Below are 922746 nucleotides of genomic sequence, written 5' to 3' on the forward strand. Positions count from 1 at the left end.
CCGCGTCCGAAACCAAATGCTCCGGTGTAAGGGAGAATGGATTGGTGATAACGCCGCTCTCTGAGCGTTTAACCCGATCCACTTCCTCTGCTTGCTGCTCAACAGGCATATTCTTATGAATAATGCCGATGCCACCTTCACGCGCAATTGCGATCGCCATAGCCGCTTCCGTTACCGTATCCATCCCAGCGCTAATCAGTGGCATGTTCAGCTTAACTTTATCGCTTAATCTCGTAGACAAATCAACCTCTTTCGGAAGCACCTCCGATTTACGAGGGACGAGCAATACATCATCGAATGTTAAGCCTTCCTTATTAAATTTACTTTCCCACACCTTAGTTTTTCCTCCCTTATATTCTATTCCTCGTCGACCGAATTCCCTTATATATCAAGGGCGGAAAGACACTTACGAAAATATATTATTGTACATCTTAGCAAAGGGCATATAGCCTGTCAAGAATAAGCACTAGGAAATACCACCAGACTTCCCACAGGCATACGAGTGTCTACAGGAGGAGTACAAACACATTTTGTTCTTCGTTGCCATTGATCTATTGTTTCCCCTCTTTTCCGAAAGTCATTCCATCCTCATATGGAATAACCGTACTCATCTATCCAACACCCTCCTAATTAGTTGAAAATTTGAGTTGCGTTGAGTAACTTACCTTTTAAGCTGCGATTATGACCACTAATTCGATGGATTCAGTAGCATATGAACGACGCTGTATTGAGGATGGATGTGGTTATGCTGCTTCGGCTTGCCGTGCTTCAATACAGGCGGTAGCATTTGAGCTAGTGCCTTTGATTCATTCATAAGCATTAGCAGCGCGTACGGATTATGTTCTCGGAATACTTTTAAATAGACGTAAACGATTTGGTCACTTACTTGTACAGTGCTATGTGGATCGTCCCCTTCTCCCTCTTTCATCTCTGAGTCTAAATCTTGACGCTTTGATCGAAGTTTTGCTCGAGCTAGATAAAGCAAGGCCTTTACTGCTCCTTCCGTGCTCCTTCAGTCGTATGAAGCATTTCTACCGTCTCTGCAGCCGTGTAACGAAATACATCTACAAGCAGCGGCGCAGTCCGCTGATTGACAGGAAGATGATATACGAGGGCCTCCATAGCGATCCAGAGTGAGGTCATGACCGTATGTTCTCCAAGAGGCGCAAACTGATCGAAAGTACTAAATGCTGTGTCAACTCTCATTTTACGATGACGATCAATGTATATGTGGTTGGCTACCTATACAAATAAGATTTATTCATATTGGCTCTGCCCTTTTTTAGAGAGTTGTCCATACCTTCAACCACGTTTCTTGAGCAAGCTCTTCCGCTTCCCAGACTAACTCACTAGAGATCGGCAGTATTGTTTCAGTGCAGTCTGATAAGCCTGCACCCATTCAACAAACCAACTTTGACCATCCATTAACGAAATTTCCGCTTCAGACTGACATTCTGACAATTGTGCCCAGCATTATTGGTTGGAAAGATATCAATGGGTGATTAAACTCCACTTCTTACGCCGCCTCCACGGATTGCGTATAAACTTAAATTGAGAGTCGTCCAGCCGAGCCTTTACGAGGTGAACACCCGCCAGCTTACATCACATTACAACGCTACACCTCCTTCTGTCTAATTGATTTACTTATTTACCTATATAAACGGAAATAATGTGAAAAAATGCGAATAACGATACGGTATCTTTAATAATATTTTTGATATCAATGGGTGAGTTATCATGGTGAGTTATTTATAAAATCACTCCGTGATCTGGTTTTTGTCGTATGGTGGGTATCTAACTGGAGAACCTCAGACTGTTGAAAAAGCCCCTATCTAGATCACATTACCGCGTTAATTTGGTATAATATAGGTAATATATTGAAAGTGTGGTGTGCGAATTGCCTAACATTCAACAAGATAGAAATCAAATTGAATTGGTTAGTATAGATATGCTTGTACCAAAAGATCATTTACTACGAATCATTGATGAAAACGTAGATTTTTCATTTATTACCGAGATGACTCGCCCCTACTATCACGGCACATTAGGGAGGCCTCCAATTCACCCGATTCGCCTTTTCAAAATGATGCTGATTGGTTATTTGTATGGCATTCACTCCGAAAGGCAATTAGAGCAAGAAATTAAAACGGACGTAGCCTACCGCTGGTTCCTCGGTCTAGGCTTAACGGATCCTGTGCCGGATCACTCGACGATTAGTTACAACCGTAATGTGCGATTCAAAGGATCTACCATTTTTCAAGACATTTTTGACGAAGTAGTCCGTTTGGCCATCCGTCATAACATGGTAGGGGGACGTGTTCTCATTACTGATTCAACGCACATCCAAGCTAACGCGAATAAAAATCGTTCATCGATGCAAGTTGTGACGGAAACGCCCCTTGAATATTTAAAAGAATTGGAGACAGCTGTTAATCAAGAACGAGAGCGTCATGGAAAAAAGCCGCTGCCGCCCGTGAAAAACGAAACGATTGAAAAAAAACTGCGAGTGAGTAACACCGATCCAGAAAGTGGCTTTATGAAGCGTAAAGGTAAACCCGAAGGGTTTTATTATTTGGATCATCGTACAGTCGATCACAAATTCAATCTCATTACGGATGTCCATGTTACCCCTGGAAATGTGAATGACTCAACCGTTTATATAGAAAGACTTCAAAGACAGATCGATACATTTGACTTTCACAATACGTTAGAAGCTGTTGCTTTGGATTCAGGATATATGACGCCCTACATATGCAAAAAAACAAGCGAGATGGGTATTTTCAGTGTCATCGCTACTCGTAATGCCCCTACAGCAGAGGGGACTATACCCAAAGAAGAGTTTTCCTATGACCCGCAACAAGACGCTTATATATGTCCCAATGGATCTAAGCTGACTTACCACACAACCAATCGCAATGGATACAAAGAATATATGTCCAACCCTGACTTATGTGGCCAATGCCCATTATTGGATAGCTGTACATCAAGCAAAAATCGTAAACGTAAAATTCAGCGGCATGTTTGGGAAGGGTTTAAAGAGCGAGTAGAAGCGAATTACCGTAGCTCTTCAGGACAGATCTTGTATAAGCTCCGTTGTAAAACAGTTGAGCGAAGCTTCGCGGATGCCAAAGTGCTCCATGGGCTTCGCATTTCCCGTTTGCGTGGCCGGGAAAAAGTGCAGGAACAAGCACTGATGACTGCCATAGTGCAGAACATTAAGAAAATAGCAAGGCACCTAGCCAAGCTTTTTTCTCGTACAAACGGGAACTCACCTTATATTTTAATCCTTTCGATTCTGGATTTCCGTGGAAAGTATGTTTTCTTGCATAGAAAATCAATTACTTCAACAGTCTGAGAACCTACATTTAGTTTTAAGCAATTACGAGGTTTTAAGTAAATTAAGGGAAACTAGCTGTAGGATTGGACTTCTGTCAAGAAAGTGGACACCTATTAAGTGAAAGTTTACGCCGTCTCCTTCTTGAATTGCGCAGCAAATTGAACCGGCGACACATAGCCGATTGAACTGTGGATTCGTTTGCGGTTGTAGAAAAATTCAATGTACCTGTAAATGGTCTCGTAAGCCTGTTGTTTGGTCTTGAACTTCGTTCTGTAGATGAGTTCTTTTTTCAAGATGCTGTGAAATGACTCGATACAAGCGTTATCGTAGCAATTCCCTTTACGACTCATGCTAACCTTCATGGAATACGATTCCAGCTTGTCACGGTACTCCTTCGATGCGTACTGTGAACCGCGATCGGAATGGTGAAGCAATCCCTTACCTGGTTTTTTCGCATCATATGCGGCCTCTAGAGCATCTAAGACAAGTTCTGTTGTCATCCGGCCGTAAAGACGCCAACCCACGATCTCGCGTGTGCACAGATCCATCAGACTAGCCAAGTACAGCCGTCCTTCTCGGCAGGGGATGTAGGTAATATCTGCAACCCACACTTTGTTCGGTTCAGATACGGCAAAGTTCTGGTTCAACTCATTGGGAGCAATGGGTGAGTCATGATTGGAATCGGTCGTCTGCACCTTAAATTTACGGGAGACACAAGAACGCAACCCCAGTTCTTTCATGTAGATGCTAACTGTGCGCTCCGCGACCTGGATACGCTCTTTCCACAGCATTCGGGTAATCTTAGGACTGCCGTAGCGTTCCCCGGAGTCATGAAAATGATACTTGACTCTCTCCAGAACCTTCGCCTTTCGAAGTTTCTGCTCGCTAGGCAATGCCTTTTGCCACTTGTAGAAGCCACTCCGAGACACTTGTAAAACCTTGCACATCTTCTCCACCGAAAACTCGGAGCGATGTTCTTCAATGAATTGGAACCTCAGTTCCTTTCTTTGCTGAAGATGTGCAGCGCCTTTTTTAATATAGCGAGTTCTTCCTGGAGATCTTGATTTTCCCGCTCCTTCTCTTGATTCTCCAGTTCCTTTTTACGCAGTTGTTGTTCGAGTTGACGCACTCTCTCCGGTGTGACTAAAGATTCCAGCTGGATTTCATCGCGGTAAAGTGCTTTCCAGTTGTGCAACACACCGGCAGATATACCGAGTTCTTCGGCCAACTGCGGCATGGACTTACTTTGCTCTAAAATATACTTCACTGTCTGCTTCTTAAACTCTTCACTGTAACTATTACGTTCCATCCGGACATCTCTCCCTTAAGGATTATTATCTAGGTTCACTTAAGGACTGTCCACTTTTTATTCTAGTTGCAGAAATGCATTTAGTACCGGTGTTTCTTGAAGAAAGAGGAAGACTAACTGTACAAAATACATTTCGTCTCTAACCTTCAACCTTAGTGGCCATTTGTATGGCAAAATTTTTTCGATCAACCGAGCTGCTGTCGCTTTTATTCAAAGTTTCGTAGTATTGCAGTATTCAGTATTGCAACGGAAGCATTGCAGTATGTAACATAGCTGTATGTAACAGGCTGTATGTAACAGGCTGTACGTAACAGAGCCATACGTAACAGGGCTGTACGTAACAGGGCTGTACGTAACAGGGCTGTACGGGTAGCACGGCTGTAACATGGCTGTATCCAACATGACACTATCTAATATGAAAGTATCTAATATGACAAGGTAACTATATGACAGTATTTAACATGGCGTGATCAAACGAAAAATAACGCAATTTGCAAAAAATAGCACACCAAAAAAACAAAGAAGCACTGCTGACTTAAATATCAACAGTGCTTCTTATAGTTGCTTGGCGACGTCCTACTCTCCCAGGACCCTGCGGTCCAAGTACCATCGGCGCTGGAGGGCTTAACGGTCGTGTTCGAGATGGGTACGTGTGGAACCCCTCCGCCATTGCCACCAAACGAGTTCAGATGTTTGATCACCTGAAAACTGGATACGAAACTTCATTTGCGTGTTAGCCCCCACTACCAAGGCTGGTAATGTTCTCGGGGTCCCCGAAAAGTAATCGGAATCAGCATCAAAGCCTCCGCTTCACTTTTTGGGGTAAAGTTTGGATAAGCCCTCGACCGATTAGTACCTGTCAGCTCCATACATTGCTGCACTTCCACCTCAGGCCTATCAACCTCGTCGTCTTCAAGGGGTCTTACTAATTGGGAAATCTCATCTTGAGGAGGGCTTCACGCTTAGATGCTTTCAGCGTTTATCCCATCCGCACGTAGCTACCCAGCTATGCTCCTGGCGGAACAACTGGTGCACCAGCGGTGCGTCCATCCCGGTCCTCTCGTACTAAGGACAGCTCCTCTCAAATTTCCTACGCCCACGACAGATAGGGACCGAACTGTCTCACGACGTTCTGAACCCAGCTCGCGTACCGCTTTAATGGGCGAACAGCCCAACCCTTGGGACCTACTTCAGCCCCAGGATGCGATGAGCCGACATCGAGGTGCCAAACCTCCCCGTCGATGTGGACTCTTGGGGGAGATAAGCCTGTTATCCCCAGGGTAGCTTTTATCCGTTGAGCGATGGCCCTTCCATGCGGTACCACCGGATCACTAAGCCCGACTTTCGTCCCTGCTCGACTTGTCAGTCTCGCAGTCAAGCTCCCTTTTGCCTTTGCACTCTACGAATGATTTCCAACCATTCTGAGGGAACCTTGGGGCGCCTCCGTTACTCTTTAGGAGGCGACCGCCCCAGTCAAACTACCCGCCTGACACTGTCCCCGAACCGGATCACGGTCCTAGGTTAGAACTTCGATACGATCAGGGTGGTATCCCAACGATGCCTCCACCGAAGCTGGCGCTCCGGATTCCTAGGCTCCCACCTATCCTGTACAAATCGCATCAAAGTTCAATATCAAGCTGTAGTAAAGCTCCATGGGGTCTTTCCGTCTTGTCGCGGGTAACCTGCATCTTCACAGGTATTAAAATTTCACCGGATCTCTCGTTGAGACAGCGCCCAAGTCGTTACGCCATTCGTGCGGGTCAGAATTTACCTGACAAGGAATTTCGCTACCTTAGGACCGTTATAGTTACGGCCGCCGTTTACTGGGGCTTCGGTTCACAGCTTCGGGATTGCTCCCTAACCGCTCCCCTTAACCTTCCAGCACCGGGCAGGCGTCAGCCCGTATACTTCGCCTTACGGCTTCGCACAGACCTGTGTTTTTGCTAAACAGTCGCTTGGGCCTTTTCACTGCGGCCCCCTCGTGCTATTCACACTACCGGGGCACCCCTTCTCCCAAAGTTACGGGGTCATTTTGCCGAGTTCCTTAACGAGAGTTCTTCCGCGCGCCTTAGAATTCTCTTCTCGCCTACCTGTGTCGGTTTGCGGTACGGGCACCTTCTCCTGGCTAGAGGCTTTTCTCGGCAGTGTGAGATCATGACCTTCGGTACTGTAAATTTTCCCTCCCCATCACAGCCCAGCCTTAATGATGTGCGGATTTGCCTACACATCAGCCTCACTGCTTGGACGAGCATCCATCAGCTCGCGTCACTACCCTACTGCGTCACCCCGTCGCTCATAGCGGATTACGGTGGTACAGGAATTTCAACCTGTTGTCCTTCGACTACGCCTTTCGGCCTCGCCTTAGGTCCCGACTTACCCTGAGCGGACGAACCTTCCTCAGGAAACCTTGGGCTTTCGGCGGATCAGATTCTCACTGATCTTTTCGTTACTCATACCGGCATTCTCACTTGTATGCAGTCCACCAGTCCTCCCGGTCCAACTTCAATCCACATACAACGCTCCCCTACCCCTGAATCGACTTCACTCCAGCTTCGAAGTGATCGGTTTAACCCCTGGAGCATTTGGCCGAAACCCATGAACCATTTCAAAGGTTGCTTTCGGCAAAAATGTCTCGTAGTATCCACCGCTTCAAAGAAGCAGTGAAGTCGATTCAAGCCATAGCTTCGGTAGTGTGTTTAGCCCCGTTACATTTTCGGCGCAGAGTCACTCGACCAGTGAGCTATTACGCACTCTTTAAATGATGGCTGCTTCTAAGCCAACATCCTGGTTGTCTGTGCAACTCCACATCCTTTCCCACTTAACACACACTTGGGGACCTTAGCTGATGGTCTGGGCTGTTTCCCTCTTGACAATGGATCTTAGCACTCACTGTCTGACTCCCGGTTAATCAGTCTATGGCATTCGGAGTTTGACTGAGCTTGGTAACCCTTGGCGGGCCCCGCACCCAATCAGTGCTCTACCTCCACGACTGTCCCACCGAGGCTAGCCCTAAAGCTATTTCGGGGAGAACCAGCTATCTCCGAGTTCGATTGGTATTTCTCCGCTACCCCCACCTCATCCCCGCATTTTTCAACATACGTGGGTTCGGGCCTCCAGTGCGTGTTACCGCACCTTCACCCTGGACAGGGGTAGATCACCCGGTTTCGGGTCTACGTCCACGTACTAAATCGCCCTATTCAGACTCGCTTTCGCTGCGGCTTCGGCTCTTCACCTTAACCTTGCACGGGAACGTAACTCGCCGGTTCATTCTACAAAAGGCACGCCATCACCCGTGCGGAAACAAGTTTCCGCATAGGGCTCTGACTTCTTGTAAGCACACGGTTTCAGGTTCTGTTTCACTCCCCTTCCGGGGTGCTTTTCACCTTTCCCTCACGGTACTGCTTCACTATCGGTCGCTAGGGAGTATTTAGCCTTACCAGATGGTCCTGGCAGATTCATACGGGGTTTCACGTGCCCCGCACTACTCGGGATCCGTCTCGGAGGGAACAGACTTTCGATTACAGGGCTTTTACCTTCTATGGCCGGCCTTTCCAGACCTGTTCGTCTAATCAGTTCCTTTGTAACTCCGTGTGAGACGTCCCACAACCCCAGAGAGCAAGCTCTCTGGTTTAGGCTGTTCCGCGTTCGCTCGCCGCTACTGACGGAATCACTTGAAAGCAATACGAAGTATTGCTACTTCGTAAGCATTCGCATTTGTTTTCTCTTCCTCAGGGTACTTAGATGTTTCAGTTCCCCTGGTATGCCTCTTCACACCCTATGTATTCAGATGTGAGTGACTGCGTATTACCACAGCCGGGTTTCCCCATTCGGACACCCCCGGATCAAAGCTTGCTTACAGCTCCCCGAGGCAGTTTCGTTGTTCGCCACGTCCTTCGTCGGCTCCTAGCGCCTAGGCATCCTCCGTGTGCTCTTAGTAGCTTAACCATAATCGCTCGCATTTTGGGCTATTCGCTCTGTTGTCCGTTACTTTCCTGATCGAATAAATTCAACCAAGGTGGAAAGTAACTCCCAAAGGATCGCCTATCCCAAAACGTTCGCTAGTATCACTACCTTTATTCACTTCCTTGGTCAATCACTTGACACAAGTTCAGCTAAAAGGAATATTTCTAAAACGCAAATTTCGTTTCGTATATCCAGTTTTCAAGGATCAAGTTTCTTCGCCATTGGACTGGCGGAAGACTATCTTATCATCTTTCAGCTTTCCGTTTCAACGGTAAGTGTTGGAAGATAAGTTTGAGAGTTGAACTCTCAAAACTGACCAACGAGTGAGCTAAAAGCTTTACGAAGTAAAGCTACTTCGAAAGCATATTCCTCTTTGCATCTGCAAAGGGATCGGCGACTTTCGTCAGCCTTTTGAATGTTTCCGTTGCAGGAAACGATTCTCCATAGAAAGGAGGTGATCCAGCCGCACCTTCCGATACGGCTACCTTGTTACGACTTCACCCCAATCATCTACCCCACCTTCGGCGGCTGGCCCCTTGCGGTTACCTCACCGACTTCGGGTGTTGTAAACTCTCGTGGTGTGACGGGCGGTGTGTACAAGACCCGGGAACGTATTCACCGCGGCATGCTGATCCGCGATTACTAGCAATTCCGACTTCATGCAGGCGAGTTGCAGCCTGCAATCCGAACTGAGACCAGCTTTGATAGGATTCGCTCCACCTCGCGGTTTCGCTTCCCGTTGTACTGGCCATTGTAGTACGTGTGTAGCCCAGGTCATAAGGGGCATGATGATTTGACGTCATCCCCACCTTCCTCCGGTTTGTCACCGGCAGTCACCTTAGAGTGCCCATCCGAAATGCTGGCAACTAAGATCAAGGGTTGCGCTCGTTGCGGGACTTAACCCAACATCTCACGACACGAGCTGACGACAACCATGCACCACCTGTGTCCCCTGCTCCGAAGAGAAGCTCTATCTCTAGAGCGGTCAGAGGCATGTCAAGACCTGGTAAGGTTCTTCGCGTTGCTTCGAATTAAACCACATACTCCACTGCTTGTGCGGGTCCCCGTCAATTCCTTTGAGTTTCAGTCTTGCGACCGTACTCCCCAGGCGGAATGCTTAATGTGTTTACTTCGGCACCAAGGGTATCGAAACCCCTAACACCTAGCATTCATCGTTTACGGCGTGGACTACCAGGGTATCTAATCCTGTTTGCTACCCACGCTTTCGCGCCTCAGCGTCAGTTACAGCCCAGAGAGTCGCCTTCGCCACTGGTGTTCCTCCACATATCTACGCATTTCACCGCTACACGTGGAATTCCACTCTCCTCTTCTGCACTCAAGCCACCCAGTTTCCAGTGCGACCCGGAGTTGAGCCCCGGGATTAAACACCAGACTTAAATGACCGCCTGCGCGCGCTTTACGCCCAATAATTCCGGACAACGCTTGCCCCCTACGTATTACCGCGGCTGCTGGCACGTAGTTAGCCGGGGCTTTCTTCTCAGGTACCGTCACTCTTAGAGCAGTTACTCTCCAAGACGTTCTTCCCTGGCAACAGAGCTTTACGATCCGAAAACCTTCATCACTCACGCGGCGTTGCTCCGTCAGACTTGCGTCCATTGCGGAAGATTCCCTACTGCTGCCTCCCGTAGGAGTCTGGGCCGTGTCTCAGTCCCAGTGTGGCCGTTCACCCTCTCAGGTCGGCTACGCATCGTCGCCTTGGTAAGCCATTACCTCACCAACTAGCTAATGCGCCGTAGGCCCATCCCTTAGTGACAGATTGCTCCGTCTTTCATTGCTCCTTCATGCGAAGAAACAAATTATCCGGTATTAGCTAACGTTTCCGCTAGTTATCCCAGGCTGAGGGGCAGGTTGCCTACGTATTACTCACCCGTCCGCCGCTAGATCATTTCGGAAGCAAGCTTCCAAAATAATCCCGCTCGACTTGCATGTATTAGGCACGCCGCCAGCGTTCGTCCTGAGCCAGGATCAAACTCTCCAATAAAGGATGAAAGCATCGCATATCGAATGGATGGGATCTTTCATCCGAGATGAAAGGAAGTTTTACCCGTAGGCAAAATCTCTTTCAGCTAAGATGTTTGACTTGCTCATTTTGAATCTGACGAGATCAGATTTGCATCTGACTCTATTTTTAGATTTCACTTCCGTGAAACCCGCTCACTCGTTGTTCAGTTTTCAAAGATCAACTTTGTTTCTCATGTGTTGCCGTGTTTCAGTGGCAACTTTCTAATCATACAACAGTCGGCGATAAATTGCAAGCTTTATTTTTTATTATTTTTGAAGCGCTTATTTAAGCTTGTAATTAACGACCGGATTTATAATATATCATCTTTTCTTTATATACGCAAGCATATAAACCTATTTTCGCTACATCCAATTTCAACCATATGCTATTCATCTATTTACTGCCCTGTTACTACTATCTATATAGTAAGACGAGCCCCGCTCTATAAGCTGGGCTCGTCCATCATCCATCTAAAGTTATTCAGAACGCATATGCGGGAACAACAGTACATCTCGGATTGAAGCAGAGTCGGTCAACAGCATCACAAGACGGTCGACGCCTATGCCAAGTCCGCCAGTTGGCGGCAAGCCATACTCTAGAGCATGGATAAAATCATTATCCATCTCATGGGCCTCATCATTACCATGCTCACGCTCAAGTAGTTGTGCTTCGAAACGTTGACGCTGGTCAATCGGATCATTTAGTTCGGTAAATGCATTCGCGTGCTCACGCGCTACGATAAACAGCTCAAAGCGGTCTGTAAAGCGCGGGTCCTCTTCATTCTTCTTCGCAAGTGGCGAAATTTCCACCGGATGTCCGTATACAAACGTTGGCTGAATGAGTGTCTCCTCCACAAATTCCTCAAAGAACGCATTTAGAATATGTCCGAACGTCATATGGGGCTCTACCGGCACTTTGTGTTCTTTCGCCAAGCGATGCGCTTCCTCATTGCTCATTTGAACACCAAAATCAACACCCGTGACTTCTTTAACCGCATCAACCATAGAAACACGGCGCCACTGAGGGGTAAGGTCTACTTCCTTACCTTGATAATGGACTATCTTCGTGCCCAGCACTTCCTCAGCAATATGAGCAATCATATTCTCTGTCAATGCCATTATATCTTTATAATCTGCGTATGCTTCATACAATTCAATCATCGTAAATTCCGGGTTGTGGCGTGTAGACACGCCTTCATTTCGGTATACGCGTCCAATCTCATATACCTTCTCTAACCCGCCTACAATGAGACGTTTCAGATGGAGCTCAATCGCAATACGCATATAGAGTTCCATATCCAGTGCATTATGATGCGTAATAAATGGACGTGCCGCAGCACCCCCTGCAATACTATGCAAGGTTGGTGTCTCCACCTCTAAATATCCGAGCGAGTCTAGATAACGCCGCATCGATTGGATAATGCGGGAGCGTTTAATAAACGTTTGCTGAACTTCAGGATTTACAATCAAATCAACATAACGCTGGCGATACCGCAGTTCAACATCCTTCAGGCCGTGATATTTGTCCGGCAGCGGATAAAGCGACTTAGACAGAACCTCCAGGTCGGTAACCTTAATTGTCGTTTCGCCTGTCTTTGTCTTAAACACTTCCCCGCGCACGCCTACGATATCACCGAGATCCAGGAGGCTAAATGCAGAATATTTCACTTCCGGCACACTGTCCTGACGCACGTAGATTTGGATTTTACCGCTAAGATCTTGAAGATGAGCGAAGCTCGCTTTACCCATTCCACGTTTCGCCATGATACGTCCGGCGATCGATACTTCTACCTTCTTCTCTTCAAGCTCTTCCTTCGTCATGCTGTCGTATTGCTGCACAATAGCCCCTGCCATGTGAGTTCGCACATATTTTTTTCCAAAAGGATCGATCCCTAGGCCACGAAGCTCGTCTAATTTGTCGCGGCGAACCTGCAACAGCTCACTGATTTCGATTTCTTGTTCCTGAGAATTATGTTCCTCGCTCATGATTATGCTCCACTCCTTCTACAACTTATTCCATCGCTTATATTTAGCTTAAACTTGCATATATGCACACAACTGGAAGGCATTCGATAATAGTGAAAAAAGCCTCCCCTGGGGAAGCTCTTCCAATCAAATACCGCCCTATTTCTTGATATCTACAATTTTATATTGAATCACGCCTGCAGGAACTGTTACGTCTACGATGGCACCCTTCTGTTTGCCGAGAATCGCTTTACCTACCGGACTTTCGTTTGAAATTTTATTCTGAAGCGGATCGGATTCAGCTGTTCCGACAATCGCGTATTCCATCGTATCGCCGAACTCCAAATCCTCCACAGTTACCGTTGAACCAATGCTAACCGTGTCGGTATCGATCTCATCATTATTGATGATACGAGCATTGCGCAGCATTTTTTCTAGGGTGATAATGCGGCCCTCAATAAACGCCTGCTCATTCTTCGCATCCTCATATTCCGAGTTCTCGCTAATATCACCATAACCAATGGCAACCTTAATACGTTCTGCTACCTCACGACGTTTTACAGACTTCAAATTCTCAAGTTCTTCTTCTAGTCTCTTCAGACCATCTTGTGTAAGAATAACTTCTTTATCGCTCATCTCAACCGATTCTCCTGTCATGGAAATAATTTCCGCACTATGCGCGCGGTCATGGGCTCTTTCATTATAAATACCTTCCGCAACGTAACGGATGGATCCAATAAGGTCATCTATTACACCCACAAGGGCCCGAGTTGCCGCTTTGCCACGGCCGTGAAAATTCACGCATCATTTGAGAATATCATATGCAAACTCATGGAGCTCAGACCACCCCATGTTGTGGAAGTTATCTCCTGAGGCGAACTGAGGCGAATTTATACTGTGAAATTATAGGTGAACCCTTTCAAAATGTCAATGACAGTACAATTTTCAAATGTAAACGTTTCATGAAGGTTGTTTACGTTAAAAAATTTAGCTATTGACATGTTTGCAAATTAAGCAGATTCCGCTTCGCCAGGGCTCTCGCTTAATAGACTAGCGACAAAATCCTCAAGAATTCGCACCATCTCATCCCGTTTCGTCTCTTCCATGATAACGTCCTTTATTCGTGCCGCGCCCTTCATACCTTTCAGATACCAAGCCAGATGCTTGCGCATTTCGCGTACAGCCACGTTCTCGCCCTTGAGAGCTGCCAGACGATCCATATGAAGGATCGCGATGCGAATTTTCTCCTCCGCCCCCGGTTCAGGCAATAATTTTCCTGTCTTAAGATACTCCACCGTACGATAAAGCATCCATGGATTCCCGAGTGCTCCCCGGCCGATCATAACGCCGTCGCATCCTGTCTGATCCAGCATCCGCTTCGCATCCTCCGGTGTAGCGACATCCCCGTTTCCAATAACAGGTATCGATACAGCTTCTTTGACCTGCTTGATATAACTCCAGTCCGCTTTTCCCGTATACAACTGCTCGCGGGTACGGCCGTGAACACTGACTGCTTTGCCACCGGCCTGCTCTACAGCCTTCGCATTATCTACTACATAAATATGCTCGGCATCCCAGCCGATCCTCATTTTAACCGTTACCGGCTTGCTAACCACATTGACTACAGCGGACACCATTTCATATATTTTATTCGGATCAAGCAACCAGCGCGCTCCCGCATCGCATTTCGTCACTTTAGGCACGGGGCAGCCCATATTAATATCAATAATATCAGCATTCGTCTCTTGATCAACGACCTTTGCTGCTTCAACCAACGATTCGCGATCCCCGCCAAAAATCTGCAGACTGAGCGGCTTTTCCCGCTCGTCTACGAACAGCATTTCCTTTGTACGCTTATTGCCATGAATGATCGCTTTATCACTGACCATCTCTGCGCACACAAGGCCTGTGCCAAATTCCTTAGCAATCAGTCGGAAGGCTGGATTACAAACGCCCGCCATCGGCGCAAGCACAACCTGATTTTTCATTTCGATATCGCCAATTTTCAGCATAAGCTCCCCCTCCTAACTTATAATTGTCGAGCTTCCCCGTAAGTTGTGGCATTTTCTCTGCAAAACGATTTATTCTAAGGACTTTAATTCAGACATCGAAATACCTAAAACGTCCACTATTTTAATTAAAATTTGATCATCAGCGTGTCGATTCCCACGTTCGATAGCTCCTAGGACGGCAAGTGATATACCAGTTTGCTTCGCTAGCTCCTGCTGTGTGAACCCCTTCAGTTTTCGAAAAGCCCGGATTCGCTGCGCCAGTTGCAAGTTTTCCAATAACGTACGCCTTCCTTTCCACTCATGCTGATTAATGCTTCTTGGGTGCGTCGGTATAAACCGGAAGACTCCCCTTCTGGAACGACGTCTGTCAAGGGAACAAGTACAAAAGCACGCTCCATCATCCGCGGATGCGGCAAAGTTAATAATGGGGTGTCTATGTTTTGGCCTTCTACCCATAACAGATCCAAATCCACAGTTCGCGGCCCGAAACGGATTTTCCGTTCGCGTCCAAGCTCAAGCTCAATATGCTGCATGACCGTCAGCAGCGCTTCCGGTTTCAACGTTGTCCGCATCGCCGCAGCCATATTTACAAAGCAGGGCTGATCCAGATACCCCACGGGATCTGTCTCATACAGTCTGGAGCAGCGAAGCACCTCAATTTCCGGATGAGCATTCAACCTGTTCAGTGCCTCCATCAGCGTCGCCTCCCGGTCACCAAGGTTAGCCCCTAAAGCAATATAAGCCTCTGAGGTTCCAGAGGTCGGATGTGTATTCATCGCACGTCTCACTTTCTAGATCGGTGTAGTTTCACCGTCACACCTTCAAAATGAATATCAAATGGTGGATGCGGCTTCGTGACATGAACCGTTAACGCATCTACCATAGTATAAGTGTCCAAAACAGAGGATGCAATATGTTCTGCTAGCGCTTCAATCAATTTGAAACTTTTTCCTTCGATAATCTCCCGCAGCAGATTATGGATTTCGGCATAGTTCACCGTTTTGCTCAAATCGTCAGTCTGCCCGGCTTCCCGCAAATCCAGCTCCAGTTCCAGATCGATATAGAACCGCTGGCCGAGCTTGCGTTCCTCCTCATAGACACCGTGATATCCGTAATACTCCATGCCCTTTAGCACCATTTTATCCATTATTTATCCTCCAACCTTCCTGATTTAATTACCGGAATCTCCCGGAAAATTATCCACTTTAAACATAAACGATAGCGTCACACATTTTGGCCATCTGTTTAATTTCCTTCACATCATGTACCCGCACGATCTGACAGCCTTGGGCAATGCCAAGCGATACCGTCGCCGCAGTTCCCATAATTAGCTCATCTACCGGCAAATCCAGTGTTGTACGGATAAATCTTTTTCGGGACGTACCCAGCAAAAGAGGAAAGCCCAGCTTCATTAACCGATCCAGCTCCTTCATCACCCGCAAATTCTCGTCATAGTCTTTCGCGAACCCAATCCCCGGGTCAAGGATAATCTGCTCATCCCTTACCCCAGCTCGCCGAGCAATCTCCACACTATCCAATAGGTCAGCCTCAATATCCTGCATCAAATCCCGATAGTTTCGATCATGCCGGTTATGCATTAAAATGATGGGACATTTGTATTCTGCAGCCACTTCTGCCATAAGCGGATCTGCCTTGCAGCCCCATACATCATTAATGATGTGAGCGCCTGCAGCAAGTGACCTCCTCGCCACCTCGGCTTTATAAGTGTCCACAGATATGGGAATGTGAGGGGCATGGCGCTGCAAGGCCTCTACAACTGGTATAACCCGCTCCAACTCCTCCTCCAACGACACAGGTTCATGCCCCGGGCGGGTCGATTCACCGCCAATATCGATAATATCCGCTCCGTCACGGGACATTTCAAGCGCATGAGCAACCGCTCGATCTATATGATGATATCGCCCGCCATCGGAGAAAGAATCCGGGGTTACATTTAAAATCCCCATAATTAGTGTTCGTTCACCGAGTTTAAATTCCGTACCCCCACATGAATAAGTTCGCTGATACAACATAGGCTGCATAATATTTCGAGTTCTCCCTTCCATCCTTTTATTCTTATGGCCTTGTATCCTTCGCCTTTTAGATGCCAGTACAGCTTCTATAGCTATCTAAAAGCATTTCCGTAATGGGGCCAATTCTTCCATCCCCTACCGAATATCTCAAACCTTCCTGCCCAACTAATGTCGTCACCGGCATCAGCTCCTGAATCGAATTCGTCAAAAAGATTTCCTCCGCCGCAACCAGTTCATCCCACGTATAGCGCCCTTCTTCATATTGCAGTCCTTGGTGTTCAGCGAGCTCCATTACAAAAGAACGAGTAATTCCGGGCAAGATCCCCGTTCCGACCTCAGGTGTAAATAGTTTTCCTCCACGCACAAAAAATAAATTACTAACGATGCCCTCCGCCAAATGTCCTTCAGCGGTCAGAAGCAATCCCTCGGGCACACCCTTGGAATAGGAGTTCCTAATCAACCCCGCTAGCTCACGCTTAGCCAGGATATTATTCATATAGTGAAGCGACTTATGTCTAATTTTTCCTTCTGGTGTATTACGGGGTGTAGTTAGACACCATAATTCCTTACCCTTTGCATACAGCTCAGAGTCGTATTCCGGCAATGACTTAACATAAATAATGACGGACGGCTCCGTGTAATCCTCCGGCGGCAAGCCGAGCGGCCCCGTTCCTGCCGAGACCGTCAGCCGAATGTACCCATCCCGCAGTTCATTTGCCTGCAGCAGTTGAGCAATCTCCAAACGCAGTAGCTCTTCCCGTGTATCGTAGCGTATGCCTAATTCAAGACACCCCCCTCGAAGCCGCTCCAAGTGCCGTTCCAAAAGAAATGGCCGCCCCTGATACGTCCGGAACGTCTCGAACAGACCCATTCCATACATGAAGCCGTGATCCAATACGGATATCACGGCTTCAGCGGATGGGGTAAGAACTCCATTCACCCCAATATAATTCATACTCCTACTCCCGTCTTGCGGTTCAAGAAGTTGCGAAGAATTTGATGGCCGTGATCGGTAATAATCGATTCCGGATGGAATTGAACTCCTTCGACGGCATATGTTTTATGGCGCAGTCCCATAATCTCGCCTTCTTCGGTCTCAGCGGTAATCTCCAAACAAGCCGGGAGGCTGGAGCGCTCCACGATTAGCGAATGATAGCGGGTAGCTGTAAACGGTGAAGGGAGTCCCGTAAATACAGACTCGCCTTTATGGTGAATTGGCGAGGTCTTGCCATGCATCAGCCGTTCCGCCCGCACGACCTTGCCTCCGAAGGCTTGGCCAATAGCCTGATGTCCCAGGCATACGCCAAAGATCGGGATTGCACCCTTGAATCGTTCAATAACATCCAAGGTAATCCCCGCCTCATTCGGCGTACAAGGCCCCGGTGACAGTAGAATGTGATTCGGCTGCAGCTCTTCAATGCCTTGTAAATCAATTTCATCATTTCGGCGTACAATGATTTCTTCCCCAAGCTCGCCCAAATACTGCACGAGGTTGTACGTAAAAGAATCGTAATTATCGATAACTAGTATCATAACTTCATCCCCTGTCCCTGGCCTTCCGTGGCGATCTCCTCACTCAACCCAACCGCCATCACGATAGCTCTGGCTTTATTATGGCACTCCCTGTATTCCCGATAAGGCTCGGAGTCGATGACGATCCCGGCACCGACCTGAATATGGCCTACGCCGTCCTTAACGATCAGTGTACGTATAATAATATTTAATTCCATATTTCCTTTGTAGTCAATCCACCCCATTGCACCGGTATATGGCCCGCGGGTTACAGGCTCCAGTTCCTCGATAATTTCCATCGTCCTGACTTTCGGAGCACCCGTAATGGTTCCCCCCGGAAATACAGCAGCAATCACATCAAATGGCGTTTTCCCAGTATCCAATTGACCCTCTACCTGAGACACCAGGTGCATGACATGGGAATAGTATTCAATAACCATCAGTTCGCTGGCCCTTACCGTACCGAACTTAGATACGCGTCCCAAGTCGTTGCGCAGTAAATCGACGAGCATTATATGCTCTGCGCGCTCCTTCTCGCTGTCCAGCAGCTCGCGAGCCATTGCCTCGTCCTCTTCTACCGTGGCACCACGGCGCCGAGTTCCAGCGATAGGACGTGTGGCCATCTTTCCTTGCTCGAGCTTCACAAGGAGCTCTGGTGAAGCGGAAACAAGCTGAAAGTCCGGAAAGCGCAGCAACCCCATATAGGGAGATGGATTCAACAATCTCAGCCATTCATAGACTTCCTCTGGCGAAGTCGTAAGCGGAATGCCGCGCCGCAAAGACAAGTTCACCTGGAACACGTCACCCGCTGCAATATACTCCTGTACCCGGCGTACCGCTGCTTCAAAATCCTCTTGAACAAAAGAGATGGAAGCAGACCGTTCTAAAATATCGTCCCACTCGACTGATGAAGCATCTCTTGTCGATAGCACAGCTCGCCGGGCCTTTGTTTTTTCCGCCAGAACTCCATGCTCGGTTTCATATATGATCTCATTCCAACGTTCAAGCATCAACGATGCCCGCTGCCCGGCCTCTTTGAATGCCTCGGCCAGTGATAAAGCAGATTTATCCACACCGATAGGACAATGAATGATCGCATACACCTCGCCATGCTCATGATCGAACACCCATATCTCTTCCATACGCATCCAAATATAATCGTCTATCTGGAGATCATCCTCAGCTATAACTGGAAGACGTTCTAGCGAGCGGACAACATCATAACTGAGATACCCTACGCCACCTCCACTGAATTTAGGCAGTCCGGGAAGCTCTGGAGACGAAAAAGGCCTCAACCAGTCATGGAGTACGTCTAACGGCCTTCCCTCAACTTGTACAACTTGACCTGTAGGGATATCCTCAATTCGAGCTGAATTCCCTTTTCCCCGAATGATCGATACCGGCTCTAGTCCGAGAAAAGTATAGCGGCCATCCTTGCCGCTCTCAAGCACAAAGGAATACGGATGCGCCTTATCCCAGGCGTGTGCCCAATCGCTCGGCAGTCGGGATGCCGATTTCATTTTGAGGGCATAGGGGAGCATCGTCCATTTCCCTTCCGCTGCCCAGTTCTCCCAATGCTCCCATCGTGTCATGGTAACCATGCTATGTCATTACCTCCAGCCCTTCATGCGTTCTTGTTGCTAGCTAGTATACTAGAACCTTATTCTGTTGAACATCCCTAAGTAACATGCAGACTTTATAAAATGCCAGCATAACATAGCTCAGAACATGTAATAACCCCCATACCGTCAGACGCAAGCGGTTGGGGGTTGATCTAATCTATTCAAGCTGCGGCTCTTAGCCTTCAAAATTGTACAGCGGCGTGCTGAGGTAACGCTCACCATTACTTGGAACAACAGCCACGACGCGTTTACCTTTACCAAGCTGTTTAGCTACCTTAAGCGCAGCAAAGACAGCAGCACCGGAGGAAATTCCAGATAGAATACCTTCCTCTTTGGCAACTTGACGAGCCTGCTCAAACGCATCCTCGTTTTCCACATGAATAATCTCATCGTAAATCTCACGATTTAAAATTTCAGGGACGAAGTTGGCACCGAGTCCTTGAATTTTATGCGGTCCTGGCTTGCCGCCCGCCAGAATTGGCGAAGCTGCCGGCTCAACAGCAAAAATCTTAATGTCAGGGAAACGCTTCTTCAACACTTCCCCGGCTCCGGTGATCGTTCCGCCCGTTCCGATCCCTGCTACGAACGCATCCAGCTTGCCATCAAGGGAATCAATCGCTTCAACGATTTCCGGCCCCGTCGTCTCGCGGTGGATCTTCACATTCGCCTGCGTTCTGAATTGATCGGCCAAGAAATAATCCGGATTCTCAGACAGGATTTGCTCTGCCTTCTTCACTGCCCCATTCATGCCTTCAGCTCCTGGAGTCAGTACAAGCTCAGCTCCGTAAGCCCGCAGTAGATTGCGGCGTTCAATACTCATCGTCTCAGGCATAACGATAACCGCTTTGTATCCTTTAGCGGCAGCGACAAGTGCCAGACCAATTCCGGTATTTCCGCTAGTCGCTTCAATGATCGTACCACCCGGCTTCAATTTGCCCGCTTTCTCTGCCTCTTCTACAATGCTGATTGCAATCCGGTCTTTAACGCTGGCACCCGGATTTTGGTATTCCAGCTTCACATAAATTTCTGCGCTATCCTCAGGTACAATGCGATTCAAGCGGACAAGCGGCGTATCCCCGATCAGATCTGTTACGTTGTTAACGATTCTAGCCATACGAAAACCTCCCTGAATAGTTGAAAATATAATAATTAAGGTTGCAGGACAATCTAATCTAGTTGTAAAAAAGCAAAAGAGGAGTCGGATTTTCTGCGGTTCTCCTGCCCTCATTTATTTCCGAGTAATTAAGTTGGTATTGTTCTTTCATTATCTTAACAATCAGCGATAGCAGTTGTCAAGAAAGGATATAAAAAAAACTTTGCCGCCCCCCCATCTTCCAAGAACGACAAAGTTTTGAGATCTATCCGATTTTATTATTTTTTGGTCTGAGCCTGTAGTTGGGCAATTCGCTCCGGGCTGAATTTATAAGCCTCATTGCAGAAGTCGCATACAACTTCAACCTCTTTGTTGTCCTCCATCATCTCGGTTAGTTCCTGAGATCCCAAGCTGATCAACGTGCGTTCCACGCGCTCTACCGAGCAGTTACAGGAGAATACCACCTCTGATTCATCCAGAGGTTTAAAATCAGGTACGATCCAACGAAGCATCTCCTCCAGCTCGAGTCCTTGATCCAGAAGGGAGGTCACTGGCGGTAGCTGGCCAATCGCCCGCTCGATCGTGTCAATCTCCGGATCGCTCAGCCCAGGCAGAAGCTGAATAATGAAGCCGCCAGCTACAATGACGGACGAATCAGTATCCACAAGCACACCCAGCCCTACGGCTGATGGCGTTTGCTCCGATACGGCAAAATAATACGTAAAATCCTCCCCGAGCTCGCCGGAGATGAGCGGAACGCTTCCCCGATAAGGCTCCTTAAGGCCCAAATCCTTAGTTACATGAATATAGCCCGTCGTACCGACGGCCCCAGCCACGTCCAACTTCCCCTGGCTATTGCTAGGTAACTGCACATGAGGATTTGTAACATAACCTCGAACCTCACAGTTTGCATTTGCATCGGCGATAATTTGCCCGATCGGGCCGTCACCTTTTACTTGAACCGTTAGCTTCTCATCCCCTTTGAGCATAGCCCCCATCATCGTAGCTGCTGTAACAGTTCGCCCCAGAGCAGCTGTCGTTGTAGGGTAAGTATCATGGCGACGACGCAGCTCTTCTACAAGCGAGGTTGTACGGACGGCGAACGCACGCACCTTGCCGTTCATGGCGGTACCTCGAATTAAGCGATCCTTCTCTTGCTCCGTTCCCATTGATGTGAAGCCTCCTCTTCTGATGTTCTGATAACTCATAACAGAGTACAGATTACTGTACTAATGAACTGATTACTGATTACGCTCGTATATGATACGCAGCCCTTCCAGTGTAAGAAGCTGATTCACTTCCTGAATCGACTCTGCCTCGCTGGCAATCAACTCTGCCAGCCCCCCAGTCGCAACAACTTTAAGCTCGGCATTCATTTCCCGTCGAATCCGATTCACAATGCCATCCACTTGCCCCGCATAACCGAAGATGATCCCCGATTGCATTGCATGAACAGTGTTGCGGCCAATGACCTTCCTCGGTTTTTCAAGCTCGATCCTTGGCAGCTTAGAAGCACGTTGATACAATGCTTCCGTAGAAATACCGATACCCGGCACAATAGCCCCACCCAAATAATTGCCTGCGGCATCGATACAATCAAACGTTGTAGCCGTACCAAAGTCGACGACAACGAGCGGGCCACCATACTGCTCTACCGCAGCCACTGCATTAACGATGCGATCCGCACCGACCTCGCGCGGATTTTCGTATCGCAAATTAAGTCCCGTTTTGATGCCCGGCCCGACGATCAGTGGTTTTTTGCGTAAATATTTCTCGCATAGCTCTTCCAGGACATGCATCAATGGAGGGACAACCGAGGAAATGATGACCCCCTCAATATCGCCTACAGCGATTTTGGACATTTGAAATAAATTATGAATCTTTACCCCGTATTCATCGGCTGTGGACTGCCGATTTGTACTAAGTCGGAAATGGTGAAGCAGCTCTCGGCCCCTGTAGATTCCTAGTACAATATTCGAGTTGCCTACATCTACCACAACGAACATGCTGCTTACCCCTCTTTCTTCTCGTTCAGATCCAGACTAATGTCCAGACTGTCAAAAGAATACGTCAGCCTTCCAACAGAAATGACATCTACCCCGCTTTCAGCGATCCCATGGATCGTCTGCAAGGAGACATTTCCCGATGCTTCTACAGTAACATGTGGCGCCCTCGCCTTAATACGGCGCACGGCTTCCTTCATCAGCTCGGGTGCCATATTATCCAGCATAATGATATCTGCCCCTGCAGACAAGGCTTCGTCCACCTGCTCTAAATTCTCCGTCTCTACCTCGATCGTCATCGTATGGGGAATAACCGCACGTGCCCGCTGCACCGCTGGCGCAATTCCGCCAGCCCCTTTAATGTGATTATCCTTGATCATCACCGCATCATACAACCCAAAGCGATGATTGGAACCACCGCCTACCCGCACTGCATACTTCTCCAGCATTCGATGCCCCGGCGTGGTCTTCCGTGTGTCCACGAGCCTTACGGGAAGCCCTTCCAGCGCATCGACATATTGACGCGTCCGTGTTGCTATTCCCGACAATCGCTGAAGCAAGTTCAGGGCAAGCCGTTCTCCTGTAAGAATGCTGTGCGTACTGCCCTCCACCTGAGCCAATACTGTCCCTTTGCGGATGGCATCGCCATCCTTCACCAAAGGCCTGAATGAAAGTGAAGGATCTACCACCTCAAAAACAAGAGCAGCAACCGGCATCCCCGCTGCAACTCCATCCTCCTTCGCATGAATAATCCCTTTGGATTGATGTCCAGACGGTATGGTAACAGCAGCCGTAACATCACCGGAGCCAACGTCCTCCTTAAGCCACTGGCGGATGGATTCCATCAAGCCTTCGTTATATCCGTTAAGCATCATCGCTCATTTCCTCCAACATTCCTTTTTCCCTTTGCTGCAAAATATGCTTACGCCAACCTTCATCATCACGCTGCGGATAATCCACGCGATAATGACCGCCTCGACTCTCCTCACGGGCCAATGCCGATTCAGTCAGCAAAAGGGCGCATGTCAGCATATTAGCATATTCCCACTGCTCCCGGGTATGTAGGGCGGCCTTAAATATCGGCAACTGACGGCGCAGTTCCTCCAATCCCTTAGTCAACCCTTCTTCGCTTCGACGCAATCCTACTTGACGCACCATAACTTTCTGCAATTTCAAGCGCCGTTCCACAATCGGCTGCATCACAGCATCATGACGCTCTGTTAGGCATTTGATCCCCTCTCCCGTTCTCGTCAAAGGAGGCATCTGCTGAATGCGTTCAATAATGCGACGACCAAACACGACTGCCTCAGACAGCGAATTGCTCGCTAGCCGGTTCGCCCCATGCACTCCAGTGGAAGACACTTCCCCGCAGGCAAACAAGCGATGAACACTAGTCTCGCCGTGAAGACCTGTACGGACTCCTCCCATCATATAATGTGCAGCTGGAGCCACGGGAATCCAATCGGTCGTCATATCTAGCCCATATCCGATGCAAGTATCATGAATCGTGGGGAAACGATGCTTGATCGTCTCTGGAGCCTCATGCGTAATATCCAAATAGACAAAGCTCGATTTCGTCTCTTCCATCTCATGGACAATAGCCCGAGCTACAATATCGCGAGGAGCAAGCTCCTGCAGCTCATGGTATTTGTCCATAAACCGCTCCCCCTTAATATTGCGCAGCACTGCACCTTCCCCGCGAACTGCCTCGGATATTAGAAAACGCGGCGCCCCGGGATAGCAGAGAGAAGTCGGATGGAATTGAATGAACTCCAAATCTCGAATAACGGCCCCAGCTCGGTAAGCCATAGCCACCCCATCGCCAGTTGCGACATCTGGGTTAGTCGTATAACGATACAGCTGTCCTGCCCCTCCTGAACACAGAATGGTGGCAAGTCCTCTTACGAATATGCGCTGCCCATCCGGTCGCTGTACGAGGACCCCGATGCACTCATTATCCTCGGTAATCAAATCAATGACGAAATGTTCGTTCCAAATTTCAATATTAGGATGGCCAGCAGCCTGCTCCGACAATGCACGAACGATCTCATAGCCTGTCGCATCCCCATTGGCATGCAGAATGCGGCGATGACTGTGAGCCCCCTCCCTGGTCAGAGCAAGCTCTCCATTCTCTTCATCAAAGGCCGTTCCGAGCGTAATTAACTCCTTCACTCCCTCGGGCCCCTCATTAACTAGAATATCCACCGAAGCCGAAGAGCATAGCCCGGCTCCGGCCATTAGCGTATCCTGTCTGTGATATTCCGGAGAATCCTCCTCCGAAATGACCGCAGCAATGCCTCCTTGGGCATACCTTGTGTTGCTCTCCATCAACGCCTTCTTGGTAATGACAATAACGCGATGCTTCTCACTCGCTTTAATGGCGCTAAATAGTCCGGCAATACCTGTTCCGATCACAATAACATCCGTATCGACAACAGGCAGTTCACTCAAATTAAAATCAACCAAGTATCGTGGTATCATTACACAGGTCACCTATCTTGAACAAGAGAGTAGCGCATGCTACTTAACTTGTAACATGCGCTCTAGGGAAGTTCTGGCTTTATCGGCTACAGCAGGCGGCACATAAATCTGCGGCTGCATCGTCTCCAAGCATTTCACCAGTTTTTTCAAGTTGTTGACTTTCATATTTGGACAGACCAAGAATTTCGTAGCGAAATGGAATGTTTTATCGGGACTATCCTTGCGCAGTTGATAACCTGTTCCATCTTCAGTGCCAACGATGAACTCTTTGCTGTTTGAATTTTTACAATATTCTAGAATCGCGGTCGTACTGCCGACAAAATCACCCATAGCCACGACTTCAGGGCGGCACTCTGGATGAACGACAAACTCCGCATCAGGGTACTTCGCTCTCATTTCTACTACGTCTTTCACAGTTAACATATCATGGGTGTTGCAATAGCCTTCCCAGATAATCATCTTCTTGTCGGTATGCTGCTGTACATAGTGCCCCAAGTTTTTATCCGGTACCCAAATGATTTCATCGGCGTCAACCGAATTAATGACCTTAACCGCATTGGAAGACGTACAGCAAATATCCGTCTCGGCTTTGATCTCGGCAGAAGAGTTAATATAGGTCACAACCTTAGCATTCGGATGCTGGGCTTTCAATTTGCGCAGACCATCCACGTTGACCATATCCGCCATCGGACAACCCGCACGCTCATCGGGAATCAATACTGTTTTGTTCGGCGCCAAAATCTTAGCGCTCTCCCCCATGAAATGCACGCCGCAAAAAACGATCGTATCCGCGTCCGTCGAAGCAGCCTTCTGAGCCAGCAAGAAAGAGTCGCCCCGAAAATCAGCAACCTCCTGAATTTCGTCTCGCTGATAATAATGAGCCAAAATAATTGCATTGCGTTCCTTCTTCAGCTGGATAAGTCTTTCCCGCAGCTCGCGGTTCATTTCCGCCTTACGCTCTAATGCCAGAGCTTCCACGATGATCCTCCCCCTTAATCATTCAATCCGCCGTTGTCTCTATATAGCGGGATTATTGCACTCTGCTTGATCATTACCTGTCCCTGGCACGCCCAGACAATATAAAAAGAAAGAACGTATAAAATTTCACGTTATTCGTCATAGGTTTGCCAAGGATGTGAAATTCGGTACGTTCTAATTCGCGAAAAACCGATGTTTCACTTCATTGTCACATTACGTTGTTCAACAACTAATTTACACAAGGTGGGTATCCCTGTCAATCCAACCTAAATCCATAATTCATTAAAATTAAAGATATGAGGCCAATTTTTATCCATTGCGGATAACTAAATCACTGACGCAATAAAAAGACAACCCCTAGTAGAACTATCTACACAGGGGCTGCCCTAATTCGTTACATATCGAATTAAATGGTCGGGTTGTTATTTCCGTTGTTACCGGAACTCTTATCCGGATCCTCATCGTTAGGACCGTCTGCATTCGGCAAATCATTTACCGTTCCATCCGGTGTATCTACGACTGGATCGCTCGTAATATCATTAGCCGATCCGCCAGGTACTTCATTCGGGATGTCACCGGTCGGAATCCCTGAAGCGTTAGGAGAACCATCTTCCGGCTTGCCTTGAATACGAACGCGTACATCGCCGATATTATCGACGACCGGCTCGCCAGATTCGTTCGATCCACTGCCGCCTTCGCCACCCTCTTCAGGCTCAAGCAATTTACCATGCTCGATCAATTGCTTAATTTGCTCCAGTTCCAGTGTCTCCTTCTCAAGCAAAGTCTGTGCGATCAAATGCACTTCCTTGGAATGCTTGGTCAGAAGCTCCTTACAACGTTCATACATTTCCGTAATGAAACGATGCATTTCCTGATCAATTTCATACGCGATTTGATCACTGTAGTTCTGTTCGTGGCCGATATCGCGGCCCAGGAATACCTGGCCTTGCGAAGTACCGAATTGCATCGGCCCGAGCTTCTCGCTCATTCCGTATTCCACGATCATGCTGCGCACAATACTCGTCGCTTGCTGGAAGTCACTATACGCACCAGTACCGATCTCGCCAATGAACAGCTCCTCGGCAACGCGGCCACCAAGGAGGCCCGTTACCTTATCAAGCAGCTCCTGCTTCGTGACAAGCATCCGGTCTTCCTTCGGAAGCATAATGACATAACCGCCAGCACGACCACGCGGAATAATCGTTACTTTGTGTACCATATCTGCATGCTCCAGGAAGTAGCCAACAATCGTATGGCCAGCTTCGTGGTAAGCAACGATCCGTTTCTCGCGATCGCTGATCACTCGGCTGCGCTTCTCTGTACCTACGATGACGCGATCAATCGCTTCATCCACTTCCCTCATCGAAATATCCTTACGATTTCGACGTGCAGCCAAGAGAGCTGCTTCATTCAGCAGGTTCGCCAAGTCGGCACCTGTAAATCCTGTTGTACGCTTTGCAATAATATCTAGACGAACATCATTGGTCAGCGGCTTATTACGGGCATGTACCTTAAGTACAGCCTCACGGCCCTTCACATCGGGACGATCAACTGTAATTTGACGGTCAAAGCGCCCTGGACGCAGCAGCGCCGGGTCGAGAATATCCGGACGGTTCGTTGCAGCAATGATAATAATCCCTTCATTAGCCCCAAATCCATCCATTTCGACGAGCAACTGATTGAGCGTTTGTTCCCGCTCATCATGACCGCCGCCAAGGCCGGCGCCACGTTGGCGACCGACAGCGTCGATCTCATCAATAAAGATAATACAAGAAGATGTCTTCTTTGCGTTCTCGAATAAGTCACGTACCCGGGAAGCACCGACCCCGACGAACATTTCTACAAAGTCGGAACCGGAAATACTAAAGAACGGAACGCCTGCTTCACCTGCCACAGCACGAGCAAGCAACGTTTTACCGGTACCTGGAGGTCCTACGAGTAATACACCCTTTGGAATCCTTGCACCCACCGCGGAGAACTTGCGCGGATCCTTCAAGAACTCGACAACCTCAACAAGCTCTTGCTTCTCTTCGTCTGCTCCGGCTACATCCTCGAATGTAACCTTCTTCTTCTCCTCGTTATACAAACGCGCTTTGCTCTTACCAAAGTTCATAACTTTGCCGCCGCCACCCTGAGCCTGATTAAACAGGAAGAAAAACAGAATAAACATGAGCGCCAGCGGTAACAGTGAGGTCAGAAACGTAAGCCAAATGCTCTGCTCCTGCATCTTCTTCCAATCCAATTGGAAGCCATTCTGTTCGCTTAACTCCACAACTTCCTTCAACACATTCGGGTCGTAAGGAATATAGGTCGTGAAATTCGTCGTCTTGCTATCTCCGACGGCTTGCTTATATTTACCGGTTACCAGATAAGCGTAACCGTCAAATTTCCCTGTAATTTCAGCGACGTTGTCGGCTTTCAATTGCTGACGCAATTGATCATATCTAGGGGTGTCGGCGGTTTCATTTGTGCCGGTAAGGATTTGTACAATGCCCACCACGACTAAGAAAAGTATTAAATAAAAACCAGAATTCCGGATGAACCGATTCATCCCCTGCCTCCTCTCAAAACAACTTAAGTTATTTTACCATAGTCCCTTACTCATTATCAAAAAAGTCGCAGGCGATGTTCGGCCAAAGATCAGCTACAGGCTATTAACTGTTGTATACTTCTGGCTTCAACACCCCGATGTAAGGAAGGTTGCGGTATTTCTCCGCATAATCAAGTCCATAGCCAACAATGAATTCGTCAGGAATCACAAACCCAGACATATCGGCCTCCAAATCGACCGTCCGCCCCGCCGGCTTATCGAATAGCGTAACAATTTTAACGGAATTCACCTTGCGGCGTTCCAGAACATCTATCAAATAGCTAAGCGTCAGCCCGCTATCGATGATATCTTCTACGATGAGAACATCGCGACCTTCTACAGAGGTGTCTAAATCCTTGACAATTTTGACCTCACCAGATGACTTTGTAGATGCGCCATAACTGGACACAGCCATGAAATCAAGCTCAAGCGGTACTGAAATTTCTTTAACAAGATCCGCCATAAAAATAAAAGCGCCTTTGAGGATGCAAATGACCAGCGGATTGCGTCCTGCATACTCTTCACTAAGACGCTGTCCCAATTCCACTACTTTGTCCTGAATCTGTTCCCGGGTAATCAAAACTTCCTTAATATCGTTGTGCAAAATAAGTAGACCTCCTACGTTATACTATGAATGCCATAACCCGGCGATAACCCGATGCTGTTACTCGCCGTTCCTATCTATAGTCATCAATACGACAGAGGACGTATGCTGTCTAACCGGAGCGATCGAAGATCGCCGAATACCGGGAATCCATAAAATCTGACCTAGGCCATCGGTGACTATAGGAATGCGGGAACGAAGAGAGGGAGGTATTTTCTCATCGATGAAAATATCTTTGACTTTCTTAGTGCCATTAAGGCCCAGCACTTTCATCGTATCTCCCGGCTGACGGGAACGCACTGTAAGCGGATAAACCAGCTCATCCGCATCAAATACCGCTCTGTCGTTACCGTGTGCCATCGCGCTCACGGCATCTTGTCCGGCTGCGGTCTGCGTAAACAACAGGTTAGTGCCTAAACCTTGAATAGCTACTTCCGCAGGAACTCTGTCCACGCGGTATGTATAGCGAAGGCTATCATTAACCCCCGCTGCATTAGGTATAAACCTGATGGTGTCGTATTCCCGAACACACTGCAGCCCACCCCCGAGATCAAGACTCCATGTCGTCGGCGTGCTTTGCATCGCACCTTGACGGACACGTTCTATCTTAACAAAATCGATTTCTTCCATGCCGCAAGGCAGATAATTTAATATTAGTTTAATCAACCTCCGTTGTAAAGCGGCATGTAAGGAGGTGAAGCGCCCGATTTCAAAGGCCAAATCTCCACCATTCGAAGTGACCAACTCCTGATATACTTGGTTAGTCACTTGCTGCATGTAATCATCATCTTCGCCAACCGTTTCAGCTATTCGATTTAACGACTCAGCTAGTTGTCCATTATATTGCCCCAAAAAAGGCAACACATCCAAACGAATTGCATTTCGCACATACTTATTTTGCAAATTGGTGCTATCTATGCAATAAGGGATTCCCGACTCCCGGCAAGCCTGCAGAATCTCAGCCTTATAAATCCGCAGCAAAGGACGAATAAGATTTACGTTACGTTCACATCGTTTCATACGCATGCCTGCAAGACCAGAGCTCCCGCTGCCGCGCAGGATGCGCATCATCACTGTCTCTGCCTGATCATCGGCATGATGAGCAAGGGCAATAGCTGCCGCCCCATATTTCCGCGCTATTTCATGAAGAAATTCATATCTCTTCTCTCTGGCGGCAAGCTGCGGGCTTTTTCCCGACTGCTCTATGTAAGATGGAATATCCAAATTCCCTAACTCAAAGGGCAAATCAAGCTGCTTAGCTAGCCCTCGCACGAATTCAGCTTCCTTAAGGGATTCTTCAGGCCGGAACCCATGATTAATATGAGCGCATATAAGCGAAAATCCCTGATTCATACGCTTAGCTATTGCATGCATAATATAGAGCAAAGCAACCGAATCGGGTCCTCCAGACACGGCAACAACGATACGATCCCCGGGAGACCACAACCGTTCTTCCTCCCCGATGCGGCGAACACGCTCCACCAGGGGGTACATGCTGTAATCATTCATTGTCTCCCACCTCACTTAACTGACTTCATCTCAGGCTTGAATTTTCGAATTTTATTCCTTAGCTCTTGAATCCCTAGAATCGCAAGGCCAAATAAAGCGCATAAACAAGCAATGTGACAGACACCGCAAATGCGCTGAACATCCAACGAGGCGTCGATGCCTTCTGCTTTAATTCCGACTTAGGGGCCGTTACAAGTTCCTTCCATAATAAGCACGCCTCTGCTGTACTGCCGAAATTTCCTTGGATCGCTCTCTGCAGCCATTCTCTGTAGGGCTCAAGTGAAGGAGCCGTGCTTACAATATGAAGCAGATCGCCAGCGCTTCTCATTTGCGGCAGCTGCGTCGCCGCGTGCTTAAGATGCTGTCCCTCTAGCAGATGAATGCATACAACGGCATAGCTGAATAAGTCATAGGACGGCTCTGCCGTTCGTCCCCCAGCATTCCAAAAGCCCCGATCATACCACTCGGTGAACTGCTTGACGCTGCGACCTATACTGCTAACTCCGCCGTAATCAATCAGTTCAACCTCTCCGTATGTCCCTACCAATACGTTCTCCGGCTTCAAATCGCCGAATATCCAGCCTGAATCATGCAAACGCCGAAGCTGACGAAGCAAATTCAGGCCGGCTGCATCTATCCAGCGGTTTCCGCGTCTAGCTAGAAAAGCCCGCAAAGGTTCTCCCTTTATGTATCGCATCACGTAGAAAGGAATCTCCTTACCTTGGAGAGAATAATCGTCTACCTCTACTAGATAAGTGAGATCCCGTTGAACAGAACCTTGCCGTCTTCCTTGGTGCTGCAAGGCTTTGAGCACATTAATTTCAGACTGAATATCCACGGTATCAAAACCCATCTTGAGGGCGTACAGTCTAGCGCTATCTACCTGCTTCACTAAATACACGACCCCATTAGCCCCCTGTCCCAGCAGTCGCTGAATGAGGTAACGCCCGCCCTTCCAGCGTCCGGTAATTAGCGTGCCTTGTGGTAGATTCAACTTAAACGACGTAGTCACCGAGCATTCCTTCTCCTTCATCGGATTCCTCCGGCCATGCCACTTTTCCGTTTCCATCAAGTGTACCATAACGGAAGAATTCCATCACCTTCTTGATCGCTGGTCCTGTAGGTGTTGCACCCCTCATGACCAATCGCTGAAAGATCGATCTAGCGCTGCTAAGATCGAGGGTCCAGTCGAGATCCAGTACGGCATCCTCGCCTCTTGGTCCAGGAAAATGAAAGACTGCTAAATGGCTCTGCCCCTTTCTTGATCCTAGGCTAAGCATCATATCGCGGATCGCTTCCTCAACCGCTGCAAGTTTAGGCTTCATACTGGCACTCGCATCGATAAGGAGTGCAATCTGCAAGGGACTACTCTCACTAAAATCATCGATCACCTCGACAACCTCAGAGCGCTTGTCAGGAGGCAAATCCTCGATACCCCCATTACCTAATATTTGCCTCAACTCCCTATTAACCGCCTGTTGAACGGTCTGAACCACTGTCTTCCGCGTAAGCATCTGCATCGTATGGGCAAGACGCTCTGTCCCCGTCAACTGACTCATCCCCCCGCCAGCTCTTGCGATTTCCGCAATCTCCTGGCTGCCGAGCTCTCCAATCGTTCCATAATCAACAATTCCTACAACATTGACCGTAATCCCCTCTTGCCTAGCCAAAGCCGCCGCCAGAACTGGACTATCCCCTACATTCGAGCATCCATCCGTAATCAGCATAATTTGTCGCATGAGCACAAGCCTCCTTCCAATCTCTCTTTCTCTATCATTTCCAGAGACCTGCCGATTCAAACCAGGCTTTAATTCTACTTTTAGTTGAAATTATTATATAGAAAAAAGCACCGGTCGGTGCTTTCTCAAGTATCGTTCATTCCCGCAGGAAAATGCTCTCTCTCTATTATATACTCATTTAATTAGGCCGGTCGAAATATCCGACAGCTACCGCGTGATCAATTAACCTTCTGAAAAAGAACCGATCCGGTACAGCGCATGAAATTCCCGTTCCCTCCAAATACTGCAGCGTTTGTGGGCAGCCGTAACGGTAAATAGAATTTTTAGCGCCATCACCTTCTAATTGGGCCATCGCCAGCTCCATCCCCTGTTGATCCTTAGGCTGGCTGGCATCAAGCAGCCACGCTTCATACTCCGGCCAGTCCACCAGCGAGATATAGTAACCGTAATCCCTGAACTGATCGATCATCTCCTCGTAATTGATCTGTACCGGATTACAAATATGGAACATACGGCCCACGGTTTCATTCTGGAGCAGAAGTGCTGCCACTGCTTCGCCTGCATAATCGATCGGCGTAATATCGACCTGCCATTTAACACGTGGAGCTCTTCCTAGCAGAAGCATTGCCTTTAACATACGATAGAATGCATTACTGCCGATATTCGTCTGGAAAACTCCGTTCTTGGAATCGCAAGACAAATTACCAACACGATAGACGGTAACAGGCACACCATCCTCTTCGCACACTCTGACAACCCGTTTCTCAGCTTCCAGCTTGCTATTTGTGTACACATTATCGATGCATGCGTTATAATCATACGCCTCACTCGCAGTAAAGGAATCCCATTGACCGCCCATCGCCAAGTCCTCAGGAATGCCTAGCGTGGAAATATAATGAAAGCGGAAGTTATCCTTCCCTTGACCCAATGCGAGCAGACGTTCCGTGCTGTCTACGTTAACGCGGCGGAAGTACTCTTCGTCTCCGAAGTGGCGTACTTCTGCACCGCAATGCACGACCGAATCGATTTGCTCCCGCAATAGCTTATAGTCACTATCACTCAGACCCAAGCCCTCCTGCTCTAAATCACCGATGACGATGCGCACACGGCTATTCATATGGTTAGTAATCTCACTGCCGAAATAAGTCGCCATTACGTTGCGAAGACGTTCATCAGGATCGCTTCCGTTAACGGAGCGAACCAAGCAGTAAATCATAGATTCACTCTGCTGTAGCAGCTCATACAATAGCCTGGAGCCGAGATACCCGGTAGCGCCAGTGAGTAAAATATGCTGTTGACTGTAAGATCTAGACTGGTTAATCTGTCCACCAAATTGCAGGGGGTGCTCCAACAAATCAACAAGCTCAGAAGATTCCACTATGCCCGGTACGCCCTCAGTCCCCTCATCCGCAAGCTCCGCTGCCCGTTCCGCCAGTTTGGCGATAGTCGGATAAGCAAAGAAATCACCGATTCTAAGCCCAGGAAATTTAGGCTTCAAGAGTACGAGAGTCTCCAATATTTTTAAAGAATGGCCACCCGCTTCAAAGAAGTCCTCGTGAATACCGATCCGGGCGCGGCCAAGCACCTTCTCCCAGGCTGCCGACACTTCCCGTTGAAGCTCATTTTCCGGAGGAATATAATTCTCCTCCTCTGCTTCCTGTTGATCATATTCATAGAGCAATAACTGTTTGCGGTCTATTTTACCGGTAGGCGATACAGGCATCGCTTCGATCGCGATGAATATGCTCGGAACCATGTAAGCCGGAAGCTTGCTCTTCAAATAAGTCTGCAGCTCATTCCGGCTGAGCTCCCCCCCATCCCGTGAGGTATAGAAGGCAACCAGCATTTTGGAGCCGTCGGCTCCATCCTTCGCGATCACGGCAACATCTTTGATCCCTTCGTATTTCGCGAGAGTATCCTCAATTTCGCCTATTTCGATCCGGTATCCGCGAATTTTGACCTGTAAATCCTTGCGCCCCATATACTCGATGACATCACCTTGTAAACGAACCAAGTCGCCGGAGCGATAAAATGTTTTGCCGGATGCGGGGGCAATCGGATCAGGGATGAACACTTCATCCGTCTTGTCCTGCTGATTCAAATACCCCTTGGCCAGTCCTACGGAGCTAATAAGCAGCTCGCCTATGACATTCTGAGGACAAAGCTGGTTATGCTCATTCACGATAAACACTTCATAATTCGCGATGGGCCGGCCAATACTTATCATAGAGATATTATCCGGCACTAAATCATTGATCGGATGAATGGTCGTAACTACCGTCGCTTCCGTCGGCCCATAAGCATTTACGATCATCGGCTTATGCTCGAGCTTCTTCTGAAATGCTCGGACAGCAGCTCCCGTAAGGGCTTCCCCTCCGATGACGAGACTTTGAATTGATTTGTACTTATAAGCCTCTTTCTCCGTTAAATAAGTAGACAACTGATTAAAAAATACCGTTGGCAATATGCCGAACCTCGTGGCTCCCGTAGATTCAATTGCCGCGGTGAATGCCTCTACCGAATACCGCTCGTCCCCCGACAGCAAATGCAGGCGCGCACCGGCATGCAATGCACTGAAAATATCATAAACCGATGCATCAAAGCTGAAGGTCGAATATTGCAAAATAACGTCCTGCTCATGAAGGCCCAACTGCTCCACTGTAGCCGCGGCCAAATTAATAACACCAATATGCGGTATTAACACTCCCTTGGGTCTACCCGTCGTGCCGGAGGTGTAGATTACATAGGCCACATCATCCACACTTGCAGTAACTCCAACAGGTTGATCTGTATATTGATCCAGGCCGCTATCCAGACAGAACACATTGCGCGAGGAGAACCTCTGCTCCTCTTCATGCATTTGCTCCTGATCAATTCGAAGATTCATAGACTGCCCAGCTTGCTCTTGCTGCATTTCTAGCAGTGCTGTCACTTTGGAATAATACTGCTTCTTAGTAATGATAATGGCTGAGCTGGTGTCTTGAATGATATAAGCGTTCCGATCATCGGGGTGCTCCGGATCCAGTGGAACATAAGCACCACCAGCTTTGAGCACACCAAGCATGCCGATAATCGCCTCCAAGCTACGCTCCATGAATATTCCAACGAAATCGCCAGGAACCAGCCCGCGGCTCACTAACATCTGCGCTACTTGATTCGATTGGGCATCGAGCTCGGCATAAGTTACTTTGCGCAGCCCCGATGATAGTGCGATCCGATTAGGGAACCGCTTCATGGTTATCTCCAGAAACGCCGGAATACTTCCGGCATTCGGAAGGGCTCTTGCCGTTTCGTTCAGCCGAGCATAAGCCGCCACGTCTTCCTCGGTTAATAAAGGAATTTTTCCGATCGCTATGCTATCGTCTTCCAAAGCCGCGGCTGCGATTTGCTGGAATAGAGCACCGTACCTGCGAATCGTAGCCTCCTTGAATAAATTTCCCGGATAAGCAATATGAATTACTGCCTGCTCCAGCTGCCCCTCCAGCTTTACCTCCCAATGAAGCAAGCCCGGTTTATCCCCCTCATCCAGACCATATATCGCCTCCAGCTCAGGAATAGAGCCAGCAATACTCGTAATTTCGGCCAGGGGCAGACAATTTGCTTCTGCCCGACTAAGCTTGTCCAAAATTCCCTGATAAAGATGGCTAAATGAGCTATCTCCCTCACACAACATTCGCACAGGCAGCAAATTCCCCCGACTGCTTCTTACGCCTAAGATCAAATCCTGCTCCCCGGTCATTCTATGTAAGAAGACATAATAACAGGCTAGCATCCAAGCTCGCAGCTCACCCTTGCCTTGCAATGCTTCTTTTAGCTGTTTTACGTTTAAATCCAATGCATATGTTGTCCTTTGCAGCTTCCTGGCTTGTCCATATTTAGGATAGTCCGTATACAGATCCCAACCAGACAACGGAGGCTTGAGCTCTTCCAGCCAGTACTGTCTGCTCTGTTTCGTCACTAGTATGGTATTCATTTGTATCTACTCCTTTAGGCGATCTCTCTCTAACGACCAGCGAATATGGCCGATATGCCCGTATAACCTTCACAGAACCTATACTTTTAATCCGACTACAAGCTCTTCCAGCTTGTCGGAAATTTGATTCAATTGCTCTGCTGCATCCACGATTTTATTCGATGTATTCCGCTGTTCCATCGCTTCGAATTTAATCTCGGCAGATACAGCAGCGTTACTCTCAGCCAACTCAGCCAACTGCTTGATAGCTGCCGTTATTTGTTCGGTCTCTGCCACCAATTCCTCAGTTGCAGCCGACACCTCCTGAATTTGACTAGTCACCGAATCGGTGGCTGAAAGTATCGAGTCGAATAACTCTCCCGTCTGTTCGACAATACCGATCCCAACCTCGACATTTTGTTCGCCCTCGTTAATGGCATGAACCGCCAGCAGTGTCTCCTGTTGAATATGCCGCACCAATTCGGCGATTTGCTCCGCTGATTCACCGGATTCCTCCGCCAGCTTCTTCACTTGATTGGCAACCACGGCAAATCCGCGCCCTTCTTCACCGGCACGTGCAGCCTCGATGCTAGCATTAAGAGACAAGAGCTGCGTTTGGGCAGCAATTTGCGTCATCACTTGTACGATCTCCTCGATTTCCCCTGAACGCCTCTGCAGCTGCTCGATTGAATCAACAGAATTCCTGACCGACGTATGTATGGAATTCATCTGCTTCATGACCTTCTCCACATTGTCGCCGCCTCGCTCAGACTGATCCTTCATCTGCAGCGCGGCTTCCGCTACGGCTGAGGTATTGCCAGCAATCGTATTTGCACCTGAAGCGATTTCCTCTAGGGAAGTGGCGCTCTCAGAAATTGATTTACTCTGCTGAGATACCTTTTCCGAAATTTCCTCAATATTGTTCGTAATTGCTAAAGAACTCGCATGGTTATCTTCCACGGTAGAAAACAGTACCTTCGATTGCTCCGCGGACTGAATCGATACAGACTGAATTGTCGTCACCAAACGATTAATATTGGCAACGGTCGAATTGTATTTCTCATTAACTTGTCCCAGTTCATCTTGGCTCGTCTTCAGTTGCACGCTGAAATCTCCTTGGCTCAGCTTGTCGAGCGCGGCCATCAAATCTTTAACTGGCGCGAAAGTCCTTTTAGTCATCACATATTGTAAGGTAAGAATAACAAGCAGCGTAAGCGCCAAAGCAAGCGACGCATATTTGAGCAAATCCTGCTGTCCTTGCAGAATCAAGCTCGCATCGATGTCCATACCCATGTAAGCAATGACATTACCTTGGCCATCCTGGAACGGATACAGCACCGTTAGCCAAGTTCCATAATCGTCCTTATATGGCTTCGTATATGTAATTTCCCTTGTTTGCAGCATTTCCTGGACGCCCTGCACATGAAAGGCCGGTTGCTCAAGTAAATCACCTAATTGCAAGCCTTCCTCCGCGAACATATCCAGTATAACGGTAGGAAAAGCGATCATTAGCGTTTTGTTGCCTTCCACCAATTCGGAGCCAAAAATATATCCCTGAGCAACGTTTGGATGCGTTGCTGACAGCTCATCAAACAATTGCGTCAGCTTTTGCTGTATAGACGAATTTCGATCTAGATTACTTATAGCCTCGGCCGTCTCTTCGATTGATACCTTCTTGCTCCAGGCCTCCATAATTTTCTGTGAATCGCTTTTCAGCTGATTAGTCAGAACCCCACCTTGAATATAAAAGCTGGAAGCGATTAATATTACGCCCGTAAGTATGATCGATATACTCGTAAGCAGCATATTTTTTGTGACAATGCTTGTTTGAGTAATTTTCTTAAGGAAATATGGCAGCTTCATGGTAAGTCTCCTTTATTGATTTCATAGTGAATTATATTAGTTTGTATTGGCTGCGAATCTTCACCTTCTGTTGATTATCCCCTCCTATTCCTAAATTTTCTGGTGAAGGCAAAAAAAAGCGAGCCACAGCGCAAAGCGACCCATAGCTCACCATTTTTAAATGTATAGAAACTGCTGAGCCTTCAGCAGAATATAAACCTTCTATACTTGCAAGAAAAGCTGCTCACCTTAAAGGAACCCAAGGCCCTTCCCGAAAGGGAAGCATCTGTGCTCTTCTTTCTGCAACTGGCTGACATTTCTCACACCGAGAAGTAAGTCCCTATAGCTTTGCGTCACTACCTTTCAGTAGCTTTGCCAAAAGAAATATGTGATTAAATTCTTTAGGAGGAATATATCCTTTAATAAGGTCGATATTACTATATTGTTCAAAATATTACCATGGTAAATAGTACTTTTTACGAGGATTAAACAAAACTAGTTCTTTAGACCCCTCTCTTTACTCACAAAATATCCAAAATTATTAAATTCTACTTTTCTCCTTCCTAGCTTACTGTCCGAGGACGTTCAAGCCGGTTAATGCCTGGAATATGCAACGTCGACCATTGAGGGCGTACATGCTCTACTTTAGCTACGACGACAGTCATGTCGTCATGAATAACGTTCTTCTGATAGCGAATGACGGATTCGAGCAAATGATCGGCGATTTCCTGTGGTTCATTCGCCTGTATCTCCAAGATGAGCCGCTTCATCCACAACTCCTTATTCACAGCATAGCCTGGAGCATCATAAATACCGTCTGTCATCATTATCAATGTGTCGCCCGGGTGCAGCTGAACCGTGACAAGATCAATATCAATCTCCTGAATAATCCCGATTGGCAGATTACTTGCTGACACCGGAATCACTTCATCCCCCCGCTTAATAAAGCTGGGAGATGAGCCGATCTTCATAAACGTGGTCTTTGCCGTATATTCATCGATTAACGCCATATCGACTGTCGCATAAACTTCGTCCGGCGAGCGCAGCATAAGAATAGAATTCACGGACTTAATAGCAATCGTCTCATCCATCCCTGATTGCAGGAGCTGCTCCAGAATGTTAAGAGCCGTGCTGCTCTCCTGCCGGGCTCTTTCCCCATTCCCCATGCCATCGCTAATAGCTACCGCAAAGGTACCGTTTCCAAGCTCCATGGCACTGAAGCTGTCTCCAGACAACAAATCTCCGCCTTTGGCCGTACCAGCAACTCCTGTGGCGATTTCATAGGTTTTGGCCGAGCTGAACGTCACCTTCGTTAGTCCTTCCCTACCCTCTCGCTCGGTTTCCCCAGTCACCGCAATATGCTCTCCCAAAATGTCGGATAACAGCGGAGCAATAATTTTTCGGCACTCATCAAATCCCCGGGTATAGGCATGAACAATCTCGATTTCTACGTTACCTTGATCCAGATTAACAATGTCGATGCTATAAATAGACAGTCCCAGCTGCTCCAAGGCTTCGCGGATTTGTTCCTCCTGACGGTACATTGCCTGCCCTTCGCGTTTGATCTCCTTGGCCAAGTCCTCCATGACCTGAGACACGCCCGACAATTGCTCTGCAACAAGCTGACGGGAATCGTATATTTGCCGCTTCCACTGCATATCATGTTGATACAGATCGTATTCGTGCTTCATCAGTTCCAGTACTTGATCGGTCTTGGAGCATGTTTTGCTCCAACTGGCAGGTAAATCCCGCTTCGTAATATCCGGTTTCTCCTCGACAGCGGTCATCATTTCGGTCATAAACTTATACGTCTGATAGAACTTTCCATCCCAGCATTTGTTACGGCGATAGCAAGTTGCACAAACGCCTTCTGTGACTGCATTCATAAAATGATCCATTTCCTCGCTCTGCTTCGCCATATCCCCGGAGCTCGTGACTTGACCGAAACTGCGGGACAACTGCTTGAACACCTGTGAGAATTGAGAAACTCGCTCAGCCGTAATGTCTCGCACCCTTTTGGCATATTCATGCTGAGTTTTCGTGTGATCCTGCGTGCCTGGCACATATTTGGCGATCATCTTCATTACACTGCCTGGAGTCAGGAGAAATAATAATACTGCCGCACAACTCTCCCATGTCGAGGCGATAATATCTTTTGAACCGGTCAAATAAATCGAAAGAATGGAAGAACCGAGCAGCATCCCAAAACCGACAGCCCACTTCCGTCCCTCCCGCAGCATGCCTGCCAGCATGCCTGAAAAAGCAAGCAGACTCATTTGATATAACGCTGCCATATTAGCCAAGCTAAGGATAAGTCCCGTAACCACACCGACAGAGGCACCTAGCGATGCACCACCAACCAATGCAAATACTAAAATTAAATATCTGGACAAAATATGCTCTGCTGATAATCCGTAAATTTCCCATCCAACCAAGCCGGTCATGACCGAGGCCAACATGATGACAAGACATAATATTTCTTCACTACGCAGCTGATAACTCTTTTTTCGATAGGTAAATATCGGAATCGCCTGCATAAACACAAGCGTCAAAACAAAGCTTAGTACGGCATCCATGACGGTCATTGTCAAAGCATACCACGTGAGTGTAGGGCCAATGACGGCACTGAATAACCCGACAATAAAGGTCGATGTAAATACCATCAAAGGCGCATAGGACAAATCAGCGCGTTCAAATGATTCCAATCCCCGATACACTAAAAAGAAAATCAGCAGCTCAGCGGCAATGCTCACGGCATGCCCACCAGACCCAAACAGAGCACCCGCAAGGATAGAAGAAGCAACAAGCAGCGCAATATCCCGGCGAAGAAACATCATCACCGCAAAGAATGCCGCTGCGAAGGGTGATAGTTCATCTAATATCGTGGCTCTACCCAATAAAAAGCTCATCGCCATCATTAACAGCGTCCATCGGTTAGCTGCAAAGAATTGGCTTGTTTTGTTCAAGACAGGCACTTGGGCCGTCCATTCCCTCCACCAAGACTCCCTTACCTGCTTCTTCGTCGTTCTCCTTGTTCCCGGAAAAGCGATGACATTCCATTTTCCCCTCATCCTGGCACCACCTCTTCTAAATTTTGTAAGGTATGTCCCATTATAGGCAGATGCCATCGGAAAGTTTGTCACTTATCGGAGCGAGTCAAAAGAAATTTCCGACAAATTGAGAGGGATTTAAAAAGTAGCGCGAATGTAGGCTGGTTCTAATATAGCGGGTCTCAAGGGGCTTCTATGTTCGTAGCAAATTGGTAAAATGCCATCTGAATCAGCTAGCGATTCCCCTTGAGATAGCTGGAAAAGCGTAATAACGTGTCGGTAAAAAAATAAAGACGACAAAAAAACCACCCTCGCAGCAATAAATACCGGGGCGGCTAGGCTAATTATGTTTATAAAATAAAAACCGCAGGCTATCTTCCAGCCTGCGGTGTGCATCATCCATATTCAAAATTACATGCGCTTGGCTCCGCGGCCTCCGCGTTTGCCTTCGGTGTTCTTCTTCAACGAAGAAATGCGCTCTTCACTATCTTTGAGGAAGCGGGACATTTTATCTTCAAAAGAAGTTTTGCCGGCTGGGGGCTTGAACGAACGCCCTCCCCGTTCACGGTTAAATCCGCCGCCGGGACGATCTCCCTCTCTTCCGCTAGGACGATCCGGACGCGGTGTACGAGGTGGTCTAGCTGCCTCTACCGGTTTGTCTACGGCCTGTTTAATAGAAAGGCCGATTTTGCCGTCCTTGTCAACGTTAATAACCTTTACGGTTACAGCGTCGCCTATCTTCAGGTGATCGTTAACATCCTTGACGTAATTGTCGGCGATTTCTGAGATGTGAACGAGACCCGTGACACCTCCTGACAGATCCACAAATGCTCCGAAATGCGTGATGCCTGTCACTTTTCCTTCTAACTTGGTGCCCACTTCAATTGCCATAAAATAAAATGATCCTCCCTTAAAAATATACAGCCAGGCCTCGAAATCTTGACTGGTGATTTGATTATACCGAATGACTGAAACAAGGTCAACAGACGTATGTCCTGCTTATGATTAGTTATCTCCTGCTGGAGACTCGGAAACACGTACCGGAATTTCACCTGGCTTATAAAGCCCATATTTTTTCATTGCAATTTGCCCTATATATTCGGGATCTTGGAGTCGATTGATTTCGTACTTCAATTGCTCCAAGCTTTGCGTGGCCGCGGTCATAGAAGCTCGGCGCTCCTCTAGCTGCTGGGCTTTTACTCTCATCTCGCCCGACTGGGAAATGAAGGTGTACCCTGCCCAACCGAGAAAAACAATCATAAATCCTAACCACAACCGAATTCGCCTACGTGCCCCAGCCATTTGATTAGATGTCTGACTTGTTGAATTTGCTGATGTAGTTACCTTACGCATAGGGCACCCCCTGACCTTAATTTTTACCGAACCAACGCTTCCATAATGCTGTAATTCGCTCCCTCGCAGATCTAGCCCCATCTGCAATTCTAAGTTTCCTAACCAACGGGCTTATAGCCCAGGCTATGATCTTCCATAGTGGAACGAGCAATATCCTTCCCAAAAACAGCATTATGACCCAAATAAAGCCAAGTAGCAGCTTAATTCCTTTCAATAACGATATTATCGGCGCTACAACAAAAATTCTGAATATCCTCACCGATATAAGATAAATCTTTTTAACTATCCCCATTAACATTACCACAAAACGCGCTGTTATAACACTTAAGAACAAAAAATAAATCCAAACGCCTATAAATAATCCAAAAAAAACATAGAAACGCAGTTCACCCTGGTTACTATGATAAAGCATGCGGAATACGAACAATGAAGCTGCGACCCAATAGACCAAATCAAGAGCGTGTACACTCCAGCGGGGGAAACGAAGCTGTCCCGATACGACCCGATAGCTGTCAAAGGCGATCCCTAAAATTCCCCCGGACGCAGCCATCCACAGGAGCGTCGCCCATTGAATCTCCAAATTCATCGAAACAGCTTACCGAGCAGCCCTTTGCCGCCGGATTGGGAGCCGGGATCGAGGTAAGACAACGAGTTGACAAGACCCTCGATACTGACGAGTCCCTGCTCCAAATTTAAATTTTTGATATGTAAGTTCTGGCCACGAATCGTTAAATGACCCAGCTCTGTCTGAAGCAAGAACTCCTCGCTATCGAAGCTCTCCACATTGAGAACACCTGTAATTTCAAGCAGCTTCCGCTGGAATAGTCGAATTTCCTGATGCTTCCCTTTACTGAGATCCACCATGGCATGTACCCCCTCCTTCTTACAGATAGCTTATGGAGGGTGCTATAGGTTTAGAACTGTAATTCAACTAAAAAACGGCGCCGCGATGGCGCCGTAATTTGTTCGCTAAATGCTAATTGTTCATAGAAAGTTGTCCTTCGGAATCGGTTCTTCCTTCACCAACGTATACAGCGTGGAGGCCTCCTCCTTACGAGTGGTCTCCGCCAGTCGTTCGACACGCACGGTTACCAGCTTTTGGCCAAATTGAATCGTAATTTCGTCCCCAACCTTCACAGAGGTGCTTGGCTTGGACTCACGTCCATTAATAAGAACCCGACCCTGCTCAGAGACGTCCTTAGCCACCGTACGGCGTTTGATCAACCGCGACACTTTCAGGAACTTATCAAGACGCATTATTTTACAGCTTCTTTAAGTTTGTTGCCCGCCTTAAAAGCTGGAACATTAGATGCGGGAATTTCGATCGTTTTACCAGTTTGCGGATTGCGGCCCGTGCGGCCGGAACGTTTACGAGTCTCGAACGTGCCAAAGCCGATCAATTGCACTTTGTCTCCGCTAGCGAGAGCTTCGGTAATTTCACCCAGAAAACCATTCAATACAGACTCAACGTCTTTTTTAGTCAAGCCGCTTTTGCTGGAAATGTTGTTGATCAGATCTGTTTTGTTCATCAATAATGCCTCCCAATAATTAAAGAAATGATGATATACGGCAGTACAATGGAGAGCAATTACTCCGATAAGTCGCCATACCTTTGTAAGAGTATTCTTGCTTAACTTTAAAAATCCTGCCCGAAATCGATAATTTTTTTTGTTTTTATCCCAAAAGGTATCGCTATTTAGCCAAAAACTCCATTTTACGACTGTCGCTCAAGCTCTTTGGCCTCATCCCAGTACTTATCCATTTCAACAAGAGAGCTCGTGGCCAGCGTCTTTCCTGCCGCCTTAAGCTGTTGCTCGACATGCTGGAAGCGTCGGACGAACTTACGGATTGTCAAAGAAAGTGCCTCTTCGGGATCGGCACCGATGAAGCGTGCCGCATTAACTACAGAGAAAAGCACATCGCCCAGCTCAAGTGTTTGCTCATCTACGGCCTCGCCTTGCTGAACCGATGCCTTAAGCTCGGCCAGCTCTTCCTCGATTTTAGCCCATACTCCAGAGATATCCTCCCAATCGAATCCGGCCTTAGCCGCCTTTTTTTGGATTTTATACGCCTTCAGCAAGGCAGGCAAATCGCGAGGCACGCCGCTAAGCGCAGATTGCTTTTCCGGTTCAATCCCTTTGCTGCGCTTCTCCTCTGCCTTCATGGCCTCCCAATTGCCCAGCGCTGTCTCCGCGTCTTCAGCGCTCAACTCTCCAAAAACATGAGGATGGCGGAAAATCAGCTTCTCATTTAATGTCTGGATTACATCATAGGCGGTAAAGGTTCCCGTCTCTTCCTCCATCTGCGAATGGAGCATGACCTGGAGGAGTAAATCACCGAGCTCCTCGCGCATATGATCCGGATCGTCATCATCGATTGTTTCGAGTACCTCGTACGTCTCTTCGATGAGATTTTTGCGGATGGACTGATGCGTTTGCTCCCGATCCCAGGGACAGCCTTCCGGACTCCTAAGAATCGCAACGATCTCGTGCAGCCGCTGGAAGCTTCGATTGCGCAAATGATCATCCTGGCTCGCCGGTATATAGATCAGCGATAAATTACCATACCCGGATACACGATCCAGCTCGTGAAGCGGTACGCGCAGTATTTGCTCTTGTCCCTCAACGCCAAGAGCATGACAGGCGACCACTTCATAGTCATCAGGGTACATCTCCATAAGACTCAGCTTCACGTCAGATGCCGTAAAGATGTCGTACACTTGTCCAATCAGCGTATGCATACGAGGATCAAAAGTCATGCTTCCCACGTCAGATGCATCAAACAGTTGGAAGCCCTCAATCGGGTCAAAGCCAAGCCGGACAAAAGCCTCATCCAAGAAGCTCTCCCCGCCGCGAACCTGCAGCTCAATTCCTTCCTCCGGACAGCGACGACGCAATATTTGTACAGTCGCTTCAGCGACCATCGGATGTCCCGGAACGGCATAGAGGATAGCTGTACCGTCTGCTCCACTCTGCGCTCTCGCAATAAGCCTCGCAGCGATCTCTTCATATACGGAGGGGAAATCGTCCAGCTCCTCGTATACCGAGTCAAAGGATTGGAACTCGATTCCCTCTTCCGCTTCAATCCAGGACACGACCGGATGATCTTTCGTGCGCACATATCGCTCGGTTGCTGTTTTTAATTGCTTCACTATGCCTAAAGTCAATTGATCCGGATCACCCGACCCAAGGCCAACTACAATGATCGCTTTGCTCATATGGCTAACTTCACACTCCTGTTCAGCATCTTGTCTATACTATAACACCGGATAGCATGCATTAAAAATATCGCATACCGCTACCGCAGCAGCCGCAAGCGGCGCAGCGCTGCCATTAGCCGCGGCGAGACACGGGGCAGCGCCGACAGTTCGGCGGCGCTCAGCAGCCCGGTGCGCAGTACGACTGCCGCGAACAGAGCGGCGCCAAGCCCCACGCCGAGCAAGCTCTCGGCGAGCGCCGCCATGCGCCCGCCGCCTAGCGGCAGCGCGCCCGCGCCCAGGCGCACGAGCAGCACGGCGCACGCCATGGCGAGCACGGCCGCCGCAGGGCGCAGCAGCTGCGCCAGCGCTGCGCGGGCGCCACGCCGGGCGCGGCCGGTGCGCCGGGCGAGCAGCGCGAGGTTGAGCGCTGCAGCGGCGCCGTAAGCGGCGATGCCGGCGAGTGCGGCGCCCGTGATGCCAAGCGGCGGCACAAGCAGCGCGTTCAGCGCGGTCTTAAGCGCCGCCGCGACAAGCAGGTGCAGCGCGGGAGCGCGGACGTGGCCGAGGCCCTGCAGCAGCGCGGCGCTGACGGTGACGAGCGCGCCAGGTGCCGCCGTCCAAGCGATCCACGCCAGCGTGGTGCTGCCGAGGGCGTCCTCGTACAGCATCACGTTAATCGGCTGCGCCAGCAGGGCGAGCCCGACCGATGCGGCAAGGCCGATTAGCCCGAACCAGCGCAGCGCCGTAGCCCTCTGCCGGCGAATCCCTTCTAAGTCGCCCTTCATTCGCAGCTCTGTCAGTGCGGGAATGAAAAGTACCGATAACGACGAGGCCAGCATCGTCACTAATTGAACGAGAGGAACACCTCGATTGTATATGCCAACCTCTACCATCGCCTGCAGATCATTCACCCCTCTGCTTTGCAGCAATCTAGGTAGCGTAAAGGCATCCACTAGACTAATGAGCGGCACGGCCAGCGCAGCAAGACAGACAGGAATCGCATAAGCAAGCATCGATAATAGCAGCTTCGTCCCTTTTTCCAAGTGAGCACTCTCTATCTGGTCGGGCATCCGGGTCAGCTCAGATTCATCAGAAGTTAGTATGCTATCAAGCCTTTGCTCACGAGCTCTTTCCCTTACTTTATAGCTCCGGCTCCAAAAAATAAGCATGACAATGAGTCCTGCTGCTCCGCCGGCAGCCGATCCGGCAAAGGCTCCTCCCGCAATGACATCATCTGCAGCGCCAAGCCCTGTCCAGTAAATAAGCAAAATGATCATTACGACCACGCGCACGGTTTGCTCCGTGACTTGGGACACCGCTGTCGGCACCATCTCCTGCAGCCCTTGAAAATATCCACGAAATACAGCGCTAAACGGAATGAATAGCAGTGCCGGAGCTGCATTCTGCAGAGCGGGAATAAGCTGACTGCTGCCAATAGCCTGCGACAATAATGGAGCCCCAAAATACAGCAAGCTGAAACCCGCTATTCCGAGCAGCCCCATCATCAGGCCGGCCATTCGCAGGACGGCTCGTTTGCCCGCTTCAGATCCTAATACCTGGCGCTCTGCAATGAATTTAGAAATCGTCGTTGGAAAACCGGACGTAGCCAGCGTAATGATCATCATATAGAACGGATAAACGGTGTTATATATCCCGAATACCCCGTCTCCTCCTATATTTTGCAGCGGAATCTTCTGCAGTGTTCCCAGCAGCTTAGTCAATATGGCAGCCAAGGCTAGGACAGCCGCTCCCTTCAGCAGCCTGGATGGTCGAGGTTCGGTTATTTCGTCCTTCATAAGCACCCTACTTCATTATAAAAATATGCATCAGGTACCATTATAAGATGATTCCGTCCCTCGTTAAAGCAAAGGACAATCCGCTACGTGATATACGGCATGCAGTCCGCCCTCCAATCCTGATAAGGCAAGGGCTTTTGCCTATTCATTCCCACTTGGGACATACCATAACAAACAAACTCCCGCCTGTTCAACGGAATATTACCGTTCACAGTTGCGGGAGATCATCAGCTCTGCAGTACAGAATTACTGCTCCATTTGTTTACCGAGAAAGCCAGCGGCCGTCTCAGCCATTTTCGACTCAAGATCCGACATCTTTACAGTACCATCCTTGTTAAGTAACACTACCGTACCGATAGGGTCTCCTCCAGAAATGATCGGAGCGATAACAAAGGAGGATATTTCCTCAGGATGATCCTTAGTAATTTCATAACTCCCCGTGTCTGTCTCAAGCAAAATTTTGCGTCCATCCATGCTGCCCTCCAGTAGCGGGCTGATTTGCTTATCTAAATACTCTTTCTTGGAGGCGCCAGCCACAGCAATCAGCGTATCCCGGTCGGATATAAGCGTAATATGACCTGTGCTCTCATAGAGAGACTCCGCATACTCTTTTGCAAAATCACCTAATTCGCCGATTGGGGAATACTTCTTCAGAATTACTTCACCATCGCGATCCACGAAAATTTCCAACGGATCTCCCTCGCGAATCCGTAATGTGCGGCGGATTTCTTTGGGAATAACCACCCGTCCAAGATCATCAATACGTCGTACGATTCCAGTAGCTTTCATATCACATGTTGCCCCACTTTCTTAAGAAGTTTTGACTACTGTCTGATAAATATTTTCATTACCCTTTAGTACGTAATTACAAAAGTCCGCATTTCGCAGACGGTTGCATCCCCTTGCATCAGGCAGGCTGGCTGGCGATTTAGTATTATGATAAAGGGATTTCGACTTCTGTGATTCTGACCATAGTATTCATCCCTTTCCAGCACCTTATTCATTCGAATTATCCTTGATATTAGCGTCATCCATCGCTTGGAAAAAGAAAGCAGCGCGATAAATTCGCGCTGCTCTTTCCATTGATGGAGCATAAAATCCGTATTTCTTTACTTCGTAGTCCCTGCGTTCCCCTCGGCTTTCTCACTATCATTCGCTCCAGCATTGCCGCTATTGCCAGATCCCTCATTCGTTCCTTCCGAATCTGTGCCCGCGTTGCCTTCACTCGCCGGTGGTGCTTCAGCTCCGTTATCCGTTTCTGCGTTGTTATCCGCCTTAGGCAGGTCGATCTTCTTGATGAGCTTGTCCAAATCCTTCTCCATGAACTCGTCCAGTTTGGTCGAACCGACAAAGTTCTTGATCATTTCTTTTTCCTCTTCGGTTAAATCTTCGTATTTCTTCTCTGTACGCGACTCAACCCGCATAATATGATAACCGAAATCCGTCTCTACCGGATCGCTGATTTCATTAATTTTCAGCGTCCGTGCTTTCTCTTGGAATTGCGGCACCCATTGCGTAACTAATGCATCTTCATACAATCCGCCATTTTCTATATTTTGCTGTCCATCATCAGAGTATTCCTTCACCAGAGTCGCAAAGTCTTCCCCTTTATCGAGCTTGGCCTTCACTTCATTGGCTAATTTCAAAGCATCTTCCTTGCTGCGCTCCTTGCCTTCCGCATCCGTCAATCCGATCAGAATATGACGTACCGATGCTTTTGTATAGTCGTCCTTCGTCGCTTCAAATTCCGCCTTGATGTCTTCCTCTTTAATTCCGGCTGTTTGACTGGCCACCACCGTAAAAATACGGATCATATAATTTTTCAGTTCATCCTCAGTAACATTTTGGGCTTCGAGCATTTCCTTAAATACCTCATCACCCATTTGCGTTTTGATCGCATTGAGCTGATCTTCCGCTGTTTTCTTGCCTTCCTTCTGTGCCTTATCGTCCGCTTTCTCAGCTAAGTACTCATAAGTTATGGCTTGCTTCACCAAAAATTCCCGAAAATCGTCCAACTCCAATAGCTGTCCCATTTGCGGTTGTAATGTCTTCATGATACGCAGCTCAAGATCGAATTCCTTCGCCGTGATTTCTCCGCCTTCATAGGTAGCAACTACTTCACTCTTGCTCCCGCCATTATTTGCTGCTTCCTTATTCGGATTCGTGTTGTCATCTTTCTTCCCGCATGCTGCCAGCATGGAAACCGTCAATACCGCAACAAGCCCGATAAATAGCGTCTTCCATGAACGTGCTTTACTTCGAGACATCTTGTAGTTCCCCTTTCAATTTGAACGAAACCTTCAGGGCCTCAAGGAATTGCTCCAACAAACCCATCAATGCTTTATCGTCCAATTCCTTGGTTTTAATTCGGATCAGCATTGCCGTACCCTGATTAAATTGTACACGCCTTCCGAACAGATTGCCAACTTCCACAAGTTTGGCCGGATTGACGTCCTTCTCACGGCCATCGAGGAACTTAATCACTACCTCGTCCCCCCGCCGCGTCATGGATTCCATCCCGTAAAGTTTGCCATAAAGCTTCACTCGAGCGACGGACAGTAAGTTTTCTACAGCTTCCGGCAGCTCGCCGAATCGATCAAGAAGCTCGTCCTCCAGCTCCGCGACATCCTCGAAGGATGCTGCCGAAGCTGTTTTTTTGTAAATCTCTATCTTTTGAATACTATCATAAATATAATCGGACGGTAAATAAGCATCGATGCCGAGATCGATCGTCGTATTCCAGGATTTATCCTCAGGCGCTTCTTCGCCAAGTACCGATATCTTTCGCTTCTGAATTTCTTCAGCCAACATCTGAGAATAAAGATCAAATCCGACAGACGCAATAAACCCGTGCTGCTCCGCACCGAGTAAGTTACCTGCACCCCGAATGGACAAATCTCTCATTGCGATTTTAAATCCAGAACCTAGTTCCGTAAATTCCTTAATGGATTGAAGGCGCTTCTCGGCGACCTCCGTCAAAGACTTATCTCGCTGATAGGTAAAATAAGCATAGGCAATCCGGTTCGAACGGCCAACTCGCCCACGCAATTGATATAGCTGAGACAGTCCCATTTTATCCGCATCATGTACGATAAGCGTATTTACGTTCGGGATATCCACCCCGGTCTCAATGATGCTCGTGCTGACCAGGACGTCATATTCGCCGTCAAGGAAGTCGAGAATCGTCTTCTCTAGCTCCTGCTCCGACATTTGACCGTGGCCCACTCCGACTCTAGCTTCTGGAACAAGCATTGATATTTGTGCTGCCATCTCCTGGATACCCTGGACTCGGTTGTATAGGTAATAAATTTGCCCGCCCCGCGCCAGTTCCCGTTCAATTGCTTCACGAACCAGAGATTGACTGTGCTCGACGACATAGGTTTGAACAGGGAAGCGATTCTCTGGAGGCGTCTCGATGACTGACAAATCCCGAACGCCGAGCATAGACATGTGCAGGGTTCTTGGAATTGGCGTCGCCGTTAAAGTTAGAACGTCTACATTCGTCTTCAGCCTCTTGAGCTTCTCCTTATGAGTTACGCCGAAACGTTGCTCTTCATCGACAATTAATAACCCTAAGTCTTTGAAGACGACATCCTGGGATAAAAGGCGATGCGTCCCGATAACAATATCTACTGTCCCTTGCCGGATACCTTTGATCGTCTCATTCTGCTCTTTGCGGCTGCGGAAGCGGCTTAATGACTGAATATTGATCGGATAACCCGCAAATCGCTCGCGGAAGGTCTCATAATGCTGCTGCGCCAAAATCGTCGTCGGCACAAGCACCGCAACCTGTTTCCCTTCAATTGCACTCTTGAAGGCAGCTCGGATTGCCACCTCTGTCTTTCCATAGCCAACATCACCGCATAGCAATCGATCCATAGGACGCGGCTGCTCCATATCCTTCTTAATTTCCTCAATAGCCCTAATCTGATCGCGCGTCTCCTCATAAGGGAACATGGCTTCAAATTCCTGCTGTTCGGGCGTATCCTTCTCAAAGCCATAGCCCGGCGAAGCTTGACGTTCAGCATACAGCTTGATGAGATCGTCGGCGATATCCTGTACCGTAGTGCGAACCTTGTTCTTGACCCTCGTCCATTCGTTCCCACCCAGCTTATATACTTTGGGTTCTTTATCCTCGGAGCCCACATATTTCTGGATCAGATCAATTTGCTCGATGGGTACGGAAAGTTTGTCCCCGCCCGCATACATAATATGCATGTAGTCCTTGTGTATGCCGCCAACTTCCAATGTGCCAATGCCGAGGTATTTACCAATCCCGTGATTCTGGTGAACGACATAATCGCCCACTTTAAGCTCGGTATAACTTTTTATCCGCTCAGCATTATCCATGTTTTTCGTTACTTTGCGTGCTTTACGCTGCTTCTTGGAGAACATTTCTCCTTCCGTGATGACAACCAGATGCACCGAGGGCAGTTCAAATCCAGACTGCAAATTGCCTTGCAGTAAGGTCGGCTCATCAATGCCATAATCAAGCAGCACCCGGCGCATCCGTTCTATGCGCTCTTCGCCGTTCGCCAGCATGATCACATTCGCACCGCTCTTCTTCCACCGTTCCATTTCTGCCTTAAGTACATTCATTTGACCGTGGAAGTCCTGCATGGTTCGGCTGACGAAGTTAATAATGTTCTGGGGCTGAACATGAGGCACCTGCTTCAAAAATAGCGACAGGAACATGGTCTGGAAAGGACGACGATAAAGAACCCGATCCCCATCCATGGCAAGCGGCAAATCAGGCAAACTCTTGCCATTCTGGAACAGATGCAAGTGCCACTCCGCTTCATCCCGCTCTAACTGCTTAGCGGTTTCCAGCAGCCGGGCAGGTTCATCCAGAATCAGCAGCGTATCATCAGCCATAAAATCATACAGCGTTTTATTCTCCGGATATATCAGTGAAATATACTTATAAATCTCAGGAAAATAAACCTGCTCACGGAGCAGTTCGATTTCTCTGGAAATTTCCTCTTTCAATCTTTGTTTGACTTGACGATCCGTCATTTTCTCCAACTGCTGCTCCAGCCGCTCTGATACAGCTTGGGCTGCCTTGGTAAAACGGTCTTTGGAAGCGATAAGCTCCTTGCATGGAGGCACAGATACGTGCTTCACCTGCTCTATAGAGCGTTGATCGGCTGGATCAAACGTACGAATCGAGTCCACTTCATCGTCGAACAGCTCGATTCGGTAGGCAAGTTCCGCAGTCAACGGGTAGAAATCGATAATTCCCCCGCGAATGCTCATCTCGCCCCGCAGTTCCACGCGTTCCACCCGCTCGTAGCCGAGCTCGACCATTTTGCTTAAGAAATGATCCAACTGCAGCGTACCGCCAAGAGCTATGTCCAAGCGTGCGGCAGCCATCGTTTCTGGCGATGGAATAAATCTGCGAATGCCAGAATAAGGCACCACCACAATCCCCCGGAATCCTTGGGAGCATTTCAGTAGTACCTCAATTCGCTGCGCCAGCGTCTCAGGGCTCGATACCGCTGATTCCGCCGCTACGAGCTCATTAGCTGGATACAGGAGCACTTCATCGGACGACAGCGCTTCCTGTAAATCTTCTGCAATTTTCTGGGCTGCAAACATATTATGTGTCACGACAAGCAGTGGGCGATTTGTTTCTTTGTGCATTGCAGCCAGCATAATTTGTTTAGATGATCCGGATAAGCCGGAAATCAATTGTTCTTTCATTCCCGAATTCACGCCTGCTATGGCAGTCGCAAAATCCGTGTCTTTAGAAAAAGCTTGTATAAGTGCTTGTAGCAAATGAGGCACCTCTCTTAAAATACTTACTAAAAATCTATGTTTGCCCGTCTCACGGCTTGTGGGCTCGAAGCAAAAAGGAGCCTCAGCAACCGTGCCAAGGCTCTATTCAATCACCATCGATGTGTACCTGCGCTGTTCTCCGCCTGGTCATTGCAGCGGGCTGTTGAGCAGTGTTAGCTCTGGATGATTCGAAAGCGCTTCGGCGCAATAATCACAAGTGACGCGAACCGTAGTGTCGCCGCTCGAATCATACGCTATTATATCTCTCCGCTCATCGGGGGTCAAGAAATGGAAACCAAGCTGCGCTTCAGATACATGAGCAGCTTCTATTCTGCCGATTTGTGTGCGGCAATGTCTGCATACATAGTTTATTGCCATCTATATGCCTCCTGAAACATCATTATGCCTTCAGTATGCCCTGAATAACCGACGTTTAGCCCCTGTTGGTAGTCCGTTTTTCTGAATACTAGCATAAACCTTAAATGTTGTTTCAGTGCCAGAATAAGAGATATACGAATAAAACCAAAGCTTGCTCTCGCTCGATCAGCGATTAAATTTAGCCATCGTTTGTTCAAAAGTATGATCGAGGCTAAACTCAAGCGCATCGCATGCCTGCTGTATGGAGTCATCGAGTAGAGGCCTCTCCTTCTTCGCAAAAGGGGATAGCACATAATCGACAACCGCATAACCCGGCTCCGGTCTGGATATACCCATCCGAATTCGATTGAATGTTTGAGTCCCTGTATGTTGAATAATGGACTTAATCCCGTTATGGCCGCCTGCGCTTCCTTGGTAACGAAGGCGGTTTCTGCCGATTTCTGTGTCCAGATCATCGTATACGACGATCATATCTTCCAGGCTGACTTTATAGTAATCCATAAATGCCCTTACCGCTTCACCGGACAAATTCATATAAGTCATCGGTTTAATGAGTGCAACCTTCTGCCCGCCAATTATGCCATCCCCGACCAGGGCTTTGCACTTACTTTGGCGGATATCGATATTATGCCTTCTTGCCAGCTCGTCCAAGGCCATAAAACCGATGTTATGTCTTGTTTTCTCATATTGGGCTCCCGGATTGCCGAGGCCAACAAACCATTTCATGAAGTGGTGTGCTCCTTTCTGTGGGTCTCAACCCTCCCAAACCCTCCCTTACCGTAAGGGAGGGCCCCCGCAAGGCTTGCAGCCCTCGGGACTCCCGCAAACTGTAGTAACGTGGGAGGTACAGAGGCGCTCCTACCGCTGTCCCCTTTGGGGATGCGCTGTTGATTTGTGCGTGGAACGCTTTTCCCCCTTCGGGTACGTCTTACTTTGGGTGCGCCCGAGCAACCTGAAAACATGCTGCGGAATGGGGCTGCGCTCGGCGCTCCAGAGTTACCATTATGCTCTGAGCCGCTTGCCGCCCTGACGGGCCCGCTCTTAGTCCCCGCTCCTGCAGGAGGGGGACTGCAACTTTGTGCTTTATGCGTCACTCCCTGCTGGGAGGCGCTCTCCCTTCGGGATACGCTTTGCTTCGTGATTGTCTTCGTGCTTTATACGTAACTCCTTGCTTGGAGACGCTCTCCCTCCGGGATACGCTTTACTTTGTGATTGTTTTCATGCTTTATACGTCACTACTTGCTGGGAGACGCTCTCCCTTCAGGATTCGCTTTACTTCGTCGTGTGTCATTATATAGACGTAAATACGCCGATAAGGGTTACATCTTCCGTGTGGAAGGTGTAACCCCGAATAACAAAGGAATCCTTATTCGATTTCGAACAGTTTACTGATGGAGAGTTCCTCATGGACGCGAATAATCGCTTCTCCCATCAGCGGAGCGACCGACAACACTTTAAGCTTGCTCGTTGGATTCGGTTGCGTAATTGGAATCGTATCAGTAACCACAACTTCCTTCAGCGGAGAATTCTCCAGACGTTCCATCGCCGGACCAGACAGCACTGGATGCGTACAGCAAGCGTATACCTCTTCAACGCCGCCTTCCTTCAAGGCATTGGCGCCAAGGACGATCGTACCGGCCGTATCAATGATGTCATCGACGAGAATAGCTGTCTTACCCTCGATGTTACCGATGATGTTCATCACTTCACTAACATTCGGCTCCGGACGGCGCTTGTCGATAATCGCAAGCGGTGCATTCAGAAAATCCGCCAATTTCCGGGCACGCACAACACCGCCATGGTCTGGCGATACGACGACCGGATTTGGAATTTTCTTGGAGCGGAAATATTGAGCTAAAATCGGCACGCCCAGCATGTGATCAACTGGAATATCGAAAAACCCTTGAATTTGCATTGCATGCAAGTCCATCGTAATGACGCGATGAGCGCCTGCTTTTTCGATCAAGTTAGCCACTAACTTTGCCGTAATTGGGTCACGGGAACGGGCCTTCCGATCCTGACGTGCGTATCCGTAATACGGGATAACCACGTTTATGCTCTTGGCTGAAGCCCGCTTCAAAGCATCCACCATGACAAGAAGCTCCATCAAATTATCGTTAACCGGCGCGCAAGTCGATTGTACAATATATACATGACAACCGCGTACGCTCTCGGATAGCTTCACCTGGATTTCTCCATCGCTGAAGCTTGTCGTTTCCGAGTCTCCCATCGGAATACCGATATAATCAGCAATTTGATGCGCTAATTTTGGATTAGAGTTACAGGTGAATATCTTCAGTTTAGAATCACAATAAGTCATAAAATAAAAACCCTCCGTGCTGTATCGATAGTTCAAATCGATCTGGTCATTAAAATGGTTACTGCGTCTACAATCCATTGCGATATGTTGTCTTGCTGCTACTGCCGTAAATCAAGATTCCTCGGCTCATACGTAATGAATACATACTCTATATTACACTATCTTGGTATGACATTACTATTAGAGGTTGTTCACTTTGTGAACATCGGCTATGATTGCTTTCCTCGGTCATGCTTGGCCTTAGCCCGGGCGCGAAGCTTTTCGGCATATCCCGCCTTATTCTCCTGCCGGTTCCTTGCTATGGCTAGTTCATTGTCGGAAACAGAATGAGTAATGGTGGAGCCTGCAACGACGTAAGCCCCTTTGCCGACCTTCACCGGTGCGATCAAATTAACATTGCTCCCCACGAACGCATCATCTTCGATTTCCGTAATAGACTTATTATAACCATCATAGTTGACGGTTATCGCTCCACAGCCAATATTTACATTCTTACCTACTTTGGCATCACCAATGTAGCTCAGATGCGATACTTTGGAGCCCTCGTCGATCGAAGCATTCTTGATCTCCACGAAATCGCCCACTTTAACGTGTGCTCCAAGTTTTGCTCCTGGACGCAAATAAGCGAAAGGTCCAACGGTAGCTTCACTACCTACTTCGGCATCCACTAGTACCGAATGCTTAACCTTTGCGCCGTTGTCAATTTTGCTATTATTTATTTCTGCCGCAGGTCCGATAACGCAATCCTCGCCGATCACCGTATTACCCAATATCGATGTCCCCGGATAAATTACCGTATCCGCACCGATTTGAACATCTGCGCCGATATACGTCGATTGAGGATCGATGATGGTAACACCTGCCAGCATATGCTTCCGGGCAATTCTCTCTCGCATAAATTGCTCCGCTTCCGAGAGTGCCAGCCGATCGTTTACTCCGATCGATTCCGCGTAATCCTCGGTCATATAGCCTTCCACGACTTCGCCCGAATCTACGAGAATGCCGATGACATCCGTCAGATAATATTCTTGCTGTGCATTGTTGTTCGTTACCTTGCCAAGAGCAGCAAATAATTTCGCATTATCAAAACAATAAGTTCCTGTGTTAAATTCCTTTACCGCATCTTCTTCCGGAGAACAATCCTTCTGTTCTACGATTCGCACAACAGAACCATTCTCCCCCCGGATAATCCGGCCATACCCTTGCGGGTGTTCGGTCCAGGCAGACAGCACGGTAGCTGCTGCATTGCTCTTCGTATGCAAAGCGATGAGTTCCTCTAGTGTCTCAGGCTTCACAAGTGGAGTATCTCCACATATAACGATCGTAATTCCTTCTTCACTAGCAAGCAACGATTCTGCCTGCTTCACAGCATGGCCCGTGCCTAGCTGTTCCTCCTGCAGCACATATTCTGCTGATGTTCCGAGATAAGACTGCACTGCATCTGCACCGTGGCCTACAACCACAATACTTCGCTCACACTGGATTTGCTTTACCGTGTCCAGAACATGTCCGACCATCGGTTTGCCACAAACGGGATGGAGCACTTTATAAAGCTTGGACTTCATGCGCTTCCCTTGTCCTGCAGCAAGAATAATCGCTAATCTTTTCAAGGCCCCGGCCTCCTTCTCTTGAACTCATTACTGAATATATCTTATTTAAGACAAAAAGAAAAGAGAGCCATGTATCATGGCACTCTTTTCTTCGAACCCCAATTGGTTAGACAAAAACCAGTACTTAAGCCCCTTCTTCAATAACTTCTTCTTGGTCAGCAGCGCGTTCGTACTCAGCCAAAACTGCAGCTTGAATCTTCTCGCGTGTGCCCGAAGAAATTGGATGCGCGATATCCCGGAACTCCCCGTCCGGTGTGCGCTTGCTAGGCATTGCTACAAACATTCCATTATTTCCGTCGATGACGCGAATGTCATGAACAACAAACTCGTTATCGATGGTAATGGATGCGATTGCCTTCATTCTGCCTTCCGAGCTGACTCGGCGGAGCCTTACATCCGTAATTTGCATATGTGTTCACCACCTTTTTCCATCAGGGACTTGGTGTAATATTCCACATAGCCAACGGAAATCCTCCTTTTTTCTGGAACAAAATACCCTAAATTCAGGAATTTTTTTGAAATCATGAGATTTTCGACATGATTCGTCTAGAACATAGTCCATTTTTTATGAATCGACAGAAGAACTTACCAGCTTTTCTATAGAAAAATAATTGCCTGGCTCAACCTTAATTTCCTTTCCTTTGGCATCCACTACCGTGAGCGTAGCCAAGGATACATAATCTTGGAGCAATCTTTGTTCCGATTCAATTTCACCCGATTCAACAAGTACGCCTACGCCAGCGACCTTAGCATCAAATTCAGCGAGTAGGTCTACCATCCCCTGAATCGTTCCTCCAGCCTTCATAAAATCGTCCATGATCAAGACTCTGGATTTCTCCTTGAGCGCACGACGTGACAAGGTCATTGTATGCAAACTTTTGTGGGAGCCTGATACATAATTGATGCTAACGGCCGACCCCTCTGTAACCTGATGGTCCCGCCTTACGAGCACAACTGGTAAATTTAGCTCAGCACCTGTGGCATAAGCAAGCGGGATGCCTTTAGTCTCTACGGTCATGATACAGTCAATCTCTCGATCAGCAAAAATAGTCGCAAATAACTTCCCGGCCTCGTTCATGAGTGCAGGCTGACCTAATAAATCAGACATATACAAATAACCACCAGGCAAAATACGGTCCGGTTGCGACAGCTTCTCACAAAGCTGGCTGATAAATACCAGAGCATGCTCCTTGCTTACCTTAGGAATATATTTAACCCCTCCGGCAGCCCCGGCCAAAGTGTGCAGCTCACCCATACCCTCGTTTTCAAATACTTCTTTGATAATTGCCAAGTCTTCACTAATCGAGGACTTGGCCGCACCGTAACGCTGTGCAAATGTGGTCAGTGGTATCAAATGATGGGGACGTGACAATAGAAATCGCGTCATTTCCACCAATCGAGCGCTTCTTTTTAGTTTTTTCACGAAGTACCCCTCTAAATCCGAATATTTTAAAGAAAATATTACACGATTGTACGTCTTTATTCAAGCCTTCCTTAAGTAAGTAAGCGTACGGCGTAGACTTCTTTACAAAATCCACGGAGCCCATTATATATTCGTGATACTTTCGCTTCCTTAGAAACCAAGCCGAATACAGTCGGCCCACTGCCTGACATCAATACGCCATCAGCTCCGAGTTTCAACATCGTTTCTTTAAGATGTGCCACCTCGGGATAAAGTTTAAGAGTCACTTCCTCCAGTACATTCCCTAATTCCTCGCACACCCCTTGGAAGGAGGAAGTCTCGATCGCCTGCCGCATGCGATTGGCCGAAGGATGGGCTACCACTTCCTCGCTGCGGAACCGACCGTAAATTTCTGCCGTAGATACGTTGATTGGCAGCTTCGCCAACACGACCCAACATTGCGGCGGATTGGGAAGAGGGGTCAGCAGCTCCCCACGGCCTGTCGCAAGCGCCGTTCCGCCCGTAATGCAAAAAGGAACGTCCGACCCTAATTCGGCGCCAAGCTGCTTCAATTCCTCTACAGGGATGCCTAGATCCCATAGCCGGTTAAGACCGCGCAGTGTTGCTGCTGCATCGCTGCTGCCGCCCGCTAAGCCTGCGGCTACCGGTATATTTTTATCCAAATGAATATATACGCCGCTGCGGACGTTGTACCGTTCTTTAATCAGCTTCGCTGCCTGAAATGCCAGGTTCTTCTCATCCAACGGAATATAGCCAGCCTGGCTCGAAATAATGATCGTATCCCGCGAGAGGGCTTCCATCTCCAAGCGATCAGCTAAGTCTACCATGGTCATGATCATTTCAACCTCATGATAACCATCCGGTCGCTTGTGCAATACGTCCAGCATCAAATTGATTTTTGCTGGAGCTTTTTCGTAAATCTTCAAGGCGTACACCACCCTCAGCATGTCCATGGAATCATTTCTTATGTTAAGCAAATAATAACGTTTACCATATTATAAATTTAACTGCCGCCTTCGTCTATTACAGACGGTCAAATACCTGCTTTTGTGCTCGGTTTATCACTATTATGTTAACAACAAAGGAGCCTTCCTTGGATTAGGAAAGCTCCCTTGTGATTTTAATTATTCCCGTGCAGCTGCACGCTCTGCTAATTCAATGGCTCTCTTAACCATATTGCCGGCATCCTTTGCCTTAATGCCTCCCCAGCCTTCCTGCTGGACGGTGTCATAGAATCCCAGATCCTTCGCAAGCTCCACTTTGAGCTCCTCCGACATTACACTGCGCCGTCTCCGCGCCATGGCATGCCCCTCCTTACAGGATGATGGATGTAGGAACATTCGTTAGTATGCACTGACTATAACCCTTCATACGGCGAAATACTTGCCAAACCGGATGCTAAAGAGACAAAAAAAGAAAAAAACGGCTCCGCAGGTTGCGGAAGCCGTTTGCTAACTAATCATGATGCTCACTATTTAATATACGTAATCCGCATCTCGTTGTCGCTGTTATCGTCACAAATCATCACTTCAACGGATTCGGTAAGTATATCGGCATAACTGTAAGACACTCGCTTAAAGGTCTGTTGCTCTTCATCCAACTTCACGATAAAGACAGATGGATATGTCTCCTCCAATACGCCGGTACGTTCGACGGTCTTACGGCGACCACCGTTTGCACGCAGCATAATTTTCTGTCCTACATAAGCGTCGAGACTATGCTTAATTTCCGACAGCGTATTTTTAGCCATTGCCTGTGACCACCTTCTTTCTTTGTCCATTATACATAAAAGACGGGCGGTTGTCAAATGCAAAACAAATAATTATATCAGTCCGAAAAAAGTATTGTCAACGATTTTTTTTTCGACATATTTCTGATCACCAAAAAAGTAGCTTAAAAATCCCAAAAAAACAAAAAAGCACCTAACGGTGCTAATATAAGAAAACAAAATAATCGCGACCAGTTTACATGGAAGGTACTACCTTCAACGTTGCTAAATCTTTGAGCTTCGGCAGTCCGATTCGGTAGCTGCCCCGCGTCTCGATTCCGCCGACCCCTTGCGTGCCACTGATTGTATTATTTAATATATCCATCATATTAATGGTATCACGGATAGAGGTAAAGGACATCTTCGCGGCAACATATACCGGATCCAGCGCGTGAATAAGCACGCGAGAGGGGGAACTGGCAAAATTCGCTCCAGCTTGCAGCAATGCCTCAAAATGAGACTGGCAGGCCCCTGCAACTACAGTTAATGCATCAAAGTTACGCTCATACTGTCTTGCCGCCTGGACGGCTTCAACAAAGTGGCTGGAGTTCTTATAGCTCGTCAAATTGTAAAGATCCGCTTGCGGACGGTTCTTTAGAACGCCATCATGCCCAGTTATGACGACAATATCCGGCCGAATGCCGGGAAGCAGGCTGTATAAAGCGCTAGCCATCTGCGATTCCGTCACGTAATAGCCATGAGCGGGAACCCGCAGCTTCTCGTACAAATCAAGACTCTTCTTCAGATATCGTTCATCCCCGTCCAGATGCAGAACCTTTCCTGGAACTTCGAAATAAGACGGCTCACTCTGTGCGTACCATAATTGACTTAGAGTAGCTTGATTGCGTTCGGTTTGCTCTTGCCGATCCCGGTGCAGCCGTTTAAGCGACTCCGTGGCCTTAATGCGCGCTCTCTTCGCCTTCTCCGTTGGCGAGGCCGGATCGACCTTCACGAGATCATGTAAGGGTGCATCAGCCAATAGCCGAAATTCCGTCCCCTTGATCATAGCTTCATTACGCTGTATACTCTCCACCCGGAATGTCACATCACCGCCGTATGATTTCCGGACGACCAAGTCTCCCAAGTTCGTCAAATGAATCACCTCTACCCTAGGGTATGGGCGAAAGCCGGGATTGGTTACTTCAATTTCTATTATTTAAGCCCGGCTGCATAGAACACATTGCTAAGTACGGCATATTCCTGCAGAGATAGGGTCTCGGCCCTACGACTTGGTTCTATGCCCGCTTCAGCAAGGAGCTGTTCCAATCGTTCTCGGCCTTCCTTTGGGAAAAAGCGGCTTTTTAAGTTATTCGCAATCGTCTTCCTTCTTTGAGCGAACGAGGCATGCACGACGTCAAAGAAGAAATCCTCATCCTCTACCGAGACAGGCGGCTCCTTGCGGACACTTAAGCGAATGACCGCGGATTCTACGTTCGGTTGGGGAATAAACACCGTATGCGGCACAACACAGACGAGCTCCGGCTCGCTGTAATACTGCACGGCAATGCTGAGGCTGCCATACTCCTTCCCGCCTGGGGAGGCAGCCATGCGCTCCGCAACCTCCTTCTGGATCATCACGACGATATGCTCCAGGGGCAGCCCTTCCTCCAGCAGCTTCATCAAAATCGGCGTGGTAACATAATACGGCAGATTCGCCACAACACTGACGCCAGACACGTCTTTAAACCGCTGCTCGAACAACTCCTGCAAATGAAGCTTAAGCACGTCTCCATGAACAACATTAACATGCGGGTACGGCTCCAGCACCTCCTCCAAAATAGGAAGAAGCCGCTGGTCAATCTCCACCGCGGTTACTTTGCCTGCCTGCTGCGCCAGCTTCTCTGTTAGCGCACCGATGCCAGGCCCGATCTCCAGAGCCCCCTTAGTCTTGTCCAGACCAGCGGCGTCAATGATTTTGGCTAGTATATTCTGATCAATCAGAAAATTCTGACCAAGGCTTTTCTTAAATGAAAACCCGTGCCGTTGGATAATTTCCTTCGTTCGGCGCGGTGTCGATATGTCTCCTCTATTCATCATACGTCAAACCCCTTCATCCTCCAGTTGAGCCAGCGCAGCTGCAAACTCCTCCCGGCTAATCCGAAATACGGTAAGCCGCTTATATAGCTGCTTGCCGTTACAATAACCGATACCTAGCAATTCACCGATCACACGGCGTCTCGCGGCGGCTGACGGGTGAACGATCAATCCGGCGTCTATTAAGTCTTCCCAATCGATAAGTTTATCATCGGTCTCGGCAGGTACAGTTTCCGTATGCACACGCGCTAGCGCCTCCCGAATGGCTTCAGGAGAAGCGTTCTCCACACCGATATCACCACGGCGCGTAGCATCAGCCTCCCGTAGGAAGGCATGCTTGCAGCCGGGGACCTTGTTTGCGACGATTTTCCGGATGCGCTCCCCGGCATGGTCTGGATCGGTCAGAATGATGACCCCTCGACGCTCCTGAGCCAATGCAATTTTGCGCAGCACCGTCTCATTGACGGCCGAGCCTCCAGTTTCGATCGTATCGGCCTTTACGGCCCGCTTAACGGCGACGGTATCATCCCGTCCTTCCACGACAATGACCTCTTTGATCATGAGAAATTTACCTTCTTCCTCATACGCAAAAAGAAGAGGACTTCTCCTCTTCTTTACATACCTTTTTCATTTATCTATAGTATCTTATTCCCTTTACAAAGTAAAACAGGAATTAGTTCAATTCTGGTTTATTTGGCCCGATCACATAGACGGTACGTCCTTTTTTGCGACCGAAGTTTTTTGCTGATTTCAGACTATCGAAATAAACGTCCATCTTATTGCCCTTAATGGCGCCGCCTGTATCTTCGGCTCTACGGAACCCAATGCCTTCGATATACACCCACCAGCCCATAGGTACGACGCTCTTATCCACGGCAATCGTTCTGCCTTCCGTTACACGAGTACCAGAGGCAGTCTTCGTGCCGATCCCGTCCTCCTCGGCGGAATAAGCGGTTAATGTGACGTTTTTAAGCACCTTTTTATATTTAAATGAGACGCCGCCTTTGGTTGTCGTTCCGCTGATATCCACTTGATCCTTAGTACGAGTAATATTAGCGGCAAGCACAGCCTCTGGCTTAGGCTTCGTACCGACAGCAACCACTTTATCCTGAGCCTTCTTCTCAATTTCTTTGCCCAGCCAATGCTTAGATACGAAATTTCCGTCTTCATACACTTTTTCAACGTGATGAACAACTATTCCCTCATTGCCCTGCTGAAGCACCTTCGTCTGTCCCTTCTCCAAATTAGGATCAGAGGTCTTAATGACATTGAATGGCACTGTCTCTTTGGTCTGTACCGTATGCTTAGCTACACGTACCACTTTAATCTTGAGATCGGAAGTAACTTTACTGCTTAGCTCCGGGGTTACTTTATCATCTGGATTCAACTTAATACCAAGCTCATTGATAATACCCTGCACACTGGATTGAGTCGTTAAATGCGATTTCGTTGCACCGTCCACGCTCACCTGGACCGGGACCGCCCTTACGATAACGATCCGATCTCCCTCTTTGAGAGAACTTTCGAGCGAACGCGATATGGTATCGCCTTGACTCAGCACGATAGAATGTTCATCCAGTACTTGATTTACTAAAGATTTGCGGGTCTCGATCTCTTGAATCTCCCCGTCCACCACTAAATAAATGTTCTTGCTGCTGCCATTCAACCAAATTAGAATGACGATAATCGCTGCGACAGTTAACAGAGTAACGACCGATATTTGACGTAGATTCTCATGCTTCCATCGTAATGCGTAAGACATACTGGATGAGCGCGATTCATGGGTCTCTTCTTTCTGGAAAATGCCCACTTTCCGTCCTCCTTCATAGTCCCGCCCTAGGTCATGCATGATTAAATGTTGACGTGACTATTTCCGTTTTTTACGAAATGCTAGAGGTTCAGCATCCCGCATCCTGACCCAGTCTGGTCGGCATTAGTCACCTCCTGTTATAGAACAGTATGATGACCCTATTACAATTATTCAAAACAAAAGAAGCCGAAAGAAAGAGTTAGAGCAACTCTTTCGTGGCTTCCTGAAGTTCTAGGTGTAATAGGTGCACGAAGTTGCCTCTCTTGACACGCTTACGAGGTTAGCTGTCGGGTTCGGACGAAGAGAGCCGCCCTTTCTCAGTTCATTCGCTCATGGCGCAATGACCTCGAATTCACCCCAAAGATCCTGCAAAGAAATCAAATACGGCAAGATGTCTTCGTTGACTGTATGAAGAATAGTTCATCAAGACCGTATCCGGTTCCCCCGTTCTCCGAAATGGAGACTCAGCGAGACTGGTTCATGGAACATGATTCGATGGCCGCCTCAATACTTCAAACTCGGCCAAATCGATCACTGAAAAGATTCTATCCTGTTTTGATGCATGTTGTAAAGGACGAATCAAGAACGTTTTCTTAAGAAAAAGGTTAAAAAAATGTAATAGACTCGGGGTTTCAGATTAAAATGTATTAATCTTTCCTGAAATCTCTTCTTTTCACCCCTTTTCCTCCCGTTTTCATCGTATGGAAAATCGTTCCATTGCATTTCGAGTTGTAATTTCTGCAATTTCCTGGAAGGACAACCCTTTTAATTCAGCAGCCGCTTCAGCCACTAAATGGACATAAGCGGATTCATTTCTTTTCCCGCGATAAGGATGTGGTGTCAGATATGGAGCATCCGTCTCAAGTAATAAACGATCGATTGGTGTTTGCTTCAACACCTCTTTAGGCTGCTTTGCATTCTTGAACGTAATCGGGCCTCCGAAGGACAAGTGAAATCCCATATTTAGACATAATTTGGCGGTTTCCCAGCTTCCCGAAAACGAATGCATTACCCCGCCGACTTCATGCGCCTTCTCTTCCCGTAAAATCCGAACCGTATCCTCATGAGCGTCACGGTTATGAATAACGATGGGCATGCCAAGCTCCCGAGCCAAACCGATTTGCTTACGAAATACGGCATGCTGCACATCCTTTGGTGATGTATCCCAATAATAATCAAGACCGATTTCCCCAATAGCCACAACTTTCTCATGACGACACAATTCAGCAATCCAGTCCAGATCCGCTTCTTGCATCGTAATGGCATCCTGGGGATGCCAGCCGATGGCAGCGTAAATGAAATCATAGTTCTCGGCCAGCTTCATCGTGGTAGGGATCGTCTCTCGATTAAAGCCGACATTAATCATGCGCGTAATCCCCTGCTCCACCGCGCGAGCAATCGTTTCCTCCCGATCCTCGTCAAATTGCTTCGCATCCAAATGTGTATGTGTATCTATCAACATAGCAATCTCCTCCTAAATTAACGCTCCTGGCCAAAAATCTGCGACAATTCCACAGGCAGACGATGCCAAACGGCTTGCATTTTATTATGCGGATAATACAAATAAAATTTGCCCCGCTGTATGCCACTAATTGAACGAACAATATCCGAAACCTCCGATATTTCCACCAGCCGCTCCTGCTTGTCCAGCAGTAAAATTTGCTTCCCGCGAAGCTCCTCGTCAGGACGTGACACATCATAGGGCAAGTCGGTTGGAAAATCAATTTCCAAATCATATTCCGGATTTAAGCCTAATTTTCGGAATTCTTCGCGAATTTCTTTTATTTTCTCCAAATTAAACGATTCAAGTTCAACATATTTGTACAATTTGCGATCCATAAAACGGGTGCAAAGATCGGAAAGCAGAGCATCCTCTTCATTTTTCCACTGCATAAAAGCCGTTTGAACTAAAGCTTCATCTAATAGCAAGTATTGCTCTACCGTCAAATCTGAATTGAACAATCCGGGTAATGGTTGTGGCAGGAACGAAAACTTATACCCTTCAGCATATAATTCTTTAGCCCGCCGAAAAATTTGCCGCAAAATAATCTCTGAGCTCCGTGTCACCGGGTGGAAATAAATCTGCCAATACATTTGATAGCGGGACATTAAATAATCCTCTACGGCATGCATGCCGGTCTCCTTGACGACAACCCGTCCTTGATAAGGCCGCAGCATTCGCAATATCCGATCCATATCGATCGTCCCATAATTAACGCCCGTAAAATAAGCATCCCTAAGCAAATAATCCATTCGATCAGCATCAAGCGGGCTAGTCACTAAGTTAACAACAATTTCATTAGCATAATCCTTCCGAATGACTGAGGCCACTTTTTCCGGAAAATCCTCACCCATTCGCTTCAGCACCTGCCCTACTTCTGTATCTCCCAGCAAAATACGGCAGGTCCAATCTTCATGATTCATCTCAAATGCTTGTTCAATAGAGTGAGAGAAGGGACCGTGACCCAAATCATGCAGTAGTGCTGCACATAAAGCAACAAGACGTTCCCCTTGAGGCCAATCCGGATAATTATTTCTTTCAAACTGAGAAATGATTCGTCGCGTGATCTCATATACTCCTAAAGAATGAGAGAATCGGCTGTGCTCTGCCCCATGGAAGGTTAGATAGGAGGTGCCTAGCTGACGGATCCGACGAAGCCGTTGAAATTCCTTCGTATTAATAAGTAACCAGATCAATTCATCCTGAACATGAATATAATTATGTACAGGATCTTTGAATACCTTTTCTTCGCGAAGGTTATGCATAGTTAATTCTCCTTGTTTTCAATTTTTTGAAACTAAAAGAATTCAACACTTTAAGTTTTGTCGAGAGATCAATATGGTTTGTCGAATTATGTCTAATATCGTCATATTAAGTCTTGTAAATATGTCGAATGCTTAAAAAGCCCGGTATAAAAGCGATTTTTCGATGGCCTGCATGCATTTCTGTCTTTAATTTAGTAATTTAACTGAACTCTACCATAAATAGGTTGACTGTTTTGGGAAACGTTGGTATTATAAATATCATAAAAGATAGAAGTTTGTCGAATTATGACGCTTTATAATTAAATTCAAAATTTTTTGCGAGAGGGGTATCATCAGTCATGATGAAATCAACAGGTATTGTTAGAAAAGTAGATGAATTAGGTCGTGTAGTTATTCCTATCGAATTGCGCCGCACACTCGGAATCGGAGAGAAAGATGCGCTTGAAATTTATGTAGACGGTGAGCGTATTATGCTTAAAAAATACGAGCCTGCCTGCATCTTCTGTGGCAACGCTGAGAACGTAACTTACTTCAAAGGTAAAATTGTTTGCCATGAATGCCTCACAGAAATTCCAACACCTGTGACAAATTAAGAATTATAGTATATAATAGACTTACTGAATCTGTTAATTCTAACCTTTTTCATATCTCCTTGGTGCCTTCTTCGGCTTGAACCCGGCCGAATGAAGGCTCCCTTTTTTTTCCTTTACCCTATTTTATGCATCATTTGCATGCCCAAATAGCTTGAAAACCGTTAATTCCGCTGTTATATCAAGGACTGATATATATCCCTCTTGGAAACCCCCCGGTCATTCGCTGCCTTCTTCATTGCCTCCTTTCGCGGCACCCCCTTCTCTTCATAATGTTTCACATGCTCAACAATGGACATAGTCTGCCACCAAGCATTCCGTTTTTCTTTAAGCTGCTCGGGATCGGCTCCTTCCACTACAATACAGTATTCTCCCATCGGCGGATGCTGCTGAAGCCAGTCCAAGCAATCTTGAATCGTCCCCCGAGCCATTTCTTCAAATCGTTTAGTAAGCTCACGGGCCAAGACAATCCTTCGGTTCCCCCAGGCGCTAAGCATCGACTCTAAGGTCTTGATTAGACGATGTGGAGATTCATACAGCAATAGCGTACTCTCCTCCTCACTTTGCAATTGCAGAAGATCATCCCTCTCCCGCTGCTCCCGGGGAAGAAACCCGATAAATTTAAATTTTTCCGTAGAAAGACCAGAGACGATTAGAGCCGATAAGGCAGCATTAGCTCCGGGAACGGGTACAACGGCTATTCCGGCCTCGATCGCTAGCCTCACAAGGTCGCTTCCAGGATCAGAAATGGCTGGCAGACCTGCATCGCTAACGAGTGCCAGGTTTTTTCCTTCTATTATAAAGCGTATAAGCTCTGGGCCGCTTGCTAGTCGATTATGATCATGGTAACTCACCAGCTTACCCGGTGTAATTTCAAAGTGGGACAGCAGCTTTCTCGTCTGTCTGGTATCCTCTGCAGCGATAATGTCCGCCTCACGCAATGTACGAACTGCACGATAAGTCATGTCCTCCAAATTACCGATAGGTGTGGCGACGAGATAGAGCGTGCCATAGGCCTCTTGATGACCTGATTGCTCCACAAAACTCTTTTGAACCTTTACACTCATGCTCTTCCCTCCTTAGATCCATAATATATTTTGAAGATCTCTTTACAGTATTCCCCGTTCTCTTCATACACGATAAGCGGCGGAAGCACTCTAACGTCCGGCTTACCGTCCCGCAGCGCTTCGATTAATACCATATTCGCTTCCATACCCGCCCGTGGATGAACAAAACGAATAACCTTAGGCTCTAACCGATACTGGCGCAGAAGCGTCAGGATCTCCCCCAACCGCTGGGGCTTATGCACCATCGACATCTTACCGCCGGTTCTCAGCAGCCTCATCGATGAACTGATTACTTCCTCTAATGTGCAGTGTATCTCATGCCTCGCAATCGCTTGATGCGGATTTAACTTTAGATCACCACCGGTTAGCGGCATGTAAGGTGGATTCACCGTTAAGGCATCGTATGCACCGTGTCCCGTCTCCTGCACAAGCTCCCGCAAATCCCCCTCCCGTATTGTGATCCGGTTCTCCAGGTAATTCAATTCCACGCTGCGCTGAGCCATATTTGCAAGCCTGGGTTGTATTTCTATGCCCTCAATCTGAGCTTCAGTACGAGTAGACAGCAGCAGCGGAATGACGCCATTCCCGGTACATAAGTCGATAATTCTGCCCCGCTTCGGTACAGAGGCAAATCTTGCCAACAGCACTGCATCCATGGAGAAGCTAAATACCTCGTCGCTTTGAATGATTCGTAATTGATGCGTCAGAAGATCATCCAGCCTTTCTTGCTCATACAATGGAACTTCTTTCGGAATTTGAGTCATTGAATACTCGCCTTTCTATATAAAGGTCATTTATGAATGTTTCTGTAAATAGCTGATTGAAAAAAAACCGTAGGAAGCTCCTACGGCTTTACTCATTTATTCAGAAAAGACAAACAGAACAGGCAATCGCCTTCCGTTCGTAAATGTCCGTAATACACGTTGCAAATGTGGAATCCCTCGTGATACAGACGTGCGAGATTATCATAACCTTCCCCGACGATATCGATGGCTTCAACCGCTTCCTTGCCTTCTGGCAAAGAGGAATCGGCTTGATCTGAAGACGGCGACGGAAGGCGACCTTCAGTAGTCTCCCGCTTTAATATTTTGCGTAATTGCTCGTTCTCCAGCCGAAGCTGCTGATTCTCTTCCACCAGCTTCTTCACCTCTAGCATCAGCTTGCTCAATTCGCCGTGAACGGTTCCCATTTGTGCATCCAGCGCCTGTATATGCGTAAAAATATCTTTGTTCTCCAAGTTCCCACCCCAGAGTCATCTCTAAAGTCTATCTTGAAAATCCATTACTTAACGACAACATCATCTAAAGGAAGTTCCTTGACTTTGCCTATTTCAAATAACTGCACATGAACCGAACGCGAGCCCGCATTCAGCCCCACGACTTTCCCTTCGCCAAGTGAAGTAACCACCATCTTACCTACCGATGGCAATTCTTCCTTCACGCTTTCATAGTTATCATGCTCAAATTTCAAACAGCACATCAGCCTTCCACAAAGTCCGGAGATCTTTGTCGGGTTAAGCGACAAGCTCTGATCCTTAGCCATCTTGATCGATACAGGCTCAAAATCGCCCAACCAGGATGAACAGCAGAGCACCCGCCCACAAGGGCCTATTCCGCCGAGCATCTTTGCTTCATCCCGTACTCCAATTTGGCGGAGTTCGATCCGGGTACGGAAAATACTCGCTAAATCCTTAACAAGTTCACGGAAATCAACTCGGCCTTCAGCTGTGAAATAAAAAATGATTTTATTGCGGTCAAATGTAAACTCTACATCAACCAGTTTCATTTTGAGATCATGATCTCTAATTTTATTTAAACAAGTGGCAAAAGCGTTCTTTGCCGCAAGCTTGTTCTCTTCCACAACACGGGCATCAGTATCGTCAGCAATCCGGATCACCTTCTTCAGCGGAAGAACGACATCTGATTCCCCAACCTCCTTCTTCCCGACGACAACCTTACCGTATTCGATTCCTCGCGCCGTCTCAACGATGACGCTCTGTTCCTTCTCAACTGGAAGCTCCAGAGGATCGAAATAATATATTTTGCCCGCTTTCTTAAAGCGAACACCTACTACAGTGTACAAAAACTTACCCCCTCGTCTAGCACTGGCACTAACAAATATGTGACCTTCCAAATAAATCCCTTGTTTTTGCATGGGAGAAAGTTTACTGCAAATCCCGGTGTCATCATGTCGGGCTTCTATTTCTCTATTGGTACCCCCCAACACCGATCAAAAACTGCTCAACGCAGAGCTGGCCATTCATATTCTGTCTAAGCTTCTTTCGGCTATCCGCCGCGAGCGCCATCGCCTGAACCCAATACTCCTGGCTCCGGCTTGAAGCATGTCTGTTGATAAAATCCAGCTCATCTATAAAAACGATTTGGTCATGTCTATGATAGAGCGCAAGGAGCATGTCCTTAAACCACAAATGGAAAAGATTAAATAACATGTCCAAATGGTCGCTCAGACCTGCCTTGAAAATAATCTGCTGCGCTGTAATTAAAGGAGTCCCGCCACGTCCTGCGGATTCCTTCCCTAATTGTAACACTACGTTTCTAATTTCTGCAAACCAATTCTGCTGCAAAAGCTCACGGCACGGGCCTAATCCTGCCGCCAAGTGAACAGCGCATCGCGATAGGGTGGGTGAAAATCCCTCATTCGATAAAAATTGGAGCATCTGTTCTGGATCGAGCGGGGTAAATGGCACCCATTGGGCCCGCGATTGGATCGTCGGGAGTAAGGCTCGGCCATTATCCGACAATAATATAGCGACTGCCGGAGACGGCGGCTCCTCCAGAAACTTCAGCAAACTATTGGCTGCCTGCACCGTCATTTTTTCTGACTCGTCAATAATATATGCCTTCGGATTTCCACTTTCCGATCGATATGAGAAAATCCGCTGCAAGTCGCGGATTTGATCAATCTTGATAGTTGAGCCCTCAGGGGCGATATAATGAAGATCAGGGTGATTGCCATGCAGCACCTTGCGGCATTCCAGGCATTCCCCGCAAGCATCGTCTTCATGCTCTGTACAGAACAACGCCTGGACAAATGCCATCGCCATCGCCTTCTGCCCGCTTCCCGGGGGCCCGCTGAATATATAAGCATGTGATATTTGATTGCGGCGAAGCCCGCTCTGAAGCAGACCTTTAGCCACATCCTGACCAATAATTTGCTCAAATGACATTTGCAATTCTCATTCCTTATTGAATATAGTGCAAATTCAAAATAAAAGTTCAAAAAGTTGGTTTCGCAGCCTTTAAAAAACGAGATTGATTAACATACCTCTGATCTCGCCTATCTTCTGAAGCAGTTCAATCTTCCCTTGCTCTGTTTCAAGCAACTCATCAGCCATCTCCAGCAATGCTGCATCGATTTCATCTAATAGTTTGTAGCGCTTCCCCCGTCCGCGACGATCCCATCCTCGGGAATCCTTCATACCCACACCACGCCGCACCGTATCCTCCATAAATCTTTTGACGAGAAGACGATACGCCTTTAATTCACGAATGGTCATAGAACGTGCCAGACGGTCGCCTTGAAGCTGAATTTCTTTGAAACGGCGATTCAGTTCTTCCTGGGAAGCTCGCTCTCCCTGCTGCTGCATAACGTCGGAGAAAGTCTTGGATTGTACTGGTTTTGCAGGACCATCATTGATCCCTAACCCACTGTTCAACGGCCTGAACCCCGGATCTATCTTCATTACATTCACAGCCTATCTTCAATTTATTTCAAAAATAATCAACCTCTAGAAATGTTCGAAACGGTCTACCGGCAGAACGAAGACGGTCGCTCCACCTACCTGCACTTCAACCGGCAGCGGCAAATACGAATCGGTGGTTCCGCTCATCGGCGTCACTGGCGTGACAAGCTGTTCACGAACTTTGCAACTGCTGCGGATGACATTCAATACGGATTCTACCTGATTATCATCTACCCCGATCATAAACGTCGTATTCCCCGCCCGCAAAAATCCGCCGGTACTTGCTAGCTTCGTCGCCCGATAGTTCTCCTTCACAAGCGCACTGGATAGACGATTGCTGTCTTTATCTTGGACAATCGCAATGATCAGTTTCATTGCAGCCCCTCCTCGTATTTAGAATAAAATATGACTGGTTCGCATCCGGCCTTACGAAACCGAATACAACTATATTTGACAATCACACTGCAAATTCCTTTAACGCTGCAAAAAGATACCTCTTCATTTCTTCACTGACCTCTTCCAATGTTCTGGAAGCATCGATGGTAACTATCCGCTGTGGATACATCTGTGCAGCGATCCTGTAACCTTCCCTCACTTTATGATGGAACTCCAGGCTCTCCATATCCAGTCTGTTGACCTCGCGTCCTTCTCCTGAAGCGATCCGTGCGAGTCCCTCTTCCGGCTCGATGTCCATATAGAATGTCAAATCAGGAAATCGGCCGTTCATCGCAAAGCTGTTAATGGCCAGTACTTCTTCAATGCCGAGGCCCCTGGCATGACCTTGATAGGCAAGGCTGCTATCAATAAAACGATCACATAGAACGATGATTCCTTCCTCCAGCGCAGGCTCCACCTTCTCCGTCAAATGCTGTCTCCTCGCCGCCGCGTAAAGCAGCGCTTCGGTTCTTCCATCCATTGCCGTATGCTCCGGCGCCAGGATGACCTCGCGTATTTTTTCTGCAATAACGATTCCTCCGGGCTCTCTTGTTGTCATACTCGGAAGCCCCTGCTCCAGAAGCATTGAACTTAGCAACTGCAGCATGGTCGTCTTGCCTGATCCTTCCCCGCCCTCCAGCGTTATAAACAATCCTTTACTCTTCATCGGTACTCCTGCCTTTTGTTTGCTCTTTATCATATTGCTTATAAACGAAAATAGTTTTAAGTTGAGAGTCCGCAGCTCCCTGACATTTCGCTCCAGATTGGCGCAATCCCTTCAAACGATTCATCGTTCTTTCCGAAATAGCCTCTCCTGGATAAAGCAGGGGAATACCTGGCGGGTAAGGAATGATCATTTCCGCAGAGATTCGGCCCATACTGTCTTCTATACTAACCGCCTCTATTTTCTCCTGAGATTGCGGCTGCATAGAGAAAGGCACCAGAACGGATACCTTCTCTTCCATATCAGCATCAATGTTCCACGTGGAAACTGACTTTGAGATAGAAGATACCTTATCCTTCTGCCCATACTTATGCTCTCTCGTGTACCCTAACTGTTGCTGCTGTGACTGTTCTTCTTGTGATTGTGATTTTGCTTGTACTTGTTCTTGTGCTTGTGCTTGTTCTTGAGCTAGAACTAGTGCTTGTTCTTCTTGTTCTTCTTGTTCTTCTGCTTCCTCTTCTGCTTGAGCTTGTTCTACTGCTTCCTCTTCTGCTAGTGCTTGCTCTTTTGCTTGAGCTTGAACTTGTGCTTCTGCTTGTACCTGCTGCCCAATTCCATGCTCCTGCTTCTCTCGTGCGCAGCTCCCAGCGTGAGGATCATTGCTGCATGACGGCGGATCTAGCTTACTGTCTAGGTTGCCGTGATGATCATGCCTGTTCTCCAGCCCGGTTGCAAACCCGTTGCCTGCCTCATCCACCATCCTCTGCAACGCATGATATAAGCGCTCAGCATCCTCCATCGTCGTTCCCAGGCTCAACGCCAGAACTACGTAACGCTCATCGCTCATCTCCGGTATGCAGCCTGCTGTCTCCAACTTCTGCTGCAGCTCATAGCCACTCCAACAGCCAGCCGCATCATAAAGAACAAGTTTGAACGGATCTTGAGTAGTATATGCAGCATCTCCTCCGCTGGCGCCTATCTCAAGAATACCAAACCGGCGCAATGCCGTTTGAATCGTATGGCGGAGCCATTCTGCCGCTGCAAGACCCTCGTTAAAAGCGTCTTGGCCCTGCTGCTCCAGCAAATGGCGGCTTAAATCAAGCGAAGCCATGATCGGATAAGATGGGCTAGAGCTCTGCACCATCGCGAGCCGCTGACGCACCAGACTGCGGTCGAGCAAGCTGCCCTGCACATGCAGCATCGCCCCCATCGTAAGGGCGGCGAGCATCTTGTGCGTCGACTGCACGACGCCATCAGCGCCTTGGGCTAACGCAGACACCGGCATAGCCGGGTGCAGCCCATAGTGCGCGCCGTGCGCCTCGTCGACGAGCAGCGGCACGCCGTGAGCGTGGCAGAGCTCCGCAAGCTCTGCCAGCGACGCGCCCATCCCGTAGTAGTTCGGGTGCGTGACGAGCAGCCCTTTGGCGCCGGGATGCCGGCGCAGGGCCTCACGCACCGTCTCGATGGACGGGATGGTGGCGAGCCCGCTTGCGCCATGTATTTGCGGCGCAAGGAACACCGCTTGTGCGTGCGCGAGCATAAGTCCGTGAATCACGGATTTATGCACATTGCGCTGCACAAGCAGCACGTCACCTGGAGCGGTACACACGCTCAGGATCAGTGCCAGGTTGCCGGCTGTACTGCCGCCGACAAGAAAATACGTCTCCTCCGCTCCGAATAAAGACGCAGCATGCTGCTGTGCTTCCTTAATCACTCCCTCCGGATGGTGAAGATCATCTGTGCCGGTAATCTCCGTCACATCGATTCCCATGAGCCCGGTCAATTCTGTCATAGAATCGTAACTGCCGATCCTATAAGCTTGGCCATTTTTATGGCCCGGTACGTGAAAAGAAGCATGATTCGCCTTTTTGTATCGAAGCAGGGCTTCGTATAAAGGAGCCCCATGCTTCACATTGTCAGACATATTTATCTGGCCCTTCCGAATTATCTTTTATTCCCCTCCTATAAAGGAGAGTGAAACCTATAGTATGAATAAATAAGCCATCACTTCATTTTAACGCTACTCTCCTGCTTAGGGCAACATAAAAGGACCCACCATACATAACTAGTGGATCCCTACCTATACATATTACGCATTCTTCTGTACCCATATCTGCTTCATTCGATGAATAAAGAAATGGTACTTTTCTTCCTGCACATCTGTGTGAATCATTTCCGCCTCACAAGCATCGCATATAAATTCGGACACAATATGAATTCCTTCCAACTTGTGCTCACCACATATAATACATGTATTATGCGCATGTTCGTCCATCCGCAATCCCACCTTGTTTATTTTACTATCAGTATGACACATGTTCTATTATTTTAAACCCTTTCATAGTACATTACTTACTATACATGTATATGCAACGCTGACTGCAATGGTGTTTGTACGGAATAAACGTAAAATATTCTTTTTTTCTGCCGATATATTAATAAGAGCATTCCTGAGTAAAAGGATTGTCTATTTTATTTTTCCAAGGAGGGTTGAGTGTATCGATGCCCGCTGAATCCGGCACGAACGCAACATTTTACCATTACCGACTTCTTAAAAAATTGGTAATTCCCAGAACACTAGTCCATAGTTTGCTGACTCTACCTTTAATTTGGCTTGCAGCAGAAATTGTCCTCTTCAGTTGGACAAGCATATTTTTCTTTCTACTGGCCATACCAGTTGCACTATGGATTCAATATGTCATAGCCCGATCTGTATTAGTCATTATTAATAGCACTTATCGGAAGCGTTGGCGTTTCACCCGACGTTTGCCTTGGATCGGTTATATGCCGGATCAGTATGTTGCCTATTCGGTATATCGACGTGTGCAAATACACACCTCTTGGATTGGATTAATTATTGTCGCAATTATGATCCCCTGGTCTCCAATGTCATTTGCATTTTCCTTGTTCTTCTGGCACGTCTGGAGCATGGCTCTACGCCTTTACCCTCTTTTTGGCTTTAAAAACCAACCTAAAGAAGGCATGATTAAGTTCAACGAAGAAGACATTTCATATTATATGCCTTAGAATACTCCTGCAAGCATTATAGTTAGAAGCTTATCAGACCCCAATGTTTTGCATTCTTTGCTTCGCTATTTAAAAAAACCTGTTTCCTGCAGATCTGCAGGAAACAGGTTGATCATTAAAAGCCTACATCCATATACTTCATATTCTTTAGAGCTACGGACTACTCTCCAATCCTTGTATTACGGTTTTCTTATCTTGTTTCGGCACCAGCACAGTGAATGAATTATCATGAATCGTTAATTGAACGATGGCCTTATCTTTCTTATATACGCGTGTTGTCCCTGAATTCTGATCTTCTTGTTCCGTCCAACCCCATTCATTAATCGCTTGCTGATATTCCACAGGCACACTGCTGGATTCATTAATTCCCGATAAAGAGTAATGGACATAGTCCATTCTAGAATTGTTAAGAGCAGTCTCCGTAATACTAGCTTCCTTTGGGACAGGAAAGCTCTTTTCCACAGCAGAGCCCTCAAATTTCGTCCAAGAAGGTGTGGAAGATGCACAGCCTGTGATGACGAGCAGCATCATCCAGACTAACCCCATGAAGCATAAGGAATATCTCCTTCCTCTTAGCCGCATGTTTTATTCCTCCTGACCTACCTACTATCTAATTTGTCTAATATTAACAAAAACACCAAAATATAATTACAAAGATAGGCTAAATTTCCTAAGCGAGAAACTACCATTCTCATTATAACGCCAATCACGATCATGTCGGTAACAAAAAGGTTACATTCAAATAAAGAGTTTCATCCAATTTATAGCGTTTATCTTTTGGATAGTTTAGCATTAGCCTTAGTTTGGAGTTTGACAATATTTTGGCAGTAGTATTGGTATTGGTATTAGTTTGGCGTAGCATTAGTTTAGCCTTCATAAGCATCAAACTTAGCAGTAGAAATTAGCATTAGACACTGAGCCCTCGTCAGAAATAAAATGCCTTCCTTCAATCCATTATGATATTTAACAGCCATGCTGTTTGCCGCTTATCTCTTATATTCTACCTTTAAGAAAAGGTCTCCTGCTGCCAATAAAAAAGTCAAAGGAAGAGGAGTAATTCGATATTTTTAAGCATTAAAGGGTGTATACACGCAAAAGAAAATGACTTTCTACTTTTCCATCTAAACATAGGATACTGTTTTTCCACCCTAACTTCTGAAAACCAGCGGAACATTCAGCATTTCAAAGGCCCTTCCCTTCCTGTCTTTAGTACAACTCGTTCGAGCATCCGTTTTATAGATCCGTTTATGGAAACTTGAAGCTAAATGCATTTTATCAGACTGTTGAAAAAGCCCCTATCTAGATCACATTACCGCGTTAATTTGGTATAATATAGGTAATATATTGAAAGTGTGGTGTGCGAATTGCCTAACATTCAACAAGATAGAAATCAAATTGAATTGGTTAGTATAGATATGCTTGTACCAAAAGATCATTTACTACGAATCATTGATGAAAACGTAGATTTTTCATTTATTACCGAGATGACTGTGTTTTGCAAGTAGAAAATGCTTAGTTTTGCAGCCAAAAGTGCTAAACCCACTTGCCAGCATCAAAGTTACATAGGAATTCGTTCCATTGCTTGCTTGAAGCGGAAGCTCTCACCTGTGAAGGAAAGAATATGAGCATGGTGCACCAGACGATCGACGAGTGCTGACGTGAGTTTGGTATCGCCGAATATCGATGTCCATTGACCAAACTCTAAGTTAGATGTAACGATCACACTCTTTTGTTCATAGCAATCCGCTATCACGTTAAATAATAGTTCAGAACCGGTTTGGTTGAATGGGACGTAACCAACCTCATCAAGAATGAGCAAGTCAACTTTTCTCAACTTATCTCGAAATCGGTTAAGTGTTCCCGTCGTAAATTTCTCCTGAAGCATGGCAACTAAATCGGAGGCTCGGTAGAACTGCACCGCATTGCCACGGCGACAAGCCTCCACACCCAATGCCGTTGCCATATGCGTCTTGCCTGTGCCTACGGCACCCATTAAGAGTAAATTCTCCTTGCGCTCTAACCATTCCAATCCCTGAATTTTCTCTGGACTGCTGCCGTTCGGAAAAGTGATATGGTCATAGGCATACCCCTCAAAGGTCTTAATATGCGGAAATCCTGCCTGCTGGACGAGCTTTCCCAGCTTGGCACGGCGGCGTCCGTCCAGTTCCGCACTTAGAATCTGTTCCACAATGCTTCGAATCTCTTCATTTTGTTGAAGCGATACATAGTCCATGACATGGGCCAATCGTAGCTGCCGACATAAATTGGCTAATTCTGTTGGCATGTTAGCTCACCCCCACAAGCTGGTCGTAGCGCTCAAGAGAGCCCTCCAAACGAGTTCCCGGGGGCGACAGCTTCTCCTCCCACGTAATGGGCAAGTCTCGGCTTCCATATTTCATACCAAGGATACCCGTGACGCGGGAAACTGCCGCATCCTGGCCTAGCAAAGCGATTGCCTCTTGGATCTGTTCTATGGTGTACACATCGCTCCAGTGCAACAGCGCCTGAAGGCGCTCTTTTCGCTCAGCCAGATCCTTCACCGTCACATACACGTGCAGTGTCTCCGGCAGCATGCGAAGGAACTGCGAATGTGTAACACTGCGCGGTTTTCTCAACCATCCGCTAAATACTTTCGACCACGGAACGTCCGCCGTTCGTCCCGTGTAAGGTCTAGGCACCTCCCGAATCTTCTGGTGGTGACCGTTCAGGATAACCAGACGATCCCAGAACGTTTGGATCAGCACCTCGCTACCTGGCGCAACCATTCCTAGTAACGGAATCGTCGTATCTTCAATCCGAATTTCCCCGTACTTATTGACTACCGCAGCAGCCAAGCGAAAAGCATCAAATCCATGCTCCGGCAATGTAAGGAGCTTACGTCGGTCATCCTCCCACAGATCAGCGATTCGGCGGTTTTGAGCATAATGCTTACGCTGGTGATCTTGAGTTGCCTGCTCAGCGAAATACGCGACAAGTTGTTCATGGTTTTCATAGATGGGAATGGGGACGGCCCAGTTCCTCTTAGAGTAGCCGCATTTATTTTCCACATGCCCCTTTTCATGACCGCTATACGGATTGCAGAAGACAGCTTCAAACCGGTAATGGGCACAGAATCGCAGAAAGCCTTCGGTTAATTGCCGCTCGCCTCCTTTCTCGATATGCACGACGGCGGCAGACAGGTTGTCGAACCATATCCGCTGAGGAACACCGCCCATCTGTTCGAAGCATTGCTTCATCGCTTCTAAGAAGCATTCCTGATTTTCCGCCGGTGTCGGATAAACGAATGCAGCGTTGCTATGCGGGAAAGACATCACCAGAAGTTTATATGTAAGCATTTGGTGCCCTTGGCTTACCTCAAGGGTCGTAAAGTCGACTTGAGCCTCTCCAGGCGGATGTTCTAGTCGTTCATACGTTTTGGCACGTTCCAGTTCCATTTCACTCTTTCGTTTCTGCACATAGGCTAGCACTGTACGTTGTCCGCCTGTAAATTGATGTTCGTCACGTAACCTTTGAAAAATGCGTACACCTGTATGACGTTGCTTTCGGGGGAGCAAGCGGTCCTCTTCCAACCACGTATCGACAATCTCCATAAATGCCCCCATGACTGGACTTCTACTTTTTCGTTTGGCCACAGATACATTCCAGTTAGTTTGATCGGCATATTTTTTTGCTGTTCGCCAATGAACCCCCACACGTTCAGCTATTTCATTTACAGAACAGCCTTCTACTTCGCGTAGAAATCTGATATAGTCTTGTTGAGGCATTTTCAACATCCTTTCATTTCTCCTCTCGCTACGTTGTCGCAAACATAACGATAGGATGATAATGGGATGCTGACAAGTGTCTCTTTTTTGCATCAAAGTTCGGCATTTTTACGCTGCAATATTAGGCACTTTTATTATGCAAGAAACAGATGACTCGCCCCTACTATCACGGCACATTAGGGAGGCCTCCAATTCACCCGATTCGTCTTTTCAAAATGATGCTGATTGGTTATTTATATGGCATTCACTCCGAAAGGCAATTAGAGCAAGAAATTAAAACGGACGTAGCCTACCGCTGGTTCCTTGGTCTAGGCTTAACGGATCCTGTGCCGGATCACTCGACGATTAGTTACAACCGTAATGTGCGATTCAAAGGATCTACCATTTTTCAAGACATTTTTGACGAAGTAGTCCGTTTGGCCATCCGTCATAACATGGTAGGGGGACGTGTTCTCATTACTGATTCAACGCACATCCAAGCTAACGCGAATAAAAATCGTTCATCGATGCAAGTTGTGACGGAAACGCCCCTTGAATATTTAAAAGAATTGGAGACAGCTATTAATCAAGAACGAGAGCGTCATGGAAAAAAGCCGCTGCCGCCCGTGAAAAACGAAACGATTGAAAAAAAACTGCGAGTGAGTAACACCGATCCAGAAAGTGGCTTTATGAAGCGTAAAGGCAAACCCGAAGGGTTTTATTATTTGGATCATCGTACAGTCGATCACAAATTCAATCTCATTACGGATGTCCATGTTACCCCTGGAAATGTGAATGACTCAACCGTTTATATAGAAAGACTTCAAAGACAGATCGATACATTTGACTTTCACAATACGTTAGAAGCTGTTGCTTTGGATTCAGGATATATGACGCCCTACATATGCAAAAAAACAAGCGAGATGGGTATTTTCAGTGTCATCGCTACTCGTAATGCCCCTACAGCAGAGGGGACTATACCCAAAGAAGAGTTTTCCTATGACCCGCAACAAGACGCTTATATATGTCCCAATGGATCTAAGCTGACTTACCACACAACCAATCGCAATGGATACAAAGAATATATGTCCAACCCTGACTTATGTGGCCAATGCCCATTATTGGATAGCTGTACATCAAGCAAAAATCGTAAACGTAAAATTCAGCGGCATGTTTGGGAAGGGTTTAAAGAGCGAGTAGAAGCGAATTACCGTAGCTCTTCAGGACAGATCTTGTATAAGCTCCGTTGTAAAACAGTTGAGCGAAGCTTCGCGGATGCCAAAGTGCTCCATGGGCTTCGCATTTCCCGTTTGCGTGGCCGGGAAAAAGTGCAGGAACAAGCACTGATGACTGCCATAGTGCAGAACATTAAGAAAATAGCAAGGCACCTAGCCAAGCTTTTTTCTCGTACAAACGGGAACTCACCTTATATTTTAATCCTTTCGATTCTGGATTTCCGTGGAAAGTATGTTTTCTTGCATAGAAAATCAATTACTTCAACAGTCTGATTTTATACAGCTAGTTAACCCCTTTTCCATAGAATACTTGTACTAAATAGAAAACATACAGTTAGTTTGCCTTATTTGGAGTAGATCGTCGTAATAGCCCAAAACTAAATGTAGGTTATCCAGTTAGTTGTCTACTACACGGTCAAAAACAGTAAACTAACTGTATGAAATACATGTAGATACTCAATAATACCCGACATAACTACCATTAACTAGAGTTATATGTAATCTTTAGCAATACTGACCCAGTATTATGCCTTTAGTTATCTAAAAAAATAAAAACCACCACCGATATTGACTATCAGCAGTGGTTCTTCGCTTAGCGACGTCCTACTCTCCCAGGACCCTGCGGTCCAAGTACCATCGGCGCTGGAGGGCTTAACGGTCGTGTTCGAGATGGGTACGTGTGGAACCCCTCCGCCATTGCCACCAAACGAGTTCAGATGTTTGATCACCTGAAAACTGGATACGAAACTTCATTTGCGTGTTAGCCCCCACTACCAAGGCTGGTAATGTTCTCGGGGTCCCCGCAAAGTAATCGGAATTAGCATCGAAGCTATTCTTCACTTTGCGGGTAGTATTTTGGATAAGCCCTCGACCGATTAGTACCTGTCAGCTCCATACATTGCTGCACTTCCACCTCAGGCCTATCAACCTCGTCGTCTTCAAGGGGTCTTACTAATTGGGAAATCTCATCTTGAGGAGGGCTTCACGCTTAGATGCTTTCAGCGTTTATCCCATCCGCACGTAGCTACCCAGCTATGCTCCTGGCGGAACAACTGGTGCACCAGCGGTGCGTCCATCCCGGTCCTCTCGTACTAAGGACAGCTCCTCTCAAATTTCCTACGCCCACGACAGATAGGGACCGAACTGTCTCACGACGTTCTGAACCCAGCTCGCGTACCGCTTTAATGGGCGAACAGCCCAACCCTTGGGACCTACTTCAGCCCCAGGATGCGATGAGCCGACATCGAGGTGCCAAACCTCCCCGTCGATGTGGACTCTTGGGGGAGATAAGCCTGTTATCCCCAGGGTAGCTTTTATCCGTTGAGCGATGGCCCTTCCATGCGGTACCACCGGATCACTAAGCCCGACTTTCGTCCCTGCTCGACTTGTCAGTCTCGCAGTCAAGCTCCCTTTTGCCTTTGCACTCTACGAATGATTTCCAACCATTCTGAGGGAACCTTGGGGCGCCTCCGTTACTCTTTAGGAGGCGACCGCCCCAGTCAAACTACCCGCCTGACACTGTCCCCGAACCGGATCACGGTCCTAGGTTAGAACTTCGATACGATCAGGGTGGTATCCCAACGATGCCTCCACCGAAGCTGGCGCTCCGGATTCCTAGGCTCCCACCTATCCTGTACAAATCGCATCAAAGTTCAATATCAAGCTGTAGTAAAGCTCCATGGGGTCTTTCCGTCTTGTCGCGGGTAACCTGCATCTTCACAGGTATTAAAATTTCACCGGATCTCTCGTTGAGACAGCGCCCAAGTCGTTACGCCATTCGTGCGGGTCAGAATTTACCTGACAAGGAATTTCGCTACCTTAGGACCGTTATAGTTACGGCCGCCGTTTACTGGGGCTTCGGTTCACAGCTTCGGGATTGCTCCCTAACCGCTCCCCTTAACCTTCCAGCACCGGGCAGGCGTCAGCCCGTATACTTCGCCTTACGGCTTCGCACAGACCTGTGTTTTTGCTAAACAGTCGCTTGGGCCTTTTCACTGCGGCCCCCTCGTGCTATTCACACTACCGGGGCACCCCTTCTCCCAAAGTTACGGGGTCATTTTGCCGAGTTCCTTAACGAGAGTTCTTCCGCGCGCCTTAGAATTCTCTTCTCGCCTACCTGTGTCGGTTTGCGGTACGGGCACCTTCTCCTGGCTAGAGGCTTTTCTCGGCAGTGTGAGATCATGACCTTCGGTACTGTAAATTTTCCCTCCCCATCACAGCCCAGCCTTAATGATGTGCGGATTTGCCTACACATCAGCCTCACTGCTTGGACGAGCATCCATCAGCTCGCGTCACTACCCTACTGCGTCACCCCGTCGCTCATAGCGGATTACGGTGGTACAGGAATTTCAACCTGTTGTCCTTCGACTACGCCTTTCGGCCTCGCCTTAGGTCCCGACTTACCCTGAGCGGACGAACCTTCCTCAGGAAACCTTGGGCTTTCGGCGGATCAGATTCTCACTGATCTTTTCGTTACTCATACCGGCATTCTCACTTGTATGCAGTCCACCAGTCCTCCCGGTCCAACTTCAATCCACATACAACGCTCCCCTACCCCTGATGCAAAGCATCAAGCCATAGCTTCGGTGGTGTGTTTAGCCCCGTTACATTTTCGGCGCAGAGTCACTCGACCAGTGAGCTATTACGCACTCTTTAAATGATGGCTGCTTCTAAGCCAACATCCTGGTTGTCTGTGCAACTCCACATCCTTTCCCACTTAACACACACTTGGGGACCTTAGCTGATGGTCTGGGCTGTTTCCCTCTTGACAATGGATCTTAGCACTCACTGTCTGACTCCCGGTTATAAGTCCATGGCATTCGGAGTTTGACTGAGCTTGGTAACCCTTGGCGGGCCCCGCACCCAATCAGTGCTCTACCTCCACGACTCTATTCACCGAGGCTAGCCCTAAAGCTATTTCGGGGAGAACCAGCTATCTCCGAGTTCGATTGGTATTTCTCCGCTACCCCCACCTCATCCCCGCATTTTTCAACATACGTGGGTTCGGGCCTCCAGTGCGTGTTACCGCACCTTCACCCTGGACAGGGGTAGATCACCCGGTTTCGGGTCTACGTCCACGTACTAAATCGCCCTATTCAGACTCGCTTTCGCTGCGGCTTCGGCTCTTCACCTTAACCTTGCACGGGAACGTAACTCGCCGGTTCATTCTACAAAAGGCACGCCATCACCCGTGCGGAAACAAGTTTCCGCATAGGGCTCTGACTTCTTGTAAGCACACGGTTTCAGGTTCTTTTTCACTCCCCTTCCGGGGTGCTTTTCACCTTTCCCTCACGGTACTGCTTCACTATCGGTCGCTAGGGAGTATTTAGCCTTACCAGATGGTCCTGGCAGATTCATACGGGGTTTCACGTGCCCCGCACTACTCGGGATCCGTCTCGGAGGGAACAGACTTTCGATTACAGGGCTTTTACCTTCTATGGCCGGCCTTTCCAGACCTGTTCGTCTAATCGGTTCCTTTGTAACTCCGTGTGAGACGTCCCACAACCCCAGAGAGCAAGCTCTCTGGTTTAGGCTGTTCCGCGTTCGCTCGCCGCTACTGACGGAATCACTCTTGTTTTCTCTTCCTCAGGGTACTTAGATGTTTCAGTTCCCCTGGTATGCCTCTTCACACCCTATGTATTCAGATGTGAGTGACTGCGTATTACCACAGCCGGGTTTCCCCATTCGGACACCCCCGGATCAAAGCTTGCTTACAGCTCCCCGAGGCAGTTTCGTTGTTCGCCACGTCCTTCTTCGGCTCCTAGCGCCTAGGCATCCTCCGTGTGCTCTTAGTAGCTTAACCATAATCGCTCGCATTTTGGGCTATTCGCTCTGTTGTCCGTTACTTTCCTGATCGAATAAATTCAACCAAGGTGGAAAGTAACTCCCAAAGGATCGCCTATCCCAAAACGTTCGCTAGTATCACTACCTTTATTCACTTCCTTGGTCAATCACTTGACACAAGTTCAGCTAAAAGGAATATTTCTAAAACGCAAATTTCGTTTCGTATATCCAGTTTTCAAGGATCAAGTTTCTTCGCCATTGGACTGGCGGAAGACTATCTTATCATCTTTCAGCTTTCCGTTTCAACGGTAAGTGTTGGAAGATAAGTTTGAGAGTTGAACTCTCAAAACTGACCAACGAGTGAGCTAAAAGCTTTACGAAGTAAAGCTACTTCGAAAGCATATACCTCTTTGCATCTGCAAAGGGATCGGCGACTTTCGTCAGCCTTATTTGAATGTCTTCGTTGCAGAAGACGATTCTCCATAGAAAGGAGGTGATCCAGCCGCACCTTCCGATACGGCTACCTTGTTACGACTTCACCCCAATCATCTACCCCACCTTCGGCGGCTGGCCCCTTGCGGTTACCTCACCGACTTCGGGTGTTGTAAACTCTCGTGGTGTGACGGGCGGTGTGTACAAGACCCGGGAACGTATTCACCGCGGCATGCTGATCCGCGATTACTAGCAATTCCGACTTCATGCAGGCGAGTTGCAGCCTGCAATCCGAACTGAGACCAGCTTTGATAGGATTCGCTCCACCTCGCGGCTTCGCTTCCCGTTGTACTGGCCATTGTAGTACGTGTGTAGCCCAGGTCATAAGGGGCATGATGATTTGACGTCATCCCCACCTTCCTCCGGTTTGTCACCGGCAGTCACCTTAGAGTGCCCATCCGAAATGCTGGCAACTAAGATCAAGGGTTGCGCTCGTTGCGGGACTTAACCCAACATCTCACGACACGAGCTGACGACAACCATGCACCACCTGTGTCCCCTGCTCCGAAGAGAAGCTCTATCTCTAGAGCGGTCAGAGGCATGTCAAGACCTGGTAAGGTTCTTCGCGTTGCTTCGAATTAAACCACATACTCCACTGCTTGTGCGGGTCCCCGTCAATTCCTTTGAGTTTCAGTCTTGCGACCGTACTCCCCAGGCGGAATGCTTAATGTGTTTACTTCGGCACCAAGGGTATCGAAACCCCTAACACCTAGCATTCATCGTTTACGGCGTGGACTACCAGGGTATCTAATCCTGTTTGCTACCCACGCTTTCGCGCCTCAGCGTCAGTTACAGCCCAGAGAGTCGCCTTCGCCACTGGTGTTCCTCCACATATCTACGCATTTCACCGCTACACGTGGAATTCCACTCTCCTCTTCTGCACTCAAGCCACCCAGTTTCCAGTGCGACCCGGAGTTGAGCCCCGGGATTAAACACCAGACTTAAATGACCGCCTGCGCGCGCTTTACGCCCAATAATTCCGGACAACGCTTGCCCCCTACGTATTACCGCGGCTGCTGGCACGTAGTTAGCCGGGGCTTTCTTCTCAGGTACCGTCACTCTTAGAGCAGTTACTCTCTAAGACGTTCTTCCCTGGCAACAGAGCTTTACGATCCGAAAACCTTCATCACTCACGCGGCGTTGCTCCGTCAGACTTGCGTCCATTGCGGAAGATTCCCTACTGCTGCCTCCCGTAGGAGTCTGGGCCGTGTCTCAGTCCCAGTGTGGCCGTTCACCCTCTCAGGTCGGCTACGCATCGTCGCCTTGGTGAGCCATTACCTCACCAACTAGCTAATGCGCCGTAGGCCCATCCCTTAGTGACAGATTGCTCCGTCTTTCATTGCTCCTTCATGCGAAGAAACAAATTATCCGGTATTAGCTAACGTTTCCGCTAGTTATCCCAGGCTGAGGGGCAGGTTGCCTACGTATTACTCACCCGTCCGCCGCTAGATTATTTCGGAAGCAAGCTTCCAAAATAATCCCGCTCGACTTGCATGTATTAGGCACGCCGCCAGCGTTCGTCCTGAGCCAGGATCAAACTCTCCAATAAAGATCGGAAGGAGGCTCATACCCGAAGGTGATGAGGTGTTCCATCCAAAGTGTTTGACTTGCTCATTTTGAATCTGACGAGATCAGATTTGCATCTGACTCTATTTTTAGATTTCACTTCCGTGAAACCCGCTCACTCGTTGTTCAGTTTTCAAAGATCAACTTTGTTTCTCATGTGTTGCCGTGTTTCAGTGGCAACTCTTATAATATATCACTTGCTGCGAACAATTGCAAGAGTTATTTTGAAAATTCTTTTTTTCTTATATTAACTCATTCTCAGCTATCGCTGCAGCAAGTCATACTATACCTATTTTCTAACTAAAAAGCAACCCTAGGAAAGAACTTCCTCAATATACAAGCTGGTATCCTTCATCAAATTAATAATTTCGCCATCAATGGATACCATTGGCCGTGTAGGGTGATTGCGATCTGAGAATATAATCTCTCCCGTCTTACCATTGCTGAGAAGCACTCTCATTCCATTATGGAACTGAGTTACTTTCTCCACGAAAGTTTGCACAATACTAGGATCAAGCTTGCCAAACGCCTCGGACTTTAATTGCTCCAATACCAAATAGGGTGATTGCGCCTTTCGGTATCTCCGATTGAGAGTCATAGCATGAAAAATGTCAGCTATTGCTACAATTCTAGCGTACACATGTATTTTCTCCCCCGTAAGGTGGAAGGGATAACCGGATCCATCCATTTTCTCATGATGCTGCAGCGCAGTCAGACGGACACCCTCATTGATTGCAGACGTTTTTCGAAGCTGTTGATATCCATAAGTCGTATGCATCCGCATTTCTTCTGATTCATCCTCTGTTAGTGATTCAGGATTATATAGGATCAACGGATCAATCTTTGTATTTCCAATGTCATGCAACAAACCGGCAAAAGCAACCTGCATCCAATCCTTTTGCGGCAGGCCGTGCCACTGTGCAAGCAAATACGATGTCATCGAGGAAAGGATGGCATTGTGGTATAGGTAATCATATTCATTCATATTTCGCGGCGCAAAGGTCAGTACATTATAATGCTTCATCTGTTTGATCAAAGCTTCCAACTGACGACGCAGTTCATATATGGGAAGCTCTGCGGCAAGCACAGACTGAAAAGCACTTTTCGTCAAATGAAGCATCCGGTCATACTCCTGATGAAGTGAGCTGATTGGCAAATGTTCCATTTCAGAAGCTGCTGTATTCTCATTTGGCACGGCTGCTGCCTCCCCTGGTTTGCCCGCTGTTGTCATAGAAGTCGTGGCATTAGATTCCTCGGCTGATTTGAACGATTCTTCAATTTCTACTGACGAAATCATAAAAGCGCGCAATATATCTAAATCTCTTGGCAACAGCACCTTCCCTTTTTCCAATAATAAACCACCTAGGGGACTGTATACGTTGCTTATAATTTTTAACCCAGGCTTCAGTTCAGCCACAGGGATGTTATTCATTATATTCTCTCCTCACCTCTCTACCCTAATGGGTATTATTAACTATGTATCCAATAAAGTCTGCCAATAAAACCGTATTAATGTCATTATAGTATGGCAGGAATAACCCAACAATCTCCTTTTCATAAAAGATACTCTAAAATGCTAATTATTTTAGCTTTATACTAACAAAATAGCACTTTCAGCACATATATTGATCTTTTCCATTTCAGGATGCATGAAAATGCAGATCGCATGAAGATCCAACGCAAATATAGCAAAAAAAGCGGCTCCCTTGAGTGGGTGCCGCTTTCGATATTTCTACCGCTGGGTATGACAATCAACTATTACTCTTCGGAGGATTCGTTGCCCGCATCTGAATCTGCATTTATCTCATCAGTCTCTTCTTGATGATTAACATCGGTCGCTTCTTCGCCCAGCGTCCCTTCCAGATTTTCGCCGTTCTCGTCATCCTCATGCTCTGTTTCTTCGCTCTTGTCTGAGCGGCAAACCGTAGCTACAGCGTCATCTTCACGAATATTAATCAGCTTCACGCCCTGCGTATTACGACCCATGGTTGAGATTCCTTCCATGCTCGTACGGATAAGCGTGCCGCTACTTGTAATGATCATCAGATCCTCTTCGTCCTTAACTACCTTCAGACCAACGACTGAGCCATTCTTCTCTGTTACATTGATCGTCTTAATCCCCTTGCCTCCACGGCTTTGAATCCGATATTCAGAGACAGGGGTACGTTTCCCATAACCCTTCGTAGTTACGATCAGAATATCCTGATCAGGAACGACGACATCCATACCGATCAATTCATCGTGCTCATCCAACGTTATCCCTTTAACCCCAGTAGCCGCTCTACCCATAGAACGAACATCGCTTTCTGGGAAGCGAATGGACATTCCTTGAGCGGTACCCATGATCAGCTCTTGCTTACCATCCGTAAGTCTCACATCAATCAGCGTATCATCTTCACGCAAATTCACGGCGATAAGTCCGCCTTTACGAATATTAATGTAATCCTCAAGCGGTGTCTTCTTAACGATACCTTGACGTGTCGCAAAGAACAGATACTGATCCCCTTCGAACTTCTCTACCGGGATGACCGCGTTAACGGTTTCCCCTTGTTCGATTTGAATCAGGTTAATGATCGGCGTACCGCGCGCCGTCCGTCCAAGCTCTGGAATTTCGTAAGCCTTCAGACGATACGCTTTACCACGATCTGTAAAGAACATTAAATAGTGGTGAGTATTTGTCACGAATAGATGCTCCACGAAATCGTCATCTTTCGTATCCATCCCCACTACACCTCGTCCACCGCGCTTCTGACTGCGATAAGTGGTCACTGGCAGGCGTTTAACATAGCCGGTGTGCGTAATCGTAACGACGACTTCCTCCTGTGGAATCAAATCTTCATCAAGAATACTCTCTTCACCGACTGTGATTTCCGTGCGACGAGAATCTGCGAAGCGATCGCGAATCTCCTGAAGCTCGTTACTGATAATTTGCAGAACGAGTTCTTCATTTGCAAGAATCTCGCGATACTCGGCAATTTTCTGAAGCAGCTCATTATACTCTTCCTCGATTTTATCGCGTTCCAAACCTGTCAAACGTTGCAGGCGCATATCGAGAATGGCTTGTGCTTGTTCCACGCTTAGTTCAAATCTCTCTATAAGACCCGTACGGGCTATATCCGTTGTTCGCGATCCGCGAATAAGGGCAATAACCTCATCCAGATTATCAAGAGCAATCCGCAATCCTTCTAGAATATGAGCACGTGCTTCTGCCTTCTTCAGATCAAATTCTGTTCGACGACGAATAACTTCTACTTGATGTTGCAAATAATGATGAAGAACTTCCTTCAGAGTTAGAATTTTAGGCTCTTTATTGACAATCGCAAGCATGTTAATCCCAAAAGTACTCTGCATCGATGTATGCTTGTATAAATTGTTCAGTACGACATTCGGATTAACGTCGCGACGAAGCTCGATTACGACACGCATCCCGTTACGATCAGACTCATCCCGCAAATCGGTAATGCCGTCAATTCTCTTCTCGCGAACCAGTTCAGCGATTTTCTCAACTAGCCGAGCTTTATTCACTTGATACGGAAGCTCGTCCACGATAATACGTGCTTTATTATTATTCTCTTCAATAGTTGTTCTAGCTCGCATGGTTATAGAACCACGACCCGTCGTATAAGCCTGACGAATGCCAGAACGTCCCACGATATAACCAGCAGTTGGGAAATCAGGTCCATGGATATAATCCATCAACTCGAGTGAATCAATATCAGGATTGGCAATCATGGCTTGAACCCCGTCGATGACCTCGCCTAAATTATGAGGTGGAATATTCGTTGCCATACCGACTGCAATTCCGGATACGCCGTTAACGAGCAGGTTTGGATATCGTGCCGGTAGCACAACTGGTTCGTGTTCCTCACCGTCATAGTTCGGCATGAAATCTATAGTTTCTTTATTGATATCGCGCAGCATCTCCATCGCAATCTTGGACAAACGCGCTTCTGTGTATCGCATTGCCGCGGCAAAGTCACCGTCGATAGAACCGAAGTTACCGTGACCTTCTACGAGCATATATCGCATAGAGAAATCCTGAGCCATCCGGACCATCGTTTCATATACCGCTGAATCCCCGTGCGGGTGGTATTTACCAATAACTTCGCCGACGATTCTGGCCGATTTCTTATACGGCTTATCGGGATACATCCCAAGCTCGGACATCGCAAACAGGATACGACGATGCACCGGCTTCAAACCATCCCTCACATCTGGCAGAGCACGGCTGACAATAATGCTCATGGCATAATCCATAAAGGATTCACGCATTTCCACATTAATGTCCCGATCTACGATTTGCGAAAATTTTTCTTCCGCCATGCTGGACCTCCTTCAAATTCTATCCAAATGCCTATGTTCGGGAAAACCTTGAAAAAACCGTCAAGTCACTAGTACCTATTATATTACTTTCACAAATTAAGCACAATTAAACGTATTTGATTTCCCGGTTATCTTCCCAGATATAAGGCACATTAAAAAAAATAGGGATGTGTCCACTCCCATTATTACTTCCGCTCATATACTACGGATATAGGCATTTTCTTGATAAGCTAATGAACTAACAAGAATCCCACATCACATAATTATATCATTTTTTATCACTTCTGTCCTATGTTTTCATCCATGAAGAAAATGTACAACAACTATTCAGGAAAGGAAGGAACATGACTTGGCGATTCAGCGAGTTGCAAGCAAATGGGAAAAAACCAAAGCCCTGCACAAAAAAGAACATATCTCTCTGTATATTCCCGAGACCCGTAAATATTCTATTGACCAGATGCAAGAAATGCTCGACACATATGAATTGGTGTACATTAAACCAGACCGTGGAACATACGGTATTGGTGTCATGTGCGCCGATATATGGAGAGACGACATCGATGAGGACGCCGAACCTAAATTCAGACTGCAGTTTGGAACCCAAAGTGAAATTCATCCGAACATAGAAAGTCTTCATCAATCGATCGAGGAAAAAATCGGAACAAAGCCATATTTAATTCAAAAAGGTATTTCATTATTAACCTATAAGCGCAGGAAATTTGATATCCGGGCCCTGGTGCAAAAAACGCCCAATAATACCTGGGAAACTACGGCTTTCATAGGTCGTATCGCTGCCCCTCATAGAATCGTAACCAACCATCATAGCGGGGGTTCGGTTCTGCCTATTGAAGACTTGCTGGGACCCTATTTAACTCCTTCGCAATTCCTCGAATTATACAAAGAAATGAAAAACCTCGGTGTTCACGTTGCTTCCGAGCTATCTCGGAAATATCCTCGGCTGAAGGAAATCGGCCTGGATCTGGCGATTGATGAACAGTACCACATCTGGATTCTGGAGGTTAATACAAAGCCAGCTCTTTTCCCTTTCAAATGGTTGCAGGACAAAAGTATTTATAAAAAAGTTCGCCGATATGCCGTCGCATATGGAAGGCTGAAATCAGCAAAATAAATGTATATCGTCACAAAACCGATGCATGCGGTTACCAATATTTCTTAAAGTGTATTCGTCCAATAAAGTTTCTACTTCAAATAATCTACAGCACTTCTGAAAAAGGGTACTGCCGTTAGACAGTACCCTTTCTATCCTCATTCAACCTTGCATTAATTTCCAAAGTTAAATATCCAAATTCGTCACGTATTTAGCATGCTCATTAATAAAATCTCGACGTGGCTCAACATTATCGCCCATCAAAGTATCAAATATAGCATCCGCCTGGATCGCATCAGAGATGGATACCTGCTGCATGGTGCGGCTCTCTGGATCCATCGTTGTCTCCCAGAGCTGTTCGGCATTCATCTCACCTAGACCTTTATAACGCTGTACGTTGACTTTAACATTCTCGCCAAACTCAGCAATGATCTCATCGCGTTCTTGCTCCGATCCAGCATAGCGTATGATTTTATTGCGCTCGATTTTGAAAAGCGGCGGCTGGGCGATATAAATATATCCGGCCTCAATTAGCTTCCGCATATACCGGAAGAAGAAGGTGAGGAGCAGAGTGCGGATATGCGCCCCGTCAACGTCGGCATCGGTCATAATGATGACTTTGTGATAACGAGCCTTGGAAAGATCGAATTCTTCACCGATCCCCGTCCCCAGAGCCGTAATAATCGCTCGAATCTCCGCATTGCCAAGAATACGGTCAAGCCTTGCTTTCTCCACGTTAAGAATCTTACCTCGCAGGGGCAGAATCGCTTGGAAATGCCGATCTCGCCCCTGCTTGGCCGATCCACCCGCGGAGTCCCCTTCGACGATATACAGCTCGCTGATTGAAGCATCCTTAGAGGAGCAGTCGGCCAGCTTACCCGGCAGTGCACTAACCTCCAATGCACTCTTGCGGCGCGTCAGCTCACGTGCTTTCCGGGCAGCTTCACGAGCCCGGGAAGCCTGTAATGCCTTTTCCAGGACACGGCGAGATACCGCTGGATTTTCTTCCATGAAATCATGCAGTTTCTCGGCAAACAAGGATTCAACGATTCCACGAACCTCACTGTTCCCCAGCTTCGTTTTCGTTTGGCCTTCAAACTGTGGCTCAGGAATTTTGACAGAAATGATCGCCGTTAAACCTTCGCGCACATCATCCCCAGTCAAATTGGAATCATTGTCTTTAATCATATTATTCTTGCGTGCGTAATCATTAATAATCCGGGTAAGAGCACTCTTGAATCCGGATTCATGCGTACCGCCTTCATGCGTATTGATATTGTTCGCAAAGGAATGAATATTCTCCGTGTAGCTGTCGTTATACTGCAGCGCTACTTCTACCATGATCATATCCCGCTGTCCTTCGACGTAAATCGGCTCTTCATGAAGGGCTTCTCTGTTCTGGTTCAAATATTTTACATATTCGATAATGCCGCCTTCGTAGTGGAATCTCTCGGATTGACCCGTTCGTTCATCCGTCAAAGACAGATTAATCCCTTTATTCAAAAAAGCCAGCTCACGAATACGAGTCAGCAAAATATTATAGTCGTACTCCGTCGTTTCTGTGAATACTTCCGGATCTGGATAGAAAGTTGTCTTTGTACCCGTAAGCTCTCCTGCTTCCCCGACAATGCGGAGATCATACTGAGGTACCCCGCGCTGATATTCCTGCATGTATACATGTCCATCCCGCCGTACCTGTACGATAAGCTTGGACGAAAGAGCATTAACGACAGATACACCGACCCCATGCAGACCACCGGACACCTTATAGCCACCACCGCCGAATTTACCTCCGGCATGGAGGACGGTCATGACGACTTCAAGCGTGGAACGTTTCATTTTTGGATGCTCGCCAACAGGAATACCGCGCCCGTTGTCCGTAACGGTGATGCTGTTATCCTGATGAATCGTTACCTCGATTGTATCCGCATAACCGGCAAGTGCTTCGTCAATACTATTGTCCACGACTTCCCACACCAAATGATGCAGTCCCCGGGAACTGGTTGAACCAATGTACATACCGGGCCGCTTACGAACGGCCTCCAGGCCTTCGAGCACCTGTATCTGACTCTCGTCATACGATTGTTCGTTCATCGACATGCCTTCATTCACCTACTTCTATAGATTCAAAATCCCCGTTTGACGGGGCAGTTAGATTGCAAAGGATATGTTTGCTTTCTTCTTAAGAGTTGCGGAAGAAATGGGTGAATAATAGACCGTAGTTTTCGTTACTACGATTGATTTAGCTTCTTCCTCTCCGATGCGCTGCACGTTCTTCTCTTTGATCGCGTAGCTAACGAACTGCTTGGATATCTTCGAGGATTTCTCAATTGAAATATCGAAGATCGCAACCAGTTCTGAAGAAAATATGACCTTCTCGCCACCTAAGTGAATGTACATCTCTTTCCTCCACTCATTATGAAATGACTTGTCCTTCGTTCACGTGAAAAATGCTGGCGTCCTGCAGCCGGCCTGCATTGATGCTTTCGATGCCTGTTGCCGTAATGAACGTTTGCACTTTGCTTTGAAAAGTCTCGATCAATTGAGTTTGGCGATATGGATCAAGTTCTGATAGCACATCATCCAGCAGAAGAATCGGATATTCCCCAATCTCTTCATGGATCAGCTCGATCTCAGCTAGTTTAAGCGATAATGCCGTCGTCCTTTGCTGTCCCTGGGAACCGTATACCTGGGCTTCATTTCCGTTAATATGAAAAGCCAAGTCATCGCGGTGCGGTCCGGAAAGCGTCATGCCACGGCGGATTTCCTGCTCTTTCATTTGTGATAACTTTATCATAAATTGCTCCATTAGGACAGCTTCATCTTCTTCCTCAGCCTCTCCGAAGGAAGGTAAATAGGATAATTCCAGCTTTTCTAGACCTCCGGTAATGCCCTCATGAATCTGTTCAGCCCATTTCTGAAGCTTTCTTATGAATTGTTTCCTTCTTTTGATAATTTTAACACCATGCTCCGCAAGCTGTTCATTCCAAATCTCCAGCATCGTCCCCATTTCTGGGCCTGCACCAAAGGCCTGTTTCAACAGATTGTTTCTCTGTACAAGTACCTTCTGATACTGCTGGAGATGGAATAAATAGCTAGGCTGAACCTGCCCAATTTCCATGTCCAGGAAGCGTCTACGAATTCCCGGTGTTCCTTTGACGATCTCCAGATCCTCTGGAGCAAACATGACGACGTTCAATGCGCCGATGAAGTCGCTTAGCTTTCGCTGCTCCAAGCCGTTGAGTTTAGCTCTTTTCCCCTGCTGGGACAGGCGGAGCTCCAAATTTAATGTACCGTACTTTTTTTCGACTTCAGCACCAATAACTGCATGATCACTGCCGAAAGCGATCAGTTCTTTGTCTTTGGTCGTACGGTGTGATTTCGTCAAGGCCAGCACGAAAAGAGACTCCAGCAAATTGGTCTTTCCCTGCGCATTGCGGCCGATAAGCAGGTTGACATTACCAAAATGGTTCAGCGTCAATGTTTCGTAATTTCGGTAATGCTCCAATCGTAAATGATTTACATACATGGCGGTCTTAAGCCCCCTTCCATCCCGCTGCTCCCAATTTGACTTCCGCTAGGCGAGCAGTTAAGGGCTTTATTGCTTAGCAACCTGAAAAACACCGCATCCTTCAACGTCAACGGTATCCCCAGGGTACAGCTTGCGGCCTCGACGCTCTTCCAGCTCGCCGTTGACCTTTACTACTTCCTCCTGCAAAAGCGCCTTGGCCATACCTCCTGTAGGTACGCAATCCGCAAGCTTTAGAAATTGATCCAGCTTAATGTATTCGGTCGATATGGCGACTGTTTTCATAATCTAAGTTCTTCCTTTCTCAACGATCGTGATTTGGGGGCATCCGATAGTGACTCATCAACCTCATCAACGATTAATTTGTTGTACGGTAAGGGAGGATGAGGTACAGGCTTTGACTGTCATCTAAAGGCTTAATAATAATTGGGCTCATGGCCCCCGTGAAGCCAATGTGAAGCTGCTGACTCTCGACCACTTTCAGTACATCAAGCATGTACTTCGAGTTAAACGAAATGCGCAGCGGATCTCCTTCAAATTTAGCAACCTCAAGCTGTTCTGTAACCTTCCCGAGCTCTGATGAGCTTGAAGATATTTCAATCGTGCCATCCTCCATCGTTTGCAGCCGTACAATATTGGTTTTCTCTTCCCGGGATAGCAAATAAGCCCGGTCAATAGAATCGCTTAGTTTCTTCGTATCAAGGACTAGTTCTGTTTTATAGGTTGTCGGAATAATCTTGGAAGTATCCGGATAAGTACCGTCTAAAATACGCGAATAAAATAAAATCCGGTCGATTTTAAACAGCACTTGGTTGTCAGCAACGACAATTTCAATCATGGTGTTCTGATCAGGAATGATCTTGCTTAGCTCGTTCAATGTTTTTCCCGAAATAACAATGTTGCTGAATCGAATATTATCGGCACTGTCTAATACGGCTGTTCTACTGGCTAGACGGTGACGGTCGGTAGCTACGAATTTGAACTGATTATCGCTTAAGTTCCACAGTATACCAGTCAAAATAGGCGATGTTTCATTCGTGGAAATAGAGAATGCCGTTTGTTTGATCATATTTTTAAGCAAATCGCCTGGAATCATAATAATTTGATCTTCCTCAATACTTGGAAGCACCGGAAATTCTTCTGGATCAAGGCCGACCATTTGAATATCTGTTGACCCGGAGCGGATTAACGTTTGAAACCCCTCTTTAACCTCCATTTCGATTTCTTGAGAAGGAAGTTTTTTAATGATCTCGACAAAAAATTTAGCAGGTAAAACAACGCTGCCTGGACGATCAATTTGAACGATTTGTTTGTCATGATCTTCAGCTGGAATAAAAGCCTGGATAGAAATATCGGTATCACTGGCGGTTAAAGTCATACCTTGGAAATTAACCTCTAGTTTAATACCAGTCAAAATGGGAATCGTTGTCCGGCTGGAGATCGCTTTGGAAACGTGTTGAATAGATTCATTTAGTTCATGTTTAAGAATGCGGATTTTCATAATTTCAACTCCTAAAAGATTTTATGTAGCAAAAAGCTTTCCAAGAATTTAGTCATATATTTCGTGTCTAAATCATACTTTCTAAGTACATCGGCAAGAGGCTTACAAGTTTGTGTTGTTATGGTTAAGCTCAGTCAGCTCTATCTTCAGTGGCTTAAGCCGCTTTTATATGAAGATATATCTTTTATTATTTAATAGAAGAAGTAGTAGGGGCACTGAATATGTGGATAACACCCCTGATTATATGAAATGAAGCCTATCCACATGTGCATAGAATGTGCATAGGCTTAAAGCTTATTCAGGATAAGTTTTTAATTTTTTCGATTAAGTTATTCACAACTTTGTAGAGTTCCTGATCGTTCTTCAAAGCTTGGGATATTTTGTCATGCGCATGGATGACTGTTGTGTGATCTCGTCCGCCAAATGCGTCACCGATTTTCGGCAGCGAGAAATCCGTCAGCTCCCGTGATAAATACATGGCGATTTGCCTCGGAAAGGCGATGGCTTTCGTCCGTTTACGAGCTTTGAAATCTTCAATTTTCAAATTGTAATATTCGCCAACTTTTTGCTGAATGTCTTGAATAGTGATCATTTTGGGACGACTAGATGGGATGATGTCTTTCAATGCTTCGGCGGCCAGATGGGTGGTTATGTCTTGGTTAATTAGAGAAGAATAGGCCACGACCCGTATTAATGCTCCTTCAAGCTCCCGGATGTTCGTATCGATTTGATTCGCGATATACATCATCGCCTCGTTCGGAATATCTAAATTTTCAGCTTTGGCCTTCTTCCGCAAAATTGCGATCCGAGTCTCTAGGTCTGGGGGCTGGATATCCGTAATTAATCCCCATTCGAAACGTGATCTTAGCCGTTCTTCCAACGTAGGAATTTCCTTCGGTGGCCGGTCACTGGAGATAATAATTTGCTTTCTCTCCTCATGAAGCGCATTGAAGGTATGGAAAAACTCCTCCTGCGTGGATTCTTTACCCGCCAAAAATTGAATGTCATCAATGAGCAAAATATCGATGTTTCGATATTTGTTCCGGAAACTCTCCGCCCTGTTGTCCCGGATCGAGTTGATGAATTCATTCGTGAACTTCTCGGAAGATATATATACCACTTTGCTGCTTGGACTATGCTCCAAAATATAGTGGCCAATCGCATGCATCAAGTGAGTTTTGCCGAGACCAACGCCCCCATATAGGAATAACGGGTTATAAGCGCGGGCTGGCGCCTCAGCAACGGCAAGAGAAGCCGCATGAGCAAATCGATTGCCCGATCCGATGACGAATGTGTCGAACGTGTATTTCGGATTAAGCATATGGGAGATCGGTTCCTCAATCGCAACCGGAGTCGGCGCTTCCTTTTGCTTCTGGGTCTGCTCGGCTGGAGCCGATTCTTCAATGACAAAAGAGACATCGACCTGTTTGTCGAGATATTCATATACAGTTGTAGCTACCAGTTTGGTATACCGGCTCTCCAGCCATTCGACAGCAAATGTAGTGGGGGCAGATATGACGATTGAATCGTCGGTTAGAGATACTACTTTTGTTGCCTTAAACCAGGTGTCGAAGCTCGGTTTACTCAGCTTGGTATTAATGATGGATAAGATATGCTGCCATATTTCGGAGGTATGGCTGTCCACAGACTGTCACTCCTTTTAAATCATACATTTGTGGCTTGAGCCATGCAGAACGGGTCAAAAAAAGCAAAAATAAAGGGGAGTCTTATCCCCATTAGTCAGAAGCCTATAATAATTATAAACGTGGATAATTTAAAATTGTTCACAATGTTATCCACAGGTTGTTGATAATTATGTTATTAACATATAGATATTCACAACAAAAGCATTCTAATCATAGCAAAATAAGCCTTGTATTTCAATGATCCGCACCAAATTATCCACAAATTCAATAACTTGTGCATAATTTTAATCCACACCACTACATATTGTTTATAAATTGTTTAGCATTCGACATAATGAGCGAATTCTCGCTAAAAATTATACACAGGTTGTTAAAGTAAAGGTAGAACGATGTAGAAAAGAACTTTGAGAAATATTGTGAATAATTTTTGGGGGACTTATGAAGATGTGAAGTGGATGGCTCTAAGCCGAGCATAATAGGGAAAAATTTCGAATTTAGGAGCAGAAGGGGCTAGGGAAAATTTGAAGGAAACTGTCGTAGTTACGCATAAAAAAAGATGGGATGAGAGTAAAATTGAACTCTCAAGCCCATACCAATGATTTTAATGACCAAAATGTCTCATGGCCGTTTCAAATTTTTCTGAAAATGAGCTATTGCCTCATAATCCTCATGCAGCTTCCGTGAAATCCGGATATAGATCGGGAGGAGTTCTTTATAAATCGCCGCACTCTCTTTATTAGGGGCATGTTCATAAGTTTCACCGATCATTTTTTTGACGACTTCAAAAGAGTCGATTTTGCCAAGCGCATACAGGCCGAGAATGGCAGCGCCAAGACAGGAGCTTTCTATGCTCTCCGGAATAATGACCTTCTGATCGAAAATATCAGCCATCATTTGACGCCATAACGGTGAGCGAGCGAATCCACCTGTCGCTTGAATTTTGTGCGGTTGACCGATTTGCTCCTCCATAGCTAGCAGAACGGTGTAGAGGTTGTAGATCACACCTTCTAATACGGCACGAATCATATGCTCCTTCTGATGGTTTAACGTTAATCCAAAGAAAGAACCCCGTGCGTCGGAATTCCAGAGCGGTGCACGTTCGCCGGATAGAAAAGGGTGGAACAACAAGCCATCCGAGCCTGGATTCACACGTTCCGCGATTCGCGTCAGGACGTCATATGGACTAATGCCGAGCCTGTTGGCTGTTTCAACCTCGGAAGCGGCAAACTGATCCCGCACCCAGCGGAAAATAACGCCGCCATTGTTCACCGGCCCGCCGATCACCCAATGCTTATCTGTAAGCGCGTAACAGAAAATACGTCCCTTCGGGTCAAAGACAGGCTGATCCACGACGGTGCGGATGGCTCCGCTAGTACCGATGGTCACGGCAACGACCCCAGGATCAATCGCGTCTACGCCAAGATTGGATAGCACGCCGTCGCTTGCGCCAATGACAAATGGGGTAGAGGGGAGAAGCCCCATTTCTTGTGCATATCGTTCGTTAAGCCCTTGGATTGTATGTGTCGTAGGGACAAGCTCGGACAGTTGATCCGGAGTGATTCCAGTAAGGGTTAGAGCTTCAGAATCCCAATCCAGCTGTTGCAAATTGAATAATCCGGTGGCTGAGGCGATCGAATAGTCGACGATATATTGTTGGAACAGCTTGTGGAATACAAATTCTTTAATAGAAATAAATTTATGAGCCTTACTGAAATTTTCCGGTATGTCATGACGTAGCCACATCAATTTAGTGAGCGGCGACATCGGATGAATCGGAGTTCCGGTGCGTAAGTAAATATCGTGTCCGTTCAGTTCATTTTTTAGCCGATTAGCCCATTCTACGCTTCGATTGTCTGCCCAGGTCAGACAGCGCATGATGGGCTTCCCGTCCTGATCGACAGGAATGACACTGTGCATTGCTGCGCTGAAGGAGACAAGGATAACACATTCAGGATCGGCACCGCTTTTCCTCATGACTTGCTTCACCGTACTGATAACGGCTTCGAAAATTTCCTCCGGATCTTGTTCCGCCACGTCTGTCGTAGGCGTATATAGCGGATACCCTTCATTAGCGGAAGCTATAATTTTACCGTTCTCTTCAAATAACACAGCTTTTGTACTTGTCGTGCCTATATCAATTCCGATCATATACGATAATTTGGCCACCTGATTCACCCTCTCTTTAGGATATATCCTTTTTTTATGTTTGATTCCAATTTAACTTTAGTTTATCGAAGGATGATTTTTAAGTATATTGCTGGCGATGGTGTTAAAAGTTCCGCCAAGGCCACTAGTCATTGAATTGACAACATCCATGGGTTTCATACCATAGCAATAAAGTAGCGTTGTGACCGAATAAGTTGTCGATCATATTGTATACTTGTCGACAATTTAATGTATGAATAGTTTTAATAAAATAGGGGGGAAATCCCTTACATTTCCTGATTAATGGATACTTTTATGAAGTGTTTGATGCGAATCGACAAAGTACTCCTCGATTTGGGCAGCAATGAAAGCCGGATCTTTAGTTTCCAACCCCTGCAGCAATTTGCGGTGCTTGTTAATGACAAAATTAATCTTATCATCTCCTTGGGACAAGATTTCCTCCGTCGTTATAAGCAATACCGTCATTACGATTTGGCGGATACTCAACCATAAATGCCAGATTCGCGCATGCTTTGCTTCCTTAATAATCAGTTCGTGAATGGAGAGGTCTTGATAGGCAAATTCCACGACATCAAGATGCTTGGCAGCAAGCTGCATTTTGTCAATAATCTGCTGAAGCTGTGAAATGACTAATGTAGTATCCTGCTCAACCAGACGCTTCCAGGCAAAACTCTCTATCAGAAATCTGACATCATACAATTCAGAAATATCATGAAGCTGCAGCCCATTAACGACAGCTCCCATTCGCTTAAGCGTAATTAATCCCTCAGTGGACAACGTCTTCAATGCTTCTCTGACAGGTGAACGACTCGTGCCAAAGTCGGCAGCAATTCCATTTTCGGACAGAACTTCTCCCTGTTTAATTGTGCCATTAATGATTTGTAGACGAAGTTCACAGGCGATTGCTTCGCCTAGTGAGCTTCCTTTTAGCCAAGAGGATGGATATTTCATGTTATAGACTCCCTATCACAAAGATACTAACTTATCATAACATGAATGATCCTGCCTGGGTACGTCAAGTCACTGCGTGCTTTCTACGGCATGACCGCCAAATTCATTGCGCAGGGCAGCGACGACTTTACCGTGAAAGGTATCGGTATCCTGTGATCGATATCGCATGAACAGAGACATGGCAATAACCGGTGCTGTTGCTTGAAATTCGAGCGCTGTTTCCACAGTCCACTTGCCTTCGCCAGATGAATTCATGACACCGCGGATATTGTCCAGCCTTGCATCTTTAGAAAATGCATTTTCAGTCAGCTCCATGAGCCAGCCGCGTATCACTGAACCGTTGGACCACACTCTGGCAACCTCTTCATAGTTAAAATCAAACGAACTTTTCTCTAAAATTTCAAAGCCTTCAGCGATAGCCTGCATCATGCCATACTCAATTCCGTTATGAACCATTTTTAGAAAATGTCCGCTGCCGCTAGGTCCTGCATATAAGTATCCTTTATCAACGGCAATGTCTTTAAAAATAGGCTCAATATGGCGAAACACAGTTACATCGCCGCCAATCATGAAGCAGCCGCCGTTTTCAGCCCCGTCTACGCCTCCGGAGGTTCCAACATCGAAAAAGTGAAGTCCTCGCTTTCCTAAATTTTCAGCTAGATCCAGAGAATTTTTGTAATTTGAATTGCCCCCATCAATAATAATATCGCCTTCATCTAAGTGCGGAAGCAAACTGTCAATTACCGAATGGAGAGCATCTCCGGCGGGAACCATAATCCAAATGATTCGCGGAGTATCCAGGGCAGAGACCAGCTCCTCCATATTGGAAGCGGGAATTGCTCCTTCTCTAGCAGCGCTTTCAACAGAACGTGGGTTCATGTCATAGGCAACCACATCGTGATGACATTGCAGTAAATTCAGCACGAGATTATAACCCATTTTTCCAAGTCCAATCATGCCAAGCTTCATACAAAAACACTCCTTATCTCAGACAAGTATACTTGTATACAACTTATATGCATTCATCATACATGCTCCGTTATATTCTGTAAATGCTTAATTGTTTATAATTTCTTGAGCCAAAATACTTTTCCACATGTGAATAACTTTTATACTGGGTAGTAATCATGAAGAATTGTGGACAACTGTTGAAAAATTCTAATGAAAAGAAATGCCGGGCCCGGTTGACTTTAGCCCGGGTTATATGGTTAAATGAAAAAAGGCATTTTCTGTGGATAATGAAAATGGTGAATATAGAAGTTAGACCTTGTGAGGGGGTGCAATAGATGAAACCGACTTTCAAACCGAATGTGAGCAAACGTAAAAAGGTTCACGGTTTCCGTAAGAGAATGAGCACGAAAAATGGCCGTAAAGTTATAGCTGCTCGTCGTCTAAAAGGCAGAAAAGTACTCAGTGCGTAAATGACTGCGTGAAGACCACTACGGTGGTCTTTTTTTAAAGGTATATGCAAATATTGTGGCTCTGGTTCCCTGCAGTGAACGTTCCGCTTTTTCGTTTCCGTCCCTCGGTTGTGGTACCGCATGATATTGTCGGAAGTGACTTTGAAGCGCTTGTTGCTGCGGGGTTATTTTTGTTAATTATGTGATGATGGTATGAAATCGATAGCGTGCACTTAAATTTTTGTTAGGCATGCTCTTTAATAATAATGAACGTTATGATTTTCACGTAAGCAGGAATAGGGTATATATGAAACGGGACACCTAACTTAAAATGAGGTTTACCGTTTTTAGTGTTGGTTTATACTACAAAGAAAGTGAAGCCCTGTATTGTCCTAAATCGATGCGGGGTTCGAATCAAGGAGATTGTCGTGCATAAGAAGCTACGATTAAGGAACCGGGCAGATTTCAGCCGAGTATATCGGTTTGGTAAGTCTTTTGCCAACCGCCAGCTTGTCGTTTATTGGTCGAATAAACCGGATATTGAACGATTTCGGCTGGGCGTCTCGGCCAGTAAGAAAATTGGCAATGCCGTTGTCCGCAACCGGATGCGCCGGATGATCAAGGAGATCGTTAGGCTGCATGAGGCTAAAATTAGGGATCATGTAGACATCATTTTTATCGTACGAAAAGGTGCAGTTGGGATGGAGTATCAGGAATTGGAGAAAAGCGTACTTCATGCCCTGCGCAAAGCCTCGCTGCTCAAGCCTTCCAGACCGTAGGGATGCTTGTTTATTTGTCCTTATAAATATGTTATGATTTACGATGAATGGATAGGTTAAGAGAGGGGTTTTGAAGTGTCGCGTTTGAAGAATAATAGAAGCAAATGGCTTCTCCTCATTTTAGCGATCGGTCTTGTTGTCGTGCTTGCCGGTTGCGGACAAGTTACGAATAACGCTACGACAACTGAAAATATGCGTAATAGCAGCTCTTGGTGGACTGCGAATGTCGTTTATTACTTCTCATTTGCTTTGGATACGTTTGCGGATTGGTTTGGCGGGGAATATGGTCTGGCGATTCTCGTTCTAACTATTATTGTTCGTACGTTGATTTTGCCACTGACGCTTAAGCAGGTCAAGAGTTCAAAAGCGATGCAAGCCATACAGCCTGAATTAAACAAGATTCGGGAAAAGTATAAAGACAATCCTGAACAGCAGCAGCAAGAGACCATGAAGCTGTTTCAGGAGCATGGCGTCAATCCGATGGCTGGCTGCTTTCCTTTATTGATTCAGATGCCAGTATTTATTGCGCTATATAATTCGATTTACAATAATTCGGCGATCGGCTCTCACTCTTTCTTATGGTTGCAGCTTGGAGAGAAAGATAGCTTGTACATTCTGCCGATTATCGCGGCGATAACGACATTTATTCAGACGAAGATGATGTCAAATATGAACCCGTCTGGTATGCAGGGGCCAATGCAGTTCATGATGCTGATCTATCCGGTATTAATCTTCGTGATGGCGATTCAGTTTCCTGCAGCACTCCCTCTGTACTGGGTATACAGTAACCTGTATACGATCGCGCAAAACTATTTCATTTATCGTAAGAAGGATCCTGTTGCAGTTACAGCCGGTGGCGGAAGTGACGGCGGATCTAAGTCGAAAAAGGGCGGTTCCAACTTAAAAGCCGGTCATCCCGGCAAAGGAGCCAAGGAGGCCAAAAAGTCGAAATGAATAAAATTGTGACGTCGGGAAAAACCATTGAAGAAGCTGTAAGACAAGGATTGGCCAAGCTCGGCACTACCGAGGATAAAGTTGCCGTGAATGTGTTGGAGCAGCCGTCAAAAGGATTCCTGGGGCTGATTGGTGTCAAGGAAGCTAAGGTAGAGTTAACCTTGCTCGAAGAGACTCCATCAGAACCGCTTCAAGGAAGCCGTTCGAACGATACTGTTCCTGTAACTTATAAAGAGGGTGTAGTTAGCGACGGACGGGATCCTTACGAGGAGGCGGCGTCATTTGTTCGGGACGTCGGCGAGAATATGGGTCTTCAGGTAAATGTAGAAGTGCAGCATAAGAAGGATAATACGGTACTTAACATTTCCGGCAATGATTTGGGATTACTGATCGGGCGGAGAGGTCAAACCCTCGATGCCCTGCAATATTTGGCGAATATTATCGCTAACCGTTATTCCGATAGCTTCGTTCGTATCGTGCTTGATGCGGAGAATTTCCGGGAACGCCGGAGAAAGACGCTCGAGGATTTGGCCGTCAGGCTTGCTGGCCGGGTGATTCGCACCCGTAAAGAGCTGGCTCTTGAACCGATGTCGCCGCAGGAGCGCAAAGTGATTCATTCCAAACTTCAGGATCACCCAGAGGTTAAGACATACAGTAAAGGTGAGGAGCCTAACCGGCGTGTTGTAATCGCCCTGAAGCAGAGTAAATGAATGGAGGACGCAATGACGTTGTTTCGGCAAATGTCATTGCGTCTTGTTTTTTTATTGTATGTTCAACCGACCCAAACCCTCCCACCGTAATGGAGGGCTCCCGAAGGCTTGCAGCCCTCGTCGGGGCTCCCGCAAACAGGAGTAACGTTGGAGGTAAAAGAGGCGCCCCTACATCGCTGTTCCCCTCAGGAATGCGCTTGGGTGTATGCAAGGCACGCTTTTCCCCCTTCGGGTACGTCTTACTTTTGGAGCACCCGGTAACCTGAGAACACGCTGCAGGCATTTCTGCTGTCGACACACCCGTGTATCGGTTGGGACAGTTGAAATCAAGTTATCGGTTTATGTTCATTGTGCTTGTAATGAGTTTCTATCCCTTTGGGATGTGCTTGGGGACGAGCGGGAATTATAATATGTATGATGATGAGTTGTGAGCAGGGGAACGTCTAGGAACGACGGTGCTGGACTGCGTAAGGTTAGGCTTAATAGGTGAAAAGTGTAGCAGAGCCGTCCGTTTGAATTCGGAGAAGCGGTAGCGTTCGCCTTTGTCGTCGGATTATAATCTCTTATGAATTTATCAGATCATAATAATCCGATGACAACAGCGATCGAAGGATCAAACGGACTGCGCCGCGACTAACATTTTCACTACAAGTTTTTTTACACGCGGTTACCGTTTTGCTTCTCCGGACGGCAGATCAAGTATTATTATTCAATCACGAGGTGAATTAACTATGTTGAGCGATACAATCGCTGCTATATCGACGGCAGTAGGCGAAAGTGGGATTGCGGTAATTCGTGTCAGTGGGCCGGAGGCGATTGCTGAAGTGGGAGCATTGTTTCGCTCCAAGAAGCCTCTAACGGATGTAGATAGCCATACCGTACATTATGGCTTTATTATAAACCCAAAGACGCAAGAGAAACTGGAAGAAGTGCTGGTATCGGTATTCCGTGCGCCTCGTTCATTTACGACAGAGGATGTGGTGGAAATCAGCACACATGGTGGAATCATTTCTGTCAAGCGGGTGATGGATCTTCTGCTGCTTCAGCCGAACATTCGCTTGGCAGAGCCAGGGGAATTTACGAAGCGGGCGTTCTTGAACGGGCGTATTGACTTGTCGCAGGCAGAGGCGGTGATCGATTTGATCCGTTCGAAGTCGGATCGGGCATTCTCGGTCGCTCTGAAGCAGGTGGAGGGTGATCTATCCCGGAAAATTGCGGCGTTGCGTCATACGCTGGTGGAGACGCTGGCGCATATCGAGGTCAATATTGATTACCCTGAGCATGACGTCGAATCGATGACGACGCAGTTCATCAAAACAAAATGTATGGAAGTGACTGAAGGGATCGAGCAGCTTCTCAAGACGGCAAATCAGGGAAAAATTCTGCGGGAAGGCATTACTACGGCGATTGTAGGGCGTCCGAATGTGGGCAAATCATCGCTTCTAAATGCTTTGGCTAGAGAGAATAAGGCGATCGTTACCGATATTCCAGGTACGACTCGGGATGTGATTGAAGAATATGTGACGATTAATAATATTCCGCTCAAGCTGTTGGATACGGCGGGAATTCGCGAAACGATCGATGTTGTGGAGCAAATTGGAGTAGAGCGCTCTAAGGCTGCGGTGAATGAGGCTGATTTGATTTTGTTAGTACTGAATAATGCTGAGCTGCTGCATGAAGACGAGATTCACTTGATGGAGCAACTGAGAGGACGGCAAACGATTGTACTGCTGAATAAGATTGATTTGCCATCGCAGCTTAATAGGGAGGTTGTCAGGCGTTATTTTCCCGAGGAAGCTATCGTAGAGTTATCCGTGAAGACAGAGGAGGGGCTTGAGCATTTGGAGGAGGCGATCTCGAAGCTATTTTTCGGGGGGCAGCTGGAGTCCGGGGATCTCACTTACGTCAGCAACGTGCGGCATATTGCCCTGTTGAATAAAGCGAAGCAATCGCTTGCGGATGCTTATGAGGCAGCGGATATCGGTATTCCAATCGATATTCTGCAAATTGATGTTAGATTAGCCTGGGAACAATTGGGTGAAGTGATCGGAGATGCTGCGCCGGATGCGTTGATTGATCAGATTTTCTCCCAATTTTGTCTGGGAAAATAGTTCTTCGCACGTATGAGCGGTATTCATTCATGGTATGATGAAAAAGAATGTTTTGAATAGTTTAATTTTAAAACAATTATTGTTATTTACGATATAATTTTTGAATTTAAAGGGGGGTTTAGGATGGGGTTTGTAGCAGCAGAATACGACGTGATCGTCGTCGGTGCTGGACATGCAGGCAGTGAATCTGCATTAGCTGCAGCTCGTATGGGCTGTAAAACACTACTGGTAACGATTAACCTGGACATGGTCGCTTTCATGCCGTGTAATCCTTCCATCGGAGGGCCGGCGAAGGGTCATGTTGTAAGAGAGGTAGACGCCATCGGCGGTGAAATGGGCCGTAATATCGATAAAACTTTTATCCAAATGCGAATGCTGAACACAGGGAAAGGGCCTGCGGTCCATGCGCTTCGTGCCCAAGCCGATAAGGTGCTCTACCAGCATGCGATGAAGGAAACGCTGGAGAAGCAGGATAACTTAACGCTGCGTCAAGGCATGGTTGAGGATTTAATTGTAGAGGATGGCAAATGTGTGGGGGTTGTCACCCAGACTGGAGCAGAATACCGCAGTAAGGCGGTAGTTTTGACGACAGGAACCTATCTGCGCGGCAAGATTATTATGGGTGAGCTCGCCTATGAGAGCGGCCCGAACAATCAGCAGCCTGCCGTTAACCTATCTTATAATTTGAAAAAGCTTGGCTTTGAACTCGTTCGTTTCAAAACAGGTACGCCACCTCGGGTTCATCGAGATTCGATTGATTTTTCTCAGACGGAAATTCAGCCGGGGGATGAAAACCCTAAATTTTTCTCCTACGAAACAAAAAGCTCGGATAATGAGCAGTTGCCATGTTGGCTAACTTATACCTCGGCTGAGACGCATGAAATTATCAATGCGAATTTACAACGCGCGCCGATGTTCTCGGGGATTATTGAAGGAACCGGTGCGAGATACTGTCCGTCTATTGAGGACAAAATCGTTCGTTTTAGCGATAAGCCACAGCATCAGGTTTTTCTGGAACCGGAAGGAAAGAATACGGCGGAGTATTATGTGCAAGGATTATCAACCAGTATGCCGGAAGAGGTTCAGGAGCAAATCGTTCGCTCGGTTCCCGGACTGCAGAATGCCAAAATTATGCGTAGCGGCTATGCGATTGAATATGATGTCATCGTACCGACTCAGCTATGGCCAACGATGGAAACGAAGCTACTTCCTGGCTTATTTACGGCTGGACAAATCAATGGTACATCTGGATATGAAGAGGCATCGGCTCAAGGGGTTATGGCAGGTATTAACGCTGCTCGCAAGGTTCAAGGTAAAGAAGCTATCGTACTTGATCGGTCCCAAGGGTATATTGGGGTACTAATCGATGATTTGGTGACGAAAGGGACGAATGAGCCTTACCGTCTGCTCACCTCGCGCGCAGAATATCGTTTATTGCTTCGCCATGATAATGCCGACCTCAGACTTACTGAAATCGGTTATGAGATCGGACTGATCTCACCGGAGCGCTATGCGCAGTTCCTTGATAAGAAGGAGAAGGTGGAGCAGGAGGTAGAGCGTCTCCGAACAACCAAAGTTCGTCCGGTAGACATCAATCCACTCTTGGAGTCTATCGGCTCAGCCACGATTCAGGACGGCAGTAATTTGCTGGCTATTTTGCGGCGTCCAGAGGTGTCCTACGCGCATATCCATCAATTTTCACCAGCTGAAGTTGCTTTGGACGAGGAAATGATGGAACAGGTTGAAATTCAAGTGAAATATGCGGGATATATCGAAAAACAGCTTCTCCATGTTGAAAAATTGAAAAAAATGGAAAAGAAAAAACTTCCTGAAAATATCAAGTACGAGGACATCCAGGGGCTGGCTATCGAAGCACGACAGAAACTAGCTAAGATTCGTCCTCTCTCCATTGGGCAAGCATCACGAATTTCAGGGGTATCGCCAGCTGATATCTCCATTCTTCTTGTCTATTTGGAACATTATAACCGGGTTACCGCTGCAGGAGGATAAGTGATTGGATCAAATACAAAATCAATTTCAATCATTGCTTCGCGATCAAGGAATTGAGGTCAATGCGGGGCAATTAGCCCAGTTTGAAACCTATTTTAATGAATTGGTCTCTTGGAATGAGAAAATGAATTTGACGGGGATCACAGAGCGTGATCAGGTATATGTGAAGCATTTCTATGACTCACTATCCTTGTCCTTTTATGTAAATATGACAAGTGTTCATACAATGGCGGACATTGGTTCTGGAGCCGGATTTCCAGGCATTCCATTAAAAATTTGTTTTCCACATATCAAGCTCACGATCGTAGATTCACTCAACAAGCGAATACAATTTTTGCAGAACATCGTGGATCAACTCTCGTTGGATGGTGTTGAACTCATTCATGGTCGAGCAGAGGATATTGCCCGTAAGCCACAATACCGTGATCAATTCGATTTAGTAACAGCTCGAGCTGTAGCTCGAATGGCTGTATTGAATGAATTTTGCCTTCCTTTCGTTAAAATAGGCGGTATTTTTGCAGCCATGAAGGGAAGTGATCCGCGTGAAGAGGTAGAGGAAGCAGCACGCAGCATGAAAGTGCTTAACGCGAAGCTATCGGCTAGTCATCACTTTACCTTACCTATGGATAGTTCTGATCGCCATATCATTCTTGTAAATAAAACCGCGGCGACCCCAAAGGCCTATCCACGAAAAGCCGGAACACCTTTAAAGTCACCTATTATTTAGTTTAGCAGCATCTGAACAGCATCATTTTAATGATAAATTATGATCCTTCCAGCAATATGTTCCACGTGAAACATATTGCTGGGGGATCTCTTCTTCATGTCAGGAAGCAGAAAAATAGCTAAATAAGAGAATAGGATTATAGTGAAAAAAGTGGTAGAATAGATATAACGATCATCATTTTGTCCGATATTCGTTAATTTCTATGGAAAATGCTTAATTCTATCTACGATATACTAATGTATCTTGAAAATGCATTGTTCGTAGAAATTAACTATGAAATACTGCCAATTCAAAGAGGAATCCTCTTGCCTGAAGACATAGGCAGTTGATTTTCTTAAGGGGACTATTTCAACATTATAGGATTAAAAATGTTTAGCTTTGCTTGGACAGCTCTATAGTTGCAAGAAAACTACTGCCAAAAGCAGTCTGTCTACTTTAGAAATTACGTCGCAGACGTTTTTTTCACCGTTTACTGTGCGGCTTTCCCTTAGTTTTGATAAGCAAGGAAATGCAGCCCATAAGGCATTGCCTTATGACACTATGAACTTAGGTGGTAATTGACGGAATGAAGGAACAATTTTCGAAATTGTTTGGTTTTGCCGAACGAAGCAGCGGAGATGAAGTGAAACAAATTCCGGTTGGTGAAATTGTAAGCAGTCCATACCAACCTAGAACTATTTTTGACGATGATAAAATCGAAGAGCTGTGCCAGACGATTAAGACTCATGGCATCATTCAGCCGATCGTAGTTCGCCAACGAAATGATAAGTATGAGCTTATTGCTGGAGAAAGACGTTGGCGCGCTGTGGTGAAGTTAGGTTACGAGACAATACCTGCGATTTTGCGGGACTTTAATGATTCTCAAGCTGCTTCTATTGCTTTGATTGAGAATCTGCAACGGGAGGGGCTTACCTCGATCGAGGAAGCTCTTGCTTATCAAAATTTGATCGATTTGCATCAGCTGACTCAGGAGAGCTTAGCTCAGCGGCTAGGAAAGAGTCAATCGACAATTGCCAATAAAATTCGATTGCTCCAACTGCCGGAACAAGTAAAGACAGCGCTCATGGAACGAAAAGTTACGGAGCGGCATGCCCGGGCTCTACTATCTCTTGATACCGAGGAGCTTCAATTAAAGGTATTGGATGAGATTATCAGCAAAGAATTGAATGTGAAGCAGACCGAAGCTAGGATAGCATTTTATAAAGAAGTCGCTAAGAATAAGAAGACGCCTAGACGAATTTCTTTCTCGAAGGATGTTCGCTTGGCCTTGAACACGATTCGTCAATCGATTGATATGGTATCTGGCTCTGGAATGCAAATCAAAACTTCGGAGAAGGACCATGAAGATCATTATGAAATTGTGATTCAAATTCCTAAAAGATAATGAATGATTCTCGCTGACCATGACCGCGAGGTTAGAAGGTCAGCTTCTTTTTCGGCAAAATGGCTTGAGTCATCCAGGTTCATTTCCATCTAACCGAACATGCAGCTAGCGGGAATGATCTTACCTAATGAAGTAATACATGTTAAGGATGACTTTGTTGTCTTTTTGTAGCTTCAGCTTAGTGGATACTACCTAGATTCATACTACAAGAAGATTTTTAACGGATACTGAGGTGAAATAGATTGTCTAAAATCATTGCCATTGCTAATCAAAAGGGAGGAGTCGGTAAAACGACCACCTCCGTAAACCTCGGGGCAGGACTTGCTGCGATCGGTAAAAAAGTTCTGCTCATTGATATTGACCCGCAAGGAAACACGACAAGTGGAATTGGGATCAACAAGGCCGATGTTGCCAACTGTATTTATGATGTGCTAATAAATGAAGTCAACCCGAGAGAAGCAATCGTTTCTACAGAGGTGGATGGGTTGGATATTATTCCTGCTACCATTCAACTGGCAGGGGCTGAAATTGAGCTTGTACCTACGATTTCGCGTGAAGTCCGGCTTAAGAAATCGATTCAACAAGTCAAGGATATGTATGATTATGTGCTTATCGATTGTCCGCCATCGCTTGGTATTCTAACCATTAACTCATTGACGGCGGCTGATTCAGTGTTGATTCCTATTCAGTGTGAATATTATGCGCTTGAGGGGTTAAGTCAACTTTTGAATACGGTACGTCTTGTTCAGAAGCATCTAAATACCTCTCTTCAAATTGAAGGTGTTCTGCTCACGATGTTTGACGCTAGAACGAATTTGGGCATTCAAGTCATTGAAGAGGTTAAAAAATATTTTCAGCAGAAGGTTTATAGAACCGTTATTCCGCGTAATGTTCGCTTAAGTGAAGCACCATCGCATGGTCAATCGATTATAACGTACGATCCCCGGTCTAAGGGAGCGGAAGTATATTTAGAGTTGGCAAAGGAAGTGGTCTCTTATGAGTAAGCGATTGGGGAAAGGTTTGGATGCGCTGATACCATCACTCTCCATTCAAGAGGATGATAAGGTGGTGGACATTCCACTAAATCAGCTTCGAGCCAACCCGTACCAACCAAGAAAAACTTTTGATGAAGATGCTATTCGCGAATTGGCAGAGTCGATTCGTCAGCATGGGGTTATTCAGCCGATCATCGTTCGCAGTGTGCTAAAGGGTTATGAAATCATTGCGGGGGAACGGAGATATCGTGCCTCTCAGTATTGTGGTAATGATACTATCCCGGCTGTAGTTCGTTCTTTCTCCGATCAGCAGGTGATGGAAATTGCTCTGATTGAAAACCTGCAACGTGAAAATTTGAATGCAATGGAAATCGCAGTAGCTTATCAGGGGTTGATGGATCAATTTCAGCTCACGCAAGAAGAACTATCATTGAAGGTAGGTAAGTCTCGTTCTCATATCGCAAATTTCTTGCGGTTGTTATCACTACCGGAAGAAGTGAAGGAATATGTTTCACGTGGAACATTATCCATGGGACATGCTCGAGCTCTTGTCGGTTTGAAGGATGCAACCATAATTAAGGAGCTAGCTAAGCAATGTATTGATCATGAGTGGAGCGTACGTGAGCTTGAGGATGCTGTTCAACAGTTGGATCGCAAGAAGAAGGATAAGCAAAAGACAATAAACCAAAAACGTGATCCTTATATAGAGGAAGTTGAAGGAAACCTGCGAGAAAGATTTAAAACAACAGTAAAGATTAAACCGAGTAAAGATAAAGGGAAGATCGAAATTAATTATTATAGTCAGCAAGATCTGCAAAGATTGCTTGACTTACTATCTTGACTAAACTAGATATAGTTTGCTAGAAATTCACGAGTATAAAATATTCTTATTTAGAGTTTATTGCGGATGACATATTCGTCTTGTCTGGGGGATGTTCAGTCTCTGCAGCGGAGGGATATGTCATTCTTTAATCTTACTCATAGATTGCCTGGCTAATAGTTTAAAAGAGATGGTATAAGTGAATATAAGGATCAAGGATCGCCATCAATAAGTCATGAGCCAGTGTTACATCAGTGAATAAACTGAAACAGAAAGTGAAAATAGTAAGATGAGATATAGGGACGTAATTGTTGTCAATTAAGGAGGCGAGTTTTCTGGAAAAGCAAGCTGTCATTTATTTTGATCATGCTGCTACATCATGGCCTAAACCACCGGAAGTAGGGGAGGCTATGATGAAGGTTCTTAATGGTCAAGCGGCCAGTGCGGGGCGAGGGAGTCATAATATGGCCCTGCAAGCGGGAAGAGTAATGTATAACGCTAGGCGCTCGCTCGCGACGCTATTTCATATTGCCAATCCCAATGACATTGTATTTACCTCCAACACGACTGCGGCATTGAACTTGGCTATCAAGGGCTGGCTAAAGCCTGGCGATCATGTGATTGCAACTATGGTTGAGCATAATTCAGTGAGAAGACCATTAGAATACTTGAAAAGAACCATTGGAATTCAGGTTGATTATGTGGCTGTGAATGATTCGGGGCAATTAGATATGGAGGCAGTCAGAAATTCCATTCGCTCAGAGACGACTTTAGTTGTTTGTTCACATAGCTCAAATTTGCTGGGAAGTATTATGCCTCTTGATGAATTAGGGCGTTTGGCTCGTGAGCATGGAGCAGTTTTTCTGGTAGATGCGGCTCAAACTGCTGGGACATATCCCATTGACGTTGCTGAAATGGGAATTGATATGCTTGCTTTTCCAGGGCATAAGGGGTTGCTTGGCCCACAGGGCACAGGAGGTTTATATATTTCTCCCCAGGTGGAGTTGGAGCCGCAGTTGCATGGAGGGACAGGAAGTCAATCCGAAGAGCTTGAGCAGCCAACAGTTCGGCCAGATCGGTATGAGGCGGGTACGGCAAATACGGTCGGTATTGCCGGGTTGGCAGCTGGGGTGAATGTTGTACTCAAATATGGGGTAGAACAAGTTTATGAACATCAGTGGAAGCTTGTCCAAACGATGATGGAGGAGTTATCCAAAATGCCGGGCGTATCTTTGATTGGGCCAAAGCTGGGTGAAGCAAGAACGGGGCTCGTGTCTTACAATGTGGCGGGCAGAGATGCTGCGGAGATTGCTTTTAGGTTAGATAGAGAATATGGAATTGCTGTGCGCGCCGGGTATCATTGCACGCCATTAGGACATATGACAGCAGGAACAACGGAGGGCGGGGCTGTTAGAGCTAGTGTAGGTTTTGGTACGACGGAGAAAGAGGTTGAGTCATTCGTACTAGCCATGCGGAAAATTTTGGCTCAATGACATGAACATAGGGGAGAGGAAGCATGCAAGAATGGAATGAGCTCATTCTGGAACAGTTAGTTTGGGTTGTAATTGGGTTAGTTATCGTCGTGGTTTGGCTGCTCATCTGGAACTTGCTTCAGGGCAGTAAGCTCCGGAAGATCCGTCGGAAATATGAATTGATGATGCAGGGAGCAGGAGTAGAGGACCTGGAGGGGCTACTCGTCGATTTGAAACTACAGCAAGGCAAGTTAGAGGATGTACAGGATCAACAGCAGAAGATACTCGAACGGCTGCAAATGCTGGTGCCGAAGCAGAAAGCAAAAATCGGCATGAAGCGTTATAACGCTTTTGCCGAGCGTGGGAATGATTTAAGTTTCTCTATCGCATTTATAAATGATGAGAAGGATGGGGTCGTCATTACGGGTATTTATAATCGGGACGGCTCTTATGTATATGCCAAGCCATTAACGAAAGGGGAATCCCCTCATGCGTTATCTCAAGAAGAAATCGAGGTTATTGCTCTTGCCGCGCAAGGGGAATGAAGCCATTATGCCATTCTTTAATGGCAGAATAAAGACTACTGGCTATAATATCAGACAAGCGCATGACTAAGCTAAGTCGTGTGTTCTGTAATACAAAATACTCCATGAAGCCGCCGACATTGACGATGCCTGTAAGATGGATATCGCCAACCGGCGGTAATTCTTTATTTACGCCTGCTCCAGGGCGGAGTGGGCCTTGCACGACTTGGATGGATCCAACGCTTGAGGTTTGACCCAGGCAAGCATCAATTCCAATAATGTAAGGATCTAGAAATGTGCTGTGAATTTGTTGGAGAGTATCTTTCAAGTTCATCGCATGCACGGGTTCCTCTAATGTACCGTACAAGTGAAAGTAAGGGCATTTATATTTGGATAAGGAAGTGCCGACTAGGGGCCCAAGGCAATCGCCGGTAGAACGATCTGTACCGATACAGACGACGACAATTTCCTGTCCAGGTGCGATCTGAGCAAGATGAAGTAGCAATCGATGAATAATCGCGGAATGAATGCCTGGCTCAGTGTGGGGTATTTTTAAATAAGGAATTTCTTGTCCTGTTAACGACGGATTTAGCTGAGACATTGAAATCTTCCTTTCCGCTTAGAATTATCCAATATAGCTACCGGAACACCGGAATATATGCTATTAGGAATAATAGATAGTATATGGAAAAAAGAACATTTCTATACTCCGACTAAAGTATCGCTTATAATAGGGGGCTAAAGCAGTGGACACATGGTTAGTAATGGCATTTGATTCAACGCAGCAAGCATTAAGGGCCGAGATGCTGCTGGAGTATGCGGAAATTGAAATCGACCTGTATCCAACACCGAAAGAAATTACGGCAGGCTGCGCTTTATCAATTCGGTTCCCAAAGGAAGCGCTCATTACTGTTAAGGAGATCATCATTCAAGAGCAAGTAGATATTCGGGGAATCTATTCCCCATCAAAATCAGGATATGATAACATCGAATTGTAGGAGGGGATAGATGATACTGCTCACCAATATAATGGAAGATGGAAGTGAAGTAGACCCTGCCGAGCAAGCAATTAAAGTGGCTGTAACCTGGAAAGATAAGCTGTGGGATTGGGCAACTAACGTCGAAATGTGGGAAATGGTTATGTTCTCAGCCCTGCGTATTATTGTTCTATTTATTCTGACACGCATATTTATCAGAGTTATTTATCGGATTATCGATCGCTCTTTGGAGAAAAAGGAGCAGAGTCGATTGAAGGTGAATCCTCGTAGATTAGTTACTGTTGCCGGGCTGTTGAAAAATGTTACTTCGATTACAAGCAATTTCATTATGATCATGCTTGTTCTTGGCGAAGTTGGCTTTCAGCTTGCACCGCTGCTTGCCGGAGCTGGGGTGCTCGGTTTAGCCATCGGTTTTGGGGCTCAGAGCTTGGTGAAGGATGTGATCGCAGGCTTTTTCATCATTCTTGAGGATCAATTTGCAGTAGGTGATGTGATTCAAACAGGTGGTCTTAAAGGGACGGTAGAGATGATCGGACTTCGTTCCACACGGCTCGTGAGTTGGACTGGCGAAGTGCATATTATTCCGAATGGCACAATTACTAACGTGACGAACTATTCGTTAAATAACGCGATGGTTGTTGTAGATTTTCCGTTCAGCAATACGAAGAAACTCGAAGAGATGATTAGCTTGTTGAAGAAAGCGATGCTAAAGATGAAGGAGGATCATCCTTACACTTCTGAAGTTCCTCATGTGGTTGGCATCCAGTCACTCTCAGCCAGCGAATTTGTCATCCGCATTGCTATGGAAGGTTTGCCGGAGATGAGAGAAGAGATGGAGCGCCAAATTAGGACCTATATTAAACAGGCGCTTGAGGAAGAGGAAGCTTTAGCATTGCCGGACGGAGAGTAGACAACATCTAAATTAAAGACAGAGATGGAAAAGTCGTCTTAAATGGGCGATAATTTAGAATAATTAAGGAAGAAGTAGGAGAGGAATAAGATGGAGCGTAAATCGTTTGGGCTGGGTGATGTAGTCATGATGAAGAAAAACCATCCTTGTGGCAGCAATGAAATGGAAGTAATTCGTATGGGGATGGATATCCGGATCAAGTGTGTTGGCTGCAAGCATAGTGTACTCGTCCCGAGAGCAAAATTTGAGAAAAATATGCGTAAAGTGATTCGTTCAGCTGCAGCTGGGGAAGAGGGGACGGCATCCCAAGATCCATCCTAACTTAAGGATGGTCACTTTTTTGTAAGGTTGAGTTATCCACAAATATTTAAATAATAGTACCAAAAAACGGGAACGTACGATCTCTTGATAATTTAAGTGATTTGTGGTATATTCAATAGTGCTGTGGAAAGGTACCCAAGAGGTCCAAGGGGGCTGACTCGAAATCAGCTAGGCGTGTCAAAGCGTGCGTGGGTTCGAATCCCACCCTTTCCGCCATTATAGTCGCAAGACTGTAGTTAGGGGGATGAGAACCCACAAAAGTGGGGGCGTCGGAGCATTATCTTCGGTAGCATAATCATCGCAGTCCCGTAATGAAATGTAGGGTATCCCACCCTTTCCGCCATCTCTCGTATACCGCGTCATTATCACGTTTTCAGTACGTTATGTGTACGGAAACTGGACGCAGAGAGCGCTAGATGATCCGAACATACCTGAATGATTCCGAAGTCTTCTACGTTAATAACGCGTAGGAGGCTTTTTTGTTATGGATAAACGTACGGGAAAGAAAACGATAAATCAGCGAGCTCCAATTGCGGATGTAGGCCTGCCGTCTTATACGCTTGATGAAGTGGTTGATTTCTGGTTAAGGGTAAAGCGCGGCAAAAACTTAAAAGAGCGGAGAATTGAACAGATAAACAAAACTCGTAAATCAATATATGGTGAGGATTAACGCTATCCCGGGGACATCCCTGATAATAAGCGGGTCTAAAATAAGAGGGTCTAAGCAATTATTTCGGTAGGGCCGACGTTTTGGGGGAATTACCTACCCCTTTGTCGAAGTACAGGGCGAAGGGTGGGCGGATTGAATATCATATGTTATTGACCTGGAGACAGAACAGGAAAAGATCATAATAGCAAGGTGACGAAGTTAGATCTTTGAGAGTTGGAAATTCCTTTGAAGATTTCGTATTCTGGATGCAAGCATAATTGCTTGCTGGAACTGTATAAACAACAAAGGAGAACCCTTTGGGGGTTCTCCATTTGCAGACGGGATGCGGATTGGAATTCTTCTCTCACGACTAAGAAACAGTTGATCTTCGCCTAAGCGTTAACGAAGTGACAAAGAGGGGTCTTTTTCAATTCGCGATCTTGTGCTTCTAACGGATAGTGAATAAGACTCCAAACAGCTGTGTTGCTCGTAGATGATCCAACGGAACCACACCTCTCTTTGCATCGCCGTCTAAGTGTATTATGTGCAGGTTGGCCTGTTTTATGCACAAATTATAAATTTAAAATTGTGTGATGATAAAGCATGTAGTATTCAACTTAGTGCACGCTAGTGCACGCGGGCTTTTTCGGCTTTTTTCCATTTGCGATCTTTGTTGGTTGTCTTGGGAAATGTCTCGCCCCGTTTTAGTTCGACTCGCTTAGGGTTTTGAATTTGCGTATGGAAGCTGCGCGCCTCACCTACTTCAGTGTAGATGCCAGGATTGGGAGCTTTGTCTCCGGGCTCAAATTCGGTTTTCTCGCCCATTATTGAGACCTCCTTTCGGTATGATTTGATGTTTGAAGTGATGATTAAGGTAAGAAGCATGACTATTTTATGTAGTTCGTTGATGTTTCATACTTGCAGGGTTAACGAGGGTTTGATATAATATTTTGGTGCGAGTTGAAGCTCGCTCCTTGCTCCCATGGGCAACAAGGTGGGGGCCATAGTCCAAGAGGAGGTGACATATATGCGCAAATATGAAGTGATGTACATTATTCGTCCTGAACTTGAACAGGAAGCTGTTCAAGCTGTAGTTGACAAATTCCAAGGCATCATCCAAAACGGCGGTGAAATTACAAAGCACGAAGTAATGGGTAAACGCCGGCTTGCGTATGAGATTAACAAGATCCGTGACGGTATTTACGTTCTCGTGAATTTCACGGCGACTCCTGAAGTCGTTGCTGAGCTCGAGCGGATTCTGAAGATTTCCGATGAGGTTATCCGTTATCTCATTACAAAAGACGTAGCCTAATTCAAGGCATGGAGGAAGTCAGTTTAGACTTGTTCAAGCCTAATTGTACTTTGTAAACATTTGCCCGGAGGAGGGGATTGGATTGTTGAACCGTGTCATTCTGATCGGACGTCTAACTAGAGACCCCGAGCTGCGTTATACGCCATCTGGCGTAGCGGTTACTCAGTTCACGATTGCCGTGGACAGACCGTTCACATCGCAGGGAGGAGAACGCGAAGCGGATTTTATTCCGGTCGTAACTTGGAGACAACTGGCTGAGACGTGCGCGAATTACTTACGTAAGGGTCGACTCACAGCGGTTGAGGGACGCATTCAGGTACGGAATTACGAGAATAACGAAGGCAAACGTGTATACGTAACCGAAGTCATTGCTGATAATGTCCGTTTCTTGGAGTCTAATCGTGAAGGTGGCAGTGGTGGTGGACAGCGCGAGGAGAATCCATTTGGAGGAAGCAGTGCGGGTGGCAATAGCAACCGCAGCAGCAATTTCTCACGCAGCAACCAAGATCCATTCTCTGACGATGGGAAACCGATCGATATTTCGGATGACGATTTGCCATTTTAATATAGGAAGGACTGAATAGCATGAGCTTCAAGCAAAGAGAAGGCGGAGACGACAAAAGACCGGCACGCCGCGGTGGCCGCAACAAACGTCGTAAAGTATGTTTCTTCACTGTGAACAAGATTACTCACATTGACTATAAAGATACTGAGTTGCTCAAGAAATTCATCAGCGAGCGCGGTAAAATTTTGCCACGCCGTGTGACTGGTACGAGCGCGAAGTATCAACGTCTATTGACAATTGCGATCAAACGCTCCCGTCAAATCGCATTGCTTCCGTACACTACGGAGTAATGGCGTAGACAACTAGCGTTAAGGGTATAAAGATCCCCTTCAAGTAAACAAGTAGAGGTGCCTCTGGGAGGAAGACTTCTATTGTTGAACGAAGGGGATTTTTTATTTTTATAAAAGCTTAACAAAATTGACATGGGCGATTAGCTCCACCTATTTCCAAGTATATCCTAAATTACAAAAAAACACTTGGAATATAATTGGGATTAATATATAGTAAATAAAAAGAATAATTTTCTAGTAGAGGTTATTTATATAAATAGTGTTTTTAAGTTGAAATTTAAAACCGAGTAAATAGGGCAGAATAATTGTTTTTAGATGACTTCTTAAACGTTATACAAAACCTTCTGATAGGGTGATGACTGTGGCTGAAGAACTCTTAAGAATCGAGAATCTGTCGACCTCTTTTCGTATTTCAGGCGAGCTGTATGCCGCCGTGGATGATGTTAGTTTAACGGTGAATAAGAATGAAATCCTGGCCATTGTTGGTGAATCCGGGTCAGGGAAGAGTGCGTTGGCTTTCTCTATTATGGGATTGCATACGCGTGCCCACATTCAAGGAGCGATCCATTACAAAGGTCAGAACCTCACAGCGCTGTCTCCAACTGAGCTAAACCGACTTCGTGGCAACGAGATCAGCATGATATTTCAAGATCCTTTATCTGCACTTAATCCTCTGATGATGATTGGTGAACAAATTGAAGAAGTGCTGCTTCTTCATGAGTCCAGTCAAACTACACGATCAAACAAATCCAAGAAACATAGGAAACTACGGGCCATTGAATTATTGCAAAAGGTTGGGATTCCTCAGCCCGAGTATGCTTATGGGCAATATCCCCATGAATTATCCGGCGGTATGCGGCAGCGAGTGGTCATTGCTATTGCCATTGCCAATCAGCCCAAGCTGTTGATTGCCGATGAGCCCACGACGGCCCTCGACGTTACCATTCAGCTGCAAATTTTGGAGCTGATCCGGCGTTTGAAGGAAGATATGAATGCGGGGATTATTTTAATTACGCATGATTTAGGCGTTGTGGCAGAGATGGCTGATCGCGTAGCGGTCATGTATGCCGGGCAAATTGTTGAAATCGCTTCAATTCATGCGCTGATGACGAAAGCGAAGCACCCCTATACCAGATCGTTAATGAGCTCCTTACCTACGGCGAGTGAAGGAAAGACGCGGCTGCATGTCATCCATGGGCTTGTGCCATCACTAAAGCACTTGCCGCGGCAGGGCTGCCGTTTTCGTTCGCGAATTCCGTGGATCGACGAAACGGCTCATGAAGTCAATCCGCGGCTGCATGAGGTTGAGCCAGGACATTATGTCCGGTGTTCATGCTATAAAAATTTTCATTTCCTTAATCACCGAGAGGAGGAATAGGCAGATGGCGCTTCTTGAGGTTAGAGAATTGAAGGTGCACTTCCCGGTATATGGTGGAATATTCAGAAGAGTCATTGATCGGGTGAAGGCGGTGGACGGCGTTAATCTGATTATTGAGCCTGGGCATACCTATGGTCTTGTCGGCGAATCGGGCTCGGGAAAAACGACGACAGGGCGGGCAATTATCGGCCTGAATCCGATCACATCGGGAAAAATTATTTTTGAGGGCAAAGACATTGGAAATGGGATGAGCAGCAGTCGCTCTCGTTATCGCAAAGACATCCAGATGATCTTCCAGGATCCGTATTCTTCATTAAATCCGAAGAAGCGCGTACTGGACATCGTTGCAGAGCCGTTGCGTAATTTTGAACGCATGTCCGCTCGTGAAGAGAAGCGGCAAGTGCAAGAGCTCCTGACACAGGTTGGCTTGAGCGCGGAAACGATACATAAATATCCCCATGAATTCTCCGGAGGGCAGCGACAACGCATTGGTATTGCCCGGGCAATTGCATTAAAGCCGAAGCTGATCATAGCCGATGAGCCGGTCTCATCACTCGATGTCTCTGTCCAAGCGCAGGTGCTGAACTTTATGCAGGACATTCAGGAGAAGCTTAATCTAACTTATTTATTCATTAGCCATGATCTCGGTATTATCCGCCATATGTGTGATTATATCGGCATTATGTACAAAGGACGGCATGTAGAGCAAGGCACGACATGTGATATATTCGAGAACCCTCAACATATTTATACGAAACGTCTACTGGCAGCGATACCGGATTTGGACCCCGGCCAGCGGGAGAGTCGCCGTCAGCTACGCCAGTTGGTTCATCAGGAATATGACGAGGCCTACTCACAGTATTTTGACCATGAGGGGCTGGCTTTTGACTTAAAGGCACTCTCTACTACTCACTTTGCCGCACTGCCCGAAAGGGGGTGAGGTCGATGTGGAAGACGATTTTACGCAGGCTGTTGATCATGATTCCGCAAATTATTTTGCTCAGCATTCTCGTATTTATAATGGCGAAGGCTTTGCCCGGGGATGCCTTAACCGGGCTGCTCGATCCGAGTGTCGATCCGTCGATGCTTGAAGAGCAGCGGGAAAGGCTGGGCCTTAACAATCCATGGTATGTCCAGTACTGGGATTGGATTACAAGGGCTGTTCAAGGCGATTTAGGCCAGTCCTTCAGATTTAAGCTGCCTGTTGCTGATTTAATTGGGCAGAGAATTACCAATACGATCTGGCTGTCCTTGGTTACGCTAATTCTAACCTATATTATCGCGATTCCTCTTGGAATTATTAGCGGGCGTTATAACGATACTTGGGGAGACCGTCTAATTACCGGTTATACGTATCTTGGGTTCGCGGCACCTTTATTTATATTTGCTCTGTTAATGCTATGGATTTTCGGCTTTCATGTCCGCGCGTTTCCGACGGAGGGGAGCGTGACCCCTGGGCTTGTGCCGGGAACCCTCGACTACTTGGTAAGCAAAATATATCATTTGCTGCTGCCTGCATTATCTATGGCTCTAATTACTACTGTGTCTACGGTGCAATATTTGCGCAGCGAGATTATCGACATGAAGCAAAGGGATTTTGTGCTGTTAGCTAGAGCCAAGGGGGCGTCTGAATCGCGCGTTTATACGCATCATATTTTGCGAAATTCGCTCCTTCCGATTGCAGCGTTCTTTGGTTATGAAATAACGGGGCTCATCGGTGGAACGGTTTTTATAGAATATATTTTTAGTTACCCAGGGATGGGGCAGCTTTTTCTCAATTCGATTTTGATTCGCGATTTCAGTGTCGTGACTGCTCTGGTCCTTCTCTACGGTATTGCCTCGATCTTAGGTTCATTAATTTCTGACATCATTTTAGGTATTGTAGATCCTCGAATTCGGATTAAATAACGTTTTAAACGTAAAGGGTGAGGATATGAATAAAGTGAACGTACGAATGGAGGAAGGGAGCTTGGAGTCAGCAGCCAGCCCCTCAAGTTGGCAAATTCTATGGCGAGAGATCAAGCGTGATAAATTGGCGCTCTCGTCTCTGATTTTCTTAGGTCTGATTATCGCCGGGGTGTACGGTGTATCTCTCATCTTAGATCAGAAGCAAATTGTAACGGTTGATTTGTTTGCGTTATATCAGCCGCCGTCAGCGAAGTTTTGGCTGGGTACCGATTATGGAGGCCGGGATGTGTTCGGACAATTAATTATCGGTACGAGAAATTCTTTATCGATCGGTATTCTGGTGACAGTATTCACCGGATTGATCGGCATTCTGGTTGGACTGATATCTGGCTACTTTGGCGGGACGGTCGATAACATCTCGATGCGGGTCGTTGATTTTTTCATGATTCTGCCTACCCTTATGATCGTTATTGCCTTTGTAGCCGCTGTGCCCAAGTATAGCGTTCTATCCTTTTCCTTGATTATGACTGCCTTTCTATGGATGGGAATTGCCCGTCTTATTCGCTCGAAGACGCTGCAGGAGAGGGAGCTCGAATATGTAAAAGCTTCAAGAACACTCGGATCATCGCATTTAAAAATAATGTTCACTCAGGTTCTGCCTAATTTAAGCTCCATTATCATCGTGACGATGACTCTAAATTTGGCAGCAAATATTGGCTTGGAGTCAGGCTTATCCTTCTTAGGATTTGGATTTCCAGAGAGCACGCCCAGTCTCGGAACTTTAGTCAGTTATGCTAGAAACCCGCAGACACTGGAGTACAGATGGTGGATATGGTTGCCGGCATCACTACTCATTCTAGTATTGATGCTTAGCATAAACAACGTCGGTCAAGCGCTAAAGCGTGCGACGGATGCAAGACAAAGAAGAGGATAAAGGGAGGATATATGATGAAAAAAAGAATGGGCTCCAAGATGCTGCTGCCGTTATTGCTTGCATTCATGATGGTTCTATCCGCTTGTGCTTCCGGCAAAGGAAATGATGTGACCCAGCCCACACCGAGCAATGTGCAGAATCAAACGAATAACGAGAAGAAGTCGACAGAGGAGGGCTTGCACTCCATTGAGGATTTCAGCAATATCAAGACGAATGAAGGGGAACCGATAAATGGGGGAACGATTACTTACGGCTTGGTCTCCGATGCGCCATTTGAAGGCATCCTGAATTATAATTTTTCAGACGGAATTCCGGATGCCAGAGTTCAGACGTGGTTCGATGAAGCGTTATTAACATGGGACAAAAATTATGTATACACGAACGATGGAGCAGCGACTTATGAAGTGTCCGAAGACGGAAGGACTTTTACCTTCACGATTCGCGATAATGTGAACTGGCATGACGGCATGCCGGTCACGGCGCAGGATTGGGAGTTTGCGCATGAGGTTATCGGCCACAAAGATTATGATGGCTCGCGGTACGGCGCTGATTTTACGAATATTGAAGGGATGGTCGAATACCGGGAAGGCAAGGCCGATAAAATATCTGGAATTAAAGTGCTGAATGATAAGAAACTGCAAATTACGTATATTAAATCGACGCCATCCTTATTGACCGGCAGTATTTGGACGTATCCGCTTGCGAAGCACATCTTCGGGGGGATGGAAGTGGCGAAGATGTCATCCTCTTCGGCAGTGCGTGAAAAGCCGATCAGCTTCGGCCCCTTTAAAGTGGAAAGCATCGTTCCAGGCGAATCGGTGGTTTATGTCAAAAATCCGGATTATTGGCGCGGGGAGCCAAATCTGGATAAAGTCGTATTGAAGGTGATCAGTCCAACGACAGTAGTGCAGCATTTGAAATCGGGCGGGGTTGATCTCGTGGATTCGTTCCCGATAGACCAATTCCCGGACAACGCGAACATGTCCAATGTGGAATATTTGGGTGTAGTTGATCGCGCTTATACGTACATTGGCTTTAAACTGGGCAAATGGGATGAGACCAATAAGGTGGTAGTACCGAATTCTGAAGCAAAAATGGCGGATGTGAACCTACGCAAAGCGATGTGGCACGCAGTGGATAATGATCAGGTGGGCAAACGCTTCTACCATGGCCTGCGTTGGAACGCGACTACGCTTATTCCGCCGTCCCATCCGGAGTTTCACGACGCGAGCAATCCGGGAGTTACTTATGATGTCGAGAAAGCCAATCAGATTCTGGATGAAGCCGGCTACAAAAAGAACGGCGAATTCCGTACTAATCCGGACGGCAGCGAGCTAGTGATTAATTTCTTGTCGATGACCGGCGGAGATATAGCTGAGCCGTTGGCCCGCTACTATGTCCAATCCTGGAACGCGATCGGGCTGAATGTGAATCTAGAAATGGTTGAATTCAATACATTTTATGATCGCATCGGCAGAAACGGAAAGGATGACCCAAGCGTCGATGTATATCAAGGCGCATGGAGCGTAGGTATTGACGTTGATCCGACGGGGTTATACGGACGGGACGCGCTGTTCAACTTCCCAAGGTTTGCTGATGAGAAGAATGATCGCCTTCTGGCGGAAGGGGTATCCGAGAAAGCCTTCGACGTAGCAACGCGACAAGCGATCTACAAGGAATGGCAGCAGTATATGATCGATGAAATTCCAGTATTCCCGACGCTGTATCGTTCTCAGATCGTACCGGTGAATAAACGTATTCTCAATTACGCCATTGGTGATGGCACGGGAATTTATCTTCATGAGCTAGCGGTCTCGCAGGATAATCCTGTTGTAGCGGAATAGAAGGTTAATAGAATAGTCGAAAGGTGAACAATCCCCTGATGCTACCAGCATTTGGGGGTTGTTTTTTCTGCTCTTTTTTACATGAAATTTGTGTGAAAAAAGCCCTTTATGGTATAGTACGTAGCGATAGAGTTTATTCAATTATTTCGGTTAAATTACTATTTTGTAGTTTTTTGACGGGAACTACGGTTTAGAATAATTGAAGGTACCTGGTATTACGGCTAAGTACCGTAGGGAAGTAGAGAACGCTGTGAGGGAGAAGCCGTATAGTACAAACCATGGGAGGCATATGATGTTAGAACGAAGAAACAGGGTAAAGAATATATCGAAAAAGGGCAAAAGGCTGAAGGTCCTGCTCATTACAATGCTTGTTCTGCTCCTTGTAGGAGCTGGTGCATATACATTCCGCAAACCACTGGCGCTAATGGCATTTGATGTGTTCCTCTCGGGGCAGGTCGAACAGAAGCTGGAGAAATCGTATTCTCCCCTTGAGGGAGAGAAGCCTAAGCCGGTTGTAGCTAAGCAGGCGGAGCCATTTACGGCCTTATTGCTGGGAATCGACCAGCGGGGTAATGAGCCAGCACGTTCAGACACGTTAATCTATGCTGTTGTGCGTCCGCAGGATTCCAGGGTGCTGCTCATCTCGATTCCGCGCGATACGTACACGGAAATCGTTGGACGGGACAAGAATGATAAGATCAACCATGCTCATGCGTTTGGTGGAGCCAAGATGTCCAAGGATACGGTAGCGAAGTTCCTCGGTTATCCGGTAGATTATTATGCCGCCATTAATTTTGAAGGATTGCGCAATGTGGTGGATGAGCTGGGCGGAATTGAACTGCCTATTGAGAAGGATATCGTAAATAAACATAAGGATCATGAGAAATTTACGATCAAAGCCGGCAAACCGTTGTATGATGGTCAAGAAGCGCTCAATTTCGTAAGATATCGCGAAGATAGTGATTTCAATCGGACGAAGCGGCATCAGGTCTTCCTGAACGCTCTGGTGCAGCGCATGCTAAAGCTGGATCAAATCGGCAAAATTCCAGAGTTGATGGATTTACTTGGAGAGAACTTCAAGACAGACATGACGCCTAGCTTTATCATTGATCTTTCCAAACAAATGTTAACCAATCAATCGCCGCAAATCAGAGGGTATACGATTATGGGCGAAGGAACTCGCATAAACGGGGTTTATTATATCCAGGCTTATGAGGAGGACGTAAATTACGCTGGACAACTGATTGAGAACTGGATGGACTCGAATACGAAGACAGAGGATTTACTGAATCCTGAAGCTGAAGCCCAGGCGTCCCAAGAGGCGCAGAATAGTGAACAGCCATAATCTATATTTCATTTAAGTCTTTACAAAATTGTAACCTTACTCGGCAGTCCGGTGTTCCGGCTGCCGATTTCGCACCTGTTATGGAACAGAATCTGTTTTAGATCGTAACAAATAGGAGAGTCTGAAAAGGGTAGAGGAGGACTTTTATCTATGAATATTGCGTTTTTTTTACTGCCTAAAAATGATGTTGTCGCCGTGACGCTGGATTCTACATTAAGGCAGACTTTGGAGAGGATGGAGTATCACCGCTTCACAGCTATACCGGTTATCGGCAAAGATGGTGTATATGTCGCTACAGTGACTGAGGGAGATCTCCTCTGGTATATGAAGAATTCCGGAGGCCGAGTTACTTTTGAGAACGCTTCTAAATTTCTGCTCAAGGACGTGCCGCTTAAGATGAATATTAAGCCGGTATCGATCGATGCGGACATGGAAGACCTGATAAGTCTTGCCAAGGTTCAGAACTTCGTGCCTGTGGTTGATGATATGGGCCGTTTTATCGGTATTGTGCGCCGGAGCCAAATTATCGAGTACTGTGAGCGTTTTGTCACTCGGGATGTATCCGTTCCCAAAAATTAGTACACAGTCCATCAGGTTTGCTTCAAGGGAAGGATTTGCTTTATGCTATAATGAAGAATAAAGCTTTTCGGGGAGGGTGGAAGCTGTCCGCCATGCAGAGAGAGATGGATGTGGCCAAACGCGCCAAAGTGATTGAATGGCTCAAAACAGAAGTAGTCGATCACGTATCCCGTTTATTCAAGGCATTGTGGGAAGGCAGCACGACACGGGTAAGTGATAGTCTAGCCAGTCTGATCGTCAGTTGTTACATATTAGGACGCAGGCTTGGCATATCCTATAAGGATATGGACGATCATATTCTGGAGAAGTTGAAGAAGCACAAGCAGGAAGGACATCAGTTGGAGGACTGGTATCAGGATATTTCTATATTAGAAGAACATATGCGCAAGAGGTGAACCCATTTGAATTTACGCTGGACCTCGGTGGCATGGAGTATAGTGTATTTGCTGCTCCTGCTGTCGTTTGCAACGCCTTTTTCTTTTATTACTATTTTTGTCATGCTATTGCCCGGCGTAATCCTCTACACGACACTATCGCTGAGATCGTTCTTAGTCCATATCGCAGTGGTGTGGGCAGTTGCCTTTCTTTTGCTGTCTAATCCTGCGATTCTACTCTTGGCCGTTTTCTTTATGATTCCGGTCATTGTCATGGGGCATTTGTACAAGACCAAAGCCTCGGCGTTCAAAGTTGTAGCGATGGGGACGGGAACGCTTCTGGCTGAATTTTTGCTGGTGTTTCTGGGCATTACCGTTATTTTTGGTTTCAATCTGGCGTCTTCCATCGAGGATACGCTAAATACGATGACGACGCTTATGGAGAATATGGCGGATAGCGGGCTGATCGCGACTGAATTAGTATGGTCGCCGGAGGTTACGCAGCAGTTATCTAACTTGGCAGCTAGAATGACTCCGTTTACGATGATCGTGTGCTCACTTATGTTAGCTGCGATTACTCATTTAATTGCTAGGCCGACCCTAAACAGCCTGGGTCATGCTGTACCAAGCTTCCCGCCGCTGCGGGATTGGAGATTGCCGAGATCGTTGATTTGGTACTATCTCGTCACGGTATTGCTTACACTATTTGGCGGGCCAGCACTGATGGATGGCTTCATCGGCACGATTCTGCTCAATTTGTCGCCTATGCTCAATTTCTTATTTATGATTCAAGCTGCCAGCTTTTTCTTCTTCCTGGCCTATCATAAGAAGTGGAATCCAGCGATTCCGGTATTGCTCATTATCGTGATGCTGTTCATCCCGCCGCTGAAAATTGTCGGCATATTGGATATTGCTGCTCCGCTGCGTGAGATGATTACGAGATCAAGACGATAGGGTGAGAAATCATGCCTAATTTACTTCAAAAACGTTGGTACGGCTATCAGACCGCCTGGGTGTTCGCGCTGCAGCTTCTACTTGTCATATTCATCTCGTATTATAATTGGATTCTCGGCTTGGTCAGTTTATGTATGGTTTGCGGCTTGGCTTTTATGATGCTGCAGGCGGAGCGGCGCTTTCGCAAGGAGCTCGTTCGTTATGTGACCGATCTGACTTATCGAATTAAACGAGTGGAAGGCGAGGCAGTGAGCAGGCTGCCATTTGGCATCCTTCTATATAGCGAGGAGCGGACGGTAGAGTGGCACAATAAGTTTGTGAACAATATGTACGGGCTAGACTCGGTTGTCGGACAACCGCTAACCGAGCTGCTGCCGTCATTGCCGCTGCATGTCCCTCGGGATAAGAAGGATGCTGCAGCAAATTCAATCACTACGGTCGAGGCGGTCGTAGCAGATCGCCATTACGAATTGACGATGCTGCATGATGAACGCCTGATTTACGTTCACGACATTACCGAGCTTACGGTTCTTCGCGATCGCTATGAAGATGAGAGGGCCGCACTCGGCATCGTCATGCTTGATAATCTGGATGAGGCGGCCCAGGGGATGGACGATCAGCAGCGGACTGCACTCATCGCGCGCGTGGCGACGGCGCTTACTGAATGGGCGAAGCAGTATAGAGTCTATCTGCGGAGATTGTCCTCGGAGCGTTATTTGATGATGCTGAATCAAAAATCGCTGAACGAGCTGGAGCAGAGCCGGTTCGTCATCTTGGATGAGGTTCGCGAGATGACTGCGGACCTCAAGGTGCCGATAACGCTAAGCATCGGCCTCGGCTTTGGTACCGAGCGGTTCAGCGAGCTGGGCGAACTTGCCCAGTCGAGTCTGGATATGGCGCTCGGGCGCGGGGGTGACCAGGCCGCCGTGAAGGCCGGTCAGCGGCTGTCTTTCTATGGCGGCAAGTCCGGCGCCATAGAGAAGCGAACGCGCGTGAGAGCGCGCGTCATCGCCCATGCTCTCCGCGATTTGATGCAGGAGAGCGACAAGGTCATTATTATGGGGCACCGCATGCCGGATCTGGACGTCATCGGTGCCTCCATCGGTGTGCTGAAGGCAGCCGATATGTTCCAGGTCGAGGCGCATATCGTGCTTGATGACAAGAACCCTGGCATCGACCGCCTGATGGAGCGGATCGAGAAGGAAGAATCTTTGCGGCGCCGATTTATTACGTCAGAGCATGCGCTGGATATGATGACAGAGCACACGCTACTGGTTGTCGTTGATACGCATAAGGCATCGATGACGATGGAGCCTAAACTGGTTGAAGAGGCCAGTCGGGTGGTTGTCGTCGATCATCATAGGCGGGGTGAGGAATTTATTAACGATGCGGTGCTCGTCTATTTGGAGCCTTATGCATCCTCGGCCTGTGAGCTTGTTACCGAGCTGCTCCAGTATATTCATGAGAAGGTAGAGCTCAGCTCGCTAGAGGCGACGACATTGCTAGCGGGGATCACGGTAGATACGAAGCATTTTGCCCTGCATACCGGGTCGCGGACTTTTGAAGCTGCGGCATTTCTGCGAAGAATCGGTGCGGATACGGTGATGGTGCAGCGCGTGCTTAAGGAAGACCTGCAGGAATATATTGCAAAAGCCGATATTATCAAGCATGCGCGCATGATTTATAATCATATTGCCCTGGCGGTAACAGAACCTAATCGTAAGATTCCGCAATTGTTAATCGCCCAAGTGGCGGATACACTGTTGAATATGACGAATGTGCTGGCTTCGTTTGTGATTAGCGAGCGACCTGACGGCCTGATTGGAATTAGCGCCCGCTCACTCGGCAACATGAATGTACAGATTGTCATGGAGCGGCTAGGCGGCGGGGGGCATTTAACGAACGCTGCAGTTCAATTAGAGGGTACCCAGGCTGAGGCAGAAAGAAGACTGCTCGAGGTACTGGAAGAAATAGAAAAGGAAGAGGGGTTATTCGAATGAAGGTTATTTTCTTGAAAGATGTGAAGGGTCAAGGTAAAAAAGGGGAAATCAAGAATGTATCCGAAGGTTACGCACAGAACTTCCTGCTGCCGCGGGGATTGGCTCGCATAGCGACCGAAGGCAACGTCAAGACGCTGGAAGTTCAAAATGCGGCAGAACAGAAACGTAAAGCCCAGGAGAAGGAAGAAGCGGTCCAGCTGGGTAAGAAACTGGAGGAAATGACAGTAACGGTACAGGCCAAAGCAGGGGAAGGCGGCCGCCTGTTCGGTGCAATCACGAATAAACAAATTGCTGAAGCTTTGGCTAAAGTCGGTGTGAAAATCGATCGGCGAAAAATTGAGCTGGCCGAACCCATTCGGACGCTTGGCGTAACTCAGGTGCCAGTGAAACTTCACCCTGATGTGAAATCAACGTTCAAGGTTCAAGTAACGGAGGAGTAAAATGGCTGGAGATCAATTTTTCGACCGAATTCCTCCACAGAATCTTGAGGCGGAGCAGGCGGTGCTTGGAGCTATTTTGCTGCAATCCGAAGCGCTGATTACAGCTATGGAGCGGGTACGGACGGAAGATTTCTATGACCCTCCCCACCAATTGATCTATGATGCCATGGTTCAGCTGGGAGAGGAAAGCCAGCCGATCGACCTTATTACACTTACCTCGAAGCTTCAGGATCGAGGACAGCTGGAGGATATCGGTGGCGTCAGTTATTTGGCGAAGCTGGCCAATGCGGTACCTACGGCGGCTAACGTTGATTATTACGCTAGGATTATCGAAGAGAAGTCCATGCTTCGTCGCTTAATTCGGACAGCTACGCAAATCGTCAGCGAGGGCTATTCCGGCGGCGAAGACGTATCCGGCATGCTGAGTGATGCGGAGCGGAAAATCCTCGAAATATCCAATAGCCGTTCTGGCAGCGGATTTATTGCGATTCGTGATGTTCTCATGGAAGTGTTCGAGAAAGTGGAAGAGCTGCATCAAAATCGGGGCAATACGACTGGAATCCCCTCGGGCTTTGTCGATTTAGACAACATGACGTCTGGATTCCAGCGTAACGATCTGATTATCGTAGCGGCTCGTCCGTCTGTTGGTAAGACGGCGTTTGCTTTGAACATTGCCCAGAACGTGGCCGTTCGGGCCAAAGAGACCGTCGCTATCTTCAGTTTGGAGATGTCGGCGGCTCAGCTCGTTCAGCGGATGATCTGCGCAGAGGCGAATTTGGATGCAGGGGTTATGCGGACAGGCGATTTTAAAAATGATGATGATTGGTCCAAGCTGACGATGGGGATCGCTGCTTTATCGGAATCCGAAATATATATTGATGATACCCCCGGGGTGACGGTAGCCGATATTCGCGCGAAATGCCGCCGACTCAAGAAGGAGAAGGGCCTTGGCATGATCGTAATTGACTACTTGCAGCTTATCCATGGTCGAGGCAAGCCGGGGGAGAACCGGCAGCAGGAGGTCTCGGAAATTTCCCGTACCCTGAAGCAGATCGCTCGTGAACTCGAAGTTCCGGTCATTGCTTTGTCCCAGCTTAGCCGGGGGGTGGAGCAGCGGCAGGATAAGCGTCCGATGATGTCCGACCTGAGGGAATCGGGTTCGATTGAGCAGGATGCGGATATCGTTGCTTTCTTGTACCGTGATGATTACTACAATCAGGAAACGGAGAAGAAGAATATTATCGAGATCATTATTGCTAAGCAGCGTAATGGCCCGGTAGGTACAGTTGAGCTAGTGTTCTTGAAGAATTTCAATAAGTTCGCGAATTATGAGCGCGCGCATGGCGATGCGTTTGCAGGTTAAATTATAGATAAAATAGGCTTGTGCTCTACTTTTGTCCTAATAAATTGAATAATTCATCATCCAAATACGAACAATCCCATTTATTTATGAGTGATTGTTCGTATTTTTGTTTGACTTAGAAAAAAACACCTGTTACACTGATTATGCTCTTTTTTTGAGCACAGAACAGTCGAATATCACGTACGAAATCCTGCATGGCCAATAAGGGTGCTCGTGCACCGATGGGGGAATGCACATGTCAACAGTAGTAGTTGTGGGAACACAATGGGGAGACGAAGGTAAGGGCAAAATTACGGATTACCTGGCTGAGAGTGCAGATGTGGTGGCGCGTTACCAAGGTGGTAACAATGCCGGTCACACCATATTTATTGACGGGAAGAAGTACAAGCTGAGTTTAATTCCATCGGGTGTTTTTTATGAAGATAAAGTATGCGTTATCGGTAATGGAATGGTTTTGAATCCGGCAGCGCTTATTGAAGAGATTAACTATATTCACGAACAGGGGTTTACGACGACCAATTTGGTGATCAGTGATCGTGCCCACGTCATCCTGCCTTATCATATGGTGCTGGATGCGCTGGAGGAGGACCTCAAGGGCCCGAATAAGATTGGAACGACCCGTAAGGGAATTGGCCCGGCTTATATGGATAAAGCAGCTCGTAACGGCATTCGCGTGGCTGATTTGCTTGATCCGGAAGAGTTTGAGTCAAGGCTTCGTCATTTGATGAAGGAGAAGAACCAAATTCTTGAACAAGTGTATGGATCTGAGCCGATAGATGTGGAAGAAATGCTGAAGCAGTATTTGGAGTATGCAGAGGTTATGCGTCCCTATGTTAAGGATACTTCGGTCATCCTGAATGATGCCATTGATGCGCAGAAAAAGGTACTTTTCGAAGGGGCGCAGGGAATTATGCTGGATATCGACCAGGGGACGTATCCGTTCGTAACTTCCTCTAATCCATCTGCAGGCGGGGTCTGCATCGGCTCTGGCATTGGTCCCTCTAAGATTGACCAGGTTATCGGTGTGGCGAAGGCCTATACAACGCGTGTTGGTGACGGTCCGTTCCCAACGGAGCTGAACAATGTTATAGGCAATGCGATCCGCGAAGCAGGACATGAATACGGCACGGTAACGGGGCGACCGCGCCGTGTCGGCTGGTTTGACAGCGTTGTTGTCCGCCATGCTCGCCGGGTTAGCGGTCTGACCGGGCTATCCTTGAACTCGCTGGACGTGCTGACTGGACTGGAAACGGTCAACATTTGCACTGCTTATAAATATCGCGGCGAGGTCATCAGCCATTATCCAGCCAGTCTTAAAATGCTTGCAGAATGCGAAGCGATTTATGAGGAGCTCCCAGGCTGGTCTGAGGATATCACGGGGGCAAAGACGCTGGCTGACCTGCCGGAAACAACGCAGAACTATGTAGGGCGCGTATCTGAGCTGACAGGCATTCCGATAGCTATCTTCTCGGTAGGCCGGAACCGTGATCAGACGAACCAAATATTGCCGATATACGAATAAGGTGGTATGCGATATAATTGATTTAAGCGTCATAAACTTAACCGTTTGGAGCCTTAGCTCTAAGCGGTTTTTTTGCGTCTTTTCCTGCTTGAGGAGGTTGAATTTCCGCTCTATCGTCCATACTGGTTGGTAGGAAGATGAAGGAGGGATAGAGATGAGGTGGGTCGTTTGGGTAGTAAAGCTATCGATTACTGTCGTTATAGTTAGTATGTTAACTGTTGTAACGACAGGATATGTAGTCAATTGGTATGTACAATCGCTGCTGAGCAGCTATAATATTCCAATCGAAGTCCAATCGCTGAGCGTCGGGAGTATGATGAAGGGCATGTTGGGCTTTGGAGGCAAGGGTACGGGCAGTAAGAGTGCTAATAGTAAGAGTCCTAGCAATAAGAGCAATAGTAGTGGAGAAATAGACAGCAATAGCTCTGACAAGGGCAAGGAAAGCGCGAAGGCGAATGCGAATGCGAATGTGAATGGAAGTGCCGATGCGAATGACAAATTGAATAGTGATGCCCAGAATAATGGAGCTGAAAATGGAAAAGGGACTCTCCAAGATGAAAATAACGATAACGGCCCGACGAACAAGGATGTGGACACAGGGGAGAGCATTCCAGAGGATGCCTTTCCGGTGATGGGCGGGATATCCGGCCAATCTCAGCAATCGCAACAGTCTCAGCAATCGCAGCAGGAAGGCGCGGGCGGCAATCAAGATCAGATGGTTGTCATTACGCCCGATGATTTGCTGGCGAAGAAGGACGAGTTGCCGGATCAGCAGAAGGAAGAGGTATTTAATCTATTGATGTCCAAGCTGCCGGAGGAGGATATGCGTAAAATGACGGAGGCGATGGAGGATGGATTAACGGAAGCCGAGATGATCGAAATTCAGCAAATTTTGTCCAAGCATCTAGATAAAGAGCAATATGCAAAGGTTATGGAAATACTAAAATAAATGTGTAATTACACGAGTCTACTATTATAACAGCGATTCCATTCACAGAATTGTAAATATAATACTTGCTGGTTAATTTAGTAAAAACCATTGAAACCCGCTCCTGAAGTGGGTTTTTGGCATTTGTGAACAAAGTTGAAATTCTAGATAGTCGTATGCTAAAGTAGACGATAGTGATAAATGGTTAAAATTTTGAAACTATTTATTGTCGAATAGTGTCAACTAGAAAAGGAGATTACCATGAAAGGTTTCAGGGGAAAGCTCGGGCTCGGTTGGCTCGCAAGACGCTTTCAGGCTATGAGAAGGAATATAGAACCGAACCACAATCTAGCACAAAAAGAACAAGACCATATAGAAGATCACATAGATAGCACAAATATAAAACCGCAAGTAAAATCACGGAGAATTCGGATCGGGGCTATAACTGCCGTACTTACGATAGGGATGTTCCTGGCAGGATATCAATATGTGCAGGCACACACCGTTACTTATTACCATGTCATGATTAATGATGAAGAGATCGGTGCGATTGAGAACGAGGAGCAGTTGCTTGCGCTTTATGAACGTAAGAAGCAGGAATATGCGCAGAAGTATCCGCAGGCTGATATGGTAGTGAATACGAAGGGCATTACTACAGTCGAGGCGAAGAAGTATAAAGCCAAGATCGATGCGGAAGCAACGCTTGCCGAACTGGAAGGCAGACTTACTGGTTATTCCAAAGGCGTGGAACTACAGGTCGATGGGAAGACCATTGCGATCGTAAAGGATCAGGCTATAGCGAATGCGATTTTGGAGCAAGTGAAGGGGAAATACATACCAGACACTACATCCAACAATGCGCCGAAATTTAAATTGCTAAGCAGTAACCCGAAAAATGCGGCGAAGTCGACAGGGAGTGACGTGACGATTGAATCCGCTGTTATTGTGGAAGATGTAACACAGGTTGCTGTGAAGGCTGATCCGAATAAGGTGCTGGGTGCTGAGGAGGCGCTGCAGCGCATTATGGAAGGCAGTGAGGCCGCGATTACCTACACGGTGCGCGAGGGAGATACAATCTCTTCTATAGCCAAACGATACGGGGTCACACAGAAGGAAGTGTTCGCTAATAACCCTGGCGTTCAAGAAAAGACGCTGCAAATCGGAACCGAGCTGAATGTAAGGGCTATGAAGCCAGCGCTTACCGTAAAGACCGTTGAGTTGATGTCTGAAGAGATTGTGACGGAGCCAGAGGTTATTATCCAGAAGAATGCGGATATGCAGGCAGGCAAGTCCAAGGTCATAGCAGAAGGGCAGAGCGGACTTAAAGTGATGGAATATCGGCTGACGAAGGAAAATGGTGAGGTAGTCGCCGAGGAATGGCTCGGTCAGGAAGTAATAAAGGCATCCTCCCCGCGAATTATTATGAAGGGTACGAAAGTGATCGGAGAGGGCAGTGGACAATTCGCATGGCCGGTATCCGGTGCTCGTATGACGAGTAGCTACGGAAAGCGTTGGGGGCGAACCCATAAAGGAATCGACTTGGTTTCCTCTAACCGGAACATCCTAGCAGCGGATGAAGGAGTTGTCAGCTTCGCAGGCACCAAATCAGGATATGGTAATGTTATCATAATTAATCATAATAACGGATTTGAGACGTTGTACGGGCACTTGAGCAAGATCAGTGTGGAGAAAGGCGACATCGTTGAGAAGGGCGATAAGATTGGAGTTATGGGTAGCACGGGAAGGTCTACCGGCACACATTTGCATTTTGAAATTCATAAGAACGGCACAGTGCAAAATCCAATGAAATATTTATAGCATAGAGGTAGTACAAATATAGAGGTAGTACAAATAAAAATGGCCTGCGCGTTTGGCGTTCCTGTTGGAACACCGTCGCGCAAGGCCATTTTTTTAATCAGTTTGTCGCAGCTGCCTCGACCTCTTGTTTATCCTTCAACTGGTGTTGACCCGATACCACGACCTGATCTCCCAAAGCCAAGCCTTCGATGACCTCCTGATACAGTTCGTTGAGCCGGCCTAGTTCTACCTGCCGTTTCTCGGCTCTGCCTCCGGAGAAGAGGTAGACGTAGGTGTTGCTCTCTTCCCGGATAATCGCCGTAGTTGGAATGGTGAGCACTTCCTGCTCCGCTTCATCGGTCAACCTCAGTTGCACCTTGGTCCCCGGCTTGAGCGCCAGGTTGGCGTTGTCGGCTTGCAGCTCCAGCTCATAGGTTCTGTTCATCGTATCCATAATGTCCGCAAAATAGACGGTTTTTCCCTTGAACAACTGGTCAGGCTGATTGGTCGCATAGAACGAAAGCTCGGTTTTGCCTTTAAGGAGCTTGGCGTTTTCTTCCGTGATGTTCGCCTTGATTTTGACCGGGTTGATCTGCTGAATTTTACCGACGATCCCTTGGTTTATGGTCATGCCGGATTCAACTGAGAAATCAGTCAGATTACCGCTGATAGGCGCGGTCACTTTAAAATTGTCTAAGGTGCGATTGATTTGCTCGATATCGATTTGTGCCATTTGGATCTGATCTTTCAGCGGCTGCAGGGAATCCAGATCGTCTTGGGCTGCAAACTGGCCGTCCTTCAGACTTTTCTGGGCTGTGCGGAGCAGGATTTCTGCTTTTTGCTTCTGGAGCAGCACATCGGCCGGATCCAGTTCAAACAATAGTTCTCCCTGTTTTACCTGATCACCACGCTTTTTCAATGCTTTAAGCACATCACCGCTCGCTTTGACCACGACATCTCTTTCGGCCGAAGCTGTCACTTCGGCTACCGTTTCCTGCGGAGCGCCAATGCTTCGCTTTTGAACCTCACTGATCTTGACTAACGGTTTCTGAACATTCTGCACTTCCGTTTGGGCTTCCTTAGGGGCATTGCAGCCGGCCATGGCCATTCCGCCCATGGCCAGCAATGCGCTGCTTATCATAATTTGTATCCATCTTTTGTTTTTCATTGACCTACAACTCCCTCACTGATGTCGTCAGATGATTTATCGACACGACCGCCTCTATGGAACAAACGCCCCACCCGATTCTTGAACGATTCGAGCAATTCGTAGACGACTGGAACGACGACCAGCGTCAGAATCGTCGAAGTAACGAGCCCGCCGATAACGACGACGGCCATGCCTTTCGAAATGATGGCTCCGCCTTCGGTAAATCCAAGTGCAAGCGGCAGCATGGCGGCCATCGTCACGACCGCCGTCATAATGATCGGTCTTAGGCGGAGCATACCCGCTTCAACCAAGGCGTAACGAACAGTGTAGCCTTCTTCGCGAAGCTGCTGCGTCCGGTCGATCAGCAGAATCGCGTTGGTCACGACGATCCCGATCAGCATCATGAAGCCGATCAGCGAGGTGATGCTCAGCGGTTCGTCGCTGATCAAGAGACCTAGCAAACCGCCTATGACGGCAAGCGGCAGCGAGAAGAGGATAACAAACGGCGCGCTCAAATTGCCGAAAGCAATAACCATGATCAGATAGACGATAAATACGGCTGCTCCCATAGCGACAAACAGCTGGAGAAAACTTTCTGCGATATCTTCATTAATCCCACCGATTTCACGCGACACGCCGTCTGGGAGCTCAACCTGATCCAGCGCCATCGCGACTTGACCGGCAACGCCACCTTTATTTTGGCTGTCGATTTTGGCGGTAATGTTTACGACCTGTTCTTGGTCATTGCGCTGAATGCTGGAGGCGGCATTGATCATGTTCAGCTTGGCCACTTCCTTCAGATAAACGATGGAGCCGCTCCCGGAGTGGAATGGGATGTCGCCCAGTTTGGACAACGTATCGATGCCCGATTTATCCAATTGAACCGTTGTCGTGTAAGTGATGTTATCCAGCTTGACATCACCGATCTCATCCTCCGTAAGCCAACTGGCAACGGTCTGATGTACCGTGGAGGCGCTTAGTCCATATTGCCATACTTTGTTCTGATCAACTTCGATCTCAAGCTCCTTCTTGGCATCGCTGAGAGAATCCTCTACTTCCTTAATTTCCGGAAATTCCTTCAGCTTCTCCTTCAGCAGCGCGGAAGCTTCAACCAGCCGGTTGAGGTCGTTCCCTTTCAAAGAATATTGAAAATCGGTGCCGCCAGAATTACTTTCGAACGATCTAACGTCTAGTTCAGAGTCTTTCGGCAATTCGGCCATCAAAATGTTTTTGTATTGCTCCTGAATAGTTTTGACATCGCTGCCTTCGCTAACTTCGGTGAAAATCTGCGCCCGATAAGGCGTTGCCTCCGTGGAGTCGTTAAACCCGATTAGTGATTCGGTAAAGGTGAATTGTGGCTGGCCATCGGAGGCGTTCGCACCATGCAAAATATCCTCCATATCTTTGACTTTGGCATCCATGGTTTTCAAAGAAGTTCCGTACGGCATTTTAATGACGAAGTAAAACTGCCGCGGAGGCTCTTCTTCCGGCATTAAAGTGATCGATAAAAACGGCACCGTTCCAATAATTGACGCGATGAACAAAAATCCTGCCGCCAGAAGCGTTTTGATCCGGTGGCGCAGCGACCATTCCAGCACCCGGCGGTAAAAACCTGTTGTATGTCCTGCTTTCTCTTCATGGTGCTTGATCTTGGTTCCGCGGAGCACCAGCACCTTGGCCAGCATCGGGATCACCGTCAATGCTACGAGTAGTGAGGCCAGCATGGCGGTGGACAAAGTAATTGCGAACGGCTGGAACAATTGCCCGACCATACCGCTGACAAATGCGAGTGGGGCGAAGACCCCGACCGTGGTCAGTGTGGATGACGTAATAGCTGCGCCAACTTCGCGGGTGGCCAGCTTTATGACGGATTCCCCGCGCTCCTGCGCTTTTTGCAAATGAGAATATATATTTTCGATAACGACGATACTGTCGTCCACGACCCGTCCGATCGCGATGAACATGCCGCCTAGCGTCAGAATGTTCAAGGAGATGTCTAAGGAATTCATGACGAGCAGCGTAATTAGGATCGACAGCGGAATTGAGACCAGAACGATCAAGGTCATGCGTATATTCCGCAGGAATAGCAGGATGACGAGCGCCGCCAGCAGAGCGCCGATAAGCCCTTCATGCACCATTCCGCTAATAGAGGAACTGACGAGTTCCGAAGTGTCATAAATCGTCTTAAAGCCGATATCGGGAAGCTTCTGCTCCCAGTCTGCGAAGAGGGACTCAACCTCCCTCGCGAAATCTACGGCGTTGGCATCGCTAGTTTTGTAAAGTTGGATGCCGATGGCTGGCTGCTGATTCAGGCGTGCTACAAAATCGGATTCCGAGATAGATTCAACCTTGCCCAGCTGATTCAAGCGAACCCGGGCGCCGCTCTGGGTCAGCAGGTCCATATTATCTAGGTTGTATACGCTATTGGTATCGCTCTTTACACGGGCCATCAAGGAAGTGCCATCGAGATCGACGGCTCCTGCCGGCAGCGAAGTAAGGTTTTGGCGAACCTGGCCGGACACTTGTCCGGGGGTAAGGCCAAAATCGTTCAGCTTCCCGGCATCAAGCTTGATGGTAAGCTTCGTTTCCCGTGCTCCGATTTCGTCCATATGGTCGTAGCCGGGGATCGATTCCAGTTCAGGCTTAATCTCGTTAGCATACCATTGATCCAGTTCCGTTTGACTCATCCCATTTCCACCATAGATGGCGAAATAATAGGCCGGAATCGAGGCATAACCGAAGGTGGCCACCTTCGGGGTACTGGCTGAAGCGGGAAGACTGACCTCTTGCAGCAAGCTTTCAATATCTTGCTTTTTCTTTTCGGGGTCGGCCTTATCAGTCAACATGACTATGATGGTCGTAAAGTTATCGCTTGACGTAGAATCCAGCGAGGTAACTCCCTCTAAGTTGGCTATTTTTTTCTCTATCGGTTTAGTTACTTGTTCCATGACGTCGCTGGGAGACCCGGGATATTGGGCCGTTATGAATACCATGGGAATCGAGATGTCCGGCATGATCTCCGTCTTTAATTTCCCAGCGGCATACAGGCCGCCGCCAAACAACATAATGATCATGATAAACAAGGCGCCTATATTCTTCATGGAAAAACTGGTCAGTTTGTTCATGGTAATCCTCCTATCTTAGGAAAGATTACCAGGTAAATGTGAACTGAGTATGAATTAAATGGTTAAAATTATAATTAATTCGCATTGATCAAAGAATTAAATTACTTAGGATGGCAGGATGACCGTGATTTCTGTCCCGGTTCCGGGATCGCTGCGTACTTCAATATGACCGTGATGCAGATCCACGATTCTTTTGACGATCGCCAGGCCCAGCCCGTTGCCGTTATGTACCCTGTTGCGGGAGCGATCCGCTTTGTAGAATCTTTCGAACAAATGGGCTTGATCCTCCGGTGCAATGCCGATTCCCGTATCTTTGACCGTCACAGCAACCTGGTGGATGCCCGGCCGAATGTAAATGGCGATTATGCCGCCTTCTGGAGTAAAGCGGATACTGTTCCCCAGCAGGTTGATCCACACCTGATCCAGCTGGTCGCGGTCGCCGCAAATTTTGACGACGGGCAGATCTAGATTGATCGAAATCGATTTGGCGGCCCATTGCGGTTCAAGAGCAACAGCTGTTTGGCGGATCTGTTCATCGAGCCGGAATGAGGCAGGATGGAAAGGGTGATGCTTTGATTCAAGTGAGGCGAGCTGCAGCAGGTTATCACTCATTCGGGACATTCGCTCACTTTCCGCGATAATGATGCCAAGATAACGATCTCGCTCCATATGGCCGAGCGTTTCGTTCTCCTTCAGCGCTAGGGCGAAGCCACGGATGGATGTGAGCGGCGATTGAATTTCGTGGGAGACGTTGGAGACGAAATCCTGGCGCATCTCCTCGATTTGCTGGAGCTGCCGCCGCATTTCGTTAAAGCTCTGCACCAGTACGCCCAATTCGTCTTTGCGCCGCGCCTTCAGTTCGCTGCTAAAATCTCCTTGGGCCATCCGCTTCGTCGCCTCTGTCATTTTACGCAAAGGCTGGATCAAAAAGGCAGCCTCCACGACAAAAAACAAGCTGCCGCCCACCAACAGGACAGCGATCCCGGTAAGGATGATGCCGCCGATCGGATAACTGATCTGGCTGTTTGAACTTGGCTCGATAAACATGGCATAGGTATGGTCTTGATGAGCGAAAGGCAGCCCCACATAGATATGCCCTTCGGAGGTGACTCCCTTCAAGGTTTCTCCTTGAAGTACGCTCTCGATTTGCTCTCGACTTACCTCGATTAGGGAGCTCGAGCCATACTTTTCCTCGGACAGGGAGCTGTCGAAGATTTGCATGCTGACCATACTGGCCAGATCCTTGATGTCGTCCATCACTAGGGCCCGGCGGTCGTATCCAACCCGCTCGAAAATCCGGATCAGGCTTTGGCCCAGCGTAATCATAGTTTCCTGGGTTTGATCCTGGATCTGACGCTGGTATAGATAGCCGATAATGATCGTGGAGGTCAGCAGGCTGACGAGAATGGCCACCAGAAACATCACGACGATACGGACGTATAGTGATTTGATCATTTTTCCACCACAAGCCGGTAGCCGAGTCCGTATACGGTAGCGATATGAAAGGAAGGAGGCTCCTGATCGTTTGCAGAAAAGCGTTCGCGCAGCCTTTTGATATGGACGTCGACCGTCCGGTCATCCCCTGTATAGTGGGGACCCCAGATTTGTTCGATTAGCTGCTCGCGGGTAAAGATCTGCCCGGGATAACTTCCGAGCTTAAATAAAAGCTCGAACTCCTTGGGTGGGAGTATGAACTCTTCGGAACCCCGCCTTACTTTATAGCTTTGGCGGTCCAGCAATATGCTGCCAAGCTGAATGCTTTGGGAGGAAGCGATTTTGTAGCGCTTGAGCAGCGCTTTGATACGGGCCACCAGCTCGAGCGGCTCAAACGGCTTTACGACATAATCGTCGGCACCCAGGTCAAACCCCTTTATTTTTTGCCCAGTCTCGCCTTTCGCGGTAACCATAAGCAGCGGCGTATCCGGGTATAGGCGACGCAGCTCGGCGCACAACTCCCAGCCGTCCATAACCGGCATCATGATATCGAGTACAACCAGGTCGATGATTTCCTGCTCCATCAATTTCAGTGCCATGGCACCGTTTTCGGCCTGAATGGGATGGAACCCTTCATTCGATACATAGAGACAGATCAGTTCACGTATATGTGGATCGTCATCAACGAGCATAATAGTGGGCATGGGTATAATTATCCTCCTTAAGCAACTGGTAAAAATGGGTAAATATATGTATGATCTAAAGCGACCGGGATTGTCACCACTAATGATAGAGTAACAGTTTTTGGCAGGAGCATTCAATACTTGCTCTTGGCTTTCTAATAGCTGATGCTACTTAGGATATGGTAAGATAGAAGAAGAGTGGCCAAGGCCTGAGAGTTTGGGGTGAAGTACAATATGCAAGGTAAAATTTTAGTCGTGGACGATGAGCGTCCAATTGCGGATATTTTGAAATTTAATTTAGAGAAAGAAGGATACGAAGTCATCCTGGCTTTCGACGGAATTGAAGCTGTAGAGCTGGCGTTCACCGAGCAGCCGAATCTTATTCTGCTGGATCTGATGCTGCCGGGTAAGGATGGTATGGACGTATGCAGGGAGGTGCGCGCCAAGCTGCAGACACCGATCATTATGCTGACCGCTAAGGACGGCGAGATTGACAAGGTGCTTGGCCTGGAGCTTGGAGCTGATGATTATGTCACCAAGCCGTTTAGCACCAGGGAGCTTCTCGCCAGAGTGAAGGCGCAGATGCGCCGGCAGCAGAGGCCAGCTCAGCTGGAAAGTGCAGAAGGCAAGCAGGGAATTAGCTTGTTCGAGCTGTTGATTGATACAGATATGTATACGGTATATAAGAACGGTGAACCGCTTGATCTGACTCATCGGGAGTTTGAGCTAGTTCATTATTTGGTAAAGAACGCCGGAAAGGTGATGACTCGGGAGCACCTGTTGCAAGCGGTTTGGGGGTATGACTATTTCGGGGATGTACGCACGGTGGATGTGACGATCCGCAGGTTGCGGGAGAAGATTGAGAGTGATCCGAGCAAGCCGGAGTATATTCTGACCCGGCGCGGGCTCGGCTATATGATGCGCAGCTCCAAGGCGGGTGGATTCTAGGATGAATCTGCCCTCCTTCTTCCGTACGATCCAGGCTAAGCTGATCATCATTTACGTGCTGCTGATCCTGATCGCTATGCAATTGATCGGGGTCTATTTCGTGAGCGCGATGAAAACTTCGCTGACCAGCAACTTTACGAAAGAGCTGCAGGAGCGGGCGGCATTGTTATCGGTTCTGGCTGCGCAAAATCTGGGGGTTACCGGAGAATCGGCAGATGCATCGCTAGATAATTTAAGCGTTCTCGTCAACAATTTATTCAATATTAACGGTGCCGAGATCCAGGTGTTGGATGCGAGTGGCCGGGTTCTGACGACTTCGAAGCCGTCTCACGCCGACTATGTCGGAACGAAGAATACGCAAACAGTAGTCAGCCGCGCGCTGCAGGGCATACGTGATAATGAAGAATACATGATCGATGAAGATAATGTCCGCAAGAAAGTGGTGGCCAAGCCCGTCATAAGAGACGGAAAGACGGTTGGCGCCATTTATATTGCGGCTTCTATGACAGAGCTATATAACACAATGGAGCGGATTAATAGTATTTTTATTTCCGGTTTATTGCTAGCTCTTGCTTTGACCGCTGTGTTGGGCGTAATTCTTGCTCATACGATTACTTCGCCGATTAAAGAGCTGACCCGGCGCGCAACTGCCGTAGCGGAGGGGAATTTTCACCAGAAGATGCCGGTGCTTGGCAATGATGAGATCGGCCAATTGAGCAAAGCATTCAACTACATGACGAGTCGGCTGCAGGATGCGCTGGCTCAGAACGAGGAAGAGAAGGAGAAGCTCGCTTCGATTCTTACCAATATGAGTGATGGCGTAATCGCGGCAGATGAGAAGCACCAGGTTATTCTAATGAACCGTCGAGCCAGCGAGATGCTGCGGGTTCAGGAGCAGGCGGTAAGTGGGAAGGATATTATGACGCTGCTTCATTTGCCGCTGGAGGAACGCGCCGTGCTGGAGCGGGGAACGATGCATTCCACGATTCTGGAGATCGATTCTCCAGAAGGGGATACATTTCTTATTCGCGTCACATTTACACCGATTCATCGGCGGGAGTTTGGATTGAGCGGTACGATCGCTGTGCTGCAGGATGTAACGGAGCAGGAGAAGCTGGAGGCTTCCCGCAGGGAGTTCGTCGCGAACGTTTCACATGAGCTGCGCACGCCGCTGACGACGATCAAGAGTTATACTGAGGCTCTGGAGGATGGTGCGCTGGAAGACCCGGAGCTTGGCCCGCGGTTTGCCTCCGTGATTCAAAATCAGACGGATAGGATGATTCGCCTTGTTACGGATTTGCTTCATTTATCCCGTCTCGATTCCAAGGAGGCTTTGCTGCGTAAGCAATCTACCGGGGTGCTGGAAATGCTGGAAGAGGTCGTGGATCGCTTTTCCTTTCAAATGCAGGAGAAGGAGATTCATCCGGAGATTTTTATCGAGGATGGTGTGGACACGGCATGGATGGATCGGGATCAGATTGATCAGGTGTTGGACAACCTGATTTCCAATGCGATGAAGTATACACCGGAAGGTGGGAAAATTACGTTTGAGGCTCGCAGGGTGGATGATGGAATGATAGCCATTTCTGTTAAGGACAATGGAATCGGCATTCCTAAGCGTAATTTGGATCGTATCTTTGAACGGTTCTATCGGGTGGATAAGGCCAGGGCGCGCAATATGGGAGGTACGGGTCTAGGTCTATCCATTGCCCGGGAAATTGTGAGGGCCCATGGTGGGGCGATCACTTTAGATTCCGAGCTGGGGGAAGGCACCACAGTTACCTTTACACTGCCGACACAGGAACAAGGAGGCGAAGGAAAGTGAAGGAAAAGGTGAAATCGCTCTTGCTCACTTTTCTTATCGTTTGCAGTTTAGTGCAGAGTTATTTCCTGATTTATCGGCTGCCGGGCAGTAATCCTGTAGTCAAGACAGAGAATGACTATATCAAAACGGTGAATATGGGCGCAGAGATGCGGGCCGAAGAGCTGATATTTCCCGCACAAATCTCTATTCATATGGGTGACAACCGTCATACGGTTTTTTATCCGGATTCGATGTTCTACGACCTGATTTATTCGCGCTTGAAGGGCCGGATGTTTGAAGGGTTTCAGCGTTATCCCGTGGACAATTTGAACTGGTCAGAGATTCGCAGCCGGTATGCGGGTGTGGAGCTGCAGTTTGGCAGCGGCGTACCCGTCTCCCTTCTGCAGAAGGTAATGCAAATTACTGCTGATCCTATATTTGAGAAAGAGAGCGTCCACCGGGTGCTCATTTACAATGGGGAGAATGAAGAGCGGGCACGAGTGTTCTTTTTTAGCTCGCAGGGGGATGTCGTGTACGAAGCGACGAAGGCGGATTTAACGGTACAGGACGTCAAGCAGCAGGTTGATTTTGGAAAGGACTGGATTCCGTATACGCTGAAGGATGGCTATTACATCCCGGAAAAGCCGATCGATATGGTGGAAACTGTACTGAAGATAGGTGTTTTCTCAACAGAGCAAATTCAGAGCAGCTTGTTCTTTGACCCGAGCATTACGAGGATTATTCGGGAGAAAGACGGCTCAGAAATTTATACGGACAGCAGAAGAAGTCTGCAAGTGAAACAGGATGGGAATTGGATCAATTACACCGATCCAGCGGCACCGTCCGCAGGTGAGAACAGCCCGGCGAAGAACGCATTGTCCTCGATCGATTTCATAAACCAGCATGGCGGCTGGAATGGCAGCTATCGTCTGGAGCAGGTGGACGGTCTGGAGGAGATGGATACGGTCGTTTTCCGTCAATACTTCGGGAAGGGACAGTTTGGGGCTTTTCCGATTATGGATTTTAACAATTTTCGCTACGGCACCATATCTCTCGACATGCGTCAAGGCACAATTACGGGATACGAGCGGTCTCTAATGTACGTTAAAGCAGGAGATTGGGAGAAGCAGGTCGTTCAGCTGTCTAGCGGTAAAGAGTTAAAGGATAAGATCGGACGGCTGTCTGGCATTGTTAATTTGTATCCGGCGTATCTCCCTTCGTTAAGCCAGGAGGGGCTGCTGCTGAGGCCGACCTGGATTGTCGAGCTAAAAAGCGGTGCTGTGCACGAATTGAAATAAGTTATTTAAACCAAGGGAGGTCATGGAGTATGGATTGGGGCAGAGCTAAAAATGTGCTCATTTACGCTTTTTTGCTGCTGAATTTAGTGCTCGGTTACCAGCTCTGGAGTGATCTGAGGGAGCAGGCAGATTCCAATCCAGACCTTACATCCCTGGAAAGTAATATACAAAAGATCATGGAGAGCAAACGCATTAAGGTGTTGGCACAAATTCCAAGCGATACACCGCAGCTGCGTAAAATTTCATACCGTTTTGTAGACGGGCAACAGAGCCATAAGCTGGTTCATCTGCCGACGCCTGTGGATAGTAAGCTGATTTTTACACCGAAGGAGCTAGCCAATGCATTACGGTCGAGTTTGCCGGATATTGGGGATTATCGCTATGACGAGTTTGCCGGAAGCGAGAGCGTATTTGTGATGCATCCGCTGGTGGACGGAAAATGGCCGCTTTTTAAAATCAATTTAGAGCTGCACTACAGTAACCAGAAGATTGTATCGTATCGCCAGGATATCATCGAGATTAATGAATCTGCAGATGAGAAGGAGCAGCAGGTGCTTTCCGCGCCCAAAGCTCTGGGCAACTTGATAGAGAATTTTTTGCCTGAGGGTGCCGTCGTGACAAGCATTGAGCTTGGTTATTACGGGCAGGTGTTTGACTCGGACGCTGACCTTCCGGCTTCGCCGGCATGGCGTTTCCTGCTGGAGAGTGGTGAGGAGTATTATGTACAGGGTATTAGCGGGGACGTTATCAGTCCAAACACGAAGGAATCAAAGGAGTAATGGGGAATATGGGCTTACGATTTACGGTACTGTCGAGTGGTTCTACCGGGAATGCAACGGTGGTTACTGATGGAGAGGTAACATTGATGATTGATGCGGGGTTTAGTGCCCGCCGTATAGATGAGTTGCTGCTTGAGCGCGGATTGACGGGGGAGAATTTGACGGGCATACTGGTGACCCATGAGCATTCTGATCATATAAAAGGGCTTGGGCCAGTAGCGAGAAAATATAATCTGCCCATTTACGCCAATGAGAAGACGTGGCAGGCGATGGAGAAATCGATTGGCAACATTGCTGAGGAAAATCGTTGTCTTCTGGGAACGGGAGAATCACGCGATTTTGGTTCTATGCGAGTAGAATCGTTCGGCATTTCGCATGATGCGGCCGAGCCTGTCGGCTATAGTTTTAGCGACGGGCGGGAGAAGCTGAGTGTTTGTACCGATTTGGGCTATGCCAGTGATAAAGTGAAGCAAGCCATTGCGGATTCCGATGTGCTTGTACTTGAGGCGAATCATGATATCGAAATGCTGCGCATGGGGCGTTATCCCTGGAACATTAAACGGCGCATACTTGGCGATATGGGGCATCTATCGAATGAGGCTTCCGGCGAGGTGCTTAGCGAGCTGCTGAACGGCCGCATGAAGCGAGCCTACCTAGCTCATCTCAGCCAAGAGCACAACATGCTGGATTTAGCCAAAATGTCGGTTCGCAGCGCCATGGAGGATCGCGGTTGCTTCTACCGGGACAGCGAATTCCGTCTTTGCGACACTTATGCGGATCGTCCTACGCCGTGGGATAAGGTGGGCGAGCGTTAATGTGCTCCAGCTCGAAAGCTCTTTGTGCAATTTCATCACGGCTAAGAACGCCCTTCTCAATGAGCAGCTCCATCATGGCGCTTAGCGCCAGTAGCTGCTGGTAATGATCTTCCTTGAGATCGGCTAATTTGGCCAAGATATTGACCTCATTCATCGGGGAGAAATAAGAATCCATAATCATCCTCCTTAAGTTGAAATTCCCGGTATTTCCCTCCATGGAAAAAACCTTCAGTAACGCGTCGTATATGATAGAATGAATCTATGAAGATATCGCAAGAAAAACTACCGCTAACCGCGGTCTGTCTGTTTAGAGCTTACAACGATAATGTTTTTCTTTAGATATCAAACTGAAATACATCTGGCATAGCATCTTGATATCGCAAGAAAAACTACCATTAACCGCGGTCTGTCAGCTTAGAGCTTACAACGATAATGTTTTTCTTATTAGTGTAGTCTATTATGAGTGGAAACATTCCCTAATGCTTAAAAAATTAAAGAATCGCGGGAAGCCAGCAACTTCATACTGAACCATCTCGTCAGAAGGTAAGGGTTTGTACGGACATATGGCTTTGCCTACCCGGAATAAGGTGAAGTAGAGCTTCACTTCTTTATGATTACAAGTTGTGAGAATGAGACGTACGGGAGCAAATGGCCTGGGAGCAGAGTCACGGAGGGAGAGAGTTCGGATGGGATTGTTTGATGACGATTTTTATTCCACGAAGGTATCGCGGCGGTACGAGCGTAGAATGGAGAGCAATCGCGGCTGGAAAAGAAGGAAGCGCGGCTCGGGATGGTCGACACTGCAGATTTCGATCGTCTCTTCTGTGCTCAGCGCGATTGTGGCGGTCCTGATGTTCAGCTTCATTACGGGTCTTCCTTCTTCTAAGGCTAGTATTGGCTCCGGTGGAGGGGCTATTTTCGGCGGCGATCTTGACCCGTTCAGCCGCATTAGCACGGCTGCTGCTAAAGTCGGGCCAACGGTCGTTAGCATTCTGAACCATAACGAATTGTCGGGCGGCGATCCAGAGCAGGCGGCATTAGGATCTGGGGTTATTTTTAAGAAGGAGAAGGGCAAGGCCTTCATTATTACGAATGCGCATGTTATTTCCGGAGCGAGCGATTTGGAAATCTTGACGAGCAGTGGTGATTCTAAAGAAGCTAAAGTTGTGGGGCAAGATGCAATTAGTGATATTGCCGTTTTGGAAGTCGACGATAAGGGGATTACTTCAGTCATTACGCTGGGTGATTCCACCAGCCTGCGGCCAGGCGAGACGGTGCTTGCCATAGGAAATCCGTTGGGTCTCGGGGGGACGCTGACTTCAGGCATTATCAGCTATACGAGCCGTGTGATTCCTGTATCGATCAACCAGGACGGCAACTATGACTGGGAGCAGGAAGTGATTCAGACGGATGCGGCGATCAATGACGGCAATAGTGGAGGGGCGCTAGTCAATCTAAACGGTGAGTTGATTGGTATTAATACGATGAAGATCGCTGATATGGGCGTTGAAGGCCTTGGATTCGCAATTCCGGTCAGCGAGGTCATGAAATCGGTCGACGATTTGATGGAGTTCGGGAGGGTGGCTCGTCCATTTTTGGGCGTATATACTCTGAATTTGAACAATCCGTTCTCTGAGTTTAGCGAGGAAGATTATCGCGAATTGATGCTGCCGAAGGATGTAAAGGAAGGTGTCATTGTGCTGGAGGCTCACGGTCCGGCGAAGTCGGCGGGGCTAAAGCTAAATGATGTCATTGTCCAGCTTGATAAGCAGCCGATCCATTCGACGCTTGATCTACGCAAGTACTTGTATGGGCACAAGAAAATTGGTGAAGAGCTGGAGGTCAGCTTTTATCGGGACGGCGAGTTGCAGCGAGTTAAGGTGAAGCTCGCGGATAAGCCTGAAGATGCAGAGCTGGAGGACGATATATACGAGGGAGAGTATGATTCCGATCAGGAATTCCGCCTGGATGAATAGTAGAGCGTTGAGCTTAATCCACAGTACCTGTAATAAGTGTCTGTTTTGAAGCGAATGAAGTTAATATAAGGGATCACATTACGAGATAGCCGCATGAAGCACGGTGAAGAAGTAATTGTGGTCCCTTTCTTGCGATAGAAGGAGGTAGATGAAATGACAGCTCCGTTTGCAAGCAAGATGAGACCGCATTTACTTCAGGAGATGGAACGAGCGCCCCTTGATTTACTCATCATCGGCGGTGGAATTACTGGCGCTGGAATTGCCCTAGATGCAGCTGCCCGGGGTATGAGAGTGGGTCTTGTCGATATGCAGGACTATGGGGCGGGTACATCGAGTCGATCGACGAAGCTCGTTCATGGCGGGTTGCGTTATTTGAAGCAACTCAACATTGGCATTGTGGCTGAGGTGGGTAAAGAACGGGCGATTGTGTATGAGAACGGACCGCATGTGACGCTGCCGGAACGAATGCTCCTGCCAATTTATAAGGAGGGCACGTTCGGCAGGTTCAGTACGGCGCTTGGGCTCAAGGCATATGATTACTTGGCTGGCGTGAAGCGGGGGGAGCGCCGACAAATGTTGAACGCGGAACAGACGCTGATGAAGGAGCCGCTGCTGCGCCAAGAAGGTTTGCAGGGTGGGGGCTATTATGTGGAGTATCGCACAGATGATGCCAGGCTAACGTTAGAGGTGCTAAAGGAAGCGGCGGCGCATGGAGCGCTTGCCGTGAATTATGCGTGTCTGGAGCGGTTTAGTTATGAAGAAGGCCGGGTTGTGGGCGCAGAAATTGCGGATGTTCTAAGCGGCCGGGTTGTTAGGGTGAGGGCTAGGCGAGTCGTGAATGCAGCTGGCCCATGGGTGGATACGCTGCGGCAGCTCGACGGCTCGAAGCAGGGCAAACGGCTGCTGCTGACCAAGGGAGTTCATCTTGTGGTGGATCAGCGTCGTTTTCCGCTTAGCCAGGCCGTGTACTTCGATACGCAGGATGGCAGAATGATGTTCGCCATTCCTCGCGACGGTAAGACGTATATAGGTACTACGGATACGGAATATGCAGGGGATATGACGCATCCCCGCATGACAGAGCCGGATCGGCAGTATTTGCTCGATGCGGTGAATGGCATGTTCCCGGAATTGAGGGTTACGGAGGAGGACATCGAATCCAGCTGGGCGGGCATCCGCCCGCTCATTTACGAGGAAGGGAAAGGTCCTTCGGAAATATTCCGCAAGGATGAGATCTGGCAGTCGGATTCCAGGCTGATCACCATAGCTGGCGGCAAGCTGACGGGCTACCGTAAGATGGCGGAGACTGTGGTGGATCGGGTTGCGGCTCAATTGGAGGAGGAAGCTGTAAAGGCTGTACAGGATTCAGAAGCACTGGAAGCAAAAGGAGCAAACGCAGCTGTGGCGGGGGAGGCAGTTGAGGAGGCGGAGATCATCCCACCGACCGCCAAGACTGAAACAGCGGAAGAGCCTGCTGCTGCACCCCGTGTGTCTGATGCGGCTGGCCTTCCTTTGGAAGTGAGCATGCCATTGTTGTACGCGATGGAGTATGAGATGGCGGTGACGCTGGAGGATTTTTTTGTCCGCCGGACAGGAGCGTTGCTGTTTAATATCGATTGGGTAAGGAAATGGAAGGAGCCTGCTGCCGTGTATATGGCATTGTATTTGGACTGGAGCGCCGAGGAGCAGGCTCGTTATTTGGAGCAACTAGAGAAGCAATTGCATGATGCAGTCGTGCCAGAGGATGCAGTGGAAGGATAGCACGCAGGATGATGCGAGAACGGGGTATATTTACAGTACAATTTGTGAGGAAAGATAGTTCCTTTTTGCCCCGGAGTGTGGTAGAACTGAAAAGGGTATACTGTGTTTACGTGGAATCGAGAGTCGGATCGTGAGACGTGCTAGAGAAAGGATGCTTTCACTTTATGTATGTAGTTTGCAAAGATCATGTAGAATTAGCGATCGATATGTTCGTGGACGAATTCGAGGAGGCTCCGGACATTGTCGATCTGGATCAAACGAAGTTTATCGAATGGGATCCCCCTGTGACTTGTGAGGAATGCGAGCAGCGGGCGAAGTTTTTGATTATTTGAGACACGGTCAGTCCTCTGAAAATGCAAAATGTACATCGATAGACGTTATTTGTTATGCAAGGGCAGCCTACTTCTTTTTATAGGAGGAGAGCTGCCTTTTTGTGTCTGGCCCAGGTAACGGCACTATCTGAGGGGAAGCTAGCCCGCTATATTTAACAATTTATGTTGAGTTGAACTGTTAGGCGTTGTGCTACCGCCCAATTTTTTTATAAAAAAAGATCGCAACATTGTGGATGGATAACAATGTCGGATATTAAACAGAAGTGTATAGTTAAACCATAGATGTTATTTAAAAAAATCTTTTGGTTGCGTATCCATGCACTGAATTGGACTCGGATTCGGTGCCGAATCTTGAATTCAACGAGGTCAAGCATAGGCCTTATTTTTTTGAAAGCGTATGATTGCAACGAATTTTTGGCACGGTGTGATACCGGTTGAATTCCAGATAAAGAGGATCATTAGGAGTGATGGAATGAAGATTTTGATAGTGCCTGACTCATATAAAGGGAGTCTTAGCTCCAAAGAAGTAGCCGATTGTATGGAGCAAGGCATTTTGGACGTACTGCCTGAAGCGATAGTACACAAAATTCCTATTGCCGACGGTGGCGAGGGTACGGTTGAGGCTATTCTTAGCGTTACCTGCGGGGAATCTCGAGAATTAGAAGTGATAGGGCCGCATGGGGGCCCGGTAACCGCCACTTACGGTGTTTATGATAATGGGCGATCCGCCGTCATTGAAATGGCTTCGGCATCGGGGATTATGCTGATGTCACAAGATAGTTTAAATCCATGGGGCGCGACAACTTATGGTACGGGACAGGTTATTAAAGCCGCACTTGAGGAAGGTGCCCGTAGGTTGGTGATCGGTATTGGAGGAAGCGCCACGAACGACGGCGGCGTTGGTATGGCACAAGCGTTGGGTGTTCGTTTTCTAGACGCTGCAGGGGAAGAGATCGGATTTGGCGGCGGCGAACTGCAGCGTATTTGCTCAATCGATATGAGCGGCATCCATCCGACAATCGCCCAATGCGAAATAACGATAGCCAGCGATGTGACAAATCCGCTATGCGGACATAAGGGGGCAGCTCATGTGTTTGGCCCACAGAAGGGTGCGACCCCTGAGATGGTTGTCAAGTTGGATGAAGGCCTTAAACATCTTGCGATGATTATCCGGGAGCAGGTCGGCATTGATATTGAGAATGTGGCGGGAGCAGGAGCAGCAGGTGGACTTGGCGCTGGCCTCATGGCTTTTTTAAACGCAAAGATGGCTCGGGGGATCGACATTGTGCTTGAAGCTGCCCGGTTTGATGAGGTAGTTCGTGATGCGGATTTGGTCTTTACAGGAGAAGGCCGAACCGATGCGCAGACTGTATTCGGAAAAACGCCAGCTGGGGTCGCGAAGCTATCCAAAAAATACAATAAACCAGTCATTTGTATTTCTGGCGGAGTCACGACGGAGGCTTTTGAAATTTACAATATCGGCATTGATGTAATTATTGGAGCGACACAGATTCCTATGACATTGGAAGAAGCTATAGGAAAAACGCCAGCCAATATCCGCCATGCTGTATCCTCCGTGTTGCGAGCGATTCTAATTCCAGAGAAATACGGCATTGGCCGTCTCAGGAAGTTACCAGTGGTCTAGCTAACAATAAATTTATATACTTATCAAATTCGGAGGTTCTTACCATGATGAACGAGACAACTAAGCAGGAGCCGGCAGCATTTGCGGGAACGCCGATCATTACAGAAATGACTGTCATTCCGGTTGCCGGTCATGACAGCATGCTTCTGAATCTAAGTGGCGCACACGGCCCGTACTTTACGCGCAATATTGTGATTTTGAAGGACAACTCTGGCAGAACCGGTGTGGGTGAGGTACCCGGCGGGGAGAACATACGCAAAACGCTTGAGGATTCACGTGATCTGGTAGTTGGTCAATCTATTGGCACTTATAACAATATTCTAAACCAAATGCGCATTGCCTTCGCAGACCGTGATGCCGGCGGACGTGGGCTGCAAACGTTCGATCTGCGCGTTGCTATTCATGCTGTCACGGCGATGGAAGCCGCGCTGCTTGATTTGGTCGGTCAATATCTCGGCGTTCCCGTAGCCGCTTTGCTTGGGGAAGGCCAGCAGCGCAAGAAGGTAGAGATGCTCGGATACTTGTTCTATATCGGCGACAGAAATAAGACGGATCTCCCTTATTCCACACCTTACGAAGCCAACGATGAATGGTATGCTGTTCGCCGCGAAGAAGCCATGACGTCGGAAGCGATTGTACGTCTGGCCGAAGCCGCCTATAAGAAATACGGATTCAATGACTTCAAGCTTAAGGGGGGGGTGTTGCGTGGTGAAGAGGAAATCGAAGCAGTTACAGCTTTGGCTGAGCGTTTTCCCAATGCTCGCATTACACTGGATCCCAATGGCGGTTGGCTTTTGAAGGACGCTGTGCGCCTTTGTCGTGATAAACACCAAGTATTGGCTTATGCCGAGGATCCTTGCGGGGCAGAGGAAGGATATTCAGGACGCGAAATAATGGCTGAGTTTAAAAAACAGACGGGACTGCCAACGGCTACGAATATGATTGCAACGGACTGGCGCCAATTGGGGCATACCCTAAGCCTGCAATCTGTTGATATTCCGCTGGCTGACCCGCATTTTTGGACGATGCAGGGCTCTGTTCGCGTCGCGCAGCTTTGCCATGAGTGGGGGCTGACCTGGGGGTCACACTCCAACAACCATTTCGATATATCATTAGCAATGTTTACGCATGTAGCCGCGGCGGCTCCCGGTACTATTACAGCGATCGATACCCATTGGATTTGGCAGGAAGGAGAAGATCGGCTTACGAAAGAACCGTTTCAAATTGTTGATGGTATGGTCGAGGTTCCTGAAAAACCAGGATTAGGTGTAGAAATCGATATGGAGCAAGTTATGAAGGCGCACAAGTTGTATCAGAGCATGGGACTTGGCTCTCGGGATGATGCTGTGGCAATGCAGTATTTGATCCCGGGCTGGAAGTTTGATAACAAACGTCCTTGCATGATGCGTTAAATAGACCTGATTTAGTAATCTAAAGGAGGAATTATAAAATGAAGAAGGTTGGATTTATTGGGCTTGGGATCATGGGAAAGCCAATGAGCTTGAATTTGATCAAAGCTGGCTATAATTTGGTTGTTCTTGACAGAAACTCCGAGGTAGTAGAGGAATTGAAAGCAGCAGGTGCGACCGTTGCTGTTAATCCTGCAGATGTGGCTAGACAGGTGGAAGTCGTCATTACGATGCTGCCCAACTCTCCACATGTGATGGAGGTAGTACTCGGCGAGAACGGTATTATCGAAGGAGCTAAACCAGGTACTGTTGTCATCGATATGAGTTCCATTGCTCCGCTCGTCAGTCAAGACATCGCTACTACACTTGAGCAGCGGAGCGTTGCCTTCCTGGATGCCCCGGTTAGTGGCGGAGAGCCGAAGGCGATCGACGGTACTCTGTCAGTTATGGTCGGCGGAGACAAGAAGCTGTTCGATGAGTACTATGATCTTCTGAAGGCGATGGCGGGCTCTGTAGTACACACTGGCAAGGTTGGTGCAGGGAACATTACCAAATTGGCGAATCAAGTGGTTGTTGCTCTAAATATTGCCGCCTTGTCTGAAGCATTTGTCTTGGCCAATAAGGCAGGGGTTGAGCCAGAGTTGGTATTTGAAGCGATTCGCGGCGGATTGGCAGGAAGTACGGTCATGGAAGCGAAAGCCCCATTGATGCTGGATCGGAAGTTCGATCCTGGCTTCCGAATCGATTTGCATATTAAGGATTTAACGAATGCACTGGAAACTTCGCACGGCATCGGTGTACCGCTTCCGCTTACCGCTTCGGTGCTGGAAATGATGCATGCGCTCAAAGTGGACGGTTTGGGAACTGCCGATCATAGCGCGCTGCTGCAATATTATGAAAAGTTGGCCCATACAGAAGTTAAACGATAATCTGCGAGGAGATGTCGCTATGGATACCGATTTTATTCGCGGGGTAATTCCCCCGATCGTTACGCCTGTGGACGACAATGAGCGTCTGGATGAGCAGAGCTTTCGGTGCATTGTGGATCATGTAATTGAAGGCGGAGTCCATGGAATTCTGGCGCTGGGCAGCAATGGGGAGTTTTTTGGACTTGATCCGGAGGATCTTGGACGTGTGGTGGCTGTTACGGTTGAGCAGAGTGCGGGAAGGGTGCCGGTTTATGCCGGCATTGCCGCTATTTCAACAAGGGAAGGGATTAGGCAAGCGCGCTTGTACGAGGAGTTGGGCGCGCAGGCTATTTCCATTTTACCGCCGATGTTCGTAACACCGACTGAAAACGAACTATTTCATCATTTTAAGAAAATTGCGGAAGCTACGTCCCTGCCTATTTTGCTATACAACAACCCGGACAAGGTCGGCAACAACATCTCGCCGGGCTTGCTCGAACGCTTGGTAGAAGTGCCTAATATCGTTGGAATGAAGGACAGCAGCGGAGATCAGACGCTGACGGCTGAATTTATCCGCCGTACAAGGGATAAAGGGTTCAAGGTACTGGCGGGCAGAGACATTATGATTTTGAGTACGCTCGTTTACGGCGGTGTCGGCTGCGTAGCATCCACAGCTAATGTTGTTCCCCGGTTGGTTGTAGAAATATACGACAAATATATGGATGGGGATATCCAAGGTGCCCTGGAGGCTCAATATAGGCTGGCGCCGCTGCGTATGGCCTGGAATCTTGGAAGTTTCCCCGTGGCTACTAAAGATGCCGTCAATTTGATTGGCCTTAAGGCGGGGAAACCGATTCTTCCCAACACAAGCTGCTCGGAAGAAAACTTATCGAAAATAAGAACTATTCTGAAGGATATGCAATATCTCTAGAAAAGTATATCAGAATTTTAACATCTTCAAACATCGGTCTGCGCTATGATAAGCAAAGAGGGCCGGCTACGCGATCCGTAGCCGGTTTTTCTTATATCGCTGTCTGGGGGGATTCTTGATGAAAATTACAACTGAACTGGCATTGCCGATCGCAAGTCAACTGATGTCCGTTATGGATTTTAACATCAACATTATGGATGATCAGGGAATAATCGTAGCTAGCGGCCAGTCTCAACGCATCGGTCAGCAGCATGAAGGGGCCTTGCAGGTGCTGGTGACCCGAACTCAACAATTAATCGGAGAAGAGGAGTGCCGCAATTTGCCGGGCTCCAAACCGGGTGTCAATCTGCCCATTGAATTTCAAGATAATGTTGTGGGTGTAGTAGGGATTACTGGCAATCCTGAAGAGGTCTATAAATTCGGCACTATTATCAAGATGAATGTGGAGATTTTATTGGAACAAATCCATATGAATAAACAGCTGCATTTTCGAAAAATGGCGCTGGAGGGTTTCATTAATGAATTGATCGTTCCTCACAATCTACGTGAGAAAAAGCTAAAGATGACCGCTCGTTCGCTACAGATTGATCTTAATATGGAACGGAGTATCATGGTCGTGGAAATTGAGGAGATGAAGTGGTCCGAGGAGATGGAGAGCAGCGATTTGTTGCAAAAGATCAATGAGCGGAAGGAACAGTTTTTGAATGGTTTGAAGGTATTAGTCAGCTTCCACTCGTTTTATGCTTATATTGAGGACGGCGCATTTTTTATCGCTGTACCGGCAGAGGATCAGTTTCAGAAGCCGATCTATGCAAAAATAGAGCAATATATTCAAAGGTTTGACTATCGTTATTATATTGGTGTCGGGAAATTCCGCTCGGGTCTTGAAGGATATAGAGCTTCATATAATGAAGCTCGCAGCTGTATACGCCTAAGCAAGAGATTTCAGCAGGCGTCTCAGGCAACCTGCATTGATGATTGGGGAATTATCCCTTACTTAGATTTGATCCCGCAGTCTGTACAGAAAGAATTTATGCAGCAGCACAAATGGTCTGGTCAGCTGAACGAAGACCACAAGCAGACTTTAAGAACATTCCTGGATTGTAATCTGGATGTCAGGGAAACGGCTGCGTTGTTGCATGTGCACCGAAATACGCTGTTTTACCGGCTGGACAGGATTTCTCAGCTTTTGCAATTGGATTATCGCAAGTTCAATGATCTGTTCAAAATTAAGCTGCTGCTTACCTTTGAACAATTGCAAAATTAGGATAGGCATCGAGGGCTTGTGCTATTGTACAATTTTCTCGCGGAAAATGTCGAAGTTTTTGGATTAGCAAACGATGTGGGGACAAAGGCACAGTGATATATTTTATGTATCGGGGGACAAGCTAATCGTCCGAGGGCACCGGAAAGCACTTTTATATGACGGGAAAAGCAACTTTGAAATCGTTAACAAAAGGGCGAAGAAAGTCCCGCGCGTCAATAAACAATCATGAAGGTGCTTTCATACCAACGGGAGTTATGCAGTGTCTCAATAATACTTAAAGTAATGGGAGGGAATATTTTTGAAAAAGACATTTTTATACGTATTAGCAGCAGTTATGGTGTTTACGTTGCTGCTCAGTGGATGTGGTTCCAAGGACAACAGCAGCAACGCTGGTCAAGCCAATGAGTCTAACGCTCCGGCAGCAGAGAATTCTACGGGGACTGAAGATATTACTAAGAAGGTTCCAGAGGGGCAAATGATGATCACTCCGATGCTGATCGGCTATCAAAATGCCGAAATTGAGATTACATGGCAGCCGAACCCGAGCCAGTCGTTGGAAGCGACTTCGCCAGCTCGAGTAGATTACCTGACTAAGAAAATGAAAGCTTGGATTGAAGAGCATCCCAACGTAAAGATTAAGCCAATCAGTACCTCAAGCAACTCTGGCGATAACATGGCTAAGCTGCAGCTCAAGCTTAATGAAGGAAGTGCACCGGATGTGGCTGCAGTAGACTCCTTCATGATGCCGACTTTCGCTGAGTATGCACAGCCTTTGAATGATGCTTTCGCCGCAAAAGGCATTTCAATGGATGATTACTTCCCGTTCATGCACAGTACCATGCAGCCGGATGGGCCAGGTGGAGATATTTTAAGTGATTGGTACACAACAGACGTTCGTGCTTTGTACTACAGAAAAGATTTAATTGATACACCGCCGAAGACGGTTGACGAGTTGATTAGCACAGCTAAACAGCTGCAAGAGAACAATAAGGGAATGACAGGACTCATCTATGTCGCAGGTCGTAACGAAGGTGCAGTTAATAATCATCTGGGCATATATTGGAGCCAGGGCTTCCCATTGTTGAACGAAGACAATAGTCTCGCATTTGCAGATGGAGATGCGAATAAGGCCATGCTGAACTTCCTCTCATTCTTCGAGAATACAGTGGGAGAGGGTATTTCACCACAAAGAATTGTAGAATTTGACAAGGAATCAAGCATGTTTGGAGATTTGACCACAGATAAATTTGGTATGTTTATCGCTTCAAGCTCGGCTGTACCCCAGTTAAGAGAAATAATAGGTGCTGATGCTTTTGATGCGAAGTGGGGAATTGCCGAGCTGCCGGTCGTCAATGCAGGCGATACAAGCAGCTCATCTGCAGGCGGATGGACAAACGTGGTGTTTGCCAAGGATAAATTTAAAGCAGATCTGGCTGCTGATTTTGTACTAAGTCTCTATTCAGACGACTCGGCTGCCGGTGAATGGTGTGAGATCGGCGGGTTCCTTCCGACAAGAAAGTCGGTCTTTGATACGACACCAGCCTTCGCCGAGGACGAGTACTATAAGAGCTTTGCAGCCTATCTAGATCAAGCGCAAAGCCGGCCACCGGTGCCTGAGTACACGACACTATCGAGCGAGTTGCAGATTGCCATTGGTAATATTGTTACTGGTTCCAAGACGGCCGAGCAAGCTTTGCAGGAAGTTATCAAAAAAGCAGGCAAGTAATTTAGGGAGTGAAACGCATGCTTCAAGCCGCAACTGAATCATCTAAAAAGGGGATAATACGCAAGCTGTCTCGGGGGCCCTTCTTCTGGATTGCTCCATTAATTCTAGTATTATTGGTCACCTTCGTATACCCGGCTTTTGAAGTGATTCGCTATAGTTTTACCGATGCATCGCTGACGGGAAAAGATTATTCCTACACACTCAGCTCATATATTCAAATATTTAGTGATAAACAAATTTATACAACGTTGTGGACAACCTTTGTCTTCGTCTTCTTCAGCGTCGTTGGTCAGACGGTTTTGGGGCTTGCGATTGCGCTTGCCATTGTAAAAGGAGAGGAGCTTAGGCTTCGCGGTACGGTATTTGTACGTGTGGTCACCTTGCTGGCATGGGCCATTCCAGGTGTTATCATCGGGGTCATTTGGAAGATATTCCTGAATGAATCCGAGTCCGGAATTCTAACTTCTATGCTTAATGCTGTAGGTATTAACAACGTGACATTCCTAACGGCTGCTGGATCGGCGCTGGTCTGTACGATCGTCGCCAATATTTGGAGGGGAACGGCCCAAAGTATGATTCTTTCTTACTCCGGGTTAAAGACGATATCCAAGGATATTCTGGAAGCGGCTGATATTGATGGCGCTTCTGCCTGGCAAAGATTGATTCACGTAACCATTCCTTCCATCCTATCGGTGATATCGATTAATGTCATATTAAATATTATCGCGACCTTCAATACCTTCGACATGGTCATGGCGCTGACTTCCGGTGGTCCTGGTAATTCAACAGAGATTCTTGCCTTATCCGCCTATAATCAAATCTTCGTGCATATGAATTTAGGCTCGGGTTCGGCTTACGCCACGGTTCTTCTCTTAATTAACGGATTGATGGCGGCCTTCTACTTCTGGTTCCTTAGACGCAGCAGCGACAACACTTGATTACTTTATCCGTGACGTGTGAATCCAAATCTTTATTTTGGATTCACACGCTCTAGGTTAGGAGACTGTATTATGAACAAGAGCGCTAAAATTAAAGCTTCAATCGGCTTATATTTTGTTTATATCCTAATTTCTCTTTTTTTCTTGTTACCTTTTCTATGGCTCGTATCGCTATCTTTCAAGACGGTACCGGAACTATTCGCTGTTCCGCCAAAATTTTTACCAAATCAGTTTAATTTCGATAATTACAAATACGTGCTTTGGAAGACAGATATATTCGGTTACTTGAAGAACTCGCTGGTGATTATTTTTGCTACGGTCATCGGTACTTTGATCCTAACTCTACCTGCGGCTTATGCCTTCTCTAGATTTGATTATCGGGGTAAGAAAGCGACTATGCTGGCCGTATTATTCTTCCAGATGATTTCACCATTAATTATTGTTATCCCGCTATACAAGTACTTAAGCAGCTTGGGGATGCTGAACAATTATGGAAGTTTAATTTTCGTTTATATCGCCGTCGCTCTCCCCTTTGCGGTATGGTCCGTCAAGGGTTATGTTGATACAGTCCCTAGGGAATTGGATGAAGCGGCTGCCATCGACGGCTGTAATAAATTCCAAACGATGTATATGGCCATTTTGCCGTTGGTTGTTCCAGGAATCGTCTCTGTTGTCATTTTAGTCGTGGTCAAGAGCTGGGCGCAATTTATCGTACCGTTTATTCTGTTGAACGATTCCAGCATGTACCCGATTTCGGTAGGGCTAGTTAATTTGCAGTCTACCGCTGACTCTATTACCACACATTACTTGGCGGCAGCGGCAGTTATCGCTATTTTCCCAACCTTGATTATTTTCATCATTCTGCAAAGATTTATCGTTTCTGCTATGACGGCAGGCGCGGTGAAGGGATAGGGAATCGCCTTGAACATCAGAAGGAGGGTTGGAAATGGAACTTGTAAAACAGATTGAAGACATTATTATGAATGAAATTCGTCCTATGACCCGTGTCGACGGTGGGGATGTGGTATTTGAAGGTTTTGAAGACAACACGATCATTCTGGGTGCATATGGGGACTGTGCTTCTTGTCCATGCGTCGATCCGGAACTGAACGAATGGATCAGAGAGCGGGTATCTAAACGATTTGGCATGGAATTTCGGGTGAAAGTTAACAAACACATTCCTTACTACGCAAGATAGAACGGAGGAAATATAGTGGCACACATTGCGGTAGAACGCAGAAGTATTAGTATGCAGAAATGGTCTAAGCTTGTGTTCGAGCAGGTGGATCAAAGAATTTTCAAAGAGGTATACCCGCTGGATAACTGGCTAGTACGCAATGGCCGATATGAGCCGGATGCTTACATTTGGGAAGATGATTTCCACCCAATCTTTGAAGGGGACAAATGGGGAGGGCCAGACATCACTTCCATGTTCAAGTGTGACTTTACCATTCCGGAGGAGCTGGACGGAAAGAAGGTCTATCTGTACATGTACACGGCAACCGAAGTGATTATTTCAGACAATGGCCGCTATGTGGACGGGCTCGATCCGAACCGCAGCTGGTGTGCATTTCTGGATAAAGCCAAGGCTGGCGAGCAGCATCAAATGATTTTGGAATGCTATACCCGCTCCAAGCCGGACGATGACCGGGGGGTAGCAAGAAACTTGAAGGGCTGTATTCAGACCTTTAAGCGGCCGAGCCTGGTCGTTATTGATGAGGAAATGTTAGGGTTGAAATATGACCTGGATATGCTGTATCAAAGTGCTTATGCCGAGAATATGGAAGAGGGCGCCAGAGAATTTTATGCTAGTCATGTGGAGAAGATTCTCAAATTGTTCCCTTTCTTTGAAAGCGATGATGATGAGGAATTCAGACAGGCTGCTCCGCGCATTCGTGAATATATTCAACGCAATGTGTACGAGAAGAGCGGACGCTTTGGCAAAAACGGCAAGCTGGCATGCGTAGCCCATTCTCACCTTGACCTGGCCTATCACTGGACGATGGGACAGACGATCCAAAAGAACGCCCGAACTGTGCTCATACAGCTGCGCTTGATGGATCGTTACCCAGAATTTAAGTATTCTCATACCCAGGCTTGGGCTTATGAGTCGCTGCAAAAGTATTATCCATCGCTCTTTGAAGAGGTTAAGCGGCGCGTGGCGGAAGGACGCTGGGAAATCGTTGGCGCGATGTACGTAGAGCCTGACTGCAATCTGGTGAATGCGGAAAGCTTAGCACGGCAAATTATGTACGGCAAACAGTATTTCTTGAAGGAATTCGGCGTGGATGTCGACATTGCTTGGCTGCCTGACGTATTTGGTAATAGTGCGATTATGCCGCAGATTCTGCAGCAGGGCGGCGTCAATTATTTTGTATCGAACAAAATGTCCACATGGAATGATACGAATCTGTTCCCACATAACAATTTCCTATGGCGTGGATTAGACGGAACGACTGTTAAAGCGTGTGTGCCGCCGGTACACTTCAATAGCTGGATGGATCCGAACCAGGTTATCGGAAGCTGGGAAGCCTTCCAGGATAAATCCTATTGCGATGAGTCTTTACAAATGTTCGGATACGGCGATGGGGGCAGCGGTATCACTAATGAAATGATGGAGTATTATTACCGCGAACAGAATATGGGCGGTATTCCGCAGATGCGTCTGACGACGGGCAAGGAGTATCTGGATACTGTATTTGCGGATACCTCGGAGTTCCCGACTTGGGACGGCGATTTGTATTTGGAGATGCACCGCGGCACCTTTACGACGAAGGGTGAGCTGAAGCGGTTCAACCGCAAAGGCGAGTTCCTTGCGCAGCAAACGGAGGCTACCGCAGCTATCGCATCTTTGTTAGCGGGCCGTATTGTCGTTACCCAGGAAGAAGTGTCGGTTCCATGGAAGAAGCTGCTGTTCAACCAGTTCCACGATATTCTGCCGGGCAGCCATACCGCTCCGGTAGGGACAGATGCGATCCAAATGTATCAGGAAATGAATGAAGAATTCTATGAGCTGAATTCCAGAGCGCTGGAGGTTCTGACTCAGCCTGAGAACGGAAGCTTTGTAGCGGTTAATGCCTTTTCCGATAAGCAGACGATTTCCTATTTTGAACAGCCTGTAACGGTGCCGTCGATGATAGACAAATCTGGCCGGATTTACCCGGTGCAAAAGCAGGTATCGGCTGAAGGCGGAGAAAGATACTGCACTGAGATTGAGCTTGATGGCTTCAGCTTGGGTGAGTTCAAAGCTTCGGAGACGGTTGTCGAGAAGGCGGAAGATCTTCGGGTGTCCACAACTTGCCTAGAGAACGCACTTGTGTCTGTTCATTTGGATGCGGAAGGTAATATCATTCAGATGGTGGACAAAGTTCGTCAGCAGCAGGTTAATGCGCCAGGCGCTCTGCTGAACCAATGGCAATTGTTTGAGGACTGCCCAGGAACGTATAATGCTTGGGATATTGTAAAATCGTACACGGATCATCAAATTAACTTCGATGGCTGGAACAACATCACTGTAGTAGAAGATGGCCCGATCTCCGTAGCGATTCGCATGGAGAAGTCCTTCAGCAAGAGCCGGGCAGTGCAAATTGTCCGTCTGTATGCGGAAAGCCCTCGCGTTGACTTTGAAACCTGGATCGACTGGCGCGAGAAGGAAAAGCTGTTGAAAGTAGCATTCCCTGTGAATGTAAAAGCAAGAACCTACACAACAGATACTTCGGCGGGCGTGCTGGAGCGAATGAACAATAAGAACACGACCTGGGAGCAGGCGCGTTTCGAGGTGCCGTGCCACAAATGGGTTGATCTGTCTGAAGGTACGTTTGGAGTTTCGATTCTGAACGATTGCAAATATGGCTGCGATGTAGAGGATAATGTGATTCGCCTCAGTCTATTGAAGGCTCCGATTCGTCCTGATCGGGAAAGCGATCTGGGTACACATTACTTTACTTATTCGATCTATCCACACGGTTCAAGCGCGATTACCGAAGGCATGGTCGAAAGTGCCTATCAGCTTAATCAGCCTGCGCCTATTTATTCGGATCGAAGGTTGTCTGTTGCTGAGGGAAGCCTTCTGGAGAATACGGCATCCGCATTGAAGGTACAAGCGTTCAAGCTTGCGGAGGATGGCAGCAATGATGTTATTCTACGCTTGACTGAAGTTTACGGCTCACGCGGCACAGCTCGGATTACTCTGCCGTTTGCAATCGGGTCTGCGATGGAATGTGATTTGATGGAGAATGTGGAGAAGCCAGTAGCCTTTGAGCAAAATACGATTGAGGTTCCGTATACTCCTAATCAGATCATTAGCGTGAGGTTAACACAGAAGTAAGGCATCTATGTCAGTCTAGTTGAGAAATAAATTAGCACAGAGAAGGCAGTCCGCCCTCGAGAGAGGATGGGCTGCCTTTATTCGTGTTTCGGATGCGATGGTTTGAAGATGCACGTTGAGCCTGTGTTGACAGCCTTGGGATGGCAAACCTAAACTTGAGGAAGCTTTAATGTAGCGGTGGAGGTAGTTTTTATGAAAATATTGTACAAAGCTATAATTCATCTGGTAAAGTGATGCCGTGCTGGTAATACGGATTAGAGCTATTTCGCAACTGGAAGCTGGGATGAATTGATTAATGCTATTGAGCAATAGGGTAACTGAACAGCTAAAAGAATGTCATGAGGAAAGCTAAAGGTTTGGTATGATCCAAAATATTTATATAAGCTAAAGTGGGGTATAAAAGTGTTCATTCAAATTGTAGCCGTTGGCAAATTGAAGGAGAAGTATTTGGTACAGGGGATCGCGGAGTATGCAAAGCGGCTTGCCCCGTATGTGAAATTTCAAGTCGTGGAGGTGCCCGACGAGAAGGCGCCGGAGACGATGAGTGAGGCGGAGGTGCAGGCGGTGAAGGCACGCGAGGGCGAGCGCGTGCTGGCCCAGGTGAAGAGCGATGCGCATGTCATCGCTCTGGATGTGGGCGGCGAGCTATGGAGCTCGGAGGAGCTCGCCGCTTGCGTGGACAGGCTCGGCACATATGGGACGAGCCATGTCGTGTTTGTCATCGGCGGGAGCCATGGGCTCGCCGATGGGGTGCTCAGCCGCGCACAGCAACGGCTGTCGTTTGGGCGCATGACGCTGCCTCATCAGCTCATGCGCCTGGTGTTGGTGGAGCAGATTTATCGTGCGGTGAAGATCAATCGCGGTGAACCGTATCATAAATGACGCAAAATCTTTTAATCTCTGCGGGGAACTTTATCTACGTTATACTATTTGAGCATTTTGCATTAACCTGAGCCCTTGCTAGACAAAGGTTTTCAAACATAAAAAAAGGACTTCACCCCAACTTGGAGAAGTTTTCAAGTGACTAAACAAGAAAACCCAAGGGGGAGAAGTCACTATGTATATTCTACAAGAAAGTCTATTTTCCTTTGAAGAACTTCAAAAACTTGAATTTAAAGAACGTTTGCCTATCTTCTTCAGTGCCCTGGACTTACGACCTTATGCTAAAGATTTGAGAAGTCATTCACCCCGAGGTGCCGATGGGCACTGCCGACAAGGGATTCTTCGCGCATTGCTTGCAGCGCCGCTGGAGAACATGGATACATTTAGTGGCTTGCATCGTCGTCTGGATATGGATCTTCGTTTCCGTTACCAATGCGGACTCAGGCTTGATCGAAAAGCTCCATCAATCGCCACATTAAGCCGCGTTTTCACTGAGCTAACGAATAAGGGATTGGCAAAACGTCTGTTTGAGGATCTCGTCACACGCTGTAAGCAGGAAGGAATCATCGATGGAAGTCACGTGGCGATGGACAGCGCAGCGATCCATGCCTACGAGAAGAAACAGCCGAAGCGCAAAAGTGAGCTGACGGGGAATGCCAACTGGGGCGCGAAGTTTGACTCCTTTGGTAACAAGGTCAAGTGGTTCGGCTATAAGCTTCATCTTGCTGTCGACACCGCTAGCGAACTGCCCCTGGCCCTCTCGGTTACACCGGCTCATGTCAATGACGGTGATCTGGCACCCGCTCTTATGGAACAAGTGGCTGCCGATGCGAAAGTGAAGTTCTTTGTGTTTGATGCTGGGTATGACCAACTTAAAAACTATGAAGCGGCACGGAAGCTCAAAGCGCAAGCGATTATCCCGATGAATCTTCGCAATGAGAAGGAACCGCCTGCAGGTATAACATCTAACGGTACACCTTGCTGCTCCATGGGTTTTGCCATGACATACTGGGGAGTAGATGGCGATCACCTGAAATTCCGGTGTCCCCATGCGACCGGCAAGGTGGATTGTCCGCTGGGGATGGCAGCCTGTTCATCTTCCAACTATGGAATGGTGCTCAAGGTTGATACAAAAAGCGATTTGCGCCGTTATTCAAGTCCGCACCGGAACACGAAACGTTGGCAAGAACTTTACAAAGAAAGAACGAGTGTAGAACGCTGCAACTCCCGAATGAAAACCTATTTGACCGCAGACGCCATGCATGTTTGGGGCATAGAGAAAGTCATAACTCACCAATATTTAAATGCAATTGTATTGCTGGCTTCTGCCCTGGCAATGGCTCAGAAATACAGAAAAGTCGCTGCTTAAAATTTTGAATGCGCAGAAAATTCTGCAGGTCTGCCCATTTTTGAAAACCGAGTGGATTTAGCTGAAAATGCACCACCAACTAGGTCTAGGTTCTGCTATTCAATTCTCAAATAGGGAATTATGCAAAATGCTCATTTATCTAAAAAGCTAAAGAAGGAGCGAAAAAATGCGCTCCTTCTTTACAATAAAAATTAATCCAATTCAGTCTAGTTTCGCGGCTTTGGGCGAATGCAAGGCATTCAACTATATTAACTCCGTTCTTCTCAGTTAGGGCAATATTGGCTCCCCTCCCCCAGTAATAATTCCTTGATCGTTTGCAGGAGTTGTTTTTTCGTTCATGAGCTGGACAATCTTTTCAATATCCAACTTTCCATCCAAATCAGATAGAAACAAATCATGGCCGTTTCCGTACAGCACCGATCAGCATCGGAATGGCAATCACAAGTCCTAGGATCACCGTAACAATAGAGCCCTCTAGGCCAAAATCTCCCCCCGTGAGCCATGTTGGGCCGTTTGCCTTCACAGTAAACAACCCGGCCACAGGAAGCCCGGACACAGGAATGCCAAGCGCACCTTCGAGTGCATTCCAAGCAAAATGCAGCCCCATGGCAAACCACAAATTACGCCGCCACAAGAATGCAGCTCCGAGCAGAACCCCTGCCTCCAGGGTGATGGCAAGTGCGCTCCATGGTGTTGCTCCTGGATTGCCCAGATGGAAGGCCCCAAAGGTAAGTGAGGTTATCGCGAGTGCAATCCCGCTTCCCCCTAATTTCTGTATAGCTTGAAGCATCAATCCACGAAACACCAGTTCCTCGACGATGGCTGCGCTCAGCGCTATTTCAATGGACTTCACGAGAATAGAACCAGGATCTGCAGCAGCCGCCCATTGAAAGGAGTAGCCGCCGAGCATAACAATAATAAGCGTGGACACTGCGATAAAAATCGCTCCCGTGATTACACCCCAGACAGCTTCCATCCATGCATGCTGTCCGGATAGCTCAGGAGTAGGCCGCAGAGCCACGTATTTCATAATTAGCTTATACAATAGGATGGCCGCAAAGCCCAACAGTAGTGTTAAGAATAGGGAACCGGCGCCTTCTACTCGCTCGGTCAGCACAAAGGATAGCACCTGTACAAGAATAATAGCGACCGTACCCACAAGCATCCAGGTTATTGGAAAGCGAAGCAGCCTCTCTATGTTGTTGGACCTTACTTTCTTCATGTCTTTCATCAGCTCCTATAACGTTTGGTAGTTATGAGTTTATGCTGAAAAAGTCATAAAGACACAGTGCCCTTTGGTCATGACATGGTTACTTGTGATCCAATATGCCGGAATCTCGGGCTATGCGGGCAGCTTCTCGCCTTCCCTTGACATGAAGCTTCGAATAAATCGTTGAGATGTAATTCTTAACTGTCCCTTCACTAAGAAAAAGCGCCTCAGCAATGTCTTGATTGCGCAGGCCGGAAGCCAGCTTATGCAGCACTTCGAGTTCACGGGGGCTGAGCCCGTATTTATTACTTTTTACGGCGGAGGAATTGCTCATGTTCATGCTTTTAATCATTTTGCCCGCCATCTCTTGTGTTATTAAGGTGCCTCCCGCATGAACCACGCGTATACCTGCAGCCAGATCCTTGGGATGGATGGCCTTGAGCAGATAACCTTCCGCGCCATGGCTTAACGCCGCAAGCACATACTCCACTTCCTTATAAGAGGTCAGCATAATAATCTTGATGTCAGGGAATCGCTTTTTAATCAGGGCCGTTGCAGCCACGCCGTCCATGACAGGCATATTGATATCCATTAGCACAATGTTGGGCTGAAACTGCTCGCAGCCATGAATGGCTTCCTCCCCGTTTTTTGCCAATGAGGCAATTTCGATATCTTCCTCCATGGACAGCACGATATGTAAGCTTTCCAGGATTAATTCTTGATCATCAGCAATCAGCACTTTAATGTTCGACATGCAGCAGCACTCCCTTCAGCGGAATTTTACATCTGACTTCGGTCATCGCCTCAGCTTCCTCCTTGGAATCCACGGACAAGCTGCCTCCCAATCGCTCGATTCGATGCTTCATCGTGGTCAAGCCGAAGCCATAATCCATTTTTTTAATCGGTATGCCGTTATTTCGGACAATTAATTGCAGCGTGTTCACGGCAAACTCCAGCTCCAAGAACAATTGAGATGCCTTTCCATGCTTTAACGCATTTGTAAAAGCTTCCTGAATGACACGGAGGACCGTTTGCCGCACTTCAAAATGCACCCTGGGCTCTGTCCCCAGCAGATTGACGGTTAGTACAGTTCCCGTGTGCTCTTGGAAACGGAGGACAAGGTTCTCCACCAGCTGTGTAAGACTCGCCCCCTCTTCTTCTCCCATCTCATGGACAATGTTTCGCATGTCGTCCAAATTCTGTTCAGCGAGTGTCCTTAAACGGATTAAACGGCCTTTGACCTCTTCTGGCTTCCGATCCAGAAGGGCAATCGAAGCATCCAGGCCCATAATCAGTGAGATAAAGGAGTGCCCCAATGTATCATGAAGCTCCTTCGACATACGGTTGCGCTCTTCCTGAAGCGTCATTGTCTCGATTTCTGCAGTGTAGAGGGTTAGCAGCTTATTTTGCCGTTCCACTTCTAGTGCTAGTTTATTCTTCTCTTCATATGCTTTGGCTACGGAGCTCGCCCATATGCCGATGAAACAGAACAGCAAATTGTCTGATGCGAAGCTAAACGCCTGCTCCCAAGGCAAATGCATGTAAGTCTGCGATAAAAAAGGAATGAAGGCCACCACAGGAATAACCCAGATCGTCTTCTTCGTCATTAAGTATCCCATGATAAGGCTGAGCAGCAAATAGTCCGCCCTTGAAGTCAAATCCGGATGGATGGCAGAATTCACATAATAAGAACCGCCCAGCAGCAGCTCCAGTATGCAGAACCAGGTCTTGTTATTTCTAAACCCGGGGAACCAGAACAGCATAGGGACGACAGACGCTAGCATTAGCCAAAAGATATTCACTACCGTTAGGATCGAAAATTCACTTACTTCCAATAGACGGGACGCTAGCAAAATATAGTGATACAAACGAAGAGCAAATAGGCCCCAATCCATGAAAGATAATATTTTTTTCATATCGACATCCCACTTTTCCAGTAAAAATAAATCAGCACCAGTGCATCCAGTGTATCAATTATAAGGGAAAAATATGTTAATTAGCACATTCTGTTTCCTGCCGCGGAATGAATAGTTGACTCTGGAGTTTGCTCCAATGTTATGATTTTACTGGAAGGGAGGCCGACAATGAAAATCAAGGATTTTGCGAACAAATATCAAATTCAAACCGATACAATTCGTTATTATGAGAAAGAAAACTTATTGAATCCAATAAGACGAGAAAATGGTTATCGGGAATTTGATGAAGAATGTGAGAAGCAGATACAGCTTATCATCGTATTAAAGCAATTAGGATTTACAATAAAGGAAATTCAACAATCCCTTATACTACGAGACAGATCCATATCTACGGAATGTAAGGATGCAACTACATTGTTATTGAATCAAAAAATAATGAATCTTGAGGAGAAAATCCGGTTTTACCAACAAGCATTGAGAGTGGTTCAAGCCATTAAAGAACTTGCGAGTGAAGTGAAGTATTCAGAGAATATTGAAGATATCGAAAACCTATTGCTTGGTTTATTTCAACAGGGTTTGAAAGGAGAGATATGATGACAAATAAACAAATCATTCATGTTGAATATGCACTTGCCTTTGCACTTTCCTTTTTTATTTACATGCAGCTACCCTTTCCCATATGGTTGTTCGTTGTTCTTTTATTCGTTCCGGATCTTACAATGCTTGGGTACACCATGAATAAGAAAATAGGTGCAATTGTTTATAATTTGGGACACACCTTTATTTTCCCCCTGCTTTTTGCATTAGGTTACTTATATTTTTCAAACGATTATCTATTATTAGGATCGATCATCTGGATCGCTCATATCTGTATGGATAGAGCAATAGGTGCTGGATTGAAATATCAAAATTCTTCATTTACGAATACACATATACAAAGGCTTTAACGTATACGATTTGACAGAAGGTTCTTAAATAACCGATAGTTCAGCTACCGCTGCCACGGATGTGCAAAAGTCGGTCTGCTGCTGGCTTTAGACCCGTAGAGGCCTACAACCGAAAGTGAGCTAGCGAATGTGGTTACCATCTGGTATACCGCAAAGCGAAAGGGCCATCCCACAAAGGATGGCTCTAACAAATTTAAATTTCGTTCACTATTTGTACAAATTCTCCAAAAGAACTATAGACTCCAGCAAATAAGTTTACTAAAATACCCACTATAAATTGTAACAATTATCGACAAGGAGTGAAATTTAATGAAGAAGAAAGCATTTGTAGCTATTATAAGCGCATCAATGCTGGTGAGCATGGGAACTGGCGCTCTAGCGGCAACTAAGCTGAAGGAAATTAAAGCTTACCTTAATCCTGAGATAAAGGTACAGGTGGATGGAACTCATGTTGATTTGCGTGATGCCAAGGGTAACGTTATTGCACCAATCTCTTACCAAGGAGCAAATTACGTTCCTATTCGTGCCGTCGCCGATATATTTGATATAGCAGTCACTTATGATCAGGCTACTCAAACTATTATTATAGGTGAGAAAGTCGAAGGCGTTTCGATTGCTGATGGCTTCAAAGATATGTATTATACGAAAGACTCAGCTAAAACAACCTATAAAGGCAAGGACTATAAAGAGGCCTATTTCAACGATGGATCTGGCAACCGCAGTGCTAGCTTTATGCTCTATCCGAATAAGGAGTATCAAACACTATATCTTCAGATCGCAGCTGTTAATGGTGATATAACGGACCTTACTATACAAGACGGCGATAACCAGACTACTCTGAAAAAGGTAGATGTGATCAAAGCTGAAGAGGGCTTAGTCACTATAGAAGCGGATATCGCTGGCGTTAAATCATTGTATATTCACGGGAATGTAAAAGGTGATACGGTTGTCTTTGTACCATTGACTACTTCGTACTATAAATAAGCAAAGAAAAATAATATACATATACATTTAAATACACTCGTTATTCCGAATACTTTTCTCTGGATTTTTCACATATTACATGGTTAGCGAGACCTTTGCCTATTCGTATAGGCAGGGGTCTTTTTTTGTTTACAACATATCATAGAATTTGTTATCAAATGTATGTCTATACCCCGCGGTAGCAACCTAATATGTAAAGTATAAAAAAACGCATAACTACTTAATCTGCCGTCTTATTGACAAAATCAATCTCATTCCTGATCCCTTTGTGGGCATCATTCCACAGGCCCTTTGTCAGGCGAATGCGCAGTAAGCATGTGTTAGGATCTTCATCGTTATTGGCTTCGTAATACCACTCAGCGAATATTTTGCGCAGCTTTGTCATCATCTCCGCGTTGTTCTCGTCACATACCCAGCCCAGGTTTTCACCGATCCCATCGGCCGTAAAGTTATCGACGATGATACAAACGGCGACTTCAGGGTTTTTGGCAATTTGCTGCATCTTGTATGAGGTCGCGTAGGAGACGATGTAGAACGCGCCGTCCTCATAATAGGCATCGACAATGCGGGCGGCGGGACGGCTTTGGCCATTGAACCCCGGTTTCAGCGCGATGGTAGACAGAGAGATTAGGATGTCCTTGTTGCCGAATTTTTCTTCCAGCAGCTTCATGGCTTCGTCGTACTTGCTCATTTCAATACCTCCTAAAGTGTAATAAGGCATACATTATTAAACGTATCATTGTAAAATCCTGCTGCATATAGGGAATAATACAAAAAATACAAATCACTATCATCCATGACTAAATATTCATTGTTTTTAACCATTCTTTTTTAAGCAAGGCATACTGTAGGGTGTTTTCGTATTTGGGTGTTCCGTCGTCGTAATTTGTGAATGAGATGAATTCCAAGAAACAGCCTTCTTTGCGCATCCCTAATTTCTCGCATAGCTTCTGGGACCTATAGTTATTATCCTCAACATATGCATAAATCCTTCTAGCTTCTTTTTGAGTGAAGAGATAATGTAGTAAAGCCTCGGCACTTTCACTGGCATACCCTTTTCCTTCATAGTTCTGGTTGAAGTTCCAGCCTACACTATAGGTATCGGGTTCTTCTTTTAGAAAGAATAATTCTCCAATAAGATCACCGTTATCTTTGAGGCATACAGCAATATGTGAGTCATCTTGACTCTTTTCCTTTGCACTATTGATGGCGTCATTTAATGTTGAAACTCTTTCACTAAGGAAACAATTGACCCTTGGATTGGCCGAATACTCCAACATGCCTGAGGCATCCTTTTTAGAGAAGTTCCTTAATATTAATCGATTGGTGTTAATTTCCCATCATGGGTAGGTCTCCTTAATGGCAAGCTGATCTGAATGGAATAGAACTCCTTAGTACTTGTAACAGCTATTTGCCCTTTGTGTTTTTCTATGATTTTTTGGCAGGTTTTCATACCGATTCCCGTACTACTGACGTTAGCTGCTTCTTTTATTACTGCATTTTCGATGTTGATAAATAACAAGTCGTCCTTTACGTCGTAGTTAATTTTGACGGGCTTAAGCTTATCGGCGTACTTAATAATATTGGAGAATAGATTGTCAAGAACTCTTCGAATAGAAATCAAATGAACATCCATGTGGAAAGGGATGTTATAAGGGGTTAATTCAAATTGGAATCCGTTGTTATCTAATAATAAGAGCTGCTCATCTATGAGTTGGCCTATTAATTGAATTCCATCGAACTGTTCATATTCCAGATCGTTGTCTTCAGTATTAAATACAGTAAAGTACTCAAATAGTTTGTCCGAAAGATGCTTAATTTGGTAAGCTTTTTCTCTGCTATTATGGATGTATTTATTAAAAGCTTCATCTGTCTGGTATTTCTTAAAATGTATAATATCCAAATATCCGACCAATGCAGTGAGGGGGGTTCTTAAATCATGCGACATGGCGGTGACTAAATCGCTATTCGCGATTCGGGCTTGTTCCTCGTTTTCCAATCGTTCAATAAATGACTTTCTCATCTCATTAATGCTTTGAGCGAGTGAGGAGAGTTCGTCATTCCCTTTTATTGTGATTCTATAGGTTAAGTCTCCGCCCTCCAATATCTTAATTTCATTCTCAAGAACACCAATGTAAGAGGTTTTCTTATTTATAAAGAACAGCATGATGACTATAAAGAACAAGAACGAAATGACCACACCTGAAATGGTAACGATATAATAGTACTTGTATTCAAAGAAGCACTCCATATATATTTGGACCTCAGCATCGGAAAATTGAATATATGAAAATTGAGGATCACTCCTCAAATGAGGATTTAACAGTAAGCCACTATCCTCTGTTGCTGTAGTATAGCCATCCGTCGCATAGATAAGTTTATTGTCTTTATAGATATATACATTCACATACTTCGTTTCTCGAATCCATTTGGCTATTTTATCATGATCATTAAGTGTAAGATTATTTTCAGAAACGTACTTTTCAAATTCAGAAATGGTCAGTTGTTCTTGTTTCTCGATAAAAGAGGTTTTAGTTAAATAACGCTCGAGTATATCTTCTCCTGTGGCTTGAAACAACAAAAACAAGACTAGAGAAAGTGTTAATGAAAAAATAAGACTCAGTATTAATTTAAATTTTAAGTTACCCCATAAAAAGATCTTATTCAATTCGGTACCCCTTTCCCCAAATGGTTTTAATGAATTTGGGGTTTTGGGGGTCCTTCTCCAATTTCAACCTGAGATTCCTGATATGAACCATGACTGTATTATTACAGCTATAAAAATAAGGTTCTCCCCAGACACTTTCATATAGATTTTGTGCTGAAAAAATCTTGTTTCTATTACTGGACATCAAGGATAATATTTTGTACTCAATTTCGGTTAGTGTAAGTTCTTTGTCGCCCATCCACACCTCATTGACCTTTTTATTAATAGTTAGTTCATTAATTTTGATTATCTCTGGAGATTCTGCCGTAGTATCCTTTCCTTTATAAACATAATATCTTCGAAGCAAGGCCTTTACTCTTGAAACCAGTTCCGTATAGGAGAAGGGCTTCGACAGATAATCATCACTTCCTGCAGAAAATGCCAAGTATTTATCAGAGTCTTGAGTTTTAGCGGTTAAAAATAAAATGGGAGCGATTGTTTTCTCACGAATTTCTACGCATGCTTTGAATCCGGATTTTCTTGGCATCATAATGTCCAGGATAATCAAATCTATAGTTTCATCGACTTTATCTACTGCATCATCACCGTCTATTGCTTCAGTCACGTTATATTGTTCACTCTCCAGCAGGACACGGACAATCTCTCTAATCTCTTCGTTATCGTCAGCAACGAGTATATTCTTGGTATGATTCATCAATCTCCCTCCAGTCATGCTAATCGTGCCTCCATTATAAAATGTAAACCACCTGCATGCTACAGATCATAAGGGACTTAAGAATTATTAAGAATTATAGTGCCCCCAATCTTAAGATCATTCACATAAGCTTGTAAATCATAAGCAAATAGGAGAGGTTAGAAGGTATGGGTGTTTCATCGGTAAAAAAACAATTTAGCAGGATTTGCATTGCGTCACTGGGGCTTCTAATGATGGTATTAATCATTTGCTATTCGCCTGAAATTCTTAAATTGACAATGTCCCTTGATCATTTCCGGGATCATATTCTTTCAACGGGAAAGTTAGGGCCCATAATCCTTATTTTTTTCCAAGTCCTGCAAACCGTTATTGCTCCAATACCAGGTGAAGTGATCCAAATTGCTGGTGGATATGTCTATGGAACATCTATAGGTACGCTACTCATCACTGTGGGCATGTTATTAGGGGCCATGATGGCATTTTATTTCACGAGGTTTCTGGGTGGGGCATTTGTCGAGAGGTTACTGAAGAAAGATAAATTTCAATGGATGGCAAGTATGATGGATAATAAAAGGTTCTCTATTTTCTTGTTCATTATATTTATTATTCCTGGGCTTCCCAAGGATTTGTTTATATATGCCGCGGGACTGACGTCGATAAAGCCCTTAAGATTTTTCGTGATTTTACTTGTCGCCAGGTTTCCGTGGCTGATAGCTTCTGTGAGCATTGGATCAAATATTTATCAAAAGAATTATTTATCAACGATCATCATATCAGGAGTGGCAGGCTTAGCTTTTATATTGGGATTAATTTATAAAGATAAGCTCATTAACAAATTATCAACTTTTAAAAGAAGTAATAGTGAGTCTTAATACATTTCAGTATTAGTGAGGAGAAACTATGTATATGAGAAGTATCCCCAATCTACTAACCTTTACGAATCTGTCATTCGGGGTATTAGCCATGATCGAAATTTTTAACCAGAATTACTCCGCAAGTGCAGTGTATGTCATGATTGCAGCAATTATAGATAGATACGATGGGAGAATCGCTAGGCGGTTAAATGTTTGTAGTGAATTTGGCAGGGAATTGGATTCCTTAGCTGATTTGGTTTCCTTTGGTATTGCTCCGGCTTTACTTGTTTATTTTAAATTTAATTTTGATGACCTCGGCATTCTAAGGATTGTGGGGATAGCTGCTCTAATACTATACGTTGTGAGCGGTTCCTACAGATTGGCGCTATTTAATATCAGAGAATTTGAGGGTAACTTTCGCGGAATCCCAATAACCGTGGCAGGCTCTATTCTCACCATATACTCAATGATTGCGCCCAGTGCGAATAGTTCAATGATTATATCTGTTGTTACACTGCTTATTTTTTCTCTTTTAATGGTATCAAATATAAAAATTAAGAAAATATAATAGGGGGTAATTTCCTATGTAGCCTGGGCATATAAGCAGTTTCAGGGTACGAAGACTATATAATAAAGTTAATGATCGATGTTTTGAGCTTGGCCGTGTATTGATAATTTGATGAATTCTGTATATCGCTGTCGGTGCTGTAAAGGATAGAACGTGAAAAAGATCGCCAACTACCTGTCCAATCGGTTGGGAAGGTTAGGCGATCCTCTTGTTCACTTCATTGCCTTACAATATCATGCACGAGAACGGGAGCAACCGCATGATCGGTAATCCGGATATTTGAGTGAATTTTTTCCACAACATCGGCAACCTGATCCCGATTAGCATGAATGGTAACTAAAGACTCTCCGGCCTTGATCGAGTCGCCAATCTTCTTGTTCAGCATCAGACCAACCGCAAGGTCGATGCTGGAATCCTTCGTCGCTCTTCCCGCGCCCAGCAGCATAGCAGCCGTTCCGATCTCATCGGCAACGATTTCGGCGACAATGCCATCCGTCTTAGCAGGTACCTCAATTCGATAAGCGGCTTGCGGCAGCTTCTCGGGATGATCCACAACAGATGGATCTCCACCTTGACTTGCGATAAACTCCTTAAATTTCTCTAGTGCTTTTCCGTTATGGATAACTTCTTTCAGCATTTGCTCCGCCTCTTCCAGTGATGTTGCCTTCTTAGCGAGAAAAACCATCTGCCTTCCAAGCGCCAGACAAAGTTCCTCCAGATCCTTGGGTCCCTTTCCTTGCAGTGTTTCGATGGCTTCCTTGACCTCCAGGGCGTTACCGATCGCGTACCCGAGAGGCTGACTCATATCGGAGATGACAGCCATTGTTTTACGGCCGACGTTGTTGCCGATCTGAACCATCGCCTCAGCCAGCTGCTTGGCTTCCTCTGCTGTTTTCATGAATGCTCCAGCCCCTGTCTTCACATCGAGAACGATGGCGTCGGAGCCGGCAGCGATTTTCTTGCTCATAATCGAGCTTGCGATGAGCGGAATCGAATTCACTGTTCCAGTGACGTCGCGTAGCGCGTAAAGCTTCTTGTCGGCTGGCGTCAAATTTCCGGATTGGCCGATAACCGCAATTTTATGACGGTTTACTTGATCCACGAATTGCTCATTGCTGAGCTCTACATGGAACCCTTCAATGGCCTCCAGCTTATCAATCGTTCCGCCGGTATGACCTAGACCGCGCCCGGACATTTTGGCAATAGGTATGTCGAGAGCAGCCACGAGCGGTGCCAGTACGAGGGTCGTCGTATCGCCAACACCGCCAGTGGAATGCTTATCCACTTTTACGCCTTTGATCTCTGACAAATCGATAGTGTCGCCGGAATGCACCATCGCCATGGTCAAGTCTGCGCGCTCTCGCTCTGTCATGTCTCGGAAGAAAACCGCCATCGTCCATGCGCTGACTTGATAGTCGGGGATTTGATCCTTCGTATAGCCCTCGATGATGAAATTGATCTCTTCCGCTGTTAATTCCTTGCCATCGCGCTTCTTCTCAATCAAATCCACCATTCTCATCCTCTTATTTTCCTCGCTTTCGCTTTATAATGATTTTTGATTAGATGAAAATCCCTGCCACCGTAGCGGACAAGACGCTTACCATCGTAGCACCGAATAGCAATCGCAGACCAAACCGTGCGACAACGTTCCCCTGTTTCTCATGAAGTCCCTTTACCGCTCCGGCAATAATGCCAATCGATGAGAAATTAGCAAACGAGACAAGGAACACCGATACAATCCCGATACTTCTTGGGGACAATGTTTGGTTACTACTCAGGTCCAGCATGGCTACAAATTCATTGGACACCATCTTGGTCGCCATAATGCTTCCTGCCACGACCGCGTCATGCCATGGGATGCCCATGACGAATGCAACCGGTGCGAATACATAGCCCAGCATTCCTTGAAACGAAATGCCAAAGATCCCGTTGAAAATCCCGTTGATCAACGAGATCAGAGCTACGAAACCAATCAGCATTGCGGAGACGATGACCGCTACTTTGAAACCATCCATAATGTACTCGCCGAGCATTTCAAAGAACGATTGCTTCTCTTCAGCCTGAACGACCAGGATATCTTCATCTTTATCCACTGTGTAAGGGTTGATGATGGTGGCGATGATAAACCCGCCGAACAGGTTCAGAACGAGCGCGGTAACGACATACTTAGGGTCAATCATTGTCATGTACGCACCGACAATCGACATTGACACGGTTGACATAGCGGAAGCGCAAAGCGTATATAGACGGTGCTTCGGCAGCATGCCGATCTGCTTCTTGACGGATATGAACACTTCGGATTGGCCGAGGATCGCAGAGGCGACTGCATTATAGGATTCCAGCCTGCCCATTCCGTTAACCTTACTCAAGATTAGCCCGATATACCGAATGATGAAAGGTAGAATTCTCGTATACTGCAGGATGCCAATCAACGCGGAGATAAAAACGATTGGCAGTAAAACACTCACGAAGAACACCATTTGTCCCTCGTTTGCGAGACCGCCGAACACAAAATTGATGCCGTCTGCCGCATAAGCCAGAAGCATCTCAAACACGGAGGCAAAGCCTCGGATAAGAACCTCTCCTGCGCTCGTGAACAGCAATATATAAGCGAGAACCGTTTGCAGGACGAGCATGACGATAATTGGCCGATAGCGAATTTTTCGCCGGTTGTTGCTTGCCCAGAAAGTTAAACCAAAAACAACGATCACACCCAAAATGGCATTTAGAATATTCATTCGATATCCCCTCTGTCGCCTAGCTCCGTCCTGTCTGGGAGTTGAAATGCTCCTGGGAGGAGCTGGGCCATTGTCCATTCCTCGACATCGCCATGAAGATTCGTTAAATATATGATTGTGTTGTGATCACTGAATTCAGCCAGCACTTGTCGGCAAGCACCGCAAGGGGATACGGGGCCTTCCGTATCTGCCACGATGGCGATCGCGTCAATCTTGGTATTTCCTTCGGATACTGCCTTGAAGACGGCTGTTCTTTCCGCACAATTGGTTAAACCGTATGAAGCATTCTCAATGTTGCAGCCCCCATATATCTTCCCACCCGATAGCAGTGCGGCCCCTACCTGAAAGCGGGAATAAGGGCTGTATGCTTGCTTGCGGGACTCAAGCGCTTGTTGAATCAGTTGCTCTTTCAACGAGACCCCTCCTATGCTGGGTATTAATACGTAGTCGTTGATTGTTCACCTTCCATGATCTTTACACCTGAGCTAGCTCCAATTCGGTTAGCGCCTGATTCGATCATTCTGTTCATGTCTTCCAGGCTGCGTACTCCTCCGGATGCTTTCACGCCTACATGTGGACCGACGGTCTTGCGCATCAGAGTGACATCTTGCAGCGTAGCGCCCCCAGTCGAGAATCCTGTGGATGTTTTGACGAAGTCCGCCCCCGCTTTAACGGAAAGCTCGCATGCGCGTATTTTTTCTTCATCAGTCAAGAGGGACGTTTCAATAATGACTTTCACGATCGCTTGATTGGAAGCCATATCAACGACTGCTTTAATATCCTGCTCTACAAACTCGTTATTCCCATCTTTTAACTGACCAATGTTAATAACCATGTCCACTTCAGTGGCACCATTCGCAATGGCGTCCTTCACTTCCATGGCCTTCACTGCCGATGTTGTTGCGCCTAGCGGAAATCCGATGACGGTACAAACTTTTACCTCTGTCCCCGCGATTTGTTCTGCGGCAAAAGCAACCCAGGTTGGATTAACGCAAACGGACGCAAACTTGTATTTTTTGGCTTCTTCTGTTAACTTGGCAATTTCTGCCCGGGTAGCATCCGCGCGCAGCAGCGTGTGATCAATCATGCCAGCTATATTCATTTCTACAACTCCTTTCTCTTCCACCTCAATAAAAGATGCCCTAGTATCTCAATACTATGTGTGATGTGCAAAAAGTTATTGCCTGCAGCTGACGGGGTGAACCGTATCATAAGTAAGCAGAAAGTTGTCGTTAATTGTGTCGGATCGAAGAAGAGCTAAGTATTATGAAGAAGCAAAACTGTAGCCTAGAAAGGGAAGGTCAGCCATCGGAGGGCCTCTCTTCAAAAATTGCCGTTCTTGGCGTGGGACAACCACCATCATTTACAGCAGAGCGAAACCGCAAGCGCTGACCTTGGTGTAGAGCCGGATATAGATAGGCCTTCTTCTCTATTCATTTTTTAACTTTTTTAACATAGATTTGATATATATTACGATTTTTATGAATTTATGCATGTTAGAGTATTTCAGTAATAGAAATTGGAGAGGGGTTGTATAATACATGTCATGGAAACAAAATGTGGGTAAAAGTACTATTCGTATGGCGGCTGCAGTACTATTATTTTCCCAACTATTGGGGGCAACGGGTTCAGTCTCTGCTGCAAGCAAAGATGTAGAAGTACACTTGATCGGAATCAATGACCTGCACGGTCAGTTAGATACCACGTCAATAGTTAATGAAAAAAAAGTAGGAACTGCGCCAATTCTTGCAACTTACCTAAAAGAGGCGCGAGCCGAATATGAACACTCCCTACTCTTCCATAATGGGGACGCTGTTGGCGCATCTGCTCCAATCTCATCTCTAGATCGTGATGAGCCTACGATGGAGTGGATGAATATGATGGGCTTTGATGTGGCTTCTTTAGGCAATCATGAATTCGACCAAGGTATCGCTGCATTAAAAGCACAAATCTTTGGCGGCCTTGATCCAAAAGAAGGCAAGGTAACTCATGCTGGTGCAAAATTTGATTATGTCAATGCCAACGTCATTGAAATCTCCACGGGCAGGACATTGCTTAAGCCCTACGTGATTAAAGAAGTGGGTGGCGTCAAAATTGGATTTATCGGATTAGTAACGAAAGCTACACCATCTAAAGTATCTCCATCTGCTACAGCTGGCGTGCGCTTCTTAAGCTCGGAAGAAGAAGTTGAAGCTGTTAATAAATATGCAAAAGAATTACAAGCTCAAGGTGTAGAAACAATTATCATCTTGGCACATGATCCAGCAACAACGAAAGATGGCGTAACGACTGGAGAAGCAGCTGACTTAGCAAAGGCTTTGCCGGCAGATTCCCCTGTTGATGTTATCGTTGCCGGTGACAATCATGGTTATGCGAACGGTGAAGTGAATGGAATATTGATTGTTCAGGCTTATTCTTATGGTACGGCATTTGAGGATATTAAGCTGATGATTGACCCTGCTACGGGGGATGTAACCGAGAAATCAGCCACAGTTATAACGACTTTTCAAGAGGGTGTAAAAGAAGACCCTGAATCTTTAGCTATTATTAAAAAATCATTAGACAAGCATCCTGAGCTAACTAAGCCGGTAGGTACAACAGATGGTTCTGTGACTCGTACAGATGCTTATAATAATGAAGCTCCTCTAGGTAACCTCATTGCAGATGCCATGCGCCAGGCAGACTTTGGTGATCACGGAAGCGCTGCTGACTTTGCATTTATGAATCCAGGTGGTATTCGTGCGGATCTGCCACAAGGCGATGTAACCTTTGCGGATCTTGCTAAAATCCAGCCTTTTGGTAATACCTTAGTGAAATTAGAGCTGACTGGTGAGCAAATTCAAACTTTGCTGGAGCAACAATGGGGAACAAATGCAGACGGTACACCGAACACAAAAACATTACAAATCTCTGGTTTAAAATATACTGCTGATTTTAATAAGCCAGTTGCAGAACGTGTTACTAGTCTTAGCTTTGAAGATGGCACACCTATTGATCCTGCAAAAACATATACGGCTGTAGTTAACAATTTTATGGCAGCAGGTGGAGATAATTATAAAGTGCTAGTGGAGGCTAAATCATCTTTGGCAGGCCCTATCGATTTGGATGTATTCTACCAGTACATTGTAGATACGTATAAAGGCGGCAGTATTGAGGCTAACATCGAAGGACGTATCACGAACCTAGCTGCATCTACAGAGCGAACAGATGCCCCGGTAACAACAGAATTCATTTCTCGTGCTGAGTTTGTGAGTGCACTGGTAGACATGTTGAAGCTAAACGAAGTAGCTACAGCACCTACATTCAAGGATGTTGCTGCTGACGCTACCTATGCTGATGCAATCGCTGAAGCTACTCATGCTGGATTCATTCGAGGCTACGGTGGTAACTTCAATCCCGATCATGCTATCACTCGTGAAGAAGCAGCTACGATCCTAGCTAAATTGTTGAACAATCAAGCTTCTGATAAAAATGCGGCTACGATCCTTGCAGACTTCGAAGATGGCAAAACCGTTTCGAAATATGCCGTTGAATCCATGGCAATACTGGTTAACAAAGGGATTTTTGGTACAGCAGATAGCAAGTTGCTTCAACCGAAACAGGGACTTTCTTCTAACGAAGCAATAGCTTTAATCGAAAAAGCGGTTGCAGCAAAAGCTTCGTAATTTAGCATTTGTTCAAACCTTATCCTAAGAATAGGAAAACACATCCTTTTTTGGTGAATTAGCTTTCTTCTATATGATAAGCCTTAGCTACTCCCACAACTAGTCTCTTAACTAGTCCCACGATAAGTTCCGCAATTAGTCTCTCAACTTATGAAAAGGTTATCTAGGAGAATGCTATATCTCAATTTAGGATGTGTTTTTTACGCTAACAATGCTCGAGCTTACATACATACTCCAGTTCAGTTCAGCTCAGCTCAGCTCTAATGGTTGCTATTACCGTTAATCTGCTGATTTTTCACTTTTTGAGAATCTAACGGTTGTATATGCTGCTAATCGAACATTTTTAATAGTATGAGATGAATTAGGCACGAATAACGTGGATTATGATCGTTAGAACACCGAGCGCTCATTTTTGGCGGATTAACAGCTGTGGCGATCGTTAGAAATTTGGAAAGGCATAAAGGCTTTCAACGGTAGGTTACTGAAGGTTGCTGATGTATTTGGGAAATTGTTGCCTTAAGAATGGACAAATGTGACTCTGATTTTAGCCTCCCGATGTTGGATCGAGGGGCTTTTTTTTATACTCGCGAATTATCTTAATATTTTGATCCGAGGCGAATACACATTCCAGGATTTAGGAGCAAATATAGTAGAGACATAGTATAATATAGGAAAATAGGATGAATAGTAGGCCCCAGGAGGGATAACGGGAAGTATGAGAATCAACCGAAAAGGTATGGTGAAAACACTCCAAGGTGTGGTTAAAGTACTTAAATTTATTTTTCCTGAGTATCAGCTTGTTGAGTTAGTTCGGGAAAAAGGATTTATCGCACCAAAAGAAGAACCAGCTCTAAAGAGGCAGGAACAGCAACCGAAGCAACAATATAATACAGGATCGCGAGCCAGAAGTGCAGATCCGAGCAACTCCGCGCAGACTTTTATGGACCAGAGCACTTTTTCGTCGACTTTCCGTCCTGGTCAATCTCAGGTTTATACGTCGCAGGGGGTGGGCCAAAGTGATGCGCAGAGCGTCTTTTCACCCAATCAATTGGATCGACTATTCCGAGAAGTGGAGAAGAACCTTAATAGTCAAGTAATTGGACAGCCGTTCTTCATCAAAGATTTGGTTGCGGGTTATAAACAGGGATATATGAATGGACGTCAGATTAATAAGCCAAGAAATGTGATTTTGCTGGCTGGAGCTCCCGGAACGGGTAAGAAAACAGCCTTGGAATGCCTAGTTCGAGAGATGCATGCATATCGGCTAACCTCTAGGCCCCATTTTTCAGAAATTGATTTGCAGCGATATGAGGCCGATGAAATATCCGGTAATTTTATTATTGATATGGTGGAGGCATTCCAATACTCTGAGGGGACGGTTTTATTTAAGGGGCTAAAAGGGGCTGAGCAGGCTATTATCAGCTTGGTCGCCAAGCTTGCCGAGGAAGGCAGCTTCCGAACCAAAGAAGGGTTGCGTATAATCGCCGACGATTTTTTCATCATTTTCTATATCGATGAACATGCAGAGAGAGGAAGTGAATTTGGCCAGGTTCCGTCAGGACTGGCAAATCATCTCCCGATCTCTATCTTGCAAAGCGTCCTTACGGCGGCTATCTCTTCACCGTTAGAGTGGGGGACGATGCGACAAATTGCAGAGGCCTTACTTGTGAAAGCAGTAGACGATCTGTCAAGGGATATGCAGATAACTATCGTTGTTCATCCTTCCACGTATGAGGCGTTAGCTGATATCGCCGCAACAAATCAAACATTTGGCGAGGCAGTGCAGCACTGGATCGATAAGGAGCTTACTGTCGTATTGTCCGGCCTACGGGCCCGTAATAAGATTCGTAGCAATGAGCGCGTGCGTATTCGTTTCAAGAACGATTCTTTTTTTGTGGAGTCGAACTCTCTTGAAATTCCGATCAAAGCACTATCGTTCGTTGGTCAGGAGTCAATTGACGATGTCCTGGAAGAGTTAAATGCGTTAACGGGCCTAGAACCTGTGAAAAAGTTTGTCTATGAGCTCATGGAAATGGTTCAGGTGAATAAGCTGAGGGCTAGGGCAGGCGAAGGCTCTGTGCCGATGTCGCTTCATATGGTGTTTACCGGGAACCCCGGAACGGGCAAGACGACGGTCGCCCGCTTAATCGGCCGCATTCTGAAGGCGCTAGGATTGCTGCCACAAGGTCAGTTAATCGAAGTGGCGAGGCAGGACCTTGTGGGACAATATGTGGGCTCTACCGCCCCAAAAACGATGGCAAAAGTCAATGAGGCCTTGGGAGGCGTATTGTTTATCGACGAAGCCTATACACTCGCTCGTCATGATAACGACACGTACGGCACTGAAGCAATCGACACAATCGTTAAGGCGATGGAGGATCATCGAGATGATTTGGTTGTTGTGCTGGCAGGGTATACCCAGGAGATGGAGACCTTTTTGCGATCGAATCCAGGTTTGCGTTCAAGATTTCCGTTCATCGTGGAGTTCCCGGACTACAAGGCGGAAGATATGCTGGAAATTATGATTCAAATCGTGGACAAGAATGGTTTCCGCATAGATTCGGATGCGTATGAGGGTTTGATCGAGCTGTTCGATCAACGGCAAATCCCTGGCCGCAATGACAGCGGTAACGGCCGACTTGTTCGCAATCTGTTCGAGGAGGCTGTCCGCAAACAAGCTGCTCGGCTTAGAGGGCTAATGTCAGACGCAATTGCAGATACAGATTTGCAATTATTGATAGGTGCAGATTTCGGAATCGGTGAGAAAGAAGCATTTAACATCGAGAATCAACTGGCTGGGATTGTCGGGTTGGAGAAGGTCAAACTATTCGTCCGAACGTTGGAGAAACAGCTTATTGTTGATCGAAGGCGGAAGGAAGCCGGGATTCATGTCGATACTGGGCAGACTCTCAATATGATTTTTTCGGGTAATCCCGGTACGGGTAAGACGACGATGGCGCGGCTGGTGGCAGAGATGCTCCGATCCATGGGTTATTTGAAAAAAGGACATCTGGTAGAAGTCGGGCGATCCGATTTGGTAGCGGAGTACGCCGGCCAGACAGCCAACAAGACCAAGCTGGTTGTCGAATCTGCTCTTGGCGGCGTGCTCTTTATCGATGAAGCCTATTCGCTTGCGCAGGATGGTGCGCAGGGCGGGGGCTTCGGGAAGGAAGCCATCGATTCGTTGGTTCGTCTTATCGAGATTCATAAAGACAATTTGGTTGTCATTTTGGCGGGATATACAGAAGATATGCAGCGGTTTGTTCAGGTCAATCCGGGGCTGTCCTCACGCTTCCCGCTACAGATCGAATTCCCTGACTACACGGCTGAGGAAATGCAGCAAATTGCCTTGATCATGGCGAAGGCACGAGGGTTTACCTTGGCTTCGGATGTGCCAGGCTTGCTCGAATCCTATTTTAATGAGAAACAAATTCCGGGTAGAAAGGACGGAGGCAATGGCCGACTCGTCCGCAATACGCTGGAAGGGGCGATACGCAAGCAAGCGGAGCGATTGGCCGATCACCCTGATATTGCGGCCGATCAGTTAAATGAGCTGAATCTGGAGGATTTTGGGCTGTCGACATATGTAGATCTTGCGGCGAAGCGGGCGAATGCGCTTGGAGCGCTTGATGCCATTGTCGGTCTGGCCTCTGTTAAGGAATTTGTGAGAAGCCTATCGGCACAAATTGAGGTGGCTAAGCGCCGTCAGGAGATGGGACTGCCCAAGGCTTCCGCTCAAGCCCTCCATATGGTGTTTAAAGGAAACCCGGGTACCGGAAAAACAACGATTGCCCGTATTTTGGCCCAACGATTTAAAGAACTAGGCGTGGTCAAGGCCGATACGCTGGTAGAAACTGATCGGTCCGGCCTGGTTGCCGGTTATGTAGGGCAAACTGCGCTCAAGACGAAAGAGGTTATCGAACGCGCTCTTGGCGGGATCTTGTTTGTGGATGAGGCTTATGCCTTGGCGGAAGGGGATCAATTCGGGCAGGAAGCGATCGATACGCTTGTCAAAGCGATGGATGATTACCGGGACAGGCTCATCGTTATATTGGCCGGCTACGACGAAGATATGGAGCGCTTCTTGAACCGTAATGCGGGACTCCGCTCGAGATTTCCCAATATCATTACATTCCCCGATTATACAGCCGAGGAAATGCTGCAAATCGCGCATTTGCAAGTGAAATCGCAAGGATATGTGATCGGCCGGGAGGCTGAAGGCACGCTGCTCTCCATTTTAGAGACCTATGAAGGAGATATGACCGCGGGCAATGGACGGCTCGTGCGAAATTTGGTCGAGAAAGCGATTCGAGCCCATGCCTTACGTATGAGCAAGGAAGCTAATGCTACAGTCGAGGAATTATCTACTTTGACACCTGGAGATTTCCAAGAACAGATGGGGGTGATGTGATGAAAGTCCTGAAGTCGTTGCTAAAATGGTTGCTCGCGATTATTTTTTATCATCCATTAATGATTTTGGTCACTATCACAATGCTCTTCATGCCTTACATACTATACATTGATATAAAGAATATTCTGATTAACGAAATTCCGGTAGAAAATGGGAGCATGATGTTGGTAAGCTTTTTCGGATTTTTTATTTATTTGGCTACGAGGAGCCGATTTTTGGGCATACCCTATCGTAAAATTACGATATTGCTTCCTTTATTGCACATGCTCATCTATACTAGTTTCGCTCTATCGGTAGGAATAACGATTCTAAACAAATGGGCTGACGAAGGACTTTATTCCAAGGGATGGGCCATAACGTTTATGCTGCTTGCGATTGTGGCTATTCGATTGTGCATGTCGCTGCTGTACTGGAAGTACCCAATCGTTCGGCGAACAAATCAGGATATGAAATAGAGGGGGAAGGAACTTGGCGAATTACCGGCAAAACAAGGAAAGATCGAAATCACACGCTACAAATCAATATGAGCCTCGACAAACGGATAATGAAGATGTTTCATCAGAGTATACAGAGTCACCCGGCAACGACAAGTCTTCTTCTAGGCCAAAAATAAAGAATAAGCATCGATTTTGGATCGGGATTACGGTGCTGATCACGCTCGGGATGGGTATATACTTTCAGGGTTCATCTATCCACAGTATAAGAGACGTTCAGTCGGATGGGATCGGTAAGGGGATGAAGGCTGGTGTCCAGCTAGCTGCGGTAGATGATTCGGCGGGGCTCGAAGCTAGGGATTTCGAGATTGAGATGAAGAAAAATACGACGACAAGCCGTATGCTAATTTGGGATTTCGCTGCCGAAGATGGCGATGTCGTTACGGTGAAGGTGGACGGAAATATTCTGCAAACGAATATAAATATTATGCATAGCCCGGTGGCAATTGATATTCCAATTCCAAGTGTGGTCGAAATTATAGGTGTCAAGGATGGTGGAGGCGGGATTACATATGGGGTTAAGTTCCCCGGGGCCGTTCATAATAGTGCTTATTTCAATGCGGCACCAGTTGGCTCCTCTAACGTCTACACGATAACCGTACAGTAAGATAACGGACTTGCTCGGCAAGTGAGCAGTTATGCTGAACTAAAACCATTGCTGTCTTTCACATCACCAGTGGTTGCTTTTTCTCAGCATATCATTTTTCGGCGACAGCGCTACTGTCTATCTGGCATATTAAAAGAACTTCCATTTCTCATTTGAGATATAGGAAGTTCTTTTACCCTAATTATTTTACTATTTTCGGATTTCTAACGATCTCGTGAAAATTTCCAAATTCTCTGTTATCAACGGGGTATTTTTAAATCCGGTATAGGCTATTATGTCGTTAATATCCCCGACAAACTCAGTCAAGCTGGCAGTAGAGGCATTCCCAAATCGGTTCTCTCCGATGATGTCCCAGACCTGTTCGGCTGCTTCCTCTTTGTATTCCTGCACCCAGTCATTACGAGTGGATGCGTTAGTAGCGAATGTGCTCAAAATGCTGCCCCAGTCTTTCCCGTTCACAATAGCCTCTTGTAGCTTGCTCAGCGTTTCCGGCTCGAATCTCTGCATCATCTCGGTCAAATTGATATAATCCTCCGGCGCCCCAATCGGCCTTTGCGGCGGGGTTATGTAACGGATCTCATTCGTGTCAGGATCTATGGTTCTGGTTTGGGAGATGGCTCCGATTTGACGGATCGTATTCATAAATTCAGCCGCATCGTCATCATTCATGTAGTTGTCCGCGATATACTTAGCTTGAGTGAGTCCCAATTCTAGTAACACTGCTCTTTCCTCTTCCCCAGTGATGTCTGTTATAAAATTAGACTGAATGATGCCATAAACCGCTTCCTCCACCTCAGAGGGTTGATCTTTAAGAAGGCGATTCAGCGAATCATTGATTTGAACGGTGCCAAAGTATTTAGCCGAATGATGCACAACATCGGATGCTGCCAGTTGTCTGGCAGCCGGGCTGATTTCCAATGAATCGGTGTCATGCGACAATTCGGGTATCGTGCCTGTGATTAAGGCAGGTTTATCTGCTTGTTTTTTCGAAATTGTGTATAAATTTATGTCTTGTTGGGTCGAGCCGTAAATTTTCATAATTAACCAAACCTTTCCCATATAATCAATTTAAAAATTACCTTTCATCCATATTATCGGCATATCATCCATATTTTTAATATTAATGACAAAAAAAGCAATGGGCGGTTTATTCCGCTACCCATTGCTCTTTCGTCGATCTTATCAACCCCCGTAAATACTGTAAGCAAAATGATACACAACATCCGTATCGTTCGCGCTAGGGCGATCCGTTACCATCGCTAACACGCCACAAATGTCAAAATAGTGAGTGAAGCTTATGGCACCAGGCAGATATTGGCTAACGCTTCCGGTTGAGGGAGGCAGGGATAACGTAATGGAGAATTGGCCGCTGCTGTTTGTCCATGCCTTTCCGCTCCGAAATTTGTTATTACTGCCTTCGCTCCAATACGGATTTTCCCAAATGACTTCGACTTCTGCATTGGCTACGGCATAGTTATCCGAAGTTGCAGCGACGCCAGTCACCGTAAAGCTATTTCCCGTAATCCGGTAGTAGCGTCCGTATGCATAGCTAGGGTAATCATTTGGACCGCCGTTGGAGTTATAGCCTGTTATGACAATTTTATCCGCTCTTAATACCGGCTGCAGATGGAGTGAATAGTTAATATCCGAATAGGTGTTTGTTGTATAGACCCGTAGATAATAAGTGCCTGTTCCTAGTGATACATTGCCATTTACGGAGGGGATTAATGCCATCCGATTATTACTTAGTGCGCCGTACATTTCCGCTTTGTAGCCATTGCTTATAGACGCTTGGTCCAAATTAATACGCATCGCGTCATAATTTCTGCTTTCAGGAACCGTAATTTTATACCAATCCTGATCCACCTCCGAATTAATGGAGCGGCTCACAAGAGTAGAGCCTCCTGTTGCTACTGTGAAAGGATAGGCATGAAGTGCATTTTCGTCCGTCTCGAATGCATCATAGGTTGAGCTTGTCGAGACAGTTAAATAGAATGGTTCGTTAATGCTGGCTCCAACTGCGCCATAGACTTCAATTAAGTAGGCTTTGGAACCGACAGTATCGTTTTTCGTGCCGACATTTTCGGACAAGGTCCCGGGTCCATTTCCATAGTTATTCAGATAAGTTCCATAAATCGAGTAATCAATTGGATTCGGGTTCAAGTCCCCGGTGGACATATCAAATTCATAGAGATAAAGATCGTAATCAAGCTGCGCTGAGGCAGGACTATCCATTTGAACCTGTAGAATGCTCCCCGGTTGTACATAAATTGGGTATAAATAAGCGGACGTACCTTCCTGCTGAATGTAGCCCGTGTATGTATAAGTCGCCGCTGTAGCGCTAATCGATTGTGAAGCCGCAATCCATCCTTTTTGTCTTTCCGAGGACATTGAAGGCGATTTCAAACTAATGGATGGTTTTACTTGGTGTTGTTTCAATTTCGATGAATCCATCTCAGGTGCAGCCCTGGTAAGTTCGGAAATAACTTCTTCACTCGGCAGCAGTACTTGTTCTGTGACGGGAACATCAGGGATAGCATCGGATGCCGCTACGTCATTAGCAGCGAACGCATTCAGGACAAGGGCAAAGCTTAGTACTAGATTCATGATGATAGCGATAGATAGCTTTTTTTTCATCATTACAAACTCCTCCCTAATACTATAATTATTTGGCTATATTACAAGTATATTCCAATGTCTATAATTTGTTAAGGGGTTTAGTAGGGGGTTACATAATATAATAAAAATTAGAGCAGATGACGTAGGAGTATTTTTATAGCCATATTATTATTGTTTGTTTGTCTGAAAAGGACAGGAGATGTATACTTTAAAATAGGGAACCATTTATTTAAAAAACAAAAGAGTAGGAGAGTATTTTATATCCTTAACCCACTGCTATTCTTTGATAAAAAATAATCAGAACTAGGTGAAGGGGAAATGGTTGAAAATAATCGGTCATATAAAAAAGCAGCACGATATGCTATTGCATATAATAAACTTTTAAAAATGATCAGGGATGGTTTATATCCGGAAGGAAGTAAGTTACCTAGTGAACCTTCATTAGCAGAGCAATTAGGTATAAGTAGATCTACCCTAAGACAAGCATTAGGTCTGTTACAGGAAGATGGTATTTTGGAAGCTAAAAAAGGAATAGGTAATTTTGTTCGTAAAACGTTAAATGAAGATAATGTTGGCATGGAAAGAATGGAGAATCCATTTTACAAAGGGTGCATAGATACTATTGATAACGTTGAAATAAAAATGGAGATCGAAGCATCTACGGAGCATACGGATCGGATTTTTAACAGGAATACTTCGGTTGTACTTGCGATATATCGGTATTATAAAGAAAAGGATACTATTAGAGGCTCATGTTTTTCTCATGTTGCCACTGATTTTGATTATATTAAATCCATTGATTTAAATAATCACAATGAGGTTTTGGATTTCCTTGAGAATAAGATTTACGAATATGGACTCTCCTCTACGCTTGAAATACGCATGGTATCAGCTACAGAAAATATAAAGGAAGCAAACAAGGGAAATGTCTCCAGGTATTATCAAATGATTGCGGAGAGTATTAGTGATAATGAAGGAAATATTATAGCCTACAATAAGTACTATATCCCGTTTGAACGTGCGGTTTTTAAAGTTTTTAGAAAAAGAAAAGACTAAGTATAGATAGGTATAAAAACTTCTTGGCTTTGGGAAACTAAACCAAGAAGTTTTTTTGTTCGAAAAAAAATGTTGACAGCGCTTGCACATGGATTTATTATTAGTTGTGTAAAACATACAGCAACTCATACAAGTATACAATTGAATTTTTATATGAACAGGAAAGGTGGTTGATGGAGTGAAGAAGATTGTCGTTTTGGGGAGTTTAAACATCGACATGGTTTTGACCACAGAACGATTACCACTAATCGGTGAAACCATTCATGGTGAACATATACATTATATGATGGGCGGAAAAGGAGCCAATCAGGCCGTAGCAGCATCTCGTATGGGCATTCAAACGTCATTGGTCGGTTGTGTAGGTAATGATACATTTGGCGAAAAAATACTGAAACACTTATCCGAAGAAAATCTAGATGTCAGTTCTGTCAAAAGGGAAGAGGGTATTTTTACAGGAATAGCAACTGTTTTTAAAGTAAGCCAAGATAATGCAATTGTAGTCATACCAGGTGCTAATGACTGCTGCGATAAACGAGTGGTGGATGAACATATCGATATCATTAAACAGGCTGATGTGTTGCTAACCCAATTAGAAATTCCTATGGAAACCGTTGAGTATGCATTACAAAAAGCAAAAGAGTTTGGCTTACAAACCATATTGAACCCTGCTCCTTATAAAGAATTGGCACCAGAATTGTTCGAATATGTTGATTATTTAACGCCAAACGAGACTGAATTTGAAAGTATGGTTGGGAAAAAATTCGAGAACTCAGAAGATTTTGAAATGGAAATGCTTCAATGGAGTAATAAAAACAAGGTGAATTTAATTGTTACAAGAGGATCAAGAGGTTCCTCCTATATTGAGGCTGGAGAAGTTCACACTGTTCCTTGCATTAAAGTGGATGTAGTAGATACTACAGGCGCTGGTGACACGTTCAATGGAATATTAGCTTACGCAATCGCGGAGAAAATGAGTTTACGCGAAGCAGTAACGATGGCAGGTACAGGTGCCTCTTTATCAATTACAGCTCTAGGCGCACAAACCGGAATGCCATCCCTGGAAAAATTAAAGCAATATTTATAAAAAGGAGAGATCAATATGATTAAAATGATTTTGGACTTAGATACAGGTATAGATGATGCAATGGCCCTAGCCTATGCTCTCGGGAGCAAGGAAATCGATTTGATGGGTGTTACAGGCACATTTGGGAATGTTTATACGGACGTAGGTGTGCAAAACGTGTTGAATATATTGAATATGTGTAACGCAAACGAAATTCCGGTTTATGCTGGGGAAAGTCATGCAATAACCAAGGATAATTTTATCAGGTTAGAAGTTAGCGCACGTATTCATGGAGAAAATGGTGTAGGACAAGTTGAAATCGAAACATCCCCTAAGGAAAAAGAAACGAAGAGTGGAGTCGATTTTCTAATTGAGTCTGTAAAAAAATATGGGAAGGAACTAGTCATCGTTACTACTGGACCTATTACAAATCTTACTTTGGCACTTCAAAAAGCTCCAGAAATTAAGGACATGATAGGCAAGATTGTAATTATGGGTGGCGCTTTAACTGTACCAGGTAATTGTAATGCATATACAGAAGCCAACATTTCTCAGGATCCAGAAGCGGCTAAGTATTTGTTTGAAAGCGGTCTCGACGTTACTATGGTTGGCTTAGATGTAACACAGCGTTCCATACTAACTAAGGCTCACACACAAAGTTGGAGAGAGACAGGAAGCTTAGCAGGAAGAACCTATGCCGACATGGTGGATTATTACATCTCTCAGCATGATGCTGCAATTAAAGGTTGCTATCTCCATGATCCATCTGCAGTTATTAATGCGGTCCATCCTGAATACTTTACAATGCTGCCTATGCATATGACTGTCACTACAGAGGGAGAAGCAGAAGGAAGAACGATAGGGGATCCGGCAAGATTAAGAGATTCGAACCCCAATGTGAAAGTTTGTATTGGAGTTGACTCACCAGCTCTAGTCAATAATTTGAATGAAACATTGTTATCTCTATTTAAAGACAAGTAATACGAAATATCTGGTTGAGACCTATATTGGTACATTTTTGTAACCGCTTCAAATGCAGTCATTGTTTTATATTTTGCTAATATCGAAAGGAGTTTTTCACCATGGGACAAGCAACTTATCGCGGTGGCCGTCTTGTGAGCTTAGTAGCAACACTGATTTTGTGCGTGTTGGCTTTTCAGTTGAATGCGAGTATGCTTACCCCCGCACTTCCTAGTATCGCAGCATCGATGAACGTCAGTGTAGATCTTATGTCGAATGTATCATCCTTATTTTTCCTGGCAAGCTCGATTGGCGGCGTTGTACTTGCGCGTTGGAGTGACTTTATCGGTCGGCGTCGTGCTCTAATCATCGTTCTTCTTACACTTACAGTAGGAACTATACTGTGTATCTTTGCTACAAATCTGACCATTTTGCTTATTGGCCGCGTGCTTCAAGGAGCTTCGGGAGCTACGTTTCAAATCGCTTATGTATTCTTAAGAGAGAAGCTTGACACGAAGACCTTCGGTATCGTTCTTGGTATTCTCACTGCCGTGAATGGAGGAGTAGGAGGCTTTGATGGTTATCTTGGCGGCGTGCTTAGTGATAAGTACGGTTTCCAGTCTATCTTCATTGTCATCTTGGCGATCGTTGTCTTCACCTTAATTTGTGTCATGCTCGTTGTTCCAAAGGAAGACAGTGCTGTAACAACGGGTAAAATGGACTGGTGGGGTTCTGGAGCATTATCGGTTGGATTAATTCTCTTGACCTACTTTGTCGCTCAAGGTTCTGCCGTTGGTTGGTTTGCGCCAATCACGCTCATCTTCCTCGTTGGTATGGTAATCTCATTTATTGTCTTCTGGTACATTGAGAAGAGAAGTGCGAGCCCGATGATTGCGGTACAACATCTCCGTTCGCGTCAGGTATGGCCGGTGGTAACTTCAACCTTGCTATGTTTGACGGGTATCTTCGCCGTTATCAATTTTACAGTCGTTCTGCTTAGTCAGGATCAGGAAGTTGGATTCGGACTAGATGCGGCGATGTCAGGATTGCTGTTCTTAACGCCTGCTGCTTTAATTGGTGTATTTGCTGCTCCGATATCCGGTTGGTTAGCAGGTAGATTTGGCTGGATTCGTATGTTGCGACTTGGAATATTGGTTTCCATTGCAGCTCTAGTCGCTATCTTGTTATTTACGGGAAGCAAGTGGATCGTATTCTCTGCAGTTGCCTTACTGGGGATTACCTACAATGGATTGATTCTTACCACCATCAATGGGCTAGGAGTTCTTCAGTCCCCGGATGAAGCACCATCAGCATTGCCAGGGATTAACGGGGCCGGATTCGGTGTAGGTGCGTCATTAGGTATTGGGTTAGTTGCTCCTTTTGTTGGTCAAGGAACACTAGGAGGATATACTACGGCCATGTGGGTATCTATTATAATCACAGTACTTGCATTGGTATCGAGCCTGTTAATTGTTCCGAAGAACGGGCAGAAGGTCTAATTTACTTGTGGTAATAAAAATTCTTATATAACGATGAAATAAAAATATGGTATAGGGGAGTTTTGGATACTAGGAAATTCATGAGCATCCACTCCCTCATACCATATTTTATTTTTTTCTTCATGGATAGAACGCGGACATCCGCAGGCGATTATTCCGCTATAGTCCCCAGTCCGTTTGTAATATTTGCTTAAGCTGAGTTACTTGTTCAATCCCGATCGTTTCGATGATTTTGGCCTCAAGCGTTGCTTTGATAATCTCATTTTTTTCAAAACACTCTTCGCCAAACTTTGTTAGCCGTATGCATTTATCTTTATTGTTATGTTGTGCCTTGCTAACCTCAACTAATCCTTTGGATTCCAGGTTTTTGATGAATTTATGAGTAGCCTGCCGAGAAATATCTACATGTTTGGTGACATAGGATATCGTTGGCTGCTTCTTGTAGATCCTAGCCATAATGAACCATTCTGAATTGGATATATGTAGGTCATGACTTTCATTCCACAATTGACTATTCAAGTTGCGAAGCAGGACATGACGCTCGCTTATCAAGTCTATCAAGTCTAAGTTTTCCGATTCCAAACTCATTCTATTTCATTCCTTTCAATATGTCCTCATCCAATATACAAAAGCATTTGATCACTGTCAATTAGGTTGACAATAGGGTATAATAGAAATATATTGTCATCTAAGTTGACGATAACGAGGGGGCAACTGTAATGTTTGAAGTAGGTAATCTGATTATATATTCAGGACATGGAATATGCCGAATCGATGGTATAAGTGAAAAAGAAATCGCCGGAGTTACAAGGTGTTATTATGATTTACATCCGCTGCATGGTGCTAATTTGAAAATCAGTGTTCCGGTAGATAATAAATCAATACTCATGTTGGATCTTATTGAAAGGGATGAAGCAGAGGAGATTATTCAATCCTTCAAATTGCCAGGTATTCAATGGATCGATAGAAATACAGAACGGAATTATACTTATTCAAATATCATTAATACAGGGAATAGGAAAGAAATCGCAAAAATTATTAACACTTTAATGCGACAAAAGCTTAAGGTTGAATTAAACAATAAGAAGTTTGGCCAACAAGATCAGAAATTGTTAATCTCTACTCAGCAGATATTGTTCAATGAGATAGCAATCTCATTGGAAACTAGCTACGAAGCCATATTGGACGAGGTTAACCGTATTATTCAAGCTGATTTCGACTGCGAGAATAAACTGGAATCTAGTTATCGAGATTCATAGGACGGATTCTTAACTTCTTTAATTATTTATATTTAAGCACCGTTATACGTATATGGATATCACCATGTATGTGTAACGGTGCTTTGTTTTGTAAGATGATTCTAATCAAGAAATGAGCAATTCAAAAAATTAAATTATTGAGCAGATATATTTTATTTGTTTTAGTAGAAAAATTAGAAGAATAATCATATAATAATTATAGATTATCGATAATCTATAATCCATAATCCATAATCTTGTTTTTTTACGAGTATGCATTAATGGATAAAAACATCTTTATTTTGTATTTGGTTTTGTACTATTGAAATGGGAGGAATTTATAATGGGCAGAGTTGAAGGAAAAGTAGCAGTGATCACTGGGGGGGCCGGTGGACTTGGAAAGGTAACAGCTGAATACTTATTAAAAGAGGGCGCAAAAGTTGTTATTGTCGATCTATTTGAAGAATCTCTTGAGAAAACGAAGAAGGAGTTAAGTGTTTTTGGAGAAGTACTCGCTGTACAAGCGGACGTTTCCAAAGAAGAAGATGTAGAGAATTATGTGAAAGCAGCAGTTGACCAATTTGGCAGTATTGATATCTTCTTTAATAATGCTGGAATTGTGGGCAAGATTGCAAAGACTGTTGATACAAAAGCAGAAGACTTTGATAAAGTAATCGCTGTAAACCTTCGCGGTGTTTTCTTAGGTATGAAACACGTGCTTCAAGTCATGGAGAAACAAGGTAGCGGAAGTGTAATTAATAACTCTTCGATTGATGGACTTGCAGGAGGCCCACAAAGAGTCGCTTATAGTGCTTCCAAGGGGTCTGTCAAGAATTTTGTGTAAACGAATGTAGAGGGTGATGCTTAGAGGGGGACTCCGCCCCCTACCTCAAGTGCTGACCCACGCGATCAGGGAAGAAAACCGAAAACTGTAGCAGCATTTGTCCCCAGTTCTGAACACGGCCCGTCCATTTCCGTACAACGTCCATTGTGGATAAATACAGCATTTTAAGGAGAGCCTCGTCGCTCGGAAAGATGCTTTTGCCTTTCGTCACTTTGCGCAGTTGACGGTGATAACTCTCGATCATGTTCGTGGTGTAGATCAACTTGCGAATTTCCGGCGGGTACTTGAAGAATGTAGCGAGCTCGCTCCAGTTGTTGCGCCAAGAACGGACGATCAGAGGATACTTTTTGCCCCACTCCTCCTCAAAGCGATCTAGCTCCACAAGCGCCGCTTCTTCGGTTGCTGCTTTGTAGATCGGCTTCAGATCGGCAGTCACCTTCTTCAAGTCCTTGTAGGACACGTAGCGCGTTGAATTACGGATTTGATGGATGATGCACTTCTGAATCTCTGTAGCGGGATAACAAGCGCTTATCGCTTGCGAGAAACCGGTTAGATTATCGACACACGTAATGAGAATGTCTTGTACGCCGCGGTTTTTTAACTCGTTCAAGACATTGAGCCAGAACTTGGCCGACTCGTTTTCGCCAATCCACATGCCTAGGACGTCTTTATTCCCGTCCAGATCGATGCCGATGACCATGTAAGCCGCCTTGTTGACAATAGCTCCGTCTTGCTTCACTTTGAAATGAATGGCGTCGAGAAAAACAACGGCATATACGCTCTGTAGCGGCCGATTTTGCCATTCCTTAACCATAGGGATAACCTTGTTTGTCACGTTCGAGATCAGTGTCGGGGAGACTTCGATGCCATACAACTGCTGTAGATGATCTTGAATTTCACGCGTGCTGACGCCCTTCGCGTAAAGCGCAATGATCTGTTCCTCAATGCCTGTGACATTGGACTGATGCTTCTTCACCACAAGCGGTTCAAACTCGCCCAAGCGATCACGGGGTACGATTATTTCTTGCTCACCATACTCACTGACGACAGTTTTCTTGCTTTTGCCATTACGGCTGTTTGACGTCGCTTTCGCCGTGATGTCGTGCTTGGCATAGCCCAGATGTGTTTCCATCTCCGCTTCGAGCATCTCCTGGATTGTTTCTGCAAACAGGTTCTTTAATGCGTTTTGAGCATCCTGTGCCGTTACCAGATTATTCTCTTTAATGAAGTCGCGCAACTGTTGTTTCATCCAAAGTCCCATGTATTCTCCCAACCTTTCTATTAGTTCCATTTTAATAGGTTTTGGAGTTTACACAAACTATTTTACAGACTCCTTCCAAGCATGCTGTTGTTGGTATGACGAAGACTGCAGCACTTGAGGTAGCGGATAAGGGTATTCGTGTGAATTCTATTCATCCAAGCTATGCGAAGACAGACATGATGAATGTTGTTGAATCTGGTACAAATGCGGCGGATCCAGAATCTGTACGCAAACAATTGGCAGAAACGATTCCTCTTGGTCGCTATGGTGAGGCAGAGGATATTGCTAATCTCGTACTATTTCTAAGCTCTGACGAAAGTACTTTCATTACTGGTACACAAATGCGTGTTGACGGTGGAATGGGTGCAAAATAATTCAGAATGACATAATTAAACTAGCCGTAATTTTAGTTGTTTGGCCACTACACCACTATCCTGATGGGTTCAAAATTGAGCTCTTCAGGATTTTTCCTTTGACGAAACTTATTCGAACAGTTAATGATATAGTATAATTGAGGTCATAATTATAATTTATTAGGTGATTCGTATGTCAAACAGAATTCTGGAAGGATTCAATGAATCTCTACCTGAGAAAGTTGCAAAATATATTTTAGAGGAGATATTTGCGGGAAATTTGAAGCAAGGAGATCGACTAGTTGAATCTAATATAGCGACTAAATTTAAAGTGAGTCATGCCCCTATTAGAGAAGCGCTGTATATTTTAGAAAAACAAGGTGTCGTTGAACGTATTCCCAGAAAAGGAGTACGAATTAGAATAATTGATGATAAAGAAATTAGAGATTATCTTGAGGCACTGGCAGGTATTATTCGGTTATCGAGTAAAGTAATAAAAAATTGGAGCCAGGAGAAGTATGAACAACTTGAAGAGATTTATCGGGCTGCTGAAACTGACCTTCAAAATGGAAATATTAGAGATTATGTGCAGACGGTCTCATGCTTCTTAACGATATATGTTAGTAATACGAACAATCCTGTCTACCAACGTTTTACTTCAGAGATCTTGTTTATCACGAAAGTTTTTGCTCAATTAAATTGGAATCAAGATCTTGTAAAGAATTACCATGCCCAATTAACATCTAGCTTAGAAGCAATAAAGGAAAGAGATTTTGAATTAGCTGGCGAAAGATTATCTAGAACAATATGGATTTCCATAGAAGGGCATGCTAAATCGACTAAAAGGCACTGAAAAGCAAACCTGCCCCAATTCACGTTACTAGCTCCAATGGCAGAAAGGCATACTCTCCGTTGCGGATAATCTCACCTTTACTTACGGAGATGGGCTTATTGAATATGGGACCATCGATGACGGCTGTATGGAATTCCCCGCCTTCTCCGCAGGGGTCGATCCCGCGGGCAACTAACTCCTTCACATAATCTAGAGTCAGCACGCGCCCTAGATCTTTCTCCTTCATGCCTAGCGATACATTCACTGTAACGATAATGGTGATGAATCCAAGATGGATGAATTCTTCAACTACGTCCCGGTGATTCATCTCCCATAAAGGCATACCAAGTTTTAATCCAGCATTTTTTGTCACCTTGTCATGCCAGCAACCGTGAGCAGGCATATCTAGATCCCCGGTTACCAGCGCTTCTGCTCCTTGATTTTTAGCGTTTACCAGCAGGCGCATAAAATTCTCTTCGTAATCTGCCCAGCTTGATGCTGCAGTAAATAGAGGTAAGTCTATAGACGCTGCTTGAGCCTGCAAGAGAACTGGAGACAAGCCATGGGAGCGGGAGCGGTTCCCATCATCCTCTAACATCACGATAAGCCCAACGGCTTCCCCAGTCTGCATCGCTTTGTATAAGGCTAGTGTACTGTCCTTTCCTCCGCTGAAGGAAGCTATGAATTTATGTCCAGAAGCGCCTGTTCTCCAATTTGGAACCTCAGTCATTTCTCTCGTTCTCCTTTTAGTATGTATAATTTTATATTATCATGTAAGGCAAAAAAATGCGGATTTTAATATTTGCAATGCAGAGTAATAGATTTTGCCACTGTGTCACAGGGTTGTTTTTAAAAGAGATGTGGACGTTGAAATATGTCACTGATAATAGGCTTCAGAAGTGGAAGCGGGCTTAAATGATCCGGAAGTGTGGTATTGGTATGGTGTTTCAAAGCTATGCGCTATTTCCAACGAAGACGGTGTATGAGAATATAGCATTCGGCAAACGTGTGAAGAAAGCCTCAAAGGCAGAAATTGACCAGGAAGTACGCGACATTGCTCGTAAGGTCGACTTAAAGGAAGCTCAGCTGTTCAAACGAGTGTCTGATTTATCGGGTGGTCAGCAGCAGCGTGTAGCTATTGCACGTGCACTTGTATTAAAACCGTCCATATTACCGTTAGATGAGCCATTGTCTAACTTGGATGCCAAGTTACGCGTACAGTTAAGAAATGAATTGAAGGATTTGCAATAACAGTTTGGTATCACAACCATTTATGTTACACATGACCTAGAGCTTTTATGAGGGTAGGTATCCCTCCGATCATTATCCAGTGATTGCGGAGGTGTCACAGCTATCGTAACATGGATGAGAAAGAAATATAAGGAGATGGTAGGCCATGACGATTGTAGACGCTGGTTTGTGGAATATTTCCTATGCAGACTTGTCGTTGCGGATCGTGATCTCGCTGGTGTTAGGAGGTTTGATTGGTCTAGAACGTGAATGGCACAACCATCCAGCTGGTTTTCGCACACATATTCTGGTATGTGTAGGTGCAACACTGATTATGTTGTTATCCATTTATGGATTTGGTGACTTTGCCAACGAATATAATGTTCGTATGGATCCGGCACGACTGGCGGCTCAAGTCGTGTCCGGTATCGGTTTCCTTGGTGCAGGTGCAATTATTCGCAACGGTTCCAGTATTTCAGGATTAACGACTGCGGCTTCCATTTGGGTTGTTGCGGCGATTGGATTATGCGTTGGAGCTGGATTTTTTTTCGGGGCGGTACTTGTTACGGTATTGGTCATTATTATTCTGGTGCTGCTTAATGAGTTCGAAAAGAGCTTCCACAACAGACGCAGTCGAAATGAAGTTACCCTGCGGATCATCAATACTGAGGGTGGGGTTGCTCGGATTGTTGAATTGTTTGAAAAGGAAGGACTTCATATTGTGCATATGTCACTAGAGGCCCTTAACGAGGACGAGCAGGAAAATGAAGGCATACGAACGCTGCGAATAAAACTCCATAAACCACGTTCCCAGGATCTGCTTCATGTGTTTGATAAGTTACTGGCTCTGGATTGCATCCATTCCTTCGAAACGGCGGAGGCACTTAAGACGCATCCGGCTCGTTCCAGCATGTCCGACATACATTAATCGATCCACAAATGGAAGGTCTTTAAACTTGTCATTGCAGTGGATATACTCTGAAGGAGTGTTTCCTCATGTGGTTCGACCGATGGCCGTCATGCAGCAATGCACCGTGCGCTGGGAGCTGCGCGCGGTACGAGAGAGCTCGACAGAGAGCCGGCGAGTACCTGAAATGTAAAAAAATTGCCCGCCGGCCTTACTCAAACTAGTCAAGCAATAGATTCTTCAGGAATGAATTGACTTCATGGATGACAATGGTTATTATGGACATATAATATCCTTAATTGGGGTGGCAACAGATGAAATACTCAAAGGCAACCGACTACGCTCTTCATACGATGCTCTTTCTTACTGCAGCGACTCCGCAAAAACCTATAGGTGTGCAGCAGTTAGCAGAGCGGCAAAATGTGTCTCCAACCTATTTATCCAAAATACTGACCAAGCTGGTGAAGGCGGGCATGATTGAATCGATTACAGGAGTAAACGGCGGGTATCGGCTGAAGCGAAATTGGGAGAACATTTCGTTTCTTGATATTATTCATGCCATTGAAGGCTCGGCTTCCTTGTTCGACTGCAGTTTTGAACATGGACCAGACTGTCCGATCCAAAAGGTGGTGCTATCGGCAGAAGAGAAGATGGAAGAACAGCTGAGAAACCAGAAGATGTCCGATCTTGTACGGGAAATGAATATTGTGATATAATATATCTTTTTTTAAGTTAATTAAGGACAATAAAGATCTTTAAAGGTTTTAATGAAGGGATGAGCAAATTTTACAAGATAATGGTTCATGGCTTCGCTCCTATTGGTCTTGCTCGGTTCTTCGTACCGCACGCAGCTCCCAGCGCGTGGTTTACTGCTGCATGACGGCGGTCGGTCGATTCTACAGCGGTGGCAGGGGGATCGGCGCAAAGTCATAAAATTTTTGAGGAAACGGGTGAGAAATACAATGAGCAATGAACTGTTTGATTCGACGGTATGGGAAAAGGCCTGGAAGGAAGATTTGTATACAGGTGTGAACAAGATGAAGAGGGCTGGCATTGATCCGGCACATTCACTTGATTCATCGGCAAAGTCGTTCAATCAGGAGGTGTTCAGTGAAGAAGGGAGGCGAAGAACCAGGCGGATTATGAACTGGCTAACGGAGCAGGGAGTTGAATTTTCGGGATCTTCTGTTCTGGATATAGGTGCGGCATCAGGTGGATTTTCCATACCTTTCGCGGAGCAGGGAGCGGATGTAACGGCGGTAGAAACCTCCGATCCGTTGATTGAGCTCTTACTGCAAAATAGCTGGGGTTTGACAAATGGAACGGTCAAGGTAGTGCATGAACCTTTTGAAAGCATTGATCTTGTGGCGAAGGGATGGGAAGGAGGCTTTGATCTCGTCTTTGTCTCTATGTGTCCGGTTCTGGTTGACTGGGCCAGTGTGGAGAGGGTGCTGAGCTGCGCGAGATCGTTCTGCTACATGAGCTTGCCGGTAGGTTCCAGGGAGCACAGCCTGGTGGATGAAGTATGGCCGCTTGTCACCGATCGCCCCCGAGAGACCGAACATTTGGAGATGGTTTATCTTACCCAATTACTGCTGCTAAAGGGTTATTCTTATCAATCGTTGGTAACCCGGGAAATGAAAACAACGACAGTCTCCAAAGAGGCGGCATTCCATAATACGATCAATTGGTTGAAAATGCACGGTATTGCGATGGATGAGAAGGATCGTCATATCGTCTCCCGGCATTTGGATACACGCTATCCTGGCGAACAAGTAGAAATCCGGCAAGGCGGCCGGTTCGGCAAAGTACTTGTTCGTCTGTAGAGTTGGTATATGTGCAACAAGAAAATCATATCTAACCTTCGGATCCTTTGGTTGCTTCGGGAAGTCTGGCGGACTAACCAAATGATTGATTAAACCACGGTACGCCTTTGTGAGGATTCAGGCGGTAATGCTATTTTTATTGAAGTAGATGTAGGTAGAGTTAAGTATGTGAAAAAATATGTAGCCGGGGCCGTTGACCGCATTGGAAAAATAGATATGTTTTTTTGACAATGCTGGCATTTCAGTTTTGGCGTCCGAACTTTAGAATTCTTCCGAAGAAGAATTCAATACCATTATGGATGTAGCTCCATCTCTAACGATTGCTATTACTGTTAATTCGCTAATTCTCCACTCTTTGGGCATCTAACGGTTGTATATGCTGCTATCCGAACGATTTTAATATGTTGAGATGAATTCGGCAGGAATAACGTGGATTATAACCGTTAGAACATCGAGGGGCTCATTTTTGGCGGATTAACAGCTGTGGCAACCGTTAGAGATTTGGAAGGCAAGGCTTGAAAGAGAAGTGAAAGAGAAGTGAAAGGAGTGAAAGGAGAGAAAACAGAGCTGAAGGAGGAGTGGAAGGAGAAGTGAAAGGAGTGAAAGGAGAGGTAAAGAAGAAGTGGGAGGGGAAAGTGAAGGAAGAGGTGAGGGATTACACGATTACAGCGCGTCAGGAGCCGATTGCCCAGTGCCCAGTGCCTAGTGCCCAGTGCCTAGTGTCTAACTTTTGTTACGATTTTAGAAAATGACCCCGTTTGTCTTGGTGCAAAATCAAATCGTGGACAATGTAGGTTAGAAGTAGCTATTTCAGTTGAGAAGGATATGTCATTGGAGCAGTTTTTGGGCAACTCGTCCAGAGGAGGAAACTTAATGATAGACTTGTTGGGTTTTGGGCACTACACTAGGTAAAGCGATAAAGAATAACCTAGTAGGAGTTTGTTAAACGTGACATTAAATGATCGTATTCCATCTTGGAAAAAACTTAGTCTTTTTGCCGTGACTTGGCCGATTCTCATCGACTCTGTGCTGCGCATGATGCTGGGCACGGTGGACGTGTTTATGCTAAGCCGCATTTCCGATAAGGTGACCGGTGCAGTAGGCTTAGCCAACGAAATTATTTACTTCTGTATTCTAATGTTCGGCTTTGTCGGCATCGGTACCAGCGTGGCGGTTGCCCAGTATATCGGTGCCGGGCGGGAGAGAGAGGCAGGCCGCATTTCGGCGAATGCCATCACATTAAACCTGATTTTCGGGGTGCTCGTAAGCTTAGTCCTTTTTCTGTATGGGGAGTCCCTCCTGCAGTTAATGAAGCTAAATCCTGAGCAAATCGCCATTGCGAGTCCTTATTTAAAAATTATCGGCGGCTTCATCTGGATTGAGGCGCTATCTTACGCGGTTTCATCGGTTATCCGTTCGAGCGGACACACCAAAAGTGTGATGTATGTAACCCTGGGTGTCAATCTCGTTCACGTCGCAGGCAATTATCTGCTTATCTTCGGGAACTTGGGCTTTCCAGAGTTGGGCGTGACGGGAGCGGCTGTGTCTACGGTCGTTAGTCGCTTCCTCGGCATCATCGTGCTTTTTATCATTCTGTACCGTCGGAGTCCTGCACCGATTCGGACTAAAGATTACGTGGTCTGGAATGGCACTTACGTGAAACAGATTTTGCATGTTGGCTTGCCCGCTGCAGGCGAGCATCTCGCTTGGCAGTCGCAGTACCTCATGATCATTAGTTTCGTTAACATGATCGGTGTTGCCGCGTTGAACACACATGTTTACGTCATGAACATCTCGAACTATTTCATGGCGCTGGCGTTGGCCATCGGTGCGGGGACGGAAATCATTGTTGGGCAAATGGTTGGTGCGGGAGAAATGAAAGAGGCTTACCGGAGACTGATGAGAAGCGTGAGGATCAGCTTCCTATTAACGTTAGCTATTGTCAGTGTGGCATCGATATTCCGGCATGAGTTAGTCGGCTTGTTCACGGTTGACCCCGAGATTATTGCTGCGGGGGCGGGTATTTTTCTGCTCTCCATCATTCTCGAACCCGGGCGGACGTTCAATATGGTCATCATTAACTCGCTACGGGCCGCCGGGGATGCACGTTTTCCGGTATTGATGGGGGTACTCTCGATGTGGGGCGTCGCGGTGCCGCTTGCTTATGTTCTGGGGGTTCATTTGGGGATCGGGCTGTTCGGTATATGGATTGCTTTCACGGTGGATGAATGGCTGCGCGGCATGATCATGCTGCTTCGCTGGCGAAGCCGGGCCTGGGAGAAGAAGGCGCTTGTGAAGCCAGCTTCTACCCCAGAAAACGTCATGGGAGCGTAGGCTTAAAATAGGTGTATTTTATCAGTGATTTTTTTCAGGAGCTGCTTCTCAAGGGAAGTGGCTTTTTGTGTTGCTGCCTCGGCAATGCGGAAGGTCTGTGGAGAGAAGCCGGCTCTGAGAATGACGTTGGCACGGCGAAGGGTTTGATGTACGCATCCTACATTCGCACAAGCGGGCAGTCCGCCCCTGGCGTACAATGAACTATAACCAGTGAGCGAGGTGAACTTCCATGGCACAATCCAAAGAGGTGTTCGGACGGGCCAAACGGCTGCAAGGTCGGCCGGTATGCATTACTCTGCATAGTGGTAAGACCTACGTTGGCTATATTACCGACGTTAACAGCAGCAGCTTGAAGCTAGCCAGCGCCGGAGCTCAGCCGCGTACCCCATCTGGAAAGCAAGGCTCCCAGCCTAAGCAGCGCAGAGTCGGCTCCCAAGCCTCAAGTAGTCGTTCTGGCAGCCGGCGAAGGAGGGGGCGCAAGCCTTCGGTGCGTTCCCGCTCACGCAAGCCGGACGCGCAGGTATCGGCCTTTCTGCCGATCTTAGGCTCGCTGTTGGGAGGGGGAGGCGGCCCCGGCGGGCTTGACGGCACTGCTTCAGGAGCGCTCGGGGGTGTGCTGGGGAGCGGTGTGCGGATGTTCAGAATGATCCAGCGATTTGTCCCGGTCGTGAAGTTGGGATACGGTATGATTAAGTCCATCCGCCCATTCCTCGGTGCCGTTCAAGGCTTGATGACGCCGTCCGAAGCTGCTGCGACAGAAGGCGAGTCACGGTAACCCCGGAGAGGAGACGGAGAAAAAATGCTCGTTCCTCTAATCGTGTATTCGGGGGACGGATCAGCAACCTCACTTCTGGCCAAGGGAAGGGACCTATACCTGGCCAGTTTGCCTAGGCGGCGACAATTAGGGGCCATCCGTGAAGGATGGCCTTATTCGTTTTTTCCTCCTCTAACATCACCATTACTCCCTCCTCGATTCTTTCAGGTTTAACAAGTGAGATACTGCGAAGAACTGTGGAGATTTTCATAAATCTCCCCATAAATCTCCTTCCTCAGACGGAGGCCATTTCCATCTTGAGCCAGTTAAAAAAACCAATATACAAAAATAAAATAAAGGTATTCATGGAATCATCTTTTTATTTCGGTCGGGGGAGGATGTTGTGAGGTGGAGAAGATTATAGAAGTACGGGGTATTAGTAAGGTGTATGGAAGAAGAAAAACGAAAGAGAAGATCCATGCGGTTCGTGATGTTTCTTTCACGGTGAACCGTGGAGAGGTTGTTGGTTTACTAGGGCCCAATGGGGCTGGGAAGACTTCAACGATAAAGATGCTCTGTGGCTTGTTAGAATCGGATGCGGGCACCATCTCCATTCATGGCCTGGATATTAATAAGAAGCGACTTAAAGCTCTAGAGCATATTAGTGCTGTATTAGAGGGAAACCGGAATTTATATTGGCGACTTACCGTCCGGGAGAATCTGGAGTATTTTGCGGGTAACCGCGGTTACTCTCGGAAGCAGATTGCCGATCAAGCGGACAAATTATTAGAGCAATTCAACCTGAAAGAAAAGGAGAATGAGCTGGTCAATGGATTGTCTCGAGGGATGCAGCAAAAGCTGGCTATCGCAGTAGCACTATTAGCGAATACGGGTGTCATCTTGCTGGATGAGCCAACACTTGGTCTGGATGTTGAGGTTAGTTATGAATTGCGTGAAATTTTAAAGACGATCGTGAAGGAAGAAAAGCGTACGATCATCATTAGTTCACATGATATGCCAGTTGTTCAGGAGCTGTGTGATCGTGCCATTATTATTAATAAAGGCGAAGTTGTTATCGATGATAGGGTGGAGAATTTACTTAAGCTGTTTGAAACAAGGGCATATTCGGTTAAGTTGGGTGAGCCGTTGAGCTTGGAGCAGGAGAGCAAGCTGCGTGGCCGATTCCCTTTAAGTATGTATCAAGCAAGCTCCCATGAGAGCATCGTGGAAGTTAATTTAGAGCATAGTCAGGACATCTACGAGTTGTTCGATCTTTTTAAAGAGGAAGGAACCATTGTGGAGAGTATTGATCGTACAACCATTGACTTTGAGCAAGTGTTTATTCAGATTGTGAAGGGAGGGAAGAAGCATGAAATGGCTACAGTTATTGAGTGCTAATTTTCGTAAGGAATATATCGAATTGAAACGTTATCTGCCGAATACCATTGCGCTAATATTTACGTTTTATATTATTTTTTTGGCTGCATTCTTTGGGATCATGTTCATTGGTGATCCAGCAAGCTTTGATATGAATGTTCAATATTCGATTGTAAGTGTAGCCTTCTGGAGCTTAACGATGATGACGATGAATTTCATTGGTCATTCGGTGGTCACAGAGGCAACGCGAGGGACGTTGGAACAAATATGTATGTCTCCTATGGGGGTGTGGAGAATCATGCTTACACGCATCATCGGGCAATTTGGCTTACAATCGGTTGTGATGGTCATCTTGCTGTTTGCTGCGATGCTTACCTCCGGGCAGTGGTTGAATCTTAATCCTATGACGACCGTCCCGATCATTGTAATTACAATGATAAGTATGGCGGGCGTTAGCTTTTTGATAGCTGGCCTAGCTATTATCGTAAAACAAATTGAAGCGTTCCTACAGATTTTCCAATTTGTATTGATGGCGCTTGTATTTGTTCCGTTAACTGCAGCTCCTTTTCTAGCCTTCGCCCCATTCGTTAAAGGAGTGAATATGGTAAGAACGGTGATGATTGAGGATCTGACATTGACACAACTGCCTTTGGCAGACTATGCGGTCTTAATCTTAAATTCACTGGTATATTTTATTGTGGGGCTCTTTGTATTTCATCGCTGCGAAAAAGTAGCTATGAAAAAAGGTCTTCTAGGACAATACTAACCTTTGTCGGAGAACGGGCTTATTTCCATCCTTTTAAGTCTATAGTTTTCTTGCTTTGATTACAAAGGTTACAGGAAGCATCTTGGCTTTATTTGAAAAATCGTCGTTTTTCATGAGTTCTTCATCTGTTTGCTCAATCATTTGTTCAATGACAAATCCCGCTTTTGCGAGCGCATTCACATAAGTTGATAGCTTGCGATCGGATAATGTTAGCTGGCTTTCATCAAGAGCTACTGAATACCAAGATTCATCGAAATAACTCTTTTTAAAAATAAGCATATTATTTTCTGCAACAACACATTTGTGTATAGGATGAGACCAACTGAATATAAATACGCCGTCTTTTTTTAGGTAAGAAGCGATCCTGCAAAAAGTATTCTCAAGGTCAGTGGTCCATCCTATAGCGTAAATCGAATAAACAAAGTCAAAATAATCCTGGGGTATGCCGCATTTCTCTTCCATCGGAGAACAAATTAAATTTGCTGAAAGTCCGCTCGATGTCAAACGTTGCCTTGTTTTTTCAATTTGGTTTTCTGATATATCCATACCCCATAGCTCAGATGCTTTTCGTTCCCCCATATATTGCAATGATTGACCGCTTCCACAGCCGATCTCCAGTATCTTTTTCCCGGAGACATCCCCAAAGAGCTGGCATTTTTCTTCTGAGACAAATGCCCCGTATAAAGGTAGTGAGGTTGCCCCCAAAACATCATTTCCCTTTGTATCCCAAAATAAGCTGTTTGTTTTATGAATAACGTTTTTATCCATGTCGATCGAGATGGCGGAGCCCACCTCACCAGCACCGATAATGTTTGTCCTATAAACCGCATTTTTGTCCATGTAACATCCTCCCCAAAGGGTAAATTCTCCAACCTTTCTGCTTGATACGCATTGGAATAAGAACATACGTTCCGAACTTGTAATAGTAACATGCATTTCCAGATTATTCAACTACCTCTCAAAGCTCCTCACGAAATTGAGGGACTATGAGGGCTATGACGTGTGTTGACGGAGGTTCATTTTATTATATTTATTTAGTGAACAAATAACGCGGCTGGGTATCCTAGCAGGAACAGCCCCTCCGGTTGTTGAATATATCCCAAATCACTTTTTTGAATATCAGGCGTATTCAGGGCGCCTTAGCCGCAGGAGGAGTACGACATGAAGACGATCACTGTGCAAAAGTTGAAGGATACGTTCCAATTGGAGGTTCTTGCGGGAGCAAGCCATATGGATCGTGAAGTTACCCGTCCACGGACACATAGACCTGGGCTGGAGTTTGTCGGATATTTTGATTTTTTTCCTATGAATCGGGTTCAGGTACTCGGCCGCAAGGAAATTAACTATTTATTGACTTTAACTGTAGAGGAGCGCAAGCTGCATATCGGAAACGTCGTCAAGTATCATCCGCCGTGCTTCATCGTGACGTCGGGGCAGCAGGAGATTCCCTATTTGATTCTGTTCTGCGAGCAGGAGGGGATCCCGCTGCTGCGGACGGCGGAGACGACGACGGAGTTTATCGCCAAGTTGGACAGTTACCTCATTAAGGCGCTTGCACCGGAAATCTCAATCCACGGCGTATGTGTGAATGTATCGGGGATAGGGATCCTGCTTCGAGGCAAATCTGGGATCGGCAAAAGCGAAACAGCCCACACGCTCATACGTAGAGGCCATCGTTTCGTGGCGGACGATATTGTGGTGCTCAAAAAGCTTGGTCCGGCAACTTTACTCGGGACACATAATGAAACTACGCGTGAATTTCTCGCTCTGCGCAGTGTGGGCCTGATTAATGTTGTTCGCCAGTACGGGCGCAGGGCCTTTCAGGACGAGACGCGAATTGTACTCGATATTGAATTAGCTCCATGGCAGGAGAACTCTCTGAACAACGAGCTGGAAGTGGAGCCTCAGTTCACGGAATATCTCGGCGTTAAGATACCGCATATCGAAGTCCAGCTTCAACCAGGACGTGATGTCGCTGGTCTGATTGAGGCGGCGGCGAACAATTGGTACCTCAAGCAGCTCGGCTACAGTGCCGTTGATGAGTTCATGAAACGGATTGAAGACGAGATGCAGTCGTAAAGTAGTGTCATAGTTGGATGTATAATTTCAGGACAACTCATAATACTATGCCAAGAATGACTAATTTCATTGGCAAAGGAATGATGTATACATTGGCTAAGCACTCAGGAGAAAGTTGGAAAAAGGACCATCCCAGCACTCTTTTTGGCTATTCGGTTCAAAAGGCAGATCGTGCAGTAAAGCAAGCGATGTCACATCCGGAGGAGACTACTGTCGGGCATGCATCCAATTCGATTTCTCATGCAGAAAACGCCCTATTGAATGCAGAGCAGCACAATGAGCATATGGATATCGTTGAGCAGAACAGGGAGCAGCTTGAAGTGGTGAAGGAGCAATTGCAGGAAGTGCAAGAGATCGTAGAGGATTAGTACTTAGTCTAAATCAAATCTAAGGGAAACAGATGATTTACAATGTTGTCGGAATTAATGATAGGGAAAAGGCGAACCTATTTTTGCTTCATGGTTAGCCTTTTCTTAATTTTCAGTAGGGTTTAACTTCAATCTGATCCACAATGAATTCATTTTTAACACTGTCGAGTTTATATGTTACATTGAAATCACTCACATAATGGGGAGATACTCCAACAGATCCAGGAACATATAATTTAATCTTTTGGTTTTCCAAGGTATAAACAAGTACACCGCCGAAGGCAAGCTTCTCTTGGCTATAATCTGGCGCTGGATCAAAATCATAATTGAAGCGTTGCAGGTCTACCTGGATCACATCCCGAAAGTAAAACGACACTTAATAACATTAGCGCAGCAATTTTCTGTTTCAACTCTCTTACTCCTTTCATTTTATCTACTAAGAATTACAACATTGCAAAACAAAGGTGAATTCACAAGTAATTCACAAATTTCACAATAAAGTTAAGAATGATAACGTGTTTTCAGGCGTGTATAGCAGATTATGGTGAGGACGCCATAGCTCCTTATGAGGAGTTGTGGCTATTTGTATATCTGATAAACTATAAATACTTCTCTCTGAACTGGGGGGAAGATCAACTTGGAATTAGAAGGTGAACCTATGAAATATGGCAGGGTTGTTCATGGTCGGTTGGTTAGACGCGTAAATCGATTCATTGCCGAGGTTATTATAGACGGGATTAAAGAACAGGTACATATTAAAAATACTGGCCGCTTAAAAGAGCTGCTTCAGCCTGAGACAGAAGTCTTGCTGGAGCTGAGTGACAATCCGAACCGCAAGACAAGATTTTCGCTGATTGCTGCCGCTAAACATGGCACTTGGGTCAATATTGATTCTCAAGCTCCGAATACGGTCGCCTTTGAAGCATTTAACGAGGGAAAGATCAAGGAGCTTGGTTGGTTAACATCGATAAGAAGGGAAGTGACTTTTAAGAATTCTAGATTTGATCTTTATGTTGAACAGAATGATAAAAAGGGGTTTGTGGAGGTTAAAGGCGTAACTCTTGAGAACAATGGGCTAGCCCTGTTTCCGGATGCACCGACCACCAGGGGGACGAAGCATATTTTGGAATTGATTCAAGCGGTTCATGAAGGTTACTCCGGTATGATCCTGTTTGTTGTACAAATGAAAGGCTGCCACGCTTTTATGCCTAACCGAGACATGGACCCGGCTTTTGCGGATGCATTGTTAGAGGCTTCGTGCCAGGGGGTGCAGGTTTTAGCCTATGACTCGATGGTAACAGAAGAGGAGTTGATCCTTGATCGTCCGCTTCCTGTTAATTTATCTTAGAAGGGGACATCTCGCAATTGACATTATTTTTTGAAGTAACTATACTGGTTACAACGGTGGTGAGATGAATGAAGCAAATTAGTACGCGTTTCTCGATTGCGGTGCATACCCTGTCCTTAATTGCCGTCAGTACGAATGACTGTACTGGGGATTTTATTGCAGGCAGCGTTAATACGAATCCAGTGATCATTCGGAGAATTATTGGGATGTTAAAAAAAGCGGGATTAGTAGAGGTTCGCCCGGGGGTGGGCGGCGCTTCTTTGCTTAAAAGTCCCGATCGAATTACGCTTCTTGATGTTTATCGTGCCGTGAACGCGGCGGAGAAGGATCAATTGTTTCGCATTCACGATGACCCTAATATTCAGTGTTCCGTTGGGCGGAATATTGAACAAGTTCTGCAAACGGAACTTAGAGACGCCCAATCTGTGATGGAGCAAAGGTTGGCTCAGACGACGTTGAATGATTTAATCAAAAAGTTTCAATAATAATAAAACTTGAATAACGTCAATAGACGTTTTTCTTATACACCGGTTGTAACCAATATTGTTATAACGGGTGGCATTACAAATAAATAAATGGAGGAATTAAGATGAAGATTTTAGTGACTGGTGCAACAGGCAAGCTGGGGACGAAAGTGGTGAATACGCTGCTGCAAACCGTACCAGCAGATCAACTGGCTGTTAGTGTTCGCAACCCAGAGAAAGCAGAAGATTTGAGAAAACGTGGCGTAGAGGTTCGGCAAGGAGATTTTGATCATCCGAATACATTGGATGCGGCTTTCTCCGGGATTGATCGCTTGTTGATCATTTCTGCAGACGGGGACAACGAAACAAGAATTCGTCAACATGGAAATGCAGTGGATGCTGCAAAGCGTGCGGGAGTAAAATTCATTGCTTATACTAGCTTAGCAAACGCAAGGGAGAGCAAGAATTTCCTAGCCCCAACTCACAAAGCAACAGAAGAGATGATTTTGGCAACAGGCATCCCCTACTCCTTCTTGCGCAATAATTGGTACCTGGAGAATGAAGTGTCGACCATCCAGGGGGTATTGGCGGGAGCACCATGGGTAACGTCGGCAGGCTCTGGAAAAGTAGGCTGGGCGGCTCAGCAGGACTATGCGGATGCAGCAGCCGCAGTTCTTACAGGGAGCGGACATGAGAATACGACCTATGAGTTGTCCGGCAAGCTGCTGACGCAGGAGGAATTTGCAGCCGCACTTGGAACCGTCATCGGCAAGCAAGTTCCCGTGCAGCAGGTGGACGATGTGGCATACGGCAACATCATGAAGGAAGCGGGTGTCCCAGATTTCGTCATTCCGATGCTCGTCGAGATTCAAAAAGGCATTCGGGAAGGTACGTTGGAGGTCGAAAGCAATGATTTTGAAAAGCTGCTCGGCCGTCCGCTTACTCCGATTCACGAAGTGCTGAGTCAGCTTGTTAAGGCATAATATAATAAGGAACTTAAAAAACGACCTTCTGTAAGTGTAAGAGAGAGGTCGTTTTTTTACGCTGTAGTCCGTCGTAATTTTACGACAAAAAGCTCAGCATCCGATTCTAATTAGCTAAAATTTATCATATTATAGTAAATAAATATTTAAAACTATCAATAATATTGATACACTAGGATCAGATAATCATCGATCCAGAAAAGGTGTTTGACTAGGTTCCGACTGGCTTGCTGTGACGCCTACGTAGGAGCACTTGCATCCTTTCTGCAAATTTTAGCATATAAGGGACGGTAAGAATGAGTAACAGACAAAATGCTGATGTTATCTTAATTGGTGCCGGAATTATGAGTGCAACTCTGGGAACGCTGCTGAAGGAATTAGTACCGGACTGGGAAATTACAGTGTTTGAGAAGCTTGCAATTGCAGGAGAGGAAAGCTCTAATGAATGGAATAATGCAGGGACGGGGCATGCCGCATTGTGTGAGCTTAACTACACCACTGAGAACTCGGATGGATCGGTAGATATTAGCAAAGCGATCAAAATTAATGAGCAATTTCAGGCATCCATGCAGTTTTGGTCTTATTTAGTGAACAGCAATCGGATTCGCAATCCGCGGGATTTTATCGCTCCGTTGCCTCATATGAGCTTTGTTCAGGGGGAGCAGGACGTAGCTTTTTTGAAGAAGCGTTTTAAAGCGCTATCAAGAAATCCCCTGTTTCAGAGGATGGAGTTTTCCGATGATCTGAAGAAGTTGGAGGAATGGATCCCGTTAATGATGAAAGACCGCCCATCCAATGGGCCTATAGCGGCAACAAGGGTGGAGTCTGGAACAGATGTCAATTTTGGCGCTTTGACGAGGCTGTTATTCGATCACCTGAAGCGTAATAACGTCGATATAAAATATAAACATCGCGTAGAACATCTTAAGCGCACCAGCGATGGCTTATGGGAATTGAGAGTGCGGAATGTTGCTAGCGGTACCGTCGAACGTCGTACGGCTAAATTTGTCTTTATCGGCGGTGGGGGAGGAAGTCTCCATCTATTGCAAAAATCCGGCATTCCGGAAGGAAAGCATATCGGAGGATTCCCGGTCAGTGGGATGTTCATGGTATGCCATAATCCGGATGTGGTGGCGAAGCATCATGCCAAGGTATACGGTAAAGCTAAGGTGGGCGCACCACCGATGTCTGTTCCGCATCTGGATACAAGATACATTGACAATAAGAAATCGTTGTTGTTTGGGCCATTTGCTGGCTTTTCGCCAAAATTTCTGAAATCTGGCTCTAGGCTCGATTTGATCACTTCCGTAAAACTGGATAATCTCGTTACGATGCTATCGGCTGGGGCGAAAAATGTTCCATTGACGAAGTATTTGATTCAGCAAGTGATGTTATCGAAGGAACAACGAATGGAAGAACTGCGAGAGTTTATTCCGAACGCCAGAAGCGAGGATTGGGAGCTGGTGGTGGCTGGCCAACGCGTGCAGGTGATCAAAGATACGGATGCTGGCAAAGGCACGCTTCAGTTCGGTACGGAAGTGATTAGCTCTGCCGACGGCTCGATCGCTGCATTGCTCGGCGCTTCCCCGGGGGCGTCCACTGCGGTGTCCGTCATGCTGGAGGTGATCGCCAAATGCTTCCCGCAGCATCTCAAGGCATGGGAACCGAAAATTAAGGAAATGATTCCTTCGTACGGCGTATCCTTATTAGAAAATCCAGCGCTTATTCGGGAGATTCATGACTTAACCGTTCGGGCACTTGGTCTGAGCCAGGAAGATTACCGTAATGAAGCGGAAGCCCCCGTTGTAAACGCCTAACGATAACAGGGTTATCTTCTGTCGATGAACTGATCGACTCAAGATAACCCTGTTTGCATTTACATTATTTTGTATAGTTATCGAAATAACCTTGGATATAGACGATTGGCGTGCCTTTATCTCCGCTTCCCGAGGTCAAATCGGAGAGGGAGCCGATGAGGTCGGTCAGTTTTCTAGGCGTAGTGCCTTGTGCTTCCATCGAGCCTACGAGGTCGTCACTTTTATTACTGATATAATCCGAAATCGCTTGCTTAAGTTCGTCGCCGCTTAAATCCGCAAAGTTATTGTCCGCAAGGTATTTCAGCTTAATTTCATTCGGTGTTCCATCAAGTCCAGCGGTATAAGCCGGAGATACAACCGGGTCAGCAAGCTCCCATATCTTACCGACAGGATCTTTAAAGGCACCGTCCCCATAGATCATGACTTCTACGTTTTTACCGGTCTTTTCTTTGAAAATTTGCTGGATCTTATCGACAGTAGGCTGGCAGTTGCGCGGAAAGAGCTTAATTTCATCTTCCGTAGATTTATTAGACCCCAGCAGCCCGTACTCTTCATTAAATCCGCTGTTATCAACGGATTTTGCTAGAATGTCACCGAGGCTGTATATTTTTTCTACGCCATTGGCTTTTAGAATTCTGGCTGTTCTAACACGAGAATGGATGTCGCAAGTCAGCACGTTTTTGGTGTGATCTAGAATAGTCTTCGGGTTGTTGGAGAAAATGACCTCGCATTCCGTGCCTTGTTCTTCAACTAAAGATTTATAGTAATCAATGTAATCTATGCCTGTAAACGTATGCTTATTATAGCCAAAGAGCTCGCGGAATTGTGCTTCCGTCAGAACATCCGTCCAAGGATTGACGCCTTTCTGGTCAAGCATGTCGAGATCAACTAAGTGGTTGCCGACTTCATCTGAAGGATAGCTAAGCATCAACACGATTTTCTTAACCCCTTTGGCGATACCGCGGAGACAGACAGCAAAGCGATTCCGGCTTAAAATAGGAAAAATAACGCCGACGGTCTCGTCGCCGAATTTGGAATTTACATCTTTGGCAATATGGTCAATCGTCGCGTAATTGCCTTGGGCGCGGGCGACGATGGATTCTGTGATCGACACAATATCTTTATCTTTGATTTGGAAGCCTTCAACTTGAGCGGCGTGCAGCACGCTATCTACAACAATACTCTCTATGTTATCCCCTTGTTTAATGATTGGGCAACGGAGACCTCTAGCTACTGTTCCAACTACTCTTTCCAAAACATTCAGCTCCTTAGGATGATAAAGTTTATCTACATTATCTAACCACCTACTTGTAATATACATCAGCTAAGTGGTATAAGTTAAATTAATATATCGAATATAGGGTATAAGGTGTGGTTATATGATAAGCAAATTGGACTTATACAAAATTTTCAGCAAGGTCGCTACGAGCGAAAGCTTTTCTCAAGCGGCCAAAGAGCTGTATATGACCCAGCCAGCGGTGAGTCAGGCGATCATGCAGCTAGAAAAAGATTTAAATACGCGGCTTTTTAATCGGACACCCAAAGGTGCATCTTTGACCAATGAAGGGAGCCTGCTCTTTGAATACGTGAATTCTGCAATGAACCTGCTGCGAACAGGTGAGGAGAAGATTTTAGAATTCCAAAATCTAACGGCTGGCGAATTGAAAATTGGCGTAGGGGATACGATTTCCCGGTATTTCTTGCTTCCTTATTTGGAGGCTTTTCATAACAAATATCCTAATATTAAATTTACTATTGTAAATGGGACGACTTTAGAACTGTGCTCGATTTTAAAATCCGGTGAAGTAGACATTTCTATTTGCAATCTGCCCATTGATGATTCCTCGCTAGAGGTGAGACCCTGCTTTGAAATCCAGGATACGTTTGTTTATGGAGAGAGGTTTGCAGAGATTCTGGTCCAGCCGATCAGTCTTCAGGAATTAGTCAAATTCCCGTTGATATTTCTGGAGACGAAATCAAATTCCCGAAAATATGTAGAAGACTATATGATTTCGAAGGGAATTAAAATTGCGCCAGAGTTTGAATTGGGATCTCATGACTTATTATTGCAGTTCGCTAAAATTAACTTAGGCATCGCGTGCGTGACAAAGGAGTTTTCTCAAGAATATTTATCGAAGGGATTGCTATATGAGGTTCAACTGTTAGAGGGAATTCCACGGCGAAGTATCGGCGTATGCAATATAAAAAGTGTGTCCCTCTCGCCGGCGGCAACAAAATTTGTGGAGCTTCTGGAACATAAGCAAAAGTGAGCAGGCTATCAATTCTCGATGGAATAGATAGCCTGTGCTATATTTTGATTCGCAACTCTAATCTCGGCGTACAAATTTTGCGGTATCTTTAACTTTTAGTACTTTAACTTGGCTGGTAATCAAAGTCTTGTCGCTGACGATCCAAGTATGGTCTTTCGAGTTCTTTCGGCGATGGGCAACAAAGTTATACGGATTGCCGGAGTATATTTTGAAGCCTTTGGAACGACAGTCAGCACAAAATTTGACGCTCTCCCCCCGGTTGCGGTTGGGGAAGCTGACCTTGCTGAACACGTGGCGTTTGACGACCAGGGTTGCGCCTTGAACAAGAGAAACGTATTTATTGGCCATATTATAATAACGGTGAAGGAGCACTTTTTTGCCGTTAAGGTACATGTAGTGAGATCGTTTCCCAACAATATCGGCGTTTGTTTTGCGTAAAATCTGCATGCTGTCTTTCAGATAGCTGGGAGCGTAGTAATCGTCATCATCAAATTTAGCAATGTGATCGTATTTAGCCACCTTAACTCCATAGTTAAGGCAACGGCCTAGCGAGTAATGGGGCAAACTGTAAATTCTTATGTTCTTATATGGCTTTGCTGCGTGGATATATTCGTTCATTTTCAGGCTGCTATGATTCAGTATAATAATAAGTTCTTTATTCTGATAATTTTGTCTACTGTAGTTACGCAAGAGTATGTCCATGCAGTATCCCCGTTTGGTGCAGGTAATGATGGAAACAGCGTTTTGTGGATTGGAGATGTTCGCCTTTGTCATTATAGTGCACCCTTTGGCGTGCGCTGCACGAACTTCTTGAAATTTTGAACCTCGGGGATTCGTGTATGGTGAGCAAGTAGCTTTTTATCGCTGATGATCCACGTATGGCTGGATGTGTTCCTTCGACGTATGGCGACAAAGTTATATTTTCCTGCAGAGTAGACCTTGTACCCCTGCTTCTTGCTTCTGAGGCAAAAAAGATCGTCTTCTCCTACGTTCTGATGGGGAAACTGTACTTTGTTCAGTACGTTCCGTTTCATGAACAACGTGGCGCCGGGAAGCTTGGTGACCGACTTGTACTCGTCCTTATGGAAACGGAGAATCAGAGTCTTGGATCCGTGAAGATACATATAATGGGCTCGCTTTCCAACAATATCGGCGTTCGCTTTTTGCAATGCTTGCAGGCTATCTTTTAAATAGTAGGGTGCATAATAGTCGTCATCATCAAATTTCGCGACATAGCCATACTTTGTTTTGGTGACGGCATAGTTGAGGCAAGCACCGAGCGAGGCGCTGCCGGCAACGCGGTATACCTGTATATTACGGTTTTTTGCAGCTAAATGCTGATAAGGCTCTAGTGGTATTTTATCGTTGTTTACAATAATAATGAGTTCCTTCTTCGGATGGCGCTGCCGGGTATAATTATTAAACAGGTTCTTTATAAAGCTCTGTCGATTTGTGCAGGTTATAATAGAAACCCCCTGCTGCTTCTGCATCATAGACTTTCCCGATTTGGACCCCATTACATCGCCCTCCTATCCGTAGTGAATAATAGTAGCTCACTCTACAATATATGTAATCGGACAATAAGGGTAACGGCAATCCACCAATGCGTCAGAGACAGGTCGTCGGCAATACGATAAACTTAAGTCCGTACATCACTCCCCCTATGAATACAGGGGACTCTTTTCGAGCAACGGCTCTTGACCGTTGGACGAAAGAGTCCTTTTTATGGTTTGAATATGAAGATTATAGAGCTACATGAAATCAAAGAAATAACGGATCATATGAAATATGACCGGCGAAGTATAGGCGAGACTATCGACTCGGCTAAGATAGCTTTCCTTGAGCGCATCGTGCTTATTGTCATCGCCGATTAACAAGTCCCGCTTCAGCACGGAGACCGTTAAGCTGCCGAAGAAGCCGCTTAAGCTGATCAGCATGCCGGAGAACACCCCGAACATAGAATCAAGTGGCGTCAGGTAAGGGTGGATCAAATACGCCGTTCCGGTCGTAATCAGAAATGCGAAGGCGAACCCTTCCCAGGTGAGATGGGGGTTGGCTGTAGGAACGACCTTGCGTTTACCGAAATAGATCGATGCCAGGTGGTGCGCAACGTCATTGAGCTGCGTCAGCACGACCAGGAACAGCACTAGCCCGGCTCCGTACTCTGGCGTGGCAAATTGGAAATAAGCAAGATGGCTAAGCCCGAATACCATCAGCATGAGTCCCCACTGGGTGGAGCTGACGCTGCGCAGGAAGCCGACGGTTCCTTTGTTGATCAGCCGCGGCAGCGGCAGGAATAAGAAAACATAGATCGGGATAAAGATAATGAACATCCCGTACCACTCGATGTAGATCCAGTAAAACTGCACCGGAATGGACAAGTAAGCCCACAGATATAACCTGCGGTCGGCTTTTCTGGAACGGATCATAGAGAAATACTCCTTCAGTGCGAAGAAGGTAAGTACCATGAGGGACAGCAGGGATACGACCGGGTTGAACAGGGTGGCCAAACTAAAGATGGCAAACATACCCCACCAGGTCTTAATTTTGGTACCAATGGTTGTGTAATCCTTGCTTGGCTGTATTTGGCTTAACACATAATAAATGACATGAATGGCCGATAGCGCTATAAAAATAAGAGTTAACGTGATTAGAGAGCTACTATTCATGGCTTATACCACCAACCTATTCTAAGGTAGGATCTCCCATAGGGGCGATCATATGTTATTATGAAGGAACAATTCAATTTTGATAAGGGGAATATCGTAAATGGCAGCTGATCGATCGGTTTTTATTTTGCTTACCAATACCGGGACGCTTTTTACGAAGATCATAAAAGGGTATACGAGAGCGCCATATAACCATGCTTCGATTTCCTTCAACCGAGAGCTTTCGGAGATGTACAGCTTCGGGAGGAAGAATCCCAACAATCCGCTGAATGGCGGATTCGTGAAGGAGGATATTAAGACAGGGACTTTCAGCAAATATCCAAATACAACCTGTGTCATCTATGAGCTTAAGGTATCTGAACGTGAAATCGAGAAAATGAAACGGGTACTCCATATTTTTATCCGCAGCCACAATAAATATCTATATAACATACTGGGCGTGGTGGGGATCGCATTGAAAGAACCGGTGGAATTTAGCAATTCCTACTTTTGCTCGCAATTCGTTGCGGAAATTCTGGACAGGTCTGGCATTAAGCTGTGGAACAAGCTGCCGGCTCTTGTGACGCCGGATGATTTTCGGCAGAGCGACCGGCTTCATTTAATCTATGAAGGAAAGTTAAGTGAGTATGAGCCAGAACAGCTATGAGGAACAATGATTATTGTCCTTACGATTGAGATACTCTTGACAGCTTTAAGGCTCCCTTTTGGGGGCCTTATTATTTTAGGTAAGATACAGAGTGTAATACTCACTGCCAAGCCTGTTTCTGCAAGGAAGCCGGAGAAGAGTCGATCCCCCGACAATATAATGTGCTGTTTATACGTGCATGGTTTGTCGAATCAAGGTAAACTGTAAATCTAGGTGTTTAAATAAAGAAGAGTGGATTCGTAAAAAACTGCATAGATGGATCACTGGAAGGAGTCAAGAAATGTCTCAGGAGAGGACACAAGCAAACGAACAAGAGCAGGGGGCACTTCAAAAGAAGCTAATGCCTCGACATATCACTTTTATGGCTATGGGCGGGGTTATTGGTACAGGAATATTTAAAGGAAGCTATGAAACGATCAGCATTGCCGGGCCGGGAATCGTAATTTCATACGTGTTGGCGGGCTTGCTGCTGCTTATTGTCATGGCCGCCCTTGCGGAGATGGCCATGGTGTATCCGAATCGCAATATGAAGGATTTTATTCGGGAGGCGTTCGGCGAACGTCTGTCTTTTATTATCGGATGGCTGTATTGCTTTATGTGGCTGACCGTGTGCGTAATCGAGGTGCTTGCGGCGGGCAGCTTCTTGCAATACTGGCTCCCGGATGCGCCGCTATGGCTGTTGACCTTGGGCTGTGCGGTAATCGTACTGGGGATAAATATGCTGAGCGTTAGCGGCTTTGGAGAAGCGGAGTTTTGGCTGGCGGGCATCAAAATTGGCATGATTATTATTTTTATCGTGCTGGGCGTCTTGATCCTGTCTGGCGTATGGGCTGTAGAGGGGACGAGCGGGCTGCATAATTTGGTGGATTACGGCGGCTTCCTGCCGAACGGCTGGATGGCAATCATTGCTGCATTGTTGGTGGTGATGTTCTCTTACGGCGGGTCGGAGCTGATCGGTCTTACCTTGACGGAAACGAAGGATGTAGACAAGGTATTGCCGAAGGTCGTGAAGAGCTTTATTTTGCGGGTCATTCTATTCTATACGCTGCCGATTCTGATCATTTGCAGCTTGATTCCTTGGAATCAATTGAATAGCGAGAGCAGTCCCTTTGTTCAGGTGCTTGCCAGCACGGGGCTTGCGGGATCGGCGCATGTAATGAATTTTATTCTGGTGACTGCGGTATTGTCTGCGGCGAACTCCGGGATTTACGGTGCTACGCGCATGCTGTATTCGATGGCTGCGAGCGGAGAAGCATCGGCCTACCTTGGCCGCACAACGAAACGGGGAGTACCCATGAACAGTCTCAAGCTGTGTGCGGTGGTATTAATCGGGGGCGCCGTACTAGCCTACCTTTTTCAAGATGGGTTATTCCGCTTTTTGATGGCGGTGCCGGGGTTTGTCGTGCTGCTGGTCTGGATTTGTATCTGTCTGTCTCAGCTCAAGCTGCGACGCAGCTACCCGGTACAGCCGAGCTTTCGGGTGTGGGGCTTCCCTTATATTACGATTTTGGCGACAGTGAGTCTGACGGTGATTGCTATACTGTTCCTTTTTGATCGTCAAAATGTGCTGAGTATCGGGGCCTGTCTGGTGTTCTTGCTATTCCTGTATCTTTGGTCGTTGGTCAAATTTAAGAACACCCGGCGGTAGTTGTAGAAATATGAATCTTTATTAGGTCGATTCTTTTCGCGAGGGAGAATAGAAGGCAAATTGATGACCGTTCTTCGGGTAAACTGGAGAACGGTCTTTTTTGCGGTAAAAAACGATTGACCAATATTTAAAAAGGAAATATCATGTGGGCTAAATCGAAATAAGGAGGAGGACATGAACGCATGAACATGGAACAGCAGGGCAGTATAGCCGTTAACCAGCTTGGTTATCGTAATAAAGATGCGAAAATTGCCAGGATTGCAGGAGAGGGGAACCGCCGCTTCCGGCTTGTGAATCATGTAAGCGGTGAGGAGGTTTGGCAGGGTCAGACGCTGTCTGCGTTCGAAGATGCAGCTAGTGGTATTATGGTGAGTTGGGGCGACTTTTCCGCTTGGGAACAGCCGGGTACATATCGGATTGAGGACGAAGACGGGCAGAGCTCTTATCCGTTTATGATCTCAGATGTCGTGTATGAGGAAGCTCATCAGGCGTTATTGAAAGCGTTCTATTACTTTCGCTGTGGAGTGGAGCTGGAAGAGGAATACGCTGGCCCATGGAAGCATGCGCCATGTCACCTCACACCTGCTCTCGTCTATGGAGAGGAGCCGCGGAGAATCGACGCTAAGGGAGGGTGGCATGATGCCGGGGATTACGGGAAATATGTAGCACCTGGTGCCAAGGCGGTAGCCGATTTGCTGTTGGCCTATGAGTGTTATCCGACAGCTTTTGCCGAGCCCTTGCCATTGCCGGAAAGCGATGGAGTTATGCCGGATGTGCTACACGAATGCCGCTATGAGCTGGAATGGATGCTTCGCATGCAGGATAGCGAGACAGGTGGCGTATTCCACAAACTGACGACATTGCAGTTCCCTGGCCCCGACGTAATGCCAGAGGAGGATCATGCCGAGCTGTACATTACGCCTGTTTCGGCGACTGCAACGGGATGCTTTGCCGGCGTTATGGCTATGGCCGCGCGGGTCTACGCTGCTTATGATGCATCCTTCGCTGCAGCATGTCTACAGGCAGCGGAACGGGCCTGGGCATGGCTGGAGCTTCATCCTGATTACCCGGGATTCCGCAACCCGCCGGAAATATCCACCGGGGAGTATGGTGATGAGCAGGATATGGATGAGCGCTATTGGGCAGCCGCCGAATTGTACCGCACTACTGGAGAGAGCCGCTATCACCAGGCGTTCCAGCAATTCGCCAGACAAGAAGCCTTTGATAAATACGAGCTGGGTTGGGCCGATATGGGCGGATACGGGACGATCTCTTACTTGATGTCCGAGCAGGAGCAGGACCCTGAGCTGGCTGTACGTTTACAAGCTGGCTTGCAGCAGCGTGCCGCTGAGCTTGCAGCGGTTAGTAGCCGAGACGGATTTGGCATATCGTTGAAGCCGGAGCAATATATTTGGGGCAGCAACATGCTGGTGATGAATCATGCGATGCTGCTGCTAATCGCTGACCGGCTGTCGGGCTCCCCAGCATTTGAGCGCCATGCGCTCGAGCACATTCATTATTTATTGGGTGCTAATGTGATGGGCATAAGTTATGTCACCGGGCTTGGCACTCGTTCGATTCTGTATCCGCATCATCGCCCCTCGGAAGGTGACGGAGTGGAAGCGCCAGTTCCCGGCTTGGTCTCGGGAGGCCCGAACTATGGCAAGCAAGATGATTATGCCCGCGAGCATCTGGCAGGAAGGGCTCCTGCCGCCTCTTTTGCCGATGTCATGGAGAGCTATGCTACCAATGAAGTTACAATTTATTGGAATTCACCCGCCGTATTCGTGCTATCACATTTTATATAAATTAAGACCACCCTTGAGGGTGGTCTATAATGATTGTTCTGTTTAGGCATTAACCAATGAGAGGTTCATCGATTATCGCAAGTTCACGATATCTAAATTTTGCTCTTTTAGAAACTCAATGATTTGCGGCAGCGCATCTAGTGTGGCTTGGGACTCGTGGAGCAGGATAATTGATCCATTAACGTTTGTCTTTGCAACAGAGTTGTAGATTTTCTGAGCATCTCTGCTCTCCCAATCCTTAGTATCTACATCCCACAGTACCATCTTGTGGTTAAGTTCGCGGATTACATCAATGACGGAATCATCCTTGGCGCCATAAGGGGGCCGGAAGAGAACAACCGGTTCCCCAATGAGCTTCTCAATAAGCTCGTTGGGATGCATAATTTCATACTTCTGCTTGACATCAGATAGCTTGGTGAGTTCAAGATGATTCATACCATGGCTGCCGATTGCGTACCCGTTGGATTTCACGTATTGAACGGATTCCGGGTACTTATTTAAGTTTTTTCCTACAAAAAAGAATGTGCCCCCCGCCTGGTGTTCTTTCAAAATGTCGGCGATCTTCTCGGTATATTTAGAGGGCCCGTCGTCGAATGTTAGAGCTACCTTGCCCTTGGGAAGACTATAGGTAATTAAATCATCTAATTCGGTAAACGGTAATTCAGGCAGAATAGGATCAACAGACTCCATAGCATCAATGGTCCCCATATCCTCGAGATTTTCCAGATGCTCAGCTTTTTCGTCAAACTCCTTAGGCTTGTATAGAGGGACACTTGGCTCATTATTCAAGACGGTATTGAATTGTGCATTGACGGTTACTGCTCTATGCCCGGCTACATACCCACCGATATTTCGGTTCATCTCGCTTTCGATGATCGTCACGCCCGTATTTTCGCTGCTGGCTGCTTTATAAATGAAAGTAGGCATTGAGGAGCCGAACAGGATCATGAAAACGAGGCTCAGCACGCCGATTGCTGACCAGGTTAATTTGTCATTGAGCTTATTGACCTTTACTGAATGCCTTACTAGGGACACACGGGGTGTCAAAGACTTAGGCAAGGGGGATTGAACTTGAATTTGGCTAAGTGGTTCATTGTTTTTCAGGGATTTTAATCCGCTTACATAGGTCTCGGAACAGGAGAAATAGATTCTCTCACTTTGATCGCGGTAGGTTTTGGTTAGGTAGCTTACGTACTGATTCTGTGCAGAGTTCCACGAGCTGTTGAAGGATAATCTGTACTTATAGATTCCTTCAGGATCAATGATGGCCTGCAGGTTCTTTGCCGTCCAGTCATCTACATTCCATAGCAGCTCAGTTTCTTGATCTGAGATCAGTTTGATCCGCAAATACGATTGATTTGAATCTCTATGAACAGAATGAAGCTCTAATAGCTTCACTTGATAGACTTGCACAGACATAGTTATCTCCTTTCTCTAGTAGTGACTAGAGAGCAGGTAGTGATTATTCGGAATTAGTAGCTTTTGAGGAGAAGGAGAAAGACATCCGTTCGGTAAAATCGTTGATCGTTTGCATTAACTCCGCTTTTTCCGCTAGAACTTTTGCGCATTGAGCCTCAAGCTTCTGATTTTCTGCTTCTAGTTCTCTAATTTTTTCTTCTAGTTCTCTAATATTTAGCATGTTTTGATATTGGATATCCGCTGACTCTTCCTTGAGCAGATTATATTTATTGATTTCTTTCTCCAGTTGACTGGATACCTTTTCAAAGTCATGATTTGCTGTGCTCTGATATTCTTTATAATCCTCGAGAAGCTGGTCATAACCCATCTGTTTGTTGGTGAGACTCGTTTCCAGGGCACGAATTTCCTTATTTTTATCCTGAATGGACTGTTCCTTTTTCACTAGGTCATACTTTAAGCGACTGATCGTTTCATTCGCCGTCACTAGCTGCTGTTCGTAGTCATTATTTTTGTATAATATCAATTGTCGTTCATTGAGCATGTTCTCAAGAGAAATCACTAAATCCATAGATACTTTATCTAGGTTCTCTTTAGATAATATGTACTTCTTGCTAGAGCTTTCCGATGGACTGGGTACTTCCTTATTACTAGCGGTACTTCCAACTAGTTCTAGAGGTTCTTCTTCCCCTTCTTTGGCAGCTTGAACAGGTTCATTTTGATTTGATAGAACGCCTTTTAACCAACCTATTGACTTATTTTTAGTATCCCTAGCCATAGTTTCGTCTCCTAAAATAAAATAGTCTTTAACATTCCTAAATGTGAAAATATGAAAAACAATACTAAAGTAGCAGTTAAGTGTAAAAATAAGTGGTCCTTTAAAAAACAACACTACCTAATGACATTGTATAATTATGTGGAATAATGTCAATATAATGCCAATGCGATAGTTCTTATATCCTATACAACAATTGAATGGGTTGGAATTTAGGGGATAAAAATCCAACCCATTCAACCTCTAATTGGTAAATGGGTTAATGCCAAAAACACCTCTATGTCAATCGTCAGTCATCAAATTTGCCAATAGGAGAAGACTATGCCACTATATAAGGCAGAAAGGAGTTCCTATATGCCTTATATAGTGAATCCGTAAATGATAATGAATGGAGGACGTGGGAAATATGTCATTGCCTAATTGCCCGAAATGTAGTTCAGAATATACATATGAAGATAGAGATTTGTTGGTATGCCCGGAATGCGGCCATGAATGGTCAGCAAGCGGAGGTGCCGAGGAAGAGGAGGGCAGAGTCGTGAAGGATGCCAATGGTAATATCCTGAAAGATGGCGATTCTGTTACTGTCATCAAAGATTTGAAGGTGAAAGGAAGCTCATCGGTGATCAAAATCGGCACGAAGGTGAAGAACATCCGGCTCGTTGAAGGAGATCATGATATCGATTGCAAAATTGATGGGTTCGGAGCAATGAAGCTGAAGTCGGAGTTTGTGAAGAAAATTTAATTTCAGAAGGCAGTTCCTACACGAAATCAGGTGCGGGGCTGTCTTTTTTTTCAGAAAAAAACAGATAATTCATGGATCAAGAACATTGCGTGAACTTCCCCTTATCCGTTAAGTCTTAGTAAACAAAACGACGATAAATAAAGTAGACAGCATTGTGATTACATAAGAGGGGGAAGTCCAGTGAAGAGGCAGCTAAATCCATTTTCAATCATTGTTTCTAAATTAAGGTATAACATGAAATTCATTGTAGTTAGTTTATTGTTTTTGATTCCCATAGTTATTTTGCTATATGGATTTATATCAGAGAATATGGCTAAATTGAAGGAAAACAGGAATGACCATTATGGGATTGAGCGGGTTAATGAAGTAATGCCGCTCATGCTGCAGGTGCAGCAGCACCGAGGGCTAATGAACGGTTATCTGAATGGGAACACATCAGTTGGAGCGGACATCCAATCCCGTCAGGCTGATATTGCGGATACTATAGCTAGGCTGAATCAACTTCTGGAAGCTTCAACAACTCCAGATAGCGTAGGAAAATGGCAGGAAATCCTTGAAGATTGGGAGGCGCTGCGAACAACCGCTGAAACGTTGGAGCCCGGGGTTAACTTTCAACAGCATACTGAGCTTATTGAGAAGATCAGACAGCTGATGATGAGCATCTCCGATGAGACGGGGTTATCCTTGTCTAATGATATTAGTACTTATTATATGATGAATATGCTGGTCAATGAGCTTCCCCAGCTGATAGAGAATTCTGCGGTGATTCGCGGCCTGGGGAACGGCGCGCTCTCTTCAGGGCAGTTGGACGATGAGACTAGAATCCAACTGCTGTTGGCCGAGGCGCAGACATATTCTGCGGTGGTAAGCTTGGAGAAATCGTTAGCTAATGTGATCCGCGAGACCGATCTGCTTAATGAGCAATTGGTCGTCAAGGCGGAGGCTGCCGTGAAATCCATTAAAAGTTACCTTAGCGTTTTGGAACTGGATATTTTGAATGCGAAATCTTTTATATTGAAGCCAGAGGAGTTTTTTGATTTTGGCACAGCGACAATAGAGATCGCCGATGAACTGTACGGCTTATCGTACAGTGAGATGAATCGTCTGTTGGATCAGCAAAGAAGCAGGCTTCAGACCTACAATGCTGTGGTGATGACCACTACGGCGGCTATTCTAGTATTGGTTATTCTGTTCTATGGTGCATTCTATCGCAATGTGATTGATACGGTAGGAGCGTTGAAAATAAGAGCCGAGGAAATGGCGTCAGGGGACTTCTCCAAGGATATTCAGGTCAATACAAAGGACGAGCTGAGCGATGTAAGCCAGGCGATGATTTTGATGCAGCAGGATATGAATCGGATCTTTGGACACAATCAGGAGATTTCTGAACGTACGGCAGCTTCGTCGGAAGAATTGATGGCAATATCCCAGGAGTCTACCCAAGCTATGCAGCAAATTGCGGCATCTGTGCAGGATGTATCGGAAGGCACGGAATTGCAGCGGCGAACGATCGGCGAAGTTTCCACGGCGATGGGCGAGATGGCGATTGGGGTATCCCGTATTGCAGAGGCTGCCTCTGAAGTGTCGGATGTTGCGATAAGAACAAATGAGAGTGCCTTGCACGGTGAAGAGCAGCTTACCGAGACGGTTGAGCAGATGAAGAGTATTAAGCAAACTCAAGAGCAATCAGCTGAGGTCATTACCAAGTTGGATGAGCATTCCGCCCAGATCGGTAAAATCATTCAAGCGGTTGTGGATATCGCTCAGCAGACCAAGCTGCTATCTCTAAATGCGAATATTGAAGCTGCCCGAGCCGGGGAAGCTGGACGGGGCTTTAGCGTCGTCGCCCAGGAGATCGGCAAGCTGGCGGAAGAAACGACGCAATCTGGGCAGGCTATATCCGGTCTCCTCAATGACATCCGGGTACTAGTCGAAGAGGCAGTTGCATCTATGCTGGAAATGCAGCAAGAGACGGATCAAGGCATAATAACAATCGATAAATCTAAGCTGATGATCGACCACATCCTGGAGAATATTAGAATCGTGAGTGAACAAATTCAGGAGGTGTCTGCCTCGGCCGAAGAGCTATCCGCAGAAATGGAGGAGGTAACCGCATCTATTGCGGAAGTAGCTCTCATTTCTGAGAAAACATCTGGCGAAGCCGAAACGATGGCGGCGGCAGCTGAGGAGCAGCTAGCATCCATGGAGGAAATTGAGGCGTCATCAGCAGAGCTACGCGACATGTCACAGCAGCTTCAAGAGGACTTAAGTAAATTTAAACTAAAAGCTTGACCTACGTTAATTTTAAAGAGGACAAGATAACTCCTTCAATGGAAGGAATCTTGTTCTTTTTTGTATGGCTAAGGAAAGGATTGACCGGCAAGGAAATGCATTGTCGTTAACTCCTTACTTTTAATTTATAGTAGAATATTAACGTTCATAGAAAAATGATAATTAATTATATTGCATATGAAGATTGGTGGCTAGCTTAAATGAGCTTGGAGGAGAATGAGTGATGTCGAAGAGCGATCATTGGCAATGGAAAAAGAAAACGGATGGGCATAATACAGATACAGCGGCTTTATCATTGATGCGTTCTAGGCAAAGGTCAAGTCTGCAAGCCGACTGTGAGAACTGCTTCGGGCTATGCTGCGCTGCGCTTCCTTATGCGGCTTCGGTTGATTTTGCGATCGATAAGAATGCTGGACAGCCCTGCCCGAATCTACAGCCTGATTTTCGCTGCGGCATTCACCAGAGTCTGAGGCAGCGGGGCTTTCGGGGCTGCACGGTATATGACTGCTTCGGTGCAGGCCAACAGGTCTCCCAGGTGACTTTTCGGGGCCGGGATTGGCGGCGGCATCCGGATACAGCCCAGACGATGTTCGAAGTGTTCCTGGTGATGTGGCAGCTTCATGAGCTCTTATGGTACCTGTCCGAGGTGCTGACTATTCGGCTTGCACGCTCTATTCATGAGGATATTCGGGCAGCGCTTGGAGAGACGGAACAACTGACCCATCTCGATGCCGAAGCTCTGTTGAAATTGGATGTAGCTGCATATCGAGCTGAAGTGAACAAGCTGCTCCTGCGAGCTAGTGAGCTTGTGAGGTCAACAGTAATACAATCGTCGAAGGGCACGGCTGCACGGCGGAAGGGATTTGTCCGAGGTGCCGATCTGATCGGGGCTAAGCTTAAAGACGCTGACCTTCGGGCTGCGAATTTACGAGGAGCGTACCTGATTGCCGCCGACCTGCGGGGCGCAGATTTGAGAGGAGCGGATCTCATCGGCGCGGACTTGCGGGATGCCGATCTTCGAGGCGCCGATCTTACGGATAGTATTTTCCTCACCCAGGCTCAGATCAATTCTGCGAAGGGCAATGCCTACACTAAGCTGCCGTCGGCTATCGGCAGGCCAGCGCATTGGTTGTTGCCTTCCGGGTAGAGGTTATTTTTCCCTAAGAGTCCATCTATCATCACTCATTTTTGTTCAGGGATAGTCATACCGCTAGAAATAGGATACAATGATAGAAATATCAACTTACCGTTTGAATGATTCTTACCTTTTGAAAGTTAAAAGGGAAGCCAAAAATAAAGTGAAATGGATGGATGAAGCAGGAGGGATTGATTATGGAAATAGGCATAAGTACTTTTGTAGAGACGTCGCCGGACGTACATACCGGCGAGGTAATGAGTCATGCTCAGCGACTGCGCGAGGTGGTAGAAGAAATTGTACTGGCTGATAAAGTCGGGCTGGACGTCTATGGTGTGGGCGAGCATCACCGAAAGGACTATGCAGCATCATCTCCGGCCGTCGTGTTGGCTGCGGCCGCGGCTCAGACGAAGCGGATTCGTCTAACGAGCGCGGTGACCGTACTTTCTTCTGATGACCCGGTTCGGGTGTTTCAGGATTTCGCCACGCTCGACGGAATTTCGAACGGGCGGGCGGAAATTATGGCAGGGCGGGGTTCTTTTATCGAGTCTTTCCCGCTCTTCGGTTACGATTTGCAGGACTACGACGAGTTGTTCGAGGAGAAGCTGGATTTGCTGCTCAAAATATGCGAGTCTGAGAAGGTCACCTGGAGCGGAAATCATCGTCCGGCAATTCATAACCTGGGCGTCTATCCCCGTCCGGTTCAGAATCCGTTGCCCGTATGGATCGGCAGCGGAGGTAACCAGGAATCGGTGATTCGTGCCGGGCTGCTTGGACTGCCGCTCGTGCTGGCGATTATCGGCGGACGCCCCATTCAGTTCGCCCCGCTCGTGCAGCTGTATAAGCGGGCAGCGATCCAGGCCGGACATGACGTATCCAAGCTACCGATTGCTTCTCACTCCCATGGCTTTGTCGGGGAGGATACGGAGACAGCGGCTGATAAGTTCTTTCCCTCTACACAGGCGAGCATGAATGTGATTGGCCGTGAGCGGGGGTGGGGCCATTACGACCGTTCCAGCTTCGATGCCGCACGGAGTCCAGAGGGGGCGCTGTTCGTTGGCGATCCTGAGACGGTGGCTCAGAAGATTATTAACTTGCGCAAGCATGTAGGGATTACCCGTTTCTTTCTGCACGTACCACTTGGTACGATGCCGCATGAGGATGTAATGAGAGCTATCGAGCTGCTGGGCACCGAGGTGGCGCCGCGGGTGCGCGAGGAGGTTGCTCGCTGGGAAGCGGAGAACGAGGGGAACATTTAATTAAGCTAGAGTGCGAACATGTCCATTGACAAAACCCTAGTAAAACAGTTATAGTTGAAAAAACTTGATGTTCTTCCTAAAGGGGAGTAGCTGATACAACAAAGTCGTCAATTCGAAGATCAAATGTCTTCCGGCTTTGTTGGCAACGAATTCGTTGTTAGCAAGACCTTTACCTATGTTTGATATGGGTAAAGGTCTTTTTTAATTGACCTTTGCCGGTTGCAAGGGTTAATTTTCTTGAGACGGGCCAAGCTAAAGGGGGATTTGTGATCGGTTGAAATTTCTTTGGATGATTTTTGAGGTAAGAGGCCAACAATAAAGAAGACGAAGAACGAATTCGGAAGAGGAGATGGAGAATGGATATTTCAATTTTACTGGAATATGGTTGGGTCTTATTATTATTAGTCGCTCTAGAGGGTTTGCTGGCCGCGGATAATGCGCTGGTGCTGGCGATCATGGTCAAGCATCTGCCGGATGCGGAGAGAAAGAAGGCTTTGTTCTATGGGCTTGCAGGTGCTTTTGTGTTCCGGCTGGCCTCGTTGTTCATTATTTCTTTTCTGGTGGACGTATGGCAGATTCAAGCGATCGGTGCACTGTATTTATTATTTATTTCAATCAATCACATCATCAAAAAAGTGTTCATTAAGAAAACAGATACTAAGGTAGAGAAGGAAAGGAAGAAATCCGGCTTCTGGATGACGGTTCTTAAAGTCGAAGTGGCGGATATTGCGTTCGCTGTTGACTCGATTTTAGCGGCTGTCGCGATGGCCATGACGCTTCCAGATACGCCGCTTCCGGCAATCGGAGGTATGGACGGCGCCAAGTTTATCGTCGTGTTTGCCGGGGGGCTAATTGGAGTGATCATCATGCGGTTTGCGGCCAATATGTTCGTCAAATTGCTTAATTCCAGACCAGGCCTTGAAATTGCCGCCTTTGCGATTGTTGGCTGGGTCGGCGTTAAGCTTGCCGTTTTGACACTGGGCCATGAGGACGTAGGTATCATATCTCACGAGTTTGCCCATTCAACGGCGTGGAAGTTGACTTTCTATATTGTGCTTGTTGTGATTGGGGCTGCGGGCTGGTTCCTCTCCAAAGAGAAGAAGCCGTCATCCGTAGTTGGGCACTAACATAAAGGGCGGCTATTGCCCTTCAGAATTAGCGGGTTGCATCTATATGCTGCTGACATGAATTTTAGGTCGGCAGCATTTTTTTGCTAACAGCATCTGGCTCTAATTGTATTTTTACCGTAAAAATGTAACTTTCAGTGAAGGGATAACGTTTATGGATGGAGAGACGATGAAAGGAGAGAGAATATGTACACATGCAAATGGTGCAGGTTCAGTTGGGTATTGCTTGGAGCCATTCTGTTGCTGATGCTGGCTGCTTGTAATGGAAAGGCTGGGGAACAAAATGAGGGAGCGGTGCAGAATCCAACTCAAGAAACGCAAGAACCGGCACAACAACCAGCACAGCAACCGGGGGAACAGTTGCAAGAGCAGCCTGAAGAAGAGGAACCCTCCACACAGCATTCAAACAACGAGGATGTAACGGAGGGACAGCCGCCGACAGCCCTAGAAGCAGCTGCCACAGTGATGAGAGCTCTTAAGGCTGGCAATATGGACACATTAGCCAATTGGGTGGATTCGGAAGGGGTTCGCTTCTCGCCGTATGCCTCTGTGAACATGGAGGAAGACCTCGTATTTACAAGTGATGAAGTAAGAGGCTTGATGGAGGATACAAAAAAGCATGTGTGGAGGACAATGTCTGCTACAGGGGATAAGATTGAATTGACATATGCCGAGTACCATAAACGGTTCGTCTATGATGCCGATTTTATCAAGAATGCCAAGATCGCTGAGAACAAAGGGATAGCCTTAGGCGGAGAGATTAGCAATTTAAGCGAGGTCTATCCTCCGGACAGCTACGATTTCGTCGAATATCATATCGAAGGTAGCGATCCGAACGCTGAGGTGGGCGATTGGCGCAGCCTGCGTCTCGTCTTTAAAAAGATTGGGGATGACCGTTCGCTTGTTGGGATTATTCATGATCAATGGACGCCCTAATCGCCACAATTATAGAAGCTAAGCAGGCCGCAGCACCTCACAGGTGACTGGGGCCTTTGTTCAGCTTCAATAAAAAGAACCTGCGATGCAGCAGATCAAGCGCTCTCTCGATCTCTTGCAATTCCTCCTCCGAGAGGTGAGCAATTCGCTCGGCAAAGCGGGATTCCACACGCGCGAAAGCCTCGCTCATCATCATCTCCCCTTGCTTGGACAACCGGATATATTGCTTGCGTCGATCTGTTTCATCTGTCACTTTATCGCATAATTGCTTCTCGCTCAGCTTTCGCAGCTCCCGGCTCGTATTCGGCATGGAGATATGCATACAATCGCTGATTTCACTCAGAGTAACGGGTTGGTTGATGGTAATGTACTCCAGTATTTTATATTGAAGGGGTGTAATATCTTCGGATCTAACATCTCTAGTCATATGATCGGATATTTCATGAACGGCTGCGGTAAAGGCCACAAATTGTTGGAACAATGCATGTTTGTCCATAGAATCACCTCTACCATCACGATAACAAACTGATTATCATAAAACAATTATCATATAATAATTATCAATTGACAATCAATTGGGCTGTATGCTACTCTCTGCTTATCAAATGATAAGTAAAGGGGAGTTAGCCATGAATATACTAATCATATATACGCATCCGAATCATCAAAGCTTGAATTATGCTTTTTTGCAGGAAGTCATTCGGGGCAGCCGGGAGAACACGGCGATTAAGGAGGTCAAGGTACTTGATTTATACGAGGAAGGCTTCAATCCGGTTCTAGTGTTCAATGAACACAAGCGCAGAAGAGATATGCATGCCGATCCGGCGCTTGCCATTTATCGGGACCAGCTCACCTGGGCGGACAAGATTGTATTCATTTATCCAATTTGGTGGGGGCGTCCTCCAGCCATGCTGCTCGGGTACATTGACCAGATGTTTGCTTCAGGGTTTGCGTACAGGGATAACGGCGGAATCTTTCCAGAGGGATTGCTCAGAGGGAAATCCGTGGTTTGCATCTCGACCATGAAGGGGCCGACCCATTATCCGCTGTTTTGGCTTAATAATGCTCACAAATCACTGATGCGCAAAGCGTTGTGTAACTATGTTGGCATCAAGAAGGTGAAGTTCTTCGAATTCGGTAATATGGAGAGCCCCAGAGGGAAGCAGAAGGAGAAGCTGGAGAGGGTGTACCGGTATTTTAGGCAGGTCTAGTGGTTATGCTGCTGCTTGAAAGAGCGGTGAATAAGGCAGATTCTGGTACGCTCATTACTATCATAATGTATAGAGCTATTCTTTATGTAACTCCATAGCAGAAATAATATCCTTGGTTATTTTCGTAATCAAGGCTATTTCTTCTGCGCTTCTATTGCTAATTAGATTTATATGCTCATGGAGCAAAAATTGTTTATCGGAAATGTCTTCGTGGCGAAATAACTCCCAAGCGGGTACATCTAAGGCAGTCACAATTTTTTCAAGTGTCTCTAGGGAGATATTTCGATCGCCTCGTTCTACACCGCCAATATAGCTATAGTGTAGAGTTGCGGCTTCAGCTAACTGCTCTTGAGTCCAATTTTTTGATTTTCTTATTTTACGAATTCTGCTACCAACACCCTTAAGTAGGTTCATGAATACCACCTCATCTCTAAGGTTAGGTAAGGAGGGTAGGGATTTACAGATAACCAGAATAGAAAATTAAATAATAAAAAAGCACTTAAAAGTACAATTTATATTGACCAGCATCACTATAAAATATACAATTAGGATAAATTGGATAAAAAAGGGGAGGGTGCGGGGATATACAATTTTATTTATCGTTCTACGTCGGTTTTATCATAACAAGTAACAACAATCTCGAAAGGAGGTTTGACCCATGCAACCAACAACCACGATCCGGCAGCGATTAGAGGATTACATTAAAGAGAAGGGGCTATCGCTTCATCAATTTTCGGACATCTCCGGGGTTAATGCGGGAACGCTAAGCGGCTTGATTAACCACCGTAGACGGATGTCGATACTACAATTGGACCGCATTAGCATGGGCATGGGGTTGGCCGAGGGCAGTTTATATGAGTTATACATCGAGGAATGCTTGGCAGAGTCTTCGCCAGATTGGCGCAGGCTGAAATCGCTGCTTCAGCGTTGCGCTGAGCTGGACAAGCTGGATTGTATTCAGCGAATCATTCTTGTGACCATGGATAATTTAGCGTATGCTCCCCATGTCTTTGACCTGGCAGAGCAGTGGTACCGAGCGGGAAGAATAGAAGCAGCCGCAGTGTTATACCGATGTGTGGCGGAAGGAGAGAAGTATCAGCATTCGGAGCGATTAGCTCTTTGTCAGTATCGCTTATTTACGATTCATCTTGGGTCCGATCGGGAAGTCAACCTATCTCTGGCTGCTTCTTTCGAACCTTATGTAGAACGCTTGGGAGAAGCGGAGCAATTGGAAGCGCTCAAGGATTTGGCAGATACCTATGCCGCTAATCAGCGCTGGACTAGGGTTGAACAACTGGCCCAGGAAATGGAGAGTAAGGCCGCCATTCAATACAGACTTAGTCTTAGCACGAAAGAGGGGAATGGTAACCCTGAATCGTCTCAAGAGAAGACGGGCAGGCCAATACTTTTCTATATCCTTTATGGGTATCTTTTGAGAGCTAATGTTTGTGAGGCACGCGGGGATTACGAGCAAGCTCTGGACTACGTATCGTTATATACGGATTTAAGCTGGGTGCAAAGCTGCGATGAGACCGAGCGCATCATGATCGAGCAATTTGAGGATTGGGGCCGAGCTAACGCCTGCTTGTATCGGTTGATGTCCGGGGAGGCGGAAGTTTTACCCGAATATGTGAATTACGTTGCTTCTCATGATGGCGAAAGGGTCTCAGGCTTGCTAAAAATCACGGAGGCAGCTAACCGTTATCATTTTCGGGTGGATGATATTTTAGAGCGTTTCGGCCCGCAATTGAAATTTGAAGGACGTGAGCACGCTTTCGGAAATTATGATGCTGGGATCGCAGCAGGTCAGCACACGCGCTTGCTATCCGAGCTGGCGGCCTATTATTTATCTACGGAGCGGGTTGAGACTGGATTAGGCTACATTATCGACTGTTTGGAAGCTTGCGCTGCATTTTACAGTGAAGTCGTATTCCTCCAGTGTGTAGGATTGTTTGAGACGTATCGGGGATGGGCAACCCCGGAAAGGAAGAGGCAATACACAAATCTAATTAGTGAGGTGCAAAGGAATCATGAAGAGAAGAAGGGCTTTGCTGCGAAGTATGCGTAGTTTTGTTCTGTCCCAAGCTTATTCTGTTGGGGTGGCTGCTGTAACTGGTGTAGTATTTTACGAAACCTTAATAAAGCCGTTGATTCATGGCTTGGGAGGGTAAATCAATTTAGGCAGGAGGGTTTTGGCTACGATTCTGTATAAGTGGTTAAAATCCTCTTGTTTTAAATTTTTTAATTACATAATTTCATCCCTAATAGCGAAGTCTATGGCATAGCACAAATTTTGAAGCAGGGGGATGTTTGCCATGAAGTTGCGATGGATCGTTATTTGTCTGGTTATCTTATATTTATGTGCAGGCTGTACACAGAATACTAAACAGAAAGCACAGCAGGCTGAGCAGGTTAAGCCGAAGACACAGCAAGCTGAGCAGGTCGAGCCGAACGCCAAACCTGAACAGGCTAAAATACTGCAGAACGAGTCTAATACCCCTAACTTGATAGATGGGTCAGAACAAAAGGTGCGAAAGCCGCATCCGCTGTCGTTAGCGGATTTACGAAAGAAATACCGCAGCACATTCCTATTGAATGGGCCCTCCTCAAAACGGGAAGTGGCCCTGACATTTGACGATGCACCGGATGATAAATTTACACCGATGGTGCTGGATGTATTGAAAAGGGAAGGTGTACAAGCTACATTCTTTTTGGTGGGAAATCGGATAGAAGCTCACCCGGAGATCGTAAAGCGCATGGTTCGGGAAGGGCATCTTCTTGGTAATCATTCTTATAACCATGCCAACTTGCCTAAGCTATCGGATGCAGATTTTCGTGAGCAAGTTATTAAGACGGATAAGCTTATCAGCCAATATACGGGATATACTCCGAATATTATTCGACCGCCGTATGGAAATATTAGTGAAGGGCAAATCCAATGGTTAGCGAGCCAGAAGAAAAAAGTCGTTAATTGGAACGTTGATTCCTTGGACTGGAAGGGGTTAACTACAGAGCAGGTAGAGACGAATGTGCTTGCTCATGTGAAACCAGGCTCGATTATATTACAACATTCTGGCGGCGGCAAAGGTGAAGATCTAACCTGTACGGTCGAGGCTCTGCCTAGAATAATCAAGCAGCTTAGAGACGATGGAGTTAAGCTGGTAAACGTTGCAGAGTTACTGGATTTGGGTATTGCAATTAAATAACGGAGCATGTGAGGTATACTGAGAATGAATCAGTATACCTTTTGTTTTGTTCATCGATTTCAATTTCTTAACCGGGGAATAACTTACCGGGGATTGTATCCCTAAATATCTTTTTATTGTAAAATCAAACTAACTAATACGGCAGGTAGGATCATGGACTATTAAGTTGATTTGGAGGAACGAAGAAATGACTGTACCAGGAATATTAGGCACATCAAGCGTACCAGGCATGCCTGAAGCACCCGGCACATCAAAAGTGACGTCGAAATCTAGTACATTGCTGGCTAATTTGCTTAAAGCACGATTTCCGTATTTATATATTCAAACCTGGGAGGAAGACCGCGTCACATCGGTCATTCGCTCGATCGCCCAGGATGTTGCTCTTATCAAAACACCAAGAGAAGTGTTGATTTGGCGTATGACAACGGGCATTATCGATGCGAGCGGCAACTCCCGCGGGGACACCAGACAGCCTTTGAAGGCGCTGGAATTCATCGAGAAATACGATAGCCCTTGCATTGTCGTCATGCAGGATTTCCATATATATTTCGGGGGTCAAGGGAGAGCACCGGACTATCAAGTCATTCGGAAGCTGCGCGATATGTTGATTCGCATTAAGCAGAACCCGAGTCCGATCAATATCATTTTTACATCTCCCTTTCTGATCCTGCCGGAGGAGCTGCAGAAGGATATTACGATTGTCGATTTCGAGCTTCCATCTTTTAACGAAATTAAAGCCGTGCTGGATGAAATGATCGCCGTGAATGAGCAGAGAGGTCGTATTCAAATCGTTGTTACGCCCGAAGAGCGGGAGCGCATTGCCAAAGCTGCGCTGGGCTTAACGCTGTCCGAGGCCGAGAACGCTTTTGCCCGTGCGATGGTGGAGGACGGATACTTGGATATTCGGGATGTAGAGGTCATTCTTGAAGAGAAAGAGCAGATCATCAAAAAGACGGGCATTCTGGAATTCATCCGCAGCGAATTGAAAATGGAGGATGTTGGCGGCTTGGAGAACCTCAAGCGCTGGCTGACAAAACGGAATAGATCTTGGCTGGAATCGGCAAGTAAATATGGGCTGCCTGCACCAAAGGGAGTGCTGATTACCGGCGTTCCGGGCTGCGGCAAAAGCTTGATTAGCAAGTCGATCAGTTCCATGTGGCAGCTGCCCTTGCTAAGATTGGACATCGGAAAAATCTTCAGCGGCCTGATCGGGAGCAGCGAAGAGAATATGCGTAAGGCGATCAAAACTGCTGAAGCAATCTCGCCTTGTATTCTGTGGATCGATGAGATCGAGAAAGGCTTCAGCGCGACTTCCAGCAGCGGAGACAGCGGTACGTCGGCTCGTGTCTTTGCCCAATTCCTGACCTGGATGCAGGAGAAGACCAGTCAGGTATTCGTCGTAGCTACCGCTAACAACATTGCTGGATTGCCGCCGGAGCTTATGCGCAAAGGCCGTTTTGACGAAATATTCTTCGTTGATCTGCCGACCAAACGGGAAAGAAAAGAAATTTTAAGATTACATATGAGCAAACGCTTGAAGCACCCGGAGGTCATTGGGGATTTCCAGTTAACAGATGAGGTATTGGAGGACCTGGCTGTAACCTGTGAGGGTTTCGTCGGAGCTGAGATCGAGCAATTGGTTATCGACGCTTTGTTCGAGGCTTATGCCGAGGATCGTTCCATTCTGTTGGAGGATTTCCGGCGAGCTATCGTAAATACAGTGCCGCTATCGGTTACGCAGGCTGAGCAGATCCGCGCGATACGGGAATGGGCCAATGTTCGAGCGGTTACCGCTACTCCCAAGGAGGATCTGGAGGATTACGTTAAAGAGGAGACGGTGTTGGACGGTGGCAATCCAGCTCCCGGCAGTCAGGATCAGGGGGCCGATGATATTCGTTTTAAACGGGGCGGAAGAACAATTGATTTCTAGGGAAGTAAGATATACAAGAGGAACCGGGCAGTCATTTTATGGCTGCTCGGTTCTTAGATGTGGCGTTATAACTTGATTCCTGAGTGCCTTATTGTTGGCTCGTTGACGACATCCGTTTGCCGTAGAGTTTAAATGGATTTCATGATTCTATTTAAGCTCTATGGTGGAAGTTAGTTGAAATAGCTGTATATCGTGTATATGAAATCCAACTATTTGCACATTACCTGATCGAGAGCGACATTTAAATACAACCAATTCGGTTACGTTGTCATGTCCAGTACCTTAGGCCTCCCTACAAGGCCTCCCGAATGACACGTTTATAATACAGCACGGAGAGAACCGCGAAGATCGAGTAAAGCGCCGTATATAACAGCATAACCAGGATCATGGGCGTCCATAGCTCGGTGCCGAACAGGAACCAGCCAGACTTTACGGCAAAATAACTGTGAGATAGCCCCACAGTGAGCGGGATGCCGAAATTGAACAATTGCTTTGCTTGAATTCCTCTTAACAAATCTCCTTGGGTGAAGCCGAGTTTCCGGAGTATCGTATAATTTGGTTTCTCTTCCTCGCTTTCATCCATCTGCTTGAAATACAGAATGCAGCCGGAGGTCATTAGGAAGGTGAGTCCCAGGAAGCCGACCACGAACATGATTATCCCCATCGTTTGCTTATGGCTGTGTATGGTGGTCAGCTGTGAGTCATTGGTGCGACTGTTCGCCAACCCGAGTTCTTCAAAAACAGCGTTAGCCCTCTTCAGTTTATCTGCATCGGTAATATCGATCCCGATATAGGTGGGGGAATCTCCTTGAATTTCCGGATCGATATCCTGTCTCAAGCGTTCGAACACCGCCTGATCTACAATAGCAATTGGAAGGCCGCGGGTGAAATAACTTGATACAAGGAACTCATCCTCCAAACCCTGAATTTGCTGTGAAATGCTCTCATGTTGACCGATCAGTTGGATCTCTCCGCTATCTTGAATCGTGACAAAATTCCGCATCAGATCGTTATATCCTGTCAGGAGAGTCTCCTCCTCGGATAAATCAAGCTGATCGACCGCTGTTTCGCTAATGACACTCAGAATCGTGGCATTGGCATCGGGATCGTTACTGTTAGCGTGAATATCCATCACCTGAGTGAGATCCCCTTTGACACGAAGTACATCAATGGATGTCTCCTGAAACGGAATACCATCAGAAGTCAAAGCCTCTTTGAACATATCGGCATCAGCTTGAACCATAAATGCAAAGTCATTAGGCACATTGTCCTTCCCCGACTGCTCGGCGGAATAATAGGAAATGTAGCTGAGCGACAACAGGCCGATGGCTAGTGCGGATACCGTCGTTATGATGGTAAGCAGCAGGGCGTTGGATTTCATACGGAACATGATGGAGGAAAGCGACAGAACTTCGTTAATGTTCAAATAGCCCCCTTTTTGCCGGCGTACCAGATAGAAGATGAACCGTACCGACCCCTTATAGAACAGGTACGTACCTAAAATGACCGAGGCGAGGATGCCCACCATCGCCACGAACAGCTCGACCATATTAACGAAATCCCCGCTGAACAGCCTCGTTGAAATGTAATAACCGAGCGCAATTAACGCTAAGCCGAAGATGCCTAGAATCATCTCCCACACGGACACCTTCTTCACCTTCTCCTCGGTCGAGGACAGCGCTCTAAACAGCGCGAGGATGCTTTGCCGCCTTATAAATGTATAGTTCATCAGCATGATTAGCAGGTAAACCGCTAGGAACACGATGACGGTTTGAATGAAGGCCTGACCAGAGAACATTAACGCCGCCCCAGAATCTACCCCTGTGATTTTAAACAGAATCATGAGAATCAGCTTAGAAAAAGAAAAGCCGACGAACATGCCGATCAATAGTGAGCCGAAATAAAGTATGAAGTTCTCTGCCGTCAGAATACGGAATATTCGGCTCTTGGTCAGCCCGATCAATTGAAACAAACCGATTTCTTTGCTGCGCCGTTTGATGAATAGATTATTTGCGTACAGCAGGAAGATCGACACAATGACAATTAACAGCATTGATCCAGCGCGAACTGCAGCGCCGCCCTTGATACTCCCCTTGACTTCGTCCATGGCGGGGTCGTACTGCAGCGTGACGAATGCGAAATAGAGCGCAACGCTGAAGATCAGGGCGAAGACGTACAGGAAGTAATTTTTGGCGTTCTTCCTGAGGTTGCGAAGAATGATGTAATTAATGCTCAACCTGCACCCCTCCTAGTACCCCTTGCGTCTTCATAATATCTTTGAAAAAGGTCTGCCTTGTCTCGTCCCCTTTATTGAGCTGCGTGTAAACCTGTCCATCCTTGATGAAAATAACCCGGCTGCAATAGCTTGCGGCGACCGGATCATGCGTCACCATGACAATCGTCGCTTGCCGCTGCTCGTTCATCATGCTTAGCTTGTTTAGCAGATCGGAAGCCGACTTGGAATCCAGCGCCCCTGTAGGTTCATCCGCAAAAATAATGCTCGGCTCGTGGATAAACGCCCGGGCGGCTGAGGTGCGCTGCTTCTGTCCACCGGAGATTTCATTCGGATACTTATCTTTAAGCTCATAGATCCCCAGCTCGTTCGCGACGGCCTTGAATTTTTGGTTCGCTTCTGTCTTGGACACCTTGGCAACTGAGAGTGGCAGCAGGATGTTCTCTTTTACAGTGAGCGAATCCAATAAATTATACTCCTGAAAAAGAAACCCCAAATGCTGCTTGCGGAACTCTGCCAGCTCCTTCTCCTTCATGTTCGTCATTTCATGCCCTTCGATCAGCACAATGCCGTCACTAGCCTGATCAATCGAAGAGAGGACGTTGAGCAAAGTCGTCTTTCCGGAGCCTGAAGCTCCCATGATCCCGATGAATTCTCCTTGCTCGATGCTCAGATCGATCCCTTTTAGCACTTCTTGTTTATTGGATTTATTGCCGTAGCTCTTATGAATTTTAGTAGCTTCCAGAATCGCCATTTTTCCACACTCCTTTATCAGTAGCTCCATTATAAAAGGGACCGCTAGTCTCGTTCCTTTCTTTCAACGAACAATTGAACCAGGCATGTGACAATGCTGTCACATGCCTGGCGGCCCCAAGCCGTGCTATTCGCCTTGAATTTGGACGAACGCATTTTGCTGAGGGAAGGTAAGAATTGCAGTTGTTCCCGTTCTTGGCTTGGAAGTGATATTCATGAGGATATGAAGTGGCTGGGCGGCTTTGTGGGCTAAGTACAGACCCATGCCGGTCGCCTTTTCTTCATGGTGCCTGGTCGTCGAGGTGAAGCCTTTATCAAAAATGCGGGGAAGATCCCGTGAATCGATTCCCCGGCCTTGATCTTGTATTTCCAGGACAATGTGGTCGCCGCGGGTATAGCTCTTCACGTTGATGTCTCCTGACTCGCTATATTTTACGGCGTTAGTTAGCAGTTGCCGGAGAATGAAGGCTAGCCACTTCGCATCGCTCAGCACCTCGGTTTCCTGTAAATCCACCTCAAAGCCAAGTCCCTTCTGCATGCACCATGATCGCAAGGTGCGTATTTCCGCGAAGAGTATCGACTTTAGGTTAAGCCGCTCGATATATAAATCATTCTCGATAGAGGGGATTCGCTTCTGGTGCAGCTGTTGATCAAGCAGGAGGTGGATGCGCAGCCATTCGTAGGTCAATTGCGTCTTCAGAGTCTCATCATCCAGCCGCTCTAGCATGAGATGCATCGCAGTCAATGGCGTCTTCACCTCATGAATCCAAGACAGGAGATAGTCCTTTTCCTCTTCGAGCATGTTACGGTTATGCGCGGCTTCTTCTTTGAGCTCTTTAGTCTGTTCAAGGAGCAGGGTATGGGTAATTCTCTCGAAGGGGCGATGTCCTTCCGCTAGGTCACTCACGTCGAGATGCGGCTTCCATTCCTCCAAATGTTTATAGAACCGGGTCTCCTGGTGATAACGGACGACGAGAAAGATGACGAAGATCATTGTAGATAGAAAAACGATGTAGAGCACGGAGCGAAGTTGAATCTCCGGGTCGATATAGGCGATGGACAAGGTGAGCAGCTGCAGGGCAATGACGAGCAAAATCCAGCTGCGGCGTTCAATCAGGTATTTTCTAATCACGGCCTTCACCAGCCTGGGGAGCCCTGTAATCTTGCCCGGTCATTGTCTCCTCCTGGATAGCGATATAGCCTTGCCCCACCTTCGTCTCAATCATGCGGCCCAAGCCAAGCTCGTCCAGCTTCTTGCGCAGTCGATTTACGTTGACTGTCAGCGTATTGTCGCTAACGAAGCGCTCGTCATCCCAGAGTCTCTTAATCAGCTCTTCCCGCGTAACGATTTTGTTCTTCTGCTCAATGAGCAGCTTTAGTATGTAAATCTCATTCTTGGTCAGCTCGACGGAGCCTTCCTTATTCCTAACCGTGTTCTTCTCATAATCGATCGTCGCCCCGCACCAGGTTCGGAGTGAGACTGCTTCTGAATTATAATCATAGACCCGGCGCAAGGTGGCCTGAATTTTCGCTACAAGCACATCGAAGTGGAAAGGCTTCTGAATGAAATCGTCTGCCCCTAATTGCATGGACATGACCATATCCGTGGGATGGTCCCGCGACGACAGGAAGATAATCGGCACATGGGAATGGGCGCGAATCAACCGGCACCAATGAAAGCCATCAAACTTCGGCAGCTGGATATCAATAATGACCAGATCGGGCTTCACGTCTGCGAACTTCTGCATGACGCTGCTGAAATCTTCGATGCCGTATACATCATAGCTCCATTGCTGTAGTCGTTCTCGAATTTCGCCGAATAGGCTGGCGTCGTCTTCGATCAGCAAAATTTTAAACATGGCGCTCCCCCCTGCTTGTTATCATTCTCTTATTTTACAACACAATTCTCGACCGAAAGTAGCAAAGTACACAAACATGATAAAAAAACTGCTGGCCCAGATCATGGTCAGCAGTTTTCTTGCCTAGCTCTATTCAATTTATTGGATTCTGAGTAGTGAATAGACTCGGTCAAGCTGGTTTTAATCTACATTCTAATATAGCTTGGGCAGCCTATCCAAGGTGATGGCATAGTCACTGTGGTAGGCGCTGCGCAGTATCTCTTTCCTGGTAAATTTGTCGGATTTGCCAAAATCATTGGACCATATCATAAACCACAGCCACGGAATTCGTGATTCGGAAATACTCCGGACGCACGGAAGAGGGCCGATTTCTCCGAGAGCGGCAAGCTTCGGAGTAGGAGTAATGCGAATCAGCTCCTCATATTCCTGTCGCAAATCCGTATGCTGGTGGGCTGGCGGATATAAATCTCTTGAAATGATGTCAACAACATCATCCCCGACATAGCCTTCGACCAGTGGGGAGTTCCATACCCAAATTAAGTTCGTCAAATCGTGATGCTTGGTATATCTATCGTACATGATTCGGTATAATTGCTTCGCAACTTCAGGCCCCTTGCTGCCCCACCAGAACCAGGTTCCTTCTGCTTCATGAAAAGGCCGCCATAATATCGGGATCCGTTTGTCGCGGAATTCCCGCAAAATTTCAGCCATATCGTCCATATCGGACAGCAGGGCCTTGTGTTCAGCGGTACCTTCCACAATCGCCTTAGCTGCGTCAAAATCGGTATGCTCTGTGTAAAAGCTCTTATCCCGGCCGCCGAGCGGAGAGAACCAATGCCATGTGAAGGTAATCAATCCGTTCTTTTTCTCCGCCCATTCCCAAGCTCTTTGCAGCGTATCCTTGTTTTCTTCAACTTCCAGCAAGCATTCCTCGCCGCTGTCATTATAATTAATGTTCGGCGAATAGGCGAGCAGTTCAAAGCCGCAAAGCGCGGGCAGTTTACCGGTTACTTCATGAATGTAATTCAGCTCATCCTGGGCGATCGTCTGCGTGTGCTGACCCGTTATAATGCCTTTTCCTCTAATTTCGCTGAGATAATTTAGAACCGATCTTACTTCATCGGAAGCTCTAGGGTTGCATGGTGTGATATTCATCATTTGTATGGTATCCGTACCTTTCCATTCCGCCGAACTTCATTCAGCGGCTATTATGATCTATTTAGTGTTGCGAGGTTAGTCAAGCGTATACAAAATTAGCCGGAAATATTCCAGCTAATTTTGTAATATTTCGTGCTTTGGATTCTATTCACCGCTCCACAGCTTAACGCGATCCTTGACGAATTGACCGTAAGCCTCTTCCATCTCTTTTACGCCTGCCTTTTCCAACTCCGCCATATAATCATCCCAGATTTTATCGAATTGGTTCGGGTTGGCCATAATCGCCTCTGGAATCCGCTTCCAGGTAATATCTTTCATTTTTTGCATAAGAATCGTAGCTTTGCTGTCGCTAGGCAGAACGATATTGTAAGCCGCGCCCGCTTTTCTTTCAGGGAACTCTTCTTCTTTCGGGAATAGATCTCTCCAGGTTTCAACATTATAAGCTTCCAAGACATCTTTTTCAGGCTCACTGAAAGTAGCTATGAGCATTTCCCGGTTGTTCTTAGTGAAGTAGTTTCCAGTTGAATCCTGGATTCCATCCCCGTAATGAACCGTAAGATTCCAGTACAATCCAAGCCCCGATTCCTTCAGATAGGCATTGCCTTCTTTGTCCATTTTGTCTTGAGTTTCTTTTGGTACAATTCTCTTGCCGTCCTGAACAATATAGTCTATACCTTCAACACCCCAGTTGATCAGAACCTGACCTTCTTCTGAGGCCAAATAGTCGAGGAACTTAATAGCGGCTACTGGATCTTTGCAGTCTGCCGAGATGGCTATGCCGTAGCCTCCATCAAAGCCCGCCGGCCAGAAGCTGGTATCCTTGTACTCCTTGGACATTGTAACCGGGTAATGACCATAGGTCTGATCGAATTTGCCCTCTGCTTTCAGAGCGTTCTGCGCCTCGCCATAGTCCCATGCAGGGTCGATCAGGCCGAGTACCCGCCCGGATGCAACTTTGGCTTTGAATTGATCTGTTTTCTGTACGAAGCTTTCCTTGTCCAGCAGCCCGATAGAGTTCATATGGTTCAGCCAGCGGAAATACTCGCGTTCCTCGGGACGACGGAAATGATAGGTTACATCAAATGTTTCCTGGTCGACATAATACTCGCCGTCATCGGGTGCGCCTGTCGTAAAGAAGCCCATATTTGTTACCTGATACATATGCCAGTCATCGGCATTGAGTGTTAGTCCGATGTTTGGATTGCCGTTCTTATCCGTAGGGTATTTGTCCAGATATTCCTTAATGACCTTCTCAAAATCCTTAACAGTGCGGATCTCAGGATATCCTGCTTCTTTTACAACACGGTGCTGCAGTTGGAAGCCATAATCCGGTTTGAGCTTGCGTTCGTCAATGGCAGACCAAGTTGGGACCGTATAGATCGCTTGATCCTCCAGGCTGTATTTAGCACGTACAATTTGATCACCCAGCATTTTCTTAATGTTCGGAGCATGCTCCTCAATCAAGTCTGTCAGGTCGAGAATCGCCCCCACATCAACCAGCTTGCCAATGTCCGCTTTGGCCGCGATCAGATCAGGAACTTCACCCGTTGCTGCCATAATCGCTACCTTCTGTGTAGGATCGCCTACCGCAAACTCGGCATCCAATACGACGCCTGTTTTTTCAGTAATGATCTTGCCTATTCGATCCTGCATGTTATTCCAATTGGCGCTAGGATCTTGTGTGAAATAGGTTAATGTAATAGGAGATACGCTGTTGCCGGCTGCATTTGAGCCATTAGATGAATTCTTTCCGTCCGTAGAGCTGCCGCTACAGCCAATAAGCTGGCCTAACAGAAGAACTGACGCTATGACCGAAATCGTAGTTTTCTTGAATTTCGTCTTCATAATATGAAACACCCCTTTATTTAATGAAAAGTACGGATTTATCAATCTGATGCATGAGAGAATGGCGCGCTTTGCCGATTCCCGTTTGCGTATCAGCTTTTTACAGCACCAAGCGTCATCCCTTTGACAAAGTATTTCTGCAGGAAGGGGTAGACGACCAAAATCGGAACTGTAGCAACGATGGTAATCGCCATTTTGACGGAATCCGGCGACACTTGCGCCATCAGCTCTGTCATATTGCCTCCACGCATGTTATTGGCATTGGTCGTTGTGCTTTGCAGCACTTTCATTAACTCATACTGGAGCGTCGTCAAAGCGTCATTGGAACCGTTAAAAAGATAGGTATCAAACCACGAATTCCATTGTCCAACGGCCAGGAACAGCGCAACTGTAGCAAGCGCAGGCTTGCATAGCGGTAGAATGATGCGCCAGTAAATTGCAAAGTCATTTGCCCCGTCAATCTTGGCTGATTCTTGAAGGGCGAAAGGGAGGCCATCGATAAAAGAACGAATGACGAAGATGTTAAAGGCACTCACAAGTCCGGGTAAAATATAGACCGCAAAGGTGTTAATCAATTCCAGGTTCTTGATGAGGATAAATCCAGGAATCAAGCCGCCGGATACATACATGGTGATCGCCAGGAACGTCGAGACGAATTTTCTTCCCTGAAAATCTGTCCGAGCCAATGTGTAAGCGACCATAGAGCCACTGACAAGACCCGCCACTGTGCCTGCAAGTGTACGGTATACCGAAATTTTGAAGCCAGTGAGCAAGGTGCTGTAGCTGAAGATTTGCTTATAATTCTCCAAAGTGAATTTTCTTGGGTAGATCGTCACCCCGCCTCGAACCGTATCGACAGAATCATTGAAAGAAATGGCTAGTACGTTTAGGAATGGATAAAGCGTAATAATAGTAATGATTCCAATGAGCAGATATACGACGATATCAAAAATCCAGTCCTGGGCAGATCTGGAGGCTGCTCTCGACCTTTTTGTCCTATAGGTGGATACCGAATCGGCTGTGTTCATGTCTGTAGCCCCTCCTTTACTAGGATGCTTTTAAGTTTACATGATACTTTCATTAGCAAATTTCTTGAACATTCCGTTCGCCACAAACAGTAGGATCAAACTGATCAACGAATTGAAAATATTAATTGCCGTACCGAAGGAATATCTACCCATAGATAAGCCATAATTCAATGCATACAGATCCAACACCTCGGAATAGTCCTTAACCATATGGTTGCCGAGCAGGAACTGTTTCTCAAATCCGATTCCAACGAGATGGCCGATCGACATAATTAACAGCACGATAATCGTCGAGCGAATGCCCGGGAGTGTAATATGCCATATTTGTTTCAAGCGGCTGGCACCGTCAACCCTTGCAGCTTCATAAAGCTCAGGCCCGATCCCTGAAATGGCTGCCAGATAAATAATGGCGTTCCAGCCGGTCTCCTTCCAGACGTCGGCTGCTGTCACAATCCCCCAGAACAGATGCCCCTGGGACATAAACTGAATAGGTTCATCAATGAGATTCAGACTCATTAAGACAGCGTTTACAGCTCCGCCATCTGTTGACAGCATCTTGGTGACAATCCCTGCTGCAACTACCCAAGATACAAAGTGCGGCAGATAGGACACCGTCTGTACGAAGCGCTTCATGGCTTGAACCCGCACCTCGTTCAGCAATATTGCAAACAGTACCGGAAATACAAAGCCTGCTACAAGACCCATAATACTCATAGCCATGGTATTTCTAAGCACCAAATAGAATTGATCATCACGGAACAGCATTTGGAAATGCTCTAGTCCAACCCATTTCTGTTCAAAAAAGCCCTTGCCTGGCTTGTAGTTTTGAAAAGCCATCGTCCAGCCCCACAACGGCAGATACTGGAACACGAAAACCCAGATCACAAAAGGAATGGACATGAGGTAAAGATACTTCTGATTTTTAAACACTTTCCACCTTTGCGGCTTATTATTCAGCCCGCTGCTCGTTTGCTTCTCAAGTGTTATCGCTTTCATCTCTCTGTCTCCCCCCTCTCTTTCCTTAAGCATAAAGCATAGGGGAGTTCGGAGACATATCGCAGATTTCGTATGATTTCATTCTATAATCTACAATAATTTCAGAAACAATCATTCGTTTTCAGGATGTGTGAATAAACTCCTGCTGATAGCCGATCCGAATCTAACTATAAATAAAGGATGACTGCAAAGCAGCAGCTTTGAGACATCCTTCATCTACGATACTGTTCAACTTTATTGGTTACAAGCTCTGATTATATACATTGGTCTTTGACCATGTGTTTTAATGTATCGAACTTAACTTAAACCAGGTGCTGGCATAATCGCCTGTAAGCTGGGGAATGATCAGACCGGCCTGCATTAAACGGTCGCCGCGGTAAGTTCCGATAGTACCGTCGTCTCCTTTAATTGTGTAGGTAAGGGATCCATCAAGTCCTTTTAGCCGTAGAATCCCAGATGTAGGGTTCGGTTTGGCAAGCACGCGGAAGAAGAACACAAGGGCCTCAGTTTTATCCTCTGTCACAAACATCCAGGAGGTCTCATCGTCGACAAACGGACTTCTGAGCCGGAAAAGATCACCCTGCTGTACAAGAGAGCGTATCTCCTTATACATGGCGATCTGCTCCTTAACCAGAGCCTTTTCCGCCTCGCTGAATTTCGTCAGGTCAAGCTCGTAGCCGAAATTTCCGGACATCGCTACCTCACCACGCATTTTGAGCGGTGTTTCCCGGCTAACCTGATGATTAGGCACCGCAGATACGTGAGCTCCGATGGTACTTACCGGATAAATCAGACTGGTTCCATACTGAATTTTTAATCGCTCCACGGCATCGGTATTATCGCTTGTCCAGACCTGCGGCATGTAGTAGAGCATCCCAGGATCGAAACGACCGCCACCACTGGCACAGCCTTCAAACAAAATTTCTGGAAATGCCGTGGTTAACCTCTCCAGCAAATCGTAAAGCCCAAGCATATAACGGTGCGCAATCTCCTGTTGATCCTCTGCCGAAGCTATGGCAGAACCGATCTCCGTCAGTGCGCGGTTCATGTCCCATTTGACATAAGCAATAGGAACGTCTGTGAAAATACGGGCTAACGCATGATACAGGTAATCACATACCTCCGGCCGCGAAAGATCCAACACCAGCTGCCAGCGTGCTTCTGAGCGGCGCCGATCGGCAACGTGCAGACACCAGTCAGGATGAGCACGATATAGGTCGCTATCCGGCGATATCATCTCCGGCTCAAACCACAGACCGAACTTCAGCCCGTGCCTATTAATCCTTTCCGCCAGATCACGAAGCCCGTTCGGCAGTTTACGGCGATCCTCGACCCAGTCCCCAAGGGAACTGTTGTCGCTGTCTCTTCTACCGAACCAACCATCATCAAGCACGAAAAGCTCGATCCCAAGCTCGGCTCCTGCCTCAGCGATCGTTTCGATTTTGTCCGCATTAAAGTTAAAATACGTCGCTTCCCAATTGTTGACGAGTATCGGACGTTCCTGATCACGATGGACTCCGCGGCAGAGGCGTTTCCGATACAGACGATGATAGATTCTTGACATGCCTCCAAGCCCTTCAGCGGAATAAACCAATACAGCCTCAGGCGTTTGAAAGGACTCCCCTGGCCGGAGCGTCCAGGCAAAGTCGAATGGGTTCAATCCAATCGCCATGCGTACGAGACCGAAGCCATCGACCTCCGCCTCAGCATGGAAGTTGCCGCTGTACACCAGATTCATGGCATAAACCTCACCATGATCCTCGTCTGTACCAGGGCTGATCACGGCTGCAAACGGGTTATGCTGGTGGCTGCTCATGCCTCGCCGGCTGCCCAGATTCGTTCCTCCGGGGCCGAGCGGCCGGCGCTGAATATGAGCCTCCCGTGCCCAATGACCGGAGAGATATAGCAGCTCATGATCCGCTTTGCCATATAAGTCAACATTTGCACTTAAGGCACGCAACAGCCTCAGCTTCCCATTGCCCTTATTGATAAAGCGAGCCGATCGTGAAATCGCTCCTCCTGTAAACATGCTGTAGCTTAACAAGACAATCATCCCGGTGTATGCATCTTCAAGCTCCAATACCAGTGTATCAGCTTCGTCATCTGACTCTGTATATACATAAGGCAAACCTTCGAGAGCCGGTTTTCCAGCTGAAACAGAGTAGCCTTTATAACGAAGTTCTGTGATCCGACTGCCATCCTCAAGCTGCACCTGATAAGCAGGCGAACGAAAATCACCTGACCCATATTGCGGATACTCCTGAGGCATTGTATCTAAAAATGCATTGCTCGTAACCGGCACAAGCCCCGCCAAATCGCCTTCTGCTTGAAGCTTTTGCCCCCAATAGGTATGCACAGGATAGCCGTCTATCACTTGAATAACATAACTGGTGTGATCTGATTGCAAATGAAAGATCTTCTTTGACTCGTCTACATAAATGGCCAATATATATTCACTCCATTATTAGATTATATTTTGTATTTAAAAGAAGACCGCTAGCCATTTGGTATAGGTAAACGGTTAGCTGATCTTCTTTTGGATTTTTAATGATCAAGAATTCATGAGATTTAAATAAACCAGTAGACGCTTGATCATGACGACAGCCTGCGCGCGATCCACCATCTCCTTTGGTGCAAATAAATCTGTCGATACTCCATGAATAAGTCCTGAGGCTAATACTTCATTTACATCGGCTGTTGCCCATGGACTGACAGATGAATTATCGGCGAATCGTGCTAGAGAATTGCCTGTCACTGCTGGGTTGTGACCTGTATAGGCCATCGTACGAGCGATCAACACCGCCATTTGCTCACGTGTAACCTGAGCATTCGGCTGGAAAGTACCATCCGCATAGCCGCCAACAATCCCCGTTTCACTTACAGCTTCAATGGCACCTGCATACCAACTTGTTTTCGCGACATCGGAGAACCTGCCCGTAGCTGGTTGCGAGTCAAGACCAATTGCTCTGGCAATGAGCACAGAAATTTCGGCCCGCGTAATTGGATGATTCGGTGCAAATTGCCCGTTGCCAATGCCGAACACCACTTTTTGGTTCAGCATCAGTTCAATATCGCTCTTAGCCCAATGCCCTTCAATATCCGTGAAGCTATTCTGTATCTCACTGCTGCTTCCATAACTGTCCCCTGCGTGCTCATTCTGCTCATTACCTTCAATTTCCCCAGTTGATTCGCGGTGGTCAGCCTTACCATCAAAATTGGAGTATAAGTTTGCTGGGAGCTCGTCGAGCGTGATGACGTAATCGTGTTGATATACCTTCTTTAAATGGTCTATCGTATTTGTCTTGCCATCCCTGATGTATTCACCGGTCCAGGTACTAAAGAAGCTCCAGTCAGCGCCGTACTCCTGAAGAATATCCGGATCTGGAATAGGGCCGTTCTCCGCCAATGCAACTAATTTTTTGTTATTCACCAAAGATACAAGAGCCTCGTATTTTGCGATGCTCGGATTGTAGTCGCCTGCAGGATTGTAGATGTCAAGGCTTACTATATCCACGACATCATCACCCGGATACCAGTCCTTTCTCTCGGAGTTCCATACCCAAATGAGATTGTTGAGCTTGTGCTCATGGGTCAATCGATCATACATCAGCCTATATAGCTGCTTCGTTGGCTCAGGCCCCTTGGCTCCCCACCAGAACCAGGCGCCCTCCGCCTCGTGCAGCGGTCTCCACAACACAGGAACGTTCGCATCCTGTAGACGCTTCAATTGAACAGCGATGGCATCAATGTCCCGAATTAGGAGCTGGTAGTCCTCAGAATCCGGATGAGTAAGCGCATATTCCACATCAAAGGTTGTAAAATCGGTGTAGAAGCCCCGCCACCACTCGTTGCCAGGCTCATTGCCGCCGATTCCCTTCGGGGCATTCCAGTGCCAGCATAATGACACGATACCACCGCGTTTAGACCATTCGATCATCTTTTCGACCTCCGTGGAGGAGGCTCCATTAGCGACGCGGGAAGGAGAGTAATCCATTAAATCTGTAGAGAAGATCGCTGGATACTTGCCCGTCTGCTCCTTGATCCACTCCACATCTTCAAGTGTCTGCTGCCCAGAGATAATCTTTTTTCCATACTGGCTGACCAAGTAGTCCATCAGCGCTCTGGCCTCAGCTGTTACTTCGGGATTGGTCAATGTGTCTGTCTTGTGCGCTTCGCCAGAGTATCCTCGTCCGGAGTTCCTTATTGAGTCTTCGCCTGACATGCTGCTATTCTCTGCTCCAAGCTTGTTACTGGATGCAGGTGCGTTAGCTGGTTCAAGCCTGATATGCTCAATGCCGTAGTAGCCCCACCCGCGCATAATCTGGATTGTATTGCTGCCGGCATCCAGCAGTACTTTACTGACCATTTTTTCAGCACGAACCGTGCCTGCTGCCGGCGCATCCAGGGTCAGCTCTCCGGTGCCTGCACCATTAATCTGGATACTGGTTACTTTGTCCCCATAGCCTTCGGGGATGTAGTAGCCTAAACTCAGTTCATACAAGCCCGCTTCCGCAGCATCTACTGTAAATGTTGCACTGCCGATGGGTTCTGTAGCGTTTGCAATTTCGTCAAAAAAGTAAGAGATATAGCCTTCACCGTCATACAAAGTATCTTCATCTTCGTTTATAGAACCGCGTTTCTCAACACCGTAACCTTCTAACACAGCCTTAGCATAAGTCACCGTTATGTTGTTAGTCGGATCGACAGATGGTGCATCCTCAATGTTAATGACAGCATCTGGTACGGTTGAAGAAGCATCAGCCACAACAGTAGCTGGATGAGCTGAACCCAACATCCCCATCAAGATAATCATGCATAACAAAACCACGAAGAATTTTCTCCTCGCCTGCGCAGCGTATATCATACAACTTGACATCGCTTTCATTTTTCTGCATTCCCCCTCTCGTGCTACCACTATAAAGCATGCGGGGGGATGGAGACATATCACTAATTTCGCATGATTTCATGCAATAATCCACAGGGGTTTCAGAAACAATCATAAATTTTCATCGGGGGTTTTTCATCTCTCGCATTTTTTCTGATACGCGGAGGGCGACTGACCCTCTAATTTTTTAAATTTATTGTGAAAGTAATTTGCGTTCGAATATCCTACCTTTTCTGCCACCTCATACACCTTCCACCCTTGGCTTAGCAGCTCCTTTGCCTTGCCAATCCGAACTCTGTCGAGATAGGCGTTGAAATATTCCCCCGTGTGGTTTTTGAAAAGCTGACCCAGATAGGAACTGCTGTAATTGAACAGTCCAGCCAGCCTTTCCAACCGCAGATTTTCGGGATGATGTCGCTCAATGAAGTCCAGCAGGCGTTTCATTTCATTGTCTCGGCTAGTATAGTCTGCGCAGTGGGCCAGCCTTTCCATAACAGTGGTTACATAATCGACAAGATCCCGGATAAAGCGCTGACTGTATATACCGGCCAAGAATTGAGCAGGTTCCCCCGGATAGATGGTTTCTGACCAGAGGCGAGGTGGAATTTTCCGCAGTGTTTCATTGGCCAAGTAGAAGAAGTGTTCTCGAATCTCCGTTTCTCCATTCCCGTTAACTGCCATTAGTCTAGCAACCTCGTCGAGCAAGGAATGGACAGCTTCTGCATTTCCGACATCAACCAAATAATAGAGGCGAAAGGCTACCGCTTCATCGTCCAGCAGGGATGTATCCTTAGAATTGGAGGCCGCCCGGCGATAGCTTTCTGGAGTTTCCAAGCTCAGCACCCTTCCTTTATCATAGAAAAAGCTGCGCTTGAGCAGTGAACGGGCAGTGTGAAATGAAGCTGGGATTTCATGCAGCTCCCGTACCGTTTCGCCTGCCGCCACCTCCATCTGGATCCGGATCTCTCCAGATAGCATCTGCAGTTCTCTGTATAGATTGGCCCGGCTTAATTCGCCTTCTAGCGTATTTGCGAGAAGCAGTACCGTATAGGGAGCAAAGTAGAGAACAATGCCCTGACCATCCGCTGCATACGCTGTAATTAGCCGCTCCCGGAAGCTACGGATGCGCTCGTCCTCCTCCGGATGAAGGCCCGAAAAAGCGATCAGCACAATCTGATATTTCGGCCAATCCATATCTAACGATCCAGCAAGTTCATCGATGGAAGCGTTTGCTAAATTAGGTGAGCCAGACAGTAGGGAATACACCGCCCACTCCTGTGATTTTGCCTCCTGCTGCACCCGTTTCTCCAGCCGTTCAGCGGAAATCAGCTCGTGAATTTTCTGGAGCAGAGCTGTCAGCTCCGCTTTGTTAACTGGTTTAAGCAAATAGCCTTCAACACCGTATTCGAGCGCCTGGCGGGCGTACTCGAAATCGGCGTATCCACTTAGCACGATGGCATGTGTGCTCCAACCACGACGGCGCACTTCCTGGAGGAGCTGCAGCCCATCCATGCCAGGCATACGGATATCGACCAGCATCACATCGGGAATCTGCTCCTCACCACTACGAAGCGCCTCATTTCCATTGGCCGCCGTTCCCATGATCTCGTACCCTAATTCCTGCCAAGGTATCAAGGTTTGTAGTCCAAGACGCAGTTTCGGCTCGTCATCAACAATCATTACTGTAAACATCGTTCTCGTTCCCCCTCGGTATGCAAAATGTAATTGTTGTTCCTTCGCCCTCATTACTCTCAATTGAAAGCCCCGAAGCCGTGCCATAGGTAAGCCGCAGGCGATCATGCACGTTGCGGAGCCCAATCCGCCCCTGGGCTTCCTCCGGTTCCTGTTTCTTCAACTGCCTTTGCAGTTCCTCCGTTTTCCATGTGGGGATTCCTGCTCCGTTATCCTGAATCTTGACGTATACTTCGCCTTCCTCGCCAAGCTCCGTACGAATGATAATCAGCGTTGCCCCTTCCTCCTTGTGATCCAATCCATGGATAATCGAGTTTTCTACCAGTGGCTGGATCATTAGCGGCGGAAGTTCCATATTTTCAGTGCCTTGTGCAATTTCCAGTTTATATTGAAGTCTGTCCTCATACCGGAATTTTTGCAGTTCCAAGTAGCAGCGCACCATATTCAATTCCTCGGAAAGACGAATTTTGCCGTTACCAACCTCAAGACTATTACGAATCAGACTGCTAAGCTGCCATACAGCCTCCGCCAAGTCCTCTTCGCCCCGGAGATGCGCCTCCATGCGAATCGATTCCAGCGTATTGAATAAGAAATGGGGATTGATTTGACTCGCCAGCATTTTAAACTTGATCTCATTTTGCTTTTGCTCCAGCAGCCGTTTTTGACGATTGCTTTCTTCGACTTCCAGCATTAGCTGACTAATCCGTTGGACGAGAGCATTAAATTGTCTGGAGAGCTGTCCGATTTCATCTTTGCCGTCTAAGTCAAGGTAAGTATCCCAGAATCCGGAACCTGTGCCTACTCTGGACATATGCTTACTTAATCGCAGCATCCTGCTTGTAATTAGAGATGCCGAGGCATGGACAAGCATTACTGCAATAATCAGACAGCCTATAATAACGAGCGTGGCCAAGCGGATGACTTCGTTCGCATCCCTAACGATATCCGACACTTTAAACGTAGAAATGATGCGCAGCCCATTCCAGCTACTCTCTGGAATCAGACTGGAGATTACGACTTTGGATCGTTCTCCATCCAGATCGACATCGAAGCTCCCATCGCTTTGTGTTAGGACACGATCTTCGCTATGCACTTCCGAAAGGTTCTTCCCGTATAAAACTGGACGATTAGTTGCCACGATGTTATTATGGTCATCCACGATCATCGTAGCGAACGATTCTTGAGAGAGGATGGAATTGAGCAGTGCCGTATTAACGTTAATGACGAGTACACTTTCCTGACCAGGCTCGTTCAAATTGATTTTTCGTACTAGGCTTAAGTATTCCGTCTGATCCCGCTCATCCTCGACCAACCCCCAGCCGACGAGCCCCTTTTTCCCTAGCGCTGTCTTAAACCACTCTTCCTGCTCGATCTGTTCGTCGGGCTGCATAAATTCCCAGTTATTCAGCATAGTCGGGTTGGGCGTATATAGCCGGATGCCCTTAACCTCTTTATACAACCGAATATAATCCCGAATATCAGAATACTGACGGTAGGTCTGAATGACCTCGATATAGCTTTCATAGCTGCGGCTTGCCACGGATTTCATCCGGTTATCGTTGGAGAGCTGATAGGAAATGTCCAGCGGCACCTTGATGACTTCCTCCGTTCGCTTTCGGACTCGTTCTACATTATCCGTAGCCTGTTTAAAGGTATCCGCAATCATAATTTCCCGCAGTTTACTGGTTAGGAAGATTCCGCTGATCAGAAGCGGGACTACAGCGACGGTGATAAAGGTCAAAGACAGCTTTCTTCTAAGCTTTATGTCGTTCAGCAGTTTGATAAAATTCATATATTCAGCCCCCTCTGGTCTCCTGTAGCCCCATAAAAACGCCCCCTTTAATGAAAAGGGTGCAGAAAATAACCGTGAAACGATATTATATTTGTTAGATTATTATATAACAATTTGTGAGTTCTGTTATTTTAATATAAAGATAATATCCTTCTCGATTTCATTCGTCAATGTAATAACATAATTCTACAATCTTTAATATATATTCGCCTTCTATCGGGGGCAGGAGAGTACGGAGGGGACTTAATCTGTTGTGGCGGTGAAGTAAATTTACATTGAAGTTCAGGAGAAAAATGGTAAAATAATTTAAACTTATTTCATTGCATCGATGAGCGGTAAGCTGCTTAAAAGCGGGAGGGGAAGCGGTATGTTTGAGACAGTTGGCGCTGGGGATCGTGTTCTAAATGGCAAGCTGTTTTATGCGGAGGAGGTAGACGGCGACTCGCACTGAAGCGGTAACGATGATCCCGCGCTGCTGAAAAGACAATGAACCGAGCATAACAAGTGTGCTGCGTTACATAATATGGTTATTCCAAATGCGGCAAGCAGCGCCGCTTCATGAGGAGGAATTTCATTGATAGCAGACATCCGGCAAGCCGATGAGGGCTATATTGCACGTTTTGAGCGGCGGCTTAAGCATCCCATCCAAGAAGTGTGGTCTTGGTTGACCGAGAACGACAAGCTGGCCGAATGGTTCCCGGAGCTTCGGATCGACGATATCCGCAAAGGAGGGGCCGTTATATTTGATATGCAGGACGGAACGTTCGAGGAGCTTCAGATTATGGAGCTCAAACCAAAATCCATATTGGAATATGCCTGGGGCGAGGATCTTGTGCGTTTCGAGTTATTTCCTGAAGCCAGCGGGTGCCGTCTTGTCTTCATAGAGAAGATAACTCAGATTACGGATCATACTCCAAAGGATTTGGCCGGCTGGCATGTATGCCTGGACGTGATTCAGAGGCTAATGGACGGACAGAAGGTAGAAGAACGCCATGAGGAATGGAAAATATGGTACGAGAAATATACGCAGATTATTTTGAAATAGGAAGGGCTTGCCCTTCCTTTCTTTTTGTGTATTTAACAACTTTTCGAAAGTTAGTGAGGAACCGTTGTAAGTCTTGCGCTGGTTGAGTATGATGGGGGATCACAAGACTACAACAATTTAAAAAATGAGGAATTTATCTATGGCTGAAAGAAAATACGATCAATCGCTGCGAATTAGAACGGTTGGCATGAGAGAGTGGCGGAACGGAACGGTGCTTTACCATCGTTACGAAGCAACGCCCTACAAGGCATTAGATAGGTTGTTTCAAGTGTATAAGTTGAATAAGTCAGACAAAGTTGTGGATTTTGGGTGCGGACGGGGCCGGGTGTCCTTTTATATTCATCATCGATTCCAAATTCCCGTAACGGGCATTGAGGTTCATGAGAAGACGTATGAAGAGGCTCTTCAAAATAAGGGGAGCTACAGGCAGCAGGCGGGGCATATCAGCGCTCCAATCCGTTTGAAGTATGGGCTTGCGGAGCAGTATGAAGTGAAGGAGACGGATAATACCTTCTATTTTTTCAACCCTTTTTCTATTGAAATCTTTAGAGAGGTTGTCCAGAATATTCTCCGATCTGTCCAGGAAAAGCCGCGCACGGTCGAGATCATCCTTTACTATCCTGTTGCGGCGTATAAACAGTATCTCCAGATGCACACGCCTTTCCAGCTCATCAATAAAGTGACTATCCCTGGAGCAACCCAAAAGAAAGAGAAGTTTTTGATCTATCGTCTTAAAGACAAACCGACGGGCTAAGTTTCTGTTTAGCTCATTAGAAAAGATAGCAAATGACCCGTTAAGGGTCATTTTTGTGTTTCCAAGAGAGAGTACACCGAGAGCGAGCGGCATGTAGGTGACACATTTCACAATTTTTTTTGACGAAACATTCTATCATTAAAAGTAAGCGGCGGCAGCAATTCGCCAGAAGTATGGGGTTAGCTACAGAGAGGAGGACAGCGTATGAAATACTCTATTGGTGAGTTTGCTTCAATGGTAGGCGTGACAACCGATACGTTGAGGCTGTATGAGAGGCATGATATTATCCGTCCGCTGAAGAACAACCAGAACAACTATCGGTTCTTCCATGATTTGGACGTTAGGGATTTGCTGATGAGCAGATTTTATCGCAGCATGCAAATTCCCCTGCACGAGGTCGCTTCCCTTATGAAGGAAGCCTCATCGGATGAAATTATGGATAAGATAGGCGAAGCGCGGTATCAACTGGAGTTGGAGATTAAGAGGAGCACCATGCTCTTGCATAAAATGAATGAGATTCAAGAGGAGCTGGAACAGGCCAAAAAGTCGATGTATCAATGTCAAATTCGGAGATTGCCGGGTAGGTTCCGGATTAAGCAGACGCACAAGAATGACCTGCTGAAGAGGGAGGAATTGAAGTGTGTCGTGCAGGACTGGATGGAGAAGCTGCCCTACACCTACTATTCTTTCAAGATGGAGAATCAAGATCAGGCGATTGGACATGACGTTACGGACTACAGCTGGGGGCTCACCTTACTTGAAGAGGACAGCGTGCGGCTGAACGCAGTCATGAATGACAGTGTCGAGTACCTACCTCCGACAACCTGCGTAAGTGCAGTCATTGTTATCTCTCAGGAGGAATTTATAAGCTGCGATTCTTTTCAGTTCATGCTGGATTACATGGAGGAGCACGGCTATTCCATAGCTGGAGATATTACGGGCAAAATTTTGCTTACTGAGAAAATGGCTGATCATAGCCGAACGTATTTGGAAATCTATATTCCGATTTAGCGGCAAGGATCGGATGCCATTTATCATTGGTGAATATTTTTAAAAATTAGCGGATTCGCCGGACTTTGAGATTTTTTTCACATATTCTTCATTGACCTTGGAGCAGCACCAATGTTTACAGTAAAGTTATATCTTGGTCCCCGAAGTCGGGAGAATGAACAGGATGAATAAGGGGGAGAACAGCAATGCGTCAAAAGACAGTTCACAGCGTAACGATCATTACGCTATGCTTCGTACTGCTGCTAACGATGTTAAGCGGGTGCAGCGGCAATAATGCAGCTAAGCCTGCGGAATCGGAACAGGCAAAACAGGAGCAGGAATCCACTGCACCGTCTGGCTCTTTTAAACCAGGAACGTATACGGCGGAGGCAGACGGAAAGGATGGGAAAATACAGGTTGAGGTTACCTTTGATGAGACTGAGCAAATTACGGACATTCGCATCGTAAGCCAGACGGAAACGGCAGGAATCGGTGATACCGCAATTGAGAGAGTCAAGGAACAGATCATTGCCGGGCAAACCTTGGCAGTTGATGCGGTTAGCGGTGCCACCGAAACGAGCAACGCCCTGCTTGCTGCGGTAGAGAATGCTGTTAAGCAGGCGGGGGCTAATGTGGAAGCCTTCAAGGGAAGAGCGGTTCAAAAGGCCGGAGCTGGTCAGATTGAGAAGCTAACGGCGGATGTTGCCGTAGTGGGTGCTGGGGCTTCCGGGGTATCGGCAGCTGTGTCGGCAGCGGATCAAGGCGCGAAGGTCATCATTATCGAGAAGACGGCCACGATTGGCGGGGCGAGCAATTTATCCTGGGCCGGGAAGTTCTATAACTCCTCAGCGGCCGTGGAGAGCGGGCTGAAGGTTAATGTGGAACAGGAAATTGCCGATTGGATCGTGAACAATCACTGGCGAGTCGATGCCGCAGCGATCCGGCAATATGTAACGAAGTCGGGAGAAACGTATGATTGGCTGGCTGAAAAAGGATACAAAACGACCTTCCTGAACTTCGCCGGGGAACAACTTCATGTTCTGCCACCTTATGAGACGCGTCAGGAGACATTGCGAGCCATGCTGTCCGCATCGGTGGAGAAGCAAGGCGGACAGGTGATCACGGAGACGACCGCCAAGCAGCTCATGACGAATGACAGCGGAGATGTCGTTGGTGTGATCGCCGAGAAAGCGGATGGCACGACGCTGGAAATTAGCGCGAAGAGTGTCATTATGGCGACGGGCGGTTATGCAGCGAATAAGGAAATGGTGAAGGAAAGCTTCGGCTTTGAAGGCGTGAACGGCGGCCTTGGTCAGAACATCGGGGAAGGTTTGAAGATGGCATGGGAAGCGGGCGCGAAGGTACCGGATAATTTCGGTGGACAAATGCTGCACCAGACCTTGGCACGGGCAACGGACAAGCTAAAAACACAGTTCTCGCCTTATGAAGCCAGCTATCCGCTGATGCTCACTTATTTGCCTAACTTTATGAATGTAGGCCCTTCGGGGGCTAGATTCCGGGATGAGGCAGCAACGCTTACGGCGGTGGCTGCAGCTAATACGAGCGCATTCAACGGTGCTTATCACCTCGTCATCGTCTCGAAGTCGCAGCTGGACGCGCTTATGGCCAAAGGGATGAATGGTGTGAACGCGCCGAAACTGCCGGGTATGCCGCCGGAGTTCTACGCTGCATTCCAGGATCAGTTCACGCTGGACAATCCTTGGAACAATGCTGACGAGGTTTTCGAGGCGATGGTAAAGAACGGCGATGGTTATAAAGGGAATACAATAGAGGAATTGGCTCAGAACGCCGGAATGGACAAGGATGTTCTGCTGGATGCGTTCCATAAATATGAGGAAGCAACGAAGACCGGGGTGGATACTGAGTTCGGCAAAGCCAAAGAGTATCTACTGCCAATGGGAGAAGGGCCTTACTACGCAATTATTGCGGAGATCAATAATCTAGGGTCTGTCGGCGGACTGCTCGTTAACACGAAGTTCGAGGTGCTGGACGACAAGCGTGTGCCGATCAAAGGTCTGTATGCGGTAGGCTTGGAGTCGGAGGGCGTGCTATTCAACGATACGTATGTCGGCAACGGAGTAGGTATCGGTTATTCATTCACCTCCGGAAGGCTCGGAGGGGAGAGCGCAGCGACTAGCGCGCTGTCCCAATAGAAATAAAATGAAAGGGAGCTGTGTCTATTGCAGCTCCCTTTTAATCGTTGCCACGCAACTTTTTTGCTGTGGCAAAGTTGGATTTTCTTCAATGATTGAGCTTTCAATAAATATTCCTGAATTCTGACCTGCCTTTTATTAATCGATGATTCATGGCATAGCCCCCTATTATTAGTTAAACGATTCATCGTGTATTTGTTTAAATTGTAATGAGTGTCTATAATTATGTATCTTCGCACGTTTAAATATTGGAGGATTCTGTTATTAAATAGTCTGCCGTTCTATCTGAACGGCAGACCTTTGTCGATAGTTAACTCATTGTGCAATCGTTTGCCTTTTTGCGCATAGAAAATTATTCCGTTTCTTAAGCGCAGCCGTGTTGGATGAAAGGATTTCGCTTAGAAGTGTGTATACAGTGTTTGAAAGTAGACAAATCGTTTGACTGACTAACGACTATTAATGCAATCGTTTGCCCAAAGGGGTGTAAGAGCCTAATATGAAATGTGGCGAGTGTTCTATTATTGTGAGGATATACCTAATTTATCCATATCATATTATTAAAGTATTTTTTGTCAAATATTATTTTATATATTACTCCTGTGATTATGAACTCGACTGAAAGTTAGTGTCTCTGCACGATTCGTTAAGCCTTGTTCCTGGCGGATAACTTAATGAGTTCACTAACGGTGACCAGGCTGTAGCCCTCGGCAATCAGCTCTCTGACAAGAATCTGCACAGCCTCGACTGTTTGTGAGCGGTCGCCGAAGCCGTCGTGGAAGAGCAGCACGCTGCCGGGGGACAAGGTTTCCTTCGTCTTTTCAACAATATGGCGTACACCTGGCTGCTCCCAATCCATTGCTGCCCCGTTCATCGCCCCAATTAGGGTATAGCCCCGACTGGCGACAACCCCCTCAACCTGCTCGTTAATGTCAAAATACGGCGGACGGAAGGTTAGCGGCTTCATGCCAATCGTCTCCTGAATCAGTTTCTCCGTCCGGATGACTTCATCCGCGCATTCCTGCTTGGTGAGCTTTGACAAAAAAGGATGCGTATAAGTATGGTTGCCGATTTCATGCCCTTCGTTATACACGGTCTGTGCAAGTTCGGGATGCTGCTCAATCTGGTTTCCGATCATGTAGAAGGTCGCCTTTGCTGTAGGGCTGGCTTGCCGGAAGATCTCCAGGATTTGCGGGGTATATACAGGGTTGGGTCCGTCATCGAAGGTAAATGCTACTACCTTCTCTTTGATATCGATTTTATGAATTACTGCCGAGTTTGACATGTTGGGGGCCTCCTTGTTCTATATATACGAATGAGTGATATTTATTAATTCTGGATGTTTCTTTTTTATTCCTCCTTTGATAGAATCAGGCTTACTTAAGTATCCTTTCTTTCACCGGTATAAAAGCATTAATGTATGCGCTTTCATAAAGCGTGGCGAATAGAACCAAGGAGGCGGTTTAGCATGCTGAATGTATTGCTGGTAGATGACGAACCCTGGGTGCTTGAAGGGTTGAGGACAATGATAGCTTGGGAAAAATACGGATTTCACGTTTGCGGAGAAGCTTTAAGCGGGAGCGAGGCGTTTCGGATGATAGAAAATCAACGGCCCGAGCTGGTGATTACAGATATCAATATGCCCAATTTAAATGGCCTTGAACTGATCGAACAGTGTAATCGATTGCTTCCGAAGCCGCCTAAATTCGTCGTGCTTAGCGGCTACGATGATTTTACTTATGCTCGATCGGCGATGCGGCAGAAGGTGGCAGAATATTTGCTTAAGCCCGTGGACGATGACGACATGAACACTTTGCTAACCAGGCTGAATGCAAGCATTCAGGAGGATAGGGATTTGGAGCAAAAACGGATGAAGCAGCAGCTGTTTGTCATAAACCATATGATCAATCGTTTCATCCAAGGCGAGTCTGGCGAGCGGTTGAGACAGGAGGCGGCGCAAGCCATGAAGCTTCAGGAGCCGTCCGAGTTGCAGTGTATTCTGCTGGATGTTTTGTCCTCTTCTGCGGATTTGGACGAGTGGGCCAGGGCGTATTTTCCCCCGGACACCGTTCACTCCTTTCAGGATTCCTCAGGCAGAACAGGCTTGCTCATTCATTCGAAATCCTGCCTGGACGGCAGGGTCGGTGAGGCTGCTATAGAGCTGCACAAACAGCTATCCGCCCACGCTGAGCATCCCATCACAGTGGCCGTCAGCGGTAAAGGTCGCGGAATCATTACGATCAGAGAGCTGTATCGGCAAGCTGATGAAGTGCTTAGAGCAAAGCGCAGCCAGGGAAGATGCGGACTGTTCTACTTTTGCGGCGAACGTCAGAGGCAGTCGACGCATGAGGCGCATAAGGAGAAACTCGACCAGCTGTTTAATGCGATAACAGGGGAAGGTCTGATGTCTATTGAGGAATGTGTAAAGGAATTTATCGCTTCGTTTGCTGGTCGTGTGTCCGAAATCGAGGCGGCGAAGTCTCACGTTGTGAATTTGGAATGGATGCTCTGCGAACGCATTTCTGAACTCGGCGGAGATCCGGATAGGCTCATGTCCGAGCTGCAACTAGAGCACGGGGGATTGGGCGAACTGGCGGATTATTGCTTGATCGGGCGATACGTGCAGCAGCTTTGCATGCAGGGAGCATCCAAGTTAAGCGAATTGAAACGGGAGAATGAGAGCAACACCATATTTCATGTCATTCAGTACGTGGATCGGGAGTTTCGCAGCAAGCTGCAGCTTCAGGAGCTGGCTCGGCAGTTTCACATGAATGCAACTTATTTGGGGCAATTATTCAAGAAAAATACGGGGCAATCCTTCAACGCCTATTTGAACGGCAAGCGGATTGAGGAAGCTAAAAAATTGCTAAAGCGAACCCAGATGAAAATTTCCGAGGTTGCTCTGCAGGTCGGTTACCCGAATACGGACTATTTTATAAATAAATTTAAGTTGAGTACGGGAATGCTGCCTTCGGCATACAGGCAGGAGGCTGAAATAAAAGCAGCTGCCGAACCAGGGGGAGTCATAGATGCCTGAGAGACTATCCAAGCTTAGAAGAATCGTGAATGATATTCCGTTAAATTATAAGTTTTTGCTTGTGTTCTTTATTGGCGTCCTACTTCCCATCATCCTCATGAATCTTTTATTTATGAATCGGATGTCTTATTTGATCATGTCAAGGGAGGAGCAAAACCTGGAGATTTCGCTAGAACGGGCCAGGAAGGATATTCACGATTATCTTGATGGGGGCATGGCGGTCAGCCATGCCCTGAGCCGGGATCGGACGCTGTATGAGATGCTGGATCAGGTGTACGAGGATCAGTTGGATTTTTACGTTGCCTTCGATGAGCAGCTTCGTCACCGGGTAACCAGCTACATGCCGGTGAACAACCAAATTCAACGCATCACTATTTTTACGGATAATTCATCCATTGTTAGCGGAGGAAACTATCAGGTGATTAACGAGGAAGTGATGAACAGCGACTGGTATAAGCTGTGGAAAACATCGGATGAGCGCGTGATGGTGGCGGCGTACCAGGCAACGGACAGCAGTGACAAGTCTTATACCTCCCCCTATTTGAGCGTTATTGAGAAGATGGATTATATTGATCATTTCGATAGCTATGAGAAGCTGCTAAGAATCGATATTGATCTGAGTAAAATTTACGATGTGATCGTGCGGGAAAAGGACTATTTGAATCTCTACCTGGTCAATGAGCATAATCAAATTATTATGTCGTCGGATACCGGTTACCAGAGAGGCAGACTGGAGCCGTATCCTGTCTTTGAAATGCCGAGGCAGTATAACGAAGAGGATATACATATGGTTTCGATCGGTACGGCTAAATATGTGAAAGGCTGGCGGCTGATCGGGCTCGCGGAGGGTACGCGAATTACGAAGGCGATGCTCGATATGCGACTGTTCATCGGCATGATGGCTGCCGCTGTAACTTTGACGGCTACGCTGTTTATTTATGTCATGCTGAGATCCTATAACTATCGGGTCAAACGGTTATCCCGGCACATGCAGAAGGTGTCGAATGAGAAATTTGATTTGATTCGAATCGATGAGGGGCGTGACGAAATCGGCGGATTGATTCGCAATTTCAATAGGATGACTACGAAGATCAATTCCCTGATTAATAACGTCTACAAGCTGGAGATCCAGAAGAAAAACCTAGAGATGGAGCGCGTCCGTGCAGAGCTTAATTTTATGCAGAGCCAAATGAACCCCCATTTTCTATTCAACACACTGAACGCTATTTTGGTCGTTTGTACCAAGAACAACTATTCGGACGTGACCGACATTATCAAAAGCTTGTCCAAACTGTTGCGAAGACTGCTCAGCTGGAAGGAAGACGTTGTAACGCTTGAGGAAGAAATAACGTTTATAGAAATGTATTTGAAAATTGAGAAATTCCGCTTCCGAGAAAAATTTGACTATCAATTTAAAATCGAGGAGGAGGCACTTCCGTATAAAATTCCGAAGATGAGCATTCAGCCGCTGGTTGAGAATGCCTGTAAGCATGGCATCCAGATGATCGACGGACTGGGCCTTGTGCGGATTAGCGCCAAAGTAAGGGAAGGGCGCCTGCGTATTGTGATTGCGGATAACGGCAAGGGGATGGAGGCCGCTAAGCTTCGGGAGGTTATTCTCGCTGTGCGGAATGAGAACTCCTCGGGCACGAGTATCGGCATCCGCAATGTGTATCGCCGGCTAGTGCTGTATTATGATGATCAGGTTCGCTTTGATATCGTTAGCCAACCTGGGCTGGGGACGGAGATTAGTTATGAAATCCCGCTGAAGCTTCTTGAACGTATATAGCCAAGGAGGCAGAGGAAATGACGACTTTTAAAGTACTCTTGATTGACGATGAGCCCGCCGCGTTGGAGGGAATGCAGCTGTGGATCGATTGGGAGAGAATCGGATTTACAATATGCGGAATTGGGAGCAATGGAGTAGAAGGGCTGCGAATGATCGAGGAGCTGCAGCCCGATTTGGTCGTTACGGATGTCAACATGCCGCTTATGGATGGGCTAGAAATGATTGCGGTTTGGCAGGCAGAGCATGGCCATAGCGTGCGGTTTGTTATTCTCAGCGGATATAGTGAATTTGAATATGCTCAAAGAGCGCTTCGTTATGGTGTGAACAACTATCTACTGAAGCCGATCATTCCAGAAGAGGCTGAGGAGGAATTGGCCGAGATCTATGAGGAGCTTGTGCAGGAGATGGAGAAGCGGAGCTTCACTCAAATCGCCTCTTATGAGGAGATTGTCTCGCGGATCAAGGATATTCTGCAAGGGCTTCCGTTGGATCAGGCAGCCGCGAGGGTTCTTAACCGAGTATCGCAGCTTCGGGAAATTTGGAATTTCTGCCTTGTCCAGACGGAGGGAGTCTCTTTTGCCGAGCTGCGGGGGAAGGCCGCTGCCTTGCTGTACGAAGAAGAGGCGATGTACTTGATTGATTTAGAGATGAACCGCTTCGGCATCGTATACGGCTATGCTCCGAGCCAGGGATTGGGACTGTTGGAGCAATCTTCCTGCCGAATGATTCAAGAACTGGTGCGGCAATATGCCGGGACACGTGTGTTTATGGCTGTCGGGATCGAATCCGGTACCCTGTTCCAAATCGGAGACAGCTATCGAACGGCGAAGGAAGCGGCGGTTTATAAATTTTATGACTCGGGATATGACCATATCTTACGTTATGAACAGATTTCAAAGCGCCCTTTGAATTATCACTATGATCAACTACAGCTGCTAGAGAGAATCCTTGGGGCGATTACGCTTCTGGATCAGGCCGCCTTCCAGGAGGCGATAGATACGGCTGCCCGCAGCTTTCGCGAGCTATTTGTTGCACCGGAAGTCGTCAAAAAGGTCGTCATTCATATCATGTGCAAAATCATGGAGTATTTGCAGGAGACGAGCGAATCGAAGGCTGAGCTGCTGCTTGAGAAATACGAGCTCCCTGGGCTATCGGACTCTGTATTTATTATGGATGATCTGATGAAGCTGCTTCGAACATGCGGCATGGACGGGATTGAGCTATTAATGATGGAACAATCCAGACAGTCGCAAGGCATCGTGAACGAAATTAATGATTATATTCGCGAGCATTACCACGAGCGTCTTACGCTGAAAAAGCTGGGTGAAATTTTCTATATGCATCCGGCCTATTTGGGACAGCTGCTTCAGAAGAAGAATGGGATTAGCTTTAATGAGCTTCTACATAATTTAAGGATTGAGGAAGCGGTGCATCTGCTTAGCCAAAGTCAGCTGAAGAACAGTGAAATAGCGGAGCTTGTCGGTTACAGTCATTACGGCCAGTTTTTTAAGCAATTCGAAATTCGGATGCGAATGTCGCCTAATGAGTATAAAAACACCATGATCTAATATTTTTAGGGTTAATCCTTTAATTGTGCTATAGTTCGCCGTTATCAGCGCTTCTAAAATAAAGGTAAGATACATGAAAGGGCTTACAAACCTCTTGTGTAGCTAATACCTTTTTATGGAGGTGCTTTTTGTAATGGGGGTTATGTCTAAATCATTGCTTCGGCTGGGCACGATCCTACTGTTGTCGCTCAGCGTCATTCTGGCGGGATGCGGTGGCGGGGATGCCAAATCGAATGGAAACAAAAAGCCGGAACAGACAGCAACCGGGAATAGTGACGGCAAAGTAGAGCCATTTGAAATTAGTATCTTTATCGGGGAAGCTGGTCAACAGCCGACGCCGGACAATAAAGTGTACAAAAAAATTAAAGATGAGCTGGGTGCCACAATGAATTTCGAGTTCCTAGCGGGGGACATTGACCAAAAGCTTGGTGTCATGATCGCCGGATCAGATTATCCAGATATGATGACCGGGAACACGAAGCTGACGGCCGCTGGCGCCTATATACCGTTGGAGGATCTGATCGAGGAGCATGCTCCGAATTTGAAGAAGCATTATGAGGAATATTGGAACATGATGAAAGATCCGAATGATGGGCACATCTATATCCTGCCTAACTACGGGGTATTTAACGGTAAATTGAACAGCAGCTGGTATGCCGGGCCGGCCTTCTGGATTCAAAAGGCGGTGCTAGAGGAATTCGGTTATCCGCAAGTGAAAACACTGGATGAATATTTCGATTTGATCGCGAAGTACAAGGAGAAGTACCCGACGATTGATGGGAGTCCAACGATCGGTTTTGAAATATTGAACTATGACTGGAGAAACTGGGGATTATTAAATGCTCCGCAGCACTTAATCGGTCATCCGAACGATGGCGGAGTTGTTGTGAAAGACGGGGTAGCAGAGTTATTCGCGGATAAGGATTATGCGAAGCAGTATTACAAGAAGCTGAATGAAATAAACAGCTTGGGATTGCTGGATAAAGAAGCTTTTGTACAAAATTATGATCAGTACATGGCGAAGCTGTCCAATGGCACGGTACTCGGAATGTTCGACCAGCACTGGAATTTCCAGACTGCAGAGGACTCGCTGACCACACAAGGGAAGCTGGAAAGAACCTATGTTGGTCTGCCTCTAGTATATGACGAGAATATAAGGGATCATTACCGTGACCGCGCGCCACTGAACTTGAACAACGGGTTTGGAATCAGCGTCAACGCCAAGGACCCTGTTAGAATCCTTAAATTGCTCGATACGCTCATTACGGAAGATTGGCAGAAGATTCTTTCCTGGGGCTTCGAGGGAGAAGATTACATCGTCAACGAAGAAGGCCGTTTTATGAAAACGCAAGAGCAGCGGGATAATTTTACGGATGGCACCTGGAAGCTGGCTAACAAGGCCGACACCTTCTTTAAATTCGCTCCGAAGATTGAGGGCAGCTTCAGCGATGGTAATGCTACCGATGCGGCTGCTCAGCCTGAAGAATATAAGGCAGGCTTCAAAGAATACGACCGGAAGTTCCTGGAGGCTTATGGCTACGACTCTTATGTTGATTTCTTCAGTGAGCCGCCTGAGAATGCTGTATCCTATCCGGCTTGGACCATCGATCTTGTAGAAGGCTCTGAAGCTAAAGTCGTAAATACGAAGCTGAATGATTTGTCGACCAAATATTTGCCTCGGGCGATTCTGGCTAAGCCAAGCGATTTTGAGGCGGTATGGAACGAATATACATCAGAGATCGGTAAGGTCAACGTGAAAGCCTATGAAGACCGAATCAATGAACAAATCAAGTGGAGAATCGACAACTGGAGCAAATAAGGTGTTCTTATCAGAAGTGGAAGCGCTCGCTTCCTGCTTTCTGAAATAGCTTGTGGGGAGAGCAGCTAGTATGGATGAGACCTTATCGAAAAAGAGAGCCGTCCGAAAGCAGAAGAAAAAAACGCCGATGACCTGGTCGCTGATTAAGAGTCAGCAGCAGCTAATATGGATGTCCGTCCCGTTAATGCTATACATTATTCTGTTCGCCTATGTGCCAGTATGGGGCTGGACGATGGCATTCCAAGACTATAAGCCGGCGCGCAGCTTTAGCGAACAGACTTGGGTGGGCTTTAAGCATTTTAAGTTTCTATTTACGGACGATAGCTTCCTCAGAGTACTGCGAAATACGCTTGGGATGAGTATTATCAACCTCATCTTGGGCTTTACGACCGCGATTATTCTGGCATTGCTGCTGAATGAGATCAAGAAGGTGTTATGGAAAAGAACCGTGCAGACGATTTCGTATCTGCCGCATTTCTTATCCTGGATCATCGTGACGGGGATTGTCGCCACTTCCCTGGCTTCGGACGGGATCGTGAACGATATATTGATGCGACTGCATATCATTGACGAACCGATCCTGTGGCTCAGTGAAGGGAAGTATTTCTGGGGTGTCGTTGGCGCCTCGCATGTGTGGAAGGAAGTCGGATGGAATACGATTATATATTTGGCCGCCATGGCATCCATTGACCCTGCGCTCTATGAAGCATCGGAAATTGACGGGGCAAACCGCTATCAGAAGATGCGTCATATCACGATTCCGGGAATCAAAGCAACCATTGTCATCCTGCTGATCATGAGCGTCGGGCACATTTTGGAGGCCGGATTTGAAGTACAATATTTGCTTGGAAATGGGCTTATCGTGGATTGGTCGGAGACTATTGATATATTTGTATTGAAATACGGTTTGGCACAAGGAAACTATTCCTTAGCTACCGCCGGGGGAATCTTTAAAACGGTCGTCAGCGTAACCATGCTGTTCATAGCGAATTGGACAGCCAAGCGACTAGGGGAAGAGAGGCTGATATAAGTATGAGAAATCAACAGATCAGCCCGCAGCGCATGACAGGTGTACCTAGAAGGAAAGGCTTTGGATTGGGGCGAGTTGAGCCGATTTTATTTAATACCTTCAATACGATTTTTATGATTTGTCTCGTCATCGTGACCTTATATCCCTTCCTGAATACGATTGTGGTTTCGCTTAATGCGGGGAATGATACGATTCGAGGCGGAATCTACTTATGGCCTAGGGAATGGACGTTGCAGAACTATAAGGCGGTATTTGCTTCGGGGACGATTTATAATGCATTTTGGGTATCGGTAGCAAGAACCGTACTATCGACGCTGCTCAATATATTTCTGACAACGATGCTGTCTTATACGCTGAGTCGACGGGAGTACGTTTTTCGCAAGCCGATTACGCTGGTATTTATTCTTACGATGTATTTTAGCGCTGGACTTATTCCCGGATACTTCCTCATCAAAGAGCTGCACTTGCTAAACAGCTTCTGGGTATATATCCTCCCGTCGATGATCAGTGCGTTCAACATGATCGTGATTCGCACCTACATCGGGACGATTCCAGAGAGCTTGATCGAATCGGCAAGGATTGACGGGGCTGGCGATTTTAAAATCTTTATTCGAATTATTTTTCCGTTGTGTAAGCCTGTGCTAGCGACCATTGCCCTCTTCGTAGCGGTGGGTGCTTGGAACTCTTGGTTTGACGCATTTATTTACACCTCTTCCAAGCAAGAGCTGAGTACGCTGCAATATGAGTTGATGAAGCTGCTGTCCTCTAGCATGAACTCCAATAACAACCCTAACGTGGCAGCAGGGGCAGGAATGACACAGGACACGGCGAAATCTTTGGTCACTCCTTTGTCGATTCGTGCTGCGGTGACCGTCGTGGCATCCGTGCCAATACTGGTGGTGTATCCGTTTATGCAGAAGTACTTTGTCGTCGGATTGAACGTAGGAAGTGTAAAGGAGTAGGCTAGCGGAACAAGGAATAGATGACCTGGATCGGACCAGTCAGGAGGAATTTTAAATTGGATAAGAGGCGTACGCGCGCGGAGGCAGCGCTGAAGGATGTTTTTGCAGATGATTTTTGGATTGGAGCTGCTGTGAACCCCCTGACCATACGGACGCAGGAGGAACTGCTTACCTATCATTTCAATAGCCTTACGGCTGAGAATGAAATGAAGTTCGCCAGCTTGCAGCCGGAAGAGGGAGCGTATTCATTCGATGCAGCGGACCAGTTGGTGGCATTCGCCCGAAGGCACGGTATGGCGATGCGGGGGCATACCTTGGTATGGCATAACCAGTCTACGGGCTGGCTGTTTGAAGACGGAGATGGCAATCCGGTGGATAAAGTAACCTTGCTCGGAAGGATTAAGTCGCATATCCATACGGTTGTAGGGCGGTATAAAGATGATATTTATGCTTGGGATGTCGTCAATGAGGTCATTGCGGATGAGGGTGATTGTCTGCTGCGGCGCTCAAAATGGCTGGATATCGTTGGCCCGGACTTTATTGCTCGGACGTTTGAATATGCGCATGAAGCTGATCCGAATGCATTACTCTTCTATAACGATTACAACGAGTCGCATCCTGGAAAACGGGATAAAATCTATACTCTAGTGAAGTTGCTGCTGGAGCAGGGCGTGCCGATTCATGGCATTGGCCTTCAAGCCCATTGGAATCTGTTCGACCCCTCCCTGGATGACATTCGTGCGGCAATAGAGAAGTACGCTTCTCTTGGCTTACAACTGCAGCTTACGGAGCTGGATGTATCGATGTTCCGCTTTGATGATAAGCGTACGGACTTAGCAGATCCCACGGAAGAAATGCTTGAGCAGCAGGCAGAACGCTACGGAGCTATCTTCAAACTGCTGCAGGAATATCGTGGGGTAATTAGCTCGGTCACCTTCTGGGGAGCGGCGGATGATTATACTTGGCTAGACGATTTTCCGGTACGCGGACGTAAAAACTGGCCATTTCTGTTTGATGGGCAGCATCATCCCAAACCAGCCTTCGACCGGGTTGTCGAGCTTGCTTCCAAGTGATTTTATGCTAGGGATGAACTAACATCATTGTAACTGATCAGCTGGATCGAAAAGGTAAATTAGAAAAGGGGCGTCTCCTGGTCATTTTGATGACTGCTGTGAGATGGCCCCTTTTTGCTGTATCGCCGATGACATTAAATCCAAGGCGTAATTAGGATTAGGAGCAGTAAGCACTATAAAGTGCTATAGATTGTACTATAGGCACTTTTGAGCTCTTTGAGCTCCTATGGGGTGTGCTTATGAAATGGAGTACCCAGGCATTACGATTGTATTGGCAGCACGTGCATGATATCGTGAAAGTGGAATGAACATTTTGCGGAGGTGGCATATGAGAGTACTATTTATTGGCGGAACGGGAACGATCAGCTCGGCAATTACGAAGCAATTGGCGGAAGCAGGCTGCGAGCTTTATTTATTGAATCGGGGTACAAGAAATAGCGGCTTGCCGGCCGGAGTTAGCGTCCTGCAAGCGGACATCAATGATGAAGATAAAGTGTCCAGGCTGCTTGAAAATATGACCTTTGATGTCGTTGCCGATTTTATCGCCTTCCATCCGGAACAGTTAGAGAGAGATTACCGGCTGTTCAGTGGGAAAACAAAGCAGTTTATGTTCATCAGTTCAGCTTCTGCATACCAGACTCCTTTATCCGATTATAGAGTTACCGAGGGTACGCCATTATCTAACCCTTATTGGGAATATTCCAGAAACAAAATCGCTTGTGAGGAATATCTGATGAAGCAGTACCGGGAGCACGGGTTCCCGATTACGATTGTAAGGCCAAGCCACACGTACTCCGAGCGATCTATACCTCTGGGCGTGCATGGCAGTAAGGGAAGCTGGCAGGTGGCTAAGCGGATGCTGGAGAACAGGCCTGTCATCATCCATGGCGATGGCACCTCCCTGTGGACAATGACGCATAATAGCGATTTTGCTAAGGGCTTCATCGGCTTGATGGGCAACATTCATGCGATCGGCGAGTCCGTCCATATTACGTCCGATGAGACGGTGACCTGGAATCAAATCTATGAAATAATTGCGGATGCTTTGGGCGTGAAGCTGAATGCCGTGCATGTGTCCTCCGAGTTTTTGGCGGCTTGCGGCTCGGATGATTTGCGGGGTGGCCTACTGGGGGACAAAGCGAACTCGGTTGTGTTCGACAACTCCAAGCTGAAGCGGCTTGTTCCGGAGTTTGTTGCTACCACTCGGCTTGATCAAGGGATAAAGCAAACCGTCAAGCATATACTCGCACATCCCGAGCTCCAGGTCGAGGATCCAGAATTTGATGCATGGTGCGATAAGGTGATCGGTGCGTTGGAAAACGCGGCGAAGGCAGTGATGGAGCAATAGCGTAAAAGTGCAATAGAGCAAAAGCCTGCAACAGGTAAGCCCCCAAGCGGAAGGACCAATCTTCTACCTGGGGGCTTTCAGCATGTGGATCAGTTTTTTAACAGCAAATATACAAAGCAGGGGTGCCGATTAAGGCGGCCATGATGCCCGCCGGAATGCCGTCTTCAATAACTCCTTTAATATTGATAATGATTCTCAATTTCAGTATAATTACTATAAATTGGCTTGTTAACGTTGCTAGCCGTTATCAGGTCTTTATTTTTGGGGTGAGGAGTGAGTGGATGTGGTGGAGCAAAGGCAGGAAATATTTGATGTAACTATAATTGGCGGGGGGCCTGCAGGGCTTTACTCCGCTTTTTACAGCGGGCTTAGGGAGATGAAAACCAAGCTTATAGAATACCAGCCGCGGTTGGGCGGGAAGATACATGTCTATCCCGAGAAGATGATCTGGGATGTCGGAGGTCTAACGCCGATTTCGGGCGAGAAGTTAATTGAACAGCTCGTAGAACAGGGGCTAACCTTTGACCCAGAGATCGTGTTAAATGAAAAGGTCGAGTCGATTTCCCGTGATGAAGCAGGGATTTTCGTATTGCGGGCTGCCACAGGGCAGAAACACTATTCCAAGACAGTAATTGTCGCTGTAGGCGGCGGTATCTTGAATCCTCAAAAGCTAGAGATTGAAGGTGCAGAACGATTTGAAGTATCCAACCTAAATTATACGGTAAAATCACTCCAGCGCTTTAAGGGCAAGACCGTGATTATTTCCGGCGGCGGCAACTCCGCAATTGATTGGGCGAATGAATTGGAGCCGATTGCAGAGCAGGTCTACCTGACTTATCGAAAAGAAGCGTTGTCCGGGCATGAAGCGCAAGCGACCCAGCTTATGAACAGCTCGGCTATTTGCTACTTCAATACGTCGATTACGAAGCTCATTGCTGGAGAGAACCAAGAAACGATTGATCGTGTTGAACTGACGAATCATGAGACGGGAGAGGTTACTCGCTTGGCTATTGATGAAGTGATTATCAATCACGGCTATGAACGCGACACGACCTTGCTTGAGAATAGCGAATTAAAAATTGATATTGCGGATAATTATTATATTGCCGGCAGCGCTGGGAGCGAGTCTTCCATAGAGGGGCTGTATGCCGCGGGGGACATATTGAAGCATGACGGGAAATTGCATCTTATTGCAGGTGCTTTCCAGGATGCGGCCAATGCGGTAAATCGGGCGAAGCAATATATCCAGCCGGACGCTCATAAGAGCGGGATGGTATCCTCCCATAACGAAGTGTTTAAGGAGCGCAATCGTGAACTGATCAGGCAAATGATTAAGTAGCAGGGGCGACCTAAGAATGATAGTAAAGCCAGGTGAACACTTTGATCAAGTCACAGTAATGGCATAGAAGTATGCTCCCAAAAATGGGCCATACCCCTAAATATAAAAGGACTACCCGATAGCGGTACAAGCTGCTTTTCAGGTAGTCCTCTTCGTTGTTTGTGATGGGTTTGACTTATTTAAAGGCTCAGGTTTAAGCCTACTTCGAAACTGTTTCTAGGGCAACTTCGATCATGTCGTTGAACGTCGTTTGTCTTTCTTGAGCGGTTGTTTGCTCTCCAGTCAGGATATGATCGCTTACCGTGAGAAGACTTAAGCCTTTGACGCCGAACTTGTTGGCTAGGAAGTACAGTGCTGCTGTTTCCATCTCTACGGCCAATACGCCGTGTTTGCCGAGCTTGCTGAATTCATCACTGCTGTCCGTGTAGAACAGGTCGGAAGAGAGGACGTTACCGACACGCAGATTCAGCCCTTTGCTGACACCGATTTCAAAAGCAGTCTTAATGGAGTCAAAATTCCCGATTTGCGGGAAGTCGTATCCAGGGAACTGGTTACGAATGATCGCGGAGTTAGTCGCTGCCGCTTGAGCGACAATGACATCACGGATTTTGACGTCGTGCTGAATAGCGCCGCATGTTCCGATACGCACGAGATGCTTGGCGCCGTAGTCGTTAATCAATTCATGGATGTAGATGGAGGCGGAAGGCATTCCCATGCCAGTCCCTTGAATCGATACGCGTTTGCCCTTGTAAGTACCTGTAAAACCAAGCATACCACGCACCTGGTTGTAGCATACGGCATCCTCTAAGAACGTCTCGGCAATATATTTTGCGCGCAGCGGATCGCCGGGCAGCAAAACGGATTCAGCAACTTCGCCAACTTTAGCTTCAATGTGAAAGCTCATGTAAAATCCCTCCAGCATAGTTATATTGTGCCTTTTGAAACATTACACGAAAAGCATAGCACAATGCAAGCTGTATGGACTGTTAAGGGGTTAACCCCATTTTTGTGAATTGGTTAACAAAATAATCGTTACGCCGTTAACGGAATTAAAACGCTATCATTTGATATATTGAAGGCATCAGGCACGCTTAATTGTTATACCACTTGCGAAGCGTAGGGAACTCTTCCGTCTCATGACAAATAGATTCTAACAGTTTCATATCAAGGAGGTATAGGTACTTGCCGCGAATATCGATGAGTCCTTCGGCTTGAAAGTCGCCTAGCGTCTTGGAAATGGACTCTCTGGTAATTCCGATCATATTGGCCAGCAAGGATTGGTTAATTCTCAGATCAATTTTGTAAACGCTATCACGACTCGTGCCAAAGTTATAATAAAGATCCATGATTAGGTTAGCGACTTTACCGCGAACGTCATAGAAGGTTAGATATCGAATCATGCGATTGAGCATCCGGGTGCGTTCGACGAGAATTTTGTAGGCGTTTTTAAGGACAATGGGATATTTATCGACGATATGCAGAAAGTCTTGGCTGGAAATTTGCCAGACAGAGACATTTTCGAGCGCCTCGATCGATGAAATTCGATGGTAGCTGTTCGATAGTGATTCGAGCTCGCCGATGATGTCACCGGGCATAGTAATGCTTAGAACCACTTCTTTGCCTTCATACATGCGATAAATTTTAACCATGCCTGAGCGAAGCAGGTAAATCTCATCACTCTCGTCATTCTCAAACATAAGAATATGGTTCTTCTTGAATTGCCGTTCCTTGAGAAATGGGACAATATATTGTAAATCCTCTTCAGGAAGCCCCGAGAAAATGTGAATGTCTGAGAGGTTATCGATCATGAATTCTACGTCCTTTCAGTTACGTGATGTGAACAACTGTTGGTCATGAGATTGTAAGTCAGCCCTACCGTTTATTGTAACATGATTTAAGCAAAACATAGCATGGTAGCTTTTTGTTATGCAGAAGCGAGGTTATGGGACGAAATACGAACGGGTATACTTCATTTTCTTGGACGGTGTAGGGGGTGGAACTTGCTGACAATAATAGATTTTATCTCTGTTGGTAAAAATTATGATATATTTACAGGACAAGGAATAAAGGGCTCCATCCCAACAAAGAATAATTTAGATGGTATTGAAATAGCGACCCGGCTGTTGCGGCGTCCGGCGATTACGTTAGCCGGTTACTTCGCGGTAAATAAGTTGGTGTTGGGGGATAGTTTCTTGGGTAGTTAGGCAGTCATGCAACAGTAGCCAAGCAGCTTCTAGCGAGCTTCTTACCGGCTGCGGAGCAATTATCAAAGTAAAATCCAAAGACAAATGAACATTAGGGAGGAACATCAAATGAAAAAGACAATGAAAACTGTATTACCTCTTCTGCTGGTATTTATGCTGGTTCTCACGGCATGTGGACAGAAGGGGACGAATCAGAATGCCGGGAATGCGAATACGCCTGCTGGCGACGGTAATCAGCAAGAGATCAAGAAGCTTAAAGTAGGTATGGTGACTGACCTTGGAAGTGTCAATGATAAATCTTTCAACCAAAGTGCATGGGAAGCACTTCAACAATTGAAGAAGGACTATGGTTTTGAAGTAAAATACCTGGAGCCGAAAACCGACGCTGATGTTGTGCCGAACCTGAATCAATTCGTCAAAGCGAATTACGACCTGACATGGGCCACCGCATATACATTGGCGGATGCCGTAACTCAGCTGGCTAATGAGAATCCGGATTCGATGTTTGGGATTGTGGATTCCGACCTGACTTTGCCTAACGTGGCGTCGGTATCCTTCAAAGAGCAGGAAGGTTCATTCCTGGTAGGGGTTATCGCCGGTCTTACTACCAAGACGAACAAAATCGGATTTGTTGGCGGCATGGAAATTCCGGTTATTAAGCGCTTCGAAGTCGGTTTCCGCGAGGGGATTAAAGCGGTTAATCCAGATGCCAAGTTGACCGTTAACTATACAGGCTTATTCAACCGGGTGGATATGGGGAAATCAGCAGCTTCCACAATCTATAACGATGGTGCGGATATTATTTTCCACGCAGCGGGTTTGACGGGTAATGGTGTATTTAATGAAGCGAAGGAGCGTAACAGTAAGGGTGGAAAAGTGTGGGTGATCGGGGTCGATAAAGACCAATCCTTGATCTTCGGCGATGATGTAACATTGACTTCTATGGTGAAAAAAGTAGACGAAGCCGTTTATCAAATTTCCAAGAGCTTAGCGGAAGGTAACTTCCCGGCAGGTCAAGTGACGCTGATGGGTCTGAAGGAGAATGGCGTCGATATTGCTCCAACCTCCGATAAGAATGTAGATCCTGAAGTGCTGGCTAAAGTCGAAGAGTATCGTCAAAAGATTATTAACGGTGAAATTGTTGTACCTGTAGAATAATAAAATTCGTCCCCTGTCGCCTTGGTGTGACAGGGGACGGAAACTTTGATGGAGGGGTCTACTTTGACTAAGGCGGATATTGCATTAGAGCTGAAAGGAATCACGAAGAGATTCCCCGGAGTAGTGGCCAACGATTCGATTAGCTTTCAATTGAAACGCGGAGAAATCCATGCTTTGCTTGGGGAGAATGGTGCCGGTAAATCGACCTTGATGAGCATTGTATTTGGGCTATATCAGCCCGATGAAGGCGAAATTTACGTCAATGGGCAAAAGGAAGTGATCGACAGCCCGAATAAAGCGATTGATCTCGGCATTGGGATGGTGCACCAGCATTTTAAGTTGGTCGAGCCCTTTACGGTAACGGAGAATATCATTCTTGGCATGGAGCCGAAGAAGGGGATGAAGATCGATATCAAGGGGGCCAGCGCGCAGGTCAAAAAGCTGTCCGAGCAATATAAGCTGGATGTTGATCCGATGGCTACGATCGAATCGATCAGCGTTGGCATGCAGCAGCGGGTAGAAATTATCAAGACGCTCTATCGGGGCGCGGACATCCTAATTTTTGACGAGCCAACGGCCGTGCTAACGCCTCAAGAGATAAGAGAGCTGCTTGAAATCATGCGGCGTCTAGTTGCCGAGGGCAAATCAATCGTTTTGATTACGCACAAGCTGAAAGAAATTATGGAAATTGCGGATACTTGTACGATTATTCGTCGGGGCAAGGTTATTGAGAGCGTGGAAGTCGCTAAGACGAACCCGCAGGAACTGGCGGAGAAGATGGTGGGCAAGGCAGTTAATTTTAAGACAGAGAAGAAGTCGGCCAAGCCTGGAGACACATTGCTCGAAGTAAAGGATCTCATCGTTGAAGGCGGAAAAGGAAAAAATGCGGTAGATGGACTGTCCTTTTCTGTTCGCGGAGGCGAAATCGTTGGCATTGCCGGGGTGGATGGCAACGGTCAGACGGAATTGATCGAAGCCATTACAGGAATGCGCAGTATTAAATCAGGGGATGTTCTGCTGCAGGGGAAGAGCGTCACCAATCAATCCCCGCGTGTCATCTCAGAAAGCGGGCTATCACATATTCCGCAGGATCGGCATAAACATGGACTCGTTCTGGACTTTACAGTCAGTGAAAATATCATTTTGCAAACCTATGATCAGCCGGAGCTTAACCAACGCGGCTTCATTAATGAGAAATCGAGGGATACGGTGGCCGAGCGCCTCGTCAAGGAGTTTGACGTGCGCACGCCAGGCATCGATACGAAGGTTCGTTCTATGTCTGGAGGAAACCAGCAGAAAATTATTATCGCCCGCGAAATTGACAAGAAGCCTCAGGTTCTTATCGCGGCTCAGCCAACACGGGGACTTGACGTAGGTGCAATCGAGTTTGTGCATCAGCAGCTCATTGCCCAGCGGGATCAAGGAAAGGCCGTCCTTCTCATCTCCTTTGAGCTGGAGGAAATATTGAACGTGGCTGATCGTATTCTCGTCCTGTTCGGGGGACAGATTGTCGGTGAGACGACGCCGGAATCGACGAATGATCAGCAGCTTGGGTTGATGATGGCAGGTAAGCATGAAGGAGATGGCACACATGAATAAATTTATGAGTATTTTCAGACGTGAATCTGCTGTTATTCCTGTTGTCTCTATTATCATTGGTTTGTTACTGGGTGCGCTAATTATGTTGATCGGCGGGTATGATCCGCTGCTCGCTTATGAATCTCTTGTGATAAAAATTTTCGGTAGCAGTTATGACTTCGGTGAAGCGCTCCGTTCGATTGTTCCTCTGGTCATGTGCGGTCTGGCGGTAGGCATTGCTTTCCGCGCGGGACTGTTCAACATCGGGGTCGATGGGCAGATTATAATGGGCTCACTTGGTGCGCTTATTGTCGGGACTAAGCTAAGCCTGCCTCCACTGCTGCATGCGATCGTCGCTGTCATATTCGGTGCAATCCTCGGGGGATTGTGGGGTGCGCTTGTGGGGTATATTAAGGCTAAACGAGGCATCAATGAAGTTATTACCAGTATTATGTTTAACTTTATTGCACTGTATTTTAGCCATTACATGATTCGTACATTCATGCCGCAAGCAGGTACACAGCGGTCTGCGATGATCGAAGAATCGGCTAGCATTCAGATTGGCTGGCTCACACAGTTGATGGGTGGTGCGCGTATTCACTGGGGATTCCTGCTTACTATCCTTGCCGTGATTTTCTATCACATTTATTTGAACAGAACCAAATGGGGCTATGAGCTGCGCGCTGTCGGTCTAAATCCGGATGCAGCCGAGTATGCAGGGATGAAGGTATCAAACGTTATGGTACGTACGATGTTTATTTCCGGCGTGTTTGGCGGCTTGGTCGGTACATTTGAGGTGCTTGGCGTATTCAAATATATCGCTATTAACTCGGTGACCTCCGGCCTTGGCTTTGATGGAATCGCGGTAGCGCTGCTTGGCGGAAATACAGCCCTTGGCGTGCTTCTTTCCGGGATGCTGATCGGCGCGCTAACTTACGGCTCGCAAGGGATGAGCTTTGGTGCGGAAGTGCCGGGCGAGATCATTCGGATGGTTATTGGCTTCATTATCTTTTTCGTTGCCGCACCGGGTATTGTGAAGCTCTTCTTCCGTCCGCTTACTAATAAAATGAAGAAGAAGGTGTAAGTGATGGACATTATCAGCAATCTCATTAATGGGACGCTCGTATTCTCCACGGCCTTTATCTTTGCGGCTCTCGGTGGTCTTATATCCGAACGTTCGGGCGTTATTAATATTGGGCTGGAAGGCTTTATGGTGTCTGGTGCTTTCTTCTCCGCGATCATTGCTTACTATGCTGAGACGGCAGGGTTAGGAGGGTTGTCACCATGGCTCGGGGTGATTGGAGCCTTCGTGTTCACGGCGATATTTTCCAGTATTCATGCCGTAGCTACGATCAGGTTCAAGGCCAACCAGGTGGTTAGCGGGGTTGTTATCAATATTCTCGCGGCGAGCTCGACGTTTTTTCTGGTGAAATTGATCTTTGAAGGGTCCGCGGAAAGCCCGTTGTTGACGACGGTATTCCATAAATTCAGAATTCCGTTTCTAAGCGATATTCCGTTCATTGGGAATGCGTTCTTCAACAACTATCCGACGACATATATCGCTATCGCCTTTGTGATTGTAATTTACTTCATTATTTATAGAACCGCTGTTGGGCTCAGGCTGCGTGCAGTCGGCGAGCATCCGGGCGCCGCAGATACCGTAGGGGTTAAGGTCAACCGGATGCGTTACATGGCCGTTATTCTCAGCGGCTCGATTGCCGCTCTGGGTGGAGCGACGATTGTACTGACTTCGAATGGCAATTTCGCGTTCAACACGATCTCCGGACAAGGTTATATTGCGTTGGCGGCGGTCATTTTCGGCAAATGGAATCCGATTGGCGCCATGTTAGCCTCCTTATTCTTCGGCTTGGCACAAGCGGTCAAAGATCAGCTGCAGATCTTCGAATTTGCCGCCCGTATTCCAAATGAATTTTTCTACATGCTGCCGTATGTCCTGACCATGCTCGTCTTGATTGGCGCAGTAGGTAAAGCCCGCGCGCCGAAGGCGTTAGGGGAACCATATGAGGTGGGCAAGCGTTAGGGCAGCTTGTGCGGGTGCTTAATCCAGCTCTAGGCAAGTGCTAGGGATAAGTAAATTGCATATTGCAAAGTAACAAGATCTTGTAAAGTCGCAGTTAATCCGTGTAGTGTAGGGTATCATAGTAAGGACGAGGGGCTGGAGTCGTTATAGACCTTCAGCTCCTTTTTTTAAATCATTATGATGAATATGGCACGTAGAGGGTAGAGGGCCTTGCAACTTGTAAGCTGGCTGAAATCCGCGGCTAGGGCGGGCAGGTAGGCACAATCCACTCGACAGGTTCATGCCGGAGGACTAAAGTAGAAGGTTGTAGTGTTAATAAAGAGGTGTTCTGACTTGGATAGCAGATTGGAAAGATGGTTTCATCTTCAAGAGGAAAAAACAACGATACGCACAGAAATCGTCGCGGGATTAACTACGTTTATGACGGTGGCCTATATTATTGCCGTGAATGGCACTATTCTGAGCATGGTTGGGATGCCGTATGAAGCGGCTACGATTGTGACGGTCATATGCTCCTTCATCGGCTGTATGCTGATGGCGCTGTGGGCAAACTCGCCCCTGATTCTTGTTCCGGGGATGGGGGATAATGCTTTTTTTGTATTCACGCTCGTATTTTCATTAGGATTAACTTGGCAGCAAGCATTAGCTGCGGTCTTTGTCGCGGGTCTTGTGTTTATGGTCACCTCGGTGACGAAGTGGGCCGATTATTTATCCCGTTCGATTCCGAAGTCGATGATTCATGCGATGACGGCAGGAATCGGTTTTTTTATTGCCTTTTTAGGCTTGAAAAACGGTGGACTGATCGTGGCGAACGAAAGTACCTTTGTGAGCTTGGCTAATCTTAGTGAGCCTCATGCGTTGACGACAATTTTAACCTTGGTCATCGCGCTGCCATTATTTTTGCGAAATGTAAAGGGGAATTTCCTGATTGCGATCATCGCTGGAACGGGGATTGGTGCGGCGTTAGGCATTGTTGACTTTTCAGTGCTTCGGGACTTTAGTATTTCTTTTAGCGGGTACGGTGAGCTTTTTCTGGCTTTGGATTTCAGCGCAATTGGCACGTTCCAATTTTGGACGGCGGTGTTCTCGTTATCAATGGTCATTATATTTCAAAATATGGGGACCCAGTTGGGCATGCTCCCGAATAAGTCGAAGTTCCGACGATCATTTCAGGCGAACTCTCTGTCGGTGATCAGCGCTGGGCTGCTCGGTTGCAGTCCGATGACGACGGCCGCGGAAGGAGCGACTGGGATTGCATCCGGTGGAAGAACCGGGCTTACCTCGCTCACCGCAGGACTGCTATTCATTCCGGCTTTGTTTCTCGTACCCTTGTTCAAAGTCATCCCGACCAGCGCCATTGCGCCGGTGTTAATCATCGTGGGATGCCTAATGATCATGTCGATTAAGGAAGTGCCTTTTGACGACTTCACTGAGGCGTTTCCGGCTTATATGATGCTGGCGATCATGCCTTTATCCTTCAGTATCGCTAACGGTATTGCGTTTGGGTTCATTGCCTACCCGATCGTGAAGTGGGTGACGGGACGCCGGGCGGAGGTATCGATGACGATGTATATGATCGCCGTTTTCTTCCTACTCTATTTCATCTTAGGTTCGATTTAGGTAACAGTGTGGTCGATGAAACGTGGTCGTGTATAGTGTGTTTTTGAGCGACTAGACGGCTTTTTTAATCTTCACTCCGGGGAGCATTACATGGTTGTTAAAGGGGATACTCCCTGGAGCTTAGTATTAAGCTGTCGGCTTCCTAATCTCTGGTTGGCGATGTGGATTATTCGAGACGTTCTTAGACGCAAATGGTATTACCGGGCGCCATAAAAAATTAGTTCACGTCATCATCTCACACATAAGTCATGAATCGTTTATGCAGCTCATCCATGCTTAGCATGCGGATATGATCAGGCAAGCGATCATGCATGGCGCAAACGGACAGCTTGTATGCGGAATCGATGTCATATTGCCTGAATGAGCAGCAGTTGAGTTCGTTGCGGGTATTCAGCTCGATCCGCTCCGGGCTGACGCGAATAGAGAAAGAATCGAGCGGCAGGGATAGCCCCATGCCCGCTGCTTTAATGTAGCTCTCTTTTAACGTCCATAAATCAAAAAAGTAACTTAATCTGTTGTCATCCTGCAGCCTATGAAGATCAATGCACTCTTGTTTGGAGAAAAAGCGCTCGGCGAGGCCAAGATCTATCTCCTTTACCTCTTCCACATCAATGCCGACAGGTGCTTCGTCTATGGCGCAAACTACCCATTTGCCTGAGTGAGAGTTGTTGAAATGCAGGCCGTAGTCTTCCTTTAATAACGGCTTGCCGTATGCATTTTGAATCAGGCATATATCCCTGTTCTTCATGTTAAGCCTGCTGCAGATGAGCAGTCTAGAGAGGATATCGGCTGTCAATGTTCTTAGCGCGTCTTCTTTACGTATAAATCTATGAATTCGTTCCTGTCTCTCCAAGGGGAGTACTTCGATAAGGCTCCATATGGAGAGCGAAGTTATATTTGGTTCTAGCTGAACACCGTAAATTTCCATCATATTTGCTCTCACCCATTCTATTCTATCAATAGTTACACCAACTTCCATTATAAGGGTATGAACACATAGAGCAAATGTAATATGCCTGCAAATCCAAATGACACAGGAATCACATGCTGCTTCAACATTCCATTATCTTACTCGGAAGTCATTCCTCCCCTTAATGCTCCGTGATAAGATATAGTTGATCTAACGAAAGAGATTAAATTGCTGTGAAGAGTGGGGGAAAAGTTTGAAGAAGAGAAGCATCGTCTGGATTTGTATCTTTATGGTTCTTATTTGCACGTTGAGCATGTTGAGCGGGTGTACTCGGCTGTCCGCTTACAGAGGTTCTGAGGACTGGGGGAAAATGATAAGAAATAATGCAACAGGGCATCGATTAGTGGATAAGGGGGAATATGATAAGGCGATCGAGTACTTGGAGAGGGCGATTGAATATGCTTATAAAATGGAGCCGGCTCTCGTCGACTTGGATCGTGAAATTAAGTTAAATGAGTATATGGGAGCTCCGTTTAACAATCTTGGCTGGGCCTATAATGAGTTGGAGGATTATGACAAGGGCCTGGAGTACATGGAGAAGTCGCTCCTCATTTTGCCGAATGGGGATTGGGAGTATGTGAATAAAGGAAATGCCTTATACGGTTTGAATGAATTTGAAGCAGCTTTGGAGAGCTATGATCAGGCTCTGTCGATGGGAAACGAGAAGTTTGCTCATTATGGCAAAGGCAGAACACTGTTTGACTTGGAGCGGTATGAAGAAGCATTGGAGCAATTTGATATTTATCTGAGTATGGATGAGACCGATTTGGATGGGTTCGAAGGAAAAATATACACCCTCCTCCAGCTGGGCCGGTATGAGGAAGCCAATCATTTGGCAAATGATCTCATTCAACAGGGACCGGATAATTATGAAGCATATCGCATAAAGGCTGACGTAATTGAAGATATGGGAGATCTAAGTCTTCTAGAAGAGCATTATAGGAGAATGATCGAAAGATTTCCTGGCCATACTGAAGTTTATGCGCAAATGATAGCATCTTACAGCATGCTGGGAGACATTGAACAGGTGAAGAGCAGCTATGATGCAGCCATTCAGAAGGATGATTCTAATGTGGATATACATATAGCCATGGGAGACGCTCATATGGGCAGGGCCATGTACGTCCAAGCGGCAAAATACTACGACCAGGCCGTACAGCTCCAGCCTCAGCATGAAGAGAGCAGTATCAATAAGTTAAGGGCATTGTACCATGGCCGCAGGAACTATCAGTGCATCGCCTTTGGCGAGGAAGCGGGAAAGCAAGAGGTGGCTTCTTCCCTTATTCCATGGTTCACGGGGCAATGCCACTTTGATTTAGAACATTATGCCGAGGCAATCCAGGCTATGGAGCGAGTGATTGAGCTGGACCCGAGTGATGACGAAGCCTATGCCACGATAGCGTATTCCTATTTTATGCTGGAGGAATACGACAGGGCGGAGGAGTATTGCGCGAAGAGTTTGGATTTATACTCCGGCAATTCCATGGCTTTATATATTCAAGACTTGTTGCAAGATAGCAGGAGTCCGCTTGGCGAGCGGGTTAAACATTTTTTCCAAGATAATTATTTGTACATAACTAGTAATTCTGACGTGGATAAGATCTTGTCCAAACTGGATAAGCCGGATTTGACGACGGCGGAAATAGCTGCGGTCATCGAGCGCGCGAGGTATCCGCGGGATATGTTCACTTCCGTAATCTACGGGGATGAATACGACAGGTTAACCGAGGGCCAAGAACAGGATGTAATTTATGAAGACCAAGGGACTATCGCTTATTTTCGCATTTACGAATTCAATTCCAATACGGACGACAGGTTCATTGAGTACCTTGATCAAATCCCAAATCCCGGGTCAAAAAAATTAGTCATTGATCTGCGGGGGAATACGGGCGGTAATATGGACAGCGCGAATAATATTTTGGATGCGCTGCTGCCCGAATGCGTGACAAGTATGCTGATCGAGCGGGATGGTTATGCGGACAGCTATTACTCGAATGCAGATTATGTAGCCTTCCAAAGAATATACGTTCTAGTGGATGGGGATACCGCGAGCGCCTCCGAATTATTGACGATGGGCTTGAGTACTTATTTGCCTGTTGTGACGGTTATAGGCCAAGACACTTACGGTAAAGGCGTCGGACAACGCGTGTTTGAGGATAAGACGAACAAAATTATGGTCATCGCAGTAAATCACTATTGGAACGTGAGACAGAAGAACATTATGAATTCTCACATCAGTCCTGACATTTATGTCAAGAGCTCCAAACTGGAGGACTATCTGAAGGTAGTTAAAGCGGGACATTAGAGGCATATGATCTATGATCCGTTCTCAGCCGGGAGGGTGCGCCGGATGGAAAGCTGGAGGCTTACTGTACGGTAAATTCATGATTGTGATAAAGTACAAGTAAAGAATGGTATGAGGAGGGTAACGATATGCAAAATCACGCGGAACACGATGCATTGCCACCTAAGACATGTTCTATCGAACGGTTAGTCACTCTTCCAGCGGATGTGGAGAAGGTATTGGCAGGCCAGAAAACAGCAACCCGCCGTAACGGTCGGTATGCCGATGTTGGAGAAGTGATGACGCTGAAAGGTCAGGATTTTGTAGTTGAACAGGTCTATACCCAAACTCTGGGCGAACTAACGGAAGAGCATGCCAAACAGGAGGGATACGCCAGCCTGGAAGAATACAAGCAGTCGATCCTCTCCATTCATCCCGGGATGCCTTGGGTACCGACCATGCGCGTTTGGGTTCATGAGTTCAACCTTGTGCAGAAATAGGTGGATGTGAAGGAACTGCGTATCCTGCTTTTGTACAATACGGAGGATAGTATTTCAATGAATCGCCCTACATCAATGCGATTAGCAGATGAAGGGCGATTTCTTTTTCTAGGCGTGGTCGCCTGCATTCACTTTATCATTCGACTTATTCAACTTATACAGATGGATTTATAGTCGATACATAAAATTCACTTAATTTTGAAAATTATTTCTCCCTCCGATGCGTTTCCATCCATTGAACCGCCCAGTCTACGAGCTGTCTTTGTCTCAGAAAGCGGACTTCTGCCTCTCCAACCTTGTAAATCGTCACATTGTGAGCTCGATCATAATGCTGACCCAATTCGATGAAATCCCCGTCATCTACAGCTTGCGTTCGGTAGGTCACCCATTTTCTCTTTCCGTCGATCATGATCGCACTGCTTTCTTCTGTAAACCGTTTTGTGGGAAAATTAGCTCTCGTCTCTGCTAAATGCAACGAGGTGTTTTTGTCGTATCCGACTCCAATGAGCAGGATGTGCCCGTCAAGCTCATACAACTTATCAACTGGTGAGCCTTTGCCGAAAATCTGAGCTAAATCATGCTCCTTCGTAAGGTACTCCGCATGCCTGCCTACGGCAGCTACGGATCTAGCTGGATGGTCGGATCTAACAGCTCCGGGCCATTTCCGGAACATCTCCGCCACAACGCCCATGCCGATGGCTGGCGTAATTTCTTTATCGTAGGCGGGCCAGTGCTTGCGAATGATGGGCCAATGTTCGGGAGACACCTCCCAATGGACACCTGTAGCGGGGTCAAGGTTCTTCCAGGTTTGAGAGGGCATCATTAATGTCCCCTCCTCGCCGACAATTTCAAGTAAAGCGCGAATTAAGATCTCAGCTCCGCCAACCACGAACCCGATCTTGCTTAACGAAGTGTGCACGAATATCGTTTGTCCGCTTGACAGGCCGCAACGGCAGAATTGCTCCTTCAGTGCCTCTTTGGTCAAGATCGGTTTTTGCGCATAACATGGGTCTGTCACTGAAATTCCTCCTTGTTCATCCTCCAAATTTTGTGAAAAAAAGAGACAGCCCCTCATTAGCCGAGGGGTTGTCTCTGGTACTGCCAGAAAGCATGGCCCTTAAATTGTATGATATCTTACATTATATTGAAAAAGACCAGGATTTCAATAATTTGAGCTTGGTTTGAGCTCGGTTTTTATCAAGCAGTTTCATACATTAAGTTCTACATATTGTTCGACTTTTCTTCGTTGAATTGATCAAACATGGCTTGTTGTTCCAGGCAGGACAGGTATAATGGTGATGAATCATTTAATTACCAACAGTTGGAGGTTTATCATGCACACGAAGAAAAGTCTGATGGATCAGCTTGAAAGCGCTGGCATTAACCGGCATGGAACCGTGCTGATGCATTCATCTATGAAAAGTATTGGCGAAGTAGAGGGAGGGGCGGACACGGTTCTGGATGCCCTTTCGGAATATATGAAAGATGGGCTCTTAGTTTTGCCTACGCATACTTGGTCTTATATCAATGCGGATAATCCGAAATTTTATGTCGCGACATCAGAAGTATGTGTCGGTATCCTGCCGGAATTGTTCCGTAAACGACCAGGCGTTATCCGTTCCCTCCATCCTACGCATTCCGTAGCGGCTCTCGGGAAGGATGCGGCTGAGTTCACGGCTGGGGATGAGCGTTGGGATACGCCATGCCACCGGGAATCGGCTTGGGGCCGCCTGCTGGATCGAAAGGCGACCATTCTGCTCGTAGGCGTTGACCTGCGCAGAAATACGTTCATTCACGGAATCGAGGAATGGGTTGATATTCCAGGAAGAATGACGGATGAGCATGAGCAGCTGTATACAGTGCTTCCCGACGGCAGAGAGGTATTGGTTCCATCCCGTCGCCACTGCGGCTTGCCTTGGTCGGAGCATTTCTGGAAGGTTGAGCATGTACTCGAAGAACAGGGAGCGCTGTATCGCGCACGTCTAGGCGATGCCGAGGTGTTGGTTTGCGATACGGTGAAAACGACGGAAATTCTTACGGATATGCTGCTGAAGAATCCAGATTTGTTCTCGGATAACGAGCCTTTGGCTGAATAAGGTCAAGGGGACTCAATAGGATTCAAGGTGATTCAAGGCGTCCCCAAGCATGAATAAGCCGACTGCGTTAGGCAGTCGGCCTTGTGCTGTCATTTTTTGATAATAGGAATCCAGACTTCACATAGATAGTCTTCAGCTGACGTATCACCCGGGGAGTAGATCTCCAATTCAGGCGCATTCGCGACCTCATAGCCGGTAGCCGGGAACCATTCCTGGAATATCCGCTCAAACACATTTTGAATGGCATACGGAACGGGGCCGACTGCGTTGAAGACCGCCCAAGTGGAACGAGGAATGGTGGTTAGAGTAATTCCCTCAGCAGAAGTATTTAGATCAGTAGGGGCAGCGATCATATAGGTAAAATCCCCACTTTCCGGCTGCATGTTCATGCACGCTCCGATAAAATTACCGCCGTTACTCAAGGATCTGAGCCTTTCTATCACACCATTCTGATGGCACTCCTGCCAGAAGCTTGAAATCCGTCCTTTGTCATTACATTTTACTTCAATCGACTTGCCTATGACATTAAAAGCTTCCTTGTCCAGGATTTTGTATTCCATATCTTGATCTCCCTTCAGTGATAGGTGGAAGGAAATGCGCGGAAAGGCTTTTAGGCTGACACCTGGATTACGAGCCTCCGAGGGCGGAACGCCATGAATTTTACGAAATGCTTTAGTAAAGGACTCGGGAGAATCGTAGCCATACTTCAGTGCCACATCAATGACCTTTGAAGAAGTCATTGCCAGCTCCTGTGCGGCTAAGGTCAGTTTGCGTTTGCGTGTATATTCGGCTACGGTCATGCCGGTCAATATGAGGAACACGCGTTGAAAATGAAATGGAGATACGCAGGCTGCTTTAGCAATTTCCTCAATATTCAGCCGCCCCTCTAGTTTCTGCTCAATCCGCTCCAAAGCATCCTTCATCCGTAATAACCCTTCCAATTGCATAACCTCCTTGTGCGTATCATCGTATCATTGTGATGGATCGAATCTCCTGTCTTTTTGTGCTTTTTGCGAACAGGTACTTACAGCTAGGGTACCCTAAATGAATATGCATGAGAATAGAATCATGCAATACAAATGGCAAGTTTGATTCTACGGCGTTTTTAAGGGAATGAACAGAAATAAATACAGATATTGTAAGATTGTTGTAGTAAAATAGTAACCGAGTACCTACAGCAACGATACTTTTGGTGATAGGGAGAGGTGGCTATGGAGCAGGTAAATGAAGCAGCAGTTGTTACAAAACAGGCTTTTTACGCGATTGGATTGCGTTGGGAGGGTACGTTTGTCCAAGCGGGCGAGGGGAGTATACGGGTAATTCATCAGGAGCTGCAGCGGCGACGCGGCGAGATCTCCGGCATCGTAGATTCTAGCGGTTACTACGGCTTATCTTATCATGCTTATCCGGGGGGAAGCCGGTTTGTGCATTATGCGGTATTTGAAGTCTCCGATTCCGGTAGAGATCGGGTTCCGGACGGCATGGTCATCGTAGAAGTTCCGACAATGAAATATGTCAAATGTGAACATCGTGCAGAGCAAGACGTCAGCCAATCCTACAGCAATATCTATACGTGGATCGAGGAGCAAGGACATAAGACGCCCCCGGAGGAAGGCAAGGAGCTCACGCATTTTGAAATATACCCGGGTAACCAGGATCCTTATAGCGCGCATCCCGAATTTACAATTATGATCCCTATTATGGACGAATAGCTGCCGCATGTACTAAGTTGTTGTATACCAGGCTGTGTGCACACTAAGTGACTGTATACTCAGCTGTTGTACACCCCAGGTGGGCTATACACTAAGCTGTTGCACACCAAGCTGTGAACACCCCAAGTGGTTCTACACTAAGTTGTGCATACTAAGTGGTTCTGCAACTAAGAGGTTGTGTACTAAATGGAGTTTATGCAGCTAATTATGGTCTAAACGAAAATTTCAGGGGATTAGATGGATTTCTGGACTTCTGTCAAGAAAGTGGACACCTATTAAGTGAAAGTTTACGCCGTCTCCTTCTTGAATTGCGCAGCAAATTGAACCGGCGACACATAGCCGATTGAACTGTGGATTCGTTTGCGGTTGTAGAAAAATTCAATGTACCTGTAAATGGTCTCGTAAGCCTGTTGTTTGGTCTTGAACTTCGTTCTGTAGATGAGTTCTTTTTTCAAGATGCTGTGAAATGACTCGATACAAGCGTTATCGTAGCAATTCCCTTTACGACTCATGCTAACCTTCATGGAATACGATTCCAGCTTGTCACGGTACTCCTTCGATGCGTACTGTGAACCGCGATCGGAATGGTGAAGCAATCCCTTACCTGGTTTTTTCGCATCATATGCGGCCTCTAGAGCATCTAAGACAAGTTCTGTTGTCATCCGGCCGTAAAGACGCCAACCCACGATCTCGCGTGTGCACAGATCCATCAGACTAGCCAAGTACAGCCGTCCTTCTCGGCAGGGGATGTAGGTAATATCTGCAACCCACACTTTGTTCGGTTCAGATACGGCAAAGTTCTGGTTCAACTCATTGGGAGCAATGGGTGAGTCATGATTGGAATCGGTCGTCTGCACCTTAAATTTACGGGAGACACAAGAACGCAACCCCAGTTCTTTCATGTAGATGCTAACTGTGCGCTCCGCGACCTGGATACGCTCTTTCCACAGCATTCGGGTAATCTTAGGACTGCCGTAGCGTTCCCCGGAGTCATGAAAATGATACTTGACTCTCTCCAGAACCTTCGCCTTTCGAAGTTTCTGCTCGCTAGGCAATGCCTTTTGCCACTTGTAGAAGCCACTCCGAGACACTTGTAAAACCTTGCACATCTTCTCCACCGAAAACTCGGAGCGATGTTCTTCAATGAATTGGAACCTCAGTTCCTTTCTTTGCTGAAGATGTGCAGCGCCTTTTTTAATATAGCGAGTTCTTCCTGGAGATCTTGATTTTCCCGCTCCTTCTCTTGATTCTCCAGTTCCTTTTTACGCAGTTGTTGTTCGAGTTGACGCACTCTCTCCGGTGTGACTAAAGATTCCAGCTGGATTTCATCGCGGTAAAGTGCTTTCCAGTTGTGCAACACACCGGCAGATATACCGAGTTCTTCGGCCAACTGCGGCATGGACTTACTTTGCTCTAAAATATACTTCACTGTCTGCTTCTTAAACTCTTCACTGTAACTATTACGTTCCATCCGGACATCTCTCCCTTAAGGATTATTATCTAGGTTCACTTAAGGACTGTCCACTTTTTATTCTAGTTGCATTCATGTACCTAAAATCGAGATTCATGCCTATAATGGGTATTTCCTTTCTTCTAACGACATGTAATCCATTTAGATCCCCTTTCCTTTTTTTTCGCAGGAACTAACTACTATAAATCCATTTATTAAGTTGAACTATAGATATTTTATGTTGAATTACTATAACGGATGTGGGGAAGTATGTGAAAATGTCCCATATTCCTAGGATTGCGTTTTTTAAAGTATACATGTTCATAGGAGGCAGAAATTTGCTACTCGTGAAGGCAACTCAAGGCGCCAAAGCTGCCAGAGGTCAGCCCCAGGCAACCCAAGGCGCCAAAGCCGCCAGAGGTCGGCCCAAGCCAGCCCCCAGAGCCCATGCTCCCGAAGTAACTTTCCTTCAGAATAAACGGGAACGGGAATTACAGCAGTCGACTTTTAACATTTTGGGACTGCCCATGCCGTTTCTCCGAATCATTGCGAATCATTTTGCTCCCATGCCCCCATTCCACTTTTTGGTTTATACTATATAGTTAATCTTTTAATGTAGAGGTTTTGAAGGTAGTAATTTATAATAGGAGCTTGAGATAAGACATCAAGATAGCCTAAGTGAGGTAGGTGTAAAATGAACGCGATTGAAGTGCAGGATTTGCGTAAAGCTTTCAAGATACAAAAAAACCGCGAAGGCCTCAAAGGGGCCTTCGCTGATTTATTCAAACGGCAATATCAGGAAGTCATTGCCGTTAAAGATATTACGTTTGCCATTCCGCAAGGCGAAATTTGCGGCTATATCGGAGAGAACGGTGCAGGCAAATCAACGACGATCAAAATGTTGACCGGCATATTGGTGCCTACTTCCGGGAATCTCAAGGTTGGGGGCTACGTTCCTTATGAGGAGCGGGAGCGCTTCGTGCAGAATATCGGTGTTGTATTCGGCCAGCGCAGTCAGCTATGGTGGGACATCGGTGTGATCGAGTCGTTCCAGCTGCTGCGGAAGGTGTATCGGGTCTCGGAGCAGGACTTTAAGAAGCGGCTGGACGAGCTCGTCGAACGCCTGAAGCTCCAGGATCTGCTGAATCGCCCGGTGCGCAAGCTCAGTCTGGGACAGCGCATGCGCTGCGAACTGGTGGCTGCGCTGCTGCATAACCCGTCGATCCTGTTTCTCGATGAGCCGACGATCGGGCTCGACATCGTGGTGAAGTCGGAAATACGCGATTTCCTCAAGGATATGAACCGTGAACACGGAACAACGATCCTGTTAACGACGCACGACCTGCAGGACATTGAGGCCCTCTGCTCTCGCGTCATCATGCTGGATGATGGCCGAATTATTTACGACGGCGGGTTGGAGGAGCTTAAGCAGCGCTGGGGAACGGGACGTGAGGTGTTGTTCCAATTTGGAAGAGCGACCAAGCTGGAGACATTAAGGCAATGGACTACGGGACTGTCCGTGGAATGGTCAGCCGAGAATGATCTGAATGCCAAGGTCTGGATTCCACTGGAGCTCAACGTATCCGACGTACTCGGACGCGTTGTGGGACAAGCCGATATTACGGATATCAAAATCATCGAGACGAACACCGACGAAATTGTCCGCAGCATCTATCAGTCCGGGTCAGCCGAGAAGACGGAAGGTGCAGGGAGCTCAATAACGGATGGAGAGATCAGTCATGTCTAAACGTCTCACCACAGCATTCTCGGCATCCAAATCGAACAATCCGGGCGGACGAAAGTCGCCTGCTGGCGGAAGACGCTTGCTATTGGGCGCTTACTTGGATTTTATCCGTATCCGGTTCTTGACCATGCTTGCTTATCGAGTTAACTATTATACCGGCATTCTGATCTACACCCTCAATATCGGGGTCAATTATTTCACCTGGAAGGCCATTTATGGCGAAGGGGATTCCCTGGGCGGCTTTACCGCCGTGCAGATGACGACGTACGTCGCAGTGTCCTGGATGGCGAGGGCATTCTATTTCAACAATCTGGATCGGGAAATATCGACCGATATTCGGGACGGCAGCATTGCCATTCAATTTATACGTCCTTATAACTATGTGTTCGTCAAAATGATGCAGGGACTTGGGGAGGGCATGTTCCGCTTCCTGTTGTTCATGATTCCCGGCATGGCGATTGCCATGCTGCTGTTTCCGGTACAGCTGCCAACCGCTCCGTCGGCATGGGCAGGCTTTCTTGTCATGCTGATCTTCAGCTTCCTGATCAACTCGCAGATTAATGTCATTACGGGACTCTCGGCTTTCTTCATTGAGAATAACGAAGGCGTTATGCGGATGAAGCGTGTCCTGGTTGATCTCTTCTCTGGACTCATTGTACCGATCAGCTTGTTCCCGGGCTGGTTGTCCAAAGTGCTTGAGGTGCTGCCCTTTCAGGCGATCACCTATTTGCCGGGCTCCGTCTTTACGGGGAGGGTGCAGGGCGTCGGCATTTGGAACGTGCTGGGTATCCAGGTATTTTGGTTCGTGGCCTTGATCATCCCGATGATCCTGTTATACCGGGCGGCGCGTCAGCGACTGTTCGTGCAAGGAGGTTAACAAGAGGCATGACAAGGATATTTTATTATTTAGGATTAATTGTGGAATATTTTAAAAATTACATGAAAACCCGGCTCACCTATCGTGCCGACTTCTGGGTTGAGGTTATATCGGATCTGCTGTTCCAGGCGACGAACTTTATTTTTATATTAGTCGTGTTTATGCATACAGACAGCCTTGGGGGCTGGAGCCAAAACGAGGTTATATTCGTCTACGGCTTCTTCATGGTACCGTATGCCGTCTTCAGCTGCTTCGTCAACATGTGGAATTTCAGCGAGCGCTACATCGTCAAGGGAGAGATGGATCGCGTACTGACGCGTCCGGCGCATCATTTATTTCAAATTTTCTTGGAAAATATCGATCCGCCCGCGCTGATTGGCGCTGTCGTAGGTATGGTCATCATGGTGATCAGCGGCGGGCAGCTCGGACTGCCGTTCGAATGGTGGACGATCCCGGCGCTTATTGTTCTTACGCTTAGCGCGGTAGCGATTTATACAGGCATCTACACCGCGCTGACCTCGTTGTCATTCTATTCGGACGCACCGACTGGGATTCTTCCGCTCATGTTCAACATACAGAACTATGGGCGCTATCCGGTGACGATTTATAACCGGACGATTCAGATTCTTCTAACATGGGTCATCCCCTTCGCGTTTGTTGGCATCTACCCGGCTGCACTGTTCCTGCAGCGGGAAGAGATGACGAGCATGGCCCTGCTTACTCCGGTGATGGGGGCAATCTTCCTCACCATCGGCCTGTTGGCTTGGAACATGGGGGTTAGACGTTATAAAGGGGCAGGCTCCTAGGAGAGGGGCTAGTTAGTTTTAACAACATATAATATACGAATAGGGACTTGTCCAATTACGATAAAAACCGTTTCTTTCTTAAAGTGTTGGTGTGGTCGGGGGCATAAGCTTGTGTTCGCCTTTGTGACCGGGATTTCTGCCTCTTATGGACCTTATCATCCAAGAAATCTGGGAACAATAGCGATTGTAGAAACATTTTACGTGCTTGCCTCACATCCATTTCAATAGTTTAACTTATACAGGTCAATCTGTTATTAAGCCATAGCGTTTTCCACAATTATACGGACTTAACTGATATACGGGAATAACTGATGAACCCTTAATCTCACCTTGATTCTGATCAAATCTCAATGCTATACTCAAGTCAACGGTCATGAAGCATATGCCGCTTTGATACTTATAAGTATCGAAGCGGCATTTTTATTTCGTTCAGAAAAAGGGGGTGGGTTTTATGTTCAAGAAACAATATGAGATGTGGATGCAGAAACAAATTGAACAGGAGAAGAACCATCGAAGACGTGAGTTGTTACAAAAAGGACTTAGCCATGGAACCGTGCAGTTGTTGCATTCGATATGGTATCCGGTTGTCGGTAACTTCGATCATTTGTATCCGGAATGGGAGGTTCGTGATTTTAATAACGGATACCGGTATCTTGATTTGGCTTTTTTGCCGGGTTGTGCGAAAGGAGATATAGAGATTCAAGATTACCGATCGCATGCTAGAGATTTGGATACACGTCGTTTCAAAGACTTATGTCGCAGACAAAGTTTGTTGTCGCTCGACGATTGGATCTTCCTGCCGATTGCGTATCTGTAGCCCCTATTAGCTTTCCTTTTTATTGATTACAGTATTGGGCTGCATACCAGCGCGCGGTTGACCTCATCTTATTTCAAGGCTGGCGCGATCTCGAGGCTGGTGCGATCTTAAGGCTGGTGCGATCCGATCAATTCTGTTCGTCCAGATCCCGCCGGTATAGCCTTTGGGAAGCCTTGTTAAATCCTCTGCGGCATCAAATCCTTCCGACCACTCTCCGCTGCCTGCGACGATAATGACCCGAGTGTTGACGCTATCCATGCGATTCAGAAATTTATTCGGCCATCCCCATAACCACGGGACGAACTTCTCGGGAATATGCAGCTGCGTATTCTTGCAGGCCGACGGCAAATAACCGCTCCAACCGATCCCCTCGTAGGACAGGAGGCAGCTCTTAAGCGTAGCCTTCGACATCACTCTCAGCCCAGGCAGCTCTTCCTGTAAAGCAGCTATAGGGGCGTCTCCTCCATAAACAGCTAGCTGCTCTAGGCGTGCTTCCGGCAGATCTGCAAGAAATTTCGCAAGCTGACGGCCTTCAGCGACATCGTTGCTTTTGATATGAAGGAGGAAGGAGCCACTCGGAAAATAGGACAGCACCTCATCCAGCGAAGGCATCAGTCCGATCCCTTTACCGCGGAAAGGGTACGTATCGCCATCATCCGCTGTATAACCGTATCCAATATCGATCTCCTTGAGCTCAGTCATCGTATAATCGCTGACCATGCCCTGTACATTTGTTCGGCAGTCCATCGTCCAATCATGAAAAACAGCAAACTGTCCGTCCTTCGTAGGCTTAATATCCAGCTCAACAATTTCTGCCCCGGCCTCAAATGCGGCCTCCATCGAGGGAATCGTATTCTCCAGATAAGGATGCTCAGGCTCGTAAATTCGCGTAGCTGTGCAAGTGTCTCCTTCGATTCCTTCCATGCTGAATGTCTGGGCCAGACCGCGATGCGCCAGCAGATAGGGGGCTCCATCGCGCCCCTTCGTCAGCAGAGAGGAGTTATTTAAAAAGAGAAAGGCAGATATAATGAGCAGAAAAATGACTACGCGTCTTAATTCTTTTTTGAATTTCATTTTCCACTCTCCTATCCATGCAAAATATGACGAAGCGTCTGATCCAGCTCTGGAAACTTAAACTTGTAGCCTTCCTGCATCAAGCGCTCGGGAATTACCCAGCGACTTTTTAGAATCAGTTCTGTCTCCGTTTGAATCATCACGGCACCGAGCTCTAGCAGCCACTTCGGTGAAGGCAGGCCGAACTTGCGATTCATCGCTTGCCGCAGCTGGCTCATCAGCTCGCGGTTCGTGACAGGGTTCGGGGAAGCGCAATTGAACACGCCGCTCAGATCCTTCCTAGCCTCCAGGAAAGTAATAATTCCATAAATGTCCTCGACATGGATCCAGCTAAATCGCTGGGTTCCTGGTCCTTGGACACCGCCAAGCCCAAAGCGAACGAGGTTTTTGTACGGAATCATCACGCCCCCATGTTCTCCAAGAACAATAGAAATGCGGAGCGCCGCTTGTCTCGTTGCCGGCAATTTAAAGGAGAAAAAGGCTTGCTCCCATGCCTGAGCGACCTCGACGGAAAAGCCGGCTCCGATCTCGCCGCCAGCCTCTGTCATAGGGCGATCTTCGGCATGCCTGTAAATCGTGGCTGTGCTGGAGTTGATCCAAAGCGGAGGCGGCTGCTTGCAAGCAAGCACCGCGGCGCCTAACAGCTGTGTCGTCTCTGTACGGGAATCCATGATGGCTTTTCTGTTCTTCTGAGTATAGCGACAATCGACGGATTTGCCCGCCAGGTTAATCAGTATGCTCGCTTGTTCTAATGCTTGAACGATGCCTTTGTGATTCTGCCATGAGATATGATCAGGCTGTCTTGAGATATGTACGATTTCATAACCATGCTCCTGAAATTTTTTACTTAGGTAGGTGCCGATGAATCCAGTTCCTCCAGCCAACACGATTTTTCCAGTCATAAGCGCAACAACTCCATTTCTGCGACATGATCACTACTGTTATTTCTTCGCCCATTTAATGTTGTAGACGTAGATAGGAGCACAAAGTTACACTTTCGGTACTATTTCTCAATAATAGAGCCTTGTTTTAATAAAAAAGATTTGGGACAATAATAAACAGAATTTTAAGTTCTGAAAAGAGGATAAAATATATGAATATATCATCCATTTATGGATTAACGCTAAATCAGCTCATTGCCTGGCTGGAGGAGCGGGGTCACAAGAAATCGCGTGCACTCCAGGTATGGGATTGGCTATATCGTAGGCGGGTACGCAGATTTGCCGATATGAGCGATGTCAAACCGGAGGTGCTGGCGCTGCTGGAGGAGCATTTTGCGCTGGAAACGCTGGTGGAGGAGGTCAAACAGCAGTCGGCGGACGGAACGATCAAGTTCCTCTTTAAACTGGCGGATGGCAACCTGATCGAGACTGTTCTGATGAGGCATAAGTTCGGTCTTTCCGTCTGTGTTACCACTCAGGTAGGCTGCAATATCGGCTGCAGCTTCTGCGCAAGCGGGTTGCTTAAGAAGAGTCGTGACTTAACGAGCGCCGAAATCGTCGAACAAATTATGAAGGTGCAGTTCCATCTGGATCAAGTCGGACAGGAGGAACGGGTCAGTCACATTGTAGTCATGGGAATCGGCGAGCCATTTGACAACTTCACGAACGTATCCAATTTCATACGGACAGTGAAGGATCATAAGGGGCTGGCTATCGGGCCAAGACGGATTACCGTATCGACAAGCGGCCTGGCGGATAAAATCATCGAATTCGCCGACTCTGATCTCAAGGTGAACTTGGCCATTTCCCTGCATGCTCCCAATAATGAGCTGCGGACGCGCATCATGAAGATCAACCGGGCGGTTCCGATTGAGCGATTGATGGAAGCTATAGACTACTATCTGGAAAAATCGAATCGCAAGGTTACCTTGGAATATATTTTGCTCAGAGATGTTAACGACGGCCAAGAGCACGCGCTAGAGCTTGCCGAGCTGATCGGCGACCGCCGGAGCGGGGTTACCGTCAACCTCATTCCGTATAACCCGGTGGATGAACATGGTCAGTACCAGAGAAGCCGCAAGGAGTCGATCTTGGCCTTCTACGATGTTATGAAGAAGCAGCAAATCAATTGTAGCGTTCGTCTGGAGCACGGTACGGATATCGATGCTGCCTGCGGACAATTGCGGAGCAAACAGATTAAGAAGGACAAGAGAATATCCTAAAAAAATCCGCGGCGTGAACAAATAGTGTTGTCATCCATAGACCTGTGCCGTTACCGTCCCTCATCCTTCTCATAGACTAATATGTAATATGATAAAGGAGGATGAGGATATTGGTTGAAGCCTATTATAATTGCCTGCATTGCAAAAATAAACGGGTTCGCATTTTGACCAGGGACGGTCGGCAATATACGGGAACAATTATGGACGTGGACTATAACAACGTTTATTTGCGTCCCGATGCCAGAGGGACTGTCAAAACCTCGGCATTCTATCCAGGGTTTTATGGGGGCGATATTTTAACGTTAAGCCTGTTTACGCTGTTGGCGATTGCTTTAATCTAAAAAATATAACGATGACATAACTCTCCTTTAAAGGGGAGTTTTTGTTATCCAGAAGGGCTTGTTGATAAGATGAACCTAAAGAATAATTTGAATAGTTTAACTTATATAGGTTTCTTATACAGGTTTCGTTAGAATTACTTTCAGCGTGTTTAGTAATATATATAATAGAATGATTACGGAAAGCCAGAAATGGGGTCGCTCGTCGCTAACAAATGAATAAAGGATTTAATATCCAATAAGGAAAAGGTGAGAATGATGCCGGTATGGCGTAATAGCTGCAAAAATCTGCTGATCATTTCGACGATCATCCTATCGACGATCATCCTATTAGGATGTTCTATTGCCGTAAGTACGTATTCCGGGGAGGCTGCTGTGAAGAACGAAAGGCCCTATACGGAGAAATTTATTACGAAGCATATGACGAATACGAACGGAACATTAGCGACATATTTGAAGCCTGCTATCTCAACGTACCCGGATATTGTTGCGGGCCGTGAGGCATTGTCCGAATCCTTAGGATTCTGGATGCAATATGCCGTTATGAGGCAGGACCATGCCTTGTTTGACCGTAGCTACCAAGTATTGAAAGACAAATTTCTAACCCCGGAGAAATATATCGTATGGAAGCTGGAGCCGGATGGCCGGATTAAGGTAAACACGAATGCGCTTGGCGACGATCTCCGCATTATCGGCAGTTTGTTGGAAGCGTCAGAGCTTTGGAAGAAGGATGAATATTTAACCACAGCGAAGGAAATATCGGATACTTTGCAGAGGTATGTACAGAAAGAAGGTTATTTCGTAGACTTTCATGACTTTGCGAGACATGAGTCACCATCGACGCTTAGCTTGGTTTATGTAGATATCGGAGTGCTCAAATTAATGAGGGATAGGCAGCTTGTTGATTCGGGCGTATACGAGCAATATGCGCAGGTACTCTCCAACATGCCGGATGACGGCATATTCTACCCAAAAACCTTTGATGTCCAGCAATTACAATATACTTTTGATGACCATGTGAATTTGATCGATCAATTGATTGTGGGCATTCACCTCGCGGCGATGGATGAGCCACCGACCGCTTTGATATCTTTTCTAAAACAAGAATTTCGTCAGTATAAAACCATTAAGGGACGCTACAACCGGGTAACCCGGACTGCGGAGGTCTCGTACGAATCACCTTCCGTCTATGGCTTGGCCATATTGCTTGCATTGGAATCGGAGGATAAGGAATGGGCAAAACAATTGCATAAACATATGATAACTCTAAAAAATAGGGACGCTTCCTACTCTGGCGGGTATGTATTCAACAAAAATACTCATTTCTTCGACAATGTTCTCCCACTACTTGCTGAAACGGCTTTGCAAAATCCATAATTTAGGGCGATTGTTTAGAAAGTGTATAGATTCATGCTGTAGAATTAAGTCATACAGGCTCGAAACTTCCGTTTATTTTATATTTTATGGCGGTGTGCCGCGGCACTTCTCGTATGGGCTTTTATATGGGAGTGCTTATTTTTTTACATCCATGTACAGTCTGCTAGACCCTCGTGGGCTGATGATGATAGAGAAGGAAGGTTGATTATGAGGGGTAGAGTACCGACACATCGTATTACATCAGGCTATTTGATTCTTATTTTTATCGCGATGCTAGAGCAGTTTCTCCTCTTTCTTCATGTTTACCTTGAGCAAAGCTATACTGGGGCGGAGTTTGCCTTCAGCATCGTGGCTTTAGCGGCGCTTCTAATCGGGCTAGTGCTCCCTTTGGGGTTGTCCGTAGTTGGGGCGTTTGTGTTTTTGGTTAGCTATTTTGTCTGGCTGTCGACTTATGCGGAGCCGGATATTTTGGCATTCTCTTGGATTGTAGTCGTGCCGGCTAATCTCGCTATTGCCGCTTTAATCAAAACCGCTTTGATTCGCAGTAAAATTATCATAGAGCGCATGGAAGAGCTGCAGTATCGGGCTCCTCAAGTTGATCTCAATACGACGCTCGGTAATAAAGAGGCTTTGGCTGAGATCGTAGTGAAGCAAACCAATTTAGCCAAAAGATACTCTGAGCAATATAGCTTCTGCATGGCGATGTTCAAGATTGATTTCCTTCCCTTAGTGCAGGAATCGCTTGGTTCTCAGCGCTATGCTCAACTTCTAATGGAGTTGTCGAGCATCATTCAGCAGCAGATTCGGTATGAGGATTATAAATTTTCTTTAGATCGGGGACGCTTCATTATCCTCTGCCCAATGGCTAACCATGAATTTCTGCAGGCTTTAACCGAGCGAATTAAGCAGGCCTTGTTGAACATACATTTTCTAGATAAAAAGGGTCAGCCCCTCAAGCTCGTTATTCGTGCGGGGGCCGTCGTGTTTCATAAGGAGCAATTCAGCAAATATAAGGATATCGATGCAGTCATTGCTGCGCTAGAAAGACATACGGAGACAGACCTTATCGGAGAATACATTTGATAGGATTTGCAGTTTGGGCAGGCAATGAATGGCCCTGGTTTTGCCGGAGGGAGGTGGCTGGATCTTGCTTATGACGGCGTATACAAGCTGGTTCATTCCACTGTGCATTGGAGTCAGCTTCATATTTGCAGTAACCGTGGTTATTCTGACGATTGCCATCCTTGCCTTTCGAGCCAGAGTAACCAAAAAGTATGATCGGGGGAATCTCAGTGGCTGATTTTTTGTTGGTTTTTTGTATAATTAGCATCTGGATCGCTGTATTCCAATCGATCATCATGATGATCGGGGCCATCCGCTTCGTCTGGCGGCAAAGCCAAACACCGCTCGTGCTGCCTGCGGATATGGAGGATTTCCCTACGGTGACGGTAATCGTTCCGGCTCATAATGAAGAGCTCGTTATTGCAGCTACAGCGAGACATGTCCTGCATTTGAATTACCCGGCGCATAAAATACAGTTTATCGTTGTCGCGGATAATTGCACGGATGATACAGCTGGCCGCCTCAAGGCGCTCAAGGCTCAGCCAGAGTACTGGCATCGGGATTTTTTCATTATGGAGCGCACAGGAACTGGCGGAAAATCGGGAGCGCTGAACGATGCGCTGAAGCATGCTGCCGGGGAATGGGTGTGCATCTTTGATGCCGATGCTGCACCGGAGAAAAATTCGCTGTTATTTCTTGTGCAAAAGGCGATGGAGGAACCGGAATTGTATGGCGCGGTGTTCGGCCGCAACAAAGCGCGAAACCGGGAGCAGAACTTTCTCTCTCGGTGTATTAACCTGGAATTGGTGACCATGCAGCGTGTGCTTCATACCGGGATGTGGGAGCTGTTCAAGCTGGGGACGATTCCCGGAACAAATTTTATCATTAAGACGTCGCTAATCAAAGAAATCGGTGGCTGGGACGAGCAGGCGTTGACGGAGGATACAGCAATTTCTTTTGAAATCCTTTCCAGAGGCCAGCTTATCGCGCTTGCCTCGCAAGCTGAGGCTTACCAGCAGGAGCCGGAGCAGCTTTCGGTATATATGAAGCAGCGCGAACGCTGGGCCAAAGGCAATTACCAGGTGGTTCTGGATAATTTCCATCACTTGTTCAGGCCCTCCAGCTGGCGGATCAAGCTGCATTTACTCTATTTTATGGCCAGTTACTTTTGGTTTTTGGTCACGATTGTGATTTCCGATCTGATCATTATGGTTAATGTCATTTATTGGGTTATGGCGTTATTTAAGCCCGAATTGACGTCACCTTTCCATTTTGCGGGAGATGTATATGTTTATCTCATCATAGCTTGGGCGCTGATGTATTACTTGTATGTGCTGCAGATCAATCTGGCACTCGCTTCGGATATCGGACAGAGCAACATTCGGAATTTTATTTTGTCCTGTATCACTTATTTTACTTATGCGCAGTTATTCCTCGTGATTTCAGTCCGCGCGTCTTACAATATGATCATGGACAAAATTATGCATCGGGAGAGCAAATGGTATAAGACGCAGCGATTTGATTAGTTCGATCAGTCTGGTTGGAAGGATATGATTTACTTAACGTGAAATGGAATACTCGCCTATGTATCGGAAACCTTCATGGTCTCTCAATCGCAAACCTAGCATGAAAATGAACAAGACGGAAGAAACCCCATCCTCATTTTAATAGTTCAACTTGTAATTTTAACAGTCCAACTTATATAAATGGATTTATAGTAGTTAGGTTCGGCGGTAAGGTAGGAAAAGTAGATTTAAATGTATTCCGTGTCATTAGAAGTAGGGATATGGCCAATCAAGGGGATGATTCATAATTTTAGGTGCATCCAATCCATCTAATCCCCTGTAACCTTCGTTTAGAGCATAATTAGATATGTCACTGTCTAGAAAGTCCGTTTTGAGTTAATTTAACCCAAAGCAAACGCCGAGGAATGCCGTATAACCAGCATTCTTAGGCGTTTGTTTTTTCAGGGAGGGTATTAATTATTTACTTTTCGGACAGCCCCCATCAGATCACCGCGATTGCCATAAGAACCCAGCCGACCAGGAATGCCACGCCGCCCAGCGGCGTAATTGCACCGAGTTTGCGGATGCCTGATAGGCTCAGGGCGTATAAACTACCGGAGAAGAGGATAATTCCTGTGAAGAGGAACCAGCCGGCAAGCATAATCAGGGAAGACGATTCGATTTGCACAGAAATTAAGCCTAATAGCAGCAAACCCAGCGCATGGGCAATGTGGTACTGAATTCCGGTTTGGTAAATTTTCATCATGTCCTCGGAGAGCTTATTCTTTAAAGCATGAGCTCCGAAAGCTCCTAAGGCTACGGCAAGAAACATCATGCACGCTCCGAGAAGTAATAGTGTTGTCATCGATGGAACACCTCCATTCCAAATAGTAGCCATAACAGGCATTTGCGTCAATTCGGTTCCGAGATGATTAAAAACCCAGAGTGTCACAAAATCGGGCATTCTTGGTATAGGTGAGATCTTCAGTGTCTTGCTCATGCTATTTTTGTGAGGAAAATGGTAGCTGTTCCCTTCCTTTCGGATAAGTTAAACAAGAAGAGCACCCAGGTGGAGATATCCCACTTGGGTGCTTTCCTCTATTGCTGAACCAAGGAGCGTTTAATAAGTTCCGTGTCTGTCGCGAGGAATCGACTGGTGTACTCTCTGGTGATACGGCAGACAGCTGGTGGGAAACTACACCAGCCTCTTGCGGATCGAGCCGGAGATCATGTCAATGATCGTAATCATGATAATGATCCCGAGCAGAATAATGCCGACTCGCTCCCAATTGCGGGAGCTTAAAGCAAAAATGAGCGGGGTTCCTATCCCACCAGCGCCGATGATGCCGAGAATCGTCGCGGAGCGAACATTAATCTCGAACCGGTACAAGGTATAGGAGAGGAAGCCAGGAAGCACCTGGGGAATTACAGCAAACCACATGATTTGCAAGCGGCTTGCCCCTGTAGCAATTAACGCTTCAATTGGGCCTTTGTCCAGGTTCTCCACCTCATCGGCGAACAGCTTGCCCAGCATGCCGACGGAGTGCAGCCCAAGCGCTAGCACCCCGGCGAAGGAGCCCGGGCCGACGGCCTTAATGAACAGAATGGCCATAATGATTTCCGGAAAGGTGCGAATGAAGCTTAGTAACATTTTTCCCGAACCGGACACCCATTTGGAGGAGCTCATATTGGTAGCCGCCCAGAAGGCAAAGGGAATGCAGACTACAGTTGATATAAAGGTGCCGAGCATGGATATCGCCAGCGTATCCAGCAGCCCTCGAAGTAAATCTTCGCCGTCGGGTAAGTAGACATAATCCCAGTCTGGCGAGAAGATTCCGGCCAGGATTGCTTTGGAGATTTGTCCGGCCGTTTCTTTAATGCCTGTATAAGGTATACCGGCGAAAGCCCAAATATAGACGATGGCAAGCGCTGCGTAAATGAGCCAGCGATAAGCTGGTTTTTTCGGCTTGCGCATGATTTTGTTTCCTGATTTTGTCATAACAGCTTCTCCCGCAGCTTCATGCTTACATAATCAATCACAAGCACGATAGCCAATGTAAAAATAATAATAACGCTAGTCTTGTCATACTCCAGAAAACCTAAAGTTACCTCGTAATAATGCCCGATACCACCGGCACCGACCAGGCCGAGAATGGCCGCCGCACGCACGTTGATTTCGAAGGTATACAGCACGTAGGAGGCAAAATGCGCTTGAATCTGCGGAATGACGGCGTATGAGATCCGCTGCAGTGGATTTGCGCCGACGGAGGTCATCGCTTCCAGCGGCCCGTGATCGATCGTCTCTAATGCCTCGTAGGTCAGCTTGGCGATCAGGCCCATGGAGAAGACTGCCAGAGCGAATATGCCGGGCAGCGGCCCAAGCCCAAAAATAGCGACAAACAGGGCAGCCAGCAACAGATCCGGGATGGTGCGCACAAGGTTAAGCAGGAAACGAACTGGATAGTAAATCCAGCCGGATCTTGTCAAATTGCTGGCGCACAGCAGGGCGACCGGAATGGCGCCGAGCGCTCCAAGCGTCGTTCCTACGAGGGCCATACGAATCGTCTCCAGCATCGCGTCTGTAATATTGTTGATATAGCTCCACTTCGGGGGAAACATCTCCCGTAGCAGATCGAGCATATTAGGAATGCCGGCCACGAGTTCACCGATTGTTGACTCCGTCTGAACCGCGCTGCCCCAGAGCAGAAGCAGGATAATGACGACGGTCAGACCATGCTTCAACCGACTGGGGGCCTTTGGGCGGGCGTGAATAGGGAGGCTCGGCTTCGCATTCATACAACCCGCTCCTCCAGCAGCTCATCCTGTTCAATCGGCCGTCCATATATTGAGGCAAATACGTTGTCGGTTGCCTCTGACACCGGACCGTCAAAAACCACCTCTCCCGCTCGGAGCCCGATAATCCGCGTAGCGTATGCTCTTGCCAGATCGATGAAGTGCAGGTTGACGATCGTCGTAATGCCGAGTTCCTGATTAATCCGCTTCAGATCGTCCATGACCTGTTTGGTCGTCAGAGGATCGAGAGAGGCCACTGGTTCATCCGCGAGGATGATTTTGGCTTCCTGAGCAAGCACGCGCGCAATGGCGACCCGTTGCTGCTGCCCGCCAGACAGCTGGTCGGCCCGGATATAGGCTTTATCGGCAATATTAACGCGGCGCAGCGCTTCAAAGGCGATGTCGGTGTCCTCCTTGGGGAATAGCCCAAGCAAGGTTCTTAATGTGGAATGGTAACCGACTCTTCCGGCCATGACATTGCGCAGCACGGTAGAGCGCTTGACCAGATTGAAGCTTTGAAAGATCATGCCAATATCACGGCGGATGGTGCGAAGCTGTTGTCCCGAAGCTTGCGTAATCGATTTTCCGCCAATGCGGATATCTCCTTCGGTAATGTCGTGCAGTCGGTTCATCGAACGAAGCAACGTGGATTTTCCCGCTCCCGACAAGCCAACGATGACGACGAATTCGCCCTGGGAAATAGACAGATTAATTTGGTTTAGACCCTTGGTGCCATTGGGATAGGTTTTGGATACATTCGTCAGTTCTATCACGTATATGATCATTCCTTATTATTGTTTTATCGCGCAATTCTGCTTAACATCTCTAATAACAAGCACAGCCAGTCATAGTGCGGCAGCACTCCAACTGGCTTGCTCATTTCACGTACGGTGTTCCAGAGGTTCCAATTCCAAATGATCCGCTTACTCTGTTTTTACTTTCTCCCCGTATTCACGCACGATATCGAAGGTGCTGTCTTGCGATTTCACGTAGCCTTCGTGCGAGTAAATTTCTTGAATGATCGCTCGGCCAGCTTCATCCTTGCCAATATCGATGAAGGCGCTAGCGATCTTCTCGCTCCACTCCGCGTTCATGTCCGTACGCACGGTGACTGTATCGTTCGGGATTGGCTCGGTGAACGTCAGAACTTCTGTGTCCTCAAATACTGTCGGATAATCGCCTTTCACGATATTTCGTGCATCCTGGAAAATCGCCGCTGCATCGACATCGTCGTTCAATACGGCGAGCACGCCTTGGTCATGTCCCTTTACCGTAATGGCTTGAACGTCCTTGAGCGGGTCAAGTCCAGCTTCCAAAAGCTTGCCTGCGGGCCATACGAACCCTGCGGAGGATGTTACGTTCTGATACGCGATACGTTTGCCCTTCAAATCGCTGACGGATTGAATGTCGGAATCCTTCTTGACGATGATCATCGCCTTGTAGAAATCGACAAGCTCTTCAGTAGGAGCACCCGTATCATCCTGTACTCCGAAGCGTTGAGCTTGCAGAATAACATCGGCAGCGCCCTTCTCTTTGGCTAAGACATAAGCGGTTGGGGGCAGGAAGCCGACATCTACCTTTTTGGAGGCCATTGCCTCAATAATTGTGTTGTAGTCGGTGGATACGCTGACTTTGACCGGAATGCCCAGACGATCTGTCAGCAGTTTTTCAAGCGGCTTGGCTTTCGCTTCGAGCGTGTCTGCATTTTGAGATGGGACGAATTGAACAGTTAACGTTTCCGGTACATATCCAGTAGCTTCTGGTGTATTTGCAGGCTGGTTCTCCTGTTGATTAGCGGGTTGGTTCGCCGCTGCATCCTTGCCGGTATTGCTTACCGTGGCATTGGAATTGCAAGCGCTAAGGAAGGCGACGGATAAGAACAATGGCAGAATGAATCGGGTTATTTTTCTCAAACGGTATGACCTCCACAAATCTTTTTTGAATTGCTCATTTAACTATAAAAGAGGTTTATTAACGGCTTGTTAGCAGAAATCTATCTTTATGTAAAAAAATGCATTTTTTACCCAGGCCCATTTAATATAAAACATGATTTCACTTGATAGACTAAGTGGAGATGCGGCGGATCTAGTACGATGGCGTAATTTTGATATACAAGGAGTAAGGAGACGAGGACGATGACAATGGACAAAACAGCCGTATGCGAAATACTCGTGACGAGTGACATTCATGGACATATTTACCCGACCGATTACAGAACGGCAGAGGAAAGAAATCTAGGTTTGGCAAAAATAGCTTCGCTAATTGAGCGAGAACGGCAGCGTGCTCCCGACTTGCTTCTGCTAGACAACGGCGATTTGATCCAAGGTTCGCCGTTGACCTCGTATTTCATCAAGCAGCAAGCCAGCAAGCTTCACCCCATGGTTGCTGTGTTGAACAAGCTGGATTATGATGCTGCCGTGCCGGGGAATCATGAGTTTAACTATGGTCAGGATATACTGAATGGGGTCATGGAAGAATCATCTTTCCCTTGGTTGTCGGCAGGAATTGTCGATCTGAAGACGGGAAATCCCGCGTTTGGAAGACCCTATATTGTCAAAAAAATAGGCCCTTCTACGGATCCGGTTAAGGTAGTGATTCTTGGAGTAACGACGCACTATATCCCCAACTGGGAGAATCCACAGCATCTGGAGGGGTTAGAGTTTCGCGATGCATTGGAAACGACGAAGGCATGGGTGGCCCATATTCGGGAGCAGGAGTGCCCCGATCTGCTTGTCGTCTCTTATCATGGCGGGTTCGAGCGCGATCTGGATAGCGGCGAGGCTACGGAGAAGCTGAGTGGAGAGAACCAGGGATATGCGATCTGCCGGGAGGTCGAAGGGATTGACGTGCTGATTACCGGGCACCAGCATCGTTTCCTGGCAACACAATTGGGGGACGTAACCGTTATTCAGCCCGGGTGCCATGGACAAGCCTTGGGCAAAATTATGGTGGACTTGGAGATGCAGGGGGGGCGGTGGCGAGTCCGTCAGAAGTCCGCTGAGCTGCTGAGGGTAGATGAATCGGTGAGCGCGGATAGAACGATTTTGGCTATGCTCTCTGACTTGGAGGCTAAGACGCAAAGCTGGCTGGATCAGCCGATTGGACAGGTGGAGGGGGATATGCGTATCCATAGCTCGTTCATCTGCCGGACGGAGGATCATGCGTTTATGGAATTCGTGAATAAGGTACAGATGGAGGTCACCGGAGCCCAGGTATCCTGCGCCGCCTTGTTGAGTGAAGAATCTCGGGGCTTCGGATCAACGATCACTATGCGGGATGTGTTGAGTAATTTTATGTATCCTAACACTTTGACTGTACTTCGCCTTCAGGGGAGGGATATCCGGGCTGCATTAGAGCAGACTGCCGCATATTTTGTCGTCAGTTCGGACGGGAACCTTGCGGTCAATCCGGCTTACGTCCGGCCCAAAGCCCAGCATTACAATTACGATATGTGGGAGGGCATCTGCTATGAGTTTGATATCGCCAGGCCGCTGGGGCAGCGGGTAGTCAAACTGACCGATCTCGACGGCGTGAATATCGAGGAAGAGATGAAGTTCGAGGTAGTTATGAACAGCTACCGGGCCGGTGGCGGGGGAGATTACGAGATGTTCAAGGGGAAGCCGGTCGTGCGGGAGATCGGAGCTGATATGGCTGAGTTGATCGCAGAATATATTCAGCAGCACCGGACGATTAAAGCAGGCTGCGACCATAATTGGAGGGTTATTGTGGGCGGAACGGAGGAATGACGATAACCGCTCTAGGAAAAGGCGCTATTTATCGAATATTATCCTATGGTACAATGACAAACATTAGGGCAAGCTAGAAGCTGTACAAGACCTTCCGGTGGAGCCCATAACCCATAACCTACCGTCAAAAAGGAGCTGACTATTTATGAGTGAACAAATCAATGAGCAAGAGCTGATCCAATACATAGCCGAGCGAGTGCAGGCCAAACCGGAGGCAATCCGGCTCGTGCTGAAGCATGAGGAGGCTTTTATCAATAATGCCCATAAGGGAGCCAAAGGGGACGTCGATATCGATGGCGATGAATTGGTCGACTATGTGCTGAGTCGTTCGGACGTGAAGCTGGATGAGTTGACGGTGGAGACGATCCTGGAGCTGGAGATGGATTATCTCATGGATAAGGGACTGGCTGGTTACGTGGATTAAGGTAGCTAATGAGCGAGGCATATGGCATGATATGCAGCAAAAAACAACCTCTCCCCTTCTGCTGTATGTATTGCAGAAGGGGATTTTTGCGTTGCACCCGGCGAAGCGGAGCACTCGGGGCGGAAGACGTGCGCAGCTTTCAGCGGTCGGTGTTGCGTGCAAGCCGCGGGTCGGCCAACCACAGTCATTTGTCAGATAACATTATTTCCTGTCGAATTAATCTGTTCTGAAGCCTTGTGCAATGTTATGATATGGATAATATTGCACAATTATTACATACGCTATATGACTAAGAACATAAAGAACTGCACAGGAGGAAGAAACAACAGTGAATGGCCCTATGATCATCACCCTTATTGTTCTGATTGCGGCCTCAATATTATTTGTATCGGGGAAAATTCGCTCCGATCTTGTAGCAATCGGTTCCTTAATCATTTTGATGCTGTTCAATATACTGACCCCGGCTGAGGCATTATCCGGTTTTTCCAATTCCGTGGTCATCATGATGATCGGATTGTTCGTTGTAGGCGGCGGTATTTTTCAGACCGGTCTGGCCAAGATGGGGAGCCGGGTACTGCTTCGCTTGGCCGGCACAAGTGAAACTCGGCTGCTTGTTATGGTCATGCTGGTTACTTCGGTGATCGGGGCTTTTGTCAGCAATACAGGTACTGTTGCCGTCATGATGCCGATTGTAGTGAGCCTGGCAATGAGCGCGGGAACCCATCCGGGGAAGCTGCTTATGCCGCTCGCTTTTGCCAGTAGTTTAGGCGGTATGCTTACGCTTATCGGTACCCCGCCCAACTTGGTCATTCAAGAGACGCTTCTTCAAGCCGGGTACAAGGGCTTGTCCTTCTTTACCTTTACGCCGATCGGTATCGTCTGTTTGCTGACAGGCATTATCGGCCTGCTTTTTCTGCGCCGCTTCCTGCCAGACCATCAGAAGGAGTTGGGCAAGGGGAAAAAGAAAGGCCGTTCGCTGAAGGAGCTCGCCAAGCAATATCAATTAACGCAAAATCTATTTCGTGTTCAGGTGAATAAGGACTCACCGATTCAATCCAAAACGCTACTGGAGCTAGATGTATCTGCCAAATTCGAGGTCAATGTCATTGAGATTCGCCGTAAAATTTCCGCGAAGAACCAATTTTTTAAGACGATTAATCAGGAAATCGCCGGTCCGGACACGGTCATACATGAGGACGATATTCTGTATGTTAACGGGACATTCGAGCGAGCGGAGCAATTTGCTCAGCACTACGGGCTCACTTTGCTTGATCACCATGTTGCGGAAAGAAGCGGGCCGCAGTCAGAGCAGTCCGAACAGTATGCGACCAGCGAGGTTGGGATTGCCGAGGTGATGTTAACGCCGAATTCCAGTTTGATCGGCAGGTTGGTCAAGGATTCGGGGTTCCGTGAGAAGTATCGTGTAAACATTTTGGGGATTCAGCGGAAGGAGCAGTATCTTCTTCATAATTTGAAAGAAGAACGAATGAAATTCGGAGACGCATTGCTCATCCAAGGCACCTGGAAGGATATCGCGCTGCTGGCGGCAAACCAGGCGAATGTCGTTGTTGTAGGGCAGCCAATCGAGGAGTCGCGCAAGGTGACGATGGACATTAAGGCGCCGATCGCCGCTGGAATTATGCTGCTCATGGTCGCCCTGCTCATCACGGAGCTGGTGCCTGCGGTGGTGGCTGTGATGATTGCAGCTGTATTGATGGTCGTCTTTGGCTGTGTCCGAAATATGGAGGAGGCGTACAAAAGCATCAACTGGGAAAGTATCGTGCTGATTGGCGGCATGATCCCCATGTCGATCGCCATTGAGAAAACCGGGGCGGCCACGCTGTTATCCGAAGGACTGGTCAGCATGCTTGGCGGCTATGGCCCGATTGCGCTGCTGGCGGGCGTATATTTTACGACATCTCTACTTACGATGTTCATCAGTAACACAGCTTGCGCGGTATTATTTGCGCCGATTGCCCTCACTGCGGCGATTCAGTTCGGCGTGAGTCCCTATCCTTATTTGTTTGCGGTGTCGATCGGGGCAAGCATGTGCTTCGCTTCACCGTTCTCCACACCGCCGAATGCTCTCGTCATGTCGGCGGGGCGCTATAAATTTAGCCATTACATCAAAGTCGGCCTCCCGCTACAGGTGTTTATCGGTGTGGTGATGGTGGCAGTGCTGCCGTTGTTTTTTCCGTTTTAATGAGCTTCTATAGACATGATAGGGATAGAACGTTCTCTTTCGTAGTTTAGGCACGGAGGAGAGCGTTTTTTATTTTTAAAACCACAACTATGTCGTTTATATTAATTAAAATGCAATATATATTTGACATAAAGTCATGTTTACTGTATGTTTAAAACAGGAACAATGATTACATACGGTGAGAGGGTGTCTGGAAATGAGATGGCTTCCGTGGGTTTCAAGCCAGAATAAGCAAGTTGACGAGAGAGTTGTTAATACGCAGAACAAGATATATAAAGAAATATATATGCTGATTATGTTGATCTGTTTGGGATCAGTCATAGTTAAAAATGCTGTGTTGGACACGGATAGATTGGTGATTACGGAGATTGTCATTATGCTGGCCACTAGTCTGTATTATTTGATTCGATCTGTTTCCCTTGGAGTGTATTCAGATGCGGTTGAGGTTCATGATCGCAGCAGCAAATTTAAAATGAGTACCAAGAATATTGTGGCGGGCAGCCTATTAGGTTTAGGGCTGGCATTGTTTTTCGGCTTCCGCAGCGCAATTTTATATGCCGATGGGACGATGCAGTCTCTCTGGTACTTCATTCTTGTATTTGCAGCCTCCTTGATGATCTATATCCCGGTATTTTTGCTGTTGACCTTTGGCCTTCATACGGCGGCTAATAAAGCCAGTACGCATGTAAACAAGGATGAACTCGAATGAAAAATATGAAAATGAAGCTGGCCAGAGTTGAAAAGGACTTGTCACAGGAGCAGCTAGCTCAACTAGTCGGCGTGTCTAGGCAAACGATCGGATTAATCGAGCTGGGGAAATATAATCCTAGTTTGAGCTTGTGCGTGGCGATCTGCAAAACCTTGTCCAAGACGTTGAATGATCTTTTTTGGGAGGAATAGTAGGAACTAAAATAGGATCTAAAAATAATATGAGTTCATCCCTGTGCAAGAATGGATAGGCTAGTAAAAAATCCCCAGAGTCTAGCCGATAAATATAGCAGATGGGTAAATAGAATGGGGGCCTACAGAAAATGGGGAGACGGGTACAACTCATAGTTTGCAGTATATTGTTGTGCGTCCTGCTATCCTCTTGCAGCTTGATTGATGAGTTCAAGATGAGCTCGAGTGTTAACGGGGCAAGCGTGGAAGAGGAGCATGCAGCTGCCAAATACAGCGCTTACATCAATTTGAACAATATGATGACGGGCGGAATGTTTGATCGAGCCATCGAGAGTTATACGGACGAATTTGGCATGAGCGAAGAAATTTATATTCGTGAAGATTTCGACAGCTTTACCTCAGTTCCGGGGTTGGATGGATTGGTAAAGACGGTAAACACGGCTGTGGATCGTGCCGCCGGTGAGCCGTCATACGGTGCGGCAGATGAAGCGCTTATTCAATTAGGGCCCGCCATGCTTGATTTGTTGGATACGATGGAGGAAATCTCCAATTACTATCGTGATCAATCCTACATAGAGGATCAATTCCATAGAGGTAGAGAATTGCACAGTCAATTCATTGCCCAATATTATACATATGAGCCCTTGGCCGATCAATTTTATAATGATTTCGACGAGATTGCCGCTCAGCAGAAGCTGAAGGATCTGGAGACGCTGAAGGAGCAGGACTTTTTAATTCGCTACTATGCGCTCAGTGTCGTTATGCGCGCCCAAGATATTGAGAAGGCTTTTTTTGAAGCGGAGATCTATGATGAGAATATTTTGGATTATAACGTAGAGGAATACCGGGTACTATTCGACAGGCTGGTCGATGATGCGAATCAGTTCATGGACTATGCGGAAGATCCCAAACGGAGAAAGCAAGAGTCCTGGACGACGCTTCCAGAGATGGACGGGGCCCTTCAAGAGGTGATCGGTGCCTCGACGGATATTTTAACGATTCTGGAGACCCGGGATACGAGCATCAATATCGATAATAACATGATGAGCAGCTATTTTTCCCAAGTGTCTCGCCTGATCGATGCTTACAACTACAATATTCGCGTCGATAGAGTTAAATAGTTCTGTTGCGTTGGATGACGGTAATTCGGTTATAACGGGTTCGAGGTTACAGGCAGGTGTCCACCTGCCTGTTTTTTTTGTTTTTAAGGAAGACTGAACGACTAACACCTGCAGCACATGGTATACTATGGGGAACGAATGTTCTTTGAATGATCGGTAGGTGAGCTCGTGAATCATCGGGTAGAAATAGCTGTCCGCCATCTTGTAGAGTATGTATTCCGGGGCGGCAGCTTGGAAGGAGGCTTCCGTAGCGCCTCCACGCTGACGGAAGGGACGAAGGCGCATCAGAAGATACAGAAGCAATACGGCGAGCAGGATCAAAAGGAAGTCTATTTGTCTATAGAAATCCCCAATGGCGAGTTCGTATTCATCATAGATGGCCGCTGTGACGGTCTGTTAGTGGATGAGGATGGGACGATCACAATCGATGAGATTAAGTCAACAGCGATGGAGCTGGAGGGGATTGATTCGGACACCTTTCCGGTTCATTGGGCTCAGGCCAAATGCTATGCGTATATGTATGCCAAGACTCATGACATACCTGAACTGAACATTCAGCTCACATATGTTCAGGTGGATACGGAAGAGCATAAAAGATTCATGCAAACGATGACGATCGAGCAGTTGGAAGCCTTCGTGATAGACGTGATTGAGGCGTATGCGCCTTACGTTGAAATGCTGCACCACCATCGGGCAAAGCGGGATGCAAGCATCGATCGCTTGGCATTTCCTTTCCCTGCTTATCGGAAAGGGCAGCGGAAGCTGGCAGGATCGGTGTATACGAGTATCGCCGAAGGAGTTAAGCTATTCGCTCAGGCGCCGACGGGAATTGGTAAGACGATGTCCACGATTTTTCCGACCGTCAAGGCTATGGGAACGGGGCTGCTGCAGGGTTTCTTCTATCTCACCGCCAAGACAATTACCCGGACAGCTGCCGAGGAAGCTTTAGCCCGGCTGCGAGCTGGCGGATTGCATCTTCACGCGGTAACTATTACGGCGAAGGAGAAGATCTGCTTTCAGGATCAGGTAAGCTGCCGGAAAGAGGATTGCATTTATGCTGACGGTTATTATGACCGAGTAAATGAAGCCATATTGGATATGCTCAGTCATGAGACGCTCATTCAACGCGGAGTCATAGAGGCATATGCACGCAAGCACCGCATCTGCCCGTTTGAATTTTCGCTGGATGCGGCTTACGCTGCAGATGCGGTGATTTGCGATTATAATTATATTTTTGATCCTCGGGTATCCTTGAAAAGGCAGTTCGCCGAGCAGAAGCGGCAAACTGCGTTGCTGATTGATGAAGCGCATAATTTAGTGGATCGGTCCAGAGAGATGTTCTCCAGCCTGCTTAGCAAATCGACATTTCTTGCGGTGCAGCGAGAGTATAAGGCTGTGAATAAGGGCGTATTCGAAGCCGCCAAGGCGGTGAATGCTTATTTTATACGGCTGCGCAAGCAGGCGGAGGAGAAGCACTTCATCCAGCGAGAGGCTCCGGAGGAGTTGCTGCAGCTGATCGAAGCATTCATCCAGCAAGCCGAGCGCGAGCTGGCAAATGGCGCGATCCGCCCAAATCCGGTGACGGGATCGCTGCTGCTCGAGACGTATTTTGAAGCTGTTAACTTCGCTAAAATCGGGAAGCTGTATGATGAGCGCTATGTGACGTACGTGGAAATTTCCAGCCAGGAGTTGCGGATAAGGCTATTTTGCCTAGATCCCTCTCATTTGCTGAGGGAAATGGGCAAGGGGTATCGCTCGCATATTTATTTTTCGGCAACGCTGTCTCCAATCGGCTTCTACAGAGATATGCTGGGAGCAGATCGTGACGATTATACGGTATCTATTCCATCTCCCTTTTCCAGCGAGCAGTTGGAGGTTGTGCTACTGCCTCTGTCGACGCGTTATCGCGATCGTGAACTGACGATGGAGCCGCTGGCAACATATTTGCAGCAGTTAACAGAAGGACGCCCGGGGAATTATTTATTCTTTTTTCCCTCCTATGCCTATATGAATATGGTCTATGAGCGCTTCATGGCCGGAGATCCTCTAGTAGAAACGATTCTACAGCATGGTGAAATGTCGGAGGAGGAACGGGAGAGTTATTTAGCAGCTTTTGAAGAAGGTGATGGTGGCGAGACGTTGGTGGGATTCGCTGTCATGGGCGGGATATTCTCGGAAGGCATCGATTTGGTTGGGAACCGTTTGACTGGTGTAGTCATTGTCGGCGTAGGCCTGCCGCAAATCGGCCCGGAACGGAATATTATGCGAGACTATTTTGATCATACGGGCAGAAATGGATATGACTATGCCTATGTGTTCCCGGGTATGAATAAGGTATTGCAGGCAGGAGGACGACTCATTCGTTCTGAGCAGGATACTGGATTGCTGGTGCTGGTGGATGACCGGTATTTGCAGCCGCATTATGCCAGATTGCTGCCCGCGGAGTGGAGCGATTACGCTATAATTAAATTCTAATTTATAGACTTGCTCCTTTATTTGTTTCGAAGACTTGAAGCCCCTCGCTCGCGCCCATAGTTTTACCTATAAGCAAAAGCGCAGTCTGCTTATGACTGCGCCTTCTCCTCAAATTGCCTTGCAATGCCGATAATGACTTCGGTTGCCTTCAACATGTTGTCTACCGAGATGTACTCAAATCTGCCGTGGTAGTTCTCACCGCCTGTAAACAGGTTAGGCGTTGGCAGCCCCATATAAGACAACTGAGATCCATCGGTACCACCCCGGATCGGGGTCATGACAGGCTCGATTCCGAGGCTTCTCATCACCTCGGCGGCCACGTGAACGATGTCCATGACGGGCTCGATTTTCTCACGCATATTGTAATATTCGTCCCGGATGTCGAGGACAACTTTGTCATGGCCGTATTTTGCCTTGAGCTCTTCAGCGATGCTCTCCATCTTGGCCTTGCGGGCTTCAAATTGCTCACGGTCAAAATCGCGAATGAGGTACTGCAACCGGGTTTGTTCGACGTCCCCCTTTATTGAAGAAAGATGATAGAAGCCCTCATATCCCTCCGTATGCTCGGGCGCTTCCCCAGCCGGAAGCTGGGCATGAAATTCCATGGCGATTTTAGTGGAATTGATCATTTTGCCCTTGGCTGTTCCCGGGTGAACATTTATTCCTTTGCACGTAATCTTGGCGGTGGCGGCATTGAAGCTTTCATATTCCAGCTCACCCAAAGGCCCGCCGTCTACTGTATAAGCGAAATCAGCGCCGAAGGCAGCTACGTCAAAGCGTTCAGGGCCTCTCCCAATTTCCTCATCTGGTGTAAAGGCTACTCGGATGGTGCCGTGCTTGATTTCAGGGTGATTAATCAAATAGGCCATCGCGGTCATAATTTCGGCAATTCCCGCTTTATCGTCGGCGCCGAGCAGGGTGGTGCCATCCGTCGTAATCAGTGTATGTCCTTTATAATTGTGCAGCTCCGGAAATTCCCGAGGGGACAGCACGATATTTCCGGCTTCATTTAGTAGAATGTCACCGCCGTCGTAGCTTTCTACAATTTGCGGCTTGACATCAGCGCCGGAGAATTCGGTAGCCGTATCCAGATGGGCTAGAAAGCCGATGACTGGTACGTCCTTGACCGTGTTGCCGGGCAGGGTGGCCATGACATAGCCATTGTCGTCGATGCTGACATCCTCCATGCCGATCTCTTGAAGCTCTCGAACCAGTTGTCTTGCTAAAGTGAGTTGTCCGGGAGTAGACGGGCAAATCTCGTTGTCTTCATTGGACTGTGTATCGATGCGGGCATAAGAGGTAAATCGGTTGATGATTTCGTCTCTCACAGGAATCAGCCTCTTTTCGTTATATTCGTTACTCATTGAATTGTATCAAAGCGGATGCTTGCATGAAAGTGACCTAGAAAGGGGAGAAGGTATTCATTTAGGCTCATATAAAAATATTCGGCATTTTTGCTGCTATTATCTTGAATGAGTTGTTTAAACAATCTGAGCTTGAAACGTTTCCAAAAAAGTGTTGAAACGTTTCCAACTTGGTGTTATTATAATAATCAAATAGTTTAAGTGAGGGGTTAAATGTCTAGTATTAAAGATGTAGCCAAATTAGCTGGGGTAGCTGTGGGAACTGTGTCCCGAGTTATTAATAATTCAGGCGCTGTAAGTCCTGCCACACGCAAAAAAGTAGAGAAAGCTATTCAAGAGTTGAATTATATTCCTAATGAGATTGCCCGTAATTTCAAAATGCGGAAATCCAAGATGGTAGCTCTACTGCTCCCGAGTATCTGGCATCCCTTTTTTTCTGAATTGGCTTATTACATTGAAGATGAGTTAGATCGGGAAGGCTTTAAGCTCATGCTTTGCAATAGCGGTGGCAAACCTGAAAAGGAATTGTATTATCTGGAGATGCTTCAGCAGAATAAAGTGGCAGGTATTGTAGGCATTACGTACAACGATATTGAAGATAACGTGAGCAATGATATTCCGATTGTTAGCATCGATAGACATTTCAACAAGAACATCACATGCGTCACGTCGGATAATTATGAAGGGGGGCGCTTGGCCCTAAGAGAACTCGTCAAAGCGGGGGCGAGGAAACCAGCTTATCTAGGAAGCGTCACCTCTGTTTTTAGTGAAACGATGAACCGAAGAGAAGGTTTTATCGATGAGGCAAAAAAGTTAGGTGTCGACTATATCGTATACGAAAAGCCGGATCCCGTTGTGGATGACGACGCCTATTTTGGGGATTTTTTGAAAAATCATCGTGATGTGGACGGTATTTTTGCCATAACTGATATGTTTGCTGCTAAATATATAGAAAGGGCAGGCAGAGAGGGGATCCGTGTTCCAGATGATGTGAAGGTCATTGGTTACGATGGCATTCAGGATCATCCTTATTTCCATCCTATTTTATCTACGATTAGGCAGCCTGTAGAAGAGATGGCGCGTATGACGATCAGGCTTCTTTACAAAAAGATTGAAGGTGAAGTGCTGGATCGAGAAGTTTATCTTCTTCCGGTTAAATTTAGGCAAGGTGAAACTACCTAATAAATTTGATTAAATAGACTTTTCTTTATTAGAAAAACCTCAACTGCTACGACAGCCTCAGCGTGTGGTATTGCAGATTGACGTTTTTCTCAAGCTAAATTGGAAACGTTTCAATATCGCAAAAGTTCATACGAGAAAGGAAGTATCAAGATGAAATCAGAAATTAGCGGGGGGAACAACCTATGATCAAACCCAGTCGTAAAACATGGAGCCGAATGAAACGCGATTATGAGCTGTACCTGTTTTTGCTGCCAATAATTATCGTTTATCTTGTATTTAAATATTATCCAATGTACGGAGTGCAAATCGCTTTTAAGGACTTTTCGCCGAGCCGGGGAATATGGGGAAGCGAATGGGTAGGCTTTCAGCACTTTATTGATTTTTTCGATTCCTATAATTTTTGGACAATTATGAATAATACGCTGACACTCAGCTTTCTATCGCTAATTTTTAGCTTTCCGGCTCCCATCATCATTGCAATTATGCTGAATCAAATGCTTGGCAAGCGATATAAGAAATTTATCCAGACCGTTATTTATGCGCCGCACTTTATTTCTACCGTTGTGCTGGTTGGCATGCTCCATGTTTTTTTATCGCCCAACAGCGGAATAGTGAACCACTTCATTGCCTGGTTAGGCGGGGAACCTATTCTGTTCATGGCTAACGAAGGTTGGTTCCGTCCCTTGTATATATTGTCAGGCATCTGGCAAGAGACGGGCTTCTCAACGATTATTTACCTGGCAGCTCTCGCGGGGGTTAATCCGGAATTACACGAAGCCGCGACGATGGATGGGGCAAGTAAATGGAAGCGGGTATGGAACGTGGATATCCCAAGTATTTTACCGACGATTGTGATCCTGTTGATTCTAGCACTCGGCAATATTATGAGTATTGGTTTTGAAAAGGCATTTCTGATGCAAAGCGATTTGAACTACGCTACCTCCAATATTATTCCAACCTATGTTTATGAGATGGGTATTCAGAAGGCTCAATATAGCTTTTCAACGGCGGTTGGCTTGTTCAATTCCATGATTAACATTGTCTTAATTGTGACCGTCAATCGGGTCGCCAAAAAAATGACGGAAACCAGTTTATGGTAGGGGGGCTCACTTTGAACGAATTATTAAAAAGAAAAAGTAGGGGAGACGTGTGGTTTGACGTCATCAACTATACCGTATTAACCGTAATCATGCTGCTTGTTTTATTCCCGCTATATTTTGTACTGATTGCCTCATTCAGTGATCCTAATTTGATCTATTCCGGGGAAGTATGGTTGTTCCCGAAGGGCTTTACGCTGGATGGATATGTAAGAATCTTTAACGATTCATCCATTTGGATCGGATACGCCAATTCCATTTTATATGCAGGTGTAGGGACCTTGATCGGCGTAGCTGTGACCGTTTTTGCGGCCTATCCGTTGGCGCGTAAAAATCTGGTGGGGAAAACGTTCATTATGTGGTTCTTAATGATTACCATGTTTTTTAGCGGTGGATTGATTCCTACGTATTTGTTAATCAAAGATCTTCATATGCTGAACACGATCTGGGCCTTGGTTATTCCCGGGGCTGGCGGTGTATTCAACGTCATTATTGTACGAACCTTTTTTCAATCGTCTATTCCAGATGAAATGTGGGAGGCTGCTTCAATCGACGGTTGTTCTAACACTAAATTTTTTTGGAGCATTGTATTACCTTTGTCTAAGTCTATCCTTGCAGTGATGGTGCTGTACCATGTCGTTGGCTTCTGGAACGGTTTTTTCGATGCTTTGATTTATCTGAATGATGAAAATAAATATCCGCTGCAATTGATCCTTCGTAACATTCTGGTCCAGAATCAGGTCAACTCTGGCATGATGGTCGATGTGGAATCCTATGCGGCGAAAATGCGGGTTACCGAGCTAATCAAATACGGTGTCATTATCGTATCCAGCTTGCCGCTGCTCTTATTATATCCTTTTTTGCAGAAATACTTCGTTAAAGGCGTAATGATCGGTTCAATCAAGGGTTGATACAGAGATAAGGCTTGAAAGGGGGGATGTGAAGGCCTGAACATATTTAGGTTGTTTACTTATGAGAAGCAAAGCTGTTTTTTCACATGGAAGGATTTATGGGGAGGTTAATAAATGAGATCAATAATTAAAGGTGCTGGACTTCTAATGTTGGCCGGGGTAATTGCCCTAAGTGGATGTTCAGGTGGCGGGGGTTCCAAGAATCAGGCGGAAAATCTAAACGTGGCTGTAAACTTTAATAAAGAGGGTCTTCCGATTGTAAGCGAACCGGTGACGTTAAAAATAGTTTCTCCAAAAGCAGCGTTAGCTCCAGAATACTCTCAAATGGAGATTTTTAAACGGTTGGAAGAACAAACAAATGTGAAGATCGACTGGGAGAACATTCCGGACACCGATTATACAGAGAAGAAGAACTTGCTGCTGGCCAGCGGAAATTTACCGGACGCTTTTTACGGAGCGGACTTCACGGATTACGAACTAATCAATTACGGAAAAGATGGAACTATTATTCCGCTGGAGGAATTAATTGAGCAATATGCGCCTAACTTGAAAGCGCTTTTTGAACGCCGACCTGACATTAAATCATCGATCACAGCGCCGGATGGACATATTTATGGGCTACCGACGTGGGAAGAGAATAACCTAGGAACCAATCCCTTCTTCCACGTCATCAATAAACGGTGGCTTGATAAACTTGGGTTGAAAGTGCCGGAAACGCTAGAGGAATACACGGAAGCTTTGCTTGCCTTTAAAACGCAGGACCCGAACGGGAACGGTAAGCCGGATGAAATCCCGCTCAGCTTTATGCACATGCAATGGTGTATGGACATTGGTGGTATATTCGGAGCTTTTGGTCTTCCGGATAACTTGGAGCATCGGATCGTTCGAGACGGGAAGGTGATTTTTACCGCTACGCAGCCTGAATATAAGGAAGCTTTGAAATATTTTCATGAAAAGTGGTATAAGCAGGGCTTGATAGATCCTGAATCCTTCACTCAAGATGCGGCTCAGTATTTGGCAAAGGGCAAAACAACGGATGAAACGCTTGGTTCCTACATCTGGTGGGAGGTCGAAGAGGTTGTCGGGCCGGAGCGCAGTCAGGACTATGTTCTGTTGTCTCCATTGAAAGGCCCACACGGAGATCAAACGATCGGCCGCAGCAATGGCGGCGGTCCGGGAAGAGGTGCCTTCGTAATTACGAAAGAGAACCGCTATCCGGAGATCACTATGCGCTGGATTGATCAGCAGTATGAACCTTATATGGCGGCTCAAATTCACTGGGGCCCGCTGGATGTTGTTTTCAAGAAAGACGAGAATGGAAAATTGGTTAACCTTTCGCTTCCTGAGGGAACTTCCGCAGGCGAGTTTCGCCAGAAAGTAGCCCCAGGTTCAGGCGGGCCTGGCGTTATCACCATTGAAGATTTCGGTAAAATTGTTGATTTGGAGCCCAGGGCCAAGCAGCGGTCTGAAGACTTAGAGCAATACTATAACCCGTATATGGAGAAGGAAAACTATCCTAGCATTTTCTTCGAGCCGGAGGAACTGGACAAAATCAATAAGATTGAGTCGGAACTGATTAAATATGCAAATACCCAAAGAGGCAAGTTTATTGTCGAGGGTGGCGTGGATGAGAAGTGGGACAACTATGTGAAGACACTGGAGAAGATGGGTCTCAACGAGTTGATGGAAATTTATCAAACAGGTCTAGATCGGTATAACGAGACTTTAAAGTAATAGTAATCATTAAAATATGTATCAACAAATAGAGATAGGTGGGGAGAAATCGTGCTTGATGTAGTAGCTATTGGGGAAGTGTTAATAGACTTTACTCCGGCAGACCGTACAACGGGAGGCAACGAGCAGTACGAATGCAACCCTGGAGGGGCTCCGGCTAACGTAGCGGTTGCGTTAGCCCGTTTAGGAGTTAGATCGGCTTTGATTAGCAAAATCGGAAAAGATCATTTTGGTTCATTGCTACGCGATACTTTAATTAGTTGTGGTGTTGACGTGTCTGCGCTCTCCGATACGGATGAAGCGAATACAACGTTGGCTATTGTTCATTTGGATGACAGAGGAGATCGATCGTTCAGCTTCTACCGGAAACCGGGAGCGGATACATTGTTACGTTCGAGTGATATTCCAGTCGATAAGGTAGAAAACTGCCGAGTCATGCATTTTGGTTCTTTGTCGATGACCCATGAGCCAGCCCGAACAGCAACAAGAGAGGCCGTTCTCAAGGCTAGAGAGGCGGGAATCTTGCTATCATTCGATCCCAACCTCCGGTTCTCATTATGGGAGAGCAAAGAGGAGGCTAGACAGCATATCCTTTGGGGCATAAATCATGCCGATATCCTGAAAATATCGGAAGAAGAGCTTTACTTTATAACCGGGACAACGGATGTGGAAAAGGGTTCGCTAGAGCTGCAACAACAATATGACATCGATTTGATCGTTGTAACTTTAGCTGAGAAAGGCTGCTATTACAGGATGGCTGGTCATGACGGTTTTGTCTCGGGTTTTCAGGTAGAGAGCATCGATACGACGGGAGCGGGTGATGCTTTTCTGGGGTGCTTGCTATACAAAATATTAATGGCTGGAACTTCTTTAAATCAGCTGACGAAACAGCAAATGATCCATATGCTGACTTTTGCTAATGCCGGTGGTGCCTTAGTAACGACACGGAAGGGAGCTATTCAGTCAATGCCGACTACAAATGAGATAAATCATATGATCCATTCAAATCAACAGCACAATCATGATAGATTCAGACCGGGATTTCATTTTTCGCCTCCAGCTCAATGGTTGAATGATCCAAACGGGTTGGTTTATTACGAAGGGGAGTATCATCTATTTTATCAGCACCATCCTTATAGTAACAAATGGGGGCCAATGCACTGGGGCCATGCAATAAGCCAAGATTTGGTTCATTGGCGTCATGAGCCTATCGCTCTGTTCCCGGATGAACATGGAGCCATTTTCTCTGGTTGCTGTGTTGTTGATTGGAACAACAGCAGTGGATTGTTCGAGGGTTCTCATGGATTGGTGGCGCTTTTCACCCATGCGGATACATGCCCTGAGACCGAACAACCGCGTCAGCGGCAAAGTTTGGCTTACAGCAGCGATAAAGGCCGAACCTGGCATAAATACGAGGGGAATCCTATTCTCGTCGAGCATGATTTAGTTGACTTCCGGGATCCGAAGGTATTTTGGCACTCGCAAAGTGAATGCTGGGTTATGGTCATTGTCGCGGGAGATCGAGTTCGATTCTATAGATCAGAGAATTTGCGTGAATGGTCGTTCTCGAGCGAATTCGGCAAAGGAGAAGGCTCCCATGATGGGGTTTGGGAGTGCCCGGATCTCTTTGAGTTGCCTGTAGATGGCAGTGGGATTTCGAAATGGGTACTTATCATAAGCATAGGGGATAATCCCTCATGCCCAGAAGGCTCACGCACGCAGTATTTTATTGGAGAGTTCGATGGATATACGTTCGTTAACGACAACTCGCCAGATCATATTAAGTGGCTAGATTATGGTAGGGATAATTATGCAGGGGTATCTTGGTCAGATATACCTGAGCAAGATGGACGGCGCGTGATCATCGGATGGATGAGTAACTGGAAATATGCCAACGAGACACCTACCGAAATCTGGAGAGGAGCAATGACGCTGCCACGTTCATTATCATTGACCAATCGGGGTGGAGACATTGTCCTGATCCAAATGCCTGTTCGAGAAATTGAGCAGCTGCGAAAAGAATGTTTGAGCTGGAATAATGTGATGGTTACACCACAGATTCCTTTTATGCAGAAAACAAACGATGAGCTACTGGAGATTGAAGCGGATATCGATATTCTGTCTGGGGACGCGGTTCATATCATAATGAAATCCTCCGAACAGAGTGAGATTATTATCGGATATGACCCTGCGGATCAATGGCTATTCATCGATCGCTCGAAATCGGGTCTGACTGATTTCCACCCGTCATTTGCATGCAAGCACGGTGCCAGGGTGATTCCGGAGAATGGAAAGATTAAGCTGCATATCTGGTTGGATCGCAATGCGGTTGAAGTGTATGCAAATAACGGACTGGTTGCCCTGACGGATCAAATTTTCCCTGATGCTCCGATTGATCAAGTTGGAATAAGCACAAAATCAGGACAGGCCGTAGTAAACTCGCTTCATATCTATGCTCTTAAATCTGTTCATATTTCCCAAGAGATGACTGACCGGATGTTATGGGGGGATGAGGCATGAACGAAAGACGAGATGATCCGGGCCTGATGATGTATTGGGCCTTTGATGAAGGAGCAGGGACGAGCACTTTGGAGGGGATATCCAAAGTCCAGGATGATATTCAGTACGTATTTAATCAGGCGGAGTTTACTGAACCTTGCGATCCGCAGTGGAGACCGGGGGTATTGGGAAGCGGCCTCTCGTTCGACGGTTACTCGACTTACATTACCCATTCTTTTGAAGAGGGCAACGCGGCCGACAACCCCGAATATCTATCTGCGCTAAGTATAGGAGTATGGGTAGCCCCGCGTTCTTACGAATGGGGGCATGAGCGTAAATTGGCCGCCATTGTGAACCGTTATGATCTGGATCGTAAGCAGGGATATCTGCTCGGTATGTTTCGTCACGGCACCTGGTCCTTTCAAGTTGGACTGGAAGGAGGAGAATGGAAGGAGCTGTGGTCGCCTGATGGCTATGAACTACCTAAGAATGAATGGTCTTACGTGAATGCTGTCTTCGATGGAAATCAAGGGGAGATGAAGCTTTTCCTAAACGGCAAGGAGATCGCATCTTCTACCTTGCCTCGGGGATCACGTTTGGCTGAGGCGGCGGACACAGATTTGCTCATCGGTAAAAATAATCACAGCAGTATGCTGTCAGAGGTATTCAGTCTCCATATGTTTAGTGGTATTCTGGATGAACTTATGATTTATAATCGTGCTTTGAACGCGGAAGAGGTAGCTGCTGCTTATCAGTATGTGCTGGATTCCGCCCATGAAGGAGTTCAGCCTCAATTAAAGTATGATGAGATCAAGTTGGATCGGACGCCTCTGCTTTCGGATCGGCACAGGCCGCAATATCATGTCAGTCCGCCGGCACACTGGATGAACGAACCCCATGCGCCGATCTATTTTGACGGGAAATATCATTTATTTTATCAGCACAATCCGCTCGGGCCGTTTTTTCATCAGATCCATTGGGGGCATTGGGTCAGTAACGATCTGGTACATTGGCGTGATCTTCCTGTAGCCCTGGCGCCTGAGAAGGACTTGCTTGCACCCGATGGGATCTGGTCGGGAAGCGCGACATATGATGCAGACGGCCTTCCAGTTCTATTTTTTACGGCGGCTAATGATAGTGCTTCTCCGAATCAGAGCGTCGCGCTCGCTCGAAGCACTTATACTATGGACGGAGACTCGGATCTGGTTCACTGGGTCAAACATCCGGAGCCCTTGATTGTGCAGAAGAGGGGCATGGGCGCATTCGGGGATTTCCGGGATCCGTTCGTATGGAAAGACGATGACGGTTGGTTTGCTTTGGTTGGGTCGGGGATTGAAGGCGAAGGTGGAGCAGCGCTGGCATTTTCGTCGCAGGATATGATGAACTGGGTGTACAAAGGGCCATTTTTTAAAGCGGATATTCAGAAGTTTCCTTATCTCGGACCTATTTGGGAGCTCCCCGTGCTTCTTCCATTGGGTAGCGACAAGCACGGGGTGAACAAGCACCTATTACTAGTCAGTCCAGTGGGAGAAGGTGCGGATGTCGAGGTATTCTACTGGATTGGGCAAATTGACAAGCAGAATCTCTCATTTATTCCCGATGAAGAGGAGCCTCAATTGATAGACGTCGGTGATTTCCATTTTACTGGCCCAAGCGGCATGGTTGATCCGAAGACCGGCAGAAAGATCATCTTTACAATAGCCCAAGGCGACCGAACATCTGAACTGGAATATAAATCGGGCTGGGCGCATAACGGTGGCTTACCGTTAAGCGTTTATTTACGGGATGACGGGAGGCTTGGAATCGAGCCGATTCAAGAGCTTCAATCGCTGCGTGGCAACCAGCGAATATCCCTTCGAGACAAGTCAATGGCTGAGGTTAACGTTCTGCTCAAGGATGTTCATGGCGACATGCTTGAGATTCAATTGGAAATAGAGCCTGGCAGCGCTAAGCAATTCGGAATTAAGGTCCGGCGTACGCCGGAAGGAGAAGAAGAAACATTGCTGTACTACGATTCGAGTCAATCAATGTTCTTGGCCGACCGAACGAAAACGACGTTGCACCCAGGAGAAAAGTGTGGAGGGATTCAGGGCGGCAAGCTGGAACTGCTAGGAGAAAATCTAAAGCTTCACATTTATTTGGATCGCTCCATGGTTGAGGCTTATGCAAACGGATTGAAAAGTCTCACAACCCGTGTATATCCCACCCGCAAAGATGCGTTGGGTCTTGAGATTTGGGGAGATGGGGACTTGTTCGTTAAATCTTTGGATATTTGGAATATGCAATCGATTTGGTAGGATGAGCGCTTCGGCGCTCCTTACCATTTGCAAAGAAGGATATGCCTGTAGAATACTGCATCGAGCAGATTGTAAGCGCTTTATTAATATCCTGCTTGTATGAGTCATCTTTAACAACGGGATGGCTTCGAAATTAGATATTTGTATGAATACGAATGATGGAGGCTCTTGAATGAGGAATGTCAAAAGTAAAAATCCTTGGATTTCCAGAATGATTATATGTGTTCTCGCTCTTCAGCTTATTTCACCTGGAATTTCAGCAACAGCTGAAAATCAATTTGTTGTTATGGAAACGCTTACCCATAAGCCTGACATTGGATTGTCAGTTTCGGATGCCGTATATGAAATCCAGAATCCGGGATTTGAAACTGGAGATTTGACGGGATGGAGCGTTATCGCAGGTAACGCATTCGGTGTGAATAGCGTATCCGACGAAGGAACTTGGTGGGCGGAGAAAATACCGTATAACCAGGAAGGCGCTTATCATTTAAATGGTTGGAAATATGACGAGGCTGCCACAGGTGTACTTCGTTCCAGCACTTTCGAGCTGGGCGGCAGCGGCTGGATCAGCTTCAAACTTGGGGGTGGGAAAAACACGGATAAAGTATTTATGAATATTGTGGTTGAAGATACGGGAGAAGTCATTGCCCGATACGGTAATACTGCATTTGCCGACGTTAGTTTTCCGAATCCCGAGCAGGGCATGCGGCTTGCCAATATGGAACAGTACAAGGCGGATCTCTCGGAACATTTAGGCACAAAAATGTATATAGAAATTGTCGATAATGCAACCTCGGATTGGGGACTGATTTTTGCCGACGCGCTCTTCATGCACCATGAATCCGAACCAGCAGAAGGAATTGTGGCGACGGATATCAAGCCGGATTTTAAACGCTACGAAATCGAGAATCCGAGCTTTGAAACTGGAGATTTGACGGGATGGACGATGGAGGGAGGCGAAGCGTTTGGTCCAAATAGCGTATCCGACGAAACGACTTGGTGGGCGGAGAAAATACCGTATAACCAGGAAGGCGCTTATCATTTAAACGGCTGGAAATATCCTGAATCTGCGACAGGTGTACTTCGTTCTAGCACTTTCGAGCTGGGCGGCAGCGGCTGGATTACCTTTAGATTGGGTGGAGGCAAACGTATGGATCAAGTGTATGTGAGCGTCATCGAAGCGGAAACGGGAAATTTGATTGCCCGATACGGTAATAGCGCATTTGCCGACATTAACTTCCCTGATCCGGTGCAGGGTCTGAGACTGGCGAATATGGAGCAATATAAGGCAAATCTCTCCAAGTATATCGGCAAAAAAATGTATCTCGAAATCGTTGATAATGCAGTGTCTGACTGGGGAGTAATTTTTGCAGACGCATTCCACACCTTCCATGAAGTCGTACCGGAAAAGGGGATTATGGCAGAAAACATTATCCCGACAGAAATTACAAATCGCGGTTTTGAGAGTGGAGATTTCGAGGGGTGGACGGTTGAAGGGGATGCCTTTCAAGTGACCGATGAAGCTCATGCTAGTAAAACAGGGGATTTCTATGCCAAATCCTCCCTAGAAGGACAGGGCTCCATCGCTTCTAATACCTTTACGCTTCAGGGAGCCGGAACAATTAACTTTACGATTGTAGATGTTATCAAACCGGAAGACGCCTATGTTGCACTATTCGATGCGACTAGCAGCACATTGCTTATGAAAACCGGAAATATCAGCGCGAATGAGAGAATTTCCTGGAATGTGCAGGAACACTATAACAAGAAACTCTTTTTAAAGGTTGTTGATCAATCTAATGAAGCTAGCATTGCCATAGATGATTTCCAAGCTCGTGGAGTCGGCACCATATTCTATTTAAGCTTTGATGAAGGAGCAGGAAAGAAAGCGTTGGAAAAAGTGCGTAATCTCGAGCTTGATGTGAATTATGTATTTAATAATGCTAGATACATGGAATCAAAGGATCCACGATGGACTCCGCGCGGAGTAAAAGGCGGTGCCTTATTATTTGACGGATACTCGAGCTCTATTGATGTTGATGCAAAAGATACTGTGCCTGTAAGCGATGAGTTTACTATCGAAGCTTGGGTCGCACCACGCAGCTATGAATGGGGTGACGGAAATAAGCTGTCTGCGATCGTTAATCAATCCGATCAGGATAAAGCGGAAGGCTTTGCACTTGGAATGTATCGGCATGGTAGTTGGTCCATGCAGGTCGGGATTGGCGGCCAGTGGGTACAGGTATGGGTGAAGGATCACCCTTTGGAAAAATACAAGTGGAACTATGTTGCAGCTACATTCAACAAAGAAGTAGGAATGATTAAGCTATATCTAAATGGTGAAGAAGTGGCTTCCCAGGCAACCCCTGTGAACGTTCCGATCACACCATCTGCGGAAAGTCTTTTAATTGGAAAGAATAATAGACCGGTAGAGTTCGCAGGCTTGTTCTCCTTCAATATGTTCAGCGGGCTCATAGATGAAGTGAAGCTGCATAATAAAGCTCTTACTAGCCAAGAGATACTTGCTGAGTATGAGAATGTGAGAACGCTTCACGGTGGTTCGATTCCGGAAATAATGAATGCGGATGTTGATGAGGATCCAAGTGTGTTTGATGGAGATCAACATCGTCCCCAGTATCACGCAATGCCCCCGCAAAATTGGATGAATGAAGCTCATGCACCGATTTATTATAACGGAAAATACCATTTATTTTATCAACATAACCCTCAAGGTCCTTTCTGGCACCAAATCCATTGGGGACATTGGGTGAGCGACGATATGGTGCATTGGGAAAATGTAAGACCTGCTCTTGCGCCCGGGGCGGGCAATCTTGACCCGGATGGAGTATGGTCAGGCAGCACGGCGTATGACCGAGAAGGCAATCCTGTTCTATTCTACACGGCAGGCAACGACTCGCTGTCGCCGAATCAGAGAACAGCAATTGCCACCCCAGATGACTTGCACGATCCTTACTTAGAGAAATGGGTGAAGTATCCAGACCCTGTAACGGAGCAGAACGGAATCGGCATACCAAATGAGTTTCGCGATCCGTTCGTCTGGTACGATGAAGAGGTGGACAAGTGGTATCAGTTAGTAACGTCTGGCCTCCAGGATTATAGTAGTGGCACAGCTCTGGTGTATGTATCCGATGACATGTACAACTGGGAGTATAAGGGGCCTTTATATGTGAGTGACAGAGGCCTTTATCCCGAGTTGGGTACAGTATGGGAACTGCCAGTATTATTGCCATTAGGCAAGAATAGTAGGGGGGAGCCCAAACATATTTTCATCATTAATCCGCATGAAAAGCCGGAGCATGTTCCTCCAATGAACGATGTGCAAAGAGATGTTCAGGTCTTTTATTGGATTGGGATTTGGGATAGGGATAACTTTAAGTTTATTCCAGACCAAGAGGCCCCATCCAAAATGGATGTAGGTGACGGATATTTAACCGCAGAGAGCGGTTTGGTCTCACCTGATGGAAGAACGATTGTATTCTCCATGGTGCAAAATGCAAGAACGCCGCAAGCCGAATATCAATCCGGATGGGCTCATAATTTGGCCTTGCCGGTTTCATTAAGCCTGGATGAGAAAGATGAGTTGCGTATCGAGCCAATTCAAGAATTGCAGAGTCTCCGCAGCAATAAATGGGTTGATTTTTCTGACGTAAATCTGGAGACTGCCAATCAATTGATCAAGAACGTCAGAGGTGACATGCTGGAGATTGTGATGGAAATTGATCCGCATGAGGCTCAAAAATTCGGTCTTAAGGTGAGACGCTCCGAAAATGGCGAAGAAGAAACGCTAATTTACTATGACAAGACGGACGGAACCTTTAATGTGGATCGAACCAAAAGCAGCATTGATCCGGATGTGCGTGTAGACGGCGTTCAAGGCGGATACGTAGATCTTGACGGAGAGAACTTGAAACTGCATATCTTCCTCGATCGTTCTGTCGTTGAAGCCTTTGCAAATTACAAGAAAAAGCTGACTACACGCGTCTATGTTGGGAGATACGACTCCCTAGGCTTGCAGGTTTGGGCCGATAACGATATTACTGTCAAATCGATGGAAGTCTGGGAGATGAATGCTTTAACAGGTGAACCAGCTGCGCCAGTCTATGTGCCTGATAACTGGGACAATTCTGTGTATACAGACATTACGGATCTGCCTAACCATGATTTTGCTACAGGTGACTTAACAGGTTGGATTACGGAAGGAGACGCCTTCCAGAATGTTCATGTGAGCAATGAAGAGTTATTCTGGGACACCATTTATTTTAACCCGTCGCGCAAAATTCCGGGTGGTTATCATTTGTGGGGCTTCAACGAGCAAGCTGGCGGCGACAGCTTAACGGGAACGTTAAGATCGCAAAATTTCATCCTTGGCGGGAACGGTAAGATCAACTTCCTTATCAGCGGTGGCCGGGATATAGAGCGTCTGTATGTTGCATTGGTTCGGGCATCGGACGGCAAAGAGTTATTTAAAGAGACAGCGACCAATTACGAGGAATATCAACGGAAAATCTGGGATGCGTCGAATTATATCGGCGAGGAGCTTTACATTAAGGTGGTTGACCAATCCACAGGCGACTTTGGTCATATTAATGTCGATGATTTCAACGTACCGGTTAAGGTGAAAAAGGGTATTGTACCAACAGGTCCAGGTTATTCGGGGAGTCCTGTAAACTCTGGGAGTTCTAAGGTCATCTCGGATATCAAACCGAATAGTCGGAGCAGCTTGTCATTCGTAGCGACAAGGGATGAACGGCAGGTACTATTCCCGGTTACAATGGCGGCAAATGACGGCAAGAATGCTCTAAAGATTAAAAATACGGATATAGAGATTGAAGTTCCAGCAGAGGTATTAAAAGAATTGCAGGGGTTGGTTCCGAACGATGAGCTTGGACAGGCGCAAATTTCTTTTGAAATGGATGTATTATCTTCAGATCAAATGAAAGCCCTGCTTGAGCGTATGGAGCATAAGAGTAAAGCGGATATAACTGCTCTAGGAAGTATTTACGATTTCAAATTATCTATAGTGAAAGCCGATGGAAAAGCTCTGCAGCTTGATAAATTCCCCAAACCGATCACAATCAGGCTGAGTGCAAAAGAGACTTCTCATCGGGATCTGACCGGCATCTACTTTGTTGATGATTACGGTAGACTAGGATATGCGGGCGGAATGTATGGAAGCGAGAAGTTTACTGCGGATGTAAGATATCTCGGTAGGTTTGCTGTTCTTAAATATGACAAACTTTTTGAAGATGTCAACGAGTCGTATTGGGCACATGACGTCATTAAAGAGATGGCTGCGAAACAAGTAGTCTTCGGTATAAGCGATACGAAATTTGCTCCGAAGCAAAGCGTAACGAGAGCTGAGTTCGCCACTTTTATTACCCGGGCATTTGGAATAGAATCTACTCAGCCAAATGTATTCAAGGATGTTGAACCTACGAAATGGTACGCTTCTTCCATTGCCGCGGCATTTGAGGCGGGAATCGTGTCAGGAAGAACCACGGATGTATTTGCACCAGAGGAAACCTTGAGCCGGGAAGAAATGGCCATCATGATTCTCAAAGCTTACAAATTCTACACAGGGCAAAACGCTATGGCAAATGAAAGGGGTATTTTTCAAGATGCCGATACAATAAGCGACTGGGCTAAGGATGCGGTATTTGCTGCAACGGAGTTTGGCTTAACCAAGGGCCGTGGTGGTCAATTATTCATGCCGCATGAAAAATTGAATCGGGCAGAAAGTTGTCAAATCATTTCGCTTCTACTCCATAAGGTCAATAAATAGCTGTTGCGTGGACTTGCATCATTTACGCAGGAAGAGATAGCTGGAAGCAGAAAAAGAAGAGCGCCGGGCAGCGGAATTAAACCGCAGAACCCGGCGCTCTTTAGGCTGTCGTAAAAGATGCTTGTATTGTTTAGCCTTTGACCGCTCCGGCCACAACGCCCTTAACAATGTGCTTCTGCAGGAACATGAACACGATGATGGATGGGAGCACGGCCATAACCATTGCGGTCATCGCATATTGCCAATCCGAGGTGTACTGCCCTACGAAGGTATAGGCGGCCAGCGTCAATGTCTTCGTGCTTGGAGAGCCGTTGACCATCAGAAGCGGAAGCAGGAAGTCGTTCCAGATCCACATGACGTCGATAATGACGATCGTAGTCGTTACAGATTTTAGCAGCGGGAAGATCACCCGGAAGAATAAGCTGAAGCCGGAAGCGCCATCAATCGTCGCGCTCTCGTCGATTTCCCTCGGAACTCCCTTCACGAAGCCGTGATAGATGAACATGGCCAGGGGTGCGCCAAAGCCCCAATACAGGATGCCGAGACCCCAGGTGCTGTCTGAAAGGTTCAGATTTTTCGCCATTTGCAGCACAGACAGCATAATCGATTGGAACGGAATGAGCATTGGCATGATACAGATGAAATAAATCAGGTTGCTCGTTTTGGATTTTGTTCTAGCCAGCTTATATGCCGCGATGGAGGAGATCAGGATGATCCCGGCCAGTCCAATCACGGTAATTACCGTATTGTTCAGGAACAATCTCGGATAGTTGATATATTTCCACACGTAGCTGTAGTTCTCAAAGGCCAAACTTTTCGGAAGAGCTATCACATCCGTCATGACTTCGGAAAAGCTCTTCAAAGAGTTAATAATGGTCAAGAACAACGGATACAAGAACAGCAGCGAAAGAATGATCATAAATATTTCAAAAACGATGCGTCCTGCCTTCTTGCTCTTCATTATGCCTCAACCTCCCTGCGTTTGAAGATCGTCAATTGAATTACAGTAATGATTAGCACAGCAACGAACAGAATGAGTGCCTTGGCTGTACCATATCCGTACAGGTTGTTCTGGAACGTATCGCGGTAAATATCGTAAGCCACGCTATAGGTCGTGCCGCCAGGACCGCCGCCTGTAAGCGACAGAATGACATCGAATACTTTGATCGAGTTCGTTAGCGCCATAAAGACGGAAATCGTGATGGATGGAGCTAGCAATGGCAGTGTAATGCTGAAGAATCGGCGAACAGGGCCAGCTCCGTCCACTTTTGCCGCTTCCTTCATGTCTTCTGGAACCGATTGCAATCCGGCGATGTAAATGACGAGATAGAAACCAACCGACTGCCAGATCGAGACGAGCAAGACGGATATAAAAGCAAGATTCGGTTCCCCGAGCCAGCTCAGCTTGAATATGCCCCAGCCTGTGCTTGCCCCGAGTGATTCGAAGCCTTGCATGAAGATAAACTTCCAGATGAAGCCGACGATAACCAAGCTAAGAATGTAAGGAATGAAGAAAGCAGCTCTCAGCCAGGTCGTGGACTTCATCTTCATATCGAGGACAAGCGCCAGCAGAATTGCCAGCACGTTCACGAGCACGATGTACAATATCGCGTACTTAATCGTGAACCAGCTTGCGTTCAAGAAGTTGGCATCCCCGCTGAAAATTTGTTTGAAGTTGTCCAATCCAACGAATTGCGGGTTTTTAGATATCCCGTTCCATTTGGTTAAGGAATAGCGAATCGTCAACATAAACGGATAATAGAATACGGCTATAATACTGATTAGAACAGGTAACGTAAAGGCGCCGAATTCTAATCTTTCTGCCCATTTTCTCCCCAATTTGAACATATCGCACCTCTTTTTCGCAACGTATTTTTTACAGACAAGAGAGCAACCATTTCGATACACTCTGTCGTTTTCGGCTATAATAATTATAATTCAGCAATGAATTTGCCTAAATGGACATAAGAAAACAGTTAAGGGTAAAAAGGTAATCTTAGCACTGCGAGGGGACGGGACAACGATGATCAGAAGGATAACAGCTGCTATGAAAGCGCTTATTGAGAGAGTGTCTTCCAGACTGGTCAATAAGCTTAATTTGCTTTTTACGTCTATCATTATTCTTATTGTGGGCTCACTTACGGTCATATCCTACCAAATGCTTCAGAAGGAGTCGGTCAGCAACAGTATTGCTAGTACGGCGAACAACTTAATGCTCGTAAATCAGAAGCTGGAGGATTATTTGGACGGGATCGAGCAGTTTTCACTGCCGCACAACAAATATGACGAAATTATTCGAGCGGTTATGCAGGAGGGGGACGATTACGCCGCTAGAATGTATCTTGAAGATTATTTAAGAGATATGTTCTATAGTCGAAAAGATCTAGAGAGCATTTATTTGTATTTGATTGACCAGCAAAAATATTATTCGATAACTCGGGATGCCTATAATATAACCATCAGGGTCGGCTACCAAGGCGGAATCGATGAGCAGCCGTGGTATCAGGAGGCCATGAAAAGCCCGCAGAACCGTTCATTCCAGTCCTTCGTCCTGCCTGATGCTGAGAGCGGCTATAGGATGATTTCCGAGCCGGAATTTATGGGCTACCACCGTGTGCTGCGCTCCATTGCTTCGCGGGAGCCAAGGGGGGTGTTATCGTTTTATTTGAAGCCGACGGTAAAAGACAGTATTATGAGCGACATTCCGTTCGAGGAGGGGGAGCATTTGATGTTCCTTGACCCGAACAATGTTCCTTTCCACATGGATGATCCGAAGGTTTATGAGGCTATCAGCTCAGCCGACTGGTTCCGGGATATCGATGACGTTTCGGGAAGTCCCGTCACTTGGCAGAATGAGGACAAGCGCTACCTTGTCGTTTACGATGTGGGGCAGCAGGATGGCTGGAAGCTGATTAAACCGATCCCCTACAGCAGTATCTATGAAGCCGCAACGAAAGCACGGAATCTGAGCTATCTAATCGGTCTTATTTTTCTGGTTATATCGGTTATTCTTGTTACCCTGACTTCTAATGCCATCACGAAGCCGCTCAACCGTCTGTCGCGCCATATGCGGCGGTTCAGCGAAGGGACGTTTGATGCGGAGGCCCCGGTGCAGGGCAGGGATGAAATCGCTTATTTGACGCTGCATTTCAACCAGATGGTACGGCGCACGAATGATCTGATTAATGAGCGCTATCGTATGAAACTGGTGGAGAAGAATGCGATCCTGAAGGCGTTGGAGGCGGAGATCAACCCGCATTTCCTGTATAATGCGCTGCAGGCGATATCCACGAAAGCGCTTAAGAGTGGAAATGACGATGTGGCCGATATGGTGGATGCCCTGGCTCTTACACTTCGCTATTGTATTAGCGGGAAAGATATCGTATATGCCAGGGAAGAGCTCCGGCATATCGAGAGATATTTGGCATTGCAAAGCGCAAGATTCGGCAGCCGGCTTCAGGTGGATATGAACTGGGACGAGTCACTGATGGAGCTGCAAATTCCGAAGCTGTCTATTCAGTCTCTGGTGGAAAACTCTATTAAGCATGCGGTGGAGAAGGTGTCTACGCCAGTGACGATTGTCGTTCGGGCCACGGTCAGTGAGAGCCATGCCATCATATCGGTTTATGATAATGGGCCGGGCATATCGTCAGACCGGCTGGAGCAAATATTGCAGACATTTGAGGTGGATTGGGAAGAGCAGGAAGGGGAGAATATCGGACTTAAGAACTTGAATACCCGTTTGAAGTTGCTTTATGGCGATCAGTCGGGGCTTGAGATCCATAGCGATCTGACAGGGACGGAAATGACGATGAGAATACCGCGGGGAGGCGTAGGACATGTATAAAGTACTCATCATAGACGACGAAGAGCCGCTGCGCGAAGCCATTAAAATATTGGGCGATTGGGAAGGCTTACAGGTCGGGGAAATTTGGGAAGCCACGGATGGTGTGACCGGACTGGAAATGCTGCAGAAGCACCGGCCGGATCTTGTTATGGTGGATATGAAAATGCCGGAAATGGACGGGGTCGAGTTTCTGCGCATTGTGGAAAGCGACTACCCTGAGCTGATGACCGTCGTGATCAGTGGATATAACGATTTTGAATTTACAAGGCAGGCGATTCATTCCAAGGTCGTTGATTATTTACTTAAGCCTGTGAATCGGCATGACCTCAATCAGGCGCTGCGCAAGGCATTTGATATATTAGAGGCGAAGCGGCAGACGCACAGCGAATTGATCACGAAGAACATTGCGTTTAACATGTCGCTGCCCAAATTGAAGGAGAAAATTTACTTATCCATTATAGGACGCGGCTTTAAGAAGCAGAGCAATCAAGCGTTTCTATCGCTTATCGGTGCAGATAGGGAGGATAATCGGTTTGGTGCGCTCGTTTTAAAAATATTGAATATGCAGCATATCCGGGACAATCGGTTTAATTGTGATGCGGAGCTGCTCTATTTCGCCGTGGCGAATGTGATTAATGAAGTGGAGATGGAAAATGTCGTTTGCTTTAGCTTCCCTAATCCGAAGCAGGACGGGGAAATCATCGCGATTTTCACGATGCAGGGGGGGTATCCGGAGGATCATGCCTTTCGTGCCGATTTTTTACTAAAAAAGGTTGGTCACACGTTAAGCGATTTATTTGGCATTGTATCGGCAGCAGGGATCGGACAAGTTTATGATGAGGTAACGCGATTAGCAGATTCCTATCAGGAAGCAAAGTCATCCATTCATGCTATTGACCTGCTCAAGATGAGAGGGGCGACAGTGTTTGGAGCCAAAGAAATAAGTAAGACGCCAGAGGTTCTTTCTTTTACAAGCCGAATGCCGATTTTGCGAAGCGCTATGGAATCCGGAAATATGAACCATGCGAGGATCGTCTTTGCGGAGTTTACGAAGAAAATAAAAGAGGCGGACAGTTTTACGATTGGGGAAGCGGAGCGGATGATCAGCGATATTATCGTTCTGTTCAACGATATGGCCCTTGATTTAGGCGTACCCTCGGGTAAACTGCCTGTATCCGGCTCACACAGCTCGCTTGGCGTGATCGGGCTATCTGGCGATTTCAAAACAGCAGACGAATATGAACAACTGCTCCATCACATTTTAGAATATTACGGGGAACAGGTTCGCCAATCTATGGCCGTTAACCGTCCGTTTAACATCGAAGATATCAAGGATTATATCGATCAGAATTATTTTGAGGATATCAAAATTCCCATGTTCACCGAGAAGTATTTTTTGAGCCGGGAATACTTGATGAAGTTGTTTAAGCAACAATTCGGGTTTGGGATTCATGAGTATATGCAAAAGGTAAGAATGGATAAGGCTTGCGTGCTGCTTAACGATGCCTCTCTAAAAATCCAGGATATTTCGGAAATGCTGGGTTATAAAGACAAGAACTATTTCAGTAAGGCCTTTCGCAACTACTATGGCGTATCGCCATCAGAATACCGAGCGAAGCAGGAAAGGGATAAAAAGTGAACAAAGAGAGGACTACACTTTTTTACCCTCAAGTTGCCACTTATCTACATTCATATCAAGAGTCCATTTCTTTAGAATAATCTCATAGACATACTAACCAAAGAAAGTGGGGGCAAATAACTTATGAAGAAGAAATTTCTGGCTATGTCATTCAGTTTGGTGCTGTTAATGGGACTTTTGTCGGCCTGTGGTGGCGGCAATAATGCAGCCAACAATGGGGCGAACGGTGCAGCAAGTGAAGGCGGCAACGCAGATACCTCTAAACCCGTGACGATTAACATGTTTACGGCTTCTCCAGAATACACAGATGCATTTAATGCTTATATCGAAGAGTACAAAAAAGTTAAGCCTAATGTAACGATCAACCTGGAAATAATGCAGGCCGACTACAACACGGTACTGAAATCCAGAATTGCTGCAGGCAGCACGCCAGACGTATTCCAAACGACAGCCGGTGGCGATATCGACACCTATGCGGAGTATAGTGCGGATTTGACGTCTGAACCGCTCGCGGCGGCAATGACGGATGCTGTACGTTCGAATATGTCTTCTTCGGATGGTAAAGTGCTGGGCCTCCCCGTCAAAGGCAACCTGTTCACGTTGATTTATAACAAAGATTTGCTTGAACAAGCCGGTATTACGCAAGTGCCTGCAACGACGGCTGAATTGGAGGATGCTATCGCCAAGCTTGAAGCAGAAGGCATCACGCCATTTGCCAATGCTTATAAAGAGTGGTGGGTATGGAAGCATGTGTTCCAACACTTCGTGGATGCGGCAGCTAAAGATGCAAGCATGAGCGCGAAAGATTTGGTTGATAGCTTCATCACCGGCAACACGACGTTTGCCGAACATCCAGTTTTGGCTAATAACTTCTTTGAGTTCATTGATCTGACAATTGAACACGGAACGGACAAGCCTCTTGAGCGCGACAGCAACGCACAAGTCAGTGACTTTGCCTCCGGCAAGGCTGCATTTATGACAGGTAAAGGCGCTTGGGATGAGGAAGCGATTAAGAAAATCAATCCGGACATCAACATCGGAATCTCTGGCTACCCTGTAAGCGACAAAGCCGAGCAATCCGTTATTATTACAGGCGCTGACCAAGCTCTGCGCATTTACAAAGATTCCAAAGTAGCCAATGAAACCATCGAGTTCTTTAACTGGCTGTATACTTCAGATTACGGTAAGAACTGGTTCTCTAGCGTAGCGAAGGTTATTCCTCCAATCAAGGATGCTCCGCTGCCAGACTTGGATATGCCAAAACAAATGGAAGAAATTCTGCAAGTGCAGCCGTCCGGCGATTTGGCCGTCAACTATTCACTGGATACGTTCCATCAAAAATTCGGTGAGCTGATGCAAGCTTATATTGGCGGAAGTCAATCCAAAGAACAAACCATTACCGAGATTCAAAAAGCGTGGATTCAACTCGGGTCTGCGGAATAACTTTACGAACCCTAATATTTCCTCTCTTAACTCAGCACTCCCCGGTGCTGAGTTAAGTTGTATTTAGGTGTCTAATGCCGATAACCACCAAGAATGAAAGGAAGTGCGTCGCTTATGCCTGGTCGTGGAGGGAAAGCATGTCGCAGGGCAGCTCCGCTGATTGCTGCTGTTCCTGAACCTTCTGCTGAAACATTTGTACCGCCAAAGTGAGGGAGCTGTGTTTGTTGCGAATAACAGACAGCTCCCGCTTCATAGCCGGTCCGCTTACCGCAAGTTCTGCGAGATCTCCGTTTTGAAGCTCTTTACGAACCGTTAGGCGGGAAAGCACGGCGATTCCCAGGCCTGCCGCCACTGCTTCTTTAACGCCTTGGCTGCTGTTGAATACATATGAACGCTTAACAGTTAATCCGTTCGCTTCCAGGAAATGATCGCTGAATGCGCGCGTGCCAGAGCCGGGCTCCCGAATGATCCAGTTCTGATCCGTTAAATCCGCCGGGGCTATCGTCGCTAATGAAGCTAGTGGATGGCTGGAGGCTGCAACAATAATCATTTCATCCTGCATGTAGGGAGTAATGATTAAATCCGGGTGGTTGTCTACACTGCCCTCTACGAGCGCCAGATCAAGATCGTTGGTTCGAATTCCAGATACAATTTCCTCCGTATTGCCAATGGTCAATTGCAGATCGACCTCTGGGTATTGGGTGGCAAACTTAGCTAGCAATCGCGGTAAAATATATTCTCCAATCGTAAAGCTCGCGCCGACCTGGATCGATCCGGATACCACTTCATGCAACAGATGAATTTGCTGCTTGGCTTCCTCGTACAATCCTAGGATTTGCTTGGCCTTACGGTATAATATGATCCCTTCCTCCGTCAATTTTACTTGCTTTGGTGAACGCAGCATTAATTTCGTGCCAAGCTCGTTTTCCATATTTCGAATATGCTGGCTTACGCCAGGTTGGGATAAGTTTAGAAGTTCTGCGGCCTTTGAGAAATGACGTTGTTCGGCAACCGTAACAAAGACACGCAGGGTGTCGACGATCATATTCACTTCCCCTTTCAATAACTCCATTGTAGCTTTCTTCGAGATGACTCTCAATCTGTTCACTTCAGCTTAAATATTTTCAATGATATATCATAACATTTTAATCATTAATTTTGCTTATGATGAAGATAGCAGATCCGTATTTCACTTCCGGCGCAGGGCAATTTATAGTTAAACATAACAGCGCTGGATTTGACCAATACGATCTTGGAGTGAAGATGATGGCACAGACAGTACAGTCACAGACCCAAACCGTACCGTTCAAACGGAGGCGAGGCCCCGGATTTGTGCATGGAGTCGGATTAACAGTACTGCTTGCGATAGCGGCGAAATATTTGTCTTCTCTGCCGCTATTAAGCGTAATGGGACATCTCGTGATTGCTATTATGCTAGGTTTAGTTTGGAGAGCCGTTATCGGTGTACCAGAGTACGCTGCTGGCGGCATTTCCTTTTCCAGTAAGAAACTGCTTCGTTTCGGGATTATTTTGCTCGGTATGAGGCTTAATTTACAAAGTATTGTTCAGGCGGGTCCTAAGATGTTTACGATGGCTATCATTCATATTACCTTTACGATCGCAGTCGTTTGGGGGCTAGCTAAATGGCTGAAGATCCCGGGTAAGCTCGGCATTCTAACGGCGTGCGGAACTGCAATCTGCGGGGCGGCTGCGGTTGTCGCGATAGCGCCGCAAATTAAGGCAAAAGATGAGGAAACGGCTATTGGGGCCGCAGTTGTTGCTATGCTAGGTACGCTATTCACTTTGATTTATAGTCTAATATATCCTGTGATAGGATTATCCGCCCAAGGTTATGGGGTACTCTCAGGGGCTACCTTGCATGAAATTGCCCATGTTATCGCAGCAGCCGCCCCTGCAGGAAACGAGGCTGAAGATATCGCAGTCGTTGCCAAGCTGACACGGGTAGCTATGCTTGTGCCTGTCTCTCTCCTACTGGGCATGTGGATGAATCGAAAGGAACGGAGAGAGAATGAAGCAGTAGGACAGACGGAGGTCGAAGTATCCCGTCAGTGTTCCATTCAGATCCCTTGGTTCATTCTTGGATTTCTGTTGATGAGCGGGGTGAATACGCTGGGGATTATTTCGGAACGTGCATCGGGAATAATTGTAGCAGTAGCCTACATGTTGATTGCCGTTGCTATGGCTGGGCTGGGCCTAGGCGTGGATGTCGCTGTGTTCCGCCGATTAGGGATCAGACCTTTTTGGGCCGGGCTAATCGGGTCGATCGCATTGTCGGTGCTAGGTTATGGATCTTTGTATTTGTTGAATTTGAATTGAGGATTTACAGATAATATCACGTGCTATTTCTTTTTGTTATTATTGGAATTTTAAGAAAGTGTCCTCTGTAGAGATGATCTCTTTAGTGGAAATGTCCACTGGTAGCGCACGATATTAAATCATGTCTTTCTCTCTCCTTCTTTTTTGAGCTTTTGAGCGGAGATAAATCAGCTTTTTCAAAATAAAAAATCGAGTAACATCATTCATTTAAGATGCACTCGATTTTTTATTAATGATTTATAATCGAGCATTTTGCATTAACCTGAGCCCTTGCTAGACAAAGGTTTTCAAACATAAAAAAAGGACTTCACCCCAACTTGGAGAAGTTTTCAAGTGACAAAACAAGAAAACCCAAGGGGGAGAAGTCACTATGTATATTCTACAAGAAAGTCTATTTTCCTTTGAAGAACTTCAAAAACTTGAATTTAAAGAACGTTTGCCTATCTTCTTCAGCGCCCTGGACTTACGGCCATATGCTAAAGAATTGAGAAGTCATTCACCCCGAGGTGCCGATGGGCACTGCCGACAAGGGATTCTTCGCGCATTGCTTGCAGCGCCGCTGGAGAACATGGATACATTTAGCGGCTTGCATCGTCGTCTGGATATGGATCTTCGTTTCCGTTACCAATGCGGACTCAGGCTTGATCGAAAAGCTCCATCAATCGCCACATTAAGCCGCGTTTTCACTGAGCTAACGAATAAGGGATTGGCAAAACGTCTGTTTGAGGATCTCGTCACACGCTGTAAGCAGGAAGGAATCATCGATGGAAGTCACGTGGCGATGGACAGCGCAGCGATCCATGCCTACGAGAAGAAACAGCCGAAGCGCAAAAGTGAGCTGACGGGGAATGCCAACTGGGGCGCGAAGTTTGACTCCTTTGGTAACAAGGTCAAGTGGTTCGGCTATAAGCTTCATCTTGCTGTCGACACCGCTAGCGAACTGCCCCTGGCCCTCTCGGTTACACCGGCTCATGTCAATGACGGTGATCTGGCACCCGCTCTTATGGAACAAGTGGCTGCCGATGCGAAAGTGAAGTTCTTTGTGTTTGATGCTGGGTATGACCAACTTAAAAACTATGAAGCGGCACGGAAGCTCAAAGCGCAAGCGATTATCCCGATGAATCTTCGCAATGAGAAGGAACCGCCTGCAGGTATAACATCTAACGGTACACCTTGCTGCTCCATGGGTTTTGCCATGACATACTGGGGAGTAGATGGCGATCACCTGAAATTCCGGTGTCCCCATGCGACCGGCAAGGTGGATTGTCCGCTGGGGATGGCAGCCTGTTCATCTTCCAACTATGGAATGGTGCTCAAGGTTGATACAAAAAGCGATTTGCGCCGTTATTCAAGTCCGCACCGGAACACGAAACGTTGGCAAGAACTTTACAAAGAAAGAACGAGTGTAGAACGCTGCAACTCCCGAATGAAAACCTATTTGACCGCAGACGCCATGCATGTTTGGGGCATAGAGAAAGTCATAACTCACCAATATTTAAATGCAATTGTATTGCTGGCTTCTGCCCTGGCAATGGCTCAGAAATACAGAAAAGTCGCTGCTTAAAATTTTGAATGCGCAGAAAATTCTGCAGGTCTGCCCATTTTTGAAAACCGAGTGGATTTAGCTGAAAATGCACCACCAACTAGGTCTAGGTTCTGCTATTCAATTCTCAAATAGGGAATTATGCAAAATGCTCAATCAGGAATTTTTAATACTCATGTTTAGCCGTTCATCACGCTGCCGCCATTTGCTCCTAGCACTTGGCCCGTGTAAATATTAGCGTCGTCCGAAGCGAGGAACATTACCGATCTGGCGATTTCCTGAGGGAATGCTAACCGGCCCAGCAGATTCCGCGAATCGTGCTTGTGTTCGCCCTCTTCCAGCGAAGAACGGATATCGGAGAAAGTTCCGCCGGGAGCGACTGCATTGACGAGTACGTAGGGGGCCAGCTCTTTTGCCAGTGATTTGGTCATGGAAGTAATACCACCCTTTGCTGCGGAATAATGGGCGAGCTCGGCTCCGCCCTGGTTGGCTAAATCAGACGTGACGTTGATTATTTTTCCTTCCTTTTGTGCCAGCATTCGGGTCGCTGCCTCACGGGAAGTATAGAATGCACCGTAAAGGTGGATTTTAAGCATGCGATCCCAATGCTCGTCGGTCATCTCGGTGATTTTTACCGCTTGAGCAATGCCCGCATTGTTTACCAGGATGTCCAATCTGCCGAATTGTTCGTCAATCGCTGCGAACATTTCTTTAACCTGGGCTGAGTCGCTGACATCAGCATGGAATACCTCTGCGCGAACTCCGTAGGACTCTGCCTGACGCTTGACATCAGCAGCTTCCTTGTCATCACCGTAGTAATTAATCATGACATGAATACCGGATTTAGCGAACTCTAATGTAATTGCTTTGCCGATTCCCCGGCTTCCACCCGTAATGAGGGCGGTTTTTTGTTGTTTTCCGTTGCTGGTCATAGCTTGACTCCTTTTGTTCAACTTCTATTCTAGATCGAAGGACCTAGCAGATAGATTTAGATATTATACTATATTATTTAGTGAAATTGAGAGTATCTTAACCGCAGAGTGATCTGGTAGCTTGACGAGGATCGGGGTTCGCAGGAGAATAAAGGATGTTCAAGTTAGCTAACGATTAGAGTAGAGTGTTTTAAGACGAAGGGAGAATTATTTTTTTCATGAACAAGGCATTGGATAAATATTTCAAGCTGAATCAGCATGGCACAAATGTAAAAACCGAGGTGCTGGCAGGCATTACAACCTTTCTCGCTATGGCCTATATTCTGGTTGTGAATCCGGCGATCCTTTCTGCAGCAGGCATTCCATTCAATCAAGTCTTCATGGCCACCGTCATTTCCGCGGTGATCGGTACTCTCTTTATGGCTCTGTTTGCCAAGCATCCGATTGCCATCGCACCGGGTATGGGGCTTAACGCTTACTTTACGAGTGTAGTTGCTTCGACGGGTTTAACTTATCAGACCATACTCGGTACGGTTTTTATAGCAGGGCTCCTGTTCCTCTTGTTGAGTCTTACGCCGCTGCGGGAAGCACTGATACGGGCGATCCCCGATTCGCTTAAGTTCGGAATTACAGCGGGGATCGGCCTGTTTATTGCTTTTCTCGGACTACGGATGTCAGGGATCGTGGTTGCAAATCCCGATAATCTGGTTACCTTCGGGGATTTGCATCGTTCGGTTACACTACTGACGATCTTCGGTCTGTTCGTGACCTTGATTCTGTTGGCACGTCGGGTTACTGGGGCGCTATTTATCGGAATGGCGCTCACTGCGTTGGTTGGCTATTTCACGGGTCAGTTGTCATTCGACGGGATTGTGTCGGCCCCGCCTGTGCCTGTGTTTTTCGATATGGATGTGCCTGGTGTCTTCAGCCAAGGGCTGTATGCGACGGTGTTCGCCTTCCTGCTCGTCACGCTCTTTGATACGACCGGGACATTGATTGGTGTAGCGGAGCAGACGGGGGCGATGAAGAACGGAGAATTTCCGCGGGCTAAATCCGCATTACTGGCCGATGCGACGGCTACGACCGTTGGTTCTCTGTTTGGGACAAGCCCGACGACGGCCTACATTGAATCCACTACGGGCGTAGCGGCAGGGGGGCGAACTGGACTGACCTCGCTGGTCGTAGCTGTATTGCTGATGCTGTCCATGTTTGTTTCTCCGCTGGTTGGGGCTATTTCCTCGCTGCCAGCGATCACAGCTCCAGCCCTGATTATTGTGGGCTGTTTCATGATGGAAGGGCTAGCGAGAATTCAATGGAAACAATTTGATGAAGCCTTCCCGGCTTTTGCTATCCTACTGATGATGCCGCTCACCGCGAGCATCGCCACAGGTATTGCCGTTGGCTTTATTACTTATCCTGTTCTTAAGCTAGCTTGCGGGAAGGGCAAGGAAGTTCATCCACTGCTCTATATTTTCGGGCTGGTGTTCATCGTTCAGTTGGCGTTTTTCCCGGCACATTAAAATATCGGCTAAAAAATTGTCATCGCTTTTAACATTATTGAGACCCTTTTGCTGCCGCTGAAACATATAATTAAGATGAAATTATTTAATTTAAGTTTGAAAGACCTAAGAATGGTTATAAAAAAGGTATAGACCTATATGTCTTTATACTTATATTGGATGATTTTCATCTCGAAGACCGGAAAGGCGGGAGCGCGCAATGATGAGAAGATGGTTGGCCGTATTGATCCCTTTAGCCCTTATAGTCGTTATGTCTTCGTTAGGAACGTCCAGCTCGGGTGCTGCAGAACAGGAGTATACGCCGGTGGAGCGGACTTCCGATACCAAAGTTGTGTATATCGAGCAATTGAATACTCTAGCGGACGGAAATGTGCTGTTCGTGGATGAAATCGAATGGTATGAAGGGGAAGAAGCAGAGCAGGCATTTCTCGAGCATGAGCCGGACGCAGGGATAGACGGGCCACCGGACGGTTACTACATTGTAAATGAAGATATCAAGCTAACGAGTTACAGGATCGCAGAAGATGTTAGAATCTTTATGCAGATTTATGACCGTACAGGAAATATAGAGGATATGGATATCCGTTGGAATGAGCTGGTCACTATGGAGCAATTTAAGGGCATTGTCCAGAACACAGAATGGATCGACGTCAAGGATTTCCCCTATCATATTACCGTGAAGGATGGTACCGTTGTGCAGATAGTACAGCAGTACATTCCATAATAGCTAAATGGACTAAGAAATAAAGATACCGCCCTATCCGCTGAAGCGGATGGGGCGGTACTGTATATGCTGGTGCTCAGCAGTTCAGTGGCCGATGTTCGATAGAACGCGATGGAAGAAGTAATAGACATGCCGCAGACAGAGATGCTAAGCAATAGATATGGTCTGCGATGGTTAGGCTGCTGCGAAGTTGATGCTACTGAGCAGGCCCTTTGACGGCTTTGACTTCGTATGCGGCATGCGCTGAACTGAGCACGTATTCAGGCCTGCCTTGCTGTCTTTGTCGTCGGTGGCCTTCGATATGTACATCGCTCTTTTCCCAAGCTTTCCAGTGGGCCTCCGATTCCCAACGAATGAGGATTTGGATTTGCTGTTCTCCCTTTCTTGGCTTTTGGACGAGCACGCTAAGATCTATAAATCCAGGAAATTTCTCAATGGCACCTTCTCCGCTAAACTTTTGCACGATTTGATCCTCGAAGCCTTCTTTGATGGTGATCGTTTTCGATTCAACCCACATATCCTGTCACCTCCAATTTCAATAATGAACGACAATCTCTATCCACATTCTATTGATAATAATTATCATTGTCAATAAAATTCATTTCTAAAAGAATCGTCTAGCAAAAAAATACTGATCGGGTATACTATAATTTAACACGTAGTTCATTATGCCTATTCAAGGAAAGAGTGAAGTGAATGCATAAAGAAGCTGAACTAATTCATCAAAAAAATATATTGATGCTGAAAATATTATGGGGATTTTTCACAATTGCTAATATTATTAACTTGCTTGTGGAAGGGAAATTAGCGCCGGTATACCCGCTTGCCGGGCTCATCCTGTTAACGCTGCTGACCGGCGTGGTCTTGCAGAAGCGCTGGCCCTCATTTACGATGATGCTGACGGTATGCTTCCTCTTTGTATTTTTCTACTTTTTGATCACAGGAGATCCTTATTTACCAAATTTTATATTTATGGCGCTTGCCCCTCTTCTAAGTTTATTCTATCATGACTTCCGGGCAGTACTCCTATCAGGGATTTTGTTCATCCTTTCTTCAATCTATTATTTCTTTGCTTACCAAGACGTACTTTTTCCAGGTTTTCAGGGAAGGGAAGTATCCTACTTAATTTCTTTTGGTGCTTTTATAACGGTATTTTCGATCATTCATACAAGGCTTACGCGGAGTTTATGGCGCCGTGCAGGGCAGAGTGAGGAGCGATTGAGAACGATATTGGATAGCGTGTCGATCGGGATCTGGACGTTTGATTTAAGCACGATGCAAATAGAAGTTTCGGATGGATTCGAACAGTTGACGGGATTCTCTCCGAAGGTGTTTCAAACGAATTCGCAGCAGATTAATGAAATGATCTATCCTGAAGATAGAGAGATATTTAAGGAATTTCAGCAGGAGATGATTTTCGGTCGGAGCAGCGCAATATGCGAATATCGCATCGTTTGCCGTAACGGTACGGTGAAATGGGTGCAGAACCGCGGCATGCCGTATTTCAACCATTTAAATCACATGGTGCGCTTGGAAGGCGTTATGATCGATATAACTGATCGGAAGCAGATGGAAGAGACCATTGAGCATCTTGCTTATCATGACGAACTAACAGGGCTGCCGAATCGTACGCTGTTTAGCAAGAGGTTTGAGGAATATGCAAATCAGGGAAAGTTTTCGCTTGCGATTCTCTTTATTGATTTGAATGATTTCAAGGAAGTGAATGATACCTTTGGGCATGATGCCGGAGATTTGCTGCTAAAGGATATTGCGGGAAGGCTGACCAGCATTGTCCGCGAACAGGATATGGTATGCCGCCTTGGTGGGGACGAGTTTCTGGTGCTGCTTGTGGATATAGATGAGAGCCGCGTTGTTAAGGTGGCTGATCGAATCAAGGCGAGTCTGTCTGAAGGATACTTGTATCAGGGCTATCGGCTCACCGCCGGGGCAAGCATTGGCTTCTGTGTGGCACCGAGCGGTACAGGAGATTTGGAGGAAATGATCCGGCAGGCGGATGAAGCGATGTATGGTGCGAAGAAAAGTAGAGTGCGCCAGTATTTATCGCAGCAGGAGAAGGTAGCTTCCCATGAAATATAGTGAGTAAATCATAATAAAATGACTCCCGTACTATCACGAGGAGTCATTTTTAGTTTGTTTCTGATGCTGTTTAGTGTTCTCTACTCCATCATGGTCTAACCAGCTTCCGTCCCAATGCTTTACGAACTGAGTGAACTCCTCCTCCCGCAGCGGCTTGCTGAATAAATAGCCTTGGAATTGGGCGCAGTTCAGGCTTCGCAGATAGCGGAGCTCTGCCTCCGACTCGATTCCCTCGGCAACGATGCCAAGCTCCATATGGTGGGCAAGCGCAATGACAGCACGAACGATGGCTGATTTCTTCGGATCATGGGCTAGGCCTTGAATGAACGACCGATCCAGCTTGATCTCGTGGATCGGCAGCCGCTGGAGCTGGCTGAGGGAGGAGTACCCGGTGCCGAAGTCATCCATTGAAATGGTAATTCCCATGGCACGCAAATCAGCCATCACTTTAATGACATATTCCGCACTCTTGATCAGCGAGCCTTCGGTGATTTCAAGAATAAGGTCCTGAGGGTCAAGCCGGGTCTTTGTGAGCACGCGGGAAATCATGCTGATCAGATTGCCTTGATAGAAGTGCCGTGCTGAAAGATTCACCGCAATTGGAAAGCGCGGCAGTCCCTGTTCCTGCCATGCTTTATTCTGACGGCATGCCTCCGTCACCACCCATTCATCGATGTCCATGATGATCCCTGATGTCTCCGCGAGTTGGATAAACTTGTCGGGAGGCACGAAGCCATACTCTGGATGAATCCAACGAATCAAGGCTTCCGCTCCGCTGATGCGGCCTGTTTTGGCATCGATTTTAGGCTGATAATATAATGAAAACTGATCGTTTAAAAGAGCACTGCGTAAGCCATTCTCCAGCTTCATATTTTCAGAGAGCTGGTTCTCGATCATCCGATCGTAGAAATGATAGATACTATTCCCTTGCTCCTTAGCTACGTACATAGCAATGTCGGCATTGCGCATGATCAAGTCCAGATTGTCTCCATCGTAAGGATATATACTGATTCCGATGCTTACTGAGACGTATAGAGCGACATCACCTATGATGATCGGTTCATTCAGTGCATCGCAGATAGCTTGAGCCGCTTGCTGAACGGAGGTCGTATCGTTGTAATGATACACAAATACGAATTCGTCTCCGCTAAGCCTGAATACCCGAAGCTGATCGGAGATCAGCGGGGAGAAGCGGGAGGCTACTTTTTGCAATAGAATGTCGCCTGTCTCATGGCCGAGAGTATCGTTGACCTGCTTAAAGCGGTTTAAATCGGCAAACATGACGGCAAAGGAATGATCCGGGCCGTAGTGCATCCCTAGGGAACCGATGTATTCTGTGAAGTGCAGGCGGTTTGGCAACCCGGTCAGGCCATCGTAGTATGCCAGCTCCTGCAGCTTCTTCTCGGATTGCTGCAGTTGTAAGGTCTGTTCCTGAAGTAACTGATTGCTCCTGAGCGACTCTTGGAACATGGTTAGTAGTTTATTCGTCATTATTCGGAAATTCACGGTAAGCGAACGGATCTCATATATTCGGCTCTCCGGCCATTCCAGGTCGTGCAGGTGATAGACTTTGTCCGGGAGCCCGGTCGTCACATTAGCTAGCTCGGATAGCCCCCGAACGAGGCGACGGGTAATCCAACGGCTGCCAATGGCGGCCGCGATCATAAACAGCAGCAGATATATGAATTGTGTTAAATATTGGCCGTAGATCTGCTTTTGGTACGGCTGCAAGGGTACCATGACGTACACAATAAAGGGGACTTGCTTCAGCGTCGTCCCGTAAATATAGCTGGCTTCTTGCCATTCCTGATTGGGCAGCAGCCGCAGGCGTTTCTCAGGCATATGCAGGTAGAAATCACCCTGAATGATTGAGTTGTTAGGCAAGGGCAGAAAATGACTTAAGGAATACTGTTCCTCTGACTCGCTATCCGCTACGATTTGTTTATGCCGCGGGTCAAACACAACAATATGATAACCTCGGTCGGCTGCAAAGAAATTTACGATGCGCTGCAGCTTCTCGAGCTGGATTTTCCCAAGGTACTCACTATGCCCCATATGGCCCGTATGCTCCAACCTGCGAATATCCTCCGGGCTCCAACGATCGAGCTCATTGGCAATGCTGTTAGATGTATGGAGAGCGACTTGCAGAGAATTATAGCGTACAGAGTCATATGTATTCCTGCTGTTCATGAGAAGGTAAAACACGAATGGCAGGGCAATAGCCAAAAAAATAATATGGTAAAGCAGTTTATTTAAATAAATGGGCTGCTTCCGGGAAGCTTCGCGTAGGTGAAAGTATTTACTCGGAAGATACTCCCATACCGCATCCGCCAGCAGCACGTTGAATAATCCGTTAGATATATAAATTGCCGCCATCATCCAAATTTCGATGGAAATGGCACGATACGAAAAATAGTATAAGAGGAAGAAGATTGGGAGACCGACGGCTATCCAGAAAATAAAGTCTGCTCCAATCGTTGTCCTGAAGTTTTTTCTCAAGTACCATGAAAGACAGAGAAAGACGATTTCTAACCAAAGAACCCCTTGAAAGAGGGGATTGCCCCAAACAAAGATGGATATAGCATACACCAATGTCGCTGTACATAGCCCCAAGCCTATGCCGTATATACGGGTAAGCAGAAGCAGCACAAAGTTCGTAAACACTAGCGAGATGCCAAAGATCAAGTGGAGGGGATGATATTCACTGACGAGTGCCAGTCCGAGCCCCGCTAGAAAGATGATACTTGTTGTATAAGAGAAATATCTTCTTCTGGTCATCATGTCGATCCTCCTCTGGAGGAAATGTAATCCGTAATACCTACATTTCGTCATAGTTTGAGGAAAACCCTCTTTTTAAGAGGAAAAGCAGCGGCAAAATCGCTCGAATTATTAGGACTATAGAATGAAGAGGGGCGTGTCAATGACTTATAGAACAGCATATATTTAAAATATGAGATATCATCTTTTTAAAGACTAGAGGCAATTTAATCACACTATAGATAGTCCAAAGGGTGGTACTTATGGCGATTAAAAAATTCCTGAAGCTGGTGGAAATTCAGACGAAGGTCGCAAGCATGATTCCTTTCATTTTTGGCACGGTCTATGCCTTATTCCGTTTTGAGCAATTTAATGCTTATCATTTCATGTTAATGTTGATTTCCCTGCTTAGCTTCGATATGGCAACGACAGCGATTAATAACTATTATGACTATCGGAAGGCAGTCAAGAAGCATGGTTATGGGTATGAGATTCATAATGCGATTGTGCAGTACAATATTAGGCCGGCGGTCGTGGTCGCAATTATTGCAATTTTGTTGACATTGGCGATTGGCGCTGGCATCGTTTTATTTTTAGAGGTTGGATTACTTCTGCTGTTGTTAGGTGGTTTGTCGTTTGCCGTAGGCATTTTGTATTCTTTTGGGCCCATTCCGATCTCGCGGATGCCGCTGGGGGAAATATTTTCGGGGCTGTTCATGGGTTTTGTCATTATCTTTATTTCGGCTTACATTCATGTAGGGGATCGATTTGCTTCCTTGACGCTGGCAGGAGGGGTTGTTACGCTGCAAATACAGCTCGTTGAGGTCATTTTGGTCTTCCTCATTTCCATTCCGGCGATTCTCGGTATTGCCAATATCATGCTGGCGAATAACATCTGCGATATGGAGGATGATATCGAGAATAGACGATACACGCTCCCCGTCTACATCGGTCGGTCGAAGGCCATTGTCCTGTTTAAAATACTATATTACGCAGCTTATCTGGATCTGATCGTGCTGTACGCGCTTCGCGTTCATCCGATTATTGTTGCGCTGGTTCTCCTGACACTCCTCCCTGTTCGGAAAAATGTCAAGCGATTCGCTGATCAGCCCACAAAGCAGTTTACCTTCGGCTTGGCGGTGCAAAACTTCATAATGACCAATGCCGCCCGCATCATTGCTCTTGGTGTAGCAGTGCTTATGATGTAGTCGAGCGGCATCTTTCAGCAATTCTGAAGCTAGGATAGACTGCTATTTGTAGTCTGCGTCCTCTTTCTTCTGCGCGAAGGAGCTTCACTGTCCCAACGGAAGGTCAGCACTGCAGCTCCTAGGCAGATGGCGGTAAAGCCTGCCAAGATCAGCAGGGATAACCCTAAGTCTGCTAATACACTCGCTTGCGCTTGGGCCAATGCTAGGTTCATGGCTTTCACGAAATAGTGAAAGGGCTGGAGAGATCCAAAGATCCTGATCCATTCAGGAGCCTGCTGTAGGCTGTAGAAAGCTTCGCTCGTAAATAAAAGCGGAAAACTGATTAGATTAGAAATCATATTGACGTTACTCTCGTCCTTAGACAGATTAGCCGCAATGAACCCGAGAGCCGTGAAGCACACAGTCCCGACCAGGAGTACGATCAGCATGAGCACTAGGTTTAGGGGACGGATACTAACTCCAAGCATCAGCCTACCCGTAACGATGATAACGGCGCTAACGATGAGGGATAGGATGGTTCTGGCGCCAGTCATAGCAGCTACGAAGGTGGTGGTTTTGAAGGGAGTAGCTCTTAGCAGCTTATACACGCCGCGGTTGCGATGCGTCATTACGTTAAAGGCGGTAACCATCGTAGACCCGAATAACACGTTCATCGTCAGTACACCGCTAAGCAATTTTTCCGAATAAGCGGGCTGCTGCAAATAGAGACCCAGGCCGATCAGCAGTGCGATTGGAAAGGCGATTGTCCAGAATAAAGTATGTATATCCCGCAGCATTCCCCGCAGCATCGTTGTCAAAACAGTAATCATACCGAATCCTCCTTTATCCAGATTTCTGGTGCAAATTCTGATCGGGACTCCGATAGGGGTTCCGTTAATTGAACATATAGTTCCTCTAAACTAGCGGCTCCGTAATTGCTTAACAACTCCTCAGGACGCCCGTCTACCTTCAATACACCTCCGTCAATCATCACGATGCGCGTAGCCAGTTTGAACACTTCTTCCATATCATGCGATGTGAATACTACCGAGGTTCCATCCTGCGCCAGTGAAATAATGAGCTCTCTTATTTCGCGGCGTGCCCGAGGATCCAGCGCTGCCGTCGGCTCATCAAGAAAGACAAGGCAGGGGTCATGGACGAGGGTCATGGCAATGGCTAGCCTCTTCTGTTGTCCTCCGGACAGGCGGGAAGCATCGGTCTTGGCGGCGTCTTTGAGGCCGCAGCGATGGAGAAGGTCCAGTATGGCCTCAGTCTTTAGGCGTACGCCGTAAAAGGCAGCGAATAGTCGCATATTTTCCAGTGCGTTATAGCCAGGAAAGAACGGAGTCGTTTGCAATTGCACACCGATATGGCGATACGGCTCCTGACACCAGTATGCTACGGTGCCTTTGTCTGGACGGCGGAGTCCTAGCAGCATATCGAGTGTTGTCGACTTGCCTGCGCCGTTCGGCCCGATGATTCCCACCACTTCGCCGGGATTGATCGTTAAGCTGATGTCGTGAACGACGCTTCGTTTTCGATAGATTTTGGTTAGCCCCTGCGCTTGAATTAAAAAGCTCAATGAACTCACTCCTTATTCAATATTATATATCCAATGTTGGGTATTTGGGTGAAAAAATGGCCTGCTATCCCGTGATGAACAGGTACAGTAGGCAAGAACGAAAAGAGCAGTGAAGAGCAGGCATTTTGCTAATGTCGGCCTAGGAACCAGCTGACCTTTTCTGTTCCATTAGCTGAATAATGCGTTTTACATATTGAATATCCAGCTCCAGTAAGGCCATGGCGTTGTCGAAGGAGGCTTCGGCAAAAGGAGAAAGGCCGTATTGTCCTTTAATTTCTCTGCCGACATGCCATAGCTCCAGCGTCTTTTCTAATTGCTGCAGATTTTGCTTCAGCAGGCTAATGGCTTCCTCCGGTGGAAGCTGCTCGATCCACATGAGGCCAAGGGAGAAGTCCGATTTGACGGAGTGGGGGGACAAAGTCAGGGATTGCCGCAGCATGTGCTGGAACATTTCCTCGCCGGCGTCGGTGATCGCATATATTTTACGCAGGCGTGCACCCGTCCGCTCCTCCGCTTCCGTTCGCAGGAGACCGTCCTGCTCCATTTTATTGAGCGCGTAGTAAATCGAGCCCGACAATAAATTCGTCCAGGTGTCCATCCGGCTGTTCTGGATAAGCTGTTGGAGCTCGTACCCATGCATGGGCCGTTCGCGCAGCAGGGCTAGCAAGATCAGATTAGTCACCTTACCATCATCCTTTGTCATCTATAGATGTCATTAGATATCCAACGTTGGATATATGTACTTTGAGCAGATTATATAAGGGATCTAACCTTTTGTCAAACTTCTTTAGAGTTTATTCTTTTTCGGGGCAAACATGATTCCAGCGCCAATCGCAATTAGGGCAATCGCGAGCACGGGCTGTCCGAATACCACACGATTATACAGGGTCCCAAAAGCTATCATTGCGAAGAACATGAGAGACAGGACACCAAGGATGTTGATTGGAACCAGCAACCATTTGTTTCGGTTTCCGAACCAGTAGAATTCAAACAATCCGACCGCAGGAGCGAGAATGAATCCGGGCCACAGGTATCCCCAGCTATCGAATAAAGTGGAGAGCTGGCAGACGATGCCGACCGTGAACAGAATACCTCCGGGGATAAGCAAGCCGGTTCCACGGCGCTCGGTGAGGGAAAAGTACATCCAGTGAAAGAATAGTCCGAGCGGAATGATGAACAGTGTAGGCCAAAAATTGCCGAACAGGCTGCCCATAGACACCGCCTCTTTTTGGAAGAAAAACAAGTAAACGCCCGCTAAAATCATTAACGGTCCAAGCCAAGACATACGACGCATATAGGTTCTCCTTTACATATGTATTGAATTACGATTAGCATACTATATTTATTGCTCCTCATCTTCGGTCTCTGGGGAAGAAAGAAACTGGACTTTAGTCTAGCAAAATGGGACATGCACAAAATTTTACCGTAAGCAGTACAGGAATACATCCGGTATAATCGATAATGGTGGATTGGATTTATTATAATATATGAAGGAGTGTGAGGTGGCGGGTGAATAAATGGACTTTGTTCAGAAAGGCATCCCGGTTTCAGGTCATTCCCGTTATGCTTATTCCTGTTTTTCTTGGAGCGCTGGGCGCTTATGTCTGGAAAGGGGAATTTCATCCGGTACTTTTCACCATTACATTGATTGGCGCAGGGGCGGCACATCTTTTCTCGAACATGATCAATGATTTGTGGGACTACCGAAACGGGACGGATACGGCGGCCAAAAATACACCGGAGGCGATTTCCACCAATTCTGGATTTCTTGCCGGGGGGATCATGTCAGAGCAAGCCTTTGCGAGGCTAACTTGGTCTTTGCTAGGATTGGGCGTGCTCTGCGGTGTCGTTCTTAGCTTGTATAGCGGCTGGCCGGTTCTCGTATTTGGTGCTCTCGGTGGGCTGATTGCTTATTTCTATGTGGCGCCCCCGATTAAATTCGGGTACCGCGGCAAAGGCTTTAGCGAGCTGGCGATTTTACTGTCATTTGGGGTACTGCCGATCATGGGATCTTATTATGTGCAAACGGGTGATTTGAGCTGGCGTTCGGTGCTGTTGTCGCTTCCCATCGGTTTGTTGACGACGCTGGTCCTGTTCAACCATCACTTTTTGCATTGGCAGGCGGACAAGGAAGCGGGCAAAAATACGCTGGTCGTCGTATGGGGCGAAAAGCGAGCGCTCAGCTTCTCCAAAACGCTGCTGATATTGGCTTACGCATCTTTATTGTTATGCGTTGGAATGGGCATACTTCCGGTATATGCGCTGGCCGCACTGTTAACGGCGATTCCGATCTACCGCGTCTATGGTCGGTTGCAGGAGCATAATGCTCCGGCCGCTTATTTGCCGTTGATGGGCGCTTCGGTAAAGGCTTCAATACGCTGCGGCTTCGTAATGATCGTGGCTCTTTTGATTCAGGGGATTCTGCAATAATTAGGATATTCTAATTCACAGAATAACATTAGGAAAGTGAGAGGATATAAATGGACAAGCAGCGGATCATTGGCGACTTTCATACAATTTTAAATGAAGGACAGGTGTGGAAAATCGGCGGGTTCCCACTACCGGATGGCTCGTTCTGGGAATACCGTGAGCCGGATGCGGTCGTCATCGTACGTAACGGCCTCCTGTATGTTCGCGCGCCGCTCAGCCGGAAGCATGATCATGTGCAAATCTTGGATAATGCGAAGCACATGTACTATTCCGTGGAGGAAATTGAAGTTCCGGAGAACGGTGAAATCAGCTTTGAGCTGGATATGCGGGCTCGCACCCAAAATACGGTGCCGGGCGATCTTTATGACGGCTATGTCTCCTTGAATCTTTTGGATTTCACGACAGGAGCTGCGCTCGACTTTTTTGCTGGAAATGATAAATATGCGAGTGTGTATGCAGTTCTGCCGTTCCCGGGCGTCGAGGTGCCACCGAGCGATAAGACGCGCTTCTTCTGCGTGTTCAAAGAGGATACGGATTTTAAAGCGCGGGAGTTCAACAATTACAAAATTACGTATAACCGCGGCGAGGACGAGGTCATCTTCTATTTAAACGGCAACGAGATTCGCCGGGAAAAAGGAGTTCCGATTAAGTTCAATAAATTCACGATTGCTCTTGGTATTATGACGGAAAAGGATCTGACGCCCGAAGGCAGCGTATCTGTACACGGACAGACGGTGATCGCGGAGTATTCTCCAGTCAAGGTAACGATCAAGGAATAACTCGCTTCGGATAACATTAGAATTCACATTGCTGAGGCTTCCAACGCTCGATGCTTGACGTTAAAATGACGGACTTGACGGACAACCACATCGTAAGCGATAGTACGCCATAAGCTAGGCCGCATAAAACAACCTCCGATGTCGAACTCTAAATGGAGGAGACAGCCGAGCATTCGGTTCCTTACTTAATCATAAGACATCTCATTTAGAAAACATCTCATTTAGGAGGCGTATAAACCATGACGGATCGCAAAGATCGTAATATGGAACTTCGTGAATCAGCGGGGAATGGCAGCAGCAATGGACAGAACCAAACCATGGGAAACGGCGGCGAGGGCGGTAATGGTCGCTTAAGCCAGTTCAAGAACCATAATACGCACGGCGGCGACGTTCCAAATGAGTATATTGCCAGCGAGAAGCGGAAATAGCTTCCTTGCTTGAACTGTATCTGCGCAAATAGTTAAAGGGCCATTCTCAGCGATTTTCTGAGAATGGCCTTTGCCATGTGCACTTATTTTTGCGTGCTATGCTGCTTAGTGGATAGTTGTCCAGCGGGGTTGCCTTTGCCGTGCCGTTCTTTGTTGCGGCGATCTTTTTCTTGCTTATCATGCATTTTTTCGACGAATTCATGTGTACTGTCCATTTAAGCCAGAGCCTCCTTTGCTGCAAGGTCGTGCTGCTTCTAATACTATGTCCAAATTGGAGGATTCCCATGTTGGCTCGATCGTTTATTGCCTGGTTTCTCGTTGTGTTTGGATATAGACCGGTTGTACAATGGGGAGAGAATAATGCGCTTACAGGAAGGGGAATATACGATGAATAAGAAGCTTCGATATGGAATACTCGGGTGTGCAGGGATTGCCATCAAAGATGTGATGCCGGCGATTCAGAAATCAGAGTACGGCGTTCTTGCCGCGGTGGCGAGTCGGGATTTGGAGAAGAGTCGGTCGGTAGCGGAGCAATTCGGCATAACGACAGCTTATGGCAGCTATGAAGAGCTTATTGAAGATGCGACGATTGAGGCCGTATACATCCCACTCCCGAATCATTTACATAAAGAGTGGGCGATTCGTGCTATGAGGGCGGGTAAGCATGTGCTGTGCGAAAAGCCGATAGCGCTTACCAGCGAGGAGGCTAAGGAAATGGCGGCCGTCGCGAAGCAAGAAGGCGTCGTTCTTGCCGAGGCCTTTATGTACAGGCATCATCCGCGCTGGAAGAGAATTCGGGAGATTATTGAGAGCGGGGAGCTGGGCGAGCTGCGGTTGATTCGTGGCGCGTTCACCTATAACAATGCAGAGGATCTAGATAATATCCGGTTGCGGCCGGAATGGGGAGGGGGTGCGCTTTACGATGTGGGTTGCTACCCCATCAGCGCGGCTCGCTTCATTCTCGGGCAAGAGCCCGAGGCAATTACTGTGCACGCCCAGTTCTCCGATAAGCATTTTGGCGTGGACATGATGGCAGCTGGAATACTGGAGTTTGCTGGCGGCCTGGCGCTAACCTTTGATTGTGGCATGTGGACCGAGCATCGCCAACTGCTGGAAATCGTCGGCAGCGAGGGGCGCATCGATATCCCGCATGCTTTTACTGTAGGGGATGATGAGGACGCCTCATATACGGTTACGGTTCGTGGCGTAAGCCGGATAGAGGGGCATGAAGACAAAGCCGATCCTTATACCATGGAAGTGGATGATCTGGCCAAAGCCGTATTCGGGATACAGCCGAAGCTTTTTTCTCCGGATGATGCCGTTCAAGGCATGCGCGTCCTGGAAGCGGGGTTGGCCTCAGCACGGGAACGACGCCGGATTAGTTTTAAATAGATTCAGACTTATTGGCATGTTGGATGAACGAATGCCCTAAGCACGGAAAAATTATCTACCTTAATGCTAGCTAGCTATTGGTACTTATCCAGCGGCGTGTTGATTTCCGTGCCGGAGATGACGAAGGAAGTGAGAAGGCATCAAGCAGGATCAGGATTGAACGGAAAGAACGGATTGAACGGATAGAACGGAAAGAACGGATAGAAATATATTAAGTAAAAGTTGCAAGTTAGCGGGAGTAGAATGTTAGTAGGATTAGGATGTTGCGGAAGTTGAATGTTGCAAGTTAGTGGGGGTGGAATGTTGCGGAAGTTGAATGTTGCAAGTTAGTGGGAGTGGAATGCTAGTGGAAGTTGAATGTTGCATGTTAGTGGGAGTGGAATGTTGCGGAAGTTGAATGTTGTATGTTAGTGGCTCAACTTTCGCAGCTTGAAATCGGCAAATAAGCCTTGATGTAACTGGGCAAGCCAGCGATCCATTGCTGTAGTTGTGTTTGAATGAGTGTTGTGAGGGTCTGTCAAGAATTTTGTGTAAACGAATGTAGAGGGTGATGCTTAGAGGGGGACTCCGCCCCCCTACCTCAAGTGCTGACCCACGCGATCAGGGAAGAAAACCGAAAACTGTAGCAGCATTTGTCCCCAGTTCTGAACACGGCCCGTCCATTTCCGTACAACGTCCATTGTGGATAAATACAGCATTTTAAGGAGAGCCTCGTCGCTCGGAAAGATGCTTTTGCCTTTTGTCACTTTGCGCAGTTGACGGTGATAACTCTCGATCATGTTCGTGGTGTAGATCAACTTGCGAATTTCCGGCGGGTACTTGAAGAATGTAGCGAGCTCGCTCCAGTTGTTGCGCCAAGAACGGACGATCAGAGGATACTTTTTGCCCCACTCCTCCTCAAAGCGATCTAGCTCCACAAGCGCCGCTTCTTCGGTTGCTGCTTTGTAGATCGGCTTCAGATCGGCAGTCACCTTCTTCAAGTCCTTGTAGGACACGTAGCGCGTTGAATTACGGATTTGATGGATGATGCACTTCTGAATTTCTGTAGCGGGATAACAAGCGCTTATCGCTTGCGAGAAACCGGTTAGATTATCGACACACGTAATGAGAATGTCTTGTACGCCGCGGTTTTTTAACTCGTTCAAGACATTGAGCCAGAACTTGGCCGACTCGTTTTCGCCAATCCACATGCCTAGGACGTCTTTATTCCCGTCCAGATCGATGCCGATGACCATGTAAGCCGCCTTGTTGACAATAGCTCCGTCTTGCTTCACTTTGAAATGAATGGCGTCGAGAAAGACAACGGCATATACGCTCTGTAGCGGCCGATTTTGCCATTCCTTAACCATAGGGATAACCTTGTTTGTCACGTTCGAGATCAGTGTCGGGGAGACTTCGATGCCATACAACTGCTGTAGATGATCTTGAATTTCACGCGTGCTGACGCCCTTCGCGTAAAGCGCAATGATCTGTTCCTCAATGCCTGTGACATTGGACTGATGCTTCTTCACCACAAGCGGTTCAAACTCGCCCAAGCGATCACGGGGTACGATTATTTCTTGCTCACCATACTCACTGACGACAGTTTTCTTGCTTTTGCCATTACGGCTGTTTGACGTTGCTTTCGCCGTGATGTCGTGCTTGGCATAGCCCAGATGTGTTTCCATCTCCGCTTCGAGCATCTCCTGGATTGTTTCTGCAAACAGGTTCTTTAATGCGTTTTGAGCATCCTGTGCCGTTACCAGATTATTCTCTTTAATGAAGTCGCGCAACTGTTGTTTCGTCCAAAGTCCCATGTATTCTCCCAACCTTTCTATTAGTTCCATTTTAATAGGTTTTGGAGTTTACACAAACTATTTTACAGACTCCATGATACATTAGCTTATGGTGATCATCTACTCATAGATCAATAGTACATTTACATGAATCTATACCGAATCTGATTTGATCTGATCTTATTTCTTTACTTTGCTAGTAGTAGTAGCAGTAGTTAGTCCTAGTAGTTAGTTTTCAGCTAGACCTAGCACACAGAATTATCGCATACAAGCGTTATCTCGCCTAATAATACACCCCCCACACTCCCCACACAAAAGCCCTCCCCATAAAAGCCCTCAAGCCCTCGCCGCAGTGGTTACAGTGAAGGTCCTACAGCGAAGGCTCTTCAACGAAGACTCTTCAGCGAAGGTAGGCCCTTCAGCAAAGGCTCTTCTGCGAAGGCTCTTAGCGAAAGCTCCTAAGCCCCTCTCTATACCTGAAACAAATCATCGATCTTCACCGGCTGTCCGGTGCGGATCGAGCGGTTGGCGGCAATGCCCGTCATAATGGACAGGGCGCCGTCGATATGGGAGGCAGCGCGATTGAAGCGATCCTCTTGCTTCTTCTCGAAGAGGTCGCGCAGCATAACAGGATCTCCGCCGCCGTGCCCGCCGGAGGCTTGTTCGACTTCAACTTTGTAAGGCTCCGCAAAATGAGGATAGACAACAATGTCTAGGCCCTCCAGCGCACCTTCGTTCTCTTTCTTGCCGCCCGAATTGACGTAGGATTGTTCGGTCACCCGCACCTCCATACGCCCTTTCGTGCCATTGAAAACGATGATGAAGCCTTCCCACGGCAAATATGCGTTCAGTGAATAATTCATGACGGTCTTATTCTTGTATTTCACCATCACGCTCATCGTATCTTCAATGCTGATGTTATCCCCGAACACACTTTGGTCGCGCTGATACCCATCCTCATGCTCAGCATCCAGATACAAGCATTTCAAATGCTCGTTTCGATCCAGGTGCAGGGCAAAAGGATCGTTCTCGGCAGCCTTACTACCATAGGCACGCTGATAGAACTCGGTCACTCCGCGCTTCTCGGCATTTTCTTTGCCGTAGAAGCGCAGGTCGCCCATCGCGAATACGGTATCTGGCTTGGAATCGAGCCAGAAATTCATGAGGTCAAAGTGATGCGTAGATTTGTGCACGAGCAGCCCGCCGCTATTACGTTTATCGCGGTGCCACCTGCGGAAGTAATCGGCTCCGTGCTGCGTGTTCAGCAGCCATTCGAAATTCACGGACAGAATTTCACCCAGCGTTCCATCCATAATGACTTCGCGGATTTTCGTATTATGTGGAGCGTAGCGATAGTTGAACGTGACGCGCAAATCACGGCCCGTCCGTTCGATAGCGTCGAAGATTTCCTGGCATTTTTCCTCGTCCACGGTCATTGGCTTTTCGGAAATGACGTCACAGCCTAGCTCCATCGCGCGAACGATATATTTATGGTGCGTGCGATCAATCGTACAAACAAGCACATAGTCCGGCTTTGTTTCCTCGATCATCCGGTCAAAGTCTTCCGCTTTGTATGTCGGTACTTCATGATAGTTGTATTTGTCCTTCAACAGCTTATTCGTGTAGTTCATTCTCGTCTGGTTGACGTCGCAAATGGCTACCAGCTCCGAGGTTTCCTTATACGTAGTAATTAGCTCACTATAGAAAAATTCAGCCCGGCCTCCGACACCTACGATGACATACTTTTTCTTGGACAAGGTGATCACTCCATTTACATTGGTTTGAATCTATCTTATAGTATATGAAATGTAAAAATCTAAGCGTTTCTTAGTCATTTTGTTATAAACTATGCATATATTATCCTAATTTAGCAGCGAGGGATGTTGAATGGATACTCTGCCTTTTTTTGATGTCGAACAGATCAAGCGAACCGGGACATTCAATATGGACTCTGATCATTTTCATGAAAGCTACGAAATCTACTATTTGCTGTCCGGGGAACGATATTACTATGTGAATGACCGGATTTATGCGCTCCAGGTCGGCGATCTGTTGTTCATTAACAAGAATCAGTTGCACCGGACAACGAGCAAAGGCCGCTCTACGCATGAACGGATCTTGATCAATTTTGACGATGCATTCATAGAGCCGCTGCTTGAGCTGGGGGCTGGAGAGCTGCCGCTGTTTCAGGGAGAGAGCTTCCTGCTGCGGCCGGATGTGCAAGAGCAAGGGCGGATTGTAGATATTCTCCATGCTATGCTGGACGAGCAAAAGGAAGCTGCCATGGGATATATGCCATATTTGCAGGCGCTGATCCTTCAGCTGCTCATTTTGATCGGCCGCATACGGGAGGCTGCCCCGGAGCCTGTTCTGCCCGAGTCTAGCGAGAAACAGAGAAGGGTCTACCGTATTCTCGAATATTTGAATGCTCATTACGCGGAGCGGTTGACTCTGCAAAGTATTGCGGAGCATTTCTACATCAGCGAGACATACTTATGCCGCATTTTCAAGCAGACCACAGGCTTTACCGTGATCGAGTACTTGAACTATGTACGTATTCGGGAAGCTCAGACGCTATTGAAGGAGACGGAACACAGGATCACGGCTATTGCCGATAAGACGGGCTTTGATAGCATTGCTCATTTCGGGAGAGTGTTCAAGCAGATAGTCAAGCGTTCCCCGCTGCAGTACCGCAAACAGAATAAAGTGTAAATCCAGGGGACACACGACCTCTACCCAATTTAAGTTAGACGGGTGCAAGCAAAGTTAAACAAATTGACGCCCCAGTTAAATTCAAAGAGCAGCATGATTATTCATGCCGCTCTTTCTGTACGGGGAGAACTATCTCAATCAGGGTGCCCAAACCCGGCTTGCTGCGAATCCGGAAGCTGTACATGTGGTTGTACATTAGCCGTAGTCGTTTGTTCGTGTTGAACATGCCGACATGTTTCGTCCGCTCTTCATCCGATTCGAGCCGGCGCTGGATTTTCGCCAGCGCTTCGGGGTTGATGCCGATGCCGTTGTCGATGACGGCGACGCGCAGTTGCTCCTCATTGCGCATAAATTTCACCTTGACCAGTCCCGGTCCTTCCTTTTCCTTAATGCCGTGGTAGATGCTATTCTCCAGCAGCGGTTGCAGGAGCAGCTTCATCGTGTACCGTTCCGTAATTTCCTCCTCATATTCGAAAATTACATCAAATTTATCCTTATATCGTTTCTTCTGAATATTGACATAACTGATTGAATTGGCGATTTCCTCCCCCCCAGGTGACCGATTTCGTCGGGTTGCTGAAGGAGTATGAGAGAATATCGGCTAAATCCTCGATCATCTCACTTGCTTTATTGGGTCGCCCTGTTAAAGCCATCGACTCCCAATACACGGAATGCAGGGTGTTATAGAGGAAATGCGGGTTGATTTGCGATTGCCCCAGCTATCATGAATGCGGTAGAACTTGGCCTGAGCAACGCGGGAATCGTGGATGACAGTATTGCGAACAACTCCGAGGTTCAGAAGGTTGGAGGACATTATTCAAAAGGTCCAAGAACCCCAATCTGTGAATCCAGCCAGACAAATCTAAACCTCGCCAAAGGCGAGGTTTTTGGATTTGCCAGGACTATGGGCTGCAGTGACCGAGGAATTGCCGAATTAGCCTGTTTAATGTTCTTGCTGCTTTTGTAGGGATTTGATGGCCCATTTGTTGAATGAAGACAAGCTCGTTGTTCGGTAATTGCTGATGAAGCAGCTTAGCGTAGCGGTAGAACGCTTTGTCCTTCTCTCCGTAAATCAGCAGAACAGGATGGGAGATTAACCTCAGTTGGGGGGTACAGTTATAACCCAGGCTATATTGATAATACTGTTTGGCATTTTTGGAATCTCCTTTTTTGGCATCGTTATATAATACCCGAATCAGGGGCAGCTTTGCTCTCGCTTGCCTCCAGGCAATAGTTAGGGCGAGGGCTCCGACCGCACCCGCACGGGAGAGAATGGAAGCGAGAAATATCTTGCTCCTTAGCTTGGTATCGCTGACTTCCGACATTCCCCCGATCACAATACCGCCTAATGCACGCTCAGGATAGGTTAACAGGAATTCAAGCACGATGGAGCCGCCTGTCGAATAACCGCATAAACAAGCCTTGTCGATTTGTAGCTTATCTAGTAAGAGCTTGATGTCTTCGACGATTAATGGGTAAGTCACGCTTTCATTGGAGGGCTCGCTCTGGCCGTGGCCTCTGATATCGAAGGCGATGGTTCGAAAATGGCTCGACAACTGCTTGATTTGGTATTTAAAATTTTTGCTTGTTAGCACTGGCGGATGGATGAACACGATGGCTGTTCCATTTCCCCGATCCATGTAGTGCATCTTGTAGCCATTTATAACGGATTCAGGCATGGGCATTCACCTTTCTCGAAGGCTGGTCACAACTCAAACCACTGCCGATTTATAGGTAATCTAAATTAATGTTTCTCTACATATTATTAGTTATTCATGAATATCGGCGAGGCTTGATGAATTAAGAACTGCACTCGGATGAATCTAGAACCTCAGTCGGCGTCAGTCGTTTTTATGAAATTGTAATTTTATATTTAATGAATGAAGCTAGGTATCACTCCATGACTCCGCACGTGATTAGCTGTGTTGGTTGTATTTATACACCAAACTATGATTTCGGAGCTTTGACACATGGGGGCATAGCTGTATTAGTTGTATTTAAATTAAGTTGTCTATAGCGATATGTACAATGAACTGGATTCCCTGTAGGTAAAAGAGGGGATTAAGGGAGTTATGCGTGAAAAGCGGGTTCTAGTTACATGAAATCCATCTAATTGGGGGAAATCGGCAACGAACTATAAATAGCTACACGGAACCCATCTATATCCAACCACATCTTTCCACACCTATCTACATCCAACTACATCCAACCACATCTTTCCACACCTATCTACATCCAACTGCATCCAACTACATCTATCTACATCTATTCATACCTATCCACATCCAATCCATATCCAATCCTTCCTTGCTTAACCCAACCCAATCGAAATCTGTTCAAAAAGGATCGCGAAAAGCACCTATATAATGGCAATGAAGAGATGATGAAGATTTCGCTTCATTTTCACATGGTTTCTTCATAGATCCCTCATTTGGACTTCATGCAAGCGGGTATCAGAACATGGTAATATCTATTACAGAACTTAGATTAAGTCTAAATATAACCGCATAGCGCGAAAGGATGATATAGATGATGAATTGGATGACAACGAACCAAGGTGCTCCGGTAGGAGACAATCAAAATTCAAGAACGGCTGGGCAGAACGGGCCTGCACTGCTGGAGGATTATCATTTACTAGAGAAGTTGGCCCATTTCGACAGGGAGCGTATTCCAGAACGGGTCGTTCACGCTCGGGGGGCTGGAGCACATGGAGTATTCGTGACGGAGAGCAGCATGGCGCCGTATACGCGGGCTCATTTCCTGCAAGAGGCTGGCAAAGAAACGCCGGTGTTCGTTCGCTTCTCGACGGTCATCCATGGGACGGGATCTCCGGAGACTGCACGTGATCCAAGGGGATTTGCAGTGAAGTTCTATACTGAGGAAGGGAACTACGATCTCGTAGGCAACCATATTCCTGTATTTTTCATTCGCGATGCCATCAAATTTCCGGACATGGTTCACTCCTTGAAGCCGTCGCCGGCCACCAACGTTCAGGAGCCTGCCCGGTATTGGGATTTCATGACACTATCTACCGAGTCCACGCATATGATGACCTGGCTCTTTTCTGATAACGGGACACCCGCCAACTACCGTCAAATGGATGGATTTGGCGTGCATGCTTTCAAATGGGTAAATGCCGCAGGCAAAGTTACTTACGTTAAATACACATGGAAGTCGAAGCAAGGTGTCGTTACTCTGACGGCGGATGAGGCAAAAGAAGTGCAGGGAGGCGATTTCAACCATGCTACGCGCGATCTTTACGATCATATTCAGCAGGGCAAGTTCCCGGAGTGGGAGCTGCATGTGCAGCTGATGCCTGTGGAAGACCTGGATCGCTGGGGATTTGATCCGCTTGATCCCACTAAAGTATGGCCGGAAGACAGCTATCCGCTGGTGAAGGTCGGCACGATGACGCTGAACCGGAATCCCGACAACTTTTTCGCCGAGGTCGAGCAGTCTGCATTCTCGCCAAGTGCGCTTGTTCCAGGCATTGAGCCGTCTGAGGATAAGCTGCTGCAAGGCAGATTGTTCTCCTATCCGGATACCCAGCGCTACCGCTTAGGGGCAAACTATCTGCAAATTCCAGTCAACTGCCCGTATGCGCCGGTGCGCAATCACCAAAGAGACGGCCTTATGAACGTGAAGCAAGACTCTTCTCCGATCAATTATGAGCCGAACAGCTTCGATGACAGTCCGAAGGAGGTTCCTGCCTATCGCGACAGCGTGATGCCATTATCTGGGCAGGCGGGCCGTGAGCGTATCGCCAAGACGGATGATTTCACACAGGCCGGGGAATTGTACCGCAGCTTTACGGCGGAAGAGAAGAACAATCTGATTCAAAACCTGGTGAACGATTTGAGTCAGACACCGGAACAAACCCAGCTTCGAGCGGTGTGCAACTTCTTCCGTGCAGACGCAGAATACGGCATGCGGGTAGCACAGGGACTCGGCGTAGATATTAGTGGTTTTATGCCGAAAAATTCATAATTTAAACTATAGAGATTGACTCCAAGCTTAGAATAGCCGGGGGTCAGTCTTTTTTAGTTTGGTGCCGGTATACCGATCCGGTATGAACATTACGCTAACGATGCGAAGTTATATTGAGAAAATCTTACTTATACCGGATAATATCTATGAAAGTGTGAAATTTTGCTCAAGTATGACGCGGTATACAATGATACGATACACAAAAGAAGTGGTCATTGGTTTGAAATCACCTGGACAGTCAGCATATTAGCATATTAGTTTCGAGGAAAAGAGGCGAAGATGTTGAATGAACGAAAGGAACCTCTAATTTCGATCCGGGATTTGCGGATGAAATTCGAGGACAAGTATGTCCTGAACGGAATTGATCTGGAGGTCTATCCTGGACAAATTATTGGATATATCGGGCCGAACGGGGCAGGTAAGAGCACGACGGTGAAGATTATGCTCGGTTTGGTGGACGGCTATGATGGGGAAGTAAGCGTCCTGGGCCAAAGCCCAAAGGACGGGGACGTGGAATATAAACGCAGAATCGGTTATGTTCCTGAAATTGCTGAAATATACGACACGCTGACGGCGAGGGAATATGTAACGTTCATCGGGGAGCTATACGGGATGACTGCTCAGGATGCAGAGAACAAGGCCTTACGATTGCTGGAGCAATTCGGTCTTGGACATGCCGTGGATACGCGGATAGCAACGTATTCCAAAGGAATGAAGCAGAAGGTGTTAATCACGTCCAGCCTGCTGCATAATCCCGATATTTTGTTCCTGGACGAGCCTCTTAGCGGCTTGGACGCGAATAGCGTGATGGTTGTTAAAGAGCTGCTGTCGATCCTGGTGGCTAACGGCAAAACGATATTCTACTCCTCTCACATTATGGAGGTCGTCGAGAAGATCAGCAGCCGGATTATCCTGCTCGATGGCGGGCGGATTGTTGCCGACGGCACCTTCGAGGAGCTGAAGGATCGTAGTCAGGAGGGCTCGCTGGAGCAAATTTTCAACCAGCTTACAGGTTTTAATGAGCATAGAGCAATCGCTGAGCAGTTTGTAAGTATCGTCCAAGAGGTGTAACGGATGAAAAACTACAAATCATTGCTCGTATTGGATCGTTTTCGAGGCCTGTTTGAGAAAGCTGGTGTAGATTATGCCGTCATGCGGCGTATTTTGCAGGTGAAGCTGATGATGGATGCCCGGAGAGTACCTACCTTAATGAATAAAAATAAAGGCAGGAAATCCGCCGGTCGGCAGGAGACGAAGGACAGCAACAACTTCCTAGGTTCTTTGTGGATGTATAGCTTATTTGGCGCATTTAGTTCACCTTTTATCTTGCTGGGTGACAATTATATTTTTCAGATGAGCTTGCTCTTTGGCATCTTTATATTTATGACGCTGACCGCGCTTATCTCCGATTTCTCCTCTGTGCTGCTTGATATGCGGGATCGGAACATTCTGGGCACGAAGCCGATAGAGCGGAAAACGATTTCGATGGCGAAGACCGTTCACGTCTTCATCTACATGGTATTTCTGACGGGAGCCATCGGCATAATTCCGTTTGTAGTCGGTTTGCTGAAGCATGGCGTATTGTTTTCTTTGTTATTTTTGCTCACATTGATTTTAATGGATTTACTGGTCGTGGTGCTTACGGCGTTGTTGTACTTGGCCGTACTGCGGTTCTTTGATGGCGAGAAGCTGAAGGACATGATCAATTATGTACAGATCGGCTTTACGATTGTGATTACGATCGGCTATCAGCTGCTGATCCGACTGTTTGACGTCGTAAACCTCGATGTGATGTTCCAGCCGAAATGGTGGCAAGTCTTCGTTGTCCCGGTCTGGTTTGGGGCACCGTTCGAGGTGCTGCTGAAAGGCAGCCGCGACCCGTTATTTATCGGCTTTACGCTACTGGCTCTGTTAGTCCCCATTCTCGCGATACTCCTCTATATTAAATTGATGCCATCGCTGGAGGGAAATCTCCAGAAGCTGGCTGATCCTGGGGAGCGGAGCGACAAGAAGGGCAGAGACTGGAAGCGATTCATCTCAGGGCTGCTGCCCGTTGGTCCGCAGGAGAAGGCCTTTTTCCGCTTTGCCTGGACGATGATCGGCAATGAGCGTGAGTTTAAGCTGAAGGTATACCCATCTCTCGGATTCTCGCTCATCTTTCCGTTTATATTTATTTTTACGCAGTTACAACAAAGCGGCGTTCAAGGGTTGTCTGGAACGAAGCTGCATTTGTTTATTTATTTCTGTGCTTTATTCGTTCCAACAATTATTATGATGCTGCGCTATTCGGGAAAGCATAAGGCGGCCTGGATTTATCATACGGCTCCGATTGCTGAAGGGGCGGCCATCCATCGGGGAACGATTGTGGCGGGGCTGACCCGTCTCGTGCTCCCGCTTTATATGCTAGAGAGCCTTATTTTTACGTTACTATTTGGTGTGGATATTATTCTGGATCTGGTGGTGTTCGGCTTCGCTATCCTGCTGTATTCTGTCATTTCATTCGCTTATTTCTCCAAAGCGCTGCCTTTCTCTCAGCCCTTTGAGGCGGCCCAGCAAAGCGAGGGGATGCGGATGATCCCGCTCATGCTGTTGCTAGGCGTGTTAGGCGGGGTGCATTGGGCAGCTACCTTCGTTACCTATGGCGTATATATTTATTTGGCTATTTTGCTTATAAGTAACGGGATAACCTGGAAATATGTGTTTTCTACATCCGCAGTTAAATCGAAATAGGAGGCTTGTACGCGAATGACATCTGAAGCTAGAGCAGCAAGGTGCGAGGGGCCGAGAATCCGCCGTGAGAAGGTGACCGTTGCTCATATGATCTTGGTTTACTGTCGGGGGATGCATCCGGAAGCAGAGAAGCGCAACACTATAAGCGGCATTAGAAATACGTGTCCTCAGTTATGCGAAGATTGCTATACTTTGTACGAATATAGTCAAAAGCGATTGACCTATTGCCGCTTTGGCGAAGATAAGACGACCTGCGCAAACTGCCCGATTCACTGCTATGCTCCGCAGGAACGTGAGAAAATCAAGCAGGTAATGCGCTATGCCGGAGCGCGAATGCTATTAAGGCACCCTTGGCTCGCTTTTCGCCATATGTTTGACGGCAGACAGCGCAGCAGTAGTTAGCTATTATTTGTAAATACCCATAAAACAGCCACCCCATTGTGCAGCAGTGCTGCCTGGGGTGGCTGTTGGTTTGTACACGATCCTTGCATCATTGCTGCTTAATCTTAGGAAGAGGCATGAACAAAATAGAAAATGGCAGATTGCTTCCTGCGGACGGCGTCGTCCAAATTTCTACGATTTCCTCAGAGTCGCCTGTGCGATGCAGCACGCTGGTCTGTCCGGAAACATTGTCTTTGCCCGTATGGGAGAAGCTGACGAGATTTCCATTGACCAGAGCAGCTCCCATATAAAGACCCCCGCGTGGGTTGAATGTAATGAGGGTACGTGGAGCGACGCGCAGCTTGAGTTTGTAGATCACTCCGTAGTTCCCTGCGTTGACGCTGGATATTTCAAGCGGCGTATCGACTCCGATTTGGAACGGATCGGCAGCGTTGTCCGTCAGGGACAAACGGTAATTTTTATTACCGCCGATCGTGTTGTAATGCTCAAATATCCGCGTGGAGTCTGTGAATGTTCCGCGCATGACCGATTGAATCGGATCGAGAACAGGAAGAGTGTCGACGACCTCTAATGGATCTTGGCCGTCTTTTACGAAGACGCTTGTATATTCGATCGGTGAATCGCTATACAGGTCGCCTAAGAAGGAGATTGTCTCCTCCGGCTTCATCGCGATTTTATGCATATCCTCGAAAATGATTTTACTTTCGCCAGGCTCCAGGCTAATCGTTTTCTTCTTGCTGTCGTTCTGGTAATTCTCGAAGTAACGCGCTACGGACTTTGTACCGGTAATTTCAGCATAGACGTCCGGGCCAGCCATGCCTGTGGTGATGATTTCAAGATTGGCCGGAATCTCATTGATATTTTTGGCAATAATATAGACTTTGCCTTTCTCATTGGTCTTGTTGACGTGGTGAGTCATGAAGCGGGTAAGACCAGTGATCGTGTCTCTATACAGCACGCCTTCGGTTGACACAGGCTCAGGGCCGTTATCTTTGAACAGCGTATACGGCTCTGTTGAATACGTGTAGGGTAGCCTTTCGTATCCCAAAGCCTCACCGCCGTTAATCATAAAGTTGCTGCCGACCGGAGTAAATAGCCTGGAGAACTCATCATACGTATACAGAGTCTCCGTCGTGATGTTGATTGTATGCTCCACCTTCGCGGAGGCACCGTCCTGGTCGGTGACGATCAGTTGGATCGTTACCGGCCCCGGCGTGAAGAATGCCGGATAGTTGTTCATCCACTGACGATCGACGATCTCTCCATCTTCGTCATAGCTTAGGTCGGTAATCGTGATCGGCTCGCCCATTTTGTATTCCGCCTTGTCCGTCTTGAACTCGGCCACAGGAGGAATATTTGGATTGACGACGACAATTGTCTGGATATACGGATCGCTCCACTCTCCATTGGCATCCTGGACGGCGTAGGAGACCGTATAGATTCCTGCGGCTTCGAAGATGTCCTGGCGGCCTTCCCACTTCTCATCGACGATTTGTACGCCTCTCGGAGAAGAGGATTTCGTTTGGTAGATCACAGTCGTCTCGCCGGCGATGATTTTGTTGTTCAGTACAGTGAAGGAGGCGACTGGTTTGGTGGACAACTGCATAATGACCTTCTTGTCTTCCACTTTATACGAAATGTTGAGGGCTTGTGTGATGGAAGTGAGCGGCACCATGAATACGTTATTATCCTGGTAGCTGGCGCCCTTCATCGTCATGGTCTCCCCGTTGACTTTGTAAGTCTTGCTATCGGTCAAAAAGCGCAGCTCATCTTCGCCGTATTTGATGATCGTTTCTTTTGTGCTTGAGTCATAGGCTATTTCATAGCCAACACGATCTACCAAGGAGCGGATGCTGACATAGGATACGCCGTCCTTTACCGTCATGGGCTGAGTGGAGGTGTAGACCTGGCCATCGTGCTCCATGCGTGTACTGTTCATATGAAGGATTAGCTGACCTCCTCCAATTGAAGGGGCAGCCGCATTATCGCCATCTTCACCAGATGGATCGGTTGTGTCTGTATTTTCCGCAGGTTCCTCTGGCGTCAGGGGAACGTCCGGAGCTTGCGAATCCGTTGCCGTTGTGTCTGTGTCACCGGGTACTGTTGGAATTGCCGGGGGTTCGGTTGTGGTTTCCTTTGTGTCCACAGATCCGGCAGCTACCGTATTCGTGGATGTATGTACCTGGTGATCTTGCAGGCTCTCCTCATGGACGACTGAACCGGAAACAGGCGATTGCGCCAGGACGGCAGGTACAGCCAGTACGGTCTGCGAAACGAGGAGTGCGGTAACTAGGGAAATGCTTTTCAATTTCATCTTGATAAAATGACTCCTTCTATAAAAATATTTGAGCTATGAGTACGTAGCGGTTTCCAGCTTCCTGTACCTCATGTTTAGACGCTACATAGAGAGGAAAAGTTACGGTCACTAGTAAAAGATACTAGCTGACATCTTCTTATTAAGATAGTCAGCGGAAGCAACAGCGACTCATTCACAATATCTCCACAAATGCAAGTGCCGTGAAAAACATTGATTCGATGCGGTTTTTCAGGATTGTTAACAATACTGACACAGGATTATGTGATTCTTGTCACAAAACGATTACTTTTTACACGTTTGTTTTCATAAATCCGTGATAGAATTCACAATAGTTAAACAAAAGATGAAAGAAGGGTGTATTTATGGATCCGGTAATGCTTGCACGTATCCAATTCGCGGCAACAACAATATTTCACTTCTTCTTTGTGCCGCTCTCCATAGGTCTGGTGTTACTCATCGCGATCATGGAAACAATGTATGTAAGGAAGGGGAAAGAAATTTATAAGCGCATGGCCAAGTTTTGGGGTAAATTATTCCTCATTAACTTTGCTGTGGGGGTCGTAACCGGTATTTTGCAGGAATTTCAGTTCGGCATGAACTGGTCGGACTACTCGCGCTTTGTAGGCGACGTCTTCGGTGCACCGCTTGCGGTTGAAGCGTTATTCGCCTTTTTCATGGAATCGACATTTATTGGGTTGTGGATTTTCGGATGGGATCGACTGTCCAAAAGAGTACATTTGCTCAGCATTTGGCTCGTTTCCATCGGTACGATTGCTTCAGCCTTTTGGATATTGGCGGCAAACTCGTTTATGCAGCGTCCTGTCGGATTTGAGATCAATAACGGCCGGGCGGAAATGAATGACTTTTTCGCATTGATCAGCAATGGTCAGCTATGGGTAGAATTCCCGCACACGGTGCTTGGCGCATTTGCCACAGGGGCGTTCATGATTACTGGTATTAGTGCTTACAAACTGATGAAGCGCCAGGATGTGGATTTCTTCAAAAAATCCTTCACTATTGCCATTGTCGTCGGCTTAGTCGCCTCGTTAGGTACGGCTCTGTATGGGCATCAGCAGGCGCAGTATTTGGTGGAAACCCAGCCGATGAAGATGGCTGCCGCCGAAGGCTTATGGGGCAAGAGCGGCGACCCGGCGCCTTGGACGGTGTATGCGCATATCGATCCGAAGACTGGAGAGAACTCGTTTGAGATTAAAATCCCTTATTTGCTCAGTTTCTTGTCCTATAGCGAGTTCTCTGGTGAAGTTAAAGGGATGAATGAGCTACAGGCTGAATATGAGCAGACCTACGGTCCTGGAGATTATATTCCACCGGTTCGAACGACTTTCTGGAGCTTCCGGATTATGGTTGCTGCTGGATCTTTGATGATTGTATTAGGAATGTATGGTGCGTATTTGGCTTGGCGCAAAAAGCTGGAACGTCCGAATAAGTGGTATTACCGCATGATGATGTGGGCGATTTCCTTGCCGTTCATTGCGAATACGGCTGGCTGGATTATGACAGAAATCGGTCGGCAGCCTTGGACCGTATTTGGTTACATGCGGACAGAGGACAGTATATCGCCAAGCGTGACCGCTGGACAAATTCTCTTCTCGCTCATTGCGTTTACGGCAATTTATGCGGTACTAGCCGCAGTGATGGTTTATTTATTCGTTAAAGTGATTAAGAAAGGCCCTTATGCCGAGAATACAAGTGATGATGAGCAATCGGCAGATCCATATGGTAAGGAGGGATACCATGCTATCTCTTAATGAGCTCTGGTTTATCCTCGTTGCAATTTTATTCATCGGCTTCTTCTTCCTTGAGGGATTTGACTTCGGGGTAGGGATGAGCACTCGCTTTCTAGCTAAAAACGATATGGAGAGAAGGGTGTTAATCAATTCGATCGGCCCCTTCTGGGATGCTAACGAAGTGTGGCTGTTAACAGCAGGCGGTGCAATGTTCGCGGCCTTCCCGAACTGGTATGCGACGATGTTCAGCGGTTATTATACCCCGCTTGTCGTGCTGCTGCTTGCTTTGATCGGACGCGGGGTTGCGTTTGAGTTCCGGGGCAAAGTGGAAAATACGCGCTGGAAAAGTACCTGGGATCTTGCCATTTTCCTGGGCAGCCTGCTGCCTCCGTTTCTGCTGGGCGTAGTCTTTTCCGGTATGCTCAAAGGGCTGCCGATTGACGGCGACATGGAAATGAAGGCAGGGCTGTTCGATATGGTCAACCTGTACACGCTTGTTGGCGGGATTACCGTCGTCGTGCTATGCCTCGTTCACGGTCTGCTATTTACGTCCTTGCGGACGACGGGCAGCCTGCGTGACCGAGCTCGCAAGCTGGCGCATAAGCTGTTGATTCCACTAGCCGCATTGTTTGTCGTATTCGGAGTAATGACGTTCTTCCAGACGGATGCGTTTGAAGTTCGTGCTCTGCCGCTGACGTTGATCGCGGTGGTTGGCCTTGGTGCATTCCTGCTTGCCGGCTGGTTCATTGTCAAACAGAGAGACGGCTGGGCATTTGGAATGACGGGTACCTTGATTGCACTTTCCATTGCTTCCGTGTTCATTAGTTTGTTCCCGCGTGTCATGGTTAGCTCAATCAGTGAAGCGTACTCGCTTACGATTCACAACGCAGCGTCTGGTCCATATTCATTAAAGATCATGACGATCGCTGCTTTGACTCTATTGCCATTTGTACTTGGTTACCAAATTTGGAGTTACTTTGTCTTCCATAAACGCATTAACGAGAAGGAGCATTTAGAGTACTAATGGGACGCGATTTAATGAAGTATAAGGGAATAAAGCCGGTTCTTGCCGGAATTGGCGTTCTGACCCTCATTCAGAGCATCGCTATCATATTGCAGGCCAAATGGCTGGCGGAGGTTATCTCCGCCCTGTTTGCCGGCGCTAAGCTGCAGGAGCAATTCGGCGGGGCCGTTTTGTTCCTGCTTGCTTTTATCGTCAGGCAAATATCTGCGCTGCTCCAGCAGAGGATCGCCTATCGGTTCGCAGAACAGACAGGCAAAGAGCTGCGCAAACAGGTGATGGAAAAGCTGTTTGAGCTTGGCCCCCGCTTTGCAAAAAGAGAGGGGACCGGCAACTTGGTTACGCTTGTATTGGATGGTGTAACGAAGTTCCGCAACTATTTGGAGCTGTTCCTGCCCCGTATGCTAGCAACCGGGCTAACGCCGATGCTCATTCTATTGTATGTATTTACGCTAGACATTACGGCAGCCGTCATTTTAATTCTCACGCTGCCGATTTTGATCATTTTTTTGATACTAGTTGGTCTCGCCGCACGTAAGCAAATGGATCGCCAATGGAAATCCTACCGCACGTTGTCCAATCATTTTGTAGATTCCCTGCGCGGACTGGAAACCTTGAAATTTCTCGGGCACAGCCGGAGTCATAGCGAATCAATCGAAAGGGTAAGCGACTCCTACCGATCAGCGACAATGCGGACGCTTCGTGTCGCATTTCTGTCTTCATTTTCCCTTGATTTCTTCACGATGCTGTCGGTCGCTTCGGTAGCGGTTAGTCTGGGACTGCGTTTGATTGATGGAAATATGACGCTTCTGACGGGGCTGACGATTCTCATTTTGGCACCGGAGTACTTTCTTCCTGTTCGGATGGTGGGAGCCGATTATCATGCGACCCTAGACGGCAAGGAAGCCGGCGAAGCGATGAATGCAATTATTGCGGAAGGGGAGGCGGAGAGGGCTGCAATGGCCAGCCTGCCTGAAGGGATAGCATTGGATTGGCGTCCCGATAGTGTCATGAAGCTGTCTTCGCTGACGGTGCAGTATGAGGAGGAAGGCCAGCCCTCGCTGGATCAAGTCGGGCTTGAGCTCAGCGGTTTTGGCAAAATCGGTATTATCGGGGAGAGTGGCGCAGGGAAGTCCACGCTGATCGATGTGCTTGGAGGATTTCTGCGCCCGACGGAGGGCGAGATCGAGCTGGGGCGCGCAAGGCTCGGCGATTTGACCAGCCCGGAATGGAGAAGGCAGATTACTTATATTCCGCAAAATCCATATATTTTTAGCGGATCGCTTGCGGATAACATTGCGTTCTATTCGCCGGACGCTTCCCGTGCGGAGATCGAGCAGGCTGCTGAGGATGCGGGTCTCGGCGCTTTGGCAGATTCGCTGCCAAAGGGATATGATGAGCCCATCGGTGGCGGTGGCCGTCCATTGAGCGGCGGTCAGGAACAGCGCGTAGCGCTGGCCCGCGCTTTGCTCAGCCGTCGGCCGATCTTGCTGCTGGACGAGCCGACGGCTCATTTGGATATCGAGACGGAGTATGAATTGAAGGCGACGATGCTGCCTTTGTTTGAGGGCAGGCTGGTGCTGCTTGCTACCCACCGTCTGCACTGGATGCGAGAAATGGATCGGATTATCGTCATGGAGCAGGGGCGAATTGTGGAGACGGGCAATCATGATGAGTTGATTGCGAGAAAGGGAGCCTATTATCAGTTAATGACATCTCAGCGGGAGGGGATATTGTGAGTGTGAAAGAGGACACTGCGAGATGGAATCGCCAAGAGAAAACGGCCTCGCAAGAGCAGTGGATTACTCCGTATTTCCGTGCCTATAGCGGACGCTTTTCCCTGTATTTGATCTTGGGTACGCTGACGATATTAGCGGCAAGCATGCTGATGTTCACCTCAGGCTTCCTCATTTCCAAATCATCTTTGCAGCCGTATAACATATTGCTTGTATATGTGCCTATTGTCGGCATCCGTGCATTTGGGATTGGCCGGGCGGTCATACACTATGTAGAACGGCTGGTTGGACATGATGCAGTACTGCGAATTTTGTCCAAAATGCGGGTGCGTCTATACAACATATTGGAGCCTCAAGCGCTATTTATTCGCTCTCGTTACCGGACGGGGGATTTACTCGGCGTCCTGGCAGACGATATAGAGCAGCTGCAGAACGTATACATTCGGACCGTTTTTCCAAGTCTTGTCGCGGTGATCGTTTATGGGGTTATCGTCATTGCCTTGGGTCAGTTTGATTGGCTGTTTGCATTGCTGGTGGCAGGCTATATCTTCATACTTGTCGTGGTGCTGCCGTATATTTCGCTGATGCTGACTAGACGCACGAATGCAGAGGTGAAGCAGGAGCGGGGTCGATTGTATCAGAAGCTTACCGACGCAGTGATGGGCATCGGCGATTGGGTCATCAGTGGCAGACCCGCCGAATTTCTGGAGTCATACGAACATGACGAAGACACTGTAGCCCGAAAAGAGCGCAAGCTTCGCACCTGGGCAAGATGGAGAAGTTTGATCGGTCAACTCGTTGTTGGAATCGTCGTTATATCTATGATCTATTGGTCAGGCAGCCAAGCTGCTGCCGGACATATTGATCCCGTGTTAATCGCAGCCTTCGTGCTTGTCGTCTTTCCGCTGGCGGATGCATTCCTGCCCCTGTCCGAAGCCGTCGAGCGCACGCCGCAGTACCAGGAATCGCTAAGTCGATTGAATCGGATTATGGAGCCTGTATTGGGGCAGGAATCTCAGGGTTCGGTTATGGGCGGAAAGAAGGGGATGTCTGCGGAGTTGGCGATGAACGAACAGCGCCTAGCGGATGTGCTTACCGCCTCTCGTGCCCGGGATATTCACATAAAGCTGAGTAATGTCTCTTTCACATATGAAGCTAAGCATGCCATACAGAGTGGCGGTTCGTATTCCGTCTGTGATGTTTCTCTCGATATACCCCAGGGCAAGCGAGTCATGGTGATTGGCCGGAGCGGTGCGGGTAAGTCCACGCTGTTGAAGCTCATTCAGGGGGCGATTGCACCGACCGAGGGCAGTGTACTAATCAATGGCGTTCCGGCAGCGCACTTCGGGGATGACATCTCTAAAGTCATCTCAGTATTGAACCAAAGCCCGCACTTGTTCGATACAACCGTAGCGAATAATATCCGGCTTGGGCGTCAAGGTGCTTCGGAGGAGGAACTGCACCTGGCGGTACAGCAAGCGCAGCTTGACGCGCTGATCGCTACGCTGCCGGAGGGTCTAAGCACACCGATGCGCGAGACCGGGCAGCGCTTCTCCGGCGGAGAACGGCAGCGTGTGGCTCTGGCGCGCATCCTGCTTCAGGATGCGCCGGTGCTCGTCCTTGATGAGCCGACCGTAGGGCTTGACCCACGTACCGAGCGTGAGCTGCTGTCAACGATCTTCAGGTCGACAGCGGGCAAGACGCTCGTGTGGGTCACGCATCATTTGGTCGGAGCAGAGAAGATGGACGAGATTATCTTCATGGAGCATGGCACGATCCTTATGCGCGGCACGCATGAGGAACTGCTGGAGCGGGAGTCAAGGTATCGCAGCCTTTATGCGCTGGATCGCCCGGATGATATAGCTTAATAATATATAGAAAGAACCTCGCAAGATGGAGTGATCCCAGTCGTTAGTCCGACCTAACGATTGGGATCACAGTCCAAAGCGAGGTTCTTTGCTATGAAAATGCAGCTTAAGGCTCAATTCCCCATTGCAGTTCACCGGAGATGTAGCCGGTTACTCGTGGGGCATCTTGATATGATGTGGAGGTCGAATCAAAGGAGTAGTCGTCACTCTGCGAATAATCACTCCAGTCAGATTTGGAGATGCGGATTTGCAGGTCAATGCTCTGGCTGGCTGCTAGGCTGCCTGCTCCGCTTGTGAAGCCGATTTCCGCATAATAATCCGCTCCACTTATGGTTGCAGGCATCTTGACGAAGTTGCCTGTCACATTAGAGCTGCCTATCTGAGTCCAGTCGCAGAACAGACTTTGCGATTGCTCTCCATCGATGGTGTAGTAGTAACGCAGCTTAATATCGGAGAGGTTAATAGCCTGACTTCCAGTATTCGTCAGCTTAATTCGGGGACTGAGTGTGTTTGTCGTATTGCTTACCGCTTCATTATACATTTGCACCTTAATGCCTCCGGCAGGTGTTGGTACAGTCGAGTCCTGAATGTTGATGTTCAATACCGAATCAGCCCCGGCGCTGAACTGGAACGTCAAGCTTAGTTGACCGAGAGGCTGAGCGGCCAAGTAGCTGCTGAGGATCGTGATGTTGGAATCGGAGACTGTATAATCGCTGCCTTCCGTCAATGCCGCAGCTCCGTTGCGAATGGCGGTTAGTGTATTCCCATTCAACGTCAATGCGACGTTTACGTTGGCCTGATTGCCTACGTTTTTGTCAAAGGCAGCAGACGTGGGTGTGATCGAAGAGCTGGGGGTGGGCTCCTCTGGCCCCGGTTCTTCCGGTTCCGGCGGGTTTGTCAGTGCATCCCCATATACGATACCAAGTCCATTTGTTCCTATATATACCCGGCCGTAAATTCTGGGGTCACCGGTAATCGCCGAGTTTGTCGAAGCATATTGATGCTGATCGTCATTAATTCTGATCCAGTTAGCTCCCGCATCATTAGAGCGGAAAATCCCCCGAACGCCATCAATCTTGGCGCTGGTGTACAGCGCCATGTAGCTATGTCCGGGCGCTGCCTTGCCAAATCCGATCACGTTGGCCTCCTGAACGTTGGCAAGCTTTGTGAAGGAAGCTCCGGAGTCGATAGAATGCCACAGACCGTATTTGCCGCCCGTCGTGCTGCCTCCCGCGAGCCAGATATCGCCTTCGCTGCCGGGCACCGCTTTGAAGTCCAAATCTCCCTCCGCTGGAATTCCCGTAGCCGCCGTTTTTGTGAACGTAGCTCCGCCGTTAGTGCTCACATAGAAGTCGCCAGCTGACCAAGCGTAAAATTTATTGGAATTTACGCGGTCGGAAGCGACTTTTGCACCCTGGGGCACGCCAGTGCTGGCTGACCAGGAATTCCCGTTGTTGCTGGAGTAAAAGACGCCTACATCTGGAGTGCTCCATAGAATAGCGTTGCCATTTGCGGAAAGGGCCACCTTGCCTCCGCCTGCAGTTCCCGCGGGCTCGCCATTCCCGGCGTACCAGTTAGCTCCGCCGTCCCGGGAGAAACCGATGGATTTAGCGTTGGGATCTGCGGATTTGTCCGCTTGGCCTACGCGCACGATAAAGCTGGGGTCCAATTCGGCATAGTCCATATCCGTTGTGCTATTTGGATGTGTCATCATTTTTGCCGGGGGCTGGGTCAGATCATCGTGCTTAAAGCCCGTGACATCGAGCAGGCCACTGATCAAATGCGCGCCGGATGGCGGGCTGATCAGATCGGTGACTGCCGTCTCTTCAATGCCTTTGGCCATCACGCTAATGTTAACCTTGCCGCCGGTATCCCAGGCCGTAAGGTTATTGGTGCCATAAATCGTTGCCCCGGTTCCGTACATCATCCGGTCTGAATTGAACGGATCAATCTCAAGATCTCCAATCATCCAGCCGAGCTTAGGCGTAACTTCAGGCGGGGAAGGGTTGTTCTCAAAATCGAGCCAAGGCGCTCCGGAAATATCCTGCGTGTATCGGAACGTACGGTTTGGATATCCATCCCAATCCCAAATGCGGCTCCAGGTTGCACCGCCATCGGTACTGCGGAATAGAATCGCGTCCGGCCACCAGGAATTAAGCGTAGCGACGATAAGGGTATTCGGCTGCTGGGCGTCGACGGCCAGTCCGCCGTATCCGAAGTAATTATCGCTGCTGCTGGACGGAATCGGACTGATATTCGTCCAAGAATCTGTGACAGTGTCATATTTCCAAAGGTCGCCTTTCGTTCCATCATAAGGGCCTGCGCCGTCGCTATAAGGAATGTACAGCTGACCGTTTGAAGCCAAAACTCCGTGGTGCGGAAGATAGCCCGTCGGCTGACCGGGAACGGCAGACCATGTTGCACCGCCGTCTGTACTTCGGTATACGCTTTCATTTTTATCGGCTACGCCAACATAGATAGTTTGAGTTGCTTGTCCAGGCGAACCTGTCGAAGGATCGAAGGTAATCCAGGCCAGTCCGACGATGTCGCTCTGGTACTCATAATCGGGGTTCTCGACATAGGTCCCCGGGTTAGGAAAACTGGTTACCTTGCTCCAGGTTGCCCCGTAATCGGTGCTCTTCCATAATCCATTACCGCTGCGCGCTCCAAAATAAAGGATGTTATTCTTGTTAGGGTCGATGGCAAGCCGCTCACCCATTGAGCGTCCCGGCATGTTGCCGCCTACTTTGAAAGGCAGACTGGACACTTGCCAAGTGTCGCCTTTGTCCGTTGAGCGTAAAATGCTCCCATTATTCGGATCCCAGCTGTTCGTGTAGGTGCCGACGGCAAGGTACAGGCGATTTGGATCGACCGGATCGGTTGCCAAGGCATCGACGCCGGTCTTGCCCCATTCATCGATCCCTACCCAGTCCAGCAGTTGAATCCAGCTTTGATCCGCTTCGTTCCAGCGATAAGCACCGCCGATATCAGTTCTTGCATAAATCAAGTTCGGCTCTGTCTCATTAAAAATAATCCCTGGCACAAAGCCGCCTCCACCTCCTGTAACTACTTTGTTCCATTGGTAGTCTTCGCTTGCTGCTGCATGGGCATTACCTGCCCCCAGTAATCCTGCAAAGGCTGAGCCAGCTATAAGAATGGACAATAGTATTAGATGAAACTTTTTAAACGAAGTACTTCTGAAAATAGTTGTATGGGCCATTTTATAAACCTCCCTGCTCATGGAATGGATATTTTTTTTGCACACGTTAACATTTTGGCGATTGCAACGGTAATATTATGCTGGCTGTTAGGGGACACCTCCTTTTCCTAAGGAATCTACACGATGTGGTAGCTTTTCGGACTACGAGCTTGCATTCAATTCAGCTATGAAAAGTAGTGTGAATAATAGATTAGTAGGTTTATATTACCTTATAATTGGCAAATATTCAATTAATAGTATAATTAATTTTGAATCAAAAGTTGATTGTCTACCCTGCCTTTCTTTTGTTCTGTCTGCTTAACTTATATAATGGGGCTATACTTTATAGGAAAGCCGGAGGTGAAGCGGCGGAATGGAATTGAGGCAAATATTGTATTTCATTGAGGTTGCGAAGCTGGAGCATGTGACGGAGGCCTCTTATGCTCTTCACGTATCACAGTCCGCTGTTAGTAGACAAATTTTTAAACTGGAATCCGAGCTCGGTGTAGACTTATTCCTTCATGAGGGACGGAAGGTAAAGCTTACTCCGATCGGTAAGCTGTTTCTCGCTCATATGGAGCAGCTCGTCAAAGTGCTTGATAACGCGCGTCAGGAGATCAGTGAGTTTCTGGATCCGGAGCGGGGGACGGTGCGGATCGGCTTCCCCAGCAGCTTGGCGGCACAAATGATTCCGGGTGTTGTGTCGGCTTTTAGAGAGCAATACCCTGCTGTACATTTTCAGCTGCAGCACGGTTCCTATCGCGAACTGGTCGATTCGGTAATTAAGGGGGACATGAACCTGGCCATTATGGGCCCGGTGCCGAAGAATGAATCGCAAATTAAAGTGGAAGTGCTTTTTCGAGAAAAGTTTAAAGCGCTGCTTCCGTCCAAGCATAAATTAGCAGGACAGTCGTCGGTCAAGCTCAGTGATCTGAAGGATGATTTATTCGTGCTCTTCCCCGAAGGCTTCGTCCTGCGGGAAATTGTGGTGAATGCTTGCAGCGATCTTGGCTTTAAGCCGAAGGTAACATTTGAAGGGGACGATTTGGACGCGATTAAGGGGCTTGTCTCGGCTGGGCTTGGTCTGACGGTGCTGCCGGAAATTGCTCTTAGTGAATATCTTCCTGATTCCATCGTTGCCCTGCCGATCACCGAACCGCTGGTTACGCGCGATGTGGGAGTGATTATTCCGGCAAATCGGGATCTGCCGCCCACGGAGAAGTTATTTTATGATTTTCTCAAAGAGATGGCCCCCGGTTTTGGACTTTAGATACAGCCTTCATTATTGTAAAAAAAGAGCTGCCCCTGAAGTAGAAAATATACTTAGGAGCAGCTTTTTCATGATGGATTGGATCTATCTTAGTTGACCTGTCTATGTTTACACAACACCGTGAACGATCATTGTGTCAGCAACTTTAAGAAAGCCGGCAATGTTCGAGCCTACAAGAAGATTACCGGAATAACCATATTCCTCGGCGGCGTTGACGCTGTTTTTGTAAATGTTTTTCATGATGTCCTTCAGCTTTTTGTCTACCTTCTCAAACGACCAAGCGAGTCTGGCGCTGTTCTGAGCCATTTCCAGTGCAGATACCGCAACCCCGCCGGCGTTTGCCGCTTTGGCTGGCCCGAAGTAAACCCCATTGTTCAGATACACTTCGATAGCCTCCAATGTAGAAGGCATATTAGCACCCTCAGCTACATATTTCACGCCATTAGCGACGAGTAATTTCGCCGATTCCTCGTTTATTTCATTTTGGGTTGCACAAGGCAGGGCGATGTCGCAAGGGATGCTCCAAATGTTCTCGCAGCCTTCGACATAGATTGCAGTGGGATGATCGTTGACGTATTCTTTGATCCGTTTTCTCTCTACTTCCTTGATGCGCTTTACTGTAGCCAAATCGATTCCGTTCTCATCATAAATGTAGCCGTTGGAGTCGCTGCATGCTACAACTTTGGCGCCGAATTGCTGAGCCTTCTCAATGGCATAGATGGATACGTTACCGGAGCCGGATACAATGACCGTTTTTCCTTCCAGACGCTCCCCTTTGGTCTTCAGCATTTCTCTTGTGAAGTAGACAAGGCCATAGCCCGTTGCTTCGGTTCTTCCAAGGCTTCCACCGTACAGCAGGCCTTTTCCTGTAAGTACCCCGGCTTCGTTGCCGCCGACGAGACGTTTGTATTGTCCGAACATATAGCCGATTTCTCTAGCCCCTACACCAATGTCACCTGCAGGTACGTCCGTATCCGGCCCGACATATCTGGACAATTCGGTCATGAAGCTTTGCGTAAAGCGCATGATTTCGTTGTCGGATTTGCCTTTCGGGTCGAAGTCCGATCCACCCTTGCCGCCGCCAATCGGTAGTCCGGTCAGGGAGTTTTTGAAAATTTGCTCGAAGCCCAGGAACTTGATGATGCTGGCATTAACGGAAGGATGGAAACGAATGCCGCCTTTGTAAGGCCCGATGGCACTGTTGAACTGTACGCGGAAGCCGCGGTTCACCTGCACTTTACCATTGTCATCGACCCAAGGGATACGGAAAGTAATCAGCCGCTCGGGCTCTACGATTCTTTCTAGGATGGCATGATCCTGATATTTCGAATGTTTAGCAAAGACAGGAACGAGGGAGTCCAAAATTTCTTTGACGGCTTGATGAAATTCTGTCTCTCCTGGATTCCGCTTTTTGACCGTTTCATATACCTCATTGACATATTGTCTAGCCGTGTCCAGGTTACTGTTTGATTGTTGTTGCATGATAGCCATGGTTGCTCCACCTTTCAAACTAAAATAAAATTGTTCTCTTTTTCACGATTGGTCTGAATCAATTGTAATATGTATCTCTGTTCTGAACAAAACTTTATTGAGATGAACTTCATGCCGAACTGAGATCAACTCCAGGGTGCCGATTGGGCACTTCATTACTTTATTATATGAAAAGTGATATATTTTGAGTGAAAAAGATTGCCAAAATAGTGACAGGGATCTGCCAAAATAGCAGACCCCTGCAAAAATTATCTGTTATAAGCCGTTCCAATATGTAATTTCATCGACATGAAACCGAATGGACTGGCGTGCCGGCTTTGTGCCTTTACCGATCGCGATCAAAATAGTCGGTACAAGCGTCTCTGGGAGCTGGAGCGCTTCGGCGAATTTCTCTGCGTTGTAGCCCCCCATCGGCACGGTATCGTAGCCCTTCGCCTTGGCAGCGAGCATGAGCTGCATGGAAACGAGGCCTGCATCGAATAGATTAATCTGGTGCATCTGTTCCGGGGCCAATCCGCCATAGAGCTCCTGAATGCGCGTCATCATTCCTTCCTTGACCTCCGGAGGCATGTACCCGGCCTCCACAGTTCTGTTATAAATATCGTCCGCCCGTTTTAAAGATTCTAAATCTCCCAGTACAGCAATAATGGCTGAAGCCTCTAGCACATGCTGCTGATTGTTGGTGATTGGATGGATCTGTTTTTGAATTTCCTTATCATCGATGATCAGAAAGCGCCAAGGCTGCAGGTTGGAGGAAGAAGGGGCTGTCGTTGCCAATTCAATGATTTCTTTCAGTTCCTCGCGCGGAATTCGAATTGAGGGATCATAAGCCCGCACGGAATGCCTTTCTCGCATGACTGTATAAATATTGTTTAAATCAATCTTGTCCAGGCTGCTCAAATGGATTCAATCCTTTCTATTATTAAATATGGGATGTACGATCTCCAGGCTGTTCAGTATACTTACGTACCTCACGCAGCTCTCAGCACGCGGTGCATGGCCGCATGATGGCGGTAGGTCGAACCGAAGCATTAATATGCCTCGAAAATACACACTCACAGTATATATATCAACTGTTGTTTTTACAAGAACAGTTCCGACCTACTCTTGTACTTAAAAAGGAAAGCGGTTACGCTAAGTCTAATAGATTACGAACTAAGGGAGAGATCATGGATGACCTTGAAAGTTGGAATTGTTGGTACGGGCTGGTTCAGTAAGGTGCACGGAGATATCCTTGCTGAAGCCGAGGGAGTTCGAATAGCGGCTACTTGCGGGACAAGTATGGAGAAGGCCAATTCCCTGGCTTCTCGTTATTCTGGAGCGAGAGGCTTTGACCGTTTGACGGATATGCTGGATAGTGAGCAACTGGATGCGGTGTATTTATGTATACCACCGATGGCGCACGAGGGGATGGAGACGGAGCTGATAGCTCGGGGAATTCCTTTTCTCGTAGAAAAACCGCTTGGCGTTGATTTGGATGGGCCCAATAAGATCTTGGAGCAGCTTCGCCGCAACCCGGTCATCACATCGGTTGGATATCATTTCCGCTATAAGCAGTCGGCCTTGCAACTGAAGGAGCTCCTGAAGGGCCAGAAGATTGGAATGGCTTTAGGGACATGGATGGGGAGTATGCCTGGCGTCGGCTGGTGGAGAAAACAGGAGGGCTCTGGCGGACAATTTATTGAGCAGACGACGCATTTAGTAGATTTACTTCGTTACGTCGCTGGCGAGGTGGAGGAAGTTTACGCCGCCTATGCCAATAGAATTGTGCATGAGCAGCATGAGGGAGTCACTGTTTCAGATGTCGGCACGGTCACACTGAAGCTCTCCAGTGGAGCTATAGCTAACCTTTCAAACACCTGTGTTCTGCCGGATGCGGTAGGAGAAGTCGGCTTGAGCTTTTACACCGAGCAAGGCATACTGGCCTGGGATCCTGATCAGCTTGAAATAAAAAACAACGGCGTGTCCACGAGTTATTCCAGCACGGATAATCCTTATGTTGCCGAGACGGCAGCGTTTCTTCATGCGGTACGTACGGGGGATGCCTCCGGAATTCGATCCGACTATGCGGATGCCGTCCGTACACAGGCGGTTACCTGCGCTGCCCTTGAATCTTCGATTACTGGGCAAGCGGTGCGTGTCTTTTAGCCGATGCAAGAAGCATTATATTGGTGTGTAGGATATGGTCCTTCGAATTCTAGTTTATAGCTAATCTCTTAAAAATGAGCGAGTCCCCTAGTATACTCGTCCAATCTATTACTATCACCCTTTCATAGTATGAAGTAATCCTTGAAAGGAGTTGATAGAAATATGGCAGTTCTTCTTCAACATGTTACAAATGTTCCGACACCTATCACGAATGGAGCCGCGATTAACGTTCCGCAGACTCCGGCTGGTCAGGGTATCGCGCTCGTGCGGGTATCCATTCCTGCTAACGCCCCTGTAAATACGGTTGAATTGACGGCAACAGTGGGATTGCGGGGATTGACGGGAATTCCCCGGGTATTGTTCCGGATTTTCCGTGATGGTCAAGAAATCTATTATGCAACACAAGCCGTAGAAACGAACTTTGAGAATGTAAATCTTACGGCGTTAACGGCGGTAGATTCCAACGTAGCTCCTGGAGTACATGATTATATTTTATCTGTAGAACAGGTTGCCGCTGCTACGAATACGGCTAGAGTTGTTGGCCCGATCGTGTTTAGTGCGCTAGCAACCGCCCCGTAAATCTGCTTTATTATCTCTAGTGCCATACTTGTATAAGCTGGAAAAATAGGCTGAGAGCTTGCTCTCAGCCTATTTTCCTATAAAAAAGGAGCTTTGCTTGAAGCAAAGCCCATTCAATATATATATAAATTTGGAGGAATCCCTTAGATTAAGCTCATCCATAGAATAGCACTGTGATAAGCATAGGAGCTACGCCGAGTGTAAATAGAGCGGCGAGGATCATGGAAATACTGGATATCGTTCCGGTTAGGGAGCTGAATTCAAACGCTTTTGAAGTTCCTGTGCCATGAGCGCCTGTACCGAGCAGTACCCCGCGGGCAACCTCATTCTCAATTCGAAACCATTTGAGTACATACGGACCGATCACACTGCCGAGCAAGCCTGTGATGACAGCAAAGATCGCTGTAATATTGGGAACCCCGCCGATAGCCTGCGAGACGCTCATCGCAATTGGTGCTGTGATGGAACGGGGGATCAAACTGCTGACGAGCTGATGATCCAGACGCAACCATTCACCTAGCATAGCCGATGAAAACATGGCAACGGTCGATCCAGACAAGACGCTGATGATGATGACCGCCGCGTGCTTCTTAAGTACGTTGTAGTATTTGTACAAGGGTACAGCAAAAGCAATTGTAGCAGGCTGAAGCATATCACTTAGCCATTTTCCGCCAGAATTGTATGCCTCGTAAGGGACGTTCGTCCACATCAGGCCCGTCACTAGCACGAGGGGAGTTATCAATAACGGAGATAGGTAGACTCGGGGTCTAGCTTGATATAGTTTCTTGGAAACTCCGTAGAGCAGGAGAGTTAGCAAAAGCCAGAACAGACTGTTCATCATAAGGCCTTACTCTCCTTCCGATTCGTAATTTTTGAGGCAATAAGCCCCGAGCTTAGCATGACGATAAATGTACTGGCAATAACGACAACGAGAATGCGCACACCATCGCTCTCTAGCAGTGGAATATATTTCATGATGCCGACTGCAGAAGGAATAAAGAACAACAGTAGCTCGGCCAGAAGTAAATTGGCTCCCTTCTCGATCCAGGTCAGCTTGATCACATTCGTTTTGAGCAGTGCAAAAATAACGATAATGCCCAGGATGGAACCCGGGATAGGTAAATGAAGCAATTCTGCAAGCTGATTCATCGTAATGGAGATGAAGAACAGAAGGATGACCTGCAGTAAGCTCAAAGCAATCGTACGTAATTTAACCATAGTAGCAGGCTCCTTTCATCGTTGTTGATTTGTTAATGAAAATATTACATCATTTACTTTCATGAGTAAAATGAATATAAATAATGTATACTATTCCTAAAAGTTATGCATTGTAGCAGAGGGAGATGGGCTAGAGCTATGGATATTCGTCAGCTTCAATATTTAATCGAAGTTGCGCGCTTCAACAGCTTTACGAAAGCAGCAGATGCTTTATATATTACGCAACCTGCAATTAGCAAGGCGGTCAAATCGATGGAGGATGAACTCGGTGTTGTCTTGTTCGATCGGCTTGGTAAAAGAGTAGAATTGACTGATGCAGGTCAAATCATTGTTGGACAGGCTAAGCAGATCGTAGCTTCCTTCCACAATCTGACCTCGGAGCTGGATGATCTTCGCAATCTGAAGAAAGGTCACATTCGGATCGGTTTGCCACCGATGGTTGGCGCCAGCTTTTTTCCCAAGGTGATCGGACAATTTCATAAGAAGTATCCGGATATTACGATCCAGCTCTATGAGAACGGGGCCAAGAAGGTAGAATTGGAGGTCGCGGCCGGAACGCTGGAAGTAGGCGTGGCCGTACTGCCGACGACTCAGGAGGGATTAAGCATTTTTCCATTTGTGGAAGAAAAGCTGAATTTGATCGTGCATCCATCCCATCCGCTGGCCAAGCGGAAACAGGTCGAGCTGGCGGAGCTGGCCCAGGATGATTTTGTTTTGTTTCGGGAGGATTTTACGCTCCATGACCGGATTATAGGCGAGTGTGCACGGTTGGGATTTCAGCCACACGTCATTTATGAAAGCTCGCAGTGGGACTTGATTAGCGAGATGGTCGCCGTAGGACTGGGAATTACGCTCCTTCCAGAAACGATTTGCCGGGAGATTGATAATAAGCGGGTCAGAATAATCCCTCTGGTGAAGCCAATCATCCCGTGGAAGCTGGGTATTATCTGGCGGGATGACCGTTATATGTCGTTCGCTACTCGGGAGTGGATCGCATTTGCCAAGTCGGAGCTTGCCAAGACGTTATAAGAGCATGAGCGAGAGTTTGGGAGCAAGAGTGAAAGCGTGAGCGTGAGAGTAGTGGGGGTATGAGGGCATGAGGGCGAGAAAGTATGAGAGTATAAGAGCATGAGGGCATGAGCATGAGGCGAGAAAGTATGAGAGTATAAGAGCATGAGGGCATGAGCATGAGGGCGAGAAAGTATGAGAGTATAAGAGCATGATCGTATGAAAGTATGGGAGCACAGGAGCAAAAGTGAGAGTATGGGGGTAAAAGAGCATGAGGGCATGAGCATGAGGGCGAGAAAGTATGAGAGTATGGGGGCATGAGGGCATGAGCATGAGGCGAGAAAGTATGAGAGTATAAGAGCATGATCGTATGAAAGTATGGGAGCACAGGAGCAAAAGTGAGAGTGAGAGCGTGAGAGTATGGGGGTAAAAAAGTATAAGAGTATAAAAGCATAAGAGCAGCATAAGATTGAGATGCGGCAGAGTCTGTAAAATAGTTTGTGTAAACTCCAAAACCTATTAAAATGGAACTAATAGAAAGGTTGGGAGAATACATGGGACTTTGGACGAAACAACAGTTGCGCGACTTCATTAAAGAGAATAATCTGGTAACGGCACAGGATGCTCAAAACGCATTAAAGAACCTGTTTGCAGAAACAATCCAGGAGATGCTCGAAGCGGAGATGGAAACACATCTGGGCTATGCCAAGCACGACATCACGGCGAAAGCGACGTCAAACAGCCGTAATGGCAAAAGCAAGAAAACTGTCGTCAGTGAGTATGGTGAGCAAGAAATAATCGTACCCCGTGATCGCTTGGGCGAGTTTGAACCGCTTGTGGTGAAGAAGCATCAGTCCAATGTCACAGGCATTGAGGAACAGATCATTGCGCTTTACGCGAAGGGCGTCAGCACGCGTGAAATTCAAGATCATCTACTGCAGTTGTATGGCATCGAAGTCTCCCCGACACTGATCTCGAACGTGACGAACAAGGTTATCCCTATGGTTAAGGAATGGCAAAATCGGCCGCTACAGAGCGTATATGCCGTTGTTTTTCTCGACGCCATTCATTTCAAAGTGAAGCAAGACGGAGCTATTGTCAACAAGGCGGCTTACATGGTCATCGGCATCGATCTGGACGGGAATAAAGACGTCCTAGGCATGTGGATTGGCGAAAACGAGTCGGCCAAGTTCTGGCTCAATGTCTTGAACGAGTTAAAAAACCGCGGCGTACAAGACATTCTCATTACGTGTGTCGATAATCTAACCGGTTTCTCGCAAGCGATAAGCGCTTGTTATCCCGCTACAGAGATTCAGAAGTGCATCATCCATCAAATCCGTAATTCAACGCGCTACGTGTCCTACAAGGACTTGAAGAAGGTGACTGCCGATCTGAAGCCGATCTACAAAGCAGCAACCGAAGAAGCGGCGCTTGTGGAGCTAGATCGCTTTGAGGAGGAGTGGGGCAAAAAGTATCCTCTGATCGTCCGTTCTTGGCGCAACAACTGGAGCGAGCTCGCTACATTCTTCAAGTACCCGCCGGAAATTCGCAAGTTGATCTACACCACGAACATGATCGAGAGTTATCACCGTCAACTGCGCAAAGTGACGAAAGGCAAAAGCATCTTTCCGAGCGACGAGGCTCTCCTTAAAATGCTGTATTTATCCACAATGGACGTTGTACGGAAATGGACGGGCCGTGTTCAGAACTGGGGACAAATGCTGCTACAGTTTTCGGTTTTCTTCCCTGATCGCGTGGGTCAGCACTTGAGGTAGGGGGGCGGAGTCCCCCTCTAAGCATCACCATCTACATTCGTTTACACAAAATTCTTGACAGACCCATGCGGCATTAAGCTGTCGTAAACTGAGATACCACACTAAACTACTGTCTAGGATGCGCATATTGAGCCGTCGTATACTAAATGGATTTCTTGTATCTAGTTATGCTCAGAACAAAAGTTCCGGGGAATTAGATGGATTTCATGTACCTAAAATCGAGGTATTCTACTCATAACAGGCAATTCCCTTATTTTAACAACATGAAATCCATTTAAATTTAAATTCCTTTTCTAGCCGCAGAAGCTAACTACTATAAATCCATTTAAATTAAGATAAACTATTAAAATGGCTGTGGGGCAAGTAAAGCCACAATGGTATGCTCAATAGTAAAGCCTCAATAGTAAAGCCTCAATAGTAAAGCCTCAATAGTAAAGCTCAATGTTAAAGCCACAATGGTATAATAAGGGCATTCAACGATATAAAACAACTATTGCGGTTTGCGATGAAGGAGGAATAGGGATGGCTATTCAGGTAGGACTTATTGGATTCGGATTATCAGGCTCCGTATTTCATGCTCCGCTGATTGATTGGACGGAAGGCTTGAAGCTCGCCGCCGTCGTATCTTCTCAGCCGGGCAAAGTGAATGAGAGTTACCCCGATGCGAGAGTATATCCTGACGTGGAGGCGCTCCTTAACGATCAGGACATTCAGGTTGTGGTCGTATCTAGTCCGAATTTGACGCATTACGACTATGCGACCCAGGCACTGGAGGCAGGCAAGCATGTTGTCGTGGAGAAGCCCTTCACAAACAGCTCGGAAGAAGCGGAGCGCTTGATTGCGCTTGCCCGGGAGAAGAAGCTGCTGCTAACGGTATATCATAATCGTCGCTGGGATAATGACTTTCTCACCATCAGCCGCCTGCTGGACACGCGTGCACTAGGCAATATCTCTTATTATGAAGCTCATTTTGACCGCTATCGCCCAGAGGTGACTGGTCGCTGGCGCGAGCAGGATTTACCTGGCTCAGGGATTCTCTACGATCTAGGCTCCCATCTGATCGACCAGGCGTTAACACTGTTTGGGAAGCCGAATACAGTGTGGGCAGATTTGCGCAAAGAACGCCGCGGCGGTAAGGTTAATGATTATTTCCATCTTGTTCTTGGCTATTCAGACCTTCGAGTCGTCCTACACGCCGGATCATTAGTCCGTGAGCCAGGCCCTCGCTTTATACTCCATGGTGATCGAGGGAGTTTCATTAAGCATGGGTTTGATCCGCAGGAGGCACAGCTTCGCAAGGGACTTGGTCCAGGTGATACCGATTGGGGTCGGGATGCCGCTGTCAATTACGGCAGGTTAACGACGGATATCGGTGGCCTCGCTGTGACCGGAACGGTGGATACACTGAACGGGAGCTATGAAATGTTCTACCGGAAGCTAGCCGACGCCATTCGCTATGGAGGGCCTTCGCCTGTGCTAGCCGAAGATGCTCGCGATGTCATTCGCATCATCGAGTTAGCCATGGAGAGCCATTCCAAGGGACGGGTACTTACCCTGGAGCATCGCAATAGATAAATCAATCAAATATAGCAGGCTACCCGCGCGTTTTTTATAGAGACGCTACCGGGTAGTCTTTTTTTGTTATTAGGGATGCATATTTCTTAGGGCAGAGGCAGAAAATACAATAACCTACTACGATGAGTAAAAGGAGAGAATGAAGGATGAGAATGGCGTTGTTGACGGCGATGGCGGTCTGCTGTCTCCTAGGTCTCTTGCCGATCGGGTCAGTCGCCGTAGCTTCGGCCGCAGCAGATGGACCGTATCATTTCGGTTTCAAGCGAAGCGTTAACGGGCAGCTTCCCTCGATTGACGAGGAGGGGTTTAAGCCGATTGTTGATAAGCATGGCGCAATCTTTCTGGGTGATACTTCACGAAAGGAATTGTTCCTGACGTTTGATAACGGGTATGAGAACGGCTATACGGCCCCGATCCTGGACACACTCAAAGCAAAGAAGGTGCCGGCGGCTTTTTTTGTGACAGGCCATTTTGTAAAGGATCAGCCAGCACTCGTGAAGCGTATGGTGTCAGAAGGACATATCGTCGGCAATCATTCATGGAGTCATCCGGACATGACGACGATATCTGATGCGCAGATTAAAGAAGAATTGGAGCGAGTGAACAAGGAAATCGTAACTTTGACCGGACAGAGCGATATGGGTTACCTTCGTCCGCCTCGGGGGATTTTCAATGATCGTACGCTGCGCGTCACGAGGGAGCTTGGTTATACGAACGTGTTCTGGTCGGCAGCTTACAAGGATTGGGACACCAAGGATCAGAAGGGGAGCGATTATGCGTTCAAAAAAGTGGTTGCGCAATTGCATCCGGGAGCTGTTATTTTGCTGCATTCGGTGTCCAAAGATAATATGGAGGCCCTTGGTGCCATTATCGATGAGGCGCGCCGTCAAGGTTACGAATTTAGAGCTCTTCCTGAAATCGGTGGAGTGAAGCTGCCGTTTTGAATATCGTTTTATAAAATATAGTTAAAGGAGCCTCGCCGTCGGCGGGGTTTTTTGTGTTTTTCTCCTTATACATCATGAAGATTGCCTAGATTTAGACAAATTTGACTTTGAATAGTGGGCGGAAATATAATTAGGTATGCTAATTAATAGCATTACAAATTATTAAATAATTTAAGTATTTTTGAGGGGATGATCATGTGATTATGGGCGACGATCCGGTAGCCCAACGACTCCTAGAAGCGGTTCACCGCTTCCGCCGTGCAGGTTTGCACAAGATGGCGATAGATGGATGGAATAATAGTGAAATCAAAATGCTGATGTGCATTCAGTGGGGGTGTGTCCAAGACGAGAGGGGTTCGTCTGTCTCTTCGCTCAGCTCGATGATGGAGGTTACCTCGCCAACCATTACCCAGCTGATCAAGAGCCTGGAGCGAGGGGGGCTGGTCACCAGGTATAACGATCAGGAGGATCGGCGCGTTGTGCGGGTGAAGCTGACGGAGAAGGGGGAGGCCGTGACGAGGTTAGCTAAAGAAGACTTAGCCCGAAGATTCAAGAATTTATATGAGCATTTAGGAGCGGAGAAGTCAGAGCAGTTGGCTTCGCTGCTCGAACAGGTCTATGACTATTTAGATGCCAGCATGAGCGAGAAGCATGAGATTAACGGAGAAAGTGGTGATGATGGAAGATGATCAAGCTTTTTCGATTTTTGAAGCCGTTCCGGCTGCCTATATTCGCTGTACTCGTGCTCGTTTTTTTTCAATCGCTGTCCGAACTGTATTTGCCGACGCTTATGGCGGATATCGTGGATATTGGGGTAGTCAACGGAGATATACCTTATATATGGAAAATCGGCTCCTTGATGCTGCTAGTGGCTCTAGGGGGAATGCTCTGTTCCATTGCAGCCAGCTATTTCTCTTCCAGGGCTGCAGCGGGGTTCGGGAAGCTGTTGCGTGGCAAGGTGTTTAGCCATGTGGAGAATTTCTCCCTTGAGGAGTTCGACAAGGTTGGAACGGCCTCGCTGATCACACGAACTACGAACGATATTACACAGATTCAGCAGGTGCTTATTATGATCCTGCGGATGATGGTGATGGCTCCGATGCTCTGTATCGGCGGTATCATTATGGCCGTCTCGAAGGATGCGACATTGTCGCTTATTTTTGTTGTGGTTCTGCCGGTGCTGGCACTGGCTATTTTTCTAATTGCGAGAAAAGGGATTCCGTTGTTTAAAGTGATCCAGAAGAAGATCGACAAGTTAAATCTTGTTATGCGGGAGAACTTGACCGGGATTCGGGTTATCCGGGCCTTCAACCGCGTTCAGCATGAGAAAATGCGATTCGATCAGGCGAATTTTGATTTGACAGATACCTCGATCAAAGTAAATAAAATTATGGCATTCATGATGCCGATCATGATGCTGGTGATGAACTTATCGTCGGTAGCGATCATTTGGTTCGGTGGATTCCGCATTGAATCTGGGACGATGCAGGTTGGTGACTTGATGGCTTTCCTGCAGTATGCGATGCAAATTATGTTCTCGCTGCTCATGGTTTCGATGATGTTCGTGATGATTCCGCGGGCGTCGGCTTCGGCTGTCCGGATCAATGAGGTGCTGGACATGGTTCCAGTGATTAACGATGCGAAAACGGCAGCTCCCGTAACTGGACAAACAGGCCATGTTGAGTTCCAGCAGGTGTCGTTCAGTTATCCTGGGGCTGAGAAGCCAGCGATTCAGGATATCAGCTTCACCGCTCGTCCGGGCGAGGTAACGGCAATTATCGGCGGCACAGGCTCCGGCAAATCAACACTGATTAATCTCATCCCGAGATTCTATGACGTGGATAGCGGGCGAGTACTGGTGAATGGTGTCGATGTCAGGGACATGTCCCAGCAGGAGCTGCGCTCAAAGATTGGTTTCGTACCACAGAAAGCCGTTCTCTTCACGGGGACGATCAGCGATAATATTCGCTACGGTAAAGAGGAGGCCAGCGACGAGGAAGTGCGGCGTGCGGCGGAAATCGCCCAGGCAGCCGACTTCATTTCGAAGATGGAGGAGGGCTATGACAGCCTGATTGCGCAGGGGGGTTCCAATGTCTCCGGCGGGCAGAAGCAGCGTCTCTCGATCGCCCGGGCGTTGGTGCGGCAGGCTGAAATCTATATTTTCGATGACAGCTTCTCCGCATTGGATTTCAAGACGGACTCCAAGCTGCGCGCCACACTGAAGCAGGAGACGAAGGAGTCCACGGTTATTATCGTTGCCCAGCGGGTGAGCACCGTACTAGATGCTGATCAGATCATTGTGATGGATGAGAGCAGAATTGCGGGCATCGGGAAGCATCAGGATTTGATGGAGACGTGCGAGGTATATAAGGAAATCGTCTTGTCCCAGCTTTCAGAGGAGGAGATCGCATGAGCCAGAGCCAAAATAATCAAAGCGCAGGGAACTCCAGCTCCAGCGGTTTCGGCAGACGGGGCGGTCGCCGTGGCCCTGGTGGCCCGGGCGGCCATGGTGGTCATGGCGGCCCCGGTGTGGGGATGCCGGCCGAGAAGGCGAAGGACTTCAAAGGTACGCTCAAACGCCTAATGACGTATATGCGTCCATTCAGGGTGCAGCTAGGTTCTGTGGTGCTCATGGCAATCCTGAGCACGGTCTTTGCCATTGTCAGCCCAAAGGTAATGGGTGAGGCGACGACGGTGCTGTTTGAAGGCATTATGGGCATGATAAACGAAATTCCGGGGGCTGCCATTGATTTTGATGCCATTGGGGAAATTATTCTTTATTTGCTCGGACTGTACTTGTTGAGTGCACTATTTAGTTATTTCCAGCAATATTTGATGGCGGATGTATCCCAGAAGACGGTCTATAACTTACGGAAGCAAGTGAACGATAAGCTGTCGCGCTTGCCGCTGAAATACTATGATGCTAGAACGCACGGTGAAATTTTAAGCCGAGTGACCAACGATATGGATAACATTAGCTCGACCTTGCAGCAGAGCATGACACAACTGATTTCGTCGCTTCTGACCATTATCGGGGTTATCGTGATGATGCTGACGATCAGTCCGTTAATGACCTTGATTGCGATATTAACCATACCGCTGAGCATCGTGGCGATCACCTCGATCGCCAAGCGTTCCCAGCGTCAGTTTGTTCGGCAGCAGAAGGAGCTTGGTATGCTAAATGGCCATGTGGAGGAAATGTACACTGGTCACCAAGTTATTAAAGTATTTGGACGCGAGCAGAAATCGTTAGAGCAATTCGATGAAATTAACGAACGTTTGTATGAGGCGGGCTGGAAAGCGCAATTTATTTCAGGCGTAATTATGCCGATTATGAGTTTTATCGGCAACATTGGTTATGTACTTGTTGCTGTAGTAGGCGGAATACTGGTCTTGAAGGGGAAAATTAAGATCGGAGACGTACAGGCGTTTATCCAGTACACGAGACAGCTATCGCATCCGATCTCGCAGACGGCTAATATTGCGAATATCATTCAATCCACTGTAGCGTCCTCGGAGCGTGTATTCGAGGTGCTGGACGAAGTAGAAGAAATACCTGATCCAACGCATCCCGTTAAAGTTGAGAAGCCGAAAGGCGAGGTCTCCTTTAATCACGTTCGCTTTGGTTACCAGGATCAGACGATGCTGATCGAGGATATGAGCATTCATGCCTCGAAAGGACAGACGGTTGCGATCGTTGGGCCGACGGGCGCTGGAAAGACGACGCTGATCAATCTGCTCATGCGCTTCTATGAGGTGAATGGCGGAGCAATTACGATTGACGGCGTCAATATTGCGGATATGAGCCGCGGGGATTTGCGCAGCCTGTTTGGAATGGTGCTGCAGGATACATGGCTGTTCAATGGCTCGATTCGTGACAATATCGCCTATGGACGAGAGGGAGCGACTGAGGAGGATATTGTCGAGGCAGCGAAGACGGCGCAGGCGGATCATTTTATTCGCACATTGCCCGAGGGCTATGATACGATCCTGAATGAGGAAGCCTCTAACATTTCACAGGGCCAGAAGCAGCTGCTGACGATCGCCCGGGCTGTTCTCGCCGATCCGGCTATTCTTATTCTGGATGAAGCGACGAGCAGCGTGGATACGCGGACGGAGATTTATATCCAGAAAGCGATGAATGAGCTCATGAAGGGGCGAACGAGCTTTGTCATTGCCCACCGTCTATCGACGATTAAGGATGCGGATTTGATTCTTGTGATGAACCACGGATCAGTGATTGAGCAGGGCACGCACGATGAATTGCTGGCTCAGGGCGGATTCTATGCCGATCTGTATAATAGCCAATTCTCCAAGGGCGGCTTCGATCTTGAGGTAGGTTGATGGTTTTGCATGATTCGCTTGCTCCGGATTGAAATTCATGGTAATAATTAAAGTGTAATAAAAAAATCGATTTTAACGATACGGAGGACCCTTAGACGATGGAGTAAGAACACGTTCCCACTAAGACAACTTGTCAGCAGGCAAGCGGCGCTCTCTTAATGAGAGGGACGGTCAGGGATACGTGTGTCGACTTAGGGTCTTCTTTTTTATACTTAAAAAGATAAATACGATCATAACCCGAGCGGAGGAGCGGGTATTGGCCTCTTCTGTCTTTCTGGTCGTATGCCCTATTTTCGCGTATTTGACCGTGTGCCGCTGGCCACGGTTATTTGCGTTGCCACACTGCGGAAACGGGGGATGATGTGAAATGACGATGATATTATCCGTCAAGGATTTAATGAAGGAATGGAACGGCACTGTTTTATTTGAGAATATATCGTTCGAGGTTAGCCGGGGTGAGCGTCTGGCGCTGTATGGCCGGAACGGTTCGGGGAAGACGACTTTGCTTGAGGGATTGCTCGGCAAGTTCAGCTTCGACAATGGGCGCATTCACCGAATATTACCGCAAGAAGAGTGGGGCTGGATGGAACAGCAGGTCGATCGCGGTTCATCGCTTACGCTGCTGGAATATGTTCAGTCCAGATCCGGTGATATTTATGGGGTAAAACGAGAACTGGAGCTGCTGCAGATTGAAATGGGCTCGGGCTGCGCTTCGGAGACGAGTATGGAGAGATACGGTTTCATTTATGAGCAGTATATGCAGTTAGGCGGTTATGACTGGGAAGTCAAGGTAGAGAAGCGTTTGTTTCAAATGAATTTAGCACCAGAGCTGTGGCAGCTGAAATTCGGACAATTGAGCGGGGGACAGAAGACGCGGGCGCAGTTGGCTGCTCTTATGGTTCGAGAGCCCAAGTTCGTCCTGCTGGATGAACCGACGAATCATCTGGATACGGAGTCTTTGAATTGGCTGGAGCAATGGGTGAGCAGCTATGATGGGACTATATTGTACGTGTCGCATGACCGGACATTTATGGATCGGACGGCTACCTCTATATTAGAGCTGCAGCCGGATGGCTGTCGGCGTTATGCTGGCGGATATCGTGATTACCGCGAGCAGAAGGAGCTTGAGCGACGTACTCAAATGACGCTATACAAGAAGCAAGAGCAGGAGCGCCAAGCACTGGAGCAGTCCATTCGGCGTTATCAGGAATGGTTCCACCAAGCCCACCGGGCCGCTCGCGCTGATCATTTGGATGTAGCCATTACAGCCAGCTATTATAAGGCTAAGGCGAAGAAGAATATCTCTCGTTATCATGCGAAGCAGAAGGAGCTTGAGCGATTGGAACGGGATCGAGTGGAGAAGCCTCACGAAGCGAAAGTGCTGCAAATGAACCTGCGGGATGGAGCGTTTGCGGCGTCTACTTTGCTGCGTATGAACGATGTACGATTCGGCTACGAGGATGCTGCTGGTGAGAGGAGAAGCGTCTGGTTGTTTAATCAGTTTAATCTCCAGATAGAACGGGGGGATCGGGTCGGTGTTCTGGGGCCGAATGGCTCAGGCAAGTCTACTTTGTTAAAGCTAATCACAGGGCAGCTTGCAACGTCTTCAGGCATAGTGACCCTGCATCCGCAAGCTTCGATCGGGTATTTTGCGCAGGAACTGAACAATTTGGAGGAGAGCCAGACGATATTGGACAGTCTGTTGGGATTGCCGAACATGACCGAGTCGCATGCAAGAACGATTTTGGGCTGCTTCTTATTTTCGAGAGAAGAGGTTTATAAGAAAATAGGGGATTTGAGCATGGGGGAGAAATGCAGGGTGGCATTTCTTAAGCTTTTTTTCGGCGAGTCCAACCTGCTGATCCTCGATGAACCGACTAACTATTTGGACATTGATACGCGAGAAGTGGTGGAAGAGGCGCTTTGCGCCTACCCGGGAGCGCTGATGATCGTAACTCACGACAGATATTTGGCCCGCAAGGTATGCAATCGGCTGCTGCTGCTGGATAGGCAGAAGGAGCCCGAATGGTTCCCGGGTACGGTGGATGAATATGAATCGAAGGATCGAAGCCATCGGCTGGATGCGGAAGAGCAAAGGATGGAAAATGAACGGGAGCGCCTGGAGCTGGAATTGGCATTTTTGATGGGGCGGGAGGAACCAAATTCCCTTGAGGAACGCAACGAATTAATGGCGGCGATCTCTGAAATCCGCAGGCAGATCGATAAGCTTTCTGAGCTCTAGAGGGGCGGAAATGGGCTCGGAGGAATTGAATACAAAGATGGGATTAGGGGCGGGATGTAGCCAGGCCCGTAATTTACGCTGGATTTCATGCTATTAAAAAGACTGAGCAGAGCCATATAAGGTGCTTTATCAGTTTTTAAGGGCATGAAATCCTTTTTTTCTTTCCAACACCTTCCATTACTTTATAATACAAGAAATCCATCTATATAAGTGAACGTTTAGGTTAGCAGAAACAAATTTAATCATGTCCAAGCACGATTTTGATGGCCGCATGGGTTGGTGTTCCTATCTAGTTTATCTAGCCAGCAAGTATACGCCGAATAGGATAACGGCCACGCCGGCTAATTTAGTGGCTGAAATCGACTCACCAAATAAGAAGTATGCAGGAATAAGAGCGAGAACATAGGCGAAGGCTTGCATCGGATAAGCTACGCTTAGGGGCAAGCGGGTCAGCACGGCGAACCAAAGTATGGTGGCAAGCCCATAGAGTCCTATGCCGCCGATAATCATCGGGGATAGAATGAGCTTATTCCATACGAGCCCGCCTGATCGGGTGAGTCCGATCTTGAAGAGAACTTGGCCTGTGACTAGTAACAGAATATTGCCAAGCAGCAAAAGATAACTAATTGTTTTTTCCATTAAGAGCCTCCTGAGCTTAAGGATCGCCACTTCTTGGGTCAGACGAAGCACCTGGCTCGTCAGCTTGGTAAGGACAATCGTAAGATAAAGTATGAGGGAGAATCAGTAGCACGATGCTGAACAATATCCGTACAGAGCATACTGCTCCCCGAGCCTCTGCCTTTTGACCAGCTCCAGACGATGGGCAGAAGGACAACGGATGTCGATACCGATCGTATGTTAATGAACACCTTTGGTCATCGCCGTTCTATTATATCGCATCGCGCTCATAATTACAGAGAGGGTAACCTTGATCATATTTCAAGTCAGATACTGAATGGTTCAGATAAACTGCCGCTGTAAGGATTCAAGTCGACTTTTTATTCGGCTAAAGTTGACTTCCAGTATGAATATAAAATAAAGAAAAATGCAGGTTATATTCCCAGGTAAAAAAATAGTTGATAATGTCATTTTGATTTGGTAAGCTTGAATAGAATTTGAGATTGATAATCATTATCGTTGTCTTTGTTTTGTTGCTATGCACTATAGTGAAATATAGATAATTATTTGAATAGCACATAAATAACATATGATATTAATTTCACTAATTCAAGAATTTGCTTGCTATCAAGCTTATATATCAAGGAGGATAATTATGAAGAAGTCAATGTTTTTCAAATTAGTTGGTCTTATTGCAGTTCTGACTTTGATGTTAGCAGCTTGCTCAAATTCAAGTAATGAAGTAACTAATAATGAGCCAAAACCTGCTGAATCCAATGCAAGTCAAGAGGTTACTGCGCCTACGACAGTTGAGATCACTGATGTCCATGGAACGGTTACTGTTCCTGTAAATCCAAAGAATGTAGTTGCTTTAGATAGCAGAACTTTTGAAACTTTAGCTGATTGGGGAATTGAATTAGCAGCTGCTCCAAAGCCTGTAATGCCTGCAGACTCACCTTATGTAGCTGATGCTTCAGTTCAAGATATCGGAAACCATCGTGAGCCAAATCTTGAAATTCTAGCAGCAGCAGATCCTGAACTTGTAATTGTCGGCCAAAGATTTGCTAACTTTTATGAAGATATAAAGAAAATAGTGCCGAATGCAGTTGTTATTGACCTTAATTTTGATGTTTCTGAGGCAGCTGCTACACCTGGAGAAAACTTAGTAAACGGACTTAAGAATTCTACACTCGCTTTAGGTCAAATTTTTGATAAAAATGCAGAAGCTGAAAAATTAACAGCTGATTTTGATCAAGCGATCGAAAAGGCGAAGTCTGCCTATAATGGAACAGATACAGTTATGAGTGTCATCGTTTCTGGTGGGAATATTGGCTTTTCAGCTCCTAATTCTGGTCGTGTTTGGGGCCCAATGTATGAAATTTTTGGATGGGTTCCAGCATTAGAAGTTGACAAATCTTCTTCAGATCATCAAGGTGATGAAGTTTCTGTTGAAGCGATTGCCCAAAGCAATCCTGATTGGATTTTTGTACTAGATCGTGACGCTGCGGTATCTTCTACAGAGGGTGCAACTCCTGCTCAAGACGTTATTGATCATTCGCCTGCCCTTAAAAACACAAAGGCTGTTTCTGAAGGAAAGATTGTGTATGCACCAGACGATACTTATACAAATGAATCAATACAAACTTATCTAGAGTTATTTGAGAATCTTGCAAATACTTTAGCTAAGTAGTGTATAAAGGAGTATGAGGCAGTGCCGAAGAATATAATACAAATAAATGCTGGGGTTGAGAGCGCTCAACCCCAGCGTTATAATCACAATAAGATATGGACAAAACCCTTTATATTAGCGATTATAGTTGTTTTTATTTTAGGTATTATATCACTGTTTACTGGAGTTTATGATATACGAGGGCAAGACGATGGAATGGAAATGTTTTTCATCACTCGTGTTCCAAGAACAGCTGCACTAATGCTAACTGGAGCTGCAATGTCAATGGCAGGACTTGTCATGCAGCTGATTACACAGAATCGTTTGGTTGAACCTACTACAACAGGAACGATTGAATGGGCAGGTTTGGGGCTTCTTTTTGTTTATTTGTTATTTCCAGCGCCAACTTTAGTCCTAAGAATGACGGGGGCAATCATTTTTTCTTTTATAGGAACAATGATTTTCTTTTTGTTTCTAAGAAGAGTTAAACTACGCTCGTCTTTAATTGTTCCGATTATCGGGATGATGCTTGGAGCAATCATATCCGCGATTTCCACCTTTGTTGGACTCGTTTTTCAAATGACACAAAATATTGAGAACTGGTTTGTAGGTTCTTTTGCTGCGGTTCAGGTTGGAAGATATGAGTATCTATGGATCATTGTTGTTGTTACTTTATTTATTTTTATTTATGCTAATCGACTGACTTTAGCTGGACTAGGGGAAGATGTTTCAACAAGTCTTGGAGTAAATTATAATAGGATCATTCTTATTGGTACTGGTCTTATTTCTTTTGCCGTTGGAATTGTTGCAGCTGTTATTGGAAATTTACCTTTTTTAGGTTTAATCGTACCGAATATTGTTTCCATGTATCGAGGAGATGATCTGAGGAGTAACTTGCCCTGGGTATGTGTGATAGGAATGGGCACGATAACTGTTTGTGACATCATTTCTCGAACAATTATAATGCCTTTTGAAGTACCTGTCTCTTTAATACTTGGAACAGTAGGATCAGTCGTATTTATTGTCATTTTATTGAGACAGAGGAGGCTACGATGAACGCATTAGGATATAGTGATAAAGAAAATGTCAAAATCGATTCTAGCCTTCATAATAAACATAGATCAGCCAGAGCTTTTCGTTCCAAGAAAGAAGAAAAACGTTATTGGATTTTGCTGATAGCATTGATTGCACTGGGTATATTTTCTTCATATGGACTTTTGGTTTATAATAATCCGGTTCCAGTAGATTCTCCTTCTTTTATCCCAGTTGTTAAAAGAAGGCTGGTTGCTCTGGGGGCGATGATTATTGCAGCAATTTGTCAGAGTTTGGCGACCGTCGCATTCCAATCGATTACGAATAATAGGATTATAACTCCTTCACTTTTAGGTTTTGAAGCACTTTACTCAACAATTCATACGAGTACCATGTTTTTCTTTGGTGTTGGTGCATTTATAAGCTTTACTGGTGTTGGATCATTCGTATTTCAAGTTGTCCTTATGGTTTTGCTGTGTTTGATCCTTTATGGATGGCTGCTTTCTGGAAAGTATGGGAACTTACAGATTATGCTTTTGGTGGGAATTATTATTGGAGTTGGGCTGAGGTCTCTATCCTCTTTTATGAGAAGACTTCTTGCGCCGTCTGAGTTTGATATTTTACAGGCAAGATTATTTGCTTCTGTCAATAATGCGGATGCTGGCTATTTTCCTATTGCAATTCCAATTGTAATCATTGTAGCAATCCTTCTGTTTGCTTATTCCAAGAAATTAAATGTGTTGTCACTTGGGAAGAATGTCTCCCCTTCTTTGGGAGTTAATCATAAATTTGGCGTAATTTATGCTCTTGTATTAGTTTCTATATTGATGTCCATATCCACAGCTTTAGTTGGACCACTTACATTCTATGGTTTTTTAGTTGCAACTTTGAGTTATCTAGCAGCGCCAACTTATGATCACAAATATATTTTTCCAATGGCTTTTGCTATCGGATTTTTGATAATAACGGGTGCATACTTCTTTATGTATCATGTATTCAATGCTCAGGGTGTTGTTTCAATTATTATCGAACTGTTTGGTGGAATAACATTTTTAATTGTAATCTTAAGGAAGAGGGCTCTATGATAAAGATTAATAATGTTAGAAAGTTGTATACTGATGAGGTAAAAATAGGACCTTTGGATATTACAATACCAAAAGCTGGTCTTACTTCTTTAATTGGGCCCAATGGCGCTGGAAAGTCCACGACACTTATGATGATCGGAAGACTTTTGAATATGGATGAAGGCCAAATTACGGTCGCCAATATGGATGTTTCTAAAACTAAATCAGAAGACTTAGCAAAGATCTTGACTATTTTGCGCCAAGAAAACCATTTTGTAACGAAGCTTACGGTTAGGCAACTAGCTGGATTTGGGCGTTTTCCTTATTCAAAGGGGAGATTAACCAAAGAGGATGAGGCGATTATATCTAAATATATCGATTTTTTAGACTTGACTAATCTGGAAAATAGATATTTAGATGAGCTTTCTGGTGGTCAAAGGCAACGGGCATATGTAGCAATGGTTTTGTGTCAAGAGACTGAATATGTGCTTTTGGACGAGCCTCTAAACAATCTTGATGTTGCTCGCTCTGTTCAAATGATGGAACATTTGAGGCATGCTGCTAATGAATTTGGAAGAACAATTCTGACTGTTATGCATGATATCAATTTTGCAGCCAAATATTCGGATAGAATTTGTGCTATGAAAGATGGACAAATTGCTGCCTTTGGAACAGTGGAAGAGGTTATGAACCCAGAAGTTTTGACAAATATATTTGAAACGAAAATAGAAATTATCGATGGTCCATATGGGCCAATAGCTGTTTATTAGCATTATTTAGTTAACTCAACTTTTGCAGCCAAATCTCTAAACAAGAACCCAATCTATTCAACAGCTACTTCTATATAGTGGCTGTTTTGCTTTTATTGGAGCTATAAAAAACACCGAATTTGCAATCTCATCCGGTGTTTTTTGGTAATTATATTAGGGGGTCTGCGTGATCAGACATTGAGCAAAACAGTGATTAAATGGTCACCAAGGGTTTCCACTAATCTTCCATTCGTCTATTTCAGTAGGATCAACTTTACACAGCTTACATATTAACAGTCCCAAGGGCATTCTCGGTATTTTCTTGCCATATTCGATGTTCTGGTAATGCCTTAAAGAGCAATCCATATAAGTTTGGATTTCATTGACAAGTGACTCTTGGGTGAAATTAGCTGCTTCACGGGCTTCTTTTAATTTCACGTCGGTAACTCCTAATAGTCTTTATTATTAAATATTACCGAAGTATTTAATTAATTATCACGATCTAAGGATCGACGTCCTTTAGGACGTGTTGTATAATTAACATTAAGTAAATAAAAAAGACCGATCGCAATAGCAATCGGCCTAGGGTGAGAAACTTTTGCCGGGTCCCTCACCCTTTCATTTTAACATACTGATTTCCTTTGATGAAGATAGTTTAAAATTAAACCACACAAAAAAGTAAAAAAAGCCCACTTTTTGTACAGCACCCCAAGAGTTAGACTTTACTCTAACTTTTGGGGTGCTGTACCTTTCACGGGCTTTTTTATTAATTAATTCTAACCGTTTATACCATGGTTGTATGTTCCGATGGAGGGCGAAGAGAAAGGAACAATAACGCTAAATAATGTGAGGACTAGAAACATGGTGGTTAATGTTTTTTTCATTTAAAAGCACTCCTTTTAAAATATGATTATACCTTTGTTGTTGCCCTGGTGAGGCGAAGGATCGAACACTTTCATACATGGACAGGGATGTAATAAATTCCCTGCTTAGATCTATATTAACTGCAAATGTAAAATAATCAAGTATATAATTAATCGTTTCAAGGTATCTTTTTTTATTTAGGCTATATATGGCCAATTGATTTAATAACTTGATGTAATAAATGCGATTTCCATAGTCCTCATAGCCAGAAAATATTTCCATGCTTTGTGGGATGTAAATGTCTAGGATGGGGTCTACATCCCATCCGTGAGCATTAGCGGCTTCCAAGATGGTAATAAGACCAGGGAGAAGTTCTTCATCTTCTTGCTGAATGAAATCGCTGTATCTACCCAAAACATCCATTTTTCCCGATAATAAATCTATTGCGTAGAAGTTAGCTTTAGCAAAGTCATTAAATCGTCTAACTTCATCTTGTCCCTCTTGATCCAGTACTATAAACCAATCTAAATTAGTATATTTCTCTGTGAATTCTCTTGCCTTGTCATAAAACCCCTGTTTCTGGAAAACCGTAGCTATAGCTAGATGACTATAGCCGTAATAAAAAACTAAAGGTCTATTCAGTAATTCAATAGAAATCTTAGCATCCCAATTTTTCTGATTTTGATAAAGTTTATATGCCGTCTCATACATATAATTTGCAATTTGTTTCGCTTCAGACCAATTGTTTTGTTTGTAGCTAACTCGAAATAATTCAAAAGCTTTGTCTAATGGATGAACCTTTTCAGATAACAAATAAATGTCTTTGGTATTAAGATGCTCACTCATTGATAACGCCTCCACGTATTATATTTTTATCGGGAGTAGTCTAAGGTGTGAGGGATGACCCGGCAAAGAAATCCCCATATTGTTACAATAATATACAAAAATTAACTTTAGGTCAATTACATTCAATTCAGACCCGTAGAAAAGGTTTTGAATATTATAATGAGTAAAGAAGAGTAAAAAGGATTGTATAAATGACCGGAAGAATATCAAGGTAATTCCGGTCATACATCTAATCTAATGGACATTAAGCCGCTGCTCGTGTATAGCGAGATGCTTTGATATATCTGCTGCTCAATATGATTCTCCGCCCTGTAAAGTCACATGGAGAAGACGGTTAGCGTTGGATCGTTTTTACGCCAAATCGCAGATGAAAAAATAGTGGTTGCTCTGTTATTCATTTCTGAAAATAGTTGGATTATAATGAGGAAGGCAAAGACGTCCTGATCGAACAAATCAGATTACGAGTGTCAATTCTATAAGAAATAAGGGGAGTTTATTTGGAAAGAACAGCACAACTTATTTTTGATCAATTGTTGATGCAATCCGGCAGTACGGTTGCTCTTGACGTTCGCTCGCGCTTTCCTGGAGGGCGGAATGTAGGTGGAAAATACAACATTGCCGATCACAAGGTTACGATGTACGTAGGAGAAATCAAAAAGCAGTGCTTAAGTCTTTTCGGTTCGCTCGAAGCTTTTCCGCAAATACTGCGCATCGTATTCGCCCATGAACTTGGGCATGCCGAGGATGCCAACCTGCAGGAGCTGTCGGATCTTCTGGATCATTGCGACAATGAGCAGGAGCGGAAGCGGATCGCCCTCCGCATCGAAGAGAATGCCTGGGATTATGCGAAAAAGCTTATCCCGGAGGAAGATCAAAGTATTATGCAGACCGTCATCTACTATTCACTAAAGTCTTATCGCGAAGCCATTGCAGGCGAAATCGCCTAAAATTGGATACGATATATTATCGCTAAGTCACGAAATAGCCTCCGGCTCGTCAGTCGGGGGCTATTTGTATACGCTAGGACAGCCTTTATTAGTCAATCGTAATATTTCCGGAAGTGGAACGAACTTTAATAAGGTCATTGTTCAGATTAGGCGAATCCGGTGACTTGATATTTCCTGAAGAAGTCCTTAGCTCGTATATGCCTTGAAACTCGGGATCGGCAGACAGCCTGACGTTTCCAGATTGGATGGATATATCTAGCGAGTCTGAACGTTGATCTTCAATGGTGATGTTGCCGGAGGTCGATTTAATTGTGCCATTTCCCGTCCAGTCGTTGATTTTAATGTTCCCCGAGACCATTGTTGCAAGCATATCGCCCTCCAGGTTTTCGGCTTTAAAATCGCCTGAGGTCATTTTAGAGGTTAATGCACCCTTGAGATGATGAATATTCACATTCCCTGAGGTTACCTTAAGCTCAGTGTCCGCCGTGATTTGCTCCAATGATATTTGGCCGGACAGAGTTTCTGCTTGTAAATGATTGGCTGTTAGATCCTCAACTGTCAAATTTCCCGACTTTGTCTCAAGCAAAATTTCTTTGGCACGCAGAGACTTGAAACTGCCATCGTTGGCCATTAGGTCGACAGTGATCTGATCCAACGCCTGTTCTGGATCGGTCAAAGCCACGGTAATCTGTTGGATGGTCGAATTGAAGTTGAAGCTTAGAAAGGAAAAGTCGCGCTTTTCGTTGAATTGCAGGGCTAAGCTCTGATTTGTAATTTTCGTCTCGATTAAGCTATCAATCGACTTTTGTGGTAGATTTCCACTGGCCTCTACATAATTCGTACCATCGGGACTCGCAATAAATTCAAATTCCACATGATAATCACTATTGATGGAGAGCGACTTTAGCTCGTTATCGCTAAACGTCCATTTCTGGGTATAGGAGGGTTGTTCTTCCCCGAAGTTGAAGCCTTGATAGATCATCCCGCTAATGCCCAGAATGACGAGAATACTCGCTATCAGACTCAATCCTTTTTTATTCATACACTTAATCTCCTTTGGCGACTCGGACGTTCCATGCCCAATATGACGCGCTTAATTTAATTAGGTTCGAATATAGATGCCGTGTGCCGACAGCGATAAGAATGCCGATTCCGACCATCGCGAGTACGGCAAAGGCTTTGGTCGGCTGAAATACATTGTTAAAGATATATTCGAGAAGCAAGGCGGCTGGGCTGAGTATACCGGCCATCGCCGTCAAGGCAATGGCCAGGCCCAAGGCCCAAAGTGCGGCGAGCAAGGGTAGGATGACCAGGTTGAGGAAGAACAATCCGGTATAGATCGCTGAGGTTATCATTTGGTGTCGACTGCTCGTTTGCGCCGCCGGGGCCAAAGACGTTGACGTCTGACCTTCTGGTGGTTCACCAAACCAATATAATGGATGTAGGGGGTTAACCCGGTTAGCTAAAGCTTCCTGGGCCAGCTCAGCCGGATCGCCCAGCTCGCGGACGATCTCTTCTTCTGTTCTTCCGTTCTGAAGTCCAAAAGCGAAATGGGATTCATAGTCCTCCAACAGCTCGCTCTGCTCCTCCGGCGGCAGTGCCGATAAATGGGAGCTGAGCAGAGAAATGAATTCTTTCTTCTTCATAGATGGTTTCCTCTCTCGATTAAATTGGCTACGTTGCTGACGAACCGTTTCCATTCAACCACCAGCTTTTTCATGTGAATTTCCCCTTGGGGGGTCAGTTTATAATATTTACGGGGAGGGCCTTCGCTCGATTCCTGTAAATATGTCGTGCAATGTCCCTCGTTTACGAGTCTGCGCAGCAGAGGATACAGCGCGCCTTCCGCCACTTCAATATGTTCGGAGACGGATTGGGCCAACTCATAGCCATAGCGATCCTTCTCATGGATAAGTACTAGCACGCAAATTTCTAAGGCGCCTTTTTTAAACTGGATACTGATATCCAAGTGTCATCGCCTCTTTTTCATATATAGTAGTTATTCTTAAGTATCTTCCTACATACTATCATCCAGTACTGAACAAAGCAAGGTACTTGAGCGGAGAAAAAGACACCGAGCGGTGTCTTTTTGCGACTCGTTCCACGGCATGGATCATTTGATCCGAGGTAGCGCTACGATTCGTTTGCGGCTTCCTGGCTAAGCAGGGGCAGATTCTCTGTAGCCGGACCTTCCAGTACTTCGCCTTTATAGTTGAATCTTGAGCCATGACAAGGACAGTCCCAGGAGCGTTCAGCGTCATTCCACTCGACTTCGCAGCCAAGGTGCGTGCAGGTCGTATCAACGATGAATAATCGGCCCTCGGCATCTTTATAACCGCCGGCTCTTTTGCCAAGATGCCGCACGACTCCGCCTTCATCGTCTTTTAATTCATCCGCCTTGCGGTGAATCAGCTCGATTTTTCCGGATACCCATTCCTTGGCTACATCTGCATTTTGCACAGTAAAGTTCTTGATACCGGGGTTGGCTTTGAATCGGGAGGGCTTGTAAAGATCCGTGAACTTGTTGCCGTGTCCCATAATCAAATCGCGGAATATCAGCGCGGCAGCCGTTCCGTTAGTCATCCCCCACTTCGCAAAGCCGGTTGCTATTAAAACGTTGTCGTCGTCTGCGGTGATACTTCCGATATAAGGGACCTCATCCAGCGTAATAAGGTCTTGGGTAGACCAGCGATAAGGAATGCGTTTGACACCAAAAAGCTGGCCACCGAATTTCTCCAGCTCCTCGTAGTGCTTGAATGTACATTCGCCTTTTCCTGTTTTATGCGATTCTCCTCCGATCAAAATTACCTGTGATCCGTCTAGCAGAGCTGATCTTATAGAACGCTTAGGTTCACCGCAATTAATGTACATGCCGCGCTCTAACGGAATTTCCGGCTCGACGGCTACCACATAGGAGCGTTCGGCATGCAGTCTCGTAAAATAGAACCCTCCTCCGTCATAGAACGGAAAATGGGACGCGGAGATCGCATATTTGCAAGTGATGGTATAACCGTTCTCTGACCTCAGCTGTCGCCGTCCATCTCCGGTATTTTCGGCTGCACCTTCCATTGTCGTATTTTCATAGAAGGCTCCCCCATTAGCAATAACTGAGTCGACGAGTGCACGCAAGTAATGAAGCGGATGGAATTGCGCCTGATTTGGCAGCCGGATCGCTCCATGGACAGTTAGCGGGATCGGCAGTGATTCGCACCATTCGCCGGGCAAACCGAGTTGTTCATATGCCTCCCATTCTTTGCGCAGCTTCTCCGTCTGTTCCTCGGAATCTGCATATAAATATGCGTCCTCCTGCTGCAACTGGCACTCGATTTGGTGCTTCTCTATCGTGGACCTTATGAAAGCAAGAGCTTCCTCATTCGCTTCGTAATATAATCTGGCTTCTTGGTCGCCAAAATGCTTGCGCAGCTTATCATAAATCAGGCCGTGCTAGGAAGTGATTTTGGCCGTGGTGAAGCCAGTAGTACCTTCGAGAATGTGCGCCGCCTCCACTACGGTGACTTTAAAACCTGCTTTGGACAGCAGATAGGCGGTGGTAATGCCCGTAATTCCAGCACCGATGATGGCAATGTCAGTCTGAATATCCTCATTTAGCTTGGAAAAGGCGGGCAATTCAGTCGTATGTCTCCACATGGACTGGGGAAACTGGGGCAATGCACCCGAATCGTTTTCTTGGTTATTCATCAGTAACCTCCTTGAATGAAGTACTTGTTCATCATTATTACCACGTTGGCTGTTAAATAAAGCATGGGGGTTCGCAGCAATTCATTTCTCGTAAAGTATCCAATCTTGATGCTGCCAATCCGCATGAAAAAGAGCCAATTAGCAAATAATGGGGATATGTCAAGGAACAGGAGCTGCCAGGTATGAAACGCAATCAGTTTATCGGAAGAAGCCGAGGCCAATCTCGAGTGAAATCCGAGCAAAATAAGAGTAAGAGTGGGAACGAGAACAAGAACGAGGACGAGAGTAAGAGTCGTAATCGTACCGATATGGGGCAAGGAATGGCCCGCAATCAGGAAGAGGCGAGCCTCCCAAATTTCAGCCAACAGAGCGAAGATAGCTCTCAAGGTAATGTTAGTTCTCAGAGCGAGGTTAGTGGTCAAAATGACACAGGTTCGCAGACGAATGCTATTTCGCAGAGTAGTGCTAGCTCTCAAAGCGATACTAATTCTCAAAGTGATGCTAGCTCTCAAAACAGTAAAGGCTCGCAGGACGGCTCTAGTACGCAGAACCTAACTGGCTCCCGGCATGATTCCGGCTCATCGGACAATGCAGGATCACAGAGCAACGCTAGACCACAGAGCGGTGCTAGTGCCCAGAATAATTCCGGTTCACAGGCTAGCGCTGGCTCGCAGAATGCAAAATTGTCGGGGAACAAAGTCATTTCGGGGAACTTACAGCAGACGGTGCAGCGGATTCAGCAAGAAACCGGGGCCAGTACGGATATTGTTGTACGCGAAATGAGTGTGAACGGACAGAATTCTATTCCGATGGTCGTGATTTATTTAAATGGACTAAGTGATCAAATGATGATCAATTCATTTGTGATGCGATCCATAACGAACATGAAACAAGGAAAGGCGCAGGACGCAGAAGCTCTGCTGGATCAAATGCAATACAGCTTCTTATCCTTGGGAGAATCAAAAATAGTTTCGGAGTGGAATGATGTTATTCTCGCTATTTTATCGGGGGATACAGCGATATTTTTGGAAGGAAGCACTCGGGCCATCGTGGCCGGAACACAGGGCGGGGAATGGAGATCGGTTACGGAACCGACTTCGGAGCTGGTCGTTCGGGGACCGAAGGATAGTTTTGTTGAGTCGATTGCAACAAATATATCCCTGATTAGACGGAGGATCAGGAATAAGGATTTATGGCTGGAGACCATGAAGATCGGTGAAGTTACCCACACGCATGTGGGGATGATGTATATCAAAAGTATGGCAGACCCCAAGGTTGTCCAGGAAGCCAGGCAGCGTCTAGAAAACATCCAGCTTAACGGGGTACTGGAGTCGGGTTATATCGAAGAATTTATTCAGGATAAGACCTTCACTCTGTTTCCTACGATATACAACACAGAGAGACCGGATACGGCTGCAGGGCACTTGCTAGAGGGCCGTGTGGTGATCATTGTGGATGGAACGCCGTTCGTCTTAATTTTGCCGACCGTATTCGGTCATTTCTTTCAATCTCCGGAGGATTATTCACAGCGTTTTGATATTAGTATCCTCATGAGAATGATTCGCTATCTTAGCTTTTTTATCTTGATTCTTGGTCCAGCTCTATATATCGCGCTGACGACATTCCATTATGAGATGATTCCCTCGCTGCTATTGGTGGGTCTTCTTGCTCAGCGGGAGGGCGTTCCCTTTCCGGCATTTGTTGAGGCTTTGTTGATGGAGGTCTCCTTTGAACTTCTCCGCGAAGCGGGAGTGCGCATGCCGCGTGCAGTCGGGCAGACAATTTCAATAGTCGGCGCACTTATATTGGGCCAGGCGGTTGTTGAAGCGGGCCTGATTACACCGGGGATGGTTATTGTTGTTGCATTGACAGGGATTGCCAGCTTTGCGCCGTCTGCATATAACATAGCTGTTGCCGGTCGACTGGTTCGATTTGGTTTTATGGTTTTGGCTGGTATGTTCGGCCTCTATGGCATTACCTTAGGGATTCTTGTACTGGTCGTCCATATGAATAGCCTTCGATCCTTTGGCGTGCCATACTTAGCGCCGATTTCACCGTTTGTTCCAAAGGATCACAAGGATACATTTATACGACTGCCCGCCTGGATATTAAAAACGCCGCCTAACAAAATCAAAGAGCAGTCCCAAATTCGGGAGGACCGAATCAAACACTCCATAGGAATGAATCAGCAACAAGGCCAACAGGGCCAACAGGGCCAGCAAGGCCAGCAGTGCCAGCAGGGCCAGCAGGACCAACAAGGTCAACAGGGTGTTTCGGATCATGGAATGTAAGAGGTAATAACTGAGCAAGGAGTTGACGCAGATATGATAACAAGGACAATAGCGATTGTACTGACGTTATGCTGTGTTACGTTGTTGACAGGATGCTGGGATGCTATGGATTTGAACGAAAGAGCGGTCGTGTCCGGGATCGGTATTGACTATGACCCTGAATCAGAGAAGAAATACCAAGTTTCATTTCAAGTCATTTTAGCTGACGAGATTTTAGGCAAAACGAGCCGGGGGGCCACTCCTACATCTTTACATAGTGGTACGGGGAATACGATCAGTGAAGCGATACGAGATGCTTCTCATACATTACCGCGCTTAATCTCAACGGCACATGCCCGGCTTATGGTTATTTCTGAAGACGTTGCCCGCAAGGGAATCTCGGAAGTCATGGACTTTCTAGACAGAGACTCCGATATTCGGCTGTCCGCCAATGTCGTTGTTACAAAAGGGGATATTAGAGCGGCTGACATTGTAGCAGCTTTGACACCTATAGGAAAAATTAATGCATTTTCGGTTTCAGAGAAGATTGCCATGACGGCACAGCAATCTGGAACCAACCTCATGATACAAATCGATGATATTTTACGTGATTTATTAACGCCGGGAGGCGGGCCTGTTATCGATGGCGTGGAACTCTTGGGCGATGTAAGGGAGGCAGGTAAGAAAAGCAGTTTGGAAAACGTGAAGAGTCCAGGAACTGTCAGGATTGCTCCTATAGCTATTTTTAAAGGCGATAAGCTGGTGGATTGGCTGACGCCAGCCGAGAGCCGTGGATTGGTATGGATTAGAAATAAAATGAGAAAGACGGCGCTGGTTATTGATTCTAAGCAGGATAAAAATGACATTTCCGTAGATGTTATTCGTTCTCAAACGAGTCTGAAGGCGCAGTTGGATGATTCCTCACATCCGGTTATTCAAGTAAAGGTAAGGACCTTGTTATCGGTCAGGGAAACAGACAGCAGGGCTGATCTGCGCAATCCAGAGGAGCTTCACGCGATTGAGCAAAAGACGAACGAAGCCATCTCAAGGGAGTTGCGGGCGGCCGTCCAAAAAGCCCAGCTAGCAAGGAGCGATATTTTTCAATTTGGGGATGTTATTGAAAGGGAAAGTCCTGCAGCCTGGAGGAAGCTCGAGGAACGGTGGGAGGATCTGTTTCCGCAGATAAAGGTGGAGTATACCGTGGACTCCGTCGTTCGCAATACACAAAGTCGCGACCGTGCCTACAACTATAATCAGGGTTCCTGAGGAGGATGGTTTCATGGAGAAAATTAGAATTAGCCCTCTGCAATTTTTTTCATTAGTACTGCTGTTCGAGCTGGGAACTGCGCTTGTCGTCAATTTGGGCTTGGAAGCCAAAAAGGATGAATGGTTAGCCATTCTAATCGGCTTAGCTATTGGCTTGATGCTGTACGCTGTCTATACGAGACTATATCTTTGGTACCCGAATATGCTGCCAACGGCATTTTTTAGAATTTTGCTTGGCAGATATTTGGGAACCCTGCTGGGGATTGCTTATATGGTCTTTTTTCTAAACAAAGCATCCAGGGACCTGATGGATGGCGGGCTGTTAGTCGGTTCTTTTATGCTCCGGGAAACGCCCCTATTCATTATAAATCTGCTAATGATTATTACGGTTGCTTACACACTGCATAAAGGACTGGAGGTACTTGCACGCACAGCGTTGATTTTCATGGTCATTGTTATTGCGATTGGCATACTGAGCCTGCTGTTGATGGGGTTTGCAAAAATTATCGACCTCAATCGACTAATGCCCGTTATGGGGAATGGAATCATGCCGCTGCTTCAAGCAGTTCCCCAAAAAAACTACCAGTTTCCTTTTGCAGAGGTTATTGCGTTCAGTATGCTTCTTCCTTTTCTTAACAACCCTAAAAAGGGGGTTAAGGCGGGCTATTTCGCTCTTATATTCGCGGGGGTCATTTTGAGTTTAACTGTTGCAACGATCATATCCGTACTTGGTGTCGAGCTTGCCGAAAGATCGATGTTTCCTTTACTAGCGACAATCGGTAAGGCTACGATATCTGACTTCATCCAGCGTCCCGATATTTTTGTCGTTATGACACTTATTGTCGGCGTCTACTTCAAAATGAGCATTTTTTCCTATGCGGCGGTGATTGGGATATCGGATGTATTCAATATTCCGTACCGAAAATTGATCTTTCCGGTAGCTTTAATTATTTTATACACAACCACTTTATTAGCTCGCTCCACTAGCGAGTATTTAGTGGAAGGGGGCAAAATGCTGTATTTAGTCGATCCCCTATTTTATATTGTGCTGCCTGTTATTGTTCTTGTAGCGGCTATCATCCACAAACTCGTATCCCGGTCAGGAGGACCCGGAGCTGGGGGCGGGGGAACTATTGGAGCTGGCGCCGGGCTCGGAACTGATAGCGTTGCAATGGGAACAGGAGCCGGTGCTGGAAGTGACCGGGGAAGCGGTGCTGCGGGCGGAGCCAGTACCGGAGTTAAAGCTGGCTCCGGAATCGGATGTGAAGTTACCGGTGTCGGTGCTGGGGCTGGAGACGGTGGTTCCAGCTGAACCCCTGGCGGATGCTTTCGAAGTTTTAAGAGCACGATAGAAATCAGGAACGATCAAGAGAACGAGCAGGGTCCAAGAGATCCATTTCTCCGCATTCGTAAAGAAGGCGTGCCTAAAGTTGATGAATACGGTATTCCATGGAAAGCCGACGCGCACATCGACCCACATGGCAAACAAAGCGCTTAACAGGAAAAACAGAATCAAAATCGCGTATTTTTTCATCAACATGGGCAGGTGGTTCATCCTTTCGGTTTGAAGTTATAACCCTATTATGAAATAAACTAGGCAATCCCATACGGAGCTTGTGTTTATTCGCTAGGTATAAAGGGATGCAGACGAATTGCTTAGCTTGACGGATTGTATAACAAGACTTATACTAATTCTAAAATCAAATCATAAGGAATGATTCTATATATGAAATCACTAAATTTAACGACACAGCGCAAAGCCGTCTATGATGTTGTTCGTAACGCAGACGATCATCCTACTGCCGCAGAAGTGATGAATCGTCTTGTAGAGCAAGGATATAATTTCGCCTATGGCACAGTATATAATTCACTCCGGTATTTAACCGACAAGGAGTTGATTCGGGAATTGAAGCTTGGTGAGGCTGCGAGCCGCTATGACGCCAAGCTTGATGATCACCAGCATATTCTGTGCGAAGTATGCGGGAGAGTGGATGAAGTCATGACCAAGGTTCCGGAGGACTGGAGCGCGGCAGTTGCTAAGGAAACCGGGTATGACGTGCATCATGCCCATGTTGTATTCGGGGGGGTGTGCCAATCATGCATGCAGAAGAAATAAAGAACAGAGTTCAACCTGGGAACGTGACTCCTTTCAGACGTCCGGGCAATGAACTATCTTACAATGAGGAACCGAACAGCAGCAGTATCCCGGTGGCATGCCCAACGACGCAGCGCGTCATCCTCGTCAGCCCATTTCCGAGTGAAATCTATGAGTTGGTCAGAGATTTGTCAGTAGGCTGCTTCGATGTTCTTATGTTTCATCATTGGGAACAAGGAATACGCAATGCCTCTGCAGCCGATCTTGTTATATTCGACCTGACAGCCTATCATCGCCAGGACGAGGCGACATTGATCACGACACGGATGCTGCAGGATCTGGAGAATATTCCGTCTCTGCTGCTCGTTAATGAAGCGATGCTGTCACAAATGAATCAGCGATTAATGAATTTGGAGCTTCTCGTCTGGCCGGCTTCGCCCAACGAAATTCTGTACCATGTACAGCGAATCATTCGCACAAGTAATCATCGGCCGGCGGCATCTACGGCTTTGCCGACAGCGAATACGGTTATTTTCAAGGATCTGTGGATTGATCGCAAGAAAATGCAGGTGTACCGCGATGGTACAGCTATTGAACTCACGAAGACGGAATACGAACTGCTGATGAAGCTATTGGACCATGAAGGGAGCGTCTTGTCCCGAGAAGAGCTGCTGGCGGACGTATGGGAGACTTCTTTTACAGGCGGCAGTAATGTGGTGGATGTGCATATCAAGAGCTTGCGCAAGAAGCTTGGTGACCGGGCTGTCAGCCCAACTTATATTGCTACCGTTCGCGGGGTGGGATATCGCCTCGCCGATTAATAGGCATACCTAAAAAACCGTGCACCTGCGAGGTGCACGGTTTTTTTGCGGCCTTTGAAGAGGAAAGAAGAGGGGAATGTGCGGTTTATGTCGAATATTAACATTATTATAATTAAAGTGGGTCATTTTTAAAAAGAAAGGAACCGTACAAATGAAAAATCGCATAACACTCTCCTTATTTATTGCTAGTGGGTCGGTTAGCGTCGTTCCTATTGTATTGATGTTAGTATGGAGTGCGTCGTCATGGTGGATCGTAGGGATGATATCTGTGGCTGTTGCCCTGCTAGTGGCCTGGCTGCTTACTCGAGCCATTACGGGGCGGCTCCGTCATTTGAGCGAATCGATTGTGCAAATTAGCCGTGGCGACCTGTCAGCGCGAATCAGCGATAGCGACCGCAAGGATGAGATTGGCATGGTGGCGAAACGCCTTCAGGAGGCGGTCGATCATTGGAATGCCATGCTGACAGAGATGCGGCAAGCGTCTAGCCAGGTCAATTTATCGGCGAACCAGTTATCAGCTAGTGCAGACCAGACTACTAAAGCGATCGAGCACGTGACCTTGGCGATTCAGGAGGTCGCATCTGGAAGTGAACGCCAAATACGCCATATGGATCGAGGCGTAAATGGGGTTGAAGATATATCACGCCAAGTAGCAGCCATTTCGGGTCATATTCAAGATGTAACCCAAACGATGGAGCAGACAACGGCAGTCGCCGAAGAAGGAAATACGTCCGTTATTAGTGTTGTAGAGAAAATTGAGCATATCCACCATACCGTGGATGAGCTTGGCTCAGTGATTCAAACTTTAAGCGAGCACACTGAAAATATTGGTGGAATTGTCGGTGTCATTACGGGGATCGCTCAGCAGACCAATCTGCTTGCCTTGAACGCTTCTATAGAAGCGGCAAGAGCCGGCGAGGAAGGCCGAGGTTTTGCCGTAGTCGCCTCTGAAGTTCGCAAGCTTGCTGAAGGCTCTGAGAACTATGCCCATCAGATTGAAGATTTGATTGGCGGAATCCAGGCGGAAGTGAGGCGGGCGCTGGAATCTATGGAAAATGCGAGGAAGGGCGTAGAAGAGGGGATTGTTGCTGTCGACATTTCCGGACGCAGCTTCTCGCGAATCCGCAGAGCTGTCCGGGGAGCCGCAGCCAAAATTGAAGAAGTATCCGGAGCGGCCCAGGAGTTGATGGCCGGAGCCGGTGAGGTATCAGAAACGATAGCCGATATTCGCAACATTACGGAGGAGGGCTCCGAGAACGTAACCACCATCTCGGCTGCTGCCGAGGAGCAGTTGGCTTCGATTCAGGAAATCGCATCCTCTACAAGCCAATTATCCTCTATCGCCAGACAGTTGGAGGAGATGGTTGACAGATTTAAATTAGGAAAGTCATAATTTTGTGACAAACAGTCAAGGTTGCCTAACAAGTCATGCATATGACAGTTGGGCAGCTTTTTTTATATATCACAAAAGGATAAGCTATGGAGGACAAGCAGGACCAGCCATCTGAAGTCCTAAGCAAATCTATCGAAAGAAGCAATCCGGCTTCTTGAAAAAGAGGTTGATCGATATTTTTTTATAGTTCAAACAATTTCACGAATACCATTATGATTCTAAAGTTGGATGCATAAATGTTTCAGCAGGAATTCATTCTAACGAGAAAGATGCAATAGAACGATTTACTTAGACCTCGGTGTCGTTTAAGCTTATGATAAACAAAGCTGTTTCAGATAGCTTAAGACGGGGGTAGAGATGTGGCTAGAAGATTAGAAGGCAAGCGAATTGCGCTAACTGGGCCTCGCCGTGCGGAGGAGTTAGGCAAGCTGATCGAAAATATGGGTGGGATTCCGTTATATCGTCCCGCGCAAGGAACTGTATTTTTGGATGATGAGAAGCTGCGCCAGGGAATTCAGACATGGGTTAATCACCCGCCAGAATGGTCGATTTTTACGACGGGAATCGGGCTGAATGCATTGTTTGAAATGGCCGAGGAAATGGGATTACTGGATCCATTGCTGAGCAACCTCTCTAAGTCGCATATTGCTGCGCGAGGGTATAAGACGGTAAATGCATTGAAGAAGCGCGGGCTGTCGCCTCATGTCCGGGATGATGACGGCAGTACCGATGGACTGATTCGGGAGCTGGCCGCATATGATTTGAAGGATACCACAGTATTGCTTCAGTTATACGGCGACCCTGCTCCGAAGCTTGTATCCTGGCTTAGGCAGCAGGGGGCTTCCTGCACGGAAATATTGCCTTACAGCCATGTTGCTCCGCCCGAAGCAGCTTTGGAACAATTGTTATATGACATCATTGAAGCGCGGGTTGATGCCGTCTCCTTCACAAGCAGTCCACAGGTGAGATTTCTGTTGGAATATGCAAAGAAGCAGGGGCATTTCAATGATCTTATCGCTGCGCTAAAGGAATCGGTCATCGCTGTAGCTGTGGGAAAAGTGACGGCTCAGGGATTATATGAAGCTGGTATTCCGCGAGTAGTTGCTCCAAAGGAGGAACGAATGGGCAGCATGATTGTTGAGCTGGCGCGCTATTATGCTGGTGAAAGCGATCCTCTGCTGGCAGGCAAATAAGCCTTTGGCAGGGAACCTAACAGACAGGAGGAGCAAATCATGAATAAGAAAAAAGCGCTGCTGATCGGAGATTACACTCATCCTAAATTTTATCCCCTGCAAGGGGTGGATCTGGAAATTACCCATATTTTAAATGATCATTTTTCAGTACAATGTACAGAGAATAATCAAATGCTTGAGGAAAGCAACTTGCAGTCGTTCGATCTGTGTATATCCTATCATGACAGTTGGAGAGAGAAGCTGTCTTCCAAGCAGACCGCGGGTCTTTTGTCTTGCATCAGCGGTGGACGTGGCCTGCTTATCCTTCATAACGGCATTGTGTTGCAGAAAAAATATGAGCTTGCACAGCTCATCGGCGCAAGAAACACAACGCATCCTTCTATTCACAAATTGGAAATGCGCGTCTCTGCACCGGAACATGATATTATGCAAAATATTTCGTCTTTTGAAATCGAGGACGAGCCATATCGATTTGAATTTGATCCGTTTAGTGAAACGACCATTTTACTGGAATATGAAATGGACGGAGAATGGTATCCGGCGGCATGGGCCCATTCTTATGGGCTTGGCCGTGTAGTGTATCTGCTGCCAGGACGTGATCAGGTTGTGTTCCAGCATCCGGAATATCGCAAGCTTTTGCTGCAGGCTGCGAAGTGGGCGGCAAGGTCGCCAGGTTAAGCTGTTTCAACGATTCAAAACAATTAGATGCTAAAATAACGGATTATAGATCCTAAAAAGGCCGGAACGCTGATTGGATGGGCGGGTTCGGTCTTTTTAAATCAAGATACCAAAAACAACGAGGTGGATATATTTGACAACTTTTGAGCAATGGGGCATTTTGCCTGAGCTGATTCATACCTTACAGAGTCATGGCATTAGCCGTCCGACGCCAGTGCAGCAGGAAGCTGTACCTGTGCTGCTGGCCGGGGAGGACGTTATCGTGCAAGCGCAGACGGGGACGGGGAAAACGCTGGCTTTTCTGCTGCCGATTATGGACAAGTTGAAGGCTGACCGTCCTGATGCGCAAGCGCTAATTATTACGCCTACACGGGAATTGGCTATCCAAATCACTGCAGAGGCGCGCAAGCTGGCGGCTGCACGTGAAGGGATATCCATTCTGGCCGCTTATGGAGGACAGGACGTAGAACGGCAGCTCCGCAAACTGCAAAATGGAACCCAACTGGTCATCGGTACCCCGGGCCGTCTGTTGGATCATTTGCGCCGGGGTTCGCTTACGCTGGGAGCCGTACGCATGCTGGTGCTGGACGAGGCAGATCAGATGCTGCATATGGGGTTTCTTGCTGAGGTAGAGGCGATTATTCGCATGGTTCCGAAGAGTCGGCAGACGATGTTGTTCTCGGCGACAATGCCGGATAACGTGAAGCGGCTGGCAAGGACTTACATGGACCGTCCCCGGGATATTCGGATTGCGGAAACCTCCCGCATTACTTTGGACAGCATCCGGCAAATTGTTGTGGAGTGCACGGACCGGGGCAAACAAGGTGCGCTGATCGAGATGATCCGAAGTCATCGTCCTTACTTGGCGGTCATTTTCTGTCGGACGAAGCGGCGCGCCAGCAAGCTGAATGAGGCTCTGCAGGAGGCAGGTTTTGCTTCGGACGAGCTGCACGGCGATTTGTCTCAATCAAAGCGGGAACAGGTTATGCGCGCGTTTCGAGATGCGAAGCTGGAGCTCCTCGTGGCGACGGATGTCGCGGCACGCGGGATCGACGTAGAAGGCGTAACCCATGTATTTAACTACGATATCCCTCAGGATGTGGATAGTTATATTCACCGGATCGGCCGTACCGGGCGAGCTGGTGAGAAAGGAATAGCCATAACCTTTGCCTCTCCAAGAGATATCGATGCGCTGCGAAACATTGAGCGAGGTATTGGTTTGAAGCTGGAGCGGCAGCGCCAGGATAAGAGTGGGGCGGCCGTCGTCGTGAAGGAGCAGACGACGGGGAAGCGGGAATCCAGGGACGGAGCTGGAAGGGGAAGAAGGACGGAGGGCAGGAAGACGGCAAACGGGAAAACGAATGGAGGCCGACGAGGGGGCGCGGAAAGTGCTAGTGGCTGGGGGCGTGGAGCCTCTTCGTCCGGTCGAGCCCGGGGTGGAAGGAATGCCCATGCAAGAGGCGGGTCTGCTGGTTCTTCCCCGCGTGGAGACGGCGGGGGAAGACGCGGCGGAAGAGAACGCGGTGGACGGCGGGGCCGCTAAATTAGTGAGAAGGATGAAATGAATCGCAACATAATCGCTTTAAATTACGTTTAAAAGAATAGATATATGGCCCTCAATGGAAAGGGAATGAAGGGGAGAGCACAGAGTGAATTTTCGAAAGAAGTCGTTATCAGTAATTTTGGTTTGTTTAATGGCAATAGTCGTTATGGCTGGATGCGGTAAGGAAGACTCCGCGAAGCCGAGCAATTCATACGTCATAGGAACGAATGCAGATCAATCGAATAATAGCGAGGGAAAAGGTGCTCATGAAGAGGAACCGAAGGGTGGTTCCGGCCAATCCTCCGGGCAGGATGCCGAGCACAATGGGGATCAACCATCGGGTGAAAGCTCTAATGGTGTGGACAAGGCAGCTGCCGCGGATCCAGACAGTATTGCGGTACTCATAAATAAGGAGCTGGCGCTTCCAGAGGATTATGAGCCTTCCGATTTGGTTTATCCGGATGTTCGCTTTACGTTCAAAGAGAAAATCGAGAAGCGGATGATGCGGAGTGAAGCCGCTAAGGCGCTGGAGGAAATGTTCGCCGGGGCGGAAGAGGACGGGATCTATTTGGCGGGGGTATCCGCCTATCGCTCCCACAGCACCCAGAGATCTTTGTTTAACCGCTATGTGGATAGAGACGGGGAAGAGAAAGCCAAGACGTATAGCGCTGTTCCAGGGCATAGTGAGCATGAGACAGGACTAGCTATCGACGTATCGGGAAGTGATGGTAAATGCGCGGTAGAGGATTGCTTCGGGGGGACGAAGGAGGCAGAATGGCTCGCACAGCATTCTGCTGAGTATGGGTTTATCATTCGTTATCCAGAAGGTAAAGAATCGATTACAGGCTATAAATACGAGCCCTGGCATTTGCGTTACGTTGGTAAAGAGATTGCGGCGGATATTTTTGCAAGAGGCATTACATTAGAGGAATATTACGATGCGGTTCCAGTTTCCGGGACGCCTTAATAGCTCTAAGCGACAAATGAGAACTAAGGGTGATTTCTTCAGGAAATCCCCTTTTTTTATGCAAAATAGGGATGATCGCTCACAAAACAGTTGACGCTGATAATGATTATCAGTATCTTTAGAACAGAGGGTTTTATTTTAAATCATGGTCGGGTTGTGTTCATATAAATTATCAATATGTTTATGTCGTAACTGGGAAAGGGAGATTGTTATGGTGGCATTAAATACATCCCATTTAAATATCGCTTATGGAGATCGTCTCATCGTAGAGGATCTGAATATCAGTATTCCTAAAGGAAAAATTACCGCTCTTGTCGGGGCTAACGGTTCGGGGAAGTCGACGGTACTGAAGACAATGGCCCGGATACTGCAGCCTAAGGGCGGAACTGTACTGTTAAACGGAAAATCCATTCATAAGCAATCGACGCGCGAGGTGGCGAAGCAGTTGGCTATTTTGCCCCAGAATCCGACAGCGCCTGACGGGCTTACAGTATACGAGCTTGTGTCGTACGGCCGTTTCCCGCACCAGAAGGGATTCGGCAGCTTGAAATCAGAGGATCGGCAAATCGTGGATTGGGCGATTACTGCTACCGGGATGAATGAGTTTGCAGATCGGGCACTGGAGCAGCTATCTGGGGGACAGCGGCAGAGGGCATGGATAGCTATGGCGCTTGCTCAGGAAACGGATATCCTATTCCTTGATGAACCGACGACCTTTTTGGATATGGCACATCAGCTTGAAGTTCTGCAGCTTCTAGAGCAGTTGAACGCGGAATCCAGTCGCACCATCGTTATGGTCGTGCATGATTTGAACCATGCAGCTAGATATGCCCATCACATGATTGCTATTAAGAAAGGGCAAGCCATTGCGGAAGGAGCACCGTCAGAAGTAGTGACTTCTTCGGTTCTGCGTGAGGTTTTCGGCATTGAAGCTGATATTGTAACGGATCCGCGCAGTGGGGTGCCGCTATGCCTTCCATATGAACTGTACCGTGTAGCCGAAAGCAAAGGACAGCTTCCGAAGAACAGTGTTCTTACCGGTGGCAAGGTAGCCGTATATTAATAGCAGCCGCTGAGGTGCTTATGCGGTATGCCAGAGCAGGAGGAGAATATGGATCGACTGGCTATCGACTATCAATTTCTGGAGCAACAATGCCACGTAATCGGTGATTGTAGAGAGCAGGCCATTTACACGATAGCGGGGTTGGACTTCCTTGATCGGCAGCGCGCGGAAAGGTTTCTGACCCTGTATCAAGCCGAAATCAAGGGGCTTGATATTCAGGTTGCAGCCACGTATTTCGCAGCAAGCTGGCGGGTTCTGTGTACGGCATTGCAGTACATGGTTTCATTGACAAGCTCTCGTTTAAATTTCAACTTAGAGAATTTAACGCTGCAGATCGTTCCGGTTCGTCAATTCCCAACGATCTTTTTCGTGTTGCACAGCAGTAGTGAGCTGACATGGCCCGAAGGCGAAGCAAGCGAGTGGCGGGAAGCGCAGCTGGGGAGCTTTTACAAAGAAACGCTGCGGCCGGTAATGGAAACGGCGGCTCAGGTATCAGGGCTGCCCGTGACGCAGCTATGGGGACAGCTCCCTCTCGGAGTTACTTATTACCTCCGGCAGTTGGCAAATCAGTTGGAAACCGAGGAGCAACGGAACCAACTAAGGACTAATTATGAATATTTAAGGACGATTTCGCCGGATTGGTTCGGTATTAGGCGTAATCCGTTTGTTTTAAAGGAAATTTTAGTCGACAATCCTTATTCGCCAGGCGAGAAGATGCCCCTTAAGCCGACATGTTGTCTTGCCTATCGCACGGATACAGGCCTCGGATATTGCTACAGCTGCCCGAAGCTGACCAAGAAACAAAGGGAGCAGAAGCGAGCCGAGCTGATGCAGCAACAGATGGAATCCAGCAGTAAATAAGCCGCCTCGATGGGCGGCTTTTGTCATAAGCAATTAATAATTACCCCTCAAGGGATTGCAAAGCTTGTGCAATTGGTGTATCTCCTGCGACCAAATTGAAGGAGGTGTTCTCCGTTTCGGACAGCGTTAGAGCAAGGACAGCGGCCTGGGCTAAATCACTTCTTGGAATGAACCCCAGATCGGTAAATTCCTGATGTACAGATACTTTGCCGGTCGGTAGTTCGTCGGTCAGCCCTCCCGGACGTAAGATGGTATGACATAGAGTGCTCGCTTCGAGCACTTTTTCAGCCCGGCGCTTGGCAGATAAATACGGTTTGAGAATTTTTGGCATACGCTCCGGCTCCAATGTCCCCATAGAGCTTATGAGGATGAAGCGCTTAACACCGAGTAACTCGGATTGTTCGATCAAACGAACGGTTCCGAGATGGTCAATTTCCTCAGGATCGCTTTTATCTCCTGCACCGACTGCACAGATGACAGCATCCGCATCAATTATCCCCTCCGAGAATTCAGTATTTAAATCTCCGATGTACGGCATCGCCCCCCACTTCAGTAAGTTAAATCTTTGTTCCTCACTGCGAACCAGCCCCCTTACGTTATAATTTCCTTTTTGAAGCGCTTTAATGATGTGACGACCTGTTCTTCCGTGCGCTCCCGCTACGAATACAGTATACATGGCAGCCCTCCGGTCATTTTATAAATGATATTGGTATCATTTCCCCAAAGCAATTGGGTTATTTATCATTACCCTCACAAAAAATATTAAATAGCCTCTTGCAATGTGAAAAATATCACACTATAATAAGAGTCACAAGGTGAATCATTTCACAAATCAACCGCATTTTAAGTGATGTATTTCACAATAAACATCCCGAATTTTGAACAATATATAACATCGGGCGATTATTAAGGAGGAAATAATAATGAGAGTAGCAGTTATTGGATGTACCCATGCAGGGACGGCAGCCATTGTAAACACGGCACAATTGTATCCGGAGGCAGAGATTACCGTATATGAGCGCAATGATAACATTTCATTCCTGTCGTGCGGCATTGCTCTATATGTCGGCGGCGTGGTCAAGGATCCCCAAGGATTGTTCTACTCGTCGCCTGGGCAGTTGGCGGAGTTGGGCGTAAACACGAAAATGTTGCATGAGGTTATTTCCGTCGACACAGATCGGAAGGAGTTAATTGCACGTAATTTGCAGACCGGGGAAGAATGCACAGATCATTTCGACAAGCTTATCGTGACGACGGGCTCCTGGCCTGTTGTACCTAAATTCCCTGGAATCGAGCTGGATAACATCATTCTGTCCAAAAACTTCAATCATTCCAACATGATCATTGAAAAAGGGAAGGAAGCGCAAAATATCGTCGTGGTTGGCGCAGGCTATATTGGTATTGAATTGGTCGAGGCCTTTCAGATGAATGGGAAAAACGTTACTCTGATTGACGCAGAGGAGCGAATCTTGAGCAAATATTTGGATGCGGAATATACGAATCTGATCGAGGATTCACTTCGCGAACGAGGAATTACGTTAGCGCTTGGCAAGAAGGTCGAACGCTTTGAAGGTAATGATGGTAAAGTGACTACCGTCGTTACGAACCAAGGGTCATATCCTGCAGATGTCGTTATTCTATGCATCGGATTCCGTCCGAATACGGAGCTGCTGAAAGGGCAGGTCGATATGCTGGATAATGGAGCCATAATCGTAGATGAGTATATGCGTACCAGCAAGCCCGATGTATACGCCGCAGGAGATAGCTGTGCGATCTACTATAACCCGCTCAAGAAGCATGCGTATATTCCTCTTGCAACCAATGCCGTGCGGATGGGAACCCTTGCTGCTCGTAACCTGGTATCTCCCACAGTGAAATACATGGGAACGCAAGGAACTTCCGGCATTAAGATTTATGAGAATAACATTGCGGGAACAGGCCTTACCGAGACAGCGGCTAAGGAAGCGGGACTTCAAGTCGATTCCGTACTTGTGACGGACAACTATCGTCCGGAGTTTATGCCCACCCACGAGCCTGTCATGCTGAAGCTCGTCTACGAGCAAGGAACAAGACGCATTCTTGGAGCTCAAATCATGTCCAAGGTAGATTTGACGCAATCGATCAATACGATTTCCGTATGCATTCAGAATGACATGAAGATGGAGGAGCTCGCATTTGTAGATTTCTTCTTCCAACCGCATTTTAACAAGCCGTGGAATTTCTTGAACAGTGCGGGCTTGCAGGCGCTCCCTGAAGTGCCTGCACGTGAAGCCGTGCACAGCTAATCCTAGCATGATGCAGCTGCCGATCCCCATTTGAACAGGCCACTGCCAAGGAGAACATCCCTTGCGCAGTGGCTTCTTTCATGTCTAACGTGACTTATATTACATTGCTGGCGCGGCAAGGCACGATACAATAATGAGGAAATAGAGATAGAGTAGTGTCTAGTTATAGAGGAGATGATAACCATGGCTTATTACAAACCTCCGCAAATCGCGGAAATAACCGTGGATACGGGAGTCCAAAAGGCACGCAATCCGCTTCTGACGGTCATGATATTAGGATTTCTTGGCGGAGCCTTTATCGCTCTGGGCTTTTTGCTCGATATTCGAGTGATCAGCAACGCACCCCAGGAATGGGGGAGCATCGTTAATTTTATCGGTGCTGCCGTGTTCCCGATCGGTCTTATTCTTGTTCTGCTCGCAGGAGGCGAGCTGCTTACGGGCAATATGATGGCCGTGCCGCTTGCACGAATGGCTAAGCGCATCACAACGTTGGAAATGCTGAAGAACATCCTGCTCATTACCTTTGCTAATTTTCTAGGAGCCGTCTTTGTTGCTTATTTCTTTGGGCATGTCGTTGGGTTGACTGCCAGCGGCCCTTATCTTGATAAATTAATTGCTATGGCTGGACATAAGCTCGACGACAGCTTCCTACAGGCCTTTGTATCCGGGATCGGCTGCAATTGGCTCGTTGCTCTTGCGGTCTGGTTGTCCTATGGCGCAGATAATATGAGCGGCAAAATTCTCGGTATTTGGTTCCCGACCATGGCCTTTGTTGCTATCGGCTTTCAACACGTTGTTGCCAACATGTTCCTGATTCCCGCAGCGATTTTTGAAGGCTATTTTTCTTGGGGAGATTACATTAGAAATTTCGTGCCTGTCTGGCTGGGCAATTTGACCGGCGGCGCACTATTTGTGGCGGGAGCATACTGGACGGCTTATCTTAAGGATAAGGGTAAGCAGCTTAGCTCCAGTCCAGCCGCTGCTAGCGGTCAAAAAACCGCTTAACTTACTTGGCAAATATATTTTGTAGTTATATAAGCCTTTCTCATAGCTGGCATAGCGTGCTGGACGAGAGAGGCTTATTTGTGTTTTATATACAGCATGCGGGTTTTCATGAGCTCTATATCGGTAAGAGCATGATCAACCCTCGATTGAGCCTTTACATGAATTTACAAAGGGCTATATGATAGATCTGATATAAAATAGATATCTAAATCAGCTTTGAGCATAATCATTAGCTCGATGTTTGCCTGGAAAGGTGTGTATAAAACATGATTCACGAACAGAATGGAAAGTTTCCTGCTGTGTGTCCGCTTGATTGCCCCGATACCTGCGGTTTGCTGCTACATAAGGAAGAAGGAAAAATCGTAAAGGTTACGGGAAATCCGGAGCATCCCATTACGAAGGGAGCTATCTGCAATAAAGTTCGCAATATGGCGGAGCGGCTGTACCACCCTGAACGTATTCTCTACCCGATGCGGCGCATAGGCGCTAAAGGGGAGGGAAAATTTGAACGCATTTCCTGGGAAGAAGCGATCGAGGAAATCGCCTCTAGATTTACCGAATTAATCCGGGAGCATGGACCAGAGAGCATTATGCCTTATAGCTTCTACGGCAATATGGGAGCACTCAGCGTGGATGGCATGGATCGCCGATTCTTTCATAGGCTCGGCTCGACGCGGCTGGAGCAAGGCATTTGCAACGCCGCTGGCAATGTGGGCTGGAAGTATACGATGGGCTTCATGGGAGGTACGAGTCCAGAGGACACGGCTAAGGCGAAGCTGTTCATCGTATGGGGGCAGAATACGGTGAGTACAAACATGCATGCGTGGTCCATCATCGAAAAAGCGCGCAAGCAGGGAGCGAAGCTGGTCGTGATCGATGTACACCGGAATCGGACGGGCGAGCGCGCGGATTGGTTCATCCCGCTGCATCCAGGAACCGATGCGGCGCTGGCGCTCGGTATGATGCATGTTTTATTTGAGCGGGGACTTGTCAATCAAGAGTTTCTGACACAATATACAATCGGCCATGAAGAGCTCCGGGAGCATGTGAAGCAATACACGCCGGACAAGGTCTCGGCCATTACAGGGGTGCCTGCAGAGCATATTGTGCAATTGGCCTGTATGTATGGGGAGACATCTCCGGCATTCATTCAAATCGGTAATGGACTTCAGCATCATGACAATGGGGGCATGAATGTCCGAGCGATCGTTTGTCTCCCCGCATTAACGGGGCAATGGCTTGTCGAGGGAGGCGGTGCGATCAAGTCAAACGGGGATTATTCAAAGTTTAATGGAGCCGCTTTGGCCCGTCCCGATCTGCGTCCGAACCCGAATGCTAGGGTTGTCAGCATGAATCAGCTTGGCGAGGTGCTGTTGGCCCTCGATCCGCCGATTAAAGGGATGTTCGTCTATTGCTCGAATCCGGCTGTGGTCGCGCCGGATACGGAAAAAGTAGAGCAAGGCCTGCAACGTGAAGATTTGTTCACGGTAGTGCACGATCTATTCCTGACCGATACGGCCAAATATGCGGACATCGTCCTGCCGTCCACCTCGACCTTTGAGAATACAGACTTATATAGATCCTACTGGCATCACTACATTCAGCTTCAAGAGCCGGTTATCCCTCCACAGGGCGAGAGCAAGAGCAACATGGAAGTGTTCAAGCTGCTTGCGCAAGCGATGGGATTTGAGGAGAAGGCTTTTCAGGATACGGAGGAGGACATGGTTCGTCAGGCTCTGGGCCACTCGGCCAACCCGTACATTGAGCGCATCACGCTGGAAGGATTGAAGGAGCATCGGTTCCTTAAGCTCAATATGGAGCATCAGCAGCGTTATCTGGACACTCTTCCAACTCCATCCGGCAAAATCGAACTGTACTCGCAGCAAATGGCTGAAGCAGGCCTTCCGCCGCTGCCGACCTATGTTCCCCTTATTGAAGGTTACGATGGTGAACGGCGTCCTGGCAAGGGGGCCCCTTATCCACTCATGTTTATTTCACCGCCGAACCATAGCTTCCTGAATTCTACTTTTGCTAATGTGGACAAGCTGATGAAGCTGGAGAAGGAGCCTATGCTGCAAATCCACCCCGAGGATGCTAGGGCAAGGGCAATCTCGGACGGGGATGAGGTGCTCGTGTGGAATGACCGCGGCGAGTTTCAGGTTACAGCTCAGGTGACGGAGAAAATGCTGCCGGGAACTGTAGTCAGCCAGGGACTTTGGTGGGAGCAGGAGGGGAAACGCCAGCGTGCGAATGCGCTCACGCCCGAACGCCTCTCTGACATGGGAAATGGAGCGACCTTTTTCTCAACTGTTGTTGAGGTAAAGCGCCAATGGAGATCCTAGCCGAATGAATAAGATCGCGTGTACTAGATATTTACTTTGTATAGGAGAAGCCCGCTAGGGCTTTTTTTTCTCTTCAGAGCCTCCATGGAACATAAGCTAAGACGATTTCTTGGCAATTTCTCTGAAGTGGTATAATAGATAGTAAATCACTATGGGGTTATAGAAGGGATGGCAGCGCTCATGGCAGATGAGTCGAATGGGTCACTGGCGTCTAATTTATGGATTAGGCGATCGGAGATGCGGGATGCGAGCCAATTAATGGAGCTCGATGCATTGGTTTGGGACAGCAGGACAAGCCCGTCTCCCATTGCCTGGACATCGCGGGAGCAGTATTTGCAGAAATGCCCGCCGGGCAGCCAACTCGTTGCTGGAATCGATGATTTAATATGCGGATACTTGGGATTTTCCACACCGTCGGCAATGGCAAGCCAGCGACATGTGTATGAGCTTCATGTGGCGATTCATCCTTCCTATAGGCGGCTTGGGATTGGCAGTAAATTGATGGCAACGATGAAGGAGCTGGCCGCAGAGGAGGGGATACGCAAGCTCTGTCTGCGCGTTCTGAGTACAAACCCTTGTGCTATTGCATTCTATGAACACTGTGGATTTATTACTCAGGGCAGGCTGATTGCGGAGTATTGCATCGATGGGGAGTATGTGGACGATATATTGATGTGGTATCCCCTTATCCGCTAATGCTTTTGAACAAGCGATTTCATCTGCCTTTCTGCCGCACTTTTGGAGAATTTTATATAGGGGAGCCCGGTTCTCTGATGGTCATTCAACATGAATCGCCTGTGGCGCCAGCGCTTATGCCATTGAACTATTCTGGAGTTATCGGTATATTTATAAGAAGAAAAATTGGATCAGAACGTGGTTTGTCTTACAAGGTCCATCAAATATGGAAAGGTTGATATTCGTGGAGCATAACAGCATTAACAGTACCCCTCCTAATTTTATTAAAAATATTATTACCGAGGATCTGGCGAGTGGAAAAGTGAAGGAGATCGTCACTCGCTTTCCACCAGAGCCTAACGGTTATTTGCATATTGGACACGCCAAGGCAATCTGGATCAACTTTACGATCGCGGATGAATTCGGGGGCCGTACCCATTTGCGCTTTGACGATACGAATCCCGTCAAGGAGGACGTGGAGTACGTCAATTCGATTAAAGAAGATGTAAAATGGCTGGGCTTTGAGTGGGAGGAACTGCATTTTGCCTCGGATTATTTTGAGGAGATGTATGAGCGGGCGATTGTGCTAATCAAGAAAGGCAAAGCGTACGTCGATGATCAGAGCCCGGACGAAATTCGCGCGACCCGCGGGACGTTGACCGAACCGGGACAGAACAGCCCGTATCGCGACCGTTCCGTGGAAGAGAATTTGGATTTATTCGCTCGGATGCGTGCGGGAGAGTTCAAGGACGGCGAGAAGGTGCTGCGTGCCAAGATTGATATGGCTTCGCCAAACATTAACTTGAGAGATCCGGTCATTTACCGTATTCTTCATGCTACGCATCATAACACAGGGGATAAGTGGTGTATTTATCCGATGTATACATATGCCCATCCTCTGGAGGACGCGATTGAGGGCATTACACATTCCCTCTGTACGACGGAGTTTGAGGATCAACGTCCATTCTACGACTGGGTTATTGAGGAGACGGAAATGCCAAGTGTTCCGCGCCAATATGAGTTTGGACGCCTGAACCTGACACAGACGGTGACGAGTAAGCGGAAGCTGAAGCTGCTGGTGGATGAAGGCATTGTGGATGGCTGGGACGATCCGCGGATGCCAACGATTTCCGGTTTGCGTCGCCGTGGTGTTACTCCAGAAGCGATTAAATCCTTTGTGTTCGAAGCCGGGATATCGAAGGCCTACGGGGAAATCGATTTGAAGATGCTGGATCATTTCATCCGTGAAGATTTAAAACTAAAGGCGCCTAGAACGATGGCAGTGCTGGATCCGCTTAAAGTCGTGATCACGAACTATCCGGAAGGACAAAGCGAGATGCTGGAAGCGGAGAATAATAGCGAGAACCCGGAAATGGGACATCGCCAAATTCCGTTTTCTCGTGAAATTTATATTGAGCGTGAGGATTTTATGGAAAATCCGCCAAGTAAATATTTCCGGTTGTTCCCGGGTAATGAGGTTCGCCTGAAGCATGCTTATTTCATTAAGTGTAACGATGTGATTAAGGATGAGGAAGGTAACGTGATTGAAATCCACTGCACTTACGATCCGGAAACGAAGAGCGGCAGCGGATTTACTGGTCGTAAGGTAAAAGGAACGATTCATTGGGTGGATGCTGCGCAAGCGGTACCTGCCGAATTCAGATTATATGAACCATTGATTCTCGAAGATCAAGTGAATGATGATGTGGATGAGCTTGACGAGGGGGAAGGCGCAGAGGAGAAGACCTTTATGGATCATCTCAATCCTAATTCCCTGAAGGTGGTTCAAGGCTTTGTAGAGCCTGGAATGAAGGATGTGAAGCCACAGGATAAATTCCAATTTTTCCGCCATGGGTATTTCAATGTGGATTCCAAGTACTCGAAGCCGGGCCATCCTGTTTTTAACCTGGTCGTATCTTTGAAAAGCTCCTTCCAGCTGCCAAATAAAAAGTAAGGGCAGATCTATAGGCTCCATAAGTGTCTTCAACCCCCGCGTACCTACGCGGGGGTTTTGCTCGTTAAGTTGAGCTCTGGACACAGGAATATGCCTGTATAGGGCAGGCAATTAATAAGGCACGAGTGATATATTTTCGGAAATAATTTTAAAAGTTTCATTTTTTGGAAATAGTATAACGTAACAAACCATAATTTAATTTAATTGACTTCTGATAGGAGGAGCTAAAGTGAAAACATTAGATACGATTGCCCTTACCCTGCTTATTATCGGTGGAATTAACTGGCTGTTGGTCGGATTGTTCCAATACGACTTAGTAGCCTCGATCTTTGGCGGGCAAGATAGCGCAGGTGCTCGGATTATTTATACAATCGTCGGAATTTGCGCTTTGTATTGTATCAAGTTTTTTGGCGGAACAGCAGTCGATAACAGAACTGCACGTTAATCGATTCAAGGCGAAGAAAGCTGCCCTTATTCCGATCAAATGGATCAAAATCGGGCAGCTTTTTTGGCATTGCGTTTAAATGAGCGGAGTGAAGGGTTGCCCCGCGAATTAGACGCTGGAACGTTCAATAATTTTAAATCCAAGCTCTTGAATAATCGCCTCATCTGTTTGTTCATGGATATGTCTATATATGATGCTGAAGGCCTTGGCGCCGATTTCATTGAGACGGTTATCGATGGTAGTAATGCCAAGCAGCTTGGAGATGGGCTGGTTATCCAGGCCGATGATCGCAAGTTCTTCGGGAATGCGTACCCCCTGGTTCTGGGCGGCAATCATTAGGCCTGCAGCAACTTGATCTCCAGTAATCAGAAGAGCGCTTGGAGGATCATCCATCGTTCTGATATGCTGCAGCAGTTTAGCACCGTCCTCGAGATGCAGGCAGTTGTCGAAGATCCAGGCTTCACGGCTCTCGCCTCCGAGGGAAGCCAAGGTATTGAGGTATGCCTTATGCCGGACAGCGCTGCTTGCGCTATTCCTGCGGTTGATTGTGTAGCCGATGCGGCGATGTCCTTTATCCCATAGGTAGGTGAGCGCTTTTTGAAAGGAGGTATAGTGATCAAAATAAACGCAGGACAGGGCCCGACCTCGCACTTCTTCGCAAAGCGTAATCGGGCCGTATTTGGCATATTTCTCAATTTGGTTCAAGGATAGTGAACGCGATATGATGATGAGCCCATCTACGATCTTATCCCTCAGCATACGGAGCGCTTTTCGTTCCTCATTCGCCCGATAGCCGGTTTGGAATAACATCAGCTGATAGTTCACTTGTAGTGCCTGTTGACCAATCCCCTCTACAACCTTGCCGAAATAGGCATTGTTGATTTGAGGGAGAATAACGCCGATCGTTTGCGTCGCTCCTTTGACCAGATGGACGGCATTCATGTTCCGCGAATATTGCAGGCGTTCGATGGCTGCTTCAACAGCTTTGCGTTTATCCTCTCGGACATAAGGATGATTGTTCAGGACCCGGGATACTGTGCTGACAGATACACCAGCAGCTTCGGCGATTTGCTTAATATTTGGCATCGTGGAACATCCCTCCTTCCATCCAATATTTTATATTTGTATAAAGGATTTGATCTGAAATGCATTTCATAGTTTAAAATAGAGAAGTATCCAGGAAAACAACGCTTTTACTGTTTGGCGTTACCGGCTGCAGCTGGGCGTGACAAGGCAGAGCGTTGTTTTCTATTTTGTCACGTGTTATAAAAGTCCGATGCCCCTTATGAGCACCGGACTAAGGCTGCTTAAGGTTCTTCCGATGAGGAAATCGGCGAGTATCCAGAATAGTAAATACGATACCACATTGCTGCAAAGCCTGCTGCGCCAAAGTAAGTGAATGCGACGCCGATCCGGTACATGATGACTGCCCCGAAACTCTGGAATAGCCACCCGCCGAGGAACCCTGCGAGAATGAAGGCAAGTCCGCTTAGCGCAAAGGTATAGATGGCTTGTCCAGAGGAGCGCAAGGGACGCGGCAGCAGCAGGGCAATCAACTGGGTACCTACATAGAAGAAGCCCCCAAATGTCACGGAATGAAGCACCTGGATCAGGATGATTTGCAGTGGTGTAGAAGCTAGTGACATCAGCTGCCAACGCAGAGCGAACAAGAGGCTGACAATTGTGATACAAGCCATCAGGTAGGTCATTTTGCGCTTAAGGAAGCGGTGCAGCAGTGTGAAGGCCCCTGCCTCAAATAGAGTGGACAGGAAAACCGCTCCGCCGACCTCTAGCCGCGAGCTGCCTAAATCATTCATGAATAGCGGCATAAAAATCGTATTTATGGCATTGGGAATGGAGACCATGACCCCAAACACAATGAAGGCGATAAAGTACTTGTTCTGTACGACTCGGGCAATCTCAGTCGATTTCAGCCAAGGGGTATTTGTTGTTTTTCGGATGGATGGAAGCATTAGAGCCGACCCCATCGCCAGCATCAAGGTCATACTGAACAGCAGGGAGATGCCGTTATGGCCTACCTGATCGATGACTACGCCTGCGGCCAGGGCGAGCAGAGTCCAGCCTAAAGAACCCCACATCCGATAAGTGCTGAATTTTAAATCCGTTCCTTCGATATACCCCAGTATAAGACTGTTACTTTGTGATAACAGAGGGCTTTGAAAGAAATACAGCAAAATCATCGTAAAATAGAGCATATTGTAGGTATTGACTTGAAACACCATATGTCCGGCGATAAGCAAGCCTGTAAGCATAATCAGCAGTATAATACGAATATTCTGTGAGCGATCACTTAGATATCTCCAGAACGGATGAGCAAAGAAGGAGACTAAAGGGGCAATCGCCATCAGGCTGCCAATCTCCAGTTTGTTCATGCCTACGTCCAACAAATATAATTGGAAGAAGGCTGCAAAGATAACCATCGTTCCATAGATGAAAAAATTAAGCAGCCCTAAGGGCAGTAAAGAATTTGACGGATGTTTAGTATAATTCCGCAAACGCGCCATTCCCTTCTGTCCAAATCGATAGCATATAATAGTGCCTAGAAGCAAGTTGAATCATCAATGGTTACGTTCCCAATGTAACACATGGACGAAAAAGGATTCAAACCATATTTTTCCTTATTAACTGAATGTTACTAATTATAACCTTTCTTCAACATAAGGAGACGATAAGATGGAGTGGACTGCAATCATTCTAGCTGGAGGCAAATCGAGCCGAATGGGCACGAATAAGGCTGTGCTGCCTTTGGGAGGACAGCCTGTCATTGAACACTTAGTCAGGGAATTGCAGAAGGCAACCGGGAATATCGTCATCTCCTGCGGACAATCAAGCGAGTATGCCGAGCTAGGGCTTCCGTTGCTGTATGACATTTATCCCAGGTGCGGGCCGCTGGCAGGACTGCATGCCGGACTGGCTGCATCGCCTCATCGGTGGAATCTTGTGGTGAGCTGTGACATGCCCTTCGTAAACGCCTCCTTAGCTCAATATTTGGTGAAGCAGGCTCTAGAACTGGAAGGACGGGGCGCTGAGGACGGCGGAAGAGCGATCGAGGCAGTCATTCCCCGTGTGAACGGCCAAATTCACCCGCTGCTGGCGATGTACCGCTGCACTGTATTGCCTGGCCTGGAGCAGATGCTGGACGATGGCTGCTTAAAGGTAAAGCAGTGGACATCAGGACTCGCGGTCAGATATATCACTGGGGAGGAGCTTAGCCGGGCCTCGGGAATTCCCCTGGAGATGATTGTTTTTAATATGAACCGGCCGGAGGATTATCAAGCCGCGCAATTTTATTTTGAGCAAAATAAAACATAAAAGGCGAGCGATGTCTTCTCAAGGCTCGCCTCTTTGGCATGTGAGAGCAGAGTTAACCAAAATGTAAAATTTATCATATAAAGCGTTTTCATTTTTGGAGTATAATGAAATTGAACGATACATGACCCCCTTAATCATGTGTCGGTATATGTTACTTGGATGATTTCCGGGCTAATAGGGAAATCATCTTTTTTCAAAGCAAAACCAGGCATAAACTTCCACATACAGGCTTATACTTGTCTTATATTTCTTCGCAGGGAGATGACCGATATGACGATGTTGTTCAAAGAACCTGTTCAAGCATCGCCGGATCAAATCATTTGGTTGGAACGCAGAGGCTGGGTATATGAGCTGCTGATGGATTTCCTAAGCCGCCCGCCGCGCATGTCTTTAATTGCCCAGTGGCGGCAGCGGGCCGAACTTACTCATCGAATTCCAAACAGTAGAGGCGGCAGGAGGCTCAGAAGCTATTTGGAGAGCATACCCGAACAGCATTTTCGTAGCGCTTGCTATCAGGAGGCGGAGGAGTATCAACGCCTTTTCATGGGGAATCAGGCTGTGCTGATACCATGTGAAGGAACATTTCGTGCTAAACGGGATGGGGCTGACGCCTTTGCTTGTCTCTCTCATATCCGAAGAATGTATGCGGATAGCGGTGTTGTGTTTAATAAGTTATATGGTGAAAGCGATGATCATATCGCGATGGAGCTGGAGTTTATGGCGGTAATGGCGGAGGGGATGCGCAGCAGGGTTGATTCAAGCCATCTGCGGCATAGCTGTCTGGAGCTGGCAGACACCCAAATTCACTTCCTCGAAGTTCATTTGCTGAAATGGGCGCCACGGTTCGCAGATGAATTGATCCGGGCCACGAATAGTCCGCTGTATAGTGGTCTGGCCGAGCTGCTGCAGGAGTTTCTGGTTTACGACTTGGAGCAGCTACGCAAATGGAGAGCGGGTATGAGCTAGCTTTGGTCAAGAGCTGGTCTTATGGACAAAATACGTGTAAAATAATATAAACATGGATTGAAAGAAAGGGACGATCCGCCAGGTGGTACGGTATGTATGCCACCTTGGCAGATCGTCCCTGTTTGATATTTCCGGATACGGTATAATAGAAGTAATATTTAATATTTAATTAGGTAGAAAGTTATGGATCATGTAGAATAGAACTACTGCATCATAGTGTGTAAAGGAGTACAACCATGAGACGTGGATTACAAATTCTAATTATCGCCGCTATACTTATTGCTTTTTATTATTTTGGATTCGGCGTCTTTGGAAAGTTTGGCGGTACCCTGGTCAGTATTTTCCAGACCTTGACGGTCATTACGATTGGTTTTGCGATATTTATGGAGAATCGAAATCCATCTAGTACCGTGGCCTGGATATTGGTGCTTGGCCTGCTTCCGGTTGTCGGTCTTATTTTTTATTTCTTGTTTGGCCAAAACTATTTCAAACGTCGTAATTTCGATAAGAAGGCGGAGGAGGATCGCAAAAATTATGAGCGTATTGATAATAACGCTTATATGCTGCCTCGCGACTTATCGCAGTTCACGCCCGAAGAGCAGCGGCTGCTTCAGCTGTCCCAGCGATTAGCGCGAACGCCCTTTTCCATGGCTACTCGCACGAAGGTGTTGACGAACGGCGAGGAGACCTTCTCTTCCATTTTGAGAGAGCTGAAGAAGGCTGAGCATCATATTCATATGGAATACTATATTTACCGGGCGGATGACATCGGACGGGAAATTCAGAAGACCCTGATCGAGAAAGCGAAGTCCGGCGTCGAGGTTCGCTTTATGTTCGATGCGGTCGGCAGCATCGGGCTGCCGAAGTCTTTCATCCGTGAGATGGAGGAGGCCGGGGTTAAAGTCGGCATTTATGGACAAGTCCGTTTTCTCGCTTTATCCAGCCGCGTCAACTATCGGAACCACCGCAAAATTGTCGTGATCGACGGAAGAACGGGCTTCATCGGCGGCTTGAACGTAGGCGATGAATATTTAAGCCGCAGCAAAACGTATGGCTTCTGGCGGGACACGCATATGCTCGTCAAGGGAGAGGCGGTTCGTTCCCTGCAAATTATTTTTCTACAGGACTGGAAGTACGTTACGGGGGAAACCATTATGTCACTGCCTTATCTGTCTCCCGAGCTGGAGACTGGTTGCGGTGGTGCGGTGCAAATTGTTCCTAGCGGCCCCGATAATGAGAGCCGTACGCTGAAGAACATCTTCTTCTCGATGATGTCCATGGCCAAGAAATCAATCTGGCTGGCAACCCCGTATTTCATTCCTGATGACGATATTTTCACGGCGCTTAAAGTTGCAGGTTTATCCGGGTTGGACGTCCGTATCCTATTTCCCGCAAAGCCGGACAAATGGCTGCCCTTTCTGGCCTCGCACTCTTATTTTCCGGAGTTGCTGGAGGCCGGGGTGAAGATTTTCGAGTATGAAAAAGGATTTCTCCACTCCAAACTGCTCATTGTCGACGGAGAAGTTGCTACCGTGGGTACGGCCAATATGGACATGCGCAGCTTCCATTTGAATTTTGAGGTCAACGCCCTGCTCGTACGAAACGATAGCATTACGCAGATGGTCAAGAGTTTCGAGCGGGATTTATTGTCTACGAAGCAAATTGAGTACAAGGAATTTATGGAGAAGAAGCTGTTTGTGAGGTTTATGGAGTCTGCTGCTCGGCTCTTCTCGCCGTTGTTGTAGCTGTAGCTTAACTCTCGGTTCTTTCGAAGATACGAGATGGACGATGATTAGGAGGGGCAATATGGGGAATACATCTGGACGCAAAAGTGAGCACATTCGCATATGTCTGGAGGAGCGGGTGGGCGCAGAGGGCGTCCTGACCGGGTTTCAAAAGTATGTTTTTCGGCATAATGCGCTTCCTGAGTTAAATTTCGACGAAATTAGCTTACAAACATTCTTTCTGGGAGCTTCTGTTCGGACGCCGTTTCTAATCAGCTCGATGACGGGCGGCAGTGAACTGGCCGGAGTAATCAATGAGCGGCTTGCCGAAGTCGCAGAGCAGCGCGGCTGGGTACTTGGTGTAGGTTCTGTCCGGGCGGCGGTCGAACGGGAGGAACTGGCGGCTACGTTTGCTGTGCGCAGTAAAGCGCCGACGATTCCTGTTATCGCCAATCTTGGCGCGGTTCAGTTGAATTACGGCTTTGGAGTCGAGCAATGTATGCGGGCAGTAGATATCGCCGGGGCGGATATGCTGGTGTTGCATCTCAATGGGCTTCAGGAGGTATTTCAGCCTGAAGGCAATACTGCATTTTATGGCGTGTTGGCCCGGATTGAGGAATTGTGCAGGAGGCTGCAGGTTCCCGTTGGGGTGAAGGAAGTTGGCTGGGGAATCGATGGTATGACCGCGAAGCGGTTACATGAAGCGGGTGCCGCATTCATCGATGTGGCTGGCGCCGGCGGCACGTCCTGGAGCCAGGTCGAGAAGTTTCGCAGCGCCGATCCGGTACGGCGCAGCGCGGCGGAGGCATTCGCGGATTGGGGTATTCCCACCGCCGAATGCATCCGCGAAGTCCGGGCGGCGGTACCGGACGTCGCCCTGATTGGCAGCGGTGGCCTGAACACCGGCGTTGACGCGGCCAAAGCGCTGGCGCTTGGCGCGGATCTGGCCGGGTTCGGCCGGGCGCTGCTGGAACCGGCGGTGCTATCGGTGGAGGCACTCGATGCGCAGCTCGAGCGCGTCGAGCTGGAGCTCCGCACCGCCATGTTCGGGATTGGCGCCGGAGATATTGCGGCGCTGAAGAGCACGGCGCGGCTGGTACGCCGGGAATAAGGGTATTTCGGGTAAAACCGATGCATTTACACAGATTTACATTGCGTTTCTGAGTATTCCCCCTTATATTGGAACTAGAAGCTGCTTTACCGGTACGACACCAGGAGACGGAGACGATCTTTGGGCGGTAATGAGCCTAGCTACTTAATCTAGGGGGGATTTTGGAATGAAACCATCCATTTGGAAATGGAGTACCCGCACGGTTGTAACGATTGGTATCGGTGCTGCGCTATACGGGGCTACGAGCTGGATCGGCATTTCGATCGGCATGAACACGCAGCTGCGACCTTCGATTGCACTGCTGGCGATCTTTGGGGCACTTTTCGGCCCTGTCGTAGGATTTATTGCCGGGTTCATCGGTCATGTTATTAATGATTTTATTACGAATGGTACCGTTTGGTGGGGTTGGGCACTCGGCTCAGGAATTACCGCCGCTTTCATGGGACTGATCTATTTAGCCAAAGGCTTTAATCCGCAGGACGGGGAGATTCGGAAGGCGCACATCCTACAATTTATCGTTTATGGTGTTATCGGAATATTTGCAGCCTTGGCTTTCTCGTATTTGTTTGATATTTATGTCATGGGCGAGCCTGGCGACAAGGTTGTCGTTCAAGCGATTACCGCAGGACTTGCGAATACGGCCGTCTTCTTTATTCTGGGCATTCCGGCCGTTTGGGCTTATGCAAAGCGTAATCGGAACGATACGAACTTGAGTGTAGACAGTTAGGAGTTATGTTGTTATGCAGCCAGTGATTTCATTTCGTAATTTTACTTTTCGTTATAAAAAGCAGTCGCAGCCGACTTTGAACAACATCAATCTCGACATCCTTCATGGCGAGAAAATATGGATCGCCGGGCCAAGCGGCTCCGGCAAGTCAACATTAGCCCATTGCATCAATGGGCTAATTCCCTTTTCTTACCGGGGGGAGATTTCGGGCGAGCTGTACTTGAACGGGCAGCCTGCCGCTTCGCTCGGGATCTTTGAACGCAGCCGATCCGTGGGGACGATCCTGCAAAATCCGGATGCCCAGTTCGTAGGTCAGACGGTAGGCGAAGACGTTGCTTTTCAAATGGAAAATGAGGCTGTGTCGCAGTCCGATATGAAGGCGAAGGTGATCACTTCGCTTGACCTGGTCGAGATGCTTGCCTACGAGGCGCATGGACCGCATGATCTGTCGGGCGGCCAGAAGCAAAGTGTGTCGCTGGCCGGTGTGCTGACGACTCAAGCGGATATTTTGCTATTCGATGAACCGTTAGCGAATTTAGATCCGGTCAGTGGAAGGCGGGCCATGGCGTTGATCGAGGATATTCACCAGCGCACCGGCAAGACGATAATTATCATTGAGCACCGGGTGGAGGATGTGCTGGAGCAGCCGGTGGATCGGATCGTCGTCATCGACGGCGGAGAGATCGTAGCTGTAGACAGCGTGGAGAGAATACTTGCTGACGGCGTACTGCCCAGGCACGGACTGCGCCAGCCGTTCTTTTTGGAGGCATTAGCCTATGCCGGCGAATCTGTGGCTGAATGGACTTATCTGGTTCATCCGAAGAGGTTAGCTGCGATTATGGTGGAGCCAGCCGGGCTCGCGGGGCTTCGTGGAAATTTAGAGGAGTGGATGAACTCCATCCCGTCGAACTCCCCGCAGGCTCACGCGAAGCCGGAGCTTTTGCTTGAAGTGCGAAACGTAACGTATGCCTACCCCGGTGGGCGGGATGTCGTTCGTGATGTCTCCTTTCATATCCATGAAGGTGAAACCGTAGCTTTACTTGGCAATAATGGAGCGGGAAAATCTACGTTGTCCGGTTTGATTACCGGACTGATGAAGCCCCGTGCGGGCGAAATTACCTTGCGGGGCGAGCGTATAAACGGCTGGTCGATTCGTCATCGGGGGGATCGGATCGGCTATGTTCTGCAGAACCCGCATCAGATGATTACGCAACATATGATCCGGGATGAAGTCGGGCTTGGCCTCGTCGCTCGCGGTGTAGCGGCAGGGGAGCGAGAGGAGCGAGTCAACGAGGCGCTGCGGGTGTGCGGGCTGTATCCGTATCGGAACTGGCCTGTGTCTGCGCTGAGCTTCGGGCAGAAGAAGCGCCTGTGCATCGCCTCCGTGCTCGTGCTTGATCCCGCACTCATTATTCTGGATGAACCGACGGCGGGACAGGATTTTCGCCACTACACCGAGTTCATGGGCTTTATTGAGCAGTTGGCGGCTTCTGGGACGGCCTTTTTGTTCATCACGCATGACATGCATTTGGCTTTGGAGTACGCGGATCGTGCGGTTGTTCTAGCCGATGGGGAGGTCATTGCTGCAGATGAGGTTGCCGCTGTGCTATCGAATGATGAGGTGACGAGCAGAGCCCGGCTGCGGGAAGACAGCTTGTCCCGATTTGCCAAGGCCTGTGGTTTATCCGAGCCCTCCCGTTTAGTAGAGGCCTTTCTTACGGTAAAAAAGGGGGTGCAGCTCCCTTATGAGTAAAACGGGAAGCTTATATGTGGAGGGGAATTCATTTTTCCACCGAATGGATGGGGCGGTCAAGCTGATCCTGCTGTTGTGCTGGACGGTCGTCACATTCCTGTTCCTTGATTTTCGCATCTTTGCTGTAATGCTGACCGCAGGGATCGTCATGCTGCTGACGACGGGGATACCGCTAAGACGGATGTCGCTTCTTTTTGGGATATTGATGTTGTTTACAATGCTGAACAGTGTGTTTATCCTGCTTTTGACCCCGCGCTTCGGGACGAGTCTGACGGGCAGCGATACGCCGCTCATACCGCTCGGCTACAATATGATCAACCAAGAGACGCTGTTTTATGTGCTGACGTTATCGTTGAAATATTTAACCCTGCTGCCCATCACGCTGCTATTTATATTTACGACGCATCCAAGCCGCTTTGCAGCAAGCCTCAACAAGCTGGGTGTGCCGTATAAAATGGCCTATGCCGTAAGCATCGCATTCCGTTACATCCCCGATCTGACGCAGGAGTTCCGGACGATTCTGAATGCAATGCAAATGCGCGGGCTGGGGATTTCGCGGGGGGATGGAAGCTTGTGGAGACGGTTAAAAAATCTGTCGTTGGTCGTCGTGCCATTGCTGCAGTCCTCCCTTCAGCATATTGAGTCGGTATCGGATGCGATGGATCTGAGGGGGTTCGGTACAGGCCGCAGGCGTACCTGGTATATGGGCACCGTAATGTCAATTGCTGATAAGCTGGTAATTCTGCTGTGCGTGCTGCTGGTTGGTCTGGCGATATTTCTGAAGCTGCAAATATTCCGCGGATTTTGGTATCCATTCTGATAGATATGAGAGCAAAGCAGGATATTCCACATCGTTGTCCTTGAAATATGGACAGGGTATATGTACTATGATTGAAGAAGATAAGAAGCTGAGTAATTAATATAACGAGGAGTTGTCATTCACATGGCTTTAAAAGCAGGGATCGTAGGTTTGCCGAACGTCGGAAAATCTACGCTGTTTAATGCAATAACGCAAGCAGGTGCGGAATCCGCAAACTATCCGTTCTGTACGATTGATCCTAACGTTGGCGTGGTCGAGGTTCCGGACGAGCGTCTTGATAAATTAACCGAGTTGGTCGTGCCAAATCGCACGGTGCCGACCGCTTTTGAATTTGTGGATATCGCAGGTCTGGTGCGTGGTGCGAGCAAAGGCGAAGGGCTTGGTAACAAGTTTCTGGCTCATATTCGTGAAGTGGATGCCATCGTACATGTTGTACGCTGCTTCGAGGATGAGAACATTACCCACGTTGACGGTAAAATCAATCCGATCAGCGACATTCAGACGATTAATCTGGAGCTGATTCTGGCGGATTTGGACAGTGTGGAGAAACGGATCGAACGCTCCCGTAAAAATATGAAGGGTGGCAACAAGCAATACGCCCAGGAAGTCGAAGTGCTGGAGCGCGTGAAAGAAGCACTCTACAACGACATGCCTGCACGCAGTGTGGAGCTGTCCGACGACGAGAAGCTGATCATTCGCGATCTGCATCTGCTGACGATGAAGCCGGTTCTGTATGCAGCAAACGTAAGTGAGGACGGCGTGACGGATGCCGATAACAATCCATTCGTACAGCAGGTGAAGGAATTCGCCGCCGCGGAGAATGCCGAGGTTGTGCCAATCAGCGCCAAGGTCGAGGCGGAAATCGCTGAGCTGGAGGGCGAGGACAAGGCGATGTTCCTGGAGGAGCTCGGGCTTAAAGCTTCCGGTCTCGATCGCCTGATTAATGCGGCATACCGCCTGCTTGGCCTGTATACTTACTTTACGGCCGGGGTACAGGAAGTGCGTGCCTGGACAATCCGTAAAGGGACGAAGGCGCCGGGGGCCGCTGGAGTTATTCATACGGACTTCGAGCGCGGATTCATTCGGGCCGAGGTTGTATCCTATGACGATCTGCTGGCGGCGGGTTCCATGAACGTAGTCAAGGAACGCGGTCAACTTCGTCTGGAGGGCAAAGAATACGTCGTTCAAGACGGAGACATTATGCATTTCCGTTTTAACGTGTAGCCTGCTCATTCATGAATATAGAAAGTAAGAAAAGCTTGCCGATGCGGCAAGCTTTTTTTGCGTCTATGTCTGCGTCTATGTCTGCGTCTATGTTTATGTTTATGTTTGTGACTTGTCTGAGTTTTTGTTTCTGCTTCTGTTGTGATCGTCCATGCTGTTAAGAAAGTTATTGTGCCGAGGGCTACCTCCAGAATACAGCAATTGTATTGTGCAGGACTTACTCTCCCATGATTTTAAAGGCCGACGCTTCATCCGTAACAAGCATTTTAATGTATCCGCCTTTTAAAGCTGCTTTGATGCTTTCGATTTTGTGCAGTCCGAAGGCTAGTCCAACCACGCTATGAACTCGCTTCAGCTGCTCTAGCCCGATGCCGATGACTTTCTGGTTAATCGGGTGATCGACAATTTCTCCGTCCCGATTAATGAATCTCGAATTAATATCGGCCACCGCATCCAGTTCTTTCAGTTCGCCAAGTACGGTTTCGTCTAAATAGCCATACCGCTCCATCGTGGACATGGAGTAGGGATTTCCAATCCCCACAAGCGCTAGATCAATCTGCTCGCCTTCCCGCAGAACCGACGCAATATTGGGCAGCTGAATGATCTGCTCGTGTAGTTGTTCCGTCTCGACAATCGACGGGGCGTATAGAGATTCGCATTTCCCGCCCAGTCTTTTGGCCAGTTCATAGGCGATTTGATTCGAGTGGACCTCGGTTCGTTCGTTGCCTGTTCCTCCGATGAGCGGAATGATTTTGACATCATCCTTCTTATCGAGTGGAAATTCTCTCACCATATGATACAGCGAGTTTCCCCAAGATACACCAATCCGATCGCCATTCTTGATCAGCTTCTGTACGAATTGAGCGGCAGCTTTGCCTACCGCGCTGGTGACGAGCTCTTTATTTAAATCTCGCGTCGGCACGACAAGCACCTGCTGCAGCTGATAGGTCATTTCCAGCTCTTTTTCCAGCTCTGTGGTTTGCTGGGGATCATCATGAACGATGATTTCCACCACGCCAATCTCCCGCGCCTTCTGAATCATTTTGGAAATGATCGGGCGGGATACCCCGAACTTTTCGGCGATTTTCTCCTGTGTCCAGGATTCGTAGTAGTAGAGTTTGCAAATTTTAGTCATCAATTTGATGTTGTCGTCCTTCACATGCAAAGCCCCTTTATCATTAAGAAATCAACTTGTAACGCAGAAATACAAAGAATAGTATACACGATTATTTCGGGCAAGAGGGCGGTATCAATTTTCTGAGTGCAGATTTTACAATCGGATGATATGGCTTTAACGTACCAAAAACAATGTCGAATTACAATTGTATTGTGTCAGAACAAATGTAAAGATTGTATGGAAAATGCGGGCAATTGTTATTTCTGGATAAGAGAGCTTGGGGTGAATGAAGGCATGGAAATCAAAATTTTAGGTTACTGGGGAGGGTATCCTTCGGCTGGCGGAGCGACGGCAGGGTATTTGATCAATACGGGGGAGGGGCAGATATTGCTCGATTGCGGCAGCGGGGTGATGAGCCGGCTCGTTCAATATACGAGCGTGGACAAGCTGGACGGAGTCATTCTGTCACATCTACATTATGACCATATGGCGGATATCGGTATTTTGCAATATGCGGCGGTTAACGCCATACGCAACGGCCGAATGAAGAAGAAGCTGACGCTGTTTGCTCCAGATGAACCGGCCAACATTTTTAATACCCTCCGCGGAGATCATTCTGAAATTTATCGAATTGATTCAACTCACAAAGTCCAGCTTGCTGGAGCGGAAATTGAGTTCGTCTCCGTGTCTCATACGGTTCCGTGTTATGCGGTGAAGGTGAGCTACCGTGGTAAGGTGCTGGTCTATTCCGGTGATACATCTTATTGCGATGCACTGGTAGAACTGGCGAGAGATGCGGACATTTTCCTTTGTGAAGCTACGATTTGCGAAGGAAGTGTACATACGACCGGGGCGGGTCATATGAACGCTAGCCAGGCGGGAATGATCGCAGATCAGGCGAATGTCAAAAGATTGGTGCTCGTCCACTTGCCCGGCGATGGCGATTTGGAGTTTATGCGTCAATCGGCTAGTGAAATGTTCGGCGGCCCCGTCGAGCTTCCGGACACCTCGGTGATGTATTCCGTGTAAGAACTTGTGTTGAGGTGCTTCCGCAAAATAATCGACAGAAAGCAGGGGATACAAAGTTGCAAATGACATCAAGCAAACAAGAGCCGGAAACGGCCCGCTCGCCAAATATCTATCAGCTGTTGGCGCTGGATATGGATGGAACACTGCTTAATCCGCAAAAAGTCATAACACCTGCTGTTCATGAAGCGATCAGAGCATACATACATCGGGGGGGCCGAGTGACCATCGCCTCCGGCCGCTTCCCGGCTTCGGTTTGGCTGCATGCCCGGGCGACGGGGATGAATGCCCCGTTAGTCGCCCTCAATGGTGCAGTGATATTGAATGAGGCGACAGGTGAGCTTAGACAAGGGACGGCGCTGCCAGCGGAGCATGTTCGTGAATTAATTCGATTTGTAGAGGGGCGTGGTGCCTACATTCAGCTATACGGTTATAACAAACTCTACGTGCGCGAGCTCAATGATATGAATGCCCGCTGGCCGCTGGCGAATGTTGTTGTCTCTCTGGACAAGGAGCTCAATGAGAAAAATTACGCGCAGCAGATGAAAATGATCCAAGTTGTGGCTGTTGGAGATTTGCAGCGGTTCGTATCGGAGTCTGCCTCCGATTCTTTATCGCCAGCTCCGCCGATCTATAAAGCGACAGTCATTGGCCAATCTCAGGAAATAATTTCTGAACTGATGGAGGCATTGGAGAAGCAGCAAACTCCACAGCCACTAGGACAAACGCCGCATCATGGAGTAACCCAGCCGCCAAATAGAAAAATCTTCACACTGACCCGAACCGGCAGACACCGCTTCGATGTGAATGCTTACGGAGTAAGCAAACGCACGGCGCTTGAAGCACTGTGTCGTGAGCTTCATATCCCCAGTTCGGGGGTAGCGGCGGTTGGTGATTATGACAATGATATCGCCATGCTGTCCTGGGCGGGACTCGGTGTGGCTATGGGCAATGCAGGACCGCATATCAAGCAGTTCGCCAAAGTTGTGACAGGTAGCAATGAGGAAGACGGAGTAGCCAGAGTCATACAAAATTATTTGCTTTAGGATAAGGGGAGAAACCTACGATGTTCATAAACCAAGAGAGATTGTTTACGTTTAAAAAAACTTCGGTCATCGCTGTTATAACAGCTGCTGTAATGATGCTCAGCGCCTGTGGTTCACCAGCGAAGCCAGCCGCTAAAGGCAACGGTAACACAGGGAACTCCGCTTCCAGTATGGAGCAGACTCAGACTTCGGAAGCGGGTCCGGCCAAGGTAACAGGACAGCTCATGTTCTATACGTCTCAGCCGGAAGAAGATGCTGTACAGCTCGTTCAAGCGTTCAACAAAAAATACCCGGATGTCAAAGTGGAGACCTTCCGCTCGGGAACAGAAGAGGTTACCGCCAAAATCCAGGCGGAGCAGCAGGCCGGCAGCGTGCAGGCTGACGTTCTACTGCTGGCGGATGCTGTTACCTTTGAAGGTTTGAAGCAGCAGGACTTGCTGCTGTCTTATAAGTCACCAGAGGCGGAGCATATTGCCGATGAGCTCGTAGACCCGGACGGTATGTATACCGGAACGAAGGTTATTGCCACGATTCTGGCGGCCAATACCAACAAGGTGCCTAATCTGCCGACATCCTGGCAGGCGCTGGCCTCGTCGGACAGCAAGGATGCCGCGATTATGCCAAGCCCGCTGTATTCCGGGGCTGCTGCCTATAATATTGGTGTATTTTCACGGACGGATGGCTTTGGTTGGGATTATCTTCAGGTGCTGAAGGACAATAATATGTCAGTCATTAAAGGGAATGGGGCTGTATTAAAGGCGGTCGCAAGTGGAGAAAAGTCCTATGGCATGGTTGTAGATTATATGGTTGTGCGGGAGAAAGCCAAGGGTTCCCCGATCGACTTAAGCTATCCGTCTGAAGGTGTGCCGATCATTACGGAGCCGATTGCGATTATGAAGGGTACGGATAATGAGAAAGCGGCGCAAGCCTTTGTAGATTTTGTACTGTCCGAGGAAGGCCAGAAGCTGTCCGTGGAGATTGGATACACGCCGATTCGCAAAGGTGTCTCACCACCAGAAGGATTAAAGGGGATTGCCGATATCAAAATCCTGTCCGGCGACCTGAACACGCTAACCCAGGAACGCGAAGCAGATAAGAAGAAATTTACGGAATTATTCGGTAATTAAAAAGGTGCGTGACAGCTTATGACGGACATGAATACTCCCGGCGTGGAGCTGAGGGCTAGGAAGGGGAACGGGGGCTTTCCCTTATCCCTTCCCGGCACATCCTCGGCAGGTCATAAAATAGGTATAGCTCTAGGGATCATTGCGACATTGTTCTTTTTTGTACTGCCGATCATCAAGCTGACTCTGCTTAGTGTGCAGGGTGAACAAGGCTTCTCCCTTCATTATTATACGGAGCTGCTGCAGCAGGAGCGCTTTTGGCGAACGATGAAATATACGTTTGTTATCGTCATCGGATCTACGCTGCTGTCCGTCGTTATGGGTGTTACGGCGGCCTGGTTGATGGCTTATACTGATTTATCGCATAAAAAACTGCTGCACTTGCTCATACTGCTGTGCTTTGTGCTGCCGTCCTACGTCCTTACTCTATCCTGGTCATCCTTTATGAGCCCGCAGGGCTGGATGGCTGCTGTGCTGCGGTGGTTCCAGCCCGGGGCTAAGCCGTGGAGCATGTACAGCGTGGGCGGTATTATTTTTGTCATGGGGATTCATCATTTTCCGCTGGTCTATTTATTTACGGTCAACGTGTTGAGAAAAATCCCCCGCGATCTGGAATGGGCCGCGAGCACGGGTGGGGCGGGAAAATGGAAGACCTTCGCCCGGATTACAATGCCCCTGGCATTGCCTGGCGTAACGGCAGGCGGGCTGCTCGTCTTTCTCGCTTCCCTGGATAATTTCGGCATCCCGGCCTTCCTTGGGACGCCGGTCAACATCAGCGTTCTCAGCACGCTCATTTATGAGGAAATTATCGGCTTCGGTCCTTCCGCCTTCGGGCGGGGTGCCTCATTGTCCGTCATTCTCGGCTTGATCGCCGTGGTCGGAACCACTCTCCAGTGGCTGTCGGTCCGCAAAAGCAAGCAGGCTGAAGCGCTGCGAGCTGATGAAGAGCCGCGATATGCGCTCGGCAAGCATCGATATTGGCTTAACCCGCTGCTGTGGGGCAGCCTGATTTTTATTACGATTATTCCGCTGTTTGCCATGATATCTCTTTCCCTTAAAAGGTCTTATGGAGGGAAGGGGTTTAGCAATCTGACACTCGACAACTACCGATATATTCTGTTCGACAATCCGTCTACCTGGAAATCGATACAGAACAGTCTGGCGCTTTCATTCGCAACGCTGCTCGCCTGTTTGATCATCGGCACTCTGTTTGCTTATTTCCGGGTGCGCAGACCCTCGAAATTGAATCGGCTCGCCGAGCTGGCTATATCGGTTCCTTATACGCTGCCGGGCATCGTCTTTGCCCTGTCGATGATCCTTGTCTGGATGGAGCCGATGCCCGGCTGGAATCCGGGCATATACGGAACGACGACGATTTTATTTATCGCTTATGTCTGTCGGTTTCTTGTTTTGCAAATTCGGGCGGGAGTGACGGCATTTACCCAGGTGGATGCTTCCATGGAGGAGGCGGCTCGCATCTCGGGGGCCGGAGTCTGGCGGCGTTGGAGGAGAATTCTGCTGCCTATGCTGCTGCCGGGGCTGCTTAGCGGAGCGCTGCTCGTCTTTTTGACCGCGCTGACCGAATTAACGGTATCCGCTCTGCTCTACTCCTCCGGCTCGCAGACGATCGGAGTGACTATATTCGGCTTTGAACAGGCGGGAAATACGCTTTATTCCACAGCTCTATCTAGCTTGATCGTATTCCTGATCTTTACAGGTGCCGGATTGCTAGGACTTCTTCAGAAATTTACTTTACGAAAAGGGGTTCGGTCATGACCATTCAATTGAAACAGGTGAGCAAGACGTTTGGGAGCTTTCGGGCTTTAAAATCCGTCGATCTAACTATTGCGGACGGCGAGTTCGTGGCAATTCTTGGCCCCTCCGGCTGCGGAAAAACCACCTTGCTGCGCATGCTGGCGGGCTTTGAACAGCCGACCTCCGGGGAAATCGCCATCGACGGCAGCGTCGTGGCCAGCTCTAAATCGAGCGTCCCTCCGGAGAAGAGGCGAATTGGCATGGTGTTCCAAAATTTCGCTTTGTGGCCGCATATGAATATATATGAGCATGTCCGGTTTCCGATTCGCACACATAAAGAGACGCCCAAGGCGATCCGCGAGCGGGAGGATGAACGGATTAACGAAGTGCTCCGGCTTGTGGGACTTTCCGCGCTGGCGAAGCGGATGCCGCATGAGCTGTCCGGCGGCCAGAAGCAGAGAGTCGCCATTGCTAGGGCGATTGCTCCCGAGCCATCGCTGCTGCTGATGGACGAACCGCTAAGCAGTTTAGATGCAATGCTGCGCATGGACATGCGGCGGGAAATACAGTCCGTGCACCGGGAGACTGGCTCCGCCATCGTTTATGTCACGCATGATCAGGGAGAAGCCTTATCCATGGCGGACCGGATCGTTGTGATGAAGGACGGGCAGATCGAGCAGGTCGGTACGCCGCAGGAGATTTATTTGCGCCCGGAGACTGAGTTCGTGGCCCGCTTTGTATCCAAGGCCAATTTAATCCAGGGGAGCTGGAGTGATAACCGCTTTACGCCGCTTGGCGCTGACCCTTCGACTTATTGGCCCGGCGAAGGCGTGGCGGATTGCTTCAAATCGCAAGGCCTCTATCCGGTGCGGCCGGATCAATTCCGACTCAAGCCCGCTCAAGCCGGGGGGCTGTACGGAGAAATCGTCAATGTTCAATTCCAAGGAAGAGAGTTCAATTACGATGTTCGTGCAGCCGGCCAGCAGTGGGAAGTGATTTCTCCTGCACCGTTCAAGCTTCATGATCAGGTATCGCTGCATATTCCCGCCGTGAATTCCGGCCCGTTGCCCCCAACCGTTGCAGGTGCCGTGAATCCCGGCCCGTTGCCTGCAACTGTTGCAGGCACGGCTTTGAGTGCAGCTTCGGGTGAAGCTTCTGTTGAAGCTTTTGGTGGAACTGTGGGTGGGGGCGCGGGGAGCGTATTAGAAGCTGTCTCTACTGGAGCTTCTGGTCAAGTTGGAGGTAGCGCGTTAAAGACATCTTCAGAGAGAGCTTCCGATAAGGCTTCCGGTCGAACTGTAGGTGGAGCGTTAGGGATAGTTTCCGGGGAAACTGCAGGTGGAACTTTAGGGATAGCTTCCGGTGGAGTTATAGGTGGAGCGTTAGGGATAGCTTCGGGGGAAACTGTAGGTGGAGCGTTAGAGATAGCTTCAGGCGGAGCCGTGGATAAAGCGATAGATAAAGCCTCCGGTGCTGCTGATGGAGCATTAGAGATGGTAGATCCACAAGGTACATCAAGGTGGTGATTAAGGAATGGCAAGCAATCTTGTAGGAATGAGGGCTGCTGGAAGCGACGTGTTAGGATCTAGAAAAGCTGCGGTCAGCTATGCAAAAATGATATTCTTTGACATTGACGGAACGCTGCTGGATCATCACAAGCGTTTGCCCGGCTCGGCCAAGGCAGCCATTCAAACCTTGCAGCGGCTCGGTCATGAGGTGGCTCTGGCGACAGGACGTTCCCCGTTTATGCTGCAACAGGTAGCCGACGAATTGGGTATTGACTCTTATGTCGGCTTCAACGGCCAGTATGTCGTAATGAAGGGGAAGCTCATCTATGCGAAGCCTTTCCAGGATGAAGAGCTGGACGAATTGTCCCGATTCGCTGCGGATCGTGGTCATCCACTGGTTCATTTAAATGAAGAATCGATGCGCAGTAGCATGATCCATCATCCCTACGTAGAACAGTGCATTTCGTCGTTGGAATATCCGCCTCCCGAATGCGACCCCGATTATTTCAGAGGGCGTTCCATCTATCAAACCATGCTGTTTTGCGAAGAGGTGGAGGAGCAGCCGTATCGCGATCAGTTTGCGGGACTTCGCTTTGTGCGCTGGCATCCTTATTCCCTGGATGTATTGCCGGGCGGGGGATCGAAGGCAAATGGGATTGCCCAGCTCATCCGCAGCATGGGCTTCGAGCCGGAGGAGGTCTATGCATTCGGCGACAATCTCAACGATTTGGAGATGCTGCAGTATGTCGGCCATGGTGTTGCCATGGGCAATGCGCCGGATAGCGTAAAGGAAATCGCCAGGCATGTGACCACCGATGTAGATCAGCATGGTATCGTTCATGGATTGCGTATGGTCGGGCTGCTGCCTTGATTTTGTAAGATGTTAGTGGAATTTCATGTACTTGCTCCACCCCCATCGACCCTCATTTTAATAGCTCAACAATAATTCAACTTATACAAATGGATTTATAGTAGTTAGTTTCTGCGGGTAAGGTAGGATTAGTAATTTAAATGTATTTCATCAGACTGTTGAAAAAGCCCCTATCTAGATCACATTACCGCGTTAATTTGGTATAATATAGGTAATATATTGAAAGTGTGGTGCGCGAGTTGCCTAACATTCAACAAGATAGAAATCAAATTGAATTGGTTAGTATAGATATGCTTGTACCAAAAGATCATTTACTACGAATCATTGATGAAAACGTAGATTTTTCATTTATTACGGAGATGACTCGCCCCTACTATCACGGCACATTAGGGAGGCCTCCAATTCACCCGATTCGCCTTTTCAAAATGATGCTGATTGGTTATTTATATGGCATTCACTCCGAAAGGCAATTAGAGCAAGAAATTAAAACGGACGTAGCCTACCGCTGGTTCCTCGGTCTAGGCTTAACGGATCCTGTGCCGGATCACTCGACGATTAGTTACAACCGTAATGTGCGATTCAAAGGATCTACCATTTTTCAAGACATTTTTGACGAAGTAGTCCGTTTGGCCATCCGTCATAACATGGTAGGGGGACGTGTTCTCATTACTGATTCAACGCACATCCAAGCTAACGCGAATAAAAATCGTTCATCGATGCAAGTTGTGACGGAAACGCCCCTTGAATATTTAAAAGAATTGGAGACAGCTGTTAATCAAGAACGAGAGCGTCATGAAAAAAAGCCGCTGCCGCCCGTGAAAAACGAAACGATTGAAAAAAAACTGCGAGTGAGTAACACCGATCCAGAAAGTGGCTTTATGAAGCGTAAAGGCAAACCCGAAGGGTTTTATTATTTGGATCATCGTACAGTCGATCACAAATTCAATCTCATTACGGATGTCCATGTTACCCCTGGAAATGTGAATGACTCAACCGTTTATATAGAAAGACTTCAAAGACAGATCGATACATTTGACTTTCACAATACGTTAGAAGCTGTTGCTTTGGATTCAGGATATATGACGCCCTACATATGCAAAAAAACAAGCGAGATGGGTATTTTCAGTGTCATCGCTACTCGTAATGCCCCTACAGCAGAGGGGACTATACCCAAAGAAGAGTTTTCCTATGACCCGCAACAAGACGCTTATATATGTCCCAATGGATCTAAGCTGACTTACCACACAACCAATCGCAATGGATACAAAGAATATATGTCCAACCCTGACTTATGTGGCCAATGCCCATTATTGGATAGCTGTACATCAAGCAAAAATCGTAAACGTAAAATTCAGCGGCATGTTTGGGAAGGGTTTAAAGAGCGAGTAGAAGCGAATTACCGTAGCTCTTCAGGACAGATCTTGTATAAGCTCCGTTGTAAAACAGTTGAGCGAAGCTTCGCGGATGCCAAAGTGCTCCATGGGCTTCGCATTTCCCGTTTGCGTGGCCGGGAAAAAGTGCAGGAACAAGCACTGATGACTGCCATAGTGCAGAACATTAAGAAAATAGCAAGGCACCTAGCCAAGCTTTTTTCTCGTACAAACGGGAACTCACCTTATATTTTAATCCTTTCGATTCTGGATTTCCGTGGAAAGTATGTTTTCTTGCATAGAAAATCAATTACTTCAACAGTCTGATTTCATGTTATTAGAAGAAGGAAAATCATCAATTATGGCCTGGATTCTCGATTTTAGGTGCAACAAATCCATCTAGTCCTCTTGAACATTGGTTTAGAGCGTAACTAGATACATGAAATCCATTTAGTATAAGACGGCTCAGTATGCTGCGCATCTTAGTGTATAACCGCCAAGTGTATAACCGCCTAGTGTGTATGCCGCCAAGTGTAGAGCATTCTAGGAGAGGAGCTTGGATCGGCTTTGTCGCCTTTGTAACCAGAATATTACCTCTTATGAACCTTTATAATTCAAAAACCGGGAAAGTCGTGATGGTGGGACATTTTACGTATTTGCTCCACATTTAATTCAATAGCTTCAACCCATAGGATAGGACAGATATAGGATGTGTGAAAAAACGGTCGGAGGAAGCCACTCTTGTCGAGGCTGTTCAAGCGCGGGGAGTTATGGTATAATAAACAGTCGTTTGCTCTTGATGTGCTGAACGTTGAGGGACGGCTATTTTCAGGAAACTTCCATGTAAAGAGAGGTGGCTTCCCTTGTTAGATCGACTTCAATCCCTGGCTGATCGCTATGAGAAATTGAGCGAATTGCTCTGCGATCCGGATGTGGCGAGTGACACGAAGAAATTAAGGGATTATTCCAAGGAACAATCGGACTTACAGCCCGCTTATGAGGCTTATACCGAATATAAGAAAGTCATCGAAGAGCTAGAAGCGGCGAAAGCTATGCAAGCCGAGAAGCTGGACGATGAAATGCGCGAAATGGTCAAGATGGAAATCGAGGAGCTGTCCGCGCGCCAGCAGGAGCTGGAAGAGACGATCCGCATCTTGCTATTGCCTAAGGATCCTAACGATGACAAGAACGTTATTGTGGAAATCCGCGGGGCTGCGGGCGGAGATGAGGCGGCTTTATTTGCTGCTGACCTGTATCGTATGTACACGCGTTTTGCGGATAACCAAGGCTGGAAAGTGGATGTTATGGATGTCAACGAGAGCGATCTCGGCGGCTTCAAGGAAATAATTTTCATGATTAATGGCCGCGGTGCCTACAGTAAAATGAAATACGAGAGCGGTGCGCATCGCGTACAGCGTATTCCGGCGACGGAGTCGGGCGGACGGATCCATACCTCTACCTCGACGGTTGCGGTCATGCCGGAAGCGGAGGAAGTGGATGTCGAGATTCTAGATAAAGATATCCGCGTCGATACGTTTTGCTCCAGCGGTGCTGGTGGACAGTCCGTTAATACGACGAAATCCGCAGTGCGCGTGACGCATGTCCCGACGGGCATTGTGGCAACGTGCCAAGACGGTAAATCGCAGAACTCCAATAAGGAGAAGGCACTACAGGTGCTGCGGGCCCGAATTTCCGATATGATGCGTCAAGAGGAAGAGGCGAAGTACGCCGGTGAACGGAAGAGCAAGGTAGGTACGGGTGACCGCAGTGAGCGGATTCGTACGTATAACTTCCCGCAGAGCCGGGTGACAGATCATCGGATCGGTCTGACGATCCATAAGCTCGAGCAAGTGATGAACGGGGATATCGAAGAACTCGTGTCCGCGCTGACGATAGCCGAGCAGGCCGAATTGATGGAAAAAGGAGAATAACGCTTTGAACAGAGATGGCGTAAGCTATACCCTATCTGCCAAGCATAATATTTCGGAAGCCCGCAGAGAGGCTTCTTCTTTTTTAGCGGCGGCGGGCGTGCAGGAGCCGGATTCCAATGCCGAGCTGCTGATTCGGCATGTACTTGGGCTTGACGGCGCGGCTTATTTGGCGGCGTTACGCGATCCTTTCCCACGCGAGAAGCAGGGGGCGTGGGAGGAAGTGATCCGCCGCAAAGCGGCGGGCGAGCCAGCGCAGTACATCATCGGGGAGCAGGAGTTCTACGGCTTGACCTTTCAGGTCACGCCGGCCGTCCTGATTCCCCGCCCGGAGACGGAGCTGCTCGTGGAGGCGATCGTGCAGCATGCCGATCGCCTCGCCGTCGGCGCGCTGTACGCCGCCGACATTGGCACAGGCAGCGGCTCGATTGCCGCTGCTCTGAAGCACCTGCGCCCAGGCTGGCGCGTGGCGGCGAGCGATATCTCGCCGGATGCGCTGGCGGTGGCGCAGGGCAATGTCCGGCGGCTCGGCCTGGACGTGGCGTTCAAGCAGGGCAACCTGCTTGAACCTTTTGCCGGCGAGCCGCTGGACATCGTGGTGTCCAATCCGCCGTATATTCCGGCGGATGTCATCGCGGGCCTCCAGCCGGAGGTGCGCGACTATGAGCCGCGCACCGCGCTTGACGGAGGCCCGGACGGCCTTGCGCCATACCGCGAGATGATGGCGCAGCTGGCGCTGCTTCCGCAGCCGCCCCGCCTGATCGGCTTTGAGCTCGGTATGGGGCAGGCCGCTGATGTAGCTGAGCTGCTGCGTGCCGCCGGGCACTGGCGGGAGATCGTGACCGTCGCTGATTTAGCCGGGATTGATCGGCATGTGCTGGGTGTAGCTGATCATCGAAGTTAATGTCATGATGTTCGCGATATAGGCGATGTCGAATTAGTGTCCTCAGTGGCCTCGGACGAGACAGCAGGAATGAAGCCTGATGAACCGTCCGGGTATTTTTTATCTAAAATGTTTATAAAGCTAATTGCTCATTCCTTTGCAGGCTGAAATATAAAGAACGTGCTGCAGCAAGCGTTACAGGGTGTGTGCGCGAAAATGTATTGTGAAAGCGTGCGCACAGCCTGTTGTCGGATAGACTTTGCCCTGACTTTTACTTACAATGATGATGGGGCAATATTGAGATGCATCATTTGAAGTGGAGGACGGCAAATGCTTAATAAACTTAAGAAAATTGACTTTGTGATCGTGTTCATTTTGCTAATCCTCATGGGAATCAGCATTGTAGTTCTTTACAGTGCAACGGCCAATACGAAGTATAGCGGTTATCACCTTCAAATGCTGAAATATTACATTTTAGGTTTTGTCGTATTTTTTCTCGTATCCTTGCTGGATTTCCGTCTGTTGATTAAACATGCGATATATATTTATTTGTTCGGTTTAAGTCTGCTTGTCGTGGTCGTGTTCATCGGAAATACGTATCATAATGCGACAGGATGGATGACCTTGCCGGGGGGGATCAGTTTTCAACCCGCAGAGTTCTTTAAATTAATTTTAGTCATCTTTCTCGGTTTCCTGCTTGTCCGCAAGCGAAAAACTGGGCTGTTGTTTTGGCGGGACGTTGTCCCGATCTGCCTACTTACCTTTATTCCGTTTGCTGCGGTGATGGCGCAGAATGATTTGGGGAATGCGCTGAGTTATCTTGTGATTCTGGCGGGGATGCTTTGGATCGGGAACATAAAATATACGCATGCCTTGATTGCTTTGGCTATTTTTGCCGGCGGGTTCATCGGGGGAATTAGTGCGTACAAGATATACTATGAGCAGGTATATAGTTTTTTCGAAAGTATCGGGCGAGTGCATTGGGTTGAACGCATCGATCCTTGGCTGATGCCCGAAATGGCAACGGATAAGGCGATCTATCATACGAGAAACGCTAAGCTGGCCATCGCCACCGGAGGAATGACGGGGGAAGGGTTCATGCAGGGCGGCAATGTACAGGCTGAACTGGTGCCTTTGACATATTCGGATTCTATTTTCGTCGTCATCGCCGAGGAGTTCGGCTTTATCGGCTGTTCGATTTTGCTGCTGTTGTATTTTGTGCTGATTCATCGGCTGATCTTGATTTCGCTGGATTGCCGCGATCGGTCTGGGCCGCTAATTATCGTTGGAATCGTAGCGATGCTGCTGTATCAGATTTTCGAGAATATCGGGATGTTTATAGGTTTGATGCCATTAACAGGGATCACCTTGCCTTTTATCAGTTATGGAGGAACGTCCCTGATCATAAATATGGCGAGTATTGGGGTGGCGATGAGCATTCTCATTTACGGCAAAGAGGCGGAGGAGGAACAGCCTTTAACCACCTCGCGTTACGCTTCGGTGAGGTCGCAATAGACCGCTAGAAGGTAATTGAGCGTAAGGCCGCAGTTGATTGGCGACATGGTTAAATCGAATAGCTGGAACGAAAGTCGCTGCCTGTCAGACGAAGGTAGTCTCTCCCCGAAGGTTGTATCTCCTGCTTTTGCTAGATGGGTTGCCTGGGTTCATGTGGTTCGACCGTTTGCCCCGCCGTCATGCAGCAATGCACCCCGCGCTGGGAGCTGCGTGTGGTACGAACCTGTAAGGTTGCTGTGATTAGAGCCTGGTGCCGAGCAGAATCCGGAATTGCTTGAGTGGGTTTAATCGGGCATAGGCCACCTTTAATTTACGGTTCTTAAGTGGGTTTTTTCTATGAAAGCATGGAAGAAAGGGACGAAATTGATAGGTTTACGTTTCTCTTAAACGGACATACTGATAGATATCAGTAGTTTGGTAGAGGGGGAAGCGGTGATGGGGCAGCAATTCCGCAGTATTGCACTTATATTTTGCAGTTTCATGATCTTGTTGATGTCTTGGGAAGGGCAGAAAAGCGATGCCGCTGCTATAGGCGGTTCTATTCCGGAGGAATCGATTCGGCTGCGAATTTTGGCCAATTCGGATCGGCCGGGTGATCAAGTGATCAAACGGCGGGTTCGCGACGCCATCGTTGAGCAGATGAACGGTTGGGTCCAGCAGCTGGAGCATCCGCTTAGCTTGACGGAAGCCCGGCAAATCATCGAAAACAACTTGGCTTTGGTGGAAGACACGGTGAAGCAGACGCTCGAAAAAAGCGGCAAAACCTACACATACCAAGTGGAGCTCGGAATGGTATCTTTTCCGACAAAAATGTACGGCGGCGCGGTATACCCGGCTGGAGAGTATGAGGCGCTGCGCGTAACTCTGGGGAAAGGTGAGGGCAAGAATTGGTGGTGTGTGCTGTTTCCGCCGTTATGCTTCGTCGATGCGGGCAGCGGTGAAGCGCTGGCAAAGGATGGGGATGCAGAGGTGAAGGTGCAGGCGCAGCAGGAGGAGGCCGAGGTTCGCTTCTTTTTATGGGATATGCTGACCGGTCTGTGGAATTGGATTGTCAGTTTCTTTAAATAATTTTGGAAAGAAAATCGGGGGCTTGTCTTGCTGTCAAATAACCGAAATCGTGAGGTTATGGTGGCGGGACAAGCTTTTTGCGTTGTGAGGCTTGGGTTATAATAGGAGAGGCGTGTAAGGGCGTGTAAGATGGAGATGTCAGAAGGTGGGCCAGGCGAGTTCTGGAATGGTGAAGATATATGACTATAGATGAAAGTAAGTGTGGATGCCAATGAATGATTATAATCAGGGGAAGAAAGTGATGAAGGAATGTGCGGGTACAAGTAAAACTCGCTGGTGGGATGTGAGGTCCCGAGGGAGTGAGGGGGCGGGGGCCATCGAAGAGGCGGCTGCCATGCTGGCTTCCGGGGGGACGGTTGCTTTCCCGACCGAGACGGTGTATGGCCTCGGTGCGGATGCTCGGAGCACGATAGCGGTGGAGGCTATTTTTGCCGCCAAAGGTCGGCCTTCCGATAATCCGCTGATCGTGCATATTGCGGACATCAAGCAATTGGATGGTCTTGTCGCAGAGGTGAACGAGACGGCTCGCGCGCTGATGGAGGCTTATTGGCCGGGGCCGCTGACGCTGGTGCTGCCAGCGGCTCCCGGTGCCGTCTCGCCGCGGGTAACGGCGGGACTGCCCACCGTGGCCGTGCGTATGCCGGCTCACGATGTGGCGCTGCGGCTGATTGCCGCAGCGGGGTGTCCGGTGGCGGCGCCGAGCGCCAACCGGTCGGGGCGGCCGAGCCCTACGCTGGCGCAGCACGTGGGCGAAGATTTGGCCGGCGCGATCGACGGCATCGTCGACGGTGGGCCCACGGGGGTGGGCGTGGAGTCGACGGTGGTAGAAGCCGGCCCTGACGGCACGGTCACCGTGCTCCGCCCTGGCGGGATCACGGCCGAGCAGCTCGCCCGCATTGCGCCGGGCGGCGTGTACCTGGACCCCGCCCTGCAGGAGGCAGGCGGGGCTCAGGACATCCCGGCACCGAAGTCGCCGGGAATGAAGTACGCGCATTATGCGCCGCGCGGAACGCTGCGCATTGTGCGCGGGGCCGCCCCGGAAGCGGTGGCGGCCCGAATCGCCGCCGAGCTCGAGGCGGCCGCGCGGCGCGGGGAGGTGACGGGAGTGCTCGCCTTTGACGAGCATCTCCCTGACTTCCGCGCCGATTGCGTGCTCTCGCTCGGCAGCGTCCACGAGCTAGAGACGGCGGCGCACCGTCTTTATGGGGCGCTCCGCCGCTTCGATGAGTGCGGCGTCACTTACATGCTGGCCGAGGCCTGTCCTGAGGACGGACTCGGGGCCGCCGTCATGAACCGCCTGCTTAAAGCGGCGGGCCATGACGTAATTGAAGTATAGGCAGCGAATGCAATATTTGTAGCACGAGGCTATTCGAGAAAGGCGGTGAGGCAGGATGATATCCATCGGACTTACCGGTTGGGGAGATCATGACGATTTATATCCGCCCGGAACGTCGTCCAAGCAGAAGCTTGGGTTATACGCGCGGCATTTTCCGGTCGTCGAAGTGGATAGCTCGTTTTACGCGGTGCTCGGCAGAGATACGTATTCCCGCTGGCTGGACATGACGCCGCCTTCATTTACTTTTATACTCAAAGCCTACCAGGGCATGACCGGACATGCACGGGGAAAAACTCCCTTTGAAGGGCCGGGAGTCATGTTTCAGGCTTATTTGGATTCGATCGCTCCGGTCATTGAGTCGGGAAGGCTGCGAGCGGTTATGTTCCAATTCCCGCCTTGGTTTGATTGCAATCCCGATCATGTTCGGCAGCTTAGAGCCGTGCGAAAATGGATGGGACGGCTTCCGTTGGCATTAGAGTTCCGGCATCAGAGCTGGTTCGCCCCGGGAATGCGGGAGCGGACGCTCGAATTTATGCGGGAGGAAGGCTGGATTCACATCGTTTGCGATGAGCCTCAGGTGGGGCAGGGGTCAGTGCCGACGGTGCTTGAACCGACGGATGATCGTTTGACCATCGTGCGGCTGCACGGAAGGAACGCAGCGGGCTGGACTCAGGGCGGTGCTCCAAACTGGAGGGAAATCCGTTATTTGTACCGCTATAACCGCGAGGAATTAATGGAATGGCGAGATAAGCTCAAAGATCTGCAGTCGAAGGGTGCGCGTGAGATCTGTATGATCTTTAACAATAACTCCGGTGGCGATGCGGCTTCGAATGCCCGGGAAATGATGCAGCTCCTTGGTATGGAACCCGCAGAGCTACCGCCTTCGCAGCTAGATTTATTCGGTGAAGGATTGGACCGATTATGGGGGAGAAATTGATCAACAACGGTGTTAGCTGCCTGTCATGAATTATCTCATGTTCGCATATGGTTGTACAAAACAACCTCGTACATGGGAGTGTGGCGTTATGGCGGCAGTATACGACCGATTGGGCGAGCTGTTAACGATTATTTTGATGGCCATCGCTTTAGGAATGGACGCCTTTTCCCTGGGCATCGGTATTGGCATGCGAGGTGTTAGGTGGGGGGAAATGCTTCGGATCGGTGTTTTGGTTGCCTTCTTCCACCTTTTAATGCCGTTGGTAGGCGTTGTAGCCGGGCAATATGCAGGAGAAATACTTGGCGGCCTCGCAAAATACGTATCTGGCAGCCTGCTCGTGCTTCTTGGGGGGCACATGATCTGGAACTCTCTATTCGGCAAGGATGAACAGGCTGTGGACTATCGTTCTTTTCTAGGAATACTGTTATTCTCCTTAAGTGTAAGCGTAGATTCATTCTCTGTTGGCGTATCCCTGGGAATGTCCCGTAGCAGCTTGCTGCTGACGGTCATCGCCTTTGGTTTGGTTGGCGGGATGATGTCTATCCTCGGATTGCTGTTCGGCCGGGGCGTGGGTGAGCGTCTTGGTGAATATGGGGAGGCGGCAGGCGGTGCTATACTGCTCGCGTTTGGACTAATATTCATCTTCTGATACAATGACTGACATGTACATGCGGATATAAGGCTGGAGGTGAAAGGCATGCGAATATTGTTTGTGTGCACCGGAAATACTTGCCGCAGCCCCATGGCGGAAGCGATATTCCGCAAGCTGGCGCGGGAACGGGAATTTCACGCGGAGGTTTCTTCGGCGGGTGTTGCGACCGTGGAAGGACTGCCGATTTCCCGACATGCCGAGGACGTGCTAAAGGATTTGGGGATCAAGGATCAAATCACGTCTACTCCGCTCCACGCGGAGCTGATAGAATGGGCCGATCTTATCCTTACGTTAACTCAAGGGCATAAACGCCAGGCTGTTGCGAATTTTCCGGAGAAGGCGGATAAAATATTTACTCTAAAGGAATATGTGGAGGAAGATGAGGTCGTTCTTGCTGAGCAGGCCGAGCTTAACCAATTGATTGCGGATCTCGAACTGAGCCGCGCATTGGGACAAGCCATCGAAGAGACTAAAGAGCGGCGAATTCGTGAGCTGCTACAGCGGATGCCGCAGTATGATATCTCAGATCCGTTCGGCGGCACCCGCGAGGACTATGATGCAGCAGCACGAGAGATTCGGGCCGCATTGGAGAAGCTCATCGTAAAGCTGGAGAGAGAACGTTTTCGCTAAATCTTAGTAAAATGCGGGTTGCAATTGTAACGCGCATGTTTTATTCTTAAGTGGAATGGAAATGAATCCGATGTAACTGGCGACGATAGTGGATCAAACCACAATGGAGCATCGGAATATACGGCCGGTCGCCTGGGCAAAGAGCACGACGCAGCAGCTGCGTCATGCTCTTTTTTCGTCATTTCAGGAATTCATTGCTTGCGTAGCCTCGTTTTAACTCCAATCGTGCCATTGATTTTACCTGCGATGAAAGAAGTTTGTCGTCACTATCGCTGGGTTATATTAGGTATAATGAAGGCAGGCATGTCTTTGAAGGGTGGTTACGATGATGGATAGAGGACAACAAGATCAATCGCTTGGCGCAGAGGTAGCTGAGATTCTGGAAGAATTGGCAACTGCAGCTTCTTTAGGCTCGGGGCATCTGGTTGTGATTGGTGCAAGCACGAGTGAAATTGCGGGTCAGCAGATTGGTACGGCCGGGGCAGAGCATATTGCTGCCGAGTTGTATACTGGGCTAGCTGAAGTACAGAGCAGGTTCGGTTTTGCTTTGGCATTCCAGTGCTGTGAGCACTTGAATCGGGCGCTCGTTGTAGAGCGTGCCGTGCTGGAACAGTTTGCTTTAACCGAAGTTGCGGCGGTTCCCATGCCGAAGGCCGGGGGCTCGATGGCATCCGCGGCATATCGGCGAATGAAGCAGCCATGCTTGGCGGAAAGCGTTCAGGCGCACGCGGGCGTTGATATCGGCGAGACATTGATCGGGATGCATTTGCGACATGTAGCTGTTCCCTATCGTCCAGCGCGTAAGTTTGTCGGGCAAGCCAGGGTAACTGCGGCGTGGACGCGGCCAAAGCTGATTGGAGGAGAACGGGCGGTCTATAAGCTGCCTGAGGCACAAGACTCGCATCTTTGCGATTAGTATGGGAAGTATTTACATTTTATAATTTCAGATATAGGGAGGATTTTGGACAATGGATCATTTGAAAAAACAGGACCCTGCAGTATTGGAAGCTATGAATCTGGAGCTGAAGCGCCAACAGAACAATATCGAGTTAATTGCTTCCGAGAACATTGTAAGTGAAGCGGTGATCGAGGCCATGGGCTCCGTGCTGACGAATAAGTATGCCGAGGGATATCCAGGAAAACGTTATTACGGCGGCTGTGAGCATGTCGATATCGTAGAGGATATTGCTCGTGATCGTGCGAAGGAATTGTTTGGTGCGGAGCATGTTAACGTTCAGCCTCACTCCGGAGCTCAAGCCAACATGGCGGTATATTTGGCCGCGCTGAATCCTGGAGACACCGTGCTCGGCATGAACCTTGCTCATGGCGGACATTTGACGCACGGAAGCCCGGTAAATGCTTCAGGATTGCTTTATAACTTCGTTGCTTATGGCGTGCAGGAAGATACATTCCTCATCGATTACGATGAAGTGCGTAAAGCTGCTTTCAAGCATCGCCCTCGTCTCATTGTAGCTGGAGCTAGTGCTTATCCGCGGATTATCGATTTTGAAAAGCTGGCTTCCATTGCTAATGATGTTGGCGCACTCTTTATGGTAGATATGGCTCATATTGCGGGTCTGGTCGCTGCTGGCCTGCATCCAAATCCAGTTCCTCATGCGCATTTCGTGACGACGACGACTCATAAGACGCTTCGCGGGCCGCGCGGCGGCATGATCTTGTGCCGGAAGCCTTGGGCTGCAGCGATCGATAAGGCGGTATTCCCGGGTTCACAGGGCGGGCCGCTCATGCATGTTATTGCTTCGAAAGCAGTTGCCTTGGGTGAAGCGCTGCAGCCTTCGTTCAAGACCTATGCGGAGAATGTTGTGAAGAATGCCAAGGTATTGGCTGAAACGCTTGTTGCCGAAGGACTCAATCTTGTATCCGGCGGTACAGACAATCATCTGATGTTGATTGATACGCGCAATTTGAACATTACTGGTAAAGATGCTGAACACGTGTTAGATTCTATTGGCATTACAGTGAACAAGAACGCGATTCCATTCGATCCAACCAGCCCGTTTGTTACAAGCGGTATTCGCATCGGTACTCCTGCAGCTACTTCTCGGGGTATGGATGAAGCTGCGATGAAATCGATCGGGCAAATCATTGCCCTGGTTCTTAAGAATTCCAAGGACGAGTCTGTTCTGGAACAAGCTCGCAAACAGGTTAGAGCCTTGACGGATCAATTTCCGCTTTACCCGGAGCTGAGTTACGAATAGTATCAATATAAGGTTTAATCCATAATTGAATGGAAGGGGTGTCCTAAGCCGGGAGGCTAGGGATGCTCCTTTTCTCTATATAATTACTTGTGAAATAAATCTCTTATAGCTAAATATTCACAAGTGGTACTTCAAGGGCTCGGGGAATGGCAGTTACGGTCAGGTTGATACAGTTCGTGGCAATCGGAAAAAGACAGTGATATAATAAACAGGATTTGTGCATCATTTGATGTAAAGGATATTCACCTTAAGTGAAGACTCAGCTATTAACCGGAGGGACAAATAATGGGAAAATTGGTGGTATGTGATCACCCTTTGATTCAACACAAACTGACTTTTATTCGAGACATGCAAACGAACACGAAGGATTTCCGTGAACTGGTGGATGAAGTGGCCACGTTGATGGCTTATGAAATCACGAGAGAAGTTCCGTTAGAATCCATCAAAGTGCAGACTCCGGTCTGCGAGGCTGAGGCGAAGGTCATCTCTGGCCGGATGCTAGGCTTGATTCCGATTTTGCGCGCGGGCCTAGGTATGCTGGATGGCGTGCTTAAATTACTTCCTGCGGCTAAGGTTGGCCATGTTGGATTGTTCCGCGATCCGCAGACGCTCCAGCCCGTGGAATATTACGTAAAGCTGCCTACCGATGTGCAGGAGCGTGAGCTTATCGTGATAGACCCGATGCTGGCCACCGGTGGTTCGGCAATTGCGGCTATTGATGTGCTTAAGAAGCGTGGCTGTACGCAAATTAAGATGATGAATTTGATCGCGGCGCCTGAAGGGGTACAAGCCGTACATGAAGCCCATCCGGACGTTGACATTTATGTTGCTGCTTTGGACGAACGCCTGGATGAGCACGGCTACATCGTTCCTGGCCTAGGTGATGCCGGTGATCGGTTGTATGGAACTAAATAATATATCGCAAATGGACGATATTAATTAAGGAAAGGAAATATCTTGTCATGTCGAAAATTAAAGTAATGACGATTTTTGGTGTTAGGCCTGAAGCGATTAAGATGGCTCCGCTCATTCTTGAGCTGCAAAAACACAAGGAGCATATCGAATCGGTAGTTTGCGTGACGGCTCAACACCGCCAAATGCTTGATCAGGTTCTTGATGTGTTCAAGATCGTTCCGGACTATGACCTGGATGTCATGAAGCCGAATCAGACCCTGAATGAGATTACAATTCGGGTTCTAGGTGGGCTGGAGAGTGTTCTGCGTGAGGCGAAGCCCGATATCGTGCTTGTTCATGGAGATACGCTAACGACATTTTTAGCCAGTTATGCGGCATTTCTGCAAGGCATTAAGATTGGGCATGTTGAGGCAGGGCTGCGGACCTGGAATAAATGGTCCCCATATCCGGAGGAGATGAATCGCCAATTGACCGGTGTTCTAGCCGATCTGCATTTTGCGCCTACAGAGTGGTCTGCTAACAATCTGCGTAAGGAGAATAAGCCTGAGTCAAGTATATATATCACAGGCAATACGATTACTGATGTGTTTCAATATACTGTACAGCCTGATTACAGTAATTCAGTGCTGGACTTTGCCGCGGGTAAGCGGCTTATTCTCATGACGGCTCATCGTCGGGAGTCCCAAGGAGAGCCGCACATGAATATTTTCCGTGCTGTAAAGCGCATTGCTGATGAGTTCGAGGATGTGGCTATCGTATATCCGGTTCATCCAAGTCCTCCGGTTAGAGAACCAGCGCATGCTACATTGGGGGGACATCCTCGTATTCAACTGATTGAGCCTTTGGATGTGGTTGACTTCCATAACATCTATCCGCATACCCATTTAATCGTTACCGATTCTGGTGGGATGCAGGAGGAGGCCCCATCTTTTGGTGTTCCGGTTCTCGTGTTGCGGGATACGACTGAGCGTCCAGAGGGTATTGAAGCTGGAACGCTTGAGTTGGTTGGCACGGAAGAGGAGATGGTTTATGAACGGATTAAGGCGTTGTTGACGGACACTTCGCTGTATGAATCGATGAGTCATGCGGCAAATCCTTATGGAGACGGAAAGGCATCCGAGAGAATTGTCAATGCTATATATCACCATTTCGGCATTAATGATCGTCGCCCAGAGGATTTTCACAGAAAGTTCACAAATTCCATTGATCAATAATTGTGTTTCTGAACGAGATAGCATACAGTTATACTGTACGGTTTGAACGCTTTCGTTGACAAAAAGTAGACACATTCAGTAAAATAAGTTGGGGTTGTTCGATATAAGAATACCTGGTAATGATGGCAATCTCTGGGTTGCTGCCGCTTACATTAGCGGTGCGGGTTTTTTGCTGGCTATGTATATTGTTGTCGGCTTTTTGAGTGCAAGATGGCTGACGGAGCGTTTTGACGGCCCGAATTACTGGGTTGCTATTGGGGCTATTACCGGCCTCGTGCTGGGAATCGTCAACATATTTGTACTAATCAAAAAGTTTTTGGGGGCACAGAATGGATGATTTAGGTTCCATTGTCAAAGCCGTATTTCGGATTACGTTTTTGCTCCTGTTCGCGTTGTTATTCGGATGGGCTGTTCTCCCGGAGTACAGGCCGATTCTCGCCGGATTTGTTTTGGGGCTGGCTATTGGTTTGATTTATGTCCGCTTTTTATCTTTTAAAGTACGACAATTTATACAGCTCGTAGTCAGTGAGGAGCAGCGGAAATTTAGTTTTGGTTTTATCACTAGAATTTGTCTAGTTTTTATAGCCGTAATGGTTGCGGTCAAGTTTGAGCAGGTCTCGTTAATAACCGTTATTATCGGGATATTTGTACCACAGTTATTAACAATTCCAGTGAGTATCTTCATCGGAATTCGTAATAAAGCTTGAACCATTTAAACGGGGAAAGGGGTGAATACATATAAATGCATGACGCACCGATCATTATGCTTGGAGGGTTTCACCTGGATTTATCCGCCGTTATGATGCTCTTGGTAACTATGCTTATCGTATTCGTCATATGTCGATTAGCTGTAGCGAATTTGTCGGTCGAGAATCCATCCAAGATGCAGAACTTTATGGAATGGGTCGTTGAATTTGTCCAAGGAATTGTTGGAAGCTCCATGAGCTCAGAGAAAGGGAAGCCTTTTGTTTCCTTAGGGTTGACATTGATCCTATTCATATTTGTATCTAACCTTCTTGGTTTGCCGCTGGGGGTCATCACAGAGGCTCATCAACCTGAAACGGTCTTTGGAAAGGTTATTCAAGCAACAGCGAATCTTTCCGGAGGAGAGCATGCTCATATTCTATGGTGGAAGTCTCCAACTGCAGATATTGCTGTGACGGCTGGATTGGCAGCAGTTGTATTTGTAATCATGAACTATTTGGGAGTCAAAAATAACAGGGAACAATATTTTAAGCACTACGTCAAGCCGTTTCCGATATTTTTGCCACTGAATATCATCGAGAACTTTTCTAAGCCGATTGCGCTGGCTATCCGTCTATATGCGAATATTTTCGCGGGTGAGGTTTTGATTTCGGTTATTCTCAAGATGAGCTATATAGGTATACCATTTATGGGAATATGGCAAGGATTCAGTGTTTTTGTCGGAGGGCTTCAGGCTTACATATTCACCATGCTCACTATGGTGTATATATCACAGTATGCAGTTCCTGAAGAAGGGCATTAGTAAACTCAATGGAGAAGCCGCATTGGCTTTATCCTGCTGAGATAGATATTACTAAAATAATGTAATTAAATTTAAGGAGGATTTTATAATGGGATTGACTTATTTGGCAGCAGCTATTGCAGTAGGTGTTGGGGCGCTTGGCGCAGCTATCGGTAACGGGATGATTGTTAAGAGTACGGTTGAATCTATCGCTCGTCAACCAGAGGCAGCAAACAAGTTGCAAACAACGATGTTTATCGGCGTTGGTATCGTAGAGGTTGTTCCACTCGCAGCAACAGTTATCGCTTTCTTGATCATGTTCTCTTAATAATAGTTTCTAATTGGCGGGGAGGGCCTATGCCATCCGCGCCTTCGTTTTAAGAACACAGAAATAATGTCAGAAACTATTATTAACGGAAAGGAGTGACTTCAATGCCGATCCTTTGGGAGAACATTGTCATTACCATGATCGCGTTTGGGATTCTTTATTGGCTGCTTAACAAGTTTGCTTTTGGCAAGCTGTTTGAAGTGATGGAGAAGCGCCGCAATTTGGTAGTTGGACAATTAGAAGAAGCAAAACAAACCAGAGAGCAAGCCAACGTGTATGTCGAAGAGCAGAAAGAAGCTCTTAGCCAGGCGCGGCAGGAGGCTTATGAAATTATTGAGCAAGCGAAGCAGCAGCAAGCAAGCTCGGGATTTGCTGGAGCAAGCGAAGCAGGATGCTACACGCATGAAGAACGAAGCTATCCGCGATATCGAGAACGAGCGAAGCAAGGCCGTCGCATCTCTACGCGGTGAGATTGGTTCATTCTCCGTCAACATTGCTTCCAAGCTGATCGAGCGTGAGATTGAGAACAATCCAGACGAACAAGAAAAGCTTGTTAACCAATATCTTAAAGAGGTAGGTAGCAAATCATGAGCCGTGAAGCTGTTGTAGCGGGCAGATACGCCAAAGCCCTGTATGAAATTGCTGCGCAGGAAGGGCGTACACTGGAAGTTGAACAGGAAATCAGAGCTCTCGTACATGCTTTTAATGAAGATAAGGATATCCAGAAATTCATTTCTACTCCGAAGATCTCAGAAGCGGCTAAATGGGAGGCGCTTGAGGCTGCGCTTGAAGGCAAGCTCTCCAAGCCCGTTGTCTCATTGGTGAAGCTGCTTGTGGAGCGGGGAAGAACCGGAATTTTACCGGAATTGCTAAACAGCTATATCAAAGTAACAGGCGATGCAATTGGACTTGCTACAGCCATCGTCTATACGACTTATCCTCTAAATGAAGAGGAAAAGTCGGCAATCGCGGACGAGTTCGGCGCGATGGTGAACAAGAAGATTCGTGTTCTGAACGAGATTGATAAGGATCTGCTCGGCGGAATGAAAGTCAGAATCGGCGATACGCTGTACGATGGAAGTTTGGCCGGGAAGCTTGAACGGCTTGAAAAGTCTTTTCGAAGACAAGCACTGTAGATAGGGGTGAAAAACTTGAGTATCAGACCTGAGGAAATCAGTACGCTGATTAAAAGTCAGATCGAACAATATAAATCGGAAATTGAAGTGGCCGAAGTCGGCACCGTTATTCAAGTTGGTGACGGTATTGCACGCGTCCACGGGCTTGAGAACGCCATGGCAAACGAACTACTCGAGTTTGAAAACGGCGTTTTTGGTCTTGCACTGAACCTAGAGGAAAGCAATGTAGGGGTTGTTATTCTAGGGCCATATAGCGATATTCGTGAAGGTAACCAAGTTAAACGCACCGGGCAAATTATGCAGGTTCCCGTTGGGGATGCCTTGCTTGGCCGTGTTGTCAACCCGCTTGGGCAGCCGGTTGATGGCAAGGGGCCTATCGAAACTACAGAGTTCCGTCCTGTAGAGAATAATGCGCCAGGTGTTATCGAACGGAAATCGGTTCATGAGCCGATGCAAACGGGGATTAAAGCGATCGACTCTATGGTTCCAATCGGACGTGGTCAACGCGAGCTGATTATCGGTGACCGCCAAACAGGTAAAACAGCGATTGCTATTGATACCATTATCAACCAGAAGGGTAATGGTGTGAAATGCGTATACGTTGCTATTGGTCAGAAGCAATCCACGGTAGTTAACGTAGTTGAGACGCTTCGTCGTCATGGAGCTCTTGATTACACGATCGTAGTTACGGCATCTGCTTCAGAGCCATCACCGCTTCTGTACATTGCGCCATATGCGGGTGTAGCGATGGCTGAGTACTTTATGTACAAAGGTGAGCACGTACTTATTATTTATGATGACTTGTCTAAGCAAGCGGCTGCTTATCGTGAGCTGTCTCTCTTGCTTCGCCGTCCGCCGGGCCGTGAGGCATTCCCGGGTGATGTCTTCTATCTGCACTCCCGTCTGTTGGAGCGTGCAGCGAAGCTGAGCGATGAGATGGGAGGCGGATCTATTACCGCACTGCCATTTATTGAGACTCAAGCTTCTGACGTATCGGCTTATATTCCAACGAACGTTATTTCAATTACGGATGGACAGATCTTCCTAGAGTCTGATTTGTTCTACTCTGGTCAGCGACCGGCGATTAACGTTGGTATCTCGGTATCCCGTGTAGGGGGATCTGCCCAAATCAAAGCGATGAAGAAGGTAGCAGGTACACTTCGTCTTGATTTGGCTCAATACCGCGAGCTCCAGGCATTCTCTCAATTTGGTTCTGACCTTGATAAGTCAACGCAAGCTCGTCTGACACGCGGTTCCCGGATGATGGAGATTCTAAAACAGGGTGTAAACCAACCGCTTTCTGTTGAGAAGCAGGTTATTAGCTTGTATACAGCAGTTAAAGGATATCTCGATGATATTCCACTTGGCGATGTGCGCCGTTTTGAAGCTGAATTCCTCTCCTTCGTGGATAGCCAGCATGAAGAAGTGCTGCAATCGATCCGTGATACGAAAGATTTGACGGCTGATAATGAGGCAAAGCTGAAAGAGGTTATTGAGAAGTTTAAACGTAGCTTTGCTGTTACGAAGTAATAAGCATCATGAATCGTCTTGAGCCTTGGGCTTCATATTGGTTCATGGTCACGTATAAGAAAACTTATTTTGGCTGAGCCAAAGCTTAGCTACATACTGGAAGTAGTGTTTTGGGACTGAGCCGTACTTAAGGGATGCTTTCAGTTTAGCTTTGGCTGTGAGCCAAGGTTTGAGAATAGGTTATGCAGTAATAAGGTTTGTTTACAATGCCAGTTTTGGCTCAGCCAGAACTAAAGTAAATGCTTTCGAAGTAACTTTGGCATTCGCCAAAGAGATTATGCTTACGATGCCAGTTTTGGCTTAGCCAAAACTTTAAGGTGGTGAAATCATGGCAAAAGGGATACGCGAAATAAAACGCCAGATCAAAAGTATTCAGAACACCCGTCAGATCACGAAGGCGATGGAAATGGTTGCTTCGGCCAAGCTTAGAAAAGCACAGGAAAAAGCACAATCTTCTCGCCCATACGTTGAGAAGCTGAAGGAAGTCGTGAACAGCATCGCTGCTGCATCCGAAGGCATCACCCATCCCATGCTCGTTACTCGTCCCGTGAAGCGGACTGCATATATTGTCATCACAGCAGACGGCGGGCTTGTTGGTGGATATAATACGAATATTCTTCGTAAGGTGATGGATGTCATTAACGAGAAGCACGCATCTAAATCGGAATATGGCCTGTTTGTGGTTGGACGTAAGGGTCGAGATTATTTTAATCGCCGAGAGCTTCCCGTAGTGAAGGATGTCGTCGAATTATCTGATTCTCCAAAGTTCGCTGATATTAAGTCTTTGGCATATGCTGCTGTTAAAGGCTTTGAACAAGAGGAATTCGATGAGGTATTTGTTTGCTACAACAAATTTATTAATGCGATGACCCAGCTGCCGACAGTAGATCGTTTGCTCCCATTCGACAGTGTCGAAGCGAGCGATCAAGCAGAGGAATACGAGTATGAGCCTTCTCCTGAAGCCGTGCTCGAAGTCCTGCTTCCTAAGTATGCAGAGACCCTCATTTTTGGCGCTCTTCTGGAAGGAAAAGCGAGTGAGCTTGGTGCAAAAATGACGGCGATGGGCAGCGCTACGAAAAATGCATCGAAAATGATCGGTGAACTGACCCTGACGTATAATCGCGCACGTCAAGCGGCTATTACCCAGGAAATTACGGAAATTGTGGCAGGGGCAAATGCTCAAAGCTAGCAATTTCGTTTCGATGATAGTTTGCGGATATGCAGGAAAAAGAAGTGCTTTGTAGCTTCTGTTCATTAGAGGACTCATGTTCCACTAAACGCAACATGCTTCAGGGGTTATTGACGCTACTTTACCAAAAATATGAGCATAGCTCTCTGTGAGTCAGGCTTATGCTGATGAAGTAGTTTTGCTGCGTTCTTGGAACTGACGTTACATAGCTCCGCAAAACTTGGCTTATGCTTACGAAGCAGTTTTGCTGTGTTCTCGAATCGAAGAAGCATAGTTCCGCAAAACTTTAAGGAGGGAAACAACAATAATGAACAAAGGACGCGTTGTTAGCGTAATGGGTCCGGTTGTTGACGTTGAGTTCGGACGCGGGCAACTTCCGGAAATATTCAACGCTGTTAAAATTGTGAGACAGGGCGCGCAGGAAGAGGGCAGTGACCTAATTCTGGAGGCATCCAATCACTTGGGCGACAACCTGGTTCGCTGTATTGCCATGTCCTCGACGGATGGTCTTGTACGTGGCATGGAAGCAGTAGATTTAGGCGCTCCTATTTCTGTTCCAGTAGGTGAAGTAACTCTGAGCCGCGTATTTAACGTGCTTGGAGAAACGATTGATAATAAAGGCCAGATAACGGATGGAGAGAGGTATCCGATTCACCGTGATCCTCCTTCATTTGAAGAGCTGTCGACGCAGTCGGAAATTCTTGAGACCGGGATTAAAGTTATCGACTTGCTTGCTCCTTATGCTAAAGGGGGAAAAATCGGTCTTTTCGGTGGTGCCGGTGTTGGTAAGACTGTTACAATCCAAGAGCTTATCAATAATATCGCTCAGGAGCACGGCGGTATTTCTGTATTCGCTGGCGTAGGTGAGCGTACTCGTGAAGGTAATGACTTGTATCATGAAATGACGGATTCCGGCGTTATTAATAAGACGGCGATGGTATTCGGTCAAATGAACGAACCTCCAGGTGCTCGTCTTCGCGTTGCCCTGACTGGTTTAACGATGGCGGAATATTTCCGTGATCAAGAGGGACGCGACGTTCTTCTCTTTATCGACAACATTTTCCGCTTTACTCAAGCGGGCTCCGAAGTATCTGCCCTTCTTGGACGTATGCCTTCCGCAGTTGGTTATCAACCAACGCTTGCGACAGAGATGGGTCAGCTTCAAGAGCGGATTACTTCGACGAAAAAAGGTTCTGTTACATCCATTCAAGCGATTTATGTTCCTGCGGATGACTATACGGATCCGGCTCCTGCAACGACATTTGCTCACTTGGATGCGACGACGAACCTGGAGCGTAAAATCTCCGAGAAGGGTATTTTCCCTGCGGTTGATCCGCTTGCTTCCAGCTCCCGGATTTTGACACCTGAAATTGTGGGCGAGGAGCATTATAATGTGGCGCAGGGTGTTAAACAACTCCTGGCTCGCTATAAGGAATTGCAAGATATTATTGCCATCCTTGGTATGGATGAGTTGTCTGAGGACGACAAGTTGATCGTATCTCGCGCCCGGAAGATCGAACGCTTCCTGTCGCAGCCATTCCACGTGGCCGAGCAATTTACCGGAATTAAGGGTAAATACGTGCCGATTGCAGAAACTGTACGCAGCTTTAAGGAAATCCTGGAAGGTAAGCATGATTCGCTTCCGGAAGCGGCATTCCTCTTCGTTGGTACGATTGAAGAAGCTGTAGAAAAAGCAAAAACATTGTAATATGCACCGTTAATTCGGATGCTTCAGAAATGAACTGTCCCACGAACAGGAGGGATGACTAGTGAGCACCTTTTTATTGGAAATTGTTACACCGGAACATGTGGTGTTCTCCGAGCAGGTGGATAGCCTGACCGTTCGGGGTGTCGAGGGCGAACTTGGTATTTTGCCGCATCACATTCCGTTAGTAACACCGCTTCAGGTTGCTCCAATTGTGGCGAAAGCCGGTGGAAAATCGACCACAATTGCAGTGCACGGCGGCTTTGTTGAGGTTCAGAAAGACAAAGTTATCGTTCTTGCTGAAAGCGCCGAGCTTCCAGAAGAGATTGATGTTGATCGTGCGGTAGCTGCGCGTGAGCGTGCAGAGCGGAGATTGAGCGCAGGTAAAAATCAGGATCGAATTGATCATCGTCGTGCCGAGTTGGCTCTGCAAAGAGCGACTACGCGGATCAAGGTGTCCGGTAACGCGAAGCTCAATAAGCATCATTAATAAAGTAAGATTAAAGGAAAGCCGAACACTCTGTGTTCGGTTTTTGTCTTTAAATAAAGGAGGATAATACTCTTACTCTCACTATAGGCTGTTGGTTCATGTGTCATTGATTTTATAAATTTTAAATTATATATAAGGGGGAATAACTCGCAAAGAATCATCCATCCCAAAACGCTCGCTAGCTACCTTAAAACTTGCTTTGGTCAATCAATTCGATCCCCTCAATTGCAAGCTTAGTGAGTATTCATTAAAAATAGGTATAAATTAAGAATCATTTGTAAAATGTAGTAATTAATAGTGGATATAAACTGTTTCTTAAGCCCCTTTTAATCCCTTCTTAAGATTCAATCTGATTTGGGACATTTGGCTATTTGTGAATATTTTTAATCTAAGTAAGTCCGCAGGTATTGCAAATTTTAAGGAGTTGTTAGGTTCGATGGGTTGAAGCAGTTTGTTCTCTGACCGCCGTCATGCAGCAATGCACCGCGCGCTGGGAGCTGTGCGAGCCTTACTCTGAGCCCATGTGAAGCTTTTTACTAAAGTCCTGCTCAAGAACAAATTCCAATGCGCGATGATGAAGTCGTTCGCCGGGCATAGCCGGACATAATGGAAATGACATATGGTTGACTTAGTCGCGTCAAATCGGATATAGTATCCACGGTTGCAATTTTTCGTGTCGATAAATGACGGCCTCTGAGTTACGAATATGGTCATTATGAGTCTGGAACACTTAGATGGCGAAATTTAGCGGTATCTTGTAACATAGTAGCTATGTTCTCTTTATCGCAGAAAAAATGGCAACTGTGGGGACGAATCATAACTTTGATATCTATTTGAACCCGTTCTTGGATTTGTTGCACAAGACCTGACGGGGAGTTAATTTCTTTTCTTGGGGGCATAATCGTCTCCAGGCAATCAGCTCCGAATCTGGCTGCTAGGATTGTATCGCCTAGGTTTCTAGATTTTTTTCAATTGGAAGCCTTCTCAAGCGAAAGAAATGCTGGATTATTGTTACCTATCCAAGTATGATATATAAGGTCTATAAATTTTTTACATTATGCTTGCCGATATATATTTATAGTGTGTTAACCCTTACTGGGGCGGTTGCATAAGTATAGAACGAGGCGGGGGGAAGCGAATATGAGTCCGATGGATTCAGTGCCAGTTTCAGTTGGCATGAATGGTCTTACGGCCATTTTAGTATCGCTGGCTTGTATTGTCCTGTCCTGGTGGGCGCTGCAAAATCTCAAGCTCGATTTGTTCATCAAGCATCCAAAGGGGCCGCAAGGCAAATTACTGCAATTGCTTCTGGCCATTGTGCTGGGACGATTTGTCTCTGCCTTCATATTGGAGTATTTGGGATATACGCAGATGCTTCGCTATATGTTTTAATTCCTAAGTCTTTGGTTATAAGTGTGTTAGACTGTTAGAGGTTAAGCGGAATTTTTGGGGGTCTTTGAGCATTATTGCGTGATATAACGCAGAGAGAAGTTTGTCGAATAACATCAAAACATTGTGTCAACAATGGTGAATAAGGATTAAGCCATGGGGATCAAGTAATAGTTTGCAAATAAGACGAAATACTCCATGATTCGTGTTATTTTTACACGTTTAGAGCCTTGTCCGCCTCAAGCTACCGATGATATGATGAAATTTAGGGGATAAGTGGGGATACCTTTGTTTTGCATCGAAATAAGGGTGAATATGAACGCGCGGAGGGAAACAAGATGAGCAAATTTATCGTCCGCGGTGGCAATATTTTGTCCGGGAACGTTAAAGTTAGCGGAGCTAAAAATTCAGTGCTGCCGATCATCGCAGCATCTTTATTAGGGGAGGAAGGCGTAAGCGTAATTCGTGATGCCCCGCCGCTAGATGATGTGATGACCATCAATAAAGTATTGGAATCGTTAGGAGCGACCGTTACATATGATCGTGAGGTAATTACGGTCAATGCGCAGAAAATCGCGAGTTGTGAAGCCCCGTACGAATGGGTGCGCAAAATGCGGGCCTCTTTCTTGGTCATGGGTCCATTGTTGACCCGTATGGGATATACGCGAATTTCTCTTCCTGGAGGCTGTGCGATTGGTACGAGACCGATTGATCAGCATTTGAAAGGTTTCGAAGCGATGGGGGCCGAGATTAACCTGGGGCAGGGCTTCATTGAAGCGAAGTCTAATGGGCGTCTTCGTGGAGCGAAAATATATTTGGATGTAGCCAGTGTTGGCGCAACAGAGAATATTATGATGGCAGCTACCCTAGCTGAAGGCACAACGATCATCGAGAACGCGGCGAAGGAACCAGAAATTGTTGACCTCGCGAATTATTTAAACGGGATGGGTGCGGTTGTCCGCGGAGCCGGTACAGGCGTTATCCGTATCGAAGGTGTTGAGAAACTGCGGGGCGTAGAGCATACCGTAATTCCTGATCGTATTGAAGCAGGCACGTTCATGATTGCTGCTGCTACGACGGGAGGAAACGTCTTTGTAGAAGGAGCGATTGCCGACCATCTGGGGCCCGTCATTGCAAAACTTGAGGAAATGGGCGTACAGGTTGAAGTACAGGAGAACGGCGTGCGGGTGATTGCTGATAAGCCTCTGAAAGCAGTAGACGTTAAGACTCTACCGTATCCGGGGTTCCCCACAGACATGCAATCTCAAATGATGGCACTGCTGCTTGTATCTGAGGGTACTAGTGTCGTAACAGAAACGGTATTTGAGAATCGTTTTATGCATGTGGAACAATTTGCACTGATGAACGCAGAAATCAAGGTTGAGGGGCGTAGTTCCATCATTACTGGCGGAGCTAAGCTTAGCGGGGCAAAAGTGTGTGCAACGGATTTACGCGCCGGGGCAGCATTGATTATTGCCGGGCTCGTAGCTGATGGTACGACAGAAGTGAGCGGTACGCATCATATTGATCGCGGTTACGTTAACTTGGCTGAGAAGCTTTCCGGCCTTGGTGCTGATATTTGGCGGGTAACTGTGGATGAGAAAGAGCCTGCAGCCCAGACTGAACGGGTTCCTGTAAATGTACAGGAGGAGCTGCCAATTCTTAAGGTACAGCCGACTTGGGCTTAATTGTTAAATAGTGTTTATAACCTAAAGCAACTGTAATCCGGAAGACCGTGTGCGAACATGGTCTTTTTAAGTTGGGTATGAAGGGGTTATCTAGGTTGAAGCTTGTTTTTCGAAACGCCTTAGGGCGTTTTTTTTGAGAATTAATATACCGTTTTGAGAATTAATGTAGACGTATATATAGTAATTTTGAGGGCGCAGTGAATATGGGATAATACAGGGTTATAAAGGATGAAGAGGCTGTGTGAGTTGCTAAAGTTGCGGACAGGGATGAGATTCACGGATGATATTCACTACAAAAAGCGGATAGGGATGATATTGACTACAAGAATGTACGAAATAGGTTAATTGTATTTGTTGCATCTAGATTCGAGTAGTTTATCGTTGAATATGTAATTAGATGGATTTGTTACAGTTAGAATGAGGTAATCGGGGTATTACTGAGGAAAAGTATGTTTTTAGATACATGAAATGCATTTGTTTTACGAAATTGCCGATTTGGAATTAAAATAGCTGTATGAAATCAGACTGTTGAAGTAATTGATTTTCTATGCAAGAAAACATACTTTCCACGGAAATCCAGAATCGAAAGGATTAAAATATAAGGTGAGTTCCCGTTTGTACGAGAAAAAAGCTTGGCTAGGTGCCTTGCTATTTTCTTAATGTTCTGCACTATGGCAGTCATCAGTGCTTGTTCCTGCACTTTTTCCCGGCCACGCAAACGGGAAATGCGAAGCCCATGGAGCACTTTGGCATCCGCGAAGCTTCGCTCAACTGTTTTACAACGGAGCTTATACAAGATCTGTCCTGAAGAGCTACGGTAATTCGCTTCTACTCGCTCTTTAAACCCTTCCCAAACATGCCGCTGAATTTTACGTTTACGATTTTTGCTTGATGTACAGCTATCCAATAATGGGCATTGGCCACATAAGTCAGGGTTGGACATATATTCTTTGTATCCATTGCGATTAGTTGTGTGGTAAGTCAGCTTAGATCCATTGGGACATATATAAGCGTCTTGTTGCGGGTCATAGGAAAACTCTTCTTTGGGTATAGTCCCCTCTGCTGTAGGGGCATTACGAGTAGCGATGACACTGAAAACACCCATCTCGCTTGTTTTTTTGCATATGTAGGGCGTCATATATCCTGAATCCAAAGCAACAGCTTCTAACGTATTGTGAAAGTCAAATGTATCGATCTGTCTTTGAAGTCTTTCTATATAAACGGTTGAGTCATTCACATTTCCAGGGGTAACATGGACATCCGTAATGAGATTGAATTTGTGATCGACTGTACGATGATCCAAATAATAAAACCCTTCGGGTTTGCCTTTACGCTTCATAAAGCCACTTTCTGGATCGGTGTTACTCACTCGCAGTTTTTTTTCAATCGTTTCGTTTTTCACGGGCGGCAGCGGCTTTTTTCCATGACGCTCTCGTTCTTGATTAACAGCTGTCTCCAATTCTTTTAAATATTCAAGGGGCGTTTCCGTCACAACTTGCATCGATGAACGATTTTTATTCGCGTTAGCTTGGATGTGCGTTGAATCAGTAATGAGAACACGTCCCCCTACCATGTTATGACGGATGGCCAAACGGACTACTTCGTCAAAAATGTCTTGAAAAATGGTAGATCCTTTGAATCGCACATTACGGTTGTAACTAATCGTCGAGTGATCCGGCACAGGATCCGTTAAGCCTAGACCGAGGAACCAGCGGTAGGCTACGTCCGTTTTAATTTCTTGCTCTAATTGCCTTTCGGAGTGAATGCCATACAAATAACCAATCAGCATCATTTTGAAAAGGCGAATCGGGTGAATTGGAGGCCTCCCTAATGTGCCGTGATAGTAGGGGCGAGTCATCTCCGTAATAAATGAAAAATCTACGTTTTCATCAATGATTCGTAGTAAATGATCTTTTGGTACAAGCATATCTATACTAACCAATTCAATTTGATTTCTATCTTGTTGAATGTTAGGCAATTCGCACACCACACTTTCAATATATTACCTATATTATACCAAATTAACGCGGTAATGTGATCTAGATAGGGGCTTTTTCAACAGTCTGATGAAATACAGTTATATTTAATCAAGCCCTGTCATCTCTAACTAAAATTATTCATTCCTAAATTAGACTATTCATTCTTAGCGAAGCGAAACGGAGTCATTGAACTGCGTTTTTTGTGTTGTTTATATTTCGTTTATGTTTCGCTTATGTTCTGTTTGTGTTTTGCCTATGTAATGCTTATATAATGTGAAAATATTTTTACGACTGTTACTTTTGCCTGGTCAGTGTTTGCTTCATTTAATCAACATATCAAATTTATCTGTTTTTAATATAATTTGAGTGCGTTAACTTTTTATCCAGGTTCTAGCAGACAGTAGGGAGTCATATCTATAAGTATAGCGAACAAAAAGTATAACGATTTCAAACGCTAGGATCGCACGTTTTTTGGTGGTTATAAAAGCGTGTGATTGCAGCATGAATCGGGATGGAGGTTGCTTGCTTTGGATATGGAAATGAAAAAAAGGCCCTTACTCATTAATCTATCAGCTCGTAAAAATAAAAAAGATCAAAACTGCGTATCGATTGCTGGCAGTTTGGATCGTTGCAATTTAAAGAGAGTAGTTGGGCAAAGAGATGGGGAAGAAGAAGGGCAGGAAGTTTTAGTATCGCATTATCCTAGTATTAAAGAGAAGGGTCAGCAGCAGCTTCAGGAGGCGGAATCGGCAAAACTGTCGTTGTCACTCCCATTATCGTTACCTGGACCTAAGCTTCGGCTAGGGAAATCGTTGGGAACGGAGGCGATATTGGCTGATGAGGATGAGAAAGCAGGTTTTGAGCCATCTATATTATATGAGAAGAAAAATGTTATAGAGCTGTATGATGCTAAAAATGGGTTAGCAAGGTCATCCGACGAGCCGCTTACGCTTAGCGAAGCGCCTGCGGGGGCATCGCGCTTCACAGCTAGCCCGCCTCTTGCAGCGCCCCCGCACGGGCAGCGCCCGGCGCGTCCCCTCCCGCTGCCGCTACGCAAGCCCGCGCTGGGCCCGTCCGCGGCGGGCTTGCCCGCGCCGCGCACGTCTACGCCGCGCACGTCCACGCCGCGCACGTCCACGCCGCGCACGTCCACGCCGCGCACGTCCACGCCGCGCACGTCTGCGCCACGCACGTCTGCGCCGCGCTCGCTGCGCGCTGTGCGCGTGCGCGTCCCCGCGGGCACGCGCGCGTGCCGCTCCTTCCGCCATCGCGGAAGGAGCGGCGCCAAGCTCGGCGCTGCGCTTGCCTCGCTGGCCGCGGCGGCTGTGCTGCTGGCTGCGCTCATCGGCAGCCGCAGCGCCGCCGGGCCAGCGCCCGCGCCGCTGCCGGGCGCTGCCGCGCTGCCCGCTGCGCCTGGGCCAGCCCGCGGCGCGGCACTTGACGCGGCAATGGTGCCGCCCGCGTCCCCACTGCCGCCGGCGCTGCCTGCCAGCGAATGGCCCTCAGTTAGCGTCTACCTGACGCATACTGGGGGCATCGAAACGCTGCCACTTGAGCAGTACGTGACCGGCGTGCTGGCGGCTGAAATGCCGGCAGATTTCGATCTTGAGGCGCTCAAGGCCCAGGCAATCGCTGCCCGGACGTTTATTGTTCGCCGGTTGGCAGACGGTGACCGAAGCGGTGTTCCGGTCAAAGAAGCAGACGTCGTCGATTCGGTAAACCATCAAGCCTACCTATCTAGCAAAGAGCTGGATAAATGGCAGGAGCTCGGCAAGGGAGAACAACTGGCAAGGCTTCGCCGAGCGGTGGAAGAGACGAGGGGCATCGTCATGACCTACCAGGGCAAACCGATCACCGCGACCTTTTTCTCTGCCAGCGGCGGCCACACCGAGAACTCCGAGGAGTATTGGTCGCTCAAACTGCCCTACCTGCGCAGCGTGCCCAGTCCATGGGAGAAGACGGTCAATCCTTCCTTGAAACAGACCGTTTCGCTGTCGGTAAATGAGCTGTTCAGCAAGCTAGGGCTGCAGGCGCCTGACCATCCTGTAACCGCGTCCGTTGAAGGTAAGCAGCCATCAGCCCCGGCCCTCTTTCAAATTAAATCGTATACGGCAGGTCACAGCATAAAGACAATGCTTATCGGCGATCATATCTTTACTGGACGGGAGCTGCGGGAGAAGCTGGGACTGCGCTCCGCCCAGTTCATGATGTCCATGGACGGCGACAATGTGCAGATCACAACTTATGGCAATGGGCATGGTGTAGGGATGAGCCAATGGGGAGCCCATGGGATGGCTAAGCAGGGCTATACGACGACGCAAATTCTCAAACACTATTACACCGGCGTATCATTTGCCCAGGCTTCTGCTTTATTGAAGAAGTAAATTTTAAAAATATTACTATAATCCAAGTATAAAAGAGTCACCCTCGGTAACACTGGTTATTGAGGTGATAGCCATGAATGAACAAAAACCAAAAAAACAACCCCATGAGGAATCTCCCAAAAATATAATGGGCGAGCCGGAGGCCCCGGTATCCGCATGGAAAAAAGTATTGTCCAAAAGATGGGTATATCCGGCAGCGTATGTGGCGGCAGCGGCAATTATACTAACCTTAGTGTGGGTCTACCAGGATGCAGGCCGCAGGCCTATGGAATCGACCCCCGCCAGCGTAACGGATACCGTTCAGCTTCCGGATGACGAAATGATCCGAGACAACACCACGGAGAAAGCCGAAACGTCGAAGGCTGCTAGCACGGAAGATTTAATCTGGCCGGTGGCCAACGTATCCGAAGTGTCCATCGTTAGGCCGTTCTATGAAAAAGAAGGCTCCACAGAGGATCATCAGGCAGCGATGGTTGAGTACAAGGATACCTTTACGCCGAATACGGGCATTGATTTAGCCCGTGAGGATGATAAGCCATTTGAAGTTAAAGCTGCACTGGCTGGTAAAGTGACTCGAGTTGAAGAACATCCGCTGCTAGGCTATGTTGTGGAAATTACCCATGCGAATAACCTAAAGACAGTGTACGAGAGCTTGACCGACATTAAAGTGAAACAAGATGCTGAAGTGAAGCAGGGCGATACCATTGCTAATGCCGGACGTAATGAGATGGAGAAGGATCTCGGCAACCACCTTCATTTCGCGGTTTATGAGAATGACGAGCTGGTTAATCCAGTGAATGTGCTTCCTAGCAACTAAACCCTGTTTTCCGATCAGAAAAGGCGAAGAGCTTTATAGCTCTCCGCCTTTTCTGCCGTTCGGCATGGATATTTAAAATAAATGATCTTGTCCGGGCTTGTCAGGCCTCCGAAACCGAGAATATATGGGGACGCCCCTCATATAATGTACCAAACTATCTCGAGTAGGGAGGCGGGAGCGTGCACGATTACATCAAAGAACGGACGATTAAAATAGGACGCTGCATCGTGGAAACGCGGCATACGGTTCGGACAATTGCCAAGGAATTTGGCGTATCCAAAAGCACGGTGCATAAAGACTTAACCGAGCGTCTTCCGGAAATTAATCCGGATTTGGCAGATCAGGTGAAGCACATTCTCGAATATCATAAGTCCATCCGGCATCTCCGGGGAGGAGAGGCAACCAAGATTAAATATAAGAAGAAAGGGCAGAGCAAGCGGGAGACAATCAGCTCCGCAAAGTAACTTTTGTCACGGACGTTGCCATCCATTTAAGCGGCAGGATTGTCATTGAACACATCCCCCAAAGTATGGTATTTTTAAATATGGCATGGAAAAGTGGATTTTTATCAATAAATCGCGAAATATAAAGGGTTAATCAGATTTTTTGTCGAATAATAACGGAGTAAATGAAGGGAAACTTTTACCATAAATATTAGGGCTGCGTTTCCATGATTTATAAAATACGCTTTGGGGGAGCATCGGGATGATGAGCAAGGATATTGGTATTGATTTAGGCACGGCAAATGTATTGATTCATGTGAAAGGTAAAGGGGTCGTTCTCGATGAACCGTCTGTTGTAGCGATAGAAAGCGACACGAAGCGCGTTCTTGCCGTTGGCGAGGATGCGAGGCGCATGGTAGGGCGTACACCTGGAAATATTGTTGCGATCCGTCCGCTTAGAGATGGTGTCATTGCTGATTTTGATATAACGGAAATGATGTTGAAGCATTTCATCAATCGCGTCGGAGCGAAGAGTTGGTACAGTCATCCCCGTGTCCTCATTTGTGCGCCAACGAATATTACATCAGTCGAGCAGAAATCGATCCGTGAAGCCGCAGAGCATAGCGGCGCGAAAGATGTATTTTTGGAAGAAGAACCGAAGGCGGCAGCGATTGGTGCTGGAATGGACATATACGAGCCGAGCGGCAATATGGTTGTTGACATCGGCGGTGGAACGACGGATGTGGCGGTGCTCTCCATGGGAGACATCGTCACGGCTTCGTCGATTAAAATTGCTGGTGACACTTTTGATGTTGCCATTATTAAATATATTAAAACGAAGTACAAGCTTCTGATCGGGGAGCGGACGGCCGAGGATATTAAGATTGCCATTGGCACGGTTCATCCGGCAGGAGTAGTGGCTGAGCTGGACATCCGGGGAAGGGATATGGTCTCCGGCTTGCCGTTAACGATTACCATTACCTCGAGGGAAGTTCAGGAGGCGTTGTCGGATCCAGTCCATTCGATCGTGACTGCAGCCAAATCGGTGCTGGAGCGGACTCCGCCAGAGCTGTCTGCGGACATTATCGACCGGGGCGTTATTTTGACCGGCGGGGGGGCTCTCCTGAATGGATTGGACGAGCTGTTATCGGAGGAGCTGCGGGTTCCCGTGCTAATCGCCGAGGATCCGATGCACTGCGTTGTAAAAGGTACGGGAATGATGTTGGATAATTTGGACAAAGTCATTAAGAAAAAGTTCTAAGCGACCGATATATATATGAGTATGTCATTTTGATCTTCATCAAACACAATTATAGATAAGTTAAACAGTTTGGAGGTTGTCCCATGTTAAGAGGTCTCTACACCGCAGCATCCGGTATGATCACGGAGCAAAGACGCCATGATACGGTGACGCAGAATATAGCAAACATCAATACACCGGGCTACAAGCAGATGAATAGTGTTGCACGAGCTTTTCCCGAAATGCTAGTATCGCTCGTGGGTGATAATACAACGGGTACGCGGCGGATTGGGAAGCTGAATACCGGAGTCTTTGTGGAAGAGAACTTACCTTTTTTTATGCAGGGGGACTTGAGGGAGACAGGGAAAAATTCGGATTTTGCCCTTATTTCCAATCTGCAATTGGAAGATCCTGCTACGGGGGAGCCTATTCCGTTCGATGCTTCTGGAAAATATGTTACTGAGGATGGAGAGATCATCTATCGTCCGTCTGCATTTTTTTCCGTCATGGACAGCGATGGGAATGTTCGATATACTCGTGACGGAAGTTTTTATGTAAACCCTGAGGGAGAGCTAAGAACGATGCAAGGCTACCAAGTGCTTGATTCGGAAGGGAATGCGATTGTCTTGGGGCCCGATCAACCGATCAATTCACTGCAGATTGATGCACTGGGGAACTTGCAAATCAATGGCGAGGCGATTGACATTCAAATGGGAATTGCCGTTGTTACCCGGCCGCAGGCACTCTTCCGTGAAGGAAACGGCGTGTACCTCGTTCAGGATGAGGAAGCAGCGGGAGTCCGTGCTCTGGAAGAGGACGAGCAGGTTCAGGTAAAGCAGGGTTATATTGAAGGTTCTAATGTGAGCATTGCCCAATCGATGGTTGATTTGATGGCCGCGCAGCGGGCTTATGAATCCAATCAGAAAATGATTCAGTATTATGATAGAAGTTTGGATAAAGCGGTTAATGAAATCGGCCGTGTTTAATATAGGAGGGCCACATGAATAACTCAATGATTAGTGCTATGGTATCCATGAATGGAATTCAGCAGCGTCTGAATATGATTGCCGACAATATGGCAAATGTTGATACTGTAGGATATAAACGCAAGGAAGCGGATTTTCAAGATACGCTGAATAGCGTCATGCAGCAATCCCCCGAATTTCAACAGCCTGGTCGCGCTACCCCGCTTGGTTTAAATATGGGATACGGCTCCCGCATGGCAGAGCTGTCTGTGAACTTTACCCAGGGCACGCTGAAAGAGACCGGCAATATGACGGATCTTGCCATTCAAGGCAACGCGATGTTCCAAGTGATGACTCAAGAGGGTGAAATTGGTTTTACCCGAGCGGGTAATTTTAATCTCCAGCCTAACCCTGAGGATCCGGCAACGAGCTATCTCGTGACTAGTTTGGGAAATCCCGTATTAAATACCGATGGAGAATTCATTGAAGTTCCTTCCGGCTCCAAGCTGCAAATTGATGGAGCAGGAAATATTATAGCTGTAGATGGAACAGTGGAGACGGAAGTCGGACGTATCGGGTTAGTTACTCCTCTGCGTCCCGATTCGCTGATCCAGAAGGATAGTAATTTGTTTGTTTTGCCACCGGGCGAAATAGAGGGGGTAATTATTGCCACCTCAGATCTGGCTCTAGAAGAACAGGCTACGATTCGACAGGGCGTCCTTGAGAATTCCAATGTCGACCTGGCAAATGAAATGGCTGAAATGATGAAGGTGCAACGGGCCTATCAGCTTGCTGCACGTGCGCTAACTTCCAGTGATACAATGATGAACTTAGCCAATAACTTGCGTGGATAGGTGGAGAATTTCATGAGGCAAGACAAGAAACCGGTTAAGAAACGTTCTGCCTGGGTCGTGCTTCTGCGGATCTTTCTCATCCTGCTGTTCCTTGGCCTGGCACTGTTTGGAGGAGCAGTCTTAGGTTATGTCGTACTCGGCAAGCAGGATATCAGCGGTGTCCTGGAATGGAGTACATGGAGACATGTGTTTGACTTAGTTTTTGCTCCATAACAGGTGCTAAATCATGAGATAGTTGTAAAAAAGTTGAAATAATTGACGAAAGACTCCCGTAAATCGGGAGTTTTCTTTTTTAAAGCGGAAAATGTATAATGATGGGGGTACTGTGTACAAGAAAAAATCAAAAGGGCTTGCTCCATAATCGGCACTATGCCTCCTATGGATCAGCCCCTTATCTTAACCCTCGCTTCTGCAGAGGCGAAGGATAATTACAGTTTGGCCGTCCTCCGTCTTTTTTATACGGCAGGGTAGTGAAAAATAGAATAGTGAAGGGAGCAGTACATATGTTAGACTCGAAACAAATTCAAGAAATTATTCCACATCGCCCGCCATTTCTATTGGTGGACCGTATCATTGAAATGGAGGAGGGCAAACGGGCCGTTGGTATTAAGAATGTTACGGTGAATGAGCCGTTCTTCGCGGGTCATTTTCCAGAATACCCGGTGATGCCGGGTGTACTTATTACAGAGGCGCTTGCCCAGGTTGGAGCGGCAGCGATTCTCAACGTGGAGAGCAATCGGGGGAAAATCGGTTTTCTAGCTGGCCTTGATGGCTTTCGTTTTCGCGGACAGGTCGTTCCTGGCGATACCTTGCGTCTTGAGGTGGAAATTACCCGACTTAAGGGTTCCATTGGCAAAGGCCGAGCTGTAGCTTCGGTGGAAGGCAAGGTTGTGGCAGAAGGCGAGATCATGTTTGCGCTGTCCTGATGATGTTTTTGCCCCCCCATCGACAAGTGGCTTGTGTCAAAGATATAGATAAATTATTTGAGGAGGAGCATTAACCATGGCTGAATTGAGTCATAGCATTGAAGAGAAAGTGAATGGTTGGCTTCAAGATCCTTCGATTGATGAAGCGACAAAAGAAGAATTGAGAGCATTGACGGGTGATCCTGCGGAGCTGGAGGATCGTTTTTACCGGGACCTGGAATTTGGTACAGGAGGACTTCGCGGCGTCATTGGTGCTGGAAGCAACCGCATGAACCGTTATACCGTGGGGCGTGCAACGCAAGGCTTGGCCCAATATCTGCTTAAAGCACACGGCAATCAAGAAGGGCGGCCATCGGTCGTGATTGCGCATGACAGCCGTCATTTTTCCCCGGAGTTTGCGTTAGAAGCCGCATTGGTGCTGGCAGGGAACGGAATTGAAGCCAAGCTGTTCCCATCCCTGCGCCCGACACCGCAGCTATCCTTTACAGTTCGTGACCTTGGAGCTACCGGTGGAATTGTTATTACGGCAAGCCATAACCCGCCGGAATATAACGGTTATAAAGTGTATAATGCCAACGGTGGACAACTGGTTCCGCATGAGGCGGAGCAGGTTATCGCGAATATTAAAGAGCTGACTTCCTTTGAACAGGTAAGGCGTCTGACGAAAGAAGAGGCGGAAGCTCAAGGCCTGCTTGTCTGGCTGGGCGAAGAAGAGGATGAGGCGTTTTTTGACGCAGTAGCTGGAGCTAGCTTGAATCCTGAGCTGCTATCGTCTGGAGCGGGGAAAGATGTTGTCGTTGTATTTACTCCTCTTCATGGTACGGGTAATGTACCTGTACGCCGCGTGTTGGATAAACTGGGCTTCACGCAGGTTCATATCGTCAAGGAGCAGGAACAGCCTGATGCGGAGTTCTCGACCGTGAAATCGCCAAACCCGGAGGAACGGGATGCTTTTAAGCTGGCGATTGAGCTGGGAGAGCAGGTGGGCGCGGATATCCTGATCGGTACCGACCCGGATGCGGATCGGATGGGCGCTGTGGTCAAAAATGCTGCAGGCAAGTATGAAGTTCTGACAGGCAACCAGTCTGGCGCGATCCTTGTTCATTATATCCTGAGCCAGATGAAAGAAGCTGGTAAGCTGCCGAGCAATGGGGCAGTCGTTAAGACCATCGTTACGAGTGAATTCGGCGCTGTAATTGCTCGATACTATGGAGCGGAAGTCTTCAATACGTTGACTGGGTTTAAATATATCGGCGAAAAAATGGATCAATTCGAACAATCCGGGGATTACACATATTTGTTCGGTTATGAGGAAAGCTACGGTTATTTGGCTGGTAATTATGCCCGGGATAAAGATGCGATCGTTGCTTCTACGCTCATTTGTGAAGCTGCCGCTTACTATAAGCAGCAAGGCAAATCGTTGGTCGATGTGCTTGAAGAATTGTACGCCAAGTTCGGCTACTATCGCGAATCGCTAGTGTCCCGGACGTTGAAAGGCAAAGACGGTTTGGCGCAAATCGTTGCGCTGATGGATCAATTCCGGAACGAACCGCCAAAGAGTATTGGTGCTGTTTCGGTAACGAAAGTCGAAGATTTTTCTCTGGGTCTCTATGGATTGCCGAAAGAGAATGTATTGAAGTTTTCGCTTGAGGATGGCTCATGGTTCTGCCTCCGTCCTTCTGGTACAGAGCCAAAGATCAAGTTTTACTTCGCGGTAAGAGGATCTTCAGGAGCCGATGCCGCAGCGCTGTTGGAGCATTTGCAGGAAGAAGTGCTGAAGCATGTTGGTGAATAAGTCTAGGGTGCAATAAATGTATAAAATTGAATTGAGTTTGAATGAGTAATTTTGCTTGAGTGCTCGCCAATGTTGGCGAGATGGATTTCATTTTGTCTTCTCCCGGGGGCTTCAGCCAAGCTGGATGAGACCGGGAGGAGGCGGGATTCATATTGAGGAGGTACCTTTGTGATCCAAGGTTGGCCGCGGTGGAATAATGCTTCCCGCAAATGGTTGTGGATATTAGTTGTAGTCGGCATTGTCGCTTCTTTGCCTGTCATTTATCAGCGTGTTCAGACAGAAGGATCGGCGAAGAAGGTGGAGTTTGTTTTTAATTATCGCGGATTGCTGGAGGTAGCAACCTATCAAGCGGACCCTACGGCCTTTATGGACGAACAGCTCGATCGTTTGAAGGAGGCTGGCGTCGGCTCGATGGCGATGTTTGAGACAACATTGGACGAGCTGTCCAAAGCTCGCCGGATTATGCTGTTTACGGCGGCGGATGTTGCCAAGCAGAATAATACCGTGATTGCCGAGAATGGCAACTATACTTACGTTGCTTTTACGAACGAGGAAAACGACCGGCAGCTTAGACCGCTCATCGAGCAGGGGCTGAGCAAGTTGGACATCGCTGTTTTCCCCTGGCAGTATGGGGAGCACGGCGGTCTTATGATTGCCGCGGGGCCGGAGGATGCGGTGTTGAAGCCGCTTCTGAAGACGGACCCGATTGCCTTTGCGATGCTGCGTGATAAAGGCTTTAGCATCGTACCTCGTCTTAGTGATAATGTACCGTTTAATGAAGAAGATATCGACAAACTGCTGTCTTTTTATAAAGATAATGGGGTAACGCGTGTCATGCTCGACGGGGAAGGCGTAAAAGGCTTCCGTGAGAATGAGGAGAAGAACAGCATTGAGACAATGGCGAATTTATTGAACAAACACGAGCTTGGGATCGTCGCTATTGAAAATATGAGGGTTCAGCCTAAAGGCTTCCATAAGATCGCTTATTTGACTGATTATAATGTAGTTCGCTTGTTCTCGCTGTCGGATACCGACGTTAACCTAGATAAGAAGATCGTTTCTGATAAGATCGCCTTAGCGACTAAGGATCGTAATATTCGCATGATTTATATTAATGCCGCTCCAAGTAAGGACATGCAGAAGGCGGCGATGACGCATCCGCTCGATAATATTGTTCATACGCTATTGGAGCCAGGAAATGCCGTAGAGCGCGTGAAGAAAAATGGCTTTGAAATAGGACAAGCCGAAGCATTTCAAGTTGTTGATGCGCCTTGGCAAAAATATTTGAAAGCTATTGTCGTAGCAGGTGGTGTGGCGTTTGTGGCGCTCTTGGTGTCCATCTTTGCACCATCACTGACACTCGTCTCATTCCTGATCGGAATGGTGGGTTCCGCTGGATTGTATGTATTGAAGCCTACTTTGTTGGAGCAGGCTCTCGCTTTAGGTGTTTCTATCAGTGCGCCTACGATTGCAATGATTCTGGCTGTGCGCAAGGTGAGAGAGCTTAATAAAGCGATACCGGATATGTCAGCAGGTCGCAGGCTGACTCACACGCTTGTGCTGTATTTAAAAACCGCGGTGCTGTCCTTGTTGGCTGTGCCATTTGTAATTGCTTTGCTAAACAATATTACGTACAGTTTGGTTCTTAGCCAGTTCCGAGGAGTCAGTCTGTTGCATTTGGCACCGATATTTTTGGTTGCTGTTTATATTATGTTTTATAAGGGTACTAGCTTGGTGCAGGAATTACGAGCCTGGATGCGCCTGCCAATTACTCTGGTAATGGTAGTGGCAGCGGTTGTGCTGGGTGCCGCCGCATTCTATTACTTGTCACGTACCGGGAATGCGGGTACGCCGCTTCCGGGAGAAGCGGAATTCCGAGCGATGCTGGAGAATACATTTGGTGTAAGGCCTCGTAATAAGGAGTTTTTATTAGCTCATCCATTGTTCATTGTCGGTATATTTGCGGCTTTCCGTTATCGCTGGGCTTCATATGCTATGATTGTTGCGGTAATTGGTCAGCTGTCAATGGTAGATACCTTTGCTCATATTCATACGCCGGCCGTGCTGTCGCTCATTCGCAGCGTGCTTGGATTAGGTCTTGGCTTGATCTTTGGATTATTGGCCGCTTTAGTATGGTATATCCTTGAAAGGTGCTGGGAGAAATGGTCACCACGTCTTCTCAAACCGTAGTTGTTTCCGGTTATTACGGATTTCGTAATATCGGGGACGAAGCGGTGCTGCAATCGATTCTGGCTGCTCTTGAAGAAGAGAGTAAGGCAGCTGGGATCAGGCTAGAGCCCGTCGTCCTATCGATTGATCCGGAGTGGACGACCCGGACTTATAGTGTAAAGGCTGTGCACCGGATGAAATTTGGTGAAGTAAGGAACGCTATTAAGAATAGTAGCGGCCTTATTAGTGGCGGGGGTAGCCTGCTGCAGGATGCGACGGGGATAAAGTCTATCCCTTATTATTTAGGCGTCATAAAGCTGGCGCAATGGATGCGTAAACCGACCTTCATTTATGCTCAAGGGGTTGGGCCTGTAAATCGCGGGATTTTCCGTCCTTTCATTGCTTCTGTGTTCCGCCGCTGCGAGTATGTCTCTGTTCGCGATGTAGAATCAGCAGCGTTACTTAAGGCTACCGGCGTTCCGAAGAATATGATCGAGGTCGTTCCTGATCCGGTGATGGGATTGTCCCTGCCGGGTGATACGAATTCAGAAGCAGAAGCGAGCTTATCAGATAGCTCGGCTTCCCCGGCAAGCACTGGAGCTTCTGTGGCGAGTGGCGAAGCGAAGAACGCAGCAGGAGCAAATTCCGCCAGCCAGCGTGAGCTTCCGGTTGTCGGCGTCTCCGTCCGCTACTGGAATCCGCAGCGCGCAGAACTGATGAAGCTGGCTGAGGGACTGAATGCGATCATGAGTAGAATGCCTTTTCATATTCGCTTTCTGCCCTTTCATTATCCTGGCGATGAAGAGGCTTCCCGTTTCGTGATGAATATGTTGAATCCTATCAATGAGTATGACAGCGAAGTGAGCATTGCGCCTCAAAGCGAGACTCCACTGGAGATGCTGGAGGAAGTCAGCCGTTGCGATTTACTGATTGGCATGCGGCTTCATAGTCTGATCTATGCGGCTTCGCAAAATGTACCGCTGCTCGGCATCTCGTATGATCCTAAGATTGACCATTTCCTGGCTCGTCTCGGCAGTGTGCCTGTGGGAACAAGCTTTGATCTGGATCACCGTATTGTCGCTGCCGAAAGCGAGCGCCTTCTGCTGGATCAAGAGGGGTGGCGCACATCGCATGCAGCACAGCTGGAGGCGCTGCGGCGCGAAGCCCAGCTTCCGGCAAAGCGAATCGTGGAATATTTACGAAAGTAAGGGGAGCTTGATGTGGAAGGCGACAACAATATCGTGACGATTTTTGGAATCCCCTTTTCTAAATGGGGAATGCAGGAGACAGTTCAGTATTTGACCGAGGTGGTTTCCGCTCGTAAACCGCATCAAGTAATCACTGCAAACCCGATTATGGTCATGGCTGCTTTGGAGAATCCTGCCTATAAGCAGATGATGCAGCAGGCTGAGTTAATCGTGCCTGACGGTTCAGGCGTCGTCTGGGCTTCCCGGGTCGGTGGTGATCCAGTGGCGGAACGGGTGGCCGGCTATGATCTTTTGCATGAATTAATGAAGCGGGGAGAGCGTTATCGCTGGAAGGTCTATTTGCTTGGAGCTAGCCCCGAGGTTGTGCAGGAAACCGCGAAGCGGCTCAGGGAACAATATCCCGGGACGGAAATCGTAGGATATCGGGACGGTTATTTTGGCTTGGAGCAGGATGACGAGATTATAGCAGAAATACGTAGAACAAGCCCGGATTTGCTGTTCGTTGCCCGCGGCGCGGATAATCAGGAGCCATGGATCGCCAAATACAAACATCGGCTTGCTGTGCCCGTCATGATGGGTGTGGGTGGCAGCTTTGATGTTATCTCTGGACGAACTAAACGGGCCCCTAAGGTGTTCCAGAAGCTTCGGCTTGAATGGTTATACCGTTTGTTAAAGGAACCGACCCGGTTCCGTAGAATGCTTGCGCTGCCGAAATTCGTAGTTCGCGTGCTACGTGAGCGAGGAAACCTGACAAAATCGAATTAAACAAGTTACTTTTGAAGGATAACGGCGCAGTATGCTCATATTACGGACTTGGTGATTTACTTTTAAACAGAGTATAATTCATTCCGGGCATAACAATTGGGGGTTGAATTTTACATGTGGCTTATATATATCATCGGGTTTATCGTGTCGCTCGGCCTGGCGCTTGGGTTGACACCGCTCGTAAAGAAGTTTGCTTTTAAAGTCGGTGCGGTCGACGTGCCGAATGCGCGCAAAGTGCATACAAAGCTAATGCCGAGATTGGGCGGAGTGGGAATCTATTTAGCATTTATCGCTGCTTTTTTTATCGTACTTCCGTTTATTCCGGAATCTTTCTCTGTGCGTGAACTGAATTTTATTAAGGCGTTTCTTGTTGGCGGTACAATGATTCTGTTGCTTGGGGCGCTGGATGATCGTTTTGATCTATCAGCAAAATTGAAGTTTGTTGTGCAAATTGCTACGGCGTGTGTGGTCGTATTTGGTTTCGATATTAAACTGGAATTTGCCAATATTCCTTTTTATACGTATTCATCTGTTGAGAGCTGGATTGCTATTCCCTTCACCATCCTGTGGATCGTAGGCGTCACGAACGCCATTAACTTAATCGATGGCTTGGATGGGCTGGCCGCGGGGGTTTCCGCGATTGCGATCGGGACGATTGCTGTGATGGCATTCTTTATGGGGAATGTGGTTGTGGCTTTACTATGCTTACTGCTGCTTGGCAGCATCATCGGCTTTCTGTATTTCAACTTTCATCCGGCCAAAATATTTATGGGCGATTCGGGAGCCCTCTTCCTTGGATTCAGTTTGGCGCTGCTCTCGCTTCTCGGCTTTAAGCAGATTGCGATCGTGTCATTCTTAACGCCGCTCATCTTGATTGGCGTCCCTTTATCCGATACGCTATTTGCGATCGTTCGCCGCTGGATGCAGAAGAAGCCGATTTTCTCGCCGGACAAAGGTCATCTGCACCATTGCTTGCGTGAGCTAGGATTCACTCACCGTCAGACGGTGCTCATCATTTACGGCATCGCTGCATTTTTCGGCGTGCTTGCTGTCATCCAATCGTCGGCTGCTATGTATAATGCAAACTGGGTAACCTTTGTCGTTATTTGCATCATGGTGTTCTTCCTGCAAATCGGTGCTGAAGTCATCGGCCTGATTGGCAAGACCAAGCGACCACTGCTCGATTTCTTTGCTCGTCTGCGCATGAAGGCTGACACGGAGCGCGGATCGAAGTGAAGCTGTTGGAAGTAATAGTAAATTGGAACAATAAGAGATAGAGTTAGACGAAATCATAAATTTTTATTATCGGACAACCCTTACTGCGTTTTAAACGTTGGTAGGGGTTGTTTTGTTTTAAACAGACTGCTGAATACTGCTGAATGTAGTTGCTTTAATCCTAACTTTGGGTCATGTAATCATTCCCCTTACTGTTGTAAGAGAAGATTTTTCTAACGTTTTACTTTCATTCCTATATCAGTAATTCAACTTTAGTAGATACAATTTGGATATATTTCTAAATATTTAACTGTCTTACACCGATAATTAAATTATGTGATGAATAGGGGCAATTAGCACCGCTTACAAAAGTAAATAAAAACAAAGGAGAGATTAGTGCATGCAGCGCTTGAAGAAGCCATTAGTGTGGTTGGCCTTGCTATCATTAATTATTGGAATTGTTCCAGTTGGCCTGACCCAAACTGTTGAAGCGGCGACGCCGCCAACGTATTTTATTCCGGATGACGTTAAACTGCAAAGTACGAATTCATTAGATTTAAACAGTACTGACCCGGTATTGGGATTAAGCAGACAAAGTGTCAAAGTATCAGCTACTGAGAATTTTTTGGTAGAGGGTATTTTTAACCAGGTAAGCAGTGATCTTGAGGTAACTGTCCAGCAGTTGAACTCAACAACATCGGGGGGATGGGCACCGGATAGCACTCGTGTTATTACGGATAGAGTAACGGATAACGGTAATAACCGTTTTACTGTTAACTTGCGTCTATTCTCTGGCTACAACAAAGTAACATTTTCGGGGACTCAAGGTAATAATAAACGCTCAGACACATTCTATATTTTATATGACCGGATCCCAACATTGGTGAGTGCCAACGTATTGTATCCTGGCGGTGGTGCAGATCCAGTCAGCTTAAATGAAGATGCAAGAGCTGTAGTAACTAACAACAGAATCATTATTAGAGGTAATTACGAGAACGCGACGAAGATTACTCTTTCCATTGGCAATGATAGCGGACAAATTGCTACGCTAATTGATAGCCAAAAGGAGTTCTTCTCGAGTTATATGGATCTCCAACCAGGCTTAAATACACTAACGATTGCTGTAGAGAACGAGACCAGTAAAGTTACGGTAACAAGAGAACTATATTTCTTTGATGAGAATCAGCCTTTTGTAGAGCTTGGTCTAAATCACTCGGCATATGCAGACCCGATTGACCTATTGAGCCAGACGATCCCTACCGTAGCACAGACACCGGATAGTGCGGGTCTGACAGGTCAAGTGTTGCTTCCATATAAGTCAGTTTCTTTTAACGGTAACAATGAGTTGAGAGTGGAAGTGAACGGTACTGCTCCGGTTACATTAACAGCAACGGCATCAGAGGATTTGATTATCCCTGGTCCTGATGGACAAACGCCAACCTACCGTTTGGTAACATTTACAACGAACGGGGAATTTCCTTTTGATGGGACGGATCTTCAAAACATTGAAATAGCTATTACTTATGGGCCGTCTCCAACGGATAGATATGAAGCGAATAAACGGGCTTCCTTTAAATATTTGCCGGGACAGAAAATTATTAAGAATATGTATTTGCTAGAAGGATATGACGGCAATACAGCTAACTATGATATGGCTACGAAGAAGCCGTTAAACAATGCTCAGGTGAGTTCTTCAGAATTCTATATCTTGGTAGAAAGCGACTCACCGATTACAAGCTCGCCATCATTGAAGGGAACCTATCTTCCGTTAAGTGCGAGAGATGTCACTTTGACTTATGTTGCACAGCCAAGCGGTCTGATCAATCAGGCTGTTTATAGAGTGACAGGTTTCTCAAGTGGTACGCAGCAAGTTCGTTTCTATTTTGATGGTTCTGTTGATGCTTTTTATAATGCCTCTATTTCCTATGTCTCAAGAAACAGAATTTATGTTAAAGATTTGCTGGATGGACAGACAATCCAATTGGATTCTAGTTCATCGTCAGGTAGAACAGTATCGCTAAGTGGTCAATATATAGGCTTTGGAAATGACGGAGTATCGGCACATAACTTCTATAATCAGGTTATTGTTAACGGGGTGGAACAGTTACCCGGAAACCAAGGGAGTTGGTTAAACCAAATCTCGGGTGAATTTTCGCTAGATTTTAATGTAGATAATAATGGCCCGCTTTATTACGGTCAAAACACTATCGTGTTGAAGGGGAAGACAACGGGAGCTAATCCTACAGGTACTACTCCAACAGAAATTAGTGAGACGATTCGTTTCTTTATTATTGACACGAACGTTTCCACAGTGGAGAAGTTTATCCCTGTTGCAGCTCCGTTGGTCAGCTCGGACCGACCAGTATTTTATGAGAATTTTGGCAGTAATAATTTAAGTAAAATATTTGAACAGGCTACAGATTTTATTCCAACGGCTGAAGGGTTTGCCACCGGTAGAACAAGCTATGATTTAGTTCTTCATGGAGGCGGCGCTGAGAAAGTCGAACTTTATAGCGGATCGACGCTGATTTTCAGCACGGATATTGATACGAGCCAAGCGAATAATCACAAGGTCGGTGCTACCTATGGCACTAACGGTTTAATTTACGATTTCTCGGGAGACCAGAATAACTTTGTTCTGCGAATTCGGGATATCAAGTTTGATAAGGATATTTCAGCGGTACATGTTTATAACCTGGACTTGATCAACAGAACGGGATCTCGTACTACGCAGAAGCTGGAAGTGAAACGAGAAGTTTCGGCTTTCCGGATTCTGGCGCCACAGCCAACCGTAGGTGAGGATATTATTGTTAACCGCAACTTCGTTCGTTTTGATATCGAAGCAGAAGGAGCGACAAGTGTCAAAATTGGCAAGGAAGAAGCGGTGAAACGCACAGATCTGCCGAGTGATGCAACCAGCCGCTTTATTCTGGACTATGTTGGATTGAAGAAGGATGCATGGACCACAATCAAAATTGAAGTTGATCGCAACGGCGTTAAGTCGAACACAGATATTAGGGTTTACTATGCGAGTGCTGTAGCGGTAGACTCGCAATTCATGGCAGAGAAAGTGAGCAATAAATACAGTGTCTTTAATAAAAAACTAGAACTATCCTTTCCAAAAGGGACAGTGCTACAAAATGCAGTAATTCCGAGAAATACGGTTGTTAAGTTCTATCCAGATAATAAGTTGTTATTCGGAATTGCTGATCCAACAGATGGAGTTGTTGAAAGAAGAAACGACTACGGTAATATTATTTTCGATCCACTAAGTGGAGAAGATAGCGGTTATCGAAAAATTGGAAAGCCTGATTACGAAGTTAGTTTGTTTAATATGAATGCTAATACATTCAACTTTATTAGAGTGTCCGACGTTTACTGGATCAGTGGTGGAATAGGTGAGCTTGGCAATTCACCTGCAATGAATGGATTGCCTCCGTATTCTTCATGGTATTCATATCCATCGGCCGATAGCCACGAACCGATTAGTTTCATGGGCGTAGATGCAACTCGCAGATTAAAGCCGTCTCAACGTGGTAAGTTGACTTTGGCTTTTGACCCTAATGTGGTTGACGCTGCTGGTACAGCAATTACTGTTTTCCGCATGTCGGACAGCGGTGTTTGGGAGAATATCGGCGGCGAAGTGGATACGAAAAAAGGAACCATCACCGTTCCATTTGATGAATTTGGCTACTATAAAGTAATGAAGTTAAGAAGCAGCTATAAAGACATTACTAACCACGGCTGGGCCCGTGAAGTATTGAATGCCCTGTATTCCAAAGGAATTATGATGAACAACGGATTGCGTTCGGATTCCTTTGGTACTGACGACACTGTGAAACGCGGTGAGTTCGCTACATTGTTAGTTAAGGGATTAAATCTTCCGCTGAACTATGATGATAATCAAACGTTCTTTGACGTTGTCCCAGCGGCTAAGACGAATACCTGGTCCTATGCCTATATTGAAACAGCGGCAAGGGCGGGGATTATCTCAGGCCTTGGAGAGGGTTACTTTGGAGTGGACGAGGATTTAACAAGAGAGCAAGCGGCAATTATGATTGCTAGAGCGCTACGTCTCAAATTGGATGCTAATGACTCCAAACTGCAGTCTTCATTGTCGAAAACATTCCTAGATTCCTCTAGAATAGACGTTTACGCCCGTCCAGCAGTACAGGCTGTCTATAAAGCAAAAATAATGACTGGAACGCCTGTGACGGTTCCTGGGCAGAAGAAGAGCTCGCTCAACTTTAATCCGAAGAGTTCAATGACCCGAGCTGAAGCTGGTAAAATAACCGTAGAGCTTCTAAAGAAGAGTACGAAAATTTTCCCTAAAAACTTAAGTTAGTTATTACAGAGCTCTTTCCCGTGATGAAAGCGGGAGGGCTCTCTTTTTTTCCAATTACATCATTTTGTAATTTGCTGGAGATTACGTTACAATAGCAGAAGTAAGTAGTAGACATTTTAGCAAAAGGGTGAATATGGACAGATGAAACCGATCCTATCGAAGGCTCAGCTAGGCTATATGAAAGCAAAAACAAAATTCGAGGATAAATCGAAAGTTTTGGAGAAAAAGATCGAAGAAACGGCTAAAGTCCAAGAGGTGACTCAGGAAGTCATGGAGACTCTAGTAGTAGAAACTGGATTCCATGAAGCATTTAACGCACTTCGTAATGCCGAGAACGAGCTCATCGATTGGTCACATATTACGATGAAGCATGAGAAGACCTATAAAGATAACAAGAAGGCAATTGAAGATATGTATGCCAAGTTAGATACAGATCCTCAAATGCGCGCACGGATTATTCAACTGGCGATGAAAGTCAGGTAATAATCTCATAATAGAGTAATCTTTATGTTCTTGAGCGAATAAGACGTCCGATTGGACGTCTTATTTCTGCTAAAGGAGCATAGGATAATGATATTGGGATTTGGAAAAAGTTGCTTAATGACTGGGATAATCAGGCATGTTATACTAATTTCCGTAAGGCGGCAAGGAAAGAAATAAGATGTAAATGAGGATAGGCTTAGAAAAGTAACAAAGTTGAAATTTTTTTTAAAAAGGGCGCAACTTTTTGAATTCTGTTGCGTTTAAGATGTAGAGCATTAACAATGATGACCAATTTATATGACGAGATTAGACAACTAAGATGCACCTTATGGGGAAACTTGTCTATCTATTAGAAAAATTAGCTTTACGGTTGCTGGTATACATTGTATAATGTCTAGGTAGGATTAGGTAACTAGTCTACTTCTACGTTCTATTTGCTTGCATAGTTTACAAGTTTCTGCGGTCTACCGCAGACCTAATTTATAGGAACTCGCTCAAGACTCTGGAAAGGAGGTGCAATGGCTAATGAGTAACACGAGCTATTCATTTAAAGAAAACTCTCATATGAAGGATATTCAAGGAGGAGAAAAAAAGGTTATGAAGAAAATTTTATCCGTAGCTTTGTCTACAGCAATGGCATTCTCCATGTTTGCTTCTGTAGCATTCGCTGCCAACGAAAAATTGACAGCACAGCAACAATTTGATGCATTGAAATCCGCTGGTATTGTAAATGGATACCCAGATGGAACAGCAGGACTTGACAAATCTATCACTCGCGCTGAATTGGCGACAATCATCGTTAAAGCGATCGATCTTGAGCCGGTTACTGGCGTAGCTACTTACAAAGATCAAAACTATACTGTTAACCACTGGGCTGCTAAGTACATCGAAGCTGCTACTCAAGCTGGTATCCTGACAGGTAAAGACGCTGTTAAGCAACTGTTCGGACCAAGCGACAACTTGACAGTTCAAGAATTGGCAGTAGTTCTAGTTAAAGCATTGGATCTTGAAGTTCCAGCTGAAACTAACAACACAGCTACAGAGTGGGCTAAAGGCTACGTTCAAGCTGCACTTGACAAAGGCTTGATCGAGTCCGGCATCAACTACCAAGCTAACGCTACCCGCGCTCAAGTAGTTGTAGCAGCTCATGCAATCTACGAAGCTAACCAAGTTCCTACTGTTGCTTCCTACACAGTATCTGAAGCTGGTAAAGTTGTTGAGTTCAAACTCTCCAACGACGAAGTTGTGAAAGTAACTTTGGACGAAGCTCTTGCGCCTAACAAAGAAACTGAAGTGAAATTCACTCACAACAATGTTGAGTACACTCACAAAGTAACTTATGTTACTACTGTGGCTCAAAAAGTTGATAGTGTTAAAGCTGACAACTTGAAAGAAATCGTTGTTACTTTTGACGGTACTGTAGATAAAGCATCTGCAGAACAAAAGAGCAATTATAAAATCAAAAACGTAGAAGTTGATTCCGCTAAATTGTCTGACGACAAAACAACTGTAACGTTGTTGTTGACACAAACTGGTGGAAGCCTTGATAACAAGGACGAAACTAAGCTTGAAATCTCCAACGTGAAAAACGAAGACGGTACTGTTACTTTCAATACAGAAGTTAAATTTACTCCTGTAGACGTGACTGCACCAACAGTTAAAGAGGTTGTGGGACTGGGTACTAAAGCGTTCAAAATCGTATTCAGTGAGCCAGTTCAAGCTTCTGAAGCTACGCTTTCCAGCAACTACGAAATCAATGGCGGAACTGTCGGTGGATCGGTAAATTATGTTTATCCTAACACTGTCATTGTGACTGCAAACCTGCCAGTTGGTGAGCATACTGTAGCAGTTAGCGACGTTCAAGATTTCTCTGATCTGAAAATTGCACCAATTGAACACAAATTTGATGTTGTAGAAGACACTGCTGCTCCTGAAATCGTATCGGTTACAACCAATGATTTGGAAGAACTGACAATCAAGTTCAACGAAACGATTAAAGACATTGAAGACATCTATGTGAATACTACATCCAACGGTGCTTCGAGTTATGAAATCAAGGATGACGAGGTTAAAGTTTACCTTGAAGATCCTATGAACTACAACGAGAACACAGTTTATGTTAAAGGTGCTAGAGACTATAGCGACAACAAAGCAGATCGCGACGCTAAAGTAACTCCTACACTGGATTCAATTCGCCCAACAATCATCAAAGATAAAGTTGAGAAGAAAGCTGGCGACTATATTGTAACATTGACATTCAGTGAAAAAGTAAGAAAAGCTGATGTTGAAGATCTTGAAAACTATGTTCTGAAAGATAGCAATGGCAAAATTGCGGATGTCGACTGGATCGATAGCAAAGGTCATCCGGAAATAGATGTTACTTTTAATGATGATGAAAACGAAGTTAAAGTTAACCTTGGTAGCGATCTTGGTGACAACAAAGAGTACACACTGGAAGTAGCTGGAATTGGCGACAGAGCATTCGTTAAAAACACAATGCTCCCTCAATCCATCAAAATCAACACTGCTAATCTGGGTGATAATACTCTTGAGCGTGCATGGTTGAGAGATAACTATGTGTACATTCAGTTCTCTACTGACCTTGCAACTAGCGGCGAAGGAAATGCTCTTGTAGCTGACAAATACGCTGTAGTTCGAGATGGTCAAAGATATGTTTACGAAGGTAAAGTAAACATCTACAACTCTGACAGTGTTCGTCTTGATGCACGTGATTTTGATGATATTGAAGAAATTATTGTTGATTCTGATGAAATCGAAGTTCACTTCATTGCTAACAAAGAAGGGGACATCATTAAAACTACCAATGGTTCATCTGTGCTGAAAGAGAAAATCGTAAAACCTGAAAAGCTGTTTGATATTAAAGTTGGGGATTCCGAAGTTGTATCCACCGAAAAAGTTGAAGTTAAATTCAACGCTAAAATCAACAGCTACAGCAAAAATGGCTTTAGAGTTAATGACAAAACTCCAAGCAGTGCAGAGTTGAGCGGTGACAAGAAGACGTTGATCCTGAAATTCACAGGTTCCAACAAGCTTAGTGAAGCTGGTTCTTATTATCTAGACATTGATAAAGGTGCTGCATCTGATGTGTTCGGTAACAAAGTTGACGAATACAGAAATAGTGACCTAAAGGACAAAATTGCTCCTAAGAAAAAGAACAACAATGTTGAGGTAAGTACGGTAACAGATGCTGTTTACTTTGACTTGACCCTGACTGAGAATGTTAGAGTGAACAAAGGTGATAAGTACTCCGATGCATTTATCAATGATCTGTTCGAAGTTAAAGACAGCAAAGACAAAAAATACACTGTTAAAGGCGTATCTGCTCTTACAGGAGAACATGCAAATAAATTGCGCGTATGGGTAGAAGGACCAATCACTGAGGGTGAGAGAATTCGCATTGAATTCAAAGGTGGTAAAGGTGCTATCACAGACGATATCGATGGCGATGGAAACAGCGTTGAATCCTTCACAGCTAACACAATTTATAACGAAGACTAATAAAAAAGCGAGCCAAATGGCTCGCTTTTTTATGTCCTTAAGTAAGAAAATTAAGATTTAATCAAATTTTGCAGTATTTTGTATACTTTCTTGAACTTTTTTTAATTTAATGCGTATATACTATATACGACTTTTTAAATTAGGAGGTTTAATCTTGAATAGGACGAAGATGGTTGTAGCTTCATTGGCTGTAGCGGCTTTGATGGCACAGAGTACTACTGGGATTGCAGGTGCCGCAGCAGCGAAGTCGCAAAGTAATACGGCAGCTGCGCAAGTAGTTAAGACCCTGGGTAACTTAAGTGGTGTTAAAATTACAGGCAAGAGTACTGTGAAATTAAGTAATGTAAATATTTTATCTCAAGGTGATAGTAATGTACTGACGTATACCCTTACTTATCACAATAATGACAGTAAGAGCTTGTCTCTCATTGATTATTGGACGAAGGTCAAAACGAAATCAGGTACGGTATATAGTGTAAGTGTTGTAGGAGCAGATAAGGAGAAAAAGAAGGTTGTTCCAGGATCTTCAGTTAACGTTACCTACACGACAAAAATAGCTAAGCATCTAAAGTACAGCGATCTGAACTTTCAAATCGTCAAATGGAACTTTAGCGTTGCTGGTTATGAGCAAGTGTTAGGGAGTATTAATATTCCGTCTACATATGCTGTAGCAACACCTGTGAATACCACCCGGAAATTGGTGCTAAATGAGTTTTCGGCGAATGCGAAAGTGATGTCAGTTCATGTTTTGGGCTTAGGTGACTCTAATTATGTGAATATTGCTCTGTATTTGCAGAATACGGGCTCTAGACCGATTGAGAATCCAAATCTGAAATATGTCGTCCAGACAGCAAGTGGCACGCCATTTGCCGTAACACCCGATGCTAGCAGCTCGAACATTAAAATTCTGCCACAGGAGAATAAGACGCTCAATCTGATTGCTAAGATCCCTAAAAACGTTAATTTGAATAATCTACAGCTCTTGCTTGTGCAAAATGATGAGACTACAAAAGGTGAAATTCCTGTAGCGTCCATGGGACTTGGTACGAAGCAGGGACAAAGCTCCAAGACTGCTGCTAAAAAGGAAAGATTGCTAAAACTTGATAGTACGAATATTACAACTAGAATAGATAGTATTGCTAGAAATCAAAGCTTTGGAAAAAGTGATCTGTCGATTCAGTTTGCAATTGCGAATAAAGGAGATAAGACGATCACTCTACCTGACTACTCCTTTGAAATTCAGGCTGGCACTAAATCGTATCCGCTTGTTTCCAGTGGCTTAGAAGGAACGGTTTTAGAGCCGAATGATGAGCAAATAATCTCGATCAACGGAACGATTCCGGTAGTTGTTAATGCAGAAGAGCTTGATCTCGTGTTAAAAACGCCAACCGGAGGCTCACAGGTTTCTTCTGAGGAACCGGCAGCGCCAACTACGGGGAACAACAGCTATCCAGTGGCTATATACAAATTGCCAGAGTATACGGAGATGCAGCATGCTCAAGGCCAAGAACGTACGATTAGAAACAATGATGGTGTATTCGGCGTTACGCTAGATGCAATCCAAAAACTACCTTGGAATGACGGAAACTTGTTGGCTACGAAGATTACCATCGTTAACAAAGGCACAAAGGCGGCTAAGCTGCCTGAATTTGCGGGTGCCTATAAAATGGATTTAACAGAGCTTAACAGCACCGTACAGTTGATAAATACGAATATGACACAGATTCTTGGGCCAGGCGAGAAGACGAGTGTATATGTTGTAACAAATGTGCCTTCAAGCTTAAAGTTCTCTCAATTGCAGGTTCAATTACTGCAGAAGCTTGGTGCAGATAAAACAAGCAACTGGATTATGTTCTCTAACTATGGTAATACTAGCGAGCCTACAATGGTTGCAGAGGGAACATATTTCAATCTGGATACGGCTGGCAGGAAATCTGATCTCAAGACACGTAAGACATACTTGTATAAAGGAAGTACAAGCGATATCATCTATACGGAGCTCATTATGAGAAATCTGGAAAATAAACAAACAAGCCTCTCCCAGATGACGGGTTATTTCCAAACGGATGACGGTCAGTATTACAAAGCGGATGTTAACCAGGTGAAACGTGCGGTAGGACCTGATTCAGCAAGCTTAGTCACATTCTCCGCGAAGGTACCTAAAGGAACAACAGTATCCAATTGGAACTTGGTTGTAGGCGAGAGCATTATCGAGAATAAATTTGCAGGTCCAGAGGATACACCGACAGGATTCGTAAATGCATCGGCCATGGAGCTGAATCTGGACAGCAGAAGTATTCAAAGTACGTTGAAGGATGTTGAATTGTTCCCGTACACGTTAACTGTAAAAGAAATTGAGGGACGTACGAATTCTTCGGGCTTAGAAGTGAAGATGAAGTACGACCTGAAACGAGACTTGACGTACGATATGGGCGAATTCCAGCATAAGTTTATACTTGAAGTTACTGATTCCAGCGGTGCAAGATTCGAGAAGGAAATCGAACTGGAGAAAGACTTTATCGTAGGTAATAATCAAAACTTCTCTTTTGCTATCAATGATCCAATCTTCTCAACTACTAGATCTGGAGGCTTCCAATTCTCTATTTATGATTCTTATCAAGGAGAGAAAACAAAGATTGCCTCAAAAGCTGCATATTTTGTAAATGATGATTTATATTAATATTTATAAACTAAGCAAAAATCCCTCTTGTAGGGATTTTTGCTTGTTTCCATCTCTTAAACCTACTATCATAAAATAGATTAATAGTTGGAGTGAAATAATTTTAATAGAACCTTGGACATAAATAGGAGGTACTAATGAAGAATACGTGGAAAGTGGCAGCTGCAATTGTTTTAATAGGTGGCGGGGTATGGGCAGGATCTTTGTTAAATGAGAATGTAGAAGGGGCATCCGTGACGAATCAGCCAGGAACCGCAGATGATCCTGTTGTGACCAAGAGCTATGTCGATCAGCAGATCCAACAGGCTTTAAAGGGGGGTGGCAGCTCGTCACCTTCTACAGGAGCTGCGGATGCAAGCACAGGTACGTCAGGAGGCAGCGCTGCAGCACCATCCTCAGATGATGATGTGAAAATTGTTCAAGTGAAGCCTGGCCAGAAACTCATTGCGGCCGCAGGATCAGAATTTGTCGTAAGGGCAGGAAAAGCAGTTATCTTTAGTGAAGATCAGAATGGTGTAGCTGATTTAACGGATGGGAAGGACATCACAAATGGAGGTACGGTTACGAACAATCATTTGTTATCTTTCCCAAGAGAAGGCCGGGGTATTCAGCATCAAGAGGGTCAGACACATCCACTAACCGTTATGGTGCGCGGAGAGTATTCTATAAAGTAAGAGAAAATTATCGTAAGATGTCCTCATGGAAGAATAATACCAGTAGTAACAAACATTGAGACGGCTAGCCGATGGCTCATGAAGCATACTACTCCTTGAAGCATTCATTTTATAAGGAGGTGCCAAGAGTATGGCTAGAAGCAATCGTAAAATCATTCCGGAGAGCCATCAAGTACTGCACCAGTGGAAATATGAGATAGCCGCCGAATTCGGATTGGCCGTGGGTCGCAATGCAGGGACATCTGGCTTTGCCGATACAGAGTTTGCAGGAGAACTTGGTACGACTGGAGCTACATCGGGTTATTCGAGCTACTGGGGGCATCTGACGGCTCGTGAGAACGGCTCGGTTGGCGGTGAAATCACGAAAAGACTAATCGCACAGGCCCAGCGAGACTTTATGAATTAATTATTCTTAAAATTGCTTTTTTATTTTGACATGACCTGGCAAATGCGTTAATATGACTTTTAAGGATTGTCAAATCAACCTTTTCCGCTATGGAAAAGGTTCATTTTTTGCTACTAGCTTATTTTTGGGAATCCTCACAATGTTGCAGGGTAGCCCATTCAAACTATGAAGCGCATTGTACAATATTTCTAGGATTGGATACCTAGGCAGATGCCACACTATCCACATGGGGAGGTTGATTGAAATGTCCATCAAAGGACGCCATTTATTTACTTCTGAATCCGTTACCGAGGGTCATCCGGATAAGATTTGTGACCAGATCTCCGATGCGGTGCTTGACGCTTTTTTAAAGGAAGATCCTTATGCGCGCGTGGCGTGCGAAGTGTCCGTAGCTACCGGACTTGTACTTGTTATTGGCGAGATTAGTACAAAATCGGAATATGTGGATATTCCCGCGCTTGTACGGAAGACGATTAGAGAAATTGGTTACACCCGTGCGAAATACGGTTTCGATTCCAATACATGCGCTGTATTGACATCATTGAACGAGCAATCAGCCGACATCGCTCAAGGTGTGAACGCAGCTCTTGAACACCGCGATCCGGCTCAAATGGATAAGGAAACGGAAAATATCGGAGCAGGTGACCAAGGGTTAATGTTCGGTTTTGCAACCAATGAAACTCCTGAGTTCATGCCCCTGCCGATAGCACTTTCCCATCGGATTGCTCGTCGCTTGGCTGAAGTGCGTAAGAATGGCACGCTGAATTATTTGCGTCCTGACGGCAAAACTCAAGTGACTATTGAATATGAAGATGACAAAGTAGTTCGTGTGGATACTATTGTTGTGTCGACACAGCATGCTGAGGAAATTACGCTGGAGCAAATTCAGAAGGATATTAAGGAACATGTTATTCTGCCAGTCGTTCCAGCAGATTTACTGGACGAGCAGACCAAATATTTCATTAACCCTACAGGTCGTTTTGTTATCGGTGGGCCGCAAGGGGATGCCGGTCTTACCGGACGCAAGATTATTGTAGATACTTATGGTGGTTATGCTCGTCATGGCGGCGGTGCATTCTCAGGTAAGGATCCAACGAAAGTGGATCGCTCTGCAGCTTACGCGGCACGTTATGTAGCGAAAAACCTTGTAGCTGCTGGTCTGGCTGACAAGCTGGAAATTCAGCTCGCTTATGCGATCGGCGTAGCGACTCCTGTCTCCATCAACGTAGATACTTATGGAACGGGAAAAATTGCAGAAGAGAAGCTCGTTGAATTGATCCGTGAGAACTTTGACCTTCGTCCTGCAGGGATTATTCGTATGCTGGATCTGCGCCGTCCGATTTACCGTCAGACAGCGGCTTATGGACATTTTGGCCGTACAGATCTTGACCTGCCATGGGAGCGCCTAGACAAGGTAGAGGCTCTGAAAGCACAAGCGGGTATTTAGACGTAAATTTATATATAGTTCATACCTTTGAATGAAGACGGATATCCAATGCGACTCGCATAGGTATCCGTTTTTTGAATTCTTGCAGCAATGAAATGTTGAAAATAGTCGGCGAATTTGCCCCTTGTTCTAAACTTGAGGGGTCATTTTGCCGTTATTATACATAGGTGTGTATTTCGCTACCATGCACGCATGGTGTTATATACGAATTATGGTCGGAAGGAAAGGAGAACGTGAAATGCAAAGGAAGGTTTCGTTTCTGATTGTTGCAGTTTTAATGTTGAACATGTTATTGGGGGCGACAGCGGGTGCTGTTAGTAAATACCCTTCTGGCACAGGTGGGGCAGTTGCCGTGGCTTCAACAAAGTCACTGAATACAGGGAATTTATTGCTGGGCAATGTTTTACTGTCCGCAGCAGGTAGCACCCCTTCAACCTACAGTCCAACAGGTACGGGTGTGCCGGTAAATACGAAATTAGAAATCAAGTTTGGTCATCATAAGGTAAGAACAAATGGATTACAAACTTATTCGATTTCCAGAAACAATTCTGGTTATACGGAGAAAATGGATGTAACAGTAACTCAGTCAACTTACACGAATTCTATGATCTTGACTCCACCCGCCAATTTGCAATACGGGAGCAATTACACGATTACAATTCCCGCAAATGCCTTTATTGTTGGCGAAAATAATGGTAGTAAATCATCGGAAATTCGCTGGTCGTTTACTACTGTGAATGCACCAGCTTCTGCTGCCTTGAATGCTACGACCTTTAGGCCAACGAATGGCAACAGTACTGCAAGTGTTAATGTAAAGCCAGTTATTACGTTTAATCGCAATGTGAGCTTGAATCGCTCCATTACTAATGCGGGGATCACACTCAAGAAGTCATCCAATCATGCAACGGTTCCGATTACAGTGACTTCTAGTGGAAATCAAGTAACGATCTCTCCAAACAGTTCATTGGAATCCGGAATCAGCTATTACATTGAAATTCCAAGGAATGCCATCTATGATGCCCAGAACTCTTCTGTTTATTACGCTGGTCTTTCAGGCACCAATAGATGGACGTTCCAGACCGGAAGTGTGGACAAGACCGCACCTGTCCTTCAGAGCGCAACGATGTACTCGAATACGTCAATCCGGCTTCTGTATAATGAAACTTTGGAATCCTATTATAGTCTGTCCACTTCAAACTTCAAGGTTAGCGTAAATGGAGAGGATCGTCGTATAAGCAGTGTAACTGCCTCAGGTTCGAGTGTATATGTTTACTTGGACACTGGAGTGGCCGTGGGGCAAAATGTCCGCATTAGTTACACTGCTGGTGGTTCACGTCCAATTCAAGATCGGGCTGGCAATGTGGCTGCAAGTTTTTCCAGCCGGGAGGTTACCAATAGCATCGATTCCGTTATGCCAAAGCCGCAAGATGGATATATTTCAGGCAGCACGTTAACACTACGCTTTAGCGAGAGCTTGAAGGATGTATCCAGCAATGCCTATCAGCAGTTTAGAGTAACTGCCGATGGACAAACTAAAAGCATTAATAGAATTAGCAGGAGCGGTTCGTATGTTTACCTTTACTTAAGCAGTTCTGTATCCAATGGTGACGTGGTGAAAGTATCCTATACGCCAGGATCTTATCCGTTGCAGGATCATCGTGGTCAAAATATCGCACCATTCAGCGACTATTTCGTTCGAAACTATAATGATTCGAAGGCTCCAGAATTCACAAAAATCGAAGGCTCTGGCTCTAAAATCGTAATTACCTACAATGAGGCATTAAGAAGTACTAGCATTCCGATGAAAAGCCAGTATTCGGTGTTAGTCAATAATTCGCCCGTGTATGTTACGGGTATTGAAGTGCAGACGAATCAGGTTATTCTAACATTGGCCTCGTCATTCTCCAAGGAGCAGAATGTCACTTTATCTTATGTCTCTGCTTCTGGAGGGATTGCTGATTTAAATGGCAACCTCGCAGGGTATATTAACTTAGAACCTGTGAATTATAATATGGTGGCTGATGGCATTCGTTCAGCAGTGATTCGCGGGGACACGATAACAGTTACCTATAATTCATTTTTAAGATCGGGAAGTTCTGTGTCGGCCTCACAATTTAGCGTAAACGTGGATCAGGTCAATCGGCTGGTGCAATCTGCGGCGGTCAGCGGGGATACGATTACTATAAAGCTGGGTTCGTCAGTATATGCTGGGCAAGTGGTTGAGCTGTCCTATAAGCCAGGCTCAGCTCCGCTTTATGATAATGCTGGGAAGGCATTGCAAGCTTTCAGCCGTTTATCCATTCAAAATCTTACGGGCGGAAGTACAGGGGCTGGAACTGGCAATGTGAGCTTGCCTTCATCTTTAAGCGTGTTTCCAACAGCAGATTTTGATATGGGCGGCTATTTGCTTAATTTGAATGCTGCGCAAATTCAAGAGAGCTTATCCCAGAACAAACAGCAGAATATTAGAAGATACGTCATAGATGAGGCGAAATTACAGGAGGCTTTTCAATTTCTGATCAATAGTAATGCTTTGAATCGGAAAATCGTGTTCGATGTTCCAAGCACAGAAAAAGCAGCAGCGGTCTCATGGCCGTTAGGGGCAGTCGTAAATATGTATGGTCTTGGTAAAACAGGCTCGATAGCTGTACGCCATCAGAATGTGATGTATGAGCTTCCGATCGAGAAGATTGCGTTTCCGGAGATCTCGCGTTCTTTACTCGTGAATAATTTGAATTCTGCATATATTACAATTCAAATGGAGCCGATTCCCCAAGTTCAGCTGCCAACTCAGAACTACAGCAATGGTGTTACAATTACACCAAGTGGAGATCCGGTACAAGTATATGTGACTGCATATAACGGAACCTCTACCCAAAATACAGTCGATGTAAGCCACTCCGGTCATGTGCACTTTCGAGCAGTGAATCAGGGGGCAGCCAATTCAATTGCAGAGACCCAGATATCTCTTGTCAAATATGACTTGGCATCTCGTACCTCTTCTTACGTTCCTGCGAAGGTGACGAAGAGAGGCAATTATAGCATCTTTAATGGTAAAACAACTGGGAATATCATAGTAGGCCCTGCTCTTGGTTACAGTTACTTTAGCGATACGAGAAATCATTGGGCTAGCGCGAATATAAATAGCCTGGCAAGCAGGCTCATCATCGATAGCCGTCAAGGTAATCAGTTCCAACCAAACAGCAACATTACCCGAGCTGAGTTTGCCGTATTCATCGCTAAGGGATTAGGACTTGAAGGAGATGAGGCAAGCGCCCGTCGCTTCCCGGATGTTCCGTCGGGTACCACGGGAGCTTATATCGGGGCAGCTGCAAAAGCAGGCATCATCGCTGGGAATATGGATGGCACGTTTAAACCGAACAGCTACATTACTCGTGAGCAAATGTCACTAATGATGGTGCGCGCCATGGCTTATGCGGGACAGGATATTAATTTGAATGGCTTAACCTCGTCGCAATTGCTGGGCCGATTCAAGGATAGCGCCAAGATTCAATCCAAGGACAACGTAGCTAAAGCAGTGAAGGAAGGTATTATCCAAGGGGTTAGCTTAGATACATTCCAGCCTCAAGGCAATGCTACTCGCGCTCAGGCGGCTGTAATGCTGAAGCGGGTATTGGAGAAATTGAATTATATTTAGTTAGTTCATAAAATCGCATAAAGCAAGAAAGGGGGTGTCCGGAAGTCAGTGAAACTGACTGCTGGACACCCCTTCTTTTGATGAAATAACCTATCACGAAACAAAACTTATGATCCATAACTGTGGGTGGATTACTTTAATAATTCGCGAAGTTCAGTACAGGCATCCCTCAGTGGCTCAGACTTTTCCAAATACAGCATCAAAGCTTCCATTACAACATTAATATGGGACGATTCAAGCGACTCTTCCCTTATTTTTTTTAGGGCTTCACTATAGTTCGCCTTCTCTGCGTCTGTTAGCTGTTCGTCCTTTCTAATCGTGAACTCTAATTCTTCGAACACTTCATGCAGGCGGCGAGCTTTTCTTATCGCGGTTTTGTCATTACTCTTCCTTATTCCCCCTACCAAGCAAGAGTCGAACAGAGAGACATTGTGCATGTTAGGAGTTTTAAAGCCCTCTACCAGAACATGGATAATCCGCCCAACATATACGGCAAGGCTGCGGCATTGTTGATCGGGGAGATCAGAACCGATAAGCTGGAAATATTCCAACAAAATGCTGCCGGCGATAAAGATGATGTCCATTGCATGTTTCTCAATCTCTTTTCCATACGCATCAGTTATACAATCTTCAAACCAAAGATAGAATTTCTCTTCTAAATTCGTCCATGCTTTTCTAATTTTCTCATCGCCTGAATTTTTTAGTGTAGGCATGTTGAACATGAGTATTTGGAAGTTATGATTCAGGACAACTTTCAAATAGGTTGTCATGAGTTCAATGATACGTTCGCCGGGTGAGAGCTCTAAGTTGCGATACAGTTTGCTAACCTCTCTATCCAATGACTCGCTCAAATTGGAGATGCTTTCTAACAGCAACGTCTCCTTGCTGTCATAATATTTATAAAAGGTAGGCTTAGTCATCCCGCTTTTTTTGGCAATTTCGTCGACCGTAGTTAGCGCAACCCCTTTTTCGCCGAAAAGCCGCAGAGCATTCTGTAAAATGATTTCCTTCTTATCCTTATTCATTTAAGGGTTCCTTTCATTATAGTTAAGTAGCGAAGACCTCGCTCGCAAGTTGCAAGCGAGGTCGCTAATTACATAGAGACGGTATCTGTAGCTGTAGAGATAGATTGATCCGACTGATCTGGAGTACGTTTGCGTTTATGCCTGTTTTCTTTCCAAATCGCAACGACCGTGTATATGGAAGGCACTACGACCAGCGTTAGAACTGTTGAGAACATTAATCCGAAAATAATCGTGTAAGCCATAGGCCTGAACAGTATGCTTCCTGCCACGGCCAATGGCAGCATTCCGATCATTGCCGTGAATGAAGTGAGAACGATAGGACGAAAACGAGCGCTTGCTGCTGAAATGACCGCTTCGTACAAGCCGATACCTTCCCGTCTCGCATCTTCGATAAATTCAAGGAAGACAATTCCGTTACGTACGACAATACCCGCTAATGAGATAATACCCATTATACTCATGAAACCAATGGAAGATCCAGAGACAAAGATCCCAATGATTCCACCCGCGGCAGCCAGATATACCGTGGTCATAATAATAATTGGTGCCGATAGAGAGTAGAACTGAACCGTAATCATAATGAATATTAAGAAAATAACAACGACGAACAGCATAGCCAAATCTCCGAATATATCCGCTTGGTCTGAGGTTTCGCCGCCAAATTCAATCGAGTATCCTTCTGGAATACTCATATCATCCAGAATAGCGCGTACCTCGGCGTTAAGCTCCGATGCTGTCTTTCCAACCGCATTAGCTTCCACTGTGATCATGCGTTCAAGGTTATAGTGCTGAATTTTTTGCGTTGTGAAAGACGCCTTCATTTCAGCTAGCTGTGCTAAAGGAACTTGAATCCCTAGTTTGTTGGTAATAAAAATTTGCTGGAACAATTCATTAGGACTTGCTCCTTGATTAGAAGCTTGAAAATTAATATCGACAATTTGCTTGCCCGTATCAAAATCGCCGATATCCAGTCCATCGCCCATCAGTCGCAGCGTTTGCGTTAGCGTGCTGTAATCGATCATATATTCGTCCATGGCTTGGTTGTTCACTTCAAACTCTAGTGTATAACTCTGATTCCCGAAATTATCCTTGATTCCCGTCGCGCCTTCTAATCTGGAAATTTTCTCTTTTAGCTGCTGCGACAATTCCTGGAGTGTATCCAATTCTTCGCCAGCAATCCGGACGGATACCGCGGAACCAACTGGAATACCAAGCCGGGGTACGTGGGTCGAGATTGTTGCGCCAGGAAACTGTCGCTTCAGCTCGGCTTCCCAAGTAGAGACAGTCGTATCTAATTTAAATAGATCCGGCTTTCCGATCACAGAAATTTGCCCGACAGAAGTCGAAGGGGCAAGGACGTTTGTAATGTCGGAGTATATTTGCGGTGCTTTGCCGCCAACTCCCACGCTGACAAACTCGGTCTCAGGCTGTTTTTCTACCCATTCGGTGATTTGATTCACCATACGATGAGTCTCCTGGAAGGACGTACCTACAGGCATCTCTACATTGATGCTAACATGAGGATCCTCAGATTCCGGGAACAAATCGATTGGTGTAACCAAAGCTAGACTGAACGAGGCTGTTCCGATAAGGAGGCCTATGCTTGCATACAATTTAGGTTTTTTAAGTACTTTAGGAATTAAAGTACCAGCGTACCATTTGGTTAACATCTGGATTTGTTTGCCCAGCAGGCCAGCAGGTTTAGGCTCCTTAGCAGAAGGGGCCCTCTGATCGTCGTTGGCAGCTTCACCTACAGAACTGTTTTTGACTGCTGCTCGCTGCCTGCGACGCTTCTCATGCCACTCCCGGAAAATCGGTATGATGGTTAGCGACATAATCATGGAAGCAAACATGGAGCAAGAAATAACAATGGGGAGAGGCTTAATGAAGGAACCGATATCCCCAGTTAAAAATAGCAATGGTGCAAAAGCAAAAATTGTCGCTAGGGTTGCAGTCAGGATGGATACGGCTACTTCTTTCGCTCCTTTGATGGAGGCGACTTCCGGGCTTTCTCCCAGCACGCTTAATCTGCGTTCGATGTTATCGTTGACAACAACGGCATCGTCGACCAATATCCCCAGAACAATTATTAAACCTACGATAGAAATTTCATTGATGGTAATTCCCGTGAAAGGCATCACGATCATTCCCATAGCAATAGAAATCGGTATGGCAGCCGCCACGACTAATGAGGTCATTAGGTTGAGGCCTAATGTACAGACCAAGATGACAGAAGCGATAGCAATAAGCATCTCCTGCAGCAGTTCGCTAAACATTTTGCTGACGACTTCCTTCTGACCGAAGGCAGAAGCAAAGTGTGTATTGCTTGGCAAGCTTCCTTTTAGCTCGTCTAGTTTGTCTGAAATCAGTTGATCCATATTCGGAACATCCGACCCCGTCTGTGCGGAAACATTGATCGAGATGGCGGGTTTCCCGTTGTAATATGCAAGATAGGTTGGTTTTTTCTCCTCTAGCTGAACCTGGCCGACGTCTTTTAAGTACACCGGAAATCCGCTCTGAGTTCTGCTAATGAGCACCTCATTCAGCTCTTCGGCCTCTTTGATTTCGGAAACGACTAATTCATAGCTGCGCGAATCATAATCCATCGAGCCAAGTGGCGTACGGTTGTTCATATTAGTTACAGCCTGTACGACCTGTTCCCAAACGATACCATACTGCTCTAATTTTTGCAGGTCGACCTTAATACTGACTTCCTTCTCGGGGATTCCTTCGATATTTACATCAGCGACACCGCTTACCTGGCGTATCTTATCCCGCCATTCGATCATGAGATCACTGAGTGCATACAGATTATCCGGGTGATCAGCATAGATGACATAGGAGCCTATGAAGGAGGAGAAAAGGTCGTCATTCACAATAGGCTTCATGGCGCCACTTGGCAAATCGGCGGTGGCATCCTCCACCTTTTTCCGTAATTGATCCCATGTTGCAGCCGCGTCTGCTTCTGGATAAGCATATACCATGATGGAGGAAACGCCACTTGAGCTGGTCGATTCAATGGTTTCAATGGTTTCAACCTGCTTGATGGTCTGTTCCAGAATCTTGGTGACCGATTGTTCCACCCGTTCCGGCGTTGCTCCCGGGAAAATAGTCGTGACCATCGCTTGCTTCAAAACGACGTCGGGCATATCCTGACGGGGAAGAGTAGTGGCGCTAAAGATACCGAATAGAATAAATATGATGAATAATAATATCGTGATTTTTCTTTTTTTGATGGAATATTCGATCATTCTGCATAGCCCTCCACGATCGTGATCGAATCTCCGTCAAATAATCGATCTGCCCCGACGCTGACAACGGCATCGCCTTCATGAAGCCCAGAGGCAATGCTTAAGCGATTATCTTCACTTATGCGATTCCCCAATTCTATTACTGTTTTAACGGCTTTACCGTTAACGTGTTTGAAGACATAGGGCTCCTGTCCATTACTAATCACTGCTCCGGCTGGAACAAAGATTCCCTCCTGCCCGGTGGATGATAAGCCGACGCGAACGACTTGTCCTGGAATCCAATCCTGCTTCGGATTGGGGACGCTCACTTCCACGGTTAATGTTCCCGTTCCTTGATTGGTTGCAGGAGAGACTCTAACAACAGTGCCTTGGCGTGTAGTGCCGTTCTGCTCCAATGCGACCTCTTGTCCAGGTTTCCAATCGGATGCTTGCTCACTTGGAACGGCAATCGGAACCATCAGCGTGTCGACAGTGCCGATGACAAAGGCTTCTGCTCCAGCGGGGGCCATTTGGCCGACGATTGCTCTTTTACTTAAAATAACACCATCTAGTGGCGCGGTTAGTTTTGTTTTGCTTAAAGCTAATTGGACTTGCTCCAACTGAACTGTTGCTTGATCGTACGCCGCTTGCGCTTGCATTTGGGCGGCTTTGGCTTGGGTTACAGCTGCCTCAGCTGCACTTTGGCCAGCTTGGGCCTGTTCAACTCCAGCTTGTGCCGACTTGCGCTGCTCTGGAGTAGCCCCTTCAGTCAACTCCGACAGCACTTGCTTGGCGTTCTCCAGTGAAGTTTCAGCATCCTTAAATTGCAGTTGAAACTTCTCGTAATCATCCAGTGAGATCAGGCCTGCAGAATAAAGATTCGAATAACGCTCTTCATCAGCCAGGAATTTATCATAGGCACTCTGAGCCATTGCGACCGCATTCTGCGTCTGAGCGAGCTTCTGGGCGGAGGCTCCTTTCTCCACGGCAGTAAAGTTGGCCTCGGCTGTATCCAGCTGTGCCTTTGCCGCCTTTGCTTGCGCTTCTGCGGCTTGAACTCCTGCTTTGGCTGCGCTGAGCTGGCCAGTGGCCTGAGCTACGCCGTTTTGTGCTTGCTTCAGCTGCAATTGGGCATTCTCATCATCAACGATGGCCAATACATCTCCTGATTTGACTCGATCCCCGGCCTCTACCAGCGTTTGTTTAATCTCTCCATTGACTTGAAAAGCAATGCTCGCTTCCACTTCTGGTTTTAGCGTTCCGGAGAAATTGTACTCCGCATTTAAAGGTTCTTTTTTAATAGTGATTACCTGTACAGCAACAGCTTCTTCTTCCGAAGCACTCTGGTTATTAGCTGAGCTGCATGCGGCAGTTGTCATCATCATTGATATGGCTAAAAATATAGCCGACCATCGTCCCTTCATTTAGTTCCTCTCCTCATGAAAATTTATCTTCTAGTAAAATTTTTAACTTTAAAGTAACCCAGTCGTGGCGCGCTTGTCAAGCAAAGCCGAGAAAGTTGATTTCTAAATTTTCAGATGATATTATGGGGACGATATGACTAGTCTGATTCGGGAGAGAGAGGTAAATTTTTATGAAAAAATGTCTATCGGCAATGATATCGTCACTGCTATGTTTGAACCTTTTATCAGCAGGGCCGGTAGCAGTCTATGCCGCACAAGCGGATGAAGACAACACGATTCGTACCGGGAAAGAAGCGACTCTCAAAGAGGTGTTAAGGGATTCCTTTATTGATTCAGGTACCTTGGTGCCAATTAAACGCCTAGACCTGGATACGGTGCTGAAGTTATCGTTGGATCATTCACTGAATTATAAATTATTAACTTTTAAATTGACGGCTTTAAAATTAAATGAAGGCAGTCTTAAAGAACAGAAAAAAGAACTTGATCAAGCTAGCGGAGGAGCCGGCAGTTCATATACATTACCGGAATCCATCGAGGAGATTCAGGAGAAATATGGTGAGATTCCGGAGGAGATGCTGCCATCCTTATATCCAACGCTAGAAACTAACATCGTTGTTAATCAGTTATTGAATGGTGTTGGAAATATCGCCGATGCCATGAATAAGCAATTGCAGGGACAACGCGATCAGTTGATTCTTGCCTTGAAACAGATAGAAATGGAACAGGCGAACACGGTTCTTGAGTTAGAGGAAGCTCGCATAGGAATTGAATTGCAAGTGACTTCGCAGTATGCGGAACTGCTCTCGTTAAACAAACAACGGGCTGTGGCCGAGGAGTACTTAGAGATACTAAAAGCAGATATGCGGCGAGCCGAACTGTTGCAGGAGATGGGGATGATTTCTGCAGCCAAGGTGACCGAGGCGCAAAGGGAAGTTCAGAAGCAGGAGCGGCAGATGGAAGGGTTAAAAAACAAGTATGAGTTGGCATTAGTCCAGTTTTGCTTTGACCTTGGCATTGCTTATGATCCGAATATTGTACTGGCAGACCTGCCGGATTATACCCCGCAGCCCATCCTTCGTTTGGAGAGGGAGCGCATATTGGCGAAATCATTTGAGATGAAGCGGCAGTGGAACTCGATCATTCTGGCAAAGCATCAAGAGAGTCATACTAATGCTACTAATGATGATCAAGAAGATTTGCTAGAGATGAACGTGCGTATCGCAGATCAACAGGCTGAGAAGGCACGCATCGAACTTAACAAAAAAATCGATGAGCTGTACAGTAATGCGGAAATGGCCTACAAGGCTTACGAAAATGCCTTGACTGATTATGAGAATGCTAAGCAAGATAATGTACACATGATGAAACGATTCGACAACGGTTTAATATCCCGCCATGATTATGACAAATCAGCATTCATTTTGACGCAGCAGGAGACTGCTAGGGAACTAGCTCGAATTCAGCTTTACGTAGTAGAGCGTTCGGTGGATGCGCTTGAAAAAGGCTTTATTATGTAACAGCAGTTTAAGAGTTCATATTCCTCTATCGTTCCTCTATCCCTTAATAATTATGATGAAATTGAATTGGTTAGGCATGCAAAACGTTCTTCCATTTTTAAGATGGCAGGACGTTTTTGTGGTTGTCAGCCTGGTTATGATTGTTCTATCGTCAAGTAACCTTCACGAGTAGGGATGTTGCCAACGGCAAGAAAGATGCACTTGGCGTTTAAATATTCCCAGCAACGCATCTTCTTAACGACAGGATTTGCCGCCCAGGATCGCCGGCCCTACCTTATGGCCTGATCCGCAAACCCAGATTTTTAACTAGTCTCGCACTTCAGTTATTCAGCCTTCCTGCATCGCGTAGTAAGCCTTCCTGTAGTGCTGTAGTCAGCCGATTGTAAGCCCACTGTAGTCATGGCCTCTCCGCGTGCTCTATGTGCCTTGTACCTGCAAGCTGCTGTAGTCAACCGCTCTGCATGGCTCTGTGTACCTTTTACCTGTAAGCTGCTGTAAACGGTAAACGCTGTTCTGTACGGCTTGCACCACTGTAGTCAGCCGAGTTACATACCTCTTTGTAAGCAACTAAGTTAGTGTCTGTCTAGAATACATATTTGCAACGCGAACTATTGTACGGCGTCGCATGTGAGAGGATGATTCGCGCAATAACTGGATTAGCAGTACGTAAAAGTTGCGCTTAGTTGCTGAGTGTACGATTAGCTGGATTTCTTGTAGTTAATATGAGCCAAAAGGGGAAGTAAGTCAAAAAACAAGATGTAGATACACGAAATCCAGTTGTTTTTTCTAATCGTGGAATAGGGCTAAAAATAGATACGAGAAATCCATCTAAATTTAATATTTCGATTAGGAAGTAAGCCAAGTTGGATTCAACCGAAGCTTTCATAAGGGTTGGTAGATTATAAGTCTTACGAAACCATAGCGAGTTAGTATACTAAGTCCCAAGCGTTTCTAATAAGTTCATACTGATGTACGCGCAATCCAGCCCCGGAGTAAATGGGGCGAAGCCAGCCTTTCTGAGTTAGTGAATGTAAAATCCGAATGGCCGTGCGATGATCCATACAAAGATGCGTTGCTACTTGTTTGGGGCGTACAGGCTGCATAGAACTTAAGCATAAGCGAATAACTGCTGCTTCTTCTAAATCGCCCGGCTTAAGGGAATGTTGTTGTGTCAAGTAACGGTTGAAAAGTAACTGCAACAAATTGCGGCATATTTCGGGCCTGTTGGCAACGTCATCGTATGCTAGGGATATTACTCGGTAGCCAAGTGTTTGCAAGTAAAGCTCGCGATTCAATTCATTGCTGTATTTTGTCCGATCCATCTCGGTGACATGCGGCCCATAGCCTTTAATTTCAAGTATGAATCTTAAATGCCCTGGTAAGAAGGCAAAATCACTGAAATAGGAGCGTCTGCGCCAGTCGGGAATTTCAAATTCGGGATGAAGATGATCAAAGTTTCCGAACAGGGGCCACCAGATATTTTTCAGGAAGAGTGTCTCGCCGTGACCATGCCCCCTCTCAAGACGTGACCTACGTTCTCCCTTGCGACGCAGAATGTGACTGGAAATAAATTGCTTGTGAGCTTTTTCGAATTCCATGGTATACCTGCCTCCCGATAGATTTTAATGGATATCAAAATATAGTAAAACACAAAAAAACGTCCTACCCATAAAAGCTGGACAGGACGTTCTTCGTCATGAATAACATTATTATACAAATAAATGCTATATTTAGCCAGTGGTATAGGTAGTAGCAGATTATACTTTGCCGGGAAGAAGAGGGGGAGGAGTAGGGAAGAGGAGGGGAAAGGAGTGGAGTGGGGAAGAGTGACAATAGGCGTGGTAGCTTTTAATTTAAATGGATTTTGAGCTATTAAATCAACCGAATTTCATATTAAGCTGAAATTAGCTGGATATAGGGTATTTAAAATGGCTTAAAAATTTGAAAGTTACTCTCTTGGCAGATTTAATTACCATAAATCCAATTAATTTTATTCTCGAGGTTATTTGCTTTAAATAGGTGCATTAAATCCATGTATCTTCGATCTGGGTAAGTATGCCCATACCATAAGTCATTGATTCAACATGATGATGCGAAACTCATTAATCCATCCGTGAATCACCATCAATTACCGTCAATCGCCATCTTCACCATCAATTTTGCCATTTCTCCACTAAACTCTGCTAATAACTCTACCATTAATCTACAATCCCCTTTCCACTAACTCAATTTCACCATTATCCCACGACTGACTCCCCCTTTAGACCTCTAGATCACCCTAATTTCTTTTCGTTTCATCAATCTTGTGATTTTGCGTAACTTTTCCGTCTAAAAGTAGTCTATTATTTATGTACTAGATTCTTGGAATGGAAGAATAGGGATCTAATTTCTGCATAAAGCATACAGATGGGAGAGTAATGAAATAAATGGTAGTTCGCAAAGACGCAAAATTGGTACGGGTCGCGGTACGAAGCGGAAAGAAGCTTGCTATTGTTACGCTGGCCGGTTTGATATGGATTCAGCCTGTCTGGCATGTTGGAACAGGATGGTTTGGACCTGTTTCATCGGCTCATGCGGCTTCGGAGCAGGCAGTCAAGTTGAGTGAAGAATATATTACGTCTGGCGCCAAGCTATTAAAATATCAATATACGACAACTAGATCCGGCAAGTCGGTAAAGGTTCTTGCTGATGTCATTCAAGTAGATTTAACTAATCCCTACGTTCATCTAGATGTCATGACCGGAAAAGAAGGACAAGTGACTACCCGTCAGTCTGTCCAGGGGATGGCTAGGGAGACCGGGGCGGTTGCAGGCATTAACGGTGATTTCTTCTCGATGACGGGGCAGGGCGTTGCGCTTGGTGGTACAGTATCCCAGGGAACGCTTGTAACGAGTCCGTCGCAGCTTACGGGGATGTACGCCTTTGCTGTCCGCAATGACGGCACACCGCTTATCGATCGCTTTGAGTTCCAGGGCAGCGTTATGACAGATAGTGGGCTGGTCTTTCCGCTGTCCGGCATAAATCAGGAAGCGTATATTACGGAGCCTGACAAGTCCTACAGCCATGCAAATAAGATGTATATATATACAAGTGCCTGGAAGTCTGAGGATCGGCCTAAGGATAGCTCAACAACGCCTACAGAGGTACTCGTCCAAGGTGATGTGATTCAGCAAATATCGATCCAAGCGGCGATACCCGCTCAAGTGCCTTCGGATGGGTACATATTGCGAGCGCATGGCGCAGCTGCTGATTTTATTGCGGCTAATATGTACGTAGGTCAGCGATTGGATACAAGCTATCGGCTGCGTTCCGTTGCTAGCGGGCAGGAGCTGGATCCTGCTGAATTGAAAATGTTGATCGGCGGACATACACTGCTTGTGGATCAGGGGAAGCCCTCTACATTTACCCGCTCTATTACCAGCATTAGCGGCAGTAGTGCAGTGGCCCGTACGGCTGTGGGCTATTCCAAGGATGGAAAGTATGCCTATCTGATTGCCGCTGAAAAGAACAGCAACAGCTCTGGCATGACTTTGGCTGAACTGCAGAAGTTCATGACGGCGATTGGCGTGTGGAGGGGGCTAAACCTGGATGGCGGCGGCTCTACGACAATGGTTGACCGGCCGTTGGCAGAGAATGAAGCTACCCTGACCTTTAGAACATCGAACGGGGACGGCTCGCAGCGCGCGGTGGCCAATGGTCTTGGTGTGTATACGACCGCTCCTCAAGGCACGCTTAAGGGACTTAAGGTTAGCGGCGAATCCTCCATTCTCATTGGACAGACGGTAACTTATTCACTTAAAGGTTATGATAATTACTATAACCCGGTAGACACATCAGGCATTCAAGCTGCCTGGAAGGCGGATAACGGGAATGTAAGCTGGACGGGGGCAGACTTCAAGGGCGTGAAGGCAGGGACATCCCAAATTACGGCGGTTAGCGGCGAGGCTAAGGCAAGTATGTCGGTTACCGTGTTGGGCGGCAAAGATCTGGACAGCCTGTCTTCAACGACGACTTACGCTCCGCTTGAAGCGGGGACGAGCGTATCCGTCCCTATGACGGCCAAGCTTAAGGAGGGTCGTACAGTAGAGGTGCCAGCTGAATCCCTGACTTGGGAATTCAAAGGGATGAAGGCTTCAGTGTCCGACGGTGTTTTAACCGTGCAATCGGTGAACCCGGGTGCGAAGGTGGCCTATGCTACGGCAAAATATGACGGATTCAGTTCCACTCCAATCGTTTTGTCGACTTCGGTGGAGCAGATCTGGGAGAACTTTGAGAATGCGGCGTACCCGATTTCTTTTAAAGGGCTGCCTGTGGAAACAACAGGATTGGCCTCCATTGTGCAGGGCACGGGAGATCGCCAAAGCTCTAAAGTGCTTCAACTCGATTATGACTTTTCGAACGGCGTAGGCAATAAGTTTGCTTATGCGGAATTTAATGGAACAGCAGGCCAGAGCATCCCAGACGGCTCTACAGCTATGTCGATAGATGTGCTGGGGGATTCTAGCCTCAATTGGCTGCGTGCTGAATTTGCAAATCCGGATGGAAAGGCCGTGTATGTGGATTTGGCCAAGCCGCTTAATTTCTCGGGCTGGAAGACGTTGACCGTCGATCTGACCGCTGCAGGCTTGAAGCCTTCCGCAAAGCTAAAGCGTCTGTATCTCGTGAATCTGGAAGAAGGACAGGATGAGCGGGCATTAATGGGAAGCGTATCTTTTGATAATATTAAATTCACATCACCTGTTATGGATGGAGACACGGGCGTGCAAAGCGCCAAAGTAGTCATGACAGTTGGTCAGAAATCCTTGACCGTCAATGACAAAAAGCAAACAATTGATGTAGCTCCGCTACTAAAGGATGATACGACCTACGTACCGATCAAGTATGTGCTTGATTCTTTTGGTGGACAGTCAGAATGGAATAGTACGGCTAAGAAAATCACCGTGATGTCTGGCAGCACAGTACTTGAATTAACGGTAGGCAAAAAAGAATTTACGCTGAACGGAGCACGAAAACAATCAGCGGTTTCGCCAATTATCGTCGATGGAAGGGCTTTAGTCCCATTAAGATTGGTGTCGGAAGCACTTGGTATTGATGTAAAATGGGAAAAGAAAACCAAATCCATCACCCTTGAATCATGATATGATAAACTATGGCATATATGGATACAAGGAAATGGAGAAGGTGTAATTGGATTTTCAAGCCGATGCTATAGATCGCGTAATTAAGAACGCCATAGGCGTTATGGAAAACAGCAAACTGCAAATGTTGGAAATATTGGATTCGGCACGAAATGAGCTGAAGACGCTGAATAATGAGCTTCAGCAGGTCATGAAGGAAACCGCGGAGACCGTGGAGAAAGTCGACCAGCTTGAAGTGAATTACAGACGTTCCCGCGTCCGGCTGACAGAAGTCAGCCGGGATTTCGTGCGCTATAAAGAAGAGGACATCAAGCAGGCCTACGAGAGAGCAACACAGCTGCAGCTCGACCTGCTTATTTACCGTGAAAAGGAAATGTATCTGAAGGCCAGACGTGATGAATTGCAGAAGAGGGCTCGCAATGTGGATAAATCCGTTGAACGGGCGGAGACAATCGGCACGCAAATGGGAGTTGTGTTAGAATACTTGTCAGGGGAGCTCGGACAAGTTACACGCATACTAGAGTCCGCCAAAAACCGCCAAATCATCGGCTTGAAAATCATTCTCGCACAGGAAGAAGAGCGGAAAAGAATCTCCCGGGAAATTCATGATGGACCCGCCCAGTTACTTGCAAATCTAGTACTTAGGACGGAAATTGTAGAAAGAATGCTAGCTAGGCAGGAATTTAAGATGGTTCAGGACGAAATAATAGATTTGAAGGGACAAGTGCGCTCCAGTTTGGAAGAAATGCGAAAAGTCATCTTCAATCTTAGGCCGATGGCTCTGGATGATCTGGGGCTCATTCCGACCTTGCGCAAATATGTGCATGACTATGAAGAAAAGACCAAAATTCGGACGACCTTTGAGACAAGAGGCAAGGAATTCCGTTTGACCTCTGCGATGGAGGCCGCGGTCTTCAGATTGGTCCAGGAAGCGCTCACTAATGCGGCAAAACACGCCTTTCCAACGTATGTCGTCGTAGAAATTACGTATCAGGCCCAGATGGTTAAAATTATGGTGCAGGATAACGGACTGGGATTCAAGGTGGATCAACTGGAGCAAAAGAACAAAGAGCATACCCATTTTGGATTAATTGGCATGCGGGAAAGAGTAGAATTGCTGGAAGGAAGAATGGAAATAGAATCAACGGCGAATTTGGGTACCAAAATCGTCATCCATATCCCGACAAACGCAGAGAAGAGGAAGGAGTTACAGGATGGATAATCTAAGTTCTAACACTAAACAGACAATCAAAGTTCTCTTGGCTGATGATCATCAACTTTTTCGTGAAGGCCTTAAACGGATCTTAAACATGGAGGAAGATATTGAGGTCGTTGGCGAATGCGGCGACGGATCCCAGGTCTTGGAGTGCTGTCAGCAATTTTTTCCTGAAATCGTCTTGATGGACATTAACATGCCCCAGTTGAATGGGGTGGATGCAACAGCCGAGCTTCGCGATGCTCTCCCAGAGATAAAGGTCATTATTCTATCTATACATGATGATGAGAGTTATGTGTTTGAGACGCTTCGCAAAGGGGCAACAGGCTATTTGCTCAAAGATATGGAGGCAGAGTCGCTCGTAAATGCGATTCGCACAGTAGCTGAGGGGAACGCTTTTATTCATCCGAAGGTAACGGGCAAATTGATTCAGCAGCTGCGCCGGATGGAATATTTAAGCGAGACTGGTGCTATTGCTGAGGATAGTGCTATTCGCGAGGCTGGGGTTAAATTCGTAGCCGGGGATGATAATCCACTGACAAGACGCGAGGCGGAAGTGCTTCGTCTGATGGCGGAAGGCCGCAGCAATAAGATGATCGGCGAACACTTATTTATTAGTGAGAAGACGGTTAAGAACCATGTCAGCAGTATTTTGCAGAAAATGGATGTGGATGATCGGACGCAGGCGGTTATTAATGCCATCAAGTTCGGTTGGGTAACTTTATAAAATGAGGAACTTTGCTATAGCGGATACAGACGCCAGCAGGGAGAACTAGCGCTTTTAACTTCCAATATTTTCTTTTTATTGAAATGTGAGGTCGTTAAGGATGGTTGGTAATGCAGTTTGGCCTGTACATATAGCTAGGCAGCATGATTCTAACGCAACAAACCAAAGTCAAAGTCCCGTTTTACACTACCATTAGGGGCCAAATGAAGGCCCAGTAACCGACTTTCTTTCCGCGGCATATATTGTCGCATAAGGAGGTTGAGTCGCATGGTTCCTTACATGGTTTGGGTCCTGTTAAGCTATGGTGTTGCTGGATTAATTGTGCACCTTCTTCATAACAGGCAATTAAGGGATAAGCCGAATCTTTGCAAACAGGTTCACTATATTCTGGTGGCCCATAATCATGAGAAGCAGATGGAGTGGTATTTGCGGGCGTTACTTTGGTACAGTTGTTTAAGAGCACAATCATTAAGGGTTACAATACTGGACGAGGGATCGCAGGATGATACGCTGGCCATCATTGAACGGATGAAGTATGCTAATGGCATGGATCTGACCGTGATCGGCACAGCCGACATTGAGGATCAACATGAGAGCATCTGGTACAGCAACCCTGAAGATGGAGAGCAATCGAAGTTCATTGATCTCCGCATACCGCAGGAAGCGGCTAAGATACCATATGTCCAGGTATAGCTGGAATCAATTGAATATGGAGGAGAATCGTAAGATGTGAAGCACACTCTTGGGCCAGGGCCGAGGGGTGTGCTTTTTTGCATTTTTTGTAGAAGAGGTGAGCTGGGAATCGGAGGAATGCTTAGGTGAGGCCATGAATGTACAGGGATGTACGTTAAGTAGGTGAATGCATGCAGTTGAGTGAATTGACGTAGCTGGATGAGATGAGTGTAAGGGTTGAAGTGTACGTTAGTGTATACAGGCGAAGGTGGGTGAATGTAGGAGAGTGAGGTGTGTGCGTAAGCGTGTATAAGTGAATGAGGTGAAATGTAGGGGATGAACGTACGTAGCGTAGGTGAATGCAGTAGCAGTACATAGCAGTTATGGGGCACACCGTTATGCATGTGGCAAATGTAGGGGAGTGAAGTTTAAGTAAGTGTAATCAGGTGAATGCGAGTGAATGTACACCAGATGTACATAGAGTCATGGGCCACAGGTATGCATGCAGTAAATGCAGGTGAGCGTACACGGGGATGGATATATGTGGATTTCCTGAATAAAAAACGCAGGGGCAGGGGGCAATGGATTGTAAGTGGAGGTGAAAAAATGCAAGAGAATAAAAAGGAATGAAAAAGAATCTGATGAATTCCGGGTTATATGAATGAAAGAAAGAAGAAATGAAGAAGGAGGAGTGGCTGATAAGTAGGAGGGCGGCCAATGCCCAGGCAGGAATTAACGAGGGTTCAGTATGATTGCTGTGAGCCGGTGATTTGAACTAGTTGAGTGCGTGCAAGGTTGGTGCTGGTGACTAGTATGGGGGAGAAAGAGCATGGTTAGCTGTGTTAGCTGCGATATTTATTGGAACCCGAGAGGGTGAAATTGATAAGAAGTATGGAGGGTTTTAGGATAGCTGGATTTGTTGTATTTAAAAGTGTTGCTCTTCTGTTATGTGTGTAAATAGCTGGATTTCTTGTAGTTAGAACGAGCTTTATAGGGAAGGAATGTCTAAGAAAAGGCATTAGATACATGAATTACAGTTATTTCAAAAAGTCCGGGACAGAAGTTAAAAATAGTGACAAGAAATCCATCTATATCTAGCATTTGCGATAGGAAAAGCCAAGGGAGAGAAGGAGGGGAGAAGATTGAAAATCTGCGTGTATGCAGTCAGGTGTAAAAAAGGATGGGGGATAAGGGTTAGTCTTGATTTTGCAGTTGATTTGGCGTGGTGGACGCAGGGAGAACAGAAGGGGGAGAGGGCTTTTGATCAGAGTGATACGGGAGGGAGTAATTTAGACCGCCAAGCTAAAGGGGAGGATGAGGTATGCGAACACGGGACAGTGTCAACCGAGCATGAAAAAGATGCACAGAGGGCGGATATCCTTCTGCTGTTAGCTGATGAATTGCCTCTTGGTTTGGGGATAGGCCTGCGTGATGAATTTGTACATAATGAGGCGATGGACGAGTGGGGCCCTAGGGAATGGAGAGAATATGTGCAAGTAGAGTGGGGCAAGCAGCTTGAGAAAGAAGGAAGCCGAGAGCGCTCCTTTCTCCAGGAGCTTAAATCCGTGCAGCTTATATGGACCAGATTAAGCGGGATGACACCGGAGGGGCGGGTCCTCGAAAAAGAGCTGGGAGCAAAACAGGCTTGGGCGGGGGAGTTGATGGAGCGGGTTGCGAGATCCGGTCTAGGGGCATCGGAAAAACAGGTGTTGGATGTGTCTGTACCAGACACGGAAACGATGGACGGAATAGGGATAATGGACGCGGAGGCATTAGATACGCGAGAACTGGGCACGGAGGTGGTGGAGTATGCCGCGTCACGTCTTGCGAACGCACTGGCGGGGCGCTCGCTGCTGGCAGCGGAGCTGCAGCAGCTCCTCGCGGAACGCCTGCCGGAGCTGGCGCCGGCATGGCGCTCCGCCGCCCAGTACGCGCACCTGCGGGGGCGCGTACAGCTCACCGCGGGCGTGGCCCCGGCCACCGCCCGCCATAGCCGTGCCCTGCTGCGCAGCAGGGCACGGCCTCCCCGCTGCCGGCGTTGCGGCAGCGAAGCCCCTCGCCGCACGCCCTGCGGGTCGTGCGGCCTGAGCAGCTGCGCCTATTGCGAGGCCTGCCTCGCGCTGGGGCGCAGCCGCTCTTGTGCGCTGCTGCTTCGCGGCAGCGCAGATGCCGTGCCGCCGCCTAGCTGTGGCGGCGGCACGGGGGGTTCCCCCACCGAGTCCTTGCTGGACCGGTGGGGGCTTAGCCCCGCGCAGCGCGCAGCTGCGGGGGAGGCGCTGCGCTTCCTGGCGCAGGCTCGCGGCCGCGAGGCGCCCGGCGGCGGGGGCGGTCGCCGGCATGGCCTGAGCGGCATGCAGCGCCCTGTTGGCAGCGCTGTACCCCATGGCGGCGCTCGCAAGCGTCAGGGAACCGCTGTCGCTGCGCCATGGCAGGTTCCGCGCTTTCTGCTCTGGGCTGTAACCGGGGCTGGGAAGACAGAAATGATCTTCCCCTTGATTCAATATGTGCTTGATCGGGGAGGGCTGGTGCTGGTAGCTACGCCAAGGCGTGACGTCGTCCTTGAGCTGGCACCGCGGATTGCTGCAGCTTTCCCTGACGAGCCTGCGGCAGTTCTGTATGGAGGAAGTGCGCAGCGCTGGGATCGGGCTAGGCTTTATTTGGCTACAACGCACCAGCTCCTAAGGTTCCATCAAGCCTTCGATCTCGTAATCATCGATGAGTTGGATGCCTTCCCCTATCATAACGATCCGATGCTTGCTTTTGCCGCGGAAGCGTCTTGTAAGCCGGACGGGCGCTTTATATTTTTATCAGCTACGCCCCCATTGTCTTTGCAACGTCAGATTCGGCAAGGCAAGCTGCCGCATGCTAAAGTTCCTGCACGATTCCATGGCTATCCCTTGCCCGTCCCTCGGCGGATTGCCATGAATTCCGTAAAGGAGGCTTTGGAGCGTCAGCGGTTACCCGGCTCATTGCTGCATCCTTTATACGAATCCATTCAACGTGGAGCGCAAATTTTTATGTTTGTTTCTCGCATTAAGCATATTGAGCCTTTTGTTGCTCTTTTAAGACGCAAATTTTCTGACCTTTCAATTGCAGGCACTTCCTCGCAAGACGAGGATCGTGCGGAGAAGGTGCTTTCTTTCCGTTCAGGAGAAATTCGTCTTCTTGTAACGACGACCATTCTAGAGCGAGGGGTAACTGTACCAAAAAGCGATGTATATATCTTGGATGCCGATAGTGCGCTTTTTGATGAGGCGTCTCTTGTTCAGATGGCAGGCCGGGCCGGACGATCCAAAGACGATCACGCAGGCTTTGTTATTTTCGCATCTCCGGAGTGGACTGTATCCCAGCGCGCAGCTGTGAAGCAAATTAAAGCGATGAACAAAATCGCTCTTAAAAAAGGCTTCCTCCGCACGGAAGAACAGCGAACCGATTAACGTCAATTTTTACGAACATCAGTTGTTTTGGAATATAGATATAAGCTTCAATAGACTTTTTTAGAGCAAAAGTTACGCTTATCTAGCCAACCCTTACGCGACACTCCGCTACAAATAAAAGGCAGAGCGGCTAGGTTAGTGAAAAGAATATGGCAGCAAGGGGAAGGAGATTTGTATGATACACGCTGCAGGGCGAGTGGGTAGACTGGAGCCGGTTTTGAAGGGAGTTACTAAAGGAGCGAGGGGGGTTTCATGGGAATGTTTGGTCAGTTCTGGTCTGGGGTGCTAAAGCCGATCCATCAATTGCTCGCCAAAGGAGGAAGCAACTGCTTGGCTTGCGGCAAAACGATTTCTATATGTGTACCCGGCTATTCTGAATTGTGTTTGCCATGCTATTCGAGCATCCCATGGATTACGGAGCCTCGCTGTCACATATGTGGTCGTCATGTCGGGTGTCCCGATTGCAGTCGTAAGGGAGGAGTGCCGCGCAGTTTTGTCATGAACCGCAGCAGTGTGGCGTATAACAGCACCATGCGTCAGTGGCTGGCTCAGTACAAATATCGGGGGCATGAAGGATATAGTTTGGTACTTGCACGCATGATGGGGCGAGCCATGGAACAGATGAAGCAGGAGCTGAAACCTCAAGGAATTAAACTTGACGGTGTAGTTTTCGTTCCGCTAAGCGAGGAAAGATGGAGGGAGCGAGGCTTCAATCAGGCGGAAGAACTGGCTAAGGGGGCGGCATTAGCAGGTAGACGTGCTGGAGGCAGACTCCCTTTGCTCAATTTATTGATGCGTTCTCGGCATACCGATAAACAAAGCTTTAAGAGCAGAAGCGAGAGATTGATAAATATGCAAGGTGTATTTCAGACTTTGCCCGATGCGACGGAACAGCTGGGAAGGGTTATTTTGGGGACCCGTAGAACTGGCCTTGATCATGAAGCAGTTATTCGTTTGCTGCTGGTGGACGATGTTTATACGACAGGGAGCACGATTAATGCTTGTGCTGCTGTTTTACAGAACATTTGCGGGCAGCTCGGTTTTAGCGGAGAAATTTACAGTTTGACCTGGGCAAGATCATAAAAATTTACAGAATGCAGTATTTTTGTGTGAAATTATGGACGAGTCCCCTAAATATGAGGTAATCTATTATTATAGACAGCTTTATGATGGACAAGTAGGGGGAATGGTGATGAATTTAGGGAATTGTCCGCGTTGCGGCAAACTGTTCGCCAATAATTTCAGGGACATCTGTCCTGCCTGTGTTAAAGATATTGAGCATGAGTACGAGAAATGTGTCAAATTTCTACGTGAAGAGAAGACGGCCACCATTCAGGAAGTTTCCGAAGCGACCGACGTTTCTATTAAACAGATTACGAAGTTTATCAAAGAGGGCCGCATTACTGTGGCTGACAATCCAAATATGATGTATCCGTGCGAAGTATGCGGGGTTCTTATTCGCGAGAATAACATGTGCGATTCATGCCGTGCTCGTCTAACGAGGGATTTCACCGCAGCTGTCCGGGGAGATGCCGGAACTCAGCGAGCTAATGCTGATGATCGTAATCACAGTGGAGCTTATAGCGCTGTCGACAAATTTCGTAATCAGTAAGGCTATAAGAACCTAAAAAATGTTATATAATATAAATAAACCTACAGTTCGCTATTAACATTGTTTAAACCTACGCCGATAAACTTAGTAAAGATTATCGGTTTTTTAATTTGGAAAGAAAGGTGGAGCCCATGAAAATCAACGAAACAGGACGGGTTGGAGCCCTTAATAATTATCAACGGCATATTGAAACACAGCGTCAGGATTCAGACCGTAAAGCACGCCGCAAGGATGAGGTGTCCATCTCAACGGAGGCGATGGAGCTGTTGAAGGCACGGGAAATGGCACAAGATCCCCGGCGCTTAGAACGGATTGAAGAGCTGAAATCCCAAGTATCCTCGAGTATGTATCACGTTGATGCAGGCAAGCTGGCAGAGAAGCTTGTACCGTATTTTAAGTCTTATACACAATCGGGTGATCAAAGTTGAGTGTTTATCAAATTATTTCAACTTTAAAGAAATTGAATGAAGTTCATGTCCAATTGTTAGAGATCGGCAAAGAAAAGCAACAGGCAATTATTAAAAATGATTCTTTCGTTTTAACTACGCTTATGACAAAAGAAAATCGTTTGTTGAAGAAAATGGACGATATCGAGGTACAAAGGGGTGAAGCTGTAACCTCCTTTTTAAGTGAGAAGGGGATCCGTTCGCAGTTGAATTTGACTGTTTCAGAAATTTCTCGGCTTGTCTTTGACCCAGATGAAAAAAGAGAATTGTTAGAAATTCGTGATTTATTAGTAGATAACACTATGCAGTTAAAAAAACAAAATGAACATACAAAGGAATTATTAGAACAATCCTTACATTTTATTGATTTCTCCTTGAATTTAATATTTGGCGTAGATGAAGATATGATTTATAGAAAACCAACAGATCAACAGCCAACATTAACAAATAGAAATAATTATTTTGACACAAAAGCATAATACGGCTTAGGTTTAGGAGGGAATTATGACATCAACATTTCATGGTATTGAAACTGCGAAACGAAGTTTATTTACGCAAATGGCAGGTATGAATACGACGGGGCATAATATAGCGAATGCAAGCACACCAGGCTACTCTAGACAAATCGTAGGTACTGCCGCTACCCGTCCGATAGAAGTGCCTACCTTGCATAAATCGACTGCGCCAGGACAACTGGGTACAGGCGTTGAAGTTACTTATATTAAACGTGTAAGGGATCAATTTCTCGACGAACAATACTGGAATGCAAACCGTTCATTGGGGGATTGGGAAATTCAAGCAGGGACACTGGCTAAATTAGAGGCGATATTTAATGAGCCATCCGATGCAGGTTTAACGACTGTAATTAATAATTTCTGGAAGTCATGGTCTGAATTCAGTAAAGATCCTGAAAACGTTACTTCGAGGAAAATCGTGCGGGAAAATGCGCTGGCTTTGGTCGATGCATTTAATGAAACTAGCAAGAAAATCACTGATATGCAAACGGACCTAACTCGAAGCCTAAGTGTGAATGCTGATCATGTAAATACGTTAGCAGAGCAGATTGCCCAGTTGAATTATGAAATAAATCGCATCGAGGGCCTTGGGGATAATGCGAATGACTTGAAAGACCAAAGAGATCTCATCATCGACGAATTATCCAAGATGGGTAATGTGATTGTTGAGCGCGAAGAATCAAGCTACTATCGCGTTTTATTTGGCGGTGTGGAGCTTGTACAGGGGAACAATGCTAATCCAGTAACGACGGCTGGCTTGGAAGCGGCATATACAGGCAATGGACTAAATAGTGGTGAATTATTTGGAATAATCAAATCCAGAGATTCCATTGTCCAGGATTATTTGGATCAGCTTAACGAAATGGCAAATACGATTGCGAACGGTGATGTGGAAGTAACTATACCTGCGGGATCGGTACTTCCGGAAGGTACTGTATTTAATGGTATAACCTATACTGGGGCTAACCGAACTTTAACAAGCGACCTTACGGTTACCGTGAAAGGGATTAATGGTCTGCACCAGCTGGGTTATATCTTTACTTCACCAGCTCAACGTGCAGGTGAGTTTTTTAGTTCGAAGGGCGGGCCGCTGACTGCAGCTTCGTTTAGCTTGAGTGCTGCTATTGAACAAGACCCAAATAGGATTGCATCTTCGTTGCGGGTTATTCCTGGAACAGTTGCTACAGGAGATCAAGTGGTTAAAGGTAATAATACGCTTGCTCTACTTATGTCTGGACTGAGAGACAAGATGTTCACATTTAATCCAATATCCAGTAATAATGGAATTACCAAAGGGACCTTCGATGATTATTATCGGGGAATGATGGGGCAATTAGGTGTACAGAGCCGAGAGGCTCTTAGACAGCAGGAGAACAACCAGTTGCTTGTTGATCAAGTCGATAACAGAAGACAATCAGTCAGTGGTGTATCATTGGATGAAGAGATGGCTAATCTCATAAAACTACAACATGCCTATGGGGCAGCTTCACGTTTAATGACAACAATGGATCAGAACCTAGATAGGGTAATTAATAGTATGGGTATAGTGGGCAGATAAGAATAGGGGGCGATTATTATGGCGTTACGGGTTACACCGGGCATGATGAACTTGCAGATGATGAGAAATATCAACTCCAATTTAATTAGAATGGATCATAACCAAAATAAATTGTCAACGGGTATGAAGTTGAACAAACCATCGGATGACCCGGTTGGCATCACATATTCATTAAGATATCGAAGTGAACTTTCTATAAATGACCAGCTTCAAAAAAATGCTGAATCTGCAGTTTCATGGCTCGAATTCTCTGATACAACCGTTGGGCAAATCAATGATATTTCTCAGCGTGCTTATGAATTGCTTGTACGGGCTGCAAATGGGACTAACCCGGAAGAAGCATTGGATGCAATCAATATTGAAATAGAACAGATCTATGAGCAATTAATATCGCTGGGCAACAGCAAGTTTAATGATAAGTATATTTTTAATGGACAATTAACGGATCAGGCTCCCTATGATCAGCTCTTGGCTCCAACCCAAGGTACAGACACTCATGGTATTCTTTATAAATTTTCAGAGGGTTCAGGTCTGTCCATAAATATTAGCGGACAGGATATCTTTGGAGAGCCTAACGACGATGATAATCTATTTGCAATTTTGACTAGAGTGCAGACTGCTTTGGGGTCAGATGATAAAACGGCACTTCAAGCTGAACTTGAAAATTTGAAGGATCGTTTAGTTAAGATAAATGAAGCCCGTTCCGAGATTGGGGCTAAGACGAACCGGATTGATTTGATTAGTAACCGTCTTGGGGATCTTGAAATGAATATAACCTCCATGCAGTCTAAAGTAGAAGACACCGATTACGCTGAGACAATCCTAGTATTAAAACAAAATGAAAGTGTATATCAAGCCTCATTAGCAACCAGTGCTAAGATTATGCAGATGAGCTTGCTGGATTATTTACGCTAATAAGAGGTGATTCAATATGGAGCTGTCTAGATTATCGATTCGGCAAACCTATGGTGCCATAGGCATAGAAAGCCAGAGAGCTCAAATGAAAATGGAGTCCCCGCCGGGTGAGTTAAGAATTGAGAGCACACCGGCGGCCATGGATGTTCAGAGAGTCCCTGCTGAACTGAACATAGATAGCTCCGAAGCCTGGATGGCCTATGGAAAAGGCAATCATCTGGAATGGTATCGTATGGTCTCGAGTCAGTATTACGGTGAGTTTCTCAATAATGTGGCCCGGATAGTAGAGGAGGGGAATCAGTTAGCCCAATTTACTAAGCCAGGCAATACAATTGCTAATATAATGGCGAATCGTATCGTGGAAAAGCCTAATATTCAATACGTAGGGGAGGCCTCGACGGATAACGTGGATCTTCAGTATATTCCTGCGAGCTTGAATATTAACTGGAATGACCATGAGACGCAAATAGAATATCTTCCCCAAAAGCCACAAGTAACTTTTGAGGCAGCTGTGACGAATATTTATATGAGAAATAAGAACAGCATTGAGATGTGGGTTAGTAATTATAATTTGTATGGTTAAAATAAAGCTATAGCCTAAGGCTGTAGCTTTTTTTGGAGGCGATGATATGTTAAGTCAATTCAATAATATAGACATCTCGTTTGAGGGGGGGATTTTTGGGTTTGAACATCTGGATCGGTTTATGTTGGAAGCGATTGAAGATACACCCTTTGCATATCTAAAAAGTGTCGAAGATGAAAATGTGTCATTTATAACGACATCTCCATTTCATTGGTATATGAATTATGAGCTTAAATTAGATGAAGGCTTAAAAAACAAGCTAAAACTAAAGCATGAAGAAGATACTTTAGTACTTGGCATTGTTACCATTAAGAATCCATCTGAAGCCTCGACGATTAATTTGCTCGCTCCTCTAATTATTAACATTCAAGACAAAATTGGGCTGCAGCATGTTTTTCATGAACAAACTGATTATAAAACCCAAAGCCCGTTGTTTATAGAACCTACAAGTAGAGGGGAGGAATGATTGATGCTTGTACTCTCGCGTAAGCGTGGCCAGACGATTCAAATTAATAATGATATAGAAATTTATATATCCTCTATTGAGGGGGATAGCGTGAAAATTGGAATTAAGGCGCCGGCAGACGTCATTATTATGCGGAAGGAACTGCTTGAGGAAGTACAGGCAAATAATTTACAAGCTAGTTTAGCGCCCAAAAATCTTGATTTCATAAAAAAAATAAAAAAATAAAAAAAAAAATATCATTTTTAGTATAAACTCTGGTAAGGAAAAGCCGATATATAAATTAAGGCGAAATGCCTAATTCACAAGGATGTGAAATTTTAAAATTCAAGGAGGAAGTAACAAATGATTATTAACCACAATCTTAACGCAATGAACTCGCACCGCAACCTGACGTTGAACAACATTCAACAAGGTAAGTCTTCTGAGAAGCTATCTTCCGGTTACCGTGTTAACCGTGCTGCTGACGATGCAGCGGGTCTATCGATTTCCGAGAAAATGCGTGCCCAAATCAGATCGATGAACCAAGGTATGCGTAACGCTCAAGACGGCGTATCTCTTGTTCAAACAGCTGAGGGTGCAATGAATGAAGTTTCCGACATGCTGACACGTATGAAAGAACTTGCTACTCAAGCTTCTTCCATGACTTACAATGACAGTGACTTGGTTGCCATGAACGATGAGTATACGGAGCTGATCAACGCGATTAATGATATCGGCGCGAATGCTGAGTTCAACGGCATCAAATTGCTAGATGGTTCTGGCGGACAAACATTTAATATTCAACTTGGTGGAACTGAAAATGAAAAAGTTGAAATTAATATGGAAAAAGCAAAAATTAGCGATCTGACAGATAACTTGGGTAGTCTAGATACTCAAGCTAATGCTGTGACTGAACTTGCAGCTCTTGACACAGCAATTGGAACTGTAAATGCTGCTCGCTCTGCACTGGGTGCATTCCAAAACCGTTTGGAGCACATGTACAACAACGTAGGTACAACTGCTGAGAACTTGCAAGCAGCAGAATCGCGGATTCGTGATACTGACATGGCTCAAGAAATGATGGCCTATACGAAATTCAATATCCTGCAACAAGCTTCTACTGCCATGTTGGCTCAAGCTAACCAAGCGCCTCAAGGCGTATTGCAATTGTTGCGTTAATTGGATTAGCTTCAAGTCCGGTAGGAGTCCACTGATCAGTGGACTCCTTTCTTATAGGAGTGAACCATGGAAATATCTGTATGCATGATCGTTAGAAATGAGGAACAACATTTAAGAGCTTGTATAGGTAGTATTCCTGACAATATTGAAATAGTAATTGTTGATACAGGTTCTACAGACCGTACAACTGAAATTGCTGAATCATATAAAAATGTGCAACTTTATCGCTACGAATGGGAAGAAGACTTTGCAAAGGCAAGGAATTACTCTCTTTCAAAGGCGACAGGCAGTCACATATTTGTGATTGATGCGGACGAACGGTTTCAATCAGGAACATATGAGCAAATTATGAATTATATTCAGCAAAATTCGCAAAAACCTGCCGCTGTTATGATTCGGAATATTGACGAGTCCAGCGAACAGCGCAGAGTTCATCGGATGGTACGTTTATTTCCTAACGATGGGAGATATAGATTCTGGGGTACCGTCCATGAAGTGCTGTACAAGGATCAATCTACTGCTTCATTCGATTTAAGTGATATCATGATTGATCATTTTGGATATAATTATTCAAATTATCGAGAGAAGAAATACGGGGTGTATCATTCCCTGTACCATACCCATCTAAAGGTAAATCCTTCTGATGGATATATGTGGTACCAACTAGGGAAATTGCACGCATCTGTTGAAGAACTGGAAGAGGCATGCGAGGCATTCATCCAGGCTTCCCGTTTTATGGGAGTCCCTACTTTATCTCATGCTGCGATGGTTGTGGAGTTTGCCAAGGTACTACGTAAAGCTCAATTGGTTGAAGACGCGATTTACTTGCTGGAGAGCAATCGAGATTATTATGTTGATTATCCTGATTTATGGTTCCAGCTCGGTTTGTTGTATATAGACGCCGGAAGAATGGAACTTATCTCGAATGCTTTTGAGCAGGCGCTTCTAATCGGGGAGACCAGGAAATATGCCTCAATCGAGGGTTCGGGCTCATTTCTTGCAGCTTTCAACCTGGGAGTTTTCTATGAAGTAACTGGTAAAAGTGAGGAAGCACTAAAGTATTATAACATGGCTCGGCCTTATGAGCCTGCTGCTCTTCGGATTGATATTCTTAGTAGAGAGGTGAATTAAATGCCTATTCGTATATCTGGGATGGCTTCAGGAATGGATATTGATTTGTTAGTATCCGACCTAATGAAAGCAGAAAAAATTCCTCTGACAAAAAAGACCCAAAATAAGACGATTGTACAATATCGTATGGATTTGTACAGGGATGTAAATACCAAATTAATGGCGCTGAGGGACAATATCAGCAAAATGCGCTTTAGTACGGATTTTTCCGGAGTTAAGGCGGCATCATCGAATGAAAATGCTGTAAAAGTTAGTGGAAGCAATCCGGGTAAAGTGACAACGACTATTGAGGTGAAACATTTAGCTGAACAAGCAAAGAAGCTAAGTACAGGCAAGGCAACTATTGGTAGTGGGCTCGATTTAAGCAAATCGTTAGCAGAAAATGCAGATAACTTTGATACGTCCCCCATTCTGGATCCGTCAGGGGGTGCAACAAATTTAACAATGACGATTAATGGGGTGGATATCAACTACAGCAAAGACGATTCGATTCAGAGCATCATCAACAAGGTGAATCAATCCAGTGCAGGAGTTGCGCTGAGCTACGATTCTTCGGCGGATCAGTTCGTATTTATCTCCAGGCAGACCGGTAAGGCTGCCCAAATTGATGCCCAGGATATAGAAGGCAACTTCCTCGCGGCAATTAAGATGGACAGCACTGATGTCCCGACGGGAAAGGATGCTAAGGTCGTTATCAATGGTATTGAATCTGACCGTTCCAGTAATTCGTTTACGCAGGATGGGGTTACGTACACGCTGTTGCAGCCAACTACATCAGCAGTAACGATTACAAACAATAATGATACGGATGCTATAGTTAACAAAATCAAGGAGTTCGTCAATAATTATAATGAAGCCATATCCTTAGTGCACAAGCTGACGGATGAGAAAATTGCTCGAGGATATGCCCCTCTAACAAATGAACAGAAAAAGGAGATGGCGGAGGAGGAAGTTAAGAATTGGGAGAAGTTAGCAAAAAGGGGGCTACTTAGAAATGATGTCTTGTTAGAACCTTTCGCTCGAAAAATGCGTTCCTTTTTATCCGAAGCCATTCCTGTCGATGGAACGACAAATCTTTCTCCTATGGATATTGGACTGGGTACAACGTCTTATAATGGAAATGCAGCTGAATTTGCTACCGCTGGCGGGAAGATTGTTTTGGATGAAGATAAACTAAGAAAAGCGATTGAAGCGGACCCGAATCAGGTAGAGGCACTTTTTACACGTGTATCTGGAACCGGTAGTGAAGAAGGTTTATTTCAAAAGATGTATAAACAACTGAATACAACTATTACTGATATTACTAAGAAGTCAGGCAAGGCAGGTGGCTCTTACAATGATATCACTACAGAATTGGGAAAACAATCTAGTAAAATGGAATTGGAGATTAAAACACTCGAAGATAGACTGAACAGAAAAGAGGAGTTTTATTACAAACAATTTGCAGCTATGGAGAAGGCGATGTCCAATAGCAACAGCCAATTGAACTTTTTGCTGCAGAATATGGGATAATAAAGTCGAGGAGGGTTTGAGATGCAGGTTCCTAATTTGCCTTCTACTTCCTTGTCTAGCACCAATGCGAAGATTAAAGAACCATCATTTACCCCTAGTTATGTGGGGTCAAGTTATCATGATCTACAGGATAAAAGCAGAGTACAACCTTTATCTGTAAGTGAAAAGGCGCTCCTTGAGGCGATTCATAAAGTAAATAAAACACTTGAAGGTACGCCTCAGCGCTATGAATTCAAACTGCATGACTCTACTGGGCAACTCGTAATTAAAATTTATAACAAAGAAACGGATGAAATCATCCGGGAGCTACCGCCAGAAAAGATGATAGAGTTAGTCGAAAAACTGCAACAAATCGTAGTAGGCGCAATAATTGATGAAAAGAGGTAATCAGACGTGCAGCAAGCAGTAAACCAATATTATGAGACACAAATTAAAACTGCTTCACCTGAAGAGTTGACGTTGATGCTCTATAACGGATGCATACGTTTTTTAAAGCAGACATATATCGCAGTAGAGAATAAAGATTTTAAGAGTAAGAGTGCAAATATCACTAAGGCTATTAACATTATTGATGAGTTGCAGGCTACCCTTGATATGAACTATGAAATCTCGAAAAATCTCTTTTCTCTATATGAATATTTCAAACAACGTCTTGTCTATGCAAGCATGCAGTTGGATTTGGATGTGTTGCAGGAGATCATCGACATGGTTACGGACCTGCGTGATACTTGGCATGAGGCAATTAAGACGGTGAAACAAAAATGATGGGTTCTCATAATAAATTGGTGGCTGCTGCCCATGCATTGGTAGATGTGACGCAAGAATACTTAATGGAGATCCAATCGAATGAGGAATGGTTCTTGATGACCGACGGGTATGTTGCGAAGCAGTCTGAGTTGGTCAAAGATATTCAAGGTGTAGGTATAAGCAGCTTGTCATTGCAAGAACAGGGGAAGGTGCAAGAATTGCTCCGTGTCTGCTACCAGTTAGAACTGCAAATCAACAATGAGATATCCCGGCAGCATTCGATTGTCGGGAATCAAATCAATCAATTGCGCAAAGGAAATAACTTTAGAAACAAGTATGAGTCAGCATCTTTAGGATCAGGCATGATGCTTGATACCTATAAATAATAATAGGGAGGATTAAAATGCGAATTAAACAGAGTATCGCCGCTTTAATGGTATTGATATTAACTATCGTTGGTCTTAACAGCATGACAACATCAGCATCTGCGGCTGCTGACTACATTCAGGTTTCACGTCAAGTGACTCCTGGTGAGATTACAACAGAGGAAGAGGTAACCGTCGAGCTTACGATTCAAGGTACTCCACCTGTATCCGTGATTAGGCCCAATGATGTCATACTTATCATCGATAAGTCTGGTAGTATGGCAGGCGATAAAATCATTGCGGCTAGGGATTCAGCTAAAGGATTTATTGATCTTATGGACTTTAATGTTCATCGCGTAGGTATCGTAGATTATAGCTCAAGTAACAATGTAAAGGTGTTCCCAATTACTACAGATGCAAATGCAGCGAAAGCTTACGTTAATACTATTCAAGCGAGTGGGGGAACCGGAACTGGTTATGCTATTGATGCTGCTGTTACAGAGCTGATGAGAGAACCTAGGGAAGGAGCTCAGCCGGTAATTGTCTTAATGACTGACGGTGATGCCACAGAGCCTAACGGCAGCGCATACGAATATGCATTGGATAGAGCAGCAGCAGCTAAAGAACAAGGTATTGTATTCTATACCATTGCCTTACTGAATGCGAATGATAATCCGGATACAAGTGGTCCTAACCAGTTGCTGACGAAGATGGCGACAACCTCATCACACCATCATTTTGTATTAGGATCCGTCGGACTCAGTGAAATTTACGCTGCTATTGTAAAGGAAATCGGTATTGCGAGTGCGTATGATGTGACAGTAACTGATTATGTCAGCGAACATTTTGAAATAGTTCCAGACTCTTACCTACATAATATTCCTCAGCCTACGGTGTCAGGTAATGAAATCAGCTGGAGTTTCTTGGAGCTTAAAAACAATACGTTGAATTTTACTTATAAAGTCAGACCAAAGACTCAAAATCCAGGCGTTTTTAGTGTGTCAACAACTGCAGCAAACGTCACATACAAGGACTTCGCAGGTGCGAATCGTAATAAACTTATTGGCAATAAGTCAATAAAGGTTAAGCTCCCAGCTCCTGTGATAACCTCGATCGTTGAACCATCTGGTCATCCGCTGGGTGGAAATGAGGTTCAAATTAACGGGGATAAGTTTGTGAACGGAGCTCGAGTATTTTTTAATACTTATGAAGCCAGGAGCGTTAATTTTGTTGATAGTAAAACACTCAGAGTAATTGTACCACCGGGTTCTCAAGGGACAGTTAATGTAAAGGTTCAAAACCCTGACAATCAATTTGCTACGGGTAGCTATCAGTATATGGCCGACCCTGAAGTTAGTTCTTATAGTCCAACAGAAGGACCAATGGAAGGTAATACAGTGATATCCATGTACGGTAATTATTTCATGCCCGGAGTTACAGTCAAATTTGGCGATAAGTCTGCTGTAATCACAACGCAACGTACTGGATTTTTGTCGCTTAAAACACCTGCGGTAACTGAAGTGGGGCTAGTAGATATTACTATACAAAATCCAGATGGTACATCCCTGGTCATTCCTTCGGGATTTAATTACCTGGAGCCAGAAATACCAAAGCTGGAGATTACGAACGTTAATCTAAATACAGGATTGCCTGAGGGCGGCGGAACAGCAACTATTGTCGGCAAAAGAATTAATCCAGAAGTAAGAGTATTCTTTGGTGATAATGAAGCGCAAGTCAAATCAGTCGTTTCCACCGAAAGAATCCAGGTCATTGTACCGGCTGGTCAACCTGGCAAAGTAGATGTAAAACTTGTAAATCCGGATGGCGAGGAAGCAACGCTGGCGGAAGGTTATACGTATGCTTATCCAGATTACCCTGCTCCAGTTGTAAATACCATTAACCCTAATCAGGGAGAAATACAAGGTGGGGGAACGGCATTTATTTCAGGTACGGGATTTGTGTCTGGTGTGAAGGTTCTGGTGAATGATATTCCTGCGACTGTTACATCGAATACTCTCTATCGCATCACGATAGTAATTCCCGCTTCTACTGTAGAGGGTACGTTCGATGTTAAAGTGATCAATCCAGATGGTAAGGAAGCGATATTGCCTGCAAGCTACACGTATATTTTACCGCCTCCTCCTCCGGCGCCAGTTCTAAACCGTATATCGCCTGACAATGGTTTGATAACAGGAAATGCTACAGTTGTACTGTACGGAGAGAATTTCATGGGAGATGCCGTTGTGTTGTTCGATGATATCGAGCTTCCAACGACCTTTGTGAGAAGTGATCAGTTGAGGATTGTGACTCCCGCCTCTGACGAAGAAAAAGTTGTTCAGGTGAGGATAAAGAATCCGGATGGACAAACAACGGTTGAAAATATTACCTATTCATATATCGAACCACAGCCAGAACCAGTGAGCATTACCTCGTTAAATCAAGTGAGTGGAATAACAGCTGGCGGAAACACTGTCTACATTAATGGTTCCAATTTTCAAAGAGGAATTCGGGTGTTTTTCGGAGATAATGAAGCCGAAGTAAAGTCTTATGCCAGTGCGCGACGGATTGGTGTAGATGTTCCGCCATCTTTGACTACGGGATTAGTTGATGTGACCGTATTAAACCCAGATAAAGGTCAATTCACCTTGCCTGGGGCTTACAGATATACCCTAACTCAGCCAACGATTTCAAGTTTGTCTGTTCCAAGTGGTCTTACTACTGGTGGAACGATCGTTTATATTAATGGGACTAATTTTGAGCCAACAATGAGTGTAACGATTGATGGGACAAATACGCCCTTTGATTATGTAAGCAATAAAAGAGTTAAAATTGTTACTCCACCAAGCCAGTATGCTGGAGAGGTTCCTCTTGTAGTTACCTTGGACAATGGCGAAAGTGCAACATTTAACTTTACCTATGAGGAGCCGCCAAAGGCCCCCGCGCCTTTCATTAGAGCATTCAATATCAGCAGCGGGCCGGCAGCGGGAGGGAATACGGTATACATCTCTGGACATAATTATGTCAGAGGAGCAACAGTATTCTTTGGTGATGTTGAGTCGCCGAATGTTATATTTAATTCGACCACACGTTTAGGCGCGAGAATACCGGCAGGATCGGGTGTTGTTCAGGTTAAAATTGTAAATCCTGATGGTCAAGAGAGCAACACGCTTGAATACACCTACCAATAAAAAATCAGTTTGATCTTCAACCCTACCTTTATTAGGTAGGGTGTTTTTTATGAAGTAAAAAATTAGTCTTTGATGACCGATATAAAATATATTGCTGCTAATTTTGTAGAGCCTTTAAAACAAAAGATTATTCACAGGTAAATTAGCAACTAGTAAGGTTATAAATTCTATTGGACAGCTTACCAAGAGAGGACAATTATGAAAAAGAAATTTGAAGTTTTGAGACCCCAGTATATGAATGAATTCGAGTGTGTTGGCCAGGATTGTCCGGATACATGCTGTGCAGGTTGGAAAATTAATATTGATAAGGGGACCTATAAAAAATACCGTAAAATTAATGATAAAGGTATGGCGTTAAAATTTAGGGAGTATATTAAAAGAAATGATAACCCGTCTTCTGATGACAATTATAGTTATATTAAATTAGATAATGGGGCATGCGGTTTTATGGATCATGGTTTGTGCGGAGTTCAAAAGAAATATGGTGAGGATTTACTATCAGTTGCGTGTTTGCAGTACCCTCGAAAAGTTAATATAGTAGATCAACGTGTGGAATTATCCGCAAAGCTATCTTGCCCGGAAGTAGCACGGTTAGCTCTTTTGAACACAGAGATCATGCAATTTGATGTTGTAGAGGAATGGATGGACACAAGATATAAACTTAGTATAAATTTAAATACGGCTGAGGAGACATGGGAACGTTGTTTTTGGCCAATCAGAATATTTATTATTGAAATTTTACAGAATAGAACATTATCCGTTCCTGATAGATTGATTTTTTTAGGTATGCTTTGCAAAAGACTCTACGCCGTAAAAGAGCTTAACAACGAGCTTGTTATCCATGAAATTATAAATGAATATAAAGTTAAAATGAGTTCTCCAACTCTTAAAATGCAGCTTGAGAAACTGCCAAAGACAACTCATATACAAATAAAATTGCTAAAAGAATTATTGCTCTCTTCTAGAGATGAGCATATAAAATATAAGGAATACACTGAGAAAACAATAAAAGCGTTTCTATTAGATTCTGCTGATGATAATCTATCTATAGAGGCTTTTAATGAAGGGAATAACCAACACTTCACTCCCTTTGTTAGGGAGCATTCATACATTCTTGAAAACTACTTAGTAAATCAGGTGTTTGAGAGATTATTTTTATTTAATAAGGGGACGAACATTCTCGAAGATTACATTCAGCTCGTTGCCCTTTACTCTATGGTTAGATTTCAAATTCATGGTGTAGCGACTTATAATAAACGGATGAGTCCAGAACTTGCTGTTGGCATTATTCAGGCGTTCAGCAGAGTTGTCGAACACAACTCTCTATATCTGAAAGCTATTTGTGATTCTTTAAAAAATGAAAATTCTGATTCATGGGCTCTTATGGTTGTTTTAATTAAGGAATAGATATTAAAAAATGATATATAAAATTTCACAATATTATAATACAAACGTTCCCTGTTTCACCCCCACCCTTTTGGGGTAATAAAGTACGAGCGCATTTCTACTTCTGCTAGCTAAATGGGTCAATCCTCTTTTTGCGACAAAGTTTTACAATAAATTAACAGTAAAACCTTTTCTTTTCCAATTGACACGATTTAAGCTGGAGTGGTATAGTCAGAAATGTGAGCATGCTTCACACTCTTATTTGATAATGAAGGGAATGTTAGTGAATGCAAGGTAAAGTGAAATGGTTTAACGCAGAGAAGGGTTATGGCTTTATCGAAACGGAAGAAGGCGCAGACGTGTTTGTACATTTCTCGGCTATTCAATCCGAAGGCTTCAAAACGCTGGAAGAAGGACAAGCTGTAGAGTTCGAGATCGTTGAAGGCGCTCGCGGACCGCAAGCGGCTAACGTAATCAAATTATAATCATCCGGCAGAGCCGACCTACATATAACGGTACGATGGTTAACAATTGAAGATTCGCTAGCACAGACCTGGGGGCAACCTCGGGTCTTTAATTTTGAGTTAAGACTAAAAATCAAACCCAAGCGCCTTGTGCTGCGGGATTTGATCCTTTTTTTGCTCTTAATCCTGCGTTTACACTTTTTACATTGCGCTAACACCATGGTATAATAATGGTGCAAAGCAAAGGAGGAGTGCCCTATGAATTTTAGTATTCGTGGACAGCAAATTGAAGTGACTGAAGCACTGCGAGATTATGTGGACAAGAAGCTCAGTCGACTTGATAAGTACTTTGAAGCACCCCCTACCTCAGAAGGCTACGTCACTATGAGTGTCGTACGCGGTTTGCATACGGTGGAGGTAACTATTCCTTTGACCGGCGTCATGCTTCGCGCTGAGGATCGTAGTGATGACATGTACGCATCGATTGATGCCGTCGTGGACAAGCTCGAACGCCAAATACGCAAGCATAAAACGAAGATCAACCGCAAGTTCCGTCAGGAAGGCAGCCTGAAGAGCCTGTTCGTTGAGAACGGCGGTTCCGTGGCGGTAGATGAAGCGGATAGTGATGATCTGGAAGTCGTCCGCACGAAGCGGTTTACTATGAAACCTATGGATGTGGAAGAAGCGATACTGCAAATGAATATGATCGGCCATAATTTCTTTGTATTCTCCAATATTGATACCAAAGAATTGAACGTCGTCTATCGACGGAACGATGGGAAATATGGTTTGATCGAGCAGGATTAGTATAGCGTATCCAATCATGACGATTGTATGAATGATCTGGTAATTCTTGCAATTGAACTTAAGGACACGAGCCTTATCCGCCCGCGGATAGGGCTCTTTTTAGATTATAGGACGTATCGAATTCGGAGTCCCAACTTCCCGGTACGGTTGGGAAAATGACCGTTGAATGCGTTCAGTGTGTTATAAAAATAGTTTTATAGACGTTTTGGCTATTATAAAATGGATGTGGAAATCGCCGCAGGAAACGTGACGGCGCGTGTTGCGGCATGCCTTACAAACTGTTACAATTTAGGTAAATCATTTGTTTAGCCGTGAAAGGGGTTAACTATGCTAGGAATAGTAAAGAAGATATTTGGCGACACGAATGAACGTGATGTCAAACGTCTTATGAAGACGGTGGACTTAATCAATAAATTAGAACCGAAATTCGAGGCGCTGTCGGACGAGCAGTTGCAGGGCAAAACGGCCGAGTTCCGCGAGCGGATCGAGAAGGGCGAAACTCTGGACGAGCTGCTTCCTGAAGCGTTTGCTACGGTAAGAGAAGCTTCGCGCAGAACGCTGGGGATGCGTCATTTTGATGTACAGTTAATCGGGGGAATAGCTCTCCATGAAGGCCGCATTGCCGAGATGAAGACCGGTGAAGGGAAAACATTGGTTGGTACCTTGCCGGTTTATTTGAATGCGCTCCTTGGTAAAGGTGTACATGTCGTTACCGTCAACGATTATTTGGCACAACGCGATAGTGAGCAAATGGGACAAATTTATAATTTTCTTGGCATGACTGTTGGGGTGAACCTCAGCGGAATGGAGCATTCGGATAAGCAAGAAGCTTACGCGTGTGACATTACTTATGGAACGAACAATGAGTTCGGTTTTGACTATTTGCGTGACAACATGGTTCTCTACAAGGAACAGATGGTTCAGCGTCCGCTTTATTTCTGTATTATTGACGAAGTAGATTCGATTCTAATTGATGAGGCGCGTACGCCGCTGATCATCTCTGGACAAGCTCAAAAATCAACGGAGCTGTATTATGCAGCTGACCGTTTCATTAAGAGGCTTGTGCCTGAAGAGGACTTTACGGTCGATATTAAAGTTAAGGCTGTTTCTTTGACAGAGAAAGGGGTCGCCAAGGCTGAGCGTGCTTTTGGAATCGACAACTTGTATGACCATGCCCATATCACGTTAAATCATCATATTGTTCAAGCGCTGAAGGCAAACGCCATTATGCGCCGTGACGTAGACTACGTCGTAACCGAGGACGAGGTCGTCATCGTCGATGAGTTTACGGGCCGTTTGATGGCTGGACGCCGTTATAGCGAAGGGCTGCATCAGGCGATTGAGGCGAAGGAAGGCATCGAGGTACAGAATGAGAGCATGACGCTGGCGACGATTACGTTCCAGAACTATTTCCGGATGTATCGTAAGCTGGCCGGTATGACAGGTACGGCGAAGACCGAGGAAGAGGAATTCAAGAAAATCTATGGTCTCGAAGTTCTTCAAGTTCCAACGAACCGTCCGAATATACGTATTGATATGCCGGATGTTGTCTATAAGAGTGAGGAGGGCAAATTCCGGGCAGTTGTCGAAGAAATTGTGAATCGGCATAAGAACAACCAACCGATCCTGGTAGGAACGGTGTCGATTGAGAACTCCGAGCTGCTGTCTGAAATGCTCAAGCGTAAAGGGATCAAGCATAAGGTACTCAACGCGAAATATCACTCGGAGGAAGCTGAAATTATTTCCCGCGCAGGTGAGCCAGGCTCTGTTACGATTGCCACGAATATGGCTGGGCGTGGTACGGATATTCTGCTTGGCGAAGGTGTGGCCGAAATTGGCGGACTGCATATTATCGGTACTGAGCGTCATGAATCTCGCCGGATTGATAACCAGCTTCGCGGACGTGCGGGCCGTCAGGGCGACCCGGGCTCTACACAGTTCTATTTGTCGCTTGGCGATGAACTGATGAAGCGTTTTGGCGCAGATAACGTGCTAAATATGATGGAGCGCCTTGGATTTGAAGAGGATCAGCCGATCGAGAGCAAGATGATTACCCGTGCCGTCGAATCCGCCCAGAAGCGGGTTGAGGGGAACAACTTCGACGTTCGTAAAGTTGTCCTTCAATATGACGATGTTATGAACCAGCAGCGTGAAATTATTTATAAGCAGCGTCGCGAACTGCTAGAATCCGATAACATTAAGCAAATTGTAATCGATATGATCAAGCCGGTTATCGAACGAGTAGTTGAAGCGCATACGGCAGATGAAATTCCGGAAAACTGGGAGCTGCAAGACGTAGCTGATTATATGAATGCTAAATTACTGGACGAAGGCTCGATTACCAAAGATGATCTATGGGGCAAAGAACCAAGCGAGATGATCGAGTTTATTTTCGATAAAGTGATGACCAAATACAATGAGCGCGAGGAAGCGCTAGGGCCGGAAATGGTTCGCGAATTCGAGAAGGTTATTGCGCTGCGTGCAGTTGACAGCAAGTGGATGGATCATATTGATGCGATGGATCAGCTGCGTCAAGGCATACATCTTCGCGCCTACGGTGGTACCGATCCGCTTCGTGAATATCAATTCGAAGGCTATGAAATGTTTAATCAGATGGTAGCCAGCATCCAGGAAGAGGTTGCGACATATATTATGAAGGCTCATGTCGAGGGCAACCAGGAGCGTCAGGCGGTCGTAGACGAGAGCAAGATCTCTACTAGCGGTGAGCCTGCCGAGAAGCGTCCGGTTCAGCGCGGCGAGCAAATCGGACGCAATGATCCATGCCCGTGCGGTAGCGGTAAGAAATACAAGCACTGCCACGGCCAGAATGCGTAAGCTGGCCAAAGATTTGGCTAGCTATGAACTAGCGTTATGTTACTAAGGCAGGGACATTGGTTTTGCAAGAGACATGACCGTACCTTAAGTACAATTGGGAAGGTGAATGAACAACGATGATCGACCCGAACATTAAGCAGGATATGCGTGAAATCGCGAAGAAACTATCCAACCTTAGGGGGTCTCTTTGACTTAGACCTCAAGCATGAAATGATTGCAAATTACGAAGAGAAGATGGCTGCCCCAGACTTCTGGGATGATAATGATAAGGCTCAAGGAGTGATTGCTGAGCTGAACGCCATCAAGTCCTCGGTGGATCAGTACGAATCATTACAGCAGGAGTACGATGATATGGCGATGATGGCTGAACTCGCTGAGGAAGAGGGCGACGAAGATCTTGTCGCTGATATCGGCGTATCTATCGACGGCTTGCTGAAGAAGTTGGAGGATTTTGAGCTTCAGCTTCTGCTGAATTCACCCTACGATAAGTTGAATGCGATTCTTGAGCTGCATCCCGGTGCTGGAGGCACCGAGTCACAGGACTGGGGGCAAATGCTGCTGAGGATGTACACCCGATGGGCGGAGAAGCATGGCTTCAAGGTCGAGACACTGGATTATCTGCCGGGTGACGAGGCGGGAATCAAGAGTGTGACATTGCTGATCAAAGGATACAATGCTTACGGCTACCTGAAGGCGGAGAAAGGGGTGCATCGTCTGGTGCGGATCTCTCCATTCGATTCTTCAGGAAGACGGCATACCTCTTTTGTATCCTGTGATGTTGTGCCGGAGATTACGGATGATGTGGATATCGAGGTTCGAACAGAGGATCTGAAGATCGACACATACCGGGCTAGCGGAGCCGGTGGACAGCATGTTAATACGACGGATTCCGCGGTACGGATTACGCATATCCCTACGGGAATCGTCGTCACCTGTCAGAATGAACGCTCCCAGATTAAGAACCGCGAGCGGGCGATGACGATGCTCCGTTCCAAGCTATATGAGCAGAAGCTCGAGGAGCAGCAGAAAGAACTGGACGAAATTCGCGGGGAGCAATCGGATATTGCCTGGGGCAGTCAAATCCGTTCCTACGTGTTCCATCCTTACAGTATGGTGAAGGATCATCGTACTTCGGTGGAGACCGGGAATGTGGGAGCGGTTATGGACGGGGAGCTTGATCCATTCATTGATGGATATCTGCGCAGTCAAATTCGCACAGAAGCCTAAAAATGATTCATCGATTTGAAAAGGAATTCCTACACTAGCATATTCCATATGCGTGTAGGAATTTTTTTGGAGTAAAGTAAGGAGGAATATCGTGCCAACAAAGTTGCATAAACGCAGACCTAGTGATTACATTCCTTTAAATGGCCCGCTCCGGCATGTGCTGGATACGCTGATGATCTTAATCGGATCATTTATTACCGCCATGGCCTTTAACTTGTTTCTCTTGCCTAGTGACATTGCATCCGGCGGGGTTTCGGGGCTATCAATCATCGCTAAGTCGCTCTTTAACATCGAACCGGCATACACGCAATGGGCGCTGAATATTCCTTTGTTTGTTGCAGGATTCGTATTGCTAGGGCGGTATTATGCGCTTCGATCCTTGCTGGGTACGGTAGTTATGCCGCTGTTCGTCTTTTTGACCAAGGATTGGATTGCGCCTACGACGGACCCGCTGCTGGCCTCTTTGTATGGAGGGATAGGTGTTGGCTTAGGCTTGGGGCTCGTTTTTCGAGGACGAGGTTCAACCGGGGGACTATCGATTGCGGCGCAGATCATTCAGAAGTACAGCGGGCTCAGCCTTTCGCTTTGCGTAGTGCTGATGGATGGACTGGTTATTGTGCTGGCAGGTGCTGTGCTGTCACTGGAACAGGCGCTGTACGCGTTGATTGGCCTATACATTACGGGCAAATTTATTGACGTAATCGAGCTTGGCTTCAACTACACGAAGGTAGCTTACATAATCGCCGATAAGACGGAGGAAATCACGGAAGGGATACTGCATCACTTGGATCGAGGACTGACCAAACTGTCCGCTCAAGGGGGCTATACCGGAGATGACAGAACAGTGTTGATGGTCGTGGTCGGGCAGAGTGAGGTGACGCATCTCAAGACGCTGGTTCAATCGATCGAGCCTACGGCATTTGTAATTATTTCGAATGCTCATGAGGTTCTTGGCGAGGGCTTTTCATTAGGAAGAGGGAGCAAACAGAATTAAATGATGCAGGATAAGAATCTGGGCAGCATAGTGCTAAGCTTGGATTCTTTTTTTATTGGTCGAAGGCTTTGCGGTTTACACAGCTAATTTAACGTGGAAGTCCTTTTTTCAGAAAAAGGGATTTTAATCTAATCATGGCTAACACCCCCATTTACACTCAATCAACAAATTTACTTTCATAAATGAGCATTTTGCATAATTCCCTATTTGAGAATTGAATAGCAGAACCTAGACCTAGTTGGTGGTGCATTTTCAGCTAAATCCACTCGGTTTTCAAAAATGGGCAGACCTGCAGAATTTTCTGCGCATTCAAAATTTTAAGCAGCGACTTTTCTGTATTTCTGAGCCATTGCCAGGGCAGAAGCCAGCAATACAATTGCATTTAAATATTGGTGAGTTATGACTTTCTCTATGCCCCAAACATGCATGGCGTCTGCGGTCAAATAGGTTTTCATTCGGGAGTTGCAGCGTTCTACACTCGTTCTTTCTTTGTAAAGTTCTTGCCAACGTTTCGTGTTCCGGTGCGGACTTGAATAACGGCGCAAATCGCTTTTTGTATCAACCTTGAGCACCATTCCATAGTTGGAAGATGAACAGGCTGCCATCCCCAGCGGACAATCCACCTTGCCGGTCGCATGGGGACACCGGAATTTCAGGTGATCGCCATCTACTCCCCAGTATGTCATGGCAAAACCCATGGAGCAGCAAGGTGTACCGTTAGATGTTATACCTGCAGGCGGTTCCTTCTCATTGCGAAGATTCATCGGGATAATCGCTTGCGCTTTGAGCTTCCGTGCCGCTTCATAGTTTTTAAGTTGGTCATACCCAGCATCAAACACAAAGAACTTCACTTTCGCATCGGCAGCCACTTGTTCCATAAGAGCGGGTGCCAGATCACCGTCATTGACATGAGCCGGTGTAACCGAGAGGGCCAGGGGCAGTTCGCTAGCGGTGTCGACAGCAAGATGAAGCTTATAGCCGAACCACTTGACCTTGTTACCAAAGGAGTCAAACTTCGCGCCCCAGTTGGCATTCCCCGTCAGCTCACTTTTGCGCTTCGGCTGTTTCTTCTCGTAGGCATGGATCGCTGCGCTGTCCATCGCCACGTGACTTCCATCGATGATTCCTTCCTGCTTACAGCGTGTGACGAGATCCTCAAACAGACGTTTTGCCAATCCCTTATTCGTTAGCTCAGTGAAAACGCGGCTTAATGTGGCGATTGATGGAGCTTTTCGATCAAGCCTGAGTCCGCATTGGTAACGGAAACGAAGATCCATATCCAGACGACGATGCAAGCCGCTAAATGTATCCATGTTCTCCAGCGGCGCTGCAAGCAATGCGCGAAGAATCCCTTGTCGGCAGTGCCCATCGGCACCTCGGGGTGAATGACTTCTCAATTCTTTAGCATATGGCCGTAAGTCCAGGGCGCTGAAGAAGATAGGCAAACGTTCTTTAAATTCAAGTTTTTGAAGTTCTTCAAAGGAAAATAGACTTTCTTGTAGAATATACATAGTGACTTCTCCCCCTTGGGTTTTCTTGTTTTGTCACTTGAAAACTTCTCCAAGTTGGGGTGAAGTCCTTTTTTTATGTTTGAAAACCTTTGTCTAGCAAGGGCTCAGGTTAATGCAAAATGCTCAAATAATTATGCAAGCTAGTTGTATTTATATTAGTATAATCGTATAATAATACATATTTTACTTTCGGATCGCAAGTTAGCAGGGAACGTCTAAAGATATACCGAAATTGTAGGAGAGGAAAGAGAGGTTATGACTGTGACTGATCAGGTAAACGGAAATGTAAACTTGAACGCAACCGCCAACTCAGATGCACTCGAAAATTCGCAAGGGCACGCAAACAAAGTAAAAGTTGCTATCATCGGCTCCACGGGGTACGGGGGTGTGGAGCTGATTCGTTTTTTATTGGGACATCCGCAGGCGGAGATCGTCTCCGTTATTTCGGCCTCTAGTGCCGGGCTGCCAATTACGGATGGGTTTCCGCATTTAACGGGCATTTTGGTGAGTGATTTGGATGGGGTTGATCCGGTCGAGATTGCAAAAAAAGCAGATGTTGTATTTACGGCAACACCTTCCGGGGTAAGCAGTAAGCTCGTACCTCAATTGTTGGAAACGGGTGTCAAGGTTATTGACCTCTCTGGAGATTTCCGCATCAAGGATAGTTCCGTCTATGAAGCTTGGTACAAACATGATGCGCCGGATGAGCAGGTACTGGAACAGGCGGTATACGGGCTATGTGAAATTAACGGCGACGATGTCGGCGGAGCGGAATTCATTTCGAACCCGGGCTGCTACCCGACAGCGACGCTGCTGGGATTGATTCCGGCGCTAAGCGCAGGTTGGATCGATCCGGCCTCGATTATAATCGATGCGAAGTCAGGGGTTTCCGGTGCGGGCCGGGGCACCAGCCTGATGACGCATTATGCAGAAATTAATGAGAATTTAAAAGCATATAAAATTAATAAGCATCAGCACATTCCGGAGATCGAGCAAAACTTGACTCAAATCGCAGGAGAGCCAGTGACAGTCACGTTTACGACCCATTTGGTACCCATGACGCGGGGGATTATGTGCACGATGTATGCCCAACTCAATGGCACCTATACTAATGAGGACTTAACCGAGTTGTATCGTCAGTATTATGAAGGTAGACCGTTCGTGCGGATTCGGGAGGCGGGCCAATGGCCGGCGACGAAGGAAGTGTTCGGTTCGAACTATTGTGATATCGGATTTGCGGCCGATCATCGTACGGGAAGATTAACGATTGTATCTGTGATTGATAATGTTGTAAAAGGCGCGGCAGGTCAGGCCATTCAGAATTTGAATCTAATGATGGGTTGGGATGAAACGACGGGACTGAAGCTAAGCCCGGTTTATCCGTAATAACGAGGGGAGATCGTCATGAGAGAGGTTAGTAAGTTCACGGTAGTTACAGAGGGTACGGTTACAACGCCGCAGGGATTTCAGGCTGGAGGCCTGCATTGCGGCTTAAAAAAAACAACGCGCAACGATCTCGGCGCGATCGTATGCGAAGTGCCTGCCGTGGCAGCAGCCGTATACACATTGAATGTGTTTCAGGCCGCGCCGCTCAAGGTGACGCGCGAAAGCATCGCTTCTAGCGGCCAGCGGCTGCGGGCGATCATCGTGAACAGCGGAAATGCCAATGCCTGCACAGGCAAACAGGGCGAAGAGGATGCCTATGCCATGCGTGCAGCGGCAGCAGAAGCCTTCGGAGTGCGTCCTGAGGAGGTTGCCGTGGCGTCCACGGGTGTTATCGGTGAGCTTCTGCCGATGGATCGGGTGAACGCGGGAATTCAAGGTTTGCCGGCAGTATTGACGGCAGGAGCCGACGGCGCGGAGGAGTTCTGCCAAGCGATCTTAACCACCGACCTTGTGAAGAAAGAGGTCTGTGTGAAGCTGAACGTGAATGGTCGAGAAGTAAGCATCGCCGGAGCGGCTAAAGGCTCGGGCATGATTCATCCGAACATGGCTACGATGCTTGGCTTTGTAACGACAGATGCCGTCATTAAGCCCGAGGCATTGCAAGCTCTGCTGGGGATGACGACCGATGCCACCTTCAACATGATCACAGTGGACGGCGACACGAGCACGAATGATATGCTGCTGGCTATGTCGAGCGGGCTTGCGGGTAATGAAGCATTAACACCGGAGCATCCCGATTGGGAGAGCTTCGTGGCAGGCTTCGGCTATGTGTGCGAGTTTCTCGCCAAGGCCATTGCTCGTGACGGGGAAGGAGCCTCACGACTTGTAGAAGTGAACGTGGAAGGGGCGGTCAGCGATCTGTCCGCGAGAGCTATTGCCAAGACGGTGATCGGCTCAAGCCTGGTGAAATCTGCGGTATTCGGCGCCGATGCGAACTGGGGTAGAATTATCGCGGCGGTGGGCCGTGCGGGAGAGCCGGTGAACCCGGAGACGGTGGATATTTCGCTGGGCAGCATTCCAGTGCTGACGGACTCACGCCCGATCTCTTTTGATGAGGAAGAGGCACTGGCCTACCTGCAGGGAGACACGGTGGTTATTCATGTTCATTTGCATAACGGTGAAGGCCGGGCCACGGCTTGGGGCTGTGACTTGACCTATGATTATGTACGAATTAATGCGGCTTACCGTACCTAATTGTGCTTAATATTCAGGACATAAGAGTGCAATCATAATTTAATCCATGAGATTCGAAAGAGGGGTTTTGGAGTGATGAGAACAGCGTTGGATAACAACAAGACAACAGGTGAACAGCTTAAGGCAAACGGTACGTTTGTCATGAAGTGTGGAGGCAGCACGCTCGCAGAGCTTCCGGATTCCTTTTTCGAGGATCTGGTGAAGCTGCAGAAGAACGGGGTAAGCCCGATTATCGTCCATGGGGGCGGGCCGGCGATCTCCGACAATCTTAGTAAACTGGGTATTGAAACTAAATTTGTGAACGGACTTCGATATACGTCGGAGGAAGTGCTTGACGTCGTGGAGATGGTGCTTGCCGGAAGCATTAATAAGGGCATCGTGCGGCGGATCGGTCAGTCCGGGGGCAAGGCACTTGGCTTGTCCGGTATAGACGGCCAGTTGATCACGGCAGAACCCGTAGCGGCCAGTGCGGAGGTTGGCCTTGTCGGTGATGTTACCAAAGTCGAAGGAGCGCTAATTGAAGGCATCGTGCAGCTTGGATTTATGCCGATCATTGCCCCTCTCGGCGTGGACGCGAATGGTCAACGCTATAATATTAATGCGGATACGGCGGCGGGGGCGGTAGCGTCCGAGCTCGGGGTAGAGCGGATGATCGTCGTGACCGATGTGCCAGGGATTCTAAAAACTTTGAACGGTGAAAAAAGAGTGCTTCCTACCGTAACGGTTCAGGAAATCGAGGACATGATTCAAACCGGAGAAATCTACGGCGGCATGATTCCGAAGGTGCGTGCAGCCATTGCCTGCATTCACGGTAAAGTGCAAGAGGTCGTCATCGTGGATGGCAGCGAGCCGGGGATTTTGAGCCGGGTGCTGTCCGGCGAAAAAATCGGGACAAAAATTGTGCGGATGCAGTAGCCCTGCTATTTTTACCTGCGTTATATTTAATAGAGTGAATAAAGAGAATGTTTATCCAAACGATAGGAGTTGACAAGCGATGGCACAAAGTGATCTTAAAGAAGCAAAGGCACCCCAGGCTGAGGACAAAGGGGTAAAGAGCGCACTCTTTCCCAGCTATGCCCGCTATCCAATCAGTCTCGTCAAAGGACATGGCAGCTGGCTTTGGGATGATCAGGGGAATCGTTACCTCGACTTTATGAGCGGGCTGGCGGTCACGAACTTGGGGCATGCCCCGGAGAAGGTTACAGCCAAAGTAAAAGCTCAGCTGGATGAGCTGTGGCATGTATCGAATTTGTTCCATATCCCAGGGCAGGAGAAAGCTGCGCAGCTGCTGACGGAGGTTACCTGTGCTGATGTCGTATTTTTCTGCAACAGCGGAGCGGAGGCGAATGAAGCCGCGATTAAGCTGGCGCGTCGTTATCATCAGAAGGTAAAAGGAACGGATCGTTATGAAGTGATTACCTTTGAGCAGTCCTTCCATGGACGAACGCTGGCTACGCTGACGGCTACGGGTCAACAGAAGGTCAAGGATGGCTTCCTGCCGCTTCCGGAAGGCTTTAAGACAGTGCCATTGCATGATATACAGGCATTAAAAAATGCCATTGGGCCGAATACGGCTGCGGTTATGCTGGAAATGATTCAGGCCGAGGGCGGTGTATATCCGGTAGACCCGGACTTTGTTCAAGAGCTTGTCGCGCTTTGCAAGAAAGAAGGTCTCCTTCTGATCGTGGACGAGGTGCAAACAGGAATGGGGCGTACCGGAAAGTGGTTTGCACATGAGCATTACGGTATTGAGCCGGACATTTTTACCTCGGCCAAGGGCATTGCGAGCGGACTTCCCGTTGGGGCGATGCTGGCTAAGGAATACCTGCGTGAAGCGTTCACGCCAGGCAGTCACGCAACGACATTCGGCGGCAACCCGGTAGCAGTGGCTGCGGTCGTGGCTACGATCGAGACGATGCTTGAGGATAAAATCCCGCAGCGTGCCGAGAAAATGGGCAAATACTTGCAAGAGCGGCTTCACGAGGCTTTCCAGGATGAACCGTTCGTAAAGGCGATCCGTGGCAAAGGCCTGCTGATCGGTATCGAGTGCGCCGAACCGGTGGCTGAATTGGTTATCGAGGGCCAGAAGAAAAAATTGCTGTTCGTGACGGCAGGACCGAATGTTATTCGCCTGCTGCCTAACTTGAACGTGAGCCGGGAGGAGATTGATCAGGCCGTCGAAACGCTGGCCGCGATTATTTCTGCCTATACATCTGAGGAGGAAGCATAAAATGAGTCAACCCGATGCAACGAAGCATAATAAGATTAATCTGAGCGGCCGCGATTTCATTGAGCTCAGTGATTATACGACGGAAGAAATACAATATTTAATTGATTTGGCGGTTGAGATTAAGACGAAGCATAAGAAGGGTGAAGTTTATCATCCGTTAAAAGGAAAAACTGTCGGTCTTATTTTTGAAAAATCCTCGACGCGGACACGAGTATCCTTCGAAGTAGGAACCTATCAGCTCGGCGGGCATGCCCTGTTCCTGAGCAAAAATGATATCCAGCTCGGCCGCGGCGAAACGATTGCCGATACGGCTGCCGTTATGTCGAGATATTTGGACGGGATTATGATTCGCACCTTTGGTCATGAGAATGTCGTCGAGCTAGCCCGCTATTCATCCGTTCCGGTTATTAACGGGCTGAGCGATCTGGCCCACCCGTGCCAAGTGCTGGCGGACTTGCAGACCATCTACGAATATAAGGGAGCTTTGAAGGGCTTGAAGCTGGCTTATATCGGCGATGGCAATAATATGGCACATTCCCTGATGATCGGCTGCGCGAAACTGGGAGTTCATATTTCTGTGGCGAGCCCGGAAGGCTATGAGCCGGATGCAAAAATCACTGCGGAGGCGCAGCAAATTGCTAAAGCGACCGGGGCGGTCATTGAGGTCATTCGTGATCCGAAGGCGGCTGCCCGGCAGGCGGACGTCATTTATACGGATGTCTGGGCTAGCATGGGCTTTGAGGAAGAGCAGAAGGCGCGCGAGGCGGCTTTTGCTGATTATCAGGTCAATGAAGAGCTGGTACAGCATGCCAAACCGGATTATTTGTTTATGCACTGTTTACCGGCCCATCGCGGCGAGGAAGTAAGCGAAGGGGTTATCGACGGCAAGAACTCGATTATTTTTGACCAGGCGGAGAACCGTCTTCATGCTCAGAAAGCCCTGATGGCGGCATTGATTGGATAGTGGTAACATACACTTTTTAGGAGGAACATTCATTATGGCAAAAAATAAAATCGTATTAGCCTACTCAGGCGGCTTGGACACATCTATTATTCTAAAGTGGCTTAAAGAAACTTATGACGCGGAAATTATCGCTTTTACGGCAGATATCGGCCAGAAAGAAGAATTGGACGGACTGGAAGCCAAAGCATTGGCCACCGGGGCTTCTAAAGTCTACATTGACGATCTTCGCGAGGAATTCGCCAAAGATTTCATTTACCCGATGTTCCAGGCGGGTGCCATGTATGAGGGGCAATATCTGCTGGGTACGAGTATTGCTCGTCCGCTGATCGCAAAGCGTATGGTAGAAATCGCGCGTGCTGAAGGGGCGATGGCTATCGCTCACGGCGCTACGGGGAAAGGCAACGACCAGGTGAGATTCGAACTGGCTGCTGCAGGCCTGGCTCCGGAAATTGAAGTGATTGCGCCATGGCGCCTAAGTGAATTCCGCGACCGTTTCCCAGGCCGCGCCGAAATGATCGCTTACGCGGAAGAGAATGGCATTCCGGTAACAGCGTCTGCTGCGAAGTCTTATTCGATGGACCGCAATTTACTGCATATTAGCTATGAGAGTGGCGTTCTTGAGGATCCTTGGTTCGATGCAAGCGCAGCGGAGAGCAAGGATATGTACTTGTTGAGCGTTGCTCCAGAGGATGCGCCGGATGAGCCGGAATATTTGGAGCTGGAATTCGAGCAAGGCAATTGCATTGGCCTCAATGGGCAGCGTCTGGATCCGCTCGGCGTGATGGAGAAGCTGAATGAGCTTGGCGGTAAGCACGGCATTGGCCGGGTAGATATGGTTGAGAACCGCTTTGTCGGAATGAAGAGCCGCGGTGTGTATGAGACGCCGGGGGGGACGATTCTATTTACCGCTCATCGCAAAATGGAATCCCTCACAATGGATCGCGAAGTGATGAATCTGCGCGACAGCTTGATTACCCGCTACAGCACGCTCGTATATAATGGCTTCTGGTTTGCCCCGGAACGCCTTGCTTTGCAGGCGCTTGTTACGGAAAGCCAGAAAAACGTGACGGGAACGGTTCGTGTGAAGCTATATAAAGGAAATATCATCGCTGCCGGCGTCAAAAGCCCAGTCAGCCTTTACAATCCGGATATCGCTACGATGGAGGCCGACCCGACGGAAGCCTACGATCAAGGGGATGCTACCGGCTTTATCCGTTTGAACGCGCTGCGCCTGAAAGTGAGCTCCGGTGTGGAACAAAGCGGTAAGTAAGAAGTGTTGCTCCGAGCAGACGAGGCAGGTTATTGGACAAACGAAGCAAGTTATTGGGGATAAATGTAGTAGGTTAATGAACCGAAGCAACTTTCTAACAAGCGAAACAGATTATTGAACACTGAAGTACCTTTTTAACAAGCGAAACAGATTATTGAACACCGAAGTACCTTTTTAACAAGCGAAACAGATTATTGAACACTGAAGTACCTTTTTAACAAATGGTAGTAGGTTATTTGAAAGAGAGATGCCTCCTGAAGTGAAGAGTTGTGTTTATGTTTGTGTTTGATTTGAGTTTGTTGTTGTTGTGTTGTTGTTGTTGTTGTGTTGTTATGGTTGCCTTTATAACTGTTTTTCTGCTTCTTATAAATTTATGGGTCTCTAATATCCAAGAAGCTTGGGGAGTAACAGTGGGACAGTTGTCAAAAAAACAAATTTATGTGCTTGCCCCACGTCCATTTTAATCGTTTGATTTAATAAATGGGTTTTTAGTAGTTAGTTTTTGCAGTAAAGAGGGTAGAAAAGTTTTAAGTGGATTTCATGTTGTTGGGAGAAGGGAAATAGCCAATTATGGGATGGATTCTTGATCTAGGTACATAGAATCCATCTTATTCCCTGAAACATTTGTTTAGATCGTAATTAGATACGTGAAATCCATTTAATGTACGCATAGCACGAACTATTCGAATGGTGGAGCAGTTAAGTGTAGGTGTAGAGTAACCTTAGAGTGTAGGTGTAGAGTAACCTTAGTTGTCCAATAGCATAGTGAGGACAGCCTAATATGCAGATAGATTCTAATTTTGAAAATTCGAGTAGAATATATTCGAAATAGATCAGGTTTTGAAACAGATGTTGAAACAGATAAGGAGTGAATCAGGTGAGCAAGCTGTGGGGAGGCCGCTTTACGAAGCAGACCAACAAATTAGTTGAACAATATACTGCATCCATCGAGTTTGACAAGGCGCTGGCCGAAGAGGATGTGCAGGGAAGTTTGGCGCATGTGACGATGCTGGCCAAATGTGGAATCGTGCCTGAAGGTGACGCTGAGAAGATTAAGGAAGGATTGCAGTCCGTTCTGCAGAAAATCCGTCGCGGAGAGCTGGAGTATTCCGTCTCTGACGAGGATATTCACATGAATATCGAGAAAAATCTGATTGAGGAGATCGGCCCGGTCGGCGGCAAACTGCATACAGGCCGCAGTCGCAATGATCAGGTGGCGACGGACATGCATCTTTATCTGCGGAAGCGTGTTGTAGAATTTGTAGGCCTGCTGCACGATTTACAGGAAGCTCTGATTGGACAAGCCAAAGCGAACCTGGATACCATTGTACCGGGTTATACCCATTTACAGCGGGCTCAACCGATTCTGTTCGCTCACCATTTGCTGGCTTATGTCTCGATGTTTGGACGGGATATCGAGCGCCTGCAGGACAGCTACAAGCGGATTAACGTTTTGCCGCTCGGCGCGGGGGCCCTTGCAGGAACGACCTTCCCGATTGATCGCCATTTCGTAGCTGAGCAGCTACAGTTCGACAGTGTCTATGAAAATAGCCTGGATGCGGTCAGTGACCGTGATTTCATTCTAGAGTTTTTGGCGGACGCATCGATTTTGATGATGCATTTGTCGCGCTTGAGCGAGGAACTCGTGATGTGGAGCAGTACCGAGTTCCGTTTTGTCGAATTGGACGACGCATTTTGTACCGGCAGCAGCATTATGCCGCAGAAAAAGAATCCAGACGTGCCGGAGCTTGTCCGTGGCAAGACGGGGCGCGTGTACGGCAATTTGATGGGGCTCTTGACTGTGCTGAAATCTTTGCCGTTGGCTTACAATAAAGATATGCAGGAAGATAAGGAAGGTATGTTTGACACTGTAGCTACACTGCAGGGGGCACTGCAGTTATTCGCTCCGATGATTGCCACGATGAAAGTGAACAAAGAGCAAATGCGCGAAGCAGTGAACAAGGACTTCTCCAATGCGACCGACATCGCCGACTTCCTGGCGAATAAGGGTTTGCCGTTTCGCCAGGCCCATGAGGTTATCGGTAAGACGGTGCTGTATTGCATCCAGCACAATAAATATTTGCTGGACCTCTCTTTGGAGGAATTCAAGCAATTTTCACCGCTGTTTGATGACAGCATTTACGAGGTACTTCAGCCTGAAACGGTCGTTAACGCCCGCAACGTATACGGCGGTACGGCAACAAGCCAAGTGGCAGCCGCAATCAGCCGGGCCGAGGAGAAATTGCAGGCAACCGGGCAATGGGTACAGGAGTATTTGGAAAAAAGCAAATAAATGGTGTGCACTAGCATATGGTGAGTTGTAGTATATGATGAGCTATAGCATATGATACGTTTTATCATAGGATGGGCTTAAGCATTGTTGAAGAGCCAGAGCAGATTTTGTCCATAGGACTGGATCTGCTCTTTCTATATCGCGAACTAAATTAGGGCAAGGCACCGGCACATAGTAAGGCACATGGTAATGCAATGGTAAGGTACATGGTTAAGGATATTCACGATAAGAAACACATTCAGAAATGAACATACACGACAAGGAACTAGGCAGTGAACAAGGCAAGGAACATAACATATTCCGTAAGGAATTCTTATGTGGTTCGACCGACCGCCGTCATGCAGCAATGCACCGCGATCTAGGATCTGCGCGTGGTACCAGGCGATCGACACACTCGGAGCGACACTAGGATATGGCGCTGATATATAGGATTCATAGTATGTGTGTTAAGGCACTCATAATGGCCGCTCGTTCGGTATTCACATGTGACACTCATTAGCACTCCGAATGGCGCTGGATTCGGTAATCATGGAATTTACACACCGCTAATAGAGTTGTGCTGAATTGGTTTAGACAACAGGATACATATACTTAGAACCTGCACTGGATACAGCCACTAGCTGAAAATACACTAACTGTATTTGTTACAGGTCTGTTGGTTATCCATATTTTGGAACCTTGAATTAATAGAGCAATACAACCCAGTCAGCAGGCAAAAGTTGCAGACTAAGTCGGCGAGTAAAATTGACAAAAGAGAGAGTGCTAAAGAAGGCACATTCGGATGAATTTCATCATAAACACTCTTTAACAACACATAGACCAATAAAGCGATATATAGTTGGCTGCATACCGCCTTAGGCGTCGTACCGAATAACGCAGGGACATTTAAATGCTGTTTAATCCAACGGAGGAAATACTTCAATTTGCCAGCGAAGCTTATAGATTTCAGCGATTTTCTCAGCAGAAATCCGCTTTAGGCTGGTTACCTAAAATGACAGGGTTCCCTGCAGGATCCCGAACTTCACAACCCGGTGCCGAAGCCGAGAACGGTTGACTCCTGTACCTAGTTGGCAGGTAACGTCCAGTTCAATAAACGAGTCTTCTGGTCTTTGGCGACGGGAAGGGCGTGGTTCATGAAGAACTACCTCATCCTTCAAATGAATCACAAAATCACGTTTCTGTTCCGCATAATTGTCGAATCGCTTGCACTTGGCATAGGCCCGGTCGGCAACATTAATAAAAGCAGAATCAAAAAGCGCGTCACTGCTACAAATATCATGGTAATTCCCTATCGACTCTACAATTTGATGCAGCTGCCAATCGATGGACGAAAAGCCACGTTGACTTTAACACCGGCCCGACTGCCTTTGAGTGGGGCCCAAGGTAGTCTTCCTACTCCTACCGTAATTTTGGTCGAATCTGTAATGAGGAGTTCTTTAGGAAATTTAAGTTTTCTCTGGGTTCGGCGATTACATTTTTGAACATAAAGATGAAACAGCTGTTTGAAAATCTCAAAGGGAACGTTTTTGGCCTTTTTTGATAAGGACGAATAATCCATCTTTGGCAAACCGCATTGTGAAGTTTGAAGTGTACCATGACGATAACTATTCCACTGGCCAAATGCAGCTTGGGCAAAGAACGATAACAGCTGATAAACAGTACACTTTCGGGCAGTATCCTCGTAACCGAATTGTGCGACAAGCTTTTTTACTTCTTCTTCAGTTACCATACTTTGAACAGGTTTAGAAACATGGTAGACTTGTTCATGAGGTCGCCTCCTAGGTCGAGAGTAGTGGTATACAATCGATTACCCAGTTGGCGGCCTTTTCTATCCACTTTTTGTTAAATAACAGGCCTGTATTTGTTACAGTTAAATAATACGTTCGATCATAAATTCGTATTAATAACTGTATTTCCTCAGACTGTTGAAGTAATTGATTTTCTATGCAAGAAAACATACTTTCCACGGAAATCCAGAATCGAAAGGATTAAAATATAAGGTGAGTTCCCGTTTGTACGAGAAAAAAGCTTGGCTAGGTGCCTTGCTATTTTCTTAATGTTCTGCACTATGGCAGTCATCAGTGCTTGTTCCTGCACTTTTTCCCGGCCACGCAAACGGGAAATGCGAAGCCCATGGAGCACTTTGGCATCCGCGAAGCTTCGCTCAACTGTTTTACAACGGAGCTTATACAAGATCTGTCCTGAAGAGCTACGGTAATTCGCTTCTACTCGCTCTTTAAACCCTTCCCAAACATGCCGCTGAATTTTACGTTTACGATTTTTGCTTGATGTACAGCTATCCAATAATGGGCATTGGCCACATAAGTCAGGGTTGGACATATATTCTTTGTATCCATTGCGATTGGTTGTGTGGTAAGTCAGCTTAGATCCATTGGGACATATATAAGCGTCTTGTTGCGGGTCATAGGAAAACTCTTCTTTGGGTATAGTCCCCTCTGCTGTAGGGGCATTACGAGTAGCGATGACACTGAAAATACCCATCTCGCTTGTTTTTTTGCATATGTAGGGCGTCATATATCCTGAATCCAAAGCAACAGCTTCTAACGTATTGTGAAAGTCAAATGTATCGATCTGTCTTTGAAGTCTTTCTATATAAACGGTTGAGTCATTCACATTTCCAGGGGTAACATGGACATCCGTAATGAGATTGAATTTGTGATCGACTGTACGATGATCCAAATAATAAAACCCTTCGGGTTTGCCTTTACGCTTCATAAAGCCACTTTCTGGATCGGTGTTACTCACTCGCAGTTTTTTTTCAATCGTTTCGTTTTTCACGGGCGGCAGCGGCTTTTTTCCATGACGCTCTCGTTCTTGATTAATAGCTGTCTCCAATTCTTTTAAATATTCAAGGGGCGTTTCCGTCACAACTTGCATCGATGAACGATTTTTATTCGCGTTAGCTTGGATGTGCGTTGAATCAGTAATGAGAACACGTCCCCCTACCATGTTATGACGGATGGCCAAACGGACTACTTCGTCAAAAATGTCTTGAAAAATGGTAGATCCTTTGAATCGCACATTACGGTTGTAACTAATCGTCGAGTGATCCGGCACAGGATCCGTTAAGCCTAGACCAAGGAACCAGCGGTAGGCTACGTCCGTTTTAATTTCTTGCTCTAATTGCCTTTCGGAGTGAATGCCATATAAATAACCAATCAGCATCATTTTGAAAAGACGAATCGGGTGAATTGGAGGCCTCCCTAATGTGCCGTGATAGTAGGGGCGAGTCATCTCGGTAATAAATGAAAAATCTACGTTTTCATCAATGATTCGTAGTAAATGATCTTTTGGTACAAGCATATCTATACTAACCAATTCAATTTGATTTCTATCTTGTTGAATGTTAGGCAATTCGCACACCACACTTTCAATATATTACCTATATTATACCAAATTAACGCGGTAATGTGATCTAGATAGGGGCTTTTTCAACAGTCTGATGAAATACAGCTAGTTCGGGAAATTAGCTTAAAATTCAGCATCTAGATGTATAAAATACAGTTCAACCCGGACTGGCCTAGGTCCTCTGTCTGTTCCGCATTCCCCTACTCTAACTAGCGCAGCAATTAAATCATTTAGCAGGGCCAGGGCAGTATAGCCTAAATTCCCCCCGCATTCCCCCCCATCTAAACCTTCACCTCAGCCCCCACCTCAACATTCATCCTCAAAAACTCCCCTCAACACTAGCCTTATTTACGTAATCTCCGCTAACTTCGTTAACTCTCTTACCTTCACTACCAACTATCCGCACTCCCTCCACTACCGCACTCCCTGCACATCCCGCACTAACCTCCACTAACTTTAGCGGCTGCACTGAACAAAACCCTCCTGACGGAGGTCTTTCCTGCTTGAGATGTTTTGCCTTGCTTACTCTCCCGGAGCAATTTTGAATAGGGAGCATCCAGTAGCATCCAGTATCATCTAGTGGCATCCAGTAGCATCCAGAGCATTCAGGAGCATCCGGGGCATCCAGGAGCGTCCATGACATCCAGGAGTGTCCATGACATCTAGTAGAATCCAGGATCAATCATGACATCGCGCAGCTCCCAGTGTGCGATGCATTGCTGCATGACGGCGGTCGGTCGAACCAAAGGAAGAAAATAAATGAAAAGGACAGTAAATAAACATTGTTTTTCTGAATATTTTCATAAAAGTATAAAAAAATATCGTTTTTTGTCGAAAATAGATGTATAGAATCATTGACATAAGAAGATCGAAGAAAAAACTAGTCAATGAGATCTATTTAAAAAGAGAAATAGATATTAAGAAGCTAAGACAGAAGAGATGCTACTTAACACAAAGAGAAAGAAATAAGTGGATAGGATTGGATGATTTTATTTTTTGTAGCTTTTTAAGACAAGTGTTGAGGGGGGACAGAAGACGGGATTCATTTAATAGCCCTATAAGCCAAGCCGCTAACGACCGCCGTCATGCAGCAATGCACCACGCGACTTACAACTATGTTATACATTTGAAAATCTCGAAGGGAGAACAAGATGAGAAAAATATGGTTGAAAACAAGAAAAATATTTGAATTTAGAACGCTGCGTAATCGTCTTTTGCTTGTATTTACGATTATGTTGATTATCCCTAATTTAGTTATTACTGTTTCCAGTCTGACGAGTGCAAAGTATCAAATGGAAGACAAAATCGGGAACGCAGCCAAGACTAGCGTTGTGCTGATGAACGAAGCGTTGAATGCATCGATAGGAGCGCAAGTTGAGAATGTCGAGCAATTGGTTATGCAGATGAACTCCAAGCAAATCGACGAAAAGTCTCCAGAGGTACAAGCGATGCTGGAGTTGTTTATGGAGAAGCATCCGGGGCTTGAACTGTTGACCGTAGGGAACAATAACAAGGCATTTTTGAAGGCGCCCGATCCGGGTCCGCATGAATATGATCCTACTGGAAGAGAGTGGTACAAGCGCGCGCTTGCCAACCCGGCGCAAACAATAATTATCGATCCTTTCCAATCAAGTACTTCGGGAAATCATAATTTATATATTAGCCGGGCGCTTCCGGATGGTCAGGGTGCAATGACGGTATCTTTTAACATGAATAATATCAATGAATTTACTCGAAATGTAGAGATCGGAAGTGAGGGGTTCGTCTACATCTTCGACCGCAGCAGCAAGATTACTTATCATCCGCAATATGAGCCTGGCGAGGATGCCGTAGGGGAACATATTCCGTTGATTCAGGCGATGGATTCTGGCTTTATTGACTACAAAAACGAGATAACAGGCAAGCCACAGCGCGCTTATGTTCATACGAACGACCTCACGGGCCTTAAAATCGTCGGAGTTCTGGAAATGAGTGAATTCGATAAAGCGATTGTTCCGATCATCCAAACTTCGGTGATTGTACTTGGTATCGCACTATTGGTCTCTGGCATCGTGTTATTTCTGATCATCCGCAGTGTAACTCGTCCAATTGAGCAGTTGAACCGTTCTGCTAAGCGGGTAGGGGAGGGCTATTTGAATGAGGAAGTCCAGATCAAACGGAAAGACGAAGTCGGGCAATTGGCCGCAAACTATAATGAAATGGTTGCCTCAATACGGGGAATGGTCATGGATGTCGCAGAGGTCTCCAGTCAGCTTACTGCCTCCAGCGAAGAACTGATGGCCGGTACCGAGCAGAATGCAAAAACGGTGGAGCATGTCGTCGATTTGGTTCAAACCTCATCTGAGGGTGCTGAAAAACAGGCCACCGTTTCGCTGGAGAGCGCCAACACGATGGAGGAAATGTCCCAGGGCATTTATAAAATTGCCGAAGCATCGGGGACGATCGTCGAATCATCTTCGAAGACGGTGGAGGATGTTCATTATGGAAGCGAGAAGGTAGAGCAGGTCAGCTTACAAATGGAGGAAATTCGCCGATCGACGGAGCAATCAGCCGAGCTGATGAACCGGATGAACGAGCTGAGCGCTCATATTGCCGGCATGAGTACCGCGATTTCGGATATCGCCGTACAGACGAATTTACTTGCGCTGAATGCAGCGATCGAAGCCGCGCGCGCCGGTGAAGAGGGACGTGGGTTCTCTGTCGTAGCGGGTGAAGTGCGGAAACTGGCCGAGCAATCCAGAACGACGGCGGAGCAGATCAGCGAGGATGTCGTGCAAATGACAAGCTTGGCAGAGCAAGTATATGCGGCCATCAATGTAGAGGTCGCGGCCAATGTAGAGCGCGGCATCACGGTCACTGCGGAAGCGCAAAATGCCTTCCAGCAAATTCAGAATTCTACGCAGCAAATTACAGAGCAAATTCACGACGTATCTGCAATTACGCAGCAAATGTCGGCTAGCGCGGAGGAAATTACCAATTCGGTGAAGCATATTGCGCAAACCTCGCAGGAAAGCTTGGATTCCTTCCAAAGTGTTACAGCCGCAACACAAGAGCAGCTGGCCTCGATGGAGGAAATCTCGTCCGCCGCAGACGGACTTGCTCGTATGGCTGCGGACATGCAAAGCAAAATTGAGCATTTCAAAGTATAACCGAGCAGTAGTGTCTCAATACAATTCATAGTAGTTATAACAATGCTCACCTATGCGAAGGAGCCGCAGAGCCGCAAGTTTAAATACAATCCATAAGTAGCTATATCAATACGCCTGGGCAGAAGTGGAAGAAGCCTGGGCGTTTCTTTTTTGCAAAATGAGATATTCTGAAAATATTGAATGATTTTGAGCAATTGTCTCCTGTAGCTCGCTGGGGCTCTCCATCTATACTAAAAGTACAGAAAAGGAGAGTGAACTTATGGAACGAACGACATCTTTAGCTACCGGTACGCCTGTGCGTAAAAAGTCATTTCTCAAGCGTTGGGACTCTCCCATTGCAGGTTATTTATTCATTTCACCATGGCTGATCGGATTTTTGGCGTTAACGGCCTATCCGATGCTGTTATCTTTATATTATTCCTTTACGAACTATACGCTTATGAAACCGATCGAATGGATTGGCATGGAGAACTATAACCGTATTTTTACTACGGACGAGAAATTCGCCCAATCGATCAAAATCACGTTTTATTATGTGCTGGCTTCAGTTCCGCTAAAGCTCATTGCGGCTCTGCTTGTGGCCATGCTGCTGAACAGGGCGGTGCGCGGGATTTCAATCTATCGTACAGCCATCTACTTCCCATCCTTGATCGGGGCGAGTATCGCGGTTTCTCTACTATGGAAAAACATCTTTGGCGTGGACGGCTTCTTTAACAAGGTGCTCGGCATTTTCGGGATTCCCGGGACAGGCTGGGTGACGAACCCGGATACGGCGCTTTGGTCGCTGATCGTGCTGTCAGTATGGCAATTCGGCTCTTCAATGGTCATTTTCCTCGCCGGCTTGAAGCAAATTCCGACAGATCTTTACGAGGCTTCGGCGGTGGACGGTGCGGGCAAGCTGAGACAATTTTTCAAAATTACGCTCCCGATGCTGTCGCCTACGTTGTATTTCAATCTCATTATGGGGGTTATCAACTCCTTCCAGGTGTTCACGCCTGCTTACGTAATTACCGGCGGAGGACCGATGAACTCCACCTATGTGTATGCGCTTTATTTATATGAGCGGGCATTCAGTCGCTACCAGCTGGGCTACTCCTCTTCGTTGGCTTGGATCATGCTGCTGCTGATCGTCGCTGCTGCCGTCGCGATTAACCTGACGTCGAAATATTGGGTATTCTACGAATCCGAGAGTCAAGGGGGGAAAAGAAAATGACCATAACCAAGTCAAAGTGGAAAGGCCTGATTCGCCATGCGATGCTTACTGTATTCAGTTTAATTATGGTCTATCCTGTCATTTGGTGGATCGGCGCTTCTTTGAAAAGCAACCAGGAGCTAAGCTCGCCGTCGCTTTTCCCGACTGTTCCTCAGTGGTCCAACTACATTAAGGGCTGGCACTCGGTTCCAGGGTTTACGTTTACCGATTTTTATGTGAATACTTTTTATCTCATTATCGCGATTATTATCGTGACGGTTATTTCTAGTACACTGGTCGCTTTTGGCTTCGCCAGATTGGACTTCCCGCTGCGGGGCTTCTGGTTCTCGCTGCTCATGCTTACGCTGATGCTGCCGGGGCAGGTGCTCATTATTCCACAGTATGCGATGTTCCACCAATTCGGCTGGGTCAATACGTATTTGCCGTTTATCGTGCCACACGCATTGGCGGGGGGAGCGGGAGGAACCTTCTTCGTCTTTCTGCTAATTCAATTCATTCGCGGTATTCCGCGGGAGTTGGATGAATCGGCAAAAATCGACGGGTGCAACTGGTTCGGAATTTATTGGAGAATCATCATGCCTTTGATGAAGCCGTCGATCGTGACCGTGATCATTTTCTGTTTCCTCTGGAACTGGGATGACTTCCTAGGTCATCTGCTGTACATTAACTCTGTAGATAAATACACGGTGGGATTGGCGCTGCGGATGATTAACGACTCCCAAGGTGGAGCGGAATGGGGACAACTTCTCGCGATGTCGCTAGTATCCATTCTACCAGCAACTTTCTTGTTTACCTTCGCCCAGAAGTATTTCGTCGAGGGCGTAGCCACAACCGGAATTAAAGGGTAGCCAGCTAGCAATCAATATAATATATTAAAATTAAGAAAACATTGAGGCAGGCGCGGCTTCAATGTTTTTTTAGGTCTTGTATCGGTGCTTTTCTTAGACTCTTGCTTGAAAGAGGGGACGCACATTATGATCAATCCATTCAAAAAATATAGAATCGATTTTCTGTTCATTATTTGCTTCGCCGGCTTGATTACACTTGTGCTCGCAAGCACGGTGTGGATTAGCTATGTCATCTCATCGCGCGAATTGGCCGATAATACATCCTATTACCAACAAAGGCTACTAGAGGAGCTGAATAATGAAATTACGGGCCGGCTTACATCGATCGAGCAGGTATCTCTTACCACCTCGAGGGACAGTGATTTGCTTACGTTTCTGTCGGGCAAGGAGGATGAGTTTGACCGCTATCGCAGGTCGATGGGCATTAAGCAGGCCCTTGCTCATCTGACCTATTCGATTCCGCAAATCCAAGCGATCGATTTATATCTGGAACAGCCCCAGTGGGGCGATCACCAGAGCTATATCCAGTTTCACCAATTGGAAGAGGCTGCGGAGCAGTCCTGGTATTCGGCATTGGAGAAGAACGATTTCGCCTGGTCGGAGGAGCATCAAATTACGACTTTCAAGGGAGAAGCCTCTGTGCTGAGCTTTTCTCGTAAAATTTATTATAATACCCGGTTTATGGGCATTCTTGTCGTGCATGTGAAGGCCGATTGGATCCGGAGCATGCTCGAAGGATATTCCCAGGATTCGAACCGCATTCTGCTAGATCGGAACGGCAGAGAGCTGCTTAGCGTTGGGAAGCCGATGAAGGAAGCCGGGCTGCTGGAGTCCGATCCGCGGTTTACAGGTGAATCGGGCGTTTTTCGTCTCCATACGCAGCCGCATAGCGACGAAAATCTCATTGTTTATTCCAAAGTAGCAGATTCCGATTGGATGCTCGTCGAGATTACGCCGTGGAAGCAAATTACGGCGGGTAGCGTGAAGCTTGCCGGAGCGATCATTTCGATTGGCATCGGTGCTTTATTGCTGGCGTTCCTGCTGACGCTCTTGCTAAGCCGGCAGTTCATGAAGCCGATTGCCCAGCTTGTAAAGGCGATGAAAACTTATGTCGTCGGAGGAGAACAAGCGAAGCTGATGAACGACTATACGAATGAATTCGGTGTTCTCTTTGCGGGCTATCGCCGATTGAATGAACGAATCGAAGCGCTTTACTTATCGCTTGCCGAGCGTTATGAGCAGCAGCGGAAGGCTGAAATTGAGGCACTGCAGGCAAATATTAACCCGCATTTTCTCTATAATACGTTGGATCAGCTCAACTGGATGGCGATCGCGGAAGGCCAAGATAAGATGAGTCGCATTCTCGAGCTAATGGGCCGCATGTTCCGGATCGGCTTGTCCCATGGGGAGAGCTTCATTACGATCGGTGAGGAGTTGACCCACGTGGGCTGTTATTTGGAAATCCAGCAGCTGAGATGGGAGGAAGGATTGGAGTACGAGGTAATAGCTGAGCAAGAGGTACAGAAGCTGTATATCCCGAAGATGACGCTCCAGCCCTTCGTTGAAAATTCGATGATCCATGGATTTAATTCAAGACAGAGTGGCCATATCCTGATCAAAGTGGCAGAGGAAGGCGAACGCATCCGCATTATCATCAAGGATGATGGGACGGGGTTATCTTATAACCATGATAAGGGAAATAACCGGCGCAAGGGTGGATACGGAATTAGGAACGTAAGGGAAAGATTCTCGGCGTATTTCGGCAAGGAATTTGATATCTCACTCGCGGACGGTGAGCAGGGAGGGACGATCGTATCGATTGCTTTTCCACGGCTTACCGAAGCACCGGGAAGGGGCGAAGCATAATCGGACGATTTTATAATAAATTGTGCATCTCTCTTATACTCCATATTACGCGGAGTTGGTAGGATAAATATTGACTACAATATATTTTTTCTCTAGGGGGTAAGGCATTATGATAAAATGGAAGCGATTGCAGATTGTCGCAGCGCTGCTAGTATGCTCTTTATTGTTGGCCGCATGCGGCGGTGGTAAGGGCGATAATGCTGGAGCAACGTCTAGCGATGCACCGGCTGCATCTAATGCGGCGTCAGAGAAAGTAAAGCTGCGGATTATGTGGTGGGGATCGCAGCCACGTCACGAAGCGACGTTGAAGGCATTGGAGCTGTACACCGAGAAAAATCCGCATATAACTTTCGAGCCGGAATACTCTGGAATGGACGGGTACCTGGATAAACTGTCTACTCAGGCAGCTGCTCATAACGAGCCGGATATTATCCAAATGGATCCAGGCTGGATTTCTGATTGGACATCACGTAACCAATTGGAAGAGCTCGACTCCATGGTGAACTTGGCTGACTTGACGCCAAGCCTTCTGCCAATTGGGCAGAAAGACGGCAAGCAGTATGGAGTACCGCTAGGATCGGTTGCTTTTGGGTTGATATATGACAAAGCTGCCTTAGAGAAGCTGGGCGTAGCTACTCCGCAAGATGGCTGGACATGGGATGATTTCTTCGCTCTAGCGGAGGAAGTGAAGCCTAAACTGGCGAAAGGCCAGTACTTCACCTTGGATTACGCTGGCAACTACTTTATGTTTAGTGCTTATCATTATGCCAAAGGCAAAGGGACGCTGATTACGGATGACGGCAAATTCAACATCGATGAAGCAACGTTCCTGGAATGGACGAAAAAGTTTGAACAGCTTCGCAATGAGGGACTAGTGCCTCCAGCCGATTTGAATGCGTCCGATAAGGAAATGGACCCGACGGCTGACCTGTTGGTTAACGGCAAAGTATTGTTCCGTTATTCATTCTCGAACAACTACACGACATGGGACAGTATGAAGGAAGGGGCTTTCGATCTTGTGACGATGCCGCGGGCTGAGGAAGCGGGCGGATGGTTGAAACCGTCCATGTTCCTTAGTTTGTCTCCAAACTCCAAGCATAAAGAAGAAGCAGCGAAATTTATCGACTGGTTCATCAATGATCCTGAGGCTGGAGCTATTCTAGGAACAGCGCGTGGTGTACCTGCTAATGCGAAAATCGCAGAAAGCTTGATACCGACCCTGCCGGAGGGTGAGCAAGTGGGCATGAAACTGATCGATGCTACGACTCCGGACGGGCAGACCTTTACAACGGGGCCAGAAGGCTGGGTGAACTTCATCGACAAAGATTTCCCGCTTGTACGCGACGAGCTGAGTTTTGGTAGAACAACGCCAGAGAAGGCTTATGAATCTCTGAAAAAGGCTGCGCAAGAGTACGAATAATAAGGTGAACAAATGCCCTTTATTTTGAATGACTACTAAATTATAACGTCATGCCTGAGAGGCTTAACAGCTAATCGGGCATGACGTATTATCATCGATGCGTTGCATTATGCATGGCATAATTCACGACATTATGCGAGAACACTGCTGTTGCAAAGGGGGCTCTATAGATGTGGAAGATTGGAATCATCGATGACGACCGCGGGGTGCTGCAGGGAATCAAAAGAGCGATCCCCTGGGATGAGTTGAATGCAGAGTGGGCAGGAGAGGCGCTGAACGGAGAAGAAGGTCTGGCAATGATTCAGTCTGCTTGTCCTGATATCGTCATAACCGACTTATATATGCCTGTCATGAACGGACTCGATATGATCGAGCAGCTGCGGCAAAACGGATATAAGGGCAAGGTCATTATTTTGAGCGGATATTCTGATTTTGAATATGCCCGCCAGGCTTTGCGGCTGAACGTGAGTGATTACTTGTCCAAACCGGTCAGCGTCCCTACCCTTAAGTCTGTGCTCGGCGAAGCCATAGCCGATCTGGAGAAGCAGGAGGAGCGGCGGGTGAAGCAGGATGAGCTGCTTCAGAAGCTGAGGTTGTATGAGCCGTTTGTAGAGAAGGAATGGGTGAAGTCGGCTGCGGCGGGCACTTTGCAGAATTCAAGTCTGGATATGGAAATTCCAACACCCTATCGTTACTGGTCTGAATGCGATCATACCGTTCTTGGCATTGAATTGGTTCGTAATCAACGGTCAGCGAAGCTCAGCTTGTCTGATTGGAGCCTCCTTCGTTTTGCAATCAGCAACATTATTGGGGAAGTGACCCAGGGGATCTTCGTCTCCTTTGACTATACAGATTTGCACACGAACCGCTCTGTGATTATTGTGCACAGCGAGCCCACCGAGCCAGCTGATCGATTGCGTGAGCGGCTGGAGCAGCTTGGCGTTCGCTTGATCGATTGCGTCAAGAGCTATTTGAAGTTGAAGATTCGCATCGGGATCGGTGAGCGCAAGAATAGCATCAAGGATATCGGCAGCTCGACAGAAGAAGCCTTTCGCGTTATCGACTTGAATCTGCAGCCGGCAGTTCCCGGTTATGATTTATTTGTCTATACACAGGAACTGCACAGTGGAGATGCACAAGCGCCGGTTCGGCCCATCAAGCTGTATTTAGAGCTGGCTGGAGCTATCCGAACGTCGCAGGAAAATCAGGCGCGTAAAATTATTAGGGATTATATGACACGGCTTGAGAAAGAAAAAGGCATCACGAAGTCATATGTCGGCATGTTGGCTGGTGAGCTATGGGGAATTATTGCTTTTGCTTTCTATGAGATGGGAACGGTCTTGGATGATATTTTTTCGAATGAGTGTATTACCCGTGAAATTGCTGATTTAAATCGGCCTTCTGAGCTGGCCGAGTGGCTCGGCGCCAAAATCGGAATCGTGTTCAGCAGCCGTGAATGGGGTGGCAACGGCAAGCATCGGCAGGCCGTCGACTTCATGATGGAATATATCCACGAGCACTACGCCGAGGATATCACTCTGGCTGGGCTTGCAGATAAAGTGTACATTTCGCGTAATTACCTCTCGATGATTTTTAAGAACATTACGGGGGAGACGTTTAATAATTATTTGACAAGAGTGCGAATTGAGAAGGCTCGAGAACTCTTGATGGAGAAGAAAGTTCTGGTATATGAAGTCGCGGAAATGGTCGGATACAAAAACGTTCCTTATTTCAGCACGGTGTTTAAGAAAATTACTGGGATGAACCCGACGGAAATCGTGAAATAAAGAAGGGGTGGCAATATGAATAGTAATTATGATTTAGCTTGGCTGCGGTATGACAAAGTATCAGCGGATGGAGCAGGTAGGGAACAATCTCTAGCGCTGCAGCAGCTTCAAGGGTATTTGAGCAATATCGTGATGGCCGACGGGGTGTCTTCCCAGGTATTTCGCACGGCAATACAGGAGTTGACGAAGGGCATTGGCTCATTGACAGGCGAGCAGCCTTCTCTCTCTCATACCGTGGAAGCTGATCGCTTTCTGGCTGTAGGTACGTTGGAGGATACGGGCAACCTCGGCCATCTGCCGTTGCTAAATGATTCACTGGAGGCAGCGGAAGCAGCTCGTTTGGGAGAAGAAGGTTATGTTATCCGCGAGGTGGCTAGAGAAGGCAAGGATTACATTGTTATTGCCGGGAGAACGGAAAAGGGACTGCTTTACGGTGTGTTTCATTTTTTGCGTCTGCTGCAAACGGGTCAGGCGTCGGAGGCGCTGGATTTAGTCGAGGCGCCGAAGTATCAGCTACGGATGGTTAATCAATGGGACAATATGGACGGGAGCATTGAGCGCGGGTATGCAGGTCAATCGGTTTTTTATCAGGACAATAAGATCGTCTCGGATCTGACCCGCGTACGGCAATATGCCCGAATGCTGGCCTCTGTCGGGATTAATGGTATAGCCATCAATAATGTCAACGTACATGAGGTGGAAACGAAGCTGATTACGCCAGAGCTGTTGCCTGACGTTGCTCGGGTGGCCGATGTGTTCCGCGATTATGGGATTCGCCTTTATCTCAGCGTTAACTTTGCCGCGCCACTCGAGCTGGGGGGGACGTCCACTGCTGATCCGCTGGAGCCAGTTGTACAAGAATGGTGGAAGGAGCGCGCGGCGGATATTTATCGCTACATCGCTGATTTTGGTGGATTTCTGGTCAAGGCTGATTCCGAGAATCGTCCGGGGCCGTTCACGTATGGCCGGGATCATGCGGATGGTGCCAATATGTTGGCAGAAGCACTGGAGCCTTATGGCGGACTCGTATTGTGGAGATGTTTTGTATATGATTGCCATCAGGACTGGCGGGATCGCAAAACCGACCGTGCCCGCGCAGCCTATGATCATTTCAAGCCACTGGACGGCAGGTTTAAGGATAATGTTATTTTGCAAATCAAAAATGGCCCGATGGATTTCCAGGTCAGAGAGCCGGTATCGCCGCTGTTCGGTGCCATGAAGCAAACGAATCAGATGCTGGAATTTCAGATCACTCAGGAATATACAGGACAGCAAAGGCATGTATGCTACTTGATTCCGCAGTGGAAAGAGGTACTAGAGTTCGATACGCTATGCCAGGGTGAAGGCAGCAAGGTGAAGGATATTGTCGCCGGACAGGTTCATCCGTATAAATATAGTGGGATTACAGCGGTATCCAGCATTGGCGATGATTATAACTGGACAGGGCATTATCTTGCTCAATCCAATTTGTACGGATATGGTCGGCTGTTGTGGAACCCGGAGTTGAGCGCGGAAGAGATCGCCGAGGAATGGACGAATATGACCTTTGGTGACGATCAGGCTGTGGTGAATACCATTCTGGACATTCTTATGGAATCCTGGCCGACCTACGAGAACTATACCTCTCCGCTTGGCGTAGGCTGGATGGTCGTGCCGCATTATCACTACGGTCCAGACGTGGACGGGTATGAGTACTCCAAATGGGGCACCTATCATTTTGCGGATCGCGATGGCATCGGTGTAGACAGAACTCAAGCGACAGGTACGGGATACTCGGCTCAATACGTTGGTGCAAATGCAGCTCTATATGACAGCCTGGAGACTTGCCCAGATGAGCTATTGTTATTTTTCCATCATGTACCCTATACCCATGTCTTGAAATCCGGTAAGACCGTTATTCAACATATTTATGACACCCACTTTGCAGGGGTCGAACAGGTGGAGCAGTGGATCGTGCGCTGGGATGCCCTGGAGAAGGATAAGCTTGACCAGCAGCGTTATACTCATGTGAAGGAGCGTCTGCTGGAGCAGCTCGAGAGCGCCAAGCATTGGCGGGATGTGATCAATACGTATTTTTATCGTAAATCAGGTATCCAGGATCAGCATAATAGAGTGATTTACTAGGTGTTTCGGGAGTAGTTCAGGTGCGTGGAGTGTGGAGTGTGAAGTGTGAAGTGCGTGGAGTTATTGTGTTGATTGGGTGAGTGATTGAGTGAGTGATTGAGTGATTAAGTGATTAAGTGATTAAGTTTACTAGCCTTATTAGCTTACAGCATTACTAGCAGTATTACTGGCATTATTAGTTTACAGCATTACTAGCAGCATTACTGGCATTATTAGCTTACAGCATTACTAGCCTTGTTAGTTTGAATTGCTGCTATATGCTATAAAAGTAAGCTAAAGAATAGGATGCGGGCAGGGCAAGAGAGAAGTTGATTCCAAAAGAAACGGATGGGGCTGTTCAGGAGGTCAGTGAAAACGGACTGCTGGACAGCTCCATTTATTCTCAAAAATACTGCTTTTCAGCTCAAGCCGGCGGTCGGTCGCCTAGGTGATTGTATTCTTGTATCTTGTAAACCTATAGCGTCCAATTGTGAGTCGATATCGCCCATCGTGAATCTAACGCAAGACGTGAGTCGATATCGCCTATTGTGAATCAATACGCCCAAAACGTGAGTCGATAGCCGCTCATCGTGAATCTAACGCAAGACGTGAGTCGATATCGCCTATCGTGAATCAATACGCCCAAAACGTGAGTCGATAGCCGCTCATTGTGAATCTATATTATCCAGGAAATTTGGGGCACAAGCACCATAGATCGTTGTAACATTCTACGTGCTAGCCAATGTCTTTTTCAATAGTTCAACTTTTATAAATGGATTTATAGTAGTTAATTTCTGTGTTATAGGGAAAGCAAATATTTAAATGGATTTCATGTGGCTAAAAAAGGGAAATGGGCCAATCTTGGGCTAGAATCCTGATTTTAGATTCATAAAATCCATCTAATCCTCTGATAGCTTCATTTATAGCACTACTAGATACATGAAATCCATTTAATGTACCATGGCGAGGTGTCTTGGTACATGGCAACTTATCGTACACCAGAGCATGGTGAGGTGTTCTAGTGTACAGCATCTTAATGCAGCAGATAGTAAGGCATCCTAATATGAACAGCTTAGTACACGCAGGACGTTGGTAACCTCTCCCTCGCAGCTCATCCAGCATTCATACCGCCCATACCTTATTCTGGTCCGACATAACCTTTGCGTCCGGCAGCATATCCGAAGACTATCGTTAGTAAAGATAATCCGGTAATTGTTGCTAGCGGGACAGACCAATTTCCGCTCTGATCATGGATGAAGCCGAACAGAGTCGGTCCAACAGCGGCAAGTAAGTAGCCGAAAGACTGTGCCATTCCGGATAGTTCAGCTGCCTGATCAGCTGTTCGCGAACGCAGGGCGAAGAACAAGATGACAAGACTGAATGTCGTTCCGCAGCCGAGACCGATTGCTATTATGAATAAAGATGTCAAGGCTGAACTGCCGATCCAGATGCCTCCGAATCCGATGAGGAACAGAGCGGAGGAGACGGCAGCTAGTCCTTTTTGACTTTGCGTTCTGGAGGCGATAAGTGGCATCAGGAAAGATCCGGCCATACTTGCAACTTGCATCAGGGAGAGCATCCAGCCCGCTTTTGCAGGATTCAATCCCTGTTCTTGCAATATTTCCGGTAGCCAGGAAATGCCTACATAGAACATGATCGATTGGAAGCCCATGAAGATTGTTACCTGCCAGGCAATGGAAGATCTCCAGACGACTCCTGTTTTACGATAAGAACGTGCACCCTGTGATTTGTAGTTGTTACTGTTGCGGCGGAGCTGGGGAATCCATATTAAGGCGGCTACAGCTGACAAAATGGCCCAATAGACGAGCGCACCTCTCCACCCTGCACTGTGGGAAAGAGGGATGCTGATTCCGGAGGCAATGGCTGCCCACCCGTTCATGGACGAGGTGTATAAGCTGGTCATCAGGCCAATTCGATGCGGGAGGTCGCGTTTGATTAAGCCGGGGACCAACACATTGCAAACCGCGATCGCACTGCCGATTAAGGCGGTTCCGAAAAACAATGCAGGAATATTAGGCAGGGAACGTACAAGAATTCCCGCTGTCATAACGACCATGCAGTAGAGCAGTGTTCGCTCCATACCGAACCGCCATGCCAGTTTGGGAGCGGCGAGGGCGAAAATGGCAAAGGCGATGAGCGGCAGCGTGGTCAGCATGCCCGCAGCCGTATGTGATAGCCCTGTAGTGCTTTGGATTTCGCCAATAAGCGAGCCAACGCCAGTGAGTGGCGAACGCAGCGTTGCCGCAGTGAGCAGAATAGCTATAATCAGCAGTGCTGATGCGCCAAGTCTTTGCTTTGCAGGACGATTGTTGGCCTTCAAGGTTTTATTTGAATTATTGTCAAGATCATTACCCGTATTTCGGATAGAGGAAGAGAGTGGGGCAGCTTCAATTCCTGGTCGTTTTGATGTGTCGTTTTTTGATTCTTTCATCGCTGTACGTACTCCTCCTGATCCATGTCGCCTTACTTATGCAGTGGCTAAAGTGGCTTTACCTTAACATATGAATACTTTTTCAAGCAATAGTCAACCTAGGGGCATCGCTCAATTCCTACATACTACTTTCCACATATTCACTAGATAATATGAACTATTGAATGATGTAGGACAAGCATAATAGTGGCTTCTCCGATTGCTGTTCTCTTAGGCTTCTTGGGTGATACAGGTTCATAGAGTCAGAAATCCCAACTGGTCACCCTGGATGATATAGGTTCATAAAATCAGAAATTCGATCCGGTAAGATGCGGAAAACCAAGCTGTCACACTAAATGGAGTTCATGTATCTAATTACGCTTTAAATGAAGGTTGCAGGGGATTAGGTGGATTTGTTGCACCTAAAATCAAGGAACAACCCATAATTGGTTCTTTCCCTTCTTTTAATATCACGAACTCAACTTTCGCAGCTTGAAATCGGCAAATAAGCCTTGATGTAACTGGGCAAGCCAGCGATCCATTGCTGTAGTTGTGTTTGAATGAGTGTTGTGATCTTCTTACTGGCTTTCTTGGAGATATCTTCGATTAATTCAATCAGTTGTTTTAAGGCTACAGCCCAATCTAGCTGACCTACTTCATCACATAGCAAATAAAACAAGCCACCAAGCGTACGGTTGTCGGTACTTTGTCGGTGTTGCCACGCTAGCAAAATATACCGTGAAAAAACAATCGTGGTATGGCTGATAAGGAGATCATATGAGCGTCCTTGAAACTCTTTTTGTAGGCGCAGTAAGGATTTGGCACACTTAAAGAAGACTTCGATATCCCAGCGAATGCCGTATATCTGAATCATTTTTTCTTCCGAAATCGTTAGGTCGGTGCATAGAATGGCAAGCCATTCTTTCTTTTTTGAGCGGTGACGCACGAAAACCATCATGACTGGAATCCCTGGAGACAACTCGGTACGGATAGAGCGTAAGATTCCCTTGTTTTTTCCTTGAACAGGGATGGCTTCATAATAAAGTTCTTGCAAAGATAATCGGCGTTCGTCAACAAGATAACGCTTCTTATCCGCTTTGACCATGCCGATCACATCTAGGCCTCGATCAACGATGGCTTGGATTAATGGAGCATGTGTGAACCAACTATCCATTAGCACGTATGAAGCCTGCACACCAGCGGAAAGCGCACGATCAATCATCGATGGAATAATTTCAGGAGCAGGAAGCAAAGCTTCGACCCGACGCTTGTAGCCAGACGTTCTCTTGTCGATCCCTTGCATGATCCCATTTATTTGCGATTTCATCGAAGCTAGCAAGGAGAAGTCAACGGGAATAAACGTATGACCATCCGACCAGCCTAGCGTAAGCATCCGAAATCCTTTATAAAAGGAACCCGTTGCATGATCTTTAAATCGAGAAAGCAGTTCAACCTTCTTGCTACGATTGCGCTCAAACATGGAGTCGTCAACAACAAATGCAGACATGCGATCTTCACCTGTCAGTGGGCGAATTTTATCGATAGTGGAGGAACTAAGCAATGACAGAAATTTGCGCCATGCATAGCCGCTGTGATTCAGGAATCGATAGATCGCATCCTTCCCAGGAAACGTATCACCTTTCTCGCTTTCCAACAGGCGGAACCAGTTTTTGTGGTGAAACAAAAGGACAAAGACAAGCTGGAATAAAAACGAACAGGTATAACCAAATCTCTTTTTAAATCCAGCTGTTCTTAAATGTTGCAATACTTTCAGCTCTTTAAAAGCGGGTTTAATTTCATTTGGAAGTTGATTTTGTAATATGCTTTGCTCTATCATGTAGAGGACACCTCTTCTGTATGGTAGTGATTGATTCGACACTCTCACTTTACCAAATGAAGCGGTGTTTTTCTATTATTGCAACATCCATATTCTAATCAGGGTTTATCTAATCACATCAAGCAAGTAAGCCGATTTTCGCTCTGCGAAAGTTGAGTCACGAAATACATTTAATACTATTTCTTTTCTTTGGCGCAGAAACTAACGACTATAAATCCATTTATATAAGACGAACGAATATTCATAGGTGATTCCCCGTTATTACCCCCCAGTCCTTCTCTAAACTAAAAAGGGTTCTACATTCAGAAGTTAGGCCCGCTCACGCCGTCTTCCAGAATTACTTTGGGAACCTCGGTACCTGGAGATTGAGGAGACACTTTTTCCGGGGCATCGTTAGTTTTAGCTTTGTCACTGCCGCCATCACCTCTGTCGTCATTGCTGCGGTCAGAACCGTCTTCGTCGCCATAAATGGCTATGACGGTGGGCTGTGACGGGTAGGTGTCGCGGGATAGTAGGGTTTTATCTACTGGCCTGCCGGCGACTTTTTTAATGCGATACGATTCGACGACGAATCCGGGCTTGCCTTCAACAAGAATCTCCTGGCTTCCGGGTGAAAGAGTAGGATTAGTGACATATTTAATTGGCGCGGTGATTGTTTTAGTTGTAAATGATTCGACATCATATGTAATATCGTCAGGCCTATCACCAAACAGTTTCACGGTCAATTGATCATTCTTTATATCGGATTGAATGAGCAGGTGGCGGTCAGAGGAATTTTTGAAGCGGAAATTGATATAGCCTCTCGCGAATGTGGCGTCCAGTCCTTTGGGGACATAGCTGACGGGCAGCGTATGATTGCGTCTTTCCACAATGTCCAACCCAGCTAAAATAACGGCATTGTACAAGGTGCTGGATACCTGGCAGATACCCCCGCCGACTCCCGGGACGAGCTTGCCTCCAAATATGACAGGTGCTTCCCGGAAGCCGTACTTGTCCTCCGCAGCTTTAATAACTTGCTCATAATCAAACGTGTCTCCAGGAGCGAGTACCATGCCGTGTATCGTACGTGCCGCAGCCCCGACATTATGACGGCGTCCATCTCCGCTTCCTTGCAGATCGGTCGTGAATTGGGCAACTTTTCGCTTAATGCCTTCCCGCTGCAGGCTGTCCATCGTCACCTGAGGATGCATCGTATAGAGCGGCGCTTGGAGGACGAGACTCCTTCGTTCCTTGGCTTGAGGAGTTTGTCCGCTTGGCGTAGGGGCCTGTAATTTATACTGCTGCAGCAGTTCATTCTGCACTTCCTCCGGCAGCTCCTTGGGGCTGTGCTCCCAGACGAGCGCCTCGAACGTCTTCCAATCGATTCTCTGGACCGAATGGCCTGGCAGGTAGGTAATGATATCTTCGGCTGAAATGAGGCGCACGGCGTTGACCGGGCGGCCGAACTGGCTTTGCTCCCACGCGGGGGGGAACAGTTTGCGTAATATTTTTTCATCAAAAGTGATCCTTAGTTTCCAGGACTTGGGAAAGTGCCATCTGGCTTTTGCCCGTTCCCAGAGCGTTCCATGATGCAAACGAGCGAGTGCATCGTAAAGATGATTCGCATCGTACCGTACGCCTAACTGCTTCCATGTCGAATCGACCTCCGTTCGCTGCACCATAACGACAACTTTTTCCTCCTCCAGGGACCGGATCATCTCCTCGATTAAAGCTGTAGCTTCGTTCCCGTCCATTTCGCTAATATCAACTCCATTTATGGTAACGGCGGGCGGCACGCTATCTCGATTGGTATACAGATAGAGGGCTCCAAAGAAAATCGACCCCAGAAGCAGTGCGGAAGAAAGCAAAGTAGTTATCAGGTGTAATTTCTTCATGTGGTTCTCCTTTCAAAACTTAGGAAATATGGCGTACAGACATATATATGATGAAATTCTGGAAACTTTCAGTGGTTCAGGGTACTCAAGAGGTAACATATTTGTTACAATAAAAAACGGGCTGATGAATTAACTCAGCTTTTAAAGGAATTGGCTAGAAAGTGTCGAAATGAAATACAGGCAGCCTAGTGATGAAGGAATCAAGGTTTAGGACGTGATGAATTGATAGAAATGCAAGATGTTTGGAAGACCTATCCGAACGGAACTCATGCCCTTCGCGGTGTTTCGGTTCAGATTGACCGCAATGAATTCGTATATGTCGTCGGGCCCTCGGGAGCAGGGAAATCGACGTTCATGAAGCTTATATATCGAGAAGAAGTACCGACCAAAGGACAAATTTCAGTAAACGGCTTTAATATCGGCAGGCTGAAGCCGCGGAAGATACCTTATGTGCGCCGCAATATCGGCGTGATTTTCCAGGATTTCCGGCTGCTGCCGAAGCTGACGGCCTATGAAAATGTGGCCTTTGCACTAGAAGTCATCGAGGCGCCTAAGAAAGTGATCAAGAAGCGCGTGATGGAAGTATTGGATCTGGTGGGCCTTAAGAATAAGGCAAATCGCGATCCGTCGCAGTTGTCGGGAGGAGAGCAGCAGCGCGTGGCCATCGCCCGGGCGATTGTTAACAACCCGTCGGTCATCATTGCGGATGAGCCGACTGGGAACCTTGACCCTGAGACCTCTTGGGGCATTATGCAGCTGCTGGACGAGATTAATTTCAGGGGAACAACGATTGTCATGGCTACTCACAATAAAGACATTGTAAACAGTATGCGTAAACGAGTTATCGCCATCGAGCATGGCCACATTGTTCGGGATGAACAGAGAGGGGAATATGGTTATGATTTTTAGCACCCTCTTGAGACATCTGCGCGAAGGCTCGAAGAATGTTTTTCGGAACGGCTGGATGTCGGTGGCTTCCATTACGTCCATCATTGTGTCCTTGTTCATATTAGGTGTATTTATTCTGCTGGTGCTTAATGTAAATTCGTTCGCAGATGACGCGGACAGCATGGTGCAAATTAAGACGTACCTTAACTCCAATGTCGACGATAGTATGCGGGAGAAGCTGCATAACGACATCGCGGCGATGGAGGAGGTCAGCAAAGTTACCTTCATCCCTAAAGCAGAAGGACTTAAAGATTTTCGCGAACAGCTCGGGGAAGAAGGCAAGGATTTGCTCGAAGGGTACGATGAGACGACGAATCCGATTCCGGATACGCTGCAGATCGAGGTCGTTGAACCAACTACGGTTCCATTCGTCGCCTCGAAGATTGAGCAGCTCAACACTAAATATCCGGATGAACCGATATATAAAGTAAGATACGGGCAGGGAACGACAGAGAAGCTGTTCAAGATTACCCGTGCCGTTCGTAACATCGGCTTTGCCTTTGTGGCCGGTCTTGGATTAATGGCGATGTTCCTGATTTCGAATACGATCCGCGTAACGATATTAGCCCGTCGCCGGGAAATTGGCATTATGAAGCTGGTAGGTGCGACGAATATGTTTATTCGTTGGCCGTTTTTTGTAGAAGGTGCACTAATCGGGCTTATTGGTTCAGCAATTACGGTTGGTATTCTGTTTTTCGGGTACAACCAGCTGGTGTTTTCTGTGAAAGAGGATATTACCCTGGCCTTCCATTTAGTTCCGCTTCAAGAGGTTGGCATCCAACTGTCCGTGCTTTTGGTTGGACTGGGTCTGCTTATCGGAATATGGGGAAGTACAGTTTCCATACGTAGATTTCTTAAAGTGTAGTTGTAAGGGAGAACAAAATGAAGAAGGACGGGGAAGCGAAGTTGAAAAAGTGGATATCCATTGTTGTCGTAATCACTTTAGCCGTTATAATCTTCCAACCTGATAATGGCTACGCTAAAAGTAAAACAATCAGTCAAATTGATAAAGAATTGAAGCAGTTGCAGGAGCAGGCTAAGCAAGCGAAGAAGCAGCAGGAGAAAGCCGCTCAGCAAAAGCAGGAAGCCCAGCATTACGTCAACAAGAATACAAATTATCTCAATGAAGTTCTAAGGCAGATGGATGTCGTGAGCAACGAGCTCGCCAAAATTTCCATGCAAATTCATGATACAGAGGAAAGTCTCAGAAATACAGCTTTAAAGCTGAGCGAGACGGAGGCGCGAATTGAAGAGCGCTCTGGTTTATTGGATTCCCGCGTACGCTTAATGTATACCGACGGGGCTGTATCGTATTTGGATGTGCTGCTGTCGTCGACCAGTTTTACGGATTTTCTCGAGCGGGCGGACTCCTTGCAAGCAATCGCGAATCAGGATCAATTGCTGCTTAAGGAGCATAAAGAGGACAAGCTCTTGATTGAAGAGCAGAAGGCTCAATTGGAGCAGGATTATGCCAAAGTAAAGCAACTGTATGCAGATGCCGAGGCGCGTAAGAGCGAACTGGAGCAGAAGGAGATCGAGAAGCAGCAGTTGATTGCCAAATACCATGCCGAGATCGAGGAGTCGGATGATATTAGCGAGGAGCAGGAGCAGCTTCTTATTGAGCTGGCGACGAAGCGGGCGGCATTGGAGAAAGAGAAGAATAAGCTAAAGGCTGCGCAAGTGTATACTTATAAGAAGAAATCATCATCCGGCTCGGGCGGATTTAAAGGGAATGGCGGCTCAATGGCGCTTCCGGTCAGTGGAGCTCGCTTATCTTCGAATTATGGAACACGGGTTCATCCGATTAGCGGTAAGGTGAAGAAGCATACAGGCATTGACTTAGCGGCTCCACAGGGTACGGACATCAAGGCGGCTGAAGGTGGCGTGGTCATCGTTGCCGAGTGGTGGAGCGGTTACGGTAACACGGTTATTATCGACCATGGTGATAACGTATGGACGCTGTATGCACATATTCGCAACGGTGGAATCAAGGTTGAGAAAGGCGATCAGGTCAAGCGTGGACAGAAAATTGCTGAAGTGGGCAGCACAGGAAATTCGACAGGCCCGCACTTGCATTTTGAAGTTCGGATTAACGGTAGCCCGGTAGACCCATCCCCTTATTTGTAGTAGATTCAATGGACTTTTTCATCTGGCACTTATAAAATAGAATTATGCGATATTAAAACGGATACCGTCCAAGCAGGATGAATATCCGTTTTTCCTTCTTTACTCGCTGTATATATTCCGTACAAGCTGAACATATACTATGATGGTTATAAAAGGTGGGCTTCGAGTCGGCCGAATTACACAGAGGCGGTGAAATTCATTCATGTTCAAGGGACGCACAGTTACTCTACTCGTTTTGGTTGCTATGGTGGTTAGTAGTCTACTCACCGTGACTTTGTCGAGCCAATGGAGCTTAGCTGGTTCGGGACAGTTGTCGAGCGGCTTATTCGCAGATATCGGTGGACAATCGAAGAACGATATGAAGAAAATCGAGACTGCGTTGGATCTGATAACTAAAAACTATGTAGAAAAAGTGGAGCGCAGCAAGCTTGTAGACGGGGCTATCAATGGAATGATGAATGCGCTGGAAGATCCATTCTCTTCTTACATGGCAGGGGCGACAGCCCAGCAATTTTCGGAGCAAATCGAGGGATCCTTTACGGGAATCGGTGCAGAGGTATCGATGGAGAACGGCAATGTGGTCGTTGTTTCGCCGATCAAGGGATCTCCAGCGGAGAAGGCTGGAATTAAGCCGAAGGATATTTTATTGTCTGTGAATGGACATTCGTTTGAGGGGCTGACATTGAATGAGGCTGTGACCAAAATCCGCGGCCCCAAAGGGACGGAAGCGAAAATAAAGGTGAAACGCTCCGGTGCTGCAGAAGCCTTGGAATTTACGATTGTCCGGGATGATATTGCCCTAGAAACGGTTAATGCACGCATGGAGGATGACAAGATCGGCTTGATCGAAATTACGGAGTTCTCGATGAACACGGCGAGCCGCTTCAAGAAAGAACTGGAGATGCTGGAGAGCCAAGGGATGAAGGGTCTCGTGATCGATGTACGGAATAATCCGGGCGGCGTACTGCCAATCGTGATTGAAATGTCAGAGATGTTCGTGCCCAAAGGCAAGGGAATCGTCCAGGTTGAGGATAAGAACGGTCGCCGCGAGGCTACGCTCTCAGAAGGCTCCGGCAAATCGTATCCGATTGTCGTCGTCACGAATAAAGGCAGCGCTAGTGCCTCGGAGATCCTTGCCGGCGCATTGCAGGAATCCGCGGGGGCGAAACTGGTCGGTGAGCCGACCTATGGCAAGGGAACCGTGCAATCAAGCTACTCCCAGGAGATGGGGGATGGCAGCATGCTGAAAATTACGATCGCCAAGTGGCTGACGCCAAAAGGGGAGTGGATTCATCAGAAAGGGATCCAGCCGGACGTTAACGTATCGCAGCCCGATTATTTCTCGGTAGCCCCTATTAATAAGGAAAAAACCTATAAATACGATATGCTCGGTGAAGATGTGAAGAGCGCACAGATTATGCTTAAGGGGCTGGGTTTTGATCCGGGCAGGGCAGATGGTTATTTTGATAAAAATACAGAGCGTGCGCTGAAAAAATTCCAGAGCGCTCATGAGCTCGAAGCAAACGGGGTACTTGAAGCAAAGACCGCAGAAAAGTTGGAGAGCAAGCTAATTGAGCTCATCCGCGACCCGAAGAATGATGCACAATTGAACCGTGCCCTGGAGGAAATCCGGAAGGAATTATCCTAAAGGGCGTCGAATCCATTAAGAGGGCTGATCTCAGCCTTCTTTTTTTCTTAAAATGATTGTTGACTGAACCGTTATAGATGGCTGGAGGGGCGTTATGGAGCCTGCTGGCGGAACGGCCAGATGGTAGGTTGTATGCTGCCTATTGGCGGCAGGGCCGAATGGTGGGCTTTGTGCTGCTTGTTAGTGGAACGGCCAGATGGTGAGGAGGGTATCCTGTCTACTGGCAAACGTTAGTATGTTTGTCGAAGCAACCGCTTTGATGATGCTGGTGAAGTTTGTTGTAATGTTTGCTGGCGAGATCACTTCGTAGGCGTTATGTGGCGTTATGTAATAAGTAATAATTGGATTTGTGGCATTTAAAATGTGCAATTGAACACCCAACGAATAATTAGCTGGATTTCCAGTACTTAAAATGAGACTCAATAGGAAAGTTAGGCGAAAAATGTACTTTAAATACTAGGAATACAGCTATTTTTCCTGAACAGCATAAATAGATGAAATAGATACAAGTTATCCAACTAAATCAAATACCACTAAATCAAAATAGCAGCGTGAATGATAAACACCGATTGTAAAACGATTTTACAACGGATGTACTTTTTTACAAGGATAGGAGCGTGAACACCTCTTGGATACAGTGCTTGAAGTTCTGTGGATGCTGGCTGAGGCGGGATGGCAGCTTCTCCTGCAGCCGTTCTATTATATTTCAATTATATTGATTATGCTCATTTATAGACGGCAGGTGCTGCTGGAGCGTAAGTTGTTTCATGTGAAATTGCACAGCTGGGGCGCTCAGGCTTGGCGCACGGTCCTTGGGGGGCTTGTGGCAGGAGTCGGCGTATCGCTCGTTTCACTGTTCCTCGGTATGACCTTAAGCGTTGAAGGCATGATCTGCATCTGGGCTGTCACATTGTTGCTGCTGTTGTTTCGCGTTCGTTATTTATGTTTGGCATATGCAGTCGGGCTGCTAGGTATAGCTCAGTTTATAATTAATATGATTCCGGGGCTGCAGGTCGGCAGCTGGCTTGGTGAGGTTGTGCGCGTTGTCCGTGAGTTGAATATTCCTGCGCTTTTATGCCTGGTGGCCGTAGTGCATGTCGCTGAGGGATTGTTGGTGCGCTGGCAAGGGGCCTCTTTTGCCGGGCCTCTCTTCTTCGAAGGTAAGCGGGGCAAGTCGGTTGGTGGTTACCAACTGCAAAGCTTATGGCCGGTTCCCTTGTTCCTGCTCATTCCGGCACAGACTACAGGGGCTGTGTTGCCATGGACTCCACTGTTTGGCGGGGATGCCTGGCTGGGAGGGTTCCAGTTGATCGCATTCCCGATTGTCATTGGCTTTACGGAGATGACGGTTGGGCTATTGCCTCAGGCTAAAGCTCGGGTATCTTCCGGCCGACTGGTTGCCTATGGCATCGTTATGCTCGTTTTGGCGCTTCTTAGTTCATGGTGGAGTCCGCTAACGGTGGTTGCTGCATTGGCGGGAATTATTTTGCATGAAGGATTGATTTGGCTAAGCCGTTTTGAGGAACAAAACCGCAGTCCACTGTTCGTCAATCCTGTGGATGGGGTTAAGGTGCTGGCTGTGTTGCCGGGAAGTCCGGCGGAAGAGCTTGGAATTCAAGCAGGCGAGACGATAATCAAGGTGAACGGCACTCCCGTGGCTACCAAGGAAGAGCTTCACGCCGGGCTGCGCATGAATCCTGCCTTCTGTAAGCTGGAGGTACGGAACTTGGCAGGGGAGAGTAAATTTCTGCAGCGTGCCATCTACGCAGGAGAGCACCATCAGCTCGGAGCAATTTTGGCACCGGATGACCGGGCGCCAGTCGCTGTGAGGATGCGGCCGATCTCGCTCATCCATCTGCTCCGTCCAAGACGCGAGGGCGATCCGGTGAATAGTAGTTCTCGCCGTTCTGCAAGAGAGCGTAATGGACGCAAGGGGAAGAATTCGGAGGACAAGCGCCTATCCACTTCGCAGGGAGATGTGCAGGCAGAGACAGATGCGGATGCTTAAGCGAGAAGGCGCCTTAGATTACGTTTGAAGAGCACGCTGGCGGGGCGAACGATCTAGCGCCTTTAGGAATGATTAGGGATTAGGGTGGATTAGGGTAAGATTGTGATGGAAGGCAGATGGCGGATCTTTCGTTCGGAGTAGATTTAAAGCGGATTTGAAGTAGATTTGGAGCAGATTTGGAGATTGATTGCAAAGTGCAGGCAAGAGAAGGGGGTCTCTGGCAGCTCTTTTTTCTGTCTTAGTCTTTTTAATGATGGGTTATCATCCTTATAGTAGAAATGTCCAAAAAAATCGCACTGCGTGATCATTGAATCGCGCAGTGCGTGGGCAGGGCAGCATATTCAAATATTAGAGCAAGGTTCCCCATTCATTCCTACCAGCTATTGCTGCAGCTGGCGAAGTACGGTGATCTCCACGCGCCGGTTTTTCTGGCGCCCGGCTTCGGTGGAGTTGTCTCCGTCGGGACGAGTGTCTGCATATCCGGCATACTGAAAACCTTTCGGGTCGAGTTTCTCGGTGTCGACGAAGTAGCGCAAAACCGACAGGGCTCTGGCGCCGGAAAGTTCCCAGTTATCTTTGTATCTCGAAGCGTGGACGATGGGCAAATTATCCGTATGTCCTTCGATGCTAATAATAGTGTCCAGATTGCTGAATAGGCTGGCGAGCTTGGACAGTGTCTTGGCGGAGCCTTCTTTCAGCTCAGCCTTGCCGACATCGAATAGAAAACGGTCGCTTAAGGTAATTGAAATACCTTTGGGCAGATCGGCAACCGTGATTTGATCCTCAAGCTCATTGTCTTTAATGTAGGCTTCAATTACCTTCATCAAGTTAATAAGCTCTTCCTCCTGTTTACGGAAAGCCAGCTCACGCTCAGTCAACGGCCCCTGTGATGATGTTCCTAGCTCAGGGTCGCTGCCCTGGTTCTGATTCGGGCCCTGGGCCTCTTTGCCATGGCTCCCCTCCTGATGGGTTCCTTGTTCGCCAGAAGAAGGAGGGTTGCGATGGGTGTAGCGATCGGCAGAGCCCAGCACTCCGCTGCCATTCTCCAGAATGGAATCCCCGCTCTTGAACGTTTGCTGCAGTGATTCGGTGACGACTTCATATTTTTCAATATCGAGACGACTCATAGCATACATGATGACAAAGAAAATGAGCAGCAGCGTGATCAGGTCGGCATAGGTAATCAGCCAGCGATCCTTGGTCTCGGCTCCTTCTCTCCTGCGTTGTCTGTTGCGCTGTCTCATAGGTCTTTCTCCATAAACGATGCCGCAGCTGAATTTGAGGACGAAGGCGCTTCTAAATGAATATCCTTGATAAAGGATTCCATCTTCCGCCGGACAAGCAATGGATGATCTCCATTTTGAATCGATAACACACCCTCTAGAATCATCTCCATGCGGCTGATATCATCTTCTCCACGAGCTTTAATTTTGGACGCAATTGGTAAAAAGATAAGGTTTGCGCTCGCGACCCCATAAAGCGTGGCTGTAAAAGCCAATGCGATTGAAGGGCCTAACGCCGTGGGCTCCGTCAGACTGCCCAGCACGTGAATAAGTCCCATTACTGTACCGATGATTCCCATTGTTGGTGCATATCCGCCAGCCGATTCGAATATTTTCGCATAGTTATCATACTTTTGTTGGGTAGCATCCATCTCATACTCCATGATTTGCTTGATCATATCCTGCTCGGTACCGTCTACGACAAGCTGGACGCCTTCGCGTAAATAAATATCGGAATGATCGATAATTTTATTCTCAAGGGAGAGGACGCCTTCGCGCCTCGCCATGGTGGACATATTGACAATATCCTCTATTAATTGCTCTGTGTTTGCGTCCGTGGCTGTGAAGGCAAGCTTCAAGGCTCGGGGAATCGTCTTTAATCTGCGCAGGGGGAAGCTGATCATGACCGCAGCAAAGGTGCCGCCAAAAACGATCAATGCAGCCGTAAGCTGCATAAGACCTGTGATTTCTCCTCCATCCCATAAAAATCCGCCAATCAAAGCGGCCAGTCCGATAATAATACCAATAATCGTTGCGATATCCATAGATTGTTACAGCTCCTATCCTGTACTTACCGATTGCATCCCTAGGATGAAAAAGGTATAATAACATGGGAACACTTATTCCTATTTTGCGTAAATGTGGAATATAGGTTCAGACCATTCGGTTTGACTAAATGTTGCAAGTGGATTCGTTTCTTTTAAGAATATAGATATAGGTTAATATAGTAAGGAGGCCAAGTCCTCCTTTTGCTAATATAAAGTTATTTCATTCCCTAGTATTTCATTTTAGACGATAAGGGTGATGTTGGACAATGAGTGATATTGTCTTTAGCAACAATAATTTTGAAATTGTCTCTGAATTCTCTCCCCAGGGCGATCAGCCTTCGGCGATCGACGAGCTTGTAGAGGGCGTCCGTCAAGGCAAGAGACACCAGACATTGCTCGGTGCGACGGGCACGGGGAAGACGTTTACGATTGCTCAGACGATCGCCAGACTCGGTCGTCCAACGCTCGTTATCGCGCATAATAAGACGCTGGCCGCCCAGCTTGCGAGCGAGTTCAAAGAATTTTTTCCGAACAACTCCGTAGATTACTTCGTCAGCTATTACGACTACTATCAGCCGGAAGCTTACATTCCATCCTCCGATACTTACATTGAGAAAGATTCCAGTATTAACGAAGAAATTGACAAGCTTCGACATTCCGCGACGAGTTCGCTGTTTGAGCGGCGCGATGTTATTATCGTAGCTAGCGTATCCTGCATTTACGGTCTCGGTTCTCCGACGGAATATCGAGATCTGGTGTTGTCGTTGCGGGTTGGCATGGAGCGGCCGCGCAATCAGATCTTGAGTCGTCTTGTGGATATCCAGTATCAGCGAAACGATATTAATTTCGTGCGCGGAACGTTTCGCGTACGCGGGGACGTGTTGGAGATATTTCCGGCGTCTAAAGGAGAGCAGGCGGTACGGATTGAATTTTTCGGCGATGAGATTGAGCGGATTACGGAGATTGATGTTCTGACTGGAGAATTGGTTGGCGAGCGCGATCATATAGCTATTTTCCCGGCTTCTCACTTCGTAACCCAGGAAGAAACGATGCGGATTGCGATTAAGAATATCGAGCGAGAGCTGGAGGAGCAGCTCGAGCTGTTCCGGTCACAGGGCAAGCTGCTGGAAGCTCAGCGGCTGGAGCAGCGCACGCGGTATGATATCGAAATGATGAAGGAAGTCGGATTCTGTTCGGGGATTGAGAACTACTCCGGGCCGCTAACCTTTAGGGAGCGAGGGGCGACGCCATATACGCTGCTGGACTATTTTCCGGATGATTTGCTCATTGTGATAGATGAGTCTCATGTTACCCTGCCGCAAATAAGGGCGATGTACAATGGTGACCAGGCGCGGAAAACGGTGCTAGTCGAGCACGGCTTCCGGCTGCCGTCGGCGTTGGATAACCGTCCGTTGAAGTTTGAGGAATTCGAAGCGAAGGCGAAACAACTGATTTACGTATCTGCTACGCCTGGTCCTTACGAGATTGAACATACGGAGAAAATGGTGGAGCAGATCATTCGGCCGACAGGACTCTTGGATCCGATCATTGAGGTGCGCCCGACGAAGGGACAGATTGATGATTTAATCGCTGAAATCCATGATCGTATTGAGAAAGATGAACGGGTGCTTGTCACGACATTGACAAAGAAAATGGCCGAGGATTTGACCGATTATCTGAAGGAGATCGGCATTAAGGTGCGCTATTTGCACTCCGACATCAAGACGCTGGAGCGGATGAGCATCCTTCGGGATTTACGGCTTGGTACCTTCCATGTGCTCGTTGGTATCAATCTGTTGCGGGAAGGTCTTGACTTACCAGAAGTGTCGCTTGTGGCGATACTGGATGCGGATAAGGAAGGCTTCCTGCGCTCGGAGCGTTCCTTGATTCAGACGATAGGCCGGGCTGCCCGGAACTCCGAGGGCCGCGTGCTCATGTATGGCGATCAGATTACGGAGTCCATGGATAAAGCGATTAAGGAAACGGAGCGTCGCCGTGCACTCCAGATTGCCTATAACGAGAAGCATGGAATTACGCCGCAGACGATCCGCAAAAAGGTTCGCGACGTAATCGAGGCTACCCGAGTGGCTGAGAGCAAGAGCGAATACTTGGTTGAGGTCGGCAAGGGCAAAATGTCGAAGCGTGATCGTCAGGCGATGATTGGACGTCTGGAGGCAGAAATGAAGGAAGCGGCCAAGAATCTGCAATTCGAACGTGCTGCAGAGCTGCGTGATGCTATTCTGGAGCTCAAAGCAGAGTAATTTATTCTAAGGTAATACCAAGGAGATGAAATCTGTTGGCCATTGAGAATATTGTCATAAAAGGCGCAAGAGCGCACAATTTAAAAAATATAGATATTACAATTCCGCGTGACAAGTTTGTTGTATTGACCGGACTCAGCGGTTCAGGAAAATCCTCTCTGGCATTCGATACGATTTACGCAGAAGGGCAGCGCCGTTACGTAGAATCGCTGTCCGCCTATGCGCGTCAGTTTCTAGGTCAAATGGAGAAGCCGGATGTAGATTCCATTGAGGGCTTGTCTCCGGCGATTTCGATTGACCAGAAGACGACGAGCCGGAACCCTCGTTCCACGGTAGGTACCGTAACGGAAATCTATGACTATTTACGTCTATTGTTTGCAAGGATCGGACATCCTCACTGTCCGGAGCACGGCATCGAGATTACTTCGCAAACCGTGGAGCAAATGGTAGATCGAATTATGCAATATCCGGAGAGGACGAGACTGCAAATCCTATCGCCTGTTATTTCAGGCAAGAAGGGCGAACACAAGAGCTTGTTTGCTGAAATTGCGAAGCAGGGCTTTGTTCGGGTGCGGGTCGACGGAGAACAGCGTGATCTTTCCGAGAATATCGAGCTGGAGAAGAATAAGAAGCACTCCATCGAAGTGATTGTAGATCGGATTATTATTAAAGAAGACGTTAGAAGCCGGCTAGCTGATTCCATCGAAACGGCTCTGAAGATGTCCGGGGGACAGCTGCTCGTCGATATTATCGGTCAGGAGGAGTTGCGTTTTAGTTCAAATTATGCTTGCCCGATCTGCGGCTTCAGCCTCGAGGAGCTATCTCCGCGGATGTTCTCCTTTAACAGTCCATTTGGCGCTTGTCCGGATTGCGACGGGCTTGGCGCAAAAATGATTATTGACCCGGAACTGCTCATCCCGAATCCGAATAAGACCATCCAAGAGGGCGCGTTTGAAGCCTGGGCGGGAAGCACGTCCAACTATTACCCGCAATTTTTGAAATCGGTATGTGAGCATTATGATATTCCGCAAGACGTACCGGTCAGCGAACTGACGAAGGAGCAAATGGATACGCTTCTGTATGGAACAGGCGATACCAAAATTCGTTTCCATTATCAGAATGATTTTGGTATGAGTAAGGATGCTTACGTGACGTTCGAAGGAGTTGTGCGCAATTTAGAGCGGCGCTACCGGGACACGGCCTCCGAAGGCATTCGTGAGTTTATTGAAGCATTTATGGGCTCCAAGCCATGCGATTCATGTAAGGGGCACCGCCTGAAGAAAGAAGTGCTGGCCGTGACGATCAATGATCAGAACATGGCTTATGTGACCAATCTTTCGATTGGAGAGGCAGTGGAGTTCTTCAATGGTTTAAGCTTGAGTGAGAAAGAGACAGCCATTGCTCATATGATACTGAAGGAAATTAACAGCCGTCTAGGGTTCCTTGTTAATGTCGGTCTAGACTATTTAACTCTGAGCCGTGCAGCCGGGACACTATCCGGGGGCGAGGCGCAGCGCATCAGGCTGGCTACGCAGATCGGATCTAGTCTTATGGGTGTGCTCTATATTTTGGACGAGCCAAGCATTGGACTGCACCAGAGAGACAACGATCGGTTGATATCTACACTTGCCCATATGCGTGATCTCGGTAATACGCTCATCGTTGTTGAGCATGATGAGGATACGATGATGGCTGCTGATTATATTATCGATATCGGTCCTGGTGCCGGCATGCATGGCGGGCAGGTCGTTGCACAAGGGACGCCTAAGGAAATTATGGAAAACCCGAACTCGTTGACAGGGCAATATCTGGGCGGTAAGAAGTTCATTCCGGTGAATCTGGAACGGCGCAAACCAAATGGTCGCTGGCTTGAGATCAAGGGGGCTAAGGAGAATAACCTGAAGAATATTAACGTGAAGTTTCCGATTGGCGTATTTACTGCTGTTACGGGAGTATCGGGCTCAGGTAAATCTACGCTCGTTAATGAAATTTTATATAAAACCTTAGCTCGTGATTTGAACCGGGCCAGGGTGCGCCCTGGGCAATATCGGGAGATTAAGGGTCTGGAGCATGTCGATAAGGTCGTTGATATCGACCAATCCCCAATTGGTCGTACGCCACGCTCGAACCCAGCTACTTATACGGGGGTATTCGATGATATCCGCGACCTCTTCTCCCAGACCTCGGAAGCGAAGGTTCGCGGCTATAAGAAGGGACGCTTTAGCTTTAACATCAAGGGAGGACGCTGCGAAGCATGTCGCGGCGACGGGATCATCCGGATTGAGATGCACTTCCTGCCGGATGTTTATGTGCCTTGTGAGGTGTGCAAGGGACAAAGATACAATCGCGAGACGCTTGAAGTGAAATACAAGAGCAAGAGCATCGCCGATGTGCTGGAGATGACAGTAGAAGTGGCGACGGACTTTTTCCAGAACATCCCGAAAATTCATCGCAAGCTGCAAACTCTGCTGGATGTCGGGCTAGGCTATGTAAAATTGGGACAGCCTGCTACTACGTTATCTGGTGGTGAAGCACAGCGGGTGAAGCTCGCTTCTGAGCTGTATCGCCGCAGCACAGGCAAGACCATCTACATTCTGGACGAGCCGACGACAGGGCTGCATGTCGATGATATCGACCGATTGCTTAAGGTGCTCCACCGATTGGTGGATTCCGGGGAAACGGTGCTCGTGATCGAGCATAATCTGGACGTCATCAAGACCGCTGATTACCTTATTGATCTCGGACCTGAAGGGGGAAGTGGAGGCGGAACGATTATCGGCACAGGTACGCCGGAGGAGATTGCTAACAATGAGAAATCTTATACTGGGCGCTACTTGAAGCCTGTTTTGGAACGTGATACAGAGCGGACTCGGGGGCTGCAGCTTCAGGATTAGTACGTATCTAAAGTTGAAGAGGGGCTGTTCAGAGAGTCCCCTTTCGAGTAAATTAAACCAAAACGAAAAGCCCAAGAATGTTGATTTTATAGCATTCTTGGGCTTTTTCCGTCCAAGGAACTGTGCAAAAATCAACCTTTCAAACATCCCTCTTGTGTAAATGATTCATTTAAGTGGTTCTGTCCGGTAAATGCCCTGAATTTATCCATTTGCTGGGTGATCTCCATGTTATTCTTGAAACATGCAAATTCAGACAAGGCATCTGCATATAGAAAAGATGATAAAAAAAGGAGAAAAACCCAGTATGAAAAACTATCAAGAAATGAAGCAATACTCGGAGCGGAAAGCTAATTTTACTAAAAAGGTAGAAACGGGGGGAAATACGGTATGTTATGTGCTTGATCCCATGGAATGGGGCATCCAGACAAACGGCACCGAAGCGATAAAGACGACAGAAGGCTTAAATGCGGCGCTTGCTTATGCGAAAAATGCTGGCTACCCTGAGGTATTTATCCCGAAGGGAATTTACCTGATCCATGGCGTTGGCAAAAACGAATTTGCTCCGGAGAGAGAGGCGGGTGTCAAAGTTCCTTCCCACATGAAGCTTACACTGGATCATGAGGCTGAATTGAAGGTAGAGCCAAACAGTTCAAAAGGCTATTCCTGTATTTACCTTCGCGAAGTAGAAAACGTATCTATTTCAGGGGGAATTCTTACTGGCGACCTCGATGAACATGTTTTAAGCACAAATCCTGAAGAGACGCATGAATGGGGATTTGGAATTTACCTTCATGGCAGCAGAAACGTTTCAATCGAGAATATGAAAATTAGAAAATTTACCGGGGACTGCATTTTCCTAGGTTCAGTAGGTGTGCTGGGCATTGATCCAGACTATGCAGAACCGGAAAAAGTAACGATTCGGAATTGCTCGCTGGATGGAGCACGGCGAAACAACATCTCGATTACGGCTGGTGAGCATATTTTAGTAGAAAATAATGAAATTACGAATGCAGGCACGGTAGAGGGCACCATGCCGAAAGCTGGCATTGATATTGAAGGATATGGCGAGGGGGATATCGATTATGAAGTCCCACGCAACATCGTCGTGAGAGGGAACTTCTTCCGTGGTAATTTCAGATCGTCCATTCTAAATTTCAACGGTTATGAGGTGGTAATTGAAGGCAATCACTCGGATAATACGATTTCATATGGCAATGGAACGGATACGGTAATTAGTGGGAATGTGCTGGTGAGGACAGATGGGACACTTACGGCAATTGCTGGACAACAGGTGTCGCAAGGATTCGATGGTAACAATGTAACGATTGTCGGAAATATTATTAAAGGCTTCGGGAGCGGTATCGATGCCCGCGGAAAGGACGTGGTTGTGACAGGCAACACGATCTCTCATCTGGGCGATACAAGCGGCGTGGGCATTAATGTTTGGGCGGCGGAGAATTCATTGGTTGCAAATAATTCGGTTCATCGTAGTCAAGGGCTAGCTTACAGAGTGGATAGCAGTAAGGATGTACAGCTCTTGAACAACAAGGCATTCCAGTTGGGGCGATACGCTGTAGAAGTGGATAAGTCCACAGAGGTTATTTTGCGAGGTAACATATTTAATCAGTGTAAGGGCGGTATTCAAATAACGAACTTTGGAAAAAAGGATAACGATACGCAGGTTTTGGCAGAAGGCAATCATATTGATTTTACTGGATATACGGGACAGCCTGCATATGCGATCAGCTTTGATAAATATAGTGATGTCGAGCTTAAATCAAACTATATCAAAGGTGCGCGCAATGTCGTTATTTATGGGGGGAGTATGGCTGGGAGAGTTGTTAAAGTTGCGGATAATGAAATTACCGCCAGCATCACTGCGACTGCGGCGATTCAAATCGAGGGCGGCCAGTTTGGCGAGATTGTTGGTAACCGCATTACCTTCAATCGAATGGCAACCGGAGGTTACGGTATCATCTTGAAGAACAGCGAGGATGTGATCATTGCCCAAAACTCGATTTACTCAAACACGGGTCATGCGTTATCCGGTTCGATTGTGACGGAGCACTCTAAAGCTACAAAAGTGTTAAATAATTTAGCGGTTAAAGGGAGTATGAAATTGAACGCGGATACGGATACGGATCGTGGCAACATGGTTGTTTGAGTTTGATTAATTGACAATTACAATAAAGTCAAGGAAACTAGCCACTCTATCTCCGTGAAAAAACGTTTTAAAATTGTCTAAATTGTGACAATTCCATTTTTTATCTGTTTTTCCCCTTGCATCCGCGCCATTTGGAAGATAACATATAGGGAGATGCGTATATACGTGATTTTATAAGGGGGTTACGGCATGCGACTGCTCGCAGAAGCGGCAGAGAAGACATCAAACTTCAACGGTTTCGACATATTTATGCTGCTGTTTACAGTAATTATTTTGATCGGCGTGGTGCGCCTGATGGTCGCTCGTCCGAAGAAGAATTTATTTGCAATCGGTTTCGGCATCGTAAGTTTGCTTGTTTTCCTGGCATCGGATGCTGTAATGATTAGCGGCTGGTTTAAATAAATACGGAATAACGAAAACACTTTGTTTCGAAATGGAACAGGGTGTTTTTTTTCAATTTTATGTGAAATGAAAATGATAAAGTTGGATACCCATGTGTTCACCAATAATAAAATAAACGGCAGGGATGCGGTTTGTTTATATTTGGGTTTAGACGGAATTATCAGCCAGTCAGCTAACTAGTCCCTAGTCCGTTAACTGGTCAGCTCGAATCTAACGAATCTCATCCACGTAATTTGTATATATTTTCGTTGATATTGAATGTAACGATTGCCAGACACGCTATTTACGGTTTAGCTACTGTTTGGAGCAGTGAAGACTGAAATAGCGTTCCCTGGATTCGTTACATTTTGACAGGGGTTATTTTATTACAAATAGCGCTTGTAGGATTCGTTAGAAAGTTTCGTTCTCACTGCTCGGTCTCAGCTTCCCGGTCATGGGGAGCTGTAGGTTCGGTATCGTTGTAGTACGCACTTGTGATCAGCAGTAATCAGTCAGAATAAGATCCCAGTTGTGGGGACGACGGTTGGAACATGGCGAATTAGCGGTATCGGACTTTGCGTTTCTTTAAATATTGTGCGATAAACGAAACAAACCCATCGAATAGGATGTGCTCCTAATGATGGGTTTGTTCGATAAATCTTTTAAGTGCGTTCTCGTAGGAATATGGGCTTTAGAAATGGGGTGTAGTTCTATCCTCCGTGTAATCCTCCATAGATACTAATTTTATTATCTAGGGAGCATTGAGTAGGAAGGAACAAAGTAAAGGCAAAGCTAGCTGTCAAAAGTGATAACAGAATTTTCTTCTTCATTCTCATAGACTCCTGTTATTATAGTTTTATAGTTAAGCAAGGTTTCTTGGGATGCCAGATCTCTATATTGCTCGAATAGCCCCACACATTTAAGCAAACACTTTCTATTGTTTATAAAGGCGGATTTTTCAAGCCCCTTGAGTAAAAATGAGAATCCAGTAGTATAATTATCCTTTTTGAGATAATAGTAAGCAAGATTATGTAATAACAATGGATAAAAGGTTGTACTATAGTGACTTTTGTAGATGTCAATAGTCGTGTTCTTATTAACATAGGATGTAAGTTCAGATTCAAATTGCTTGAGAATATGATCTACATCAATATGATATCGATTAGCTGCTTCCATAATATTAAATAAACCTGGGATAAGTTCATCTTGTTCTTTTTCAATAAAAGCAACGTAATTTGGAAGTATACTAACATCTCCACACCTTAGCTTAATCACATAAGTATTGGCCTGTGCCCATTCTAGAAAAACACTTTTCCAGTGCCGTGTGCTATCGTCATCTTCCTTAACCCAGCTTAAATCAGCATAGTAGGAGGTATATTGTAGTGACTGCTCGTACTCACCCCACGTATCGTAAACATCAGCGTGAAATATGTTGGCTAACGCAATATATGTAAACAGCGGCCTGCTTGGTTTAGAGTTTTTTTGAACCCTAGGTCTTGCTGTGAAGTACAGTGTTTTGGCCAAATGGCCTAGTCTATTTGCTATCAATTCTACCTTATCCCATTGACTTAAAGTGCGATATATATTTCCCAGGTCTCTCAAAGCATCTAATTGATCAAGTTCATCCAGCCGATCTACATAAGGCTCAAATAGTATCGCTGCTTGATAGTTCTTTTCTTGATCGTTTCCCAAGCGAATTAAGAAAAGTCGATATTGGCACAAGGCGAGCCGTTCTGAATGCTGATGCCTCTCGCTAACAGCCACATTTTCAAATAATAGTTCTGCTGCTTTAAGCTTGTTCTGCTGGTAGAGGTCTTCCGCTACATCAAACAGAAGGGGAGTGTACATCAGGTTATCCATTAATAAATGGATCACTTGCTCCATGCAGTCTAATTTATCAAGATCAGCGCAGCGGTATAAAAAGGGCTTGAATCTTCGCCAGTTGAGGGTACTTTGGCTTAAATGATCTTTAATATATTGCTCGTAAAAATACCCCTCCGGATAGTTCATTACTTTTGTTAGGCGATCCAGATGATCTACCGTTAAAATTTTATTTTTGTTTAATATGGAGCTAAGTGTGCCTGCGTTGATTGCGGTTTTACTTGCCAATTCCCTTAGATTCACATGTTCCTCTTGCATGAAATCGGCAATATGCTGGAGAACAGAAGCGGTATGGTTCATACAAATCATCCTTCTTCAGAAGTTATTCTTCCAGTAATGCAAAGCAGTGAAAAAAGATAAGATTCTATCTTTAAAATATGTTTTTGCATCCATCAATTGTTAATCTATTACAAATATAAACAATATTTGATGCGTGGTCAATTCTTTTTAGAGGAATGCTTATGACATATAGTAATTGGTTTCGAGTTATTCGGATTATAGGAAAATAAGTTCTTCGTTTGGAAGGGATTAAAGCTAGAGTCTGCAGGGAATGTCTGATAAAATAAAAAGGTTATCGTCGTTACATTTCAAATTTTATGGATATGATTTTACGAGGGTTGATCATTACGGCCTCGGGGAGGAATATATGAGCAGTACAACATTAACGCGGCAGGACGTGGAGCTCCTGGCACCAGCGGGCGATTGGGATTGTATGCGGGCGGCGGTCGCCAATGGGGCAGATGCGATTTTTTTTGGAGTAGAGAAGTTTAATGCTAGAGCCCGGGCGAACAATTTCCGCATGGACGAGCTGCCGGAAATCATGGCTTTTTTGCACAGTTACGGGGTGAAGGGGTTCCTGACCTTCAATATTCTTGTGTTCGAGGATGAGCTGCGGGATGCGGCGGAGCTGATCGAGGCTTGTATCGATGCGGGTGTGGATGCGGTGATCGTGCAGGATTTGGGATTGGTCAAAATGATTCGGGAAATGTCGCCAGACTTTCCGATTCACGGCTCAACCCAGATGACGATTACTTCGCCGGAAGCGGTCGAATTCACGAAGCCATGGAATATGGAACGGGTCGTGCTGGGCCGCGAGAACAATTTGAAGCAAATTCAGAAAATTGGGGAGCAGGCGAAGCTGCCGATGGAGGTGTTTGTCCACGGGGCGATTTGCGTGTCGTATTCGGGACAGTGCCTGACCTCGGAAATGTGGGGCGGCCGTTCTGCAAACCGGGGCGAATGCGCTCAGGCCTGCCGTCTTCCGTATGACCTGATGGTCGACGGGGAGCAGAAACCGATGGGCGATGTGGCCTACCTGCTGTCTCCGAAGGATTTAGCGGCGATCGATCTGATGCCGGAGCTGATCGAAGCGGGTGTGACGTCTTTTAAAATTGAAGGGCGTTTGAAAAGCCCGGAATATGTCGCTAACGTGGTGAGCAAATACCGGAAGGCGATTGACCGTTATTTTGACGGGGAGGATGCAAGGCCGTCGAAGGAAGAGGTTCGTGAGCTGCAGCAGAGTTTTTCGCGCGGTTTTACGCATGGCTTTCTGGAGGGAACGAATAATAAGAAGCTTGTTGAAGGCACGTTTCCGAAGAGCCGAGGCGTGTACCTGGGCCGGGTGGAGCAGGTGCTGCGCGATGGCGTGGTCTGCCGTTTGGAGGCTCCAGTAAAACGCGGAGACGGTATTGTCTTTGATGCGGGGGATCCGACGAAAAAGGAAGAAGGCGGACGCGTCTATGATTTACGCCGTAAAGGCGTGAAGCTGGAAGGCGAAGCCGATGAGAAATGGATCGTCGATATTGTACCCGGGCGCAATGATGTCGATTTGCGCAAGGTTCATGTCGGCGATCGGATTTGGAAGACGAGCGATCCCTCGCTCGATAAGAGATTGCGCCAGACATTTGAGACGGACAAGCCGTACCGGGTGTTTCCGGTGCAGGTCCGTGTTACGGGACGGGCTGGCGAGCCGCTGGTGACCTTCTGGACGGATGTGCAGAAGGGCACGACGGTGCGCGTCGACTCCGAGCTGCTGCTCGAGACGGCGCAGAAGCGGCCGATGGACGATGCCCTGCTCGAAGAGCAGTTTGGCCGTCTCGGCGGCACGCTGTTTCAGCTCGAGGAGCTGGATGCATCGCTGGATGGCGATGTGATCCTGCCGATGCGAGAGCTGAACAGCATCCGCCGGCGCGCAGTGGAGCTGCTCGCCGGCGAACGGCCCAAGCCGCCCGTTTACGTGAAACGGGCGGACGCCGCCACCGCCGCCACCGCCGCCACCGCTTCGCTGGCTGCGGCGGGAGGCGCAGGCGCACCGCGCGAAGCGGGTGCGCCTGAAGGCGGCGGCGCGGGCTTGGCCGCGCGCCGCGCTTTGCGCGGCGGTGAAGCGGAGCTCACCGCGCTGTGCCGCAGCCTGCCGCAGGTGCAGGCTGCGCTGGAGGCAGGCGTAGGGATGGTCTACGCCGACTTTGAATTCATCAAGCAATTCCCGGCAGCAGTGGAAGCCGTACATGCCGCGGGCAAACAGATTGCGCTGGCAACGCCGCGCATCCATATGCCGGGCGAGAACGGCTACCATAACAATATCCTGCGCCTTCAGCCCGATGCGGTGCTGGTTCGCAACACCGGAGCGCTGTATTACTATTTGCGCCACCGTCGGGAAAATCCGGACGCACAGCATCCGCGAATTATCGGTGATTTTTCGCTGAATATTGCGAATCATAAGACGGTGGAGCTGTTCCTTGAAGCAGGCTGCGACATCGTTACGCCATCATACGATCTCAACATTCAGCAGATGGTTGATTTGCTGGGACAGAGTCAAGGCATGGCGGCAGACATGGAGATTGTCATCCACCAGCACTTGCCGATGTTCCATACGGAGCATTGTGTATACTGCACCTTCCTGAGCGAGGGCACCGATTATACGAACTGCGGCCGTCCTTGCGAAGAGCATAGAGTTTCGTTGCAGGATCGGATCGGCATGTCCCATCCCGTTCGCGTCGATGAAGGCTGCCGCAATACAGTGTACAATGCGATCGAGCAGTCTGGAGCGGAATACCTACAGAATTTTCTGGAGCTCGGCGTGCAAAGCTACCGCGTTGAATTCCTGGAAGAAACACCAGAGCAGGTACATGAGGTTATTCGCCTCTATAGCCAAGCTTTGCGTGGGGAAATTAGCGGCACACAGGTCTGGAAAACGTTAAAAGCAACGAACCAGCTCGGTGTGACACGTGGACAGTTAGTGAAATAAGCAAGCAAAGCGCCCCCCCTCTGAACGTCATCGTATGACGGAAAGAGGGGGGTCTTTTTGAAATATACATTCGACTAACAGCTCATATAACAATCCTCAATTTACTAACCTCAATCTACTAACGAGGCGATTATTTTACCCGCAGATAGAGTGGTCGTATAATCAGCAGGCGTGCCCGTATGCTCGTAGCCCGTCGGCCAAAAAATGGTTGAAGTCGGCGGGGCAGAGTTCGTTGAAGACAAAGTTCTCCACGTGCCGCAACTGTCCCTGTAACTAAAGCCGTCGCATATGACGGTATCATGGCGCGTCGTCCATTCGGGAAGAGGCTCGGGAATGCATTCAAATTTTTGATCGCAAGCCGCGACGACGAGCCGGGCGTTACTTAGAGCTCCAAAGGGCTCGGCTTCAGCGAAGAAGGTTTTTACAACCTCCCCGGCCACCTTATACTCCAACTGGCTATCGCTATTCAGAGATAGCTCAATTGGAACAGTAGCTCCGCCTTTTATCATCCAAGGCCCCCCATCATTGGAAAATCCGGTATTCCAGAACCAGTGCCAGTGATCGTTAACTGCTTCAGCAGGCTTAGTGGACAGGCCGCACTCGTAGTGAACATCCGCAGCATATACCCCTAGATAAAAGTTAATGAAGCCTACATCTTTCTCGAAGATTGCAGTTTTGGGCAGCTGAATCGTCGTTTTCAGGCCATATACATCATTGTCCATTGCCCAACGCAGAACTTTTGCATACTCTTCCATCCCAATACCTCTTTTCGTTATGTTTTTAGGAAAAAGAGAGAACAAGCCATAGGCACGTCCATAATTTTCCCTCTCATAAGAGAAAGGTAATTTTAGAGGGTGTTTTACAACCTGGTTATAAAAATACTTTTGTTTTTTAATTCAAGCTCTATGAAAATACCGATAAGGCAAGTTAAATGTCTATTATTGACCATTTATTGCCATAATGGTAACATAAAGAGGCAACACTTTATACTTTATGACAAATCAAAGGACTAATGGTTAACAGGTTGTTTTAATGTGCTTTTATTACACCTTAGTAATATAAAGGGAATTCAGGAGGTGTCTTGAATGATTCTAACTAAATCTCAAAGAAAAACCTTTAATAATTATTATCAAAAAAATGAATCAGTATTTTCAAATGGTATAGTCAGTAGTTTTTTTCAAAATGAAGAGAATATTGTTCTTTTACTTAAAGCAGTAGATCATGAACACAAATATTTACCTGAACTAAACGAGAAATTTCGCAAATATTTTTTTAGAGTTCGTTTTACGAAATACTTGGTTTCTACTGTGCATTATTGTGCAATTGATCTTATGAGGCAAAACCACAAAATGAAAAAAAGAAATATGCTTATATTTGATAGTCCGATATCTGATAAGGATACGTCTGTAACTTACGGAGAATTACTTCTTAGCAAACATGCAACTCAACCTTCCGACATACAAAATTTCAGTCTCTCCACCTTTCCAGATTCCATAACTAATGATCATCTATCGAAGGCTTTTTCTAGCCTGACCAGAAGACAACAACAAATTATTACCTACAGCTATGTTTTATGCTACAAGGATGTTGAAATTTCTCGCTTACTAGGTATTTCTCAGCAAGCTGTATCCAAAGCTAGAAATAAAGCACTGCGAAGACTACGACTCATCATCGAGGAGGGGGGTGACTCCGATGGAAAATAATCAACCTCTAGCTTATATATTTACAGCTATTAGTCAGGTAGGATTTCCGATTGTATTGACAGGTTATTTACTTCTTCGCTTTGAAAAAAAACTAGAGCATTTAACACAAACGATATCAAAACTAATTGATGTAATTCATAAAAAAGTGAATGGGGAGGGTAATGATGGATGAACTATTTGATCTAGTGTTCCAGGCACAAAATGGCGACCGTGAGGCGTGAGGCAGTATATGAGGTAATAAGAATTATATTACCCGCTATAAAAAGTGTACGAAACAAGATAGAATTTAATAATAGGGATGATCTTGAACAAGAAATTATGGTTACACTTATCAAGAAAATATTATCGTATGACTTAACTCAAGTCCCTGATTTCTCTACATTTTTTATAGCTCTACAAAAAACAAAGAGTAATTATCGATCGTGACATTTAAAGCAAATAAACTATCGTGTCGTGATATGGTATGGGAGTTCGTCCTTTTATCTCAGTGTTTGGGTCGTTGATAACACTTTCGAGATTTAGGGGGGACTCCTTTTTTTGTGCAACAGTTTGCAAAAGGTACATCCAAAAAACATAAGTATGAATCAAACTTACATGATGATGAATACGTTTAGAAAATAGAGAGGAGGCTTAAAAATTGTCAAGACGGATTGGTAACCTAAAAATTGTTATTATTTTATCGATTTGTATTATGATTACTGGTTGTTTGGAGAAAAAGGATAACTTTATTTTAAACAATCATTCTAATTCAATGGAATTAGAGTCGGGGAAAAGCGGCTTTCCGCAAATTGTTGAAGAGAGGATCCGAAATGCATTAGCTAGTTCGAACCTCAACTTTTCTGAAGATGATCTCGCTAAAGTCGAGTTCATCAGTTTTGAGGGAATAAGTGAGCCTGTTGATCTGTCCTCTTTAAGCAGATTGGAAAATTTAAGTGGTATAAATCTGTCGTATGTGAATGTAGAAAATTTTGAATTTCTGTATGAACTACCCCACTTAGATTATTTAGAGTTAAATGGGGTTTCATTAGAGGAGTTACCAGATTTTAATAAGTTACACCTTCAATCAATAAGTATCTCAGACAGTAATGTCAAAGACATTAATTTTATTAAAAATTGGAATAAACTTGTATCTCTTACATTGTCTAATTGTCAATTAGCTAATATTGAAGGAATCGAACAAGCAAAAAAATTAAAAACATTACGTATTTCAAACAACCCTGTAAAGGATCTGCAGCTATTAAGCGAATTAAATGATTTGGAGAGAGTCGAGATTAACAGCACTCAAATTGAGTCGATCAATTCACTGGAAAATAACAAAAATCTTACTTTTCTAGATATCCGTAACACTCCCATTAATACAGTGGCGTCACTATCCAAATTACCAAAACTCAAAATTTTGCTAGCAAATAAGGATAAAATTATGGATCTAGATATGATCTCCGATTCTGTCACAGTATCGGAAACGAATGTCTTGGAGTATTAAAGAAGGGCCGGGGATATCCCCGGCCCTTCTTTAGTTATTTTGTATAGTAGGTAATGTAGTCTACACTGCCTTTTTGGTTTATTACATCTTGCAGAGTTGAATTACTGCTACTACCTGGATCATTAACTTTAAACATGGACGCTGAAATATCTGTGTAATATGGAAGGCCATCAATATCAGTAGTCAGCGTTCCTTGAAAGCCCTTAACGACAACCATATGATTAGGTACATGTACCATTACGGGAACTCTTTGAGTAACAATGAGGTCAAAAAGATTGCTACGGACATTATTAAAGGATCCGTTTGTTTTATTATGCCAGGTATGAGAGTATTCTGACGCAGCGGTGTTCCAATTAAAAGGACAATCGGCATTATTTTTCTTTTTGAGAGCCTCAGTTATGGATCCTGGATCAACAGTATCACCAAAACCTTTGAAAATCATCGCAGCCGATGTTAGGAAACAACCTTCTTGTCCAATGGTTCCACCACAGCTTGTTTTCTTACTGTACCAAGTATTATTTCCATCATTGAACTGTTTAAAGCTGGGTGTATTTAGATCAACAGAATAGGTTCTTTTTGCCATGATAATATCCACCTTAAATTTGAATTCAGAATAATACTGGGACTGTGGATTGCAAATAGAACCATCCCCTATTCTAAATGCAACCAAGAATATTCTGTATTCTTAAAGGTGGATTAACATCAATGAAAAACAACCATTTAGTGGAAATTGGTTCTTATCATCTCACAATAGCGGACTCATTAAAAATAATTTCTACTGAACCGAGGAGTTGCTCTGTATCTGTTTCTGGTTCAAACACTCCATTGTTATCTTCATCTAGATAAAAGTTTATAGTAACGTAAGCATTGGAAGGTGTTCGAGTTTCTATATTCACATCAAAGCCCCCGTCCCCCTCAGGAACTATTTTCCCATCACCTATATAAGAATGCCCATCGTCAATTTGATAGAAAAAATAGTCTACTGTTTTGTTAGTAAGTTTTCCTGATATATTTATTTCGTTCGTATCCAAGATCATCCCAGAGTGTGGTGTATTTAACTCCAGCTTATTATTATCTTTTGACGTACAGGCTCCTAGAGTAAGTATAAGACTAGATATAAGGATAATTACAAATGAAGATAATGTTATTTTTTTCATTATATCCTCCTGAAGGTTGTTTTTTTGATTTTTAAAACCACTTTATTTGATAGGTTGGCGTCAATCAATAAAACAAGAGGTGATCGGTATGGCTTTGAAAGGAAAGAAAATTTTAATTGATCCTGGACATGGTGGAAGCGATCCTGGAGCCAGTGGTAAGCTAAACAACAAAACTGTAAATGAAAAGGATCTTGCGCTCACTTTTGCTGAATCCGCTAAATCTTATCTAGAGAATGCTGGTGTTACAGTTATCATGACAAGAACAACTGATAAGAAAGTAGAAATTAACGACCGGTGGAAAAAAGGGCAAGATGAGAAAGTCGATGCAGTGATAAGTATCCACTGGAATGGGGGCAGCACTACGGCAAATGGTACTGAGACATACTATGCTCAAACAAGATCCGGCGATAAATCGTTTGCTCAGGGGCTTCAAAAAGGTGTTGTTGGGGCATTAGGTACAAAAGATCGAGGAGTCTTGGATGATACTAAAACAGCGGTTGGTTCACTGGGTGTTTTACGCTATCCTAGCGGATCATCGTATAGTTATCCACGAGCTCTAATCGAGGTTGAGTATATCACCAATTCAACTGCTTTAGCAAACTTGGATTACCCAATGTACGAGGCTTCACTGGATTTTGCTGCAGGAGTTCTTAAGGGGTTACAAGGTTATTTTGGTTAATGGAATACAGATAAGCGACTTCTACAGTATTCTTACTTGCAGCGCCCACCATTTGTGTGTGGCGCTGTCACCTTCCTAATTTTAAACTTTCAGTGAACACAGCCTCTAAAAAGCTTAGAGAGATCAAGGTTCTACCTCCCGGAAAGAGCTTGTTCATGGTATAATGTAAGCGTAACCAAAATAATTTGCGTTCGTGTTGTTCATTCGTTTGAAGGGGGATGAATTTCATGTTCGAAGGGTTCTTGGAAATGCAGGCCGTGGTTACTCGTGTACATGAGAAGTTGGAGCTCGGCGGGGAATTGGAGTATCGCAAGCTCGAGTATGATACGGACCGATTTCTTCATACGCCGGAGCCGGGCAGACATCATCCTAGCCAGGAGCAGTCTCGTCGCTTCTCTATACGCAAAATTTGGAGTCAGTAGAAGTAGGCGGGCTCAGATCAGAGCCTGGTCAAGTGCAAAGATGCAGGTGCAGTACAATTCAGACGCAGACGGTGATCCCAGATGGACTTGGGGGGCCGTCTTTTTATGTAGTTACGGAATGGTTCACAATATAAGTAATAGAACACTAACCATGGATTATAGAATATATTGTATGATAATATATGATAAATAAATACTAGCCATATGATAATATGAGTATAAAATCAAAATATTGAAAGGTGACCATTGTGAAAGTAAAAAAAAGTAGAGTGTTCTATTTAGATTTTTTACGAGCGATTTCTATACTATTGATTATAATATATCATTTTAATCAACAGTTAGGGTTTCATGAAATTAATGCTCCAGAAATATTTATACAAAATTTTAAAAATGATAGTATTGGATCGTTAGGAATAACATTATTCATAATGTTGTCCGGGGCTTCGTTGATGTTAAATTACAGAGAGAAAATTTCTTTAAAAAAATACTTTTACAAACGGTTTGTATCCATTTACCCATTGTTTTGGTTAGGTTATATTTTTACTTATTTCGGATTGTTTATAATTAATACTAATCTTCATCATGAAGTTGAACCATGGAAACTTATTTTAACCCTAATAGGATTTGATGGATTTCTATACTATAAAATACCGAATTTTTATCTAGTAGGTGAATGGTTTTTAGGATTAATAGTTATTATGTACATTCTATTTCCTATTTTGAGATACTTAGTTCTTAAAATGCCTATTTTAACTTGTATCTCAATCCTGGCAATCTATATAGTAGTAGTTCAAAATTACAGCTCTCTCTTTGAAATTGATGTTATCCGCAATCCATTAACTCGGTTGCCAGAGTTTGTTTTCGGAATGTTGTTTATTCAGTATGCTGATAAAATAAAACAATATTTACTTGTCATTCCGGCTATAATAACGGGGGTATTTTTGTTTGCTGTAACAGTTAGTATTCCACATATTCATATAACATTTATCTTAGGTGCTTCTCTTTTTATTATTTTTGCATACTTATCTCATTTTATTAAGAACAAAGAGCTTAGAAGTTTGATTGGCTTTGTGAGTAAATTCTCTTTTGCGGCATTTATTGTTCATCATAATATAATAGGTCAGTTTTTTGTCAGATTTGACAGGGGAACCCTTTCTATTGTAGAGACATATGCTCTGTTTATTATTGTATTGTCATTAATTTTTATAGCAGCTGTTTACTTGTCGAAAGTTACTCATAGAGTAGTAAGTTCAATGAAACGAATTTGGCATGAGCAAACTATGGTGCAATAAGAACTGATGAATTATATTAATAGACAATTTAAAAAAGATTTTAGTGAGAAATAAGTTTGTCATAAATTATTGACGGCATTCCTTGGTTGTTATCTGGGAACCGTCTTTTTTGTTTGGGGGGCCGTTTAGGTTGTTGTCCATATTTTGTGTATAATAGGCATATATTATTTCAGGTCTTTTAATTGAGCATTTTGCATTAACCTGAGCCCTTGCTAGACAAAGGTTTTCAAACATAAAAAAAGGACTTCACCCCAACTTGGAGAAGTTTTCAAGTGACAAAACAAGAAAACCCAAGGGGGAGAAGTCACTATGTATATTCTACAAGAAAGTCTATTTTCCTTTGAAGAACTTCAAAAACTTGAATTTAAAGACCGTTTGCCTATCTTCTTCAGCGCCCTGGACTTACGGCCATATGCTAAAGAATTGAGAAGTCATTCACCCCGAGGTGCCGATGGGCACTGCCGACAAGGGATTCTTCGCGCATTGCTTGCAGCGCCGCTGGAGAACATGGATACATTTAGTGGCTTGCATCGTCGTCTGGATATGGATCTTCGTTTCCGTTACCAATGCGGACTCAGGCTTGATCGAAAAGCTCCATCAATCGCCACATTAAGCCGCGTTTTCACTGAGCTAACGAATAAGGGATTGGCAAAACGTCTGTTTGAGGATCTCGTCACACGCTGTAAGCAGGAAGGAATCATCGATGGAAGTCACGTGGCGATGGACAGCGCAGCGATCCATGCCTACGAGAAGAAACAGCCGAAGCGCAAAAGTGAGCTGACGGGGAATGCCAACTGGGGCGCGAAGTTTGACTCCTTTGGTAACAAGGTCAAGTGGTTCGGCTATAAGCTTCATCTTGCTGTCGACACCGCTAGCGAACTGCCCCTGGCCCTCTCGGTTACACCGGCTCATGTCAATGACGGTGATCTGGCACCCGCTCTTATGGAACAAGTGGCTGCCGATGCGAAAGTGAAGTTCTTTGTGTTTGATGCTGGGTATGACCAACTTAAAAACTATGAAGCGGCACGGAAGCTCAAAGCGCAAGCGATTATCCCGATGAATCTTCGCAATGAGAAGGAACCGCCTGCAGGTATAACATCTAACGGTACACCTTGCTGCTCCATGGGTTTTGCCATGACATACTGGGGAGTAGATGGCGATCACCTGAAATTCCGGTGTCCCCATGCGACCGGCAAGGTGGATTGTCCGCTGGGGATGGCAGCCTGTTCATCTTCCAACTATGGAATGGTGCTCAAGGTTGATACAAAAAGCGATTTGCGCCGTTATTCAAGTCCGCACCGGAACACGAAACGTTGGCAAGAACTTTACAAAGAAAGAACGAGTGTAGAACGCTGCAACTCCCGAATGAAAACCTATTTGACCGCAGACGCCATGCATGTTTGGGGCATAGAGAAAGTCATAACTCACCAATATTTAAATGCAATTGTATTGCTGGCTTCTGCCCTGGCAATGGCTCAGAAATACAGAAAAGTCGCTGCTTAAAATTTTGAATGCGCAGAAAATTCTGCAGGTCTGCCCATTTTTGAAAACCGAGTGGATTTAGCTGAAAATGCACCACCAACTAGGTCTAGGTTCTGCTATTCAATTCTCAAATAGGGAATTATGCAAAATGCTCAATTAGAAAGGGACAAAGAAATATGAAAATTCGTAAAGCGATTATACCTGCTGCAGGACTCGGAACGCGGTTTTTGCCAGCAACGAAAGCGATGCCTAAAGAAATGCTGCCTATTGTGGACAAGCCGACGATACAATATATCGTTGAAGAAGCAGTAGCCTCGGGGATTGAGGATATTATCATTGTAACAGGGAAAGGAAAACGGGCGATCGAGGATCATTTCGATCATTCGTTCGAGCTTGAATACAACCTCCATGAAAAAGGTAAGTGGAAGCTGTTAGAGGAGGTTCGAAAGTCCTCTGAAATGGCGGACATCCATTATATTCGGCAAAAAGAGCCAAAGGGGTTAGGTCATGCAATTTGGTGCGCAAGGAAGTTTATCGGCGATGAGCCCTTCGCAGTGCTGCTAGGGGATGATATTGTTGAATCAGAGAGGCCATGCCTGCGTCAAATGATTGATGTATATAACGAGCATATGTCCTCGATTGTAGGAGTACAGCCGGTGCCATGGAGTGAAGTTTCACGGTACGGTATTGTGGACGGAACGGAGATCGAGGAGCGAGTATATATTGCCAATCAACTGGTAGAGAAGCCGGATACCGATCAATCGCCTTCGAACTTGGCCATTATGGGGAGATATATTTTAACACCCGCCATTTTTGGTATTTTGGAGGAACAGCGTGTCGGCGTAGGTGGCGAAATTCAGTTGACCGATGCGATCTCAAGGCTGAAGGAATATGAGCGGGTTATTGCCTATAACTTTGAGGGAACACGGCATGATGTAGGCGAGAAGCTTGGATTTATTGAGACAACGATACACTATGCATTGCAGAGTGAAGAGCTGAGAGAACAACTACTTGAGTATATGGCACAAATTGTTGATAGGAATAAATATACAAAAACGGCCTCTCGTTAAACGAGAAGCCGTTTTTGTATTTAGAATTGCAATTTTGCAAGCTGGTCGATAGTGTCCTTTTCCGCTGGGGCAATTTGGATGAGTTGATCATAAACCGGCTGATCGCTTGCACCGCTCTTTTGCAAAGCAGCCAGATACCAGACGGCGATATCTCGCATGGTTGTATCATTTAAATCCTCAGTCAATCCATTCTTCAAAATAATAGCGGCTTGCTCCGGCTCATTCATCATGAATTGCATTTTGCCGGCACTTAACGTCATCTGCGGCGTGATGTAGAATTCCCCACCTTGGAACTGTCCTGGGGGCAGTGTTTTCAAGTGCTCTACACCAGCGGATACATGCGCATATGCATCTAATCCAGTTTTAAAATATTTTTCTTTCTCAGCGATAGCGCCTTGGCCGAGTGCCTGATATCCGAGCTCATAGGATTGAGAGATTAGTTGATCATACCAATTCATATCCCAGGCGTATTTGTCTGCATTGTCTCTAAGGATAGCGTAGACTTGCTCAGATTCCCCTTTTAACTGGTGCAGTGCCATGAGCTGGTTATAAATACTCTTATTGAACGGCTCTTTCTTTAAGGCGTTTGTTAGTAATTTGTAGCTTTCATTGTAGAAAGACTCATCTTGCGTTTGTTCATAGCCTGCCTTCATGAGCACATGTAGGTTCAACACGGCGTCTGGTTGGTTGGCGCGCTTTTGAAGCGCACGCTCTAACGGCGCCTTAATCTCCTGGAAGTTTGTGCTCGTGCTCATCAGCTCTCTGCCTCTGCTCACCTCATCATTAGCTTGGATATAGCGGATAGAGGTAAAGATCAGGATGAGAGAAGCGACAACCGTTACAGCACCGTAAAGCCCTCGAGCCGTAGAGGCTTTCAAAGCGAGACGTTTCACAGGCTTGTTATCCATGGCAGCGGACATACCGGCGAGCCCGAGGAAGACGAGGATGCCGATATAGACATAGCTCATATTGAAGTCCATCATACTATGAATCAACAACGAAAATACGAGGATGAAATATATGAAATAAGATTCGCGCCGTTCCTCGGATGAACGAATATAACTTTTGATATATTTATAGAAAATAAACAGGATAAAGGCCAGGAACACGACAAAGCCGAGAATACCAACCTCAACTAAATACTGCATGACAAAGCTGTGAGCTTGTCGGCTGAGATAAGGGTTATTTTGATACTTTTCATATAGGGAAGCCCAGGCTCCGCCACCAGCGCCGATCACAGGGTAGTCCTTCATGACCTTCACTGCATCCTTATAGAAGGTTAAGCGCTCGAGCACACTGTGCTGCTGGAAGTTAATATTTTCAAGGCGCTCTCCGATGTTGCCAGGCAAGATATGCTTGGCGTTAGTTCCCAGAAAGACTGCTGCCAGGATAACAACAGCTACGACAGAGCTAACAGGCAGCCACAGATTAGATAGCTTGCGCTCCGACAATCCGCCTAAACGCTGCTCAAGCTTCGGAGCTAAGAAGCGCTGAATTACCCAGGCGAGAGCTGCAACGATAACGGATACGATGAGCACGTAGCCCCAGCCTTTGGCTGGATCATTAATGAGTCCTTGATGAAACTGCTGTCCCAGGTTGGTTACTGGCTTGGCAATGAGTAGAGTGCCGATTCCGGCGATCAAGCAATAGAGAATCCACAAAAGTTGCTTTGCAGGCTTCAGGAACAACAGTAACACAATAAATACGATTGGCAGGAAAACCAGACCACCGCGTGATAGCGTCAGTAGAATAGATAGCGCCATCGGTACGAGCATGAAAGCATGGATCGCTTGTACATACCATTTGCTAGAGCGAGTAATGGCGAATACCGCTACAAAGAAGAAAGCCATCAAGAAAGCAGCGTATGTGTTCGGATACTGGAATACGGAGGCCAGCCGTGGGCCGTTTGCGTCAATCCACACCGCTTGGTGATACTGTCCTTCATAAACCGTACCGGAAAACCAGCCGACAATCGCGGATGCGGTTCTTCCCTGACCCAGCCAGTTGAGCAGCCCGAACATTACAATAATGTAAGCTGCCGTAATCGTTGTCGTTTCTACGAAGCGGTTAGCTTGTTTATTTTGCATCAGGTATAAGCCTATAATAAACATGATGGCGTAGAGACACTGAATGAACAGCATGTTCATAGCAAAATAATGCGACGCTGCGGATATGAGCGAAATGAGGTACGTAATCGGCAGCAATATGACGAAGACCGCTGTCCAATCCCGCTGATCCTCAAGCTTAATTTTTTTGTAATATGCAGCAAGCCAGATGAGCAGCAGGACGCTGCCAATGATCACCGACCAGAAAATAGGTCTATCAAACTGCAATAACAGACCATTGAACAAGCCCGCCTGGAAGGGAGCCCATATCATCAAAATAACAATACCAAACATTAACAGCCAATTTGCGACGGATAATTTGTTCCCATTTCTCGACGCTGCGGCTTTTTTACCGTATACTTGATTCGACAAGGTTTCAATCTCCTTTGCTTGTAGATACGTTAGTATTTTAGCATAAATTGATGTAGAGATACCATTTTTCTTGGAAAGGTATAATCATATGTTGGTATGACATAAGGCAAGTTAAAAATTGCTATATTTAGAAGAGGTGTTGTCATAGTTTTAATGAAGTAAATAAAGAGCATGGAAGCAACTGGATTCATTATAAAATTGACATTTAAATAGAATTTCTGAAAAGTCGGTGATTGATTTGAGTTTTATTTATAATTTTTTTAAATATACAGAGTTACTAAAGCAATTAGTAATCAGGGATCTTAAAGTTAAATATAGACATTCTATATTAGGAATACTTTGGAGCATACTTAACCCACTACTGACAATGGTTGTTATATCCATAGTTTTTAGTAATTTGTTCAGATTTGATATTGAGAATTTTGCTGTATATTTTATGAGTGCTAGTTTATTGTTTTCATTTTTTAGTGAAGCTACCACTGTGGCAATGACTTCAGTTATTGGTGGAGCTAGTTTAATAAGTAAGGTGTATATTCCTAAGTATCTATTTCCGCTTTCTAAATGTTTGTCATCGTTTGTGCATCTGATCTTAAGCTTTGCGGCCCTATTAATTATTATGTTCTCTACAGGAATTAAAATAAATTATACGGGGTTTGCAATCCCACTTATTTTTGTTTTAATCTTAGTATTTTCTATTGGGATTTCTTTGATTCTTAGTTCCGTATCCGTATTTTTTCGAGATATGACTCATTTATATTCAGTTTTAACATTGATGTTAATGTATATGACTCCAATTTTTTATCCTGAAGGCATAGTTCCAGAGAAATTTAAGTTTATCCATGATTTTAATCCTTTATTTTACTATGTAGAGTCTTTTCGAGAGATTATACTTGAGCAACGACTTCCATCATTGGATTATGTAATAATTTGTTTAATCATGTCCATTTCAGCGTTGATTATTGGCTTGTATGTCTTCTATAAGCGCCAGGATAAATTCATTCTACATTTATAGAAATAAGGGGAAATTATGATAACAAAAATGATTGAAGTATCAGATGTGTCAATGAAATTTAATTTGTATAAAGAAAAGGTTAATTCAATTAAAGAGTATTTTATTAAAGTGTTGCAAGGAAAGATGAGTTATGAGGAATTTTGGGCAATAAAAGAGGTATCTTTTACGGTTAACAAAGGGGAAATTTTTGGGATAATTGGATACAATGGGGCCGGAAAAAGTACGCTGCTTAAATTAGTTTCTGGAATTATGAAACCTACAGTAGGAAGTGTGAAAATAAACGGTTCTATTGCACCATTAATCGAGCTAGGTGCGGGCTTTGATCCAGAGCTCTCAGCACGCGAAAATATATACCTTAATGGTGCAGTATTGGGGTATTCCAAGCAATATATGGATAAAAAATTTAATGAAATTATTGCTTTTTCTGAGTTAGAGAGCTTTGTGGACATTGCAGTTAAGAATTATTCCTCTGGCATGTATGCGAGGCTAGGATTCTCCATTGCTACATCCATTCAACCGGATATATTAATTGTGGATGAGATCTTGTCGGTTGGGGATGTGAAATTTCAAGAAAAGAGTTTGAATAGAATTAAACAAATGATAGATCAAGGTACCACAGTGGTTTTGGTAACTCATAATATTGATCAGGTTAAAAGCATGTGCAATAGGGTCATGTGGCTACAAAATGGCTGCATTAGACGTATTGGCTCGCCCGAAGAGGTTGTTAATGAATTTTTAAAGGAAGGGTGAAAGTATGCTGAAATATGACGTTAGTTTGGATGAAAACTCTGATAACTCTTTATCTCTAATATTACGAAATATTAAGAGTAATTCAGTGGTATTGGAATTTGGCCCTGCTACTGGAAGAATGACTAAATATCTAAAGGAAAAGTTGAATTGTGATGTCTATATTGTTGAGATCGATCCAGAATCTGCACGGATTGCCTCTAAATACTCAAGGGATTGTGTTATAGGAAATATAGAAGAATACGCTTGGCTTGAGCATTTTGATGCCATTGAGTTTGATTATATTGTGTTTGCTGATGTGTTAGAGCATCTCTACCAACCACAAAAGGTTTTGTTAGAGTCGAAAAGGCTATTAAAAGAAGAGGGTTCAATATTTGTATCAATTCCAAATGTAGCACATAACTCTATTATCATTGACTTAATCAACAATAGATTCAATTATCAAGAGATCGGTTTGTTAGATAATACCCATATTAGATTTTTTACTTATAATAGCTTAATGAAGATGTTTGAAAAAGCGTTTTTGAAGCCTGTTAAAAGTCTAGCTACTTATAACCGTCCGAGGGACACTGAATTAAATAATGACTATGATTTCATAAGTAATGAAATGCTGAAGTTTTTATTAAAGAATAGGGAATATGGTGAAGTTTATCAATTTATATTTGAGCTTAAGAGAAGTAGCAGCGAAGAATTAATCGTGAGAAATATTAGATCTACGCCAAATTACTATTACGCGCAGTTATTTATAAATGATGGAAATGGCTTTAACGAATCTCAAACAATCATTCAATATATGAATTATTTCGATCAAGATCTAAGAGTTGCTTTCGACTTATCTTCCTTTTTAAATATTCATCAATTGAGAATTGACCCTTTAAATAGTTCCTGTATCGTCAAAATTAAAAATATTATTATAAATGATGATTTTCACATTAAGGAATGGGCAACAAATGCTACAAAGGAATGGGATGGCCTGCTTCTCTTTGATACAAACGATCCGCAAATATTGATCGATACACATCGATTTGATGAAGTAAGAAAGCTTGAAATTGTTTACGAAATATTTGCTTATAGCCATGATCTAATGACATTTACCTCTTATATAGCCGACTTCATTGATAATACTGTAATTGATAACCAAAAAAAATCTGCCTATATTAATGAGTTAGAGTCGCAGCTTAGCTTGATAAAAGAAAAAGCAGATCAAGACGAACAAGCATGCGCCCTAGAACTTGAAAATAAAGCTACTTTATTTCAGCAACAGGAAGAATTATTAGCTGAGAAGGACAGTGTTATTTCGGAATTAACTACACAATTGGAAGAAATTCAATTTGAACTTAATAATGTAAAAAAAGACTTTATAGCCAAGTTATCGGCAAAAGAAGAAGATGTTCTATTGCTAAAAGATCAGTTGCAAGATATGAAGCAGCAATATGACCAATTAGGTAAAGAGCTTAATGAATTAATGAATAAAAAGGGTTTTTTTCAAAAACTAAAACGAAATAATTGATATATCTAGTATTAGGAGGAGTTGCATGAGTAAAAAGTTGTCATTAATCACTCCCTTGTATAACACACCATTGAATTACTTGGAAGAACTTAAGCAACAGATATTGCCTTATAATGAAAAGATAGAATGGGTTTTAGTAAATGATTCTCCATTCAATAAGGAACTTGTAAAATACGTGGATGAGTTGAAAGGTAATTATGAGTTTATTAAGGTTCATTCTAATATAAAGAATCTTGGCATTTATAAAAGTTATGTGGCTGGTTATGAGTTAGCATCGGGTGATTATTGTGGGATTTTAGATCATGATGATCACTTGGATTTAGAAGAGGTAGTGGCTTATTTAGAGGCAGAAAATGATTTTGATCTTTTATACACGAATGAGTATAAATTTGATAATCAGAATAAGTTTGATTTTTTTGACAAACCTGAATTGGATATTTTAAGTACTGTTTTTTATTTTTATACTCATCATATTACTCTTATGAGAACACAGATTGTTAAACGGATTTTAAAAGAGTATAGTGCAGAGAAGTATAGCTCGATATTTGATATTTGTCTAATGTTGGATTATCTTCGTGAATTTAAAAACATTGAGATAAATGTCGTTCATATCGACTCTTATTCTTATGGTTGGAGAGTTCACCAGAATAGCACTGCGCTAAATATTGACCAAAAGCCAGCTGCTCATATAGAGAGAATTATGAAAGTGGAAGAGTTTTTTAAAAATTTTGACGAAACGCCTATTGTATCCATCGATAAGGATATACAATATTTGGTTTGTTCGGAATTTTTCTCTGGTTACGACTTGTATAAAATTCCATTTGCGAATAACTTGGAAGAGGTCGAGAGATGGTTTGGTTTATTGGCGGATGATCAATATGTTTCTTGGATTGGAAGTCAGCCAGAATCTTTGGACCTCATAGTGGAAATTTTAAATACTTCTCGTCGAGTTCCTTTTAAATATCTATCGGAATATACAAATGCCCCTATCTTAATTGTACCAAGAAGTTCCTATATATATTTTCAGTCAGAACCAAGCTATCAAAGGCATTTGCCGAATGTTCCTTTTATTTTGAAGCGGGATTTAAATTTTGTTTCTATCAATAACCTACAGGGATTACTATTTAACGTTAAGCCAAATACCATTAAAGATGAAGTAAACATAATAGTCATAAAGTGAGGTTTTTTTGTTGAATAAGTGTTCAGTACTACTCCCGGTGTATAACGGGGAAGCATTCATAAGGCAGGCATTGGATTCAGTATTAACTCAGGATTACCCTAATTACGAGGTTGTCATTGTGGACGATTGCTCCTCGGATTCTTCACGAGATATTATTATGGAGTATAAACAAAGGTATACGGATAAAATTAAATTTATTCAAAATGAAAAGAATTGTGGTGTGGGTCTTGCCTTGTTGAAGGCATTTAAAGCAACAGAATCGACTTATATAGCACAAATTGGGCAAGATGATATATGGGGAAAAGATTATTTGAGTAGTCAAATTCATTATATTGAAACTAGCGGATGCAATGTAGCGTTCTCTAAGGTTACATACATTGACGATAATGGAAGTAAGTTGAAGGATGTAACAATGTTCAGACATGATACTATGGATATGCTGAACAGTAGGGATTTCTTTGCTGAACTTATAGGAGGTAATTTTTTGTGTGCTCCCTCATCAGTGTTTAAGATTGATGAGGAAATAAAACCTATCGTCTCACAATTCTGGGGGTACAATAACGATAGATTGCAGGACTTTGAGCTATGGCTTAATTTGGCTTGCTATTATAAATTTGGTTTTAATAAGAAAGCGACTTGTAATTATCGAGTTCATCAGAATAATTTTAGCAAAGAAGAAAAACGTATAACACAAGGCAAATATGAATTTTATGCTACGTTAAAGAGAGTGTTATTCTCCGAAGGTTTTGTGCAATTTTTAAAGAATCAGAAAGAAAAGGAGGCATTTCTAGAATCTATTATCGTAAAAATTCAAATAAACATAGCCTACTCTAAATTGCTGTTTGTTTTATTAGTAGAATGGTGTGAACATCTATTAAACCTTGGTTTCGATATAGACCTTATTAGGTATGTAATGGCTGACTATTATAATCGTATGGGCTTGCTCAGTAAATGCATTTCAAATTACGGTAAGTTATATCATAAAATTAATGCTTTTGTCTTAAAACCTTTGAATAATCCAAGTTTACAGTACCTTGTTAATAGTGGGACATTTGAACTTCATTCTGATCTAGATAGCATTGATGTGAATACTATATGCTTAATTGATGCCTCTTTAATAGATTATGCTATGAACAATTCTAAATTAATGCATCATCTAGCAGCAAGAAAAGTTACGATTTTTTGCAAAAAGGAAGAGCAAAATGCTTTGCAAATGAAATTTCCAGAATTATTAATTATTTCTGATGAAGAGGAAATGAATGTTGAGCGAAAGATTATAACTTATATAGAAGATAAGACAAATATGTTCTCTACAGGATTTTTCTTTGATCATGAAACACTCAATAACAGTATTAAGAGTCAATTGTACAAAAAAATTAAAATTACTCCAGGTAAGAACGAACAAGTTAGAAGAGTACGCTTTATAAGTTCTTCAATTATAAACTGTACGTTTTCTAATATAGATTCGATGATTGATATTCTATCCGTTGAGGATAATGAATATTTACTAGATTCAACTTCTAAAGGGGATATTTATTTAACAGTTGAAGAAGGTTTAGAGTTAAGTCAAAAAATCATTGTGAATAATAAGCTTTATATTTTATATAATATAGAATTTGATGATCAATTTATACCTGTTTATAAAGAAGTTTCTTACTATTCGCTTAATATATACAGCGATGCTGTTACTAATCATCATAGTTCTTTCCTAGAATTGGAATATCATGCTCTAGTTAATTCGCGCTCTTATCGCTATATGATGAAATTAAAGAAATTTGTTCATAAATATAAATTGCTTAGGTTTGTTAATTTTATTGATCTTGGCTTAAGAAAGATTATAAGATGATATTTAGGAGGAAATATGAGATATGTTGATATTATAGATCTCCATATTTTTGGTGATCATCGAGGTTCGTTGATTTCGTTAGAAGCGAACAGTAAAGTTGTACCATTTGATGTAAAGAGAGTTTACTATATTTTTGATACGAAAGAAGATGTGATAAGAGGAAAGCATGCTCATAAAAATTTGGAGCAGCTAGTGATAGCAGTTAGTGGAGAATGTAATTTTTATGTGGATAATGGAATAGAAAAGAAAACTATAAAAATAGATCACCCATCAAAGGGGATTTACTTAAAAGGCATGGTCTGGAGAGAGATGATGGATTTCTCAGAAGATTGTGTATTAATGGTTTTGGCGAGTGAGCATTATGATGTATCGGATTATATTTTTGATTATGAGGACTTTTTAAAAACAGCTAGAGAAAATTTTTAAGAAGTTAGGGGGTTGAAAATTGAATATTTGTATTACTTCCATAGGCTCTGCTACCGCTATAAATTTAATTAAGCTATTAAAAGCACAAACAAAGCATGAAGTGAGCATTATTGGATTGGACTGCAATACATTTGGCTATACAAGCGGAAGTCTTTTAGTTGATAAGTTTGTCCGATCCCCATTAGCTTTAGAAGAGAGTTATATTAACTTTATAGAAGATTTAATTGTTAAAGAAAAAATTGATTTGTTGATACCTATTCATGATTTTGAAATATTTAGACTCTCTCAGCATAAATTAGATATTCAAATGATTATTCCGAATCAAACAACTATTGATTTGTTTCGAGATAAATTTATTTCTGCGGTTTCCATGCAAGAAATAGGAATTACAGTTCCGCCAATGATTATTCGAGGCGAATCAATTGGCTCAGATATTGAAAAGGTTATCGTCCGTGAGCGAATTGGTGTGGGGAGCACGGGTATACGAATTTTGAATGTAGATGAGTATTTTAAAGTTTCAGAAGACATGGATGAGGATAAGGAATTTGCGCAGGGATTTATTACTGGTGATGAATATACGGTGGATGTTTTTTCAGATAAAGAAGGCTTACCTAAACTGATTATTCCACGTATTCGTTTGGAAGTAAAAGCAGGTGTTGCCACAAAGATTAGAATCGTTCACCACACAGAGCTTATTAAAATGACAGAAAAAATTCTGACGAAGTATCCCATACCAGGATTTTGTAATGTTCAATTTATCGTAAATGAAAAGGGAATATACTTCATTGAATTAAACCCCAGATATGGGGGAATGAGTATATCAAGTTCTCTTGCAAGTGTAAATATAATGGAACTTTTTATTGATCATTTTGTGAATTGCGAACCATTGTCGGATTATAATGAATATATGAAATTAGTAAAATGGAATTCTGTTGTTACTAGATATTATGAGGAAAAGATATTTTATGAATAAAGTTAAGATATTTATGGATTATGATGGGACTATTGTTTCCAACCAGATGAGATTATATCGTTTTTTTGTAGATCATTTACCTGAGGGTTACAAGGATATTTTAACTGTTGATGAGTTTTGGAGTCTTAAGGTTCTAGGAATTCATGAAATAGAGTGGATAAATAAGCACTTTGCTTTAGGGTTAGATAAATTAGATTGGGATAGACGTAAATCAAAATATATTGAAGAAATGAAATATTTAAAATATAATGAATTATTTTCATATACTATTCCGGCCTTAGAGAAGCTTGCTTTAAAATTTGAACTTGTATTAGTAACTAGGCGTAGTAATCAAAAAAATTTATTTCAAGAGATAGGAAACAATGGGGTCTTTAATTATTTTGCAGATATAATTGTTATTCAGCATCAAGGGAATGTATGTAAATCTGAAAAGATACTAGAAAAATATAATATCTCCTCACATGATATTTTTGTTGGTGATACGGAAGATGATTTAAGGGCGGGGCTAAAGCTCGGCATCAAGACCTATTTTGTAAAATCGGGGATAAGAAGAGAATGGATTATAAAGAAATACTTCACCAATGAGTTATTCTCTAAAATTAATGTTATTGAGAACATTAGCCAGATTCAATGATTTGAGATAATAAATAAAGGATGGGGTAGGTTATGATACCAGTTTTAAGCTTAGAACTTATGCATCAGTCGATTAGAGCAGAAGTACTAAGTGCACTAGAAAAGGTTTATGACTCTAATTGGTTTATTTTGGGCAGAGAATTAGAGCAATTTGAAGCAGAATTTGCTGAGTATTGTGACGCAAAGTATGCAATTGGTGTGGGGAATGGATTAGATGCTTTATATTTAATTTTAAAGGCATATGGAATTGGCGAAGGTGACGAGGTAATTATTCCATCTAATACGTTTATTGCTACTGCACTTGCGGTAAGTTATGTTGGAGCAAAACCTATTTTGGTAGAACCCATCGAGGGAACTCATAATATTAACAGTGAACTTATTGAAAATAATGTAACGGACAGAACGAAGGCAATTATAGCTGTTCATTTATATGGTCAGCCAGCAGATATGGATGAAATTAATTTAATAGCTAAGAAACATGGTTTAGTGGTGATTGAAGATGCTGCACAAGCGCAGGGAGCATATTATAAACAGCGAAAAGTAGGCTCCTTAGGCAATGCAGCTGGGTTTAGCTTTTATCCAGGAAAGAATATTGGTGCCTTAGGTGACGGGGGAATTGTCACAACAAATGATGAACATCTAGCAAATCGCATCAAAGAGTTAAGAAACTACGGGTCGTCAGTGAAGTATACTCATACAACTAAAGGAACAAATACTCGTTTGGATGAGATACAAGCAGCAGTACTTAGGGTAAAGTTGAAGTATCTGAATCAGTGGAATGAAGAGCGAAATAGGATTGCTCAATGGTATAATAGCAAGCTTGCGAATCAGAGAATAATATTACCTGAAGTACCTGAATGGGCTTCATCGGTGTGGCATCAGTACGTTGTGCGAGTTTCGGATAGAGAACAAGTTCAAGAAGAGCTTAAAAATAGAGGTGTTCAGACGCTGGTACATTACCCCATTCCAATACATTTGCAAGAGGCATATAAAGAATACAACTATTTAAAGGGTAGTTTGAAATTGACGGAGCTTTTAGCAAATGAAGTACTTAGTTTGCCTATGTGGCCGGGTCTAACAGAGGAGCAGGTTGAGATAGTTTGCCAGGCTTTAAACGAGGTTGTCAGCCTTAACAAGTAAGTTGTTTTGAGGAATGAGGTATATTAATAATGTTTCATAAAAAAAAGGTTCGAATTGCAATCATTGTCACCTTGTTATATTGTTTTGCTCTTGTTGGAATGTACTCTTATGAGTATTATTTTAAAGATGTTTGGTTTATAAACAAATTAGAAGCGCTTAAATTGAATGAATTAGATAATAATTTGACTTACAGTCTGGATGAATTGTCAGTTACTGATGATGGATTTATACAATTGACAGGATGGACATTTATAAATGGTATGTCATCTAAAGATCAAAAAGTTGTGGTGAAACTTTATACTGACAATGAAACAGAATATTTGTTTGCTGATAGTTTGAAAAGAGAAGATGTAACAAGGGCCTATAATAATGAAGCTAATTATGATAACTCTGGGTTTGTCGTTAAATTAAAAAAGTCGCAGCTAAATAACGAAGTTTATAGAATTGGTATATATCTGGAGAATAAAGGGCGACAAGTTTATATTGATACTGAGTCTATAATTTATAGAGAAGCTCAGCAGATTGCAATTGAACATTTATCTAATGAGGTAAACTTAACATTAGACCTCGAACAGCGAGAAATGAAATACTCCATCGATGCTGTTGAGGAGAAAAAATTTGGATTTGAAATGGTAGGATGGTCCTTCGCTAAAAATATTGATATGCGAAATTCCTCCATATATATTCTCTTGGATAATGGTAAGGATCATAAGCTAATATTTGATAGCTTTAAAGTCATTCGAGAGGATGTAAAACAGAAGTTTGGTTCTGATCATTTGGATCAAACAGGTTTTGTGGTTAGAATTCCTTATGATTTATTAGATGATGAATCTAAGTATAAAACTTCTATTGTAATCAGGAATAATAAGAAGGATTCGATTCTCATAACAGATCGTGTTATTGAGAAGTCAATGTTAAGGGCGGAATAGATGAAATTTTAGGACAGTATTAATTTTAAATATGTAATGTACATTCTCGAAACTGAGTTAGGAGCGAAAGCCATGAAAGGAATTATATTAGCAGGAGGGAGTGGGACAAGGTTATATCCGCTTACACTAGCCGTGTCTAAGCAATTATTACCGGTATATGATAAGCCGATGATTTACTATCCCCTCTCCGTATTAATGCTGGCTGGAATTCAAGACATTTTAATCATATCAACTCCAGAGGATACACCTCGATTTCAGGATTTACTAGGTGATGGTACTAGCTTAGGAATTAATTTGCAATATGCCGTGCAACCTTATCCAGGTGGTTTGGCCCAGGCATTTATTATCGGTGAAAAATTTATTGGAAACGATAACGTTGCATTAATACTAGGTGATAATATCTTTTATGGTCAAAATTTTACGAAGCTATTAAAAAAAGCTAGAGAGAAGGAAACTGGAGCTACAGTATTTGGATATTACGTAAGCGACCCTGAAAGATTTGGAGTAGTAGATTTTAGCGAAGATGGATGCGTTACTTCAATCGAAGAAAAGCCTTCAGCGCCTAAGTCTAATTATGCTGTTACAGGATTGTATTTTTATGATAATCAAGTGATAGATATCGCCAAAGAGATTTCTCCATCTAATCGGGGTGAACTCGAAATAACGGATGTAAATAAAATTTACCTCAACATGGGTCAACTGAGTGTTGAGATTCTGGGGCGTGGCTTTGCTTGGCTTGATTCAGGAACACATGAGTCATTATTAGAGGCTTCTCAATTTATTGAAACAATCGAAAAACGGCAAAGTTTGAAGGTTGCTTGTTTGGAGGAAATCGCTTATAACATGGGCTATATTTCCCGGGAGGAATTGTTGAAATTAGTTGAACCTTTAAAAAAGAACCAGTATGGTCAGTATTTAATGAGGGTTGCTAAATCCAAAAATATGCAGTTATTAAAGTATTGACGATACAAATTGGGTTTGCGACTAGAGACTAATTCTAGTCAAATGCATATTATATTAGGATATATTATATCGAGCTCGATTTTACTGCGAGGTTACTGTTTATGTTCGCTGAGTTTTCACTCTTGTATATAATTGATTATGAAATAAAAGGAGGAACAGTATATGCAAATAACTCCTTTAAAGCTGGAGGGAGCCAGTCTGATTGAACCGGTGGCACATGAAGATCATCGGGGTTTTTTTATGGAAAGTTATAATGAGAAGGTTATGAAAGAGCTCGGACTGTCTTTTGAATTTATTCAGGATAATCAATCTTTATCAAAAGAAGCAGGTGTATTACGTGGATTGCATTATCAATTAAATCCAAAAGCTCAAACAAAATTAATACGTGTGTTAACAGGGGCGATATACGATGTAATTGTTGATTTACGCCATTCCTCACCAACTTTTGGTGAGTGGGTTGGTGTAATTATTAGTGAGCATAACAAACGCCAATTAATAGTTCCTAAAGGTTTTGCTCACGGTTATTGCACACTTGTACCAAACACTCAAGTTTTTTATAAAGTAGATGAATACTACTCACCTGAACATGACAGAGGTATACTTTGGAACGATCCTGAATTAAATATCGACTGGCCAGTGAGTAAACCTTTATTATCTGCGAAAGATGAGAAGCATCCGATCTTAGCAGAGGCAGAAATGAATTTTAACTAGGAGCTATTCCTGTAATGAATTAATATGAGATTTGAACAAAAAAAGCGCCTCCTGTATGCTGGGTCTTGGAATGCGAACCATTCACTGCCCTAATTAGAAGGAGGACGCTCAAATGAAGTATAAGCTAAAAGAGAAACAGAATCAACGCATTTTGGACATTACAGATCAAACTTTGGTTGTCGGTGCAGATATTGCAAAGGACACCCATGTTGCCAGAGCGATCGATTTTCGCGGAATCGAGCTTGGCAAAGACTGTGTATTTGAAAACAGCCGTAAGGGACTCTCGAAACTCGTATCGTGGATGAAGGCATTGCAGAGGCAGTACGCCAAAACAGATATTGTGTTTGGCATTGAGCCCACCGGACACTACTGGTTTCCCCTGGCTGAGTTCTTGCAAGACAAGGGCATTCGTATCGTGGTCGTGAATCCTCATCATGTGCATAAGAGCAAGGAACTGGAGGATAACTCCCAGACTAAAAATGACTACAAGGATGCCAAAGTGATTGCGGATCTTGTCCGTAACGGTCACTATACCGAACCCCAACTACCGACTAGCGTTTACGCAGATTTGAGAATTCTCATGAATATGCGTGAGAAAACGATGGTCAGTTTGGGGCAAGTCCAAAGACGGATTCAAAACTGGCTCGATCGGTTTTTCCCGGAGTTTAACAACGTCTTTAAGCGCTGGGAGGGCAAAGCCGCGCTCGTCACGTTGACTGAGTTTCCATTGCCGCAAGAGATCGTAGCCCTTGGCGCCACTGCGATCCTCGGGCGATGGAAGCAAGACGTACAGCGAGCCGTAGGGATAAAGCGAGCTGAAAAGCTTGTGGAAGCTGCCTCTGAATCCATTGGACTCACAGAAGGTACCACTGCTGCTAAGTTAGAGTTACACACTTGGATGCAACAGTACGCCTTATTTACACAACAACTGGAAGAGATCATGAATCAAGTGGAGTTATTACTCAAACAGATTCCTGGCACACAGGAAATGCTCACTATTCCGGGTGTAGGAATCACGACACTTGCTGGCTTCCTAGCAGAAACCGGTGACCTATCTCGGTATAGCCACGTTCAACAGATTATCCGTCTCGCGGGACTTAACCTGCGAGAAAACAGTTCTGGAAAGAAAAAGGGTCGAACGACGATCAGCAAACGAGGTCGATCACGTCTTCGAGCACTACTTTTCCGAGCCGTGTTGCCCATGGTGGCAAAGAACCCGGAGTTTAAAGCGATGCATCAGTATTATACGCAGCGCCAGGTCAATCCGTTGAAAAAGAAACAGTCTATTGTGGCGCTTTGTGGAAAACTGATTCGCATTTTACACACGTTAGGCACAAGGAAAATCGTATACAATGCCGCTGATGTCTTAGGACCGGTTCGCCGGGCTCAGCTTCAGTTGGCTGCTTAAATCAATCACGTTCAGGTCGATAGACTCACTATATGCTTAGGATCAATACAGAGACAATGGAAGCACGGATCAGCCGCAGGAACTATTCCATAAGGGCAACGACCCAGTAAAGGAGCGAGAAACGGCGTCCACCCCTTGAGAGGTAGAACGAAGGAATGTAAGGGCATAGACCCCGTGTGACATGGGAGGGTAAACCATCAAGGAAGTGTTGTGGATATCCAAGGTGCGATCATACGGAAACCACTTTTTTTTGGAAAATCCATTCCAATCTCTGTTCCCGCACACTGCCGAAAGGAAATAAATTCAATAAACTTCCCGTTATATCCACCTCTCGAGGTAGTCAATGTTAAAATTCTAAGGAAATGTGAGAAAGAGCGAGAAAATATTAATTTATAGTGGGAGGTCTCTTTTATGAAACTGCTTGTTACTGGCGGTGCCGGTTTTATCGGCAGCAACTTTGTATTATATATGCTTGAACAGTACCCGGAATATAAGATTGTCAACGTGGACTCGCTGACCTATGCGGGTAATTTGGAAAATTTGAAGTCGGTGGAGAGCAACCCGAACCATACATTTATTAAAGCTGATATTACGGATGCTAAGATGATGGATGAGCTTGTAAGTCAGGGTGTCGACGTTATTGTGAATTTTGCAGCCGAATCGCACGTGGATCGAAGTATTCTTGAACCGGATGTTTTTGTTAAGACGAATGTGTTGGGTACCCAAGTGTTATTGGATGCCGCACGTAAATATGAGATTACGAAATTCGTTCAAGTTTCTACGGATGAAGTGTACGGTACGCTTGGAGAGACGGGATTTTTCACGGAGACAACGCCGCTTGAACCTAACAGTCCATACTCCTCAAGTAAAGCAGGGGGGGACTTGCTTGTTCGTGCTTATAACGAGACATTTGGCCTTCCTGTTAATATTACACGTTGCTCTAACAACTATGGACCTTATCAATTTCCGGAAAAACTAATACCACTAATGATCTCCAAAGCTTTGGCGGATGAGTCTCTCCCAATTTATGGTGACGGATTGAATGTTCGGGATTGGTTATATGTTGAAGATCACTGCAGCGCAATTGATCTTGTGATTCATAAGGGGAAAAATGGCGAAGTTTATAATGTTGGTGGTCATAATGAGCGGACCAATATACAAATTGTTGAGACTATTTTAGAACAATTAGGTAAGCCGGGGTCACTCATGACCTTTGTTAAAGACCGCCCAGGACATGACCGTCGTTATGGTATTGACCCTACTAAGATCATGAGCGAGCTTGGCTGGAAGCCGAAACATAATTTTGAAACAGGGATCAAAGAGACGATTGCATGGTATTTACAAAATAAAGAGTGGTGGACTCGTATTCAGTCAGGAGCATATCAGGAATATTACGCTAAGCAATATGGCGAACGCCTCGGAGAGAAGGCATGAAGGTACTGGTAACTGGAGCAGGGGGGCAACTGGGGAAAGATGTTGTCTCAGTACTTCAAGATACGGGTCATGAAATCTTAGGATGTGATCGTCAGCAGCTGGATATAACAAATCTGGATCAGTGTTATACTGTCTTGAATTCATTTCATCCAGATGCTATTATTCATTGCGCTGCCTATACAGCAGTAGATGCAGCTGAATCTGATGTTGAGGGCGCATACTTGGTTAATGCGGTAGGTACCCGCAATTTGGTGCTGGCTGCAGAACAGATACAAGCGAAAATAGTATACATCAGTACAGATTATGTATTCGACGGTAATGGGCAGCAGCCGTACCACGAATACGATAATACTAATGCACAAAGCATTTATGGCAAGTCTAAGCGTGCAGGAGAGGTATTAACACAATCTTTATCGTCTAAATATTTCATTGTGAGAACCTCATGGCTATATGGTGTGCATGGTAATAACTTTGTTAAAACTATGATTCGATTAGCTCAGGAGAAACCCTTGTTGAAAGTGGTAAACGATCAAAAGGGTTCTCCTACTTACACCGTGGATTTAGCTCATTTTATAGGACAGCTTATTGAAACAGAGAATTATGGAGTATACCATGCATCCAACAGTGGGTCATGTACTTGGTATGAATTCACCCAAGCGATTATTGACGAAGCGGCTAAGATTTTGGGAATCAAAATAGAAGCACAATTAGAGCCGTGTACAACGGATGAATTTCCAAGACCAGCTCCGCGTCCCCAAAATTCAGTCATGGAGCATATCTTCATACGAATAAACGGATTTCAAGATATCCGACCTTGGCGTGAAGGTCTGCAATCATTCTTGCAAGAAATGTCCTTAAAATAGTCAACTGAATTTCAGTGGTATGCTAATGGGCTCCTGTTCTATACACATAGAATAGGAGTTTTTGTTTATAATGGATAATATAAAAATGTGGAGGAGCTGTGGTGTGATTCCTAAAATCCAAGTATTGCTGTCTACGTATAACGGTGAACAATATCTTAATGAACAATTAGAGAGCTTACTAGCACAGCAGCATGTTGATTTAAAGATCCTTATTAGAGATGATGGCTCAAGAGATTCTACGGCAAGCATTATAGAAGAGTTTATAAGGAAGTATCCTCAGATTATTAAATTGTATATAGGTGAAAATAAAGGAGCAAAAGCAAGCTTTTTTGACTTATTAGATAGGGCGGCAGAGTCTTCTAATGATTTTGATTTTATTGCTTTTTGCGATCAGGATGACGTATGGATGGAGGAGAAGTTAATATCTGCCATTAGAATGCTTGAGAATGGCAAAAACAGTGATTCTATGCCGATGATGTATTGTTCGGCAACTCAGATGGTGCAAAGTGATTTGCGAAAGTTGGCTGTTTGGCCCGAGCCTCCCCGTCAGCCAATTAGTATCTATAATGCGTTAGTAGAGAACATCGCGGTAGGTTGTACGACAGTTCTTAATCGAGAAGCAGTGAGCTTGCTTGCGCACAATATGCCGAATAATGTTCCCGATGTAATCATGCATGATTGGTGGGCTTACATTTGCGTGTCTTCAAGTGGAAAAGTTGTATTTGATGAGAATCCCCATATTTTATATCGGCAGCATACAAATAATGCCCTTGGTGGCGGGACTGACAAATGGCTAATGAAATGGATTAATAGAATCAAGAGATATTCAAAGGGTAAGAATCATTATATTATCAGTAATCAGGCTAGGGTATTTCTTGAGACTTTTCAAGGCAAGCTACCTTCCAAGCAGATAAATATAATTAGGCAATTGGTGGACATATCCCAAAAAAGAGTCTTTCAGCGTTTGTCTTTCGCGCTACGCCAGCCTTTTTATCGCCAAAATTATATGGATAACCTAGTTTTGAAGATTCTTATAATTCTCGGTAAGATCTAATATTTAAGGATGAATTTCCCCGACCCGCTCCAAGACCCCGCAACTCGGTTTTGGAACATTTGGCGATCCGCACAAACGGGCTTAAGGATCTTCGTCCATGGAGAGAGGGGCTTCGAGCCTTTTTGCAGGAGCTGGAGGAAAGTGGCAGCATAAAACGACATAGCCCCCGTTAGTTCGGCTTGTTATAATGGGATGTATCAATATTTGAAGTGAGGTTGTTGAAATGGAAATCGAAAATGTACTTCAACAACAGCAAGAATTACTCGCGCAGCTTATTCAGATGGTTGCAGAAAATAATCAGAAGCTGACGAAAATGGATCAAAGATTTGATTCGATGGATCAACGTCTGGATTCGATGGATCAGAAACTGGACTCTATGGATCAGCGATTAGATCAAGTAGAGCAGCAGACGGCAAAAATCGACGCTATTGAGCAGAAGCTAGATAAATTGTCGAGTCGATTGGAAGAATTGGAGGTTAAAATACGGAGTCTGTTCCCGAGCTCCGTAACGGATGACGTCTATTTGGAGAAGAATCTGGATCAGAGCAAGATTATACTCAGCCAATATAACAACACTGGAGATACGGTATATTATAGTGCGGAGGTCGAACTGACCAGAGGCGGCTTCGCGGTTACTAGCTGGATTGATATTGAGCTGCCGACGCTGGACGTGTTGCTTGATGAAGTGAAAGCTGCCGCAGTTGCTACGGGCAGACCAGAGCTGGCGAGTGAAATTCAAGCCGTTGAAGATGCGATTGGAACTACCGTTGACCTTTCAGTTAAAATAGCGGCCTTGCAGTCTCTTCTCAATGCTCTATCCAATTTATAACAAGAGCTAAAGTTTAATTGTTTCATAATAAAAAGAAGTGATCCTCATTGGTTATGGGGAATCACTTCTTTTTTATTATGAGCGGTGATTGTTATCTCCAAGACTTCGTTTCAGTCCCCGACCTATCTCATGAATTTAATTTATCCGAGCCAATCAGCGAACTCTATTAATTTATCAGTAGCCGCCCTCTACCTATGTTATAATGTCGATAGATTACTATTTTTGTCAGGGGCGCGTTTTAAAATGGACTTAAGCATCATCATCGTAAATTACAATACCTGCCGTTTAACGCTCGATTGCCTGCAATCGGTATTCGATTCCGAGACGGCTTATCAATATGAGGTCTTTGTGGTCGATAACGCCTCTGTGGACGGTTCCGTCGAGGCGATTTCGCGTGATTTTCCTCAGGTTCAGCTTATAGTCAACCAGGAGAATACGGGCTTTGCCAAAGCGAACAATCAGGGGATGGAGGCTGCCAGGGGACGTTATGTGCTGTTGCTCAACTCGGACACGATCGTGCAGCCGGATACGCTGCAGACGATGGTGGCACTTATGGACGAGAGGCCAGATCTCGGAGCTTCAGGCTGCAAAATCATCCTACCCGACGGTTCGCTGGACAAGGCGTGCCGACGGGGATTTCCTACGCCTTCGGCGTCGTTTTACTATGCCTTTGGCTTCTCTCGGCTGTTCCCAAATACACCGCGATTCAACCAGTATCAGTTGGGTTATCTCGATCCAAACGAAGCTTACCCGGTCGACTGCTTAATGGGAGCATTTATGCTGGTGCGCCGCGAGGTGATTGAGCAAATCGGTGGTCTGGACGAGACCTTTTTTATGTATGGCGAGGATGTCGACTGGTGCTACCGCATCAAGGAAGCGGGCTGGGGCATCCAGTATGAGCCTGCAACATACATTGTTCATTATAAGGGAGCGAGCAGTCGCCGCAAGCCCTTCAAGATCATCTATGAATTCCATCGCGCAATGTGGGTATTTCACCGCAAGCATTATAAGCGCCAATATTCGTGGCTGACGAACGGCGCGATCTACTGTGGAATCGCGGTAAAGTTCACACTGTCCTTGATGCGCAACAAATTGAAACCAGGCAAGCCGGCGACTCGCTCGGTACCCGCCTCGGAATCAGCGTCGGTTCAACCGCCGCAAGAAACCAACAGTAACATGGAGGTAAGACGATGATCCGGAAAAACCAACGATTTCTGACTCAGTTGTATATATTGACGGATTTCGTGTTCATTCAGCTAGCTTTCATACTCGCCTGGTGGCTGAAATTCGAAAGTGGTCTGATTCCTTACGAGCAGCCTCTCCCTATCGAGATTTATGCGTTTTGGAGCGTGGTTTATGGCGTTATATCCATTCTGGTGGGTATTCTCGCTTCTTTCTATTCGCCTAAGCGCAGGAAGCGATTCGCGGATGAAGTGCTCAAGATCATTCAGGTGCATTTTACGAGCCTTGTTATCCTGCTCAGCTTGATGTTCTTTGTGAAGCAGGTCCATATTTCAAGGTATTATCTGGCTATTTATATATGCTTAAATTTGCTGTTTATCATGCTGTATCGTTACTTTTTAAAAAGATCGCTAAAACAGCTCCGCAGAAAAGGCTATAACAAGCAGTTCGTGCTCATCATCGGAGCGGGATCACTGGGCCGTAAATTCCATGATAACCTGCGATTATATCCAGAACTCGGATATGAAATTATTGGGTTTCTCGATGACAATCAGGAGTGGGATGACGCTGAAGAGGGTCGTTATAGTCCTATTCTGGGCACGGTCAATCAGTTGGAAGCGATATTGGAGAGCAAGCTCGTCGATGAAGTTGTGCTGGCCCTTCCGCTGGATGCACACTCTCGCTACGCAAAAATCATCGCCTGCTGTGAGAAAGCGGGCGTACGGACGCTGATCATTCCCGACTTTTTCGATTACCTGCCTGCCCGGCCGTATTTCGATAATTTTGCGGGTATGCCATTGATTAACGTGCGCGACATTCCACTCGATCTGGCGGGGAATCGCCTCGTAAAGCGGGCTTTTGATATCGTGTTTTCTATAGCTGCAATTATTATCACGCTACCGGTGATGCTGTTTGTTGTGGTAGGAATTAAACTAACCTCACCTGGTCCGGTGATTTTTAAACAGGAACGAATGGGCTTGAACCGCCGAATTTTTCAAATGTATAAATTTCGCTCGATGAAGGTGCTGCCGGAAGGAACTGTCGATACGGGCTGGACAACAGAGAACGATCCGCGGCGGACGAGGTTCGGGGCGTTTATTCGCAAGACGAGCATCGACGAGCTGCCGCAATTTTTCAACGTGCTTGCCGGACATATGAGCGTCGTGGGTCCACGTCCGGAGCGTCCTTATTTTGTGGAGCAATTCCGGGAGGAAGTGCCGAAATACATGGTGAAGCACCATGTGCGTCCGGGTATTACCGGATGGGCACAAACCCATGGCCTGCGGGGGGACACGTCGATTGAGGAGCGGATCCAGCATGATATTTTCTATATCGAGAACTGGTCGATGCTATTAGATATTAAAATCATTCTGCGAACGATTATCCACGGCTTCGTGAACAAAAATGCTTATTAAAATATCCTGCTAGGATGGCTTGTGAAGCTCTTGTGATCTGCTGTCCAAAGGCAAAGGATGTCAAAAGGAAGCGTTAGGCGATGAGACAAAAACAGCTGTTCAGTCTGCTAGTAGTCTGCGCGATAGGGATTATGCTAATTGCAATACCGTCCCGGCCATCAGAACAGCCGTTTACAGGCTTTAGGGAGCACCGGATTATCGCTCATGCCATGGGCGGGATTGAGGATATGACCTACACGAACACGAAAGAAGCTTTTATGGTGAATTATGAGAAGGGCACCCGTGTGTTTGAAGTGGACTTGCTGCTCAGCGAGGACGATGAACTGATTGCCCGTCATGAATGGGGGGAGTTCTTCACAAATATGCTCCGCCAGCACAACGAACTCGGCGAAGATCGGTACGGAGCGGTATGGACGGCGGCGGAATTCAAACAGGCCAAAGTGGATGGGCAATACGAGCCTTTACTCTGGGAGGATATCGTGGAACTGCTCGTGAAATATCCGGACATTTATATCGTGACGGATACGAAGCAGATTGATCCGGAGGAGATTGACCGCATTTTTGCCAAGATCGTTGATTCTGCAAAGGGTAGAGATCCGAAGCTGCTGGAACGCATCGTGCCGCAAATTTACAACCAGCCCATGCTGAAGCAGATCAAGCAATATTACCCTTTTGATTCTATTATATATACGCTCTATCAATCGCAGGACAGCGATCGAGAAGTGCTTTACTTTGCCCGGAACAATGGGATCGCTGCGGTGACCATGTCTGAGAGCCGAGTTAATGAGAAGTTGGTTAAATCCTTGAAACGGGCGGGAATTCCGACGTATGTCCATACGATCAATGATAAGAAGCTTGTATCTAAGTATATGAAGAAGGGTGTTTATGGCTTTTATAGTGACTTTTTAGCTGGAAATGAGGTCGATGCTTCACGGTGATCTGTTCCCCTAAAATGCGAACATTGACATGGTATCCATCGTCACTTAGACTTAGACATAAAGTGCTGTTATCACCATTAACAAGATACCATCCATGATGAGATTTAAAGGTGGCGGGGCGTGTGACGTGCCCCGTTTTTCGTGCCGATGTGGGAGGAATGGAATTGAAGCAAGCGATAGGCTCTTGGCGACATGTGTTTAAAATTGATCCTGACCGCTCCTTGGCGGAGGCTGCCCTGGAAGCCATTTGTCTGTCTGGTACGGACGCGGTCATAGTGGGGGGATCGAGTGGTGTCACTTATGAAAACACGGTAGATCTGCTGTCGCGCGTGCGTCAGTTCGAGGTTCCTTGCGTATTGGAGGTTTCCGATCTAGAGGCGGTTGTTCCCGGATTTGATCTATATTTGATTCCGATGGTACTGAACACGAAGAATCCTGATTGGTTAATCGGCCATCATGCGCGGGCCGCCCATAAATATAGTTTTTTGATCCCTTGGGAGCAATTGATTCCTGAGGGATATATCATTTTGAACCCCGATTGTACCGCCGCGGCCATCGCTGAAGCGGATGCCTCTCTTACGGAACCTATGGCGGCTGCATACGCACAAATCGCTGACAAGCTTCTGCATCTCCCAATTGTCTATTTGGAATACAGCGGCATGCTTGGTGATCTGGAGTTGGTATCCACGGTACATCGCTCTTTGAGCGATTCGCGGCTATTCTACGGAGGGGGCATCAAGGATGCCGATACGGCTCGTCTTGCCGGGGCCGCCTGTGACACGATTGTAGTGGGGAATGCCTTATATAGTGATTTGGAGCAGGCCCTGACCACGGTCGCGGCGGTGAAGAGTTAGAGCGCGTATACAGAGTCTGATTGTTTGCTGAGATTTTAAATTCGGGGTAGAGCATAACCAGGGCTGGAAATGAAATGCCGTGCAATTGACGTTCTGAACGGATGCGTCTTGAACTGATGGAAAGGAGTTTCTTTATGCAACCTGTAAATATACAAGAAGCGATAACTAGGCTGAATCCGGAGCAGCGCCGGGCTGTTGAGGAGACGGAGGGACCGCTGCTCATTATGGCGGGAGCCGGCAGTGGCAAGACGCGGGTGCTTACGCACCGCATTGCTTATCTAATAGCTACTCGCAAAGCACCGCCATGGGCGATCCTTGCGATTACTTTTACCAATAAAGCGGCCCGTGAAATGCAGGAGCGGGTGTCCGGGCTCGTGGGACAGGAAGGAAGAGACATTTGGGTCTCTACCTTCCACTCGATGTGCGTCCGTATTTTGCGCCGGGATATTGAACGAATCGGCTTTTCTTCGAGCTTTTCGATACTTGATTCGACAGATCAACTGTCCGTGATTCGCAATTGCATGAAGGATCTTAACATCGATACGAAGAAATTTGAGCCGAAGGCAGTTCAGGCCATGATTAGTACCGCGAAGAACGAGTTGATCACCCCGCAGAAATATGAGCAAAAAGTGGGAGACTACTTCGAAGGACTTGTCGCCAAAGTGTACACGATGTACCAGAAGCGGCTTCGTCAGAACAATTCCCTGGATTTTGATGATTTGATCATGAAGACGATCGAACTGTTCAAGGAAGTTCCTGAAGTGCTTGATTTCTATCAGAAGAAATTCTCCTATATTCACGTCGATGAATATCAGGATACGAACCGTGCTCAGTATATGCTGTGCAAGCTGCTGGCTAATAAACATCGTCGCATTTGTGTCGTCGGGGACAGTGATCAGTCGATTTACCGCTGGCGAGGAGCGGATATCGCCAACATTCTTAATTTCGAAGAGGACTATCCGGAGGCAACCACGATTCTCCTCGAGCAGAACTATCGCTCCACCTCGACAATCCTTAACGCGGCGAACGCCGTCATTAGTCGGAATACGGGCCGTAAGCCCAAAAATCTATGGACCGATAAGGGCGAAGGCGATAAGATCAAGGTCTACCGGGGGAACTCTGAGCATGATGAGGGTTATTTTGTAACATCAGAGATCCATAATAGTATTAAAAGAGGCCGAAGCTACCGCGATCACGCGATTTTGTACCGGACGAATGCGCAATCCCGGGTCATTGAGGAAACGCTGATCAAATCGGATATACCTTATCAGATTGTAGGCGGAATCAAGTTCTACGATCGCAAAGAGATTAAGGATTTGCTTGCTTATTTGCGGCTGCTCTCCAATCCTGACGACGATATCAGTTTGACGCGAATCATTAATGTGCCAAAAAGAGGCATCGGTGATACGACAGTGGCCAAGTTGACAGCAGCAGCGGGCGAGCGGGGAATATCTATCTATCGTCTGCTTTATACAGTCGATGACCTGGGTCTTGCCGGGCGGACGCGGAATGCGCTTGTCGAATTCTATGATATGATCTCCGCGCTGCATCAAATGGTGGAGTATTTGTCCGTCACGGAACTAACGGAAAAAATACTGGAAATGTCGCAATATCGACTGGAGCTGCAAAATGAGAACACGCTGGAGTCGCGTTCCCGGCTTGAGAATATCGATGAATTCCTCTCCGTAACGATGGAGTTCGAGAAGAATAATGAAGATAAGACGCTTGTTTCCTTTCTAACCGATCTTGCGTTGATCGCGGATATAGATACGATGAATGATGACGAAGGGGATCAGGCGGGAGACGCGGTTACCTTGATGACCATGCACAGCGCCAAGGGGCTGGAGTTCCCTGTCGTCTTCATTATCGGCATGGAGGAAGGGATATTCCCGCACAGCCGCGCGTTTCTTGATAACGAAGAACTCGAGGAGGAGCGCCGTCTCGCTTATGTGGGCATCACGAGAGCGGAGGAGCGACTCTTCCTCACCTGCGCGCAAATGAGGACACTCTTTGGCCGTACGTCAGCGAATGCGCCCTCCCGATTTCTGGAGGAAATTCCAGAGGAATTGAAAGAGGGCACCGAGATTGCCCGCGACCGTTATCAACGCGGTGCAGGAATTGGTGGAGCGTACAGTGGCCGCGGCTTTGGGTCCAGTTCGGGCGGCAATTTCGGACATCGATCACCTGATCGGGGAGCAAGATCCGCAGCGCCTTCTTCTAGTGGTGTTACTGTGACTACAGGCGTATCTGGTGCATCGGCTGTGAAGCCAACGAACTCCGATGATTTCAATGCTGGTGATAAAGTGTCGCACGGCAAATGGGGCATAGGCACTATAGTATCAGTTAAAGGGACGGGGAATGATATGGAGCTGCAGATTGCTTTTCCAGCCCCGGTAGGGGTGAAGCGTCTGCTCGCTGGCTTCGCACCGATCACGAAGGTAGAGGAAGCGTAGTAACACAAGTAGGCAAAGCTTGGTAATATGCTATGTGTAGCAATCAGATGATACGAAGTGTATCGGTACAACATGCGAAGTAAAACAACGCCAGTGAGAAGTAAAACAACGCCAGTGAAATGAAGCGAAACAGCACGATTATACGAAGTTTAACAGCTCAAGTATACAAAGCTCAGCAATGTAATTAAAGGAATGAGGCTGTCCTGTAACTATAGCAGGAGCTTCATATGGCAAGGATATAAGCAGGAAAAGAAAGGCGAAGGGGCCGGCTAGTATAAAACTGGCCTCTTTGCCTTCGATACATAAAACGTTTAGGAGGGGTGTCCGTATATGGATGCGATGCAAACGATGGAACGGCTCGTTGAACAACTGAATCAATATAACTATCATTACTACACCTTGGATCAGCCTTTGGTAAGCGATAAGGAATATGACGCGCTGTACGATCAGCTGACTGCGCTGGAGGCGGAGACGGGTATCGTTCTGCCCGATTCCCCGACCGGACGGGTAGGTGGAGAGCTGCTGAAGGGCTTCGAGCCGCATCGGCATTTAGCGCCGCTGTGGAGTCTGGATAAAGCGCAAACGGAGGAGCATCTGGTGAACTGGAACAATCGGGTGCTTCGTCTGATCGGAGATTATAACAGCAAAAATCCGGACACCCCACTCCCGGCACCTACCTATGTCGTTGAGCTTAAATTCGATGGACTGACGTTGAATCTTACTTATACCGACGGTAAGCTTGTCCAGGCTTCAACCCGGGGGAACGGCGTAGTAGGTGAAGGGATTCTCGCCCAAGTCAAGACGATCAAGTCGGTGCCATTGACGATCCCTTACAACGAAGGGACGATTGAGGTTCAGGGAGAAGGCATCATGAATCTGTCCGTTCTGGCCAGATACAACGAGACTGCCGCTGAACCTCTTAAGAATGCCCGGAATGCCGCTGCGGGGGCGCTGCGTAATTTGAATCCGCGTACGACGGCTGAACGCAAGCTGAACGCATATTTTTACAATGTGGGCTACTCCGATAACATCCAATTTTCCGATCATCGGGAGATGATGAGCTTCCTGCAGGATAACCGTTTTAAAGTGAACTCGTATATCGAGTACTTTGATGATTTCACGCAGGTTATGAAGGCGCTGGAGGAAATTCAACAGCGTCGCGATTCGCTTGACTATCTAATCGATGGGGCTGTCATTAAAGTCACGGATATGAGAACCCGCGAGGTGTTGGGCTATACCGATAAATTCCCGCGATGGGCGGTCGCTTATAAATTCGAGGCCGAGGAGACGACAACGATTCTGGAGTCGGTATCGTGGAATGTGGGACGCACGGGCAAGATTACGCCACTCGCCAAGGTCGAGCCTGTCGAGCTTGCCGGCGTAACGGTTCAGAACTGCACATTAAATAATGCGGGGGACATCGAACGTAAGAACTTGAAGTTCGCTCTTGGTACACGCGTATTCATCCGTCGCTCGAATGATGTCATCCCGGAAATTCTCGGAAAAGTAACCGATGAGCAGGACGGCGCAGAAATCGTAGTTCCGGAAACCTGCCCGTCCTGCAGTTTCCCGCTGGAGCAGCGAGGCGCTCATTTATTCTGCAACAATCGGTTCGATTGCAAGCCGCAAATTGTGACGCGCATTACTCATTTCGCATCCCGTGATGCGATGGATATCGAGACGTTAAGTGATAAAACTGCGGAACAGCTGTATGAGGAGCTGGATGTCCACGAGCCGGCCGATCTATATACAATCGAGTTTGAGCAATTGATTAAGCTGGAGCGTTTTGGTGAGAAGAAAGCCAATAATCTGCTCGAGGCGATCCAGAAGAGCAAGGGGCGGGATTTGGCTTCGTTCTTGTATGCGTTAGGTATTCCGAATACCGGTAAATCGACTACGAAGGTGCTGGCTGATCATTATCGCGATCTAAGTGCGATTATGTCAGCGACAGAGGAAGAACTGATGCAACTGCCGGATATCGGCGGCATCGTTGCCGAGAGCATTGTGACGTTTTTCGCGGACCCGTTCATGCAGGCTGGCATTAACAAAATGCTGGAGCTTGGTGTAGAGGCTAAGGCGCCGGAGGAACGCGCCCCGGTGAAGGACTCCTTCTTTACGGGCAAGACGGTGGTGCTCACGGGAACGCTGCACCAGTTGACCCGCGATGAAGCCAAGGAGCGGCTTGAAGCGCTTGGCGCTAAAGTGACGGGAAGTGTATCCAAAAAGACTGATCTTGTCATCGCTGGAGAGAAGGCCGGCAGTAAGCTGACCAAGGCCAAGGAGCTTGGCATTTCGGTCATCGAGGACGAAAACGAGCTCGTTCGCTTGCTGAACGAGTAATGCTGGCAGAGGAATCGCCGATAGACTGCCGCATGGACATGGATGCCCTCCTGGCAAGCAGAAGCTTGCCGGGGGGCTTTTTTTGCATAACAATGGTGCTCACACTCCCTTACACCGCAGGAATTAGATTTTTTTAACAGAAAAACTTCCAAAATGTAACCATATTGCCACCTATTACGTTTATAATGGTGAACTAATGAAAATACAAATGTTGGAGGTAAAGATGTCGATTAAAGGAATGAGAAGGGCGCTATTCTTTATGATGTGCATTGTGCTGGTAGCAGGATGTACGAGTAATCCTGGCGCTAAGGAAGCTGAGTCGCAAAGTTTGAGAGTGATGTTCTGGGATGAAAATTATTTCTTCCAACAATACGGGGACTTATTCGCCATGCAGCATCCTAACATTGAAATTGAAGTCGTAAGTACTAGCAATATTTACAGAGATATGGGCCCAGAAGCAGATTATGAGAAAGCCCTTGAAGACTTCATTGAAAAGGAACAGCCGGACGTGCTTATGGTGAATGTTGATCAGTTGGAGACTTATGTTTCCGAAGGGAAAGTCCGAGAGCTGGATACATTGATTGAGCGGGACAAGTATGATGTTGAAACGATCTATCCGGCATTGATTGAGCTATTGAAGGAGCGGGGGGACAATAAGTTATATGGCTTGACTCCGAATTTTTATGGCTCGGCTATTTTGTATAACGCCGACTTGTTTGCCAAACACGGTGTTCAACTGCCGCACGATGGCATGAGCTGGTATGATATAATTGAATTAGCCAAGCAATTCCCTACCGAGGGAGACGAGAAAACTCGGGTTTACGGCTTCGACAATAACTGGGGGATCAATCTGACACAGCTCGTTTCGTTGATTTCTTCGTCGGAAGGGATCGAAGATATCGATACGAACACGATGAAAATTACATTGAACACGGACTCATGGAAAAAAATATATCAAACCGCCATGGACGCAATGAAATCTAAAACGTTCTATGACCCGGGGGAGAATGGGTTTAGAGGTGGTTCGATGGAAGAATATTATCAAAGTCAGCCGTTTGTTATGGGAAGAGCGGCAATGACTATCGGTGATACGTACGTTCTTCGCAACTTGAAAGAGGCTGAGGATGCCTTGAAGGATTACAAGCCTTTTGAAATAGGGATCGTAGCAGGTCCTGCCTCTTCCACTGAACCGGATAAATCCAGAAATATCAGTGTGAGTGAAGTGTTTGCCATTGCCGCGAATTCTCCGAACACTGATGCGGCGTGGGAGTTCATTAAATTTGTGAACGGTGATCAGTTTGCCAAAATTAAGTCGAGAAGCTTGAATAACGGATTGCTGTCCCGAATGGGATATTCTAATGAATTTAACGGGCATAGCCTCGATGCTTACTACAAGCTCAAGCCTCTGCCAAGAGACTATTCGGGTTTGAGAAAAATTCCTAACGGTTTCTACGAGAAGTATCAGCCACTTATGGATGCGGAGATACAATTGGTTGAAGCCAATGCCAAGACGCTGGATGAAGCGCTCGCCAAAATTGAGGCTGAAGCTCAAGTCGCTTTGGATCAAGCAATCAAGGATCAAGAAGAGAAGAAGAAGGAAGAGGAAGCGAAGGGCGGCTCAAGTGACGGCACAACGGGTGCTTCATCAGAAGACTCCACAGAGGATTCGACAGGGGCAGAGAGCAGTGACGACGGGGTAATTGTGATTGAATAATTAACCGTAGATTCAGTAAAGAATGATCCGGGGAACTTGGCTGATAAATAGAACGGATGGATAATAAGATGAAACGTTTATTATATGGCATTGTTATGCTTTGTTTTATGGACTTGTTTATACAGCTGCCCGTTATGGGGCCGTTCGCCAAGAGCCTTGGGGCCGGATCATTCATGATCGGTCTAGCCGTTGGACTATATTCACTCACTAATATGTTTGGAAATATTGCAGCGGGATACTGGATTGATCGTTATGGTGCAAGAAATGTGTTGCTGTTGGGCTTTTTTCTGACGGCGGGTGTCATGCTGCTATATCCTCTTGTAAATCAGCCTTTGCATTTGATCGTTGTGCGCTTCATCCACGGATTAACCGGGGGGCTCTTAGTGCCAAGCGCTTTTACTTTAATTTCGCATCAAGCTTCGGGACAGAAGCCGGGAAGGGCGATGGCCCTTTCCGGCGCAGCTGTCGGCGCAGCGGCGATCGTTGGCCCAGCCGTGGCTGGAATTGTGAAGGCCAAGCTCGGGCTTCAGCCATTATTTATCGGCACTTCGATTTTACTGGCATTGGGCGGACTGATAGTAGTGGTTGCTGTTTCCGCATCAAGAGTAAAGCAGATTACTCGTAAGATCGCACCAGCGTCATCGGATTCGTTGGCAGGGTTTGAAGTTATTCTTCGCAAGAAGCCTGTAGTGCAATCTTATATCGGGGCGTTTTCATTGATGTTTGCCATGGGCGCATTAACGTATGCCCTCCCTTTAAAAGTGGATGAGCTGGATTTTGCAGCGCAAATTTCCGGCTTGTTGCTAAGCACCTTTGGGGTGGTAGCTATTATAGTGTTCGTGATGCCAACCAATCGCTGGTTCGATCGCGTATCGCCGCTCACATTGATGTGTGGCGGCGGAGCGATCATTATGCTGTCATTACTGTTGCTGTCATTTTTAAATGACCAGATGCTTATGTTTTCCGTAATGGGCTTATATGGATTTGGCTTCTCCCTGCTATTCCCTTCTATGAATGCATTGTTGATTAACAATGTTAGCGTAGAGTCTAAGGGAAGAGCGTTTGGGTTGTTCTATGCTTTTTTCTCACTCGGTGTTGTAGTAGGTTCTTCAGGGATTGGGGCCCTAACGGCGAATTATGATATCGCGTTGAGAATGGCGGCCGGATTTATTTTGCTGGCGGGTTGCATTGTTGCGTTGCTTCAGCACGCTGAGCTCAGAGGAGCACAGGGGAAAGCGGGCGGAGCTTCGTAAGGTAGATTTAGTGATTTTTATTGCGATCAAAATATCATATTTACAACAATCGGTTAATCCTTATGTGCTTGATGAGGGTTAACCTTTTTTTTGGTTAAAAACACATTTTATCGTTAAAAGCACAGCGGTGATATGTCAAGGGGTTGATTTGTTAGAATTGGAAAATAATCAGCACCAATCTAGACTCTGCCTTGAAAAAGACATCACCAAACTAGACCCGCCATATTGTCAAAATTTTCAGACATGAATGGAGTGCGGGCTAACTGTAAAAAGAGTAGGGTTTTGGAAACCGGTTAGTGGTTCCTCCTCTCGGGTGGTGTGTACATTTTGTTGGTCTTCAGTAGCATGAATACCAACCGTACCAATTTTCGTGCAGAAAGGACGAGTGCTCTTTTGTGCTTATGCTTAGGGACTTCATCGTACTTCTTTTTGTAAAATGCTCCGTACTCTAAGTCGTGCTTACGGACGGAGTCCGCGGCCTGAACGAGATAATAACGGAGATACTTGTTGCCGGTGCGCATGCGAGAAGTTTCTTCCGCTTCGAATTCACCGGATTGGTTTTGGCTCCATACGAGCCCGGCATACTTGGCTAGGTCAGCGTGATTATCAAATCGTTCAATACCGCCGATCTCCGCAATGATGCCAGCCGCGAACACAGGGCCAATCCCTTTCACGGAGGTGAGGGTTTGTGGAACACCCTTCATGATCTTGGCGATCTCTTTGTCTAACTTCTTCACTTCAGACTCCAAGTGCTGGATTACGCTGAGTGTTGTAGCTAAAGAAATATTCACCGGATCGGCCATGGCTTTATCAAGCCGATAGGAAGAGCGGGCAAGTTTCTTTAAGTAAGCCGCGATCTCCTCCGGATTCTCAAAGCGGTTCTTGCCTTTATCTTGTAAGAAATCAATGAGTTCTTCCATGGACATCGCCATGATTTGGTCCGGCTCGAGTTCTTGGATGACCGCCAGACTGGTGTTTCCGAACGTATTGGAGAACGGGTTGTCCTGACGCATCCCGCTGAACTTCAAAAAGACCTGATTTAGGAAATAGGTCTTGTCGCGTTTAATGTTCTTCATCAAGTGAAATCGCGTGCGGGTGAGGCGCTGCAAGGCTTCATATTGGATGATATCTTTCATCTCATGGGGCAGTCGTCCAAATCGCAGATGGTCTGCAATCACCCAGGCATCGATGCGATCGTTCTTCGGAAGGGTGTCGTACCCCTTTTTGAAACGCGCCACCTTCCTTGCATTTAAGACGAAAACTTGGGACTTCACGTTCGGTTCGTAACTTTGTAACTCATTCTTTAGATAATGGGCAAGATGCCAACCTAGATTTGATGTGGCCTCCATCCCAATGTGAAGATGCTCTAGCTTTTCTTTGCTCGCGGTGTCTAACATCTTGTGAATCAGGGTATCCGCCCCGGTTTGATCGTTAGGTACGGCAAAAGAAGCGAGCGATCTTCCGTCTCCATCCATGAACTGTACATGGTGGGAACGTAAGCTTACGTCTATACCAATCAGCATTGGTGACATGGAATCACCTCCTATTGCAAAATAATCAAGCTGATCTCAGACCTGGGTGCCCGTGGAAACCACCGACTTCAGCCTCGTCATCAGCACTCATCCGTAACGCCCGACAATTTCGGGTGCTACTCCCCAGGCGATACGGCGGCGCAACCAGCGGTTAGAACATGAGTGATGGGTCACGGGTAACAGGCTTATTAAGCAGTACCTTTCGGCCCGCAAGGAGGGAAAGAAATTTCCTGAAAAAAGCTTGTCGACCCCATTGTTCCACAGGCAGGCCCGAGAGTAAATACCTATAACGTTCTTGAAACTATGCGACCTCTCGCATGAAGAACAGTAGGCTATGCAGTTGTCAAAGAGCGCATGACAAAAAAGCAAAACAGCTTATGGATAAGCTCGGCTTCCCCTTCCGAAGGGGTGAACCGGGTAAAACAAAGGGGTGAAACTAAGGATGAGGAAGCCGAGACTTCTTTATGCACATGACCGCTCAACTTACGATCCGGATCCATAAGATGAGCCTTTGTGGATGTTGCGCGAAGCTACGCTTCCCCGACTTCCGTTCCTCGCCTTCGGGCTGCGGTACGGGTTCGGCTACATCCTCAACCATGTAGCAAAACTGGTAAATTCACTAAGTCTATTTCTAGCTGTCCGGATCAACTGGAAATTGGCTTAAAATGAGCTTCTAAAAATATTATACGAGGGAGGTTGCCATGAATCTAAGAGGGACTATGGAAGAAGGGAGCATGTACGAATAGGGCGCTAATTTATTTGTCTTTGATAGGCATGTTAGCATTGACCGGTTGTACTAAATGATTCCGAGGGCAAGGTTTCGCAGCAAAAGCAGCTATTAAGGTCATGTATTGGAATGAGGCTTCTTACTCCAATAATTCCGGCAACTTGTTTGCGATGAAGTATGCTTATAGACGAAGTATGCTTATAGATGAAGTATCCTTATATAGATGTCGAGGTGGTCAGTACCCAGCAAATATTTAAAGACGATACGATGGATCGTAATGAGGTGACTGAGGCATTTATTGAAAAGGAACAGCCTGACGTTCTTATGCTGAATGCATTGCAGAGCAATTTGAGCAACTGGTAACTAGTGGAAAGCTGGTGGAGTTAGAGGCGCTTATTCAGCGCGATCTGTATGATATAGACACAATTTTTCCGAATCTGATTGAGCTATTGAAGGAAAAAGGCCTGGGGGAGGCTCTATGGGCGGGCTCCTTCTTACCAAGGCAGTATTATCTATTATAAAGTGGACTTATTTGCGAAGTATGGTGTCCAGCTACCGCATGACGGCATGATCTGGCGGGAAATTATTGATACAGCATGCCATCCTCCGACGGATGGGGATAAAAAGACTCGTGTATATGGGTTTGGTGATCCATATTCTTTATCCTGGGAGAACTGGGTGTTTACAATTATCTCTACGTAAGGTTTGAAACTAATGAGCATACCGGGAAGCTGACCATCAATACGCCGGGGGGGGAACAATGCTTACCAACTCGCTCTGGATGGATGGGATTCAGTGATTCAGATTCAATTTATACGGATCAGTACGGTTTCTCTTCGATTGGGGAGGGAACGATAGAGGATTATTATAAGAGTCAGCCTTTCTTTATAGGCAGAGTTGCCATGATAATTGTCGATCAAAGTGTGTTTGCTAGGCTGGAGGAAGCCAGGAAGATGGTAAAGGATATAAAGGAATTTGAGGTAGGAATGGTCGCTGGACCGATTGATCCTGCAGAACCTGGCTATATTCGGAATACTCGGGATATTTCGCTAGGGGCATTTATTCCATAAGAGCCGAATCGCCTAATATGGACGCAGCCTGGGAATTGATTAAATTTATCAACGGCGAGGATTATGTGCGGGTGCGTTCCAGATCAATGAACAATGGTCTTCTGTCCAGGATGGATTACGCCACAGAGTATCTTGACCACAGCCTGGAAAAGTTCTATAAACACAAGCCCAAGCTGGGTGACGGGGTAATCATAGGTAGGACGCCGCCTGGGTCCCCGACGAATTATTTAAGCTAATAGACCGGGAGTTAATGCTGGTTTTGGAGAAAAAGTAATTGCTACCGAGGCGCGGGAGACGATTGAAGCAGAGGGACAGGCGGCCTTGGATCAGGTTAGGCGGAAAGAGCAAGAGGAACAACAAAATGAATCGGCTAAGAAGAATTTAAACTAAAACAAAAATGAGTAAAGACCAGTTCTTTGGAGTTGTGGAATCTGGCTGGTCTTGTATCCATTAATTATCTAATAAAAATATATTGCATTATGCCTTTAGTCGTGGTAAATTATTAATTGTCGCTTGAAACGAACTAAAAAATGTTTCGAAAAGAGTTGACACCGCCCGATTTATATGATATTATATTTATCTGTTCGGAAAAAACCTGAATGATCTAAATTTCGCCGGACAGAAGCAAGCAAGTTCTTTGAAAACTGAACAAATGGAACTCGTTAATTTTAAGATTCAATCATGAATCGTCAGATTCAAAATGAGCAAGTCAAACACTTTATTGGAGAGTTTGATCCTGGCTCAGGACGAACGCTGGCGGCGTGCCTAATACATGCAAGTCGAGCGAGATCATTTTGGAAGCTTGCTTCCGAAATGATCTAGCGGCGGACGGGTGAGTAATACGTAGGCAACCTGCCCCTCAGCCTGGGATAACTAGCGGAAACGTTAGCTAATACCGGATAATTTATTTCTTCGCATGAAGGAATAATGAAAGACGGAGCAATCTGTCACTAAGGGATGGGCCTACGGCGCATTAGCTAGTTGGTGAGGTAACGGCTCACCAAGGCGACGATGCGTAGCCGACCTGAGAGGGTGAACGGCCACACTGGGACTGAGACACGGCCCAGACTCCTACGGGAGGCAGCAGTAGGGAATCTTCCGCAATGGACGCAAGTCTGACGGAGCAACGCCGCGTGAGTGATGAAGGTTTTCGGATCGTAAAGCTCTGTTGCCAGGGAAGAACGTCTTGGAGAGTAACTGCTCTAAGAGTGACGGTACCTGAGAAGAAAGCCCCGGCTAACTACGTGCCAGCAGCCGCGGTAATACGTAGGGGGCAAGCGTTGTCCGGAATTATTGGGCGTAAAGCGCGCGCAGGCGGTCATTTAAGTCTGGTGTTTAATCCCGGGGCTCAACTCCGGGTCGCACTGGAAACTGGGTGGCTTGAGTGCAGAAGAGGAGAGTGGAATTCCACGTGTAGCGGTGAAATGCGTAGATATGTGGAGGAACACCAGTGGCGAAGGCGACTCTCTGGGCTGTAACTGACGCTGAGGCGCGAAAGCGTGGGTAGCAAACAGGATTAGATACCCTGGTAGTCCACGCCGTAAACGATGAATGCTAGGTGTTAGGGGTTTCGATACCCTTGGTGCCGAAGTAAACACATTAAGCATTCCGCCTGGGGAGTACGGTCGCAAGACTGAAACTCAAAGGAATTGACGGGGACCCGCACAAGCAGTGGAGTATGTGGTTTAATTCGAAGCAACGCGAAGAACCTTACCAGGTCTTGACATGCCTCTGACCGCTCTAGAGATAGAGCTTCTCTTCGGAGCAGGGGACACAGGTGGTGCATGGTTGTCGTCAGCTCGTGTCGTGAGATGTTGGGTTAAGTCCCGCAACGAGCGCAACCCTTGATCTTAGTTGCCAGCATTTCGGATGGGCACTCTAAGGTGACTGCCGGTGACAAACCGGAGGAAGGTGGGGATGACGTCAAATCATCATGCCCCTTATGACCTGGGCTACACACGTACTACAATGGCCAGTACAACGGGAAGCGAAACCGCGAGGTGGAGCGAATCCTATCAAAGCTGGTCTCAGTTCGGATTGCAGGCTGCAACTCGCCTGCATGAAGTCGGAATTGCTAGTAATCGCGGATCAGCATGCCGCGGTGAATACGTTCCCGGGTCTTGTACACACCGCCCGTCACACCACGAGAGTTTACAACACCCGAAGTCGGTGAGGTAACCGCAAGGGGCCAGCCGCCGAAGGTGGGGTAGATGATTGGGGTGAAGTCGTAACAAGGTAGCCGTATCGGAAGGTGCGGCTGGATCACCTCCTTTCTATGGAGTACCTCGCTTCCGTAGCGAAGCGGTACAAATACACGGTCAGCGTAAGCTGCCGGAGTCACTTTGCGTATGCAAAGTGAGAATGACGAGTATCCATTTGTTCAGTTTTGATGGAATTTGCGGGGCCATAGCTCAGCTGGGAGAGCGCCTGCCTTGCAAGCAGGAGGTCAGCGGTTCGATCCCGCTTGGCTCCACCAACAAAGACCATCTAATTTCATATCAAATCAATTCCATAAGTTACCGCTTGATTGGTCAGTTTGGATTTGATAAGATAGTCTTCCGCCAGTCAAAAGCTGGTTGAACAATTTGCTGAAATTTTAAACGTCACTATGCGTGATTGTTACAAAATTTCATCCATTGATGATCATTACAACCTCACGAAGTGATGGCTGCACATGATCGAGCATTTGATCCTTGAAAACTGGATATACGAAACGAAATTTGCGTTTTAGAAAATTCCTTTTCTGATGAATTTAAATGAGCTGTAAGCCAAATTTTAATTCATCATAGCTGAACTTGTGTCAAGTGATTGACCAAGGAAGTGAATAAAGGTAGTGATACTAGCGAACGTTTTGGGATAGGCGATCCTTTGGAAGTTACTTTCCACCTTGGTTGGTTTAATCTAATCAGGAAAGTAACGGACAACAGAGCGAATAGCCCAAAATGAGAGCGATTATGGTTAAGCTACTAAGAGCACACGGAGGATGCCTAGGCGCTAGGAGCCGAAGAAGGACGTGGCGAACAACGAAACTGCCTCGGGGAGCTGTAAGCAAGCTTTGATCCGGGGGTGTCCGAATGGGGAAACCCGGCTGTGGTAATACGCAGTCACTCACATCTGAATACATAGGGTGTGAAGAGGCATACCAGGGGAACTGAAACATCTAAGTACCCTGAGGAAGAGAAAACAAGAGTGATTCCGTCAGTAGCGGCGAGCGAACGCGGAACAGCCTAAACCAGAGAGCTTGCTCTCTGGGGTTGTGGGACGTCTCACACGGAGTTACAAAGGAACTGATTAGACGAACAGGTCTGGAAAGGCCGGCCATAGAAGGTAAAAGCCCTGTAATTGAAAGTCTGTTCCCTCCGAGACGGATCCCGAGTAGTGCGGGGCACGTGAAACCCCGTATGAATCTGCCAGGACCATCTGGTAAGGCTAAATACTCCCTAGCGACCGATAGTGAAGCAGTACCGTGAGGGAAAGGTGAAAAGCACCCCGGAAGGGGAGTGAAACAGAACCTGAAACCGTGTGCTTACAAGAAGTCAGAGCCCTATGCGGAAACTTGTTTCCGCACGGGTGATGGCGTGCCTTTTGTAGAATGAACCGGCGAGTTACGTTCCCGTGCAAGGTTAAGGTGAAGAGCCGAAGCCGTAGCGAAAGCGAGTCTGAATAGGGCGATTTAGTACGTGGACGTAGACCCGAAACCGGGTGATCTACCCCTGTCCAGGGTGAAGGTGCGGTAACACGCACTGGAGGCCCGAACCCACGTATGTTGAAAAATGCGGGGATGAGGTGGGGGTAGCGGAGAAATACCAATCGAACTCGGAGATAGCTGGTTCTCCCCGAAATAGCTTTAGGGCTAGCCTCGGTGAATAGAGTCGTGGAGGTAGAGCACTGATTGGGTGCGGGGCCCGCCAAGGGTTACCAAGCTCAGTCAAACTCCGAATGCCATGGACTTATAACCGGGAGTCAGACAGTGAGTGCTAAGATCCATTGTCAAGAGGGAAACAGCCCAGACCATCAGCTAAGGTCCCCAAGTGTGTGTTAAGTGGGAAAGGATGTGGAGTTGCACAGACAACCAGGATGTTGGCTTAGAAGCAGCCATCATTTAAAGAGTGCGTAATAGCTCACTGGTCGAGTGACTCTGCGCCGAAAATGTAACGGGGCTAAACACACCACCGAAGCTATGGCTTGAATCGACTTCACTGCTTCTTTGAAGCGGTGGATACTACGAGACATTTTTGCCGAAAGCAACCTTTGAAATGGTTCATGGGTTTCGGCCAAATGCTCCAGGGGTTAAACCGATCACTTCGAAGCTGGAGTGAAGTCGATTCAGGGGTAGGGGAGCGTTGTATGTGGATTGAAGTTGGACCGGGAGGACTGGTGGACTGCATACAAGTGAGAATGCCGGTATGAGTAACGAAAAGATCAGTGAGAATCTGATCCGCCGAAAGCCCAAGGTTTCCTGAGGAAGGTTCGTCCGCTCAGGGTAAGTCGGGACCTAAGGCGAGGCCGAAAGGCGTAGTCGAAGGACAACAGGTTGAAATTCCTGTACCACCATAATCCGTTATGAGCGATGGGGTGACGCAGTAGGGTAGTGACGCGAGCTGATGGATGCTCGTCCAAGCAGTGAGGCTGATGTGTAGGCAAATCCGCACATCGTTAAGGCTGGGCTGTGATGGGGAGGGAAAATTTACAGTACCGAAGGTCATGATCTCACACTGCCGAGAAAAGCCTCTAGCCAGGAGAAGGTGCCCGTACCGCAAACCGACACAGGTAGGCGAGAAGAGAATTCTAAGGCGCGCGGAAGAACTCTCGTTAAGGAACTCGGCAAAATGACCCCGTAACTTTGGGAGAAGGGGTGCCCCGGTAGTGTGAATAGCACGAGGGGGCCGCAGTGAAAAGGCCCAAGCGACTGTTTAGCAAAAACACAGGTCTGTGCGAAGCCGTAAGGCGAAGTATACGGGCTGACGCCTGCCCGGTGCTGGAAGGTTAAGGGGAGCGGTTAGGGAGCAATCCCGAAGCTGTGAACCGAAGCCCCAGTAAACGGCGGCCGTAACTATAACGGTCCTAAGGTAGCGAAATTCCTTGTCAGGTAAATTCTGACCCGCACGAATGGCGTAACGACTTGGGCGCTGTCTCAACGAGAGATCCGGTGAAATTTTAATACCTGTGAAGATGCAGGTTACCCGCGACAAGACGGAAAGACCCCATGGAGCTTTACTACAGCTTGATATTGAACTTTGATGCGATTTGTACAGGATAGGTGGGAGCCTAGGAATCCGGAGCGCCAGCTTCGGTGGAGGCATCGTTGGGATACCACCCTGATCGTATCGAAGTTCTAACCTAGGACCGTGATCCGGTTCGGGGACAGTGTCAGGCGGGTAGTTTGACTGGGGCGGTCGCCTCCTAAAGAGTAACGGAGGCGCCCCAAGGTTCCCTCAGAATGGTTGGAAATCATTCGTAGAGTGCAAAGGCAAAAGGGAGCTTGACTGCGAGACTGACAAGTCGAGCAGGGACGAAAGTCGGGCTTAGTGATCCGGTGGTACCGCATGGAAGGGCCATCGCTCAACGGATAAAAGCTACCCTGGGGATAACAGGCTTATCTCCCCCAAGAGTCCACATCGACGGGGAGGTTTGGCACCTCGATGTCGGCTCATCGCATCCTGGGGCTGAAGTAGGTCCCAAGGGTTGGGCTGTTCGCCCATTAAAGCGGTACGCGAGCTGGGTTCAGAACGTCGTGAGACAGTTCGGTCCCTATCTGTCGTGGGCGTAGGAAATTTGAGAGGAGCTGTCCTTAGTACGAGAGGACCGGGATGGACGCACCGCTGGTGCACCAGTTGTTCCGCCAGGAGCATAGCTGGGTAGCTACGTGCGGATGGGATAAACGCTGAAAGCATCTAAGCGTGAAGCCCTCCTCAAGATGAGATTTCCCAATTAGTAAGACCCCTTGAAGACGACGAGGTTGATAGGCCTGAGGTGGAAGTACAGCAATGTATGGAGCTGACAGGTACTAATCGGTCGAGGGCTTATCCAAGATACTACCCGCAAAGTGACGTGAAGCTGACGAAGCTTAGCCGATTACTTTGGCGGGGCCCGGAAGAGATGAAGGGCAGACGCAAATGAAGTTTCGTATCCAGTTTTCAGGTGATCAAACCTGGAATGAAGATTTTAAGCTGCAAGTCTTTTCTGAGGTCTGATCTTTTGCTGTAGCAAAGTCGGGCAGTAGGAGCACCACAAGAGCAGCGCAAAAATCTGAACTCGTTTGGTGGCAATGGCGGAGGGGTTCCACACGTACCCATCTCGAACACGACCGTTAAGCCCTCCAGCGCCGATGGTACTTGGACCGCAGGGTCCTGGGAGAGTAGGACGTCGCCAAGCAACTATAAGAAGCACTGTTGATATTTATGTCAGCAGTGCTTCTTTGTTTTTTTGGTGTGCTATTTTTTGCGAATTGCGTTATTTTTCGTTTGATCACGCCATGTTAAATATTACCATATAGTAACCTTATCATATTAGATACTTTCATATTAGATAGTGTCATGTTGGATATGGCCATGTTACAGCCGTGCTACATACCCGTATAGCCCTGTTACGTACAGTCCTGTTATGTTTGCCTGTTATGTACGGCTCTGTTACATATTGCGATGCTTCCGCTGCAATACTGAATACTGCAATACTACGAAACTATGAATAAAAGCGACAGCAGCTCGGTTGATCGAAAAAATTTTGCCATACAAATGGCCACTAAGGTTGAAGGTTAGAGACGAAATGTATTTTGTACAGTTAGTCTTCCTCTTTCTTCAAGAAACACTGGTACTAAATGTAAATCTGGACTTCTGTCAAGAAAGTGGACACCTATTAAGTGAAAGTTTACGCCGTCTCCTTCTTGAATTGCGCAGCAAATTGAACCGGCGACACATAGCCGATTGAACTGTGGATTCGTTTGCGGTTGTAGAAAAATTCAATGTACCTGTAAATGGTCTCGTAAGCCTGTTGTTTGGTCTTGAACTTCGTTCTGTAGATGAGTTCTTTTTTCAAGATGCTGTGAAATGACTCGATACAAGCGTTATCGTAGCAATTCCCTTTACGACTCATGCTAACCTTCATGGAATACGATTCCAGCTTGTCACGGTACTCCTTCGATGCGTACTGTGAACCGCGATCGGAATGGTGAAGCAATCCCTTACCTGGTTTTTTCGCATCATATGCGGCCTCTAGAGCATCTAAGACAAGTTCTGTTGTCATCCGGCCGTAAAGACGCCAACCCACGATCTCGCGTGTGCACAGATCCATCAGACTAGCCAAGTACAGCCGTCCTTCTCGGCAGGGGATGTAGGTAATATCTGCAACCCACACTTTGTTCGGTTCAGATACGGCAAAGTTCTGGTTCAACTCATTGGGAGCAATGGGTGAGTCATGATTGGAATCGGTCGTCTGCACCTTAAATTTACGGGAGACACAAGAACGCAACCCCAGTTCTTTCATGTAGATGCTAACTGTGCGCTCCGCGACCTGGATACGCTCTTTCCACAGCATTCGGGTAATCTTAGGACTGCCGTAGCGTTCCCCGGAGTCATGAAAATGATACTTGACTCTCTCCAGAACCTTCGCCTTTCGAAGTTTCTGCTCGCTAGGCAATGCCTTTTGCCACTTGTAGAAGCCACTCCGAGACACTTGTAAAACCTTGCACATCTTCTCCACCGAAAACTCGGAGCGATGTTCTTCAATGAATTGGAACCTCAGTTCCTTTCTTTGCTGAAGATGTGCAGCGCCTTTTTTAATATAGCGAGTTCTTCCTGGAGATCTTGATTTTCCCGCTCCTTCTCTTGATTCTCCAGTTCCTTTTTACGCAGTTGTTGTTCGAGTTGACGCACTCTCTCCGGTGTGACTAAAGATTCCAGCTGGATTTCATCGCGGTAAAGTGCTTTCCAGTTGTGCAACACACCGGCAGATATACCGAGTTCTTCGGCCAACTGCGGCATGGACTTACTTTGCTCTAAAATATACTTCACTGTCTGCTTCTTAAACTCTTCACTGTAACTATTACGTTCCATCCGGACATCTCTCCCTTAAGGATTATTATCTAGGTTCACTTAAGGACTGTCCACTTTTTATTCTAGTTGCAGTTCTCCAGTTAGATACCCACCATACGACAAAAACCCGTCAACTAACTGTAGGAAATACAGCTAGCTCATACTTGCGAAGATATTGACGCCACGCCACCTCACCCCTCCATCTAATCAGCTAAGAATTCATTAGCTGCATTAGAGCAGGAGTAAACTTTACTAGTCAGTGTTATGCTCAAAAGTCTGTGTTATGCAAATACTTAGCATATGCTTAATATATTAGCATTATTCCCAATACTGAGCGTTATGGCAAGCACTATGCTTAATACTTAGCATTGTGCCCAAGGTCAGCAATACGCCTAATACTGAGCATTACGCCAAAAACTCAATGGCTGTCCCAGCACACGCTGATCGGCGCCTTATGATGCTGACCAACCCAACCTCAAGGCTAACTACACTCAAGCTCAACCAACCTAAAGCTCAACCACCTAAAGCTCAACCAAACTCAACCCACTTTAAGGCCAGCCAACCACACTCAAGGCCAACTAAAATCAACAACTAGCTTATCATTCACCAAGCATCACCATTCTCCATTCTTGTCATTTACCAATCCCTAATTCACCTAAGGCATCCTAAGTAATCATGCCTCGCACCACGCGCAACACCCAGCGCAGCTAAAGGGAACGAAACGTTTTCGTCTATCGCCAAAAAATTCCAAGTAGATGTATCCGAACTGCAAAAAATCAACTCTCTGGTAGATCCGAAAAATATTTGGAGAGGTTTATTGATCAGCCTGTCTCACGGCCATGAACATTGTGGTTCAATCGATCGTATGGAATCCGCAAGGTGGGTGGGTTTGCGCGAGGATTGCACGCGAGGATTGCATTTGCCAGTACAACTGCAGTGATGATAATTAGCTTGTTCAACTGAACTGAAATGAAATGAACTGAACTCCTCCCGGTTGCTTTTTATAGGATATCCTGATCTGCGGTTTGCTTATTTAGAATGCATACTTTTTTTCTCTATGAATTTGAAGAAAATGAGGGCTTATGCTGGCATGGGTTACAATGCACATGGCATATCCTCATGATTCAACAACGGCTATCCTCCTGTCTTTGTATAACTTCCTCGTCTCAGGTTACACTGAAATATATAAAGATGCCGGACAACCTGCGCCGGCAGGGCAGAATTAACGTCCTTAGCTTACACTAAAATATATAAAGACACCTCTTGGCAAAGCAAAAAAATATGATATAATGAAGTCAAAGTCAAAGAAAGTCAAAGTCAACAAACGGTAGCCATAGAACGAATTATAAACGAATTATACGGAAAACTTTGCCGGACGAGGCGGCATTTCGTGTCGGCTTCACGTTTGAGCATGGGAGGGATGGTGGATTGCGTAATATCTCTGATATTATCGAACAATATCTTAAGGGTATTTTGCATGAAAGTCCTGAAGGAACCGTTGAAATTCAACGCAATGATTTGGCTGACCAGTTTTCCTGTGTTCCATCGCAAATCAACTACGTAATCAGTACAAGGTTTACTCTGGAAAAAGGATACCTGGTGGAGAGTAAGCGAGGCGGTGGTGGTTACATCAGAATCCGGCGGATCGAGCTGCCTGGTCCGACCAGTCTGCACACGCATCTGCATAAGACGATTGGCAATGAAATGGGTCAAACAGCCGCAGAAGGGCTAATATATCAATTGGAGGAAGCCCGATTCTTGAACAGGCGTGAGGCAGCACTTATGAGAGCAGCCATTTCTAGAGAAGTATTAATGCTGAAATTGCCAGAGCGTGATCAGCTTCGAGCTAGGATTATGAAAGCCATGTTGATTTCACTGTTAGGTTAACGAGTCTATCCGTAAGGGAGGGGACGTTCTATGCATTGTCAGGAATGCGGCAAACGACCTGCAACACTGCATTTTACCAAGATTGTGAATGGTGAGAAAACTGAGTTTCACATCTGTGAAGCCTGTGCTAGAGAGAAGGGAGAGCTTATACCTGGAACATCGGGTGGATTTTCGATCCATAGCCTGCTGTCCGGGTTGCTGGATTTCACCCCTGGAAGCCATGCACAGGGCAACAAAGCTCCTGAGAATCTTCGGTGCGAAGAGTGCGGGCTAACCTATTCCCAATTTAGCAAGATTGGGCGCTTTGGATGCAGTTCCTGTTATAAATATTTCAACAACCGACTTGACCCGCTTTTCAAAAGAGTGCATGGCAACACGGTGCATGTGGGCAAAGTCCCTAAAAGAGTGGGCAGTCACCTTCAAATCAAACGCAAGCTCGATGATCTCCGCAAGGAGCTGCAGTACCGAATTCACCAGGAAGAATTCGAGGAAGCAGCTGCCCTTCGAGATCAAATTCGCGAGCTTGAGAAGAATATTTCCTCAGAGTAGGAGGAGAGTGCAATGGCAAATCGTCGGTTTACAGAACAACCGCTTAGCGAGTGGATGAGAAGCGGAGGCAAGGAGTCCGAAATCGTCATTAGCAGCCGTGTCCGAATTGCGCGAAATTTGCTGAACAGACCGTTTCCTATGCTGGCCACGAATCAGCAGTCCGAGGATGTGCTGAATCAACTGGAAAGCGTATTGGCAGACGAGCGGATGCAACAATTCGGGCAGCTCTCGCCGGTTTTGCTCGCGGATTTGGATGAGCTGGATAAGAAAGTGCTCGTAGAGAAGCATCTGATCAGCCCCAACCTGGCTAATGAGTCCAGAAGCGGTGCTGTATTTATAAGTGAAGACGAGAGCTTAAGCATCATGGTGAATGAAGAGGATCATCTTAGAATCCAATGTCTATACCCTGGGCTGCAGGTTCAAGAAGCTTGGGATAAAGCGACCTCAGTGGATGATATTTTTGAAGCACATGTAGATTATGCCTTTGACGATCACCGCGGCTTTCTCACCAGCTGTCCTACGAATGTAGGGACAGGGCTTAGGGCTTCGGTCATGATGCATTTGCCGGCACTGGTGCTGACCCAGCAAATTAATCGGATACTATCTGCTGTATCCCAGGTCGGTCTGACGGTTCGCGGGATTTATGGCGAAGGCAGTGAAGCAACAGGGAACTTGTTTCAAATCTCAAATCAGATTACACTGGGACAAAGCGAATCTGAAATTATTGAAAATTTGTACAGTGTCGTTATGCAAATTATCGAGCATGAGAAGTCGGCCAGAGAGAGATTGCTGTCGGAATCTCGCCTGCGGATGACCGATCGCGTTATGCGTTCCTATGGCATATTGTTATATGCAGCAATCATGGATTCCAAAGAGGCAGCTCAGCGGCTGTCCGACGTCAGACTCGGCGTGGATCTTGGATTGATCGATGCGTTGTCTGTACAGGTACTGAATGAACTGACTGTCATGACCCAGCCTGGTTTTTTACAGAAAAAATTTCAGGTCAGCATGTCTCCGGGTGAACGCGATATGTATCGCGCGAAGCTGATTCGAGAGAAATTGGGTAAATAAGAAACAACATTCATGGAGGTGTAGGAGTATGATGTTTGGAAGATTTACGGAGCGTGCCCAGAAGGTATTGGCACTTGCCCAAGAAGAAGCGGTACGGCTTGGACATAACAATATTGGAACAGAGCATATTTTGCTTGGCCTGATTCGCGAGGGGGAAGGAATTGCGGCTAAAGCGTTGATTGGTCTTGGACTGGGCCTGGAGAAAATTCAGGATGAAGTAGAGACCTTAATTGGACGCGGTCAAGAACAACCAGCGAATATTGCATATACGCCTAGAGCAAAGAAAGTCATCGAACTATCTATGGATGAGGCTCGTAAGCTCGGCCATACTTATGTAGGAACTGAGCATATTCTGCTTGGCCTGATTCGGGAAGGCGAGGGCGTTGCTGCACGGGTACTGAACAATTTGGGCATCAGCCTGAACAAAGCGCGCCAGCAAGTACTGCAACTGCTTGGAAGCAGCGAGGCGGTTTCCAGCCATCATGGTACTCCGGCCAATGTAAATACGCCAACGCTAGACAGCTTGGCTCGCGATTTGACAGAGTCGGCGAAAGAGAGCAACCTTGACCCGGTTATCGGCAGAAGCAAAGAAATCGAACGGGTCATTCAGGTACTCAGCCGCCGGACGAAGAACAATCCGGTATTGATCGGTGAGCCGGGTGTAGGTAAAACTGCGATCGCCGAGGGCTTGGCCCAGAAAATTATTAATAACGAAATCCCTGAAACTTTGCGTGATAAAAGAGTAATGACCCTCGATATGGGTTCTGTTGTAGCAGGCACCAAATATCGCGGTGAGTTTGAAGATCGTTTGAAGAAAATAATGGACGAAATCCGTCAGGCCGGGAATATCATCCTGTTTATTGACGAATTGCATACGTTGATTGGTGCAGGCGGAGCGGAAGGGGCAATCGACGCTTCCAACATCCTGAAGCCGGCGCTTGCTCGCGGTGAGCTGCAGTGCATCGGGGCAACGACATTGGATGAGTATCGTAAATATATCGAAAAGGATGCTGCGCTGGAGCGCCGTTTCCAGCCGATTACAGTCGATCAGCCGTCCGTTGACGAAGCCATCCAAATTTTGCATGGACTCCGCGATCGTTATGAGGCTCACCACCGTGTGAAAATTACGGATGAAGCAATTGAACAGGCGGTTAAGCTGTCTGATCGATATATTCAGGATCGATTTCTGCCCGATAAAGCCATCGACTTGATTGATGAGGCCGGATCGAAGGTACGGCTTAACTCTTATACGGTCCCGCCTAATCTGAAGCAGTTGGAGAGCCGTCTTGAAGACATCCGCAAAGAGAAGGATGCAGCTGTGCAAAGCCAGGAGTTCGAGAAAGCTGCCGCACTGCGCGATACGGAACAGAAAATCCGCGAAGAGCTGGATGTTACGAAGAATCAATGGAAAGAGAAGCAAGGCCGCACAGATTCTGAGGTAACGCCAGAGGATATCGCTCAGGTTGTAGCCAGCTGGACTGGTATTCCTGTAAGCAAGCTGAAGGAAGAAGAGACGGAAAGATTGCTTAATATGGAGCAAATCCTGCATGAACGTGTCATTGGCCAGGACGAAGCGGTGAAAGCGGTCAGCCGTGCCATCCGCAGGGCACGTGCTGGACTTAAGGATCCGAAGCGTCCGATGGGCTCCTTTATCTTCCTAGGACCTACAGGGGTCGGTAAGACGGAGCTGGCGCGCGCGCTTGCCGAAGCGATGTTCGGTGATGAGAACGCTGTGATTCGTATTGACATGTCCGAGTACATGGAGAAGCATTCTACTGCACGTCTTGTAGGTGCCCCTCCTGGATATGTCGGTTATGAAGAAGGAGGACAATTGACGGAAAAAGTGCGCCGTAAACCTTATTCCGTCGTACTGCTGGATGAAATCGAGAAAGCTCACCCGGAAGTATTCAACATCCTACTACAGGTGCTTGAGGATGGTCGATTGACCGATTCGAAGGGGCGTGTAGTGGACTTCCGTAACACATTAATTATTCTTACCTCGAACGTCGGGGCAGAAGCAATTAGACGCAATACACGACTTGGTTTCACTGCGGTAGAGGACTCCGGAGCCGATTATGACAATATGAAGGGCAAAGTGATGGAGGAACTGAAGAAGAGCTTCCGTCCGGAATTCCTTAACCGGATCGATGAAATCATTGTCTTCCATTCCCTCGAGAAATCGCATATCGGCGAAATTGTAACCTTGATGGCTGAAGAACTGCGTAAACGACTGCAAGAGTTCGATGTGGACTTCGTCCTGACGGATGAAGCGAAGGAGTTTCTCGCTAAAGAAGGCTTCGATCCAGCTTACGGGGCGCGTCCGCTTCGCCGGGCCATTCAGAAGCATATCGAGGATCGTTTGTCCGAAGAGCTGCTGACCGGTAATGTTCAGAAAGGCGATTCGTTAACGATTGATGTGGAAGATGGCGGTTTGTCCGTGAAAAAATCAGGCACTTTTTCAAAAAGCGCCAAGTAATTTCAATTTATGAGCATAGCGATTGATGTAATCATCGATTGCAGGCTTTGCTAGAAGTTATGCAAGACAGCTTGGGAAACAGATGTTTCTCAGGCTGTCTTTTCGTGATTATTCCCATATTTACGCAAACCATCCGAAAAGCCTTTACGTTAAATCTGAAACAATGGTAAACTTTGAGTGTTACCCTTCGCGGGTTGCTGCAAGGTTGTTAAATTTTGCAGATATTTTAAGGAGAGAGAAATGGTTAAAGTAAAGACGAAGTTCTTTTGCACGGAGTGCGGATATGAATCGCCAAAATGGTATGGAAAATGTCCGGGCTGCGGTTCATGGAACTCCATGGTCGAAGAAACCGAAAAAGTTGTTAAGACGCAGGGGATGTCCTCTGGTCTATTTCATACGAAAGAAAAGCCGCTTCCCATCATAAATATAGAAAGTGGCAAAGAACCGCGGATCGTTACGGGAATCGGAGAGCTTAACCGCGTGCTTGGCGGTGGAGTTGTGCCAGGTTCGCTCGTTCTCGTCGGCGGTGACCCCGGGATCGGTAAATCGACCTTGCTGCTTCAGACATCTCACGAGATGGCGAAGGCCGGGTTGAAAGTCCTGTATATATCTGGTGAGGAATCGATCCGTCAAACGAAAATGAGGGCGGAAAGACTTGGAGCTTTATCAGAGAATTTATATGTTCTGTGTGAGAGCGATATGGATTCCATTGAAGCGGCAATCGATGATCTGCAGCCGAATTTTCTTGTCATCGACTCCATTCAAACCGTATATTTGCCGGAAGTAACCAGTGCGCCGGGCAGTGTAGCCCAGGTTCGTGAATCTACAGCGCGTTTCATGCGTATCGCCAAAGGCCGGGGCATCGCCACGGTATTGGTCGGGCATGTGACGAAGGAGGGGGCTATCGCCGGTCCGCGGCTGCTGGAGCATATGGTGGACTGCGTGCTGTATTTTGAAGGAGAAAGACATCATTCCTATCGCTTGCTTCGTGCCGTGAAGAATCGTTTTGGTTCTACGAACGAAATCGGGATATTCGAAATGAATGAATCAGGCTTGACGGAGGTTATCAATCCATCGGAACTGTTTCTTTCTGAACGGCCGATTGGCGTAGCAGGTTCGACCGTTGTAGCGAGTATGGAGGGTACTCGTCCGATGCTGGTGGAATTGCAGGCGCTAATCGCCACGACGCAATTCCCTTCGCCGCGGAGGATGGCGACTGGCGTCGATCATCACCGAATGGGACTGATTATCGCGGTGCTTGAGAAACGAATGGGGATGTTCCTGCAGAATCAGGACGCCTATGTGAACTTGGCTGGCGGAGTGAAGCTGGATGAACCGGCTGTCGATCTTGCTATCGCCGTAAGCATTGCTTCCAGTTTTCGCGATGTTCCAACCAGGCCAGATGATTGTTTCTTTGGTGAGGTCGGACTGACCGGGGAAGTTCGGGCTGTCTCCCGGGCGGAGCAAAGAGTTAAAGAAGCCGCCAAGCTTGGCTTTAAACGTGTTATTTTGCCGGAGAAGAGCATGAAGGGCTGGCAGAGTCCCGCGGGAATACAATTGATTGGTGTAAATACTGTTGCAGATGCGCTAGCTGTTGCGTTAGATTAGGGGGCATTTATTTCATGAAAGAAAACACCCATGCGGAGAAAATGAATGATTTGCTCAGGCTCGTTGCGCCCGGCACTGCTTTTCGCGACGGACTTGAGAATGTCCTTCGGGCCAAGACCGGTGGCTTGATCGTAGTGGGGTATAGCCCGGAAGTAATGGAAGTGGTGGAAGGGGGCTTCTCCATTAACTGTGATTTCTCGCCGAACTATTTATACGAGCTTGCTAAGATGGACGGAGCCATCATTATGAGTGAGGATCTTAAGAGAATTCTGTATGCAAACACGCAGCTTATTCCTGATTCCTCGATTTCCTCCTCAGAAACAGGAATTCGCCATCGAACGGCAGAGCGCGTAGCGAAGCAGACGGGCAAGCTGGTTGTCTCGATTTCTCAGCGCCGAAATATCATTACTTTGTATCAAGGTGCTCTCCGTTATTCCCTGAAGGAAATCGGGGTCATCCTGACGAAAGCAAATCAAGCGATCCAAACATTAGAAAAATACAGAGCTGTTTTGAATCAAGCGCTAACGAATTTAACGGCTTCCGAATTTGAAGAATTGGTAACCGTTCCTGAGGTTGTTAATGTTATTCAGCGCGTCGAAATGGTCATTCGCATCAAGATGGAGATCAAGCGCTTCATTAACGAGCTTGGCTCTGAGGGACGACTGATCAGTATGCAAATGGAAGAGCTGGTTAGCAATATGGAGGAAGAAGCATGGCTTCTATACAAAGACTACGCCAAGGAAGATAACGATGAAGCGATTCGTGAAATTATCCTTGGTCTGAAGCGTTCCAGTGACGATGAGCTCCTTGAGATGAGCCACATCACCAAGCTGCTGGGCTATCCAGCCTCTGCCGCAATGTCTGAAGATTTAGTTTCTCCACGCGGCTACCGTGTGTTAAACAAAATTCCACGTTTGCCTAATGTCATCATTCACAACTTGGTGGAGCGTTTTCAGCAGCTTCCAGGGGTACTGATGGCAACGATCGACGAATTGGATGAGGTAGACGGCATTGGGGAAGTTAGAGCGAGAACAATTAAAGAAGGATTGAAGCGACTGCAGGAACAAGCTTTTATCGATAGACAAATCTAAAACAGGCTTAGCCTTGTTTGGGAATTAGAGTCATTTGGTTCATTATCCGATAATACGATTATTGGAAAATTATACGAGGTGAAGAGATGATTACAAAATCACTTCCGAATGTTTTCACCCTGGGGAATTTGTTTCTTGGGATGCTGGCGATTATATTTGCATTTGACGGAAAATACAGCATGTCCGCGATCATGGTGATTGTTGCCATGCTGCTTGATGGTTTGGATGGGCGGGTAGCTCGGGCGCTTAACGCCCAAAGTGAATTTGGCAAGGAGCTGGACTCTTTATCAGATATTATATCATTTGGCGTTGCTCCGGCACTTCTCATGTATTCGATTGCTTTTAGCCATATCCATCCTGGAATCGCCTGGGCTGTTACGGCCATTTTCCCCATGTGCGGGGCACTGAGATTGGCCCGGTTTAATGTGCAGAAGGGAATACCGGGTTATTTCATCGGCCTTCCGATCCCGGCAGCGGGCGGAGTTATTGCTACATTATCATTATTTCATAAAAATATTACGGCACCCTACTTCATTTTTGGGATCCTTCTTGTTTCGTACTTGATGGTTAGCTCCGTAAGGTATCCGAATTTTAAGAAGATCGGTCTTCCTAAGAAGGGTGTTGCCTTGGCGCCGCTTGTCGTGCTGATAGCGGTAGTAGTTGCTGTCTTTTTTCCAGACGAATTATCCAAAATGATCTTTGTTCCGTTAGTGATTTACGCGGCTTATGGCTTGAAGCAAAATTTCGACAGGCTGCTCCGCCGCAGCAAGCAAGTCGATGAGGAGGAAGCCGAGGAGGCTTACCACAACCGATGATTCAAAAAAAGTAAAAGCATGGCTGCCCGATTGTGGCAACCATGCTTTTTTAAATTTTCATCCAAAGGGCACAGCCCTAGCCCTCCTAAGAGGAAGGGGGTAGGTGGGTGCACAACGACTGCACAACGACATTTATGACAAATTAAACAGTCCTAGAGTAGAGCATTTCTGGGATTCTCGTCTGACCACTTCATCCATGTCGATCTCAAGCAAGTTGCAGAGTGCTGACATATAGAAGAGATTACGCCCTAATTCATTGGTAATAGCGTCCCGGCAGTTCTCGCACAGTTCTCCATGAACATGCTTGCGAATGGTTTCCTTCGCTTGCTGCAAATCGATCCCGGGTTCAAAGTGTTGCTTCGTGGCGTGAAGCTCAATGCAACCGCATTCAGTCACAGATTTCGTGACAGAGCGGACAACGGACGCGTTAGTTTGTCCCATCTTAGACAGGACGTCGAGTAGACTGCGGTGACGGAGTAACAAATCGGAAACTTGTTCTTGAAAAGATTGAAGGCTTTGAGCACTCATGTCCATCCACCTCAAATATTATGAATTGAGTTCATTATATGCCACATTTTCACTGGATATCAAGCTGGAATTGCCGTATTAGCGGGTATTGTGCAAAACAATCCCATGAAATAGACTTGGAAATTTCACAGTGTCGTAGCAAAAGGAAGAACTAATCATCGAAGCAATGGCGACAGGATACACATACCATAGTGCCCAATAGTGGCTCAATAAAATTTTGCCATCAAAGATTACACCTTCATAAATTGGATCATACTGGATAAAGAACATACTTTATTTGGAGGTGAAGAGGGACATGGTAAAAAAATGGTTAATGATCATGTCTGCTTTGAGCGGTGCATGGCTCGGGTATACGATGGACGGGCTGATCGGCTTTTTTCCACAGCCGTTGCGTGCTTGGTTTGGCGGGATGAGCCCTCTGTTGTCGCATCTACTGTTAGCGGCGGTTGGGGCTATTCTCTGTGTATTCATGTTCACCCTTGTTGCGGATGTCGCATCTGCAAGAATAAGACGGTGGATTGAAGCGATCACTGAAATACCTATGAATGAAATGATGGCCGGAGCGGCCGGCTTAACTGCAGGACTTCTACTTTCTTTAATGGTCTACCCTGTCTTGTCCCTGCTTGGTTCTATGGAGAGCTTTGCACAGTTCGCGATATCGGCCTTATTAGGCTACATGGGGCTGAGAGTGGGGCTGGCGAAGAAGGAAGAGCTGTCCTCGTTCTGGAAATCGGGAAAATGGGGAAGCGCTGGCCAAGGGGAAGAACGCAAGCTGGAGGAGCATAAGATTCTTGATACGAGCGTCATTATTGATGGACGGATTGCTGATATTTGCAAGACGGGCTTTATTGAAGGGACGATCGTCATTCCGGAGTTCGTACTGGAGGAGCTACAGCATATTGCGGACTCATCGGATTTGCTTAAACGCAATCGCGGGAGACGGGGACTAGATATTTTGAATAAAATCCAGAAAGAACTTGATGTCAAAGTGATGATTTACGAAGGGGATTTTGAGGAGATTTCTGAGGTGGACAGCAAACTGGTCAAGCTGGCTAAGGTGCTGCAGGGTAAGGTTGTTACGAACGATTTCAACTTGAACAAGGTTTGCGAGCTGCAAGGCGTGTCCGTACTTAACATCAACGATCTAGCGAATGCCGTTAAGCCGGTTGTACTGCCGGGAGAAGAGATTATGGTTCAGGTCATCAAGGACGGCAAGGAGCATGGTCAGGGGGTCGCCTATTTGGATGACGGCACCATGATCGTCGTTGAAGGAGGCCGGGATTATATCGGTACCTTTACCGAGGTGCTTGTCACGAGCGTACTTCAGACTTCAGCTGGTCGTATGATCTTCGCCAAACCGAAACTGTTGGAAAAAGCCCAGTAAAAGCGTTATGATGGGAATAGCTGCGTCAAGCACGCAATTCTAACGGATGAGGTAGGGAAAAAAAGTGGTACAAGCTAACAGCGCCAGCGCGGGAGTTGTTATTGTGGCAGCTGGCCGCGGTACGCGCATGGGTACGAAGGAAAACAAGCAGTATCTCATGCTGCAGAACAAGCCCATCTTCATTCACACGCTAGAGGTGTTTGACCGCCATCCTCTAATTACCGAGATCGTGCTGGTCACCGGTAAGCAGGATGTGGAGCGGGTCAGAGCGTGGATTGGTGAGTACGGGATCACAACTCCAATCAAAGTCATTCCGGGCGGCGCCGAGCGTCAGCACTCCGTATACCAAGGGCTGCTTCATATGAGCTCAACTTGGGTACTGGTGCATGACGGCGTCCGCCCTTTTGTCACGGAAGAGCAGGTGACATCCTGCTATGAAGCGGCTGTAGCATATGGGGCATCTGTTCTGGCTGTTCCGGTGAAGGATACGGTTAAACAAGTGGATGAGCAGGGCTGGGTGACTGCTACACCGGATCGCCGCAGTCTGTGGGCTATTCAGACACCGCAGGCTTTTCGCCGTTCGGAGCTGATGCAGGCTCATGAGCAGGCTGAAAGGGACGCATTTGTAGGTACGGATGATTCGATGCTCGTGGAGCGTCTTGGCGTCTCGGTTCGCGTAGTGGAGGGGACTTATAGCAACATCAAAATAACTACGCCCGACGATTTGGACTACGCGGAGTATATCCGCGCAAAGAAGGAAGCTAAGGGAGGGAATAAAGCATGATTAGAATTGGACAAGGGTTTGACGTGCATCAGCTCGTTGAAGGCAGGCCTTGTATTATCGGCGGGGTCACAATCCCATTTGAGAAGGGGCTGCTCGGACATTCCGATGCCGACGTGCTGCTGCATGCAGTAGCGGATGCGGTGCTTGGCGCATTGGGGCTTGGGGATATCGGGCGTCATTTCCCTGATACAGATCCGGCGTTCAAAGACGCTGACAGCTTGAAGCTGCTTCAGCAGGTATGGGATATGGCTGTGAAGCGCGGCTATCGTCTTGGCAATTTGGACGCGACCATTATTGCCCAGCGGCCGAAGATGGCTCCGTACATTCCGCAAATGGTCGAGGTTATTGCCGGGGCGCTCCAGGCAGATCCAAGCCAAGTGAATGTGAAGGCAAGTACGACGGAGCAGCTTGGGTTCAACGGTCGGGGAGAAGGAATTACGACTTTGTGTGTTGTATGCCTCACGAAAGATATGGTATCATCTTAAAATCATTTTTGAAGATAGAATTTTCTTATTTATTCCAGGAGGGGATTGCTTATGACGGAGGTTCGTGTGCGCTATGCTCCGAGTCCAACGGGGCATTTACATATCGGCAATGCTAGAACTGCGCTATTCAATTATTTGTTTGCGAGACATCACGGGGGGAAACTGATCATTCGGATCGAGGACACTGATGTGAAGCGCAATGTCGCTGGTGGAGAAGAGAACCAGCTAACTTATTTAAAGTGGCTTGGCATCGATTGGGATGAGAGCATCGACGTGGGTGGAGAGTATGGCCCTTATCGCCAGACGGAACGGCTCGATCTTTATCGTAAATACTGGCAGGAGCTCCTTGACAAAGGATTGGCTTATCGCTGTTATTGTACCGAAGAGGAGCTCGAGCAAGAGCGCGAGGAGCAGATTGCCCGCGGAGAGACGCCGCGTTATTCTGGCAAGCACCGTGATTTGACGCCGGAGCAGTGCGCTGCTTTCGAGGCGGAAGGACGTCAGGCAAGCATTCGTTTCCGTGTGCCGGAGGGGCGTACGTATACGTTCGAGGATTTGGTCAAAGGACCGATTACGTTTCAATCCGAAACGAGCGGCGACTTTGTTATTGTAAAAAAAGACGGCATTCCAACTTATAATTTTGCGGTAGTGCTTGATGACCACTTGATGAAAATCTCCCACGTGCTTCGTGGAGAGGATCACGTATCCAACACGCCTCGCCAACTAATGATCTATGAGGCGTTTGGTTGGGAGCCGCCGGTATTCGGCCATATGACTTTAATCGTTGGCGAGAATCATAAGAAGCTGAGCAAGCGTGATGAATCGGTCATTCAGTTCATCGAGCAGTATGATGAACTGGGTTACCTGCCGGAAGCGATGTTCAACTTTATTACCCTGCTCGGCTGGTCGCCGGAGGGCGAGGAAGAGATATTCTCTAAGGAGGAATTAATCTCGATCTTCGACACGAAACGGCTGTCCCGCAGCCCAGCGGTGTTTGACAAGCATAAGCTAGCTCATTTGAACAACCACTACATCAAGAACGCCGCCCCTGACCACATTGCCCGGCTTGCTATTCCGCATCTGCAGAAGGCTTCGCGTCTGCCGGCTGAGCTTACGCCAGAGCAGGAGGCTTGGGCCAAATCGCTAGTTGCGTTGTATCAGGAGCAAATGACCGCGGCCTCGGATATCGTGGAGCTGTCGGATCTGTTCTTCCGTACGCATCTGGAATTGGATGCGGAAGCGGCTGCCGTTCTGTCCGGAGAGCAGGTGCCGGAGGTGCTAAGTGCATTCCTTGCGAAGGTGGAGACGCTTGCTGATTATACGGCTGAGAACATTGCTGCATTAATTAAAGAAGTGCAGAAAGAGACTGGCCATAAGGGTAAAAATCTGTTCATGCCGATTCGCGTCGCACTGACGGGCCAGATGCATGGCCGCGATTTGAATCAGACGATTTATTTGCTTGGCCAAGATCGCACGATCGATCGGCTTAAGGCGCAAATTCGCAGTGCATAGATGGGAACGGTTAAACTCAAGACCCCCTTTTACAAGAAGGCAAATCAAATGTTGTCAGTTTTGGCGGCTTTCGGGTAATATATAGACAGAGTGAATTTAATGAAGATTTAAGTGAAGATTCAAAAAGATAAGTTTTTAGTACCGAGAAGGTTGGATGAAGCTAGGGACTGAGGAGCGCAACGTAGGAAAAACCTACGTGAGCACCTGAAATGTTTTCTTCGGAAACAATTCAGGTGAATTCAAGATTCGATGTCGAATTACATCTAGGACTACATTGTGATCAACAGTTGTCTTTTTGAATTACCTTTATAGTTTGAAATGCATTGATCGGGAGAAGTACGAAAGACTACTGTATTGTCCAGAGAGGATAACCGAGGAGCCGATGACGGCACTGGGGTGGAAGTTATCTCAATACATGCTTCGGAAATGCACCCGGGAGCAGCGAAGTTGAGCGCGCAGTCATACGCGCAGGTAGACTTTGCCGCATCGTCCCCGTTAAGGACGCCATGAGGGATGGAGGAGCCTTAAGGCCGTTGCTGTTTGTAGGCAAGGCAGAGGGAGTTCGGCTTCCGTCCGAAGCAGAGTGGAACCGCGCTTAAGGCGTCTCTGCAGCGAAGGCTGCAGGGGCGTCTTTATTTTTATATAAATAGAACGAGAGACCGGAAAGAAAAGAGGGGAAGCATGATGTTCAAGAGGATGAAATCTGACATTCAAGCCGTATTTGATAACGATCCAGCAGCTAGAAGTTGGTTCGAGGTAATCTTCACCTATTCCGGGCTGCATGCGATATGGAACCACCGGTTGGCGCATGCTTTCTATCGACGGCGGTGGTTCACGATCGCCAGAATCATTTCGCAGACGAGCCGTTTTTTTACGGGGATCGAAATTCATCCGGGAGCGCGGATCGGCAACCGGTTATTCATTGACCACGGGATGGGCGTAGTCATTGGGGAAACCTGCGAAATAGGTGACGATGTGGTTATCTATCAGGGAGTTACTCTGGGGGGAAGCGGTAAGGAAAAGGGCAAGCGTCATCCAACCATTGGTAACAATGTCGTTATTGGTTCTGGAGCGAAAATTCTCGGTTCATTTAAAATAGGAGACCAGTCGAATATCGGGGCTAATTCGGTTGTGCTGAAGGAGGTTCCGCCACAAAGCACGGTAGTCGGAATTCCTGGCAAAGTGGTACGACTGCGCGGGAAGCCGCTTGATCGGCTTAGCCATCAGCTTCCGGATCCAGTGATCGACTCAATGAAGGCGCTGCAGGCTGAGATCGAAGGACTGCAGGCTGAAATTGCTGAGCTAAGGCAGCAGCTGCGTCAGGAGCAGATGACGGAGAGTAAATAATATCAACAACAGTTGCGAAAGGAACGTGAGTATGGCACTGCAAATATACAACACACTAACTCGGATGAAAGAGACCTTTGTCAGCCAGAAGCCGGGAAAGGCTAACATTTATGTGTGCGGTCCGACCGTATACGGCTATATTCATATTGGGAATGCGCGTCCGATGATCTTTTTTGACATTGTAAGGAGCTATTTGGAGAATCAGAACTATGAGGTCAACTATGTGGTTAACTTCACGGATGTCGATGATAAGCTGATCCGCAAGGCTGAAGAAATGAACACCACCGTGCCTGAAGTGGCTGAAATGTTTATTAAAGCGTATTACGAGGATTTGGATGGATTGGATATACCTCGGGCAACAGCTAATCCACGGGTGACGGACAGCATGGAGATTATCATTGATTTCATTAAGGATTTGGAGCAAAAGGGCTTTGCTTACGCTAGTGGAGGAGATGTTTTCTTTCGAACGAAAAAGTTCCAGGATTACGGCAAGCTGTCCGGCCAAAATATCTCAGAGCTGCAATTCGGCATCCGAATTGACGTCGATGAGCGTAAGGAACACCCGGAGGATTTTGTGCTTTGGAAAGCGGCGAAACCGGGGGAAATCCATTGGGAAAGTCCATGGGGAGAAGGCAGACCAGGCTGGCATATCGAATGCTCAGCGATGGCACGCCAACTGCTTGGCGATACGCTTGATATTCACGGTGGGGGACAGGATTTGCAGTTCCCGCACCATGAATGCGAAATTGCCCAATCTGAGGCAGCAACGGGCAAGCCGCTTGCGAGGTATTGGATGCATAATGGTTATATTAACATCGACGGCGAAAAAATGTCGAAATCGCTCGGTAACGGTGTCCTTGTGAAGGATCTGCGTGCCGAATACAAATGTGAGGCCATCCGCTACTTTATGCTGTCAACACATTACCGCAACCCGCTCAATTTCTCGGAGAAAATTATGGAGCAGGCCGAGCGGAGCGTGGAGCGCATCGCTAATACTGTGAGCAATTTGCGCCACCGCTTGCAGACGGCGTCAGCAGGTTCTGATCAAGTGACTCCAGAGTGGGAAGCGAAGCTGCGCGAAATTGGAGAAATATTTCATGCGAAGATGCAGGATGACTTTAATACGCCGGATGCCATTACCGCGGTATTTGAATGGGTGAATGAAGTGAATTCGTTACTCCAGCGACCGATCGTTGGCCGGGCTGACCTAGAGGCTGCACAGGAGCTGTTCTCTGAAATGAACGGTGTGCTGCGTATCGCAAGAGAGGCAGAGACGGAGCTGTTGGATGGCGAGGTAGAAGCTTTGATCGCCGAGCGGACTGAAGCGCGCAAGGCGAAGAATTGGGCGCGTGCTGATGAAATTCGTGACCTTCTTGTTGGTAAAGGCATTATTCTTGAAGACACGCCGCAAGGGATGAGATGGCGGCGGAAATGAGCGGAGACGAAGAGGTGAACGAGAAGGTGAGCGATATAAAGCGCGAAGTGTATGATGACGTGTGCCGTAAATTGCAGGAAGAATCGCTTCCCCAGGGTACGCCTGGGCCAACTCTAGATGCGGCAAGCACAGACGGCCTGGCAGCGGGGGCTGGCGATGATTCGGCCCCGCTCTGGTTCCCGGAGCTGCCGTCCAAGCCGGCAAGGCTGCTGCCGCCGCTGGCACTGGCCTATATTGGAGATGCCGTATTTGAGGTCGCCGTCCGCCAGCATGTTATAGCCCGGCCCAACCTTCGCCCGCACAACTTGCATGTTCAGGCGACGAAGTTCGTTTCTGCTAAGGCGCAGTCCAGAATACTTGGGCTCATTGAGCCGCAGCTTACGGAGCAGGAGCAGGACGTTGTACGGCAAGGGCGGAACGCGAAATCAGGAACGATTCCTAAGAACGCGAATGTGCTCGAATATCGTCATGCGACGGCTTTTGAGAGTTTAATTGGTTATCTGTACTATACAGGGGCACATGATCGTCTCCGAGGGCTTATTTTGCAGGGCTTTGAATTGCTGGAACATGATAAAGAAAAATGAGGAAATTATATAACAACATAGGGAAATGGGGCGCTTCTGCTCGAAATCCCCGGGAGGCTATCGTATGGACGATCAAGAATGGATCGGTGGAAAGCATTCGCTGTTGGAAGCGATGCGTGCCGGACGGACAATGAATAAAATTTGGATTGCAGAGGGTGCTCAAAAGCATTTGACCCAGCCGATTATCGCTGAGGCTAAAAAACACGGGGTTATCGTGCAATTTGTCGATAAGCGCAAGCTGGATCAAATGGCGCCGGGCCTGCAGCATCAGGGTGTTGTGGCTCAGGTTGCCCCTTATGCTTATGCAGAGCTTGAAGATCTCCTGAATAAGGCGGAGGAGAGGGGAGAGCCGCCTTTTCTGCTTATTCTGGATGAAATCGAGGATCCGCACAATTTAGGCTCCATTCTGCGTACTGCAGAATGCACTGGTGTACACGGGGTGATTATCCCTAAGCGTCGGTCTGCATCCATAACAGCGACGGTATCGAAGACTTCAGCCGGAGCCGTGGAATACGTGCCTGTAACGAGAGTGACCAATTTGGCTCAAACGATGGAGCAGTTGAAGGAAGCGGGTGTCTGGATTGTTGGCACGGATGTAGAGGCCCAGCAGGAAATGTATGATTCCGGTCAGGTACTCACCGGTGCTGTCGCCATTGTGATCGGTAATGAGAACAAGGGGATGGGTCGGCTCGTTCGCGAGAAATGCGATGTATTGCTGAAGCTGCCTATGGCGGGTCGGCTTAATTCCTTGAACGCCTCGGTCGCGGCGGGCGTTATTATGTACGAAGTGCTGCGCAAACGCCGCGCTGAAGGTTAGTTGGCAGCATGCGCGAAATGCGCGACGTTCTTCTGGTTGATGGCTATAACATGATTGGCGGATGGCCTGAGCTTGCCGCATTGTCAAAGATGGGAATGCAAGAGGCCCGCGACCGGCTATTGGAAAGGCTGGCCAATCATCAAGCCTTTTCCGGAAGAAGAGTAATTGTGGTATTCGATGCTTATCGCGTACCTGGCTTGGGGAAGTCTTTTAACCAGAGCCAGGTCGAGGTTCATTTCACGAAAGAGAAAGAAACGGCGGATGAGTGCATCGAGCGTCTGGTTCGCGAACTGACGCATAGACGCAGGCAAATCTATGTTGCAACCAGCGATACTGTAGAGCAGCATGTGATATTTGGACAAGGGGCACTCCGGGTTTCAGCGCGAGAATTGCTGAATCAGGTCGAGGAGAATGAGAGGGAGATTCAATCGAAAATTGCCGAACGCAGCTCCAAATCGAGTCGAAATAGTATTGATGCCAAGCTTAGCCCAGAGGTGCGAATGATGTTTGAACGTTGGCGCAGGGAATGATAGGACAGGATACGCTATCCTTCCAAATGCCCTTGACAAAGTTCGACTTTACATCTTTTGGTACCTTTATAGTTGACGCTAATATGCGCCATCATATATACTGATCGTATTACTTGACTGAAGTGACGGGGCACCGTGCGTTGCAGCCGGAGGGATTTGTGGTGAGTGTCAATCTCGAGACGTGGGTTAGGTTTGACTATGAGATCCAAAGTGACGAAGACATTGTCGAAGCGGTCCGCGAAGGTGACAGTGAAGCGCTGGAGTACTTGATTAACAAGTACCGGAGCTTCGTCCGTGCAAAGGCCAGATCCTATTTTTTGATTGGCGCTGACCGGGAGGATATTATCCAGGAAGGGATGATTGGCCTATATAAGGCTATTCGGGACTTTCGGGGGGATAAGCTTGCATCGTTTAAAGCATTCGCTGAGTTATGCATAACACGGCAGATTATTACAGCGATTAAGACGGCAACTCGGCAGAAGCATATTCCGCTGAATTCGTATGTATCCTTGGACAAGCCGATCTATGATGAGGATTCGGATCGGACGTTGTTGGATGTTATTTGTGGTTCTCAGGTGTGTGATCCTGAAGAATTGATCATTAATCAGGAAGAATTCGTTGGTTTGGAAGATAAAATGTCGGAGATTCTTAGCGATCTGGAACGAAAAGTGTTGATGTTGTATTTGGATGGACGTTCCTATCAGGAAATTGCCGTTGATTTAGATCGTCATGTTAAGTCTATTGATAACGCTTTGCAACGGGTTAAACGCAAGCTGGAAAAATACTTGGAAGTGCGTGACGGAGCAATGTAATTGTTTGTGTCGGAGAGGCAAGGGATCATGGATACATGGCATCCTAAATAGAATAGTTGGTGTAAAAACGACTATAGCTATAGTCGTTTTTTTGCACATGCACACATGGAAATATATAGTGAATCTAAGAATGTCATCCTGCCATGAAATGTGGAGTTAATTAAGAGCTAAGTGCTGACAAGGGTTTATCTTAGAAAACGATGTGTTATACTGTTAATAATCAAATTAAAGAGAAGCTCGAAGTCTCGTTGACATGGGTATGGCCTTATGATAAAGTGTTTTAGGTAGGCCTAAATTTGCGTTTTTTGGATGTTTAGGTTCAATTAAGAGACTTCTCAATTTGATGAAGGTCTTCGGGAGGTGCACATCATGCGGGTAATTATTACGTTAGCTTGTACGAATTGCAAACAAAGAAACTATACAACGACAAAGAACAAGCGTAACCACCCCGACCGCATGGAGATGAAGAAATTTTGCAAGTTTTGTAACGAGCAAGTTCCTCATCGCGAAACCAGATAGTCTTTGGAGGTGTAGTCGCGTATGAAACGAAGTTTCAAATCGTTGTTCTCTTTTTTCTCTGAAAGCTGGGCTGAGCTTAAAAAAGTTCGCTGGCCTAATCGTAAAGAGCTGACCAATTATACGATGATTGTCCTCGGTACAATTGTAGTAGTCGCGATTTATTTTTGGGTACTTGATATCGGCATCTCCGCTGTGATCGAAGCGATAATTTAAGAAGGGTCCTTAGGTGGCTTGATATGGAGAAAAGATGGTATGTAGTACATACCTATTCTGGGTATGAGAACAAGGTCAAAGCCAATTTGGAGAAACGCGTTGAGTCGATGGGCATGGAAGACAAGATATTCCGTGTGCTTGTTCCTATGGAAGAAGAAGTGGTAAACAAAGACGGGAAGAAGAAGACCGTCATGCGTAAGGTTTACCCCGGTTATGTCTTGGTGGAAATGATCCAGACCGACGATTCTTGGTATGTTGTTCGCAATACACCAGGAGTTACGGGATTCGTTGGCTCGACAGGCTCAGGCTCGAAACCAACTCCGCTTCTGCCTGAAGAGGTAGATCAGATTTTGCGGCATATGGGTATCGAAGAACCGAAGCCGGTCATCGATTTCGAAGTCAAAGAATCCGTGCGTATCAAAGTTGGCCCGTTTGCTAATTTTGTCGGATCGATTGAAGAAATTCTCGTCGACAAGAGTAAGCTGAAGGTTCACGTCAACATGTTTGGACGAGAAACCCCGCTTGAACTGGATTACACTCAAGTGGAGAAAATATAGGTTTCTTAAGGTTTCATGTGGGAGGGGAGAAATTCCCGTCTACCACTATTAGGGCAAGGAGGTGTTTTACATGGCAAAAAAGGTTATCAAAATGGTAAAACTGCAAATTCCTGCAGGGAAAGCGAATCCTGCACCTCCGGTAGGTCCGGCGCTGGGTCAAGCAGGTGTCAACATCATGGCATTCTGTAAAGAGTTTAACGCACGTACTGCCGATCAAGCAGGTTTGATTATTCCGGTTGAAATCTCGGTGTTTGAAGACCGTTCTTTTACTTTCATCACTAAGACTCCACCAGCTGCCGTTCTACTTCGCGTTGCTGCGAAAATTGAGAAGGGCTCCGGTGAACCGAATAAGAACAAAGTAGCTACCGTGAAACGCGACGCAGTTCGTCAAATTGCGGAGCAAAAAATGCAAGACCTGAACGCAGCTTCTGTTGAGGCGGCTATGCGTATGGTCGAAGGTACTGCTCGCAGTATGGGGATCGCGATCCAAGACTAATTCTTGGGACGGTCAAGCAACGGATTTGCGTATGCAAGAGAAGTTGCCTTTGATGAATGAGTTAGCCTTTGGCAACTTGTTTGTCAAAGACTGAATGGAGTTTTGTAAATAGGTATATCCATTTATAAATTCCATTCTTGGATGAGAATATATATTACAGATTGGTTAATATGCATTTTCATCTCCAGTGGGAGGAATTTCCGCTAACACCACATTAGGAGGAATAATTTCATGGCTAAACATGGTAAGAAATACCTTGAAGCTGCTAAGCTGATTGACAGCGAAGCGACATATGAGCCTGCAGAAGCCGTAGAACTGGTGAAAAAGGCTGCAAGCGCGAAGTTCGACGAAACTGTCGAAGTAGCGGTTCGTTTGGGTGTAGACCCTCGTAAACAAGACCAAGCCGTTCGCGGTATCGTTGTCCTGCCTCACGGTACGGGTAAAACGCAACGCGTATTGGTATTTGCCAAAGGTGAGAAAGCGAAAGAAGCGGAAGCTGCTGGAGCGGACTTCGTTGGCGATCAAGACATGATCAACAAAATTCAACAAGGCTGGTTCGATTTCGACGTCTGCGTAGCGACACCAGACATGATGAGTGAAGTTGGTAAATTGGGGCGCTTGCTCGGTGGTAAAGGCCTTATGCCTAACCCTAAAGCCGGCACGGTTACGTTTGACGTAGCCAAAGCGGTTCAAGAAATCAAAGCGGGTAAAATTGAATACCGTTTGGATAAAGCAGGCCAAATTCATGCGCCAATCGGCAAGGTATCTTTTAGTGCCGAGCAATTGAATGAGAACCTTCAAGCTCTCATCGACGCATTGAACCGGGCTAAACCGGCTGCTTCCAAGGGTGTTTACTTGAAGAACATTGCGGTTTCTTCCACGATGGGACCAAGTGCTCGCGTAAACGCAGCTGCATACAGATAATACCACTCCGCGATTCGTGGACAGGGTTTGACATATAATCATTCCCTTGGTATACTGAAAAAGTTGTTTTGATAATTAAATTTGAATATGCTTACCGTAGACAGTAGGTGCCCCGCAAGGCTTAATTTCCTACCGAGGTGTTATGATAGAACGTCAGCATGCTGCAGGATGACCTGCGGATGATGATTCATCAGGCCTTCGTGATTCTACGGAGGCTTTTTTAATGAACTAAATGGCGATTGAGATTATCTTAATGGCTGGTTCTTTAAAAGTCTTTCTAGAGCGAGGTTGAAATTCGCTTCGGAGGGGGACGTTAGACGGACTGGATCCGGCTAGTGCCCAGCATATCTATCAGGAGGTGTACAGTTTGGCAAACGCAAAAGTGATTCAAGCAAAGCAGGAAGCCGTTGACGTGGTTACGGCTAAGCTTCGCGAGAGCGCAACGACCGTTGTTGCGGATTACCGCGGACTTAACGTTACTCAAGTTACGGAACTGCGTAAACAGCTTCGAGAAGCTGGCGTGGAATTCCAAGTATTGAAGAATACGCTCGTTCGCCGCGCAACTGCGGCTGCAGAACTTACTGAACTGGACGAAGTGTTGACTGGTCCTACAGCAATCGCGTTCAGTGCTGACGATGCAGTAGCTCCGGCTAAAATCATCAGCGAGTTCGCGAAGAAATACGACGCGCTTAAGGTAAAAGGTGGCGTGGTTGAAGGCCGTGTAGTTGGTGTTGACCAAATCAAAGCGCTCGCGGATCTTCCTTCCCGCGAAGGTCTCCTTTCGATGCTTCTCAGCGTGCTACAAGCTCCAGTTCGCAACTTTGCGCTGGCAGTCAAAGCCGTTGCAGAGAAAGAAGAAGAGAGCGCAAGCGCGTAAGCTTGCTTTAGATGCAGTAAGTTTTCTGAATGAATTTAAAACTCTTATCAATTATAAAATGGAGGTTCTACCATGAGCAAAGAAACAATTTTAGAAGCGATTAAAGGTATGTCCGTTCTTGAACTGAACGACTTGGTTAAAGCAATCGAAGAAGAATTCGGCGTAACTGCAGCAGCTCCGGTTGTTGTAGCTGGCGGTGGCGGCGGCGGTGCTGAAGCTGCTGAGCAATCCGAATTTGATGTAGTCTTGACTAGCGCAGGCGCATCCAAAATCAACGTGATCAAAATCGTTCGCGAAATTACAGGTCTTGGCTTGAAAGAAGCAAAAGAACTTGTAGACAACGCTCCAAAACCACTGAAAGAAAAAGTGGGCAAAGAAGAAGCAGAAGCAGTAAAAGCAAAATTGGAAGAAGCAGGTGCAGCTGTAGAACTGAAATAGTTCTCCGCTCTTCTGTGACAACCCCCTTGAACCAAGTTCAAGGGGGTTGTTTTTAAGTGTTTTGTTTTTTTCTTGTGAACTGAGCAAATTATAGTAATGAAGAAATGCAGAAGTAACTAATTTGCTGGAATAAAAGAATAATCGATATATAGCTGAAAAAGGAAAAATATGTGGAGGTAGCCAAGATGGCAGATCACTATTATACCAATCAACCATCTATTGCTCATGACCGTAAGGTGTGGGATACCCAACTGCGTGCACACAAGTTCCGTTTCGTCAGTGATGCCGGAGTCTTCGCGAAAGGTGGCGTAGATTACGGAAGCAGGGTGTTGATCGAAGTGATGAATATTCCGGAGGATGCACAGGTACTCGATGTCGGATGCGGCTATGGCCCGATTGGGCTTACGGCGGCTCGACTTGCCAGTCGCGGCGGCCACGTGACGATGATTGATGTCAACCGCCGGGCGATAGAGCTGGCGCAGGAGAATGCAAGTAACAATAAAGTAGCCAATGTTACAATCTTGGAAAGTGATCTGTTTACAGCCTTAGGGGAACGGCAATTTGATGTTATTTTAACTAACCCGCCTATTCGTGCTGGTAAGGAAACCGTTCATGCCATATTTGAAGGAGCTTATGATCGTCTGCGGGATGGTGGTGCTTTGTGGATTGTAATTCAGAAGAAACAGGGAGCGCCTTCAGCTAAGCAGAAGCTGGAAGCATTGTTTGGGCAGGTGGATGAAATGACGAAGGATAAGGGATACAGAGTGTATCGGGCGACAAAATGATGCGCGTTCATCTAGCATCACTGTTTTAAAATAAAAAAAGGTTGACTCGCAATGTCGGTTGTGATATTATTATAAAATGTCAGTATTAGGATGCCCTATGTGACTTTAGTTTGCTGAAATGTCAAGGAGTTTTACGACACAATGAATAAAATAACCTTGTTTAACGTATAATATATACGTTTTAGGCAAATCTACTGAATATGGGGATGTTTAGGCAGAAATGACACGGATAATGGTGCTCTTTTTTCGAAAGCATTCGATAAGGGCTTTTCTTTATTTGTGCAACAGCTGCAATCCGTCTTGAACCTATTATATAGGCGCAAACACGGGTTCGCAATGTATTTTTTTAAAGTGAGTAGACATGAGGGGTGAGTATAAGTTGGCAGGACATCTTGTTCAATATGGTCGACGCACTCGGCGAAGTTATGCACGAATTAACGAGGTACTCGAAGTTCCGAACCTGATCGAAATCCAACAGAAATCCTACGATTGGTTCCTGGAGGAGGGTCTCCGGGAAATGTTCCAGGACATTTCACCGATTCAGGATTTTACTGGAAACTTAGTGTTGGAATTTATCGATTATAGCCTTGGTGAACCAAAGTATACGGTTGACGATGCGAAGGAACGGGACGTAACGTATGCGGCTCCGCTTCGGGTTAAAGTCCGGCTAATTAACAAAGAAACCGGCGAAGTCAAAGAGCAGGAAGTGTTTATGGGAGATTTCCCGCTGATGACGGAAACCGGCACCTTTATCATTAACGGTGCAGAACGGGTTATTGTCAGCCAGTTGGTGCGCTCTCCTAGCGTCTATTTCAGTACGAAAATTGATAAGAACGGGAAGAAAACGTATACCGCTACAGTAATTCCGAATCGTGGTGCATGGCTGGAACTCGAGATGGATGCGAAGGACATTATCTATGTTCGGATCGACCGTACTCGTAAAATTCCAGTAACTGTGTTGCTTCGCGCACTTGGCTTCGGGACAGATGCTGAGATTTTGGATTTGCTGGGTAATGACGAATATATTCGCAATACGCTGGACAAAGACAACACGGACTCCACGGAAAAGGCGTTGATTGAGATCTATGAACGTCTTCGTCCGGGCGAACCACCGACGCTTGATAATGCAAAGAGCTTGCTGGTGGCTCGTTTCTTTGATCCGAAACGCTATGACCTGGCCAATGTTGGTCGTTACAAAATCAATAAGAAGCTCCATATCAAGAACCGTCTCTTCAATCAACGTCTCGCTGAGAGCTTGATTGATACGAATACAGGCGAAATCATCGCTGAAGCAGGTCAGATGGTTGACCGTCGTTTGTTGGACGAGATCCTTCCTTACCTGGAAGAAGGCGTTGGTTTCAAGAACTATCATGTAGCTAATGGTGTTCTTGATGCGAATGATGTGCCTCTTCAAACGGTTGATATTTTCTCTCCGATTGAGGATGGCAAGGTTGTTAAAGTAATCGCGAACCGTAATATCGACAAATCGGTCAAGCATATTACGCCAGCCGACATCATTTCGTCGATCAGCTACTTCCTGAACCTGTTACATGGTATCGGCAGCACGGATGATATCGACCATCTCGGAAACCGTCGTTTACGTTCTGTTGGCGAGCTTCTGCAAAACCAATTCCGTATCGGTTTGTCCCGGATGGAACGCGTTGTTCGTGAGAGAATGTCGATACAGGATGCGAATGTCATCACACCGCAGGCGCTTATTAATATTCGCCCGGTTATCGCTTCGATTAAGGAGTTCTTCGGAAGCTCTCAGTTATCCCAGTTTATGGACCAGACAAATCCGCTCGCAGAGCTTACGCATAAGCGTCGTCTGTCTGCTCTTGGGCCTGGCGGTTTGACGCGTGAGCGCGCGGGCTTTGAGGTGCGTGACGTTCACCACAGTCACTACGGCCGGATGTGTCCGATTGAGACGCCGGAAGGACCGAATATCGGTCTCATTAACTCCCTGTCAACGTTTGCCCGTATTAACGAGTACGGCTTCATTGAGGCTCCGTATCGTTGGGTGGATCCGAAGACGGGTAAAGTGACCGATCAAATTGCTTATTTGACGGCAGATGAGGAAGACAATTATATCATTGCACAAGCGAATGCGGTTCTGAACGAGGATAATACGTTCCGGGACGAGAATGTCATTGTCCGTTATAACAAGCAGTCGGATAACATCTTGACGATGCCGAGCGACCGTGTTGACTACATGGACGTATCGCCTAAACAGGTTGTGTCCGTAGCTACGGCATTGATTCCGTTCCTGGAGAACGATGACTCCAACCGTGCATTGATGGGCTCGAACATGCAACGGCAAGCCGTGCCGCTTCTGATTCCTAAAGCACCTCTTGTTGGTACGGGTATGGAGCATAAAGCCGCTAAAGATTCCGGTGTGTGTATTGTGTCCAAATACGATGGAATTATCGAGCGTTCCGCAGCTAACGAAATTTGGCTGCGTCGCGTCGAGGTTGTGGATGGCAAGGAAGTACGCGGTGACCTTGTTAAATATAAATTACACAAATTTATGCGTTCGAACCAAGGAACTTGCATTAACCAGCGTCCGATCGTTAAACGCGGGGATGTCATCAAGAAGGGCGACATCCTGGCTGACGGTCCGTCCACGGAAATGGGTGAATTGGCGCTTGGTCGCAACGTCGTTGTTGCCTTTATGACTTGGGAAGGCTACAACTATGAGGATGCGATCCTACTTAGCGAGAAACTGGTGAAGGAAGATGTCTATACTTCCATTCACATTGAAGAATATGAGTCTGAAGCACGCGATACGAAGCTTGGGCCGGAAGAAATCACTCGTGACATTCCGAACGTAGGGGAAGAAGCGCTGCGCAATCTGGATGAACGCGGAATCATTCGTGTTGGTGCAGAGATTAGCGCAGGTGATATCCTTGTTGGTAAAGTGACGCCGAAAGGTGTTACGGAGCTAACGGCGGAAGAACGTTTGTTGCATGCGATCTTCGGTGAGAAGGCGCGCGAAGTTCGCGACACCTCCTTGCGTGTTCCTCACGGAACAGACGGTATCGTTGTTGACGTGAAGGTGTTTACGCGAGAGAATGGTGACGAATTGCCGCCTGGCGTGAATCAGCTCGTCCGCGTCTACATTGCACAGAAACGTAAGATCTCCGAAGGTGATAAAATGGCTGGACGTCACGGTAACAAAGGTGTCGTAGCCCGGATTCTGCCGGAGGAGGATATGCCGTTCATGCCGGATGGTACACCGGTTCAAGTTGTATTGAACCCGCTCGGGGTTCCTTCGCGGATGAACATCGGTCAGGTGTTGGAGATCCACCTTGGTATGGCAGCTCTTCATCTTGGAATTCACGTTGCTACACCGGTATTTGACGGTGCAAATGAATATGATGTATTCGATACGATGGAAGAGGCTGGCATGCAGCGGAATGGTAAAACGGTTCTCTATGATGGCCGGACTGGTGAAAGATTTGAACGTGAAGTTACTGTTGGCGTCATGCATATGATCAAGCTGGCGCATATGGTTGATGATAAAATCCATGCTCGCTCCACGGGTCCTTACTCACTGGTTACACAGCAGCCTCTCGGCGGTAAAGCCCAGTTCGGTGGACAACGCTTTGGGGAGATGGAAGTGTGGGCGCTTGAGGCCTACGGCGCAGCTTATACGCTCCAGGAAATCCTTACCGTTAAATCCGATGACGTTGTCGGTCGGGTGAAAACCTATGAATCGATCGTTAAGGGCGAGAACGTACCGGAACCTGGCGTGCCTGAATCGTTTAAGGTCTTGATCAAAGAGCTTCAAAGCTTGGGGATGGACGTGAAAATTCTGACCGAGAACGAAGAAGAGATCGAGATGAAGGAAATCGACGATGAAGATGACGCGGCTGGAGATAAACTGAGCCTGAACCTGGAGGGCGCGGAAGTCGGCGTAGAATAACACCTGGCGCATTGCTGCCTCGTGATAATGATAACCGCAGCGGAAGCTGCCTGCCTGGATTATCGGCCTACCTTTGGGAGGCCGATATTTCCCTAGACAGATAGATCGAATAGACGGACATATTCAGTGTATTTTGATCTGTGTAGAATGCTAAAATCAGGACTTGGTTAAGGAGGGATGCTCCTTGTTGGACGTCAACAACTTCGAGTTTATGAAAATTGGGCTTGCTTCCCCAGATAAAATTCGTTCTTGGTCCCGCGGAGAAGTGAAGAAACCGGAAACGATCAACTACCGTACGTTGAAGCCGGAAAAGGAAGGGCTGTTCTGTGAGAAAATTTTCGGCCCAACCAAAGACTGGGAATGTCATTGCGGTAAGTATAAGCGTGTCCGTTATAAAGGCGTCGTCTGTGATCGTTGCGGCGTTGAAGTGACAAGAGCCAAAGTTCGCCGTGAGCGCATGGGTCACATTGAGTTGGCCGCTCCGGTATCCCATATCTGGTATTTTAAAGGGATCCCAAGCCGTATGGGTCTGGCACTTGATATGTCTCCACGTTCATTGGAAGAGATTATTTACTTTGCATCTTATGTCGTTACCGATCCAGGCGAAACTCCGCTGGAGAAAAAGCAGCTCCTGTCCGAGAAGGAATACCGCAGCTATCGCGAGAAATACGGCTACGGCTTCCAAGCTGGCATGGGTGCTGAGGCGGTTAAAAAATTGCTTCAGGATCTCGATATCGACAAAGAGCTTGAGTTTTTGAAAGAAGAGCTGCGCACGGCTCAAGGCCAACGCCGTAATCGTGCGATCAAACGCCTGGAAGTCATCGAAGCTTTCCGTAATTCCGGCAATGAACCGGAGTGGATGATTCTCGATGTGCTTCCGGTCATTCCGCCAGAACTTCGTCCGATGGTACAGCTGGATGGTGGTCGTTTTGCGACATCTGACCTGAATGACCTGTATCGTCGTGTCATTAACCGTAACAACCGTCTCAAACGGCTACTTGATCTCGGTGCACCGGATATTATCGTGCAAAACGAGAAGCGCATGCTGCAGGAAGCGGTTGACGCCTTGATCGATAACGGTCGTCGCGGACGTCCGGTAACAGGCCCAGGTAACCGTCCGCTCAAATCCCTTAGCCACATGCTGAAAGGGAAGCAAGGACGCTTCCGTCAGAACTTGCTCGGTAAACGGGTTGACTATTCCGGTCGTTCCGTTATCGTCGTAGGGCCTTACTTGAAAATGTATCAATGCGGTTTGCCTAAAGAAATGGCGCTTGAACTGTTTAAGCCATTTGTTATGAAGGAACTGGTCAACAAAGGTCTGGCTCATAACATTAAGAGTGCAAAACGCAAAGTTGAACGCGTCAGTCCTGAAGTATGGGACGTGCTTGAAGAAGTAATTAAAGAGCATCCGGTATTGCTTAACCGTGCGCCTACGCTTCACCGTTTGGGGATTCAGGCATTCGAGCCGATCCTTGTCGAAGGTCGTGCGATTCGTCTGCATCCGCTCGTATGTACCGCTTATAATGCGGACTTTGACGGTGACCAGATGGCGGTTCACGTGCCGCTTAGTGCTGAAGCTCAAGCAGAAGCGCGGATTCTGATGCTTGCCTCCGGCAACATTCTGAACCCGAAAGACGGTAAGCCGGTCGTTACTCCTTCTCAGGATATGGTTCTCGGCTCCTTCTATCTGACGATGGACGACAAGGAAGCGAAGGGAACGGGGATGATCCTCGGTTCGGCGCATGAAGCTATCTCCGCTTACCAACGGGGAACGGTATCGCTACATGCACGTGTGGCTATCCCGGCTAAAGCGCTTGGCAAAACAAGCTTTACCGAAGCTCAGCAAAATGCGCTGCTTGTGACGACGATTGGCCGGATTATTTTCAATGAAATTTTTCCAGCCAGCTTCCCGTATATTAACGAGCCTTCGCGCACCAATCTGTTCCAAGGAACGCCGGATCATTACTTTATTTATGACAAAGGCGCTAACATTGTTGAACGGATTCTGGCCGTGCCGCAAACCGGAGGAATTGGTAAAGAACACCTCGGAGAAATTATCGGCCGTTGCTTTGAAATTTACCATACGACGGAAACGTCGGTTATTCTCGATAAAATCAAACAAACCGGCTTCACATACTCTACTCGCGCTGGGGTTAGTATTGCTGTGTCCGACGTTGTTGTTCCGGATGCAAAGCAAGAAATTCTGCGTGAGTCGGAAGAGAAGGTCCGCGTCGTTACGAATCAGTACCGCCGTGGCTTGATTACGAACGAAGAGCGTTATGACCGTGTCATCGACATCTGGTCCAAATCGAAGGATCAAATTACCGATGTACTCATGAAATCGATGGATCGTTTTAACTCTATCATGCTCATGGTCGATTCCAAGGCGCGGGGGAATAAATCTCAGATTACACAGCTTGGCGGTATGCGGGGACTGATGGCTAACCCATCCGGCAGAATCATCGAGCTTCCGATCAAGTCGAACTTCCGTGAAGGTCTGACGGTTCTCGAGTACTTCCTCTCGACGCATGGTGCGCGGAAAGGTCTGGCGGATACTGCACTTCGTACCGCTGACTCCGGTTACTTGACACGTCGTCTCGTCGACGTTGCTCAGGACGTTATCGTCCGCGAGGAAGATTGCGGTACGGATAAAGGCTTTACCGTTGGCGTTATTCAGGACGGTAAAGAGGTTATCGAGGATCTGTACGACCGAATTGAAGGGCGTTATTCCTTTGAAACGATCAAGCATCCTCAAACGGGTGAAATTATCGTTCACCGCAATGAATTAATTGATTCTGACAAGGCGCATGAAGTGGTAGGCGCTGGCGTTACTAAACTGCAAATCCGTTCTGTGCTGAGCTGTCGCGCACGCCATGGCGTATGTAAGAAATGTTACGGCCGCAACCTGGCTACAGGTAAGCATGTGGAAATTGGTGAAGCAGTTGGTATCATCGCAGCGCAATCCATCGGTGAGCCAGGAACTCAGCTCACGATGCGTACGTTCCATACCGGGGGCGTTGCCGGAGACGATATTACCCAAGGTTTGCCGCGTATTCAGGAGCTGTTCGAGGCCCGTAATCCGAAAGGTCAAGCCACGATCAGTGAAATCGACGGCGTAATCAAGGAAATTCGCGAAGCCAAAGACCGTCGTGAAATCGAGGTACAAGGTGAAGCGGAGACGAAAGTATATTCCGTTACTTATGGTTCCCGCTTGCGCGTTAGCGAAGGTCAGGAGATTGAAGCGGGCGACGAACTGACAGATGGTTCGATTGACCCGAAAGAAATTCTGCGTATCAAAGGGATCCGCGGTGTACAGAACTATATCCTTCAGGAAGTTCAGCGTGTATACCGTAACCAAGGCGTTGAAATTAACGATAAACACATTGAGGTTATGATCAAACAAATGCTTCGTAAGATCCGAATTGTGGATGCAGGGGATACGCCTCTTCTACCGGGGTCCTTCGTTGATCTCTATGAATATGAGATGGCAAATAAAGAAGCAATTCTGTCCGGCAAAGAGCCAGCAGTTGCTAAACCTGTCCTTCTCGGGATTACGAAAGCATCGCTGGAGACAGATTCCTTCCTGTCGGCGGCTTCCTTCCAGGAAACGACCCGGGTACTTACCGATGCGGCTATCAAGGGTAAAGTGGATAAACTGCTTGGCCTGAAAGAGAACGTTATTATCGGTAAACTGATTCCAGCTGGTACGGGGATGAACCGTTATCGCAGCGTACAGTTTGAAGAACCGGAGAATGCTGAAACTACCGAGGAAAGTCTTGAGCAGCCGGTATCGGTTGAATAGAGCTTACTAGAACACCGGCGCAGCCCAGATGGTAATTTACCTGACGGGAATCTGCGCTGGTGTTTTCTTATTGCCCATCCTGATTTGAGCTTAGGTCGCCCATTGCCGAGGATACAAGTCCAGCTATGTCGATCAAAGTATAGGCAGAGCTGTTGGGTGGTTTGGAATTTAATCGGATCGTCTGGGATATGGCAACTGAAGCTGTCTTTTCAGGGAAATGAAGGCATGAGCAGGGACGGATATGCAGACGAGAGAACGATTTTTATTTAAAAAGTATTCGCGCTAGCTTAGTGAAAATTGACTTAGCGGTATAGGAACCAGCCGATCTAATACATGTTTTTGGGACTGTTATGCATAATTCAATAAATTGCTTGACATCGCCTATTACAAAATGCTACTATATCAAAGTGCGTGAGTACGGTGAATCCCTGTTAATTGGAGGACTTTATGATGTCTAACGATAGAGGGCTACAGGACGCTCATGTCAAAATCGGTACGAAGCAAACGATGCGAATGGTAGAGCTCGGTCGTGCCGAAGAAGTTTATGTGGCTGAAGATGCAGATCCGCGCCTTACATCGAAGATTATCGCTCTGTGTAATCAACATGGAGTCAAACTGACTTATGTGGATACCATGCACGATCTCGGCAAGGCTTGCGGGATTGAGGTGGGAGCAGCGATGGCTGCGATTGTAAAGAGATAGTTTGAAGAAAACCGTTTTTGCTGATTTAGGGCAAACCTTTCGGCAAAAACTTTTCCTTTGTTCTTTTATGAACCGCCTGGCTCTGTGGGCTTAACAAGAGGTTTGTAAAGAAACATCTAAATACTGAGGAAGGGGGTGGCAACAACATGCCAACAATTAACCAATTGGTACGTAAAGGTCGTCAAGACAAAGTTTACAAATCCAAATCACCAGCATTGCATAGAGGGTTTAACGCACTCAAACGCGAAGCTACTGAATTGAAATCACCTCAAAAACGTGGGGTGTGCACTCGGGTAGGAACTATGACTCCTAAAAAACCGAACTCCGCACTTCGTAAATACGCGCGTGTTCGTTTGACGAACCGTGTTGAGGTGACAGCTTATATCCCAGGAATTGGGCACAACCTGCAAGAGCACAGTGTCGTGCTAATTCGCGGTGGCCGGGTCAAAGACCTTCCGGGGGTACGTTATCATATCGTTCGCGGAGCGTTGGATACAGCTGGAGTAAACAATCGTATGCAAGCTCGTTCCAAATACGGTGCGAAACGTCCGAAAGATAAGAAATAATTAGCTAGCCATTTAAGCTACATTTATGTTTGAACTAACACTGAAAGGGGGATAACTATGCCACGCAAAGGTCCAGTTGCCAAAAGAGACGTATTGCCGGATCCGGTGTATAACAGCAAACTTGTTACTCGCTTGATCAACCGCATTATGCTCGACGGTAAACGCGGTGTTGCTCAAAGCATCCTTTATAACGCTTTTAACATCATTCAAGAGCGTACAGGGAACGACCCAATGGAAGTTTTTGAAGCAGCAATCAAGAACATCATGCCGGTATTGGAAGTAAAAGCTCGTCGTGTCGGCGGATCCAACTACCAAGTGCCTATCGAAGTAAAACCAGAGAGACGTACTGCTCTGGGACTACGTTGGCTCGTGAACTACTCCCGCAACCGCGGAGAGAAGACGATGGAAGAGCGTTTGGCTGCAGAGATTATCGATGCATCCAACAACACAGGTGCTTCCGTTAAGAAACGTGAAGACACGCACAAAATGGCCGAAGCGAACAAAGCGTTCGCACACTACCGCTGGTAGGATTCGGTTCAGCCAAAATTATAATCTATAATTCGAAGGGAGAAAATTTCATGGCAAGAGAGTTCTCCTTGAAGAATACACGTAACATCGGGATCATGGCGCATATTGACGCTGGTAAGACAACGACAACGGAGCGTATTTTGTTCTATACAGGCCGTACGCATAAAATTGGCGAAACCCATGAGGGTTCGGCTACTATGGACTGGATGGATCAAGAGCAGGAACGTGGTATTACCATTACTTCTGCAGCTACAACCGCTTCTTGGAAAAATCACCGCGTTAATATCATTGATACCCCGGGACACGTCGACTTCACTGTTGAAGTTGAACGTTCCCTTCGTGTATTGGACGGGGCAGTAGGTGTGTTTAGTGCCAAGGAAGGCGTTGAGCCTCAGTCGGAAACCGTTTGGAGACAGGCTGACAAATATAGCGTTCCTCGTATTGCTTATGTCAATAAAATGGACATCATCGGTGCTGATTACCTCAGCGTTGTAAACGATATGCGCGAGCGTCTCCAAGCGAATGCAGTTGCAATCCAACTGCCAATCGGTGCGGAGGATAATTTTGTCGGTATTATCGACATTGTTGCTGAGAGAGCATATATCTACAAAGACAACATGGGCCAAAACATCGAAGAGACCGATATTCCTGAGGATTATAAAGCTCAAGTAGAAGAGCTTCGCAATGAACTGGTTGAGAAGGTAGCGGAACTGGACGAGGACTTGACAATGAAATACCTCGAGGGCGAGGAAATCACTGTTGAGGAAATCAAAGCAGCACTTCGCAAGGGTGTTGTTGAAGTTAAAATCTTCCCGGTTATTTGCGGATCTTCCTACCGTAACAAAGGGGTTCAGCTGATGCTGGATGCTGTTGTAGATTACCTGCCTTCTCCGATTGATGTACCGAGCATTCAAGGTCATCTTGAAGATGGTACGGTGGTTGAGCGTCACTCTTCTGACGAAGAGCCGTTCTCAGCATTGGCATTTAAAATTATGACTGACCCTTATGTTGGTAAGCTTACGTTCTTCCGCGTATACTCCGGTGTTCTTCAATCCGGTTCGTACGTGCTGAATGCAACGAAAGGCAAACGTGAGCGGATCGGTCGTATCCTGCAAATGCACGCAAACAGCCGTCAAGAGATCACTGAAGTTTACGCAGGTGATATCGCTTCGGCGGTTGGTTTGAAAGATACGGGAACAGGTGATACACTGTGTGATGAGAAGAATCCGGTAATCTTGGAGTCCATGAACTTCCCTGATCCGGTTATCGAAATCGCAGTTGAACCTAAAACTAAAGCGGACCAAGACAAGATGGGTGTTGCTCTCAGCAAATTGACTGAGGAAGACCCTACACTTCGTGCTCACACAGACGAAGAGACTGGTCAAACCATCCTTGCTGGTATGGGTGAGCTTCACCTCGATATCATCATCGAGCGTATGCGTCGTGAATTCAAGGTTGACACTAATGTGGGTAAACCACAGGTTGCATACCGCGAGACATTCAAGGCTCCTGCACGTGTTGAAGGTAAATTCGTACGTCAATCCGGTGGTCGTGGACAATACGGTCACGTATGGGTTGAATTCGAACCGCTGGAAGCAGGTTCAGGTAACCAATTCGACAGCAAAATCGTCGGTGGTGCTGTACCGAGGGAATATATCGCTCCAGCTCAACAAGGTATTGAAGAAGCTATGAAGAATGGTGTTCTTGCAGGCTTCCCGCTTGTAGACGTTAAAGCCACAATCGTAGACGGTTCATACCATGATGTTGACTCCAGTGAGATGGCGTTTAAAATCGCTGGTTCCATGGCTTTAAAAGCAGCAAAAGACAAATGTCAAGCTGTTCTTCTTGAGCCAATCATGAAAGTTGAAGTTACGGTTCCGGAAGAGTACATGGGTGACGTTATGGGTATGCTGAACTCCCGTCGTGGACGCATCGAAGGTATGGATGCCCGTGGAAGTGCGCAAATCATTCGCGCTAAAGTACCTCTTTCCGAAATGTTCGGATATTCAACAACGCTTCGTTCCGGTACACAAGGACGCGGTGTGTTCTCTATGGAGCTTTCCCACTATGAAGAAGTTCCTAGAAACATTTCTGAAGAAATCGTGTCGAAACATAAAGGCGAAGAATAATTTTTGTATCTGCTGATCGGAGGGATTTCCTTCATGGAAGCCTCTCCGATCAGTCCAACATAACAATCCATATTTAAGGAGGAACTGTTTAAAATGGCAAAGGCTAAATTTGAACGTACAAAACCGCACGTTAATATCGGTACAATCGGTCACGTTGACCATGGTAAAACTACGTTGACTGCTGCAATCACTACCGTTTTGACTAAAACTTACGGTGGAGGTAACGCGATCGCATACGACCAAATCGACAAAGCTCCAGAAGAGCGCGAGCGCGGTATCACTATCTCTACTTCCCACGTTGAGTATGAGTCGGCTAACCGCCACTACGCTCACGTTGACTGCCCAGGTCACGCCGACTATGTTAAAAACATGATCACTGGCGCGGCTCAAATGGACGGTGCAATCCTGGTTGTATCCGCAGCTGACGGCCCAATGCCGCAAACTCGCGAGCACATCCTGTTGTCCCGTAACGTAGGCGTTCCTTACATCGTTGTATTCTTGAACAAATGCGACATGGTTGAAGACGAAGAACTTCTTGAGCTTGTTGAAATGGAAGTTCGCGACCTGCTTAACGAATATGAGTTCCCAGGTGATGACACTCCAGTTATCCGTGGATCCGCTCGTGAAGCTCTTCAAAATCCAGATGGCGACTACGCTAAGAAAATCATTGAAATGTTCGAAATCATCGACGAGTACATTCCGCTTCCAGAGCGTCCGGTTGACAAACCATTCTTGATGCCAGTTGAGGACGTATTCTCCATCACTGGTCGTGGTACGGTTGCTACAGGCCGCGTTGAGCGTGGTACTGTAAAAGTCGGCGACGAGGTTGAAATCGTTGGTATTTCCGAAGAAACTAAAAAATCCGTTGTTACGGGCGTTGAAATGTTCCGTAAATTGCTTGATTCCGCTGAAGCGGGTGACAACATCGGTGCATTGCTCCGTGGTGTAGATCGTTCCGAAATCGAGCGCGGTCAAGTTCTTGCAAAGCCAGCTTCCGTTAATCCGCATACAGAGTTCACTGCTCAAGTATACGTATTGACTAAAGAAGAGGGCGGACGTCATAAACCTTTCTTCACAGGTTACCGTCCACAATTCTATTTCCGTACTACAGACGTAACTGGTGTTATTAACCTGCCAGAAGGTTCCGAAATGGTTATGCCTGGCGACAACATCGAAGTTACTGTATCCCTGATCGCCCCAATCGCGATTGAAGAAGGAACTCGTTTCTCCATTCGTGAAGGTGGACGTACTGTAGGATCCGGTGCGGTTGTATCCATCCAAAAATAATAAGGTTACCTAACCTTACAACAAAAACTGCCCTGGGCTTTATGACTCAGGGTAGTTTTTTAGTGTATTACCAGGTGATTCACAGTGATTCATAGCTTAATTTTATAAATTAACATCGGGTTCCTTCCAATATATATGGTATAAAAATTCCGATAAAAATGTATAATATTTTGCTTGCATTACATCTGTCTTTTCTATATAATAGTGAATGTTGTTCTGTGACTGTGCGATGATGTGAGAGGTTACTGACACACCCGGCCCCTTTGCCATGGGAGGGTGCTCAGAAAATTTTCACGGAGTATGTCCGATAAAAAATTGGGCGATAGAAGGAGGGACTAAAATGGCAAAGCAAAAAATTCGTATTCGTTTGAAAGCTTATGATCACAGAATTCTTGATCAATCCGCAGAGAAAATCGTTGAAACGGCAAAACGTTCAGGTGCTGGTGTATCCGGACCGATTCCGCTTCCGACTGAGAAACAAATCATTACTATTCTCCGTGCGGTACACAAGTACAAGGATTCCCGGGAGCAATTCGAAATGCGGACGCACAAACGTCTGATCGACATTGTTAACCCGACTCCACAAACTGTGGATGCCTTGATGCGCTTGGACCTGCCGTCCGGTGTAGATATCGAAATTAAATTGTAATATCAATCGTAAGTTGATTAGGAAAGGAAAAGAGGTGTCAACATGAAAGGTATCTTAGGGAAAAAACTCGGAATGACTCAAGTGTTTACTCCGGAAGGAATTGTTATTCCTGTAACGGTAATCGAAGCTGAGTCCAACATCGTCCTGCAGAAGAAAGATGCAGAGAACGATGGATATGAAGCGATTCAAATCGGTTATGCCGATAAGAAAGAAAGCAGAGCTACCAAACCTGAATTAGGTCACGCTAAAAAGGCGAATTCAGCACCTAAGCGCTACGTTCGTGAAATTCGCGGTGTTGATTTGGCAGCATATGAAGTTGGCCAAGAGGTCAAAGTTGATATTTTTGCTGAAGGCGAATTTGTTGACGTAACAGGTATTTCTAAAGGTAAAGGATTCCAAGGTAGTATCAAACGTTGGGGTCAAAGCCGCGGACCGATGTCTCACGGTTCCCGTTACCATCGTGGTCCAGGTTCCATGGGTTCCATCCAAGCCAACCGTGTTCCTAAAGGCAAGAAGCTGCCAGGACATATGGGTAACGAAACAGTGACGATTCAAAACCTTGAAGTCGTTCGCGTGGATGCTGAGCGTAACGTATTGCTGGTTAAAGGATCCATTCCTGGTCCTAAAAATAGCGTAGTAAAAATCAAACAAGCGGTGAAGAAATAATCGCTTTAAAGAAAGGAGGAACAAAGAATGCCTAAAGTAGCACTTTATAATGTCAGTGGTAGCCAAGTGGGCGAAGTCGAACTGAATGACGCGGTATTCGGTATTGAGCCGAACGTTCACGTTCTTCATGACGCAGTTGTTATGCAGCGCGCTTCCCTGCGTTTGGGTACTCATAAAGTAAAAGGACGCTCCGAAGTACGCGGAGGCGGCCGTAAACCATGGAAACAAAAAGGCACAGGTCGTGCTCGTCATGGTTCGATCCGCTCCCCACAATGGGTTGGCGGTGGAATCGTGTTTGGACCGACGCCGCGCAGCTATGCGTATAAATTGCCTAAGAAAGTTCGCCGTTTGGCGATTAAATCGGCTCTTTCTTCGAAAGTGATCGATCAAGACATTATCGTATTGGACGCGCTCAGCCTGAACGCTCCTAAGACGAAAGAGTTTGCAGCCATTCTGAACAATCTGAAAGTAGACCGCAAAGCATTGATCGTAGCACCGAGCTATGATGATAATGTAGCGTTGTCCGCACGCAATATCCCAGGTGTTAAGTTTGTTGCAGCTGACGGCATTAATGTTCTTGACGTGTTGACGCACGACAAACTGATCATTACGAAAGAAGCAGTTCAGAAGGTAGAGGAGGTGCTCGCGTAATGAAGGATCCTCGTGATATAATTAAACGTCCGGTGATTACGGAACGTACGGCTGAATACATGGGTGAGAACAAATATGTTTTCAAAGTAGACATTCGTGCGAATAAAACCGAAATCAAACAAGCTGTAGAAGCGATCTTTGATGTAAAAGTGAGCAATGTGAATACGCTGCGTGTTCCTGGCAAGCCAAAACGTTACGGACGCCACTTCGGATATACTCCTGAATGGAAAAAGGCATTCGTTACGCTGACAGCTGACAGCAAACCGCTTGAGTTTTTTGAATCGGTATAATAGAACGTTAGAGCAAGGAGGGAAAAACAGTGCCAATTAAAAAGTATAAACCGACATCTCCGGCTAGACGGAACATGTCTGTATCCACTTTTGAAGAAATTACTACGGATCGTCCGGAGAAATCGTTGCTTGCTCCATTGAGCAAAACGGCTGGACGTAACAACCACGGTAAAATTACGGTTCGCCACCACGGTGGAGGACATAAACGTAACTATCGTATCATCGACTTCAAACGTAACAAAGATGGAATTCCAGGTCGCGTTGCTACAATTGAGTATGACCCGAACCGGACATCCAACATCGCTCTGATTCATTATGTTGACGGCGAGAAGCGCTACATTTTGGCTCCTAAAGGGCTGAAGGTTGGCGACATGATTGAGTCAGGACCTGAGTCTGACATCAAAATCGGAAATGCTCTTCCATTGGAGAACATTCCTGTAGGTACAGTTATCCACAATATTGAACTTCAACCAGGCAAAGGCGGACAGCTTGTTCGTGCAGCTGGTACAGAAGGACAATTGCTCGGTAAAGAAGATAAATACGTATCTGTTCGCTTGTCTTCTGGCGAAGTTCGTAAAATTCTTAAAGTTTGCCGTGCAACCATTGGTTCTGTAGGTAACCAAGACCATGAATTGATCAAGATTGGTAAAGCCGGTCGCGGTCGTTGGCTCGGCAAGCGTCCATCTGTACGCGGTCTTGTCATGAACCCTAACGATCACCCACACGGTGGTGGTGAAGGTCGCGCACCAATCGGTCGCAAGTCTCCGCTTTCTCCATGGGGCAAACCGACGCTTGGTTACAAAACGCGTAAAAAAGGCAAAGCTTCTGATAAATATATCGTTCGCGGCCGCACGAAGTAATCCGCTGCTAGCGGATCACTTCCTGGTCACGATTATAGAGGATATTAATAGCTGGCATAAGCCGGCTTAAGCCCGAAAAGACGAAGTCATTTTCAAAGTGGCGAAGGGAGGAAAAATACATGAGTCGCAGTCTGAAAAAGGGGCCATTTGTAGATGGTTACCTGCTGAAGAAAGTGGAAGAAGCGAGCGCAGCGAACAAAAAGGTTGTTATCAAAACTTGGTCCCGTCGCTCAACAATTTTCCCGCAATTCATTGGGCATACGTTCGGTGTATATGATGGTCGCAAGCATGTTCCGGTATATGTTACTGAGGATATGGTCGGACATAAACTCGGCGAATTTGCTCCAACCCGTACCTATAAAGGTCATACGGACGACGATAAGAAAACGAGACGTTAAGGGATAAGTTCTTCGTTTGAGAGGAGGTAACACACTATGGAAGCTAAAGCACATGCAAGGTCCATCCGTATTGCTCCGCGGAAAGCAAGATTGGTTATCGATTTGATCCGTGGTAAGCAAGTTGGCGATGCTATCGCAATTCTCCGCCACACGCCTAAGGCGGCTTCCCCAATCGTGGAGAAGCTTCTGAATTCGGCAATTGCGAATGCTGAGCATAACTATTCTCTGGATGTTAATAAATTGGTTGTTACGGAAGCGTACGTAAACCAAGGTCCTACAATGAAACGTTTCCGCCCACGGGCAATGGGACGTGCAAGTCGGATCAACAAACGCACCAGCCACATTACTTTGGTGGTATCCGAAAAATAAGGAGGGAAAACGCGTGGGCCAAAAAGTAAATCCGGTCGGACTACGAGTAGGGATTATCCGTGATTGGGAATCCAAATGGTACGCAGGCAAAGATTTCGGTGATCTTTTGCTTGAAGACGTGAAAATTCGTGAGCACCTGAAAAATAAACTGAAAGACTCCGCGGTATCTCGGATCGAAATCGAGAGAGCGGCTAATCGTGTGAATGTAACGATCCATACTGCTAAGCCGGGCATGGTTATCGGTAAAGGTGGTTCGGAAGTTGAAAACCTGCGTAATCAAATTACGAAAATCGCAGGCGGCAAAAAAGTTCACATCAATATCTCTGAAATCAAAAACCCTGATCTTGACGCGATTCTTGTCGCTGAAAGCATTGCACAACAATTGGAGCGTCGTGTTTCTTTCCGTCGTGCGCTTAAACAAGCGATTCAAAGAACAATGCGCGCAGGTGCAAAGGGGATTAAAACAGCAGTCGGCGGTCGTCTAGGCGGTGCTGAGATTGCTCGTTCAGAAGGCTACAGTGAAGGAACTGTTCCACTTCATACGCTTCGTGCTGACATTGATTACGGTACAGCTGAAGCTCATACGACCTATGGACGCCTTGGCGTAAAAGTATGGATCTATCGTGGAGAGGTTCTTCCTACGGCTAAGAAACAACAAGCTGCCCAGGAAGGAGGCAATTAATCATGTTGGTACCTAAACGTGTAAAACACCGCAAGCAACAACGCGGTAGTTTGAGAGGTCAAGCTAAAGGCGGAACTGAACTGAATTTCGGTGAATACGGCCTGCAAGCTCTTGAGCCTACATGGATTACGAACCGCCAAATTGAGGCTGCGCGTATTGCGATGACTCGTTACATCAAACGTGGCGGTAAAGTATGGATCAAAATTTTCCCTGACAAGCCAATTACTCAAAAGCCTCTAGAAGTGCGGATGGGTAGCGGTAAAGGTAACGTCGAGAAATGGGTTGCAGTTGTGAAACCAGGCAAAATCATGTTTGAGCTTGCTGGTGTATCCGAGGAAATTGCTCGCGAAGCTATGCGGCTTGCCGCTCACAAACTGCCAATCAAAACAAAGTTTGTGAAACGTGAAGAATTGGGTGGTGAAGCAAATGAAAGCTAATGAACTTCGCAACTTAACCACTGCTGAAATTGAACAGAAAATCGCGGGTTTTAAGGAAGAGCTTTTCAACCTCCGTTTTCAATTGGCCACCGGCCAGCTTGATAACCCGACTCGGATCCGTGATGTGCGGAAAGATATAGCTCGTGCTAAAACCATTTTACATGAAAGAGAACTTGGTATTACTAGCTAATATTGCGCTCCACATAAGCGAAGCGCCTAAGTCCAGGAAGGAGGCTAACCATGAGCGAACGCAATGCCCGTAAAGTGCAAGTTGGTAAAGTTGTCAGTGACAAAATGGATAAAACCATCGTTGTAGCTGTTGAGACTTACAAGAAGCATGATTTGTACCACAAACGCATTAAATATACGAAAAAATTCAAAGCACATGATGAGAACAACACTGCAAAAATTGGTGATACGGTTAGAATCGTCGAAACTCGTCCGCTGTCTAAAGATAAGCGTTGGAGACTCGCAGAGATCATCGAAGAAGCAGTTATTATTTAACAGCATGGAAGCTTAAACTGAAAGGAGGAAATAACCATGATTCAAGCATTCTCACGATTGCAAGTAGCCGACAACTCTGGTGCGAAGGAATTGATGTGTATCCGTGTTCTCGGCGGCACTGGTCGTCGTTCGGCACATATCGGAGATCTGATCGTTTGTTCCGTAAAACAAGCAACACCAGGCGGCGTTGTCAAAAAGGGTGACATCGTTAGAGCGGTAATCGTACGTACGAAGCGTTCTGTTCGTCGTAAAGATGGTTCTTATATTTCGTTTGACGAAAATGCAGCGGTTGTTGTTAAAGACGACAAGAGCCCGCGCGGCACACGTATTTTCGGACCTGTTGCTCGTGAACTTCGCGATAGAGATTTCATGAAAATCATTTCCTTGGCTCCGGAAGTTATCTAGTACGTATGTGAAACAGGAAGTTCGACGAAACAGGAGGTGTAAAGAATGCCTAGACTGAAAAAGATTCTGGAATCCCATAACAATAAACTGCACGTCAAAAAAGACGACACGGTTATCGTGATCACAGGTAAAGACAAAGGCAAAAAAGGCCGCGTCATCGCTGCGTATCCTCGCGAAAACCGCGTGCTTGTGGAAGGCGTGAATATGGTTAAGAAACACCAAAAACCTAATCAGCTGAACCCGCAAGGCGGAATTATTGAGAAGGAAGCTCCGATTCACGTATCGAACGTTATGCACGTTGATCCTAAGAGCGGAAGTGTAACCCGTATCGGTTACAAAGTATTGGATAACGGCAAAAAAGTTCGTGTTGCTAAAAAATCGGGTGAAGTAATCGACTAATCCAGTAACGCAAAGAAAGGAGGTCCATGATTCATGGCAGCAAGATTGAAAGAACGTTTTTTGAATGAAGTAACGCCTGCTTTGATTCAAAAATTCAACTATACAACGGTAATGCAAGTACCTAAAGTCGAGAAAGTTGTAATCAACATGGGTGTTGGTGAAGCTGTAGCTAACTCGAAAGTGCTTGATTCCGCAGTTAATGATTTGCAACTGATTGCCGGACAAAAGCCGGTTATCACACGTGCTAAGAAATCCATCGCAGGATTTAAGCTTCGTGAGAATATGCCGATCGGCGTGAAGGTAACTCTTCGCGGTGAGCGCATGTACCATTTCCTCGACAAATTGTTCAACGTAACGCTTCCGCGTGTACGTGACTTCCATGGCGTGTCCAACAAAGCGTTTGATGGACGTGGTAACTATACGCTTGGTCTTAAAGAACAATTGATTTTCCCAGAGATCGAATACGATCAAGTGGATAAAGTTCGCGGTATGGACATCGTTATTGTAACAACGGCTAAAACGGATGAAGAGTCTCGTGAGTTGCTCACAGGACTGGGAATGCCTTTTGTAAAGTAAGTTAGGTCGTAATGAATTCTCCGAAACTATTTAGGAGGTGTCAGGCTAAGTGGCAAAAACTTCGATGAGAGTTAAACAACAACGCGCACCGAAATTTAAAGTACGGGCGTATACCCGCTGTGAGCGTTGCGGTCGTCCACATTCGGTACTGCAAAAGTTTAAAATATGCAGAATTTGTTTCCGTGAATTAGCTTATAAAGGCCAGATTCCTGGCGTGAAAAAAGCAAGCTGGTAAACAATCAACAACGGGAAGGAGGTTTACACGTATGACTATGTCAGATCCAATTGCAGATATGCTTACTCGTATTCGTAATGCGAACACAGTTCGTCACGAAACGGTGGAACTGCCTGCCTCAACGATCAAAAAGCAAATCGCCGAGATTTTGAAACGTGAAGGTTTCATCCGCGATGCAGAATATATCGATGACAACAAACAAGGGATCATCCGTCTTTTCTTGAAATACGGCCCTAACAACGAACGCGTTATTACTGGCTTGAAGAGAATCAGTAAACCAGGTCTTCGCGTTTACACGAAGAGCACTGAAGTTCCTCGTGTACTGGGCGGTTTGGGAATCGCGATTATTTCCACTTCCAAAGGAGTTATGACCGACAAAGAAGCACGTCAGTCTAAAGCCGGCGGCGAAGTTGTCTGCTACGTTTGGTAATTAACGTCACAAAACAAGGAGGTGCAGCAAATGTCTCGAATTGGTCGCAAACCAATTACAGTACCAAGTGGTGTGGATATCACACTCGATAATAACGTAATTACGGTAAAAGGACCGAAAGGTACTTTGACTCGTGAACTTCACAAGGATATGAAAGTCACTGTTGAGAACAATGAGATCACAGTGGAACGTCCTTCTGATCATAAAACGCATCGTTCCCTACACGGTACAACACGCAGTGTAGTGAGCAACATGGTGAGCGGAGTAACTGAAGGGTTCACCAGAAATCTTGAGCTGGTTGGGGTCGGATACCGCGCAAGCAAATCCGGAGAGAAGCTCGTACTCAACGTAGGGTACTCCCATCCGGTAGAGATCACTCCAGAGCCAGGCATTACTTTTGAAGTGCCTTCTAACACGAAAATCGTCGTTAGCGGAATTAACAAAGAGCGTGTTGGTGAATACGCTGCTAAAATCCGTTCCGTGCGCGAGCCTGAGCCATACAAAGGTAAAGGGATTAAGTACGAAGGTGAACGTATTATTCGTAAAGAAGGTAAAGCCGGTAAGAAGAAATAACTTTCTTCTTAGCGGATCAATCCTTCTGGCGAGTTGAACGATATGTGTTGTTTACGTAAACCGAAGGGAGTGAAATGGAAGTCATGATTACTAAAGTTGACAAGAACAAAGCTCGTCTGAAAAGACATTTGCGCGTACGGAGAAAAATCCAAGGAACGGCTACTCGTCCTAGATTGAACGTATTCCGTTCTTCCAAACATATTTATGCACAGCTGATTGACGATGTGGCTGGGGTAACTCTCGCATCGGCATCAACGCTTGATAAAGAATTGAGCGAAGGTATCGCTAATGGCGGAAACGTAGAAGCTGCTCGCAAAGTTGGCGAACTGATCGCTAAACGTGCTCAAGATAAAGGCTTCAAGAACGTTGTATTTGACCGTGGAGGATACTTGTATCATGGACGTGTTCAGGCACTGGCTGATGCGGCTCGTGAAGCAGGCCTTGAATTCTAAAATAATCACTAAAAGGAGGTTAACGACTTGCGTGTAGATCCGAATACTTTAGAACTGACTGAAAGAGTTGTAAATATTAACCGCGTAGCTAAAGTAGTAAAAGGCGGACGCCGTTTTAGTTTCAGTGCGCTAGTAGTTGTCGGCGACGGCAAAGGCTGGGTTGGCGCTGGGATCGGTAAGGCAGGCGAAGTTCCTGATGCGATTCGCAAAGGAATTGAGGATGCCAAGAAAAACCTTGTATTCGTTCCACTCGTGGGAACTACAATCCCTCACCAAGTAATCGGGCATTTCGGCGCTGGCCGCGTGCTTCTGAAACCGGCATCCGAAGGTACTGGGGTTATCGCAGGCGGACCAGTTCGTGCAGTACTAGAACTTGCTGGCGTTGGCGACATTCTAACAAAATCTTTAGGTTCTTCGAATTCTATCAACATGGTTAACGCGACTTTGGAGGGCTTATCCCGTCTGAAACGCGCTGAAGATGTTGCGAAATTACGCGGTAAATCCGTCGAAGAACTTCTCGGTTAAGGAGGGAATCTCATGGCAAAGCTGCAAATTACCCTCGTACGTAGTTTGATCGGTACATCGGAGAAACAGCGCACAACCGTTCAAACGTTGGGATTGCGCAAAATCAACCAAACCGTGGTCCAACAAGACAATCCTGCCATTCGTGGTATGATTAATATTGTAAGCCATTTGGTATCCGTTGAAGAAATCCAAGGATAACTCCCTGACAAGTATTAGCGGATTTCGCTATTGAATTATAATGGCATACCGATCGGTTGTCATTTTCGCAAGTGAAACAATAAATAAGGAGGTGCAACGAACGATGAAGTTACATGAGCTTTCCCCTGCTCCAGGTTCCCGCAAAGAACGCAAACGTGTTGGACGCGGTACAGGAAGTGGTATGGGTAAAACATCAACTCGTGGTCACAAAGGTCAAAATGCTCGTTCCGGCGGTGGTGTCCGTCCGGGCTTCGAAGGCGGTCAAAACCCGTTGTATCGTCGCTTGCCTAAACGCGGATTTACGAATCCTACGCGGAAAGAGTATGCGATTGTGAACACCCAGGAATTGAACAACTTTGCGGCGGATACAGAGGTTACTCCTGAGCTGTTGTTTGAACAAGGAATCGTGAAGAACGCAAAAAGCGGCATCAAGATTCTTGGCAACGGTGAAATTACTGTCAAATTGACGGTTAAAGCGAATAAGTTCTCTCAATCCGCGGTAGAGAAAATCGAGGCTGCCGGCGGTAAAACCGAGGTGATCTAATGTTTAAAACGATGAAGAACATATGGCACGTTAAAGATCTGCGAACCCGTATTTTGTTCACACTTTTCGTCTTTATTATTTACCGGATCGGTACATTTGTCCCGGTTCCGGGCGTTAATAAAGAAGTGTTTAAACAGACCAACACTGCGGGAAGCGATTTGCTCGGGCTATTGAACACCTTCTCAGGCGGCGCGCTGCAAAATTTCTCGATTTTTGCAATCGGGATTTTCCCTTATATCACAGCCTCTATTATCATACAGCTACTGTCGATGGACGTTATTCCTAAGCTGGCAGAATGGGCGAAACAAGGCGAGCATGGCAAAAGAAAGACGGCTCAAGTCACTCGTTATGCAACGGTTGGCTTGGCCATCATCCAAGCCTTTGCAACCTCGATCGGTTTCAACCGCTTGTATGGTACTGAGATGGTACCGAACGCTACGTTTGGGGATTATATGTTAATCGCGATTGTATTGACCGCGGGTACATCATTCCTCATGTGGCTCGGTGAGCAAATCACTGAAAAGGGTATCGGTAACGGTATTTCGCTGATTATCTTTGCGGGTATCGTCGCTTCGATTCCGACGCATATTCAGAATATCGCGATGTCTGATTTCATTGTTTCTGGGCAAACGTTCATGAACATTGTTAAAACCATTGCGATTATCATCGTGTTGGTGCTTATTGTGATCGGTGTTATTTACATCCAACAAGCGATACGTAAAATTCCGGTACAATACGCTAAACGGGTTGTAGGGAACAAAATGTATGGCGGGCAGAATACGCATATTCCGCTCAAAATCAATGCAGCGGGCGTTATTCCAGTTATCTTCGCTTCATCCCTGTTGCAGTTTCCAGTAGTCATTGCTAGCTTCTGGTCAACACATGGCTGGGCACAATGGATCAGCAGTAACATGAACATTGACCGCCCGCTGGGGATCGTGTTGTACGTCGTGATGATTATTGGATTCACGTTCTTCTATACGTTTGTACAGATGAACCCGCAGCAAATGGCAGATAACATGAAAAAGAATGGCGGATACATTCCGGGGATTCGTCCGGGGAAAACGACGGCTACTTATCTGACTCGGGTTCTTTCCCGACTGACGATGACGGGCGCTCTGTTCCTGGCCTTTATCTCTGTACTTCCGGTGATTCTCGGTGCTTTGGCTGGATTGCCACGTACTGTACAAATCGGAGGAACTTCCATTCTGATCGTTATCGGTGTTGCGCTTGATACGATGAAGACGATTGAAGGGCAATTGATTAAACGTCACTATAAAGGCTTCATTAATAAATAGGGGATAGGTTCCAGGATTGAGCTTGGTTAACGAACTCTCCTGGCGCCTATTGTTCTGTTTTCTTAGCGAAGTGAACCAGTCTCGAAGGGAGTGCTTGACATGAACATCTTATTCATGGGACCTCCTGGAGCGGGAAAAGGAACACAAGCAGAGGCGATCGTTAACGAGTTTGGCATTCCTCATGTATCAACAGGCGATGCGTTTCGTCTGGCGATTAAACAGGGGACGCCTGTGGGGCTAAAAGCCAAGGAGTATATCGATCAAGGCCTGCTGGTACCTGATGACGTAACCGTTGGGATCGTTCGTGAGCGACTTCAGCAGTCCGATTGCGAAAAAGGTTTTTTATTGGACGGATTTCCAAGAACCCTTTCGCAAGCGGAAGCGTTGGAGGAATTGCTTGGCGAAATGAACCGGAAGCTTACGCATGTCATCAACCTGAAAGTGGATCGTAACAAATTGCTGGCTCGTCTTACGGGACGACGGATTTGCAAATCTTGCGGCTCTACTTATCATGTGATCTTTAATCCTCCTAAACAGGAAGGTGTTTGCGATAAGTGCGGCGGAGAATTGTACCAACGTTCTGATGATAATGAAGAGAGCGTAGGCACACGGCTGGACGAATATATCAATAAGACAGCACCACTTCTTCAGTTTTATGAAAGTAAAGGGCTGCTGACTGAAATTGATGGAGAACAGGAAATTGATACGGTAACGAAAAAAATCGTATCTTTACTGCGAGGTTAAGTAATGATCATTTGTAAATCCGAAACGGAACTAGGCTTTATGAGAGAAGCAGGGCGGATCGTCGCGGAGACGCACAGGCTCATGGCACAATCGATTGAGCCCGGGATTACGACGGGGGAACTCGATCAGATTGCTGATAAGTACATTCGCAGTCAAGGCGCGGTGCCGTCTTTCAAAAATTACAACGGCTTTCCTTACAGCATTTGCGCTTCGGTTAACGAAGAATTGGTGCATGGATTTCCCGGCAAACGCAAACTGAATGAAGGCGACATTATTAGTCTTGATATCGGCGCGGAGTACCGCGGCTATCATGGAGACTCGGCATGGACGTATCCGGTTGGCGAGATATCCGACGAAGCGAAGAAACTTCTCGAAGTTACGGAAGGCTCTCTCTTTGCTGGACTTGAGCTTGTCAAACCAGATGTTCGCTTATATACGATATCGCATGCTATTCAGCGTTACATTGAAGATGCAGGATTCTCGGTCGTTCGGGAATATGTCGGGCACGGCATTGGAGCGAAACTTCACGAGGAACCACAGATTCCGAATTACGGTATTCCAGATCGTGGCCCACGCCTGAAGCCAGGTATGGTTCTAGCTATTGAACCGATGGTCAACGTAGGTAAACGGTATGTAAGAACACTGGAAGATAATTGGACAGTCGTTACAGTTGACGGCTCGCTCTGCGCTCACTTCGAGCATACCGTAGCAGTTACGGCTGACGGTATGGAAATTCTCACTAAGCTGGACGTATAGGTGATGAAGGTGGAACACCGCTCAGAAGCCAATGTCGGCCAAATGGTGAGAGTGTTGAAAGGCAAGGATGCTGGGACGGTTGCTGTTGTTGTAGCGATTGTGGACACCAAGTTCGTACTTATCGCCGATGGGAATAAACGAAAGTTTGATCATCCCAAAAGGAAGAATGTACAGCATCTCGAACTATCGCCTGTTATTAGCAGCGAGGTTGTTCACAGTTTGCAGGAAAGCGGACGGGTAACGAATGCTAAACTGCGTCACGCAGTAATGGCATTTATTAAATCCGCCAATTTAAATGCTGAAGAGAAAGGAGACTGACTGTGGCTAAGGAAGATGTCATTGAAGTCGAAGGTGTAGTTATAGAACCACTGCCGAATGCTACTTTCAAAGTTGAGCTTGAGAACGGTCATCAAATTCTCGCTCATGTTTCCGGTAAGCTGCGGATGCATTTCATCCGTATTCTGACGGGAGATAAAGTGGTCGTTCAACTATCACCGTATGACCTAACTAAAGGTCGTATTACTTACCGTAAATAGACACCATATCAATTATAACAATTGTGTGGTATGATATTCAGGTTGAGTAAGTTTGCATTGTCAACATGAAGCGATCTGGCGAGGATCTGCAGCATGAAGTGTATGCTCTCGAAGTTAGTTTTACATTTGTAAAACTTTTAGGAGGTAATTAACATGAAGGTAAGACCTTCTGTAAAGCCTATTTGCGAGAAATGCAAAGTCATTCGTCGCAAAGGCCATGTAATGGTAATCTGTGAAAATCCTAAGCACAAACAAAAACAAGGTTAATAGAAGGGGGTGTAGCGTAAAATGGCTCGTATAGCTGGTGTGGACTTACCACGTGACAAACGCGTTGAGATCGCCTTGACTTACATTTTCGGAATCGGTAAAACGACTTCTCAGAAAATCCTGAGCACAGCAGGCATCAATCCGGACACTCGTGTTCGTGATTTGACGGAAGATGAGGTTAGCAAACTACGCGAAACGATCGACAAAGAGGTTAAAGTTGAAGGTGACCTGCGTCGTGAAATTTCCTTAAATATTAAACGTTTGATCGAAATTGGCTGCTACCGTGGTGTACGTCATCGTCGTGGCCTGCCTGTTCGCGGACAACGTACGAAAACGAATGCCCGTACTCGTAAGGGTCCTCGTCGTACAGTAGCGAACAAGAAGAAATAAGAAGGGAGGATAACAGACAATGGCTAAACCAAAAAAAGTCGTACGTACTAAACGTCGTGACCGTAAAAATATTGAATCCGGTGTGGCGCATATTCGCTCCACCTTCAACAATACGATTGTAACGATTACGGATCCGCACGGTAATGCGATCTCTTGGGCCAGCTCCGGCGGCCAAGGGTTCAAGGGTTCCCGTAAATCTACTCCATTCGCTGCGCAAATGGCTGCAGAAACAGCTGCAAAAGCGGCAATGGAACACGGCATGAAATCCGTCGAGGTTATGGTTAAAGGTCCTGGAGCCGGCCGTGAAGCCGCTATCCGTTCCCTGCAAGCGGCAGGCCTTGAAGTTAACATGATTAAAGACGTGACTCCAATCCCGCATAACGGTTGCCGTCCTCCAAAACGCCGTCGTGTCTAATGAAATTGCAAAAAGTGTGGTATAACAACATTGCAACTTGGTAACAATGGTTGTTTAGGCATACTACATGATACACTTCAGGAGACATGGCAGTTTTTTAGGACGACGTTTTGAAGGAGGGGTAATTTCGTGATAGAAATCGAAAAGCCGAAAATTGAGACCGTAGAAGTTAACGATGATGGCACCTATGGGAAATTTGTAGTAGAACCACTTGAGCGTGGATATGGCACCACTCTGGGTAACTCGCTGCGTCGGATTTTGCTCTCTTCTCTACCGGGTGCAGCGGTAACCTCGGTCCAGATCGATGGCGTTCTGCATGAATTTTCGACCGTTCCAGGTGTAATGGAAGACGTTACGGAGATCATTCTGAATCTGAAAGCTCTCTCTCTCAAAATCCATTCGGACGAGGAGAAAATCCTTGAGATCGATGCGGAAGGCGAAGGAGTTATTACGGCAGGTGATATCCGTGCGGATAGCGATGTAGAAATTTTGAATCCTGATTTGCATATTGCTACGCTTGAGCCGGGATCAAGACTTCACATGCGCATATTCGCAGGCCGGGGACGCGGTTATGTTCAGGCAGATCGGAATAAACGAGATGATCAACCAATTGGTGTCATTCCTGTTGATTCGATCTATACCCCGATTGCACGTGTCAACTACGTTGTAGAGAATACGCGTGTTGGCCAAGTGACCAACTACGACAAGCTTACGCTTGAAGTGTGGACAGACGGTAGTATCAAACCAGAAGAAGCGGTAAGCCTCGGAGCTAAGATTTTGACCGAGCACCTTTACCTGTTCGTGGGTCTCACGGACGAGGCGAAGGACGCGGAAATCATGGTGGAGAAGGAAGAAGATAAGAAAGAGAAAGTGCTTGAGATGACCATCGAAGAGCTAGATCTTTCTGTTCGCTCCTATAACTGCCTCAAACGTGCCGGTATCAATACCGTGCAGGAGCTGACGACGAAAACCGAAGAAGATATGATGAAGGTTCGGAACCTTGGACGCAAATCTTTGGAGGAAGTCCAAGAGAAGCTGGATGAGCTTGGACTCGGACTTCGTACGGAAGAATAGATTGCTTGAAACGTTTTAGCGAAGGAGGGGAAATACATGGCATACCAAAAGTTGGGCCGTAACTCTAGTGCACGTAAAGCTTTGTTCCGTGACCTGGTAACAGACTTGTTCTTGTACGAGCGTATCCAAACGACAGAAGCAAAAGCGAAAGAAGTTCGTTCTATCGCCGAGAAGCTGATTACAAAAGCAAAACGCGGAGATCTGCATGCCCGTCGTCAAGTCGCAGCGTTCGTTCGCCGTGAATCGATCGATGGAGAGCAAGATGCAATCCAAAAGCTGTTCACTGAAATCGCAACTCGTTACTCCGAGCGTCCAGGCGGATACACTCGTATCCTGAAGCTGGGACCTCGTCGTGGTGACTCTGCCCCTATGGTTTATCTTGAACTGGTAGATCGGGCTTAGTTCTTCGTGAATGGTCTCTATTTTCCCGTGAGGGGATATAGCTTATTCATAAAGAGAGCAACTGCGTGAAGGAGCCAGACTCCTGTTCTGCGGCTTTCAGCCCCGAACGAGCCAGGGTGGCTTGAGCGGGGCTTTGCTCTTATATGAGAACAGTATCACACCCGTCTGGGTGTGGTTTGGACTCTATATTATATGTGATGCAAAACTCTCTGTACGCAAGCCTGAATATGGCTCATTCGCTCGGAGAGTTTTTATTTTCAAATGATGAAGTAGAGCCAGGAAGGTGGCAAGGTTGTGCGTAATTTACTGATGACGGTCTGTTATGACGGAACTAGTTATTATGGCTTTCAGACGCAGCCTGGCGGCAACACAATCCAAGACTGTTTGGAGGCGGCAATACGGCATTTAACGGGCGAGGTAGTCAAAATTCATGGATCTGGCCGTACAGATGCGGGGGTTCACGCACGGGCACAACCGTTTCACTTCATTACCTCATCGCAAATTCCGGTAGAGCGCTGGTGTCTAGCATTAAATGCACGCCTGCCTGCAGATATTCGGGTAACGGCTGCTGAAGAGGTAGAACTTGATTTTCACGCGAGACGCTCGGCTAAACGGAAAACATACCGTTATACGATAAATGCTAACCGGGTTCCTGATGTGTTTCAAAGAAATTACCAGCTCCACCATCCGGGGAGACTTAATATTTCTGCAATGCAGAAAGGTTTAAGCTATCTTATAGGAACGAATGATTATACGTCGTTTGCTTCCCGCCATTCCACGAAAGCTAGTCATGTTCGGACGATCGATGAAGCTAGAATCGAGGTGGATACGTCCTTGGCGAGACCGGAATCCCGGGATCAGGGAGTAGTACATCTGTATATTAGCGGTAATGGCTTTCTGCAGCATATGGTTAGAATTATTGTAGGAACACTGCTAGAAGTAGGTCAGGGCAAGCGGCTTCCAGAGGAAATGAAGCAGATCCTGGAAGCGAAGGATCGCAAAGCGGCTGGTCCAACGGCAGAGAGCAAAGGACTTATGCTGTGGAGCGTGGAATATGATTAGGACTGGAGGCTACATTATTATGAAATGTCCTGTATGTAATGATGTTCGTATGAGAGAAGTTGAAAAGAATGGCGTGTTAATTGATGTTTGTCCGGATTGTAAAGGGGTATGGTTAGATCGTGGGGAACTGGAGAAGCTGCTTGGGGAAATACGTGAATTGCGGCCGGAGTTCGATGAGTGGTACGAGAGTCGGGAAGGTGGACAAGCATATCATCAAGGGTATCAGCAATATGGCCAGCCCGGGCCTAACCTAAATAAAGGTTATGGAACTCCTCCACCTTCACAGCAGGGCTACAACCCTGGATACGGGAATCAACCGCCGCAGCAAGGCTACGACCCTCGCTTTCATGGAAGTAAGTATCACAAGAACCACTATAAATATAAAAAGAAAAAGTCCGTTCTGGACGTTCTAGGAGACTTATTCGATTAAAGTACACACATATTGAATTTACTCCTAAAAAAGACTTGCGTAATAAATTCGCATCCTGTAAAATATAAGTTGTGTTTTCTTATGGCTATCCCACAGCCCCCAATAAGAAAAAGATACATCAATGATAATTTAAATGCGAATAAGCATACGAACGAAGATAAATATGCCAGATTCGTTCTGCGCCCAAAGAGCATGAACATCTCTGGTATCTATGAATGATTTCGGACGAGAATGAAGGAGGATCTTTACATGCGTACCACCTATATGGCTAAGCCAAGCGAAGTTGAACGCAAATGGCACATCATCGATGCCGAAGGCAAAACGCTGGGCCGTCTGGCAAGCGAAGCTGCGGCATTGATTCGCGGTAAACACAAACCAGGATTTACACCTCATGTTGACGGCGGTGACTTCGTTATCGTTATCAATTCTGAGAAAATCAGACTGAGCGGCAACAAAATGGAAAGTAAGAAATACTATCGTCACTCCCAATATACAGGTGGTCTTAAAGTGACGGTTGCTCAAGACCTTTTGAGAACAAGACCTGAACGTATGATCGAATCAGCAGTTCATGGCATGCTTCCTAAAACTCGCCAAGGTGAGAAAATGAAGCTGAGATTGAAAGCTTATGCGGGTACTGAGCATCCACATGCAGCACAAAAACCTGAAGTTTACGAACTTCGCGGATAATTAAAAGGGAGGACAGTTTCATGGCACAAGTACAATACTATGGGACAGGTCGTCGTAAACATTCGGTAGCTCGTGTTCGCCTTGTACCGGGTGAAGGACGCATTGTCATCAATAAACGTGATATCAATGACTACTTCGGTTTGGAAACTCTCAAACTGATCGTTAAACAACCTCTAAATTTGACGGAAACAACTTCAAGCTACGACGTGATCGTAATTGCTCACGGCGGAGGCATTTCTGGTCAAGCCGGAGCGATTCGCCACGGTATTTCCCGTGCATTGCTTAAAGCAGACCCAGAGTTCCGTCCTGCACTGAAGAAAGCAGGCTTCTTGACTCGTGACCCACGTATGAAAGAACGTAAGAAATACGGTCTTAAAGCTGCTCGTCGTGCACCACAATTCTCCAAACGTTAATTTCAACGCTTGCAGCCTGTTCCGGTTATCCTGGAGCAGGCTGTTTTTTTATGTTAAGAAATGACCTAGTGTAACTAATGAAATACATATTAGGTGGGTATTTTGATTAAATTGATGTTAAAACGTGTATTACATAATAGCTCTTTATATGTTGCAGTCTGAACAATTATCCAGTCCGATATTCTTTGTTAGTCAAGAATTGGAGAAGCAGCGAGCGAAATATTACCACTTTCTAAATGAAACCTGGGGGAAAAAATGAACTGATATTTAAAGATGCATCACAAAAAAGAAATGTTGAGTATTTTAACTATGATGTTTTAGATCTATTTGATAAGTAAACTAAACTCAGCTCTTGCATATATGCAAGGGCTTTTTTCTTGTGTTCATATTGACTTATTGTTAAAAAGTTCTATACTTTAAATTATAATTCAAATCTGATTAGTAGGAATATTTCCTTGTTTATGTAAGTTGACTGCGAGGGGGATGGAACCATGAATTTATTGGAGAAAGAACAATTGATTCAAAGTAAGGCGGAAGAGTTTGAGAATGCTTCAGCTGAAGAGGTGATCGCTTGGGCGATTCAGACGTTTCCGAATATTACGTTTGCCTGTAGCTTCGGAGCGGAGGATGTCGTTCTAGTCGATATGGTGCAAAAGATTAGTCCATCGACGGATATTTTTTATTTGGATACGGACTTCCATTTTAAAGAAACGTATGAAACTCGTGATAAAATGGCCTCCAGGTACAATCTTGAATTCGTTCGTGTATCTCCGCAAATTACGCCAGAGGAGCAAGCTGCTCGGTATGGGGAGGAGTTGTGGAAAAGTGATCCGAATGCCTGCTGCAACATCCGTAAGGTGGAGCCGCTGACTCGGGTATTGTCCGGATATGATGCCTGGATTACCGGAATACGCCGTGATCAGGCGCCTACACGTGCCAATGCGAAGAAGGTAGAGTACGATACGAAATTCGGATTGGTTAAATTTAATCCGATAGCGAGCTGGACTTCCGAGGATGTATGGAATTACATCCGGGCTAATGATGTGCTTTACAATCCGCTGCATGATCAAAATTATCCGAGCATCGGTTGTGAGTATTGCACGAGACAGGTTATGCCTGGGGAAGATCCTCGGGCAGGACGCTGGTCAGGTTCAGATAAGATAGAGTGCGGACTTCATAAATAAATCATTATACAATTTAGTTACAGGGAGTGATGGAGATGACAGCAATTTTGCCGCACGGTGGCAAGTTAGTGAACCGGATTGTCACTGGTGAGGATAGAGAGAAGCTGCTTGTGTCTGCTAAGGAGCTACCGAAGATTCTAATAAACACATGGACGATTTCCGACCTGGATCTAATTGGGGTTGGTGCATTTTCTCCGTTGGAAGGATTTTTGAATAAAGAAGATTATGAATCCGTTGTTCATAAGATGAGACTGGCGGACGGCACAGTATGGAGCATTCCGATTACCTTGTCGGTGAGCGAAGAGCAGGCTGATCAATTAGAAGTCTCCAAACGAGTAGCCTTAGTAGGTGAACAGGATGGGATTGTATACGGGCTTCTGGATGTACAAAGTGTATATAAGGTGGATCAGGCTGTAGAAGCCAGAAATGTATTTAAGACGGAGGATACGGAGCATCCAGGTGTAGCTAAGCTATTTGAACGATCACCATATTACGTAGGTGGTCCGGTACAGGTGCTGAATCGACCGCAACCGGAGCGTTTTGGCGAATTTTACTTCGATCCGGCGGACACGCGACGTTTATTTGCCGAGAAGGGCTGGAGAACCGTAGTTGGATTCCAGACACGTAACCCGGTACATCGCGCGCATGAATATATCCAGAAGAGCGCGATGGAAATTGTGGATGCGCTGTTCTTGAATCCGTTAGTCGGGGAAACGAAATCGGATGACGTTCCAGCAGATGTACGGATGAAGAGTTATCTCACATTGCTGGAGAATTATTACCCTGCTGACCGCACCTTCCTCGGGGTATTTCCGGCAGCTATGCGTTATGCGGGGCCGCGAGAAGCGATATTCCATGCGATGGTTCGTAAAAATTACGGCTGCACTCATTTTATCGTTGGTCGCGACCATGCAGGTGTTGGTGATTATTACGGAACCTATGAGGCGCAGGAAATATTTTTGAATTTCACGCCAGAAGAACTCGGTATCTCTCCATTATTTTTCGAGCATAGCTTTTTCTGTAAGACTTGCGGCAATATGGCTTCCAGCAAGACATGTCCGCATCCGAAGGAATCTCATTTGACATTGTCCGGCACGAAGGTAAGAGCTTTACTGCGTGATGGCGTATGCCCGCCGCCGGAATTTACTAGACCAGAAGTTGCAAAGGTGTTGATTGAAGGCATGAGTCACCAGGTTATTATTTAACCGTATAGATAAGGTATATTTGTCCACCTCGTCCCATATAGATGATTAGAATCATTATGGGTGCGGAGGTGGCTTTTTTATGGGCTCACGAGATAAGGTGACGCTATGGATTCCCTTAAGTCATATCAAAAAACTGATGCTCGGCCTCGCCTTGCTGGGCATGTTATGGGGGATCGCATTTTATGAAGTCCCGGCGAGGAATGCCTGGAATTATTGGAGTCTGCCATTGGCCGGAATGACGATAGCTTTGGATGCTGGACACGGTGGGCCTGATGGTGGAGCGGTTAGTCGGCAGGGGCTCGTTGAGAAGGATATCAATTTGGCAGTGGCTCTCTATTTACGTGACTATTTGCAGCAAGCTGGCGCTATTGTGGTCATGACTCGCGAAGATGATCGGGACTTGGCCGATGAAGAGACGAAGGGGTACAGTAAGCGTAAAACCGAGGACTTGAAGCGGCGTGTTCGTTTTATAGAGGAGAAGCAGGCGAAGCTGATGGTCAGCATCCATATGAACAGTGTCCCGTCTAGCAGGTGGAGCGGAGCGCAAACCTTTTTTACTTCAGCGAATAAGGACAGCTATGATTTGGCCTACCTCATTCAGGAGGAGCTAATACGGAATTTGGAGAATAGTGATCGCGTTGCGAAAGGGAACGATAAGACGGTCTACCTGCTGGAGGCTTTGAAAGTTCCATCTGTCCTTGTTGAGGTCGGTTTTTTGTCCCATCCAGGGGAAGCGGCAATGCTCGGAAATGAGCGTTACCAACGTAAAGTGGCAGCATCGATCTATCAGGGAATTCTAAGATATAGCTCTGGCGAGAAGGGAAAGAGGGCAAATGAGAGCGGAGAGTGATATAATATACATAATTTAATTCAAGCAACACGATATGATACAAAGTCGAGGTGCTGTCATTGTTATCTAAGGAGCATATTCAAGCGGCCTTGCGTCCTATTGCCGAGCCTACGCTTAAGCGTAGCTTGGTGGAGCTGCAATGGATTCGTGACATGATGGTGAAAGAGGAGCGTGTTTCTTTAACGGTAGTTTGTCTAGAGAAGAATGAAGAGACACAGAGGCTGTTAGAGCAGGAAATTCGTGATCGTCTAGCATCAGCCGGGGTTAGTCATGTGCATATCAGATTCCGGGAGGCATCCGAGCGGGAACGCGAGGAGGTCGTTGGCAGGCAGGAAACGAGAGGGAATGAAGGAGCAGAAGAGCCTCCTGGTGAAGAGGTGCTGCGAAAAGGGCATGCAGCAGGCTTGGAGAAACTGCCGATCCTTGATCCGAAAGCCGGAGTGAAGTTTATCGCTATTGCCAGCGGTAAGGGCGGTGTAGGAAAATCTACTGTAACCGTGAATTTGGCAGCAGCGCTCGCACGGCATGGACAACGTGTTGGACTAATTGATGCAGATATATACGGTTTCAGCGTACCTGATATGATGGGGATTGAGGAAGTGCCTAATGTCGACGAGGGTGCTATCATTCCTGTAGAACGCTTTGGTGTCAAGGTGATGTCAATGGGATTTTTTATTCGCGAAAATAATCCAGTCATTTGGCGTGGACCTATGTTGGGAAAAATGCTCCGGCAATTTTTCGTTGACGTGGAATGGGGAGAACTCGATTATATGCTGCTTGATTTGCCGCCAGGAACAGGAGACGTAGCGCTTGATGTGCACCAGATGATTCCGCATAGCAGCGAGATCATCGTAACCACACCCCATGCGACTGCGGCCTTCGTAGCGGCGCGTGCGGGCGCGATGGCATTGCAGACAAACCATGAGATATTAGGTGTAGTGGAGAATATGGCCTATTATGAATGCTCGGGCTGTGGGCAAAAGGAATATATTTTTGGACGAGGTGGGGGGGCTCGTCTCGCAGAGACGCTGCATACTGGGTTGCTCGCGCAAATTCCGGTTGGTGCTCCTGATAACCATCCTGCAGAGCCTGACTTCTCACCTTGTGTATATAAGCAAGACAGCGCAATTGGTCAAATATATGATGAGATTGCCCAGCAAGTCATGAATAAATATGCGGAAGACTGACCAGGAGGTCAGTCTTCTTTGTAAATCAGCATATCTAGTCTTAGGGCGAAATGTATATCATACCTCCGCAGCATTTTAGCTGCCGCCGCCCCCTCCTTCACCGCCGCTTTGTCCACCTTGTCCGCCTTCTCCACCACCTTGCCCGGAGGAAGGCTCCTTCTCCAGTTTAGGTTGCAATTGTTCCTGAACGACTGTTTTTAGCAGTTCCATCACCTGCATTTTAAATAAAGGGCTTTGCATAGCTTCTTGCATGACTGTCATGGACTGTTTACGGAAGTCTGGTGTCTGGGTAAGATCGAGGAACATCTTCATTACTTCAGGCGATTTCATGATATCAGTGATTGATTTTTGATACGTCGGGTCTTTAATTAATTGCATATGCAGCTCTTTGTTCTGCGAATTAATCGCCTTGGCGAAATCACTGGCGAATTTCGGGTCGGTCATTATTTTTTCAAATTCTTTTTTGTATTCTGGTGATGTGATGGTTTCTTTTACCGCCAGGCGAACCTGTTCTGAGGTTTGAGAAGGGAGAATCATTTTGATTCCCATGCTACCCCCGCCGGATCCCGAGCCCCCGGATTCCCCAGAGCCTGACGAGCCAGAACTGCCACCGGAACCAGAACCGCTGCCACCTTCACCACCCGACTCGGATCCCGAGCCTCCAGATTGTCCTCCCTCACCGTTTTCAGATGGGGGTGAGCTCAGTGCTTCATAAATGGCTTTCTTTCCTTCATCGGTTTTAAGTATGTCAATGATCATAGACTTGGTTTCTTTGTATCCCCCACCTTGGGAAGAAGAGGAGCTTTGTTCAGAACCGCAAGCCGTCAGCGGGAGTGTGCAGGTACATATAAGGCAAATTATCCAACGGTAATTAACCCACTTCATGGTTCCATCCTCCTTCATGTCATCGCTGCATTTAGTATGCGGACGTGAAATAGGAATTATCCCCTTGAAAGGCATGGTGTTTTAACGGAATCGTTGGTAAAATAATTCGGTAATGGGGGGGGGAATGGACTTGAGTTTGAAAAATTGGCTGTATTTGTTCTGGACCACATTACTGGTCGGAGCAGTTGGCTCATTAGCGGTCGGTTTAATTTTGCAATGGACGGATACCGTGCAATTAAACGGCGTAGTTGATTTTGTGGTGAATGTCGGCATTTTACTCGGAGTAGGCATTATGGTAAGCGTTTATTCCCAGATGGGCTTCTTTGCTTATTTAATGATCAACTATATGGGAACAGGCGTATTCTCCAGAAGAACCTGGCAGTATATGCAAATTGTACTCACAGCACTGGCGCTGCTTGAGTTGATGTTCTTCCGTACATTCGTTGGTAAGGGGCAGGGTGGTAGTTCGGATATCATTCTTAGCGTCGTTATACTTATTGTATCTTGTGCTGTAGCTTTTTATAAAGCCAGGCTTACGAATACAACGGCGTGGATTCCTACCTTGTTTTTCATGATTGCCGTGACAATTGTAGAAATGATCGGGGTGCTTAAGATCGGGGTTAATGCAGCGACGGCCTGGATCGTTGCTCCGCTCCTGGCATGTAATGCTTATCAAATACTGATTTTACACAAAGTATTGAAGCCTGTTAGCACTTCTGTGCCCGTACAGAGCCCCCAATAGGAAGTAAGGAAGCTCAGTGTTATGCTGAGCTTTTTGTTTTCGCTGAATATAAGAAAAGGGCCCCCGCTAAAACGGAAGCCAACTCTTGATTTATATGCCCTGAGCCAGTTACATTCCTGCAGCTATATTAATTTGCTCTTGAATCCAAGCTTGATCCCTGACCTGGGTACCTTTAACGCCAGCTTCCTGAAGGAGATCTGAGACAGTGACGAATTCGTATCCTTTTTTGCGGAGCTCATCAATAATAATGGGTAAGGCTTCGTGCGTCTGTTTGACCGAGTCGCTAGCGTGCAACAGAACGATATCTCCAGGATGTGCTTTGCTGACTACGCGATTTACGATGTTTTCAACACCTTTATTCATCCAATCCTGGGAATCGGTATCCCATTGAATTACTTTATAGCCAAGATTGTTGGCAATTTTCAAGACGCGTTTGTCAAAATCGCCATTCGGCAGCCGGAGCAAATTTGGTGATTTTCCGGTTAGATCGGTTAAAATAGAATGAGCTGTTGTAATTTGTCTTTTGATTTCTTCGTCATCGAGTTCACTGTAGTTAACATGCTTATGGCCATGGCTGCCAATTTCAAAACCCTGCTGTTGAATGGCCTTGACGATTTCTGGATGGTTCTTGCTCCATGGGGAGGAAAGGAAGAAGGTTGACTTTTTTACATCCTTCTCTTTAAGAACTTGGAGAATCGGCTCCGCTCTCGTATCCCCCCAACTAATATCAAACGTCAAGGCAATAACCTTTTTGTCGGTGGATACACTATAAATGGCCGAAGCATTGTTCTCCTCAGAGAATACCGTAATATTCTCTTTCTCTACATAGATCACACCGGCTGCAAACAGGGCTGCGGCGAAGACAAACAAGAAGCGTTTGATCTTTTTCCCATTGAGGACGTAGAAGAAATTATTCATAAGTTATGCCCCTCTCGTATCAAATGAATTTGTCCGTTGTTACAATATATGATCGTACCTTCAGGGAATATTACCTTCTTGTCCGGAGGTAAGGGTATCATTCATGAATTACTTATATATAGGAGCTATTCCTGTAATGAATTAATATGAGATTTGAACAAAAAAAGCGCCTCCTGTATGCTGGGTCTTGGAATGCGAACCATTCACTGCCCTAATTAGAAGGAGGACGCTCAAATGAAGTATAAGCTAAAAGAGAAACAGAATCAACGCATTTTGGACATTACAGATCAAACTTTGGTTGTCGGTGCAGATATTGCAAAGGACACCCATGTTGCCAGAGCGATCGATTTTCGCGGAATCGAGCTTGGCAAAGACTGTGTATTTGAAAACAGCCGTAAGGGACTCTCGAAACTCGTATCGTGGATGAAGGCATTGCAGAGGCAGTACGCCAAAACAGATATTGTGTTTGGCATTGAGCCCACCGGACACTACTGGTTTCCCCTGGCTGAGTTCTTGCAAGACAAGGGCATTCGTATCGTGGTCGTGAATCCTCATCATGTGCATAAGAGCAAGGAACTGGAGGATAACTCCCAGACTAAAAATGACTACAAGGATGCCAAAGTGATTGCGGATCTTGTCCGTAACGGTCACTATACCGAACCCCAACTACCGACTAGCGTTTACGCAGATTTGAGAATTCTCATGAATATGCGTGAGAAAACGATGGTCAGTTTGGGGCAAGTCCAAAGACGGATTCAAAACTGGCTCGATCGGTTTTTCCCGGAGTTTAACAACGTCTTTAAGAGCTGGGAGGGCAAAGCCGCGCTCGTCACGTTGACTGAGTTTCCATTGCCGCAAGAGATCGTAGCCCTTGGCGCCACTGCGATCCTCGGGCGATGGAAGCAAGACGTACAGCGAGCCGTAGGGATAAAGCGAGCTGAAAAGCTTGTGGAAGCTGCCTCTGAATCCATTGGACTCACAGAAGGTACCACTGCTGCTAAGTTAGAGTTACACACTTGGATGCAACAGTACGCCTTATTTACACAACAACTGGAAGAGATCATGAATCAAGTGGAGTTATTACTCAAACAGATTCCTGGCACACAGGAAATGCTCACTATTCCGGGTGTAGGAATCACGACACTTGCTGGCTTCCTAGCAGAAACCGGTGACCTATCTCGGTATAGCCACGGTCAACAGATTATCCGTCTCGCGGGACTTAACCTGCGAGAAAACAGTTCTGGAAAGAAAAAGGGTCGAACGACGATCAGCAAACGAGGTCGATCACGTCTTCGAGCACTACTTTTCCGAGCCGTGTTGCCCATGGTGGCAAAGAACCCGGAGTTTAAAGCGATGCATCAGTATTATACGCAGCGCCAGGTCAATCCGTTGAAAAAGAAACAGTCTATTGTGGCGCTTTGTGGAAAACTGATTCGCATTTTACACACGTTAGGCACAAGGAAAATCGTATACAATGCCGCTGATGTCTTAGGACCGGTTCGCCGGGCTCAGCTTCAGTTGGCTGCTTAAATCAATCACGTTCAGGTCGATAGACTCACTATATGCTTAGGATCAATACAGAGACAATGGAAGCACGGATCAGCCGCAGGAACTATTCCATAAGGGCAACGACCCAGTAAAGGAGCGAGAAACGGCGTCCACCCCTTGAGAGGTAGAACGAAGGAATGTAAGGGCATAGACCCCGTGTGACATGGGAGGGTAAACCATCAAGGAAGTGTTGTGGATATCCAAGGTGCGATCATACGGAAACCACTTTTTTTTGGAAAATCCATTCCAATCTCTGTTCCCGCACACTGCCGAAAGGAAATAAATTCTATAAACTTCCCGTTATATCCACCTCTCGAGGTAGTCAATGTTAAAATTCTAAGGAAATGTGAGAAAGAGCGAGAAAATATTAATTTATAGTGGGAGGAACATATGTCTTTTCGTCGCTTTATTCAAGATTTAGTACAATATCGGTTGATGGTATTCATTGCTCTTGGACTTTTTGTCGCAGGAATCCTCGCGGGAGTTGTCTTTACGGATGAACTTGGCGCGATGATCGAGCCGCAAATAGAAGCACTGCAGGAGATGGGCGGGAAATTGTCGCAATCTCCTTCGCCGGAGCTAAGCTTCTTTATATTTATCTTTTTAAATAATGCTGTGAAAAGTTTATTTATAATGGGGCTAGGTGCTTTATTCGGGTTTATGCCGATTGTGTTCTTGGTGATGAATGGAATGGTATTGGGCTTTCTGGTTCATGCGGCATTGGCTCAAGGAGCCAACATGTTCGATTTGATCGTAAAAGGATTGCTGCCGCACGGAATTATAGAAATACCGGCTATTGTAGTTGCCGCGGCTTATGGGCTGCAGTTTGGTTATTTAGTAATGAAAAGTATAGGTGAGTTGGGCGCTAGGGATCGCCATGAGCGCAGTGTGAAGTGGGGGACGTTTTTTCGGGCAGTGGGAACAGCGGCTATCTGGATTACGGTGGCCTTATTAGTGGCGGCTATTATCGAAAGCACGATTACATTTCATTTGGTTCAAAACATAAAATGATAAAAGCATTCATATTTTTTCTAAAAATTGTGCATACCATTAAAGCGGTTCAAAAGGCAGAGTTTCTTAATTTGGAAAAAAGGTTAATCATCGTTAACCCACAGAGATGAGTTTCAAGATCTTGAACCTTCACGATGACCTTGAGATTTTCATCTTGGTCAAATAGGGGCTAAGAGCATAGTGCCATCAAATCCTGTACCAATCGTAACTTAGTTAGAAGAGGAGCTGTGAGCCATGTTGGGTATGTTATTTAATGAAAAAGAATGCAAGGAACTTGATTATGTTCTCCGTAAGGAACTAGATGAGATGCTTTTGGATATGAGCGACAATCGTCTTGATCAGGATATCAGACATGCGATTGCGAATCGATATAAGACCGTATTTCGGATGTATGCTCGGTTTGCCCCTTCAAAAGAACTCTCCAAATATGCACGAAGAGCTAGTTTTCCACAAGCAAGGCAATAATTTTATAAATGGTATTGACATAAGAATTAAAGATGTGATAAATTATTGTTCGTGCCTCTTTTGAGGCATGGGCAGGAAATTAAGAGTGAGATTAAGGAGTTAAAAACTTTTTTAAAAAAGCTCTTGCAAAAACCTAGCCAAGTATGTTATATTATAAAAGTCGCCGCTGAAACACGGCGTCGCAAGAGAAACGAAGTTGATCTTTGAAAACTGAACAACGAGTGAGCGGGTTTCACGGAAGTGAAATCTAAAAATAGAGTCAGATGCAAATCTGATCTCGTCAGATTCAAAATGAGCAAGTCAAACACTTTATTGGAGAGTTTGATCCTGGCTCAGGACGAACGCTGGCGGCGTGCCTAATACATGCAAGTCGAGCGGGATTATTTTGGAAGCTTGCTTCCGAAATGATCTAGCGGCGGACGGGTGAGTAATACGTAGGCAACCTGCCCCTCAGCCTGGGATAACTAGCGGAAACGTTAGCTAATACCGGATAATTTATTTCTTCGCATGAAGGAATAATGAAAGACGGAGCAATCTGTCACTAAGGGATGGGCCTACGGCGCATTAGCTAGTTGGTGAGGTAACGGCTCACCAAGGCGACGATGCGTAGCCGACCTGAGAGGGTGAACGGCCACACTGGGACTGAGACACGGCCCAGACTCCTACGGGAGGCAGCAGTAGGGAATCTTCCGCAATGGACGCAAGTCTGACGGAGCAACGCCGCGTGAGTGATGAAGGTTTTCGGATCGTAAAGCTCTGTTGCCAGGGAAGAACGTCTTGGAGAGTAACTGCTCTAAGAGTGACGGTACCTGAGAAGAAAGCCCCGGCTAACTACGTGCCAGCAGCCGCGGTAATACGTAGGGGGCAAGCGTTGTCCGGAATTATTGGGCGTAAAGCGCGCGCAGGCGGTCATTTAAGTCTGGTGTTTAATCCCGGGGCTCAACTCCGGGTCGCACTGGAAACTGGGTGGCTTGAGTGCAGAAGAGGAGAGTGGAATTCCACGTGTAGCGGTGAAATGCGTAGATATGTGGAGGAACACCAGTGGCGAAGGCGACTCTCTGGGCTGTAACTGACGCTGAGGCGCGAAAGCGTGGGTAGCAAACAGGATTAGATACCCTGGTAGTCCACGCCGTAAACGATGAATGCTAGGTGTTAGGGGTTTCGATACCCTTGGTGCCGAAGTAAACACATTAAGCATTCCGCCTGGGGAGTACGGTCGCAAGACTGAAACTCAAAGGAATTGACGGGGACCCGCACAAGCAGTGGAGTATGTGGTTTAATTCGAAGCAACGCGAAGAACCTTACCAGGTCTTGACATGCCTCTGACCGCTCTAGAGATAGAGCTTCTCTTCGGAGCAGGGGACACAGGTGGTGCATGGTTGTCGTCAGCTCGTGTCGTGAGATGTTGGGTTAAGTCCCGCAACGAGCGCAACCCTTGATCTTAGTTGCCAGCATTTCGGATGGGCACTCTAAGGTGACTGCCGGTGACAAACCGGAGGAAGGTGGGGATGACGTCAAATCATCATGCCCCTTATGACCTGGGCTACACACGTACTACAATGGCCAGTACAACGGGAAGCGAAACCGCGAGGTGGAGCGAATCCTATCAAAGCTGGTCTCAGTTCGGATTGCAGGCTGCAACTCGCCTGCATGAAGTCGGAATTGCTAGTAATCGCGGATCAGCATGCCGCGGTGAATACGTTCCCGGGTCTTGTACACACCGCCCGTCACACCACGAGAGTTTACAACACCCGAAGTCGGTGAGGTAACCGCAAGGGGCCAGCCGCCGAAGGTGGGGTAGATGATTGGGGTGAAGTCGTAACAAGGTAGCCGTATCGGAAGGTGCGGCTGGATCACCTCCTTTCTATGGAGAATCGTTCTCTGCAACGAGAACATTCAAAAAAAAGGCTGACGAAAGTCGCCGATCCCTTTGCAGATGCAAAGAGGTATATGCTTTCGAAGTAGCTTTACTTCGTAAAGCTTTTAGCTCACTCGTTGGTCAGTTTTGAGAGTTCAACTCTCAAACTTATCTTCCAACACTTACCGTTGAAACGGAAAGCTGAAAGATGATAAGATATTCTTCCGCCAGTCCAATGGCGAAGAAACTTGATCCTTGAAAACTGGATATACGAAACGAAATTTGCGTTTTAGAAATATTCCTTTTAGCTGAACTTGTGTCAAGTGATTGACCAAGGAAGTGAATAAAGGTAGTGATACTAGCGAACGTTTTGGGATAGGCGATCCTTTGTGAGTTGATTTCTTCCTTATATGAATTTATAAGATCAAGAAATCAAGGAGCAACAGAGCGAATAGCCCAAAATGCGAGCGATTATGGTTAAGCTACTAAGAGCACACGGAGGATGCCTAGGCGCTAGGAGCCGACGAAGGACGTGGCGAACAACGAAACTGCCTCGGGGAGCTGTAAGCAAGCTTTGATCCGGGGGTGTCCGAATGGGGAAACCCGGCTGTGGTAATACGCAGTCACTCACATCTGAATACATAGGGTGTGAAGAGGCATACCAGGGGAACTGAAACATCTAAGTACCCTGAGGAAGAGAAAACAAATGCGAATGCTTACGAAGTAGCAATACTTCGTATTGCTTTCAAGTGATTCCGTCAGTAGCGGCGAGCGAACGCGGAACAGCCTAAACCAGAGAGCTTGCTCTCTGGGGTTGTGGGACGTCTCACACGGAGTTACAAAGGAACCGATTAGACGAACAGGTCTGGAAAGGCCGGCCATAGAAGGTAAAAGCCCTGTAATTGAAAGTCTGTTCCCTCCGAGACGGATCCCGAGTAGTGCGGGGCACGTGAAACCCCGTATGAATCTGCCAGGACCATCTGGTAAGGCTAAATACTCCCTAGCGACCGATAGTGAAGCAGTACCGTGAGGGAAAGGTGAAAAGCACCCCGGAAGGGGAGTGAAAAAGAACCTGAAACCGTGTGCTTACAAGAAGTCAGAGCCCTATGCGGAAACTTGTTTCCGCACGGGTGATGGCGTGCCTTTTGTAGAATGAACCGGCGAGTTACGTTCCCGTGCAAGGTTAAGGTGAAGAGCCGAAGCCGCAGCGAAAGCGAGTCTGAATAGGGCGATTTAGTACGTGGACGTAGACCCGAAACCGGGTGATCTACCCCTGTCCAGGGTGAAGGTGCGGTAACACGCACTGGAGGCCCGAACCCACGTATGTTGAAAAATGCGGGGATGAGGTGGGGGTAGCGGAGAAATACCAATCGAACTCGGAGATAGCTGGTTCTCCCCGAAATAGCTTTAGGGCTAGCCTCGGTGAATAGAGTCGTGGAGGTAGAGCACTGATTGGGTGCGGGGCCCGCCAAGGGTTACCAAGCTCAGTCAAACTCCGAATGCCATGGACTTATAACCGGGAGTCAGACAGTGAGTGCTAAGATCCATTGTCAAGAGGGAAACAGCCCAGACCATCAGCTAAGGTCCCCAAGTGTGTGTTAAGTGGGAAAGGATGTGGAGTTGCACAGACAACCAGGATGTTGGCTTAGAAGCAGCCATCATTTAAAGAGTGCGTAATAGCTCACTGGTCGAGTGACTCTGCGCCGAAAATGTAACGGGGCTAAACACACCACCGAAGCTATGGCTTGAATCGACTTCACTGCTTCTTTGAAGCGGTGGATACTACGAGACATTTTTGCCGAAAGCAACCTTTGAAATGGTTCATGGGTTTCGGCCAAATGCTCCAGGGGTTAAACCGATCACTTCGAAGCTGGAGTGAAGTCGATTCAGGGGTAGGGGAGCGTTGTATGTGGATTGAAGTTGGACCGGGAGGACTGGTGGACTGCATACAAGTGAGAATGCCGGTATGAGTAACGAAAAGATCAGTGAGAATCTGATCCGCCGAAAGCCCAAGGTTTCCTGAGGAAGGTTCGTCCGCTCAGGGTAAGTCGGGACCTAAGGCGAGGCCGAAAGGCGTAGTCGAAGGACAACAGGTTGAAATTCCTGTACCACCATAATCCGTTATGAGCGATGGGGTGACGCAGTAGGGTAGTGACGCGAGCTGATGGATGCTCGTCCAAGCAGTGAGGCTGATGTGTAGGCAAATCCGCACATCGTTAAGGCTGGGCTGTGATGGGGAGGGAAAATTTACAGTACCGAAGGTCATGATCTCACACTGCCGAGAAAAGCCTCTAGCCAGGAGAAGGTGCCCGTACCGCAAACCGACACAGGTAGGCGAGAAGAGAATTCTAAGGCGCGCGGAAGAACTCTCGTTAAGGAACTCGGCAAAATGACCCCGTAACTTTGGGAGAAGGGGTGCCCCGGTAGTGTGAATAGCACGAGGGGGCCGCAGTGAAAAGGCCCAAGCGACTGTTTAGCAAAAACACAGGTCTGTGCGAAGCCGTAAGGCGAAGTATACGGGCTGACGCCTGCCCGGTGCTGGAAGGTTAAGGGGAGCGGTTAGGGAGCAATCCCGAAGCTGTGAACCGAAGCCCCAGTAAACGGCGGCCGTAACTATAACGGTCCTAAGGTAGCGAAATTCCTTGTCAGGTAAATTCTGACCCGCACGAATGGCGTAACGACTTGGGCGCTGTCTCAACGAGAGATCCGGTGAAATTTTAATACCTGTGAAGATGCAGGTTACCCGCGACAAGACGGAAAGACCCCATGGAGCTTTACTACAGCTTGATATTGAACTTTGATGCGATTTGTACAGGATAGGTGGGAGCCTAGGAATCCGGAGCGCCAGCTTCGGTGGAGGCATCGTTGGGATACCACCCTGATCGTATCGAAGTTCTAACCTAGGACCGTGATCCGGTTCGGGGACAGTGTCAGGCGGGTAGTTTGACTGGGGCGGTCGCCTCCTAAAGAGTAACGGAGGCGCCCCAAGGTTCCCTCAGAATGGTTGGAAATCATTCGTAGAGTGCAAAGGCAAAAGGGAGCTTGACTGCGAGACTGACAAGTCGAGCAGGGACGAAAGTCGGGCTTAGTGATCCGGTGGTACCGCATGGAAGGGCCATCGCTCAACGGATAAAAGCTACCCTGGGGATAACAGGCTTATCTCCCCCAAGAGTCCACATCGACGGGGAGGTTTGGCACCTCGATGTCGGCTCATCGCATCCTGGGGCTGAAGTAGGTCCCAAGGGTTGGGCTGTTCGCCCATTAAAGCGGTACGCGAGCTGGGTTCAGAACGTCGTGAGACAGTTCGGTCCCTATCTGTCGTGGGCGTAGGAAATTTGAGAGGAGCTGTCCTTAGTACGAGAGGACCGGGATGGACGCACCGCTGGTGCACCAGTTGTTCCGCCAGGAGCATAGCTGGGTAGCTACGTGCGGATGGGATAAACGCTGAAAGCATCTAAGCGTGAAGCCCTCCTCAAGATGAGATTTCCCAATTAGTAAGACCCCTTGAAGACGACGAGGTTGATAGGCCTGAGGTGGAAGTGCAGCAATGTATGGAGCTGACAGGTACTAATCGGTCGAGGGCTTATCCAAACTTTACCCCAAAAAGTGAAGAATAGCTTTGATGCTGATTCCGATTACTTTGCGGGGACCCCGAGAACATTACCAGCCTTGGTAGTGGGGGCTAACACGCAAATGAAGTTTCGTATCCAGTTTTCAGGTGATCAAACATCTGAACTCGTTTGGTGGCAATGGCGGAGGGGTTCCACACGTACCCATCTCGAACACGACCGTTAAGCCCTCCAGCGCCGATGGTACTTGGACCGCAGGGTCCTGGGAGAGTAGGAAGTCGCCAAGCGGATGTTCCCTGATAGCTCAGTCGGTAGAGCACTCGACTGTTAATCGAGTTGTCACAGGTTCGAGTCCTGTTCGGGGAGCCATTTGCTCTCATAGCTCAGTAGGTAGAGTGCATCCATGGTAAGGATGAGGTCACCGGTTCGATCCCGGTTGAGAGCTCCACTGTCTTTGCTTATGAAGTAAATTATCCGGCCCGTTGGTCAAGGGGTTAAGACACCTCCCTTTCACGGAGGTAACAGGGGTTCGAATCCCCTACGGGTCACCACCTTCTTTAATATGCATCATAGGGGTGAGAATCCCTCAGGTGGAAAGCCCACTGCATACATACGGAGGCTTAGCTCAGCTGGGAGAGCATCTGCCTTACAAGCAGAGGGTCAGCGGTTCGATCCCGTTAGCCTCCACCATTAGAAATTTTATTGGGGATTAGCCAAGCGGTAAGGCAACGGACTTTGACTCCGTCATTCATAGGTTCGAATCCTATATCCCCAGCCATTTGCATGAGCCATTAGCTCAGTTGGTAGAGCACCTGACTTTTAATCAGGGTGTCGAAGGTTCGAGTCCTTCATGGCTCACTTTTAAGAAATGCGCGTGTGGCGGAATTGGCAGACGCACTAGACTTAGGATCTAGCGTCTTCGGATGTGGGGGTTCAAGTCCCTCCACGCGCACCAAGTTATGCGGACGTGGCTCAGCGGTAGAGCATCGCCTTGCCAAGGCGAGGGTCGCGGGTTCGATTCCCGTCGTCCGCTCCATATAGATATGCGCCCTTAGCTCAGCTGGATAGAGCGTTTGACTACGAATCAAAAGGTCGGGAGTTCGAATCTCTCAGGGCGTGCCACTTATTTTTAATACATCATTATCGGGACGTAGCTCAGCTTGGTAGAGCACCTGGTTTGGGACCAGGGGGTCGCATGTTCAAATCGTGTCGTCCCGACCATAATGATGCGGGTGTAGTTCAATGGTAGAACTCCAGCCTTCCAAGCTGGTAGCGTGGGTTCGATTCCCATCACCCGCTCCATAAATAAACAACACTGCCTTGTGGGCAGTTTTTTTGTTTTCTGAAGAAGATATTAGTTTGGTTAAATGTATAGCTCCTGCATGAGCGTAAATATCCCGACCCCTCCGATCTAGAACTAAGCTAAGGATGAGCTCTCAACGTTTCAGGCGGGCGGAAGCAGGCGCTCTAGCGTGCCTGTAGTGTTTTCCATAGAGGAAGGAGACGCGCCATATGGGGGAGATGAAAAAGAAAATGTGAAAATCCAATTTGAAACAGCTTAAATTGATTGTTTGCCTGCCATTAGGGCATCAATTTTCCGAGTGTCTAGGATTGTTCTGAGTACTTTAGGCTATGTATGAACAATGCAGCTTGCCGATGCCTCCAGGCGAAAATCCTACAGAAGGCCCATGCAGGATAATAAGGAGGCTTGTATATTGATGAATCTACCTTGTATAGATAAGTCTATAGAGCATGACCTCATGGCTGCGAAAATGAAGTCAATGCATCAGGATTCTTTTACACTTAAAAAGTTACATAAAAATTCATATTCATCACTTGCACCGAGCTCGTTATATAGAGCATTAGGTTGAATTATGCTGAAATGTGTTATTTTCGCCTAAATATACTATTGCATTTTATTGCTTCACCGTGATAAGTTAGGTATTGGACTCTATGAATGTGTAATTTGTATAATTACGGTTGTGATGCATAAATATTAATTTTTCATTGATAAATTCCTGATAGAAAAGGCATCTTATGCGTACAAGTGTATAAAAAGTCAGTATAGGCTATTAACTGCCTAAATTTTTCTGAAACTACTTTACAATAAAGTGAAGATTTTCAGAACAGTTTATTGTATGATAGTAGGAAGGCTTTAGAAAGACGGAATAGGGATGAAATGGGGGAGAAACATGACTGAATTAACAGTGACCGCAGGCAAAAGCAATTCAAATAACCTGCTTCGGCGCGACATCCGTTTTTTGGGCAATATTCTAGGAGAGGTCCTGGTTCATCAGGGCGGTAATGAGCTCTTGGATATTGTCGAGAAGATTCGTGAAGCCAGTAAATCGCTGCGGGCTGTATTTTTACCGGAATTGCATGATGAATTTAAAGATATGATTAATTCTCTTGAACCCGACATTCGTCACCAAGTAATCCGTGCATTCGCTATTTATTTTCAATTGGTCAATATTGCAGAGCAGAACCATCGAATTCGCCGGAGAAGAGACTTGGAACGATCAGCGGGCGAATCAGTTCAATCAGGTTCAATTGAAGCCTCTGTAAGGGATCTGAAGGAACGTGGATTCAATTATGCGGAAGCTCAGGAAATTCTGGAAGGAATGTCTTTGGAACTAGTGATGACGGCTCATCCAACGGAGGCGATGCGCCGGGCCATCCTGGACATTCATAAGCGGATTGCTGACGATGTCATGCAGTTAGATAATCCAACGCTAACCTTCCGTGAGCGAGAGCAGCTCCGCGAGAAGCTGCTTAATGAAGTGATTACGCTTTGGCAAACTGATGAATTACGGGATCGTAAACCAACGGTTATCGATGAAGTACGTAATGGAATGTATTATTTCCATGAGACTCTTTTCCAGGTACTTCCTGAGGTATATTTGGAGTTAGAGAGATGCTTAAGCAAATACTACCCAGAGCATTTGTGGCACGTGCCTACCTATCTACGTTTTGGATCGTGGATTGGCGGAGACCGAGATGGCAACCCATCCGTGACGGCTGATGTGACGTGGCAGACGCTGAAAATGCAGCGCAAGCTCGTTGTACGCGAATACCAGCGTTGTCTGGCAGAGCTGTTTAAGCATTTAAGCTTCAGTACGACAATCGTGGATGTTACGAACGAACTGGAAGCTTCGATCCAAAGGGATCGTCTACAGGTTACCTTGCACAAGACGCCGCAATGGCTCAATGAGAAGGAACCATATCGGGTTAAGCTTACTTATATGACGGAAAAGCTCCATAACTTGCTGGATGATTCCAAAAAGGGCACACCGGAGCGTTATGCGAACGTCAACGAGCTTATTCAAGATCTGAGAATCATCGACCGCAGCTTGCGTCATCATTATGCAGATTACGTTGCGGATACACATATTCAGAAAATGATCCGTCAAGTGGAACTGTTTGGTTTCCATACGGCGACACTAGATATTCGTCAGCATAGTCAGGAACATGAGAATGCCATGACGGAAATATTGGCGAACATGAACATTGTAAGTAATTACGCTGAATTGCAGGAAGAAGAGAAGATTAAGCTGCTTGAACAACTGCTCAACGATCCTCGTCCTCTAACTTCCCCTTATCAGGAGTACAGCGAGAGTACTACAGAGTGTCTGAATGTATACCGTACCGTATTCCGAGCTCAGCAGGAATTCGGAAATCAGTGTATTACCAGCTACTTGATTAGTATGACGGAAGCAGCAAGTGACATTCTTGAGGTTATGGTCTTTTCGAAAGAGGTAGGGTTGTTCCGGAAGGAAGCGGATGGCACGGTTGTCTGTACCCTTCAGTCTGTGCCACTGTTCGAGACAATTGATGATCTTCATGCTGCGCCTGGAATTATGAGCACCTTGTTCAGTATGCCGATTTATCGTCAGTCGATAACAGCTATGAATGACCTACAGGAGATTATGCTTGGTTATTCTGACAGCAATAAAGACGGCGGAGTAGTGACAGCAAACTGGGAGTTGCGGGTTGCTCTGAAGCAGATTACCGCGGCAGCTAATGATTTCGGCGTGAAGCTGAAGTTTTTCCATGGACGCGGTGGGGCGTTAGGACGCGGAGGAATGCCGCTGAACCGCAGTATTCTGGTCCAACCGGCGTCAACGATCGGTGGAGGTATTAAGATTACGGAGCAAGGCGAGGTTATATCTTCCCGTTACTCCTTGAAAGGCATCGCTTATCGCAGCTTGGAGCAGGCTACCTCAGCCTTAATTACCGCGGCGATCAATGCCAAGCTTCATCAAGATAACGACGAGAACGAACAAAAGTGGGAAGAGATTAGTGCGGGTATTTCTGAGACTTCATTGAAAAAGTATCAGGACTTGGTATTCCGTGAGCCGGATTTCCTGAAATACTTCAAGGAATCTACACCTCTACTGGAAGTCGGCGAACTGAATATCGGATCCAGACCATCGAAACGAAGAAATAGTGATCGTTTTGAGGATCTACGTGCTATTCCATGGGTGTTCGCCTGGACGCAGAGCCGATATCTGTTCCCGGCTTGGTATGCGGCTGGAACTGGATTGTACCATTTCTATCAGGGTAAGGAAGAAAATCTGAAAGTACTGCAAGAAATGTATGAGAATTTCTCTTTCTTCCGTTCGGTTATCGACACACTTCAATTCGCGATCGTCAAGGCTGATTTAGTCATTGCCAAAGAATATGCTGCAATGTGCAGTGATGAAGAAATAAGAGATCGTATTTTCAAACAGATCGAAGAGGAGTTCCATTTGACGAAGGATATGATTCTGAAGATTACAGGACAAACGGACATTCTGGGTCATAATCCGGGACTTCAGGAATCCATTCGCCAGCGTAATCCTTATATCGATCCATTAAGTTATTTGCAGGTACAACTGCTGAGTGAACTCCGCGCAATTCGTGAGAAGGATCAGGATGATCCGATTCTTTTGCGTGAAGTATTGCTTACCATTAATGGAATTGCCGCCGGCCTTAGAAATACAGGCTGATAACGAGATTCAGTTACAACAAACAAGCCGGAAACCTCCCATGACGAGGAACCGGCTTGTTTTAAATTTACATATCTTCTTTCAAAAGATTTGACGTTTTAAAAGGCTTTCCGAGATAGCATATCTTGCTTTTTGGACAAACATGAATTAACATTTGGAATGAAGTGCCGCCGGTATAGATGCCTCGTTATTAATGGCGCCGATGGCCGGACTGGCAGGGTGAAGAATTGAAGCCCGTCCATGAATCTGGGGGAAATTCAATGGTAGATCATTTTGATGTGAGATTAGTGAAGCTAGCCCGCCAAGGGGATCAGGAATCTTTTGCTGACCTTGTGGATTTATATAAGGATAGAATATTTCATCTGGCCTACCGTATGCTGTCGAACCGTCATGAATCGGAGGACATCGTGCAGGAGACGTTTTTACGTGTCTATAAAAACTGGCACCGCTATGATGAGAAGCAGAAGTTTTCTACGTGGCTGTACCGAATAGCCACCAATTTATGCATAGACAGACTTCGCAAGCGCAAGCCGAATTACTACTTGGATGCGGAGATGAACGATCAGGAGGGTTTAGACGGTTACACTCTGATTCCAGGGGATGAACGGACGCCCGAAAGTGAATACCTGCTCTCTGAGACACAGCAGATGATTCATAATGCGATTGAAGGATTGCCGGCAAAATACAAATCAGTCATCATGTTAAGATATTTGCAGGAGTTGTCGCTAAACGAAATTAGCGAGGTGCTGGATATGCCAGTCACTACGGTCAAAACGCGACTCCATCGAGGACGCGAGTTTTTACGTAAAAAGTTGCAGCATAAAGTTCTATAGTCTTTTACCATATAGCAGGAAATATTTAGTTTTTTGAAACGTTATGCTGGACAGAACGTATTGTATGGTAGGACGACTAATTAAGCCGTGGTTTTTGGTTTTGCATAGATTTTACTGAAAGGACTGGCTGATATGGATTGCAAACAAGCCACCTCATTAATGCATGAGTATTTAGATGACGAGTTGTTTGGGGAAGAGGTATTGTCACTCAAAAGTCATCTTCAGGAATGTCCATCCTGCCAGATGCATTTTAAGGAACTAGAGCAAACGGAAATGATGTTGTTTGCGACTTTTAAGCAATCTTCGTTCTCTGCTTCCGACGAGCTGGTAGACCGGATTATGAGTACCATTCCCAGTCAACACAAACAGCGCGCTTGGCTCCAATGGGTCAAGAGGCACCCTGCTTTAACGGCGGCCGCGATGTTCTTGTTAGTGATGCTGTTCAGCGCCCTATCCTTGTGGAATAGTGATGATCAGCTTGTAGTAAAAGGGAAGGATCTGGATCAGGTTGTGATCAACGGCAGGACTGTAACAGTTCCAAGTGGCTCTAAGGTAGCCGGCAACTTAACTGTAGAAAATGGCACGGCAGAAATCTACGGTGAAGTAGAAGGAAATCTTACAGTTATCGATGGCTCGTATTATCAGGCTTCCACCGCAAAAATTTTAGGTGAGATCAAGAGCATCGATCAAGCGTTGGATTGGATTTGGTACAGGATTACGAATACTTTTACGGAAGTCGCCTACAGGTAGTGACATAGTAGTTAAGGGTAAATTATTGGCGCCTCCCCTACTGGGATCAAGGCGCTTTTTATTTTTTTGTATTAAAGGGAATTACTGCATAGACAGACGAAAGATGCTATTTCTCGCGAGTACTTGCATCTGGATTGTGAACGTTATAACCTAGAGTTTAAGGGGAAAATATATATAGAAGCAGTTTCACCGATCGATGCGAGTACATAAATGTTTCTTTGTTGGCGACTGAAGTTAACGGAGAGATAACCGGGGGTTGCACCATGAACTATTTTGCAAATTTAACTTGGCAGGATACCATTAAGGATATTATCGATATACTTATCGTTACTTATATCATTTATCACCTTATACTGTTGGTGCGTGGTACTCGGGCGGTTCAACTGCTTAAGGGGATTCTATTTCTTGTTGTCATCTGGGCTGTGAGCACCTGGTTTGATTTATATACGTTGAAATGGCTTATGAACCAAATGTTTACGTTTGGTGTGCTGGCGATCTTTATTATATTTCAGCCTGAGCTTAGACGGGCTCTAGAGCAGCTTGGCCGTGGCAAACTATTTGGAAGAAGCACGGTGGATGAAGAGGCATTCGGTAAGGAAGTAAATGAAATTATTAAGGCCATTAATTATTTATCACGTAGAAAAATCGGAGCGCTTATCGTATTTGAAAGGGATACTGGTTTAAATGAATATACGGAATCAGGCATACCGATGCAATCCATGATTTCATCCCAGCTGTTGATTAATATATTTATTCCAAATACTCCGCTCCATGACGGAGCTGTAATTATACAGGGGCACCGAATTGCTGCGGCGGCCTGTTATTTGCCGCTGTCAGAGAACCCTTTTATTAGTAAGGAATTGGGGACACGTCACCGTGCAGCGATTGGGATCAGTGAAGTCGGAGACGCGATTTCCATTATTGTTTCTGAGGAGACTGGGCAGATCTCCTTAGCGGTAGACGGTCAGGTTGTTCGTGACATTAATGAGGAGTCATTAATTTCGAAGCTGTATGAAGAGTTGGGGCCGAATTCAAGCCCGGTTGAGAAGCGTACGCCTTTCTGGAAGAAGAAGGAGGGCGGGAAGAATGGATAAATGGCTGAGCCATAACAATGTTGCTAAAGTGATCGCACTAATAGTTAGTATCATTTTATGGGCAATGGTGCATCTGGACAGCGGTACACCTGTTGCGCCAACACCTGTAGTAAATACGAAAGTGATTCCCAACGTTAAAATTCAAGTTGTGGGCTTTGATAGCGACAATTATGTCCTAGCCGGGCTCGAGACCGATAAGGTTAGGTTAGAGGTGCGGGGAAAACGCACAGATATTACGACGAATTTCTCCGATTATAAGGTCAAACTTGACTTGAGTGATGTGGAGCCAGGCACGTCGTCCCAGCCACTCACCCATGAGCTGCCGCCGGGAGTCCAGCTAGTTTCCATGAGTCCGTCGATTGTTAAAGTTACGATTGAGGCAAAGCAGTCAAAGGACGTTACTGTTAATATCGTTACCAAGGGGCAGCCGGCACAAGGCATGCAGTTAGGGTCTCCGGTCGTGTCTGGATCCGGGGTAGTTCGAGTGACCCTGCCTGAGAGTGAATTAGTGGAACTAGGGCGAGTGCAAGGCGTTGTGGATATTAACGGTATAGCAGAGCCTATTAAGGGGAAAAGCGTAAAGCTGGTCGCTTATGACAAGCAGGGACGCGAAATGAAGAATGCTAGAATTGTACCTTCATCGGTGGATGTGGATATACCAATTACAAAGCTGTACAAGAATGTCCCGCTAGAAATTAGAGAAGTCGGACAATTGCCGGATGGACTGGTCGTCTCCAGTGTGGAGAGCGATGTTAACGGTGTAGCTATATATGGGTCTAAAGAAGTGATAGACGGTATTTCTTCGTACTCAGTTTTTGTAGATTTAAGTCAATTCAAAGGAACTAATCAAACTAGGTATACAGTGGACTTGACTCCACCCGAAGGTTCTGAGAAAATCGAGCCTAGCTCCGTTACGATTACCGTTAAAGTGGAACCGCCTGGCGAAAAGCAGATTAACAATATTCCGATTACCCTTAAGCAGGATAATCAGCAGCTGACAGCGACGATTCTTGAACCGGCAGAGAACAAGATCTCACTTCAGGTTTTGGGGGCTCAAGAAGTACTTGATAAGCTGAAGCCGGAGGATATTAAGATTACTGCCGATTTATCAGGTCTAGGGCCGGGAACGCATATGGTTCCCGTTGAAATTACATTGCCGCTTCACGTCGGACTTGCCGAGAGCGATAACTCCAGGCAAATCAGCGTGGAAATTGTAGAGAATGTCGAGCCGGCTCAAACGGAGCCCGAAGTGCAGCCGGATTCAAATTCCGCCAATGATGAGGATGCTGTAGTTTCCCCATCGGAGAATGTAGAAGGGGATAATAATGGCGAAACAAATGTTGGCGGGTAACAGAAGTAGTATGTTTGCCGTAAAATAACGATAGCGGCATCAATCTCACATAACGTAGAAGGAGTGAAATCATGGGAAAGTATTTTGGAACGGATGGAGTACGTGGAGTTGCAAATAAGGAACTGACAGCAGAATTGGCATACAAAATTGGTCGCTGTGGAGGATATGTTCTGGCAGGTCAAGCTCCGAAACCCAAAGTAGTGATCGGGATGGATACCCGGATTTCCGGTGTCATGCTGGAGTCGGCGCTTGTAGCAGGGCTATTGTCCATTGGAGCAGATGTTGTTCGCTTAGGAGTTGTCTCGACACCGGCAGTCGCCTTCCTGACTCAAAAGCTGGGGGCGGATGCAGGCGTCATGATTTCAGCTTCACATAATCCGGTTCAGGATAATGGCATTAAATTTTTTGGTAGTGATGGATACAAGCTGTCAGACGAGACAGAATTGCAAATCGAAGAGCTGATGGACAAGGAAGTTGATGAGCTTCCGCGACCGATCGGCGATGCTCTCGGCAGCGTAACGATAGATACGGAGTCTAAGCTGAAGTATTTGGAGTTTTTAAAATCTACGATTACCTCTTCTTTCAAGGGTCTTAAAGTGGTGCTAGATTGCGCGAATGGAGCAGCTTATGAGCTTGCGCCACGCTTGTTCAAAGAGTTGGGTGCAGAGGTGCATACGATTGCTGCTGAACCTAACGGGCTGAACATCAACGATCATTGCGGATCGACCCATCCAGAGGAGCTGAAGAAAGAGGTTGTACGTCTTGGCGCCGATCTGGGCCTTGCCTTTGACGGTGATGCGGACCGGCTTATTGCTATTGATGATAAGGGTGAAGAGATAGATGGCGACTATATCCTTTGCATTTGCGGTGATGCGATGAACCGTGCTGGAAAATTGAAGGATAGTACTGTCGTGACTACCGTCATGAGCAACTTCGGATTTTATAAGGCAGCGAAGAAGCTTGGACTGAATACTGCTCAGACTGCAGTAGGTGACCGCTATGTGATGGCGGAGATGCGCCGCGGCGGGTATAAGCTGGGCGGGGAGCAATCCGGGCATGTGATTTTCCTCGATTACAGCACAACGGGGGACGGCATTCTAACAGCGATCCAATTGGTCGATACTTTAGTTGCTTCCGGTAAATCTCTCAGCGAGCTAAGACAGGTCATGAGACAGTATCCTCAAGTGCTGGTGAATGTGCGCGTACAGGATAAGAGCAAGTATGAAGGCAATGAAGCAATAGGTAAAGCTGTGGCTGCAGTCGAAAGCCAGCTTGCGGACAATGGACGGGTGCTTGTGCGTCCTTCCGGCACGGAGTCCCTGATTCGGGTTATGGCCGAGGGGCCGGACAAAGGGGAGCTTCAGCAGCTTGTTTCGCAAATTGTGTCCGTTGTCGAGGCGGAGCTAGTATAATATATTTTAAAGGACTATTTACGTAATTTTGTATGATGACCGCTGGGACAGGAGGCACCTGTTTCAGCGGTTTTTATTTTGGGTAGCTTGCAGATATGATCGGAGTAGAATGGGCTGTGTAAAGGCATGGGAGAAGCATGGGAGAAGCACGGGGAAAAGTACGATCAGGGCAGGATAAGAGAACGATTAGAGAGCAGTAAGAGCATAAAAATAGTGCAATAAGAGCAGGGGGAGTAGATAGGACCAATTAAGAAGTGTAGTGCAAGGACACAGCAAGACCGGGACAAGTAGATTATTGCCAAATGGTTCGCAGTTGCATATAATAAGCATATTCAAAAAAAGAAAGCGAGGATCGTGAGGTTTCTAGCAATATAAGCGCCAGAGCTTCAACTGCGCGAGGTTATGATTTATGTGCCGGTGATTTGCGATGAATCAATTATAGATGGTGAGTGATGTGGGCATCGGGAGATAGTGAAGCTCGCTTAGGCATCGACTAGCAATGATCCTACATAAGATCATGACTCGGCAATAGAAGCTGACGAGGTGGAGGTGTTCGAAATGTTCGGCGGGGACCTCCCGGTATTTCATCCATACCGTGACCGAGGAAGTCAAAAGGAACGGGCAACTGTTCTCACAAACTTCCCGGAAGGATGCTGGAGAGTAACGATAAATATTCATGAATGTGCGAAAGAAAGTGCGGGAGAACCGCAGTGCGAAGAGAAATGGACATTCATGAAAATGCCTGGATACTTTCAGACTTTTCTTATTGTTTTCATATATTTAATTTTTGACAATTGAATATGTTGTCTCTGTGTACTGCGGTGTAAATCTTCCGTTTCCTTTCATTTCGAGCACATCAATTCTGAGATGATGAAACGGAGGATATATAAATATGTGTGGGATTGTTGGATATATTGGGAAGAGAGACACGCAAACCGTATTGATCGAAGGACTGAAGAAGCTGGAGTACCGGGGCTATGATTCTGCAGGTATCGCCGTATTTACGCCGGAAGGCCTGAAAATCACCAAGTCGATCGGACGTTTGGCCAACTTGGAATCCAAGCTGGAGAATACTCCGCTTGTAGGTACAGCCGGCATTGGACATACCCGTTGGGCAACTCATGGCAAGCCGTCGGATGTGAATTCGCATCCGCATACCGATCATAGCCAGAAGTTCTCCATTGTGCACAACGGAATCGTTGAGAACTATTTGGAGTTAAAGGAAGAGTTGATCAGCCAAGGGTACGAGTTTGTTTCCGAGACGGATACGGAGGTCATTTCCCATTTGGTCGCTCGTGAATACGATGGAGACATCGTTAAGGCGGTTCAGAAGGCTATCGGTTATATGCGCGGTGCTTTTGCGCTCGGTGTGCTGACGGAATATGAACCGAACAAGCTTGTTGCCGTACGTCAAGCGAGTCCGCTGATTATCGGGCTTGGTGAAGGTGAGAACTTCATCGGCTCAGACATTCCTGCCATTTTAAATTATACGCGTAAAATATATATTTTGAATGACGGTGAGATGGCCGTTCTGACAGAAGATACTGTCGAATTAATGACCATCGAGGGGAATTTTATTTCTCGGGAAATGATTTCTGTCGATTGGGATGCAGTAACTGCGGAAAAGGGCGGTTTCGATCATTTCATGCTGAAGGAAATTCACGAGCAGCCTAAGGCGTATCGTGATACGATGAGAGGCCGCATTACTGGAGATGGACGCAAGGTCATCTTCCCGGATTTAAAGCTGACAGAAGAAAAAATACGCAGTCTGAACAGTATTCACATCGTAGCCTGTGGCACAGCATTTAATGCTGGGCTTGTGGGCGGCACGGCCATCGAGCAGCTCGTTCGTATTCCAGTGATGAACGATGTTGCTTCCGAATACCGTTATCGCTCGCCTCTGATCACGCCAGAGACACTTGTGATCGTTGTCAGCCAATCCGGTGAAACAGCAGATACATTGGCTGCGCTGCGTGAAGCTCGTGCGAATGGGGCCCATGTGCTCGCGATTACAAACGTGGTTGGCAGCTCAATCGCACGCGATGCGGACGATGTTATTGCTACGTTGGCTGGACCGGAGATTGCTGTTGCTTCGACAAAAGCATACACCTCTCAACTGATCGCGTTCTACCTGCTTAGCTTGTATATGGCTCAAGTACGTGGCACACAAAGCGAGGACGAAGTTGCTCATATTATCGCGGCGATGCAGTCCCTGCCTGAGCAAGTAGAGAGTATGCTGGATAACGCAGATACAGTGAAAGCTTATGCCGAGCAAATTGCTGATCATGAGCATCTGTTCTTTATCGGACGCGGTCTGGATTACTCCGTCGTACAAGAAGGATCACTGAAGCTGAAGGAGATTTCTTATATCCATTCTGAAGCTTATGCAGCCGGAGAATTGAAGCACGGTACGCTTGCATTGATCGAAGAAGGCGTTCCCGTGATTGCGCTGGTCACGCAAGATAACGTGCTGGAGAAGACCGTTAGCAACATCAAGGAAGTGAAAGCACGCGGTGCGGAGGTCATGGCTATCACCCATGAGGAGCATGTTGCAGACTTGCTGAAGTCTGTCGATCAAGCGCTCTCCATTCCGAAGACGCTGCCGATGCTTACTCCGGCGCTGTCAGTAGTGCCTTTGCAGCTCCTTGCTTACTACGCTGCCCTGGCTCGCGGCAATGATGTCGACAAGCCGCGCAACCTGGCGAAGAGCGTGACGGTGGAGTAGAGGAGAGGTTAGAAACAATTGTCTTGTCCGGTGATAAAAAAGTCGTGAACCAGTAAAAGATGTCATGAACCAGTAAGAAAGTTGTGAACTAGTAAAGAACCGATAAGCAAGATGATTGAACATTTAAAAGGGAGCCCGAGAGAAAAATCGGCGCTCCCTTTTAATTTGTGTAGAAGTTAATTTTTATGCAGGGTAGATCCCCCAAATCAGCCGACACCCTCCCTGAATGTCGACACGAGTCGAATTCCTCGATTGATGGCAAACCATTCCCCAGCGTATCTTTTCCATTCGCTCTTTTTAGGCAAAATACAAATACCTTATGCTAGGAAGGCTAAATTTAACCGGTATTTTACTATATTTAACCAAGAATTTACTATATTTAACTAAAGATTTACTATACATTCTTCGAAATTTTGATATAATTCTACCTAGGTCAACTTTCCAATTATGCTAGAAAATAGAATTAGAGGGTTTTTATAGCTGTGTGGGCTGTGCGCGAAAGACCAGTTTACTGGCTACCCAGTAAGCCGGCATGCGTGGACCGACAATTATGGAAAATGACAGCCGAGAATATGTTGCTCCATGACATCAGAAGGTTCAGAAAGGTTGAAACCAACCATATCCCAATTCCGATGGAGGATGAAGCGCGTGAGTATTTTTGAAAAGTTGGAGTCCAACGTAAGATCTTACTGCAGAAGCTTTCCGGTGGTATTCGACCGGGCCAAGGGGGACCTGTTATATTCTGAGGACGGAAGAGCATATATTGATTTTTTTGCAGGTGCCGGGGCACTGAATTACGGTCATAACAACGATTATATCAAGGACCGGGTTCTTGATTACTTGACCTCCGACCGGATTATGCATGGTCTGGACATGTATACAATGGCCAAGCGCGAATTTATCCAGAGCTTCTCGGAGCGGATCCTGAAGCCGAAGAAGCTGAATTACAAGCTTCAATTCTGCGGTCCGACGGGGACGAACGCGGTGGAAGCGGCTCTGAAGCTCGCACGCAAGGCGAAGAAGAGAAACGGGATATTCGCATTCATGGGCGGCTTCCACGGCATGTCGCTCGGCAGCTTGTCGGCGACAAGCTCCAAGTCCATGAGGGAAGGGGCGGGGCTTCCTCTGGACGGAGTTACGTTCATGCCGCACCCGAGCGGCGCTTTCGCAGAAATGGATACGCTCGGCTATATTGAGAATATCCTGACTGATTCGCACTCCGGAATAGACAAGCCCGCCGCCATCCTGCTTGAAACGGTACAAGCCGAAGGTGGAATTCACGTCGTTGATGTGGAGTGGTTGCGTGAGCTGCAGCAGCTTTGCCGTAGACACGATATCTTGCTCATTACCGATGAGATTCAAGTCGGCTGCGGCCGGACAGGCGAATTCTTCTCGTTCGAACGTGCGGGGATCGAACCGGATCTTATTACCCTGTCGAAGTCGATTAGTGGGTACGGCCTGCCAATGTCCCTCCTGCTGCTGAAGCCCGAACTGGATCTCTGGTCGCCGGGTGAGCACAACGGCACCTTCCGCGGTAATCAGCTGGCTTTTGTAGCCGCCAAGGCGGCTCTCGAGTTTCGGGACAGATCCGCCCTGGAAGCCCAGGTAAAGCAGAAGGAAGAGTTTGTGCGCTCGTTCCTTGAGAAAGAAATCAAGCCTCTGCATCCGTCCATTTCCATCCGCGGACTCGGCCTGATCTGGGGCATTGACGTCTCGGGCTTCACGGATGAAGCCGGGGCGAAGCGGATGACGGAGATCAGCTTCGAGAAGGGGCTCATCATTGAAAGAGCTGGCAGAGGAGACCGCGTGCTGAAGATCATGCCTCCGCTAACCGTCTCGATGGAGCATCTTTCCGCCGGCTGCGACATTATCAAGTCCAGTATGCAGCAGGTGATCTCTCAGGAGACTCAGGATTTTCTACTAACGACCTAGTAGGCTCGGCTAGGTCGGTGGCTGCCTCGGTAAGAGGCACGGAAGTGCCTTCTGGGGAGGACGTGCGTCTTTGATGTTTAGATAACGTTTTCACCCGTTGGAAGATATTCTCCCCGTGCTGCCTGCGGTACCGTCAGGCAGCATGGAAATTCACCGTGAATCCAAGAGCTGTCCCGTTCATGCCATACAGAGCATTCTTTGAGCCTCATGCAGCACTATCGTTACATCTAATCGTAGGAAAAGCTCACTACCCCACAGACGAAATTTTAACTATCCTATCCACACTAGGCTGCGGGGGAATACACAAATCGTACATAGAGTGTATCAATACCCCTTAAATATAGGCTTCGACAAGTAAGCTCCGGTGCCGAATCCAGAGGTACGGCCAACTTCCTGCTGGCCGCCCTGAGCCCTACAGTAAGCCTTACATCGATGGGAGGAACATCGCTTGTCCTACCCCAAATCCAATTTCGAATCCCATGTTAAACTAAAGCCCGTCTTTGGGCGGCTTGTCCACAGTAAGCATATTGAAGCAGAGAGCTGGAAGTCGTCGTATCTCTTGCGTAGAACGATGCTCTTTGTTGTCTTCACGCATGGGAGCTGAGCGGAATAGCTGCTAGGCAGAGGAATGCCGCATGAGATCAATCGGGCAAGCGAAGCGGTGACCTGATGAAAGCCAATGACATTGTTGTCACATTTGAAAAGGCGGGGAGCGAGGCTGGAGCATTGTTGCAGCATAAGCTCCGCCGGATTGCTTTTACCGATGAAGAGAGGGGAACGATACCAGGTGGCTTTTGAAAAAGAAACGTTGTTTTGGAACGAAAAATTCGGTAGCGACGATTATACCTTGACGCGGCTTCCTTACAGCAAAGCTCCAAGCTCCTTGGCGCCCAATATGACAAACGTAGGCGGTTCGCTTTCGGAGGAAGCGACACAGCGCGTCCTTCAAATGAGCAAGGGCGCTCCGCTGGCCATTTTTATGATTTTACTCGCTGGTGTTCAGTCGCTTTTGCATAAATATACAGGTGCTTCTGACATTCTGGTCGGTATGCCGATTGTGCGGAAAAAGGCGGAGACGCGCCGATCCGTTAATCATACGGTCATTTTGAAAAACTGGCTTTTGGCGGGTGCGACTTTTAAAACACTTTTGAGCGAGCTGAGGACTTCCCTACCGGAGGCGATTCAACATCAACATATTCCGTTCTTGAAAATGACGGAGAAGCTGGACCTGCAATATGCAGACGGGATACCCGTCGTCCATACGCTAGTATCCCTTAAGGAGCTGCATCTAGACGAAATCGGGCAAAACGTGGTCACGGATTGTTCTTTTGAATTCAGCTTAACCGACGGGACGATCCAGCTAGTGCTGTCATATAACGAGTACTTATATGACTCCGAGTTCATGACTCGGGTTATCGGCCACCTGAATCGCCTTCTGGCCGTGGGGCTTCACGAGTTGGAGCTGGACATCGCGCGGGTGGACATGCTGTCGAAGGATGAGAAATTTCAATTGCTGCAAAGCTTTAACGATACCGAGAAGGATTATCCCCGTGATCGGACGATTCATCAGCTCGTGGAAGAGCAGGTGAAGCGGGTGCCCGAAGCGACAGCGGTTGTCTTTGAGGGGCGGCGGCTTTCGTACGCGGAGCTGAATGAACGGGCGAATCGTCTGGCGCGGACGCTGCGATCGGTCGGCGTGCTGCCCAATCAGCTGGTAGGTTTGATGGCCAGGAGATCGCTGGAGACGGTCGTTGGCATTCTGGCGGTTCTGAAGGCTGGCGGAGCCTATGTGCCGATCGACCCGGAATACCCGGAAGAACGCATCCGCTACATTCTGGAGAACTCGAACGCGCAGCTGCTGCTGACTCAAAGAGAGCTACTGCAGCAGGTGCCGCTCGAAGGGACCGTGTTGGCACTGGATGACGAGCAGGCCTACAGCGACGATGGCTCGAACCTGGAGCCGGCCAGCGGTCCGAATGATCTGGCATATGTCATCTATACGTCAGGTACGACGGGCAAACCCAAAGGGGTCATGCTAGAGCATCGCGGTTTGGTTAGCTTGAAGCTGATGTTCGCGGACAGGCTGCACATTACGGAGCATGACCGGATCGTTCAATTCGCCAGTCTGTCGTTCGACGCGTCCTGCTGGGAAATGTTCAAAGCGCTCTATTTTGGCGCAGCTCTGTACATTCCGACAGCCGAGACGATTCTCGACAACCGCCTGTTCGAGAGTTATATGAACGAGCATGCGATTACGGCGGCGATTTTGCCTCCGACATATAGCGCTTATTTGAATCCGGACCGCCTTCCCAGCTTAACGAAGCTTGTAACGGGGGGCTCGGCGGTATCGGCCGAATTCGTGCAGCAGTGGAAATCGAAGGTTCGCTATTTCAATGCTTACGGCCCTACCGAAGCTTCGATTGTTACAACGCTTTGGGATGCGAATGAGGATCAGCCGGAGCACAGAGTTATTCCGATCGGGCGCCCGCTGGCCAATCATCAGATATTTATTTTGGATGCCAACCTGCAGCTTGTGCCTATAGGGGTGGAGGGCGAGTTGTGCGTGGCAGGTGTGGGGCTGGCGAGAGGTTACCTGAACCATCCTGAGCTGACAGCCGAGAAGTTCGTGGAACATCCGTTTACACCGGGAGAACGCCTGTACCGGACGGGGGATCTCGCCCGCTGGCTGCCGGACGGAAATATAGAGTATTTGGGTCGAATCGACCATCAGGTGAAGATCCGTGGATTTCGAATCGAGATCGGTGAGATTGAAGAGCAGCTTCTGAAAATGGACTCCGTGCAGGAGACGATCATAATCGCGCAGGAAGGCAAAAGCGGGCAAGAACTGTGCGCTTACCTGGTCGCGGACCGCCCGCTTACGCTCGGCGAGCTGAGAAGCGCGCTAGCGCAAAAATTGCCGAATTATATGATTCCGGCACATTTTGTTCAGCTTCCGCGGATGCCGCTTACGCCGAATGACAAAATCGATCGCAAGGCTTTGCCTGCACCGGAAGGAAACGCGTTGACCGGCGGCGAGTACGTAGCTCCCCGCAATGAAGTCGAGCAGACGCTTGCCGATGTGTGGCAGGCGGTTTTGAACGCTGATCGCGTTGGGGTGACGGATCACTTCTTCGAGCTGGGAGGAGACTCGATTAAATCCATTCAAGTATCTTCGCGGCTTCATCAAGCAGGCTATAAGCTGGAAATCCGCGATTTGTTTAAATATCCGACGATCTCACAGCTCAGCCTGCATGTGAAACCGATTGGACGTACCATCGATCAAGGCGAAGTAACGGGTGAAACGGCGCTTACGCCAATTCAGCATTGGTTTTTCGAGAGCTCCTTTGCAGCCCCGCATCATTTCAACCAGTCAGTGATGCTGTACCGGAAGGAAGGCTTTGACGAAGAGACGGTACGTCAGGTGCTGCAAAAGCTGGTTGAGCATCATGACGCCTTGCGGATGGTATTCCGCAAGATGGAACAAGGGTTTAGCGCACGGACCCGGGCGATTGAGGAAGGCGAGTTGTTCACGCTGGACGTGTTTGACTTTAAGGATGCAGAGGATACTGCGCAGGCTGTGGAAGCGAAGGCAACAGATATTCAAGCCGACATTGATCTAGAGAACGGCCCCCTTGTAAAGGCGGGACTGTTCCGGTGCGCGGACGGTGATCATTTGTTGCTCGCGGTTCATCATGCTGTGGTGGACGGCGTGTCTTGGCGCATTTTAATGGAGGACTTTGCACTGGGTTACGAGCAGGTCGGCAATAGCGAGGAAATTCATTTTCCAGCGAAAACGGATGCTTACCGCACTTGGTCCGAGCAGCTGGTCGCTTATGCACAAAGCCCGGAAATGGCCAAGGAACGTGCTTATTGGCAGGGCGTGGAACAAATTGCGGTTCCGGACTTGCCGAAGGATCTGGAGGCCGACGTTACGACGCAGCAGGATAGCGAATCGCTGTTCGTCCGTTTGACTCCCGAAGAAACGGAGCAGCTGCTGAAGCGGGTTCATCGGGCCTACAACACGGAAATGAACGATATTTTGGTAACGGCGCTTGGCATAGCTGTTCGCAAGTGGACGGGACACGAACGGGTGCGGATCAATCTCGAAGGACACGGACGGGAAGTGATCGGAACGGATATTGACATCACACGCACAGTCGGTTGGTTTACGACCAAGTTTCCGGTCGTTCTGGAGCCGGAAATCGAGCGGGATTTGGCCCATCAGATTAAACAGGTCAAGGAAAATTTGCGCCGCATTCCGAACAAAGGACTTGGGTACGGCGTATGCCGCTATCTATCCAAATTGGAGGATGGCTTTGTTTGGGGCGCAGAGCCGGAAATTAATTTTAACTACCTCGGCCAATTCGATGATGATGTCAACCAGGACGAGATCGGCATATCTTCTTATTCCAGCGGCAGCCCGGCCAGTGAACGTCAGGCCCGCAGCTTTTTGCTGGATATCAACGGCATGGTGCTGGACGGCGCTTTATCGCTCGATCTCAGCTACAGCCGGAAGCAGTATCGCAAGGAAACGATGGAAGCCTTCGCCGAGCAGCTTGAGCAAAGCCTCCGGGAGCTCATTATCCACTGCGCAGGCAAAGAAAACACCGAATTGACACCGAGCGACGTGCAATTTAAAGGCTTGACCATTGCAGAATTGGAACAAATCATCCAGCGCTCGGGCCATCTCGGGGAAATCGAAAATATTTACTCGCTTACGCCAATGCAGAAGGGCATGTGGTTCCACGTCGCGCTTGATGGGCAAACGGCCGCTTATTTCGAGCAGACGCGGTTTACAATGCGGGGAGCACTCGACGTCCAGCTTTTTGAGAGGAGTTGGATGGAGCTTGCGAAACGACATCTGGTGCTGCGGGCGAATTTTGTGAAAGGACCGACGGGCGAGCCGCTGCAAATCATATATCGCGACAAGTCGGTTGGCTTTGAATATGAGGAGCTGCTTCATTTGCAGTCGGACGAGAAACAAGCGTACTTAGATAAAAAGGCCGAGGATGACAAGCTTCGCGGCTTCGACATGGAACATGACGCGCTCGTTCGGTTTACGATCCTGCGCACCGAAGAGCAAAGCTATCATGTGCTGTGGAGTTTCCAGCATATTTTGATGGACGGCTGGTGCCTAGCGCAGCTGACGCAGGAGCTGTTTGAGACGTACTCGGCTTATGTATCCGGCAAGCAGCCAGTGAGAGATAAGAGAGCGGATTATGGTGCTTATATCGAATGGCTGGAAAAACAGGACGATCAGGCGGCATCCAATTATTGGACGGATTTCCTGGCAGGTTATGAAGGGCAAACCGTACTCCCGGGACAAAAGGAATCGGCGCCGAACGGCAGATTTACAGCTGATCACGTCACCGCGGAGCTGGGTAAAGACTTGAGTGAGCGGCTGGACCGGGTGGCGAAACAGCGCCTGGTTACGGTCAATACGCTGCTGCAAGCCGTTTGGGGCGTGATGCTGCAAAAATATAACGGAACAAACGATGCCGTATTCGGCAGCGTCGTGGCTGGAAGACCGGCGGAAATCCCGGGCATTGAGTCCATGATTGGGCTGTTCATCAATACGGTGCCGGTCCGCGTCACGAGCGAAGCGGACACGGTGTTCGCCGACCTGATGGCGAAGCTCCAAGAGCGAGCGCTGGAGTCCGGAAGTTATGATTACTACCCGCTGTATGAAATTCAAGCTCGCAGCGTGCAAAAACAGAACCTGGTCAACCATATCATCGCTTTTGAGAACTATCCGGTGGACGAGCAGATGGAGCAGGCGGGCGACCAGCAGCATGGCGACCTGACGATCGCTGACGTACATATGGAGGAGCAGACGAACTATAACTTCAACGTGACCGTGGTGCCGGGAGCCGAGATCGAAATTCGGTTCGACTTTAATGCCGAAGTGTTCGATAAAGACAGCATCGAGCGGCTCAAGGGGCATTTCGTCCATCTGCTGGAGCAGGTGACGGATAACCCGGAAATTACCGTGGGCGAGCTGGAACTTGTGACGGAGGCGGAAAAGGCCGACCTTCTCGGACGTTTTAACGACACCACCACGGAATTTCCACGCGGGAAGACGCTCATTCAACTGTTCGAAGAGCAGGTGGAGCGCATCCCGGATGCAGCCGCTATTTCCTTGAATGAACAAGAGCTGACCTACCGCGAGCTGAACGAACGCGTCAATCGCCTTGCCCGTACCTTACGTAGCCACGGGATATCCAAAGGCCGTCTGGTCGCCATTATGGCTGAGCGTTCCATCGAAATGGTGGTGGGCATGCTGGCGGCACACAAAGCCGGAGCGGCTTATGTACCGATTGACCCGGAATATCCCGAGGAGCGTATCCGTTTCTTGATCGAGGATTCGGGGGCACAGGTCATGCTGACGCAAATCCGCTTGCGCGAGCGCTTGGCGGGTTTGGACTCCGTGATCTTACTGGATGACGAGTCCTTCTATCATGAGGACGGCACAAATCTAAATCCGGTCATCGAAGCGACAGATCTGGCTTGCGTCATTTATACATCAGGCACGACGGGCAAGCCGAAAGGCAATCTTGTTTCGCACCGCAACATTATAAGGGTCGTTCAAAGTACGAATTATATCGACATCACCGAGCGGGATCATCTCCTCCAGCTTTCAACCTATTCGTTCGACGGAGCGATTTTCGATATTTTCGGCGCTTTGACCAACGGAGCGCGATTAGTGCTGGTTCCCCGCGAGACTTTGCTGGAAATCGGCCGGCTGGCGGCTCTCATTCAGCGCGAGCGCATCTCGGTCATGTTTATTACGACGGCTTTCTTCAACGTCCTTGTAGATGTGAACGTCGACTGCTTGCGGGATGTCCGGGCGATTTTGTTCGGAGGAGAGCGCGTGTCGGTTGGCCATGTGCGTAAAGCACTCGCCCATATCGGACCAGGCAGGCTCAACCATGTTTACGGCCCAACGGAAAGTACGGTTTATACCACGTATCTTCCGGTCGATTTCGTCGATGAGTCGGCGGTAACCGTACCCATCGGGCGACCGATTAGCAATACGACGGTGTATATCGTCGACAATCGGAACAAGCTTCTACCCATCGGCGTGGTTGGGGAGCTATGTGTCGGTGGAGAAGGATTGGTACGGGGCTACAATAACCGGTCGGAGCTGACGGCGGAGAAATTTGTGGACAATCCGTTTGTGCCGGGAGAGCACATGTATCGGACGGGAGACTTGGCGAAGTGGTTGCCGGACGGAACGATCGAATATGTAGGACGGACGGATGATCAAGTGAAAATCCGCGGCTTCCGTATCGAGCTGGGCGAGATCGAAGCTCAGCTTCAGAAAGTGGAGGGAATTCGAAAAACAACGGTATTCGCGAGGGAAAACGCCTCTGGCGAGAAGCAGCTTTGCGCCTATTATGAAGCGGAATTTGAGCTTTCGGCGGCCGAGCTGAAGAGTATGCTTTCACGGGAACTGCCAGCCTATATGATCCCGGCGTACCTGATCCAGTTGGCGCAACTTCCGTTAACAACGAATGGCAAAGTCGACCGACGCTCTCTCCCGGCGCCGGAAGAAAGCTTGCAAGGCGAAGGAAGTACTCCGCCTCGGACTCCGCTGGAAGCCCGCTTGGCCGGAATTTGGAAAAGCGTGCTCGGATTAGAGCACATCGGTGTTCATGACAATTTCATCGACCTGGGTGGTCATTCTCTGCGGGCGACGACATTGGTGAGCAAGGTGCACCAGGAGCTGAACGTCGAGCTGTCTCTGCGCGACGTATTCCGCTATTCGACGCTCGAAGAGATGGCGCTAGCTATCTCTCGGATTGGAGAGCAGTCGTTTTCGTCGATTCCGCTGGCAGGCGCAAGAGCATATTATCCGCTTTCCTCAGCTCAGAAGCGGCTGTTTATCCTGAATCAGCTGGAAGGGGCCGATCTGAGCTATAACATGCCGGGCGTACTGATGCTGGAAGGAACGATTGACCGGAGCCTGCTGGAGAAGGCTTTCCGCGGACTGATCGCACGACACGAAACACTGCGAACTGGCTTTGAGATCGTACAAGGCGAAGCTGTACAGCGCATTTACGAGAGCGTTGACTTTGCCGTTCAGTACTGTGATGCGAGCGAGGAAGAAGCGCCCGAAGTCGTGCAGGCCTTTATCCGGCCTTTTGACTTAGCGAAGCCTCCGCTGCTACGAGCGGAGCTGGTAGAGCTGGCAGCCGAACGTTATTTGTTGATGTTCGACATGCATCATATCGTCTCCGACGGGGTTTCTATGGACGTGTTCGTCGAGGAACTCGTTCGTCTGTACGGCGGCGAGTCATTAGAACCTTTGCGCATTCAATATAAGGACTATGCGGTATGGCAGCAGTCGGACGAGCAAAAAGCGCAGTTGAAACGCGAGGAAGCTTACTGGCTGGACCGTTACCGGGGGGAACTGCCGGTTCTGGAAATGCCGACGGACTATCCGCGTCCGGCCGTGCAGAGCTTTGAGGGACAAACGCTGACGTCCTTCGTGGACGAGGTAACAAGCGAAGGCTTGAAGCAATTAGCCGCTCAAAGAGGAGCGACGCTGTATATGGTGCTGCTAGCGGCATATACCGTGCTTTTGCATAAATTTACGGGCCAGGACGATTTGATTGTTGGAACGTCGATTGCCGGACGAACGCACGGAGACACGCAGCCTTTGATCGGAATGTTCGTCAATACGCTGGCGATCCGCAATTATCCGGCTTCGGAGAAGACCTTCACGTCATATTTGGAAGAAGTGAAAGAAACGACCTTAGGCGCTTACGAGCATCAGAATTATCCGTTCGAAGAGCTCGTTGATAAAGTGCAGATCAACCGGGATTTGAGCCGCAACCCGTTATTTGACACGATGTTCTCCCTGCAAAACCTGGAGGAGACAGCGTTTGAACTGGAAGGGCTGAAATTATCCAACTACCCTAGCGAATACGGCATGGCAAAATTCGACCTAAGTGTGGATGTTACGGAAGAAAACGGCGGCCTGGAGTGCAGCTTTGAATTCGCAACAGCTCTTTATAAAGAAAGCACGATCCGGCGGCTGGCGACTCATTTCGGACATTTGCTTGCGGCGATCGTAAGCCGTCCGGATGCGAAGATCGCCGAGCTGAACTTGCTGACGGCAGAGGAAAAGGAGCGAATTCTTGGCGAGTTTAACCCGGTGCAGCCGGAAGCAGCTCCTGCAGCCGCGTTCCATCGGCTGTTTGAGGAACAGGTGGAGCGAACGCCGGAAGCGGAGGCCGTCGTGTACGAGAACGACCGGCTGACGTATGCAGAGCTGAATGAGCGGGCGAACTGCTTGGCGGCCACGCTGCGCGCAAGCGGCATCGGCCGGGAGACGATCATCGGCATTCTCGCCGAGCGTTCGGTGGACTTGCTGGTGGCCGTGCTGGCCGTCTGGAAAGCGGGCGGGGCCTATGTGCCGCTTGACCCGGATTACCCAGCGGACCGCGTGCGGTTCATGCTTGAAGACAGCGGAGCGAAGCTGCTGCTGACGCAAACGGCGCTGCGAGAGCGCGCTGAAGCCTGGCTCGGCGAGGAGGAGCTGGCGCTGGCGGCGGTGCTGTACCTCGACGACGAAGCATCGTACAGCGACGAGCGGGGAAATGTACCGATGGGCGCTGGAATGGTTTCGGGCTTTGTCTCCGAGATGGTCTCCGGCAAGCTGACGGGTACTGTGGACGACAGCGATGAGAGCTATCAGAATGTCGTTGGCATGGACAGCTTCCATGAAGCCCGTCCGGAGGATTTGGCATACGTGATCTATACGTCGGGAACGACAGGCAAGCCGAAGGGCGTGATGATCGAGCACCGCAGTCTGGTGAGCACGGCGGCGGGTTACCGCCGGGAATATCGGTTGGATCAGTTCCCGGTGCGGCTACTGCAGCTCGCAAGCTTCTCGTTCGACGTGTTCGTGGGAGATATTGCACGGACGCTGTACAACGGAGGCACAATGGTGATTGTGCCGAAGGACGATCGGATCGATCCGTCTCGTCTGTACTACTGGATCGAGCGGGAGCGGATTACCATTTTTGAATCGACGCCAGCACTCATCGTGCCGTTTATGGAATACGTGCACGAGCAGGGGCTGGATATGAGCTGGATGGAGCTGTTGATCACGAGCTCGGACAGCTGCAGCGTGGCGGATTACCGAACCTTGCAGGAACGCTTTGGCTCATCGTTCCGCATCATCAACGCCTACGGCGTGACGGAAGCGGCGATTGACTCCAGTTTCTACGATGAGGAGCTGACGAAGCTGCCGCAGACAGGCAATGTGCCGATCGGCAAAGCGTGGCTGAATGCGAAATTCTACATCGTGGATGCGCACCTGAACCCGGTGCCGGTAGGTGTGCTGGGCGAGCTGGTCATCGGCGGAGTCGGAGTGGCGCGCGGGTACTTGAACCGTCCGGAGCTGACGGAAGAGAAGTTCGTAGACAGTCCGTTCGCCGCGGGCGAGCGGCTGTACCGCACGGGAGACCTGGCGCGGTGGATGGAGGACGGCAACGTGGATTTTATCGGCCGGATCGACAACCAGGCGAAAATCCGGGGCTATCGGATTGAGATGGGTGAGATCGAGTCGCAGCTGCTACGGGTGGAAGGCGTGCGCGAAGCGGTGGTGCTAGTTCGAAGTGACGCGAACGGTCAGAAGGTGCTGTGCGCGTATTACACGCTGGATACCGGAGCGGAGCTGGCAGTGAACGATTTGCGAAGCGCGCTGGCGCAGGAGCTGCCAGGATATATGATCCCTTCGTACTTTGTTGAGCTGGAGCGTCTGCCTCTGACGCCGAACGGAAAGATTGACCGGAAGGCGCTGCCGGCGCCGGAAGGGGAAGCGGGAAGCGGAACGGAGTATGTCGCACCGCGCAATGAGCTGGAGATGAAGTTGACGTCGATTTGGCAGGAGGTGCTGGGGCTTGCGAAGGAGATTGGCGTTCACGACAACTTCTTCGACATCGGCGGTCACTCCCTGCGGGCGACGGCGCTGATTAGTAAGATTCATAAGGAGCTGAACGTGGATCTGCCGCTTCGCGATGTGTTCCGCCATTCCACCATCGAGAGCATGGCTGCCGCCATTTCCCGGCTGGATGAGCAGACATTTGTTGCTATTCCAGTGGCAGATGAACGAGAGGTGTACCCGCAATCTTTTGCTCAAAAACGTCTCTTTATCCTAAATCAACTGGAAGGCGCAGAGCTTAGCTACAATATGCCGGAAGCGATGCTGCTGGAGGGTGCTTTGGACCGGGCAAGGTTCGAAGAAGTGTTACGTCAGCTCGTGGCGCGGCATGAAACACTGCGCACCGGATTTGAAATGGTGGATGGCGAAGCATCGCAGCGGATTTACCAGGATGTAAATTTCGCCGTGGAGTTCTATCAAGTGGATGAGCAAGAGGCCCAAGAGACGGTTCGCCGTTTCGTACGTCCGTTTGACCTGGCGAAGCCTCCGCTACTGAGGGTAGGCCTTGTCGAGCTGGCTCCGGAACGCCATATTCTAATGTACGACATGCACCATATTATTTCCGATGGCGTCTCGATGGAAATCTTTGTTGAAGAATTCGTTCGCTTGTACGGCGGCGAGCAATTGGAGCCTTTACGTATTCAGTACAAAGACTACACTGTTTGGCAGCATTCGCAGGAGCAGAAGCAACGGCTTCAGCGTCAGGAGGTGTACTGGCTGGACATGTTCCAAGGCGAGCTTCCGGTGCTGGAAATGCCGACCGATTATCCGCGTCCGGCTGTGCAGAGCTATGAAGGGCACACGCTGGAGTTTTTCTTCGAGGCTTCGAAAACTGAGCGCCTAAAGCAGTTGGCCTCGGAAACGGGTACAACGCTGTTTATGGTGCTGCTGGCGGCATATAACGTGCTATTGCATAAATACTCAGGTCAGGAGGATGTGATCGTCGGTACGCCGATTGCCGGAAGGAATCATGGAGATGTGCAGCCGTTGATCGGGATTTTCTTAAACACGTTGGCGATCCGCAGTTATCCGGCTTCGGAGAAGACGTTCCTGTCATACCTGAACGAAGTCAAAGAAACGACCCTCCACGCTTTCGAGCATCAAAACTATCCGTTCGAAGAATTGGTGGATAAGGTGCAAGTCACCCGTGATTTAAGCCGCAATCCGCTCTTCGACACGCTGTTTACGATGCAGAATACGGAGAACGAGGAGTTTGAGCTGGAAGGGCTTCACCTGACTCCTTATCCGAGCGCACTGGATACCGCGAAGTTTGATATCAGCTTGGATGTGGGCGAGGAGAATGGAGGCTTGGATTACAGCTTCGAATATGCGACGGCTCTCTACAAAAGGGAGACGATCGAACGGCTGGCGAAACATTACGAGCAACTGCTCGAAACGATCGTAAGCCGTCCGAATGCGAAGATCGCTGAGTTGAACTTGCTGACAGCAGAGGAAAAAGAGCAAATTCTCGGCGAGTTTAACCCGGTGCAGCCGGAAGCGGCTCCTGCAGCCGCGTTCCACCGACTGTTTGAGGAACAGGCGGAACGCACGCCGGAAGCGGAGGCCGTCGTGTACGAGAACGACCGGCTGACGTATGCGGAGCTGAACGCGCGGGCGAATCGCTTGGCGGCCACGCTGCGCGCAAACGGCATTGGCCGGGAGACGATCGTCGGCATTCTCGCCGAGCGTTCGGTAGACTTGCTGGTGGCCGTGCTGGCCGTCTGGAAAGCGGGCGGGGCCTATGTGCCGCTCGATCCGGATTATCCGGCGGACCGCGTGCGGTTCATGCTTGAAGACAGCGGAGCGAAGGTGCTGCTGACGCAAACGGCGCTGCGAGAGCGTGCCGAAGCATGGCTCGGCGAGGAGGAGCTGGCGCTGACATCGGTGCTGTATTTGGACGACGAAGCGTCGTACAGCGATGAGCGGGGAAATGCGCCGATGGGCTCTGGAATGGTTTCGAGCTTTGTCTCCGAGATGGTCGCCGGCAAGCTGACGGGTGCTGTGAATGGCGGCGATGAGAGCCATCACTATGTTGACATGGGCGACTTCGGTGGATTCCATGAAGCCCGTCCGGAGGATTTGGCATACGTGATCTATACGTCGGGAACGACAGGAAAGCCGAAAGGTGTAATGATCGAGCACCGCAGTCTGGTGAGCACGGCGGCGGGTTACCGCCGGGAATATCGGTTGGATCAGTTCCCGGTGCGGCTAATGCAGCTCGCAAGCTTCTCGTTCGACGTGTTTGTGGGCGATATTGCACGGACGCTGTACAACGGAGGCACAATGGTGATTGTGCCGAAGGACGATCGGATCGATCCGTCTCGTCTGTACGACTGGATAGAGCGGGAGCGGGTTACCATTTTTGAATCGACGCCAGCACTCATCGTGCCGTTTATGGAATACGTGCACGAGCAGGGGCTGGATATGAGCTGGATGGAGCTGTTGATCACGAGCTCGGACAGCTGCAGCGTGGCGGATTACCGAACCTTGCAGGAACGCTTCGGCTCGTTGTTCCGGATCATCAACGCCTACGGCGTGACGGAAGCGGCGATCGACTCCAGCTTCTATGACGAGCCGCTGATAAAGCTGCCGCAGGCAGGCCATGTGCCGATCGGCAAAGCGTGGCTGAATGCGAAGTTCTACATCGTGGATGCGTACCTGAACCCGGTGCCGGTAGGTGTGCTGGGCGAGCTGGTCATCGGCGGAGTTGGAGTGGCGCGCGGGTACTTGAACCGTCCGGAGCTGACGGAAGTGAAGTTCGTAGACAGTCCGTTCGCCGCGGGCGAGCGGCTGTACCGCACGGGAGACCTGGCGCGGTGGATGGAGGACGGCAACGTGGACTTCATCGGCCGGATCGACAACCAGGCGAAAATCCGGGGCTACCGGATTGAGATGGGTGAGATCGAGTCGCAGCTGCTACGGGTGGAAGGCGTGCGCGAAGCGGTGGTGCTAGTTCGAAGTGACGCGAACGGTCAGAAGGTGCTGTGCGCGTATTACACGCTGGATACCGGAGCGGAGCTGGCGGTAAACGAATTGCGCAGCTTGTTGGCGCAGGAGCTGCCGGGCTACATGATCCCGTCGTACTTTGTGGAGCTGGAGCGTCTGCCTCTGACGCCGAACGGAAAGATTGACCGGAAGGCGCTGCCGGCGCCGGAAGGGGAAGCGGGAAGCGGAACGGAGTATGTCGCACCGCGCAATGAGCTGGAAGCGAAGCTGGCGGCGATTTGGCAGGAGGTGCTGGGGCTTGCGAAGGAGATTGGCGTTCACGATAACTTCTTCGACATCGGCGGTCACTCCCTGCGGGCGACGGCGCTGGCGGGTAAGGTATTTAAGGAATTAAACGTCAACCTGCCGCTGCGCGACGTATTCCGTCACTCGACGATTGCGGCAATGGCCGAGGCGATCGCCCGGATGGAACGGCGGGAGCATGAGGCCATTCCTCAAGCGGAGGAGAGGGAGTACTACCCTCTGTCTTCTGCACAGAAACGACTGTTCATTCAGCATACGCTGGATGGAGCCGATCAACTTTACAACATGCCAGAGCTGGTGCAGGTGGAAGGTGAGTTTGATTTAGACCGTTTGGAAGCCGCCTTGCGGCAATTGATCACACGGCATGAATCGCTGCGCACCGGTTTTGAAATCGTGAAGGGCGAAGCGGTTCAGCGGATTTACCCGCAGGTCGATTTTGCTATCGAGCATCATCAAGCGGATAAAGAGGATGTGGCTCAAATCGAGCAGATCGTCCGCAGCTTCGTTCGTCCGTTTGATCTCGGCCAGCCGCCGCTGCTGCGCGCCGGGGTCATCGAGCTGGAGCCGAACCTGCATATTCTCCTTTTCGACATGCACCATATCGTGTCCGACGGCGTATCGATGGCGATTGTGATCGATGAGTTATCGAGTTTCTACGCTGGGGAAGAACTGCCGCCACTGCGTATTCAATACAAGGATTATGCCGTTTGGCAGCAGTCGGAGGCCCACCGAGAGCGGATCGGGCGGCAGGAAACGTACTGGCTGCAAACCTTCGAAGGCGAACTGCCGAAGGGGGACTTGCCGCTGGATTATGAACGGTCTGCGGTTCGCAGCTACGAAGGCGCGCATCTGGAGTTCGACGTCGAGGCTTCTCTCTCTGCGCGGCTGCGCGAATTGGCGGCCGAGCGTGAAAGCACGCTGTTCATGGTGCTGCTTGCGGCTTATACCGTACTGCTGTCCAAGTACAGCGGGCAGGAGGACTTGGTCGTGGGCACCCCGGTGGCGGGAAGAACGAACGCCGATTTGGAACCGGTTATCGGGATGTTTGTCAATACGTTGGCGATTCGTAATCGTCCGTCGGGCGACAAAACGTTCTTGTCCTACCTGGAAGAAGTGAAGGAAACGGCTTTGAATGCTTTCGAGAATCAGGATTATCCATTCGAGGAGCTCGTGGAGCGTTTGAATGTGAAGCGGGAGCCGGGTCGCTTCCCGCTGTTCGACGCCGTCTTCGACTTGCAAAATATCGAAGAACGAGACATCGAGCTGGAAGGGGTCAGCCTGAAGAATTATGAGCTTGACCAATTGGAGGAAGCGAAGTTCGATCTGACCCTGTTTATGTATGAAAACAACGGGGCGCTGAGTGGGGGCTTCTTCTACGCCGCGAAGCTATTTAAAGAAGCGATGATCCGCACCTTGACTGAGGATTACCTGAGGGTGTTGTCTCAAATTGCGGTAAATCCACAAATCGAGCTAAGGCGGATTGAATGCCATAAACCGGCGGCAGGCGCAAAGAGTGCCGTCGATACGATCGAATTCGCGTTTTAATCTTTAAGCGTAAGCACGTCTCCGCCGTCAAGTGAAAGCGGCGTACATTCCGGCGTATATCTTGGCGCACACTGGGGCACATTCCGGCGCACTCATTCCGGGGCACATTCTCAGGGAAGACGGCGAATAACGTCCAAACCCGTAAACGCGCAGGGCGAAAGCAAACTTTTTCCGACCTGCGCCGGGCATGTGGCTACTTCATTTTTAGGGAGGTACGAATGAAATATTTGTTTGAAAAGGAAGAGCGGTACTGGAGCAGCAAGTTTGACGCCGATGACAGCCTGAGCTTCCTTCCCTACAGTTATTCCTCCAAATTATCCGAGGGCGGGGAAGCTGCGGCTGATCCGGGCTTGGTACAACGTACCCTGCCGAACGAACTATCGGAGAGAATCATTCGTCTTGCTGGCGGTTCGGATTTGGCTCTGTACATGATTGTTTTGGCAGGAGTAAAAAGCCTGCTGTTCAAATATACTGGGCGAGGCCATGTGCTGATTGGCATGCCTTCATATAGCGCAGACCAGAGTGGGACTCCGCCACCGCATGACATCTTGGTGATCAAGACGCCCGTAAGCCATCAGACGACGCTGAAGACGCTGCTTGGGGGCATCAAAGCCTCCATCGGCGAGGCGCTGGAGCATCAACACCTGCCTTTTCGGAAAATGCTGGAGAAGCTTCATCTGGACTATACGGGGGATGGCCACCCGGTCGTCAATACCGTCGCATCCTTCGCCCAGATTCATCCGGGACCGTTGGGCAGCCAGGTGGCAGCCGATACCGTTTTCTGCTTCGATCGTAAAGACCAGTCCATCGAGTTGGAAGTAAGCTTTGACAGGCAGCGGTACGAGCGGGCATTTGTGGAACAGGCTGCCGACCATCTTGTTCGGCTACTGTCTGTGTTATTATTTCAGCCGGATCTGGAGCTCGGACAAGCCGCTATGCTGTCTTCAGACGAGAGGGAGACGCTGCTGAAGCGGTTTAATGACACCGAAACTGAGTTCGAGCGGGGAAAAACGATTCACGGCCTGTTCGAAGAGCAGGCGGAGCTTTACCCGGACAAGGTGGCCGCCGTCATGAACGAGCGGCAGTTGACCTACCGTGAGCTGAACGAACGGTCTAACCGCCTTGCGCGGAAGCTGCGGGAGGCAGGAGTCGAAGCAGACCAGCTGGTAGCGATTCTGGCTGAACGCTCGCTCGATATGGTCGTCGGCATTTTGGCGATTCTCAAAGCGGGCGGAGCGTACGTTCCTGTCGATCCCGAGTACCCGGAGGAGCGCATCCGCTTCATGATTGAGGATTCGGGTGCACCGTTATTGCTGATTCAAAAGCATCTGCACGAGAAGACCGACTTCGCTGGAATACGCCTTGAATTGGACGCTTTCGTGTGGGGAGACAGAGACAGTGATACGAACTCCGACGATACGTTGAACGCTTCGAATCTGGAGCCGATCTCCGGGCCGAGGAACTTAGCTTACGTTATTTACACGTCGGGAACGACCGGTAGACCGAAAGGAACGCTGATCGAGCATAAGAACGTCGTGCGCCTCTTGTTCAATGACAAGAACCTGTTTGACTTCGGACCGTCCGACACGTGGACGCTGTTCCACTCGTTCTGCTTCGATTTCTCCGTCTGGGAAATGTACGGAGCGCTGCTCAATGGAGGCAAGCTGGTCATCGTACCGCCGCTTACGGCGAAGAACCCGGCCGATTTTCTGACGCTGCTGGGCCGCGAGCAGGTCACGATTTTGAACCAGACGCCAACGTACTTCTACCAGCTGCTACGTAAGATTTTGGCGGAGCATCTGTACGATCTGCGGATTCGCAACATTATCTTTGGGGGCGAAGCCCTCAGTCCGTTGCTGCTCAAGGGCTTTAAGAAGAAGTACCCGGAGACGAAGCTGATCAATATGTATGGGATTACCGAAACGACGGTTCACGTTACCTATAAGGAAATTACATGGGGCGAAATCGAGGCGGCGAAGAGCAATATCGGTAAGCCGATCCCGACGCTAAGTGTGTACATCCTTGATGAAAAACGCTGCCTTGTGCCGATCGGTGTAGCAGGGGAAATGTACGTGGCCGGGGAAGGGCTGGCGAGAGGATACCTGAACCGTCCGGAGCTGACGGCGGAGAAGTTCGTCGATTCCCCGTTTGCGGAGGGGCAAAAGCTGTACCGCTCGGGCGACTTGGCGGCTTGGCTGCCGGATGGCACCATCGAATACCTGGGGCGGATCGACCATCAGGTCAAAATCCGCGGCTACCGGATCGAAATCGGGGAGATCGAGGAGCAGCTGCTGAGAATTGCCGGCGTGCAAGAAGCCAAGGTGCTCGACCGCGACGACGCGAACGGCCAAAAGCAGCTTGTCGCTTACTTCGTCGCGGAAACGAGGCTGGTGGCGCATGAACTTAAGGAGGAGCTCGCCAAGCAGCTTCCGGGATATATGATTCCTTCGTACCTCGTTCAGCTTTCGCAAATGCCGCTGACTCCGAACGGGAAAATCGACCGCAAAGCGCTGCCCGCACTAGAGGAATCCGCGGTCTTAGGAGAGGAATATGTCGCGCCGAGAACGCTGCTCGAAATGAAAATCGCCCGCGTCTGGCAGGATACGCTTGGCGTTCCTCAGGTCGGCGTAAAGGATAACTTTTTTGAGTTAGGTGGCAATTCGTTAAGCCTGATGAGACTTGTTCAAGCCATTTACGATGAAACGGGCATCGAGATCCCGCTGAACCGCCAATTCCACAATGTAACCGTTGAAGCCATGGCTTTCGGCGAGGGGGGTCTCGGCCTGGATAGAGGAGGAGACTCCTTCATTAAGCTGAATAAAGCCGGAGACATGAATGTGTTCTGTTTCCCTCCGGGCAGTGGCTTCGGCATTGGTTACCGCGAACTTGCAAGCAGGCTCGACGGTCAGTTCGTGCTCTACGGCATTGATTTTATCGACGATGCCACCGATTACGAGGCCATGCTGAACCGTTATGTGGATGAGATTGTCCGTATCCAGCCGGAAGGACCTTACGTGCTGCTCGGTTACTGCTTCGGAGGCAATCTGACGTTCGAGGTAGCCAAATTAATGGAGAAAAGAGGATACCTCGTGACGGACGTTCTTATGGTGGACTCATGGATTAAAAACACGCTGACGCCTTCCGAAACATCGGAAAAGGAGCTTCGAGAAATGCTTGCCGATTTCGACGAAGAGGAGAAGGAATTAATGAGCAACCCGCTCGTGCGGGAGCGGGTGCATCGGAAGGTCAAAGCGACCTTGGCATACGAAGCGCAGCTTATTAATTCCGGTACGATCTCGGCCCGGATTTACGAACTGATTGCGAAGGACAGCGAAGCGTTCCGCCGGGAGCATCAATTGCCGTCCTGGCGGGGGGCAACGACGCAGGCTTACGCCGATTACCGGCTGGAGGGCGCACACGAGGAATTGCTGGAACTTACGCGTGTGGAAGAAACGGCAGTCGTTATCCGGGACATCTTAGCGCAAGCCAAGCGGCAGATCGAAGCGGAGGCCGGGGTACTGCATGGAAGCTGACCGCCAGCCGTCTATTCAAGTAGAAGTCACAGCAGCGCCCTCCAAACGGCAAACCGCTTACGCTACCTGGAAAGCGCTCCGCTGGCTGATGTCCTTTGTAGGCCCTCACAAAGGCTGGATGATCGTTGGTACGTTGTCCGCAATTGCTGCCGCTGTTATTGAGATATGGACGGGAAGTTTGATCGAGCAGTTGACCACCCAGGCCGAGAAGGGGGCGGGGCCAGTCGTTCTGCAAATCGTGTACACCGTCTTTGTGGTCATCTTGATCGGTGTTCCGGCGAAGTTTTTTATGAGCTTTGGTGTGGAGCGAAGCAGCGCGTCTGCGGTACAGGATATCCGCAACCGTGTTATGCGGCATATCGGCAAGCTCCCGGTCTCCTATTTTGAAAAGCAGCACTCCGGCGACGTATTGTCGCGGATCAACAACGATTTGCAGCTCATTCAGCAGTTTATGATTCGGGACCTGGCCCAGTGGTTTTATCATCCGCTGTTGTTCATCGGTTGTTTTGCTTATTTAATCTACCTTCAATGGGAACTGATGCTGTACAGCCTGCTGCTATTTCCCTTAGCACTACTTGTTTCCCAATGGATTGGTAAGCAGCTCGAGCGGTTGACAGAGGAAGCCCAGGCGAATATGGGACGAATGAACGTCAATCTCCAGGATACGCTTGGGGGGATGCCTATTGTAAAAAGTTACCTGCTATCCGATATGTTATCTCGCTCCTACCAGGCACTGCTGCAAGTAACGGCTCAGAAAAAACTGGCTGTAAAAAAGCGGGAAGCCTGGGTCAATCCGCTGCTGTCCACGCTGATGATCAGCCCGATCATTTTCGCCGTCAGTTACGGAAGCTATTTGATCTTCAAAGGGCAGTTAGGCGCGGGAGAGCTGGTTGCCTTCCTGTACTTGCTGAATCTGTGTCTGGAGCCGCTAGAGCATATTCCCGAGCTCATCACGCGGACGTTCGAAATGACCGGTGCCCTGAGAAGAGTTTTCGAAATCGTTGAGCAGCCGACCGAAACGAAAAATGGCCGTTTGCTTCCGAAATCGAGTGCCGCTCCCATCGAGTTTCAGAACGTCACCTTCGGGTATGAGGAGGGCTCCCCGATTCTGCGGAATGTTAGCTTCTCGGTACCGGAAGGGAAGACGATTGCGCTTGTTGGAGCGAGCGGCGGAGGGAAGAGCACGGTGTTCAAGCTTGTATGCGGCTTTTATCCGCTTCCGAAGGACCAGGGTGAGATCCGCGTGTTCGGCAGCCTGATCCACGGCGCTGATCCGGAGCAGCTTCAGTCGCATTTTTCCGTGGTAACCCAGGATTCATATTTGTTTAGCGGCACGATCGCCGAAAATATCGGCTACGGGCGGGAAGAAGCGTCGATGGACGAGATTATCGAAGCTGCCAAAGCTGCTCAGGCGCATTCCTTCATTATGCAGCTTCTCGGCGGCTACCAGACGTATGTCGGAGAGCGCGGAGGCTTTTTGTCCGGCGGGCAGCGCCAGCGCATTGCAATGGCCCGGGCTTTTCTGAAGGATGCTCCCATTCTGCTGCTGGACGAGCCAACGTCGGCTCTTGATCCGGAGTCGGAAAGCGCGGTTCAGGAAGCGCTGGGCGTATTGATGAAGCAGAGAACGACGATGGTTATTGCTCATCGGCTTTCTACGGTACAAAACGCTGACGAAATTTGGGTTATGGAGCAGGGGAATATTGTGGAAAAGGGCACTCATGAACAATTGCTGGAGATGAAGGGATTGTACGCCCAGTCGTACTACCAGGAATTTACCGAGTCTGCCGAGCGCAGGGAGGTGGAGTACACATGAAAAAGGGCGGATGGCTCTCGCAAGTAAAAGAACTCGGCTACTTGCTGACGTTTATGAACCGCAAGCGTAAAACCCAGTACGCCATTGGCCTGGCCGTAACGGCGCTCACCCAAACCTTGTTCCTGATCGCCTTCAGCTTGGTCGTACATAACTTGGTAGATTTCGCCGTGTCCCGAGATACGTCTCTGATGGTGGGAGCCTTTATTATTTTGGGCGTGGCCCTGTTTCTGGAAAATGTGATTTCTCCCTGGTTCATTTACTTATACCAGCGAAGTGTCGAGCTGACCGTGCTGAATATCCGCGAACGCCTTTATGACAAGCTGTGCCGGGTGCGGCCGAGATTCCTGGAGCAGACGCACCATGGGGACTTGCTGTCACGGGTGAACAACGATGTAACGACCGTTGAGTTTACATTCTCGCAGGTTTACTTCGTTTTGCTGCTTCAAGTTGTCTTTTGCATCGGCTCCATTGCCTCCATGGTGTTGATCGATTGGCGGTTTGCCGGGGTATCCATCGTTATTCTGCTGCTGTCCTCCGTGGTCAGCCTGAAATTTGCGCGGGATATTCGCGTCTTGTCCGAACAAGGCTTGCAAACACTCGGTAAAATGACCCAAAAGTTCAAAGATTTTATGGGCGGTATTCAAATTGTGAAGCTGTTCCGCATTCGCACAATTTACGGCCAATACGAGGCGCTGAACGAACAAATGACGCAGACGCTTCGGCAAACCGCGCAGAAGAACGGCATGCAGGCTGCGGTAAACCATTTTATCAGCTACGTCACGTTCTGCGGCATTATCGTCATCGGCAGTCTACTTTATGCTTACGGATTGATGGGAATGGGAAGCGTCGCCGCCCTGGCGGTTCTGCAAGTGAATCTGACGCACGCCTTGTTGAACTTAGGCATGGTTCTGTCGATGACCCAAAATTCGCTCGCGGGCGCTCACCGGGTTCAAGAGGTACTAAGAGAGGAAGAGGAACCGGAGCGATTGGGATCTCCTCACAGCGAGCTCGTGTCGGAGGCTGCGGTGGAGTTTCGCGATGTGGAATTTTCCTATCAGGGGGATAAAAAGGTGCTTGTCGGTATGTCCTTGCAGGTTTTTCCCGGCCAGGTCGCCGCGATCGTGGGGGCCAGCGGCAGCGGCAAAAGTACGCTGATCAAGCTGCTGCTCGGCTTTTATCCTGTGGATAGCGGAGAAATCCTGGTCCAAGGCAAACCGTTCGGCCATTATACGCTGGACGAAATCCGCAGGCAGATTGCATACGTTCCGCAGGAGCCATTCTTGTTTACCGGCACGATTGAGGAAAACATTCGTTACGGCAGCCCGGATGCAACGGATGAAGAAGTGATCGAAGCGGCCAAAGCGGCGTACGCTCACCCTTTCATTCAGGAATTTCCGGAACAGTATAAAACGCCGGTGGGAGAGAGAGGAGCGTCATTGTCGGGCGGACAAAGGCAGCGAATTGCGATCGCCCGGGCGATTCTCAAAAACGCCCCGATTTTGCTGCTGGACGAAGCGACTTCCGCGCTGGACAACGAATCCCAGCATTGGGTACAGCAGGCCCTGAACGAATTGATGAAGGGTCGCACCACCATCCTAATCGCCCACCGTCTCAGCACCGTGGAACATGCGGATTTGATTACCGTCATGAACCAAGGGACGGTCGTCGAGCGGGGCCGCCATCAGGACCTGCTGGCGCGCGGGGGGTATTACGCCCGGCTTTACGGCTAGACCCGCTTTGCGGCGGGCAGTTTCCTGCTTACGAATGCGACAGCGTTTTTTAGTAGTCAAGGTATGACTCATGACTGGGAATTACTAGAAAACGGGGGGCTAGCCTATCTATAAAGAATTTCAAAACAGGGAGGGTGTCGATGTGAGAGAGAATACCAACGAGCAATATGGACTAACGCAAGCTCAGCGCCGAATATGGCTCATGGAAATTATGAACCCGGGAACGTCTATCACGATGCTATCTGCGACCTACCGGATTACGGGTGAGATCGACACACAGCTTCTGGAGCAAGCGGTGGCAGAGATCGTCAAAACTTATGACGCTTTTCGAATCCGTATTAGCGGGGATATGCAAAATCCAACACAGTGGTTCGAAGAGCCGGAGAAGGTCCAAGCTAGAATAAGCCACCTCGAAATAGGCACAACCGAGGAATTCTATGCTTGGGTGAAAGAAGTAAGCGAAAAACCGGTCAGTGTGTTCGACGAACACCTCCACCAATTTACGATGATCCATTTTGCGAATGGTCAAGTATGGCTCAATTTGATGATAAATCATATTATCGCCGACGGCTTGTCCGTCAATGCTTTACTGCATGCGGTGATGGAAAAATACCTGGAACTGCGCAAAGGCATTTCCAGCAGTTATGAGGCCCCTTTCTATCTGGATTATATTTTCGCGGAGTGTGAATATGAGCAATCGGAGCGTTATCAGAAAGGTAAGGAATACTGGCTGAAGAAGTACAATACTTTGCCTGAAACGACTGGGATTAAATCGGTTCCGCCACACTCGATCGGTAGCGAATCCGATAAACTGGCCATCACTTTGGATGGTTCCCGGTATGAACGCATTCTGGCCTTCAGCGAACAATATCAGGTCAGCTTATATACGTTATTTCTGTCGGCTATGTACGTCTTATTGTACAAGCTGACTGACAGCACCGATGTTCCGGTCGGCACGGTTTTCGCCAATCGCACCAGCAAGAAGGAAAAAGAAACGATCGGCATGTTCGTCAGCACCGTAGCTACGCGGATTCGTCTAAATCCAGATGAGAACGTTCTTTCTTTGCTCCAAACGGTTTCCAGAGAAAATATGGCGGATTTGCGGTATCAGAAATACCCTTATAACCAATTGATCCAGGACTTACGCGAACAACACGGCCGCAACGATCTTTCGGGTCTATTCCGCACGTCTTTGGAATATTTGCCTTTGAAAATTGAGGAGTATGAGGAAATCAAGGTACGCCTTGAGGCTCATTTCGCTAGGCACGAGATGGACGATTTGCTGCTGCGCTTTGACCATATGCTGAATGAAGAACATGTCATTCTTCATGCTTCCTATCGTATGGATCTGTTCGAGCCGGCTGAGATTGAGCGAATAATGGATCAGTATGTAACCGTGCTGGACCAGTTTCTTCAGGATCCTGAACTTTCCGTACGCGAGATTTCTCTGCTGAGCGATGAGGAGAGGCAGCGCATTCTTAACGTCTTTAACCCGCCGTTGGCAGAGCTGTGCGAGGGAGAAACGTTTCATCGGTATGTTGAAAAGTTTGCAAGAGAAATTCCTGATCATCCGGCAGTTGTCTATATGGACAAACAGTTGACCTACGGCGAATTGAATGAACGCGCCGAACGGCTGGCTTCTCTCCTTCGTGAACAGGGCGTGGGAAGGGAGACGATCACAGGGATCTGGGCGGAGCGTTCGGTGGAACTGCTGGTCGGGGTGCTCGCTGTTTGGAAAGCCGGTGGAGCCTATGTGCCACTGGACCCCGAATATCCTGCGGAGCGGATTGAGTACATGCTCAGCGATAGCGAAGCAGCGGTGCTGCTTACGCAGCGTCATCTGTTAGAGCGGGCCGAAGGCTGGTTGGCTGATGACGGGCTGAAGCTTCAAGCTGTCTATGCCATGGACGATGAACAAATTTATAACAGGGATACTTCAGCTGTAGAATTTGAATCTGCCGATAGCGCCCCGCAAGACTTGGCTTATGTGATCTACACCTCGGGAACGACGGGACGCCCGAAAGGCGTCATGATTGAGCACGGTAGTCTTGTGAATACGGCGGAGGCGTACCGTCGTGAGTACCGATTGGATCAGTTCCCGGTGCGACTGCTACAGCTGGCCAGTTTCTCGTTTGACGTGTTCGTCGGAGACATTGCGCGGACGCTGTATAACGGAGGTACGATGGTGATTGTGCCGAAGGATGACCGGATTGATCCGAATCGCTTATACGGCTGGATTCGGGACCAAAACATTACGGTATTCGAATCGACGCCTGCGCTCATCCTGCCGTTCATGCAGCATATTTATGAAGAAGGGCTGGACGTCAGCTCCATGCAGTTGCTGATAACCAGCTCGGATGCATGCAGTGTCAGCGATTACCGATTGCTGCAGGAAAGGTTTGGCGGACAATTCCGTATTATTAACAGTTATGGCGTTACCGAAGCGGCCATTGACAGCAGCTTTTACGATGAGCCGCTGGACAAGCTGCCGCCGTCGGGTCATGTGCCGATCGGAAAAGCTTGGCTGAACGCCCGGTTCTACATTGTCGATGCCGCGCTAAAGCCGGTTCCTGTAGGGGTTCCGGGCGAGCTTGTCATCGGCGGCGCCGGGGTGGCGCGCGGGTACTGGAACCGTCCGGACCTAACCGCCGAGAAGTTTACGGATAGCCCGTTTGTGCCGGGCGAACGTCTGTATCGGACAGGCGATTTGGCCCGCTGGCTGGAAGACGGCAACGTCGACTTCATCGGCCGAATCGACTATCAGGTGAAAATTCGGGGCTACAGGATCGAACCTGGCGAAATTGAAACGGCCCTGCTGCGTTACCCGGGCGTCAAGCAGGCTGTGGTGACCGACCGTACGGATGAGCAGGGGCAAAAGTATTTGTGCGGCTACGTGGCGGCGGATGCTTCCTTGCAATTGAGCGATCTGCTGTTCCAATTGAAGCAAGAGCTGCCGGCCCATATGGTCCCGGCCCGGCTGGTGTCTCTTGATAAGCTTCCGCTCACGCCGAACGGTAAAATTGACCGTAAAGCGCTGCCTGAACCGACCGGAGAGGTAGAAGCGGGCCGTGAGTATGTGGCTCCTCGCACAACGCTGGAAACAAGACTTGCTCTCATATGGCAGCAGGTGCTCGGTATTACGCGAGTTGGAGTCCAGGACGATTTCTTTGACCTGGGTGGTCATTCCTTGCGGGCCTCTACGCTGATTTCCAAGATTCGGAAGGAGTTGCAAGTCGAGGTTCCGCTGCGGGAAGTTTTTCGCTACACGACGATCGAACAGTTGGCCCAAAGAATCAGCGGCTTAAAGCAGCAGGAGACGTATGAGATTACAAAGGCTGCAGAGGCTGAGTACTATCCAGTTTCATCCGAGCAAAAGCGTCTGTACGTCCTTTGCCAGCTTGATGGGGCCGAGCGCAGTTACAATATGTCGGCGGCGCTTCTTCTTGAAGGAAAGCTGGATCACACGAGAGTCGAACACGCATTCCGGGCGCTGATTCAGCGCCATGAGACGCTGCGTACCGGGATTGAGCAGGTTCAAGGTGAGCTTGTCCAGCGCATCTATGACGAGGTGCAGTTTGCTGTCGATTATTTTCAGGCGAGCGAGCATGAATGGGATCAAGTGGTGGAAGCTTACTATCGCCCGTTTGATCTGACCAAGCCACCGCTTCTCCGCATCGGCCTGATCGAAGTCACCGAGGATCGCCACATTCTGCTGTTCGATATGCACCATATCGTCTCGGACGGCATTTCGACAGCGCTGCTCTTCGACGAGTTTAGCCGCCTGTATCGGGGCGAGGAGCTGGCTCCGCTGCGTATTCAATACAAGGATTATGCCGTTTGGCAGCATTCCGAAGCCTACGAGCAGATGCTCCATCCGCAGAAGGAGTACTGGCTGAAACAGCTGTCGGGCGAGCTGCCGATCTTGGAGCTGCCGACGGACTTCCCACGGCCTGCGGTACAAAGCTTTGACGGCCGGACCGTGAAGTTTTATATCGGGAAAGAGCGGACGGAGAAGCTGAAAGAGCTGGCGGCACGGACGGGAACGACCCTGTACATGGTGCTGCTGTCGGCTTACTCCATCCTTATGCATAAATATTCGGGTCAGGAAGATCTGATTGTCGGAACGCCGATTGCTGCAAGAACGCAGGAGGAAATGCAGCCGATCGTGGGGATGTTTGTCAACACGCTGGCCATTCGCAGCCGTCCGGAGCGTTCCAAGCCGTACCTTTCGTACCTGCAAGAAATCAAGGACATCACGCTCGGGGCTTTCGAACACCCCAATTATTTGTTCGAAGACTTGGTGGAAAGTCTTCACATTCCGCGCGCGAGCGGCCGGAATCCGCTCTTCGATACATTCTTCTCCCTGCAAAATACGGAGAACGAGCAAATTGTTATCGAGGGGCTGGAGCAATCGTTTTATCCACTGGAAAACCGAACATCCAAGTTCGAGCTGCTCCTGGACATTTCGGAGTTGGACGGTCAGCTCGAATGCCGGTTGGAATACGCTACGGCTTTGTATAAACAGGAGACCGCGGAGCGCTTGGCCAGACATTATGACAAGTTGCTCGAAACCATCGCAGCAGCGCCGGACGGGGATATTGCCTCGCTGGAAATGCTTACGGAGGAGGAAGTTTGCGAGCTGGTGCGTGCTTTCAATGATTCGGAGGCCGACTATCCGCGGCAGCAGACGATTCACGGCCTGTTCGAAGAGCAGGCGGCGCTTCACCCAGACAGCGTGGTCGCCGTTATGAATGAGCGGCAATTGACCTACCGCGAGCTGAACGAGCGATCCAACCGCCTTGCGCGGAAGCTTCGGGAGGCGGGAGTAGAAGCGGACCAGCTAGTAGCGATTCTGGCCGAGCGCTCGCTCGATATGGTCGTCGGCATTCTGGCGATTCTCAAAGCGGGCGGAGCCTACGTGCCTGTCGATCCCGAGTACCCGGAGGAGCGTATCCGCTTCATGATCGAGGATTCGGGTGCGCCGTTATTGCTGATTCAAAGGCATCTGCACGAGAAGACCGACTTCGCAGGAACGCGCCTCGAATTGGACGACTTCGTGTGGGGCGATAGAGGGGCGGACTCCCAAGATACGCTGGAGGCTTCGAACCTGGAGCCGATTTCCGGGCCCGGCAACCTGGCCTATGTCATCTACACGTCGGGAACGACCGGTAGACCGAAAGGCACGCTGATCGAGCATAAGAACGTCGTGCGCCTCTTGTTCAACGACAAGAACCTGTTTGACTTCGGACCGTCCGACACGTGGACGCTGTTCCACTCGTTCTGCTTCGATTTCTCCGTCTGGGAAATGTACGGAGCGCTGCTCAATGGAGGCAAGCTGGTCATCGTACCGCCGCTTACGGCGAAGAACCCGGCCGATTTTCTGACGCTGCTGGGCCGCGAGCAGGTCACGATTTTGAACCAGACGCCAACGTACTTCTACCAGCTGCTGCGTGAGATCTTGGCGGACCATCCGTACGATCTGCGGATTCGCAACATCATCTTTGGGGGCGAAGCGCTCAGTCCCCTGCTGCTGGGGGGCTTCAAGACGAAGTACCCGGAGACGAAGCTGATCAATATGTATGGGATTACCGAGACGACGGTTCACGTTACGTATAAGGATATTACATGGGCCGAGATTGAGGCAGCAAAGAGCAATATCGGCAAGCCGATCCCGACGCTGAGCGTGTACATTCTTGATGAAAAACGCCGCCCTGTACCGATCGGCGTAGTGGGCGAAATGTACGTGGCCGGGGAAGGCCTGGCGAGAGGATACCTGAACCGTCCGGATCTGACGGCGGAGAAGTTCGTCGATTCCCCGTTTGTGGAGGGGGAGAAGCTGTATCGCTCGGGCGATTTGGCGGCCTGGCTGCCAGACGGCAACATCGAATACCTGGGTCGGATCGACCATCAGGTCAAAATCCGCGGGTACCGGATCGAGCTGGACGAAATCGAGACGCAGCTACTGAACGTCCGGGGCGTGGAAGAAGCGGTGGTGCTCGCCCGTCAGGACGGCGGGGGCGAGAAGGCGCTTGTCGCCTACTTTGTGGCGGATCGGACGCTGACGGTCAGCGAAATGAGAACCTCGCTGGCCCAGAGAATGCCGGGGTACATGATCCCGTCGTACTTCGTGCAGCTGGAGCGCATGCCGCTGACGTCCAACGGCAAAGTTGACCGCAAAGCGCTGCCGGAGCCGCAAGGAGGACTGCGAACAGGTGTCGAGTACGTAGCGCCGCGTAACCGGACGGAGTCCCAGCTTGTGGAAATCTGGGAGGAAGTGCTGGGCTACTCTGGCATTGGAGTCCTGGACAATTTCTTCGAGCTCGGAGGCCACTCCTTGCGGGCGACGAACCTTGTCAGCAAAATTCAGAAGGAAATGAACGTTGAACTTCCGCTGCGCGATGTTTTCCGTTATACGACGGTAGAGACGATGGCCGGGGCTATTGCCAGCTTGGAAGAAATGCGGCACAGCTCGATTCCGAAAGTGGAAGAGAAAGTATATTACCCGGTTTCCTCCGCGCAAAAAAGGTTGTACGTCCTGCACCAGCTGGATAGCCTGGAGCTGAATTACAACCTCCCAAGCGCCTTGCAATTGGAAGGGGCTTTGAACGAGGCCAAAGTGGAAAAGGCGCTGACTATTCTGGTGAACCGGCACGATATGCTGCGCACCGGTTTTGAAATCGTAGATGGGGAGCCGGTTCAGCGTATTTATCCGCGTGTAGCTTTCAAGGTCGAGAAGCTTCAAGCAAGTGAAGATCAGGTTGCGACCATTCTTGAAGGCTTCATTCAGCCTTTTGACTTGGCCCAGCCGCCTTTGCTGCGCGCCCTGCTGATCGAACTGGAGAAAGAAAAGTTCCTGCTCGCGCTGGATATTCACCATATTGCTTCCGATGGCCTTTCCATGGATGTGCTGCTGCGCGAATTCGTGCGGCTGTACAATGGGGAACAATTGCCGGAGCTGCGGATTCAATACAAGGATTACGCTGTTTGGCAGCAATCCGAGGAGCAGCGACAGCGCATCAAACGGCAGGAGGAATACTGGCGCGGGGTATTCAGCTCCGAGCTTCCGGTTCTTGAGCTGCCTCTCGACTTCTCACGTCCGGCCGTCCAGCAGTTTGATGGTCAAACCCTCACGTTTACGCTGGATGCGGAGAAAAGCGAAGCTCTCAAACGGCTTGCCGGCGATTCGGGGGCGACGCTGTATATGCTTCTGCTGGCTGCGTACTCCGTATTGCTTCAAAAATACGCGGGACAGGAAGATATCGTGGTCGGCACTCCAATTGCCGCCCGTTCTCACGCTGATCTGCAGCCGATCATCGGCATGTTCGTTAATACGCTGGCCCTTCGCTTGAGTCCGGCGACGGAGCGAACGTTCCTGGATTACTTGCAGGAAGTGAAGGAAACGACGCTTGGAGCCTATGAGCACCAGGACTATCCGTTCGAGGAGCTGGTGGAAGCTCTTCAGGTGAGACGGGATTTAAGCCGGAATCCGCTGTTTGACACCATGTTTTCTTTGCAAAAGCACGAAAGTCTGGATTTAACCCTGGAAGGCTTGCAATGGTCGCTACTGGACATCGAGGAAAAGACGGCAAAGTTTGATCTTAGCTTAGATATCGTGGAAGAAGGTAATGAGCTGGTTTGCAAGATCGAGTACGCTACCTCATTGTTTAGACAGGAAACGATGGAACGGCTGGCGGGTCATTACGAGCAGCTTTTGGCCTCGATCCTGGCTCAGCCGGGTGCGCGTATTGCGGATTTGGATATTTTGACGGACAGTGAAAAGCATGATTTGCTGGTCGGGTTTGACGTGTCCTCTTCGGCTCTTGCGAAGCAACCCGCCGCAGAGGGGATTGGCTTGGAAGCGGATGAGTCGTGGAGAGAGAGAACGTTCCACGAGCTGTTCGAGGAGCAGGCGGAGCGCACTCCTGGAGCACTGGCGGTTGTCTACGAAGGCAGCAAGCTGACGTATGCGGAGCTGAACGCCAAAGCGAATCGTCTGGCGTATGTACTGCGGGCTGGCGGGGTGAAACCGGAGCAGGTGGTCGGCATTTTGGCCGACCGTTCGGTGGAGCTGTTGATCGGGGTGCTTGCCGTATGGAAAGCGGGCGGTGCCTATGTGCCGCTCGACCCGGACTATCCAGCAGAACGGATCGAATATATGCTCGCGGACAGCGGGGCGTCAGTGCTGCTCACACAGACCCGCCTGCTGGAGCAGGCGGAGGCTTGGCGCCAGGGCGGCGCTCTAGCGCTGCAAACGGTGCTTGCGCTTGACGACGCAGCGACGTACAGCTTTGTAGCGGCGGGGGAGGCCGTGGGCGTACAAGCTTTGGGTGAAGCAGGCGCCGAGGTGGAGGCTTTGGCGCAAGCGGAAACGGAAACGGCTGCTGTCGAAACGTCCGCTACGGTAGAAGCCGAGAAGAACGTACAAGCGGTGGATCTAGCATCGAATCCGGCGAATGTGAATAAGCCCGGCGATTTGGCTTATGTCATCTACACCTCCGGTACGACGGGCCGTCCGAAGGGCGTGGCGGTGGAACACCGCAGCCTGGTGAACACGGCGGCAGGCTATCGGCGGGAATACCGGTTGGATCAGTTCCCGGTGCGGCTGCTGCAGCTCGCCAGCTTCTCATTCGACGTGTTCGTCGGCGATATTGCGCGGACGCTGTACAACGGCGGCACCATGATCATCGTGCCGAAGGACGACCGGATCGATCCAACCCGCCTCTACGGCTGGATTCGCGACTACGCCGTGACGGTGTTCGAATCGACTCCGGCGCTGATCGTACCGTTCATGGAGCATGTACATGCTGAAGACTTAGACCTCAGTTCGATGCAGCTGCTAATCACAAGCTCGGATGCGTGTAGTGTAGCGGATTACCGCACCTTGCAGGAGCGCTTCGGCTCGCAGTTCCGTGTTATTAACAGCTACGGCGTAACGGAAGCGGCGATTGATTCCAGTTTCTATGACGAGCCGCTGGAGAAGCTGCCGAAGACGGGCAGCGTACCGATCGGGAAAGCATGGCTGAACGCTAAGTTCTACATCGTAGATGCGAATCTGAAGCCGGTACCGATCGGAGTGCCTGGCGAGCTGGTTATCGGCGGAATAGGTGTGGCCCGCGGTTACCTGAACCGCCCGGATTTGACGGCGGAGAAATTCGTAGACAGCCCGTTCGCCGCTGGGGAACGGCTCTACCGGACGGGCGACCTGGCGCGCTGGATGCCGGACGGCAACGTGGACTTCATCGGCCGGATCGACAATCAGGTGAAAATTCACGGCTATCGGATCGAGCTTGGAGAAATTGAAGCGGCCATGCAGAATTTTGCCAGTGTGCGTCAAGCGCTTGTCATCGATCGGACGGACGAACGGGGGCAGAAGTATTTATGCGGGTATGCCGTAGCGGATTCCAGCTTCAGTCTGGAAGGGCTTGTGACCCATCTGGACGCCGCGCTGCCTTCCCATATGGTGCCTTCGCGCATTATGCGCCTGGATGAAATGCCGCTTACGCCGAACGGGAAGATCGACCGTAAAGCGCTGCCTGTGCCGGAAGGAAGCATTCATGCCGAGGCTGCATACACGGCGCCTCGTACTCCTGCCGAGCAAGCACTTGCGTCGGTCTGGCAGTCGGTGCTGGGTGTGGATCAGGTCGGCACGATGGACAATTTCTTCGCCCTCGGCGGTGATTCGATCAAGGCCTTGCAGGTATCGTCCCGTCTTTTGCAAACGGGGTACAAGCTGGTCATGAAGGATTTGTTCCATTATCCGACGATTTCCGCTCTTAGTTTGCGGCTGCAAACGGCGGAGAGAACGGCAAGTCAGGCCGAAGTGACGGGAGAGGTCATCTTGACACCGATTCAGCGCTGGTTTTTTGAACAAAATCCGGCCGACATGCATCACAGCAATCAGGCGTTTATGCAGTTCTCCAAGCAAGGCTTTGACGAAGAAGCTTTACGCCAAGCGGTGCGTCAGCTTGTCGTGCATCACGATGCTCTTCGTACGGTTTACCGCCAAACCGAGAACGGTTATATGGCCTGGAACCGTGGCGCCGGGGAGAACGAAGTGCTGTTCGATTTGGAAGTTGTCGATTTCAAGGGAGTCCATGACGTGAAAGAAGCGGTAGAGGCTAAGGCGAATGACATTCAAGCGAGCATCGATCTGGAAAACGGCCCGCTGGTGAAGCTCGGCCTGTTCCGCTGCGACGACGGCGACCATCTGCTCATCGCAATCCATCACTTGGTCGTAGACGGCGTATCCTGGCGGATTCTGCTTGAGGATTTTGCAACTGCCTATGAGCAAGCGCTGCAAGGTCAGCCGCTCCGTCTGCCGCTCAAAACGGATTCATTCCAAACTTGGGCGAATCAACTCGCTGATTATGCGAACGGCCCGGCGATGGAATGCGAAAGAGAGTACTGGCAGCATATCGAGCAATTGACCTATGAGCCGCTTCCGAAAGATTTTGAACAAGGTAGATCCAAGCTGAAGGACAGTGGGCTTGTGACCGTCCGCTGGACGGCAGAGGAAACGCAACAGCTACTGAAGCAGGCACACCGTGCTTACCATACAGAAATGAACGATTTGCTGCTTGCCGCGCTTGGCCTCGCGGTACAAGCTTGGAGCGGCCAGGAACGCGTGCTGGTGAATCTCGAAGGCCACGGCCGGGAAGATGTTTTGCCGGATGTGGACATTACGCGGACGGTAGGCTGGTTTACAAGCCAATTCCCTATCGTTCTGGAGCCGGGTCACGACCAGGCGCTCGGTCATCAGGTGAAACAGGTTAAAGAAAGCTTGCGTCGCATTCCGAACAAAGGAATCGGCTACGGCTTGCTGCGTTATTTGTCGGTGCCGCGTGACGGCGAGCGCTTCGCTTTGGAGCCGGAGATCAGCTTTAACTATTTGGGGCAGTTCGACCAGGATTACGAAGGCAGCGGCTCGCAGCCGTCTCCGTTGAGCCCGGGCTCCGATTCAAGCCCGAATGCAGTGATGGATTTTGCTCTCGATATTAACGGTATGGTGTCGGAAGGAGTGCTGGAACTTACGATCCGTTATGGGGAAACCCAGTATAAACGGGAAACGGTAGAGCGCCTGGGCACCCTGCTTCAATCGAGCTTGCGTGAAGTCATCAGCCATTGCGTATCGAAAGAGCAGCCGGAGCTTACGCCTAGTGACGTTCTCCTTCAAGATGTGACGGTGGAGGAACTGGAGCGGCTGACTGAACATACGGCGGCGCTCGGCGAACTGGAGAATGTGTACACCCTGACTCCACTGCAAAAAGGGATGTTGTTCCACAGCCTGCTGGATGCTGATTCGGAAGCTTACTTCGAACAGGTGACCTTCGATCTGTACGGAAGCCTGAATGTCGAGGCTTTCACCCAGGGATTGAATACGCTGGTACAGCGGAATGAGGCCTTGCGGACCAACTTTATTACGGGCTTGCGAGATGAGCCGATTCAAGTGGTATTCCGCGAGCGGAAGTGTGAAGTGTACTTCGAAGATATTCGCTCGGATAGCGATGAGGACCTGGAAAAGACGATAGCTGATTTTGTTAGTAGAGATAAAGCGAACAAGTTCGATTTGGCCCGAGGCTCTCTTATGCGCGTGACCGTTTTGCGCACGGGCGACGAGTCCTACCATGTGATCTGGAGTCACCATCACATTTTGATGGATGGCTGGTGCATGTCCTTCATGATCAAGGAAGTGTTCGACACCTACTTCGCGTTCCAGGAGAAGCGGACGCTGGAGCTTCCTCCAGTTACCTCGTACTCCCGGTATATCGAATGGCTGGAAGCTCAAGATTCCGCGAAAGCTTCGCATTACTGGTCGGAGTATTTGGCGGGTTACGATCAGCAGACCAAGCTGCCCCAGGAGAAAACGGGGCTTAGGCAGGGAGCTTTTGAAGCGGCTGAACTCGATGTGGAACTCAGCAGGGAACTGACCGGGCAAATCATGCGGGTGGCACGCCAGCAGCAGGTAACGCTCAATACGTTTATGCAGACCGTATGGGGATTAGTTCTGCAGGTCTACAACAACAGTGAGGATGTCGTATTCGGCTCCGTCGTATCCGGGCGTCCGGCAGAAATTCCGGGCATCGAAAGCATGATCGGCCTATTTATTAATACGATTCCGGTTCGTATTCAAGGCAAAGCCGAGGAGACGGTAGCCGATATCTTGAGAAAAACCCAGGATCAAGCGCTGGCATCGGGAGCTTACGAAACGTTCCCATTGTTCGAAATTCAGTCGCTGAGCGAGCAAAAGCGCGACTTGATCAACCATATCATGGTCTTTGAAAATTATCCGATGGAAGAACAGATTGAGCAGGTCGTCGGCGGAGACAAAGAGGCGCTGAAAATCGCTAATATCCAGTCGCCGGAGCAAACGAATTACGACCTGGATATTACCGTCATTCCGGAAGAGCATATTTTGCTGCGGTTTACGTACAATGCGCTGACGTTCAGAGAGGAAGACATCAGTCTGATCCACGGTCATTTCGCACGGGCACTGGAGCAGGTTGCGACTAACCCGAACATCCGCGTGAATGAGTTGGAGCTTTTGACGGCGGCGGAAAAAGAGCAAATTCTCAGCGCATTCAACCCGGCGCAGCCGGAAGCGGCTCCTGTGGCGGCGTTACACCGGCTGTTTGAGGAACAGGTGGAGCGCACGCCGAAAGAAGAGGCCGTCGTGTACGAGAACGACCGGCTGACGTATGCGGAGCTGAACGAGCGGGCGAATCGCTTGGCGGCTACGCTGCGCGCAAGCGGCATCGGCCGGGAGACGATCGTCGGCATTCTCGCCGAGCGTTCGGTGGACTTGCTGGTGGCCGTGCTGGCCGTCTGGAAAGCGGGCGGGGCCTATGTACCGCTCGATCCGGATTATCCGGTGGACCGCGTGCGGTTCATGCTCGAAGACAGCGGAGCGAAGCTGCTGCTGACGCAAACGGCGCTGCGAGAGCGTGCCGAAGCCTGGCTCGGCGAAGAGGAGCTGGCGCTGGCGGCGGTGCTGTACCTGGACGACGAAGCATCGTACAGCGACGAGCGGGGAAATGCGCCGATGGGCGCTGGAATGGTTTCGGGCTTTGTCTCCGAGATGGTCTCCGGCAAGCTGACGGGTGCTGTGACTGGCGGCGATGAAAGCTATCCGAATGTCGTTGGCATGGACAGCTTCCATGAAGCCCGTCCGGAGGATTTGGCATACGTGATCTATACGTCGGGAACGACAGGCAAGCCGAAAGGTGTGATGATCGAGCACCGCAGTCTGGTGAGCACGGCGGCGGGTTACCGCCGGGAATACCGGTTGGATCAGTTCCCGGTGCGGCTGCTGCAGCTCGCAAGCTTCTCGTTTGACGTGTTCGTGGGCGATATTGCGCGGACGCTGTACAACGGAGGTACGATGGTGATTGTGCCGAAGGACGATCGGATCGATCCGTCTCGTCTGTACTACTGGATCGAGCGGGAGCGGGTTACGATCTTCGAATCGACGCCGGCGCTGATCATGCCGTTCATGGAGTACGTGCATGAGCAGGGGCTGGATATGAGCTGGATGGAGCTGTTAATCACGAGCTCGGACAGCTGTAGCGTAGCCGATTACCGAACCTTGCAGGAACGCTTTGGCTCGTTGTTCCGGATCATCAACGCCTACGGTGTGACGGAAGCGGCGATCGACTCCAGCTTCTACGATGAGGAGCTGACGAAGCTGCCGCAGACAGGCAATGTGCCGATCGGCAAAGCGTGGCTGAATGCGAAATTCTACATCGTGGACGCGCATCTGAACCTGGTGCCGGTTGGGGTGCTGGGCGAGCTGGTTATCGGCGGAGTTGGAGTGGCGCGCGGGTACTTGAACCGTCCGGAGCTGACGGAAGAGAAGTTCGTAGACAGCCCGTTCGCCGCGGGCGAGCGACTGTACCGCACGGGAGACTTGGCGCGATGGATGGAGGACGGGAACGTGGACTTTATCGGCCGGATCGACAACCAGGCGAAAATCCGGGGCTACCGGATTGAGACGGGCGAAGTCGAAGCGCAGCTGCTGAGTGTAGGTGGCGTGAAGGAAGTGGTCGTCGTCGTCAGGGAAGATCAAGAAGGTCAGAAAGTTTTGTGTGCTTATTATACAGCGGAAGAAGGCTTGACTGCGGCCGGCCTGAAGCGGGCGATTGCCAGCGAGCTACCGGGTTATATGATCCCGTCGTACTTCGTGGAGCTGGAGCGCCTGCCTCTGACGCCGAACGGAAAAATCGACCGGAAGGCGCTGCCGGCGCCGGAAGGGGGAGCAGGCGCAGGCCGCGAATACGTGGCGCCGCGCACCGAACTGGAGGCGAAGCTGGCTGCCATTTGGCAGGATGTGCTTGTTCGGGAGCAGGCGGTGGGCGTAACAGACAACTTCTTCGACCTCGGTGGACACTCTCTGCGGGCGACGACGCTTGTCAGCAAAATGCATAAGGAGCTAGGCGCCCAATTCCCACTCCGCGATGTATTCCGCTACTCGACGGTTGAAGAAATGGCCGCGGCTATGGAGCGGCTGGAGTTCGGCTCGTTCACAGCTATTCCGGCTGCGGAACCTAGCGAGTATTATCCACTCTCTTCCGCTCAGAAACGTCTCTATATCTTGAACCAGCTGGAAGGAGCTGAGCTGAGCTATAACATACCAGGAGCTATGCTGCTCGAAGGGGAGCTGGGCCGGCAGCGGTTTGAAGAAGCGTTCCGCAAGCTCGTAGCACGTCACGAAACACTGCGTACCGGCTTTGAGATGGTAAAAGGCGAAGCGGTTCAGCGGATTTACGAAGAAGTCGCCTTCCAGGTGGAATATGTGCAGATCAGCGAGGAGCAGGCGGAAGAAACGGTGCGCCAATTCGTTCGTCCGTTTGATCTAGCGAAGCCGCCGCTTCTGCGGGTAGGCCTGGCCGAACTGGCGCCGGACCGGCACATTCTGATGTTCGATACGCATCATATCGTATCGGACGGCGTTTCGATCGATGTACTGATCGAAGAGTTCGTCCACTTGTACAGCGGGGAGCAGTTAGAGCCGCTCCGCATCCAGTACAAAGATTATGCGGTATGGCAGCAATCGGACGAGCAGAAAGCTCAGCTTGCCAAGCAGGAAGGCTACTGGCTCGACATGTTCCGCGGAGAGCTGCCGGTTTTGGAGTTGCCGACGGACTATCCGCGCCCGGCTATGCAGAGCTACGAGGGTCGCACGCTGCAATTGTTTATGCATAGCAAGAAAAGCGAGGGTCTGAAACGGCTTGCAGTCGAGAACGGCGCAACGCTTTACATGGTTCTGCTTGCTGGTTATACAATCTTATTGCATAAGTACACAGGGCAAGAAGACGTGGTGGTCGGTACACCGATTGCGGGTAGAAATCACAGCGATGTTCAGCCGTTGATCGGGATGTTCGTCAATACCTTGGCCATACGCAGTTATCCGGCTGCTGGTAAGACGTTCCTTGACTACTTGAAGGAGATCAAGGAGACGACGCTGGGCGCTTTTGAACATCAGAATTATCCGTTTGAGGAACTGGTGGATAAGGTGAACGTAGCTCGCGATTTAAGCCGCAATCCGCTGTTCGATACGATGTTTGCTTTGCAGAATACAGAGAATTTGGAAATCCAGCTTCCCGGACTCCATTTGTCGACGTATGCGAGCGAAGAAATTGTTTCTAAATTCGATCTCAGCTTGGACGTCACGGAGACCGAGGAAGGCTTGGAATATCTGTTTGAATATGCCACAGCTCTTTATAAAACCGAAACGGTAGAGAAATTGGCCGCTCACTATCTGCAGCTGCTTGAATCCATTCTCAATAACCCCTCGGCGACTATTGCTGAGCTGAACTTGCTGACGGCAGAGGAAAAAGAGCGAATTCTCGGCGCGTTTAACCCGGTAGAGCCGGAAGCGGCTCCTGCAGCCGCGTTCCATCGGCTGTTTGAGGAACAGGTGGAGCGAACGCCGGAAGCGGAGGCCGTCGTGTACGAGAACGACCGGCTGACGTATGAGGAGCTGAATGAGCGGGCGAATCGCTTGGCGGCCACGCTGCGCGCAAGCGGCATCGGCCGGGAGACGATCGTCGGTATTCTCGCCGAGCGTTCGTTGGACTTGCTGGTGGCCGTGCTGGCCGTCTGGAAAGCGGGCGGAGCCTATGTGCCGCTCGATCCGGACTATCCGGTGGATCGTGTGCGGTTCATGCTCGAAGACAGCGGAGCGAAGGTACTGCTGACGCAAACGGCGCTGCGAGCGCGCGCTGAAGCCTGGCTCGGCGAGGAGGAGCTGGCGCTGGCATCGGTGCTGTACCTCGACGACGAAGTGTCGTACAGCGACGAGCGGGGAAATGCACCGATGGGCGCTGGAATGGTTTCGGGCTTTGTCTCCGAGATGGTCTCCGGCAAGCTGACGGGTACTGTGGACGACAGCGATGAGAGCTATCAGAATGTCGTTGGCATGGACAGCTTCCATGAAGCCCGTCCGGAGGATTTGGCGTACGTGATCTATACGTCGGGAACGACAGGCAAGCCGAAGGGCGTGATGATCGAGCACCGCAGTCTGGTGAGCACGGCGGCGGGTTACCGCCGGGAATATCGGTTGGATCAGTTCCCGGTGCGGCTACTGCAGCTCGCCAGCTTCTCGTTCGACGTGTTCGTGGGAGATATTGCACGGACGCTGTACAACGGAGGCACAATGGTGATTGTGCCGAAGGACGATCGGATCGATCCGTCTCGTCTGTACGACTGGATCGAGCGGGAGCGGATTACCATTTTTGAATCGACGCCAGCACTCATCGTGCCGTTTATGGAATACGTGCACGAGCAGGGGCTGGATATGAGCTGGATGGAGCTGCTCATCACGAGCTCGGACAGCTGCAGCGTGGCGGATTACCGAACCTTGCAGGAACGCTTCGGTTCGTTGTTCCGAATCATTAACGCCTACGGCGTGACGGAAGCGGCGATTGACTCCAGCTTCTATGATGAGGAGCTGACGAAGCTGCCGCAGACAGGCCATGTGCCGATCGGCAAAGCGTGGCTGAACGCGAAATTCTACATCGTGGACGCGCATCTGAACCCGGTGCCGGTCGGGGTGCTGGGCGAGCTGGTTATCGGCGGAGTCGGGGTGGCGCGCGGGTACTTGAACCGTCCGGAGCTGACGGAAGAGAAGTTCGTAGACAGTCCGTTCGCTGCGGGCGAGCGACTGTACCGCACGGGAGACTTGGCGCGGTGGATGGAGGACGGCAACGTGGACTTTATCGGCCGGATCGACAACCAGGCGAAAATCCGGGGCTACCGGATTGAGATGGGGGAGATCGAGTCGCAGCTGCTACGGGTGGAAGGCCTGCGTGAAGCGGTGGTACTGGTTCGAAGTGATGCGAACGGTCAGAAAGCGCTGTGCGCGTATTACACAACGGATGGCGAACTGACGGCGGCGAACCTGAAACGGGCGATTGCCAGCGAGTTACCGGGTTACATGATCCCGTCGTACTTCGTGGAGCTGGAGCGCCTGCCTCTGACGCCAAACGGGAAAATCGACCGAAAGGCGCTGCCGGCGCCGGAAGGGGGAGCAGTCAGCGAATACGTGGCGCCGCGCACCGAACTGGAGGCGAAGCTGGTCGCCATCTGGCAGGACGTGCTCGGGTCGGTCACGATTGGCGTGACGGACAACTTCTTCGACCTCGGCGGGCACTCCCTGCGGGCGACGACGCTAGTCAGCAAGGTACACAAGGAGCTGAGTGTGGATCTGCCGCTGCGCGATGTGTTCCGGTACTCGACCATCGAAGCGATGGCCGAAGCGATCAGCCAATTGGATCGGCAAGAACATCTCTCCATTCCGGTTCTCGATAAGAGGGATTACTATCCGCTTTCCTCCGTGCAAAAACGGCTTTACATTCAGCAGCAGATGGAAGGCGCAGAGCTTAGCTACAACATGTCCGGCATGACGGTTCTCGTCGGGCACTTGGAACGGAATCAACTCGAGGCCGCGCTCAAAGGATTGATCGCTCGACACGAAATTTTGCGAACCGGCTTCGAAATGGTCGACGGCGAACCGGTACAACGGATTTATCCAGACTTGGAGTTTGCCGTCGAGTATACGAAAGCGACGGAAAGTGAAACGAAGAGTATCGTAGACGGTTTTGTGCGCGTCTTTGATTTGGAGCGGCCGCCGCTGCTGCGTGTGGGCTTAGTCGAATGGGAAGCGGAACGGCATCTGCTCATGCTGGACATTCATCATATCGTCACGGATGGCATGTCGATGGGCATCTTCGTCGAAGAGCTGCTGCGCCTGTATAACGGCGAGACTCTGGAACCGCTTCGGATTCAATACAAGGAATTCGCCGCTTGGCAGCAGTCTGGATCTGTAAAAGAGCGGCTGAAACATCAGGAAGCCTACTGGCTGGACATGCTAGAGGGCGAACTGCCGACGCTGGAACTGCCTACGGACTTTGTCAGACCTGCCGCTCGCAGTTTTGAGGGAGATGTGCTGACTTTCAGTATCGACAAGCAGATGGAAGGCAGCTTGCAGCGCATCGCCGATGAGAACGGTGCTACCCTTTATATGGTATTACTCGCGGCCTATTCAATTCTGCTCAGCAAGTACTCGGGACAAGAGGACTTCATTGTAGGCACGCCGGTTTCGGGCCGCACACATGCCGACCTGGAGCCGCTCATCGGAATGTTCGTCAATACGTTGGCGATTCGCCATTATCCGTCCGGGGAGAAGACGTTCCTCGCTTACTTGAACGAAGTCAAAGAAACGATGCTGGGGGCCTACGACCACCAGGATTATCCGTTCGAGGAGCTTGTGAAAAAGCTGCAGGCGCCGCGAGATCAAAGCCGCAATCCTGTATTCGATGTCATGTTTGCTCTGGAAACGAAGGAAGATAACGTTCAAAGCTTTGGGGATATCAAGATCGAATCTTATCCGGAAACTCATGCGGTTTCCCAATTTGATCTGACCTTGGTCATTTCGCTCTTGGATGAGGGAATGAATGGACAGTTTGAATATGCCACGAAGTTGTTCACACGCAATCTGATCGACAATTTCGCTCAGGACCTGCTTGGGATCATCACCCAAATTTGCGAACAGCCTTCGGTGCTGCTAAAGGATATTTCACTGAACGGGGAATCCGAACAGGAACAAGATGAGCTAGGGGCCATTGATATTATTTTTTAATCCCTTACCCGGCTTGGGTGTATGCCGTATTTCTCTCGGTACGCATCCTGCCGGGTGTTTATATTAATGAAAGGGAAAACTAAGTCAAGTGTAGTATAGCGCTTAGAAAAATATAAATCAGCCCATCACCTAAATTGGAAGCTTCTTATTTCCAATTTTACATGCAATGAGCTATTTATGTTCAGTGTAAGGTAGTGTAAGATACGGGTCGTTTATAAGACATCCTTCACAGATTTATTTACAAGATGATTCGCTGTAAGCCTTGATTTTATACATCAAAAGGACTTAATTCTCTTAGGTCACAGCCACTCATCCTAATTAGAGCGTCTCAACTAATTTCTGAATCTTGGAGTGGGAAATTAAATATATAGGACCCATTATTTCTATATTGCCGTCCTTTACACGTATAGCGCTCTCCTGTTCTGCCGCATAAACATCAATTTCTTCAGACAAGGGGAACAGGTAGCCTTGAACAAACGTGGCGTAGTTGCGTTTAGCATGAGATTCATAGGCAAAATGATCAGTGCCAATACCATCATAAATAGTACTTGTTTCAACTTTATAGCCACTGTTTATCGAGCTTAACCATTTTGCAGCCATGTTTAACGCACCGGCACTGGCACCCATTATAACGGCATTGCTGTTTTTAATAACATCCGATAATTCATATTCCGCCAAAAAATCGTTCAGCAAAACAGGATCTCCACCGCATAAAAAAATGACAGAAGCGCTTTGAATTAATCGCCGGGCATCTACCTTCTGCATGCGGTAATCAACGAAATGATATTCATTAAAAATAATGTTAGCCTGATTCAACCATGTCCATTCAGACATATCATCAAAGTTAATTTTCTCACCTGTATAATCAGACGGATTACCGCTAATCATAACAAGCGATTTTTTGACTTGTATATCCTCATGCAACAATTTGATCAGCTTCTTTGGAAAAAAATCATTAAACCAACTGAAATAGTAGTGTGTACTCAAACTTAATTACCTCTATATGTACTATTTACATTCATCCATTCTTAACAATAAAACATATTACACACGCTAGAAAGATGAACGGTTCTTCAGCCATTTCGTTTACACACCCTTGTACATGTTTTATAAATCCGCTCCATATTACCGTAAAATGGAATACGGGTATTTGTAAAAGGAAATTTTAGTCATCTCAAAACTTAAAAGATGGAATTACATATAAAGACGAAAGCAAATCTGATCGTAAAGAAACAAGATATAGCGAAACTAGACTGGGGGGATACACTAATTTTTTAGGAAATATTTTTTGTTACTTTATTTAAATAAAGTTATTTATGGCATTATATTTAAATTATATTCTGTATATATTATACTATCAATAGATATGAGACTTGGGATTAATGCCCTTTAGTCCATATACTATAGATTTTGGAGGGTTGAAATAATGAAGAAAGGATTATTCTTACTCTCAGCAATTGTACTGTTATCCGTTGTTATTCCAACAGCAAGTGCAGAAGAAGCAGAACCAACTATTAAAAAATATCTGTTAGAAACAAAGGATGATCTAAGTTACTATGCACCGCTGTCATTGAACGGGGACACAATTAACTTATATCCCGAAACAAAATTGACAAAAAATCAGGCCATTAAGAAATTCAGCAAAGCTTATAAATTCATTGAAGATGATCTAACTGACCGTGGAGTTGCAGTGGATTTTGATAGTGGGGAATTCCAGGATTTGGTGAAAACATATTTTCTCATTGAACTAGACGATAAAATACTCGAAAAAGAAATCCATGATTTCGCTGCATTTATGGATTTTTACGAAAACAAAGCGATAAATGATAAAATAGTTAGTACAATTTCTAATTCAGTTTCTAGTAGAAGTGTAGCCACCGAGGATGTAATTGCTGATATTAGTGCTTTACTTCCTTCCAGCACTTCATCTACTCTCGAGGTTGAACCATCTAACGGTCAACAACCTGAGATTACACCATTTTTTTATGAATCAAACTACGCAGCGACATATGCAAAAAATTGGTGGAATAAAACTAATAACACACTATATCCTTATTACGCAGAATATTATGGCCAATCAACTACCAATAATAATATAAATGACCTTCCATCGGGATCGACCGGACAATCGAACCCTAGAAGAGCGTGGAATGATTGTACTAACTTTGTCTCTCAAGCCCTCCAAAATGGTGGACTCGCTACTATTAAAAAAGGGATTTTAAATCCTGCTGGTGACTCCGATAATTGGTATTATAGTGATTCGAAACCATCGCACACTTGGGGAGGAGCACATAATTTCTACCAACATTTCAGTAAGAGAGCAGGAGTAGCCTCTACAAGTAGTGTATTAGGTATTGGTGATGCAGTATCGATCGACTTCACAGGTGATGGTAGTATTGATCATACAGTTATCATTACAAAAACCACCGGAACAGCTACTAACCAGCAGTATGTAACCTACCACACATACGATACAAACCAAACAAAGACGCTAAGTGATTTTTATACAGGCTCTGCTAAAGTTTATGGGTACGAAATTGATAAAATTCAGTAGCCTTGATTAGTTCCAGAAATGTTTAAAACTGAATTAATTTTAGGATGAACAGTAACCACCCTGTCCTTATGCGGGGTGGTTACTGTATCTTTACGAATTGAGGTAGAAAGTTATGAAACGATCGAAATTTATTATCTTGTTAGTCACAATATCACTATTTTCTATCGTGATTTTGACTTTAATTAACTCTCCCTCTGTTATGGGTATAATCAAATTGCAGTTATCTAATAAGGATATTGTGGAAATAGCAGCCTCCTCGACCTCACATTCATATATGAGTAAATCGACCCATAGCGATCGGGTTATCACCGATTTAATGGGAAATAAAGGATTTAAGCTCATGGATAAACAAGGATCATCTTATTTTTTTGAGAATAAGGACGGGAGGGTTATAGTTTCTAAAAAAAATTACGCCAAAAAGTATACCATATGGAAAATAGAACCACATAAATGATGAAAAAATGGTGAACCGAAACGTAAGATAATTGAACCTTTAGAAGGGAGCCCGGAGGAATATATTCGGGCTCCTTTTAATTTGTTATGTTAGCAGTTCTATTAGACATTTAATTTTCATTTACTAATTCAGATTGGAATACTTCTCTTTTAGAAGGTAGGACCGAGACTGACATAAGAATTAGTGATATGACTAACATAAGTAATACGACGGTTATAATTACCGTTTGAATCATATCTACTTCAGCCACTAATCCCATTAAAATAGTTATTATTATAACGAATATAGATTGAATTAGACCATATACACTTCCTACTCTCCCCATAATATTAACTGGAATGTTGCTTTGGAAAAAAGTAAGATACCCCGTATTTGCATAGGCATTAAAAAACGAAAGAATGAAAAATCCAGCTGCTGCCATGGTAAAAGTATCTGAAAATGCATAAATACTATATCCAACGGATACAAAAACCGTACCCAAACCAATTAACAAAGAAGTACTTATTTTTTGTACAATCACAGAGTTAATTAAGGCTCCTACTATTGTTCCTGCTCCTGCAATAGTGACTAGAAAACTATAATCGCTATCTGATAAACGCAGGACTTGCTTAGAGAAAGCAGCTTCTAATGAGTCTACTCCGCTAGCTAAAAAACTATTGTGATAAAAGTAAATAAAAAGTATATCAGCATAATATATTTATTTTTTCTACTAAAGTCACCTACAGCGTGCCAATCTAGTGTTATTTTTCTTAATGTGAGCTTATCATCCTCTGTTGTAAGGATTTCATGTTTCTCGACATCGGGCATTAACAATGTGATTAGGCCAGATATAAATAATCCGATGGCATTAACGTAAATAGCCATAGTTGGGGAACCAATTATAAATAATATACCAGCTATTGCTGGACCCATTAAAAAGCACTTGAAGATACTAAACTATGTAGGGAGTTGAACCTTTTTCTTTGATCAAATGGTATTAATTTTGTTATGTATGTCATAGAGGTCGGTGCGAAAATAGAGTTTCCCATACTAATAATAAAAATCCAGATATAAATCCATAATACAGAGTCTAGTAATGGCAATATTGCAATTAATGAAGCACGAGATATATCTAACAATACCATCATCTTTCTTTTATTAATTCGATCAATAACACTTCCTGCCCAAAAATTCGTCACAAGTGTCGCAAGCGCCTTATTACATATAACATAGATACAGCAAATGCTGACCCTGTCATGTCAAGAATGATTAAATTAAATGCTATAAAATAAATCCACTCACCGAGATTAGACACACCAATGCCAAAAAGTAATATAGACGGATATTTCCATTTACTCAAGGTTTCCTTCATTTACTTTCACCCCTTCAAAATATAGAAACCCTCCTGTTAACGGAGGTAACCGTCATACTATCACCACACCGGGATCCAATATGAAACTCAGAGGCTTGTTTCGATAAATAAACCTTACTCCTTTTCAGCAACCGGAGCTCTCTGTATAGGTTCTTACTTATATCTACTCTTCTCTTCATTGTTTTTTGAATTATTAAATCATACATTATTACACCTCATATGTAAATATTTTCCGTAATAGTGGGTATAAAAATAACCGCGGCGATCATTGGGGAGATCGTCCGAGAGAACAACAAGAAACTTATTATGGCCATGGGAGCTATCTATGAAGTAGACATCTTGGTCGCGTGAAGTTTGAATCTAGATTCATTAAAACGCTAAAACATCTTACTCTGGTTGGACTTCCAAGGGGGGGATTGTACTTTACTGAGTGGTTTTAAGCAATTAGAGAGCCTTTCCGAATAAGTTTCCTTATACATTTCCCAATATGATTTCTTCATCTTCCCCATCATACACATTCAGTAAAAGTATACTGACGATATAGCGATTATCTTCAATCCATTGGTTATAGATTCCGCCATTCTCCTCTACAATTCTCTTCACATTTTTGGTGCCTATTCCTTCGAGTTGTCTGTTCTTTCGAGTCTTAAGCTCGGCTGGATCAAATACGTTTGAAATTTCTATGAGCAGGTTGTTATCAAATTGTTTGATGAGTAGTAAAATCTCTTTTTCTTGAGAATTAGATAAACGTAAGGCTGCATTCAAGGAATTATCGATTAAATTTCCGAGCACAACGGCTAGAATATCATGATCCAAATTAACCTTTTCAGGAAGGAAAGATGTAACGTTTAAAGTTATGCCATGGCTTTCAGCAATCGATTTTTTCTCATTCAGAAAATAATTAAGCACATAGTTATTTGTAAAAAAGTAATCAATGTGTTCGATTTGTTGGATCGAATGTTGAAGATATTTCTCAGCGCCGGCAATGTCTCCCTCACTTAACATACCCATTAGAACTAAGTGTTGGTTTTTTAAGTCATGTTTCATGGAATATAGTTTAGATTGTGAGTGCTTTAGTTGTTTGAAAAACTTCAATTCTGATTCAAATACCATTTTCTCGGTTGTTGTTTCTGCAAGCTTCTTGAAATATCTTCCTAGAGTAAAATAGAGATACAGGATACAGATATTCATATAAATAATACATGCGGATATCAATATATAGATGAATTTAGGATGAGTGATGGAATCTGTTCCGGATATTACAGTAGTACTTAACATAAATACCGATATCATGGGGATAGAAATGAGTGACATGACAAGAAAGATGTTGATGGGCCCCTTTAGTTGGCGCTTCTGAAGAACGAGTATTTTTAAGATAGCTACAGCCATTAGTATTAAAATTATAGCAATACCTACTCCAACGGCGATAAAGAGTAAATTTGTATCCATCATGATATGAAGTCCCTTAATCTCATCAAAATTTGTTCTCTGGCTTGATCTTTAAATTTACGACTCATGGGGATTTCAACCGTCTGCTTATCATTTAATTTAACGATAATGGCATCATTACTTATTTGTTTTACATATCTAACATTAACAATAAACGAGGTATGAACCTGCACAAAATGATCATGAACTTTGGATACAAGTTCCTTCGTTTGAAGAATCGTTTCATAGAGGCCAGAGGGAGTGTGAATCAGCACTCTTCTTTTATTTTTCTCAAAGTAAATAATTTCACGATAAGAAAGACTGTAGAAAACCTTATTAAATGTAAACGTAAATTTGGAATCATCTACATCTAAATACTTAATCGCGCGAGTCAAGGCAGGGTATAGTTTGTCTTTGGTTACGGGTTTTAATATGTAATCGAACGTATTCACCTTAAAAACCTTCTCCATATATTCTTTGAAGCTAGTAAGAAAGATGATTGGACAAGTAACATTGTTCGTTCTAATAGCTTCGGCAATCTCTATTCCCGATTGGTTAGGAAACTCAATATCTAAAATAAACAAATCGTATGTATTGTCTTCAAGTAAATCAATTAAGCGAGATGGACTGTAGAATGTATCAATTTCAAATAGCGAGGGGGCGTATTCTAACATGAGGTCTTCGATAGCTTGTGCCATAACAGGCTCATCATCACAAATGGCAACTTTGATACCCATCGTCTCACTCCTTCCATAATTCAGTGTAGACTAGCCTAGAAAAAATGTCGATTATTACATATAACTTGCAGTTTGTTACACAAAAGAAAAATAGTTTAAAAAAGGGACTATGATCAAAATAAATATTCTTCGGAGGAGATTTATTTTGACGAATACAACAAATAACATTGTGATATCTCACTTATGTAAGCGATATGGAGAAAAAGATATTTTAAAAGAGGTGTCATTTGAAGCAAAGCAGGGGAGAATTACAGCATTTCTTGGACCGAATGGTGCAGGAAAAAGCTCAACACTTCGTATTTTGTTGGGACTTGATCTTTGTTCAACAGGGACGGCAACTTTTGGCGGACGTAAATATGTAACATTTGATACTCCATTGAAAGTGGTAGGAGCAGCATTTGACGGTATTGGTGGTACACCTTCTAGAAGAGTAAGAACCCATCTGAACATCATAGCACAAAGCAATAGCATACCTTTCCGTCGTGTATCCGAGGTATTGGAAAAGGTCGGTTTATCAGAAAAAAGCAAAGCGAGGCTGGGAACTTTATCATTGGGTGAAGGGCAACGGCTTGGACTTGCCGCAGCTCTTTTGGGTGACCCACAATATCTTGTTCTTGATGAACCAACCAATGGACTTGATCCAACAGGAATTCGTTGGTTTAGAAAATTTATACGTCAGCAATCAGACATGGGGAAGACTGTTTTGTTATCATCCCATCTTCTTTCTGAAGTGGAAGCTGTGGCTGACGACGTAGTTATTATTAATCATGGAAAAATAATAGCAACGGGTGAACTTCAGCATGTTATGAAGAATCTGGAATCATTGGAGGATGTGTTCTTTTCTCTTACAGAAGGTGGGGCATAAGATGAAGGCTGTTTCTAGAACTATACAATTTGAACTGATAAAAATTTGTTCAAGTAGAGTCTGGTGGGTCATTTGTGCTTTAGTTGTAGTTATTCAACCATTACTTGCACTTATCGTAGCAAAAAGCTATCTTCAGATTGGTTTAGACGCGACACCAGAAACTCACCCGGAATTAATAGAGGCGTTAGATCCATTAGACTATCTTGGATTTGAAGTACCGACATCTGGGTTATTAGCGATGGTTATCTTTGGGGGAATTATAGGGGCAAGTGAATATAAACATCATATATTACGTACAACTTTACTATGTCAAAGTAGTCGTATTAAGGTTTCTTCTGCGAAAGTACTCGCACTTTTAATATGTAGTACATTCATATCATTTTTATCCATTTATGCCACAATTTCTACCATGCATTTTGGTTTGGGGGAACTAGGCTTACATCCATTTTATTTAAGTACAATAGCTTGGCAGTTTATTGGTTTTTCAGCGCTGAATTGGATTTTATTAACCACACTTTCTTTTGGGATCGGAATGCTCTTTAGAAATGCTATCGTACCTTTAGCTTTTTTAGTTCCTCAGGTTTACAATCTTGGAGAGTATTTAGCACAAAGGTGGGAATGGGGGGGGTATCTTCCTGTGGCAGCAGGTAATATTCTCGTTGCAACACCAACAGCCCCTTATGAACATGATCCACTAAAAGGCGGTATCGTACTGCTAATATGGGTGACATTAGCTTTAATCACGTCTTTTTACGCTTTTATTCGTAGTGATGTAGGAGGAAAATATTGATGTACGCTACGCTCTGTAGTGAGAAGACTAAATTTTTTTCTTTTGGTTGGTGTATTTTAGGTGTAGTTGGAGCTATTATCGTTCCTTTGCTCTTCTTATTAACATCCGATACACCAAAGATAGGGAGAGAGCAGGAGATCCTTTCTCTTTGCTTGCAAGCTCTTTATTTGGGTCAACCAGGAATTATTGTTGCCAGTGCAGGTTATTTTGGACAAGAATATTCGCACGCTGCTCTAAGAACAACACTTCTCACACAACCATCTAGATTAAAACTTTTATGTGCGAAATTTGTTAACATGTCCATAATTATACTAGTTACGGGAATAGTATCAAGTGTAATTGGTTTAATCGTTCTTATGTTTCAACAGGATATCGAATGGACTGGTTCTTTCATGATCCGGTTACTTGGAAGTATTTCTCTTGGGATACTTAGTTGGATTCAATTAGCTTGGATTACCTCTGCCTTATCTATTATGGCAAAATCGCTTATAGCACCTGTCGCTATTATGCTCCCGCTTGTTTTGGGACTTAGCCACATGTTGTTTGCAACTTCTCAGTTGGCAAAATTTTTACCTACTCTGGCTACAATGAATCTTTTTTCTTTACCAGCAGTAAATATCTACTTGGACAAATGGTCGGGACTAGCAGTTCAATTTTCTTGGGTAGTATTATTATTGACTATTTCTGCTTGGTTGTTTTCATATCGTAATGTTCGTTAATGTAGTAAAGTTGGGATTATCGGTCAATCTACGTCGGTATCAGAAAGGTTTTGAACAAACTCATTGAAAATCAGTTGTCCTAAAGGACGGTCCAGAACTAAAATCATAGAAAACGTCGTCCTTTGTAATCTCTATTTGATCTATCAGATCTAATATAACTTTAGCGGGAGTCACTTCCAAATGATGATAGTCCGTGCTTCTTTTCGGTAGTCGTATTTAAAAAATGCTATCTCACATAAAAGGTGATAACACGGATGACCAGCTTACCGCCTACTGTATTATCCAAAAAAAGGAGCGTTCCAAGATTATCCGTTTGGCCCAGACCTGTTGGCTATGAAGGTAGGAGGTAGGAGGTGATCCTCTTTATAAATGACGTAGATTGCTATTTAAGCTAATGTATCACCTGCTAAGTAACCACTCCAGGTTTAAGAAGTTAAATTTCTTACTATAAAAGTTAAAACTTTATTATGGAAGCGATTTCCATCAAAGACTACAATTAGGTTGCGTAAAGCACATATAAAAAAGGGAGGAGTATTAGAGTCAAGCTTGGTTTAGGAAACTAAAATAATCAGGAGGTGGGTAATGTGAAGAGGAAATGGTTAATTACGCTTTGTTCTTCATTGTTTTTCGTTGCCTCGTTGACGATGGCTGCGAAGGGTGCCACAGTGTTCTGGGAACCGATGACGTATTATAATTCCCAAAGCTGGCATAAGGCGGACGGATATTCGAACGGCAACATGTTCAACTGTACCTGGCGGGCTAACAATGCGACATTTACAAATGACGGAAAATTGCGCCTTGCACTTACAAGTCCTTCCCATAATAAATTTGACTGTGCGGAATACCGTACCAATTTCAATACTGGATATGGACTATACGAGGTGAGTATGAAACCTGCGAAAGGTGTGGGTACCGTATCATCCTTCTTTACGTATACGGGGCCTACGGACGGGACACCGTGGGATGAAATTGATATTGAGTTTTTAGGTAAGGATACGACCAAAGTACAATTCAATTATTACACTAATGGTGTTGGAGGAAACGAGAAGATCATTGATTTGGGCTTCGACGCATCTCAAAGCTATCACACTTACGCCTTCGATTGGCAGCCTGACTCGATAACCTGGTACGTTGACGGTGTTGCAAAACATAAGGCAACTAGAAATATTCCAAAAACACCGGGTAAAATTATGATGAATTTGTGGAATGGTACCGGCGTAGATGATTGGCTCGGGCCATATAACGGAGCTAATCCATTGTATGCATACTATGATTGGGTTAAATATACAAGTAACTAAATAAATGTGCAAAACAATCCGGGCTTGGGAAATCCCAGCCCGGATTTGTTTATTTTACTGACTGATTTGATGCGAATATATTAGGTACGAGTGGGGCATTTATGGAATAAACTATAGCTAATATTTAACTTTAATATACTTTTCTTAACTTGTTCTTAAATTTGATTTTCATTCATCGTTATTTGTATCTCTGTGCTAGTATAATGACCTTAGGTGATAATGATGGGATCGAAAAAGGGAAAGATGAAATTCAAGTTTACCTTGTCACTAAAGTTTTCGATCGTACTGTTCGTATTATTGAGCATTGCGGTTGCCTTAAACGGGCGCTCTTATAGAGTGAGTATTCATGTTATCGAAAATGATATTCAAGATTCCTATTACGAGCAATTACGCTTCTTCCTGTTTCAGTTAGACAATCAAGTGAATAATTTGGCTGCCAACTTGTTGCAGCTAGAAGAAGACTCCATCATGCAACAATACATTAATACAACAGCACCTGAAGATTTGTTTGATTTCAATATGCTTCGATCCAATATGTATAAAAGAATTAAACTGCAGAGTGCATCATCCAATTGGCCGATGGAAATTAGCGTATTTCTAACATCTAAAGAAGAGGTTATATCGACTCGGGCGGATGTGGTCTATGCAGATCTTGGCTCCATTCCAAAGTTGGATATCAGCAAAGGACTATGGAATTACGAGCCAGGCCAGGGTAATAGAGAGAATTATTTTACTATGGTTCGATTAGCGCCAGGATATGCTATCACTGCCCGTTTTTCTGACACCTATATACATGATATGCTAAGTAAATTTCAGCAAAATTCAAATCGGCATACCATGCTCTATCATCCAAGTTACGGATTCATTGGAAATCCTCCTTCGGATTTAGGGGAATGGAAGCAGCATCTGGATTGGGATCTATTACAACAGCCGGGTAACCGGATAATGAATTTCAAAGAGCATCGCTTGCTCCTAAACCACGCTCCTGTCGGGAGCCTGGGCTGGGTGATAATTGATTTGGTTCCGCTAGAGAAGGTAGTTTTGCCAGTGAAGGAAAGCAGCCAATTTTTTATACTTGGCATTATTGCGATGTTAGCTGTTGGTGTGGTTATTACAATCCTTATTTACAGGCAGATTCAATACCCGATCAATGAGCTAGTTATGAAATTGCAGGATATTCGCTCTGGCAACTTATCCTCCCGCTTGAAAACCAAGCAACGGGATGAGTTTCAGGATGTATTTTCTGGTTTTAACGATATGGCAGAGCGCATTCAAGAGCTGATTGAGAAAGTATATGAGGAGAAACTCAGGCTGAAAGAAGCTGAACTGAAACAGCTGCAGTCGCAAATCAACCCGCATTTTTTGTACAATTGTCTGTTTTATATCATGAATATGGCTAAACTGGGTGAGGAAGAGCGAGTCGTAGCGATGGCATTGAACTTGGGGGAATACTACCGGTACACGACCCGTCTCGAAAATCCGATGACCACGGTTCGGGAGGAGATCAATTTTCTGAGGAATTATATGAACATCTACTGCTTCCGAAAATCTATGAGCTACGAAGTCCATGTATCTGAAGCTCTTATGGAGGTATCCATTCCCAGGTTGTTCATCCAGCCCTTAGTTGAAAACGCTATTATTCATGGTATTGAGAAGAGTGATAAAGAAGGGAAGATCAGAATTCAAGGTTCTTTCATTACAGATGGATTTGTAATCAGTGTCGAAGATTCCGGAGAAGGTCTGGAACCGCATGTGCTTGAGAAGCTTCGTGAAAAAATGATTCTCCCACTATCTCCCGAAACAGGTTGTGGTCTGTGGAATACCCATCAAAGAGTTGTTAACCTGTATGCGCCAAGTTCAGGATTGGAATTTGATCGCTCCAGCCTGGGGGGATTGAAGGTAACTATACGCTGCATTATTAAACAGCAGGAGGAGCAACATGTTAAGTTTACTGATTGTTGATGACGAACCGACGATTGTGGATACACTGGCTTTCACGATCCATTGGGAGCAACTCGAAATTATGACAGTGTACAAGGCATATTCTGCAAAAGATGCGTTATCCATTCTCTCGGAGCATGCGGTTGATATAGTAATTGCTGACATCAATATGCCTAAAATGAATGGCATTGAGCTGGTTGCACAGGTCTATCAGCAGTACCGACATGTGAAAAGTGTACTGCTCTCGGGGCATGCCGAATTTGCCTATGCCAAGCAAGCAATCAAATATGGGGTGTCTGATTATTTACTGAAGCCAGTGTCCGACGAGGATCTGATTGCCGTGATAAGCAGGCTTGTACAGAATATTAAGCAGGAATGGCAGGAGGTTGTCTCGCAATCTCGTGTTATTCATACGTTAAAAGAGAGCTTGCCGATTTTGAAGGATAAGCTATTAAATGAGTTGTTAATGGGCGAGATGAGGGAAGACTCCTTAGCATATCTCTTGGATTTGTATGAGCTTCCATTTCATTTTGGAGATGATATTTGTTTTATGGTTATTCGAATGGAGGAAAGCCTGCTGGAATATAATGAGCGGGACTTTTTCCTGATGGAATACGCTATTATAAATATTGCCATGGAGATGCTGGGAGATTCTCATGACTTATGGTCCTGTAAGGATGCTAATGGTTTTCTGGTTTTGCTTGTCCGGGAAAAATCGGTCAGAGATGGTAATGGAAATGGGGATGAACATAAGAAATTCGAATCACAGGCCATGCAGCTTCAACGCAATATCGGATTATATCTGAAGCGGGTCGTTTCTATTATTGTGAGCAAATGGGGGAGGTTTCCTGAAGATATTAACTTGCTGTACAGCCATATTATTGAACAAATCCGCAGTAGGCTGGCAAATGAGTCAGGCTGCTTCCTGTCAGGACAATTTCCCGAGGCGCCTATTGTACAACAGCCATTGTACCGCCTGTACGAAACACCCACATTGCAGCATCTTCTTGAAAGTCGCAGGTGGGATGAATACCGGGAAAAACTAAAGACAGTGATTACAGATATGAAGCAAGCAGGGAACTTGTCGGAGGAGCATGTTCGCGAGGCCTATACGGTAGTGATTAGTTCGTTCTATTATTATGCACATAAACATAATCGGCTGTTAAGCAATCTAGTTGGAAGTACAGCAGTTCTGGATCGATCGGTTTATTCTGTTCAGCAATTGTCGGAGTGGGCGCTTTACATGCTGGATAAAATCCAGCGCAGCGACCAGGCAGAGCAGAGAAGCTCAAGAGAAAAGATGACATTAAAAATAAGAGAATACATAGATGGTAATTTGAGCACTGCATCCCTGCAAACGATAGCAGATGCGATCTACCTTCATCCTGTGTATTTGTCCCGACTATATAAGGCCGAAACGGGGGAAGGAATTAGCGAATATATCCAAAAGCAACGGATGTTGAAGGCAATAGAGCTGTTGAAAAATAGTTCATTGAAGATTTATGAAATTTCCGAGCAAATGGGCTTTAAGAACGCTGCGTACTTCAGTAAAGTATTTCGGGAGGAATATGGCATGACGCCGAATGAATTTCGAGAACAATTATAATCTATTTCGAATAACGAGCTTCTCTAAATGAAGGTAGCGACACAACACCTTCACACAGAGAAGCTCGTTAATTTTTTCGTATAATAATTGCTTCTTTGTTAGTCTATTGAGCCGTAATAATGAAATAAAAGAAAAGGTTGTCAATAAAAGCATAGTAATGTTGAAATTGAGTTATTTTGGTTACTGTGAATTCTTCTTACAATAAAATACGACGCAGGTATAAACGGGATTCAGCAAGAAATCCTTCAGAGCTAGACTGCAGATTTCTCGAAATTAGGATGAAACCGATTTTTTACAAAGATCTGCGTACGTATTTCATGAATAGGAATGGAAAACGGGGGGACGAACATGAGCAAAAAACGGATCAGCCTAGTTCTGCTGACGGTAATCATGATGATGAGCATGATCTTGTCGGCTTGCGGGGGCGGAGAAAGCAGTAAGAACTCAGGAAATCAAAAGAGCAACCCAACTGCTGCAACAGATAATAGTAGCCATTCAGCTACAGATGCTCCGAAAGAAGACGTGACTCTGACCGCCTGGATCATGCCGAATAGTCCGAAGCCAGATAAAGATTTCATGACAGTAATGCAGCCTTATTTAGATGAAAATCCAAACGTTAAATTAAATGTAACAGTTCTCGATTGGGGTTCAGCATGGACGAAGATTACAACGGCTGCAACTAGCGGTCAAGGCCCTGACATTCTACAATTGGGCACAACTTGGGTGCCGGCTATTGCGGCAATGAATGGTATTGATGATTTAACGGAGCGTGTTAATGAATTGGGGGGGCAAGACGATTATCTTCCAGCGAGCTGGAAAACAACGATGATTGACGGAAACTCCGAGGTGTACGGTGTACCGTGGTTTGTGGATGCCCGTGCTCTGTTCTATCGTAAGGATGCCCTGGAAAAAGCGGGGTTAGATCCGGCAACAGCGTTTAAGGATTGGGATACCTTTAAGCAAACTTTGAGCAAATTGAACGGGATCGAGATTGAGGGTCAGAAAATGACCGCCTTCGGTGTGCCGGGCAAAAACGATTGGAACGTTCCACACAATATTTTTCCATGGATTTGGGCTGCTGGCGGTAATCTAGTTAATGAAGATAACACTAAGGTAACGTTTAATGATAAAAGCGCTCTGGAGGGCGTTATGTACTACACCGGCCTGGCCAATGAGGGCTTGGTAGATAAGGCATCGCTGGAAAAGAACTCGGCTCAAATCGAGAGCGACTTCTCGGACGGTAAAACTGCAGTCATGGTGAGTGGTGCCTGGATGATCAAGAATTTCGCAACTCCTGAGGAGGACGGGGGCGTAGGCGGGAAAGCATCTGCGGAAAATTACGGTGTAACTGCACTTCCAGCGGGTCCAGCAGGAGCATCTACATTTATTGGTGGTAGCCACTTGACGATCTTTAAGGGATCCAAGCACAAAGACGCTGCTTGGGATGTTATTAAATATTTGTCAGAAGAAGAAGCACAGCTTACTTATTCTCAATTATCCGGCCAGTTGCCTGGCAAGAAATCAGTGATGGATTCGCTAGCATCAGACGTGAATTATAAAGCATTAATTGAGGCTACGAATTACGGGATGTCCTATCCTGCTATTCCTCAATGGGGACCTTGTGAGACAGCCCTTGTAAAATACTTTGGGAATATATGGGATATTGTGGCAGGGGTTTCTGGAACTTACAATGAAGAATCAGTTCAGAAGCAGCTCGATGATGCGGCTAAAGAAGTCAATGCTATCCTGAATCAATAATGCTGAAACCATAACTATATTTAAGGTGTGCTATCAGGTATTGGCTTGATAGCACACTTTACTTAGAAGGAAAGTGAGTGAGACGCCGTGGAAATATCAAGAATTCCAGATGCGCCGGAAGCCAAACAATCCTTTGGAATTCGGCTCAAAAAGGGTTTCAGGGAATATCGCATTGCGTATTTGTTCATTCTGCCGACTTTCATTTTTATGCTGCTCGTTCATGTCTTACCCATGATCCAAGGGATCGTAATGTCATTTTTGAAGTTAAATCAGTTTACGTTAAGTCAGTATTTAAAAGCTCCGTTTATTGGTTTGAAGAATTACTCGGAGCTGCTATTTAATGAGAGTAATCCTGTCCGTCAAGGCCTGGGATACGCGCTGCGAAATACGGCTATATATAGTGTAGTTGTAACCATTTCCGTGATGGTTATCGGGCTACTGGTAGCGATGCTGTTAAATCGGGATTTCCCCGGAAGGGGGATTGCCAGAGCCGCCATGCTGCTACCGTGGGTTGTTCCCTCCTATGTCGTGGGGGTTCTCTGGGGATTTATGTGGCAGAAAGAAGGGATCATTAACTATATTCTTGTGGACATCCTGCATTTAATGGCTGAAAAGCCATTTTGGCTTATTGGTCAAAATACGATCTGGGCGATCATTATTCCTACGGTATGGAGGAGCTGGCCCTTCATCATGGTTGTCTTTCTGGCTGGACTCCAGACGATTCCCGATGATCTCTATGAGGCGGCGAAGATTGATGGCGCTGGCCGACTGCGGCAGTTCTTTACGATTACCATTCCGATGCTGAAACCGATTATGGCCGTCCAGCTTCTATTCCAGATTATTAACAATGTGTATTCGTACAACATCGTTGCGATGATGTTCGGCAATGGCTCCGGCTACCCTGGAAAGTGGGGGGATTTGCTCATGACAGCCTTGACCAGACAGACCTTCGGATATTGGTCATTCGGGGTTGGCGCAGCGGCATCCTTCCTCTTAATGGCGGCCATGCTGATCATCGTGGGCGTATGGTATCGAATTTTTAGATCGGAGTTGAGAGTGGAATGAGTGCCCGAGTCATGAAAAAAATAGAGTATTATTCACTAAACACACTCACATGGGTGATCGTTGCATTTGTTGTATTCCCTATCATTTGGATGGTTAAGGTATCCCTCCATAAGAATGGTGAAATATTACAGGGAATTACCAGTATGGCGATTCCTGATCCACAATGGCTGAACTATAAGAATCTTTGGGAAACGATCAATTTCGGCCAGTATTTTAAGAACAGCTTGCTTATTTGTACCTCGACGATGTTCATTTCTTGTTTCCTGGCTGTATTGGCTGGATATGCACTTGCCCGATATAAGTTTCCAGGCTCCGGCTTGTTCGGAATGAGCGTCATTGGGACACAAATGATTCCGGGAATCATGTTTCTGTTACCGATTTACTTGTTGTTCTTAAATATCAAGGATACGTTCGGCCTGCCTATGGTGGATACGTATTGGGGAATGATATTGGTCTATTCGGCATTCTACACACCTATGAGTATTTGGATCATTCGAAGCTTCTTTGTTTCGATCCCGAAAGAGTTGGAGGAATCCGCCAGAATTGACGGTTGTAATCGAATTCAGGCTTTTGTCCGGATCATTTTGCCCCTTTCTATACCTGGTATTATTGCCATGTGTGTTTATATTTTCTTAACGGCGTGGGATGAGCTGATGTTTGCTTGGGTTCTGACAACGACTCCGGAGGTTCAAACGATTCCTGTAGGCATCAGGCTATTTGTTGGACAATATACCAACCGTTATGATCTGTTAATGTCTGCAGCGACTGTTGTTACATTGCCTGTTATTATTACATTCTTTTTGTCTCAGAAATATTTTATCAGTGGTATGACTGCTGGTGCAGTGAAAGGGTAGTTGTGGTGTAAGTAATGGATGTTCAAAATACATGGGTGCGGGGAGGAGCTAGGTGATTCCTTCTCCGCATTCTGCCAAATTGGATGGAGGTACTTATTTATGTACAGTAAATTAGTTGCCAGAGAAGTATACGTTTCCCCGGAAGAAGTCATTCGTGAAAAGTATGGGAAGTGGCTTCCGCAAACGATGGCTGTGGATGCTTTGTTCATGGATACTGCCTATAAGAAAATTGTTGGGGTCGCTGGCCTACCCTATAAAGCTCCGGTTGTACTAGAGTTGCTAAAGGATGGTGCGGTCGCTGCTTTCTTTAAGGACAGTTTGATAGAGAATCCATCACTGCTCATCATACAGCAAAATGATCGCTTACAGGCTTTAGCGCTGAATTCAACAGATGGATTTGCTGAAATCGAAATCCCGGCGGAAATATCAGATCGGATATCGGAAATATTAGCTAGCAGTATCAGTTGGGCTGGATATGTAAATGAAGCGGGAGAGCATATCATAGATTTGCGGACACCATCCCCGGGACCACATTTCCACACCAATCTCCTCGTTGGAAACCGAATTGGATTTCCGCGTCCATTGCAGACGACGCCAAAAAGCGTCATCGACAGGCTGGGAGGAGGGAGCTTCCGCTCCCATGCTGCTACACAGGTCTTGGCTACTCGCTGGGATATGAGACAGGAGGAGAACGGGTTTCCGGCTAATCGTCAGTTTTATCTGGTAGAGGATGGTAAGCAGATTTTCTACTCTGCTGATCCGAAAGACGATAATGTCACAAGTGCAATCTGCACACATGCGCAAAATTTCACGAAGATCGAATATACAACTCGATGCGGGTTAAAAATAGAGCGGCTTATTTTCTTACTTCCCCAAAAGGAAGGAATGCCATTGGCTACAGAGGTACAACAAATTAAAGTTAGCAATGCTGGCAACGCAAACCGAAAGCTGAAGATCATATACACCGGTATGTTCGGAAGCGCAAACCCCCATGCATTGTTTGAAGATGTTCTGTATAGCAATATTATTATGCAGACCGGTCTTCTACTGAATGAGGATCAATCCATTGTTGCTGTTACTCCTGATTACTATAGTGACTTTTATAAGGAAGATGTGAGGTTCCACTCCATGCTCGTCGACAGGAAGGGGGATGTTGAATTCCCGCAGGAATTCTGCACGAATTATAATGAGTTTGTTGGAAATGGTTCTTTGTATCGCCCGGAGGGAGTGAATCAGTTAAGCAATCGCCTTTACCGGAAGGGGCCAGGATTCTTCGCTCTTGCTGCTGATCTTTCGGTAGAAGCAGGAGATGTCTGTCAAGTTCGCCAGTTTACTGGAATTGTGTCCTCGAAATTAAACGACGCCTATAGCGAAGAGACGGTGCGGGAGGAGATTCACCGTTTGATCGAGCACTTTCGATCGCCGGGACAGGTTGAGGAGGCATTAAAGGATAATATCTCTTTCCTAAAAAGTTATAATGAGCTGCTCTGTCTTCGAACGGAAGATGAGTTGCTGAATACGTATGTAAACCGCAACCTGCCTTTTCAAGTATTCTATCAGACCTTTGTTTCCCGCTCATTGTGCCAGACCCAAAAAGGATACCGGGAAATCGGTTTTAGAGAAATACAAGATTTGTTTGCAAGTATGTATTACTTCCTGGCGTTAGGAATGGAGCAATTTGTAAAGGATATGTTAAAAGAATGGGGATCCAAAGTATTCGAATTCGGATATGCCTATCATAATTTCTATTGGGAAGGTAAGGAGCCTGGGAAATGGTCTGATGATGCTTTGTGGTTGATCCAAGCAGTTGCAAGGTATACCCATTATACAGGCGACTACCGTTTTCTTGATGAAAAATGCGATATAGCAGGGACCAGTCCGGTTCAACAACGTTCCATATACCAGACGATCCAGGCGATTATTCAATATTCTGGTCAGATCTCGATCGGTAAACATGGACTTCCTCTACTAGATTTGGCGGATTGGAATGATTGTCTCAAGTTGGATCAGGACTGCATTGATGGGATCACGAAGGAACGGCTATATAAGGAACAGGTGGCCTCTAAAGGTATTTCAGTGGGAGATGAGCCATTCGAAAGTCATTACTCGGAAAGTGTAATGAATGCCTTTCTATTGAAAATGGCGGTTGACGAGATGCAAGTGATTGCAAGTGCAAAAGGGGATCAAGCCTATGCAGCACATTTATCAGATCTAAGCAACAGGCTCCAGGGAAATATTCAACAACATGCATGGAAGGAAAATTTCTTTGCAAGGGTGCTGTTCAATCGTTACGAGAATTACAGTTACCTGGGCGCAAAGGGGGACGGGTTGTCAGCGGACCCTTCCATTGACGGAACTTATTTCATTAACTCCTTTAGTTGGTCTATATTGGCGGACTCCGCATCGGAGGAGCAGATCGAAAAAATGCTGGATGTTGTGGAAAAGGTACTGGTCACCCCCTATGGTATCAAACTTATGAGTCCGGCGAATATGGGGAAAATCGCCAGGTTTACAGCTACAGGAGAATACTTTCCCGGGGATCGTGAGAATGGAGCGATCTTCAAGCATGCGAGTATGATGGCGGTATCCGCCATGCTAAAAGCGGCAAAATCCGTAAAAGATGTAAAGTTAGCAGCAAGGTTGTCCGATTTAGCGTATTGGATGCTGGACCTGACATTGCCATATAGAACGATGGAGAGTCCTTATGTTACCTGTGGAAATCCGCGTTTCTGTACACAATATAATAACAGTGAGACAGGCGAGAATGTTGGTCCGATTGTGAGCGGAACCTCGACTTGGTTAACCCTCTCTTTGATGTCTGCTCTGGGCATTGAATTTACGAGCAAAGGGCTTGTCCTCGACCCTATTCTTAGGGAGAAGGAGCAGGAGGTTATCTATGATTTGAAGGTCGGAGAAGCTGAATACCGGATTGAAATCACGAAACCTGCCGGCTTCTATCGTGTTCTGGACAGCCAAGTGAGTATACTGCTTGATGGCAAAGAGTTATCGGGGAATGTGCTGCCGCTGGATAGAACAAAAGCATCACATGTTGTAAAAATGCAGTTGCAATAAGGATAAAACAACAAACAGCTTATTTCCGAGAGGGAGATAAGCTGTTTGTCATTGTTCCAACTTCTTAAATAACCTTATTTCAAAATTAGGACTTACTATGCTATCAATTTATTTACCTAATCCATGAACTGTCCTATACCAATCATTAACCTCTTTGGTGATCTGGTCGCCACCGTTTGTTTTCCAGTACTCAACGAAATGATCGAAGTAGTCGATACTCTTTTTGCCATAAATAATTTGTAAAAAGGTTTCGTGCTCCGTTTGTTTAAGCTGATCTCCTTTTTCTAGCATGGTTGGTGTAGGGGGGCCTTGATATTCATTGAGTAATCTGCTGGAAAACAATTGGCCAAGGACGTTTTTTTCAGTCTCATCTACCATGGTTGCCCATTGGGATGGGATTCGCGCACCATCGTAGGTGAGGGTATAGGCTGATACATCGACATAACCGCCAGGAATGAGACTCCGATCTCTGGAGGATTTTCCATCAACGACCGTATAGTCATAGTCTCTAGCTAAACCATACCTGAATTCTCCTTTCCCGATTCCTTGCGTTTCGTACAAATAGTTCATATAACGGAAGAAGGTTTGCGGGTTCGCGTTGTTTTTGTTAATAAGAATTGCTCCGTTTCGCGTTAGAGAAGCGCGATGGTACAATCGACCGTCAGGCCCCTTAGGTAAGGGAACCGCGATAAAGGTAGCTTGAGGATTTTGTTCTGTCAGCACGTTCAGCGGCCAGAATCGCATCCAATGGGGGCCGATAACAATGCCTGCTTTTTCCTGAGAGAACAGACGGGCAGCGGACTCCTCGTCCTGCCATAACGCTTCGTTCGGAAAGTAACCTGCTTCTCTCCACTCCCTCAGCTTGGTCAAGCCTTGCTTGGCTGATTGCTGGATCGATCCAAACTCCAACTGCTCTTTGTCTGCATAGAAGTTCCATTGATCCGGAAGACAGCCGTACATCCCGAAGACCCAACTGATATCTGCCATCCAGGTGCTGGTGGAGTTGCCCAGACTAACAGCCAGTCCATAAGTATCATTCTTGCCATTTCTGTCGGGATCTTGGTGGGTAAAGGCATCAAGTACCTGTTCCAGCTCCGCCAGGGTTGTAGGAGGAGATAGTCCCACATTGTCCAGCCAATCCTTGCGAATCCACATAACAGGATCGGAATTGAAATCATAATCCAGAATAGGGATCGCATAATGCTTCCCGTTTCTTTCGTACGGATACCAGACGGAAGGATTTTCGTCCATCGCCTTTTTCCAGATTGGTGAAGCATATTGCTCAAATAGATCATCGACAGCTATAAACTGTCCAGAGTCAATTAACTGGTGAATCACATCGGTTCTGACAGGAATAATGTCAGGCATTTCCCGCTTGTTCAGCAAATGTAATTTTAACTGGGTAGAGAATGTGCTGTCCGGGGCTGTCCATAAATATTGAAGCTCGATGCCTAATGTTTCACGTACCGTCCTAGTATGGATGTTATCTTCAATGGTCTCGCCATTTTTAAAGCTTAGGGATGGACGCAAACTAAACACAGTTGTCAATGTTTCCGGTTGCTTCTCATTGTTCGATGGTTGTTTGGATTGCATCCATGGATTGTGCTGATAGAGTTCGTACATGGCTAACATCATGATTAATATTGCGGGTACGAACCACAATTTCTTCATACTTGATCCCTCCAAACATCATTGTATCATGGAACGAATTGACATTGAACGCTGGTTCTGTCCTAGAAATCAAACAAGTTAACGAATAGCTATAAAAGCTAAGAAGTAGTTATATGGTCGATGCATCTTCCCTTTTATAATGTACTTACATTGTATAAGGGAGAGTGAGGACAAGGTGAAACGCTTCATTGCGCAAGGGCTGATTCTGTGTATGTTGTTTAGCAGTTTCATGACAGCAGGTTATGCTAGTCCGAAGCAAGCAGAATTAACGGGAAGTGACATACAGGGACACTGGTCTGAGGGGATACTCGGGAAGTGGATGGATGGAGGAATATTAACCGGATATCCCGATGGGAAGCTGCATCCGACCCAGCCTATATCCAGAGCTGAATTTAGTATGTTGCTGCAGCGGGTGTTCGGTGCAAGTGAAGAGATTCAACTCGCTTTTAAAGATGTACCGGCCGACGCATGGTATGCTTCTTCACTGGCTGCCGCTTTTCAAGCCGGGTTTATTCATGGATATGAGGATGGGACGTTTCGACCTGGTCACCCGATTACGAGATCCGAAACAGCTGTCATATTGTCCAGAGTATTTCAGCTTTCTGAAGTGCAACATGGGATGAGTACAGATTTTTTGGAAGCGGTTTCGGATGAATCAGAGATTCGTCCCTATGCTAAGAATGCTGTGAAAGAACTGATCATGGCTGGAGTCATTAAGGGATATCCGGACAGGTCCTTTCGGCCTGATCAATTTGTGACTCGCGCAGAAGCGATTGCCATGCTGGATCGTCTCGCAGGAACACTGTATAACAAGGCGGTTACCGATGAACATAAGGAAGTCATGGCAAATGCTGTAGTGAATACGGGGGATGTTGTTCTTCGGAACAAAGAGATTACGGGGAATCTGTATCTCACCTCGGGAATTGGCAATGGGGATATTACGATAGAAAACGCTAAAGTCGCCGGAGTTACTTTTATAAACGGCGGGGGACAAGACAGTATCCACATTAAAAATACAAATTTAGCAAAGGTTATCCTGTTTAATTTGAATCACCCTATTCGTGTAATCGTTGATGATAAGTCTGTCATTCAACAGTTCGTATTGCGTAGTCCATCCGTGATTCAGACGGGTGATGGAGCATCCATTTCGAGCTTGATCCTTCAGAAGGGTTCTAGCGGAAGTGTTATTCGTGGGGAAGGTGAAATTTCACGAGTAAAATCAGAAACAGTGGAAATCATGGTCAATGACAAACAGCTGGAGCATGGGAAAGAGTACGTTTGGCTGTCTGATAAGGAAATCTTGATACCTGCTAATGAGAAGGATGAATCCGTGGGGGACACGGGGAGAGCGACCGGCGGGGGGAGCTCATCCACAGGGAATACTTCCCCTAGCACGGGAGGCGATACGGGGACCCGTCCGACTCCGCCAACCTCCTGGCCACCTGTAGCTACGCAAGGAAGCCTGCCTGGTACAACAAAGGTAACGGCCACGGCTGCTACCGGAAATCGATTGGCTGTCCTCGTATCCCATGAGGAGCTCCCTGCTTCGCAAGCCGGGGATACACTAATGAAGAGCAGTTTATGGATAGATTCATATCAGGCAGGAGCCGACATTTCCGGGGTCGACCCAAATATCAACAAGTATCTTGGCGTTTATGAGGTCGATCAGCAGGAAAAGATTGTCCGTTATCAGCCAATTGTTTTGACGGAAGCGAATATTAGGCCGGAAGCCTGGAATATGGTTTGGAATGATGAATTCGATGGTGCACGTATCGACACCAGCAAGTGGAATTATATTCAAGGTGGTGGCGGTTACGGCAATAATGAGCTGCAGAACTATACCGATCGCGAGAAGAATGCTCGCATTGAGAACGGGCATTTGGTTCTTGAAGCCTACAAGGAAGACTATCAAGGGAATGCGTACACTTCCGCGAAGCTGACGACGGAAGGCAAGGGAGACTGGACGTATGGCAGGTTTGAAATCCGTGCCCAGATGCCTCAAGGCAAAGGAATATGGCCTGCGATCTGGATGATGCCTACGGATCCAAATTTGTATTCCGGTTGGCCGGCTAGCGGTGAAATTGACATCATGGAGCTGCTTGGTCATGAGCCGAATAAAATTTACGGCACCCTCCATTATGGACTGCCTCATGAACATACGCAGGATAGTTATACTCTGCCTGATGGCGCTACATTTGCCGACGATTTCCATACCTATGCGGTAGAGTGGGAGCCCGGCGAGATCCGCTTCTATATAGATGGAGTGTTGTACTCCAAGCAGAGTAACTGGTTCAGCAAAAATCAGCAGGAAGGTGAAGAATACACCTATCCCGCACCTTTTGACAGGGATTTCTTCTTACAGTTGAATGTGGCGGTCGGTGGGGATTGGCCAGGCAGTCCGGATTCGACTACAGAATTTCCACAAAAGATGCTTGTAGACTATGTCCGTGTATATGAAAGAGACGGTCATGCTTATCGTCAGCCGGTTCTGCCAGCCACGAAGACCGTGGCCATAAGAGAACCTGGAGAAGATGGAAATTATGTGGAGAATGGAACATTTGAGGATGAAATGGAGCATTGGGTATTTCAACCATTTGCGCCACCTGCTGATCTTTTCGGTGGTGCAGGGTCTGTGAGTCTGGATCAAGGAGCGGTGAAAGTAACCATAGATCAGGAAGGAGATGTGAATTACGCCATCCAGCTTGTTCAGGCAGGCTTACCTTTGATTAAAGGAGCTACTTATCAGCTTTCCTTTGATGCATGGTCGTCAGGAAACAGAACGATGGTAGCATCCTTGTCGGGTCCTGATCAGAACTATGCCCGTTATATGGATGACAAGACGGTTGCGCTTACGGCAGAACGGCAAAGTTCTACGTATACTTTTGTTATGAATTCGGATACGGATGCTAATGCCAGATTGGAGTTTAATATGGGGGAGGCAGGCACCCTACCGATATGGATTGATGAGGTACGTTTAGTTAAAATTGCTGATCCTGACTCGAATACACCTCGTGATGCATTACCGAGTGGCAACTTGATTTATAATGGAACTTTCGATCAAGGGAAAGACCGCCTTGGCTTTTGGAAGATCAATGGTCCAGGCAGTGCGGATGCGTCCTATCATGTCGGAAGTGCGATAAATGATCGTAAGCTGTATGTGAAGCCGAGATCAGCCGGACAACCCGATGCACTTACCCTTAGTCAGGATCGGTTAAAGCTTACAGAAGGAAAAATGTACATTTTATCCTTTAGTGCGAGGGCGGAATCTTCTGTATCCATTGTGGCCCAAATCGGAAATGAGGATCAGTCGAATCTACATGCTGAGCAAGCTTTCACTATCGGTACAGATTCGCAAATTTATTCATGGATTTTTACAATGGGCCCGGTGAACGGTTCAAGCAATCTGGAATTTGGCTTGGGAGCTCTGACCAATTTCCTTGAGCTGGATAATGTGAGTTTGAAGGAAATGAGTCCACCTGTAGAGGTTAACGGTTCGAAGCGCATTGAAGCGGAAAATTATTCAGATATGAAAGGTGTACAAAAAGGAGACGACGGGTTAAGTGTGGGCTGGATCGACCCGGGCGACTGGATGCAGTATATTGTTGATGTTAAGAAAGCTGGAGAATATAAAATAGCCTACTTTGTTGCCTCTGGACATGAAGGTGGTGGATCACTGACCTTGCTTGGCAAGCAGGGCAGCGTATATACGCAGACACTCCCTGCAGGTGAAATTAATGAGGATGATGCTGATTTCAAATATACGTGGAACGTAGCCAATACGGGAGATTGGGGCGCTTTTAAATTGATGGAGCAAACCATTCAACTGAATGAAGGAATCCAGACATTACAAATATATGCTCCGCATGTGAATGTGGACTACTTCATACTGACGGATGTTCATCAAGAGCATTTCACTGGAAACTTAATCCGTAACGGGACATTTGATTCTGATGTCAGTGAGTGGCAGACCTACCAGTCGGATAACAAGTCCGATAAGCTCTCCATTGCTGCCAAGGATGGAGCGATGCATATTCAGCTCCCTGAAATAATGCCCGAAAGTTGGAATCAGCAGGTTTATCAAGACGGTCTCACGTTGGAGCAGGGGAAAGTCTACTCGGTGACCTTTGATGTCTATTCAACGGTAGATCGGCCGATTCAACTGGGTATAGGGTTTGTGGAACCTAGCAATAACTATGCATATACGGATTTCCTTAATGGCAATAAACCTACGATTTGGCTGACGAATGTGAAGCAGCAGTTGATTTAGAACGGACTAGGCCAGTAATACCCAGGAACGCTGGTATAAAATGATTCTTGAAAGGTACAGTCCAACAAGAGGTTTGGGTGGCTGTACCTTTTTCGTTATATCATTAGGGTATTATGGAGCAGCGTGAGCGCCGAATGCCCCGTTAACTATCAATCGTTAAGCTATGGCTCAGCGTGTGGATCTCCTAGTCTTTTGCGGGAGCTTGCACAGATGTACTATAATGGTAACCTAAGTGATGGACATAATTGGAAAGTATGACTTGTGATTTCTAGTGACGACCATATACGTAGAGAATATATAATTCAAGCGCTAGGGTGATAACATGTACGATCAACTAACCACTTATTGCTTATCCAAAAAAGGAGCTGTCCAGGATTATCCGTTCGGGCCCGATCCGTTGGTCATGAAGGTAGGAGGCAAAATGTTTGCGCTGCTGACCAAGGCGGGTGATGACAGGGAGGTACGCATTTCGCTGAAATGCGATCCCGTAATTGCGGCAAATTTAAGGGAGCAGCATGAGTGCGTTCTACCCGGATACCATTTGAATAAAAAACACTGGAACACAGTCATCGCGGATGGGCGTCTTCCTATGGGGGATTTGGAAACGATGATCGACCACTCCTATGACTTGGTGCTTGGCACGCTTACGAAGGCGGCGCGGGAGGCAGTACTTCTAAGAATCGACGGAAAGTAATTCAATTCTAAATAATTTGTTGCTGAGAGCGTCCTTTTTAATTATAATACTGAATTATCGTTCAGTAATCTGAAGGCGGTGATTCAGGAATGAATAAAAAGCAGCAGCAAAGTGAGCAGACGAAGAAGAAGATTGCCGAGGCATCCATGGCTTTATTCATACAGAAGGGCTACAGGGCGACATCGATTGAGGACATCGTGAAGGCAGCCGGCTGCAGCGCAGGCAACATTTATTATCATTTCAAGAATAAAGAGGGATTATTTCTTTATTTGATTGATGAATGGGACCTGGAATGGGAAGAGACCTGGTTAGCCAAGGAGCCGCTCTACCTGACTACGATCGATAGATTGTACGGCATGGCTGAGCATTTAGCGCTCGATCAGTTGAATCATCCGCTGACGAGAGCCGCCGATGAGTTTTATAATAACTCGGAGAAAGCGTCGGATGTGGAAGAACGAATAAACGAAATCGTCAAAGGTTATCTCACTTTTAACGAGCAATTGCTGCAGAAAGGGATCGATAACGACGAACTTAAGGTGACAAATGTGAAAGGACTCGCCATGATCCTGGACAGTCTTTTGCTAGGTTTAAGTCAGCATACACGAAATCTGGATAAGGAGGAGACGCTCGAGGCTTACCGATTGGCTATGAATGTGTTTTTGCATGGGGTCGCCAAGCCATCTGGATAGTTTGTTCTATAGTCGCAAGAAAAATGACCGCTAAATTTGGTCTATCTCATTTAAATTACGTCGATAGACGTTTTCTTTTTCTCATCATTTTGAATGAATATTCAGTATGTTTGCATACCATCTTTGGAGGAATTAAGCATGTCGTTAATGTTGAAAAATCGGGGAGCAGTACTGATCCTGATGTTGAATATTTTTCTGGTATTTATGGGGATTGGATTGATCATCCCGATTATGCCTAAGTTCATGAATAGTTTGGGCATTGGCGGGAGTACAATCGGCCTGCTAGTAGCAACCTTTTCGCTGACGCAGTTTCTATTTTCGCCGCTGGCCGGCCGGCTGGCTGACTCTTACGGAAGAAAGCGGATGATTGTCATCGGCATGATCGTATTTTCTTTTTCCGAAGTGCTATTCGGGTTAGCGAACGCGCCTGTGCTATTGTTTGTCTCAAGGATGCTCGGCGGCGTTAGCGCCGCGATGATCATGCCTGCGGTTATGGCTTACGTCGCGGACATTACGACGCAGGACGAGCGTGCTGCGGGGATGGGCTATATTAACGCGGCCATTACAACGGGCTTTATCATCGGGCCTGGAATCGGCGGATATATCGCCGAGTTTGGCATCCGCGTTCCGTTTTTTGCTGCGGGAGCTGTGGCGCTTATCGCGGGCTGTATTTCTTTGTTTATCCTGCGGGAGTCTCTCTCCGCCAAAAAAACATCATCCGACTCATCCGCGCCAACGGACAAAGAGGGCAGTCTTCTATCTCAATTGATCCGTTCCTATCGTGAGCCCTTTTTCCTAAGCTTGATTATCGTGTTTGTCATGTCTTTCGGACTAGCCAATTTTGAAACGGTCTTTGGACTGTTTGTCGATCATAAATTTGGGTTTGAGCCTGGAGATATTGCCTTTATCATTACTTTTGGCTCGATCGCCGGCGCCGTGGTTCAAGCTACGGCCTTTAGCTGGATTTTAAATCGCTTTGGCGAGAAAAACGTCATCTCGGTTTGCCTTTTATTTGCGGGCGTTTTCATTTTTATGACACTGTTTGTGCACAAGTTTTGGTTGATTTTTGCCGTTACCTTCATCGTCTTTCTGGCGATCGATATTTTACGACCGGCTATCGGTACCCAAATGTCGAAACTAGCTGCGGATCGACAAGGTTACGTTGCAGGCCTTAATTCAGCCTATACCAGTCTCGGCAATATTGCCGGGCCGATCCTAGCTGGATATTTGTTCGATATAGATATCAACTATCCGTATACTCTCGCCTGTATAGTTCTTCTAATCTGTTTCGGCTTATCCTTAAGAGCCGGTAAGCGAATGAAAGTGCCGTCTCCTGATCATCGTCCAAGCGCTAATTAATATACATAAGAGCGTGTAGATGAGTTACTAGATTTAATGCTCCCCACATGGCAATAGAATTCTCATTTGCCTATCTTGGGGGGAGCATTCTATTTTTCAGTAAAAGATAAGCAGCTATCTTCATGCAATGGAGCAGTAATCAGGGCATTACTTCATAAAACCACAAATCCTGTGCAAATTTTGAACAAGCAGCCGAATGAAATCGTGTATACGCAGACCATTTTGGATGAGCTTAGCAAAGCCGACCCGAGCATTCCAGCAGCACTTCCTGTCGCTCCAAGCGAGTTGTCCCGTTTTGAGCATTTTCATGATCGGAACTATGTCTATCCTGGAGGATTGGACAAGCGGTTTGATATGTATTTATGGGCTACGGCCAATTTTGGCGGCGGTGCTGGTGGTGACTGGGGGCAGCGTATGTCGGATGACTATATTTTAAGTACCGTGAATAACTATGAGGCTCATATTACGGAGCACGAGATCGGACATGGGTTCGGGCTGCCGGATTTTTATGGAGAACAGGATCGCCCACCCGGAGGTTTCCCTCTGCCAACCATTATGTGGGCAGGGGACTCCACAACAATTACGGAGTGGGACGCATGGTTGCTGCGGTATACCTGGAGCCAGCTCAAGAAGGATACGCAGCGCTTCTCGTTATAAAAGCAATCAATTTCTCACTTTCGAAAACTAGCGAAGACCCATTCCCTACTGTAAAGTAAATAGACTAAACAGATTAGTGTAAGTGGATTCTCATTGCTTCTGGCTGAAAATGATAGTTTACAGAGAAATATAGTTTCGGTTATAATAAATATATCTGAATACGATGGATGTAACACATGGTGGAGTCAGGCAATCTGGCACCGCCATGTGTTTTTTTTCGGAAATTTTTTGTAGGAGATGAAAAATGTTTATATTACAAATTGTTATTGTTTTACTTGCCACCAAAATTGCTGGTCAATTAAGTATCAGATTAGGGCAGCCTTCTGTATTAGGGAAAATTATTGTTGGGATCATTTTAGGGCCAGCATTACTAGGCTGGGTGCATGATACAGAATTAGTTAGTGTTTTTAGTCAAATTGGTGTTTTACTTTTAATGTTTTTAGCTGGGCTAGAAACAAATTTGAAGGATTTGAACGAGAATAAAAAAGCAGCTATACTTGTTGCCGTTGGCGGTATTGTTGTTCCTATTCTATTATCATATATAGGATCACAAATTTATGATTTTTCTACTGCAGAATCCATTTTTATAGGATTATTACTGTCAGCAACGTCTGTTAGTATTTCAGTTCAAACCTTGAGAGAACTTGGCTGGTTAAATAGTAAAGAAGGTTCTGCATTATTAGGTGCAGCTGTTTTAGACGATATTATTGTAGTCATATTAATAGCAGTCGCAATGAGTTTATTCGCTGGATCAGATGCAAGTCTTGCATTACTTATTGGTAAAAAAATTCTATTCTTTGTAGTAATTATTTTAGCTTCAAAATGGTTGGTTCCTAAATTTATTCAAGTGTTCTCGAAATTTAAAATCACTGAATCCATTTTAAGTGCTGGTTTAATTATTTGCTTTAGCTTTGCTTATTTTGCAGAATATGTTGGCGTTGCTGGTATTATTGGGTCATTCTTTGCCGGTATTGCAATTTCACAAACGAAATTTAAAGAGGAAATTGAACATCGAGTGGAACCTATCGCAAACGGTATTTTTGTACCATTCTTCTTTGTAAGTATTGGCTTAGCCGTTTCGTTTAACGGTATTGGTAGCCAAATCGGATTTATTATAGTATTCTCTGTACTTGCAATTTTGTCTAAGTTTATAGGGTCTGGACTTGGGGCTAGAATGTCTGGCTTCAATAATAAATCCTCAATGGGTGTTGGTGCTGGAATGATTTCAAGGGGAGAAGTTGCATTAATTTTAGCAGCAATGGGTTTAGAAAGTGGTTTACTGCCTTCAGAATATTATACTTCTATGATTATCGTTATAATCGTAACAACAATTGTTACACCGCCGTTATTAAAAGTGATTTTTGAAAATCGAAGTGAACAACGTATAGAGAGAGGAAGCCGAAATTTATAAATTTCGGCTTTTCTTATTGATGTATCTTTTTTAAAATTTAATTTTTGAGACAAGTTCTATGTTCCTACGTATTTATATATACAACATTCTAATTACATTACAGGTGGTGATTTAATGGAGTCTCTAATAAGCCATCCGCAACAGCGCTTATCCAAGGATGCAGTCAAGATATGGGTCATAAGCGAATTTATTACGAATCTCATTGGATTGATGATTTTGGCAATTTTACTTTATCTCGATCATCGTTATGAATGGAAAGCATGGATCGGTTGGATTCTAATTGGATTCACTGTATTTTCAGTGTTAAGTACAATATGGTCGTTTATAAATCCGTTCTTACTGTACAAAAATTGGCGTTATGACGTGAGTGAAGAGTTCTTGCAATTGAAATCAGGAGTATTCATTGAGAAGCATCAGCTTGTGCCGATGACCAAAATTCAATCGGTTGCAACCAAACAAGGCCCCTGTTAAGAAAATATGGATTATGCTCGCTTTCGATGGAAACTATGGGTTCATCCCATGCGATCCCCGCATTACCTAAAGAGGTTGCTGTCGAATTAAGGACTCAAATTGCTCATTATGCAAAAATTAAGGAAGTGGAGTCGTGATGAAAGCAAGACGTTACCGTTACCATCCACTGACTATCCTTCTACAGTTGTGGAAATTAGCTAAGAACGCAATTTTCTTTGTCATTTATTTGTTCGTCATCAAAACAGGCTCGGAATCGCCCTTCATTGTATATGGAAGGTACATTTTTGTTCTAGCTGTCGGGCTTTCAGTTTGCTCCATCTTTTTCAAATGGTTCACCCAGAAATATGAATTAGATGATCGTTCTTTTCATCTCTACAAGGGGGTTTTCAACAAATCAGAGCAAACCATTCCTTTTTCGAAGGTGCAGAATATCAATCGCCATACTTCCTTATTCCATAAGTTGTTTAATATGACTTCGGTCAGTTTTGAGACGGGGATGGCGGGAGACGATGCTGCGGTTAAATTTGCGGTCATTTCTCAAGCCGAAGCGGATCGAATAGAGGTGCATATGGCAAAAATGATTAAATCCGACGAACCCGAAGATTCCGAAGAATGGACTGCTGTTCCACCTGTGGATGGAGAGATTGAAGCAACCTCTACATTAGATTCAGAAAATATGGCTCAAGAGCGCACGATTCACTTTACCCCGACAAAAAATGATATTTTTAAGGCAGCCTTTACTTCCCTAAGCTTTTTATTGTTTATTCCTGTAATTCTTTCGCTTTATGAAAAAATCGATGGTGTTTTTAACGTGGGGGAAAAGGCTGAGGGAATTGTGCAACGCTTGCTCAGCTCTGGGTGGTTGATGATGATCCTCATCATTGTCTTCATCATTGCTTCTACTATTTTTGGACTCGTGAGGACGTTTCTCAAATATGGTAAGTATGAGATCTCCTCAGACCTTGAGCGGATTTATATATCCAAGGGTATGATGGATGAAACGTCATTCTCCATCTCCAAAGATAGAGTTCAGGCGATAGAAATCGAGCAGTCTATGATAAAAAGATGGCTTGGGCTCGCCGAGGTCAAATTGATCAGTGCAGGGAGCTTGGAATCCAATAAAAGTATGAATGAAATCAACTCGCTTTATCCTTTCCTGCCTATTCAGCGTGCCTATGAAATGGTATCCGAGATTTTACCATCTTATCAAGTGACACAAGAGATGACTCGACTTCCTACAAAAGCGTTATGGCTGCGTTTATTTCGGCCAAGCTGGTTCTGGATGGCTGTGACGGCAGGCTTATTCTATTTCAAGCCGACCATATTACAGATGAAGGAAGCTTGGTGGATGATCTCAGCTATTTTGCTTATCATCGTCCTTGTAGCAAGATGGCTGGATTTCTTGAATACCCGCTACATCTTAAATGATCGCTTTATACAAATCAAAACAGGCAGTTTAACTACGACTTTATACATATCCAAAAGGGATAAGGTTATCGAAGTGAAAGTAACTCAGAGTAAACTCCAAAGGCTGCTGGGTCTCGCGTCAATTGGTACGATTAATCGGGCCAAGCCCGTACATCATACAGGGGTTAAAGATGTGCCCCTAGGAATGGCCGAGTCATTTTATAAATGGTATATCGGACGTAGAACAGAAATCACCGTGGAATAAGCGATTGAATAATTAAAAAAGGAAGGTAGGAGTGCATGGAGCGCTTCTACCTTCCTTTTGTTGTAACGCAAAATGACTAAAAACTACATTCTAATCGTGTTCATTGGGTAAGAATAATTAAATAATTAAAGCTCTAACCAGCGTTGAGACCAATTTTCGATATCCCTCATAATCGGTTCAAAGGCAATGCCTTTATCCGTTAGGGAGTATTCAATTCGGACAGGGGTTTCTGGGTAAATGCTCCTAGTTACAATTCCCTCAGTCTCTAGATCCTTCAAACGTTCTGAAAGAACTTTGCCGCTAACACCAATGGATGATTCTAGTTGACAAAATCTCTGAGGGCCAGAAAGGAGCTGGTAAATAATGAGTCCTGTCCATCGTTGGCTTAATAGGCTCATTGCTTTTTCGAATCTAGTGCAAATCGAAGTATCCAATGGGAATCCCTCCTATCTAAATATTAATATATCACATTCAAAAAATAACTTCATTACATTTTAATAATTACTTACTTGACACAACCAGATATTATAAATATAATTACTTACATAAAGTAACCAATTGGCTTTTTGTATTGATGAAGCTTGGCTTTGGAATTCGTAAGCACCATGCAAGGCATCATGCAGCGGATCTACAAAGAGAGAGGACAAAATAAAAGGAGAGTTTAGAAATGCAAACTGTTACTAAGTTGGGATTGACATTGTTGAGAGTATTTTTGGGTTATACGTTCTTTATTCATGGGCTAGACAAGTTTCAAGGGGGTATTGAGAATACGGTTGGTTTCTTTGAAAGTTTAGGCCTTCTGGGTTTCTCCGCTTATGCTGTAGCAATCATTGAATTAGTTGGTGGAGCTTTGATGATACTAGGGCTAGGGACAAGGGTTGTAGCTGTGTTGTTCGCGGTGATTATGGTGGGAGCGATCGCTACAGCGAAGCTTGGACTTGGATTTCTTGGAAATGGGCAAATGGCCGGTTATGAGCTCGATTTGGCACTACTAGTGATTTCCATCTATCTCGCATTGCACAAGACAACATATTTGGCTTTAGGTAATTTATTTTTTCGTACCAAGGAAGGTTAATGAGGAGGAGGGGATAAGTATGAAATTTCATCGCGGTTCTGTTCCCTATGTGGGTCAAGTTAATTTGAAAGTAGAGAACCTGGAACGCTCGCTGGCATTTTATAAGGAAGTCATTGGCTTTAAAGTACTTAGACAAACAGAAAAAACGGCTCAATTGACGGCGGATGGAAGAACAGTTCTTCTGTCCATTGAACAGCCAAACGATGTCATTTCCCATCAAGGGCGGACAACGGGGCTATACCATTTTGCACTATTGCTGCCTACACGTACCGATCTGGCGCATATTGTTCTACATTTTAGCCGCTTACAGATAGAGCTGGGGGCATCCGATCACCTGGTTAGTGAAGCCCTTTACCTCTCCGATCCGGACGGCAATGGCATTGAAATTTATAGAGACCGTGCTCCCTCGGAATGGAACTGGAATAACGATCAAGTCGAAATGACAGTGGATCCATTAAATTTCCAAGATCTTCTGCATGGTGTAAATGGTGTAGAGCCCCGGTCGTGGCAATTGCCCGCTGATACGGTTATGGGTCATATTCACTTGCATGTAGCTGAATTAAGTAAGACAGAGGAGTTCTATGTCCATGGACTTGGCTTTGATGTGGTGAACCGTTATGGTCCGCAAGCATTGTTTATATCAGCTGGAAAGTATCATCATCATATCGGATTAAATACATGGAATGGTGTGGGAGCGCCAAAGCCCCCTGACAACAGTGCAGGGCTTAAATCCTTCACCATCGTTTATCCGAGTGAGGCAGCTCGGGAGCAGGCAGCATTAAATCTGAAAAGTATTGGAGTATCCGTGGTCGAAGACAACGGCGCATTAGCTACTGTAGATCCGTCTGGAAATCATATTCTCTTGCTGGCTTGACTCAGCGAAGGAAGCAGTCATTCGGAAAGAGTCAGGCAGGCAAGTTTATATATATAGTTATATAGGTGGTGTAATGTAATCAATGGGTTTTTGGGACAAATTATTTGGCAAACCAACTAAGGAGGAACAAGTCATGACAAAATTAAACATTGGAATTATTCTAGGAAGCACACGACAAGGACGGGTAAGTCCACAGGTTGGAGAATGGGTAAAAGGCATCGCAGACAAGCGCGGAGATGCGAATTATGATATTGTAGATATTGCCGATTTCAATTTGCCGTTCTTGGGGACAACGGATGGCACTGAGCCTGGAATCGGGGAATGGAACCAAAAACTCGACAGTCTCGATGGATTTATCTTTATCGTTCAAGAGTATAACCACAGTATTACCGGGGCTTTGAAAAATGCTTTGGATTTCGCTCGGGAAGCCTGGAATAATAAAGCTGCAGGAATTGTCAGCTATGGCTCCACAGGCGGGGCGCGTGCAGCAGAACATTTGCGCGGAATTTGCGGCGAATTGAAAATTGCCGATGTCCGTACGCATCCTACGTTGTCATTGTTTACGGATTTTGAAAATGGATCAGATTTTAAACCGCAGGACCTGCATCTGAACAACGTCAACACGATGTTGGATGAGGTTGTCGCTTGGAGCGGTGCCTTGAAAACTTTGAGATAATTTTTATACGCGGTAGTTTTAAGCTAAGAAGAACGTCGTCGAAATATTCCCTTGAGGGTGATTCTCTAATGGGTCATCCTTCAAGAGGAAGGCGACGTTTTTTTGTATTTCAACTTATATACATAACATTCCTTTTGTTAAACTCAACTTTCTTATAAAAGCCATAAGTGTTAACAGTTTATGACATAACCATAATTTGTATTTACATATATATACTTATTTTATAAGATGGTGATGTTATTTTCTAAATGCGGTTTTGTCCTGATTTTGAGGTGGTTTTACCGAATATGCGGTTAGTGGAACACCGAATCTGGAGATTGTTAGGGAATATGAAGACCCATCCAAAAGTAGAGCGGCATTGGCGCGGTCTTATTGGTTTAGTCAAGTAGATTTATCATTTTCATGGGAGTATGGATCTATATATGTAGACAGCAAGCTTCCATACTAGAAAGAGTAGCGATGAATAAAAAGGTTAGTATCATATTTAGTTTAATCGTGTTAAGTTTAGTAATCTTATTAATTTATAGCCAGAACAAATACAATCGTTCTCCAGTTGAATATCAAATAAACATTGAAACAGCAGATATCAATTTGAAGGATGTTCACTTAGTAAAATTTAATAATGCTATATATCTAGGTGCTAATTACTATATAGAGCAAAAAGGACAGTATCAGAAAGTGGATGGCTTAAATATAAAAGGTACTATTGATAATGTACTAGTTCTTGATGTGGCTGCTGGAGGAAACCCATTCGAGGGGCAGCAAAATAACCCTGTGCGATATTTAGGGGAGGGAGGCATCTTTAATAAGGTGAAGATTAGCGATGATACTCTTTTCAAGGTACATATAGTATACACTGTTGATCACGTTAAAAAAGAGTACTTCGAGAATCTAAAATTAAGTGATTACCGTAAAAAGCTTGTAAATTAGTAAACTTGGCCAACCTTTGCGGGTTGGCCTTGTTTTGCTTTCTAACCGTCTCATCTATAATTGCCTCTGCCGTATTACACTTATTAGACAAAATGTTTGTTTAATATAGCTCGCGATGGGGTACCCTAGTTTCGATCAGTTAGCATTAAAAAAGGAGATATATAGGGTTTATATGCTCGAAATCAAGGGTAGCCAATCTGACGGAGGTATACGATGACAAACAGTAAAGTCAGCTGGGGATATGGGTTTAAAATGACCGTATTTCTTCTTGTTGTGAGTACTAGTATTTTGCTATGCGGCTGTACAAATAGCCCACAAACTGGATCGCAGGAGGCCGCGCACGCGCCTAAAGCAGAGGCTCCAGCCACGAATGGTACAAATGCAAATCTCGCGGCAGAGCAGCCTAATCCGCAGCAGAACGAGGCGATCACCGGATCGGAGACGGAGGGACTTCCTTCAGGCGTTAAGGTTAAAAAAGTAATCAAGGACATTACGCTGAAAAATAACTATCATAAAAAGGTCGAACTGCTTACCGATGGGGGCAAGCGAGTTACGATTACAGATCCCAATGGCGGGCTTGTTCTGCTGAATCTAGAATATGAAGGTACGATCTTGGAGGCTAACGGCAGGAAGGTTACCGTTCAAGTGGATGGGGGAGAACAGCAAACCATAACGATTCCAGATAAAGTTATGATCGAAGATGATGACAATCTTGGATTGAATAAAGGCGTTGAAATGGAGTGGAGCGTCGATGTGGATGGAAATATTCAAAGCGTGGAGTTAGATGATTAATCAGCAGCAGAGCAGCTAGCAGCTTGTATAACGGCCTGGCCTGCAAGTTAGCGATCCAAGAACTATTGCACGCTTGGACGAACAGAACCTCAGGAAATTGTTCCTGAGGTTTGCTTGGTTAAGAGAGGGTAATCTCTAAACTGTAATATAGGGTCAGATCATGTGGCTCAACGTGGCTTCCATGCCATGAATCATATAGGGAATGGCTAATTTAATATATTCCTCGGCGGATACCTGGCTATTGTTCTGCCAATCGATGGAAGCTCCGTAAATGCCCCAGCTTAAAATGACAGCGGTAATCCTAAGGGATTCATCGCTTTCTTTGGCATGATGCTGCAGCAGTATTTTATAGAACAGGTTCTCCAGCTCTTTCTTGATAATGGCTTCAATGGTCGTGGTAAAGGCTTCAAAGCTTCTTCGACATTGCGATTGCAGCGACTTTTGAAATTTAGTAAGAGATAAGAAAATATTAATGACCGTAGCCTCGTTCAGTTGGTCATGCTTGGAAATTTCACGGATGACGTTTGTCATTAAATCCTCGGTTAAGACTTTTTCCAATAAATCGTATTTATCTGTGAAGTGATAATAGAAAGTTGCCCGGTTAACGGTCGCTTCTGTCGTAATATCTTTGATGGTGATATCCTTGAACTCTTTGCGCGTTGACACCAGCATGAAAGCATCCATAATCAGTTTCCGAGTACGAACAATGCGTGGATCGATTTTTGCTTCGGTCATGGGAATTCCTCTTTTCGTATTTTTCCTACAATTCAATGAAATTGTCGTATAAACGATAAAATCAAAATATTATTGGTTGAGTGGGAAATGAGTTGCTTTTACAATATAGTTTATACAACATATGTTGTATAAGCAATAGATGTTAAATGGCATCTGCAAGGAGTATTTGGTAAAATAGAGAGTGACATCTATCACATCTAAAAATATTTAGAGAAAAAGTGGAGGAATCTTACATGAACGTACTTGTAGTAAAAGCAAACAACCGCCCAGCTTCAGAGGGCGTATCCAGTAAAATGTATGATGCATTTATGGAGGCCGTCAAAGGTAAGGAGAACTTGAATGTGACTACGTATGACGTATTCGCAGAGGATATGCCTTACTTCGGTCAGGATTTATTTAACGCCTTCGGCAAAGTGCAAAATGGTGGCGAATTAACGGACATGGAGAGCCGTCTCCTGGCAGCTAAGCAAAAAGCAATGGACGCCTTAACAGCGGCAGATGTGGTTGTGTTCGCATTCCCGCTTTGGAACTTGACGATCCCGGCTAAATTGCAAACCTTTGTCGATTATGTCTACGCTGCTGGATACTCGTTCAAATATAATGAAGAAGGCCAATTGGTTCCATTGATGACGGATAAAAAGGCGATCTTCCTCAGCGCGCGTGGCGGGATCTATTCCACGCCAGAAGCAGCGCCGATGGAAATGTCAGTGAACTATATGCGCAACGTATTTGGAGGCGTGTTCGGGATGCAAATCCTGGATGAGGTCGTCATTGAAGGACATAACGCTATGCCGGCGAAAGCCAATGAAATTATTGAGGATGGATTGCGCCGGGTAGCTGAAGCTGCTTCTAAATTGGCGTAAAACGTATAAATCAGTGCATAGAACTTAAAAATTCGCTAAAAAGGCTATCTCCCTAGGTCAATACCGGCCGATCGGAGATAGCTTTTTTGCATATTCCACAGGAAACAAACAATTGAATGGCATGTGCTTAATGAAAACAACCTTGTCCCAGTCATTTAAGATATAAATAAACATAAATAAAGATAAAACAAATGTAATTATGTTGACTTCGCAGAAATAGAAATGTAGGATGAAAGTAAATAGATATGTGAATATGTTCACTTTTAACTGAATGAAATTTATTAATTGATCGGAGGCTGGTTGAAAATGAGTACTCGTGTGTTTTACGTTCCGTCCATTAATATTATGGGAAAAGGTTGTCTTCAGGATATAGGACCGCACATACAAGAGCTTAACCTGAAGAAGGCGCTGGTAGTCACCGACAAATTCCTAATGCAAAGCGGTATTGCCGGCAAAGTGCTGCATGTGTTGGATAAGATCGAACTTGAATATGTCGTTTACGATGAAGTGAAGCCGAATCCAACCTGCAAAAATGTACATGACGGCGTCGAGGTTCTGCAGGCCAATGGGTGTGATTTTCTCATCTCCATCGGCGGAGGATCCCCGCAGGATACGGCCAAAGGCATCGGGATTATCGCTACAAACGGCGGTCATATTGCTGATTATGAGGGCGTGCATAAATCCAAGCACAAGTCGCTGCCGATCGTGGCCGTGAACACGACTGCAGGGACGTCCGCCGAAGTAACAATTAACTATGTGATTACGGACGAGGAACGGAAAGTCAAAATGGTTATGGTGGACAAAAATAGTATTGCAACAATCTCTGTTAATGACCCCGAGCTGATGGTAGATAAGCCCGCCGATCTGACCGCTGCAACTGGGATGGACGCTCTTACGCATGCGATTGAAGCATTGGTCACGCCAGGCGCTTATCCGGTAACGGATGCTACCGCCTTGGCGGCGGTCGAACTGATCTATAACAATCTGGCTCGTACGGTGAAGAACGGCCGCGATATCGAAGCCCGCGAGCAGATGGTTTATGCTATGTTCCTCGCCGGCTTGGCGTTTAATAACGCGGGACTCGGCTATGTTCATGCTATGGCTCATCAGTTGGGCGGCGTTTATGACCTGCCTCACGGCGTGTGCAATGCGATGCTGCTGCCGATCGTAGAAGAGGAGAATGCCAGGCATGTTCCCGAGAGGTTCAGACCGATTGCGAAAGCTATGGGATTTGAAGCCAATGGGAGAAGCGACAAGGAGTGCGCCACTTATGTGATCAATGCCATTAAGGAGCTATCTAAAGAAGTGGGCATCCCGGCAAAGCTGTCCGAGCTCGGGGTAACGGAGGTCGACCTGGATCTTCTTGCAGAGAACGCGATGAAGGACGCCTGTGCACCGGGTAATCCGTTTATCCCAACCAAAGAAGAAGTAATCGCGATGTTCAGGAAAATACTCTAAACCAAATATTATCCATATTAATGATTCAGCTAATTAATTAAATCTATGCTTGAAATGGGGCGCTCCGGTCATCGTTGCTGACTACGGGGCGAGCCCTATTCTTTTTATAAAACGATTATCATCCATAGCATGAATTAGATATTACGATGGGTATCCCAGGCCTCATTAATTATGTAAAATATCGATAATAGTGATTCCGAATCGACCTATAAAACGGGGTGGCCATCTTGATGGGGAAATTTCGTGGTGTATTCAGGGAGGCCGGCATCTACCACAAGATGCTGGTGCTGATCACGTTGCTGATGATTGTCAGCTTCTCCTTGTATTGGATTGCGTTAAAATACGTGACCAGTCTGTACGATCGGCAAATGTATGAGCGCACCTCTCAGGTGCTGAATAGTTCAGCACTTGGGATCGAGAATCAGCTGCGGGAGCAGGAAGAGCTGTCGTTTCGGGTATTCTCGGATGAGCAGCTGCAGCAAAGCCTCGCCCATCTGAAGGTAGATGGCGCAACAGCATACCAGAAGGCCATTCAGCGCAAAAAAATCATGGATCGGCTCACCGCTATCGCAGGCTCCGAGAAATTCGTGTATTCGATCATGGTTATCGATCGGGAGCATCAGGCCTTGATTGGTGGCAATCGCGCAGGCATGGCGCAGGAGCTGCAAACTGAGCTCACATCGATTGCTGAATCTGCGGACGGGTCGAACGTGTGGTACGTTGGTAGCGACCGATCACTGTATGCGGTGCGGCAAATCAAATCATACAGCGGGACGACTTTTCCTAGGGACAACCTGGGCACACTCATTATCCGCTTCCGAAAGGAACGGATTATCGAGGACTTCGTGCAAAGCGGCGGGGATGACAGCCATCTCATCATTACGGATGGCAGCAAAATCATCTATCCAGATCATCCTCTCATCTCCGAGGCGGAGATTGCCGCTGAGCTGATGCGCTCCGAGTCCTATGGCTTAACGACCGTTGGAGAGAATCGGTATTTTTTTACGCGGGTAAGGTCTTCCGACTTGGGATGGACTTATTTGAATATGACCCCGTTCAACAGCATGTTTCGAACGATTTCATTCGTCAAAGAGTTGGTCACGATTATCTTCATCTTGATTTTGTTCATTGGAATTGCGTTTGGAGTCAAGTTGTCGCGCAGCATCACTCGGCCGATTGAGCAGTTGATCAAGAAGATGCGCAAGATCGAGAAGGGGGATCTCGACAACCTTGAAGAGCAGTCACTTGGAGAGGTGCCGAAAACCTCCCAGACCGAGGTCGAACATTTGCAGCGCACGTTTAAAATGATGATTCAACGCATCCGCGAGCTCATTAACCAAAATTATGCGAAGCAGCTGGTCATCCGCGAAAGTGAGTTGAAAGCGCTTCAAGCGCAGATTAATCCGCATTTCCTTTACAATACGCTGGATTCGATTAATTGGCTGGCCAAAGTAAACGGCCAGAAGCAAATTTCGCAAATGGTAGAGTCGCTCGGCTTCCTGCTGCGCAGCTCGCTTGATGATGGAACAAGTCTGGTCACGTTAAAATCTGAGCTGGAGATTATCCGCAGCTATGTGACGATCCAGCGCATCCGATTTGAGGAACGATTGGACTTCGAGCTGGAGGTTCCTGATGAATATCTGGACGCTCTCATTCCGAAAATGACGCTTCAGCCCTTGCTTGAGAACGCTATTCACTACGCTCTGGAGCCAAAGATCGATCCCTGTCATATTCGTATTATTGTAGAGAAATTGACGGAGAAGCATGGAGCGCTCAATATCCGGGTGGAGGATGACGGACCGGGCATGACGGCAGATTTTATAACGGAGCTCCGAGGGGGGAGGGTACAGACTCGAGGCAAAGGCATCGGGCTGTCTAATATCGAGGAACGCATCAAGCTGACCTTTGGCTCCGAATGGGGCATCCGTATCGAAAGCGAGCCGAATGTTCGGACGGCCATACATGTTCGTATACCCTACAGACAAGGAGAGGAAGAGGATGTATAAGGTGCTGCTTGTGGATGATGAGCGGATGATTTTGGAGGGCATTCAGCAGATTGTGGATTGGAACAGTGCAGGCACCAAGCTGATCGGAACAGCGCGCAACGGAATCGAAGCCTATGAGCTGGTCGTCAAGGAGCAGCCAGATTTTGTCATTAGCGATATATCGATGCCTGGGCTGAACGGGTTGGAGCTGGTCGAGAAGACATTGCAGTCGTTCCCGAACATCCGATTTATTATGCTGACGGGATACAAGGATTTCGAATATGCCCGCAGCGCGATGCAGTATGGCGTGAAGCATTACCTGTTGAAGCCTTGCAATGAGGCGCAAATTTATGAAGCGTTGGCAGAGCTCGTAATCGAACGGGAGGAGCACGAGGAGCGGGAACAGTTCGTAGCCAGTATGAAGGACGGATTGAACAAGGTGCTCCCTCACGTGAAGGAGCAGTTCTTGCGAGAGCTCGTATCCAATAAGACGTATGGTCGCAGCGATTTGGACTATTATCGCGAGTTGTTCGGGCTGAAGGAGGAAGAGCATCCGATTCGCCTCATCTTATTTCAGCTGGAGCATTCCCATGAGTACGAGCATTTATTTGCCTTGAAAAATATAGCCGAGGATTTGCTGGAGGGTGTTCTGCTCGGCGCCACACTCAACGGAAGGCTGCTTATGCTCGTCCATGAAACGCTAGAGCTAGCGGTACTGCTGCGGAATATTGAAGAAGTAAAGCAGACGTTTCTCGGTTTCTATAACGTTGAATTGACCGTGGCGCTCAGCGAAGCCGGCCTGATGGAAACAGCACGCAAATTGTACCGTGAGACACTGCAATGCATGAATCACCGCTTTTATGTCGGCGAAGGAAGCTTAATTATGAAGGGGGACTTGCCCGCGGATGACCGAGGCAGCGGAGATGTCGAGCTGGATGAGGAGCGAATGGCCCTCCTGATTAAATCGGGGCTTAGCGACGAGGTGGAGCGCGAGCTGGAGCGGCTGTTCAGCCAGCTGGCGCAGCTTTGCCTGGAAATCGGTGTGACGCGCTCGTACGTGCTGGAACTGTATGCTATGCTAATCCGCCTATGCTCGCCGGAGGATCGCCATCGGTTCACGGCGCAAATGGCCGAAATTGTCGGACTTGACACCCTGTCCAGTCTCGAGACATTCGTCAAGAAAGCTGCCCTGCACGTCACCTCGGGATATTACAAGAACAGCATCAGCCGCCGTTCTTCAATCGTCGAAAGAATGATATCAATTGTGGAGCAGCATTACATGAATGCCGAGTTGACTCTAAATGGCGTAGCGAACGAGATGCTGTATATGAACCCGGATTATCTCGGTAAAGTGTTCAAACAGGTGACGGGGGATAACTTCTCCCATTATTTAAGCCGCTTGCGGATCGAGAAGGCAGCCGAACAAATCCGCCGCAGCGGTGATGTGAAGATATTTGAGCTTGCCGATGCTTACGGCTTCGGGGGGAACTCTAAATATTTCAGCCAGGCCTTCAAGAAGTGGATGGGGATGACGCCGACGGAATACCGCAAATCGCTGGAGGAGAGCAGGGCGCACTGAAGCACCACTGTTTTTTATACCATTAAGTCGGATGAGTGAGTTTTCTTCTACCCCCTTTGGGGCGAAAATGATAGTTGTAAGCGTTATCAAACTAGCGTTCGACGAAAGGGGAGAATGTTTGTGAGAAAGAAAACGGCTGTATGGTTGTTGGTGGTTTTGTTATTCATTTTGCCTGCCTGCAGTGGCGGTGGCAGTGCCGGAGGTGCGAGTAACGGAGAAGGCAATGGCAAGTCTGCGCAAGAGAATACAGATAAGAAAGACAAAACCACACTAAGAATTGCTTGGTGGGGAGGCGACAAACGCCACGAATACACCCAGCAAATTGTTGATAAATATCAGGAGCTCAATCCCCATGTAAAAATCGACGTTGAGTATGCGGCTTTTGACGACTATTGGAAGAAGCTTGCGCCGCAGGCGGCGGCGAATCAATTGCCGGACATCGTGCAGATGGACATTTCTTATATTGTACAATACGCCAAGAATGGGCAGCTTGAGGACTTAACATCCTATATTGGCGATCAGATCAAGGTGGACGATGTGAATGAGAACGTCATTTCCACCGGAAAAATAAATGATGTGCAATACGGCGTGCCGACGGGAGTCAATGTACTGGGCTTTCAGTATGATCCGGAGCTGCTGAAGAAGTCGGGCGTCGATAGCATTCCGGAAAATTGGACTTGGGACCAGTATGAAGAAATCGCGTTGAAAGTTCGCGATGCAGGTTATGTCATGGACGGCTCCATGGCACCGGATATATTCTTCCACTACTTCCTTCGTACCCATGGGCTGTCGCTATACAACCAAGAAGGAACAGCGCTTGGATATGAGGACGATGCTTTATTCGCGGAATTCTTTGGACGGTTGGCTAGGCTGATTAAAGAGGGAGCTGTGCCTTCTCAAGAGAAGCTGACGCAAACCAAAGGCATTTTGGAGGAGTCGGAAATCGTAAAAGGAAGCGGTGTTGGCGTATGGCAATGGTCTAACCAGTACGTCGGACTCCAGGCTGCGGTCAATCGGCCGATGGAACTGGCGCCAATGACGGGGCCGAACATGGAGAAGGGCCTGTACATGCAGCCTAGCATGTTCTGGTCGATTACTTCCCATTCGAAGAATAAAGAAGAGGCAGCGAAGTTTATCGACTTCTGGATTAACGATGTAGAAGCGAACAAATGGATCAAGGGTGAGCGCGGCGTGCCGATTTCGGCTTCGATCAAAGAGGCTATCGTCTCGGAGCTGTCCGAGCCGGAGAAGCAGGTATTCGATTTCGTCGCAGCCATGGAAGAGAAGAGCTCGCCGATGAGTCCAGCGCCGCCGGTAGGATCGCCGCAGGTGATCGCATCTCTAGCCGATCTGGTGGAGCAGATCAACTACGGTCAGGTGACTCCAGAGAAAGCGGCCGCCACATTCCGACAGGAAGCGAACGCCGTCCTGGCTAATAACAAGTAGCCCGTCCTTGACCACTTGAGAATAGCGGTAAATAGGCTCCGAACGAATGCTGGTTTACCGCTGTCTCTCAGGTGGATTTCATGTTCACGATACTGCCAGGAGGTGCAGGTGCCTTGCGGAAACAGTCTCTTAGAGCCAATCTTACCGGGTATGCTTTTATCAGTCCGTTTGTGATCGGTTTTTTGGCTTTTACGCTAATTCCCATTGTGATCTCATTATATTTATCGTTTACGAATTATAATTTATTCAACGATCCACAGTGGATTGGGACATTCAATTTCAAAAAAATGTTTACCCAGGATCAAAAATATTGGAACTCGGTCAGAGTTACTTTTATATATGTATTTGCCGGCGTGCCGCTGCGGCTGATGTTTGCCTTGTTCGTCGCCATGCTGCTGAATACGAAGTCGCGCATGGTAGGCGTATACCGCACGGTGTATTATTTGCCATCGATCATTGGCGGAAGCGTCGCCGTATCGATCATGTGGCGCAACATTTTTAACGAACAGGGGATTGTGAATAGCCTGCTCATCTTCCTGGGGATTCCTCCCGTGGCTTGGTACGGCGATCCCAATGCTGCGCTAGGCACGCTGATTGCGCTGTCGGTATGGCAATTCGGATCTTCCATGCTGATTTTCCTCGCCGGTTTGAAGAACATTTCACCGGAAATGTACGAAGCGGCAAGCATCGATGGAGCGACCGCTCCCCGTAAATTCATGAAAATCACGCTGCCGCTGCTGAGCCCGATCATTCTGTTCAACTTGATCATGCAGACCATTAGCGCATTTATGACCTTCGTTCCTGCCTATATCATTTCTAAAGGGGAAGGAACCCCGATGGACGGAACCCTGCTGTATTCTCTGTATTTGTTCCGGCAGGCCTTCATGTTTAACAACATGGGATACGCGGCGGCAATGGCTTGGGTCATGCTCATCATGATCGGCATCATGACGGCGATCCTGTTCAAGACATCGAAGTTCTGGGTGTTCTATGAGTCGAAAGGGGGCCGCTAACTATGGTTTCAAGCAAATGGAAGTGGCCGGTATATCATGTATTTGTCGGCGCACTTGCCATACTCATGCTGTACCCGATCATTTGGCTCTTTATGAGCTCCTTCAAGGAAAGCCGGACGATATTTGCCACGGCTTCGCAGCTAATACCGCAGTCCTGGGATTTCGGGAATTATGCCGCAGGCTGGGCAGGCGTCGGCGGGCAGCCATTTGCCCAATTTATCGTCAACTCGCTGATTATCGTCGTACTCGCTACCATAGGTGTTGTCATATCTTCAGCACTGGTTGCGTTCGGATTCGGGCGGCTTGATTTTAAAGGACGCAATCTGTGGTTTGCCCTAATGATGGTCACCCTGATGCTGCCACATGATGTGGTGCTCGTGCCGCAGTACATTATATTTTCCAAGCTCGGGTGGCTGAACAGCATGAAGCCGATCGTCATACCGAACTATTTTGGCGCCCCGTTCTTCATCTTTCTGATGATTCAATTTATCCGTTCTATTCCTATAGAACTGGATGAAGCGGCAACGATCGACGGCTGCGACAAGTTCCGGCTGTTCTATCGCATCATTCTGCCGCTCATTAAACCGGCGCTCGCTACGGCGGCGATCTTCTCCTTCTATTGGCGGTGGGAGGATCTGATCGGTCCGGTATTGTATTTGAATTCGCCGCAGAAATATACCGTATCGATGGGGCTTAAGATGTTCCTAGATAGCGAGTCCGGCTCCAACTGGGGCGCGATGTTCGCGATGTCCATCGTCAGCTTGATCCCGGTCGTCGTTGTATTCTTTATGTTCCAGAAACAAATTGTCGAAGGAATTAGCAGCAGTGGATTGAAAGGGTAAGAGAGCATGGAGGCTATTTGTATGGAGTGAACGGATGAAGGGGGGAAGCGAATGGGAGAAGAGAAAGTGAAGGCATCTGAGGCCGCGAATGAGGAACACGGCAAGGTGATAACATCGTGGAAGTTCGATTTCGGGTCTGAAGCACCGCTGGACGGTTACATGGGCGTGACGGAGGAAAATGCGTATGATTCTGTGGCAGGATATGGATTCGAGGACGTTAGCCGGGTATATGCCCGGGATAGAACCGCGGCCATGGCTGGAGCTCCGTACGACGCGAAGGCAGCGTTGTACCATCGTTTTTGCATTCCGATGGGAGCTACGCTTGCGGTAGATGTGCCCGATGGGATATATGTAGTGAACATCTTGGCGGGAGACGCTTTCGCGGAAGCTCATACTATGCTGAAAGTGGCTGGAAGCAAGCGGGTGCTGCCGCCGATTCGCTCAGCGGCTGGGCAGTTCATTGAGGAAAAGTTCGCCGTTCCGGTACGGGGTGGCCGCTTCCGTCTGCATGTGTCTGGGCAGGCACCTCGCCTGAATATGCTAGAGCTTCAACCCGCGCCGAGTACGCTGACCTTATTTCTCGCGGGCGACTCCACGGTAACGGATCAACCGGAGGACGGCTACCCTTATGCGGGCTGGGGACAACTGCTGCCCGCTCTATTCAAGCATGATGTCTGCGTGGATAATCATGCGCAGTCCGGAAGAAGCTCACGAAGTTTTATCGAGGAGGGGCGCTTAGAGGCGATCCTGCAGCAGATGAAGCCTGGGGATTTCCTGATGATTCAGTTCGGCCATAACGACGAAAAGCCTGATTCGCGGGGAACCGAGCCATTTACAACGTACAAACAGCATTTGTTGCGCTATATCGAAGCAGCCCGGGAGAAGCGGGCTCATCCGGTGCTGGTGACGCCGGTGCATCGCCGGTATTTCAACCCGGATGGGACGCTCTCCGATACGCACGGAGATTATATCAAGGCGATGCAGGAGCTGGCGATGGAGACGGATACGCCGCTTATCGATCTTGCCGCCAGAAGCAAGCAGCTGTTCGAGGCGGCAGGGCCGGAGGGCAGTAAGGATTTGTTCATGTGGGTGTATCCGGGCGAGTACATGAACTTCCCCGCGGGCGTGCGGGACAACACGCATTTTCAAGAACTGGGAGGAGAAGCGATTGCTCGTCTGATTGCTGACGGGATTCGTGATTTGCAATTACAGCCTTTGTTAATGTATCTAAGGTAGCATTTGGGAGGAATAAATGACCACAGAGCCATTATGGGAAGGAGAGCTAGATATGCCAGCATTGGTTTATGATGAGGAGAAAGTGAAGCAGACGATCGACCGTGTCGTTGAACGCACGTTTAATATGGATTTTAACTGGGACTGGCCGGGCGGGGTCGCTTATTACGGGGTATGCGAAGCGTATGAAGCGACGGGGAACGAGCAGTACTTGACGAAGCTAAAGGCTTGGGTTGACGAGCATATGGAGGACGGATTGCCGAAGTTGTCCGTGAACGGTGTGTCGATCGGCCACTGCTTGCTGACATTGTATCAGGTCTACCAGGATGAGAAATATTTGAATACAGCTGTCGAAATGGCGGAATTTTTGAAAAATGAAGCAGAACGGTTTGCAGACGGTATTTTTCAGCACACGGTGAATTCGGTCAATGACGTCTTTCCCCAGCAGGCTTGGGTGGATACGATGTTTATGGCTGGTTATTTCCTGCTGCGCATCGGTCATCTTCTCGGGAATAAGGAATATTTCGAGGACGGCTTGAAGCAATATCATGGCCATGAGGAGTTTCTGCAGGATCCGGACACCAATCTCTACTATCATGGCTGGGATCATGTGAACCAGAACCATATGTCCGGCATATACTGGGCGCGCGGCAACAGCTGGGCTGCGCTGACAATGTCCAAGGCGCTAAGGTGTGTCGAGGTTCAGCATCCATCTTATATGATTATCGACGGTTCGTTGCGGGACCAGTTGAGCGCGCTTGTCCGCCTGCAGTCTCCGGAAGGACTGTGGCACACAGTACTGGATGATGATACCACGTACCTGGAGACTTCGGGGTCGGCGGGAATTGCGACGGCGCTGCTGATGCGGGGCAGACTTTACAACAAATACACACAAAAATCGATCGACGGCATCCTGTCCCGAATTAAAGACGACGGCACGGTGGCAGATGTTTCGGCCGGCACGGCGGTCATGAACGACGTAGAGGGCTACAAAGGCGTGCCATATAAGCGTATTCAGGGCTGGGGGCAGGGACTAACCTTGGCCTTTTTAGCACAATTGCTGCGCACCAAGGAGGACCCGTATAGCTGACCATTGTAACGTCTGCGCCGTTTGCGCTAAGAGCATAATTGTTTGCTATCAACAGGAATGAAAATACGGTTACCAGTCGTAATCATATTTGTGATCACATGGGAGGAGGGCTTGCATATATGGGAAATCAAGTAAAAGGGCACCGATTCTGGGTTATTCCCGATGGTTATATCCCGCCGGACAGTCGGGGAGAGCTGGTTAGTCATGAAAGTATTTGTGTGCTGAATTGCGGTGAGGTCCCTGCGAAGTTGGACATCACTGTCTATTATGAAGACCGAGAGCCGCTAGAGGGCTTCGAGGCCATAGTAGAGGGACGGCGAACGAAGCATATTCGCACATCTTCTTTGGAGAGCAGCGGGCAGCGAATTCCAGCCGGTGTGCCTTATGCGTTGACCGTGGAGAGCGATGTTCCAGTCATTATTCAATACAGCCGGCTGGACACGACACAGCCGGAGCTAGCGCTTATGAGCGTCATGGCCCATCCGCTAAAGGATTAGTCGCACCGTATTTTGCATAATGAGAACCCGGATGACGGATGCTGCTTTGGTATGACCTGGCGCGGCGTGTACACCATCCGGGTTTGTTTTTGTTTTTGGTGCATGTAATTAGCTGCATTTGTTGTACTTAAATATGGCGGTCTATCGTTGAATGCACAATTAGCTGGATTCCCTGTAGTTAAAACAAACTTCTAGGGGGATTAAGCGGAAGAAGTATGTTTTAGATACACGAAATCCAATTAATACGCAAAATTACTCCAATGAATAAAAATAGATGCATGAAATCCAGGTCTGTAAGTCGGGAACAAAAATCGTCAGCTTATTCATATTACCGTTTAGATTTCAGTGGATTACGATTGAATTGAGCGGCAGTCTTCATTTAGTCTCCGCAGGAGCGGAAGCATGCTTTGACGTGTATATGGTTGTAATTTCTTCTATTTTGTAATGAATCATCCTCAAGCTTGTTCAGAGATGGTATGCTATGTATAGTGCATTACTGAGTGGCTAACTTCATAGCTTCACAGGCAGAATGAGTGGAAGGGACGAAAGAAGAATGAACTATAAAATGATCGTGCTAGATTTGGATGATACGCTGCTTCGGGATGATCACACGATTTCGCCGCGTACGAAGAAGGCGCTAATGGATGCGCAGGAGGCGGGGATTAAAGTTGTGCTGGCTTCCGGCCGTCCGACCTTCGCGATGACGCATATCGCCAAGGAACTGGAGCTTGAGAAATATGGAAGCTTCATCCTTTCTTTTAACGGGGCTAAAATTACAAATTGTGCAACCGAAGAAGTATTGTTCAGCAGCACGCTATCGCCGGAAACGGTACATGAGCTCTATGAAGTAAGCAAGCGAGAGGGAGTATGGATCCATACTTATGTCGGTGACGATATCGTGACACCGGTGAATAATAAGTATACCGATATCGAGGGCGAAATTACGGGTATGCCGATTATTGAGGCCGCGAATTTCGTGGCAGCTGTTCAGGAGCCTGTCGTGAAGGTATTAATGGTGGACGATCCGGAGAAGCTGGTCGCTTTAGAGAGCAAGTTGCAGCCACTGATGGAAGGAAAGCTTAACGTTGTTCGCTCTAAGCCGTTTTTCTTGGAGTTCACAGAGGCAGGGGTAGATAAAGGGACAAGCCTTCATCATCTCATTCAGCAGCTAGGGATCAAGCGGGAAGAGGTCATTGCTATCGGCGACAGCTACAATGATCTGGCGATGATTGAATTTGCCGGGCTTGGCGTAGCAATGGGCAATGCCCCTGACGATATTAAAGCGGTCGCGGATCATGTGACGGATACGAATATGGAAGACGGAGTAGCTAAGGTTGTGGAGACGTATATGCTTGATCGAGCGGCACCAATTGTATAGATGCAAGTTAAGTAGCAGGAGCGCTGACCGTCATGTCAGCGCTCTTCGACATTTATGGAAATCAGGTGATAGGAGGAGATATGGAAGATTGATAAATCATTGACTTCGCGAGAACGAATTTGTATGATTCACTCAATAATGGCATCAGGGGAGGCCTAGGGACAAATGAGCAGAAAATTGATGATGGAGCGGCTCAAGCAAATTACATTTAAGAACCGGATCATTGCCATATTTTTGATCAGCAGCTTGATTCCGTTCATATGTCTTGGCTTTATATCCTTTTATACGATCAATTCGATCCTCGGTAACAAGGTGGAAGCGGCTCTGCAGAATAACCTCAACCAGGAACTGATCGTTCTGGAGAATACGCTGAACAATATAAACCATGTCTCGCAGCAGCTTGCATTCGGAGGGGGGACGAATAAGCTTCTCGAAGAACTGGTTCACGAGACAGAGTCCTACAACCAGATACAACTGCGCAACAATATCAAGGCGGAATTGAACATCATTTCTTTTTCCAACCCGAATGTGGGCTTGATTATGTATTATTATCCAGAGGCGTGTACCTACGATTTCGAAAATTTCCGACTGCGCAGCGAATTCCGGCCGGACCAGCTTCCTCTTATGGCTAAATACTCGGAAATCACTTATTTCGGTCCTCATAAAAGCTACAACGGATCTATGAATCAATATGTGTTCAGCACGATGCGCAAAGTCAATTTGCCGGATCAAGACGTATATTTGTACATCGAGACGGGTCGCAACGCGTTGGAAACGTTATTTGCTCCCGAGAATCGGAAGAGCGATTCCCGTAGACTGCTCATTTTAGACAATGACGGGCGTATTGTTTTTAGTGAAAATGAAGGCGCTTTCCCGGTGAGCAGCATGTTTCCGGGCCACAGTTCGGCGGCGAATGTCTCATCAGGCACATACGAGGCCTTTTATTGGAATAAGGCGACAAGCAATCAAGGCTGGAGCATCGTGTCGCTAATTCCGAAAAATGAATTGAATCAGGAGCGCAATAGCTGGCTATTGCAAATGGCCCTCATTTTTGTCGTATTTATTTTTGTGGCTGTAATTACTGCTTGGCTGCTGTGGAAGATGGTGTACAATCCGCTAGATAAATTCAATAAGGAAATCAAAACCTTAATCCAGACGAATACGAACTATACCGGGCTAACGAAAATTCCCGAATTTGATTATTTACTGTATCAGATCAGGGACATGAAGACGAAAATTTGGGATTTATACGGGGAAATCGAGCGGAAGGAAAAGCGCAGAGCTGATTTAGAGGTGGAGAAGCTTCTCTATCAAATCAACCCGCATTTTCTAATGAACACGCTCGATACCGTGCATTGGCTGGCGGTCTTCAGCGGCCATGAGAAAATTGATAAGCTAGTGCTCTCGCTGAATAAGCTTCTCAGTTATAATCTGGGCAAAATGGGGGAAGCGACGACGATCGGCAAAGAGATTCAGGCGCTGAAAGAGTATTTGCAGCTGCAGCAAATCCGTTATGATTTCCAATTTGATGTCGACATAGAGGTGGATGAGAGCACGATGGGACTGTCGATCCCCCGCTTTATTTTGCAGCCGCTCGTGGAGAATGCTTTATATCATGGGGTAAGCGATGAAGGTTATATTCACGTTGACATTAAATTAAATCAGGAGCTGGAAATTACGATTCAGGATAATGGCTCGGGGATGACGCAAGCGGAAATCGATGCTTTGATGCTGGATGAATCGAAGGAAAGTCAGAAGGTAGGGATGGGAATTGGTATGAGGTATGTGAAGCGAATACTTCAAGCGAATTACGGGGAGCGGGCACGGCTGGAGATTAAGAGCGAGGTTGGAAAAGGGACGATCGTCACTTTGCGCATTCCTGTTACAGGAGGTGAGCAGGCTTTATGATACGTGTGTTAATCGTAGACGATGAGAAGATCGTACGCAAGGGCTTGGTTTCTTTTATGCCCTGGCAGGAATTTGGAATGACGGTAGTGGGGGATGTAAGCAATGGCGAGGACGCATTGCAATTTATCGCCATGAATAAAGTGGATCTACTGCTGACAGACCTCTCCATGCCGTTGATGTCGGGGATTGAGCTGATGAAGGAGGTGCGTGGTAAATATCCGCATATTCAAGTTGTCGTACTCACCCTGCACCAGGAATTTGAATATATTCAGGAGGCCCTACGGCTCGGCGCGATAGATTACATTGCCAAAACGCAGCTAGAAAAGGAACAGTTTGAGGATGTGCTCGGTCGCATCGCTTCACTCATGGCGCAGAAGGCGCCCTTCAATACAGTACCGATTCAGCAGGATAAATTAGCTGATGCTGAGGAACTTCTGGTGCTTTACGCCTTGAATCAGCAGACCGATGAGCTCCAGGCGGATATCCCTCTAGCGGAGCAGGCTTATGAGGCGGATATCGGAATTTGGTGCTGGATCGATCCCGAGGAGCAATCAATGAAGAGAATAGCCGCATGGAAGGAACAGACTCGGACAGTCGATTCTCGCTCGGACTATGCCCTGGTTTGTCTGCGGTATCTTCATGGGCTGGATCGTAAATCGGTATTGCAGCTTCTGCGCGTCTATCGAAAAAATGACCTGTTCTACGATTACGATCCATCACAGCCTTATCAGCAGGTTGACGGCAAAGAGATTCTGAACAAGGGGAAAGGGGAGAATGCACATGATTCGAACCGGATTAAGGAGATATGGTTATCCGCAGAATGGCTTTATGATGACGGAATGTTTGAGAATATGGTACTTGATCTTAAAGCAAAGAGGCTTCCTCCCATCCGCTTGACCCGCATTTTTTTCTCGATTACGGATGAATGGAACCGCCTGTATCGTCAAATGCTGCCATCGTCCATTGGGATTGAAGACTTTATGAGCAGCTGGATACAATTTGAACATTGGCTCAGGGAGACTAGGGCAATGATCAAGGGCGTAAATGCCCGGACGTCTTATTCCGAGGAGATTCAGAACAGTATTATGAAGGCGGTTAATCTGGCTCAGCAAATGATGAGTGAGCCACTGACGGCCAGTGATATGGCGGAGATGGTCAATATGAGCAGCAGCTATTTCAGTCAATGCTTCAAGGAGATCGTCGGGCAGACTTACACCGATTACTTAAGGGAAATTCGCATGCAGCGGGCTAGGCAGTATTTGCGCAATACAACGAAGACGATTCAGTGGATCGCTGAGCAGGTCGGGTATAACGATGAAAAATATTTCAGCAGGTTATTTCGCGAGCAGGTTGGCATGCTGCCTAGTGAATATCGCCAGGCTAACATGGGGTAATCTTTTAGCTGACCATAAGACAAAGGTAGAGAACGTTCGGAAAGAGGGTAGAATCTTTTCGAACGTTCTTGGCATGTTTAGAAAAAAATCACCCTTATTGGCAATCGTTTTCTATCTCGATAGGGGATAGCTTCGCGTTATATTAAGAGTGTAATCGATATCGATGTCAATATGGATCAAGGGGGCAAACGAATGAAGAGAAAGATGGCAGCCATTTTGGCAGGGATATTCTTAATCGCGAGCTTAAGCGGATGCGTCTCGAAAGATGCGAATAGCGGAGACGGAAACGGTGGAAGCACCGGGAACGAAGGCGGAGCAGAAGTAAGTATAGATCCGTTGGGAGCTTACAAAGATCCTGTTAAAGTCTCTATTGGCCGAGCGGTGGATCCGAATTATCAATTCGATAACGAGGATACGGCGGAGAATAATGCTTATACCCGCTGGTTAAAGGATACGTACAATATTGTAACCACGCATGCTTGGGAAGCGGCACAAGGCACGGATTATGAGCAAAAAGTAAGTCTGGCCATTGCCAGCAACGATCTGCCGGATGCGATGATGGTGAATGAGACACAGCTGAAGCAGATGATCAAGGCCGATCAATTGGCCGATTTATCGGAAGTGTACGAGAAGTATGGGGCGGAACGGTTGAAGGATATTTACAACTCCAATCCGGGACTGCTGGATAACGTCACCTATGACGGTAAATTGTATGCGTTTCCAGAGACAACGCTTCCTTCAGCGCCGCTTACTTGGATTCGGAAGGACTGGTTGGATGAACTCGGGCTTGAGGCACCAACAACTTTAGAAGATTTGCAAAACATTGCCAAAGCATTTATTGATAACAAAATCGGCGGGGAAGGCACGGTAGGTATTGTCGGAACCTCCCAGGGCGGATCACTGTATTCCACCTTCCTGTCATCTGGTGATCATTACATGAACTTCTCGCCGCTGTTCTTCGCGCACAATGCTTATCCAGGGATTTGGGTCAAGGATAAGGACGGCAAAGCGGTGTACGGTTCGACGACAGAGGAGACGAAGCAAGCGCTGATCATGATGCGTGACTGGTATGCGCAGGGGATTCTCGATAAGGAGCTGGCTTTGCGCAAAAGTGCCCAGGAGCTGATCACCAGCGGGAAAGCGGGCATTTTCTTCGGGCCATGGTGGTCTCCTTACAACCTGCAGGACAACATTAAGAATGATCCGAAAGCCAATTGGCGCCCTTATATTGCTCCGCTGAATGCCGAGGGCAAGTTCAATTCCAATGAAGCGACGGGAAGTACTTATATCGTGGTGAGAAAAGGCTATGAACATCCCGAAGCCGTGGTAAAAATGCTTAATATCCACGTCAGCGAGAAGGATCCAAGCTATGAGGAGGTTCTAGCCGATAAGCAAATGACCTCGCAGGAAATCCCGCTGTTCATCGTTGCGGGGCACGGGGATCAGCTTGAGTACGCGGTAAATTCCACGGAGAAATATTTGGCAGGAGAAATTAGGCTTGAGGATATTGATAAAGTGAACTACGGCTTCGGCTACGAGGTAGCTGAGCACGCGAAAAATGTGAAAAAAGAGCCCTACGACAACTACGATATCCAGTATTGGGACATCAACGGCGATGTCGCCTTCTTTGCTCATGTCTACTCGCACTTAAACGGCGGCTCCGCGTTCGTTAACGCAGACGTTAACTATACTCGCAGCATAGCAACTTCGAAGACAAAAACAATGGAAGCTAGATGGACTAATCTCGAGAAACTTGAGGATGAAGTTTTCTTGAAAATCATTATGGGCAGCGCTCCGATTGAGGAATTCGATACCTTTGTCAAGAAATGGTATGACCAGGGTGGGGAACAAATTACTAAGGAAGTCAATGATCTGCAATAATGCCGAAATACTCAAGACGGGTGCTCCATCACTCGTCTTGATATCTTCTTAAGGAGATTAGCGTATGAGAAACAAAGGGGTAGTGATCCATTATTATTTGATGCTGCTGCCGGGACTGGTCTGGTTATTCTTTTTTAACCTGTTGCCCATGTATGGAATATTGATGGCATTCAAGGATTTCAATCCAGGGATCGGCCTGTTGAAATCGGAATGGATCGGCATGGAGAATTTTAAATATATGTTTGAGCTTGATGACAGCAAGGAGATCTTTGCCAATACGATTACGATCGCTTTGGCCAAAATGGTGGGGAATTTGATTGTGCCGCTGGTGTTCGCCCTGATGCTTAATGAAGTGAAGAACAGGCTGTTCACTAGAACTGTGCAGACAATCGTTTATTTGCCTCACTTTCTGTCCTGGGTTATCGTAGCGGGAATTATGCTCGATCTGTTCTCGTATTCAGGGCTCGTGAATCAGTTGCTCGCGCTCTTTGGAGTTGAACCGATTTTATTTTTTGCCAGTCCGCAAATATTTCCTTCACTCGTGGTCGGCAGCGACATTTGGAAGGAGTTTGGCTTCGGAGCCATTATTTATTTTGCAGCCTTAACGTCGATTAATCCGGAAATGTATGAAGCTGCAGCCATTGACGGGGCTTCTCAATTTAGGCGGCTCATCAGCATTACACTGCCGAGTGTGCTGCCGGTTGCTGTATTGCTGGGCACACTGAGCCTTGGAAATATTTTGAACGCGGGGTTTGATCAAATTTTTAACCTTTACAATCCTATGGTGTATTCGACGGGGGATATTATTGACACCTGGGTGTATCGGGTCGGCTTGATTAATATGCAATACGGCTTAGCTACCGCGGTCGGCTTGCTGAAATCCGTTGTCGGTCTGTTCCTGATTTCGATTTCGTACACCTTGGCCTATCGATTTGCCAACTATCGGATTTTTTAAGAGAAGGAGGGGATGAGGATGGTAGAGGATCGATCGGTTCCTTCCAGAGTATTGAATGGTCTTAACATATTATTGCTAGTTGTGATTACGCTGCTATGCGTCTATCCGGTATGGTACACATTTGTCATCTCTTTGAGTGATAAGGCTGCCGCAGGGGCGGGAGAGGTATTTCTTTGGCCCAAAGGGTTCACGTTATCCTCTTATGAAATGATTATAGCGGACCAGCAATTTTTTAAATCGTTCTTCATATCTGTGCAGCGCGTGCTTTATGGAACGTTAATCACATTGTTCGTCATCGTTCTGATGGCGTATCCGCTCTCGAAGACCTCCAAGCAATTCAGATCACGGAACATTGTCATGTGGATGCTTATTTTTGTCATGCTGTTTAACGGCGGGCTTGTGCCGTGGTACATGACGATGAAATCCCTGGGGATGGTCAACAATATTTGGGGCTTGGTGCTAGGCGGAGGACTGCCGGTGTTTAATGTCATTCTGGTCATGAACTTCTATCGGAATTTGCCGAAGGAAATGGAAGAATCCGCTTTGGTGGACGGGGCTGGACCATGGCGCACGTTGTTTAATATATTCCTGCCTTTATCCATGCCGGTCATTGCCACAATTCTCGTTTTCACCATTGTTTATCACTGGAATGAGTTTTTTCAAGCTTTAGTATTGATGACGAAAAATGAGAATTATCCGCTGCAATCTTATATCCGTCAGGTCACGGTTGTGGTCGATCCATCGAAGATCGATGCGGAATCGGCTAAGCGCTTAAGCAGCTCATCGAACCAAACCTTGAATGCAGCCAAAATATTTATTTCGATGCTTCCGCTGCTTGTCATTTACCCGTTCTTCCAACGATATTTCATTAAGGGTATTACGCTTGGCTCCGTCAAGGGGTAACGGGTTAGCCCGGTTAGCGCGGTTTATCATCGCCGGTACGGGCTGCATCAGGCGGTATTAGGCTAGCATCAGGTTAGCATCAGGTGCGGGAATAAAGCAATCATTATCGGTTAGAAAGGGACTACTTACTATCATGAAAACTAGTGAAACGATTCATCCAGATAAAGTGGAGCTGAAATCTATTGCGTCTGTTGTTAGTGATGCAGGCTCTATGTTGCTTGGCTCTATTAGTTCATATCGAGAGGTACAGGGTGCCTACTTATTTCAGGGCGGGAATGCGTCGATTATGATACAGCCCGTCAATGAACAGATCATTCGGATCAAGCTGCTGCTTGATCATCAAATGGATTTGCGCTCTACGATCGCTATTCAGCAGGAGGCTTATAGGAGTGTTAATGTATCACTGGAAGAGACCTTAGAGGCTTACAGATTGGTGCTGCCCGAGCTTACGGCGGTTGTTCACAAAAATGATGGACGCCTCGACTTTTTTAATGCGGCTGGAGAGCTTATTTCCAGTGAAATCGAAACCTTTCGGGCTGCGCGTGGGGAATTTGGCTCTCGGAGAAGGATGGAGCCGGGCACGCATATTTACGGATTGGGCGAGAATACAGGCTTCTTAGATAAAAATGGCGAGAGTTATGAGCTATGGAATTCGGACGTTTATGACCCGCATGTTCCTGACATCGGCAGTCTGTATGTGTCGATTCCGTTATTGATTCATTTCCGTTACGATCGTCCGGTATACGGTATTTTTCTCGATAATCCAGGTCGCACCTCATTTGATATGCGTTCGGATCACGAGGCTTATACGTTTAAAGTAAATACGGGAACGCTTGATTATTATTTCATTCATGGCCCTGAATTGAAGGATGTCGTCTCGAGGTACAGCGAGCTGACAGGACGGATCGAACTGCCGCCCGCTTGGGCGATCGGATACCATCAATCCCGTTATAGCTATATGAGTCAGGAAGAGGTAATGGAGCTGGCCCGAACGTTCCGGGATAAGCGAATTCCTTGCGATGTTATCTATCTGGATATTCATTATATGGATGAGTATCGGGTGTTTACGTTCGATCCGACCCGTTTTCCTAATCCGCGAAAGATGATACAGGAGCTGCGGGAAATGGGAATTCGCATCGTGCCGATCGTCGATCCAGGCGTCAAGCGGGATCCGAATTACCTCCCGTATCGGGAAGGGGTTCAAAGGGGGTATTTTTGCCGCAAATTAGAGGGAGAGCTGTTCATTGGCGATGTCTGGCCGGGAGCGAGTGCGTTTCCCGATTTTACGGAGGAAGAGGTTCGCTCATGGTGGGGGGATCAGCACAGCTACTATACAGAGCTTGGAATAGCCGGCATTTGGAATGATATGAATGAGCCGTCAGTGTTTAATAGTCCTTCCAAAACGATGGATCTTGATGTCGTCCACGGGAATGACGGCGATGCGAAAACCCACCGGGAGCTGCATAATCTGTACGGCATGCTAATGTCGATGGCTACACAGCAGGGGCTGAAGCGAAATTTGCAGGGGGAACGTCCCTTTGTCGTCACACGTGCAGGTTATGCGGGTGTCCAGAAGTACGCTGCGACATGGACTGGCGATAACCGCAGCTATTGGGAGCATCTGGCTATGTCAATTCCTATGGTGTTGAACCTGGGCTTATCGGGCCAGCCATTTGCCGGGCCGGACATTGGGGGCTTCAGTCATGATGCGACCCCGGAGCTGCTGGCGCGCTGGACGCAGGCAGGTGCGTTCTTTCCGTTCTGCCGCAATCATAGCGTCCTTGAATCGGTTTACCAGGAGCCATGGGCCTTTGGCCCGGAAATCGAGGAAATTTGCCGGAAGTATATCCGCTTGCGTTACCGCTTCCTGCCGTATCTCTATACCCTGTTTTATGAGGCATATAAGACAGGCTTACCAGTGATGCGCCCGCTCATCCTGGAGTATCCGCATGACCGCAACGTTTATAATCTCTGCGATCAATTCATGGTCGGAAGCAGCCTGCTCGTAGCTCCCATACTGCGCCCTGGTACGGAATCTCGTGCGGTATATCTGCCTGAAGGGGAATGGATCAATTATTGGAGCGGAGAGAGATTGACTGGCGGCCGCCATATATTAGCACTGGCTCCGCTTGAGGTGATGCCGATTTACGTGAAGGCGGGGGCGATCATTCCGGAGCTGGCCGAGGCCGAGCAGCATTGGAAACCAACGCTGGACGAGAAGGCAGAGATCGCACTTAGCGTATATGCTTCAGCACATCGAAGCGAATCTTCAGGACAATGGTATGCAGATGATGCCCGGACATACGCGTATGAGAGCGGATCGTATAACCTTCTAACGGTCAAAGTTAAATCTGGCGAGGATATGCTATCATTGCAGCTGAAGTATGAGGTGGAGGGATTACCGACAGCGAAGCGGGGAGCTGCGTCAGGAGTAGCAGAGCAGTCTCAGTCTGCTGCAAGGGAAACCCTTGCCCTGAATGTAAAGCTGATGAAATTTGTACCTCGAGATATTTTTGTGAATAATTCTAGTGACCAGGTTAAATTGACTGAAGTAGGAGGGGAGTGGAAGTACGATTCTGAAACTCAGGAATTGAGGCTGCAAGTGCCTCATACATTAATTGATAAAAAGATCATCGTGAAGGGATAAAGATTGGATGAGCCTGGATTCTGCTGTATAGCTTGGAAGGTTGAATACTGCTCGAATACAGCTGAATACATAAACTAACTGGATTTGTTGTATTTGTTGTATTTAAAATATGCAGTATATCGCCAAAAGCATAATTAATTGGATTGCTTGTGATTAAATGAAGGTTAAGGGTAATTAAGGCAAGATATAATTATTTAGGTACACGAAATACAGCTAATTTGCGAAATCGCAAGCAAAGAACAAAAATAGACACATGTAATTCATTTAAATTCAACGGTGAAGACTAGAGCCCGTGCGAGAAAGGCGGGAATCCTGAATCTAAGCAGAGCACCCGCCGATCAGATCGACGGGTGTTCTGATTGCTAAATTATTTCAGGAAAGGCCCGTTATCTCCGATTTTCCCCGGGGCCGGATTGCCTGGCAGATCTAGAACGTAGATCCGGAGGTTGCCTTGACCAGATACAGTGGCAGTTAGGGTGCCGTTGGTTACATTCTTCACGTCACCCGTAATGGCATCTTTATAGGTGCCATTTGGAATCTTGCTGAACGTTGCCGATGAGCTTACAGTTATCAATGCAAAGCTGTCCACGCCCGAGGCTGCGTCTGTGTAGCGGCGCTTATAGGCTATCCCTCCTTGGATATCCTCTGTCGAATATTGGCCTTTTTGCAGTGCTGGTATTTCACGGCGAATTTGATTAAGCCGCTGCACGTGCTTAACAAGAGGGTGGTTTAACGTTTCGGCAACTGCGCCGCTTGCATGTTGTACCTTACCAAAATCGCTGGCAATCACGGTTCCTTCGAGCTTATCTCCGAAGTAGGCACGGCCTGTCTCTTCCAGCGGACAGGTTGGACCGCAATCGATTTGTGCTCCGGCTTTGAACTCAATTTCTGAACCGTAATATAGTGTTGGAATACCGCGGAACGTCCACATGAGGCTCATATTTTCTGCCCAAGCTGCCGTGCCGCCCGTGTAACGGGTGTTGGACTTGTTCGGTCCATAATCGTGGCTGTCGACATATACGACGTTGAAGGTTGCATCATTATAGCTGTCGTCGGAATCTTTGCCGTTCCAAAACGCATTGCCTGCGTCACTGAAATTCATATGCATCCGCATGTCGATGACACTCATCCCTGAGAACTTGCTGTGATCCGGTGTGTGGTAGTCATTTCCTCTAAGGAAGGCGTTATCGGATATCGGCTGATTGCCGGTACCGAGATTATTCTCGTATTGATACATTTCCAGGGCAGCAGCAGCATCATCTGCACTGTATTCTTTACGCTCTTTCCACGTAAAAAACTGGGCAGAATGGTTCACGGAGCCCCGGTTCCATTTATCGTTGACAAATGAGCCTACTTCACCGAACATAAAAAAGTTTCTACCCTTATCCCCAAATTTCTCAATAGAGTGATTCATGGCATCCGGCAGAAAGTGCCGATTCCAAGTCGTACGAGGGATGTGTACGGCCGTATCTATTCGGAAGCCATCGACGCCCATATCAATATATCTACGATATACGTCCTTTAGAAATTCCTGAACAGGTTCAGACTCAGTATTGAAATCTGCCAAATCCTCATGAATCCAGCAGCTTCTAGAGTCTTCACCTTCCCAGTTACCGATCCAACACTGGTGGTACAGTTCTTTCGGGAACATGCCGGAGGTTGGATTCGGCCATTGGCAATTGTAGATACGATGGCCTTCCTTACTGTAAAACTGTGTTGGTGTTCCCCAGTTCCGGCACGTATTCCCGATTGGCTCCTCTGTGGACCAAAGATCGCCGTTATAGGCTCTACCCATCGGATTATTAGTCGTAATTCCATCATATTCCTTGCCTGGAATAGGGTCGTCATAATACCAACTCCACTCATTGTCCTGAATCCCGAACACTTTTGGTGAGAACAGGTTCTTTTCCCCCCAGCGACTGGAATGGTTGTATACGACGTCTTGAATAATCTTGATCCCTTTGTTATGGGCTTCATTAATCAAATCCTGATAAGTTGCTCCCGGGGATTCCAGACGGGGATCAACACGATAGAAGTCCCAACCGTGATAGCCATGGAAATCGTAATCCGAGCGGTTAAGGACGACGGGTGTAATCCAGATGGCAGAAAAGCCTAGAGCCTTGATGTAATCGAGCTTCTCGATTAATCCTTTGAAGTCACCACGGAACATCGGATCATTGTTGGCGGCATTACCTGTAGACTCATGGAACTGTCCTCCGCGATTATTAGACTCGTCACCGTCATAGAAGCGGGCTGTCATTACAAAATAAATCGAATCCTCACGCATATCTGTGCCAAGAGGCTCACCGCCTAGAGGAGCTTCAGGGGCGTCCCCCGTCTTAGCGGATACAGCTTCGCTGTTTTCCGATTTGTTAGGCGGTACGGCTTTGTCAAAGGCTTTTATCGAATAGGTGTATTCCGTTTGGGCTTCCAGGTTTGTATCGGTATATGAATGACTGGTTGTTGTAAAAATCTTTGTACCTTGCTTGCCCCCGGTACGAGTGATTTCATAGCCGGCCAAACCACTTCCGCCTTCATTGTCGATAGAAGACTCCCAAGTAATTATAATTTTAGTACCGTTGACGGTGGCTTTGGGGTTACCTGGTATAGAAGGGGGAATCGTATCTTCTGGGAGAGGTGTACAAGGATTAGGAGCTCCGGCTGTCACGACACCATCCTTAACCGTGACGAGGCCGGACGGGATAATATAGTCAGCTCCATTATTATTGTCCCATACAGAGCCGTTGTTGAAGGCGGCCTTTAATTCATGAGCCGTTCCTAGATCAACGGTTTTCTTGGCCCAATCCGTACAGGCGGTTTCACTCATGGAATCGCCGGGAGGTGTCGTCCATTTCGAGCCATCCAGAGAGTAGTGGATATTTACCGAACTCCAGGAGCGATTCTTGGTATAGTAATATATTTGCGCTTGATTGCCAGCAGCGTCCTCCGCCGGGGTTGTTACTTCCAGCGCCAAAGAAGGTGCTGATTTGTTGCCCGCCAAGTCTTTGGCTACAACAGTATAACTGTAATTTGTAGAAGGATTTAAACCGGAATCCTTATAGGTGGTAGCTGTAATACCAGTTTGTACAAGGATTTCATCACGATAGACATCATAACCTGCTAAGTCGCTTCTTCCATCATTATCCATTGGCGCTGTCCATGTTATGGTTACGGACGTACTTGTTAAGCTGTCTTTGCTTAACCCAGTAGGTACATTTGGCGGAATGTTATCTTCGTTGCTTGCCTGACAAGGATCTCCTAGGGAAACAACACCGTTCTCAACCATAACACTGCCTGCACTAAGATCGTAATTTTTTCCATTGTTATTATCCCAGCTCGATCCGTCATTAAAAGCTGCTGCAAATCTTGTAGATGTGCCCAGATCTATCGTTGCTCTAGCCCAGTCCGTACAGGCCAGTTCCATAGCTATTCCTGGAACACTTGTCCAGCTGCCGCTTGCGTTATGATGAATGTTAACGGTGCTCCAATTATAGTACGGTGTGTAATAATAGACGCTTGCTGTATTATTACTAGTGGTTTCAGCAGCTGCTATAGCTTGGAAGGGCATGCCGGCCATACCGGATAGTAATGAGAAGAAGAAGGTGATACACAATATAACATAAGGCCATTTCTTTACCTGGTGAATTTTATAGTTCAATGATTGCATCCTCCTTAATAATAAGCTCTGATGGTCGCTAGTCTACAAAATCATCTCCTGTTGAGAAAACGTTTGCGCATTTGTGCGCAAGGTATCCTGCAATTAAAAAAACTACAGGCAATAGCATTCCTTGCATGTTGTGAATAAGATTAGTCATGACAAGAGGCACCAATAATCTTGGGTGGATCGATATAGTCATTATAGCTGCAGTCTGTCACCCCCTTTTTTTTGCGCAAACGCTTTCAAAGGCATTTATATATTACCAATATCTACTAAAAATCGTCAACTATTGCGACTTTTAAAATTATGTCTACTCTCTAGCTGCATTGGCTAAGGTTGACAATCCTGCGCTCAAACCTTATCATAAACACACGCTTAGTTTCTTGGTAAGAGCCAAGAAAGCGGGGGAACCAGGTTTTTACATTGGGGCGAATCACTCATTCACATGAGGTGTAGGGTACCATCTTACCCGAGTCCGTCAGCTAACCTCGTCAGCAGTAGATGGGTCTGTTATAAGATCATTTATCACGTCTCTTTAGACCCTTTATTAGGGTCTATTCTTGTCTTCTGACCCTTGCTGGCGTAGCTGTGTCTAAGACCCCCGGCCTGGGGGCCTTTTTTGTTGATTACTAGGAAGGAGCGAATGTACAATGACGAAGACGAAAACAAGGTACATTACTAATCTGGACAGACTAACAATGATTCCCGAAGAGGAGCGGGAGCGTTTGAAACCGATTACGGAGAAATTCGTATTTCGGGTAAATGATTATTATTTGAACTTGATTGACTGGAATGACCCGCATGATCCTATTCGCAAGCTTGTCATACCGAATGAGGGGGAGCTTGAGGAGTACGGTCGCTGGGATGCTTCCGACGAGGATACCAACTACGTAGTACCGGGCTGTCAGCACAAATACAAGACCACGGCTCTGCTTATCGTGTCCGAGGTATGCGGGGCCTATTGCCGTTATTGCTTCCGCAAACGCTTGTTCCGTAACGATGTGAAGGAGGCTATGTCCGATGTGCAGCCGGGCATCGATTATATTGCCAAGCATCCTGAAATCAATAACGTTCTATTGACTGGAGGAGACAGCCTGATTCTTGCGACGGAGAAGCTGCGGGGGATCCTTGCGCAACTTCGTGAAATCGAGCACGTAAAAATCATTCGTCTCGGCTCGAAAATTCCCGTATTTAACCCGATGCGCATTTATGAGGACGAGGAACTGCTCGATGTGATCCGCACTTATTCCACGCCGGAACAGCGCATTTACGTCATGGCCCACATTAACCACCCGCGCGAGATTACCCCAGAAGCTAGAAGGGGATTCCAGGCTCTGCATGAGGCTGGAGCGATCGTGGTTAATCAGACTCCGGTGTTAAAAGGCATTAATGATGATCCAGTAGTGCTCGGAGAGCTGTTGGATAAACTGTCATGGGCAGGAGTTACGCCGTATTACTTCTTCGTTAACAGACCGGTTGCAGGGAACCGGGATTTTGTCCTTTCCCTGGAGGAGGTCTATCGTATTGTTGAAGAAGCGAAAGCCAGAACTTCCGGCTTAGGAAAGCGAGTAAGACTGTCGATGAGCCATACATCCGGTAAAATTGAAATTTTGGCGATCGAGGATGGTAAGGCGTATTTGAAATACCATCAGTCCCGCGACGGGGATTACGGTAAATTGATGATCCTTGATTGCCCTAAGGATGCGGCTTGGTTCGACGATCTTCCGGGCAATGAACAGCATTGGAAGCAGCCAGAGAAGAAGACGGATGAAGTCGTCTCCGTTAACGAGATGCCTGATCTTCCGCAGAAGAGAAAACGTACGCCAGCTATGCAATAATATCCCATAATGAGTAAGTTATTGATTATCCCCTGAAGAGTGGCCTTAGGTAACATCAGCCCCGCTTCAGGGGATTTTGTTTCTTTCAATTTTTCTGAATGAATTGTTTTTATTTATTAGCAGGAGCTGGATAGCTTATTATAAGCTTAATACTGGATTTTTTGATGAAGGAGTAATTATGGGACGACTGATATTCGAGCCTTCCGGCTATAAGGTGAAATGGGGCGTGGAGACTCTTGAACTGCTAGCGAAGGAGTTTGCGCTGCTGCAATTTCTGTATCATCATCGCGAGCGGGCTTTCACGCGCGATCAACTGTTGGATCAGGTGTGGCCAATGGAGTTTCCGGTGGAGCGGACGGTTGACGATCATATTTATCGCTTGAGGAAAAAGCTGGGTGTCTGGAGGCATATCCAAATCAATACGGTACGGGGATACGGGTACAGCTTGACCGTCAAGGAGCCAAAATCTATGTTTAATCCATCAGTAGCTGATCGCGACGTCAATACCTCAATGAGGGAGATCTTTAAGAAATACCACTTGTTCGGACAAGGCAAGTCAATGCTGGTGCTGGCAACACAGCAGGATATTCTTGGATTTGAAGTGGACCCGTTCTATGCCGTTTATTTAAAATTCATTCAGGGGGATATTGCCTGGTTTTTGGAAGCAGAGGACTTGCCGATGGAGACTAGGCTGTACTGGCTGCTGCTTTTATATCGAGGGGTTAATCCAGAGCCACAGCAGATGCTGCACTATTGCCAGCTAGCTGTAGCTCATCGTCTACTCTCGCCGCAGGAGCACCGCGAAATGAAAATTCTTAACATTCTTGAGGTGTATGCGGATGCTGGGCTTGCCCTCGAGGCGATGAAGCGGTTCGAAGAGACGCGAAAGACGGTGGAGGCGGAGGAACTAAGCGGATTCGTGATGCCGGTAGCGATTATGGAAATGTATGTATATGTGCTGGCTGGCGAATTGGAGCAAGCGGATGCGGTATCGGAACGATTGGGCAGCTTGCTTCGGGATGCGCCGTATTTGCGGGAAATCGGCCGTTTTCGCATTGTGCAGGGGCTGCTGAACTTGAGGCGTGGCCGGGAGCAGGAGGCCGAGCAATGCTTTGATGAAGGATTGGACGTGCTGGAGATGTCGCTAAATGTTCCGCTACGGATGATTTCCCTCAGCCAAATCATGAGATATATTGCACATAATTATCCCGGCCTTGAAATGGCACGCAAATATGCCCTGATCTATGAAAGCTTAGATCAAAAACATGGACTTTCCAAGCATAAGAGAAGTTTGGAAGCCATCATCGGCCGAGCGTTGTCTATATTCTAGTTTAGGGAGCGCAAAAAAGACTCGTCTGATAATCCTCTGACAATTGCCATATAACATGGAGGTATCTAGTGACACGGAAGGAATTATCCTCTATGAATATGACACATCATGAACGCTCCTCTTTATTATCGATACGAAGTTTTAGAAGTATGTTTGCGGCTTATGCACTCGCTTCTTTTGGCGACTGGTTCGACGCCCTGGCGATACAGGTGCTTGTCGCTTATCGTTGGGGTGCAGATCCGATCATGCTGGCCCTCATTCCAGTGATGATGGCGCTGCCAGCCGTTCTGTTCGGCTCTTTCGCTGGAACGGTCGCAGATCGGGTGCGCAAAGCCCGGTTGATGATGGCATGCGACCTGCTTACCGCGGCGCTCACGCTGTGCATCTTGGCTGCTCCTAATATGGCGTGGCTTTTGCCTTTGCTGGCCCTTCGATCAGCTTGCGGCGTATTCCATATTCCGGCTCAGCAAGCATTAACCCGACAAATCGTTCCATTGAAGCTGTTATTCCAAGCTACGTCCCTCAATGGCCTGGTGAATCAATCCTCGAAGGTGGCAGGTCCACTGCTTGGGGCAATGACGCTGACCGTGATGTCGCCCCAGGCGTGTATTATGCTCAATATGGCGGCACGGCTGTTCTCTGCGGCACTGCTATGGCCGCTTCGTTTACTGCCGGTGTCCCCTCTTGCAGAGGAATCCAGGGAATCTACAAAAGCCACGGAGTCCAAGGGAGTCATGAAGTCCCAGGTGCATCAGGAGGCCAAGAATTCCGAGCATGGCGCTAAAGGTTCCTTCCTGCGCAGCTGGCGGGAGGGCTGGCTCTATCTTTTTCAAGCTAAAAAATTGCTCTTTACAATGATGTTCGGCTTTATTGGCTTAACGTCGTTATTGATGATCGATTACCAATTTCCAACGCTGCTGCGTTCGATCGAACCAACCAATGAAGTGCTTATCGGCTGGTTAGTGTCTGCGATCGGGGCTGGTGCGATAATCATGCTTGTCATTATGAACCGTTTAAATCGGATTCGCTATGGCTGGGGGCTGGGCGGGGGCTATGTGCTGATCGGCGTTGGGATCGCATTTCTTGGACTGTGTCCACCAGGGACTGGCCCGTTCCTGCTCCTCGGACTGGGAATCGTCATTGGTGTTGGAAATGGCCTGTACATGGTAACGCAAAATTATATTCTGCAGCAAGAAACCTCTGAGGATATGGTCGGCCGGATTTTTGGCATTCAGAATACGATGATTAGCCTGGTGAAGCTGACAGCTCCTTTAATTGGAGGGGTGCTCGTAACAGTGATTGAAGTGGGCAAAGCTTTTATGCTTATCGGTTTCATCACCGCATTAATTGGATTGGCTGGCATTGTGTTTCGTACGGCAATATGGGGTTCCCCTGCGATAAGCAAGGATAGGGCATCGGTTGCTGGCGAGAGGGCGGAGAAGGCACTATAATAAATTGAAGGCTTTAAGGATTGAATGAGCCTGTATGCATCATTATTGAACGTTGAATAGCTTAAAAGTAGACATGGAAAAAGACCAAGCAGCGTATATGTTCATCCGGGTGATAAAATGATATTAAAACGATCCAGGCAAGTCAGCATTGCATCATATGATACATCAATACAAACGATAGAGGAGAGCATAGTTATGAGTATAGCTAAATTAATTGATCACACCCTACTGCGACCGGATGCGACGAAAGAAGAGATTCGGAAGCTTGCAGAGGAGGCGAAGAAGTACGGCTTTGCTTCAGTGTGCGTGAATCCTACGTGGGTAGCCTATGCCGCAGAACTGCTGTCCGGCAGTGATGTGAAGGTATGTACTGTCATCGGTTTCCCGCTGGGTTCTGCTACACCCAAGACCAAGGCTTATGAGACGGCAGATGCGATTAGTAACGGTGCCGCGGAGATCGATATGGTGATGAATATCGGAGCGCTGAAATCAGGAGATGATGCTACCGTGCTAGACGATATGAAAGCCGTTGTAGACAGAGCTGCTGAGAAGGCTTTAGTTAAAGTAATTATAGAGACTGCTCTGCTCACTGATAAGGAGAAAGTAAGAGCCTGTGAGCTGGCTGTTCAGGCGGGGGCTGACTTTGTGAAGACATCCACTGGATTTCAGGGCGGCGGGGCTACGGCCGAGGATGTAGCTCTTATGCGGCGTACCGTAGGGCCGGGCGTAGGCGTAAAGGCTTCGGGAGGAGTTCGCAGCTTGGACGACGTAAATAAGATGGTAGAGGCCGGCGCAACCCGCATCGGTGCAAGCTCAGGTGTGCAAATTGTGAAGGGCGAGCAGGGAACGAGTTCTTATTGACCAAATAACACTAAACCGCAGAAAGGGAGCAGTGAGCATGGCAAAATTCAGAAGGATACACCTAATCGTACTGGACTCCGTAGGGATCGGCGAAGCGCCGGATGCTGCCGAATTCGATGATGTGGGCGCGGATACACTCGGTCATATCGCAGAAGCCTGTGGCGGGCTGAATATGCCGAACATGGCCAAGCTTGGACTGTCCAACATAGAGCCGATCCAGGGTGTGCCCAAGACGGACAAACCGCTGGCGTACTATACGAAAATGCAGGAGGCTTCGCGGGGCAAGGATACGATGACTGGGCACTGGGAAATTATGGGATTATACATTGATACTCCGTTTCGCGTCTTTCCAGACGGCTTTCCGGACGAACTCATTCGCCGTATCGAAGAGAAGACGGGCCGTAAGGTGATCGGCAATAAGCCAGCCAGCGGCACCGAGATTATTGACGAGCTGGGCGAAGAGCATATGAAGACTGGTGCGCTGATCGTATATACCTCTGCTGATTCCGTGCTACAAATCGCTGCCCATGAAGAGGTGGTTCCGTTGAAGGAGCTGTATCAAATTTGCGAGTTCTGCCGCGAAATCACGTTAGATGATCCTTATATGCTGGGCAGGATCATCGCCCGTCCGTTCGTCGGCGAGCCGGGGAACTTTACACGTACATCGAACCGTCATGATTACGCGCTGAAACCGTTTGGCCGCACGACGATGAATGAGCTGAAGGACAGTGGCTTCGACGTCATCGCCCTGGGTAAAATTTCCGATATTTATGATGGGGAAGGTGTGACCCGAGCGGTGCGCACCGTTTCTAATGCCGATGGCATGGACAAACTGATGGAGACGCTCAAGACACCGTTCCATGGACTGTCCTTTCTGAACCTGGTCGATTTCGACGCGGTCTTCGGACATCGGCGGAACCCGCAAGGGTATGGCCAGGCGCTTGAAGAATATGATGCTCGTCTGCCAGAGGTGTTTGAGCTGCTGGAAGAAGACGACTTGCTAATCATTACGGCGGATCACGGCAATGATCCGACGTATAAGGGGACAGATCATACGCGCGAATATGTACCGCTTCTGGTGTATTCGAAGGCTTTTGCCGGGGAGGGAAAGGAACTGCCGCTGCGCAAAACCTTTGCGGATATCGGGGCTACCGTGGCGGATAACTTCGGCGTGAAAATGCCGGAGCATGGGGTAAGCTTTTTGGCGGATTTGAAATACAATTCAAACGTTGAGGAGGAAGCCAGATGAGCGTACACATTGGAGCAAAGCAAGGAGACATTGCGGACACGATTCTGCTGCCGGGTGACCCGCTGCGAGCGAAGTATATTGCAGAAACCTATTTAAGTGACGTGGTTTGTTATAACGAGGTGCGCGGAATGCTCGGCTTTACTGGGACGTACCAAGGGAAGCGCGTATCCGTGCAAGGAACTGGAATGGGCATTCCGTCCATAGGAATATACGTTCATGAGCTGATCCATGAATATGGCGTTAAAAATTTAATGCGCGTCGGCACATGCGGAGCGATGCAGGAGCATGTCCGTGTGCGCGAGGTTATTCTCGCGCAGGCTTCGTGCACGGATTCCAGCATTAATCGCCACAACTTTGGCGGATACGATTATTCGCCCATCGCCAGCTTTCAGCTGCTTAAAACGGCTTATGAGCGCGGGCTCGACAAGGGACTAAACATGCATGTCGGCAATGTTTTTACCTCTGACGTGTTCTACCGTGAGGACAAATCGATCGTCAAGAAGCTGATGGATCACGGAGTGCTTGGAGTAGAGATGGAGACGACCGCCCTTTATACCATTGCCGCAAAGTTCGGGGTAAACGCATTAACGATACTTACCGTGAGCGATCATCTCATCACTGGAGAAGAAACCACGGCCGAGGAGCGTCAGACAACCTTCCATGACATGATGGAGGTTGCGCTAGAGACGGCAATTTCACTGTAGCATGGACAAGCGAAGAGTAGCTTGTTTTCGCGTTCGCGTCTCGGTGTAATGACTTGATGTGCTGTTCGTAATATGCTGTTGTTCAATTTATCTGTATGTGGATCAGCTAATCACAGTGAGGAGAATCTGCGATGAGAATGGTGGATTTAATTGAAAAGAAGCGAGACGGTCAAGAGCTGACGACCGAGGAAATTAATTTCATTATTGAGGGCTACACACGGGACGAAATTCCCGATTATCAGGTGAGTGCCCTGGCTATGGCAATCTTCTTCAAGGATATGAGCGAGCGAGAGCGGGCTGATTTGACGATGGCGATGGCTCACTCCGGAGATACAATCGATCTGTCGGCGATTAAAGGTGTGAAGGTAGACAAGCATTCCACCGGGGGAGTCGGTGATACGACGACACTTGTGCTGGCCCCGCTTGTTGCAGCGTTGGATATTCCCGTAGCCAAAATGTCGGGACGGGGGCTTGGCCATACGGGTGGCACGACCGATAAGCTGGAGTCCATTCCGGGCTTACATGTCGAGATCGGCAGGGAGGAGTTCGTGAGGCTCGTCAATGAGCATAAGATCGCGGTCGTCGGTCAAAGCGGTAATCTGACACCAGCCGACAAGAAGCTTTACGCGCTGCGCGACGTGACGGCTACGGTCAACTCCATTCCGCTGATCGCCAGCTCTATTATGAGTAAAAAAATTGCCGCAGGCTCGGATGCAATCGTTCTGGACGTGAAGACAGGAGCCGGCGCGTTTATGAAGACCGCGGAGGAGGCTCGAGAGCTCGCTCACGCTATGGTCAGTATCGGCAACAATGTCGGCCGGAGAACGATGGCCGTCATCTCTGATATGAGCCAGCCGCTCGGTGCAGCGATTGGCAATGCTTTGGAGGTTCGCGAGGCGATTGATACCCTTCGCGGCAATGGTCCAAAGGATTTGGAGGAGCTGTGTCTCGCTCTAGGTCGCCAGATGGTCTTTCTAGCAGGCAAAGCCGCATCTCTGGAGGAAGCGGAAGAGAAGCTGAGAGAGGCTATACGTAGTGGAAAAGCGCTGGCGAAATTCAAGGAATTCATCAAAAGCCAAGGCGGCGACGCCTCCATTGTAGATGACCCAGACAAGTTGCCTACGGCCACTTATCGAATCGAAGTTCCTGCGAAGAAGGACGGCGTCGTAGCTTCCATTGTGGCCGATGAAATTGGCACTGCAGCGATGCTTCTTGGAGCCGGACGAGCAACGAAAGATTCTGAAATTGACCTTGCCGTCGGTCTAATACTGAACAAGAAAATCGGCGACAAAGTAGTCGCGGGGGAATCCCTCGTGACAATTCATGCTAACCGGGAAAATGTCGATGAAGTCATCGAGAAAATTTATGGAAACATCATGATTTCCGACCAAGCAGCCGCTCCTACGCTCATTCATGGTATTGTGACCGAATAGGCTCGATCGCCGAGGCACTCTTGTTGGGCATTACGAAATCTCTTTTGGAGTGTAGTAAGTCAATGAGCAAGTCAGTAAGTAGGATCTTGAAATCTTGAATAGAAAATCGACAGATACAGCAATAGAAAGCATTAGCCCTCCTAAGCAGGTAGGCTAATGCTTTTCTTTGCTGGAAAGAAAGTCATTGAGCGGCAGCTTGTTGAAATAGAGTGAACTGTCGTGGTTACTTACTGTTTCAAGTATTGGAGCATTTGACAAGTTATCAGTTTATATATAAACTGATAACAACAAAGGTATTTATATCGTTAAAATTAACTGATTCGCAGCGGTTAATCACAGTTCGAAATAGAGGTGCAGACAGATGGGGAAGGAACGGAAGAATGAAGAGCAATATAAACGGCAGGACGAACGTTTGGGGCTGCTTATTTGGTTCCGGTTATCTCGGATTTACAATCAGAGCCTTCGAGCTTCGAATCAGTATTTGAAGGCATGGGATTTGACGGTAGCGCAATTTGATTGTCTTGTGCAAATCGGTTCGCACGAAGGTCTTACTCAGCAGGAGCTGGCTGACAAGCTGTTCGTTACAAAGGGTAATATTACACAGCTGTTGTCCAAGATGGAGCAGTTGGGTTGGATTACAAGGCAGCAGACATGGAAGACGAAGCATTTGTACCTCAGCGAGCAGGGGCGCAAGCTGTTCGATGAAGTCGTTCCGAAGCAGGAGCATTATCAAGCCTCACATTTCGATACACTGAACCTGGAGGAAAAGAAACAGCTCATCGCCTTGTTGAGGAAAGTAGAGTCTGCCTCATTAGAACAAGAAAAAGATAAATCATGAAATGGGCTCATGCCCTAAGGCTCGCTTGATTTTAGTTGTATGTATGGATAAATAGCGGTTGATTTAGTCTATGAATTAGAACGCATCATGTATGAGCAAATAATAACAGCATGGAGGGATTAATATGCATTTTAAGGGAATTCACCACGTATCGGCCATTACGGCAAATGCCTCGGAGAATTTTAATTTTTATACAAAGATAATGGGGCTTCGGTTGATTAAGAAGACGGTGAACCAAGATGATGTTTCTGTATATCACCTGTTTTATGGAGATGAGAAGGGGAATCCTGGCACGGAGCTGACGTTCTTTGAAATCCCGGCGGCAGGACGGAACCGAGAGGGGAATGACAGCATATCGACCACCTCGCTGCGCGTTCCGAATGATGAAGCATTGGCCTATTGGAGACAAAGGTTTGATGAGTACGGTGTAGAGCATGGTGAAATTACTGAACGAGCGTGTAGAGCGACGCTTTCATTTACCGATTTTGAAGGGCAAAGACTGATCCTCGTTTCCGATGAACGGAATGAGGGAGTTGAAGGCGGCAGACCATGGGAAAGAAGCAGCGTCCCGGCAGAATACGGAATTACGGGGCTGGGCCCGGTGCAATTGACTGTAGCAAATGCCGCTCCGACGATTTCGGTATTGACTGAGCTTATGGGCTTCCGGAGAAAAGGGCAATATCCGTCGGATATTGCTGGACAACCGGATATTCAAGTGTTTGAGACCGGTGAAGGAGGAACGGGAGCCGAAATCCATATCGAAGAGCGCCATGATCTACCGAAGGAGCGGCTTGGCCGCGGCGGGGTGCATCATGTAGCTTTCCGTGTGGAGGATGAGGAGGAGCTACGGGCCTGGATCAGCCGAATCCGGGCAGCGAGAATAGCGAGCTCTGGCTTTGTGGATCGATTCTATTTCCGATCGCTGTACTTTAGAGAGCCAAACGGTATATTGTTTGAAATAGCTACCGATGGCCCGGGTTTTGATACTGATGAGGATATAGAGCATCTTGGAGAATCATTAGCTCTTCCGCCATTTTTGGAATCTAAGCGCGAACAGATCGAAGCTCATTTGAAGCCGTTAGATACGGTGCAATAAATTGGAGACGGAGGTCAGTGTGTGAGTTAGATCCACCGGGAAGATTGGCAGTTCCATGATATGGGGAATGCAAAAATGTACAGCCGCAACTTGGCTGTACATTTATTCGTATTGGTAGCGGAAGAAACAAAGTCTTCTATGGGAAATTGACATCAATAAGCTCCCTGGTGACTTCTCTCCATACTACGCTCAAATGCCACGATCCATTCTCCCTGAATGAGAGCATATCCGGTATCTCCTTCGGCGACTAAACCGTAAAGGTTCTTAACATCCAGATACTCCCTGCGTTCTCCGTTGTCGAATTGCAGGGTGATATAATAATGGGTTCGTGAAGTGGAGGAGTGCATATGGTCGTTCGCGTGATGGCTGGAACGATGCTCCACGTACATTCGTTTAGATACGATCGTAGCAAATACGGATCTTTGGGGAGAGTTTTTGTTTTGGGCGTATTTTACTCCATTTGAAATAAATGTAGCGATAATGATTCCAAATATAACGACAAATATGATCGGAAAAAGAGTAGACATGATGTCGAAAAGCCCCCCTCCTATAGGTGAAAAACCAAAATCAGACATATTTATGCCTCCTTCACAATATAAACGCAATTGGAATACAATTGGTTTCGTATAAAAACTTACTGTTCGGAGAAGATGGTAGCTAGACGTATTCGGCACAGCATGAAATGCAGGCAGAACGAACAACAATTGACCGGCTGCGTTGTGCCGCCTTGCAAATTATGTTAAAATAATATTACTTTTGAAAAGAACGGAGGGTTCCCTGTGATTTACATTAGATCCCGTTTTGCTACTTTGCGCGGCTAATTGAATAGTGCTCAAAGGCTCTGCCCTGTGCAGGGCAAACGGGAGAGGTGTGCTATCATAAAGGGGATCTTTATAATAGAATATGCCGACTGTGCCTGACGTCGCTTACGGTAAGCGCTATTTGCCGTAGGCTTGACGCTGGTTAAGGTTCTTGTTTGCAATGACACAGGGTAACGCCTGTGTTTTTCTTTTCCCTTTAAACTTTTGATCACGAAGTGATTCAAGTAAGGAACTCGACATCGACTGTCGGAGGAGGTTATGTTTGTATGGAACAATTGCAGCAGAAGGCGATTCTGGTCGGAGTCAACTTGAACCATCAGGAGGATTTTGATTACTCCATGGAAGAGCTGGCTAATTTGACGGAGGCCTGCGATATTGAAGTCGTAGGTACGTTAACGCAAAATTTGCCTAAGGTCAATAAATCCCATTATATTGGAACTGGTAAAATTGGAGAAGTTCGCGGGTTGATTGAAGGGCAGGAGGCGAATCTCGTCGTTTTTAACGATGAATTGTCTCCGTCGCAAATTCGCAATCTAGAGGCGGATCTGGAGTGCAAGGTCATCGATCGTACGGTGCTTATTCTTGATATTTTTGCGCAGCGCGCTAAGACAAGGGAGGCTCAACTTCAGGTTGAAGTGGCCCACATGAAATATATGCTGCCACGGCTTGTCGGGATGAGGGAATCTCTAGGTCGGCAGAGCGGTGGCGTCGGCACGAAGAACCGGGGGGCGGGCGAGACGCGTCTGGAGCTGGATCGCCGTCGTATTGAAGAAAAGATAACGGTATTAAGTAAAGAGCTTGAAGTGCTCGTGGCACATCGTCAGACCCAGCGCAAGCAGCGCAAGAAGAACGATCTGCCGGTCGTGTCCTTAGTAGGGTATACTAACGCTGGCAAATCGACCATTATGAATGCGCTGATGGAACGGTATAATCCAGCGCCGGAGAAGCTCGTTTTCGAGAAGGATATGCTGTTTGCCACTCTGGAGACTTCGGTGCGCAACATTCCGCTCCCGGACAACAAAGCATTTCTCCTTACGGACACGGTCGGCTTCGTCAGCAAGCTTCCGCATCATTTGGTCAAGGCGTTTCGCTCCACACTGGAGGAGGTAGCCGAGGCGGATCTATTGATTCATGTCGTCGATTACAGTAATCCGGAATATGAGAGGCTCATCCAAATTACCAAGGATACACTGAAGGAAATCGGTATTACGGACATCCCGACGTTGTATGCCTATAACAAGAGCGATCTAACCGACCATCCCGTACCTGATGTTCAGGGAGATCAAATCTATATTGCTGCTAAGCCGCGAATCGGCATTGAGGAGTTGGTTCAGCGGATCAAGGAAACGATTTTTAAGGATTACATCTATTGTGAGATGCTTATTCCCTATGATCAAGGGGCACTTGTATCCTATTTCAACGAGAATGCGAACATTAAGGCTACCAGCTATGAAGCTGAAGGCACTAAGCTAACGATGGAGTGCAAGCAGAGCGACTATAACAAATTCAAGCAGTATGTTATTGAAGCTGAAAGCTAGAATCAACAACACCCCGGCACCGCACTTTAGTGCGACTGCCGGGGTGTTGTTGGGTCAAGGACAAACAATATTAACAGATACGCCTGTGGACTATAAATCGATATGGTTGATGGGTTGGTTCTTTAGCTCGGCCTATTCAGTGGCAAACTCACTTTAAAGGTTGTGCCTTCCCCAGATGAGCTAAAGACCTGAATTTGCCCGCCATGCGCTTCCACGATCGACTGGGTGATGGCGAGGCCAAGACCGGCTCCTCCTTGGCTTCTCGTCCGCGAAGCGTCGCTGCGATAGAAGCGGTCGAAGACATGCGGTAGATGCTCTGGCGGAATGCCGCAGCCGTTATCGCGGATAGATAGTATGGCCTCCTTGAGGGTAGTAGTTAGCGTTGCGGTCACTAATCCCTGTTCGGGATCAGTATGCTGTACGGCATTGCTGAACAGATTCAGGATAACCTGTTTGATCGCGTTGGCGTCGTACATTCCCTTTACTCCTCCGGTTAGGACAAAGCGCACGGTTCGCTGCTTCGCCAGCATGCGCAAATGAGGCTCCATTTCCGAAATGAGCGAATCCAGTCGCGTTTCATGTAATTCCAATACGGGCTGACGATCCAGTTTGGCGAGCAGCAACAGATCCTCGACCAGCATTTTCATGCGTGTGGACTCGCCGAGCATGCTTTTGAGGGAGGTCTGCAAATGCTCTGGATTTGCTGCTGCCCCGCGCAGGAGCACTTCCAGAAATCCGTGAATGGATGTGAGCGGTGTGCGCAGCTCATGCGAAGCATCAGCGATAAAGCGACGCATCTGCTCCTTCGCTTCCCGTTCTCCCTCGAAAGAGATCTCTAGCCGCTCGAGCATGCCGTTGAACGACTGGGCAAGAGCGTCAATCTCCGATTGTCCTTGCCTGGAAGGGAATCGAATGCCCAGATTTCCGGCATTAATATGTTCTACGGTGCGAACCATGCGGTTCAGCGGGTGCAGTGTTCGGCGCAGCAATGGCAAATAGAGCATCAGGCCGCAGGCAAGCGCGATCGCGGACAAGGTAATGAAGATTAGGAGCTGGCGCAGAACGATGCTCTGCAGCGGCGCGGTATCCTTGCCAATTTGGATGAGCCCGGCCGGGGCGCCAGGCCCTCCAGCCGGGCGAAATACGACGAGCTGCTCTCGGCCCGTCTTATCCTGAACGACTTTGTATTCGCCGTGAACTCTCTGTTCAAATTGCTCTTGCAGAGCGGCATATTTATCGGCGGATAGTTGAGGCGATACCATTCCCGCCGCTGCCCCCGTCCAATCGATGAACTCCCCGTTTTCCGAAATATAAGCAATCGACATGTCAGGGAGGAAGACCAGCGGTCTTCGATCTGGGGAATTTATATTGTTGAGATTCCAGTGTTCGGGAACACGTCCGGGAATACCGAAAAGATCCTTCGGAAGCCCGTGACTTTGAGAGCTCATCGTTTCTGCCTGATTCCGATACAGGAAATCTTTCATAATCACATATTGAAACGCACCGATTAGGAGAAGCAGTACAGCAAGGACGAGTAAGGAACGGGACAATAGTTGAATTCGGAGAGAGCGAGGGGCGGCGGCACTCCGAATACGACTGCGGATCTGTTTTAGTCTGCTCATATATCGACCCGGTACCCGGCTCCGCGCAATGTTCGAATGAGCCGGTGTTCTTTGTCGTTTAATTTATCGCGCAATGACCGGATGTACACCTCGACGATGTTTTCTTCACCACCGAAATCGTATCCCCATACTTTATCCAAAATGGTCGTTTTACTCAGCACGATACCATGATTAATCACAAGATATTTGAGCAGCTCGTACTCTGTCGGAGAGAGCTCCAGTACTTGCTCGTGGAATATAAATTCCTTCTTCTTGTCATTTAAACGGAAAGGCCCTATTGTAACTTCTCCGAGCAGGGCCGGGAATTGATTGCGTAGTCGAGCGCCAATGCGAGCCAACAGCTCCTCGAAGCTGAACGGTTTGACGACGTAATCATCCGCACCGATCGTCAGCCCTTTGACCCGGTCTTCCACTTCATCCTTGGCGGTCAGCATAATGATGGAGGTGTGCATGCCGCTTTTTTTCAGCAGTCGACAAACTTCCCACCCATCCATGCCGGGCATCATGACATCGAGGACGATGATATGAGGCTGAAATTCCGCAGCCAGATTAATAGCGTTAAGTCCGTCATGCGCAATTCGCACCTCGTATCCTTCGTTGATGAGTCCAAGCTCTAGAAACTGAACGATATGGGGCTCGTCGTCGACCAGTAATATTTTGACTCCCTTTAAGTGATTCATAGGTTGAAGCCTCCTCTTGCAGGACTGACAATTTTAGTATTTTCTATTATAGGGGATATTTCTGAAAGCAGGCTGAAAAAAAACTGAGCTTCGTATTAATAACATGTTTTCTATGAGAATATTACGTTATACGATGTAAAATATTTGAATCTAGGACTCTATCATCTTGATTGTCCGATACTTTGTAGGATATACTTTTCTAAGTTAATGAGTAAAAGGAGAGTATTGAGATGGACAAAGTATTGATTTTCGGTCACAAAAATCCGGATACGGATACGATTTGTTCCGCAATCGCCTACGCGGATCTGAAATCCAAGCTCGGCTGGAATGTAGAGCCTGTCGCCCTGGGAGCTGTGAACGGGGAAACGAAGTTCGCTTTAGAGCGTTTCGGATTCAAGGCTCCACGTGTTGTTGAGAGCGTGGCGGGAGAAGTGAAGGATGTCATTCTCGTGGATCACAATGAGCGTCAGCAGAGCGTTTCCGATATCGATCAGGTTCGAGTTGTGGAGGTTGTTGACCATCACCGTATAGCCAACTTCGAGACAAGCGGTCCATTGTACTACCGTGCAGAGCCAGTTGGCTGTACGGCAACGATTCTGAACAAACTGTATAAAGAAAACGGCATTGCTGTTCCAGCGGATATTGCAGGGTTGATGCTGTCTGCGATTATTTCCGATTCCTTGCTGTTCAAGTCCCCGACCTGCACCGAGCAGGACGTGGCAGCTGCTCGCGAGCTTGCTGAAATCGCTGGCGTGAACGCGGAAGAATATGGCTTGGACATGCTCAAAGCGGGTGCCGATCTGAGCGACAAGTCGATCGAAGATCTCATTACCCTTGATGCGAAGGAGTTTGACATGGGCAGCTCCAAAGTAGAAATTGCCCAAGTTAATGCGGTTGATGTGAATGATGTATTGTCCCGTCAAGCGGAATTGGAGACTGCTTTGGCAGCCATCGTGGAGAAGAAGGGTCTCGATCTGTTCCTGTTCGTGGTAACGGACATTCTGAACAATGATTCCGTAGGTGTGGCGGTAGGTAAAGATGCGGCTGCGGTTGAGGAGGCTTATGGTGTCAAGCTAGTTGACAACAAAGCAGTATTGAAAGGCGTAGTCTCCCGCAAATCGCAAATCGTACCAGTTTTGACAGACATTTTCAACAAACGTTAATTGAAAATCCATTGTGATTGAAGCTGAATATTACGATAGCAAAGAGTCCAGAGCAGAGCGCTGCTTCTGGACTCTTTTTTATTTTCACGAACCGTGTAACAATCTGGCTTGGCAGGGTAATAAGGTATATACATCAAAATAAACACGGTTGGATGAAATAGATCATGCTGAATTGGTTATGGTGAACAGTGGTAACTGCGTAATTTTTAATGCTGTCTATACGATTGCACTCGAAGCCGTATCTTCATCCGAGCCGGAGCCTGCCGTGAGCGGAGAAGGCTTATGTTTAAAGATCGGGATAAGAATCAGTGCTCCGAGGAGCATGAAAATACCCGATACAGTGTAAATTCCGACGAGGGGGAAAGCTTTTTTTAACAGTCCGGCAAGAGATATCATAATGACCATCATCCCCATAAACATCGGACTGAGTACGCCGTTTACCCTGCCGACATAAGATTGCTCTGTCCATTGAAGAATCATCGTATTGATGCCGATTTGAATGCATGGAAAAGTAAGGCCGTTGATAAACTGCAAGGTTAAGGTCAAAGGAATACTGGTGGAGAAGCCCATACCGATAATACATAGGGCACTGACGGTTAAGCCGAAGGCAAGAAGCAGCTGCGGCGCGAATTTTTTCGTCAGCGTCATGATTACGATACCGCCTATGAACATAGCAATTCCGTTGACCATCATCAGGAACTGCAGGAACTCCTTTGGCTGGCCTAATCTTTCCGTTACGATGAACAGCCCGAGGGTCTGAATCGTTCCGATCGCAAAGCCGGCAATGGCAAAGGTTGCCCCCAGCACCTTGAGAACTTTGCTGCCCCATACGTAGCGAAAACCATCAGCCAGCTCCTGGCGGATGCCCCTGTGTAACAATAATTCATTTTAGACTTCTTGAAAAGGGAAAAATCAACTATAATTATTTCCTGTATATATCAAATCTGTTGCAACTGATCTGCATTCATGTTCAATCGTGAATTAATTGATGTATGACATCTTACTGGACGGAGGCAGAAGTATGAACATCAGAGAAGATGGACGGCAGCTTATTTGTGCAAATGAAGAAGAGATTTCAAATCAGGGTGAATCCGGTTACAGTATGGGTCTACTCCTAAAGAAATCCAGTTCGGAATTCAATCGAGCCCAGTTTTACGGACAGATTTTACACCATGCGCGAGATATCGTTTATTGTTGCAATGAGGAAGGGATCTGTGAGTATATCTCGCCATCCGTAGAGTTGGCTCTCGGTTATACTCCAGAGGAATTGCTAGGCACTCCTTATATGGAGCTATGTCATCCCGATGATCGGACTCTCCCTACTGGGCGCGAATTGATTCGGAGTGAAGGAATTATCGAGCTCCGGCTTAAGCATAAAGACGGGAAGTACATATGGTTTGAGTTTAATACTACTCTGCTTAGGGAAGAGTCGGAGCAAGTGCTTGTTCTGGCTATCGGGCGGGATATTTCAAAGTGGAAGAATGAGCAGGCGAGCCTGTCTGAAACGATGCGTACCGCATTAATTGGCAGTTGGGAATGGGAGATTGCCAACGACCGGGTAGTTCTTTTCGATTATGTGTATGAAATGTTTAATCTTAAGAAGGGATCCGTGGCCACTTCCTCCGAACTCGTCGCTCTCATGCAGGATACGGAACGGGAGCGGTTTATGGAGGCGGTTCAGCAGGCGCTGGTCCAAGGAAAGCTCGACTTTGAGCTTCAATACAAACAGGATGATGGGACGATTGGCTACTATTGTCTCAAGGGTATTGTATTTTATGATGATTACAAAAACGCCATCAAAATGAATGGGACTGTGCAGGACATCACAGAGCGCAAAAACATAGATCGCAAAATTCAGGAGACCGTCGAGCGTTATACCTCACTGAAGAAGTACAATCATGATGCCGTGTTCTCCCTGGATTTAGAGGGGAATATCATCAATGCCAACGTCATGGCTGAGAAAATGACCGGCTACACGATTGGGGAGATGGCTGGCAAAAGCTTCTCGCGATTTATCGGAGAGAAGCATGTCAAGCGTATTCTGAAAGATGCGATTAATGACTCGAGCATTGAGAAGCTGATCGATAAGCTGCAGAGTAAGCAAGGCGGGATCGTTGAGGTTCTAACGACGATAGCTCCGATCATGGTTAATCATGAGAACGTGGGCTTCTATATTATCGCGAAGGATATTACAGAACAGAAGAGATTGCTCATTGCCAAGGAAGCAGCGGAAAGCACGAACAAGGCAAAGAGCGAATTTCTGGCCATGATGAGCCATGAAATCCGCACGCCAATGAATGGGGTCATCGGTATGACGGATTTACTCCTGGAGACGACAGAACTGGATAACACCCAGAGAGAATACCTGGATATTATTCGTAAGAGCGGCGATACCTTGCTGAACATTATTAATGACATTCTCGATTTTGCCAAAATCGAATCCGGTAAAACTATTCTGCATCAAGAATTATTCGATATCCGCAAGTGCATTTCCGAGACGCTGGACGTGTTTACGCCAAGGGCCACCGAGAAGGGGCTGGAGATGGAATACGATGTCCATCCTGGTGTCCCGGAAGAACTAGTTGGCGATCCCGATCGTCTGAAGCAGGTATTCCTCAATTTGGTCGGGAATGCGGTGAAATTTACCTTTAACGGTAGAGTCTCTATATCGGTTGATGTCGTGGAGAGACAAGCGGGATACGTCAGATTGAAGATCAAAGTCAAGGATACCGGAATTGGCATACCGCAGGATAAAATATCCCAATTATTCGAACCCTTCTCCCAGCTTGATCATTTCATGACGCGTAACTATGAGGGAACAGGGTTGGGATTGGCGATTACCAAACGGCTGATCAAGCTGATGGATGGGGATATTCGGATTGAGCCTACGGAGGGGCAGGGCGCCACATTTGCATTCCATATTGCTCTACAGGAGCCGACCAAGGAACATATTCCCGATAACGGAGTCGAGGGAGACAGTTCGGACAAAGCGCATGCCCTAGCGCTCAAAGTTCTTGTTGCCGAAGATAATGAAATTAACCAGATCGTGTTAAGGAAAATGCTGGAACGCCTTGGACATCAAATTACGATTGTCTCGAACGGTATTGAAGTCATTCAGAAAATCGCTTATGAAGCGTTTGATCTCATTTTCATGGATGTTCACATGCCTGAGCTGAATGGACTTGATACAACACGGGTCATAAAGGAGACTGTACCTCCGGACAAATGGCCGATTATCATCGCCGTTACTGCTAACGCATTAAAGGGTGACAGAGAGAACTGCTTGAACGCTGGAATGGACGATTATATTAGTAAGCCGATCCAAAGTTCGACTATAGCGGAGATTATAGCTAAATATTTCGGATGACACGAACGCAGCCAAAAGATTTGGTAGGATGAGCGCCCTGTATAAATTACAATGCAGGGTGCTTTTTTGTATTGAAAATCAATTGGGAGAGCAAATAACACTAAAGGGAAGCAATAAAAAGCATAATCGTGATGTTATCGCTTTCATTAGAGAATGTCCATTTGTGATACATCGTTGAAATTTTATATAATCGAGTTCGTGAGCGTTGCACCGGACGAAATTTTAGATATACAGGGAGGATTACATCAATTGTTCAAAACATTAAATATAAGAGAGTCGTGGTTCTCGAATACTCGGGCTGACCTGCTCTCTGGTCTGACGGTTGCGTTTGCTTTAATTCCTGAAGCAATTGCATTCTCGCTACTGGCTGGGGTCAGTCCTATGGTAGGCCTCTATGCTTCTTTTTTTATCGCTGTAGTGATCGCTTTTGCTGGAGGCCGACCGGGGATGATATCGGCAGCTACAGGGGCAATGGCGCTGTTGATGGGTGGGCTCGTTCGTGATTACGGTATCGAGTATTTATTCGCGGCTACGATCCTTGCAGGCATCATTCAAATTATTTTTGGCATGCTGCGACTTGGTAAACTGATTAGTTTTCTCCCGCATTCTGTTATGGTCGGATTCGTGAATGCGTTAGCTATATTAATTTTCATGGCTCAGTTCACGTATTTTAAGGGTGAGGGCTGGATCATGTACGCTCTAGTCGCATTGACTCTCGTTATTATCTATGTGTTTCCGCGTGTGACTAAAGCAATTCCTTCGGCATTGGCGGCCATTATTATCGTGTCGATCATTACGGTGCTTCTCGGCCTGGATGTCAAAACCGTTGGAGATATGGGGACGATTACGAGTGCTTTACCATCGTTTCATCTTCCAGAGGTGGCTTTGACCTGGGAAATGCTTCAAGTCATTTTTCCAGTGTCTTTATCATTGGCTGTGGTTGGACTGCTAGAGTCCCTGTTGACCGCTACGTTAATTGATGATTTAACGGACACGTCGAGCGACAAGAATCGGGAGATGAAAGGTCAGGGGCTTGCAAACATCGTTACAGGCTTTTTTGGAGGCATGGCGGGGTGTGCTATGATCGGTCAGTCGATGATTAACATTAAATCTGGAGGACGAACACGCTTATCTACTTTGGTATCGGGAGTAGGACTGTTATTTCTCATCATCGTGCTAGGGGATGTCGTTAAGGCGATTCCTATGGCGGCGCTAGTAGGCGTGATGTTCATGGTCTGCATAGGTACTTTCGATTGGGGTTATTTAAAAGGCATGCGCCGAAAAATCCCGTATTCGGACGGGTTTGTTATGGTAATTACTGTTGCGGCTGTAGTAGCCACGAATAATTTATCTATCGGTGTCGGGATTGGCGTATTGCTCAGCGCACTTATTTTTGCCTGGAGAATGGCTAAGATCCGTATCGCTTCAGAGGAGCAGGCGGGTATGAAGAAATATACGGTGAAAGGCCAGATGTTCTTCGGAACTGTTACGGGCTTCTTGAATGAATTTGACGCCGTGAATGATCCGGAGCAAATTACTATCGATTTCACGAAATCCCATGTGTGGGATCATTCGGCAGTACAGGCGATCTCCAAGGTCATCGCGAAGTATCAGGATCAGAATAAAGAAGTGCAGATTATAGGGCTGAATAAAGAAAGCACAGAACTTGTGCAACGAATTGGATTATTCGTTGCGGGCAAACAGACCTAACGAAATCGTCATCAGAAGCACAATCTAGTTATAGGCAGTAAATCAAAGGCAGGCCGTCGTATCATGAAACGGCCTGCCTTTATTTTGATAGAAGATTGAAACGGTTAATTTGCTCATGTAATCCTTCCCGGGTAAGAATTTCTATCTGCTTTGTTCCAATTAAATCGAAGTGCGGGTAGGCATCTCGTCGGTGAATGTAATTCGGGTTCAATGCGTTGCTTATGCACCAGTCCGATAATTTATTCAGGTCATTGCAGCCCACTTTGGTGACGGTCGTTATTCCCGGAAAACGCGGATCCAGCCAGTAATGCGTCAAATAAGCAATTTCCCCCTGTGAGACACGCCGCTTCCATGAATTCAATTCTTCGCGTGTGATCCCGAAGGCCATGCGAATCCCCCTTTATACTAATTATTTGTTCCCAAGGGCTTCTTGCTCCGGGCTTCCATTCAAGGTCATCTCAATAACTTGTACTGACGAATCATTATACCATAGGAACTTGCTTAGAAATTCAGTTTGTCGGTTCTAATTATAGGTGCGGCTAGCTTGAAAAAAATCCCTTGGCAAAACTAACCCCATTAGTTAAAATGAAACTAATGGGGTTAGTTTATCTGGAGGAGAGTGTGTGGATGAGAGTGCTTCAGCGTAAATATATATGGCAACTGACGTTTTTGCCCAGGTTGTTTCCGGTAAATTGTTATTTAATTGAGGAAGAGGAGAGTATTACATTAGTGGATGCTGCTCTTCCATATAGTGCGGCCGGGATTTCGAAGGTGATTGAAGATAGAGGCAAGCCGTTGACTCGCATCGTATTGACCCATGCCCACGATGATCATGTAGGGGCACTGGACAGACTGAAGGCGAGATACCCTGAAGCCAAGGTATATATTTCAGAACGCGAGGCGAGGCTGCTTGCCGGAGACCGCAGTCTTCAGGCTGGTGAGCCGCAGACCAAGATTCGAGGAGGCGTGCCCAGTGGCGTTAAGACCCGTGCTGATGTTCTCGTCCATGAGGGCGATAGTATCGGCTCACTACTTGTCATTGCTACTCCCGGGCATACACCGGGCTCGATCTCGCTGCTGGATACAAGGACGAAAGCGCTGCTCGCCGGAGATTCTTTCCACACACGCGGGGGGCTTACGGTGACTGGACATCTTCGCTGGGCCTTCCCGTTTCCGGCACTGGCGACGTGGAGCAAGGAGACCGCGCTTGCCAGCGCAAACAAGTTGACCGATTATCAGCCGACTCTGCTTGCTACAGGGCATGGGGAGTTGTTGCTTGACCCGACAGAGGAGATGCAGAAGGCTCTAATCGCTGCAAGGCGACAATTGAAGGTGAAAAGTTAATTAATTTGAGAATTAGGCAATATATTCATTAGGAGTGATTGTCATGGCACCAAGACCCGGGCTTGATGCAAATATTGTATTGATGGCTGCAGTGGAAATTGCCAATCGGCAGGGAGTTCAGGCCGTAACGTTAGCCTCGGTCGCCGCATCCCTAGGCGTACGCTCGCCATCGTTGTATAATCACATTCGGGGGCTGGAGGAATTGAGAGCACGGCTTGCTTTATACGCTTTGGAACAACTCTATAGTAAAGTGAACGAAGCGGCTGCTGGTCTAAGGGGAAGGAAGGGAGTTGAGCAATTTGCTTATACCTATATCCGTTTTGCACGGGAGCACCCAGGACTCTATGAAAGCGCCCAACTCGTCCCGCAAGGGCTGAACGAGAAGGAGCTTAAGGAGGCCGGCCAGCGCATTGTTGATTTGGTACTTCAGCTTCTAGAGCCTTTTGAGCTGTCACGGGAGGATGCCCTGCATGCCGTTCGCGGATTGCGGAGTCTTATTCATGGCTTTGCCTCGCTTGAGCAGTTGGGAGGCTTTGGCTTGCCATTGTCACTGGAGAAGAGCCTGGATTTTAATTTGCGTATTTTTCTAACCGGGCTGGAGCAATAAATTGGTTAAAGTGCTGACCATTAGGTTAATAGTACACAAGAGTAAATAATAAACCCCGCAAGGAGCCTCCATGCGGGGTGAATTTGCCCACGACGAGGTGGGCGACATATGCTTATTATGTGCCAGATATGATCATATAATGACAATGAGGTTAAGCATCCCAGAAAACGAAAGAGGAGCCTCGGCTCCTCTTCTGACTCAATACACGTATAACGTGTGAATTTATCCACGACAAGGTGGATGACATAATAAATCTACGAACAAATCTCTTGATTCCAATACTACCCTTTTCACAGCGATGTGTCAATCCCTCTCTCTCATAAAATTTCCTGACCTCCAGCCCCTTCCCCTGTCAAAATAATTAAAATCCAAGCGTCCATTTGAGCCGGTTCTCCAGGCGGTTCATGTCTTCGTCATCCAAATTACCCAGATGCTCCTTCAAGCGGATTTTGCTGACGGACGTAGCTTCCTCCGTTTTTGCCGCGGAGTCGAAGGCTAGGAAGTCATATTTGCTTTTGAACAGAAAATAATGGCTCTGAAAGCGCGGAATCGGCTTGCCTTCCTTTGTTAAAATCGGCTGTCCGGTTTTCGGGCTGGTGCGTGTTTTTAAGTTTTTGGTCAATGGGACTACGATAACGTTGCCGGAAGTCGAGTTGACCGTGTTGTTGGAAACGACGATGACAGGCCGTTCTTCGTTTTGTTCACAGCCGATGTTTTCACCAAAATTGCAGAAGTGGATTGCGCCTCGGACCATTCTACGTTTCATTTGGATTTTTTCATGCTCAATCCAATATTGCGCCATTTCGATTTTGAGCGGTTTCCACTCATTAATTTGTTCTTCTTTTAATTTTTGCAGCGCTTTGATGCGGGGACTGGCTGCTTTTGTGAGTCCAGTGCTACGTTGATGATTGTGATTCTGTTCATTTCTCATGTTACCTCTCCTCCAAGCCTTGTGAATGAGCATATTGTAGAATTACACGTGTTTGCCTTCACCTTAAACAAATTTGGTAAATATTTTTAAAAAGATCAAATGAACTCGTTTCTAAATTCGCCGGGCGTTTGGTGAAATCGGAAGAAAATCAACCTCTGGGCAGGGTTTAGGCTTGTTGACAAAATATTTTGACCGTATGATACTTTAGGCAGGCATGAACCACGTTAACTATATGAAAGGTGATATGGAAGTCAGAAAATGAGGTGAATCGAGGATGGCGAAGAGAAGAAATGCGAAACCTACCGCTGCTACCGCCGGCGACAAGCCCACAACGCTTAAAGATCTGCTCGGAGCGGATACGATCAGCAAGCTCAAAGAACAGGCAGAGGGCTTGAGGCGCGAAGAAGAGGAGCGCAAGGCTGCGGCCAGGAAGCAGGCTGAAGAGGCTCGCAAGGCGGAGCAAAAAAGATTGGAGAACGATTTCGAGCATTTGCTGAATAACAGTGATATGGACTGGCATAAATACAAGTAAGCTCAGATTGGCAAATCTGGCATGAAGGTGGATGAGTTGGTTATTTATGAGTAAATTCAATAGAGATTATTTGATTACCATGGACGATATCGTAAGAGAGGGAAATGACATTCTACGGGTGGTGACCGAGCCCGTCAGCATTCCTCCGACAGAGGAGGATCAGGAAGAGATGGCGGCGATGCTGCAGTTTTTGAAAAATAGTCAAGATCCCGAGCTGTCCAAGAAATACAAGCTTCGGGCAGGCGTCGGTTTATCAGCCAATCAGATTGGCCTCAATAAACGGATGTTCGCGGCATATCTTACCGATGAGCGCGGGGAATCCAAGGAATATGCGCTTTATAATCCGAAGATCATTAGCCATTCGGAAGCGATGATCTATTTGCCGGAGAGCGAGGGCTGCCTGTCTGTCGACCGTTCGGTGCAGGGGTTTGTCCCGCGATATGAGAAGGTGCAGATCAAGGCTTATGACGGTGACGGCAACGAGTTGAAGCTGCGGTTTAAGGGATTTGACGCGATCGTCATGCAGCATGAAATGGATCATTTGAACGGAATCATGTTCTATGACCATATCGATAAAGAGAATCCCTACAAGCTGCCGACTGGCGTACCTATAGCAAGCCTGTATTAGCAGCATCGACCTATTAAATAGGTTTAACGTAATGGATAGTTCCATGAACAAGGCCAACCCGGATTGCATGCGGGTTGGCCTTTACTTTTGCGTGATATCTCTATTCCAGTAGAACGATCAGGATCGGCAAGGTGATGAAGGAGGCGAGCGTCGTCCACAACACGCATTTGGATACAGTTTGCGGTGAGGCCCCGAATTTCTCGGCCAGTGCGGAAGCGTTCACCGCTGCCGGCATGCAGGCGAGGATGAACAGTACGGCGAACAACACACCGTCAATTTGCAGCATCCATAAGGCAAGCAGCGCGATTAGAGGCGACAGCAGCATCCGAATGGCGATGCCTGAGCGAAAGGCCCGTTGGGATCCTGAATTCATTGGCAGGCCGGCCACGCCGACCATCTGCGCTCCGAGAATAGCGAGTACAACGGGCGAATAGGCGGCAGCCGCCATCGTAATGCCTTGACCGATGCCCGCGGGTAACGAGAACCCGGTAACTCGGAGCAAAATGGCGGCTGCGGCTGCATATATAGAAGGCAAAGTGAATACGGATTTCACGGCCTCTTTCATGGAAAAATTAGATCGTGCCGCCAAATATACGCCCACTGTATTCACGATAATCATTTGGCCGATGACGTAGACAGAGGCCTTGTCCAGTCCGAGCTGCCCGAAGGCGAGCAGAACGAGCGGCAGGCCGTAGTTTACGCTGTTCGTAAACGTAGCGACTAGTGTGAGTCCCGCCTGTTCGTCAGACGGAAGCTTAAACATCCGACCTACCAGTGCGGCGACGAGCCAGAGCAGGATGAGATTCAGCAGCGAGAAGCCGAGCGTTTGATAAATATCCTGATATGAAATGTCCGCCTTGGCCAGCGTGTCAAGGATCAAGGCCGGATTTAGGAAATACAGGTACAGCGTGACAAGCGGCCTCGTATCGAGCTTCTGGAAGCGCTTGAGCAGTGCGCCGGAAATGACGGGGATCGAGATGGGCACGATGACTTGCAGCATGGTGGATAAGACAGAGTATAGCATGATTAAACTCCCTTCAGCCGAATTGCACGACTATATAGACTCTAGCAAAAAATCCGCCATTGGTCTAAGAGAAAATAATAATTGGGAATAACACGAACTTTTTGAATCCTTATCCCGTTACAGTAACAGATGCTAACCGCGCGGGGGTATCTATTACATTACCGCTATGAAATGAGGACATTCACGCATGATCGAGATCAATCATTTATATAAGATGTACCGGAAGGGCCAACTGGCGCTGGATGACGTCAACATGACGATCGGCGAAGGGATGGTCGGTCTCCTCGGGCCTAATGGCGCAGGCAAGACTTCATTGATGCGCATTTTGGCGACTTTGATCCGGCCTAGTTCGGGGGATGCGCTGATCAATGGGGTCTCGCTGAAGAAGGCGGAGGATATCCGGGCGATGATCGGTTATTTGCCGCAGCAGTTTCAGGTCTATCCCCAGTTAACTGGCGCAGAGTTTTTAGATTATGTCGCTGTCATGAAAGGGATGAGCGATCCCCGCAAACGCAAGGCGGAGATTGTCCGGTTGCTGGAGGAGGTTAATCTGTCCGAGAAGGCATATAAGCGCATCCGCACGTACTCCGGCGGTATGAGAAGACGCCTTGGGATCGCCCAGGCGCTGCTCGGCTCTCCTCAGGTGTTGATCGTGGATGAGCCCACCGCCGGGCTAGATCCCGAGGAGCGCGTGCGTTTCCGTAATTTGCTCACGCGGTTCAGTCTGGGCCGAATCGTGCTCCTGTCTACGCATATTGTCGCGGACATCGAGAGCAATTGCCGTCAGATCGCTGTTCTTGATCAAGGCCGAGTCTGCTTTTCCGGCGATTTGGCGGAGTTACAGGCCTCCGGCCAAGGCAAGGTGTGGGAAGGGATCGTGGAAGAAGGCTTGTTTGCCGAGCTCAACCCGATGTCCATTGTATCGACACGCCGTACCGACGAAGGGTTGCTATGCCGAATTATCTCCGATGCCCCGCCCATAGGAATGGAAGCTGCAGCAGTTCGGCCTACGCTGGAGGACGGTTACCTGGCTCTCCTCAGAGCGAGGCAGGAGGAAGGGGCGATTCGTCTATGGTGAAGTGGAGGCGGCAATTTGTGCTTGAAGTGAACCATATTTTTCGCAACCCTTGGCTCATGGGGCTGCCTGCGCTGTACGGAGTATTGTACGCATTGAATTTGTCCGACGTCTCGCCGTATAACAATTTTTTTAATCATACCTATAGCTTCCATTCACTCGCACAGACGCTCACGCTTGGTATCGTTATGCTGCTTGGCATTCTAGTCATTCGTCGCGACATCAGCCGCCCCACTTATGAATGGAGTTCAGGATTGCCCCTTTCTTACGGCACGAGAATCACGGCGAAATATGCAGCTGTGATGGCGTATTTAACTTTATTTTCACTGCTGGCAGTGATTTTGTTCATCGTCTTCTCTTATGGTAAAGGGATTGAATCCAAAATTATCTTATCGCATAGCGCATATTTCTTTTTTACCTATGAATTATCGTATATGGTGACGCTGGCGCTGGCTATGCTGCTCGCAGTATGCCTGCCGAATCGTATTGTGTATTTGATTGGCTTCTGCGCCTGGATGTTCGGTACGTTTTTCATGCAGCTGTTCATTGTAGAGCGATATAATTTATTCGTTCTGCGCATTTTTCATTTGAATCAGTTCTTTGTTGACGGTAATCGGGGATATGAGTTGTGGGGCTACGGCCTCGATGTTCCTGAGCTCCTGAGGTCGGGCTTGTTCGTGCTTGCCTTCTCTACGCTGCTCCAAGCTGCAGCGATAACAATTCTTAATCTGCAGCGCCCAACCAAGCACTCGGTTCGCCTGTGGGTGACTGCGGTGCTGCCCGTTCTGCTGGCCTGTGGAGCTTTTGTGCCCTACGGTTTATTATGGCAGGAACGGTACAGCAGCTACTACGGTAAAATGAATGACGATACGATCCCGGAAGTTGTACAGCTAAGGAGCGAGTCAAATGAAGCTTTTGAGGTTGTGAATTATGACCTTACGCTAGAACGAACGAAAAATGACGTTATATCCGCCGTGGCCCGGCTGGATATTCCGGCATCGACATTGCTAGGTAAGGAAGAAATACAGTTGACGCTTAACCGAGCCTTTACCGTTTCCCATGTCGAGGCCTTCGGTAGTCCTTTGCCGTTTGCCCAGCAGGGAGATTGGCTGGCGGTGTCCTGGAGTGGGGCGTTGGAAGAGCAAGTGGAGAATGTAACACTAGAGATCAGGTATTCAGGGGCGGTTATGGAATATAACGGCAGAGGCGGCTTTCATGCCTTCGTCTACCGGGATCAGGTGCTGCTGCCGAGTTATTATGCTTGGTATCCGCTTCCCGGCCAGCAGGACGTCTATGTGAAGGACGACTGGTCGAACATGTTGCAGATGGGAACGGTGTTTAAGCCGATGCCCTACCCGGATGCCACATATCGATTAGCGGTTAAAGGATTTGACACGGGGCTTTTTACGAGCTTGCCTGAATTGGAATCAACGGTGGATGCTGATTTGAATCAAGTAGCCGGGGAGAGCAGGATTTTTCAGGGCCGTGGAAAGGAAGGGCTCAGCATATTTGGCGGGCCGTTTGTAGAGGTCAGTGATTCTATTGTGCCGAGTCGCATTATTACGACTCCCGGCAGCAGGAAGTTGGCGGAGCATGTCTTAGAGGAATGGAGCAGATACTACGAATACTTCACGTCCTGGGTTACGGATTTCAAACCGAAGATCCATCAGGTCGGCTTCCTCCAGAACCAGCAGACTATGCCGATCTCTACTGAGAACGGTATGTACATTCTCGTTTCTCAAAGTGACGGAGATAGCGGATATGCTGGTTTGTTGATGAATGAAATGCTGCTCGGTAAGAGAAGCGGTTCCTATCTTATTGAGAATACAAGGGAAGATGTACGGATGCCGCTGCGCAGCCTGATGTGGTACGTTTATTATAGAGAAGCCGATGGGTTGAGCCATAGGGACATTGAGAATGGGATGGCTAATTTTCGCATGCTGGGTGCGTTGTTCCATGCTCATCCCGACCAAGATCCCGATCATTTAGGCGACCGCATGGTGAAGCAGGTCGGTAAGGCTTTGGATGAAGGAAAATTTAACGAAGTGAAGGAAGTTCTGAATGTTTTCTATAGCCAGGGGCTGGAAATACCAATGGAAGGGTCGGACAGTTCTGTCCAAGCGCGTCCGATTCCTTATGATGCCTGGGAGCGAGAATGGAAGAAGGTGATGGGTGATGAGAACGGAGCTTAAGACGCTGGGGAGCCAGATCCGGCTCGATTTGAATATAGGTAAACAGCCGCTATTTCTCCTGACATTGATCATTTGCCTCTTCTATTGGTTTGTGATCCTGACAGGCAACGTGGATTATCCGCACACCGTGTATTATTACTCGGAAATGGGGATGTTCCCGGTTGTCATTATGTTCGCCGTCCTCCTCTTCGAGCGTGAAATCGGCGGGGGAAGCATGGAGGTTATCGGCACCTATCCTGTGTCCCTTAGGCTTATGGCTGTGAGGAAGTGGGTGCTGTCCCTTGTGCTCGCTGCAATAGCAGGAATGGGCTGGATGGCTGTGTATCGAATGAAATTCGGAGAAATCAAGACGGTCATGCATCCCTGGAACGGCGGTGAAGCTGTATCCCGTCAGGCAGGGTATCTAGAGCTTTTACTGCAGACGTTGCCGGCCTATATGCTGCTCACTTCTGTGGCGGTTCTGGGGATCGTCTGGTTCCAGAAGCTTTATGGCGGGCTGATTCTTTCGTTTGCCTTATGGATGCTTGACACCGTGAGCTTAGGAAGTGTCCTTGGAGACTGGACGTTGTATGCAGCTTTCCTACCCCAAGGAACCTCGTTCATCGCCAATCGAGTTATCCTACTGGTCTGTGCATGTCTTTTCCTGTTATGGGCTGTCTGGCTCATAGATATACGGGATCGCTGGATTGGAAGGGAAGAGGAGTAGAGAGGATTTTTGAGCATGTTGCTTTTGATAAAGAGAGAGGGGGGAAACGATGATTTCCGATCAGCAATTAACGGAGCGCATGGCAATGGGAGAGCAGGAGGCTTTCGAGCTTCTGGTTACCCGTTACCATGGTCCGTTGCTTAATTTCGTGACTCAGCAGCTGAAGGATCGGGGGAAGGCCGAGGATATCGTGCAAGAGACGTTCATCCGACTCATCCGGCACCTCCGGGAACATGGGGGGATGGAGCAGTTGCGGGCCTGGCTGTACAAGGTGGCGTTGAACCTGTGCCGGGATTATTGGCGCAGCGCTGCTTTTCGCTCCGAGCACACCGCTGCCGAGGCTATGCCGGAGAATGCCGATCCTGCTCCCGGAGCTCCAGAATTGCTGGAAAGGCAGGAGACAGCCAGGCAGGTTGCCGCCACTTTAGAGTATTTACCGGATGTTCAGCAGGAAGTGGTGAGGATGCGCTTCTTCCACGACCTGAAACTGCAGGAAATCGCGGAGCTGATGGAAATCCCTCTCAGCTCTGTCAAATCGCATTTATACGGAGCCTTGCGAAAATTAAAACGCATATTGGCTAAGGGCGCTGCCTCAGATTTATCTTCCCCGCAGGCGGGAAGCCGTAACCGAAGTAATAAGAATAAAGACAAGAACGAAGACAAGGAGGTGCCGCTTCATGAATCCGTCTATCGATAGAGAGCTTGAGCTGCTGGAGCAGCAACTGCAGGAGCCGTTACGGCGAGCGATGCAGCCTCCGCCATCTCCGATGGAGACAGCCGAGTTAATCCGCAAGCTTCAGCCCGAATTCGACGCGCTGAAGGCCGACCAGGCGTCAGAGTCGCTTCAGTTCAATGCACAGGTCGAGCCTCCAACTTTGCGGAAGCTGCTGCGCAGCCAATTCCGTCTGAATCGCAAATCATTGATATTGTCCAGTTCAGCGGTGTTTCTGATGCTCATTCTTCTCGTTGACCCGTACCAGCCGGTACTGTCCATCGGTGCACTGCCGAACTCGCTGTTTCCTGTTATTACGCCGCTGATGCTGATCGCCTCCATGCTGTTCAGCTATCGAACCTGGGATTCCGGGATGCGCTCGGTCGAGAGCATTACGCCGTATCCTCCTGCGCTTGTCATGTACAGCCGTATGCTTATGGTCATCGCCCTGGTTGTAGTCTGGGCATTTATCAGCTCGCTCATCGTAAGTGTCCGGGTTTTTCAGGCGGGTGAATTCGTCTTGCCGCTGGGGCCATTCCTGCTGCAATGGCTTGGGATCACACTTCTGACGAGCGGAGCGGCCATGTACGTTCTTTTCCGCAAAGGAATTTACTACGCGCTGGCTAGCGCCGTGGCTGTGTATGCGCTGTGGTTCATTTACATTGATAATTCCAGTTCGTACGTATTGCGCGTCGAATATCGAGCAGTGATTGACGGTTTGCTGCTGGCTGCAGGAGTGCTGCTGCTGCTTCGCTCATATTATCGCAGCCGCAAAATGAAATTCGAGATGAAGGCGGGTGCAGGCGATGATATCCATTGATTATGTACGGCAGCCTGTAGGCTCGTTTATGCTGGAGGTTGAACAACTGCGATTATATCCCGGGCTGACGCTGCTCGTCGGTGCCAATGGGGCGGGAAAGTCTACACTGCTGAAATTGCTGGCTACGGTGGAAAAACCGCGAAAGGGCAGGGTTACTTACCAACAGCGGGAAGCGGGCGATTACCTGCCGCTCGTTCGCAGCCAAATCGGATACGTACCTTCAGATCTGGAGCTGTATGAAGAGATGACGACCTATAAGCTGCTTGTTTATCTCGCCGAACTGAAAGGGGTATTTCAAATTGAGCCGGTCGAGCGCCTAATTCGTGATTTTCGGCTGGAGGCTTATCGCAATACCCGGATCAAACGTTTATCGATCGGTGTTCGCAGAAGAATTGCTATCGTCCAATCGCTGCTGGCCCAGCCGAAATTTCTCTTTCTCGATGAGCCGTTGAATGCCCTGGATTCGGGGGAGCGCAAAATGGCGATTACGTATTTAACCCGCTATGCGCTGGGACGAATCGTCGTAGCGGCCGTTCATGAATTGAATGAATGGGAAGCGGCGGCAAATCACATATTATGGCTTGATAACGGCAGGATTCGCTTTGAAGGGGAGGCCGCGGAATGGAAGTGGAATCTTCCCTCGAAGGTCTGGGAAGGGGTAATTACGAGGGAGCAGCTATGTCGTTTTCCGGAGCGGAGTGTTATGTTTATGAGAGAGCTTAAAGAAGGAATTTTTGTACGGCTCGTAGGGGATCGGTTGCCATTACCTGGTTTGGAAGAGGTTCAGCCGTCGATGGAGGATGCTTATTTTATCCGGAAGTTCTCCGCGAATTTTTCGAGCGTGTAGGCTATCCACATGTGGACAACTAGACCGAATTACTATTGAGGATGGTTATTGGCAGTAAAATGTGTATATGTGCACGGATCTATAGCAATTGCTCGGAAATTATAAACAGTATGCACATTCATATGCACATATGAACAAATGGGTCGTTGCTTTTTAGCTGACGGCTTATTTGTTGTATTTTGTTATCCACAGCAAAGAAGGCAATAGTCGGATATTCAGGATTTTTATAATTCATAGGAATTTTATCGGATTTGGTATTTTCAAACGGATCATTATATGAGAGAATATGAAAAACATGACTCCCGTTTTAGGGTATGCAAATTTTAAAGGAGGATTTAACTATGTCTGAAGAGCGTCAACTCGGTCTTGAAACACTTGCGGTTCATGCCGGTCAGGAAATTGATCCTACTACTTATTCTCGCGCAGTACCGCTGTATCAAACAACATCCTTTGGCTTCCGTGATACGGAGCATGCGGCCAATCTGTTCGGATTGAAGGAATTTGGCAACATCTATTCCCGCATTATGAACCCGACAAACGATGTGTTTGAGAAAAGAATAGCGGCGCTCGAAGGCGGCGTTGGCGCACTTGCAACGAGCTCCGGTCAGGCGGCTATCACATTTTCTATCCTGAATATTGCAGGTGCTGGGGATGAAATCGTCTCCTCCTCAACCTTGTACGGCGGAACCTATAACCTCTTTTCTACTACGCTTGCCAAACTGGGAATCAAGGTGACATTTGTGGATTCGTCCGATCCTGAAAATTTCCGTGCGGCGATTACGAATAAGACCAAAGCCTTATTTGCGGAGACGATCGGTAATCCGAAGGGCGATGTGCTAGATATTGAAGCAGTGGCAGCCATTGCTCATGAGCATGGTATTCCACTAATCGTAGATAATACTTTCCCAAGTCCATATTTGCTTCAGCCGATTAAGCATGGTGCGGATATCGTGGTTCACTCTGCCACGAAATTTATCGGTGGACACGGAACATCCATCGGGGGCGTCATCGTAGATGGGGGCAAATTTGACTGGGCAGCAAGCGGCAAATTCCCTGGATTGACCGAGCCGGATCCAAGCTACAACGGTCTTGTCTATACGGAAGCGCTTGGCCCGTTGGCTTATATTCTCAAAGCTCGCGTTCAGTTGCAGCGCGACCTTGGGGCATCCTTGTCGCCGTTCAATGCTTGGCTCCTTCTGCAAGGTCTGGAGACGCTTCATTTGCGTGTTGAACGTCATAGTGAGAATGCGCTCAAAGTAGCCAAGCATTTGGAAGCTCATCCTCATGTGGAATGGGTAAGCTACCCTGGACTTCCTAACCATGAGTCCTACGCCCTTGCACAGAAATATTTGCCGAAAGGCCAAGGGGCTATTCTGACCTTCGGAATCAAAGGCGGGCTTGAAGCAGGGCGCAAGCTGATCAACAGCGTTAAACTGTTTTCGCATTTGGCCAACGTCGGCGATTCGAAATCCTTGATCATTCATCCGGCAAGTACAACGCATCTGCAATTGTCTCCAGAGGAGCAGCAGTCGGCAGGTGTTTCTCCTGGACTCATTCGCCTTTCCATCGGTACGGAATCGATTGAGGACATCATCTATGATCTGGATCAAGCGATTGCGGCAAGCCAGGCTTAGTCATTTGCCAACAATATATTAGCATAGGCTGCTGCCGAAGGTTTGAGATTTCAACCTTGGCAGCAGCCTTTTTTGATTAGAGATGGGAGATTATCGTGTCTGTTGTTGCTTGTGGTCATGAGATGTGAGGTGGTTTCTTCGAATTTTTTCTAATCACATTCATAATAACTGCAAACTACTTGCCCAACAGCCTTCGCAGCTACGAGGAGTGCATCTTCATCGATTTCAAATTTCGGGTGATGGTTAAAGTAAGGATTTTCTACTCCTTTTGGTGTGCAGGCAATATAGAAGAAGCAAGCTGGGAATTTCTCAGCATAATAAGCAAAGTCCTCGGAAGGGGACATCGCCGGGAACTCCTTCACTTCTTTGATGTCCTGATCATTCATATTACGCAAGGTTTCCGCAACCTTAGCTGTAAGCTCAGGATCATTATAGAGAGGTGGATAATCTGGAGTATACGTAAGCTCGCAGGTTACGCCAAACTGTTCTTCAATCCCTCTTACAATTCGTTTCACTTCTCTTTCGATCGTTTCTTTTGTTTCTACCGTCATATAACGGATATCGCCTTCAAGCTCGACACTGTCCTTGATCACGTTGAAGGTACCTTTTCCATCAAAGGAGCCAATTGTGATCACCCCGATATCGAATGGACTTAATCTGCGGCTAACTATCGTCTGTGCAGCTGTAACAAAGTGGGCAGCAGCAACGATGGCATCGTTAGCAAGATGAGGGGAGGAACCATGTCCGCCTCTTCCTTGAACCTTTAATTTCATGTATGCCCGGCCATTAAAGGAATATCCCGCATGATATCCTACCGTACCTGCAGGTCCCATAGGTAACAAATGAATACCGAAGACGGCATCTAAGTCGTCAATTAAACCAGATTCTACGATGCTTTTTGCTCCACCTGGCGGTACCTCTTCTGCATGCTGGTGAATAATTTTGATTGTACCTGGAATAGAGTCCTTTAATTGAATTAAGCAATCCGCTAAAACTAATAAGTAAGCCGTGTGTCCGTCATGTCCACATGCATGCATAAGGCCTGGATTTTTAGATTTAAAAGGTACGTCGGCTTCTTCTTCAATCGGCAGGGCATCAAAATCTGCGCGTAGGCCAATTGTTTTTCCTGGCTTTCCACCCTGAATAGTTACAACAATGCCATAACCATTTCCAACATTCGTTTGAATATCAACATCTTTACCTTTATAAAAATCCGCAATATACTTAGCCGTTTTCTCTTCTTTAAACGACAGTTCTGGATTCTGATGCAAATGACGACGGATGCTGATGATCTCTTCTTTCCGTGATTCTAACATGCTTATTAGTTTACTTTTCATCAATTCCGTCTCCTTTTTAGAGCACAGAATAGAGTAGCCTCTATTCTGTGCCAAATATTAAAGTGAGCTGAATCTTAACTTGGATATGAACAGTATTTATTAACTGGCGCTTTTTGCTGGTTGTTTGTGCACTGCTTTTTTCGAGGAAGCTTCCGAAGATTTACCAGCATTTTTGGGCACCATAAACATAATTGATAGAATCGACAGGATACCGAATATTACGTTAACAACAATCCCGATGGATGCTGCACTTTCAACACTTCCAACTGCTGCTACTGAACTATATACGGTTGCGGAAATGGCAACACCGATCGCACTACCCAGTGAGCTTGCCATTTTATATACGCCGGCAGCTTCACCCACTTTGTTGGCTGGTGCATTAGACACGGAGGTATCTGTGGAAGGTGTTGCATAGATACCCAGTCCAAGACCGAATAAAGCAAAGCCGATAAATACGACAACGGTATACGTAAATCCAGGCAAGAATGTTAAGCCCATCATAGCTACCCCAACCGTTGTGATTAGAGCGCCCCAAACCATCGGTGCTTTCGCGCCTACCTTTTGCAAAATTTTCTCTCCGACACGAATCATCGCAAGAACAGCTACTAGGTAACCAATGGATAACATGCCGGATTGGAATGCAGTGAATCCACGACCTACCTGAACATACGTATTCGCAACAACAAGTGTTCCGGCAATGGCGTTCAATAGGAAGTTCGAGAAGGTTGCCCCAGCGTATGGTTTATTTTTAAACAAAGAGAAATCAATGAGTGCAATATCTTTCTTTTTCTCCACTTTGAAGAAGACAACTGCTGAAACAACAGTTACGATTGCAAGGATAATGGAGATTGGGCTTGTCCAGCCCAGGTCTGCGCCGAACGTGATGAATACGTTTAATGCGACCATAGTAATCGCAAAGATCACTAGTCCACTGTAATCAAATTTGAATTTACCTGTTCCTTCAGCCTTGCTCTCTGGTGTATCTTTAATTAGCCACATTCCAAGCAGAGCAAAAATCACGGAGAAGATAAAGATCCACTTCCAGCCCATATAGGTTGCAATGGCACCACCCGCGAAAGAACATACACCAGAACCGCCCCAAGATCCAATGGACCAATAACTAAGTGCGCGTTGCCTTTCTTTCCCATCGAAGTAAGCCTTCATTAAGGCAATCGTTGCTGGCATAATACAAGCAGCAGAAAGTCCTTGAATGACACGCCCAACAATTAACAATGTGGCTCCTTGCGCGAATATCAGACATAAGGAACCGATAATACTTAAAATTAACCCTAAATACGTAATTTTCTTGCGTCCAATTTTATCGGCAATTCCACCAGCAGCTACAATAAACATCCCTGAGAATAAGGCTGTCAAGCTAATAGCTATATTCAGCGTTCCATATGAAACCCCTAAGTCGGATTGAACAGCAGGGACGACATTGACCATCGCTTGTGCAAAAAGCCAGAAAGTGATAACCCCAAACACAATCCCTGTGATCAGCTTATTCGTACCCTTATAATTGTCCACCACATCTAGACCTCCCCAAATTTTAACTAAATTTTTAACGTTTGGTTTAATAAAAATAGTGAAAGCGGAAACAACTAGATTTAACAACAAAGCTTTATTGTATTTCTATACTACGATTATAGAAATTTAAGCAAAATAAAGAGAGTCGATTTTTGTGCTAATCGCTCTCTGATAAGGATCAAAATTAATCTAACATTTTGTATGTGAAAAATTTGGGTGTGAGTTTTTGACTTTCATGACCATGGGATTAACCTTTAGGGAGGATAAGAGGTCAGTAGACTTTTCGAATTTCAAAAAAGTGAATAGCATTACTAGTTAAATAGGAATAAAATGACCAATCATTTTCAACCGATTCATCAAAGATCTCTAGGGAAGGTCTACTGGAATTAATAATGTAATCCATGATCTCCGCATCCATACCATACTTACTGTTCAAATTCCGCCATTTAGTGTATAGGGCTCCATGATTTTTATCAAATACATACTTACGTACTTGATAATCTCCTTTTGGCATTCCTGATATCGTTACATGAATTTCTTTATTGAGTTTTTGCAGGAATGCCTCTTCAATGGATAAATAAGGATTGATAACATTGCAATTCATCAGGATCAACTGGTATCCCCGCTCATTTCTTGTCATAATGTAATCCTGATCCTGTGCAACAACTTCACCACGAAGCCGCTTTAAGAACATTAAAGCAAAATAAGCTGGACGTTTGCCCTTTAAATAATGGAATAATTCGATACCATCCATTCGGTAGCGCTGACCTTTCTCTGCGTTCTCATGTACGATGGTATTAATCCAAAAAGCAACTGTTCTCACATCATGGGATATATCCAAAATATTTTTTAAAATCAATGCGCCGCGGAAAAATGTCCCGTTTGTAAACCGAGTATCACCTGAGAGGGTATTCCAGGAAACAAGATGCAGCGGTTTTTCGATATGGTTCCTCTTCAAGTAGAGCTTCAACTTATTTGTTTTTTCCTTGATATAATCTTCCGCTACATCGAAATTTAATTCCGCCATTTCTTTAAAGTTAATAACCTCATTTTGATTGGCCTCATAACCGATAAAATCAATGAACTCATTATGCTCTAGCTGCCACTTGTGATGATTACTCGTCATTCCTTTGTGGAAGGAAAAGGGCATATACACGCCGACATGGATCGAGGGAGCCAGTGTTTTTAATACTTGATGTAGTTTTAAATACAATCTCCGAAGTTCTTTGGGATCAACTCCTGTGTAATATGGCTCGTAAAACATGACATGCCATTGATTAACAAAAGATTCTCCGTAAAGTTGTAAGCAATGCTTCATGAAATGAACAAGCTTTGTGAAATACTGTTCTTCCTCTCTTGCAATATCTATATAATTTACCCTTATAAATAAAGATAGATCATGCTTGATCATAAATGCCAATGCACTATCTATATTAAAGTATGGTGATGTGGATGGAATCTCTTCATCAGTCTCCACCTCGGGTGGAATGGCCTTATTACTGATAAGGTGGCGGACTCCAATATATTTTAACCGCAAATCCCTTTTGACATCTAATACTTGAGAACGAACATCTTCTTTTAATAACTCGAAAATTTCTCCGATAATAAGAATGGAATAGGGATCGTTTAGGCTCACTGGCTCAAGTGGAGACAGAGATATTGGCAGCTTTTCATACTTTGTTTCTGTATGGGTATAAGATTTGGAATCATCCAAATCCATAGTGCTTAACTTTGCTATTATCTCCGATGATTGGATAAGATTCGAAACATCCTCTTTGCTATAGCTTTGAACCGAATCCTCCTTTTGAACAATATGACTGTCTCGATAAACATGGGGTGTCATACCATACACTTCTTTGAAATAATTAGTAAAAGACTTTGTATTGGGAAAACCATTATTCATCGCGATTTGTGAAATGGTGTCTGTTGTATAAAGTAAATCCTTCATACTATGCTTAAGTCTAATATTCATTAAGTAACGACTAAAACCCATCTCCAATTTCTGTTTAAAATAGCGGGATAAATAGCTTGGCGAAAAAAAGTATCTCTTGGCAACTTCCTCTAATGTAATCATCTGATCGTAGTTTTTTTCCATATAATCAATGATTTGCCTTAGACGCCGATCACCTGTATCGATTTTCTGAATGACACTTCCTTCTTCTTTAAAGCTACGTATCAAAATAAGTAGGAGTTGGCAGATATAGCCATTGACCTCTATTCTGTAACATTCATCCTGTCTGTAGTAACTAATCATTATATTCGCTAATAGTTTACGAATGGCCAAAATCATACTTTCTCTTCCAAGATCAGCTTCTCTTGAATAGCATTCAAACCGCTGATTGCGATAATCAACATAGTAATGATTCATGAAGGCGTCGGATATAGACAGGATCATGACCTTACTCTGTTCATTTCCTTGAACCTGATATAGCTGATGATGATTAATGACAAGAAAATCGTTTTCTTCCATTTGATAAAAGCGACTGGAAGTCTCAATTTTTAATTCACCATGAATGACCAAAATTAATTGAATCCCTTTATTGATTCTGGGAACCAATAACTTTATATGTTGAAATGATATTTGAAAATCTGACAATGCATTGTTCACCCTAAATCCCCCCAATCGCACAGATCTAGTCCTCATCTGATTTAATTCATTTTGAAGAAATTTAGAAGAGTTAGTCAAGTACTTTTTAATGGGACTTACTGAAATGGCCAACGACTGGAATTCCTGCTAATTCATCTATTTACATAAATCATAAAAAAGTTTAAAATGAATATAAAGTTTCTCAAGGGAAAAATTATTTCCCTAGTCCAAAAATGATTATCGTTCTCAATTACATGCTGCTCCGGGATGCTCCCGGGGCAGCATGTGCCATTTTAAGGGCACTAACAATAGTATTCATTCTCAATTAGTTACCAGATCAAGGGAGGAGATATCATGCAAGCAATACACAAAGGGGTACCTGCAGTTCAACAATCGTCGAAGCTGCCTGATCCGAGAAAACGTCGTCGCCACTCGCTGCTAAGCATGCTGCGGCATCGCGAAATTGTTCTGGCCTTGGGCAGCGGCCTGCTTATGCTGACAGCCTGGGGAGTAGGATCAATCTCGCAGACGGTATCCGTGTTTATCTATGTTGCCGCTTATTTTATGGGGGGATTTCTCCAGGCAAAGGAAGGGCTGGAGACGTTAATTAAGGAACGTGATCTGGATGTTAACCTGCTTATGATTGCCGCAGCCTTGGGGGCGGCTTCTATTGGCTACTGGAATGAAGGCGCAATGCTTATATTCATCTTTGCCTTGAGCGGGGCGCTGGAGTCTTTTGCAAGCGAACGTAGCCAGAAGGATATTTCAGAGCTTATTTCCTTAAAGCCGGAGACGGCGGTAAGGGTGGGAGAGGATGGCATGAAGGTCGTCGCTGTAGAAGATTTGGTCATCGGTGATTTGCTGATTGTGAAGCCGGGCGAAATTATTCCAGCGGATGGCTTAGTGCGCAGTGGGGGCTCCGCCGTAAACCAAGCTACGATTACCGGTGAATCCATTCCCGTGGATAAATCGATCGGAGACAATGTGTTTGCGGGGACTTTGAATGGGGAAGGTGCCTTGTATGTTGAAGTAACGAGCCCTGCGGAAGGAACCTTATTCGCCAAAATTATCGCATTGGTGGAGCAGGCGCAGAATGAAACACCGGAATCCCAGCGATTCATCAAGCGGCTGGAAGGCGTTTATGCCAAAGTCGTTGTGGCGGCCACGGCAGGTCTTATCTTGTTAGCTCCGTTGCTGTTAGGCTGGAGCTGGTCGTTCACTTTCTATAAAGCGATGGTCTTTCTTGTCGTTGCTTCACCTTGCGCACTGGTCTCTTCGGTTATGCCGGCGATGCTCTCGGCCATGTCGAAAAGCGCCAGGAAGGGAGTTCTATTCAAAGGCGGAGCTCATATGGACAACTTAGGCAATACACAAGTAGTGGCATTTGATAAGACCGGGACGCTGACAGCTGGACAGCCGGTGGTTACAGAGCTATTTGTGGCCGAAGGGTATGACCGTTTGGAAGTACTGGCGGCATGTGCCTCCGCAGAGAGCTTATCCGAGCACCCGCTTGCCCGGGCTATCGTAGAACGTGCTGCTATTGAAGGTGTGCAGCTAAGGGAAGCGGAGGATATGAAATCGATCACGGGCTGGGGCATTGAGGCTAGGGTCGACGGACGAATATGGCGGATCGGGAAGGCGGAAGAGCATGATGCTGCGATGCCTGACGGATTGTTGGCACGACTGAAAAAATTGGCGTCGGAGGGCAACACCGTCTCTCTTATTATGCAGGACAATAATTATGTAGGTCTTATTGCTCTCCAAGACACCCTTCGATCTCAAGCAGTAGCTGTTATTTCCAAATTGCGTGAAATGGGGATTGCTACGGTTATGCTGACGGGAGACCGTAGTGAGACGGCCAAGGCGGTAGCGAGAGCAGCTGGCGTGGATCAGGCATTCGGCGATTTATTGCCAGAAGATAAGGTCAATCATATTAAAAATTTGCGGAAGAAGCACGGTCATATTGTCATGGTTGGGGACGGTGTCAATGATGCTCCTGCTCTGGCCGCTGCGACGGTTGGCATGGCTATGGGGGGCGGTGGAACAGGGGCTGCTTTGGAGGTTGCGGATGTCGTACTCATGAACGATAATCTGGAGATGGTTGCTGAAACGGTGGCACTGGCTCGCCGTGCTCGTAAAATCGTGAAGCAGAATCTCGTTTTCGCGGCTGGCATCATTCTTACCTTGATTATTGGGAACTTCGTGCAAGGAATATCACTTCCTCTCGGTGTAATTGGGCATGAAGGTAGCACGCTTCTCGTCATTTTAAACGGACTACGTCTGCTTCGTTGAAGCAGACCAGTCCGTCTTGATTCATGAATCCTTCATGTAACCTTCACTGAACACCGCTATTACAAATGTTGACCTTGGCTACTCATTCCAACATAATAAAGATTAGATGTTAACAATATTTATTATTTCATATATTGATCTAGTACTTGCGTGAATTTGCTTGGAGGAGGACGTTATACATGTATAAGTCTATTATTATCGGAACTGGACCAGCAGGGCTGACGGCAGCAATTTATTTGGCTCGTGCGAATTTGAACCCGCTTGTTATTGAAGGGCCTCAGCCTGGAGGTCAATTGACGACGACGACGGATGTAGAGAACTTTCCTGGTTTCCCGGATGGAATTTTAGGGCCGGAATTGATGGATAACATGCGCAAGCAGGCGGAACGTTTCGGTGCTGAATTCCGTACGGGTTGGGTGAATTCGGTTGATCTGAGCAATCGTCCGTTCAAGTTGCAGGTAGAAGGCTTGGGAGAATTGGTGTCTGAGACGTTGGTTATTTCGACAGGGGCAACCGCTAAATATTTAGGAATTCCGGGTGAGCAGGACAATGTGGGCCGGGGCGTCAGCACCTGCGCGACCTGCGACGGTTTCTTCTTTCGTGGCAAGGAAATTATCGTCATCGGCGGCGGAGATTCTGCGCTGGAGGAAGCTGGCTTCTTAACCCGGTTCGCTTCTAAAGTAACGCTGGTTCATCGTCGTGACGAGCTGCGTGGCTCGAAAATTATGCAAGACCGTGTACGTGCTAACGAGAAGGTGGAATGGGCCCTAAATCGCACACCGCTTGAGGTGCTTACGAATGAAATGGGCGTAACAGGCCTTAAAGTACGCAACAATGCGACCGGCGAAGAGGAAATCATCGAGGCCAGCGGCGTATTCGTAGCGATCGGCCATCATCCGAATACGGCCTTCCTTGGCGGCCAGATCGATACGGATGAGAACGGCTATATCGTGGTGAAGCCGGGAACGACCGAGACGAACGTACCGGGAGTGTTCGCTTGCGGCGATGTGCAGGATACCCGTTATCGTCAGGCAGTTACTGCTGCGGGCAGCGGCTGTATGGCGGCGCTTGATTGTGAGAAATTTATTGAGAGCATAGAGCATGAGGCAGAGACGACAACTGTAAAATAAAAATAAATACACGGCATGGAGATCATCAATAATTGCTGGAACAAGTAAGAGGAGAACGGATATCCGTTCTCCTCTTGAATTCTATGATGTGATAACGATGTTGGATAAATTATGTCAGACAAACAGACCGACAACAAGCTGAAATACGATATAACTGACAATTCCGCCGCCGATCAAGATGAATCCGCTTTTCTTCCGTCCTTGGAACAGGCGCAGCAGACCCAAGCTGCCCAATGGGGCGATGATCAGGATAAAAAACATCACAGTAATGAAAAGCTGAACGGAAATGTCCGATATATTTACTATAGTCATACACTTGTCTCCCCGTTTTCTATTATGGCTGACTGTGCAATGATATTTATCACACTATTAACATGTTTTATATTATACCTAAACTGTTATCCAAATAAAAGGAAATCGGATAGGAAAATAAGGCATATTAGCGTCTTTTTTTGTCAGCGGATCTAGGTGGTGAGGAAAGGGGAGGAGCATGGAGGATTCGACAAAACTAGAAGGCCTTTTCACATTAGGGTATGTTACAATGGGCTTGAACAACGAGATTTCGTATATTTCATGTAGAAGGGTTGGGAGATGATGAAGCAGCAAATCGCAAAACGATGGATTACAGCTGGGATTGCAAGTGCTATTGTATTTGGTGCCTTACCCCCGGACGTCGGTTACAGTGAAGTGTATGCGAAATCGGAGATAGCTGCTGTAGAGACGGCTACCGTAACCTCTTCGAAGGAGCTTCGAACGACCCTGGCTGAACTCATGGGAGCTAGGCATATGATGATCACTATCAAATACCAGGGCGCGACGAGCAATCTGAAGGATATTTTGAAGGAAGCCATGAATGGGGCACTGGAGAGCGATCCATATACCAAGTATGTGATTGATCGTTATACATATTCATGGAAAGGAACCTCCAATTCCGCCAAAATTACTTTTCAAATTTATTACCGAGAGACTGCGGAGCAATCCGCTTACGTTAATGACCGGGTAAAAGTGATTCTTAAGGAAATTATTAAGCCTGGTATGAATAATCATCAGAAAATTAAGGCGATTCACGATTATGTCGTGTTAAATATGAAGTATGATATAGGGTTGCAGAAATATACCGCATACGAAGGGTTGAAGACAGGCGAAGCGGTATGTCAGGGATATACGCTGCTATCGTATAAGCTGCTGCAGGAGGCAGGAATCGATAACCGGATTATTGAGGGCAGTGCGGGTGGCCAGCTTCATGCCTGGAACCTGGTGTATTTGGATGGACATTGGTATCACATCGACACCACATGGGATGATCCTGCTCCAGATACGCCGGGCGTTGTTAAATACGGTTATTACATGAGGACGGATGAGCAGATGAGAAAGACACATACCTGGACTAATGTGTATCCGGCGGCTAACCAGTCTTATCGTCACACGCTCAGTTCGTTAATCACCGCAGGAGGTCAAGCTGCTGCTGGTCTTCAGGAGTTGGAGAAGCAGTTGGAGTATACACTTTACAATCCGGATTCGGCACTTCGTAATGTGAAGGGAATTCAAGGACAGGTCAGACAAGCGATCAGCAACAAACAGAATACCGTTACGATCCGATATGCAGGCAGTGAACGACAGTTGGTCGATCATTTGAGCAGCTTGTATGAGCTTCATATTAAGAATATCTCCTATCTGGCCGAGCCGCTGGAAGGGACCAATGATTTGCGTGTCGAGATTCATTGGGATAATTATTAAGTATCAGGAGTGCCACTTCAGCCTATATTGGCCAGCTATAGCCTATATAAACAAGCTATAGTAAAAGGAGCTGTCCGTAGTAGAGAAATCTACTTTTGGGCAGCTCCTTTTTGCGAGATAAGAGAGATTTTATGATTTTGGTGATGGGGGATGAAACTCGCATTCAAGCAAGGGAATCAATTTGGTGCGTTTGCGCCATTTGTATCCCAGCCAAATGATCAGGAACAACGGGACGCTGATATAGGACACGACTACGCCGTACCAATCGATCTTTCCGCCGGTAAAGGCGGAAAGATTCTGCCCTAGAATGACGATAAAGCAAAGAATGAAGGCAAAGATAGGCCCGAAAGGGAACCATTTTGCTTTATAAGGAAGATCGTTCAAATCTCTTCCTTGGGCAACATAGGCTCGGCGGAAGCGGTAATGGCTAATGGCAATGCCTAGCCAGGTAATAAAACCGCACATGCCTGAAGCGTTAAGCAGCCATGTGTATACAACCCCATCTCCGAACAGGGAGGCCAAGAAGGCGGTCATCCCGATCAGGGTCGTCAGCAGCAAGGCATTTACCGGCAGCCCCCTACGGCTCAGGCGAGCGAGGAATTTCGGCGCTTTGCCTCGCTTGGCTAGAGAATAGAGCACGCGGGAAGAGGCGTACATGCCAGAGTTCCCGGCCGATAGAACGGAAGAGAGGATAACAGCATTCATGACAGAGGCCGCGAAGGCTAGTCCGGCTTTCTCGAATACGAGGGTGAATGGACTCACACCGATGCTCTCAATGCCGTCTTTAAGCAAATTGGGATTCGTGTATGGAATCAATAAGCTGATGACCAGTATAGCTAGAATGTAAAAAATTAGAATACGCCAGAATACCTGTCGGATTGCCCGGGGAACGTGCTCCTGCGGATTATCGCTTTCGCCTGCAGCAACGCCAACCATTTCCGTTCCCTGAAAGGAGAAGCCCGCGGCCATAAAAACGCCGAGAAAGGCGAAGAATCCACCATGGAAAGGCGCATCGCCAATCGTAAAGTTCTTGAAGCCGACCGCCTCGCCGCCGATAATGCCAAAGATCATGAAGACGCCGAGAACGAGAAAGATAATGACTACAGCGACTTTAATTGTTGCAAACCAATACTCTGATTCACCATATCCTTTGACTGATAAAAGATTGAGGCCTAGGATAATGCCGAGAAATAAGACGCTCCATATTAAGGAAGAACTGTCGGGAAACCAGTACTTGATAATGAGCGTTGCAGCCGATAGCTCAGCGGCAATCGTAATCGCCCAGTTGTACCAGAAATTCCACCCCATAGCGAAGCCAAGGGAAGGGTCGACGAAGCGTGAGGCGTAAGTCTCGAATGAACCTGAATCCGGCATATACGTAGCGAGCTCGCCTAGGCTTGTCATGAGAAAGTAGACCATAATTCCGACAGCGGCATAGGCGAGAAGGGCACCGCCAGGTCCGGCGGAAGCGATCGCTCCTCCGCTCGCAAGGAACAATCCTGTGCCGATGGAGCCGCCAAGTGCGATCATCGTCATGTGGCGTGCTTTTAATCCCCGCTTTAAATTATCGGTTGTTGTTACTTTTTTACTGCTCATTGTCTGCATCCTTCCATAGTATTTGTAACGATAGATCAGGAAAAAGAAAAAGACCGTCGGAAAGGTTCCGCGGTCTCGTTATTTATACCGTGATCCTCAACATCGTTCGTAAAAAAGATAGCTCAACACGGCCTGCCTTCCAGTTAGGAAGTAGACCGTGACAGTTCTGTCCCTTTCGGAAACAGCCCCAGCATGTCCGTCTATGGAGGCTTGACGTTCACACTTCGGCGATGCTGCCTTTCCAGCTGATTCATTGGCGGCTCCTGCGCCTCCTCAGATGTACTTATCAACATCGCGACCTCTACCTCATCCAGATGATTGATGAGGCTTGAATTTTTAAGTTGTCAAGTGATAATTCAGTATATAACAGCCGCCCGATTAGAGCAACGCCTAGAATTTTACATTTATATTGTACGGAATAGTTCAAAGCGTCAGCGAATGTTAATCATCCTTCGAACTGCTCTGTCTATGCTGGGCCATTTGCTGCCAAATGGTTCCGGCCGCCTGCTCGCCGGATTCGATGCGCTCCAGTGCCATTCTCGCCTGAAGGCCGACCTCGAACTCGGGATCATCGGCAGCAGCGCGGAGTGCCTCCTTCGCATCGTCCGTTCCGACTTCGTAAAGGAAGCGGGCCGCCCGCCAGCGAACTAGCTTGCTTGAATCCCGCAGGGCGGCGATCATCGCCCCAGTTGCTGCCGGATCGCCGATATCGGACAGCGTATCACCTGCTGTCCGGCGTACAGCAGCCGACTTGTCACGGAGCGCCTCATACAGCAACTCCATGGCCTCCGGCGTGCCGATGTCGCCGAGGTAGACGACAGCGAGACGGCGCACTTGCATTTGCTTGTCGTGCAGCACCTCGGCAAGCAGTGGCAGCGCTGTGTCGTCCGGCTTCAGCGCCTCGAGGCCCGCGTAGCGAACACGCCAATCGTCGCTCTTCAACTGCTCGCGCACCTCATCCAGACTAAGCTCACGACGCTGCTCAACGAACTCGCTTTCGCTGCTTCCATGCTGAATTGCTTGCGCTACAAGAGTCACTAGCCGCTCTGGAGGGTAGGCTGCCTCCAATTCTTGCTCCACCTCGCGAGCGATATCCGTCAGTTCCCCATAGCGCACACCGTAATCGGTCAGCTTTCGTTCTTTGATAAGCGTCGCGCTCGACACTTCAGTCACGGCGTTCACAAAGCGCTCCCCAAGGCCGACGCGTTCCTCCAAGTTTCCGGATTTTACGCGGATTTGCATCGGAATGCCGCGGAAAAATTGCACGAATACCTGTGCCTCACCATATCCTTGCGCAGCCTCTGTATCCCCCTGCTCCCAAGCGGAGGCAATGCCCTCCTGACCGAATTGGTTCTGTACCTCAGCTAAAATCGCTGACCAGTCAGCATTGCCTTTCCGGTCAAGGGCAACGAAGTCGGCGGTATGAAACACACTTTTTACCCCGGGAATATGCAGCATTTTTCCGATCCAAGGCGGGGCAGAGCGTTCGTTATCTAGCGTATATGTTTTACGGATGCCTGGCTCGAGACTTTTGCTCAGATGCAGCTTCATTGTGTTCGGGCTCGGCGTTGGCTCGATAAATACAATTTTCATCATTTGTTCACACTCCTTTCGGTTTATTGTACCTTAATGCATGGCATTACCCAAGTCTTAGGCGAGGAGAGCTCTTGTGAAAGTGCAGTTAGGAATAAAAAGGAACTGAAGCGGCACAATACAAGTAGAAAAAATTGACTTTCATAGGGGGGCATCGTTCTCATGTTCCAGAGGCAGGAAAGGCTGCTGACCATCATTTGCCTCGTTGTCGCGGTCATTATGCTATACGCCACGATAAAAAGTGCTCTACGTTATATGGGGCACCAGTAGAATCAGGGGGGCCGCCAGACGGCATGATCATGATAAAAAAGGAGCTGAACCATGCCCATGTTTTCTATGGATCCAGTTATGTTGAGCCGGATACTTACTGGACTCACATTGTTCGTACATATTAATTTTGCCGCGATCGGCGTAGGCGTACCTCTCATCATCGCATTGGCAGAGTGGAGGGGAATTACGCATAAAGATCCTCATTATTCGCTGCTGGCTCGACGCTGGGCTCGCGGATTCGTAATTTCCGTAGCAGTGGGCGTAGTGACCGGAACCTCGATAGGTTTGCAGCTCAGCTTGCTGTGGCCCACCTTTATGCGCGTAGCCGGGCAAGCAATAGCGCTGCCGCTGTTTATGGAGACCTTTGCCTTTTTTATAGAAGCGATTTTTCTCGGGATATATTTATATACATGGGAGCGGTTCAGGCGGCCAGCGCTGCATCTGCTGCTGTTGATTCCCGTCGTCCTTGGGGCATTCTCCTCGGCGTTCTTCATTACAACGGTGAATGCATTTATGAACACACCGCAAGGATTTACACTGGAGAATGGAGTGTTTACGAATATAGATCCGATTAAAGCGATGTTCAATCCGGGTACGCCAACCAAAGTATCCCACGTTCTTGCATCCTCATTAACGATGAGCGCCGGGCTTCTTGCGGGAATTGCTGCTTATAGCTTACTGAGAGGACGTAATCACCCTTATTTCAAAAAAGCACTCAAGCTCACGGTGACATGCGCTTTTGTCTTTGCAATCTCTACGGCGGTGATTGGGGATTTCTCGGGTAAATTTCTCGCAAAATATCAGCCGGAGAAGCTGGCTGCGGCGGAGTGGCATTTTAAAACAATGGAGAAAGCACCGCTCATTTTTGGAGGAATTTTGGACGAGAACAATGAGGTGAAATATGCGCTGCACATCCCTTATGCCCTCAGTATTCTGGCTGGAAGCACTACGAATACGAAGGTTATCGGACTGGAGGACTTTCCGAAGGAAAACTGGCCCCCGCTGCTGGTACACTATATGTTCGATATGAAAGTAACGATTGGCGTACTGCTTGTTCTCATTCCACTGCTATTTTTGCTGCGAAGTAAATTTCCAGGGCGGAAAAAAGGCTACCCGAAATGGCTGTTGATCGGCATATTGTCGCTGGGACCGCTCGCGATGGTTTCGATTGAGCTTGGCTGGATGTTCGCCGAGATTGGGCGGCAGCCCTGGATTGTCCGCGGATATATGAAAGTTGCCGATGCGGCCACCACCTCTCCGCATGTCGGCTCGATGCTCGTGCTTTTTATTATCCTGTATCTGGTTCTCTGCGTATCCTGTATTTACGTATTAGCCAAGCTATTCCGCAATAAAGACGTGCTTGAAGAAATGAGAGAGCGGGGAATTGAGGGAGGGAGCCAGGGATGAGCTATGAACTCATAGGAATTACAGTACTTTGGACGTTTCTCTTCGGGTACCTAATTGTAGCTTCTATCGATTTCGGCGCCGGTTTCTTTAGCTATTACAGCGTGATTACAGGACATAACAATAGAATACACCATATTATTCAGCGCTACCTCTCTCCGGTATGGGAAGTGACGAATGTATTTTTGATCTTTTTCGTCGTTGGCCTTGTGGGCTTCTTTCCGGTATCCGCCTACTTCTACGGCACGGCACTGCTGGTTCCTGGCAGCCTGGCTATCGTGCTGCTTGGGCTTCGCGGGGCATATTATGCCTATAATACCTATGGGAGCAGCAGGGAAGACAATAAAGCTTACATGGCTATTTACGGAGCGACAGGGCTATTGATTCCAGCTGCATTATCTACGGTGCTAGCCATATCGGAAGGGGGCATTATCCGGGAAGAGGGCGGCCATGTGATTCTGGATTGGGCAGAGTTCTTCGCGAGCCCCTATACCTGGTCTGTCATTGTGTTAGCCATCGTGTCTGTGCTGTACATATCGGCCATGTTCCTGGCGTATTACTCGAAAAAGGCAGGGGACCGTATTGCTTTTGAAGTGCTGCGAGGCTATGCGCTCATGTGGAGCGCCCCGACGATCTTTGCTTCCGTACTGATTTTTTTTCAGCTGAATCGTCATAATTCAGAGCATTTTCAAAATATGCTCAATATGGCATGGATGTTTATAGCCTCGTTCGTCAGTTTCTTGCTAGCGATATTTTTCGTTTGGAAACGACGGCATTTGGGCTGGGCCTTCCTGTTTGTCATCCTGCAATTCGGATTTGCCTGGTATGGATACGGACGATCCCATCTGCCCTATATTCTGTTCAAGCAGGTGAGTATCTACGACGGCTTTACGAATGAGACGATGGCGGTAGCATTGATCGTTGCATTTATTGCCGGGCTGATCATTCTGATTCCTTCGCTTGTACTGTTGATGAGACTGTTTTTGTTTGATGCCAAATACATTCGGGGAGGAGCACCGAAGAAAGGATGAACGACACATGGAGTATTTCTTGATGATGCGTGCGCCGCAACTAGTCATTATCGGTGCGGTTTTATTTCTATTCGTTTACGCTTATCGCTTCAAAGATCCTTCCGATTAAATTTTGATTAATCCTTTGAATTTACGGGTGTATATGTTCCAAGTGTAGTAAAATAAACTGGATAAAAGACAAATCGGAGGGGAGTTAAAAGGAGGGGATCCTCAAGTATGGCAAAAAAGCGTTACACAAACATTGATAATATAAACACTGACAGATCGCTGAAACAATTCAGGCAATGGCGGGAAGAACGGCGCAGAAAGAAGAAAGACTATTCTTATATCATTCCGAATTCTCCGCCGCAGCTGGACTTTTTGCGGGAAAATAAGACTGAACTTACAGTCACCTGGATAGGGCATGCTACGTTTCTGCTCCAATATAAAGGCTTAAATATCGTTACGGATCCCGTATGGGCTGGTCGAATGGGGTTTCAGCGCAGGCTAGGAACGCCGGGAATTCCAATCCGGGACGTTCCTGAGCTTGATGTTATTCTCATATCCCATTCGCATTACGATCATATGCATATTTCCTCCATTCGCAAATTATATGGGGCAAATACCCAGTTGATCGTACCGATCGGGCTCGCGCGCAAATTGCGGCGCAAAGGATTTAAGCGCGTGCAGGAGCTCAGCTGGTGGGAGCATTTGGAGATTGGCGATGCCAAAATTTCCTTCGTGCCGACGCAGCATTGGACGCGCCGCACGTTGTTCGACATGAACACGTCGCATTGGGGCGGATATGTGTTGGAACCGGCACGGGTAAACGAAGGAGAGCAGGCGCAGGTTCTTTATTTTGCGGGGGATAGCGGTTATTTCCGGGGCTTTGAAGAGATCGGCAAGCGATACAATATCGATATTGCGTTATTGCCTATTGGAGCTTATGAACCGGAATGGTTCATGACTTCCCAGCATACAACGCCGGAGGAGGCGCTTCAGGCGTTCCTCGATGTCAAAGCCAAATTGATGATTCCGATGCACTACGGTACGTTTCGGTTGGCTGACGACACGGCCCGGGAGGCTCTGGATCGATTGGAAGAGGATCGCAAGCGCCGGGGAATCGCGGAGGAGGCTGTCAAAGTTTTGCTTCACGGCGAGACGCTCCGCTATCCTGAAAGCCAGTGAGTAGACGTAAGCCAAGACATCCTTTTAACGACCACAAAGACGCTAGCTCAGTGCGTCTTTTTTTTTGCGCGCAATTAAGGCCTTACGGGGGCGGGCGTCCATGATTTATGCTATAATGTTGACCAGTGTGTATTATTGAAAAAGGATGGTAATGCCGAAATGATAAGTACTACTGGTGTCACGCTCCGATATGGAAAACGAGCACTTTTTGAAGATGTAAATATAAAGTTTACGCCGGGAAACTGCTATGGTCTCATCGGTGCGAACGGGGCGGGGAAATCAACCTTCCTTAAAATTTTGTCCGGAGAGATCGAGCCGAACCAAGGCGAAGTGCATATGTCACCAAATGAACGCCTTGCTGTATTGAAGCAGAACCATTATGAATATGATGAATACCCTGTCCTGGAGACAGTGATTATGGGGCATACCCGTCTGTATTCCATTATGAAGGAGAAGGATGCTCTGTACGCTAAAGCCGATTTCTCCGAAGAGGACGGCATGCGGGCCGGAGAGCTCGAGGGGGAGTTCGCGGAGTTAAACGGCTGGGATGCCGAGCCGGATGCGGCAGCGCTTCTCATTGGGTTGGGAATTCCGCGCGAACTGCATGATAAGAAGATGGCTGAACTAAGCGGAAACGAGAAGGTTCGGGTACTCCTTGCTCAAGCATTATTCGGCCGTCCGAATAACCTTCTGTTGGATGAGCCGACGAACCACTTGGACTTGGAATCGATCCAATGGCTAGAAAATTTCCTCATGGATTATGAGGGAACAGTTATCGTCGTATCCCATGACCGTCATTTTCTGAATAAGGTTTGTACGCATATTGCGGACATCGACTTCGGTAAGATTCAATTGTACGTCGGAAACTACGACTTCTGGTACGAATCTAGCCAATTGGCACTGCAAATGCAGCGTGACGCGAACAAGAAGAAGGAAGAGAAAATCAAGGAGCTTCAAGCATTCATCCAGCGCTTCTCTGCCAATGCTTCTAAATCGAAGCAGGCTACATCCCGGAAGAAGCAGTTGGAGAAGATTACACTGGATGACATCCGTCCTTCCAACCGAAAGTATCCTTTCCTGCACTTCAAGGCGGAGCGGGAGGCTGGTAAGCAACTGCTTAGCGTTGAAGGCTTGACCAAGACGGTTGAAGGCGAGAAGGTGCTGGATAATCTTAGCTTTGTCGTAAATAAAGGCGATAAGATCGCCTTTGTTGGTCCGAACAGTATTCCAAAGACGACGTTCTTCCAAGTCGTCATGGGGGAGCTTGAAGCGGATGCGGGAGAATACAGTTGGGGGGTCACGACTTCACAAGCTTATTTTCCTAAAGATAACTCCCAATATTTCGATGGCGTTGACCTCAATCTTGTCGAATGGCTGCGTCAGTATTCTAATGACCAGGATGAGACATTTCTTCGCGGCTTCTTGGGGCGGATGTTGTTCTCCGGCGAAGAGGCACTGAAGAAGGCAAGCGTGCTGTCCGGGGGCGAGAAGGTTCGCTGCATGCTGGCGAAGATGATGCTGAACGGCGCTAACGTTCTCTTGTTCGATGAGCCGACGAACCACTTGGACTTGGAGTCGATCACAGCGCTAAATAACGGTTTGATCGATTTTGATGGAACGATTCTGTTTACGTCTCATGACCATCAATTCATCCAGACGATTGCCAACCGGATCATTGAGATTACGCCGAATGGCATCATTGATCGCGTCATGACGTATGACGAATATTTGGAGAGCGAAGAAATTCAAAACTTGCGCAAGCAAATGTATCCCGAAGAAAAGTAAGTGACAAAGCCTGGCGCATAAAACGTAAAAAGTCCGTGCAGGAGGTAGGCCTGCCGGACTTTTTTGTGCGTTTTGGAGCTCAGCATGCCATGCCTGGTGCTCCTATGACCCGCCTGTGCGGCGCCGCTGGTTATTCGGTTTCTTCGTGTTTTGGCTCTTCATCGCTTTTGTCTGTTGGGTTCCTGTAAACCCAGGCTTGTTCGATGCCGCCTGCTGCTGCTTTTTTTGCTGCAGCTTCTGGCGCATCGCTTCAGCTAAATCGATTTTTCGCGGTTCGTTGCTATCTGTCATATCAATCATCTCCTATAAGGAAAGGGGTTGTTCTTATTCTATACGTTTTTAATTTATTGGACAACGGGAATAATGAATAACGCTTTGCTTTAGCCTGAGGCAACACTGTTTCTCTAGACCCACACGAAGTTCATTTGCTACGATGATAGAACAAATTTTGTTTTACATATAGAGAAGGAGCTGGAGGTGCAGATTTGGACATTTATGATGAGATACGCAAAGGCGAGCGGGGGGCTTGGGTCAGCATTTCTGCTTATTTGGTACTGTCTGCATTTAAGCTGATCAGCGGCTATCTATTTGCATCGAGCGCCCTTTTGGCAGATGGTTTCAATAACGTAACCGATATCGTTGCTTCCCTTGCCGTATTGATAGGTTTGCGCATCTCTCAGAAGCCGCCGGATTCCGATCACGCCTATGGGCATTTGCGGGCTGAGACGATTGCCGCTTTAGTGGCCTCTTTTATTATGGCTACGGTTGGAATTCAAGTTATTTATGGTTCGATCCGTTCTCTTGTGACAGGGGTGGAGGTTGAGCCTGATGTCCGGTCGGCAGCAGTCGCACTTATCTGCGCGGCGGCGATGTGGTTCGTTTATGCTTATAATCGCAGGTTGGCTACACAAATCAATAACCAGGCGTTGATGGCTGCGGCGAAGGATAATTTATCCGATGCCTTGGTGAGTATTGGCGCGGCAGTCGGCATTATCGGTGCCCAGTTCGGCTTACCGTGGTTAGATACCGTAGCAGCCTTTGCAGTAGGACTGTTAATTTGTAAGACAGCTTGGGATATATTTAGGGATTCAACGCATCGGTTGACTGATGGCTTCGATGAGGGTCAACTTGGAGATTTGCGAAGCTGTATTGCTCAAATTCAAGGGGTAGAGGGCATACGGGATGTGAAAGCACGCGTCCATGGCAATCATGTGCTAGTTGATGTTGTGATTGAAGTAAACCCGCTGCTTACCGTAATGGAGGGGCATGAAATCAGCGACCGCGTTGAAGAGCAAATGCGGCGTATTCGAAACGTGATGCATGTTCATGTTCATGTAGAGCCGAAGGCAGAAGCCTAGGAGGAACCGTTAGAGTCAATGTACTCTAACGGTTTCTTTCAGCTTTGCTGCAAGATTCCATTATCCATCGGTGGTGATCATGCGATCATTACTTTCACCTGGCGGCACCATCGGGTAAACGTTTTGTTCTTCTTTCACATTAAACTCCATAAGTACAGGGCCAGGGATGCTCAGACTTTGTTGGATAATGGCTTCGGCCTCCTGTGAAGTGCTTGCCCGTAAACCGGTGACACCATAGGATTTAGCAAAAGTGACGTAAT

Annotated in this window: 724 protein-coding genes, 13 tRNA genes, 12 rRNA genes, 16 pseudogenes, 5 riboswitches and 1 other annotated feature (2 of these 771 only partly in view); of the genes and pseudogenes, 540 read left to right on the plus strand and 225 right to left on the minus strand. The window is 47.0% G+C overall.

From position 1 onward, the window contains the following. The 3 genes from guaB to EIM92_RS04260 form a co-directional block, all read right to left on the minus strand. Positions 1 to 334, minus strand: partial view of an IMP dehydrogenase gene (guaB, locus tag EIM92_RS04250; protein WP_125081621.1) — the beginning only. It extends 1124 nt beyond the left edge of the window; 334 of the gene's 1458 nt are visible here — the first part of the coding sequence; the start codon lies at positions 332 to 334; its stop codon lies off the left edge, out of view. Positions 335 to 688: 354 nt separating this feature from the next. Next, positions 689 to 985, minus strand: a complete 297-nt coding sequence (locus EIM92_RS04255) for a hypothetical protein (protein WP_164515033.1) — start codon at positions 983 to 985, stop codon at positions 689 to 691. Between the two features lie 5 nt (positions 986 to 990). Then, entirely contained in the window at positions 991 to 1143 is a 153-nt protein-coding gene (locus EIM92_RS04260; RefSeq protein WP_164515034.1) for a hypothetical protein, read from the minus strand. Positions 1144 to 1888: 745 nt separating this feature from the next. Here EIM92_RS04260 and EIM92_RS04265 point away from each other — a divergent pair. After that, a pseudogene (locus EIM92_RS04265) lies at positions 1889 to 3244 on the plus strand (IS1182 family transposase); the annotation flags it as partial. Between the two features lie 218 nt (positions 3245 to 3462). Here the strand turns inward: EIM92_RS04265 and EIM92_RS04270 are convergent. The 54 genes and pseudogenes from EIM92_RS04270 to EIM92_RS04535 form a co-directional block, all read right to left on the minus strand. After that, positions 3463 to 4646, minus strand: a pseudogene (locus EIM92_RS04270) (IS3 family transposase). Between the two features lie 563 nt (positions 4647 to 5209). Next, positions 5210 to 5326: ribosomal RNA gene (rrf, locus tag EIM92_RS04275) — 5S ribosomal RNA — on the minus strand. Positions 5327 to 5475: 149 nt separating this feature from the next. Beyond that, a 23S ribosomal RNA gene (locus EIM92_RS04280) occupies positions 5476 to 8591 on the minus strand. A gap of 465 nt (positions 8592 to 9056) precedes the next feature. Beyond that, positions 9057 to 10611 (minus strand): 16S ribosomal RNA (locus EIM92_RS04285). Positions 10612 to 11108: 497 nt separating this feature from the next. After that, positions 11109 to 12617, minus strand: a complete 1509-nt coding sequence (lysS, locus tag EIM92_RS04290) for a lysine--tRNA ligase (RefSeq protein ID WP_125081624.1) — start codon at positions 12615 to 12617, stop codon at positions 11109 to 11111. A 138-nt stretch (positions 12618 to 12755) separates the two neighbouring features. Continuing rightward, positions 12756 to 13232, minus strand: a complete 477-nt coding sequence (greA, locus tag EIM92_RS04295; protein WP_110934238.1) for a transcription elongation factor GreA — start codon at positions 13230 to 13232, stop codon at positions 12756 to 12758. 374 nt (positions 13233 to 13606) lie between these two features. Next, positions 13607 to 14608 carry a tRNA dihydrouridine synthase DusB gene (dusB, locus tag EIM92_RS04300; protein WP_125081625.1) on the minus strand — a complete coding sequence of 334 codons (1002 nt, stop codon included), beginning with the start codon at positions 14606 to 14608 and terminating at the stop codon, positions 13607 to 13609. 69 nt (positions 14609 to 14677) lie between these two features. Continuing rightward, entirely contained in the window at positions 14678 to 14884 is a 207-nt protein-coding gene (locus tag EIM92_RS04305; protein ID WP_125081626.1) for a helix-turn-helix domain-containing protein, read from the minus strand. Then, a complete protein-coding gene (gene folK, locus EIM92_RS04310) occupies positions 14836 to 15384 on the minus strand; it encodes a 2-amino-4-hydroxy-6-hydroxymethyldihydropteridine diphosphokinase (RefSeq protein ID WP_125081627.1) in 549 nt (182 codons plus the stop codon). Before folK ends, EIM92_RS04305 begins: the two co-directional genes overlap by 49 nt. A gap of 8 nt (positions 15385 to 15392) precedes the next feature. Further along, positions 15393 to 15755 (minus strand): dihydroneopterin aldolase, encoded by a 363-nt coding sequence (gene folB, locus EIM92_RS04315; protein WP_125081628.1) that lies wholly within the window; start codon positions 15753 to 15755, stop codon positions 15393 to 15395. A 58-nt stretch (positions 15756 to 15813) separates the two neighbouring features. Then, positions 15814 to 16650: a dihydropteroate synthase gene (gene folP / locus EIM92_RS04320; protein WP_125081629.1), complete on the minus strand. Its 837-nt coding sequence runs from the start codon at positions 16648 to 16650 to the stop codon at positions 15814 to 15816. Positions 16651 to 16708: 58 nt separating this feature from the next. After that, positions 16709 to 17596, minus strand: coding sequence for an aminotransferase class IV (locus tag EIM92_RS04325; RefSeq protein ID WP_125081630.1), 888 nt, complete (start codon positions 17594 to 17596; stop codon positions 16709 to 16711). Beyond that, positions 17593 to 18174 carry an aminodeoxychorismate/anthranilate synthase component II gene (pabA, locus tag EIM92_RS04330; protein ID WP_125081631.1) on the minus strand — a complete coding sequence of 194 codons (582 nt, stop codon included), beginning with the start codon at positions 18172 to 18174 and terminating at the stop codon, positions 17593 to 17595. Before pabA ends, EIM92_RS04325 begins: the two co-directional genes overlap by 4 nt. Beyond that, positions 18171 to 19754: an anthranilate synthase component I family protein gene (locus EIM92_RS04335; RefSeq protein ID WP_125081632.1), complete on the minus strand. Its 1584-nt coding sequence runs from the start codon at positions 19752 to 19754 to the stop codon at positions 18171 to 18173. Before EIM92_RS04335 ends, pabA begins: the two co-directional genes overlap by 4 nt. A 196-nt stretch (positions 19755 to 19950) precedes the next feature. Beyond that, entirely contained in the window at positions 19951 to 20889 is a 939-nt protein-coding gene (cysK, locus tag EIM92_RS04340) for a cysteine synthase A (protein ID WP_125081633.1), read from the minus strand. 257 nt (positions 20890 to 21146) lie between these two features. Next, positions 21147 to 22037 carry an Hsp33 family molecular chaperone HslO gene (gene hslO, locus EIM92_RS04345; RefSeq protein WP_125081634.1) on the minus strand — a complete coding sequence of 297 codons (891 nt, stop codon included), beginning with the start codon at positions 22035 to 22037 and terminating at the stop codon, positions 21147 to 21149. A gap of 72 nt (positions 22038 to 22109) precedes the next feature. Next, on the minus strand, positions 22110 to 22874 hold the full coding sequence (locus tag EIM92_RS04350; RefSeq protein ID WP_125081635.1) for a type III pantothenate kinase: 765 nt from the start codon (positions 22872 to 22874) through the stop codon (positions 22110 to 22112). Positions 22875 to 22879: 5 nt separating this feature from the next. Next, positions 22880 to 23746, minus strand: a complete 867-nt coding sequence (nadC, locus tag EIM92_RS04355) for a carboxylating nicotinate-nucleotide diphosphorylase (protein WP_125081636.1) — start codon at positions 23744 to 23746, stop codon at positions 22880 to 22882. Then, positions 23736 to 25352: an L-aspartate oxidase gene (nadB, locus tag EIM92_RS04360; RefSeq protein ID WP_125081637.1), complete on the minus strand. Its 1617-nt coding sequence runs from the start codon at positions 25350 to 25352 to the stop codon at positions 23736 to 23738. The genes nadC and nadB overlap by 11 nt, the downstream gene beginning before the upstream one ends. 39 nt (positions 25353 to 25391) lie before the next feature. After that, a complete protein-coding gene (gene nadA, locus EIM92_RS04365; protein WP_125081638.1) occupies positions 25392 to 26330 on the minus strand; it encodes a quinolinate synthase NadA in 939 nt (312 codons plus the stop codon). 406 nt (positions 26331 to 26736) lie between these two features. Next, positions 26737 to 28881 carry an ATP-dependent zinc metalloprotease FtsH gene (ftsH, locus tag EIM92_RS04370; protein WP_125081639.1) on the minus strand — a complete coding sequence of 715 codons (2145 nt, stop codon included), beginning with the start codon at positions 28879 to 28881 and terminating at the stop codon, positions 26737 to 26739. A gap of 103 nt (positions 28882 to 28984) precedes the next feature. Next, positions 28985 to 29524: a hypoxanthine phosphoribosyltransferase gene (gene hpt / locus EIM92_RS04375; RefSeq protein WP_125081640.1), complete on the minus strand. Its 540-nt coding sequence runs from the start codon at positions 29522 to 29524 to the stop codon at positions 28985 to 28987. Between the two features lie 60 nt (positions 29525 to 29584). Beyond that, positions 29585 to 31033 (minus strand): tRNA lysidine(34) synthetase TilS, encoded by a 1449-nt coding sequence (gene tilS, locus EIM92_RS04380; protein ID WP_125081641.1) that lies wholly within the window; start codon positions 31031 to 31033, stop codon positions 29585 to 29587. Between the two features lie 73 nt (positions 31034 to 31106). Continuing rightward, positions 31107 to 32045 (minus strand): serine/threonine protein kinase, encoded by a 939-nt coding sequence (locus EIM92_RS04385; RefSeq protein ID WP_425464190.1) that lies wholly within the window; start codon positions 32043 to 32045, stop codon positions 31107 to 31109. After that, entirely contained in the window at positions 32029 to 32772 is a 744-nt protein-coding gene (locus EIM92_RS04390; RefSeq protein WP_125081643.1) for a vWA domain-containing protein, read from the minus strand. Before EIM92_RS04390 ends, EIM92_RS04385 begins: the two co-directional genes overlap by 17 nt. A gap of 178 nt (positions 32773 to 32950) precedes the next feature. Beyond that, positions 32951 to 36745, minus strand: coding sequence for a non-ribosomal peptide synthetase family protein (locus EIM92_RS04395; protein WP_125081644.1), 3795 nt, complete (start codon positions 36743 to 36745; stop codon positions 32951 to 32953). 78 nt (positions 36746 to 36823) lie between these two features. Next, a complete protein-coding gene (locus EIM92_RS04400; RefSeq protein ID WP_125081645.1) occupies positions 36824 to 38587 on the minus strand; it encodes a methyl-accepting chemotaxis protein in 1764 nt (587 codons plus the stop codon). A 277-nt stretch (positions 38588 to 38864) separates the two neighbouring features. Then, a riboswitch (cyclic di-GMP riboswitch) is annotated at positions 38865 to 38953 on the minus strand. A 176-nt stretch (positions 38954 to 39129) separates the two neighbouring features. After that, positions 39130 to 41637 (minus strand): stage II sporulation protein E, encoded by a 2508-nt coding sequence (gene spoIIE / locus EIM92_RS04405; RefSeq protein WP_125081646.1) that lies wholly within the window; start codon positions 41635 to 41637, stop codon positions 39130 to 39132. A gap of 390 nt (positions 41638 to 42027) precedes the next feature. Continuing rightward, complete coding sequence (locus EIM92_RS04410) at positions 42028 to 42507, minus strand: S1 domain-containing RNA-binding protein (protein ID WP_125081647.1); 480 nt, start codon at positions 42505 to 42507, stop codon at positions 42028 to 42030. Between the two features lie 114 nt (positions 42508 to 42621). Further along, positions 42622 to 42969 (minus strand): FtsB family cell division protein, encoded by a 348-nt coding sequence (locus EIM92_RS04415; RefSeq protein WP_125081648.1) that lies wholly within the window; start codon positions 42967 to 42969, stop codon positions 42622 to 42624. 16 nt (positions 42970 to 42985) lie between these two features. Further along, positions 42986 to 43555 (minus strand): spore cortex biosynthesis protein YabQ, encoded by a 570-nt coding sequence (yabQ, locus tag EIM92_RS04420; RefSeq protein WP_125081649.1) that lies wholly within the window; start codon positions 43553 to 43555, stop codon positions 42986 to 42988. Continuing rightward, positions 43552 to 43833, minus strand: a complete 282-nt coding sequence (yabP, locus tag EIM92_RS04425) for a sporulation protein YabP (RefSeq protein ID WP_125081650.1) — start codon at positions 43831 to 43833, stop codon at positions 43552 to 43554. Before yabP ends, yabQ begins: the two co-directional genes overlap by 4 nt. A gap of 120 nt (positions 43834 to 43953) precedes the next feature. Then, positions 43954 to 44226: an RNA-binding S4 domain-containing protein gene (locus EIM92_RS04430; RefSeq protein WP_125081651.1), complete on the minus strand. Its 273-nt coding sequence runs from the start codon at positions 44224 to 44226 to the stop codon at positions 43954 to 43956. After that, on the minus strand, positions 44226 to 44498 hold the full coding sequence (locus EIM92_RS04435) for an HU family DNA-binding protein (RefSeq protein ID WP_110930517.1): 273 nt from the start codon (positions 44496 to 44498) through the stop codon (positions 44226 to 44228). The genes EIM92_RS04430 and EIM92_RS04435 overlap by 1 nt, the downstream gene beginning before the upstream one ends. Positions 44499 to 44683: 185 nt before the next feature. Further along, positions 44684 to 46186: a bifunctional methyltransferase/pyrophosphohydrolase YabN gene (yabN, locus tag EIM92_RS04440; RefSeq protein WP_125081652.1), complete on the minus strand. Its 1503-nt coding sequence runs from the start codon at positions 46184 to 46186 to the stop codon at positions 44684 to 44686. 80 nt (positions 46187 to 46266) lie between these two features. Further along, entirely contained in the window at positions 46267 to 47964 is a 1698-nt protein-coding gene (locus tag EIM92_RS04445; protein ID WP_125085000.1) for a polysaccharide biosynthesis protein, read from the minus strand. Between the two features lie 246 nt (positions 47965 to 48210). Then, positions 48211 to 48753, minus strand: coding sequence for a stage V sporulation protein T (spoVT, locus tag EIM92_RS04450; RefSeq protein WP_125081653.1), 543 nt, complete (start codon positions 48751 to 48753; stop codon positions 48211 to 48213). A gap of 320 nt (positions 48754 to 49073) precedes the next feature. Next, positions 49074 to 50231 carry a peptidylprolyl isomerase gene (locus EIM92_RS04455; protein ID WP_125081654.1) on the minus strand — a complete coding sequence of 386 codons (1158 nt, stop codon included), beginning with the start codon at positions 50229 to 50231 and terminating at the stop codon, positions 49074 to 49076. Next, a complete protein-coding gene (mfd, locus tag EIM92_RS04460) occupies positions 50218 to 53742 on the minus strand; it encodes a transcription-repair coupling factor (protein ID WP_125081655.1) in 3525 nt (1174 codons plus the stop codon). Before mfd ends, EIM92_RS04455 begins: the two co-directional genes overlap by 14 nt. Positions 53743 to 53889: 147 nt before the next feature. Then, positions 53890 to 54120, minus strand: a complete 231-nt coding sequence (gene fin, locus EIM92_RS04465; protein ID WP_110930522.1) for an anti-sigma-F factor Fin — start codon at positions 54118 to 54120, stop codon at positions 53890 to 53892. 165 nt (positions 54121 to 54285) lie between these two features. Further along, positions 54286 to 54846, minus strand: coding sequence for an aminoacyl-tRNA hydrolase (pth, locus tag EIM92_RS04470; protein ID WP_125081656.1), 561 nt, complete (start codon positions 54844 to 54846; stop codon positions 54286 to 54288). Between the two features lie 640 nt (positions 54847 to 55486). Next, positions 55487 to 56440: a ribose-phosphate diphosphokinase gene (locus EIM92_RS04475; RefSeq protein ID WP_125085001.1), complete on the minus strand. Its 954-nt coding sequence runs from the start codon at positions 56438 to 56440 to the stop codon at positions 55487 to 55489. A gap of 209 nt (positions 56441 to 56649) precedes the next feature. Then, positions 56650 to 58050, minus strand: coding sequence for a bifunctional UDP-N-acetylglucosamine diphosphorylase/glucosamine-1-phosphate N-acetyltransferase GlmU (gene glmU, locus EIM92_RS04480; protein WP_125081657.1), 1401 nt, complete (start codon positions 58048 to 58050; stop codon positions 56650 to 56652). Positions 58051 to 58174: 124 nt separating this feature from the next. Then, complete coding sequence (gene spoVG / locus EIM92_RS04485; RefSeq protein ID WP_110930526.1) at positions 58175 to 58459, minus strand: septation regulator SpoVG; 285 nt, start codon at positions 58457 to 58459, stop codon at positions 58175 to 58177. 156 nt (positions 58460 to 58615) lie between these two features. Next, positions 58616 to 59473, minus strand: coding sequence for a pur operon repressor (purR, locus tag EIM92_RS04490; protein ID WP_125081658.1), 858 nt, complete (start codon positions 59471 to 59473; stop codon positions 58616 to 58618). Between the two features lie 71 nt (positions 59474 to 59544). Next, entirely contained in the window at positions 59545 to 60399 is an 855-nt protein-coding gene (gene ispE, locus EIM92_RS04495) for a 4-(cytidine 5'-diphospho)-2-C-methyl-D-erythritol kinase (RefSeq protein ID WP_125081659.1), read from the minus strand. Between the two features lie 198 nt (positions 60400 to 60597). After that, complete coding sequence (locus EIM92_RS04500) at positions 60598 to 60774, minus strand: small, acid-soluble spore protein, alpha/beta type (RefSeq protein ID WP_125081660.1); 177 nt, start codon at positions 60772 to 60774, stop codon at positions 60598 to 60600. Positions 60775 to 60944: 170 nt separating this feature from the next. Then, entirely contained in the window at positions 60945 to 61223 is a 279-nt protein-coding gene (veg, locus tag EIM92_RS04505) for a biofilm formation stimulator Veg (RefSeq protein ID WP_110930530.1), read from the minus strand. A gap of 214 nt (positions 61224 to 61437) precedes the next feature. Continuing rightward, positions 61438 to 62334, minus strand: coding sequence for a sporulation peptidase YabG (yabG, locus tag EIM92_RS04510; RefSeq protein WP_125081661.1), 897 nt, complete (start codon positions 62332 to 62334; stop codon positions 61438 to 61440). Positions 62335 to 62393: 59 nt separating this feature from the next. Next, positions 62394 to 63278, minus strand: coding sequence for a 16S rRNA (adenine(1518)-N(6)/adenine(1519)-N(6))-dimethyltransferase RsmA (gene rsmA, locus EIM92_RS04515; protein ID WP_125081662.1), 885 nt, complete (start codon positions 63276 to 63278; stop codon positions 62394 to 62396). 3 nt (positions 63279 to 63281) lie between these two features. Then, positions 63282 to 63836 (minus strand): ribonuclease M5, encoded by a 555-nt coding sequence (rnmV, locus tag EIM92_RS04520; RefSeq protein ID WP_125081663.1) that lies wholly within the window; start codon positions 63834 to 63836, stop codon positions 63282 to 63284. Between the two features lie 112 nt (positions 63837 to 63948). Next, a complete protein-coding gene (locus tag EIM92_RS04525; RefSeq protein WP_125081664.1) occupies positions 63949 to 65085 on the minus strand; it encodes a resuscitation-promoting factor in 1137 nt (378 codons plus the stop codon). 253 nt (positions 65086 to 65338) lie between these two features. Then, positions 65339 to 65565, minus strand: a riboswitch (cyclic di-AMP (ydaO/yuaA leader). Between the two features lie 214 nt (positions 65566 to 65779). Beyond that, positions 65780 to 66547 (minus strand): TatD family hydrolase, encoded by a 768-nt coding sequence (locus tag EIM92_RS04530; RefSeq protein WP_125081665.1) that lies wholly within the window; start codon positions 66545 to 66547, stop codon positions 65780 to 65782. 17 nt (positions 66548 to 66564) lie between these two features. Continuing rightward, positions 66565 to 67851: an HD domain-containing protein gene (locus EIM92_RS04535; protein WP_125081666.1), complete on the minus strand. Its 1287-nt coding sequence runs from the start codon at positions 67849 to 67851 to the stop codon at positions 66565 to 66567. 338 nt (positions 67852 to 68189) lie between these two features. Here EIM92_RS04535 and EIM92_RS04540 point away from each other — a divergent pair, with 338 nt between their 5' ends. Then, a complete protein-coding gene (locus tag EIM92_RS04540) occupies positions 68190 to 68444 on the plus strand; it encodes an AbrB/MazE/SpoVT family DNA-binding domain-containing protein (RefSeq protein ID WP_019640040.1) in 255 nt (84 codons plus the stop codon). 173 nt (positions 68445 to 68617) lie between these two features. Here the strand turns inward: EIM92_RS04540 and rsmI are convergent, their stop codons facing one another. From rsmI to EIM92_RS04590, 10 genes are all read right to left on the minus strand, one after another. After that, on the minus strand, positions 68618 to 69508 hold the full coding sequence (rsmI, locus tag EIM92_RS04545) for a 16S rRNA (cytidine(1402)-2'-O)-methyltransferase (RefSeq protein WP_125081667.1): 891 nt from the start codon (positions 69506 to 69508) through the stop codon (positions 68618 to 68620). Then, positions 69505 to 70272, minus strand: coding sequence for a tRNA1(Val) (adenine(37)-N6)-methyltransferase (locus EIM92_RS04550; RefSeq protein ID WP_125081668.1), 768 nt, complete (start codon positions 70270 to 70272; stop codon positions 69505 to 69507). The genes rsmI and EIM92_RS04550 overlap by 4 nt, the downstream gene beginning before the upstream one ends. A 92-nt stretch (positions 70273 to 70364) precedes the next feature. After that, on the minus strand, positions 70365 to 70745 hold the full coding sequence (locus tag EIM92_RS04555) for an initiation-control protein YabA (RefSeq protein WP_125081669.1): 381 nt from the start codon (positions 70743 to 70745) through the stop codon (positions 70365 to 70367). Between the two features lie 44 nt (positions 70746 to 70789). After that, positions 70790 to 71590: a PSP1 domain-containing protein gene (locus EIM92_RS04560; RefSeq protein ID WP_125081670.1), complete on the minus strand. Its 801-nt coding sequence runs from the start codon at positions 71588 to 71590 to the stop codon at positions 70790 to 70792. A gap of 124 nt (positions 71591 to 71714) precedes the next feature. After that, entirely contained in the window at positions 71715 to 72695 is a 981-nt protein-coding gene (holB, locus tag EIM92_RS04565) for a DNA polymerase III subunit delta' (protein WP_125081671.1), read from the minus strand. A gap of 72 nt (positions 72696 to 72767) precedes the next feature. Further along, positions 72768 to 73211 (minus strand): YaaR family protein, encoded by a 444-nt coding sequence (locus tag EIM92_RS04570; protein WP_125081672.1) that lies wholly within the window; start codon positions 73209 to 73211, stop codon positions 72768 to 72770. 45 nt (positions 73212 to 73256) lie between these two features. Next, entirely contained in the window at positions 73257 to 73586 is a 330-nt protein-coding gene (locus EIM92_RS04575; RefSeq protein ID WP_125081673.1) for a cyclic di-AMP receptor DarA, read from the minus strand. A gap of 82 nt (positions 73587 to 73668) precedes the next feature. Beyond that, positions 73669 to 74313, minus strand: a complete 645-nt coding sequence (gene tmk / locus EIM92_RS04580; RefSeq protein ID WP_125081674.1) for a dTMP kinase — start codon at positions 74311 to 74313, stop codon at positions 73669 to 73671. Then, complete coding sequence (locus EIM92_RS24595) at positions 74303 to 76234, minus strand: aminotransferase class I/II-fold pyridoxal phosphate-dependent enzyme (RefSeq protein ID WP_125081675.1); 1932 nt, start codon at positions 76232 to 76234, stop codon at positions 74303 to 74305. Before EIM92_RS24595 ends, tmk begins: the two co-directional genes overlap by 11 nt. Positions 76235 to 76399: 165 nt before the next feature. After that, positions 76400 to 76585, minus strand: a complete 186-nt coding sequence (locus EIM92_RS04590; protein WP_125081676.1) for a sigma factor G inhibitor Gin — start codon at positions 76583 to 76585, stop codon at positions 76400 to 76402. Between the two features lie 227 nt (positions 76586 to 76812). Between EIM92_RS04590 and EIM92_RS04595 the strand changes: the two genes are divergently transcribed. Then, positions 76813 to 77337 (plus strand): hypothetical protein, encoded by a 525-nt coding sequence (locus tag EIM92_RS04595; protein WP_125081677.1) that lies wholly within the window; start codon positions 76813 to 76815, stop codon positions 77335 to 77337. A gap of 153 nt (positions 77338 to 77490) precedes the next feature. On the opposite strand, the gene EIM92_RS04600 is transcribed toward EIM92_RS04595, so the two are convergent. The 3 genes from EIM92_RS04600 to istA form a co-directional block, all read right to left on the minus strand. Continuing rightward, positions 77491 to 77919: a hypothetical protein gene (locus EIM92_RS04600; RefSeq protein WP_125081678.1), complete on the minus strand. Its 429-nt coding sequence runs from the start codon at positions 77917 to 77919 to the stop codon at positions 77491 to 77493. Positions 77920 to 78895: 976 nt separating this feature from the next. Continuing rightward, entirely contained in the window at positions 78896 to 79621 is a 726-nt protein-coding gene (istB, locus tag EIM92_RS04605; protein ID WP_125081065.1) for an IS21-like element helper ATPase IstB, read from the minus strand. Between the two features lies 1 nt (position 79622). Next, positions 79623 to 81110 (minus strand): IS21 family transposase, encoded by a 1488-nt coding sequence (gene istA, locus EIM92_RS04610; protein ID WP_164514990.1) that lies wholly within the window; start codon positions 81108 to 81110, stop codon positions 79623 to 79625. A 137-nt stretch (positions 81111 to 81247) separates the two neighbouring features. Here istA and EIM92_RS04615 point away from each other — a divergent pair. After that, positions 81248 to 82477 (plus strand): annotated as a pseudogene (locus tag EIM92_RS04615) (IS1182 family transposase); the annotation flags it as partial. Between the two features lie 428 nt (positions 82478 to 82905). Here EIM92_RS04615 and rrf (EIM92_RS04620) read toward each other — a convergent pair. From rrf (EIM92_RS04620) to gyrA, 5 genes are all read right to left on the minus strand, one after another. Beyond that, positions 82906 to 83022: ribosomal RNA gene (gene rrf, locus EIM92_RS04620) — 5S ribosomal RNA — on the minus strand. A gap of 148 nt (positions 83023 to 83170) precedes the next feature. Continuing rightward, a 23S ribosomal RNA gene (locus tag EIM92_RS04625) occupies positions 83171 to 86117 on the minus strand. A 467-nt stretch (positions 86118 to 86584) separates the two neighbouring features. After that, positions 86585 to 88139 (minus strand): 16S ribosomal RNA (locus EIM92_RS04630). Between the two features lie 330 nt (positions 88140 to 88469). Further along, positions 88470 to 89588: an HD-GYP domain-containing protein gene (locus EIM92_RS04635; protein ID WP_125081680.1), complete on the minus strand. Its 1119-nt coding sequence runs from the start codon at positions 89586 to 89588 to the stop codon at positions 88470 to 88472. Between the two features lie 326 nt (positions 89589 to 89914). Further along, the gene (gene gyrA, locus EIM92_RS04640; RefSeq protein ID WP_125081681.1) at positions 89915 to 92479 is read right to left on the minus strand and encodes a DNA gyrase subunit A; all 2565 of its coding nucleotides are present in this window, start codon (positions 92477 to 92479) and stop codon (positions 89915 to 89917) included. 349 nt (positions 92480 to 92828) lie between these two features. Between gyrA and EIM92_RS04645 the strand changes: the two genes are divergently transcribed. Continuing rightward, complete coding sequence (locus EIM92_RS04645) at positions 92829 to 93608, plus strand: YheC/YheD family protein (protein ID WP_125081682.1); 780 nt, start codon at positions 92829 to 92831, stop codon at positions 93606 to 93608. A gap of 165 nt (positions 93609 to 93773) precedes the next feature. Here the strand turns inward: EIM92_RS04645 and gyrB are convergent, their stop codons facing one another. The 9 genes from gyrB to gnd all read right to left on the minus strand — a co-directional run bounded on the left by gyrB (position 93774) and on the right by gnd (position 104349). Then, positions 93774 to 95687, minus strand: coding sequence for a DNA topoisomerase (ATP-hydrolyzing) subunit B (gene gyrB, locus EIM92_RS04650; RefSeq protein WP_125081683.1), 1914 nt, complete (start codon positions 95685 to 95687; stop codon positions 93774 to 93776). A 51-nt stretch (positions 95688 to 95738) separates the two neighbouring features. Next, a complete protein-coding gene (gene remB, locus EIM92_RS04655) occupies positions 95739 to 95987 on the minus strand; it encodes an extracellular matrix regulator RemB (RefSeq protein ID WP_125081684.1) in 249 nt (82 codons plus the stop codon). Between the two features lie 16 nt (positions 95988 to 96003). Then, entirely contained in the window at positions 96004 to 97116 is a 1113-nt protein-coding gene (recF, locus tag EIM92_RS04660) for a DNA replication/repair protein RecF (RefSeq protein ID WP_125081685.1), read from the minus strand. Between the two features lie 69 nt (positions 97117 to 97185). Further along, positions 97186 to 97401, minus strand: a complete 216-nt coding sequence (gene yaaA / locus EIM92_RS04665) for a S4 domain-containing protein YaaA (RefSeq protein WP_125081686.1) — start codon at positions 97399 to 97401, stop codon at positions 97186 to 97188. A 73-nt stretch (positions 97402 to 97474) separates the two neighbouring features. Further along, entirely contained in the window at positions 97475 to 98617 is a 1143-nt protein-coding gene (dnaN, locus tag EIM92_RS04670) for a DNA polymerase III subunit beta (protein WP_125081687.1), read from the minus strand. Positions 98618 to 98915: 298 nt separating this feature from the next. Then, positions 98916 to 100262, minus strand: a complete 1347-nt coding sequence (gene dnaA / locus EIM92_RS04675; RefSeq protein ID WP_125081688.1) for a chromosomal replication initiator protein DnaA — start codon at positions 100260 to 100262, stop codon at positions 98916 to 98918. Positions 100263 to 100881: 619 nt separating this feature from the next. Continuing rightward, on the minus strand, positions 100882 to 102429 hold the full coding sequence (gntK, locus tag EIM92_RS04680; protein ID WP_211344426.1) for a gluconokinase: 1548 nt from the start codon (positions 102427 to 102429) through the stop codon (positions 100882 to 100884). A 279-nt stretch (positions 102430 to 102708) separates the two neighbouring features. Next, positions 102709 to 103380, minus strand: a complete 672-nt coding sequence (locus tag EIM92_RS04685; protein ID WP_125081690.1) for a GntR family transcriptional regulator — start codon at positions 103378 to 103380, stop codon at positions 102709 to 102711. Positions 103381 to 103449: 69 nt separating this feature from the next. Continuing rightward, positions 103450 to 104349 carry a phosphogluconate dehydrogenase (NAD(+)-dependent, decarboxylating) gene (gene gnd, locus EIM92_RS04690; RefSeq protein ID WP_125081691.1) on the minus strand — a complete coding sequence of 300 codons (900 nt, stop codon included), beginning with the start codon at positions 104347 to 104349 and terminating at the stop codon, positions 103450 to 103452. 317 nt (positions 104350 to 104666) lie between these two features. Between gnd and rpmH the strand changes: the two genes are divergently transcribed. The 12 genes from rpmH (at position 104667) to EIM92_RS04750 (ending at position 117287) form a co-directional block, all read left to right on the plus strand. Then, the gene (gene rpmH, locus EIM92_RS04695) at positions 104667 to 104801 is read left to right on the plus strand and encodes a 50S ribosomal protein L34 (RefSeq protein ID WP_110930560.1); all 135 of its coding nucleotides are present in this window, start codon (positions 104667 to 104669) and stop codon (positions 104799 to 104801) included. Between the two features lie 407 nt (positions 104802 to 105208). Further along, positions 105209 to 105559, plus strand: a complete 351-nt coding sequence (gene rnpA, locus EIM92_RS04700) for a ribonuclease P protein component (RefSeq protein WP_110930561.1) — start codon at positions 105209 to 105211, stop codon at positions 105557 to 105559. Positions 105560 to 105634: 75 nt separating this feature from the next. Further along, positions 105635 to 106513 (plus strand): membrane protein insertase YidC, encoded by an 879-nt coding sequence (gene yidC, locus EIM92_RS04705; protein ID WP_125081692.1) that lies wholly within the window; start codon positions 105635 to 105637, stop codon positions 106511 to 106513. Beyond that, positions 106510 to 107223, plus strand: coding sequence for an RNA-binding cell elongation regulator Jag/EloR (gene jag, locus EIM92_RS04710; protein WP_125081693.1), 714 nt, complete (start codon positions 106510 to 106512; stop codon positions 107221 to 107223). The genes yidC and jag overlap by 4 nt, the downstream gene beginning before the upstream one ends. 731 nt (positions 107224 to 107954) lie before the next feature. Continuing rightward, on the plus strand, positions 107955 to 109334 hold the full coding sequence (gene mnmE, locus EIM92_RS04715; RefSeq protein WP_125081694.1) for a tRNA uridine-5-carboxymethylaminomethyl(34) synthesis GTPase MnmE: 1380 nt from the start codon (positions 107955 to 107957) through the stop codon (positions 109332 to 109334). A gap of 123 nt (positions 109335 to 109457) precedes the next feature. Continuing rightward, the gene (gene mnmG, locus EIM92_RS04720; protein ID WP_125081695.1) at positions 109458 to 111344 is read left to right on the plus strand and encodes a tRNA uridine-5-carboxymethylaminomethyl(34) synthesis enzyme MnmG; all 1887 of its coding nucleotides are present in this window, start codon (positions 109458 to 109460) and stop codon (positions 111342 to 111344) included. A gap of 4 nt (positions 111345 to 111348) precedes the next feature. Then, a complete protein-coding gene (rsmG, locus tag EIM92_RS04725; protein WP_125081696.1) occupies positions 111349 to 112071 on the plus strand; it encodes a 16S rRNA (guanine(527)-N(7))-methyltransferase RsmG in 723 nt (240 codons plus the stop codon). Between the two features lie 565 nt (positions 112072 to 112636). Beyond that, entirely contained in the window at positions 112637 to 113455 is an 819-nt protein-coding gene (gene noc / locus EIM92_RS04730; protein WP_125081697.1) for a nucleoid occlusion protein, read from the plus strand. Positions 113456 to 113697: 242 nt separating this feature from the next. Further along, a complete protein-coding gene (locus EIM92_RS04735; protein ID WP_125081698.1) occupies positions 113698 to 114459 on the plus strand; it encodes a ParA family protein in 762 nt (253 codons plus the stop codon). Continuing rightward, positions 114452 to 115291 carry a ParB/RepB/Spo0J family partition protein gene (locus EIM92_RS04740; RefSeq protein WP_125081699.1) on the plus strand — a complete coding sequence of 280 codons (840 nt, stop codon included), beginning with the start codon at positions 114452 to 114454 and terminating at the stop codon, positions 115289 to 115291. The genes EIM92_RS04735 and EIM92_RS04740 overlap by 8 nt, the downstream gene beginning before the upstream one ends. Positions 115292 to 115581: 290 nt before the next feature. Further along, positions 115582 to 116763 (plus strand): aminotransferase class V-fold PLP-dependent enzyme, encoded by a 1182-nt coding sequence (locus EIM92_RS04745; protein ID WP_281279654.1) that lies wholly within the window; start codon positions 115582 to 115584, stop codon positions 116761 to 116763. A 23-nt stretch (positions 116764 to 116786) separates the two neighbouring features. Continuing rightward, a complete protein-coding gene (locus EIM92_RS04750; RefSeq protein ID WP_125081700.1) occupies positions 116787 to 117287 on the plus strand; it encodes a DUF4446 family protein in 501 nt (166 codons plus the stop codon). Here the strand turns inward: EIM92_RS04750 and yyaC are convergent. Continuing rightward, on the minus strand, positions 117259 to 117867 hold the full coding sequence (gene yyaC / locus EIM92_RS04755; RefSeq protein ID WP_125081701.1) for a spore protease YyaC: 609 nt from the start codon (positions 117865 to 117867) through the stop codon (positions 117259 to 117261). The genes EIM92_RS04750 and yyaC overlap by 29 nt on opposite strands. A 163-nt stretch (positions 117868 to 118030) precedes the next feature. Between yyaC and EIM92_RS04760 the strand changes: the two genes are divergently transcribed. The 5 genes from EIM92_RS04760 (at position 118031) to EIM92_RS04780 (ending at position 120165) form a co-directional block, all read left to right on the plus strand. Continuing rightward, complete coding sequence (locus EIM92_RS04760; RefSeq protein ID WP_425464191.1) at positions 118031 to 118264, plus strand: putative Se/S carrier protein; 234 nt, start codon at positions 118031 to 118033, stop codon at positions 118262 to 118264. A gap of 10 nt (positions 118265 to 118274) precedes the next feature. Further along, complete coding sequence (locus tag EIM92_RS04765; protein ID WP_246021201.1) at positions 118275 to 119174, plus strand: mechanosensitive ion channel family protein; 900 nt, start codon at positions 118275 to 118277, stop codon at positions 119172 to 119174. Positions 119175 to 119264: 90 nt separating this feature from the next. Continuing rightward, positions 119265 to 119495: a DUF951 domain-containing protein gene (locus EIM92_RS04770; protein WP_125081703.1), complete on the plus strand. Its 231-nt coding sequence runs from the start codon at positions 119265 to 119267 to the stop codon at positions 119493 to 119495. 125 nt (positions 119496 to 119620) lie between these two features. Next, positions 119621 to 119711, plus strand: a tRNA-Ser gene (locus tag EIM92_RS04775). A gap of 268 nt (positions 119712 to 119979) precedes the next feature. Beyond that, positions 119980 to 120165: a hypothetical protein gene (locus tag EIM92_RS04780; RefSeq protein ID WP_125081704.1), complete on the plus strand. Its 186-nt coding sequence runs from the start codon at positions 119980 to 119982 to the stop codon at positions 120163 to 120165. Positions 120166 to 120771: 606 nt separating this feature from the next. Here EIM92_RS04780 and EIM92_RS04785 read toward each other — a convergent pair. Beyond that, a complete protein-coding gene (locus tag EIM92_RS04785; protein ID WP_125081705.1) occupies positions 120772 to 120969 on the minus strand; it encodes a YjzC family protein in 198 nt (65 codons plus the stop codon). A gap of 202 nt (positions 120970 to 121171) precedes the next feature. Here EIM92_RS04785 and rpsF point away from each other — a divergent pair, with 202 nt between their 5' ends. The 18 genes from rpsF (at position 121172) to EIM92_RS04875 (ending at position 139698) form a co-directional block, all read left to right on the plus strand. Next, the gene (gene rpsF, locus EIM92_RS04790) at positions 121172 to 121456 is read left to right on the plus strand and encodes a 30S ribosomal protein S6 (RefSeq protein ID WP_125081706.1); all 285 of its coding nucleotides are present in this window, start codon (positions 121172 to 121174) and stop codon (positions 121454 to 121456) included. An 82-nt stretch (positions 121457 to 121538) separates the two neighbouring features. Next, positions 121539 to 122021, plus strand: a complete 483-nt coding sequence (ssb, locus tag EIM92_RS04795; protein ID WP_110930603.1) for a single-stranded DNA-binding protein — start codon at positions 121539 to 121541, stop codon at positions 122019 to 122021. A 20-nt stretch (positions 122022 to 122041) separates the two neighbouring features. Beyond that, positions 122042 to 122311, plus strand: a complete 270-nt coding sequence (rpsR, locus tag EIM92_RS04800; protein WP_018750422.1) for a 30S ribosomal protein S18 — start codon at positions 122042 to 122044, stop codon at positions 122309 to 122311. 361 nt (positions 122312 to 122672) lie between these two features. Then, positions 122673 to 123689 (plus strand): ABC transporter ATP-binding protein, encoded by a 1017-nt coding sequence (locus EIM92_RS04805; protein WP_125081707.1) that lies wholly within the window; start codon positions 122673 to 122675, stop codon positions 123687 to 123689. Between the two features lie 4 nt (positions 123690 to 123693). Then, positions 123694 to 124629 (plus strand): ABC transporter ATP-binding protein, encoded by a 936-nt coding sequence (locus EIM92_RS04810; RefSeq protein WP_125081708.1) that lies wholly within the window; start codon positions 123694 to 123696, stop codon positions 124627 to 124629. A gap of 5 nt (positions 124630 to 124634) precedes the next feature. Next, positions 124635 to 125597: an oligopeptide ABC transporter permease gene (gene opp4B, locus EIM92_RS04815; RefSeq protein ID WP_125081709.1), complete on the plus strand. Its 963-nt coding sequence runs from the start codon at positions 124635 to 124637 to the stop codon at positions 125595 to 125597. A gap of 25 nt (positions 125598 to 125622) precedes the next feature. Further along, positions 125623 to 126531 (plus strand): ABC transporter permease, encoded by a 909-nt coding sequence (locus EIM92_RS04820; RefSeq protein ID WP_125081710.1) that lies wholly within the window; start codon positions 125623 to 125625, stop codon positions 126529 to 126531. 14 nt (positions 126532 to 126545) lie between these two features. Next, entirely contained in the window at positions 126546 to 128375 is a 1830-nt protein-coding gene (locus tag EIM92_RS04825; protein WP_125085004.1) for an oligopeptide ABC transporter substrate-binding protein, read from the plus strand. A gap of 292 nt (positions 128376 to 128667) precedes the next feature. Beyond that, a complete protein-coding gene (locus tag EIM92_RS04830; protein WP_125081711.1) occupies positions 128668 to 129720 on the plus strand; it encodes an LCP family protein in 1053 nt (350 codons plus the stop codon). Between the two features lie 150 nt (positions 129721 to 129870). After that, on the plus strand, positions 129871 to 130299 hold the full coding sequence (locus EIM92_RS04835; protein ID WP_125081712.1) for a CBS domain-containing protein: 429 nt from the start codon (positions 129871 to 129873) through the stop codon (positions 130297 to 130299). 92 nt (positions 130300 to 130391) lie between these two features. Next, positions 130392 to 130694: a MazG-like family protein gene (locus tag EIM92_RS04840; RefSeq protein WP_211344456.1), complete on the plus strand. Its 303-nt coding sequence runs from the start codon at positions 130392 to 130394 to the stop codon at positions 130692 to 130694. A gap of 6 nt (positions 130695 to 130700) precedes the next feature. After that, positions 130701 to 131627, plus strand: coding sequence for a DUF2232 domain-containing protein (locus tag EIM92_RS04845; RefSeq protein WP_125081713.1), 927 nt, complete (start codon positions 130701 to 130703; stop codon positions 131625 to 131627). A gap of 11 nt (positions 131628 to 131638) precedes the next feature. Continuing rightward, positions 131639 to 133627, plus strand: a complete 1989-nt coding sequence (locus EIM92_RS04850; protein WP_125081714.1) for a DHH family phosphoesterase — start codon at positions 131639 to 131641, stop codon at positions 133625 to 133627. Continuing rightward, positions 133624 to 134067: a 50S ribosomal protein L9 gene (rplI, locus tag EIM92_RS04855; protein ID WP_125081715.1), complete on the plus strand. Its 444-nt coding sequence runs from the start codon at positions 133624 to 133626 to the stop codon at positions 134065 to 134067. Before EIM92_RS04850 ends, rplI begins: the two co-directional genes overlap by 4 nt. A gap of 1 nt (position 134068) precedes the next feature. Continuing rightward, on the plus strand, positions 134069 to 135430 hold the full coding sequence (dnaB, locus tag EIM92_RS04860; RefSeq protein ID WP_125081716.1) for a replicative DNA helicase: 1362 nt from the start codon (positions 134069 to 134071) through the stop codon (positions 135428 to 135430). A 235-nt stretch (positions 135431 to 135665) separates the two neighbouring features. Continuing rightward, positions 135666 to 136952, plus strand: a complete 1287-nt coding sequence (locus EIM92_RS04865; RefSeq protein ID WP_125081717.1) for an adenylosuccinate synthase — start codon at positions 135666 to 135668, stop codon at positions 136950 to 136952. Positions 136953 to 137106: 154 nt separating this feature from the next. Further along, positions 137107 to 137901 (plus strand): hypothetical protein, encoded by a 795-nt coding sequence (locus EIM92_RS04870; protein WP_125081718.1) that lies wholly within the window; start codon positions 137107 to 137109, stop codon positions 137899 to 137901. 240 nt (positions 137902 to 138141) lie between these two features. After that, positions 138142 to 139698: a peptidoglycan DD-metalloendopeptidase family protein gene (locus EIM92_RS04875; protein ID WP_125081719.1), complete on the plus strand. Its 1557-nt coding sequence runs from the start codon at positions 138142 to 138144 to the stop codon at positions 139696 to 139698. Positions 139699 to 139795: 97 nt separating this feature from the next. On the opposite strand, the gene EIM92_RS04880 is transcribed toward EIM92_RS04875, so the two are convergent. The 4 genes from EIM92_RS04880 to EIM92_RS04895 all read right to left on the minus strand — a co-directional run bounded on the left by EIM92_RS04880 (position 139796) and on the right by EIM92_RS04895 (position 146090). Continuing rightward, positions 139796 to 140845, minus strand: coding sequence for an efflux RND transporter periplasmic adaptor subunit (locus tag EIM92_RS04880; protein ID WP_125081720.1), 1050 nt, complete (start codon positions 140843 to 140845; stop codon positions 139796 to 139798). Continuing rightward, positions 140842 to 143952 carry an efflux RND transporter permease subunit gene (locus tag EIM92_RS04885; RefSeq protein ID WP_125081721.1) on the minus strand — a complete coding sequence of 1037 codons (3111 nt, stop codon included), beginning with the start codon at positions 143950 to 143952 and terminating at the stop codon, positions 140842 to 140844. The genes EIM92_RS04880 and EIM92_RS04885 overlap by 4 nt, the downstream gene beginning before the upstream one ends. A gap of 105 nt (positions 143953 to 144057) precedes the next feature. Beyond that, the gene (locus EIM92_RS04890; protein WP_125081722.1) at positions 144058 to 145407 is read right to left on the minus strand and encodes a sensor histidine kinase; all 1350 of its coding nucleotides are present in this window, start codon (positions 145405 to 145407) and stop codon (positions 144058 to 144060) included. Next, positions 145404 to 146090 (minus strand): response regulator transcription factor, encoded by a 687-nt coding sequence (locus EIM92_RS04895; protein ID WP_125081723.1) that lies wholly within the window; start codon positions 146088 to 146090, stop codon positions 145404 to 145406. Before EIM92_RS04895 ends, EIM92_RS04890 begins: the two co-directional genes overlap by 4 nt. 213 nt (positions 146091 to 146303) lie before the next feature. Between EIM92_RS04895 and yycF the strand changes: the two genes are divergently transcribed. The 5 genes from yycF to EIM92_RS04920 are packed head-to-tail and all read left to right on the plus strand — an operon-like array spanning position 146304 to position 151713. Then, positions 146304 to 147017, plus strand: coding sequence for a response regulator YycF (gene yycF / locus EIM92_RS04900; protein ID WP_125081724.1), 714 nt, complete (start codon positions 146304 to 146306; stop codon positions 147015 to 147017). A 1-nt stretch (position 147018) separates the two neighbouring features. Beyond that, positions 147019 to 148842 (plus strand): cell wall metabolism sensor histidine kinase WalK, encoded by a 1824-nt coding sequence (gene walK / locus EIM92_RS04905; protein WP_125081725.1) that lies wholly within the window; start codon positions 147019 to 147021, stop codon positions 148840 to 148842. After that, on the plus strand, positions 148839 to 150119 hold the full coding sequence (locus tag EIM92_RS04910) for a YycH family regulatory protein (protein WP_125081726.1): 1281 nt from the start codon (positions 148839 to 148841) through the stop codon (positions 150117 to 150119). The genes walK and EIM92_RS04910 overlap by 4 nt, the downstream gene beginning before the upstream one ends. 29 nt (positions 150120 to 150148) lie before the next feature. Next, positions 150149 to 150898 carry a two-component system regulatory protein YycI gene (gene yycI, locus EIM92_RS04915; RefSeq protein WP_125081727.1) on the plus strand — a complete coding sequence of 250 codons (750 nt, stop codon included), beginning with the start codon at positions 150149 to 150151 and terminating at the stop codon, positions 150896 to 150898. An 8-nt stretch (positions 150899 to 150906) separates the two neighbouring features. Then, positions 150907 to 151713: an MBL fold metallo-hydrolase gene (locus tag EIM92_RS04920; RefSeq protein ID WP_125081728.1), complete on the plus strand. Its 807-nt coding sequence runs from the start codon at positions 150907 to 150909 to the stop codon at positions 151711 to 151713. Here the strand turns inward: EIM92_RS04920 and EIM92_RS04925 are convergent. Beyond that, positions 151682 to 151888 (minus strand): hypothetical protein, encoded by a 207-nt coding sequence (locus tag EIM92_RS04925; protein WP_125081729.1) that lies wholly within the window; start codon positions 151886 to 151888, stop codon positions 151682 to 151684. The two genes, EIM92_RS04920 and EIM92_RS04925, sit on opposite strands and share 32 nt — an antisense overlap. A 511-nt stretch (positions 151889 to 152399) precedes the next feature. Here EIM92_RS04925 and EIM92_RS04930 point away from each other — a divergent pair. The 15 genes from EIM92_RS04930 to EIM92_RS05000 all read left to right on the plus strand — a co-directional run bounded on the left by EIM92_RS04930 (position 152400) and on the right by EIM92_RS05000 (position 171184). Beyond that, positions 152400 to 153689, plus strand: a complete 1290-nt coding sequence (locus EIM92_RS04930; protein WP_125081730.1) for a S1C family serine protease — start codon at positions 152400 to 152402, stop codon at positions 153687 to 153689. A gap of 153 nt (positions 153690 to 153842) precedes the next feature. After that, the gene (locus EIM92_RS04935) at positions 153843 to 155450 is read left to right on the plus strand and encodes a glycerol-3-phosphate dehydrogenase/oxidase (RefSeq protein WP_125081731.1); all 1608 of its coding nucleotides are present in this window, start codon (positions 153843 to 153845) and stop codon (positions 155448 to 155450) included. A gap of 164 nt (positions 155451 to 155614) precedes the next feature. Further along, positions 155615 to 155782, plus strand: coding sequence for a CxxH/CxxC protein (locus EIM92_RS04940; RefSeq protein WP_110930627.1), 168 nt, complete (start codon positions 155615 to 155617; stop codon positions 155780 to 155782). A gap of 472 nt (positions 155783 to 156254) precedes the next feature. Further along, positions 156255 to 157427 (plus strand): glycerate kinase family protein, encoded by a 1173-nt coding sequence (locus EIM92_RS04945; protein ID WP_125081732.1) that lies wholly within the window; start codon positions 156255 to 156257, stop codon positions 157425 to 157427. Between the two features lie 47 nt (positions 157428 to 157474). Then, positions 157475 to 158839: a glucarate dehydratase gene (gudD, locus tag EIM92_RS04950; RefSeq protein ID WP_199925792.1), complete on the plus strand. Its 1365-nt coding sequence runs from the start codon at positions 157475 to 157477 to the stop codon at positions 158837 to 158839. A gap of 38 nt (positions 158840 to 158877) precedes the next feature. Beyond that, positions 158878 to 159765, plus strand: coding sequence for a 2-hydroxy-3-oxopropionate reductase (gene garR / locus EIM92_RS04955; protein WP_125081733.1), 888 nt, complete (start codon positions 158878 to 158880; stop codon positions 159763 to 159765). A gap of 19 nt (positions 159766 to 159784) precedes the next feature. Further along, positions 159785 to 160675, plus strand: a complete 891-nt coding sequence (locus EIM92_RS04960) for a dihydrodipicolinate synthase family protein (RefSeq protein ID WP_125081734.1) — start codon at positions 159785 to 159787, stop codon at positions 160673 to 160675. Between the two features lie 118 nt (positions 160676 to 160793). Further along, positions 160794 to 161942 (plus strand): CdaR family transcriptional regulator, encoded by a 1149-nt coding sequence (locus EIM92_RS04965; RefSeq protein ID WP_110930632.1) that lies wholly within the window; start codon positions 160794 to 160796, stop codon positions 161940 to 161942. A gap of 298 nt (positions 161943 to 162240) precedes the next feature. Then, on the plus strand, positions 162241 to 163668 hold the full coding sequence (locus EIM92_RS04970) for an extracellular solute-binding protein (protein WP_110930633.1): 1428 nt from the start codon (positions 162241 to 162243) through the stop codon (positions 163666 to 163668). 17 nt (positions 163669 to 163685) lie between these two features. After that, complete coding sequence (locus EIM92_RS04975; protein ID WP_110930634.1) at positions 163686 to 164606, plus strand: carbohydrate ABC transporter permease; 921 nt, start codon at positions 163686 to 163688, stop codon at positions 164604 to 164606. Positions 164607 to 164678: 72 nt separating this feature from the next. Continuing rightward, positions 164679 to 165518, plus strand: coding sequence for a carbohydrate ABC transporter permease (locus tag EIM92_RS04980; RefSeq protein ID WP_110930635.1), 840 nt, complete (start codon positions 164679 to 164681; stop codon positions 165516 to 165518). Positions 165519 to 165552: 34 nt separating this feature from the next. After that, positions 165553 to 165804 carry a NifU family protein gene (locus tag EIM92_RS04985; RefSeq protein WP_125081735.1) on the plus strand — a complete coding sequence of 84 codons (252 nt, stop codon included), beginning with the start codon at positions 165553 to 165555 and terminating at the stop codon, positions 165802 to 165804. A 15-nt stretch (positions 165805 to 165819) separates the two neighbouring features. Beyond that, positions 165820 to 168933, plus strand: coding sequence for an alpha-mannosidase (locus EIM92_RS04990; protein WP_125081736.1), 3114 nt, complete (start codon positions 165820 to 165822; stop codon positions 168931 to 168933). Positions 168934 to 169335: 402 nt separating this feature from the next. Then, positions 169336 to 169815 carry a 23S rRNA (pseudouridine(1915)-N(3))-methyltransferase RlmH gene (gene rlmH / locus EIM92_RS04995; protein ID WP_125081737.1) on the plus strand — a complete coding sequence of 160 codons (480 nt, stop codon included), beginning with the start codon at positions 169336 to 169338 and terminating at the stop codon, positions 169813 to 169815. A gap of 175 nt (positions 169816 to 169990) precedes the next feature. Further along, the gene (locus tag EIM92_RS05000) at positions 169991 to 171184 is read left to right on the plus strand and encodes a transposase (RefSeq protein ID WP_125081308.1); all 1194 of its coding nucleotides are present in this window, start codon (positions 169991 to 169993) and stop codon (positions 171182 to 171184) included. Between the two features lie 394 nt (positions 171185 to 171578). Here the strand turns inward: EIM92_RS05000 and EIM92_RS05005 are convergent, their stop codons facing one another. The 3 genes from EIM92_RS05005 to EIM92_RS05015 form a co-directional block, all read right to left on the minus strand. Next, entirely contained in the window at positions 171579 to 172406 is an 828-nt protein-coding gene (locus EIM92_RS05005; RefSeq protein ID WP_125081738.1) for a CPBP family intramembrane glutamic endopeptidase, read from the minus strand. 88 nt (positions 172407 to 172494) lie between these two features. Continuing rightward, complete coding sequence (locus tag EIM92_RS05010; protein ID WP_125081739.1) at positions 172495 to 173148, minus strand: response regulator transcription factor; 654 nt, start codon at positions 173146 to 173148, stop codon at positions 172495 to 172497. After that, entirely contained in the window at positions 173135 to 174310 is a 1176-nt protein-coding gene (locus tag EIM92_RS05015) for a sensor histidine kinase (RefSeq protein WP_125081740.1), read from the minus strand. The genes EIM92_RS05010 and EIM92_RS05015 overlap by 14 nt, the downstream gene beginning before the upstream one ends. A 168-nt stretch (positions 174311 to 174478) precedes the next feature. Here EIM92_RS05015 and EIM92_RS05020 point away from each other — a divergent pair, with 168 nt between their 5' ends. The 3 genes from EIM92_RS05020 to EIM92_RS05030 all read left to right on the plus strand — a co-directional run bounded on the left by EIM92_RS05020 (position 174479) and on the right by EIM92_RS05030 (position 176241). Continuing rightward, entirely contained in the window at positions 174479 to 174904 is a 426-nt protein-coding gene (locus tag EIM92_RS05020; RefSeq protein WP_125081741.1) for a MerR family transcriptional regulator, read from the plus strand. Then, a complete protein-coding gene (locus tag EIM92_RS05025; protein ID WP_125081742.1) occupies positions 174904 to 175257 on the plus strand; it encodes a DUF4260 domain-containing protein in 354 nt (117 codons plus the stop codon). The genes EIM92_RS05020 and EIM92_RS05025 overlap by 1 nt, the downstream gene beginning before the upstream one ends. A 309-nt stretch (positions 175258 to 175566) precedes the next feature. Beyond that, entirely contained in the window at positions 175567 to 176241 is a 675-nt protein-coding gene (locus EIM92_RS05030; RefSeq protein ID WP_125081743.1) for a stalk domain-containing protein, read from the plus strand. A gap of 220 nt (positions 176242 to 176461) precedes the next feature. On the opposite strand, the gene EIM92_RS05035 is transcribed toward EIM92_RS05030, so the two are convergent. From EIM92_RS05035 to EIM92_RS05050, 4 genes are all read right to left on the minus strand, one after another. Continuing rightward, positions 176462 to 176932, minus strand: a complete 471-nt coding sequence (locus EIM92_RS05035; protein ID WP_125081744.1) for a pyridoxamine 5'-phosphate oxidase family protein — start codon at positions 176930 to 176932, stop codon at positions 176462 to 176464. Positions 176933 to 177041: 109 nt separating this feature from the next. Then, positions 177042 to 177575, minus strand: a complete 534-nt coding sequence (locus EIM92_RS05040) for a GNAT family N-acetyltransferase (protein WP_425464192.1) — start codon at positions 177573 to 177575, stop codon at positions 177042 to 177044. Next, entirely contained in the window at positions 177557 to 178909 is a 1353-nt protein-coding gene (locus EIM92_RS05045; protein WP_125081746.1) for a sensor histidine kinase, read from the minus strand. The genes EIM92_RS05040 and EIM92_RS05045 overlap by 19 nt, the downstream gene beginning before the upstream one ends. Further along, entirely contained in the window at positions 178902 to 179603 is a 702-nt protein-coding gene (locus EIM92_RS05050) for a response regulator transcription factor (RefSeq protein ID WP_125081747.1), read from the minus strand. Before EIM92_RS05050 ends, EIM92_RS05045 begins: the two co-directional genes overlap by 8 nt. Before the next feature lie 167 nt (positions 179604 to 179770). On the opposite strand from EIM92_RS05050, the gene EIM92_RS05055 reads away from it, so the two are divergent. Continuing rightward, the gene (locus EIM92_RS05055) at positions 179771 to 180475 is read left to right on the plus strand and encodes a TVP38/TMEM64 family protein (RefSeq protein ID WP_125081748.1); all 705 of its coding nucleotides are present in this window, start codon (positions 179771 to 179773) and stop codon (positions 180473 to 180475) included. 34 nt (positions 180476 to 180509) lie between these two features. Then, on the plus strand, positions 180510 to 181025 hold the full coding sequence (pssA, locus tag EIM92_RS05060) for a CDP-diacylglycerol--serine O-phosphatidyltransferase (RefSeq protein ID WP_281279657.1): 516 nt from the start codon (positions 180510 to 180512) through the stop codon (positions 181023 to 181025). Positions 181026 to 181242: 217 nt separating this feature from the next. On the opposite strand, the gene EIM92_RS05065 is transcribed toward pssA (EIM92_RS05060), so the two are convergent. The 4 genes from EIM92_RS05065 to deoC (EIM92_RS05080) are packed head-to-tail and all read right to left on the minus strand — an operon-like array spanning position 181243 to position 184865. Next, the gene (locus tag EIM92_RS05065) at positions 181243 to 182544 is read right to left on the minus strand and encodes a pyrimidine-nucleoside phosphorylase (protein WP_125081750.1); all 1302 of its coding nucleotides are present in this window, start codon (positions 182542 to 182544) and stop codon (positions 181243 to 181245) included. Positions 182545 to 182584: 40 nt separating this feature from the next. Then, positions 182585 to 183763, minus strand: a complete 1179-nt coding sequence (locus EIM92_RS05070) for a NupC/NupG family nucleoside CNT transporter (protein WP_125081751.1) — start codon at positions 183761 to 183763, stop codon at positions 182585 to 182587. Next, entirely contained in the window at positions 183760 to 184176 is a 417-nt protein-coding gene (locus tag EIM92_RS05075) for a cytidine deaminase (RefSeq protein ID WP_125081752.1), read from the minus strand. The genes EIM92_RS05070 and EIM92_RS05075 overlap by 4 nt, the downstream gene beginning before the upstream one ends. 23 nt (positions 184177 to 184199) lie before the next feature. Beyond that, complete coding sequence (deoC, locus tag EIM92_RS05080; protein ID WP_125081753.1) at positions 184200 to 184865, minus strand: deoxyribose-phosphate aldolase; 666 nt, start codon at positions 184863 to 184865, stop codon at positions 184200 to 184202. Positions 184866 to 185304: 439 nt separating this feature from the next. Between deoC (EIM92_RS05080) and EIM92_RS05085 the strand changes: the two genes are divergently transcribed. From EIM92_RS05085 to EIM92_RS05100, 4 genes are all read left to right on the plus strand, one after another. After that, complete coding sequence (locus EIM92_RS05085; RefSeq protein ID WP_125081754.1) at positions 185305 to 187428, plus strand: 5'-nucleotidase C-terminal domain-containing protein; 2124 nt, start codon at positions 185305 to 185307, stop codon at positions 187426 to 187428. 715 nt (positions 187429 to 188143) lie between these two features. Beyond that, positions 188144 to 191839 (plus strand): AAA family ATPase, encoded by a 3696-nt coding sequence (locus EIM92_RS05090; RefSeq protein ID WP_125081755.1) that lies wholly within the window; start codon positions 188144 to 188146, stop codon positions 191837 to 191839. Beyond that, entirely contained in the window at positions 191839 to 192294 is a 456-nt protein-coding gene (locus EIM92_RS05095) for a hypothetical protein (RefSeq protein ID WP_125081756.1), read from the plus strand. Before EIM92_RS05090 ends, EIM92_RS05095 begins: the two co-directional genes overlap by 1 nt. A 13-nt stretch (positions 192295 to 192307) precedes the next feature. Further along, on the plus strand, positions 192308 to 192940 hold the full coding sequence (locus EIM92_RS05100) for a hypothetical protein (RefSeq protein WP_125081757.1): 633 nt from the start codon (positions 192308 to 192310) through the stop codon (positions 192938 to 192940). A gap of 189 nt (positions 192941 to 193129) precedes the next feature. Here EIM92_RS05100 and EIM92_RS05105 read toward each other — a convergent pair whose 3' ends face one another. Then, positions 193130 to 193978, minus strand: coding sequence for a hypothetical protein (locus EIM92_RS05105; protein WP_125085006.1), 849 nt, complete (start codon positions 193976 to 193978; stop codon positions 193130 to 193132). 144 nt (positions 193979 to 194122) lie between these two features. After that, on the minus strand, positions 194123 to 195577 hold the full coding sequence (locus EIM92_RS05110; protein ID WP_125085007.1) for a hypothetical protein: 1455 nt from the start codon (positions 195575 to 195577) through the stop codon (positions 194123 to 194125). 300 nt (positions 195578 to 195877) lie between these two features. Here EIM92_RS05110 and EIM92_RS05115 point away from each other — a divergent pair, with 300 nt between their 5' ends. From EIM92_RS05115 to EIM92_RS05130, 4 genes are all read left to right on the plus strand, one after another. Next, complete coding sequence (locus EIM92_RS05115) at positions 195878 to 196615, plus strand: GntR family transcriptional regulator (RefSeq protein WP_125081758.1); 738 nt, start codon at positions 195878 to 195880, stop codon at positions 196613 to 196615. A 178-nt stretch (positions 196616 to 196793) separates the two neighbouring features. After that, positions 196794 to 197699, plus strand: coding sequence for a ribokinase (rbsK, locus tag EIM92_RS05120; protein WP_125081759.1), 906 nt, complete (start codon positions 196794 to 196796; stop codon positions 197697 to 197699). A 15-nt stretch (positions 197700 to 197714) separates the two neighbouring features. Beyond that, a complete protein-coding gene (locus tag EIM92_RS05125) occupies positions 197715 to 198659 on the plus strand; it encodes a nucleoside hydrolase (RefSeq protein WP_125081760.1) in 945 nt (314 codons plus the stop codon). Positions 198660 to 198760: 101 nt separating this feature from the next. Continuing rightward, positions 198761 to 200137 carry an MFS transporter gene (locus EIM92_RS05130; protein ID WP_125081761.1) on the plus strand — a complete coding sequence of 459 codons (1377 nt, stop codon included), beginning with the start codon at positions 198761 to 198763 and terminating at the stop codon, positions 200135 to 200137. Positions 200138 to 200296: 159 nt separating this feature from the next. On the opposite strand, the gene EIM92_RS05135 is transcribed toward EIM92_RS05130, so the two are convergent. Beyond that, positions 200297 to 200725 carry a MarR family winged helix-turn-helix transcriptional regulator gene (locus EIM92_RS05135; RefSeq protein ID WP_125081762.1) on the minus strand — a complete coding sequence of 143 codons (429 nt, stop codon included), beginning with the start codon at positions 200723 to 200725 and terminating at the stop codon, positions 200297 to 200299. Positions 200726 to 200856: 131 nt separating this feature from the next. On the opposite strand from EIM92_RS05135, the gene EIM92_RS05140 reads away from it, so the two are divergent. Both EIM92_RS05140 and EIM92_RS05145 read left to right on the plus strand, forming a co-directional pair. Then, positions 200857 to 201396 carry a CarD family transcriptional regulator gene (locus EIM92_RS05140; RefSeq protein WP_125081763.1) on the plus strand — a complete coding sequence of 180 codons (540 nt, stop codon included), beginning with the start codon at positions 200857 to 200859 and terminating at the stop codon, positions 201394 to 201396. A gap of 322 nt (positions 201397 to 201718) precedes the next feature. Continuing rightward, a complete protein-coding gene (locus tag EIM92_RS05145) occupies positions 201719 to 202219 on the plus strand; it encodes an SDR family NAD(P)-dependent oxidoreductase (RefSeq protein WP_125081764.1) in 501 nt (166 codons plus the stop codon). A 40-nt stretch (positions 202220 to 202259) separates the two neighbouring features. Here the strand turns inward: EIM92_RS05145 and EIM92_RS05150 are convergent, their stop codons facing one another. Continuing rightward, positions 202260 to 203480 (minus strand): IS256 family transposase, encoded by a 1221-nt coding sequence (locus EIM92_RS05150; RefSeq protein ID WP_125081765.1) that lies wholly within the window; start codon positions 203478 to 203480, stop codon positions 202260 to 202262. Between the two features lie 95 nt (positions 203481 to 203575). Between EIM92_RS05150 and EIM92_RS05155 the strand changes: the two genes are divergently transcribed. Then, complete coding sequence (locus EIM92_RS05155; RefSeq protein ID WP_125081766.1) at positions 203576 to 203854, plus strand: SDR family NAD(P)-dependent oxidoreductase; 279 nt, start codon at positions 203576 to 203578, stop codon at positions 203852 to 203854. Between the two features lie 172 nt (positions 203855 to 204026). Next, on the plus strand, positions 204027 to 204686 hold the full coding sequence (locus EIM92_RS05160; RefSeq protein ID WP_125081767.1) for a GntR family transcriptional regulator: 660 nt from the start codon (positions 204027 to 204029) through the stop codon (positions 204684 to 204686). Between the two features lie 19 nt (positions 204687 to 204705). Here the strand turns inward: EIM92_RS05160 and EIM92_RS05165 are convergent, their stop codons facing one another. After that, on the minus strand, positions 204706 to 205395 hold the full coding sequence (locus EIM92_RS05165) for a Dph6-related ATP pyrophosphatase (protein WP_125081768.1): 690 nt from the start codon (positions 205393 to 205395) through the stop codon (positions 204706 to 204708). A gap of 188 nt (positions 205396 to 205583) precedes the next feature. Between EIM92_RS05165 and EIM92_RS05170 the strand changes: the two are divergent. From EIM92_RS05170 to EIM92_RS05210, 9 genes and pseudogenes are all read left to right on the plus strand, one after another. Beyond that, positions 205584 to 205913: pseudogene (locus EIM92_RS05170) on the plus strand (ATP-binding cassette domain-containing protein); the annotation flags it as partial. Positions 205914 to 206061: 148 nt separating this feature from the next. Then, entirely contained in the window at positions 206062 to 206823 is a 762-nt protein-coding gene (locus tag EIM92_RS05175; protein WP_125081769.1) for an MgtC/SapB family protein, read from the plus strand. A gap of 293 nt (positions 206824 to 207116) precedes the next feature. After that, entirely contained in the window at positions 207117 to 207518 is a 402-nt protein-coding gene (locus EIM92_RS05180; protein ID WP_125081770.1) for an Rrf2 family transcriptional regulator, read from the plus strand. A gap of 246 nt (positions 207519 to 207764) precedes the next feature. Beyond that, positions 207765 to 208628: a class I SAM-dependent methyltransferase gene (locus EIM92_RS05185; RefSeq protein WP_125085008.1), complete on the plus strand. Its 864-nt coding sequence runs from the start codon at positions 207765 to 207767 to the stop codon at positions 208626 to 208628. Between the two features lie 590 nt (positions 208629 to 209218). Continuing rightward, the gene (locus EIM92_RS23645) at positions 209219 to 209380 is read left to right on the plus strand and encodes a hypothetical protein (protein ID WP_164515036.1); all 162 of its coding nucleotides are present in this window, start codon (positions 209219 to 209221) and stop codon (positions 209378 to 209380) included. A gap of 196 nt (positions 209381 to 209576) precedes the next feature. Then, entirely contained in the window at positions 209577 to 210962 is a 1386-nt protein-coding gene (locus EIM92_RS05190; protein ID WP_125081771.1) for an MATE family efflux transporter, read from the plus strand. A 229-nt stretch (positions 210963 to 211191) separates the two neighbouring features. Then, a complete protein-coding gene (locus EIM92_RS05200; protein ID WP_125081773.1) occupies positions 211192 to 211737 on the plus strand; it encodes a hypothetical protein in 546 nt (181 codons plus the stop codon). Positions 211738 to 212124: 387 nt separating this feature from the next. After that, the gene (locus tag EIM92_RS05205; protein WP_125081774.1) at positions 212125 to 213114 is read left to right on the plus strand and encodes an ABC transporter ATP-binding protein; all 990 of its coding nucleotides are present in this window, start codon (positions 212125 to 212127) and stop codon (positions 213112 to 213114) included. Continuing rightward, positions 213086 to 213859 carry an ABC transporter permease gene (locus EIM92_RS05210; protein WP_125081775.1) on the plus strand — a complete coding sequence of 258 codons (774 nt, stop codon included), beginning with the start codon at positions 213086 to 213088 and terminating at the stop codon, positions 213857 to 213859. The genes EIM92_RS05205 and EIM92_RS05210 overlap by 29 nt, the downstream gene beginning before the upstream one ends. Before the next feature lie 39 nt (positions 213860 to 213898). Here the strand turns inward: EIM92_RS05210 and EIM92_RS05215 are convergent, their stop codons facing one another. Next, positions 213899 to 214699 (minus strand): class I SAM-dependent methyltransferase, encoded by an 801-nt coding sequence (locus EIM92_RS05215; RefSeq protein ID WP_125081776.1) that lies wholly within the window; start codon positions 214697 to 214699, stop codon positions 213899 to 213901. A 321-nt stretch (positions 214700 to 215020) separates the two neighbouring features. Between EIM92_RS05215 and hprK the strand changes: the two genes are divergently transcribed. The 6 genes from hprK (at position 215021) to EIM92_RS05250 (ending at position 220918) form a co-directional block, all read left to right on the plus strand. Next, on the plus strand, positions 215021 to 215938 hold the full coding sequence (gene hprK / locus EIM92_RS05220) for an HPr(Ser) kinase/phosphatase (RefSeq protein ID WP_125081777.1): 918 nt from the start codon (positions 215021 to 215023) through the stop codon (positions 215936 to 215938). Between the two features lie 47 nt (positions 215939 to 215985). Continuing rightward, positions 215986 to 216306, plus strand: a complete 321-nt coding sequence (locus tag EIM92_RS05225) for a hypothetical protein (RefSeq protein ID WP_342772904.1) — start codon at positions 215986 to 215988, stop codon at positions 216304 to 216306. A gap of 637 nt (positions 216307 to 216943) precedes the next feature. Continuing rightward, the gene (gene sfsA, locus EIM92_RS05235; RefSeq protein ID WP_246021202.1) at positions 216944 to 217654 is read left to right on the plus strand and encodes a DNA/RNA nuclease SfsA; all 711 of its coding nucleotides are present in this window, start codon (positions 216944 to 216946) and stop codon (positions 217652 to 217654) included. A gap of 68 nt (positions 217655 to 217722) precedes the next feature. Beyond that, positions 217723 to 218139 (plus strand): Rrf2 family transcriptional regulator, encoded by a 417-nt coding sequence (locus EIM92_RS05240; protein WP_125081778.1) that lies wholly within the window; start codon positions 217723 to 217725, stop codon positions 218137 to 218139. Positions 218140 to 218243: 104 nt separating this feature from the next. Continuing rightward, positions 218244 to 219101 carry an SDR family oxidoreductase gene (locus EIM92_RS05245; RefSeq protein WP_125081779.1) on the plus strand — a complete coding sequence of 286 codons (858 nt, stop codon included), beginning with the start codon at positions 218244 to 218246 and terminating at the stop codon, positions 219099 to 219101. A gap of 296 nt (positions 219102 to 219397) precedes the next feature. After that, positions 219398 to 220918 (plus strand): malate:quinone oxidoreductase, encoded by a 1521-nt coding sequence (locus tag EIM92_RS05250; RefSeq protein ID WP_125081780.1) that lies wholly within the window; start codon positions 219398 to 219400, stop codon positions 220916 to 220918. A 64-nt stretch (positions 220919 to 220982) separates the two neighbouring features. Here EIM92_RS05250 and EIM92_RS05255 read toward each other — a convergent pair whose 3' ends face one another. Continuing rightward, positions 220983 to 222173, minus strand: coding sequence for a coenzyme F420-0:L-glutamate ligase (locus EIM92_RS05255; RefSeq protein WP_125081781.1), 1191 nt, complete (start codon positions 222171 to 222173; stop codon positions 220983 to 220985). A gap of 124 nt (positions 222174 to 222297) precedes the next feature. On the opposite strand from EIM92_RS05255, the gene EIM92_RS05260 reads away from it, so the two are divergent. Then, complete coding sequence (locus tag EIM92_RS05260) at positions 222298 to 223188, plus strand: LysR family transcriptional regulator (protein WP_125081782.1); 891 nt, start codon at positions 222298 to 222300, stop codon at positions 223186 to 223188. A gap of 57 nt (positions 223189 to 223245) precedes the next feature. On the opposite strand, the gene EIM92_RS05265 is transcribed toward EIM92_RS05260, so the two are convergent. From EIM92_RS05265 to EIM92_RS05275, 3 genes are all read right to left on the minus strand, one after another. Next, positions 223246 to 223962 carry a glycosyltransferase family 2 protein gene (locus EIM92_RS05265; RefSeq protein WP_125081783.1) on the minus strand — a complete coding sequence of 239 codons (717 nt, stop codon included), beginning with the start codon at positions 223960 to 223962 and terminating at the stop codon, positions 223246 to 223248. After that, on the minus strand, positions 223962 to 224705 hold the full coding sequence (locus EIM92_RS05270; protein WP_125081784.1) for a glycosyltransferase family 2 protein: 744 nt from the start codon (positions 224703 to 224705) through the stop codon (positions 223962 to 223964). Before EIM92_RS05270 ends, EIM92_RS05265 begins: the two co-directional genes overlap by 1 nt. Positions 224706 to 224939: 234 nt before the next feature. After that, positions 224940 to 225857, minus strand: coding sequence for a phosphatidate cytidylyltransferase (locus tag EIM92_RS05275; protein ID WP_125081785.1), 918 nt, complete (start codon positions 225855 to 225857; stop codon positions 224940 to 224942). Between the two features lie 100 nt (positions 225858 to 225957). Between EIM92_RS05275 and EIM92_RS05280 the strand changes: the two genes are divergently transcribed. The 3 genes from EIM92_RS05280 (at position 225958) to EIM92_RS05290 (ending at position 229959) form a co-directional block, all read left to right on the plus strand. Beyond that, positions 225958 to 226503, plus strand: coding sequence for a C40 family peptidase (locus EIM92_RS05280; protein WP_125081786.1), 546 nt, complete (start codon positions 225958 to 225960; stop codon positions 226501 to 226503). A 280-nt stretch (positions 226504 to 226783) separates the two neighbouring features. Next, positions 226784 to 228151, plus strand: coding sequence for an amino acid permease (locus tag EIM92_RS05285; RefSeq protein WP_125081787.1), 1368 nt, complete (start codon positions 226784 to 226786; stop codon positions 228149 to 228151). 182 nt (positions 228152 to 228333) lie between these two features. Beyond that, positions 228334 to 229959: a glycoside hydrolase family 9 protein gene (locus EIM92_RS05290; RefSeq protein ID WP_125081788.1), complete on the plus strand. Its 1626-nt coding sequence runs from the start codon at positions 228334 to 228336 to the stop codon at positions 229957 to 229959. A 72-nt stretch (positions 229960 to 230031) separates the two neighbouring features. Here the strand turns inward: EIM92_RS05290 and EIM92_RS05295 are convergent, their stop codons facing one another. Then, positions 230032 to 231378, minus strand: a complete 1347-nt coding sequence (locus EIM92_RS05295; RefSeq protein ID WP_125081789.1) for a polysaccharide deacetylase family protein — start codon at positions 231376 to 231378, stop codon at positions 230032 to 230034. Between the two features lie 43 nt (positions 231379 to 231421). Next, a complete protein-coding gene (locus tag EIM92_RS05300; protein WP_125081790.1) occupies positions 231422 to 232153 on the minus strand; it encodes a hypothetical protein in 732 nt (243 codons plus the stop codon). Between the two features lie 403 nt (positions 232154 to 232556). On the opposite strand from EIM92_RS05300, the gene EIM92_RS05305 reads away from it, so the two are divergent. The 6 genes from EIM92_RS05305 (at position 232557) to EIM92_RS05330 (ending at position 239641) form a co-directional block, all read left to right on the plus strand. Next, entirely contained in the window at positions 232557 to 232892 is a 336-nt protein-coding gene (locus EIM92_RS05305) for a zinc ribbon domain-containing protein YjdM (RefSeq protein WP_125081791.1), read from the plus strand. A 180-nt stretch (positions 232893 to 233072) separates the two neighbouring features. Then, complete coding sequence (locus EIM92_RS05310) at positions 233073 to 235184, plus strand: methyl-accepting chemotaxis protein (protein ID WP_164515037.1); 2112 nt, start codon at positions 233073 to 233075, stop codon at positions 235182 to 235184. A 298-nt stretch (positions 235185 to 235482) separates the two neighbouring features. Next, positions 235483 to 236331, plus strand: coding sequence for a pentapeptide repeat-containing protein (locus EIM92_RS05315; protein WP_125085011.1), 849 nt, complete (start codon positions 235483 to 235485; stop codon positions 236329 to 236331). Between the two features lie 185 nt (positions 236332 to 236516). Next, a complete protein-coding gene (locus EIM92_RS05320; protein ID WP_125081793.1) occupies positions 236517 to 237578 on the plus strand; it encodes an LLM class flavin-dependent oxidoreductase in 1062 nt (353 codons plus the stop codon). A 356-nt stretch (positions 237579 to 237934) separates the two neighbouring features. After that, positions 237935 to 238705, plus strand: a complete 771-nt coding sequence (locus tag EIM92_RS05325) for a TerC family protein (protein ID WP_125081794.1) — start codon at positions 237935 to 237937, stop codon at positions 238703 to 238705. A 186-nt stretch (positions 238706 to 238891) separates the two neighbouring features. After that, positions 238892 to 239641 carry a hypothetical protein gene (locus EIM92_RS05330; protein ID WP_125081795.1) on the plus strand — a complete coding sequence of 250 codons (750 nt, stop codon included), beginning with the start codon at positions 238892 to 238894 and terminating at the stop codon, positions 239639 to 239641. Positions 239642 to 239678: 37 nt separating this feature from the next. Here EIM92_RS05330 and EIM92_RS05335 read toward each other — a convergent pair whose 3' ends face one another. After that, positions 239679 to 240137 (minus strand): MarR family winged helix-turn-helix transcriptional regulator, encoded by a 459-nt coding sequence (locus EIM92_RS05335; RefSeq protein WP_125081796.1) that lies wholly within the window; start codon positions 240135 to 240137, stop codon positions 239679 to 239681. Between the two features lie 133 nt (positions 240138 to 240270). On the opposite strand from EIM92_RS05335, the gene EIM92_RS05340 reads away from it, so the two are divergent. Beyond that, positions 240271 to 240852 (plus strand): NAD(P)H-dependent oxidoreductase, encoded by a 582-nt coding sequence (locus EIM92_RS05340; RefSeq protein ID WP_125081797.1) that lies wholly within the window; start codon positions 240271 to 240273, stop codon positions 240850 to 240852. A gap of 75 nt (positions 240853 to 240927) precedes the next feature. Here EIM92_RS05340 and EIM92_RS05345 read toward each other — a convergent pair whose 3' ends face one another. After that, on the minus strand, positions 240928 to 241266 hold the full coding sequence (locus tag EIM92_RS05345; protein ID WP_125081798.1) for a helix-turn-helix domain-containing protein: 339 nt from the start codon (positions 241264 to 241266) through the stop codon (positions 240928 to 240930). A 244-nt stretch (positions 241267 to 241510) separates the two neighbouring features. On the opposite strand from EIM92_RS05345, the gene EIM92_RS05350 reads away from it, so the two are divergent. The 3 genes from EIM92_RS05350 (at position 241511) to EIM92_RS05360 (ending at position 245988) form a co-directional block, all read left to right on the plus strand. Further along, a complete protein-coding gene (locus EIM92_RS05350) occupies positions 241511 to 242920 on the plus strand; it encodes a helix-turn-helix domain-containing protein (protein WP_125081799.1) in 1410 nt (469 codons plus the stop codon). 247 nt (positions 242921 to 243167) lie between these two features. Further along, positions 243168 to 244058 (plus strand): polysaccharide deacetylase family protein, encoded by an 891-nt coding sequence (locus tag EIM92_RS05355; protein ID WP_125081800.1) that lies wholly within the window; start codon positions 243168 to 243170, stop codon positions 244056 to 244058. 187 nt (positions 244059 to 244245) lie between these two features. Continuing rightward, complete coding sequence (locus EIM92_RS05360) at positions 244246 to 245988, plus strand: AAA family ATPase (RefSeq protein ID WP_246021204.1); 1743 nt, start codon at positions 244246 to 244248, stop codon at positions 245986 to 245988. 292 nt (positions 245989 to 246280) lie between these two features. Here EIM92_RS05360 and EIM92_RS05365 read toward each other — a convergent pair whose 3' ends face one another. From EIM92_RS05365 to EIM92_RS05420, 12 genes are all read right to left on the minus strand, one after another. Further along, the gene (locus EIM92_RS05365) at positions 246281 to 248224 is read right to left on the minus strand and encodes an FtsX-like permease family protein (RefSeq protein ID WP_125081801.1); all 1944 of its coding nucleotides are present in this window, start codon (positions 248222 to 248224) and stop codon (positions 246281 to 246283) included. Next, positions 248214 to 248975, minus strand: a complete 762-nt coding sequence (locus tag EIM92_RS05370) for an ABC transporter ATP-binding protein (protein ID WP_125081802.1) — start codon at positions 248973 to 248975, stop codon at positions 248214 to 248216. The genes EIM92_RS05365 and EIM92_RS05370 overlap by 11 nt, the downstream gene beginning before the upstream one ends. Before the next feature lie 126 nt (positions 248976 to 249101). Then, positions 249102 to 250106, minus strand: a complete 1005-nt coding sequence (locus EIM92_RS05375; RefSeq protein WP_125081803.1) for a sensor histidine kinase — start codon at positions 250104 to 250106, stop codon at positions 249102 to 249104. Further along, the gene (locus tag EIM92_RS05380; protein ID WP_125081804.1) at positions 250099 to 250833 is read right to left on the minus strand and encodes a response regulator transcription factor; all 735 of its coding nucleotides are present in this window, start codon (positions 250831 to 250833) and stop codon (positions 250099 to 250101) included. Before EIM92_RS05380 ends, EIM92_RS05375 begins: the two co-directional genes overlap by 8 nt. Positions 250834 to 251025: 192 nt before the next feature. After that, the gene (locus EIM92_RS05385) at positions 251026 to 251991 is read right to left on the minus strand and encodes a glycosyl hydrolase (protein WP_125081805.1); all 966 of its coding nucleotides are present in this window, start codon (positions 251989 to 251991) and stop codon (positions 251026 to 251028) included. Between the two features lie 144 nt (positions 251992 to 252135). Further along, positions 252136 to 253836, minus strand: coding sequence for an ABC transporter substrate-binding protein (locus EIM92_RS05390; protein WP_125081806.1), 1701 nt, complete (start codon positions 253834 to 253836; stop codon positions 252136 to 252138). A gap of 92 nt (positions 253837 to 253928) precedes the next feature. After that, a complete protein-coding gene (locus tag EIM92_RS05395) occupies positions 253929 to 254864 on the minus strand; it encodes a carbohydrate ABC transporter permease (protein ID WP_125081807.1) in 936 nt (311 codons plus the stop codon). Positions 254865 to 254900: 36 nt separating this feature from the next. Further along, positions 254901 to 255860, minus strand: coding sequence for an ABC transporter permease (locus EIM92_RS05400; RefSeq protein WP_125081808.1), 960 nt, complete (start codon positions 255858 to 255860; stop codon positions 254901 to 254903). A gap of 283 nt (positions 255861 to 256143) precedes the next feature. Further along, entirely contained in the window at positions 256144 to 258306 is a 2163-nt protein-coding gene (locus EIM92_RS05405; RefSeq protein ID WP_125081809.1) for an alpha-galactosidase, read from the minus strand. 105 nt (positions 258307 to 258411) lie between these two features. After that, complete coding sequence (locus EIM92_RS05410; protein ID WP_164515038.1) at positions 258412 to 260688, minus strand: glycosyl hydrolase; 2277 nt, start codon at positions 260686 to 260688, stop codon at positions 258412 to 258414. Between the two features lie 192 nt (positions 260689 to 260880). Then, positions 260881 to 262437 (minus strand): response regulator transcription factor, encoded by a 1557-nt coding sequence (locus tag EIM92_RS05415; RefSeq protein ID WP_164515039.1) that lies wholly within the window; start codon positions 262435 to 262437, stop codon positions 260881 to 260883. Beyond that, a complete protein-coding gene (locus tag EIM92_RS05420; protein WP_125081812.1) occupies positions 262415 to 264229 on the minus strand; it encodes a sensor histidine kinase in 1815 nt (604 codons plus the stop codon). Before EIM92_RS05420 ends, EIM92_RS05415 begins: the two co-directional genes overlap by 23 nt. Positions 264230 to 264803: 574 nt before the next feature. On the opposite strand from EIM92_RS05420, the gene EIM92_RS05425 reads away from it, so the two are divergent. The 4 genes from EIM92_RS05425 (at position 264804) to EIM92_RS05440 (ending at position 269192) form a co-directional block, all read left to right on the plus strand. Then, positions 264804 to 265274, plus strand: a complete 471-nt coding sequence (locus EIM92_RS05425; RefSeq protein ID WP_125081813.1) for an SRPBCC family protein — start codon at positions 264804 to 264806, stop codon at positions 265272 to 265274. Positions 265275 to 265413: 139 nt separating this feature from the next. Further along, a complete protein-coding gene (locus tag EIM92_RS05430) occupies positions 265414 to 266028 on the plus strand; it encodes a class I SAM-dependent methyltransferase (RefSeq protein WP_125081814.1) in 615 nt (204 codons plus the stop codon). Positions 266029 to 266232: 204 nt separating this feature from the next. After that, positions 266233 to 267039 (plus strand): MerR family transcriptional regulator, encoded by an 807-nt coding sequence (locus tag EIM92_RS05435; protein ID WP_125081815.1) that lies wholly within the window; start codon positions 266233 to 266235, stop codon positions 267037 to 267039. Between the two features lie 185 nt (positions 267040 to 267224). Further along, complete coding sequence (locus EIM92_RS05440; protein WP_125081816.1) at positions 267225 to 269192, plus strand: FAD-dependent oxidoreductase; 1968 nt, start codon at positions 267225 to 267227, stop codon at positions 269190 to 269192. A gap of 643 nt (positions 269193 to 269835) precedes the next feature. On the opposite strand, the gene EIM92_RS05445 is transcribed toward EIM92_RS05440, so the two are convergent. Beyond that, the gene (locus EIM92_RS05445) at positions 269836 to 270474 is read right to left on the minus strand and encodes a polysaccharide deacetylase family protein (protein WP_125081817.1); all 639 of its coding nucleotides are present in this window, start codon (positions 270472 to 270474) and stop codon (positions 269836 to 269838) included. Between the two features lie 183 nt (positions 270475 to 270657). Between EIM92_RS05445 and EIM92_RS05450 the strand changes: the two genes are divergently transcribed. The 9 genes from EIM92_RS05450 to EIM92_RS05490 all read left to right on the plus strand — a co-directional run bounded on the left by EIM92_RS05450 (position 270658) and on the right by EIM92_RS05490 (position 283154). After that, on the plus strand, positions 270658 to 272226 hold the full coding sequence (locus tag EIM92_RS05450) for a response regulator (RefSeq protein WP_125081818.1): 1569 nt from the start codon (positions 270658 to 270660) through the stop codon (positions 272224 to 272226). Beyond that, on the plus strand, positions 272219 to 274015 hold the full coding sequence (locus EIM92_RS05455; protein ID WP_125081819.1) for a sensor histidine kinase: 1797 nt from the start codon (positions 272219 to 272221) through the stop codon (positions 274013 to 274015). The genes EIM92_RS05450 and EIM92_RS05455 overlap by 8 nt, the downstream gene beginning before the upstream one ends. 17 nt (positions 274016 to 274032) lie before the next feature. Then, positions 274033 to 275583, plus strand: coding sequence for a response regulator transcription factor (locus EIM92_RS05460; protein ID WP_125081820.1), 1551 nt, complete (start codon positions 274033 to 274035; stop codon positions 275581 to 275583). A 133-nt stretch (positions 275584 to 275716) separates the two neighbouring features. Further along, entirely contained in the window at positions 275717 to 277402 is a 1686-nt protein-coding gene (locus EIM92_RS05465) for an extracellular solute-binding protein (protein ID WP_125081821.1), read from the plus strand. 70 nt (positions 277403 to 277472) lie between these two features. Next, positions 277473 to 278432: an ABC transporter permease gene (locus tag EIM92_RS05470; protein ID WP_125081822.1), complete on the plus strand. Its 960-nt coding sequence runs from the start codon at positions 277473 to 277475 to the stop codon at positions 278430 to 278432. A 2-nt stretch (positions 278433 to 278434) separates the two neighbouring features. After that, entirely contained in the window at positions 278435 to 279394 is a 960-nt protein-coding gene (locus tag EIM92_RS05475; RefSeq protein ID WP_425464173.1) for a carbohydrate ABC transporter permease, read from the plus strand. 56 nt (positions 279395 to 279450) lie between these two features. Next, positions 279451 to 280467: an endo-1,4-beta-xylanase gene (locus EIM92_RS05480; RefSeq protein ID WP_246021205.1), complete on the plus strand. Its 1017-nt coding sequence runs from the start codon at positions 279451 to 279453 to the stop codon at positions 280465 to 280467. Between the two features lie 328 nt (positions 280468 to 280795). Continuing rightward, entirely contained in the window at positions 280796 to 281815 is a 1020-nt protein-coding gene (locus tag EIM92_RS05485; RefSeq protein WP_125081824.1) for an SDR family oxidoreductase, read from the plus strand. Between the two features lie 283 nt (positions 281816 to 282098). Beyond that, positions 282099 to 283154 (plus strand): NAD(P)/FAD-dependent oxidoreductase, encoded by a 1056-nt coding sequence (locus tag EIM92_RS05490; RefSeq protein ID WP_125081825.1) that lies wholly within the window; start codon positions 282099 to 282101, stop codon positions 283152 to 283154. 199 nt (positions 283155 to 283353) lie between these two features. Here EIM92_RS05490 and deoD (EIM92_RS05495) read toward each other — a convergent pair whose 3' ends face one another. Both deoD (EIM92_RS05495) and EIM92_RS05500 read right to left on the minus strand, forming a co-directional pair. Then, positions 283354 to 284058, minus strand: coding sequence for a purine-nucleoside phosphorylase (gene deoD, locus EIM92_RS05495; protein WP_125081826.1), 705 nt, complete (start codon positions 284056 to 284058; stop codon positions 283354 to 283356). A gap of 187 nt (positions 284059 to 284245) precedes the next feature. Further along, a complete protein-coding gene (locus EIM92_RS05500; RefSeq protein WP_125081827.1) occupies positions 284246 to 284962 on the minus strand; it encodes a Crp/Fnr family transcriptional regulator in 717 nt (238 codons plus the stop codon). Positions 284963 to 285154: 192 nt separating this feature from the next. On the opposite strand from EIM92_RS05500, the gene EIM92_RS05505 reads away from it, so the two are divergent. From EIM92_RS05505 to EIM92_RS05530, 6 genes are all read left to right on the plus strand, one after another. Next, the gene (locus EIM92_RS05505; RefSeq protein WP_125081828.1) at positions 285155 to 285358 is read left to right on the plus strand and encodes a hypothetical protein; all 204 of its coding nucleotides are present in this window, start codon (positions 285155 to 285157) and stop codon (positions 285356 to 285358) included. A gap of 108 nt (positions 285359 to 285466) precedes the next feature. Next, complete coding sequence (locus tag EIM92_RS05510) at positions 285467 to 286516, plus strand: BMP family ABC transporter substrate-binding protein (RefSeq protein ID WP_125081829.1); 1050 nt, start codon at positions 285467 to 285469, stop codon at positions 286514 to 286516. A 63-nt stretch (positions 286517 to 286579) separates the two neighbouring features. Continuing rightward, entirely contained in the window at positions 286580 to 288115 is a 1536-nt protein-coding gene (locus EIM92_RS05515) for an ABC transporter ATP-binding protein (protein ID WP_281279662.1), read from the plus strand. Continuing rightward, positions 288108 to 289178: an ABC transporter permease gene (locus EIM92_RS05520; protein WP_125081831.1), complete on the plus strand. Its 1071-nt coding sequence runs from the start codon at positions 288108 to 288110 to the stop codon at positions 289176 to 289178. Before EIM92_RS05515 ends, EIM92_RS05520 begins: the two co-directional genes overlap by 8 nt. 3 nt (positions 289179 to 289181) lie before the next feature. Further along, positions 289182 to 290135, plus strand: a complete 954-nt coding sequence (locus EIM92_RS05525; RefSeq protein ID WP_125081832.1) for an ABC transporter permease — start codon at positions 289182 to 289184, stop codon at positions 290133 to 290135. A 333-nt stretch (positions 290136 to 290468) separates the two neighbouring features. Then, positions 290469 to 291755 carry an NCS2 family permease gene (locus EIM92_RS05530; RefSeq protein WP_125081833.1) on the plus strand — a complete coding sequence of 429 codons (1287 nt, stop codon included), beginning with the start codon at positions 290469 to 290471 and terminating at the stop codon, positions 291753 to 291755. A 235-nt stretch (positions 291756 to 291990) separates the two neighbouring features. Here EIM92_RS05530 and EIM92_RS05535 read toward each other — a convergent pair whose 3' ends face one another. After that, positions 291991 to 292686: a 4'-phosphopantetheinyl transferase family protein gene (locus EIM92_RS05535; RefSeq protein ID WP_125081834.1), complete on the minus strand. Its 696-nt coding sequence runs from the start codon at positions 292684 to 292686 to the stop codon at positions 291991 to 291993. Positions 292687 to 292918: 232 nt separating this feature from the next. Between EIM92_RS05535 and EIM92_RS05540 the strand changes: the two genes are divergently transcribed. Next, positions 292919 to 295030: a S41 family peptidase gene (locus tag EIM92_RS05540; protein WP_125081835.1), complete on the plus strand. Its 2112-nt coding sequence runs from the start codon at positions 292919 to 292921 to the stop codon at positions 295028 to 295030. Positions 295031 to 295158: 128 nt separating this feature from the next. Then, positions 295159 to 295509, plus strand: a complete 351-nt coding sequence (locus EIM92_RS05545; RefSeq protein WP_125081836.1) for an ASCH domain-containing protein — start codon at positions 295159 to 295161, stop codon at positions 295507 to 295509. Positions 295510 to 295714: 205 nt separating this feature from the next. Here EIM92_RS05545 and EIM92_RS05550 read toward each other — a convergent pair whose 3' ends face one another. Next, complete coding sequence (locus tag EIM92_RS05550) at positions 295715 to 296527, minus strand: AAC(3) family N-acetyltransferase (RefSeq protein WP_246021206.1); 813 nt, start codon at positions 296525 to 296527, stop codon at positions 295715 to 295717. A gap of 316 nt (positions 296528 to 296843) precedes the next feature. Between EIM92_RS05550 and EIM92_RS05555 the strand changes: the two genes are divergently transcribed. Then, positions 296844 to 297605 carry an AAC(3) family N-acetyltransferase gene (locus EIM92_RS05555; RefSeq protein ID WP_125081838.1) on the plus strand — a complete coding sequence of 254 codons (762 nt, stop codon included), beginning with the start codon at positions 296844 to 296846 and terminating at the stop codon, positions 297603 to 297605. Positions 297606 to 297694: 89 nt separating this feature from the next. On the opposite strand, the gene EIM92_RS05560 is transcribed toward EIM92_RS05555, so the two are convergent. After that, entirely contained in the window at positions 297695 to 298552 is an 858-nt protein-coding gene (locus EIM92_RS05560; protein WP_125081839.1) for an AraC family transcriptional regulator, read from the minus strand. 264 nt (positions 298553 to 298816) lie between these two features. Between EIM92_RS05560 and EIM92_RS05565 the strand changes: the two genes are divergently transcribed. Beyond that, positions 298817 to 299317, plus strand: coding sequence for a GyrI-like domain-containing protein (locus tag EIM92_RS05565; protein WP_125081840.1), 501 nt, complete (start codon positions 298817 to 298819; stop codon positions 299315 to 299317). A gap of 287 nt (positions 299318 to 299604) precedes the next feature. Here EIM92_RS05565 and EIM92_RS05570 read toward each other — a convergent pair. After that, positions 299605 to 300788, minus strand: a pseudogene (locus EIM92_RS05570) (IS3 family transposase). Positions 300789 to 301105: 317 nt separating this feature from the next. Here EIM92_RS05570 and EIM92_RS05575 point away from each other — a divergent pair. The 5 genes and pseudogenes from EIM92_RS05575 to EIM92_RS05595 form a co-directional block, all read left to right on the plus strand. Continuing rightward, positions 301106 to 301369 carry a hypothetical protein gene (locus EIM92_RS05575; RefSeq protein WP_125081841.1) on the plus strand — a complete coding sequence of 88 codons (264 nt, stop codon included), beginning with the start codon at positions 301106 to 301108 and terminating at the stop codon, positions 301367 to 301369. Positions 301370 to 301461: 92 nt separating this feature from the next. Beyond that, positions 301462 to 302514, plus strand: coding sequence for an ABC transporter ATP-binding protein (locus tag EIM92_RS05580; protein ID WP_125081842.1), 1053 nt, complete (start codon positions 301462 to 301464; stop codon positions 302512 to 302514). Positions 302515 to 302638: 124 nt separating this feature from the next. Then, entirely contained in the window at positions 302639 to 303388 is a 750-nt protein-coding gene (locus tag EIM92_RS05585) for an ABC transporter permease (RefSeq protein WP_125085014.1), read from the plus strand. A gap of 17 nt (positions 303389 to 303405) precedes the next feature. Beyond that, positions 303406 to 304194: an ABC transporter permease gene (locus EIM92_RS05590; RefSeq protein WP_211344457.1), complete on the plus strand. Its 789-nt coding sequence runs from the start codon at positions 303406 to 303408 to the stop codon at positions 304192 to 304194. 451 nt (positions 304195 to 304645) lie between these two features. After that, positions 304646 to 305008 (plus strand): annotated as a pseudogene (locus EIM92_RS05595) (transcriptional regulator); the annotation flags it as partial. A 66-nt stretch (positions 305009 to 305074) separates the two neighbouring features. Here EIM92_RS05595 and EIM92_RS05600 read toward each other — a convergent pair. Then, on the minus strand, positions 305075 to 306085 hold the full coding sequence (locus tag EIM92_RS05600) for a glycerophosphodiester phosphodiesterase family protein (protein WP_125081844.1): 1011 nt from the start codon (positions 306083 to 306085) through the stop codon (positions 305075 to 305077). Positions 306086 to 306096: 11 nt separating this feature from the next. After that, positions 306097 to 306987 (minus strand): TIGR01777 family oxidoreductase, encoded by an 891-nt coding sequence (locus EIM92_RS05605; protein ID WP_125081845.1) that lies wholly within the window; start codon positions 306985 to 306987, stop codon positions 306097 to 306099. A gap of 191 nt (positions 306988 to 307178) precedes the next feature. Here EIM92_RS05605 and rlmN point away from each other — a divergent pair, with 191 nt between their 5' ends. The 6 genes from rlmN to EIM92_RS05635 all read left to right on the plus strand — a co-directional run bounded on the left by rlmN (position 307179) and on the right by EIM92_RS05635 (position 312552). Beyond that, a complete protein-coding gene (gene rlmN, locus EIM92_RS05610; protein ID WP_125081846.1) occupies positions 307179 to 308249 on the plus strand; it encodes a dual-specificity RNA methyltransferase RlmN in 1071 nt (356 codons plus the stop codon). A gap of 101 nt (positions 308250 to 308350) precedes the next feature. Then, positions 308351 to 308590 (plus strand): LSm family protein, encoded by a 240-nt coding sequence (locus EIM92_RS05615; protein WP_125081847.1) that lies wholly within the window; start codon positions 308351 to 308353, stop codon positions 308588 to 308590. 252 nt (positions 308591 to 308842) lie between these two features. After that, complete coding sequence (locus tag EIM92_RS05620; RefSeq protein ID WP_342772905.1) at positions 308843 to 309964, plus strand: glycosyl hydrolase family 8; 1122 nt, start codon at positions 308843 to 308845, stop codon at positions 309962 to 309964. A 207-nt stretch (positions 309965 to 310171) separates the two neighbouring features. Beyond that, complete coding sequence (locus EIM92_RS05625) at positions 310172 to 311047, plus strand: GGDEF domain-containing protein (RefSeq protein ID WP_125081848.1); 876 nt, start codon at positions 310172 to 310174, stop codon at positions 311045 to 311047. Positions 311048 to 311075: 28 nt separating this feature from the next. Beyond that, the gene (locus EIM92_RS05630; protein WP_125081849.1) at positions 311076 to 311264 is read left to right on the plus strand and encodes a hypothetical protein; all 189 of its coding nucleotides are present in this window, start codon (positions 311076 to 311078) and stop codon (positions 311262 to 311264) included. Then, entirely contained in the window at positions 311257 to 312552 is a 1296-nt protein-coding gene (locus tag EIM92_RS05635) for a glycosyltransferase family 2 protein (protein ID WP_125081850.1), read from the plus strand. Before EIM92_RS05630 ends, EIM92_RS05635 begins: the two co-directional genes overlap by 8 nt. Before the next feature lie 481 nt (positions 312553 to 313033). On the opposite strand, the gene EIM92_RS05640 is transcribed toward EIM92_RS05635, so the two are convergent. From EIM92_RS05640 to EIM92_RS05660, 5 genes are all read right to left on the minus strand, one after another. Then, positions 313034 to 313396, minus strand: coding sequence for a DUF423 domain-containing protein (locus EIM92_RS05640; protein ID WP_125081851.1), 363 nt, complete (start codon positions 313394 to 313396; stop codon positions 313034 to 313036). Positions 313397 to 313726: 330 nt separating this feature from the next. Continuing rightward, positions 313727 to 314530, minus strand: a complete 804-nt coding sequence (gene phnE, locus EIM92_RS05645) for a phosphonate ABC transporter, permease protein PhnE (RefSeq protein ID WP_125081852.1) — start codon at positions 314528 to 314530, stop codon at positions 313727 to 313729. Beyond that, positions 314527 to 315327, minus strand: coding sequence for a phosphonate ABC transporter, permease protein PhnE (gene phnE / locus EIM92_RS05650; RefSeq protein WP_125081853.1), 801 nt, complete (start codon positions 315325 to 315327; stop codon positions 314527 to 314529). Before phnE (EIM92_RS05650) ends, phnE (EIM92_RS05645) begins: the two co-directional genes overlap by 4 nt. Next, a complete protein-coding gene (gene phnC / locus EIM92_RS05655; protein WP_125085016.1) occupies positions 315324 to 316097 on the minus strand; it encodes a phosphonate ABC transporter ATP-binding protein in 774 nt (257 codons plus the stop codon). Before phnC ends, phnE (EIM92_RS05650) begins: the two co-directional genes overlap by 4 nt. Before the next feature lie 150 nt (positions 316098 to 316247). After that, positions 316248 to 317237, minus strand: coding sequence for a phosphate/phosphite/phosphonate ABC transporter substrate-binding protein (locus EIM92_RS05660; protein WP_125081854.1), 990 nt, complete (start codon positions 317235 to 317237; stop codon positions 316248 to 316250). 228 nt (positions 317238 to 317465) lie between these two features. Between EIM92_RS05660 and EIM92_RS05665 the strand changes: the two genes are divergently transcribed. The 7 genes from EIM92_RS05665 (at position 317466) to EIM92_RS05695 (ending at position 326193) form a co-directional block, all read left to right on the plus strand. Then, positions 317466 to 319070: a bifunctional metallophosphatase/5'-nucleotidase gene (locus EIM92_RS05665; protein WP_125085017.1), complete on the plus strand. Its 1605-nt coding sequence runs from the start codon at positions 317466 to 317468 to the stop codon at positions 319068 to 319070. A 145-nt stretch (positions 319071 to 319215) separates the two neighbouring features. Then, positions 319216 to 319494: a hypothetical protein gene (locus tag EIM92_RS05670; RefSeq protein WP_125081855.1), complete on the plus strand. Its 279-nt coding sequence runs from the start codon at positions 319216 to 319218 to the stop codon at positions 319492 to 319494. A gap of 328 nt (positions 319495 to 319822) precedes the next feature. Beyond that, complete coding sequence (locus EIM92_RS05675) at positions 319823 to 321697, plus strand: SLC13 family permease (protein ID WP_125081856.1); 1875 nt, start codon at positions 319823 to 319825, stop codon at positions 321695 to 321697. A gap of 196 nt (positions 321698 to 321893) precedes the next feature. Next, complete coding sequence (locus tag EIM92_RS05680) at positions 321894 to 322406, plus strand: DUF6773 family protein (RefSeq protein WP_125081857.1); 513 nt, start codon at positions 321894 to 321896, stop codon at positions 322404 to 322406. Beyond that, a complete protein-coding gene (locus EIM92_RS05685; RefSeq protein ID WP_125081858.1) occupies positions 322403 to 322597 on the plus strand; it encodes a helix-turn-helix transcriptional regulator in 195 nt (64 codons plus the stop codon). Before EIM92_RS05680 ends, EIM92_RS05685 begins: the two co-directional genes overlap by 4 nt. A 215-nt stretch (positions 322598 to 322812) precedes the next feature. Further along, positions 322813 to 323718, plus strand: coding sequence for a DUF3829 domain-containing protein (locus tag EIM92_RS05690; RefSeq protein WP_164515040.1), 906 nt, complete (start codon positions 322813 to 322815; stop codon positions 323716 to 323718). Between the two features lie 168 nt (positions 323719 to 323886). Further along, a complete protein-coding gene (locus EIM92_RS05695; RefSeq protein WP_125081860.1) occupies positions 323887 to 326193 on the plus strand; it encodes an ATP-dependent DNA helicase in 2307 nt (768 codons plus the stop codon). Between the two features lie 89 nt (positions 326194 to 326282). On the opposite strand, the gene pepT is transcribed toward EIM92_RS05695, so the two are convergent. Then, positions 326283 to 327521, minus strand: coding sequence for a peptidase T (gene pepT, locus EIM92_RS05700; protein ID WP_125085018.1), 1239 nt, complete (start codon positions 327519 to 327521; stop codon positions 326283 to 326285). Positions 327522 to 327770: 249 nt separating this feature from the next. Here pepT and EIM92_RS05705 point away from each other — a divergent pair, with 249 nt between their 5' ends. From EIM92_RS05705 to EIM92_RS05740, 7 genes are all read left to right on the plus strand, one after another. Further along, positions 327771 to 328739 (plus strand): LacI family DNA-binding transcriptional regulator, encoded by a 969-nt coding sequence (locus tag EIM92_RS05705; RefSeq protein ID WP_125081861.1) that lies wholly within the window; start codon positions 327771 to 327773, stop codon positions 328737 to 328739. Positions 328740 to 328921: 182 nt separating this feature from the next. After that, positions 328922 to 329839, plus strand: a complete 918-nt coding sequence (locus EIM92_RS05710; RefSeq protein ID WP_125081862.1) for an ABC transporter permease — start codon at positions 328922 to 328924, stop codon at positions 329837 to 329839. 11 nt (positions 329840 to 329850) lie between these two features. Then, a complete protein-coding gene (locus EIM92_RS05715; protein WP_125081863.1) occupies positions 329851 to 330747 on the plus strand; it encodes a carbohydrate ABC transporter permease in 897 nt (298 codons plus the stop codon). A gap of 114 nt (positions 330748 to 330861) precedes the next feature. Next, positions 330862 to 332481: an ABC transporter substrate-binding protein gene (locus EIM92_RS05720; protein WP_125081864.1), complete on the plus strand. Its 1620-nt coding sequence runs from the start codon at positions 330862 to 330864 to the stop codon at positions 332479 to 332481. Between the two features lie 51 nt (positions 332482 to 332532). Continuing rightward, positions 332533 to 335001: a PfkB family carbohydrate kinase gene (locus tag EIM92_RS05725; RefSeq protein WP_125081865.1), complete on the plus strand. Its 2469-nt coding sequence runs from the start codon at positions 332533 to 332535 to the stop codon at positions 334999 to 335001. Continuing rightward, positions 334998 to 337277, plus strand: coding sequence for a GH32 C-terminal domain-containing protein (locus EIM92_RS05730; RefSeq protein ID WP_125081866.1), 2280 nt, complete (start codon positions 334998 to 335000; stop codon positions 337275 to 337277). Before EIM92_RS05725 ends, EIM92_RS05730 begins: the two co-directional genes overlap by 4 nt. A 172-nt stretch (positions 337278 to 337449) precedes the next feature. Beyond that, positions 337450 to 343080, plus strand: a complete 5631-nt coding sequence (locus EIM92_RS05740) for an S-layer homology domain-containing protein (protein ID WP_246021207.1) — start codon at positions 337450 to 337452, stop codon at positions 343078 to 343080. Between the two features lie 130 nt (positions 343081 to 343210). Here the strand turns inward: EIM92_RS05740 and EIM92_RS05755 are convergent, their stop codons facing one another. Then, positions 343211 to 344041 (minus strand): carbohydrate ABC transporter permease, encoded by an 831-nt coding sequence (locus tag EIM92_RS05755; protein WP_125081867.1) that lies wholly within the window; start codon positions 344039 to 344041, stop codon positions 343211 to 343213. Next, positions 344041 to 344928 (minus strand): carbohydrate ABC transporter permease, encoded by an 888-nt coding sequence (locus tag EIM92_RS05760; RefSeq protein WP_125081868.1) that lies wholly within the window; start codon positions 344926 to 344928, stop codon positions 344041 to 344043. Before EIM92_RS05760 ends, EIM92_RS05755 begins: the two co-directional genes overlap by 1 nt. Positions 344929 to 345103: 175 nt before the next feature. Here EIM92_RS05760 and EIM92_RS05765 point away from each other — a divergent pair, with 175 nt between their 5' ends. The 3 genes from EIM92_RS05765 to EIM92_RS05775 all read left to right on the plus strand — a co-directional run bounded on the left by EIM92_RS05765 (position 345104) and on the right by EIM92_RS05775 (position 350009). Then, on the plus strand, positions 345104 to 346927 hold the full coding sequence (locus EIM92_RS05765) for a cache domain-containing sensor histidine kinase (protein WP_125081869.1): 1824 nt from the start codon (positions 345104 to 345106) through the stop codon (positions 346925 to 346927). After that, the gene (locus tag EIM92_RS05770) at positions 346920 to 348566 is read left to right on the plus strand and encodes a response regulator (RefSeq protein WP_125081870.1); all 1647 of its coding nucleotides are present in this window, start codon (positions 346920 to 346922) and stop codon (positions 348564 to 348566) included. The genes EIM92_RS05765 and EIM92_RS05770 overlap by 8 nt, the downstream gene beginning before the upstream one ends. Before the next feature lie 123 nt (positions 348567 to 348689). Then, positions 348690 to 350009 carry an ABC transporter substrate-binding protein gene (locus EIM92_RS05775; RefSeq protein WP_125081871.1) on the plus strand — a complete coding sequence of 440 codons (1320 nt, stop codon included), beginning with the start codon at positions 348690 to 348692 and terminating at the stop codon, positions 350007 to 350009. A 112-nt stretch (positions 350010 to 350121) separates the two neighbouring features. Here EIM92_RS05775 and EIM92_RS05780 read toward each other — a convergent pair whose 3' ends face one another. After that, positions 350122 to 351054 carry a LysR family transcriptional regulator gene (locus EIM92_RS05780; protein ID WP_125085020.1) on the minus strand — a complete coding sequence of 311 codons (933 nt, stop codon included), beginning with the start codon at positions 351052 to 351054 and terminating at the stop codon, positions 350122 to 350124. Positions 351055 to 351275: 221 nt separating this feature from the next. Here EIM92_RS05780 and EIM92_RS05785 point away from each other — a divergent pair, with 221 nt between their 5' ends. Then, positions 351276 to 352346: a YeiH family protein gene (locus EIM92_RS05785; protein WP_125085021.1), complete on the plus strand. Its 1071-nt coding sequence runs from the start codon at positions 351276 to 351278 to the stop codon at positions 352344 to 352346. 370 nt (positions 352347 to 352716) lie between these two features. Continuing rightward, on the plus strand, positions 352717 to 353910 hold the full coding sequence (locus tag EIM92_RS05790) for a transposase (RefSeq protein ID WP_125081264.1): 1194 nt from the start codon (positions 352717 to 352719) through the stop codon (positions 353908 to 353910). Positions 353911 to 354068: 158 nt separating this feature from the next. On the opposite strand, the gene EIM92_RS05795 is transcribed toward EIM92_RS05790, so the two are convergent. Continuing rightward, positions 354069 to 354821, minus strand: coding sequence for an SDR family NAD(P)-dependent oxidoreductase (locus tag EIM92_RS05795; protein WP_125081872.1), 753 nt, complete (start codon positions 354819 to 354821; stop codon positions 354069 to 354071). Positions 354822 to 355039: 218 nt separating this feature from the next. On the opposite strand from EIM92_RS05795, the gene EIM92_RS05800 reads away from it, so the two are divergent. Further along, positions 355040 to 356341 carry an NCS2 family permease gene (locus EIM92_RS05800; RefSeq protein WP_125081873.1) on the plus strand — a complete coding sequence of 434 codons (1302 nt, stop codon included), beginning with the start codon at positions 355040 to 355042 and terminating at the stop codon, positions 356339 to 356341. Between the two features lie 199 nt (positions 356342 to 356540). After that, entirely contained in the window at positions 356541 to 357065 is a 525-nt protein-coding gene (locus tag EIM92_RS05805; protein WP_246021208.1) for a hypothetical protein, read from the plus strand. 196 nt (positions 357066 to 357261) lie between these two features. On the opposite strand, the gene EIM92_RS05810 is transcribed toward EIM92_RS05805, so the two are convergent. Further along, complete coding sequence (locus EIM92_RS05810; protein ID WP_125081874.1) at positions 357262 to 357582, minus strand: antibiotic biosynthesis monooxygenase family protein; 321 nt, start codon at positions 357580 to 357582, stop codon at positions 357262 to 357264. A 179-nt stretch (positions 357583 to 357761) separates the two neighbouring features. On the opposite strand from EIM92_RS05810, the gene EIM92_RS05815 reads away from it, so the two are divergent. After that, positions 357762 to 359162 carry a sensor domain-containing diguanylate cyclase gene (locus EIM92_RS05815; RefSeq protein WP_125081875.1) on the plus strand — a complete coding sequence of 467 codons (1401 nt, stop codon included), beginning with the start codon at positions 357762 to 357764 and terminating at the stop codon, positions 359160 to 359162. Between the two features lie 33 nt (positions 359163 to 359195). Here the strand turns inward: EIM92_RS05815 and EIM92_RS05820 are convergent, their stop codons facing one another. Beyond that, positions 359196 to 361943 carry an EAL domain-containing protein gene (locus EIM92_RS05820; RefSeq protein WP_164515041.1) on the minus strand — a complete coding sequence of 916 codons (2748 nt, stop codon included), beginning with the start codon at positions 361941 to 361943 and terminating at the stop codon, positions 359196 to 359198. Between the two features lie 239 nt (positions 361944 to 362182). Between EIM92_RS05820 and menA the strand changes: the two genes are divergently transcribed. Continuing rightward, a complete protein-coding gene (gene menA / locus EIM92_RS05825) occupies positions 362183 to 363127 on the plus strand; it encodes a 1,4-dihydroxy-2-naphthoate polyprenyltransferase (RefSeq protein WP_125081877.1) in 945 nt (314 codons plus the stop codon). A gap of 29 nt (positions 363128 to 363156) precedes the next feature. Here menA and EIM92_RS05830 read toward each other — a convergent pair whose 3' ends face one another. The 4 genes from EIM92_RS05830 to EIM92_RS05845 all read right to left on the minus strand — a co-directional run bounded on the left by EIM92_RS05830 (position 363157) and on the right by EIM92_RS05845 (position 365982). Continuing rightward, positions 363157 to 363936 (minus strand): ABC transporter permease, encoded by a 780-nt coding sequence (locus EIM92_RS05830; protein WP_125081878.1) that lies wholly within the window; start codon positions 363934 to 363936, stop codon positions 363157 to 363159. After that, the gene (locus tag EIM92_RS05835; RefSeq protein ID WP_125081879.1) at positions 363933 to 364688 is read right to left on the minus strand and encodes an ABC transporter ATP-binding protein; all 756 of its coding nucleotides are present in this window, start codon (positions 364686 to 364688) and stop codon (positions 363933 to 363935) included. The genes EIM92_RS05830 and EIM92_RS05835 overlap by 4 nt, the downstream gene beginning before the upstream one ends. A gap of 139 nt (positions 364689 to 364827) precedes the next feature. Continuing rightward, on the minus strand, positions 364828 to 365370 hold the full coding sequence (locus EIM92_RS05840) for a PadR family transcriptional regulator (protein ID WP_125081880.1): 543 nt from the start codon (positions 365368 to 365370) through the stop codon (positions 364828 to 364830). A gap of 105 nt (positions 365371 to 365475) precedes the next feature. Next, positions 365476 to 365982 (minus strand): hypothetical protein, encoded by a 507-nt coding sequence (locus tag EIM92_RS05845; RefSeq protein WP_125081881.1) that lies wholly within the window; start codon positions 365980 to 365982, stop codon positions 365476 to 365478. A gap of 215 nt (positions 365983 to 366197) precedes the next feature. On the opposite strand from EIM92_RS05845, the gene EIM92_RS05850 reads away from it, so the two are divergent. The 3 genes from EIM92_RS05850 to EIM92_RS05860 all read left to right on the plus strand — a co-directional run bounded on the left by EIM92_RS05850 (position 366198) and on the right by EIM92_RS05860 (position 368325). After that, positions 366198 to 367118, plus strand: a complete 921-nt coding sequence (locus EIM92_RS05850) for a prenyltransferase (protein ID WP_125081882.1) — start codon at positions 366198 to 366200, stop codon at positions 367116 to 367118. A 50-nt stretch (positions 367119 to 367168) separates the two neighbouring features. Beyond that, positions 367169 to 367897, plus strand: coding sequence for a DUF6081 family protein (locus EIM92_RS05855; protein WP_125081883.1), 729 nt, complete (start codon positions 367169 to 367171; stop codon positions 367895 to 367897). 239 nt (positions 367898 to 368136) lie between these two features. After that, on the plus strand, positions 368137 to 368325 hold the full coding sequence (locus EIM92_RS05860; RefSeq protein ID WP_125081884.1) for a hypothetical protein: 189 nt from the start codon (positions 368137 to 368139) through the stop codon (positions 368323 to 368325). A gap of 83 nt (positions 368326 to 368408) precedes the next feature. Here the strand turns inward: EIM92_RS05860 and EIM92_RS05865 are convergent, their stop codons facing one another. After that, positions 368409 to 368540 (minus strand): DUF4023 domain-containing protein, encoded by a 132-nt coding sequence (locus EIM92_RS05865; RefSeq protein WP_125081885.1) that lies wholly within the window; start codon positions 368538 to 368540, stop codon positions 368409 to 368411. A 172-nt stretch (positions 368541 to 368712) separates the two neighbouring features. Here EIM92_RS05865 and EIM92_RS05870 point away from each other — a divergent pair, with 172 nt between their 5' ends. Then, positions 368713 to 369717 (plus strand): Gfo/Idh/MocA family protein, encoded by a 1005-nt coding sequence (locus EIM92_RS05870; protein WP_125081886.1) that lies wholly within the window; start codon positions 368713 to 368715, stop codon positions 369715 to 369717. Between the two features lie 575 nt (positions 369718 to 370292). Here EIM92_RS05870 and EIM92_RS05875 read toward each other — a convergent pair. After that, a complete protein-coding gene (locus tag EIM92_RS05875) occupies positions 370293 to 371513 on the minus strand; it encodes an IS256 family transposase (RefSeq protein WP_125081887.1) in 1221 nt (406 codons plus the stop codon). Positions 371514 to 371962: 449 nt separating this feature from the next. Then, complete coding sequence (locus EIM92_RS05880) at positions 371963 to 373249, minus strand: Gfo/Idh/MocA family oxidoreductase (RefSeq protein WP_125081888.1); 1287 nt, start codon at positions 373247 to 373249, stop codon at positions 371963 to 371965. Positions 373250 to 373379: 130 nt separating this feature from the next. On the opposite strand from EIM92_RS05880, the gene EIM92_RS05885 reads away from it, so the two are divergent. Then, complete coding sequence (locus EIM92_RS05885; RefSeq protein ID WP_125081889.1) at positions 373380 to 374204, plus strand: helix-turn-helix transcriptional regulator; 825 nt, start codon at positions 373380 to 373382, stop codon at positions 374202 to 374204. Positions 374205 to 374301: 97 nt separating this feature from the next. Here EIM92_RS05885 and EIM92_RS24105 read toward each other — a convergent pair whose 3' ends face one another. From EIM92_RS24105 to EIM92_RS05895, 3 genes are all read right to left on the minus strand, one after another. Next, positions 374302 to 374643 (minus strand): sensor histidine kinase, encoded by a 342-nt coding sequence (locus EIM92_RS24105; RefSeq protein ID WP_246021210.1) that lies wholly within the window; start codon positions 374641 to 374643, stop codon positions 374302 to 374304. A gap of 55 nt (positions 374644 to 374698) precedes the next feature. Further along, positions 374699 to 374857 carry a hypothetical protein gene (locus tag EIM92_RS24110; RefSeq protein ID WP_246021212.1) on the minus strand — a complete coding sequence of 53 codons (159 nt, stop codon included), beginning with the start codon at positions 374855 to 374857 and terminating at the stop codon, positions 374699 to 374701. Positions 374858 to 375106: 249 nt separating this feature from the next. Continuing rightward, entirely contained in the window at positions 375107 to 375883 is a 777-nt protein-coding gene (locus EIM92_RS05895) for an alpha/beta fold hydrolase (protein ID WP_125081890.1), read from the minus strand. Between the two features lie 850 nt (positions 375884 to 376733). Here EIM92_RS05895 and EIM92_RS05900 point away from each other — a divergent pair. The 4 genes from EIM92_RS05900 to EIM92_RS05915 all read left to right on the plus strand — a co-directional run bounded on the left by EIM92_RS05900 (position 376734) and on the right by EIM92_RS05915 (position 381323). Beyond that, positions 376734 to 378191 (plus strand): catalase, encoded by a 1458-nt coding sequence (locus tag EIM92_RS05900; protein ID WP_211344430.1) that lies wholly within the window; start codon positions 376734 to 376736, stop codon positions 378189 to 378191. A gap of 279 nt (positions 378192 to 378470) precedes the next feature. Then, on the plus strand, positions 378471 to 379262 hold the full coding sequence (locus tag EIM92_RS05905) for an ABC transporter ATP-binding protein (RefSeq protein ID WP_125081891.1): 792 nt from the start codon (positions 378471 to 378473) through the stop codon (positions 379260 to 379262). 3 nt (positions 379263 to 379265) lie between these two features. Then, positions 379266 to 380921, plus strand: a complete 1656-nt coding sequence (locus EIM92_RS05910; RefSeq protein ID WP_125081892.1) for a hypothetical protein — start codon at positions 379266 to 379268, stop codon at positions 380919 to 380921. 15 nt (positions 380922 to 380936) lie between these two features. Further along, positions 380937 to 381323 carry a nitrous oxide-stimulated promoter family protein gene (locus EIM92_RS05915; RefSeq protein ID WP_125081893.1) on the plus strand — a complete coding sequence of 129 codons (387 nt, stop codon included), beginning with the start codon at positions 380937 to 380939 and terminating at the stop codon, positions 381321 to 381323. Positions 381324 to 381411: 88 nt separating this feature from the next. Here EIM92_RS05915 and EIM92_RS05920 read toward each other — a convergent pair whose 3' ends face one another. Then, positions 381412 to 383637 (minus strand): copper amine oxidase N-terminal domain-containing protein, encoded by a 2226-nt coding sequence (locus EIM92_RS05920; RefSeq protein ID WP_246021214.1) that lies wholly within the window; start codon positions 383635 to 383637, stop codon positions 381412 to 381414. 365 nt (positions 383638 to 384002) lie between these two features. On the opposite strand from EIM92_RS05920, the gene EIM92_RS05925 reads away from it, so the two are divergent. Genes EIM92_RS05925 through cydC form a run of 4 tightly spaced genes read left to right on the plus strand, consistent with a single transcriptional unit; the run spans position 384003 to position 390013 of the window. Further along, on the plus strand, positions 384003 to 385409 hold the full coding sequence (locus EIM92_RS05925) for a cytochrome ubiquinol oxidase subunit I (protein WP_125081895.1): 1407 nt from the start codon (positions 384003 to 384005) through the stop codon (positions 385407 to 385409). Next, positions 385396 to 386412 (plus strand): cytochrome d ubiquinol oxidase subunit II, encoded by a 1017-nt coding sequence (gene cydB / locus EIM92_RS05930; RefSeq protein WP_125081896.1) that lies wholly within the window; start codon positions 385396 to 385398, stop codon positions 386410 to 386412. Before EIM92_RS05925 ends, cydB begins: the two co-directional genes overlap by 14 nt. Then, entirely contained in the window at positions 386412 to 388148 is a 1737-nt protein-coding gene (cydD, locus tag EIM92_RS05935) for a thiol reductant ABC exporter subunit CydD (RefSeq protein ID WP_125081897.1), read from the plus strand. The genes cydB and cydD overlap by 1 nt, the downstream gene beginning before the upstream one ends. A gap of 2 nt (positions 388149 to 388150) precedes the next feature. Then, positions 388151 to 390013 carry a thiol reductant ABC exporter subunit CydC gene (cydC, locus tag EIM92_RS05940; RefSeq protein WP_125085024.1) on the plus strand — a complete coding sequence of 621 codons (1863 nt, stop codon included), beginning with the start codon at positions 388151 to 388153 and terminating at the stop codon, positions 390011 to 390013. Between the two features lie 106 nt (positions 390014 to 390119). Here cydC and EIM92_RS05945 read toward each other — a convergent pair whose 3' ends face one another. Further along, complete coding sequence (locus tag EIM92_RS05945) at positions 390120 to 393233, minus strand: cellulose binding domain-containing protein (protein WP_125081898.1); 3114 nt, start codon at positions 393231 to 393233, stop codon at positions 390120 to 390122. Positions 393234 to 393585: 352 nt separating this feature from the next. On the opposite strand from EIM92_RS05945, the gene gltC reads away from it, so the two are divergent. Further along, the gene (gene gltC / locus EIM92_RS05950; protein WP_125081899.1) at positions 393586 to 394482 is read left to right on the plus strand and encodes a glutamate biosynthesis transcriptional regulator GltC; all 897 of its coding nucleotides are present in this window, start codon (positions 393586 to 393588) and stop codon (positions 394480 to 394482) included. Between the two features lie 108 nt (positions 394483 to 394590). Here gltC and gdhA read toward each other — a convergent pair whose 3' ends face one another. Continuing rightward, positions 394591 to 395973 carry an NADP-specific glutamate dehydrogenase gene (gene gdhA / locus EIM92_RS05955; protein ID WP_125081900.1) on the minus strand — a complete coding sequence of 461 codons (1383 nt, stop codon included), beginning with the start codon at positions 395971 to 395973 and terminating at the stop codon, positions 394591 to 394593. A 255-nt stretch (positions 395974 to 396228) separates the two neighbouring features. Further along, positions 396229 to 396873, minus strand: coding sequence for a nitroreductase family protein (locus tag EIM92_RS05960; RefSeq protein WP_246021215.1), 645 nt, complete (start codon positions 396871 to 396873; stop codon positions 396229 to 396231). Between the two features lie 273 nt (positions 396874 to 397146). On the opposite strand from EIM92_RS05960, the gene EIM92_RS05965 reads away from it, so the two are divergent. Beyond that, positions 397147 to 398121: a Gfo/Idh/MocA family protein gene (locus EIM92_RS05965; RefSeq protein WP_125081902.1), complete on the plus strand. Its 975-nt coding sequence runs from the start codon at positions 397147 to 397149 to the stop codon at positions 398119 to 398121. 162 nt (positions 398122 to 398283) lie between these two features. After that, complete coding sequence (locus EIM92_RS05970; RefSeq protein WP_246021216.1) at positions 398284 to 398700, plus strand: exosporium protein C; 417 nt, start codon at positions 398284 to 398286, stop codon at positions 398698 to 398700. Between the two features lie 154 nt (positions 398701 to 398854). Here the strand turns inward: EIM92_RS05970 and EIM92_RS05975 are convergent, their stop codons facing one another. Beyond that, on the minus strand, positions 398855 to 399538 hold the full coding sequence (locus EIM92_RS05975; protein WP_425464193.1) for a CidB/LrgB family autolysis modulator: 684 nt from the start codon (positions 399536 to 399538) through the stop codon (positions 398855 to 398857). Next, positions 399538 to 399918: a CidA/LrgA family holin-like protein gene (locus EIM92_RS05980; protein ID WP_125081904.1), complete on the minus strand. Its 381-nt coding sequence runs from the start codon at positions 399916 to 399918 to the stop codon at positions 399538 to 399540. The genes EIM92_RS05975 and EIM92_RS05980 overlap by 1 nt, the downstream gene beginning before the upstream one ends. Before the next feature lie 138 nt (positions 399919 to 400056). Here EIM92_RS05980 and cidR point away from each other — a divergent pair, with 138 nt between their 5' ends. The 8 genes from cidR to abc-f all read left to right on the plus strand — a co-directional run bounded on the left by cidR (position 400057) and on the right by abc-f (position 411806). After that, the gene (gene cidR, locus EIM92_RS05985) at positions 400057 to 400947 is read left to right on the plus strand and encodes a cidABC operon transcriptional activator CidR (protein ID WP_125081905.1); all 891 of its coding nucleotides are present in this window, start codon (positions 400057 to 400059) and stop codon (positions 400945 to 400947) included. A gap of 533 nt (positions 400948 to 401480) precedes the next feature. Continuing rightward, positions 401481 to 402701: an IS256 family transposase gene (locus tag EIM92_RS05990; RefSeq protein ID WP_125081906.1), complete on the plus strand. Its 1221-nt coding sequence runs from the start codon at positions 401481 to 401483 to the stop codon at positions 402699 to 402701. 522 nt (positions 402702 to 403223) lie between these two features. After that, a complete protein-coding gene (locus tag EIM92_RS05995) occupies positions 403224 to 404276 on the plus strand; it encodes an oxidoreductase (RefSeq protein ID WP_125081907.1) in 1053 nt (350 codons plus the stop codon). A 146-nt stretch (positions 404277 to 404422) separates the two neighbouring features. Beyond that, on the plus strand, positions 404423 to 405220 hold the full coding sequence (pdaA, locus tag EIM92_RS06000) for a delta-lactam-biosynthetic de-N-acetylase (protein WP_125081908.1): 798 nt from the start codon (positions 404423 to 404425) through the stop codon (positions 405218 to 405220). 203 nt (positions 405221 to 405423) lie between these two features. Next, positions 405424 to 405909: a MarR family winged helix-turn-helix transcriptional regulator gene (locus tag EIM92_RS06005; protein ID WP_125085026.1), complete on the plus strand. Its 486-nt coding sequence runs from the start codon at positions 405424 to 405426 to the stop codon at positions 405907 to 405909. Further along, a complete protein-coding gene (locus tag EIM92_RS06010; RefSeq protein ID WP_125081909.1) occupies positions 405906 to 407633 on the plus strand; it encodes an ABC transporter ATP-binding protein in 1728 nt (575 codons plus the stop codon). Before EIM92_RS06005 ends, EIM92_RS06010 begins: the two co-directional genes overlap by 4 nt. Further along, positions 407630 to 409564 (plus strand): ABC transporter ATP-binding protein, encoded by a 1935-nt coding sequence (locus tag EIM92_RS06015; RefSeq protein ID WP_125081910.1) that lies wholly within the window; start codon positions 407630 to 407632, stop codon positions 409562 to 409564. Before EIM92_RS06010 ends, EIM92_RS06015 begins: the two co-directional genes overlap by 4 nt. 367 nt (positions 409565 to 409931) lie before the next feature. Continuing rightward, positions 409932 to 411806 carry a ribosomal protection-like ABC-F family protein gene (abc-f, locus tag EIM92_RS06020; RefSeq protein ID WP_125081911.1) on the plus strand — a complete coding sequence of 625 codons (1875 nt, stop codon included), beginning with the start codon at positions 409932 to 409934 and terminating at the stop codon, positions 411804 to 411806. 294 nt (positions 411807 to 412100) lie between these two features. Here abc-f and EIM92_RS06025 read toward each other — a convergent pair whose 3' ends face one another. Then, on the minus strand, positions 412101 to 412445 hold the full coding sequence (locus EIM92_RS06025; protein ID WP_125081912.1) for an EamA family transporter: 345 nt from the start codon (positions 412443 to 412445) through the stop codon (positions 412101 to 412103). A 634-nt stretch (positions 412446 to 413079) separates the two neighbouring features. On the opposite strand from EIM92_RS06025, the gene EIM92_RS06030 reads away from it, so the two are divergent. From EIM92_RS06030 to EIM92_RS06045, 4 genes are read left to right on the plus strand one after another with little or no spacing between them, the layout of a single operon-like run. After that, entirely contained in the window at positions 413080 to 414114 is a 1035-nt protein-coding gene (locus EIM92_RS06030; protein WP_125081913.1) for a siderophore ABC transporter substrate-binding protein, read from the plus strand. Positions 414115 to 414135: 21 nt separating this feature from the next. Further along, positions 414136 to 415149: an ABC transporter permease gene (locus tag EIM92_RS06035; protein ID WP_125081914.1), complete on the plus strand. Its 1014-nt coding sequence runs from the start codon at positions 414136 to 414138 to the stop codon at positions 415147 to 415149. Continuing rightward, a complete protein-coding gene (locus tag EIM92_RS06040) occupies positions 415146 to 416210 on the plus strand; it encodes an iron chelate uptake ABC transporter family permease subunit (protein ID WP_125081915.1) in 1065 nt (354 codons plus the stop codon). The genes EIM92_RS06035 and EIM92_RS06040 overlap by 4 nt, the downstream gene beginning before the upstream one ends. Next, positions 416207 to 416959, plus strand: coding sequence for an iron ABC transporter ATP-binding protein (locus EIM92_RS06045; protein ID WP_125081916.1), 753 nt, complete (start codon positions 416207 to 416209; stop codon positions 416957 to 416959). Before EIM92_RS06040 ends, EIM92_RS06045 begins: the two co-directional genes overlap by 4 nt. 201 nt (positions 416960 to 417160) lie before the next feature. Here the strand turns inward: EIM92_RS06045 and EIM92_RS06050 are convergent, their stop codons facing one another. Together EIM92_RS06050 and EIM92_RS06055 are read right to left on the minus strand one after the other, a co-directional pair. Continuing rightward, positions 417161 to 417376: a helix-turn-helix transcriptional regulator gene (locus EIM92_RS06050; protein WP_125081917.1), complete on the minus strand. Its 216-nt coding sequence runs from the start codon at positions 417374 to 417376 to the stop codon at positions 417161 to 417163. Positions 417377 to 417775: 399 nt separating this feature from the next. Further along, the gene (locus EIM92_RS06055; protein ID WP_125081918.1) at positions 417776 to 418648 is read right to left on the minus strand and encodes a DNA-binding protein; all 873 of its coding nucleotides are present in this window, start codon (positions 418646 to 418648) and stop codon (positions 417776 to 417778) included. A 497-nt stretch (positions 418649 to 419145) separates the two neighbouring features. On the opposite strand from EIM92_RS06055, the gene EIM92_RS06060 reads away from it, so the two are divergent. After that, the gene (locus EIM92_RS06060; RefSeq protein ID WP_211344432.1) at positions 419146 to 419595 is read left to right on the plus strand and encodes a hypothetical protein; all 450 of its coding nucleotides are present in this window, start codon (positions 419146 to 419148) and stop codon (positions 419593 to 419595) included. Between the two features lie 88 nt (positions 419596 to 419683). Here EIM92_RS06060 and EIM92_RS06065 read toward each other — a convergent pair whose 3' ends face one another. From EIM92_RS06065 to EIM92_RS06080, 4 genes and pseudogenes are all read right to left on the minus strand, one after another. Continuing rightward, complete coding sequence (locus EIM92_RS06065; RefSeq protein WP_125081919.1) at positions 419684 to 420637, minus strand: DUF4097 family beta strand repeat-containing protein; 954 nt, start codon at positions 420635 to 420637, stop codon at positions 419684 to 419686. Positions 420638 to 420641: 4 nt separating this feature from the next. Continuing rightward, positions 420642 to 421241 carry an HAAS signaling domain-containing protein gene (locus EIM92_RS06070; RefSeq protein WP_125081920.1) on the minus strand — a complete coding sequence of 200 codons (600 nt, stop codon included), beginning with the start codon at positions 421239 to 421241 and terminating at the stop codon, positions 420642 to 420644. Then, positions 421238 to 421564, minus strand: a complete 327-nt coding sequence (locus EIM92_RS06075) for a PadR family transcriptional regulator (RefSeq protein ID WP_125081921.1) — start codon at positions 421562 to 421564, stop codon at positions 421238 to 421240. Before EIM92_RS06075 ends, EIM92_RS06070 begins: the two co-directional genes overlap by 4 nt. Before the next feature lie 164 nt (positions 421565 to 421728). Then, positions 421729 to 423294: pseudogene (locus EIM92_RS06080) on the minus strand (FAD-dependent oxidoreductase). Positions 423295 to 423476: 182 nt separating this feature from the next. Between EIM92_RS06080 and EIM92_RS06085 the strand changes: the two are divergent. From EIM92_RS06085 to EIM92_RS06095, 3 genes are read left to right on the plus strand one after another with little or no spacing between them, the layout of a single operon-like run. Continuing rightward, a complete protein-coding gene (locus EIM92_RS06085) occupies positions 423477 to 425585 on the plus strand; it encodes a spore germination protein (protein WP_246021218.1) in 2109 nt (702 codons plus the stop codon). A 33-nt stretch (positions 425586 to 425618) separates the two neighbouring features. Further along, positions 425619 to 426830, plus strand: a complete 1212-nt coding sequence (locus EIM92_RS06090) for a Ger(x)C family spore germination protein (RefSeq protein ID WP_125081922.1) — start codon at positions 425619 to 425621, stop codon at positions 426828 to 426830. Positions 426831 to 426843: 13 nt separating this feature from the next. Continuing rightward, a complete protein-coding gene (locus tag EIM92_RS06095) occupies positions 426844 to 428142 on the plus strand; it encodes a GerAB/ArcD/ProY family transporter (protein WP_125081923.1) in 1299 nt (432 codons plus the stop codon). Between the two features lie 36 nt (positions 428143 to 428178). On the opposite strand, the pseudogene EIM92_RS24810 reads toward EIM92_RS06095, so the two are convergent. Then, positions 428179 to 428385, minus strand: a pseudogene (locus EIM92_RS24810) (YczF family membrane protein); the annotation flags it as partial. Positions 428386 to 428556: 171 nt separating this feature from the next. Between EIM92_RS24810 and EIM92_RS06100 the strand changes: the two are divergent. From EIM92_RS06100 to EIM92_RS06140, 9 genes are all read left to right on the plus strand, one after another. Beyond that, a complete protein-coding gene (locus EIM92_RS06100) occupies positions 428557 to 428946 on the plus strand; it encodes a Fur family transcriptional regulator (protein WP_125081924.1) in 390 nt (129 codons plus the stop codon). Next, positions 428928 to 429746, plus strand: coding sequence for a response regulator transcription factor (locus EIM92_RS06105; RefSeq protein ID WP_125081925.1), 819 nt, complete (start codon positions 428928 to 428930; stop codon positions 429744 to 429746). The genes EIM92_RS06100 and EIM92_RS06105 overlap by 19 nt, the downstream gene beginning before the upstream one ends. A gap of 151 nt (positions 429747 to 429897) precedes the next feature. Continuing rightward, positions 429898 to 431139, plus strand: a complete 1242-nt coding sequence (locus tag EIM92_RS06110; RefSeq protein WP_125081926.1) for a methyl-accepting chemotaxis protein — start codon at positions 429898 to 429900, stop codon at positions 431137 to 431139. A 359-nt stretch (positions 431140 to 431498) separates the two neighbouring features. Then, positions 431499 to 432332, plus strand: coding sequence for a uroporphyrinogen-III synthase (locus EIM92_RS06115; protein ID WP_125081927.1), 834 nt, complete (start codon positions 431499 to 431501; stop codon positions 432330 to 432332). Positions 432333 to 432371: 39 nt separating this feature from the next. Next, on the plus strand, positions 432372 to 433010 hold the full coding sequence (locus tag EIM92_RS06120; RefSeq protein ID WP_125081928.1) for a ThuA domain-containing protein: 639 nt from the start codon (positions 432372 to 432374) through the stop codon (positions 433008 to 433010). Positions 433011 to 433143: 133 nt separating this feature from the next. After that, positions 433144 to 434553, plus strand: coding sequence for a DEAD/DEAH box helicase (locus EIM92_RS06125; RefSeq protein ID WP_125081929.1), 1410 nt, complete (start codon positions 433144 to 433146; stop codon positions 434551 to 434553). Between the two features lie 106 nt (positions 434554 to 434659). Further along, positions 434660 to 435520: a M15 family metallopeptidase gene (locus EIM92_RS06130; protein ID WP_246021219.1), complete on the plus strand. Its 861-nt coding sequence runs from the start codon at positions 434660 to 434662 to the stop codon at positions 435518 to 435520. Between the two features lie 211 nt (positions 435521 to 435731). Continuing rightward, positions 435732 to 436583 carry an ABC transporter ATP-binding protein gene (locus tag EIM92_RS06135; RefSeq protein WP_125081931.1) on the plus strand — a complete coding sequence of 284 codons (852 nt, stop codon included), beginning with the start codon at positions 435732 to 435734 and terminating at the stop codon, positions 436581 to 436583. 27 nt (positions 436584 to 436610) lie between these two features. Then, a complete protein-coding gene (locus tag EIM92_RS06140; RefSeq protein ID WP_246021220.1) occupies positions 436611 to 437444 on the plus strand; it encodes a (2Fe-2S)-binding protein in 834 nt (277 codons plus the stop codon). A 40-nt stretch (positions 437445 to 437484) separates the two neighbouring features. Here the strand turns inward: EIM92_RS06140 and EIM92_RS06145 are convergent, their stop codons facing one another. Then, positions 437485 to 438120, minus strand: coding sequence for an SDR family oxidoreductase (locus EIM92_RS06145; protein ID WP_125081932.1), 636 nt, complete (start codon positions 438118 to 438120; stop codon positions 437485 to 437487). A 247-nt stretch (positions 438121 to 438367) separates the two neighbouring features. Between EIM92_RS06145 and EIM92_RS06150 the strand changes: the two genes are divergently transcribed. The 6 genes from EIM92_RS06150 to EIM92_RS06175 all read left to right on the plus strand — a co-directional run bounded on the left by EIM92_RS06150 (position 438368) and on the right by EIM92_RS06175 (position 446150). Then, positions 438368 to 439729: an FAD-dependent oxidoreductase gene (locus EIM92_RS06150; protein WP_125081933.1), complete on the plus strand. Its 1362-nt coding sequence runs from the start codon at positions 438368 to 438370 to the stop codon at positions 439727 to 439729. A 183-nt stretch (positions 439730 to 439912) separates the two neighbouring features. Further along, positions 439913 to 440734: a formate/nitrite transporter family protein gene (locus tag EIM92_RS06155; protein WP_125081934.1), complete on the plus strand. Its 822-nt coding sequence runs from the start codon at positions 439913 to 439915 to the stop codon at positions 440732 to 440734. Positions 440735 to 441000: 266 nt separating this feature from the next. Continuing rightward, the gene (locus tag EIM92_RS06160; protein ID WP_125081935.1) at positions 441001 to 443076 is read left to right on the plus strand and encodes a molybdopterin-containing oxidoreductase family protein; all 2076 of its coding nucleotides are present in this window, start codon (positions 441001 to 441003) and stop codon (positions 443074 to 443076) included. Positions 443077 to 443256: 180 nt separating this feature from the next. Further along, complete coding sequence (locus tag EIM92_RS06165) at positions 443257 to 443772, plus strand: GNAT family N-acetyltransferase (protein ID WP_125081936.1); 516 nt, start codon at positions 443257 to 443259, stop codon at positions 443770 to 443772. 205 nt (positions 443773 to 443977) lie between these two features. Continuing rightward, positions 443978 to 445705, plus strand: a complete 1728-nt coding sequence (locus EIM92_RS06170; RefSeq protein WP_125081937.1) for a glutamine--tRNA ligase/YqeY domain fusion protein — start codon at positions 443978 to 443980, stop codon at positions 445703 to 445705. Between the two features lie 229 nt (positions 445706 to 445934). Continuing rightward, positions 445935 to 446150: a DUF378 domain-containing protein gene (locus EIM92_RS06175; protein ID WP_110930901.1), complete on the plus strand. Its 216-nt coding sequence runs from the start codon at positions 445935 to 445937 to the stop codon at positions 446148 to 446150. 108 nt (positions 446151 to 446258) lie between these two features. Here the strand turns inward: EIM92_RS06175 and EIM92_RS06180 are convergent, their stop codons facing one another. Both EIM92_RS06180 and EIM92_RS06185 read right to left on the minus strand, forming a co-directional pair. Continuing rightward, positions 446259 to 447236, minus strand: coding sequence for a LacI family DNA-binding transcriptional regulator (locus EIM92_RS06180; RefSeq protein ID WP_125081938.1), 978 nt, complete (start codon positions 447234 to 447236; stop codon positions 446259 to 446261). A 221-nt stretch (positions 447237 to 447457) separates the two neighbouring features. Beyond that, entirely contained in the window at positions 447458 to 448675 is a 1218-nt protein-coding gene (locus EIM92_RS06185; RefSeq protein WP_125081939.1) for an MFS transporter, read from the minus strand. Between the two features lie 169 nt (positions 448676 to 448844). Here EIM92_RS06185 and mobA point away from each other — a divergent pair, with 169 nt between their 5' ends. From mobA to ychF, 8 genes are all read left to right on the plus strand, one after another. Then, positions 448845 to 449483, plus strand: coding sequence for a molybdenum cofactor guanylyltransferase (gene mobA / locus EIM92_RS06190; protein WP_125081940.1), 639 nt, complete (start codon positions 448845 to 448847; stop codon positions 449481 to 449483). Between the two features lie 270 nt (positions 449484 to 449753). Continuing rightward, positions 449754 to 450449 carry a TorD/DmsD family molecular chaperone gene (locus EIM92_RS06195; RefSeq protein WP_125081941.1) on the plus strand — a complete coding sequence of 232 codons (696 nt, stop codon included), beginning with the start codon at positions 449754 to 449756 and terminating at the stop codon, positions 450447 to 450449. A 236-nt stretch (positions 450450 to 450685) separates the two neighbouring features. Then, positions 450686 to 452194, plus strand: coding sequence for a cardiolipin synthase (gene cls, locus EIM92_RS06200; RefSeq protein ID WP_125081942.1), 1509 nt, complete (start codon positions 450686 to 450688; stop codon positions 452192 to 452194). 43 nt (positions 452195 to 452237) lie between these two features. Next, positions 452238 to 453284 (plus strand): type 2 isopentenyl-diphosphate Delta-isomerase, encoded by a 1047-nt coding sequence (gene fni, locus EIM92_RS06205; RefSeq protein WP_246021221.1) that lies wholly within the window; start codon positions 452238 to 452240, stop codon positions 453282 to 453284. 166 nt (positions 453285 to 453450) lie between these two features. Next, positions 453451 to 454011, plus strand: coding sequence for an ECF-type riboflavin transporter substrate-binding protein (locus EIM92_RS06210; RefSeq protein ID WP_125081943.1), 561 nt, complete (start codon positions 453451 to 453453; stop codon positions 454009 to 454011). A 13-nt stretch (positions 454012 to 454024) separates the two neighbouring features. After that, positions 454025 to 455764, plus strand: coding sequence for an ABC transporter ATP-binding protein (locus tag EIM92_RS06215; RefSeq protein WP_125081944.1), 1740 nt, complete (start codon positions 454025 to 454027; stop codon positions 455762 to 455764). Further along, a complete protein-coding gene (locus tag EIM92_RS06220) occupies positions 455757 to 456584 on the plus strand; it encodes an energy-coupling factor transporter transmembrane component T family protein (RefSeq protein WP_125081945.1) in 828 nt (275 codons plus the stop codon). Before EIM92_RS06215 ends, EIM92_RS06220 begins: the two co-directional genes overlap by 8 nt. A gap of 123 nt (positions 456585 to 456707) precedes the next feature. Then, positions 456708 to 457808 (plus strand): redox-regulated ATPase YchF, encoded by a 1101-nt coding sequence (ychF, locus tag EIM92_RS06225; RefSeq protein WP_125081946.1) that lies wholly within the window; start codon positions 456708 to 456710, stop codon positions 457806 to 457808. Between the two features lie 217 nt (positions 457809 to 458025). Here the strand turns inward: ychF and EIM92_RS06230 are convergent, their stop codons facing one another. Next, positions 458026 to 458967 (minus strand): sugar-binding transcriptional regulator, encoded by a 942-nt coding sequence (locus EIM92_RS06230; RefSeq protein ID WP_125081947.1) that lies wholly within the window; start codon positions 458965 to 458967, stop codon positions 458026 to 458028. A gap of 252 nt (positions 458968 to 459219) precedes the next feature. Here EIM92_RS06230 and EIM92_RS06235 point away from each other — a divergent pair, with 252 nt between their 5' ends. The 29 genes and pseudogenes from EIM92_RS06235 to EIM92_RS06375 all read left to right on the plus strand — a co-directional run bounded on the left by EIM92_RS06235 (position 459220) and on the right by EIM92_RS06375 (position 488786). Further along, positions 459220 to 459954: an MBL fold metallo-hydrolase gene (locus tag EIM92_RS06235; protein ID WP_125081948.1), complete on the plus strand. Its 735-nt coding sequence runs from the start codon at positions 459220 to 459222 to the stop codon at positions 459952 to 459954. A gap of 62 nt (positions 459955 to 460016) precedes the next feature. Further along, positions 460017 to 460997, plus strand: coding sequence for an HAD family hydrolase (locus tag EIM92_RS06240; protein ID WP_125081949.1), 981 nt, complete (start codon positions 460017 to 460019; stop codon positions 460995 to 460997). A 20-nt stretch (positions 460998 to 461017) separates the two neighbouring features. Next, on the plus strand, positions 461018 to 462124 hold the full coding sequence (locus tag EIM92_RS06245) for an ABC transporter substrate-binding protein (protein ID WP_211344433.1): 1107 nt from the start codon (positions 461018 to 461020) through the stop codon (positions 462122 to 462124). Between the two features lie 18 nt (positions 462125 to 462142). Then, the gene (locus EIM92_RS06250; RefSeq protein WP_125081950.1) at positions 462143 to 463897 is read left to right on the plus strand and encodes an ABC transporter permease; all 1755 of its coding nucleotides are present in this window, start codon (positions 462143 to 462145) and stop codon (positions 463895 to 463897) included. Beyond that, entirely contained in the window at positions 463894 to 465402 is a 1509-nt protein-coding gene (locus EIM92_RS06255; RefSeq protein WP_246021222.1) for an ABC transporter ATP-binding protein, read from the plus strand. Before EIM92_RS06250 ends, EIM92_RS06255 begins: the two co-directional genes overlap by 4 nt. Before the next feature lie 88 nt (positions 465403 to 465490). Further along, positions 465491 to 466255, plus strand: coding sequence for a Cof-type HAD-IIB family hydrolase (locus EIM92_RS06260; protein ID WP_125085032.1), 765 nt, complete (start codon positions 465491 to 465493; stop codon positions 466253 to 466255). 230 nt (positions 466256 to 466485) lie between these two features. Further along, positions 466486 to 467841: pseudogene (locus tag EIM92_RS06265) on the plus strand (IS1182 family transposase); the annotation flags it as partial. 647 nt (positions 467842 to 468488) lie between these two features. After that, the gene (prfA, locus tag EIM92_RS06270; protein ID WP_125081951.1) at positions 468489 to 469556 is read left to right on the plus strand and encodes a peptide chain release factor 1; all 1068 of its coding nucleotides are present in this window, start codon (positions 468489 to 468491) and stop codon (positions 469554 to 469556) included. Positions 469557 to 469560: 4 nt separating this feature from the next. Continuing rightward, the gene (gene prmC, locus EIM92_RS06275) at positions 469561 to 470457 is read left to right on the plus strand and encodes a peptide chain release factor N(5)-glutamine methyltransferase (protein ID WP_125081952.1); all 897 of its coding nucleotides are present in this window, start codon (positions 469561 to 469563) and stop codon (positions 470455 to 470457) included. 309 nt (positions 470458 to 470766) lie between these two features. Next, the gene (locus EIM92_RS06280) at positions 470767 to 471951 is read left to right on the plus strand and encodes an FtsW/RodA/SpoVE family cell cycle protein (protein ID WP_125081953.1); all 1185 of its coding nucleotides are present in this window, start codon (positions 470767 to 470769) and stop codon (positions 471949 to 471951) included. Positions 471952 to 472386: 435 nt separating this feature from the next. Beyond that, entirely contained in the window at positions 472387 to 473019 is a 633-nt protein-coding gene (spoIIR, locus tag EIM92_RS06285; RefSeq protein ID WP_125081954.1) for a stage II sporulation protein R, read from the plus strand. Between the two features lie 211 nt (positions 473020 to 473230). Beyond that, positions 473231 to 474355: an L-threonylcarbamoyladenylate synthase gene (locus EIM92_RS06290; protein ID WP_125085033.1), complete on the plus strand. Its 1125-nt coding sequence runs from the start codon at positions 473231 to 473233 to the stop codon at positions 474353 to 474355. A 55-nt stretch (positions 474356 to 474410) separates the two neighbouring features. Beyond that, positions 474411 to 475292: a DUF72 domain-containing protein gene (locus EIM92_RS06295; protein ID WP_125081955.1), complete on the plus strand. Its 882-nt coding sequence runs from the start codon at positions 474411 to 474413 to the stop codon at positions 475290 to 475292. Positions 475293 to 475380: 88 nt separating this feature from the next. Beyond that, positions 475381 to 475941 (plus strand): manganese efflux pump MntP, encoded by a 561-nt coding sequence (locus EIM92_RS06300; protein ID WP_125081956.1) that lies wholly within the window; start codon positions 475381 to 475383, stop codon positions 475939 to 475941. A gap of 48 nt (positions 475942 to 475989) precedes the next feature. Then, the gene (locus EIM92_RS06305; RefSeq protein WP_125081957.1) at positions 475990 to 476574 is read left to right on the plus strand and encodes a low molecular weight protein arginine phosphatase; all 585 of its coding nucleotides are present in this window, start codon (positions 475990 to 475992) and stop codon (positions 476572 to 476574) included. 62 nt (positions 476575 to 476636) lie between these two features. Next, a riboswitch (ZMP/ZTP riboswitch) is annotated at positions 476637 to 476719 on the plus strand. A 183-nt stretch (positions 476720 to 476902) separates the two neighbouring features. Continuing rightward, positions 476903 to 477490, plus strand: coding sequence for a TIGR01440 family protein (locus EIM92_RS06310; RefSeq protein ID WP_125085034.1), 588 nt, complete (start codon positions 476903 to 476905; stop codon positions 477488 to 477490). Between the two features lie 52 nt (positions 477491 to 477542). Beyond that, entirely contained in the window at positions 477543 to 478793 is a 1251-nt protein-coding gene (locus tag EIM92_RS06315) for a serine hydroxymethyltransferase (protein WP_125081958.1), read from the plus strand. Between the two features lie 285 nt (positions 478794 to 479078). Next, positions 479079 to 479708, plus strand: a complete 630-nt coding sequence (gene upp, locus EIM92_RS06320) for a uracil phosphoribosyltransferase (protein WP_125081959.1) — start codon at positions 479079 to 479081, stop codon at positions 479706 to 479708. A gap of 47 nt (positions 479709 to 479755) precedes the next feature. Further along, positions 479756 to 480922: a non-hydrolyzing UDP-N-acetylglucosamine 2-epimerase gene (gene wecB / locus EIM92_RS06325; RefSeq protein WP_125081960.1), complete on the plus strand. Its 1167-nt coding sequence runs from the start codon at positions 479756 to 479758 to the stop codon at positions 480920 to 480922. 94 nt (positions 480923 to 481016) lie between these two features. Then, on the plus strand, positions 481017 to 481259 hold the full coding sequence (locus EIM92_RS06330; protein ID WP_246021223.1) for an AtpZ/AtpI family protein: 243 nt from the start codon (positions 481017 to 481019) through the stop codon (positions 481257 to 481259). After that, positions 481252 to 481629 carry an ATP synthase subunit I gene (locus EIM92_RS06335; RefSeq protein ID WP_125081961.1) on the plus strand — a complete coding sequence of 126 codons (378 nt, stop codon included), beginning with the start codon at positions 481252 to 481254 and terminating at the stop codon, positions 481627 to 481629. The genes EIM92_RS06330 and EIM92_RS06335 overlap by 8 nt, the downstream gene beginning before the upstream one ends. 35 nt (positions 481630 to 481664) lie before the next feature. Beyond that, on the plus strand, positions 481665 to 482429 hold the full coding sequence (gene atpB, locus EIM92_RS06340) for a F0F1 ATP synthase subunit A (protein ID WP_125081962.1): 765 nt from the start codon (positions 481665 to 481667) through the stop codon (positions 482427 to 482429). 94 nt (positions 482430 to 482523) lie between these two features. Further along, positions 482524 to 482736 (plus strand): F0F1 ATP synthase subunit C, encoded by a 213-nt coding sequence (gene atpE / locus EIM92_RS06345; protein WP_407668699.1) that lies wholly within the window; start codon positions 482524 to 482526, stop codon positions 482734 to 482736. Positions 482737 to 482840: 104 nt separating this feature from the next. After that, a pseudogene (gene atpF / locus EIM92_RS06350) lies at positions 482841 to 483327 on the plus strand (F0F1 ATP synthase subunit B). Further along, the gene (locus EIM92_RS06355; RefSeq protein WP_125081963.1) at positions 483324 to 483872 is read left to right on the plus strand and encodes a F0F1 ATP synthase subunit delta; all 549 of its coding nucleotides are present in this window, start codon (positions 483324 to 483326) and stop codon (positions 483870 to 483872) included. Before atpF ends, EIM92_RS06355 begins: the two are co-directional and overlap by 4 nt. Before the next feature lie 15 nt (positions 483873 to 483887). Beyond that, the gene (gene atpA / locus EIM92_RS06360) at positions 483888 to 485402 is read left to right on the plus strand and encodes a F0F1 ATP synthase subunit alpha (protein WP_125081964.1); all 1515 of its coding nucleotides are present in this window, start codon (positions 483888 to 483890) and stop codon (positions 485400 to 485402) included. Between the two features lie 328 nt (positions 485403 to 485730). Further along, positions 485731 to 486591 carry an ATP synthase F1 subunit gamma gene (gene atpG / locus EIM92_RS06365; RefSeq protein ID WP_125081965.1) on the plus strand — a complete coding sequence of 287 codons (861 nt, stop codon included), beginning with the start codon at positions 485731 to 485733 and terminating at the stop codon, positions 486589 to 486591. A gap of 307 nt (positions 486592 to 486898) precedes the next feature. Then, positions 486899 to 488299 (plus strand): F0F1 ATP synthase subunit beta, encoded by a 1401-nt coding sequence (atpD, locus tag EIM92_RS06370; RefSeq protein ID WP_125081966.1) that lies wholly within the window; start codon positions 486899 to 486901, stop codon positions 488297 to 488299. Between the two features lie 61 nt (positions 488300 to 488360). After that, positions 488361 to 488786, plus strand: a complete 426-nt coding sequence (locus EIM92_RS06375) for a F0F1 ATP synthase subunit epsilon (RefSeq protein WP_125081967.1) — start codon at positions 488361 to 488363, stop codon at positions 488784 to 488786. Between the two features lie 713 nt (positions 488787 to 489499). On the opposite strand, the gene EIM92_RS24710 is transcribed toward EIM92_RS06375, so the two are convergent. After that, positions 489500 to 489727: a copper homeostasis protein CutC gene (locus EIM92_RS24710; RefSeq protein WP_425464194.1), complete on the minus strand. Its 228-nt coding sequence runs from the start codon at positions 489725 to 489727 to the stop codon at positions 489500 to 489502. A 199-nt stretch (positions 489728 to 489926) separates the two neighbouring features. Between EIM92_RS24710 and EIM92_RS06385 the strand changes: the two genes are divergently transcribed. Beyond that, a complete protein-coding gene (locus EIM92_RS06385) occupies positions 489927 to 490178 on the plus strand; it encodes a DUF1146 family protein (protein WP_125081969.1) in 252 nt (83 codons plus the stop codon). A gap of 335 nt (positions 490179 to 490513) precedes the next feature. Then, on the plus strand, positions 490514 to 491863 hold the full coding sequence (gene murA / locus EIM92_RS06390; protein ID WP_125081970.1) for a UDP-N-acetylglucosamine 1-carboxyvinyltransferase: 1350 nt from the start codon (positions 490514 to 490516) through the stop codon (positions 491861 to 491863). Between the two features lie 631 nt (positions 491864 to 492494). Here the strand turns inward: murA and EIM92_RS06395 are convergent. Next, positions 492495 to 493850 (minus strand): annotated as a pseudogene (locus EIM92_RS06395) (IS1182 family transposase); the annotation flags it as partial. Positions 493851 to 494575: 725 nt separating this feature from the next. Beyond that, entirely contained in the window at positions 494576 to 494995 is a 420-nt protein-coding gene (locus EIM92_RS24115) for a hypothetical protein (RefSeq protein WP_164514981.1), read from the minus strand. 295 nt (positions 494996 to 495290) lie between these two features. Here EIM92_RS24115 and spoIID point away from each other — a divergent pair, with 295 nt between their 5' ends. The 21 genes from spoIID (at position 495291) to EIM92_RS06505 (ending at position 525835) form a co-directional block, all read left to right on the plus strand. After that, complete coding sequence (gene spoIID / locus EIM92_RS24120) at positions 495291 to 496226, plus strand: stage II sporulation protein D (protein ID WP_125081972.1); 936 nt, start codon at positions 495291 to 495293, stop codon at positions 496224 to 496226. 73 nt (positions 496227 to 496299) lie between these two features. Then, complete coding sequence (locus tag EIM92_RS06410) at positions 496300 to 497043, plus strand: M23 family metallopeptidase (protein ID WP_125081973.1); 744 nt, start codon at positions 496300 to 496302, stop codon at positions 497041 to 497043. A 179-nt stretch (positions 497044 to 497222) separates the two neighbouring features. Then, positions 497223 to 497507, plus strand: a complete 285-nt coding sequence (gene spoIIID, locus EIM92_RS06415) for a sporulation transcriptional regulator SpoIIID (RefSeq protein ID WP_125081974.1) — start codon at positions 497223 to 497225, stop codon at positions 497505 to 497507. 241 nt (positions 497508 to 497748) lie between these two features. Continuing rightward, positions 497749 to 498747 carry a rod shape-determining protein gene (mreB, locus tag EIM92_RS06420; RefSeq protein ID WP_125081975.1) on the plus strand — a complete coding sequence of 333 codons (999 nt, stop codon included), beginning with the start codon at positions 497749 to 497751 and terminating at the stop codon, positions 498745 to 498747. An 83-nt stretch (positions 498748 to 498830) separates the two neighbouring features. After that, a complete protein-coding gene (locus tag EIM92_RS06425; protein WP_125081976.1) occupies positions 498831 to 499712 on the plus strand; it encodes a flagellar hook-basal body protein in 882 nt (293 codons plus the stop codon). A gap of 14 nt (positions 499713 to 499726) precedes the next feature. Next, on the plus strand, positions 499727 to 500545 hold the full coding sequence (locus tag EIM92_RS06430) for a flagellar hook-basal body protein (RefSeq protein WP_125081977.1): 819 nt from the start codon (positions 499727 to 499729) through the stop codon (positions 500543 to 500545). A gap of 12 nt (positions 500546 to 500557) precedes the next feature. Beyond that, positions 500558 to 500758 (plus strand): DNA-directed RNA polymerase subunit beta, encoded by a 201-nt coding sequence (locus EIM92_RS06435; protein WP_125081978.1) that lies wholly within the window; start codon positions 500558 to 500560, stop codon positions 500756 to 500758. Between the two features lie 290 nt (positions 500759 to 501048). Next, positions 501049 to 501471: a 3-hydroxyacyl-ACP dehydratase FabZ gene (fabZ, locus tag EIM92_RS06440; RefSeq protein WP_125081979.1), complete on the plus strand. Its 423-nt coding sequence runs from the start codon at positions 501049 to 501051 to the stop codon at positions 501469 to 501471. 76 nt (positions 501472 to 501547) lie between these two features. Continuing rightward, a complete protein-coding gene (locus EIM92_RS06445) occupies positions 501548 to 503266 on the plus strand; it encodes a phospho-sugar mutase (protein ID WP_125081980.1) in 1719 nt (572 codons plus the stop codon). A gap of 168 nt (positions 503267 to 503434) precedes the next feature. Continuing rightward, positions 503435 to 505456 (plus strand): DUF5693 family protein, encoded by a 2022-nt coding sequence (locus EIM92_RS06450; RefSeq protein WP_125081981.1) that lies wholly within the window; start codon positions 503435 to 503437, stop codon positions 505454 to 505456. Further along, a complete protein-coding gene (gene csaB / locus EIM92_RS06455; protein WP_125081982.1) occupies positions 505429 to 506643 on the plus strand; it encodes a polysaccharide pyruvyl transferase CsaB in 1215 nt (404 codons plus the stop codon). The genes EIM92_RS06450 and csaB overlap by 28 nt, the downstream gene beginning before the upstream one ends. A 69-nt stretch (positions 506644 to 506712) precedes the next feature. After that, positions 506713 to 507408, plus strand: a complete 696-nt coding sequence (locus EIM92_RS06460; protein WP_125085036.1) for a WecB/TagA/CpsF family glycosyltransferase — start codon at positions 506713 to 506715, stop codon at positions 507406 to 507408. A 114-nt stretch (positions 507409 to 507522) separates the two neighbouring features. Then, positions 507523 to 508644: a glycosyltransferase family 4 protein gene (locus EIM92_RS06465; protein WP_125081983.1), complete on the plus strand. Its 1122-nt coding sequence runs from the start codon at positions 507523 to 507525 to the stop codon at positions 508642 to 508644. A gap of 379 nt (positions 508645 to 509023) precedes the next feature. Further along, complete coding sequence (locus EIM92_RS06470; RefSeq protein ID WP_125081984.1) at positions 509024 to 512968, plus strand: S-layer homology domain-containing protein; 3945 nt, start codon at positions 509024 to 509026, stop codon at positions 512966 to 512968. A 141-nt stretch (positions 512969 to 513109) separates the two neighbouring features. Then, positions 513110 to 513451, plus strand: a complete 342-nt coding sequence (locus tag EIM92_RS06475; RefSeq protein WP_125081985.1) for a hypothetical protein — start codon at positions 513110 to 513112, stop codon at positions 513449 to 513451. A 525-nt stretch (positions 513452 to 513976) separates the two neighbouring features. Next, positions 513977 to 516970, plus strand: coding sequence for an S-layer homology domain-containing protein (locus EIM92_RS06480; RefSeq protein WP_125081986.1), 2994 nt, complete (start codon positions 513977 to 513979; stop codon positions 516968 to 516970). Between the two features lie 154 nt (positions 516971 to 517124). Further along, positions 517125 to 519650 (plus strand): hypothetical protein, encoded by a 2526-nt coding sequence (locus tag EIM92_RS06485; RefSeq protein ID WP_125081987.1) that lies wholly within the window; start codon positions 517125 to 517127, stop codon positions 519648 to 519650. A 137-nt stretch (positions 519651 to 519787) separates the two neighbouring features. Beyond that, positions 519788 to 520324 (plus strand): hypothetical protein, encoded by a 537-nt coding sequence (locus tag EIM92_RS06490; RefSeq protein ID WP_125081988.1) that lies wholly within the window; start codon positions 519788 to 519790, stop codon positions 520322 to 520324. A gap of 130 nt (positions 520325 to 520454) precedes the next feature. Next, positions 520455 to 520730, plus strand: a complete 276-nt coding sequence (locus EIM92_RS06495) for an alpha/beta-type small acid-soluble spore protein (RefSeq protein WP_125081989.1) — start codon at positions 520455 to 520457, stop codon at positions 520728 to 520730. Positions 520731 to 520974: 244 nt separating this feature from the next. Beyond that, positions 520975 to 522177, plus strand: a complete 1203-nt coding sequence (gene metK, locus EIM92_RS06500; RefSeq protein ID WP_125081990.1) for a methionine adenosyltransferase — start codon at positions 520975 to 520977, stop codon at positions 522175 to 522177. A 238-nt stretch (positions 522178 to 522415) separates the two neighbouring features. After that, positions 522416 to 525835 carry a SwmB domain-containing protein gene (locus EIM92_RS06505; protein WP_164515042.1) on the plus strand — a complete coding sequence of 1140 codons (3420 nt, stop codon included), beginning with the start codon at positions 522416 to 522418 and terminating at the stop codon, positions 525833 to 525835. Between the two features lie 131 nt (positions 525836 to 525966). Here EIM92_RS06505 and EIM92_RS06510 read toward each other — a convergent pair whose 3' ends face one another. The 3 genes from EIM92_RS06510 to EIM92_RS06520 all read right to left on the minus strand — a co-directional run bounded on the left by EIM92_RS06510 (position 525967) and on the right by EIM92_RS06520 (position 531514). Then, positions 525967 to 526860: a TetR/AcrR family transcriptional regulator gene (locus EIM92_RS06510; RefSeq protein WP_125081992.1), complete on the minus strand. Its 894-nt coding sequence runs from the start codon at positions 526858 to 526860 to the stop codon at positions 525967 to 525969. A gap of 68 nt (positions 526861 to 526928) precedes the next feature. After that, positions 526929 to 530111 carry an efflux RND transporter permease subunit gene (locus EIM92_RS06515; protein ID WP_125081993.1) on the minus strand — a complete coding sequence of 1061 codons (3183 nt, stop codon included), beginning with the start codon at positions 530109 to 530111 and terminating at the stop codon, positions 526929 to 526931. Further along, positions 530108 to 531514: an efflux RND transporter periplasmic adaptor subunit gene (locus tag EIM92_RS06520; RefSeq protein ID WP_125081994.1), complete on the minus strand. Its 1407-nt coding sequence runs from the start codon at positions 531512 to 531514 to the stop codon at positions 530108 to 530110. The genes EIM92_RS06515 and EIM92_RS06520 overlap by 4 nt, the downstream gene beginning before the upstream one ends. Before the next feature lie 170 nt (positions 531515 to 531684). Here EIM92_RS06520 and EIM92_RS06525 point away from each other — a divergent pair, with 170 nt between their 5' ends. Beyond that, positions 531685 to 533031 carry a TolC family protein gene (locus EIM92_RS06525; RefSeq protein ID WP_125081995.1) on the plus strand — a complete coding sequence of 449 codons (1347 nt, stop codon included), beginning with the start codon at positions 531685 to 531687 and terminating at the stop codon, positions 533029 to 533031. A 926-nt stretch (positions 533032 to 533957) separates the two neighbouring features. On the opposite strand, the gene EIM92_RS06530 is transcribed toward EIM92_RS06525, so the two are convergent. Continuing rightward, positions 533958 to 534629 carry a hypothetical protein gene (locus EIM92_RS06530; protein ID WP_164515043.1) on the minus strand — a complete coding sequence of 224 codons (672 nt, stop codon included), beginning with the start codon at positions 534627 to 534629 and terminating at the stop codon, positions 533958 to 533960. Positions 534630 to 535457: 828 nt separating this feature from the next. Between EIM92_RS06530 and EIM92_RS06535 the strand changes: the two genes are divergently transcribed. The 27 genes from EIM92_RS06535 to EIM92_RS06665 all read left to right on the plus strand — a co-directional run bounded on the left by EIM92_RS06535 (position 535458) and on the right by EIM92_RS06665 (position 566130). Further along, entirely contained in the window at positions 535458 to 538169 is a 2712-nt protein-coding gene (locus tag EIM92_RS06535; protein ID WP_125081996.1) for a stalk domain-containing protein, read from the plus strand. A gap of 49 nt (positions 538170 to 538218) precedes the next feature. Beyond that, positions 538219 to 539391, plus strand: a complete 1173-nt coding sequence (locus EIM92_RS06540) for a sensor histidine kinase (RefSeq protein ID WP_110931039.1) — start codon at positions 538219 to 538221, stop codon at positions 539389 to 539391. Then, positions 539384 to 540112, plus strand: a complete 729-nt coding sequence (locus tag EIM92_RS06545) for a response regulator (protein ID WP_125081997.1) — start codon at positions 539384 to 539386, stop codon at positions 540110 to 540112. Before EIM92_RS06540 ends, EIM92_RS06545 begins: the two co-directional genes overlap by 8 nt. Before the next feature lie 267 nt (positions 540113 to 540379). Next, positions 540380 to 540805, plus strand: a complete 426-nt coding sequence (locus EIM92_RS06550) for a hypothetical protein (RefSeq protein ID WP_125081998.1) — start codon at positions 540380 to 540382, stop codon at positions 540803 to 540805. Between the two features lie 1121 nt (positions 540806 to 541926). Then, on the plus strand, positions 541927 to 544221 hold the full coding sequence (locus EIM92_RS06555; RefSeq protein WP_246021224.1) for an ATP-dependent helicase ComFA: 2295 nt from the start codon (positions 541927 to 541929) through the stop codon (positions 544219 to 544221). Positions 544222 to 544473: 252 nt separating this feature from the next. Continuing rightward, on the plus strand, positions 544474 to 545304 hold the full coding sequence (locus EIM92_RS06560) for a ComFC family protein (protein ID WP_246021225.1): 831 nt from the start codon (positions 544474 to 544476) through the stop codon (positions 545302 to 545304). A 109-nt stretch (positions 545305 to 545413) separates the two neighbouring features. Continuing rightward, complete coding sequence (locus tag EIM92_RS06565) at positions 545414 to 545833, plus strand: TIGR03826 family flagellar region protein (RefSeq protein ID WP_125081999.1); 420 nt, start codon at positions 545414 to 545416, stop codon at positions 545831 to 545833. 131 nt (positions 545834 to 545964) lie between these two features. Further along, the gene (locus EIM92_RS06570) at positions 545965 to 546261 is read left to right on the plus strand and encodes a flagellar biosynthesis anti-sigma factor FlgM (RefSeq protein WP_125082000.1); all 297 of its coding nucleotides are present in this window, start codon (positions 545965 to 545967) and stop codon (positions 546259 to 546261) included. Beyond that, positions 546258 to 546758 carry a flagellar protein FlgN gene (locus EIM92_RS06575; protein WP_125082001.1) on the plus strand — a complete coding sequence of 167 codons (501 nt, stop codon included), beginning with the start codon at positions 546258 to 546260 and terminating at the stop codon, positions 546756 to 546758. The genes EIM92_RS06570 and EIM92_RS06575 overlap by 4 nt, the downstream gene beginning before the upstream one ends. Before the next feature lie 25 nt (positions 546759 to 546783). After that, positions 546784 to 548352 (plus strand): flagellar hook-associated protein FlgK, encoded by a 1569-nt coding sequence (flgK, locus tag EIM92_RS06580; RefSeq protein ID WP_125082002.1) that lies wholly within the window; start codon positions 546784 to 546786, stop codon positions 548350 to 548352. 18 nt (positions 548353 to 548370) lie between these two features. Beyond that, on the plus strand, positions 548371 to 549267 hold the full coding sequence (gene flgL, locus EIM92_RS06585) for a flagellar hook-associated protein FlgL (protein ID WP_125082003.1): 897 nt from the start codon (positions 548371 to 548373) through the stop codon (positions 549265 to 549267). A 16-nt stretch (positions 549268 to 549283) separates the two neighbouring features. Then, positions 549284 to 549850: a DUF6470 family protein gene (locus EIM92_RS06590; protein WP_125082004.1), complete on the plus strand. Its 567-nt coding sequence runs from the start codon at positions 549284 to 549286 to the stop codon at positions 549848 to 549850. A 46-nt stretch (positions 549851 to 549896) separates the two neighbouring features. Continuing rightward, entirely contained in the window at positions 549897 to 550316 is a 420-nt protein-coding gene (fliW, locus tag EIM92_RS06595; RefSeq protein ID WP_125082005.1) for a flagellar assembly protein FliW, read from the plus strand. A gap of 3 nt (positions 550317 to 550319) precedes the next feature. Next, a complete protein-coding gene (gene csrA / locus EIM92_RS06600; protein WP_125085040.1) occupies positions 550320 to 550541 on the plus strand; it encodes a carbon storage regulator CsrA in 222 nt (73 codons plus the stop codon). A gap of 117 nt (positions 550542 to 550658) precedes the next feature. Further along, the gene (locus tag EIM92_RS06605; RefSeq protein ID WP_125082006.1) at positions 550659 to 551474 is read left to right on the plus strand and encodes a flagellin N-terminal helical domain-containing protein; all 816 of its coding nucleotides are present in this window, start codon (positions 550659 to 550661) and stop codon (positions 551472 to 551474) included. Positions 551475 to 551540: 66 nt separating this feature from the next. Next, positions 551541 to 552605, plus strand: a complete 1065-nt coding sequence (locus EIM92_RS06610) for a glycosyltransferase family 2 protein (RefSeq protein ID WP_125082007.1) — start codon at positions 551541 to 551543, stop codon at positions 552603 to 552605. Beyond that, a complete protein-coding gene (gene fliD, locus EIM92_RS06615) occupies positions 552606 to 554117 on the plus strand; it encodes a flagellar filament capping protein FliD (RefSeq protein ID WP_125082008.1) in 1512 nt (503 codons plus the stop codon). 21 nt (positions 554118 to 554138) lie between these two features. Next, positions 554139 to 554504 (plus strand): flagellar protein FlaG, encoded by a 366-nt coding sequence (locus EIM92_RS06620; protein WP_125082009.1) that lies wholly within the window; start codon positions 554139 to 554141, stop codon positions 554502 to 554504. A 6-nt stretch (positions 554505 to 554510) separates the two neighbouring features. Further along, complete coding sequence (fliS, locus tag EIM92_RS06625; RefSeq protein ID WP_125082010.1) at positions 554511 to 554882, plus strand: flagellar export chaperone FliS; 372 nt, start codon at positions 554511 to 554513, stop codon at positions 554880 to 554882. After that, complete coding sequence (locus tag EIM92_RS06630) at positions 554879 to 555250, plus strand: hypothetical protein (RefSeq protein ID WP_125082011.1); 372 nt, start codon at positions 554879 to 554881, stop codon at positions 555248 to 555250. The genes fliS and EIM92_RS06630 overlap by 4 nt, the downstream gene beginning before the upstream one ends. A 17-nt stretch (positions 555251 to 555267) precedes the next feature. Further along, positions 555268 to 558417: an IPT/TIG domain-containing protein gene (locus EIM92_RS06635; RefSeq protein ID WP_125082012.1), complete on the plus strand. Its 3150-nt coding sequence runs from the start codon at positions 555268 to 555270 to the stop codon at positions 558415 to 558417. 198 nt (positions 558418 to 558615) lie between these two features. Next, the gene (gene fliB, locus EIM92_RS06640; RefSeq protein ID WP_125082013.1) at positions 558616 to 559824 is read left to right on the plus strand and encodes a flagellin lysine-N-methylase; all 1209 of its coding nucleotides are present in this window, start codon (positions 558616 to 558618) and stop codon (positions 559822 to 559824) included. Positions 559825 to 560090: 266 nt separating this feature from the next. Beyond that, positions 560091 to 560288 (plus strand): cold shock domain-containing protein, encoded by a 198-nt coding sequence (locus EIM92_RS06645; protein WP_125082014.1) that lies wholly within the window; start codon positions 560091 to 560093, stop codon positions 560286 to 560288. Between the two features lie 237 nt (positions 560289 to 560525). Next, the gene (gene hpf, locus EIM92_RS06650) at positions 560526 to 561074 is read left to right on the plus strand and encodes a ribosome hibernation-promoting factor, HPF/YfiA family (protein ID WP_125082015.1); all 549 of its coding nucleotides are present in this window, start codon (positions 560526 to 560528) and stop codon (positions 561072 to 561074) included. A 327-nt stretch (positions 561075 to 561401) separates the two neighbouring features. Further along, entirely contained in the window at positions 561402 to 563909 is a 2508-nt protein-coding gene (gene secA / locus EIM92_RS06655) for a preprotein translocase subunit SecA (RefSeq protein WP_125082016.1), read from the plus strand. A gap of 116 nt (positions 563910 to 564025) precedes the next feature. Beyond that, a protein-coding gene (gene prfB, locus EIM92_RS06660) for a peptide chain release factor 2 (RefSeq protein ID WP_125082017.1) occupies positions 564026 to 565136 on the plus strand; the annotation gives its coding sequence in 2 pieces (ribosomal slippage) (positions 564026 to 564097 and positions 564099 to 565136; 1110 coding nt in all). A gap of 91 nt (positions 565137 to 565227) precedes the next feature. Next, entirely contained in the window at positions 565228 to 566130 is a 903-nt protein-coding gene (locus EIM92_RS06665) for a YitT family protein (protein WP_125082018.1), read from the plus strand. A 317-nt stretch (positions 566131 to 566447) separates the two neighbouring features. Here the strand turns inward: EIM92_RS06665 and EIM92_RS06670 are convergent, their stop codons facing one another. After that, a complete protein-coding gene (locus tag EIM92_RS06670; protein WP_125081264.1) occupies positions 566448 to 567641 on the minus strand; it encodes a transposase in 1194 nt (397 codons plus the stop codon). A 255-nt stretch (positions 567642 to 567896) separates the two neighbouring features. On the opposite strand from EIM92_RS06670, the gene argC reads away from it, so the two are divergent. The 7 genes from argC (at position 567897) to argH (ending at position 577038) form a co-directional block, all read left to right on the plus strand. Next, positions 567897 to 569027 carry an N-acetyl-gamma-glutamyl-phosphate reductase gene (gene argC / locus EIM92_RS06675; RefSeq protein ID WP_125082019.1) on the plus strand — a complete coding sequence of 377 codons (1131 nt, stop codon included), beginning with the start codon at positions 567897 to 567899 and terminating at the stop codon, positions 569025 to 569027. Positions 569028 to 569045: 18 nt separating this feature from the next. Then, positions 569046 to 570281, plus strand: a complete 1236-nt coding sequence (gene argJ, locus EIM92_RS06680; RefSeq protein ID WP_125082020.1) for a bifunctional glutamate N-acetyltransferase/amino-acid acetyltransferase ArgJ — start codon at positions 569046 to 569048, stop codon at positions 570279 to 570281. A gap of 75 nt (positions 570282 to 570356) precedes the next feature. Further along, a complete protein-coding gene (argB, locus tag EIM92_RS06685; RefSeq protein ID WP_125082021.1) occupies positions 570357 to 571196 on the plus strand; it encodes an acetylglutamate kinase in 840 nt (279 codons plus the stop codon). A 79-nt stretch (positions 571197 to 571275) separates the two neighbouring features. Then, on the plus strand, positions 571276 to 572511 hold the full coding sequence (locus tag EIM92_RS06690; protein ID WP_125082022.1) for an acetylornithine transaminase: 1236 nt from the start codon (positions 571276 to 571278) through the stop codon (positions 572509 to 572511). Between the two features lies 1 nt (position 572512). Further along, entirely contained in the window at positions 572513 to 573475 is a 963-nt protein-coding gene (gene argF / locus EIM92_RS06695) for an ornithine carbamoyltransferase (protein ID WP_125082023.1), read from the plus strand. Positions 573476 to 573509: 34 nt separating this feature from the next. After that, positions 573510 to 574745 (plus strand): argininosuccinate synthase, encoded by a 1236-nt coding sequence (locus EIM92_RS06700; RefSeq protein ID WP_125082024.1) that lies wholly within the window; start codon positions 573510 to 573512, stop codon positions 574743 to 574745. Positions 574746 to 575622: 877 nt separating this feature from the next. Further along, a complete protein-coding gene (gene argH, locus EIM92_RS06705; protein WP_125082025.1) occupies positions 575623 to 577038 on the plus strand; it encodes an argininosuccinate lyase in 1416 nt (471 codons plus the stop codon). Between the two features lie 1297 nt (positions 577039 to 578335). On the opposite strand, the gene EIM92_RS06710 is transcribed toward argH, so the two are convergent. Further along, positions 578336 to 578767 (minus strand): hypothetical protein, encoded by a 432-nt coding sequence (locus EIM92_RS06710; protein ID WP_125082026.1) that lies wholly within the window; start codon positions 578765 to 578767, stop codon positions 578336 to 578338. Between the two features lie 299 nt (positions 578768 to 579066). Next, a pseudogene (locus EIM92_RS06715) lies at positions 579067 to 580422 on the minus strand (IS1182 family transposase); the annotation flags it as partial. Positions 580423 to 581558: 1136 nt separating this feature from the next. Here EIM92_RS06715 and EIM92_RS06725 point away from each other — a divergent pair. From EIM92_RS06725 to EIM92_RS06755, 7 genes are all read left to right on the plus strand, one after another. Next, positions 581559 to 583556 carry a methyl-accepting chemotaxis protein gene (locus EIM92_RS06725; RefSeq protein ID WP_125082028.1) on the plus strand — a complete coding sequence of 666 codons (1998 nt, stop codon included), beginning with the start codon at positions 581559 to 581561 and terminating at the stop codon, positions 583554 to 583556. Between the two features lie 259 nt (positions 583557 to 583815). After that, positions 583816 to 584769: a carbohydrate ABC transporter permease gene (locus EIM92_RS06730; protein WP_125082029.1), complete on the plus strand. Its 954-nt coding sequence runs from the start codon at positions 583816 to 583818 to the stop codon at positions 584767 to 584769. Beyond that, positions 584766 to 585617: a carbohydrate ABC transporter permease gene (locus EIM92_RS06735; RefSeq protein WP_211344434.1), complete on the plus strand. Its 852-nt coding sequence runs from the start codon at positions 584766 to 584768 to the stop codon at positions 585615 to 585617. The genes EIM92_RS06730 and EIM92_RS06735 overlap by 4 nt, the downstream gene beginning before the upstream one ends. A gap of 126 nt (positions 585618 to 585743) precedes the next feature. After that, positions 585744 to 587483 (plus strand): cache domain-containing sensor histidine kinase, encoded by a 1740-nt coding sequence (locus tag EIM92_RS06740; protein WP_125082030.1) that lies wholly within the window; start codon positions 585744 to 585746, stop codon positions 587481 to 587483. 109 nt (positions 587484 to 587592) lie between these two features. Continuing rightward, positions 587593 to 588903 carry an ABC transporter substrate-binding protein gene (locus tag EIM92_RS06745; RefSeq protein ID WP_125082031.1) on the plus strand — a complete coding sequence of 437 codons (1311 nt, stop codon included), beginning with the start codon at positions 587593 to 587595 and terminating at the stop codon, positions 588901 to 588903. Positions 588904 to 589073: 170 nt separating this feature from the next. After that, positions 589074 to 590690 carry a response regulator transcription factor gene (locus EIM92_RS06750; RefSeq protein ID WP_125082032.1) on the plus strand — a complete coding sequence of 539 codons (1617 nt, stop codon included), beginning with the start codon at positions 589074 to 589076 and terminating at the stop codon, positions 590688 to 590690. A gap of 15 nt (positions 590691 to 590705) precedes the next feature. Beyond that, on the plus strand, positions 590706 to 592814 hold the full coding sequence (locus EIM92_RS06755) for an alpha-glucuronidase family glycosyl hydrolase (protein WP_125082033.1): 2109 nt from the start codon (positions 590706 to 590708) through the stop codon (positions 592812 to 592814). 1117 nt (positions 592815 to 593931) lie between these two features. Here the strand turns inward: EIM92_RS06755 and EIM92_RS06760 are convergent. From EIM92_RS06760 to EIM92_RS06770, 3 genes are all read right to left on the minus strand, one after another. Further along, entirely contained in the window at positions 593932 to 595245 is a 1314-nt protein-coding gene (locus EIM92_RS06760) for a CynX/NimT family MFS transporter (RefSeq protein ID WP_125082034.1), read from the minus strand. A gap of 457 nt (positions 595246 to 595702) precedes the next feature. Next, positions 595703 to 597061 carry an IS4 family transposase gene (locus EIM92_RS06765; protein WP_125081064.1) on the minus strand — a complete coding sequence of 453 codons (1359 nt, stop codon included), beginning with the start codon at positions 597059 to 597061 and terminating at the stop codon, positions 595703 to 595705. A 302-nt stretch (positions 597062 to 597363) separates the two neighbouring features. After that, positions 597364 to 598935: a VanW family protein gene (locus EIM92_RS06770; RefSeq protein WP_125082035.1), complete on the minus strand. Its 1572-nt coding sequence runs from the start codon at positions 598933 to 598935 to the stop codon at positions 597364 to 597366. Positions 598936 to 599157: 222 nt separating this feature from the next. On the opposite strand from EIM92_RS06770, the gene ftsE reads away from it, so the two are divergent. The 5 genes from ftsE (at position 599158) to EIM92_RS06795 (ending at position 605666) form a co-directional block, all read left to right on the plus strand. Continuing rightward, a complete protein-coding gene (gene ftsE, locus EIM92_RS06775) occupies positions 599158 to 599844 on the plus strand; it encodes a cell division ATP-binding protein FtsE (protein ID WP_110931128.1) in 687 nt (228 codons plus the stop codon). Further along, positions 599834 to 600748, plus strand: a complete 915-nt coding sequence (gene ftsX / locus EIM92_RS06780; RefSeq protein WP_125082036.1) for a permease-like cell division protein FtsX — start codon at positions 599834 to 599836, stop codon at positions 600746 to 600748. Before ftsE ends, ftsX begins: the two co-directional genes overlap by 11 nt. 41 nt (positions 600749 to 600789) lie before the next feature. Next, positions 600790 to 602010, plus strand: a complete 1221-nt coding sequence (locus EIM92_RS06785) for a murein hydrolase activator EnvC family protein (RefSeq protein ID WP_125085042.1) — start codon at positions 600790 to 600792, stop codon at positions 602008 to 602010. A 202-nt stretch (positions 602011 to 602212) separates the two neighbouring features. Next, positions 602213 to 603658: a S41 family peptidase gene (locus EIM92_RS06790; RefSeq protein ID WP_125082037.1), complete on the plus strand. Its 1446-nt coding sequence runs from the start codon at positions 602213 to 602215 to the stop codon at positions 603656 to 603658. 628 nt (positions 603659 to 604286) lie between these two features. Then, positions 604287 to 605666 carry a PDZ domain-containing protein gene (locus EIM92_RS06795; RefSeq protein ID WP_125082038.1) on the plus strand — a complete coding sequence of 460 codons (1380 nt, stop codon included), beginning with the start codon at positions 604287 to 604289 and terminating at the stop codon, positions 605664 to 605666. A 380-nt stretch (positions 605667 to 606046) separates the two neighbouring features. On the opposite strand, the gene EIM92_RS06800 is transcribed toward EIM92_RS06795, so the two are convergent. Both EIM92_RS06800 and EIM92_RS06805 read right to left on the minus strand, forming a co-directional pair. Continuing rightward, on the minus strand, positions 606047 to 606910 hold the full coding sequence (locus tag EIM92_RS06800; RefSeq protein WP_125082039.1) for a flagellar motor protein MotB: 864 nt from the start codon (positions 606908 to 606910) through the stop codon (positions 606047 to 606049). Then, complete coding sequence (locus EIM92_RS06805) at positions 606907 to 607713, minus strand: flagellar motor protein (RefSeq protein ID WP_125082040.1); 807 nt, start codon at positions 607711 to 607713, stop codon at positions 606907 to 606909. The genes EIM92_RS06800 and EIM92_RS06805 overlap by 4 nt, the downstream gene beginning before the upstream one ends. 269 nt (positions 607714 to 607982) lie before the next feature. Here EIM92_RS06805 and uvrB point away from each other — a divergent pair, with 269 nt between their 5' ends. From uvrB to EIM92_RS06825, 4 genes are all read left to right on the plus strand, one after another. Beyond that, complete coding sequence (gene uvrB, locus EIM92_RS06810; RefSeq protein WP_125082041.1) at positions 607983 to 609977, plus strand: excinuclease ABC subunit UvrB; 1995 nt, start codon at positions 607983 to 607985, stop codon at positions 609975 to 609977. Between the two features lie 35 nt (positions 609978 to 610012). Then, the gene (uvrA, locus tag EIM92_RS06815) at positions 610013 to 612871 is read left to right on the plus strand and encodes an excinuclease ABC subunit UvrA (RefSeq protein ID WP_125082042.1); all 2859 of its coding nucleotides are present in this window, start codon (positions 610013 to 610015) and stop codon (positions 612869 to 612871) included. Positions 612872 to 613175: 304 nt separating this feature from the next. Further along, positions 613176 to 615035, plus strand: a complete 1860-nt coding sequence (locus tag EIM92_RS06820) for a right-handed parallel beta-helix repeat-containing protein (protein WP_164515044.1) — start codon at positions 613176 to 613178, stop codon at positions 615033 to 615035. Positions 615036 to 615224: 189 nt separating this feature from the next. Then, complete coding sequence (locus EIM92_RS06825) at positions 615225 to 615437, plus strand: hypothetical protein (protein WP_125082044.1); 213 nt, start codon at positions 615225 to 615227, stop codon at positions 615435 to 615437. 771 nt (positions 615438 to 616208) lie between these two features. Here the strand turns inward: EIM92_RS06825 and EIM92_RS06830 are convergent. After that, positions 616209 to 617597 carry a transcriptional regulator gene (locus tag EIM92_RS06830; protein WP_125082045.1) on the minus strand — a complete coding sequence of 463 codons (1389 nt, stop codon included), beginning with the start codon at positions 617595 to 617597 and terminating at the stop codon, positions 616209 to 616211. 346 nt (positions 617598 to 617943) lie between these two features. Here EIM92_RS06830 and EIM92_RS06835 point away from each other — a divergent pair, with 346 nt between their 5' ends. Next, positions 617944 to 620544: a U32 family peptidase gene (locus tag EIM92_RS06835; RefSeq protein ID WP_125082046.1), complete on the plus strand. Its 2601-nt coding sequence runs from the start codon at positions 617944 to 617946 to the stop codon at positions 620542 to 620544. A 110-nt stretch (positions 620545 to 620654) separates the two neighbouring features. Here EIM92_RS06835 and EIM92_RS06840 read toward each other — a convergent pair whose 3' ends face one another. Continuing rightward, positions 620655 to 621299 carry a hypothetical protein gene (locus EIM92_RS06840; RefSeq protein WP_125082047.1) on the minus strand — a complete coding sequence of 215 codons (645 nt, stop codon included), beginning with the start codon at positions 621297 to 621299 and terminating at the stop codon, positions 620655 to 620657. A 330-nt stretch (positions 621300 to 621629) separates the two neighbouring features. On the opposite strand from EIM92_RS06840, the gene EIM92_RS06845 reads away from it, so the two are divergent. From EIM92_RS06845 to EIM92_RS06855, 3 genes are all read left to right on the plus strand, one after another. After that, positions 621630 to 622247, plus strand: a complete 618-nt coding sequence (locus EIM92_RS06845; protein WP_125082048.1) for an RNA polymerase sigma factor — start codon at positions 621630 to 621632, stop codon at positions 622245 to 622247. Then, positions 622237 to 622419: a YvrJ family protein gene (locus tag EIM92_RS06850; protein ID WP_125082049.1), complete on the plus strand. Its 183-nt coding sequence runs from the start codon at positions 622237 to 622239 to the stop codon at positions 622417 to 622419. Before EIM92_RS06845 ends, EIM92_RS06850 begins: the two co-directional genes overlap by 11 nt. A 465-nt stretch (positions 622420 to 622884) precedes the next feature. Next, positions 622885 to 623730, plus strand: coding sequence for a leucine-rich repeat domain-containing protein (locus EIM92_RS06855; protein WP_125082050.1), 846 nt, complete (start codon positions 622885 to 622887; stop codon positions 623728 to 623730). A gap of 34 nt (positions 623731 to 623764) precedes the next feature. Here the strand turns inward: EIM92_RS06855 and EIM92_RS24125 are convergent, their stop codons facing one another. Further along, positions 623765 to 624313, minus strand: a complete 549-nt coding sequence (locus tag EIM92_RS24125) for a C39 family peptidase (protein WP_246021227.1) — start codon at positions 624311 to 624313, stop codon at positions 623765 to 623767. A 157-nt stretch (positions 624314 to 624470) separates the two neighbouring features. Then, entirely contained in the window at positions 624471 to 624887 is a 417-nt protein-coding gene (locus EIM92_RS06865) for a hypothetical protein (RefSeq protein WP_125082051.1), read from the minus strand. 88 nt (positions 624888 to 624975) lie between these two features. On the opposite strand from EIM92_RS06865, the gene EIM92_RS06870 reads away from it, so the two are divergent. From EIM92_RS06870 to galU, 5 genes are all read left to right on the plus strand, one after another. Then, a complete protein-coding gene (locus tag EIM92_RS06870; RefSeq protein WP_125082052.1) occupies positions 624976 to 625566 on the plus strand; it encodes an N-acetylmuramoyl-L-alanine amidase family protein in 591 nt (196 codons plus the stop codon). A gap of 227 nt (positions 625567 to 625793) precedes the next feature. Then, positions 625794 to 625988 (plus strand): hypothetical protein, encoded by a 195-nt coding sequence (locus tag EIM92_RS06875; protein ID WP_125082053.1) that lies wholly within the window; start codon positions 625794 to 625796, stop codon positions 625986 to 625988. A gap of 248 nt (positions 625989 to 626236) precedes the next feature. Next, on the plus strand, positions 626237 to 627280 hold the full coding sequence (locus EIM92_RS06880) for an acyltransferase family protein (RefSeq protein ID WP_164515046.1): 1044 nt from the start codon (positions 626237 to 626239) through the stop codon (positions 627278 to 627280). 309 nt (positions 627281 to 627589) lie between these two features. Then, positions 627590 to 628783 carry a transposase gene (locus EIM92_RS06885; RefSeq protein WP_125081295.1) on the plus strand — a complete coding sequence of 398 codons (1194 nt, stop codon included), beginning with the start codon at positions 627590 to 627592 and terminating at the stop codon, positions 628781 to 628783. A 155-nt stretch (positions 628784 to 628938) separates the two neighbouring features. Continuing rightward, positions 628939 to 629832: a UTP--glucose-1-phosphate uridylyltransferase GalU gene (galU, locus tag EIM92_RS06890; RefSeq protein WP_125082055.1), complete on the plus strand. Its 894-nt coding sequence runs from the start codon at positions 628939 to 628941 to the stop codon at positions 629830 to 629832. Positions 629833 to 629852: 20 nt separating this feature from the next. Here galU and EIM92_RS06895 read toward each other — a convergent pair whose 3' ends face one another. Continuing rightward, complete coding sequence (locus EIM92_RS06895) at positions 629853 to 632309, minus strand: O-antigen ligase family protein (protein ID WP_125082056.1); 2457 nt, start codon at positions 632307 to 632309, stop codon at positions 629853 to 629855. 238 nt (positions 632310 to 632547) lie between these two features. Here EIM92_RS06895 and EIM92_RS06900 point away from each other — a divergent pair, with 238 nt between their 5' ends. The 26 genes and pseudogenes from EIM92_RS06900 to EIM92_RS07025 all read left to right on the plus strand — a co-directional run bounded on the left by EIM92_RS06900 (position 632548) and on the right by EIM92_RS07025 (position 662116). Further along, positions 632548 to 633321: an ABC transporter permease gene (locus EIM92_RS06900; protein ID WP_425464174.1), complete on the plus strand. Its 774-nt coding sequence runs from the start codon at positions 632548 to 632550 to the stop codon at positions 633319 to 633321. Positions 633322 to 633336: 15 nt separating this feature from the next. Next, positions 633337 to 634071: an ABC transporter ATP-binding protein gene (locus tag EIM92_RS06905; protein ID WP_246021229.1), complete on the plus strand. Its 735-nt coding sequence runs from the start codon at positions 633337 to 633339 to the stop codon at positions 634069 to 634071. 4 nt (positions 634072 to 634075) lie between these two features. After that, complete coding sequence (locus EIM92_RS06910; protein ID WP_125082058.1) at positions 634076 to 635578, plus strand: class I SAM-dependent methyltransferase; 1503 nt, start codon at positions 634076 to 634078, stop codon at positions 635576 to 635578. A gap of 25 nt (positions 635579 to 635603) precedes the next feature. Continuing rightward, on the plus strand, positions 635604 to 636758 hold the full coding sequence (locus tag EIM92_RS06915) for a glycosyltransferase (protein WP_125082059.1): 1155 nt from the start codon (positions 635604 to 635606) through the stop codon (positions 636756 to 636758). Positions 636759 to 636768: 10 nt separating this feature from the next. Then, positions 636769 to 638604 (plus strand): glycosyltransferase family 2 protein, encoded by a 1836-nt coding sequence (locus tag EIM92_RS06920; RefSeq protein ID WP_164515047.1) that lies wholly within the window; start codon positions 636769 to 636771, stop codon positions 638602 to 638604. Positions 638605 to 638619: 15 nt separating this feature from the next. Continuing rightward, positions 638620 to 639030: a sugar 3,4-ketoisomerase gene (locus tag EIM92_RS06925; RefSeq protein WP_125082061.1), complete on the plus strand. Its 411-nt coding sequence runs from the start codon at positions 638620 to 638622 to the stop codon at positions 639028 to 639030. A 19-nt stretch (positions 639031 to 639049) separates the two neighbouring features. Then, positions 639050 to 640003 carry an ATP-grasp domain-containing protein gene (locus tag EIM92_RS06930; RefSeq protein WP_125082062.1) on the plus strand — a complete coding sequence of 318 codons (954 nt, stop codon included), beginning with the start codon at positions 639050 to 639052 and terminating at the stop codon, positions 640001 to 640003. Next, complete coding sequence (locus EIM92_RS06935) at positions 639996 to 640637, plus strand: HAD family hydrolase (RefSeq protein WP_164515048.1); 642 nt, start codon at positions 639996 to 639998, stop codon at positions 640635 to 640637. Before EIM92_RS06930 ends, EIM92_RS06935 begins: the two co-directional genes overlap by 8 nt. Positions 640638 to 640669: 32 nt before the next feature. Beyond that, positions 640670 to 641776 (plus strand): DegT/DnrJ/EryC1/StrS family aminotransferase, encoded by a 1107-nt coding sequence (locus EIM92_RS06940; protein ID WP_125082064.1) that lies wholly within the window; start codon positions 640670 to 640672, stop codon positions 641774 to 641776. A 29-nt stretch (positions 641777 to 641805) separates the two neighbouring features. Then, a complete protein-coding gene (locus tag EIM92_RS06945) occupies positions 641806 to 642705 on the plus strand; it encodes a hypothetical protein (protein ID WP_125082065.1) in 900 nt (299 codons plus the stop codon). 72 nt (positions 642706 to 642777) lie between these two features. Continuing rightward, positions 642778 to 643668, plus strand: coding sequence for a glucose-1-phosphate thymidylyltransferase RfbA (gene rfbA / locus EIM92_RS06950; RefSeq protein ID WP_125082066.1), 891 nt, complete (start codon positions 642778 to 642780; stop codon positions 643666 to 643668). Between the two features lie 162 nt (positions 643669 to 643830). Further along, positions 643831 to 644379, plus strand: a complete 549-nt coding sequence (rfbC, locus tag EIM92_RS06955; protein ID WP_125082067.1) for a dTDP-4-dehydrorhamnose 3,5-epimerase — start codon at positions 643831 to 643833, stop codon at positions 644377 to 644379. Positions 644380 to 644491: 112 nt separating this feature from the next. Further along, positions 644492 to 645787 carry an IS110 family RNA-guided transposase gene (locus EIM92_RS06960; RefSeq protein WP_125082068.1) on the plus strand — a complete coding sequence of 432 codons (1296 nt, stop codon included), beginning with the start codon at positions 644492 to 644494 and terminating at the stop codon, positions 645785 to 645787. Positions 645788 to 646198: 411 nt separating this feature from the next. Then, the gene (gene rfbB, locus EIM92_RS06965; protein ID WP_125082069.1) at positions 646199 to 647221 is read left to right on the plus strand and encodes a dTDP-glucose 4,6-dehydratase; all 1023 of its coding nucleotides are present in this window, start codon (positions 646199 to 646201) and stop codon (positions 647219 to 647221) included. Beyond that, positions 647218 to 648084 (plus strand): dTDP-4-dehydrorhamnose reductase, encoded by an 867-nt coding sequence (rfbD, locus tag EIM92_RS06970; protein ID WP_125082070.1) that lies wholly within the window; start codon positions 647218 to 647220, stop codon positions 648082 to 648084. The genes rfbB and rfbD overlap by 4 nt, the downstream gene beginning before the upstream one ends. 70 nt (positions 648085 to 648154) lie before the next feature. Next, complete coding sequence (locus EIM92_RS06975; protein ID WP_246021231.1) at positions 648155 to 649138, plus strand: glycosyltransferase family 2 protein; 984 nt, start codon at positions 648155 to 648157, stop codon at positions 649136 to 649138. A gap of 8 nt (positions 649139 to 649146) precedes the next feature. Then, a pseudogene (locus EIM92_RS06980) lies at positions 649147 to 649311 on the plus strand (sugar nucleotide-binding protein); the annotation flags it as partial. A gap of 50 nt (positions 649312 to 649361) precedes the next feature. Then, on the plus strand, positions 649362 to 649967 hold the full coding sequence (locus EIM92_RS06985) for a hypothetical protein (protein ID WP_125082071.1): 606 nt from the start codon (positions 649362 to 649364) through the stop codon (positions 649965 to 649967). Positions 649968 to 650210: 243 nt separating this feature from the next. Then, a complete protein-coding gene (locus EIM92_RS06990; RefSeq protein ID WP_125085045.1) occupies positions 650211 to 651161 on the plus strand; it encodes a glycosyltransferase family 2 protein in 951 nt (316 codons plus the stop codon). Next, positions 651158 to 652564, plus strand: coding sequence for an undecaprenyl-phosphate glucose phosphotransferase (locus EIM92_RS06995; protein ID WP_125082072.1), 1407 nt, complete (start codon positions 651158 to 651160; stop codon positions 652562 to 652564). The genes EIM92_RS06990 and EIM92_RS06995 overlap by 4 nt, the downstream gene beginning before the upstream one ends. Positions 652565 to 652644: 80 nt before the next feature. Next, complete coding sequence (locus EIM92_RS07000) at positions 652645 to 653502, plus strand: phosphatidylinositol-specific phospholipase C/glycerophosphodiester phosphodiesterase family protein (protein ID WP_125082073.1); 858 nt, start codon at positions 652645 to 652647, stop codon at positions 653500 to 653502. A 164-nt stretch (positions 653503 to 653666) separates the two neighbouring features. Then, positions 653667 to 654356 (plus strand): heptaprenylglyceryl phosphate synthase, encoded by a 690-nt coding sequence (pcrB, locus tag EIM92_RS07005; RefSeq protein WP_484217428.1) that lies wholly within the window; start codon positions 653667 to 653669, stop codon positions 654354 to 654356. 134 nt (positions 654357 to 654490) lie between these two features. Continuing rightward, positions 654491 to 656809, plus strand: a complete 2319-nt coding sequence (pcrA, locus tag EIM92_RS07010) for a DNA helicase PcrA (RefSeq protein WP_125082074.1) — start codon at positions 654491 to 654493, stop codon at positions 656807 to 656809. 330 nt (positions 656810 to 657139) lie between these two features. Continuing rightward, positions 657140 to 659149: an NAD-dependent DNA ligase LigA gene (gene ligA, locus EIM92_RS07015; protein WP_125082075.1), complete on the plus strand. Its 2010-nt coding sequence runs from the start codon at positions 657140 to 657142 to the stop codon at positions 659147 to 659149. Between the two features lie 223 nt (positions 659150 to 659372). Continuing rightward, on the plus strand, positions 659373 to 660863 hold the full coding sequence (locus EIM92_RS07020; RefSeq protein ID WP_125082076.1) for an ABC transporter substrate-binding protein: 1491 nt from the start codon (positions 659373 to 659375) through the stop codon (positions 660861 to 660863). A gap of 68 nt (positions 660864 to 660931) precedes the next feature. Next, on the plus strand, positions 660932 to 662116 hold the full coding sequence (locus EIM92_RS07025; RefSeq protein ID WP_125082077.1) for an MFS transporter: 1185 nt from the start codon (positions 660932 to 660934) through the stop codon (positions 662114 to 662116). A 293-nt stretch (positions 662117 to 662409) separates the two neighbouring features. Here EIM92_RS07025 and EIM92_RS07030 read toward each other — a convergent pair whose 3' ends face one another. Continuing rightward, positions 662410 to 663648, minus strand: coding sequence for an IS110 family RNA-guided transposase (locus EIM92_RS07030; RefSeq protein ID WP_125082078.1), 1239 nt, complete (start codon positions 663646 to 663648; stop codon positions 662410 to 662412). 931 nt (positions 663649 to 664579) lie between these two features. On the opposite strand from EIM92_RS07030, the gene EIM92_RS23650 reads away from it, so the two are divergent. The 7 genes from EIM92_RS23650 (at position 664580) to rrf (EIM92_RS07065) (ending at position 671820) form a co-directional block, all read left to right on the plus strand. After that, positions 664580 to 664738, plus strand: coding sequence for a hypothetical protein (locus EIM92_RS23650; protein ID WP_164515049.1), 159 nt, complete (start codon positions 664580 to 664582; stop codon positions 664736 to 664738). Between the two features lie 422 nt (positions 664739 to 665160). After that, positions 665161 to 665445 (plus strand): hypothetical protein, encoded by a 285-nt coding sequence (locus EIM92_RS07040; protein WP_125082080.1) that lies wholly within the window; start codon positions 665161 to 665163, stop codon positions 665443 to 665445. A gap of 17 nt (positions 665446 to 665462) precedes the next feature. After that, positions 665463 to 665681, plus strand: a complete 219-nt coding sequence (locus EIM92_RS07045; protein WP_125082081.1) for a hypothetical protein — start codon at positions 665463 to 665465, stop codon at positions 665679 to 665681. Between the two features lie 482 nt (positions 665682 to 666163). Continuing rightward, positions 666164 to 667718, plus strand: a 16S ribosomal RNA gene (locus EIM92_RS07050). A gap of 127 nt (positions 667719 to 667845) precedes the next feature. Then, a tRNA-Ala gene (locus EIM92_RS07055) sits at positions 667846 to 667921 on the plus strand. A 480-nt stretch (positions 667922 to 668401) separates the two neighbouring features. Further along, a 23S ribosomal RNA gene (locus tag EIM92_RS07060) occupies positions 668402 to 671476 on the plus strand. Positions 671477 to 671703: 227 nt separating this feature from the next. Continuing rightward, positions 671704 to 671820: ribosomal RNA gene (gene rrf, locus EIM92_RS07065) — 5S ribosomal RNA — on the plus strand. 492 nt (positions 671821 to 672312) lie between these two features. On the opposite strand, the pseudogene EIM92_RS07070 reads toward rrf (EIM92_RS07065), so the two are convergent. Then, a pseudogene (locus EIM92_RS07070) lies at positions 672313 to 673496 on the minus strand (IS3 family transposase). Between the two features lie 1407 nt (positions 673497 to 674903). Here EIM92_RS07070 and EIM92_RS07080 point away from each other — a divergent pair. The 7 genes from EIM92_RS07080 to pssA (EIM92_RS07110) all read left to right on the plus strand — a co-directional run bounded on the left by EIM92_RS07080 (position 674904) and on the right by pssA (EIM92_RS07110) (position 682972). Beyond that, positions 674904 to 675362 carry a CtsR family transcriptional regulator gene (locus EIM92_RS07080; RefSeq protein WP_125082082.1) on the plus strand — a complete coding sequence of 153 codons (459 nt, stop codon included), beginning with the start codon at positions 674904 to 674906 and terminating at the stop codon, positions 675360 to 675362. 30 nt (positions 675363 to 675392) lie between these two features. Beyond that, positions 675393 to 675911: a protein-arginine kinase activator protein McsA gene (gene mcsA, locus EIM92_RS07085; protein ID WP_125082083.1), complete on the plus strand. Its 519-nt coding sequence runs from the start codon at positions 675393 to 675395 to the stop codon at positions 675909 to 675911. A gap of 12 nt (positions 675912 to 675923) precedes the next feature. Continuing rightward, positions 675924 to 676982, plus strand: coding sequence for a protein-arginine kinase McsB (gene mcsB / locus EIM92_RS07090; RefSeq protein ID WP_125082084.1), 1059 nt, complete (start codon positions 675924 to 675926; stop codon positions 676980 to 676982). Between the two features lie 28 nt (positions 676983 to 677010). Next, positions 677011 to 679458, plus strand: a complete 2448-nt coding sequence (gene clpC / locus EIM92_RS07095; protein WP_125082085.1) for an ATP-dependent protease ATP-binding subunit ClpC — start codon at positions 677011 to 677013, stop codon at positions 679456 to 679458. A 240-nt stretch (positions 679459 to 679698) separates the two neighbouring features. Beyond that, complete coding sequence (radA, locus tag EIM92_RS07100; protein ID WP_125082086.1) at positions 679699 to 681066, plus strand: DNA repair protein RadA; 1368 nt, start codon at positions 679699 to 679701, stop codon at positions 681064 to 681066. A 14-nt stretch (positions 681067 to 681080) separates the two neighbouring features. After that, positions 681081 to 682157: a DNA integrity scanning diadenylate cyclase DisA gene (gene disA / locus EIM92_RS07105; RefSeq protein ID WP_125082087.1), complete on the plus strand. Its 1077-nt coding sequence runs from the start codon at positions 681081 to 681083 to the stop codon at positions 682155 to 682157. A gap of 86 nt (positions 682158 to 682243) precedes the next feature. Next, positions 682244 to 682972, plus strand: coding sequence for a CDP-diacylglycerol--serine O-phosphatidyltransferase (gene pssA / locus EIM92_RS07110; RefSeq protein WP_125082088.1), 729 nt, complete (start codon positions 682244 to 682246; stop codon positions 682970 to 682972). Positions 682973 to 683104: 132 nt separating this feature from the next. On the opposite strand, the gene EIM92_RS07115 is transcribed toward pssA (EIM92_RS07110), so the two are convergent. Further along, positions 683105 to 683500 carry a nucleoside triphosphate pyrophosphohydrolase family protein gene (locus tag EIM92_RS07115; RefSeq protein ID WP_125082089.1) on the minus strand — a complete coding sequence of 132 codons (396 nt, stop codon included), beginning with the start codon at positions 683498 to 683500 and terminating at the stop codon, positions 683105 to 683107. 295 nt (positions 683501 to 683795) lie between these two features. Between EIM92_RS07115 and EIM92_RS07120 the strand changes: the two genes are divergently transcribed. The 64 genes from EIM92_RS07120 to EIM92_RS07435 all read left to right on the plus strand — a co-directional run bounded on the left by EIM92_RS07120 (position 683796) and on the right by EIM92_RS07435 (position 733681). Beyond that, complete coding sequence (locus EIM92_RS07120) at positions 683796 to 684884, plus strand: PIN/TRAM domain-containing protein (RefSeq protein WP_125082090.1); 1089 nt, start codon at positions 683796 to 683798, stop codon at positions 684882 to 684884. Between the two features lie 64 nt (positions 684885 to 684948). Then, the gene (ispD, locus tag EIM92_RS07125; protein ID WP_281279664.1) at positions 684949 to 685668 is read left to right on the plus strand and encodes a 2-C-methyl-D-erythritol 4-phosphate cytidylyltransferase; all 720 of its coding nucleotides are present in this window, start codon (positions 684949 to 684951) and stop codon (positions 685666 to 685668) included. Then, positions 685665 to 686153: a 2-C-methyl-D-erythritol 2,4-cyclodiphosphate synthase gene (gene ispF, locus EIM92_RS07130; RefSeq protein WP_125082091.1), complete on the plus strand. Its 489-nt coding sequence runs from the start codon at positions 685665 to 685667 to the stop codon at positions 686151 to 686153. Before ispD ends, ispF begins: the two co-directional genes overlap by 4 nt. 51 nt (positions 686154 to 686204) lie before the next feature. After that, complete coding sequence (gltX, locus tag EIM92_RS07135; protein ID WP_125082092.1) at positions 686205 to 687665, plus strand: glutamate--tRNA ligase; 1461 nt, start codon at positions 686205 to 686207, stop codon at positions 687663 to 687665. Positions 687666 to 688349: 684 nt separating this feature from the next. Then, the gene (cysE, locus tag EIM92_RS07140) at positions 688350 to 689012 is read left to right on the plus strand and encodes a serine O-acetyltransferase (RefSeq protein WP_125085049.1); all 663 of its coding nucleotides are present in this window, start codon (positions 688350 to 688352) and stop codon (positions 689010 to 689012) included. A gap of 31 nt (positions 689013 to 689043) precedes the next feature. Then, positions 689044 to 690447, plus strand: coding sequence for a cysteine--tRNA ligase (gene cysS, locus EIM92_RS07145; RefSeq protein WP_125082093.1), 1404 nt, complete (start codon positions 689044 to 689046; stop codon positions 690445 to 690447). A 137-nt stretch (positions 690448 to 690584) separates the two neighbouring features. Then, a complete protein-coding gene (locus tag EIM92_RS07150; RefSeq protein WP_125085050.1) occupies positions 690585 to 691031 on the plus strand; it encodes a Mini-ribonuclease 3 in 447 nt (148 codons plus the stop codon). 64 nt (positions 691032 to 691095) lie between these two features. After that, positions 691096 to 691848, plus strand: coding sequence for a 23S rRNA (guanosine(2251)-2'-O)-methyltransferase RlmB (rlmB, locus tag EIM92_RS07155; protein WP_125082094.1), 753 nt, complete (start codon positions 691096 to 691098; stop codon positions 691846 to 691848). Between the two features lie 8 nt (positions 691849 to 691856). Further along, positions 691857 to 692378, plus strand: coding sequence for an NYN domain-containing protein (locus EIM92_RS07160; RefSeq protein ID WP_125082095.1), 522 nt, complete (start codon positions 691857 to 691859; stop codon positions 692376 to 692378). A gap of 158 nt (positions 692379 to 692536) precedes the next feature. Continuing rightward, positions 692537 to 693190 carry an RNA polymerase sporulation sigma factor SigH gene (sigH, locus tag EIM92_RS07165; protein ID WP_425464175.1) on the plus strand — a complete coding sequence of 218 codons (654 nt, stop codon included), beginning with the start codon at positions 692537 to 692539 and terminating at the stop codon, positions 693188 to 693190. A 369-nt stretch (positions 693191 to 693559) separates the two neighbouring features. Beyond that, positions 693560 to 693709: a 50S ribosomal protein L33 gene (rpmG, locus tag EIM92_RS07170; protein ID WP_071784256.1), complete on the plus strand. Its 150-nt coding sequence runs from the start codon at positions 693560 to 693562 to the stop codon at positions 693707 to 693709. Positions 693710 to 693730: 21 nt separating this feature from the next. Continuing rightward, a complete protein-coding gene (gene secE, locus EIM92_RS07175) occupies positions 693731 to 693922 on the plus strand; it encodes a preprotein translocase subunit SecE (protein WP_055105057.1) in 192 nt (63 codons plus the stop codon). Between the two features lie 23 nt (positions 693923 to 693945). After that, positions 693946 to 694479, plus strand: a complete 534-nt coding sequence (gene nusG / locus EIM92_RS07180) for a transcription termination/antitermination protein NusG (protein ID WP_125082096.1) — start codon at positions 693946 to 693948, stop codon at positions 694477 to 694479. 70 nt (positions 694480 to 694549) lie between these two features. Then, positions 694550 to 694975, plus strand: a complete 426-nt coding sequence (gene rplK, locus EIM92_RS07185) for a 50S ribosomal protein L11 (RefSeq protein ID WP_125082097.1) — start codon at positions 694550 to 694552, stop codon at positions 694973 to 694975. 231 nt (positions 694976 to 695206) lie between these two features. Then, positions 695207 to 695899: a 50S ribosomal protein L1 gene (gene rplA / locus EIM92_RS07190; protein WP_125082098.1), complete on the plus strand. Its 693-nt coding sequence runs from the start codon at positions 695207 to 695209 to the stop codon at positions 695897 to 695899. A 76-nt stretch (positions 695900 to 695975) separates the two neighbouring features. Then, positions 695976 to 696130 (plus strand) — a sequence feature (ribosomal protein L10 leader region). A gap of 136 nt (positions 696131 to 696266) precedes the next feature. After that, positions 696267 to 696776: a 50S ribosomal protein L10 gene (gene rplJ / locus EIM92_RS07195; RefSeq protein WP_125082099.1), complete on the plus strand. Its 510-nt coding sequence runs from the start codon at positions 696267 to 696269 to the stop codon at positions 696774 to 696776. A 72-nt stretch (positions 696777 to 696848) separates the two neighbouring features. Then, entirely contained in the window at positions 696849 to 697214 is a 366-nt protein-coding gene (gene rplL, locus EIM92_RS07200) for a 50S ribosomal protein L7/L12 (RefSeq protein WP_125082100.1), read from the plus strand. Positions 697215 to 697399: 185 nt separating this feature from the next. After that, the gene (locus EIM92_RS07205; protein ID WP_125082101.1) at positions 697400 to 697999 is read left to right on the plus strand and encodes a class I SAM-dependent methyltransferase; all 600 of its coding nucleotides are present in this window, start codon (positions 697400 to 697402) and stop codon (positions 697997 to 697999) included. A gap of 379 nt (positions 698000 to 698378) precedes the next feature. Further along, positions 698379 to 701924, plus strand: coding sequence for a DNA-directed RNA polymerase subunit beta (rpoB, locus tag EIM92_RS07210; RefSeq protein WP_125082102.1), 3546 nt, complete (start codon positions 698379 to 698381; stop codon positions 701922 to 701924). Between the two features lie 184 nt (positions 701925 to 702108). Then, positions 702109 to 705726 carry a DNA-directed RNA polymerase subunit beta' gene (gene rpoC / locus EIM92_RS07215; RefSeq protein WP_125082103.1) on the plus strand — a complete coding sequence of 1206 codons (3618 nt, stop codon included), beginning with the start codon at positions 702109 to 702111 and terminating at the stop codon, positions 705724 to 705726. 450 nt (positions 705727 to 706176) lie between these two features. Further along, complete coding sequence (locus EIM92_RS07220) at positions 706177 to 706428, plus strand: ribosomal L7Ae/L30e/S12e/Gadd45 family protein (protein ID WP_125082104.1); 252 nt, start codon at positions 706177 to 706179, stop codon at positions 706426 to 706428. 146 nt (positions 706429 to 706574) lie between these two features. After that, entirely contained in the window at positions 706575 to 706994 is a 420-nt protein-coding gene (rpsL, locus tag EIM92_RS07225; RefSeq protein ID WP_125082105.1) for a 30S ribosomal protein S12, read from the plus strand. A 57-nt stretch (positions 706995 to 707051) separates the two neighbouring features. Then, positions 707052 to 707522, plus strand: a complete 471-nt coding sequence (rpsG, locus tag EIM92_RS07230) for a 30S ribosomal protein S7 (protein WP_110931213.1) — start codon at positions 707052 to 707054, stop codon at positions 707520 to 707522. A 50-nt stretch (positions 707523 to 707572) separates the two neighbouring features. Then, on the plus strand, positions 707573 to 709651 hold the full coding sequence (fusA, locus tag EIM92_RS07235) for an elongation factor G (RefSeq protein WP_125082106.1): 2079 nt from the start codon (positions 707573 to 707575) through the stop codon (positions 709649 to 709651). A gap of 93 nt (positions 709652 to 709744) precedes the next feature. Next, positions 709745 to 710938, plus strand: a complete 1194-nt coding sequence (tuf, locus tag EIM92_RS07240; protein ID WP_125082107.1) for an elongation factor Tu — start codon at positions 709745 to 709747, stop codon at positions 710936 to 710938. A 340-nt stretch (positions 710939 to 711278) separates the two neighbouring features. Next, the gene (gene rpsJ, locus EIM92_RS07245; RefSeq protein WP_005544556.1) at positions 711279 to 711587 is read left to right on the plus strand and encodes a 30S ribosomal protein S10; all 309 of its coding nucleotides are present in this window, start codon (positions 711279 to 711281) and stop codon (positions 711585 to 711587) included. 42 nt (positions 711588 to 711629) lie between these two features. Next, a complete protein-coding gene (rplC, locus tag EIM92_RS07250) occupies positions 711630 to 712253 on the plus strand; it encodes a 50S ribosomal protein L3 (protein ID WP_125082108.1) in 624 nt (207 codons plus the stop codon). 27 nt (positions 712254 to 712280) lie between these two features. After that, positions 712281 to 712904 (plus strand): 50S ribosomal protein L4, encoded by a 624-nt coding sequence (rplD, locus tag EIM92_RS07255; protein WP_055105073.1) that lies wholly within the window; start codon positions 712281 to 712283, stop codon positions 712902 to 712904. Further along, positions 712904 to 713194, plus strand: a complete 291-nt coding sequence (gene rplW / locus EIM92_RS07260; RefSeq protein WP_125082109.1) for a 50S ribosomal protein L23 — start codon at positions 712904 to 712906, stop codon at positions 713192 to 713194. The genes rplD and rplW overlap by 1 nt, the downstream gene beginning before the upstream one ends. Positions 713195 to 713223: 29 nt before the next feature. Further along, positions 713224 to 714054 carry a 50S ribosomal protein L2 gene (gene rplB / locus EIM92_RS07265; RefSeq protein WP_125082110.1) on the plus strand — a complete coding sequence of 277 codons (831 nt, stop codon included), beginning with the start codon at positions 713224 to 713226 and terminating at the stop codon, positions 714052 to 714054. Between the two features lie 119 nt (positions 714055 to 714173). Further along, entirely contained in the window at positions 714174 to 714452 is a 279-nt protein-coding gene (rpsS, locus tag EIM92_RS07270) for a 30S ribosomal protein S19 (protein ID WP_125082111.1), read from the plus strand. A 36-nt stretch (positions 714453 to 714488) separates the two neighbouring features. Beyond that, positions 714489 to 714821, plus strand: a complete 333-nt coding sequence (rplV, locus tag EIM92_RS07275) for a 50S ribosomal protein L22 (protein WP_110931220.1) — start codon at positions 714489 to 714491, stop codon at positions 714819 to 714821. Positions 714822 to 714834: 13 nt separating this feature from the next. Beyond that, complete coding sequence (gene rpsC / locus EIM92_RS07280; protein WP_125082112.1) at positions 714835 to 715503, plus strand: 30S ribosomal protein S3; 669 nt, start codon at positions 714835 to 714837, stop codon at positions 715501 to 715503. A gap of 2 nt (positions 715504 to 715505) precedes the next feature. Further along, positions 715506 to 715940 carry a 50S ribosomal protein L16 gene (gene rplP / locus EIM92_RS07285; protein WP_019635775.1) on the plus strand — a complete coding sequence of 145 codons (435 nt, stop codon included), beginning with the start codon at positions 715506 to 715508 and terminating at the stop codon, positions 715938 to 715940. Then, positions 715930 to 716130 (plus strand): 50S ribosomal protein L29, encoded by a 201-nt coding sequence (rpmC, locus tag EIM92_RS07290; RefSeq protein WP_019635776.1) that lies wholly within the window; start codon positions 715930 to 715932, stop codon positions 716128 to 716130. Before rplP ends, rpmC begins: the two co-directional genes overlap by 11 nt. A gap of 50 nt (positions 716131 to 716180) precedes the next feature. Next, a complete protein-coding gene (rpsQ, locus tag EIM92_RS07295) occupies positions 716181 to 716444 on the plus strand; it encodes a 30S ribosomal protein S17 (protein WP_125082113.1) in 264 nt (87 codons plus the stop codon). Between the two features lie 36 nt (positions 716445 to 716480). Next, complete coding sequence (rplN, locus tag EIM92_RS07300) at positions 716481 to 716849, plus strand: 50S ribosomal protein L14 (protein WP_125082114.1); 369 nt, start codon at positions 716481 to 716483, stop codon at positions 716847 to 716849. 45 nt (positions 716850 to 716894) lie between these two features. Then, entirely contained in the window at positions 716895 to 717248 is a 354-nt protein-coding gene (gene rplX, locus EIM92_RS07305) for a 50S ribosomal protein L24 (protein WP_211344435.1), read from the plus strand. A gap of 33 nt (positions 717249 to 717281) precedes the next feature. Further along, positions 717282 to 717824 carry a 50S ribosomal protein L5 gene (gene rplE / locus EIM92_RS07310; protein WP_019635780.1) on the plus strand — a complete coding sequence of 181 codons (543 nt, stop codon included), beginning with the start codon at positions 717282 to 717284 and terminating at the stop codon, positions 717822 to 717824. 49 nt (positions 717825 to 717873) lie between these two features. Then, a complete protein-coding gene (locus tag EIM92_RS07315; RefSeq protein ID WP_125082115.1) occupies positions 717874 to 718059 on the plus strand; it encodes a type Z 30S ribosomal protein S14 in 186 nt (61 codons plus the stop codon). A 31-nt stretch (positions 718060 to 718090) separates the two neighbouring features. Beyond that, the gene (gene rpsH / locus EIM92_RS07320) at positions 718091 to 718489 is read left to right on the plus strand and encodes a 30S ribosomal protein S8 (RefSeq protein ID WP_125082116.1); all 399 of its coding nucleotides are present in this window, start codon (positions 718091 to 718093) and stop codon (positions 718487 to 718489) included. Between the two features lie 30 nt (positions 718490 to 718519). After that, a complete protein-coding gene (gene rplF / locus EIM92_RS07325) occupies positions 718520 to 719062 on the plus strand; it encodes a 50S ribosomal protein L6 (RefSeq protein WP_055105084.1) in 543 nt (180 codons plus the stop codon). 83 nt (positions 719063 to 719145) lie between these two features. Continuing rightward, positions 719146 to 719514 carry a 50S ribosomal protein L18 gene (rplR, locus tag EIM92_RS07330; protein WP_125082117.1) on the plus strand — a complete coding sequence of 123 codons (369 nt, stop codon included), beginning with the start codon at positions 719146 to 719148 and terminating at the stop codon, positions 719512 to 719514. A 27-nt stretch (positions 719515 to 719541) separates the two neighbouring features. Further along, on the plus strand, positions 719542 to 720039 hold the full coding sequence (gene rpsE / locus EIM92_RS07335; RefSeq protein ID WP_125082118.1) for a 30S ribosomal protein S5: 498 nt from the start codon (positions 719542 to 719544) through the stop codon (positions 720037 to 720039). Positions 720040 to 720051: 12 nt separating this feature from the next. Continuing rightward, positions 720052 to 720237, plus strand: coding sequence for a 50S ribosomal protein L30 (gene rpmD / locus EIM92_RS07340; RefSeq protein ID WP_125082119.1), 186 nt, complete (start codon positions 720052 to 720054; stop codon positions 720235 to 720237). Between the two features lie 103 nt (positions 720238 to 720340). Beyond that, complete coding sequence (gene rplO, locus EIM92_RS07345; protein ID WP_110931230.1) at positions 720341 to 720781, plus strand: 50S ribosomal protein L15; 441 nt, start codon at positions 720341 to 720343, stop codon at positions 720779 to 720781. After that, a complete protein-coding gene (secY, locus tag EIM92_RS07350) occupies positions 720781 to 722079 on the plus strand; it encodes a preprotein translocase subunit SecY (RefSeq protein WP_125082120.1) in 1299 nt (432 codons plus the stop codon). Before rplO ends, secY begins: the two co-directional genes overlap by 1 nt. 99 nt (positions 722080 to 722178) lie before the next feature. Continuing rightward, entirely contained in the window at positions 722179 to 722823 is a 645-nt protein-coding gene (locus EIM92_RS07355) for an adenylate kinase (protein ID WP_125082121.1), read from the plus strand. Positions 722824 to 722826: 3 nt separating this feature from the next. After that, positions 722827 to 723579 (plus strand): type I methionyl aminopeptidase, encoded by a 753-nt coding sequence (map, locus tag EIM92_RS07360; RefSeq protein ID WP_125082122.1) that lies wholly within the window; start codon positions 722827 to 722829, stop codon positions 723577 to 723579. A 3-nt stretch (positions 723580 to 723582) separates the two neighbouring features. Next, positions 723583 to 723897, plus strand: coding sequence for a KOW domain-containing RNA-binding protein (locus tag EIM92_RS07365; protein ID WP_125085053.1), 315 nt, complete (start codon positions 723583 to 723585; stop codon positions 723895 to 723897). 2 nt (positions 723898 to 723899) lie between these two features. Next, positions 723900 to 724115, plus strand: coding sequence for a translation initiation factor IF-1 (gene infA / locus EIM92_RS07370; protein ID WP_059040336.1), 216 nt, complete (start codon positions 723900 to 723902; stop codon positions 724113 to 724115). A gap of 153 nt (positions 724116 to 724268) precedes the next feature. Further along, on the plus strand, positions 724269 to 724382 hold the full coding sequence (gene rpmJ / locus EIM92_RS07375; RefSeq protein ID WP_068779123.1) for a 50S ribosomal protein L36: 114 nt from the start codon (positions 724269 to 724271) through the stop codon (positions 724380 to 724382). 21 nt (positions 724383 to 724403) lie between these two features. Beyond that, a complete protein-coding gene (gene rpsM, locus EIM92_RS07380) occupies positions 724404 to 724772 on the plus strand; it encodes a 30S ribosomal protein S13 (protein WP_125082123.1) in 369 nt (122 codons plus the stop codon). Positions 724773 to 724791: 19 nt separating this feature from the next. After that, positions 724792 to 725187, plus strand: a complete 396-nt coding sequence (gene rpsK / locus EIM92_RS07385) for a 30S ribosomal protein S11 (RefSeq protein WP_019635793.1) — start codon at positions 724792 to 724794, stop codon at positions 725185 to 725187. A gap of 129 nt (positions 725188 to 725316) precedes the next feature. After that, entirely contained in the window at positions 725317 to 726261 is a 945-nt protein-coding gene (locus tag EIM92_RS07390; RefSeq protein WP_125082124.1) for a DNA-directed RNA polymerase subunit alpha, read from the plus strand. A 36-nt stretch (positions 726262 to 726297) separates the two neighbouring features. Then, entirely contained in the window at positions 726298 to 726663 is a 366-nt protein-coding gene (rplQ, locus tag EIM92_RS07395) for a 50S ribosomal protein L17 (protein WP_019635795.1), read from the plus strand. Positions 726664 to 726957: 294 nt separating this feature from the next. Beyond that, positions 726958 to 727725 carry a tRNA pseudouridine(38-40) synthase TruA gene (gene truA, locus EIM92_RS07400; RefSeq protein WP_125082125.1) on the plus strand — a complete coding sequence of 256 codons (768 nt, stop codon included), beginning with the start codon at positions 726958 to 726960 and terminating at the stop codon, positions 727723 to 727725. Between the two features lie 19 nt (positions 727726 to 727744). Then, the gene (locus tag EIM92_RS07405; RefSeq protein ID WP_125082126.1) at positions 727745 to 728155 is read left to right on the plus strand and encodes a TFIIB-type zinc ribbon-containing protein; all 411 of its coding nucleotides are present in this window, start codon (positions 727745 to 727747) and stop codon (positions 728153 to 728155) included. A gap of 249 nt (positions 728156 to 728404) precedes the next feature. After that, a complete protein-coding gene (rplM, locus tag EIM92_RS07410; protein ID WP_125082127.1) occupies positions 728405 to 728842 on the plus strand; it encodes a 50S ribosomal protein L13 in 438 nt (145 codons plus the stop codon). Positions 728843 to 728862: 20 nt separating this feature from the next. Further along, entirely contained in the window at positions 728863 to 729255 is a 393-nt protein-coding gene (gene rpsI, locus EIM92_RS07415; RefSeq protein WP_019635799.1) for a 30S ribosomal protein S9, read from the plus strand. Positions 729256 to 729746: 491 nt separating this feature from the next. Then, a complete protein-coding gene (locus EIM92_RS07420) occupies positions 729747 to 730439 on the plus strand; it encodes a phosphoadenylyl-sulfate reductase (protein WP_125082128.1) in 693 nt (230 codons plus the stop codon). Positions 730440 to 730474: 35 nt separating this feature from the next. Then, positions 730475 to 731644, plus strand: a complete 1170-nt coding sequence (sat, locus tag EIM92_RS07425) for a sulfate adenylyltransferase (RefSeq protein ID WP_125082129.1) — start codon at positions 730475 to 730477, stop codon at positions 731642 to 731644. A 79-nt stretch (positions 731645 to 731723) separates the two neighbouring features. After that, positions 731724 to 732494: an N-acetylmuramoyl-L-alanine amidase CwlD gene (gene cwlD, locus EIM92_RS07430; protein ID WP_125082130.1), complete on the plus strand. Its 771-nt coding sequence runs from the start codon at positions 731724 to 731726 to the stop codon at positions 732492 to 732494. A 59-nt stretch (positions 732495 to 732553) separates the two neighbouring features. After that, complete coding sequence (locus tag EIM92_RS07435) at positions 732554 to 733681, plus strand: Mrp/NBP35 family ATP-binding protein (RefSeq protein WP_125085054.1); 1128 nt, start codon at positions 732554 to 732556, stop codon at positions 733679 to 733681. A 75-nt stretch (positions 733682 to 733756) separates the two neighbouring features. On the opposite strand, the gene gerD is transcribed toward EIM92_RS07435, so the two are convergent. Beyond that, on the minus strand, positions 733757 to 734566 hold the full coding sequence (gene gerD, locus EIM92_RS07440) for a spore germination lipoprotein GerD (protein WP_125082131.1): 810 nt from the start codon (positions 734564 to 734566) through the stop codon (positions 733757 to 733759). A 130-nt stretch (positions 734567 to 734696) separates the two neighbouring features. Here gerD and EIM92_RS07445 point away from each other — a divergent pair, with 130 nt between their 5' ends. After that, on the plus strand, positions 734697 to 735308 hold the full coding sequence (locus tag EIM92_RS07445; protein WP_125082132.1) for a KinB-signaling pathway activation protein: 612 nt from the start codon (positions 734697 to 734699) through the stop codon (positions 735306 to 735308). A 108-nt stretch (positions 735309 to 735416) separates the two neighbouring features. Here EIM92_RS07445 and pdaB read toward each other — a convergent pair whose 3' ends face one another. Then, complete coding sequence (pdaB, locus tag EIM92_RS07450; RefSeq protein ID WP_125082133.1) at positions 735417 to 736226, minus strand: polysaccharide deacetylase family sporulation protein PdaB; 810 nt, start codon at positions 736224 to 736226, stop codon at positions 735417 to 735419. 234 nt (positions 736227 to 736460) lie between these two features. Between pdaB and EIM92_RS07455 the strand changes: the two genes are divergently transcribed. The 31 genes from EIM92_RS07455 to EIM92_RS07605 all read left to right on the plus strand — a co-directional run bounded on the left by EIM92_RS07455 (position 736461) and on the right by EIM92_RS07605 (position 801724). After that, positions 736461 to 737756 carry an IS110 family RNA-guided transposase gene (locus EIM92_RS07455; protein WP_125082134.1) on the plus strand — a complete coding sequence of 432 codons (1296 nt, stop codon included), beginning with the start codon at positions 736461 to 736463 and terminating at the stop codon, positions 737754 to 737756. Positions 737757 to 738164: 408 nt separating this feature from the next. Then, complete coding sequence (locus tag EIM92_RS07460) at positions 738165 to 738785, plus strand: stage II sporulation protein M (RefSeq protein ID WP_125082135.1); 621 nt, start codon at positions 738165 to 738167, stop codon at positions 738783 to 738785. Between the two features lie 234 nt (positions 738786 to 739019). Next, positions 739020 to 739250, plus strand: coding sequence for a hypothetical protein (locus EIM92_RS07465; protein WP_110931250.1), 231 nt, complete (start codon positions 739020 to 739022; stop codon positions 739248 to 739250). A gap of 309 nt (positions 739251 to 739559) precedes the next feature. Then, positions 739560 to 741114, plus strand: a 16S ribosomal RNA gene (locus EIM92_RS07470). Between the two features lie 469 nt (positions 741115 to 741583). Next, a 23S ribosomal RNA gene (locus EIM92_RS07475) occupies positions 741584 to 744699 on the plus strand. Positions 744700 to 744847: 148 nt separating this feature from the next. Next, positions 744848 to 744964 (plus strand): 5S ribosomal RNA (rrf, locus tag EIM92_RS07480). A 6-nt stretch (positions 744965 to 744970) separates the two neighbouring features. Next, positions 744971 to 745046, plus strand: a tRNA-Asn gene (locus EIM92_RS07485). A 3-nt stretch (positions 745047 to 745049) separates the two neighbouring features. Next, positions 745050 to 745125, plus strand: a tRNA-Thr gene (locus tag EIM92_RS07490). Between the two features lie 28 nt (positions 745126 to 745153). Then, positions 745154 to 745228: transfer RNA gene (locus EIM92_RS07495), tRNA-Glu, on the plus strand. Positions 745229 to 745291: 63 nt separating this feature from the next. Beyond that, positions 745292 to 745367 (plus strand) — tRNA-Val (locus EIM92_RS07500). A 13-nt stretch (positions 745368 to 745380) separates the two neighbouring features. Further along, positions 745381 to 745455 (plus strand) — tRNA-Gln (locus EIM92_RS07505). Between the two features lie 7 nt (positions 745456 to 745462). Next, a tRNA-Lys gene (locus EIM92_RS07510) sits at positions 745463 to 745535 on the plus strand. Between the two features lie 12 nt (positions 745536 to 745547). Beyond that, positions 745548 to 745632 (plus strand) — tRNA-Leu (locus tag EIM92_RS07515). A 6-nt stretch (positions 745633 to 745638) separates the two neighbouring features. Further along, positions 745639 to 745713, plus strand: a tRNA-Gly gene (locus tag EIM92_RS07520). Positions 745714 to 745722: 9 nt separating this feature from the next. Beyond that, a tRNA-Arg gene (locus EIM92_RS07525) sits at positions 745723 to 745799 on the plus strand. Positions 745800 to 745821: 22 nt separating this feature from the next. Next, positions 745822 to 745898: transfer RNA gene (locus EIM92_RS07530), tRNA-Pro, on the plus strand. Positions 745899 to 745905: 7 nt separating this feature from the next. Next, positions 745906 to 745979 (plus strand) — tRNA-Gly (locus EIM92_RS07535). A gap of 890 nt (positions 745980 to 746869) precedes the next feature. Next, entirely contained in the window at positions 746870 to 749665 is a 2796-nt protein-coding gene (ppc, locus tag EIM92_RS07540) for a phosphoenolpyruvate carboxylase (RefSeq protein ID WP_125082136.1), read from the plus strand. Positions 749666 to 749925: 260 nt separating this feature from the next. Further along, the gene (sigW, locus tag EIM92_RS07545; protein WP_125082137.1) at positions 749926 to 750498 is read left to right on the plus strand and encodes an RNA polymerase sigma factor SigW; all 573 of its coding nucleotides are present in this window, start codon (positions 749926 to 749928) and stop codon (positions 750496 to 750498) included. A gap of 132 nt (positions 750499 to 750630) precedes the next feature. Continuing rightward, on the plus strand, positions 750631 to 751248 hold the full coding sequence (locus tag EIM92_RS07550; RefSeq protein ID WP_125082138.1) for a zf-HC2 domain-containing protein: 618 nt from the start codon (positions 750631 to 750633) through the stop codon (positions 751246 to 751248). 263 nt (positions 751249 to 751511) lie between these two features. After that, positions 751512 to 752342 carry a diadenylate cyclase CdaA gene (gene cdaA, locus EIM92_RS07555; RefSeq protein WP_125082139.1) on the plus strand — a complete coding sequence of 277 codons (831 nt, stop codon included), beginning with the start codon at positions 751512 to 751514 and terminating at the stop codon, positions 752340 to 752342. Further along, a complete protein-coding gene (locus tag EIM92_RS07560; RefSeq protein WP_125082140.1) occupies positions 752335 to 753693 on the plus strand; it encodes a CdaR family protein in 1359 nt (452 codons plus the stop codon). The genes cdaA and EIM92_RS07560 overlap by 8 nt, the downstream gene beginning before the upstream one ends. 71 nt (positions 753694 to 753764) lie before the next feature. Further along, on the plus strand, positions 753765 to 755105 hold the full coding sequence (glmM, locus tag EIM92_RS07565; RefSeq protein WP_125082141.1) for a phosphoglucosamine mutase: 1341 nt from the start codon (positions 753765 to 753767) through the stop codon (positions 755103 to 755105). An 892-nt stretch (positions 755106 to 755997) separates the two neighbouring features. Further along, positions 755998 to 757830: a glutamine--fructose-6-phosphate transaminase (isomerizing) gene (gene glmS, locus EIM92_RS07570; protein ID WP_125082142.1), complete on the plus strand. Its 1833-nt coding sequence runs from the start codon at positions 755998 to 756000 to the stop codon at positions 757828 to 757830. Between the two features lie 648 nt (positions 757831 to 758478). Further along, positions 758479 to 759762, plus strand: coding sequence for a diaminobutyrate--2-oxoglutarate transaminase (ectB, locus tag EIM92_RS07580; RefSeq protein ID WP_125082143.1), 1284 nt, complete (start codon positions 758479 to 758481; stop codon positions 759760 to 759762). A gap of 669 nt (positions 759763 to 760431) precedes the next feature. Next, positions 760432 to 760560, plus strand: coding sequence for a hypothetical protein (locus EIM92_RS24470; RefSeq protein WP_281279665.1), 129 nt, complete (start codon positions 760432 to 760434; stop codon positions 760558 to 760560). Beyond that, positions 760550 to 775510 (plus strand): non-ribosomal peptide synthetase, encoded by a 14961-nt coding sequence (locus EIM92_RS07585; RefSeq protein ID WP_246021232.1) that lies wholly within the window; start codon positions 760550 to 760552, stop codon positions 775508 to 775510. Before EIM92_RS24470 ends, EIM92_RS07585 begins: the two co-directional genes overlap by 11 nt. 218 nt (positions 775511 to 775728) lie before the next feature. Then, positions 775729 to 779043, plus strand: a complete 3315-nt coding sequence (locus EIM92_RS07590) for a non-ribosomal peptide synthetase (protein WP_125082144.1) — start codon at positions 775729 to 775731, stop codon at positions 779041 to 779043. Beyond that, positions 779033 to 780859, plus strand: coding sequence for an ABC transporter ATP-binding protein (locus EIM92_RS07595; RefSeq protein WP_125082145.1), 1827 nt, complete (start codon positions 779033 to 779035; stop codon positions 780857 to 780859). Before EIM92_RS07590 ends, EIM92_RS07595 begins: the two co-directional genes overlap by 11 nt. Next, positions 780856 to 782589 carry an ABC transporter ATP-binding protein gene (locus tag EIM92_RS07600; RefSeq protein WP_125082146.1) on the plus strand — a complete coding sequence of 578 codons (1734 nt, stop codon included), beginning with the start codon at positions 780856 to 780858 and terminating at the stop codon, positions 782587 to 782589. The genes EIM92_RS07595 and EIM92_RS07600 overlap by 4 nt, the downstream gene beginning before the upstream one ends. Before the next feature lie 142 nt (positions 782590 to 782731). Further along, on the plus strand, positions 782732 to 801724 hold the full coding sequence (locus tag EIM92_RS07605) for a non-ribosomal peptide synthetase (protein WP_125082147.1): 18993 nt from the start codon (positions 782732 to 782734) through the stop codon (positions 801722 to 801724). Positions 801725 to 802042: 318 nt separating this feature from the next. Here the strand turns inward: EIM92_RS07605 and EIM92_RS07610 are convergent, their stop codons facing one another. Continuing rightward, the gene (locus tag EIM92_RS07610; protein ID WP_125082148.1) at positions 802043 to 802711 is read right to left on the minus strand and encodes a Type 1 glutamine amidotransferase-like domain-containing protein; all 669 of its coding nucleotides are present in this window, start codon (positions 802709 to 802711) and stop codon (positions 802043 to 802045) included. Between the two features lie 439 nt (positions 802712 to 803150). Between EIM92_RS07610 and EIM92_RS07615 the strand changes: the two genes are divergently transcribed. Then, positions 803151 to 804278, plus strand: a complete 1128-nt coding sequence (locus EIM92_RS07615; RefSeq protein WP_125082149.1) for an amidase domain-containing protein — start codon at positions 803151 to 803153, stop codon at positions 804276 to 804278. Between the two features lie 563 nt (positions 804279 to 804841). On the opposite strand, the pseudogene EIM92_RS07620 reads toward EIM92_RS07615, so the two are convergent. The 3 genes and pseudogenes from EIM92_RS07620 to EIM92_RS07630 all read right to left on the minus strand — a co-directional run bounded on the left by EIM92_RS07620 (position 804842) and on the right by EIM92_RS07630 (position 808248). Next, positions 804842 to 806083 (minus strand): annotated as a pseudogene (locus EIM92_RS07620) (MFS transporter). 471 nt (positions 806084 to 806554) lie between these two features. Further along, a complete protein-coding gene (locus tag EIM92_RS07625; RefSeq protein WP_246021234.1) occupies positions 806555 to 807535 on the minus strand; it encodes a sensor histidine kinase in 981 nt (326 codons plus the stop codon). Beyond that, complete coding sequence (locus EIM92_RS07630) at positions 807532 to 808248, minus strand: LytR/AlgR family response regulator transcription factor (RefSeq protein ID WP_125082150.1); 717 nt, start codon at positions 808246 to 808248, stop codon at positions 807532 to 807534. The genes EIM92_RS07625 and EIM92_RS07630 overlap by 4 nt, the downstream gene beginning before the upstream one ends. A gap of 145 nt (positions 808249 to 808393) precedes the next feature. On the opposite strand from EIM92_RS07630, the gene EIM92_RS07635 reads away from it, so the two are divergent. From EIM92_RS07635 to EIM92_RS07680, 10 genes are all read left to right on the plus strand, one after another. Then, positions 808394 to 809113, plus strand: a complete 720-nt coding sequence (locus tag EIM92_RS07635; RefSeq protein WP_125082151.1) for an ABC transporter ATP-binding protein — start codon at positions 808394 to 808396, stop codon at positions 809111 to 809113. A 1-nt stretch (position 809114) separates the two neighbouring features. Then, entirely contained in the window at positions 809115 to 809903 is a 789-nt protein-coding gene (locus EIM92_RS07640) for an ABC transporter permease (RefSeq protein WP_125082152.1), read from the plus strand. Next, complete coding sequence (locus EIM92_RS07645) at positions 809903 to 810622, plus strand: ABC transporter permease (RefSeq protein WP_125082153.1); 720 nt, start codon at positions 809903 to 809905, stop codon at positions 810620 to 810622. Before EIM92_RS07640 ends, EIM92_RS07645 begins: the two co-directional genes overlap by 1 nt. Positions 810623 to 811224: 602 nt before the next feature. After that, positions 811225 to 811920 carry a beta-glucanase gene (bglS, locus tag EIM92_RS07650; RefSeq protein WP_425464195.1) on the plus strand — a complete coding sequence of 232 codons (696 nt, stop codon included), beginning with the start codon at positions 811225 to 811227 and terminating at the stop codon, positions 811918 to 811920. Between the two features lie 219 nt (positions 811921 to 812139). After that, positions 812140 to 813882 (plus strand): histidine kinase, encoded by a 1743-nt coding sequence (locus tag EIM92_RS07655; protein ID WP_125082154.1) that lies wholly within the window; start codon positions 812140 to 812142, stop codon positions 813880 to 813882. Beyond that, the gene (locus EIM92_RS07660; protein WP_125082155.1) at positions 813860 to 815467 is read left to right on the plus strand and encodes a response regulator; all 1608 of its coding nucleotides are present in this window, start codon (positions 813860 to 813862) and stop codon (positions 815465 to 815467) included. Before EIM92_RS07655 ends, EIM92_RS07660 begins: the two co-directional genes overlap by 23 nt. Positions 815468 to 815815: 348 nt before the next feature. Beyond that, positions 815816 to 817225 (plus strand): sugar ABC transporter substrate-binding protein, encoded by a 1410-nt coding sequence (locus tag EIM92_RS07665; RefSeq protein WP_246021240.1) that lies wholly within the window; start codon positions 815816 to 815818, stop codon positions 817223 to 817225. Between the two features lie 87 nt (positions 817226 to 817312). After that, on the plus strand, positions 817313 to 818290 hold the full coding sequence (locus EIM92_RS07670) for a carbohydrate ABC transporter permease (protein WP_246021241.1): 978 nt from the start codon (positions 817313 to 817315) through the stop codon (positions 818288 to 818290). 11 nt (positions 818291 to 818301) lie between these two features. Beyond that, positions 818302 to 819144, plus strand: a complete 843-nt coding sequence (locus EIM92_RS07675) for a carbohydrate ABC transporter permease (protein WP_246021242.1) — start codon at positions 818302 to 818304, stop codon at positions 819142 to 819144. Between the two features lie 99 nt (positions 819145 to 819243). Continuing rightward, positions 819244 to 822216: a GH36-type glycosyl hydrolase domain-containing protein gene (locus EIM92_RS07680; RefSeq protein WP_125082157.1), complete on the plus strand. Its 2973-nt coding sequence runs from the start codon at positions 819244 to 819246 to the stop codon at positions 822214 to 822216. 108 nt (positions 822217 to 822324) lie between these two features. Here EIM92_RS07680 and EIM92_RS07685 read toward each other — a convergent pair whose 3' ends face one another. After that, a complete protein-coding gene (locus EIM92_RS07685; protein WP_125082158.1) occupies positions 822325 to 823887 on the minus strand; it encodes an extracellular solute-binding protein in 1563 nt (520 codons plus the stop codon). A 175-nt stretch (positions 823888 to 824062) separates the two neighbouring features. Between EIM92_RS07685 and EIM92_RS07690 the strand changes: the two genes are divergently transcribed. From EIM92_RS07690 to EIM92_RS07725, 8 genes and pseudogenes are all read left to right on the plus strand, one after another. Beyond that, a complete protein-coding gene (locus EIM92_RS07690) occupies positions 824063 to 828154 on the plus strand; it encodes a carbohydrate binding domain-containing protein (protein ID WP_164515050.1) in 4092 nt (1363 codons plus the stop codon). A gap of 322 nt (positions 828155 to 828476) precedes the next feature. After that, complete coding sequence (locus tag EIM92_RS07695; RefSeq protein WP_125082160.1) at positions 828477 to 828848, plus strand: MmcQ/YjbR family DNA-binding protein; 372 nt, start codon at positions 828477 to 828479, stop codon at positions 828846 to 828848. 89 nt (positions 828849 to 828937) lie between these two features. Further along, positions 828938 to 829537, plus strand: a complete 600-nt coding sequence (locus tag EIM92_RS07700; protein ID WP_125082161.1) for a TetR/AcrR family transcriptional regulator — start codon at positions 828938 to 828940, stop codon at positions 829535 to 829537. Between the two features lie 138 nt (positions 829538 to 829675). Continuing rightward, positions 829676 to 830896, plus strand: a complete 1221-nt coding sequence (locus EIM92_RS07705; RefSeq protein ID WP_125082162.1) for an MFS transporter — start codon at positions 829676 to 829678, stop codon at positions 830894 to 830896. Positions 830897 to 831076: 180 nt separating this feature from the next. Continuing rightward, positions 831077 to 831553, plus strand: a complete 477-nt coding sequence (locus tag EIM92_RS07710) for a hypothetical protein (RefSeq protein ID WP_246021244.1) — start codon at positions 831077 to 831079, stop codon at positions 831551 to 831553. Between the two features lie 244 nt (positions 831554 to 831797). After that, the gene (locus EIM92_RS07715) at positions 831798 to 832964 is read left to right on the plus strand and encodes a cation:proton antiporter (protein WP_125082163.1); all 1167 of its coding nucleotides are present in this window, start codon (positions 831798 to 831800) and stop codon (positions 832962 to 832964) included. Between the two features lie 114 nt (positions 832965 to 833078). Then, positions 833079 to 833572: pseudogene (locus EIM92_RS07720) on the plus strand (PH domain-containing protein). Next, on the plus strand, positions 833572 to 835107 hold the full coding sequence (locus EIM92_RS07725; RefSeq protein WP_125085060.1) for a PH domain-containing protein: 1536 nt from the start codon (positions 833572 to 833574) through the stop codon (positions 835105 to 835107). Before EIM92_RS07720 ends, EIM92_RS07725 begins: the two are co-directional and overlap by 1 nt. 125 nt (positions 835108 to 835232) lie before the next feature. Here EIM92_RS07725 and EIM92_RS07730 read toward each other — a convergent pair whose 3' ends face one another. Continuing rightward, a complete protein-coding gene (locus EIM92_RS07730; protein WP_110931285.1) occupies positions 835233 to 835541 on the minus strand; it encodes a winged helix-turn-helix transcriptional regulator in 309 nt (102 codons plus the stop codon). A gap of 233 nt (positions 835542 to 835774) precedes the next feature. Here EIM92_RS07730 and EIM92_RS07735 point away from each other — a divergent pair, with 233 nt between their 5' ends. The 5 genes from EIM92_RS07735 to EIM92_RS07755 all read left to right on the plus strand — a co-directional run bounded on the left by EIM92_RS07735 (position 835775) and on the right by EIM92_RS07755 (position 839454). Next, complete coding sequence (locus EIM92_RS07735; protein WP_125082164.1) at positions 835775 to 836182, plus strand: DoxX family protein; 408 nt, start codon at positions 835775 to 835777, stop codon at positions 836180 to 836182. Between the two features lie 19 nt (positions 836183 to 836201). Continuing rightward, on the plus strand, positions 836202 to 837056 hold the full coding sequence (locus EIM92_RS07740; protein WP_125082165.1) for a VOC family protein: 855 nt from the start codon (positions 836202 to 836204) through the stop codon (positions 837054 to 837056). Positions 837057 to 837138: 82 nt separating this feature from the next. After that, a complete protein-coding gene (locus EIM92_RS07745) occupies positions 837139 to 837732 on the plus strand; it encodes an NADPH-dependent FMN reductase (RefSeq protein WP_125082166.1) in 594 nt (197 codons plus the stop codon). Positions 837733 to 838191: 459 nt separating this feature from the next. Beyond that, positions 838192 to 838662 carry a hypothetical protein gene (locus EIM92_RS07750; RefSeq protein ID WP_164515051.1) on the plus strand — a complete coding sequence of 157 codons (471 nt, stop codon included), beginning with the start codon at positions 838192 to 838194 and terminating at the stop codon, positions 838660 to 838662. 213 nt (positions 838663 to 838875) lie between these two features. After that, the gene (locus EIM92_RS07755) at positions 838876 to 839454 is read left to right on the plus strand and encodes a hypothetical protein (protein WP_125082168.1); all 579 of its coding nucleotides are present in this window, start codon (positions 838876 to 838878) and stop codon (positions 839452 to 839454) included. A 153-nt stretch (positions 839455 to 839607) separates the two neighbouring features. Here the strand turns inward: EIM92_RS07755 and EIM92_RS07760 are convergent, their stop codons facing one another. After that, positions 839608 to 840189: a TetR family transcriptional regulator gene (locus EIM92_RS07760; RefSeq protein ID WP_125082169.1), complete on the minus strand. Its 582-nt coding sequence runs from the start codon at positions 840187 to 840189 to the stop codon at positions 839608 to 839610. Positions 840190 to 840422: 233 nt separating this feature from the next. On the opposite strand from EIM92_RS07760, the gene EIM92_RS07765 reads away from it, so the two are divergent. The 17 genes from EIM92_RS07765 (at position 840423) to EIM92_RS07845 (ending at position 863261) form a co-directional block, all read left to right on the plus strand. After that, a complete protein-coding gene (locus EIM92_RS07765) occupies positions 840423 to 841052 on the plus strand; it encodes an FMN-dependent NADH-azoreductase (RefSeq protein WP_125082170.1) in 630 nt (209 codons plus the stop codon). Between the two features lie 306 nt (positions 841053 to 841358). Then, the gene (locus tag EIM92_RS07770; protein ID WP_125082171.1) at positions 841359 to 842510 is read left to right on the plus strand and encodes an iron-containing alcohol dehydrogenase; all 1152 of its coding nucleotides are present in this window, start codon (positions 841359 to 841361) and stop codon (positions 842508 to 842510) included. Between the two features lie 230 nt (positions 842511 to 842740). Further along, positions 842741 to 844516, plus strand: a complete 1776-nt coding sequence (locus EIM92_RS07775) for a sensor histidine kinase (RefSeq protein WP_125082172.1) — start codon at positions 842741 to 842743, stop codon at positions 844514 to 844516. Further along, positions 844509 to 846074 (plus strand): response regulator transcription factor, encoded by a 1566-nt coding sequence (locus EIM92_RS07780; protein ID WP_125082173.1) that lies wholly within the window; start codon positions 844509 to 844511, stop codon positions 846072 to 846074. Before EIM92_RS07775 ends, EIM92_RS07780 begins: the two co-directional genes overlap by 8 nt. Before the next feature lie 120 nt (positions 846075 to 846194). Beyond that, complete coding sequence (locus EIM92_RS07785) at positions 846195 to 847520, plus strand: ABC transporter substrate-binding protein (RefSeq protein ID WP_125082174.1); 1326 nt, start codon at positions 846195 to 846197, stop codon at positions 847518 to 847520. Positions 847521 to 847600: 80 nt separating this feature from the next. Beyond that, positions 847601 to 848533, plus strand: coding sequence for a carbohydrate ABC transporter permease (locus EIM92_RS07790; RefSeq protein WP_125082175.1), 933 nt, complete (start codon positions 847601 to 847603; stop codon positions 848531 to 848533). 2 nt (positions 848534 to 848535) lie between these two features. After that, positions 848536 to 849375, plus strand: coding sequence for a carbohydrate ABC transporter permease (locus EIM92_RS07795; RefSeq protein WP_125082176.1), 840 nt, complete (start codon positions 848536 to 848538; stop codon positions 849373 to 849375). 51 nt (positions 849376 to 849426) lie between these two features. Continuing rightward, positions 849427 to 850611, plus strand: coding sequence for a rhamnogalacturonan acetylesterase (locus EIM92_RS07800; protein ID WP_125082177.1), 1185 nt, complete (start codon positions 849427 to 849429; stop codon positions 850609 to 850611). A gap of 52 nt (positions 850612 to 850663) precedes the next feature. Next, entirely contained in the window at positions 850664 to 851698 is a 1035-nt protein-coding gene (locus tag EIM92_RS07805) for a glycoside hydrolase family 88/105 protein (protein WP_125085061.1), read from the plus strand. Positions 851699 to 851817: 119 nt separating this feature from the next. After that, complete coding sequence (locus EIM92_RS07810; protein ID WP_125082178.1) at positions 851818 to 852195, plus strand: sensory rhodopsin transducer; 378 nt, start codon at positions 851818 to 851820, stop codon at positions 852193 to 852195. 553 nt (positions 852196 to 852748) lie between these two features. Then, positions 852749 to 853573 (plus strand): Cof-type HAD-IIB family hydrolase, encoded by an 825-nt coding sequence (locus tag EIM92_RS07815; RefSeq protein ID WP_125082179.1) that lies wholly within the window; start codon positions 852749 to 852751, stop codon positions 853571 to 853573. 165 nt (positions 853574 to 853738) lie between these two features. Continuing rightward, the gene (locus EIM92_RS07820; protein WP_125082180.1) at positions 853739 to 855481 is read left to right on the plus strand and encodes a sensor histidine kinase; all 1743 of its coding nucleotides are present in this window, start codon (positions 853739 to 853741) and stop codon (positions 855479 to 855481) included. Next, the gene (locus EIM92_RS07825) at positions 855478 to 856875 is read left to right on the plus strand and encodes a response regulator transcription factor (protein WP_125082181.1); all 1398 of its coding nucleotides are present in this window, start codon (positions 855478 to 855480) and stop codon (positions 856873 to 856875) included. The genes EIM92_RS07820 and EIM92_RS07825 overlap by 4 nt, the downstream gene beginning before the upstream one ends. Positions 856876 to 857067: 192 nt before the next feature. Further along, a complete protein-coding gene (locus tag EIM92_RS07830) occupies positions 857068 to 858756 on the plus strand; it encodes an extracellular solute-binding protein (protein ID WP_125082182.1) in 1689 nt (562 codons plus the stop codon). 64 nt (positions 858757 to 858820) lie between these two features. Continuing rightward, positions 858821 to 859711, plus strand: coding sequence for an ABC transporter permease (locus EIM92_RS07835; RefSeq protein ID WP_019640612.1), 891 nt, complete (start codon positions 858821 to 858823; stop codon positions 859709 to 859711). Positions 859712 to 859729: 18 nt separating this feature from the next. Further along, positions 859730 to 860614, plus strand: a complete 885-nt coding sequence (locus EIM92_RS07840) for a carbohydrate ABC transporter permease (RefSeq protein WP_019640611.1) — start codon at positions 859730 to 859732, stop codon at positions 860612 to 860614. A 133-nt stretch (positions 860615 to 860747) separates the two neighbouring features. Next, entirely contained in the window at positions 860748 to 863261 is a 2514-nt protein-coding gene (locus EIM92_RS07845; protein ID WP_125082183.1) for a glycoside hydrolase family 31 protein, read from the plus strand. Positions 863262 to 863628: 367 nt separating this feature from the next. Here EIM92_RS07845 and EIM92_RS07850 read toward each other — a convergent pair whose 3' ends face one another. Beyond that, positions 863629 to 866919, minus strand: a complete 3291-nt coding sequence (locus EIM92_RS07850) for a carbohydrate binding domain-containing protein (protein WP_425464176.1) — start codon at positions 866917 to 866919, stop codon at positions 863629 to 863631. Positions 866920 to 867281: 362 nt separating this feature from the next. Next, a riboswitch (cyclic di-AMP (ydaO/yuaA leader) is annotated at positions 867282 to 867431 on the plus strand. Positions 867432 to 867569: 138 nt separating this feature from the next. Here EIM92_RS07850 and EIM92_RS07855 point away from each other — a divergent pair. From EIM92_RS07855 to EIM92_RS07895, 9 genes are all read left to right on the plus strand, one after another. Continuing rightward, positions 867570 to 868757 (plus strand): KamA family radical SAM protein, encoded by a 1188-nt coding sequence (locus EIM92_RS07855; RefSeq protein WP_125082184.1) that lies wholly within the window; start codon positions 867570 to 867572, stop codon positions 868755 to 868757. A 178-nt stretch (positions 868758 to 868935) separates the two neighbouring features. Continuing rightward, a complete protein-coding gene (locus EIM92_RS07860; protein WP_125082185.1) occupies positions 868936 to 870087 on the plus strand; it encodes a winged helix-turn-helix domain-containing protein in 1152 nt (383 codons plus the stop codon). 98 nt (positions 870088 to 870185) lie between these two features. Continuing rightward, positions 870186 to 871538, plus strand: a complete 1353-nt coding sequence (locus EIM92_RS07865; RefSeq protein WP_125085063.1) for an MFS transporter — start codon at positions 870186 to 870188, stop codon at positions 871536 to 871538. A 195-nt stretch (positions 871539 to 871733) separates the two neighbouring features. Beyond that, on the plus strand, positions 871734 to 872399 hold the full coding sequence (deoC, locus tag EIM92_RS07870) for a deoxyribose-phosphate aldolase (RefSeq protein ID WP_125082186.1): 666 nt from the start codon (positions 871734 to 871736) through the stop codon (positions 872397 to 872399). 37 nt (positions 872400 to 872436) lie between these two features. Continuing rightward, the gene (gene deoB, locus EIM92_RS07875) at positions 872437 to 873648 is read left to right on the plus strand and encodes a phosphopentomutase (protein ID WP_125082187.1); all 1212 of its coding nucleotides are present in this window, start codon (positions 872437 to 872439) and stop codon (positions 873646 to 873648) included. Beyond that, a complete protein-coding gene (deoD, locus tag EIM92_RS07880; RefSeq protein ID WP_125082188.1) occupies positions 873645 to 874352 on the plus strand; it encodes a purine-nucleoside phosphorylase in 708 nt (235 codons plus the stop codon). Before deoB ends, deoD (EIM92_RS07880) begins: the two co-directional genes overlap by 4 nt. Positions 874353 to 874483: 131 nt before the next feature. Next, positions 874484 to 875785 (plus strand): pyrimidine-nucleoside phosphorylase, encoded by a 1302-nt coding sequence (locus tag EIM92_RS07885; protein WP_125082189.1) that lies wholly within the window; start codon positions 874484 to 874486, stop codon positions 875783 to 875785. Positions 875786 to 876146: 361 nt separating this feature from the next. Beyond that, entirely contained in the window at positions 876147 to 876623 is a 477-nt protein-coding gene (locus EIM92_RS07890) for a MarR family winged helix-turn-helix transcriptional regulator (protein ID WP_125082190.1), read from the plus strand. Between the two features lie 124 nt (positions 876624 to 876747). Next, positions 876748 to 877719 carry a ring-cleaving dioxygenase gene (locus tag EIM92_RS07895; RefSeq protein ID WP_125082191.1) on the plus strand — a complete coding sequence of 324 codons (972 nt, stop codon included), beginning with the start codon at positions 876748 to 876750 and terminating at the stop codon, positions 877717 to 877719. 152 nt (positions 877720 to 877871) lie between these two features. Here EIM92_RS07895 and EIM92_RS07900 read toward each other — a convergent pair whose 3' ends face one another. Next, entirely contained in the window at positions 877872 to 878294 is a 423-nt protein-coding gene (locus EIM92_RS07900; RefSeq protein ID WP_125082192.1) for a DUF2500 domain-containing protein, read from the minus strand. A 512-nt stretch (positions 878295 to 878806) separates the two neighbouring features. Between EIM92_RS07900 and hflX the strand changes: the two genes are divergently transcribed. Next, positions 878807 to 880078 carry a GTPase HflX gene (gene hflX / locus EIM92_RS07905; RefSeq protein WP_125082193.1) on the plus strand — a complete coding sequence of 424 codons (1272 nt, stop codon included), beginning with the start codon at positions 878807 to 878809 and terminating at the stop codon, positions 880076 to 880078. A gap of 122 nt (positions 880079 to 880200) precedes the next feature. Here the strand turns inward: hflX and EIM92_RS07910 are convergent, their stop codons facing one another. Both EIM92_RS07910 and EIM92_RS07915 read right to left on the minus strand, forming a co-directional pair. After that, the gene (locus EIM92_RS07910; RefSeq protein ID WP_125082194.1) at positions 880201 to 881700 is read right to left on the minus strand and encodes a sensor histidine kinase; all 1500 of its coding nucleotides are present in this window, start codon (positions 881698 to 881700) and stop codon (positions 880201 to 880203) included. Beyond that, on the minus strand, positions 881697 to 882380 hold the full coding sequence (locus EIM92_RS07915; RefSeq protein ID WP_125082195.1) for a response regulator transcription factor: 684 nt from the start codon (positions 882378 to 882380) through the stop codon (positions 881697 to 881699). The genes EIM92_RS07910 and EIM92_RS07915 overlap by 4 nt, the downstream gene beginning before the upstream one ends. A gap of 230 nt (positions 882381 to 882610) precedes the next feature. On the opposite strand from EIM92_RS07915, the gene EIM92_RS07920 reads away from it, so the two are divergent. Then, positions 882611 to 883543, plus strand: coding sequence for a manganese-dependent inorganic pyrophosphatase (locus EIM92_RS07920; RefSeq protein ID WP_125082196.1), 933 nt, complete (start codon positions 882611 to 882613; stop codon positions 883541 to 883543). Between the two features lie 216 nt (positions 883544 to 883759). Here the strand turns inward: EIM92_RS07920 and EIM92_RS07925 are convergent, their stop codons facing one another. After that, positions 883760 to 884422 carry an MFS transporter gene (locus EIM92_RS07925; RefSeq protein WP_246021246.1) on the minus strand — a complete coding sequence of 221 codons (663 nt, stop codon included), beginning with the start codon at positions 884420 to 884422 and terminating at the stop codon, positions 883760 to 883762. Positions 884423 to 884564: 142 nt separating this feature from the next. Here EIM92_RS07925 and EIM92_RS07930 point away from each other — a divergent pair, with 142 nt between their 5' ends. Together EIM92_RS07930 and EIM92_RS07935 are read left to right on the plus strand one after the other, a co-directional pair. Then, a complete protein-coding gene (locus tag EIM92_RS07930; protein ID WP_164515053.1) occupies positions 884565 to 886910 on the plus strand; it encodes a PAS domain S-box protein in 2346 nt (781 codons plus the stop codon). Positions 886911 to 887159: 249 nt separating this feature from the next. Further along, complete coding sequence (locus tag EIM92_RS07935) at positions 887160 to 888620, plus strand: SulP family inorganic anion transporter (protein ID WP_246021248.1); 1461 nt, start codon at positions 887160 to 887162, stop codon at positions 888618 to 888620. A 79-nt stretch (positions 888621 to 888699) separates the two neighbouring features. Here the strand turns inward: EIM92_RS07935 and EIM92_RS07940 are convergent, their stop codons facing one another. Continuing rightward, positions 888700 to 889008 carry a hypothetical protein gene (locus EIM92_RS07940; protein WP_125082199.1) on the minus strand — a complete coding sequence of 103 codons (309 nt, stop codon included), beginning with the start codon at positions 889006 to 889008 and terminating at the stop codon, positions 888700 to 888702. Between the two features lie 239 nt (positions 889009 to 889247). On the opposite strand from EIM92_RS07940, the gene EIM92_RS07945 reads away from it, so the two are divergent. Both EIM92_RS07945 and EIM92_RS07950 read left to right on the plus strand, forming a co-directional pair. After that, a complete protein-coding gene (locus tag EIM92_RS07945; RefSeq protein WP_125082200.1) occupies positions 889248 to 889964 on the plus strand; it encodes an MBL fold metallo-hydrolase in 717 nt (238 codons plus the stop codon). A 43-nt stretch (positions 889965 to 890007) separates the two neighbouring features. Then, the gene (locus EIM92_RS07950; protein WP_125082201.1) at positions 890008 to 890571 is read left to right on the plus strand and encodes a TetR/AcrR family transcriptional regulator; all 564 of its coding nucleotides are present in this window, start codon (positions 890008 to 890010) and stop codon (positions 890569 to 890571) included. A 361-nt stretch (positions 890572 to 890932) separates the two neighbouring features. Here the strand turns inward: EIM92_RS07950 and EIM92_RS07955 are convergent, their stop codons facing one another. Continuing rightward, on the minus strand, positions 890933 to 891502 hold the full coding sequence (locus EIM92_RS07955; protein ID WP_125082202.1) for a type II toxin-antitoxin system PemK/MazF family toxin: 570 nt from the start codon (positions 891500 to 891502) through the stop codon (positions 890933 to 890935). A 274-nt stretch (positions 891503 to 891776) separates the two neighbouring features. Between EIM92_RS07955 and EIM92_RS07960 the strand changes: the two genes are divergently transcribed. Further along, the gene (locus tag EIM92_RS07960; protein WP_125082203.1) at positions 891777 to 892034 is read left to right on the plus strand and encodes a YqkE family protein; all 258 of its coding nucleotides are present in this window, start codon (positions 891777 to 891779) and stop codon (positions 892032 to 892034) included. 46 nt (positions 892035 to 892080) lie between these two features. Further along, entirely contained in the window at positions 892081 to 892662 is a 582-nt protein-coding gene (def, locus tag EIM92_RS07965; RefSeq protein WP_125082204.1) for a peptide deformylase, read from the plus strand. A 100-nt stretch (positions 892663 to 892762) separates the two neighbouring features. Here def and EIM92_RS07970 read toward each other — a convergent pair whose 3' ends face one another. Beyond that, a complete protein-coding gene (locus EIM92_RS07970) occupies positions 892763 to 893686 on the minus strand; it encodes an AEC family transporter (RefSeq protein ID WP_125082205.1) in 924 nt (307 codons plus the stop codon). 187 nt (positions 893687 to 893873) lie between these two features. Between EIM92_RS07970 and EIM92_RS07975 the strand changes: the two genes are divergently transcribed. From EIM92_RS07975 to EIM92_RS08005, 7 genes are all read left to right on the plus strand, one after another. Then, on the plus strand, positions 893874 to 894764 hold the full coding sequence (locus tag EIM92_RS07975) for an ABC transporter ATP-binding protein (protein WP_125082206.1): 891 nt from the start codon (positions 893874 to 893876) through the stop codon (positions 894762 to 894764). Then, positions 894758 to 896953 carry an ABC transporter permease gene (locus EIM92_RS07980; protein ID WP_125082207.1) on the plus strand — a complete coding sequence of 732 codons (2196 nt, stop codon included), beginning with the start codon at positions 894758 to 894760 and terminating at the stop codon, positions 896951 to 896953. Before EIM92_RS07975 ends, EIM92_RS07980 begins: the two co-directional genes overlap by 7 nt. Next, a complete protein-coding gene (locus EIM92_RS07985; protein WP_125082208.1) occupies positions 896937 to 897659 on the plus strand; it encodes a hypothetical protein in 723 nt (240 codons plus the stop codon). Before EIM92_RS07980 ends, EIM92_RS07985 begins: the two co-directional genes overlap by 17 nt. 49 nt (positions 897660 to 897708) lie before the next feature. Beyond that, positions 897709 to 898356: an RNA polymerase sigma factor gene (locus EIM92_RS07990; RefSeq protein WP_125082209.1), complete on the plus strand. Its 648-nt coding sequence runs from the start codon at positions 897709 to 897711 to the stop codon at positions 898354 to 898356. After that, positions 898337 to 899191: a hypothetical protein gene (locus EIM92_RS07995; protein ID WP_125082210.1), complete on the plus strand. Its 855-nt coding sequence runs from the start codon at positions 898337 to 898339 to the stop codon at positions 899189 to 899191. Before EIM92_RS07990 ends, EIM92_RS07995 begins: the two co-directional genes overlap by 20 nt. Next, positions 899178 to 900038: an ATP-binding cassette domain-containing protein gene (locus tag EIM92_RS08000; RefSeq protein WP_125082211.1), complete on the plus strand. Its 861-nt coding sequence runs from the start codon at positions 899178 to 899180 to the stop codon at positions 900036 to 900038. Before EIM92_RS07995 ends, EIM92_RS08000 begins: the two co-directional genes overlap by 14 nt. Positions 900039 to 900379: 341 nt before the next feature. Then, entirely contained in the window at positions 900380 to 901672 is a 1293-nt protein-coding gene (locus EIM92_RS08005) for a homocysteine synthase (RefSeq protein WP_125082212.1), read from the plus strand. Between the two features lie 149 nt (positions 901673 to 901821). Here EIM92_RS08005 and EIM92_RS08010 read toward each other — a convergent pair whose 3' ends face one another. From EIM92_RS08010 to EIM92_RS08020, 3 genes are all read right to left on the minus strand, one after another. After that, complete coding sequence (locus tag EIM92_RS08010; RefSeq protein WP_125082213.1) at positions 901822 to 903009, minus strand: amidohydrolase; 1188 nt, start codon at positions 903007 to 903009, stop codon at positions 901822 to 901824. 99 nt (positions 903010 to 903108) lie between these two features. Continuing rightward, complete coding sequence (locus EIM92_RS08015; protein ID WP_125085064.1) at positions 903109 to 904536, minus strand: MFS transporter; 1428 nt, start codon at positions 904534 to 904536, stop codon at positions 903109 to 903111. 271 nt (positions 904537 to 904807) lie between these two features. Further along, positions 904808 to 907144, minus strand: coding sequence for a helix-turn-helix domain-containing protein (locus EIM92_RS08020; protein ID WP_125082214.1), 2337 nt, complete (start codon positions 907142 to 907144; stop codon positions 904808 to 904810). Between the two features lie 333 nt (positions 907145 to 907477). Between EIM92_RS08020 and EIM92_RS08025 the strand changes: the two genes are divergently transcribed. Then, positions 907478 to 909415: a heavy metal translocating P-type ATPase gene (locus EIM92_RS08025; protein WP_125082215.1), complete on the plus strand. Its 1938-nt coding sequence runs from the start codon at positions 907478 to 907480 to the stop codon at positions 909413 to 909415. Positions 909416 to 909594: 179 nt separating this feature from the next. Next, on the plus strand, positions 909595 to 910545 hold the full coding sequence (trxB, locus tag EIM92_RS08030; protein WP_125082216.1) for a thioredoxin-disulfide reductase: 951 nt from the start codon (positions 909595 to 909597) through the stop codon (positions 910543 to 910545). A 114-nt stretch (positions 910546 to 910659) separates the two neighbouring features. Here trxB and EIM92_RS08035 read toward each other — a convergent pair whose 3' ends face one another. Continuing rightward, a complete protein-coding gene (locus tag EIM92_RS08035; protein WP_125082217.1) occupies positions 910660 to 910857 on the minus strand; it encodes a hypothetical protein in 198 nt (65 codons plus the stop codon). Positions 910858 to 911136: 279 nt separating this feature from the next. On the opposite strand from EIM92_RS08035, the gene EIM92_RS08040 reads away from it, so the two are divergent. Next, positions 911137 to 912282 (plus strand): transglutaminase domain-containing protein, encoded by a 1146-nt coding sequence (locus EIM92_RS08040; RefSeq protein ID WP_246021251.1) that lies wholly within the window; start codon positions 911137 to 911139, stop codon positions 912280 to 912282. Between the two features lie 129 nt (positions 912283 to 912411). On the opposite strand, the gene EIM92_RS08045 is transcribed toward EIM92_RS08040, so the two are convergent. Then, positions 912412 to 913878, minus strand: a complete 1467-nt coding sequence (locus EIM92_RS08045; RefSeq protein ID WP_125082218.1) for an amino acid permease — start codon at positions 913876 to 913878, stop codon at positions 912412 to 912414. Positions 913879 to 913988: 110 nt separating this feature from the next. Next, positions 913989 to 914190, minus strand: a riboswitch (Lysine riboswitch). Positions 914191 to 914319: 129 nt separating this feature from the next. Beyond that, the gene (locus tag EIM92_RS08050) at positions 914320 to 915471 is read right to left on the minus strand and encodes a virulence factor (RefSeq protein WP_125085066.1); all 1152 of its coding nucleotides are present in this window, start codon (positions 915469 to 915471) and stop codon (positions 914320 to 914322) included. A gap of 327 nt (positions 915472 to 915798) precedes the next feature. On the opposite strand from EIM92_RS08050, the gene EIM92_RS08055 reads away from it, so the two are divergent. From EIM92_RS08055 to EIM92_RS08070, 5 genes are all read left to right on the plus strand, one after another. Next, entirely contained in the window at positions 915799 to 917148 is a 1350-nt protein-coding gene (locus EIM92_RS08055; protein ID WP_125085067.1) for a cytochrome ubiquinol oxidase subunit I, read from the plus strand. After that, positions 917145 to 918176 (plus strand): cytochrome d ubiquinol oxidase subunit II, encoded by a 1032-nt coding sequence (locus tag EIM92_RS08060; protein WP_125082219.1) that lies wholly within the window; start codon positions 917145 to 917147, stop codon positions 918174 to 918176. The genes EIM92_RS08055 and EIM92_RS08060 overlap by 4 nt, the downstream gene beginning before the upstream one ends. 7 nt (positions 918177 to 918183) lie before the next feature. Continuing rightward, positions 918184 to 918285, plus strand: a complete 102-nt coding sequence (gene cydS / locus EIM92_RS24715) for a cytochrome bd oxidase small subunit CydS family protein (protein WP_425464177.1) — start codon at positions 918184 to 918186, stop codon at positions 918283 to 918285. 107 nt (positions 918286 to 918392) lie between these two features. Next, positions 918393 to 919343, plus strand: coding sequence for an MBL fold metallo-hydrolase (locus EIM92_RS08065; protein ID WP_125082220.1), 951 nt, complete (start codon positions 918393 to 918395; stop codon positions 919341 to 919343). A 159-nt stretch (positions 919344 to 919502) separates the two neighbouring features. Further along, positions 919503 to 921128, plus strand: coding sequence for an ABC-F family ATP-binding cassette domain-containing protein (locus tag EIM92_RS08070; RefSeq protein WP_125082221.1), 1626 nt, complete (start codon positions 919503 to 919505; stop codon positions 921126 to 921128). Positions 921129 to 921230: 102 nt separating this feature from the next. Here the strand turns inward: EIM92_RS08070 and EIM92_RS08075 are convergent, their stop codons facing one another. After that, positions 921231 to 921419 (minus strand): hypothetical protein, encoded by a 189-nt coding sequence (locus EIM92_RS08075; RefSeq protein ID WP_125082222.1) that lies wholly within the window; start codon positions 921417 to 921419, stop codon positions 921231 to 921233. Between the two features lie 194 nt (positions 921420 to 921613). On the opposite strand from EIM92_RS08075, the gene EIM92_RS08080 reads away from it, so the two are divergent. Then, on the plus strand, positions 921614 to 922486 hold the full coding sequence (locus EIM92_RS08080; RefSeq protein WP_125082223.1) for a cation diffusion facilitator family transporter: 873 nt from the start codon (positions 921614 to 921616) through the stop codon (positions 922484 to 922486). A 60-nt stretch (positions 922487 to 922546) separates the two neighbouring features. On the opposite strand, the gene ilvB is transcribed toward EIM92_RS08080, so the two are convergent. Then, a protein-coding gene (ilvB, locus tag EIM92_RS08085) for a biosynthetic-type acetolactate synthase large subunit (protein ID WP_125082224.1) crosses the window boundary here: on the minus strand, positions 922547 to 922746 show its final stretch. It continues 1504 nt past the right edge of the window; only the last 200 of its 1704 coding nucleotides appear in the window; the start codon falls outside the window, past its right edge; it ends in the stop codon at positions 922547 to 922549.

This window comes from Paenibacillus lentus (genome assembly GCF_003931855.1).
Classification (GTDB): Bacteria; Bacillota; Bacilli; order Paenibacillales; family Paenibacillaceae; genus Fontibacillus; species Fontibacillus lentus.

What these genes read in the sequence shown, in the direction of transcription:
- rplN (WP_125082114.1), top strand. Translation starts at nt 716,481, where the DNA reads ATGATTCAAGCATTCTCACGATTGCAAGTAGCCGACAACTCTGGTGCG.
- rplA (WP_125082098.1), top strand. Translation starts at nt 695,207, where the DNA reads ATGGCTAAACATGGTAAGAAATACCTTGAAGCTGCTAAGCTGATTGAC.
- EIM92_RS06770 (WP_125082035.1), bottom strand. Translation starts at nt 598,935, where the DNA reads ATGAAGAAATTACACCTGATAACTACTTTGCTTTCTTCCGCACTGCTT.
- EIM92_RS05630 (WP_125081849.1), top strand. Translation starts at nt 311,076, where the DNA reads ATGGCCCTGGTTTTGCCGGAGGGAGGTGGCTGGATCTTGCTTATGACG.
- EIM92_RS04600 (WP_125081678.1), bottom strand. Translation starts at nt 77,919, where the DNA reads ATGCGGCTAAGAGGAAGGAGATATTCCTTATGCTTCATGGGGTTAGTC.
- fusA (WP_125082106.1), top strand. Translation starts at nt 707,573, where the DNA reads ATGGCAAGAGAGTTCTCCTTGAAGAATACACGTAACATCGGGATCATG.
- EIM92_RS06030 (WP_125081913.1), top strand. Translation starts at nt 413,080, where the DNA reads ATGAAGAAGTCAATGTTTTTCAAATTAGTTGGTCTTATTGCAGTTCTG.
- tilS (WP_125081641.1), bottom strand. Translation starts at nt 31,033, where the DNA reads ATGAATGATTACAGCATGTACCCCCTGGTGGAGCGTGTTCGCCGCATC.
- EIM92_RS07660 (WP_125082155.1), top strand. Translation starts at nt 813,860, where the DNA reads ATGTTAAGTTTACTGATTGTTGATGACGAACCGACGATTGTGGATACA.
- radA (WP_125082086.1), top strand. Translation starts at nt 679,699, where the DNA reads ATGGTTAAAGTAAAGACGAAGTTCTTTTGCACGGAGTGCGGATATGAA.
- EIM92_RS06570 (WP_125082000.1), top strand. Translation starts at nt 545,965, where the DNA reads ATGAAAATCAACGAAACAGGACGGGTTGGAGCCCTTAATAATTATCAA.
- EIM92_RS06090 (WP_125081922.1), top strand. Translation starts at nt 425,619, where the DNA reads ATGATAACAAGGACAATAGCGATTGTACTGACGTTATGCTGTGTTACG.
- EIM92_RS05115 (WP_125081758.1), top strand. Translation starts at nt 195,878, where the DNA reads ATGGTTGAAAATAATCGGTCATATAAAAAAGCAGCACGATATGCTATT.
- rpsQ (WP_125082113.1), top strand. Translation starts at nt 716,181, where the DNA reads ATGAGCGAACGCAATGCCCGTAAAGTGCAAGTTGGTAAAGTTGTCAGT.
- rlmB (WP_125082094.1), top strand. Translation starts at nt 691,096, where the DNA reads ATGGACGATCAAGAATGGATCGGTGGAAAGCATTCGCTGTTGGAAGCG.
- flgL (WP_125082003.1), top strand. Translation starts at nt 548,371, where the DNA reads ATGGCGTTACGGGTTACACCGGGCATGATGAACTTGCAGATGATGAGA.
- EIM92_RS05025 (WP_125081742.1), top strand. Translation starts at nt 174,904, where the DNA reads ATGACAAATAAACAAATCATTCATGTTGAATATGCACTTGCCTTTGCA.
- EIM92_RS07895 (WP_125082191.1), top strand. Translation starts at nt 876,748, where the DNA reads ATGCATTTTAAGGGAATTCACCACGTATCGGCCATTACGGCAAATGCC.
- rplO (WP_110931230.1), top strand. Translation starts at nt 720,341, where the DNA reads ATGAAGTTACATGAGCTTTCCCCTGCTCCAGGTTCCCGCAAAGAACGC.
- EIM92_RS05355 (WP_125081800.1), top strand. Translation starts at nt 243,168, where the DNA reads ATGAAGTTGCGATGGATCGTTATTTGTCTGGTTATCTTATATTTATGT.
- EIM92_RS06045 (WP_125081916.1), top strand. Translation starts at nt 416,207, where the DNA reads ATGATAAAGATTAATAATGTTAGAAAGTTGTATACTGATGAGGTAAAA.
- rplL (WP_125082100.1), top strand. Translation starts at nt 696,849, where the DNA reads ATGAGCAAAGAAACAATTTTAGAAGCGATTAAAGGTATGTCCGTTCTT.
- EIM92_RS07465 (WP_110931250.1), top strand. Translation starts at nt 739,020, where the DNA reads ATGTTGGGTATGTTATTTAATGAAAAAGAATGCAAGGAACTTGATTAT.
- EIM92_RS07405 (WP_125082126.1), top strand. Translation starts at nt 727,745, where the DNA reads ATGAAATGTCCTGTATGTAATGATGTTCGTATGAGAGAAGTTGAAAAG.
- garR (WP_125081733.1), top strand. Translation starts at nt 158,878, where the DNA reads ATGAAGAAGGTTGGATTTATTGGGCTTGGGATCATGGGAAAGCCAATG.
- EIM92_RS05920 (WP_246021214.1), bottom strand. Translation starts at nt 383,637, where the DNA reads ATGAAATTGAAAAGCATTTCCCTAGTTACCGCACTCCTCGTTTCGCAG.
- EIM92_RS05055 (WP_125081748.1), top strand. Translation starts at nt 179,771, where the DNA reads ATGGGTGTTTCATCGGTAAAAAAACAATTTAGCAGGATTTGCATTGCG.
- EIM92_RS06545 (WP_125081997.1), top strand. Translation starts at nt 539,384, where the DNA reads ATGGATAATCTAAGTTCTAACACTAAACAGACAATCAAAGTTCTCTTG.
- EIM92_RS06235 (WP_125081948.1), top strand. Translation starts at nt 459,220, where the DNA reads ATGGAAATCAAAATTTTAGGTTACTGGGGAGGGTATCCTTCGGCTGGC.
- EIM92_RS05770 (WP_125081870.1), top strand. Translation starts at nt 346,920, where the DNA reads ATGTATAAAGTACTCATCATAGACGACGAAGAGCCGCTGCGCGAAGCC.
- EIM92_RS06465 (WP_125081983.1), top strand. Translation starts at nt 507,523, where the DNA reads ATGTGGCTTATATATATCATCGGGTTTATCGTGTCGCTCGGCCTGGCG.
- EIM92_RS05200 (WP_125081773.1), top strand. Translation starts at nt 211,192, where the DNA reads ATGGCACAATCCAAAGAGGTGTTCGGACGGGCCAAACGGCTGCAAGGT.
- EIM92_RS05670 (WP_125081855.1), top strand. Translation starts at nt 319,216, where the DNA reads ATGAGTGAACAAATCAATGAGCAAGAGCTGATCCAATACATAGCCGAG.
- holB (WP_125081671.1), bottom strand. Translation starts at nt 72,695, where the DNA reads ATGTCATTTGAGCAAATTATTGGTCAGGATGTGGCTAAAGGTCTGCTT.
- EIM92_RS04535 (WP_125081666.1), bottom strand. Translation starts at nt 67,851, where the DNA reads ATGCATAACCTTCGCGAAGAAAAGGTATTCAAAGATCCTGTACATAAT.
- rplR (WP_125082117.1), top strand. Translation starts at nt 719,146, where the DNA reads ATGATTACTAAAGTTGACAAGAACAAAGCTCGTCTGAAAAGACATTTG.
- EIM92_RS06730 (WP_125082029.1), top strand. Translation starts at nt 583,816, where the DNA reads ATGGAACGAACGACATCTTTAGCTACCGGTACGCCTGTGCGTAAAAAG.
- EIM92_RS06990 (WP_125085045.1), top strand. Translation starts at nt 650,211, where the DNA reads ATGGACTTAAGCATCATCATCGTAAATTACAATACCTGCCGTTTAACG.
- EIM92_RS05110 (WP_125085007.1), bottom strand. Translation starts at nt 195,577, where the DNA reads ATGAAAAAAAAGCTATCTATCGCTATCATCATGAATCTAGTACTAAGC.
- ftsH (WP_125081639.1), bottom strand. Translation starts at nt 28,881, where the DNA reads ATGAATCGGTTCATCCGGAATTCTGGTTTTTATTTAATACTTTTCTTA.
- EIM92_RS06435 (WP_125081978.1), top strand. Translation starts at nt 500,558, where the DNA reads ATGAGGCAAGACAAGAAACCGGTTAAGAAACGTTCTGCCTGGGTCGTG.
- EIM92_RS05680 (WP_125081857.1), top strand. Translation starts at nt 321,894, where the DNA reads ATGAGATGGCTTCCGTGGGTTTCAAGCCAGAATAAGCAAGTTGACGAG.
- yyaC (WP_125081701.1), bottom strand. Translation starts at nt 117,867, where the DNA reads ATGTCTCAGCTAAATCCGTCGTTAACAGGACAAGAAATTCCTTATTTA.
- EIM92_RS06445 (WP_125081980.1), top strand. Translation starts at nt 501,548, where the DNA reads ATGGCTGAATTGAGTCATAGCATTGAAGAGAAAGTGAATGGTTGGCTT.
- EIM92_RS06960 (WP_125082068.1), top strand. Translation starts at nt 644,492, where the DNA reads ATGAAGTATAAGCTAAAAGAGAAACAGAATCAACGCATTTTGGACATT.
- EIM92_RS05805 (WP_246021208.1), top strand. Translation starts at nt 356,541, where the DNA reads ATGATGAGAAGATGGTTGGCCGTATTGATCCCTTTAGCCCTTATAGTC.
- EIM92_RS06940 (WP_125082064.1), top strand. Translation starts at nt 640,670, where the DNA reads ATGATACCAGTTTTAAGCTTAGAACTTATGCATCAGTCGATTAGAGCA.
- EIM92_RS06430 (WP_125081977.1), top strand. Translation starts at nt 499,727, where the DNA reads ATGAATAACTCAATGATTAGTGCTATGGTATCCATGAATGGAATTCAG.
- veg (WP_110930530.1), bottom strand. Translation starts at nt 61,223, where the DNA reads ATGGCTAAAAATACGCTGTCGGAAATTAAGCATAGTCTCGACGCTTAT.
- EIM92_RS06005 (WP_125085026.1), top strand. Translation starts at nt 405,424, where the DNA reads ATGGGCGACGATCCGGTAGCCCAACGACTCCTAGAAGCGGTTCACCGC.
- EIM92_RS04395 (WP_125081644.1), bottom strand. Translation starts at nt 36,745, where the DNA reads ATGAATACCATACTAGTGACGAAACAGAGCAGACAGTACTGGCTGGAA.
- spoIIE (WP_125081646.1), bottom strand. Translation starts at nt 41,637, where the DNA reads ATGAGGGGAAAATGGAATGTCATCGCTTTTCCGGGAACAAGGAGAACG.
- cidR (WP_125081905.1), top strand. Translation starts at nt 400,057, where the DNA reads ATGGATATTCGTCAGCTTCAATATTTAATCGAAGTTGCGCGCTTCAAC.
- EIM92_RS06790 (WP_125082037.1), top strand. Translation starts at nt 602,213, where the DNA reads ATGTTCAAGGGACGCACAGTTACTCTACTCGTTTTGGTTGCTATGGTG.
- EIM92_RS06025 (WP_125081912.1), bottom strand. Translation starts at nt 412,445, where the DNA reads ATGGAAAAAACAATTAGTTATCTTTTGCTGCTTGGCAATATTCTGTTA.
- EIM92_RS06725 (WP_125082028.1), top strand. Translation starts at nt 581,559, where the DNA reads ATGAGAAAAATATGGTTGAAAACAAGAAAAATATTTGAATTTAGAACG.
- EIM92_RS05525 (WP_125081832.1), top strand. Translation starts at nt 289,182, where the DNA reads ATGGACATTATCAGCAATCTCATTAATGGGACGCTCGTATTCTCCACG.
- gdhA (WP_125081900.1), bottom strand. Translation starts at nt 395,973, where the DNA reads ATGGCTATCATGCAACAACAATCAAACAGTAACCTGGACACGGCTAGA.
- EIM92_RS05465 (WP_125081821.1), top strand. Translation starts at nt 275,717, where the DNA reads ATGGGGGTTATGTCTAAATCATTGCTTCGGCTGGGCACGATCCTACTG.
- EIM92_RS05280 (WP_125081786.1), top strand. Translation starts at nt 225,958, where the DNA reads ATGGCAGCTGATCGATCGGTTTTTATTTTGCTTACCAATACCGGGACG.
- EIM92_RS06740 (WP_125082030.1), top strand. Translation starts at nt 585,744, where the DNA reads ATGATCAATCCATTCAAAAAATATAGAATCGATTTTCTGTTCATTATT.
- rplM (WP_125082127.1), top strand. Translation starts at nt 728,405, where the DNA reads ATGCGTACCACCTATATGGCTAAGCCAAGCGAAGTTGAACGCAAATGG.
- EIM92_RS06520 (WP_125081994.1), bottom strand. Translation starts at nt 531,514, where the DNA reads ATGAAGGGACGATGGTCGGCTATATTTTTAGCCATATCAATGATGATG.
- cls (WP_125081942.1), top strand. Translation starts at nt 450,686, where the DNA reads ATGAGACGTGGATTACAAATTCTAATTATCGCCGCTATACTTATTGCT.
- atpD (WP_125081966.1), top strand. Translation starts at nt 486,899, where the DNA reads ATGAACAAAGGACGCGTTGTTAGCGTAATGGGTCCGGTTGTTGACGTT.
- EIM92_RS05050 (WP_125081747.1), bottom strand. Translation starts at nt 179,603, where the DNA reads ATGAATCATACCAAGAATATACTCGTTGCTGACGATAACGAAGAGATT.
- EIM92_RS07950 (WP_125082201.1), top strand. Translation starts at nt 890,008, where the DNA reads ATGGCACCAAGACCCGGGCTTGATGCAAATATTGTATTGATGGCTGCA.
- EIM92_RS07600 (WP_125082146.1), top strand. Translation starts at nt 780,856, where the DNA reads ATGAAAAAGGGCGGATGGCTCTCGCAAGTAAAAGAACTCGGCTACTTG.
- pth (WP_125081656.1), bottom strand. Translation starts at nt 54,846, where the DNA reads ATGAAATGGTTTGTTGGCCTCGGCAATCCGGGAGCCCAATATGAGAAA.
- lysS (WP_125081624.1), bottom strand. Translation starts at nt 12,617, where the DNA reads ATGAGCGAGGAACATAATTCTCAGGAACAAGAAATCGAAATCAGTGAG.
- EIM92_RS07795 (WP_125082176.1), top strand. Translation starts at nt 848,536, where the DNA reads ATGGTTTCAAGCAAATGGAAGTGGCCGGTATATCATGTATTTGTCGGC.
- trxB (WP_125082216.1), top strand. Translation starts at nt 909,595, where the DNA reads ATGTATAAGTCTATTATTATCGGAACTGGACCAGCAGGGCTGACGGCA.
- EIM92_RS06915 (WP_125082059.1), top strand. Translation starts at nt 635,604, where the DNA reads ATGAGTAAAAAGTTGTCATTAATCACTCCCTTGTATAACACACCATTG.
- EIM92_RS07745 (WP_125082166.1), top strand. Translation starts at nt 837,139, where the DNA reads ATGGGTTTTTGGGACAAATTATTTGGCAAACCAACTAAGGAGGAACAA.
- hprK (WP_125081777.1), top strand. Translation starts at nt 215,021, where the DNA reads ATGAAGACGATCACTGTGCAAAAGTTGAAGGATACGTTCCAATTGGAG.
- EIM92_RS07030 (WP_125082078.1), bottom strand. Translation starts at nt 663,648, where the DNA reads ATGTCACCAATGCTGATTGGTATAGACGTAAGCTTACGTTCCCACCAT.
- EIM92_RS04540 (WP_019640040.1), top strand. Translation starts at nt 68,190, where the DNA reads ATGATGAAATCAACAGGTATTGTTAGAAAAGTAGATGAATTAGGTCGT.
- EIM92_RS06820 (WP_164515044.1), top strand. Translation starts at nt 613,176, where the DNA reads ATGAAAAACTATCAAGAAATGAAGCAATACTCGGAGCGGAAAGCTAAT.
- folP (WP_125081629.1), bottom strand. Translation starts at nt 16,650, where the DNA reads ATGCAGCCTATGTTGTATCAGCGAACTTATTCATGTGGGGGTACGGAA.
- glmS (WP_125082142.1), top strand. Translation starts at nt 755,998, where the DNA reads ATGTGTGGGATTGTTGGATATATTGGGAAGAGAGACACGCAAACCGTA.
- EIM92_RS06605 (WP_125082006.1), top strand. Translation starts at nt 550,659, where the DNA reads ATGATTATTAACCACAATCTTAACGCAATGAACTCGCACCGCAACCTG.
- EIM92_RS07815 (WP_125082179.1), top strand. Translation starts at nt 852,749, where the DNA reads ATGAACTATAAAATGATCGTGCTAGATTTGGATGATACGCTGCTTCGG.
- rpsG (WP_110931213.1), top strand. Translation starts at nt 707,052, where the DNA reads ATGCCACGCAAAGGTCCAGTTGCCAAAAGAGACGTATTGCCGGATCCG.
- EIM92_RS07625 (WP_246021234.1), bottom strand. Translation starts at nt 807,535, where the DNA reads ATGATGGATACAAATTTACTCTTTATCGCCGTTGGAGTAGGTATTGCT.
- EIM92_RS05440 (WP_125081816.1), top strand. Translation starts at nt 267,225, where the DNA reads ATGCGTCAAAAGACAGTTCACAGCGTAACGATCATTACGCTATGCTTC.
- yabP (WP_125081650.1), bottom strand. Translation starts at nt 43,833, where the DNA reads ATGGTGGATCTCAGTAAAGGGAAGCATCAGGAAATTCGACTATTCCAG.
- spoIID (WP_125081972.1), top strand. Translation starts at nt 495,291, where the DNA reads ATGGTGCCGCCCGCGTCCCCACTGCCGCCGGCGCTGCCTGCCAGCGAA.
- rfbC (WP_125082067.1), top strand. Translation starts at nt 643,831, where the DNA reads ATGCAAATAACTCCTTTAAAGCTGGAGGGAGCCAGTCTGATTGAACCG.
- EIM92_RS04960 (WP_125081734.1), top strand. Translation starts at nt 159,785, where the DNA reads ATGGATACCGATTTTATTCGCGGGGTAATTCCCCCGATCGTTACGCCT.
- EIM92_RS04835 (WP_125081712.1), top strand. Translation starts at nt 129,871, where the DNA reads ATGAATATTGCGTTTTTTTTACTGCCTAAAAATGATGTTGTCGCCGTG.
- EIM92_RS05990 (WP_125081906.1), top strand. Translation starts at nt 401,481, where the DNA reads ATGGGACTTTGGACGAAACAACAGTTGCGCGACTTCATTAAAGAGAAT.
- EIM92_RS04920 (WP_125081728.1), top strand. Translation starts at nt 150,907, where the DNA reads ATGGGCTTACGATTTACGGTACTGTCGAGTGGTTCTACCGGGAATGCA.
- EIM92_RS23650 (WP_164515049.1), top strand. Translation starts at nt 664,580, where the DNA reads ATGAAGTATCCTTATATAGATGTCGAGGTGGTCAGTACCCAGCAAATA.
- EIM92_RS05995 (WP_125081907.1), top strand. Translation starts at nt 403,224, where the DNA reads ATGGCTATTCAGGTAGGACTTATTGGATTCGGATTATCAGGCTCCGTA.
- EIM92_RS05905 (WP_125081891.1), top strand. Translation starts at nt 378,471, where the DNA reads ATGTTGAATGAACGAAAGGAACCTCTAATTTCGATCCGGGATTTGCGG.
- EIM92_RS05690 (WP_164515040.1), top strand. Translation starts at nt 322,813, where the DNA reads ATGAGCTCGAGTGTTAACGGGGCAAGCGTGGAAGAGGAGCATGCAGCT.
- EIM92_RS05685 (WP_125081858.1), top strand. Translation starts at nt 322,403, where the DNA reads ATGAAAAATATGAAAATGAAGCTGGCCAGAGTTGAAAAGGACTTGTCA.
- mcsB (WP_125082084.1), top strand. Translation starts at nt 675,924, where the DNA reads ATGGCAAATCGTCGGTTTACAGAACAACCGCTTAGCGAGTGGATGAGA.
- EIM92_RS06145 (WP_125081932.1), bottom strand. Translation starts at nt 438,120, where the DNA reads ATGTATACTGTATTCGTAGCGGGAGCGCACGGAAGAACAGGTCGTCAC.
- EIM92_RS06745 (WP_125082031.1), top strand. Translation starts at nt 587,593, where the DNA reads ATGATAAAATGGAAGCGATTGCAGATTGTCGCAGCGCTGCTAGTATGC.
- EIM92_RS07025 (WP_125082077.1), top strand. Translation starts at nt 660,932, where the DNA reads ATGAAACGTTTATTATATGGCATTGTTATGCTTTGTTTTATGGACTTG.
- EIM92_RS04550 (WP_125081668.1), bottom strand. Translation starts at nt 70,272, where the DNA reads ATGACTCAAATTCCGAAAGAAGTTCCATTGTATGAGCAAGAAAGGCTG.
- EIM92_RS05000 (WP_125081308.1), top strand. Translation starts at nt 169,991, where the DNA reads ATGTATATTCTACAAGAAAGTCTATTTTCCTTTGAAGAACTTCAAAAA.
- EIM92_RS07825 (WP_125082181.1), top strand. Translation starts at nt 855,478, where the DNA reads ATGATACGTGTGTTAATCGTAGACGATGAGAAGATCGTACGCAAGGGC.
- rpsR (WP_018750422.1), top strand. Translation starts at nt 122,042, where the DNA reads ATGAGCTTCAAGCAAAGAGAAGGCGGAGACGACAAAAGACCGGCACGC.
- dnaN (WP_125081687.1), bottom strand. Translation starts at nt 98,617, where the DNA reads ATGAAAATCCGCATTCTTAAACATGAACTAAATGAATCTATTCAACAC.
- EIM92_RS04430 (WP_125081651.1), bottom strand. Translation starts at nt 44,226, where the DNA reads ATGCGTCTTGATAAGTTCCTGAAAGTGTCGCGGTTGATCAAACGCCGT.
- EIM92_RS04975 (WP_110930634.1), top strand. Translation starts at nt 163,686, where the DNA reads ATGCTTCAAGCCGCAACTGAATCATCTAAAAAGGGGATAATACGCAAG.
- fliB (WP_125082013.1), top strand. Translation starts at nt 558,616, where the DNA reads ATGAAAAAGAAATTTGAAGTTTTGAGACCCCAGTATATGAATGAATTC.
- EIM92_RS05585 (WP_125085014.1), top strand. Translation starts at nt 302,639, where the DNA reads ATGCTTGCTTATCGAGTTAACTATTATACCGGCATTCTGATCTACACC.
- EIM92_RS05180 (WP_125081770.1), top strand. Translation starts at nt 207,117, where the DNA reads ATGAAATACTCAAAGGCAACCGACTACGCTCTTCATACGATGCTCTTT.
- EIM92_RS06055 (WP_125081918.1), bottom strand. Translation starts at nt 418,648, where the DNA reads ATGAGTGAGCATCTTAATACCAAAGACATTTATTTGTTATCTGAAAAG.
- EIM92_RS07115 (WP_125082089.1), bottom strand. Translation starts at nt 683,500, where the DNA reads ATGAGTGCTCAAAGCCTTCAATCTTTTCAAGAACAAGTTTCCGATTTG.
- EIM92_RS05335 (WP_125081796.1), bottom strand. Translation starts at nt 240,137, where the DNA reads ATGGACAAACATGCATTGTTCCAACAATTTGTGGCCTTTACCGCAGCC.
- EIM92_RS06925 (WP_125082061.1), top strand. Translation starts at nt 638,620, where the DNA reads ATGAGATATGTTGATATTATAGATCTCCATATTTTTGGTGATCATCGA.
- EIM92_RS05875 (WP_125081887.1), bottom strand. Translation starts at nt 371,513, where the DNA reads ATGGGACTTTGGACGAAACAACAGTTGCGCGACTTCATTAAAGAGAAT.
- EIM92_RS06865 (WP_125082051.1), bottom strand. Translation starts at nt 624,887, where the DNA reads ATGAAAAAAATAACATTATCTTCATTTGTAATTATCCTTATATCTAGT.
- greA (WP_110934238.1), bottom strand. Translation starts at nt 13,232, where the DNA reads ATGAGCGATAAAGAAGTTATTCTTACACAAGATGGTCTGAAGAGACTA.
- EIM92_RS06290 (WP_125085033.1), top strand. Translation starts at nt 473,231, where the DNA reads ATGAATGATTATAATCAGGGGAAGAAAGTGATGAAGGAATGTGCGGGT.
- rpsL (WP_125082105.1), top strand. Translation starts at nt 706,575, where the DNA reads ATGCCAACAATTAACCAATTGGTACGTAAAGGTCGTCAAGACAAAGTT.
- EIM92_RS08050 (WP_125085066.1), bottom strand. Translation starts at nt 915,471, where the DNA reads ATGAAAATTGTATTTATCGAGCCAACGCCGAGCCCGAACACAATGAAG.
- EIM92_RS05430 (WP_125081814.1), top strand. Translation starts at nt 265,414, where the DNA reads ATGGCTGAAAGAAAATACGATCAATCGCTGCGAATTAGAACGGTTGGC.
- EIM92_RS06260 (WP_125085032.1), top strand. Translation starts at nt 465,491, where the DNA reads ATGATATTCTTTGACATTGACGGAACGCTGCTGGATCATCACAAGCGT.
- fni (WP_246021221.1), top strand. Translation starts at nt 452,238, where the DNA reads ATGATTAGGAGGGGCAATATGGGGAATACATCTGGACGCAAAAGTGAG.
- EIM92_RS05225 (WP_342772904.1), top strand. Translation starts at nt 215,986, where the DNA reads ATGCCAAGAATGACTAATTTCATTGGCAAAGGAATGATGTATACATTG.
- deoD (WP_125082188.1), top strand. Translation starts at nt 873,645, where the DNA reads ATGAGCGTACACATTGGAGCAAAGCAAGGAGACATTGCGGACACGATT.
- EIM92_RS07975 (WP_125082206.1), top strand. Translation starts at nt 893,874, where the DNA reads ATGATCGAGATCAATCATTTATATAAGATGTACCGGAAGGGCCAACTG.
- rpmD (WP_125082119.1), top strand. Translation starts at nt 720,052, where the DNA reads ATGGCAAAGCTGCAAATTACCCTCGTACGTAGTTTGATCGGTACATCG.
- EIM92_RS05665 (WP_125085017.1), top strand. Translation starts at nt 317,466, where the DNA reads ATGGACAAAACAGCCGTATGCGAAATACTCGTGACGAGTGACATTCAT.
- cysE (WP_125085049.1), top strand. Translation starts at nt 688,350, where the DNA reads ATGTTCAAGAGGATGAAATCTGACATTCAAGCCGTATTTGATAACGAT.
- EIM92_RS05510 (WP_125081829.1), top strand. Translation starts at nt 285,467, where the DNA reads ATGAAAAAGACAATGAAAACTGTATTACCTCTTCTGCTGGTATTTATG.
- EIM92_RS08005 (WP_125082212.1), top strand. Translation starts at nt 900,380, where the DNA reads ATGTCTGAAGAGCGTCAACTCGGTCTTGAAACACTTGCGGTTCATGCC.
- cydD (WP_125081897.1), top strand. Translation starts at nt 386,412, where the DNA reads ATGGGACGCGATTTAATGAAGTATAAGGGAATAAAGCCGGTTCTTGCC.
- EIM92_RS04820 (WP_125081710.1), top strand. Translation starts at nt 125,623, where the DNA reads ATGAATAAAGTGAACGTACGAATGGAGGAAGGGAGCTTGGAGTCAGCA.
- uvrB (WP_125082041.1), top strand. Translation starts at nt 607,983, where the DNA reads ATGAGTGATATTGTCTTTAGCAACAATAATTTTGAAATTGTCTCTGAA.
- EIM92_RS08035 (WP_125082217.1), bottom strand. Translation starts at nt 910,857, where the DNA reads ATGACTATAGTAAATATATCGGACATTTCCGTTCAGCTTTTCATTACT.
- clpC (WP_125082085.1), top strand. Translation starts at nt 677,011, where the DNA reads ATGATGTTTGGAAGATTTACGGAGCGTGCCCAGAAGGTATTGGCACTT.
- EIM92_RS06180 (WP_125081938.1), bottom strand. Translation starts at nt 447,236, where the DNA reads ATGCCAAATATTAAGCAAATCGCCGAAGCTGCTGGTGTATCTGTCAGC.
- EIM92_RS05130 (WP_125081761.1), top strand. Translation starts at nt 198,761, where the DNA reads ATGGGACAAGCAACTTATCGCGGTGGCCGTCTTGTGAGCTTAGTAGCA.
- EIM92_RS06875 (WP_125082053.1), top strand. Translation starts at nt 625,794, where the DNA reads ATGTTCGAAGGGTTCTTGGAAATGCAGGCCGTGGTTACTCGTGTACAT.
- EIM92_RS05625 (WP_125081848.1), top strand. Translation starts at nt 310,172, where the DNA reads ATGAGGGGTAGAGTACCGACACATCGTATTACATCAGGCTATTTGATT.
- EIM92_RS07695 (WP_125082160.1), top strand. Translation starts at nt 828,477, where the DNA reads ATGTACGATCAACTAACCACTTATTGCTTATCCAAAAAAGGAGCTGTC.
- EIM92_RS05070 (WP_125081751.1), bottom strand. Translation starts at nt 183,763, where the DNA reads ATGAATATTCTAAATGCCATTTTGGGTGTGATCGTTGTTTTTGGTTTA.
- folB (WP_125081628.1), bottom strand. Translation starts at nt 15,755, where the DNA reads ATGGATAAAATGGTGCTAAAGGGCATGGAGTATTACGGATATCACGGT.
- EIM92_RS06165 (WP_125081936.1), top strand. Translation starts at nt 443,257, where the DNA reads ATGGCAGATGAGTCGAATGGGTCACTGGCGTCTAATTTATGGATTAGG.
- EIM92_RS06905 (WP_246021229.1), top strand. Translation starts at nt 633,337, where the DNA reads ATGATAACAAAAATGATTGAAGTATCAGATGTGTCAATGAAATTTAAT.
- EIM92_RS06065 (WP_125081919.1), bottom strand. Translation starts at nt 420,637, where the DNA reads ATGAATAAAAAAGGATTGAGTCTGATAGCGAGTATTCTCGTCATTCTG.
- EIM92_RS05085 (WP_125081754.1), top strand. Translation starts at nt 185,305, where the DNA reads ATGTCATGGAAACAAAATGTGGGTAAAAGTACTATTCGTATGGCGGCT.
- menA (WP_125081877.1), top strand. Translation starts at nt 362,183, where the DNA reads ATGGCGATTAAAAAATTCCTGAAGCTGGTGGAAATTCAGACGAAGGTC.
- EIM92_RS07820 (WP_125082180.1), top strand. Translation starts at nt 853,739, where the DNA reads ATGAGCAGAAAATTGATGATGGAGCGGCTCAAGCAAATTACATTTAAG.
- EIM92_RS06535 (WP_125081996.1), top strand. Translation starts at nt 535,458, where the DNA reads ATGGTAGTTCGCAAAGACGCAAAATTGGTACGGGTCGCGGTACGAAGC.
- EIM92_RS05250 (WP_125081780.1), top strand. Translation starts at nt 219,398, where the DNA reads ATGAGTAACAGACAAAATGCTGATGTTATCTTAATTGGTGCCGGAATT.
- EIM92_RS04945 (WP_125081732.1), top strand. Translation starts at nt 156,255, where the DNA reads ATGAAGATTTTGATAGTGCCTGACTCATATAAAGGGAGTCTTAGCTCC.
- EIM92_RS07900 (WP_125082192.1), bottom strand. Translation starts at nt 878,294, where the DNA reads ATGTCTGATTTTGGTTTTTCACCTATAGGAGGGGGGCTTTTCGACATC.
- pssA (WP_281279657.1), top strand. Translation starts at nt 180,510, where the DNA reads ATGAGAAGTATCCCCAATCTACTAACCTTTACGAATCTGTCATTCGGG.
- EIM92_RS07460 (WP_125082135.1), top strand. Translation starts at nt 738,165, where the DNA reads ATGTCTTTTCGTCGCTTTATTCAAGATTTAGTACAATATCGGTTGATG.
- EIM92_RS05720 (WP_125081864.1), top strand. Translation starts at nt 330,862, where the DNA reads ATGAGATCAATAATTAAAGGTGCTGGACTTCTAATGTTGGCCGGGGTA.
- EIM92_RS05435 (WP_125081815.1), top strand. Translation starts at nt 266,233, where the DNA reads ATGAAATACTCTATTGGTGAGTTTGCTTCAATGGTAGGCGTGACAACC.
- EIM92_RS07790 (WP_125082175.1), top strand. Translation starts at nt 847,601, where the DNA reads ATGTTCACGATACTGCCAGGAGGTGCAGGTGCCTTGCGGAAACAGTCT.
- murA (WP_125081970.1), top strand. Translation starts at nt 490,514, where the DNA reads ATGAGCAAATTTATCGTCCGCGGTGGCAATATTTTGTCCGGGAACGTT.
- EIM92_RS07705 (WP_125082162.1), top strand. Translation starts at nt 829,676, where the DNA reads ATGTCGTTAATGTTGAAAAATCGGGGAGCAGTACTGATCCTGATGTTG.
- EIM92_RS07890 (WP_125082190.1), top strand. Translation starts at nt 876,147, where the DNA reads ATGGGGAAGGAACGGAAGAATGAAGAGCAATATAAACGGCAGGACGAA.
- deoC (WP_125081753.1), bottom strand. Translation starts at nt 184,865, where the DNA reads ATGAATATAGCTGGCATGATTGATCACACGCTGCTGCGCGCGGATGCT.
- EIM92_RS06470 (WP_125081984.1), top strand. Translation starts at nt 509,024, where the DNA reads ATGCAGCGCTTGAAGAAGCCATTAGTGTGGTTGGCCTTGCTATCATTA.
- wecB (WP_125081960.1), top strand. Translation starts at nt 479,756, where the DNA reads ATGTCGAAAATTAAAGTAATGACGATTTTTGGTGTTAGGCCTGAAGCG.
- EIM92_RS04740 (WP_125081699.1), top strand. Translation starts at nt 114,452, where the DNA reads ATGAGTAAGCGATTGGGGAAAGGTTTGGATGCGCTGATACCATCACTC.
- EIM92_RS05455 (WP_125081819.1), top strand. Translation starts at nt 272,219, where the DNA reads ATGCCTGAGAGACTATCCAAGCTTAGAAGAATCGTGAATGATATTCCG.
- EIM92_RS06460 (WP_125085036.1), top strand. Translation starts at nt 506,713, where the DNA reads ATGCAGGAGACAGTTCAGTATTTGACCGAGGTGGTTTCCGCTCGTAAA.
- EIM92_RS04685 (WP_125081690.1), bottom strand. Translation starts at nt 103,380, where the DNA reads ATGAAATATCCATCCTCTTGGCTAAAAGGAAGCTCACTAGGCGAAGCA.
- mobA (WP_125081940.1), top strand. Translation starts at nt 448,845, where the DNA reads ATGGAGTGGACTGCAATCATTCTAGCTGGAGGCAAATCGAGCCGAATG.
- EIM92_RS06105 (WP_125081925.1), top strand. Translation starts at nt 428,928, where the DNA reads ATGCATGCAGAAGAAATAAAGAACAGAGTTCAACCTGGGAACGTGACT.
- EIM92_RS04530 (WP_125081665.1), bottom strand. Translation starts at nt 66,547, where the DNA reads ATGTTGATAGATACACATACACATTTGGATGCGAAGCAATTTGACGAG.
- cysK (WP_125081633.1), bottom strand. Translation starts at nt 20,889, where the DNA reads ATGGCTAGAATCGTTAACAACGTAACAGATCTGATCGGGGATACGCCG.
- spoVT (WP_125081653.1), bottom strand. Translation starts at nt 48,753, where the DNA reads ATGAAAGCTACTGGAATCGTACGACGTATTGATGATCTTGGACGGGTG.
- EIM92_RS07830 (WP_125082182.1), top strand. Translation starts at nt 857,068, where the DNA reads ATGAAGAGAAAGATGGCAGCCATTTTGGCAGGGATATTCTTAATCGCG.
- opp4B (WP_125081709.1), top strand. Translation starts at nt 124,635, where the DNA reads ATGTGGAAGACGATTTTACGCAGGCTGTTGATCATGATTCCGCAAATT.
- EIM92_RS24595 (WP_125081675.1), bottom strand. Translation starts at nt 76,234, where the DNA reads ATGTCTGACAATGTGAAGCATGGGGCTCCTTTATACGAAGCCCTGCTT.
- EIM92_RS06560 (WP_246021225.1), top strand. Translation starts at nt 544,474, where the DNA reads ATGGGAATGTTTGGTCAGTTCTGGTCTGGGGTGCTAAAGCCGATCCAT.
- EIM92_RS05105 (WP_125085006.1), bottom strand. Translation starts at nt 193,978, where the DNA reads ATGAAAATTTACGGCTCGACCCAACAAGACATAAATTTATACACAATT.
- EIM92_RS05760 (WP_125081868.1), bottom strand. Translation starts at nt 344,928, where the DNA reads ATGTTCAAATTGGGGAGAAAATGGGCAGAAAGATTAGAATTCGGCGCC.
- EIM92_RS04785 (WP_125081705.1), bottom strand. Translation starts at nt 120,969, where the DNA reads ATGGGCGAGAAAACCGAATTTGAGCCCGGAGACAAAGCTCCCAATCCT.
- EIM92_RS05975 (WP_425464193.1), bottom strand. Translation starts at nt 399,538, where the DNA reads ATGAACAGTCTGTTCTGGCTTTTGCTAACTCTCCTGCTCTACGGAGTT.
- spoVG (WP_110930526.1), bottom strand. Translation starts at nt 58,459, where the DNA reads ATGCAAATTACGGATGTAAGGCTCCGCCGAGTCAGCTCGGAAGGCAGA.
- EIM92_RS07355 (WP_125082121.1), top strand. Translation starts at nt 722,179, where the DNA reads ATGAACATCTTATTCATGGGACCTCCTGGAGCGGGAAAAGGAACACAA.
- EIM92_RS24110 (WP_246021212.1), bottom strand. Translation starts at nt 374,857, where the DNA reads ATGGCTTTAACAGGGCGACCCAATAAAGCAAGTGAGATGATCGAGGAT.
- EIM92_RS04940 (WP_110930627.1), top strand. Translation starts at nt 155,615, where the DNA reads ATGTATGTAGTTTGCAAAGATCATGTAGAATTAGCGATCGATATGTTC.
- EIM92_RS06070 (WP_125081920.1), bottom strand. Translation starts at nt 421,241, where the DNA reads ATGAAGAAGAAAGAATTCATTTCTCTGCTCAGCTCCCATTTATCGGCA.
- EIM92_RS04570 (WP_125081672.1), bottom strand. Translation starts at nt 73,211, where the DNA reads ATGAAGATAGATCCGGGGTTCAGGCCGTTGAACAGTGGGTTAGGGATC.
- EIM92_RS07985 (WP_125082208.1), top strand. Translation starts at nt 896,937, where the DNA reads ATGAGAACGGAGCTTAAGACGCTGGGGAGCCAGATCCGGCTCGATTTG.
- EIM92_RS07915 (WP_125082195.1), bottom strand. Translation starts at nt 882,380, where the DNA reads ATGAATCACTTAAAGGGAGTCAAAATATTACTGGTCGACGACGAGCCC.
- EIM92_RS05900 (WP_211344430.1), top strand. Translation starts at nt 376,734, where the DNA reads ATGATGAATTGGATGACAACGAACCAAGGTGCTCCGGTAGGAGACAAT.
- EIM92_RS06910 (WP_125082058.1), top strand. Translation starts at nt 634,076, where the DNA reads ATGCTGAAATATGACGTTAGTTTGGATGAAAACTCTGATAACTCTTTA.
- EIM92_RS05295 (WP_125081789.1), bottom strand. Translation starts at nt 231,378, where the DNA reads ATGTCTGTGCAAGTCTATCAAGTGAAGCTATTAGAGCTTCATTCTGTT.
- EIM92_RS04765 (WP_246021201.1), top strand. Translation starts at nt 118,275, where the DNA reads ATGATACTGCTCACCAATATAATGGAAGATGGAAGTGAAGTAGACCCT.
- EIM92_RS07760 (WP_125082169.1), bottom strand. Translation starts at nt 840,189, where the DNA reads ATGACCGAAGCAAAAATCGATCCACGCATTGTTCGTACTCGGAAACTG.
- EIM92_RS05370 (WP_125081802.1), bottom strand. Translation starts at nt 248,975, where the DNA reads ATGGCGATTCTGGAAGCTACTAAAATTCATAAGAGCTACGGCAATAAA.
- EIM92_RS05165 (WP_125081768.1), bottom strand. Translation starts at nt 205,395, where the DNA reads ATGACTGAGGTTCCAAATTGGAGAACAGGCGCTTCTGGACATAAATTC.
- EIM92_RS04590 (WP_125081676.1), bottom strand. Translation starts at nt 76,585, where the DNA reads ATGGACGAACATGCGCATAATACATGTATTATATGTGGTGAGCACAAG.
- EIM92_RS06885 (WP_125081295.1), top strand. Translation starts at nt 627,590, where the DNA reads ATGTATATTCTACAAGAAAGTCTATTTTCCTTTGAAGAACTTCAAAAA.
- EIM92_RS05035 (WP_125081744.1), bottom strand. Translation starts at nt 176,932, where the DNA reads ATGAGCAAGTACGACGAAGCCATGAAGCTGCTGGAAGAAAAATTCGGC.
- argJ (WP_125082020.1), top strand. Translation starts at nt 569,046, where the DNA reads ATGAGAGAGGTTAGTAAGTTCACGGTAGTTACAGAGGGTACGGTTACA.
- EIM92_RS04350 (WP_125081635.1), bottom strand. Translation starts at nt 22,874, where the DNA reads ATGTTCGTTGTGGTAGATGTAGGCAACTCGAATATTGTACTAGGAATC.
- EIM92_RS08065 (WP_125082220.1), top strand. Translation starts at nt 918,393, where the DNA reads ATGGCAAAAAAGCGTTACACAAACATTGATAATATAAACACTGACAGA.
- EIM92_RS07800 (WP_125082177.1), top strand. Translation starts at nt 849,427, where the DNA reads ATGGGAGAAGAGAAAGTGAAGGCATCTGAGGCCGCGAATGAGGAACAC.
- EIM92_RS06750 (WP_125082032.1), top strand. Translation starts at nt 589,074, where the DNA reads ATGTGGAAGATTGGAATCATCGATGACGACCGCGGGGTGCTGCAGGGA.
- EIM92_RS05360 (WP_246021204.1), top strand. Translation starts at nt 244,246, where the DNA reads ATGACTGTACCAGGAATATTAGGCACATCAAGCGTACCAGGCATGCCT.
- EIM92_RS06590 (WP_125082004.1), top strand. Translation starts at nt 549,284, where the DNA reads ATGGAGCTGTCTAGATTATCGATTCGGCAAACCTATGGTGCCATAGGC.
- EIM92_RS05705 (WP_125081861.1), top strand. Translation starts at nt 327,771, where the DNA reads ATGTCTAGTATTAAAGATGTAGCCAAATTAGCTGGGGTAGCTGTGGGA.
- EIM92_RS07715 (WP_125082163.1), top strand. Translation starts at nt 831,798, where the DNA reads ATGTTTATATTACAAATTGTTATTGTTTTACTTGCCACCAAAATTGCT.
- EIM92_RS06530 (WP_164515043.1), bottom strand. Translation starts at nt 534,629, where the DNA reads ATGGAATTCGAAAAAGCTCACAAGCAATTTATTTCCAGTCACATTCTG.
- EIM92_RS05010 (WP_125081739.1), bottom strand. Translation starts at nt 173,148, where the DNA reads ATGTCGAACATTAAAGTGCTGATTGCTGATGATCAAGAATTAATCCTG.
- EIM92_RS06710 (WP_125082026.1), bottom strand. Translation starts at nt 578,767, where the DNA reads ATGGTAACTGAAGAAGAAGTAAAAAAGCTTGTCGCACAATTCGGTTAC.
- EIM92_RS06825 (WP_125082044.1), top strand. Translation starts at nt 615,225, where the DNA reads ATGCGACTGCTCGCAGAAGCGGCAGAGAAGACATCAAACTTCAACGGT.
- EIM92_RS05395 (WP_125081807.1), bottom strand. Translation starts at nt 254,864, where the DNA reads ATGAACACAGCCGATTCGGTATCCACCTATAGGACAAAAAGGTCGAGA.
- EIM92_RS05350 (WP_125081799.1), top strand. Translation starts at nt 241,511, where the DNA reads ATGCAACCAACAACCACGATCCGGCAGCGATTAGAGGATTACATTAAA.
- EIM92_RS04865 (WP_125081717.1), top strand. Translation starts at nt 135,666, where the DNA reads ATGTCAACAGTAGTAGTTGTGGGAACACAATGGGGAGACGAAGGTAAG.
- EIM92_RS07595 (WP_125082145.1), top strand. Translation starts at nt 779,033, where the DNA reads ATGGAAGCTGACCGCCAGCCGTCTATTCAAGTAGAAGTCACAGCAGCG.
- EIM92_RS05240 (WP_125081778.1), top strand. Translation starts at nt 217,723, where the DNA reads ATGAAGCAAATTAGTACGCGTTTCTCGATTGCGGTGCATACCCTGTCC.
- EIM92_RS06800 (WP_125082039.1), bottom strand. Translation starts at nt 606,910, where the DNA reads ATGAGACAGCGCAACAGACAACGCAGGAGAGAAGGAGCCGAGACCAAG.
- rplP (WP_019635775.1), top strand. Translation starts at nt 715,506, where the DNA reads ATGTTGGTACCTAAACGTGTAAAACACCGCAAGCAACAACGCGGTAGT.
- tmk (WP_125081674.1), bottom strand. Translation starts at nt 74,313, where the DNA reads ATGAAGAGTAAAGGATTGTTTATAACGCTGGAGGGCGGGGAAGGATCA.
- tuf (WP_125082107.1), top strand. Translation starts at nt 709,745, where the DNA reads ATGGCAAAGGCTAAATTTGAACGTACAAAACCGCACGTTAATATCGGT.
- EIM92_RS04475 (WP_125085001.1), bottom strand. Translation starts at nt 56,440, where the DNA reads ATGACTTATTGTGATTCTAAACTGAAGATATTCACCTGTAACTCTAAT.
- EIM92_RS07365 (WP_125085053.1), top strand. Translation starts at nt 723,583, where the DNA reads ATGAAGGTGGAACACCGCTCAGAAGCCAATGTCGGCCAAATGGTGAGA.
- EIM92_RS06310 (WP_125085034.1), top strand. Translation starts at nt 476,903, where the DNA reads ATGGATAGAGGACAACAAGATCAATCGCTTGGCGCAGAGGTAGCTGAG.
- nadB (WP_125081637.1), bottom strand. Translation starts at nt 25,352, where the DNA reads ATGATACCACGATACTTGGTTGATTTTAATTTGAGTGAACTGCCTGTT.
- EIM92_RS06135 (WP_125081931.1), top strand. Translation starts at nt 435,732, where the DNA reads ATGGTGGCATTAAATACATCCCATTTAAATATCGCTTATGGAGATCGT.
- EIM92_RS05275 (WP_125081785.1), bottom strand. Translation starts at nt 225,857, where the DNA reads ATGAATAGTAGCTCTCTAATCACGTTAACTCTTATTTTTATAGCGCTA.
- EIM92_RS05915 (WP_125081893.1), top strand. Translation starts at nt 380,937, where the DNA reads ATGACATCTGAAGCTAGAGCAGCAAGGTGCGAGGGGCCGAGAATCCGC.
- EIM92_RS05150 (WP_125081765.1), bottom strand. Translation starts at nt 203,480, where the DNA reads ATGGGACTTTGGATGAAACAACAGTTGCGCGACTTCATTAAAGAGAAT.
- EIM92_RS07855 (WP_125082184.1), top strand. Translation starts at nt 867,570, where the DNA reads ATGACGAAGACGAAAACAAGGTACATTACTAATCTGGACAGACTAACA.
- EIM92_RS04840 (WP_211344456.1), top strand. Translation starts at nt 130,392, where the DNA reads ATGCAGAGAGAGATGGATGTGGCCAAACGCGCCAAAGTGATTGAATGG.
- EIM92_RS06765 (WP_125081064.1), bottom strand. Translation starts at nt 597,061, where the DNA reads ATGATAGAGCAAAGCATATTACAAAATCAACTTCCAAATGAAATTAAA.
- EIM92_RS05285 (WP_125081787.1), top strand. Translation starts at nt 226,784, where the DNA reads ATGTCTCAGGAGAGGACACAAGCAAACGAACAAGAGCAGGGGGCACTT.
- def (WP_125082204.1), top strand. Translation starts at nt 892,081, where the DNA reads ATGAGTAAATTCAATAGAGATTATTTGATTACCATGGACGATATCGTA.
- EIM92_RS06040 (WP_125081915.1), top strand. Translation starts at nt 415,146, where the DNA reads ATGAACGCATTAGGATATAGTGATAAAGAAAATGTCAAAATCGATTCT.
- yabQ (WP_125081649.1), bottom strand. Translation starts at nt 43,555, where the DNA reads ATGAATTTGGAGATTCAATGGGCGACGCTCCTGTGGATGGCTGCGTCC.
- EIM92_RS05790 (WP_125081264.1), top strand. Translation starts at nt 352,717, where the DNA reads ATGTATATTCTACAAGAAAGTCTATTTTCCTTTGAAGAACTTCAAAAA.
- EIM92_RS06630 (WP_125082011.1), top strand. Translation starts at nt 554,879, where the DNA reads ATGATGGGTTCTCATAATAAATTGGTGGCTGCTGCCCATGCATTGGTA.
- disA (WP_125082087.1), top strand. Translation starts at nt 681,081, where the DNA reads ATGAAAGAAAACACCCATGCGGAGAAAATGAATGATTTGCTCAGGCTC.
- EIM92_RS05885 (WP_125081889.1), top strand. Translation starts at nt 373,380, where the DNA reads ATGGATACTCTGCCTTTTTTTGATGTCGAACAGATCAAGCGAACCGGG.
- EIM92_RS07955 (WP_125082202.1), bottom strand. Translation starts at nt 891,502, where the DNA reads ATGAGAAATGAACAGAATCACAATCATCAACGTAGCACTGGACTCACA.
- EIM92_RS07930 (WP_164515053.1), top strand. Translation starts at nt 884,565, where the DNA reads ATGAACATCAGAGAAGATGGACGGCAGCTTATTTGTGCAAATGAAGAA.
- phnE (WP_125081852.1), bottom strand. Translation starts at nt 314,530, where the DNA reads ATGACAAAATCAGGAAACAAAATCATGCGCAAGCCGAAAAAACCAGCT.
- EIM92_RS06935 (WP_164515048.1), top strand. Translation starts at nt 639,996, where the DNA reads ATGAATAAAGTTAAGATATTTATGGATTATGATGGGACTATTGTTTCC.
- rpmC (WP_019635776.1), top strand. Translation starts at nt 715,930, where the DNA reads ATGAAAGCTAATGAACTTCGCAACTTAACCACTGCTGAAATTGAACAG.
- EIM92_RS04260 (WP_164515034.1), bottom strand. Translation starts at nt 1,143, where the DNA reads ATGACCTCACTCTGGATCGCTATGGAGGCCCTCGTATATCATCTTCCT.
- map (WP_125082122.1), top strand. Translation starts at nt 722,827, where the DNA reads ATGATCATTTGTAAATCCGAAACGGAACTAGGCTTTATGAGAGAAGCA.
- mcsA (WP_125082083.1), top strand. Translation starts at nt 675,393, where the DNA reads ATGCATTGTCAGGAATGCGGCAAACGACCTGCAACACTGCATTTTACC.
- deoD (WP_125081826.1), bottom strand. Translation starts at nt 284,058, where the DNA reads ATGAGCTTTCACATTGAAGCTAAAGTTGGCGAAGTTGCTGAATCCGTT.
- secY (WP_125082120.1), top strand. Translation starts at nt 720,781, where the DNA reads ATGTTTAAAACGATGAAGAACATATGGCACGTTAAAGATCTGCGAACC.
- hpf (WP_125082015.1), top strand. Translation starts at nt 560,526, where the DNA reads ATGAATTTTAGTATTCGTGGACAGCAAATTGAAGTGACTGAAGCACTG.
- EIM92_RS05090 (WP_125081755.1), top strand. Translation starts at nt 188,144, where the DNA reads ATGAGAATCAACCGAAAAGGTATGGTGAAAACACTCCAAGGTGTGGTT.
- EIM92_RS06845 (WP_125082048.1), top strand. Translation starts at nt 621,630, where the DNA reads ATGATTCTAACTAAATCTCAAAGAAAAACCTTTAATAATTATTATCAA.
- EIM92_RS04455 (WP_125081654.1), bottom strand. Translation starts at nt 50,231, where the DNA reads ATGTCTCGAAGTAAAGCACGTTCATGGAAGACGCTATTTATCGGGCTT.
- EIM92_RS07160 (WP_125082095.1), top strand. Translation starts at nt 691,857, where the DNA reads ATGCGCGAAATGCGCGACGTTCTTCTGGTTGATGGCTATAACATGATT.
- EIM92_RS04850 (WP_125081714.1), top strand. Translation starts at nt 131,639, where the DNA reads ATGCCTAATTTACTTCAAAAACGTTGGTACGGCTATCAGACCGCCTGG.
- EIM92_RS05470 (WP_125081822.1), top strand. Translation starts at nt 277,473, where the DNA reads ATGGATGAGACCTTATCGAAAAAGAGAGCCGTCCGAAAGCAGAAGAAA.
- rplI (WP_125081715.1), top strand. Translation starts at nt 133,624, where the DNA reads ATGAAGGTTATTTTCTTGAAAGATGTGAAGGGTCAAGGTAAAAAAGGG.
- EIM92_RS05740 (WP_246021207.1), top strand. Translation starts at nt 337,450, where the DNA reads ATGAGGAATGTCAAAAGTAAAAATCCTTGGATTTCCAGAATGATTATA.
- EIM92_RS07765 (WP_125082170.1), top strand. Translation starts at nt 840,423, where the DNA reads ATGAACGTACTTGTAGTAAAAGCAAACAACCGCCCAGCTTCAGAGGGC.
- EIM92_RS08025 (WP_125082215.1), top strand. Translation starts at nt 907,478, where the DNA reads ATGCAAGCAATACACAAAGGGGTACCTGCAGTTCAACAATCGTCGAAG.
- EIM92_RS07550 (WP_125082138.1), top strand. Translation starts at nt 750,631, where the DNA reads ATGGATTGCAAACAAGCCACCTCATTAATGCATGAGTATTTAGATGAC.
- EIM92_RS08075 (WP_125082222.1), bottom strand. Translation starts at nt 921,419, where the DNA reads ATGACAGATAGCAACGAACCGCGAAAAATCGATTTAGCTGAAGCGATG.
- EIM92_RS06490 (WP_125081988.1), top strand. Translation starts at nt 519,788, where the DNA reads ATGAAGAATACGTGGAAAGTGGCAGCTGCAATTGTTTTAATAGGTGGC.
- EIM92_RS07740 (WP_125082165.1), top strand. Translation starts at nt 836,202, where the DNA reads ATGAAATTTCATCGCGGTTCTGTTCCCTATGTGGGTCAAGTTAATTTG.
- EIM92_RS04325 (WP_125081630.1), bottom strand. Translation starts at nt 17,596, where the DNA reads ATGAATTATATTGGGGTGAATGGAGTTCTTACCCCATCCGCTGAAGCC.
- EIM92_RS05485 (WP_125081824.1), top strand. Translation starts at nt 280,796, where the DNA reads ATGAGAGTACTATTTATTGGCGGAACGGGAACGATCAGCTCGGCAATT.
- EIM92_RS05560 (WP_125081839.1), bottom strand. Translation starts at nt 298,552, where the DNA reads ATGCAATTGGAAGGGTTATTACGGATGAAGGATGCTTTGGAGCGGATT.
- EIM92_RS04780 (WP_125081704.1), top strand. Translation starts at nt 119,980, where the DNA reads ATGGATAAACGTACGGGAAAGAAAACGATAAATCAGCGAGCTCCAATT.
- EIM92_RS06305 (WP_125081957.1), top strand. Translation starts at nt 475,990, where the DNA reads ATGCGAATATTGTTTGTGTGCACCGGAAATACTTGCCGCAGCCCCATG.
- rpsK (WP_019635793.1), top strand. Translation starts at nt 724,792, where the DNA reads ATGGCTAAACCAAAAAAAGTCGTACGTACTAAACGTCGTGACCGTAAA.
- EIM92_RS05290 (WP_125081788.1), top strand. Translation starts at nt 228,334, where the DNA reads ATGAACATGGAACAGCAGGGCAGTATAGCCGTTAACCAGCTTGGTTAT.
- pcrA (WP_125082074.1), top strand. Translation starts at nt 654,491, where the DNA reads ATGCAACCTGTAAATATACAAGAAGCGATAACTAGGCTGAATCCGGAG.
- EIM92_RS05795 (WP_125081872.1), bottom strand. Translation starts at nt 354,821, where the DNA reads ATGACCAGCAACGGAAAACAACAAAAAACCGCCCTCATTACGGGTGGA.
- EIM92_RS07845 (WP_125082183.1), top strand. Translation starts at nt 860,748, where the DNA reads ATGAAAACTAGTGAAACGATTCATCCAGATAAAGTGGAGCTGAAATCT.
- gltX (WP_125082092.1), top strand. Translation starts at nt 686,205, where the DNA reads ATGACGGAGGTTCGTGTGCGCTATGCTCCGAGTCCAACGGGGCATTTA.
- EIM92_RS05020 (WP_125081741.1), top strand. Translation starts at nt 174,479, where the DNA reads ATGAAAATCAAGGATTTTGCGAACAAATATCAAATTCAAACCGATACA.
- EIM92_RS05580 (WP_125081842.1), top strand. Translation starts at nt 301,462, where the DNA reads ATGAACGCGATTGAAGTGCAGGATTTGCGTAAAGCTTTCAAGATACAA.
- rplF (WP_055105084.1), top strand. Translation starts at nt 718,520, where the DNA reads ATGTCTCGAATTGGTCGCAAACCAATTACAGTACCAAGTGGTGTGGAT.
- istA (WP_164514990.1), bottom strand. Translation starts at nt 81,110, where the DNA reads ATGTTGAAAATGCCTCAACAAGACTATATCAGATTTCTACGCGAAGTA.
- EIM92_RS06085 (WP_246021218.1), top strand. Translation starts at nt 423,477, where the DNA reads ATGAAACGCAATCAGTTTATCGGAAGAAGCCGAGGCCAATCTCGAGTG.
- EIM92_RS04985 (WP_125081735.1), top strand. Translation starts at nt 165,553, where the DNA reads ATGGAACTTGTAAAACAGATTGAAGACATTATTATGAATGAAATTCGT.
- pdaB (WP_125082133.1), bottom strand. Translation starts at nt 736,226, where the DNA reads ATGAATAATTTCTTCTACGTCCTCAATGGGAAAAAGATCAAACGCTTC.
- EIM92_RS05780 (WP_125085020.1), bottom strand. Translation starts at nt 351,054, where the DNA reads ATGATCGTCGACACCCTGCGTGTCTTTGTTACGGTTGCCGAACAACGT.
- EIM92_RS06610 (WP_125082007.1), top strand. Translation starts at nt 551,541, where the DNA reads ATGGAAATATCTGTATGCATGATCGTTAGAAATGAGGAACAACATTTA.
- EIM92_RS04390 (WP_125081643.1), bottom strand. Translation starts at nt 32,772, where the DNA reads ATGCGACAAATTATGCTGATTACGGATGGATGCTCGAATGTAGGGGAT.
- EIM92_RS06975 (WP_246021231.1), top strand. Translation starts at nt 648,155, where the DNA reads ATGGATAATATAAAAATGTGGAGGAGCTGTGGTGTGATTCCTAAAATC.
- EIM92_RS04760 (WP_425464191.1), top strand. Translation starts at nt 118,031, where the DNA reads ATGGCATTTGATTCAACGCAGCAAGCATTAAGGGCCGAGATGCTGCTG.
- rfbA (WP_125082066.1), top strand. Translation starts at nt 642,778, where the DNA reads ATGAAAGGAATTATATTAGCAGGAGGGAGTGGGACAAGGTTATATCCG.
- EIM92_RS08070 (WP_125082221.1), top strand. Translation starts at nt 919,503, where the DNA reads ATGATAAGTACTACTGGTGTCACGCTCCGATATGGAAAACGAGCACTT.
- rpmJ (WP_068779123.1), top strand. Translation starts at nt 724,269, where the DNA reads ATGAAGGTAAGACCTTCTGTAAAGCCTATTTGCGAGAAATGCAAAGTC.
- gerD (WP_125082131.1), bottom strand. Translation starts at nt 734,566, where the DNA reads ATGAAGTGGGTTAATTACCGTTGGATAATTTGCCTTATATGTACCTGC.
- EIM92_RS05800 (WP_125081873.1), top strand. Translation starts at nt 355,040, where the DNA reads ATGAACAAGGCATTGGATAAATATTTCAAGCTGAATCAGCATGGCACA.
- EIM92_RS07655 (WP_125082154.1), top strand. Translation starts at nt 812,140, where the DNA reads ATGATGGGATCGAAAAAGGGAAAGATGAAATTCAAGTTTACCTTGTCA.
- EIM92_RS05895 (WP_125081890.1), bottom strand. Translation starts at nt 375,883, where the DNA reads ATGCCTGAATCCGTTATAAATGGCTACAAGATGCACTACATGGATCGG.
- EIM92_RS05315 (WP_125085011.1), top strand. Translation starts at nt 235,483, where the DNA reads ATGCGTTCTAGGCAAAGGTCAAGTCTGCAAGCCGACTGTGAGAACTGC.
- rplC (WP_125082108.1), top strand. Translation starts at nt 711,630, where the DNA reads ATGAAAGGTATCTTAGGGAAAAAACTCGGAATGACTCAAGTGTTTACT.
- EIM92_RS05385 (WP_125081805.1), bottom strand. Translation starts at nt 251,991, where the DNA reads ATGATGAATATCACACCATGCAACCCTAGAGCTTCCGATGAAGTAAGA.
- yycF (WP_125081724.1), top strand. Translation starts at nt 146,304, where the DNA reads ATGCAAGGTAAAATTTTAGTCGTGGACGATGAGCGTCCAATTGCGGAT.
- EIM92_RS06515 (WP_125081993.1), bottom strand. Translation starts at nt 530,111, where the DNA reads ATGATCGAATATTCCATCAAAAAAAGAAAAATCACGATATTATTATTC.
- EIM92_RS06645 (WP_125082014.1), top strand. Translation starts at nt 560,091, where the DNA reads ATGCAAGGTAAAGTGAAATGGTTTAACGCAGAGAAGGGTTATGGCTTT.
- rsmI (WP_125081667.1), bottom strand. Translation starts at nt 69,508, where the DNA reads ATGAGTGTAAAGGTTCAAAAGAGTTTTGTGGAGCAATCAGGTCATCAA.
- EIM92_RS04750 (WP_125081700.1), top strand. Translation starts at nt 116,787, where the DNA reads ATGCAAGAATGGAATGAGCTCATTCTGGAACAGTTAGTTTGGGTTGTA.
- gnd (WP_125081691.1), bottom strand. Translation starts at nt 104,349, where the DNA reads ATGAAGCTTGGCATGATTGGACTTGGAAAAATGGGTTATAATCTCGTG.
- rpsM (WP_125082123.1), top strand. Translation starts at nt 724,404, where the DNA reads ATGGCTCGTATAGCTGGTGTGGACTTACCACGTGACAAACGCGTTGAG.
- EIM92_RS07045 (WP_125082081.1), top strand. Translation starts at nt 665,463, where the DNA reads ATGGACGCAGCCTGGGAATTGATTAAATTTATCAACGGCGAGGATTAT.
- mreB (WP_125081975.1), top strand. Translation starts at nt 497,749, where the DNA reads ATGATGAGCAAGGATATTGGTATTGATTTAGGCACGGCAAATGTATTG.
- EIM92_RS05095 (WP_125081756.1), top strand. Translation starts at nt 191,839, where the DNA reads ATGAAAGTCCTGAAGTCGTTGCTAAAATGGTTGCTCGCGATTATTTTT.
- EIM92_RS07885 (WP_125082189.1), top strand. Translation starts at nt 874,484, where the DNA reads ATGAGAATGGTGGATTTAATTGAAAAGAAGCGAGACGGTCAAGAGCTG.
- rfbD (WP_125082070.1), top strand. Translation starts at nt 647,218, where the DNA reads ATGAAGGTACTGGTAACTGGAGCAGGGGGGCAACTGGGGAAAGATGTT.
- EIM92_RS24470 (WP_281279665.1), top strand. Translation starts at nt 760,432, where the DNA reads ATGAAAGCCAATGACATTGTTGTCACATTTGAAAAGGCGGGGAGCGAG.
- EIM92_RS04965 (WP_110930632.1), top strand. Translation starts at nt 160,794, where the DNA reads ATGAAAATTACAACTGAACTGGCATTGCCGATCGCAAGTCAACTGATG.
- EIM92_RS05330 (WP_125081795.1), top strand. Translation starts at nt 238,892, where the DNA reads ATGTACACATGCAAATGGTGCAGGTTCAGTTGGGTATTGCTTGGAGCC.
- EIM92_RS05345 (WP_125081798.1), bottom strand. Translation starts at nt 241,266, where the DNA reads ATGAACCTACTTAAGGGTGTTGGTAGCAGAATTCGTAAAATAAGAAAA.
- EIM92_RS04400 (WP_125081645.1), bottom strand. Translation starts at nt 38,587, where the DNA reads ATGAAGCTGCCATATTTCCTTAAGAAAATTACTCAAACAAGCATTGTC.
- EIM92_RS08045 (WP_125082218.1), bottom strand. Translation starts at nt 913,878, where the DNA reads ATGAGCAGTAAAAAAGTAACAACAACCGATAATTTAAAGCGGGGATTA.
- rpsH (WP_125082116.1), top strand. Translation starts at nt 718,091, where the DNA reads ATGACTATGTCAGATCCAATTGCAGATATGCTTACTCGTATTCGTAAT.
- EIM92_RS05865 (WP_125081885.1), bottom strand. Translation starts at nt 368,540, where the DNA reads ATGGACAGTACACATGAATTCGTCGAAAAAATGCATGATAAGCAAGAA.
- EIM92_RS06700 (WP_125082024.1), top strand. Translation starts at nt 573,510, where the DNA reads ATGGCAAAAAATAAAATCGTATTAGCCTACTCAGGCGGCTTGGACACA.
- EIM92_RS05810 (WP_125081874.1), bottom strand. Translation starts at nt 357,582, where the DNA reads ATGTGGGTTGAATCGAAAACGATCACCATCAAAGAAGGCTTCGAGGAT.
- EIM92_RS04810 (WP_125081708.1), top strand. Translation starts at nt 123,694, where the DNA reads ATGGCGCTTCTTGAGGTTAGAGAATTGAAGGTGCACTTCCCGGTATAT.
- EIM92_RS05545 (WP_125081836.1), top strand. Translation starts at nt 295,159, where the DNA reads ATGCAAAATCACGCGGAACACGATGCATTGCCACCTAAGACATGTTCT.
- ligA (WP_125082075.1), top strand. Translation starts at nt 657,140, where the DNA reads ATGGATGCGATGCAAACGATGGAACGGCTCGTTGAACAACTGAATCAA.
- ychF (WP_125081946.1), top strand. Translation starts at nt 456,708, where the DNA reads ATGGCTTTAAAAGCAGGGATCGTAGGTTTGCCGAACGTCGGAAAATCT.
- EIM92_RS07945 (WP_125082200.1), top strand. Translation starts at nt 889,248, where the DNA reads ATGAGAGTGCTTCAGCGTAAATATATATGGCAACTGACGTTTTTGCCC.
- EIM92_RS07960 (WP_125082203.1), top strand. Translation starts at nt 891,777, where the DNA reads ATGGCGAAGAGAAGAAATGCGAAACCTACCGCTGCTACCGCCGGCGAC.
- EIM92_RS05500 (WP_125081827.1), bottom strand. Translation starts at nt 284,962, where the DNA reads ATGATCGATAACCTCTCAGACATTCACATTTTCTCGGGGCTTCCTGAA.
- EIM92_RS05925 (WP_125081895.1), top strand. Translation starts at nt 384,003, where the DNA reads ATGGATCCGGTAATGCTTGCACGTATCCAATTCGCGGCAACAACAATA.
- EIM92_RS07615 (WP_125082149.1), top strand. Translation starts at nt 803,151, where the DNA reads ATGAAGAAAGGATTATTCTTACTCTCAGCAATTGTACTGTTATCCGTT.
- EIM92_RS06840 (WP_125082047.1), bottom strand. Translation starts at nt 621,299, where the DNA reads ATGGAAGAGTATGCAAAAGTTCTGCGTTGGGCAATGGACAATGATGTA.
- EIM92_RS07770 (WP_125082171.1), top strand. Translation starts at nt 841,359, where the DNA reads ATGAGTACTCGTGTGTTTTACGTTCCGTCCATTAATATTATGGGAAAA.
- cwlD (WP_125082130.1), top strand. Translation starts at nt 731,724, where the DNA reads ATGGGCTCACGAGATAAGGTGACGCTATGGATTCCCTTAAGTCATATC.
- sat (WP_125082129.1), top strand. Translation starts at nt 730,475, where the DNA reads ATGACAGCAATTTTGCCGCACGGTGGCAAGTTAGTGAACCGGATTGTC.
- deoC (WP_125082186.1), top strand. Translation starts at nt 871,734, where the DNA reads ATGAGTATAGCTAAATTAATTGATCACACCCTACTGCGACCGGATGCG.
- EIM92_RS05245 (WP_125081779.1), top strand. Translation starts at nt 218,244, where the DNA reads ATGAAGATTTTAGTGACTGGTGCAACAGGCAAGCTGGGGACGAAAGTG.
- EIM92_RS08055 (WP_125085067.1), top strand. Translation starts at nt 915,799, where the DNA reads ATGTTTTCTATGGATCCAGTTATGTTGAGCCGGATACTTACTGGACTC.
- EIM92_RS06550 (WP_125081998.1), top strand. Translation starts at nt 540,380, where the DNA reads ATGGTTCCTTACATGGTTTGGGTCCTGTTAAGCTATGGTGTTGCTGGA.
- phnE (WP_125081853.1), bottom strand. Translation starts at nt 315,327, where the DNA reads ATGAATGCGAAGCCGAGCCTCCCTATTCACGCCCGCCCAAAGGCCCCC.
- EIM92_RS07645 (WP_125082153.1), top strand. Translation starts at nt 809,903, where the DNA reads ATGTACGCTACGCTCTGTAGTGAGAAGACTAAATTTTTTTCTTTTGGT.
- EIM92_RS07205 (WP_125082101.1), top strand. Translation starts at nt 697,400, where the DNA reads ATGGCAGATCACTATTATACCAATCAACCATCTATTGCTCATGACCGT.
- EIM92_RS05260 (WP_125081782.1), top strand. Translation starts at nt 222,298, where the DNA reads ATGATAAGCAAATTGGACTTATACAAAATTTTCAGCAAGGTCGCTACG.
- EIM92_RS07120 (WP_125082090.1), top strand. Translation starts at nt 683,796, where the DNA reads ATGGTAAAAAAATGGTTAATGATCATGTCTGCTTTGAGCGGTGCATGG.
- rpsJ (WP_005544556.1), top strand. Translation starts at nt 711,279, where the DNA reads ATGGCAAAGCAAAAAATTCGTATTCGTTTGAAAGCTTATGATCACAGA.
- EIM92_RS07805 (WP_125085061.1), top strand. Translation starts at nt 850,664, where the DNA reads ATGCCAGCATTGGTTTATGATGAGGAGAAAGTGAAGCAGACGATCGAC.
- EIM92_RS07665 (WP_246021240.1), top strand. Translation starts at nt 815,816, where the DNA reads ATGAGCAAAAAACGGATCAGCCTAGTTCTGCTGACGGTAATCATGATG.
- rpsI (WP_019635799.1), top strand. Translation starts at nt 728,863, where the DNA reads ATGGCACAAGTACAATACTATGGGACAGGTCGTCGTAAACATTCGGTA.
- gyrA (WP_125081681.1), bottom strand. Translation starts at nt 92,479, where the DNA reads ATGGCGGAAGAAAAATTTTCGCAAATCGTAGATCGGGACATTAATGTG.
- EIM92_RS05210 (WP_125081775.1), top strand. Translation starts at nt 213,086, where the DNA reads ATGAAATGGCTACAGTTATTGAGTGCTAATTTTCGTAAGGAATATATC.
- flgK (WP_125082002.1), top strand. Translation starts at nt 546,784, where the DNA reads ATGACATCAACATTTCATGGTATTGAAACTGCGAAACGAAGTTTATTT.
- nadC (WP_125081636.1), bottom strand. Translation starts at nt 23,746, where the DNA reads ATGATGCTTAACGGATATAACGAAGGCTTGATGGAATCCATCCGCCAG.
- EIM92_RS04875 (WP_125081719.1), top strand. Translation starts at nt 138,142, where the DNA reads ATGAAAGGTTTCAGGGGAAAGCTCGGGCTCGGTTGGCTCGCAAGACGC.
- hflX (WP_125082193.1), top strand. Translation starts at nt 878,807, where the DNA reads ATGGAACAATTGCAGCAGAAGGCGATTCTGGTCGGAGTCAACTTGAAC.
- EIM92_RS08010 (WP_125082213.1), bottom strand. Translation starts at nt 903,009, where the DNA reads ATGAAAAGTAAACTAATAAGCATGTTAGAATCACGGAAAGAAGAGATC.
- EIM92_RS04885 (WP_125081721.1), bottom strand. Translation starts at nt 143,952, where the DNA reads ATGAACAAACTGACCAGTTTTTCCATGAAGAATATAGGCGCCTTGTTT.
- EIM92_RS05415 (WP_164515039.1), bottom strand. Translation starts at nt 262,437, where the DNA reads ATGTTTACAGTAATGATTGTTGATGACGAGCCGAAACTGCGTCTTGGA.
- EIM92_RS08040 (WP_246021251.1), top strand. Translation starts at nt 911,137, where the DNA reads ATGATGAAGCAGCAAATCGCAAAACGATGGATTACAGCTGGGATTGCA.
- EIM92_RS05730 (WP_125081866.1), top strand. Translation starts at nt 334,998, where the DNA reads ATGAACGAAAGACGAGATGATCCGGGCCTGATGATGTATTGGGCCTTT.
- rnmV (WP_125081663.1), bottom strand. Translation starts at nt 63,836, where the DNA reads ATGATCAAAGAGGTCATTGTCGTGGAAGGACGGGATGATACCGTCGCC.
- EIM92_RS05555 (WP_125081838.1), top strand. Translation starts at nt 296,844, where the DNA reads ATGCACACGAAGAAAAGTCTGATGGATCAGCTTGAAAGCGCTGGCATT.
- EIM92_RS06240 (WP_125081949.1), top strand. Translation starts at nt 460,017, where the DNA reads ATGACATCAAGCAAACAAGAGCCGGAAACGGCCCGCTCGCCAAATATC.
- EIM92_RS04895 (WP_125081723.1), bottom strand. Translation starts at nt 146,090, where the DNA reads ATGCCCACTATTATGCTCGTTGATGACGATCCACATATACGTGAACTG.
- EIM92_RS07940 (WP_125082199.1), bottom strand. Translation starts at nt 889,008, where the DNA reads ATGGCCTTCGGGATCACACGCGAAGAATTGAATTCATGGAAGCGGCGT.
- cydS (WP_425464177.1), top strand. Translation starts at nt 918,184, where the DNA reads ATGGAGTATTTCTTGATGATGCGTGCGCCGCAACTAGTCATTATCGGT.
- rlmN (WP_125081846.1), top strand. Translation starts at nt 307,179, where the DNA reads ATGAATATATCATCCATTTATGGATTAACGCTAAATCAGCTCATTGCC.
- hslO (WP_125081634.1), bottom strand. Translation starts at nt 22,037, where the DNA reads ATGGGAACGGAGCAAGAGAAGGATCGCTTAATTCGAGGTACCGCCATG.
- rplE (WP_019635780.1), top strand. Translation starts at nt 717,282, where the DNA reads ATGGCAGCAAGATTGAAAGAACGTTTTTTGAATGAAGTAACGCCTGCT.
- EIM92_RS05325 (WP_125081794.1), top strand. Translation starts at nt 237,935, where the DNA reads ATGGATATTTCAATTTTACTGGAATATGGTTGGGTCTTATTATTATTA.
- EIM92_RS06215 (WP_125081944.1), top strand. Translation starts at nt 454,025, where the DNA reads ATGCAGCCAGTGATTTCATTTCGTAATTTTACTTTTCGTTATAAAAAG.
- fabZ (WP_125081979.1), top strand. Translation starts at nt 501,049, where the DNA reads ATGTTAGACTCGAAACAAATTCAAGAAATTATTCCACATCGCCCGCCA.
- rplD (WP_055105073.1), top strand. Translation starts at nt 712,281, where the DNA reads ATGCCTAAAGTAGCACTTTATAATGTCAGTGGTAGCCAAGTGGGCGAA.
- EIM92_RS06095 (WP_125081923.1), top strand. Translation starts at nt 426,844, where the DNA reads ATGGAGAAAATTAGAATTAGCCCTCTGCAATTTTTTTCATTAGTACTG.
- glmM (WP_125082141.1), top strand. Translation starts at nt 753,765, where the DNA reads ATGGGAAAGTATTTTGGAACGGATGGAGTACGTGGAGTTGCAAATAAG.
- EIM92_RS05820 (WP_164515041.1), bottom strand. Translation starts at nt 361,943, where the DNA reads ATGATGACCAGAAGAAGATATTTCTCTTATACAACAAGTATCATCTTT.
- EIM92_RS06755 (WP_125082033.1), top strand. Translation starts at nt 590,706, where the DNA reads ATGAATAGTAATTATGATTTAGCTTGGCTGCGGTATGACAAAGTATCA.
- EIM92_RS05140 (WP_125081763.1), top strand. Translation starts at nt 200,857, where the DNA reads ATGTTTGAAGTAGGTAATCTGATTATATATTCAGGACATGGAATATGC.
- EIM92_RS07420 (WP_125082128.1), top strand. Translation starts at nt 729,747, where the DNA reads ATGAATTTATTGGAGAAAGAACAATTGATTCAAAGTAAGGCGGAAGAG.
- EIM92_RS05870 (WP_125081886.1), top strand. Translation starts at nt 368,713, where the DNA reads ATGAATAAGAAGCTTCGATATGGAATACTCGGGTGTGCAGGGATTGCC.
- EIM92_RS07920 (WP_125082196.1), top strand. Translation starts at nt 882,611, where the DNA reads ATGGACAAAGTATTGATTTTCGGTCACAAAAATCCGGATACGGATACG.
- EIM92_RS05400 (WP_125081808.1), bottom strand. Translation starts at nt 255,860, where the DNA reads ATGAAAGCGATAACACTTGAGAAGCAAACGAGCAGCGGGCTGAATAAT.
- dnaB (WP_125081716.1), top strand. Translation starts at nt 134,069, where the DNA reads ATGGCTGGAGATCAATTTTTCGACCGAATTCCTCCACAGAATCTTGAG.
- EIM92_RS05460 (WP_125081820.1), top strand. Translation starts at nt 274,033, where the DNA reads ATGACGACTTTTAAAGTACTCTTGATTGACGATGAGCCCGCCGCGTTG.
- EIM92_RS05420 (WP_125081812.1), bottom strand. Translation starts at nt 264,229, where the DNA reads ATGAATTTTATCAAACTGCTGAACGACATAAAGCTTAGAAGAAAGCTG.
- EIM92_RS05860 (WP_125081884.1), top strand. Translation starts at nt 368,137, where the DNA reads ATGACGGATCGCAAAGATCGTAATATGGAACTTCGTGAATCAGCGGGG.
- rplQ (WP_019635795.1), top strand. Translation starts at nt 726,298, where the DNA reads ATGGCATACCAAAAGTTGGGCCGTAACTCTAGTGCACGTAAAGCTTTG.
- gudD (WP_199925792.1), top strand. Translation starts at nt 157,475, where the DNA reads ATGAACGAGACAACTAAGCAGGAGCCGGCAGCATTTGCGGGAACGCCG.
- EIM92_RS05450 (WP_125081818.1), top strand. Translation starts at nt 270,658, where the DNA reads ATGCTGAATGTATTGCTGGTAGATGACGAACCCTGGGTGCTTGAAGGG.
- EIM92_RS06995 (WP_125082072.1), top strand. Translation starts at nt 651,158, where the DNA reads ATGATCCGGAAAAACCAACGATTTCTGACTCAGTTGTATATATTGACG.
- EIM92_RS05535 (WP_125081834.1), bottom strand. Translation starts at nt 292,686, where the DNA reads ATGATGGAAATTTACGGTGTTCAGCTAGAACCAAATATAACTTCGCTC.
- EIM92_RS06255 (WP_246021222.1), top strand. Translation starts at nt 463,894, where the DNA reads ATGACCATTCAATTGAAACAGGTGAGCAAGACGTTTGGGAGCTTTCGG.
- fliW (WP_125082005.1), top strand. Translation starts at nt 549,897, where the DNA reads ATGTTAAGTCAATTCAATAATATAGACATCTCGTTTGAGGGGGGGATT.
- EIM92_RS06620 (WP_125082009.1), top strand. Translation starts at nt 554,139, where the DNA reads ATGCAGGTTCCTAATTTGCCTTCTACTTCCTTGTCTAGCACCAATGCG.
- EIM92_RS06010 (WP_125081909.1), top strand. Translation starts at nt 405,906, where the DNA reads ATGATCAAGCTTTTTCGATTTTTGAAGCCGTTCCGGCTGCCTATATTC.
- EIM92_RS07700 (WP_125082161.1), top strand. Translation starts at nt 828,938, where the DNA reads ATGAATAAAAAGCAGCAGCAAAGTGAGCAGACGAAGAAGAAGATTGCC.
- EIM92_RS06195 (WP_125081941.1), top strand. Translation starts at nt 449,754, where the DNA reads ATGACGATGTTGTTCAAAGAACCTGTTCAAGCATCGCCGGATCAAATC.
- EIM92_RS07810 (WP_125082178.1), top strand. Translation starts at nt 851,818, where the DNA reads ATGGGAAATCAAGTAAAAGGGCACCGATTCTGGGTTATTCCCGATGGT.
- EIM92_RS04410 (WP_125081647.1), bottom strand. Translation starts at nt 42,507, where the DNA reads ATGGCAATTGAAGTGGGCACCAAGTTAGAAGGAAAAGTGACAGGCATC.
- EIM92_RS04445 (WP_125085000.1), bottom strand. Translation starts at nt 47,964, where the DNA reads ATGAAGGACGAAATAACCGAACCTCGACCATCCAGGCTGCTGAAGGGA.
- upp (WP_125081959.1), top strand. Translation starts at nt 479,079, where the DNA reads ATGGGAAAATTGGTGGTATGTGATCACCCTTTGATTCAACACAAACTG.
- pssA (WP_125082088.1), top strand. Translation starts at nt 682,244, where the DNA reads ATGATTACAAAATCACTTCCGAATGTTTTCACCCTGGGGAATTTGTTT.
- EIM92_RS05520 (WP_125081831.1), top strand. Translation starts at nt 288,108, where the DNA reads ATGAATAAATTTATGAGTATTTTCAGACGTGAATCTGCTGTTATTCCT.
- EIM92_RS04925 (WP_125081729.1), bottom strand. Translation starts at nt 151,888, where the DNA reads ATGGATTCTTATTTCTCCCCGATGAATGAGGTCAATATCTTGGCCAAA.
- EIM92_RS07840 (WP_019640611.1), top strand. Translation starts at nt 859,730, where the DNA reads ATGGTAGAGGATCGATCGGTTCCTTCCAGAGTATTGAATGGTCTTAAC.
- cydB (WP_125081896.1), top strand. Translation starts at nt 385,396, where the DNA reads ATGCTATCTCTTAATGAGCTCTGGTTTATCCTCGTTGCAATTTTATTC.
- EIM92_RS07455 (WP_125082134.1), top strand. Translation starts at nt 736,461, where the DNA reads ATGAAGTATAAGCTAAAAGAGAAACAGAATCAACGCATTTTGGACATT.
- EIM92_RS04770 (WP_125081703.1), top strand. Translation starts at nt 119,265, where the DNA reads ATGGAGCGTAAATCGTTTGGGCTGGGTGATGTAGTCATGATGAAGAAA.
- EIM92_RS07020 (WP_125082076.1), top strand. Translation starts at nt 659,373, where the DNA reads ATGTCGATTAAAGGAATGAGAAGGGCGCTATTCTTTATGATGTGCATT.
- EIM92_RS06120 (WP_125081928.1), top strand. Translation starts at nt 432,372, where the DNA reads ATGAATAAGAAAAAAGCGCTGCTGATCGGAGATTACACTCATCCTAAA.
- EIM92_RS05390 (WP_125081806.1), bottom strand. Translation starts at nt 253,836, where the DNA reads ATGAAGACGAAATTCAAGAAAACTACGATTTCGGTCATAGCGTCAGTT.
- EIM92_RS04415 (WP_125081648.1), bottom strand. Translation starts at nt 42,969, where the DNA reads ATGCGTAAGGTAACTACATCAGCAAATTCAACAAGTCAGACATCTAAT.
- yaaA (WP_125081686.1), bottom strand. Translation starts at nt 97,401, where the DNA reads ATGAAAACAGTCGCCATATCGACCGAATACATTAAGCTGGATCAATTT.
- EIM92_RS06300 (WP_125081956.1), top strand. Translation starts at nt 475,381, where the DNA reads ATGGCGGCAGTATACGACCGATTGGGCGAGCTGTTAACGATTATTTTG.
- EIM92_RS07640 (WP_125082152.1), top strand. Translation starts at nt 809,115, where the DNA reads ATGAAGGCTGTTTCTAGAACTATACAATTTGAACTGATAAAAATTTGT.
- EIM92_RS06735 (WP_211344434.1), top strand. Translation starts at nt 584,766, where the DNA reads ATGACCATAACCAAGTCAAAGTGGAAAGGCCTGATTCGCCATGCGATG.
- fliD (WP_125082008.1), top strand. Translation starts at nt 552,606, where the DNA reads ATGCCTATTCGTATATCTGGGATGGCTTCAGGAATGGATATTGATTTG.
- EIM92_RS05815 (WP_125081875.1), top strand. Translation starts at nt 357,762, where the DNA reads ATGCATAAAGAAGCTGAACTAATTCATCAAAAAAATATATTGATGCTG.
- EIM92_RS05135 (WP_125081762.1), bottom strand. Translation starts at nt 200,725, where the DNA reads ATGAGTTTGGAATCGGAAAACTTAGACTTGATAGACTTGATAAGCGAG.
- EIM92_RS07220 (WP_125082104.1), top strand. Translation starts at nt 706,177, where the DNA reads ATGTCTAACGATAGAGGGCTACAGGACGCTCATGTCAAAATCGGTACG.
- EIM92_RS05965 (WP_125081902.1), top strand. Translation starts at nt 397,147, where the DNA reads ATGACCTTGAAAGTTGGAATTGTTGGTACGGGCTGGTTCAGTAAGGTG.
- EIM92_RS05980 (WP_125081904.1), bottom strand. Translation starts at nt 399,918, where the DNA reads ATGGTTAAATTACGTACGATTGCTTTGAGCTTACTGCAGGTCATCCTT.
- remB (WP_125081684.1), bottom strand. Translation starts at nt 95,987, where the DNA reads ATGTACATTCACTTAGGTGGCGAGAAGGTCATATTTTCTTCAGAACTG.
- EIM92_RS07040 (WP_125082080.1), top strand. Translation starts at nt 665,161, where the DNA reads ATGGGATTCAGTGATTCAGATTCAATTTATACGGATCAGTACGGTTTC.
- EIM92_RS06985 (WP_125082071.1), top strand. Translation starts at nt 649,362, where the DNA reads ATGGAAATCGAAAATGTACTTCAACAACAGCAAGAATTACTCGCGCAG.
- EIM92_RS07750 (WP_164515051.1), top strand. Translation starts at nt 838,192, where the DNA reads ATGAATAAAAAGGTTAGTATCATATTTAGTTTAATCGTGTTAAGTTTA.
- recF (WP_125081685.1), bottom strand. Translation starts at nt 97,116, where the DNA reads ATGTATGTAAATCATTTACGATTGGAGCATTACCGAAATTACGAAACA.
- rpsF (WP_125081706.1), top strand. Translation starts at nt 121,172, where the DNA reads ATGCGCAAATATGAAGTGATGTACATTATTCGTCCTGAACTTGAACAG.
- spoIIR (WP_125081954.1), top strand. Translation starts at nt 472,387, where the DNA reads ATGGGGCAGCAATTCCGCAGTATTGCACTTATATTTTGCAGTTTCATG.
- EIM92_RS06160 (WP_125081935.1), top strand. Translation starts at nt 441,001, where the DNA reads ATGATTCACGAACAGAATGGAAAGTTTCCTGCTGTGTGTCCGCTTGAT.
- EIM92_RS07980 (WP_125082207.1), top strand. Translation starts at nt 894,758, where the DNA reads ATGGTGAAGTGGAGGCGGCAATTTGTGCTTGAAGTGAACCATATTTTT.
- cdaA (WP_125082139.1), top strand. Translation starts at nt 751,512, where the DNA reads ATGAACTATTTTGCAAATTTAACTTGGCAGGATACCATTAAGGATATT.
- atpB (WP_125081962.1), top strand. Translation starts at nt 481,665, where the DNA reads ATGCATGACGCACCGATCATTATGCTTGGAGGGTTTCACCTGGATTTA.
- mnmE (WP_125081694.1), top strand. Translation starts at nt 107,955, where the DNA reads ATGTTGAGCGATACAATCGCTGCTATATCGACGGCAGTAGGCGAAAGT.
- EIM92_RS06295 (WP_125081955.1), top strand. Translation starts at nt 474,411, where the DNA reads ATGATATCCATCGGACTTACCGGTTGGGGAGATCATGACGATTTATAT.
- argC (WP_125082019.1), top strand. Translation starts at nt 567,897, where the DNA reads ATGACTGTGACTGATCAGGTAAACGGAAATGTAAACTTGAACGCAACC.
- EIM92_RS05845 (WP_125081881.1), bottom strand. Translation starts at nt 365,982, where the DNA reads ATGCGTCGTATGTCTTGGCTTGGACCGTTAATGATTTTAGCGGGCGTT.
- EIM92_RS06410 (WP_125081973.1), top strand. Translation starts at nt 496,300, where the DNA reads ATGAATGAACAAAAACCAAAAAAACAACCCCATGAGGAATCTCCCAAA.
- EIM92_RS04930 (WP_125081730.1), top strand. Translation starts at nt 152,400, where the DNA reads ATGGGATTGTTTGATGACGATTTTTATTCCACGAAGGTATCGCGGCGG.
- rsmA (WP_125081662.1), bottom strand. Translation starts at nt 63,278, where the DNA reads ATGATGAATAGAGGAGACATATCGACACCGCGCCGAACGAAGGAAATT.
- EIM92_RS05710 (WP_125081862.1), top strand. Translation starts at nt 328,922, where the DNA reads ATGATCAAACCCAGTCGTAAAACATGGAGCCGAATGAAACGCGATTAT.
- EIM92_RS04825 (WP_125085004.1), top strand. Translation starts at nt 126,546, where the DNA reads ATGAAAAAAAGAATGGGCTCCAAGATGCTGCTGCCGTTATTGCTTGCA.
- EIM92_RS06805 (WP_125082040.1), bottom strand. Translation starts at nt 607,713, where the DNA reads ATGGATATCGCAACGATTATTGGTATTATTATCGGACTGGCCGCTTTG.
- EIM92_RS04935 (WP_125081731.1), top strand. Translation starts at nt 153,843, where the DNA reads ATGACAGCTCCGTTTGCAAGCAAGATGAGACCGCATTTACTTCAGGAG.
- EIM92_RS04880 (WP_125081720.1), bottom strand. Translation starts at nt 140,845, where the DNA reads ATGAAAAACAAAAGATGGATACAAATTATGATAAGCAGCGCATTGCTG.
- EIM92_RS04575 (WP_125081673.1), bottom strand. Translation starts at nt 73,586, where the DNA reads ATGAAACTGATCATTGCGATTGTCCAAGATAAAGACAGCAATCGTCTA.
- EIM92_RS05945 (WP_125081898.1), bottom strand. Translation starts at nt 393,233, where the DNA reads ATGGCCCATACAACTATTTTCAGAAGTACTTCGTTTAAAAAGTTTCAT.
- pabA (WP_125081631.1), bottom strand. Translation starts at nt 18,174, where the DNA reads ATGATACTAGTTATCGATAATTACGATTCTTTTACGTACAACCTCGTG.
- EIM92_RS06495 (WP_125081989.1), top strand. Translation starts at nt 520,455, where the DNA reads ATGGCTAGAAGCAATCGTAAAATCATTCCGGAGAGCCATCAAGTACTG.
- EIM92_RS06870 (WP_125082052.1), top strand. Translation starts at nt 624,976, where the DNA reads ATGGCTTTGAAAGGAAAGAAAATTTTAATTGATCCTGGACATGGTGGA.
- EIM92_RS06635 (WP_125082012.1), top strand. Translation starts at nt 555,268, where the DNA reads ATGCGAATTAAACAGAGTATCGCCGCTTTAATGGTATTGATATTAACT.
- EIM92_RS06355 (WP_125081963.1), top strand. Translation starts at nt 483,324, where the DNA reads ATGAGCCGTGAAGCTGTTGTAGCGGGCAGATACGCCAAAGCCCTGTAT.
- atpG (WP_125081965.1), top strand. Translation starts at nt 485,731, where the DNA reads ATGGCAAAAGGGATACGCGAAATAAAACGCCAGATCAAAAGTATTCAG.
- EIM92_RS05765 (WP_125081869.1), top strand. Translation starts at nt 345,104, where the DNA reads ATGATCAGAAGGATAACAGCTGCTATGAAAGCGCTTATTGAGAGAGTG.
- yabN (WP_125081652.1), bottom strand. Translation starts at nt 46,186, where the DNA reads ATGAGCAAAGCGATCATTGTAGTTGGCCTTGGGTCGGGTGATCCGGAT.
- rpmG (WP_071784256.1), top strand. Translation starts at nt 693,560, where the DNA reads ATGCGGGTAATTATTACGTTAGCTTGTACGAATTGCAAACAAAGAAAC.
- EIM92_RS05145 (WP_125081764.1), top strand. Translation starts at nt 201,719, where the DNA reads ATGGGCAGAGTTGAAGGAAAAGTAGCAGTGATCACTGGGGGGGCCGGT.
- argF (WP_125082023.1), top strand. Translation starts at nt 572,513, where the DNA reads ATGAGTCAACCCGATGCAACGAAGCATAATAAGATTAATCTGAGCGGC.
- csaB (WP_125081982.1), top strand. Translation starts at nt 505,429, where the DNA reads ATGGTCACCACGTCTTCTCAAACCGTAGTTGTTTCCGGTTATTACGGA.
- EIM92_RS05970 (WP_246021216.1), top strand. Translation starts at nt 398,284, where the DNA reads ATGGCAGTTCTTCTTCAACATGTTACAAATGTTCCGACACCTATCACG.
- EIM92_RS06250 (WP_125081950.1), top strand. Translation starts at nt 462,143, where the DNA reads ATGACGGACATGAATACTCCCGGCGTGGAGCTGAGGGCTAGGAAGGGG.
- EIM92_RS04595 (WP_125081677.1), top strand. Translation starts at nt 76,813, where the DNA reads ATGCCCGCTGAATCCGGCACGAACGCAACATTTTACCATTACCGACTT.
- EIM92_RS06170 (WP_125081937.1), top strand. Translation starts at nt 443,978, where the DNA reads ATGGAAAGGTTGATATTCGTGGAGCATAACAGCATTAACAGTACCCCT.
- EIM92_RS07755 (WP_125082168.1), top strand. Translation starts at nt 838,876, where the DNA reads ATGACAAACAGTAAAGTCAGCTGGGGATATGGGTTTAAAATGACCGTA.
- EIM92_RS06110 (WP_125081926.1), top strand. Translation starts at nt 429,898, where the DNA reads ATGAAAAATCGCATAACACTCTCCTTATTTATTGCTAGTGGGTCGGTT.
- EIM92_RS06475 (WP_125081985.1), top strand. Translation starts at nt 513,110, where the DNA reads ATGAAACCGATCCTATCGAAGGCTCAGCTAGGCTATATGAAAGCAAAA.
- EIM92_RS06565 (WP_125081999.1), top strand. Translation starts at nt 545,414, where the DNA reads ATGAATTTAGGGAATTGTCCGCGTTGCGGCAAACTGTTCGCCAATAAT.
- EIM92_RS06945 (WP_125082065.1), top strand. Translation starts at nt 641,806, where the DNA reads ATGTTTCATAAAAAAAAGGTTCGAATTGCAATCATTGTCACCTTGTTA.
- galU (WP_125082055.1), top strand. Translation starts at nt 628,939, where the DNA reads ATGAAAATTCGTAAAGCGATTATACCTGCTGCAGGACTCGGAACGCGG.
- rplV (WP_110931220.1), top strand. Translation starts at nt 714,489, where the DNA reads ATGGAAGCTAAAGCACATGCAAGGTCCATCCGTATTGCTCCGCGGAAA.
- EIM92_RS07780 (WP_125082173.1), top strand. Translation starts at nt 844,509, where the DNA reads ATGTATAAGGTGCTGCTTGTGGATGATGAGCGGATGATTTTGGAGGGC.
- EIM92_RS05215 (WP_125081776.1), bottom strand. Translation starts at nt 214,699, where the DNA reads ATGGACAAAAATGCGGTTTATAGGACAAACATTATCGGTGCTGGTGAG.
- EIM92_RS07590 (WP_125082144.1), top strand. Translation starts at nt 775,729, where the DNA reads ATGAAATATTTGTTTGAAAAGGAAGAGCGGTACTGGAGCAGCAAGTTT.
- EIM92_RS04980 (WP_110930635.1), top strand. Translation starts at nt 164,679, where the DNA reads ATGAACAAGAGCGCTAAAATTAAAGCTTCAATCGGCTTATATTTTGTT.
- gltC (WP_125081899.1), top strand. Translation starts at nt 393,586, where the DNA reads ATGGAATTGAGGCAAATATTGTATTTCATTGAGGTTGCGAAGCTGGAG.
- EIM92_RS05270 (WP_125081784.1), bottom strand. Translation starts at nt 224,705, where the DNA reads ATGGGGTCCAAATCGGGAAAGTCTATGATGCAGAAGCAGCAGGGGGTT.
- gyrB (WP_125081683.1), bottom strand. Translation starts at nt 95,687, where the DNA reads ATGTCGATGAACGAACAATCGTATGACGAGAGTCAGATACAGGTGCTC.
- mnmG (WP_125081695.1), top strand. Translation starts at nt 109,458, where the DNA reads ATGGGGTTTGTAGCAGCAGAATACGACGTGATCGTCGTCGGTGCTGGA.
- dusB (WP_125081625.1), bottom strand. Translation starts at nt 14,608, where the DNA reads ATGCTGAAAATTGGCGATATCGAAATGAAAAATCAGGTTGTGCTTGCG.
- EIM92_RS04870 (WP_125081718.1), top strand. Translation starts at nt 137,107, where the DNA reads ATGAGGTGGGTCGTTTGGGTAGTAAAGCTATCGATTACTGTCGTTATA.
- argB (WP_125082021.1), top strand. Translation starts at nt 570,357, where the DNA reads ATGAGAACAGCGTTGGATAACAACAAGACAACAGGTGAACAGCTTAAG.
- ispF (WP_125082091.1), top strand. Translation starts at nt 685,665, where the DNA reads ATGATTAGAATTGGACAAGGGTTTGACGTGCATCAGCTCGTTGAAGGC.
- EIM92_RS05160 (WP_125081767.1), top strand. Translation starts at nt 204,027, where the DNA reads ATGTCAAACAGAATTCTGGAAGGATTCAATGAATCTCTACCTGAGAAA.
- EIM92_RS06760 (WP_125082034.1), bottom strand. Translation starts at nt 595,245, where the DNA reads ATGAAAGAATCAAAAAACGACACATCAAAACGACCAGGAATTGAAGCT.
- EIM92_RS05300 (WP_125081790.1), bottom strand. Translation starts at nt 232,153, where the DNA reads ATGGCTAGGGATACTAAAAATAAGTCAATAGGTTGGTTAAAAGGCGTT.
- istB (WP_125081065.1), bottom strand. Translation starts at nt 79,621, where the DNA reads ATGCCAACAGAATTAGCCAATTTATGTCGGCAGCTACGATTGGCCCAT.
- EIM92_RS05015 (WP_125081740.1), bottom strand. Translation starts at nt 174,310, where the DNA reads ATGAAAAAAATATTATCTTTCATGGATTGGGGCCTATTTGCTCTTCGT.
- EIM92_RS07560 (WP_125082140.1), top strand. Translation starts at nt 752,335, where the DNA reads ATGGATAAATGGCTGAGCCATAACAATGTTGCTAAAGTGATCGCACTA.
- metK (WP_125081990.1), top strand. Translation starts at nt 520,975, where the DNA reads ATGTCCATCAAAGGACGCCATTTATTTACTTCTGAATCCGTTACCGAG.
- EIM92_RS05185 (WP_125085008.1), top strand. Translation starts at nt 207,765, where the DNA reads ATGAGCAATGAACTGTTTGATTCGACGGTATGGGAAAAGGCCTGGAAG.
- EIM92_RS05755 (WP_125081867.1), bottom strand. Translation starts at nt 344,041, where the DNA reads ATGAAGAGCAAGAAGGCAGGACGCATCGTTTTTGAAATATTTATGATC.
- EIM92_RS06210 (WP_125081943.1), top strand. Translation starts at nt 453,451, where the DNA reads ATGAAACCATCCATTTGGAAATGGAGTACCCGCACGGTTGTAACGATT.
- EIM92_RS06525 (WP_125081995.1), top strand. Translation starts at nt 531,685, where the DNA reads ATGAAAAAATGTCTATCGGCAATGATATCGTCACTGCTATGTTTGAAC.
- walK (WP_125081725.1), top strand. Translation starts at nt 147,019, where the DNA reads ATGAATCTGCCCTCCTTCTTCCGTACGATCCAGGCTAAGCTGATCATC.
- EIM92_RS05775 (WP_125081871.1), top strand. Translation starts at nt 348,690, where the DNA reads ATGAAGAAGAAATTTCTGGCTATGTCATTCAGTTTGGTGCTGTTAATG.
- EIM92_RS07970 (WP_125082205.1), bottom strand. Translation starts at nt 893,686, where the DNA reads ATGCTATACTCTGTCTTATCCACCATGCTGCAAGTCATCGTGCCCATC.
- EIM92_RS05380 (WP_125081804.1), bottom strand. Translation starts at nt 250,833, where the DNA reads ATGTTTAAAATTTTGCTGATCGAAGACGACGCCAGCCTATTCGGCGAA.
- abc-f (WP_125081911.1), top strand. Translation starts at nt 409,932, where the DNA reads ATGACGATGATATTATCCGTCAAGGATTTAATGAAGGAATGGAACGGC.
- EIM92_RS05565 (WP_125081840.1), top strand. Translation starts at nt 298,817, where the DNA reads ATGGAGCAGGTAAATGAAGCAGCAGTTGTTACAAAACAGGCTTTTTAC.
- EIM92_RS05620 (WP_342772905.1), top strand. Translation starts at nt 308,843, where the DNA reads ATGATGCCGGTATGGCGTAATAGCTGCAAAAATCTGCTGATCATTTCG.
- yycI (WP_125081727.1), top strand. Translation starts at nt 150,149, where the DNA reads ATGGATTGGGGCAGAGCTAAAAATGTGCTCATTTACGCTTTTTTGCTG.
- EIM92_RS05615 (WP_125081847.1), top strand. Translation starts at nt 308,351, where the DNA reads ATGAGGATATTGGTTGAAGCCTATTATAATTGCCTGCATTGCAAAAAT.
- EIM92_RS24105 (WP_246021210.1), bottom strand. Translation starts at nt 374,643, where the DNA reads ATGAAGCTGCTCCTGCAACCGCTGCTGGAGAATAGCATCTACCACGGC.
- EIM92_RS07860 (WP_125082185.1), top strand. Translation starts at nt 868,936, where the DNA reads ATGGGACGACTGATATTCGAGCCTTCCGGCTATAAGGTGAAATGGGGC.
- EIM92_RS05605 (WP_125081845.1), bottom strand. Translation starts at nt 306,987, where the DNA reads ATGACTGGAAAAATCGTGTTGGCTGGAGGAACTGGATTCATCGGCACC.
- EIM92_RS07725 (WP_125085060.1), top strand. Translation starts at nt 833,572, where the DNA reads ATGAAAGCAAGACGTTACCGTTACCATCCACTGACTATCCTTCTACAG.
- EIM92_RS05445 (WP_125081817.1), bottom strand. Translation starts at nt 270,474, where the DNA reads ATGTCAAACTCGGCAGTAATTCATAAAATCGATATCAAAGAGAAGGTA.
- EIM92_RS05005 (WP_125081738.1), bottom strand. Translation starts at nt 172,406, where the DNA reads ATGAAGAAAGTAAGGTCCAACAACATAGAGAGGCTGCTTCGCTTTCCA.
- EIM92_RS06185 (WP_125081939.1), bottom strand. Translation starts at nt 448,675, where the DNA reads ATGGCGCGTTTGCGGAATTATACTAAACATCCGTCAAATTCTTTACTG.
- EIM92_RS06315 (WP_125081958.1), top strand. Translation starts at nt 477,543, where the DNA reads ATGGATCATTTGAAAAAACAGGACCCTGCAGTATTGGAAGCTATGAAT.
- EIM92_RS06015 (WP_125081910.1), top strand. Translation starts at nt 407,630, where the DNA reads ATGAGCCAGAGCCAAAATAATCAAAGCGCAGGGAACTCCAGCTCCAGC.
- EIM92_RS06480 (WP_125081986.1), top strand. Translation starts at nt 513,977, where the DNA reads ATGAGTAACACGAGCTATTCATTTAAAGAAAACTCTCATATGAAGGAT.
- jag (WP_125081693.1), top strand. Translation starts at nt 106,510, where the DNA reads ATGAATAAAATTGTGACGTCGGGAAAAACCATTGAAGAAGCTGTAAGA.
- EIM92_RS05265 (WP_125081783.1), bottom strand. Translation starts at nt 223,962, where the DNA reads ATGACAAAGGCGAACATCTCCAATCCACAAAACGCTGTTTCCATCATT.
- EIM92_RS06245 (WP_211344433.1), top strand. Translation starts at nt 461,018, where the DNA reads ATGTTCATAAACCAAGAGAGATTGTTTACGTTTAAAAAAACTTCGGTC.
- EIM92_RS06510 (WP_125081992.1), bottom strand. Translation starts at nt 526,860, where the DNA reads ATGAATAAGGATAAGAAGGAAATCATTTTACAGAATGCTCTGCGGCTT.
- sigW (WP_125082137.1), top strand. Translation starts at nt 749,926, where the DNA reads ATGGTAGATCATTTTGATGTGAGATTAGTGAAGCTAGCCCGCCAAGGG.
- fin (WP_110930522.1), bottom strand. Translation starts at nt 54,120, where the DNA reads ATGGCAATAAACTATGTATGCAGACATTGCCGCACACAAATCGGCAGA.
- EIM92_RS05175 (WP_125081769.1), top strand. Translation starts at nt 206,062, where the DNA reads ATGACGATTGTAGACGCTGGTTTGTGGAATATTTCCTATGCAGACTTG.
- noc (WP_125081697.1), top strand. Translation starts at nt 112,637, where the DNA reads ATGAAGGAACAATTTTCGAAATTGTTTGGTTTTGCCGAACGAAGCAGC.
- nusG (WP_125082096.1), top strand. Translation starts at nt 693,946, where the DNA reads ATGGAGAAAAGATGGTATGTAGTACATACCTATTCTGGGTATGAGAAC.
- EIM92_RS06835 (WP_125082046.1), top strand. Translation starts at nt 617,944, where the DNA reads ATGAGCAGTACAACATTAACGCGGCAGGACGTGGAGCTCCTGGCACCA.
- EIM92_RS04830 (WP_125081711.1), top strand. Translation starts at nt 128,668, where the DNA reads ATGTTAGAACGAAGAAACAGGGTAAAGAATATATCGAAAAAGGGCAAA.
- EIM92_RS06150 (WP_125081933.1), top strand. Translation starts at nt 438,368, where the DNA reads ATGAGAGTAGCAGTTATTGGATGTACCCATGCAGGGACGGCAGCCATT.
- EIM92_RS08060 (WP_125082219.1), top strand. Translation starts at nt 917,145, where the DNA reads ATGAGCTATGAACTCATAGGAATTACAGTACTTTGGACGTTTCTCTTC.
- EIM92_RS06670 (WP_125081264.1), bottom strand. Translation starts at nt 567,641, where the DNA reads ATGTATATTCTACAAGAAAGTCTATTTTCCTTTGAAGAACTTCAAAAA.
- pdaA (WP_125081908.1), top strand. Translation starts at nt 404,423, where the DNA reads ATGAGAATGGCGTTGTTGACGGCGATGGCGGTCTGCTGTCTCCTAGGT.
- EIM92_RS05030 (WP_125081743.1), top strand. Translation starts at nt 175,567, where the DNA reads ATGAAGAAGAAAGCATTTGTAGCTATTATAAGCGCATCAATGCTGGTG.
- EIM92_RS05305 (WP_125081791.1), top strand. Translation starts at nt 232,557, where the DNA reads ATGTCATTGCCTAATTGCCCGAAATGTAGTTCAGAATATACATATGAA.
- EIM92_RS05155 (WP_125081766.1), top strand. Translation starts at nt 203,576, where the DNA reads ATGACGAAGACTGCAGCACTTGAGGTAGCGGATAAGGGTATTCGTGTG.
- EIM92_RS07630 (WP_125082150.1), bottom strand. Translation starts at nt 808,248, where the DNA reads ATGGGTATCAAAGTTGCCATTTGTGATGATGAGCCTGTTATGGCACAA.
- EIM92_RS05340 (WP_125081797.1), top strand. Translation starts at nt 240,271, where the DNA reads ATGAATATACTAATCATATATACGCATCCGAATCATCAAAGCTTGAAT.
- rpsS (WP_125082111.1), top strand. Translation starts at nt 714,174, where the DNA reads ATGAGTCGCAGTCTGAAAAAGGGGCCATTTGTAGATGGTTACCTGCTG.
- EIM92_RS05855 (WP_125081883.1), top strand. Translation starts at nt 367,169, where the DNA reads ATGGACAAGCAGCGGATCATTGGCGACTTTCATACAATTTTAAATGAA.
- EIM92_RS07995 (WP_125082210.1), top strand. Translation starts at nt 898,337, where the DNA reads ATGAATCCGTCTATCGATAGAGAGCTTGAGCTGCTGGAGCAGCAACTG.
- csrA (WP_125085040.1), top strand. Translation starts at nt 550,320, where the DNA reads ATGCTTGTACTCTCGCGTAAGCGTGGCCAGACGATTCAAATTAATAAT.
- EIM92_RS06690 (WP_125082022.1), top strand. Translation starts at nt 571,276, where the DNA reads ATGGCACAAAGTGATCTTAAAGAAGCAAAGGCACCCCAGGCTGAGGAC.
- EIM92_RS04335 (WP_125081632.1), bottom strand. Translation starts at nt 19,754, where the DNA reads ATGGTTACCATGACACGATGGGAGCATTGGGAGAACTGGGCAGCGGAA.
- EIM92_RS04635 (WP_125081680.1), bottom strand. Translation starts at nt 89,588, where the DNA reads ATGAATAACATCCCTGTGGCTGAACTGAAGCCTGGGTTAAAAATTATA.
- EIM92_RS06155 (WP_125081934.1), top strand. Translation starts at nt 439,913, where the DNA reads ATGGCTTATTACAAACCTCCGCAAATCGCGGAAATAACCGTGGATACG.
- EIM92_RS07910 (WP_125082194.1), bottom strand. Translation starts at nt 881,700, where the DNA reads ATGAGCAGACTAAAACAGATCCGCAGTCGTATTCGGAGTGCCGCCGCC.
- EIM92_RS06830 (WP_125082045.1), bottom strand. Translation starts at nt 617,597, where the DNA reads ATGAACCATACCGCTTCTGTTCTCCAGCATATTGCCGATTTCATGCAA.
- EIM92_RS04500 (WP_125081660.1), bottom strand. Translation starts at nt 60,774, where the DNA reads ATGGCGCGGAGACGGCGCAGTGTAATGTCGGAGGAGCTCAAAGTGGAG.
- secE (WP_055105057.1), top strand. Translation starts at nt 693,731, where the DNA reads ATGAAACGAAGTTTCAAATCGTTGTTCTCTTTTTTCTCTGAAAGCTGG.
- rfbB (WP_125082069.1), top strand. Translation starts at nt 646,199, where the DNA reads ATGAAACTGCTTGTTACTGGCGGTGCCGGTTTTATCGGCAGCAACTTT.
- rplW (WP_125082109.1), top strand. Translation starts at nt 712,904, where the DNA reads ATGAAGGATCCTCGTGATATAATTAAACGTCCGGTGATTACGGAACGT.
- EIM92_RS06505 (WP_164515042.1), top strand. Translation starts at nt 522,416, where the DNA reads ATGCAAAGGAAGGTTTCGTTTCTGATTGTTGCAGTTTTAATGTTGAAC.
- EIM92_RS05910 (WP_125081892.1), top strand. Translation starts at nt 379,266, where the DNA reads ATGAAAAACTACAAATCATTGCTCGTATTGGATCGTTTTCGAGGCCTG.
- EIM92_RS05640 (WP_125081851.1), bottom strand. Translation starts at nt 313,396, where the DNA reads ATGACAACACTATTACTTCTCGGAGCGTGCATGATGTTTCTTGCCGTA.
- EIM92_RS05830 (WP_125081878.1), bottom strand. Translation starts at nt 363,936, where the DNA reads ATGATTACTGTTTTGACAACGATGCTGCGGGGAATGCTGCGGGATATA.
- EIM92_RS05065 (WP_125081750.1), bottom strand. Translation starts at nt 182,544, where the DNA reads ATGAGAATGGTGGATTTGATTGAGAAGAAGCGCGATGGCAAGGAATTA.
- rpmH (WP_110930560.1), top strand. Translation starts at nt 104,667, where the DNA reads ATGAAACCGACTTTCAAACCGAATGTGAGCAAACGTAAAAAGGTTCAC.
- EIM92_RS07000 (WP_125082073.1), top strand. Translation starts at nt 652,645, where the DNA reads ATGAGACAAAAACAGCTGTTCAGTCTGCTAGTAGTCTGCGCGATAGGG.
- EIM92_RS04435 (WP_110930517.1), bottom strand. Translation starts at nt 44,498, where the DNA reads ATGAACAAAACAGATCTGATCAACAACATTTCCAGCAAAAGCGGCTTG.
- cysS (WP_125082093.1), top strand. Translation starts at nt 689,044, where the DNA reads ATGGCACTGCAAATATACAACACACTAACTCGGATGAAAGAGACCTTT.
- EIM92_RS05320 (WP_125081793.1), top strand. Translation starts at nt 236,517, where the DNA reads ATGGAAATAGGCATAAGTACTTTTGTAGAGACGTCGCCGGACGTACAT.
- rplX (WP_211344435.1), top strand. Translation starts at nt 716,895, where the DNA reads ATGCCTAGACTGAAAAAGATTCTGGAATCCCATAACAATAAACTGCAC.
- EIM92_RS06140 (WP_246021220.1), top strand. Translation starts at nt 436,611, where the DNA reads ATGCCAGAGCAGGAGGAGAATATGGATCGACTGGCTATCGACTATCAA.
- EIM92_RS05475 (WP_425464173.1), top strand. Translation starts at nt 278,435, where the DNA reads ATGAGAAATCAACAGATCAGCCCGCAGCGCATGACAGGTGTACCTAGA.
- EIM92_RS06385 (WP_125081969.1), top strand. Translation starts at nt 489,927, where the DNA reads ATGAGTCCGATGGATTCAGTGCCAGTTTCAGTTGGCATGAATGGTCTT.
- EIM92_RS04890 (WP_125081722.1), bottom strand. Translation starts at nt 145,407, where the DNA reads ATGATCAAATCACTATACGTCCGTATCGTCGTGATGTTTCTGGTGGCC.
- EIM92_RS07675 (WP_246021242.1), top strand. Translation starts at nt 818,302, where the DNA reads ATGAAAAAAATAGAGTATTATTCACTAAACACACTCACATGGGTGATC.
- EIM92_RS07735 (WP_125082164.1), top strand. Translation starts at nt 835,775, where the DNA reads ATGCAAACTGTTACTAAGTTGGGATTGACATTGTTGAGAGTATTTTTG.
- EIM92_RS06335 (WP_125081961.1), top strand. Translation starts at nt 481,252, where the DNA reads ATGGATGATTTAGGTTCCATTGTCAAAGCCGTATTTCGGATTACGTTT.
- EIM92_RS07680 (WP_125082157.1), top strand. Translation starts at nt 819,244, where the DNA reads ATGTACAGTAAATTAGTTGCCAGAGAAGTATACGTTTCCCCGGAAGAA.
- folK (WP_125081627.1), bottom strand. Translation starts at nt 15,384, where the DNA reads ATGAATACACATCCGACCTCTGGAACCTCAGAGGCTTATATTGCTTTA.
- EIM92_RS05125 (WP_125081760.1), top strand. Translation starts at nt 197,715, where the DNA reads ATGATTAAAATGATTTTGGACTTAGATACAGGTATAGATGATGCAATG.
- EIM92_RS05600 (WP_125081844.1), bottom strand. Translation starts at nt 306,085, where the DNA reads ATGAAATTCAAAAAAGAATTAAGACGCGTAGTCATTTTTCTGCTCATT.
- rplK (WP_125082097.1), top strand. Translation starts at nt 694,550, where the DNA reads ATGGCAAAAAAGGTTATCAAAATGGTAAAACTGCAAATTCCTGCAGGG.
- ftsX (WP_125082036.1), top strand. Translation starts at nt 599,834, where the DNA reads ATGATTTTTAGCACCCTCTTGAGACATCTGCGCGAAGGCTCGAAGAAT.
- EIM92_RS08000 (WP_125082211.1), top strand. Translation starts at nt 899,178, where the DNA reads ATGATATCCATTGATTATGTACGGCAGCCTGTAGGCTCGTTTATGCTG.
- ppc (WP_125082136.1), top strand. Translation starts at nt 746,870, where the DNA reads ATGACTGAATTAACAGTGACCGCAGGCAAAAGCAATTCAAATAACCTG.
- deoB (WP_125082187.1), top strand. Translation starts at nt 872,437, where the DNA reads ATGGCAAAATTCAGAAGGATACACCTAATCGTACTGGACTCCGTAGGG.
- secA (WP_125082016.1), top strand. Translation starts at nt 561,402, where the DNA reads ATGCTAGGAATAGTAAAGAAGATATTTGGCGACACGAATGAACGTGAT.
- EIM92_RS07835 (WP_019640612.1), top strand. Translation starts at nt 858,821, where the DNA reads ATGAGAAACAAAGGGGTAGTGATCCATTATTATTTGATGCTGCTGCCG.
- EIM92_RS06280 (WP_125081953.1), top strand. Translation starts at nt 470,767, where the DNA reads ATGCTTAATAAACTTAAGAAAATTGACTTTGTGATCGTGTTCATTTTG.
- EIM92_RS06100 (WP_125081924.1), top strand. Translation starts at nt 428,557, where the DNA reads ATGAAATCACTAAATTTAACGACACAGCGCAAAGCCGTCTATGATGTT.
- EIM92_RS07990 (WP_125082209.1), top strand. Translation starts at nt 897,709, where the DNA reads ATGATTTCCGATCAGCAATTAACGGAGCGCATGGCAATGGGAGAGCAG.
- EIM92_RS07775 (WP_125082172.1), top strand. Translation starts at nt 842,741, where the DNA reads ATGGGGAAATTTCGTGGTGTATTCAGGGAGGCCGGCATCTACCACAAG.
- EIM92_RS06850 (WP_125082049.1), top strand. Translation starts at nt 622,237, where the DNA reads ATGGAAAATAATCAACCTCTAGCTTATATATTTACAGCTATTAGTCAG.
- EIM92_RS05785 (WP_125085021.1), top strand. Translation starts at nt 351,276, where the DNA reads ATGGCACAGACAGTACAGTCACAGACCCAAACCGTACCGTTCAAACGG.
- EIM92_RS06425 (WP_125081976.1), top strand. Translation starts at nt 498,831, where the DNA reads ATGTTAAGAGGTCTCTACACCGCAGCATCCGGTATGATCACGGAGCAA.
- EIM92_RS24125 (WP_246021227.1), bottom strand. Translation starts at nt 624,313, where the DNA reads ATGGCAAAAAGAACCTATTCTGTTGATCTAAATACACCCAGCTTTAAA.
- EIM92_RS07865 (WP_125085063.1), top strand. Translation starts at nt 870,186, where the DNA reads ATGACACATCATGAACGCTCCTCTTTATTATCGATACGAAGTTTTAGA.
- EIM92_RS07685 (WP_125082158.1), bottom strand. Translation starts at nt 823,887, where the DNA reads ATGAAGAAATTGTGGTTCGTACCCGCAATATTAATCATGATGTTAGCC.
- EIM92_RS06220 (WP_125081945.1), top strand. Translation starts at nt 455,757, where the DNA reads ATGAGTAAAACGGGAAGCTTATATGTGGAGGGGAATTCATTTTTCCAC.